Below are 922,746 nucleotides of genomic sequence, written 5' to 3' on the forward strand. Positions count from 1 at the left end.
GTGTCATCTTCGCTTTGGTTGCAATGTATGCAGCGGCTTCAAGAAGAGCTACCAGCTACAGAATTCAGCATGTGGGTCCGTCCGTTACAAGCGGAGCTCAATGGCAACACGCTCACCTTGTTTGCTCCTAACCGCTTCGTACTTGACTGGGTGCGTGATAAATACCTCAACAGCATCAATCGACTGCTGCAGGAATATTGCGGTCATGACATTCCCAATCTGCGTTTTGAGATCGGTAGCCGGCCCGTGGCTGCGCCAAAGCCTGCGCCCACCCGTACACCAGCCGATGTGGCGGCGGAGTCGTCGGCACCCGCACAACTGCACGCCCGCAAACCCGTGCATAAAACGTGGGACGATGATGCCCAAGCGATTGCGGACATCAACCACCGCTCCAACGTTAACCCGAAACACAAGTTCAATAACTTTGTTGAAGGTAAATCAAACCAATTGGGTTTGGCTGCGGCGCGTCAGGTGGCGGATAACCCAGGCGGTGCCTACAACCCCCTCTTTTTATACGGTGGAACGGGTTTAGGTAAAACCCACTTGTTGCACGCGGTCGGCAATGCCATTGTGGATAACAAGCCCAACGCGAAAGTGGTGTACATGCACTCAGAGCGTTTTGTGCAAGACATGGTTAAAGCGCTGCAAAACAACGCGATTGAAGAATTCAAACGTTACTACCGCAGCGTCGATGCACTGCTTATCGATGACATCCAATTCTTTGCCAACAAAGAGCGTTCACAAGAAGAGTTCTTCCACACCTTTAACGCACTTTTAGAAGGCAACCAACAGATCATCCTCACCTCAGACCGCTATCCGAAAGAGATCAGTGGCGTCGAGGATCGTCTGAAATCACGCTTTGGTTGGGGCTTGACCGTGGCGATAGAGCCGCCGGAGTTGGAAACCCGTGTGGCGATCTTGATGAAGAAAGCCGAAGATCACCAAATCCATCTTGCTGATGAAGTGGCTTTCTTTATCGCCAAACGTCTGCGCTCCAACGTGCGTGAACTTGAAGGTGCACTCAATCGCGTGATTGCCAATGCGAATTTTACTGGCCGCCCAATTACCATTGATTTTGTGCGTGAAGCGCTGCGCGATTTGTTGGCGCTGCAAGAGAAGCTCGTCACCATCGACAACATTCAAAAGACCGTCGCGGAATACTACAAAATCAAAGTGGCGGATCTGCTCTCGAAACGCCGTTCCCGCTCCGTTGCGCGCCCGCGTCAACTGGCGATGGCGCTGGCGAAAGAGCTCACCAACCACAGCCTGCCGGAAATCGGCGATGCGTTTGGCGGCCGTGACCACACCACGGTTTTGCATGCCTGCCGTAAAATTGAGCAGCTACGTGAAGAGAGCCACGACATTAAAGAAGATTACTCGAACTTGATTCGCACCTTGTCGTCCTAATCGGTTAAAATGGCAGAATTCTAAGCAAATCCCAATTTGAGCTGACAGCGTAAAGAGCCAAGCATGAAATTTACCATTGAACGTAGTCATTTTATTAAACCGCTGCAACAGGTCTCCGGTGCTCTGGGTGGCCGTCCTACTTTGCCTATTTTGGGTAACTTGTTAATCAAGGTCGACAACGGTCAGTTGTCGATGACCGCGACGGATTTGGAAGTCGAACTGATTAGCCGCGTCACCTTGGAAGGGGAGTTTGAAGCGGGCAGCATTACGGTGCCCTCGCGTAAATTTCTCGATATTTGCCGCGGTTTGCCCGATGACGCGCGAATTACCTTTGTCCTTGAAGGCGATCGCGTGCAATTGCGCTCAGGCCGCAGCCGCTTCTCGCTGGCAACGTTGCCGGCCAACGATTTCCCGAATATTGAAGATTGGCAAAGTGACGTTGAAGTGTCGCTGACGCAAGGTGAACTGCGCGCACTGATTGAGAAGACGCAGTTCTCTATGGCGAACCAAGATGTGCGCTACTACCTCAACGGCATGCTGTTTGAAATAGATGGCACCACCCTGCGCAGCGTGGCGACCGACGGGCACCGAATGGCGGTCTCGCAAGTTGCACTCGGCGCAGATTTCGCGCAAAAACAGATCATTGTGCCGCGCAAAGGGGTGCAAGAGTTGGTTAAATTGCTCGATGCGCCAGAACAGCCTGTGATGCTGCAAATCGGCAGCTCCAACCTGCGCGCTGAAGTCAATAACTTTGTCTTCACCTCTAAACTGGTGGATGGCCGTTTCCCGGATTATCGTCGCGTTATGCCGCAGCACACCACAAAAACGCTTGAAGCAAGCTGTGACGAGCTGCGTCAATCGTTCGCGCGTGCGGCGATTTTGTCGAATGAAAAATTCCGTGGCGTACGGGTGAATTTAGCGGGCAGTGACATGCGCATTACCGCCAATAACCCGGAGCAGGAAGAAGCAGAAGAGATGCTGGATGTCTCTTTTGAAGGCGAAGCGATTGAAATTGGCTTTAACGTCAGTTACGTGCTGGATGTGCTCAATACACTGCGCTGTGACAAAGTGCGTATTTCGATGTCGGATGCCAACGCCAGTGCGCTGATTGAAAATGTCGACGACGACAGCGCTATGTACGTCGTGATGCCGATCCGCCTGTAAGCTGATTGAATGCCGCTTTCTCGTCTGATTATTCAGCAATTTCGTAATATCAAAGCCTGTGACATCGCCTTGTCACCAGGCTTTAACTTTCTTATCGGCCCCAATGGCAGCGGTAAAACCAGTGTGCTAGAAGCGGTCTACTTATTGGGACATGGCCGCTCGTTTCGCAGCGCGCTGACTGGTCGAGTGATTCAAAACGAGTGTGACCAACTGTTTGTTCATGGTCGTTTTTTGAACTCGGATCAATTTGAGCTACCCGTTGGCATTAATAAGCAGCGCGATGGTACAACTGAGGTTAAAATAGGCGGTCAGTCTGGGCAAAAGCTCGCTCAGTTGGCGCAGGTTCTGCCATTGCAACTGATTCATCCTGAAGGGTTTGATCTGTTGACCGATGGGCCGAAACATCGCCGCGCTTTTATCGATTGGGGCGTGTTTCATAGCGAAGCGGCCTTTTTTGATGCTTGGGGTCGCTTTAAGCGTCTCAACAAGCAGCGTAATGCCCTGCTCAAAACGGCCAGAAGCTACCGCGAACTCAGTTATTGGGATCAAGAAATGGCACGTTTGGCGGAGCAGATAAGCCAGTGGCGTGAGCATTATGTCGAGCAGATGCAAAGCAAAGCCGAGCAACTGTGTCGCGATTTTTTGCCAGAGTTTGATATTCAGCTGAAGTACTATCGCGGCTGGGACAAAGAGACGCCTTATCAGCAGATCCTCGAGAAAAACTTCGAACGGGATCAGGCGCTTGGCTATACCTTCAGTGGGCCGAATAAAGCGGATTTACGCATCAAAGTGAATGGCACGCCGGTGGAAGATGTGCTGTCACGTGGTCAACTGAAACTCATGGTGTGCGCACTGCGTTTAGCGCAGGGGCAGCACCTAACGGAAATGACCGGTAAGCAATGCATCTATCTGATAGATGATTTTGCGTCAGAATTAGACAGTCAACGTCGCAAGCGTTTGGCAGATTGCCTGAAAGCGACGGGGGCTCAAGTTTTTGTAAGCTCAATTACCGAAAACCAGATCGCGGACATGCGAGATGAGGCAGGGAAACTGTTCCATGTGGATCAGGGTGTGATTGAGCAAGGATAAATAATGAGAGAGTAACTCATGTCGAATAATTACGATTCATCAAGTATTAAGGTACTGAAGGGTCTGGATGCGGTTCGTAAGCGTCCGGGTATGTACATCGGTGACACCGATGATGGCACCGGTCTGCACCACATGGTTTTCGAGGTGGTGGACAACTCAATTGATGAAGCATTGGCAGGTCACTGTAAAGACATCGTAGTCACGATTCATGAGGATAATTCGGTTTCTGTCAGCGATGACGGTCGTGGTATTCCGACCGAACTGCACCCTGAAGAGAAAGTGTCTGCGGCAGAAGTCATCATGACTGTACTGCACGCCGGCGGTAAATTTGACGACAACTCCTATAAAGTCTCCGGTGGTCTGCACGGTGTGGGCGTGTCGGTAGTCAACGCGCTGTCTGAAAAGGTGCTGCTGACCATTTACCGTGGCGGCCATATTCATACACAAACTTACCATCATGGTGTGCCGCAAGCGCCGCTGGCGGTGGTTGGTGAGAGCGAAAAAACCGGTACCACGGTGCGTTTCTGGCCAAGCGCTGAAACCTTCACCAACATCGAATTCCACTACGAAATTCTCGCCAAGCGCCTGCGTGAACTCTCTTTCCTTAACTCGGGCGTGTCGATCAAACTGCTGGACGAGCGCGAAGAAGATAAGAAAGACCACTTCATGTACGAAGGCGGTATTCAAGCGTTTGTCACTCACCTCAACCGCAACAAAACACCCATCCATGAAAAAGTGTTCCATTTCAACATGGAACGTGAAGACGGTATTTCGGTGGAAGTGGCGATGCAATGGAACGATGGTTTCCAAGAAAACATCTACTGTTTTACCAACAATATTCCGCAGCGCGATGGCGGTACCCACTTGGCGGGTTTCCGTGGTGCGTTGACTCGTACCCTGAATAGCTACATGGACAAAGAAGGCTTCTCGAAGAAAGCGCAAGCGGCAACGTCGGGTGATGATGCGCGTGAAGGTTTAACCGCCGTGGTATCGGTGAAAGTACCCGATCCAAAATTCTCCAGCCAAACCAAAGACAAACTGGTTTCTTCTGAAGTGAAATCAGCGGTTGAATCAGCCATGAATGAGAAACTGGCTGACTTCTTAGCGGAAAACCCAAGCGAAGCAAAACAAGTCTGTTCGAAAATCATCGATGCAGCGCGTGCCCGTGAAGCGGCGCGTAAAGCGCGCGAGATGACTCGCCGTAAAGGCGCGTTAGATTTAGCTGGTCTGCCGGGCAAACTGGCGGATTGTCAGGAAAAAGATCCAGCGTTGTCTGAACTCTACATAGTGGAGGGTGACTCTGCGGGCGGTTCCGCCAAGCAGGGCCGTAACCGTAAGAACCAAGCCATCCTGCCGCTAAAAGGTAAGATCCTCAACGTAGAGAAAGCACGTTTCGACAAGATGCTCTCTTCGCAGGAAGTAGCGACCCTCATCACTGCTCTAGGCTGTGGTATCGGCCGCGACGAGTACAACCCAGATAAACTGCGTTACCACAACATCATCATCATGACCGATGCGGACGTCGATGGTTCGCACATCCGTACGCTGCTGTTGACCTTCTTCTATCGTCAAATGCCTGAGCTGATTGAGCGTGGTTATGTCTACATTGCTCAGCCACCACTGTACAAAGTGAAGAAAGGCAAGCAAGAGCAGTACATCAAAGATGAAGAGGCGATGAACCAGTATCAAATCGCTTTGGCACTGGATAACGCCGAACTGCATGTCAATACCGACGCGCCTGCGCTGGCGGGTGAGCCGCTAGAGAAGCTGGTGCAGCAGTACAATGCGGCCATCAAGCTGGTGGATCGTATGAGCCGCCGTTACCCACGTGCACTGATTCATGAATTGATTTATGTGCCACGCCTGAGTGAAGCGCAATTTAGCGATCAAGCGGCTATCTCTGCTTGGACAGCGCAGTTGGTTGAGCAGCTCAATGCGAAAGAAGTGGGCGCAAGCCAATACAGCTTTGAAGTCGAGCACGATGCAGAGCAAGATCGTTACCAGCCGAAGATTGTGGTGCGCACTCACGGTGTGATGCACAACTACCCACTAAGCGTGGATCTGATCAACTCGAAAGAGTACCAGAAGCTGGCGGAAATGGCCGAAGCTCTCGATGGTCTGATTGAAGAGGGCGCTTACGTGAAACGCGGTGAGCGTACGCAACCAGTCAGCAGCTTTGCAGCGGCGTTGGATTGGTTAATCAAAGAGTCGCGTCGTGGTCTGAGCCTGCAACGTTATAAAGGTTTGGGTGAGATGAACCCTGATCAGCTATGGGAAACCACCATGGACCCAGAAACGCGCCGTATGATGCAAGTGACCATCGAAGATGCGGTGGGTGCTGACGAGTTGTTTACCACACTGATGGGTGACCAAGTTGAGCCGCGTCGTGCGTTTATCGAAAACAACGCACTGAAAGTGGCCAACCTTGACGTCTAGTCAAGCCTCTTTTCTAGCTCAAATAAAGCGCGGGTCACATGCCCGCGCTTTTTTATGCCTGTTATTTTCTTCGTTAAAAAATTTTCTTTTTACTCTTGAAAGCGATTTTGCTCGTCCTTATATCTGTCAGTGAAGGCGCCGTAAGGGCCTTTTCCCACGACCCACATCGCTCTGTTGAGGATGAACTGGGTCAAGACTGACAACCTGTTCCACCCATGTCCCGATTGAGAGGAATGGTGTTTTGGAACTCTTCGCCCGACCATTACTGGGCAAGACTATTGCTTAAATGAAGAGGATAGAATTATGCGTAATGTAGATTTCACACCACTGTACCGCAACGCGATTGGTTTTGATCGTCTGTTGAACCTGATGGAAGCCAACGCGGCGAAAAACAGCTCAAGCGGTTACCCTCCATACAATATTGAGCAGAAAGATGAGCACAACTACCGCATCACTATGGCGGTGGCGGGCTTTGCCGAAGAGCAGCTTGATCTGACGCAAAATGAAAATCTGCTGATTGTTAAAGGCGAGCGCAAAGAGGAAGAAGGCAAAAACTACGTTTATCAAGGCATCGCAGAGCGCGACTTTGAGCGTAAGTTCCAGTTGGCCGATTACGTGAAAGTGGTGGGTGCTTCGATGGAAAATGGCCTATTGCACATCGATTTAGTGCGTGAAATTCCCGAGGCGATGCAGCCGCGTAAGATTGCTATCGGTAACGGCCAGTTGCTGGAAAACAGATAAATCTTACCCGATTGAGATGAGAAAAGAGCGCCTGTGTTGGCGCTCTTCGTTTATCGGCGAGCTCGCTACTTCTCGCTTAACCCTTGTTGGTAGGCTTTAGCCACCTCTTCGGCGATGATCGCGATGCCTTGCTGCATCTTCTCATCGTCCTGCACATAGTTCATGCGCAAACACTGATGGGCGTGCTCCCAACTCTCTTCTTGGCCGATAAAGAAATATTCTCCCGGCACAATCAATACGCCGCGTGCTTTAAGGCGTTGGTAAAGAGCCATGGTGGTGATTGGCAGTTCATCAAACCACAGCCATAAGAAAATCGCCCCTTCCGGTTTGTGGATACGAAAACGCGGATCTTGAATCGCCTCTTGCAGTAGTGCGACCGCACGCTGCGACTTATGCTGGTAAAAAGGCTTAATCACTTGTGAGCTCAGAGCCAGCAGATCGTCTTGACGGATCATATGATGGCCGAGCGCGGGGCCCATGCTGCCAGGTGCTAAGCTAATAATGCCGTTCATATTGGTCAGCGCTTGCGTTACCTCTTCGCTGGCGATGACGATGCCACAACGTACACCCGGTAGCCCAAGTTTGGAGAGGCTCATGCACAAGATGGTGTTCTCATTCCAAAATGGCTGCACATCTTCGAAGATGATGTTCGGGAACGGTAGGCCATAGGCATTGTCGATGATCAGCGGGATATTATTTTCTCGCGCGAGCTTATCCAGTTTGGCGATCTCTTCATCGGTCAACACATTGCCAGTTGGGTTAGTTGGACGCGAGGCACAAATAGCGGCAACCGAGTCATCGACTTTGAGCTTTTCGAAATCGACGTGATATTTAAATAAGCCATTGTCGAGCAGTTCAATTTCAGGGCGGTAAGAGACAAAGATATCTTCATCGATCCCCGCGTCGGCATAGCCAATGTATTCTGGGGCGAGTGGCAACAGGATTTTCTTGTTCGACCCATCGCTCTGCTTGCCAGCAAACAGATTAAACAAGTAGAAGAAACCGCTTTGGCTACCGTTGGTCAGGCTGATGTTTTTCTCGCTGATGTTCCAGCCGTAAGTCTCTTTGAGCAGTTTCGCTAAGGCTTTTACAAACACATCTTTGCCTTGCGGGCCGTCGTAATTAGCAAGGGCCGCGACCAGTTCGCCACTGGCCAGCATGTCCGCACTGGCTTGATGAAAGTAATCGAGCATGGCTGGAATGGCCGCAGGGTTGCCGCCACCGAGCATGATGGCGCCGGGAGTGCGTAGGCCATCATTCAAATCGTCCATTAACTGGGTAATACCGGAATACTGATTAAACTTTTCACCAAACTTTGAAAACTGCATGTGTTTTTATACCTAATTCATTGTGATTGCTTTGTGTACCTAAAAGGCCAGTACGTTGCTGGCTGGTCGAGTAAACATTGAACATACCTGAATGTGATTGCGAGGCAAAGCACAATATCTGGCACAGCAGAAAAACAAAGCCCAACTCCGAGGAGTTGGGCTTGAGTTGGCCGATTTTATTCGACAAATCTGGCGATACGTCGAGTTATTTCTGCAGTAGAGAAATATCGGCGATCTGCAAGAACAGGTTACGTAGGTTGTTAAGCAGCGTTAAGCGGTTTTTCTTCAACGCTTCGTCATCTGCCATGACCATCACGTTATCGAAGAACGCGTCGACAGGCTCACGCAGCGCAGCAAGTTGGCTCAATGCTTGTTGGTAGTTACCCGTTGCAAATGCAGGCTCTAACGCTTCTGTGAGTACTTCAACGTTTTCAGCCAGCGCTTTCTCTGCATCTTCCTGAAGAAGAGACAGCTCAATCTCAGTTGGCAGTTCGCCTTCGAATTTCGCCAGAATGTTACCCACGCGTTTGTTCGCTGCTGCCAGTGATTCTGCTGCATCCAACTCACGGAAGTGAGAAACCGCTTTAACACGTTGGTCAAAGTCTGCAGGTTTAGTTGGGCGACGAGCCAGTACCGCTTGGATGATGTCTACGCTGAAACCTTCATCTTGGTACCATGCACGGAAACGACCGAGCATAAACTCAATCACATCTTGCTCAACGTTTTCGTTAGTTAAACGGCTAGTACCATCTTCTTGGGCAAACAGTGATTTCGCTTTCGCGACTAGATCGACCAAGTCTAGGTTGTAACCGTACTCAACGATGATACGCAGAACACCCAGTGATGCGCGGCGCAGTGCAAATGGGTCAGAGCCTTTTGGCGCTTGGCCAATACCGAAGATACCGACGATAGTGTCCAGCTTATCCGCCATCGCAACCGCGGCAGAAACTCCGTTGGTTGGTAGGCTGTCGCCAGCGAAACGAGGCATGTATTGCTCGTTAAGTGCCACTGCCACTTCTTCTGATTCACCGTCGTGGCGCGCGTAGTGCATGCCCATCACACCTTGAGTATCGGTAAACTCGAATACCATTGATGTCATTAGGTCACATTTAGCTAGCAGACCAGCACGTTTTGATTTCTCAACATCCGCACCGATTTGCTCAGCAATGTAGCCAGCAAGCTCAGTGATACGGTCTGTTTTGTCTTTGATGGTGCCCAGTTTTTGCTGGAAGATGGCCGTTTCTAGCTGAGGTAGGCGATCAATCAGTTTGCTCTTGCGGTCAGTGTTGAAGAAGAACTCGGCATCAGCAAGACGTGGACGAACCACTTTCTCGTTACCTTCAATAACATGACGAGGCTCTTTAGACTCGATGTTAGAGACGAAGATAAAGTTAGGCAGCAGTTTTTTCTCTGCGTCATAGACAGGGAAGTACTTCTGGTCGCCTTTCATGGTGTAAACCAACGCTTCTGAAGGTACTTTGAGGAACTTTTCTTCAAACTTAGCTGTTAGCACAACCGGCCATTCAACCAGTGAAGTTACTTCTTCAACTAGGTCATCTTCTAGGTCAGCAACACCGCCAACTTGTTGTGCTGCTTTTTGTGCATCAGCGATGATAGTAGCTTTACGAGCATCGTAATCCGCGATGACTTTACCGCGCTCTTCCAGAATCGCTGGGTATTGAGAGGCAGAATCGATAGTAAATTCTGCCTCTCCCATGAAACGGTGACCACGGATAGTACGAGCAGAACTCACACCAAGGATTTCACCTTCGATAAGTTCATCACCGAACAGAATGGTTAGCGTTTTAACTGGGCGGATAAATTGAGTTTCTTTATCACCCCAACGCATTGGTTTGGCGATAGGCAGGTTAGCCAGTGCTTTTGCGGCAAGTTCAACAACCACAGTTTTTGCTTCTTGGCCTTTCACTTCTTGCTTGTAAAGCAGCCATTCACCTTGGTCTGTCTTTAGGCGATCGGCTTGTTCAACCGTGATGCCGTTACCACGAGCCCAGCCTTGTGCCGCTTTGGTGGGTTGACCATCTGCATCAAAAGCAACCGCAATCGCAGGACCACGTTTTTCAACCACTTTATCCGCTTGGCCTTCAGCAAGGTTAGCGACTTTAAGCGCTAAACGACGTGGCGTTGCAAACCACTTGATGCCTTCATGGGCAAGGTCTTCGGCTTTTAATTCTGCTGCAAAGTTTGCCGCAAAGGCTTCCGCTAGCGTGCGAAGTTGCTTTGGTGGTAACTCTTCAGTACCGAGTTCAATTAGAAATTCTTTTGCCATCTTATTTGTCCTCACCCTTTTTACACATAGGGAAGCCTAATGCTTCACGAGATGCGTAGTACGCTTCTGCAACCGATTTAGTGAGGTTACGAATACGTAGGATGTAACGCTGACGCTCTGTGACTGAGATGGCTTTGCGCGCATCCAGTAGGTTGAACGCGTGGCCAGCTTTCAAAATACGCTCGTAAGCGGGCAGTGGAAGCGGCTTTTCAAGCTCAAGCAGGTGTTTACACTCTTTTTCGCACTGGTCGAAGAAGGTGAATAGGAAATCCACATCGGCGTGTTCGAAGTTGTAAGTGGATTGCTCAACTTCATTTTGGTGGAAGATGTCGCCATAGGTTACTTTGCCTAGTGGACCATCTGTCCATACCAAGTCATACACAGAATCCATGCCCTGAATGTACATCGCCAGACGCTCAATACCGTAAGTGATCTCGCCGGTGACAGGTTTGCACTCTAAGCCACCGACTTGTTGGAAGTAGGTAAACTGAGTCACTTCCATGCCGTTTAACCACACTTCCCAGCCAAGACCCCAAGCACCGAGTGTTGGGTTTTCCCAGTTGTCTTCGACGAAACGGATGTCGTGAACTTGCGGGTCAACGCCAAGCACTTCCAGAGAACCTAAGTACAGTTCTTGAATGTTGTCTGGGGACGGTTTAATGATCACCTGGAACTGGTAGTAGTGCTGAAGGCGGTTAGGGTTTTCACCGTAGCGGCCGTCAGTCGGACGACGAGATGGCTGAACGTAAGCCGTAGCAATTGGCTCGGGACCAAGTGCACGTAAACATGTCATTGGGTGAGAAGTACCTGCACCTACTTCCATGTCTAATGGTTGAACAATGGTACAGCCTTGTTGGGCCCAATAATCCTGCAGCGCGAGGATCATACCCTGAAAGGTTTTGATATCGTATTTTTGCATAGTCAGGTTCGCGCGAAATTTCTGTCTAGAGTGATAAAAAATAACGATCAAGTATACCCAGATATTCTGCATGGGAGTAGAGCTAATCTTGATTAATTCGTGGTCAAATTTCCCCTTTAGTGGAAATTTATTGGCTTATTCGTCCAAATTTTCTTAAAAGGGAGTTTTTGTGTAATTTCTCACTTGAGATGGTGGGGGAAGCTGGCTAGAATTGCGCTCGTCTTTGGGGAGTAGCTTACTGGATGAGGTCCATTTCCATCCGGTTCGTTCGTCAACATAATTGGTGCCAAATCACCATGGCGTTCGAGACTCGAAGCCCTTCGAGTTTAGCAAGACCTTAGACAAATCATCACGAACCGGGGCGGGGCGTGAGGTTTGTCTATGGTTAACATAATAATCCCTGCCCCATTGAGCATGTCGTGAGCGTTTTAGCTATTTCTATTACTACTGTCGCCTTAGCCGAAATTGGCGATAAAACCCAGTTATTATCCCTGCTGCTAGCCAGCCGCTATCGAAAACCGATCCCCATCATTGCTGCGATCTTCTTTGCCACCATTGCTAACCATGCTTTGGCTGCGTGGCTGGGTGTCGTTGTGGCCGATTACCTGTCACCAGAAGTATTGAAATGGGTGCTGGTGGTGAGCTTTCTCGCGATGGCGGCTTGGGTGCTGATCCCCGACAAGCTCGACGACGATGAAGAGATTTCCAATCGAGGTCCATTTGTGGCCAGTTTTATCGCTTTTTTTATCGCGGAAGTGGGGGATAAAACGCAAATCGCCACCTCGATTCTCGGTGCCCAATACGCCGATGCGCTCACTTGGGTGATCCTCGGCACCACCATCGGCATGCTGTTGGCGAATGTGCCTGTGGTGCTGATTGGTAAGCTCTCGGCAGACAAACTGCCCCTTGCCTTAATTCGCAAAGTAACTGCACTACTGTTTGTTGCTTTGGCACTGGGTGCCGCTTTTTGGTAAATCTTGCGTCTAACTTCGGATAATCTCGCAGAAACAGCGGCCGTTCTTAAATGAGTGTTTATTCGTTAAGGAGCGTGACCGCTGCCATATTCGTGTCATGCAGCGCATGCTACTTTAAGGTTGTGAATTGAAACGGGAGGGCACCAATATGCTGACACGTTATATGGGTATGACAGCAAAAAGTCAGAGTTATCTGTTCACCTTTGGTTTGGCTCTGTGTCTGTTGGCCATGGCACTGACGGAGATGTGGCTGCCGATTGTCGCAGGGACTTTTATCCTAACGGGATTGACCGTTGAATCTTGGATTCGCGTCGCGCACATCATCCCGATGCATGACGAGATGCGTGCCATGCGTAAAGAACTCAATAAGTTACAAGCGCAAGTGCGCGCGCTGGAAAATGAGCAATAAAGCCATAGTAATCAAAGCTGCCGAAGCAGCTTTGATTTCACCTACGAGTCGAGACGACTGCGAAGCGGTGGAGCTGAGTTTGGCCAGAATTGGAACAGCAGAATGGCACTCAAAATACCCGCTAAACTGAGCAAAGTGCGGCTATCGATCGTACCACCTTGTGCGATGGCAGCCAGTATCACGCCAACGGTTGGCACCAGATAGTTACTCAGCGAAGCAAACGCTGGGCCTTTGCTCATGATGAGCTGCATAAACAGAATGTAGACCACACCACCGCAAAAAATACCGAGATAAAGGCTAGACAGTGCAGATGACATACTGATGTGGCTTAACGTCAGCTCACTACTTAAAAGTGCAATCGGCAGCAGTTGCATCGCAGAGAGCACGATCACATCACGCGCGACCACGATTGGGTGTAAGTTATCCAGCTTTTTGACCAAAATTAAACTTAAGGCAAAACTGAGGGTCGCGATAAAAATCGCCGCGGCGCCATAGAAGCTTTGCCCATCTGGCGTGTGCAGTTGCGGATAGAAGAGGTAGAGTAAGCTGGCAAAACCCAATAGGCCACACAGCAGCGATTTGGCTTCCAGACGAGCGTGACGTAAAAACAGTGGCGCGAGCAAAATAGTCAGCAATGGGTTCATGCCGGTGATCACTGCCGCATGGCTGGAGGGGGTGGACTGCTGTCCCCACGCCACCAAAAGAAATGGCAGGGTCGCCTCCAGTGTGGCGATAACAAACAGCATCGGCCAGTGGCCAGAGGTGCGTTTCAATTTCAACCAGTAGCATGCGGCGATTAAGATCAGCGCACCAAAACTGGAACGCAGCGCAGCAATCCAGATCGCTGGCATCGATTCCAGTGCTAAGCGATTAAACTCGTACTGCGACCCCCACAAAATGCCGCACATGATCAGCATTATTAAATATTTCATGATGACTCCTTCATTTCATCAAGGCGCAGATGCGCCTTGATGGCGATGCCTGCAAAACTAGATCTGCAGGACGATTTTTCCTTGAACATGCTCAGTTTCCGATAAGGCATGTGCTTGTGCTACCGCGTCGAGCGGCAATTGTTGAATGCTGGGCAGTTGAATCGCCCCTTGATCGATCAAAGCGCCGATGTGTGACAACTGCTCACCACTTGGCATCACCAATACCCGCTGATGAGCAAAGGTGTAGCGCGCGGGGATTTGATGAGTTTTCAGAGTAGAGATGTATTTGCCACAAGGTTTTACCGTGTCGTAGATACCTTGCGTGTCGTTATCGACCACATCAAACACATAGTCAAACTGACCGAGCGCCTGCAAGTAGTTCGGCTGGCGGTAGTCTGCCACATGCTCAACACCGAGAGATTGCAAGTAAGAGTGATTGCCAGTGGAAGCCACCGCCGTTACCTTTGCGCCTAGGTGCATAGCGAATTGTACGGCAAAACTGCCCACGCCACCACTAGCGCCGTGGATCAGCTCCGATTGCCCCGGTTCTATCTCGGCGAGCTGATGCATCGCTTGCCAAGCGGTTAAGGAGCTCAAAGCGTTTCGTCATGTGGTGATTCGCGATTCGGGCAATCAAGATGTGGATAGTGGTTGGCGTGGTTCGCACTTGCGTCTGACAGTGACGCATCCAAGTACCGCATTAAATAGCATTCTCGATGGTGTCGGTTTTGGCTGGCTACCGCAACATTTGGTGCAACCGTACCTCAATGATGGTCGTTTGGTGCGGGTGGATCTCGAGAGTGAGCAAAAGCGCAGTGTAAAGTTTCAATTAGGGATCAAACCGGACCAATGCCATAACCGAGAGTTGCGGACTCTGTTTGAATTCTTCAGTGCACTGTGCGCCATGGCGCTGTCAGAGCGCGACGACGAGATGCAGTAAGGGTTAATCCAGCCCTTTTTTGATCAGATACAGATAAGGCAGTTGGTCGGTTTGCGCGGCAAGCAGTTGGTGATCCATAAAACGGCAAAAGCTCGGGATATCTCGTGTGGTCGACGGGTCATCGGCTTTCACCAATAACACCTCACCATCTTGCATGGTACGAATTGTCTTCCTGACCATCATTACTGGCTCTGGACAGCGCAGCCCTTCAGCTTCCAAGGTTTTCGTCGCCAGTTCAGGATTAAAGATCATAGTGTGGTTCTCCAAAATTCCGCACGAATTCTACGTTCGTAGAAAAAATATTCAATAATTACTTGGCAAATGGGTCGTTTTGCATTAATTTGAATTAACAATTTGGTAACAACTGGAGTAACACGATGTTAACAGCATTAGATAGGCTAACTATTTACTCGGTTATGTGTTTTATCTCGTTTTGTGCTCTCGTGTTTAGAACACCAGCTGAGACCTCATTGATGCCTTTACTGGGCATGAGCGCGACCATCATCGGGATTTGGCTTGAGATGCACCTATGGTCAGGTGCCTCTGAAGAACAGAAGAATTAGCGCTTTTGTTTGCAAAGCGACGCTCACCTATTTAACGACACTTCATTCCGACACTATCCCCATTTTTCTTGGGCTTCCCCGCTGAAAGGCGGGATTTTTTTTGCCTGAAAGGTACAATCACAGGCTAATCCCTTCAATGAGCATGGTTAATTGTGGAGCTGGAAGAGATCTATCGCCGAGATTTAAACTTGCTGGTGGCCTTACGTGTATTGATCGAAGAGAGCAGCGTAAGCAAGGCTGCTTTGCGTCTTAACCTAAGCCAGTCGGCGATGAGCAGAGTGCTTGGTCGGCTGCGCGAGCTACTTGATGATCCGCTGTTCACCCGTCAAGGCCAGCATTTGATCCCAACCCAGAAAGCGCTCGAAATTGACCGTGCTCTCGGCGAGCCATTGGAATCATTACGTCAGTTGCTTTCTCCGTCTGAGTTTGATCCCCATCTTTGTACCCAAACGTTTACCATTGCCACCACAGATTATGCGATGCAGACCATTTTGCCGTTTGCCTTACCGCGTATTTATCAAGAAGCGCCGAATGTATCGTTTAACTTTCTGCCTTTGCAGCACGAAAGATTAGCCGAGCAGTTGATTTATGAAGGGGCTGATTTGGCGATTTGTCGCCCGACGGGGCCGGTGGAGCCGCTGCGCAGTGACGTATTGGGCCGAGTTGGCGTGCTCTGTTTGCTCTCCAAGCAACACCCACTTGCTAATGAGGAGATGAGTCTGGCGGATTATCTTTATTATCCTCACGCCATGATTGCCATTAGTGACGGTGTTAAGGCGTTGATTGAACAAGCACTCGAAGCTCAGCCGCCACGTAAAATGGTGCTGCGCGCTTATCATCTCGAGGCTGCTTTGGCGATCGTCGACACCTTACCTATTGTGATTACGGTACCGGCCGATCTCGCTTATCTGGTCGCAGAGCGCTACGACTTGGTGGTCAAGCCACTGCCGTTTCAATTTACGCCGTTCGATTATTCGATGATCTGGCATGCGCGCTGCGAACACTCTTCGGCGCAGGAGTGGCTACGCTCGATCGTGAAAGAGGAGTGTGGCCGTTTGATTGCCAAGCGCATTGAAGATATGGGGTTAGACTGACAAAAAAGAGCCAGATTGGCTGGCTCTCGGTTGACTGAAGGTGGAGCTACAGTTTGATCACCACGCGGCCCGTGACTTGGCCATTGGTGATCGCTTCAGCGTAGCTAGGGGCTTGAGCGAGCTCAACTTCGGTACAGGCTTGTTCAAAGTAACTCTCTGGCAGCAATGCCACCAGTTTTTCCCATGCCGCGATGCGTTTGTCGGTTGGGCACATCACCGAGTCCACGCCTTGCAGACGCACATTACGTAGGATGAATGGCATCACTGTGGTGGGCAGATCAAAACCGCCAGCCAGACCACACGCGGCCACCACGCCGTTGTAATCCATTTGTGCCAACACTTTCGCCAGCACTTTGCTGCCGACGGTGTCAATCGCACCTGCCCAGACTTGCTTTTCCAGTGGGCGGGCAGGTTGTTCAAATTCAGCTCGATCGATAATGCGGCTTGCGCCAAGTTTTTCTAGCAGTGGGCCGTTTTGCTCAACGCGACCAGTGACCGCGGCCACTTGGTAGCCGAGTTGAGTCAGCAGGGTAACGGCCACAGAGCCGACACCGCCGCTGGCACCGGTAACCAGCACTTCGCCAGCGTCAGGTTTGACGCCGCCGTCGAGTAGGGCCTGTACACACAGCATCGCCGTTAACCCGGCGGTGCCAATCATCATCGCTTTTTTGCTATCGAGGCCTTGTGGCAAAGGCACCAGCCAATCGGCTTGCAGACGAGCGCGTTGCGCCATCCCGCCCCAATGATTTTCGCCCACGCCCCAACCCGTTAGGACAACGTGATCACCCGCTTGGTAACGCTCGTGTTGTGATTCGATGACAGTGCCTGCCAGATCGATTCCCGGCACCATCGGAAAATTGCGGATGATTTTACCTTTGCCAGTGATGGCTAGGCCATCTTTGTAGTTGAGCGAAGAGTAATCCACCGCAATCAGTACGTCACCTGATGGCAGTTGCGACTCATCGATTTGTTCAATCGTGGCCAGCGTGCGTTGCTCTTCTTGATTGAGGACTAAAGCGTTAAACATAGGTTTCTCCACCCATTGCAGCAATTGAAAACGAGGTAAAGTGTAGAATGAACTAGGCTATGACTAAAATGAAACTTTAGCATTATAACAATGCGTTTGGCGCATAGATTAAGAGCGGCCGAAGCCGCTCTTTGTTTTACTAATGGACGAGATTACGGACGTTCAAAGACCGTCGCAATCCCTTGGCCAAGGCCGATACACATGGTCGCTAAACCATATTTCGCCCCTTTGTCTTCCATCAGGTTAATCAGCGTGGTCGAGATACGCGCGCCAGAACAACCCAGCGGGTGACCAAGTGCAATCGCACCGCCGTTGAGGTTGACTTTTTCATCCATCACGTCAAGCAGACCGAGATCTTTGGCGCAAGGCAGTGACTGAGCAGCGAACGCTTCGTTGAGCTCAATCACATCCATATCTTCAATCGACAAGCCAGCTCGTTTAAGCGCTTTCTGGGTCGCTGGTACTGGGCCATAACCCATGATGGATGGATCGCAACCCGCAATCGCCATGCCTTTGATGCGCGCACGGATTTTGAGGCCAAGCTGGTTGGCTTTCTCTTCGCTCATGATCAGCATTGCTGAAGCGCCATCAGAGAGTGCAGAAGAAGTTCCCGCAGTGACGGTGCCGTTGGCAGGATCAAACACAGGGCGAAGTTGCGATAGCCCCTCAACGGTGGTTTCTGGACGAATCACTTCGTCATAATCCAAGGTGAACAGCGTGCCGTCCGCCGCGTGACCTTCGGTTGGCAGAATTTCGTTTTTAAAGCGGCCTTCTAAAGTCGCTGCTTGGGCACGGGCGTGAGAGCGCGCGGCAAACTCGTCTTGCTGCTCGCGGCTAATGCCATGCAGCTTGCCCAGCATCTCAGCGGTTAATCCCATCATGCCAGCGGCTTTCGCCACGTTTTTCGACATGCCTGGGTGGAAGTCGACACCGTGCGTCATGGGCACATGGCCCATATGTTCTACACCGCCAATCAGGCAGATCTCGGCATCTCCCGTCATGATGGCACGTGCACCATCGTGCAGCGCTTGCATCGAAGAGCCACACAGGCGGTTCACCGTGACTGCGCCAATTTCAATCGGCAAACCTGCCAATAGCGCGGCGTTACGCGCGATGTTAAAACCTTGTTCTAGGGTTTGTTGCACACAACCCCAGTAAATATCTTCAATCTCTTTGGGGTCAACTTGTGGGTTGCGCGCTAGGATGCCTTTCATCAGATGAGCAGAGAGATCTTCTGCGCGCGTATGACGAAAAGCACCACCTTTCGAGCGACCCATTGGGGTACGAAGACAATCAACAATTACGACGTTTTTCATGGGGGTCACTCCTTAGATAGAACCTTGCTGTTGCGAGCCGTAGAAAGTGTCACCTTTGCTCGCCATATCGATTAGCAGTTGAGGCACGTGGTACATTGCGCCCAGATCTGAGTACTGTTTTGCCATGTCGACAAAGTTGGCAATACCCACGCTATCTAAGTAACGGAAAACGCCGCCGCGGAATGGAGGGAAACCGAGACCATACACCAGCGCCATGTCCGCTTCTTGTGGTGTCGCGATGATGCCTTCTTGCAGACACAGCACCACTTCGTTGATCATCGGAATCATCATACGTTGAATAATGGTTTGCTCGTCAAAGGCTTGTGGCTCTGCACATACCTCAGCCAGCACAGGTAAGATCGCGTCGCTGAAGGCTTTCTTTGGTTTGCCTTTTTTGTCGATGCTGTAGCTGTAGAAACCGCTGCCATTCTTTTGGCCGTATTTATTGGCTTCAAACAGCGCATCAATCGCGTCACGGCCTTGTTTACCCATACGCTCAGGGAAACCTTGTGCCATCACAGCTTGAGCGTGATGCGCGGTATCGATACCGACTACGTCTAGTAAGTAAGCCGGGCCCATTGGCCAGCCAAATTTACGCTCCATCACCTTGTCCACTTGGGTGAAATCAGCCCCATCGCGCAGCAGCATGCTAAAACCGCCAAAGTAAGGGAACAGCACGCGGTTAACGAAGAATCCAGGACAGTCGTTGACGACGATCGGCGATTTGCCCATCTTCGCTGCGTAAGCGACTACGCGGTTGATGGTTTCGTCCGATGTGTGTTCGCCACGGATGATTTCCACCAACGGCATGCGGTGCACTGGGTTAAAGAAGTGCATGCCACAGAAGTTTTCTGGGCGCTTGAGCGATTTGGCCAGCAGATTGATTGGAATGGTCGAAGTGTTTGAGGTGATCACCGTCTCGGCGCTGACCTGCTGTTCCACTTCGCTTAATACCGCCGCTTTGACTTTCGGGTTTTCCACCACGGCTTCGACGATCACGTCGGCATTCTCGATACCCGCATAATGCAGGCTAGGGGTAATCGATGCCAAGATGCCGGCCATTTTGAAACCGTCGATCTTACCGCGTTCAAGCTGTTTGTTGAGCAGCTTGGAAGCTTCGGTCATGCCGAGGTCCAGCGAACCTTGAGCGATGTCTTTCATTAAGACAGGCACGCCCTTGAGCGCGGATTGGTAGGCGATACCGCCCCCCATGATGCCTGCGCCGAGCACCGCCGCACGGCCAGTCTCTTTGTTGGCGGACTTGGCGGCTTTTTTCGCGATGCCTTTGATGTATTGATCGCTAAGGAATAAGCCGACTAACGCTTTGGTTTCTTCCGATTTTGCCAATTTGATGAAGTGTTGGCGTTCAACATCCAGTGCTTGGTCGCGGGCGAAGCGAGCGCCTTGCTCAATAGTTTGTACCGCGGTCATTGGCGCTGGGTAATGAGGCCCTGCGACTTGAGCGACTAAACCTTTCGCCATAGTGAAGCTCATCATCGCTTCTAGCTTACTCAGTGTCAGTGGCGAGGTTTTCTGCGTGCGGCGAGTTTTCCAATCCAGCTGTTCGTTGATTGCTTGCGTCAGAGTGTGGAGCGCCGATTCACGCAGCGATGCGCTGTCCACCACCGCATCAAGCAGGCCAATCTTCAGTGCTTCTTCAGCACGGCACGCTTTGCCTTGTGTGATGATTTCCATTGCGCTGTCTGCGCCGATCACGCGAGGCAGACGTACACAACCACCAAAGCCGGGCATGATGCCGAGTTTGGTTTCAGGCAAACCGATGCTGGTGGTAGCGTCACCAATGCGTAGGTCCGTGGCAAGTACACACTCGCAACCGCCGCCAAGCGTGTGGCCAGTGAGAACGGAAATGGTCGGTACAGGCAAATCTTCAAGTTTATTAAAGATGCTGTTGGCAAATTTCAGCCACTGATCCAACTCTTCTTCTGGTTTGGCAAACAGGCCTAAAAATTCGGTAATGTCAGCACCGACGATAAATGCCTCTTTATTAGAGGTGAGCATGAGGCCTTTTAGACCAGCATAGGTGCTGAGTGCATCCAGCGCTTTATCAAGGGATTCGAGCGTGGCGAGGTCGAGCTTGTTAACGGAATTTGGCGAGCAGAAAGTCAGCTCTGCAATACCGTCGTGTAATTCCTTTACCTGTAGGGTTTCGGCTTGGTAAATCATTGTCTATCTCCATGACATACAATCTTGGATTGTCTGTATTGCCAGAGGGAAGGCGCTGAGCACAACGTCAACTCTCGGCCTCTGGGCATAGTGGAAAGCATTGCTATAGTTATTCTGGTTAGACCAGTGAAACTAGTTTGGATCGCAGATTGGCTAATTTCAATACATTTTTTAAACAAGTGTTTAACATTGTGCGGTGGAGCAGATCTTATGCGGCGAGCAAAACAGCTACATGCTACACTCCGCCTCTTTATCCCCAGCATTGACGACCATGAACGAGCAACCTTATTTGATTCCCGCAGCACCGGTGCGTTTTGAAGAAGAAATCAAAAAAAGCCTCTTTATTACCTATTTGACGCATGCGCCAAATGTTGAAGCGGCCAAGGCGTTTGTCGAGCAGATCAAGCAGCAGCATGCCGATGCGCGTCACAATTGCTGGGCGTTTGCCGCAGGTCGGGCGGAAGACTCAATGTTGTGGGGATTTAGTGATGATGGTGAGCCTTCGGGAACAGCAGGAAAACCGATATTGGCTCAACTATCAGGCTCTGGCGTGGGAGAGATCTGCGCTGTGGTGACTCGCTACTATGGCGGGATTCGTCTTGGAACTGGAGGGTTAGTCAAAGCGTATGGAGGCGGCGTGCAACAAGCACTCAAGCAGCTTCAAACTATTGAGAAAAAAATAACCACAAAACTCAGACTAGAGTTAGACTACGCTTTCATGCCAATCGCACAATCTCTCCTGCAGCAGTTTGCGGCAGTGGAAGTGCAAGCGCAGTACAGCGAACAGGTCGTGCTTGTCGTTGAGCTTGAAGTGAGACACGTGCGTGACTTTACTCAAATGGTCACTAATAAAAGCGGCGCGAGAGCCGTGGTCACGCCGTTAAACGGGAAGTAAACATAACAATCAGGAAGTCGTCGACTTTAAAGTTCAATCGTCCATGCAATTTCGTTCCATTATCCGTATCGTCGGGCTGCTGCTCGCCCTGTTTAGTGTCACCATGTTAGCGCCAGCGCTGGTCGCGTTGCTGTATCGAGATGGTGCAGGTGTCCCTTTTGTCACGACGTTCTTTGTGCTGCTATTTTGCGGTGCGCTGTGCTGGTTTCCCAACCGCAAGCATAAACATGAGCTCAAAGCGCGGGACGGCTTCCTTATAGTGGTCCTCTTCTGGACGGTTTTGGGTAGCGCCGGCTCATTGCCGTTTTTGATTGCTGATAACCCAAACGTGTCAGTGACCGATGCATTTTTTGAATCCTTTTCTGCGTTGACGACCACTGGCGCAACGGTGATTGTCGGGCTTGATGAATTACCCAAAGCGATCTTGTTCTATCGGCAGTTTCTACAATGGTTTGGTGGTATGGGGATCATCGTATTAGCGGTTGCTATTCTTCCTGTACTCGGCATCGGTGGTATGCAGCTTTATCGGGCCGAAATTCCCGGCCCGGTAAAAGACAGCAAAATGACCCCTCGCATTGCCGAAACGGCCAAAGCGTTGTGGTACATCTACCTTAGCCTGACCATTGCATGCGCTGGCGCCTTTTGGTTGGCGGGCATGACGGTGTTTGATGCGATCTGCCATAGTTTTTCAACTATCGCTATCGGTGGATTCTCAACCCATGACGCGAGCATGGGATATTTTGACAGTTATGCGATAAACCTGATTACCGTGGTTTTTCTGCTGATCTCGGCTTGCAACTTCTCCCTGCACTTTGCGGCATTCGCCTCAGGCGGGGTACATCCGAGATACTACTGGAAAGATCCTGAGTTCCGCGCCTTCATCTTTATTCAGGTGCTGCTGTTTGTGGTGTGCTTTTTATTGCTGCTTAGCCACCACTCTTACCGTTCATTTTATGATGCGTTTGACCAAGCGCTGTTTCAGACCGTTTCGATATCCACCACGGCAGGATTTACCACCACCGGATTTTCTGAATGGCCGCTGTTTCTGCCTGTCCTATTGCTGTTCTCCTCTTTTATTGGCGGCTGTGCGGGTTCAACTGGCGGCGGAATGAAAGTGATCCGCATTTTGCTGTTGACCTTACAAGGTGCGCGTGAGTTGAAACGTCTCGTTCACCCACGTGCGGTGTACACCATCAAAGTGGGTGGCAATGCGCTACCACAACGTGTGGTTGATGCGGTGTGGGGATTTTTCTCCGCCTATGCACTGGTCTTTGTCGTTTGTATGCTGGCGCTCATCGCAACGGGGATGGACGAACTCAGTGCATTTTCCGCGGTAGCCGCCACGCTCAACAACCTTGGCCCGGGGCTTGGAGAAGTCTCGGTGCACTTTGCTGATGTTAATGATAGAGCCAAGTGGGTACTGGTGGTTTCGATGCTGTTTGGCCGATTAGAAATCTTCACGCTATTAATACTGTTAACACCGACTTTTTGGCGTAGTTAGGGGAAATGATGAAAAAAGCGCTATTTCTTTACTCTTCCCGTGAAGGGCAAACTAAAAAAATCCTTCTATATATAGAGAAGCAGTTGCAAGGTTATCAGTGCGACGTGGTCAATCTGCACGAGGCGGATGAAATACGCTTCGCGGAGTATGACAAAGTGCTGATCGGTGCGTCGATTCGCTATGGCCACCTGAATAAGAAGCTCTACCAGTTTATTGAACGCCATATTGATTTACTACAGCAATGCAAAGCCGCTTTCTTCTGCGTCAACTTAACGGCGAGAAAAGAGGAACAGGGGAAAGACACGCCAGAAGGGAGTGTGTATATCAAAACTTTTCTCAGCAAATCAGCATGGCAGCCGACGTTAATTGGTGTTTTTGCTGGGGCGCTTTACTACCCTCGCTACAACTGGTTTGACCGCAACATGATTAAACTCATCATGACGTTAACCGGAGGAGAAACTGACACCAGCAAAGAAGTAGAGTATACCAATTGGCAAAAAGTGGGGGTTTTTGCTGATAAGTTTGCTCAGCTGTAGAAATAAAGTGCAGTTTTGAGGCTTTTTGTTGCTATTTTGCTCGAATGGCAAAAAAAGCAAAATAAAGTGCAAAAATGGCTTGCCAATGTGATCGCAATCTCTATAATGCCACCTCGCTGACACGGCAAGGCTCCATAAGGAACCAAGGCAAATCAGCAAGGCATTTTAGCCAGGTGATTCACCTGAAAAAGTTTTGAAAAAAGTGGTTGACACAAAAACTTAACTCGCTAAAATGGCCGCCTCTTCCACGGTGACTCAGTCACTGAAGCAGGAAGAAAGCTCTTTAACAATATAAACCTATCAATCTGTGTGGGCACTCGTTGATGATAATCCAAAAGATTTATCAATGAACTGAGTGACCAATTTGATACTTCGGTATCGAGCACAGTCAATTCAAGTTTTCTAGGAACTAGCTTCTAGGGACTAGAAACTTATCAGTATTCATTGAGCCGAAGCGCAAGCTTCAAAAAACTTTTAATTGAAGAGTTTGATCATGGCTCAGATTGAACGCTGGCGGCAGGCCTAACACATGCAAGTCGAGCGGCAGCACAGAGAAACTTGTTTCTCGGGTGGCGAGCGGCGGACGGGTGAGTAATGCCTGGGAAATTGCCCTGATGTGGGGGATAACCATTGGAAACGATGGCTAATACCGCATGATGCCCTTGTTTATAATGAACAGGGGCCAAAGAGGGGACCTTCGGGCCTCGCGTCAGGATATGCCCAGGTGGGATTAGCTAGTTGGTGAGGTAAGGGCTCACCAAGGCGACGATCCCTAGCTGGTCTGAGAGGATGATCAGCCACACTGGAACTGAGACACGGTCCAGACTCCTACGGGAGGCAGCAGTGGGGAATATTGCACAATGGGCGCAAGCCTGATGCAGCCATGCCGCGTGTGTGAAGAAGGCCTTCGGGTTGTAAAGCACTTTCAGTAGGGAGGAAGGTGGTAGTGTTAATAGCACTGTCATTTGACGTTACCTACAGAAGAAGCACCGGCTAACTCCGTGCCAGCAGCCGCGGTAATACGGAGGGTGCGAGCGTTAATCGGAATTACTGGGCGTAAAGCGCATGCAGGTGGTTTGTTAAGTCAGATGTGAAAGCCCCGGGCTCAACCTGGGAATTGCATTTGAAACTGGCAAACTAGAGTACTGTAGAGGGGGTAGAATTTCAGGTGTAGCGGTGAAATGCGTAGAGATCTGAAGGAATACCGGTGGCGAAGGCGGCCCCTGGACAGATACTGACACTCAGATGCGAAAGCGTGGGGAGCAAACAGGTTAGATACCCTGGTAGTCCACGCCGTAAACGATGTCTACTTGGAGGTTGTGGCCTTGAGCCGTGGCTTTCGGAGCTAACGCGTTAAGTAGACCGCCTGGGGAGTACGGTCGCAAGATTAAAACTCAAATGAATTGACGGGGGCCCGCACAAGCGGTGGAGCATGTGGTTTAATTCGATGCAACGCGAAGAACCTTACCTACTCTTGACATCTACAGAATCCTGCGGAGACGCGGGAGTGCCTTCGGGAACTGTGTAAGACAGGTGCTGCATGGCTGTCGTCAGCTCGTGTTGTGAAATGTTGGGTTAAGTCCCGCAACGAGCGCAACCCTTATCCTTGTTTGCCAGCACGTAATGGTGGGAACTCCAGGGAGACTGCCGGTGATAAACCGGAGGAAGGTGGGGACGACGTCAAGTCATCATGGCCCTTACGAGTAGGGCTACACACGTGCTACAATGGCGCATACAGAGGGCGGCCAACTTGCGAAAGTGAGCGAATCCCAAAAAGTGCGTCGTAGTCCGGATTGGAGTCTGCAACTCGACTCCATGAAGTCGGAATCGCTAGTAATCGTGGATCAGAATGCCACGGTGAATACGTTCCCGGGCCTTGTACACACCGCCCGTCACACCATGGGAGTGGGCTGCACCAGAAGTAGATAGCTTAACCTTTCGGGGAGGGCGTTTACCACGGTGTGGTTCATGACTGGGGTGAAGTCGTAACAAGGTAGCGCTAGGGGAACCTGGCGCTGGATCACCTCCTTATACGATGATTATTGCGATGAGTGTCCACACAGATTGATACGGTTTAGAAAGTTTAGAGTATCTTAGTGTCCCGTTCGTCTAGAGGCCTAGGACACCGCCCTTTCACGGCGGTAACAGGGGTTCGACTCCCCTACGGGATACCATCTTTAAATACTCTCCCTTGAGAGTTTTTAAACATGGTTTCGAAAGAAATCTTGCTCTTTAACAATTTGGAAAGCTGACAAAACAACAATTTATTGTTGTTTGTAAAGTTCTCAATGTTTGTCTTTAAGACAAACACCAACAAACACATTCAAGTGTTCTTGGGAATGTCACGTTTAGTGACGATTCAAAATTGAGTCCGGCAAATCAATGCTATCTCGCTCATTCAAATAATGAGATAGCGAACCTTGGTTGTTTAACAAAGACCCTTTCGGGTTGTATGGTTAAGTGACTAAGCGTACACGGTGGATGCCTTGGCAGTCAGAGGCGATGAAGGACGTAGTAACTTGCGATAAGCGGTGATGAGGCAGTAACAGCCACTTGAGTCACCGATTTCCGAATGGGGAAACCCACTGGCATAAGCCAGTATCGCTGCATGAATACATAGTGCAGCGAAGCGAACCGGAGAACTGAAACATCTAAGTACCCCGAGGAAAAGAAATCAACCGAGATTCCGAAAGTAGCGGCGAGCGAAATTGGATTAGCCCTTAAGCTTTACATGCGTTAGACGAATGGTCTGGAAAGGCCAACGATACAGGTGATAGTCCCGTAGTCATAGGCGCATGTTCAGTGAAATCGAGTAGGGCGGGACACGTGTTATCCTGTCTGAATATGGGGGACCATCCTCCAAGGCTAAATACTCCTGACTGACCGATAGTGAACCAGTACCGTGAGGGAAAGGCGAAAAGAACCCCTGTGAGGGGAGTGAAATAGAACCTGAAACCGTGTACGTACAAAGCAGTAGGAGCACCTTCGTGGTGTGACTGCGTACCTTTGTATAATGGGTCAGCGACTTAATGTTAGTAGCAAGGTTAACCGCATAGGGAGCCGTAGGGAAACCGAGTCTTAACTGGGCGTATAGTTGCTAGCATTAGACCCGAAACCGAGTGATCTAGCCATGGGCAGGTTGAAGGTTGAGTAACATCAACTGGAGGACCGAACCGACTAATGTTGAAAAATTAGCGGATGACTTGTGGCTAGGGGTGAAAGGCCAATCAAACTCGGAGATAGCTGGTTCTCCCCGAAAGCTATTTAGGTAGCGCCTCGGACGAATACTACTGGGGGTAGAGCACTGTTAAGGCTAGGGGGTCATCCCGACTTACCAACCCTTTGCAAACTCCGAATACCAGTAAGTACTATCCGGGAGACACACGGCGGGTGCTAACGTCCGTCGTGGAGAGGGAAACAACCCAGACCGCCAGCTAAGGTCCCAAATTACAGCTAAGTGGGAAACGATGTGGGAAGGCTTAGACAGCTAGGATGTTGGCTTAGAAGCAGCCATCATTTAAAGAAAGCGTAATAGCTCACTAGTCGAGTCGGCCTGCGCGGAAGATGTAACGGGGCTAAGCTGTAAACCGAAGCTGCGGCAATGTGCTTTAGCACATTGGGTAGGGAGCGTTCTGTAAGCCGTTGAAGGTGTGTTGTAAAGCATGCTGGAGGTATCAGAAGTGCGAATGCTGACATGAGTAACGACAAGGGGGTGAAAAACCTCCCCGCCGGAAGACCAAGGGTTCCTGTCCAACGTTAATCGGGGCAGGGTAAGTCGACCCCTAAGGCGAGGCCGAAAGGCGTAGTCGATGGGAAACGGGTTAATATTCCCGTACTGCTTATAATTGCGATGGGGGACGGAGAAGGCTAGGTGGGCCAGGCGACGGTTGTCCTGGTTCAAGTGCGTAGGCTGAGTGTTTAGGTAAATCGGATACTCTTAAGGCTGAGACACGACGTCGAGCTGCTACGGCAGTGAAGTCATTGATGCCCTGCTTCCAGGAAAAGCCTCTAAGCTTCAGATTATAAGCAATCGTACCCCAAACCGACACAGGTGGTCGGGTAGAGAATACCAAGGCGCTTGAGAGAACTCGGGTGAAGGAACTAGGCAAAATGGTACCGTAACTTCGGGAGAAGGTACGCTCTTGATGGTGAAGTCCCTCGCGGATGGAGCTGACGAGAGTCGCAGATACCAGGTGGCTGCAACTGTTTATTAAAAACACAGCACTGTGCAAAATCGCAAGATGACGTATACGGTGTGACGCCTGCCCGGTGCGGAAGGTTAATTGATGGGGTTAGACTTCGGTCGAAGCTCTTGATCGAAGCCCGGTAAACGGCGGCCGTAACTATAACGGTCCTAAGGTAGCGAAATTCCTTGTCGGGTAAGTTCCGACCTGCACGAATGGCGTAATGATGGCCACGCTGTCTCCACCCGAGACTCAGTGAAATTGAAATCGCTGTGAAGATGCAGTGTACCCGCGGCTAGACGGAAAGACCCCGTGAACCTTTACTACAGCTTGGCACTGAACATTGACCCTACATGTGTAGGATAGGTGGGAGGCTTTGAAAACGTGACGCCAGTTGCGTTGGAGCCGTCCTTGAAATACCACCCTTGTATGTTTGATGTTCTAACGTTGGCCCCTCATCGGGGTCGCGGACAGTGCCTGGTGGGTAGTTTGACTGGGGCGGTCTCCTCCCAAAGAGTAACGGAGGAGCACGAAGGTGGGCTAATCACGGTTGGACATCGTGAGGTTAGTGCAATGGCATAAGCCCGCTTAACTGCGAGAATGACGGTTCGAGCAGGTGCGAAAGCAGGTCATAGTGATCGGTGGTTCTGAATGGAAGGGCCATCGCTCAACGGATAAAAGGTACTCCGGGGATAACAGGCTGATACCGCCCAAGAGTTCATATCGACGGCGGTGTTTGGCACCTCGATGTCGGCTCATCACATCCTGGGGCTGAAGTCGGTCCCAAGGGTATGGCTGTTCGCCATTTAAAGTGGTACGCGAGCTGGGTTTAGAACGTCGTGAGACAGTTCGGTCCCTATCTGCCGTGGGCGTTGGAAGATTGAAGGGGCTGCTCCTAGTACGAGAGGACCGGGTGGACGAACCTCTGGTGTTCGGGTTGTGTCGCCAGACGCATTGCCCGGTAGCTAAGTTCGGAATCGATAACCGCTGAAAGCATCTAAGCGGGAAGCGAGCCCTGAGATGAGTCTTCCTGATACTTTAAGTATCCTAAAGGGTTGTTCGAGACTAGAACGTTGATAGGCAGGGTGTGTAAGCGCTGTGAGGCGTTGAGCTAACCTGTACTAATTGCCCGTGAGGCTTAACCATACAACACCCAAAGGGTTTTGGTGGACTCGATACAAGAACGAATTGAATGTGTTGAAAAGAACTTAAACAGCTTTCCAGATTATTCTCTAGAAATAGAGAGAAAGAATTTGCTTGGCGACCATAGCGTTTTGGACCCACCTGATTCCATCCCGAACTCAGAAGTGAAACGAAACAGCGTCGATGGTAGTGTGGGGTCTCCCCATGTGAGAGTAGAACATCGCCAGGCTTTGAATTCGACTTGTCTTTAATTAGACGAGTCACCATAAAGTTTTAAGCAAAAAGCTTAGAGTTTTATGTTGACTTACAGAGTCAATAGCGTATCATACGCGTCCTGCCTAAGTGCTAAGGTGCTGAAAGCAAAGCTCTTTAACAATATAAACCTATCAATCTGTGTGGGCACTCGTTGATGATAATCCAAAAGATTTATCAATGAACTGAGTGACCAATTTGATACTTCGGTATCGAGCACAGTCAATTCAAGTTTTCTAGGAACTAGCTTCTAGGGACTAGAAACTTATCAGTATTCATTGAGCCGAAGCGCAAGCTTCAAAAAACTTTAATTGAAGAGTTTGATCATGGCTCAGATTGAACGCTGGCGGCAGGCCTAACACATGCAAGTCGAGCGGCAGCACAGAGAAACTTGTTTCTCGGGTGGCGAGCGGCGGACGGGTGAGTAATGCCTGGGAAATTGCCCTGATGTGGGGGATAACCATTGGAAACGATGGCTAATACCGCATGATGCCCTTGTTTATAATGAACAGGGGCCAAAAGGGGGACCTTCGGGCCTCTCGCGTCAGGATATGCCCAGGTGGGATTAGCTAGTTGGTGAGGTAAGGGCTCACCAAGGCGACGATCCCTAGCTGGTCTGAGAGGATGATCAGCCACACTGGAACTGAGACACGGTCCAGACTCCTACGGGAGGCAGCAGTGGGGAATATTGCACAATGGGCGCAAGCCTGATGCAGCCATGCCGCGTGTGTGAAGAAGGCCTTCGGGTTGTAAAGCACTTTCAGTAGGGAGGAAGGTGGTAGTGTTAATAGCACTGTCATTTGACGTTACCTACAGAAGAAGCACCGGCTAACTCCGTGCCAGCAGCCGCGGTAATACGGAGGGTGCGAGCGTTAATCGGAATTACTGGGCGTAAAGCGCATGCAGGTGGTTTGTTAAGTCAGATGTGAAAGCCCGGGCTCAACCTGGGAATTGCATTTGAAACTGGCAAACTAGAGTACTGTAGAGGGGGTAGAATTTCAGGTGTAGCGGTGAAATGCGTAGAGATCTGAAGGAATACCGGTGGCGAAGGCGGCCCCTGGACAGATACTGACACTCAGATGCGAAAGCGTGGGGAGCAAACAAGTTAGATACCCTGGTAGTCCACGCCGTAAACGATGTCTACTTGGAGGTTGTGGCCTTGAGCCGTGGCTTTCGAGCTAACGCGTTAAGTAGACCGCCTGGGGAGTACGGTCGCAAGATTAAAACTCAAATGAATTGACGGGGGCCCGCACAAGCGGTGGAGCATGTGGTTTAATTCGATGCAACGCGAAGAACCTTACCTACTCTTGACATCTACAGAATCCTGCGGAGACGCGGGAGTGCCTTCGGGAACTGTAAGACAGGTGCTGCATGGCTGTCGTCAGCTCGTGTTGTGAAATGTTGGGTTAAGTCCCGCAACGAGCGCAACCCTTATCCTTGTTTGCCAGCACGTAATGGTGGGAACTCCAGGGAGACTGCGGTGATAAACCGGAGGAAGGTGGGGACGACGTCAAGTCATCATGGCCCTTACGAGTAGGGCTACACACGTGCTACAATGGCGCATACAGAGGGCGGCCAACTTGCGAAAGTGAGCGAATCCCAAAAAGTGCGTCGTAGTCGGTTGAGTCTGCAACTCGACTCCATGAAGTCGGAATCGCTAGTAATCGTGGATCAGAATGCCACGGTGAATACGTTCCGGGCCTTGTACACACCGCCCGTCACACCATGGGAGTGGGCTGCACCAGAAGTAGATAGCTTAACCTTTCGGGGAGGGCGTTTACCACGGTGTGGTTCATGACTGGGGTGAAGTCGTAACAAGGTAGCGCTAGGGGAACCTGGCGCTGGATCACCTCCTTATACGATGATTATTGCGATGAGTGTCCACACAGATTGATATGGTTTAGATTAGAGCATTTAGTGGGTCTGTAGCTCAGGTGGTTAGAGCGTACGCCTGATAAGCGTAAGGTCGGTGGTTCGAGTCCACTCAGACCCACCACTACTGATGGGGCTATAGCTCAGCTGGGAGAGCGCCTGCCTTGCACGCAGGAGGTCTGCGGTTCGATCCCGCATAGCTCCACCATCTTTAAGTGCATTAGTGATAGTGCTTTTAAACATGGTTTCGAAAGAAATCTTGCTCTTTAACAATTTGGAAAGCTGACAAAACAACAATTTATTGTTGTTTGTAAAGTTCTCAATGTTTGTCTTTAAGACAAACACCAACAAAACACATTCAAGTGTTCTTGGGAATGTCACTGTTATAGTGACGATTCAAAATTGAGTCCGGCAAATCAATGCTATCTCGCTCATTCAAATAATGAGATAGCGAACCTTGGTTGTTTAACAAAGACCCTTTCGGGTTGTATGGTTAAGTGACTAAGCGTACACGGTGGATGCCTTGGCAGTCAGAGGCGATGAAGGACGTAGTAACTTGCGATAAGCGGTGATGAGGCAGTAACAGCCACTTGAGTCACCGATTTCCGAATGGGGGAAACCCACTGGCATAAGCCAGTATCGCTGCATGAATACATAGTGCAGCGAAGCGAACGGGAGAACTGAAACATCTAAGTACCCCGAGGAAAAGAAATCAACCGAGATTCCGAAAGTAGCGGCGAGCGAAATTGGATTAGCCCTTAAGCTTTACATGCGTTAGACGAATGGTCTGGAAAGGCCAACGATACCGGGTGATAGTCCCGTAGTCATAGGCGCATGTTCAGTGAAATCAGTAGGGCGGGACACGTGTTATCCTGTCTGAATATGGGGGACCATCCTCCAAGGCTAAATACTCCTGACTGACCGATAGTGAACCAGTACCGTGAGGGAAAGGCGAAAAGAACCCCTGTGGGGAGTGAAATAGAACCTGAAACCGTGTACGTACAAGCAGTAGGAGCACCTTCGTGGTGTGACTGCGTACCTTTGTATAATGGGTCAGCGACTTAATGTTAGTAGCAAGGTTAACCGCATAGGGGAGCCGTAGGGAAACCGAGTCTTAACTGGGCGTATAGTTGCTAGCATTAGACCCGAAACCGAGTGATCTAGCCATGGGCAGGTTGAAGGTTGAGTAACATCAACTGGAGGACCGAACCGACTAATGTTGAAAAATTAGCGGATGACTTGTGGCTAGGGGTGAAAGGCCAATCAAACTCGGAGATAGCTGGTTCTCCCCGAAAGCTATTTAGGTAGCGCCTCGGACGAATACTACTGGGGGTAGAGCACTGTTAAGGCTAGGGGTCATCCCGACTTACCAACCCTTTGCAAACTCCGAATACCAGTAAGTACTATCCGGAGACACACGGCGGGTGCTAACGTCCGTCGTGGAGAGGGAAACAACCCAGACCGCCAGCTAAGGTCCCAAATTACAGCTAAGTGGGAAACGATGTGGGAAGGCTTAGACAGCTAGGATGTTGGCTTAGAAGCAGCCATCATTTAAAGAAAGCGTAATAGCTCACTAGTCGAGTCGGCCTGCGCGGAAGATGTAACGGGGCTAAGCTGTAAACCGAAGCTGCGGCAATGTGCTTTAGCACATTGGGTAGGGGAGCGTTCTGTAAGCCGTTGAAGGTGTGTTGTAAAGCATGCTGGAGGTATCAGAAGTGCGAATGCTGACATGAGTAACGACAAGGGGGTGAAAAACCTCCCCGCCGGAAGACCAAGGGTTCCTGTCCAACGTTAATCGGGGCAGGGTAAGTCGACCCCTAAGGCGAGGCCGAAAGGCGTAGTCGATGGGAAACGGGTTAATATTCCCGTACTGCTTATAATTGCGATGGGGGACGGAGAAGGCTAGGTGGGCCAGGCGACGGTTGTCCTGGTTCAAGTGCGTAGGCTGAGTGTTTAGGTAAATCCGGATACTCTTAAGGCTGAGACACGACGTCGAGCTGCTACGGCAGTGAAGTCATTGATGCCCTGCTTCCAGGAAAAGCCTCTAAGCTTCAGATTATAAGCAATCGTACCCCAAACCGACACAGGTGGTCGGGTAGAGAATACCAAGGCGCTTGAGAGAACTCGGGTGAAGGAACTAGGCAAAATGGTACCGTAACTTCGGGAGAAGGTACGCTCTTGATGGTGAAGTCCCTCGCGGATGGAGCTGACGAGAGTCGCAGATACCAGGTGGCTGCAACTGTTTATTAAAAACACAGCACTGTGCAAAATCGCAAGATGACGTATACGGTGTGACGCCTGCCCGGTGCGGAAGGTTAATTGATGGGGTTAGACTTCGGTCGAAGCTCTTGATCGAAGCCCGGTAAACGGCGGCCGTAACTATAACGGTCCTAAGGTAGCGAAATTCCTTGTCGGGTAAGTTCCGACCTGCACGAATGGCGTAATGATGGCCACGCTGTCTCCACCCGAGACTCAGTGAAATTGAAATCGCTGTGAAGATGCAGTGTACCCGCGGCTAGACGGAAAGACCCCGTGAACCTTTACTACAGCTTGGCACTGAACATTGACCCTACATGTGTAGGATAGGTGGGAGGCTTTGAAAACGTGACGCCAGTTGCGTTGGAGCCGTCCTTGAAATACCACCCTTGTATGTTTGATGTTCTAACGTTGGCCCCTCATCGGGGTCGCGGACAGTGCCTGGTGGGTAGTTTGACTGGGGCGGTCTCCTCCCAAAGAGTAACGGAGGAGCACGAAGGTGGGCTAATCACGGTTGGACATCGTGAGGTTAGTGCAATGGCATAAGCCCGCTTAACTGCGAGAATGACGGTTCGAGCAGGTGCGAAAGCAGGTCATAGTGATCCGGTGGTTCTGAATGGAAGGGCCATCGCTCAACGGATAAAAGGTACTCGGGGATAACAGGCTGATACCGCCCAAGAGTTCATATCGACGGCGGTGTTTGGCACCTCGATGTCGGCTCATCACATCCTGGGGCTGAAGTCGGTCCCAAGGGTATGGCTGTTCGCCATTTAAAGTGGTACGCGAGCTGGGTTTAGAACGTCGTGAGACAGTTCGGTCCCTATCTGCCGTGGGCGTTGGAAGATTGAAGGGGGCTGCTCCTAGTACGAGAGGACGAGTGGACGAACCTCTGGTGTTCGGGTTGTGTCGCCAGACGCATTGCCCGGTAGCTAAGTTCGGAATCGATAACCGCTGAAAGCATCTAAGCGGGAAGCGAGCCCTGAGATGAGTCTTCCCTGATACTTTAAGTATCCTAAAGGGTTGTTCGAGACTAGAACGTTGATAGGCAGGGTGTGTAAGCGCTGTGAGGCGTTGAGCTAACCTGTACTAATTGCCCGTGAGGCTTAACCATACAACACCCAAAGGGTTTTGGTGGACTCGATACAAGAACGAATTGAATGTGTTGAAAAGAACTTAAACAGCTTTCCAGATTATTCTCTAGAAATAGAGAGAAAGAATTTGCTTGGCGACCATAGCGTTTTGGACCCACCTGATTCCATCCCGAACTCAGAAGTGAAACGAAACAGCGTCGATGGTAGTGTGGGGTCTCCCCATGTGAGAGTAGAACATCGCCAGGCTTTAACTTGTTGTCTTTAGATTTTTAAGAAAAATCTGAAGACAAAAAAAGTAGACGAAACGTCTAACCAGACAGCGGAGCGGTAGTTCAGTCGGTTAGAATACCGGCCTGTCACGCCGGGGGTCGCGGGTTCGAGTCCCGTCCGCTCCGCCACTTTTCAGACAAAGCCCTAGCAGAAGTGCTAGGGCTTTGTCGTATCTAATACCAATCTGGAAAATTATACCAATCTGGAAAATTAACTGGTCAGATTAATCCACTCTCTTGTACACATCTTGCTAACTCTATCTGTACTGTCCAAGAATCTATTCCAAGCCTTGCACACTTTCTCCACGATATCCTCATAATCGGTAAAACTCTGATTGGCAAGATGGTGTTGTCTGAGCCAGCTCCACACTTGTTCTATCGGGTTTAGCTCTGGTGAATAGGGCGGGAGCTTGATGATACTGACATTGCTAAACGGTTCTGCAATGTCATTGGTATGCCAACTCGCCCCATCCATAATGATGAAGGCATGACGCCCTTTCTCTGTGACAGCCGATATTTGCTTTAAATGCTCGATCATGATCTCTTTATTAACCCAAGGAACGACCATCGCTTCGCCAATTCCTCTCGCGGGACAGACAGAACCAAACAGATACGCATATTCAAATTGTTGTTGCTTCACGGCTCGGGGCGTGTTCCTTTCTCTGCCCATAACCGTGTTGTCGTGTTTTGTTGCCCAAATCTGGCTTCATCTTGAAACCAGACATCAACATGCTCTAGAGCGATATGTCCTGGGATCTTCAGGATCGTTTCAATTTTGAATTTTTTTAAAATCGTCTTGGACTTCTTGAGATTGCTTGGGGTGTTTTGAGCGGGAAGTTATCCATGACAAGCCCATGTGGTCGAGCAGGTAATAGATAGAGTCAGGGTGGTAGTGCTGGCCAAATTCTTTCGCGATATAAGCGTGGATGTCGGCCCCAGTCAGTCGTCCGCCCTGTATATTATCAGCCTTGTCTTTTATGTATTGGCTTAGTCGCTCTTTTTGCTCAGGGGTTAAGAAGGGAGGTCTTCCTGTTCTTGGCTTTTCCTTAAGTCCCTCTAGCCCTTCTTGAAGGAAGGTTTGAACCCACTTGTTGACACTGGTACGGCTTACCATAAGAAACTTGGCGATTTGGGTGCGAGAATGCCCATCTTTGAAATGAGCAAGAGCCAGTAATCTCATTTTCATTTGAATGGATTTTTGCTGGCTAGCGAGTTTTTTGAAGTTGATATTATTAAGGTTATCCATGGCGAATAAGCTCTATCGTTGAATGGCCTTAATTAGATCATACTTTACTTAGATTGGAGTTACTTGCCTTCAGCCCCACATGACTCGGGATCTTGAGGACCGTCTCAATCAACAATACTGAGTTTGGATGTAACGACACGCCACAAAGCTCGGACTAATGGTTCATCAAGCTGTGAACGTTTACAGCAAACTCCAAGCTTGAAAGGTTTAACTGGAGAAAATGACAACCGCTGCACTTTCTCTCGTACTGGGCTGTTGTTGATCACTACATCTGGCGCGATGCCGACACCGCATCCTAGGGCGACCATGCTGACAATCGCTTCATGTCCTGCAATTTGAGCGTAAATATTGGGTTTAATTTTCATTTTTTTAAACCAACTGTTCGCTCGGTCTCGGGCGGTTCCAGCCTCAGGGACTATAAATGGCACTCGGCTCCAGTCGGGTTGCTCTTTCTGTATCTCCTCTACAAAACTGCTGATGCCTATGGGGGCAATCACCGATAGCGGTATTTCACTGATAGTCGTAAATTCGACTCGTGATGGCAGATTCTCGGGCATGGCAGAAATCGCAATGTCTGCTTCGTCATGCAGAATTTTATCGATCGCTTGAGCAGGGTCTCCAGTGAGCAGTTTGAACTCAATATAAGGGTGTTTGAGGCGAAAGGCATTGAGGAGTTCAGGTAGGTGACTGTAGCTCGCTGTCACTGAGCAGAACAGGCGAATTTCGCCTTTTAACTCGCTTTCCTGATCGCCGAGCTGGGCTTGAAATTGGCGCCATTCGTTGAGCATACGCATGGCGACAGGCAGTAATTTGCTGCCAACTGGGGTGAGCTCCACACTGCGGTTATCACGCACAAATAAGGCATGCCCTATCTCTTCTTCCAATTTTTGAATTTGGCGACTTAAAGCTGATGGACTAACGTGCATAGATGCGGCCGTTTTACTGAAACTCATACTGTCGCAAAGATGGAGAAACAGTTGTAATGTCTTTATGTTCATGTGAACTCTTATGTTGCATTAATCGCAAGAACTGGTTGTGAATATATCACTTTCAGCAACCTTCTGCCTGTTTTAGTATGAACTTATTCGGTAGGTGAGCTACCGACCTGTATGGATGATTTTTAAGGAGAGCCCGATGGCTAACTATTTCAATACTCTGAATCTTCGTGAGCAGTTGGACCAATTAGGTCGTTGTCGTTTTATGGATCGCAGCGAATTTGCAACAGAAGCTGATTATCTGAAAGGGAAAAAAGTGGTCATCGTGGGTTGTGGTGCGCAAGGTTTAAACCAAGGTTTAAATATGCGTGACTCCGGTCTTGATGTTGCCTATGCACTACGCCAAGCGGCGATTGACGAGCAACGTCAATCTTACAAAAACGCGAAAGAGAATGGTTTTGAAGTGGGTAGCTATGAAGCGTTGATCCCGCACGCTGACTTGGTTATCAACCTAACGCCTGATAAACAGCACAGCAATGTCGTTGAAACCGTGATGCCTTTGATGAAAGAAGGGGCGGCGCTGGGTTATTCACACGGCTTTAACGTGGTTGAAGAAGGGATGCAAATTCGCAAAGATTTAACGGTTGTGATGGTTGCGCCTAAATGCCCAGGGACCGAAGTTCGCGAAGAATACAAACGTGGCTTTGGTGTTCCGACACTGATTGCGGTTCATCCTGAGAACGATCCGAAAGGTGAGGGTTGGGACATTGCCAAAGCTTGGGCGGCGGCGACTGGTGGTCACCGTGCAGGTTGTCTAGAGTCTTCTTTCGTTGCTGAAGTGAAATCAGATCTCATGGGTGAGCAGACTATTCTGTGTGGCATGCTACAAGCGGGCTCTATCGTGTGCTACGAGAAGATGGTTGCAGAAGGCATCGACCCAGGCTACGCCGGTAAGCTTTTGCAGTACGGTTGGGAAACGGTGACTGAAGCGCTTAAGTTTGGCGGCATCACCCATATGATGGATCGTCTGTCTAACCCAGCAAAAATCAAAGCGTTTGATCTGTCGGAAGAGCTGAAAGATCTGCTGCGTCCACTGTACAACAAACACATGGACGACATCATTTCTGGTCATTTTTCTAGCACCATGATGGCGGATTGGGCGAATGACGATGCAAACCTACTGGGCTGGCGTGCAGAAACAGGTGAGACGGCGTTTGAAAACTACCCGGCAACGGATGTGGAAATTTCTGAGCAAGAATATTTTGACAACGGTATCCTGATGATTGCTATGGTGCGCGCTGGGGTTGAGTTGGCGTTTGAAGCGATGACGGCTTCTGGCATCATCGATGAGTCTGCGTACTATGAATCGCTACACGAGTTGCCACTGATTGCGAACACCATCGCTCGTAAGCGTCTGTACGAAATGAACGTGGTTATTTCTGACACGGCGGAATACGGCAACTACCTGTTTGCTAATGTCGCCACACCGCTGCTGCGTGAGAAGTTTATGCCAAAAGTCGGCACTGACGTGATCGGCAAAGGGTTGGGTGAAACCTCCAATCAGGTTGATAATGCGACGCTTATCAAGGTCAACGAAGTCATCCGCAACCATCCAGTTGAGTACATCGGTGAGGAACTGCGTGGTTACATGACGGACATGAAACGTATCGCAGTTGGCGGTTAATTGAGCGAAATTTAGGAGTGGATGAAGGTGAACTCAACGCAGATTCATCTTCATTCTCTACCACAGAACTCCAGACAGACTGGGGTCAATAAATACAAAATCAAACACAACATCAAAATAAAAGGCTTGCTCATTTTATGGGCAAGCCTTTTCATTTAGTGTCAGGGTGAACTGGGTGGTTATTTATCCGCTAGCTTTGCTTCTAACTCGGCCAGTTTCTTTTCCATTTCACTGAGTTTTTGTCGTGTACGCAGCAGAACTTGCGTTTGCACATCGAACTCTTCTCGGCTAACAACATCGAGCTTGTTCAGCTGCCCTTGGATGACTTGACGAACTTTTTGCTCAACATCCGCACCCAGATCTTTCACGGGTTGTGGCATGGAATCATGAATTTGTTTGGCGATCTGCTCTAGTTTCTTGGCATCAAACATGTGGGGTTAACTCCTGTATCTTTGTGCTCATTCTAAGTAATTGGATGATAAAAGTCGCTAGTGAGAGGGTAAAAATGCGCAACAGCCAAAATAAAAAAGGTCACCGAAGTGACCTTTTGTTGAGCCTCTGAGAGTTACTGTTGCCCTGCAATTTGGCGTTGTGCCGCTTTGGCTTCGTCAATTCGCGCGAGTTTCTCTAGATCTTTATCTTCGACAAAGATAGGCAGTGGTTTATGTTTTTCTGCTAAGTAGCTGTAAATTACGGGCAGTACGAACAGCGTAAACAGAGTACCAATCGTTAGACCTGCCACGATAACAATACCGATACTGAATCGTTGGGCTGCGCCTGCACCCGTGGCGTACATCAGTGGAATCAAGCCTGCTATCATCGCTGCCGTGGTCATCAGGATTGGGCGAAGACGCACTTTGGCCGCTTCCATGACCGCTTCGATACGCGAGCGTTTATTGTGTAACTGCTCTTCCTTAGCGACCTCACAAATCAGGATACCGTGCTTGGTGATCAGACCAACCAGAGTGATCAAGCCCACTTGTGAGTAGATGTTCATCGTTGCGAGGCCCCAGGCCAACGCAATCAGAGCACCACAAATCGCTAGCGGTACCGAGACCATAATAACGAGAGGATCACGAATCGATTCAAACTGAATCGCCAGAACCAAGAAGATGATGGCCAGCGCTAAACCAAACGTTGCGTACAGTGCGCTGCCTTCCGTGACGTACTGACGAGCCTCACCCATGTAGTCATGGCTATAGCCTTTCGGTAACTTAGTATCGGCGATGTTCTCAAACCAGGTAATCGCATCACCCATTGCCGTGCCCGGAGACGGCACAGCGCCGACAGTGGCTGAGTTCAACTGATTGAAGTGAGGAAGTGCACGTGGCTCGGCCACCACATCAATGGTGATCAAACTACTCAGCGGTACCGCTTTACCATCCGCCGCGCGAACGTAGTAGTTCTTCATTGATTCTGGATTAAGACGCCATTTACGCTCAACTTGTGGGATTACTTCATACGAACGGCCATTGAGGTCGATGCGGTTGACGTAACCATCCGCCATCATAGTGCCTAACGTGATACCAATGTCTTGCATGGTGACGCCATAGGCACCGGCTTTGTCCTTGTCGATGTTGATTTTCATCGTCGCCGAATCGTAGTTCAGATCCAAGTTCGAATAGACGAACAGAGGGCTGCTCTGCACTTCGGTCAACACATCGGTTGCAATGGTGAACAGGCTTTCAAACGCATTCGGTGTGGTGATGACAAACTGAATTGGCAAACCAGAACCCGCGCCGGGTAGTTCAGGCATCTGGAAAGCGGTTACCGCCATGCCTGGAATATCCTGTACCAATTGGCCGACTCGGTTGGTCACTTCTGCTTGGCTGGCCTCACGTTGGCTCCAAGGCACCATAGACGCAATACCAAATGCTTGGTTGGTATTTGGAATACCAGTGAACACCTGTGCAAACTGAACCTCAGGCTGATCCGAGAGAATTTTGTTCACGTCCGCCATGGTATTAGAGAGGTAGTCTAGGTTGGCATTAGAAGGACCCGTGCCCAGCAACATGACCACGCCTTTGTCCTCTGACGGAGCAAGTTCGCTCGGGATAAATTTAAACAGCACGGGCAAACTAGCGAATACAATCACCGCAAATGCCAACACCACTGGGCGATGCGCCATCACCGCCTGCAACATACGGCCATAGCGATTGGTCATACGATCAAGGAAATGATGCACCGTCTGCTCAAAGCGATTCGGTGTCTCATTGGCCTTGAGCATTTTTGAACACATCATCGGCGAGAGCGTCAGCGCGACGATACCGGAAACAAAGACCGAACCTGCCAGCGTTAGGGCAAACTCTTTAAACAGAGCACCAGTGATACCGCCCATTAGCGCGATTGGCGCGTATACCGCACCCAATGTTAGCGTCATTGCAATGACCGGAATCGCGATTTCACGCGTACCAATAATGGCTGCACGGAAGGGAGATTCACCCTCTTTAATGTGGCGGTCAACGTTCTCTAGTACCACGATCGCATCATCCACCACCAGGCCGATCGCCAACACCATTGCCAATAGCGTCATTAAGTTCCAAGAAAAGCCCATCGCTTGCATCACCATTGCCACGCCAATCAGTGACAGAGGAATGGTGACGATTGGTATAATCACTGCGCGGAACGAGCCAAGGAATACGGTAATGACCACCAGTACGATCAGCGCCGCTTCAACGATGGTTTTGATAACCTCATGAATCGATTCGTTAATCGCAACCGTTGAGTCATACAGCACGTTCATGGTGATGTTGCTAGGCATGTTCTTTTTCAATTCAGGCAACACGTCTAACACATCTTTGGCGATGTTGATTGGGTTGGCGCTTGGTGCCGCGTTGATTGCCGCCACCACCGCTTCTTGGCCATTGGCGCTGGCACGGTAGGTGTCATGGCTTTTGGCTAAGGTTACCTTGGCAATGTCACCTAAACGGGTCACGTTGCCGTTTTCGGTTTTGACCACCAAACGTTTCAGCTCTTCAGCATTCGATACTTGAGTGTCGGCACTGCCGTTGTACAGTACGAACTCACCAATAGCCTGACCTGTCGCCGATTGATAGTTGTTGGCGCTCAAGACGCTGTTGACGTCGGTTGCGGTCAGGTTTAAGGCTGCCATCTTCGCTGGATCCAGCCAAATACGCAGGGCATATTTCATCCCTCCATACAAGTTGATGCTGGAGATGCCGTTGATGGCATAAAGCTGAGGATTGATCACCCGTTCAAGATAGTCGGTGATTTGGCTTGACTCCAGCTCATCACTGGTGAAACCGATATACAGTACCGCCGTTGTCGAACCGGTCGACATAGTTACCGTCGGGTCTTCAGACTCTTTGGGTAACTGTGAACGAACCGAGTTGGTTTTGGCCAAAACATCAGCCAAGGCGGCGTTTGGATCCGTGTTCAGTTTCATCGTAACGGTAATCGTAGAGCTACCCAGTACCGATTGTGATGTCATGAAATCGATATTATCGGCTTGTGCCACGGCTTGCTCCAAGGGCTGTGTGACAAAGCCTTGGATCAGGTCGGCACTGGCACCGTAGTAGCCAGTCGTCACAGTAATGACCGTGTTGGTCATTTCGGGGTATTCGCTCACTTGCATTTTGAACACGGCTTGCAAACCAAGCAGTGCGATTAAAAAGCTGATCGATACCGCAAGCACTGGACGTTTAATAAAAACATCAGTAAAGCGCATGATGCCTCCGCTTAAAGCATTGGGGTTTCGGCTGGTGTTGTAGTCGCATCGCTCTCGACGATACGCACTTTAGCACCATTGCTCAGACGAATTTGTCCTGAGGTGACCACGATGTCACCCGGTTTCACGCCTTCCAGAATATGCGCGATGTCATGTGTGCGCTCGCCAACTTTGACCACGTGTTGTTGCACACGCTTGACGCCATCTTGCTCTGTCACAATGTAAACATTGTCACCGTACAAGGTGTACGTAATGGCCGTTTGGTTCAGAGTCACCTGATTTTCCTGTTTTGGCAGGATGATATTAGCGCGCGCAAACATACCGCTACGCAGTTTGCCATCATTGTTCGGGATGTCCGCTTGCACTTGGATCAAGCCACTTTGCACACTGACAGCCGGTTCGATGGCCGTAATCGAGCCTTTGAAAGGTGTCTGTGGGTAAGAATCGACAAAAATGTCGACCTCTTGGCCGATAAAAATACGCGAGATGTCGGTTTGCGGCACAGTAAAGCGCAGACGCATCACGCTGGTGTCTTCTAGACGCACAATGTCAGAGCCTGCTTGGAGATATTGACCAAGATACACATTACGAATACCGATCACACCGGAGAACGGCGCTTTGACTTCCAAGCGATCAATCGACGCTTTCAGGCTTTCGATATCCGCTTGCAGTGAATAGTAGTTCGCTTCTGCGTCGTCATAGGACTCTTTAGAAATAGAGCCTTTCTCATACAGCCCTTGATAACGTTTGTATTTCGCTTGTGCGGCTGGAAGTCTGGCCTGAGCGCTCTTCAGATTCGCTTTCTCGACATCAGAGTCGAGTAGGAGCAAAGGTTGTCCTTCTTTGACTTGGGTGCCCGATTCAAAAGTGATCTGCTTGATCACACCGCTGGTTTCATTGGCAACGGTCACGCCCTGATTGGGTTCGATAAAACCAATCGCTTCGATCACTGGCACCCAGTCAACGGCTTTGACCTCGGTCACGGTAACCGGAAACTCCGGTTCAGGACGGTTCGCCATGTATTCGGCGATTTTCTGCTGTTTGAAGAGATTGAAACCTATCACGCTGCCAAACAGCAGAATGGCGATAAGTAACATAAAGAAGGTCCACTTTTTCATTCTTTTAAGAACTCCAATTAGTGATTGATAATGGCATCCCAACTTGCTTCGACAGCTGATTTCTGCGCTGCTTCGTCAAGCTGATAAAGGCCGAATGCGTGTTTTCTAGACAGCTGAATACTGGTTTCTAGGCTCAGAGCAAACAGAATTTCATTGTCCAGTGGTTTGAACACTCCTTGCTCTTTGCCCTGATTAAATAGCCGAGAGACTTGATGAAACATCTGCTTTTCTTGTTCGCGAGTTTTTGGACTACGAGAACAAGGCAGTGAATCATATTGAACTCGGTTGCTAATCGTAGACAGATTGGATGCCGCTAAATTCCAAGTGTTAAACCACATTGTGCGATAACGTTGTTTCAGCGGCATGTCGTCACTCACATTCGCTTGCACTGCGGTGGCGACTCGGCGGGTAATGCGCAGTCGCAGCTCATCGAGCAGGTGCTCTTTATCGGTAAAATACCGATAAATAGTCCCTGCCGCGACTCCCGCCTCTTTGGCTAATTTGCTCATCGATAAACCTTGAAAACCAAATTCTGCGATCAGCTTTTCGGCGGCACTCAAAATTTGCTGACGTTTATCGAAATGTTCATCTGGAGACATAATTCACCATGAAAGAATTAACCTTATCAATGAATGAACGTTCATTCATTATAGCGTAAACAATCAGCATTCTGGCAAGAAAATATCTCATTTTATGAGTAACAATCTAATTCGGTGTGGTCATGGCAATCTGTACAGGGTCGCATTATCATAAGCGCCATCTTTATATTGAACGTAGATAGCGCAATGAAACTGAACCCAAGACAAGACGAAGCCGTTAAATATGTATCAGGGCCCTGCTTAGTCCTTGCTGGTGCTGGTTCAGGTAAAACCCGAGTGATCACCAACAAAATAGCCTATTTGGTGCAGCAGTGTGGTTATAAGGCGCGCAATATTGCTGCGGTCACCTTTACCAATAAAGCCGCACGGGAAATGAAAGAGCGCGTCGGCCAAACCCTGGGAAAAGCGGAAGCGAAAGGGTTGATGGTCTCGACATTTCATACCCTGGGGCTAAACATTATTAAACGTGAATATCGACACTTGGGGCTTAAATCCGGTTTCTCTCTGTTTGATGACCAAGACCAGTTAGCACTGCTCAAAGAGCTGACGGAAAAACAGCTTGATGGGGACAAAGATCTCTTGCGCCAGTTAATGAGTACTATCTCCAACTGGAAAAACGACATGTTGAGCCCAGAGCAAGCGAAAGCGTATGCGCAAGGTGAGCAGCAGCAACTTTTTGCTTTTTGTTTTGAAATGTACCAGAAACAGATGCGCGCTTATAACGCATTGGATTTTGACGATTTAATTTTACTTCCGGTACTTTTGCTGCGTAGTAACGAAGAGGTGCGCCACTATTGGCAGAATCGGATTCGTTATCTGTTGGTTGATGAGTATCAAGATACTAATACCAGCCAATACGAATTAGTGAAACTGCTGGTGGGCGAAAGAGGCCGCTTAACCGTTGTGGGCGATGACGATCAATCCATCTACTCCTGGCGCGGCGCTAAACCACAGAACTTGGTTCTGCTTGGCCAAGACTACCCCAATTTACGCCTTATTAAACTGGAGCAAAACTATCGCTCGACCAGCCGAATTTTGCGCGCCGCCAATATATTGATTGCGAATAACCCCCACGTTTACGAAAAGTCCCTGTTCTCGGAAATCCCTGATGGAGAGAAGCTTAAAGTTCTTCTAGCAAACAATGACGAGCACGAAGCGGAGCGCGTGACTGGCGAAATCATTGCGCATAAATTTCTCAATCGTACCGATTATGGCGACTACGCCATTTTGTACCGGGGTAACCATCAATCACGCTTGATTGAAAAATCGCTGATGCAAAACCGAGTACCGTACAAGTTGTCTGGCGGCACCTCATTTTTTGCTCGGGCAGAAATCAAAGACATCATGGCGTATTTGCGTGTCTTGGTGAATCCGGATGATGACAACGCCTTTTTACGCATCGTCAATACACCGAAACGTGAGATAGGTCCAGTGACGCTTGAAAAACTCGGCAGCTACGCCAACATGCGCGGGAAAAGTTTGTTTGAAGCGAGCTTTGAGCTTGGATTGGAACAGCATTTGACGGGCAGAGGGTTGGAGAACTTACGCCGTTTTACTCAGTGGTTAGTGGCCATCGCCGATCAGGCAGAGCGTGGGGATACCGTTGAAGCGGTTCGCTCTCTGGTGCGCGATATCCACTATGAAGACTGGTTGTACGAAACCTCGACCAGCCCGAAAGCGGCAGAAATGCGCATGAAAAACGTCTCCGATCTCTATTCTTGGATTGTGTCGGATCTCGAAGGGGACAATTACGACCAAGAAGAGAAAACGCTGAAGGAAGTAGTGCAACGCTTGACACTGCGCGACATGATGGAACGCGGTGAAGAAAACGATGACAGCGATGCGGTGCAGTTGATGACCTTGCATGCTTCGAAAGGGCTCGAGTTCCCTTATGTCTACTTAATTGGTGCCGAAGAGGGAATTTTACCCCATCAAACCAGTATTGATGAAGATAACGTTGAGGAAGAGCGCCGTTTGATGTACGTCGGCATTACCCGAGCACAACGAGAGTTAACCTTTGTGATGTGTAAAGAGCGTCGCCAATATGGCGAGTTACTCAAACCCACGCAAAGTCGTTTTCTCGATGAGTTGCCTTTTGATGATGTCGAATGGGAGGCAACGAAAAAGCCCGTTACACAAGAAGAGCGTATGGCAAAAGGTCAAGCCCATATTGCAAATCTACGAGCGATGTTCAACAAAAAGTAATAAAAAGGGCTTGGTCATATCACCAAGCCCTTAATCATGTTTGTTGGCACTTATAGGCCCGCGATCATGTGCTCAATCGCGGCAACAATTTCCTCGTCGGAACAATCCATACAAGTACCTTTGGCAGGCATGGCGTTGAAGCCGTTGATCGCGTGGTTTTTCAACACGTCTTTACCTTGAGCGATACGCGGGCCCCAATCCTCTGCATTGCCAGTTTTGGGTGCGCCAGTGACGCCAGTGGCGTGACATGCAATACAGAAAGTACCGTAGACTTTCGCACCATCGCGGGGGCCTGTGGGTTCTGCGACCACAGGTTCACTGCCTGCAATATACACATTACCGACAGGCTTGATGCGCTCTGCGATGGCATCATATTCAGACTGACTTACATTGGAAGCAAAAGCCGCCGTAGAAAAGGTTAAAGCAGCGAACAAAACGCTAATCATTCGTCGAGACATATCCATTAAACTCACTTCACATTCCCAGGGTAAGCGATTAATTTCACCTACATTTATATAGTTAGAGTGCGGTTTTGATCTAACGGCGGTCACGGCTGTTAAATCAATGTAAATATTGGGTGATTATATCCCGATAAGTTGTTGCAATAAACAACAAGTTATCAGCTACAAGGGCTAAATCACATCACAAGGTATCGTTTATTCGCAAACAACTGATGAAAAAGAGACCAAACGGAAAAAAAACTAAAAAAAGTACTAGACGATATAGTGTGAACTACGTATTATTCCACTCCGCCGATAGGGCATGCGCCCGTAGCTCAGCTGGATAGAGCGTTGGCCTCCGGAGCCAAAGGTCGAAGGTTCGAATCCTTTCGGGCGCGCCATTTCCCGGAAGGTTTTATCGGTAAAAAGTTTTAGTGGTGGCTATAGCTCAGTTGGTAGAGTCCCGGATTGTGATTCCGGTTGTCGCGGGTTCGAATCCCGTTAGCCACCCCATTCGTCGGTGAATAGCGCAGCTTGGTAGCGCATCTGGTTTGGGACCAGAGGGTCGGGGGTTCGAATCCCTCTTCACCGACCACTATTTAATAGTTAGGCTTTGATAGCGTGACTAGTTCGGCAAACAGCCGGTTACACAAATTGATGGTGGCTATAGCTCAGTTGGTAGAGTCCCGGATTGTGATTCCGGTTGTCGCGGGTTCGAGTCCCGTTAGCCACCCCATTCGTCGGTGAATAGCGCAGCTTGGTAGCGCATCTGGTTTGGGACCAGAGGGTCGGGGGTTCGAATCCCTCTTCACCGACCACTCTTTAAAGCCTCGTCAGTAATGACGGGGCTTTTTTACATTTGCTTTTTGGAACTAGTCTCCGGCGTACCCGCACTCGGGTCGGGGTCTGGAAGCCCAGCCGCGTCGAATCCCTCTTCACCGACCACTCTTTAAAGCCTCGTCAGTAATGACGGGGCTTTTTTACATTTGCTTTTTGGAACTAGTCTCCGGCGTACCCGCACTCGGGTCGGGGTCTGGAAGCCCAGCCGCGTCGAATCCCTCTTCACCGACCACTCTTTAAAGCCTCGTCAGTAATGACGGGGCTTTTTTACATTTGCTTTTTGGAACTAGTCTCCGGCGTACCCGCACTCGGGTCGGGGTCTGGAAGCCCAGCCGCGTCGAATCCCTCTTCACCGACCACTCTTTAAAGCCTCGTCAGCAATGACGGGGCTTTTTTACATTTGCTTTTAGAAACTAAGCTCCGGCGTGATCGCACTCGGGTCGGATCGCCGCAGGCACTTTTCGATTTTCCTCGTTGTCAAACTTTGGTCAACCTCTCAATGTTGATCATTGCTGCTAAATCCATTCGCTGCAATGCAAGTCCTTGACTATATTTTTTATTTGTCGCGCCAGCTCTTACGCTAACTCAATGTTTTGCTTAGCAGAACCCTCTGTTTGAGGAGAGAGGTGAAAAGTCGCTTGTCGTGTGAACGGTTTTGGAATTGGTCGATATTCCCATCTGCTGAGATAAAGTCGATTGTATGGCGAAGTCTCTTGTTGGATATGTAGAACTTTATTCTTAATGACTAGTTACGCATTAAGATTATTCGCTGTCGTTTGACTTATGAGATGGTGTGTTGTTTTGTTTTTGTTAATATTCACTTGCCCTAAATGTCGTTTTTCTCAAGATTTAGATGTTAGGTATGTTTAGAGTATTTTGCTGCAATAAATGCTAAGCAGCACACAAAAAATTCCATTTCTTTGCTCAGTTAAATAACTGTTAATGAATGCGTATGCGATATATATGCCTGATTAGGGCTTTTATGACGCGCTTTATACTTTAATTGTTGCTTTTTTGTGTGTTTTTTGCCAAATTGTCTCCCGACCTGAATTTCAGAGGATTATGCTGAAATCAGAATGGAATCATTGAAGTGTTGGATAGCTTTAGCTGGCTGTTGCAACCACAGACAAGGCAGTAGAGGTCTGAAATGTCACTATTGGAAGTGAAAAATCTTCGTATCGAATATCCATCTCGTCACGGCGTACACGCGGCGGTGAAATCGCTGTCGTTCAATATTGAACGAGGCGAAATCGTCGGAGTGGTGGGCGAATCTGGTGCCGGTAAATCGACCGTGGGTAATGCGGTGATCGATTTGCTGAGTCCTCCGGGCCGTATTGCCAGCGGTGATGTGTTTCTTGATGGTGAAAAAATTTCTGGCCTCTCACCGGAAGCCATGCGCAGTGTGCGTGGTTCCAAAATCGGTTTTATCTTCCAAGATCCGATGACTTCTCTCAACCCACTGTTTACCGTTGAGCAGCAACTGACCGAAACCATTCATGCCAACATGAAGGTATCTGAGAATGAAGCGTATAAACGCGCACTGTCGCTGATGAAGCAAGTGGGTATTCCGCAGCCAGAAAACCGTTTAAAGCAGTATCCGCATCAATTTTCTGGCGGGATGCGTCAACGTGTGGTAATTGCGATTGCCCTTGCGGGCGAGCCCGATCTCATCATCGCCGATGAGCCGACTACCGCATTGGACGTTTCCATCCAAGATCAGATTCTCAACCTGATCCGCGATCTCTGCATTAAGCACAATGTCGGTTGTATGCTGGTAACGCACGACATGGGCGTGGTTTCTAATGTCACTGACCGTGTTGCGGTGATGTACCGTGGTGATTTAGTTGAATTTGGCCCCACCGCCAAAGTACTCGGTGATCCTGATCACCCTTACACGCGCAGTTTGATTTCGGCGGTGCCGCGTTCGGACATGAAGCTCGATCGTTTCCCGTTGGTGAGCTACATCGAAGAAGCAAAAGAACTTAAGCCGCTGGATATCAAAAACCACTGGTTGGGACAAAGTGAAGACCAAAGAAAATATTCTGGTCCGCTGCTGAATGTGGAAAACGTTAATCTGCGCTTTGTGACTAAAGATTCGCTGTTTGAGAGCCGCCGCGAGTATGTGCAGGCGTCAAACAACGTCAGCTTCCAAGTGCATGAAGGGGAAACCTTTGGTTTGGTGGGTGAGTCTGGTTCGGGTAAATCGACGATTGCGCGTGTGATTGCTGGTTTGTATACGCCAAACTCTGGAAAAGTGTCGTTTGAAGGGATTGACCTGACTGCACTGAAGTCAGAGAAAGCGCGTCGTCCGCTGCGTCGCCAAATGCAGATGGTGTTCCAAAACCCCTACACGTCGATGAACCCGCGCATGAAAATTTTCGACATCATCGCCGAGCCGATCCGTTTCCATAAACTGACCAACGGCGAAGCGGAAACGCGCCAGATCGTCAACGATCTGCTTGAGCACGTCGGCTTAGGCAAAATGGCTGGGGTGAAATATCCGCATGAGTTTTCCGGTGGTCAGCGTCAGCGCATTTCGATTGCGCGTGCGTTGGCGACTCGACCTCGTCTTTTGATCTGTGATGAACCGACCTCAGCATTGGATGTGTCGGTACAAGCGCAGATCCTCAATTTGCTCAAAGATTTACAAAGCGAACTGAACTTAACCATGTTGTTTATCAGCCACGATCTGCCCGTCATTCGCCAAATGTGCGATCGAGTGGGCGTGATGCAGATGGGAACCTTGCTGGAAGTTGCTCCGACTGAGCATCTATTCCGTTCTCCGCAACATGAGTACAGTAAACACCTGATTTCCTTAATGCCAGAGTTTGTGGGGTTGAGGGAAGAGGTGAGAACGGCATAACCAAGCTTGCTTGGCACAATAACAGACGCAAATACAACAACTAGGGATTCGGATTCCCGCATAAGGAGTTATGCAATGAAAACCATGAAAAGCAAACTAGTGGTCGCTTTAATGGCAGCAGGCCTTAGCCTGAGCGCTGTGGCCGCAGACATTAAAGTTGCTTATGATGCAGATCCAGTGTCACTTGACCCACATGAGCAGTTGTCTGGTGGCACCCTGCAAATGTCACACATGGTGTTTGATCCACTAGTTCGTTACACACAAAAATTGGATTTTGAACCACGCTTGGCTGAAAAATGGGAACGTGTTAATGAGACAACGTACCGCTTCCACCTACGTAAAGGCGTGAAATTCCACTCAGGTAACGAACTGACGGCAGATGATGTGGTTTGGACCTTCAACCGTCTGCAAAACTCGCCAGATTTCAAAGCTATTTTTGAACCGTATGAAAAAATGGCCAAAGTGGATGATTACACCATTGAGTTGGTCTCAAAAGGCGCTTACCCGCTGGTGCTGCAAACTGCGACCTACATCTTCCCAATGGACAGTAAGTTCTACTCAGGCACTACGGCGGACGGCAAAGACAAGTCTGAAGTGGTAAAACACGGCAACTCATACGCGTCTACCCACGTTTCAGGGACAGGTCCATTCATCGTTACTTCGCGTGAACAGGGCGTGAAGGTTGAGTTTGAACGCTTCAAAGACTACTGGGACAAAGAGTCAAAAGGTAACGTGAACAAGCTGACTTTGGTTCCGATCAAAGAAGATGCGACCCGTGTTGCTGCGCTGTTGTCTGGCGGTGTCGATATGATTGCGCCAGTGGCACCGAACGATCACCAACGCGTGCAAGACGCGAAAGGCATTGATCTCGTGACGCTACCGGGTACGCGCATCATTACGTTCCAGATGAACCAAAACAGTAACGAAGCGCTGAAAGATGTACGTGTGCGTCAAGCGATCGTCCATGCGATCAACAACCAAGGTATCGTTGACAAGATCATGAAAGGTTTTGCAACCGCAGCAGGTCAGCAAGGTCCTGAAGGTTATGCAGGCTACAAAGCGGATCTCGTTCCTCGTTTTGATCTGAAAAAAGCTAAGCAACTGATGAAAGAAGCGGGCTATGAGAAAGGCTTGACTCTGACGATGATTGCGCCGAACAACCGCTACGTGAATGATGCCAAAGTAGCGCAAGCTGCGGCGGCCATGCTGTCGAAGATCGGCATTAAAGTCGATCTGAAAACCATGCCAAAAGCGCAGTACTGGCCAGAGTTTGATAAGTGTGCGGCAGACTTGTTGATGATCGGCTGGCACTCAGATACGGAAGATTCGGCGAACTTCTCTGAATTCCTCACCATGACGCGTAACGAAGCGACGGGTAAAGGCCAGTACAACTGTGGTCACTACTCGAACCCTGAAGTCGACAAGTTGGTTGAGGCGTCAAACGTAGAAACCGATCCGGCCAAACGTGCAGCGATGCTACAGAAAGTCGAAGCAACGCTGTACAACGAGGCGGCGTTCGTTCCTCTACACTGGCAAAACCTAGCGTGGGGCGCAAAATCTACGCTGGACATCAAACCAATCGTCAACGCGATGGACTTCCCATACTTTGGTGACTTGGTGGTTAAAGAGTAATTCTGCGCGAAGTACTCGCCCAGCCTTCGAGCGATCGAAGGCTGGGATTGTTTTCGGCACTGAGCTTTGTTTCAGTCGGGTTGAGTGCCATTTTCAGGCTGAATTCTTGTGTGATTGTCGCTCTAGACACACATAGTCATGGATAGTTAAAGGGGCAAGGAATGTTTTCGTTTCTGGTCAAGCGCCTGTTTCAGGCACTGATAGTGATGTTTGTGATCAGTTTGGTGGCGTTTGCCATTCAGGATAACCTGGGCGACCCGCTGCGTGAGCTTGTGGGCCAGTCAGTTTCAGAAGCCGAGCGGCAAGCGCTGCGCGATGAGCTGGGCTTAAATGATCCCTTTATCACAAAATACACTCGCTTTGTCAGCGCTGCGGTGCAGGGCGACTTAGGCACCTCTTATTTCTTCAAGCGCCCAGCGGTTGAAGTGATTCTGGATAAATTGGTAGCGACGCTGGAACTGGTGTTTGGTGCGACGTTACTTATCATCGTTTTTTCTATTCCTTTGGGCGTCTATTCGGCGATTCACCCCAAGAGCCTTTTTACCAAGATTGTCATGGCGGGCAGTAGTATTGGCATCTCGATCCCGGTCTTTCTCACCGCGATTATGTTGATGTACGTCTTCTCAATCGAATTGCAATGGCTGCCGTCTTATGGGCGAGGTGAGACCTACAACTTGCTCGGCTGGGAGTCTGGTTTCTTTACTATTGACGGTTTGAAACACTTAGTGCTGCCATGTATTGCGCTGGCGTCGATCATGCTGCCGCTGTTTATTCGTCTGGTGCGCTCAGAAATGCTGGAAGTGCTGAGTTCTGAATACATCAAATTTGCCAAGGCGAAAGGGCTGGCGCTGAACAAAATTTATTACCAACATGCGCTAAAAAATACCATGCTGCCAGTACTCACGGTCGGTGGGGTGCAGATTGGGACCATGGTGGCCTACACCATTTTGACCGAAACCGTGTTCCAGTGGCCGGGGACGGGTTTTCTTTTCCTTGAAGCGATCAACCGCGTCGATACGCCGCTGATCACCGCTTACGTTATCTTTGTCGGGCTGATTTTCGTGGTGACCAATACCATCGTCGACCTGCTGTATGGTCTGATCAACCCAACTGTGAATTTAACCGGAAAAGGAGCCTAATCATGTCACAAGTCGCTCAAGCTCCTTCAATGTTGGAGCGTTTTAAGCAATCGGATTTTCTTTACTATTTCAAGCGCGACAAAGTGGCGATGACCAGCTTTGGTATCTTTATGCTCTGCTTGCTGCTTGCGTTGGCCGCGCCGCTGATTGCGCCAACTAACCCTTATGATCTCTCTTCCATCGATATTATGGATGCCGAGTTGCCCCCTTCGTGGATGGAAGGCGGCGATGAAAAATTCCTGCTTGGTACGGACGAGCAAGGACGCGATATTCTTTCCACCATGCTGTATGGCTCGCGTTTGTCGCTGACCATTGGTTTCCTTGCGGTAGCGTTGCAGATGTTCCTTGGCATCATCATCGGTTTGTCGGCAGGTTATTTCGGTGGCCGTATCGATAACTTCCTGATGCGCTTTGCGGATATTCAGCTCTCTTTCTCCACCATGATGGTGGCGATCATTGTCTCGGCGATTTTTAAAGCCAGTTTTGGCAGTGATTTCTACAGCCAGTATGCGGTGGTGATGCTGGTGGTGATCATCGGTGTGGCCGAGTGGCCGCAGTATGCGCGTACCATTCGTGCCTCCGTTTTGGCCGAGAAGAAGAAAGAGTATGTCGAAGCGGCGCGCGTGATGGGCTTTAAAGCGCCGCGCATTATGTTCCGCCACATTCTGCCTAACTGTTTGTCGCCGATTTTGGTGATTTCCACCGTGCAGGTGGCTAACGCGATTATGTCGGAAGCGGCCCTGTCTTTCCTTGGCTTAGGTTTGCCGGTGGACCAACCTTCGCTTGGCGCGCTCATCAGTATCGGTTTTAACTACATCTTCTCTGGTGCGTGGTGGATCACCGCCTTCCCAGGTGTTGTATTGGTTACCTTGGTACTGGTGATTAACTTGCTAGGCGACTGGTTACGCGATGTTTTCAACCCGAAAATCTACAAAGGGTGATCTGAGCTGATTGATTTATAATCGAAAATCTACCTAAACTAAGAGTCGTAAGCCATTACGGCTCTTTTTTTGCTTGTCATTTTTTATTCACCGTAGCGGTGCTCAATAGACCGTTGCCGATAAGTTCATTGACGATAGGTAGAGTGAAGCGTATGGAAAGGAAAAAGGCGATGCGACGACCACGGATTGGCCTCAAAGGATTATGGCTCGGCGTGTTGATTTACTCTTTAGTGGCAAGTTTCTCCGCTCAGGCCGCTGAGTTCTTATGTGAGGCCACTCAAGCCAGCAGCAATGAATTGCCGATGCTGGACAAACATTGCCCAATTGGCGCAGGGGTATGGGGAAAAAAAGTGCCCAGTGGCGGCAAAGCGGATTATTTCTGGATCCAGTGCGGTATTTTAAGTAAGCCGATGTCGCTGGATAACGCCAAGCCGCTGTATAAACAGATCACGACCGACATTTGGATGAAGCCTGAGAATAAGGGCTACCGCTGCTTAATTGGCCCTTATCAATCCTTTGACCAAGCGAGCACAGATTTAAAGCGCGTGCGCAGCTTGCCGACCTATAAAGAGGCCTTTATCCGTATGGTGGAGTCAACTGCGCCAATGCAAACGGCGAAATCGAACGCTGCCTCGGTGACAAAACCCATAGAGAAAATGCCTGCCAAGACGCCCGCAAAACCAGTGGCCGCGAAGCTCGCTCCAGCGCCAAGCCAAACTGCGCCTGCTGCCAAAGCACCGCTGGCAACGGCCGCGCCCAAAACGCTGGTGAAACAAGGTGATACGCCTGATATTGAAATCCGCCGTCAAGCTGAGCTTAAAGGACGTACCTACGCCGTGCCTTATGTGCTTGACGATGACCACCAGTTTTACATGGAGCACAACCAAGCGTGGAATCGCTTAGATTACGAAGGGGCTGGCGTGGTGTGCGCGAGCATCGACATGCGCCTTGCCACCGATGAAGAGTTTCGCACTTTGCTGGATTCGCGAGTGATGGAGACCCAAAGTTGGCCGATTCATCTGCCGTATTGGGGGCGTGGGAAAAAAGGGCTGTTTACCGATGGCCGCATCACGCAGCTAAAAGGCTCTTCGCTGTTGAATGTGTTGTGCGTTAAGTAGCTGAATTCACAAAAAAACTGAGAAAACCAAAAAATAAGCCCCGCGATGCGGGGCTTTTACAATGTTACTTCTTAAAGCTGAAGATCACTCGCTCACCTTCATCAAGGCGATTAGGTTTAGCCTCGATAGTGTAAAGTCCAGCTGGAATCGCTTCTTCTTGATTGAAGGGATGCATGTTCAAATAACAACCGTTGTCATTTTTGAATGCTGGGTTCACAAAGTAAGAGTTTGCTGCGTCGTTAGATCCCATTACGCTGATTGTGTAGTCGTTTTTCAGCACATCACACGCATGTGTATCTTCTGCGTAGAGGGAGGCTGAGGTATAAGTATGAATTTGGCCATTTGTACCCTCATACTCAAATTGTTGAACAATACCACTCACATCAAATTCTTGGATCTTACCATCAATCACAGTGTGTGTAAGGCCTACTACCCAAGGTGCATTATTCATTGAGCGTCCGATTGGCTGATAAATTTCTTTTTCAACTTCACGTTTATCCGTGTAGTAACCATAAACTTCAGTTACAGATTCAAGCTCATCACTTTCATCGTCAAGGTAGCTGTACTTGACCAAGTAATGGTTTGACATTTCATCATCATAAATAGAGCTTTCAACCAGCTCGAACTGCATACCATCTTGCTCAAAGTTGGTTGATTTTATTAAACCACCCTCAATGGTGTAACTAATCTCAGAGTAGTAGTTGCTCAGGTCGTCTTCGATACAAGACTGCTTGTTAACGTCTGTTCGCTTGCTCCAGTAAATCTTCTGTGATGTTGAATCAAAGTAAATCGAGTTACACCAAGCACTTGTGTAGTTTGTACCGTTGTTGCCCACTTCAACAAAGTGAAGGAACTTATTTTGTAGGTCTGCAATTGAAGCGGTAGGAGGCTCTGGCGCTACATCACTTGGCTGCACATTAGGTAAGAGAATTTCAACCATTTCTGATTCAACGTCGTTCTCTTCACCGCCAGAGAAATTAATACCCTTGGCAACATACAAAATGACACCATTGGTTTCTGCGGTCGGAGTGCCCGCTAAAGTGACTAGGCCAGAATCATCAACCGACACTTTAACCCCTGGAATTGGGTTTTTCGCTGGTGTGTTGTCGTGTGCTGCGTAGTGAGCGTAGTACTCGAGATTGCCACTGATTGAATCTTCAAACAGGTTGCTAATATCCAGCGTTTGCTCAAATACCTGGCCGACTTGCAGCTCCCACGTGCTCGCTTCTGTTTTTAGAGCAGCCAGTACGGTTGCATTGGTCTTAATTTCACCTTGTGTAACGGCGGGTAGATCAAAGCTGGCTGGATTAGACACGATGCGCGTTGCTACATGACCATCATTCGCAATAACGGTAAAGTGTTGTGCGGGATGTGCCGATGTTGGGCGACCAGAGATAGCCAGTTTGCCAGTTGCTTTATCAAGCGTAGAAGTTAGGCCGGGTACTACCGTCTCAATGTTGGTTGTGATAGTGAGCTCATCACCTTCACGGTCAGTGAACAGACCAGACGTATCCAGCTCATTTTTGAACTCGACACCTTGTGCCAGTTTCCAAGTATTAATGTGAGTTTGCAGTGATGCTTGAACATCGCTATTCACTTCTGGTGCGGTATTTGAAAGCTCTACGGTGAAGCTGAAGGTTTCCGACAACTTGTTCAGCACGTCGCCATTTGCTGTTGCGCGATCGTCAGCCGTCACTGTGACGGTGAATGTGTCTTGGGTGAGCAGCGCAGCTTCTGTTGTCAGGGTAATCACGCCGTTGTTGAGCGTCAGCGTGATGCCTTGGCCATTGATTTCAGCAGCGGAAGCGGCAACTGAGGTTTCAACGCCATCAAAGCGGTCAACGAATAGATTCTCTGGAAGAGTAATTGTGTGTGTTGCTGCGACACCTTCTTGGATATCAAGAGCGGCAAAGTCATTTGCCAGTTCTGCTTTTGCTTGCGTATTAACGAGCAGTTTGTAGTTGGTGACCGCAGCCTCTGGTTTTGAAGGATTGATCACTGGTGTGGTATTTAACACTTCATCACTGCCAATGTTCTCTTCAGTCACAATCTCTTGCGCTTGTTCTTTTGCTGTAGACGCAATTGTGGTTGCATTTTCAGTGTACTTAATTGGATCTTGCGCTTTCGATTCCGTCAGGATTTGCGCAGTTTTGTGCAGCTTGGCACTGGCAAGGTTTGTTTTGGCGTCTTTGACGAAATCCGAGAACGGGTTGATAGGTTGCTCGTCTGTTGCACCCAGTAGCGTACTGACTTTTGCACTGGCTTCTTCAAGCGAAAGATTGGCATTTTTGCCCATTTCAATCGCAACCAAGTCAGTAATTGGCGAAATGACCATGTTGCTGTCCGTTTTTTCACCAGCGATTGGAGCACGGAACACAACAGAGTTCGCCATTGGCTGACCTTCATGATCCATATCGGTTGTGTAGGTGTTCATGAAGTCTGAGTAAGTGTCGTTTTCAGGGCTGAGTGCCGCTAATTTTTCCGCCAGTTTTTTATCAACATCGCCTGGGCGAAGTGTTTTTAGTGCCAGTGAGCCTTTAATCGCTGTCTCTTTGGTAAGTGTGATTTGCCCTTTTTGGTTTGTCAGGCCGAAAACATCATCGGTATCAAGATCGAGGTCACCATTGTTGTTGATATCGTCAAACACCACCGCCTGGTTAAAGTAACCATCAAAGCCTGTCACAACAATGCCGCCTGGTGCGACGGTTTCATTTGAACCTGAACCACTGTCTGAGCCGCCACAACCTGTTAAAGCGATGGCCACTGACGCTGCCAGCAAACTTACCTTTTTCATCTGAGATCCCTTTTCATTCTCTTTTTGTTCAATGGAATGGCTGATGCCGATCCCTTCTTCATTAAGCCGAGGAAGAAGAGACAAAATTGTCGTCTATTTAAAAGGCTTGAGCTCAAGATGCAAGACACGGAAAAGGTTAAAAAAACCGTAAAATATATTTTGATTTTTTTATCATTAGTTGGCTTGGAAAACCTGCTCAGCTCGCTACCATCTGCCCCTAAATTCGAAGAAAAGGGAGAGGTAAATGAAACAGTTAGCTTGGCTGGTGGTATTGAGTGGTTCGGTTGTTGCGCAAGAAGCGCCGCAGGAGAGCAAGTTTGGTTACTCTTACTTCACCTTTGGTTTGGAAAATATCACCTATCAGGAAAACTTCCCGGCGACTCAGTCTGAGGTGACCGTCACCAATCTGGTGCTCAATTCCGGTGGTTTGTATCGCATTAATGATCAGTTTGATTTTTCCATTGATGCTCTGGCGACGTTTTCTCCCTCCTCTGCCGATGAAGAGTGGCATCAAGGTGGTCAGTTGATGCAAACCAACCAGTTTGAGTACACCAAGGCTTCAACCACGGTTTTACTGCATTACAAATGGCAGGACGATTGGCGCTTGGTGGCGGGACCTGCGTTTAGCTATCAAACCTACAAGCGTTTTGCGCTGCGCGGGGAAAATGGCTATGTGAATCCGGTGTTTAGTGAAGACAGCACTTGGGAAGAGAAATCGACCGATATCTTTTTAGACGCAGGTATCGCCTATGACAGCGGCCATCTCTACGGTGCGAGTCCTTGGCGGGTGAGCGGCCGTTGGACTGCGGGCATCCCCGTGTGGAGCGTGACGGAAAACAGCCGTTTTGCCAATGTTCAGTTTGATGATTTTGGTTTCCGTACCTCGGCCGAAGCCTCACTCAGTTACCGAATTATGCCGGGCCTATCGCTCGCTTGGTACGTGATGATGGGCTACGAGAAACGCTTTGAGTCAGACCCGAAAAACGTCATGATCAAAGATGCTCAGGGCGTGCCGCAGCAGCGCCAAGCTTGGCTACCGGATGCGGACACTTGGACCCTGAGCACTGGCATTCAGGCGCTATGGAACTTCTAACCCAGCGTTAAGGCTTGATGGGGTGGTGATAAATCAGATTGATTTTTAGCTCTTCCAGCAGGTGTGCGTACTGCGCTTTGGGGCGAAGAATATAGCTGTAGATTTCGCCCTCAATAAAATCGTTGTCATCGCGGTAATCGTGATTGATCGCCAGCGATGTTTTCCCTGCGCCCGATGGAAAAGCAAAGCAGGCCACCTCGGCCACGCCCTCGATGTTGTAGCTGTAGGAGACAATATCTTCGTAGCCGCCACGTCCAGCAACAACGGACAGGTCAAAATAGGGCAGCAAGATTGAACAATCAAAGCTGCCACTGACAGGGTGAATGTTTAGGTCGGAATCAAACCGCTGATAGCTGCTGGGGTCGGCCGCTTGGCGCTCAAAAATGTAGTTGCCGACTTTCGCCGCAATGTAATTTGGCTCACGGTCGTTAGACTGGCCAGCGGTAAACCGGCCATCGATAAACCGGTCATCAATAAACAGATAGTCAAAAAACTGCATTTGATAGAGCGTTTGCCCGGTATGCACGTTCAGCCGCTGTTCCATCGCTTGCTTGTCAGTTAGCATGGTGTAAGTGTGGTAGCGGTTGCCATCTTGCACTGTGATGAGGTGATTGGTCAGACCCGCTTTGATGTTGGAGGGGTAACTCTTGCGCAGTAGCCAAGTTTGCTGAGCATCAAAAGCCGACAGGCTGCTGGTGAGGATTAGCGTCTCGTCTTGCTGTTCAAATTCGCCAATCAGGCGCAGTGAATCATCATCTGGGCACGCGCGCCGCTGGTTGGCTGCGGCAAAGTAGACCTGATGATTGATCAGCTTCCACGCTTCGCAGTAGATCACTTCGTACGGGTAGCGCGTGCCAGCAAAGTTTTGGCTGGCGACGAGGCGATAGAAAGTTTGGCCAATCAAGGGATGAGTAAAGGCGTGACCCGTTTCGCCAATCGCAGGCAGATCAAAGCGCGCCGTTACCCAAGCATCGTCATCCATTCCGTGGTGATCATCGCGCGCTGAAATCAGCAGTTGTGGTGACTTCACCGCTTGGTTTGGGCTGCCGACGATCGTCAATGGGCTGGTCGCACTGAGCTTTAATCCGGGAACGTTGATCTGCACTCGGGTAGTAAGCGTATCGCCGTCGGGATCACGGAACAGTCCGTCAATCGCCAAGGTATAGCGCAGTGGTGCGCCTTGGTCGAGATCCCAGCCTGCTATCTGGCTTTGCAGCGCCTGCTGCACAGTGGCAATGATTTCGGGTGGGCGATTCTGGCCCACGCCTTTATTGCCCTCGCTGGTGGAGGTGAGAGTCTGTGTCGTGCTCAAGGTTAGCTCGACTTGCTCCTTTGCTTCCTCTTCCTGCGAAGCTTGCTCTTGTTGCGCCGTGGAGGGCGGTTTCGGTTCAATGGGGTCGGCGATCGGCGCAGGCGGTGTCACTGGGGCAGGCGTCGTAGGGCCGACCTTGTTACCAGGCGGGCTTACCTTACTTACCACAGAGCGAAGGTCAGCGGCCTGCGCGAGCAACGTCGCTGCTGCTGGCGAAGGCGATGGCGCTTGGCTTGGGGTGAACAATTGCCAGAGTGCCAGCGCGACGAGCGACGCGGCAGCAGTGAAAATCGCTTTAGCTCGCATCAGCTTACGCCATCCTTGATTGCAGCCAGCAACGGGAGAATTTGAGGTCTTTTTCGATCAAGCTGGCGCTGCACTCGAGCAGTTCGCTGATCTCCTCGTTTTTCATTCCCATCAGGTATTTGAGTTTAAGCGCGTTGGACTGACGCGGGTAACGGATGCTGAAGTTGTCCAGTACCTTGTCCATGATGATCAACTGCTCGATTTTCTCATCCTGTTCGTGCGGCAATGGCGTCACTTGCTGACGTTTCTGCGCCTGTAGCGCACGGGCGTTGTCGATCAAAATCTGCCGCATCACTTTGGCGGCCATGAGGAAAAATGCCCGCTTGCTAGTGATCTCACTCAGATCGCTGTTCGACATTTTCAAATAGGCATCGTGAATTAAAGCGGTGGTACTGTTGACGCTGTCGGCCAGCACTTGGTTCTCTGTGCCATATTTCTCTGCACTGCGCTCGCGCTCTTGCTGGGCAATGTGGCGCAGCTGCAAATAGGCAAACTGATAGAGCTGACTTTCGGCCTGCTTATCGCCCGCCTGCCACTGGCGGATAATTTGGGTAAGTTGTGAGCTTACTGTCTTCATGAAGCTTCTCCTGCGACTTTAACAAATTCAGAGATGCGAAAGGTATCGATCCGGTCGGAGCCGTCTCGTTGTGGGGAAACTTGCTGCTGGTAACGGTACAAAATCCCTTGGTCCCACCTTTGCCCGGCGGGCAGATACTCCCAAGTGGTGTACTGCGCTGGGTACTCGGTGGGAAACCAGCGCACCATGATGTTCATCTGTGCCAGTTGTGCGTAGCCGTTGGGGTTTTTGAGCCACCACATGTCGGCGTATTGCGCGCTGACCTCTTTCGGGTAACTGCGCCGCGTTGTCGGGCAGCGCTCAACACCACTTGGCCCTGCAAACACCTTACCCTGCTCGATCAGCAGGCAGCGTTCGCTGATATCACTCTCTTGGTAGACAGTCTCTTTCCACACCCCTTGGTAAGCAATGCGGTTGCCAAGCGATTCTGGATAGGTAAACCAGATCATTTCGCTGCGATTGGCGTGCGGGACGTGTTCGCTGCGCCCCATGCCTTGCACTTTGCCGAGGATCAGTTGGGTTTGCGGATCGAAGTTGAGCGCCACGGAGCGATATTTCCAATCCCCTTCGTCGTCGAAATCGTCCAAAGAAAAGCCATTGAGATCGTTACGGGTGCAGCCTTTGGCCGCGCAGCCAACCACCCCTTGCCAGTGGGCAAAATCGCTCAGCGGCTCAACCGTTTTATGCGCGTGCGGCTGGGTTCGGTCTAAAAAGCAGCCATTGAAATAGTCGCCAAGACTCGGGTATTGGATCACGCTCTCAGCGGTGATTTCAAAGCTCATTTCGCCAATCGGCGTGCGGTAGTCTGGCCGTTCGAGATGGCGTACATCCAGCGCGCAAGCGCGTCCGCGCCAATCTTTCTTCTTGATCATGATGTTGCTCAGACGGGTATTAAGCGGCGAAAAAATCACCTCGTCAGAGATAAAGTGCTGCTCAATGTAGCGCTGGCTCTGGTTTAGGTGCGCCACCGCCTCTTTGACTGACACCAGTGGCAAGCCCAAAAGCTCGGCGCTGTGGTCGAGAAAATTGAGATCGATGCGCTGCAACTGCTGTTGAAATTGAGGGTTGGAGAGCACGCTACTGACCAGCACAATCTCATCGCGATTTTCCGGCGTGCTGTCGAGTGACAGCAGCAGGCGCGTGAGGTTGATGCTGCGGCTCGGTTTGGTGGTGGCCAGCGTTGGCGTAATCACTTCCTGAGCGGAAAGAGTGGTGAGCAGGTAGCCTTGCTCATTGGGAGCGAGAAAAAAACTCACCACATCGCCGGGCTGGTATTGAAATGCCCCTTTGTGGGTTAAACCGCTCAAGTTCGAGCTGGTTTTGTAATAGAGCCCGGTGACGGGCGCATCGATAAAATAGCCCGTTTGGGTCGACGTGGCGTGGGCCATAAGGCTGCCCAACCACAGCAGAGTGAAAGAAAAAATCCGTTTCATAGTACTACTTATTTCTGAGTTTCAGGGCGGGTGGCGTCGACACTCTGCTTTTGCGGCACCGGAGTGAGCATCGCCAGCAGCATCTTCTGTTTGATGTGTTTGGGGATCTCCGGGTTGGAGAGAATCCGTCGCCGCGTCATCTCCAGCATGGCGTTGACCGACAGCTCAGTCGCGTCGTTGCCCTTGCTGTGAAACATCAAACTGGTCACTTCGTACATCATCTCTTCAGCGATCAATTTTTCTTGATGCAGCTGACGGTTTTTCGCCATTAAGGTGCTGGTGAAGCTGACTCCCGAAATCAGCAGCAAGATGATTAATAGCGAAGGGATAGGGCGGCGCTGCAACAGGCGGCGCGTGGTGTAAAAAGGGTTATGCAGCTTGAGCGAAATGGGGCGGCACGCCAGCACATTTTCGATGTCGTGGCGCAGCTCGCTGACGCTGAGGTAGCGCTCTGCGGTGCGCTGCGCGGTCGCTTTGTCACCAATCAAACGAAGATCCGAGTGCTTGGGCTGCGCGGGGAAAAGCAGTTGCAAAATTTTGCCCAGCGAATAGAGGTCGCTTTGCTGGGTGAGATACGCGCCCGCTTTCTGCTCTGGGCTGGCGTAGTGTTCGCTGTAAGCGAGCAGACCGAGCTGCCCTTCGCCGCAGGCCGGAGGATACACTTTTTGCGTTAAGTTAAAATCGAGCAGTTTAGGCCGCTGATCTTTATCGATGAGAATGTTTTCTGGCTTTAGATCGGCGTGCAGGACCTGATTTTGATGGGCGTGCTCAATGGCTTGGCAGATGTGGCGAAACAGGGTCAGTTTTTGCGCCTTGCTAAGCGAGTGTTGCTGTAAAAAGCGCTCAAGCGTCACGCCTTCGACCCGCTCCATCACGATGTAAACCGAATCCTGATGCATGCCGCCGTCAAACACCTTGGCAATGCTCGGGTGATTGAGGCGCGCCAAAAGCTGTGCTTCATCAAACAGCGCCCGAGTGCCCAAAATGTTGCTTAAGGTCGGTTGAATGAACTTGATCGCCAGTTGCTGCTCGAAGGTTTGATCGGCGCGATACGCCGCGTACACTACCCCCATTCCGCCACGACCGAGCTCGTGGGTGAGCTGGTATTTGTCGATCAGGTGACCGGAGAGATCCAGCGTTGCGTGGGTTGCTTGCTGAGCGTGAAACCCCAGCAATTGCGTGAAGGGCTCTTGTCCGTCGGCTTCGAGCAAAGGCATGACGCTCTGATACAACTCAAGCGAACTCTGTTTGAGCTTTTGAAGAAAGTCTTGTTTCTGATTGTCATCGAGATCCAGCAGGTGATAGAAAACCTGCGTGGTACTGGAACCTAACTGCACTGTACGTTTCTAATTCTTGTTTAATTCGCCGTAAGTCTATAAGAAATTTGTAATATATGTGATATTTTTCTTATTTATGAGATAGCATTCTCATAAAATAAGAATGGTGTTAATCGCTGACTGTGGCAAATTTGAAACTTAATTGCCATCCGACGACTGAGAAGCACTGAGCTCCAAATACTTCTTCTCGATAAAAGCTTTCTCTCGCCCTAAATGCAGCAACTGTTTTTGGCTGGCGGCCAGTTGCTGCTTGAGCTCATTCAGCTCCGACGCTTGCGGCGCTGAAGCCGTCTGGCTGGCTAACTGGCGCTTATAGTTTTCAATGGTGGCCAAAAGTTGCTCTTTCTCTTTGGCAAAGTTCTGCTCTATGTCCTGAAATCCGCCGCTTTCGCTGATCATGATGTATTCACGCTCAAGCTGCTCGAACTGCTTTTCGATCGCTTCTTTCTGCTGGCGTAGCCCGGCGACGGTATCATTCTGCTCCAGCAGGATATTTTTGGCTTTACGTAGCCCGCGTGTACTTTTATCCAGATCACCTTTCAGCTTGCGAATGAGTTGGTGCGATTTGGACAGTTTTTGATTGAGCAGCTCAATCGACGCTTGCTCTTCACGGCTGTGGCCGCTGCTCGCAGCACGGATCTCGGCAACTTGTTGTTCCAAGGCCTGTTGGATTTGCACCAGCGCATTTAAGGTTTCGCGGTTTTCATTGCTGTAGTTGAGCGCGTGATTGACCGACTCTTCGCACAGTGCTTGAGCCGATTGACTGAGTGCGCCACCCTTGGCTGAGGAGCCAAGCGCTTGGCGAAACTCGCGCAGCATCAGCCAGAGAATGACAAACCACAGCAGCAAGATCAGCAAGCCGAGGTTGATGGCGAGGGTCATCAGCAGATCGGGGCCAAGTTCATTTAGCAGCAATTCCAAAGACATAGACAATCAACTTTATGACTAGTGGTATGGCTAAGTTTAGATGCTAGCGATTTTTGTGCCTATAATTTAAAACAGTTTTCGCAGTGGAGCTGGCGGTAAGGTGAAGATACTGATAGTCGATGACAGCAGGGCAACGTTAGAAATTGTGCGCAAAGCGCTGCAAAGTTTTGGTTATCGTCGCTTGTCGATTGAAAAGACCAACAGCGCCACACAAGCGCTGGAGACGATCGAGCAATGGCAGCCAGACATAGTGCTGACCGACTGGCACATGCCGGATATGACGGGCTTGGCGCTGGTGGAGACGGTGTCGCAGCGCTACCCGCAGATCAAAATTGCCATGATCACCACAGTGGACGATGAGACGCAAATCGCTCAGGCGAAAGCGGCCGGCGCCAGTTTTGTTTTGAGCAAACCGTTTGATGATGAAGCGCTGCACCGCAAACTGCTGCCTTTAGTGCAAGGGGCGGAAGAGAGTGAAAAAGCGCTGGATGCTTTGGTGGAAGTGCAAAAAGAGCTGGCGCTTCCCAAGCTCAGCCAACTGGAAAAGCTGCTGAAAAAGGTGGTGCACAGCGAGATTGAACTGAACAATATTCGCTTGCAGCAGTTTGATGACAGCAAGGTGCCGTGTCTGATCGCCATTTACGAAGATGGGGAAACGCAAAAACCGCGCGCCGTAGCCGTGCTCGATATTTACGCGGTGTGCGTGCTGGCGTCGGCCAATCCGCATATCTCGCCCGAGCAGCTAAGCCAAGCGGTGCACAAAAAGATGGTCAGCAAAGCGATACTCGACACCTGCCAGCGGGTGCTGGATAAATCCTCGCTGGCGTTCCTCGACAGTTTGACGCGCAAAAGTCTGCGGCTCAAAAGCGTCAGTTTTGCGCCACAAGCGTTCGATAAGCTCAAAGTGCTGTTTAATAAGGAAGCTGATAAGCGGGTCGATTTTTCCTGCCAGTTGCAGCAAATGGCGCAAGGTAAAATCACCTTAGTCGGTTTTTAGCTGTGTCGACTGGTTGTGCCTGTGCGGCAGACGGGTCATAATGTTACACGTAACATTACTGATAAAAAGCGTTTTATGGCTCAACATACCTCTGCCGCGCCCAGCAGCAAAAAAGCACGCACGACTCTACAAGATGTCGCCGACCAAGTGGGCGTGACCAAAATGACCGTTTCGCGCTATCTGCGCAATCCGCAGTCGGTCGCGGAAAAGACCCGCGAGAAAATTGCCGCGGTGATTGAGGAGCTCGGTTACATCGAAAACCGCGCCCCAGCGATGCTGTCCAAATCGTCCAGCCGCGCGATTGGCATTCTGCTGCCATCCCTGTCCAACCAGATTTTTGCCTCCTTTGTGCAAGGAATTGAAACCGTTACCAAAGCGCACGGCTACGAGACGCTGTTGGCCCACTTTAGCTATGACGAGTTAGAGGAAGAGCGCAAAATCGCTTCGCTGCTCTCTTATCAGGTGGATGGGCTGATTTTGACCGAGAGCCACCACACCGAACGCACCTTGCAGATGATCAAAAACGCCGGCATCCCTGTGGTGGAAACCATGGAGTTGCCGAGCCAACCGATTGATATGGCGGTCGGGTTGAATCACATCGAGGCGTCGTATCAGGTGGTGAAGCGCATGATTGCCTCGGGCAAACGGCACATCGCCTATTTTGGCGCGCGTTTAGACACGCGCACTAAGCTGCGCATGCAAGGTTATGATCGCGCCATGCTCGAAGCGGGCTTGACTCCGCAACACGTGCTCACGGGCGATCACTCCAGCTTTTCTCTCGCCGATGAGTTGCTGCAACGCGCGCTGGCCATTATGCCGACGCTCGATGGGGTGTTTTGTACCAACGACGACATTGCCATCGGTACGCTGCTGGTGGCTCAGCAGCGCGGTATTGCTGTGCCTGCGCAGTTGGCGGTGGTTGGGTATAACGCGCTCGATATCGGCCAAACCATCAGCCCGAAGCTGACCAGTGTCGATACGCCCCGTTTTCAGATCGGCGAGAAAAGTGCCGAGCTGCTGCTGGCGCGTCTGCGCGGAGAACAGCCGGAGCAAAGCGTGGTGGATATGGGCTACAAAATTACCGCTGGCGAGAGTGTGTAACTCGGTCGATGTGATTAAAACCAAGGGCGCGATGAACGCGCCCTTGTTGATCAGATGATAAAACTCGCCCCTTGATCGGCGCTGCTGACATGCTGGCGCATCACCTGAAACAGATGGCGTCCCCAAGTTTGCTGGCTTGCCTCTGTATCGATTTCAAGCACGCAGCGACCTGTTGTGTCGCTGAGATTATTAAGCTCGCCCGTTTGGCAGTCGAGACGTAGCCAATCACCATCACGCACTAAACCAATTGCTCCGCCACGTATCGCTTCCGGTGAAACGTGGATGGCCGATGGAATTTTGCCTGATGCGCCAGACAAACGGCCATCGGTGACCAGCGCCACTTTAAACCCCGCCTTTTGCACATTGCCTAAGATCGGCATCAGCTTGTGCAGCTCTGGCATGCCATTTGCCGCTGGGCCATTGTGTGTCACCACCACGATGCAATCTCGGTTGAGCTCACCGCGTTGGTACGCCGCTTCGACCTCGTGCTGGCACTGGAACACCAGCGCTGGCGCTTCAATCACCCGCTGCTCCGCTTTAACCGCTGAGACCTTCACCACCGCTTGCCCTAAGTTGCCGCGCAGCACACGTGTGCCGCCTGTTGGTTGGAATACGGCGCCTGTCTTGGCAATCACTTGGTGATCTAAACTGCCTTGGCAGCTTGTCCAGACCAGTTTGCCGTCGACTAACTTAGGCAGCGTCATTTGATGGTCGAACTCGCCAAACACGGGCTGCACGTCGCGATGCAGCAGAGCCGATTCATTCAAGCGATGCAGCAGCGCAGGCACGCCCCCCGCTTGTTGGAAGGCGTTCATGTCAGCGGGGCCGTTGGGGTAAACCCGCGCCAGTAAAGGCACCACGTCTGACAAATCACTGATGTCCTGCCACGTCAGCTCCAGCCCGGCAGCGCGCGCCACCGCCAACATGTGAATGGTGTGGTTGGTGCTACCGCCCGAGGCGAGCAGAGCGACAATGCCGTTGATAAGGCTTTTTCCCGTCACCACCTCGGCCAACGGGCGATAGTGGGAAGAGCCCGAAGTCATGGCGGCGATTTTCAGCGCGGCGTGTTCTGTCAGCGCTTTGCGCAGCGCGCTGTGTGGGTGGACAAAGGCGGAGCCGGGCAGCATCAAACCCATCGCCTCAAACACTAACTGGTTGGTGTTGGCGGTGCCATAGAAGGTGCAGGTGCCGACCGAATGGTAGGCGCGACACTCCATATCGAGCAGTGCCTCTTTCCCCACGTCACCCGCGGCGTATTTCTGGCGAATATCGACTTTCTCTTCGTTGCTGATGCCCGTTGCCATCAACCCTGCTGGCACAAATGCGGTAGGCAAGTGCGCGTAAGCGAGTGCGCCCATCAGCTGTCCGGGCGCAATTTTGTCACATATGCCGAGTAGCAGCGTGGCGTCATACAGGTTGTGGCTGAGCGACAGCGCGGTGGCCTGCGCGATCAGATCACGCGAAAAGAGCGACAAGTCCATCCCCGGCTGGCCTTGGGTCACGCCATCGCACATTGCAGGCACGCCGCCCGCAACTTGCGCCGTGTGGCCATACGGAGCCAGCGCGGCTTTGATTTGCGCGGGATAGAATTGATAAGGCTGATGCGCGCTCAACATGTCGTTGTAAGCGTTGATGATGGCGATATTGGCGTGGGTGAAGTTGAGAATACTCTGTTTTTCGGCCGAGCAAGACGCCGCGACCGCGTGAGCCAAATTACCGCAAGATAGATGAGCGCGCGCTTTGCCATGTTGCGCCTGTTGCGCGGTACGGGCTAAAAATGCCGCACGGCTTTGCGCGCTGCGCTTTGAGAGGCGTTCGGTGACCGCAAGAATAACAGGATGAGTCATAAGGCAACCTCGCTTTGTGCGATCAATGCGGTGGCGGCTTCTTCCACCACCTGTTCGATGGGCGCGTCGATAGAAACAATCAGGGTTTGCGGCTCATCGTCCGGGCGCTCTAAGGTGGCAAACTGGCTGTTGACCATGTTCTCTTTCATAAAATGGCCTTGGCGCTGGCGCATGCGCTCTAAAATCAGCGCCTTATCGCCGTCGAGAAACAGAAACGTCACGTTTCGGTTGCCATCGCGGATCTGGTCGCGGTAACACTTTTTCAGCGCGGAGCAGACAATCACGCCGTGTTCATTTTTGCTCTCTAAGCTGTAGGCCGCATCGCGAATGCGCTCCAGCCATGGTGTGCGGTCATCGTCATTCAGCGGCTGGCCAGAGGCCATTTTCTGAATGTTAGCGCGAGGATGAAGATCGTCGCCGTCAATGAATTTACGCCCCAGTTTTTTCGCCAAAAGCTCACCGATGGTGGTTTTACCGCTCGCGCAGACACCCATCACAATGACACTACTACCCGCCATAATTTGCCCTCATAACTAAACTTGCGCGTGATCTCAAAATTGAAATTCACTTGGAAATATGGGTTTATCTTATTCATGTTATCGGTAACATGTTACCGGTAACTTCAGTAAATGTGAACCACAACACAAACTATAATTCGTAAAGGTGAACCTATGGAACAGCTAGCCCAAACCCCTGATCCTACGTATCTTTTAACCGTTGCAGCGCTGGCAATTGCCGCCTTGCTTCTCCTTATCATCAAAGTCAGAGTGCACGCTTTTGTCTCTCTGATTACCGTCAGTTTGGCGACAGCCATCGCCACTGGCGTCACGGCAGACAAAGTGGTGCCCACCATGCTGGGGGGCTTTGGCGGCACACTGGCCTCCGTGGCGCTGCTTGTTGGCCTTGGCGCCATGATTGGCAAAATTTTGGAAGTGACGGGCGGGGCGAAAGTGCTGGCCGACACCATGATCGGTCGCTTTGGCAAAGAGCGTGCGCCGCTTGCACTGGGGGTTGCTTCGCTGCTGTTCGGCTTCCCGATCTTTTTTGACGCAGGCCTTGTGGTGATGATGCCGATCATCTTCAGCGTGGCCAAACGCTTTGGCGGCTCACCGCTGAAATATGCCTTGCCCTCTGCGGGCGCATTTGCGGTGATGCATGCGTTTGTGCCGCCGCACCCGGGCCCAGTGGCGGCGGCGGAGTTTCTCGGCGCGAACATCGGCCTGTTGTTGGTGGTTGGGATCTTGGTCGCGATTCCGACTTGGTATCTTGGTGCCTACTTGTTTGGTCTATATGCTGGCAAAAAATTCGACATTCCGCTGTCAAAAGCCTTTTTCAATAGCGACACCATCCTAGACGAAAAGCAAATGCCCAAATTTGCTACCGTGATGACGCTGCTGGTGCTGCCGGTGCTGCTCATCTGTCTTGATACGGTGCTTAACACCTTAGCGGTGGCGGGCGTTATCGACGGTAAAACACCATTGGTGGCGTTTTTACGCATGCTGGGTAAAACGCCCGTGGCGCTGCTCATCACCTTGGTGGTGTGTCTGTTGGTGTTTGCCAAAGATTACGGCATGGCGAAGTTGGAAAAGCTGTGCGGCGATTCACTCGCGCCGATTTGTGGTGTGATCCTCGTGACAGGCGCGGGTGGCATGTTTGGCGGTGTGTTGCGCGCCAGCGGTATTGGTGATGCGTTGGCTAACGTGCTGACCGATACTGGCATGCCGGTGATTGTGGCCGCGTTTGTGATCTCCACTTGCTTGCGCGTCGCGCAGGGCTCGGCCACCGTGGCGCTAACGACGACGGCGGCACTGATTGCGCCTGTGGTCGCGGCAACAACAGGCTTGAGCGAACTGGATCTGTGCTTTATCGTGATCGCCATTGCTGGCGGCGCGACGGTGCTGTCTCACTTTAATGACTCCGGTTTCTGGTTGGTTTCCCGCTTGATGGAAATGGACGAGAAAACCACTTTAAAAACTTGGACGGTAATGGAAACGTTACTTGGTGGTATCGCCTTTATTATCGTTGCAACATTGAGCTTTATTCTTTAGAGGTGATCGATGAAAACACTTGAACAACGACTAAGAGAAATCCAAATCGTCCCGGTTATTGCCATCAACGACGTATCGCATGCGCTGCCACTCGCGAAAGTGTTGGTGGAAAATGGTCTGCCGTGTGCGGAAGTGACTTTCCGCACTGAAGCGGCGGCAGAATCGATTCGCCTGATGCGTGAAGCGTACCCTGATCTGCTGATTGGTGCAGGTACGGTGCTGACTACAGAGCAAGTGGACATCGCCATCGAAGCGGGGGTGGATTTCATCGTCAGCCCCGGCTTTAACCCAACCACAGTGAAATACTGTCAGCAGCGCGGTGTGGCCATCGTACCGGGCGTCAACAACCCAAGCTTAGTGGAACAAGCGATGGAAATGGGGCTGCGCACGTTGAAGTTCTTCCCAGCAGAGCCGTCAGGCGGTGTGGCGATGTTGAAAGCGCTGACGGCCGTTTACCCCGTGGAATTTATGCCAACCGGTGGCGTGAGCCCATCTAACGTGGAAGATTATCTCGCGCTGAAATCGGTTGTCGCCTGTGGCGGTACGTGGATGGTGCCCACCGCCATGATGGACAACGGCGATTGGGAAGGTATTGCCGAACTGGTTCGTGTGGTGAAGTAAAAAATAGTGCACCATAACGCAAAAGGCCATCGTTTGATGGCCTTCTTTTATATTGGTTAACCCTTCGTTTTACCCGACAGTGTCAGCAGCAAAGTGGCGCTACCACAAGTAATAAGTACCCAGCCTAGGTGGCCGACGAGCGCCGCGGTGGCTAAGCCAGCGCCTATCAACAGGTAATACATCAGGCCAAATAGCGCGCCAGCACTGCCTGCCTGCGCTTTGTATTGTGATAATGCCATGCTCAGCACATTCGGAATGGCTATGCCAAACGCCATCACCACCAACAGCATCGGGGCGACAAACCAGATCGACGCCTGTAACGCGTAAACTGCTATAGCGCCGAGCGTCAAAAGCAGTGACGCGGCTTTCAATAAGCTCTGCTGTGCCATGTTTTTGGCCAGCAAGCCCTTATTCACGTAGCTCCCAAGTAAAGAGCCGAGTCCAAGCACGAGGCCGCTGTAGCCGAACTGTTCGGCGGAGTAACCGAGCGTGGCAAATGCAAAAGCGCCGAGTTGGTAGTAAGAGAACAGCGCAATGTTATACAGCGCCACCAAGAAGGCCGAACGCCAGATGTGCGCATCTTTGACCATACGCCGGCTCAATGCACCCAGTGCAAGGGGATGTTTGCTTTGCTGGGTTTCTGGCAATTTGACGAAGTTGTAGAACAGCAAGGCAAGCGCCAAGACAAACAGAGCCAGAAAGACCGCCGCATGGCCGCCAAGCTGGGCGAGTTGCCCGCCGCTAAACATGCCGATCACCGGGCTGATGGATATCCCTAAGCCCATTAAGCTGAAGACTTTGCCAAGCTCCGTGCCAGTAAAACAATCACGCAACATCGTTTGGGTCACCACCGAGCCAACAGCGATGCCAAACGCACTGCAAGCGCGCGCCAACATCAAAATGGTAAAGCTGTCGGTGTGCATCGCGGTAAACGCACTGGCAGCGTAGATCAACAAGCCCAGTAACATGGTGGGGCGTCTTCCCCATTGATCTGCCAAAATGCCCCACACCGCGACGCCCAGCGCAAAAACGCCAAAATAGATCGAGAGAGTTTGCGCCGCTTGCGCGTAAGAGACGCTAAATGCCTGTGCAATCGAGCCTAAGGCGGGGCTGTAAATGGTTTCGACAATTTGCGGAAACATCAGCATCACGACCATTAAGCCAAGAGAGGGTTTTGCTTTCATTGCGATTCTCACCTTTGTTTTGTTCGCGGTGAGTATATCTGCCATGATATTGGGTAAGTTAACGACATTCAGAATGAAAATATCAACATTCGGACAGGCGAAGATGGCTGGATGTGAATATGGATGGTAAGAGACATTATGGCAGTGATTACCCCAGCAACCCAATTTGACGCTGATGCGCTGCCCGCCAGCGTCATTGGGATCGCCTCAGAGATCGGCCAGCACGATTCCGGTATGCATCAGCACAGCAAAGGGCAGTTACTTTACGCGGCGAAAGGTTGCATGACTTTTGTACTGGACCATTCGCTGTGTACCTTGCCGCCGACAAAAGCCGTGTGGATCCCGCCCAATCTGTCTCATCGCGCGGTGATGACCAATGTGGTGGCCTATCGCTCGCTCTATTTTGATTGTCGCCAGTTCACGGCGCCGACGGAGTTGGTGATGATAGACGTCAACCCACTGTTGCAAGCGTTGATTGAACGCATGGCGTTTTGGCCGTGGGACAAGGCGGAAGAAGAGATGCGCAATATCGTCGCGCTGTTTTGGGAAGAGTTCGCCAGCGCTAAACGTCACTTTTTCCAGCTCCCCTTGCCGCAAGATGCCCGGTTACAACCATTTCGCGCCGCGATGACCCAAGAGACTTTTTTAGCGCCCTCAGCGGCTGAGCTAGCCGAGCGTGTTGGCCTGAGCAGTAAAACCGTCACACGAATGTTTCAAACCGACACGGGTATGTCGTATCAAGAGTGGCGCCAGCAGTGGCGCTTGCTCAAATCGATCGAACTGCTTTCGTCAGGCCTGTGTGTCACCGATGTGGCGTATTGGCTGGAGTTTGCCTCAGACAGCGCCTTTATCGCCTTTTTCAAAAAGCAGACTGGTTACCCGCCGTTGCACTTTATGAAAATTGGGCAAAACTTATGAAGGAGTGGCAAGCACATAAACCAAGTTCAGTGATGGATTCTGCGTTTGTGTGAACTGAGCGCGCATGGCTTTGCATCGCCAAAGTGAGTTGTGTTTACGTGTTGTAGCGCGTTTACCCGTGACTAGCTAGAGGAATTCGCATGAGTCGAACTGTTAAATTATTAATGTTGGGGTGGTTAGGATTATTTTTATCTATACCACCAGTGTGGGCCAGTGTGACTTGGCAAGGACATTGTCGAGACAGGCTCCCTTTTCTTTATTACGAAGATGGACAGTGCAAAGGGCCGGGTGGGGATGTGATCACCCAAGCCATCAGTAAAATGGGTCATCAAATCGAATGGACCAAGGCGCCTTGGGCGAGAACCATTGGTGTTGCTCCACAAGGTGGTGTTGACATCATCCCTTTGCATTCGATGAATGAAGAGCGTGAGACGTACTTACATCCTCTCTTGATGGGCTACGGAAAAAGAGAAGTGTTTTACTTCACTCGTAAAGACTCTGATATTGATGCGAAAGATTTTGATGAAATCGTCAGTAAAGGGTATGTGATTGGTGCGCTTAATGGCAGTTTCTATAGTTCGCAATTCAATCAAAACGTGGATAAGTTGCGCACAAACTTTGTCACCAAGGGTGATCAATTGATCAACATGCTCAAGGCGGGCCGGTTGGATCTGGTTATCACCTCAGAGCAGCATGGTTTGGAGGTGTTTGACAGTGATCCTGAGTTGAGAAAAATTGCCTACAAAGACGTGTCACTGAATGGTCGGTTTTTTAGTGTCCCTAGGCGTTCTGCGAATTATCAATACATTGAGCAATTAGAAGCGATTTTATTGGAGATGCGACGCTCAGGAGAAGTCACTCGTATCTATGAATCTTATGGTTTAGAAGCACCGATCCAGCAAGAATGACCTTGTGGTTGTGAGGTGGAGGCAAATGACCGCGGGCCGGTGAGTTGGCCCGCGGTTATGTTTTTTTGGGCGCCTTAGCGCATAGTAACGAACTCTTCCGAACCGGTTGGGTGGATAGCCACAACTGAGTCGAAATCGGCTTTGGTTGCGCCCATCTTCATCGCCACGCCGAAACCTTGAATCATTTCGTCCACCGCGAAACCGATGCCGTGCAGGCCGACCACTTTCTCATCTTCACCCGCACATACGAGCTTCATCTTGCATGGCTGACGGTGTTGCGTCACCGCGGTGTACATCGCAGTAAAGCCTGATGTGTACACTTTCACGTTCTCTTTGCCATATTGAGCGATCGCTTCTGGTTCAGTCAGGCCAATAGTGCCGATAGGTGGGTGGCTGAACACTACAGTTGGCACCAACTCATAGTCCATCTTCGCGTTGGGTTTGTTGTTGAACAGACGCTCAGAGAGCTGACGACCTGCTTTCACTGCAACCGGGGTGAGTTCTATGCCGCCTTCCATAATATCGCCCACGCAGTAAATGCCTTCTATGTTGGTGGCTTGGAACTCATCGACTTTGATGTAGCCGCGCTCGTTGGTCGCTACGCCGGTTGCGCTCAGGTTGATGGCGTCAGTCGCAGGGTGACGGCCGATTGCCCAGATAAGCTGATCAACGTTTTGGCTTGTACCGTTTTCAAGGTGAAGCGTTAGGCTGCCATCGGCTTCTTTCACCACCTCTTTTGGTACCGAGTGGGTGTGCAATGTTGGGCCTTCTGCCGCCATCACTTCCACTAAGGTGTCGATGATCATAGGGTCGAAGCTGCGCAGTGGTGATTCTTTACGGCAGAACAGGTGAGTTTCGGTGCCAAGCGCGTTGAGTACGCCAGCGATTTCCACCGCGATGTAACCCGCGCCGACCACAGCAACACGTTTTGGTTGCTCTGCTAGGTCGAAGAAGCCGTTGGAATCGATGCCGTATTCCGCGCCCGGAATGTTTGGAATGGTCGGGCGGCCGCCTACGGCGATCAGGATGTGATCCGCGGTGTAGTGCTCACCGTTCACTTCCACGGTTTTCGCATCGATGAATTTCGCGAAGCCTTTAATCACGTTGACTTTGTTGTTGCCGAGCACGCGATCGTAAGATTGATGGATACGGCCAATGTACGCTTGGCGGCTTTCCACCAGTTTGCTCCAGTCGAAGCCTTTTACGTCCACATCAAAGCCGTAATCTGGAGCGTAAAGGCTCATCGCTTCGGCGATTTGCGCGCCATGCCACATCACTTTTTTCGGTACACAACCGACGTTGACACAGGTGCCGCCGAGGTCTTTCGCTTCGATCAGCGCCACTTTCGCGCCATACATGGCTGCACGGTTGGCCGATGCGATACCGCCACTACCACCACCGATACAGATATAGTCAAAATGCGTTGCCATTACTTTCTCCAAGATCTTATTGATTTTTTGAGTGCCCAACATAGATTGGGGTGGCGCGTTGTGAAGTCAATGCCACCGCTTTCCCCCTATCATAAAACGAGTCTAGCAATTTGCTTAATGGGAAAAAGTGACGATGCTTATGACAAATAGCGATGAGAGGATCGGAAAAGCTCGCGCTCAAGGAATATGAGGCAGAGTTAAGTGGCGATGTTGGGTGAAAAAAGCGCAGCGGTTAAGGCGCTGCGCTGAGAGAGGAGGGGCGCTCAGCCGTTATTCCGGTACCACCCACTCGACTTTCCAGTGGCCTGTCGCTGGCGCGATGGCTTGTTGCAGAAACGGCAGAATCTCTTGCATCTGGCTTTCCAGCTTCCACGGCGGGTTTATCACGATCATGCCGGATGCCGTCATGCCGCGCTCGTTGGTGTCGGGTGACACGCCGAGCTCAATTTGTAAGATTTTGCGAATGCCGAGCCCTTCAAGCCCTTCCAGCATGTCATCGATGTCGCAGCGATTGACCACTGGATACCAAATCGCGTAGATGCCCGTCGCCCAACGTTTGTGGCTTTGGTAAATCGCTTGCACCACATCACGGTACTCTTTGGCTAGCTCGTAAGGTGGGTCAATCAGCACTAAACCGCGGCGCTCTTGTGGCGGCAGGCTGGCTTTAAGGCGTGAAAAGCCATCTTCTTTGTAGATGCTCACTTGGTGATCACGGTGAAACTCTTGTTCCAATAGCGGGTAATCGCTTGGGTGAAGCTCGGTGAGTACCATACGATCTTGCTCACGCAACTGAGCACGCGCCACGCGCGGCGAACCTGGGTAGTAACGTAAGTTGTCGCCGTTATTCAGCACCTTGATGGCATCGAGGTAGCTTTTAAGATCTTCAGGAAGATTGTTTTGCTCCCAAATTCGTGCGATGCCTTGTTTGTATTCGCCCGTCTTTTCTGACCATTCATGCGTTAGATCGTAGCGACCCACGCCGGAATGGGTGTCGTGATAGACGAAGGGTTTGTCTTTTTGTTTTAAGGCGTCCAGAATCAAACTCTGAACAATATGCTTTACCACGTCGGCGTGATTGCCAGCGTGAAAACTGTGGCGATAACTCAGCAAAATACACTCTCGTAACACTCTTGGCAGAGTGTGGTCTGGGATGAATAGGGTGATTATATACGCAAGTGATGCGGATGTTGATGGATCTCTCAGCCTAAGCACGGACAAAATTGCTCCACAGTATTGAAATCTGAACCTGTTGCTCATATGTAGTGTCATAATGCAGTACGTATTACCTCCGTTGGCTGAAAAACAGTCGATGGAAGCGCGCAGCCCGTTGGACGCGCGGCTGCCCCAGTCACGCCTATGAACCAAACAAAAGGAATTTATATGTCGAATCCACTGCTTACTTTTACGGATCTGCCTCCGTTTTCTCAAATCAAACCTGAGCATGTGAAACCTGCGGTCGAGCAGGCGATTGCCGATTGCCGCGCCAAGATTGACCAAGTGTTGGCGGACAACAGCAACCCGAGCTGGGAAAGCGTGATTGCGCCGATTGAGGAAGTGGATGATCGCCTGAGCCGCATTTGGTCACCCGTCAGCCATATGAACTCGGTGGTTAACAGCGATGAGCTGCGTGATGCTTATGAAAGCTGCTTGCCGATGCTGTCAGAGTACGGCACTTGGGTCGGTCAGCACAAAGGCCTGTTTGAAGCTTACAAAACCATCAAAGCCAGCGATGAGTATCAAAAACTGACGCAAGCGCAGAAGAAAACCATCACCGATTCACTGCGTGATTTTGAGTTGTCGGGCATCGGCTTGCCTGCGGACGAGCAGCATCGCTACGGCGAGATCAGCAAACGCATGTCGGAGCTGAGCTCGAAATTCTCCAACAACACCCTTGATGCCACCATGGGCTGGACCAAGCACCTCACGGATGAAAAAGAGCTAGCAGGCATGCCTGAATCCGCGCTGGCGGCGGCCAAAGCGGCGGCAGAAGCGAAAGAGCTGGATGGCTATCTGCTGACGCTCGACGTACCGTCGTATCTGCCAGTGATGACTTACTGTGACAACCAAGCGCTGCGCCGTGAAGTTTACGAAGCGTATGTGACGCGCGCCTCTGATCGCGGCCCGAACGCGGGTAAGTGGGACAACACGGAAATCATCAACGAGCAGTTAAAACTGCGCTATGAAATTGCCCGTATGCTGGGTTTTAACACTTACAGCGAAAAATCGCTGGCGACCAAAATGGCCGAGAGCCCAGCACAAGTGCTTGGCTTTTTGAATGATTTGGCCACCAAAGCCAAGCCGCAAGGTGAGCGCGAAGTTGAAGAACTGCGTCAGTTTGCTGAGCAAGAGTTTGGTGTGTCTGAACTCAACGTGTGGGACATCGCTTACTACAGCGAAAAGCAAAAACAGCATCTGTTCCAAATTTCTGATGAAGAGTTGCGCCCTTATTTCCCTGAGTCCAAAGCCGTCAGTGGCCTGTTTGAAGTGCTCAAGCGCGTGTTTGGCATGAGTGTGCAAGAGCGTCAGGGCGTCGATGTTTGGCATAAGTCGGTGCGTTTCTTCGATATTTTTGATGCACAAGGCACGCTGCGCGGCAGTTTCTACCTGGATCTCTACGCGCGTGAACACAAACGTGGCGGCGCGTGGATGGATGAGTGCCGCGTGCGCCGCGTTAACGCGCAAGGCGATCTGCAAACGCCAGTGGCGTATCTGACGTGTAACTTCAACCGTCCGATCGGCAATAAGCCCGCGCTGTTTACGCACGATGAAGTGGTCACGCTGTTCCACGAATTCGGTCATGGCATCCATCACATGTTGACCCAAGTGAGCACGGGTGCGGTTTCTGGCATCAATGGTGTGCCTTGGGATGCGGTTGAGCTGCCAAGCCAGTTCCTCGAAAACTGGTGCTGGGAAGAAGAGGCGCTGGCGTTTATCTCTGGCCACTACGAAACGGGCGAACCGCTGCCTAAAGCGATGCTAGAGAAAATGTTGGCGGCGAAGAACTTCCAGTCGGCGATGGGGATTTTGCGCCAGCTTGAGTTTGGTCTGTTCGATTTCACCCTGCACACTGAGTTCGATCCGGAAGTCGGCCCGCGTGTACTGGAAACGTTGGCGGAAGTGAAACAGAAAGTGGCGGTGCTGCCAGCGGTCGAATGGGCGCGTGCATCGCATAGTTTTGGGCATATCTTTGCGGGTGGTTATAGCGCGGGTTACTACAGCTATCTGTGGGCTGAAGTGCTCTCTTCCGATGCGTTCTCACGTTTTGAAGAAGAAGGGATTTTCAACTCTGAAACGGGGCAAAGCTTCCTGCACAACATTCTTGAGATGGGCGGCAGCGAAGAGCCGATGGAGTTGTTTAAACGCTTCCGCGGCCGTGAACCACAAATTGATGCTTTGCTGCGTCATTGCGGTATTGCGGCGTAATTCAATAAAGCGCGAAAACTTCACACAAGGCCAGCCACAGTGCTGGCCTTGTTTTTTGCTGAACGGCAGCGTTAAGGGTTGACGTTGCGATTGATGGGATTTTGCAGTGAGATGAGGGTTTCGGTGGACTGCACTTCGTCGATCGCTTGCAGTTTGTCGATCAGCACATATTGCAGCTCTTCAATCGATTTGCACATCAGTTTGACGAAAATGTTGTACGCACCGGTGGTGTAGTAAGCCTCCACTACCTCATCAAGGGCGTTGAGCTTTTGCAGTGCCGAGTGGTAATCACGCGCCGCATTGAGATTAATGCCAATAAAACAGCAAACGTCATAGCCGAGTTTCTTGGTATTGACGATCACTTCTGTTCCTTCAATCACCTCGGCGGCTTTCATCTTTTCGATGCGCACGTGAATCGTGGCAGGACTGACGTTAAATTGTTTTGCCATCTCGGCGTAGGGGGTTTTCGCATCCGCCATCAGCGTTTTTAAAATCGCTCGGTCGAGTTCATCCAGTTTGGCGTTGGTTGTCTGCATTCTTTGTCCCTTTTTTAACCGCCGTAAGGGTATAATACTAACAAGGGTCGCTCAGCTTGCACAATCGCACTTTGCGCCTGAATCGACTGAATATTAACAAGGTGAATGCGTGCGTTTTTGTGTCTGTTTACTGCTGCTGTGCTGCAGCGCTTTTGCAACGGCTGAAGAGAAAAAAGTGCTGGTGGTTCACTCCTACCATCAAGGCTTTTACTGGACCGACTCGTTTCAGCGTGGACTGGCGCAGCAGCTAGAGCAGCGTGATATCTCGATGCGCGTGCTCTACTTAGACAGTAAACGCAATCAAAGCGCCCGTTTTCTCAACCAGCTCTATTCTCTCTACAAAACCAAGCTGGAACAGGAGCGTTTTGACGCGATTGTGGTCAGCGACAATATCGCTTTGGCGTTGATGCAGCGCCTTGCCGAGCAGCTTGGTGATACGCCAGTGATCTTTGGCGGAATTAATGATTACCAGCCAAGTTTGCATGCAGGTTTAAAAGCCACTGGCCTCACCGAAGACACCGACATAGTCGCCAACATCGCGCTGATTGAGCGTTTGCAGCCGCAAGTCAAACAGATCTATGTGGTGACGGATCACTCCATCAGCGGGAAAGCGTTGCGCGTACAGATCGACCGCTTTCTCACCGAGCATCCGCGCTATCAGCACAAAGTGATGCACTTGGTGCCGGATAATATGCTGGATCTGGCGCAGCAGACGGCTTGGATGGACATGAGTGATGCGGTGCTGTTTTGGGCTTACTACCGCGATATCAGCGGCCGTTTGACCAGCAATGACGACTGGAAAAAGCTCAACCAAATGAGCCGTTCGCCCATTTATCTGGTGCACGATGTCGGCGTGGGCCATGGTGCGGTGGGTGGGGTGATCCAGAGTGGCTATAAGCAAGGCTTTGAAAGCGGAGAAGTGTTACTCAACGTTCTGGTTAATCCAAGCGCGCCACTGCCCAAAGTGAGGGTGGGAGAGCCGGATATTCGCCTCGATTATCAAGCGGTCGCACGCTGGGGGCTCGGTGTGGAAGGAGAATCGGCCTCGGTGTTTTTCAATAAACCGGAGCCGTTTTTTGAGCGCTATAGCCGCGAGCTCCGCATGGTTGGCATCGCCTTTGTGCTGCTGCTGGGCGTGATTTTGTTGCAAGTTTCCTATCTGCGCCGTTTGCGCCGCAGTGAAAGCCTCGCCAGAGAGAGCCAACTGATCCTCGAATCGATTTTCGACCAAAGCTTGCAGTACATCGGCATTTTGGATCAGCACGGTTGCCTGATTTCAAGCAACAGCCAACTGCAAACACTGCTGTTTTATCCGGGCATGCCGCTTGAGAGACCTTTATGGCAGCACAAGCATTGGGAAGACGAATCAGGCGCCCGTTTAGCGAGCTATTTTGCCTCTTCGGAGTCGATGGTGAGTACCTTTGAAGCGGAGATCTGGAGCGCCGAACAAGGCTCGATAGTGCTGGAAGTGTCGCTCAAGCCTTTCTCTTCTCAAACCAAAAAAGCGCCGCGCTATCTGTTTGAAGCGCGCGATATCACCTCGCGTAAAGTGATGGAGGATAAACTCTACAAGCGCGAATCGAATCTGCGTAATTACTACGAGCAGCAACCGGTGATGATGGTGACGCTTGATGCCAACAATCGCATCCAGCAGGTCAATCGTTTTGCCCAGCAGTTGTTGGGGTATCCACAAATGTCGATGCTCGGCCATCATTTGCACGATTTTTATTGCGACAGCAAAGCGATGAACCCACGCCAAGTACTATTGCAGCCCGATCCGGATATGAAAGGGGTGTGGCGGCGTGAAATTGAGTATCGCCATACCAATGGTGAAGCGGTCTGGGTGCGGGAAAATATTCGCCCGTTAACCGAATCAGGTCAGGTGTTGATTGTCGGCGAAGACATTTCGCACAACAAACAGTTGGCGACGCAGTTGGAGTATCAGGCCAAGTACGATTTGTTGACCGACACTTACAATCGCAACCAGTTTGAGATCGAACTCAAGCGCTCGCTGGGCGAAGTCGAAAGCCATCGCCGCGTACACGCCATGTTGTACATTGATATGGACCAGCTCAAGGTGCTCAATGATACCGCCGGCCACGATGCGGGAGATGCCGCAATCCAATATTGCGCCAGCATGCTGGAAGAGGTGTTGCCTCACAACGCCGTTTTGGCGCGCCTCGGCGGCGACGAATTTGCCGTGCTGCTTAAAGACAGCAACGAGCACACCGCGATTGGTGTTGCCAAATCGATTCTCGCCACTTTAGGTGCCGAGCCGTTTGTCTGGGAGACGGTACGGCTCAACCTCACCTGCTCGATTGGCATTCGCATGATCGACCACACCGCTGATTCGCCGCAAATGGTTCACGCACAAGCCGACACCGCCTGCCACGCCGCCAAAGAGCTTGGGCGCAACCGCTATCAACTGTTTAGCCTCGATAGCGAAGAGTTGCAGCGCCGCCAGCAGGAGATGGAGAGCGTCAATCTCGTGCACGATGCGCTGGCCAACGATCGTCTGCAACTGTTCGCCCAGCGCATTTTGCCGCTTAGCCGAGAGTGTAAAAAAATGCACTTTGAGATCTTGGTGCGCATTCGTGACAGTGATAATCGTTATCTGTCGCCCGCTATTTTTATGCCAGCGTCGGAGCGCTACAACATCGCCCATCTGATCGACGAGCAAGTGGTCAATCAAACCCTCGATTGGCTGGAAGCGCGGCCAGAGGTGGTCGCGCGTCTGGGGCGCTGTTCGATTAACCTCTCCGGTCATTCGATGGGGAATCCGGAGTTCATTCAATTCTTGCTCGATCGTCTGGCGAACAGTGTGATTCCTTGCGAAAGATTGTGCTTAGAAATCACTGAAACCGCTGCGATGAAAAACGTCGCGCTGGCGATGGAGTTTTTTGCCCAGCTCAAAGCTTTGGGTTGTCTGATCGCGCTGGATGACTTTGGCTCGGGCCTCTCCTCGTTTGGTTACTTGCGCCAGCTGCCGCTGGATATTGTCAAAATCGACGGCATGTTCGTGCGTGATATGCATGAAAATGAGACGGACCTTATCATGGTGCGCGCGATTAACGAGCTCGCCCAGCAGATGAAAAAGCAGACGGTGGCAGAGTTTGTCGAAAATCCAGACATCATAGACAGGTTGCTGGAACTCGGGGTCGACTATGCCCAAGGTTACGTGATCGGCAAGCCGAAACCGCTGGGCGAATTGATCGAGGAATTGCTTGCCGAGCTTGAGCGTTAACGGCGCGTTGCCAGCCAACAATCTCTGGGGTTTCTGTGAGCGTTACGCTACACTCGCGGCGATTATTTTCTTACTTTTCTGGGAGCTTTCAGTGCAACTACAGCTGATTTGTGAAGACGTGACGATGCAAGCGCAACTGGACGCCATCGCTGCTCGCTGGCAACTGGTGCAGGATGAGCAGAGCGTGATGGCTCTGGTGTTGACACCGCAGCGGCTGGAATTGCGTAAACTGGACGAGCCTAAACTGGGCGCGATTTATGTCGATTTGGTGGGCGGCGCGGTTGGCCATCGGCGCAAATTTGGCGGTGGAAAAGGGCAGGCGATCGCCAAAGCCGCAGGGCTTAATAAAGGGGCGACACCGAGTGTGCTCGATGGTACCGCAGGCCTTGGTCGAGACGCCTTTGTGCTCGCTTCGCTCGGTTGCAAAGTGCAGATGGTCGAGCGTAATCCGGTGGTGGCGGCGCTGCTGGAAGATGGTTTGCAACGCGCCAAACAGGATGTGGAAATTGGCCCGTGGGTCAGTGAGCGTATGTCGCTGCTGCACGCTTCCAGCCACGATGCATTAACGCAACTGGTTAGCGATCCGAATTTTGTCCGTCCGGACGTGGTCTATCTCGATCCTATGTACCCGCATCCAGAGAATAAGAAAAAAAGTGCGCTGGTGAAAAAAGAGATGCGCGTGTTTCAATCCTTGGTGGGCGCCGATAGCGACGCCGATGCCTTACTGGCGCCCGCTTTGGCCCTGGCGAGCAAACGGGTCGTGGTCAAACGCCCTGACTATGCAGAGTGGCTCGATGGACAAAAACCGGCGATGGCGATCGAAACCAAAAAGAATCGTTTTGACGTCTATGTTAATGCATCAATGAGTTAGCTCCTCGGCAAGTAAAGGAGCGCGTTTTGCGGTGATAACTCGCTTGCTAAATATTCCGCTGCGCTGTATATCTTAGTAAGAATTATTATTATTCAAAATATCAACGATGGATACACATCGCGCACGCTGGAGTAGTAGCATGGCAAAACGCTTTTGTAAGATGAACCGTAAAGAGATCGCGGATCAACTGGGGGAAATTCACCAATTGGTCGCCGCGCCCAAATATCTTTGCCGGGCCTGCGCTCGTTCGTCGGCAGCGAAAGGTTCACTGTGTAAGCCGCAAGCGATTCCATCGTTAAAAGCGTTGCGCCATAATGCGGCGCAAAGCGAACCGAAAAACGAGCATATAGTTAGCCAACCTGAGCCGATTGTGGTTAAACCAAGTTTGCCGATGGAGAGTGCAGAGGCCACCGCCTCGGTGAGCGCGCCGTTAAGCGGCTTTGCCATAAGCTTGCTCTCGCTCAATAAGAAGCAACTGAAAAAAGCCAAGAAAGCGCTGAAAAAGCAGCGTAAGTACCACAAGAAACTGGCTAAGTTAGCCAAGAAAAAGGCCAAACAGTTGAAACGAAGAGAGAAGCTTGAGCGCAAATTGCATAAGTTCAGTGGCGTGCTGCGGGTGCTGAATCATACTCAAGCGGTGCGCCAAGAGACGCCCATGCACTGAGTGAGACGCTAAAAAACCGCCCACATGTCGTGGGCGGTTTTTATTAACGGACTATTCTATCAACGGGCTTTTTTATCAACGAACTTTTTTATTAACGGACTGCGCGTGCGTAGTCGCGCTCGACTTTCGCTTTCACCCAACGTTCGTTTATCCACAGTGATAGCAGAATAACTCCGCCTCCGACGGCAAGCCTCAGCAAGTCAACATCGCGGTTCCAGATCACGATGTTGACAATCAGCCCAGCGGGCACCAAGGCGTTATTCATCACCGCCAGCGCACCTGCGTTGACCATAGTCGCGCCTTTATTCCAGGCAAAATAGCCCAGTCCAGACGCAATCAGCCCCAAGTAAATCAAAATGCCCCACTGCACATCAGTGGTCGGTAGCTTATTGACGTTGCCGAGCAGAGCAAACGCCACCAATGCCACGCACAGCGCACCGAGGTAGAAGTAGCCAAACACCGTATGCTGCGGCAAATCCAGCGACTCTTTTTCCATGATGAACTTATAACCCACTTGGCCGATGGCGAAACAAAGGTTTGCGCCTTGCACCACCAAAAAGCCCAGCAAGAAATTCTCATTAATGGTGGAGAATTTAATCAGCGCCGCACCTGCCACCGCAATCAGCGCCGTGAGCAAGTACCAAGGGGAGAAGCGCCCTTTCAACAGGTCATAAATCAGGGTGACGTAAATGGGCGTGAAAACGGTAAACAGCAACACTTCCGGTACCGACAGCAGCAGGAAAGATTGGTAGTAGAAACAGTACATCAGGCCAAGTTGAAAAGCGCCAACCAGCATCAGTTTGCCGATCAGCGTTTTACTGATCCCTTTGAATTTGAGAAACGGCAGAAAAACCACACTGGCCAATGCGACGCGCATCAGCACAGAGAACCAAGAATCGACCTGACCGGCGAGATACACGCCGATCAGGCTAAAGGAGAATGCCCATAGTAGGGTGACTGCATTGAGATAAAACATAACTGAGAGTAATTATTAATCAATTCGCGCAGTCTACCGATTTGCGATGGGCGGCAAAAGCAAAACTTATTCTTTCAGTGGTACAACCAGCATATCCACTGGCGAGCAGTTGATCAGTTGGCGAGTAGAAGAGAGCAGTTTGCTCCAAAAATCTTGATGATGGCCACACACCAGCAGGTCGATATTGTATTCGCCAATGGTGTCGCACAACTCATTGCTTAAATCGCCACTGCCGACCAAAGTATGAGTGATGGGAAAGTTAGCGTATTCCGCCAAATTGGTGAGTTGGGTGCGCGAGGCTTCCATCGCATGGTGCTGGGCTTCGGCCATGTTGATGTCGATAAGGCCGGTATAGAGTTCGGCATAATTAACATCAATGTGAATAAAGGAAACTTTGGCTTCCAGTGCTTTTGCAAGAGAAACGGCTTTATCTATCAGTAGTTTGCTGTCGTCAGACAGATCAATGGCAACCAGTATGTGTTGATAACTCATGGTGTGGTCTCCTTTATCATTTTCCCCTTTGGGTATAGTTCAACATTAGCACTTAGGTGAACAGTTTTTTGCCGTTGGGATCTCAGAACCGTATCCAGTGAACAAAGAGTTATCGAATTTTTCGTGTTATAGTTGCCGGCCACAGACATTAAAATATCAGGAGCCCACATGCTGTCTCAGACTATGGTCGACCAACTGAATGAGCAAATTAATCTGGAATTTTTCTCATCCAATCTATACTTACAAATGAGTGCTTGGTGTGAAGATAAAGGTTTTGATGGCGCAGCGCAGTTTTTACGTACGCATGCGGTAGAAGAAATGGGCCACATGCAGCGTTTGTTTACTTATGTGAGCGAAACTGGGGCTCTGCCAATTTTAGGCGCCATCGCTGCACCAAAACATGATTTCGTGAGCTTGGGCGAAGTGTTCCGTGAAACCTACGAACATGAAAAAATGATCACAGAACAAATCAATAAACTGGCTCACCTTGCCTTTACCTGTCAGGACTATTCAACCTTCAACTTCCTGCAGTGGTATGTGGCTGAGCAGCACGAAGAAGAAAAGCTGTTTAAAGGGATTTTAGACAAGATCGAACTTGTGGGTGAAGACGGCAAGGCACTGTTCTTTATCGACAAAGATCTGGCACAACTGGCGAAAGAAGGTTCATCTTCAGTGATGGATGCTCCAGCTGCGTAACGGGACGCTAAGTTCCCGGTAGCGGGAAAAAAGGCGACGATCGTCTTTTTCTCTTGAGCATTGTTGAAGATGTAGGGAGGAAAAGATGATCAATGCAGATATTATCCAATTTACGCTCATGGTGGTGACTGGCGTTAATCTTGCCCGTTATCTCACCGCACTTCGTTCTCTTATCTACATCATGCGAGAAGCCCACCCGCTCTTGTATCAACAAGTGGATGGCAACGGCTTTTTCACCACACATGGGAATGTCACCAAGCAGGTGCGCCTCTATCACTATTTAAAAAGCCGCGAATATCACCACCATCATGACCCTGTGTTTACTGGCAAATGCGACCGCGTACGCGAGTTGTTTGTTCTTTCTGTCAGCTTGATGGGGGTGACACTGCTGGCGGCATTTCTTCTGTAAGCGAGTGCTTGGAAAATAACCCGCTTTCGCATTAGAATAGCGGCGAAAAAGTAAGGATGTGCCAACTGCACATCCTTTTTTATTGCCAGAGAGATTCACGAGCATGAGTAAACAGTTTGATGTCGTCATTATTGGTGCCGGAGCCGCAGGATTGATGTGCGCCGCCGAGGCGGGTCGTCGTGGCCGCCGGGTACTGGTGGTCGATCACGCCAAAAAGCCAGGACGCAAAATCCTCATTTCCGGTGGTGGCCGTTGCAATTTCACCAATAATGATGTGTCAGCGAAAAATTATTTATGCCGCAACCCGCATTTCGTTAAGTCGGCGCTTTCCCAGTACAGCAATTGGGATTTTATCTCGATGATCTACAAGTACGGCATTGAATTTGAAGAGCGCGATCACGGCCAGCTGTTTTGTGTCGATTCCGCGAAAGAGATCGTCAACATGCTGCTCAGTGAGTGCGATCAACCCAACATTACTCAGCGCTACCAAGTGCAACTCACTGAGATTGAAAAAACCGAGCAAGGCTTTGTGCTACGTGCGGGCGCAGAAGTGTTTGAATGCCAATCTTTGGTGGTGGCGACAGGCGGCCTGTCGATGCCGAAGTTGGGTGCTACCCCTTATGGCTACAAGATTGCCGAGCAGTTTGGCATTCCGGTGGTGCCGACCTGCGCGGGATTAGTGCCGTTTACTTTGCACAAAGAGGACAAAGAAGCGTTTGCTGAGCTCTCCGGTATCGCGATTCCGTCGGAGATCACCGCAGAGGACGGCACCATGTTCAAAGAGGCGCTGCTGTTCACCCATCGCGGCTTGTCGGGTCCTGCGGTACTGCAAATCTCTTCTTACTGGCAAGCAGGGCAAGCGGTGAACGTGAATCTGGTGCCTGAAGTCGATCTGCATGAACTGCTGACGCGTAACCTAGAAAAACACCCTAACCAGAGCATGAAAAACACCTTGGCCAAGGTGCTACCTAAGCGTTTAGTCGAAGTACTGATTGAACGTAATGAGCTGAGTGACAAGCCGCTCAAACAATACAACAGCAAAGAGTTGCAAACGGTGATTGAAACGCTGCAACAGTGGAAAATCGCTCCGAATGGGACCGAAGGCTATCGCACGGCGGAAGTGACCTTAGGCGGCGTCGATACCGATTATCTCTCATCGAAAACCATGGAGTGCAAAACCGTCTCTGGTTTGTACTTCATTGGTGAAGTGATGGATGTTACCGGCTGGCTCGGTGGGTACAATTTCCAGTGGTGCTGGTCGAGCGGCTTTGTCGCGGGGCAGTGGGTGTAAATTGTTTTGGAACAATAAAGTTTGTACACTGTTGAAAAAGTTTGTACATATATGTTATTTGGAATAATAAAGTTTGTACACTAGGCTATAATATATTTTATCGAATTGGGTAGAGTATATGTTGTGGCTGGACGAAGAAAACTTGAAAAGCTCGCTGATTTCAAGCGGGCTTTAAAACAAAAATATGGCTTAGGTGAAGGCGCTAATTACACTCCTTGGATAAGAGTTCAGGATGTTAAATCTCATGGGCACAGCGGTAAGATTGAAGGAATTAAATCAGGCCGACCTCATCATGCTTTATCTGAGCAAGAATCATGCTTTTTCTATTTAGCTGAGTTTTCCGATTCAGTGATTGATATCAGAGAGCAGTTCCCTTTACTTCCTCTCACACTCTCATTAAAAATATCTAAGTTACTTGATGTTGATCACCCCAAGCATCCAACCACTAAAGATCCAATCATCATGACCACCGATTTTCTTTTAACCTGTAGTGATGGAAAGCGGATTTGGTATGAAGCTGTAACTGTGAAGCCTAGTGAAAAGCTTTCAGATAAGAGGACGGCAGAAAAGCTCGATATCGAAAGAGTCTGGTGGGAGCTATTAGGCGTTCCCTTTCATGTGTTTTTCCTATCAGAACTGAATCAGATTAAGTCAAAGAATATTCAATGGATTACCGATCCTCTGCGCAAAAAGTACTTATCACCTTCGAATAAAGTTAGAGAAAAAGCCAAGCGTTTGTTGACGGTGGGTACGATGCAATTAAGTGATGTTTGCAACACATTTTCTGATCAAATCGGTATGACAAATGATGATGCATTGATGTTATTAAAGCATTTAATAGCCGATAAAGAAGTGATTGTTGATTTAGCTCGCCCCATAGTTCTATCTGGGATGATTGAAATTACTGAAATTAAGTTTGATAGGAAATCAAGGAAATATGCAGGTTGAATTAAATAGTGTATGGAAAATTAATAACTTAGATGGGCTAAGTGAAGGTCTATACCGAGTTTTACAGCTCTATACTGAAGAGCATATTGCCATTCTGTTTCCTTTGTTAGATTCAAAGGCTTTACAACGACCTCTCAAGCTTGATTTTGACCTTCTTAATGAAGCGATTAAAGTTGGCAACGCCCAATTAAGTTCATATGAACTGCCTTACTATCAACAGCAGTCAGAAGACGATATTTCAGAGAGTTACCTTGTAAAAAGAGATGAGAAATACCGACTCATTATCGAGTTAGTATCTGATCCAAATTTTCTGCTAAATTTGGTTGATAAGCCTCGTAGTAAAGCTGTTTCGATATACGCGAAAGCCCAAAACACATATGTGCAGAATGTCTATCGAGCACTAAATCTTTATTGGAAATATGGTCAAGAACGAAATGCACTCTTACCGAGTTACAAGAATTCTGGGGGGAGAGGTAAATCAAGAGTAGCTGGAATAACAAAGCGTGGCTCTCCGATACAACTATCCAGTCCAAGTATTGAAGCTCCTGAAGGTGTTAATACCACTGAGTACGATAAAACGCTGTTTCTTAGAGCAATGAGGGAATTCGGACTTAAAGGTGAAAAAGTCAAATTCAGTCGCGTGTATGACAAAATGCTCAAAGAATACTATTCAGAGGAGCTAATTACTGCTGAATCAGAGTCGCGAGATGCTTTGGTACCTAACTACCGAGCATTTGTTTACTGGATTAAGAAACTAGTTCCTGCGCATACACTCATACGTAAACAGACCAATCAGGGTGACTTTGACCGCAATAAGCGTGGCTTGAAAGGTTCTGCAACTGATCATACCGAAGTTCCTGGCAGTTGCTTTGAACTGGATGCAACTGTTTTGGATGTCCACATCGTCTCAGACTTTCAGAGAAATCATGTACTAGGAAGGCCAACTGTTTACTGCGTGGTTGATAAAGAAAGTCGCATGATTGTCGGGCTGCATGTTTCCATGGAATATGCTTCCTGGAGAGCTGGTCGGCAGGCTTTGATTAATAGTTTTACCTTAAAGAAAGAATATTGCGCTGAGTTCGGTATTGAAATAGAAGAAGCAGATTGGCCTTGTAACCATATCCCTCAACGACTGCTTTGTGATCGTGGTGAGTTTATTTGCAAAAATGCAGAAAATTTCGCAGTACCATTAATTGGACACTTGAGCATAGCGCCACCTTACAGGGCTGAACTAAAAGGGATAGTTGAGCATCGTTTTAATATCTTAAATAAAAAGCTAGTCCACGAGTTGTTAGGGACAACTAAAGGGCGGCATTACATCAGAGGTGATAGAGATCCCAGGTTGGATGCAACATTTACACTTAGAGAAGTAACCAAGCTTCTTATCGATGAGGTATTAGAGCATAACAGTTCTATATTTAAAGACTTAGCCAAGCAGAGCTCTTTACCAGGGCGTCCGCATGAATGGTTAGAATTTAGTCATTGACTTAAATCCAGCAACTAAGACTTGCTCCAAGAAGCCGGGGTTCATCATGCAACGTTTCTGCTTCATTGGCACACTAATTTTGCTTGGCTCAGCTCTTAGCATGTTAAGTGCCATGTGTCTTAAACCTGCCAAATTTTCAGCCGCGTTTTGTCGGTAAATCTGACAAGCGTCTTCTCGCATGCTCACATCTAAAATCCAGTGCATTGACTCTATGCCCCAGTGGGCTCGAATGGCATTTCCTGCCTGCTCCGCGGTCAGGTCTGCTGAACTTATGTAGTAGCGGTACTCCAACTTTGGCGCTTTACCTTTGGCTACTCGGTAATTTTCAACCATGACAATACTGGTGAGTCCGCTCCACGTTGAGAAGTCACCCTCTAACTCACTAGCCTTGAGTACATGGCAAGTACGTGCTTCAACGCGGCCTTTTTGTTTCTCGATTTGATAGGTGGTTTTGTCAATTGGGGCACGGCGGTGTGGGGCGAAGGCTGTCTGTATGGCTGCCGACAACTTGCCTTGATTCCCCTTTACTGCCAACAAGTAATCACCGCCCTTGCTAGTGATCGCCTTGGCAATCTTGGTCTGGCAGGCCATCGCATCAATCGTCACGATAGCTCCTCGCAAGTCGAGCATCTTAATAAGCTCTGGAATCGCGGTAATTTCATTGCTTTTATTGTTGGTTTTGAGTTGACCCAGTACCATTTGGTTAGCACTTGCATAGGCGCTCACCATATGGATGGTGCTTTGCCTGTCGTCTCTATCGTAGGAGCCGCGCAAAGTCTTGCCATCAATGGCAACCACCTCACCAAACGTCATGGTATGTACCGCATTCATCCAACCCAGGAAGCAGTCGCGAAACTCGGCAGGATCAATATTTGCAATCAAACGAGCAAAGGTATCGTCGACAGGCACACCGTTTTCAAACAGCCCCTGTTTAAGAAACCACTCATGGTGGCCAAGAACATATTCACGAATGTCAGTCCAGCCTTGACCTCCGGCTATCACGGCACAGATAGACCCAAACAAAATATCAAACAGAGGATAATCAACTTTTGCACTTTGCCGTTTGTCACGGATGATACTGAAATGCGCTTTGATGGTATTAATATTCATGGTCGCTCCCCAAAAGAAGAGCATAAGATCACAGACCGTGCTTCAGGTCAAATTTAACCTTGCGTTGTACAAGAAATGTTCATGATCTTGCCCTGACCAATGGGTGCAGGACTTACATTTGGTTGGGCGGGTTTCGCTGAAGTTGATTTATCAGTCAATGAAGCACTTGAGATTGCAACAACAGCAACTACTGAAACTAGTACAAACTCTTCTGGAAGTGATAATCGCCGTGAACGTGAAACAGACGGACGACATGGAGGTTGGAACTCAAGAGAAGGCAGAACACATAGAAATGACGGTGATCATGGCCGTTCAATAGAAAACTAAAACAATTAAAAGTTGGGATAGCCAATATGGAACCAGATTATTGCAAGTTTGTCTCGAATGACTTTATATTTTGGGGCTTTACATTACTACTTTTAAATGGTTGGGTCCGTTTTGCTATTACTGCAAAAACAGGTAAATGGCCTCAACTGCCATTTAATCAAGACAGAGTGAAGCTATATAAAGTTGGCGGCTCACTGGCTTTTATTTTTTGCAGTATTCTACTTTTTATGGTCGTACATGCAAAGTATTTTGGTGCTTGTGAATTGCCCTAGACGTACCAGTTTATGTAAACCATGCTTTTTTATAGGTAGCTCTTGGCGCATGTTTGAAGTGACTTCTATTTATTTACTGAAAGCCCCCATAGGCTAACTCCGATCAGTTGAACGATCCTGTGGTTGGTCGAAAATACCCTCAAGCATTTATGTTTGAGGGTATTTTTTGATGTTGGCTCAGTTGCTTATTGATGTCGATGACTTCGCTTCTCCTGATTCACTTGCGCTTTTTCAAAAAGAGCTTCCATTGGAATGGATAAATAAAGCACTGGATGAAACCAATAAAGCCAGGATGAGAAGACGGAAGCTGCCTGCTGAATTGGTCGTGTGGCTGCTTGTGGGGATTGGCTTATATCGCGAAATACGCAATTACTGACGTTTTGGACAAGTTAGACCTGAAACTGTCCAGCTCTTTAGGTGAATCCATTGCCCCAAGTGCCATTCCTCAAGCCCGAAAACGTCTCACGGCAGAGCCACTAAAAGCGTTATTCACTATGACGGCTCAGAACTGAGGGATCCCCTCATAATTTCCCCAAAGCGTAACCATGTTTGAATAGATCTTGAGCAAGTAGGGTTGCAGCTGCGAGTAAGTCTTCCCTTGTTATTGTGTAGCCAGAATGCCGCAAAACTTCCATGCCTAAGCGCACTGTTGAGAGTACGTTTCGATTTCTGACTGTGTTAGCTTGGAAGTGCTTCTCCCAACCTTGTTTCTGAGCACGAACGCCCGCAAGCCAAAATGTCAGTTGAAGCATTAGGGGATTCCTCAGTACTAAATGGCCAAAGCCCCAAACTCACATTTATCCACAAATGTGTTTGGAAGTGATCAATCCAAGAGTGATCACCAAGCGATTCTGTTGTGGGCAAACTCTATTGTCGCTGCCCAAAATCAGCTAGCGTCCTAAATGAATCTGGCTTGTTTAGGACGCCTGTTAAAATGGTCAGTATTACTCTCTGACCATCAATTGAGCCACTTGCTGTGCATCTTGTGGCCGAGCGAGATAAAAACCCTGCCCCAATAAGCAGCCTTGGCTTATCAAGTAGTCGACTTGCTGCTGGTTCTCCACCCCTTCGGCAATCACCGTAAGCGCTAAGGTTTCGCCCATGGCGATCACCGCTTTGACGATGGCGTTGCTGTCACTATCGACGGGAATGTCATTGATAAACGAGCGGTCAATTTTTAACTTGCTGATTGGCAAGCCTTTTAAATAAGAGAGCGACGAATAGCCAGTGCCAAAATCGTCCAGTGCGATCTCGACGCCCATCGCGCGCAACTGATTGAGTGCTTGGATGGCTTTGGCCGGATCGTGCAGCAGGAAGCCTTCGGTGATCTCCAGCTCCAGTTTTCTCGCTGGCAGTTGGGTATCCTGCAAAATATCTTGTAACTCGCTAATAAAATGCGGATTTTGCAGTTGTAACGCCGACACGTTCACTGCCATGTGGCTAAAACGATACCCTTGGCTGAGCCAAGTTGCCGCTTGCTGGCAGGCGCTATGCAAAACCCATAAACCTATCTCCTGAATCAACCCGCTTTTCTCGGCGACGGGAATAAACTCAGCGGGCGAGATCATCCCCCATTCTGGATGCTGCCAGCGCAGCAAGGCTTCCATTCCGACTAAGCGCGACTCGTAAAGATTAAACTGTGGTTGGTAGAGCAAAAACAGCTGATCTTTTTCCAGCGCTTCGTGCAGTGCCGATTGGTAGCGTAGGCGTGAGAGCGATTGATTGGTCAGATCTGGCGAGTAAAACGCATAGCCATTGCGACCATTCTTTTTCGCCAGATACATAGCGGTGTCGGCGTTTTTCAGCAAAGATTCGCTGTCTGTGCCATCTTGCGGGAAGCGGGCGATACCAATGCTGGTTGAAACGCGCAGGCTCTCTTGTTCTGAGAGATGAAAGGGGCGGTTGAACACTTTGAGAATGTCGCTCAACGCTTGAGTCAACTGCTCGTCGTTTTGCAGATCTGGCAGTAGTACAACAAATTCATCACCGCCAATCCGTGAGATATGTGCCCGGCCGTGCAACGTTTCTGACAGGCGTCGGCCAAGCTGCGATAACAGGGTGTCGCCGCACAGGTGGCCCAAACTGTCATTAATGTGTTTGAAATGGTCGATATCGAGAAACAGAGTGGCAAAACTCAGCCCAGATTGTTCACCACTTTTTATCTGCTGCTGCAGTAATTTCACCAACAGTGTGCGGTTTGGCAACCCAGTGAGCGGATCATAAAACGCCATGCGCTCTAGCTTGGCTTCATTGGCTTTGCGCGCGGAAATGTCTTCGAACACGCAGATGTAGTTGACCAACTCGTGCAGCTCATCTTGCACCGCACTGATGGTGGCTAATTGCGGGTAAATGCTGCCATCTTTGCGACGGTTGACAAATTCGCCTTTCCACTGTCCTTGTTGCTCCAATTGCTGCCACAACTGCTGATAAAAAGCATCATCATGATGACCGGAGCGCAAAAGACTGGGATTTTTGCCCACCACCTCTTCGGCGCTGTAGCCGGTTATTGAGCTAAAAGCCTGATTCACATCGAGAATGCGTGCGTTGTGATCGGTGATCACCATCCCTTCTTGGGAGTTGTTGAAAATTCTTGATGCTAACGTGAGCTGGGTTTCGATGTGTTTGCGACGGGTGATGTTGCGCGTCATACCCAAAATGCCAATCAATTTACCGTGACGATTACGAATGGGGGATTTGATCGTCTCCAGCCAACTCTTATTTTGCTGGTCATCAAACACATAGCACTCTTCGACCACCTGCTGGTTGCCGCTGGCCACAACCAACTCATCGGATTCGATAAACTTCTTCGCTCTGGATTCTGGAAACAGCTCGTAATCGCTTTGGCCGACAATCTCAAGCCCACTCTTTTGCCAAGCCTGCTCAACACTTTGGTTGGTGGCGAGATATTTACCATCGACACTTTTTATCCACGTGTGATCTTCAAGACAGTCGATAAAATCTTGCAACTTGGGTATGGCCGTAAGTTCGGCGGTTTGATGGCGCAATTGCTGCTGGTGATATAAGTTCGCCAGTTCAAAACTGAAGATGGCGGCGAGCCCCGACAGTTGTACTGCCATCGGCGCGGCATGTTGCGCTTTGCGACAACGGGCGATCAACACGCCAAACAACTGCTGATCGATCAGCCAAACCGGACTGAGTGCGATCGCCTGATCGTTCACCGTTTGATAGTGAGCCTCGGTTTGACCTATGGGCCATTCTGCCTGCCACTGCTCAAGTTTGGCGTAGATCTCCACCCCCAAATGGCTTTGGCTGCCCATTGGTATGGAGAGCTCGAGCATCCACTGATCCGTGTAGCTGAAAGAGTAAAAATAGCAGTCGCATTCGAGAAACTCAGAAGCTTGGGTGATCTTCTGTTTCCAACTGGCGAGTACGTCATGGGAGATAGCGAAGCGAAACATAGGTAATAGCAGCAGAAAAAAGGGGGCCAAGGTTGCGCCCGAAAAAAACCGACTGGCACGAGCGCGTACCGAGCCGCGTTTCGCATCAGCGCAAACGATGTTATAAAATTGGTTATATCCTAACCAACTCACCGCTCTTTCCCAAGGTGAAATTGCAAGTTTTGTCTATTATTCTGGCCCGATGAATGTCTCAAAATAAGCAATTTATTGCCTAAGGCGTTCTTTTTATTGCGTATCTTGAGGTGTTGTTTGGTCCTAAATCGGGCTGTATGCGCTATATTTAATGACTCTGCTGATGTTAAGGAGAAAGCTATGTCGCAAGATGCGCTGATTTCGCGTCTCAATGAGTTGCCACGTATCGAAAGTGTGTTGCAAGAGCTTTTGGCTATGGTGAATCGGGATGATTTCAGCTTTGCTGAACTGTCGCAAAAATTGGCGATGGATCAGGTGCTGAGTGCGCGTTTGTTGCGTATGGCGAACTCGGCTTACTTTGCCGGAAACCAGCCGATCTACAATCTCCATGAAGCGGTTGTGCGGGTTGGTACCAAGGCGGTGCGCACTTTGGTCTCCTCGTCCATCATTTGCGGCGCGTTTCCTAAGGTAGAAACGCTCGATCTGAAAAGCTATTGGGCAGAAACCTTTGATATTGCCATGATTGCCAGCCGTTTGGCCGATCAGGCCAAGCTCGACAGTAGCGAAGTCTTTACCACCGGCGTGTTGCACAACATCGGCGAGCTGATGATTCACGCCTTAGTGCCAGAGCACGCGCTGATGATCCGCGAACGCATTGAACAAGGGATGAAGCCACTGGCGGCGCAGCGGCAGGTGCTGGGTACGGACGCGGTGGAACTCGGCGTGAAGCTGGCCGAAGCGTGGCAGTTCCCACTCGAAATGAAAGACGCGATTGAAAACATCAACCATCCCGGACGAGCGAAAGTGGCCAAGCGGCTCGCTTGCTTGCTCTATCTGGCTCGCGATGTCAGCCGCTGTTGGGACACGATGCAGGATGAAGAAGAAAAGCAGTGCTACTTGGCTGAGCATCCCGCCGCAACTGCGCTCGGCATTTCGCCAGGGCGCGCATTTGTCGTCGACCAAATTCGCGGCCAAGGCAGCCAGATGGCCCACGATATTTTAACCATGTAGGCCAAATAAGCATGGGAGTTAGGCATCGCGAGTGGCGAGCTTGTTTTTGCCCCATTTCAGCTGTTGAATCACCAATCCAGCGATAATGAGCACTAGCCCCATCAAGGTGGTCGGGTGGATCTCTTCACCGATGATGGTGGCCAGTAGCATCAGCGAAATGAATGGCGAAGCAAAAATCAGATTGCTGATGCGCGCCGTGTTATTGGTCTGTTTGAGCGCCGAGAGCCAAAGGACAAACGTTATCCCCATTTCAAACAGACCGACATAGGTGACCGCCAGCCAGCCTTGCACACTGATGGCGTGCCATTTGGCGCCTTCATAAACGCACAGCCCCAGTGCAAAAGGGATCGCGACCAGAAAGCCAAGGAGCACGCCGACAATCGGATCGGCGCGGTTTTTGGTATTGAGAATCCAGTAACCTGCCCATAGCAAGGTGGAAACGAGCGCCAGCGCCACCCCAGTTGGGCTGTCAAACGACAAACCGAGCACATCGCCTTTAGTGGCAATCACAATCACCCCGAAATAGCTGAACAGGCACGCCACCCAATCTTGCTTGCGAATTTTCTGCCCAAGAAATACCGCCGCCATCAGCGTCAAGGTGATCGCCCAACTGTAGTTGATCGCTTGTGCCTGCGAGGCGGGTAGCAGGTCATAGGCTTTAAACAAGATCAGGTAATAGGCTAGCGGGTTAATCAGCCCAAGCATCAGGTAATACCAAGGGTTGGAGAGAAAGGTGCTGACCACTTGCCCCAGTTTGCCTTGCAGCGCACAGATAACAAGCAGAGCCATGGTCGAGACCATGCTGGCGATGGTGAGCATCTGGATCGGGGAAAATTCGGCCAGAGTCAGTTTAAACGCAGTGGCCACGGTAGACCAAAGCAGGACAGCAGCAAGGCCAAATCCTAGGGCGCGACGCTCGTTCATGATTCCTCGTTTCAATAGCGTGAGAGACAAAGCAGCCAGTGTAAGCGAGGATTTTCTGGGCAACAAACTGGACATTTATCCAGTACCAAAATACCATTGAAGCACGCATCTTAGCTCGGTCAACTCCTTATTATGCAATGGATTATCGAAAATCAGACCCTATTGCTGGCGGTCGTGGGCGCCGCAACCTGCAGTGCCGCGTTCGCCAGTTGGTGGACCAAACAGAAATTCGCCTATCAGAATCAGTTGCTTTTGCAACAACTTGAAAGTGACAAACAACTAGCCAAGAGCCAGATTGAGCAGCTCACGCGCACCTTAGCCCAAGCGCAAAGCGAGCTGGATGAATACGACGAAGAGCGCGATAAAGCGGCGTTTGAGGTCAAGCAGTCGCACGGCAAGTTGATGGCCGCGCTAGAGAAGCTGCGCTATTTCGAGGCGGTCAAACAAGAACGCCAGCACTACGCCGACGAGCTAAGCCGCCTGCGTGAAGAAAAAGCGAGCTTAGAGACACAACTGCGTGAGCAGCAAGCGCGCCACGAGCAGGTCAATCAAGCCAATCAAGAGAAGTTACAGTTGCTTGAACAGGCGGAAACGCGCCTCAAGCAGCAGTTTGAGCTGCTGGCGAACCAGTTGTTTGAAGAGAAAACCGCCAAAGTGGATCAACAAAATCGCCTCAGTTTAGAGGGGTTGCTCTCGCCATTGAAAGAGCAGTTAGAAGGGTTCAAAAAGCAGGTTAACGACAGTTTTAGCCAAGAAGCGAAAGAGCGCCACACCTTAGTGCATGAGCTGAAAAATTTGCAGCGCCTCAACGAGCAGATGAGCCGGGAAGCGCTCAATTTGACCCAAGCGCTCAAAGGCGACAACAAGCAGCAGGGCAACTGGGGCGAGGTGGTACTGGCTCGGGTGCTCAAAGAGTCGGGCCTGCGTGAAGGGCACGAATATCAAACGCAGGTTAGCCTGCAAAATGAAGCGGGCAAGCGCTATCAGCCGGATGTGATTGTCTCTCTGCCACAAGATAAGCAGGTGGTGATTGACTCGAAAATGGCGCTGGTCGCCTATGAACGCTATTTTCATGCTGACACGGACGAGCAACGCGAGCAGGCGCTGAGCGAACACTTGGCGGCGCTACGCAGTCATATCAAGGGATTGAGTGTCAAAGATTATCACCAGTTGCGCGGCATCCACAGTTTAGATTACGTGCTGATGTTCATTCCGGTGGAGCCTGCGTTTCAGTTGGCCATTCAGGCAGATCCCAGCTTGGTCAAAGAGGCGCTGGAGCACAACATCATTCTCGTCAGCCCGACCACTTTGCTGGTGGCGCTGCGCACCATCGACAATTTATGGCGCAACGAAAGGCAGAATCAGAACGCGAAAATCATCGCCGAGCGCGCGAGCAAGCTCTACGACAAACTGCGCCTGTTTGTCGACGATATGCAAAACCTCGGCGGCGCATTAGATAAAGCCAATCAGAGCTATCAAGGGGCGATGAATAAGCTGGTTACGGGGCGGGGCAACGTCATTCGCCAAGCCGAAAGTTTCAAAGAGTTAGGGGTTGAAGTGAAACGGCCCATTTCGGCCGAATTGGCGCAATTAGCGCAAAATGACCCTTTAGTAGAAAGACATCCCGCTGAGGATAAAGTAAACTAATCGACCGCAGTCGAGGGCCGTATAACGAAAACCGGGTCCGATGTCGAACCGTGCTGCTCAAGAGGAAGAATAATGACGGATATCAGCGTGCAATCAGATACAGCCTTAGAATCACAGGAAACCACTCACTTCGGTTTTACCACTGTCGCCAAAGACGAGAAAGTCGCCAAAGTGGCGCAAGTGTTCCATTCGGTCGCCGCGAAATACGACATCATGAACGACTTGATGTCGGGTGGTATTCACCGTCTTTGGAAGCGCTTTACCATTGATTGCAGTGGTGCTCGCCCTGGGCAGCGCGTGTTGGATCTTGGTGGTGGCACGGGCGATCTGACGGCGAAATTCTCGCGCATCGTCGGTGAAAAAGGCCACGTTATCCTCGCTGATATCAACAATTCAATGCTCAACGTTGGCCGCGATAAGCTGCGTGATAGCGGCATCGTCGGCAATGTGCATTACGTGCAAGCCAACGCAGAAGAGCTGCCTTTTCCGGATGACTATTTTGATGTCATCACCATCAGTTTCTGTCTGCGTAACGTGACCGACAAAGAGAAAGCGCTGCGTTCGATGTTTCGCGTGCTCAAGCCCGGCGGCCGTTTGTTGGTACTGGAATTTTCCAAACCGGTTTTTGAACCGCTTTCCAAAGTATACGATGCGTACTCGTTCCATCTGTTGCCTAAAATGGGCCAGTTGGTGGCCAACGATGCAGAAAGTTACCGCTATCTGGCTGAATCGATTCGCATGCACCCAGATCAAGAGACACTGAAAGGCATGATGAACGAAGCGGGCTTTGACAATACCTCGTATTACAATCTCACTGGCGGCATTGTCGCTTTGCACCGTGGTTTTAAATTCTGAGGTCGCCCATGCCTTTTGCTCCGCTGATCACCGCTGCGATTGAAACCACACTCAATGTGTTGTTCAACGACAATCCGGATCTACAGCGTCGCCTGTTACGTCTCAAAGGGCAGGTGATCCAAATCCATCTCAAAGAGCTCGACCAGACGCTGACCTTTGTGTTCAGTCAGCAAATCGATGTGCTGGCCGATTATGAAGGCCAGCCAGATTGCTATTTGTCGCTCAATCTCTCGGTTTTGCCGCAATTGCGTGAGCAGGCCAACATCACGCGTCTGATTAAGCAAGACCAACTGGTGCTGGACGGCGATATCCAATTGGCGCAGAAGTTTGCCCAGTTGATGACCGATGCCAAGCCGGATGTGGAAGAGTGGCTGTCGCGCGTCACTGGCGATGTGGTTGCTCACAGCGCCGTGCAAGGGGCGCGCAATGTTGGCGAGTTTTTGCGTGCTCAGGCGAAGAAACATCAAAACCATTTGGGGCAAGTGTTAACCGAAGAGTGGCGTGTGGCGCCGGGGCCGTTAGAAGTGGCGCACTTTTGTGACCAAGTGGATGACCTGCAAAGTGCCACTGCCCAATTGGAAGCGCGTTTGACGCGATTGCTGGAGAAAGCATGACGCCAACCGAACTGAAACGCCTGTATCAGATTATTCAAGTGCAGCTGGAATACGGTTTAGATGAACTCTTACCGGCGCACCAGCTAACCAAAGCGCCCCTTTTACTGCGCAAAAGCTTATTCTGGATTAAAAATCGTCACGCCGATAAGCCGCCCGGAGAACGCCTGCGTTTGGCGTTGCAATCGCTTGGGCCCGTGTGGATCAAGTTTGGTCAGATGCTCTCAACGAGGCGGGATCTTTTCCCGCCGCACATTGCAGATCCTTTAGCGCTGCTGCAAGACCAAGTCGCTCCTTTCGATGGCCATTTGGCGAAGGCACAAATAGAGAAAGCCTTGGGCGGGCCGCTTGAAACTTGGTTTGATGAGTTTGATGTCACACCGCTGGCGTCGGCATCGATTGCGCAAGTACATACTGCGCGCCTGAAATCCAATGGTCGTGAAGTGGTTTTGAAAGTCATTCGCCCAGACATTCGCCCCATCATTGATGCCGATCTCAAACTGATGCTCCGCATGGCACGTATTGTCGCCAAAGCGCTGCCGCAGACACGTCGTCTTAAGCCGATTGAAGTGGTGCGTGAGTACGAAAAAACACTGCTGGATGAGTTGGATCTGCGCCGAGAAGCGGCCAATGCTATCCAACTCAGACGCAATTTCGAAAACAGTGAAGAGTTGTACGTGCCGGAAGTTTTTCCGGACTTCAGTAATGAAACTGTCATGGTTTCTGAGCGAATATATGGCATCCAAGTTTCTGATATTGAAGGCTTGGTTGCCAACGGCACCAACATGAAGCTACTGGCCGAGCGTGGTGTCAGCGTGTTCTTCACCCAAGTGTTTCGTGACAGCTTTTTCCATGCGGATATGCATCCTGGGAATGTGTTTGTCAGCCCTAAACACCCAGAAAATCCTCAGTGGATCGGGTTGGATTGCGGCATCGTCGGAACACTCAATAGTGAAGATAAACGCTATCTGGCGGAAAACTTTCTGGCCTTTTTTAATCGTGATTATCGTCGGGTGGCTGAGCTGCATGTCGATTCCGGCTGGGTGCCAGCCGATACCAATATCGACGAGTTTGAGTTCGCGATCCGTATCGTCTGTGAGCCTATTTTTGCCAAGCCCTTGTGTGAGATCTCCTTTGGTCACGTGCTGCTGAATTTGTTCAACACAGCACGCCGATTCAATATGGAAGTGCAACCGCAACTGGTGCTATTGCAAAAAACCTTGCTCTACGTTGAGGGGCTAGGGCGACAGCTCTATCCGCAATTGGATTTGTGGGAAACCGCCAAGCCCTACTTAGAGCGCTGGATGATGAATCAGGTTGGCCCGCAGGCTGTGCTCAATGCGATTAAAGATCGCGCGCCGTTCTGGGCAGAAAAATTACCGGAATTGCCGGAGCTGCTTTACGACAGCTTAAGACAAGGTAAAGCGATGAACCAGAGAATGGATCAGCTTTATCAGGGCTATCGACAAAGCAAGCGCTCGCAGGCGACAGGAAAGTTTTTATTTGGCGTTGGCGCCACCTTAGTCGTATGCTCAGCGATATTGGTGGACCATGCGTTTGAGCAGCTATCATGGATAACGGCGCTTATGGGCGTCACATTTTGGCTGTTTAGCTGGCGAGCTTATCGTCAATAGGCGTTAAACTCTTAATCAAATTGTTTGTTTTACAAAACCCGAGGTAAAGAAAATGGGTGGTATCAGTATCTGGCAACTGCTAATCATTGCTGTCATCGTTATATTGCTGTTCGGAACCAAGAAGTTGCGTGGCATTGGCGGCGATCTGGGCGGAGCGATCAAAGGCTTCAAGAAAGCCATGAATGACGATGAGTCAGACAAAAAAGACGCAGACTTCGAACCAAAGAGTCTCGAGCAGCAAACCAAGCAAGCTGCAAACGAAACCAAAAAAGATAAAGAGCAGGCATAATTCGTGTTTGATATCGGTTTTTGGGAACTGGTATTGATATCTGTGGTGGGCCTGGTAGTTCTGGGGCCAGAACGTTTGCCGCATGCAATTCGCAGCGTGTCGCGCTTTATTGGTGCGGCGCGCAGCATGGCCAACAGCGTTAAAGATGAGTTGGTACACGAACTGAAAGTGCAGGAGTTGCAGGAAAACTTACGCAAAGCGGAGCAAATGGGGATGGAAAATCTCTCGCCAGAGCTCAAAGCGTCGGTGGAACAATTGCAGCAAGCGGCGCAGTCGGTCAACCGACCTTACGCTGCCTCTGAAGCGGCTTCTGCGCCTAAGGAGTCAGTGACAGAAAAAGCACCTGATTCGGCGCCCGAAGCCAACCCCACGAAAACGGCAGATAGCAAAGCCGAATAGTCTCTTTTCTCAGGAGCGGTCCTATGGCCGCTCCTTTTGCTCTGTTTTGACTGTAGAGGTTTGATATGTCTTCCGTAGAGCAGACACAGCCCCTGATTAGCCACTTACTTGAACTGCGTAATCGACTACTTAAAGCGATCGTCTCGGTGCTGGTGGTGTTTGTCGGGTTAATCTATTTTTCCGCTGAGATCTATGAGTTCGTTTCAGCGCCTTTGGTCGAACGTTTACCGGCAGGGGCAACCATGATCGCCACCGATGTGGCGTCGCCCTTTTTCACGCCATTGAAGTTGACCTTGATCGCTTCTGTGTTTGTGGCGGTGCCGTTCATCTTGTACCAAGTGTGGGCTTTTGTCGCGCCCGGTTTGTACAAGCATGAACGTCGTTTGGTGATGCCGCTGTTGGTGTCCAGCTCGCTGCTGTTTTATTGCGGTGTAGCGTTCGCCTATTTTGTGGTCTTTCCGCTGGTGTTTGGTTTTTTCACCGCCATCTCATTGGGCGGTGTCGAGTTCGCTACCGATATCGCTAGCTACTTAGATTTTGTTTTGGCGCTATTTTTGGCCTTCGGCATCGCCTTTGAAGTGCCAGTGGCGATCATTCTGCTCTGCTGGACTGGGGCCACCAATCCGAAGAGTTTGAGTGAAAAACGCCCTTATATTGTGGTTGGTGCATTTGTCGTCGGTATGTTGCTCACGCCGCCAGATATTATTTCGCAAACCTTACTCGCCATCCCAATGTGTTTACTATTCGAAGTGGGCTTGTTCTTTGCGCGTTTTTATACGCGTAAAGCGGATCTGACGGAGAGTGATGAGTGATCTCAAGGCATGAGTCAAAATAAGAAAAGCGGCTGAAGAAGCCGCTTTTTTTATTTCACTTTGACCACATGGCCACATTTGGTGCAGATGTAAAGCTCTTTTACACCCATGATTTTATGCCAAAAAGTACGATGCTGACGCTGTAAGTGAACACTATGATTGCACATGCTGATAACTCACGTGTTATGTATTTTGTGCGCTGGATCATATATGCAATAGGAGTGTTATACCATGCCTGTATGTGATCTTTATCCATAAAATAATAAAAAGTCTTTATAATTTAATGAATTATTTGTTTAAAAACATGCTTTCTCTCATTTTCTAGTGGCTCACTGATGAGTGACCTGTATCACACTCTGTGTTAGGGTAGTTGAAACAGTTGCTGCGCATTATGGGTGGTGAGCGTATCCACTTCTTCCAGCGACCATCCGCGCAGTTCGGCCACACGTTGGGCAACCAGTGACGTGTAAGCGGGTTCGTTGCGTTTGCCCCGATGTGGCACGGGGGCGAGATAAGGGCAATCCGTTTCCAAAATCACGTAGTTCATATCCAACTGTGGGATCACGCGATCCATGCCGCCGTTTTTAAAGGTGGAGACTCCGCCAAGGCCAAGATGAAAACCGAGATCGTTGATCGCTTTGGCCTCTTCCACGCTACCACCAAAACAGTGAAACACGCCGCGCAGTGAACCATCTTGCTCTTGTCGCAGCAATTTTAGTGTCTCCTCAATCGAATCGCGCGTGTGAATCACCACAGGTAAATCCATCTCTTTGGCCCAATTAAGTTGGGTGATGAATGCCCACTCCTGCTCTTGGCGATAGGTTTTATCCCAATAAAGATCAATGCCAATTTCACCCACCGCAATGAAAGGGTGTTTGGCAAACCAGTGATGAATGATGCTGAGTGTCTCTTTGACATTGGCATCGACGTAGCATGGATGCAATCCCATCATCGAGCGGCAGACATCGGGATAGGCGGCTTCGGTAGCGAGCATTGGCTCAATCGATTTGAGATCGATATTGGGTAACAAGATCTTGCTGATGCCTTGCTGCTGTGCACGTGCTACGACCTGTGCACGGTCTTGATCAAATTCGCTGGCGTAGATATGGGCATGAGTATCGATCATTACGGAGTCTCGTTATAAAAGCAGTGGGGCGATTATACGTCAGTGTGAGCGTTTGGTCATTTTTGCCATTTTTCCGCTTTGTTGCTGGCGTCATGCACCTAGAGTGATATGATTTCGCCAATTCTATACACCAGACAAGGAGAATAGAGTGTCTGTATCTATCCAGGGGCCATTCCCGGCGCGTCGTATGCGTCGTATGCGTAAGCACGATTTCAGTCGTCGACTCATGGCGGAAAACCAGTTAACGGTCAGCGATCTGATCTATCCGATGTTCATTCTGATGGGTAAAGATCGCCGTGAAAGCGTCGAATCCATGCCGGGCGTGGAACGTTTGTCTATCGATCTGATGCTGGAAGAAGCGCAATATCTGGCGCAGTTAGGTGTTCCGGCCATCGCTCTGTTTCCGGTGGTCAATCAGGATGCGAAAAGCTTGTGTGCGGCTGAAGCCTACAACCCAGAAGGTTTGGTACAGCGTGCCGTTCGTGCCTTGAAAGAGCACGTTCCACAAATGGGTGTGATCACCGACGTTGCGTTGGATCCGTTCACCACTCATGGTCAGGATGGCATCATTGATGAAGACGGCTACGTGATGAATGACGAAACCACCGAAGTCTTAGTCAAACAGGCACTCTCACACGCCGAGGCAGGGGCCGATGTGGTGGCACCGTCGGACATGATGGATGGCCGCATTGGCAAAATCCGTGAAGCGTTAGAAGAGGCTGGCTATATTCATACGCAAATCATGGCTTATTCGGCCAAGTACGCGTCATGTTACTACGGACCATTCCGAGATGCAGTCGGCTCAGCAGCCAACCTAAAAGGCGGCAATAAGAAAAATTACCAAATGGATCCGGCCAACAGTGATGAAGCGCTGCACGAAGTGGCGTTAGACATCAACGAAGGGGCGGATATGGTGATGGTAAAACCGGGGATGCCGTACTTGGATGTGGTTCGCCGCGTGAAAACGGAGCTTCAGGTGCCGACATTTGCTTACCAAGTTTCGGGTGAATACGCGATGCACAAAGCCGCTATTCTCAATGGTTGGTTAAAAGAGCGTGAAACTGTGCTTGAATCGCTGCTGTGCTTTAAGCGTGCAGGGGCGGACGGCATTTTAACCTACTTTGCGAAAGACGTTGCCGAGTGGCTGGCGGAAGAAAATGCTCAAACGGCCGCACATTTGCGCCAAACAAAGTAAGAGCAAAGAGCTTAACAGGCTGGCTTCGGCCAGCTTTTTTTATGCTAGGAGAAACGATGTCGATAACAGTGCGTCAAGGATCGCTGGAGGAAGTGGTCGCGGTGGTGGCGACAATCAACGAGTTTGTGCGCAAAGAAACCGTGCACACTTTGAATGAGCGCTTGCAGGGCAAGAAATCGTTGGTGTTGGTGGCATTGCAAGGTGAGCAGTTGCTGGGATTTAAAATCGGCTATCAGTTAACCAGTGATGAGTTCTACAGCTGGTTTGGCGGTGTTTCAGCACAAGCGAGAGGCTATGGCGTAGCGCAACGCCTGTTAGAGGAACAAGAGGCTTTGGCGCTTGAGCAGGGATATCAACGTATAAGAGTCAAATCACGCAATCAGTTTCCCTCCATGCTGAGGTTATTGTTGAGAAATAACTATCTGATTGATAATTTTGAAAAAATGGAAAATATTGCTGAGTCTCGAATCCACTTTGTCAAACAGTTATCAAAATAAATGAGATTTTTTCTCATTTAGATGTTGACTATCAAATGAGAATCATTATTATTAAATGCGTCTGAGGGAATACGAAATAGTTCACAAGGATGTTGAGTTGCCCGATTAACCAAGGTGTTAATAAGTAATGAGACTGAACTGCCCAGAACTTGTACGCATTCTTTTTGACACGACATTGCTCACATTGCTTCCAGTGTAATTTATAGCTTTCTGGTCAGGCCGTGGTACTCACCGATTGGGCTGCACCGTATTTCGCTAGGCGACATCTTTTGATGTCGCTTTTTTTATGCGCATTTTCTTGACAAATCTGCTGTGTTTTTCAACAAAAAATATTTTTTCCACATGCTAGGATCCTGAAAGGATCAAATTTCACGTCTTGGTGTTTTTGCTTTGTTATTTAAAAACAAAGGTTTAATTGTTAATTTGATTAGCTTCCTAACCAGTGCATATCCAGTGGATAATTAATATAAACAGAGTTATCCACAGCTTGAGATGCTCAGTTGGCATAAGATTTTGTACACCGTAAAGGACGATTGCATCTGCAACATGGATTCAGTGGTGTAGACGTGGCATCCTTAGCACATCAAATTTAATGTCTGCTGGATATCTACAATTATGGCGAGTATTCCTGAAAATCCCTTGATTCTGATCGATGGTTCTTCCTATCTCTATCGTGCATTTCATGCTTACCCAGGCACCATGAGCAATGGTGAGATACCGACCAACGCGGTTTATGGAGTGGTGAACATGCTGCGTAGCATGATGCGCCAATTTGCTTCTGAGCGTATCGCGGTGGTGTTTGACGCAAAAGGCAAGACTTTCCGTGATGAGATGTATCCGGAGTACAAAGCGCACCGTCCGCCTATGCCGGATGATTTGCGCTGTCAGATTGAGCCGCTGCACGATGTGATCCGCGCCATGGGCTTGCCACTGATCTGCGTACCCGGCGTTGAAGCGGATGACGTGATTGGCACGCTCGCCTATCAAGCTTCCCAACAAGGCATGCCGGTGTTGATCAGCACTGGTGATAAAGACATGGCGCAGTTGGTCGATGACAACATCATTCTGATCAACACCATGACCAATGTGGTGATGGATCGAGAAGGCGTGATTGAAAAATTCGGTATTCCGCCTGAACAGATCATCGATTACCTCGCCCTGATGGGGGACAAAGTGGATAACATCCCAGGCGTTCCCGGTGTGGGAGATAAAACGGCGGTCGCCTTGTTGCAGGGCATTGGCGGGATTTCTTCACTTTATGAGCGCCTTGATGACATCGCTGCATTGGGCTTTCGTGGCTCGAAAACCATGGCGAAAAAACTGCTCGATAACAAAGAGAATGCACTGTTGTCGTATCAGTTGGCGACCATCAAACTCGATGTTGAGCTGGAGCAAACGCCTGAGTCTCTGCACAAAATGGCGCCGAATAAAGATGAGTTAATAAAGCTCTACGGTCAGTTAACCTTTAAATCTTGGTTGACCGAGCTACTTGATGGCGGCACGGGTGTGGTTGAAGCGGTAGAAAAAGCGGCATCCACACGCGATACCAGCGCTGCGGCTTCACCAGCTAAAGAGCTGAACACGTCGGCGGCAAACATTGATCGTAGCCAGTATGAAACGATTCTTGACCAAGACTCTTTCCATGCATGGCTAGATAAGCTCAAAGCGGCAGAGCTGTTTGCTTTCGACACCGAGACCGACAGCCTCGACTACATGGTGGCGAATCTGGTGGGCCTCTCGTTTGCCATTGAAGAGGGCATCGCGGCCTATGTGCCCGTGGCGCACGATTACTTGGATGCGCCGCAGCAGCTGGATCGCGATTGGGTACTAGCACAACTTAAGCCGATCCTTGAAGATGATGCGCAAGCGAAGGTAGGCCAGAATCTAAAATACGATGCCTCGGTATTGGCTCGCTACGGCATTGCGATGCGGGGTATCAAACACGACACCATGTTGGCCTCTTACGTTTACAACAGCGTTGGTGGCAAACACGATATGGACAGCTTGGCGCTGCGATTCTTGCAGCACAGCTGCATCTCGTTTGAGCAGATCGCAGGCAAAGGTAAAAATCAGTTAACCTTCAACCAGATCGATCTCAATCAAGCTGCGGTGTACGCTGCAGAAGATGCCGATGTCACCTTGCGTCTACACAATCGCTTTGAGGAGTCGCTCAACGCGGATGAGAAACTCAAGTCCGTGTATGAAGAGATTGAAGTGCCTTTGGTGCCTGTGCTGTCTCGCATTGAACGCACTGGCGTTTTGATTGACGCCATGAAACTGTCCGCGCAATCACAGGAAATTGCGCTGCGCTTGGATGAGTTAGAGCAAAAAGCGTACGAGATCGCCGAGCAAGAGTTCAATATGAACTCGCCCAAACAGCTGCAAACCATTCTGTTTGAGCAGATGGGATTACCAGTGGTGAAGAAAACCCCTTCGGGAACGCCTTCGACCAATGAAGAGGTGCTGCAAGAACTGGCGCTGGACTACCCATTGCCGAAAGTGATTCTTGAATACCGTGGTCTGGCTAAGCTCAAATCCACCTATACCGATAAGTTGCCGAAGATGATTAACCCGACCACCGGTCGCGTGCATACTTCTTATCATCAGGCGGTAACAGCGACGGGGCGCTTATCGTCTACCGATCCTAACTTACAGAACATTCCGATCCGTAATGAAGAAGGGCGTCGTATTCGTCAGGCTTTCGTTGCGCCGCATGGTTACAAAATTCTTGCGGTGGACTACTCGCAAATTGAGCTGCGTATTATGGCGCATCTCTCCGGTGATCAGGCTTTGTTGGATGCCTTCCAGCAGGGCAAAGACATTCACGCCGCGACCGCTGCGGAAATTCTCGGCGTTAGCATCGATCAAGTCACCTCCGAGCAGCGCCGCCGCGCTAAAGCGGTGAACTTTGGTTTGATCTACGGCATGAGTGCGTTTGGTCTGGCGAAGCAGTTGGGCATTCCGCGTGGCGAAGCGCAGGGCTATATGGATAAGTACTTCGAGCGCTACCCCGGCGTTATGCAGTATATGGAAGATACTCGCAGCACGGCGTCTGAACTCGGTTATGTCGAAACCATTTTTGGCCGGCGATTGCATTTGCCGGAAATTACCTCACGTAACGTGATGCGTCGTAAAGCGGCGGAGCGTGCGGCGATCAACGCACCGATGCAAGGCACGGCGGCAGACATCATCAAGAAAGCGATGCTTTTGGTTGATCAGTGGATCGAGCAAGAGGGCGATGGTCGGGTTAAACTGTTGATGCAAGTACACGATGAACTGGTTCTGGAAGTGGAAGAGTCATCTTTGGCCGAAATTGAAAGTAAAGTACAGGAATTGATGGAATCTGCAGCGCAGCTGAAAGTCCCTCTTGTCGCAGATGCAGGCCATGGTGATAACTGGGATCAGGCGCACTAATCACTTTTTGTGCGAAAACGGATAAATTGTATGAGCCAGAGCACAAGTTCTGGCTTTTTTTTGTATCTAAATAAGTTCAAAGAGAAATTGTTGAGTTGTAGCTTAATAAAGGTTTCATGAAAATAAACTACAAAAAAAGTTTGCAATTATGACCAATTGTTGTACATTAATCCTCGTAGGGTACAGAGGTAAGATGTTCTATCTTTCAGACCTTTTGTTTCACGTTATTGGATTAGGCTGATTCAGCCGCCCCAGTCAGGTTTTGACTGGGGCGTTTTTTATTGCCCAAAATAAAATTTATTAATTTTCAATAAATTAGTTACTTTTCTCTTGTTCCGCTCTGTTTATACCGCCTTTGGCCGTGTTCTACCGTATTTGTCGTTGAAAATCCGTTCTGTAAATTTTTACCAATCACACTATTATTAATTCTCTTAAAAAACTAACTGCATATTTAATGTGAGTGTTTTGGTTTTAAATTTTTATATATCAGTAGCTTAGGATTTGTTGTTGCAGTTGGTTTTTAGTCAGCAGCCCAATATTCTCAGCGCGCGAACTCTTGAAATCCGTGACCAGTTCAGTAATGCTCTGGCCCATAATAATAATTACCATTTTTCTCTCCCGTTTCCCTGCCAGGATGGCGGGGATTTTTGTTTCTGGCGGCAGAAAAAACAAAAGCCCTGCATAGGCAGAGCTTTGATCGATAATCTTGTATCGCGAGGCTAGTCGTTTTCTTGGTCTGCTTCTTCGTCCAATAGATGGGCGAGTGCTGGTGCAAACCATTCGTCGAGTTTGGCTCGTAACTGATCCACGCCAATCCCTTTCAATGATGAAAACAGATCGACTTGCACGTCACCACCAAAGGTTGCCGCTAACTGGCGAACTTTGAGTAGTTCTGCTTTGCGTGCACCGCTCTTGAGTTTGTCCGCTTTCGTGAGAAGAACTTGGGCTGGGATACGACTCTCAATTGCCCAAGCAATCATCTGTTGATCGAGATCCTTCATTGGATGGCGGATGTCCATCAACACCACCAATCCTTGTAGACATTGGCGTTTTTGCAGATATTCACCCAGCGATTTTTGCCACTTCTGCTTCATTTCCAGCGGAACTTGGGCAAAACCATAGCCAGGAAGGTCGACAATATGGCAGCCATCCGTCACTTTGAACAAGTTGATAAGCTGCGTGCGGCCTGGCGTCTTTGAGGTTTTCGCTAGGCTTTTTTGGTTGGTTAATCGGTTTAGTGCACTGGATTTCCCAGCATTTGAGCGTCCTGCAAACGCAATTTCGATGCCCTCATCGGCTGGCAGGTGGCGGATATCAGGCGCACTGGTGATGAAATGCGTATTTTGGTAATGAATTTTTACGCTCACTGTTAACTCCATCTCGACTTTGTGTAGTCGATTGATTACTTTTTTGTGAAATTGTGTAAAATAACCGTGCTCGGCATAAGGTCGCCTATTGTACCATGAGTGTACTCGGTCTGTTCACCTTCCGTGGTACTGGAAGCTTGATAATTATAATGGAATGTCATGAAGAAATTAGCGCTAATTTTGAGTCTTTTAGCCAGCTGCTCAGTATGGGCCCAAGGTAATATTGAGGCTGGCAAAGCAAAATCCCAAACGTGTGTTGCGTGTCACGGTGCTGACGGCAACAGTCTACTCACCATGTATCCAAAGCTTGCTGGTCAGCATGCCAAATATATTGAGAAGCAGTTGAAAGATCTCAAATTAGGTATGGAAAGTGCGGGTAAGCAAGGACGTTATGATCCGGTTATGAGCGCAATGGCGATGCCATTGACAGAACAGGACATGGCGGATTTGGCAGCTTACTACTCTTCCCTGCCAATTTCTCCAAACACGACACCGGAAAGCGTGGTCGATGCGGGTAAAGTATTGTACACCGCAGGTGACGCAGAGCGTGGTTTAACCGCATGTGTTGCGTGTCATGGTCCGCGCGGCAATGGTACCGAGCTTTCAGGTTTCCCGAAAATTTCCGGTCAGCATGCTGACTACATCAAAGCTCAGCTACAAAAATTCCGCGAATCATCCCGTGGCAACGATATGAATGCGATGATGCGTGATATCGCGAAGAAACTGACCGACGATGACATTAACACCCTGTCTCAATACGTTGGTGGTCTTCACTAATTTCACCCCTAACCGCTCGAGCACATGTTGTAGGAAAACGCCCTGGCCTGTTACTAGGGCGTTTTCTTTTTCGCACATTATCACACTTTTTTGCCGCCATGTTCTTTTGCAAACGGACATTTTGCTGATCATTTTGTAAGAGATTTGCCATTCGTTTTTGCCTCTTTGTCTACCAAGTTTTTCTAACTTTATGAAAAGCAGAAAGTATTTAACTTAGTTTAAAAACGAGCCAATAAATCGTGCTAAGCGACTTGTTTCAATTTGATGAGCAAGTAAATTAGCACTATCAGCAGGACGCTGGTAAAGGAAATCAGGCCAAGGTGGTCTCCACGGATGCGGGCAAGGGAGTTGTTCGAAAGCCGGAGAAGGGAGCTCAGATCGACAGGATGTTGGTCAGATACGGATGGTCACCTCGTCTAAAGGTTAAGACAGTGCAAAGGATCCAGGCTTAACGGATAAGCCTTGATACAGGAAGTCGAAGGAAAGCCAAAACTCATCAGGATGATGACGAACAACACCTTTTGGCAGGGAAAGCACAAAAAACAAACGGAATATTGGTGCACTAACTGAGTGCAACACAGTTTTTGCCACTTGTGGCGGTTCAGAAAGCGACAGCATGCCTGTCGCTTTTTTTATTTCGGCCGTTTTTTTCTGAAATTGGCGATATTTTGCCCGCGGCCCCTCCAATCCTGTCGGACTTTCTGGTATGTTGCGCATCCCTGTTTGAGGAAGTCAGTATGCCTACCTGCCCTTTATGTCAGCATGAGCACATTCAGCCTTATTTTGTCGACAAACACCGCGAGTATTTGCAGTGTAAGCAATGCCATTTGGTGTTTGTCCATCCGAACCAGCGTCTGGATGCAAAAAGCGAAAAAGCTCACTATGATCTGCATGAGAATAATCCGCAGGATGCAGGTTATCGGCGCTTTTTAGCGCGCATCGCTGACCCTCTTCAGGAACGGATTAAACCGCAATCAACCGGGTTGGATTTTGGTTGCGGACCCGGGCCAACGCTCTCATTGATGATGGCTGAGCGTGGTCACACCATGGCGTTGTACGATATTTATTACCACCCACAGACCAGTGTGTTGGCTGAGCAGTACGACTTCATGACAGCCACAGAGGTGATTGAGCATCTCTATCAACCTGCTCAGGTGTGGCAACAATGGTTGAATTTGGTTAAGCCTGGAGGCTGGATAGGCCTGATGACAAAAATGGTCATCAATGTTGAGGCGTTTGCCCATTGGCATTACAAAAATGATCCCACACATGTGATCTTTTTTAGCCAAGCAACGTTTCAGTTTCTGGCAGAGCGGGATAAGCTCGAACTTGAATTTATTGGCAAAGATGTAATTTTACTGAGGAAGACCCAGTAATGAGTCGTAAGAAAAAATCGAGAAAACCAGGTGCCGCAGGCGCGCCTGAATTTGTAGTTACCCGTAACCGTTCTGAGTCGGATGTCGCAGGACGTTTGCGCAAAAAAGAGAAAAAGCACAAAGGTTTGAAAGCCGGTGCTCGTAACGCAGAAGATCAAGCCAAGCAGAAACAGTCGGCCAATCAAGTGCGAGATCCACGTCTTGGCAGCAAGAAGAAAATCCCACTGATTGTCGAACCTGCGAAGAAGTTGACTAAGCAAGAGCGTCGTCTGTCGGCAGAACAAGAGCTCGAAATGCTGGAAAACGATGCCCAGTTGAATGTGTTGCTTGATCGTATTGAGGCCGGTGAAAACCTAGGTCGCGGCTTGCAGCAGTACGTTGACGCGAAACTGGACCGCATTGAGCAGTTGATGAAGCAACTTGGTTTGCTCGAACCCGAAGACGACGAAGAGTTTCAAGATGAAGCACCAACGCGCAAAGCTCGTTCAGACGATGAGCTGCTGGCGGATTTTGAAGACTTCAACATGGACGACTACAAAGGGTAAGCAGTGCGATGAATGTCACCTTACTAGCCATAATTGGTGGTGCCATCATTCTGGGTTTGGCGTGTTATGCAGGCTACCTTCTGCTCCAGTTAAAGAAGCAAAAGGAGTTGCAACAGCAGCATCAGAAGTTGGCGATCGAGAAACGCAATGCCAATATTTTCGACAACGTCAATATCTTGTGTATGGCGGGGATTCAAGGACAGTGCGATCTGTCTGAAATCAGCATTCGTGTCTATTGCATCATGGATTATGTGCAAGGAGAGCAACGTGTGGATTTCGATGCCGAATACCCAGCGATTGCTGAGCTGTACCACATTGTCAAAGACATGCCACGCGGTGAAGCGCGTCAGGCGCTTGAGAAAAAAGAGCGCATGAAGCAAAACCTTGAGCGTCATAAGGCCGAAGGCCGTCTTAGTGAGGCGATTGTCGAAGAGCTGAAAGCACTGCGCAAAAGAGTGCAGCCGCTCAACAACCAGATCAACATTCAGATGATCTAATCGATGGCCCTGCTGTGCGGGGCTATCGTGATCGCGCTAGCACTTCTAACGATTGGCGCTTAAAAAGCCACAATATCGCGCTATCTCCCTATTTTGGATGTGGCAAAATAGCGGCTCACAGGATTTTACGGAAGTAACACCATGTCGAATCAGACTCTTGAATCGAACCAACAGATCGTTTGGGACCAAGCGGTATTGGACAAGTACAACTATTCTGGTCCTCGCTATACCTCTTATCCGACGGCGTTGGAGTTTCACGAAGCGTTTACCATTTCTGACTATGACATGGCATGCTCGCAGTACCCTGAGCGTCCACTTTCTCTTTATGTGCATATTCCTTTCTGTCATAAGCTTTGCTACTACTGCGGCTGCAATAAAGTGATTACTCGCCATTCGCATAAAGCGGATGAGTACCTTGATGTGCTGGAGCATGAAATTCGCCAGCGCGCGTCACTGCTGCATGGTCGACAGGTAACGCAACTGCATTTTGGTGGTGGTACGCCGACCTTTCTAACGGCCAAACAGTTGTCGCGGCTGATGACCTTGCTGCGGGAAGAGTTTGATTTTGAAGCCAATGCGGAGATCAGTATTGAGGTCGATCCGCGTGAGATTGAACTCGATATTCTCGACCATTTGCGGCAGGAAGGGTTTAACCGCCTGAGCATTGGTGTGCAAGATTTCGACAAGGAAGTGCAGAAGCTGGTCAATCGTGAGCAAGATGAAGCCTTTATTTTTGCCATGGTCGAACGGGCCAAGCAGCTCGGTTTCCGCTCGACCAACCTTGATCTCATCTATGGCTTACCCAAGCAAAACCGCGAGTCGTTTGCAAAAACATTAGCCCAAGTGCTGCAAATGCAGCCGGGTCGTTTGTCGGTGTTTAATTACGCCCACATGCCGCAGTTATTTGCCGCGCAGCGTAAAATCAAAGATGAGATGCTGCCCAAAGCCGAAGAAAAAATGGCAATTTTGCAGCAAACCATTACCACCTTAACCGAAGCGGGTTATCAGTTTATCGGTATGGACCACTTTGCCAAACCGGATGATGAACTGGCTATTGCCCAGCGAGAAGGCGTGTTGCATCGTAATTTCCAAGGCTATACCACCCAAGGTGAATGTGACTTAGTCGGTTTTGGTGTCTCGGCCATTTCGATGATTGGCGACGCCTACGCGCAGAATCAGAAAGAGCTGAAGAAATACTACGCTCAAGTCAATGAATTGCGCCATGCGCTGTGGAAAGGGGTGGCGCTTGACGCTGACGACTTGTTGCGCCGTGAGGTAATTAAGCAATTGATTTGCAACTTCAAACTGGATAAAAAAGCGATCGAAACGCAGTTCAAAGTGACGTTTAACCACTACTTCAAAGAAGATCTGCAACTGCTGCAGACCTTTATTGATGATCGATTAGTGGACGTTGATGAGAGTGAAATCCGTGTCACATTGCGTGGTCGTCTGCTGATCCGCAATATCTGCATGTGCTTTGACAAATACCTACGTGGCAAAGCGCGACAACAGCAATTCTCACGCGTCATTTAGCGAAAGAATGCTATATGCAATAAAAAATGCCAGCAAGACGCTGGCATTTTTGTTTATGGTGCTAGTCCGACTTTGCGCGCAACTTATTGGCCAATTAACTGATTTTTCAACCAACTTACTTGTTAGCTAATAAGTTACTTGGCCAATCGGCAAAGGGCACAGGGCGGCTGTATAAGAAACCTTGAGCCAACGGACAACCCAACTCAGAGAGCAATTCGGCTTGCAAGTCGGTTTCTACCCCTTCCGCCACCACACTGACGTTAAAGCCTCGGGTGATGTTAACGATGGCAGCGACCACAGAATTATTGAGTTCCTCGCGGCTGAGTTTATCGACAAAGGCGCGGTCGATTTTCAGGCAATCAAACGGTAAGGTGTGCAAATACGCCAGTGATGAGTAGCCGGTACCAAAATCATCAATCGCAATGCCGATACCAAGGCGGCGCAGCTTGTGCATGTTCTCCAAAGTGGTTGGTGTACTGTCGACCAGACGCGACTCGGTGATCTCCAGAGTGAGATTGGTGGCGGGTAGCCCCGTTTCCAACAAAATTTGCCTGACTTCCGCGACAAAATCTTCGCGTGATAGTTGGTTGACGGAGATATTAACGTGTAACTGGAAGTCATGTTGCCAGAGGTCGTTTGCGATTGCTTGAGCGGTCTCTTTGCAGGCGCGTTGCAATATTTGGCTGCCAATTTCTTTAATCATGCCACTATCTTCAGCAATCGGGATGAAATCGAGTGGTGATACGATGCCTTGCTTACTCAGCCAGCGGGCCAATGCTTCTGCACCGACGACTTTGCCGCTCTCCAGTTCAATAATCGGTTGGTAGTAAGGAATGAATTCTTGGCTGTTGATGCCATCTTGAATGCGCGCCAGCATTTGGGTGCGAAACTTGGACGCGTCTGCCATCTCGGGACGGTAGTGGCTGACCGAGGTATGATCTTGTTTCGCGTTGCTCAGTGCAATGCTGCCGTTACGTAACCAACGGATCATGTCGCTCTCGCTGTCGGTACATACCACCCCAATCGACACTTTCATCACCACGCTTTCCTCACCCATATAAAATGGCGCGATAAACAGCTGTTGCAGCCGGTTAACGGTCAAGGTTATCTCTTCGGAGCTGGCCACTCGTGGTGCGTAGACGGCGAACTCATCACCTCCAGTGCGAGCAAGGATATAGTTATCATCAAATAGGTCTTTGAGTCTTTCAGAGATGCTGATCAGCAGTTGATCGCCTTTGTGATGTCCGACGCTGTCATTGATGTCGCGAAAGCGATTCACCCCAAGCAAAAATAGGCTACCGCTCTGAGAGGGATGCTCGCGACGACTCGCATCAATCAACCCTTCTCGACTGTAGAGCTTGGTCAGAGAGTCATAAACCAACTGGTTGCGCAGCGCTTTAAAGGAGACTCGAAGGTTATTGGCCATCTCATTGAACGCTGTGACCAGCAGGCTGGTTTCGTAGATCAAACCGGGTTTGGGCATGGCACTTTCCCAGTGCCCGTTGGCCAAGTTTTTCGCGGCGGTGGCCGTGGTGGTGATGGGATGGGTAATGCGGCTAAAAATCACCATACAGAACAAAACGCCGATGGTTCCCACCGACAAGCCAACGATCCAGCTCTCTTGCTGCGCTTTGGGCAATACGCCCAGTAGCTGCGATTCAGAAATTGAAATACCGATATACCACGTTAAGCCATATTCGTCGGTATAGGGAGAGATCAGGCTGAAGTAGCGCCCATCGTGGCCCAGAAATTCAAAGCGTTGCGCCGCTCTCTTCTCCAACATTTGTTGGCTTTTCACCGAATCGGCATGGCGTTTTATGATGGGGTCGGCACTTTCGCTTGCTAGCAAACGGTCGCCTTTTTTCGACAAATCGGTACCCCAAGAGACCACGCTGCTTGGCGAAGAGTGTGCGATCAAGCGCTGCTTTTCGTCCATGATATAGACCGAAGCCTTGGTTTTTTCTTTCAATGCGGAGAGAAAATTATTGAAGGTGTTGATGCGAATATCGGTGACCACGACGCCGACAAATTGCTGCTGGTCGTACACCGGAGCGAGAGCGGAGAGAGTGATTTCTTGTCTTTCGTCGGCGTTGGCGTAAATGGAAGACCACATCGGGCGCTGCTCTTGGGCAACTGGCGTGTACCAAGGACGCACTCGCGGGTCGTAGTTGTCAATCACAGAGCGGATGTTCTCGTTGATGGTGTCGCTCTGATAAATCACCAGTTTGCTGTTGGTGCGATCATCTTGCACCATCAGGGTATGGCTGCCATCGCTCTCTTTACGTAGTCCGACATAATCGGCCGCTTCCGAGCCAAATCCAATCACGTCTAGCTGGGCAATCGGGGCATAAATGGTTTGAAAGGCGTCCAGAAAGTAGTGCTGCAACGCAGTGGTGTCATCGGGTTTATACAAATGGTTGAAGCCAATGGTATGCGCCATACTGAGCCCGGCGTCAAACGGGGCGCCGAGATAACTGGTTAAACTGTTGCGCACGTTTTCGGTTAAGGCGGAGAGCTGCTTGTCACTGAGATCATGCACCGCCTCTTCGTAACTGCGCTTTTGTACCAAAATCACCACACTGATTGAGAGCAAAAAGATCACCACCAAAGGCACAATGACCGCGGTTTTTAAGGAAATTTTGCTATTGGAAGCCATCTCTGCCATCGTGCTTTACTATCCCTGCTGCCAATGAGGTTCGCTAAACGATGGCGAACCTCAGTGAATTTCTCTATTCGTTGTCAATAAAGCTCTTTTAATTTACGTGTCAAGGTATTACGTCCCCAGCCGAGTACTTTGGCTGCGTCTTGTTTGTGACCGTTGGTGTGCTCAAGTGCTGCTTCTAACAGTATACGTTCGAATTGTGGAAGTGCGTATGTCAGCAGCTCTTTTTCCCCAGAGCTGAGTTCTTTTCGCGCCCAACTGGCGAGAATCTCCTGCCAAGTCCCTGCCGCGTTTTCTTCCTCGCTGCTCTTTTTCTCTTGCAGCAGTTCACTCGGCAGATCGCCCGGTAAAATTTCGCTGCCACTCGCCATTACGGTCAACCAGCGACAGATGTTTTCCAATTGACGCACGTTACCGGGCCAATTGAGACGCGAGAGAATCTCTAACGTACTGCGATGCAGAGTTTTGGCTTCCACCGCTAGCTCATCGGCGGCGCGGAGCAAAAAGTGCTGAGTCAGTTTTTCTATATCCTGTTTGCGTTCGCGCAACGCCGGGATCTGCACTCGAATAACGTTGAGGCGGTGAAACAGGTCTTCTCGGAAATCGCCATTTTGCACCAAACGTTCGAGATTTTGGTGGGTGGCGGCGACAATCCGCACGTCGACTTTGATCGGCGAGTGGCCGCCGACACGATAAAACTGCCCATCGGCGAGCACGCGCAGTAGGCGAGTTTGAATATCGAGCGGCATATCGCCTATCTCATCCAAAAACAGGGTGCCGCCGTTGGCTTGTTCGAACCGTCCTTGGCGCACCGAGTTTGCCCCAGTAAAAGCGCCTTTTTCGTGGCCAAACAGCTCCGACTCAATCAGATCTTTTGGAATCGCGGCCATGTTGAGGGCGATAAACGGCTTGCTGGCTCTTGGGCTGTGTCGATGCAGCGCATGAGCGACCAGCTCTTTGCCCGTGCCCGATTCACCGTTGATCAGCACAGAGATAGAGGAGCGTGAAAGCCGGCCGATGGCGCGAAACACTTCCTGCATCGCGGGTGCTTCACCAATGATTTCTGGCGTATGGGTGCTAAGCGGATTGCCTGAGGCCATCTGCTCGCGCTTTTGTTCTTGGCCGTGGGCGATGGCGCGTTCTACTAACGTCAGCGTTTCGTCGATATCAAACGGTTTGGGCAGATATTCAAACGCGCCCTTCTGATAGGCGTTGACCGCGGCGTCGAGATCGGAGTGCGCCGTCATGATGATCACAGGCAAGTCAGGGCACTTGCTGTGCACTTGTTGCAGCAATTCAATGCCATCAATGCCAGGCATGCGGATATCGGACACCAACACATCAGGGACTTCTCGCTCTAACGCCATCAACACGCTTTCACCATTGGCGTAGGTTTCGCACTTGATATTGGCGGAAGAGAGGGTCTTTTCCATCACCCAGCGGATGGAGCTATCGTCGTCGACAACCCAAACATATCCTTTACTCATGGTCTATTCCTTGCAGCATTAAATTGGCAGATAAATGGTGAAATTGGTGTGCCCAGGCCAGCTTTCGACATCGATTTTGCCGTTATGTTGATCTATCAGATTTTGCGAGATAGAAAGCCCAAGTCCGGTGCCTCCTTCTCGTCCACTGACCATGGGGTAAAACAAGGTATCTTGCAGCTCGACCGGAATACCGGGGCCGTTATCGATGATTTCAATTCGCGCGGCCACTTTACAGCGGTGGCCATGGATATTGGCTTGATGCACCGTTCTGGTGCGCATGGTGATCAGACTGTCGTCTTGGTTGGCCAGAACTTGTGCCGCGTTGCTGACAATATTTAGCATCGCCTGCTCAATTTGGTCTGCATCCATGTAAATGTCTGGCAGGCTTGGATCATAATCGCGTTCAATCAGCAGTTTTTGCTGTGATTCCAGCTCGACCAATTGGCGTACTTTTTCCAAAACCTGATGCAGATTGGCTTCTTGCTTTTTGCCCGGCTTTTGCGGGCCAAGTAGACGGTCGACCAGCGTGCGCAGCCGATCCGCTTGTTCAATGATGATCTGGGTATATTCGGTCAGGCTCGGATCGGGCAGCATCTTCTCCAGCAACTGCGCCGCGCCGCGCAACCCGCCTAAGGGGTTTTTGATCTCGTGCGCTAGGCCTCTGACCAAAAGTTTGGCCGCTTGTTGCTGCGCGTGTTGGTTCATCTCTTGGGTAATACGCCGCTGCTGGTCAACCTTGCGCATCTCTACCAGCAGCATCGGTTCACGCTCAATGGAGATAGGGCTTACCGTCACTTCCAGCAGCAGCGGCTTACCATCAACAACGAAAGTGACGTCGTTGTCCGTGATGCTTTGGCCGCTTTGTAGCGGTTGTGAGAGCAAGGCTAAATCGAGGGAGGCGTGTTGGATCAATTGTGACAGCGGTTGGTGGATGATGCGTTTGGCGCTTTGCGCGAAGAGTTGCTCGGCCGCCGGGTTGGCGTGTTTAACCTGCAACCCATCATCGAGGATCAGGGTTGCGGTCACCATATTGCTGAGAATTGTGTCTGAAAGCGCTGAGTTCACAATCACATCCTTGTCGTTGTCATAGTTTGGTGCGATGCACTAAATTGGTGCACTGGCAGCCAGTATGGCGGATTAAGGGGAGAAGTGAAAGCGTCTTCTAAGGCGTTCAGATGCTTATCTTGCGACTCAAGCCACTATTTAATACTGGTGCGATGCAAATGCACTGATATAGGGCTGGATGATGCAATTATCTTGCCGTTTCTGTAAGCCTGCACGGCCAGTGTGTGGGTGCCACGGTCAATGTTTTTTAGCTGCCAAGTCAAGCTGGTTTGCGGTGCACCATAACGGTGTCCGTTGAGTAGCAGTTGCAGTTGTTCACCAACGTCCAATTTGCGATTGCTTTCCATGCGAATAAAGATAAGGCCGCGATTGCTGCGAATGGTGGCGTCATTCGCTGGAGACGCCATACTCAGCTGTAATTCGGCGGGGGCTTCATCCGACGAGCTTGGCTGCGCGGGTTCAACCGCCGTTTCTTTTGCTGAAGAAGCCTGCGTGGTGTTGGGTTGCGCAGCGTCCATCTTTTGCGTTGATTCAACGTGTGGTGCAGGCGCACTGGCGTCCAAATCAGGTAGCGTAATGCTTTTCGCACCAGTGCCGGGGGTATCACTAAAATGAAGCACGCCATTGGCGTCGACCCAAGTGTATACGGTCTGTGCGTGCGCAAGAGAGCTGAGCAATACAAGTAGCAGAGAAAGTCTTTTTATCATCTTTCACCTCCAAAGAGATGCGGTTTCACATAATGACAACCCGCGCCCGATATGATCGGATGCGCTTGGCTGTTGGCTATTTTTTTATGCAAACCACATGTTATTACTCGATTTCTGGCGGGAGAATATGAAAAAGGCCCGCCTGCGAGGCGAGCCTGATAAAAAGTGCAATCCGAGTTACATTTGCACTGAGTGAATTACACTGAGTAGTACAGTTCAAATTCCAGTGGGTGAACAGCGGTGTTAACGCGCTCAACGTCTTTGGTTTTCAGTTCGATGTAAGAATCGATGAAATCATCAGAGAATACGCCGCCCGCGGTTAGGAACTCACGGTCACTGTCTAGGCACTCAAGAGCTTGCTTGAGTGATTCTGCAACCTTTGGAATCTCTGCGGCTTCTTCTGCAGGCAGATCGTAAAGGTCTTTGTCCATCGCTTCCCCTGGGTGGATCTTGTTCTTGATACCGTCAAGACCTGCCATCAGCATCGCGGCAAACGCTAGGTATGGGTTTGCTGCTGGATCTGGGAAACGTACTTCGATACGACGCGCTTTCGGGCTTGGTACCACAGGGATACGGATAGACGCAGAACGGTTACGCGCAGAGTAAGCCAGCATAACAGGCGCTTCGTAGTGAGGAACCAGACGCTTGTACGAGTTGGTTGATGGGTTGGTCAGCGCGTTCAGTGCACGAGCGTGCTTGATGATACCACCGATGTAGTACAGAGCCGTTTCTGAAAGGCCGCCGTACTTGTCACCCGCGAAGAGGTTAACGCCGTCTTTCGCCAGAGATTGGTGAACGTGCATGCCTGAGCCGTTGTCGCCAACCAGTGGTTTAGGCATAAAGGTCGCAGTTTTGCCGTAGGCGTGCGCTACGTTGTGAACCACGTACTTGTAGATTTGGATCTCGTCCGCTTTTGCTGTTAGCGTGTTGAAGCGAGTCGCGATCTCGTTTTGACCTGCCGTTGCCACTTCGTGGTGGTGCGCTTCAACCACTAGGCCCATCTCTTCCATTACTAGACACATAGCAGAACGCAGGTCTTGAGAAGAGTCTACAGGAGCGACTGGGAAGTAACCCCCTTTCACGCCAGGACGGTGACCTTTGTTACCGTTTTCGTAATCTGAACCTGTGTTCCATGCCGCTTCTACGTCGTCAATCTTGAAGAAAGAACCCGACATGTCTGTAGAGAATTTCACGTCGTCGAATAGGAAGAACTCTGGCTCTGGGCCGACAAGAACGGTGTCTGCGATACCAGTAGAACGTAGGTAATCTTCCGCGCGTTTTGCGATAGAACGTGGGTCGCGGTCGTAGCCTTGCATGGTTGCAGGCTCAAGGATGTCACAACGGATGTTCAGAGTCGCTTCTTCAGTGAATGGGTCAAGTACCGCAGAAGACGCATCAGGCATCATCACCATGTCTGATTCGTTGATGCCTTTCCAGCCTGCGACAGAAGAACCATCAAACATCTTACCGTCTTCGAAGAAGTCAGCATCGATTTGGTGTGCAGGAATAGAAATGTGTTGCTCTTTACCTTTCGTATCGGTAAAACGCAGGTCAACAAACTTAACTTCGTTTTCTTGGATAAGCGATAGAACGTTTTCTACTGACATCTTGGATAACCTCCAGTGTTATTAAAGCGGTATTGGCCAGATTCGTTGTTGAATCTAGCATTGATTAATTTCTTTACATTGGTATTAATCGATGCTGATTCTTACAAAGCTAAAACTGTGCCAATTTTTTAAGTCCTTATATTTCATAGTTTTAGTGTTTCATCTCGCCATTTTGGTGTGTTCGATGCACCAAAATGATCTTTAAATGCACCGTTTTGGTGCTAATGTGGCGAGTTTGCACCAGAATAAGCCAAAACCGTCTCTCATTCAGCCCGTCTTTGGGCATCTTGTCAATCGAGAAATGTGTTAATGTGCATACTCTTTTTCTAGCAAAAAAATGGCCGAAATACGCCTTGGCGACTAGTCTTTACTTGGCGAAAAATAATCACGAGCTGATCACATATTTCTGGGTTTTTTATCAAAATCTGGTACATTATGGCCGTTTTTTTAATCAAACAACCGCCGCTCGAAAAAACAACCATGTTTTTAGCGTCGTTTTTAAACAAGTGAATCAGAATCCATGACGACTCCACAGATTGATAAATTAAGAAATATCGCGATCATCGCGCACGTTGACCACGGTAAAACCACACTGGTTGACAAATTGCTGCAACAATCAGGCACTTTGCAATCTCGCGGTGACATTGAAGAGCGAGTCATGGACTCGAACGACATCGAGAAAGAGCGTGGCATCACCATCCTGGCGAAAAACACCGCCATCAACTGGAACGATTACCGCATCAACATCGTAGACACCCCAGGACACGCGGACTTCGGTGGTGAAGTTGAGCGTATTATGTCGATGGTTGACTGTGTACTGCTGATCGTTGACGCGGTGGACGGCCCAATGCCACAAACGCGTTTTGTAACGCAAAAAGCGTTTGCGCATGGCCTGAAGCCTATCGTGGTTATCAACAAAATTGACCGTCCTGGCGCACGTCCTGACTGGGTAATGGATCAAGTGTTTGATCTGTTCGATAACCTAGGTGCGACAGACGAACAGCTGGACTTTAAAGTGGTTTACGCGTCAGCGCTGAATGGCTGGGCGACACTGGAAGAAGGCGAAACAGGCGAGAACATGGAACCGTTGTTCCAAACGATCGTCGATGTGGTTGCTGCGCCAGAAGTGGACCTTGATGGCCCACTACAAATGCAAATTTCTCAGCTGGATTACAGCTCATACGTTGGTGTTATCGGCGTGGGTCGTATCAAGCGCGGTAAAGTGAAAGCAAACCAACAAGTAAGCATTGTCGGTGCGGATGGTAAAGTTCGTAACGGTAAAGTGGGTACGGTACTCGGTTACCTTGGCCTTGAGCGCCATGAAGTGGCACAAGCGACCGCAGGTGACATCATTGCGGTTACCGGTCTTGGCGAGCTGAAAATCTCTGACACCATCTGTGACGCAAACAAAGTGGAAGCGCTGCCAGCGCTGTCTGTTGACGAGCCAACCGTGACCATGACGTTCCAAGTGAACACCTCACCTTTTTCAGGTCTTGAAGGCAAATACGTGACGTCACGTAACATCCTTGAGCGTCTTGAGAAAGAGTTGGTGCACAACGTGGCACTGCGCGTTGAGCAAACGGAAGATCCAGACAAATTCCGCGTTTCTGGCCGTGGCGAACTGCATCTTTCTATTTTGATCGAAAACATGCGTCGTGAAGGCTTCGAGCTAGCGGTATCTCGTCCTGAAGTTATCCTGAAAGAAGAGAACGGCCAGTTGATGGAACCGTTTGAAACCGTGACCATCGATGTTCAAGAAGAGCATCAGGGCGGTATCATGGAAAAAATCGGTATGCGTAAAGGTGAGCTGAAAGACATGGCACCGGATGGTAAAGGCCGTGTGCGTCTTGACTTCATCATGCCTTCACGTGGTCTGATTGGTTTCCAAACCGAGTTCATGACACTGACTTCAGGTTCCGGCCTTCTGTACCATACTTTTGACCATTACGGTCCACACAAAGGTGGCAACATTGGTCAACGTGTCAATGGCGTATTGATTGCCAACGCAGCGGGTAAAGCACTGACCAACGCGCTGTTTAACCTGCAAGAGCGTGGCCGTCTATTTATCGGTCACGGCGTGGAAGTGTACGAAGGTATGGTGATCGGTATTCACAGCCGTGACAACGACCTAACCGTCAACGCGCTGAAAGGTAAGCAACTGACCAACGTACGTGCATCGGGCACCGATGACGCGCAGGTACTGACGACACCAATCATCATGACATTAGAGCAAGCGCTTGAGTTTATCGATGACGACGAGTTGGTTGAAGTGACACCGGAAAGCATCCGTATTCGTAAGAAATTCCTCACTGAAAGCGACCGTAAGCGTGCTTCACGTGAAGCGAAGTAATCGCGAATAATGTTATTGTAAGAAATGAAAACCCCGGGCAGTTTCTCCCGGGGTTTTTTATTGCCGTTTATTTTTTAGTTATTTTGATGGTGAGAGTGAGTTAATGATGATTGACCTTTCGATGAGTAGCGCGGACAGGATAAAAAATTGATAGCATAACTGCGAGAAAATAAGGCATGCTTATTTTCCATCAGTTTTTCATGAGCCGTATGGGTAGGACTATGAACCAGTTACCTGGGAGTGACAAGTTGAGATTGCAAACCCTCGCCGGAAATGGAATCGCGTTTGCGCGCTATTTAGTTGCCCGAATGCAACACGATCGGGTGAATGTGAACGCCGGTTATTTGGCCTATATTACCTTGCTCTCCATTGTGCCACTGATGACGGTGCTTCTATCAATATTGTCTAAATTTCCCGTGTTTGAAAATGTTGGTACTGTCTTGCAAGGCTTTATCATTACCCATTTTGTCCCCGCCGCTGGGGATGCGGTGCATAACGCGCTACAGGATTTTGTCGCCAATACCGGAAAAATGACCGCCGTCGGCGCGGCCTTCCTTTTTGTTGCGGCTTTGATGCTGATCTCCAACATCGATAAAAATCTCAACTACATTTGGCGGGTGCGGAAAAAGCGCCGTGCGGTGTTCTCGTTTTCCATGTATTGGATGGTGTTGACCTTGGGGCCGATTTTGGTCGGAACCAGCATTGCCGCGACCTCGTATGTGACTTCGCTGCGTCTGCTCGATAGCGAAGCAATTTCTGGCATGTACAATTTACTGCTGCGCTGGCTGCCGTTTATTCTCTCGTTTTGCGCCTTTGTCGGTTTGTATCTGTTGGTGCCGAACAAAAAAGTTCATTTTTCCCATGCGGTCATCGGGGCGATCATCGCCGCGATTTTGTTTGAGATGAGTAAGAAAGGCTTTGCTGCTTACATTACGCAATTTCCTTCTTACCAAGTGATATACGGTGCACTGGCGGCGATTCCTATTTTGTTTGTTTGGGTCTATTTGTGCTGGCTGATTGTGCTGATCGGCGCGGAAGTGACGGCGGCATTGGGCGAGAAGGAACAGTGGAGACTGAGCGCGGAAATGATACACTCTCAGGCAGAAAAAATGTTGGCCGCAGAAGAGGATAGCAGTAGTGATAGCGCTGATTCAGAGAGTAAGTGAAGCCACCGTTCGCGTCGATGGTGAAGTGGTTGGGCAGATAGAAAAAGGGCTGTTAGTCCTGCTCGGCGTTGAAAAAAACGATGACGAAGCCAAAGCTCGCCGATTGGTGGAGCGTGTCACCACTTACCGTGTGTTCGAAGACGACGACGGCAAAATGAATCTCAATGTGCAGCAAGTCGGGGGCAAAGTGCTGGTGGTGTCGCAGTTTACCTTGCCTGCCGACACCAAAAAAGGCACTCGTGCGGGCTTTTCTCGCGGCGCTCACCCCACAGAGGCTGAACGTTTGTATGACTATTTTTCAGACCAGTGCGAGCATGTGTTGCCGACAGAGCGAGGTCGCTTTGCGGCCGATATGAAAGTATCTTTAGTGAATGATGGTCCGGTAACCTTCTGGTTACAGGTGTAAAGGCAGGAGCCTATTTACTTGAAAAAGGATTTCTATGTTTAAGCTGATCACGCCGAAAACAGATAACCAACTCAACAAGTATTACCACTTTCGTTGGCAAATGTTACGCGAGCCGTGGCGTATGCCGATCGGTTCAGAGCGCGATGAATACGACGGTATGAGCCACCATCGCATGATTGTCGATGGTCGAGGGCGGCCGATTGCCATTGGTCGGCTGTATATATCGCCGGATAGCGAGGGTCAGATCCGCTATATGGCGGTGAAAGGAACTCGCCGTGGCAAAGGCATGGGCTCGCTGGTGTTGGTGGCGTTGGAGTCGCTCGCCCGTCAAGAGGGGGCGAAGCGTCTGGTGTGTAACGCCCGTGAAGACGCTATCTCCTTTTACGAGAGAAATGGGTTTGAACGTCGAGGTGAACTGACCGATGAGCGTGGCCCGGTGCGTCATCAGCAGATGGTAAAGCCCCTCGATCCGATGGCCAACGTATTGCGTAATCCGGAGTGGTGTACGGAATTGCAAGATCGCTGGGATAGACAAATTCCGATCAGCGATAAAATGGGCATCAAAATCAACCAGTATACGGGTTATCAGTTTGAGTGCAGCGCGCAGCTCAACCCCAATTTAAACCCGCATAATACCCTGTTCGCGGGATCGGCATTCACGCTGGCGACGTTAACAGGCTGGGGCATGGCGTGGTTGTTGTTGAAAGAGCGCGGTTTAACTGGGGACATTGTTCTGGCGGACAGTCGCATTCGCTACCGTCATCCGGTGGAGAAAAACCCGATTGCCAGCACCTCACTGGATGGCATTAGTGGCGATTTGGACCGACTCGCCTCTGGGCGCAAAGCGCGCATCGTGATCCATGTGACTATTTTTAGTGATGAGCTTGCGGCGGTGGAGTTCATGGGAACTTATATGCTGTTGCCCGATTACAAAAAGCTACTGAGTCAGCGTGGCTAAAGGGGGTTGGCTTTCACTGCTTAATGCCGCGTCGCATTCGCTGCGGCGCTGGTGTTGATCCGAGAGAAGGTCACCACTCAACTGCTGACAACCAATCACGAACTGATAGCTGATACCCTGTGGAGCATCGGCTGCGAGGTCCGCTTGCCCGCTGATGTGGCCTGTGATCGACGGGCCGCTGACGTTGATCGGGCTGAGTGACAGCTTACCTCGCTGCATATTGAGCCTGAGCTCCGATAGCATTAATGGCGTAATGCTGTTGTCTTGGGCCTCGATATACGCTTCATGCAACTGCGCATACACCCCGCCCGACAAGGTATGGGAGAACATCGCCCAATCGCCCGCCAACCCCTCGGCTTGCAAATCGATACTGCTTATCGCGTTGATCTCCAACGGCAGCGGTAACTGCGATAACAGCAACCCAGCTGGGAAGCCATCGGCATTGAGGGTGAGTTGCCAAGGTTTGCTGATTTGTGTTAGGTCAAGCGAGGCTTGTCCCTCTACATAGCCTTGTTGCAGCGGGGCAAACAAACGATCCATTTGCCACTTGCCTTGAGTGCTGTGCATTTCAATGATCGGGTGTGAGCTGAGTGCACTCTGGTAGCTTGCATTGGCAGCGCTGGCGCTCAGCGCGCCTTGCCAAAGGCCAAGTTGCCTATCTTGCTTAATCAGCAAATTCTGGCCTTCGATATTAAGTCCAGTCAGTTGCCAATAGGGCTCACGGATCAGTTGGATAAATTGGCTGCGCTCGATATTCAGCGTTTCAACGGAAACCTCTTTCGCCTTTCTAAGCAACTGTTTCAGCCACTCTCCTTCACCGGGCTGCTCAGCGGCCCACTTCACGTTATTGACGTTCACGTGTTTCAGTGCCAGCGCGTCCGGAGTGATGCGGCCAGAAAAGCTCACGTTCCCTTGCTGCCAGAGAAAAGCGGCTTCTTCGATATCAATTTGCGCAGGATGGAGACGCAGGCTGAGCCTAGGTTCAATCCACACGTTGTGCTGGTCTTGCACGCTTTCCGCAGAGAGAGAAAAAAGGCCATCGCTTTGCTGCCACCACGCAAACGGTAAGGTGAGATTTTCACAGGAGAGCTCAACATTGACCAGTTGATAGCCTTGGTAACCAATGCTGCTACGCATCACATCGAGGCTGTTGATATGGCTAATGTTGCCCAGCGTTGTCCAAGGTTTGGCCATAATCGACTGCACTTGCTGATCTGAGAGTGTGAGACCATCAACGGTGACATTGACCAGTGACCAGCCTTGCGCGTACTGTTCTGCCTGACCGGATATATGCCCACCACGCCAGAGGAAGGAGAGGCCAAATACCGTGCTCTCTTGCGGGCGATAGTCCATATCGAGCAATGTTTTGTTGAACGCCTCGCCTTGCCAATAGATTTGATCGGCGGAAAGTTGAATCTCGGCATACGGCAGCCATTGTTCTGTCGTCTCCCAGTATGGCTGCTTGAGCTGAACGTTAAGACCGCGCGCGCTGAACTCTTTGTCGGCGTAGTCAAAGTGAGACAAGGCGATTTGCTGGACATGAACCGTATCGCGCAGCCAAGTTTGCGGATTGCTGCTTAGCCCTTGTTGGAGGCTGAGGCCGTCGATCAGCACACTGTCTAACTGCCACTGTCCATCACGGTAAAGTGACGGGTTGAACCAGAGATCGAGTTGTTCGACATAGCTAACATCAGGGTGGTCAAAGGTCAGATTCTTAAACGAAAAATGGTAGGGAAACTGGTAGCGGACTTCTGAAGCGCTGACTCCAGAGTGTAGCCATTGATTGAGTTGATTGAATACCTGACTCGCGTAGCGTGTTTGCAGCGAAAACAAAAGCGCGAGTGGAATAATCGCGACGACCAAAAGCAAGACAGTGATGGTTATGATTATTTTCTTCATCCTAATTGAACAAACTCTCGCTGCTTCCTTGCATGTGTTGCATAAGCTTGTCTTAAATCGGCGCGTGATTCAACTAAAAAGCCCCTCGAATGAGGGGCTTGAGCATGCTTTTTGTTATCCGATCACTTAGTCAAGCTGAGGACCAGCTGAAACGAGGGATTGACCTTCGGCGTTGTCGGTGTATTTAGCAAAGTTATTGATAAAGCGCTGTGCCAGATCTTTGGCTTTGCTTTCCCACTGCAGTGGGTCGACATAGGTATCGCGTGGGTCAAGGATGGTTGGATCGACGCCAGGAAGCGATGTTGGTACTTCAAGATTGAAGATGGGCACGTGCTTGGTTGGCGCTTCTTCAATCGAGCCGTCAAGGATGGCATCAATAATGCCGCGCGTATCTTGAATGGAGATACGTTTGCCACTGCCATTCCAGCCGGTGTTCACTAGGTACGCTTCTGCACCCGCTTCTTCCATGCGTTTGACCAGGACTTCTGCATACTTGGTTGGGTGTAGCGTTAGGAACGCAGCGCCAAAACAGGCAGAGAAGGTTGGCGTTGGCTCGGTAATACCACGCTCAGTGCCCGCCAGTTTGGCGGTGAAACCAGAGAGGAAGTGGTACTTGGTTTGCTCTGGTGTCAGTTTAGACACGGGAGGCAATACTCCAAAGGCATCAGCAGACAGGAAGATCACTTTGTTAGCATGGCCACCTTTAGAAACGGGTTTGACGATGTTATCAATGTGGTAAATCGGGTAAGAAACGCGCGTATTCTCGGTTTTCGAGCCGTCGTCAAAATCGATTGAACCGTCGTTACGTACTGTGACGTTTTCTAGCAGCGCATCGCGACGGATGGCGTTGTAGATGTCTGGCTCTGCTTCTTTCGACAGTTTGATGGTTTTCGCGTAGCAGCCACCTTCGAAGTTAAATACGCCGTCATCATCCCAGCCGTGTTCGTCGTCGCCGATCAACGCACGTTTTGGATCGGTGGATAGGGTCGTTTTACCTGTACCAGATAGGCCGAAGAAGATCGCGACATCGCCATCTTTGCCCATGTTGGCACTACAGTGCATGGATGCGACACCTTTCAACGGCAGGAAGTAGTTCATCATGGCGAACATGCCTTTCTTCATTTCGCCGCCGTACCAAGTACCGCCAATCAGTTGGGTGCGCTCGGTTAGGTTAAACACAGTAAAGTTTTCCGAGTTCAGACCATGCTCTTGCCACTTCTGGTTGGTGCATTTCGCGGCGTTCATCACCACGAAGTCCGGCTCAAAGGTCGCCAACTCTTCTTCGGAAGGGCGGATAAACATGTTCTTCACAAAATGCGCCTGCCAAGCGACTTCGGTGATCACGCGAATGCTTAAGCGCGTGTCAGGGTTAGCACCACAGTAACCATCAATCACGAACACACGCTTGCCAGACAGCTGGTTGGTCACCAGTTCTTTAATGTCGTTCCACACTTCCTGAGTGATTGGTTTGTTGTCGTTCGGAACTGCACTGGATGTCCACCACATGTTTTCTTCCGTCGTTGCGTCTTTCACTATGTATTTATCTTTTGGTGAGCGGCCAGTGAAAACGCCAGTATCGACAGCGACCGCGCCAAGCTCGGTGACTGCGCCTTTTTCGTAGCCTTCGAGATCCGGACGTGTCTCTTCTGCAAACAGCACTTCGTAACTTGGGTTACGTAGAACCTCTTTTACGTTGCGCAGTCCATGTTTGGTTAAATCAATTGTTGCAGCCTTAGTATGTTCCATAACGGTCATAGGTGCTCCTTATAGGATTTTGTAGGGATTTTGTAAGAATCTTTTAATTTTTCTGCTCACCATGCTAACAACGGGTGGGGGAGAAAACAGGGATATAGTTCAAAAATTATCCTTAATTTTCCTGCGGTTTTAGGTGTCCCGTCACATATTGGCCGAGATAGTTTATCGTGCACGCAAACCATTGCGCCAGCGTTAAAGGATTATTAATTAACAAAAAATAAGGGGTTGTTAAATTACGGGAAAGTATTGATTTACTAGGCTTTGATCACAAAAAGGCCAGCTTGCGCTGGCCTTTTGACGGGTAAATTACGTGCTTGATAATCCAAGGAAATTAATGCAGCGTTTTACGCTCAGAAGTGGCGTTGGTGTAGAGCTCAGCCACTTGCGGCTCGTCAAACGAGTAAGTCGTGCCGCAGTAATCACAATGTAAAGAAACGGATCCTTCGGTGGCCAAAATGTCATAAATTTCGGTTTTATCGATGGTGACAATCGCGGCACCGCTGCGCTCACGAGAACAGCCGCAATGGAACTCAACAGGCTGAGGTTCAAACAGGCGGACTTGTTCTTGGTTGTACAAGCGATACAGCAGCTCGTTGGCTTCTAACGTGAATAACTCTTCATTCTTCACTGTGTTTGTTAACTGTTCTAGGTGCTCAAAGTCATCGGCAGAGCCGGTGCCATCTGGCACGACTTGAATCAGCATACCTGCGGCGTGTGCTTGACCTTGATGCTCGCCAGTGCGGATCCACAAGCGGGTTTTAAGTTGCTCTGAGTTGGCAAAATAGCCTTCGATCACTTGAGTGAGGTTGTCGCCGTCGAGACCAACCACACCTTGATAGCGTTCGCCTTTTTTCGGCTCAATGGTGATGACAAGGTAGCCTTTCCCCATCATATCGTGCAGGCTGGCGTCGTCGGCAATCTCACCTTCCCAGCGAGCGACACCACGAACTTTTTGTTCGTTGTCGCCATTGATGACCGCCAAAGAAACCGGACCATCGCCTTGCAATTGAATGGTGATAGAACCTTCAAACTTGAGTGTGGCGGTGAGCAGAGTGGTTGACACCAACAGCTCGCCTAACAGTTTTTGCAGGGCTGCCGGATATTCCTTGCTCGAAATAATACGCTGGTACGCTTCATCCAATTGTACCAACTCGCCACGCACTGAAAGGTCTTCAAATAAGTAGCGGTTCAAAACATTGCTTGCCATTTAGGGATTCCTCGTCGGTTTTTCCGGCGTTGTTACTGCAGTTTAAATTTGATGATGTCACGACGCTGCTTCTTGTCTGGGCGTCGTTCAGGGCTTGGGTTAGCGTTGAGTTTACGCTGCTGTGCCAGTGTTTCGCGCTTCGTCACACTTTCGTCGGTTTCGCGATACAGGTTTTGTGCTTCTGGCGCGCCACGTCGCTGATCTGAGATCTGCTCAATCACCACCACTTTCTCGTCATTTCCTTGGCGTAACTTAATTGTTGCACCAATTTCAACTATTTTGCTTGGTTTTGTGCGCTGACCATTATAGTGGACTTTACCTCCATCGACCATGTTGCGGGCAATGGAACGGGTCTTATAAAATCGTGCAGCCCATAGCCATTTATCTAAGCGAACGGCGTCAAGTTGGGAACTCATAGGAAGTCTTACTCTCTAATCAGTGCTGTGAATGATTGCTGCTTATTGCCCCTTACAATGGTGACATGCAGCGAAAATTTCAAGGGAGTTGGCAAAAACGGAATTTGAAAAGCGTGTCACTATTATGCTGTGATATAGTTCTCCGCTCTTTGTTGACTAGACAATTCCATTACAGTCAAAAACATAGCAGTGAACCTGCTTTTTTTGAGTTAGGTGCTAATGTCAATAGAGAGCGCAGTGAGATCATAGAAGAAAACTGCCTATAACAAGAGCGATCATTGAATCGTAACAAACAAGGAATCAACTCAGTGAAACCATCAGAGCTAAGTGCTGGATTGAGAAGCAGCCCGCTACTGGCTCGCGTCATTGCGAATAACGGCGAGATTCAGCGCCATGTAAGCAAGATCTTAGCTGGCATTTTGATTGCGATGACAGGCTGGACTTTAGGCCAGGTTGTCTGGCTCACGCAGCCACAGAAAAATGAGATTGTCGCTTGGCAAGCCCCTGTGATAGCCGGAGGGCAAAGCAACAATAAACAGGGCCTCTCTCTTGCAGGGCTTCAGGCGATGAATTTGTTTGGTGCTTACAACGAAAACAAAGCCAAACCAGTCGTAAAAGCACCTGTGGTGCAAGATGCACCGAAAACTCGACTCAATTTGGTGTTGGTCGGTGCGGTCGCGAGTAGCAATCCGAGTGCCAGTTTGGCGGTCATCGCCAACCGAGGCCAGCAAGCGACGTACGGTTTGGGTGAAGAAATTGAAGGGACTCGTGCCAAGTTAAAAGCCGTGTTGGTGGATCGGGTGATCATCGATAACGAAGGGCGTGATGAAACCGTGATGCTCGAAGGGCTAGAGTACAAGAAACTCGGTGATAGCACTTCGCCTGCTCCGTCGACCATTGCGAAGAATAACCCGCCCGATACCGACGACCAGTTAGCGCAGATTCGTGAAGAGATCACCGCGGATCCGCAGAAGATTTTCCAATATGTTCGTTTATCCCAAGTGAAGAAAGACGAACAAGTGATCGGTTATCGCGTTAGCCCGGGTAAAAATCCGCAGCTTTTCCAGTCGGTAGGTCTACAAGATGGCGATATTGCCGTGCAGCTGAATGGCAACGATCTGACCGATCCGGCGGCGATGGGCAAAATTTTCGATTCAATTTCAGAGCTGACAGAGCTCAACCTGACGGTTGAGCGTGATGGTCAGCAACATGACATTTACATCCAATTTTAATACTTAGGCGCTAGAGCGTAAGTGGTGGGAGATATACGTGAAACATTGGTTTAGCAAAAGCGCATGGTTGCTGGCAGGGACGCTAGCCTGTACGTCCGGGGCGTGGGCAAGCGAATTCAGTGCGAGCTTTAAAGGCACGGACATTCAGGAATTCATTACGATCGTCGGACGCAATCTGGAGAAAACCATCATTGTTGATCCGTCAGTGCGCGGCAAAATTGATGTCCGCAGCTATGATGTACTGAATGAAGAGCAATACTACAGCTTCTTTCTCAATGTGTTGGAAGTGTACGGTTATGCTGTGGTGGAAATGGAAAACGGCGTACTGAAAGTCGTTAAATCGAAAGACTCAAAAACGTCTGCTATTCCGGTGGTGGGTGACGATACCGTGAAAGGCGACAACGTCATCACTCGCGTCGTTGCGGTGCGCAATGTATCGGTACGTGAACTCTCTCCATTGCTGCGCCAATTGATCGACAACGCCGGCGCGGGTAACGTGGTGCACTACGACCCAGCCAATATCATTTTGATCACTGGCCGTGCGGCGGTGGTGAATCGCCTTGCGGAAATCATCAAACGTGTCGACCAGGCTGGTGATACCGAAGTGGAAGTGATTGAACTGAAAAACGCGTCTGCCTCGGAAATGGTGCGCATAGTCGATGCACTGAACAAATCTCAAGACGCCAAAAATACCCCAGCCAATTTACTGCCTAAATTAGTGGCAGATGAACGCACCAACGCCATCTTGATCTCTGGCGACCCGAAAGTGCGTGAGCGCCTGAAAAACCTGATTGAGAAGTTGGATGTCGAGATGGCAACCAAAGGTAACAACCGCGTGGTGTATCTCAAATACGCCAAAGCAGAAGACTTGGTCGATGTGCTCAAAGGCGTGTCCGATAATCTGCAAGCGGAGAAGAGCTCAGGTCAGAAAACGGCGGGTTCGCAACGTAACGATGTGGTGATTGCGGCTCACCAAGGCACCAACTCGCTGGTGCTGACTGCGCCGCCCGATATCATGATTGCGCTGCAAGAAGTGATTTCTCAATTGGATATTCGTCGTGCGCAAGTGTTGATCGAAGCCTTAATTGTTGAAATGGCTGAAGGCGATGGCATCAACCTTGGCGTACAGTGGGGCTCACTGGAAAGTGGCGCCGTAATTCAGTATGGCAACAGTGGTGCGCAAATTGGCAAGGTGATGATTGGCCTTGAAGAAGCCAAAGAGCAAACAAGAACGGAATACTATAACGACTCCAACGGCAATCGTGTTCCTTATGAAGTGAAAGAGTCCGGTGATTACTCCACCCTAGCCTCTGCCTTATCAGGCGTAAATGGTGCTGCGATGAGCTTGGTGATGGGTGACTGGACTGCCTTAATCAGCGCCGTGGCCAGTAACTCCAACTCAAACATTCTTTCGTCGCCTAGCATTACCGTGATGGACAACGGCGAAGCGTCGTTTATCGTTGGTGAAGAAGTGCCGGTCTTAACCGGTTCATCGGCCAGCTCGAACAACGACAATCCATTCCAGACGGTAGAGCGTAAAGAGGTCGGTATTAAGCTGAAAGTGGTGCCGCAAATCAACGAAGGTGACTCGGTACAACTGAATATTGAGCAGGAAGTGTCGAACGTGCTTGGTGCGAATGGTGCGGTCGACGTGCGCTTTGCCAAACGTCAGCTAAATACCTCCGTCATTGTTCAAGACGGGCAGATGTTGGTGCTCGGCGGTTTGATTGACGAGCGCGCGTTGGAAAGCGAATCGAAAGTGCCGTTGCTCGGCGACATTCCGATTTTGGGGCACTTGTTTAAATCGACCAGTACTCAGGTTGAGAAAAAGAACCTGATGGTGTTTATCAAGCCGACCATTATTCGCGATGGTATGACCGCCGATGGCATCACCCAGCGTAAATACAACTACATTCGTGCTGAGCAGCTATACAAAGCCGATCAAGGTTTGAAGCTCATGGGCGATGGCAACATCCCAGTTCTGCCAAAATATGGTGAAGATAAGCGCCATCCTGTGGAAATTCAGGCCTTTATCGAACAAATGGAAAGCAACTGATGGTAGACATGCTGGACACGGCAGCGGTGTTTCGCCGCTTGCCTTTTAGCTTCGCTAACCGTTTTAAGGTGGTCCTTGAGGTGGTTCATCCAGAGCGTCCGATGATGCTCTACTATGTTGAACCGCTCAATGCCTCAGCGCTGATTGAAGTGCGTCGAGTGTTGAAGCAGACGTTTATTCCGCAGGCGCTAAGCGCGGAAGAATTTGAGAAAAAACTCACCCTAGCCTATCAGCGCGACTCGTCGGAAGCGCGACAACTGATGGAAGACATCGGCTCAGATGACGATTTCTTCTCGCTGGCGGAAGAGTTACCGCAAGGGGAAGATCTCCTTGAGTCGGAGGACGATGCGCCAATCATCAAATTGATCAACGCCATGCTCGGTGAAGCGATTAAAGAGGGTGCGTCAGATATTCATATCGAAACGTTTGAAAAATCGCTCTCGATTCGTTTCCGTGTCGATGGGGTATTACGTGACGTGCTTGCTCCTAACCGTAAACTTGCGCCGCTGCTGGTGTCGCGGGTCAAAGTAATGGCGAAGCTGGACATTGCGGAAAAACGCGTACCGCAAGATGGCCGAATCTCTTTGCGTATTGGTGGCCGCGCGGTGGACGTGCGGGTTTCGACGATGCCTTCATCGCACGGTGAGCGTGTGGTAATGCGTCTGCTGGACAAAAACGCCACCCGCTTGGATTTGCACAGCCTTGGTATGACGCCAGCCAACCACGATAACTTCCGTCACCTGATCGCTCGTCCGCACGGGATTATTCTGGTCACGGGACCAACGGGGTCGGGTAAATCGACCACCTTGTACGCAGGGTTGCAGGAGCTTAACAGTAACGAGCGCAATATCCTCACCGTCGAAGATCCGATCGAGTTTGATATCGACGGTATCGGCCAGACACAGGTTAACCCGAAAGTTGACATGACTTTTGCTCGCGGCTTGCGCGCGATTTTGCGTCAAGACCCAGATGTGGTGATGGTCGGGGAAATTCGTGACTTGGAAACCGCGCAAATTGCGGTGCAAGCGTCGTTAACCGGCCACTTAGTGATGTCGACATTGCACACCAACACGGCGGTTGGCGCGATTACCCGTCTGCGTGATATGGGGATTGAGCCTTTCCTTATCTCATCCTCTTTGCTTGGGGTTCTGGCACAGCGCTTGGTACGAACTTTATGCCATAGCTGCAAAGAACCTTACGAAGCGGATAAAGAGCAGCGCAAACTGTTTGATAGCAAGAAGAAAGATCCCCTTATCCTCTATCGTCCGAAAGGGTGTGAGAAGTGTAATCACAAAGGTTACCGAGGCCGAACGGGTATCCACGAGTTGCTGATGGTGGATGAAAAAGTGCAGGAACTGATTCACAGCGAAGCGGGCGAGCAGGCGATTGACAAACTGATCCGAGAGCATACGCCAAGCATTCGCAGTGATGGTTTGAGTAAAGTATTGCAAGGTGTCACTTCACTCGAAGAGGTGATGCGTGTCACTAAGGAATCCTGATGGCTGCGTTTGAGTACAAAGCGCTCGATGCCAAAGGGCGACAGAAAAAAGGCAACATCGAAGGCGACAACGCTCGTCAGGTCAGACAGCGCCTCAAAGAGCAAGGCATGGTGCCGATTGAAGTGATTGAGACCAAAGCTAAGCAGGCGAAAAGCAACGCTTCCGGTGGGTTCAAACGCGGGATCAGTACCCCCGATCTCTCTTTGATTACACGCCAGATCTCGACCTTAGTTCAATCTGGTATGCCTTTGGAAGAGTGTTTACGCGCGGTATCGGAACAAGCGGAAAAGCCACGCATCAAAAGCATGCTGGCTGCAGTGCGCTCCAAGGTGACTGAAGGTTATACCTTGGCCGACAGTTTGGCCGATTATCCGCACATCTTTGACGAGCTGTACCGTTCTATGGTGTCGGCGGGGGAGAAATCCGGCCACCTTGATGCCGTCTTAGAACGGCTTGCTGATTACTGTGAAAATCGGCAGAAAATGCGCTCCAAGCTGATGCAGGCGATGATCTACCCTGTGGTGTTGGTGGTGTTTGCGGTCTCTATTGTGGCGTTTTTGCTGGCGACCGTGGTACCAAAAATCGTTGAGCCGATCATTCAAATGGGGCAAGAGCTGCCGCAGTCAACGCAGTTTCTTCTCGCCTCGAGTGAATTTATTCAGCAATGGGGCTTGATACTGTTTGTCAGCGTGGTAGCGGCGATTTATCTGCTAAAAACCGCCCTGAAAAAGCCAAACTTTCGAATGGTGTGGGATAGACGCATTTTGAGCCTGCCACTGCTGGGAAAAATTTCTAAGGGTTTGAATACGGCGCGTTTTGCGCGAACGCTATCGATTTGTACCTCCAGCGCCATTCCGATTTTGGAAGGAATGCGCGTTGCGGTGGATGTGATGTCGAACCAATTTGTCAAACAGCAGGTCTTACTAGCAGCGGACAGTGTGCGTGAAGGGTCCAGTTTGCGCAAAGCCCTGGATCAGACGCGTCTCTTTCCACCGATGATGCTGCATATGATCGCCAGTGGTGAGCAGAGTGGTGAGCTGGAGAGCATGTTGACGCGCGCGGCGGATAACCAAGACCAAAACTTTGAATCGACGGTCAATATTGCTTTGGGGATCTTTACCCCGGCGTTGATCGCCTTGATGGCAGGGTTGGTGCTGTTTATCGTCATGGCAACGCTGATGCCGATGCTAGAAATGAATAACTTAATGAGTGGCTAATGTTATCGATCGGATGGGGCAACTATCCGAACGATTAATTGTGGAGAAAATAATGCAAAGCAAACGTAAAAAGCAGGCGGGTTTTACCCTGTTAGAAGTCATGGTTGTGGTGGTGATTCTGGGCATTTTGGCCAGTTTCGTTGTCCCTAACTTGCTGGGGAACAAAGAGAAAGCGGACCAACAAAAAGCGATCACCGATATCGTCGCGTTGGAAAACGCGCTCGATATGTACAAGCTCGACAACAGTGTTTACCCAACCACAGATCAAGGTTTGGAAGCGCTGGTGAGCAAGCCAAGCAGCCCTGAGCCGCGTAACTACCGCGATGGCGGTTACATCAAACGTCTGCCAAAAGATCCGTGGGGCAACGATTACCAATACCTTAGCCCAGGTGACAAAGGCACAGTTGACATCTTTACCTTAGGTGCGGATGGTCAAGAGGGCGGTGAAGGTGCGGCTGCGGACATTGGCAACTGGAATATGCAAGACTTCCGTTAATTCGGTGAAGTTTGCAACGCAATAACAGTGAGAGAAAGCAGCTTGAAGAACATGTCCAATCAGCACCTGCGTGGTTTCACCTTGATCGAGATCTTGTTGGTGCTGGTGCTGCTCTCTCTGACGGCGGTGGCGGTGATCGCCACCCTTCCGACTCGCACTGATGACAGCGCCAAAAAATACGCCCAGAGTTTTTATCAACGATTGCAGTTGCTCAATGAAGAAGCGCTGCTCAGCGGTAAAGATTTTGGTATTCGTATCAATGAAGACAAATCCCGTTATACCTTGCTTGTATTGCAGGCAGAGGGATGGCAGAGCTTAGCACTCAACAAAATCCCTGCCACAACCGAACTGAAGAATGATGTTGCGCTGCAACTCTCCCTCGGGGGCGGTGTTTGGCAACAAGATGATCGCTTGTTTAAGCCGGGCTCTCTGTTTGATGAGGATATGTTTGCCGAAGAAGAAGGCAAAAAGAAAAAAGAGTCGCCGCCACAAATTTTCGTTTTGTCGAGCGGTGAACTGACGCCGTTCTCACTCTCTTTCTACCCACAAGACCGTGATGCGACAGAAGATGGTTGGCGCGTGAGGGCGAAAGATACCGGGCAAATTGTGCTGCTTGCCCCAGGCGAAGAAGAGAAAGAGTGATGGCCAACAGAGGTAAAAGCAGAGGCATGACGCTGCTGGAAGTGCTGGTTGCGCTGGCGATTTTTGCCACTGCGGCGATGAGCGTAATTCGAGCGGTCAGCCAACATATCAATACCATTGGCTATCTGGAAGAGAAGATGTTTGCCGCTATGGTGGCCGACAACCAGATGGCGAGTGTGATGCTCGACCCCAAATCGCTCAAAGCGCGCTCTGGCCAGGAAGAGATGGCCGGACGAACTTGGTACTGGAAAGTGGCGCCTGTGGCGACCGCGCAACCACTATTGAAAGCCTTTGACGTTAGCGTCGCGGTAGAGAAAGAATCGAATCCCATAGTGACGGTGAGAAGCTATGTCGGCCAGTAAAAGAAAGCGCCGACAGGGCTTTACCCTGATCGAAGTGTTGGTGTCGATCGCCATTTTCGCCACATTAAGCGTAGCCGCTTATCAGGTGGTGAATCAGGTGCAGCGCAGCAATCAGTTGTCGCAAGAGCGTAGTGCGCGTCTTAACGAGCTACAGCGAGCCTTGGTGATGCTGGATAACGATTTTCGTCAAATGGCGCTGCGCCCGATGCGCACTAATGGCGAAAGTCCATCAGCTAAGTTGATCGTCTGGGCTGATTATCTGCTCGAATCGGACAGTAAAGGGGTGATGTTTGCTCGTTTAGGCTGGCATAACCCTCAGCAGCAATTTCCGCGTGGTGAGGTGACGAAAGTCGGTTATCGCATCAAAGATGACAGGCTAGAGCGGGTATGGTGGCGTTACCCCGATACGCCCACTGGGCAAATGGGCGTCATTACGCCCTTGCTGAGTGGGGTGGAAACGTTTGAAATGCGTTTTTCCGATGGTAAGAAATGGAGCGATGAGTGGGATGTGGAGAACACCTTGCCCGCCGCCGTTTCGCTTGAATTGACACTGAAAGATTACGGCAAGATCTCGCGCGTCTATCTGACTCCGGAAGGAACGCTGCAAAAACGCGCCGACTCAGACAATCAGGATAGCAAGGATGACAACAATGGCTAAAGTGACCATCCGTCGTCAATCTGGCGTTGCTCTGGTGATTATCCTCATGCTGCTCGCTATTATGGCGACCATTGCGGCATCGATGTCAGAGCGGCTGTTTGCCCAGTTCCAGCGCGGCAGCAATCAAGTGAGCTACCAGCAAGCCTATTGGTATAGTTTGGGCGTGGAAGCGCTGGCCAAAGTTGCGATTGAGCAGAGCTACAAAGACAGTGATACCACGGTGAACTTAAACCAGCCGTGGGCGGTGGAAGAGAAAACCTATCCACTGGACTACGGTGAAGCGCGCGGGCGCATTTATGATCGCCAAGCGTGCTTTAACCTCAATGTGTTGGCGAGTGTTAAACCGCAGGATGGACAACTTGAGCGCCCTTACCTAGTCAAAGTGCTGCGAAGTTTGCTTGAAGAGAATGGGGTGGAAACGTATGAATCTGAGGTGGTCGCAGATTCGGTTTGGGAATTTATCGACAGTGACGACGCAGTTCGTTCCAGCTCGGGTGTGGAAGATGCCACTTACGAAGGTATGCAACCTTCGTATTTAGCGGCCAACGGCTTTATCGCCGACAGTAGTGAGCTGCGCGCGGTGTATAAGGTCACGGGTGAGATGATGGAAAAACTGCAACCCTTGTTGTGTGCTTTGCCGACTGATGACTGGCGATTAAATGTCAATACACTCGCCGAGGAGCAGAGCTCACTACTGGTGGCGCTGTTTTCGCCTACGCTTAATGAATCGAGTGCCAAAGATTTGATTGAAAAGCGACCATTTGACGGTTGGGCGAGTGTCGATGCCTTTATGGCAGAATCAGAACTGGCAGGTGTCAGTGATGAGATTAAAAAACAATCAAAAAAGTATCTCACCGTAGATAGTGCTTATTTTGAATTGGATGCGCAGGTCTTTGTTGATGACTCACGAGTGAGAATTCGCAGCCTAATGTACAGTAAAAACAGAGAAACCGTGACCGTTGTGCGTCGTCGTTTTGGAGGAATCAGTGAGCGAGTTTCTGACCGTTCGGCTGAGTAGCGAACAATATAGCCCGATCCCTTGGCTGGTTTGGTCTGCAGACCAACAAGAAGTGATCGCCAGTGGCGAGCTGCCAGATTGGCAGCAACTGGAAGAATTAAAACCTTTTGCAGAACAAAGAAGTGTGGTGGTACTCCTTGCATCGAGCGACCTTGTGCTCACTGATGTGGAGATCCCCGCTGGCGCCTCTCGTCAGATCGATAACATGCTGCCCTATCTGCTGGAAGATGAAATCGCGCAAGACGTGGACGACTTGCACTTTTCCATCTTGGCCAAAGAAGGCCGTCTTGCCCATGTTTGCGCCGTAGAGCGAGATTGGCTACATCACATTGTGGCGAAATTTCGTGAGCAAGGGATAGAGATCAAACGCATCGTGCCTGATTCTTTGGCGCTGCCGCTGAGTGACGAAGGGATGAGCGCCGCCCAACTGGGTGAGCAGTGGCTGTTTCGCCGCAGCGTCTATCAGGGCAGTGCGGTCGATCAAAGCTGGATGCCGCTCTATCTTGAGTCTTTGAGCTCTGACGAACCGTTAACGGTAACCAGTTTCAGTAGCATACCGCCAGAGACAGGTAAGGTGAATTGGTTGGCTCAGCCAGCTGAAATGACCATGGCACTGCTGAGCCAAGGCGTGGCAAACATCAAATTCTCTTTGCTGACTGGGGCATTTAAGCCGAAATCGTCTTGGCTGAAACACTGGAAAGTGTGGCAGAAGGTGGCAATCACTGGGGCGCTACTGATCGTTGCGGTGGTGGCGCAGCAGATGCTCACCATTCAACAATATGAAGCGCAGGCCAACGCCTATCGCGCGGAGAGCGAGCGTGTTTTCCGCCAGGTTTTGCCCGGTAAGAACAAGATCCCGACCGTCAGTTACCTCAAAAGGCAGATGGAAGACGAAGAGCGTCGTTTGTCTGGGGGCGCGGGTGGTGACTCCATTCTCGATTGGATGGCGCTCATTCCCGACACCATTGGTAAAGTGAAGAACTTTGAGGTGCAGAGCGTCAAGTACGATGGCAATCGCGGCGAAGTACGCATTCAAGCACAGAGCAAAGATTTCCAGATTTTCGAACAAGCTCGAGTCGCTCTGAGCGAACATTTTCAGGTGGAACAAGGGCAGCTCAACCGCACCGGCGATTCGGTGGTGGGCAGCTTTGTGTTGAAGCGTAAGTGAGGCCAGAATGACAAATTTACGAACCATGCTGCAAACTTGGTGGAGCGGCATCAGCCCTCGCGAACAGCGCCTAGTGATGGTGTGCAGTATTTTTGCCTTGTTAGGGGCAATTTATTGGGGCATTTTGCAGCCGATCGAGATGCGAGCCGAGCAGGCGCAGATGCGCATTCAGAGCGAAAAGCAACTGCTCGGTTGGGTGAAAGAGAAAGCGGACGACATCAGCCAAAAACGGGTGAGCGCTGGGGTACAGGTGTCCAATCAGCCACTCAACCAAGTGATCTCATCGTCCACTCGCCAATTCAACATCGAGCTGCAACGGGTGCAACCGCGCAATGAGATGTTGCAAGTGTGGGTGGCACCGATGCCGTTCAACCGTTTTGTCGATTGGTTGACCTATTTAAAAGAGAAACAAGGCATCGAAGTGGAATTTATGGATATTGACCGCGGAAAAGAAGCGGGCGTGGTGGAAATTAACCGATTGCAGTTTAAGCGAGGTTAATGTGAAACGCGGTATAGTTTATGGCCTGATTTTTATTGTTTTTTTCAGCATCAGCCTGATTTCGAGTATTCCGGCCAGTTTTGTGCTCAGTTATCTTCCGCCCGTGCGGGGGTTAGCGATTGAAGGTCCTTCCGGTACCATTTGGCAAGGCAGCGCGCACAAAATTACCTGGCAAGGACAAGATCTCGGCGAAGTGAACTGGGATGTGCAGTGGATGCCGCTGCTTACGGGCAATGCGGAAGTGGCATTGCGTTTTGGTCGCGGCAGCGAGATGAATTTACGTGGTAAAGGGCGTGTTGGTTATAGCCTAAGCCGAGGCGCTTACGTAGAAAATTTGCTGGCTTCGCTTCCCGCGAAGCACATCGCCAGCAAGATCCCGATGCCGTTACCGATTGATGTGGAAGGGCAAGTGGAGCTGAATGTCGCCCAAGCGGTGTATCAAGCGCCGTGGTGTGCAACAGGAGCTGGCACCTTAGTGTGGAGCATGGCCAAAGTGAGCACACCGATTGGTGGGCTCGACTTGGGCCCAGTGATCACCGATATTCAGTGTGAAAACAGTCTGCTCGTGGCCAAAGGATCGCAGCAGAGTGAACAGGTCAGCGCCTCCTTTAGCGCGGAAGTCAGCCCTAATCGCCAGTACGTCACCTCGGCGTGGTTTAAACCGGGGGCGGCGTTCCCTTCTTCGATGAAGTCACAACTAAGCTGGTTGGGCAATCCTAATGCTCAGGGGCAGTATCAGTTTGACTACAAAGGCCGCTTCTAGCCGTCCTAGTGGCAATGCACAACATGAAAAAGCGAGCGGATTTCCGCTCGCTTTTTTTGTCGTTGTCGGTTTGCTCTTACGCTAGTCTTTGCCCTGCAAAATATCATGCCACGGCAGATCGGCATCGCCCAACACAATGAAATTCGGGTTCTCTAACGTGTCGCGTTCGTTGTACGACAAAGGCTCCAGTTGAGTGCTGAGAATGCGACCACCCGCTTCTTCGACAATACACTGCGTCGCGGCGGTGTCCCACTCTCCGGTTGGGCCTAAACGGAGATAACAATCCACTGCGCCTTCCGCCACCAAACAGGCTTTGAGGGCCGCCGAGCCGAGCGGCACCAGATCGTAATTCCAAGCACTGCTCATGCGGTTGGTGATGCGATTGATGTCCTGACGACGGCTGATGGCAATTGCAATATTTTGCCCAGGCAGCTCATGCTTGTGGGTCTGAATTCTCAGGCTTTGATCCATCTGCGGGATTTTCCACGCGCCTTTGCCATGGTAAGCGTAGTAAGTTACGCCAGAGACCGGGCCATAGACCACGCCCATCACGGGCCGATTATTCTCCACTAACGCAATGATGGTGGCAAAGTCGCCGCTGCGCGCAATAAACTCTTGCGTGCCATCCAGCGGGTCAACTAGCCAATACCGGTTCCACTGCGCGCGCCTTTCTAAACTGATGTCGGCGGCCTCCTCAGACAGGACGGGAATGTCTGGGGTTAACTCACTGAGTTGCTTGGTGATCAGTTTGTGAGCGGCGAGATCGGCACTGGTGACCGGCGTCGCGTCGTCTTTGGTAAAGGCTTCATATTGCTTGGTTTGATAAATATCGAGGATCAGTTGTCCGGCAGAGCGGGCGATGTCGATGACCTGAGGTAATAGTTGAGATAAATCTTTTGTTGTCTGCATGGGGCTTGTCCTTACTACCCGGCTTGATTGAGCGCTTTAATGGCCAGTAGCAACGCAGTGATGCTGCGCGATTCACAAAAATCGAGGTGATTGAGCAGCTCTTCTGCCTGTTGCAAAGGCCAACGCACCACTTCCAGAGGTTCAGGCTCATCGCCTTGCAGCGTTTCTGGATACAGATCTTGCGCAATGAACAGTGTCATTTTGCTCGAAAAATAGGACGGAGCGAGCACGACCTGTTTGAGGGGCGTTAGTTTTCTTGCGCCAAAGCCGATTTCTTCTTTTAGTTCTCTGTCCGCTGCCTGCTCTGGGCTCTCACCACTGTCTATCAGCCCTTTAGGAAAACCGAGTTCATAACGTTCTGTGCCTGCAGCGTACTCCCTTACTAATAGTAGGTCACCCTGCTCAGTGATGGGAACCATCATGACGGCATTTCTGCCGCTCGGCTTCATACGTTCATAAATTCGTTCTTCGCCATTGGAGAAACGCAATTGCAGAGCTTCGATGGCAAACAGTCTGGACTTGGCAACAATGTCACTCTTGAGGATTTCGGGTTCTTTCCTTCGGCTCATTGCGTGTACTCCTTCACCGCGAGATGGTTAGCTGCGTTAAGTTAATAGGCAATTTTAGGGATTTGCTGAGTCAATATAAACGAAAAGAAAAAATAATCGAAAAGAAAAGGCTGGCGCAATGTGCCAACCTTTTTCTTTATCGCCATCTGGCGCGATTAATAGTACGAGTGCTCGCCACGATCGTGTTCTGTTGCATCACGTACCGCTGTCAGTTCTCCGGCAAACTGTTGCAGCAACTCTTTCTCAATGCCTTCTTTGAGCGTGACATCCACCATAGAACAACCGTTACAACCACCGCCGAAAGAGACAATCGCCACGCCTTGCTCGGTGATTTCCACCAAGTTGACATGGCCACCGTGCCCCGCCAACTGCGGGTTCACTTGAGTTTGAATTGCATATTCAACTCGTTCAATCAGCGGCGCGTCGTCAGACACTTTACGCATTTTGGCGTTTGGCGCTTTAAGCGTCAGTTGTGAGCCCATTTTGTCGCTGACGTAGTCGATCTCTGCATTTTCCAAAAAGGGCAGGCTCAACTCATCAACGTAAGCGGAAAAACCTTGGTAAGGAATTTCGGTATCGGTGCCTTCAACCGCTTCTGGTGGACAGTATGAAACGCCACATTCCGCATTCTGTGTGCCCGGATTGACGACGAAAATACGAATGTTGGTACCGTCAGGCTGTTGGCCTAATAGGTTGGCGAAGTGAGTTTGTGCAGATTCAGTAATAGTAATATTTGACACGACTAAATACCCGAGTGAATTTGTAGGTTATTGATGCCATTCTACTCCTGATAGCGAAAGGATCTAGTCTTTTGCAGCGAAAAAACCACCAATTTCAGCGCATGTACCGCTTGATCGATTGGTCGCTGATGGCGCTACTTCGGCTCAGGAGTGCGGCAGATGCAATAAATATCAATGCTTTCCACCCCGACTGCAAGCAGTAATTGGCATAATTGTCGCACTGTGCTGCCGGTCGTGACGACGTCGTCAACAATCGCCACGTGTTTGGCCTGAATTGGCCGATTTAAGCGAAAAGCGCCCGCGAGATTGCGCTGCCTCTGCTGTTTGTTGAGCCCTTGCTGGGGAGGCGTGTGAGTGGTGCGGCGAAAGGCGCCGGGCAGATAGTGCTGCCCAAGGGCGTGGGCCAACTGTGCGGCGAAAAGGTCGCTCTGATTAAAACCACGTCGCCACTGCCGACGCCAGTGCATGGGGACAGAGAGCAGCAGCGGGGCGGGCTCGGCAATGCGCTCGGCAAGGAGCACGGCAACGGGTTGACAGAAACGAAATTGGCGCTGGTGTTTGATCTGATTGACATACCAAGCGGTAGGAAATTGGTAATCGCTCAGGCAATACAAGCGTCGCCAAACGGGTGGGGTACGCAGACATTGGCCGCATTCGGCGACGTTACTTAAGGTGGGCAAACCACAGCGGCGGCAACGAGGCGTAGGTGAAAAATAGCCAAGACAATGGTCACACCAAAGAGAGGCGCTGGCAGATGAACAGGGTAAACCGCACAGGTGACACAGCCTAGGCAGTGATCGGAGTGTTTTTTCACGCAGCCAATGAGTTAACATAATCATTTCGAAATAAAAGCAGATGAGCACTCAATGTAGCCAACAGGCGAGACTGAGCGGAGTGGAAAAAGTGGGAGAGTGTTTGAGCATGGACACACAATTGCATTGGCAAGTGAGTGGGGAAGGGCAAGATTTGGTGTTGCTGCACGGCTGGGGAATGAACGGGGCAGTGTGGCAGCAGAGTGTGGAGCGCTTGCAAACGCATTTTCGGGTGCATGTGGTGGACTTGCCCGGCTACGGTCACAGCGCGCATCTGCCGGCCAGCAGTTTAGAAGCGATCGCCCAGTTATTGTTGCCGCATGCGCCTCGTCAAGCGATTTGGGTCGGCTGGTCGCTCGGTGGACTGGTGGCGACGCACATGGCGCTGCATCACGCCGACTATGTTAGCAAATTGGTGACGGTCGCCAGCTCGCCAAAATTTGCCGCCGAATCTAAATGGCGCGGCATTCAGCCCAGCGTGTTGCACGCGTTTACCGAGCAGCTCAGTGAAGACTTTCACACCACCGTAGAGCGCTTTATGGCACTGCAAGCCATGGGTAGCCCTTCCGCTCGTCAGGATGTGAAAAACTTAAAGCAGGCGGTGTTGTCGCGTCCAGAGCCGAACCCGCAAGCCTTGCTGGCTGGGTTGAAAATGTTGGCCGAAGTGGATTTGCGTGAGCACTTGCCGCATCTCATTATGCCGATGCTGCGTCTGTATGGTCGCTTGGATGGCTTAGTGCCCGTTAAGATTGCCGAGCAACTCACCGCTGCACTGCCGAGTAGCGAGCAGTTTATTTTCAGTCAATCGTCCCATGCGCCCTTTATCACCGAGCCCGAAAGTTTTTGCCATCAACTCATCAGGTTTGCGGCGAAATAAAAACTAAAATTGTTTAAATATTGGTCGATAACTAAGTGACCAAGGTTATTCTCACTGAAGGTTTTCCTCTCGGGAGCATGAATTGGCGCTGTTCGCAGCAATGCGCACGGCTGAGGGCGATTCTTTGAGGAGGTATCGCGATGATTGTGTCACCGACCACTGTGAGTGTGCCACTGATCGCCCCATCGGTAAATGTGCAAACAGAGCAGGTTGCGCGCGACAATCGAGTGCGTGAGCCCGTCGCGCCACCCGTGGCGCTGGCAAAGTCCAATGCGGAACGTAAAGTCAAAAGTGACGATAAACGGCGACGGCAGTCGTCTTGGGATCCGAGTGAACATCCCGGCTACGAGATGGATACTGCAGATAGCATCGCGGTGTATCATGATGAAGCCAAAGATGCGATTGATCGGCTCTTTAGTTTGATATCACTGGGCAGTTACGCAGAAGAGCAGGGCAAAGGCTATGCGATTCGTTACCGCCTACCTAAGCGCGTTTTGGATGCGGCGATAAAAGAAGGCGTGATGGAAAAGCGCCGAAAGATCATCAAATACCACTATGGTCATTCGGTCGTGCCCCACACTCCTTCGGAAGTGATTGCGGTGTTGTAAGCGCAATTCAATAAAAAACCCACAATGGGCAGCCGTTGTGGGTTTGTTTTTATTCAATGAGCTCTGTTGATTGCTGCGCTATTTTTTGGCTTTGGCAAAAGCAGCCGCAAATGCGCCACCCATCGCGCCCCCGAGAGTGTTGCCTTGTGGCTCATCACGACGTGGTGAGCGGCGCTCTTGACCGGAGCGAGGCGCCGCGCTGCGTTGGCTGCGGTTATCTTGCCCGGGTTCATCGTTTAAGCGCATCGAGAGGGCGATGCGTTTACGCTGCACGTCCACTTCCATCACCTTGACCTTGACGATGTCGCCTGCTTTGACGACTTCACGAGGATCGGCGACAAAGCGATCGGTCAACGCGGAAATGTGCACTAAGCCATCTTGATGCACACCGATATCGACAAACGCGCCGAAATTGGCCACGTTTGATACCACGCCTTCCAAAATCATTCCCACTTCCAGATCGCGCACTTCATGGATGCCTTCGGCAAACGTGGCAGTTTTAAATTCCGGGCGTGGATCGCGGCCCGGTTTATCCAACTCTTTGATGATGTCGGTAACCGTTGGCAGACCAAAATGTTCATCAGTGTAGTCGAGTGCACGCAGCCCTTTAAGGAAGTTGGAATCGCCAATCAGCGCTTTGACCTCTTTGTGATTTTTCTCGGCAATCGCCTTCACCACCGGATAGGCTTCCGGGTGCACCGCCGAGGCATCCAGTGGGTTTTTGCCATCCATAATGCGCAAAAAGCCCGCACACTGTTCAAACGCTTTTGGCCCTAAACGAGGCACTTTCTTCAAGGTTGCACGGCTAGCAAAGCGGCCGTTTTCGTCACGAAAATCGACGATGTTCTGCGCTAATGTGGTGGAAAGCCCCGCAACGCGAGTCAGCAGGGCGGCCGAGGCGGTATTCACATCCACGCCGACCGCGTTTACACAGTCTTCCACCACCGCGTCCAGACGTTTCGCCAACATGGCTTGACTGACATCGTGCTGATATTGGCCCACGCCGATCGATTTCGGATCGATTTTCACCAGCTCCGCCAGTGGGTCTTGCAGGCGACGAGCAATAGACACCGCACCGCGCAGCGAAACGTCCATATTCGGGAACTCCTTCGCCGCCAGTTCGGATGCCGAATAAACCGACGCTCCCGCTTCGCTGACCATGATTTTCTGTATTTTGAGGTTGCCACGCTTAATCAAATCCGCCGCAAAGGCATCGGTTTCGCGTGAAGCGGTGCCGTTACCAATCGCAATCAAATCGACATTGTGTTGCTTGATCAAGGCCGTTACGGTTTGCATTGCGCGATCATACTGGTTCTGTGGCACGTGCGGGTAGATGGTGTCGGTGGCCAGCACTTTGCCGGTGGCATCGACTACCGCTACTTTACAACCGGTGCGCAGGCCCGGGTCGAGTCCTAAGGTGGCGCGTGGCCCAGCCGGAGCGGCCATCAACAGATCTTTGAGGTTGGTGGCAAACACTTCAATCGCTTCGATTTCGGCACGCTCTTTCATCGCGCCCATCAACTCGGTTTCCATATGCATCGAAACCTTGATGCGCCATGCCCAGCTAATGACCTGTTTACGCCAAGGGTCGGCTGGTGCACTGCTGAGTGTCACGCCGTAGTGATCGGCAATCAGCGTCTCGCAGTAAGATTGACGTGCGTTCTCTTCTTGTCCCGGATCGGCGTTGAGCGTCAAGCTCAAAAAGCCTTCATTGCGGCCACGCAGCATCGCCAGCGCGCGGTGTGATGGCACCTTGCTGATGAGCTCGTTGTGCTCAAAGTAGTCTTTGAACTTCTCGCCTTCCTGCTCTTTGCCCGCCACGACGCGCGAAACAATTTCCGCATTACGCGTCAGGTGCGTACGGATTTTCTCCAGCAAGTTCGCGTCTTCGGCGATGCGCTCCATGATGATCGCGCGTGCGCCATCCAGCGCGGCCTTGTTCTCTTCGACTCCTTTTTCTGCGTTAATGTAGCGCGCGGCTTCGCTTTCAGGTTCGGTCTGTGGCTGGTTCCACAGCGTATCGGCCAGCGGTTCGAGGCCCGCTTCAATCGCTATTTGCCCTTTAGTGCGGCGTTTGGGTTTGTATGGCAGGTAGAGATCTTCTAAGCGCGTTTTGCTGTCTGCGTTGAGGATCTCTCTTTCCAGTTCGGCGCTCAGTTTGCCTTGCTCGGCGATTGATTTAAGAATGGTTTGGCGACGGTCGTCCAGCTCGCGTAGATAAGACAAACGGCTATCGAGGTTACGCAGCTGCGTGTCGTCCAACCCGCCCGTCACCTCTTTGCGGTAGCGGGCAATAAAGGGCACTGTGTTGCCGTCATCAATTAGGGTGACGGCGGCGATGACCTGCTCCGGGCGTACATTCAGCTCCTGAGCAATCAGATTACAGATAGCTTGGCTCATCCGTGGGATCTCTTTGTTCTTCGTTAATGTGGCTAATATGGGGATGGTAATGCGTCGATTCCACCCCGCAATGCATGAATCGGCCAGCAAGGGCGCAGTGGGGGGATTAATAGCACGTTTCGCCGTGGCTTTTGAGAGCATACAGTCAATTCTTTGGCCTGCACTGGTAAAAGCGGGCAAAAGTCGTTACTTTTCGCTCCATCTGATTCCGTTCGAACCGATAAAGGAAAGTGCGTGAAAACCAAAATGATTACCCGTGAGGGGTACAACAAGCTCAAAAAAGAGCTCGATTATCTGTGGAAAGAGCAGCGTCCGGAGATCACGCAGAAAGTGGCGTGGGCCGCGAGCCTTGGCGATCGCTCTGAAAACGCAGATTACACCTACAACAAACGCTTGCTGCGCCAAATTGATCGCCGCGTGCGCTTTTTGAGCAAATTGCTACCGGAAGTGAAGATCGTCGATTACGCGCCGCAACAAGAGGGCAAAGTCTTCTTCGGCGCGTGGGTAGAAATTGAAAACGAAGCGGGCGAAGTAATGAAGTTTCGCATCGTCGGCCCAGAAGAGATCTACGGCGACGCCAAAGGCTACATTTCGATTGATTCGCCGATGGCGCGCGCGCTGCTGAAAAAAGAAGTCGATGACGAAGTGCAAGTGCCGACGCCAAGCGGCATCAAAGAGTGGTTTATCAATTCGATTGAATACGATAAAGGGGAGTGATGTTTTACTCTCGAGTACCACTCAACAAGGCTTGTATTGCAGATTCTCTCCAATGGGGAGAGTCGCTCATAAAGGGGCGCGGTCAGCGTTTCTCTAAGCTTAATAAGTAATTGCGCAGATTGACGCCGCGGTTGGTGATGCCCAATTTGTTGCGCAGGCTGTTGCGGTGGTTTTCCACCGTTTTCCGCGCCACATTAAGCGTGCTCGCGATCTCTTGGCTCGACATGCCACTGCGAATGAACTCCGCCACCTGTAGCTCCGACGGTGTCAGCACTTCGAGTAAGCGACTGTTGATCGCACCGCCCTCTTGCAGCAGATTTTCCATATTGGTTTTGACGATTTCCAGGCACAGTTTCAAGCTCGGATCTTGCAGTTGCGACAGGCGTCGTTCCACTTCTGGTAGGTGTTTGCTGCGGATTTCTTGTTGCAGTTCATCAGGGAGCTGAGTTGTTCCTGATTGACTCAATAGGCTCAAGGACTCGGTCAGCTCATGAATGATTTGATAGTCTTGTTCAATGGCGCTGAGTTTCGGCTCGATAGCGACTTTTTCCTTCGATTCAATTTGCAAGCAATACAGTGGTTGGTAATCCGCGTCGTGCAACAGACAGATGGAAAAGTGCAAATTGGCAATGTCAAAACTGAGCTGATTCACTTCGCCTCGCACCATAGCGCGAATTTGGCTGATGAACAGTGGCCCAACCAGGAAAACCAAGTCATCTAAGGTCTGCAGTGACAAGGTGGCAACCGGATAGTTGCTGGCGACTACCTTTTCTTCACGATCAAAGGCCACAAAATAAATGTCATGCAGCGCAAGCAACTGTTGATACATGTTGCTAGTCATTCGACTATTCATCGTGTCTGAAGAGGGCATAAACCGTCACATTTCTCTGCTGATTGAACCTGAACCGACAATATACCTATCTTTTACCTATTAGGCATCTCAATTTTCACCATCGCTCACGGTGCGACTTTGCTCATCCAAGGGGATAATTCACTCAAAATGGCGCCTTATTGCTCAATTATCGGCCGATTTTGCGATTGTTATCACGATGTAAAATGTACTTGGCGCGATCTTGATCTCATTTAAATACCTATAAAATACCTAAATTAATACCTACCTAATACCCATAAGGTTGGATGAAAGATGGAAAAACAAGCAATAATCAGTTTATGTCGTGCGGTAAGTATGAGTGCTGTGCTTGCCGTGAGCAGTTTGGCATTCGCAGCCACGGAAACCAAAGGTCCTAATGGAGAAAGCGCCACTCCGTATTCACAAGTCACGCTTTCCGAAGTGGAGAAAAATCAAGTGCGCGCTGCGGGATACACCGCGGCAATTTTGATGCACAGCACATCCGATTGGTCCAATGCCTTGATTGAAGGGGCAAAGGACAAATTTGCCGACCTGAACATCAAAGTGGTTGCGGTCACGGATGCGGAGTTCAACGCCAATAAACAGAAGACGGACGTTGAAACCACCATGGCGATGAAGCCAGATATTCTTATTTCGTTGGTCGTTGATCCGGTCTCGGGTGCTGCGGCGTTTCGTCCTGCGGTCGAGCAGGGCAGTAAGCTTGTGCTGATCAGTAACCTACCAAGCGGTTTTGAGCATGGTAAAGATTACGCCGGTATTGTGACGGATGATTTATTCCAGATGGGCAAAATTGCGGCTGACCTTATTGCTGATGCCGTGGATGAAAAAGGAAAAGTCGGTTTTATCTACCACGAAGCGAATTACTACGTCACTAACCAGCGCGATCAAGCAGCGTTAGCCAACTTGCAACAACGCTATTCAAACATCGAAGTGGTCGCAAAACGCGGTATTGCCAATGCCAACGATGGTGAAGTGATCGCCTCAGCCATGATTACCCAATATCCTGACATTAAAGCGATTTATGCGCCATGGGACAGCATTGCCGAAGGGGTAGTCGCTGCTACTCGTGCCGCAGGGCGCAAGGACATCAAAGTGATTACCATGGATTTGGGCGCAGCCAATGCGCTGGACATGGCCAAGCAACGCAACGTGGCCGGCATTGTCACCGATTTGCCTTATGACTTGGGCCAAACGTTGGCTCGCATGGGGGCGTTAGCGAAGTTGGAGCGTCCTACACCACCGTTTGTCACGGTGGGAGCGAGTGCGGTGACCCGAGACAACCTGTTGGATGCGTGGCAGCAAGCGTTGCGCCGCCCTGCGCCTGAAGCGGTGCAAAAAGCCCTCAAATAACAGCGTTCGTCATTGGCCTGCCACGGCGCTGGCAGGCTGAACTAGATTCAGACAGGGAGAGAGTGTGTGAGTAATGCAATTGAAGCTCGCGGTGTCAAAAAAGGGTTTGATGGTACTCCAGTGTTGAAAGGAGTCGATTTCACCTTAAAGCAAGGCGAAGTTCATGCTTTGGTCGGGCAAAATGGCGCTGGGAAATCCACGTTGGTGAAGCTGATAAATGGTTTCCATGCTCGTGATGGTGGTGAAATTCGCTTGTTTGGCAAAGCGGTCACCTTCTCGTCACCGAAGGCCGCACAAGCCGCTGGAATTGCGATGGTTTATCAGGATCTCAGCCTCGTACCGACATTAAGTATCGCTGACAATATTTTTCTTAACCATCCGACCGCAAAGCGCAGCTTGATTTCCAACCGTGCCCGCGAGCGTCAAGCGAGGCCACTGCTGGAGTTGCTGGGCGTGGAGATTGACCCTAGCCAGCTTGTTGAAACCTTGAGCTTGGGTGAGCAGCAGCTAGTGGAAATAGCCAAGGCGCTGGCATTGGATGCCAAAATATTAGTGTTAGATGAGCCGACGGCGTCACTCTCCAACAATGAAATCAACGAGCTATTTCGTGTGATCGAAAAACTTAAGGTGAGTGGTATCAGCATCATCTACATCACGCACTATTTGGCCGACATCCTGCGCATTTGCGATGCCGTGACGGTGCTACGTGATGGCTACAGTGTGCTGGAAACCGCGACGTCACAAACGTCAGTCGATGCGCTGGTTGAGGCGATGTTAGGCAATAAAAGCGATACCCAAATGGATTGGCTTCGCCCGGCGGTGGACACGCAGAAAGTGCCGTTGCTTGAACTCAGAGAGGTGACGACCGATCAGCTTGATGCGATTTCGCTCAAAGTGATGCCAGGACAAGTGGTGGGCTTAGCGGGTTTACTGGGCAGTGGTCGCACTGAAATCTTGCAAGCCATCTATGGTTTAACGCCGCTCACCAAAGGGGAAGTCTTGGTTGAGGGCAAACCAGTACACATCCGTTCACCGCGGGATGCGATTGAAAATGGCATCAATATGGTGCCCGAAGAGCGCCGTTCACAAGGGTTAGTACTGGATTTCTCCGTGTTTGATAACCTGCTGATGGCCTCTTTTGATCGCATTTCTCACTCTTTGGTTATTGATAAAAATGAAGGGCAAGACATTGTCGATGCAGCGATTCGTCGTCTTGGCGTAAAAACCTCTGGTGCGTCCCAAGCGGTGCGGTTTCTTTCTGGAGGCAATCAGCAAAAAGTGGTGATTGGCAAATGCCTCTCGACCCAAGCCAAAGTGCTGTTGCTTGATGACCCGACATTTGGCATCGATATCAATGCCAAATATGAAATCATGAAAATCGTCAATCAGTATGTGGAACAAGGCAACGGGGTGATTTTTGTCTCCAGTGAATATGCCGAAGTGGGCAGCTTTTGCGATGTGATCTACGTGGTCAACAAAGGTCGAATCGTTAAACAGATTCAGGGACAACGAATGTCAGAAGAGGAGTTGCTGGCAGCGGTCCAGTAATAAGGAAATGAGCTATGAATGAAAAAACCATCCCAGCGCCAAAAGAACGCACCATCCAGTGGCGTGACTATATTATCTATTTTGTGTTTGTCGGCATCTTTCTCTTCTTTTCGGTGATGCTGCACGACAAGGGCTTCTTGACCTCGATGAACTTGATGAACATCGCGCGTCAAACCGCCACCATCGCGATTATGGCGGTGGGGATGACCTTTGTGCTCAGTGCGGCAGAGATCGATCTCTCCTTTGGTGCGACGGTGGCCTTATCGGCGATCGTCTCAGCGTTAACGCTGCAAGAGACGGACAGCATTTTGATGGCGGTTTCGGCGGCGTTGTTGGTCGGTACCATGATCGGCTTTATCAATGGCATTTTTGTTACTCAGGTCGGTATCCCATCGTTTCTCGTTACCTTAGGGACGACAGGCATCATTACGGGTGTGGCACGTTGGTCTACCTCTTTGCAATCCATTCCGATTGATAACGATACCTACGCGTTTATTTTCGGTTCTGGTGATATTGGCCCTTTCTCGGTGCTGTTTATTTGGACCTTAGTGGTCACCGTGATTGGGGCCTTTGTGCTGCGCAACACCACCTTTGGCAAACACGTTCTGGCAACGGGGGGGAATAAGGTCTCTGCCATGTACTCAGGGATTAACGTCAACCGAATCAAACTCTATGTGTTGATGCTCAATGGCTTCCTTGCCGCTTTGGCGGGCATTCTCTACTCCGGACGCTTGTACAGCGCACGATATACCTTAGGTGAGAGCGATTTGATGCTGGTGATTGCAGCGGTGATCATCGGCGGAACCAGTTTGTTTGGTGGCAAAGGCACCGTAATTGGCTCGGTGATTGGCGCATTAATCATGGGAATGGTGAATAACGGATTGATTCTGATGGGCCTCAACGTCGATCAGCAGCTTATTCTGCGTGGGATTATCGTGATTGTCGCGGTGACGTTCACCATGGGACAAATTAAACAGTTGCGCAAAAAATAGCCGATAAAAAATTAAGGAGAACAACAATGGTAAACCAACAACAGATCGCTGAGCAGATCGCCAAGTGGAGTCTGAAAGAGAAAGTCGGACAACTGTTTATTTTGGCCTTTCCGGGTAAATCGGCCCAGGCGGCGCAACAAATGATCGCGGAATACAATCTCGGTGGTTGCTACCTGAGCCAAGATAACGCAGAAACCTTTGCTGAGGCACAAGCGCTCAATAAAGGGTTGCAGAGCATCTTAGAGGCACATCAGCGTTTGCCTTTGCTGCTTGGCGTCGATCAAGAAGGCGCTTGGGGCGTGCTGGTGGGTGAGTCGACAACGGGGCCTGGCAACTTGGCACTGGGCGTGGCGGATAAAACCATCGGCACGGAACGTATGTACCAAGTGTTTGCGCAAGAGATGCGCAGTGCCGGTTTTAACTGCATCCTTGGCCCTTGCTGCGACGTGAACTTAAACCCCGCCTCCCCGATCATCGATACTCGTTCGTTTGGTGATCAGCCAGAGAAAGTCTCACGCCACTCTGCGGCCGCGGTACGAGGATTACACAATGGCGGCATCACTGCATGTGCCAAACATTTCCCTGGCCACGGTGACACTCACGGTGATACGCACCGCGATATTCCACGTGTCGATAAATCTTACGCAGAGCTGAAAGTCAACGACTTAGCGCCATTTCAAGCTGCGATTGATGCCGGTGTCGATCTGGTGATGACCAGTCATATTCTTTATCCGCAATTAGACGCCCATGCGCCAGCGACACTGTCGCCAACCATTTTGCAGCAAGTGCTGCGTCAGGATATGGGCTTTGAAGGGGTGATTATTTCCGACAGCATGAACATGGGCGCGATTGTCAACCACTACACGCCAGTGGATGCCGCAGTCAAAGCGATGCGAGCGGGGATTACCATGATAATGCTTTCTGAGGAACATTATGACCACTCCGATGCCTATTTAGACAAACAACTGGCGATGATCCATGGTGTGATCGATGCCGTTGAGCAGGGGGATTTAGCGGAATCAGTGATCGATCAAGCTTTGGAGAAAGTGGTGCGCCTAAAACTGGAGAAACTGGTACCGATGGCGTTGTACCAAGATCTTTCTCTTACCGAGAACCAACAAGTGGCAGCGGACGTATCTCAGGGCGCAGTGACTTGGGTTCGCGGTGGGCTTGAGCTTAGCGGTCAGAAACTCTATTTGCTCAATGCCACACCAGCGGCAAGTTACCACAACTTAATGAATCCTCGTGGTATCGGCCCCAACCAAGCATTGCCCGCGTTCAGCGCGCTGTGTCAGGCTTTAACGGAACAAAACGCCAATTGGCAATTGATCCAAGAAGAGCAATTGGATGCATGTCGTGATGGTTGCCTCATTGTAGTGACCGAGAATCACCCATTGCCTGGAGAGGACTTTGAGCAAGTTGAAGCGCAAGCCAAGGTACAGCAGCTCAGTCAGGATTTCCCTAACCTGATCGTCCTTGCGCTACGAAGTCCTTACGACTTACTGCAATACCCACATGTGAAGCATTATTTATGCTCGCATTCCCCAAGGCCAGAAAGTGCCATTGCCGCCGCTCGTGTGTTAACTGGGGACACAGCGCCTGCTAGAGGCTGCGCTGTGGTTCGCGTTAGCTAAACGGTCTCTATTTGTTAAACGTAATCTGAATACCCCACTGCTCATTATTGAGCAGTGGTTGGACTCCTAGTGGTTTGTGGTTGGGAGAGATGGACAAGGCAAGGAGCCTTAAATAAAAACTCAACGAGGAAAAACATGTTTACAACGAAAAAAGCACTGCTAACAGCCTCTGTCGCAGTGGCGTTGGCCACACCCGTCCACGCAAGTGGCATCCAAGGTTTCCTAGATGCGTTACGCAACTTTGAATCGGGAATCAATCCAGCGCTTGCGGATTTTTACCTACAAAACCTTGATAATCCCGTCTACACCTATGCGCAGGTAACCAGTCCAGGACGATTGGTTCGCGACTGCTCTACGGGTTCCATGCTCTCGGAGCCAACCACAATCAGTCAGTTTTTTACTAAGCTTGGCGTGGATAGCATCTACAATCCCCTCACTCCAACGGACGCTGAAATGTTCCGTCAAATGCAATATAACTCAATGAACGCGTGGGGATTTATTGGCTATCAACTGGGTGAGGCTGTCTTGATCGACGCGGGTTACTACAGCCCGAAAACAGTCTCGATTGCGGGTAAAGATTACGACAGTTTCTACATGTTTGTGCCGGATTCGACGTGGGTTGGCTGTAAGACCGAGGCACTGGCAGAAATTGAGGGCTCTGGCGGTAACCAGGTTTATGTCACAGACAACAACCGCTGGGAAGGGACGTTCGTTGGCAAAAATGGTGTGAACTCACTGGCGGATTTGCGTTTACCAGAAAAGCAAGAGTTGGTGATGCGCGACGCCATGCATTTTAACGTTAAGGTGATCAGTAAACTTCTTGCCGATGCCAACGTTACTTGGGAGCAAGCGTTAGCGAAAAGCTGGCCCGGTACTGATGCCAATGGCAACCCGATCCAAATCCAAGCGACGATGTCCGGTATCCTTGCGGCCGCGCATTTGCGTGGGGCTTGGGGAACTGCAACACTGTTGACAAAAGATCAAATTACCTGTGATGAACTGGGCACTTGTATCACCACTTATATCCACAAGTTCGGCGGCTTTAACACCATTTTTGACACCCCAGCAAACGATGTGATTGAAGGTTCGCAATACAATGAAGTGCTGTCTGCGGGCTTGGGCAACGATATCGTGATTACGGGTGGGGGTGTTGACCAAGTGCTGCTCAATGAGCAACTGGGCAGCAACACCACAATTTCTGATTTTACCGTCGGTGAAGACAAAATCATCCTGCGAGGATGGCAGGCAACAGACCCTCTGGCTGGCTTGGTTGTCGCATCAGTCGCAGGCGGCACTGAACTGCAGTTCTCAGGGCAAACTGTGCTGCTTTCAGGCGTGAATGCCGCTGAGGTTCAAGCGAATCCAGCTGCGGTGATTGCAAAATCGGATATCTACAGACTGGCATGGAATTCAGGCAAAAAAGTGGTCACTGGTTTTGACCCTCTGGTCGACAAGATTGAAGGCTCTGCTGGTATTGGTTTTAAACATTTGAAAGCGTACGAAACCGCAACGTCAGTGGTGATAGGACCGCAAGCGGAAGATGGCGGCATCTACGCATCCTATGAGTTGGTTGGTTTAACGCTAGCGGACATCAATCCAGAGATGTTTGTTAACGTGACAGGTGGGTACGATCGTCTTGGTTATATTGTTCCACTCAACAGCGTAAGCTGGGGATGGAATGTTCAGATGGTGGTGAACAACTTCTACCCCGCGAAAACGGTGATCACAACAGCAAGTAACGAAGCGATTCCGTTCAATGCGGTTAAACTGACTCAGGTAGGGAGTGATACAGTACTAACCCTGTTAGATCCGTTCGCCCAAGGCAACAAGAAAAGCTTAGTGCTCAAGAACACTCAGTTGTCAGCACTGACGGCAAGCAATTTTGCTGGCTTCACCGGAAGCTTCAATGAAGTGACAACAGATATTCCGGTTGTCTACCAAATCACAGCGTCAGTGAATGGAATGGGTGGGGTGATTTCGCCAGCGCCAGATGCAGGTGGTGTCATCTCAGCACGAGGTGGCGCTGACTTTACAGTGAACTTCGTTGCTGACTCAGGCTATAAGGTCAGCAGCATCATAGTTAACGGTGTGAATCAACCTGTGGCGAGCAGCTTTACATTCCCATCTTTAGCCGCGAATCAAACATTGGTGGTGAGTTTTGAACCAGGTAGTGCATGTCCTGTCAACTGGGTTGCAGGACAAGTGTATGTTGGCGGCGATCAAGCGGTTTATCAAGGAAACATCTACCAAGCAAAATGGTGGACCAACAACGATAGACCCGATCAAGGTGGTCCTTGGCAGTTAGTGGGACCATGTAACTAACGCTATCTTAGTGGAGATATCAAACCCGCCTTGTGCGGGTTTGTTTTATCTCAACCATTCGTGATGAGGAGCGTTGCAACCTCAGGGCGCATAAGCTAAAAAAGTAATAAAGATTAACAATTCTTTGCGCCATCAAACTATGATTGGTGTTACATTTTACTCGGCCGAATTGGGTGGCGATTTTGCAGATAGGTGGACAGACAGATGCAAGAAAATTATAAGATTTTGGTGGTCGATGACGATGCTCGCTTACGGGCGCTCTTAGAGCGTTACCTTTCTGAGCAAGGTTTCCAAGTGCGTAGTGTCGCCAACGGAGAGCAGATGGATCGCCTACTGACGCGCGAAAACTTCCACCTGATGGTGCTGGATCTCATGCTGCCGGGCGAAGATGGCTTGTCGATTTGCCGTCGTCTGCGTAATGCCAACAACATGCTGCCTATTTTAATGCTGACCGCCAAAGGCGACGAAGTAGACCGTATTGTCGGCCTCGAAGTGGGCGCGGATGACTATCTACCGAAACCGTTTAACCCACGTGAGCTCTTGGCTCGCATCAAAGCGGTGCTGCGTCGCCAAATCATCGAACTGCCGGGCGCACCCAGCTCGGAAGAGAAAATCGTCGAATTTGGTGAGTTTCGCTTAAACCTTGGCACGCGAGAGATGTTTCGTGGCGATGAGCCAATGCCGCTCACTTCCGGTGAGTTTGCCGTGCTGAAATCGCTGGTGACCAATGCGCGTGAGCCGATGTCGCGCGATAAACTGATGAACATGGCGCGTGGCCGTGAGTATTCCGCGATGGAGCGTTCCATCGACGTACAAATCTCCCGTTTACGCCGCATGTTAGAAGAAGACCCAAGCAAACCGCGTTACATTCAAACCGTGTGGGGCTTGGGTTATGTGTTTGTCCCTGATGGCAAACAGGCCTAAAGCGCGACATAATTCACTCCACAGTCCCTGGCTTTGCCCAGGGATTGTCGTTTATTGACGTTTCATTTGCCGAGGCTTGTCATGCGAATTCGCAGTTCCTTTACTCAATCGATCCTCATCTTTGTCACTTTGCTGCTGGCCAGCCAAGTTTTCTCCTATTACGCGGTGTTTAACTACGCTTTGTTGCCCAGTTTGCAGCAGTTCAACAAAATTCTCGCCCACGAGCTCAACTTAGTGCTGGATGACAGCGGCGATCTGCACGCCAACGAGCCGCTGCGCCGTCAAGTGCTTGAGCAGCTTGGCGTGACGGTGCACAGAGAAGATAGCGAACAGGCGAAAGAGTTTGACCATGCGATGTCGATTGAGCTGATGAGTGAAGAGATGAGTCAAGAACTCGGTTCGGCAACCGAAGTGCGTCTCTTGCTGGGCAGTGAAAGTTATATTTTGTGGATGAAAATCGAAGCCATGCCCGGGTCGCTGATCCGCATTCCGCTCTCGGAGCTGCAAGAGGAAGATTTTGCGCCGCTGTTTCGCAACAGCTTGATTGTGGCGCTGCTGATTGTCGCGGGTGGCTGGCTGTTTATTCGTTTGCAAAACCGCCCTTTGATTGCGCTGGAAAAAGCCGCCAAAGAGGTGGGTCGTGGGGAAATTCCGCCGCCACTGCCGGAGAAAGGCGCAACGGAAATTCGCGCGGTGACACGGGCTTTCAACCAGATGTCTCGTGGTATTCAAGAGTTGGAAGCGGACCGCGCGCTGTTGATGGCGGGCATCAGCCACGATTTGCGCACGCCACTAACGCGTATTCGACTCGCGACGGAGATGATGTCGCCAGAAGAGAGTTATCTCGCCGAAGGGATCATCAGCGACACCGAAGAGTGCAATGAGATCATCAGTCAGTTTATGGACTATCTAAAACCGGTCAACGCGCAATCTTTCACCCAAGTCGACATCAACACCATCGCCGGCGATGTCGCCAGCGCCGAAGGGGGCTACGAAGTGGCGATCGAAACCGCTTTTCAGCCGACGGTGCGTGATGCGTTTGGCAATCCGATTGCGATTAAGCGTGCGATCAGCAACTTGGTGGTCAACGCGCTGCGCTACGGCAACGGCTGGGTGAAAGTCAGCACCGGCATGACCGCCGACAACAAGCTGGTGTGGATCTGTGTGGAAGATAACGGCCCGGGGATCGACAAATCGCAAGTGGCGAAGTTGTTTCAACCCTTTACTCGCGGCGATACGGCGCGCGGCAGCGAGGGGACGGGGCTTGGACTGGCGATTGTCAAGCGCATTGTCAGCCAGCACCACGGCTCGGTGGTGGTCAATAACCGCAGCGAAGGCGGGCTGAAAGTGCAAATCAGTTTCCCGACGCGTTAAGCGAATTAGCTAATTAACCACAAAACAGGGTTGCCAATGGCAACCCTGTTTTTTACGGTGATTTGGTTACTGCGCTTGGGTCGCGCTTTGTGCTTGCTCGCTCTCTTCGTCGTCGCGCAATTTCTCTGGTAGCAGCAGATTGAGCACAATCGCAGTGATACCGCCAGCCGCGACGCCTGAGGAGAAAATACTCTTAATGAAGTCCGGCATAAATTGCAGGATTTCCGGTTTCTGCGCGATGCCCAAGCCCATCGAGAACGACAGCGCCATGATCAGGATTGCGCGGCGATCAAGGTCGACGCGAGAGATGATGCGCACCCCAGCCGCGGCAATGGTGCCGAACATCACAATGGTCGCGCCGCCGAGAACCGGTTCAGGGATCAACTGCACAAAGCTGGCTACGCCCGGAAACAGCCCCAGCAGCACCAACATGCCGGCAATAAAATAACCCACATAACGGCTGGCTACGCCCGTCAGCAAGATCACGCCGTTGTTTTGGCTAAACGTCGAGTTGGGGAAGCTGTTAAACACCGCCGCCAGCGCCGAGTTAAGGCCATCGGCCAGTACGCCGCCTTTGATGCGCTTCATGTACACTGGGCCTTTGACTGGCTCACCAGAAACTTCCGAGGTGGCGGTGATGTCGCCGATCGCTTCCAGTGCCGTGATAAAGAAAATCAGCACCAGAGGAATGAACAGTGACCAGTCGAAACTCAGGCCAAACTGCATCGGAATGGGCAGGGCAATCAGGTCGGTTTCTGCCTGTTGATGGGTGTTGACCATGCCCATAACGTAGGCCATCAGATAGCCGACAAACATCGCGATCACGATCGATGCAACGCGGATGTAAGGGTTTTTCGCGCGGTTAAGCAGCACAATCAAACCAAGCACGGTGCCGGCCAGCGCCAGTTTGTCTAGGCTACCAAAAGTGCCATCGCTCAGCGCTGCATAGCCGCCGCCCATCGACACCAAACCGACTTGGATCAGAGTTAAACCAATCAGAGTCACCACAATGCCCGAAACCAATGGCGTGATCACGCGGCGTGCGTATTCCAACACGCGTGATAGCAAAATTTCCGCAAAGGAGGCGACTAAAATGGTGCCAAAAATCGCCGCCATCATGGTTTCCACGTTCGCCCCGCCTGCTTTCAAAGAGAGGCCCGCAGCGATGATTGGGCCAAGGAAGTTAAAGCTGGTGCCTTGTACCGAGAGTAAGCCCGAGCCAATTGGGCCAAAGGTGCGGATTTGAATAAAAGAGGAGAGGCCAGAGGCAAACAGCGACATGCTGATGATGGTGTTAGTCTGCTCGGCAGAGACGCCAAGGGCCTGACAAATAATCAGCGACGGCGTGATCACGGCAACGAACATCGCCAGCAAATGTTGCAAGGCGGCGAACAGAGTTTGTGGCAGTGGTGGACGGTCATTGAGTTGATAAACTAAATCGTGTTTACGCGTGTTGTGTGGCGTTGTCATCTTGCTTCCTAATTTTATCAAAAGCTTAGCGCTCGCTGAATGGGAGGCTAAGTGGAACTGATCACGTGCTCTGTGATTGCTGTTACTCAGAAATCAGTTCGGTTTGGAGGTGTGTGAGATCACAAATTTTGAGCGGCATTATAGGGCGATCATTTTAAAAAGCAATCGTTTGCCTCGGTGGTTGGGCAAATACGCAGGCACGCCAAAGCACGATTAGGCTTTGGCGTAAACGTCGCGCTCACCCAGCCAGCGCTCGATGATCGCGGCGGCATTTTGCGGATATTGCTGATGAATAAAGCGGGCGGCGCGTTGCACCTCTGGGATAAGCCGTTGATCGCGCACCAGATCGGCAATTTTAAACTCGGCGATGCCGGTTTGCTTGGTGCCAAGCAGCTCACCGGGGCCGCGAATTTCCAAGTCGCGCTGGGCAATGACAAAGCCATCGTTGCTTTCGCGCAGTACGCCAAGGCGTTTTTGCGCGGTTTTGGACAGCGGCGCGTGATACAGCAACACGCAGTGGCTGGCGACCGAGCCTCGACCAACGCGTCCGCGCAGCTGATGTAGCTGCGCCAAGCCAAGGCGTTCGGGGTTTTCAATGATCATCAGGCTGGCGTTTGGCACGTCCACGCCAACTTCAATGACCGTGGTGGCGACCAGCAGGTTCAGCTCATTGTTTTTAAAAGCGTTCATCACCGCTTGCTTGTCGGCTGGTTTCATCCGTCCATGCACCAAGCCGATTTTCACTTCGGGCAGTTTTCGTTGCAGCTCTTCGGCGGTATCGGCCGCCGCTTGCGCTTCCAGCACTTCCGATTCATCAATTAAAGTACAAACCCAATACGCCTGTTTGCCTTCCTGGAGACAGGCATGGCGAATGCGTTCAACGATGTCGTCGCGCTTGGTATCAGGAATCGCCACGGTTTGGATCGGCGTGCGTCCGGGCGGCAGCTCGTCGATCACCGAGGTTTCCAAATCGGCGTAAGCCGTCATGGCGAGCGTGCGCGGAATCGGGGTCGCGGTCATGATCAACTGGTGCGGATATGCTCCTTGCTTAGCGCCTTTTTCGCGCAGCTCCAAACGCTGGTGAACACCAAAGCGGTGCTGCTCGTCGATGATAACTAAGGCAAGGTGATGAAACGCCACCTGTTCTTGGAACAATGCGTGCGTGCCGACCACCATCTGCGCTTCACCGCTGGCAATGCGCGCCAACTCGCTCTCACGGGCTTTGCCTTTGAGCTTGCCCGCCAGCCAGCCAACTTGGATCCCCATAGCAGCAAACCAGTTGGCAAAGTTGATGGCGTGCTGCTCGGCGAGCAGTTCGGTCGGCGCCATCAGCGCGACTTGGTAGCCGTGCTCGATCGCGCGCACAGCGGCGAGCGCGGCAACTAAGGTTTTGCCGGAGCCGACATCGCCTTGCACTAAGCGCATCATCGGGTGGTTTTTCTCTAAGTCCACCTCAATTTCGCGCACCACCCGCGCTTGTGCCTTAGTCGGTGAAAAAGGCAGTTGCGCTAATAACTGGTTTTTGAGGTTGTCGACTGGGGCGAGCGGCAGAGCGACATCTTGTTGCCCTTTACTACGCACCGCCAGCATCGAGAGATTTTGTGCCAGTAGCTCTTCCATAATGAGGCGAATTTGCGCCGGATGTTTCCCTTGGTCAAACTGCTCTAAGTCGATGGATGGCGGCGGGCGATGGATGATGTGCAGCGCTTGGCTGAGCGTCAATTGCTGATCGTACAGACCGGGTGGCAGCAGTTCGCTGACCGCGCTTTTGTCGAGCAGCGCCAGCGCTTGCTCGGTTAAATTGCGTAAGGTGATTTGCCTTAAGCCATCGGTAGTGGGGTAAACGGGCGTGAGGCTTTGTTCCACATCGGGCTTTTGCGCGGGGGCGAAAAATTTGTAATCAGGATGGACAATTTCCAGCCCCATATTGCCGCGCTTTATCTCGCCATAAGCGTGTACTAACTTACCGTCACTAAAGTTGTTTTTCATCGCCGCGGTGAAGTTAAAAAATCGCAGGGTGATGGTGCCGTTGCCATCGCTGATTTTCACCGTGAGCATTTTGCGTTTGCCAAACAGGGTGTCGACCTGCATCACTTTGCCTTGTACCGCGGCCCACAGCCCGGCGTGCAGTTTGACGATCGGGTAAATACGGGTGCGATCTTCATAGCGCAGCGGCAGGTGAAACAGCAGATCCTGCACCGTGCGCAAACCGACTTTCTCCAGTTTTTCCGCCACTTTCGCACCCACGCCACTGAGTGAGGTTAGCGGGATGGCAGATAACAGTTGCGCAGACATAACGGCCTCAAGGAAATGATAAACATAGCGTTATGTTAACCATCTGGCTGTGTTTTTGTACAGGGAAAATATGTTTTAGAAACTAGGAAACTAGGAAACTAGGAATCTAGCAAACTAGAAAACTAGATAACACCTACCTTCTTTGCATCTCGGCCCACCACTGCTCATCAGCGACGATTTGGCCTGTATCATCAAGTGCTGGATACGCGAGCCCTTTGCGCTTGGCGACTTTCGCCAGCACCGGATGGCCGCGTTCAAATAGGATGCGGTTGATCGTCTGTGCATCGATGCTACTGGTCTCGCGCTGATACATTCCAGCGGCTTCGCGTTGGCGCTGCGCTTCATACAGGATCACTGCGCACGCCACCGATACGTTGAGCGATTGCACCATACCAACCATCGGGATGATGATATCTTGATCGGCGAGCGCTTTGGCTTGCTCGGACACGCCGATTTTTTCGCTGCCGAGAATAATCGCGGTTGGTTTGGTGTAGTCGATTTGGCGAAAATCCACCGCCGTCTCGGAAAGATTAGTCACCAGCACCTGCATGCCTTGCGCTTTCAGTTCGCCAATGGCGTCGGCGATGGAATCGTGGGTATCGACTTCGATCCAGTTACGCGCGCCCGCCGAGGTATTTTTCAGCGTTTTCATCTGTTCGGTTGGCCACACAGCGTGCACTTTGTGCAGGCCAGTGGCATCGGCCGAGCGGATAATCGCCGAGACGTTATTGGGTTTGTGCACTTCTTCAAGGCAGAGGGTGAGGTCGGTTTGGCGCGCTTTGAGCACCTGCTGGATTTTTTGGTAGCGTTCTAAATTCATGCGATAGACGATGGTTGGATAAAATAAAAAGCCCTTGAAATCGGGATTTCAAGGGCCATGAGTTGAGCCGCTTTGTTGATCAGTTCTTTCTTCGACGCACTCGCGAACATGAAGGCATCACGCGGATTTTCTTCATAATTCCGGCTAAGTGGATACGATCTTTCGTGGTCAGCAACACGGTCACGGTGTACAAACGGCCATCGCGCTCTTCTGTCGAGAGGCCATGAATGTTGGAACCGGTTTTCGAGATCACATTGGTCAGCTCGGCCAACGCGCCTTGGTGGTTTTGCATGTCCACTTTCAGCTCGGCGATGAACTCTTGATCGTAATCCTCTGACCAAGCGACCGCCATGTACTTATCCGGTTCGCGTTGATAGCCGCGTACGTTTGGACACGTCTCGCGGTGCACCACCAAGCCACGCCCCGGTGAGACATGGGCGATGATCGAGTCGTCCGGGATCGGATGACAACAGTTGGCGAAGGTCAGCAATAATCCTTCCGAGCCACGAATCGGCAGCTTCTTCTTCGGCTTGCCTTCCGGCGTCGCGACTTCGGTCAGCTCATCGGCATCCCCCAGTAGGCGGCGGGCAATCACGATGCTCATGCGCTCGCCAAGGCCAATCGCGGCCAGCAAGTCGTCGAGAGAGGCGATTTTCAGATCGCTCAACACGTGCTCCATATTTTCCGGGCTGATGTCACTGAGTGAGTGCTCACCCAAAGCGTGATTGAGCAGGCGGCGACCTAAGGTGATCGACTCTTCACGGCGCATGGTTTTCAGCACTTGGCGAATCTTAGTGCGAGCACGGGAAGTCACCACATAGTTGAGCCAAGCGGCGTTGGGTCTTGCCCCCGGCGCACTGATGATCTCAATCGTCTGGCCGTTTTTCAGCGCTTTGCTCAGCGGGTACGGATTGCGATCGACGCGTGCGCCAACGCAGGTGTTGCCGACATCGGTGTGCACCGCATAGGCGAAGTCCACCGCGGTGGCGCCCACTGGCAGCTCGACGATGCGACCTTTCGGCGTAAAAACGTAAATCTCATCCGGGAAAAGATCCGATTTGACGTTTTCGATAAATTCAAAAGAGTTGCCCGCGCTTTGCTGCAGCTCAAGCAGGCTTTGCATCCAGCGCTGCGCTTTGACTTGTGCGGTGGTGCCGGTGCGATCGCCGTTGCCTTTGTAAGACCAATGCGCCGCGACCCCTTTATCCGCCATCTGATCCATGTCTTCGGTGCGGATTTGCACTTCAACAGGCACGCCGTGTGGGCCAACCATGGAGGTGTGCAGCGACTGGTAGCCGTTGGCTTTGGGAACGGCGATGTAATCTTTCATCCGGCCTGGGCGGGGTTTGTACAGGCTATGCACATGACCGAGCACGCGATAGCAGGTGTCAGCGGTGTCGACCACCACGCGAAACGCGTAGATGTCCATAATGGTGTGAAAGCGCTGCTCTTTGGTTTTCATCTTGTTGTAGATGGAGAACAGGTTCTTCTCACGACCGAGCACACGCGCGTTGAGCCCAGCATCTTGCAGCCGGCCTTCAATTTCGCTGTGAATGCGCTGGATCATCTCTTTACGATTGCCACGCGCCGATTTGACCACTTCTTTCAGTACGCGATAGCGGTTCGGGTACAAGGCTTCAAACCCCAGCTCTTCCAGCTCGGTTTTGATGTTGTGAATGCCCAATCGGTGGGCCAGTGGGGCGTAGATTTCCAGTGTTTCTCGAGCAATACGACGTTTTTTGTCTGGGCGAAGGGCGCCAAGCGTGCGCATATTGTGGGTGCGGTCCGCCAGTTTGATCAGAATGACGCGGATATCCTGCACCATGGCCAGAACCATCTTGCGAAAGTTCTCGGCTTGAGCCTCTTTGCGATCGCGAAATTTAAGCTTATCCAGCTTAGAAACCCCATCCACCAGTTCGGCCACGGCTTGGCCAAATTGGGTTTCAAGATTTTCTTTGCTGACATCGCAATCTTCGATCACATCGTGCAGCAACGCCGCTTGCAACGTTTCGAGATCCAGACGCATTTCGGCCAAAATTCGCGCCACAGCGACGGGGTGGATGATATAAGGTTCACCGCTAGAGCGGGTTTGCCCTTCATGGGCATCTCTCGCTACCACATAAGATTGACGCAGAGCCTCGATTTGAGGCTCTGTAAGATATTCTTGGGCAACGTCTTTGAGGCTATCGAATAGATACAAATTATGGGCCCGGAAGGTTGTGTTGCTAAACGCGGAATTAACGGTTGTGAGCGATGCTGCTAACCGCCGCCAGTTCTGCTGCTTCTTGTTCTTGTTGCTCTTGACGCTCGCGGGCATCTAGAACTTCTTTTGTGATAAGACCTTCTTCGATTTCGCGCAGGGCGATAACGGTGGTTTTATCATTCTCTTCCGGCACCAGTGAATCTTTACCGCCAGTTTGTATTTGACGAGCGCGGCGAGCCGCAATCAGAACTAGGTCGAAACGGTTGCCAACTTTTTCAACAGCGTCTTGAACAGTTACGCGTGCCATGAGAACTCCAGATTAGTTAACTAAATTTTGAATGACGAGAAAGTATACAAGCTCTCCGTTCCTAGTGTCCAGTTTCTACCCATGGGGTCGCACCGGAACACCAAGAACGGGGGCTTATTCCGCTAAAAGCGCTTCAAGCATACCGCTATATTTAGCAGCTTGTTTGTCTTGCTTCAATCTTTCTGCCCGAAGGATAGCTTTAAAATCCACCAAAGCAGTATCGAAATCATCGTTGACGATCAAATAGTCGTATTCGTTGTAGTGGGAAATTTCTGATTTTGCCTCAGCCATGCGTTTGGCTATCACCGCTTCGCTGTCTTGGCCGCGGGTATTCAAGCGTCTTTCCAGCTCGCCGTTGGAAGGCGGCAGAATAAAGATGCTTTTGGCTTCTGGCATCTGGGTGCGAATTTGCCGTGCGCCTTGCCAGTCGATGTCGAGAAAGACGTCGATGCCTTTGTCGAGCGTGCGTTCGATCCAAACGCGAGAGGTGCCGTAGTAGTTACCAAACACTTCGGCGTACTCCAGAAATTCCCCTTGTTCGATCAGCGCTTCAAAGTGCTCTTTTTCCACAAAATGGTAGTGCACGCCATCTTGCTCGCCAGGACGCATGCCACGCGTGGTGTGCGAGACTGAGACTTTCATCGCGTAGGTTGGGTTCTTTTCCAACATCGCGGAGATTAAGCTTGATTTACCTGCGCCGCTTGGGGCGGAAACGATATAAAGAGTACCTTTACCCATCTGTTTTGGTCCACATTTGGTTGGATTGAAAGCTGATCGGGAAAATCGGCTATAAATAAAGATAGCACCAGCCTAGCAGAGTGACCGATTGGTTACTTTTAGGCCAGAAAAATGGAGGCGAAGAGTATCACGATCCGCTATCGGTTGCCAGTTGATATTGGTGCGTCTGATTGTGCGCGAAAAGCGCTCCGTCGGGAGAAAAAAGGGGAAGACAAGCTTCCCCAGACGTGCGACTGACTCACACTAAACCTCAATACTCGGCCTTCGCCGCAAGGCTTGGGCCGGGTATTTAAGTTATCCTTGGCTGGCCAGATAAGTGATCCAAGGGTTAACCACTTGGCGCATCTTCTCTGACTCGGCGGCACTTTTCATTGAGCGCAGCGCATTGAGCGCGTCGTTCATTTCGAAGTAGGCCATGCCGCGCACATAATCGAGTTCCGCTTTCTGCTCTGCTTTGGCGTCGGCGGCCAGTTGCTGAGTAAACCCGGTAATGCTGGCGTACTGTTTGTTTTGTAACATCAAGCGCGCAATGCGGATCTGGCTGTTGGCCGTTGGCGCGAGCGCATACGCCTCTTGATATGCGCTGATCGCTTTGTCCAGCTCTTTCGCTTGTTGCCAGAAGCTGGCTAGGCGATCGAGGTTTTCCTGATTGCGGGTGATGTTGCCTTTCTCCATCTCGCTTTGCAGCACTTTTGCGGCGCGATAAGGGATGTTTTGATAGGCGAGAAAGTTCACCAAGCGTAGGTACTCTTTCTCTTCTTCAAACAAGGCTTGCTTGTACGCCATTTCCAACGCGGCCAACGCATTGCGATCTTGATTCAGCTCTTGGTAGGTGCCAGAGAGTTGCATCCAGTAACGCTTTTTCTGCGGATAGAGGGTGGTTAAGGTTTTGAGCACCGCCGCCACCTCGTTCAGTTGCCCCAGCTCGTGATACGAGGCCATCAGCAACATATACCAAGTCTCGCTTGGGTTTTTGCTCATGCTGATCGCTTGCTTGAGCGGTGCGATGGCGTTTTTGTAGTCGTCCATCTGCACATAGGCACTGGCTAAGGTGATGTAAGCGTGTGCTTGCGGTTTTTCATCGCTGGTTTTACCGATCTCAAACCAAGCTTTCATCGTCTCGACCGATTGCGCGTACTTATCCTCGGCTAAATACAACTGGGCTAAGCTGTAGCGCACTTGCTGCGCCACGGGCACTGGCAAGGCATCAAGCTTAAGCGACTCAGCAAAATACTTTGCCGCATTAGTGTAGTCACTTTGCAGCGAGTACAAAAAGCCGGTTTGTTGTAGTAGCACCGCGCGGTCGTACTGCTTGGTGGTACCCTCTAGCGTGTCGGTGAGTTTTTCCAGTGCCGCTGGGTATTTTTCGGTGGCGATCAGCTCCTGCACTTTATTGACAATGCGGAAGGTGCGATCGGTCAGCTGCGGCGCTTCTTTTGCCTGAGCGGGTGCAAGCGCTGCACCCGCCACTAAGGTCACAGAAGCCAGCACACTGGTGAAGGATTTCATCATGGTGGACTCCTTAGTTGATTGAGAACTCGATCTCTTGCGCCATGCGTGAGCTGACGGCTTTGCCATCGACCATTTTCGGCGTGAAGGTCCATTTGGCGACGGTTTTACGTGCCTCTTTGCCTAAATCGAGACGGCGTGGATCTTCTTCGAGGATCTTGATGTCTTCCACTGCGCCATGTTCGTTGACGGTGAATTCCAGCAATACCTTGCCTTTTTCCAAGCCCGCTTTGGCGGCTTTACGCGGCATTTGCGGTTGGAAGGTTGCTCTGGGTACTGGGCCGCTGTTGCCCGCGATTTGCGAACCGCCCCCTTGTGAGTAGTGGCCAAGAATCGAACCGCCAGTGACATTCACCGGAAGATCGAGCTTAGGCATATCCATCGGGATCTGTTCCATCACCGGCTTGACCGTCGACGTCACCTTCATTTCTGGCGGTGGCGGCGGGCGTTTCGGTGGTGGCGGTTTCGGCAGTTCGCGTTTTTTCTCCTGTACTTTTTCTTCGGGTTTGACGCGAATGAAATCGACCATGCGCAGATCGTCATTCGACGCCAGCTCGTGGCGCTCTTTATTTACCAGCTTGTCCATCCCCCAGAAGAGTCCGAGGGAGACAACGAGCGCCAGTGCAATGGAGGCCAGATAACGCATAGGCTTAATCCTTGTTGGTCGCGGCAATCGAGATGTTTGCCACACCGGCCATTCTTATCTGGTCCATCACTTTCACCACCACGCCCGCGTTGGCTTCTTCGTCCGCTTGGATGACCACCGCGCCATCTGGGCTTTCGGCACGCAGACGTTCGACGTTGGCGCGCACCGCATCGACTTCAACGCGACGTTTGTCAATCCAGACATCGCCCGCCGCGCCGACCGCGACCATGATGTTGCCTTTTTTGACCGTTTGCGCTGAGTTGGCGCTGGGGCGATTGACATCAATCCCCGCCTCTTTAACAAAGGATGTAGTAACAATAAAGAAGATCAACATGATGAAAACGATGTCGAGCATCGGCGTCATATCGATCGCCATCTCATCGCTGTTGTCGTTGCTATAGCGTCTTTTCATGACCTATACCTCTAATTCCGTTTATGAGCACAGGTGCCTTCGCGCGTTGTTCGCGGCCATGGCGCCCTGCACTAGGCAATGTGTTTGAGCTTGTCTTCCAGCTTTTGCGTGGTGACTTTGGCTAAGTGATCCAGACGTGTACTGAAAAACAGTCCGGATAACGACGCCACCATGCCCGCAAGGGTTGGAATGGTTGCCTTTGAGATCCCCGATGCCATAGCACGAGGGCTTCCTGTACCGACGATGGCCAAAATGTCGAAAACCTGAATCATGCCCACCACCGTGCCAAGCAGGCCAAGTAGCGGACAGAGGGCGATCAGCACTTTGATGATCGGCAGCCCTTTTTTGTTTTCGATGTCCTGTTTGGAGACAATCTCCTGACGGATCATTTTGGCGTTCCAGCTTGTATGCTCTTCACGTCCTGACCAGAGCGTGACGGCTTTTCTCATCGCCCGTGGAGCCACGGCAACGAAATAAAACCAACGCTCAAGCAGCACGACCCACAGCATGAAACTGAGGACAAAGATAGCGACCAATACATCGCCACCCATGCCCAAGAATCGTCTGATGGAGTCTAACTCTTCAATTAACCACCACATGGCGCCTCCTTAGCGCTGCTCCGCGTGCAGTCTTTCCTGATAGCGCGCGATGAAGCCAGCGCTTTGCTCTTCCAGCATCTGTACCAGACGACGCCCTTTGCTGTGCACTAGGGTGTAGAGGAACAGCAGTGGAATGGCGACAACCAGACCGAGCATGGTGGTGACCAGCGCTTCGGAAATACCGCCCGCCATCAGTTTTGGATCGCCAGTACCAAACAGCGTGATGGCTTGGAAAGTGCCGATCATGCCCATGACGGTACCCAGCAGGCCAAGCAGCGGTGCGACGGAGGCGAACAGCTTGATGGAGCCGATAAAGCGTTCGATTCGTGGTGCGTTGCGCAAAATGATTTCGTCTAGCTTGGCTTCCAGATCTTCGAGGTTATCCCCTTGGTGTTCTTGGTAAGCTTGGATCACTTCACCGAGCGGGTTGCCTGGGATCACTGCATCCGACTTCGCTTGGCGACGCATTTTGCCACCCAATACCAGCAGGCGCAGGTAAGAGAAGAGGGCGATGAGAGCACCAATCAAGCCCATGGCGAGGATCACGTAACCGACGATGCCGCCTTGCTCGATGCGTTCTTGAACGGTTGGGCTTTGTACCAACAGTGAAAGGATCACGCCGCGTGAAGGGTCAATAAACAGCGGCTCGTAGTTGGCAGAGGCTTGTTCAAATCCGGCGACCAGACCAGTGATGTTGGCGCCGGGCTGACGAGAGAGCTCTTCGAATTTGCCGGTTTGCGGCACGTAGGTAACGTATTTGCCATCGGCAATCGCGTTAAATTCGCCGACTAAAGTGACATCACGCACCGCTTCGTTGCCTTCGCCGTACACCACGGTCGCCGGGGTGGTTGAGGTTTCACCGGAGATGATGATCTGCTGCAAAATGGTATGCCAGAACGCTTCGAGCTCTTCGGTGGAAGGCAACTCTTTACTTTCGGCTAGCTTGGTCAGCAAAGCATCGCGCGCAGGAAACTGCACCGCGTTTTGCGAGGCATTAAACAGCCCCTTGAACTCGCCCGCGTATTGGCGCACCACGCCAAACATTTCACCCAGTGTGCCTGAGCGCTGACGCAGCGTTTCGCTCAGTTCAGTGAGTTTTTTGTCGTTGTTGTCAAAAGTGACTTTGAGCTGTTCGCCCAGTGCCGTTTCAGCTTTGAGCTGCGCTTTGGCTTGCTTGAGCAACTCGGCTTGTTGGTTGCGATCGGCCAGAAAAGCTTGCTCGCGCGCTTTGTTCTCTTTCGATTCAACGATGCTTTCCGATTTTACCTCTTTGAGCAGATCGTTGAGTGATTTGGTGCTGTCAGCGTGCGCGGCTCCCGCAACGAGTAAGCTTGCCAATAGGGCCGCGGCGACGGTTTTGAATCCTTTCATTATTTATTCTCCCCAGCGTAGACAGGCAGTTTGATCAGTGATGGTGGCGCCTGTTTCTTAGCAATACGGATCCCTTGCTGAACCGCAAGGCGGTAGCTTTCCGGCAGTTGTTCCCATTGGCGGGTCTGTTGGTTCCACATGCCGGTTTCAATGCCGTCTGGAGATTGGAACAAAAGCGCGGTGCGGCCAATGCGTAGGAAGTCGTAAGTCACCACTTCGCCGCCGCGATCAAGGCTGGCTTTGTAAGATTCAATTGAGCGTGAGAAGCCCTCTTCTATTTGGTACGCTTCCATCACTTTACGGAATTTTTCCGAGGTGGTGACGTCGGCGCGGTCCATCAATTCACGCAATTCGTTGATGCGCTTGCGACGCTCTTTGCTTTGGAAAGGCAGATCAAGCGTGACGAAATCGTCCAGTGCGTCGATCATCTTGAGGGTCAGAGGCACCACTTCCATCGCGGTTTGATCAATCTGGGCGATCTGTCGATTGAGCGAGTCCAGTTCGCTTTGCTGCGATTGAACCATGCGGTTAATCTGCTCGTTGTAGACTTTCATGCTGTCGACTTGACGCATGATGGCTTTGTATTCTGCCAGCATCGCTTCGGTGTTGTCAGCGTAGCCGTCGATTTTCTGTTGTGAGGCTTGTGCGGCTTTGTTGCTACCCGCTTGGGTGGAAATTACGCTGCCTGAATCAGCGGCCAACGCGCTGCCACTTACGGTCAGCATCGCGGCGGTGAGTGCACTTACGCCAAATTCCTTTAACGTCATGGTTGCATCCTTTCGTGTTTTGTCAGTCGAAAAGGGCGCGGGAAACTCCCGCGCCAAATGGGTGAGTCCGATTAGAAGTCGTAAGACGCTTCTACGTAGACCTGACGGCCAATCGGATCATCGTATTCATCCGCGTAAAACGGTGAAGTGTCGCTCAATGGATCCTTTGGCGGTTCTTTGTCGAACAGGTTGATGATGCCCAAGGTCACACGGCCACTTTCGTTAAACTGATACGAGGTGGTTAGATTCCAAGTGGTCATGCTCGAAATCTTGGTTTCGTAGCCTGCTTTCTTGGCGGCGTCACAACTTTTGAAGTAGTAGTCGTTGGCGTAGCCAGAACACATTTCATCACGGTATTTACCAAACAGGTTGACGTTGACATCTTGATACGCCCAGCCTAGGTTCAAGGTCGCGGTGTACTCTGGCATGTACTCCATCTCGTCTTTGACTGGCTCTGAGCTGCTCTCTTGGTATTCCGCTTTGAGCAGTTTAGTGACCGAGACTTTGCTTGAGAAAGAGCCCATATCATTGGTGTCGTAGGCGTAGCTGACCGACAAGTCGATGCCTGAACGGGTTTCAAACGCTTGGTTGACCGGGCCGTAGATTACTTTATCAATCGTGCCGTCTGGATTACGGATTACTTGCGTACCTGGGTATTTGCTCGGATCGTTGATCACGTCTTGGTAACTCGGCGCTTCAACTACGTCTTCCATCTTGATGTGATACCAGTCGACGGTTACACCCAGATCGTCAACAGGCTCCCACGCCAAACCAAGGTTGATGTTGGTACTGGTCTCTTCTTTCAGTTCAGGGTTTGGACCGTTGACCGTATCAAAGTGTTGAGTCGAACATTCTGGAATATTCTCATTTGGGCCAGTCCCGCCCACCGAAGCACACAGTGCTGGGTCAAAACCAGAACCAAAGCCACGCGTCTCATTGCCAAAAAGACGTTTCAAATCTGGCGCGCGGAAACCTAAACCGTAGCTACCACGCAGCAGGAGAGTGTCGGTTGGACGATACGCCAGCGAGACTTTCGGGGTGAACGCACCGCCAGTGGCAGAATCATCAAAGTAGTGATCGTAGCGGCCAGCCACAGTCAGTTCTAACTCTTCGAGAATCGGGATCAGCAGCTCCGCGCCAAGACCAACTTGGTCACGCTCGCCACCGCCAGAAGTACCGCCAAGGCCAGAGAAGCCGCCTGCGGCAGTCACGGCATCGGTTTTTTCGTTGTAGTCGGTGCGGTTCCATTCGCCGTAGACAGAGAAGCCTGACATACCCGCGGGCATTTCAAACAGTTCGCCCGCGATGGATCCGTTGATCGAGTACAGTTTAGAGTACGCTTCTTTGCTTGACGTACCAGTATACTTGGCGACATTTTCCGCTGAGATGGTGTCCAGCAGGTCAATTTCGCCGTTTTGCACCGCTTGATCCATGGTGGTGTACACCGCCGGATTGTCGGTATCGACGTTTTGCTGTGAGAAGCTAGCGTACAGTTCCCAGTCGTAGGCATCAGCAAGCAGGCCGGTCAGACCCGCCGTCACACCAAATGCGGTCGCTTCGGTATTGCTCTCACGTGGGCCAAATTCGACCAAACGGCGAGTATATTCCCCTTCGCCGCGGTTCACACCATTGACGGTGTGTGTCGCGTCCACTTCAACCGAGTAAGGGTTGGGTTCGAAGAGTGACTCGGTGGATTTGTAGCTAAAACGTGCTTCCGCCATGGCGGTCAAGTTATCGTCGATATCTTTCTCACCACGCAGCAGCAAATCAGCTTGTTTATTTTCTGGCTTCAATGTGCGGTATGCCGCGCGGTTGACGCCACAGCGACCATTAGGAAGAACAATGGCATGCTCACCAACAACTTCACTACAGGACTTACCGATATCGGTAGGAGTTAAGTTCGGCCCGTTTTTGGCGATAAAGTTAGCGCCGTAGCTTGAGTAACCACTGAATGCCGAGCGATCGGAAGCGTCGTCACCAGCCCAACTGCGATCTTTTTGCATCAGCATTTCGTTGCTGGCTAACTGGGCGACAAACAGAATGCGCGTGTCGTCCATGTCTTTACCCGCGACGATGTCGACACGACCATTTTGATAGCCGCCTTCGGTGGCGTCGCCGTAACGCGCTTTGACTGACACGCCATCAAAGTCTTTCTTCATGATGAAGTTGACCACCCCACCAATCGCATCCGAACCGTAGATCGCCGAACCTGAGTCGGTCATCACTTCGACACGCTCAATCGCCGCAATCGGGATCTGACCGATGTCTTGGAAGTTGGATACGCCGTTCTCTGCCAACGGATACTGTGGCATACGACGACCGTCTATCAGGATCAGTGTGCGAGAAGCACCTAGGCCACGCAGGTTGACCGACTGGGCCGCAGGCGTGAAGGAGAAGGAGTTGGTTTGTGCCAACGCGCCGCCGGTGTTTTGCGTCAAGCTGTTGAGAATATCTTGCGCGCTGTTAAATCCTTTTGCCGCAATATCCTTGCTGGTGATGACAGTGACAGGTGACGGACCTTCCATCTGCGTGGTTGAGATCCGTGAACCCGTGACTTTCATTTTCTGTAGTTGCTCGACTTGCTGCTCTTCTGCGAAAGCGAGTGGTGACAGCGATGCTGTTCCTAGGGCAAGACTGATCGCAACCGATAAGGCTGTTGTGTTTTTGTACATCCTTGTTGCTCCGTTTTCATTATTTCCTATGTTTTGTGGTCTAAAAATGACCAAATGTGACGTTAATATTTCGTTAACGTTGCGCGACAGATATACATGATGTGGATTTTAGAAGTCAAACCAGTGAGATTAGCGGGGTGTAAGCTGTAAAAAATATGTAAAATTTTATAATGGAGTGTTTTTATCGAGAGAATTGTCTATAAAAAACGCATTCGATAACGAATAATTTCAATAAAACAGTGTATTTTGTGTTTTTCTTAACCAGTAACGCCATATGTTGCTGATGATCGTTTAGTGGGTGAATTTACCTTGGAAAACGATTGTCTATAGAATATTACTCTGATTGCATTGGGTGGCTGCTTTTCTCAGCATAAGCTTGCGGTGAGTCGAGTGGTATCAAATTATGATACGCCTGTTGATACAAGAGCTCATGCTCATTTATAGTGTTTCATTGCCCACGCGAAAGGTGTCTTTTTATACTTAATTTTTGCGTTTTTATGTAGTGTTAGAGCTCTAAACCAATCGGAATGATGTTCTGTAGTTGCAAAAAAACTGGATTTTTATTTTTTTTACCAGCAGGGATACAGAAGGTTGAGAGTGTCGGTAGTTTGTCATGTTTTGGCGATAAACACTTGAAGCTTTGCGGATTTCGATATAAATATGGCGCTGATTATCGGGTGCCAGAGTCGAAAACCAGAGATTGAGGCTGTTTAGGATGAACACTTCGACAGGTTTAGCGGTCTATCGTTCATTCCACACATCGGTGTGGATGCTTTCATTGTTTTCCTTATTTGCCGATTCTGCACAGTGACATGGAGTGAGTTGTATATGCTGTCGTATTTTCTACGCCGTCTGGCGTTGGTGATTCCCACCTTCCTTGGGATCACGATCCTTATCTTTGCTATCACTCGATTTGTGCCCGGTGGCCCAGTTGAACGCATGTTGTCGAAAATGCAATCGCAAGGCGATGGCGCCGCGGCGATGACCACGGCAGGCGGCAACTCGGCGCTGTCTGATGAACAGATGGCGGAGTTAAACGCGTTTTACGGCCTGGATAAACCCGTAGTGCAAGCCTACGTTGAGTGGCTGAGCAAACTGGCGGTGTTCGATTTTGGCGAATCTACTCGCTATTACGAACCCGTGGGGGACATGATTGCCGAGCGCCTTCCGGTGTCGCTGTTTTATGGCGGCATGACCTTTTTTATCAGCTATTTCATCTCGATACCCTTGGGGTATTACAAGGCGCTCAAACATGGTTCCGTGTTTGATTCTGCTTCCTCGATACTGATCTTTGTTGGCTATGCCTTGCCCGGCTATGTGGTCGGCGTGCTACTGATTACCTTGTTCTCTTATCATTTAGAGTGGTTTCCGATGGGGGGCTTTGTCGGCGAAGACTTTGACGATCTGGAAACCTTTTTCGAGCGCGCGCAGGATGTGATGTGGCATGCGGTATTGCCGCTGATCTGTTACTTGATCGGCGATTTCGCCACCCTAACGCTGACGATGAAAAACAACCTGATGGAAAACCTCTCCTCAGACTACATCCGCACCGCGATTGCCAAAGGCTTACCGTTTCAGACGGCGGTACGTAAGCACGCACTGCGTAACAGTTTGATCCCGATTGCCAGCCACTTTGGCAACTCACTGCTGTTTTTTATGACCGGTGCCTTCTTGATTGAAGTGATTTTCAACATCGACGGCATTGGCCTGCTGGGTTATGAGTCAATTATTGAGCGTGACTACCCGGTGGTGATGGGCATAGTGGCGATCAATGCGGTACTCTTGCTGCTTGGCAACATCATTTCCGATATCTGTGTCGCTCTGGTTGATCCACGTGTGAAATTTGGAGCCTAGACGATGATGACATTTAGCCCATTAACGCAAAAGAAAATCCGCAGTTTTAAAGCCATCAAACGGGGTTATTACTCCTTCGTGCTGCTGTCGATCATGCTGGTGTTGTCACTGTTTGCCGAGCTGTTGATCAACAGCAAAGCGCTGGTGGTGAAATACCAAGGCGAGTATTTTTTTCCAGTGTTTAGCGATGTGCGCACGGGCAGTGAATTTGGCCAAGAGTCAGCCAGCGAAGCCAACTACCGTGAGCTGCAAAAGCAGTTTGCCGAGCAAGGGGGCGATAATTTCGTTCTGTTGCCGCTGGTGCCTTGGAACCCGTACGAGCAGGATTTTTCTGGCGATTACCCACCCACCGCTCCGGATGCACAAAGCAAGCACTACTTTGGCACGGACGTGATTGGCCGCGACATTTTGGCGCGTCTGGTGTACGGCTTTCGCACTGCGATGGGCTTTGCGCTGCTGACGATGATCATCTCCTACGCGATTGGCACAACGGTTGGTTGCGCCATGGGGTATTGGGGCGGCAAGTTTGACCTATTTGTGCAACGCTTGATTGAAGTGTGGTCGATGGTGCCGTTTTTGTACGTCATCATGATTTTAGTCTCCATTGTGCAGCCAACCTTTGCCCTGTTTGTCGGCATTAACGTCCTATTTGGCTGGATGGGCATGACTTGGTACATGCGCACCATGACCTATAGAGAGTCGGCGCGTGAGTATGTGATGGCAGCCCGAGCGCTGGGTGCTTCGACCGGACGTATTCTGTTTAACCACATTCTGCCCAATACCATGGTGATGATCGTGACACTCGCGCCGTTCACCATTGCTGGCAACATCACCGCGCTGACCGCCTTGGATTACCTTGGTTTAGGTCTGATGCCGCCGACGCCGAGCTGGGGCGAGCTGTTGCAGCAGGGGAAATCGAATTTGGATGCGCCTTGGATCGTCTCTTCGGTTGTGGCGTCGATTGTCGCGGTGCTAGTGATGGTGACCTTCATCGGAGAAGCGATACGCGCAGCGTTCGATCCGAAGAAGTTTACCCGCTATGTCTGATATGATGGGGCAACGGACTGGAATTCATAGGGATATCACAATGAAAAAATCAATGTTAGCTGCCACCTTGTCGTTGTTAAGTAGCGGCTTGTACGCCGCCACTTTGCCAGCGGATCTCAACTGGCAGAGCAACTGGGATGAGCCGCTGTTTGCTTCAAGCGAAGCGAAATTTGGTGGCACCTTGCGCACCTACATGCAGAGCTTTCCGCAAACGCTGCGCAGCGTCGGCCCGGATTCCAACTCTGGCCTGCGCTACTACATACTCGATGAAACGCCAGGGTTGCTGGACCGTCACCCCAACACCGATGCTTGGATCCCGGCGCTGGCGAACGAATGGGCGCTGACGGGCGACAATAAAACCGTCTACTTTAAACTCAATCCCAAAGCCAAATGGTCCGACGGCAAACCAGTCACCGCCGACGATTTTGTTTTTATGCTCAAGTTTTATCGCTCCAAAGATCTGGTCGCCCCTTGGTATAACGAGTACTACACCAACGTGGTGAGCGATGTACAAAAGATCGATGCGCACACCTTGATGGTGGTGAGTAAGCAGGAGAGAAACCCAGAAGACCTGCTCGAGACGTTAGGGGGCTTGCGTCCACGTCCGGCCCACTTTTATGCTAACCCGAGCAAAGATGAAAACGGTGACGGCATTGATGACAACTACGTACGCAAGTACAACTTCAAAGCCGAGCCAACTACCGGCGCCTACTCTCTGGACGACATCAAAAAAGGCAAAAGCGTCACTTTTGAACACGTTGGGCAAGATTGGTGGGGGTACAGCAACAAGTATTATCAACATCGCTACAATGTGGAAAAAATTCGCATTAACGTTATTCGCGATAACGACATCGCGATGAAGCATTTCGAAAAAGGCGATTTGGATTCGTTCGCCTTAGTGCTACCTGAGTTGTGGCACGACAAATCCAACGGCGAGTCGTACCAGAAAGGCTACATTCATAAGTTCTGGGGCTACAGCCAACTGCCTGAGGGCGCAGGCGGTTTATGGATGAACGTCGCCACGCCGCTGTTGGATGATCTCAACGTGCGCCGCGGCATCAGTTACGCCACCGATTACGATGGCATGATTGAAAAAATTACGCGCGGAGACTACTCACGTAAGCCACACGCACTGGGTACGGGTCACGGTAAGTATGACGTGCCCAATGCCAAAGCGCCGGAGTTTGATCCAGAGAAAGCGATTCGCTATTTCGAAGCGGCGGGTTTTGATCAAATCGGCCCAGACGGGATCCGCGTCAATCAGCAAGGTCATCGCCTCAGTTTTGCCATTACCTACGCCTATGGACACCACACGCCACGCATCGCTTACCTGAAAGAGCAGGCGAAAAAAGCTGGTTTGGAGTTTGAACTTAAGCTGGTGGATGGCTCTTCCGCATTCAAATATATGTTGGAGAAAAAACATCAACTGGCGTTTTTGGATATGAGCGCCTCTGCGACGCCTGCGTATTGGGAATATTTCCATTCGGTCAATGCTAATCGCCCTCAAACCAATAACTTCACTAACTTCAGCACCCCGGAGCTTGATGAGCTCATCATGGCCTATAAAAACGAGTTCGATATGGAGAAGAAGTATCGCTACTCGCAGCAGATCCAGCAGATTGTCGGCGATGCCAACGTGATCGTGCCCGGCTACATGGTGCCCTATATCCGCATGGGATATTGGCGCTGGCTCAAATTCCCGACGCCAGCGATGACCAAGAAAACCGAAACCTTGTTTAGCACCGGTGGCGCACTCGGTTTTGGTACGTTCTGGATCGATCCTGAAGTTAAAAAAGAGACGGAAAAAGCGCTTAAATCGGGCAAAACCTTTGAACCCGTGACGATTATCGACGACACCTATAAGTTGTAAGGAGTAGTCATGCAGCAAGATGTGATTTTGAGCGTGCGAGATTTAGAGGTCTCGTTTACCACCGATGATGGCCCGGTTAAGGTGCTGCACGGGGTGAATTTTGATGTGCGTGCCGGGCGAACTTTGGGATTAGTGGGCGAGTCGGGCAGTGGCAAAAGCGTCACCTCAATGGCGATTATGGGCCTGTTGCCCAAACCTTACGGTCAAGTGGTCAAGGGTGAAATCCTTTATCGCGGCACTAACCTTGTCAATCTGCCTGCGCAAGAAATGTATGCCATGCGCGGCGATCGTATCTCCATCATCTTTCAAGATCCGATGACGGCGCTCAATCCGGTGCATACCATTGGCCGGCAGATCATTGAAGTGTTGGAACTGCATCGCCCTGAGCTCGACAAACGGGCACGCAATGAATATGCCTTAGAGATGCTGAAAAAAGTGCGTATTCCAATGCCAGAGAAGCGCCTCAATGAGTACCCGCATAATCTCTCGGGCGGGATGCGTCAACGTGTGATGATCGCCATGGCGCTGGCGTGTAAACCAGATGTGCTGATTTGTGACGAGCCGACCACGGCACTGGATGTGACGGTGCAGGCGTCGATTCTCGACTTGATGAATGAACTGCAACAAGAAACTGGCATGGCGATGATTTTCATCACGCACGATCTCGGCGTGGTTGCCGAAGTGTGCGACGACGTGGCGGTGATGTATGGCGGCCGGATTGTAGAACAAGCGGAAATTTTCGAGCTGTTTGATAACCCGCAGCACCCGTATACCGAACGTTTGATGGGGCTGATGCCAAGTTTGGACAGCGAGCCCAAGCAGATGATTGATATCAAGCCGATTGACGCCAGCATGTTTGCCACCAACTAAGGAAAGCAGGGATGAGTAAAGAAGTTCTCCGTATTGAAAACCTCAAGCAGCACTTTGTTTCCGGCAAAAAGCTGTTTAGTAAAGGCTACACGGTTAAAGCCGTCGATGGCGTCTCGCTCTCGGTGTGTGAAGGCGAGACTTTGGGCTTGGTCGGTGAGTCGGGTTGCGGCAAAAGTACCCTTGGCCGGACGATTTTAAAGCTGTACGAGCCGACCGAAGGACAGATATTTTTTGCAGGGCGCGACATCACCAAGCTGTCGGCACGGGAGATGCGTCCGCTGCGCCGCGATATGCAGATTGTCTTTCAAGATCCGATGGAATCACTCAACCAGCGCCATACGGTCGGGATGATTTTAGAAGAGCCGTATATCATTCACCGTATCGGCACACCCGCTGAGCGTAAAGAGTGGGTCAAAGAGCTGCTGGTCAAAGTGGGCTTACCGGTTGAGGCGGTTAACCGTTATCCGCATGAGTTCTCTGGCGGACAGCGTCAGCGTATCGGTATCGCGCGCGCGATTGCCCTGAAACCAAAACTGCTTATTTGTGATGAATCGGTCTCGGCGCTCGATGTGTCGGTGCAGGCGCAGATCCTCAACTTATTGCTGCAACTGCAAAAAGAGATGAACTTAGCGATCATCTTCATCTCCCACGACCTCTCGGTGGTGAAACACGTTTCGGACAAAGTGGCGGTGATGTATTTTGGCAAAGTGGTGGAAGAGGGCAGCGCCAAAGAGGTGTACGCCAATCCACAAAACGACTACACCAAGACACTCCTTGCCGCGATTCCAATCACCCATCCAAAATATCGCAAACGTAAGCGCCAAGCGGAACAAGCCACTCAAGCGCAGCGCAGCGCATAAGACAAAACAGCAGCCTAAGGCTGCTGTTTTGTTATCCACTCAATTCAGGCGAGCGCGATAATCGGCGCTGCGCCCTTTGAACAGCAAATATTGAGATATGCTGTTGTAATAACTCGCTTCCTCAAACAGGGCGTTGGCCCAAGGTTGATCGCAGGCAACGGTTTTTTTACTCACGGTATCAGCGCCAAGCTCGAAGCACTGGGCGAGCTCGCCCGTTTCGGCGTTAATGGCGATGCCGTGATCTTTGCTCATCCAGAAAAAGCCCGTGCCAAAAGCAAAACTGGCACGTCCGGCGTAGTGAGGATTCAGTAAGCTTTGGCCAGTAAACCACGGTGCGTAGCCGCCCAGCCAATCGAGGGCGGTAGCACCGACGTCACGTTGTGAAGCGGTGATGGGCCGAGTTTGGTTTGGGACAGATTTATCTGAGGCGTACATCAAAAAAGGAATCGCATTTTTCACAAAGCCGCCCTTTACGGTCTTGGCTGTGTGATCCGCAAGTAAAATTACCAGTGTCGGCTTGTCTAGCTGAGCCAGTTTTGCATCAAGCTGCGGAATAAATTGGCTGAGTGCTTGATCCGCATGGTGCATCACACTGCGTCTTTCATGGATTTGCGTCTCTCGACCAAACGTATAGCCATCTTGTTCAGGCAGAAAAGAGCCATGTGTTGTGCCCGTATTGATGGTAAGGAAAAAGGGCTGTTGAGATTGACTCAAGCGATCGATTTGTCCAAGCGAGAAGCGATAAATATCACCATCCATATACCCCCACTCATTATGTACGCCTTCAAACGGGTAATCGTGCTTACCGAACGATTCTGCGAAGCCGAGCGTTTGCGCGAATGAGCCGACTTTGCCCTTGGCGCTCCCTTGTATAAACGTGGTTTGCCAGCCTTGTTGACGCAAGATATGCGGCAAGCAGACGTATTGCGCGTTTTGTAGCTGACTGGTTGAAATAATGCCGCTGGTTGGATTGGGATACGAGCAGAACGTGGCGAACATTCCTTGTACGGTTCGATAGCCATCGGCGTAGCTTGAGAAGGTGGAGAATGAGCGCTGACGCAAGCTGTCAAAAAAAGGCGTTGCATCGACATCGCCCGCATAGCTGTGCATGTCATAAGCAGGCCAGCTTTCCAGCAAAATCATGACGATGTTAGCTTGTTTGAGCGCAGCCAGTTTCGCAGGTTGCGGTGCTTGGAAAGCTTGTTGCCACATGGCGATCTGTTCAGAACTAGGATCGCGGGTGATCTTTTTGATCGCCGCACGGTCACCATTAGAGAGGTAGTAAGTGATGCTGTATGGCGCGCTCCAGGCAATAAAGGCTTGTTCACTATTACCAATATTGTAGGCGCGCATCGGCGTTTGCGGTGCATCTCCCCAGCCGCCACGAACCAAGCTTACCGTGATAAACAGCCACAATATCGCAAACGCGGTGTTGTTGTACCAAGGCGTATCGCGTCGGTTAGAGAGAGTCAGGTATTTTCCCGCTATCACCATGCAAACGAGTAGCCAAATGGTGCCAATCAGCATCGTCGCCCAATAGCTTTTCAGTGCCGTGACCAACAGTTCGCTTTCCATTCCTTGCGCGGTAAACAGTTCGAACGTGACATGTTTGCTGGCGTCTTTCGCGTATATCGCATCAGAAAAACTGCTGCCCACAATCCAAGTAATCGCCAAACACAGTAACACGTGCAATAGCGGACGCAGATCGCGTTTAAGTGCCAGCAACACCAGGTTGGTAAGGAACATCGGCGCACTCAGCATGGCCGCGATGGTCGCGTCAAAACGCAGACCATAGAGTAATGCTTCAACTCCTGCGCCAGAGAGGAGATCGACAGGAAGTTGAGAAAACGTCATTAATGCCAAACACTTACTCGTGAGTGCGACGGCAAAGAGAACCAAAAACGAACAAAGTGTATTGCGAATTAACATGGAGAAATAGCGCAGGGTGATGAGTTTGATGGAAAGCGATAACTATACAGTAACCAAGGCTCAAGCCGCAGTATTATCTTGGCTTTCATTTTGGGAATCAGAGCTGGCTCAGAGATTGGTCACTATCTCAAATCCGTATTTTCTAGCCAAGGGCATGAAATCGCCGGAAAACTCCTGCCCTTGGGATTGATCATGGCAGAAGTTTTCTGAGGCAAATGCCTAATGGAATATCCCTGTTAAGCCATCAAAGCAGGTCTAAGTGAAAGGTGGCATTTAACGCATAGCCATCTATTTCACCATCGTCGATATTGTCGCGCGTGTAACTGGCTCCGATAGAGAAGTAGTCGCTGATGAAGTCGTCAAAGCCAACGCCAACGCCAAACATCGCATCGGTACCGTCTTCGCTAGAGGTTCGCCTCAGCCTATTAGGCCCAATCCAGAAGGTAAGGCCGTCAGATTTAGAGCGAGTGATGTTCGTCGCTGGATGGCTGAGCTTTTATATCGTCAATATTTGGTGAAGCCGATGGTAAGCTTCGGAATGTTTTTCTGGGTTCATTTTGGCCAGCTTTTGCATTTTCCACCGAACAGCAGGCAACTGGTTGATTCCTGAAAGAAAGCGCCAAAAGAGACCTGTCGGGGGGCACGATTTTTGAGAGACAGTAAAAATGATCGCTCTTTAGGCGTCAAAGACGAGTTTATCAGCCTTACCAGCTGTTCGTAAGTTGCCTAAAGTTCTGTTTGGGGAATGTCCTGATCGGGATCGCTCTGAGCTTAGTAAAGAACTCAACGACTTCGGTTCTGGTCATAGGATCGTTCGCAGCTTGTTCCTCCCCACCTGCATCTTTGGGTCGAAAAGGGCTTGCAGGGTTGAATTGAGTAACATCGAGCTTGATGCCATGATCAAAAATGCGTTAGAGCATACGTATTACATCGTTAGATATGATTTGTAATGGATGTTATGAGTGCTACTTTTTCATAACATAATGATTTTGTGTCCATGCGTGGCCACTGGTGAAGGTTACTCTATGTTTTGGAACTGCTCATTAAACAGTGGACTAGACCCTAGCAAACTCAACGAGTTATCTAAAATAAACCGCTCAAAGATGCCTGTTTGCCCACCACTTGCTTATGGCTTTTAATAAATCTTAGTGGTGCTTCTTGGCTATGACTACGGAAAAACAGTGCCGTTTTTATGCTGCTGTTAGGCTTTAAAAATAGCAGTTTAGAAAGGCTTTATCGAGTAATTTTTCAACATTTCATCCAGAAATGGATACAATAATGTCCATTTTATGTTTTATTTCGCTATAATGGATATAACTGTATCCATTTGGTCTTTGCGGATGAATTTTACCTTACTTGATGATACCGATGTAAGCCAAGCCTATGCGTCTTATTTGCGTGAGTTACGAAAGCAGGCAAAGCTGTCACGCGCAGCACTGGCAGAGCGAAGCTGCGTACCTGCGGCCACCATTAAGAAATTTGAGCTGACCGGGCAAATTTCATTTCGCCAATTGTTGTTGCTTTGGCAGACCCTCGACTCACTTGAGCGGTTATACGAGCTCACGCAGCCTAACAAAGAGCGTGCCGCTCTGCCCACTAGCATTGATGAGGTGCTAAAAGATGAGTTTTAAACCCATTCAAAAACTCAGCGTAACCCGCACGTTAAGCTCAGGTGAGCAGGTTGCAGTTGGGGTCTTAGCGCAGAATCGGCAAGGTGTTTTTTTCCAGTATGCTGACGACTATTTGCAGCAGTTTGGCAATTTATCACCTTTTATCTTGCAAGCGAGCACACAAGTTCAAGCCGCACCTAAAGCGCCACATCAAGGTGTACATGGCGTATTTGTAGATTGTTTGCCCGATGGCTGGGGCATGCTGTTGCAAGATCGTATTTTCCGTCAAAAGGGCATTTTGCCAAATCAATTAACGGCGATGGATAGACTGGCCTTTGTCGGTGATAAAGGCATGGGAGCGCTGTCTTTTTCTCCGGTGTCTGAGTTTTCAGCCACCACGCACGCTGACATTGATTTAGCTATTTTAGGCTTAGAAGCGCAAACGCTGTTCGATTCTTCAATGTCAGATTATATGGATGATAATCACGATGAGTTAGATGGACATACTCAGCAGGTGTTGGCCGCATTAGTCGCCGGAGGTAGTTCGGGTGGGGCAAGGCCCAAGGCGCAGATTTATATGCCTGCGGGAGAAGCTCAGCATTGTCGAACCTTTGCTCAGCCTGGTGATGAAGCTTGGCTGATCAAGTTTACCTCGAAAAATCTCGCGCTCGGGCATGAAGAAGGTTTGTGTGAGGCAGTCTATTTACAAATGGCTGAGCAAGCCAAGTGCCAACCGCCCCACTGGCAACTCATTGAAGCCCGGCATACTAGCGGTGCGTCTGCCTGGTTGGCGCTTAAGCGTTTTGATTATGTCACGGAGCAGACCAATTTAAGCGGCAATCGCAGTTCAGGTCGCCTGCATATGCACAGCGCTTGCGGGCTACTGGATAAAGACTTTCGAACGCCAAGTTTAGATTACATTGATTTAATTAAAGCCAGCCGTCAGTTGTGTAAATCTCCAGCGGCTGGGCAGCTGCAATTTCGCCGAGCCATGTTTAACTTGCTATCGTCTAACCAAGACGACCACAGTAAAAACTGGGCGTTTTTGCAAGCGGATGACGGTCAATGGGATCCTGCCCCTTTTTACGATGTTACCTACAGCCCACATCCATTTAACGAACACGCCACTGCGTTCGGCGGTTATGGCAAAGCGCCACCGCTTAAGGTGATGCAAAAACTAGCGACCAGCGCTGGCTATGGGAGTTGGCATGATGCAAAGCAAGTTATTGAAGAAGTCGCAGAAGCCATCAGCCAATTTACTCACCTTGCACGGCAGCAAGGGATCAGTAAAACAACAGTGTCTGCGATTGCTAAGACATTGGATCTGCGAAAACAGGAAAATGCAGCGCTGTTTCAATGAAACTAAAACAAGCTTTTCAATTCACAACAAATAAATAGCAAGGTCATCGTGAGCGAATATCAATACTATAAATTCGAGCGTCTGGACGGTTTTTTAGATGCCAAAGAGCGCCAAGCACTCAGAGCCATTTCAAGCCGTGCCGAGATCAGCGCTACGTCCTTTCAGGTGTATTACACCTACAGTGACCTAAAGGCGGAGCCTTCTGAGCTGATGTTAAAATACTTCGATATCGGTTTTTACTATGCCGATTGGGGCTCAATTTATACTTACATCAAGCTACCAGCTGGAACGCTTCCAGATGCGTTACTTGGCTTTTCAAGCGATGGGCTTTATGTGCATCAAAGCGATGAGTGGCAGTTGCTGTTTTTTTCCATCGAGGAGTACTACGAATATTTTGATGATGAACATGCTGACGACTTTTTCCAGCATTTATCTGCTTTACGCAATGGGTTAATGCAAGGGGATTGGCGCCTAGTTTACTTCATGTGGCTCAAAGCGTTTGATTGTAATGACGAAGTTGAACGAGTGCCGTTGATTCAATTCGATTTTGAGCACCTCAGTGAAGAGGTGCAGGCGTTTGCTGCGCTGTATGATACTCCTTTAGCCTTGGTTAAGGCTCTCGCCATGGTGCTGAACGAACAACCCAGTCACCAAGCCAAACAAACCCAATTTCAGTTTGATACGTGGCTCCATAATCTCTCGCAAGTAGAGAAAGACACGCTTTTACGCACGCTGTTTGAGCAAGGCCAGCTAACTCGTCACCAAGCCTTAGCGCTGACGCGAAAAGAACCTGCCGACACAGACGAGATCTATCAATACTGGTTAACCCCCGACCTGATTTCTCCTTTCCTTGAGCAAGCGCAAAGCCAATTACAGCGAGAGCAAGCCGCAGCGCTCGCAAAGAAAATAGCCCTCGAAAAAGCAGAAAAAGAAAAAGTATTGACGGATATTTACAACCAGCGTGAGCACTACTGGCAGCAATCACAAGAGCAAGCGGATCGAACTTGCGCCAGTGGTTACGATGCGGCATCACGCTATCTGCATCAGCTGTTTGAGGCCTATCAGTTCAAAGCGGATGAAGCGGCGTTTGAACAACGCTTTCAGCGCTTTTTTGTGGCGAATAATAGCCGCAAAGCACTGTTAAATCGCTTGAGTGATTTGCTTTAAACGATGGGGTTATAGACAGGTAAAATGCTGTGAGCAAAAAATATGATTAAGCATTTATTGGCTGAAAGGATGTATGCCCACCCCTTAAACAGCAACTGGTAACGGACATCTGCAAACCGATTTGGAAGGGAAAAATAAAAAAGCCCTGTATTTACAAGGCTCTTCAAAAAGTAATACAGGGCTTCTAAGACATTCTTAGACGGATAGCTTTCTACCCAAGAACCTTATTCGATGTTCTGGATCTGCTCGCGCATTTGCTCAATCAGAACCTTCAGCTCGACGCCAGAGGCGGTGATGTCGGTGGCGATCGATTTTGATGCCAGCGTGTTCGATTCGCGGTTAAACTCTTGCATCATGAAATCGAGTTTGCGGCCGCACGCTCCGCCTTTTTTCAGCACATTGCGTGCTTCTTTGACGTGGGAATCGAGGCGATCCAGCTCTTCCGCCACGTCCGATTTCTGTGCGAGGAGGATCAGCTCTTGCTCTACGCGGGTCGCGTCCAGCTCGATCTTCGCTTCTTCAAACTTGCCCAGCAGACGCTCGCGTTGCCATTGCAAAATCTCTGGCATGCGCGCGCGCACCTTAACCACTTCTGCGCTGATCGCTTCAAGACGTTGCTCAATCAGCGCTTTCATGTTGTCGCCTTCACGCCCGCGTGATTCGATAAACTCCGCCAGCGCCTCATCAAAGGCCGCGAGTAACGCTTTGTTGATGGTGTCCATATCTTGCTCTGGTGTCTCCATCACGCCGGGCCATTGCATCACTTGGAAAGGGTTGATGCGGCTTAATTCTCCGGTCATGTGCATCACTTGCTCGGCGGCTTTGATCACTTGGTTGGCCAGCGCTTCATTGATCTTGAGCTCGCTTTTGGCCGCGGGATTGGCCTCAAAGCGCAAATTGCATTCTACTTTGCCGCGCGCTAAGCGCTGACGGAAGCGATCGCGCAGCAGCGGTTCTAAGCCACGAAATTGCTCTGGGAGACGAAAATAGGTTTCCAAATAGCGTTGGTTGACGCTACGGATTTCCCACACGGCGGTGCCCCAGTCGCTTTTGACCTCTTTGCGGGCGTAGCCTGTCATACTGTAAATCATCGAATTTTCCTGTTCTTTATCTGTGAAAATAACGCCCTGCAATAGTAACACACAATCGCCTGGCTCGTGGCTCACGATAGAGTGCGGCGTTCGAGAACTCAGCGTTCTCCCTAGGATCTTGGCTGGCTTTCCGTTATAATCCTGCCCCAATCTTACTCATCCCCCAGAAAAGGATTCATCCATGCGTCCAAATGATCGCGCGGCAGACCAGGTGCGCCCAATTAAAATCACTCGTCAATACACCGCCTATGCAGAAGGTTCTGTCTTGGTTGAGTTTGGTAATACCAAGGTGTTGTGCAATGCGACCGTGGAAGAATCGGTTCCTCGTTGGCTAAAAGGCCAGGGTAAAGGGTGGGTGACCGCGGAATATGGCATGTTGCCACGCGCGACGCATTCACGTACTCGCCGTGAAGCGACCAACGGCAAGCAAGGCGGCCGTACTATGGAAATTCAACGTTTGATCGCCCGCAGCTTACGTGCGGTGGTGGATCTGGAAGTCATGGGCGAGTTTATGATCACGGTTGACTGTGATGTGATTCAGGCCGATGGCGGCACGCGCACGGCGTCGATTTCTGGCGCGAGCGTGGCACTGGCCGATGCGTTCCAACATCTGCTGGACAGCGGCAAGCTGAAAAAGAACCCGATGAAAGGCCATGTGGCAGCCGTTTCGGTCGGTATTCTCGGTGACGACGTGCTTTGCGATCTCGAATATGTCGAAGACTCAGCCGCCGACACTGACATGAACGTGGTGATGACCGAAGAAGGCAAGATGATTGAAATTCAAGGCACAGCAGAAGGCGAACCGTTTAGCCATGAACAGTTGCTGGCGCTACTGGAGTCGGCCAAAAAAGGCATCAGTGAGATCGTCGCCGCACAGAAAGCCGCATTAGCGGAATGATTTAGTCAGTAGCTCCCATTAAGGGGGCTATTTTTTTATCTGGGAAAAGCAGGAGCAAGGACCTAGGTACTAGGAAGAGCAGGCTCTAGGTCCTAGGGAAGAGCAGATCCTAGGAAGAGCTAAGAACTAGCACCTAATAACCTAGTCCCTAGCAACCTAGAACCTAGTAACCTAGCAACCTATTAACCTATTAACCTATTAAACATCGAGAGAGTATTCATGAAAGCATACCAGCGTGAGTTTATTGAATTTGCCCTAGAGAAACAGGTCCTTAAGTTTGGTGAGTTTACCTTAAAATCAGGTCGTAAAAGTCCTTACTTTTTTAACGCTGGTCTTTTCAATACTGGCCGTGATTTGGCGCGACTAGGCCGTTTTTATGCCGCTGCACTGGCAGATTCTGGTATTGAGTTTGATGTGCTATTTGGCCCTGCTTACAAAGGCATTCCTATCGCCACCACGACCGCAGTGGCCTTGGCAGATCACCACGATATCGATACGCCTTACTGCTTTAACCGCAAAGAAGCCAAAGATCACGGCGAAGGCGGCAACTTAGTCGGCTCCGCGCTGGAAGGGCGCATTATGCTGGTGGATGATGTGATTACCGCAGGCACGGCGATTCGCGAGTCGATGGAAATTATTCAGGCCAACGGCGCCGATTTGGCTGGGGTGTTGGTGGCGATTGACCGTCAGGAAAAGGGCAAAGGCGAACTCTCTGCGATTCAAGAAGTGGAGCGTGATTTCGGCTGCGCGGTGATCTCGATTGTCAGCCTGTCGGATTTGATCACTTACCTAGAAGAGAAAGGTGATGCGACTGAGCACCTCGCCGCGGTTAAAGCGTACCGTGAGCAGTTTGGTGTTTAAGAGTAGGGACTAGGGAAGAGCAGGTTCTAGGGAAGAGCAGGGACTAGGTACGAGGAAGGGCAGGTTCTAGGGAAGAGCAGGGACTAGGTACGAGGAAGGGCAGGCTCTAGGAAAAGCAAAACCTAGAAACCTAGAACCTAGAACCTAGAACCTAGAACCTAGAAACCTAGAACCTAGCCCCCTAGTCCCTAACCCCTAACTATCTATTTATAACGAATGCCGCGTGGCTGGCTTGGGTCAGTCATGCTCTTATAGCGTTTGTGCAGCCACATCCATTGATCTAATCCACGCAAGATCACTTTTTCAATCGCCTGATTCATCACTGTCGCGGCACCAACGGCGTCTTTGCGCGGGAACTGGGCACTGATGTCTTCATCCACTTCTAACGTGTAGGTTTCCCCTTGGCGAAAACTGGAAGCGGTGATCACGGCGCATTTACTCGCATCCACCAGCACACCAGTTCCGGCCGTGGTGCAGGCGTCTGGCACGGCGAAAAAGGGCACAAACACCGCATTGTTGTTGCCATAATCGTGATCGGGCAAATACCACAAGCGGCCACCAGAACGCAGAATTTTCAGCATCCCCTTCACGTCTTTTCTATCGACCATCTGGTTGCCAAAACGTGTGCGTCCCCAAGTCTGTATAAAGTCATAGGCGGGGTTGTCATGAGGACGATAAACGCCATAACCCGGCGCGAACAGAGCAAAGGCACGCGCGGTGATCTCAAGGTTGAGCGCGTGCGTGCAGACCAGCAGCACCCCTTTTTTTTGCTCCTCGAGTGCGAGTAAGTGCTCAATGTTCCGAAAGGCAATGTGACGTTTGATACGCCAATTGGGCCAAAACCAAGCGATGCCCGTTTCAAACAGCGCCAAACCGACATTTTTGAAGTTCTCAACCACGATCTGCTCTCTTTGCTGAGCGTCCATCTGCGGGAAAGCTAGTTCGAGATTGCGCTTGGCCACATGCACGCGGCTTTTGGCAAAGCGCATGGCAAAGCGTCCGAGCGCTCGCCCTAAGCGCAGTTGCACTTTGTAAGGAACAATGGTGACGACGAGCGCCAGCGCAGCGCAGCCAAACCACACCGGCCAATATTTGGGGTGCAGCAGTGAAAGTGAGAAGGTTGGAGGGGTTTGTAGTGCCATAACTTATTGTATTTGTGCACTGAGCAGTGCCCAGTATTCTTCAAAATTTTCAGTGGGTTGATAGCGAAAGTCGGAGCGAACAAAGCGGTTCAAACTGCCTTCCACCTGGCCCAGTAATTGCGCCGCCAAGATTTTTTCTTCAACCGGGAAGGATTTGCCTTCGCGCAATTTACGCTCACGTAGAATCTGACGCAGTTGGGTTTCGATACGTTCAAACAGTTGGTTGATGCGATCGCGTAAGCGCTCGTTTTCAAACATCAGTGCATGGCCGGAGAGAATGCGAGTCAATCCTGGGTTACGCTCAGAAAAAGCCAAGATGAGATGAATCACCAAGCGAATGCGCTCCAGCGTATCTTTTTCCTCATCCAAAATTCGGTTGATGCGTGACATCAGCGCCTCTTCAATGAACTCGATCAAACCTTCGAACATGCGGGCTTTACTGGGGAAATGGCGATAAAGCGCGGCTTCTGAAACGCCGACCTGCTGCGCCAGTTTCGCCGTGGTAATGCGTGAAGCGCCCTCCGTGGACTCCAGCATCTGAGCCAGCGCCTGGAGGATCTCTTCGCGGCGGTTTGATTTTTTACTGCCAGCCATTGATTAACTTCCTTTTGAATAGACTTTTTCGTCAGCGAGTATATCAGTATGCCAAGTACAAGACAGTAGTTATTGAGCAGGTTTTGTGAGACATAAAGGCAAAAAGCTGTACGCGCGCGCCTGCTCAACCACTGTCATACACTATTTATCCATCAGCAGACGGATTTGATCGAGGATCTCGACGCTCAGCGACGCTTTGCTGCTCAGTGGCAAGGCTCTCTCGCCCTCTGGCCAGTAGAGTGTGATGGCGTTGTTGCTGCTGTTGAAACCTTGGCCTTCGACCGAAACGTCATTGGCGCACAACATGTCGAGCTTTTTCTTTTCTAGCTTACGCCGTGCATAGGTCTCCACATCGTGGGTTTCTGCCGCAAAGCCCACGGTGAAGGGGCGGTTTTCTACCATCGCCGAGACGCAGGCAACGATGTCGGGGTTTTTCACCATGGTAATGGTCATTTCGTCGCTGTCGTCGGTTTTCTTCAACTTCTGCTCAGCCACGCTGGCTGGACGATAGTCGGCCACCGCCGCGCAGCTAATAAAAATGTCATGGCTGGCCGCTTGAGCCATCACCACGTCATACATCTCTTGCGCACTGTCGACATGGATACGGTTGACGTTGACTGGCGTGGAGAGCGAAACCGGCCCGCTGACGAGGGTCACGTTTGCCCCCAGTTGCATGGCCGCTTGCGCCAAAGCAAAGCCCATTTTGCCTGAGCTGTGGTTGGTGATATAGCGCACCGGGTCAATCGCTTCGCGGGTTGGGCCGGCGGTGATCAAAATCGACGTGTCTTGCAAAGGTTTGGGCTGGAAAAACTGCTCGCAAAGTTCCACCAGTTGCATCGGCTCCAGCATACGGCCTGGGCCTACATCGCCACAGGCTTGTTCGCCTGCCGCAGGGCCCCAAATGTGCATGCCACGGCGCAGCAGCGTCGCCATGTTCTCTTGCGTGGCGACATTGCGATACATCTGTTGGTTCATAGCGGGAGAAACCGCCACTGGTGCGTCGGTGGCCAGCACCAGCGTGGTGAGCAGGTCGTTACCCATGCCAGCGGCTATGCGGGCGATCAAATCGGCGGTGGCTGGCGCAAGTAGCACCAGATCGGCCCATTTTGCCAGCTCGATATGACCCATGGACGCTTCTGCCGCCGGGTCGAGTAAGCTGTCAGAGACCGGGCGACCAGAGACGGCTTGCATGGTGAGCGGCGTGATAAACTCTTTGGCCGCTTTGGTCATCACCACCTGTACTTCAGCGCCTCGCTCTTTGAGGCGACGTGTTAAATCCGCGCATTTATAGGCGGCAATTCCACCACTGATGCCCAGTAGTATTTTTTTTCCTGCCAATGTTTGCATCTTGTTGTTCTCCCAAAATTCTGCCGCCGATAGTAACACAACTTGCCGCGGCTCGTTACTGGATGAGCTGGTTTGCGCCGAAGGTGCGCGAGTGGGCAATCACAGAAGTGAAGCTGTATCAAAAGGCCAGTCAATAATGAGGGCGGATTAGGCAAATTTATGCGCAGCTCACAGACAAGGCATTTTTTCTCTGCAAGATATGGCAAAAATAAAAACCATAACAATCATTGGGATACTTATGTCACTAGCTATGAAAAGTCGCAATAAACTGCTATTGCTCACCTTAATACCTTTGGTACTCATCTCGGCCATGATCACCGCCGTCTTTTATATTAACAACCAACAAAGCCTTGAAGTTGAGCTGAAAAACTACCGAAACGAGCTGATTGAGACGCGAAAAAGCGAGTTAAAAGCCTATTTGATGATGGGGATGACGGCCATCAAACCGCTGTATGACAGTGATGTGGATGGCAGCCACCAACAGCAGGCAAAGCAGATCCTCAAAGCGATGCGCTTTGACAGCGATGGCTACTTCTTTGCCTACGATTCCAAAGGGGTGAATACCTTACATGCGATCAAACCGGATCTGGAGGGGAAAAATCTCTACGGGATGAAAGACCAAAATGGCGTGGCGGTGATTGCTGGCCTGATTGACGCCGCAAAAAAGGGCGATGGCTTTCTCTATTTCTCTTGGCACAAACCGACCATTAACGCCCAAGCGCCCAAGCTCGGTTATGCGGAATATCTGCCGAAATGGGATTGGGTGCTGGGTACTGGGATCTACATCGACGATATTGACCGACAAGTGAATCAATACCGCGAGCAGAGCATTGCCAAGCTCAAGGCGCATACGCTGTCGGCGGTCGGTTTCTCTCTGATTGGCTTATTGCTCGCCTGTGTGGCGATCAGCGTGCTGGTGACACGTGGCATTCAACCTTTGTTGCACATTAGCCAATCCTTAAAAGCGGTGGCCGCTGGTGGCGGCGATCTCACCGCGCGTTTGCAAGTCGAGAGCCAAGATGAAGTGGGCGAAGTGGCGCACGCGTTTAATCAGTTTATGGACAAGCTGCATCCGATGATGGTCGAGATCCGTGCTAGCGCTCAAGTGGTGCAGGAAGCCGCCAGTGGTCTGGATGCACACACAGCAACGGCGAGTTCGCAGATGCAAAGCCACTGCAGCGAAACCGACAAGGTGGTGACCGCGGTGACGGAGATGAGCGCCACCGCCAAAGAAGTGGCGAGCAACACCCATGCGACGGCGCAGGCGATTGATTCGGCCAACGTGCAAATTTCCGAGGCACAGCTGGAAGTCAACCATGCCATTGAGGGGATTGGCAAACTGGTGGATGAGGTGAACACCACCTCAGAGGCCATTTCTCAATTGAGCAAACAGACCGATCAGATCACCAAAGTGCTGCAAGTGATTGGCGAGATTGCCGAGCAGACCAACCTTCTGGCGCTGAACGCGGCGATTGAAGCGGCGCGCGCTGGAGAGCAAGGGCGTGGCTTTGCTGTGGTGGCGGATGAGGTTCGCTCGCTGGCCAGTCGCACGCAAAACAGCACGCTGGAAATTGGTGACATGCTGAAACAGCTGCAAAGTGGCGTGGCCCGTGCGGTAAGCACCATGTCGGTCAGCCAAGAGCGAGGTGAGCAGACGGCGCTTGAATCGGTGCAAATCAAAAATTCGCTGGCGGGCATCCAAACTGCGGTGGGGACGATCCGCGATATGGGTATTCAAACCGCCTCAGCGGCCGAGCAGCAAAGCGCGGTTGCAGAAGAGATCAATCAAAATCTGGTGGCGATTGCGCAAATCGTCAACGATCTCAATCGCAACTTGCAAGAGTCGGAGACGATCAGTACCCAGCTCAGCAGTTCCGGGCGCGAGATGCATGCTCTGGTCGGACACTTTAAGCTCTGATAAACCGCTCAGTTACATAAAGTTATTGAGCGGATAGAAAAGCGCCATCAAGCATCTAGACATACGTCGCGCTCTCAGGTCAATTGGCTTATCTCTCCCAAACGAGCGCCTTGATGAGTCTGAAAAACCTACCGAGTGAATCCATGCCCCGGGAGAAGCTGCTCTCCCGTGGCCCGCAATCCTTATCTGATGCCGAGCTGTTGGCGATCTTCCTGCGCACTGGCACGCAAGGGATGAACGTGATTGAACTGGCCGATTTCCTACTGCGTGATTTTGGGTCGCTGCGCAAGCTCTTTTCAGCGAACCAGCAAGAGTTTTGTCGCCACAAAGGGCTGGGGGAAGCCAAGTATGTGCAGCTACAGGCGGTGATTGAGATGACGCAGCGCTACTTAGCCGAAACCTTGCAACGCGGCGAAGCGCTAACCAGCCCCCATCACACCAAACTCTATCTTTCCTCAATATTACGTGACCGACAGCGCGAAGCTTTTTACTTGCTGTTTCTCGACAACCAACATCGGGTAATTAAAGACGAGGTGATGTTTGAAGGCACCATTGATTCTGCGTCTGTCTATCCGCGTGAAGTGGTCAAACGTGCCCTTTACCACAATGCCGCAGCGGTGATTTTGGCGCACAACCACCCATCCGGTGTGGCCGAGCCAAGCCAAGCGGACCGACGGATAACCCAGCGCCTGAGTGATGCCTTGGCACTGGTGGATATTCGTGTGCTGGATCACTTTGTGGTGGGGGATGGCGAGGTGGTTTCATTTGCCGAACGAGGGTGGCTATGAGTGTGAATTTTATCCCGTATTGACAGGCAAACTTTTTTGTTGTTCATAAGTGAGTTTCTGCTACAATCCACGCCACTAAAATTTTTAACTTACATTCAGCTTGGACTACTTGAAAGCGTGCTGTCTAAAAAAAGATCACGAAAACCTGTAAAAAGGATCTGTTCGGGTCTTGAGCAATGCATGGCAAGTTAGTATAATGCGCGACCTTTGATAGCCTTGTATGGATATGCCATAACGGTTTTTAACCTCTAATTGATGAGGTTCGGCCACCAAGGTTGATATCGAGCTGAAACGATTTGGAGAAGACATTCATGTCCCGAGTATGCCAAGTAACTGGTAAGCGTCCTGCAGTTGGTAACAACCGCTCACACGCACGAAATGCTACTAAGCGTCGTTTTCTGCCGAACCTACAAACTCATCGTTTCTGGGTAGAGAGCGAAAAACGTTTTGTTAAACTACGTCTGACCGCAAAAGGTATGCGCATCATCGATAAGAAAGGTATCGATGTTGTACTAACTGAGATGCGTGCACGCGGCGAAAACGTTTAATAAGAGGAATTAGCAATGGCTAAGAAAGGCATTCGTGAGAAAATTCGTCTAGTATCAACTGCAGATACTGGTCACTTCTACACAACTGACAAAAACAAGCGCAACATGCCAGGCAAATTCGAGATCAAAAAATTTGATCCAGTAGTTCGCAAGCACGTTGTATACAAAGAAGCGAAAATCAAGTAATTGGTTTCATCTCTTTGAAGATTATAGAAAACCCAGCTTTTTAGCTGGGTTTTTTATTGTTATTTTTTAGAACCCAGAACCCAGAACCCAGAACCCAGAACCCAGAACCCAGAACCCAGAACCCAGAAACCAGTACCTCGCTTTTCCCTTGGTTGGTATACTTTGCACAGTTATCACTCAGGACTCAAATCATGCGCGTATCCCCCTCACGTCGTCGTCGCTGGAATAATATTCTGATCGCCGGGATCACCTTTTTCATTGTGATCATTAATGCGCCTGCCTTGATCAAAACCTATCTGCTGGATGATCCCGTGGCCCAGAGTCAATACCCGAGCTTGCTCAATCCAAATGAAACCTTGGTGGCCTTCTATCTCTCTGATTGGGCTTTAGAGCAACACGGGGACGATTGGCAGTCGAATCAAACCTTATCCGTCGAAGCCGCTGCACTGGTCAATCGCTGGCGCGATTTAAAAGGCACACGTCTTGATGACGCGACGGTCGATAAACTGTCTGCCCAGCTACGCAGCCCTGAAACTATCGAAGTATGGTACCAAGACCAAGAAGAGCCGCAGCGCATCACCTTCTACCGTTTAAGCGATTTCTGGCTGTTTAAAAACTGGCAGGATCAATGGATTGCCATCTCAGTCTCTCCCGAGTACCTGATGCCGCAATAACATTCGGTTGAAGAGCCAGCGACGAGTTGGCTCGCTCTTTAGGTTTATTTCTTTACCTCGTAACCTCGTGCCTCGTTTTTGCCTTTACCTCATCTCCGCTTTTCCTTAACCTAGCACCTAGCACCTAGCACCTAGCACCTAGCACCTAGCACCTAGCACCTAGCACCTAGCAACCGCCCTTATCTTGGAGCCACCATGCCTGAACTACCTGAAGTTGAAGTCAGCAGAATGGGGATTACCCCGCATTTAAATCAGCAAACCATTCGCCGTTTCACTTTTCGTACCGCCAAATTGCGTTGGGACATTCCACTAGAATTAAAGCGGCTGGAAGGGCAAGTGATTGACGCCATTAAGCGCCGTGCCAAATACCTGCTGATTGAGACCGCAGCAGGCACAGCGATTGTCCATTTAGGCATGTCGGGTTCACTGCGCGTTTTGGATGCAGAACTCCCCGCGGGCAAACACGATCACGTCGATCTGCTACTGACAAATGGCAAAGTGCTGCGCTACAACGATCCGCGGCGCTTCGGCGCTTGGCTGTATGTCGAGCCGGGTCAGTCACATGAGGTTTTAGATAAGTTGGGGCCAGAACCGCTCACCGATGATTTTCACGCCGAGTATATGCAGCAAAAGGCGCTAGGTAAGCGCGTGGCGGTGAAGCAGTTTATTATGGACAATAAAATCGTGGTGGGCGTGGGGAACATTTACGCCAGTGAATCACTGTTTCATTCACGGATCCTGCCAACGCGGGCGGCGATGTCGCTCTCCGCAGATGAGTGGCAACGCTTGGTCGTTCATATTAAGCAGACCTTAACCACAGCGATTGGCCAAGGTGGCACAACACTCAAAGATTTTGCCCAAGCCGATGGTAAACCGGGTTACTTTGCCCAAGAGTTGCAAGTGTATGGCAAAGCAGGGGAAGCGTGTCCAGTGTGCGGGGAAGCGATTCAAGAACAGAAAATCGGCCAGCGCAATACTTTTTTCTGCAATCAGTGCCAACAATAGCCTGCGATGGCAATCGCCGCTCTCTAGTGAGATAAGGATTTTTTCGAACGGAGTTTAGCGCATCGTGCTATCATTCCGCGCAGTTTTTATCATCAGCGGATCTCTTGGAATATGGGCTTTCAACAGCAGTTTCGACAGCTACTGCGAATTTTATTGATTGTGTTTTTGGCCGCGTTAATGCTGATGAGCATCTCGCGTGGCTGTTTTCTTTTACTCGCGGCGGATTTGGCCCGTTTGCCTGCTCTCAGCCAAGATGTGTGGCGCGCTTTTTATGTTGGCCTGCGTTTTGATGCCAAGGTGATTGCTTTAGCGTTCGCTCCGCTACTTTTGTCTGGACTCGTGATGGCGGCATCACACCGCCTCTTCTGCTGGTGGCGTAAGCTTTTGCCAAGTTATGTTGGGCTCATTTTCTTCCTCCTTACCGCCTTTTCGATAGGTAACTATTACTACTACGTTACTTATGGCAACTACATTGATGTGTTTGCCTTTGGCTTGTTTGACGATGACACTCACGCCGTATTGGTGAATGCTTGGCAAGATTATCCGATTTTACGCTCTTTCTTTATCTCAGTTGCGCTGGCATGGTTGGCCTATCAGGGCGCAGCTTGGTTGGCGGCGCGCGCCAAGCAGTGGTGTGGCTCTGCTCGGCATTGGAGCGTGGCGACACTTTCTGTCTTCGCGACCATCCTAGTATACGTGATCGTTGCGCGCGGTTCGCTCGGTACCTTACCGCTAAAGCGTTATCACGCCAATGTGTCGGAATACAAGGTGCTTAATATCATCACGCCGAACGCCTTTATGGCACTCGATTGGGCCAAAAGCGATTATAAAAAACAGTCGAAATTCGAGCCGATTTCAGTCGAAGAGTTGCAAGCGCAAATGTTGAAAGTGCTCGGTCAACCGACCCCAGAGTATCGCACTCCAGAGAACCGTTATTTAGCAGAAAATCCGCCGCATGTGGTGATGGCGTTGATGGAAGGCATGGGCAGCAACGTGCTGATTGAAGACGATGCACAAAACAACGATTTGCTTGGCGCGTTGCGTGAAGGTTTTGCGCAAGATTTTGTCTTCAAGCGTTTTATGGCAGGGACATCGGCGACCATTGACAGCATAGTGATGATGTTGCTGCACAGCGATGTGCCGACCATCAGCCACTCCAGCGCGCAAAAAGTGGCTTTGCCCTCTTCAGCGGTGCTGCCTTACAAACGTGCAGGTTATCGTGTGGTGTTTATCTATGGTGGCAACAGCATGTGGCGCAACTTATCTAATTACCTGCCAGTGCAGGGGTTTGATCAAGTTTACGATGAAAATAGCATTAAAAATGTCTTTCCAGAGGCAGGTAAATACGCCGATACGTGGGGCGTGCCGGATGAATTCACTTTTAAGTTCGCCCGTAAGTTGTTAGATGAAGCGACACAGCCGACGCTGATCTACATTATGACGGTAACCAATCATTCGCCGTTTCGTGCGCCCGACTATTATCAGCCTAAACCAGTTCACGTTAGTGAACGGTTAGCTGCGCTGCTTGGCCCAATGGCGGATCAAGGTGAAAAGCTGTTACAAGCATACCAATATGCCAACGATGCATTAGGGCAATTTGTCCAAGGGATCAAGGCTTCTCCCCTTGCTGATAAGACCATCATCGCCGCCTCGGGTGATCATCGAGTACGCTATTTATCCACAGAACGTGAAGATGAGTTTGGCTTAACCTTTGGTGTGCCGTTTTATCTCTATGCTCCGCAATCGATCTTAACTCAGGTCGATTTCCACTACGATGCGAGTCGAATGGGTTCACACCGTGATATTTTCCCAACGCTTTACAGCTTAAGCCTTTCTGGGCAGAGCTATATTTCTTTGGGAGGCGAGAATCTGCTCTCCAGCCAGGAGGTGAGTAACATTGGCTTTAACGCATCGCGAGTGATCACTTCGCAAGGTGCGTACAGCACTGGTCAGCCAGACGTGTTGTATCCGTGGGCGGATGGTTTGCTGTCGCAGACAGAAACCCGTGTTAACCCAGATCCAGAATGGGCCAAAGAGTATCGTCAGTTGATGAATGCGTATTTGCGCTATCAGGTGACGCAAAAGTAGTGATGACGCCCATTGTGTTAAGCAATGGGATATTTTACTCGTTGACAGCGCTTGCGTTATTCAGACTTTCTTTTTCTGATGCAGTGCTTTTGCAACAATCTCAGGCACGAACTGAGTCACATCGCCGCCATGGATCGCCACTTCTCGCACGATAGTCGAGGAGATAAAGGCGTGCTCTTCCGAAGGGGTGAGAAACACGCTTTCTAGGCCGGGTAACAGACGACGGTACATATTGGTCAGGCCAAATTCATACTCGAAATCGACCGTAGTGCGCAAACCGCGGATGAGCACGTTGGCGTCGACGTCACGAGCAAAGTCGACCATCAGACCAGTAAATCCCTGTGTGGTGACATTGTCGAGATGGCTTGTGACCTGACGGGCAAAGTCCACTCGCTCGTCTAAGGTAAACATGGTGTTTTTACTTGGGCTGGCGGCCACCGCGATGATCACTTCGTCAAACATTTTTGCCGCCCGTTCCACCAGATCCAAATGGCCATTGGTGATAGGGTCAAATGTGCCTGGATAGATAACTCGAGAAATGCGTTTGAGATTCATAGTATGGCATCCGTTTGTTTTTATCCTCGCATAGTAGTCAAAAACTATTGCAAAACCAATGAAAATTACGTTAAGAGATCGAATGTAATATTTATTCTCCGTATTTGAAAGAGAGCGTAAAAGATATTTTGAGTTTTTTAATTATAGCGATAGCTTTTAAGTAGCCGCTGTTCCATCAGATCGTGTATAGTCTTTATGTTTATCATTGGTTAAGGTTTTTGTTATGTCTGAATCTATCATTATTCATATAAATATGGCTTCTGGTTTTGGTGGTGGTGAAGTACAAACTCTTAACCTGATTAAGAATGCCATAAATTATCGCCACTATGTATTTGCAAAGAAAGGTAAGCCATTTTATAACGAAATTAAAAAGTGTGGCTTATCAATTGTAAAATTTTTTGAAATGTTAAATATTGCTTTTAAGAATGATAAAGTAATATTGCATGCGCATGATGGTAGAGGTGTGCACATTGCTCGTTTGGTGTCAGCGTTAACCGGAAAGAAATATATAGTAACAAGAAGGGTAGATAAAAAAGTAAAAGGCTCTTTTTCTCTTTCTAGCTATCGTAAAGCCTCTGCGATTGTCGGTATTAGTCAAAAAGTTCTTAGTAATATTTGGGATTTAAATCTCAATCGATTTGTTATCCATGACAGTTTTTCAAGCTTCCCATGTTCAATTGAGGAAGAAGAGCAAATTAAGCGATTACCAGGCGATTTTTTAGTGGCACAAGTCGGCAGCCTGATCAAACTGAAAAATGTAGAGGCGACGATTGAAGCGGCTAAGATCGTCTCTTTGGTAAATCCTGATATTCACTTTGTGATAGTGGGTTCAGGGCCGGAACATCAAAATCTACTCGAGTCTGCAAAGGGGTTAGATAACATCACTTTTTGGGGATTTACACCCAATATGGCCTCCATTTTCAAGCAAACAGATGTTCTGATTCATCCATCACGCAGTGAAGGATTAGGCTCGTCGATTTTAGAGGCCTATCAATTTGACATTCCAGTGATCACAAGTGATGCCGGAGGCATTCCGGAAATTGTGGTGGATGGAGAAACCGGCTATATCATTCCCAATGCCGAACCTAAAATAATGGCGCACCAGCTACTCCATCTTTATCGAAACAGAGATACATTCTGGCAAATGAAGAAAAACGTATCTCACTATAAAATGGACTTCTCAGTTGAAAAAATGGCTGAGCAATATGAAGCGCTCTATTCTCGGGAGCTGGACCGCTGATGTTCAAATAAGTACAAATATTTTACCAGTACCGAGTAGGAGGAGAGGAGGGACAAAATCAGTCCTTCTTTTCCATCCAGAAAACCACGCTTTACGACATACATTTTAATAAAGGCACTAAGTGAGTGCGTGATCGCTTTGCCAACCGATGAACGCTTGCCTTTCAACGCTTTTTCTTCGCTCCAAATTTCACCATAAGAAGAAGACTTCGCTAGATAATGTTTGATGTTCTTATAAGGGTAATGGATAAGATCGCCTTTTAAAGAGGCGATGTGTGAATCTTGAGGAATAACGATCTTCTCATGCACGAGATTGTCGTTGTATGTAGTGAATTGAGTATGATGCATGCGCACCACGTACTCAGGATACCAGCCGCAATGACGGATCGCTTTGCCGAGAAAGTAATTGAGTCTGACCAGTTTGAATACGGAGTTTTGCTGAGCGGTCTGCAGAACCAGCAGAATACTTGCCTTTAGTTCTGGCGTGACGCGCTCATCGGCATCCAGCCAAAGCACGTAATCTGATTCAACGTACTCCTGCGCCAAGCGACGTTGTGGGCCAAAACCTGGCCACGCTGTGTTGACGAAGAATTTATCGGTGTACTTTCTGGCAATCGCTTCGGTTTCGTCGCTGCTGCCTGAATCGAGAATGACAATTTCATCCACCCAGCCTTCGACGGTTTTTAAGCAGGCATCCAGATTAGACGCTTCGTTTTTGACGATCAGCGCAACGGCCAACGTCGGTTTGCTTGTGGCCTTGGCCGGAAAATCAGACATCTTGCCTACCTTTGGGATTGTAATCTTGAATGAGCCTATCGAATGCGGTTTTCACGGCATCCAAGGTGATTTGTTGCATTATGTGCTTACCTTTCACGCGGGTACTCCACGCCAGTTGCGCCGCAGGTTTGCCGTATTGTTGCTCGGCGAAAGATTCATACACGCTGACCACCTGCGCTAAATTGTTGTAAGGGCCAGTTCGCTTGGGGTTGCTGTGGCCATAAAGGCCAATCACTGGCGTGCCTTGAGTGGTGGCGATATGCGCTGGGCCGGAATCGGGGGCCACCACCAAGCTTGCTTTGGCTAACAGTGCGGTGAGCTGTTTTAAGTTGGTTTGACCAACCAAGTTGAGCGCAGGGTGCGACATTTGACGAATAATCTCATCTGCGAGGCGTTTTTCACGTTCTGCTGGAGAGCCACAAATCGCCACTTGATAACCGCGCGTATAGGCGTAGTCGGCGAGAGCGGCGTATCGTTCACTCAACCAGTTGCGCTCATCTTTACTCGCGGCTGGCGAGATAACCAAGGTCGGTTTATCGCCCAGCGCGTCGCTGGCAAACTGATGATCCGCGGCGCTAATCGGCAGATTCCACTGAGGAAGTGAGCGCGGAACGCCCAAATACTCAATAAACGAGTAGAAGCTATCCAACACGTGGGCGGAATCGGTGTCGGCAATCTTACGATTAGTAAACAACCACTGGCCTTCTTTAGCGCGTTTCAAGTGAAACCCTACTTTATAGCGCGCCTTAATGCCCAAGGTTAACAGGCTAGCGCGCAAGGCGAGCTGCATATGGACCAGCGCATCGAAACGGCGCCCTTGCAATTGCGCCCACACCGCCTGCATCCCTTTAAGGCCTTGCTTTTTGTCAAACACAATCAGCTCAACGCCTTCAAGTCCTTGCAAAAGCTGCGCTTCGACTTTGCCGATAATCCAAGTCACTTTGGTTTCTGGCCAGTGACGCTGCAAGGCTTGTACGGCAGCCACCGCATGACAAACATCGCCGATAGCGGATAATCTTAGGAAACAAACAGAATCTGGGGCTTGGCTAAACAGCGGCATAATCAAAGCTCACAAAAAAATCTGGCTAAATTATGCAGATACCCGAGATAAATGTAAAATAAGCCTCTTTTAAAAGCGCAAATAGATTATAAGGCTGCACCTTTATGACTCAGGAAAATCTCGGCAAACCGGGAAATACGGGGCTAAAACGCATTATTAAAGCGACAGGCTATTCGATTCAAGGATTGAAAGCAGCGTTTAAACACGAAGCGGCGGTACGTCAAGAATCGGCCTTGCTACTGGCGGCAATTGTGTTGGTTTGCTGGCTGGATGTCACTATGCTTGAGCGCATTACCATGCTGGCAGTAGTAGTGCTGGTATTAATTGTTGAGCTGCTGAATTCCGCTGTTGAAGCTGTCGTTGACCGCATAGGTGTGGAACATCATGAACTAAGTGGCCGGGCAAAAGATATCGGCTCGGCGGCCGTTTTAGTCGCGCTGACGTTTGCCGGATTCACTTGGTTGTACATCATCGGCAGTTACCACTGGTGGTGAGCATGATACAACGCAAGCAAATTGGCGATGCCTATCTCTGTTATGACGCAGAGATGGTCGCCGACCCGACTCTACCACTATTTGATGCAGACTATTGGCAGCAAAACAACCTTGTACTGGGGAGCGCTTTTGGCCGCGGCACCACGTGGTTTGTGCAGCTAGATGATAGACAGGCCGCACTGCGCCATTACCGCCGTGGTGGCCTATTTGGTAAGTTGGTTAAAGATCGCTACTGGTTCACGGGTTGGGATAAGACTCGCAGTGTGGCCGAGTTTGAGCTTCTGAGCCAACTGCGCACGGCGGGCGTCAATGTTCCTCGGCCGATTGCCGCTCGCGCGGTAAAAAAAGGGCCGTTTTATCAAGCGGATTTGCTTAGTGAACGAATTGCTAACGCGCAAGACTTAGTTGCAGTTTTACACTCTTCTCACTTGAGTGCGGAGCTTTATCATCAAATTGGGATCGAAATTGCCAAGATGCACCAAGTGGGCGTCAATCATACCGATCTGAACATCCATAATATTCTGTTGGATGATCAGCAAAAGGTATGGATTATCGATTTTGATAAGTGCTTTTCACAGCCGGGAGAAGCGTGGAAACAAGCGAATTTAGCGCGCTTACTACGCTCATTTAACAAAGAGTTAGTGAAACGAAACATTCACTGGCACGGTGATGACTTTCAAGCTTTGCTACAAGGCTATCAAAGCATCCAATAACTTATTATTACGTTTCAGGAAATAGTCAATGTCCTTCAAACAAAAGCTGCATGCTCACGGCTGGTTTATTCTGATTAACGCCCTAGTGCTCATGCTCATCGCCAGCCGTTTCTTCGCGTTTTTACCTGAGTTTCCGGGCGATCCGTTAGGCATCACTTTTATTCTCGCGGGCACTTGGGGGCAAATGACACTGCTTGCCGCGTTGATTGGTCTGCTTGCCATTCCAGCGCTGCTACTACCTCAATCACTGCGCAATGGTACTCAAGCTTTGATTGCCTCACTCGGCGTCGCGACGCTGTTTATTGATACCATCGTCTTTGCGCAATACCGATTCCATATCAATGCCGTGGTGCTTGAACTGGTGATGTCAGGGCAGATTGTCAGTTTTCCATTGAGCACTTGGCTGATGGTGATAGGTGGTGTCGTAATTCTGCTAGCGGCGCAGTGGTGGTTAATTCGCTGGCTAGAAGCTGGCGCGCCAGTGCGCAAGCTGAAGTTAGGGCGTAAGTTCGCGCTTTTGACCTTCGTGGCATTACTTGCCACCAATGCTATTCATATTTGGGCGGCCGCGCATGCCTACCAGCCTGTGACGACAGTCAAACGCTACCTGCCGCTGTTCTATCCTGCCACGGCGGATAAATTTATGCGTAAACGTGGCTGGGTGGATGAAGAAGCGTTGGAAAGGCAGAAGGCATTGGCTTTTAAGCGTAAAAATGATCTCAACTATCCTTTAGCACCGCTGCAAACTCAGCCAGTCGAAAAGCCAGTTAACATCATGCTGCTGGTGGTCGATTCATGGCGTGCAGACACCTTTAACGCGGAAAACACCCCTAATATGTGGAAATATGCTCAAGCGGGTGTGGTGTTCAATAACCATATCTCCACGGGGAATGCGACCCGTACGGGGATTTTTGGGCTATTTTACGGAGTGCCGGGAACGTACTGGCATGGCTTTTTAGCCAACCAGCAAAGTCCGGTTCTAATTGACCGTCTGCAAGCGATGGATTATCAGCTTGGTATCTTTACTGCCGCGCAGCTGCGTACACCAGAGTTCAATCAAACGGTTTTTACCAAAGTGGAAAACCTGCGTATTGGCTCAAAAGGCAACCGTCCATCCGAGTTAGATGCCGACTTAACCCAAGATTGGTTAGCTTGGTATGATCAACGTGATAAATCTAAGCCAACGTTCTCTTTCCTGTTTTACGATGCGCCACATGGCTATGATTTCCCGCCCAATTTCGAACCGAAATATGAGCCGATGCTGAAAGAGGTTAACTACCTCAAGCTAAATAACGACACGGATCCTGCACCTTTCTTCAATCGTTATAAAACCAGCGTTCGTTATGTCGATTCAATGGCGGCCAAAGTGCTCGATAAACTCAAAGAGAGTGGCGATCTGGACAATACGCTCGTGATCATTACTGGTGACCACGGACAAGAGATGAACGACAACAAGCTCAACTTCTGGGGCCACAACAGTAACTTCACCGATGCACAGGTCAACGTGCCGTTTGCGATATTTGGCCCCGGTGTTGATGCTGAAAACATGCAGTGGAGCTCCGAGGCGCTAACCAGTCACCAAGATGTAGTGCCTACCTTGATGAAGCACTATCTCGGCGTTACCAACGACGTTAAAGATTACTCAGTCGGCGAAGATTTGTTGGGCAAAGCGGTAAAACGTGATTGGATCATTTCCTCTAACTACAGTGGCTATGCCATCATTACCAATGACAACATTCTCGAAGTGGGTGGCGGTGGCCAATACCAATTTATGGACAAAACCAACCGCCAATTGAAAGATCAACAACCTAACTTTACTTATCTGCAGCAAGCGCTAGAGCAGATTAGTCGGTTTAGTAAGTAAAAGATAAGTTATGACCATTAAAGCCTCGCTAATAATCGCCTTTTATAATAACACTCAGGCGCTTGGTTTGATCTTGAAGGCACTCTCGGCTCAATCGTGTATGGATTTTGAGGTGGTGATTGCCGATGATGGATCCAAACAGGATGCCGTTGATTGGATTGAAGAAAAAAAGAGCCAACTTCCTTTCCCGCTTAAAACAGTCTGGCACGAAGATAAAGGCTTTCGGAAAAACCGCATATTAAATCACGCGGTGCTCGCGGCGGAGTCTGAGTACTTAATCTTTATTGATGGTGACTGCATTCCGCAAAAGCACTTCATTGAAGATCATGTCAATCATGCACAGCGAGGCCGTGTCCTTAGTGGTCGCCGGGTCGAACTGCCGGAGCCGTTTACCCCCTTAATGCAGGGCAGTGCAAGCCCAGAAACGTTTTTCAGCCAGTATAAATGGCAAATATTCCGTCAGTACTTGTTTACCTCACCTGATGCTGCCACAAAAGGGCGTAGCAATAGAGGGCGTCATGTTGAGAAAGGGATCCGGTTACCCTATGCTTGGCAACAGAAGTTGATTGGCGGTTTCAAGCCAGCGGGCATTTTAGGTTGTAACTTTTCGCTGTATAAAAACGATTTAATCAAAGTCAATGGCTTTGATATGCGTTATGAAGCACCAGCCGTTGGCGAGGATACCGATCTTGATTACCGATTAGGCTTGGTCGGTATCAGCACAAGAGTATTGAAAGGGCTGGCCATTCAGCTGCACATTTATCACCCTTGGCTCAGCCGTACATCGCCAAATTATGAGTTATTCCTCGATACCATGGAGCATAAACGCTCATGGGCTGAGCAAGGTATTGATACGTTAAAGGAACATCAATGAAAATATTAGTCACAGGTGGCGCAGGTTTTATCGGCTCTGCGGTCGTTAGGCATATTATTAATCACACGCAAGATAGCGTAATTAATTTAGACAAACTGACCTATGCGGGCAATCTTGAATCGCTCGCCGACGTAGTTGACAATCCACGTTATACCTTTGAAAAGGTGGATATTTGTGACGGTGCGGAGCTGGAACGCGTCTTCGCTCATCACGCGCCTGATGCCGTGATGCATCTGGCGGCGGAATCGCACGTTGACCGCTCAATTGATGGCCCCGCGGCTTTTATCCAAACCAATATTGTGGGTACCTACAATCTTTTGGAAGCAGCACGTGCGTATTGGCTGACTTTAGAAGAAAGCGCTAAAGCGCGCTTTCGTTTCCATCATATCTCAACCGATGAAGTGTACGGCGATCTGGAAGGCACTGATGATCTGTTCACTGAAACCACCGCTTATACGCCGAGTAGCCCTTATTCTGCGTCGAAAGCTTCTAGTGATCACTTAGTAAGAGCTTGGCAACGCACCTATGGTTTACCCACGATAGTGACCAACTGCTCCAACAACTATGGCCCGTACCACTTCCCAGAGAAACTCATCCCGCTAATGATTTTGAATGCGCTCGATGGCAAACCATTACCTGTTTACGGGGATGGTATGCAAATTCGCGACTGGCTGTTTGTTGAGGATCATGCACGCGCACTTTACAAAGTGGTGACTGAAGGCGATGTAGGTGAGACGTACAATATCGGCGGTCACAACGAAAAAGCAAATATCGAAGTGGTGAAAACCATTTGCGCGTTACTTGAAGGGTACCGCCCCGAGAAACCTGCTGGCGTTACGTCTTACGACTCTCTTATCACTTACGTTAAAGATCGCCCAGGTCATGATGTGCGCTACGCGATTGACGCAAGTAAAATTGAACGTGAACTTGGTTGGAAACCAGCAGAGACCTTTGAATCCGGTATTCGTAAAACCGTTGAATGGTATCTAAACAATCAAGCATGGTGGTCTCGAGTATTAGACAGTTCCTATTCTCGTGAACGTCTTGGCACAAACTAACTTGGATATTTAAATTGCAGGTTCTATGCCCTTGCTCTTGTCTAGGGCCTAGGACCTAGAAATCTAGGACCTATTTTCAATGAAAGGTATTATTCTTGCTGGTGGCTCTGGTACTCGTTTGTACCCGATTACGCGCGGCGTCTCTAAGCAGTTGTTACCCGTTTACGATAAACCAATGATTTACTACCCGTTGTCGGTGCTGATGCTAGCGGGTATTCGCGAGATCCTTGTCATCACCACTCCCGAAGATCAAGCGAGTTTTCAGCGCCTGCTTGGCGATGGCTCTGATTTTGGCATCACACTGCACTATGCGGTACAACCTTCTCCCGATGGTTTAGCGCAAGCCTTTATCATTGGTGAAGAGTTTATCGGCTCAGATTCTGTGTGTTTAGTGCTAGGAGACAATATTTTCTACGGACAAGGTTTTACGCCTAAACTCAAGCATGCGGTAGAAAGAGCGGAAAATGGCCAAGGTGCGACGGTGTTTGGTTATCAGGTCAAAGATCCAGAGCGTTTCGGCGTGGTGGCGTTTGATGCTAATATGCAGGCGATTTCAATAGAAGAAAAGCCCAAAGAGCCCAAATCAAACTACGCAGTGACTGGACTCTATTTCTATGACAACCAAGTAATTGAAATGGCCAAGCAGGTGAAACCCTCTGCGCGTGGAGAACTAGAAATCACGACCTTGAATCAGATGTATCTTGAGCAAAAGAACTTAAATGTCGAGCTGCTAGGGCGAGGTTTTGCTTGGCTTGATACAGGCACGCATGCCAGTTTGCACGAAGCTTCTTCTTTTGTTGAAACGATAGAAAATGTTCAGGGTCTGAAGGTCGCTTGTTTAGAAGAGATTGCCTGGCGAAGAGGTTGGCTGAGTGACAAAGAGTTGGTTGCTTTAGCTAAAGTGATGCTAAAAAACGATTATGGTCAGTATCTTCTCGCGCTTATTAAAGAGAGAGCCTCAGTATGAGAGTCGTGATTACTGGATCTGATGGGCAACTAGGTCAATGCTTGGTTAGGCAGCTCAATGGGAGGACTGAGGTTTTCCCACTCAATCGCGAACAGCTTGATATTTGTGATGGACGAAGTGTTGAAGAGATCTTTTCCTCACTCAAGCCTGATATTGTTATCAATACGGCAGCCTACACTGCCGTGGATAAAGCAGAAAGTGATCCAAAAGTTGCATATTTGGCCAATGAACAAGGGCCGAAGCTGCTAGCCAAAGCCTGTCATAAATATGGTAGCACCTTGATACATATATCAACCGATTATGTTTTTAATGGCAATAAACAAACCTCCTACGTTGAGCAGGATCGCCCTGACCCATGCAATGTATATGGAATGAGCAAGTTAGCGGGTGAAAAAGCAGTACAAAGTTGTTGTTCTCAATACTACATCCTCCGTACATCATGGGTATTTTCAGAGTTTGGAAGTAATTTTGTTAAAACGATGTTGAAGCTTGGAAGAGAGCGAGAGCAGTTAGGAGTTGTGGCAGATCAATTTGGAGGGCCAACCTATGCTGGTGATATCTCCTTAGTGATCTCACAACTTATAGAACATTTGGAGCGCAATGACGTTTTGGATTATGGCATCTACCACTTTTCTGGTGAGCCTTATGTAAGCTGGTTTGAGTTTGCTCAAGAGATATTTTCACTCGCTTATAAACAAGGGGTGATAAAGAAAGAGGTACTATTAAAACCATTAAGCACGTTTGAATACCCAACTGCAGCGAAAAGGCCGAACAATTCTAGGCTGAGTAACCGAAAAATCGAGACGCATTTGAAATTAGGGCCTAAAAGTTGGAAAAGTGTTTTAAAACAACTCGATATCTATATGGAACAATAATATGAAAGTGGTTGATACTAAGATCCCTGAAGTGAAAATTATTGAGCCTTCTGTTTTTGGTGATGAGCGTGGTTTTTTCATGGAAACGTGGAATCAGAAGCAATTTGAAGAGCTTGTAACAGGAAAAAACACCCGATTTGTACAAGATAATCACTCAAAGTCAAAAAAAGGCATTCTGCGAGGTCTGCATTATCAGACGCAAAACACCCAGGGCAAACTAGTGCGTGTGGTTTCTGGTGAAGTGTTTGATGTAGCGGTGGATATTCGGATAAACTCACCAACATTTGGTCAGTGGGTAGGAACTTACCTCTCTGCAGAAAACAAACGTCAACTTTGGATCCCAGAGGGCTTTGCCCACGGTTTTTATGTAACCAGCGATGAAGCTGAATTTGTGTATAAATGCACCGACTACTACAATCCTCAGGCAGAACAGTGCATCTCATGGAATGATCCGGATATCGGCATCGATTGGCCATTAGAACACGCAGGAGAGCCAGTATTGTCTGGTAAAGATGCCTCTGCTAGCTTTTTTCCCCAAGCGATATTGTTATCAATCTAGCCTTACGATGGTTTGAATAATTAATTATCTTTATATGGTTGATAGATTGAGTTTGCCTGTGGTTTCCGTTGGCATTTTATGACTTAGCGGTAATGAACAGAGTAATGGATAAACATTAAAATGAAAAATATATCAGTGCTTAATTTTCCTATCAAAGGTGATGAAAGAGGTTCCTTGATTGCTTTAGAGCAAGGGGTAGATGTTCCTTTTGATATCAAGCGTATTTACTATATTTTTGGTACTAAACTAGGCGTTTCTCGTGGTTACCATGCGCATTACAACCTTGAACAGATGGTAATTTGCCTTAAAGGTAGCGTGACATTTCGACTCGACAATGGTGTTAAACAAGAGACGAAAACCTTATCTTCACCAGATGAAGGTCTGCATATGAAAGGTCTGATATGGCGTGAAATGCATAATTTTTCAGAAGATTGTGTGCTGATGGTTATAGCGAGTGAGCTTTACGATGAAGCGGATTATATCCGTGATTATGAAATGTTTAAGCAGGAGGCGAATCGTGCTAATTCATCCTCTCAGTGATGTTGCCTCTTCTAATATAGGAGAGGGGACGTCCATATGGCAATTCGCGGTCGTGCTAGCTGGTGCAAAAATTGGTCGAGACTGTAATATTTGTGCGCACACGTTTATCGAAAATGACGTAGTACTGGGCGATCGAGTTACAGTGAAATGCGGAGTTTATCTTTGGGATGGGATTGAAATAGAAAATGATGTATTTATTGGTCCCTCTGCCGTATTCACTAATGACAAATTTCCTCGCTCAAAAGAATGGGTTAGTGAATACCCTAAAACAAAAATAATGTCAGGCGCTTCAATTGGAGCGAATGCGACAATCCTACCAGGTCTTACGATTGGCAAATATGCCATGATCGGAGCGGGCAGTATCGTGACTCACTCCGTTCCCGATCGTGCAGTGGTTATGGGCAGTCCGGCAAAAATAGTTCGTTACATAGAGAAAAAGAATGATTAATTTTTTAGAGCTAAGACGCTTAAACGCTCAGTACGAAGAGCAATTAAAGCAGGCATGCGTGCGAGTTATTGAGTCGGGTTGGTATATTCTCGGCAAAGAAACCGCACAATTTGAACAGGAATTTGCGGACTATTGTGGTGTGAAGCATTGTATTGGTGTTGCTAACGGCCTAGATGCACTAACACTCACTTTAAAAGCATGGCGAGAGCTAGGTAAAGTCTGCAAGGGCGATGAAGTCATTGTTCCGGGGAACACTTACATTGCTTCGGTGTTAGCGATTACTGAGGCAGAACTAACGCCAGTATTTGTCGAACCCGATGCACAGACTTATAACCTTTGTCCAAAAGCCATTGAAGCGGCCATTACTGAAAAAACCAAAGTTATTTTGCCCGTGCATTTGTATGGTCAGCTCACTGATATGCCAGCAGTTATGGATCTGGCCGCTAGATACGATTTACTTGTGCTTGAGGATAGCGCTCAATCACATGGTGCGATCTTAGCCGGCAAAAAGTCAGGGGCTTGGGGAGATGCCTCTGGTTTTAGCTTCTACCCAGGTAAAAACTTAGGAGCTTTAGGTGACGGTGGTGCAATTACCACGAATGATGACGAGTTAGCCGTAACGCTGCGTGCATTACGTAATTACGGTTCACATGTTAAATACCAAAACTTATACCAAGGTTTAAATAGTCGACTTGATGAAATGCAATCGGCGCTGCTCTCCGTCAAATTGCGCTATTTACCGGAGCAAACAAAGGCGCGTCAAGAATTGGCCGATTACTACTTGAGAGAGATCTCCAATCCATTAATCGGACTGCCTTGTGTTGCTAACAAAGAAGCTCATGTTTGGCATCTGTTTGTCGTTCGTTGTAAGCACCGAGACGCGCTGGCTAAGCACCTCTCTGACCAAGGTATTCAGACTCAAGTTCATTATCCGATAGCGCCCCATAAGCAGCAAGCGTACAGCGAGTTTAACCACCTCAGTTTGCCTCTCACGGAACAGCTGCAGAATGAAGTCTTGTCATTGCCAATGTCTCCGTATTTAAATGAGAATGAACGCGCACATGTCGTCAATGCCGTCAACTCTTTTAAGGTCTAAGAATAATGCAAAATAATGTTAAAGTATTAGAAGACGTCGTTTACGTCTTCTTTTGCTACAAACAATCAATTTATTTAGATCAAACATTACCCTCCGCGTTGAACCAAACGGTATGGCCAAGTCAGTTATTGATTTTGGATGACTGCTCGCCAGATGATAGCCACGAGAAGATTTTAGGCATCTTAGAATCTGCCCCCAAGGGGTTAAAAATTGACTACCGTCATAATGAAAAAAATATTGGTTTAGTCAGTCAAATCAATTCATTACGTGGTCGATACAAGAGTAAGTTGCTCATTGTACAGGCGGGAGATGATATTGCCTTGCCATACCGGATTGAAGAAACCTATGAAGCTTGGATTAAAAATGGCAAACCGAGTTTGATCATAGGAAGTTATGATGTCATTTCAGAACAGGGTGAAATTGTCACTCCCTTTGAGTTGATTAATCCTAATAGAAAACCTTACACATTAAAGAATATCATCAATAGAAAATGTATTGTTGATGGGTGTTGTGCTGCTTTCACGTCAGATGTCATTGATGAATTTGAGCCTTATCGTAAAGACATAATCAATGAAGACAGGATTAATGTACTGCGCGCTTTTTTACTCAATGGCATCCATTACGAACATAAAAAGTGGATCCAATATCGGCTTGGTGGTATTTCAACTTTTGCGACCGAAACGCGAGAGCAAAAATATCAAAACACCGTGATTAATGCGCAGCGTGAACGACAAGACCTGAGCATGAACCTACTCGATGCTCAAAGAAAAAATGCTAATGATGTTGTAGCGGCTATTAAAAAAAGAATATTAGCTGCTGAATTTATGGCTAATGTTCCTTTTACGCATTCTAAATTGTATTTATCGATATTCGGCTATTTAGTAAAGACGGGTAACTACAAAGTGGCATTAAAAGTACTTAGACGTCTAAAGTGAACTTTAGTATATTTCTGGAAAAGTAAAATTAATATTATTTGGTGCCTTTTGAAAAAAATAAGCTTGATGGAAATTATAGATTTTTTAAGCATATATAAAAAATACATATTTGGTATTTATAAGTATGATCTTTACAAGATAAATCTATTTTATGAAATCGATTCAAATGTTAGAAAAAACATACAGATCGCTAATAGAAAAAAAGTGAGTGTCTATTCTCCTGGAATGCAAGTTCCGCTTACTGTTGAGGCTCCGGCTGTTACTCTTTCAGAGTGGAGAAATGTTGAGATCTTTGCATCAAGTAATGCAATAATTGAAAATGGAATGGTTTATATACAAAAATTCTCGAATTTGGCGCAGGATTATGAAGATTACACTACAGGATTGATCAAAGCCCACAGTCAAAGTCTTGCTATAATCAAGAAAACCCAAAAGACAAAAGAAATTGATATTGCATTAAGTCTCTTATCAAATGGAGACTTTAATTATTATCATTTTATTATAGAAGTCTTACCCAAGTTATATGAGTTTATAGATAATCAAAGATATTTAACAAATAATATAATAATAAGTAGATGCTGTTTCGATTCATCATCAATAAGAGAGTTACTACTCTCAATTAGCAGAAAGCATAGTTTAAATCTCATTCCTGTTGAAAGTAATGAAAGAATTAAAGTATCTAAACTGTACTCAATTTCAAACATTAACTGCACACTATATAATAGAAAGAAAGGAGTGATGGATACATCTGACTGCTATATAAGGAACAACACTATAGAAAGACTAGTGAATTCTATTCTATCGGTTGATAAAAATCGCCAAAGCAATCGTCGTAAAATATTCTTGGCAAGATCCGAATCTAGAGTAAGAAAGTATAACCAAAAAGAAGTAATAAATTTGGTTGAAAAATACGGATTTGAAGTCGTTTATCCTGAGAATTTAACTATATATAAGCAGGCTGAGTTATTCAATAGTGCTCTAGTGATACTAGGCGCTTCTGGAGCAGCATGGACGAATGTGATTTTCTGTCGTCCGGGTACAAAATTGATATCTTGGCTGCCTTTCGGATTTGAGAATTTTCCAACATTCTCTACATTAGCCAGATTCGCTGGCAATACCCTAGAATTAATTCCTATTAAGTCTGTCACTTGCTCTGATATACATAGTGACTATATTATCGATATCGACATTCTCGATAAGTGCCTTTCATTAATAGAGTAAGGGTAGGGTTATTTAAAAGAGTGAAGTTGTCTAGTGCGCTTTTTTATAGAAAGGATTAATGAGCAAAGTAATCCTAAAATTAAAGCTGGTAAAAGCGTAAAAGCTCTACTACCAATCGATAGCAAGATAGCGTCCTTTTCTGAAACGCCTAACTGTGTTAAAAGAAACAAGATACCAAGCTCAGTTGCACCAATACCTGATGGCATTAAAGATAAAGCACCAATGATTAAGCCAGAGCAATAAATACTTATCAGCATTGTACTAGATATATCTACCTCTAAATAATTTGCAAAAACAACCAACACCAATCCCTGAAATATCCATGCCGTTGCTGTTAAATATAAAGGAGTGAATAGTTTTTTTACTTTTAAGTTATCCTTTATGTTCTGAAATAAAACCCGTAGATTGTTTTTTGATTTAAAGAATGGAATTCTTTCCACATTATAGATACTAATATAAAAAAAAGATAGTATGATAATAAAAAATAAGGGGAGAGCTTGCATATCTAAACTGAATAATACTAAGCTAGCTAATAATCCGACTACAAATAAATCACAGGTTCTTTCTGAAATAAAGCAGGCTGTAGTATATGTCAATGGTATGCCTAGAGGTTTTAAATAAATACCTCTGACTAGTTCTCCGGTTTTACCTGGAGTTATTGTAAACGCAAAGCCAGATAAATAAACTAAAGAGTGGAAGTATTTTGATTGATATTCCTGTTTATACCGTAAAATAAAATATAGCCATCGTATCGTTCTAAGTAAATAACTTGAAAGTGAAAGTGCTACTGCCAAGAAAAATTCAAGGTAAGACGTAAAAAAAATATTCTCGATTGAAAATGACGCAGAGTCCTCAAGAACGGTATTAAAACCATAAATAACAAATACAATAGCCAGTAATAAATAGATTCTCTTGATGTGAGCGGCATAAGATTTTGGAAACATAAAAATCATGTCCAAAGGAGTGTTATGGACCAAGCTGAGAAAATTCCGACTAAAATACCAGAAAAGATCTCAATTCGTGTATGTCCCATTTTTTCTCTTAATCGTATGTGTGCGTGGTTGTCTTGATTTAATTTGTTGATCGCTTGAGCATGCAGCCCTACTTTCTGTCTCAAGCTATTTGCATCTAGAGTGACAATAAAGGCAAGGGCTATAGCAACAACTAATGCAGGGTTATGAAAACCTTCTTTAAATGCGATAATAGCTGCAGCGCTGGTGACAATACTGGTATGATTACTCGGTAGACCACCATAGCCTATTAAATCGAATGCTAAACGCTTTTCTTTAGCTGAATTTATGACAAATTTTGTACAACCAGCGAGAAGCCATGCCCAAAACGGTGTAATAAGATAGCTTAGATCCATAGTTAATTACTCTCAAACTAAATCATTGTATACGCACAGGCGATAATCCAACCACATATTGTAAGCTGTAATTGATTATCTGAAAATAAGGCATCGGTAGGAGATTCACCTTCGTCTTTTGACTCAACCACAAACCAGTAACGATAGATGCCAAAGATGACAAAGGGGATAGTGAAAACAAGTTGGGGTTTATCGGATAATATATAAAGGCTATAGAAAAGCAGAGCACAAGTCGCTGACATCTCGGCGTATTTATCTATAAGAGCAAGAGAGTACTGTTTCAATACATTTCTAGCACTATCACCGCTTTTAACTAGTTCTTGTCTTCTTTTTATTGCCGCTAGATAAAGTGCGAGCGACAAAGTCGTAATAAACATCCATGAAGAAAGAGGTACATCAATAGCGATAGCGCCTGCATAAACGCGAAATACAAACCCCAAAGCAATAGTAAAAATATCTAACACAGGTTGATGTTTCAGATAAAACGTATAAGCGATATTGAGTAGTAAGTAAGCAAAAATGATTGTCAATAATTGAAAATTGACAAATCCAGACATAAATACAGAGGTGTACAATAGTACCATCAAAATAAGTGCTTGCGTCTTAGTCACTTCACCACAAGCCAATGGTCGCTGGAAACGCTTGACCGGATGGCGTCGATCGCTTTCAATATCGTTGTAATCGTTTAAGACATAAGTCGCTGATGAAGCAAGAGAAAAAAAAGTAAACGCAAGTAAGGCATCTACCACTGATGTAATGGAATTGAAAGTTCCTGAGAAAACAAGAGGAGCAAGAACGAATGTGTTCTTCACCCACTGTTTAGGACGCATCAATCTAATGATAGCGAGGATAGAGATTTTTGGTTTCATTTTAGCTATGATCAGTGACTGTAAAATTTATTGGGAATACGTGTGAATGAAGATTCTTGTACTTTATATTATTTTTGCCTGCTTGGCGACATTTGCCAACCTTTTAGCACAAGAAATATCATATCAGCTGTATCATGGAATTTATCGGCTTGCACACAGTATGTTCTGGGGTACGCTAGTAGGATTAGTCATTAAATATGCTCTTGATAAAAAGTACATATTCAATTTTAAAGTTGATAGTCATGCTCAAGACGCAAAAATGTTCATGTTATACAGTACGATGGGTGTTTTGACAACGTTGATTTTTTGGCTAGCTGAATGGGCATTTTATCATTGGTTTGAAACCAAAGAGATGCGCTACTTAGGGGCTGTTCTCGGCTTGTCCATTGGATACATGACTAAATATTACTTAGACAAAAAATTCGTTTTTGTAAGGTATCAAAATGAAACAACTAACTAGTTGGGGTAATTACCCAAAGATTAATGCTTGCAGTCATTACATTGAAAGACTCCAAACATGTGTGGATGCATCTCCTCTTATAGCAAGAGGTTTGGGGCGTAGTTATGGCGATAGTGCTTTAGGCGATAACGTAGTACTTACTGAAAGGCTAAACAGATTTTCTTCATTTTCCGATGATGGGATTTTGACATGTGATGCAGGTGTAACATTAGCTGAGATACTAGAAGTTTTCGTGCCCAAAGGCTGGTTCCTGCCGGTTACTCCCGGAACTAAATTTGTTACAGTCGGTGGTGCAATAGCAAGTGATGTTCATGGAAAAAATCACCACACTGAGGGAAGTTTTTCTGATCATGTCGAGTCAATATTATTATCTATAGGCGATGAATTGATTTATTGTGATAAATACTCACATGCAGACCTTTTTCACGCCACCTGCGGTGGGATGGGTTTAACTGGAATTATTATTGAAGCATCATTTAAGCTTAAAAAAATAGAAAGTGCATATATTGAACAAAAAATAATTAGAGCGGAGAATCTACGCACTATATTGAGTTTGTTCGAAGAACATCAAGATGCAACATATTCAGTTGCTTGGATAGATTGTTTAGCAACGGGGAAATCATTAGGCCGCTCGATACTTATGCTCGGTGAACATGCTTCAAAAGGGAACTTGTCTGTTCATTCTCAGAGTCCATTAACAATACCATTTAATTTTCCATCTTTTTCGCTCAATAAGTATTCTATTCAAGCGTTTAATTTCGTTTATTACCATAGGCTTCTTAAAAATGAAGTGGAAAATACTATTCACTATGATCCATTTTTCTATCCCTTAGATGGTATTAATAATTGGAATCGGATGTATGGAAAAAGAGGCTTTACGCAATACCAATTTGTTATCCCATATAGTGCAGGTTTAGAAGGTCTAACTAGTATTTTAAAAAAAATAGCAGAATCGAAACAAGGATCCTTCCTAGCTGTGTTGAAAGTTTTTGGTGATGGAAATAAAAACCCACTTTCATTTCCAATGAAAGGATACACTCTAGCCTTAGATTTTAAAATAGATGATAACATTTTCTCCATACTCGATGAGTTTGATATTATTGTACGAGAGTTTGGAGGTAGATTGTATCTTTCAAAAGATGTTCGCATGAGCGAAGAGATGTTTAAGTCTAGTTATCCTCGTTGGGAAGAGTTTCAATCAGTCAGAGAAAAATATAATTGTAAAAATAATTATATTTCACTTCAATCAATAAGAATTGGGTTATAAATAATGAATGTAGTCATTTTTGGTGCGACATCTGCTATTGCAGAAGAAATTGCAAAGTGTTATGTCTCAAAAGCAGAACATATTATATTGCTCGCGAGAAATGAAGATAAGCTTGAAATGATAGCCAATGATCTTAAGGTTAGAGGAGCAAATGCGGTTAGTACATTATATTTCTCTGCATTAGAATACACTCAACATATTGAATTGGTAAATGAAGTATTTAGCATGGCTGATAAAATAGATGTTTGTGTGATCGCACATGGTAGTCTACCTAGCCAAGAAGCTTGTCAAAATGATGTTGAAATAACTTTAAAGGAAATTGCAATTAATGGAACGAGTGTCATTTCGTTGCTAACGCTTTTAGCGAATAGGTTTGAAAAGCAAGGTTCCGGAAGTATTGTCGTGATATCTAGTGTTGCAGGTGACAGGGGGCGTCAATCGAATTATGTGTATGGTGCTGCAAAAGGAATGGTATCTACATTTCTTCAGGGGTTGGCTCAGCGTTTGAGTAAAAATGATGTACATATACTTGATATTAAACCTGGTTTTGTTGATACGCCTATGACGGAATTATTCGTAAAAGGTATATTGTGGTCCAAACCAAGTCAAGTTGCTAAAACTATCGTCAAACGTATAGATTGTCGTTCTAGACGAAACTATGTTCCTGGTTTTTGGCAACTAATTATGTTTGTTATTAAAGTCATCCCACAGAGTATTTTTAATAAGATTAAATTATGATACATAAGAACTTAACTAAGTATTTTTTCTACTTTTTACCAATTTTTCTTTTGATTAGTTTTGGCCGATATGGTTTTGAAGATGCGGATACCGGTTTCTTAATGGGCTTAGGCTGGCGTTTTGCGAATGGTGAAATACCCTATGTCGATTTTTCATATGTTCGGCCATTTATGTCGATTGTGCATGCCGCTTTGATAGTGAAAGTTTTTCCAGATTTTTCTCAGTTGTTTACGTTGAAAATAGTACCTTTACTACAATTATTTTTTTCTGTTTGGTTAACTCTTCTTGCCTTAGAGAAAAAATATCTTTTAAATGTTACTGATATACTTAAATATAGAGTGGCTATAGCCGGATATATAATTGCAACGTCATCTTTAAGTTATTATATGATTTGGCATACGATAGATGGAATTTTCTATCAATCGATTGGTTTGTATTTCATTTCTCAAATACGTAGTAATCAAGAAATTTGCTCTTTATTTTTTGCATCTTTCTTCCTTTTCCTCGGAGTTTTATGTAAACAAAACTTCTTGGCAACTTTTTTTCTTTCATTCTTATTTGTTTTTATTGTTCATGGTCTAAAAACTACAGCAAAATACATTGGATTAAATCTGTTCATCATTTCTTCTGCCTTTTTGTTTATAAAATTTCTAGGTTTCGGTGATGTTTACTTCGATGCTATTTCGTCAAAGACAAGCATTTCCGACATATATTCATCAAGTATTTACCCATATATAAAGTCAGCGTCATCGGATAATGCGATTATTTTTATATCATTGTCATTGTTGCTTTTTTTTGTAGATAAGAAGTTTGGCCTAAGAATTTTTTATATTTCATTCTTTATTGTTCCTGTGTTTATGCTTTTAGAGCTGTATAAAGATCTTTCGTTTAGCCAAAGTATAAATTTTCGCAGTACGAAATTAGATTGGATTATTCCATTTTATGCATTTCTTTACATAATTTACGATTCTTTTTTAAGAAAGAAATTAAAAGATAATGCATTGCTTATATTATTTTTTTCTCTTTCATGGTCTTCTAGTGTAAGTTGGGGTGCTAATACACCTACACTTTATTTTACTCCTATTTTGGTCTCCCTAGTGTACTTTTATAGCACAAAGAGTGGGAAATTTAATAAACATTTAATTGCCGCAATCCAGATTAGTGCTTTTATTTTTATGCTACAAATGTTGTCACCATATAGAGACTCTTTTGTTTCTAAGCTTAATTATAATATGGGTGATATTTACCCAAAGGCACAGTATATTAAAACGGATTTTGAAACATATGAGAAACATAAAGAATATGTATCATTACTTAAAGTATATGATGTGAGTCAGTTAACAGTTTTACCATCAATGCCTTTATCTCATTACCTTGTCGATGCTAAGAATCCATATATTATTGACTGGGCAATGGATGTTGAATCAACTATGCCACCTATTGAAATGATTGAAGAGCTTAAAAGTCGAGTGCAGTATGTTTTTATTGAAACTCGATCTATCGGTAATCCAATAGGTGAGCCAGGAAGCAAGTTTTATTCAACGGTGAGTGATTATGTAATTAATCACTACGAGCCAGTTGAAAAGAAAAATTATTTCCATGTCTATAAATTAAATTAAATTAAATTAAATGGTAGGCATAGCTCTAAGGAAATATAGGTCTACCATTTTATAATTCGTGTAGAGTACGAACTATTGCTCCATAATTTTTCATCATGAATATTTTAACTCGATTAGCTATTTCAGCTTTCACATTGGTGTTTCTAATTGTAATAAGAATTGCTTTTCCAAGCTCGTTCTGATTTCCAATCTTTTCTATAGCCTCAATTTTCATTAAGCTTTCGGTTACTTCCTTAAAATTAAAGAAACTCGGCCCGGTAATGACTGGCACTCCCAACGCTGCTGGCTCTAACACATTATGCCCGCCGACTTTGTTGCCAACTAGGCTTCCGCCCATAAAACAGACGTCAGCTGCGCCTAGCAAGACCAACATCTCTCCCATGGTGTCGCCTAGGTAAACTTGAGTCGAGTCGGTAACGTTTTGCTGTTGCGTGCGCCTTATCGTTTCAAACCCTTGTGCTTGGCACAATTCGAACACCGAATCGAAACGCTCAGGGTGGCGGGGAACTAATATCAAGAGTGCATTGGGATGCGTTTCTAACACTTGTCTATGAGCATCTAGCACTTGTTCATCTTCACCTTTATGGGTGCTCGCGGCTATCCAGATAGGTCTGTCTTGGCCAAGCTGAGCGCGCAATTCAGCGCCTTTACGTTTGATCTCATCAGAGATATGGATATCGAATTTTATCGAACCCGTGACGCTGAGCTTCTCTGTCGCGACCCCAAGCTTGGCGAAACGATCCGCGTCTGCTTGGGATTGGCAAAGGACTTTACTCAAACATGGATGGAGCAGGTTAAATAGCGGCTGCACTTTGGCGTAATTTCGCTGAGATTTTTCTGATAAACGAGCATTGACCACGATAATCGGAATATTGGCTTTATGCACGGTGGCTAAGGTGTTGGGCCACAGCTCGGTTTCGATGATCAGCATCTTGGCGGGATTGACCGCTTTAAGAAAACCGCGCACTGCAAAGGCAAAATCGATCGGCATATAGCGATGTTCGACCAAATCACCCAGTTTTGCGATTTGTTCTGCGCCGGTACTGGTTGTGGTGGTCACGACAATCCGTTGCTCTGGGGTTTGCGCTTTGATGGCTTTGATGAGCGGAATCGCCGCGAGGCTTTCACCGACAGAGACGGCATGGATCCACAGTGGTCTCGTTTGCCCATCAAGTTTAGGCGTGATACCGAAATGCTCTTTCCAGCGCGCCCCAAACTTTGGTTTATTCGCTTTGCTGCGATACAAGCCGAACAGTAGCAAAGGTGCGGCTAGAGCCAGAATCAGCGTATAGAGCAGCCGCACTAACATTCGCTCACCGCAATGGCATCCAATTTACGAATGCTGTCTAACACTTGCTTGGGTGTCAGTTCCGACAAACATTTGAGATGCTGATACTGGCACTCACGTTTAAAGCAGGGGCGACATTCAATGTCGGTATGCACAATCTCGACCTTTTCGGCCAGCGGTGGAGTGTATTTCGGCGAGGTCGAGCCATACACCGCCACGACATTACAACCAACCGCCGCGGCGACGTGCATCAGGCCTGAATCGTTACTCACTACCGTGTGACAAGCCGCCAGCAGATCCACCGCTTCGATAAGGCTGGTTTGCCCGGCTAACACTTGGATTTGAGCATGATACTCGCTCGGCACACGCTGTTTAATGCTTTTACATGTGTCGAGATCTTTTTGCGAGCCAAACAGCCATACTTGATGGCCTTGCTGGCACATGACATGAGCGACTTCAGCATAATGGTTTTCTGGCCATTTTTTGGCCGGGCCAAACTCCGCCCCAGGACACAGGCCAATTACTTTGCTTTGGGTCGAAAGCGCAAACTTCGCCAGCGTTTGTTGCTGCGCATCGACATCGATGGACAGCTTAGGACGAGGCAGCGTTTCCAGGCCGCCGAGCGAGGCGGAATCGACCATTTGCGCTCGCGGATGAGCCAGCGCCACGTAGCGCTCGACCATATACTGGAAGGCTTTTTTATTAGGGCGTAAATCATTGAGCAGGCCATAACGCAGCTCACCGCGCCAGCCCGTGCGCAGAGGAATATTGGCAAACCAAGGAATGAGCGCCGATTTGGCCGAGTTAGGCAAAACGTAGGCGTGATCGTACTTAAACTCGCGTAGCGACTTACCGATTTCACGACGGCCCAGCAAGTTAAACTCCCCGTGGCCAAGCGGCATTTCAATTGCTCGGTTCACTTCGGGCATGCGTTCTAAGATAGGTTTACACCAGCCTGGCGCCATCACATCAATCAGCGCATCAGGGTGTTGCTGCTTAAGTGTCGTGTAAAGTGACTGCGACATCACCATATCGCCCACCCATGAAGGGCCAATAACTAAGATCTTCATGATTTGTTTTTCCAGGATATGAACCGCAAAATCGATTCGTAAGTTCTAAAAAACTCCGCATAGATTTTATTGAACAATGTCATTTGGGATTTATCCTTTCTTTTACTACCTATAGTTGACATCACTTTCGCTCGAGAAAAGAGATCAGGATAAACGCTATAGACTTGCACGCCGTGTCTCCATGGTTTTTCCATGTAATCATCTACGGGTTCAAGAAAAGTTTGGGCGTTTTTCACGAAGAGCTCTGCGGTAGAGGGAGATATTATATAGGCAGTGGTACCACAAGTTCCAGATGAATAGCCTCCGAGATCATAACCATTGACCAAAGAAATTATCTTATGGAAGGTCTGTTTTATTGTGGCAGAAAGTTTTATATAACCATAGTAATTTATCTGAGCAAATGCGGATGTAAGAACTTCTTTTATTGGCCCTACAGGGTCAACGTTATCCTCAAGAACAATAATGGCTTCATTGAGTTTGATGCAGTGTTGCCAAACTTCATAATGACTAGCAAAACAAGCTAGTTCGTTTTCATGCATCTGATAACCTTTGCGAGCTCGAGTGATCCTCTCTCTGCTTTTTTCTGAGTGAGTAAAATTAGGTAAAGAGCCATCGACTGCATCAAAAAACTCAAAATCGACGCCTTCTTGATCAAGTAACCTTTGAACTCTTTCTCTACGCTCAATTGAGCGAGTGAGGCTTACAACGAATACTTTCACTAGTTGTTCCAATTTTAGTTAACACCTCTTTGAAAATTAATAGCTTATAAAAATAAAAAAGGTGTAAATTTGATTATGTTATACAAGGTATTTGCACAAATTCTAGAGATTCATTTGTGAAAACAATCTGGTTTCTTTAAATCTTCATTGTAGTAAGGGCTTGGCTCGTTGGGATCGGGCCGCGTACGCAGAAGTTGGAACGTCCACATGTACTGTTCTGGATAACGAGAGACTTGCTGTTCGATAAAGACGTTCATGGCTCTGGCATCTGCGTGTTCATCGCCACTTGGGAAGCCCTCCCACTCGGGAGAAATCGTGATTTCATATTTGCCAGTTTCGGTATTGAGGCGAGTAAAGGCAGCCAGTACCTTGGCTTTACTCACTTTAGCCAGTTTGCCTAAACCCGGTAAGGTGGCTTTTTGCGTAGCAAAAAAGTCGACGAACAGGCTCTGTTCACGGCCATGATCTTGGTCAGGAAGATAATAGCCGATATACCCCTCGCGCACCGATTTCATGTAAGGTTTTATTCCGGCGCTGCGCTCGTAAATGCGTCCACCAAATTGCATCCGTTGCCTGTGCATCAGCCAATCACCAACCGGGTTTTTTTGCTCTTTGACCATAGCCACCACGGGGCTGCCTTTTGAGGCGAGCAGTACTGGCAAAACATCAATCGCCCAAGTATGTGGCGTGAGTAAAATGACGTTGTGGCCCTGTTCTCGGACCGTTTGTAAATGCTCTAGACCGTTTATTGAACAGCTCTTTTCTAAATAGCGTTTGCCAAAGAGGGTGATGAGCGGAAAGTTGAGTAGAAAGACCCCTGCGGTGGTTAGGCACTCCAACAAGATGGTTTCTTTCTCATTATCGCTTTTGTCCGGAAAGCATAAGGTTAAGTTGGCCCAGATGTTGTGCACAGTACGCGGTGGGTTACTGGCAAGCTTTTTAGCGATTTTACTGGCAATCCAATATTGTAAACGGATGGGCAGCAAAGCAATCGGCAACCCCACAATCAGGCCAAGCCATATTCCCCAATATTTAGGCGCAAGAAAACCCCACTGAAAGGTGGGGTTGTGCGCTTTAGGGTCAAAGTCGTTTCGTTCAGTTGTCATACTAATTTTTTAGAGCAGGTGATAGGAAAAGCAGGTTTCTAGGAAGAGCAGGTTCTAGGAAGAGCAGGTTCTAGGAAGAGCAGGTCCTAGGCCCTAGGAAGAGCAAAACCCAGAACCTAGAACCCAGTACCCAGTACCCAGTACCTAGAACCTAGTACCTATCAACCTAGTACCCAGAACCCAGTCCCTAGAACCTAGTCCCTAGAAACCTAGAACCTATTAACCTAGTCCCTCGCAACCTAGCCCCTAGCCCCTTAAAGCCGCCATATACTCCGCTACCCCTTCGGCGACAGTCTTAAACTCGACATCACAGCCAGCAGCGCGCAGTTTGGTTAGGTCGGCTTGGGTAAATTCTTGGTAAGCGCCTTTTAGATGCTCAGGGAACGGGATAGTTTCGATCTCGCCTTTGCCATGATGTTTGATCACCGCCTTGGCCACTTCTTCGAAGGACTCTGCATTGCCCGTGCCGCAGTTAAAGATGCCAGAGACACCGTTTTGCATAAACCACAAGTTCACCTTACACACATCGCCAACGTAGATGAAATCGCGCTTGAACTGCTCGCTACCTGCAAACAGCTTGGGATTTTCACCGGCAAGAATTTGATTATTGAGGTGGAACGCCACCGAGGCCATGCTGCCTTTATGCTGCTCACGCGGGCCGTAAACATTAAAGTAACGGAAGCCCGTGATCTGCGACAGTTTTTCACCGTGTTCTTCGGCATCTTGCCACAGACGACGCACGTAGTTATCAAACTGCTGTTTTGAGTAACCGTAGACATTCAGTGCGCCTTCGTATTCCTGCTCCTCTTTAAATACCGAGGTTTCGCCGTAGGTCGCCGCAGAAGAGGCGTATAGAAATGGGATCTCGCGATCCAAACAGTAGTGCAACAACTCTTTTGAATACTCGTAGTTGTTGAGCATCATGTACTTGCCGTCCCACTCGGTCGTCGCCGAACAAGCACCTTGGTGGAACACCGCTTCGATCGGGCCGAAATTGTCGCCCGCCATAATTTGGGTCAGAAAGTCATCTCTGTCCATGTAATCGGTGATGTCGAGGTCAACCAGGTTTTTGAACTTTCTACCATTTTTTAGATTGTCTACCACCAAAATATCATTGATGCCAATCTCGTTGAGAGCCTTAACAATATTGCTGCCAATCATGCCAGCACCACCAGTTACGATGATCATAAATCTTCCGCCATAGGTTAAAAATGCGTTCCGAGTTTAGCAGAAAAAGCGCAGACGAGGAAACAGGGCAAATCCGTGATGAAATAGGGCAGCCACACAGGTGAACTGAGCGTTACTTTTGATAGTCGCAGCAAAGTTATCCCAACCTCACATTTTTTTACGCAATATTCATGAAATAGTCTTTCTGTCTAATAATTAATCCATTCAGCAAATATATCGTCTACATTCATTCTAGTTGCAAATTCATCAATACAGTCATTGGTAGGATTAATATGACAATCTTTAGTCGCACCGTAATAAGCACTCTTATCGCGGCGGCACTTTCAGCCTGTGGCGGCGGGGATGGCGGCGGCAGTAGCCCAGACCCAGTCGACCCAGTTACCCAAGTGCGTGCCATCAGTACTCAAATCGTCTCCGGTCAAGTGACATCAAGCAGTGGACAACCCGTCGCCAAATCGAGCGTTGCGCTTCAGTTCCAAAGCAGTGATGGTCAGTCATTGGTTGAACTGAGTACCGAAAGTGATGACAGTGGTTTCTATTCAATCTCCGTTCCTGAAATCAAAGCTGATGCTCACAAAGCCAGCCGCTTGGTCGTTTCAGTGGCGAAATCAGGGTTTGTTGAAAACGAAAAAAGCATCGACGTTAACGATCAATCCAATCGAATCTCGGTCAATGTGCTCTTGGCTACCGCTCTGGTCAACACGGTCAAACGTTCCGATCTCGGTTCTGTCGTGGTACCGGCCAATGGCGTGCCGAGCTTGCGCTTTTCTCTGGTGAAAAATAGCCAAGGACAGCAGCGGGTTGTGGTCGGAGAGGTTTCCCCTGCCGCCGATGAAGATGTGCAGCTTGCGCTTAATCTTCCAGTGGCCAATATCGACCCGAATGTTGATGTAATCAACAGTGAAGTGGCTTACTTCGATTCGAGTAATGCTAATGATATCCAAAGCTTCCCAGGCGAGTTTGAAGGGCAGGGGGAAACGGATAATCAAGGGCAAGGGGTCAATTTTGATAACCAAAACAGCGATGAAAGCTATCGCCTGATCTCCAGCACCTTCAGCCAAATTCGTTTAACTGATGAAAATCAGCAGCCATTACCACTGACCAATGTTCAGCCATCGGCCGGTGAAAGCCCATCCATTGTGATGATGGTGCCGAAAGGCTCTTACCCAACTATTCAGCGCGATTTTGATTTAACCACAGACTCTATTCAGATCCCGATTTACGTCTATCGCAGTGGACAAGGTTGGCAATATGTCGGTAACGGCATATTGACCAATGATTCTGCTGGCGAGCAGGCCACGAGCACGACGGACATTCCGATTGACGATCAGGGCGTCATTAGCCTAACGGGCCAAGAAGCGTTGCAACTGTACGTTAAGGTGGAGATCAGCCAAGCCAACCAGTGGATTCAGTGGATCAACTTGGACTGGCCGATCAAAGCGGGCGTTAATACCAATATCTGTCTGCAAGGTAAAGTCAGTTACCAAAACGGTGAAAAATTCTACGGGCAGATCAGCGTTCGCCTGCCTGATGGAGGAACCGAATGGCACTATATCGAAGATGGCGCATACAAAATTAACACACTGGTATCAGGCACTTCAGCCGAACCGACCAATGGAGCCTTGTGGTCCCTGCCAGTCTACAACCAAAAAACTTGGCAGACAGAATATGTGCAGATGCCAGCCACTCTCACCGTCGGTGGGTGTAATGATTTGCCCGAACTGGTGTTGGTCAACCCTTATGCGTGTACGTTAGAAGGACACACCTTTGAGTCGAATGGCAGCACGCCAGTGGCGAGTCAATACGTACGCATCAGCCACGCGCGTGGCCAAGATTACGCCTTCACCGATGCCAACGGTTATTACAGCCAAAGCGTGTTGTGTGACAGTGAGCTGGCGGTCAGCGCCCTTGGGCAGAACAAACCCGCGACGGTGACGAGCGTCGAAGAAAAAGCGACGTTGGATTTCACCAAAACCAACCAACCGCCGCTACTTGGGGCGTTGCTGCGCACGCCATCGCAAATGAAGATCGATGAAAGCGCCGATCTGCGTTGGTCGGTTTCTGACCCAGATGGGGATGCTGTGACGGTCAATATCGAGTGCGAAGGCGATGACAACTGCACCATTGAGCGCAGTGGCACGCGAGCGACCATCACGTTCAGTTCGATTGGCGAGAAAACGCTGGTGATCAGTGCGGATGATGGACAAACCCGGGCCGATGGCAGTGCTAATCCAGTACGCCGCTTCCCGATTACCGTGCGTGACAGCGACAACATCGCGCCGCAAATCATCGGTTTTGATTACGGCAACACCCGCTACTCTGCTGGAGAAACGATTAAAGTCCAGCAAGGTAACCAGGGCATAGTCACCGCCATTGCCCGTGATGGCAACGGCGACACGCTCAGCTATCAATGGAGTGGGAAATGCAGTGGCACCACGGATAAGTGCGATCTCGCGGCGGTCGAAGTTGGCGAACATACCGCCACACTGACCATCACTGACGATCACAACACGCCGCTCTCTAGCTCGGCCAACATCAAGTTCAACGTGGTGGCGGATCAAGCGCCAGTGATTGAGGTGCTCAGTGCTAACCCAAGCTCTGTCGGCAGTAACGGGCAGAACAACGTGACACTGATTACGCTGGCGGCGTTAGTGAGTGATGACTTTACCGCGCGTGATCAACTGCAACTGAGCTGGCGCCTAGTCAACAGCGACGAGCAAGATGTCACCTCTTTGCTGGGCGAGGCGTCTGGGCAAACCATTCGCTTAGCGGCCAACACCATCCCCGTTGGCAGTTATCAGGCGACGTTAAGCGTGACCGATACGGCAGCCACGCCAAACGTGAGCAGCAAATCGGTGGCGTTTACTGTGCTGGTGAATCAACCACCGTCAGTGGCGCTCAGCAGTAGCGTCACCAACATCACGGTTTTGCAAGGGCAGACGAACAGTGAAGCGGTGATTGTCACGGCGACAGTGTCGGATGACGATGGTAACTCAGGCCTAACGTTGGATTGGACCATGGCGAAAGGCGGTCAAGACATGAGCAGTGCACTGGCGTTGTCCGCTGACAAGCGGCAAGCCACCATCGCGGCGAACAGTTTGAGCGCAGGCAACTATGTGATCACGCTAAAAGCGACCGATGCGGTTGGTTTGAGCAGTGAATCTCAGCTGACTGTGAGTGTGGTCGAAGACAAAGCGCCGCAAATTCTTTCGTTGACAGCAACGCCAAGAATTCAGCAAGCGAATGAGTCGGGCACCAACCCGGATGCAATTAACTTCAGTGTCAGCGTGAGTGACGATAACGACGACGCTCCAACAGTGGCGTGGACGTTTAGCTCGGGCGTATCGGCCACGGTCAATGGCAACAGTGCCAGCATTGCAGCCGAAAGCTTAGCGGTTGGCGAATATCAAGCCAGCGTCACAGTCACGGATAACCAAGGTCAGGCGACAACGCAAAACCTCGCCTTCTCGGTACTCGAATTTTCAGGAAACATCGGAATTATTGTCGAATAATTGGCAGGGACAGAACTATGAAAACTCTATTCACACTTAAACCATTGGCAGTGGTTGTCGCTGCTGCAATCGGCTTGGTTGGCTGTAACGGCGAGAGCCAAGTGGCGTCGTCCCCCGATGCCACTCAAGATCAGAAAAGCGCTTCGGTAAAACTGGCGGCCAAGTTCCCCGCGCCCGAAGCGGGTGCTTCCTGGATTGGTAGCGCGAGTGAAATTGAAATCGATTTTTATCGTAACCAGTATGTGGGCAGCCTCTCGGAAGCAGAAGAGATACTCGAAGCTTACCGTTTTTGCCAACAAGACTCAGAAAAGCCGACCAACCAGAATCAGGCGGTGATGGTTGGCGACGAAGAGATGGAATGTTATGAGTTGCCAAACAACGGCATGAAAGAGCGCTTTGCGGTGGCGGCCTCACTCACCTCCACATCACCGACAGCATCAGTGAATCTCATGCCTGGCAAATACCGCGTAGAAGCCCACTTCTACGATGCGCAAGGTACTTTACGTGAAACCAGTGTCAGCTATGTCACCTTCACTGAGGGTGAGCATCAAGTCGCGCTCAAAGGGGTCTCTGCCACTTGGACTGCACAAACGCCTATCGCGCTCTCGTTGCTCAATAAAGCCCATGAGAAAGATTGGGATCCAGAAACCGAAGGCGTGCAAACGCCAGCCGAAGCACTGGGGCTAACGGGGAACATCCTGGGTTTGCATTTGCCAAGCTTGTATGGTTACTCGGGTAACTTGGGTAACAAGTTGAAATTGGAAGATGGTGAAGTGGAAGTGTTAACGGGCAATATGACCAACGGCAAAGCCTCTGCGGCGCTGTTAGCTCCCGTATGGCGAATTCAAGATGGCACCGGTGAGGCCGATCTACACCCCCAATCTAACCAAGATGGCCATGACACGGGTGATATGGTTGAGCCAGAAGAAATGGTGGAGTGGATGTCTCGCCACGATACGATTGCTGGGCTCTACCAGCAGTACGCGGCGGGGGAAAACAATGCGTTCATTGAACTCGGCAGCAAAGAGATATCAATCTCCTCTTTCGACTGGACTGATAAAGAGCAGGATAAGCCGACGAACACCTTCTGGAGCGCCTCTGTATTAATGGGTGTTGCGCATGTCAGTGGTGATGACGAAGACGATGTGGAACGTAGTGGCTGGAATATGGGCAACATCACCTATTGGGATCCAAGCCGCAATCAGAATGTCGATTCCGGCATCAAGGTGTTAAATGTTCACACCTGGCAGGAGCAAAACAACTACGAAAAAACCTTCTTGGATGTCTTGCAAGGCAGCGCGAACGCGTTTGTTGGTGGCAATACCATTAATGGCTTCTTCATCGAAGTGGTTGAAAAGGGAACGGAATCAGATGGTGCCGAAATACCGGCTCAGTACCTCGATGCCTCACTCAATGAGGTGGCTGTGCAAGCGGGCTTGTTGGTTAAAGCCAGCGAAAGCTGTCATGAGCTAACAAATCAGGAGGTGAGCTTCAGTAACCAGTACCGTTGGGATGAAGAAAATAGCCGCTGGGTCGCAGGGACAACCAACGAGCTGTTGCGAAACGCTTACAGTAATCTCTACCCAACCTTCAATAGCTATCGTAGTGGGCATCAAAGCCAGATTGATACCAACAATCTGAATATCAGTAATTATCAGGCTGAAATTGACACCGCTTTGGCCAATGGTGCTAGCGAGGCGGATGTTCAATGGATGAGAGATTCAATTACCAATTGGCAAAACAGAAACACTTTAGAGCTTGCGGCCATTGACGATCTCAATACTCTGGAAGCCGAGTTTAATGCAAATGTTGATCTCAATGGGGATGGTACGCCAGAGCTGTTTGAAGATGGTGTGTTCTACGCAGAGGGCTATTCATCGGGTTACTGCAACATCGATACGCAGTGGGATTCAGAGCAGCAGATCAATACCTACTCACTAAACTGTGAAGGGGTATCGGAAGCTGTGACCGAAGTGATGGCTTACACCACCACCACCACGGCAACCATGTGCGTGCAACCGTTTACGCTCAGCGCCTCTGAACTGGCGATTGATTACGGCACCGATGGTGGCGTGATCGTCGAATAAGGCCAATATCGAGTTAATCGTGTCATCGCTTTCATCACACCATGCTGCGACGTAGCATGGTGTGATGTTTTTTATAGCGCAGATAAATACGCTGGTTCACATTGGCTTTTATTGAACTGTTTGCGTGATACCGCTTGGCTTTTATCCATCAAGCAGATAAAAATTGAGTATCAATAGAAAGGATATCTTCACTACAGGAATTGCACGGATGCCGTACTTTCTTCGCCGTTTTCTTATGGTTTTCACTCTGCTTGGCTCAGCGTTACTGGCTAGCCATCCTGCGTTAGCGCAGAGCTGGTTAATTCGCATCAGTGACACCGGGTATAGCGAACGTTTTTCGCACCTAACGCCGCTGTATACTTTTACTGATCGAGACCGCCTGCTCAGTGTCAAACAAGCCGACCTCCTGCCTTTTTTCGCCGATAGCCAAGTGCGTTATATCGAGCCTGATGCGCTCTTGAAATTGCAAGAACCAATGCAATTAGAAGACCCAGTGCAACTTGAGGAGCCGTTGCAACCAGATGAACCACAGCCATTAAGCGATTTGCAGCAAAAGAGCGGTTTTTTGCGCGCCGCTCAGGCCGCCACTGAAGTGCAAGATGGCTTAGCGATTGCGGGCTTCTCGCAGCTCAGCGCAAGCGAGCGACAGTGCGATGCCATGCGTGTCGCGGTGCTGGATTCCGGTGTTGATATCAGCCATGCAGCGCTCAGCCATGTGCTTTTCTCTGCGCCTTTTGATGTGATCAACCCAAGCGCCAGCATGAGCGATCCGTTTGGTCACGGCACGCATGTAACGGGGATTCTAGCGGCTAAACCAAGCGAAAACAGCAGCGCTCAAGGGGCATGCAGCAGCGCACAAGTGATGCCAATCCGCTTTTTAGGCGACACAGGCGGCGGGAAAATCGCCGATGCAGTGACGGGCATTCGCTGGGCGATAGACCACCAAGCCAACATCATCAACCACTCTTGGACGGTGACCCAATACTCGCAAGCGCTGTGGGATGTAATGAAGGAAGCCGACCAACTCGGCATCATTCAAATTGTCGCCGCAGGTAACTCGGGTCTCGATCTAGAACGCGACGACTTTGATGTCTATCCAGCCGAGTTTGCCGCCAAACTGCCCGCGATGTTAGCGGTCGCTAACTGGGACAACGCAAACCAACGGCTCAACAGCACCAGCAATTTCAACTGGGCCAAGGCCGACTTAGCCGCGCCTGGCACCCATATTCTCAGCTTAGCGCCGAATAACGCCACTAAAACAGAAAGCGGCACGTCGATGGCGGCGCCATTTGTCACGGCGGCCAGCGCCATGCTTTGGCAACAAAACCCCAATTGGTCGGCGGGAGAGGTCGTCAGCGCCTTAGTGCAGCAGAGCCAAACTAGCGCGTCACTGGTTAGCCGGGTGAGGCAAGGACGCATGCTCAGTGTGGCCAATTTTGCCGATATCACGGCAACTGACCCGCAAGTGCTGTCGATTGAGCGAAGCTCTGGTCAGTTTCGTCTCGCCGGGCATCGCTTAGACGAAGTCAGCGCTTGGCGCTATCGCAGCGCTGCGCAAAACAGTACTTTGGCAGAACGTGAGCGATCACTCACACCGTTGCAATCCAGTGAGAGCTTGGTCTCTTTTAGTGATTGGGATATGCCAGCTGGCTGGCTGGAGTGGCAAAGCGCGGGCGGAGAGTGGAAGCAACTTGAGTATCTGCCTGATGTTCCTGCGCCCATCAATCTCTATCAACAAAGCATGGAGCGTGGTCAGCTGCTGACTTGGCAGGGCAGCGATTATGCCAGCGAGTACCAAATTTACCGTACCAGTAACAAGAGCTACAAACAGAAGATTGCTAGCGTGAGTGGCATAACCAATCAGTATCTCGATAGCGAAGGCAGCAGTGACGCTAGCTATCAGGTGCGCTTGGTGTATCGCATCGAGGTGGGCGGCCGTGAGTTTGAACTAACTTCTCCGCTGAGTGAAAGCTCATCAGATTCCGTCGGCGAGGTCATCCAAGTGGGCCCGGTGCCGATGCAGCAAGAGGCGTGGGTGAGCTTTTTTGTTGACGAAACGAACGTGGACTTAGCCATCATCGAAGACACGCAAAATTTAGTGCACGAGGTGGTGGGCAACCGAGTTCGCCTTGCAACCGATGTGGCGCAAACCGGGCAAATCACGGTAAAAAACCGCCTCACCGAAGCGCGGCAAATGGCTTTGATTACCATAGCGGAAGCAGAAAACTGGGGCGTTTCGCTATCAGGGCAGTCGCTACGGCTGGATTTGACCTCTGCACAACTTTCTGGCGCGCAGCAAATTGCCGATGGACGCATACTGCTCTCAGGCCAATGGCTCGCTGCGCAAGGCGGCATTTTGATCCGCCCTGAGCAAGCAAACTATCAGTTTACCCAAGCCAAAGTGATCGGTAGCAGCGGAGAGAGAGCGGTTATGTTAACTAACCGTGGGCAAAGTCTCGCCATCAGCACGGGTGCCATCGCCAATGCGCAAAGCGCCGCAGAGCAAAGCGATACTTTTCAAATTCTGCTCGAAATGAGTGTCAGCCCTCTTGCGGTCGCTGGAGAGAAACGCAGCGACAGTCGCTGCTTTCTCGCCACGTCTCTGTTTGCCGACCAACCACAAACGCTGGCCTATTACCGCCACTTTCGCGACGAGGTATTACTTAATCTCCCCGGCGGCGACTGGCTGGTGGCGCAGTATTATCACTGGTCCCCACGCCTCGTCGTCTGGGCAGAAGAGCACCCTTGGTTTAAAGCCGTAATGCGGTGGGTGTTGGGGTAAAAGGCGAAAAGCGGGGAAAGAAGGTTGCTAGGAAAAGCGGGAAAAGCGGTCCTGGTTCCTAGGTTGCTAGGTTCTAGGAAGAGCGGGGAAGAGCGCTTTTTCTTCCGCTTTTGCATTTCCCAGGACCCAGGACCCAGAACCTAGAACCCTCTCTTCCTCTGTTGCTTTCCCTAGTAATCTAGTCCCTAGTAATCTCGCTTTTTCTTCCGCTCTTGCTTTCCTAGAACCAAGGGCCCAGAACCCAGGACCATTTTTCCGCTCTTGCTCTTCCGCTTTCGCTTTCCTAGAACCAAGGGCCCAGAACCCAGGACCATTTTTCCGCTCTTGCTCTTCCGCTTTCGCTTTCCTAGAACCAAGGGCCCAGAACCCAGGACCATTTTTCCGCTCTTGCTCTTCCGCTTTCGCTTTCCTAGAACCAAGGGCCCAGAACCCTCTTTTCCGCTCTTAATCCCTATCCAAATACCTCAAATACGCATTTCTTAAACGCACTTGTTGGTTTTCGAGGTAGCCAGCGCCATAGCGACCACGGTTGTGGTATTGACGTTCCAAGCTGTGTTGGAAGTTGACTGCGCCGCCAAGGCCGTTATTGATGTAGTTGTGCTTCTCATGAATGCGGGTTTGCAGTGAGAAATCAAACTGGTCGATGCCGCGAACTTGCAAGTAACCCGGTTTCATGCCGCGCCAAACATCAATCGGGAAGGCGACACCAAGCGTTAAGAACTGCTCTTTGTCTTTGCCTTCGAACTGGCTATTAAGGTAACGAGCGAAAACGTTGAAATCGCCAAACCAATGATTGGTGGTGATCTCATAGCCTTTGTCGCTGTTCCAAAACTCACCGCCGACAATATCCAATTGCCAATCCCACTCGGGGCGTGAGTAGTGGTAACCCGCCAAGCTGACTGACTTTTCCTGACCTTTGATATCGCGATGCTCATAATCACTGTACTGGTAAGAAAGCGAATGGTGACCTTGCGGAGAGTGCCAAGCGAGATCATGGGTATAACCTTCATAATCAGTACGAATGCGGCCAAGAGACAATTGATAAGCAAAGCCATAAGGTAGGGAGAAGGCTTGGTGCGCCACCACGCGATCCACCCCGCGCTCAAAGGCCGAATTTTGCCAGTAGCCACCTTCTTCGTAGTCATCACTGTTGGCCACGGGTGTCACATGGCGAATATCCAGTGCGGCGCCTTTCCATAAGGGAGCGTAAATATTGCTGGCTAAAGCTAAGCTGTAATCCCACACCCCGTACTCGGTCGCCACGCCATAGCGCAGTGTTGGCGACAAACTCAGTTGCACGCGGCCAAAACCGGACGCTTGTTGCTCGCCCTGCCAATCGGCGGCGTCGAGCACTTCACCTGGGTTGCTGGTGTCAAAGGCGAGATCGCGACAGGCGATGTTGTCGCGCAGAAAATCGCGATAACACTGCGCCGAGCTACTCACTTTGCTGGTCGCAATACCATTGGTCAGGGCGATCACTTGGAACTTGTCGCTGGTGAGTTCGAGCTCTGCCGCCGCGCTTTGCCCGTAGTAGCTAGACACTATCCCCAATGCCACACCAAGGCCATCAACTTGGTTCTGGTTATAACGGCGGTTTTCCAGTGTGACAATCAACTGCCCATCGTGGCGGCCAAGGCGCACATTCAAAAAGCCCTCGTCCAGCAGCGCTTGTTTTAGTGCTTGTAGCGAAGCGCTTTGCGCATGTTGTTGCGCGATGGTCAGTTTGTCTTGCAGGGTGAGGCGGTCACTGATTTTGGTGGGTTCGGTGATAAATTTGCTCGCCAGCGGCACACTCACTTGGGTTTGCCATAGTGGCTGTTCACTCTTTTCATGGCTGGTGTAAAGCTGATAACCGAGCGAGGCTTTCACGCCGTAAGGGAGGAAATCCTCGGGCGTCATCACTTTGACCATCGCATTGTAGGCCACGCTGTCGTATTCGCCGAGCAACTGAACGAAATCGAAAGGTTGATACTCAATGCCACCAAACGCGCCGTTCATCACTTGCGGGTTTAAGGTGGAAGAACCATAGCCAAGGCTGGCACGCACAGGCAGCGCATCAAAGGTGTAGTCGGCAACCACATATTTGGTTTCAAAATTGTTGGCCGCACCGCCCCAATCTTGCATACCAAAGGCCAGCTTGAGATTGTCATGGTGGTAGAAGTTGGGGATCTGATATTTAAACGAAGCGGAGAGGTCGCGAATCCCACCCGTTTTAGGGTTCTCATACAAATTGGTATCGTAGGTTTTCGTTACAATCCGCCCATGGGCTTCTAGCCCTTGGAATAAGCCCAAGGAGAATTTCAGCACATCCAGCTCAGCGATCTCGCCGCGAAAGGGTACGCCTTGGGCGAAGGTGTAACTAAAATCGCCGCTTTGCATCACTTGCGCGTTGGGGGTTAGAACAAGGCCAGAAAAGGCCTGATTGGCTGAGGTGACAGATAAAGGCGCACAAAGAGCGGCGCTGCTTAAAGGTAAACCACCCAGCAGCATCGCCAAGCGAATAGGATTAAGCTTCATCGGGTATCCTAAGAAAAAAGAGTCCATTTGATAACAAAAAGGCACTCACAAAGAGTGCCTTTAGCTAGCAGCTAGCGTGTTTCAGCCGAAATTAATCGCCAGTGCTACCGCCGTTACCGCCAGTACCAGTACCAGTACCTGTTGGTGGCTGGGTTGGGTCAACTGGTTTTGGTGGCACAACTGCATCATCCACTTTGGTTTCATCGACAGTTACGTCAGGAACAACGCCGTCATCGCCAGTACTGTCAATGCTGGTTTTGATGTCATTAACGAGGTTAATAACAACTTCTTTAGTGCCATCTTTAGACTTTGGATAGTCAGGGAACTCAGTAGTTACCGCTGTCACAGTCTTGCTTACTGAAGCCGCTAGAGAGTCGGCAGTAATTTCTTTAGTTGCAGACTCTTTTGCCACTAGAGTGTCAGAAAGTACGTGAGTTGTTGCCACAATTTTAGAGTACGTGTCAGCAACCGTTGGGTTTGCTTTCAATGTTTCGATAGCAGTAGAAGTATCTGAAAGAAGCTGCTCTAGGGTGACACCAGTGTCATTTGTTAGAGCATCAGTATCGATGCCTAGTTTTGCTAGTGACGCTTTTGCTTTCTCTGGAGTGTAAGGTTCGTTGCCCAGTTCTAGAGCAATAAAGGTTGTGAGCGGAGAAGCAGTCACTTTAGTGCCTGCAGTCGCAAAACCACGTGGTACCGAGTAAGAAACATTTTTCATGTTTTTACCGTTGGAGGTGTCTGTTACAACGAAACTAGGGTCTGCTTTCTGCGCGTCAGTTAAGCCGAAAGAGAAAGTACATTGAGCTGGGTCGCTGATCACTTGGGAATCAACGGCACCTGGAATATTGGCAAAGCCATCGTAGTTTGTACGTGGAATTGGGCCAGAAGTACCATCTGCACAAGAGTAAGTGCCTGGAATCCCCCAGATAGCACCATCGTAAGCCTGTACTTGCTTAACAGGATCTTTGCCATCACTGCCGCAACCTGCAAGCAAAGCTGCAGCCACACACGCTGTTAGTAGTTTAGTTTTCAAAATTAAGCTCCGGTTGTTTTAATTGGATCCAAACGCAACCTCAAGCATAGCGTTATATTAACAATGTGTAAATACTGAGCAAATTCTACGTCAAGAAAAATTCATAGAAAAGGGGGGGGAGGAAAGGGAAAGGAAAGGTACTAGGTGCTAGGAAGAGCGGGGAAGAGCGAGAAAAGCGGGTAAGAGCGGTCCTGGGAAGGGCGAGGGCGGCCCTGGTTCCTGGGAGAAAAGCGGGGAAAAGAAGGTTGCTAGGAACTAGGAAGAGCAGGGAAGAGCAGGGAAGAGCGAGAAAAGCGGGTAAGAGCGGTCCTGGGAAGGGCGAGGGCGGCCCTGGTTCCTGGGAGAAAAGCGGGGAAAAGAAGGTTGCTAGGAACTAGGAAGAGCAGGGAAGAGCAGGGAAGAGCAGGAAGAGCGGTCCTGCTTTTCCGCTTTTGCTTGCCCTCGTAACCTAGCTTCTAGAAAACTCGTTTCCTGCTTTACCTGCTTTTGCTCTTCCCAGAACCCAGTGCCCAGAACCCAGGACCTTCTTTTCCCTCTCTTCCGCTCTTGCTTTCCCAGGACCCAGGGCCCAGAACCTAGAACCTTCTTTTCCCTCTCTTCCGCTATTGCTTTCCCAGGACCTTCTCTTCCGCCCTTGCTCTTCCTAGTCCCTAGTCCCTAGAGCACCATATAGTTTGAATTTTAAGCAGCTAAACCCATCGCTATATGCAAGTTGGTAATGGCTGCCGTTCTGTTTAAATCATATTCATTTAGCCGCAAGCCTCGGTACCTTGCTCTAGGACCTTTGCGGTTGCAGATTGATGCTAGAGAGTGCTCTACTTTGACCCGCTCTCTAGCATCAGCCCGACCTTGAGACGTACTTACGTACTTCTGAAGTTTTTGCAGCATCGCTTCCTGCTCGTGTATTTTAATTTTTCGACCTTTCTCTGATGTCGTACAATCTGCTTTCTTCGGACAAGCGTTGCATTCCGTTGATTTAAAACGGGCTTGCGCTACTTTTCCAGACTTTATCATGGCAACTTTCCCTGCCTGCCGGGCACATGACACAACCTTCAACCAAGTCAATTTGGAAGGCGTTTTTACTCAGTGCTCTCTTGGACGGCGGTGTCCATGGTTTTGCAACGACCTCTTTCCCAGCTTCGTACAGCTCCGTTGTCCAGTGAGCAGCTAAATAACCCCTATCTATTTGAATTTGTTTAACTTCACCGTAAGCATTGACTTTGGGTTTTAAGTACTCCGACGCCTTGTGCTCCGGTTCGTTGGCAGGACGGACACAGGTCGCTAATATTAGCTTGTTGTCTAAGTCGACAGCAATATGTTGCTTAAACCCGCTAATCGTCCTTGAGCTTGATTTTCGCCCATGGCGCATTGTTGAGTCTGAGATAGAGATTTGCCTATCCGGCACCGAACCCTCTTTTACTTTAGGTCCATTTCCGTCCGGGTCGGGGTCAATATTCTGCTCCAAAACCTTTTCAAGTAAAGTGAGGCTCTCTTCCAGCCCTTTATGTTTAATAAAGGCGGAGGGTTGTTTTTCTAACCAATGCTTCAGAGCGTCAACATCATTTTGCAAGGTTTCAACGGCTTGATGCTTCTCGTTTTTATCTGACCAATCAATGTCTAACGCCGCTTTGACACTGCTTTTTCCTACCAGTTGTAGACCACATTCTTCGATAAGTTCTTCTTCTGAGATCATCTTGATTTGTGCAGCACAATTGACGACTAATTCAAGAGCATGTCCCACTAAATTGAACGTGTCTTCAACTCGCCCAGCGCCCTGTAGTGGGGCTGAGTCTAGGGCCACTCTGAGCTGAACATGACTAAAACCTCCCACTTCACGAGCGACATTTACGGTATGTTCAAGTAAAACTACATCCATATCGTTCGCAATTAAACGATGACGAAAATCACATAAGGTACCTTGTGAAAATGGCGATTCCTCGCTGCCTAGGCAGTCCAATACCATTTGCCAACGTTGGTCAAACATCGCTTCTAATGTCGCTCCCGCATCCGATTTTTGCTCGTATGCTTGGAGAATCGTTGCCATAGCTAAAAGAGCGGCCGGAACAGCAGGCTTTCCTCGTGGGTGGTCAGCATACATCGCCATAAGCTTATGATTAATCTCTTCATTAATGATGAGATGACGATTGGTGCGTAAGAACACAAACAGTTTTCCGGTCTGTTTTAACTTTTTGCAAATAAACTGCTCTTTTTTGGAAAGAGCAGTAGGTGGTTCCCAGTTTCTAGAATTAGACATAATCCATCAGTTGATAAGTTAATAATACTGTGTATTTGATCATGTTTTGGGTCTAAAGTCACTGTGTGATTTTTAAACTGATCGGTGCTCTAGTCCCTAGTCCCTAGTCCCTAGTCCCTAGTCCCTAGTCCCTAGTCCCTAGTCCCTAGAGCACCATATAGTTTAAATTTTAAGCAGCTAAACCCATCGCTATATGCAAGTTGGTAATGACTGCCGTTCTGTTTAAATCATATTCATTTAGCCGCAAGCCTCGGTACCTTGCTCTAGGACCTTTGCGGTTGCAGATTGATGCTAGAGAGTGCTCTACTTTGACCCGCTCTCTAGCATCAGCCCGACCTTGAGAAGTACTTACGTACTTCTGAAGTTTTTGCAGCATCACTTCCTGCTCGTGTATTTTAATTTTTCGACCTTTCTCTGATGTCGTACAATCTGATTTCTTCGGACAAGCTTTGCATTCCGTTGATTTAAAACGGGCTTGCGTTACTTTTCCAGACTTTATCATGGCCACTTTCCCTGCAGGACATGTGACACAACCTTCAACCAAGTCTATTTGGAAGGCGTTTTTAGTCAGTACTTTTTTGGACGGCGGTGTCCATGGTTTTGCAACGACCTCTTTCCCAGCTTCGTACAGCTCCGTTGTCCAGTGAGCAGCTAAATAACCCCTATCTATTTGAATTTGTTTAACTTCACCGTAAACATTGACTTTGGGTTTTAAGTACTCCGACGCCTTGTGCTCCGGTTCGTTGGCAGGACGGACACAGGTCGCTAATATTAGCTTGTTGTCTAAGTCGACAGCAATATGTTGCTTAAACCCGCTAATCGTCCTTGAGCTTGATTTTCGCCCATGGCGCATTGTTGAGTCTGAGATAGAGATTTGCCTATCCGGCACCGAACCCTCTTTTACTTTAGGTCCATTTCCGTCCGGGTCGGGGTCAATATTCTGCTCCAAAACCTTTTCAAGTAAAGTGAGGCTCTCTTCCAGCCCTTTATGTTTAATAAAGGCGGAGGGTTGTTTTTCTAACCAATGCTTCAGAGCGTCAACATCATTTTGCAAGGTTTCAACGGCTTGATGCTTCTCGTTTTTATCTGACCAATCAATGTCTAACGCCGCTTTGACACTGCTTTTTCCTACCAGTTGTAGACCACATTCTTCGATAAGTTCTTCTTCTGAGATCATCTTGATTTGTGCAGCACAATTGACGACTAATTCAAGAGCATGACCGACTAAGTTGAATGTATCTTCAACTCGACCTGCGCCCTGTAATGGCGCTGAGTCTAGGGCCACTCTAAGCTGAACATGGCTGAAGCCTCCCACTTCACGAGCGACATTTACGGTATGTTCAAGTAAAACCACGTCCATATCGTTCGCAATTAAACGATGACGAAAATCACATAAGGTTCCTTGTGAAAATGGCGATTCCTCGCTACCTAGACAGTCCAGTACCATTTGCCAACGTTGGTCAAACATGGCTTCTAACGTCGCTCCGGCATCCGACTTTTGCTCGTATGCTTGGAGAATCGTTGCCATAGCTAAAAGAGCGGCCGGAACAGCAGGCTTTCCTCTTGGGTGGTCAGCATACATTGACATAAGCTTCTGATTAATCTCATCATTAATAATGAGATGACGATTGGTTCGCAAGAACACAAATAGCTTGCCAGTCTGCTTTAACTTTTGGCAAATAAACTGCTCTTTTTTTGAAAGAGCAGTAGGTGGTGCCCAGTTTCTAGAATTAGACATAATCAATCAGTTCATGAGTTAACAATACTGTGTATTTGATCATGTTTTGGGGCTAAAGTCACTGTATGTTTTTTAAACTGATCGGTGCTCTAGTCCCTAGTCCCTAGTCCCTAGTCCCTAGTCCCTGCTCTCCCCCCTTCCCCAAAAAAACAATTTGTGCTGTACGCCACAATATGGATAATAAGCCGCCATAAATATTATTAATCATGACAGAATCCTAACAACTGTCATGAAACGTCAGTAATTTGTCGTTTGGTTTCTTATCCGGCGGCAAATTCATCATGCGCTGTGTGGTTGTGCGTATACACCAACGGGCGGTAGCGTGCCTAAACTGTGATGCTCTGATTAAATAGATGTTTAATTTCAAAGCGTTAACAATGAACTTGTCTTGGTGTGTACAAACAACTGACGCTGTTTTCAATCCCTGATTAGGCATTAGACAGCGTAAATAACAGAATGAAAAATAACGGAATATCGGGTTTTAAAACCGGGGCTGTGTAAACAGACTATAAAATCAGACTATGAAATATAGTTAAGTGCGATCATGGAAGCGTGTTTAACTATATTGAATACCTGAGCCTAGCAAAGGCTAGCTACTCCGGAAATCAAAACCACTTTGTGTTCACCCAAGAGTGCGGTTAATCACTCTGGCATTATGATGATTTGGCTTACATGGAACTAAAAAGAAAACTTCTGTTAGCAACCTTGCTACCTGTCTTGCTTGCTGGATGTACCGTACCCGGCTCTCACCTCCCCATCGACAACAAAACGCGCGTTGAAACCAATCAGAGCGAAGAAAACGATCTCTCGCAAATGGTGAATCTCTACCCGCTGACAACGCAAACCATCTCGACCTACCTCACCACGCCGCCTTCGGTTTCTCGTGCTAACCCTGAGCTTGATAGCCAGCTTGCGCGTTACGAATACCAAATTGGCCCCGGTGACATTCTCAACGTGACCATTTGGGACCACCCCGAACTGACCATTCCTGCCGGCTCTTACCGTAGCGCCGAAGAGGCAGGTAACTGGGTTCATGCTGATGGCACCATTTTCTATCCTTATATTGGTACTGTCGAGGTGGCGGGTAAAACCGTGCGTGAAGTACGTGCCGATATCGCCAAGCGCTTAGCGAAATTTATCGAAAGCCCTCAGGTGGATGTTAACGTTGCCGCGTTTCGCTCGAAAAAAGCCTACATCACAGGGGAAGTTTCCAGCCCAGGCCAACAGCCGATCACCAATATCCCGCTCACCCTGCTGGATGCGGTTAACCGCGCTGGCGGCCTAGCGCAAGACGCCGATTGGCGCAATGTGACCCTAACGCGCAACGGTGAAGAGCAACAAATCTCCCTTTATGCGCTGATGCAGCGTGGCGATCTCACACAAAACCGCTTATTGCAACCGGGCGACATCGTCCACGTGCCGCGCAACGACGGACAAAAAGTGTTTGTGATGGGCGAAGTAAAAGATCCCAAACTGCTGAAGATGGATCGCTCCGGCATGAGCCTGACCGAAGCCCTCAGCAGTGTCGGCGGTATTAACGAGCTCTCTGCCGACGCAACTGGCGTGTTTGTTATCCGCACTTCAGACAACAAATCCGAGCGCATGGCCGACATCTACCAACTCAATATCAAAGACGCCTCTGCTTTAGTCATCGGCACTGAGTTTGACCTCAAACCGTATGACATTGTGTACGTCACCGCCGCGCCAATCACCCGCTGGAACCGTTTGATCGGCCAGCTACTGCCAACCATCACTGGCTTTAACAACCTAACCGAAGGCGCGTTAAGGGTGAAAACTTGGCCGTAAGAAAATGCGAAGCATTTTAAAGGGACGAGGGAAGAGCAGGGACGAGGAAGAAAGAGCAGGAGCGAGTTTTCTAGGGACTAGGAAAAGAGAAAGAGCAAAAGCCTAGCAAACTGCTCTTACCTAGTAATCTAGCAACCTTCTCTTCCTAGCAACCTAGGAAAAAAGGAAAATCATGCGTTATAAAGAGCTGGAAATTTGGAGACGTAGCTATCAAGTTGTTTTGCAAGTTTACAGCTTACTTAAAAGTTGCCGAGATTATGGCTTAAAAGATCAAATTTCGCGTGCTGCAGTTTCTGTTCCATCAAATATTGCAGAAGGCTCTGAAAGAGGTAGTTATAAAGACAACATTCGTTTTCTTTATATTGCTAAAGGTTCTTGCGCTGAGTTGGCAACACAGATTTCTCTAGCAACTGATTTGGGTTACATCCACTCGGAAAATGGGTTGGAACTAGAGTCAGAAATATTAGAAGTAGGTCGAATGATTGGCGGCTACATTAAATTTCTTTCTCAGCATGTGAAAGAAGATAGCGCCGAATATTTCTAGGAAGGGCGGAAAAGCAGGAGCGAGTTTTCTAGGGACTAGGAAAAGAGAAAGAGCAAAAGCCTAGCAAACTGCTCTTACCTAGTAACCTAGCAACCTTCTCTTCCTAGCAACCTTCTCTTCCCTAGCAATCTAGAAAACTGCTCTTACCTAGCAACCTGAGGAAACATGTTTAACAAAATTCTAGTCGTTTGTGTCGGTAACATCTGCCGTTCTCCTACTGGGGAGCGTGTGTTGCAAAAGTTACTGCCGCATAAAACCATTGCTTCTGCGGGCATTGCTGCGGAAAAAAGCCGTTTAGTCGGTAAGCCAGCCGATCCCATGGCGATCGAAGTCGCGGCCGAGCACGGGGTGGATGTGGAAAACCATCACTCTCAACAGTTAACCCCGCAGCTATGCAGCCAGTATGATCTCATCTTAGTGATGGAAAAAAGCCATATGGAAGCGCTGACGCAAATGGCACCAGAAGCACGCGGCAAAACCATGTTATTCGGCCAATGGATCGGGCAAAAAGAGATCCCCGACCCATACAGACAAAGTAAAGAAGCCTTTGACTACGCTTACAAGTTAATTGACGAAGCTGCCCAAGCCTGGGCGAAGAAGTTGTAGAAGAGCGGTTAAGAGCGGGTCCTAGGGGAAAAGCGGCCCTAGTTCCTAGGAAGAGCAAAATCTAGAACCCAGAACCTAGGACCCAGAACCTAGAACCCAGAACCTAGAACCTAGAACCTTATTCAAAAATCCACCAACCCGGAAATTTACGAGACAATGACAACACCACAAACTCGACCTTCTGTTGATAACGCTTCTGACGAAATCGATTTAGGCAAGCTGCTTGGTATTTTATTGGATGCCAAATGGTTCATCTTCGCCATTACCTTTATCTTCGCGGTCGGTGGGGTGGCGGTGGCGCTGCTTTCTACGCCGATCTACAAAGCCGATGCCTTGCTGCAAATTGAGCAAAAAAGCTCCGGTGGCATTAGCTCTTTGGTGGGCGATATGGGCGAACTGTTCTCGCAGGAATCTTCCGCCACCACTGAAATTGAAATTATCAAATCGCGCATGATTTTGGGCGACACGGTGGATAAATTTAACCTCACCACCGTTATAGAGGCGAAGTACTTCCCGCTAGTCGGCAAGGGCCTCGCGCGTATGGCTGGTAAGGTAAACCAGATTGAGGTGAGCCGCTACCAAGTGCCCGATTACGCGCAGGGGATGAGTCATACCCTAGTGGTGACCGATGAAGCGCAGCAAAGCTACCAGCTTGTGCGTGAAGATGACACTGTAGTACTGCAAGGTAAAGCGGGCGAGCTGGCGAAAAACGACGGTTATGAACTGTTTGTTACCGAGCTGCGTTCTCACACTGGGCAAGAGTTTGCCATTGGCCAGCGCAACCGTTTAGAGGCGATTGAATGGTTAAAACAAAATCTCTCCATTTCTGAGCGCGGCAAGCAGACCGGGATTTTACAACTGAGCTTTGAAGGCGAAAACCGCAAGCAAATTAGTGAGATCCTCAACCACATTAGCCAAACCTACTTTTTACAAAACGTTGAGCGCAATTCTGCGGAAGCGGAAAAAAGCCTGACCTTTTTAAAAGGCCACCTACCGGATATTAAAGACAGCCTCACCGCCGCCGAAGACAGCTTAAACCGTTTTCGCCAAGAGAACGACTCTATCGATCTCGGCCTAGAAGCCAAGTCGACCTTGGATGTGATGGTGAAGCTTGAAGCGCAGCTCAACGAACTGACTTTTAAAGAGAGTGAAATTAGCCAGCGCTTTACCAAAGATCACCCGGCTTATATTTCGCTACTCGATAAACGTGAAACGCTACTTAAAGAGCGCGAGCGTTTAAACCAGCAAGTACAAAAGCTGCCGAAAACCCAGCGTGAAGTGCTGCGTATGACACGTGATGTGGAAGTGAACCAGCAGATCTACATTCAGCTACTCAATAAAGTGCAAGAGCTGAGCATCATCAAAGCAGGCACGGTGGGCAATGTGCGCATTTTGGATGAAGCGCAAACCTTTATCAAACCAATCAAACCGAAAAAACCACAGATTGCGGTGCTAGCCACCTTGCTGGGCGGCATGCTCAGTGTGGCGTTTGTGCTAGTTAAAGCCGCATTGCACCGCGGAGTTGAAACACCCGATCAAATCGAGCAGATTGGCCTTTCTGTGTACGCCAGTGTGCCAAAATCAACCCTGCAATTAGCTTTAGCCGAAAAACTCAAGCGCAAAGGCAAACACAACAAAGACTTGGCGCTGCTTTCAGAGAGTAACCCGGCGGACCTTTCCATCGAAGCGCTGCGCGGCCTGCGCACCAGCTTACACTTTGCCATGCTGGAAGCGAAAAACAACGTGCTGATGATCTCTGGCCCCGCACCGGGCATTGGTAAATCCTTTATCTCCACTAACTTTGCCGCCGTGGCGGCGAAAACGGGGCAAAAAGTACTATTGGTAGATGCCGATATGCGCAAAGGCTATTTGCAGCAATGTTTTGGCCTTAAGTGGGAAAATGGCCTCTCGGATTACCTAGCGGGCAAGATCGATACCGCGACTGCCGTGCAACACGTCAAAGTGGATAACCTCGATATTATCACCCGCGGCCAAGTGCCACCTAACCCATCAGAGCTTTTAATGCACCCGCGCTTTAAACAGTTGGTGGAGTGGGCGAGTGAAAACTATGACTTAGTGATTATCGATACCCCGCCAGTACTGGCGGTGACCGACCCAAGTATTGTTGGCTCACTCGCAGGCACCACGCTGATGGTGGCACGCTTTGGGCAAAATACAGTGAAAGAGATTGAAGTGGCACGTAACCGCTTTGAGCAAGCGGGCATTGAGGTGAAAGGCGTAATTCTGAATGCCACCGAGAAACGTGCATCAAGTTACTACGGCTATGGTTATTACAACTACAGCTATGGTGAGAGTAAGAAAGCCTAAATCACAGGGAGGGCCAATAAATAGCTTCAGTCCTTCCTATTTAATGAAACCAAATACTTAAATTTTTTGTTGGTTAGTAGTATGTCAAAGAAAAAAGTTCTTACCGTTTTTGGCACCCGTCCAGAAGCGATTAAAATGGCGCCGTTAGTCCACGCTTTGGCGGCAGATGAGCGTTTTGAAGCTAAAGTCTGTGTAACTGCTCAGCATCGTGAAATGCTCGACCAAGTATTAGAGCTGTTCGAAATTACGCCGGACTACGATCTAAACCTGATGAAAGCAGGTCAAACGCTCAATGAAGTGACTGCGCGAATTCTGTTAGAGTTAAAGCCTGTTTTACAGGAATTTAAACCCGATGTCGTGCTCGTTCACGGAGACACAGCAACAACGTTTGCAGCCAGCCTTGCCGCCTATTATGAGCAAATTGCTGTTGGTCATGTTGAGGCGGGGCTGCGCACCGGAAACATCTACTCGCCATGGCCAGAGGAAGCCAACCGTAAGCTCACGGGGGCGTTAACCACATATCATTTTGCACCAACGGAAACTTCCAAGCAAAATTTGCTGCAAGAGAATTACGCGCCAGAGAATATTTTCATCACGGGTAATACGGTGATTGATGCGCTGCTGATGGTGAAAGAAAAAATAGAACAAGATGCCGATCTAAAAGCAACCTTAGCAGCACAGTTCCCTTACTTAGATGAAAGCAAAAAACTCATTTTAGTGACAGGTCATCGACGCGAAAGCTTTGGCGGTGGTTTTGAGCGTATCTGTGAAGCTCTAGCAAAAACAGCGAAACAGCACCCCGAGGTGCAAATTCTCTACCCTATGCACCTAAACCCTAACGTGCGTGAACCCGTTAATCGTATTCTAGGTAGTGTGGAAAATGTGCTGCTGATTGAGCCGCAACAGTACTTACCCTTTATCTACTTAATGGACCGAGCGCACATTATTCTCACCGATTCCGGCGGTATTCAAGAAGAGGCTCCATCCCTTGGCAAACCCGTGTTGGTGATGCGTGATACCACCGAACGGCCAGAAGCGGTGGCTGCAGGAACAGTTAAATTAGTGGGAACAGATGTAGAAAAAATCGTCTCCAACCTAAACACCTTGCTGACCGATACTGAAGCCTATCAAGCGATGAGCTTTGCTCATAACCCATACGGTGATGGTAAAGCGTGCCAGAGAATTCTAGATTCCTTGTGCAAGTAACTTTTAAATATCTCCTAGAACCAGGAAGAGCAGGCCCTAGGTTCTAGGAAGAGCAGGTTCTAGGAAGAGCTAAAACCTAGAACTAAATTTATATATATTTTTAGGACTCGTAAAAATGTCTTTTGAAACCATTTCAGTAATCGGCTTAGGCTATATCGGTTTACCTACTGCGGCGATGTTTGCATCACGTAAAAAGAAAGTGATTGGTGTGGATGTTAACCAACATGCTGTTGATACCATTAATCAAGGCAAGATTCATATTGTAGAGCCAGATCTCGATATGATGGTGCATGCAGCAGTCAGCGGCGGCTATTTAAAAGCAACTACCACACCAGAAGCGGCCGATGCCTTTTTGATTGCCGTGCCAACGCCATTCTTACCTTGTGTAGAGGGCGATATTCCAGCACCGGATCTCTCTTACATTGAAGCCGCGAGTAAAGCGATTGCTCCTGTACTGAAAAAAGGCGACTTGGTGATTTTAGAATCGACCTCTCCTGTTGGTGCAACCGAGCAAATGGCCGCATGGCTTGCTGAAGCGCGCTCTGATATTACCTTCCCGCAAACACACGCTGAAGAAGCGGATGTAAATATTGCACACTGCCCAGAGCGCGTTTTACCTGGCCATGTGGTGCGTGAGCTAGTTGAAAACGACCGAGTAATTGGTGGCTTAACAGCTAAGTGTTCAACGCGTGCAGTGGAACTCTATAAAACTTTTGTTCAAGGTGAATGCGTAATTACCAATGCGCGTACCGCGGAAATGGCTAAACTGACCGAGAACAGCTCCCGTGATGTACAAATCGCCTTTGCCAACGAGCTATCTATCATCTGTGACAAGCTAGACATCAACGTATGGGAGCTAATCGCACTAGCAAATCGTCACCCACGAGTAAACATTCTCCAGCCTGGCCCTGGTGTGGGCGGCCACTGTATTGCGGTAGACCCTTGGTTTATTGTGTCAAAAACACCAGAAGAAGCACAAATCATCCACACTGCTCGTAAAGTGAATGATTCAAAACCTGAATGGGTAATTAATAAAGTTAAGCTAGCTATTGCTGACTTTTTACAAGCTAATCCAAGTAAAACCACAAAAGATACTACGATTGCTTGCTATGGACTAGCATTCAAGCCCAATATTGATGATTTACGAGAGAGCCCCGCGCTGAACATCGCAGAAAAGGTTATTGCGTTGCATGCTGGGCCGGTGCTTTTAGTAGAGCCTAATATTAGTGCACTACCAAGCACTGTAAATAGTAAAAATTCAAAATTAGTTGAGCTAGAGCAGTCTTTCGCAAGTGTAGATATCGCGGTTGTTTTAGTTGATCATGATGATTTCAAAGAGCGCCGCAACCAATTTAAGATGTGTCCAGTAATTGTGGATACTAAAGGGCTTGTTTGTATTAGGTAAAACTTTTGAAAACAAGTAATTTCTACAAATCAGTTGCAGTACTATTAAGTGGTACTGCAGCAGCCCAAGCAATAACCTTATCAATATTACCTATTCTTACGCGGATATATTCTCCAGAAGAACTAGGGATGTTAGCGATATTTACAGCAACCACTTCTATTTTGCTAACAGTTTCTTGTTTACGAATGGAAATGGCGATACCTATTCAAAAGTTTGAGGTGGAAGCTAGAAGCGTTTTAGTTCTTTGTATTCAGCTGGTTACTTTTAACGTTATTATTTGTTTGATATTTTGTTTTGCTATTTATTTCATATTTCCAGAGCTGCTTGGTGGATTAGGAAAATTAGTTTTTCTTATTCCTGTCGGAATATTACTCGGTGGAGTCTATTTAGCGATTAATAATTATGCTGTAAGAGAAAAGGAATTCTCGTTAATTTCGAAGTCTAGGCTCCGGCAGTCAATAAGTTGTGCCTTTATACAAATCTTTGGTGGTCTATTTGGGTTTGGTGCAATTATGTTGTTGCTCGGATATATTTTTAATCTAGGAGCCGGTGCTTTTTACTTAAAAAAAAGGCTTTTGGAAGATCTGGATTTTAAAAGTTTTGTGAAATTTGAAAAATCAAAAGAAATATTTTACCAAAACATTAGATTTCCAAAATACTCAGTTGTTGAGTCATTTGCAAATACTGCTGGTATTCAAATTCCAGTTCTTATTATAGCCTCAAGTATTGGAGTGGCTGAGACAGCTTTTTTATTCCTAGCCATGCGTATAATTCAAGCTCCCATGGCTTTGCTAGGAAACTCTATATCCCAAGTGTTCTACTCTCAAGCTTCTGAAAACTATAAGGAAGGCACCCTATCTAGTTTGACCTTGAAAGTCAGTGAGTCTACTTTTAAAATTGGTGTCGGCCCAATTATATTTATTGCCGTTGTTGCTCAGAATATTGTTGGAAAGGCTCTAGGTCAGGATTGGGAAGTGGTGGGTGTTTATATTACAACGATGTCACCTTGGTTTTTATTTCAGTTTCTAGCTTCACCGATTTCACCTGTGATGTATGTAACTGGAAAACAAAACTTATTTATGCGACTCACTATATTTGGTTTTTCTTTAAAGATTTTTTGTATCACAGTAGCTGCGATAAAAGGTCTGTATGTGATTGAGTCATTTGTATTTGCTAACACACTTTTTTATATGGTTTGCTTTTATATTTTTTCTCAGGTTGGTGGTAACTCAATGGGCAATATAATAAAGTCGTTTATGAAAGTAGTCTACATTCCTTTCGCTTGGTTATTTGGAGCGTTATTTATTAATCACATCTTAGCGGTCTTTTAATTATGTTTAAAAATCTTTTTCGTAGAATGTGCGCTCCATTTGTTCTACGTTTTATTTGTTTTTTTATTGATAGGAAATATATAGCTGGCCGATATTTTGAAGAAAGTTATATTGGATATGGGTGGGCAATCAAAACTATTTGGTATAGAAATATATTGAGGTTGGCTAAACCGTCAAAATTACCAGTTCACTCAGGTTGTATAGTATCAAACCCAGATAATATCATTTTTCACCCTGACGACTTGCACATATTTCAGGTTCCAGGTACGTATTATCAGAACTTTAAGGCAAAAATTTATATTGGTAAAGGATCATACATAGCTCCCAATGTTGGTATTATTACTGCGAATCATTTATTTGGCGATTTGGATAATCATGTTGATGGGGAAGATATTGTCTTAGGCGAAAAATGTTGGGTAGGAATGAACTCGGTTATTTTACCTGGTGTAGTACTAGGACCTAATTCAGTTGTTGCTGCGGGTTCAGTAGTGACAAAGAGTTATCCAGAAGGAAGTGTTATTCTGGGCGGTACACCAGCTAAAGTTATTAAAAATTTGAATACCTAAGCTTGTGGTCTATTCTACCATGTCGGCTGAGTGTTCAAGATTCTATAAGAGGCACGGAGTGACTAAGTTATTATTAGTATGTCCAGCTAATACTTCACAGATGCCATATTTGAAAAACTATATAGAAGTACTAATATCTAATGGTATTCAATATGACGTTCTATGCTGGGATAGATTAAGTGAAGAGCGTGAAGGCCCATTAGTGTACAAAGATGGAAAGATTGGTCATCAAAGAGGATTTTACGACTATTTTAATTACTCGATATATGTTAGGCGGTTAATAAAAAAACATGGGTTTACGAAGCTCATTGTTTTTGGTATACCTTTGGCGTTTTTTCTTTCTAGGTTTTTAGTTAAAAATTATAGAGACATGTTTGTTATCGATATAAGGGATCATCATAGGTTGCTCTGCATTTTTTATAATTTTGGTAATCTCCTCAGTAATTCAGCTTTGAGTGTTATATCGTCCGGTGGTTTTTTAAAATGGTTGCCAAATAATATAAGCTATATTATAAATCACAACACAAGTAAGACTGAACTACCTCCATTAAGAGTAAAGAGTGACCCAATTTTCAATAGAAATACTATTTCGATATCATGTATTGGTTCATTAAAAGATATAGCTATTAATAGAGAACTATTGACTCAGGCAGCTAAGAAATCCCTCTCTTATTTGCGGTTTAATTTTCATGGTGATGGTGTTATTAATGATGAGCTAACAAATTTAGCTGTGAAACATCCTAATTTAAATATAAACGTTACGGGGCGATATTATCCAAGCGAGGAACGCGAACTATATTTGAAATCTGATTTTATAAACATGTTTATGAGTCCTGATTCTATTAATAATAATACGTGCATGTCTAATCGCTTATACAATAGTGTTTTATACGGGGTCCCTTTACTAGTTTTAGAAGGCAGTTATTTGTCTGATATAGTTCTTAAGTATAATTTGGGCATGGTATTTTGTAGTTTGGATGATTTTTTTGATGACTTTTTCAGCCGTATTTCCTCATTCGACTTATCTTTATACGAAAAAGGGAGGTATGAATTTTTTAAGTTGGTTTTGGATGAAAATGCATGTTTTAGAAAATCTATTCTTAAGTTTGTTGGGTGTTCTTAAAGTATGGGTCGTTCAATTAGATTATATAAGCACAGCCAATTTTTTAATTTCGTTACGGTTGTGATTGCCCTATCTCCTATGTTCCTTCAATACTCGCTTTTCGTGCCTATTTTGTTATTCCCAGAATTTTTTTTAATTTTGGCGCTACTGGCTGCTACATTGCGGAGAACTAATGTAGATTTACCATTGCTGTTTTTAGTTGTAGTGCTTGTTTTCTATTTGTTAGTTTTAAGTCTCATTAAGTACAATGCAGAAAGCTATATGTTGTTAACATTGAGCCTAACAACTTCATTTAGGTTGTTTTTTTATTTTGTTATTTTGGCTGTTCTTTCAAAGAGCTACTTTGTGAGAGATTTTGCTGCGAAAATTCTTGTTTTTGTAGCTGCTTCAAATTCATTATATGGTTTACTTCAATTTTTCACATATAAGTTTTTTAAGATTTCACTGCCTTGGTCGCTCCCATTTCTTACTGTGCAACATGGTCAGAGACTCATTACGGAGCAAGACTATATCTTTGAGAAATTTGGGTTTAGATTTTCTGGTTTATTTTCTGAACCTGCGCACTTTAGTCAGTTTATCGGTTTTGCTTTTTTGGTTGTGCTTTTCTATGATGGAGGGCGTTTTTTTAATAAAAATTCCAAAGTATTCTTATCGCTTTTATTCACTTTATCTTTACTGTTAAGTGCTTCCGGCACAGGTTTTTTTGTCATCGTTTTTATAGTCGCGCTACTGCTTTATAAGATTTTATTCGAATCCGTAAGCTTTAATAAATTTTTCATAGGTATATCAGTATTTGTCTTATTTATTTCAGCTTTAGTTCTGTTACTGTTTTCAACTGATATTTTCTATCTAGGTGTTCAAAGGGTTTTAGACTTTTCTGATGCATCTTCGCTATATGTTCGCATGATTAGGCCTTTAGTTGTTTTCAGTAGTTTAGATTATATCGATATGATTTTCGGTATTGGCTATGGAAATTATTCAAGCTATGTTTTTTATCAAGGCATAGAGAATGCTTATGAAGCTGAATTAGGTTTCGCTTGGACAAATTCATTAGGTGTATTCCTAGTAGGTTCAGGAATGATCGGATTTGCAATCGTTATTTTTATTTATGGCTATTTGTTGCGAAAGGCAGATAACTTCGGCAGGGTTGCTTTGCTTTTTGTGTTAGCTCATTTTTTGTTCTCGGACCTGCCGCATTCTATATTTTTTGTGTGCTTTTCTTCTTTTTTATATGGCCAAAATTTGAATAGGTTTAGAGTTTTAAATAAAGGATTAGTAAAATGAAAGTGCTTTACTTGACACCAGCTTGGTTTGGCTTTGAAGAAATGTTATATGATGGGCAGAGAGAAATTACAGGCTTACCTTCATTCTCATATCCTCTTAAGGCTCTTGTTGAAAAAGGGCATGAGGTTGATATGATCGTTATTTATACTGATGAGTTGCGGCCACTCAATATAGAAGCTGAATGGGTTTCAAAAATAAATATCGTAGCGTTTTTTAAGTATGAACTTTCTTTGTTTAAAAAAGTAAAGAGTATTTATCAGTATAGACGTCTTGTCGGAGAGATATTGGATTCCGGCAACTATGACTTTGTATATGCACATGGTTCTTCCCCTGCGGTTGCTAGAAGCATAGTTGTTAAAAAGGGTATTCCTTTTGGTCAGCGTCTATATGGCACGTTTCTCTGGAGTAAGATAGAAAAATTTGGGCATTTTCGGGTGGCAGTAAAGCATCTCGTTGAATACCTAAGTTTTACAAAAGAAAAGTCTTTTTTACTTGCTACTAATGATGGCTCCGGTGCTGATAAGGTCGTCAGAAAGATTTTCCCAAAGAATAGGTTACCGTACGATTTTCATTATTGGAAAAACGGTGTGTCTAGGCCTTCTTTAACTGATAGAGATCTCAGTTCTTTTTCGGGAATGGTAGCTAGAAATAAACCTTTTATTTTTTACTGTGCGCGTTTTGATGATTGGAAGAGGCAGGATCGAATAGTAAGTGTTTTAAATAGGTTAAAAGATGAGGGGATAATTCTACATGCGTACTTCGCTGGCCCGTTTGATACTTTAGGTGACAGATATTATAAAGAAGTCATTGAACTTGCAAACACTCTAGGTGTGATTGAACAATGCCACTTTTTGGGTTCTATCAGTAAAAAGGAAATATTTATGTATAACAAGCTTGCATTGGCATCATTGAGCTTGTATGACGTATGTAATATAACGAGTGTTTTCCATGAAATGATGGCTTCCGGTGCGCTTATGATCGTCAAAAATGACTATGATGTTAGGTGCTACATAAAAAATCGGGAAAATGGCGTGTTAGTTGATAATGACGAGGATGTCGTTATAGTACTAAAAGACATTTTAAATAATCCTGAAAAATATAACAGTTGCCGTGAAAATATTATATCTCTTTCAAAGGAGCTTACAAGTGACTGGGATGTTAGATCTAATAAAGAAATCGAATTGATAGAAAACCACGTTTTGAAAAGTAAAAAAGTATAGGGCGATTTATGTTTTCTCAAAAAGTTTTATTAATTACTGGTGGCACAGGCTCATTTGGTAATGCTGTACTAGATCGTTTTTTAGAAACCGAAATTAAAGAAATCCGTATTTTTTCTCGTGATGAAAAAAAACAAGACGATATGCGGAAAAAATACAACAGCAATAAACTAAAATTCTACATCGGTGATGTTCGCGATTATCAAAGTATTCTAAATGCAACTCGTGGTGTTGATTATATTTATCATGCAGCAGCACTTAAGCAAGTGCCATCTTGCGAATTTCACCCAATGGAAGCGGTGAAAACCAATGTGTTGGGTACTGAAAATGTACTTGAAGCGGCGATTCAAAACGAAGTCAAGCGCGTGGTTTGCTTAAGTACAGATAAAGCGGTTTATCCAATCAATGCAATGGGAATCTCTAAGGCGATGATGGAAAAGGTGATTGTTGCGAAATCTCGCAATGTTGACCCAGAGAAAACCGTAATATCAGCAACTCGCTATGGTAACGTAATGGCGTCTCGCGGTTCGGTCATCCCTCTTTTCTTGCGTCAAATTATCAATGGGCAACCTCTAACGGTTACCGACCCGAACATGACCCGTTTTATGATGACGCTGAATGACGCGGTTGATCTGGTTTTACACGCCTTTGAACATGGCACAAATGGTGACATTTTTGTGCAAAAAGCGCCTGCTGCAACCATCGATGTGTTGGTAAAAGCACTATTGCAAATTGCCGATAAGCCGAATCACCCAGTGAATGTGATTGGTACTCGCCATGGCGAAAAACTCTATGAAGCATTGTGTAGCCGTGAAGAGATGTTTGTCGCCGAAGATCAAGGCGGCTACTATCGTATTCCTTCGGATAACCGTGATTTAAACTACTCGAAATACAACGAAGAAGGCGAGAAAGATCTTTCTGTGATTGAAGATTATAACTCCCATAATACCGATCGTTTAGATGTGCAAGGCATGGTGAAACTGCTTCACAAGCTAGATTTTATCGCTGATATTGAGGCGGGCAGCCTTAACGTTCCTGAAGGTGTGTAATGAAAATTGTCGTCACTGGTGCCAAAGGTTTTATTGGCAAAAACCTCTGTATTATGCTTCGTGAGCATGGCTATCAAGATGTCGTCGAAGTGGATCGCGAAACATCGCGTGAGCAATTATCTCAAGTTCTTTCGACGGCTGAATTCGTCTATCACTTGGCTGGTATCAACCGTCCAAAAGATGAAGTAGAGTTTCAGCAAGGTAATGCAGATTTAACGAGTTTTATTGTTGAGCAGCTTACGCTGAACGGAAAAAAAGTCCCTCTGGTGGTGAGCTCTTCTACACAGGCAGAGCGAGACAATGCCTACGGACAAAGTAAGCGTTTGGCCGAGCAAGCGGTTGAGCAGTATGGTCAGCAAACACAAGCACCGTACTTCATTTACCGCTTTCCTAACGTTTTTGGTAAATGGTGTCGCCCTAATTACAACTCCTTTGTCGCCACCTTTTGTTACAACACACTAAACGATCTTGAAATCACGATAAACGATCCGAGTGCGCCAGTAACCTTGGTTTACATTGATGATGTTTGTGCCCATTTAATTTCATTGCTAGAAGGTTGCGCAGAGAGCGGTTATAAGAGCGTAACACCAGAATATCCGACCACAGTCGGTCAGGTCGCTGAACTGTTGCGTGCTTTTAAAGCAAGCAGAGACAATCTTGTCACTGAAAATGTTGGTACTGGTTTAACTCGAGCTCTCTACTCGACTTACCTTAGCTACATGACACCAGCACAATTTAGCTATTCCATTCCCAGTTATGGTGATGAGCGCGGTGTCTTTAGCGAAATGTTGAAAACCAAGCAAGCGGGTCAATTTTCCTTCTTTACTGCTCATCCTGGTATCACTCGTGGTGGCCATTATCACCATAGTAAAAATGAAAAATTTTTGGTGCTGAAAGGCAAGGCATTATTTAAATTTGAGCATATCGCTACTGGTGAGCGTTATGAACTTTATACCGATGGCAGTTCACCGCAAATTGTTGAAACGGTTCCTGGCTGGTCTCATGACATCACCAATATCGGTGATGAAGAAATGATCGTAATGCTATGGGCTAATGAGATTTTCGACCGTGAAGCACCCGATACGTTTGCCCGTCCATTGTCTTGATTCAAGAGAAATTAAAGTGAAGAAACTTAAAGTAATGTCAGTTGTGGGCACTCGCCCAGAAATTATCCGTTTGTCTCGCGTTTTAGCAAAACTTGATGAGCACTGTGAGCATATTTTGGTTCACACGGGGCAAAATTACGACTTTGAACTGAATGAAGTATTTTTTAATGACTTAGGTGTGCGCAAGCCCGACTATTTTCTCAGTGCTGCGGGGAAAAATGCTGCTGAAACTATTGGGCAAGTGATCATCAAAGTTGATCAAGTATTAGAAGAGATTCAACCTGAAGCGATGCTGGTACTGGGGGACACTAACTCTTGTATTTCGGCTATTCCAGCCAAGCGTCGCAAAGTGCCTATTTTCCACATGGAAGCGGGTAATCGCTGTTTTGATCAGCGCGTTCCTGAAGAAACAAACCGTCGAATTGTGGACCATACTGCGGATATCAACCTGACTTACAGCACAATTGCTCGTGATTACCTCCTAGCTGAAGGTTTACCTGCTGATCGTGTGATCAAAACAGGTAGCCCGATGTTTGAGGTGCTCCACCATTATATGCCGCAAATCGATAGCTCAGATGTGCTTTCTCGTTTGGGTTTGCAAAAAGGGCAATTTTTTGTTGTTAGTGCGCATCGTGAAGAGAATGTCGATTCCCCTAAACAGTTGGCCAAATTAGCTGAAACGCTTAATACCGTTGCGCAGCATTATAATCTGCCTGTGATTGTGTCAACGCATCCACGTACACGTAACCGTATTGAAGCGCAGGGATTGGAGTTCCACCCGAATATTCAGTTACTCAAGCCACTAGGGTTCCATGATTACAATCATTTGCAGAAAAATGCCAAAGTCGTACTTTCAGATAGCGGTACGATTAATGAAGAATCGTCCATTATGAACTTTCCAGCACTAAATATGCGAGAAGCACATGAACGCCCTGAGGGGATGGAAGAAGCTTCAGTGATGATGGTTGGCTTAGGTGTTGAGCGCGTAATGCAGGCTTTGCAAATTCTTGAATCACAACCTTCGGGTGATGAGCGCCTATTACGTCAAGTGGCTGATTACAGTATGCCAAACGTCTCGGACAAAGTTGTACGTATAATTCACTCTTATACAGACTATGTGAAACGTGTAGTTTGGAAAGAATACTAATCCAATGAAAATTCTATTCATTAGTCAATTGTACGATCCAGAGTACTCAATTAAAGGTCACGCTTTAATGAAGCACTGGGTTGACCAAGGCCATGAAGTCGAAGTCATAACCACTTTTCCTAATTATCCAGTAGGAAAAGTTTATGACGGATATAAAGTACAGCTAGTTGATTCGAGCTACAAAGACCAAGTCAAAATTACACGGGTTTGGTCTCATATCTCCCACTCCAAATCAAAGTTATCTAGGGCATGGAGCTACATTAGTTTTACGTTGATGGCATTACTATTTGCGCTAAAGTCTAAAAACGTTTCGGTGGTTTATACCTATCATCCTCAATCTACGACGGGGTTGATTGGTATGTTGATGACGTTACTAAAACGCGTCCCATACATTACTGATGTACAAGATCTTTGGCCTGACTCACTGGCGGCAACCGGACTTGGTAGCAATAAGCTCGTGACTTCCTTGATTGGTGGTTGGTGCCGTTTAGTTTATAAATGCTCTAGTCAAGTCGTTGTTTTATCCGAAGGGTTTAAGACAACGCTCATTGAGCGTGGAGTTAGCGGAGATAAGATCAATGTGGTGTATAATTGGTGTCCTGAAGAAAAGTTGATCTCTTTAGCATTAGAGCAGTCGACTTACACGGTTTCTTCAAACTCAACGGTTAAACTTGCATATGCTGGTAACTTGGGTACAGCGCAGGACTTGAAGTCTGTGATTCAAGCCATGGGCATGCTTGATGATATTGATGTTCACTTGTCTCTAATTGGAGGAGGGGTTGAAAGGGAAGTTCTTGAACAAGAAGTGAAGGATCTAAAGCTTAAGAATGTAGAGATTTTAGGGTATGTTCCTCCCAAGAATTTATTCTCGGAGCTGGTTAACTATGATGCATTGCTTGTTCATTTGAGAGACGAACCTTTATTCAAAATTACAATACCTTCGAAAACTCAGTCTTACACTGCATTAGCGAAACCTATTATTATGGCTGTATCTGGAGAGACTCAAGATATCATTAGAGGTGGCCAATGTGGTTATTACCCAATACCGAGTAACCCAGAGTCTATTGCTGATGCGATAAGAGAGTTGTCAAGTGATCGAGACAATTGGGCGTTGCTAGGGAATAACTCAAGAAAGACTTATTTAGATAAGTTTTCTTTAGAGAGTGGCTATCGCGCACTGGATTCAGTTTTGAAGAAGGCAGTATCATATGGAAATTAGAAATGCGAATTATACTGATGTCGAACGTATTATAGAGATTCATATTAGTGCGTTTGAGGGCTTCTTTTTGACATTTTTGGGGCCTAATTTTTTACACCTTCTCTATGCAGGATTTATTGATAAAGGCTTACTGCGCGTAGCAGTTGTTGATTCTAATATTGTTGGTTTTTCTGCAGGTACAGATAAACCAGAAGTCTTTTTTTCCAATTTAAGAAGAGAAAAGTGGCTGTCATTTTTTTTTGCAGCCGCACCAGGTTTAATAAAGAAGCCATCTTTGGTTATAAAGAAATTATATAGTGCTATCTTCTATAAAGGTGACTCCGTTGAACGACTGAATAATAGCTTTTTGTTAAGTAGCTTAGCTGTTGATCCTTGTGTGGAAGGTAAAGGTATCGGTAAGCATCTGCTCAAAGATTTGGACGAGTTATTATCTGAAAAAAAAGAGTGTCAGATTATTTATCTTATAACGGATAAGAATGAAAATAGCTCTGTATTGAGCTTTTATAGTAAATGTGGATTCTCTATCGAGTCAGAGTTTAAGCAATCTGGACAAAGAGAAATGTTAAGGTTAGTAAAATCAATAAAGGACGTTTGAAGATATGAGTACAGATTTTTTACCATTTGCTCTACCTGAAATTGGCGAAGAAGAAATTGCAGAAGTTGTTGATTCATTACGTTCTGGTTGGGTAACTACAGGACCTAAGGCAAAACGTTTTGAAGAACAGTTCTCCGCTTTTTTAGGTGATGAAAAGTTAGAGTCAATTGCCGTGAACTCAGCCACGTCAGGTCTTCATTTGGCGTTAGAAGCTATCGGCGTAGGACCTGGAGATGAAGTTATTGTTCCTACATATACATTTACTGCAACAGCTGAAATTGTTCGATATCTAGGTGCTACACCTATTATGGTTGATGTTGAGGAATCAACATTTAATATGACACCAACTGCTTTTGAAGCGGCGATTTCAGAGAAAACAAAAGCAGTCATTCCTGTTCATTTTGCTGGTCTTGCATGTGATATGGATGAAATTATTTCTATCGCAAGAAAGCACGATATCCGCATTATTGAAGATGCAGCACATGCATTACCAACAGTTTACAATGGTAAACTAATTGGAACTTTGGACACTGATGTCACCGTGTTTAGCTTTTACGCGAATAAGACGATGACAACTGGTGAGGGGGGCATGGTTGTTACGCGTAATCAAGACATTGCAAAACGTTGCAAAATTATGCGACTACATGGAATAAGCCGTGATGCCTTTGATCGCTATACATCAACGAAGCCAGCCTGGTCCTATGAAATTGTTGCACCGGGTTACAAATATAATATGCCAGATATCTCGGCAGCTATTGGCTTGCATCAGTTAGTTAAGTTACCAGACTTCCAAATTAAACGTCAACGTATGGCTGAGTATTATAATCAGCAACTCAAAGAACTGCCTATTGTTCTTCCTGCATTACCTAATGAGGTGAGTTCACATGCATGGCATTTATATCCGATTAAGCTAAAGGATGATGCTGGGATATCTCGAGATGATTTTATTTTTAAAATGTCTGAATTAGGCATTGGCTGTTCTGTACATTTTATTCCTTTGCATTTGCACCCATATTGGCGTGATACATACGAACTGATACCAGAAATGTATCCTATTGCTCAATCTATTTTTGAAGCCGAAGTTTCTTTACCATTATATACAAAAATGAACGATGACGATTTGTTAAGAGTTGTCAATGCAGTTAAACAGGTTCTCGCAGATGGCTAAACGACTTTTTGATCTATTTCTATCCTTCATCGGGATTTTTTGTCTATTGCCAGTTTTTATTTCTGTGGCTTGTTGGATTAAGCTGGACTCACCTGGTCCGGTTTTTTTTAGACAAACAAGAGTTGGTTACAAGGGGAATCCATTTCGAATTCATAAATTTCGAACAATGAAAGTGCAGGCAGAGAGCGAAGGCCGATTAACGATAGGTAACGATAGCAGGATCACTCGATCTGGACAATTTTTGAGGAAGAGCAAAATCGACGAGCTACCGCAACTCATCGATGTGTTCCTAGGTAATATGAGCCTAGTTGGCCCTCGTCCAGAAGTGCAAGAATTTATTGATTGTTATCCAACGGATGTTAAGGATAAAGTTTTATCGGTAAAGCCGGGTATTACTGATCGGGCATCAATCGAGATGGTCGATGAGAGTGATATTTTAGGTCAGTATAGTGATCCCAAAAAAGCCTACATTGATGTGATTTTGCCAGTGAAGCAGACATATTATTTACAATATGTCGATAATCATACTATCTTAGATGATATTTTTATTATATTTTCTACAATAAAGAAAATAATCAAGAGAACATAATTACTATGTAATTTATGTATTTAGAGAGATAATTATGGACAAGTTGGCTTATATTTGGTCTCTGCCTCGGATGCATAAGCGTCTGATCAGTTTGGCTATTGATACTTTATTGATCACCTTCTCTTTCTTTCTCGCCTTGGCGGCGCGAACGGGAGAGGTCTCTTTTTCGGTTTCAGGGCCAACTTGGTTAACGCTGCTTGGCACCTTAACCGTAACGCTAATCGCCTTTACCAAACTGGGGTTGTATCGCGCGGTATTGCGTTACCTAACTTTCCATGCGTTAACGGTCGTTGTGATTGGTGCGGTGATCTCCGCACTTTCTATCACCAGCTTTGCCTACTATTTTGATGCCGCGGTGCCGCGTACGGTGCCTGTCATCTATATGACATTCCTCGCTATTCTCTGTGGCGGGGCGCGCATGTTGGTGCGCTCACTCATTGTGCAGGCTAGCCGTAAAGGCTCTGAACGGGTATTGATTTTTGGCGCGGGCAGCACAGGGCGGCAGCTCGCCATCGCGTTAAGAAATGCGGAATCGTATCAAGTACAAGGCTTTATTGATAATGATCCATCATTAGCAAATACCATCATTCAAGGGATTAACGTTTACTCGCCAAGCAGTGTTGATCAACTGGTCGAAAGGCAAGGCATAGAAAAGATTTTGCTTGCTACGCCGCGTGCTTCTCGCTCGGAACGTAAAACCATCATCGATTCTTTGTTGCACCTTCCAGTAGAAGTGCTCACCGTGCCTGATTTCAACGATATCGTCAACGGCAATGCCACAGTCGATGAGCTGAAAGATGTCGCGATTGAAGATCTGCTTGGCCGCGATCCGGTCGCACCCAACCCAGATCTGATGAAAGCCAACATCCAAGGTAAAGTGGTAATGGTGACTGGCGCGGGGGGGTCTATCGGCTCAGAGCTTTGTCGGCAAATCGTCAGGCAAAAACCTAAATCACTGGTTCTTTTTGAGCTGTCTGAATTTGGCCTTTATCAAATTGATAAAGAGCTTTCCAATCTGGTTGAAACAGAAAAGCTTAACGTCGAGATCATCCCACTGTTGGGTTCAGTGCAACGCATTAACCGTGTCAGCACCACCATGCGTGCCTTTGGGGTACAAACGGTGTACCACGCGGCCGCGTATAAACACGTGCCACTAGTGGAATACAATGTGGTCGAAGGGGTGCGTAACAACGTATTTGGCACCTATTACACTGCCAAAGCGGCGATTGAGGCAGGGGTAGAGTCCTTTGTGCTTATCTCAACCGACAAAGCAGTACGCCCAACCAATGTGATGGGTACCTCAAAACGAATGGCTGAGTTGGGCTTGCAAGCCCTAGCGCAGCAAGAGAACAGCAAACCCAATGGTACGCGTTTTTGCATGGTGCGTTTTGGCAATGTGCTTGGTTCATCCGGCTCTGTGATTCCTCTCTTCAAACGTCAGATTGAAGAGGGCAAAGCGATCACCGTGACACATCCAGATATTATTCGCTACTTTATGACCATACCAGAGGCAGCTCAGTTGGTGATTCAGGCAGGCGCAATGGGTAAAGGTGGCGATGTCTTTGTCTTGGATATGGGCCAACCAGTAAAAATCGTTGATCTGGCGAAAAACTTAATCCGCCTCTCTGGGCTTGAAGTTAAATCGCCTTCTAACCCGAACGGCGATATTGAGATTAAATTCACCGGCCTTCGCCCAGGCGAAAAGCTCTATGAAGAGTTATTGATTGGCGATAACGTTGAAGGCACAGAGCATGAACGCATTATGACGGCCAACGAGCAGTTCTTGCCGCTAGAGCAGTTTAATCACATTCTCGAAGATCTTGATTTAGCATGCCACCACTTCGACCATGAGGCGATTCGCCAAATCCTGCTGGAAACGCCAACAGGCTTTAACCCAACCGATGGCATTGGCGATCTCGTCTGGAACGCGAAGAAGAAACTCAAAGCATCCCAAGCAAAAGTCGTTGAAATGAAGGTAACGGCGTAGGACGAAAAGAAGGTTGCTAGGGGCTAGGTACTAGGAAGAGCGGGGAAGGGCGAAGAGCGGTTAAGAGCGGTCCTGTGGACCTGAAGAGCGGGGAAGAGCGGGAAAAGCGGTCCTGGTTCCTAGGTTGCTAGGTACTAGGAAGAGCGGATAAGAGCGGGAAGGGCGGTCCTGGTTCCTAGGTTGCTGGGTTCTAGGAAAGAGCGGATAAGAGCGGTCCTGCTTTTCCGCTTTTTCTTTTCCTAGTAATCTAGCCCCTAGAAAACTCGTCCCTTCTTTATCCGCTCTTGCTCTTCCTAGCAATCTAGTCCCTATCAATCTCGCTCCTGCCTTTCCGCCTTTGCCTTCCCCAGGACCAAGGGCCCGGAACCCAGGACCTTATCTTCCGCCCTTGCTCTTCCTAGCAATCTCGCTCCTGCTTTTCTGCCCTTCCTAGTCCCTGCTCTTTCCTAGGACCTAGGGCCTGCTTTTTCCTAGTCCCTGCCTTTCCTAGGGCCTGCTTTTCTGCCCTTCCTCGAAAATTTCCAACAATTTGCGCTCAAGTAAAAGCGAATATGCTAGCGTTTTCCTATCTTAATTGGCGACTAAGGCAAAGGAAATGCAAATACTTCATCATGGCGGTAAAGATACCGTTACAGGCTCTTGTCATGAGCTGCGCGCAGATGGCATGGCGCTATTAATCGATTGTGGCCTGTTTCAGGGCAAAGAGTCGGCGCAGGCAGAATTAGATTTCTCCGTTGAGCATATTGATGCGCTGATTGTCACTCACGCGCATATCGATCACATCGGTCGTATTCCTTGGCTGCTTGCCGCTGGCTTTCGCGGGCCAATTTACGCTACTCGGGCCAGTGCAGAGCTGATCCCACTGATGTTAGAAGATGGCCTCAAGTTACAGCTGGGCCTTAATAGCCAACAAATTCAGCAAATTTTACACGCCGTTAAACAGCGTTTGCGTCCATTGGGCTATGGTGAATGGCTCACACTCTCTGCGCAGAGAAACACAGAGGCCTCACTCGAGCTGCGCTTTCAACCCGCTGGGCATATTTTAGGTTCGGCCTACGTTGAAATTCGCTTAGCCTGTGGAGAAGTGGTGGTGTTTTCTGGTGACTTAGGCCCGAGTAATACGCCGCTCTTGCCCGATCCGCAACCGCCAGAGCGGGCCGATTATCTGGTGATAGAGAGCACCTATGGCAACCGCAATCATGATGATGTTGCAGGCCGAGCGGAAACGCTGCGCAAAATCATTCAACGCTCTTTAGCCGATGGCGGCACCATTTTAATCCCGGCTTTTAGTGTTGGCCGTACCCAAGAGCTGCTGTTTGACCTTGAGCGCCTGATTTATGAGCATAAAATTGCCGCCGATTTGCCCGTCATCCTAGACTCACCGATGGCCCAGCAAGTGACGCAATCTTATCGGCACTTTAAAACCTTATGGGGTGAGGAAGCAAAGCAACGTCTGGAGATGCATCGCCATCCGCTAGCGTTTGATCAATGTATTCAGATTAGCGATTACCGCACTCATCAAGCGTTAGTCAACCGTTTGGCGTCAACCGGGGACGCGGCGATTGTGGTGGCCGCTTCGGGAATGTGTCAGGGCGGGCGGATTGTCGACTATTTGAAAGCGCTGCTGAGCGATGAACGCACCGATGTGATTTTTGCAGGCTATCAGGCCGAGGGAACGCTCGGGCGTAGCATCGCTCAAGGTGAAAAAAACCTCTGCATTGATGGCGAGGAGGTCGAAGTAAACGCCAGTATCCACGTGATGTCGGGCTACTCTGCCCATGCGGATCAATCTGAGTTGCTGGCTTTTATCCATGGCATTGGCCAAGCTCCGCAAGAAATTCATCTCATCCACGGTGAACCAAGCAGCAAGCAAGCCTTTGCTCAAGCACTGAATGCCACGGGTTACGCGGGGGTTGTGAGGTTGTAGGAAGGGAAGGTTGATAGGGAAGAGCAGGTTGCTAGGGGCTAGTTTTCTAGGGACTAGGAAGAGCGGTTAAGAGCGGTCCTGTGGCCCTGAAAAGCGGTTCTGGGAAGGGCAAGAGCGGCCCTGGTTCCTGGGCGAGAAAGGGCAAAAGCGGGGAAAAGCGGCCCTGGTTCCTAGGTCGCTAGGTTCTAGGAACAGCAGGTTGCTAGGTTCTAGGTTTCTAGGGACTAGGAAGAGCGGTTAAGAGCGGACCTATGGCCCTGAAGAGCAGGCACTAGTTTTCTAGGTTTTGCTCTTCCTAGTAATCTAGGCCCTAGCAAACTCGTTCCTGCTTTATTCGCTCTTGCTCTTCCTAGCAATCTAGTCCCTATCAATCTCGTCCCTTCTTTTTCCGCTCTTGCTCTTCCCAGGACCAAGGGCCCAGAACCTAGTACCCTCTCTTCCGCTTTTTCTTTCCCCAGGACCCAGAACCTTCTCTTCCGCCCTTGCTCTTCCTCGTCTCTTCCCTGCCTTCTTGTCTCTTTAAAGATACGCTGCTATAGTTCCTTGACCACGTTGAGTTCGAGGCGGGAATGCCAGAAATTGACGCCCTATTGGGCCTTTCATTTTGCTTGTACTTCTTTGATAACAAACAGCATAAATTACCGCATATCCACGTGAAATACGGTAGTTACGAGTTAATTATTGCTATTGAAACGGGGGAGTGTTTAGAAGGTTATTTACCCAACAAACAACGTAAACGTGCTGAGAACCACATTTTCGAACATCGAGAGCAATTGATGATTATGTGGCATAAAGCGGTGAATGGGGAAAACCCTGGTAAGTTAGGTGATTTATGTTGAAAGTTATCGATGTCGATTATATCTCAGAGCATACCTTAGCGCTGACATTCAATGATGGCTACCAAGGCCACGCCGATTTGTCGGTGTACTTTTCTAAAAAGCCGTTTTCAGAAGTGAAGGACTTTAAGCGCTTTTCTTTGACAGGTGATGGTTCTTTGAACTGGAGCGGTATCGAGCTATCTGCGGCGACACTTCGTGATATTACCAAAGGGTCGCAGAAACCCGTTGAGTTCGGTTTTAATGTCCAAGAAATGGAAGCTGTCATCAAGCAAGCCTCATGGGAATCCATGATGGAAGGGCGTCCAGATATTCTACAAGCGGCTATTCGCTCTTATGTAGAACAGTTTGGTCATAGCCAAGTTATTGAAAAAGCAGGAATAAAGAGCCGTACCAGTGCGTATCGCTCCTTGAAGCCAGAAACGACGCCAAACTTTGGCACATTGGTTCAATTAGGGCACGCAGTGATTGAGCTGGCCAAGGAGCGTACCACTACAGGGGGCTAGGGAAAGAAGGTCGCTAGGGACTAGGTTCTAGGGAAGAGTAGGAAGAGCAGGAAGAGCAGGAAGAGCGGACCTGTGGCCCTCGAAAAGCGGTCCTGGGAAGGGCAAGAGCGGCCCTAGTTCCTGGGCGAGAAAGAGCAGGTTGCTAGGTTCTAGGGAAAAGCGGTCCTTCTCTTCCGCTTCTGCTCTTCCTAGCAATCTAGTCCCTATCAATCTCGCTCCTGCCTTTCCCGCTCTTGCTCTTCCCAGGACCAAGGACCCAGAACCTAGGCCCCTCTCTTCCGCCCTTGCTCTTCCTAGTACCTGCTCTTCCCTAGGAACTAGGACCTGTTTTTCCTAGGACCTTCTCTTCCGCTCTTCCTTGCCCTTCCTCCCATTTTTTCCTTTGGGGATGGCCGTGAGGGGCGAAACTGCATACACTGTTTGCCATCACGTTTTCACATCAGACTTTACATGAAAAATCACTTCCCTCAGCCGCTTCAAAAACTCTTAGGCATGGTGACTGAGCAAAAAACCTTTGAGCAACTGACACGCGATGAACTGGCTTACCTTGCAGAGCCTACCACGCTGTTGTTTGCTTTGCCGTTTGGCATGACTATGCCGGATGAAGCGGCCGAAGCGTATAGCGATACCTTTCTGCCTTACTTCGACTTTATGGCCAACGAATTGCGCATCCAACTGCGTAATGGCGACGCGCTGGAGATGCTGCCCATTCTCAACAGCTGTTTGCTTGATCTGCTTGAAGGCGGGGAGATTAATCTGCAGATGGCTTACAGCATGGTCAAAGTGCTTAAGTCACACCAATTGTCGATTGAGCCCGCAGTGATTGACACACTTGCCGAGCTGCAAATGCAAAAGCAAGAGCAAGAGCAGCCAAACAATGTGCCAAGCCTACCTGTAGACCCTCAGAAAATGTTGGACCAGATGGCCGAGCAGATTACTCAGCAAGGGATTGACAGTGGCTTTACGTTTTGCCAAATGATCAGCGATGAGCTGGCGGTGTATCCCATTGATGGGGTGAAAGTCTTACTTGCCTGTTTTCTCAAGCAAAAGTGGATTGTGGACGCGCTGTTGCTGCTCACTTTGCACAAAGAGTCAGAGATTGCCAACGTTGCAGCAGAACGGTTGAATGACGTCGCCGATAAGCAGTGGAAGTTTTTAACCAATCGCAACTACCTGTTGTTGGTGCAGCGTTTTGCCGATGAAAAGGTCAAGGCTCATTTACCTAAGTGGAACCGCCTTGCGATGCAACATGCCAAACAAAGCCAGCCGAGCCAAGTGGTGGAGCTGTATGTTTCCTTTGCTGATGGCCAGCACTCCACGCTGTTTCTTGCGCTGGTGCAAGATGCCGATGGCAAAAGTTTGCACCAAGTAGGCGGGGTATTTCGGCTTGGCTACGGCTTGGTCGATAGCTACTTTATCCCCCATATTGATCGTCACCAATTTCAACACATGGTCGAAACAATAAAAGGTGAAGTGGGCGCTATCCCGTGTGACCCGCTCTTGCTGCGTCATCTACTCCCTTGGGCGTTGCACGAGCAGCAAGCTAGCCCGGAGCGTATGTCGGTCGATACCCTACAGATTCTGGCTTTGCTGCCCAACGCGTGGAGTGAGCCGCAGGCGTTTAACATCGAGCACCTCGCTGAAATCTGTCACTTTGAAACACAAAAGCCGGATTGGCGAGATAATGAACGCAAAGTGAGCAAAATGTTGCTCAATACACCGATGTTCAAAACTTGGCTGGTGCACGACATTGACCCAATGTTGACTAAAGCGCGCCAAGTGCGTGACCACTGCTATTTGGCCCAGCCACAGCGCTATATCGAAGCGCTCTCTCATGCCGCTTTACTGGCGCATTTTTCTCTGCTGCCGCCAAATTTTTTGATAGCTCCGGCTAACAGCTATCTCGCCTGTGCGTTTTTGCTCCAAGAGGGCGGATTAGGTCGAAAAACCTTCCCGCTGTTTGATTGGCTGGCGGAAGCGAGCTTGCATGAGAGCCAGCAAGATCAGCAACTGGATAAGATCTTCTGTGAACTTGCGGAGCCTACTGGCTATGTACTCAAAGTACAGTTGATGGATAGCAAACCGAAAGTGTGGCGTCGTTTTACGGTCTCGAGCAGCATCGACATGCACTCGCTGCACAACCTGCTGCAAGATGTGATGGGTTGGGATAACTACCATGCGTACACCTTTGCCACCAAACTTGGCCACATTGATGATTCGCCAGAAAGTCCGTTGCCTGCCGATGAGATTCCGTTGATGGCCGTGCTGCGCAATGAGGGGGATAGCATGGGCTATGTCTATGATTTTGGTGATCATTGGCAACACTTCGTTGTCTTAGAAAAAATCAACAAGCGCGACTGCTGGCAACCCAAAGTCACCGCCGGGAGCGGCGAATGCCCACCAGAAGATTGCGGCGGTATGTGGGGCTACAACGCATTATTAGAGGCAGCAGCCAAAACTGAGCGCACTCAAGAAGAACAAGAGCAACTGGAGTGGTACGGCATGGAAGAGGGCTGGGACGCTAAAGCTTTTGATAAAAATGAGGTTAATGAGTTGTTGAGGTTTGAGTAGGAAGAGAAGGGGCTAGGGGCTAGGAAGAGCGGTCCTGGAAAGGGCAAGAGCGGCCCTGGTTCCTAGGCGAGAAAGGGCGAAAAGCGGGGAAGGGCGGGGAAGAGCAGGGAAGAGCAGGTTTCTAGGGACTAGGAAAAGAAGGTTGCTAGGTTTCTAGATTTCTAGGTTCTAGGAAGAGCAAGAGCAGGAAGAGCGGTTAAGAGCGGCCCTATGGTCCTGAAGAGCAGGGCGCTAGGTTTCTAGGTACTAGGAAAGAGCGGTCCTTCTATTCCGCTTTTGCTTTTCCTAGGACCAAGGGCCCAGAACCCAGAACCTTCTCTTCAGCTCTTGCTTTTCCGCTTTTGCTTTTCCTAGGACCAAGGGCCCAGAACCCAGAACCTTCTCTTCAGCTCTTGCTTTTCCGCCTTTTTCTTTTCCCAAGACCAAGGGCCCAGAACCTATGACCATTTCTTCCGCTCTTGCTCTTTGTAGCCCGTCCTCTTTATGGATGATAATCTATCGCTTAAATACCCAACATGTGAACACCGACGATGCCTGCGAATGATCTGCTGGACAACATAGAACAACTGGCGCAAAAAAATACCGATATTGCGGCTATTTGGTTGTACGGTTCGCGAGCGCAAGATAGAGCCCGGCGAGATAGTGATTATGATCTGGCGATTGCCTTTCATGATTTTTCGCTTGATCCTCTCGCGCGGTATGCGCGTCCTCACAGTTTGGCGCTCGATTGGGCTGCGGCATTGCAGTTGCCCGAGCAACAAGTCTCTTTGGTAGATATCAATCAAATCCCTATTTATCTGGCCTATCAAATTATAGAAACAGGGCAACTCATATATAGCGATGGCAGTGCACGAGCATGGCAAGAGATAACACGCATCAATAGCCTATTTGAATACCAACAGCGCGAGGCGAAGCGATGAAATATCATGAAACAGCAGGATTGCAGCTCTATTTAACCGAAGCGACAAAACACAAGCAGGACTATTGTCAGCAGCTTGATGAGTTGCGTGCAGAGTTAGCGCAAGGTGAACTGCGTCGGCGTGATTATTTAGCGATTGAACGTTTGTTGCAGATATTGACCGAATTATCCATTGGGCTAGCCAAGCACTGTTTAAAAAAATGTCAGCAGCAAGCGGCAGCAGACGCTTATCAAACCTTTGCGCAACTTCACCTGCATGGGCTGATAACCGCCGATGAGCTGGTGCAGTGGCGGCAGGTTATTGGCATGCGTAATGGTTTGGTGCACGATTATTTAAATATCGATATCAATATTGTCCGTTCAATCGTTGCGCAAGGGCGCTACCACGTTTTAGCTGCATTTTGCGATAAAGCCATCGAATTTTTGCGTCGTTAAAAGCGGGGAAGAGAAGGTTTCTAGGGACTAGGAAAAGAAGGTTGCTAGGGAAAGAAGGTCGCTAGGGAAAGAAGGTCGCTAGGTTTCTAGGTTTCTAGGGACTAGGTAAGAGCAGGAAAAGCGAGACCATTTTTTCCGCCCTTGCTCTTCCTAGCAATCTATTCCCTATCAATCTCGTCCCTGCTTTATCCGCCCTTGCTTTTCCGCCTTTGTCTTTCCCCAGGACCAAGGGCCCAGGACCCAGAACCTTCTCTTCCGCCCTTGCTTTTCCCAAGGACCTAGCCCCTTCTCTTCCGCTCTTCCGCTCTTCCGCTCTTCCGCTCTTCCGCCCCTACTCCGTCATTAACTGCATGAGCAATTCGGGGTTGAGTTGCTCGGCGGTGGATTGGCCGGACAAAACCTTGTCAGCCAAGTCGCGTTTTTCACTGTGCAGTTGGATGATTTTTTCTTCTACCGTGTTGACGGTGACCAAGCGATAGACGGTGACGGGTTTGGTTTGTCCCATACGATAAGCCCGATCACTCGCTTGATCTTCTACCGCTGGGTTCCACCATGGGTCAAGGTGGATCACGGTATCCGCTTCGGTGAGGTTGAGCCCTGAACCGCCCGCTTTCAGGCTGATCAAAAACAAGTTGTGTTCGCCAGATTTAAACGCGTTGATCGCACTTTGTCGTTTCTTGCTGGTGGATTGCCCATCCAGGTAAGAAAAATCGACCCCGTGTTGGTTTAACTGCTGGCCGAAGCGTTTGAGCAACTGAACAAATTGGCTAAACACCAGGATCTTGTGTCCGCCCTCAAGGGCATCTTCGACCAGTTGCAACGCCTCTTTCTGTTTGCTGCTGGTGTCGGTGAGGTGCTCAAACACTAAGCCTGGGTCGCAACACACTTGGCGCAAACGCGTTAAGCTGGCGAACAGCGAAATGGTGGAATGAGTGCTGCCGTCACTCAGGGTTTCTAACGCTTCTTTACGCACTGCTTCATAGGCATTGCGCTCTTTACTGGTCAGCTCAACATGATGGACGAGCTCTGTTTTTTCCGGTAGTTCAGTGAGCACCTCTTGTTTGAGACGACGCAAAATAAAGGGGCTGACTAAAGCGCGCAGTCGCAGCAGGTCGTCTTCATTTTTGCTGGCTTGCGCGTATTTGCTTTTGAACTGTTTTAAAGAGCCGAGCAAGCCCGGGTTTAAAAAGGCGAACTGGCTCCAAAGCTCCACCAAATGGTTTTCCACTGGGGTGCCTGAGAGGGTTATGCGCCGCTGCGCGTTTATCTCAAACAACACTTTAGCGCGTTCGGCATTGGGGTTTTTGATCTGCTGCGCTTCGTCCAAGACGACGGTTTGCCACTCGGTGGCTTGCAAGGCATCGGCTAGGCGAGTCACTAACCCGTAGCTGAGTACGATCACTTCACCGGCGCGAGCGTTGGCTAAGGTTTGCTGGCGATCGGCGCAGCTCTCTAAATCAATCACGGTTAACTGGGGCGTGAAGCGCTGGCTCTCTTGACGCCAGTTGAGTAAGACCGATTTGGGGCAGACCACTAAGCTTGGGCCTTGCGCTTGAAAATGGCTCAGCAGGGTTAAGGCTTGCAGTGTTTTGCCAAGGCCCATATCGTCGGCCAAACAGACACCAAACCCATTGTGCAGCAAATGCGCCGCCCAAAGGACGCCGCTGCGTTGATAATCGCGCAGTGGTTCAAGCAGCGCTTCATCTAACGTGATGGGTTGTGACCATGCCTGTTGTAGCGCTTGCCAACCGTGATCGCTTTGCACCGACATGGTTTCGATTAGCTTTTGTAGCGGGTAGGCGAGTTGGCGGTTTACCGAGAGATTGTCATCTAACACGCTGTCTAAGAAATGCAACTGTTTACGCAGCGCATCGCTGACTAACAGGGTGAGGTTCTGCTGTTCTAAGGTAATAAATCCTGTGCGTCGCGCTTCAAGCAGACGTTTGAGATCCAACACTTGCGCGCCATCAAAATGCACATCCCCTGACACTTGAAACCAATTTTCCTGTTGGCGTATTGCTAGGCCCACATCTTGTGAGCGCAGTTGTTTGACTCGTTTGCTCGCTTGATGCCAGTGGATGGTGACCTCTTCAAGCTGTTCTAGAGCGTCGAGTAGTTGCGGCAGTTGTTGGCTAGGCACGCTGTAGCGGTGGCTTTTACACGCCTTTAAACCGAGTGTTTTGGCAATCGCTTTGGCTTGCTGCCGCTCCTGAGCAAGATCGCGGCGATACCAGATCTTCCCTTGCTGATAGAGCCAGAGTGTGCCTTGTCCCGAGCCAATACGGGTGCATTGGTCCAGTGATTGGTGTTCAATCGCCAGTTCCAATTTCCCTTCACCAAGCTTGAGCCACAAGTGTGGCGTGGTGTCCCATTCTCCTAGGGTAATGTTGCCGCGCGCTTCACTGATAAAGTACCAGTTGACATTATCGCCCAAGCGTTCGATCAACGCATCGGCCTGTTCAATCGCTACCGCGGGCATTTGTCCGGCGAGCGTAAAAAAGCGTTCGACGTGTTCGGGAATCGAATAGAAAGAGTAGATCCCTTCCGTGCGTGGCTTTAGGCAAGCTTGCGACTGCTTGGTTACCTTGGGATGGCATTGCAATGCGAGCTGTCCTTTTTCTTCCTCTAGCACCACCAAGGCCGGTTCTGCGACCAAACTGATCGGCTCCCCAACTGAGTTAAACACGCTGTTACTTTGTGACAGCAGCATGAGTAATGTTGGGTTGAGCTTAAAGGTGTCGCTCCAATAATCATGGCGGCTTTGCAGGTGTTCGGCAATCGCCAGATCAATGCTGGTCAACGAGAGGTGGTTGTCGTAAAGCAGCGTGTGTGGGGCGATTTTTCTCCCTATGCTCCAGCCTTTTTTTCCCCGTTTCTGTAACTTGACCATCAAGGTCTCTTGCTCGCTGATCACCCAGGCTAAGCGCTCATCTTGCTGCTCTTTCGGATCGCGCAAGGTGGTGGTCACTTCACTGATCCACATTTGCCATGCGTCGGGTTTATCAATAAAGCGGCCTTGATCCGTTTCTTCGTCGGTCAAATAGGCAAAGAGACGTTGCGCCATATGCGCGAGGTTAAACTGAGCTGGTGCCTTGCTGCTATCCAGTGGCTCAGCCAGCGGGTGATTGGCCAAGGTGGTGAAAAAAGCTCGCAGTTCAGGACGTGTTTTGACTCGGCACATTTGCAGTAAGTCCAGCACTAATTGCCCCCAAGCAATACCTTGTGGGGTCTGCACTGACTCAAGCCACATCGGCGCATCGTAAAACAGTGTGACCAGCGTATCGTCACTCATCTGCAAATAGTCAAAGAGTTTTTGCCAATGGAAAAAGCCCAGCGGATTCTGGCTTGCCGCATCCAGCCCTTCAAGTTGCTCAATCCGCTCTGCGACTAACTCAGGGCGCAGGCATTGAATGATAAACAGATCGATTAACAGCGAGAGGCTGAGACGTGTGCGAGGATTGAGCGCAAAAAGACTCTCACGCTGGACCAGATAGTGTTCGTCAAGCGGCTCCAGAAAGTGTTTGGCCTTGCTTGGATTCGATGAAAACAGGCCCACATCTTGGCTCAGTTGAATGGGTAAGGTTCTTTTCACGAGACCAGACACCTTAGCATGCAAAGTGTCATAGGTGGCTGGTGAGGTGGCGGTGAGTAACATGCGCGGGTAGGTCGCGAGAAAATAATCTCCCGCACCTTGCGCAAATGGAATGGTCTTGACCAAGTACCAGAGTTGGTCGCTTTGCGTTAGCAGGTGAAAACCATCATTGATACTTTGTTCGATCAGTTCGGCATCCACCGACCAAAGATAGTGCGGTGCGAACCAAGAGGCGTACAGGCGTGCATAATGAGCGCCCGGTGCGCGTATGGCGGTGCGCAAGCCTTGACTTAATTGTTTTTGTGAGGTCATCTGACATGCAAATAGCGCAACGCACCATCCGTCGGCGGTCAGGTAAATAAACGTTTTGTCTTGATGCGTGCTAGCGCGGATCCAACCGGATTGTAGGCACTCTTCTTGCAGCGCGGCGAATTGCCCAGTGTGTTTTTCGCCGACGTAGTTAACGTAGGATAAATACGCATCATCCGCCTTGCGACTGACACTGACAATGATGGCGGCAAGAAAGTCGACTTGCCCCTCTTTTAATTGATTTGGCGTTGAAACAAAGTGCTGCACCTAGTTTTCCTATCTTCTCTAAGTATCTGGCTAGAAAATCAGTATCATTGCAGCTGTTGGCGTTTTTGTCATCTTAAAAGCAGGGAAGGGAAGAGAAGGTTGCTAGGTTTCTAGGTTCTAGGTACTAGGGAAGAGCAGGGAAGAGCGGTCCTGGGAAGGGCAAGAGCGGCCCTGGTTCCTGGGCGAGAAAGAGCAGGTTGCTAGGTTCTAGGTTTCTAGGTTCTAGGAAAAGCGGTTAAGAGCGGTCCTTCTCTTCCGCTTTTGCTTTTCCTAGGACCAAGGGCCCAGAACCCAGAACCATTTTTCCGCCCTTGCTCTTCCTAGTAATCTCGTCCCTAGAAAACTCGTCCCTTCTTTATCCGCCTTTGCCTTTCCCAGGACCAAGGGCCCAGAACCCAGAACCTTCTCTTCAGCTCTTGTTTTTCCGCCTTTGCTCTTCCTAGCAATCTAGTCCCTAGCAAACTCGCTCTGCTTTCCTAGCCCCTTTTCCCCTGCACAACCACATAGTGCTCTCGGATAGTGTTCTGCATAACTGGCGTGAGATTATCCCAGACCAGCAAATCGACTCGAAAGGGCAGGCTGCTTTCTTCAAAGGCTTGTTGCAATTGATAGACCGCTAAATCTTGTGGTTTGTCGGCAAAAGCCACCAAATCTAAATCTGAGCGCGTATTGGCCGTGCCTTTCGCTCTTGAGCCAAATGCCCATACCAAGGTTTCCGGTAAGTACAGCGCTAACAGTTGAGCGACTTCCTTCGCTTGATCTTCCGTGATAGCAAGTTTAGGTTGCGTTACTTTTTCCATGCTTGACCGCTTAACGTTTGGTACAACAAAATGGCCTCGGTAACAAAATCATTCATTAATGCCAAGGCTTCATCGGCTTTTTCCCCGCTGTAATCATGCGACGTAGCCACTCGGGCTTTGGCATAGTGCATCCACCGTTCGATGCTACTGGGTAGCAACATGTTTTCATGAGCAAGGCGTAAAACCGGATTGGGCCCATTTGGCACTTCAGGCAAACCGATGTTTTCCGAAAGATAACGTTTGGTGATTTTCCAAAGGCTATCCCAACAGGTTTCAAAGCGTTGAATTATTGACTCCTTGACGGCTTCAATAATCCATGGCTCGGTTTCCTCTATCTGCAGTTGATTTAGCCGCTCATTTTGCTCTTGTAGCAGATGCAGTGAGCGTTCAAATTTATCAAATTGGATCATGAATTACTCCTTGATAGCTCAGCATTAAGAGCAGGAAAAGTGGGGAAGAGCGGTCCTGGGAAGGGCAAGAGCGGTCCTGGTTCCTAGGCGAGAAAGAGCAGGTTGCTAGGTTCTAGGTTTCTAGGTTCTAGGGAAAAGCAGGAAAGAGCGGTCCTTCTCTTCCGCTTTTGCTTTTCCTCGTAACCTAGCTTCTAGAAAACTCGTTTCCTGCTTTTTCTTTTCCTAGGACCAAGGGCCCAGAACCCAGAACCTTCTCTTCAGCTCTTGTTTTTCCGCCCTTCCTCACTCATACCCATTCGGGTTGTTGGACTGCCAGCGCCACGTATCGGCGACCATGGTCTCCAGCGAGCGCGTTGCTTTCCAGCCGAGTGCTTCGGCGGCGTAGGATGGGTCAGCCCAACATTCTGCGATGTCGCCAGCGCGGCGCGGTTTGATTTCATAGGCGATTGGGCGCTCGGCGGCTTTTTCAAAGGCGGCGACCATTTCCAATACGCTGTTGCCTTGGCCTGTGCCTAAGTTAAAAATGTGCAAGCCCGCTTGTTGGCCCACTTTATTCAGCGCCGCAAGGTGGCCATCGGCTAAGTCAACCACGTGAATGTAATCGCGCACGCCAGTGCCATCGGGTGTTGGGTAGTCGTTGCCAAACACGCCCAGTTTGTCACGTCGGCCCACTGCCACTTGGGCAACAAAAGGCAACAGGTTGTTGGGAATGCCTTGCGGATCTTCGCCAAGCAGGCCAGATTGATGTGCGCCTACAGGGTTAAAGTAGCGCAGCAAGGTGATGCTCCACTGTGGGTTGGCGTGGTGAAAGTCGCGCAAGCACTCTTCCACCATCAGCTTACTGCGCCCGTAAGGGTTGGTGGCCGAGGTCGGGAAATCTTCGCGAATAGGCACCGAGGCAGGGTCACCGTACACCGTGGCCGACGAACTAAAGATGAGACTTTTGACTCCAGCTTTGTCCATTTCGCGCACCAGATTCAAGGTGCCAGAGACGTTGTTATCATAATACATCAGCGGTTTTTCCACCGACTCGCCCACCGCTTTCAGGCCAGCAAAGTGGATCACGCCATCAATGTGATGTTCAGTAAAGATGGTTTGTAGAATAGCGCTATCGCGGATATCGCCTTGATAAAAGGTCGGCCGCACGCCCGTGACTTGCTGAATACGATCCAGCACCAAAAGTTTACTGTTGTACAAATTGTCGAGAATAATTGGCGTCATGCCTGCTTCGATCATCTGAATACAGGTGTGGCTGCCGATATAGCCACTGCCTCCGGTGACAAGAATATTCATGCTGTTCCTCTGAAGTATTGTTTGCAAAATCTGAAGTATTTTTTGCAAAATTTTTAGCCAAATTGACGGCGTTAGTTTACGCAAACTCGCCACAAAAAGCGATCTCCCTACCGCTGGCGAAGCCGTCTTGAATCGATCATGCCTTCGTCTTCCCTGTGTCACATTCGCTTGTTGAGATAAGCCAAGCTTGAGTAAAAACGAGCTTGGGCAAAACCTCATTCAGACAAAGCGGAGTGTCGTATGCAGATCACCGTTGTTGGGGCTGGCTATGTCGGGCTGGCCAATGCCGCGCTGCTAGCGCAGTACCACCATGTCACAGTGCTGGACTTAAACCCGCAGCGGGTAGCGCAAATTAACGCGCGGCAGTGCCCGATCATCGATCAAGATATTCAACGCTTTATGGCTTCTGGCTTACTCAACCTCACCGCGACGGTGGATGCACCAAGTGCCTATCAAAACGCCGAGCTGGTGATTGTCGCCACGCCGACCGATTATGATCCGCGCAACAATGGCTTTGACACCTCTTCGGTAGAGTCGGTGATTGACGAGGTGCATCGCTATCGGCCACAAGCGCTGGTGGTGGTGCGCTCAACCGTGCCGGTCGGGTTTACCGAGCGTGTTCGCCGTGGTGAATCGGGCAAAAACGTGCTGTTTGCCCCGGAGTTTTTACGAGAAGGGCGCGCGTTGTACGACAGCCTTTACCCATCGCGCATCATTGTTGGCGAGCAAAGTGAGAGAGCAAGATGGGTCGCGGATCTGTTTGCGCAAGCGGCGGAAAAAAACGATGTTCCAGTGCTGCTGATAAACGCCACCGAAGCCGAGGCGGTCAAGCTCTTTTCCAACACCTATCTGGCCATGCGGGTGGCCTATTTCAATGAGCTGGATTCTTACGCCGAAGTGCATGGTTTGGATAGTCGACAAATCATTCAAGGTGTGGGGCTCGACCCGCGCATTGGTGACCACTACAACAACCCTTCCTTTGGCTATGGCGGCTATTGTCTCCCCAAGGATACTAAGCAATTGTTGGCCAACTATCGTGATGTCCCCAACTGCCTGATCAAAGCGATTGTTTCGGCCAATCGCACCCGTAAAGACTTTATCGCTGAGTCAATTTTAAAGCGTCATCCGCAAGTGGTGGGCATCTACCGCTTAATCATGAAAGCCAACTCCGACAATTTCCGTTTTTCTTCGGTGCAGGGGATCATGAAGCGGCTCAAAGCGCGCGGCATTGAGGTGGTGGTGTATGAGCCCGTGCTGGAAGAAGAGCGCTTTTTTAACTCGCCCGTAATGCGTGATTTAGCGCAGTTCAAAGCGAAGGCGGAGGTGATCGTCACCAATCGGATGGTGGAAGAGCTCAGCGATGTGGCGCATAAAGTCTATACGCGCGATCTGTTTGGCCAGGATTAGCCTCAGTGCTCTCTTCTAGAAGCAACAAAAAAAACCGACGTGCGTGACGTCGGTTTTTCATCTGCGTGTTCAATCTAGGATTGAAGTGAGCGCGTTGGACATTACGCTTTCATTTTTGCCGCCGCTTTCGCGATGGCAGCAAAGCTCTTCGCATCCAGAGAAGCACCGCCCACTAGCGCGCCATCGATGTCTGGCTGTGCAAAGTACGCTTCTGCGTTTTCTGGTTTTACAGAGCCGCCGTACTGGATGATCACTTGCTCAGCGACTGCCGCGTCTTTCTCTGCGATCAGGGCGCGGATAGAAGCGTGGATGCGCTGTGCGTCATCAGCAGTTGCTGCTTTACCTGTGCCGATAGCCCAGATTGGTTCGTAAGCGATGATCGCGCCGTTCAGAGCTTCAACGCCGTACGCGTCGATCACCGCGTTGATTTGACGTGCACAAACCGTTTCGGTTTCGCCCGCTTCGTTTTGCGCTTCAGTTTCACCGATACAGAACACAGGCTTCAGGCCGTTCTCTTTCAGGAAAGCAAATTTCTGCGCGACGAATTCGTCTGATTCGTTGTGGTATTCACGACGCTCAGAGTGGCCGATGATGATGTGCGTTGCACCGAAATCTTTCAGCATCGCTGGAGACATGTCGCCAGTGTATGCGCCGCTGTTGTGGATGTCAGTGTTCTGTGCACCAAGAATGATCTTGTTGCCGCCTTGCGCGATCAGACGCTCAGCCATATCCAAGTAAAGTGCTGGTGGAGCAACCGCAACGTCAACACCTTCAACGCCTTCTAGCTCAGCGTTAAGACCAGTTAGCAGCTCAGTTACCATTGCTTTGCTGCCGTTAAGTTTCCAGTTACCCATCACTACAGGACGACGCATAGGAATATCTCCATATCTTTTATTGGTTCAAGGTTTCACCTCTAAGCCGAGGTGAAGCGCATTTATGTAAAAAATCTACGTAGGAATATAACAGAATTATGTGGCCAGATCATGACTCGTGTCATTAGTTATGGCTTTCTCTCGCTTGGTCGGCGCTGCTTTATCCACTGATAATATGGTTAAAAGCAATCGATTGGTGATCTGTCTGGCATAATGATAGTCAATCACTCGGCATTTTCCTTTCAGATTGCTATTTATGGGGGGCAAATGCCAACCATGCCTCAAGGATAAAAGGAAAGGTCATGCCTCATTTAGTTTTAGAATATTCCAATTCGGTGGAAGAGCGCATCAATGTGCCCGGATTGCTGGAAGATCTGCACCAAATCGCGCTGGATTGCGGCTTGTTTGACAAACCTTCGGTGAAATCGCGTACGCTGCGCAGCCATCATTGGCTGGTGGGGGAAGAGGGCGATAGCGTGGATTTTATTCATGTCAGTTTTGATCTGCTTTCTGGGCGCAGTGAAGAGCAAAAACGCGAGCTTTCCCGCCAACTCATGGCGGTGTTGCAAGAGCAAGCCAGCCATGTGCGCAGCTTAACGGTCAATATCCGAGATATGGACAAAGCGTGCTTTCAGAAAGTGGTAAACTAAGCTGCCGCCGCGACCGACCGCGACCGACCGCGACTGACCGCGACTGAGAACAGCCTGCAAGCGATATCAGTTTCGAGTCTTATAAAAAGTAAAAGGCCCTGTTTGCGTTTCAGGGCCTAAGATTAATAGAAGTTTTTCGTTGTGAAGGGAATAATTTGCGCTTCACTGTGCGGTGGTTCTTTACCGTCACTTTCCAGTGCAGCACGAAATTTCACCATCTGTTTTGTCAGTTCATTCATTAACACCACGTTGGTGTGAACGGGGTTTTTGCAGCGGCTGATCACGCGATCAATATGGCTTTGCTGCGCCTCCAAGCGCTCGCGCATCGCTTCAGACGCGGACAGAATCATCTCTTTGCACATTTCCTGCTTAAACTGATTGAAAGCGGCCGGGTTTTCGGCGGCAAGAGTCATCATCTCATCGAATGACGGTAATCTCTGGTCCAGTTGTGGATATCCCATGGCGACTCTCCCTGTAACGATTGATGATAATTTAAACAGTAGCCATAAAATAAGCATAAATCAGAAATGAGAAAGTGGCGCAGGGATGTGGCAATGTCTTAGAAGTGAGACGAGAAGGAAGCGGTTAAGAGAAGGTTGCTAGGTTCTAGGTTGCTAGGTTCTAGGTTCTAGGTTCTAGGTTCTAGGTTTCTAGGAAAGAGAAGGTTTCTAGGTGCTAGGTTCTTGCTTTTCCTAGGAGCTAGTCCCTGCTCTTTCTAGAGCCTAGGACCTGCTCTTCCTAGTCCCTGCTTACTATCCGATACGCGCAGCGGCGCTGGCCTTCGATAATGTGTTCCGTGCGCTCAATATGGCAGTGTTCACCAAGCAGCTTTTGAAAAACGTTGAGTTCAGATTGGCATAGAGCGGGGCAGCGGGTGGCGGCTCGGCAGATGGGGCAATGATTTTCGCTCAAAAGAAAGCCTTCGTTGGTCTGCTCAAGCTCGGCCATATAGCCTTCTTCTTCGCGTATTTCCGTGAGCTTTTGCAGCTTGCTGTGCAGATCGCCGCAAGCGGCCAAGGCTTTTTGATACTGGATAAAAGTGCGATGCTCTCGCTCAGCGGCGACTTTGGCTAAACCATCTGAGCCAAACAAGCTCTCGACCACGTCGATCATCTGAATGGTGAGTTCGCTGTGGCGATCGGCAAACTGCTCGTGTCCTTTGAGCGTGAGAGACCAGTGCCGAGTCGGGCGGCCTACTTTGACTTTGACATCGTGAAAGCTGACGATGCCCGCCTCTTCCAACCCTTGCAGATGTTGTCTGGCCCCCATGGTGGTCATGCCAAACTCTTCTGCCAGTTGCTTGGCGGTCACCGAGCCATCTCGCTTAATCGACTGGAGTATCCTGTCTATCGTTTTCATCTTGGCTTACAGACGCCCGTATCCTGAATGGTGCTTAAGTACAAATATTATGCGTCATAGGTTTAGTAAATAAAAGGGTTGATAAAGAACAGTGGGTAAGAGCAAGAGCGGTCCTGTGGTCCTGGAAAGGGCAAGAGCGGCCCTGGTTCCTGGGCAAGAAAGAAGGTTTCTAGGTTCTAGGAAAGGCAGGTTACGAGGTTTCTAGGTTTCTAGGCTCTAGATTCTTGCTCTTGCTCTTGCTCTTGCTCTTGCTCTTCCTAGGGCCTAGGACCTGCTCTTCCTAGTCCCTAGTCCCTAGCCCCTGCTCTTCCTTTAAAGAATAATCTGCTTGATCTCTTCGTCTTTGCGCTCTAAGTAATGGGTCGATTTGATCCGACGTATAGTGCGGCAGTGGCCACGAATCAATAAGGTTTCCGTGGTGGCGATATTGCCTTTACGGCTGATGCCTTCAAGTAGGTCGCCTTTGGTGATGCCCGTGGCGGAGAAAATGACGTTGTCGCTGCGCGCCATCTCATCCAGCTTCAGCACCTTATTCGCTTCCACACCCATTTCGCTGCAGCGCTCCAGTTCGAAAGCGGCAAAACGGCGGTTTTCTTCAGTATCGCCTTTTACGATATTTCGTGCCAATAGGCGGCCCTGCATATCGCCATCCAGCGCGCGAATCACCGCAGCAGACACGACGCCCTCTGGCGCGCCGCCAATGCAGTACATCACATCGACTTCGCTGTCTGGCATGCAGGTTAAGATAGACGCGGCGACATCGCCATCGGGCACGGCAAACACGCGCACGCCCATTTGCTGCATTTCAGCGATAACGGCATCGTGGCGTGGTTTGGCAAGGGTGATGACCACTAAGGTGTCGAGGGTTTTGCCTAGCGCCTTAGCGATGTTTTCTAAGTTCTCTTTTACTGGCTTGTTGAGGTCGATCACGCCTTTAGCGCCAGGGCCGACCACCAGTTTTTCCATATACATGTCGGGCGCTTTGAGGAAACTGCCTTTCTCACCTGCGGCTAACACCGCCAAAGCGTTCGATTGCCCCATGGCGGTCATGCGTGTGCCTTCGATAGGGTCGACCGCAATATCGACTTCATCGCCGCCTAAGCCAACGTTTTCGCCAATGTAGAGCATCGGTGCGTCGTCGATTTCGCCTTCGCCAATCACGATTTCGCCACTGATTTCGGTTTTGTTTAGCAAAGTGCGCATCACTTCAACTGCGGCGCCATCGGCGGCATTTTTGTCGCCACGGCCAAGCCATTTATACCCCGCCAGAGCGGCGCCTTCTGTCACGCGGGAAAATGCCATTGCTAAATCGCGTTTCATGTTGTCTCCAAAAGTCAAAATCGAAGGAAGAGAAAAATTGGCGGCGATTCTAGCATAAAAAACAGGGAAAACGTTTGCGGGGATCAAAAAAGAGGGAAAGCTACGAGGTTGCGAGATTCTAGTTTGCAAGGAAAGAGCTGGAAGAGAAGGTTGCTAGGTGCTAGGAAAAGAAGGTTCTAGGTACTAGGTTCTAGGAAGAGCGAGGAAGAGCTGGAAAAGAAGGTTCTAGTTGCTAGGTTTCTAGGTTCTAGGAAGGGCGAGGAAGGGCGGGGAAAAGAAGGTTTCTAGGTACTAGGTTTCTAGGTTCTAGGAAGAGCGGTTGCTCTTGCTCTTCCCCAGGACCAAGGGACCAGGACCCCAGGACCTTCTCTTCCGCTCTTGCCTTTCCTAGACCCTAGCAGCTGCTCTTCTTAGTCCCGCTCTGGTTTTACTCTACATCTTCCATCTTACCCAGTAGGGTGCGGATGCGTTCTTGCCACTGAGCGTGTTCTTGTTGAGCTTGTTGAGATTTTTGCTCGAGCTCTGCGTGTTGGGCGCGCAGTTGGTCGGCTTCGCTAGCCAGCTTCGCCTTATCTTCTTTCAGCTCTTCGACTTCCATTTGCAGTAGTGCGATGGTATCCACTGCGGTCTGAATTTTTGCTTCCAGTTTTTCTAATACTTCAAAAGACATTTTGGCCTACCTATTCTTATTCGGTTCAATGAGCGCAGCCCATGCTGCGGCTCTCTCTATTAGCCTCATTCTACTCAGCACAAGGCATAGAAACACCTGCTATGTTGGAAAAATTGCATCATTTGCCTAAAAAAACAGCGCATTGAGGCAATGCGCTGATTTTTTCTCACTTTTTAACCGCGTGAAACGTGCTTTCTCGCGCTTTTCTCTCGCCTTGAGTGCCGTAATTAGAGCTCAGGCTCTTCAAAGTCGGCGCTAAGTGGCTCTTGCGAAAGGATGATGCCAGTGCTGTCGGCGTAGAGGTAATCTTCCGGTAAGAAGGTCACACCACCGAAATTGACGGGAATATCGACTTCGCCAATGCCTTGCGCTGACGCGCCGACCGGAATCGAGGCGAGCGCTTGAATGCCGAGGTTCATATCTTCCAGCTCGTCAATTTCACGCACGCTGCCATAGACAACAATGCCTTCCCATTCGTTTTCTTCTGCTAGGGTGGCAATTTCTGCATCGACCAGTGCGCGGCGCAATGAGCCTCCGCCATCGACCAGCAGCACGCGTCCAACACCATCTTGTTCCAGCGTCTCACGAATCAGCGAGTTATCTTCGAAGCATTTTACAGTGGTGATTTGCCCGGCAAATGAGGCACGCCCACCGAAGTTGCTGAACATCGGCTCGACCACATCCACTTGATCCAGATAGATATCACATAGGGCAGAGGTGTTGTATTCCATAGCATACCTTTTTCGGTAAATGAATTTTCTCTTGAGTATATCTGCGCATTAAGTCAATGCAATGACAATTAGTGATTAACTAACAAGAGTTTGAGCTATCACAACTGTTGCAAACAAAATATTGGTGACCAATGAGCACTTCACCACCACGGGCATCATCGGCGCAATTTGAGCGGGTTGATGGGTTAACCACACCGCTTTGCCATGATTAATAACCAGTAACAGGCTGAAAATAAAAGGAAAGCTGAACCACAGTGGTTTGCCTTGCAACAGCAAGTAAATGGCAAACGCCAGCACCGCGCCACCGAGTAATACGAAGTGGTATTGCTTGGCTTTGCGCTGACCGAGGCGAACTGCAACAGTGCGTTTCCCGCACGCGGCGTCGTTTTCGATATCGCGCATGTTGTTGATATTCAGTACCGCGACCGCTAACAAGCCGCAGCCCAAGGCAGGCAAAAACAGCGCTGAATCCAACACGCCGGTATGAAGGAAATAGGTGCCGGAAACACCGAGCAAACCGAAGAATATGAATACCGAGAGATCGCCCAGACCCACATAGCCATAAGGCTTATTGCCCATGGTGTAAGCAATGGCGGCGAGGATGGCTAAAATACCCAAAGCGATAAACGCGAGGATGCTTTGTAAACTGCTTAAGGCATAAAACACCAGTGCTAAACCCGAGACGATGGTAAGCAAAATATTAAATACGATGGCACGTTGCATCTCTTTAGCGCTGACCGCGCCAGATTGCATTGCTCGCAATGGGCCAAGGCGCTTGTCGTTGTCGGTGCCTTTGACGGCATCGCCATAGTCGTTGGCTAAGTTAGACAAGATTTGCAGCAAAGTGGCGGTGATAAACGCCAGCAGAGCGACCACCAATGAGAATTGCCCCGAAGAGTAAGCCAGCACACTGCCAGTTAAAATGGAGACCAAAGCCAGAGGCAATGTTTTAGGGCGCGCGGCATCAAGCCAGATTCTCAGAGATTGATTCATGTGTGTTTCGTGCGAGTAAAACCGACGGTCAGTATACGAAGAAACACGTAAGGAAGAAAGGGAGAAGAGAAGGTCGCTAGGGACTAGGAAAAGAAGGTTCTAGGTGCTAGGAAAAGAAGGTTCTAGGTTCTAGGTTTCTAGGAAGAGCGGATAAGAGCGGGCCTGGGAAGGGCAAGAGCGGCCCTGGTTCCTAGGTCGCTAGGTTCTAGGAAGAGCAGGAAGAGCAGGAAGAGCGGTCCTTCTCTTCCGCTTTTTCTCTTCCTAGCAATCTAGACCCTAGAAAACTCGCCCCTTCTTTTTCCGCTCTTGCTCTTCCCCAGGACCATAGGACCTTTTTTTCCGCTTTTCCAAGGGCCCAGGACCCCAGGACCTTCTCTTACGCTCTTGCCTTTCCTAGTACCTGCTCTTCCCTAGAACCTAGAACCTTGTTTTCCCTTAAAGAATAAAGCGGCTCAGATCTTCGTCTGCGACAAACTCACCGAGGCGCTGCTTGACGTATTGCGCGTCGATGACAAACTTGGCGCCAGATTTTTCTGTGGCGTCGAAGGAGATTTCATCCATCAAACGTTCCATCACGGTGTGCAGACGGCGTGCGCCGATGTTTTCCGTGGTTTCGTTGACGGTCCATGCGGCTTCGGCTATTTGGCTGATGCCATCTTCAGTGAACTCGATATCAACCTGCTCGGTTTTCATCAGGGCGATGTATTGCTCGGTCAGAGAGGCTTTAGGTTCGGTCAGGATGCGTTTGAAATCGTGGCTGGTCAGCGCTTCGAGCTCGACGCGGATCGGCAGGCGGCCTTGCAGCTCGGGGATCAAATCAGACGGTTTGGACACTTGGAATGCGCCGGAGGTGATGAACAGAATGTGGTCAGTTCGCACCATGCCGTGTTTGGTCGATACGGTGCTGCCCTCAATCAGCGGTAGTAGGTCGCGCTGCACCCCTTCACGAGAGACATCTGGGCCTGAGCTTTCGCCGCGCTTACAGATTTTGTCGATCTCATCGATAAACACGATGCCGTTGTTCTCAACGTTGTAAATCGCCTGATCTTTCAGCTCTTCTTGGTTGACCAGCTTCGCCGCTTCCTCTTCGATCAGCGCTTTCATTGCATCTTTGATTTTCAGTTTGCGTTTTTTGCTGGTGTTGCCCGCAAGGCTTTGGAACATTCCCTGCAGCTGGTTGGTCATCTCTTCCATGCCCGGAGGCGCCATGATCTCCACGCCCATTTGCGGTGCAGCGACATTGACTTCAATCTCTTTGTCGTCGAGCTTACCTTCACGCAATTTCTTGCGGAAAATTTGTCGCGTATTGGAGTTGTCGTCGCTCTGCTCACTTTGCCCCCATGCATCGCGTGCTGGCGGCAGCAAGGCATCAAGCACGCGCTCTTCCGCTAGCTCTTCAGCGCGGAACTGCACTTTTTCCATCGCTTGCTGGTGGGTCATTTTCACCGCCACGTCGGTCAGATCGCGGATAATGGTTTCCACCTCTTTACCCACATAACCGACTTCGGTGAACTTGGTCGCTTCGACTTTGATAAACGGTGCGTTGGCCAGTTTAGCCAAACGGCGAGCAATTTCGGTTTTACCTACCCCAGTTGGGCCGATCATCAGGATATTTTTTGGGGTGACTTCGGCGCGCAGCCCTTCTTCAAGCTGCATGCGGCGCCAGCGGTTACGTAGGGCAATCGCCACCGAGCGTTTTGCTTTTTCCTGACCAATGATGTGACGGTTCAGTTCGTGCACAATTTCGCGGGGAGTCATTTCAGACATCTTGCTTCCTCAAATTCTGTATAAGTTACGCTTGGGTTGCGCTTGGCAACTCTGGCGTGGCCGTGAGCTCTTCAATGGTGTGATTGTGGTTGGTAAACACACAAATGTCACCGGCGATATTGAGCGCTTTGACGGCGATCTCGCGTGCGTCTAGGTCGGTGTTTTCCAACAGCGCAGTGGCAGCGGCTTGAGCGTAAGCGCCGCCTGAGCCAATCGCAATCAGGTCGTTTTCTGGCTGCACCACGTCACCGTTACCAGTGATGATGAGCGACGCCGTTTCGTCGGCCACGGCGAGCAGCGCTTCGAGTTTGCGCAGAGCGCGATCGCTGCGCCAATCTTTGGCCAGTTCAACCGCGGCTTTGGTCAGATGGCCTTGGTGCATCTGCAATTTGCTTTCGAAGCGTTCAAATAGGGTAAAGGCGTCGGCTGTGCCACCTGCAAAGCCAGCCAGCACTTTGTTGTTGTAAAGACGGCGAACTTTGCGCGCATTGCCTTTCATGACGGTGTTGCCCAAAGACACTTGTCCGTCTCCGGCGATGACGACTGTGTTGTTACGACGTACAGATACTATGGTAGTCACGAGCAGACCTCTTGATACTTTTCACGATGGAGTTGTTTGATATATGGGGGTGGTAAAAGAGAATTCAAGAGCGAATCGAGGGCGGAGAAAGGGGGCCAGCCGAGGCAAATAAAAAGGCACAAGTGATGCACTTGCGCCTTTTCGAGTTTGCTATTTTACTGCGCTTCTTTCCAGATCGCGCAAGGCTCAATTTTGGCGCGTTGCAGCTTATGCCGATCGCGCTCGGCGTCCCTTTTGGTGGTGTACGGCCCTAGCACCACGCGATACCAGTCGCTGCCCTCTTTTTTGCGGATCTTACTGGTGATGCCTTGAAAGGCGATGTCTAGCTTGCGCGCTTCAGCTTGATCTAGCGTTTTGTAAGCACCGCACTGCATGATGTAAGGAATGGCTGAGATTTCCTGCTCTTTGGCCACCACTTCGATTTCGCGTTTAGGCAGAGACTCCACGTATTGCCATTTTTCTTCTGGCGGAGGAGGCAGCTCTTTTTTCGCTGCGGGCTTGGGAGTTGGTTTGCTTTGTTGCACGACCGGCACGGGGGGCTCCGGGTCGTTATTAAGGATATACAGGCCATAGCCAAACGCGCCAACCAGCAAAATTGCCAGTAGGCCTGCGCGCCAAGGTTTTCTTTTCGCTGTGGCGGTCTTTTTAGTAGCCGGTTTTTTGGGGCTACGACCACGCCTTACATAATCTTTAGCCACGATAATTACTAACTATGATTTATTCAGCCAGACATGGTAATCCAGAATGACAGAACAGAACAGGGCACGGCGTAATAAAAGGAAGCGACGCAACACAATGCGCCGCTTTGACTTGGTTTGAGCGCTTAACGCAATCTCGGTGGCGCGGCGCTGCCACGGATCACCAGTTGCGTTTCGAGCAGGCGAGAGCCGCTGTGGATCTCATGCCCTTTGAGCACTTCAAGCATCATCAACATCGCTTGACGGCCAATCTCATAGCGCGGCTGAGAGATGGTGGTTAAAGGGGGATCGCAGTACTGGGCAAATTGAATGTCGTCAAAACCGACCACGGAGAGATCTTGTGGAACGCGCAGGCCCAGTTTTTTCGCTTCTTGAATCGCGCCAATCGCCATGGTGTCGCAGTGGCAGAATACGGCTGTCGGCGGTTCAGGTAACTCTAACAACTGGCGAATGGCCTCTGTACCGCCGGCGAACGAGAATTCGGCTTCCGCGCAGTAATCCGGGTTCATGGTGATGCCAGCGCGTCGTAGCGCTTGTTGATAGCCTTGCTGACGGAACTGACACAGCACCGCAGACGATGGACCTGAGATTTGCGCGATGCGTTTGTGACCCAACTGGGTTAAGTAGTTCACGGCTTCAAACGCCGAGGTTAGGTTGTCGATGTGCACGGTGGGCAGTTCGAGCTCGGGGGCGAACTCACACGCCATCACCATCGGCGGCAGGTTTTTCTGCTCCGGCTTGCTGACATCAAACGGCAGATCGGTGCCAAGCAGCAACATACCATCGGCTTGTTTGGTGAAGACAAGGTTGACGAACGAGCTTTCGCGACGCTTTTGCTGACCACTGTCGCCCAGTAGAACCAAGTAGCCTTGCTCCATCGCTGCGTCTTCGATACCGCGAATAATCTCGGTAAAGTAAGGGTCACAGATGTCTGGGACAATCGTTACTATGGTTTTTGATTCGTTCCGACGTAAATTTCTTGCAAGCGAGTTTGGTGAATATCCAGCCTCTAAAACCGCGTCTTCCACCCGTTTTCTGGTGGTGGCCGACACTTTTTCGGGATTCATTAGTGCTCTTGAGACCGTGGCGGTCGAGACACCAGCAAGCTGGGCAACATCCTTCATTGTCGCCATAAATTAAACCCTCTTTTTCGCCATGATTGACGTTCAATTATTGTTCTGATGCAAAATATGAGATAACCCGGATAGTCTATTCATTTCTTCAGCGAAAGTTACGGCGGAATTAACAGAATTTACATTCTTCATGTGATTGTCATCACGTAAAAAGGTAATACCTTGCAAGTATCGAAGATTGTTTGAAGATTTTATCGTTTGCTAGCTCAAATCCTGTGGCTCAATGTCTACGATCCATCGTACTTTCTTTGCATTCGGTAACATTTCAATCGCCGGTTTCGCGCTGATTAACAATTTTTGCATCAAGACGCGGCTTTGCGTTTGCAGCAGCAGTTGCCAGCGATATTTGCCCGCGCGTTTGGCCAGCGGCGACGGGGTCGGCCCAAGCACTAAACAGGTGTCATCAAACAAGGGATGGGACTCGAGGGTGAGACGAACTTGGCGCAAGAACACCTCGCAAAGCTCGCTGTGATTGGCCTCGGCGCGAAACAGGGTTAAAAAGCTGTAGGGCGGCAGTTGGGCGATGCGTCGTTCTTCTAACGCGCTTAGGGCAAACGAGCGATAGTCCTTGGTCAGCAAGGCTTGCAGCAGCGGGTGTTCCGGATGATGGGTTTGCAGCAGCACTTCACCGGGTTTGCTGGCGCGCCCAGCGCGTCCGGCCACCTGGATAAACAACTGGGCCAATCGCTCGGAAGCGCGAAAATCACTGCTGTAGAGCGAGCCATCCACATCAAGCAAAGCAACCAGCGTCACATCAGGAAAATGGTGCCCTTTGGCCAGCATCTGCGTGCCGATCAAGATTTGATACTCGCCGCGTCGGATCGCTTGCAATGCATCTTCCAAGCTGCCTTTGCGCCGCGTGCTGTCTCGGTCAATACGGATCGCTTTGTACTCGGGAAAGAGGTTTTCCAACTGGTTCTCTAGCTGCTCGGTGCCGACGCCAACGGTGACCAACTGAGTGGAACCGCATCCTTGGCACTGATGAATCACCGGCTGCTGCGAGCCGCAATGGTGGCAGCGGATCTCGTTGCTGTATTGATGGTAGGTGTAGTAGGCATCGCAGCGTTTACATTCCGCAATCCAGCCGCATTGGTGGCACATCAGTGCTGGGGAGAAACCGCGCCGATTGAGAAACAGCATCACCTGATTACCCGCTTGGAGATGGCGGCGCATTTCGACAATCAAGGGCGCAGACAAGCCACTTTCCAAATAGAGCCCTTTGACATCCAGCACTTGGTTGCGTGTTGGTACGGCAACGCCGGCCCGCTGGGTTAAAGTCAGATGGTGGTATTTGCCGCTGAGTGCATTGTGCAGCGACTCCAGAGCTGGCGTCGCCGAGCCGAGGATGATCGGAATATCTTCTTTGGCGGCGCGCATCACCGCCACATCGCGCGCGTGGTAACGCAGGCTATCTTGCTGTTTATAGGACGTATCGTGCTCTTCATCGACGATGATCATGCCCAAGTCGGCAAACGGCGTGAACAAGGCCGAGCGAGTGCCAATCACAATGCCAGCCACTTTGTCGCGCGCGCTCAGCCAAGCGTTGAGGCGTTCAGTGTCGTTCAGACCCGAGTGAATCACCGCCACGGGGACATTAAAGCGGCGGCGAAAACGGTTAATGGTTTGCGGGGTTAAGCCGATTTCCGGCACCAGCACCAGCGCTTGGCGACCTTGGGCTAAGATCGGTTTGATCAGGTTTAAGTACACTTCGGTTTTACCCGACCCCGTCACCCCCTCAAGCAAGAAGCTGGCAAAGCTCGTCTGGCACTGTACGGTGGCAATGGCGATCGCTTGCTCTTGATTGAGTTTCGGCTTGTCGTTCTCATTTTCAATCGCCTCGCCCCAAGCTTGGACTTGCGGCGTTTTGTCTTGGCTTTCGATCCAACCTTTCTCTTCGAGGGCTTTGAGCACCGTAGAAGAAATCTCTTCATCGAGAAAGCGCTGATGGCTAACTGGGCCATCGGCGAGCATTTTCATCACTCGCGCCTGTTTGACCGCGCGGCCAAAATACTGCATCAACTGGCTTTTGCCTTGCTCGGTTAACTGCCACTCCTGCAAAGTGGCAAAATCGGCCGCTTTACCTTTGCGCAGCGCCGCGGGTAGGGCGTTGTGCAGCGTTTCTCCCAGTGGATGCTGATAATATTGGCTGCACCATTGCAGCAGGCTATACACTGGCGCGGGCCACAGCGGCTGGCTATCCAGCACTGCTTTGACCGATTTGAGTTGCTCACGCGGAAAGTCCGATTCCTGCACCAGCGCCGTGACAATGCCGACCAGCGTCTGCCGGCCAAACGGTACGCTCACCCGACCGCCGATAATGGGAAACAGATGACTGGGCACCAGATAATCAAACTGTTTATCAAGAGGGACGGGTAGGGCAACTCGGGCAATCGATGGGCGCATAAGGTAGCGTGAGTAAACAGAAAAATAATGACTGACAGTCTAAAGGAAGCGGCGGGCAAATTCGAGAAGCGATGGCTGATTAAAAAACTAGCGCAAAATGGCGCAAATAGGTTGATCCATTTGAGTCGATTCATTACTATATCGCGCCTTAAGATATGGCTTCGCACCAGCGAGCGCGGTATCTAAGAGTTCATTTTTAACTACGTGTGGTGTGCGGCAAAGGCTCGTATAGCGACACGGCCTACTATTTGAGGTTATCCCATGAAAGCTGGTATCCACCCAGAATACAAAGCAGTAAACGCAACTTGTTCTTGCGGCAACTCTTTCGTTTTTAGCTCTACTCTAGCTAAAGAATCTATCCACCTAGACGTATGCGACAAGTGCCACCCATTCTACACTGGTAAGCAACGTATCGTTGATACAGGCGGCCGTGTTGATCGCTTCAACAAGCGTTTCGGTGCTCTATCAAGCGGTAAGAACTAATCACATTTGTGATGACTGTTTGAGAAAAGGTCGCTTCGGCGGCCTTTTTGCTTTTTGCCTTTCTATTATTTTCCTCGTTATTTTCCTTGTTGTTGTTCAGGGGCGCTTTTCTCTCGCCCTTTGCTGGTCTTACCTTCGCCTTTCTTGGTCATTTTGTAGATATGCTTCGCATTCTTGGCTAGGAAGATTGACTTATATCAATTAGAATTTATCTCCAAATTATCTAAAAACGCAGAGTTTTAGGTCATTTTGCAACATTCCCCCTATCCCACAAAACATATAAAGAGAATAACGACCTATGTCCGATGACAATCGCCAGGCATTGACCCCTGAAGAAGATCGCCGCCAGCAAGCGCTGGATTACCATGCCTACCCAACGGCGGGAAAAATCGCCATTGCGCTGACAAAACCAGCCGAAACCGCCAAAGATCTTGCGCTCGCTTACAGCCCAGGTGTGGCTGAGCCAGTACGTGAAATCGCACAAAACCCGGAGAACGTCTACAAGTACACGGCCAAGGGGAACATGGTGGCAGTGATCTCTAACGGCACCGCAATTCTTGGTCTGGGCAATTTAGGTCCGCTGGCGTCTAAGCCAGTCATGGAAGGGAAAGCGTTACTGTTCAAACGTTTTGCAGGATTAGACTCGATCGATATCGAAGTAAAACACCGCACCATCGATGAGTTTGTCGATACCGTTGCCAACATCGCCGACACCTTTGGTGGCATCAACCTTGAAGACATCAAAGCGCCGGACTGTTTTGAGATCGAGAAACGCCTGATTGAGCGTTGTGATGTGCCAGTTTTCCACGATGACCAGCACGGCACGGCGATTGTGACGGCGGCGGGCATGCTCAATGCGATCGAGCTGCAAGGCAAAAAACTCAACGAATGTGTGATTGTGTGTTTGGGCGCGGGCGCGGCGGCGGTGGCGTGTATGGAACTGTTGATCAAATGCGGCGCGATGCGTGAGAAGATCTACATGCTCGATCGCAAAGGCGTGATCCATACGCGTCGTGATGACCTCAACGAATATAAGCAGCTGTTTGCCAATAACACCGACAAACGCACGCTGGAAGATGTGATTTCCGGCGCGGATCTCTTCTTGGGCGTGTCAGGTCCAAACCTGATGCCCGCAGAAGCGCTGAAACTGATGGCCGATAAACCGGTGGTGTTTGCCTGTTCAAACCCAGATCCCGAGATCAAGCCTGAGCTGGCACATGAAGTGCGTGACGATTTGATCATGGGAACGGGCCGCAGTGACTATCCAAACCAAGTGAACAACGTGTTGTGCTTCCCGTTTATTTTCCGCGGCGCATTGGATGTTCGCGCCAGCGAAATCAACGATGAGATGAAACTGGCGGCGGTGGATGCGATTCGTCAACTGGCGAAAGAACCGGTTCCTGCGGAAGTGTTGAAAGCAGCGGGCGTCGACAGCCTAGAGTTTGGTCCGCACTACATCATTCCAAAACCGATGGACCCACGTCTGCTACCGCGCGTGGCGAAAGCGGTCGCGCAAGCGGCGGTCGATTCCGGTGTGGCGCGCATCGCGATGCCAGAGAACTACATGATGGCGCAATAAGCCCAACGATGATGTAGACCAGTTAGCAAAACGGGACGCCAAGGCGTCCCGTTTTTATTTCTATTGTTGGCTTGGTAGTCAGCCGCTTCCCCCGAACTGACCAGCCAATCCTTAGTCGTCGTAAGCTTCGAACTCAATGCCCATCGCCGTCATCAGCGCTTTCGCTTCAGTTGGAATGTCATCTGGGCGATCTTTACGCAGATCTTCATCGGTCGGCAAGGGCTGGCCTGTGTAGGCGTGCAGGAAGGCTTCGCACAGCAGCTCACTATTGGTTGCATGGCGCAGGTTATTAATTTGACGACGAGTTCGTTCATCGGTCAGCACTTTCAGCACTTTCAATGGGATAGATACAGTGATCTTTTTCACCTGCTCGCTCTTTTTCCCATGCTCTGCGTATGGACTTATGTAGTCGCCATTCCAGTCGGCCATTGCGCACCTTTAGTCGTTATCGTTGGTTAATAAAATAATAGGCGCAGATTGTAGCTGGATTTACCGCCATAAGCAAAGACATATGGACGTCTAGAAGTGTTGACGTCTTAAATTTTGCTGGTTAAAGTGGCGGATAAAAGGAATGGATGACGCTGAAACAACAGTAGCCTATTCCCATTCAGAATGCATCTTTGGAGAAAGGAAACACTATGAGCACTCGCAAGCCCGCTACCATCGCCGTTCGAACTGGTATTGAGTCAGACAGTCAGTTCCGTGCTGTCGTTCCCCCCATTTACCTTTCGACCAACTACGGCTTTCCAGCCTTTGGCGAAGTGCCTAAGTACGACTATACCCGCTCGGGCAACCCCAACCGTGGCTTGCTGGAGCAGGCGCTGTATGAGCTAGAATCGGGCCAAGGGGCGGTGGTGACCAACTGTGGTACGTCGGCGCTTAACTTGTGGGTCTCTGCTTTCTTATCGCCAAACGATCTGATTGTCGCTCCGCACGACTGCTACGGCGGTACTTATCGCTTGTTCAATACCCGCGCCAACAAAGGCGATTTCAAGGTGCGCTTTGTTGATCAATCCGACCCAGCGGCGCTGGAGGCGGCCTTGGCGCTCAAGCCCAAACTGCTGTTGATTGAAACCCCCTCCAACCCGTTGGTGCGCGTGGTCGATATTGCGGCAGTGTGTGAAAAAGCACATCGCGTTGGCGCGCTGGTGGCGGTCGACAACACCTTTCTCACTCCGGTCTATCAAAAGCCGTTGGAGCTGGGCGCGGATTTCGTGATTCACTCCACCACCAAATACATTAATGGCCATTCTGATGTGATTGGCGGTGTGGTGGTGACCAAAACCGCGCAACATGCCGAGGAGCTGGCGTGGTGGGGCAACTGTTTGGGCGCAACCGGCACGCCGTTTGACAGCTACATGACACTGCGCGGCATCCGCACGTTGGGGGCGCGCATGCGCGTGCACGAAGAGAGCTCACAGCAAATTTTAGCCTTTTTGCAAAGCGAATCGCTGGTGGGGACGATTTACCATCCGAGCCTGCCGCAACATCCGGGGCATGAGATTGCCAAAAAGCAGCAATCGGGTTTTGGCTCGATGCTCAGTTTTGAATTTGCCGGCTCGTTTGAGCAGTTGAAGCAGTTTGTGCAAGCGCTGGAGCTGTTCTCTTTGGCCGAGTCGCTCGGTGGGGTGGAAAGTTTGATCTGCCATCCTGCGTCGATGACGCACCGAGCGATGGGCGAAGCGGCGCTGGCTGAAGCGGGTGTCTCCCAGCAATTGCTGCGTCTGTCGGTTGGACTGGAAGATGCGCACGATTTGATCGCCGATCTCAAGCAAGCCTTTGAACAAGTGAAGGGAGCGCAATAAATGTCTGTTGTACGTCAGTTGCACAAGTTTGGTGGCAGCAGCCTTGCCGACCCAGAATGTTATCGCCGCGTCGCTAATATCCTCAAAGAGTACTCCAGCGAGAATGACTTGGTGGTTGTCTCTGCGGCAGGCAAAACCACTAACCGCTTGATTGAGTTTCTTGATGGGTTGGAGCGTGATGGCCGTTTGGCGCATGACGCGCTGCAATCGTTACGTCACTACCAGCTTGGTTTGGTTGAATCGCTGCTCAGTGGCGAGGCGCAAGGCCAATTACTCGCCCAACTGAATGATGAGTTCAGTACCTTGGCGGAGTTGGCGGCGCCGCTCACTCAAACGCAGAGAGCGGCGGTACTGGGCCACGGTGAAGTGTGGTCAGCGCGTTTGCTGGCTGCGCTGCTTAACCAGTCCAATCTAGCGGCGGTGGCACAAGATGCGCGTGCTTTTTTGCGCGCCGAAAGCGGCACTCAGCCGGAGGTGGATCGCGCGCGTTCTTATCCGCTGCTGAAAGAGGTGCTGGCGCAGCACGCCAAGCGCCGAGTGATCATCACCGGTTTTATGGCGCAAAATGGCGCAGGCGACACGGTGTTGCTGGGTCGCAATGGTTCCGACTACTCGGCAACCATCATTGGCGCGTTGGCGGAAGTGTCACGCGTGACGATTTGGAGTGATGTGGCGGGCGTGTACAGCGCCGACCCACGTATCGTGTCGGACGCGTGTCTGTTGCCGCTGCTGCGTTTGGATGAAGCGAGCGAGCTGGCTCGTCTTGCCGCGCCGGTGCTGCATAGCCGCACCCTTCAACCGGTGGCGCAAAGTGCCACTGAACTCGATTTGCGTTGCAGCTACGATGCGGAATCGGGCTCGACGCGCATTGAACGCGTGCTCGCATCCGGGCGCGGGGCGAAAATCATCACTTCGCTTGATGAGGTGCTACTGGTGCAGCTCACCTTTGCCCGAGGCCATGACGACGACCGCGTGCAGCAAGAGGTGCTGCGTGCTTTGAAGCGGGCGCAACTGGAACCGCTGGCCTTTGAGTGGCAAAAAGATCAACATCGCCTGCGTTTGGCCTATACCGCAGAAATCGCCAGTGGTGCTTTGGCCTACCTACAAGAGTTGGCGGTGGAAGCGGAAATCAAACTCAAAGAGGGCTTTTCACTGGTGGCGGCGGTGGGCGCGGGCGTGTCGAAAAACGCCAGCCACTGCTTTGGCTTCTACCAGCAATTGAAACACTCGCCAGTGGAGTTCGTCTCCGAGGCGGATTCCGGCCTCAGTCTGGTGGCCGTACTGCGACGGGTTAATTTGCCTGTGCTGGTCAACGGTATTCATAGCCAGCTTTTCCAAGCGCAAAAGCGGGTGGCTATTGCCCTGTGTGGCAAAGGTAATATCGGTTCGAGCTGGCTAGCGCTGTTTGCCCAGCAAAAAAGCGAACTGGAAAAACGCCACGGCATGAACTTTGAGCTGGTGGCGGTGGTGGATAGCCAAACGTACCTGTTTAATGAGCAAGGCTTAGATGCGGCAAGCGTGCACGCCCATTTTGATGACGACTCGATCGCGCATAATGGTGATAGCTGGCTGCTGCGTTTGGGCGCTCTGCAAGGTTATGACGAAGCGGTGGTGTTGGATGTGACTGCCAGTGCTGAGTTGGCGGCGAAATATCTCGAGATCGCCAACCAAGGGCTGCACCTGATTTCGGCCAACAAGATCGCCGGTTCGGCCAGCAGTGACTACTACTATCAAGTGCAAGATGCGTTTGCCAAAATTGGCCGCCATTGGCTGTACAACGCCACGGTGGGCGCAGGGCTGCCGATCAACCATACCGTGCGCGATTTGCGTGAGAGCGGTGACGAAATCGTTGCGCTCTCGGGGATCTTCTCCGGCACGCTTTCTTGGTTGTTCCAGCAGTTTGACGGCAGCGTTCCGTTTGCTGAACTAGTCGATCTCGCTTGGCAGCAAGGACTGACCGAGCCCGATCCGCGCAGCGATCTCGATGGCTCGGATGTGATGCGCAAGCTGGTGATTTTAGCGCGTGAATCTGGGCTGGAGATTGAACCGGAGAACGTCAAGGTGGAATCCTTGGTACCAGCAGAGTTGAGCGCTCTCACGCTGGATGAGTTTTTTGATAAAGCGCATCTGCTCAGCGAGCGTTTGCAGGAGCGTCTGGCCAAAGCGCAGCGCCAAGATCAGGTGTTGAGATACGTGGCGCGTTTGGAGAAAAACGGCAAAGCACGGGTGAGTGTTGAGGCGCTGTCGCGTGAGCATGCGTTAGCCAACTTGCTGCCGTGTGACAACATTTTTGCCATCGAAAGTAAGTGGTATCGAGACAACCCGTTGGTGATTCGTGGGCCGGGCGCGGGGCGAGAAGTGACGGCGGGGGCGATTCAATCGGATCTCAATCGTCTGGCAGGCCTGTTTTAAAGCGATGAACAGGCGTTAAAGCGCTTGTCGCTATCGGTACACATCTTACCCAAGGGGCCAATCGGCCCCTTGTTATTTCTACTTGAACTATGCTCATTATGAACTTGAGAAATATTCATAATCGCACTGTTGACATTAAATCGTATTCAATCCATTCTGTAGCCATATAGACGTCTAAACGTCAGTTCGCAACAGTTTGCACGTTTGTGGCAGGTGGTCACAGGGAGAGGAACATGGGCTATACACACGCAAGTCATATTGGCGCTTTAAACCAGAATATCGCTGAGCTTTCAGACAACATCAATGTGTCGTTTGAGTTTTTTCCGCCCAGCACGCCGCAAATGGAAGAGACGCTGTGGAGCTCAGTACAGCGCCTAAAAACCCTGCAACCCAAGTTTGTCTCGGTGACTTACGGGGCCAACTCTGGTGAACGTGACCGTACCCATTCGATCATCAAAGAGATCAAAGCACAAACTGGCCTTGTCGCTGCCCCGCACCTCACCTGTATTGATGCCAACCGTGACGAGCTTATCAACATTGCCAACGACTACTGGGCGAATGGCATCAAAAATATTGTCGCGTTGCGCGGTGATATTCCTCCGAGCGGCGGCGCGCCAGAGATGTACGCCTCTGATCTGGTGACTCTGCTGAAATCGCTGCACGATTTTGATATTTCGGTGGCGGCGTTTCCTGAAGTTCACCCTGAAGCGAAAAGTGCTCAAGCGGATCTGCTCAACCTCAAACGAAAAGTGGATGCGGGTGCGAACCGTGCTATCACGCAGTTCTTTTTCGATGTGGAGAGCTACTTGCGCTTTCGTGACCGCTGCGTAGCGGCTGGGATCGATGTGGAGATCGTCCCAGGTATTTTGCCCGTATCGAACTTTAAGCAGGCGTCGCGTTTTGCAGCGCAGAACAACGTTAAAGTGCCCGGTTGGATGGCGAAACAGTTTGAAGGGCTGGATGATGACCCAGTGACTCGTCAGCTAGTGGGTGCAAGCCAAGCGATTGATATGGTGCGTATTTTAAGCCGAGAAGGGGTGAAAGATTTCCACTTCTACACGCTAAACCGCGCCGAGATGACTTACGCATTGTGTCATACGCTTGGCGTACGTCCCAAGCAAGCTTAACGGTTTGAAGATAGTTTGAAGAGTAAAAGCGGCGCAAAGAGTGCCGCTTTTTATTGGGCGCACTCTTTTGCTTTGAGCAAATAGAGGCAAATAAAAAGGCTGGTATCAAACCAGCCTTATTTGTTTCTCTCGTCAATCAACGAGCGTGATGTGCGTGAAGAGTTAGCCGAGAGCTTCCAATTCAGCCAACACTTCATCTGCCCAGTTGATCCACGTTTCACGTAGCATCAGGTTGCGACGCAGCGTCAAACGCTCTAGGCGACCTTGTTTGTCGAGGGTCGATGGCGTGGCGTAGTAAGCCGCTTCAATCTCTTTGTAGTGAGCGACTAGCTTGCGAGACTCTTCGACCAATTGCGCCAATTGATGGTGGTATGGCGCAGACGGTTGAACCGAACAAGCCATCAGCTTGGCAGAAAATTCGTCACGCACCGTTGGGTGTGCTGTCGGTTGATCAAACCAATCACCAAGCGCCGCACGTCCTGCGTCGGTAATGGAGTAAACTTTACGATCCGGTTTGCCTTCCTGTGGTTCAAGCACACAAGTCACCAGTTCCTGCTCAGCCATTTTGTTGAGCTCGCGGTAAACCTGTTGGTGGCTCGCTTTCCAGAAGTAGCCGATACTGGCTGAGAATTCTTTCGTGATGTCGTAACCGGTAGCATCACGTGTGCTTAAAACGGTCAGAATAACGTGTGGTAATGACATGTCTTCATCCAAATGGTCAATAAACTGTTAACAAGCTGGCTGTACTGCGTTTGCACTCTTATTTGATGCAATTTGTTTTATGTACAGTCAGCACCAACACTGAGTTGGTCCTGTCACCTTAAAAGCCGTTTATCACCTAGGGTGGATGGAACTTTCCATCGAGCTGTGAAAATGATGATTTGATAATTAATTCACAGCGGACGCGTAGTATATCTAAATATAAGCATAAAGTAGAATACATGAGTGGTTTTGCTTAAAAAACTAATAAAATACTAAATGGGCTGCACTTCAAGGCCATGCTCTGCAATGACTGTTTAATAAATGTTCTTTTTGTAGTTTAAAATACTGCTGGCTTGTTGCTTGGTTTGCAGTTGTTAAAGTGACCTATATCACGTTTTGTTGTTTTTATCTGACGAATCTTCTGAGTGATAGTGCGTCCATAAGGTGGGAAGTGGCGATGAACGATGGGCGATGGGCGCAAGAGAGGATAAAACCAGAAAAGATGGCAGCGACAACAAAAAGGCTGCATTTTCATGCAGCCTTGAGATTAATCAGATTCACCAGTGGTGTGACTTAACCAGTATTGCGCATTCCTGCCGCAATGCCAGCGATGGTTACCATCAAGGCTTCTTCCAACTCTTCCGCCGCTTCTTGCGTTTGACGTGTGCGATACAAAAGTTCAGCTTGCAGCATGTTGAGTGGTTCGATGTAGATATTGCGCAAACGGATCGACTCCTGTCCCCACGGATCGCTTTGCATCAAGTTCTCGTTGTTTTCCACGTTCAGCACGGTTTTGATGTCACGTTGCAACTGTGCCCGCAGTTTATCGCCAAGCGGCAGCAGGGATTCATCTGCCAGGCGCTCATCGTAGTAACGCGAGATCTCGATGTTGCACTTCGAGTACACCATCTCCAGCATGCCAAGACGAGTGGAGAAGAATGGCCATTCGCGACACATCTCTTCCAGAAGCGCTTGATGCCCTTTGTCGATCGAGTATTGAATCGCTTCACCCGCACCGAGCCACGCTGGCAGCAGCAAGCGGTTTTGGCTCCAAGAGAAGATCCACGGAATCGCCCGCAAGCTTTCCACACCGCCATTGGGGTTGCGTTTCGCCGGGCGAGAACCGAGTGGCAGTTTGCCAAGTTCCAGCTCCGGGGTGGCTTGGCGGAAATAAGGGACGAAATCCGGCTCACCGCGCACCACGCTGCGATAGGCTTCGCAGCTCACTTCAGAGAGCACGGTCATCAAATCGCGCCACTCTTGCTTTGGCTCTGGTGGTGGCAGCAGGTTTGCCTCGAGAATCGCGCTGGCGTACATGTTAAAGCTGTTGACCGCCACTTCAGGCAAGCCAAGTTTAAAGCGGATCATCTCGCCTTGCTCGGTCACGCGTAGGCCACCTTTTAGGCTCTTCGGTGGCTGAGAAAGCAGTGCGGCGTGCGCCGGTGCACCGCCACGGCCAATCGTACCGCCGCGGCCGTGGAACAGAGTCAGCTCAATGCCTTCTTGCTCGGCGACTTTCACCAGCGATTCCATCGCGTGGTATTGCGCCCAGCCCGCCGCCATCACACCGGCGTCTTTGGCCGAGTCGGAATAACCGATCATCACCATCTGATGATTTTGGATAAAGCCACGGTAGAGATCGATGCTCATCAGCTGCTTGATCACCGCTTCGGCGTTGTTGAGGTCGTCGAGGGTTTCAAACAACGGGCAGACGTCCATGCGATACGGACAGCCAGATTCTTGCAGCAGCAGGTGAACGGCTAACACGTCCGACGCGGTACGTGCCATGGAGATCACATAGGCGCCAAACGCTTCACGCGGTTGTGCAGCAATGATTTTACAGGTGTCCAGCACTTCTTTAACCGGTTCACTTGGTTGCCAATCACGTGGCAGGAGCGGGCGTTTGGACGCCAGTTCGTTGGTTAAGAAAGCCAGCTTATCTTGCTCGCTCCAGTGATTGTAATCGCCAATGCCGAGATAGCGAGTCAGCTCCGACAGCACATCGGCATGACGGGTGCTCTCTTGGCGCACGTCAAGGCGCACCAGATGCACGCCAAAGGCTTTGACGCGGCGCAGTGCATCGAGCAGCGAGCCGTCTGCAATCATGCTCATGCCGCACTCGCGTAGTGACTGGTAACAGGCCAGCAAGGGCTGCCAAAGTTGGTCGATGTGTTGCAGCGGGGCTTTGACCGCCAGTTTTTGGCCGTTGATCTTGGCGTCCAAAATCTCTTTGGTTTCAGACAGCAGAGTGCGTAGCTGCTTGAGCACTGCGCGATACGGTTCGTGCTCTTCTTCGCCGGCGAGTTGACGCACGGTGTCGTTACACTTGGTCATTGACAGTTCGCTGATCAACTCATTGATGTCTTGAAGATAGAGGTCGGCGGCTTTCCAGCGCGACAGCAGCAGCACTTCGCGCGTCACGCTGTGGGTGACAAACGGGTTACCATCGCGATCGCCACCCATCCAAGAGGAGAAATGTACCGGGCGGGCATCAATCGGCAGCCCTTCACCCAGATACTCTTTCAGGCGCTCATCCAGTTCACGCAGAAAATCGGGTACCGCTTCCCACAGTGAGTTTTCCACCACGGCAAAGCCCCACTTGGCTTCATCCAGCGGTGTTGGGCGCTGCTTGCGGATCACATCTGAGTGCCAACCTTGAGCAATCAACTGTTCTAGGCGTTGTTCGGTTTTGTGACGCTCTTTGGAGGAGAGATCGCCAAGTTCCAGCTTCGACAAACACTCGTTGATCTTGACCAGTTTGTTGATCATGGTGCGACGGGTGATTTCCGTCGGGTGCGCGGTCAGAACCAGTTCAATATTCAGTTCACGCAGCGCTTGCGCGGTATCAAGTTTGCTGACGCCGTTTTGGCTTAGCTTGGCAAACAAGGTGTTGAACGCATCCGGTTCGCAGACGTGCGAATCGCAATGGCGTGAAATGGTGTGGTATTGCTCGGCGATATTGGTCAGGTTCAGAAATTGGTTGAACGCACGGGCCACCGGCGTTAGTTGCTCGTCTGGCAGATTTTTAATTTCTTCAATCAGGTTGTCGCGATCCGCCTGATTGCCAGCGCGGGCAGATTTGGAGAGTTTACGAATCGTCTCCACCTTCTCTAAGATTTCGTCACCGTGTGCTTCTTGTATGGTGTTGCCCAACAAGTGCCCCAACATGCTGACATTACTCCTGAGAGCGGCGTATTTCTCGTTCATTGTCGTCCTGCCTCGTAAAAAAATTACATCCAATGTTCCTTGTTAAGGTCACAATCTAGCGAAATTTGTTGTAACTAGTCAAATAAAGCAGACTTAGTTTGCAAATATTCCTTCGCAGTGCTGATTTAACGCAAATTATGCCTTAATGAATAAACGATACTGAAAGTTAATTACAATCTAGCCGTGGCGGATTGGCGCAAAGCCACGGCTGTTGTCATCCCCTTCTGCTCAAAAACAGTACTGACGCATCGCTTTGCGCAAAATGTCGGTAGTCGGCTCGATAAAGTCAAAAGAGAGAAACTCATCGGGCTGATGCGCTTGATCAATCGAGCCCGGGCCAAGCACTAAGGTTGGACACAATTGCTGCAAAAACGGCGCTTCGGTGCAGTAGTTGACGGTTTGTGACTCGCTGCCGCACAGCTTTTCGACTCCGTGAATAAACGGATGGTCGTGCTGGCATTCATAGCCCGGGATGGGATCATGCAGTGGCACGATGTCAATCCGCCCCGGCCATTTGGCTTCGACCTCTTTGAGCGCGCCGCGCAGCAGATTATTGAGGCCATCAAGGCTGATGCCGGGCAGTGGGCGCACATCGTAATGCAGTTCACAGCAGCCACAAATGCGGTTGGCACTGTCGCCGCCGTGGATGTGGCCGAGGTTGAGTGTCGGTCCGGGAATGGCGAACCCTGGGTTGTGGTATTCCTTAATGAGGCGATCGCGCAGTTGCATCAGCGCAAACAGCACTTCATGCATGATTTCGATGGCATTGACGCCGAGCGAGGGATCTGACGAGTGGCCCGATTTGCCCGTCACACGTACCACGTTGGCCACATGGCCTTTATGTCCGCGTACGGGCACTAAGCTGGTTGGCTCACCGATGATGCAGTAATCTGGTTTGTAAGGGGTGTGGGCGCTGAAATGACGTGCGCCAAGCATAGTGGTCTCTTCATCGCAGGTCGCGAGCACGTACAGCGGCTTACTCTGCCCTGTCCAGTCCATGCGCTTGGCGGCTTCATAAATAAAGGCGAAAAAGCCTTTCATATCGGCGGTGCCGAGGCCGTAAAACTTGTTGTCTTTCTCGGTGAGTTGATGTGGGTCGAAACTCCAGCGCCCTTGATCAAAGGGGACAGTATCACTGTGTCCGGCCAGTAGCAGGCCGCCTTCTCCTTGGCCCTTTTTGGCCAGCATATTGAATTTGCCAGGTTCCACTTCGACAACCTCGACCGCAAAACCCAACGCGCTAAACCAATCGGCCAGTTTGGCGATCACCTCACGGTTGCCTTGATCCCAACTTGGGTCGCTGGAACTGATGGATGGTGTCGCGATCAAGCCGCGGTAAACCTCAAGAAAACTTGGTAATTGCATAGATTCTTCACTTCCCCTGTTGACAGTTGGGTAACAAAAAGGTAAAACACATATTAACTCATATTTAATGAATAAAAAATCAATATAAAGCAAAAATTAAATATGAATAGTCACTTTTGTTTCCCTTTTGCTTTACGGATATATTGAGATGTTAAAGACAACAATTATAGGCGCCAGCGGCTACACCGGTGCGGAATTGGCTCTGATGGTGCAAAAACATCCTGAGCTCACGCTAGCAGGTTTGTATGTCTCCGCCAATAGCGCGGACGCCGGTAAGTGTATCTCTCAATTGCACGGAAAATTGGCGGGCGTGGTAGAGATGGACGTTCTACCGTTAAGCGATCCTCAAGCCGTGGCCGAGCAGTGTGATGTGGTGTTTCTTGCCACCGCGCACGAAGTCAGCCACGACTTAGCGCCGATCTTTCTCGAACAAGGCTGTCAGGTTTTTGATCTTTCTGGCGCGTTTCGCGTCAAAGGCGACGATTTTTACCCCACCTACTATGGGTTTGAGCACCAGCACGTCAGTTGGCTCGACAAAGCGGCGTATGGCTTAGCGGAGTGGAACGAGAGCGCGATTGTGCAAAGTCAGCTGATTGCGGTCGCTGGGTGTTACCCAACCGCATCGCAACTTGCGATCAAACCGCTGCTGGCGAAAGAGTTGCTCGATACCGCGCAGTGGCCGGTGATTAACGCCACCAGTGGCGTTTCTGGTGCGGGGCGCAAAGCCTCCATGACCAACAGTTTTTGCGAAGTGAGCTTGCAAGCTTACGGCGTATTCAACCACAGACATCAGCCTGAAATCGCCAACCATCTTGGTTGTGAGGTGATCTTTACCCCGCATCTTGGCAATTTCAAACGTGGCATCCTCGCGACGGTGACCATGAAACTCAAAGCGGGTGTCACCTTAGAGCAAGTCAACGCCGCGTTTGAAGCGGCTTATGCTGGCAAACCTGCGGTGCGTTTAAAAGGCGACGTGCTGCCTCGCTTACAAGAGGTGGAAATGACGCCGTTTTGCGACCTCGGATGGAAGGTGCAAGGCGAACATATCATTGTCATTTCAGCGATCGACAATCTGCTGAAAGGCGCATCCAGTCAGGCGATGCAATGCCTGAATATTCATTACGGTTTTTCACCACTGACAGCCTTGCTGTAGTAGCCGGAGTAAGGAAAGAACCATGACTCAGTCTCTCAATCCACTTGTGATCAAATTAGGCGGTGCAGCGCTTTCCTGCACAAAGACATTAAGTCAGCTCTTTGGAGCGATTGCAGCCTATCAGCAAAAAGCGCAGCGACAGATCGTCATCGTCCATGGTGGCGGTTATCTGGTGGATGAACTGATGGAAAAACTTCAGTTGCCGACGGTGAAGAAAAACGGCCTACGCGTGACGCCTTACGATCAGATGCCGATCATTGCTGGCGCACTGGCTGGCACGGCGAACAAACTGTTGCAAGGTCAAGCCATTGCCGATGGTCTGAACGCGGTTGGCTTGAGCTTAGCCGACGGCGGTCTGTGTCAAGTGGAAGAGCTTGACGCCGAGCTTGGCGCGGTGGGTAAAGCCACACCGGGTGATGCTACCTTGCTAGGCGCGATTTTAGCCACGGGCGCGCTGCCGATCATCAGCTCAATCGGCTTAACGCCGAGTGGTCAACTGATGAATGTTAACGCCGACCAAGCGGCGGTGGCGGTTGCCGGGGCGCTGGACGCGGAGTTGGTTCTGCTCTCTGACGTTAGCGGCGTGCTGGATGGCAAAGGTCACTTAATCAAGAGTTTGACCGAAGCCGAAGCCGATGCGCTGATCGCTGGCAAAGTGATCACCGACGGCATGATCGTCAAAGTGAAAGCCGCCTTGGAAGCGGCCAACGATTTGGGCCGGGCGATTGAAGTCGCGACCTGGCGCTACCCAGATAAATTGGAAAGGCTGTTTGCCGGTCAAAGCATCGGTACACAGTTTGTCCCCGCTTAAGCGGAAATTTTTGTAAGCCTTATCAGACACAGAATGAATGAGTATGGCACTGACCGCCGAGTGCAGCGCCACACCAACGGAGAATTAAAATGAGCAAGTTAAATGTAAATAAAGTGGTCGTCGCGTACTCAGGCGGATTGGATACCTCAGTCATCATCCCTTGGCTAAAAGAGAACTACGACTGCGAAGTGGTGGCGTTTGTGGCCGATGTCGGCCAAGGCGAAGAAGAGCTGGTTGGCATTGAAGAGAAAGCCAAAGCGTCGGGCGCTTCTGAGTGCTACGTGGTCGATCTGAAAGAGGAGTTGGTGGCCGATTACATCTACCCAACGCTGAAAACCGGTGCTTACTACGAAGGCAAATACCTACTGGGTACCTCAATGGCGCGCCCGGTGATTGCCAAAGCGCAAGTAGAAATCGCACGTAAAGTGGGCGCAGATGCGTTGTGCCACGGCTGTACAGGTAAGGGCAACGACCAAGTGCGTTTTGAAGGGGCGTTTGCAGCGCTTGCACCAGATCTCAAAGTGATTGCGCCTTGGCGTGAATGGGATTTGGTCAGCCGTGAGCAGTGTCTGGATTATTTGGCTGAGCGCAATATTCCGTGTGCCGCGTCACTCACCAAAATTTATTCGCGTGATGCCAACGCATGGCACATCTCGACCGAAGGTGGCGTGCTAGAAAGCACTTGGAATGCGCCCAATGAAGATTGCTGGGTGTGGACCGTCGATCCTGAGCAAGCGCCGAATGAGCCAGAGTACGTTACCGTGCAAGTGGAAAAAGGCGAAGTGGTGGGTGTCGATGGCGAACCGATGACGCCATACAACGCGCTGGTTTACCTCAACGAGAAAGGCGCGAAACATGGTGTGGGTCGTATCGATATCGTGGAAAACCGTCTGGTTGGCATGAAATCACGTGGCTGCTACGAAACCCCAGGGGGCACCATCATGATGGAAGCTCTGCGTGCGGTAGAGCAGTTGGTACTGGATAAAACCTCGTTTGAATTCCGTGAAGAGCTGGGCGTGAAAGCTTCGCACCTGGTATACGATGGCCGTTGGTTCACGCCGCTGCGTAAATCCATCATGGCGGCGGCGGATGAGCTGGCGCAAGATGTCAACGGCGAAGTGGTTGTGAAGCTGTATAAAGGTCAAGCAACGGTGACGCAAAAACGTTCAGAGAACAGCCTCTACTCAGAAGAGTTTGCCACCTTTGGTGCCGACGAGGTGTATGATCACAGCCACGCAGGCGGTTTTATTCGTCTTTACTCGCTTTCAAGCCGTATCCGTGCGTTGAACAATCTGAAAAAATAAGCTCTCTGAAAAAATAAGCCCTCTGAAGAAAAAGATTCTTCAGTTAAGGTAACAATATCCAAGGCCTGTCGAGTGATCGACAGGCTTTTTCGTTCTCTGCGGCACTCACGACAAACAGCAAGTAAATCATTTCAAATTTCATGAATAAATATGTAGAAATAATGAATTAATACTTTATTTTTTGGTGGAATTGCCGTAACGTTGGCACATAAGAAAAAGTGAGCAAATTGCCTGCATTTTGGCTAACACTTGTTAACAACACCACAGTAAGCAATAGTCATCAGGAGAGACACAATGGCATTATGGGGCGGAAGATTTACCCAGGCGGCAGATACTAGGTTCAAAGAGTTTAACGATTCATTGCGCTTTGATTACCGATTGGCCGAGCAAGACATTGTGGGCTCGATTGCCTGGTCGAAGGCATTGCTTTCAGTCAATGTGCTTAGCCAAGAAGAGCAGCAAAAGCTGGAACTGGCGCTCAACGAGCTTAAGCTCGAAGTGATGGAAGATCCGCACCAAATTTTGCGCTCGGATGCAGAAGACATTCACTCTTGGGTCGAGCAGCAGTTGATCGGCAAAGTGGGCGATCTGGGTAAAAAGCTGCACACTGGCCGTTCGCGCAATGACCAAGTGGCAACCGATCTGAAACTGTGGTGCCGTCAGCAAGGTCAACAATTGTTGCTGGCGCTCGATCGGCTGCAAGCCCAGATGGTTGGCGTGGCGAAACAGCATCAAGCCACAGTATTACCCGGCTACACCCACCTGCAACGTGCTCAGCCTGTAACGTTCGCTCACTGGTGCTTGGCATACGTTGAGATGTTTGAGCGCGACTATTCACGCCTGAGTGATGCTCTGCAGCGTTTGGACACTTGCCCGCTTGGCTCGGGCGCGCTGGCAGGGACTGCTTATCCGATTGATCGCGAGCAGTTGGCGCACAATCTCGGTTTTCGCCGCGCAACGCGCAACTCGCTCGATTCGGTGTCGGATCGCGACCACGTGATGGAGCTGATGTCGGTGGCGTCGATCTCGATGTTGCACCTCTCTCGCCTCGCGGAAGACATGATCTTCTATAACTCTGGTGAGTCCGGTTTTATTGAGTTAGCCGATACCGTTACTTCTGGCTCTTCCTTGATGCCGCAGAAGAAAAACCCGGATGCGCTGGAGTTGATTCGTGGCAAAACAGGTCGGGTTTATGGCGCATTGGCGGGCATGATGATGACGGTCAAAGCTCTGCCACTGGCGTACAACAAAGACATGCAGGAAGACAAAGAAGGGCTGTTTGACGCGCTCGATACCTGGAACGATTGTATGGAGATGGCCGCGCTCTGTTTTGATGGCATCAAAGTAAACAGTGAACGCACGCTGGAAGCGGCTAAGCAGGGCTATGCCAACTCAACCGAACTGGCGGATTATCTGGTCGCCAAAGGCATTCCGTTCCGTGAAGCGCACCATATTGTCGGGGTGGCGGTGGTCGGCGCAATTGCCAAAGGCTGCGCGCTGGAAGAGCTCTCACTTGATGAGCTGAAAGCCTTCTCGCCAGTGATTGAGCAAGATGTCTATCAGATCCTCACTATCGAATCGTGTTTGGAAAAACGCAGTGCCCTTGGCGGCGTATCACCCAAGCAAGTGGCTTACGCTGTGGAGCAAGCCGACAAGCGCTTAGCGCAGCGTGATGCCTCAGCGGTCAAAGTGCGTCCGGCACGTTTGACCGACATTGAAGCGCTCGAAAGCATGGTCGCTTACTGGGCCAATATGGGGGAAAACTTGCCGCGTTCACGCAATGAACTAGTGCGCGACATTGGCTCGTTTGCCGTGGCAGAGCATCAAGGCGAAGTGACTGGGTGTGCCTCTCTGTATGTGTACGATTCGGGCTTGGCAGAAATTCGTTCGCTAGGCATTGAGGCGGGCTGGCAAGGGCAAGGGCAAGGAACAGCGATAGTGCACTATTTGCTGGCGAAAGCGCGGCAAATGGCGATCAAAAAAGTGTTTGTGCTCACCCGTACGCCGGAATTTTTTATGAAGCAGAGCTTTATTCCCACCTCAAAATCATTGCTGCCAGAGAAGGTGCTAAAAGATTGTGACCAGTGTCCGCGTCAGCATGCGTGTGATGAAGTGGCGTTGGAAGTGAACCTTTTTGAGCAAGTGATTGCACGGGCGCATGTTGCATAGCTCTGTTTTTATTGACTATTTTAAGTTTCTTATAAAAAAGTTAAAAAAAGCGAATTTTTGCGGAACCAATATAAAGCAGTGCGGTCTACTTAGTACCACTGCTTTTTCTTAGAACGAATCTAAGAAGGCCCCGAAACCGGAATTGGTTTTGGGGCTTTTTTTATTTGCGCGCATCGTTTTGTCTCGCTCGCCAAGGCAAAATCACATACTTCATCCATAAATGCAGGAAGAGCAGAGCGTTAAACGCAAACCCCGCCACAATCAGCGCGATCGACTCAATAGAATTCGGTTGCTCTCGAAACGCCAACCACCAGACAATCCAGCACAGCACCGACAAAACGGTAAGCTGATCCATACAGCGCTTGCATCGCCCAATCTTTTGCCAGAACCAATGTTCACTACATGTTTTACAGCCCATTGCTTTCCTCCCACGCCACGGATGCCAGTATAAACATAAAAGGCAGAGAACCGAATCTTGGCCAAGTATGGCTTGATTATAAGCGTAGCTCTCCAGTATGGTAAAAAAGTTTTGATAGCTCTAATCGTTTAATGCTATGGTTTCAATAGTCAAATTCGATTGAGGTTGCGATGAATATCCGAGACTTGGAATATCTGGTGTCACTGGCGGAGCACAAACATTTTCGTAAAGCGGCGGAGGCCTGTTTTGTCAGCCAGCCGACACTGAGTGGGCAGATCCGTAAGTTAGAAGAAGAAATTGGCACCATTCTGTTGGAGCGTAGTAGCCGCCGAGTGCTGTTTACCGATGCGGGTTTGCAACTGGTCGATCAGGCGAAAGTGATCCTGCGTGAAGTAAAAACCTTCAAAGAGATGGCCAGTGGGCAAAATGGTGAAATGAGTGGTCCGATGCACATCGGTTTTATTCCTACCTTGGGACCCTATTTATTGCCACGTATTATTCCGCAGTTGAAAGAACGTTACCCTGAGCTGGAGCTGTTTCTGCATGAAGCACAAACGCAGCAATTGATCAGCCAACTGGAAGCGGGCAAGTTAGACTGCCTCATCTTGGCGTCGGTCGCGGAAACCGAGCCGTTCAAAGAGATCGACATTTATCATGAGCCGCTCAGTATCGCCGTGCCCTTAAATCATGAGTGGGCCAAACAAGATCAGTTGGACATGTTAGAGCTGAATGGCAAAACGGTGTTGGCGCTGGGGGATGGCCACTGCCTGCGCGATCAGGCCCTTGGTTTTTGTTTTGCGGCGGGCGCACGCGATGACGAGCGTTTTAAGGCCACCAGTTTAGAAACGCTGCGTAACATGGTGGCCGCTGGCGCTGGGATTACTTTGCTGCCGGAGCTCTCCTTGCCGAAAGAGAAAGAGAAAGATGGCGTCTGCTATCTCAAAGCGGTGAATCCGGTGCCGTCACGCAAAATTGTCTTGGCTTATCGCCCAGGTTCGCCACTGCGTGGGCGTTTTGAACAGTTGGCGAAAACCATCAGCGATATTCTCACTCAGCGAGCGTAACGGCGCGGTTGCATGTCAGATAAACAAAAGGTTGCTTCGCCAAGCAACCTTTTTACTTTATTGTTCTGGTAAGTGGGCTTAGAACAGCCCGTTATCACTGCCATCGCCAGAACTGGAATAGATGCTCTCTTCACTGTGCTCAGAGACGTACTGCGTTGGCTCCGTACCTTTGATGAAGTACTCGAACATCGAGCTCTCATCCACTTTGTGGGTCAAGAGGCCCGTGTCGCGATCAATGCGCACTCGTACGATGTCAGCTGGAACGACTTTCTCTTGCTGGGGCAGGCTATCAAGCGCTTGCTGCATGAAGTCGATCCACGCTGGTTGCGCGGTTTTTGCACCCGATTCAGCGCCTGAAATAACCTCCTTGCTGAGGTTACGGTTCAAGGTGGTTTTGCCCAGTGCGCGACTGTGGTCATCAAAACCGACCCAAGCAATCGCCACTAAACCAGGGCCATAACCGTTGTACCACGCGTCTTTTGAATCGTTGGTTGTCCCGGTTTTACCGCCAATATCGCGGCGGTTGAGGGTTTGGGCGCGCCAGCCTGTGCCATTCCACCCCGTACCTTCACGCCAGTTACCGCCGCCCCAAATGTTGCTGTACATCATTTCGCGCAGAATAAAGGCGTTCTGTTCACTGATCACCTGCGGCGCGTGCAAGTTATCTTCATCCTGCTCGTTAAACTGCTCGGCCTGCGGATCGCGGTTTGGCGTTTGGCATGCGTCGCGACAGATGGTTTTGGGTTGCGCTTCAATGACGGTATTGCCATAGGCGTCGTCAATACGGCTGATGTAAAAAGGCTCGACGTAGTATCCGCCGTTGGCGAATACCGAGAAACCTTGCGCCATTTTCATCGGCGTCAAACTGCCTGCACCAAGAGCAATGGTCTCGGAGCGAGGAAGCTGATCCAGTTCAAAGCCAAAACGGGTCAAATACTGGCGCGCTTCATCCAAACCGACTTCACGCAGCGTTCTAACCGCCATGACGTTTTTCGATGTGGCAAGACCAATTCGCACTCGCGTTGGACCTGAATAGGTCGGCGGAGAATTTTTAGGACGCCATGCGGTGCCTTGGCTCTCATCCCACTTGTTGATGGGTGCATCGTTGATTAAGGTCGCTAAGGTCATCCCTTTGTCGATCGCCGCGGAATAGATGAAAGGTTTGATGCTCGAACCAACCTGACGAACCGACATAGTGGCGCGGTTAAACTTGTTGTGCACAAAGTTAAAACCGCCGACCAGAGAAAGCACCGCGCCGTTTTCCGGGTTCATCGCAACAAAGGCGGTGTTGGCATTCGGTACTTGGCTTAGGTGCCAACTGGTGCTGGTTTCCCCTTGCTCATTGTGCTGGGTGATTTGACGCACCCATATTTGTTCCCCTGGGGCCAAAATATCGCTGGCGGTTTTCGGATCATCGCCCTGACGCTCATCGGTCAGGAAGCGTCGCGCCCAGCTCATGCCTTCCCAAGCAATGGTTTGTTGCTGCTGACGTTTGACCCAAACCGTGGCTTGCTTACCGCTCACTTTGGTCACAATCGCGGGGACCAGTTCACCATAGGTCGGCTGGTCATTGAGATGGCTGTCCATCTTCTCGCTGTCCCAAGGGGTCTGGTCTGCTTTCCACAGCACGCTTTCTGCGCCGCGATAGCCATGACGCTCATCGTAGGCCAGCAGGTTGTTGATCGCCGCGTTATTGGCGGCTTCTTGCAGCTTGGAATCGACCGTCATGTAGACATTCATGCCCGAGGTGTAAGCTTTCTCTTCGCCGTACTGCTGCACCATCCACGCGCGCGCTAGCTCAGCTACATACGGGGCATTGAGTTCAATCTCTGCACCGTGATATTGCGCGATCAAAGGTTCTGAACGTGCCGCGTCATACTCTTCTTGGCTGATGTACTTCTCATCCAGCATGCGCATCAACACCACATTGCGGCGATTGGTCGCGCGTTCAAGTGAGTAGAGTGGGTTGAGGGTCGAAGGGGCTTTCGGCATACCCGCCAGCGTGGCGATTTCACCCAGCGTCAAATCGTGCAGATCTTTACCAAAGTAGACGCGTGCCGCCGCGCCAAAGCCATACGAGCGGTAACCAAGGAAGATTTTGTTGACGTACAGCTCCATGATCTCCTGCTTGCTCAGCAGTTGCTCAATGTGGATAGCAATAAAGATCTCTTTCACTTTGCGCATCAACTTCTTCTCATTGGAGAGGAAGAAGTTACGTGCCAACTGTTGGGTAATGGTACTCGCCCCTTGCTTGGCGGAGCCTGACATGGCCACGACCAGCGCCGCTCGGGTGATACCAATCGGGTCGATGCCGTAGTGGTCATAAAAACGGCTGTCTTCCGTGGCGATCAGCGCGTTAATCAACTGACGAGGAATTTGTTCGTAGGTGACCGGAATTCGGCGTTTCTCACCAAATTGTGCGATCAACTTGCCATCTTGGCTGAAGACCTGCATCGGGGTCTGCAATTCCACATTTTTTAATGCCGCCACATCTGGTAGGTCGGGTTTAACGTATTGATAAAACCCAAATATTGTAGTGACTCCAAGAATTATGCAAACCAATGCAAAGATAAGTAAACGCTTTATGAACTTCACCGGAGAATCCCTGTTTAGTTGAGGCTGTATGACGGCAAACCCTTGTACTCTAGGCTAAAAATTTAGCTCTTGCGTTATTAACTCTCATTTGACGGCTAATAACAACCTTTTGAGCTAAGAAAATGGGAGCAGTTGGAGATGGGTAAACCCTTAGTTACCGGGATTGATATTGGTCATCGTAGCCTCAAGGCTGTCATTCTGAAACCCGCAGGAAATAGCTATGCCTTGCTGGGATATAAAGAAATTGTATTTGAGCGCGCTATTGTCGCCGAAAACCACACTCTGAATCATCAGGAAATTGTCAATACGCTTAAAGTCCTGAACAAAGAGTTGCCGCGTTTCCGTCGTCAGGTGGCGCTGGCCGTGCCGGATAGTGCCGTGATCAGCAAGCAATTGCAAATTGAACCGATAGAAGATGAGAAAGAGTGTGAAATCGCCATTTTGCAGGCTTTTTCCCATCAATCGCCATTTCCGGTCGATGAGCTGAATATTGATTATGTGCGCTTGCATGAACCCGCGCAGAGTAAAAGCGCCAGCCAGAGCGTGCAGATCTTTGCCACCAAAAAAGAGGTGGTCGAGAGTCGGGTGCGCGCTGCGCGAGCGGTGAGGTTGAAACCGGTGTTGGTGGATATGCACGCCCACTGCTTGTTTAACCTGCGAGATCTGGCGGCGCAGCGATACCCAGACAAAAGTGCTTTTTGTTTGTTGGATGTCGGTGCGCAATCCACCTCGCTGATTATTCATCAGCGCGAGAAAACGCACTTCATCAAAGAGTTTGCATACGGCGTTGAGCACCTGAACGCTGCGATTGGCGATGAGTTCAGTGCCCATGATGCGCAAGAGAAAACCGAGCGCTTTATAGTGGAGATGGTGGATCGCGTCGCGCGTCAGTTGCAGCTCTTTCAGTCCATCAATAGCCAAGACAAGCCACAAGGGCTTTGGTTGTGTGGCGAGGGAGCGGCGACGCCTCTGTTGCTCGAGGCGCTCTCTCGTCGTTTGTCGTTGGAGTGCGAACTGCTCAATCCGCTCGGTCTGTTTGAGATGAAAGTGGCACGCAAAAAACGTCGCAGTGTTGACTGGCACCACTTTTCGGTCGCCGCTGGGCTAGCCATCGGTGGGATTCAATGGTTGGAGAACAAACATGAAGCACACCATTAACCTTCTGCCGTGGCGCGAATATCAGCGAGAAGAGCATCGACGCCGTTTTGTTGGGGTGCTGATTTTAGGTGTGCTGATCGCGGTGGCGATTCAGTGGGGGATCGGCCAATACGTGAATTATCAGCAGCGCTTGCAGCAAGATCGCCTCAACTACCTAAACCACTACATCGCCCAATTGGATCAGCGTATCCAAGCGATGAAGATCGCTAAAGAAGAACACGGCCAGATCTTAGCGCGTCTGAAGGTGGTGGAATCACTGCAAGCGCAGCGTAACAACACCACTGAATTGATGAACCTGATGCCAAATGTCATCCCTGAAGGGGTTTACGTCGACAAGATCAAAATGAGCGACCAGCAAGTGGAAATGGCGGGCATTAGCGACAGCACGGCGCGCCTTGCCACCATGTTGGACAATCTAGAGCGATCGGAGGCGATTTACGACGTTGAGATGCACTCCATCGTGCATGGCAAAGAGCGTTTTGGCAAAGCGTTTCAGACCTTCACCGTCTCTTTTATGTTTGGCGTGAAACCACAACCCGTACCGGTACTGGCGGAGGCAAATCATGGTTGATTGGCAGGATCTCGATATCGACGAAATTGCGGAGTGGCCATTGTTGCCACAAAGCTTGGTGGTGCTACTACTGATGATGATCATTCAGGGCTTTGGCTACTGGTTCTATTTGCAACCCGAGCAAGAGGCGTTGCAACGGGCGGTGGAAGAGGAGCAAAACCTCAAAGTCGCGCTGCGCATCAAAGCCAACAAAGCGGCCGCCTTGCCACAGCTTCAGTCTCAGTTGGATGAGTTGTCAAAACGCTACGACTATTTGCTCCAGCAACTGCCCGCGCAAAAGGAGCTAGCGACCTTGCTCGCGTCGGTCAATGAACTCGGGCTTGAAAACGATCTCACTTTTACCCGCATCGATTGGGGGGAAAAACTGAGCAAGGACTTCCTATATCAGCTCCCTCTCAACATTGAACTGACCGGGAATTACAACGACATCGGCCAGTTTTCCCAAGCGATCGCCGAGCTGCCGCGCATCATTAGCTTTAGCGACGTCACTTGGCAGCGGGTCAGTTTGGAAAGCAGCACACTGCATTTTCGCGTTAAAGCCAACACGTACCAGTTTAAGCCGGAGGTGACCCATGAAAAGTAGCGGGTGGATGTTCTTGGTTGTGTTGCTGTTGGCAGGCTGTCGCGCCAACAGTGACTCTTTAGATGACTTTTTGCGTCAGGTGGAATCACAGGCTCGCCAAGAGGTCGCCAAGCTCAAACCTGAAGAGGAATACGTCGCGACATCGTACGCTTCGGCGGCGCTGCGCTTGCCATTTGAACTGCCCAAAGAAGCGGTGATAGCCACCCAGCCGGTGGTGAAAAAAGAGTGCTGGCAACCCGCTGATCGCACGCGATCCGGACGCTTAGAACGCTACCCGCTCAGCCAACTGCGTTTAAAAGGCATCATGGGCAGCGGTAACTCCGTTTCCGGCTTAGTGCAAACTCCGCAAGGAACGGTCGAACGTGTGCTTGCGGGGCAATACATTGGGCAGAACAACGGCAAAGTGACGCTGATTACCCCCTCGTATTTAATGATCAATGAAACCTTACCCGATGGGCTAGGTTGTTGGCAGCAGCGTAAAGTCAAGCTGGCATTGAGATAGGCAAAGATACCACTAGAAGTGATTTGAGAAATGACCATGAAGAAAGGAATGATTCGATTACAGGCTCCGCTACGCCAATTAATGTGCCTGTTTGCTGTCTGCCTCTTTGCCACGTTTGCAAACGCGCAGTCAGAGAATAACGGCCAGTCAGCGAGTGAGAATGCGCTGAAAGGCATTGATTTCAGAACCAACCAGAATAAAGCGGCAGTAATTATTGTCGAGTTGGCTTCGCCTGCCGCGGTGGTGGATCTTAAACCTGTGCAGGAGGGGCTCAGCATTGAGCTGCTCAACACCCGCGTCAGCGACGAACAGCTCTATCTATTAGACGTAAAGGACTTCTCGACGCCGGTTGAAAGTGTTGAAGTGTTCCGCGATGTGTCAGCGACGCGGTTGTTGGCGTCTGTCTCGGGGGAGTTTCACCATGAGTATCGTTTGACTGGGCGCTATTTGGAAGTGACGGTCAGTCGCATAGAAACTCCGCAGCAAGTTGAGGAGAAAAGCATCCTTGAAAAAGAGGGCAAGCTTATCTCGATCAACTTCCAAGACATTCCGGTGAGGAACGTCTTGCAACTGATAGCGGACTACAACGGTTTTAATCTAGTGGTCTCCGATTCGGTCACGGGCAATCTGACGCTGCGTTTGGATGGCGTGCCGTGGCAGCAAGTACTCGACATCATTTTGCAAGTCAAAGGGCTCGACAAGCGGGTGGAAGGCAATGTGGTGCTGATCGCGCCAAAAGAAGAGTTGGATTTGCGTGAAAAGCAGCATCTGGAAAAGCAGCGTTTGGCGGAAGAGCTAGGCACGCTTAAATCGGAAATCATCAAGGTGAATTTTGCCAAAGCGTCGGACATTGCCGAGATGATCAGCGGCACGGAATCGGTCAGCATGCTGTCCGAGCGCGGCAGCATTGCGATTGATGAACGCACGAACTCCTTGCTACTACGAGAACTGCCGGAAAACATTGCAGTGATTCGTGAGATTGTCAATTCGCTCGATATTCCGGTCAAGCAGGTGCAAATTGAGGCGCGTATTGTCACCGTCAATGAAGGTAATTTGGATGAACTGGGCGTACGCTGGGGCTTCACCTCGATCAACGGTAGCCACACGGTGGGCGGTTCGATCGAGAACAACTTGGCGAGCATCGGTTTGTACAATGCGGCCGGTGGCGGTTCTGGCTCAGGAGGCGATAGCGGTGGCGGCTCTAGCAGTATCGACGATTTTCTCAACGTCAACCTCGGTGCAACCTCCGGCAATGCATCGAGCATCGCTTTCCAGGTCGCCAAGCTGGGTTCGGATCTGCTGCTTGATTTGGAACTGTCGGCGCTGCAGCGAGAGTCAAAAGCGGAGATCATTTCCAGCCCACGTTTGATCACCACCAATAAAAAGCCCGCCTACATCGAACAAGGGACCGAAATTCCCTATCTGGAATCGTCCTCCAGTGGCGCGACCACCGTCTCGTTTAAAAAGGCGGTGCTGAGTTTGAAAGTCACACCACAGATCACCCCAGATAACCGTTTGGTGCTCGATCTTAGCGTCACGCAAGACAGGCCGGGTGAAGTGGTGAAAACGGGCACGGGTGAAGCGGTAGCGATTGACACCCAACGTATCGGCACTCAGGTGTTGGTTAACAATGGTGAAACCGTGGTTCTCGGCGGCATTTTCCAACACAGCATCACCAGTACGGTCGACAAAGTGCCTTTGCTGGGCGACCTACCGTTGCTCGGCGCGCTGTTTCGCCGTAGCTATGAAAATATCGGTAAACGGGAACTGTTGATCTTTGTGACGCCAAAGGTGGTTATTCAATAGTTGTCTCTCTCCCCTGACCGCAGATAGGGTCAGGGGAGCGTAATTAGATCAAAAATAAAGTTGCAATAGTGTCACCATACCTTGATAATTTCGGGTCTTATCACGAATGTCTGTGAGGAATTGGTGCCACAAGCCTTGAAATATCAGCATTACGCTGAACCATTCTTGTGGCGATGTCATTGAATTAACGTTGTAAATTACTGCTAAACATGGCTGAGAAACGTAATATTTTCCTTGTTGGCCCGATGGGCGCTGGCAAAAGCACAATTGGTCGCTACCTGGCTCAACAACTCCATATGGAATTTCTAGATTCCGATACGGTTATCGAAGAACGTACTGGTGCTGATATCGCTTGGGTATTTGATGTTGAGGGCGAAGAAGGTTTTCGCAAACGTGAAGAAACGGTTCTTAACGACCTGACACTGGAACAAGGTATCGTACTGGCAACAGGCGGTGGCTCGGTAAAGAGCAAAGAAAACCGCAATCATCTTTCTGCTCGCGGTATTGTTGTTTACCTAGAAACAACGATAGAGAAACAACTCGCTCGTACCAACCGCGACAAAAAACGTCCTCTACTGCAGACGGACAATCCACGTGAAGTGCTGGAAGCACTTGCCGAGGAGCGCAACCCTCTTTATGAGGAAATCGCAGATTACACAGTGCGCACTGATGATCAAAGCGCAAAAGTGGTAGCCAACCAGATCGTAAAAATGCTAGAAGAGAGATAAATCAACTATTTCTTTTTAAGTGGAGTGCAACCATGGAACGGATTACGGTCAACCTTGCTGAGCGTAGCTACCCAATCTCTATCGGCGCCGGGTTATTTTCAGACCCGGCGTACCTTTCTTTCTTATCCTCTGGTCAGAAAGTGGTGGTGATCACCAACGTCACCGTAGCACCTCTCTATGCGGACAAAATCCTCTCCTTATTAGATCAACTCGGCTGCCAAGCCTCACTGCTCGAATTACCCGACGGTGAACAGTACAAAACGCTAGAAACGTTCAACCAAGTGATGAGCTTTTTGCTGCAAGGCAACTTCAGCCGTGATGTGGTTGTTGTGGCATTGGGGGGCGGCGTAATTGGCGATTTGGTCGGTTTCGCTTCGGCGTGTTACCAGCGCGGCGTTGACTTCATCCAGATCCCTACCACCTTACTTTCCCAAGTGGACTCCTCGGTAGGGGGCAAAACCGCCGTCAACCATCCGCTGGGTAAAAATATGATCGGCGCTTTTTACCAGCCCAAATCGGTGATTATCGACACCGATTGTCTTAGCTCGCTCCCGGCACGCGAATTTGCGGCAGGCATGGCGGAAGTGATCAAATACGGCATTATTTACGATGCGGCTTTCTTCACTTGGCTGGATGAAAACCTCGACAAACTCTACGCGCTCGACGAGCAAGCGCTTACCTACGCGATTGCTCGCTGCTGCGAGATCAAAGCCGAAGTGGTGGCGCAGGACGAAAAAGAGTCGGGCATTCGTGCCTTGCTCAATCTTGGTCACACCTTTGGTCACGCTATCGAAGCGCAAATGGGCTATGGCAACTGGCTGCATGGCGAAGCCGTCGCGGCTGGTACGGTGATGGCGGCGCGCACGGCGCAGCTGCAAGGCATGATTACTGCGGCGCAGTTTGAGCAAATACTCTCTATACTTAAACGAGCTAAGTTGCCGGTGCACACGCCAGAAAGCATGTCATTTGAAGACTTTATGACGCACATGATGCGTGATAAAAAAGTATTGTCCGGAAAACTACGCCTAGTTCTCCCCAACGGGATCGGCACCGCCGATGTGGTGGCCGATGTACCTCAGGAAGTGATCCGTCAGGCCATCGAAGAGTGCCGCATAAGTGATTAAACTGGCCTTTGAGTAGCTCCGATTGGAGCTATTTTATTAGGGAAAATGCCCATGAGTTTCGCACAGCCTCATGTACTTGAATTAGATTCGCAAACAGAACTGCTCGAACGCCTCGAGTTGCTGACCAATTTTGGCTCCAATTTGGTGACCATTCACGGTGCCAAAGGCCATGGTAAGTCGTGGCTGGCTCAGCGCTACCTTGAACAGTACGCGCAAGAGAAAAATCAGTGTTTATTGCTTTGTCATCCTAACCAAAATGACGGCCAGCACCGGACGTTGATCTTAAGTCAACTGGTGAGCGAGCCGATGTTTAATCAGCATGATTCCTTGCTTGAAAGCTTGGAACGTTTGCTGGAAGGGCAGGGATGCAATGTCGCCATCGTGATTGACGATGCCCACTTGCTTAGCGAAACCGTAGTCTCTGAGCTGTGGATGTTGGTGCTGGAAGCGCAGTCGAATCCGCATTGGTCGGTCAACGTGTTGCTGTTTAGTGAAGCCGGCACCATGGAGCCGCTGCTGACCCGACTGGGCTATGGACAAGAGCATAAACCGATTGATCTCGACATCGAGATGCTGAGCGAAACCGAAGCGCTGCGCTTTTTTGAAAACATGGTGGTGCGATATGTGGCTGACGATGCGGAGAAAAAAGTGCGCGCCGCCTTTAAGAAAACCAGCCCGACACCGGGGGCGATCATGGCATTAGGAGAGATTAAGGTGGAAAAAAGGGTTGTGATTCGTTCTATTGTCGCCTCGCCAATCAATATGGCGTTAACCGCGTTGATTTTACTGCTGCTCGCCGCTGCCGGGTATTGGTGGGTGTTTAGTCAGCCTTCTGCCGATGAGCAAGCTGAGCTTATCACTCGCACTATGGAACAGACGGCGATTCCGACCTTAGAGCCAAGCACAGACACACCAGACGCCAGCCAAGCAACAGACTCCGTGGCTGAAACCGCTAAAGACAGCATGGAGAGTGAGCAGTTTAAAGATGCAACGGATGACTCGGCGTCCCTTCCTCCGCCGGTGATGACCAGCGCCGCCAGCGTCGGTATCAGCGATCAAAATCAGCAACGGGTCATCATTGAATCAGACGTGGTCGATGCGCTGCTGGAAAATAAACCCGAGCAGGCGGATACCAGCAAGATTGACGCTGTGGTGACCGATTCCATGGTTGAAGTGCCTGTCGAGACGCTAAGTGAAGTGGATGCAGAAGCCGTGACGGCGCCCGTTGCCGAGCAAGTGCCACCAACCGTCTCTTTCTCATTCGCCCGCGAAGAGCTGAAAGCGCTCTCGCCTCGCAGTTACACCTTGCAGCTTGCCGCGATGACGTCCATGCCCGATGTGCAGGCATTTTTGGATAAGCACCAGTTGCACAATGCGGTACGCATTTATCCGACACTGCGTAATGATACCGAGTGGTACATTGTGACCTATCAGGATTACCCGACCATTCAGATGGCTCGCGATGCGGTAGAAAGCTTGCCTGCGTCACTGCAATCGCTCGGTCCTTGGGCAAAATCGTTAAGTCAGGTGCAGCGTGAGATTGATCGGGTGAAATAATCCTGAGCTTCACAGCAAAATATGTTACATTCCGCAGCCTTGATGCGGGTTGATAGATAGAGCGGTTAAAGAGCAGTCGATGAAAAAGCAGCGTGCCTTTTTAAAATGGGCCGGAGGCAAATATGGCCTGGTAGACGATATCCAGAAACATTTGCCTGAGGCTCGTAAACTGGTTGAGCCCTTCGTCGGTGCAGGTTCGGTGTTCCTCAATACGGATTACGAGCACTATTTGCTCGCTGATATCAACCCCGATCTGATCAATCTCTACAATCTGCTCAAAGAGCAGCCGCAGACGTACATCAGCGAGGCAAAACGCTGGTTTGTTGCGGAAAACAATCGCAAAGAGGCGTATCTGCATATTCGCTCTGAATTTAACAAATCAGACGAAGTGATGTACCGCTCGCTGGCCTTTCTTTATATGAACCGTTTTGGTTTTAATGGCTTATGCCGTTACAACAAAAAAGGCGGCTTCAATGTGCCGTTTGGCTCTTACAAAAAGCCCTATTTCCCAGAAGCCGAGTTGGAGTTTTTCGCTGAAAAAGCGCAAAAAGCGACGTTTGTGTGTGAGGGTTACCAAGAGACGTTTCGCCGTGCGCGCAAAGGCTGTGTGATTTACTGCGATCCACCGTATGCACCGTTATCCAACACCGCCAATTTTACCTCCTACGCGTGCAACGGATTTACCTTGGACGATCAAGCGGCTCTGGCCGATGTGGCGGAGAAAGCGGCCAAAGAGCGCGGTATTCCGGTACTGATTTCCAACCACGACACCACCTTGACACGGCGCTTGTATCACGGCGCTGAACTGAGCGTGGTCAAAGTCAAACGCACCATTAGCCGTAACGGCGGCGGTCGCAGCAAAGTTGATGAGCTGCTGGCGCTGTTTCACGCCGAGCAAAACGACTAACTGCCCGTCGCAATCCATAACACTCACACTATTGCACTCTAACAGTGGATCTGTGCTCTGGCTTCGGTAAAATTGCGCGCAATTTGGTTTGCTCGCTACTACTGAGGTCAGGTATGAAAGATTTTCTTATTGCTCCATCGATTTTGTCTGCTGATTTTGCCCGTTTAGGGGAAGATGTTGAAAAAGTGCTGGCGGCAGGCGCCGATGTGGTGCATTTCGATGTGATGGACAACCACTACGTGCCTAACCTGACGTTTGGCGCGCCCATCTGTAAAGCGTTGCGTGACTACGGCATTACCGCGCCGATCGATGTGCATCTGATGGTAAAACCGGTCGATCGCATCATTCCTGATTTCGCCAAAGCGGGCGCTACGATGATCACCTTTCACGTAGAAGCGTCTGAGCATGTCGATCGCACCTTGCAGTTGATCAAAGAGCACGGCTGTCAGGCCGGTGTGGTACTCAACCCAGCGACGCCTCTGTCTTGCCTCGATTACATCATGGATAAAGTGGATTTGATCTTGCTGATGTCCGTCAACCCGGGCTTTGGCGGTCAGTCGTTTATCCCGCACACCTTAGATAAACTGCGTGCCGTACGCCAGCGTATCAACGAGTCTGGACGCAACATCCGTCTGGAAATCGACGGCGGGGTGAAAGTCGAGAATATTCGTGAAATCGCCGAGGCGGGCGCAGATATGTTTGTTGCCGGTTCAGCGATTTTCGGTCAGCTAGATTATCAAGCGGTGATCAATGAGATGCGTGCTGAATTAGCCAAAGTGTAAATGCGAGAGGTGAGGTAGCTAGTTTTCTAGTTTTCTAGTTTTCTAGCTTCCTAGCTTCCTAGCTTCCTAGCTTCCTAGCTTCCTAGCTCCCTAGCTCCTCGCCTCCTCCTTAGCTGCGGTTGAAAAATACCCCTTGCGTAATTTGTGCTCTTTCTGTACCATCTGCCATCCTTAAAACTCGGTCAATAACCCTTAGTTCCTTGCTTCCTCTGGACGACCGGGCCAAACGTGGAAGCTAATAATCCGTAAGGAGCAATAAATGCGTCATTACGAAATCGTATTCATGGTGCACCCTGATCAAAGCGAGCAAGTTGCAGGCATGATCGAGCGTTACACTGGTTCAATCACTGAAGCTGGCGGTAAAGTTCACCGTCTAGAAGACTGGGGCCGTCGTCAACTGGCTTACCCAATCAACAAGCTTCACAAAGCTCACTACGTTCTAATGAACGTGGAAGCTGACCAAACTGTTATCGATGAACTGGAAACTGCTTTCCGTTTCAATGATGCAGTACTACGCAACATGATCATGCGTACTAAAGCGGCTATCACTGAGCCTTCAATCATGCTTAAGCAGAAAGAAGAGCGTGCTCCTCGTCGCGACGCTGAAGCGAGAGAAGCAGCTGCTGAGTAATTGATTGTCTGACCCATCGAATGAAGCCGCGCGGCATTGTCGCTAAAGATTCGTTCGAAGCCACCTCTGCACAGAGCATTGCTCCATCGTAGGGAAAGCAAGCTGAGTAAGGCAATTTATTGTCGAATACTAGTGGCTGGCAGTGGCGAAAGGTCTCATGAGAAAACTCAACAACTCGTTTTAGGCAGTAACATTAAGGTAAGTGGCTTCGTCGCTTATCAAACTGGCCAACATGGCGTCAGAAAATTAGTGTTACATGCCGATGACATCATTCATATTTAAGATCAGGAGATAGCCCATGGCTCGTTTCTTCCGTCGTCGTAAATTCTGCCGTTTCACTGCAGAAGGCGTACAAGAGATTGATTACAAAGACGTAGCAACTCTTAAAAACTACATCACTGAAGCTGGTAAAATCGTACCAAGCCGTATCACTGGTACTAGCGCTAAGTATCAGCGTCAACTAGCTCGCGCGATCAAGCGTTCTCGTTACCTGGCTCTGCTACCGTACACTGACAAACATCAGTAATCGGTACCGTTTATTAAGAAAGAGGATTAAGCAATGCAAGTTATTCTACTTGATAAAATCGGTAACCTAGGCAGCCTGGGCGACACAGTAAACGTTAAGTCTGGTTACGCTCGTAACTTCCTTATCCCACAGGGTAAAGCAGTTATGGCGACTAAAGGCAACGTTGAGATGTTCGAAGCACGTCGTGCTGAACTTGAAGCGAAAGTTGCTGAGCAACTGACTGCTGCGCAAGCACGCGCTGAGAAAGTTGAAGCTCTAGAAGCGGTTGTTATCGCATCTAAAGCGGGTGACGAAGGCAAACTGTTCGGTTCTATCGGTACTCGTGACATCGCTGATGCAATCACTGCAGCTGGCGTTGAAGTTGCTAAGAGCGAAGTTCGCCTTCCTGAAGGTGCACTACGTACAACTGGTGAGTTCGAGATCAGCGTTCAACTTCACTCTGAAGTGTTCGCGACCGTTAAACTACAAGTTGTTGCTGCTGACTAATTTCAGTATCAAGACGATGTTAAAAGCACCTGCTCGCAGGTGCTTTTTTTATGCGTCGGTTTTGGCTGAAGAGGTATGGAACCCTGCATGGGTTCAATACCATTAAAATACAAACAACAAATTAATCGACAACACGCTGTCGGCTTTATTGAGCCCTTCCGGCACTTTATCGTGATATTGCCGCGAGTGCGCAATCTTAAGTGCGATCTCTTCGGTGATGTTGTTGGTCAAACTCAGTTCACTGTCGGTGCGGGTGTTGCTGCGGCCTGTGACCACGGTGATATCGGCAGCGAGACGAAGATTGTCTAGCGCTTGCCAACTGGTCTTCATGTTGCCACGAAAAATGCCTTCTTCGACGATGTGAGGCAGGATAATGTCGTCATCGTCAATCTCATCTAAATTGGGTTCCTGATAGCGAAAGCCGGGGCCAATCTCCATTTCCAAAACAAACGTGTCGGTGCTGGCAAATTGATAGCCCAAACCACCAGAGAGGGTGTAATCCTTAAAATAGGCGCTATAGCGTGAATCGACCCCTTTGAAGCTGCCATACAGGTAGGTTTTAGGGCCGAGCTTATAGTCGGTCTGCGCGCTGTAGGTTGACGTGCGTTTGTCCTCTTCCCCATCTTTATATAGGTTATAAAACTTCCATTCGCCGTTGGAACGATGTCGTCCTTCGGTGTATTCACCACTTAAACGGGCGTTGAGCGCCTGCGAGTCAGTATTACCCGAGTGCGCTTGATAACCAAACTCCACTTCAGTTTTGAGAGGAGAGGGAATGTCGATGTCCTTATCCGGATTTTCTTCAGCGTAGGCTGACAGGCTTGCGAGCAAGCTTAGGCAATAAAACCAGCGTGTGGACACAAAGACCTCATGAGCAGAAAAACAGGCGGTTGGATAGTACGAAGATGGCAACAAAGCTGCGTCAGATTCCAGTTAAAACTTGTTGTTTGAACGGTAAACTCTATCTCGATAGACGAGCATCTCAGATCATTTTGAGTATAATGGCGGTAAATATAAGTTGTTGAGTGTAGTCATGGCGGAGAATCGAACTCGTAAAGTCGTAGATAGCCAAGTTGATGCAATAAAAGTTCCTCCTCACTCATTGGAAGCCGAACAATCGGTACTGGGTGGCTTGCTGCTGGATAATGAACGCTGGGATACGGTGGCCGAGCGTGTCGTGAGTAAAGATTTTTACAGCCGACCACACCGGCTGATCTTTGATGCGATAAAAAGCATTTTAGAAGAGAGCAAACCGCTCGATTTGATTACGCTGTCTGAATATTTGGAGCGTCGCGAACAGCTCGACGACGTGGGCGGCTTCGCCTATTTAGCCGATCTGGCCAAAAACACCCCAAGTGCGGCGAACATCAATGCCTATGCCGACATTGTCGCAGAACGTGCGTTAATCCGTAATTTGATCGGCGTGGCGAATGAGATTGCCGACGCGGGTTATGATCCGCAAGGTCGCAGTTCGGAAGATCTGCTCGATCTCGCCGAAAGTAAAGTATTCGCGATTGCTGAAGAGCGTACCAACGAAAACGAAGGGCCGCAGAACGTTGATTCCATCCTAGAAAAGACGCTTGAACGTATTGAGCTGTTGTACAAAACGCCGCAGGATGGCGTCACTGGGGTTGATACTGGTTTTACCGATCTCAATAAGAAAACCGCGGGTCTGCAAGGTTCGGATCTGATCATTGTCGCGGCGCGTCCATCGATGGGTAAAACCACTTTCGCGATGAACTTGTGTGAAAACGCCGCGATGAAGCAAGAGAAGCCGGTGCTGATCTTCTCGCTGGAGATGCCTGCAGAGCAGATCATGATGCGTATGCTGGCGTCACTCTCTCGCGTCGACCAAACCAAAATTCGTACCGGGCAACTGGATGATGAAGATTGGGCTCGCATTTCTTCGACCATGGGCATTCTGATGGAGAAGAAAAACATGTACATCGATGACAGCTCAGGTCTGACGCCAACCGAAGTGCGCTCGCGTGCACGTCGGGTGGCGCGCGAACACGGCGGTTTATCGATGATCATGGTCGACTACCTTCAGTTGATGCGCGTGCCAGCACTGTCGGATAATCGTACCTTGGAAATCGCCGAGATTTCCCGCTCACTCAAAGCGTTGGCCAAAGAGCTCAACGTCCCCGTTGTCGCGCTGTCGCAGCTTAACCGCTCGCTAGAACAACGTGCCGACAAACGCCCAGTCAACTCGGATCTGCGTGAATCCGGCTCTATCGAGCAGGATGCTGACTTGATCATGTTTATCTACCGTGACGAAGTGTACCACCCAGACAGTGCGCTCAAAGGCACCGCAGAAATCATTATCGGTAAACAGCGTAACGGCCCAATCGGTTCAGTGCGTTTGACCTTCCAAGGGCAGTGGTCGCGCTTTGATAACTACGCAGGTCCTGCTTTTGATGAAGAGTAATGCCATGAATTACATGAAAGCCGCCACCGCGTGCATCGATTTGAGCGCACTACAGCACAATCTGCAACGCATCAAACAGCTTGCCCCTCACAGTAAAGTGATGGCGGTAGTCAAGGCCAATGGCTATGGACACGGTTTGCGCCATGTGGCTAAGCACGCCATTGGTGCCGATGCCTTTGGTGTGGCGCGCATTGAAGAAGCGTTGCAACTGCGCGCGTGTGGAGTGGTGAAGCCGATCTTGCTGTTGGAAGGGTTCTACTCGTCTGGCGATTTGCCTGTGTTAGTCACCAATAACATTCAAACCGTGGTGCACTGTGAAGAGCAGCTGCGCGACTTAGAAACGGCTGAGCTGGAAACACCCGTGGTGGTGTGGCTAAAAATCGACAGCGGCATGCATCGCCTTGGCGTGCGCCCCGAGCAGTATCAGGATTTTGTCACCCGTTTGCATCAATGCCCGAATGTGGCAAAACCGTTGCGTTACATGAGCCATTTTGGCTGCGCCGATGAGTTGGACAATGCGACTACGCGCAATCAAATTGAACTGTTTATGGCGTTAACCCAAGGTTGTCACGGTGAGCGCTCATTGGCCGCTTCCGCCGGGCTGCTGGCTTGGCAAGAGAGCCAGCTTGAGTGGGTGCGCCCCGGGATCATCATGTACGGAGTGTCGCCGTTTGGCGATAAATCGGCCGCTGAGCTAGGCTTTAAACCAGTAATGACTCTCAAGTCGCATTTGATTGCGGTGCGAGAAGTGAAAGCGGGCGAGTCCGTGGGGTATGGGGCGACGTGGACCAGCGCGCGCGACACCAAAGTCGGCGTGATTGCGATTGGCTATGGTGATGGCTATCCGCGCACCGCACCTAACGGTACGCCCGTGTTGGTCAATGGTCGCCAGGTGCCGATCGCCGGTCGAGTCTCTATGGACATGTTGACCGTTGATTTAGGGCCTGATGCGGCTGACGAAGTGGGCGATGAAGCCATTCTTTGGGGCGCCGATTTGCCCTCAGAAGCGGTGGCACAACACATCGGCACCATCGCCTATGAACTGGTGACTAAACTGACGTCTCGTGTGGAGATGTCTTACAGCGAATAATCATGATGACAACTCTGAAACGGAATTCTTTGCTTTTGCTCCCTCTTGTGCTGCCCATATCCAATGTGAGTTGGGCTGACGGCTGGCCAAGTTGGTTGCCGAATACTTCGGCTGCGCCTTTTTATTACACCAGTGAAGGGATGGGAAATGCGCTCGGTGTTGCAGGTGCTGTCAAACATTTCGGTCAGTCGAACGCTTCACTGTTTGGCGCCTTAGCCTACTCAGACAGAGGCAGCTACTTCACTTATCTGGCGGCGAGCAACTATAAATTTGGTGATTACTGGCTACTCGGTGCAGAGTTGTATCAAGGCAAATACGTCGACAACGAATATTACTTTCGCCGCGCTGGCAACAATGATTCCCGCCGTGATGAGCGAGCGATGGCAACCGGTGAAGAGTCGAACAATCGTTTGTCGATTCGCTATATCGTGCCGTGGGGACACGCCGCTTTTCGCGGTGCTCGTGCGGCTTTTGAGACCAATCGCCAAATCAAAGGCCATTCTCCCGCCCGCAGTGGCATTACCTCCCTCGATTTTCAGCCGTTTCAAACCTCGCGCTCGGTGCAAAACATGCCAAGCCGTGACAGCGATTCTAGCGGGCTCAAAGTGCAATTGGAGTGGGATAATCGCAACGATGTGCGTGATCCTTCTGATGGCTATCGCACCAATGTGGCGGTCAGCTATGCCGACGAAAATTGGGGTAACGACAATCGCTGGCTGAAGTATGAGTATCAAGCCAACGCGTTTTGGGATCTGGGCTCGTGGGAGGAGACGTTTGAAAAGCAGGTAGTGGCGGTCGATGTCTATTTTGCTGATACGCCGACGTGGTTCGAGTGTAATGAGCGGTTTGTCTGTGAGCGCCCACCCGAGTTGGATCAGGTCAGTTTAGGCGGTTTGCAGCGGCTGAGAAGTTTTCCTGACGGGCGTTTTCATGGCCGCTCGGCGATCCATTACAGCGCGGAGTATCGTGTTTTGCCCAACTGGCAACCGCTGAGCGAGGTGTCGCTCCTCAATAGCTACAGTATTCCATGGTGGCAATGGGTAGCGTTTGTCGATCTTGGTCGAGTGAGTGACGAGCTGGATCTGTTTGAACTGCACAACAGCCTAAAATGGAGCGCTGGTGGCGGCGTGCGCATGCAGCTCGAAGGCTTGGTCGTTCGAGCTGAGATGGCTTGGGGCGGTGAGGGAAGCCAGCTGCGTCTGATGGTGAATCAACCTTTTTAAACGCACATGTCCAGCAGCTTACTTCTCTTCGCCGTGCAAAGTGACAATCAGTTTTCGCGCTCCACCATGATCGCGATGTTCTCCCAGATAGATCCCTTGCCAAGTGCCCAAAGCGAGCCTGCCATGTTGGATCGGAATCGTCACGCTGCTCCCCAATACGGAAGCTTTGATGTGTGCTGGCATGTCGTCGTCCCCTTCGTAGTCGTGGTGATAGTAGGGAGCTCGTTCAGGGATAAACTGATTAAAATGGCTTTCCATGTCCATTCTTACCGTTGGATCGGCGTTTTCATTGATGGTCAGACTGGCCGACGTGTGCTGAATAAAAACATGTAACAAACCAACGGATACGGACGATATCTGCGGCATTTGTTGTTCAATTTCATCAGTAATCAGATGGAAGCCGCGCTTTTTCGCGTTGATTGTTATGCTTTTCTGTAACCACATAGTGCATCCTTTATATTCTATTTGGCAATTAGAGCTTTCAAGGCTATCTTTGTTGGCAAAAGCAAACCACAAGAGCACGCCGTTGCCGGTCAATCCTCGGCGTCGTCAGGTTGATATCGCTTTACGTGACTTAACTCAAGGTGAGTGCACGCTGAGTCAGTCATAATTGCATGCTGAAATAAAATTACAATTCAAGATTGTCATGCTGCCCAGTGCTGTGGACAATCACTAAAACTTTTTTGCTAAATCGGGGATTCCTCAGTTTTCGCTAGACTGTCAGGAATAGAACCTACTGTAACATCGGGATAGAGACCATGTTGAAAAATATCAATCCAACGCAAACACAAGCTTGGAAAGCGCTTACCGCGCATTTCGAATCTGCACAAGATATGGATCTGAAAGCGCTGTTTGCTCAAGACGCGGCGCGTTTTGACAAATACTCTGCACGTTTCGGCTCCGACATCCTCGTCGATTACTCAAAGAACCTTATCAATGAAGAGACGCTAAAGCACTTGTTCGCTTTGGCGCAAGAGACGGAATTGAAATCGGCCATTGACGCGATGTTCAGTGGTGAAGCGATCAACCAAACCGAAGGTCGTGCTGTTCTTCACACTGCACTGCGTAACCGCGCCAACACACCTGTGATGGTCGATGGCGAAGACGTTATGCCAGCAGTGAATGCAGTCCTGGAAAAAATCAAAGCCTTTACTGAGCGTGTGATTGGCGGTGAGTGGCTAGGTTACACAGGCAAAGCGATTACCGATATCGTCAATATTGGTATTGGTGGCTCTGACCTTGGTCCTTACATGGTGACGGAAGCGCTCGCGCCATTCAAAAATCATCTAAACCTTCACTTCGTCTCTAACGTGGATGGCACGCACATCGTTGAAACGCTGAAGAAAGTGAATCCAGAAACGACGCTATTTTTGATCGCATCTAAGACGTTCACCACGCAAGAAACCATGACCAACGCGCACACCGCACGTGATTGGTTCCTAGCGTCTGCAGGCGATCAAGCACACGTGGCTAAGCACTTTGCTGCGCTTTCCACCAACGCAACCGCTGTGTCTGAGTTCGGTATCGATACCGCGAACATGTTCGAATTCTGGGACTGGGTGGGTGGTCGTTACTCACTATGGTCTGCAATCGGCCTATCCATTGCGCTAGCGGTAGGTTACGACAACTTCGTTGAGCTGCTAGATGGCGCGCACGAGATGGATAAGCACTTCGTATCAACAGACTTAGAAAGCAACATCCCTGTGATCCTGGCGCTGATTGGTATTTGGTACAACAACTTCCACGGTGCGGAATCAGAAGCTATCTTACCTTACGATCAATACATGCACCGTTTCGCGGCTTACTTCCAGCAAGGTAACATGGAATCGAACGGTAAATACGTTGACCGTGAAGGCAATGCTGTGACTTACCAAACTGGCCCAATCATTTGGGGTGAGCCGGGCACAAACGGTCAGCACGCGTTCTACCAGTTAATTCACCAAGGTACTAAGCTGATTCCGTGTGACTTCATTGCGCCAGCCATCAGCCATAATCCTGCTGGTGATCACCACCAAAAACTGATGTCGAACTTCTTTGCACAAACAGAAGCACTTGCGTTTGGTAAGAGCGAAGAGACCGTAAAAGAAGAGTTGGTGAAAGCGGGCAAGAGTGCTGAAGAAGTGGCGGCGATTGCGCCATTCAAAGTGTTTGAAGGTAACCGTCCAACCAACTCGATTCTGGTCAAGAAAATCACCGCGCGCACACTGGGTAACTTGATTGCGATGTACGAGCACAAGATCTTTGTCCAAGGTGTTATCTGGAACATCTTCAGCTTCGATCAGTGGGGTGTGGAGCTAGGTAAACAACTGGCCAACCAAATTCTGCCTGAACTGGCGGACAGTGCGGCGATCAGCTCTCACGACAGTTCGACCAACGGTTTGATCAACGCGTTTAAAGCGTTTAAAGCCTAAGCATGATGCAAAAGGGAAGGTCGGTAGCGGCCTTCCTCTGTGCGATTGAGCAAAAATAAAGTGCACAAAAAAGGTTGATGTCAAAAACATCAACCTTTCATTTTTATCATCTGCGTTTACTCAAAGCAGATTTCGATAAAGGCATTACCCCATTGGGATACAAATGGCATGATGATGATCGACCCTTCGCATTTGTGACGAATGGTATGCCCTTTGCCAGAGACCACTATCGGTGTTGCCATCTCAAAGTCAAAGCCGCTTTCTGCCAGAATACGTTTTGCGCCACCAGTCACCATGTTGGTAATCTCGCCTACCATGTCGGTCACTTCTTCATTCAATCCGTTGGGGCGCTCACCCAGCATGTTTTGCATGATCTCTAACGCGAGAGATTCATCAAACGTAATCGACATTGAGCCGCGAGTTTGTTGGCCAACCATTCCGATAAGGCCAGAAACATCGCCACGGGCGATTTCGTCTTTTTTGATACGTGGTTTCTGAGGCTTCAATTCCAGTGAAGCCATCGTTTTTAGAACATTCATTAAAGAAGCTAAAAACGGGTTTACAAATTCAGCGCGCATAACGTTCTTCTATAATCTTTTTCTTTCACTGTGAGGCACAGGCTTTACAGATACCATGAGTTTCAATCACTTGATTGGTCAGCTTAAAACCATACTTTTCAGCATTATTGGCCAACAAGGATATCAGTGTCTCATCCTGAAGTTCAACGACGTCACCACATTTATCACAAATTAGTAGCTGAAAAAAATGTTGTTTTGCGTTGCATGAGCAGCAGGAGATAAAACTGTTGGTTGACTCAACCCTATGAATAAAACCCTGCTCCATTAAAAAATCTAAAGCGCGATAGACGGTTGGAGGTTTGGCTTGAGGTTCACTCTCTTTTAATTGCTCCAGCAGATCATAGGCGCTGGACGCTTTCGAATTTGAACAGATCAGCTCAAAGACTCTTTTACGTTGCGGAGTCAGGCGGACTCCTCTTGCCGAACACAGGCCTTCTATTTGCTCAAGTAGTGTGTGGTCCAAATCTTTCACCATATTAATTGGACTTTCTTAATAATAAACTATTTCTATACGAAGATCGTTGAGAAACCAATAAAATTGCTAATAACGCTTAGTCAATCTCACAAATCGCTTTCGCAGTGTCTACCTGCGCAACGATAAATGGAAAAGCGCGTCAGGTAAAGCGAGTGTGGCACAAGCTGCGGTGAACCAGTACAATATCGGCCCAAAATTTGATATTCAGTCAATCGGTATACGTAACCGTGCAACCACTCCGATGGTGCGCTGTTACTTATTCTGATTGGCCAGCTGTTGTGAACTAGTAGGATTAACTCTCATGACCCACTCCTGTCGCCTTTCTGTCGCTCCTATGCTCGATTGGACCGATCGTCATTGTCGTTACTTTCACCGTTTGATGACCAAAGAGACTCTGCTCTACACCGAAATGGTGACGACGGGCGCGATCATTCATGGTAAAGGCGATTTTTTAGCATATAACGAGGAAGAGCACCCGGTTGCATTGCAGTTGGGCGGCTCAAACCCACAAGATCTCGCGACTTGTGCCAAGTTGGCGCAAGAGCGTGGCTATGATGAGGTGAATCTTAACGTTGGATGCCCATCTGATCGGGTGCAAAACGGCCGTTTTGGTGCCTGCTTAATGGCTGAGCCACAATTGGTGGCAGATTGCGTTGCAGCGATAAAAGAGGTTGTGGATATTCCGGTGACGGTCAAAACCCGTATTGGTATTGACGATCAAGACTCTTATCAGTTCCTCACCGATTTTGTTGCAACAGTTGCTGAAAAAGGCGGTTGTGAGCAGTTCACCATTCATGCACGCAAAGCGTGGTTGAGTGGGTTGAGCCCGAAAGAGAACCGTGAGATCCCGCCATTGGATTACCCTCGCGCGTATCAGCTAAAGCGAGATTTCCCGCACTTGACCATTGCCATCAACGGTGGCGTCAAGTCGCTGGAAGAGGCGAGAGAGCATTTGCAGCATTTGGATGGCGTGATGATTGGGCGTGAAGCATACCAAAGCCCTTATTTGTTAGCCTCGGTTGATCAAGCGCTGTTTGGTTCTAACGCGCCGATCAAGAAACGTCGTCAGATCGTGCAAGAGATGTATCCTTACATTGAGCAGCAATTAGCTCAAGGTGCTTACTTGGGGCACATGACCCGTCACATGCTGGGGCTGTTCCAAAATATGCCGGGCGCACGTCAATGGCGTCGTCACATTAGTGAAAATGCGCATAAACCAGGTTCAGGCATTGAAGTCCTTCAGCAAGCGCTGGCGAAGATCCCTCAGGAATTAGATGTGTAAAATTGACCACTAGCAGGTAAAAATTACCATCTCTACTCAAAAAGCCAGCCGACTTTTTCAATCTTCAGGTTGGCTTTTTCTTTTATATCATTAAGTTAAATTTTTTTTGAAAACTTGGTACGGAACCTGCTCTAACGAATAAAAACAAAGGAGAATGGCTATGTTCGAGTTGATTTTTATTCTGGTCTTTGCTGCAACCTTATTGGTGACAGGCATTACAATGATGACTGTCTTTGCCGCTACCGCGATAGCACTGGTGGTGATGCTACTGTTGGGCATGCTCGGATTTGTCTTGAAACTATTACCTTGGTTGATTGTGATAGCGGTCGGTATTTGGTTCTTTAAGCATGTGGTTGCCTCCCCAAAGTGTAAATCGTAAGGTCCGGTGATTTTATGCAGAGTGTGCGCTGAGAGTGTGATAGGATCTGCCCTCTGCGTAATCTCTCATTTATCTAGCTATACCGGAGTATCAGTTTCATGCTTAGAACCTTGGCAATATCGGCCGCAGCCTGCACCTTGTCTCTCAGCTTTCCTTTGCTTGCGGACTCGGATCTTGATTTTACCGCCGGCGCTGAGTTTTGGAACGTTAGCACCAAGGTAAACGAAGTGAAGCGCGATGCGGTGGCAACAGGCACTGTGTATACTTCGTTAGAGCACCCAATCAAGTACTTGCCGAATGCGCGTTTGCGCTTCTCTTCGGTGGACGCCGACTACATGGCCTTTGATAAGTTGGATGCGACGTTTTACTACCAAGTGCTGGATCACGAGTTATTGCATTTTGATGCCGGCATCACGGTGAGCGATTTGAGCAACAGTAAATACCTAGACTTAGCCACGCCCGGGGCTCAGGCAAAATCGTTTGATGAACTGATTTGGGCTTGGTATGGCTATGCGGAAATTACAGTGCCAGAGACTCAGTTTGATGTGATCGGTGAGATGAACTTCGGCGACAGCAAAGGAATAAAGAGCACCGACTTAATGGCGGGTATGCAGTACAAAATGCCGCTTGAGCAATCTCAGTTGACTCTACGTGCAGGGTATCGAGTGATTGATTTGGAATCGGACACGTTTGCTTCTTCCTTAGGTAAATCGTTCATTTTTGCCAACGGCTGGTTTCTTGGTGCGCAGTACCACTTTTAATGCCCTTTAAGTGAATGAATGGATGACAGATGAGGTCACTTAATTATAAGTGGCCTTTTTTTATATCTGTTTTTTATATCTCTAGTGTTTTTTCTCGCATAACGGCCAATCTCATCCATGCTTATTGAGAAACTAATTCATAGTCAGACAGGGGCAAAGATGACCATTACTGAGCTACGGAATTTATTCAGAGAGAAGCAATTGGTTGAGGCGATTATTGAGCCATCGATTCAGGAAGGAAGTTGGGTAGTGGAGTTTCGCCATGCACGTGGCGGTTTTGTGTTGCTCACCGATAGTCATGGCGGTGAATGTCTTTATGATGATTTGGATGAGGCTTCCAAATCCGCTCTCGCAGTTGGCTTTCAGCAAGTCAGAGTCGAAGGCCGCTAGCCTCTTTTTGCCTTACTTCCAAAAAGTTATAAAACATGCTCATCTATTCTTTCTTGTTATTAAGAGGAGTGGTTAATCTATCGTCACGCAATGAATAAGGAAGTCGTGACAATGTCTTCAGGAAACACCAAACCAAAAGAGCTCGCTGGGCTTGCAAGCCCAATCAACGACTCGCAGCTAAACCAGCTGCAACAAACGATTTCACAACTCTCACCTCAGCAAATGGCTTGGGTGAGCGGTTATTTCTGGGGGCTTAGTCAGTCTCAGACGCTAGGCGCTTCAGCGCCGTTGACTCAGGCAACTGCACTGACCGCGGCAAAACCTGCAGGTAAACTGACCATTATCTTTGCTTCGCAAACTGGTAACGCTAAAGGCGTGGCGGAAGCTTTGGAGCATGAAGCGCAGGCTGCTGGCATCGCGGTACAACTGTTTGATGCCAGTGATTACAAAGGCAAAGATCTGGCGAAAGAAACGCACGTGATCTTTGTCGCTTCAACCAATGGTGAAGGCGAAGCGCCGGACAACGCGCTGGAGCTGCATGAATTCCTGCAATCGAAAAAAGCGCCGAAACTGCCCAACCTGCAATACGGTGTAATTGGCTTGGGTGACTCGAGCTATGAGTTCTTCTGTCAAACTGGTAAAGATTTCGATGCTTTCCTTGAAAAACTGGGTGCGAAACGCTTTATCGAACGCGTAGATTGTGATGTGGACTACGATGCGCCTGCTGCCGAGTGGCGCGCTAAAGCATTAGAAAGCGTCAAAGAAGCCTTGGTGAGCAGTCAAGCGCAAGTGGTTCAGCTTCCTGTTGGTCACGCTGCGACTTCTCACTCTCAATACAACAAACAAAATCCTTACACGGCGACATTGCTAACCAGCCAGAAAATCACGGGGCGCGATTCGGGTAAAGACGTGCGTCACATCGAAATCGATTTGGCGGACTCGGGCCTGACATATCAACCGGGCGATGCGCTGGGCGTATGGTATGAAAACAGCGCGCAGTTAGCGAATGTGGTCGCAGCGGCGGTAGGGCTGTCTGGTGTTGAAAGCGTCGAAGTTGACGGTGAGAGTTTATCGCTGCACAGCGCACTGGTGAGCAAATACGAAATTACCGGGGCGAATCCGCAGTTCGTCACTAAGTTTGCCGAGCTCTCTGGCAGCAAGAAACTGCAAAAGCTGGTGGAAGACAAAGACAAGCTACGCGAATACGCGGCGAACACGCAAATTGTCGATGTGTTAAAAGAAAAGAAAACCAAGCTCTCGGCGGAGCAGTTGATTTCTCTGCTGCGTCGACTCACGCCACGTCTGTACTCTATCGCATCCAGCCAATCGGAAGTGGATGAAGAAGTACACTTGACGGTTGGCATCGTGGAATACGATGTGGATGGTGAAGTGCGTCAAGGTGGGGCATCCAGCTATTTAGGTCAACGCCTAGAAGAAGGCGAGACGGTGAAAGTGTTCATCGAGCACAACAACAATTTCAAACTGCCTCAAGACGATTCCACGCCAGTGATCATGATTGGTCCGGGTACCGGCATTGCGCCGTTCCGCAGCTTTATTCAAGAGCGTGACAATCGCGGCGCCGACGGTAAGAACTGGTTGTTTTTTGGCGATCGCACCTTCACGCAAGATTTCCTCTACCAAGTGGAATGGCAGAAATACCTCAAATCAGGGATTTTGACGCGTTTGGATGTGGCCTTCAGCCGTGACCAGCACGAAAAAGTCTACGTGCAACACCGAGTGTTGGAACAGGCCGAGCAGGTTTGGCAGTGGCTGCAAGATGGTGCCTACGTTTACATCTGTGGTGATGCAACGCGCATGGCGAAAGATGTCCATGAAGCGCTTCTCGTCGTCGCGCAGCAACAAGGCGGCCTATCACGTGAAAAAGCAGAAGAATATTTCAATGAGCTTCGTAAAGCGAAACGTTACCAGAGGGATGTGTACTAATGAGCAGCAAGATTGAAAACAACGTACAGGAAGTCCTTGGCGAAGTGCTCGGCTCGCTTTCTGATAATGAACGTCTCAAGCGCGAAAGTAATTTTCTACGCGGTACGATCGAACAAGATCTGCAAGATCGCATTACGGGCGGATTTACCGCCGATAACTTCCAACTGATCCGCTTCCATGGCATGTATCAGCAGGATGACCGCGACATTCGCAATGAACGTACCAAACAAAAACTGGAGCCGCTGCACAATGTGATGCTGCGTGCTCGTATGCCAGGCGGCATCATCCAGCCAAAACAGTGGCTGGCGATCGATAAGTTTGCGACCGAACACTCGCTGTATGGCAGTATCCGTCTGACCACGCGACAAACTTTTCAGTTCCATGGTGTTCTGAAACCGAACATTAAACTGATGCACCAGACACTCAACAGCATCGGTATCGATTCGATTGCGACCGCGGGTGACGTAAACCGTAACGTACTATGTACCTCAAACCCGGTGGAATCTGAGCTGCACCAAGAAGCGTACGAGTGGGCAAAAAAAATCAGTGAGCATCTGCTGCCAAAAACGCGCGCTTATGCCGAAATCTGGCTGGATGGTGAGAAAGTTGAAGCCACCGATGAAGAACCGATTCTGGGCAGCAACTATTTACCACGTAAATTCAAAACGACCGTGGTGATCCCGCCACAAAATGACGTGGACGTGCATGCCAACGATCTTAACTTCGTGGCGATTGCGGACAACGGCAAGCTGGTTGGTTTTAACGTGCTGGTGGGTGGTGGTCTGGCGATGACGCATGGTGACACCTCGACTTATCCGCGTCGCGCGGATGACTTCGGTTTTATCCCACTGGATAAAACGTTAGACGTGGCTGCTGCCGTGGTGACAACACAACGCGATTGGGGTAACCGTTCAAACCGTAAGAACGCGAAAACCAAATACACGCTGGATCGTGTTGGCGTTGATGTCTTTAAAGCGGAAGTGGAAAAACGCGCAGGCGTCACTTTTGCTGAAAGCCGTCCATACGAGTTCATCGAACGCGGGGATCGCATCGGCTGGGTAGAAGGCATTGATGGTAAGCATCACCTGACGTTGTTCATTGAAAACGGCCGTCTGTTGGATTTCCCAGGCAAGCCGCTTAAAACTGGCGTGGCGGAAATTGCCAAGATTCACCAAGGCGATTTCCGTATGACGGCAAACCAGAACTTGATCATTGCCGGTGTGCCAGCCGATCAAAAAGCCGCGATTGAAGCATTGGCAGTCTCGCATGGTTTGATGGATAGCAGTGTCAGCGAGCAGCGTAAGAATTCGATGGCGTGTGTGGCGTTCCCAACCTGTCCGTTGGCAATGGCTGAAGCCGAACGCTTCTTGCCGGAGTTTGTCACTCAGGTCGAAGGTATTCTGGAAAAACACGCGCTGCCAAAAGAAGAGAACATCATTTTGCGTGTCACCGGTTGTCCGAACGGTTGTGGCCGCGCGATGCTGGCTGAAATCGGTCTCGTGGGCAAAGCGCCTGGCCGCTACAACCTGCACTTAGGCGGCAACCGAGCGGGAACGCGTGTGCCGAAGATGTATAAAGAGAACATCACCGATAAACAGATCCTGGAAGAAATTGATACGCTGGTGGGCCGTTGGGCGAAAGAGCGTGAGGCGGGTGAAGGGTTTGGTGATTTCACTATTCGTACCGGCATCATCCAAGAAGTGATCGTGTCTAAGAGGGACTTTTATGCCTGAGATCGTCTCAGCTCCGAATTTGGCGGAGTTGCTAACATTGACTAAGGTGGAGCAAACGCTCGGCTTGGCAGAAGTTAACGCTTATCTGGAAACGCTAACGGCGCAAGAGCGTGTCGTTTGGGCGCTGGAAAACCTGCCGGGTACTCATGCGGTCTCTTCCAGCTTTGGCATTCAGGCTGCGGTGATGCTGCATTTGGTGACGTCAGTCGACAAAGACGTCCCAGTGGTCCTGACCGACACGGGCTATCTGTTTCCAGAAACCTACCAGTTTATTGACCAACTGACGGAGCGTTTGGATCTGAATCTGAAAATCTACACTGCAGAAATATCGTCAGCGTGGCAGGAAGCGCGTTTTGGTAAATTGTGGGAACAGGGTGTGACGGGGATTGAGCAATATAATCGCCTTAATAAAGTCGAACCGATGCGCCGCGCGCTGCAGGAGCTTGAAGTCGGCACCTGGTTCTCGGGTTTGCGTCGTGAGCAATCTAAGTCGCGTGCGACCTTACCGATTCTTGCGGTACAAAATGGCGTCTTCAAATTCCTTCCGGTGATCGACTGGAGCAACAAAGATGTGCACTATTACCTAAAAGACAACGATCTTCCTTATCACCCGCTTTGGGATCAGGGTTACCTGTCAGTCGGTGATACCCATACCACCCGTAAGTGGGAACCGGGAATGAGTGAAGAAGAAACTCGATTCTTTGGTTTAAAGCGAGAATGTGGGCTGCATGAAGAATCTCCTGAGCAAGACGGTTCAGGTATCTAATGTGACTAATATAGAAAAAGCCGCGTCAGCGGCTTTTTCTATATATAAAAGGGCGACTCACCGCGATCGAAGGGCTAAAAAGAATAACTCTGTGGATAAGTTGTACGCATCCTTGGGGTAAAGTTGGATAAATAAGGATTTGAGCGCCAATTCGCCACTTAAGCGTTATTTTTGTATTTTTTAATAAAAAGCGCTTGCCAATGTGATCGCAATCTCTATAATGCCACTTCGCTGACACGGCAAGGCTCCATAAGGAACCAAGGCAAATCAGCAAGGCATTTTAGCCAGGTGATAAACCTGAAAAAAGTTTTGAAAAAAGTGGTTGACACAAAAACTTAACTCGCTAAAATGGCCGCCTCTTCCACGGTGACTCAGTCACTGAAGCAGGAAGAAAGCTCTTTAACAATATAAACCTATCAATCTGTGTGGGCACTCGTTGATGATAATCCAAAAGATTTATCAATGAACTGAGTGACCAATTTGATACTTCGGTATCGAGCACAGTCAATTCAAGTTTTCTAGGAACTAGCTTCTAGGGACTAGAAACTTATCAGTATTCATTGAGCCGAAGCGTAAGCTTCAAAAAACTTTTAATTGAAGAGTTTGATCATGGCTCAGATTGAACGCTGGCGGCAGGCCTAACACATGCAAGTCGAGCGGCAGCACAGAGAAACTTGTTTCTCGGGTGGCGAGCGGCGGACGGGTGAGTAATGCCTGGGAAATTGCCCTGATGTGGGGGATAACCATTGGAAACGATGGCTAATACCGCATGATGCCCTTGTTTATAATGAACAGGGGCCAAAGAGGGGACCTTCGGGCCTCTCGCGTCAGGATATGCCCAGGTGGGATTAGCTAGTTGGTGAGGTAAGGGCTCACCAAGGCGACGATCCCTAGCTGGTCTGAGAGGATGATCAGCCACACTGGAACTGAGACACGGTCCAGACTCCTACGGGAGGCAGCAGTGGGGAATATTGCACAATGGGCGCAAGCCTGATGCAGCCATGCCGCGTGTGTGAAGAAGGCCTTCGGGTTGTAAAGCACTTTCAGTAGGGAGGAAGGTGGTAGTGTTAATAGCACTGTCATTTGACGTTACCTACAGAAGAAGCACCGGCTAACTCCGTGCCAGCAGCCGCGGTAATACGGAGGGTGCGAGCGTTAATCGGAATTACTGGGCGTAAAGCGCATGCAGGTGGTTTGTTAAGTCAGATGTGAAAGCCCCGGGCTCAACCTGGGAATTGCATTTGAAACTGGCAAACTAGAGTACTGTAGAGGGGGGTAGAATTTCAGGTGTAGCGGTGAAATGCGTAGAGATCTGAAGGAATACCGGTGGCGAAGGCGGCCCCCTGGACAGATACTGACACTCAGATGCGAAAGCGTGGGGAGCAAACAGGATTAGATACCCTGGTAGTCCACGCCGTAAACGATGTCTACTTGGAGGTTGTGGCCTTGAGCCGTGGCTTTCGGAGCTAACGCGTTAAGTAGACCGCCTGGGGAGTACGGTCGCAAGATTAAAACTCAAATGAATTGACGGGGGCCCGCACAAGCGGTGGAGCATGTGGTTTAATTCGATGCAACGCGAAGAACCTTACCTACTCTTGACATCCAGAGAATCTGGCGGAGACGCTCGAGTGCCTTCGGGAGCTCTGAGACAGGTGCTGCATGGCTGTCGTCAGCTCGTGTTGTGAAATGTTGGGTTAAGTCCCGCAACGAGCGCAACCCTTATCCTTGTTTGCCAGCGAGTAATGTCGGGAACTCCAGGGAGACTGCCGGTGATAAACCGGAGGAAGGTGGGGACGACGTCAAGTCATCATGGCCCTTACGAGTAGGGCTACACACGTGCTACAATGGCGCATACAGAGGGCGGCCAACTTGCGAAAGTGAGCGAATCCCAAAAAGTGCGTCGTAGTCCGGATTGGAGTCTGCAACTCGACTCCATGAAGTCGGAATCGCTAGTAATCGTGGATCAGAATGCCACGGTGAATACGTTCCCGGGCCTTGTACACACCGCCCGTCACACCATGGGAGTGGGCTGCAAAAGAAGTGGGTAGTTTAACCTTCGGGAGGACGCTCACCACTTTGTGGTTCATGACTGGGGTGAAGTCGTAACAAGGTAGCGCTAGGGGAACCTGGCGCTGGATCACCTCCTTATACGATACGGATAGTTTGCTTCTGCTTTTTTTAAAGCGGAAACAAATAAGTCGCGATGAGTGTTCACACAGATTGATGGTTTTGAAGCGCAAGCTTCGAGCTGTTATTGCTCTTTAACAATTTGGAAAGCTGACAAAACAAACCTTGTCTTTAATCGATAAGCGTTTGTTTGTAAAGTTCTCAATGTTTGTCTTTAAGACAAACACCAACAAACACATTCAAGTGTTCTTGGGAATGTCACTGTATAGTGACGATTCAAAATTGAGTCCGGCAAATCAATGCTATCTCGCTCATTCAAATAATGAGATAGCGAACCTTGGTTGTTTAACGCAAAGACCCTTTCGGGTTGTATGGTTAAGTGACTAAGCGTACACGGTGGATGCCTTGGCAGTCAGAGGCGATGAAGGACGTAGTAACTTGCGATAAGCGGTGATGAGGCAGTAACAGCCACTTGAGTCACCGATTTCCGAATGGGGAAACCCACTGGCATAAGCCAGTATCGCTGCATGAATACATAGTGCAGCGAAGCGAACCGGGAGAACTGAAACATCTAAGTACCCCGAGGAAAAGAAATCAACCGAGATTCCGAAAGTAGCGGCGAGCGAAATTGGATTAGCCCTTAAGCTTTACATGCGTTAGACGAATGGTCTGGAAAGGCCAACGATACGGGTGATAGTCCCGTAGTCATAGGCGCATGTTCAGTGAAATCGAGTAGGGCGGGACACGTGTTATCCTGTCTGAATATGGGGGACCATCCTCCAAGGCTAAATACTCCTGACTGACCGATAGTGAACCAGTACCGTGAGGGAAAGGCGAAAAGAACCCTGTGAGGGGGTGAAATAGAACCTGAAACCGTGTACGTACAAGCAGTAGGAGCACCTTCGTGGTGTGACTGCGTACCTTTGTATAATGGGTCAGCGACTTAATGTTAGTAGCAAGGTTAACCGCATAGGGGAGCCGTAGGAAACCGAGTCTTAACTGGGCGTATAGTTGCTAGCATTAGACCCGAAACCGAGTGATCTAGCCATGGGCAGGTTGAAGGTTGAGTAACATCAACTGGAGGACCGAACCGACTAATGTTGAAAAATTAGCGGATGACTTGTGGCTAGGGGTGAAAGGCCAATCAAACTCGGAGATAGCTGGTTCTCCCCGAAAGCTATTTAGGTAGCGCCTCGGACGAATACTACTGGGGGTAGAGCACTGTTAAGGCTAGGGGTCATCCCGACTTACCAACCCTTTGCAAACTCCGAATACCAGTAAGTACTATCCGGGAGACACACGGCGGGTGCTAACGTCCGTCGTGGAGAGGGAAACAACCCAGACCGCCAGCTAAGGTCCCAAATTACAGCTAAGTGGGAAACGATGTGGGAAGGCTTAGACAGCTAGGATGTTGGCTTAGAAGCAGCCATCATTTAAAGAAAGCGTAATAGCTCACTAGTCGAGTCGGCCTGCGCGGAAGATGTAACGGGGCTAAGCTGTAAACCGAAGCTGCGGCAATGTGCTTTAGCACATTGGGTAGGGGAGCGTTCTGTAAGCCGTTGAAGGTGTGTTGTAAAGCATGCTGGAGGTATCAGAAGTGCGAATGCTGACATGAGTAACGACAAGGGGGTGAAAAACCTCCCCGCCGGAAGACCAAGGGTTCCTGTCCAACGTTAATCGGGGCAGGGTAAGTCGACCCTAAGGCGAGGCCGAAAGGCGTAGTCGATGGGAAACGGGTTAATATTCCCGTACTGCTTATAATTGCGATGGGGGACGGAGAAGGCTAGGTGGGCCAGGCGACGGTTGTCCTGGTTCAAGTGCGTAGGCTGAGTGTTTAGGTAAATCCGGATACTCTTAAGGCTGAGACACGACGTCGAGCTGCTACGGCAGTGAAGTCATTGATGCCCTGCTTCCAGGAAAAGCCTCTAAGCTTCAGATTATAAGCAATCGTACCCCAAACCGACACAGGTGGTCGGGTAGAGAATACCAAGGCGCTTGAGAGAACTCGGGTGAAGGAACTAGGCAAAATGGTACCGTAACTTCGGGAGAAGGTACGCTCTTGATGGTGAAGTCCCTCGCGGATGGAGCTGACGAGAGTCGCAGATACCAGGTGGCTGCAACTGTTTATTAAAAACACAGCACTGTGCAAAATCGCAAGATGACGTATACGGTGTGACGCCTGCCCGGTGCGGAAGGTTAATTGATGGGGTTAGACTTCGGTCGAAGCTCTTGATCGAAGCCCGGTAAACGGCGGCCGTAACTATAACGGTCCTAAGGTAGCGAAATTCCTTGTCGGGTAAGTTCCGACCTGCACGAATGGCGTAATGATGGCCACGCTGTCTCCACCCGAGACTCAGTGAAATTGAAATCGCTGTGAAGATGCAGTGTACCCGCGGCTAGACGGAAAGACCCCGTGAACCTTTACTACAGCTTGGCACTGAACATTGACCCTACATGTGTAGGATAGGTGGGAGGCTTTGAAAACGTGACGCCAGTTGCGTTGGAGCCGTCCTTGAAATACCACCCTTGTATGTTTGATGTTCTAACGTTGGCCCCTCATCGGGGTCGCGGACAGTGCCTGGTGGGTAGTTTGACTGGGGCGGTCTCCTCCCAAAGAGTAACGGAGGAGCACGAAGGTGGGCTAATCACGGTTGGACATCGTGAGGTTAGTGCAATGGCATAAGCCCGCTTAACTGCGAGAATGACGGTTCGAGCAGGTGCGAAAGCAGGTCATAGTGATCCGGTGGTTCTGAATGGAAGGGCCATCGCTCAACGGATAAAAGGTACTCGGGGATAACAGGCTGATACCGCCCAAGAGTTCATATCGACGGCGGTGTTTGGCACCTCGATGTCGGCTCATCACATCCTGGGGCTGAAGTCGGTCCCAAGGGTATGGCTGTTCGCCATTTAAAGTGGTACGCGAGCTGGGTTTAGAACGTCGTGAGACAGTTCGGTCCCTATCTGCCGTGGGCGTTGGAAGATTGAAGGGGCTGCTCCTAGTACGAGAGGACCGGAGTGGACGAACCTCTGGTGTTCGGGTTGTGTCGCCAGACGCATTGCCCGGTAGCTAAGTTCGGAATCGATAACCGCTGAAAGCATCTAAGCGGGAAGCGAGCCCTGAGATGAGTCTTCCTGATACTTTAAGTATCCTAAAGTTGTTCGAGACTAGAACGTTGATAGGCAGGGTGTGTAAGCGCTGTGAGGCGTTGAGCTAACCTGTACTAATTGCCCGTGAGGCTTAACCATACAACACCCAAAGGGTTTTGGTGGACTCGATACAAGAACGAATTGAATGTGTTGAAAAGAACTTAAACAGCTTTCCGAATTATTCTCTAGAAATAGAGAGAAAGAATTTGCTTGGCGACCATAGCGTTTTGGACCCACCTGACTCCATCCCGAACTCAGAAGTGAAACGAAACAGCGTCGATGGTAGTGTGGGGTCTCCCCATGTGAGAGTAGAACATCGCCAGGCTCCTATTTATTTTCACTTTTTCAAAAAGTGAAGACAAAAGGTTCGACTTGTCTTTAAGTAGATAAGTCACCATAAAGTTTTAAGCAAAAAGCTTAGAGTTTTATGTTGACTTACAGAGTCAATAGCGTATCATACGCGTCCTGCCTAAGTGCTAAGGTGCTGAAAGCAAAGCTCTTTAACAATATAAACCTATCAATCTGTGTGGGCACTCGTTGATGATAATCCAAAAGATTTATCAATGAACTGAGTGACCAATTTGATACTTCGGTATCGAGCACAGTCAATTCAAGTTTTCTAGGAACTAGCTTCTAGGGACTAGAAACTTATCAGTATTCATTGAGCCGAAGCGCAAGCTTCAAAAAACTTTTAATTGAAGAGTTTGATCATGGCTCAGATTGAACGCTGGCGGCAGGCCTAACACATGCAAGTCGAGCGGCAGCACAGAGGAACTTGTTCCTTGGGTGGCGAGCGGCGGACGGGTGAGTAATGCCTGGGAAATTGCCCTGATGTGGGGGATAACCATTGGAAACGATGGCTAATACCGCATGATGCCCTTGTTTATAATGAACAGGGGCCAAAGAGGGGGACCTTCGGGCCTCTCGCGTCAGGATATGCCCAGGTGGGATTAGCTAGTTGGTGAGGTAAGGGCTCACCAAGGCGACGATCCCTAGCTGGTCTGAGAGGATGATCAGCCACACTGGAACTGAGACACGGTCCAGACTCCTACGGGAGGCAGCAGTGGGGAATATTGCACAATGGGCGCAAGCCTGATGCAGCCATGCCGCGTGTGTGAAGAAGGCCTTCGGGTTGTAAAGCACTTTCAGTAGGGAGGAAGGTGGTAGTGTTAATAGCACTGTCATTTGACGTTACCTACAGAAGAAGCACCGGCTAACTCCGTGCCAGCAGCCGCGGTAATACGGAGGGTGCGAGCGTTAATCGGAATTACTGGGCGTAAAGCGCATGCAGGTGGTTTGTTAAGTCAGATGTGAAAGCCCGGGCTCAACCTGGGAATTGCATTTGAAACTGGCAAACTAGAGTACTGTAGAGGGGGTAGAATTTCAGGTGTAGCGGTGAAATGCGTAGAGATCTGAAGGAATACCGGTGGCGAAGGCGGCCCCTGGACAGATACTGACACTCAGATGCGAAAGCGTGGGAGCAAACAGATTAGATACCCTGGTAGTCCACGCCGTAAACGATGTCTACTTGGAGGTTGGGCCTTGAGCCGTGGCTTTCGGAGCTAACGCGTTAAGTAGACCGCCTGGGAGTACGGTCGCAAGATTAAAACTCAAATGAATTGACGGGGGCCCGCACAAGCGGTGGAGCATGTGGTTTAATTCGATGCAACGCGAAGAACCTTACCTACTCTTGACATCTACAGAATCCTGCGGAGACGCGGGAGTGCCTTCGGGAACTGTAAGACAGGTGCTGCATGGCTGTCGTCAGCTCGTGTTGTGAAATGTTGGGTTAAGTCCCGCAACGAGCGCAACCCTTATCCTTGTTTGCCAGCACGTAATGGTGGGAACTCCAGGAGACTGCCGGTGATAAACCGGAGGAAGGTGGGGACGACGTCAAGTCATCATGGCCCTTACGAGTAGGGCTACACGTGCTACAATGGCGCATACAGAGGGCGGCCAACTTGCGAAAGTGAGCGAATCCCAAAAAGTGCGTCGTAGTCCGGATTGGAGTCTGCAACTCGACTCCATGAAGTCGGAATCGCTAGTAATCGTGGATCAGAATGCCACGGTGAATACGTTCGGGCCTTGTACACACCGCCCGTCACACCATGGGAGTGGGCTGCAAAAGAAGTGGGTAGTTTAACCTTCGGGAGGACGCTCACCACTTTGTGGTTCATGACTGGGGTGAAGTCGTAACAAGGTAGCGCTAGGGGAACCTGGCGCTGGATCACCTCCTTATACGATACGGATAGTTTGTTTTTACTTTTTAAAGTGAAGATAAATAAGTCGCGATGAGTGTTCACACAGATTGATACGGTTTAGATTAGAGCATTTAGTGGGGCTATAGCTCAGCTGGGAGAGCGCTTGCATGGCATGCAAGAGGTCACCGGTTCGATCCCGGTTAGCTCCACCATTGTCCCGTTCGTCTAGAGGCCTAGGACACCGCCCTTTCACGGCGGTAACAGGGGTTCGACTCCCCTACGGGATACCACGGGTCGTTAGCTCAGTCGGTAGAGCAGTTGACTTTTAATCAATTGGTCGCAGGTTCGAATCCTGCACGACCCACCATTCCTTCCATTGGGAATTAAAATCAAGAAATGGGGCTATAGCTCAGCTGGGAGAGCGCCTGCCTTGCACGCAGGAGGTCAGCAGTTCGATCCTGCTTAGCTCCACCATTCTTGAATAAATGGGCGATTAGCTCAGTTGGGAGAGCACCTGCCTTACAAGCAGGGGGTCACTGGTTCGAACCCGGTATCGCCCACCACTCTTTAAATGTTTTTGTGTCACCAAATGAAGCCTCCTCTTAATGTGGATGGTGGTTTTTTCGACGATGAAAGTCTTTAAAAAGTGGATTCCTCATCGGGAAATAACACTGCTCTTTAACAATTTGGAAAGCTGACAAAGTAATTTATCTTTATTGATAGATTGCTTGTAAAGTTCTCAATGTTTGTCTTTATGACAAACACCAACAAACACATTCAAGTGTTCTTGGGAACGTCACTTTGAGTGACGATTCAAAATTGAGTCCGGCAAATCAATGCTATCTCGCTCATTCAAATAATGAGATAGCGAACCTTGGTTGTTTAACGCAAAGACCCTTTCGGGTTGTATGGTTAAGTGACTAAGCGTACACGGTGGATGCCTTGGCAGTCAGAGGCGATGAAGGACGTAGTAACTTGCGATAAGCGGTGATGAGGCAGTAACAGCCACTTGAGTCACCGATTTCCGAATGGGGAAACCCACTGGCATAAGCCAGTATCGCTGCATGAATACATAGTGCAGCGAAGCGAACCGGGAGAACTGAAACATCTAAGTACCCCGAGGAAAAGAAATCAACCGAGATTCCGAAAGTAGCGGCGAGCGAAATTGGATTAGCCCTTAAGCTTTACATGCGTTAGACGAATGGTCTGGAAAGGCCAACGATACCGGGTGATAGTCCCGTAGTCATAGGCGCATGTTCAGTGAAATCGAGTAGGGCGGGACACGTGTTATCCTGTCTGAATATGGGGGGACCATCCTCCAAGGCTAAATACTCCTGACTGACCGATAGTGAACCAGTACCGTGAGGGAAAGGCGAAAAGAACCCCTGTGAGGGGAGTGAAATAGAACCTGAAACCGTGTACGTACAAGCAGTAGGAGCACCTTCGTGGTGTGACTGCGTACCTTTGTATAATGGGTCAGCGACTTAATGTTAGTAGCAAGGTTAACCGCATAGGGGAGCCGTAGGGAAACCGAGTCTTAACTGGGCGTATAGTTGCTAGCATTAGACCCGAAACCGAGTGATCTAGCCATGGGCAGGTTGAAGGTTGAGTAACATCAACTGGAGGACCGAACCGACTAATGTTGAAAAATTAGCGGATGACTTGTGGCTAGGGGTGAAAGGCCAATCAAACTCGGAGATAGCTGGTTCTCCCCGAAAGCTATTTAGGTAGCGCCTCGGACGAATACTACTGGGGTAGAGCACTGTTAAGGCTAGGGGTCATCCCGACTTACCAACCCTTTGCAAACTCCGAATACCAGTAAGTACTATCCGGGAGACACACGGCGGGTGCTAACGTCCGTCGTGGAGAGGGAAACAACCCAGACCGCCAGCTAAGGTCCCAAATTACAGCTAAGTGGGAAACGATGTGGGAAGGCTTAGACAGCTAGGATGTTGGCTTAGAAGCAGCCATCATTTAAAGAAAGCGTAATAGCTCACTAGTCGAGTCGGCCTGCGCGGAAGATGTAACGGGGCTAAGCTGTAAACCGAAGCTGCGGCAATGTGCTTTAGCACATTGGGTAGGGGAGCGTTCTGTAAGCCGTTGAAGGTGTGTTGTAAAGCATGCTGGAGGTATCAGAAGTGCGAATGCTGACATGAGTAACGACAAGGGGGTGAAAAACCTCCCCGCCGGAAGACCAAGGGTTCCTGTCCAACGTTAATCGGGGCAGGGTAAGTCGACCCCTAAGGCGAGGCCGAAAGGCGTAGTCGATGGGAAACGGGTTAATATTCCCGTACTGCTTATAATTGCGATGGGGGACGGAGAAGGCTAGGTGGGCCAGGCGACGGTTGTCCTGGTTCAAGTGCGTAGGCTGAGTGTTTAGGTAAACCGGATACTCTTAAGGCTGAGACACGACGTCGAGCTGCTACGGCAGTGAAGTCATTGATGCCCTGCTTCCAGGAAAAGCCTCTAAGCTTCAGATTATAAGCAATCGTACCCCAAACCGACACAGGTGGTCGGGTAGAGAATACCAAGGCGCTTGAGAGAACTCGGGTGAAGGAACTAGGCAAAATGGTACCGTAACTTCGGGAGAAGGTACGCTCTTGATGGTGAAGTCCCTCGCGGATGGAGCTGACGAGAGTCGCAGATACCAGGTGGCTGCAACTGTTTATTAAAAACACAGCACTGTGCAAAATCGCAAGATGACGTATACGGTGTGACGCCTGCCCGGTGCGGAAGGTTAATTGATGGGGTTAGACTTCGGTCGAAGCTCTTGATCGAAGCCCGGTAAACGGCGGCCGTAACTATAACGGTCCTAAGGTAGCGAAATTCCTTGTCGGGTAAGTTCCGACCTGCACGAATGGCGTAATGATGGCCACGCTGTCTCCACCCGAGACTCAGTGAAATTGAAATCGCTGTGAAGATGCAGTGTACCCGCGGCTAGACGGAAAGAACCCCGTGAACCTTTACTACAGCTTGGCACTGAACATTGACCCTACATGTGTAGGATAGGTGGGAGGCTTTGAAAACGTGACGCCAGTTGCGTTGGAGCCGTCCTTGAAATACCACCCTTGTATGTTTGATGTTCTAACGTTGGCCCCTTATCGGGGTCGCGGACAGTGCCTGGTGGGTAGTTTGACTGGGGCGGTCTCCTCCCAAAGAGTAACGGAGGAGCACGAAGGTGGGCTAATCACGGTTGGACATCGTGAGGTTAGTGCAATGGCATAAGCCCGCTTAACTGCGAGAATGACGGTTCGAGCAGGTGCGAAAGCAGGTCATAGTGATCCGGTGGTTCTGAATGGAAGGGCCATCGCTCAACGGATAAAAGGTACTCCGGGATAACAGGCTGATACCGCCCAAGAGTTCATATCGACGGCGGTGTTTGGCACCTCGATGTCGGCTCATCACATCCTGGGGCTGAAGTCGGTCCCAAGGGTATGGCTGTTCGCCATTTAAAGTGGTACGCGAGCTGGGTTTAGAACGTCGTGAGACAGTTCGGTCCCTATCTGCCGTGGGCGTTGGAAGATTGAAGGGGCTGCTCCTAGTACGAGAGGACCGGAGTGGACGAACCTCTGGTGTTCGGGTTGTGTCGCCAGACGCATTGCCCGGTAGCTAAGTTCGGAATCGATAACCGCTGAAAGCATCTAAGCGGGAAGCGAGCCCTGAGATGAGTCTTCCCTGATACTTTAAGTATCCTAAAGGGTTGTTCGAGACTAGAACGTTGATAGGCAGGGTGTGTAAGCGCTGTGAGGCGTTGAGCTAACCTGTACTAATTGCCCGTGAGGCTTAACCATACAACACCCAAAGGGTTTTGGTGGACTCGATACAAGAACGAATTGAATGTGTTGAAAAGAACTTAAACAGCTTTCCGAATTATTCTCTAGAAATAGAGAGAAAGAATTTGCTTGGCGACCATAGCGTTTTGGACCCACCTGACTCCATCCCGAACTCAGAAGTGAAACGAAACAGCGTCGATGGTAGTGTGGGGTCTCCCCATGTGAGAGTAGAACATCGCCAGGCTTTAAATTTTTAAATCCGCTTTATTTAGCGGGTTTTCCAAGTTTGAATGCTGATATGGCTCAGTCGGTAGAGCGCATCCTTGGTAAGGATGAGGTCCCCAGTTCGATTCTGGGTATCAGCACCATTTATTAAAAAATTTGCTTGGCGACCATAGCACTTTGGACCCACCTGATTCCATACCGAACTCAGAAGTGAAACGAAGTAGCGCCGATGGTAGTGTGGGGTTTCCCCATGTGAGAGTAGGACATCGCCAGGCTTTAAATATCGTATTAGGCTTTGCCTGATAGCGGACTTACAGTCTAACTGATGCGGAGCGGTAGTTCAGTCGGTTAGAATACCGGCCTGTCACGCCGGGGGTCGCGGGTTCGAGTCCCGTCCGCTCCGCCACTTATTAAGAAGCCTCGCTGGAAACAGCGGGGCTTTTATCATTGTGCGCCGAGCATGGCGTTGATCTAGGAGGTGAAAGTCCTCTATGGGCTCAGTCGAGCGAGAACCGTTAGCCTATGCAAGGGTGTTCACCGTGAGGTGAAACCTGAAGGAAGCAAACGGCAAAACTTGGTTGTGACGAACAGAAACCTGATAGTAGGCCTGTACAACTTGGGTAACCTAGCAATAGATAGAATAGCCCAATGCCTCGACGGGAAGTGTGTATAGGTAAATCAGGCATGACCAAGGGAAAGAGCAACGTCTTACCTCGGGAGAGCTCATTGCCTGTCTCAGATGAGACCAACACAGCAGTGATGTTGTGTGATGGGCAATGAGAAGTCAGCAGAAGGCATAGTACTTTGAGGAAGTACAACTCAAAGGAAGGCCAGAACTGAATATATCAAGAAGCAGTCACTATTTACTCAATGATGTGGAGTCATAGCAAGATGGAAAACATCTCTACGTCCCAATAGGCAATACCGCAAGTAAAGCTCATGGTCACGAAGAATGACAAGCATGATCGGCGTAGAAAGGAGGACGAGTCTTGGTGACCCCCACTCCGCTGATGGAACAAATCAGCTCCTCAGCGAATTTGAACCATGCCCTTCGACGCGTGAAGAAGAACAAGGGGTGCGCAGGTGTCGACAGACTCGACATCACAGCGACCATCTCTAAACTTCGACAAGCTTCAAATGGGCAAGCGCTCCGCCAGAGTCTTCTGGACGGAAGCTACCAACCTCAACCAGTTCTGGGTGTAGAAATCCCCAAGCCGAATGGTGGCGTCAGGCAATTAGGTATCCCTACGGTACTGGATAGGATAGTCCAACAGGCGATCACATCAGTACTGTCAGAGCTCTATGAGCCGACGTTCTCCAACAGCAGCTACGGGTTCAGGCCGAACCGCAGTGCGCATCATGCGCTTGCGGCAGCAAGCCGCTATATCAGAGAAGGGCGGGGTTATGTAGTGGATATCGATCTAGCCAAATACTTCGACACGGTGAACCATGATAGGCTGATGCACAGATTATCTAAGGACATTAGTGATAAACGAGTATTAAAGCTCATCAGGTCCTATCTACAGGCAGGCTTAATGCGAGATGGGTTAGTAGAGCGAAGACAACGAGGAACACCACAGGGTGGGCCATTATCTCCGTTACTTTCCAATATTGTATTAGATGAACTGGACAAAGAGTTAGAGCGAAGAGGGCATAAGTTCTGTCGATATGCAGATGACTGTCAAATCTACGTTCGTAGTGAGGAAGCCGCCCATCGAGTCAAAGAGTCGATAACGGAGTTCTTGGAGCAGAAGCTAAAGCTCACGGTAAATCGTGAGAAAAGTGCAGCAACAAGAGTGACGGAGCGAGCTTACCTAAGCCATAGCTTCAAGATAGACGGAACCCTCCAGATATCAAAATCGGCACAAGCTCAAATGAAGAAGCGAGTGCGGAAAATAACGAAGCGAAATCGAGGTCGAGAGTTGTCGGTAATCCTCACCGAGTTAACCCAATACCTACGAGGTTGGCAGCACTACTTCAAGCTCGCCATAGGTCAAAGTGCGATGCAGCGCTTAGACGAATGGATACGGCGTCGGTTGAGATGCTACCGCCTGAAACAGCGCAAACGCAGATACAGCATAGCGACATGGTTACAACGACAAGGTGTAACAGAGCGAAATGCGTGGAAGCTGGCGATGTCAGATAAAGGGTGGTGGCGCTTAGCACTCTCGCCCCAGTTGAATCACGCAATGCCAATCAAATGGTTCGAGGAGAGGGGGCTTTACTCATTGAGAGATGGGTATGAGTCACTAAAAGTGTATTCGGAACCGCCGTATGCGACCCACGCTTGTACGGTGGTGTGAGAGGACGGAGGCCGTGAGGCCTCCTCCTACTCGATTATACGTTTTATACCAATCTGGAAAATTAACTGGTCAGATTAATCCACTCTCTTGTACACATCTTGCTAACTCTATCTGTACTGTCCAAGAATCGATTCCAAGCCTTGCACACTTTCTCCACGATATCCTCATAATCGGTAAAACTCTGATTGGCAAGATGGTGTTGTCTGAGCCAGCTCCACACTTGTTCTATCGGGTTTAGCTCTGGTGAATAGGGCGGGAGCTTGATGATACTGACATTGCTAAACGGTTCTGCAATGTCATTGGTATGCCAAATCGCCCCATCCATAATGATGACGGCATGACGCCCTTTTTCAGTGATTGCCGATATTTGCTTTAAATGCTCGATCATGATCTCTTTATTAACCCAAGGAACAACCATCGCTTCGCCAATTCCTCTCGCGGGACAGACAGAACCAAACAGATACGCATATTCAAATTGTTGTTGCTTCACGGCTCGGGGGCGTGTTCCTTTCTCTGCCCATAACCGTGTTGTCGTGTTTTGTTGCCCAAATCTGGCTTCATCTTGAAACCAGACATCAACATGCTCTAGAGCGATATGTCCTGGGATCTTCAGGATCGTTTCAATTTTGAATTTTTTTTAAAATCGTCTTGGACTTCTTGAGATTGCTTGGGGTGTTTTGAGCGGGAAGTTATCCATGACAAGCCCATGTGGTCGAGCAGGTAATAGATAGAGTCAGGGTGGTAGTGCTGGCCAAATTCTTTCACGATATAAGCGTGGATGTCGGCCCCAGTCAGTCGTCCGCCTTGTGTATCATTGGCTTTATCTTTTATGTATTGGCTCAACTGCTCTCTTTGCTCAGAAGTTAAGAAGGGGGGTCGTCCCGTTCTTGGCTTTTCCTTCAGCCCTTCTAATCCTTCTTCAAGAAAAGTGTGAACCCACTTATTAACACTGGTTCGGCTCACCATAAGAAACTTGGCGATTTGGGTGCGAGAGTGTCCATCTTTGAAATGAGCGAGGGCCGGCAATCTCATTTTCATCTGAATAGATTTCTGCTGGCTTGCGAGCTTTTTAAAGTCGATATTATTGAGACTGTCCATAGCGAATAAGTTTTATCGTTGAATGGCCTCAATTAGATCACATTTTTACTTATATTGGTATTAATCCATTCTCTTGTGCACATCTTGATAACCCTATCTGTACTGTCCAAGAATCGATTCCATGCCTTGCACACTTTCTCCACGATATCCTCATAATCGGGAAAACTCTGATTGGCAAGGCAGTGTTTCCTGAGCCAGCTCCACACTTGTTCTATCGGGTTTAGCTCTGGGGAATAGGGCGGGAGCTTGATGATACTGACATTGCTAAACGGTTCTGCAATGTCATTGGTATGCCAACTAGCGCCATCCATAATGACGACAGCGTGACGTCCCTCCTCTGTGACTGCTGATATTTGTTTTAAGTGCGCTATCATGATCTCTTTATTGACCCAAGGGACAACCATAGCCTCACCAATTCCTTTGCTGGGGCAGACAGAACCAAACAGATACGCATATTCAAATTGCTGTTGCTTCACCGCTCTGGGACGCGTTCCTTTTTCAGCCCATCACCGTGTTGTTGTGTTTTGTTGACCCAATCTCGCTTCGTCTTGAAACCAAACATCAACAGCTTTAAGACTCAGGTGGCCTGGGATCCTCAGGATCGTTTCGATTTTGAATTTTTTAAAATCGTCTTGTGCTTCTTGCGATTGCTTGGGATGTTTTGAGCGGGAAGTTATCCATGAAAACCCCATGTGCTCGAGCAGATAATAGATAGAGTCGGGGTGTGAACCCATTTATTCACACTGGTACGGCTTACCTTGAGAAACTTGGCGATCTGGGTGCGAGAATGCCCATCTTTGAAATGAGCAAGAGCCAGTAATCTCATTTTCATCTGAATGGATTTTTGCTGTCTAGCGAGTTTTTTGAAGTCGATATTATTAAGTTTATCCATAGCGAATAAGTTCTATCGTTGAATGGCCTTAATTAGATCATACATTTACTTAGATTGGTATTATTCAAGAAAAGCCCATGTGGGGAAATACTCCCTCTCAGCAGAGCTGAGAGGGGACAGAACTATTCAGCCTTGCGGCTTGACTACCAACACATTAATCGGCGAATTTACGACCACTTTACTTGCGACGGAACCGAGAACCACTTTGTCGATTTTCGAACGCTTATGACTCGGCATGATAATTAAGTCCGCACCGAGTTTTTCTGCATAATCGAGGATGGTTGCATATGGTTTGCCTTCGGCAACATGTACCTTGTACACTACGTCTTCGGCAATTTGCTCGCTAGCAAATGTTTTCAACTGCTGCGCCACATCTTGTTTCATTTTCTGCGCCGCATCTTTGGGGAAATACGTCGAGACCATCGACATATGGATTCCCGGTAGCACGTTGAGGAGATGCAGTTCGGCATTGGCTTGGCGAGCGTGCCACACAGCCAGTTCGACCGCTTTATCTGAAAAGCCTTTGTCATTCAAATCAACAGGAACAAGAATTTGTCTGTACATGGTTATATCTCTAATTGTGTGTTCAGTAGACGACGGTGAGATAAAGATAGCCCCAAAACGAGGCTACCATAATTTAAGCGCTCATCTGTTCCTTGCGAGCACGGCGTTTCTGGTTAGTGGCCATCAGTAGCAGTATCAGCAAGCAAGGGGCGAAAACCCACTCTTTCATTGGCCGATCAGCTTCTTGTACCACCGATTGAATCTCCCAATCGAAGTCGATACCAGAGGCTTCTGCTGGGCTACCAAATTCCACCATATCGACCAGCATTTTACCGTCTTTCTCTATTAGAGAGAGACCCATTGAACTGAGTCGCTCTTCTGCTGTGATGGCATCGTCAGCAAAAGGCAGTTGCACGGTTTTCTCGACATGCTCTCCCGTGAGGTTTTCGCCAGCAACACGGAGTTCGAGCGATTGTCCTACATTCAGTGCGGCGGTGATTTGCGTTACCTCAACTCCCGGTGAAAGAACTTTGGCGGGGTACAACATATCCCACCAAAATCCGGGGCGGAAAAACGAGAAAGTCAGTACCAGTAGAAGCAAAGTTTCCCACCATTTGTTCTTGGTTAACCACCAACCTTGAGTTGCCGCAGAAAAGATCAGCATCGCGGTGATGGAGGATAAGATGGTCAAAGCCAAATGCCACCAGGTATCAATGCCCATCAACAGCAGTTGAGTGTTAAACACAAACATAAACGGCAAGATGGCGGTGCGGATATCGTAGGCAAAACCTTGAATACCTGTACGGATTGGATCGGATTTGGCGATTGCCGCGGCAGCAAATGCGGCTAACCCGACAGGTGGCGTATCGTCGGCCAAGATGCCAAAGTAGAACACGAACAGGTGAACCGCAATGAGTGGGATGATCAAACCGTGCTGCGCACCGAGTGTGACGATCACCGGAGCCATTAAGGTTGAAACGACGATGTAGTTGGCGGTGGTGGGCAGTCCCATGCCGAGGATCAAGCTGATCACGGCGGTAAAGATAAGCATCATGATCACGTTGCCACCGGAGATAAACTCGACAAAGTCGGTCATCACTAAGCCGATACCCGTCAAAGTAACAACGCCGACTACCGTGCCTGCGGCCGCTGTGGCAACGCCAATGCCGATCATGTTACGTGCGCCAGAGACTAAGCTTTCTGCGAGGTCGACAAAGCCCGCTTTAGTTTGCTCAGTGAGATCGTCACTCTTGGTTAGCCACGCCGTGAGTGGACGTTGAGTGATCAAGATGAAAATCATAAACACCGTTGCCCAAAATGCGGACAGACCCGGTGAAAAGCGCTCAACCGTCAAACACCACACCAGCACGACGATCGGCAAGAGGAAATGTAAGCCCGATTTGATGGTTGGACCGGGATCGGGCACTTCGGTCAGTTCTGTGTCGATCTCGATAGCACCATCTTTGCTGTAGTGAGCTGATACTTTGAGCAGCAAAACGTACGAGAGCAGTAACGCCGTCATGACAATCGGCGTTGCCGCCGCGCCAAATGCGTCTTTTGTCCAGCCAATACCATAGTAGACCGCAGCGCTTATGACGCATAAGGCGACAATGGTGCCAGTAAACGACAGCAGGCTTTGTAAAAGAGTTGGGTTGTGGCGACGTGGGAGGCCAGTCATACCTGCCTTACACGCTTCCAAGTGAACAATGTAGATAAGAGCGATGTAAGAAATCAGTGCAGGCAAGATCGCGGCTTTAATCACTTCGACATAAGAGATGCCGACGTATTCCACCATCAAAAACGCAGCAGCGCCCATAATGGGGGGAGTAAGCTGGCCGTTGGTTGAAGCGGCGACTTCAACGGCGCCAGCTTTGGTACCCGGAAAGCCTACTCGTTTCATCAAAGGAATGGTGAACGTGCCTGTGGTCACCACGTTGGCGATAGATGATCCGGAAACTAAGCCAGACAGACCAGAAGCAACGACTGCCGCTTTGGCTGGACCGCCGCGCATGTGTCCGAGCAGTGAAAATGCCACTTTAATAAAGTAAGCGCCAGCACCCGCGCGCTCTAGCATGGCGCCAAACAGTACAAACAGGAAAACGAACGAGGTCGACACCCCAAGGGCGACACCAAAGACCCCTTCGGTGGTGAGCCACAGATGGGACATGGCTTTGTTGAGACTAGCGCCTTTATGGGCGATCACTTCTGGCATGTAAGGACCAGCAAAAGTGTAAAGCAGAAAGACGGCGGCGACTAACATCAACGGCGGACCTAATGCCCTGCGTGTCGCTTCAAGCAGCAAAACCATGCCCGTTACCGACGCGATGATATCGAACGTCGTTGGCGCGCCAGAGCGGCTTGCCAGCTCGGTATAAAAAATGTAGATGTACGCGGCAGAGAAGCTGCCCGCCAACGCCAGTAACCAGTCAATGAGGGGAATACGATCGCGCGGCGAGTTTTTTAAGGCCGGATAGGCGGTAAAAGCGAGAAAAACAGCAAAGGTGAGGTGAACCGCTCGGGCCTGAGTATCGTTGAGAATAGCGAAATTAAAAATAAATGGTAGCGGTGAAGCATACCAAAGCTGGAACAGTGACCAGCAAAGTGGGACAAACCAGAGAATTTGTCCCGGTAATCCATTCGGATTCCGTGCGCCAGTATCGGCTTGTGCCACCATTTCTTGCACATCTTGTGACGCAGTTTGGTTCCTCGTCATGTACGTTTCCTTATTATTGATGGTCCGGTGTCTATCGGTATTGAGTTATCAGCACGCCTCGCTCTAACAAGGACGATACGTGTGGCGACTCATGGATGGTTATTATTTTTATTGCAGCGCAGCCTTGTGGCGGCGAAATGATGCTCTGACCTAAGAATCGTGGTCAATAGAAGGCAGGAGTTTGTTCTCCTGCCCGAACTGTGGGTGAAATTTACTTCAGAAGTCCCATTTCTTTGTAGTATTTGACTGCGCCTGGATGCAGAGGGATAGAAATACCCGCTTTCACCATATCTTCTTTCTTCAGATTGGCGAACGCTGGGTGAAGGCGCTTGAAGGTATCAAAGTCTTCAAACACGGCTTTGGCCACATTATAAGCGACGGCATCGGATACATCCGCTGATGTCACAAGTGTAGCCGCCACACCAAAGCTTTTAACATCGGTGTTGGTGCCACGATACATATCGGCAGGGACAGTGGTGTAAGTGTAGTACGGATTGTCGGTAACCAGCTTGTCGATCTGTGGGCCGGTAGCCGAGATCAGTTTGGCATCGCAAGAGGTAGTAGCTTCTTTGATCGAGCCATTTGGGTGACCAACCATGTAGATGAAGGCATCGATCTTGTTGTCGCACAGCGCTTGTGAACGTTCAGAACCTTTCAATTCTGATGCCAGTTTGAAGCTGTCATTGGTCCAGCCCATAGCATTCATTACCACGCCCATAGTGGCACGGTCACCCGAACCTGGGTTACCAATGTTCACGCGTTTACCCGCCAAATCTTTCAAGCCCTCAATACCAGAGTCAGAGCGAACGATGATGTTGAACGGTTCTGTGTGCAGAGAAAAAACAGCGCGCAGCTTTTTGTAAGGGCCAAACTCGGAAAACTCACCAAGGCCGTTGTAACCGTTGTACTGAGAGTCTGACTGTACGACGCCAAAGTCGAGTTCGCCAGCACGAATGGTATTGACGTTGTAACCTGATCCTCCCGTTGATTCGACAGAACAACGGATATTGTGCTCTTTACGTCCTTTGTTTATAAGCTTACAAATGGCGCCACCCGTTGGGTAGTAAACCCCAGTCACTGAGCCTGTACCAATGGTGATAAATTCTTGAGCGTTTACTGCACCAGCACCCATTACCGCAGCGGCGATAGCACCCACTTTAACCAGTTTTTTTAATGCCATGAATGTTCCTTCCTTATTCATTATCAACCCTAAAGTCTGTGTCATGTGCTTTAGGAGTTTCCTTTTGGGAAACGGCACCTTTTCCAACGCTTTAGTTTGAAAAAGTGGCCGAATAATAACAAATAATTGGTAGAAAATTATACGATTGTTAAAAGTTGTAGCGAAAAAATCTAGCGAAATTGGCGAGAGCTAGAGCGCTTTGAATGTAATGTCACTTAATTATCAATGAGTTAAGTTGATCTAATCCGTCACAATCAAAAACGTTGATTGCGTGAAAGGGATCACAAATTCTATCGAGCGATGATCCCTTCTCCCACAAGCGAGTAGAGCCGAGACAGGCTAAGGTGCTCAGCCTGCGTATTCAAACAGGTCGCAGACTGAATTAAATAACTGCTCCGTCGTAATGCTCAGGGTCGGCGTGATGAAGATGGTATCGTCTCCGGCCACGACGCCCAAAATGCCTTCCGATTTGCCCAGTGAGTCTAAAAGACGTGCGATTAACTGTGCTGCGCCAGGGCCAGTATGGATAACAACCAAGGCTTGGTTGTAGTCGACATCCAGCACTAACTCACGTAGCGAGCTGCTGACGGTAGGAACGCCCAGTTCAGCCGGCAAACAGTAAACCATCTCCATTTTGGCATTGCGCGTACGTACTGCGCCAAATTTGGTCAACATACGAGAGACTTTAGACTGGTTGATGTTATCAAAACCTTCATCTCTGAGGGCGTCAACAATCTCACCTTGAGAGCCAAAGCGTTCTTCTTTCAATAAAGCTTTAAAAGCACGGACGAGATTATCTTGTTTTTCTGAATTGCGCATAACAGCTAATATTTCCGATTCTATTTTCATCTTGCATATTCTCGCATAGATATTCATTAAGTGCCAAAGGGGGCGTGTAATCTGCTAGAGATGTCACTGTAAACATTCCATGAAGTGACATTTATTGCTGGATAACTCGATGCCAGACGATGGCGTAATTTGATTTTTGACAGAGAGTTAACTCTTTGTCATGCATAGAAATTGTGTGGATAATCCGCTTTTTTTGTGTGGCACGCAATATGTGAGTTGCGCGAAGTCGCAAAGCGAGCGTTAATTGATTGTAATCAAGTTGTGATTGCTATAGTTTTCTACACAGATGTTTACGAAGTACCCTACGAAAACGTTTATAAGAGATCACTCTCAAGGAGAACTACAATGAAAGTAGCTGTTATTGGTGCCGCAGGTGGCATCGGTCAAGCCCTAGCTCTTTTACTGAAGAACCGCCTGCCAGCGGGTTCAGATTTAGCCCTATACGATATTGCTCCTGTTACTCCTGGTGTTGCTGCGGACTTAAGCCATATCCCAACGCCAGTTTCGATCAAAGGTTACGCGGGTGAAGATCCAACTCCTGCACTTGAAGGTGCGGATGTGGTGCTGATCTCTGCTGGCGTGGCACGTAAACCTGGTATGGACCGCGCTGATTTGTTCAATGTTAACGCTGGCATCGTAAAAGCACTGGCAGAACGTATCGCGGTCGTTTGTCCAACGGCGTGTGTTGGTATTATCACCAACCCAGTGAACACGACCGTGCCCATCGCCGCTGAAGTGCTAAAGAAAGCTGGCGTTTATGACAAGCGTAAATTGTTTGGTGTGACCACGCTGGATGTGATTCGTTCTGAAACTTTTGTCGCTGAACTAAAAGGCAAAAATCCAAATGAAGTCCGTGTTCCAGTCATCGGTGGTCACTCAGGCGTCACCATCCTACCACTACTTTCTCAAGTGGAAGGCGTTGAATTTACCGATGAAGAAGTGGCAGCGCTGACGAAACGTATTCAAAACGCAGGTACTGAAGTTGTCGAAGCCAAAGCGGGTGGCGGCTCAGCGACTCTCTCTATGGGGCAAGCCGCATGTCGCTTTGGCCTTGCATTAGTGAAAGCGCTCCAGGGTGAGGAAGTGGTTGAATACGCATACGTGGAGGGCAATGGCGAGCATACCAGTTTCTTCGCGCAGCCAGTCAAACTGGGTAAGAATGGCGTAGAAGAGATCCTACCGTATGGCGAACTAAGCGCATTTGAGCAAGCCGCTCTTGATGGTATGCTGGATACGCTACAAGGCGACATCCAAATCGGTGTTGATTTCGTTAAGTAAGCACTCCAACGAACACTTTTATTTTAAAGCCGATCTTTACGATCGGCTTTTTTGATCCCTCTTTTCTCTTTCTGCGTATCTTAGATCGTCAGTGATCCAAGCGAAAAGTAACACGCTTTCATTAAAAGAGGAGGGAGACGATGGAAACCTGCGCCATTCGTAAAGGGATGTTGGTGGAGTGTCAGCAAGGCGTTGGCACCATATTGGCCGTTGATCGAGAAATGGAAATGGTCTTGGTGGAAAAAACAGGGACGCAGCAACAGCTCGCATTGCGTTTCGATGAGATTGAAGCGGCCGCGTCGCCGTGCAGCGAACGCCGTGAATAGAACGCCGTGAATAAATGAGACAAAAAGGAAGAACGGACATTCTTCCTTTTTGATTAGCGATGGTTTTTGATTAGTGATGGTTACTTGCTGCGGTTGACTGCCATATGCGCTAAAGCGATCAAAGCCTGCTTGTATTCAGATTCCGGCAAAATCTCCAGCTCAGCGATGGCTTTGTCGGCTTCCTCAACCGCTTTGGCCTCGGTGTAAGCCAGTGAGCCTGCCTGATACATCACCGCCATGATCTCATCCAGACGTTCCATGCCATTGGCCTTTTCAATCGCTTCGCGGATCATCGCTGCGTTTTCTTCGCTGGTGTGGCGCATCGCATGCAGCAGCGGTAGGGTGGGTTTACCTTCCGCGAGATCATCACCGACGTTTTTACCCATCTCTTCGCCGTCGGAAGTGTAATCCATCACATCGTCGATCAATTGAAACGCCGTGCCAAGGTATTTGCCGTAATTTTGCAGTGCTATTTCAACCTCGGTTGGTGCATTGGTCAGGATCGCCCCGATCTGCGTTGCGGCTTCAAACAAGCGTGCGGTTTTCGAATAGATCACCTGCATGTAGCTTTCTTCGGTCGTTTCGGGGTCATTGCAGTTCATCAATTGCAAGACTTCGCCTTCGGCGATCACGTTAACAGTGTTACTCATCAACTTGAGGATCTTCATGGATCCTAGCTCTGTCATCATCTGAAATGAGCGAGTGTAGATGAAATCACCAACCAACACGCTGGCGGCGTTACCAAACGCGGCGTTCGCTGTTGCTTTGCCACGGCGCATGTCCGACTCATCCACGACGTCGTCATGAAGTAAGGTTGCGGTGTGGATAAATTCAATAAAAGCAGCGGCTGTCGTGTGAGCATCACCTTGATAACCCAACGCACGCGCAGATAAGACCGCCAATAAAGGGCGGAGACGTTTACCGCCACCACTGATGATATAAAAACCAAGTTGGTTGATTAAAGAAACATCAGAATTCAGTTGAGCTTGAATAGTTTCATTCACTTTTGCCATGTCATCGGCAGTAAGCGCTTGGATAGTTTTAAAATCCATTGTATATCCGGCTGAAGTTAGACCCTGCAAGGCTTATAGGATTTGTATAATTGTCGAATAATACACTAAAAAACGTTGATTAATACATTACTAAAAGGCATGATTGCGGCACTTTTCTTTGGCGATTAGCTTTTCGCCAATTTTTTCAAAATATGGCTTGTCATAGGGGCATCCTTTCTGTAGAATCTGCGCCCTATTGATGATTAGTTTAGCGCACACCCTTATCGCACAAAATGTTGCATAGGCTGTGCGGAAAGAGCGGAGTAAAATATGTACGCTGTTTTCCAATCTGGTGGTAAACAACACCGTGTAAGCGAAGGTCAAACTCTTCGTTTAGAGAAATTAGACGTTGAAACTGGTGCAACTGTTGAATTTGATAAAGTTCTACTTGTTGCTAACGGCGAAGACATCAAAGTTGGTGCTCCTCTACTTGAGGGCGGTAAAGTAGTTGCAGAAGTGGTACAACACGGTCGTGGCGATAAAGTTAAAATCGTTAAGTTCCGTCGTCGTAAGCACTCTCGTAAGCAACAAGGTCACCGTCAGTGGTTCACGGAAGTGAAGATCACTGGTATCAACGCGTAATCTAATAGGAGAGTTTAACAATGGCACACAAAAAAGCTGGTGGTTCTACTCGTAACGGCCGTGATTCAGAAAGTAAACGTCTGGGTGTTAAGCGTTTTGGTGGTGAATCTGTTCTAGCAGGTAACATCATCGTTCGTCAGCGCGGTACTAAGTTCCACGCTGGTAACAACGTTGGCCTAGGTAAAGACCATACTCTATTCGCTTTGACTGACGGTAAAGTTAAGTTCGAAGTGAAAGGTCCTAAAAACCGTAAATTTGTAAGCATCGAAGCTGAATAATTTAGGTTTCTAGATGAATAGAAAAACCCTGCCGTTACGGTGGGGTTTTTTATTGCAGTCGACATATTCAAAACACCTTTAATCGGTGTCTTCGATCTGTCATCTGCTAAAATGTAGTGAAATTGATTTACAGGCGAAGTAGTCGGAGTAAAAGATGAAATTCGTTGATGAAGCGGTAATTAAAGTCCAAGCTGGCGACGGCGGAAGCGGTGTGGTGAGCTTCTGGCGTGAAAAGTTCGTAACCAAAGGTGGTCCAGACGGCGGCGACGGTGGTGACGGCGGTGATGTTTACATACAAGCTGATGAAAACCTAAATACGCTGATTGATTACCGTTTCCAGCGCTTCTACGAAGCAGAACGCGGCCAAAATGGTGGTGGTGGTAACTGTACTGGTAAGCGCGGCAAAGATATTACCCTGCGTGTGCCTGTGGGGACGCGCGCGGTCGACATCCACACCAATGAAATCGTGGGCGAAGTGGCTGAACACGGTAAGAAGGTGATGGTAGCGAAAGGTGGCTGGCACGGTTTGGGCAATACCCGCTTTAAATCGTCAGTGAACCGTGCACCACGCCAGAAAACGCTGGGCACTAAAGGTGAAATTCGTGAGTTGCGCCTTGAGCTGCTTTTGCTTGCTGATGTCGGTATGCTAGGGCTGCCAAACGCAGGTAAGTCGACCTTTATCCGCGCTGTTTCTGCGGCAAAACCGAAAGTGGCCGATTACCCGTTCACCACCTTAATCCCAAGTTTGGGTGTGGTAAGCGTCGTGCCAGAAAAAAGTTTTGTGGTTGCCGACATTCCAGGACTGATTGAAGGTGCAGCCGATGGTGCTGGCTTAGGGATTCGCTTCCTCAAGCACCTTGAGCGCTGTCGAGTGCTGCTGCATATGATCGATATTTTCCCGGTTGATCAATCAGATCCGGTGCAAAACGCTCTGACGATCATTGATGAGCTTGAGCAGTACAGTGAAAAACTGGCCAATAAACCGCGCTGGTTGGTGTTCAACAAAGTCGATCTGGTGAGCGAAGAACAAGCCGACGAGATCATTCAAGAAGTGATCGATGCCCTAGGTTGGGAAGAACAGTACTTCAAGATCTCAGCGATCAACCGTCTAGGCACCAAAGAGCTTTGCTACAAATTGGCAGACTACATGGAAACCTTGCCTCGTCAGGCTGAAGAGATCTCAGAAGAAGAGAAAGTTAATTTCATGTGGGATGATTACCACAAAGATGCCATCGCTGGTCGCGATGTGATCACCGAAGATGACTGGGATGATTGGGACGACGAAGAAGATGACGGTCACGTTATCTATGTGCGTGAGTAATCGCTCAGGGTAAAAATAGTAAGCCGCAATCATCAATTGCGGCTTTTTTGTATTTACATCATTTTTGGTCGCTTGCTTTTCGGGCAGAATATGACCTTTTGCAGTATGGCTGCACTTTGGTAAGTCAGATTAGCTGGCAAATCGCCAGTCATTAAAGGGAATTAGGGTATTTTATGGCATCGAATCAGAGAGCGATTTCTCGATTGGTCGCTCAAGCGGGGCAGATGTTGTTAGCGCATGGTGCAGAAAGCACCTTGGTCGGTGATATCATGCGCCGCATTGGCATGGCATCGGGCGTAAACGAAGTGGAAGTGGCGCTGTCAGCGAATGCGTTGGTGGTCACTACTGTTAAGAATGGTCACTGTATTACCACGACACGCAGTTGTGCGGATCGTGGTATCAATATGAAGGCGATCACGGAGATTCAGCGCATCTGTATCATGATGGAAAAAGGCATTTTAGATTTTTCCATGGCGCAGAAAAAACTCAATGCCATCAGCCCAGAGCGCTACAATCGTTGGCTGGTGGTGGCAATGATCGGCCTCTCTTGCGCCTCATTTGCTCGTCTTGCTGGTGGGGATTGGGCTGTGTTTTGGATGACGTTTTTAGCCTCGGCATGTGGCATGATCGTACGTCAAGAGATTGGTCACCGCCATTTCAATCCGCTGCTCAACTTCGCAGCGACGGCATTTGTCACCACCTTAATTTCCGCGCAAGCGGTTAATTTTTCGATTGGTAATCTCCCAACCGTTGTGATGGCATCCTCGGTCTTGATGCTAGTGCCAGGCTTTCCGCTCATTAACGCGGTAGCCGATATGTTAAAAGGGCATATCAACATGGGGATTGCGCGTTTTATGATGGCCAGTTTACTCACGTTGGCGACCAGCCTCGGTATTGTGGCTGCCATGGGGATTACTGGTATTTGGGGATGGATGAGCTAATGGATTTAGTACAACTTCTCGTTGGTCTGCTGAATGACATGTTTTTTGCTGCCATTCCTGCGGTGGGGTTTGCCTTGGTGTTTAACGTACCACCTCGAGCGTTGATCTACTGCGCGCTCGGCGGGGCGCTTGGTCACGGTAGCCGCTATTTGATGCTCAAGTTTGGTATTCCGATTGAGTGGGCAACGTTTTTCGCCGCAACATTAGTGGGTATGATTGGGGTGTACTGGTCGCGTAAATTGCTCGCGCATCCGAAGGTGTTTACCGTGGCGGCCTTGATTCCGATGGTCCCGGGAGTCTTTGCCTTTAAAGCCATGATCGCCATGGTGGAGATCAACCATATGGGCTACACCCCAGAATTGGTGGCGACGTGTCTGGAGAACTTCCTTAAAGCGATGTTTATCATTGCAGGCTTAGCCATTGGCCTTGCGGTGCCTGGGCTGTTATTCTACCGCCGTAGACCGATAGTGTAGGAAAAACGATGTTGATTAGTATGATAGCGGCGATGGCCGAAAATAGAATCATCGGTAAAGAAAATCAGATGCCGTGGCATCTCCCCGCCGATTTTGCTTGGTTTAAAAGTTGTACTATGGGTAAACCCGTGGTGATGGGGCGTAAGACGTTTGAGTCGATTGGTCGGCCACTACCAGGGCGAAAAAATATCGTCATCAGTCGAGATACGGCGTTGTCTATTGAAGGTGTCAGCATAGTACATTCGATTGAAGCCGCGCTAACCGAAGCGGGTGACAGCGAGGAAGTGATGATCATCGGCGGAGGTTCGATTTACGCAGAATGCTTGCCAAAGGCGGATAGACTCTACCTCACCTTTATTGATGCGAATGTAGATGGTGATACCCAATTTCCCGAGTGGGGAGAGGGCTGGTATGAAAGCCATCGCGAGCACTATTCAGCCGATGAGAAAAATCGCTTCGCGATGGATTTTGTTATTTTAGAAAGAGACAATTGCTAGTTTGCTAGTTTGCTAGTTTGCTAGTTTGCTAGTTTGCTAGTTTGCTAGTTTGCTAGTTTGCTAGTTTGCTAGTGCCTTCTGACTAAACACTTGTTTGTCTTCCCAACGGATCATCGTCAGGCTGCCATTCCATACGCAGCCTGTATCTAACCCAATCACCTCTCGACTAAAATAGCCCTGTAAAGCGGCCCAATGGCCAAACAGTACGGGCTTCTCTAGTGCAATACGCTGCGGCAGTTTGAACCAAGGTACCAGCAATGCCTCGTTCACTTCGTTGGGCGGAAGCTTGCAGTCCATGTCTAGGCGGCCGTCAAGAAAGCAAAAACGCATGCGAGTAAAACTGTTGATGGTGTAGCGATAGCGATCCAAGCCAGTTAGCGTCGGGCTCCAGAGATCCGGTGTATTACAGTACATGTTCTCAATCAGCCAAGGCATGTGCTCACTTTGCAGCACGGCTTCGACTTCGCGTGCGCATTGGCGAGCGGTAACCAGATCCCATTGTGGTGAAATGCCCGCATGACACAGTACAAACTCATCATGTTCGAGCAACAGTGGCTGTTGTCGCAGCCAGTTGAGCAGTTCATCACGATCACTGGCCTCAAGAATCGCGGTCGTTTGATCTTTTTCTTTGTTTTTGCGCACACCTAAAGCGACAGCCAGAAGATGAAGATCGTGGTTGCCCAGCACAATCCGTGCACTATCACCCAGTGACTTGGCAAAGCGCAGGGTTTGTAACGATTTTGGCCCACGTGCGACTAAATCACCCGCAAACCACAGTGTGTCTCGCTGCGCTGAAAACTGCACTTGCTCTAATAGTAGGGTTAATTCATCAAAACAGCCTTGAATATCACCCACGATGTAATTTGCCAAAACGCCCCCAAAAATCAGTTCAACAGGTTAGGTACCGCCAGACGAAATGGCTCAATTTCTACCACAAACTGATCGCCTTGCGAGTCGCGCATCATGTATTGGCCCTGCATCGCACCGACTGGGGTATCAAGCCCTGTGCCACTGCTGTAGGTATATTCATCGCCGCCATCGATGTAAGGTTGCTGGCCAACGACACCATCGCCTTCGACGGTGATCTGTTTCCCATTCGCATCGGTAATGAGCCAACGGCGGCTGATCAACTGAACCGTTTCTTGGCTGAGGTTTTTAATCGTGATGATGTAGGCAAAGATGTAGCGCCCTAACTCTGGGTTAGATTGCGCTTCGATGTACTTAGTGTGCACCTGAATTTTGATGCAGGGTAGGGAGACATCCATGTTCACTCCTTCTCAGAGAGTCAAAATGAGATGCGAGCAGAGTGCTCGCATCGTGTCATCGTATTACTGATGGTTTGCATCCAACCAGTTTGCCATCGCAACGAATTGTTGCAAGGTAAGATTTTCTGGGCGTAACCCGGGATTGATACCCAGTTCTTCCATCACCTCTTCGCCGAGAAGGCCTTTGTAGCAATTGCGGATGGTCTTGCGCCTTTGGTTAAAGCCCTCACGGCATACGCGCTCAAGCCATTCCAAGCTGGTTGCTGGATGTGGCAAGGTTTCGTAAGGCACCAAACGCACGACCGCAGAATCCACTTTCGGTGGTGGAACAAACGCCGTTGGTGGTACTTCCAAAACAGGGACCACTTTACAGAAGTACTGCGCCATCACAGTCAAGCGGCCGTAAGCTTTGCTGCCTGGGCCTGCCGCCAAGCGGTTGACCACTTCTTTTTGCAGCATAAAGTGCATGTCTTGGATATCTTTATGAAATTCAAAAAGATGGAACATCAATGGTGTTGAGATGTTGTACGGCAAGTTGCCGAAAATGCGCAGCTTGTTATTTGGCTTCACCAATTGAGTGAAGTCGAAACGCATCGCATCGCCTTCGTGGATGGTGAGCTTATCAGCCAACTCAGGATGGTTGCGCAAACGCTCAGCCAAATCGCGGTCCAGTTCGATAACCGTGAACTTATCGACTTCCCGGCCAACAGGCTCAGTGATCGCCCCAAGACCTGGGCCGATTTCCACCAGATTTTGCCCCGATTTCGGATTAATCGCTGAAACGATGCCATCAATAATGTATGGATCGTTCAGGAAGTTTTGACCAAAACGTTTACGCGCTTTGTGTCCTAGATGGACATCATTTCTCATTGTTTCTTCTCTACCAGTTCTATCGCATGCGCGAGTGCTGTCTGAAAGCTCCCTGTATCGGCTTGGCCCGTTCCGGCCAGATCGAGTGCAGTACCGTGATCCACCGATGTTCTTATAAAGGGTAGACCAAGAGTAATGTTCACTGAACGACCAAAGCCTTTGTATTTGAGCACAGGCAGCACTTGGTCGTGATACATGCCTAAGACAGCATCCGCATCGTCTAAATATTTTTCATTAAAAATAGTATCGGCCGGCAATGGGCCGACCAAATGAATGCCTTTTTCACGACGAATTTTTTCCAGCGTCGGCGTGATGGTTTCGATCTCTTCTCGGCCAAGGCAGCCATCTTCACCAGCATGCGGATTGAGCCCGCAAACATAGATCTTTGGCTCTGCGATGGCAAATTTTTCCACCAAATCCCGATGAAGGATATCGATGATTTTTTCCAGGCGATCTTCCGTGACGGCTTTTGACACATAGGCCAGTGGAATGTGCGTGGTGACCAGCGCCACACGCAGCCCTTCGGTCGCCAACATCATGACAACTAACGGGGTGTTGGATTTTTCGGCGAAGAATTCAGTGTGGCCGCTAAAGGCGACGCCCGCACGATTAATCACCCCCTTGTGAACAGGGCCGGTGACAATAGCATCAAATTCGTCATTCATACAGCCCAAAGCGGCTCTTTCCAGTGTTTTTAACACATAATGGCCGTTACTTTCGTTTAACTGTCCGGCGATACACGGCGCGTTCATGGCTATGTGATCGACCACCAGCGAACCCGCTTTTTGTGGCTGCGGCGTGCTCCCTGCTAGATAGTCGTGCAGTTCAACCTCGATGCCGAGCTGTTCGGCGCGCTGCGCAAGTAACGATTTATCCGCGCACACCACCAGTTGGTGATCCCAATCTTGCTTGGAAAGCGCCAGCACCAGATCCGGGCCAATCCCCGCAGGCTCTCCGGCGGTGACGACGATACGTTTAACTGTCATGCTCTTCGTCCTTGACGATTTCAACAAAGGCACCTGCTCGCAGCTCTTGCATCCAAGCGCCCGCTTCTTCGTTAAATTTACGGTTAAACAAAATACGGTAAGCTTTGTTTTTCATCGCCGAATCGGTGCGATCCACTTCGCGGCGATCCAGCACTTCGACAATGTGCCAGCCGTGCACGGTTTGGAAAGGTTCGCTGATCTTGCCGACAGGAAGCGTTTCGACCTGATGCTTAAATTCAGGGACATACAGATCGGGCGTTTGATAGCCTAACTCGCCATTTTGCGCGGCTGAGCCCGGGTCTTGGCTGTATTGCTGCGCTAGCTCAGCAAAGCTGGCTTCACCGGCTTTGATGCGACGGATGAACTCGTTCAGTTCACGTTTCGCCCCTTCATCACTGAGGATAACGGTCGGTTTAAGCAGGATATGACGCGCATTCACTTCGGTCACGGCGATGGTTTCTAACCCTTTGATATCTTCAATCTTCAGGATATGAAAACCGACACCGCTGCGAAATGGGCCAATGACGCTGCCTTTGTTTTGCATCTTAATTTGATCGGCGAAGATGGTTGGCATCTCTTCTTTACGCATCCAGCCCCAATCGCCGCCTTGCAACGCTTTCGGGCCTTTGGAGTAGGTGTAGGCCATGGTACTGAAATCCGCGCCGTTATTGAGTTTTTCAATGATCGCTTTTGCTTGTGCTTCGACGGCCGCTTTGTCTTGGTCATCGGAGAAACGCAGTTGGATGTGGCCAAGCTTGTATTGCACGGTGGCACTGGTTTCTTGCGCGAGCATCTCGGATAAGCTGTCGACTTCGGCAGGCAGAATGTTGATACGACGACGCACTAGGGCGTTGCGAGCTTCAGAAGCCGCAATCTCTTTGCGGATCTGCTCGCGAAATTCCGCGTAGCTTAATCCTTCGCTGGTGATCGACGCGGACAGTTCGGCGACCGTCTGTTGGTTGTTGGCGGCAATCTCACTGATGGCTTGATTGAGTCGATTGTCGTCAATTCGTACGCCGATGCGGTCTGCTTCTTGGGTTTGTAGTGTGTCGAGGATCAGCTTTTCGACGATTTGCTCGTGCAGCACCTCGGCTGAAGGTAAGGCTTGGCCATTTTGCTTGGCGTTGGCCCGCAAGGTTTTCATCGCAGTGTCAATGTCGCTTTGCAAAATCACACCGTTATTGACAATGACGGCAACCTTATCAAGTTCTACAGGAGCGGCCAGTGCACTGCCTGACAGCAACAGAGCGAATAAGATTGTTTTCCAGCTTTTCATTTAATAATCCATTGTTGCATCGATTTAACGTCTGACTACTCAGACGTCGGAAATCACTAATTGTTCAAGTAGAAAGGACGACCATAGACGATGGAATTATCGGCATCTTCCAGCTCTTTGGCGGCGGTATAACTTCTGTTTTTGGTGGCAAAGCCTTGAATACCAAAGTTAACACTGATGTTGGTGTCGTAAACCGGGTCATTGTTGTCACCGCCGACCACGTTGTTTTTCCACTTCACTAATTGATTGGTGTAAGTAAAACCGATATACCAACAATCGGATTGATAACGCAGACTCGCCATCCATTCCAAGTCGATCTCTTCGGTCAAATCATAATAATATTGGCCACTGGCAGACCAGTTGCGGTTAATTTCATAGGCTGCGACCAGACCGGCTTGAGAGATCCCTTTACGAGTGATGGTGTCGAGATCTTCAAACGAAATGGTGTCTTCGATGTACTCTCGAGTAACGTAACGATAGTTACCTTGGACAAAACCATCTTTGAATTGATATTCCAAGGTACTGTTGGCCAATTGCATCGCATTAAGGTCGATGTCGTACTGAACCCCACCGTGATAAAACAGATAGTCGTCGTAGTTAAAATCGGTTTCAATTGCCCATGAAGAGTAGTTCGACGTTTCCTCTTTATCGCCCGTTAGCTTGGTGTTTTTGTCGATGTAGTAGATCTGACCAAAGGAGATGTTGAGTCGCTCCTTATACTCATCGTCAAAAAAGCGCGTACTGGCACCATAGCTGAGCTGATTGGCAGGAGCAACTTTGTCGATGCTGCTGTATTTGCGGCTGCGAAATAGCCCATAGTAGTCAGTTTGCAGCAAGGTTGTGTCGTAATTATATATATTGTCTTGCTTTTCTTCCGGTACATAGAGGTACTGGACCTGTGGCTCTAGGCTTTGGGTGAAACCGTCAAAAACTTTGGCTTCACGTTGCAAAAAAATCCGTGCGTGGCTGCGAAATTCAGGGATAACCCGAGTCACCTGCTCGTCCAATTGTGCTTGCAGGCTTGGGTCTTCCAGTTTGCTCAGTTCTTGCTGGTAATAGGTAGCTAAGACGCGCGCTTCCGTGGTCCAAGTTGCCCAAGTGGTTGACAGTGGGATGGTCAAACCGGGTTCTATGTGCGCTCGAACGGCATTAGGTTTGGCTTTGTCGAGTGTATTGAAATGACTCAGTTGGCCTTTCACATCGAAGTTGATATAACGCCCCCAAAGTGGCGTGTAGTAGTTAAATTCCAACTGGGGCAGCAAACGATACGGCTTATTGTTGTCTTCCAATAAGATCTGGAAGTCCCGCACCAGAACAGAGGCATCCCATGAGTTAGAACGGTAAGCTACCTTCCCCTCTTGCACTAGCTGGCCATCTTCTCGGTTACCCAAATCGGATTTGAGATCGCGGAAATAATCGATGTCGCTGACTTTGGAGTAGTCAAGCTTCACCAGCCATTGCTGGTCGATAATGCCATCGTGTTTGTATTGATAGCCCCAACGATCCTCTTCCGCGTATTTTTCATCGCCCGGGAGATATTCGCCTTTGATTTCGCCGCCACCCCATTGACTGGTGAGATAACGGAAATCCGAGTCCAATTTTACTCCGCGCTGTTGCATGTACAGAGTGGTCAGTGTCAGATCATAGTTAGGTGCGATATTCCAGTAGAAAGGAATTTCCGCTTCGACACCATCGCTCGAACCATAAGAGACGGAGGGAAAAAGAAAGCCCGTTTTGCGTGTGTTGCCAATCGGCAGAGTTAAATAAGGCACGTAGAAAATCGGCACATCCATCACTTCAAAGCGTGGATTGTAAAACGTCGCCGTTTCTTCATTTTGGTCAACGTCGATGCTTGATGCGACCAGGCGCCAAGCGTTGTCGTCTGCCGGGCAAGAGGTTATCGAGCCATCTTGCAACTGGTATACGGCTTGTCCGGTCTTGGCGATGTACGCGGCTTCACCGCGACCTTGTTGGCAAAGGAACTGGTATTGGGTGTTTTCCAGCGAGAAGGTTTCTTGTGCCATGTTGTTGGTGACGCGGCTAGAGCTGGCTTTCACCTCGCCATCGTTAAACGTGACGTTGCCTTCGGCCACGACCACTTGTTCTTGTTGATGCAAAGTGACCGAATCGGCAGTGATTTTTTTCTTGCCTTGAATGACTTCCACATCGCCCGAGTAGACGGCTTTATCGCCATTAATCGCTTGTAGACGGTCTGAGTGCACCACAATCGGCGCATTGGCATCATTTTCTTCTGCGCTGACCAAACATTGATCTATAGTGGGCATTTCCTGCACACTATCACCGAGTGTTGTTTGGGCTTGTGTGTAAGGGACAAACAGGGCGGTACTGATAGAGGCCGCTAAAAAAGTGCGGGAGAAATGTTGCATTGAACGGAACTTTCCTATGTCACTACTGCTCGATGGCTATATGATGGCCAGACCGAAAAAATAATTTCCCTATCATAAAGGAAATCGTGGCATCCAGCACTATATGACCGTCATTGACGGGAAAAATTCAGAGATAGAGAACACATAATGCAGATTTTTGGCAAAATACTTGGCGCCTTTTTTGGTTTTTTATTTGGTGGTGTTTTTGGCGCTCTGTTTGGCCTGTTTCTCGGCCATCAGTTTGATAAGGCGCGTCGCTTAAACCAAGCGGGATTTAAAACCTCCGGCTTTGGACAAGGCCCGAGTCAGACCGAAAGACAGGAAGAATTTTTTAAAGCGGCCTTTGCGGTGATGGGACACGTGGCGAAAGCCAAAGGGCAGGTGACGCGTGAAGAGATTCAACTGGCGACGGCGATGATGGTTCGTATGAGCCTGCACGGCGAACAGCGTAAGGCAGCGCAAGAAGCCTTTCGTGAAGGTAAAGAGCGTGATTTCCCCTTAGAGCAAGTGCTAGAGCGAGTTCGCATCGCCACTGGCGGGCGTTTTGATTTGCTGCAATTCTTTTTGGAACTGCAGATTTCCGCCGCGTTTGCCGATGGGGATGTCCATCCGAGCGAGCGAAACGTCCTGCATAAAATAGCGCGCGGCTTGGGCTTTTCCTCTGAGCAGCTTGAGCGCCGTTTACATATGCAAGAAGCGGCGTTTCGCTTTCAGCGTCAGGGCGGTTTTGGTCAGCAACAAGGGGGCTCGCAGCGCTCTTCGTCCAACGGTGGTTGGCAGCAAGCCTCACAAACTGATCAATTGGCTGACGCGTATAAAATTTTGGGTGTGGATGCCTCGGCCGATGGTAAAGAGGTGAAACGAGCGTATCGTAAACTGATGAATGAACACCACCCAGATAAGCTGATGGCCAAAGGTCTTCCACCCGAAATGATGAATATGGCCAAAGAAAAGTCGCAAGAGATTCAAAGCGCCTACGATTTGATCAAAAGAGAAAAAGGTTTTAAGTAGACACTGATTTTAAGTAGCTATCGTCATTTTAAGTAACCACCGTCGTTTTAAGTAACTACCGTTGTTTCAGTAACAAACATAAGGGCCGAATGCGGCCCTTTTGTTGACCATGCAAAATGGTTATCTTCAGTCTGCCTGATTCAAGTTCCAGTCATACTGGTATTCAACCTTGGCCGAAAAACCGCGATATTGAGGTGCGTAAGTGCCAATGTGTTCAAACACTTTTTCTTTGCCGCCAAAATCTTCCACAAACCAGTCATAAATCGAAGAGAGCCGTGCCTGATTGCCCTGTATGTCAACGCCTTTCGAGCTATTGATAAATTCTCTTGCCGCCTGTTCAAGTAAGGCGTCACGGTTGCTTGCGGTGAAGGCGTAAGGTTGTAAATTGGGGCAGCCTAAGCTGGCGCAGTTCACCGCATAATGGGTGCGAGGATCGTTCCAGATCGGACGCAAGATTCGATGCTCAATGTCGTTGAGCGTCAGCGCTTTGCCGTTAATGGTGCTTACTTTGTCATTCCACGGGCCAAAACTGAACAGCCCGCCCAGTTTGGTAATCGATTTGACGGGGTAGTGTTGCAAGATAAGGTCGACGGTGATGGCATTGTAAAGGTTCACCCAATAGGCGTACTGTTCGGCGCGTTTCAAGCGCAGTGGATCTTGGGTCGCCAAGTCAGCTAAATATTGCTTGAGGGCTTTTTTATCCGCATCAGAAACGGCAGCATAGCGAAACAGGGTATTTTCCCCTTGGCGCACCAGATAGCGATCGAGTAAGTTCTGCCAAGTTTGGTGGGATACTTCCAGAGTGCTCTGTTCATCGGATGTCTGCCAATAGGGCCAAAGTTCGGATTTAGGCGCCGCGTAGCTGGCAAAAGAAAAGAACAAAAGCAGTAGGATAAGTGGTCGCATAGTCAGGCTCTTCGCTAGGTTATTTATCTAGGTCATTTATCGAGATAACGAATAAGACCGCAGTGCGCGTCCATCCCTTTCATCGGCTCGAAAACAAAATGGGAATAGCGCGCTATTCCCATTGATTTGAACCAAGACATTTTCACGCTTAGCGTAAAAATGCCGGGATATTGGCTTCATAAGCCGCGATCTTCTGTTCATGTTGCAGAGTTAGGCCGATGTTGTCTAAACCGTTTAACAAGCAATGGCGACGAAAATCATCGATTTCAAAGGCGTACTCTTTGCCGTTGGCTCGCACTTTGAGTGCCTCAAGGTCCACTTCGATTTGTGCACCTTCATTGGCCTCGACAAACTGGAACAGCTCTTCGACTTCTTGTTCCGTCAGACGCACGGGCACCATCTGGTTATTGATCGAGTTGCCATAGAAAATATCCGCAAAGCTCGGCGCTATCATGGCTCGAATGCCGTAGTCCGCCAGTGCCCATGGCGCGTGTTCGCGTGATGAGCCACAGCCAAAGTTTTCGCGAGCAAGTAGAATGGATGACCCTTGGTAGCGCGGCGCATTCATCACAAAGTCAGGGTTGGGCTTCTCGCCCGCGTCATCCAGAAAACGCCAATCGTGGAACAGGTGTTTGCCAAAGCCTAAACGAGAGACTTTCTGCAGAAACTGTTTTGGAATAATGGCATCGGTATCGACGTTGGCCGCATCCAGAGGAACCACCAAACCGGTATGTTGTTTAAAACCTTGCATGTTTGCTTCCTCTTATTTCCAATCTCGAATATCAACAAAATGGCCGGCAATCGCTGCTGCTGCTGCCATGGCTGGGCTCACCAAGTGGGTACGACCATCACGTCCTTGTCGCCCTTCAAAGTTGCGGTTGGACGTGGACGCGCAGCGCTCTTGCGGTCCTAGACGATCGTTGTTCATCGCCAGACACATTGAGCACCCTGGCAACCGCCATTCAAAGCCTGCTTGTTTAAAAATAACATCCAAGCCTTCAGCTTCCGCTTGCGCTTTCACCTGTTCAGAGCCCGGAACGATCAGCGCTTGCACATGTGACGCCACTTTGCGCCCTTTGGCGACACTGGCGGCAGCGCGCATATCTTCAATTCGCGAGTTGGTGCACGAGCCGACAAACACTTTGTCGACTTTATAGTCAGAAAGCGATTTGCCCGCTTCAAGGCCCATATAAGCCAGCGCTTTTTCTGCCGAGGCTTTCTCGACCGGGTCGCTGAAGCTTTCAGGTGCAGGAATCGGCTCGTCTACTGCGATCACTTGGCCCGGGTTGGTGCCCCAAGTCACTTGTGGTTTGATTTCTGCTGCGTCGAGTGTGACCACGGCGTCAAAGGCGGCATCTTCATCGGTTTTGAGTGTTTTCCAATACTCCACTGCCGCTTCAAAATCAGCACCTTGTGGTGAGAATTTACGACCTTTAATGTACTCGAAAGTGGTCTCATCTGGCGCAATTAAACCGGCTTTTGCGCCAAGTTCAATCGCCATGTTGCACACGGTCATGCGGCCTTCCATCGACAGGTCAGTAATCGCTTCACCACAGAATTCGACCACATAACCCGTACCGCCAGCGGCGGTGGTTTTGCCGATGATGGCTAACACGATGTCTTTGGCGGTGATGCCTTCGGTCACTTTGCCTTTGACTTCGATTTTCATGGTTTTGGCGCGCGCCTGCTTGAGCGTTTGTGTGGCGAGCACGTGCTCCACTTCTGACGTGCCGATACCAAAGGCGAGCGAGCCAAACGCGCCATGAGTCGCGGTGTGTGAGTCCCCACACACAATCGTCATACCTGGTAACGTGATGCCCAACTCTGGCCCCATGACGTGTACAATGCCTTGATATTTATGGTTTAAGTCATACAGAGTGACACCAAAGTCCAGACAGTTTTTGATCAGCGTTTCCATCTGAATGCGTGCCATCTCGCCGGACGCATTGATGTCTTTGGTGGTGGTAGAGACATTGTGATCCATAGTGGCGAAGGTTTTGCTCACCTGACGTACTTGACGTCCTTTTTCACGCAAACCATCAAAGGCTTGTGGGGAGGTCACTTCGTGAACCAAGTGGCGGTCAATGTACAGGATCGGGGTTTCCCCTGGCGCTGCAACGGCGACATGCGCATCGTAAACTTTTTCGTAGAGTGTTTTGCCCATTGCTCGAACTTCCGTGTTTTTATGAATTTAGAATGTATTGTGCGATCTTATCGCCCATCTCAGAGGTCGTCAGGGCGGGTTTGTTGCCCGCCAGATCCGCTGTCAGCTCGCCCGCAGCCAGTGCTTGAGAGACCGCGTTTTCGATCTCTTGCGCTGCGGTTTCTTCGCCAAGGCTGTATCGTAGCATTAGCGCTGCCGAGAGGATTTGCGCCACTGGGTTAGCGATGTTTTTACCGGCGATATCGGGCGCACTGCCGCCAGCTGGCTCGTACAAACCAAACTGACTTTCATTAAGGCTGGCAGAAGGCAGCATGCCCATTGAACCGGTGATCATCGCACACTCATCGGAAATGATGTCGCCGAAAATGTTGGAACAGAGCATCACGTCAAACTGCGCTGGATCTTTGATGAGCTGCATGGTCGCGTTGTCGATGTACATATGTGAAAGTTGCACATCTGGGTACTCTTTGGCGATCTCTTCCACCACTTCACGCCACAAAATCGAGCTTTGTAGCACGTTGGCTTTGTCAATCGAGCACACTTTTTTGCGGCGCAGGCGCGCTGATTCAAACGCAATTTTTGCGATGCGCTCTATTTCAAAACGGTGATAAACCTCGGTATCAAACGCTTTCTCGTTAGCGCCTTCTCCTTCACGGCCTTTGGGTTGACCAAAGTAGATACCGCCAGTGAGCTCGCGCACCACCACAATGTCAAAGCCGCGCGCAGAAATATCGGCGCGCAGTGGTGAGAAGTTCTCTAAACCGCTGTGAATTTGCGCGGGACGAAGGTTACAAAACAGTTGGAAGTGTTTACGCAGTGGCAGCAGAGCGCCGCGCTCAGGTTGATCGTTGGGCGGCAGGTGTTCCCATTTCGGACCACCGACTGAACCGAACAGAACCGCATCGCTCTGTTCACAAGCTCTGACAGTGCTTTCTGGCAGCGGGCAACCATGATTATCGATCGCAATCCCGCCGACATCGTGCTCTTCTCGCTCAAAAGTGATGGCATGTTTTTTCTCGATGGCGTCCAGCACTTTATGCGCTTGTGCCATCACTTCTGGGCCGATGCCATCGCCAGGTAAGACGGCGATTTTGTAAGTTTTGTCTGTCATGTTAATCCTTTCATTTTATTTAATCTTTTTTGAGTTGTGTTTGTCTCAATTCTTTATCTGTGCGCCTGATTGGGCGCAAAGGGCATCAGACGGTGGCAATCTTTTTCTGCTTCAGCTCGGCGATGGTGTCGGCGCGATGAATGCTGTTGATCACGTGCAGCAGAGCTTGTCCAGACGCTTCGACAATATCCGTGGAAACGCCGGTGCCGTGGTATTTTCTGCCTTTGTAGTTGGCGATAATATCCGCTTGGCCTAAACCATCTTCCCCTTCGCCTTTGGCGGTCAGATCAAACTTGTCCAGTACGATATCGTAGCCCGTCAAACGGTAGATACACTGGTATAACGCATCAACCGGGCCGTTGCCAACGGCGGCTTCGCATTTTTCTTCTTCGCCGCATTGCAATTTAATGCTGGTGGTCGCCATCACGCTGCCTGATTGAACGCTTAGATAACTCAATTTATAGAAATCGTCTTCTTCACGCAGGTTGGAAAAATGCATCAACGCTTCTAAATCGTAATCAAATACTTGACCTTTGCGATCGGCCAGTTTTAAGAAATCTTCGTACAAGGCATCCAAATTGTACTCTTCGGCTTTGTAGCCCATTGAATCCATATGGCTTTTCACTGCGGCGCGGCCGCTGCGACTGGTTAGGTTCAGCGCTTGGTTTTTCAGGCCGATCGACTCGGGTGTCATGATTTCGTAGGTGTTTTTGTTCTTTAGCATGCCATCTTGGTGAATGCCGGATGAGTGGCTAAAGGCATTGGCGCCGACAATCGCTTTGTTGGCTTGGATCGGCATGTTGCAAAGCTGGCTGACCAATTTACTGGTGCGATGGATCTCTTCGTGTTTAATGCCAGTGCGCACGCCCAATAGCTCTTGACGTGTTTTGATGATCATGGCGACTTCTTCCAGCGAACAGTTACCTGCGCGCTCGCCGATGCCATTGATGGTGCCTTCCACTTGACGTGCGCCCGCTTGCACCGCGGCAATCGAGTTGGCGACCGACATGCCCAAGTCATCATGACAGTGGATTGAAATGATCGCTTTATCGATGTTCGGCACGCGATTGAACAGCGTTTGAATGATGCCGCCAAACTCGCTTGGCACGGTGTAGCCAACGGTATCGGGAATGTTGATGGTGCGTGCGCCAGCGTTAATCGCCGCCTCGACCATACGGCAAAGGTTGTCAATTGGCGTGCGGCCCGCGTCTTCACAAGAAAACTCGACATCATCAGTGTAGTTGCGCGCATGTTTGACGGCATGCACCGCCATCTCAACCACATCATCATAACTACGGCGCAGCTTGTCTTGAACGTGGATGGTGGATGTGGAAATAAAGGTGTGAATTCGAAACGCCTCAGCGACTTTTAGCGCTTGCGCAGCGGCGTCAATGTCTTTCTCAACGGCACGAGAAAGGGCACAAACCCGGCTGTTTTTAATATGTTTGGCGATGGTTTGCACCGATTCAAAATCACCCGGAGAGGAGACCGGGAAGCCTGCTTCAATCACATCAACGCCCAGCCTTTCCAGCGCGTAGGCAATTTGCAGTTTTTCTTTGACTGTCAAACTCGCTGACAACGCTTGTTCGCCATCACGCAATGTGGTGTCGAAAATTATCACCTGATCGTTCATGTTCGCTTCCTTTTTTCGATAGTTAATCGATTTCTTCCGGTAGATGTTGTGTTTAGATATAAAAAAACCCGCATCTGCGTGCGGGTTTCTTGTCATTCTGTGTGGTTATTTTTCTTCCACAGCCTACCCGCGCGATCTGGTCACGATAAGGAGGAGGTTGAGGAGAGAAAAGTGTGCTGTCATCTTGTTAAGCATTCCACAAAATTAAGTTAACAGATTAGTACCGCACTCGGTGGAGCGCGTCAACCCTAAAGTTGATTTTTTACTCATATCCGATCAGTTCCGCGCGCAAACAGTTTCGCTCGCAAAGAGCGGTGAGGTCTAAAATTCATCGCTGATTAAGCGATGAAGAATAATTGCGATATCACTCTAATCACGACGGGATATAATTCATCGACGATGAATATGGGAGATAAAACGAGATGGCGGAAAAACGCAGAGTAGGGCGACCAAGTAGTAACACCGATGCGCGTAAAAAGTTGATTGACCATGCGCGGGATCTGTTTGTGGTCATGGCGTATGACAAAGTCTCAACGCGGTTGATTGCGCAAAAAGCGGGGGTCAACAGCGCTTTAATTCGCTACTACTTTGGCAGCAAAGAAGGGCTGTTTGAAACCATGTTAAGAGAGACGTTAGCGCCGATGCAGAAGAAAATGCAGCAGTTGGTCATGGAGAGCACTGAGCGCAATCTGCTCGACATTATGAAAACCTACTATCGTGAAATGGTAAAAATGCCGCAATTTCCGCGTTTGATCGTTCAGGTGATGCACATGCCGCCCTCAGACATTCAACGTCGGCTGGTGGAAAAAGTCTTTTTGGATATCACCCAACCGATGCAAGAAATGTTGTTTGGCAAATTGGCCAGCAGTGGCGTGATAAACCCTGAAAGGGATCCGCAGCTCTGTCGTATTTCTTACATCAGCCTAATGGTCTTTCCGTTTATTGCGCCTCCGGCGTTGCTTGCAGTGCATGGCGTTGAAATTAATGAACCGTTTTTGGAGCGTTTGGTGGAACACAATATTCAAGTGATGAAAAGCGGCTTTTTACGGCCTGAACTGGCTACGGTTCTGTAGCCGTCGTAACCTGCTTTCTGCTGCATAGTACGGCAGTGCTCTGTTCACCAAATAGCCAAATTGCCTTCATTGGATTGTCATTAACCTCTTCTAGCTTAACTTTTGTACCCCAAGGTTAATAGGAAGATACTTATGAGGACTCTCGTTTCCCTGAGCCAGCCGATGGAGCGGATCGCGGCGTTGGATTTGGCTTTTTCAAGTCTCTGTCTCAGACACCGCTTTAGCCATCAAGTCGCGACCATCAGTAAAGCGGTGTCGCACAGTGGTGATGGGCACTTGTATCTGGCGCTAGGTTTAGCCGCTTGGTTGATGCAGCCCACTCACGGATGGATGTTCTTGTGCGCAGGATTGTTGGCTTTTGCTATCGAGCTGCCGATCTATTGGTTACTGAAAAATAGCTTTAAACGGCGTAGGCCCGAAGAGTACTGCGCTTATCTCCCCGCTTTTATTACTCCCTCCGACCGCTATAGCTTACCTTCTGGGCACACCGCTGCGGGTTTTGTCATGGCGACGTTAATTGCGCACTTTTATCCTGAGTTGGCTTGGTTTGCTTTCTGCTGGGCAAGTTTAATTGGCTTGGCACGCATCTTACTTGGGGTGCATTTTCTCACCGACGTGTTGATTGGTGCCGTGCTTGGGAGTGCATGCGCATCCTTTGCTTTGTCGCTGCTGTTGGGGTAAAGCATGAAAATATTGTATGGCGTGCAAGGGACGGGCAACGGTCATATTGCCAGAGCGAGGGCAATGGCCAATGCGCTCAAACAACGTGGCGTCGCGGTGGACTTTTTCTTTTCTGGGCGCGAAGCGGAACGCTATTTCTCGATGGAGGCATTTGGCGAGTTTCGAACCTGCCGTGGTCTGACTTTTGCCACGGAGAAAGGTCGAGTGAGCTATGTAAAAACGGCACTGAATAACAACCTGCTACAACTGAAGCGTGAAATCGACAGCCTCGATCTCTCTGCCTACGACTTGGTGATCAATGATTTTGAACCCGTGTCGGCGTGGGCGGCGAAAAAACAGCAGAAAACCTGTATTAGCATCAGCCACCAAAATGCTTTTCGCTATCCGGTTCCACTGAAAGGAGCAAGTTGGTTAGACAAGCAAGTGTTGCAGTACTTTGCCCCTGCGGATATCCACATCGGCTTGCACTGGTATCATTTTGATCAACCGATTCTGCCGCCGATCGTCAATACCGTGCAGCAGAGCTCGGCCCATCGAGATTTCATTTTGGTTTATCTGCCTTTTGAACAGGTAGAGGAGATTTGTGAGTTATTGTGGCGCTTTCAAGGGCAAAAGTTTCTCTGCTACCACCCCGACCTCTTACATACTGAAGTGCTGGAAAATGTCGAGCTTCGTGCCCTCAATCATCAGGCTTTTCAGGCCGATTTACATGCCTGTAGCGGTGTGATTGCCAACGGTGGGTTTGAACTGCCATCCGAGGCCCTCTCCCTAGGAAAAAAATTGTTGGTCAAGCCCCTGCAAGGGCAGTTTGAGCAGCAAAGCAATGTGGCAACACTCGAAACCTTGGGATTGGCGTCGGTGATGGATTCGCTCGATGCACCAGTGGTGCGTGCTTGGTTGGAGGAAGAGCATGCCGAAAGCGTCACTTATCCTGATGTGGCCGCTGCAATCTCAGACTGGCTTTTGCAAGGCGATTGGAGCTCACAGCAAGAGCTCTCCCGACTGCTTTGGGAACGAGTCGATTTCCCCACTTACGTGTCAAATTTATAAATTATTCATTGACGGAATTTCTTGTATCTCATTGTGGTTATATGCCAAATGAATAAGTTCCGTCTTTGTTTTTGTCACGTATACACGAGCTAAATATTACTTATTGAAATGATATTCTTGATTTTTATACTTTTTTATATTTATCTCAACCAATTGAATTTGCTAGTTATTATTTTTTCTTACCTAAAATTTCGTGATTAGTTGTCAATCTGTTTGCCAACCATTAACGGATTCAATGATAGTAGTAGTGCCCTAGCTGACATAGGGGCGATATATATAACAATCCAGGTTATCTATTCCGATTACTACATTCATTTTTGTTGACCGTTAATAATAAGAGGCAAGTCAGATGTTAGATAAAAAAGAAGCGATCAGCGCTATCGCTAGCTATCGGATGGAAAGTACCCTGAGAGGGGTCGATTTGAACCTGTTGACCGTGTTTGATGCCGTGATGCAGGAGCAAAATATTACTCGAGCGGCGCACAATCTAGGGATGTCACAACCTGCGGTGAGTAATGCCGTCGCGCGTTTAAAAGTGATGTTTAATGATGAGCTGTTCATGCGTCAGGGGCGTGGTATTCAGCCAACTCAGCGTGCTCGTCAGTTGTTTGGCCCTATCCGTCAAGCGTTGCAACTGGTGCGCAATGAACTGCCAAGCTCCGTATTCCAGCCAGAATCTTCTACCCGCCTGTTTAAACTGGCGATTTGCAGCCCGTGTGATATGCGTTTCGCACCAAGAATCATGGCCGATATCCACGCCCAAGCACCAAGTGTGCAGTTGCATCTCGATGCGGAATTTGATCGCAAGTTGTCGGAGCGTATGCGTTATCAAGAGATCGACTTTGTGATCGATTACGCGCGTTTTGATGAACAAGGTTTTTCAAGTACCGAGATCTTCAAAGATCAATTGGTGGTAGTGACGTCAAAAGGTCACTCTCGTATCCAAGGCGAGGTGACGGCGGAGCAATTGCTTAGTGAGCGCCACGCCAAGTTATCCAAGACCCATGGGCAGAGAAGTTTTTCTGAACAAGCGTATCGTGAGTTAGAGGTGGAAGCGTATTTTGAAGGCACCAGCTTGAGCAATGTGCTTTACGTGGTCGGTCAGTCCGAATTGGTGACGATTGCGCCGCGCTGGATTGTGGAAAATGCCGCCAATCATGACCAATTGCAGATTTTGGATCTGCCGTTTGAAAATTGCGAGATCAGTGGTTACCTCAGCTGGCATGAATCGAGCGAAAAAGACAAAGGCCATATTTGGCTGCGCGATTTGTTGATGGTGACCTGTGGTGAAGTGGTTGCTGTGCAATAAAAGAGACTTCAGCTTGATGAATTAAGCCCTTGACGCTTTAGGCGACAAGGGCTTTTTTCTTGGTTGTGCTTTTTGACAAACTAAGTGATGACGCTCTCTAAAACAGGATAAGTTTGACCCGCATCAGTTGCGTTTTTCTCTTTCATGGCTACACTGTGCCCGCAAATAGAGCTTACAGGTGTAAGCCAAAGGTAGAAGAGATGGCCAATTTAGATTTTCATATTGTAAAACGAGTTCGAGAGCAGATAGCTCAAAGGGCAGAGACGACCGCTTTGAAGCATAAAGTAGGTGACGCCTGGCAAGAGATCAGCTGGAAGCAGTTTGGCCAACAAGTTGACAATCTTTCCCTAGCTTTGCTAACGCAGGGGCTCAATGTACAAGACAAAATTGGTATTTTCTCCAACAACATGCCGCAGTGGACCATTGCTGATTTTGCTGCGCTGCAAATACGTTGTGTCACGGTGCCTATCTATCCGACTAATACGGCCGCTCAGGCGGGATACATTCTGCAAGACGCCGATGTCAAAGTGCTGTTTGTCGGTGAGCAGGCACAGTTTGATGCAGCAGTGACTCTGTTTGCGCAGTGCCCACAGCTTGAATTGATCGTCGCCATGTCGGATGAGATTGAGCTTGGCGATCACCCTAGAGCCAAACATTGGCAACGTTTTATCGCGCAGGCGAACCCAGAACAGCAAAGCGAACTTTTACTGCGCGTTGAACAGGCCAATTTTGCCGATCTTCTCACCTTAATCTACACCTCCGGAACGACGGGACAGCCAAAAGGGGTGATGCTGGATTACACCAACATCGCCGCGCAGCTCAAAGGGCACGACCAAGTACTGAGCCTGAGTGAGAAAGACGTTTCCCTCTGTTTCCTGCCTCTTTCCCATGTATTTGAGCGAGCTTGGACCTTTTACGTGCTCTACAAAGGGGCGACCAACTGTTATCTGCAAGACACCATGCAAGTGCGTGCCGCGCTCGGTGAAATCCGCCCGACGGTGATGTGCGCCGTGCCCCGTTTTTACGAGAAGATCTTCTCTGCCATTCATGAAAAAGTCGCCAAGGCCCCTTTAGTGAGAAAAGTGCTGTTCACTTGGGCGGTGAATATGGGGGCCAAAATGGCGGCCTGCCATCAGCAAGGACGCAAGCCATCTTTATTATTGAAAAAATCGTATGCTTTAGCCGATAAAATCGTACTGTCTAAGTTGCGTGAGCTGCTCGGTGGACGGATCAACTTTATGCCTTGTGGTGGCGCCAAGCTAGATGAAACCATTGGTCGCTTTTTCCATGCGATAGGCATTAACGTTAAACTGGGCTACGGCATGACGGAAACTACCGCCACGGTTTCCTGTTGGGGGGATAATGGGTTCAATCCCGATTCGATCGGTGTCTCGATGCCGGGCGCGCAAGTGAAAATTGGTGAGAACAACGAAATTCTGGTGCGCGGTCCGATGGTGATGCGTGGCTACTACAAAATGGCGGAAGAGACCGCCAAGAGTTTCGATGAACACGGTTTCTTGAAAACTGGCGATGCTGGGCATATTGATGAACATGGCAACCTGTTTATCACGGATCGCATCAAAGAGCTGATGAAAACTTCGGGCGGTAAATACATCGCGCCGCAGATGATTGAAGGGACGATCGGTAAAGATCATTTTATCGAACAGATCGCGGTAGTTGCCGACACGCGTAAATTTGTTTCCGCTTTGATCGTGCCATGTTTTGACGCGTTGGAAGAGTACGCCAAAGAGTTGAATATCAAGTATCACGATCGCTTAGAGCTGATTAAGCATCACCAAGTGGTGGAGATGTTTGAAAAGCGGGTTAATGAGCTACAAAAAGAGCTGGCCAAATTTGAGCAAGTGAAAGCGTTCAAATTGCTGCCTAAAGCATTCTCAATGGACGATGGTGAGTTGACGCCAACGCAAAAATTGCGTCGTAAAGTGATTAACGATAAATATCAGGATGAGATTGAAGAAATGTATTCGGATAAAGGCAAAAAATAACGCCTTGTTACTCGTTTGATTGTTCAAAGCGCATTGACCGTCTTGTTGGCCTTTCGGCAACCAAGGCGGTTTTTTATCTGAGCATTTTTGCCCATAGTTAACTCGTTATGAGTGCAAGCGTTGGATTATTCATCCTTAATTGCTGGTATCTTGATGTTTTATTCCGCAGAGTGGCGAAGAAGTAACATCAATTTCTTATTAATCTCTAAAATTTAGCATCTTGTTTAAAATTCGATCCAAGTCGCATTAGATCTCCTGATAAGAAAAGGTTACATTTGTTGCGTTACCTTGCTCTTTGTTATGACAAAGGCGGGACATAGCTGAAATTGGAAATATTTCGAATTAGGCTACAAATAAGCCCTAGACTATGTAAAACCAGCACAATTGATTGACCTTATTCGTTGCATGCTGGCAAGGAGAAACGATATGACAGCGATGTTGTCTGGCGCAGAGATGGTGGTGCAATCTCTGATCGAAGAAAAAGTAGAACAGATCTTCGGTTACCCCGGTGGTTCCGTACTGGATATCTACGATGCACTGCATGCCAAAACCGAACAAATTCGTCACGTTTTAGTACGACACGAGCAAGCCGCAACGCATATGGCTGATGGCTATGCCAGAGCCACAGGCAAGCCGGGCGTGGTCTTGGTTTGTTCTGGACCCGGTGCGACTAACACAGTGACAGGAATCGCCACGGCCTACATGGATTCCATTCCGATGATCGTCATTTCCGGCAACGTGCCCAATAGCCTGATTGGTAACGACGCGTTTCAAGAGTGCGACATCGTCGGTGTATCACGCCCTATCGTTAAACACAGTTTTCTCGTCAAGCGTGCGCAAGATATTCCAGAAACGATCAAAAAAGCCTTCTTCATTGCCACCACTGGCCGACCTGGCCCGGTGGTGATCGATCTGCCTAAGGACGTAATGAATCCGCTGGTGAAATTGCCGTACGAATACCCAAAAACCATCAGCATGCGTTCGTATAAGCCAACCACAGAGGGTCACAAAGGGCAGATCAAAAAAGCGCTCAAAGCGTTGCTCGAAGCCAAGAAGCCAGTGTTGTACATCGGTGGCGGCGCCATCATCTCTGGCGCGCACGAGCCAATTCTCAAACTGGCCGAGCATTTAAATCTGCCTGTCGTGAGTACCTTGATGGGGTTGGGGGCTTTTCCTGGGACCCACAAAAACGCTTTGGGCATGCTCGGTATGCATGGCATGTATGAAGCCAATATGGCAATGCATCACGCTGACCTGATCTTCGGGGTCGGGGTTCGTTTTGATGACCGTACTACCAATAATTTGGAAAAATACTGTCCGGACGCCAAGATCATGCATATCGATATCGATCCATCGTCGATTTCGAAAAACGTCAAAGTTGATCTGCCGATCGTCGGCTCTGCTGAGAAAGTGCTCGAAACCATGGTTGGCCTGATGGAAGAGCAGGGAGCGAGCAACGATAGCGCCGCGTTAGACGCTTGGTGGCAAGAGATCCAAGTGTGGCAGGATCGCCAGTGTCTTGCTTATGATACTTCCTCAGAGCGGATCAAACCGCAGCAAGTGATTGAAACCTTGCACAAACTGACCAATGGAGACGCGTACGTCGCATCGGATGTCGGTCAGCATCAAATGTTTGCCGCGCTCTACTATCAATTCAACAAGCCGCGTCGCTGGATCAATTCCGGTGGCCTTGGCACCATGGGTTTTGGTTTGCCGGCGGGTATGGGAGTGAAATTTGCCATGCCAGAAGAAGAAGTGGTGGTGGTGACGGGCGATGGCAGTATTCAGATGAATATTCAAGAGCTTTCCACGGCGATGCAATACGATATTCCAGTTAAAATCATTAACTTGAATAACCGTTTTCTTGGCATGGTTAAGCAGTGGCAAGACATTATCTATCAGGGACGTCACTCGAATTCATACATGAGTTCGGTGCCGAATTTTGTGGCTATCGCTGAAGCGTATGGGCATGTGGGTATCCGCATTGAAACGCCGGACCAACTGGAGTCCGGTCTTCGTAAAGCACTGGAGATGAAAGATCGTTTGGTCTTTGTCGATATCAGTGTGGATGAAACGGAGCACGTATACCCAATGCAGATCAAAGGCGAAGGGATGGACAAAATGTGGCTAAGCAAAACGGAGAGAACCTGATATGAGACACATAATTTCACTGCTATTGGAAAACCAACCGGGTGCTTTGTCTCGTGTGGTTGGCCTGTTTTCTCAGCGTGGCTACAACATCGAATCGTTGACGGTTTCCCCCACCGATGACGAAACCCTATCGCGTCTTAACATCACCACGATGTCGGATGAGATGCAACTGGAGCAAATTCAAAAGCAACTGCACAAGTTAATTGATGTGCTCAAAGTGCAAGAGGTCACCGAGTTTGATCACATCGAGCGTGAGCTGATGATGGTTAAAGTCAAAGCCAGCGGTTTTGCTCGCGCGGAAGTCAAACGCACTGCGGATATTTTCCGTGGGCAGATCGTGGATGTCACCGCTTCGCAATACACCGTACAGTTGGCGGGCAATAGTGAAAAACTCGATGCGTTTATTGATGCGATTTCCGAAGTCACTGAAGTGATTGAAGTCGCCCGAAGCGGCGTCGTGGGCATTGCACGTGGTGAGCGAGCGTTACGCGCTTAACCTGCGTTGATTCTTTTTTCTTTCTGGGCCACATTATGTGGCCCTAGTTATTTACAACGACTTCGTTTGCAACTACTTCATTTACAAAGATTTGATGAGAGTTTGTAGGGGCAAATCTGATTTATGTTATACTTCGCTCTTCATTTAGCCAGGAAGGTGTAGCTCAGAGTGAAAGTCAGAAAACTGTTCGGCATTCTTCTTCTGATCAGCGTCTTTTTTGCAGCACTCATCGCCTTTTATTACCACGACAAATATCGCTCCCTGCTTGATGACAACCTGCAAAGCAGTGCCGAAGATGCGTTGAATCAGCTCGCTTACACTCAGCGCGAGTACACCAATCTCTACGGGCAGATGTTGTCGGTTCTCGATCTGCTCAAATATAACCAAACGCTGACAGACTTCATTCTCACTCCTGATCAAGAACACCAAGCGGCGTTAACCGATTTGTGGTCCTCAGTGCTACTCAATCAGAAGTGGTATACCCGCATTAGCTTACTGGATCTGTCGGGATATGAACGCTTTCGGGTGAACTACGATTTGAATGTGGGGGTTTTCCTCTCCCAAGCCCCAGCGCAAGATGTATCGAATGACCCGTTTTTTGCCAGTGCTCAAGCACTCAAAAATGATGAGACGGGCGTTTGGGGCGTCACGCTGGAAGAAGAACAAGGGCAACTCAAAGAACCTTATACGCCAGTGATGCGCATCTTTGCTCCTGTCACTATCCGTAATCAGCGCGTGGGCTATCTGGTGATGAATCTTAACATTCGCTACATGGCGAGCCGTTTGCACTATTCGCCTGTGCAAGATTTTAACGTCGACATCATCAATCAACGCGGTTACTACGTGGTCAGCGATCAACCAGAGAAGCTGTTCGGGGATTATCTTCCCGAACGAGAAATTTACCGCTTTAGCAAACTCTATCCGCAGAGCTGGCAAAAGTTCTCCCAGCAACAAGCGGGTTATTTTTACGACAATAAGTGTTTGGTCGTTTTTAATACCTTAGTTCTGGGCAGTCATGGTGCGCTGCACTTAGTGATTGATATGAGTCAAGAGCAGTTGATGGCGCGCTCACAGCAGGCGGTCAATGAGTTGATTCGTGAAGCCTTGATCGTTTTTTGTGTGGTGATGCTGTTTGTACTGCCCGTGACCACCGTCGCATTGCATTATCGCCGTCACAGTATCGAAAGTAAGTTAGCGCGCGCGGCACTCAATGGCATGACGGCCGTCATGATCTCCAATACCTCGCACCGGATCATTTTAGTTAACCGAGAATTTGAGCAGATGTTCGGTTACGACAATCAGCAGATCGAAGGCAAGCGAGCATACAACTTGATCTTTTTGAGTGATGATCTCGACATCGTGATGCAGGCTTGGAATGAGTTGCAAAAAAACGATGTGTGGGAAGGGGAGATCCGCTGCCAAACGTATTTCAATCAAGTTCTGACCGCTATCATGCATATCCAAGCCGTCAAGAACTCAGCGGGAAAAGTGAGCTACTACATCACCTCGCTGGTGGATATTACCGCGCGTAAACAGCTTGAAGAGCGGCTGCGCCATTTGAGCGAAAAAGACGAACTGACTCAGATCTGGAACCGACGCAAGTTTGAAGAGCAATTGCAACACCACGCCAGTTTGTTGGAGCGATATCCTGCCACGCCAACAGCCTGTTTGGCCCTAGTCGACATCGACCATTTCAAACGCATTAATGATGAGCAAGGGCATGATGAGGGCGATCGCGTCATCAAAGCCGTGGCGAGCCTGCTACTGCAAAGCCTGCGCAATACCGATTTTCTTGCGCGAGTCGGTGGGGAAGAGTTTGCCATCATCATGCCGCACACCACCATCTCAGCGGCGGAAGTAGTTCTCAACCGGCTACGTATTGCGATTCAAGTTGCAAAAGATTTGGATGTGACAGTCAGCATCGGCTTTACCGACCTGACGGCTAACACAACCCGCAGTTACAAGTGTGCCGACATTGCCTTGTACGATGCGAAAAGCTCCGGGCGAAATCGTGTTTCGCTTTGCTACAGTGATGACGACATCGCTTAATTTCTCTGTGCGGCAAATTGTCACAAAATATGTACAGTTAGACTAAAGTCTAATATTTGAGCAAAATTGAACTAGACTGGTTATTAAGTAAACTGTCACTCCTTTTGTGGCTTGTTGTGATCTAAGGCGAATTTCGTCGAGGATTTCGTGCAACCCAGCGTGACACATTGTTCAGTTTGTCCTGTCTTGAACGGATTCAGCGCGCGTGGCGTGTTGGTAAGGAAATACGCAGTTCGGGCATCAGAGGCAGAGTATGGTAAACCATTTTCTAGTGAGACTAACCTTAGGCACTTTATTGATTCTGGGGATTAAGTTGAGTGCCATCTATTTTCTATTGATGGTTGTGCTGCTTAATACCCATCACAAAGAGATCTTTGGTTGGTAAAGTCGTTATAAGCAAAAAATCGGGGTCAACCCGATTTTTTTTGTCATAGAGTCAAGCTCAAGCCGCTTCGATGGCGGATTCAATCACCTTCATTGAACCCAGCAGGTGGCTATCGAGCAAACGAGTGGCCTCCTCGACATTTTTCGCCAGCACCAGCTTCATGATCATCTCATGCTCTTCAATATTAAACAGCGCTTGGCGTTCGCTGTTTGACTGACACAGGGCAAAATAGCGATAACGTTTGATCTGATTGATCAAATCTCGGAAAAACTCAAACATATTGAGCGATTCGGAGCCCGCGAGCAGCGTGGTATAAAATTGATGATGACGCTCTTCCCATTCTGGCCAATGCTCATCGCTCAGTTGTTGCACTTTGGACAGTTTGTGGAATGAGGTTAATACGCTCAGCTCCCAATTTTCATCACCGCAAGCGATTGCTTTTTTGAGCAAAACAGAAGCGATGACGCGCAGGCTCTCATACAGGTCGTTGAGTTCAAATTTGCACATAGGGGCAACCCAACAGCCTTTTTGCGGTTCAAGTTTTACGTATTTGGTCCAAGAGAGTTGCACTAACGCTTCACGGATCGGAGAGGCACCAACGTCGTATTTTGCTTTTAGGTCAGCAACGACTAACTTTTGCCCCGGTTTCAATGCGCCGCTTAGAATGTCGTCGCGGATCATTTTGGATACTTTGTCAGTAAGAGTAGGACTGGACACAACAAAACCTCATAGATAAAAAACGACGTATAAATAAGAAGTTATCTTTATTTAACAGTACGAAATTCTGACGGTTTTGATGATATAGCGTACAATTTTTTATCGCAAGGCGTTTCATAAAAAAAGAGGGCCGAAGCCCTCATTTCGTTTTATCTTTGTAAATTTATTTACAGTACGTGTACTGATGCTGTGTTGGTTGTGCCTGACGCCACGAGAGCACCAGATACCATCACAACGATGTCGCCTTTGCTGCCTAGGCCAGACTCAAGCGCAAGCTCTTTACCTGCTACGTAGAAAGCATCAGTGTTGTCGATTGATTCAACAACAACCGGTGTAACACCTTTAGTTAGGACAAGTTGAGCGGCTGTTTTCTTGTTGGTAGTCAGCGCAAGAATGTTTGCCGTTGGGAAGTACTTACGTACAGAACGTGCAGATTTACCACCTTCTGTTGCAACGATGATCAGTGGCGCTGCAAGTTTCTCAGCCGTATCTACTGCACCTTTACATACCGCTTCAGTGATACGTAGGCGTGGGCTGTCTAGACGAGAGCCTAGCTCTGCTTTTAGTACAGAATCAGTACGGTTCGCGATTTGCGCCATGATAGTGACCGCTTCAACAGGGTATTTACCTTTTGCTGTTTCACCAGAAAGCATGACTGCGTCAGTACCGTCCATGATCGCGTTCGCAACGTCACCCGCTTCAGCACGAGTTGGACGTGGGTTCTTGATCATAGAATCGAGCATTTGAGTTGCAGTGATAACCACTTTACGAGCACGGTTACATTTCTCGATCATCATCTTCTGCGCGAAGATAACTTCTTCTGCAGGGATTTCTACACCTAGGTCACCACGAGCAACCATGATACCGTCAGAAAGCTCTAGGATTTCGTCGAAGTTGTCCACACCTTCTTGGTTTTCAATTTTAGAGATGATTTGGATGTTCTCGCCGCCGTTTGCAGCGAGAACTTCACGGATCTCTTTCACGTCAGACGCTTTACGGATGAATGAAGCGGCAACGAAGTCAACGCCTTGCTCACAACCAAATTTCAGGTCGTTTTTGTCTTTTTCAGACAGTGCAGGCAGGTTTACTGAAACGCCAGGAAGGTTAACACCTTTGTTTTCGCCCAGAGCGCCGTTGTTCATTACTTTACACTTAACTTCAGTGGCTGTAGTTGCGATAACTTCCATCTCGATGAGGCCATCGTCAACAAGGATAGTGTTACCTACAGATAGGTCAGCAGCGAAACCTGGGTAAGTGACAGCAACAACATCTTTGTTACCTACAACAGATGTGTCAGTGGTGAAAGTGAACTCTTGACCAGCAACGAGATCAACGTCGTCACCGTTTTCCAGTTTGATAGTACGGATTTCAGGACCTTTAGTGTCCAGAAGAATTGCCAATTGCTTACCAGTTACTTCCATTACTTTACGGAAGTTCGCGATACGAGTGCCGTGTTCAACATAGTCACCGTGAGAGAAGTTCAGGCGCATTACGTTCATGCCTGCGTTTACTAGCTCAGTTAGCTTCTCTACAGATTCAGTTTTCGGGCCAATCGTACATACGATTTTGGTCTTTTTCATGGAAGAGTCTCTCCGGTCAATATAGTTACAATTTGAAAGTCGGTTGTTGTGCTCGGGAGTGAAAAATATCGGCTTCTTGTTGTGTGCGAGCCGATCTTTTCGTGCAAGTTCACTGCCTTCCAGAGCTGTAAGTCTTTCATCAAGTTTAGTCATTTTATGACCAACTCAATGGGCAAATATTCAGGTTTTTTGTGACTTTCCCCACCTTATATGAAGAAAGTTGCAAAAAAATAACGGTCAATTCTGTAATTTTTTTTCTTTTCGGGGGCGAATTCTACCATTGAATGATAGCAATATCACTGCCTAAGAATTGTCTTAGGACAAGGTTTTATCGCTATTTATTAATTTTTTGGATCAAAATAAATGGACGAAAAAGTTTCGTTTGGAATATAATAAATTTCATAACGAAACTTTTATTTCAATTAAAGATGTCGAAACGAAATACGCAACTTAGAAGACACGCGATTTCTAATCTGGTAAACGAGAAAGGCGAAGTCAGTGTTGACGAACTTGCCCATAAGTTTGATACCTCAGAAGTCACTATCCGAAAGGATCTCGCCTCTTTGGAGAAAAATGGCCAACTGCTTAGACGCTACGGTGGTGCTATCTCTATCCCAAAAGAAGTGATTCATGATGAACTCAGTAAACATGTTTCGAATCGAAAGATAAGACTGGCAGAACTGGCCGCGGAGCTGATCCGCGACCACAACCGCATTGTTATCGACAGTGGCAGTACCACAGGGGCACTGATTCAGCAGCTCAATGGTAAACGTGGTTTGGTGGTGATGACCAACTCCTTGCATGTTGCCAACGCGCTGAATGAGCTGGAAAGTGAGCCAACCTTGCTGATGACAGGTGGCACCTGGGATACCCATTCTGAATCCTTTCAGGGTCAAGTCGCCGAGTCTGTATTGCGCTCGTACGATTTTGATCAACTGTTTATCGGCGCCGACGGCGTTGACCTTGCACGTGGCACCACCACGTTTAATGAACTGGTTGGTTTGAGCCAAGTAATGGCGGAAGTCTCACGAGAAGTCATCGTGATGGTGGAGTCTGACAAGGTTGGTCGAAAAATCCCTAATCTGGAGCTTGCGTGGTCGATGATCGACATCTTGATCACCGACGAAGAGCTGTTGCCGGAGCACAAAGCAGAAATTGAAGCAAACGGCGTTCGCGTCATTTGCGCCTAATCCTTATTCTTCGCCATTACTCTTGCTTGCCGAGGGCGAAGAAAACAAAAAATATCAATATGGAGAGATAACTATGTGTGGAATCGTCGGTGCGGTAGCACAGCGAGATGTGGCTGAAATTTTGGTGGAAGGTCTGCGCCGTTTGGAATATCGCGGTTATGACTCGGCGGGTGTGGCGATTGTCGATGCCGAGCACAACCTAACGCGTATTCGTCGTTTGGGTAAAGTGCAAGAGCTAGCGGATGCGGTTAACCAAGCTGAAGTGACGGGTGGTACGGGTATTGCGCACACGCGTTGGGCGACACACGGCGAACCATCAGAAATCAATGCGCACCCACATAAATCGGGCGATATCACCGTGGTGCACAATGGCATCATCGAAAACCACGAAGAGTTGCGCGCGCTGCTGCGTGAGCGTGGTTATGTGTTTGAATCGCAAACTGATACCGAAGTGATTGCACACATGGTTGAGTGGGAACTGCGCACTGCTTCTTCACTGGTGGAAGCGGTACAAAAAACGGCGAAGCAACTGGAAGGGGCTTACGGCACGGTGGCAATGGATCGCAACGATCCGTCACGCATTGTGGTTGCTCGCTCTGGTAGCCCAATCGTGATTGGCTTTGGTGTGGGTGAAAACTTCCTCGCGTCGGACCAACTGGCGCTGCTGAATGTCACGCGCCGCTTTATGTACCTGGAAGAGGGTGACGTTGCCGAGATCACCCGTCGCGAAGTGACGGTGTTTGATGCTTCAGGTGAACGTGTTGAGCGTGAAATCACCGAATCGAATGCTGAGCATGATGCTGGAGATAAAGGAAAATATCGCCATTTCATGCAAAAAGAGATCTACGAGCAACCAACGGCTCTGATCAACACCATGGAAGGGCGCATCTCTGGCGACTCTGTGGTGACGGAAGCGATTGGTGTTAACGCCGCTGAAATTTTGAGCAAGGTAGAGCACGTACAGATCGTTGCCTGTGGCACATCTTACAACGCTGGTATGACGGCGCGTTACTGGTTTGAAGATCTGGCCGGCGTGAGCTGCGACGTGGAAATTGCCTCTGAATTCCGCTACCGCAAATTTGTCACTCGCCCAAATAGCTTGCTGATCACCTTGTCTCAATCGGGCGAAACGGCGGACACGCTAGCGGCGCTGCGTTTGGCGAAAGAGAAAGGCTATATGGCCGCGATGACCATCTGTAACGTAGCGGGTTCATCTTTAGTTCGTGAATCGGATTTTGCTTTCATGACCCGCGCAGGGGTTGAGATTGGTGTGGCGTCGACCAAAGCGTTTACCACTCAACTCGCGGCTCTGCTAATGCTGGTGACGGCGCTGGGCAAACAGCAGCAACGCATCAGCAAAGAGAAAGAGAAAGAGATCGTTCACGCGCTGCATCAACTGCCAAAACAGATCGACGCTGCTCTGTCGTTCGAAAAAGAGATTGAAGCCTTGGCTGAAGATTTTGCCGATAAGCACCACACGCTGTTCCTTGGTCGTGGCGAGTTCTATCCGATTGCGATGGAAGCGTCGCTGAAGCTCAAAGAGATCTCCTATATTCACGCCGAAGCCTATGCGGCGGGTGAATTGAAACATGGCCCGCTGGCGCTGATTGATGCCGATATGCCAGTGGTTGTGGTCGCGCCAAGCAATGAGCTACTAGAAAAGCTTAAGTCTAACATCGAAGAAGTACGTGCACGCGGCGGCCTGCTGTATGTGTTTGCCGATGCCAATGCGGGTTTTGAAGCGGATGCCACCATGAAGATCATCACTATGCCGCACGTCAGTGAGATCACGGCGCCGATCTACTACACCATCCCAATGCAGTTGCTCTCTTACTATGTCGCACTGATCAAAGGCACGGACGTGGATCAACCACGTAACCTAGCGAAAGCGGTAACAGTAGAATAAATAGCACACTAATTAAGAACCGAGGCACTGGCCTCGGTTTTTTTTGCCTGAGTGTTTGACAAGCTCACGAACAAGGACGCGTGCAAAGGTTGGGCGGTGCTGAGACCGCGAATGGTTATTGCGCGAGTAGCTATTGAGAGAAGGTTGAGGCAAAAAGGTGGCGTTAGAATGGGCTGTCCTTGCCCAATTCATTGCAGATTTCAACGATGGCCAAAGAGAGACCTGAGCGGATCACTTGTTGCCGACGTTGCAGCTGTAATTGATAAAAGCCAAGATCAATGTCGTCATCGGGTTCATCGACGCGCAGTTGCACCATTCCCATGCTTTTCACTAAATGCAGCTTTTGGATCGCTTCTAAAATGTATGGATCGGTGAATTCGTAATCGGTACTGTCGCTGTTAAGTTTATGTTTGAGCTTAATAATGTCTTCGATGTCGTGATAGCAGTGATCGCCTAGCACCCCAAGGCCAAACAGCAGTTTGAGGCGCACGGAGAGATCGCCAAGCGGTCCTGAATCATGAAGTAACGGGCCAACCACCGACTGAACGGCGAAGTTGTCTTTGCGGAAAATACGTTGGATAAGACCGTCAATGGCTTCAGTAAAAATATCTACGCTTTCAACAAAAAAACCTCTGACCGAAGCGGCATTATTCAAGCGTTCTATTATCTCGGTTTCGTTTAGGTTCTCTGCCATATGCTAGGTCAATATATCGTTATTATAGTAGCGGGGAGCTAAGCTCCCCGAACAGATTAAAGTTGTAGGAAAATGGCTTCGATTTGCGCCACTTCCGCACACTCTTCAGCGAGACCGGTGTAGTGACTTAAGGTCTTTTTCACCCCAAGCTCTCGCAGCGCGTTTTGCAACTCTTGCGCTTGCGGGTCGGTCTCATTTTGGTATTTGAGCGCAGCGGCAATCCCTTTCAGCAGGGTTTGGTTGTCGGTGCCGTACTCAATTGTACCCAGTAGTGGTTTGATTAATCTATCATTTTCGCCAAGCTTGCGGATTGGCTGACGCCCAACGCGATCCACTTCATCCACCAAATAAGGGTTGGCAAAGCGGCCAAGAATTTTCTCGATGTAAGCATTGTGCATCTCGCGATCAAAGCCATAGCGGCGGATCAGCACTTCACCACTCTCTTGCATCGCCTGTTTGACGTCTGCGTAGATTTCTTCATCCTCAATCGCTTCACGGATGGTACGGTGGCCTTTTAAGCAGCCTAAGTACGCGGTGATGCAATGACCGGTGTTGAGGGTGAACAGTTTTCGCTCGACAAAGGCCATCAGATTGTTGGTTTTCTCCATGCCGGCAATATCAGGGATCTCGCCTTTAAACTGCTGCTCATCGACAATCCACTCGCTAAAACTTTCCACGGTGACTTCCAGTGGGTCATCGTTGGCCGCTTCGGCAGGTGGCACGATGCGGTCAACCGCTGAATCGACAAAGCCAATCAGATCGTCGGCTTGAGCGTGAAGCTCGGGATTTAAATGTTTGTACACTTCGCCTTTCAAATGTGTGGTGCCGCGTACCATGTTTTCACACGCAATGATGTTTAGCGGCGCTTGGTTGCCAGCAGCAAAACGTTGTGCGATGCCTTTGGCAATCGTCTTAGCGATGATATCGAGCACGTTTGGCCCCACTGCGGTAGTGACCAAATCGGTTTTCACAATTTGCTCAATCACATCGTCACTAGCGGAGTTGACCGCAGTAACATGCGTCACGGTGTCGATTTGGCACTCACTGCCGACCACTTTCACTTTGTACTGTTGTTTGTGGCTGAGTTGATCGACCAAGGGAGCGTTGACGTCGGCAAAGGTGACTGCGACATCGGCATCAGCGAGCAGTTTGCCAATAAAACCACGACCAATGTTACCTGCGCCAAAATGAACTGCATTTTTCATATTCTTACCTACCAAAATTAAATCAATGAACGAGACGAAGATGAGGTCAACCGCATAGGGGGTGACAGCTGACCTCGGTTTGCTCAGGAGCAAAAAGGTTGACTCAGAGGCTTACGCGGCTTGTTGACCGCTCAAAATGTTGAGGATTTCTTCAACATCCTGGGTGCTGGTCAGCCTTTCAATCGCTTCTGGCTCGTCAAGTGCGTTGGTAATGGTGGTAATTACCTGAATGTGTTCATCGTTTTTCGCCGCGATGCCAATCACCAACTTAGCCACGTCGTCGGCATCATCGGTAAACTGGATGCCTGCTGGGTATTGGCAGATCACGATCCCAGTTTTCTTCACGCGATCTTTCGCTTCCACCGTGCCGTGCGGTACGGCGATTGATTCGCCCAGATAAGTTGGTACCAGTGCTTCGCGTGCAAACATCGCATCAACGTATTCTGGCTCGGCGTAACCCAATTCAACCAACTTGTTGCCCGCAAAACGGATCGCTTCTTCTTTGTTGGTCGCTTTCAATCCGAGGTGGATGTTTTCACGTTGGATTTGAAAAACCGAAGGTTTCTGAGGGTTGTAATTATCGTCGTTGGCCGCCACCAATGACACTTTCACCGCATTCTCATCGTTTGCCGCCGACGGCTTTTGCGCAGCGAGCAGTTTGGTCACCAGTTGGTTGTACATCTCGCCATCAAGGAAATTCACCAGTGAGATGTGGTAGGCGTTTGGTGCGTGCTTGCGTGCACGGTCAGTGAGATCTTTATGAGTAATCACGATATCGGCACTCTCGGTTAGGCTGTTGATAGCAAGGTTAGTGACGTGGATTGTAAGTCCTGCCTCTTGTACTTTCTTGCGTAGCATACTCGCGCCCATCGCGCTTGAGCCCATGCCCGCATCACAAGCGACGATAATGCTTTGTACTTTGGTCAGATCAACGTTGCCCTTGCTCTGATTGCTTGCACTCACTGTGCCTTTTGACGCCGACTTCATGTTTTTCATTTGTGAGGTTGCTTTGGCCAACGCCGCTTCATCACCTTCTTCTTCGCTTGAGCTCTGGGTTTTCATCAGCAGTGAAGCCACCGCGAAAGAAACCGTTGCCGCCGACGCGATAGACGCAAGAACACCGACGATAGACGCTTTTTGTGTCATCAGCAGCACTGCGAAGATAGAACCAGGAGAGGCAGGAGAGACGATGCCTGCATCAAATACGGTAAGGACGAACACGCCAGTCATGCCACCTGCGATGGCTGCGAGGATCAAACGTGGATTCATCAGAATGTATGGGAAATAGATCTCATGAATACCACCGAAGAAGTGGATGATGGATGCGCCGCCAGCGGTTTGACGCGCGGTGCCTTTACCAAACACCATGTACGCCAACAGAATGCCAAGACCTGGGCCTGGGTTTGCTTCAATCAAGAAGAAGATCGATTGACCCATTTCAGAGGCTTGCTGAATGCCCAGCGGTGAGAAAATACCGTGGTTGATTGCGTTGTTCAGGAAGAGAATTTTCGCAGGTTCAACAAAAATGGAGGTTAGAGGGAGCAGGTGTGCTGAAACTAGGAAGTTTACCCCCGCTGCCAAACCGCCAGAAAGGATTTTGACAAATGGGCCAATCAGGAAGAAAGCCAACATGGCACAAAGCATGCCGATGATGCCAGCGGAGAAGTTGTTGACCAACATCTCAAAGCCGCTTTTGATTTTTCCTTCGACTTTTTTATCAAAGGTTTTGATTGCCCAGCCGCCAAGTGGGCCGACCATCATTGCCCCCATAAACATGGGGATATCGGTACCGACAATGACACCCATGGTGGTGATGGCACCGACGACAGCGCCGCGATCGCCACCGACCAGTTTACCGCCAGTGTAACCGATCAGCAGTGGCAGTAAGTAGGTAATCATAGGGCCAACCATGGACGCTAAGGTCTCGTTGGGTAGCCATCCGGTTGGAATGAAAAGTGCGGTAATAAAGCCCCAAGCGATGAATGCGCCTATGTTGGGCATGACCATGTTAGACAGAAAACGACCAAAATTTTGTATCTTGATCTTTGCATCTGGTGATATCATATCTGTTCCCCGTTTGATGTTCTGATGAATATTGTTGTAGTAAAACGGTTCGCCAAAACCGTCTGATTGCTTAATTCACAGTCAATTTACCACACATTCTCCAATTGGAACTGACAACGGGTTTTTCGTGATCAGTGCCAGATTTTCTCGCCCAAGCAAACGTTTTTTAAGTGATGGCGATCAATTAATTGATATGTAACTTAATAACGAAAAGCCAATTCTTTATTTGTCAACAAAAATAGTAGTGACAAATGTCCCACTTAAGTAAATTGTAAATAAAAATATTTTGTGACGCATATCACCCTTTATTTATTTCTATTCGTGAAATAAAATATTTAAGTGATGCGTGTCACCTTTTGTTTTTTGTAGATAAAATTTAAAATGTGATCTGCGTTCGTTTTTGCTATTTTTTGAAACTTTTTGACAAAAATTGAGCGTGTTTTAGGTGGGGGCGACACTGAAGAAAAACGCACAGTGCCGCCGATTTGTTGCTGTGACTTATTGTGTGTTGCTTTGCAAATAGGCTTGGGTAGAGATGTTGGTCCAAGCGCGAACTTTCTTCAGATACTGCTCTTGTGAGTTGATGATCTCTTTTGCCAAAGGATCTTTGGCCGCTTCTTCTGCGAGCAACTCTTGGGTGGCGGTTCGCATCGCAGCGAGCACCTGCGGCGGAAAGTCGCGCACTTTAATGTCGGGATACTCGTTTTTCATCGTTGCCCAACTGCTGGCATTGGCATCCACCGCTTGGGTGTACATGTCAAACGCCGCGACTCGAAACGCCGTTTCCAAGATCACTTGGAGATCCTTGGGTAATTTATCCCACGTCTTTTTATTGACTAAGAATTGGGTTTCTGAGCCCGGTTCATGCCAAGCGGTGTAATAGTAAGGGGCGATTTTTTGAAATCCCATGCGCAGATCAAACGCAGGTCCGACCCATTCCAGTGCATCTATGGTGCCGCGCTCAAGTGATGTATACAGCTCTCCGGGGGCAATATTGGTTGGTTTGGCGCCGACACGGGCCAGCACTTCGCCAGCAAAGCCCGGAATACGCATTTTCAGCCCTTGCAAATCTTCCAGTGAGTTGATCTCTTTTTTAAACCAACCGCCCATTTGAATATCAGAATTGCCACCGGGAAAGGAGAGCAGGTTATGCGGCGCATACACTTTTTCCATCAGATCCATACCGCCGCCGTGATAAAACCACGCGTACTGCTCCATGGTGACCATGCCAAACGGCATTGAAGAAAAATAGAGGGTATTCGGCACTTTGCCTTTCCAATAGTAAGAACTGGAATGGCCCAAATCGTATTGACCTGATTTCACCATATCAAACACGCCAAGCGGCGCTTTGTGCTTGTTGGCGGAATCAATGCGGATCTGCAAACGCCCGTTGGACATCTCTTGGGCCAGTTTGGCCATATTTTTCGACGCATCGCCTAAAATCGGCGTGTTTGGCCCCCAAGTTTCCGCGAGCTTGAGACGATAGACTTGGTCGGCGGCAAAGGCGGAAAAGGAGAGCAGGGCGACAGACGCAATCAGCGCGCGTTTTAGTAGGGATTGGCAGGGTTTGTTGGCTGGCATGACTTCCTCGTTATCGATTGTTGTTTGCCAACAGAGTCAAAGCAGATCAATGTCTCGTCAACTGAGTTGCTAGTTAAAATGAGCGTATCGAATCGACTAAATGACTGCGTTTTGATGTTTTATTAATCGTTTGTTGAAGGGTTCTGTGTGATAAGTGGTGCAAAATCGTGATGAATGCCTTATTAGCAAGAGTAAGATCTTGATTTTAAAACTGCCAAAGCAGTCACGGGCCAGTTACTCGCGACTGCTTTCGGTTGATGCTAGTTGAGCTGGTGATCTGGGCTGGTTATTTATCAAGGGCTTGATGGTGCTTCAGATACGCCTCGGCACCGCTTAGTGTCATGTATTTCGCCAGAGTCTTGTCGGGGACATCACGCAAGTCCACCACGATCAGACCATCCAGTGCGTTGTTAAATGCAGGATCGACATTAAAGCACACCAGTTTGCCATTGAGCCCTAAATATTGCCGCAACAGCACAGGTACGCTTTTCCCTTCATCGAGACGGGCAATAACGCGCGACAACAGTTGCAAATCGCCGAGCGCCGTCAACATACTGGTGTTCCAGCCCAAGTGTGCCTCGGGCAGCGGATTGAGTGGCTTTACATGCTCGGCATTGGCCGTGTCATAGTGGTGCAGCGTCATCGATTGGGCCAGTAGCTGTCGCGCTGCTGGGCTGTAATCGTTACTGATGCTCACCGGACCAAACAGATGAGTGTATTGCGGATGCTGGTGGACAAAAGTGGCGATCCCTTTCCACAGCAGCAGCAGCGCGCTCATGCTGCGTTGGTATTTGGCGGTGATCACCGATCGCCCCATTTCAATCGACTGACCAAGCTGAGAAAGAAAACGCTGATCGTACTCAAACAGAGTGCGCGAGTAGAGGCCGTCAATTCCCAACTGCGCTTGCAGCTCATCTACCAAACCAAGGCGATAAGCGCCCACTAAGCATTGCTGTTCATCGTCCCACACAAACAGATGATGGTAGTAGTGATCAAAATGGTCGATATCTATCGCGTTGCCCGTTCCTTCGCCGACCGCGCGAAAGTTAATTTCTCGCTGGCGGCCAATTTCATGCAGCAAAGAGGGGATTTGCGATGCTTTGGCACAATAGACGCTGAACTCACCTTGTTTCAGTAACCTTGCATCGTGTGGCAGCATGGCCAACTCGCGCAGCAGCATTTTTTTGTCGAGCGGCTGCGCAATCGGTTCTTGACTCACTGGGGGGCTGCTCGGCGTTGTTTGGCCGTCACCTCGATGCCCAAGTAAATAGGTGTTGAGGCGCAAATAACTGACCAATTGCTCGTCATTAAGCGTGGTCACTTCTTTGTATTTGATGGCTTGACCAATGGAGAGCTGGATGGGTTGGTTGTTTTTGTTCAGAAGCTCTCGCCCGAGCATCAGCGTGCGCAGCAAAGGGTGAATTTTGCCCGCCATATAAAAGTGCTGCGAATTTTGCCCATTAATAAACACGGGCACCGCGGTGGCTCTGTTCTTGCGGATCAACGCACTGACAGAGCGGCTCCAGTCTTTATCTTCCACTCGGCGCTGTTTGCGGTCGACCAGTTGCGACACCTCGCCCGCAGGGAAGACCAATAATAAGCCGCCCTGAGCAAGGTGTTTGTTGGCGTCGCGCAGTGCTTTCATATTGGATTTCATCGCATCTTTGCCTTCAAACACATCGACACCGATAAACAGCTTATCCAGCTCCGGCACAGTTTTGAGGTATTGATTGGCTAAGATCTGCACATCGCTACGAATGGTGAGCAGTAGCTCCGCCAAAATAACTCCTTCGACACACCCAAGCGGATGGTTCGCCACCACTACCGTCGGGCCGATTTTCGGTACTGAGTCCAATGACCCGCGCGCGATATGATAGTCGATACCCAGCACTTGCAAGGTATAGCGCAGGAAAGCAGGGGTGTTGCAGCCCACTGGGCGCTGCACATAAAACTTATCCAGTTTACTCAAACCGGTCATCCACTCCGCGACATTTTCGCCGATGCCAAACGGGGTCTTACGTGGGAGACGGAAAGGACTGCTTGTTGCCATAGTCACCTCGAGACAGTATTGCTAAAGGCATGCTAAGGCGGCTTTGTGACAGCCAAGCTGCACAATGATGAGGCTTTAATGACGCGCGCGTGACAGTTCAGTGAAGGGGGTAAGTTCAATGCAACAATGATTAATTTAATTGATATAAATAATCTGTTGCTCACAAAATATACTAATTTTGCATCAAATCCTAAGTTTGGGTGTTAAGTTACAAACGCGGGATAAAAAAATAACGCATAAGTCAATAAACCTTTGTTTTGCTGCTCTGGAAAAACGGGAATCGATATCGGTTCCCGTTTCTTTTTCTTCTTCACGGCGTTTCTTAGCCTTGAAGCAATAAATACGCTATGTTTTAGCCAGTTATCCACTTTCCCCATTAAGGACAGAATAATGAAAGAGCTCAATAGTAGGGCCGCGCTGATTTTGGGTATTTCCCTGATGCTAGGCTTGGGATTGCTCGGTTATTTTTTGCAGCAGACCGCGATTCAGTTTAAAGCGTATGAACGTGTGGTGACGGTCAAAGGCTTGTCGGAGCGAGAATATCCGGCAGATACCGTTATCTGGCCGATCCAATTTACCGTCGCCGACAACGATGTGCAGAAACTGTTTACTCGGGTTGAGAGCCAAACTGCCATCATTGAAACGTTCCTCAAAGAAGCGGGGATTGATGAGAGCGTCACGCTCGCAGCGCCGGCAGTGATCGACAAAAAAGCGCAACAATATGGCGGTGAAATGGAGCCACAATATCGCTATCTGGCGACACAGACGATCACTGTGTTCAGCACCCAAGTGGATGCCGTGCGCCAAGCCATTAGCCAAATTGGCCGTTTGGGTAAGCAAGGCATCGTTTTCAACCAAGATCCTTACTACAACTCTGTGGTGTACAGCTTTACGAAACTTAATGATGTCAAACCCGACATGATTGAAGAAGCCACTAAAAACGCCCGTGAAGTGGCCGAAAAATTTGCCAAAGATTCGCACAGTACCCTTGGCAAAATTCGCAATGCTTCCCAAGGTCAGTTCACGATTTATGAGCGCGATAGCAATACACCACATATTAAAATCGTCCGAGTAGTTTCAACGGTGCAGTACTATTTGTCGGATTGAGCAACACAAAGGGGTAGAATCATTCTGTCCATTTGTTACCTATCGGTTACCCAATACGCGGGTTAATCGCCGAACAACTATTCGCTGGCGCTGGCAATATCAACGACGATTTCAACAACCGAAGAACCCTTATATCTTTGCCGGAGATGCACCCGGTAGACCTATCGCCCATCCGAAGAAGGCATTTGCACGGATTAAGAAAGCTGCAGGGATTACTGACAACTTCCGAATTCATGATTTGAGGCATAGCTTCGCATCGATCCTGATTAACTCAGGTAATGCCACGCTTTATGATGTTCAGCACTTATTGGGCATCAATCACCGCAGACCAGTACGAGATATGCTCATTTAGCTAGTTCAAGACTGAGGGAAGTTAGTGCGAATGTGGCGGAGTTGGTGGGGAATGTGAGCCACGGTTAGATCTAAAAGCAGTGGGTATGTTGCTCGCTGTTTTTTTAGCATTAAGAGCATCAGGTTCATTATCACACTTGCTTGCTAGAAAGACTTTTACTTATATTGTCAATCAGATACCCTTATGACAGAAAGGTTCTCGGTGTCTGTTAGTGATGAAAATACTATATAAATATGTAGAAAATCCAAATTTTATTTTGAAGGATGGGTACATCCGAGCTTCACAATTATGCGCGTTAAATGATCCTTTCGAAGGGAACTACTGTGAGGAAGGGCTAAGTAAACTTGCCGAAGAAATTAAGTTTGGTTATGGGATTGTTACAAATTTGCGTGAGTTTGTTGAAAATAACAAACACAAAATTGGTATTGTTTGCCTTACCGAGTCTAAAGAAAACCTGTTAATGTGGTCACATTATGCCAAAGAACATAAAGGCTGTGTAATTGGATTTATTGTTAGCTCTAAACATGAAACAGAGCCATTTCACTTATTTGATAACCTTTTTGAACATGATAATTTTGAGATAGTTCCATCACCATTCAATGGAGCATTTGAAGCAGTTAGTTACAGAAAGCAGCCAAGGTATCGCATAGATAGCTTTGATTGTGATTACTCGAACTTTCATGAAGAGCAAATTTTGTACGAGATTTTTCAAAGAAAAAGCGATGAATGGATATATGAAAAAGAGCACAGAGCGATTTTAAGACTATCACAAGCGGATAAAGTCATTCTTACGGAAGAGGCATTACTAACACACAGAGATCCTTCACACTTTCTAGAGATGGCGAACGATTTAAAATGCTACGAAAAAGTAAAAAATGAGCATCATTTCTTACTAGAAAAAATTTCAGATCGTTGTGAGCGGGGAGCTATGGCAGATGCATTGGAGAATTTTTCAAAACGTAGAGACGCATTATATTTGTTTAAGCTTAATAAATCATCAATTAGATCAATAACGTATGGGTACAACTGTTCACTTATCGATAGCGCTTGTGAATTTAAAGAAATTTTCCCTACTAGATTTTTTGAACACTGGCAAACCTGTTTGAATAAGACTAGTTATACGCTTGATTTTAAAGAAATTGATTTTATTTAAAATGTTACCCCGACTCGTCCCCATTAACACCCACAACAACAAATCCTAGATCGCTGGGTCGGTCACACCTTACTGGCCCTGTAATCTCTCTCTAAGATCCCGCCTAACTTCCTGCATGCTTTAGCTGTAATTATCGCGACGGTGCCGTCGACGGTAATTACATCTGATTCCACTAACCCAACTCTACACCTTAACTCATAGCAGATTCGCGCTGTAATCCAGTGTGCCGTTAGTTTTTCCGGTTCCAGTATGAATCCTGTAATTAGCTGCTGTTTCTGGGGTTGTGGTTGATGAGTGTGGTAATTTTCGATGCTACGTGGACCTGATCATCGAAAGGGATGTGTGGCGAAATTGGGAAACCAGTGTGTTTCCATTCATCTTCATAGATGAATGAAAACTCTGTTTCTGTTCCGACAGGAAGAATCAAACGACCAATTTTGGTATTCGTACCGATAAACACGTCTAACTGTTGTAACTTACTCATACCAACCGCCCTCACTGTTTCTCACGCTGTTTTCAGCTTGGGAGGTTATTTGGCTATGTGGACGAACAACTAGTTTTAAGTCGATAAGGCGTAACGATAGCCCTAAAATATCCATGAGGACGAGTACATTGGCAAAGGTGACACTGGTATCGCCATTTTCTACCTTCATGACTGTTCTACGAGATAAATTGGCTTTTGAAGCGAGATCATCAATACGCCAGCCTCTATCGGTGCGCTTTGAGCGAATGGCGCTCCCCAGCGTTTCCATACTGAACTCGGTATTCAAATCAGGCATAGGTTGTGCCTTTACCATCTTACCTTTTCTCATAAGTGTCTTTTAATGTACTTTTGTCATTATTGGGTCCATCTTAACATATAAGTTCACTATAACTCACTTTTGTCATGACTGTATAAGAAATTATCTATAAGTGCAATTTAAGTTACTTATGGTTGGTTTGCGAGTTTAATCTCTCTCTTTTTTCTCTATGAGAGATATTTATCAGCCAGAAGGACATATTTGGCAACAGCGTAGTATTCGGATTAGTATTGGAAGAAGACAGAGAAGAGTGCGTGATCGGGGCTTACCTGACCCATTACTTGACCCAAAATCGTCAGGTACAAAAAAAGGTTAGTAAACACTACGCTTACTAACCTTCTAGAATTTGGTGGCCCCTATGTGACTTGAACACATGACCAATCGATTATGAGTCGACTGCTCTAACCACTGAGCTAAGGGGCCAAATAAGAGCCAAGATTATAGGAGAACTAGGGCAGGGTGTCTAGACGTTGTGACGGCTAATTGCGCTTAGTTTTTATTCACTTAGCACAATAAATAACAAAAAAGGTGAGCCGAGGCTCACCTTTTGTCTGAAACACGCTGTGTTATTCGTCTAAGAAGCTGCGCAGCGTTTCTGAGCGGCTTGGGTGACGCAGTTTACGCAGTGCTTTTGCTTCGATCTGACGGATACGCTCACGCGTCACGTCGAACTGTTTGCCCACTTCTTCTAGAGTGTGGTCGGTGTTCATGTCGATACCAAAGCGCATGCGTAGTACTTTTGCTTCACGAGGTGTTAGGCCAGCAAGAACGTCTTTAGTCGCTGCTTTTAGGCTGGTGGCCGTTGCAGAGTCGAGAGGCAGTTCGAGCGTGGTATCCTCGATGAAATCGCCTAGATGAGAATCTTCGTCGTCACCGATAGGTGTCTCCATTGAGATTGGCTCTTTGGCAATTTTCAGTACTTTACGGATCTTGTCTTCTGGCATTTGCATGCGCTCAGCCAGCTCTTCCGGTAGTGGCTCACGGCCCATCTCTTGTAGCATTTGACGAGAGATGCGGTTGAGCTTGTTGATCGTTTCGATCATGTGTACCGGAATACGAATAGTACGTGCTTGGTCCGCGATAGAACGAGTGATCGCCTGACGAATCCACCATGTGGCGTACGTTGAGAACTTGTAACCACGGCGGTATTCAAATTTGTCTACCGCTTTCATCAGACCGATATTGCCTTCTTGAATGAGGTCGAGGAATTGCAGGCCACGGTTGGTGTACTTCTTCGCGATAGAAATAACCAGACGTAAGTTTGCTTCCACCATCTCTTTCTTCGCACGGCGTGCTTTCGCTTCACCGATAGACATGCGACGGCTGATGTCTTTGATGTTGTTAACAGACAAAGAAGTTTCTTCTTCAATCGCTTTCAATTTGGCGATTGAGCGACGAATGTCTTCTTCATGTTGGCGGATTTTTTCTGCGTATGGTTTGTCAGAGGCGAGGATCTGATCTAGCCATGCCTCGTTAGATTCGTTGCCTGTAAACAGAGCAATGAACGATTTTTTCGGCATCTTGGCGATTTCGACCGCTGATTTCATGATCAAACGTTCTTGGGTACGAACGCGATCCATTGCCGTGCGAAGCTCGTTAACCAGATGATCAAACTGCTTTGGTGTGAGACGGAATTCTTTGAATACTTCCAGCATCACTTCATGCGCTTGAGCAACCTGAGCGCTGTCGTAGCCGTGCTCGTTGATAGCAAGCTGAACGTTCTGGTAGCTGTTACGCAGTTGTGAGAACTTCTCAAGCGCCACTTCAGGATCGATGCCGATCTCTTCATCAGAATCTGAGTTTGAATCGTCGCCGTCTTCATCCTCGTCTTCATCGTCGTCTATATCGTTGCTGTCTTCATCTTCCAGATCCGCTTTGGTCAGCTCAGAGCCGATGTGTGTTGCGGTTGGCGCTGCGGTTTCGTCAGCGTTAGGATCGACAAAGCCACTGATAAGGTCGGTCAGACGAAGCTCTTCCGCCTGAACTTTATCAAATTGCTCAAGGATGTAAGGAATGGTACCTGGGTATTCGGCAACCGAAGATTGTACTTGGTTGATACCATCTTCAATGCGTTTAGCGATGTCAATTTCGCCTTCGCGTGTTAGTAGTTCTACCGTGCCCATTTCGCGCATGTACATACGCACGGGATCCGTGGTACGGCCAATTTCGCTTTCTACACTCGAAAGTGCAGCCGCTGCCGCTTCGGCTGCGTCTTCATCGGTAATGTTTGTTTCATCACTCAATGACAGGTCATCAGCATCAGGAGCAGTTTCTACTACTTTGATGCCCATGTCGTTGATCATCTGAATGATATCTTCCACCTGCTCGGAATCGACGATCTCAGCAGGTAGGTGGTCATTTACTTCGGCGTAGGTCAGATAGCCTTGCTCTTTGCCACGAATGACAAGTAGTTTTAGCTGTGACTGCGGATTATGATCCATAGACGGTATCCAACTTCGTAATCTGGTGAAGGAATTAGTATGCGAAATGCAAACCACTAACTATAGCAAATAAAATCGTTGCTGACTAATTAAACAGGGTTACGCTTTTAAATCTAGCATCAGCGCTAGCAGCTCCCTTCTTTCATCGGCTGATAAGCCGATACTTCTATCTTTTGCCTGCAGGTTTTCAATTTGCTTTTCGATGCACTGGGCAAGAATTTTATCCAGTGAATCCAAAAATATATCTTCTTCGTTATCTTCATCGAGTGGGATTTCCCAGCTCGCAAGACGAGACAGAAGGGTCTCATTCTGGCTACCACGCCAGCTTTCTAACAATTGGCCCGTAGTGATATTGGGACGTGTTTGACATTTTTCAAGCACTTCTATCAATAAACTTAAGCCGGGTATGGTTAAGTGAGCGACTGAGCTTAGGTCTGGCACTAATTGAGCAAAATCTGGGCGCTGGATTAACAAGGCGATGACTTCACGCATCGGAGTTCGCTTCAGCTCTCGGTGAGGCTGCGGCTTCTGTTCGCTTTGAGCTTGGCGCGCAATGAGTTGCTGCAATTGACGCTCATCAACCAAACCAAGCCGACGTCCCAACAATTCTCTCAAGTATAGACGTAAAGTTCCGCCTGGCACTTTATCAATTAATGGAACAGCGAGTGTACTGAGTTTTGCCATGCCCTCTTTGCTGCTCATGTCCACCTGTTGAGCAAGGGAGCTAAACATAAACTCGGACAATGGCGTGGCGCTGGCAACTTGTCGCTCGAACTCTGCTTTTCCAAATTGGCGGATGTAAGAATCCGGGTCTTCGCCATCCGGTAGAAACATGAACTTAAGTTGTCGCCCATCGGTAAGGTACGGCAGGGCGTTTTCCATTGCGCGCCAGGCCGCTTCTCTGCCTGCGCGGTCTCCATCATAGCAACACACCACTGTGCTGGTTTGTCTGAACAACACTTGCAGGTGATCGCCAGTGGTGGAGGTGCCAAGGGACGCGACGGAATAATCTACGCCATATTGCGCCAAGGCGACAACATCCATATAGCCTTCGACCACCAAAATTTGTGGTGGCTCGCGATAGGCTTGCAACACTTCATACAGGCCGTAGAGTTCTTTGCCTTTGTGGAAAATCGGTGTTTCAGGCGAGTTGAGGTATTTTGGCGTACCTTCGCCAATCACTCGCCCACCAAAACCAATGACTCGACCACGGCGATCGCGGATGGGGAACATCACTCGGCCGCGAAAACGGTCGTATCGATTGCCTTTGTCGTTTTCGATCAACATGCCGCCTGAAACCAACATCTCTTGAGCTTCATTGTGTTGGCCGAAGTTTCTGCGCACCAAATCCCACTCATCGGCGATGTAACCGATGCCAAATTTCTGCACTATTTCGCCCGAGAGGCCACGATTTTTCAGATAATCAATCGCTACTTTGCCTGTAGGCTGTTTGAGTTGGCCACGATAAAACTGTGCGATGCTCGCCATCAAGTCATACAAGCTGCGTTTTTCGCTGCTGCTGGCTTGAGGGGCTTGGCTAAAGCGTCCACTACCTTGAGCGCGCTGTTCTCTCGGGACATCTAAACCGAGATAAGAGGCGAGTTCTTCAATGGCTTCAACAAACTCAAGTCGCTCGTATTCCATCATGAAGTCGATGGCGTTACCGTGCGCACCGCAGCCGAAACAGTGGTAAAACTGCTTTTCCTGACTGACGCTGAACGAGGGGGTTTTCTCGTTGTGGAAAGGGCAGCAAGCCCCATAGTTCTTGCCTTTTTTCTTAAGTTTCACCCGTGCGTCGATGATGTCGACGATATCAAGTCGAGCAAGAAGGTCATCGATAAAACTGCGTGGGATGTGTCCTGCCATAAAACCTAATGAAAAAGAGAAGGGTAGATACAAACAAGCCGTGCGTTCCAAAGGATAGCACGGCTTGTTGCAAACAGGTGCGGGTTTTAAGCCAGTTTAGCGCGAACTAAACCGCTCACTTTACCCATATCTGCACGACCTTGAATTTGCGGTTTTAGCACAGCCATCACTTTGCTCATGTCTTGCATGCCCGCAGCGCCAGATTCAATAACGGCAGCTTCAACAAGCGCGGTTACTTCGTCTTCGCTAAGCGGTTGTGGCATGAACTCTTCAAGCACAGTAATTTCGGCTTTCTCCGCATCGGCCAAGTCTTGACGACCTGCCGCTTCAAACTGCGATACAGAGTCGCGACGTTGTTTAACCATTTTGGTCAGCACGGCGAGAATGTCGTCATCGCTCAGAGTGATCTGATCGTCAACTTCACGTTGCTTAATGGCTGACAAGGCTAAACGGATTGTGCCAAGGCGCTGTTTGTCCTTGGCTTTCATCGCTAATTTTTGCTCTTCTTTGAGAGTGTCAATCAGAGCCATAACTAAATTCCTTAACCAGGAGCTCAGTTATTAGTACAGGCGAACGCGACGAGCGTTTTCGCGAGCTAGCTTCTTAGCGTGACGCTTTTGAGCTGCTGCTTTAGCGCGTTTGCGAACTGTAGTTGGTTTTTCGTAGTGCTCACGACGACGCACTTCAGAAAGGATACCTGCTTTTTCGCAAGAGCGCTTGAAACGACGTAGAGCAACGTCGAACGGTTCGTTTTCACGTACTTTAACTACTGGCATATGCCTTTCACCTCAGGGGTTATTCGTTAGCGCTGGTAATAAACAGACAAATCACTAGCGATTGGTCTCTAACCAGCTTGATCAAAAATGGTGCGGAATTTTAATCCGATCACAATGGCTTTGTAAAGCCTTTTGTCGACTATTGTCTGTACAAAATTTGTTTGTCAGAGCCCAGCGAGGTAATATGTCGCCAATTTTCAATTAGCACTAAGCATACCGAGAACACCATGCGCATTATCGGCATTGAAACCTCCTGTGACGAAACAGGCATCGCCATTTATGACGACGAGAAAGGCTTGCTAGCCCACCAACTCTATAGCCAGATTAAACTGCACGCCGATTACGGTGGTGTGGTGCCTGAGCTGGCCTCCCGTGATCATGTAAAAAAAACCATTCCGCTGATCAAAGAAGCGCTCAAGGAAGCCAATCTGACCGCAAAAGAGATTGATGGTGTGGCGTACACCGCAGGCCCAGGTCTGGTTGGTGCGTTATTAGTTGGCGCGACGATTGGACGCAGCCTCGCTTACGCGTGGGGCGTGCCCGCCGTGCCCGTGCATCATATGGAAGGCCATTTGCTTGCGCCAATGTTGGAAGAGAACCCGCCGCCGTTTCCGTTTGTGGCGGTGTTGGTTTCTGGTGGTCATTCGATGATGGTGGAAGTTAAAGGCATCGGTGAGTACAAAATCTTAGGCGAATCGATCGATGACGCAGCAGGTGAAGCATTCGATAAAACCGCCAAGCTGATGGGGCTGGACTATCCAGGGGGGCCGTTATTGTCCAAGTTGGCGGAAAAAGGCACTCCAGGTCGATTTAAATTTCCCCGTCCCATGACAGATCGCCCAGGGTTAGACATGAGTTTTTCAGGTCTTAAAACGTTCACCGCCAATACCATTGCGGCCAACGGGGATGATGAGCAGACTCGTGCCGACATCGCCTTGGCGTTTGAAGAGGCGGTGTGTGAAACCTTGGCGATAAAATGCAAACGTGCTCTTGAGCAAACGGGCATGAAGCGTATTGTGATTGCGGGCGGGGTGAGTGCCAACAAACGCTTGCGCGCTGAGTTAGCAAAATTGGCTAAGAAAATAGGCGGTGAAGTCTATTATCCGCGCACCGAATTTTGCACCGACAACGGAGCGATGATCGCCTATGCCGGTATGCAACGTCTGAAAAACAATGAAGTGTCAGATTTAGCGGTTGAGGCGCGTCCGCGCTGGCCGATCGATACACTGACGGCAATTGAACAATAACAGAGACAAACGGTCGCAAAGGCGGCCGTTTTTATCAGTCAAAAGGGTAATAAATGAAGACATTCGAGATTGATGGTCACCAGATGGCGTATCAGGATGTGGGCCAAGGTCCTGTTTTGCTGTTTGGTCATAGCTATTTATGGGACAGCGAAATGTGGGCACCACAAATTGAGTGGCTAAGCCAATCCTATCGCTGCATCGTGCCTGAACTGTGGGCGCACGGGCAATCACAGGCGGCGCCAGCGAACTGCCATTCATTGGGTGATTACGCGCGTCATGTGTTGGCCTTGATGGACCATTTAGCCATTGAGCAGTTTTCTGTTGTTGGCTTATCCGTCGGCGGCATGTGGGGGGCGGAGTTAGTCTCGCAGGCACCTGCGCGGGTCAAGTCTTTGGTACTGATGGATACCTTTATTGGTCTGGAACCTGAAGTGACGCATAAAAAATATTTCTCCATGTTAGACGCTATTAGCCAAAGCCAACTGGTGCCGCCACCAATAGTTGAAGCGGTGGTGCCGCTGTTTTTCGCCAACGATGCGAAAGAGAAAAATCCTCAGTTGGTTGATGATTTTACACAAAAACTTGCCTCTCTTTCCGGAGAACAAGCGGTGCAAGTAGCAAGAGTGGGACGCATGGTATTTGGTCGCAGAGATGTGATTGAAGATGCTGAGAACTTTGCCTTGCCGACGCTTATTGCTGTGGGTAGAGAAGATAAGCCGCGTCCGGTGTTCGAGTCCTATCTGATGAAAGATGTGATCACGGCTAGCCAATTAATCGAGATCCCCAATGCAGGCCACATTAGCAATCTGGAGCAGCCAGAGTTTGTTAACCGTATGCTGAGCGATTTTTTTGCGCAGGTTTATGCCTAAATGTGTCAAAAGCAGCGGGCTGATGTTGAGGTCGCTGCTTTAAATCGTTGTTGAGCATCCGTGATTACGGTTTGGGGAAAGGCAATTTTTTTTCGCCGATTTTCGGCTCTTCACCAGTAAAAAGGCGGCGGATATTTTGATGATGGCGCAGCACAATCAAGCAGCACAGCATGCCGACAGGTAAGGTGTAATGAGGTTTGATCATCCACGTATAAAATGGTGCAAGCAGTACGGTGATGAGCGCGGCCAGTGAAGAATAGCGAAACAGCAATGCCACCGTCAGCCAAGTGACCATGATCATCGCAGTCAAATCAAGGCCGATGGGCGCGATCGCGCCAAGTGCGGTAGCCACACCTTTACCACCTTGAAAATGAAAGAAAATTGGGTACATATGGCCTAAACAAGCCGCAATGGCAATCACGCCAAGTAAGATGGGGTCGATACCGAAGTAGTAACCGCTCCACACCGGAATGGTGCCTTTGAGCATGTCACAGAGCAAAACAGCGGCTGCGGCACCTTTTCCGCCAATGCGCAGCACATTGGTCGCGCCAGGGTTATTGGAACCCACACCTCGTGGATCAGGCAATCTTAGCAGACGACAAATCAGTACCGCACTGGAGACAGAGCCCAGTAGGTAGGCGATGATGGTCATTGTCACTGCCAGTGCGTCCATGTGAGTACCTAAATATTTGGAAATTAATGCTCATTTTTCGCGTAGTTGCTATCATAGCGCGATTGCGAAAATAATACGATGAATTTACCCCAAACGGGTATCCGACCTCTAATAAGGACAGAACATGGCGCTGGACAAAGTGTTTATTGAACAGTTGGAAGTGATCACCACCATAGGTGTGTACGACTGGGAGCAGGAGATCAAACAGAAGCTGGTGCTGGATATTGAGATGGCTCACGACAATCGCCCTGCTGGCAAAAGCGACGATGTGTGTGACGCGCTCGATTACGCCAAAGTGAGCGAGGCCGTGCTGACACATATCGAAGGTGGTCGTTTTCTGTTGGTCGAACGTGTCGCCGAAGAAGTGGCTGAGTTGATCATGAGCCGTTTTAACGTCCCTTGGATTCGTATCCGTCTGGCCAAGCCCGGAGCCGTGCCACAGGCACGCGCGGTGGGCGTTATCATTGAACGAGGTCAGGCATGAACACCGCGTATATCGGCGTGGGTAGCAATCTAGAGCGAGAGAAACACGCCAGCGCAGCTTGGCAAGAGTTGGCGGCATTGGGCAGTGATTTACGCGTTTCGCCGATATACGAATGTGCTGCGGTCGGTTTTGATAGCCATCCTTTTTTTAACTTTGTTATTCAGCTCAATACTGACCTCGCACTGCCGGAGTTTGTCGCACGTTTGCGCGCGATCGAACATAAGTGGGGTCGAGATACGAATGCGCAAAAATTTCAAGATCGCACCTTAGATCTCGATATTGTGTTGTTTGGCGACTGCATTTGCGCGCAAAATCCGCAGTTGCCTCGCAGCGATATTTTTAAATATCCTTTTGTCATTCAACCTTTGTATGATTTGCAACCGGAGTTGACCATTCCGGGTGATGGCCGAACCGTCGAGCAAATTTGGCGCAGTGCAAAGGATCTCGACTCTTTGCAAAAAATTGATTTTTCATTATAAAAAACCGAGTAAACCATGAGTTATTTTGAAGCGTTTGTGTTGGCTTTGATCCAAGGCCTAACGGAGTTTTTGCCGATTTCCAGTTCGGCGCATTTAATTTTGCCCTCGGCGATTTTTGGCTGGGCAGATCAAGGATTGGCTTTCGATGTCGCTGTGCATGTAGGGACGTTGGCCGCAGTGGTCATCTACTTCCGCCATGAAGTGATCACGCTGTTTTCGGCTTTGTTCGCCTCCATTTTCAAAGGGGATCGCAGCAAAGAAGCGAAGTTGGCGTGGATGATCGTGCTGGCAACCATTCCTGCCTGTATTTTTGGCTTATTGATGAAAGATGTGGTTGAAGTTTACTTACGCAGCGCTTATGTGATCGCAACCACGACCATCATATTCGGCTTGTTGCTGTGGTGGGTTGATAAGAATGCCACGCTGCTCAATGATGAGTATCAAGCGGGTTGGAAAAAAGCGCTCTTTATCGGCCTTGCTCAAGCAGTGGCCATTATACCTGGCACTTCTCGCTCAGGAGCCACCATTACCGCAGCGCTTTATCTTGGTTTTACCCGTGAGGCGGCGGCGCGTTTCTCTTTCTTAATGTCGATCCCGATTATTACCTTGGCGGGTTCTTACCTTGGTTTGAAACTCGTCACTAGCGGTGAGCCTGTGCATGTTGGTTTCTTACTGACCGGGATTATCACCTCATTTTTCAGTGCTTATCTGTGTATCCATCTGTTTTTGAAGATGATCTCACGCATGGGTATGATGCCATTTGTGATTTATCGTTTGATTCTGGGCGTCGGTTTGTTTGCCTACCTGCTCAGCGCTTAAGTGTTTAGTTAGCTCAAGCTCAATGTAAAAGGCCCGCGGATTGCGATCCGCGGGCCTTTTTCTTGCACTCTATGGTCTGCTTTATGACACTAGCGGCCAAGCGCGTTAGCCACCGCTGCAATGCGCCGTTTTTCCAGTTCATCGCGAATCGCAGAACCTTTGAAACCCGCGTCGATCACCGTTTGCACCTCAACGGATAACGCGGCTTGGTATGCACGCATCATGAGTTCTGACTGCGGATAAGGTTCGTTCTCCAGCCCTTTTCTACCGGCATGATCCGCCTCGCAGCACAATAGGATTTCCTTTAATCGCTCCGCCTTGCGCCACACATCAAAACCATTGAGGATCTTGATGATGGTTGCTGGTTTAAGTTCAGCGGCGCGGTGAATGTTAGAGTGTTGCTGACAGACTAACAGCGCCAAATCGCGAAACTCATTGGGAATGCGCACTCTTTCACAAAGGCGTTGGATCAGTTTTTGTCCGGTGTGGCAGTGCAGCTTATGGCTTGGCCACTCCTCTTTGGGAGTCACGCCTTTGCCTAAATCGTGCACTTGCGCGGCGAAACGGACCACAGGCGATGGGCTGCGCCTGGCGGCTTGCTCAGCGACCAGTAAGGTATGAATGCCCGTATCAATTTCCGGGTGCCACTTTTCTGGCTGAGGCACGCCAAACAGAGCGTCGATTTCTGGCAGCACGACCGCCAAGGCGCCGCACTCTCGCAGTACTTGCAGAAAAACTTGCGGCGCGTCGCTATTGAGCGACTTGAACCACTCCTGCCAAACTCGTTCGGCAGTTAAGGCTTGCAGCTCACCGGATTCTACGATGTTTTTCATGAGCGCCATCGTCTCCTCGGCGACACGAAAACCCTGCGGCGCGAGTTTGGCGGCAAAGCGTGCCACGCGCAGAACGCGCAGCGGATCTTCGGTAAATGCGCTGGAGACATGCCTTAATAGTTTATCGGCGAGATCTTGCTGTCCGCCATAAGGGTCGATGATCTGGCCTTGCGCATCCATCGCCATAGCATTGATCGTCAGGTCACGACGCAGGAGATCTTCTTCCAAGGTCACCTCTGGCGAGAAAAAGCACTCAAAGCCTTTATAACCGGCCGAGGTTTTTCGTTCAGTACGCGCGAGGGCATATTCCTGTTTGGTTTTGGGGTGCAGAAATACCGGAAAATCGCTGCCAACGGCGGTGTAACCGGCACTGAGCATCGCTTCGGCGGTTGCGCCGACCACGACCCAATCGTTATCGTAAACCGGGATTTGCAGTAATTGGTCTCGGACTGCGCCACCGACTAAGTAAACTTCCACGTGTGACCTCGAATAATTGCTGATCTGACTGGACATTGTAGCAAGCAATGGTACTTTGCTCCCTATTGAAATGAGCCCGTTGCGTTTGGATTGTGTATGTATAAGGACTTTTTTGGCTTTTCCGAGTTGCCATTTTCGATTGTGCCGAACTCGCGTTATCTCTATTTGAGTCAACGTCATCGTGAAGCCATCACCCATTTACAGGCAGGACTGGGCGACGGTGGTGGTTTTGCCATGCTGACTGGCGAAGTGGGGACAGGCAAAACCACCGTGGCCAAATCGATGTTGGCGAACTTAGGTGAAAATAAATGCGCCGCGCTGCTACTCAATCCGACCTTCTCCAGCTTGGAACTGCTCGAAGCGATTTGTGATGAGTTCAATCTCAGCTACCCGCAGCAGGCGAGCCTCAAGCAACTCCATCAGATCATCCATCAGTTTTTATTGCGAAACCACCAGATGGGAAGGCAAACACTACTGGTGATCGATGAAGCGCAACACCTCGCGGTGGAGGTATTGGAACAACTGCGCCTGCTCACCAACTTAGAAACCGAGAGCAGTAAATTGCTCAAAGTGTTGCTGGTCGGACAGCCTGAGCTACAAAAGCTGCTGCAAACTACCCAACTGCGTCAATTAGCCCAACGCATTACGGGCCGCTACCATTTGTTACCCTTGGATGAGCGAGAGACGGCCGACTACATCGCTTTTCGTCTGCATACCGCCGGAGGTGACAAGCAACTGTTTGACCGCAGTTCGACCACGTTGATTGCCAAATACAGTCACGGTATTCCGCGTTTGATTAACTTGATTTGCGATAAAGCGCTGCAATTGAGTTTCTACCAAAGTACGCTGCTGGTGTCCAAAACCAATGTGCATAAAGCGTGTGAAGAGGTGATGCAGTTTCAGGCGCAAATCTATCAGCAGCCACAAATAGGCCGCTCCACAACAAGATGGGCAAAAAGTGCCGTGGCGCTGAGCGTCATCGCGCTGCTGGCAAGCGGTGGTTACTGGTACACCACGCAGCTAAGCCCAAATCAAGCCGCAGTGGCTAGCGATGTTGAGCCCGATGCACCAAGCAGCGCTCTCGTGATTGAACAAGCGCCGTCAGAGGATATCGTCGATTTGCTAATGGTTCGGCAAGATCCGCAGCAGGCGCTAAGTGAGCTGTATCAAGTGTGGGGATATCAGGCGAGTGAGCAAGACAGCTTGTGTCTTAATGCACCATTGTCGGTATTTCGTTGTGCTCGCTTGCAGAGTAATTGGCAGGAGATAGTGCAGGCCAACCGTCCAGTGGTGTTAACGCTACAGCAGCAGAATCAGCGTGGGTATGTGGTGCTTTGGCGCGTGCAGCATGAGTGGGCTGAGGTGCTCAATGGCGATGCGCGCCTGCGAGTACCAGTGAGCGAACTGCTCACTTTGTGGCGCGGAGAAACGATGGCTATTTGGCGTGCGCCGCTGCGTGACACCTTAAAGCTCAACATGAGCGGCGAAGCGATTGCGCAATTGGACCAGCTACTGGCGAAAGCGCTCAATGATGATCCGCTAGGCGGTGAGCACTTTGATAGCGCGCTGCAACGCCGTGTGGAATGGTTCCAACAGTGGCAGGGGATTGGTGTCGATGGCATCGCCGGGCCGAATACCTTGTCGCGTTTGCAGCAGTTAGTTCAATTGAGCGCGCCGAGTTTACAGCAAGGGGCTGAGTTAGACGAACAAGAGAAGGTGGCGCAACGCGTGAGCTATCCGCCGTTCGGTTATCTATCACCGTTACCCAGAACTTTTCCGCAGGCGTCGCTGGTAGAAGCCAAACCTACGCCTATACTGCTCACGCAAAATGCCTCTTCACCCGCGCAACCGAGCGTGGATAAGGCGCAAGACTTACTCGATAACTTAGATCTCTCAGGTTTTTCACCAGAATTGGCGATGAAAGTGGAAAGTGCGTTGGCATCGCCATCACCCGAACTCAGCCAGACAACACAAGGGGAAGTGCATTCGCTGGAAATGGAAGCGGCACGCTGGCGCGGGCGTTTACCGGCGCTGAATCTGCAATCGCATATTTACTCCAATGACAGCCAACGACGCTGGTTGAAGATCAATGGTACAGAGTATCGCCAAGGCGATTGGATTGAGCAGCAAGTCAAGCTGGTCGAAATTTTACCTCAGTCGATTGTGGTGGAGTTTGACGGTGAGAAGATCGCCATTCCGGCTCTGTATGAGTGGAAGGGATGAGCGTAGAGAAAGATAAAAATCAGGCCGCAATCGCGGCCTGAACGTTTCGCATTATGTCCAGCCTGACGGGGACTTCTTACGGCGTGGGATCAAGTGAGGCAAGATCAAGCCAAATAACAAACCACCACCCGCGACACCGCCGCCATACATAAAGTATTTCAATAGCAGATCGTCTTTCTGGGTATCCAGTTTGGCGCGCAGTTGGCGATTTTCCGTTTGAACAGCGGTGAGCTGCTCGCTGATTTCGCCATACTTCATCTCCAGTTCGGAAATTTGTTGATTACGGTTTTCCAGTGAATCGACCAAGCCCGCTTTCTCGGTGTCGGCACTTTGGCGCGCGTTGGCCAGTTGTGCTTTCACATCTTTAAGCTCTTTTTCCAGACGCGGAAGGCGAATCGCCATGCTTTCTTGGCGAGTGATAAATTTCGTTTGAACCCAGCCTTTACGGCCGCGTTCATCAACCACTTCGCTGTAGCCTGTCTCGCTGTTGCTTTGCAGCAGTTGTACTTTACTGCCTGCATCAATACTTCCGATGATGCGGAAAGTGTTGTTTGGTCCTGAGTGCATATAGGTAAACAGTTCATCTGCAATGTAGCGGTCTTGTGCGAAAAGTGACGGCACAGAAAAGACAGTCAGCAAAACCGTAACGATGAGTTTTTTCACAATAAATCCCTTAACGATTTCTTTAGAGTCGGCGATAAATGCCCCGATGGACGAATAGTAAAAAGTTTCCCAAACTCATGCAACAAAGAAGGGAGGCAAAGCCTCCCTTAATGTGCGTTTGAGTCAAATATGACAAGGTGCTTACAAAATCTGTCCTTGCTTTACATATTTCTGACGCTTTGTGTTAGCTAAAAGCCGCTTGCATCACATAGAAGAAGACGACCGCCAACAGGGCGCCCGCAGGCAGTGTGACCACCCAAGAAGCGACGATATTGCGTACAACGCCAAGGTTAAGTGCAGCGATACCACGTGCGAAACCGACACCTAGTACAGCACCGACAAGGGTTTGAGTGGTTGAAATTGGCAAGCCAGTGCCTGATGCCAGTACAACGGTTGATGCGGTTGCTAGCTGCGCGGCAAAACCACGACTTGGCGTGAGCTCAGTAATTCCTGTTCCGACAGTAGCCATTACTTTGTGACCAAGGGTTGCCAAGCCGACCACGATACCAAAACCGCCGAGAGGTAGGATCCACCAAGCAATCTGGCTTTTCGCCGTGATTTGACCCATGTGCTCAACGGTAGACACGACCGCAGAAAGAGGACCAATCGCGTTGGCTACATCGTTTGAGCCGTGAGCAAACGCCATGGCACAGGCGGTAATCACCATCAAGACGCTGAAAATGCTCTCTACGCCAGCAAAGCTGTGGTCATCTTCACGGTTGGCAAATTTCTTCTGGATATAAAGGTAACCGCAGACCATCACGAGGGCAGAAACGGCGACCGAGGCCATCCACGCTTCAGAGCTGCTAAGGTGCAAACCCACGTGCTTGAGGCCTTTTTTGATGGTTACCAGCGCGATCACCATGGTGGTGATGAACATGTAAACCGGAACGAAGCGCTTCGCGTTTAGCAGAGGTTTTTCGGTATCGAAGATCAGACGCTGCGCGCTGACGAAGATAAGATAAGCAAAAAAGCCTGAGATAAGCGGAGTGATGATCCAACTGCCGACAATGCCTTTGACACTGCTCCAGTCAACCGCTTCGGTGCCTACAGAAACACAGGCAAAACCAATGATGGCACCAATAATCGAGTGGGTGGTAGAAACAGGCCAACCCATGTAAGACGCCAGCAACAGCCAGCTACCCGCCGCCAAAAGAGCGGACATCATGCCAAAAACCAGAATGTCGGGCTTGTCGGCAAAAAGAGACGTTTCGATTACACCTTTACGGATAGTGTCGGTTACTTCACCGCCTGCAAGGTATGCGCCCGCAAATTCAAATATCATCGCAATGATGATGGCTTGTTTTACGGTAAGTGCTTTCGAGCCGACTGAGGTGCCCATGGCGTTGGCAACGTCATTTGCACCAATACCAATCGCCATCATAAATCCGAAAGCCGCTGCAACAAGAATCAGGACCGTGCCGTAGTTCGCAAGGATATCCATCGTAATACCTAGTTGATTTATAACAAGCGGAGCAAAATCAAACATGCGTTTGTCCTGTTTCGGCCTTTTGCTGTGATGACCAAAACAGGTTTGACTATGCTCTTTGTTATTTTTCGTTTACTTAATGTTTTAAGATCGAGATAGCATCAATTCCAGACGTGCGCCTACGCGCTGAGCCTGGTCTGCAATACCGCCAACCCATTCGAAAATCTTGTATAGGAACATGACATCGATAGGGTTCATCTCCGATTCAATGGCCATCAGCTGCTGACGTAGAGTGATTTGCATCGCGTCGGTATCGTCTTCGATAACATCCAGCTGATGGATCATCTCAGCGACCAGAGTCACTTCACGGCCTTTAAATCCGGTTTCGAGGAGTTCATCAAGCTCGTTGATGACGTTTTGAGCCTGGTTAGCGGCATCAAGACAACGTTGAACGTAAGCGATGAAATTGGATTGGAGTGCTTCAGGAATCACCAGTTTGCGACCATAGGCGCGACCTGCGATGTCCTTTGCCAGATTGGCCAGTTTGTCTTGCTGAGTGAGGAGCTCCAGCATGTCGGTACGATCGACCGGTAAGAACAAACCGCGAGGAAGTTTGAGACGAATTTCTCGTTTCAGGACGTCCGCTTCTTTCTCAAGATGAGAGATTTGTGCGCGAATTTCCGCTGCTTTTTCCCAATCGCCCTCTGAACAGACTTCAAAGAACTTGATTAGGTGTGAGCAACACTCGTTGACACAAACCACGTGACGCTGCAAAGGCTTTATAGGGGACTTTGCAAATAACCCCATAATTGTATTTACTGGCATGGTCATTCAACCTAATAACTATAACCTTAAAAGAACATACACCATTTCATGGTGAAATGTTGAGCGATGGCTATAAAGGCGCGCATGTTAACGCATTCAATCCAGCATTAAAACTGTTTTAGATCATCTCTAGTGCGATATTTCTTTCTTGCCCCATAAGAATTTAGGCAATATCCTGTTCCAGTCTGCTTTGAAAGGTATAACTATGGAAACCGAGATAGAACTGAAGTTTTTTGTTTCTCCTGAATTTTCAGAAACTTTGCGAGAAAAAATCGCCGAAACCAAAGTGCTTCAGCACAGTTGTCGAGATCTGGGTAACACCTACTTTGACACCCCAGACAACTGGCTTCGTCAACACGATACAGGCTTAAGGATACGCCGTTTCGATGACGTTTTTGTTCAGACTGTCAAAACAGCCGGACGCGTCGTTGCAGGCTTACACCAACGTCCCGAATACAACGCAGAACATAACTGCAATATCCCCGACCTCTCACTGCATCCACTTGATATCTGGCCGCAAGGCAAAGAGATTGAAACCTTGCAAGCCGAATTGATGCCGCTTTTTTCCACCAACTTTAGCCGTGAACAGTGGCTAATTGGTATGCCGGATGGTAGCCAAATCGAAGTGGCGTTTGACCAAGGGTTGGTCAACGCACAGGACAAAGAAGACACGATTTGTGAAGTGGAACTGGAGCTCAAATCTGGTCAGACCGACGCACTGTTTACCTTGGCTCGTTTGCTGTCTGAATCGGGTGGTATGCGTCTTGGTAACTTAAGTAAAGCAGCCAAAGGCTATCGCCTCGCGCAAGGTTATCAAGGCGATGAGGTGAAATCGCTCAGTTTGGTCGATACAGGCAAGCTCGATAACGTTGAGTATTGTCTGATCAATTCACTGGAGCATGCGCTGTCGCACTGGCACTACCACGAACAGATTTACGTTGAGCGCGAATCAGTGGAGGCTCTGCGCGAAATCAATCATGCCATCAGCTTTATTCGGCAAACGTTAACCATTTTTGGCGGGGTTGTGCCGCGCCGCGCCAGCGCCATTTTGCGCCAAGAGCTGAAATGGTTGGAAGAAGAGCTGGCGTGGTTGGGCGAGCATGCGCATTTAACCGAACTTCTGGAAGACAAAGGTCATGTGCTGCGCAAGCTGGACGCACGTAAATTTCTCGTCGCTGAGCTCACTCAGCAACTTGACAACCTGCCGGATCGTGAAGAGATGCTGCGTCTATTAACCAGTGCGCGTTACACCGGCTTGTTGCTTGATTTGAGCCGCTGGATTCTAACTCGTGGCTGGCAGCCGTTTTTGGATGACAAAGCGCGTGAGCAGATGGCAAGTTCGGTCAAAGAGTTTTCCGTAACGCAGTTGGACAGAACTTGGGCCGAGTTGATGGAAGCGTTTCCCGCCGAGCAAGAGATGCCGGCGCAGGCGTATATTGATCAACGCTATCGCTTAGCGCGCAATCTTTACACTGGGGTTGGCTTTGCCAGCCTTTACGATGCCGAAGAGCGTAACGGTTTTCGTATGCCTTGGGCCGATCTGATCCACGGTATTGATGATCTCCTCATGCTGCGCCACTTGCATCCTTTGTGTGAGAAGCTGGAAGCGGAAGAGCGCGAGCAATTAGAGCGCTGGTTGCTGCGTCAGGAACGCTCCATCTTGCACGCGATGGATCAAACGCGCGCCATCGGCATTGAAGCAGAACCTTACTGGCGACGCTAACTGGGTTGTTTAAGAAAATAGGGCATTTGCCCTATTTTTTTATCTGCTGTTCCAGACGCTCAAGCCGATTGAGGATCTCTTCTTGGCGCTGCAACATCGTCTCTAGCATCTTCTCTTTATTTATAGAGCGGGAAGTTTGCTGGTGGGTCGGGCTGGTGAGTAGCGAGGTGATAAGGCCGGAGATCATGCCAAACAGCCCTACACCGCAGAGGATTACAATCACTGCGACGATCTTTCCCCCATCAGTCACTGGGTAATGATCGCCATATCCGACGGTGGAGATGGTGACAAACGCCCACCACAACGCATCAATGCCCGTCTGAATATTCGCCCCTTCCTCCTTGCCTTCCATAAAAAGCACCAGACCCGAGCCGAGCATCACCAGCACCACCATCAAGAGTAAAATAGAAGCTAACGTCGTCTCTTTACGATTATTTTTCAGTTGCTTAAAAACGGAGTGGGATGAGCGCAGCACCAAAATGACGCGCAGAATGTGAAACAGCCTGGCAAAGCGCAGTGGCTCAACTAATGGGATGCTGGCGAGAAAATCGATCCAGTGAGTTTTCATAAAATTGCGCTTGTCTGTGGCGCGGATCAAATCTACGCTCAGTTGTAGCAGGAAAATGCTACAGATTATGAAATCCAGTCCGATAAGGATTTGGCGAGTTTCTTTATCGATTGGAAAGAACAACAAGCCAGAGATCACAAATAGCGCCATAAAAGACAAGATTAGTGATAACAGACTCATAGGTTTGGTGCTGTCTTTGATATCATTGCTATTCATACGGGGCTCGAAATAAATAGATTGGCTCAAGTTTTTGAGAGTCAGCGCATTTGGTTGCTCGGGCAACACGCTTCGAAATAGGACTATAAAAGACTTGGTGGAGAACTGACAATGGAAAAGCTGGCGTTTAAACCCTGGGAAAGGGTGATTTCAGACATTCGCCTGGTTCCCAAGATGGTCATGCTGATGGTGTTCAGTACGATCTTAATCGTGGGGAAACAGCTGTGGGATGCGAGTACTTTTTATCAAGCCTTGTTGGCAGCAACGCAGAATGAGCAGCTTGCGCAACATCATTATGATGCTTATTTAGTGCAAGTTGCTTGGCAAACCGCACTGTTGATTGTGTTGTTTATTGTTCTATTGATGGCGGCAGCGAGTGTGATGCTGCGTCAGACTCGTTACCTCAATGATGCCATTAAGCTCATGGCGCAGAAGAACCTCTCCGTTCCCTTCGGTATGGAGTGTAAAGATGAATACGGTGACGTGGCGCGTGAGCTGGAGAAGGCCCGTAAACAGTTACACGATGTGATCCAAACCCAGATCAACGCCTCCGATGAGCTTGCAGGGCTGACCGAAGTGATGACGCTGAGTATGTCGGAGACCAAAGAGTCTGCCCAAGAAGAGTTCAATGAAATTGACCAACTGGCCACGGCAATGAGTGAGATGACGTCTACGGTACAGACGGTGGCCGAGCATGCGCATAATGCCTCTTCACTGACTGAACTGGCGTCAGAGCAGGCGAAAAAAGGCCAGCAATTCCTCAAAGGCACCGTGAATAAGATGAGCCAACTTTCCTCCGATATTTCGGCGTCGGCGCAAGCGGTGAACCAAGTTGAAGAGCGTGTGGATGCGATTGGCAGTGTTGTTGGCACCATTCAAGGCATTTCTGAGCAAACCAACCTGCTGGCATTGAACGCGGCGATTGAAGCGGCGCGTGCTGGTGAGGCTGGGCGCGGGTTTGCAGTGGTTGCTGACGAAGTACGTAACCTAGCGCAGCGGACTCAGCAAGCGACGGTAGAGATTCAAGATATGATCTCGCAGTTGCAAAGCAGTGCGACTTCGGCGGTTGAGTTGATGGAAAAAAGTGTGGTTGAGGCGGCTGAAGGGGTCGAGTTGGTTTCTAATGCGGGTCACGAGCTTGACGGCATCGTGGGTCAAGTCACCCAAATTAATGAGATGAATCTGCATATTGCCACCGCAGCAGGTCAGCAAAGTAGCGTCGCGGCCGAGATGGATCAGAACCTCACCAATGTACGGGAACTGGTGGAAGCCTCGGTGGTGGTGGTGAGTGAACTCCTTGAGACCTCGGAAATCATGCAAAACAATGCCGAAGAGCTGGATAAAAAGATCAAGTTATTCCGCGTCTAACACACCGAGAAAAAGCTGAGAAAAAAGCCGAGAAAAAAGAGAGAACGCCCACATTGTCGATGTGGGCGTTTTTTATGGCTGCAACTCTGATATAAATAGCACAAAGTAAAACATTACAAGGAAGAATCATGCACTTGCCTTCGTCATTACAGCCTGTCGCAGAACGGGCGATGCAAAGCGCCCAACAAGCGGGCTACCTCGAGCATTGGTCGGCGGAGTTTACTGAACACTATCGCTATGTCGCAGGACTCAGCCCTTTTATCGTCGAGGCGCTGCAGCGCGATAGTGTGCTTGCCAAGCAACTGCCGACGATGTTGGCGGATGTGAGCCGTCAGGAATCTTACCGCGCTCAATTGGCGGCACAGCTGGCGGAGTGTCGTGACGAAGCAACCGGACAGCGCGTACTGCGTCAGTTTCGTAATCGTGAGATGGTTTACATCGCTTGGAAAGACTTCAGCCAAAGTTGGAGTTTGCAAGCGTCACTGAGCCATCTTTCCCAACTGGCCGAGGCGATGATTTTTGAGACTTACCAGTGGCAATACGCTTTGTGCTGCCAAGAGTGGGGAACGCCGACCAATGCGGCGGGTGAAGCGCAGCCGATGTTGATCATCGGCATGGGGAAACTGGGCGGAGGCGAGCTCAATTTTTCATCCGATATCGATCTGATTTTCACTTATCCGGAAAACGGAGAGACCCAAGGCGCACGGCGTAGCATTGCCAACGCGCAGTTTTTTACCCGCCTTGGCCAGCGGATCATCAAAGCGCTCGATCAACAAACCTTTGATGGCTTTTGTTATCGGGTGGACATGCGTTTACGCCCCTTTGGTGAGAGTGGCCCACTGGTGATGAGTTTTGCTGCATTGGAAGATTACTACCAAGAACAAGGGCGTGATTGGGAACGCTACGCGATGATCAAAGCGCGCGTGATGGGACGGGAGATGTACCCGCAGTATCAAGAGCTGCGCCAGATGCTGCGTCCTTTTGTCTTCCGCCGTTACATTGATTTCAGCGCGATTCAATCGCTGCGGCGGATGAAGTCGATGATCAGCAGCGAAGTGCGCCGCCGGGGTTTGACCAACAACATCAAGCTCGGTGCTGGCGGCATCCGCGAAATCGAATTTATCGCTCAGGTCTTTCAATTGATCCGCGGCGGGCGCGAACCCAGTTTACGCAAGCGTGGGCTCTTGACCACACTGGAAGCGGTTGCCCAACTGCAACTGCTGACTCAAGAAGAGGTCAGCAGCCTGACGCTGGCCTATCAGTTTTTGCGCCGTTTGGAAAACTTACTGCAAGCCATGGCCGACAAACAGACGCAAACCTTGCCAGAAAGTGAATTGGAGCAACTGGCTCTTGCTACGGCGATGGGGTATACCAGTTGGCCAAGTTTATTGCTAGAGGTCAATCACCACATGGCGGCGGTGCATCAAGTGTTTGAAACCTTGATCGGTGATGATGAAGAGGAAGTGAGTCCGGTAGCGCACCACTTCAGCGAGCTATGGGACATGGCTCACAACCCAGAAGTGATTGAACAGATTCTGCAAAGCGATCTCTCCCTTGCCGACCCCGCCACCGTTGCCCAGCAAGTGATTCAATTTAAAGCCGATCTGGCGAAAAAGACCTTAGGACCGCGTGGACGCGATGTGCTCAATCACTTGATGCCGAAAGTGTTTAGCGCGGCTTTTGCTCATCCTGAAGCGCAATTTGGTTTACCGCGGGTGTTTTTCTTATTGCACAGCATCGTCACCCGCACCACGTATCTGGAACTGCTGGACGAGCACCCAGCTGCGTTAACGCAGTTGGTGCGCTTGTGCACCGCCAGCCCGATGATTTCACAGCAGTTAGCGCGTTATCCTATCTTGCTCGACGAGCTTATCGACCCGCAGCAGCTGTATAACCCCATTCCTCTGGAATCCTATCGCACCGAGCTGCGTGATTTCCTCGCCCGTATTCCCGAAGAGGATATGGAGCAGCAAATGGAAGCGCTGCGCCAGTTTAAACAGATCTGCATTTTACGCATTGCAGCGGCCGACATCGCAGGTGTATTGCCGGTAATGAAAGTGAGCGATCACTTAACCTATTTGGCCGAAGCGATTGTTGAAGCCGTTGTCCATCAAGCTTGGCAACAAGTGGCGGAAAAATATGGTGAACCAACCCATTTGAAAGAGAGAGATGGCAAAGGTTTTGCGGTGGTCGGCTATGGCAAAGTGGGGGGCTGGGAGTTGGGGTACAACTCCGATCTGGACGTGGTTTTCCTCCATGACTGCCCAACCAATGTCTATACCGATGGCAAAAAGGAGATCGATGGACGCCAATTTTACTTGCGTCTGGCGCAGCGCATTATCCACATTTTCTCGACTCGTACTGCGTCGGGCATTTTGTATGAAGTGGACACGCGCCTGCGCCCGTCCGGTGCATCGGGTTTGCTGGTGTGCCCAGTGGATGCGTTTGATGAATACCAGCGCCAAGAAGCGTGGACTTGGGAGCATCAGGCGTTGGTTCGCGCCCGTATGATTTATGGTGATGACGAGCTCGCAGGCGAGTTTGCCCGTGTTCGCCACGAGGTACTGGCGTTGCCGCGAGATGAAAGCCAACTGAAAAAAGAAGTGGTGGAGATGCGAGTAAAAATGCGCGAACACCTGGGTGGTAAGAAAGCCGATCGCTTTATGCTCAAACAAGATCAGGGCGGGATCACCGATATCGAGTTCTTAGCTCAGTACTTGGTACTCAATTTCAGCGCGAGTAAGCCGAAAATGACGCGCTGGAGTGATAACGTGCGAATCTTTGAAACCTCGATTGCACAAGGCGTAATGAACGAATCACAGGCGCTGGCGCTAACGCAAGCCTACACGCGCATGCGTGATGAGATCCATAAACGCAATTTGCTTAATCTGGATGCGGATGTGGCTTTAGATAAATTTACCGCAGAGCGACAGGTAGTAATGGATGCTTGGCACGCGTTGCTGAGCTAGCACCTTCAACTATTTAGCCCGCAAAAGGGCTGTGCTAAACTCTGCGCAGCAAAAAATTTGGAGATCGACAATGAAACCTATCCTACCTGATTACAGCAATGCAGGCGTTCTGATCATCGGCGACGTGATGTTAGACCGCTACTGGTATGGACCTGTTAACCGCATTTCCCCAGAAGCGCCAGTGCCTGTAGTCAAGGTCGACAACAACGAAGAGCGTCCGGGCGGCGCGGCAAACGTGGCCATGAACATCGCCTCACTGGGTGGCCTTGCGCACATCGTTGGTCTGACGGGTGAGGACGAGCCGGCTAGAGTGCTGAAGGAAACCCTCAGTTCACTCAAGGTGAAGTGCGATTTTGTCTCTCTTCCTGACTACCCAACCATCACCAAACTGCGCGTAATGAGCCGTGGCCAGCAATTGATCCGCCTCGACTTTGAAGACAAGTTTGCCAATGTCGATCAAGAGTTGATCCTCTCGCGCATGGAGCGCACTTTGCCACAGGTGCAGGCCGTGATTCTCTCTGACTACGATAAAGGCGCGTTAGAGCACGTTGAAGCGTTGATCGCCAAAGCGCGCGCCGCCAATGTGCCGGTATTTATCGATCCTAAAGGCACTAACTTTGAACCGTATCGCGGCGCTACTCTGCTGACACCGAATATGTCGGAGTTTGAAGCGGTGGTCGGCAAAGTCACCTCCGAAGAGGATTTGGTGGCCAAAGCACTGGCGTTGATTGAGAAGTTTGATTTCTCTGCGCTGTTGGTAACTCGCAGTGAACACGGCATGACGTTAGTGCGTCAGGGGCAAAAGCCATTCCATCTGCCAACACAAGCCAAAGAAGTGTACGACGTGACAGGGGCTGGGGATACGGTAATCTCCGTTCTTGCTGCTTCGGTTGCGGCAGGTAAACCTCTGGAAGAGGCGTGTGCCCTAGCGAATGCCGCCGCAGGAGTGGTTGTCGGCAAACTGGGCACTTCGACCTTATCTACCATCGAGCTGGCCGAAGCGATTCATGGCAGCCGTGATACCGATTTTGGCGTGATTACCGAAGCAGCACTGATCGATGCCGTCAAAGCAGCGCAAGCTAAAGGCGAAAAAGTGGTGATGACTAACGGCTGTTTCGACATTTTGCATGCGGGTCATGTTTCCTACCTCAACAATGCCGCCAAACTGGGCAATCGCTTAATTGTGGCTGTGAATACCGATGAATCGGTGAAACGCCTCAAAGGGTCGGGTCGTCCGGTCAACCCAACCGATCGCCGTATGGCGGTCTTGGCCGGATTGGGCGCAGTCGATTGGGTGGTGCCTTTTAGCGAAGATACGCCGCAGCGTTTGATTACCGCGATATTGCCGGATCTGTTAGTTAAAGGTGGCGATTACAAACCCGAAGAGATTGCCGGTGGCGCAGAAGTGATTGCCGCGGGCGGCGAAGTGAAGGTACTCAACTTCGAAGATGGCTGCTCCACCACAGAGATCATCGATGCGATCAAAGGCGGCAAAGGTTAATCACCCGCCAAGATGAAGATCAAAAAAAGGGTTACTGGTGAGGTAACCCTTTTTATTTCGCACTTTCTTTTATTTCGCACTTTCGTTAAGCAAGCCAGTAGAGACACTGGCTCACCATGGGCGATTATTTTTCCGCAATCAAACCCGCATCCACATCGAGAATATCCTGTTCACTCAGGGTTCCTATGGCTTGGCGCAATTGAAGTACGCTCAGAATGTAGTTGTAACGAGCATCAGAGAGGTTTTTGTTGGCATCGTAGAGACGGCGAGTGGCGTCTAACACGTCAACGATGGTACGAGTACCCACATCAAAGCCCGCTTCGGTTGCTTCCAGAGCTGACTTCGCTGAGACAACGGATTGCTCATAAGCGCGTAGCGCACCGATTGAAGCATTGATGTTATTCTTCTGTGCGCGCACTTCTTTGACTACACCACGGTAAGTGGCTTCCAAATCTTGGCTGGTTGCTACGTAGTTGAACTCAGCTTGTTTGGTTTGTGAGGTGATATTACCGCCAGTGTACAGTGGCACATTCAGGTTAAGGCCAATATTAAAGTTGTTGGTTGTGCCGTCAGAATTTTCACTGCTACCAATATCGGCGTAGTTGTAGCCACCATCGAGCGTGAGAGAAGGCAGATGACCAGAGCTGGCCAGAGAGATGTTCTCTTTGGCGATGTCAGTGGCAATACGTGCTGACAGCAAGCTGAGGTTTTTCTCTTGCGCCTCTTCGATCAACGCTTCTGCAGGAGTGCTCGAGTGGCTAGCAGTGAAACGTTTGGTGTCCAGCACATTCAGGTTTTTGTGCTCTTGTCCTGTGATCTCACGCAGCGCTTCGTAGCTGTTGGTTAGGCTGTTTTCGGCCAACACTTCATCAGCCAACACGCCATCGTACTGCGCTTGCGCGTCGTGTACGTCGGTAATTGCGGACAGGCCCACTTCAAAACGCTGTTTTGTTTGTTCAAGCTGACGCGCAACGGCGGCTTTTTCTGCGCGGACAAAATCCAAGTTATCTTGCGCTTTAAGAACCGCAAAATACGCTTGTGCGACACGCAGGATCAAAGCTTGTTGTGTTGCCGCGTAAGAGGCATCCGCTTGACGAGCAGTTTTCTCTGCGTTGTCTAGCGTAATCCAAGAGGAACGCTTGTAGAGTTCCTGAGAAAAACTGATGCCTGCGGAGAGCGCATTTTGGTCATTATCACGTGAACCGCCCGCGTCTAAATCGGTATCCCCACGGGTCAGGTTATACCCAGCAGTCAAATTAATTTGTGGCAACAAGCTGCTGCGACTTGACGTGATCGCTTCAAAAGCAGCATCACGTTTTGCTTTGACACTCAGCAGTTGTGGATCGTTTTGTTTGGAGAGATCGTAAATCTCCGTAAGAGAATCAGCCCAAGCCGATGTGTTGAGGCCGCCGAGTACTGCACCAATAAGCAGTGGAAGCAGTTTTTTCATTTTTTCATTCCTGCCGTTTATAGTTTGATTAATTCCCAAGAGTCTAACCTAAGTTGCTGGATATTTATCCTAAATTCTGCATTTTTTCTAAATAATTGTCCACTTGTATAATAAAAAAGTTGTCGCTACTAAAAAATTTTAGAACAATTATATAAAAAGTTGAGCCAAGTCCTTTGAGTCATGTTTAAACAGTGAGTAAACTACAAGATTCACTCAGTGAGGTGTCCGATGCAACAGTATGACAATAAACCCGGTGTTTTTACTTCCAACGATGTAGACGTGCTGGCCAAAGAGACCTTATTTAAAGGCTTCTTCAAAATGGTGAAATACCGATTTCGCCACAAATTGTTTGCTGGCGGCTGGAGTAATGTGATCGAACGCGAAATGTTTGAACGTGGTCATGCTGCTGCAATGCTGCCTTATGATCCTGTGCGCGATGAAGTGGTATTGATTGAGCAGATCCGTGTCGGCGCCTTAGAGCACAACCATCCGTGGCAGATGGAAATCGTCGCAGGCATGATCGATCGCGACGAATCGGCTGAGCAGGTGGTACGTCGAGAGGCGGAAGAAGAAGCGGGGATTTCGGTCAAAAATATCCACGCTATCGTCTCTTACTACCCTTCTGCGGGCGGATGTTCTGAAAAACTGGATGTATTCATTGGTGAAGTTGATGCGTCTCAAGCATCTGGCATTCATGGTTTAGACTATGAAGATGAGGATATTCGTGTTCACGTGATGAGCCGCTCGCAAGCGTATGATTTAGTAAGAGAAGGTAAAATCGAGAACGGTGCCTCAATTATCGCTTTGCAATGGTTGGAGTTAAATCACTTGCAGGTAAAGTCGCAGTGGTTGGAGAAGGGTTGATGGTGCAGGTCGCAGTTAAAAAGCCGTATTACGTTGATTTGGCAGGGTTAATGAGAACCTACGAGACCAATTATGCCAAATTGAACGCGCTGTTGCCTTTTCAAGCAGAGGTAGGCGAGGTGCGCTGTTACCAAGTGGCCAATATGGTTTATCAACTGACAGTGAAAGAGGTCACAAAATACACCACGATAGTGGAGGTATGTCAGAGTGATGAGGCGCCAGTATTTCCTTTGCCAACGATGTCTGTCAGGCTTTATCACGATGCCAGAGTCGCTGAGGTGCTCTCCAGTGGCGACCACTCCCGTTTTAAAGCGAAATACGACTACCCGAATGACAAGTTAATGCAGAAAGATGAAAAACATCAGCTCAATGCATTTCTCGGTGAGTGGCTCACGTTTTGCCTCAAGAGCGGCATCAGTCGAGCGCCAATAACATTTAAAGAAGAATAACAGAGTCAGGTTTTCATTTTGCAACATACAACCAGCGACACGAGCAGCATAAAGCTGCTGCAAATAACCGATACTCATCTGTTTGCGACCGATGAGGGCAGTTTATTAAGTGTCAAAACGCTTCAGAGTTTTCAGGCGGTCGTCGAGCAGGTCATGCAACGCCAAGTGGCGTTTGATTATGTGCTGGCAACCGGTGATATCTCACAAGACCACAGCGCACACTCCTATCAGCATTTTGCAAAGGGCATCGCGCCACTGCAAAAGCCGTGTTTCTGGTTGCCGGGAAACCACGACTATAAACCGAATATGTCGAGTGTACTGCCTTCAGCGCAAATCACCGCGCCAGAGTATGTCGCGTTGGGCGAGCATTGGCAGATGGTCTTGCTGGATTCTCAGGTGGTTGGCGTGCCGCATGGTCGTTTAAGCGACAGCCAACTGATCTTATTGGAAGAAAAACTGGCCAGCAACCCAAGCAAACATACCTTAATTTTGCTTCATCACCATCCGCTGCTGGTGGGGAGCGCTTGGCTTGACCAACACACGTTGAAAGATGCGGAGGTATTTTGGGAGATCGTTTATCGCTATCCCAACGTCAAAGGCATAGTGTGTGGCCATGTGCATCAGGATATGAATCGTATGCACCGCGGCATCCGCGTGATGTCCACGCCATCAACGTGTGTTCAATTTAAACCCAACTCTGATGATTTCGCTTTGGATAATGTCTCTCCCGGTTGGCGAGAGTTGCAGTTGCACGCCGATGGCGAGATCACGACCCAAGTACAGCGTTTGAGCGCTGGAAGCTTTTTACCCGACTTTACGTCGAGTGGATATTGATATGGCAGAGAAAAAGCCCTCTTTATTACTGTATATTCACGGCTTTAACAGCTCACCGCTGTCATTGAAAGCGCAATTGATGCAGCAATACTGCCAGTCGCATCGTCCGGATATCGAAGTGGTGGTACCGCAACTGCCCTGTTTCCCTAAACAAGCGGCCGACTTTTTGTTGTCCCTGGTTACGCAGTATCACGCAACGCACCAAATTGGTTTGGTCGGCAGTTCGCTCGGAGGGTATTTGTCGACTTGGCTCAATGATCAATTTGCTTTTCGCGTCGTGGTAGTTAATCCGGCCGTCAAACCTTACGAGCTGCTGGTAGATTATCTTGGCCCGCAAACCAACCCCTATACGCACGAAAGCTATACACTTGAAAGCGTGCATATTGACGAGCTTAAAGCTCTTGAGGTAAAACGCATCGCTTCGCCAGAAGATTTCTGGCTGCTGCAACAGACCGGAGATGAAGTGCTCGATTATCGTCAGGCGGTGGACAAATTTTCTGCCAGCCGACAGACGGTGGAAGAGGGGGGCGATCATAGTTTTGTTGGTTTTGAACGTTATCCTGAGCAAATTATCACTTTCCTTGAGTTATAACTCCCTTCACTTTGTACAGGATTGGGGAAGGCTCATAGTTTTGCCGCTCATATCCAACCGTTTCTTGACATAGCCGGGTCGCTTTCCGACTATGTTTTCCGAATCCAGCTACCGTGTAGTACACAGGGCCAAACCTGTGAGTAACAGGGTAGCTTTTTCGTTGTCTGTGTTTAAGATGAGCAAGTTCTACAGACAACAGGTAAATATTGAGAACGATTCCGTATTATGACTGAACAATATAATGCTGGTGCCATTGAAGTACTGAATGGTCTAGAGCCAGTACGTCGCCGACCAGGGATGTATACGGATACCACGCGCCCCAACCACTTAGGTCAAGAGGTGATCGACAACAGTGTCGACGAAGCGCTGGCCGGACATGCCTCCAAAGTACAAGTCATCTTGCATGCAGACCAATCACTGGAAGTGATCGACGATGGTCGCGGCATGCCTGTCGATATCCACCCGGAAGAAAAGGTCTCGGGCGTTGAGCTTATTCTCTGTAAGCTGCACGCTGGCGGTAAATTTTCCAATAAAAACTATCAGTTTTCCGGTGGTCTACACGGGGTAGGCATCTCCGTGGTCAACGCTCTGTCCAAACGGGTGGAGGTGACGGTACGTCGTGATGGTCAAGTTTACGAAATTGCGTTCGAACATGGTGACAAAGTTTCCGATCTTACCGTCACGGGCACGTGCGGCCGACGCAATCGCGGTACCAGTGTGCACTTTTGGCCAGACGCCAAATACTTTGATTCCGCTAATTTTTCCGTCACACGCCTTATCAATAACTTGCGTGCTAAAGCGGTGCTGTGCCCAGGATTAGAAATCACTTTCAGCGATAAAGTGAATAACCAAGAGTATCAGTGGCTGTATCAAGACGGGCTGAAAGACTACCTGTTTGAAGGCGTGAAAGGCTACACCCTGTTGCCCGAGGAGCCGTTTACCGGCGCTTTCTCGGCGGAAACTGAAGCCGCAGATTGGGCGGTCATTTGGCTGCCGGAAGGCGGTGAAATGATCACCGAAAGTTACGTTAACCTCATTCCGACCGCGCAAGGCGGCACGCACGTCAACGGCTTGCGCCAAGGTTTATTGGACGCGATGCGCGAGTTCTGCGAGTTCCGCAATCTGCTGCCACGTGGGGTAAAACTGACAGGGGAAGACGTTTTTGACCGCTGTGCTTACGTTTTGTCGGTGAAGATACAAGACCCGCAATTTGCTGGCCAAACCAAAGAACGTCTATCGTCTCGTCAAACCGCTGCGTTTGTCTCTGGTGTGGTGAAAGACACTTTCAGCCTGTGGCTTAACGAAAAGCCGCAGCTCGCTGAGCAACTGGCTGAAGTGTGCATTGCCAACGCCCACCGCCGCATGCGTGCCAGCAAAAAAGTGGTGCGCAAGAAGATTGCATCAGGCCCCGCTTTACCCGGTAAGCTGACCGACTGTACCGTACAAGACCTAGCCCGTACCGAAATCTTCTTCGTCGAAGGGGACTCGGCAGGCGGCAGTGCTAAGCAAGCACGCGATCGCGAGTTCCAAGCGGTGATGCCGCTGCGCGGTAAGATTTTGAATACATGGGAAGTTTCGGCCGATCAAGTGCTGGCTTCACAGGAAGTGCACGACATTTCGGTCGCGCTAGGCATTGATCCCGACAGCGACAACTTAGAAAGCCTGCGCTACGGCAAAATCTGTATCCTCGCTGATGCAGACTCCGATGGATTGCACATCGCCACACTGCTGTGCGCGCTATTTACCCGCCATTTCCGCGCTCTGGTCGAAGCGGGTCATATCTACGTCGCCATGCCGCCGCTGTATCGTATCGACTGTGGCAAAGAGGTGTTCTACGCCCTCGATGATGCAGAAAAAGAGGGTATTTTGGAGCGCCTCAGTCAGAAGAGAGCCAAGATCAACGTGCAACGCTTTAAAGGCTTGGGGGAAATGAACCCGCTGCAATTGCGTGAAACCACGATGGATCCGAATACGCGTCGTCTGGTGCAGCTCACCATCGATGATTCCGAGGCGACGATGGAAATGATGGACATGCTGCTGGGTAAAAAACGCGCCGACGATCGTCGTTCTTGGTTGCAAAACAACGGCGATATGGCAGAGGTTTAATAGATGTCTACAGAAATTACCTACGATGGCGTCGAACAGTTGCCAATGCGCAAGTTCACTGAAGACGCTTATCTCAACTACTCGATGTACGTGATCATGGACCGTGCCTTGCCATACATTGGCGATGGTTTAAAACCGGTTCAGCGTCGCATCATTTATGCGATGTCAGAGCTCGGCCTTTCTGCGTCTGCAAAATACAAAAAATCGGCGCGTACGGTTGGTGACGTGCTGGGTAAGTATCACCCGCACGGTGATTCTGCCTGTTACGAAGCGATGGTGCTGATGGCACAGCCATTTTCTTACCGTTATCCGCTAGTGGATGGCCAAGGAAACTGGGGTGCGCCGGACGATCCGAAATCGTTCGCCGCCATGCGTTATACCGAAGCGAAACTGTCTAAATTTGCCGATGTGTTGCTTGGCGAGTTGGGCCAAGGCACGGTTGAGTGGCAAGCAAACTTTGACGGCACGATGAAAGAGCCGAAAATGTTGCCTGCGCGTTTGCCGCACATTTTGCTTAATGGTGTGACAGGCATTGCGGTGGGGATGGCGACCGACATTCCACCGCACAACGTGCGTGAAGTGGCGGACGCAACCATTCATCTGATTGACCATCCACAGGCAACGCTGCCTGACGTGATGCAGTTCGTCAAAGGACCGGATTACCCAACCGAAGCGGAAATTACCTCACCAGCGTCAGATCTGGAGAAAATCTATCGCACTGGCCGAGGCAGCATCAAAATGCGCGCGGTATGGCATAAAGAGAGCGCTGATATCGTCATCACCGCGCTACCACATCAGGTATCTGGCGCTAAGCTACTTGAGCAGATCGCCGGGCAAATGCGCGCTAAAAAGCTGCCGATGGTCGAAGATTTACGTGATGAATCGGATCACGAGAACCCAACGCGCATCGTGATTGTGCCACGCTCTAACCGTGTCGATTGTGAACAACTGATGAACCATTTGTTTGCGTCAACTGACTTGGAGAAGAGCTACCGAGTAAACCTCAATATGATTGGCCTCGACAACCGTCCTCAGGTCAAAGGTTTAGTGCAAATTCTGGCTGAATGGATTGAGTTTCGCCGCGAAACCGTTCGCCGCCGCTTACAATATCGTTTGGATAAAGTGCTGGCGCGTTTGCACATCTTAGAAGGTTTATTGATAGCGTATCTCAACATCGATGAAGTGATTGAGATCATTCGTACCGAAGATGATCCAAAAGCGGTATTGATGGCGAGATTTGCCATTACCGATATTCAAGCTGACGCGATTCTGGATACCAAACTTCGTCACCTAGCGAAGCTCGAAGAGATGAAGATCCGCGGTGAGCAGGATGAGCTGGAAAAAGAGCGTAAGAAGCTCGAAGAGTTACTTGGCTCAGAGCGCCGTTTGAATACGTTGTTGAAAAAAGAGATCAAGGCTGACGCTGAGAAATTCGGTGATGATCGCCGCTCTCCGCTTATTGAACGTGAAGAAGCGAAAGCGCTCACCGAGCGTGATTTGCTGCCAAATGAAACGATCACTGTGGTGCTGTCGGAAAAAGGTTGGATCCGTCATGCCAAAGGACATGAAGTCGATTGCGAAGGGCTAAGCTACAAAGCGGGCGATAGCTATCTTGCTCATGCATGCGGTAAGAGTAACCAGCAAGTGGTGCTGTTTGGCTCGGATGGGCGCAGCTATTCACTCGAATCACACACCTTACCGTCCGCGCGCGGGCAAGGAGAGCCAATTACTGGTCGACTCAACATCACGCCGGGTAGCAGTATTCGTCAACTGGTGATGGGAGAAGAGGATCAACTGTGGCTGGTGGGCTCAGATGCCGGTTACGGCTTTGTGTGTAAAGGCAGCGATCTGCTGTCGAAAAACCGCAGCGGTAAAGCGCTAGTCACCTTACCAGAAAATGCCGAAGTGATGACGCCATCGGCGGTGCTGGATCTGGATAATGATGACATCCTTGCGATTACTAACCAAGGGCGCATGTTGATGTTCCCGATCAAGGATTTGCCGCAGCTTGGTAAAGGCAAAGGCAACAAGATCATCAATATCCCCGCGGCCAAAGCCAAATCGAAAGAGGAAGTGTTGTCTCACCTTGTCGCGTTGCCCAAAGGGGTGTCATTAACCCTATATGCTGGCAAACGTAAACTGGGACTCAAACCGAGCGATCTGGAGAATTTCCGTGGTGAACGTGGTCGTCGTGGTGGGTTGCTGCCGCGTGGCTTGCAGCGGGTTACTCGGATCGAAATTGAATCCTCCGACACTGAGCTTGCGCCAGAGCAAGAGTAAAGCAGACCCCAGCATAGCGCTGGGGTTTCTCATTTTATACGGTTAGATTTCTCGCGCATCTTCGGCGATGGTCACTTGCAACGTGATTTCTTGGCCCTTGCGAATCACACCAACATCGGTTGTTGTGCCTGGGCGTAAATCGGTGACAATGTCCATCACGCTTTGCCGTCCTTGGATCTTATTGCCATCAATACTAATGATGATGTCTTGTGGCTGAAAGCCCGCTTTGGCCGCCGGGCCGTTTGGATCAACGCCTAACACCACAATCCCGCCAATGTGCTCATTTCCCAATAAACGAGCGGTTACGGCGTTGATGTCTTGTCCATCAATGCCAATGTAGCCGCGAATGACTCGTCCATCGGCGATGATCTTTTGCATGATTTTATCGGCCAGCAAATAAGGAATAGCAAAAGAGATACCGTAGGTTTCCATGTCGGTAGCTTGCTGGAAAGAGGCGGTATTGATGCCGACCAACTCTCCGCGAGTATTGACCAAAGCCCCACCAGAGTTACCTTCGTTGATGGCGGCGTCGGTTTGAATAAACGCTTGACGGCCATCGGCACTGATCGAAGAACGACCGGTCGCAGAAATAATACCAAATGTGGTGGTTTGGCCTAAGTTGTACGGGTTGCCAATCGCCAAAACGACATCACCGACCTTGGCTTTGTAATTGGGATTTAGCGGAATAACCGGAAAGTTGCTGCCTTCAATACGCAAAATAGCGATGTCGGTGCGGCGGTCTTTCCCCACTAATTGAGCCGCGGCGACTCGACCATCCTGCAACGCGACCACAATTTGATCGGCCTGAGCGACGACATGATAATTGGTGATGATGTAGCCCTTTTCGCTGACAATCACCCCAGAGCCTAACCCTTGCGTGGAAAGCTTACTGCGATCATTTTCTACATATTTACGGCTGTAAATGTTCACCACCGCTGGCGCGGCATTGTGCACGGCTTGGTTAAAGGAGATTTGCATCGTTGCGGCATCTTGAGGGACCGGATCTAAAGGGGTGGTCAAGACTTTGCTGCGTAAAGAGGGAACCGCCAGCAACACCAATGCTGCTGTCATCAGCCCCAATAAAATAGAACGCAAAAGAAAGTTCACCATACCCTCTCCACAAAAACGGAACAATTTGCAAACAAGGGTGAAGAATAGCACTACCGACAGAAATAATAAAAGGGCAGCCTATGCAAGACTGCCCTAAGTTAGTGAAGTCTCAGCGAGATTAACGAATCACGAGGTAGATAGTGCGTTCACCACGCTGAATATTCAGTGCCAGTACACCGGTTTGTTTTTCCACTATGGTGCGGAAATCAGCTAAGTTTTTCACGCGCTGGCGGTTCACGCCGATAATGATGTCATCCTTTTTCAACTGGTAGCGGGCAGCCGGTGAATTGTCTGCGACTTCAACCACTTTTACCCCAGCAATACGGTCTGAGCTGCTAGTATTGGCTAACTCCGCTCCTGCTAGCCCTTCATGCATTTTGTCCGCTTTGGCTTTGGTTTGCTGGGATTCACCCAAGGTGACTTTAAACTCTTTGTCTTTGCCATCACGGATAACACCGAGTTTGATCTCTTTGCCAGCGCCTAGTGTCGCAATTTTGGCTCTTAGTTCAGAGAAGGTCTCAATCTTCTTGCCGTTGAGCGAGACAATAATATCACCAGCCTTGATGCCCGCTTTATCGGCTGCCGAATCTTCGACGACTTGGCTGACAAACGCCCCTTTGCTTGAGTGATAACCCAAAGCGTCAGCAAGCTCTGAGGTGATTTCACCGCCTTGTACTCCGAGCATGCCGCGCTTCACTTCACCAAATTCCAGAATTTGGTCGGTGAGGTTTTTCATCATGTTCGATGGAATGGCAAAGCCGATCCCGACGTTGCCACCGCTGGGGCCTAAGATAGCGGTATTGATGCCAATAAGCTCACCGTTCAGATTGACTAAGGCACCACCGGAGTTTCCGCTGTTGATGGCGGCATCCGTTTGAATAAAGTTCTCGAAATTTTCGATATTAAGGCCGCTGCGCCCCAGTGCTGAAACGATCCCTGAGGTGACGGTCTGCCCTAAACCGAAGGGATTACCGATGGCAACGCTAAAATCTCCGACGCGCAGTTGATCGGAATCGGCAATCTTAATCTCGGTCAGATCCTTAACATCGCTCACTTTCAGCAACGCGATATCCGACATCTCGTCTCCACCCATCAGCTCAGCATCGGCTTCACGGCCATCATGAAGTTGTATACGGATGCTATCCGCGCCTTTGATGACGTGATAGTTGGTGACGATGTAGCCCTTATCCGCATTAATGATCACACCAGAACCGAGTCCGCGAAATGGTCGTTCGCGCACTTGCTCTGTGGGAAAGTCTGGACCGAAGAAAAATTGAAATTGCTCGGGAATGCGTGAGCGTTCAACTTGTTTACCTTCCACGGCAATACTCACGACCGCGGGGGTGACGCGCTCAAGCATGGGGGCGAGGCTGGGTAACTCTTGTCCATTCACTGCGGCAGGAAAAGCCGCACTGACGGGGAGTGGTGCAAGCGCAGAGCTTAAGCTCAGTGAAAGGGCGGTTAAAACAAGCAAAGGTTTTTTCATCCGATAACTCCTCATAAATAAGGTCTATTGCAAGGGAGATTGGCTCAAACGAATAAGCTTATTGCTATTCATATTGGCGCCACAAACAGTTTTCAATAGACACTAGTGTGAGTTGGGACTCAAAAACCTTTGAAAAGTTCAGCAGAAATTTTACGACGCTTTAGCGGTTACTGCGTCAGTTGCCGTTAAAATCTCTTTTTTCTCACCGCTAAAAAGGCCAGTTGCTCCATTGGCATAATCTTTCGGTTGCTCCGTCATGCCTTCAGACTGTGCCTCAGTTGTGGTTTCACTCTCTGAAGTAATCGCTTTTTTATCAAAAGGATTATCTTGTTCGGGCAGGTTTGGCAGCAAGTCAGCTGAGGTCTTCGCCATGTGCTGATACAGCTTACTGTAGTCCTTGCCTAGCGTTTCAAGTAATTCTGCGGTTTGAGCAAAGTGGTCCGCCAGTTCTTGACGTTGCTGTTCCAGCGCATATTTAGCGACTTCCAGCTCCTTTTTGACCGATTTCTGTTTCTTGTATTCGGGGGTAGTCAGTCTGGAAATTATAACGCCGACAATCGCACCGACCAGCAAGCCTACGATGGCATACATCCAAGGCATAACAGCTCCTTATAGTTGTTTTAACATGTTTTTTACTGCTTAGTTACACGTATTGCGTGACCATGTTACTATGGGAAAAGTGGTCAATAAAGAAAAATAGCAACACCGATTTCTCATCCTAGTAATTGTATCGCTTTGTCCTGTTTTGGTATGACAACAATGAGCCCATTAGAAAAATACGAACACGATATCGAGCATCAAGGCTTTAAAAAAGATCCTGCTCAATACCAAGCCGTGCGGGCGTTAGACTCGCTTTTTCACCAATTTATCCAATATTCCGCTACGCCAGTTGAAAGTGTGCCTCGCTGGCAACAATGGCTAGGAAAGAAGCCATCTCGTCCTAAGGTGCCTCAAGGGCTTTACTTCTGGGGCGGCGTCGGGCGGGGCAAAACCTATCTAATGGATACCTTTTTCGACGCTTTGCCAACCCAGCGTAAGATGCGAGTGCACTTTCACCGTTTCATGTATCGGGTGCATGACGAGTTGAAAAAACTGGCTGAGGTGGAGAATCCGCTAGAAAAGGTGGCGGAGCGTTTTAAACAGGAAGCGGACATTGTCTGTTTTGATGAATTCTTTGTTTCCGATATTACCGATGCCATGATCCTTGGTACCTTGATGCAGGAAATGTTCAAAAGAGGGATGATTTTGGTCGCGACGTCGAATATTGAGCCAAAAGATCTCTATCGCAATGGTTTGCAACGTGCACGTTTTCTACCTGCGATTGAACTGATCGAAACGCATTGTCAGGTGATTAACGTCGATAGCGGCATCGACTATCGCCTAAGAACCTTGCAGCAAGCTGAAATTTATCATCACCCGTTAGATGCAGATGCAAGCCGCAATTTGCAACGCTACTACCAACAACTGTCGGGTGACGATAGCCATAAGCACACCTCAGTCGAGATCAATCATCGCCAGATAGAGGTGGTTGAAGCCAGTAATGGCGTGCTGTACGCAACGTTTGCTCAGCTTTGTCAAACGGCAAGAAGTCAGAATGACTATATAGAAATATCAAAGATATACCACACAGTGTTGTTAGCGGACGTTCAGCAAATGGACAACAAAATTGACGATGCGGCTAGGCGTTTTATCGCGTTGGTGGATGAGTTCTATGAACGTCACGTCAAACTGATCATTTCTGCCCAAGTGCCGATGGCGATGCTCTACACCCAAGGACGGCTAGAGTTCGAATTTAAACGGTGTTTGTCTCGCTTAACGGAAATGCAAAGTCATGAGTACTTAGCTAAAGAACACTTGGCTTAGGTTTCAGCCTTTCGAGGAAAATACGCAGAAAAAATTAGTGATTGAGTGCAAAAAAAGGTGATTTTTTCTTCGCCCTTCTCTATAATCCTGCGACCCACCGTTACTGCAGACCTGATTATCGAAGTTATTCGAGATAGAAGGTCGAGAGTGCCAACCGCTCGAAGGGGTGATGACTGGGCTCTTAGACAGTGTGGGAGCACAGCGGTGTGTTCCTTTAAAGTTTAAATTTGAATTAACGGGTTATTATTAGCATGAAAACTTTCGTTGCTAAACCAGAAACTGTAAAACGCGACTGGTATGTTGTAGACGCTGAAGGTAAAACTCTTGGCCGTCTAGCAAGTGAAATTGCATCTCGCCTACGTGGCAAACACAAAGCTGAGTACACTCCACACGTTGACACTGGTGATTACATCATCGTTGTAAACGCGGAGAAAGTTACTGTAACTGGTAACAAAGCTGCAGCAAAAACTTACTACCGTCACACTGAATTCCCTGGTGGTATTAAGTCAATCACTTTTGACAAGCTGATTGTTCGTAAACCAGAAATGGTCATTGAGCTGGCAGTTAAAGGTATGCTACCACGTGGTCCTCTAGGCCGTGCTATGTACCGTAAGCTGAAAGTTTACGCTGGCGCTGAGCACAACCATGTTGCTCAACAACCAAAAGTACTAGACATCTAATTGGGGATTTCGAAAATGGCAGAGAATCAATACTACGGCACTGGCCGTCGCAAAAGCTCAGCTGCACGTGTTTTCATCAAACCAGGCAGCGGCAACATCGTAATCAACAAGCGTGCGCTTGAAGAGTACTTCGGTCGTCCAACTTCTTGCATGGTTGTTAAGCAACCTCTTGAATTGGTAGACATGGTAGAGAAACTAGATCTATACGTAACTGTAAAAGGTGGCGGTATTTCTGGTCAAGCGGGTGCAATCCGTCACGGTATCACTCGTGCTCTAATGGAATACGATGAATCTCTACGTCCTGCTCTACGTGCTGCTGGCTACGTTACTCGTGACGCTCGTTGCGTTGAACGTAAGAAAGTGGGTCTACGTAAAGCACGTCGTCGTCCACAGTTCTCTAAGCGTTAATCTTACGCTTACAGAGAATTTCTCTTGGATTTATCCATGGAAATTGTGGTTCAAAGCTCGGCTATATGCCGAGCTTTTTGTTTATTTTGAATTAGTTATTCTCCTTTCTTTGTTACACCTCACATCAAATATTTAGAATTTTGCCGCTTTTGTGACGACGTGAGCGATTTGCCTCACAAATGTTACAAAAAGGTAGCTTTATCTTGTCAAAAAGTAGGGTTTTATTTATCATTTCTCGTCAATAAATAGAACTAGATTCATATTTTGTTAGCCATGCTCTATTAGCGGAACAATCACGATCCAAAAGGAGCAAATGGGAGAATGTTTGGATGAGCAACGCGCCTTTAAATAACGGCCGCAGGCGTTTTCTGACCGCAACAACCGCAGTGGTTGGTGGGTTGGGGGCAGCTGCCGTCGCCGTTCCTTTTATCAAATCCTGGAATCCGAGTGCCAAAGCGAAATCAGCGGGTGCGCCGGTGGAAGTGGATATCAGTAAAATTGAAGCCGGTCAGATGATTCGCGTCGAGTGGCAAGGCAAACCTGTTTGGGTTGTACGCCGCACACAAGAAGTTCTGGAAAACCTGAAAACGATTGGTGGTCAACTTCGTGATCCTCAGTCCGAAATGGAACAACAACCAGCTTATGCTCAGAATGAGTTTCGCTCAATTAAGCCTGAGTTTTTCATTGCGGTTGGTTTTTGTACACACTTGGGATGTTCCCCAACGTATTTACCGGATTCTTTCTCAGAGCAAGTTCAAGGGGTTAAGTCGGGCTTCTTCTGTCCATGTCATGGTTCTAAGTTTGACATGGCTGGGCGAGTATTCCAGGGCGTTCCTGCTCCATTGAACCTAGTTATTCCTAAACACATGTATTTGAGCGATGACAAGCTTCTTATCGGTGTTGACGAGGGAGATGCATAATGCAAGCACTGTTAGATTGGGTTGAGAAACGAATCCCAGCGATGAATGCTTACAAAAAGCATTTATCCGAATACCCTATGCCAAAGAACTTCAATTTTTGGTACCTTTTTGGTTCTTTAGCCATGCTTGTTCTTGTCAATCAGATCCTAACGGGGATTTGGCTGACGATGAACTACGTTCCTTCGGGTGAAGGTGCGTTTGCTTCAATCGAATACATCATGCGCGATGTGGAATACGGCTGGTTGTTGCGTTACATGCACTCAACTGGCGCGTCTGCATTCTTCGTGGTGGTTTATCTGCATATGTTCCGTGGCTTGATTTACGGCTCATACCAGAAGCCACGCGAGTTGCTATGGATCTTCGGCATGTTGATCTTTTTGGTGCTGATGGCAGAAGCCTTTATGGGTTACCTACTGCCTTGGGGCCAAATGTCTTACTGGGGCGCGCAGGTAATTATTTCGCTGTTTGGTGCGATTCCGGTTATCGGCGATGATCTTACTCTGTGGATTCGTGGTGACTACATCATCTCAGGCGCGACGCTAAACCGCTTCTTTGCGCTGCACGTTATTGCTTTGCCGATTGTATTGCTACTACTTATCGTGTTGCACATTCTTGCTCTACACGAAGTGGGGTCGAACAACCCAGACGGTATCGAGACCAAGTTGCCAAAAGGTAAAATGGGCGCGGATTACAAGTCGCAGTTCAAGTTCCATGAGTACTACTCAAACAAATACGACATCATCGATTCGATTCCATTCCACCCATACGGAACGGTGAAAGATTTGGTGGGCGTCGCAGGCTTCCTATTCTTGTTCTGTTACGTGTTGTTCTTTAATCCAGAGATGGGCGGTTACTTCCTTGAGCCACCTAACTTTGAAGCAGCAAACCCATTGAAAACACCAGCACACATTGCACCAGTGTGGTACTTCACCCCGTTTTACGCAATTTTGCGCGCGGTACCTGACAAGTTGATTGGTGTCGTTGCGATGGGACTTTCGATTGTCTTCTTGTTCCTACTACCGTGGTTTGATCGTTGTAAAGTTCGCTCTTACCGTTACCGTAGCAAAATTCATTTGATTAACATCATCCAGTTTACGATCAGCTTCATTGCTTTGGGTATTCTTGGTGCGTTGCCTGCAACCCCAACATACACATTGCTCGCGCAGATCTTTAGCTTAGGTTATTTCATGTTCTTCATTCTTCTGTATGTGTACAGCAAGAACGAAGCAACAAAACCATTACCAGAGAGGGTGACATTCAAATGAAGAAATGGATTGTAATTCTGTTTGCGATGTTGCCATCACTGGCGATGGCGGCGGGTGTTAATGTTCACTTGGATAAGGCAAATGTTGACCTATCCGATCAGGCATCGCTGCAAAACGGCGCTAAACTGTTTATGAACTACTGTTTCGGCTGCCACTCAACGCAATATCAGCGTTATGAGCGAGTTGCCAATGACATCGGTATTCCAACAGATCTGATGAAAGAAAACCTGATGTTTAATCCGGAGTCGAAAATTGGTGACTTGATGGTCAATGCCATGCCGCCTAAACAAGCGGCAAACTGGTTTGGTGCTCCACCACCAGATTTGACCCTGGTTGCTCGTGTGCGTGGTGCCGACTGGATTTACACGTACTTGCGTTCGTTTTATGTGGATCCGTCGCGTCCGTTTGGTGTGAACAACATCGTTTTCCCAAGCGTAGGTATGCCTCATGTGCTAGAAGAGTTACAAGGCATCCCAACACCAGTGTACGAAACCAAAGTTGTTGACGGTCACGAAGTGCAAGTTGTGGTTGGCACCGAAAGTGACGGTACTGGTGAGCTGAGCAAAGGCGAATACGACAGAGCTGTGCTTGATCTGGTTAACTTCCTCGTTTACTCGGGTGACCCAGTGAAACTCGAGCGTCATAATCTTGGCTGGTGGGTTATGGCCTTCCTTGTGCTGTTTACTATCGTGGTTGTGATGCTGAAGAAAGAGTATTGGCGCGATGTGCATTAATTGTGCTATCATGCTGCGCTAATTCTCAATTTTATTGACAGATCAATGGAGGCTTAGCCTCCATTGTTTTTTTCTATCCTAAGTGTACTGGAGGGCCCATGGCTTTAGCTGCCAATAAACGTTCTGTGATGACTTTATTCTCAAGTGCATCAGATTTGTACAGCCACCAGGTGCGTATTGTTCTGGCTGAGAAAGGGGTAAGTGTTGAGGTTGAACTGGTTGATGAAACCAACTTACCAGCAGAGCTTATCGAGCTAAATCCTTATAAGTCAGTGCCAACTCTGGTTGATCGCGAACTGGCATTATACGACTCTAAGATCATCATGGAGTACTTGGATGAGCGCTTCCCACACCCACCATTGATGCCTGTATACCCTGTTGCTCGCGGTAACAGCCGTCTGATGATGTACCGTATCGAACGTAACTGGTATTCGTTAGCACAGGTAGTGGCGAAAGGCAACGGTGAAGAGTCAGAAAAAGCGCGTATCAAACTACGTAATGATCTACTGACATTAGGGCCACTTTTTGGTGAGTATGAGTACTTCATGAGTGAAGAATTCAGCTTGGTCGATTGCTATCTTGCCCCATTATTGTGGCGTTTGCCTCAATTGGGTATTGAGCTAGTTGGCCCTGGTTCCAAGGAAATAAAGACTTACATGAACCGTGTTTTTGAACGTGATTCATTCCTTGCTTCTTTGACTGAAGCTGAACGTGAGATGCGTCTGGTTCGTTAAGTTATGGAAATTGCTAATATGACTGCCCGCCGCCCATATATGCTCCGTGCATTTTATGATTGGCTGGTGGACAACGATCTGACCCCACATTTGGTGGTTCAGGCGACAATGCCTGGTGTTAGAGTGCCGCTTGAGTTTGTTCAAGATGGACAGATCATCTTAAATATTGCGCCAAGAGCGGTAGGTCAGCTTGAACTTGGCAACGAGGCGATTTCGTTCCATGCTCGCTTTAGTGGTCGTCCTCATTCCGTCATCGTGCCGCTTCATGCTGTGTTGGCTATTTATGCTCGAGAGAACGGCGCAGGCACCATGTTTGAGCCAGAAGAAGCCTACACTAACGTGACTGGTGAGATTGAAGAAGAGTGGCTTGAAGACGTAGATGATTCGGAGTTGTCATTAGATGACCTTGATTCAGACACGGCTTCAACAGAAAACTCTAATCCTGAACCTACTCGACCTAAAGGCAAGCCAAGCTTACGAGTGGTCAAATAAGTGTGATCAGGTAAAACAAAAAGCAGCGAACGCTGCTTTTTGTTTTTTTGCAACTTGTGATTTATCCGTTACTGCTCTTCGGTTTTCGCGTTGCCATATTCAAAGGCGCGGATCACTTGCTTAACGCCAGAAATATTGCGAGCGACTTCAGTGGCCTTTTTTGCTTGAGCCTCTGTGACGTAGCCAAATAGAAACACCTCTTTATCTTCGGTAATCACTTTAACTTTGACGCCATTGAGCTCCGACTCGGCCAACAATGCGGATTTGACCTTAGTGGTTATCCAACTGTCGTTACTGATCTCTGACACACCGAGTGGCGCTTTCACTCTAACCTGATTGTGCAGTACGCTGACCCCTTTAACGTTGCGAGCTTGGCTTTCGAAACTCGCACGCTCTTCGGCGCTGGAAGCTTGCCCCATCAAAACTACCGTGCCGTTGTATGAACTGGCGACGATTCTCACTTTGCCCACGTATGGGGCTTTGTTGCCGATAGCGGCAATTTCAAACTCGATATTGTTGTCCTGCCAAATCTCTTTGGTGGTTCTGGTGTCAGTGACGATGTTAGCGGTGGTTGCCGCCCCAGCAATAAATAGCCCTGCGCATCCACTGAGCATTAGCGTTGTGAGCAGTAATAGTGAGTAACGCAACATTCTTATTCCTCATGAGTTGGAAAGAGCACCTGATCGATCAGATCGCACAAGCAGTGCAAGGTCACCATATGAACTTCATGGATACGTGCAGTACGATGGGAGGGAATGCGAATTTCCACATCGTTTTCACCCAGAAGCCCAGCCATTTCACCGCCATCTTTGCCGGTTAGTGCAATGATCGTCATGTCACGCGTTACCGCAGCTTCCATCGCTTTGATGATATTTTTACTGTTACCACTGGTGGAAATAGCGAGAAGAATGTCGCCTGGTTGGCCAAAGGCCCGCACCTGTTTGGAAAAAATTTCTTGATAGTGGTAGTCGTTTGCCACGGCGGTTAGCGTGGTGTTGTCGGCGGTCAGTGCCATCGCGGGTAAACTCGGCCGTTCGGTCTCAAAACGGTTTAGCAGGCAAGAGACAAACTGTTGGACATTGGCTGCTGAACCGCCGTTGCCGCAGCAGAGAATTTTGTGTCCGTTGAGTAGCGTGGCGACCATCGCTTGCGCGGCATGGGTAATCGCATCGGGCAGCGCTTCTGCGGCCGCAATTTGAATCTGAATACTTTCGGTAAAACTGTCTTTAATGCTGTCGAGCATTGGTTATCCTTGCGTGATGGCGTTATCTATCCAATGGAGATCGTCGCCATTATTGTGTATTGCAATCACATCAAAGCGGATCGCGGTGTTACAAGCGTTGTATCCGTGTTGATCTAGCCAAAGATAAGCGGTTTTGAGTAACTTGTTTGCTTTTGCGGCAGAGACCATTTCGGCGGCGTGGCCGTAGTATACGCTTTTCCGGTATTTAACTTCTACAAACACAATGGTCTCGCCATCGCGGAAAATAAGGTCAATTTCACCCAATTTAGTGTTGAAGTTTTGTTCAATAAACACCAATCCCTGGCCAATAAGCCAACGCTTTGCCAGGGATTCGTATTGTTCACCGACAGCGCGGCGATTAAAGAGAGCCATGCTCTGACCAACTGATCTCGCGCTGCACCACACAGTTGTTGTCGATGGTGAGCAGGCCTGTTTTGCCATTGACGGAATGGCTAGGGACCACTTTCATCTGCGGCAATTCTGCCATGAGTTTGTAAGAGTCCATCCCGAGTGCCTGTAAGCGCTTTTGGAAGTTTGACTGTTCTGGCCACAATTGGTTCATTTGATTATCCAGCGCAGGGTTTGCCTGGATTAGCAGCGGAATGTCACTGTAAGCGATGCCAGAGAGATCTTCATACTGCTTCTCACCACTGTTACTCATGGAGTTGGAGAACAGTTTCGGCGGCTTAGTATCTGGGTTTATGGCCACTTCAATAAAGGGTTTAATGAGTGTCAACTCAGAGCTGCGCGCGGCAATATACACCGCATCGATATCACGGCGGCTGCGTGGTTGAGTTTCCATCGGCACATTCATCAGGCTTTCCATCTGCGCGATGCGCTGCTGGCTCTCTTGCAAACCAAATACAGAGTTGATGTCTCGTTGTAGCTGGCGTTTGTCACCAAAGTAGCTTAGGGCTGGTTTATCTGTGCTGTACTTTTGCCATTCTTGCTCAAACGCGGCGACTACGCGCTGACCAAATGCACCTTGCGGAGCCAGAATGAGCGGGTATTTGTAGCCTTCCGCAAACAGATGTTTCGCCGCTTGCGCTACCTCTTGTTCGGGTGAGAGGGCGACGTAGCAGATGCCTGTACCTGGCTGAATGGTGTCGGGGATATTCAATGCCAAAGATGGAATTTGTGTCTTGCCGTTTTCATCTTGCAGTTCTTGCTGTAAAGCCTCGATCATCTCTTTGCGCAGTGGCCCAACGACAAAATCGATTTGCTCATCAATCAGGCGCTGCTTGATTTGCTTGGCTTGGTAGAGGTTGGTATCAATTACGGTCAATGTGGCATTTGGATCCCGCCCACTGTCATTCATCATGGCAAAAATGAAACCGTCACGAACCAGTTGTGCTTGTTTGGCAAACTTGCCGCTGAGCGGAAGAAGCAAGGCAGTATTGACCGGTTTAATGATCTCCAACGCCAGAATTGACTGTATTTCGACCGGTGTATAAGTCGCGGCCGGATGGTTTGGATTCTCGGCGAGCCAATGCTCTAGGGTATTTTTTAGCTGAGGAACATTCCCCGCCATGTTTTTCATGTAAATCGCCAGTTGCAGCCAGCCGTCCAGCACCTCTTCATCAGATTCGGTATGCAGTTGCGTGATTTCGTACTGTGAATAACGGCTGAAATTGGCCCAAATCTGTTCCGCGATGGCACTTTTTTGCTCTTCTGGCACGTATTTGCTGAGCGCGACCCATTGGCGGTTGGCTTCAAAAGGGAGATCAAGCGCTTGAAAGGCTTGCGCACGCAGGGTGTAGTACTCTTGCCATTGGCTGTCGGCCAGCGTCCACCATGCCTTAAAATTGAGCAGCTCGGTGATCAGGCGAGGTTGATTTTTCTTTTGATGGTAAGTAGCTCGGGCAAGTTGCCATTCGGCTTGCTGTTTCTCGCTCATGGGCAGACGAGCTAAGCGCTGGATAAGCAAATCGGCTTGCTCTAACTGATTGGCCTGTAATGCCGCTTTGGTGGCCATAATTAGCCAGTCGGTTTGCAAACTGCCTTCGCTGCTGTCGGCATTGATAATGTAAGCTTCAACGGACTGGCTCGGCTCAAGGGTAATGTCAACACTGGTCGGCATCTTCGGCGCCGAAGAACAGGCCGCTAAGGTAATTGCCAGTGCAACAGGGGTGAGTAGGCGTGGTACACTGAGTCTCTTATGGTTAATCATTGCCGTGAGTTCTCTATAATTCCGTACAAAATTGTCTCTATCTTAATCGTTGAAGTGATGGTAAACAAATGACAGATAAAAATAACTTACCCGCCACGGGTGCCACCCTCTACATTGTTCCTACTCCAATTGGGAACTTGGGGGACATCACCCATCGCGCCATCGAAGTACTATCAACGGTCGATCTCATCGCGGCCGAAGATACTCGTCACACAGGTAAATTGTTGTCTCACTTCAATATTCAAACCAAAACTTTTGCCTTACATGATCACAATGAACAGCAAAAAGCACAGGTGCTGGTCGATAAACTGCTCGCTGGGCAAAACATCGCTTTGGTCTCTGATGCAGGGACGCCGCTGATCAGTGATCCAGGGTACCATCTGGTTTCCCAATGTCGTCAGGCTGGCGTTAAAGTTGTGCCGTTACCTGGCCCTTGCGCGGTCATTACCGCTTTGTCTGCATCGGGCTTACCTTCGGATCGATTCAGTTTCGAAGGCTTCCTACCTGCCAAAAGTAAAGGCCGTAAGGATAAATTGCTTGAGATTGCAAAGGTAGAGCGTACCTGTATTTTTTATGAGTCACCACACCGAATCATCGACTCACTGCACGATATGCTGGAAATTCTTGGGCCAAATCGTGAAGTGGTGCTGGCGCGGGAACTGACCAAAACCTTTGAAACTATCCAAGGAATGCCGTTGGGTGAGCTAGTCGACTGGGTGAAAAGCGATGAAAACCAGCAGAAAGGCGAAATGGCGTTATTGATTCATGGTTATCGTGACAGTGCAGAAGATGCTCTGCCGGAAGAAGCGCTGCGCGCGTTGACCATCTTAGTTAAAGAGTTGCCGCTCAAACGTGCCGCTGCCATGGTCGCGGAAATTTACAACGTGAAGAAAAATGCCTTGTACAAATGGGGTTTGGAAAACCTCGACCAGTAATGGTTCGCGTATGTAGGCGAGTTGATTGTGCAAATGAGCGCTAATTTGCGCCGATAATGTGATCTGACTAGACACCTTGGTGAGAAGGCTATACAATCCGCCCTCGGAGCTGACTGGGTAGTCGCTGCTTTGTTGATGTCCTTCGGGAGACTGACGTTGAGGTCCTTTAGGAAACTGACGTTGACGTCCTTCGGGAGACTGACAAAGGGGAGGAAAGTCCGGGCTTCATAGAGCAAGGTGCCAGGTAACGCCTGGGGGGCGCAAGCCTACGACAAGTGCAGCAGAGAGAAGACCGCCGATGGCTTTTTTTTTCGTTAGAGAAAAGGGGATCAGGTAAGGGTGAAAGGGTGCGGTAAGAGCGCACCGGACGACTAGTAATAGTTCGTAGCAGGGTAAACTCCACCTGAAGCAAGACCAAATAGGCCTCCACATTGCGTTGCTCGCGTAAGGAGGCGGGTAGGTTGCTCGAGCCAGTGAGTGATTGCTGGCCTAGACGAATGGCTACCGCCGCGCAAGCGGAACAGAACCCGGCTTATGTGTCGGCTCCACCTCTTTAAACCCATCATTACTTGTTAATGATGGGTTTTTTGCTTTTTATTGACGTATTTTATTCACCAACCCATAAACTTGGCGCTATATCACGCCTAGGCCCAGTCTAGTAGTGGCACTGGTGATGGAAATCAGTACACTAATGATTCGCCGTCCAAGGCTTAGCTTATTCAACGAGAAGACCATGACCAACACATTCCAGCACATCTCCGTATTACTCAATGAATCGATCGACGGCTTAGCGATCAAGCCAGACGGGATTTACATTGATGGAACGTTTGGCCGCGGTGGTCACAGTCGGACAATTTTGTCGCGCTTGGGCGAAAATGGCCGCCTTTACAGTATTGATCGCGACCCACAGGCGATTGCTGAAGCGGGAAAAATTGACGATCCACGTTTCACCATTATCCATGGCCCATTTTCTGGCATGGCCAAGTACGCTGAGCAGTACGGTTTAGTCGGCAAGGTGGATGGTGTTTTACTCGATTTAGGCGTTTCTTCCCCCCAGTTGGATGACGCTGAACGCGGCTTTAGCTTTATGAAAGATGGCCCACTCGACATGCGCATGGATCCCACGTCGGGCATTCCAGTCTCGCAGTGGTTGCTTGAAGCGGATCTTGATGACATCACGTGGGTGATCCGCGAGTTCGGCGAAGACAAACATGCCCGCCGCATCGCCAAAGCGATCGTCGCTCATCGGGAAAATGAAGAGAAAGAGCCGCTCACACGTACGTCACATCTGGCCAAATTGATCTCTGAAGCGGCGCCAAAAAGTTTCAAAGAGAAAAAACACCCAGCGACGCGCACATTCCAAGCTTTTCGCATCTACATCAACAGTGAATTGGAAGAGATCGACACCGCATTAAAAGGCGCAGCATCGATCTTGGCTCCACAAGGGCGTTTGTCGGTCATCAGCTTTCATTCGCTGGAAGATCGCATGGTGAAACGTTTCATGCGTAAAGAGAGCAAAGGGCCAGAAGTGCCTTATGGGATCCCCCTGACCGAAGCGCAAATTCAAGCGTTAGGTTCGGCCAATATGAAAACGGTTGGCAAAGCGATTATGCCAACGGAAGCGGAAATTGAGATGAACCCTCGTTCGCGCAGTTCGGTTCTTCGTATTGCTGAAAAACTCTGATTCATGGCCAAGCGCACGCCCAATCTCGCCAAATTAATTTTACTCGACTTACTCACTGTAGGTCGGGTGACACTTTTGCTGCTGCTGTGCATTTTTGCCACGGCAATGGCCGTGGTCTTTGCCACGCACCACACTCGTCAAGCGATCACCTTTAAAGATCAAACCTTGCAAGAGCGTGAACATCTCGACAGTGAGTGGCGTAACTTAATGCTGGAAGAGACGGCACTGGCTGAGCACAGCCGAGTACAGGAACTGGCGAAGAAAGAGTTGGAAATGCGCCGTCCGGATGGTGACAAAGAAGTGGTGATCAATCTGAAATGATGGCGAAAAAGAGCAAAAGTAAACTTCAGTCGTCAGAGAGAGAGCAAGCGAGCCCGGTACTGATCCGTTGGCGCTTCCATCTGGTGCTGTTTTTTGTCTTCTTGGCGTTTGCAGCCTTGGTGGCGCGTTTGGCGCTGATCCAGGTGGTGGAGCCTGATAACCTGATTCGTGAAGGGGACTTGCGTTCGATTCGCGTCAAAGCGCTGCCTTCTGCGCGAGGGATCATTTCGGATAGGAATGGAGAGCCGCTGGCGGTGAGTGTCCCGGTGGAAGCCGTGTGGGCCGATCCGGTGACCATTTTCAAAGAAAACGGCTTGGATAACCCGCAGCGATGGTATGCCTTAGCGGATGTACTCGGGCTTGAGCGTGACGAATTGATCGAGCGAATTCACCGCAATGAAACTCGGCGCTTTATCTACTTGCAGCGTCAAGTCAGCCCTGCGATGGCCAACTATATTCGCGAGCTGAAATTGCCGGGCGTGGGGCTGAAAGAGGAGTCTCGTCGCTATTATCCCGCCGGAGAAGTGAGTGCGCACCTAGTGGGCGTGACTGGTATTGACGGCCACGGTTTGGAAGGGGTTGAGCGCAGTTACGACAATTGGCTGACGGGCGAAGCGGGGAAACAGACCATCCGTAAAGATCGCTATGGCCGTGTGGTGGAAAACATCGCGCTGGAAGAGCGTCAAGAAGGCAAACCGCTCAATCTGACCATCGATCAACGTTTGCAAGCAATCGCCTATCGCGCCATCAAACAGGCGGTGGCGGATCATCGCGCGACGTCGGGGTCTGCAGTCATGTTAGATGTCAAAACAGGCGCGGTACTGGCGATGGTCAACGCCCCATCTTACAACCCCAATAACCGCAGTGACTGGCAAAGCTATAAAATGCGCAACCGCGTGATTACCGACTCCTTAGAGCCTGGCTCGACCATCAAACCGTTTGTTATTCTCGCGGCACTGGAAAACGGCGTTGCGACTAAAGATACCGTAATTGATACGGGCAACGGCATTTTGCAAGTAGGAGGCAGCCGAGTACGTGATGTCTCGAAAGTCGGTAAGGCTAATCTCACAGAAATTCTCAAAAAATCCAGTAATATCGGCGTGACGAAACTGTCGATGGAGATGCCGATTGAAGCGCTACTTGGAATGTATAACTCGGTCGGTTTAGGTGAACTGTCCGGGCTGAACTTAGTGGGGGAAGTGACGGGTATTTTCCCCACGCGTACTCGCTGGTCACCGATTGAACGCGCTACGCTCGCTTTTGGCTATGGCTTGTCTGTGACACCAATCCAGTTGGCGCACGCCTATGCCACTTTAGGTAACGAAGGCAAATATGAGCCGATCCACATTATCGAAAGTCATGAACGCGACATGGCCAAGCAGGTGGTGTCGCAAAAGCATGCGCGAGAAGTGCTTAATATGTTGGAAACCGTGACGCAAAAAGGCGGCTCAGCTCGTCGTGCGGCTGTACCCGGCTATCGGGTCGGGGCGAAAACCGGAACCTCGCGCAAAGCGAGCGCGGGTGGATACAGTGATGAGTACATCACCTATACCGCCGGCGTTGCGCCAGTGAGCGATCCGCGCATTGCGCTGGTGGTGGTGGTGAACGAGCCGCAGGGCGATGATTACTACGGTGGCTCGGTCGCTTCGCCAGTCTTTTCCGAAATTATGAAAGGGGCGCTGCAAATCTTAAATGTCGCTCCAGATGAAAACCAGTTCCAGAATTAACTTGATACCTGAGCTTAGCTCGGAGAATTGAAACCATGACAACATCCATCAGTTTGGCCAGCTTGTTATCGCCTTGGGCGATTTATCCAGAGCTCAACGCCGTAACGGTCACTTCCCTTGAGTTGGACAGTCGCAAGATTCGTGCAGGGGATACCTTCGTGGCAATGATTGGCCAGCAAACCGACGGTCGCCGTTTTATCGATACCGCCATCGCCAATGGTGCCAATGCGGTGATCGCCAGTGCTTGCTCTCAACATTCGCACGCCAGTTTGGAGTACCGAGGGGATGTGCCCGTGGTGTATGTCGAGCAGCTCGACATGCAGCTTTCGGCCATTGCCGGGAAACTCTATCCGCATCCGCAGATGCGCTTGATTGGCGTGACGGGCACCAACGGTAAAACCACCATCACGCAATTGATCGCCCAGTGGCTGCAACTGCTCGGTGAGTCGGCGGCAGTGATGGGGACGACAGGCAATGGTTTTCTGCATAACTTGCAGCCCGCCGCCAATACCACAGGTAGCGCTGTCGAAGTGCAGAAAACGTTGGCGACGCTAGCGCAGCAAGGCGCACAAACCACCGCGTTGGAAGTCTCTTCTCACGGCTTAGTGCAAGGGCGAGTGAAAGATCTCAACTTTGCCGCAGGCGTGTTTACTAACTTAAGTCGTGACCACCTCGATTACCACGGCACGATGGAGGCTTATGCACAGGCCAAAATGAGCCTGTTTACTGAACATCAATGCCAGCAAGCGATCATCAATGTCGATGATCCGATTGGTGCTCAATGGTTTGCCGAGCTTGAGCGCGGTATTGCTGTCTCGCTGCAGCCACAAACGTCCGCAGAGCGCACCCTTTGGGCAACGCGTGTCGACTACGCGCAAAGCGGCATCACGCTTGAGTTTGATGGCTGTTTCGGTACTGGCCGTTTTCAAGCGCCGCTGATCGGCGAATTCAATGCCACCAATTTGATGTTGGCACTGGCCACCTTGCTCAGTCTCGGCTTTGATAAACAAGCGCTGCTCGATAGTGCGGCCCAATTGCAACCCGTGCTTGGTCGTATGGAGCTTTTCCAAGCTCCGGGCCGAGCAAAAGTGGTGGTGGATTATGCTCACACGCCCGACGCTCTGGAAAAAGCCTTGCAAGCGCTGCGCGTACATTGTCAGGGTAAGCTGTGGGCCATTTTTGGCTGCGGTGGTGACCGAGACAAAGGCAAACGGCCGATGATGGCGGAAATCGCCGAGCGGCTCGGGGATTGTGTGATCCTCACCGATGACAATCCACGCAGTGAAGATGCCTCGCAGATCATCGCCGATATGTTAGCCGGTCTTGCCTCGCCGCAGTTGGCCGTTGTGGAGCATGATCGCTTCAAAGCGCTGCAACACGCCTTGCAGCATGCCCATGCCGACGACATCATTTTATTGGCGGGCAAAGGGCACGAAGATTACCAAGTGTTATCCCATCAGACGATTCACTATTCTGATCGTGAATCGGCGCAGCAACTTTTAGGAATTCAGCCATGCTAGACACCACGCTTAGCCATTTGGCTCAGCTCACTGAGGGCCAGCTTATCGGTGAGGATGCTCTTTTTTCCAGTGTTTCCACCGACACCCGTCAGATTGAAAAAGGGGCGCTGTTTGTTGCCTTAGTGGGAGATCGTTTCGACGCGCACCATTTTTGCCAGCAAGCGTTGCAGGCTGGCGCAAGTGCTTTATTAGTGCAACGCGCGCTTGATCTGCCTGTTGCGCAAGTGGTTGTCCAAGACACGAAACTGGCGCTCGGCCAGTTAGCGGCCGATGTGCATCAGCGCTGCCAGACGGCGACGGTGGCGATCACCGGAAGCTGCGGGAAAACCACCGTCAAAGAGATGACCGCCAGTATTTTGCAGCAAAAAGGCAAGGTGCTGTTTACCGCCGGTAATTTTAACAACGACATCGGCGTGCCGCTTACGCTGCTGCGCTCACAAGAAGATGATGACTACGCGGTGATTGAGCTGGGTGCCAACCACATTGGCGAGATTGCTTACACCACCCGTTTAGTCAAACCGCAAATTGCCCTGGTCAATAACGTGGCGGCCGCGCATCTGGAAGGCTTTGGCTCGATTGACGGAGTGAAAAAAGCGAAAGGTGAAATCTATCAAGGGCTTGCTGCCGGCGATGTGGCAGTGGTCAACCTAGATAGTAACGGCGGAGACGCATGGCAATCGGTGTTGGCCGATAAAAAAGTCGTGACCTTCTCGGCGCACGATCCAAATGCCGACTTTTATGCCTCTGACGTTTATCTTAATGAAGAGGGCCTAGCAAAGTTTGTTTTGCACACGCCACAGCAAGCTTGGCCTATCTCGCTGGGGATCATTGGTCAGCATAACGTCAGTAATGCGATTGCGGCTTCGATCATCGCGCTGCATTTTGGTGCGAGTAAGGAAGAAATTCAGGCAGGGCTGCGCAATTTGATGCCCGTAAAAGGCCGCGTGGATGTCCAACGTCTCACCGATAAGATTAAACTGATCGATGACAGCTATAATGCTAGCGTCCCAGCAATGAAAGCCGCCGTGGATCTTTTGGGGAGCTTTTCAGGTACGCGCTGGCTAATTTTAGGCTACATGGCCGAATTGGGGGATGAAAGTCTTGCACTTCATCGTCAAGTCGGTGAACATGCTGCCCCATTTGGTTTTGAGCACGTTCTTACTTTTGGTGAGGACACAAGAATGATTAGCGATCTGTGTCAGGGGCTTCACTTCGCTGACCATAGCGCCATGATCGATTATATCAAGCAGCATCTCGCTTCTGACACCGAATCGAGCCATACCTTATTGGTAAAAGGGGCGAACTCGGCTGGCATGAGTAACGTTGTGGCTGCTTTGAAGGAGAACTTTAAATGATTATTTGGCTTGCCGAGCTGCTACAGCCATATTTTTCTTTCTTCCGCTTGTTTGAATACTTGTCGTTTCGCGCCATCTTAAGTGTCCTAACGGCGCTTGGCCTCTCGCTTTGGATGGGGCCTAAGATGATCAAACGGCTGCAACTGCTGCAAATTGGTCAAGTGGTGCGCAATGAGGGGCCGGAGTCCCATTTCAGTAAGCGTGGTACCCCGACCATGGGCGGCATCATGATCCTAACGGCAATCACGGTTACCGTATTGCTGTGGGCGAACCTCTCGAACCCCTATGTGTGGGCGGTGCTGGCTGTGTTGCTTGGTTATGGCGCAGTTGGCTTTGCCGACGATTATCGTAAAGTGGTGCGCAAAAACACCGATGGCCTGATTGCTCGCTGGAAGTATTTCTGGCAGTCGGCGATTGCGCTCGTTGTGGCGTTTGCTCTGTACGCGTATGGCAAAGACACCGCTGCCACTCAGTTAGTGGTGCCTTTTTTCAAAGATGTGATGCCGCAGCTTGGCTTAATGTACGTTATCCTCACCTATTTTGTGATTGTCGGAACCGGAAACGCGGTCAATTTGACCGACGGATTAGATGGTTTGGCCATCATGCCAACTGTACTGGTATCGGCCGGGTTTGCCGTGATTGCCTGGGCGACTGGCAACGTCAACTTCGCTCAATATCTGCATATTCCGTATCTGCCGCATGCTTCTGAGCTGGTGGTGGTGTGTACCGCGATGGTGGGCGCCGGGCTGGGCTTTCTGTGGTTTAACACTTACCCAGCCCAAGTATTTATGGGTGATGTCGGCTCGTTAGCGCTTGGTGGTGCACTGGGCACCATCGCCGTGTTGGTGCGTCAAGAGCTGGTGTTGGTGATCATGGGCGGCGTGTTTGTGATGGAAACCCTGTCGGTCATTCTTCAGGTTGGCTCATACAAGTTACGTGGCCAGCGCATTTTCCGCATGGCACCGATTCACCATCACTACGAATTAAAAGGTTGGCCAGAACCGCGCGTGATCGTGCGCTTTTGGATCATCTCTATTGTTTTGGTCTTGATTGGTCTTGCGACGCTGAAAGTGCGTTAAGCGCCGTCTCGCCGCACAATTACAGTGTGAAAGAATATGGAACGTTGGCAATCGATAAAAAATGTGGTGGTCGTAGGGCTCGGAATAACCGGGCTCTCTGTCGTTAAACACCTGAGAAAAACACAACCTCAGTTGCAGCTTAAGGTGATGGATACTCGCCCGACGCCGCCGGGCGCAGACAAACTGCCAGCAGGCATTGAGCTACATACGGGTGGCTGGAATGACGCTTGGCTTAGCCAAGCCGATCTGGTGGTCACCAATCCCGGAATCGCTTTAGCAACCCCACAGATTCAGGCCGTGCTTGCGAAAGGTACGCCTGTGGTTGGTGACATTGAGCTGTTTGCCTGGGCGGCAGACAAGCCAGTGTTGGCGATTACCGGCTCCAACGGCAAAAGCACCGTTACCGACCTGTGTGGTGTGATGGCCAATGCCTGCGGGGTAAAAGCAGCCATCGGTGGCAACATTGGTGTACCTGCTCTTGATTTGTTGCAGCAAGAGGTCGAACTCTACGTGCTGGAGTTGTCGAGTTTTCAGCTGGAAACCACCGCCAGTTTGTCACTGGTGGCGGCGGCGTTTCTCAATCTTTCCGAAGATCACATGGATCGCTATCAGGGCATGGACGACTATCGCCAAGCCAAACTGCGCATTTTCCAACACGCGCAAACCGCCATCGTCAATCGTGATGATGTGCAAACTTATCCGCTCTCGCCGATGCCATTGATCTCGTTTGGCTCTGATGCAGAAGAATTTGGCTTAATCACTTGGCAAGGTCAGTCATGGTTGGCGCAAAACGGTCAGCCCATCTTGCCAAGCAGCGAGTTAAAACTGGTGGGTCAGCATAACGTGGCGAACGTGTTGGTCGTGCTAGCCCTACTAAGCGCGGCAGGAATTGATTATCGAAAAGGGCTGGAGGCGCTGAAGTCTTACACCGGGTTGACACACCGGTGTCAGGTTGTCGCCGATAATCGCGGCATTAAGTGGGTCAATGATTCGAAAGCGACTAATCTGGCCAGCACTCAAGCAGCTTTGTCGGGCTTGCACTGCACGGGCAAGCTCTATCTTTTGGTCGGTGGCGACGGCAAAGGGGCCGATTTTTCACCGTTAGCCCCTGTTTTGGCCAATTTGCCCGTCGAACTCTGCTGTTTTGGTGCGGATGGCGATAAGTTTATGCCTTTGCATCCGTCGGCCAAACGCTTTGAACGGATGGAAGATGTGATTGAGCAGATATCTGTGCAATTGCAATCGGGAGATATGGTGATGCTTTCGCCTGCCTGTGCTAGTTTTGACCAGTTCAGTAACTTTATGGCGCGCGGCGATCGATTCGCTGAACTGGCGCGCCAGTACGCATAGTAATAGGTTCACCGTTTGGTCAAGGCAGCACATTTCAGAACAACTCTGCTCGGATGGTTTGGTCACAGCGCACCAGAGGCGCTGTTTGATCGCCAACTGGTGTGGATCGCGCTCAGTTTAATGTTGATCGGGCTGGTGATGGTCACGTCGGCCTCTTTCCCGATCAGCTCGCGGCTGACGGATCAACCGTTTCACTTTATGTTTCGCCATGCCACGTTTCTTTTTCTGGCATTGGTCACGTCGGCGGTGGTGTTACAAATGCCGTTGGAAAAGTGGCAGCGCTATAGTCCGTATTTGCTTGGCCTCTCTTTCACTCTGCTCGTGGTTGTGTTGCTGGCGGGGAAATCGGTCAACGGTGCATCGCGCTGGATCCCGCTAGGGCTGTTTAACCTTCAGCCTGCGGAAGTCGCCAAACTGTCGCTGTTTATCTTTATGTCCAGTTATCTGGTGCGTAAACAAGATGAAGTGAGAGCGACTTTTTTTGGCGGCTTTATGAAACCGATCATGGTGTTTGCGGCGCTGGCGGTGTTGCTGTTAGGTCAGCCGGATCTAGGCACAGTGGTGGTGATGCTGGTGACACTGTTTGGCATGTTGTTTATTGCCGGAGCAAAGCTGAGCCAGTTTCTCGCCTTAATGGTGGCAGGCGTCAGCGCGGTCGTTGGACTTATCCTGATAGAGCCATACCGAGTGCGCCGAGTGACGTCGTTTCTTGACCCGTGGGAAGACCCGTTTGGCAGTGGCTACCAGTTAACGCAATCCTTGATGGCATTTGGCCGTGGCGAATGGTTTGGTCAGGGCTTAGGTAACTCGATTCAAAAACTTGAGTACTTGCCAGAGGCTCATACCGACTTTGTTTTTGCCGTGATGGCCGAAGAGTTGGGTTTTATTGGCGTCGTGCTGGTGTTGATGCTGATCTTCAGCCTAGTACTGAAAGCGGTATTCATTGGTAAGAAAGCCTTTGAGCATCAGTTTCAGTTTGGTGGTTATCTCGCTTTTGGTATCGGTATCTGGTTTGCCTTTCAAACCTTAATTAACGTTGGTGCGGCTGCGGGGATGGTACCAACCAAAGGCTTAACCTTGCCTTTGATCAGTTACGGTGGCTCCAGTTTGATTATTATGTCGGTGGCGGTCTCAATACTGCTGCGAATTGACCATGAATGTCGGCTGATGCCAGCCGTGAAAAAAGCAGAGTCACAAACACAAGATGAAAAACAATAAACGACTGATGGTAATGGCCGGCGGAACAGGGGGACACGTGTTCCCGGGCTTGGCTGTTGCCAAAAAACTTCAGCAACAGGGCTGGGAAATCCGCTGGCTGGGCACGGCCGATCGAATGGAAGCTGAATTGGTGCCGAAACACGGCGTTGAGATCGATTTTATTAAAGTCAAAGGACTGCGTGGTCAAGGATGGAAGCGCCTACTGGTTGCGCCGTTTCAAATCATCAACGCTATTTTACAAGCGAAAGCGCACATCAAAGCGTGGCAGCCGGATGCGGTACTGGGGATGGGCGGCTACGTCAGTGGTCCGGGTGGCATCGCGGCCTGGCTATCCGGCATTCCAGTGGTGCTGCATGAACAAAACGCGGTGGCGGGTTTAACCAATCAATGGCTGGCAAAAATTGCTAAAAAAGTGTTCCAAGCTTTTCCAGGCGCATTTCCACAAGCTGACGTGGTCGGCAACCCGGTACGCGATGATGTGGTCGCTCTCGCTGAACCGCTACAACGCATGCAAAGCCGCCAAGGGCCAATCCGCATCTTGGTGATGGGCGGCAGTCAGGGCGCACGCATTCTCAATCAAACCATGCCTGCGGTTATGGCGACCTTAGGTAGCGGCTTTGAGATTCGCCACCAAGCTGGAAAAGGTAATGCGCAAGAGGTCGAACAAGCCTACCAACAAGCGGGCGTCAAATACGCACAAGTGAGTGAGTTTATCGACGATGTCGCCGCCGAATATGCATGGGCAGATCTGTTGGTGTGTCGCTCTGGTGCGTTGACGGTATCTGAAGTTTCTGCCGCGGGCGTGGCAGCCATTTTTATCCCGTTTATGCATAAAGATCGCCAACAGGCATTAAACGCAGATCATCTGGTCGCCTGCGGCGCAGCGAAGATGATTGAGCAACCGCAGCTTACCGTGGAAAAGCTGGTGGCGGAGATTCAGCCGCTGGATCGCAACCGCTTACTCGCGATGGCAATAAAGGCCAGAGCCGCGGCGCAGACCAACGCAGACCAAGTGGTTGCCGACGCGATCATCGCGCTGACCAATAAGAATTAAAGAGTACAGATCAATGACGATTCAACATACGCAAGATTTAGCCCAAATCCGAGCCATGGTGCCAGAGATGCGCCGTGTGAAGTCTATCCACTTCATTGGGATTGGTGGTGCGGGGATGAGCGGCATCGCGGAAGTCCTCTTGAATGAAGGCTACCAAATCACCGGCTCTGACATAGCAGAAAATGCGGTGACTGAACGTTTGGCGCAAAAAGGGGCCAAGGTATTTATCGGCCACCAAGCCAGTAATATTGACCAAGCGAGTGTCGTGGTGGTTTCAACGGCCATCAACGAGGCGAATCCAGAAGTGAAAGCCGCTCGTGAAGCGCGTATTCCGATTGTGCGCCGTGCTGAAATGCTGGCGGAGCTGATGCGTTTTCGTCATGGCATTGCGGTTGCGGGCACGCACGGTAAAACCACCACCACGGCGTTAGTGACACAAATTTACTCAGAAGCGGGGCTCGATCCGACGTTTGTCAACGGCGGATTAGTTAAAAGCGCAGGCACCAACGCGCGTTTGGGTTCAAGCCGCATCTTGATCGCCGAAGCCGATGAAAGCGATGCCTCTTTTTTGCACTTGCAGCCGATGGTCAGCATCGTCACCAATATTGAAGCCGATCATATGGACACCTATGGCGGCGATTTTGAAACATTGAAGCAGACTTTCATCGATTTTCTACACAATTTACCGTTTTACGGACAGGCGATAGTCTGCATTGATGATCCGGTGATCCGTGAGCTAATCCCAAAAATTAGCCGCCAAGTGATCACCTACGGTTTTTCATCAGACGCCGATGTGCGTATCGAAAACTATCGTCAAAACGGGCAGCAAGGCAAATTTACCGTGGTGCGTAAAGATCGCGCTAATCTGGATATCACCTTGAACATTCCGGGACGCCACAATGCCCTCAACGCTTCAGCGGCGATTGCGGTGGCAACCGAAGACGATATTAGCGATGACGCGATCTTGGCCGCAATGATTGGCACGCAAGGAACCGGTCGTCGTTTTGAGCACCTCGGCGAATTTGAAACAGGCAATGGCAGCGCCATGCTGGTGGATGACTATGGCCATCACCCGACAGAGGTCGGAGTAACGATCAACGCTGCGCGCAATGGCTGGCAGGAGAAACGCCTGGTGATGATTTTCCAGCCGCATCGCTATAGCCGCACTCGTGATCTCTATGATGACTTTGCCAACGTGCTGGAACAGGTTGATGTGCTGATTATGCTGGATGTCTATGCCGCCGGAGAAAAGCCGATCGCGGGAGCCGATGGTCGTGCGCTCTGTCGCACCATTCGCAGCCGTGGCAAATTGGATCCGATTTTCGTTCCCGACTCGGCCCTGCTTCCGTCAGTGCTTGCGAATGTACTGCAAGATGGCGATCTGGTGCTGGCACAAGGTGCAGGCGATGTTGGCAAAGTCGCTAGACATCTCGCCGCGTTGGAATTGAATATCGCGAAAATGAAATCATTGGCATAAATAGTGGGTATAAATACACAGAGCCGAACGAGGATCGCGGATTTCCGATAACTTGGTTGCGATTTCTTATTATCAGTATTTGATAGTTTATCAGAGCTCAGTATAATCCCAAGGTTAAAGTGCTTGCTTTTCGTATCGCGAATATACAGAGAGAAAAGTCTAACTAAACTCAGTCAGGAAGCGCAAACTTTGACGGAACTGACAGTCGATGACGTTGATTTTCAACGCGAAAATCGGATAAATAAAACGCCTCATATTATTGGCGCTCTGTTTTTGGCCGTCGTTGTTACGTTAATTGGCTCGATTTTATATTCAACATTAAGTTGGATGTGGGACGATCAGCGTCTACCGTTGTCAAAAATGATCCTACAAGGTGATTTGCGCTATGTGACACAAGAAAATGTGCAACGTGCGCTCGCTCGTATTGATCACATCGGCACTTTTATGTCGCAAGATGTCGATGTGTTGCAACAAAGTGTAGAAGCATTGCCTTGGGTTGCTCATGCCGCCGTTCGTAAGCAGTGGCCAGATACCGTAAAAGTGTATCTGACGGAACATAGAGCCGAAGCTATTTGGAATGGTAACGCGCTGCTTAATGAACATGGCATGGTTTTTGATGGTGATATTGCCCAATTAACAGAAGATAAAGTGAAACTTTATGGTCCAGTCGCTAGCGGTCCAGAAGTGCTCAATGTCTATCGGGAAATCAGTCCCGAATTTGCAAAATTGGATTTATCGATATCATCGTTAGTGCTCAATGATCGCAGAGCTTGGCAAATTATTCTGGATAACGGTATTCGGCTAGAGCTTGGCAAAGAATCGTTAGCGGAACGAGTAGCGAGGTTTTTCTCGCTTTACCGCCAGCTAGGTAGTCAGGCGAAGAAGGTCAGCTATGTCGACCTCAGGTATGATACGGGAGCTGCCGTTGGTTGGTTCCCAGAACAAGAGTTAGGACAAGAGAACACAGATGACTAAGACCGCGGATGATAATCTTATTGTTGGTCTTGATATAGGCACTGCAAGCGTATTAGCTCTGGTAGGTGAAATACTGCCTGATGGTCAAATCAATATCATAGGTGCGGGAAGTAGCCCGTCGCGTGGTATGGATAAAGGCGGCGTGAACGATCTTGAATCTGTGGTGAAATCGGTACAGAGGGCGATTGATCAGGCCGAATTAATGGCTGAGTGCCAAATCAGCAACGTATTTATCTCTTTGTCGGGAAAACATATTGCCAGCCGTATCGAAAAAGGTATGGGAACAATATCTGACGAAGAAGTCTCACAGGAAGATATGGATCGTGCTATACATACTGCAAAATCCATAAAAATCGGTGATGAACAGCGTATCTTGCATGTGATTCCGCAAGAGTTCACCATTGACTATCAGGAAGGTATTAAAAATCCACTGGGTTTGTCTGGGGTGAGAATGGAGGTTAGTGTACATCTGATCTCCTGTCACAGTGACATGGCGCGCAACATCATCAAAGCCGTTGAGCGTTGCGGGTTAAAAGTGGAGCAATTAGTGTTTTCAGGGCTTGCGGCAAGTAATGCGGTGATCACTGAAGACGAAAGAGAGCTCGGCGTTTGTGTGGTCGACATTGGTGCAGGCACCATGGATGTTGCCATCTGGACGGGAGGGGCGCTGCGCCACACCGAAGTGTTCTCTTACGCGGGCAACGCGGTGACTAGCGATATTGCTTTTGCATTTGGTACGCCGGTTAGCGATGCTGAAGAGATAAAAGTGAAGTATGGCTGCGCGCTGAGCGAACTGGTCAGCAAAGACGACACCGTTAACGTACCGAGTGTCGGAGGTAGACCATCGCGAAGCTTACAGCGTCAAACGCTGTCGGAAGTGATCGAGCCGCGCTACACAGAATTAATGGGTTTGGTTAACCAGACCATAGAAACGGTGCAATTAAAGCTCCGTCAGGACGGCATCAAGCACCATTTAGCAGCAGGTGTGGTCCTAACGGGCGGTGCAGCCCAAATCGAAGGATTGGTTGAATGTGCGGAACGCGTTTTCCGCAATCAAGTTCGCGTTGGTAAACCGCTGGAAGTGAGTGGTTTAACCGATTATGTAAAGGAGCCGTATCATTCCACGGCTGTTGGATTACTTCATTACGCACGTGATATGCGAGCCAGTGATGATAGTGACTACAACGAGCCCAAACGTTCGGCGGTCACTGGCTTGTTTGGCAAGCTGCGTAATTGGATACAAAAAGAGTTTTAACCTGAGAGTTGCAGGAAAAACGGAGATAACACATGTTTGAACCGATGATGGAAATGTCTGACGATGCTGTAATTAAAGTCGTTGGGGTTGGCGGTGGCGGCGGTAACGCTGTAGAGCACATGGTGCGTGAATCCATCGAAGGCGTGGAATTCATCAGCGTCAACACTGATGCACAAGCGCTTCGCAAGACGAGTGTGGGTAACGTAATCCAAATCGGTGGCAACATCACCAAAGGTTTGGGAGCAGGCGCAAATCCACAAGTAGGTCGTGACGCAGCTCTAGAAGACAAAGAAAGAATTAAAGAAGTACTCGATGGTGCCGATATGGTATTTATCGCAGCTGGTATGGGCGGTGGTACCGGAACTGGTGCAGCGCCAGTGATTGCTGAAGTCGCGAAGGAATTGGGTATTCTGACCGTTGCTGTTGTGACCAAGCCGTTTAGCTTTGAAGGTAAAAAACGTTTAGCGTTTGCAGAACAAGGCATCGACGAGCTATCGAAACACGTTGACTCGCTGATCACCATTCCAAACGAGAAATTGTTAAAGGTGCTTGGTCGTGGTGTCACCCTTTTGGAAGCTTTTGCTAGCGCGAATGACGTACTAAAAAATGCAGTTCAGGGTATCGCAGAGCTGATTACGCGCCCAGGCATGATTAACGTCGACTTTGCAGACGTACGTACAGTGATGTCTGAAATGGGTCACGCCATGATGGGTAGCGGTATCGCTAAAGGTGAAGACCGAGCAGAAGAGGCCGCTGAAATGGCGATTTCTAGCCCGCTTCTTGAAGATATCGATCTTGCTGGCGCTCGTGGTGTTCTGGTGAACATTACGGCGGGTCTGGATATGCGTCTGGATGAGTTCGAGACAGTTGGTAACACGGTCAAAGCGTTTGCTTCGGATAATGCCACTGTGGTTATCGGTACTTCTCTAGACCCAGACATGGCAGACGAAATCCGCGTTACCGTTGTAGCGACAGGCATTGGCAACGACAAGAAACCAGACATTACCTTGGTTTCTGGTGGTAAAGCCAAAGTTGCTCAACCTGTCGTCGCAGCGAAAGTGGAAGAGAAACCGGCACAGAGTATGCAGGAGAGAGCTCAGGTTGCTCCTCAGCCATCCGCGCCAGTCTCGTCTTCCCAAAACTCTGGCAGCCAGAATACGGCGCCGAAGCCAGAGAAAGAGAGCGGCTACTTGGATATTCCGGCATTTTTACGTCGTCAGGCTGATTAATACCCAAGCACAATTTGACACTGTTCAGAATTGTGGTAGCATTCACGGTCGGTGTACTATACGACCGTGTTTTGTAGCACTTTTATCGAGGCAAGCAGATGATCAGACAACGTACTCTGAAGGAAATGGTGAAAACAACTGGTGTGGGTCTCCACTCTGGTCGTAAAGTCACATTGACTCTTCGCCCTGCCGCTGCAAATACCGGTATTATTTATCGTCGTACGGATCTGAATCCGCCAGTCGATTTTCCAGCAGATCCGGCTTCGGTCCGTGACACCATGCTGTGTACCGCACTAGTGAGTGATGACGGTGTTCGCATATCAACTGTTGAACATCTAAACGCCGCACTGGCGGGAATGGGCATCGACAACGTGATCGTTGAAGTCGACGCACCTGAAATTCCCATTATGGATGGCAGCGCGAGTCCATTTGTTTATCTGCTACAGCAAGCGGGTATTGAATTCCAAAATGCGGCAAAGCGTTTTATTCGAATCAAGAAACCTGTACGTTTCGAAGATGGCGATAAATGGGCTGAGTTTGTCCCATTTAATGGCTTCCGCATGGATTTTGAGATCGACTTTAACCATCCAGCCATTGAGTCTGACGAGCAACGTTTGTTGTTTGATTTCTCTTCGCAAGGCTTTGTACGTGAAATTTCTCGTGCTCGTACCTTCGGCTTTATGCGTGACATTGAGTACCTTCAATCGCAAAACCTCGTCTTGGGTGGCAGTTTTGATAACGCTATCGTACTGGATGATTACCGCATCCTAAACGAAGAAGGCTTGCGTTTTGAGAACGAGTTTGTGACTCATAAAGTTCTAGACGCGATTGGCGATCTTTACATGTGTGGTCACGCGATTATTGGCGAGTTCCGCGCTTACAAATCAGGGCACGGTTTAAACAACCAATTGTTGCGTGCAGTACTGGCAGATCAAGAAGCGTGGGAATGGACTACCTTCGAAGAAGAAGCGGGTTCACCGGTTGCCTTTGCTGAACCAAATATGGTTTTCGCGTAAGAGCTACTCAATCGAAATAAAAAAGCCAGACACCTCGTCTGGCTTTTTGCTATTTCGCTACCTATCTATACTTTTGTTTCTATACTTTTATCTGTACTTCCATACGGACTCATTTACCTCACCGAGGTGGCGAAGTATGTTGTTCCATAGTTTGATGGTGCTACTGGCGAGCAAGGAACAAATAAATGACACGAATATTTGCCGCATGGCAATCTACTGCCGTACCTATTGGCAAAACTGAGCTCCGGGGCAGGTTGAAGTGCAGAATATCGGGTATGTGATGGCAACGTCTTCGATGGGATGCTTCACTCGAACGGTGAGATCGCATGACGAGTCACCATTAATCTGCGCAATAAATGCACTGTAAGTTGCTTATTAACTAGAGCTCAAGGAACTTTCGCTTGATTTAGGTGCTGAATCCTCCACCAATATCATTAAAAACTTCAAAGCGCTTCAAACAATTGGGGTTAACAATGGTGGTAAAAAAGAAAAATCCTTACACTAGGCAGCATTATTTCCAATTTTAGTCTTGAAAATCCTACCTGACAGTACAATATCTGAGTTACATGATTTATCTCAGTATCCTTAGTTTAAGACTGGTAGAGACTGAAGGCATTTATCGTAGATCACAGATGATCTAACAAAGAGAGATTCATAACAAATGATAACTAAGCTACTGACAAAGGTTATTGGTAGTCGCAACGATAGAACACTGCGTCGCCTTAGAAAGATTGTTAAAGAGATCAACAATTACGAGCCAACGTTTGAGGCTCTGTCTGATGAAGAATTAAAAGCAAAAACCGTTGAATTCCGCCAACGTCTTGAACAGGGCGAAACGCTTGACCAACTGCTGCCTGAGGCATTTGCGACGGTGCGCGAAGCGTCAAAACGAGTTTATGGTATGCGCCACTTTGATGTACAGCTCATTGGTGGCATGGTGCTCAATTCGGGACAAATTGCAGAAATGCGTACCGGTGAAGGTAAAACACTGACGGCGACATTACCTGCTTACCTGAATGCCCTGCCTGGAAGAGGTGTTCATATTGTTACTGTTAACGATTATCTTGCCAAGCGTGATGCTGAGACCAACCGACCACTATTTGAATTCCTAGGCATGACCGTTGGCGTCAATGTTCCTAACATGCCACATCCGGCGAAGAAAGAAGCCTATCAAGCAGACATTCTTTACGGTACTAACAACGAATTTGGTTTTGACTACCTACGTGACAACATGGCGTTTCGCAATGAAGACCGTGTGCAACGTGCGCGTTTCTTTGCGGTGGTCGATGAAGTGGACTCGATCCTGATTGATGAAGCACGTACGCCGCTGATTATTTCTGGTCCTGCGGAAGACAGTTCTGAGCTGTACACGCGGATCAATGCGCTCATTCCGCTGCTGCAAAAGCAGGACAAAGAAGACAGCGAAGAGTACCGTGGCGATGGTCACTACACCGTGGATGAGAAGTCCAAGCAAGTTCACTTGACTGAAACCGGGCAAGAGTTTGTTGAAGAGCTGATGGTGAAAAATGGCTTGATGGAAGAGGGTGATACACTGTATTCACCAACCAATATCAGCCTCTTGCATCACGTTAATGCTGCGCTTCGTGCCCATGTTCTGTTTGAGAAGAATGTCGATTACATCGTCAATGACGACGGCGAAGTGGTGATCGTTGACGAACACACCGGCCGTACTATGCCAGGTCGTCGTTGGTCTGAAGGTCTTCACCAAGCGGTTGAAGCGAAAGAAGGCGTTAAGATCCAAAACGAAAACCAGACCTTGGCTTCGATTACATTCCAGAACTACTTCCGCTTGTATGAAAAACTGTCGGGCATGACAGGTACCGCAGATACCGAGGCATTCGAATTTCAGCAAATCTATGGTTTGGAAACTGTGGTTATTCCAACCAACAAACCAATGATCCGTAACGATATGCCAGATGTGGTTTACCGCACTGAAGCGGAGAAATTTGCTGCAATCATTGAAGACATCAAAGAACGCGTTGAAAAAGGTCAACCGGTTCTGGTGGGTACGGTGTCAATCGAAAAATCAGAGCTTTTGTCCAACGCGCTGAAGAAAGCCAAGATCAAACACAACGTGTTGAACGCCAAGTTCCATGAGAAAGAAGCGGAAATCGTCGCCGAAGCAGGTAAACCAGGGGCTGTGACCATCGCGACCAACATGGCCGGACGTGGTACCGACATCGTGTTGGGTGGCAGTTGGCAAGCAAAAGTTGAACAGATGGACAACCCAAGCCAAGCGCAGATTGAGGCTATCAAAGCGGAATGGAAAATCGTTCATGACCAAGTGCTAGACGCGGGTGGCCTACACATTATTGGCACCGAACGTCATGAATCTCGTCGTATCGATAACCAGTTGCGTGGCCGTTCTGGTCGTCAAGGTGATGCTGGCTCTTCACGTTTCTATCTGTCGATGGAAGATTCCCTGTTGCGTATTTTCACCTCTGATCGCATGGCGGCCTTGATTCAAAGCGGCATGGAAGAGGGTGAAGCAATCGAATCGAAAATGTTGTCTCGCTCGATTGAAAAAGCGCAACGTAAAGTGGAAGGGCGCAACTTCGATATCCGTAAGCAATTGCTGGAATACGACGATGTGGCCAACGACCAACGTAAAGTGGTGTACGAGCTGCGCGATGAGTTGATGGGCTCTGATGACATCAGCGAAATGCTTGAGCACAATCGTGTTGATGTACTGAATAATGTGATTGATGAGTACATTCCTCCGCAATCATTGGAAGACATGTGGGATCTGCTTGGCCTGCAAGAGCGCTTGAAGAACGATTTCGACCTCGATGCGCCAGTGAAACAGTGGTTGGAGCAGGACGATAAACTGTATGAAGAAGCGCTACGCGATAAAATCATCGATCTCGCGGTAGAAGTCTACAAAGCGAAAGAAGAAGTGGTCGGTGCACAAGTGCTGCGCAACTTCGAAAAATCAGTGATGCTGCAAACGCTAGATACCTTGTGGAAAGAGCATTTGGCGGCGATGGATCACTTGCGTCAAGGGATCCATCTGCGTGGTTATGCGCAGAAGAACCCAAAACAGGAATACAAGCGTGAGTCGTTCGAGCTGTTTGAAGGTTTACTGGAAACACTTAAATCTGACGTGATTATGATCTTGTCAAAAGTGCGCGTTCAACAACAAGAAGAAGTGGAACGTATGGAAGCCCAGCGCCGAGCGCAAGCAGAAGAAGCGGCTCGCCGAGCACAAGCGCAACACGCTGCGGCAGATAACCCACTGGCAGAGGGCGATGAGCACGTTTCTCATCAACCAGCAGTGCGCGATGAGCGTAAAGTTGGACGTAACGAACCTTGTCCTTGTGGCAGTGGCAAGAAATACAAACAGTGTCATGGTCAGATCAACTGATCTTGACAATATAAGTACAAAGAGTCGCTTAGGCGGCTCTTTTTGTATCAGTGAGATATCACCCGACGATAGTAGCGGGGAACATAGAGAAAGGGGAAACGCAGCAATGAAACGAATTCATATTGTCGCAGGTATTATTTTTAATCAGGACAAAAGTGAGATTTTTATTACCAAACGACCAGATGATAAGCACAAAGGTGGCTTTTGGGAGTTTCCCGGTGGAAAAGTAAAAGTGGGTGAATCGATAGAGCAAGCACTAGCACGTGAGCTTGATGAGGAGATCGGCATTAGCGTGACTGAGCAGAGCTTGTTTGAGCACTTAGAGTACGACTATCCAGACAAGTCGTTAAAATTCGATTTTATCTGCGTACACGCCTTTGATGGTCAGCCCTACGGCAAAGAAGGCCAGCAGCATGCTTGGGTCAAAGTCACTCAGTTGAGTGACTACGCTTTTCCCGAAGCGAACGTGCCAGTGCTGCAGAGAGTATTAAAAGAGTTTGCTTAATCTCTGGTCTCCCGTTGGGATTGTTGTTAGTTTATGTCGATATTTAAACGATTTGCCGATCGGGTGGATCATGGATTAATGGAGAAAGATGCAATGGTAAGAATTGCAATTGCAGGGGCAGCGGGACGCATGGGGCGCAACCTAGTAAAAGCCGCTCATCACAACCCTTTAGCCGTGGTGAGTGCAGGCTCTGAGCGACCAGAGTCTTCACTGGTTGGTGTTGACCTGGGTGAGCTGTGCGGAGAAGGGAAATTTTCTGTATCGGTGACTGATGATCTGGCTAAGGTTATTGACCAGTTTGATGTGATTATTGATTTCACCGCGCCAGCAAGCACATTAGCCAACTTGCAGTTGTGTCAGCAGCATGGCAAAAGCATCGTCATCGGCACCACTGGGTTTAGTGAAGCGCAGCGCGAGCTGATTGACCAAGCGGCACTGCAAGTGCCTGTGGTGATGGCGCCAAACTATTCGGTTGGCGTCAATCTGGTATTCAAACTGCTGGAAAAAGCCGCCAAAGTGATGGGTGATTATTGCGATATCGAAATTGTAGAAGCGCACCACCGTCATAAAGTGGATGCCCCATCGGGCACTGCAATTGGCATGGGCGAAGCCATCGCGAATGCGATGGGCAATAAGCTGAGCGATGTGGCGGTGTACGCACGTGAAGGCATTACTGGTGAGCGTAGTCGCAATGAGATCGGCTTTGCGACGATTCGAGCGGGTGACATTGTCGGTGAGCACACTGCGATGTTTGCCGACATTGGTGAGCGTGTGGAAATTACTCACAAAGCGACTGACCGTATGACGTTTGCAAATGGGGCTGTCAAAGCGGCGGTATGGCTAAGCGCCAAACCTGCTGGTTTCTACACCATGACCGATGTGTTAGGGCTTAATGAGCTATAATTAAATAATTATGCGCCGGCACTTGCCGGCGTTTCTTTATTTCTCGTTTTTCTTCTCTTTTATCTCTCATTGATTTCTTGTCATTTTGTTGCTTGCTTTTCTTGTGGTTTTTGTTTGTATGCATTGCTTTTTGTTTGAAGTGCCCAAAATTGACATTGTTAGTTTGTCGCGCAACGTTTGCGTCAAAAACAAAAATGAAACTGTGATCTTGGATGATGTTTAAAAGGGGCGTTTCATCAAACTTACATCAAAGTGCCTTTTGTGGATTAATAAACTTATACTTTTGCGGTTAATTTGTGGCTTTTTGCTCTAACTAGTCTAAATGGCAAATATGCTTGTGACTAATTGTTGACAGAAATCACGACGATCTTTAGAATGTCGCCAATTTGTCTGATTTCCCCGAAATCTTCGGAAAGTGGTGTTAAGGAAGGCAGGTTTGCAGTTTAATTTATTATTTTTGCATTTTTATTCTGGAGGTTGTCTTGAGTAAATCAGCACTGTTAGTCCTAGAAGATGGGACAGTGTTCCGCGGAGTTTCCATTGGTGCAGATGGGTCGTCCGTTGGTGAAGTCGTTTTTAATACCTCGATGACGGGGTACCAAGAAATCCTCACTGATCCTTCCTATTCCCAACAAATCGTTACTCTTACTTATCCACACATTGGCAATACCGGCACTAACGCCGAAGACGAAGAGTCCTCTTCGATTCATGCACAAGGCCTTGTGATTCGCGATCTTCCTCTTATCGCTTCTAACTTCCGAAGTGAACGTTCTCTTTCCGATTACCTTAAGTCACAAAACATTGTCGGCATCGCTGACATCGATACGCGTAAGCTCACTCGTATCCTGCGTGAAAAAGGGGCGCAAAATGGCTGCATCATGGCCGGCGATAATCTGGATGAAGCGTTGGCTCTGGCAAAAGCGAAAGAATTCCCTGGTCTAAAAGGGATGGATCTGGCGAAAGTCGTCACGACCAAAGAAGCATACCAATGGAAACAAGGTTCATGGACACTGGAAGGTGGCCTGCCTGAAGCACAAGACGAGAGCGAACTGCCATACCACGTCGTGGCTTATGACTTCGGAGCCAAGCGTAACATCCTACGTATGTTGGTGGACCGTGGTTGCCGACTGACCGTCGTTCCGGCACAAACGTCTGCGGAAGAAGTGCTGGCGATGAATCCAGATGGCGTGTTCCTGTCAAACGGCCCTGGCGACCCTGAGCCATGTACTTATGCTATTGAAGCGACAAAGGTATTCCTAGATAAAGGTCTGCCAGTCTTCGGTATCTGTCTTGGCCACCAAATTCTGGCGCTAGCCTCTGGCGCGAAGACAGTGAAGATGAAGTTCGGTCACCACGGTGCTAACCACCCGGTTAAAGACCTGGATCGCAATGTTGTGATGATCACCTCGCAAAACCACGGTTTCGCGGCGGATGAAGCAACTCTGCCAGAGAACCTGCGTGCAACGCACAAATCTCTGTTTGATGGTTCGCTGCAAGGGATCCACCGTACGGATAAACCGGCATTCAGCTTCCAGGGACACCCTGAAGCGAGCCCTGGTCCACACGATGCGGCACCGCTATTCGACCACTTCATTGAACTGATTAAACAACACCGCGCTTAATTTGGAGTAGTAAACAATGCCAAAACGTACTGACATTAAAAGCATTCTTATCCTGGGTGCGGGTCCGATTGTTATCGGCCAGGCTTGTGAGTTTGACTACTCAGGTGCGCAAGCGTGTAAAGCGCTGCGTGAAGAGGGTTACCGCGTTATTCTAGTTAACTCTAACCCAGCGACTATCATGACTGACCCAGAAATGGCGGATGCGACCTACATCGAGCCGATTCACTGGGAAGTGGTACGCAAGATCATCGAAAAAGAGCGTCCGGATGCCATCCTGCCAACCATGGGTGGTCAGACAGCACTGAACTGTGCTCTGGCGCTGGAAAAACATGGCGTACTGGCTGAGTTTGGCGTGGAAATGATCGGTGCAACGGCGGACGCGATTGATAAGGCTGAAGACCGTTCACGCTTCGATAAAGCAATGAAGTCTATCGGTCTGGAATGTCCGCGTGCAGACACCGCAAAAAACATGGAAGAAGCGTACCGCGTGCTGGATATGGTGGGTTTCCCTTGTATCATCCGTCCTTCTTTTACTATGGGTGGTACTGGCGGTGGTATCGCATACAACAAAGAAGAGTTTGAAGAAATCTGTCGTCGTGGTCTGGACCTGTCGCCAACCAACGAGCTGCTGATTGACGAATCTCTGATCGGCTGGAAAGAGTACGAAATGGAAGTGGTTCGCGATAAAGCGGACAACTGCATCATCGTGTGTGCGATTGAGAACTTCGACCCAATGGGTATCCATACCGGTGACTCAATCACAGTTGCTCCTGCTCAGACTCTGACTGACAAAGAGTACCAAATCATGCGTAACGCCTCTCTGGCGGTCCTGCGTGAAATCGGCGTAGAAACAGGTGGTTCGAACGTTCAGTTCGGTATCAACCCGAAAGATGGCCGTATGGTTATCATCGAGATGAACCCACGTGTATCTCGTTCTTCTGCTCTGGCTTCTAAAGCAACGGGTTTCCCAATTGCAAAAGTGGCAGCGAAACTGGCGGTCGGTTTTACCCTTGATGAACTGATGAACGACATCACTGGCGGCGCAACGCCAGCATCATTTGAACCCACCATTGACTACGTTGTAACTAAGATTCCTCGCTTTAACTTCGAGAAATTTGCTGGTGCCAACGACCGTCTGACGACTCAGATGAAGTCAGTGGGTGAAGTGATGGCGATTGGCCGTAACCAACAAGAATCACTGCAAAAAGCCCTGCGAGGCTTGGAAGTAGGCGCAACTGGTTTTGACGAAATGGTTGACCTGGATGCTCCGGATGCACTGACCAAGATTCGTCACGAGCTGAAAGAAGCGGGCGCAGAGCGTATTTGGTACATCGCAGATGCATTCCGTGCCGGTATGTCGGTAGACGGCGTGTTCAACCTGACTAACGTTGACCGCTGGTTCCTGGTGCAAATCGAAGAACTGGTGAAAATGGAAGAGCAGGTTAAGGCAGGTGGTTTTGCTGGCCTCAACGAAGATGTGCTGCGCGCAATGAAACGTAAAGGTTTCTCGGATGCGCGCCTATCAAAACTACTTGGTGTGGCTGAGAGCGAAATCCGTCGTCTACGTGACCAATACGACATCCACCCTGTATACAAACGTGTGGACACTTGTGCAGCAGAATTCTCTTCTGACACCGCCTACATGTACTCATCTTACGATGACGAATGTGAAGCAAACCCAACCGATAAAGAGAAAATCATGGTTCTGGGCGGTGGTCCAAACCGTATCGGTCAGGGTATCGAATTCGACTACTGCTGTGTACACGCGTCACTAGCGCTGCGTGAAGACGGTTACGAAACCATCATGGTGAACTGTAACCCAGAAACAGTTTCGACCGACTACGACACTTCAGACCGTCTGTACTTCGAACCAGTGACACTGGAAGATGTCCTCGCAATCGTCCGTGTTGAAAAACCAAAAGGCGTTATCGTGCAGTACGGTGGTCAGACTCCGCTGAAACTGGCGCGTGCACTGGAAGCGGCAGGTGTGCCAATCATTGGTACCAGCCCTGATGCGATTGACCGTGCTGAAGACCGTGAGCGTTTCCAACAAGCGGTAGATCGTCTGGGTCTGCTACAGCCACAAAACGCCACCGTGACGGCTATTGAACAAGCGATTGAGAAGTCTCGTGAAATCGGCTTCCCGCTGGTGGTTCGTCCTTCTTACGTACTGGGCGGTCGTGCGATGGAAATCGTTTACGATGAGTCTGACCTGCGCCGTTACTTTAACGAAGCGGTGAGCGTATCGAACGAATCTCCGGTTCTGCTGGACCGTTTCCTTGATGACGCAACGGAAGTGGATGTGGATGCTATCTGTGACGGCGAGCGCGTCGTGATTGGCGGCATCATGGAACACATCGAACAAGCAGGTGTTCACTCGGGTGACTCGGCCTGTTCGCTACCCGCTTACACGCTAAGTCAGGAAATTCAGGACAAGATGCGTGAGCAGGTTGAGAAGCTGGCGATGGAACTGGGCGTTCGCGGCTTGATGAACACGCAGTTTGCCGTCAAAGACAACGAAGTTTACCTGATTGAAGTGAACCCTCGTGCCGCGCGTACGGTTCCGTTCGTATCGAAAGCGACGGGTGCTCCGCTGGCGAAAATCGCTGCGCGCGTGATGGCAGGTCAATCGCTGGAGCAGCAAGGCTTTACCAAAGAAATCATTCCACCATACTACTCGGTTAAAGAAGTGGTACTGCCATTCAACAAGTTCCCGGGTGTTGACCCGCTGCTTGGTCCTGAAATGCGCTCAACCGGTGAAGTGATGGGTGTCGGTGCCACATTTGCAGAAGCATACGCAAAAGCGGAGCTGGGCTGTGGCAACGTCTACCCTGAAGGTGGCCGTGCACTGCTGTCAGTTCGCGAAGGCGACAAAGAGCGTGTGGTCGACCTGGCTTCTAAACTGGTGAAACTAGGCTACAAACTGGATGCGACGCACGGTACAGCGGTGATTCTGGGCGAAGCGGGCATCAACCCACGTCTGGTTAACAAGGTACATGAAGGCCGTCCGCACATTCTTGACCGCATCAAGAACAACGAGTACACCTACATCGTCAACACGGCCGCTGGCCGTCAGGCGATTGAAGACTCGAAAGTTTTGCGCCGCGGCGCATTGGCTGAGAAAGTTAACTACACCACCACGCTGAACGCAGCGTTTGCAACCTGTATGTCTCACACCGCAGATGCTAAAGCGAGCGTGACGTCAGTACAAGAGCTGCACGCGCAAGTGAAAGCAAGTTTACAAGTGTAATACAGTAAGCCGCCTTAAATATATCAATAGGCTTATTTGACAACCTCATTGCCCGCTCATTTGAGCGGGCTTTTTTATGCCAGCATTAGCGAGAACTCGATGTTATATTGATGAAAATTTGGAATGGATTGTTGTCGCTTGTTTCACTGTTGTAACCGTGCCGCCAGTGCTATTTTGTCGTTTTACTCAGTGGTTGATTCGCAAGGTCATGGAAGTCTCGTTAGAAGTTTTAGGATTACTGTTTTTAGTCGCCAGTGTCGCAGGGTTTATTGATGCCATGGCGGGGGGCGGCGGTTTGTTGACCTTGCCTGCACTATTAGCGGCAGGGGTGCCTCCGACTCAGGCGTTAGCCACCAATAAGCTGCAAAGTTCCTTCGGTAGTTTCTCCGCCAGCTGGTATTTCGTGCGTAATGGCATTGTCAGCCTCAAAGAGATGCGCTTGGCGATTGCCTGTACCTTTATCGGGTCTGCGATTGGTGCCGAGCTGGTGCAACAGTTTGATGCGTCGCTGCTGACCAGCTTGATTCCGCTCCTGCTGATCGCGATTTCGCTCTATTTTCTGCTGGCCCCACAGACTCGCGCTGATTCAGGTAAAAAACCGTTGCCGGAAGCGTTATTTGCCCTATGCGTCGGTGGTGGGATTGGCTTTTATGATGGTTTTTTTGGTCCGGGGACCGGCTCCATTTTTACCGTCTGTTTTGTGGTGTTGGGGCATTTCAGCCTAGTCGATGCGACCGCGCGTACTAAAGTGCTCAACTTTACCTCCAATATCGCTGCGCTGACTTTCTTTTTGATTGCGGGCCTGCCCATCTGGCAAATTGGTCTGACGATGGCGGTCGGTGGATTTATCGGCGCTCGCATGGGCGCGAAAGTTGTGGTCACCAAAGGCCAGAAATGGATTCGTCCTCTGGTGATCACCATGTCGATGCTGATGGCGCTTAAACTGCTGTGGGAACAGCACTCACAATCGTTTCTATCAATGTTCTAACCCGTGGTGAGCGATAGCTGGTGGCCCGGAGACAAATGTGGATCGGGCGAAACAGCGGTGCCAATTCGGCAAAGTCAAAGCAGTATTGCGGCTCGATTTTGAGCGCATTGACGATGGATAGGGGGACGAGGGCGGGGGCCATGCCACCCAATGCCAACTGCGCGGATGCGGTGTACGAGTCCATTTCCATCACCGGATTAATGCCAAGCCTAGCGAGGATGTCGGCCTGATAGGTGTTCGCCGGGTTGGTCAAGTCATTGGTTACCACTTCGTCCGGTAGGGTGGAAAGTGGCTGGCGGCTGACAATATAAAATGGCTCATCGAACAGATGCTGCGTCATCAAGCCATGATTTCCGGGTAGATAGCCAGCGCAAAGCCCTAGCGTGGCTTTGCCCGATTGAACCTGTTCGACAATGCGCGGCGTATGGTGAGTGGTGATGGTGAAATGCGGATCGCGCTGGCGATATTCCCCCATCACCTGAGTCAGATAGCCCGCGACCAAAGTCTCTGAGCAGTCGAGACGAATGAGCGTATCATCTTCCAGCGCTTGCTGCTCAAAGATCAGCCCGCGCAGCTCATTGAATGTCGGCCCGATGTTGGCGATCAGCTGCTCGGCTTCGGCGGTGAGTTTGATGTGCCGCCCAGCAGGAACCACCAGTTTCTTGCCCAGTTTCTTTTCCAGATTGGCAATGCGTTTACTCACGGCAGACTGGCTGATATACAGTTGGCTGCCTGTGCGGCTCATGGTTTTTTCTTTACTGAGAACTAACAGCGTTTCGATGCCTTCTAACAGCATGATGAGTGATGAATGTTGGGAATAGATGATTCACTGTAACCGAGAGGACACAACATGCCAAGCGACCAGCGAAATAAAGAGAGTACACCATAGGGCCGCCCAATAAGGCGGCCAATGATTGGCTGTTGATGGTTAGCGGTTGATGGCAAAAATCGGTAGCGACAAATGCCAGCGGATCGCGCCTAGGCGAATGATTAAAGTGGAAATTACCCCGGCTAAAAAAGCGGTGGAGTTATCATAGCCCATGCTCAAGGCAACCGTGTGGAACATACCGCCGATAATACAAGCGGTGGCGTACACTTCGCTGCGCAGCACCATAGGGATTTCACGAGCCAGCACATCGCGGATGATGCCACCGCCACAGCCCGTAATCACGCCCATGATCACCGCCACCATCCCCGAGTCTTGATAGGCTAAAGCTTTTTCTACGCCGATGCCGACAAACACCGCCAAGCCAATCGCATCACACACGGGCAAAATCCACCAAGAGAGGCGTTTTGGACGGCGCACCAGCAGCATGGTGAGTAAGCAGGTGATAAAAATTACCCACAGATAGGTCGTGTCTTTGATCCAGAACACCGGCGTGGCGCCCAGCGCCATATCGCGGATTGTGCCGCCACCGATGGCCGTGACACTGCCCAGAACCGCCACACCAAACGGGTCCATTTTCAGTCGTCCAGCGAGTAACACACCAGAAACCGCAAATACGGCGGTACCAAATAAATCAATAAAATACAGCAGCATGGAATCCATGTTACTCGATACCTTATAAATGCAAGGGAAGGAAAATTTGGGGGCAAATTGTACGAAATTTTTTCGCCAAACGTTAGCGATTTCCGCGGATGGTGGCAAAGTGCTCACACACTTGTTCAATCGCCAATAATGTTCTTGGGGTCGGACGATTGAGCCAGTCGGCATTGAGCTGCCAAAAGTGACCGTTTTGCAGCGCAGGGATCTCATCTCGCCAAGCATCCCACATGCCCCCATCACGCATGGCGTGCTCTGAGGCGAACATCGCCTGCGGTTTTCGCAGCACGACTTGCTCGACACTCACTTGCGGATAAGGTGACGCTGCATTGGCAAAGATGTTTTCCCCGCCACAAAAAGTAAACACCTCGCTGGGCCAGTTTTTCCCCGCAACCGTGATGATCGGCGCTTCACTCAACTGGTAAAAATAACGCACCTTTTCACTGCTGCGATATTTTTCGCTAAGTCTATTTAGTTGAGAGCGAAAACGCGCCGCCTCTTCGCGCCCTTGCTGTGGATTGGCGCTGTACTGGCTGAGCTGTTCGATATTGTTGGCGATGTCGGCCAAGCTTTCGGTTTTCGATTCGTAGAGGTGAAAGCCAAACTGGCGCAATTTTTCCAATTCTTTGGCTGGATTGCCAGCCGGCCAAGTAATGATCAAGTCCGGTTGCAAGGCGATGATGCGTTCAAGTTTGATCCCTTTGTAGTTGGCGATCTTTTCCAGCTTTTGAGCCTCTTGCGGGTAGTCACTCATTTCGCTAACGGCAATCAGTTGTTCTCCAAGCCCTGCCGCATACGCCAGTTCTGTCGCGTGGGGGGCAAGGCTGATCACCCGCTTGGCTGGCTCGGCGAAAGTGGTTTTCACTGTGCATAAAAGGAAGAACAGAATCAAAAGAGCAGGGCGCACGACAGTCATTATATTCCTTGATAGATCAGGCCAAGAATCAGGCTTTGCAGCAGCAACCAGACAAAAATTCGCCACGCCAGCAGCGTTTGGATTTGGTCGATATGCAGCGCGGAAGGGGCAATTCGGCCGCCAATTTTTGCTCGCTCGGTTTTTCGACCAGCATAAATCGCCGGCCCGCCCAGCGAGAGTTGCAATTTGTTGCCCACAACGCACAGCAGCCAGCCAGGGCCGGGAAGCGGCCACGATGGTGCTTGCTGTTTGATGCCACTTAACGCAATGGCGGCATTTTTTCCTAAAGCCAACAACAGGGCAAATAGGCGCAGCGGGATAACATCCAACAAGGCGGTCAAGCGAACGGCAGAGAGGCCGAAGGGGGAATAGTGCTGGCGACTAGGTGACCAAGCGCGGGCGAGCTCTGTGGTGAGTCGATACATCAAGGCGCCGATACCGCCGCCGATCGCAAACCAAAAAAACACGCCAATGACATTACGCCCATAACCCAGAATGACGGTCTCTGCGCCCGCTTTGCCCAATCCAAGCAGAGAAAGAGTACGTGTTTCGCGATTGAGAAACGGGGTGAGTAACTCACGGGCTGTTACTTTGTCTTCATTCGCCATCGCGCGCATCAATTGCCTGGCCAGTGTTTCATTGCTACGCCAGTCAAGCGCCAAGAGCAGCAGCGCCAACTCAAACAGCTCTGTTTGCCACACTAAAGGCTGCAGGGCAACGAGTAGCACTAAGCATGGTAACAGCATCAGTAGCAGTGCAAGAGTGCCGGAGAGTTGATTTTGTGTGTAACTGTCGGGACGATTGACTTTCTCCGCCAACAGTTGGGCGAATTTGTGCCATAGCCTGACCGGATGAGAAGCACGGGGGATAGGCAGAAGCAAATGAAACAACAGCGCGCCCCACATAATGAGGAGCGCGCCATTGGCATAGAGTTGCTTAAACAGTTCTTCCATGAACGCGTGCGATTATTTGATCAGCGACAGCATGTTGAAGACCATTTGCGACGAGCTTTGTGCCGCCAATGGGAGAAACTCTTCAAAACTCATTGGCGACTCTTTATCCGCCACATCTGAGATGGCGCGCACGACTACAAACGGCACTTTGAACTGGTGGCAAGTCTGGGCAATGGCTGAGGCTTCCATTTCAACGGCAATCACATTTGGGAAGTGGCTACGAATGAAAGTTTGGCGCTCTGCGGTGCAGACAAACGCATCGCCTGTACAGATCAAGCCGCGCACCGCGTGTTGACCTTCCATTTGCGCCAGCGCTTTTTCCGCGAGGCTCATTAGCTTTTCATCGGCTTCAAAAGCCGCTGGTTGGCCTGCCATCTGGCCAATTTCGTAGCCAAATGCCGTGACGTCGGCGTCGTGGTGGCGAACTTCGCTGGAGATCACCACATCACCCAAGTTGAGGCTTGCGTCAAAACCGCCAGCCGAGCCAGTGTTGATCACCACGTCAGGTTGATATTCATCGAGCAGAATCGTTGTGCCAATGGCTGCGGCCACTTTACCAATACCCGATTGCAGCAACACCACTTCAACGCCGTTGATCTGACCTGAATAAAAGGTGCAGCCTGCTTTGCTGGCTGTTTTTGCGTTTTGCAGCGCGTCTTTAAGAATGGCAACTTCTTGTTGCATTGCACCGATAATACCAACTTTCATATCAATCTCTTGTGTTCAACATTTGAATGGGCGTGAGTATAGCAAAGCTCTCTGACAATAAGTACAGTCTGTTTGGGCGTCTGGCTTCGCTGATTATTCGATGAGTCCGGCCTCTTGTAGCAAGGCTCTTAACTGCTCGGCTCGCTTACGGTTGACACCAAAATCAGAATAGCCTACCCGAGATTCTGAGCGCACCAACAGTTGCTTGCCATCCATTTTCAGTTCCAAATCATCGACAAAACGAAATACGCGTGAAGTGCATTCGATGCGCAGATAATTTCCTTGCTGCTGTGCGCTTTTGGCTCCGGGAAGCTGTAATGCAACTTGTTCTATCTGAGCCAAAGTTGCCTGTGGTTTGAGAACAAAAGGCTCAAGGTGAAACTTGTCGCGATTTTCTTGTGTAGAAACGCAGTTTGGCTTATCGCCACAAGGGGAAGCGGTTCGGTCCATCATTGGCGTGACTCCGGTTGCGCAGGCCGTTAGCCCACAGAGGCAGAAGGTGAGAAGAACGGCTTGTTTCATATTGGTACCTCGCATTGAGAGATAGCGACGTTGAGTGAATGTATTCAGTCTAAAACAAAAGAGGTTGGTGTCCATCACCAACCTCTTTTCTACATCCAGAATTAGACTTCTAAGTAGTCAAGGATCCCTTCAGCGGCTTTGCGACCTTCATCGATGGCGGTCACGACTAAGTCGGAACCTCGCACCGCATCGCCGCCAGCAAAGATTTTGCCGTTGCTGGTTTGGAACTTAAACGATTGATCTGCTGGCGCTTTAATGCGTCCCCACTGATCGAGTTCGACGCCATAAGGTTCCAACCAGCTCATCTGGTGCGGTTGAAAACCAAACGCCATGATCACCGCATCAGCAGGCAGAATATGCTCGCTGCCCGCAACGGGCTCTGGGCGACGGCGTCCCGCTTCATCGGGTTCCCCCAGCGCGGTTTGCACCACTTTGACACCAGTGACCGATCCGGCCGCATCCACTTCAATGCCGAGTGGCTGGAGGTTGAACATAAACTCAACCCCTTCCTCTTTAGCGTTTTTCACTTCACGGCGAGAACCGGGCATGTTCTCCTCATCACGTCGATAAGCACAGATAACCCGCGAAGCGCCCTGACGAATGGACGTGCGCACGCAGTCCATCGCAGTGTCACCCCCGCCGAGTACCACCACGTTTTTGCCAGCCATATCAATGAACGGCTGATCGTGCTCAAGCCCCATCACTTTGTAAGTATTGGAGATAAGAAATGGCAGCGCGTCATACACGCCAGAGGCGTCTTCGTTACTCAGCCCCGCGCGCATGTATTTGTAGGTGCCGACACCAAGAAATACCGCGTCATACTCATCGAGCAGTTGTTGCATCTGGATATCTTTGCCCACTTCCACGTTGAGGCGGAACTCAACGCCCATTTCGCTAAACACGCGACGGCGATTTTCCATCACCCCTTTTTCCAACTTGAATGAAGGAATGCCAAAGGTGAGCAGGCCGCCGATCTCTGGATAGCGATCAAACACCACTGGTTTCACCCCGTTGCGCACCAGTACGTCCGCCGCGGCGAGACCCGCCGGGCCAGCGCCGATGATCGCCACTTTCTTGTCGGTCCATTCCACCTTGGACATGTCAGGCTTCCAGCCCATCTCAAAGGCTTTGTCAGTGATGTACTTTTCAATATTGCCGATGGTGACTGCACCGAAATCGGCATTGAGCGTACATGACCCTTCACACAAGCGATCTTGTGGGCAGACACGGCCACACACCTCGGGCAAGCTGTTGGTTTGATGCGACAGCTCAACCGCTTCCAAAATGCGCCCTTCATTGGCCAGTTTTAGCCACTGCGGGATGTAGTTGTGCACGGGACATTTCCATTCACAGTACGGGTTCCCGCAGTCCAAGCAGCGGTCTGCCTGAGCGGTGGCTTGCTGCTTAGTAAACGGTTCATAAATTTCAACAAACTCAATCTTGCGGATCTGCAAAGGCTTCTTAGCCGGATCGACGCGTTGAACATCAATAAATTGGTATACATTCTGGCTCATGTTCGTCTCCTCCTTGACTATTGGGCCTGCACGCGAAGTTCTGCCGCACTGCGACTCTGGTGACCAAGCAGCGTGTTTAAATCGGCGGCCTTGGGTTTCACCAAGTAGAACTTAGGAATCCATTCATCAAAGTTAGCCAGAATATCTTCCGCATGCGTCGAGCCTGTCTCTTCGAGATGCTCGGCAATTAAACCGCGCAGATGTTCCTGATGGATATAAAGATCCGACAAGGAGATCGCTTCAACCGATTCGTTGTTCACGCGGCCTTGGAAGTCCTGATTGGTATCCAGCACGTAGGCAAAGCCGCCCGTCATACCTGCGCCAAAGTTGACCCCCGTCGCGCCCAATATCGCCACAATGCCGCCTGTCATGTACTCACAAGCGTTGTCACCAGCGCCTTCAATCACACTGATGGTGCCTGAGTTACGCACGCCAAAACGCTCACCCGCTTTACCCGCCGCGAAGAGCTTGCCGCCCGTTGCGCCATAGAGACAAGTATTGCCGATGATGGTGGCTTCATGGCATTTAAACGCAGTACCCATGTGCGGCTTGATCACCACTTTGCCGCCCGCCATGCCTTTACCGACGTAGTCGTTGGCATCGCCAGTCAGGTAAAGCTCAACCCCGCCTGCGTTCCACACACCAAAGGATTGGCCTGCGGTGCCATCAAGGTAGATCTTAATCGGTGAGGCAGCCATGCCTTGGTTACCGTAGCGTTTGGCTATCTCTCCAGATAAGCGCGCCCCGACCGAGCGATCGGTGTTGATCACTTTGTAGAAGAAGCTGGCGGATTGACGCTGTTCAACCACTTCGAGCGCATCGGCGACGATCTTCTGGTTAAGAATACCTTGGTCAAACGGCGTATTCGGCTGTGTCCAGTAAAGTGGGTGGCCCCGCGGCGACACTGGCGCTTCCAAAATGCCGGAGAGATCCAGCTTGGCCTGTTTGGCTGTCATGCCTTCGACCGCTTGCAAAAGATCGGTGCGGCCAATCAGGTCGGTCAGCTTTTCGACGCCGAGTTCGGCTAAGTAGCCACGGACTTCTTCCGCTAAGCCAATGAAATAGTTCATGACCATTTCGGGCAACCCTTTGAAGTACTCTTTACGCAGCGTTTCATCTTGCGTGGCAACGCCGGTGGCACAGTTGTTAAGGTGACAAATACGCAGGAATTTACAGCCCATCGCCACCATAGGCGCCGTGCCAAAACCGAAACTTTCAGCGCCGAGGATCGCCCCTTTTATTACATCCAGACCAGTTTTTAGCCCGCCATCGACTTGCAGACGGATCTTATGACGTAAACCGTTGGCAACCAGTGCTTGCTGAGTTTCCGCCAGGCCCAATTCCCACGGGCTGCCCGCATATTTCACTGAGGTGAGCGGGCTGGCCGCGGTACCACCGTCGTAGCCCGAGATGGTGATGAGATCGGCGTAGGCTTTGGCAACGCCAGTCGCGATGGTGCCAACCCCCGGCTCAGAAACCAGTTTGACCGATATCAGCGCTTGCGGATTGACCTGCTTCAAGTCGAAGATCAACTGCGCCAAATCCTCAATCGAATAGATATCGTGGTGTGGCGGCGGCGAAATCAGCGTCACGCCTTGCACCGAGTAGCGCAGCTTGGCGATTTCCGCCGTGACTTTGTGCCCCGGTAATTGGCCACCTTCGCCCGGTTTCGCCCCTTGCGCGACTTTGATTTGTAACACGTCAGCATTAGTCAGATAGTGTGGTGTTACGCCAAATCGGCCAGAAGCGACCTGCTTGATGCGCGAGTTGCGCTCCGTACCGAAACGGCGTGGATCTTCGCCCCCTTCCCCCGAGTTGGAGTAACCACCAAGGCGGTTCATCGCTGTGGCTAATGCTTCGTGCGCTTCTGGGCTGAGAGCACCAATCGACATTGCTGCCGAATCGAAGCGTTTAAACAGCTCGGTACTCGGCTCGATTCTCTCCAGCGGCAGTGGTGTTGCACTCGGTTTGAGTTTGAGCATATCGCGCAGCATTGCCACCGGACGCTCATTCACTTGTTTGGCAAAGTGCTGATAGTCACCTTGGTCACCGGATTTCACTGCGGTTTGCAGCGTGCCCACCACGTCTGGGTTGTAAGCGTGATACTCGCCGCCGTGCACGTATTTTAGCAGCCCGCCGTGTTCCATCGACTTACGTTTGGTCCACGCTTTGCGCGACAGGTTAAACAGATCTTGTTGGAAGTCGGCAAAGTTCGCCCCTTCAATACGGCTGGTGACGCCTTTAAAGCACAGCTCCACCACATCACGGCTCAGACCGACTGCCTCAAACAGCTGTGAGCAGCGGTACGAAGCGACCGTGGAAATGCCCATTTTCGACATGATCTTGTACAAACCTTTATTGATGCCGTACTGATAGTTTTGCATCACTTCGCGATAGCTCTTATCTAGCGCGCCATCATCGATCAGCTTGCCCAGCGTCTCGTAGGCCAAGTAGGGGTAAACCGCGGTCGCGCCGAAACCGAGTAACACAGCAAATTGATGTGGGTCGCGTGCGGTTGCTGTTTCGGCGATGATGTTGGCATCACAGCGTAAGTTGGCGTTAACGAGGCGAGTTTGTACTGCCCCTACGGCCATCGCTGCGGGAATAGGTAGCTTGCCTGCAACCAGCGCTCGGTCTGAAAGCACCAGCAATACGGTGCCTTCACGCACCACTTTTTCCGCTTGATCACACAGTTCCACAATCGCCTGCTGCAGATCTTTCTCATCTGGATCGTAGTTAATGTCCAAGATGGTATTGCGATAGTGATCGTCGCTCAGTTCAAGCAACTGCTGCATGTCGGAATAGAGCAGCACTGGCGAGTCAAACGTGACGCGGTGGGCGTGGCCGTCGGTTTCGCAAAAGACGTTCATCTCTTGGCCGATACTGGTGGCCAGCGACATCACGTGCTGCTCACGCAGCGGATCGATCGGTGGGTTGGTCACCTGAGCAAATTTTTGTCTGAAATAGTCAGTAATAAGGCGCTCTTTGGAAGAGAGCACCGCCATCGGCGTATCATCGCCCATCGAACCGACGGCTTCTTGTGCCAAGTCACCCAGCACACGCAGCACTTGGTCAACCTCTTCGTTGCTCATGGCAAACTGCTTTTGATAAGTTTTCAGCAGATCCTCATCAAAGCTGCGCTCTCCGACCTGATCTTCTGCTAGCTCAGAAAATGGCGTCAGGCGGCGAACGTTGTGTTCCATCCACTGGCGGTAAGGGTGACGGCTTTTGAGATCGTTATCGATTTCACTCGATTGCCACAATTTGCCTTTACGAGTATCAATCACCAGCAACTCGCCCGGTCCCACACGGCCTTTTTCCGCCACTTCATCCGGGGCGTAGTCCCAAATGCCGACTTCGGAGGCGAGGGTGATCAGTTTGTCTTTGGTAATGACGTAGCGCGCAGGGCGCAGGCCATTGCGGTCAAGGTTACACGCGGCGTAGCGACCATCGGAGAGAACGATCCCAGCCGGGCCGTCCCACGGCTCCATGTGTTTGGAGTTGAAATCGTAGAAGGCGCGCAGATCCTGATCCATATCGGGGTGGTTTTGCCACGCAGGCGGCACCAACATGCGCATGGCGCGGAAGATATCCATACCGCCAGCTAAGAAGAGATCCAGCATATTGTCGAGACTGGAAGAGTCGGAGCCCGTTTCGTTGACAAACGGCGCAGCGCTTTGCAGATCAGGCAGCAGCGGCGACGCGAACTTGTACGCACGTGCTCTTGCCCACTGGCGGTTGCCTTCTATGGTGTTGATCTCGCCGTTGTGCGCCAGATAGCGGAACGGCTGAGCCAGCGGCCAACGCGGTTGCGTGTTTGTCGAAAAACGCTGGTGGAACAAACAGATAGCTGACTCCATTCGCAGATCGGCCAGATCGAGATAAAAACGTGGCAAGTCGGCAGGCATGCACAGCCCTTTGTACACCATCACTTGCGTCGAGAGGCTACAAACGTAGAAATCTTTGTCGTCGCTGATCTGTTTTTCGATACGGCGGCGAGCGATATACAGACGGCGCTCAATATCACGTTCACGCCAGCCAGCGGGCGCAGAAATAAACACTTGTTGAATGTCAGGTAACGACGCTGCGGCAATCGGGCCGAGTACCGCTGGATTGGTTGGCACTTTGCGCCAACCCGCCACGGTGAGGGTCTCTTTCGCGAGTTCTTTATTGATGATGTCGCGTGCCGATTGCGCGTTAACCGGATTTTGGCTGAAGAAAATCATACCCACGGCATACTGTTTACCGAGGTTAAAGCCTTGTTCTTTGGCGATAAGATGCAGATAAGAATCCGGTTTTTGCAGTAACAGGCCGCAGCCGTCGCCAGTTTTGCCATCAGCGGCGATGCCACCACGGTGGGTCATACGATCGAGTGCGGAAATCGCGGTACGAACCAGTTTATGGCTTGGCTCACCCTCCATGTGGGCGATTAGGCCGAAGCCACAGTTGTCCTTTTCTAGGCTTGGATCATAAAGAGCCATTGCAATTCTCCCTTTGCTTCTCTGTCTTCCGGACAGAAATACCAGCATAAAGTTTGGCGGTATAGATGACTAACTATGCATTTTAATTGTTCTATTTTGTATATTAATGCACCAAAACTGTTAGAAAGTTTTAACAAAAAGTAATGCATTATTTTGCATTGAGTTCACAACGTATAGGTTATTGTGAAAAAGGTCAAGTTGTTAGTGAAAAATCACGTTAGCGCGGGATTTACCATGTAATGGTCTAAATAAAATGTTTAAATTCAATTAGATAGTTTTTGTGATGTTACATTTTTGCAACATGAAGAATTTCGTAGGCAGAAAAAAGACCAGCATAAAATGCTGGTCAATAAGAAAAGTTTGGAAGGATTGCGTATTGGTTACCGGTATCAGGCAGCTGTTTTGCGTGCACCGCCTGATACCAGTTGGTTTATCAGCCAGCAGAGAGCATCAGTGAATCAGCTTTGGCTTCTAAGTTTGTGTTGCCCATGAGGTAAGCATCGATAGCGCGAGCACTTTCGCGCCCTTCGTTGATACAACGTACCACCAAAGATTGGCCAGTACGCATATCACCGGCGGCAAAAACGCCCGGTTGATTGGTCTGGAAATCTTGAGTGGCGACGTTGCCACGCTCATCAAGCGCCACATTCAGTTGGGCAAGAACGCCGTGAGGCTCTGGATGGAGGAAACCCATAGCCAGAAACGCCATGTCACAAGGGATCACACGTTCGCTGCCTGCCACTTCTTCAAAGCTAGGGCGCTCACCTGGGGCGGCCTCTTTCCACACAATATCAGCGAGGCGCAGGCCAGTGACTTGCCCCTGCTCATTGCCAATAAATTCCTTGGTCAAAATGTTCCAATGGCGCTCAGAACCCTCTTCATGCGAGGTCGATGTGCGCAGAATCATAGGATATTGCGGCCAAGGCATATTGGCAGGGCGTTTTTCTGGTGGCATCGGCATGATTTCCACTTGCGTGATGCTGGCGGCGCCGTGACGGTTTGAGGTGCCGACACAGTCAGAGCCAGTATCGCCACCGCCGATCACCACCACATGTTTGCCAGCTGCGTGGATCTCTTCCCCTTTGAGATCCATGTTGTTCGCGCGGCGGTTGTTTTGCGCCAAAAACTGCATCGCAAAATAGACGCCATTCAGCTCACGGCCTGGGATGGGCAGATCGCGCGGCACGGTCGAGCCGCCAGTCAGCAGCACCACATCGTACTCTTGGCGAATTTGCTGCGCGTTGACGTTAACGCCAACGTGTTGATTGACTTTAAATTCAACACCAGCTTGTGCCATCAAATCGATTTTACGATCAATGATGTCCATGCCCAGTTTGAAATCTGGAATCCCAAAGCGCAGCAAACCACCGACCTTTTCGTCGCGCTCAAACACGGTGACAAAATGGCCCGCACTGTTCAGCTGCTCTGCAGCCGCAAGGCCCGCCGGGCCAGAGCCGATGATCGCGACTTTTTTCCCCGTGCGTGAACGAGGGGTTTTCGGTTTGGCGTACCCTTCACGATACGCCGTTTCCACGATGGTTTTCTCGATATTACAAATGGTGATCGGATCTTGGTTGATGCCAAGCACACAGGCGCTTTCACACGGCGCAGGGCAGACGCGACCGGTAAACTCAGGGAAGTTATTGGTCGAACTTAGGATCTGCCACGCCTCTTCCCAGCTATCACGGTACACCGCGTCATTAAACTCTGGGATGATGTTACCGATCGGGCAGCCGTTATGACAAAACGGCACGCCACAATCCATACAACGTGATGCTTGTGTGTTGATTTTTTTACCAAAATCGTTGTTTAGGACAAATTCCTTGTTGTTTTGGACACGAACTGCTGGGTCAATTTTCTTCGGCAGTTCACGACCAAACTCTAAAAATCCAGTAGGCTTACCCATTTACACGGCCTCCGCTTCTTGTTGTTCTGCCTCTGCCTTGCGTTTTTTCAGCACCGCTTTGTAATCACGTGGCATCACTTTCACCAAGGATTTCAAGCTGCTTTCAAAGTTATCAAGGAAAGACTGAGCCACTTCACTTCCTGTGAATTGAACATGCTTGGTCAGCATCTCCATTAGCAGGTCTTTGTCTTCTTGTTCGATTGGGTCTAAGTCGACCAATTCTGGGTTGAGTTTCGAGTTAAAATCACCCGATTTGTCCCAAACGTAGGCCACGCCACCGCTCATGCCAGCGGCGAAGTTGCGCCCGGTTGAACCAAGAATGAGCGCCACACCGCCGGTCATGTATTCACAGCCGTGGTCACCGACGCCTTCAACCACCACTTTCGCGCCGGAGTTACGCACACAGAAACGTTCACCCGCTAAGCCGCGAATGTAAGATTCGCCAGACGTCGCACCGTAGAAACAGACGTTACCGACAATAATGTTGTCTTCTGCGACGAGCGTGGAGTTGGCGTCAGGGTAGAGCACCAATGTGCCGCCCGACAAGCCTTTACCCCAGTAGTCGTTGGCATCGCCTTCCACCTCAAACTTCACTCCTTTCGCAAGGAATGCGCCGAAAGACTGACCCGCACTGCCAGTGAACTTAACCTGCATCGGCTGTGGTAAGCCTTGATCTTTATACACTTTGGAGATTTCGTTCGACAGCATGGTGCCAACCGAGCGGTCGGTGTTGATGATCGGAAACTCGGCTTGTACCGCTTGGCCGTATTCCAGCGCAGGTTGCGCTACCTTGATCAGTTGGCGATCCAGTACTGCTTCCAAGTGATGGTTCTGCTGAGTTTGACAGTAGATGCCGTCTTGCTCGCGTGGCTGCTCAAGGAACAGCACAGGAGAGAGATCCAAGTTTTTGTACTTCCAGTGAGCAACGTTGTCGCGCACTTTCAGTTTATGCGCTTGGCCGACCATCTCTGCAATGGTGCGAAAGCCAAGTTCCGCCATGATTTCACGCAGGCCCTGCGCCATGTACTGGAAGAAGGTCACGACGTCATCCACGCGGCCGTCGAAACGCTCACGCAGCGTTTTGTTTTGCGTGGCAATGCCAACTGGGCAGGTGTTCTTATGACACTTACGCATCATGATACAGCCTTCTACCACCAGAGCGGCGGTAGCAACACCCCACTCTTCGGCACCCAATAGAGTGGCAATCGCGATGTCGCGCGGGGTTTTCATCTGACCATCGGCTTGCACCACGATACGGTTACGCAGGCCGTTTTTCAGCAGCGTTTGGTGCGTTTCAGCTAGGCCAAGTTCCCACGGCAGACCGGTGTGACGAATCGAAGAGATTGGTGATGCGCCCGTACCGCCGTCGTGGCCAGCAATTAGCACCACATCGGCCTTGGCTTTCGCAACGCCCGAGGCGATGGTGCCAACCCCCGCTTCAGAGACCAATTTGACGTTGACGCGACCTTTACGGTTGGCGTTTTTCAGGTCAAAGATCAGCTGGGCTAAGTCTTCAATCGAGTAGATATCGTGGTGTGGCGGTGGCGAAATCAGGCCCACTCCCGGAGTGGAGTGACGCGTTGCGCCGATCCAATCATCGACTTTATCGCCAGGCAACTGACCACCTTCACCCGGTTTCGCGCCTTGCGCCATCTTGATCTGGATTTCATCTGAGTTGGTCAGATAGTAAGAGGTGACGCCAAAGCGGCCAGAAGCAACCTGCTTGATGGCTGAACGCTCAGAATCGCCATTCTCTCTCGGTTCAAAACGGAGCGGATCTTCACCGCCTTCACCCGAGTTGGATTTCGCGCCAAGGCGGTTCATGGCAACGGCAAGAGTGGAGTGCGCTTCGTAAGAGATCGAACCAAACGACATCGCCCCTGTGGCGAAGCGTTTAACGATGCTCTCAATCGGTTCCACTTCTTCAATCGGAATAGAGCCGGCGGGATTTTTGACAAAATCAAGTTGGCTGCGCAGCGTGACCGCTTTGTCGCCTTGACTATCGACCGCAGCGGCGTACTTCTTGAATTCTTGGAAGTCTTTGTTGCGCGTTGAATGTTGCAGCAAATGAATGGTTTCAGGGTTGAACAGGTGTTTTTCGCCACGCTGTTTCCACTGATACACGCCGCCGACATCCAACATCTGGACTGGGATTTCACGAGTTGGGTAACCAACACGATGACGCACCAAGACTTCTTTGGCGATGTCATCGAGCGTCAAGCCTTGAATACGGGTGACGGTTCCGGTGAAGTATTTATCGACCACCGCTTTGCTGATGCCAAGCGCTTCGAAGATCTGCGCGCCGTGGTAAGACTGCAGCGTGGAGATGCCCATCTTAGAGAAGATTTTCAGCAGGCCGCCGTTGACACCCTTGCGGTAGTTGTTGAAGTACTGCTCAACCGACACGCTGGCATCCAGCTTTTTACGACGTTGCAGATCAACGATGGTTTCGGTGACCAGATATGGGTTCACCGCATTGGCACCGTAGCCGACCAGTGTGGCGAAGTGGTGCGTTTCACGCGCATCACCAGTCTCGACCACGATACCGCATTTGGCACGCAGGCCTTTACGGATCAGGTGATGATGCACAGCGCCTACCGCCAGCATGGCAGGGATGGCGGCGTGGTTGGAGTTTACCGCGCGGTCTGTCAGCAAGATAATTGAGTAACCGTCGATGACCGCATCTTCGGCGTACTGGCAAATACGCTTTAGCGCGCGCTCCAGTTTGCCCGCATCTTCACTGGCTTGGAAAACGATATCCAGCGTTTTGGCTTGTAGATGCTCGTTGTCAATTGCGCGCAGCTTTTCCAGCTCGGCGTTGGAGATAACGGGCGATTCCAATTCCACTTTACGGCAATGAACTGGCGATTCCGCCAATAGGTTCTGATCTTTACCTATGTAGGTATTGAGCGACATCACCATACGTTCGCGGATCGGGTCGATCGGCGGGTTGGTCACCTGAGCAAACAACTGCTTAAAGTAGTTGGCAAGATGCTGCGATTGGTGCGACAAAATCGCTACTGGCCAGTCAGCGCCCATCGAACCCAGCGGCTCGTAACCTGTTTGTGCCAGCGGCAGAATGATTTCGTTTACTTCTTCCGCGCTGATGCCGAAGGCTTGTTGGCGATGCAGCAGACGCTCTGGTGAAGGTTGGCTGTGAACGTTGTCGGCATCTGGCAGCGATTTTAAGCTCAGCAGGTTGTCTTGTACCCACTGCTCATAAGGCTGCGCGTTGGCGATGGAGTCTTTCACTTCTTCATCTGAAATGATGCGACCCTGTTCGAGATCGGCGACAAAGATGCGCCCTGGCTGCAAGCGGCCACGGTACTCGACGTTTTCCGCAGGCACTTCGACTACGCCAGACTCTGACGCCATGATCAGCATGTTGTCTTTGGTCACGGTATAGCGAGACGGGCGAAGGCCGTTACGATCGAGCGTCGCACCCACCTGAACACCGTCGGTGAAGCAGACAGACGCAGGGCCATCCCACGGTTCCATAATGTTGGCGTGGTATTGGTAAAAAGCGCGGCGTTTCGCATCCATGGCTTTGTTTTCCTGCCACGCTTCTGGGATCATCATCATCAATGCGTGTGGCAAGCTGCGGCCAGAGAGTACCAAAAGCTCCAGCACCATATCGAAGTTGGCCGAATCCGATGCGCCTTCTTGGCACACAGGCAACAGCATGTCGATTTCGGCTTGAGTGAATAGCTTGGATTCTAGGATCGCTTCACGCGCTTTCATCCAGTTCAGGTTGCCGCGAACCGTGTTGATCTCGCCGTTGTGAGCGATGTAGCGGAAAGGCTGCGCAAGGCGCCATTTCGGGAAAGTATTGGTAGAGAAACGCGAGTGAACCAGAGCGAGCGCCGTCACCATGGTTGGGTTTTGCAGATCCAAAAAGTACTGAGGAACCTGCTCTGTGGTCAGTTGGCCTTTGTAAACCAGTGTCTTGTATGACATCGAGTTGATGTAAAAATCATCGCCGATGTTCGAGACGCTTTCTAGACAGACGCGCACCGTGTAGTTACGCAGCACGTACAGTTTACGCTCCAACTCTTCCGGTGTGCAGCCCGGGCCACCCGAGATAAAAACGTGCTCAAATTGAGGCTCTGTGCTAAGTGGATCAGCGCCGATCATCGAGTTGTCGGTCGGTAAGACACGGTAGCCTAAAATGTCGAGATCGAGACGCTTGGCATTGCGCTGTAAAATATCGCGACACTGTTCACGCTTGTACTCGTCTTTCGGGAACAACACCACCCCGACACCGTATTTTTCAAAAGAAGGCAGCTTGAGTCCAAGCTTAACCGCTTCTTCTAAAAGAAATTCATGAGGTTTTTGCAGCAGAATACCCGCGCCGTCACCACTGCATGGATCACAACCTTGGCCGCCGCGGTGCTCCATTCTTGCCAGCATCTCAAGAGCCTGTGTGACCACTTGGTGAGACTTACGGTTTTTCAGGTGAGCAACAAAACCAATACCACAGGCGTCATGCTCCAGTTCTGGAGTATACAAACCCTGCGAACTTTGCTCTCTATCTACCATAGATACTTCCTTCCAGTTCTAATTGATGCAACAACCCATGCAGAAAACACTGCATAAATAGTGATTGAGCATCCGTCCTTTATAGTTCTGAGTCGCAACCAGCAAGGGAAGCTGGTTTTGAGTCCTTTCCGCATCCCACAGGAATCATGTTGTGGGAAAAACAATCCTTGGTGATATCCCGGTTTTATTGGTCACTTTATAGTGATTTATATAGGTTGGAGTGGGGCATCACCGACATAATCCGTGTTTCATCTTGTAATTAAAGTCACAAAAATGACGGTTATGTGTAAGTATCCTACAATTTTGTGACTAGCCAATGCAACGAAAAGTCTTGGTTGCAGCCCAAAAAAAATCGTTTAAAAATGCATTTTTAGTTTAACATTTATGCAACATGCGCGTTTTTTGTCTTTAATTATGCAGGTTTATTGATTTTTACCAGTGAATGGGGTGTTTGAATTCGCTAGCATGCTGTGTTTTTTCTTGCGAATGTGTAATTAAATTACATAAATCGAATTAAGATTGATTCCGCTTTAGATTGGGTGAGTTCAATGCAATTACATCAACTGGTGAACACTCTAGGTCAGGACTTGCAGCGTCGTTATGGGGAGAAAGTCCACAAGCTGACGTTGCATGGTGGCTTTAGTTGCCCGAACCGTGATGGGACGATTGGTCGCGGCGGCTGCACATTCTGCAATGTCGCCTCGTTTACCGATGAGCAGGCACAAATCAAGAGCATTCAGTTGCAACTTAGTGAGCGAGCTGGCGAAGTGCATCGCGCCAAACGCTACTTAGCGTATTTCCAAGCCTATACCAGCACTTATGCGGAAGTGCAGGTATTGAAGAAGATGTATGAAGAAGCGCTGAAAGCGGCGGATATTGTTGGTTTGTGTGTGGGAACGCGCCCGGATTGCGTGCCCGATGCGGTGCTGGATTTGCTTGCAGGCTATGTGCAGCAGGGATTTGAAATTTGGCTCGAACTGGGCTTGCAGACGGCGAACGATCAGACGCTCAAACGCATCAACCGTGGTCACGACTTTGCCTGCTATGCCGAGATCACCCGCCGTGCCCGTGCGCTGGGTATCAAAGTGTGTACGCATTTGATTGTTGGTTTGCCAAAAGAGAGCGGGCAAGAGAACCGCTTGACGCTCGATAAAGTGATCACCACGGGGACAGATGGGATCAAACTGCATGGTTTGCATATTGTTGAGGGGAGCACCATGGCGAAAGCGTGGCGTGCAGGCAAATTGGAGGCGCCGAGCTTAGAAGAGTATGTGGCGATTGCGTGCGATCTGATCCGTCATACCCCGCCGGAAATCGTTTATCATCGCGTGTCTTCTGCGGCGCGGCGTCCGACCTTGCTCTCCCCATTGTGGTGTGAAAATCGCTGGCTCGCGATGACGGAAATTGGCAAGGCATTAGCGCAACAGGGGGCGCAAGGCAGCGCACTTGAGCGTCCTTTCCGGTTTACAAAACCCCAATTAAAAGCGGAATAACCGCTTATTTGCTGATATATTTGCAAACAGCGTTAAAAATCAGGTAGCAAAGATGGATCAGCTGTTCAGCGCGCTTCGGGACGGAGCACAACATTATGGCCTTATTCTCCTTGGCGCCGTCCTGCTATTGGTGCTGGTTAAGGCCGTGATGCTGCGTTTTCAAAAAGATCTCGATTCGTTGGTGCTGGACGCGCTTTCTCCAGTACTGCTGGTTGATCTTGCGCAAAACAAGATCCTTTTGGCCAATACGGCGGCGATGCAGCTTCTGGGCATTCGCCAGCTTAATCGTTGCTACTTCTTCCCCTCCGCTTCATCCACGTCAGACATAGCACAAACGCTCAACTCACTCTCTGGGCGGCAGTTCTCGCATCTCACTTTTACTTGGCGTTTGTCTGACAATGAAAGTTTACAGATAGCCTTGAGCGGTCGCAAAGTCCACTATCACCACCGTTTTTGTTGGCTATTGCATGTGGGCGCGGTGGCAACGAATGACGGCGGGCAGCAAAGCGAATTGGAAGCGCTGCGAATGGCAAAATCCGCGTTAGATTCCTTGTCGGAACTGATTTGTCTGCGTGATCCTGATGGGCGAATTTTAGCCACTAACCGTGCTTTTGAGCAGTTTTGGCAGGGACGGCGTGAAGAGTCGATCGAGCCTGTTGCGGGACAGCTCAAAGGGCGGCGCAGTGAACGTCGTTGGACGACCGATCCGCAAGGGCGCAGTTGTTTGCTGGAAGTAAACCAGAGCCTTTTGATGAGTAAACAAGGGGAACTGCTCGGGTCGCTGAGCATCAGCCACGATGTGACAGAGTGGCATAAAATGCAGCAGAATCTGCGTGATGAAATGGAGCGGCGCAAAGACACCGAAGTGGCGCTGGCTCAGCGCGATACCATTTTGCAGAACATCCTCGAAGCCAGCCCAGACTCGATTGGCATCTTCAATGAAAACATGGTCTATCAGGCGTGCAACAAGCCGTTTGTCAATGCGCTGGGCATTGCTGAAGTTTCTGACCTAATAGGTAAAAGGCTGCAAGATGTCATTCCTGGCGAAATGTACCAGCGCTTGTCGGCGACCGACAGCCAAGTGTTGCATGAAGGTAAATCGCTGCGTTACCTGGACAAAATTCTCAACAGTAGCGGCGACTATTCTTGGTTTGATGTGGTGAAGTCGCCATTTCGCGATCCCGCCTCGGGCACCAACGGAGTGCTGATCATGGCAAGGGATATCTCAGAGCGTTATCTGGCGGAGCAAAAATTGGAAGCGGCGAATCAAGAGCTCGAAAAACTGAGCTTTATGGACAGCTTGACCAAAGTTGCCAACCGTCGCCGCTTTGATGAGCAGCTAAACACGTTGTGGCATCACCATGCGCGCGAAAAACTGCCTTTGGCGATCATGTTGTGTGATATCGACTTCTTCAAAGAGTTTAATGATCGCTACGGCCACCAACTGGGCGATCACGCCTTGACTCAAGTTGCCGAGGTGTTCTCCCAAGTGATCAGCCGCTCATCGGATTGCGTGGCGCGTTATGGCGGTGAAGAGTTTGCGTTCATATTGCCCAATACCACCACCGAAGGGGCGCTAAAAGTCGCGGAAAAAATACATGTCTGCATTGCTCAACTGGCGATTGAGCACCTTGGCTCGAAAGTCGCGCAGCGGATCACCGTTAGCCTCGGGTTGGTCTCCTATATTCCTAAACCTGAAGATTTGCCCGAAATGGGCGTGACCTTGGCCGACAGCGCCTTGTACCAAGCCAAATCCGATGGCCGAAACCGTACTTGCGTCCATCCGGTTTCGCTCACCGCCGATGAAGTGTCCCAGCAGCAGAGTGCGAAAGGTTAACTTTCCCTAATAATGCCCGTTTTGTCACACGAGTTGTCAATTCAATGGCTTAACCGCTAGAGTCAAACACGCTACACTAACCTTCCACCGTTCGACACCTCGCCCCATCCCGTGGGTGTCGGTGCCGAGTTCGGCGGCTATCGCAATGGCCACTCACGCTTTGGAGCTTTAGATGAAACCCATGAAAAATCTTGCCCAGTACTACGTCGATTTGTTAGTCAAGCTGGGCATCGTCCGTTTCTCCATTTTGCTCGCGCTGGCATTGGTGGCATTGGCCGTGGTGGTGCAAGTGGGAATTACGCTGGCGCTGAAAGGGAGCGTGGATGACATCGATATCGTCCGCTCGGTCTTTTTTGGCTTAGTGATCACCCCTTGGGCGGTCTATTTTCTTTCGGTGGTGGTCGATCAACTGGAAGAGTCTCGGCAGCGATTATCCAAACTCGTCTCAAAGCTGAAAGACATGCGCTCGCGAGACCAAGAGCTGAATGTGCAGTTGCAGCAAAACATCGAGCAGCTTAACCAAGAAATCGAAGAGCGGATCAAAGCGGAAGAAGCGCGTGAAGAGGCGATGAAAGATCTGGAAAACGAAGTCTTTCAGCGCGAGCGAACCCAATTAGAACTTGCCGAGCGAACGGCGTTACTGCGCTCGTTTATCGATGCTTCTCCGGATCTTATCTACTATCGCAACGCCGATGGGGTATTTTCAGGCTGTAACCGCGCAATGGAAGAGTTAACCGGGAAAAAAGAGCATCAACTGGTCGGCTTGAGCCCGTGGGATGTCTACAGCAAAGAAGTCGCGCAGCAAATTGTCGACACCGACCAAAAAGTGTTTGCCAATAACCGTGCGCTCACCTACGAGCAGTGGCTTGAATACCCTGATGGGCGCAAGCACTACTTTGAACTGCGTAAAGTGCCTTTTTACAGCAAAGATGGTCGTCACTTGGGTTTGATGGGGTTTGGCCGTGACATTACTGACCGTAAACGCCATGAAGAGTCGTTGGAAAAAGCCAGCCGCGACAAAACCACCTTTATTTCTACCGTCAGTCATGAACTGCGTACACCGCTCAACGGCATCGTCGGTTTAAGCCGTATGTTGCTCGATACGACCTTAACGGATGAGCAGCGTAAATACATGCAAACCATCAATGTCAGTGCTATCACTCTAGGCAATATTTTTAACGACATTATCGACATGGATAAGTTTGATCGGCGCAAATTAGAGCTGTTCCCTGAGCCGCTCGATTTTGAAGATTTTGTGGTCGAAATCGAGAACATCGCCGCGTTGATGGCAGAACAAAAGGGATTGCGTTTTGACTTAGAACGTCTCAGTGAGCTGCCTAAAATGGTCGAGGTTGATGCCACTCGCCTGCGCCAAGTGATTTGGAATCTGGTCAGTAATGCGATGAAATTCACCAAAGAGGGCGGGGTGGTGATGACGGTGAGCGCAGAGGTTGAAGAGGCACACGCGTCGATTATCATTGAAGTGGAAGACACCGGGATTGGTATCCCAGAAGCAGAGCTGGATAAGATTTTTGCCATGTATTATCAGGTCAAATCGGGCAAAGACAACCTGCATGCTGTTGGCACGGGCATCGGCTTGGCAGTCTCGCGTCAACTGATCAACATGATGGATGGCGATATCACGGTGACCAGCGAAGAGGGGTTTGGTAGCACCTTTACCCTGACCATCAAGGTGCCCGTGGTCGAAGGCCAAACCATTGAGGCGGAGGTTGAAGCGCAACTGAGTTTGAACATTTTTATGGTGGAAGACATCGCGCTCAATGTGACGGTCGCGCGCTCGCTGTTGGAAAGTCTTGGCCATCAGGTCACGGTTGCGATGACCGGAGAAGAGGCGATTGAGCGTTTCAAACCACAAGAATACGATTTAGTACTGCTCGATATTCAACTGCCTGATATGACTGGTTTTGATGTGGCTCACTACTATCGCACCCATTATCAGAATTTGCCGCCGTTGGTCGCACTGACGGCCAATCTGTTGAAAGATAAACGCGAGTATTTAGAGAAAGGCATGGACGACGCGATGAGTAAGCCTTTAGCGGTGAAAGCGATGCAGGAGGTGATCAGCAAATTGATCCTCACTGAGCCGGAGCCCATGCCGCGTGCTACTGAAGCTCTTGAAGTCGACGCGCAGACGCATGGTCTAGAAACCCAAGTGCTGGACATTGATATGCTCGAATCGTATGTCGATATTGTTGGTCCCACCCCAGTGTTGGACAGTATTCAAATGTTTGCCGAGATGATGCCAGGTTATTTGGACTTGCTGGATCTCAACATGATTGCCAAAGATCAGTCAGGGATTGTCTCAGAGGCACATAAAATTAAAGGTGCCGCGGGTTCGATTGGTTTGAAGCGAATTCAAAGCGTGGCGCAAAAAGCGCAATCTCCGGATATGCCAGCTTGGTGGGAGAATATCGGTGATTGGGTGGAAGAGATCAAAAATGAATATCAACATGATATTGTGATCCTGAAAAGCTGGTTAGAACAAAGGGGAATGAAATGAAACGATGGGCTCTAGCGACACTTTCTCTGGCTCTACTGGCCGGATGTTCTACACAACCTGCGATCAGTTGGCAGCAAGACAACCAAGTCACGGTAAACCAAAGCGTGATCGAACTGAAAAGCACACTGTGGGTTAACCAAATGCCGATGGTTGGAGAACAAGAGGCGCAAAGTTTGCACGGGTCACTCTATCTCTCTTCCAATGGTGAGTTGCCCGCCAATTTGACCGTAAATCTCCTGACCATCAAACAGGGTGAACAGCAGTGGAATCTAAGTGAAAGCGAACTTGAAGTGCGAACCCACAGCGAAAATCAGTGGGAAGTGGCGTTTAACTGGCAGGGTGAGTTCGACATTGAGCAACCCGTTGATATCGCTTTGCAGCTCGAGAATCAAGCGACGATCTTGTGGCTCGTTGAGCGCAAAGTGGCTATTGATAAGGTCTACTAAACTGACGCAAACAAAAAAGGTTGGCACCACGCCAACCTTTTTTTATATCACATTGATATTTAAGCGTCTAAATCACCACAAAAACGGTAGCCTTCACCGTGAATGGTGGCGATGATCTCTGGCGTACCTGATATGGACTCAAAGTGCTTACGGATACGACGAATGGTCACATCAACCGTTCTATCATGCGGCTTGAGCTCACGTCCGGTCATCTTCTTAAGCAGATCGGCTCGGGTTTGGATCTTGCCCGGGTTCTCACAGAAGTGCAGCAACGCACGGAATTCAGAGCGTGGCAGTTTGTAACCATCACCCAGTGGGCTGATCAGTGAGCGGCTGTTGATGTCTAATACCCAACCGTTAAACTCATATTTTTCCACTGAACGCTTCTCTTCGTGCACGATGCTATTGGTCATTGAGCGACCGAGCAAATTGCGCGCACGAATAGTCAGTTCACGAGGGTTGAATGGTTTGGTGATGTAGTCGTCTGCACCGATTTCTAGGCCGAGAATTTTGTCGACTTCGTTATCACGACCAGTCAAAAACATCAGTGCCACATCTGCTTGCTCACGCAATTCTCGAGCCAGAAGAAGGCCGTTTTTACCTGGTAAGTTGATGTCCATTATCACTAGATTAACGTTATTTTCTGACAGCATTTGGTGCATCTCATCACCATTGCTGGCTTCAAATACAGCATATCCCTCTGCTTCAAAAATACTCTTAAGAGTGTTACGAGTTACTTGCTCATCTTCAACGATAAGAATCTGCGGGGTTTGCATTGGCGGTACCTAAATTTGTGACAAAATTGTACTAATAGAATAAATTCTAGGCAAAAACATAACATACAGGTAATGTGATTTTGATAATAAAGCAAAGTGATCAAAAAAACACTTCTTTCAGTTACGTGCCTTCCTTGAGTTCTCGCCAAAAGTAAGCAGCGTCCGACTGCTACTGGATTATTCTATAGGGTTTGTTTACCTTTCAAGACCCACAGTGACAGGCAAAGCAGATATGGAAAGGTAAACAACCCTGTTCTTTTGAGCGGATTCTATAATGTTAACAGCATGCTAACAATGCTCAAATGTTAATTCCATTCACTTTGTTGATTTATATCAATTGGCTAAATGTAACAATTATTAATCGTTCGAAACTTATGATAAAAATTGTCGAAACAGGTGTAGATGCTCAATTATGGCATGCATATTCAGACTCATTCTTCGCTTTTGCCCAGAGTTGGACAGAGGGCAACTACGCGATTATTACCGCATGGAACCCAGGAAGTGTACTATTGTCAAATGAGCAAAATTGCATAAATAATCAGCGTCTGAAAGAGAGATTAATGGACCTGGACTATTGCCCAATGTTGGTCGGCAACCAAGATTTGACCTGGAGCGAAGCAAGCTTTGCGGTAAAAGTGGATATGCGTCTAGCCTTGGACATAGCGAAAGAGTTTCAACAAAACGCCATTTATTACATCGAGAATAAAGAGTTATTTTTAGTTTCTTGTTTTGCCGATGAAACAAAACAGTCGCTGGGCAGCATCGCTTCTCGCCTACGATAAACGTTCTGTTTCTGTCATAAAATTATCAAGGAGGATTTATGAACGACATTACTCCGGACATCTGCGATAAGTTTGAAGATAAAGTAAGGCTACTCAATCTTCCTTTGCAGAATTACGGTCAAAAAACGGCGTTTTTTGGAGAGATCGTGACAGTACGCTGTTACCACGATAACTCGAAGGTGCGCGAGATGCTTATTCAGGATGGTAAAGGCAAAGTCCTGGTCGTCGACGGACATGGTTCCTGCCTGAAAGCGTTGTTTGGCGATCAACTTGCCATCTTGGCGATTGAAAATAATTGGGAAGGCGTGATTGTCTTCGGCGCAGTCAGAGATGTGGCGCAGATGGCGCAGATGTCTCTTGGCGTCAAAGCGCTAGGAACCTCTCCATTTAAAACGGAGAAACGCGGAGCTGGAGAGGTGAATGTGACCCTGATGATGCTCAACCAAATCGTGCAACCCAAAGAGTACATTTACGCAGACTGGAATGGAATTTTAATCTCTAAACAAGCGCTTGAGATTTAAAAGCGAAAGCCGATACCCACTTCAATCCCTTGCTGCCACTCCTGATAGTCAAGAGTGGCATGCAAATCCAACGATTCGGTAATCTTGACGCGGCTTGACACTTCGGCCGCGAAACCTGTGGTGTCTGGTTGGCCATCTTCAGGGCTGACTTTGAACGAACGTAGGGTACTCTTTAAGGTAAAATGTTCGTTAATCTTATAACTTACGCCGCTAAGGAAGCCGCTTTGGTTGTTGAGTTGGGAGTTATTAACACGAGCACCGACGTAAAGATCGACCGATTCAAAGACTTGATAGGCGTAACCGCCATCTATATTCCACACATCAAAGTTTTCTTCTGGCTGAGTTTCACTGGAGAAAAACAATTTATGGGGTGAGAGCTTGCTGGGCGCGAGAGAAGGAAGCGGGTTGGCAGTTACTTGGCCACACAAAAGCAACAGCAGCAAAACCAGCATGTTTTTCATACCACTACTCCTTGTGTTTCTTTTTCTTATTCTGGCGTATCTTTGATTAAAGCACACAACCTGACATTGGGCGTACTTTTTGTCGCGCGATTGTCTGAGATTATAGCCCGTCCAAAGTTCATTTTTGCAGCCAGCTTCAAACTATCGAGATAGGCATGTGATTTACACAAATGGCTTTATGCCTTTTTCTCATAGCAAAGAGAGTGAGATTAAAAAAATTGAACTTTTTATTGACGGCAGTACAGAAACTACGGTAAACGTAGAGCTAAGCAAACACACAATCACAATGAATAGTTATCTATGACATTTAACAGCCAATCAGTAATGACCACCACCATTATTATTACCGACATCACACATGTTGGGGCAGGCTGCTGAACGAAAGAAATTCCAAAAAAAGGCCTGTATCCAACAAGATACAGGCCTTTTTTTATACAGTTTAAAAATGATCCGGGAGGAAGGGATGCGAGTATTGAAGTTTGGCGGCTCATCGTTAGCCGATGCTGAGCGCTTCTTAAGGGCGGCAGATATCATTGCCAATAATGCAAAACAAGAAGAGGTTTCCGTTGTTTTATCAGCACCGGGAAAAACAACCAACAAATTAGTCGCTATCATTGAGTCGGCGTTAAAACACGGTGAAGCGGAGCGGCAAATCGCAGAGGTAGAAGAATCATTCCACCAGTTGTTTGATGATATTAAACAACAAATCCCTGCCATCAATGGCGCAGACTACCTCGGCCAAGTGGCCAGTTCGCTTTCTCAGCTACGTCAGTTTGTACATGGCATTAGCCTATTGGGGATGTGTCCTGATAATGTGAACGCCCGCATTATTAGTAAAGGTGAGCGTGTATCTATTCAATTGATGAAGGCGGTTCTTGCGGCTAAAGGTCATGCGGTTAACTTGATTGACCCGGTAGAATATCTTTTGGCGAAAGGCGACCATCTTGAAGGGATGGTTGATGTCGACATCTCCACGCAAAATTTCCGTAACAAGCCGCTACCTGCGGGCCATGTGCACATCATGCCGGGCTTTACCGCGGGCAACAAACAAGGTGAGTTGGTCACGCTTGGCCGTAACGGTTCTGACTACTCGGCGGCGGTGCTCGCGGCATGTTTGCGCGCGGATTGCTGTGAAATCTGGACGGATGTTGATGGCGTCTACAACTGCGACCCACGATTGGTTGAAGATGCTCGGTTACTCAAATCGCTCAGCTATCAAGAAGCGATGGAGCTCTCTTACTTTGGCGCTTCTGTGTTGCATCCGAAAACCATTGCACCTATCGCGCAGTTCCATATTCCTTGCTTGATCAAAAACAGCTTCAATCCTCAAGGGGCAGGCACGCTCATCGGCCAAGATACTGGCGAAGATAAACTGGCGATTAAAGGCATTACCACGCTCAACAATTTGACCATGGTTAACGTTTCCGGTCCTGGCATGAAAGGCATGGTCGGCATGGCCAGCCGGGTGTTTGGCGCGATGTCTGCTTCCGGTGTATCGATAGTCCTGATTACCCAATCTTCTTCTGAATACAGCATCAGTTTTTGTATCGAAGCGGCAGATAAAGCCACTGCCGCTCAAGCCCTCGCCGATGAATTTGAGCTCGAGTTAAAAGATGGCTTGCTTGAGCCTGTCGAGTTTCTCAGTGATGTCGCCATTATTACCTTGGTGGGTGATGGCATGCGCACTTCCAAAGGCGTAGCGTCACAGTTTTTTGCTTCGCTGGCGGAAGTGAACGTGAACATCATTGCGATTGCGCAAGGTTCCTCTGAACGCGCAATTTCTGCGGTTATTCCGGAAGATAAAATTTCCGAGGCGATTAAAGCCTGCCACGAGAATCTTTTTAATTCCAAGCACTTCTTAGATGTGTTTGTGGTTGGTGTCGGCGGTGTCGGCGGTGAACTGGTCGATCAGATCCATCGCCAGCAGGCAAAACTCGCGGATAAAGGGATCGTGATTCGTGTCTGTGGCCTTGCCAATAGCAAAGGCCTGCTGTTAGACAGTAATGGCTTGCCACTGGATAACTGGCGCGATCGCATCAAAAATGCGACCGAAGAGTTTAGCTTGCCGCGTCTGATCGCTACCGTACAGCGCAACCATATTATCAACCCTGTGCTGGTGGACTGTACTTCCAGTGAAGCCATCGCGAACCAATATACCGAGTTTCTCGCTGCGGGTTTCCATGTGGTCACGCCGAATAAAAAGGCTAACACAGCGAGCATGGCGTATTATCACCAATTGCGCGATGTCGCGCGAAGCTCGCGCCGCAAGTTGATGTATGAGACAACCGTTGGCGCAGGCCTTCCGGTGATTGAAAACTTGCAAAACCTGATTTCGGCAGGGGATGAGTTGGAACGTTTTACCGGGATCTTGTCTGGCTCACTCTCATTTATCTTCGGCAAATTGGACGAAGGGATGAGCTTAAGTGAAGCGACCTACATTGCGAAGCAAAACGGCTTTACTGAACCCGATCCGCGTGATGATCTCTCGGGTATGGATGTTGCGCGCAAGCTGTTGATCCTTGCACGCGAAGCGGGCATGTCACTGGAGCTGGAAGATGTGGAAGTGGATCAGGCATTGCCACCTGGCTTCGATGATTCAGGCAGTGTTGAAGAGTTTATGGCTCGCTTACCTGAAGCGGACGCCTACTTTAAGCAGCAACTCGCGCAAGCCACGCAAGAAGGGAAAGTGCTGCGTTACGTTGGCGAAATCATTGATGGCAAATGCAAAGTGTCTATCGCGGCGGTGGACGAAAACGATCCTATGTTCAAGATCAAAGATGGTGAGAACGCACTGGCTTTCTACAGCCGCTACTATCAACCAATTCCATTAGTCTTACGTGGTTACGGCGCGGGTACTCAGGTGACTGCGGCCGGCGTGTTCTCGGACGTAATGCGTACACTCGGCTGGAAATTAGGGGTTTAATCAATGAGTTCAAGTGATATGGGGGTAGTCGTTTACGCTCCTGCTTCTATCGGTAATGTCAGCGTTGGTTTTGACGTGTTGGGGGCGGCGGTGTCCCCCATTGATGGCACTCTGTTAGGTGATCGAGTGATGGTGAAGCAAGGCAGCGAGCCATTTGCACTTAAAACGGCAGGTCGCTTTGTCGCTAAGTTGCCCGCCGATGCCAAAGAAAATATTGTTTACCACTGTTGGCGCGTGTTCGCTCGTGAGTTAGACAAAAAAGGTGTGGCTTTAAAATCGGTCGAAATGACCTTAGAAAAGAACATGCCAATCGGTTCTGGGCTTGGTTCCAGCGCCTGTTCGATTGTTGCAGCGCTAGATGCACTCAACCAATTCCATGCTAACCCGCTCGATGAAACCGAGTTGCTGGCTCTGATGGGCGAAATGGAAGGGGAAATCTCTGGTGGCGTGCACTACGATAACGTTGCGCCTTGCTACTTGGGCGGATTGCAATTGATGCTTGAAGAGCTCGGTATCATCAGCCAAGAAGTCCCCTGTTTTGACGATTGGTATTGGGTGATGGCTTATCCGGGGATCAAAGTCTCGACCGCGGAAGCGCGCGCTATTTTGCCATCACAATATCGCCGACAAGACATTATTGCGCACGGCCGCCATCTCGCCGGTTTCATCCACGCTTGTCACTCTAACCAGCCAGAGTTAGCGGCGAAGCTGATCAAAGACGTGATCGCAGAACCGTATCGTGAGAGACTGCTGCCAGGGTTTGCTGATGCGCGCAAATACGCCGCGTCTGCCGGTGCATTGACGACGGGCATCTCGGGCAGTGGCCCAACCCTATTTAGCATTTGCAAAGAGAAAGAGGTCGCGGAGCGCGTTGCTCGCTGGCTTGAACAAAATTACGTACAAAATGAAGAAGGATTCGTCCATGTTTGCCGTTTGAACAAACAAGGTTCGGTCGTGACAGGAAGTGAGCTATGAAGCTGTACAACATCAAAGAAAATCAACAACAAGTCTCCTTTGGCCAAGCCGTTCGCCAAGGTTTAGGCCGCAATCAAGGTCTATTTTTTCCCGCTGAATTGCCTCAGTTTGCCGATATTGACGCACTGCTAGAAGAAGGATTTGTTGCCCGTAGCAGCAAAATTCTCTCAGCGTTGATTGGTGATGAGCTTTCTGCGCAGCAAGTGAGCGCGATGGTGGATGCGGCGTTCCAATTTCCTGCGCCGATTGCACAAGTTAAGCCGGGTGTCTATGCCCTAGAACTTTTCCACGGCCCGACACTGGCGTTCAAAGATTTCGGTGGCCGCTTTATGGCGCAGTCACTTGTTGCTGTTTCCAATGGTGGCAAAATCACTATTTTGACCGCGACGTCGGGTGATACAGGAGCGGCGGTTGCCCATGCCTTCTATGGTATGGAAGATATCAACGTAGTGATCCTCTATCCAAAGGGAAAAATCAGCCCGCTGCAAGAAAAGCTGTTCTGTACTCTAGGTAAAAATATCCATACGGTTGCGGTTCATGGTGATTTTGATGCGTGTCAGGCGCTGGTCAAACAGGCATTCGATGATGCTGCGTTGCGTGAAGAAATTGGTTTGAACTCTGCGAACTCAATCAACATCAGCCGTTTGATGGCGCAAATTTGCTACTATTTTGAAGCGGCGGCGCAAATGAGCAAATCAGAGCGTGAGAACCTGGTGATTTCAGTCCCGAGCGGTAACTTTGGCAACCTGACCGCTGGTCTGTTGGCGAAAGCACTCGGCTTGCCGGTTAAACGCTTTATCGCCGCGACCAATGCTAATGACACTGTGCCGCGTTATCTCGAGACAGGTCAGTGGGATCCTAAGCCGACCGTGGCAACGACTTCAAATGCCATGGACGTGAGCCAACCGAACAACTGGCCACGCATTGAAGAGCTTTGCCGCGTGAAAGAGTGGGGACTCGAAACGCTGGGGAAAGGAGCGGTCAGTGATGCGCAAAGCGCGCAATCTGTACGCGAACTTTATCAATTAGGCTATCTGTGTGAACCACATGGCGCAATTGCTTACCGTGTGCTTGAAGAGCAACTTCAAGCGGGTGAAACTGGCTTGTTCTTGTGTACAGCGCATCCTACCAAGTTTAAAGAAGTAGTTGATGACATTTTGGGCACTGATATTGAGTTGCCAGCGCCATTGGCTAAACATGCGCAGATGACGTTACTGTCTCAGGAGTTGGAAGCCGACTTTGATGCGTTGAAAGTGGTACTGCGTCAAGTTCAGTAGGTGAGCCAAAAATGAAATAGCAAAGGCGGAGTTGACTCCGCCTTTTTTATTGCCAGATTGCCAGCTAAAAACAAACGGCGCTCAAAGAGCGCCGTTAAAGTAAATGGTAATGTTGTGATTAGAGCGACTCAGTAAAAGTACGAGCGATCACGTCGCGTTGCTGCTCTTGAGTCAAAGAGTTGAAACGTACAGCGTAGCCAGATACGCGAATGGTCAACTGTGGGTATTTTTCTGGGTGAGCGACTGCATCTTCTAGCGTTTCACGTTTTAGTACGTTGACGTTGAGGTGTTGACCCCCTTCGATGCGCGGTGCCGCTTCAATAGCCACTTCACGGCTTTCGAATTCACCCAGTTCGTTGAGCGCCACAACTTGATCGGCTTCATAGCCAGATAGCGCAGCCACACAACGCGCTTCGTTCTTTTCACTGTCCAAAAGCCAGATAGAGTTCAGTAGGCTGTCGTTTGCCGCTTTAGTAATTTGGATACCTTGGATCATCACTATCTCCTAGTCCACGCAGGTGGTGTTATGGTGTTTATTTTCAAATTTTGTCGAGCTGCTAATTATATAGCTAATAACCATTATTCTAGTATTGATTTAAGTCAAAAAACAACTAAAAACATTAAATTTATCAAGGTTAATTTATTGTTCTGGATCAATAAACTCTTTAAAAACAATATCAATTAAATATAGTTGATTGGTTAAAAATTATTTTAATGATCATTTGTTGTAAATTTACTACAAATTGCAAGTCAAATTTGACGAATGAAGGCTAAATCGTTGTAATTGCCCATCAGAGATGAAAGTAAAAAGTGATTAAATGACAAACAGTAAAAATCGATATGGTAACAAATTTATTGGTGCCCACGTTTCTGCAGCGGGTGGTGTTGAGAATGCGCCGCTGCGAGCAAGAGAAATTGGTGCGAACGCCTTCGCTTTATTTACCAAAAATCAGCGTCAGTGGGTCGCTAAACCGTTGGAGGCCAAATCCATCAGTGCCTTTAAAGCCAACTGCCAGATGCTTGGGTTTGCGTCTGAGCAGATCCTGCCACATGACTCTTATCTGATTAACTTAGGAGCGCCTGAAGAGGAGAAGCGAGAGAAATCACGCTTGGCTTTTATCGATGAAATGGAACGTTGTCGACAGTTGGGCTTAACCTTGCTGAATTTTCATCCCGGCAGTCACCTCAATCAAATCTCAGAACAAGAGTGTTTGTCGCTGATTGCGCAGTCGATCAATGTGGCGCATCAAGCCGTGCCTGATGTGGTGGCAGTGATTGAAAATACTGCTGGTCAAGGAACAAACTTGGGGTGGAAATTCGAACATCTAGCGGAAATCATCGACCAAGTGGAAGACAAAGAGCGGGTGGGCGTTTGCCTCGATACTTGCCACACCTTTGCCGCTGGCTACGATCTCAGTTCTATGGCCGCATGTGAGCACACTTTTGCTGAGTTTGAACGCGTGGTCGGCATGCACTATTTAAGGGCAATGCATCTCAATGATTCAAAAGTGGATCTCGGTAGTAAGGTCGACAGGCATCAGGCGTTGGGGAAAGGAGCGATTGGCTGGAGCTGTTTTGAATACATAGCCAAAGATAGGCGCTTTGATTCTATCCCTTTGATTTTAGAAACAATTGAGCCGGATTTGTGGGCGGGGGAAATTCGGGCGTTAAGAGAATTTCATCTACAATCAATCGATTAAATGAAGGTTTAATCATATTGGCATCTTTTTTCATATCTCACCATGACGATAGTCGCACAGAAAATTTCGCAATGGAGGATGCCACTATGTTACCGACAATCACTGCTACCCCAACGTCCTTTGGCCGCCGAGCTGCACGGCTCCCTGCTCCCAATCGCCATGTTACTGGGCCGGGGCACTACCGAACTCCACAAAAGGCGACGCATCCGCATGAGAAAAGCGAATAGCGGTTACTCTGTGCAGGGGAGGTAATTAAATACAAATTGCCCGGTTTATCATGCGCATTTGGGTGTAAAATAGCGGCTTTGATAGTAACAGCGGGATTCCCCAATGACGCAGGAACTGACCTGGCACGATGTAATTGGTGCTGAAAAGCAACAGGCGTATTTTCAACAAACACTCAGTTTTGTGGACGCAGAGCGTCAGGCCGGAAAAGTCATTTACCCTCCGGCCAAAGACGTGTTCAACGCCTTCCGTTTTACGGAATTTAATCAAGTCAAAGTGGTCATTCTGGGCCAAGACCCGTACCACGGGCCCAATCAGGCGCATGGCCTGTGCTTTTCTGTTCTCCCCGGAATCAAGCCGCCGCCATCTTTACTCAATATGTACAAAGAGTTGGCACAAGATATCGAAGGTTTTCAGATACCAGTACACGGTTTTTTGCAGAGTTGGGCAGAGCAAGGCGTCCTGCTGTTGAATACGGTTTTGACCGTGGAGCAGGGGAAAGCGCACTCGCACGCAACCAGCGGGTGGGAAGTGTTTACCGACCGGGTTATCGAGGCGATAAACCAGCATCAGCAAGGCGTGGTTTTCTTACTTTGGGGTTCGCATGCGCAAAAAAAAGGCCGCTTCATTGATAGAAACAAGCATTATGTCCTCGCGGCCCCGCATCCCTCTCCGCTTTCTGCGCACCGGGGTTTTTTAGGTTGCCGTCATTTTTCTCAAACGAATCAGTTGCTTTCTCAACAAGGAAAAACGCCAATCCACTGGCATTTACCGATGACGGTTTAAATGGTGCTTTTTTGAGCAAGGTCTAAACCGAAACCATTTCTCTCTTATACACTTAGTAGCAGCAATGAAGTGTTAAGGAGAAGCACTATGATGATCGAACGGATAAGACGTGAGCACAGCTACATTGTGCGTTTGTTGGCTATCTTACGTCAGAAAGTGGAACAACTGAAAAACGAGCAACCGATCAACTACGGTTTGGTAGCAGAAATCGTTGACTATCTCTCTGTACATGCGGAAAAAGTGCATCACCCCAAAGAGGACATTCTCTATCGACACTACTTGCAGCATTATGGGGCGCAGCGGACGATAGAAAACCTAGAGCAAGAGCATATCTCGCTGGCAAAAGAGACGGCCAGATTTACCGAGATAGTACAGATGATCCTCAGCGATGCGGTCGTGCCACATGATGTTTTTCTAGAGCACCTTGAAGCCTTTATCACCTCTCAGCGCCGCCATTTAGATATTGAAGAACGTTTAGTCTTGCCTTTAATTGCAGAGTCTTTCACCACTCAGGACTGGCAAACGGTCGAATCACAGTGGTTGATCAACGAAGATGACCCTGTGTTTGGCAAAACCATTGCGGACCACTACCAACAGTTGGCTGAGAGGGTCAAACAAAGTGACAGAGAATGGGCTTAGGGGCGAGTCAGTCGTCGTTCGGACAGCGTAATAAAAAGAGAAATGGCACCCTAAGGTGCCATTTCAGTATTCGTTAAAGTTTAATGTCTTCCAGTGAATAATCGTGACAAAAATCCATGTCTCGAAGCTCTTTTAGAAGATTGCGGCGATCCATCATCGCCTCAATTTCACGCCATTTTCTTTTTACTGGTTTTGACCGGGTTTTGGTGGTGCCAGTCGTTTCAAAATCCAGTAAGTCATCTAGTTCAAAGCCGTCCATAAGCTACCTCACATAAATAACCAGCGCTTGTGCAGTCACTAAGTACCACAGTTTCTCCGAGCTTAGCCACGATATATTTCGCATTTGTGTCGGTAACATGAAATTTTCGCCTGAAACTGAATACAACATCACATTTCACTGAGCCTGATGTGGTTGAAAAGTGAGCATTTGCATCAACGAAAACGTTTAAATGAAAAAAAATTGAATGTTAAAGTGGTGTGTATTTAAACCGTATGACGATACAAATAGATGTTCAAAGGATGGGGTGTTTCCAAATGTAACAAGTATCAGGTTCCGACGGGAGCGGAGAAAGCGTTCGATGGCTTCGGATCATAGATAGGGTAAGGACTGCCGACCAAATTGAAGTGAAAAAGAATGATTATAATTTGATGTAAAAACATTGTGCAGTAAATGTAACCACTTTTCGCTGCTTGCGCTGTTTTTTATGTTAACAAAAAGTATATTTACAGTGAAAAATACAACAAAAATGCACTCTTATGCATATTGATTTTTGTTTTTTCAAGCTGCATTATCCGCTGCGTCAAAAAACGTTGGTACGTAAAAAGGATGCATGAAGCGACATTTACGATTCTGGATTGCCAATCTAAAACGAATAAGACCAAGCTAATTTGACACTTGGTATCGCAATCTGGTGGATGGCTAGGACGCACGGACCGACGCAACTCAATTTGAGGTATGTATGACAGACTTGATTAATTTGATGAATGACCTGCTATGGGGGTCTATTCTGGTTTACCTGCTGGTTGGGGTGGGGATTTACTTCACTATCCGCCTTGGGTTTATCCAGTTCCGCCATTTTGGACACATGTTTTCCGTATTGAAGAACAGCCGTAAAGCTGACCAAGCTGGTATCTCTTCTTTTCAGGCACTTTGTACTAGCCTAGCTGCGCGCGTTGGTACCGGAAACATGGCAGGGGTTGCCGTTGCCCTTACTGCGGGTGGTCCGGGTGCGATTTTCTGGATGTGGTTGATTGCCATGTTAGGTATGGCGACCTCGTTTGCTGAAAGTACGCTGGCGCAGCTTTACAAAACCAAAGATGATGACGGCAACTACCGCGGTGGTCCTGCTTACTACATGGAAAAGGGCCTTGGCATGCGCTGGATGGGCGTGCTTTTCTCGGTCTTTTTGATTATCGCTTTTGGTCTGGTGTTTAACGCTGTGCAAGCCAACTCCATTGCAGGGGCTATGCAAAACGCCTTCGGTTGGGAAGATAAGTACGTAGGCGGTGCGATCATGGTGCTGGCGGGCGTGATTATTTTCGGTGGTATCAAGCGTATTGCGCGCACCGCTGAACTGATTGTGCCTGTGATGGCGCTGGCTTACTTGGCATTGGCGCTGTTTGTGATGTTTAGCAACCTCGAAAAATTGCCTGCGGTGCTGGCTTTGATCTTCAAAAGTGCGTTTGGTTTACAAGAAGCGGCCGCTGGTGGCCTTGGCTATGCCATCGCCCAAGCGATGATCAACGGGATCAAACGCGGCCTGTTCTCCAACGAAGCGGGTATGGGTTCAGCGCCGAATGCAGCAGCGTCTGCAACGCCATATCCACCACATCCTGCTTCGCAAGGTTATGTGCAGATGCTGGGTGTGTTTATGGACACTATCGTGATCTGTTCTGCCACGGTTTCCATCATCTTGATGTCTGGCGAATACGTGCCTCATGGAGAAATCACTGGTATTGAACTGACACAGGTAGCCCTCAGCTCACAAGTGGGTGATTGGGGGGGCATCTTTGTCGCGGTCGCGATTTTCTTCTTCGCTTTCACCTCGATCATTGCCAACTACTCGTACGCAGAAACCAACTTAGTCTTCCTTGAGCACAACCACAAAGCGGGCTTGAATCTTTTCCGTATGGTGGTATTGGGCTTGGTCGGTTACGGTGCGGTGGCACCACTGCCATTTGTGTGGGCGCTGGCAGATGTGTCGATGGGCTTGATGGCGATTGTCAACTTGGTCGCGATTCTGCTGCTCTCTGGCATCGTGATCAAACTGGCGAAAGACTACAACCGTCAGTTAAAAGAGGGCAAATTGCCCACCTTTAATGCTGACGATTTCCCAGAGCTCAAATCTCAGCTTGAAGAAGGCATTTGGGACAACAAAAACAAGTAATCGCTCTTTGCTATTAGTGTGATTGTAAAAGCCATGCAGACATTGCATGGCTTTTTTTGTACCCTAGTGAAAAACAAAATTAGGAAGTCATCGTCATGCTTATTGTTGTTTCTCCAGCCAAAACTCTGGATTACGAATCGCCACTCGCGACGCAAAAGTTTACCCAACCGGAATTGGTCGATTATTCCAAACAGTTGATTGACGTTTGCCGCCGCTTAACGCCGGCCGATGTTGCTTCACTGATGAAAGTGAGCGATAAAATCGCCGATCTCAACGTGGGTCGCTTCCAAGATTGGAGCGAAACCTTCACGCCAGAAAATGCGCGCCAAGCGATTCTGGCTTTCAAAGGCGATGTTTATACCGGGCTGGAAGCCGAAACGTTTACAGAGGCGGATTTTGACTACGCGCAGCAGCATTTGCGCATGCTCTCCGGTTTGTATGGCCTGCTGAAGCCGCTCGATTTGATGCAGCCGTATCGTCTGGAAATGGGTACTAAGTTAGCCAATCCGCAAGGCAGCAACCTTTACCAGTTTTGGGGCAATGTGATCACCGACAAGCTCAATGAGGCGATTGCCGAGCAAGGCGACAATGTGCTGATTAATCTGGCCTCGAACGAATACTTTAAAGCGGTGAAGCCGAAGAATCTGCAAGCTCAGGTGGTGACGCCGATTTTCAAAGATGGCAAAAATGGCCAGTACAAAGTCATCAGCTTTTTTGCCAAGAAAGCGCGTGGCATGATGGCACGTTACATCATTGAAAATCGAATCCGCAGTGTGGCCGATCTTACCCAGTTTGACACCGCGGGTTACTACTTTGTGGAAGAAGAATCCACGCCGACGGAATTGGTGTTTAAGCGCGAAGAGCAGCATTAATTCCGTTGTTGGAAAAAGAAAGGGTTGGCACTTGGCCAACCCTTCTGTTTTATCGTGTGGTTACTTTTTCTTTTTCACACTTTTCTTTTTGCTGACGGCTTTTTTATCGTCTTTTTTCTTTTTCTTCTTAAACACCGGTTTTTTGTGCTGTGGACGCAGCTCTTTGACAAAGCGTTCTTTGATCTCTTCTTTGACGTAGCGAGCTACGCGGTCAAGCATCGTTTGGTCATGCGCTTCAACGATGGAGATCGCGTTGCCTTTTTTACCGGCACGCGCGGTACGGCCAATTCGGTGCAGGTACACATCGGCGCTGCGTGGCATATCAAAGTTCACCACGTGAGAAACGTCAGGTAAATCGATACCGCGTGCGGCTACATCGGTTGCAAGTAGCACGTTAACGCTGCCATCACGAAAACGCGCAATCGCATTGTTGCGGCGATCTTGTGGCATCTCCCCTTGGATCCAAGAGCACGGGATCTGAGCGCTTTCCAGCTGTGCTCGTAGGTCGGCCAAACGCTCGCGTGTTTTCAAGAAGACAATAGTGCGCTCAGCTTGCTCGGTAAGAATGTTTTTCAGCAGCGCCAGTTTGTGTTCCATGCTATCGGCGCGGTAGTACCACTGGGTGATTTTCTTGCGCTCGCGACGAGAAGGCTCGGCATCAATGTCGGCTGGGTCTTTGAGCAGATCCGCGGTGAAGCCTTCCACGCCCTTACCTTCCAAGGTGGCAGAAAAGAGCATGCTCTGTTTACGCCAGCGACATTCGTTCGATAGGCGGTCCACAGTCGGGGCAAAGCCCATATCCAGCATGCGATCCGCTTCATCAAGGATCAGCCACTCAATGGCTCGGCAGTCGAAACGCTCGGCTTGAATGTACTCCATCAAGCGGCCAGGTGTGGCGACGACGATATCCTGCGTTGTAGAGAGAATATCGGCATGCTCTTGATACTGCACGCCACCTGTGATGGTGAAGATATTGAGCTTGGTATACTTTGCCAGTGCGCGCGCTTGGTCAGCCACCTGCATCGCCAGCTCACGCGTTGGCGTTAAGATCAAAATACGTGCCGGCCCCGGTTTGCGACGCGGGAAGTCAATCAGATATTGTAGCGCTGGCAGCACGAAGGCCGCCGTTTTTCCGGTACCGGTGGGCGCACAGGCCAGAATGTCTCGGCCGTCCAGAGCTTGTGGGATCGCTTCGGCCTGAATTTGCGTTGGACGCTCAAAGCCAAGTTCATCAATGGCAGCCAACAGGTTGGGGTCAAGATCCAGTTCAGCAAAAGTTCTGATCACAGTAGGGTCTCCACAAGCTCGGTTAACTCACAGGTTAACAGAGCAGCAACAATTAAAAGGGGACGTATTATAGAGTGAACGGTGATTAGGATCACATGTTATTTCTACATCTTGAGATAAAAGTCTTGCGTTAGGGCGACAAACTCGGCGCTGTAGCCGTTTTCCTCTCGAATGGACAGGCTTTGCTCTTGTACCGCTGTCGCTTGCAATTTCAGCTCGAACAGTAGCCGTGAGACGGGTTTTTGCTCGCTAGGGCGCACCCGGCAAAGACGGCTAAGGTGCCAGCCTTGCGTTTGTGCCAGTTGGATGAAGGCAGTTCCTTCCACATCGGGTAACACAAAGCTAGCTCGCCCGTCTTGGTTGAGCAGCGCTTTGGCGCGCGAAATCAGATCCCAGTGACTTAAGCTGTCTGTGTGCCTCGCCGTGGCACGTTGCTGCATTTTGGCCTGCTCTCCGCTGTTGAAATAGGGCGGGTTGCAGATGATGGCGTCAAAACGCGTTCCCAGATTGAGGGTCAAGACATCGCCTTGCTGCACCTCCAGCCGATCTCGCCACGGGCTTTGTGCAAAGTTATCTCTGGCCGCTTCGATAGCATGCGCATCAATATCGACCGCCGTGATGCGCAGCGTAGGAAAACGCTGTGCAGACATCAGGCTCAAGAGCCCAGTGCCTGTGCCAATGTCGAGCAAGTTGCTCGCGAAGGAAAAATCGCTCCACGCCCCAAGTAACACACCATCGGTGCTGACAGGCATCCCTGAGTGGCTGTCTGCGATCGAAAACTGTTTAAAATTGAAGCCCTTAGTTTTTAATGTGTCACTCTTCATGTTTATGTTTTTATCTCGCTATTTTTTAGATACAAAAACCACTGTTAAATGATTGTGTGAAATTATTCTCTAGGTGTTAACGACTTGTGGGTAAAGTTGTATGGATTATTTGTCTGGATTAAAAATAGATACCAGTGACATCAACTGTAATATTGTCATTTCTGTAAATTAATGTAGTGTTTTTGTCGCAAAGGTTGCCAATTGATGGTGGTTTAGTCATTATGCGCGCCTTATTCGAAAGAGGGATCAGGTTTTCTGATCCACAAAAGCATACACAACATTCATCAGAATTATTCTAAGGGTTATCTGTGAAACAGACTTTAAAATTTTCCGATATCCTCGCAGTCGGCTTCATGCTGTTTGCGTTTTTCCTCGGTGCCGGTAACATCATTTTCCCACCGCTGGCAGGGCAACTTGCCGGTGATAATTTAATGCCAGCGATGTTTGGCTTCTTGCTGACGGCGGTTGGTCTTCCTTTGATCACCATTATTGCCATCGCCCTCGCAGGTGGAACTTGGGAACATTTGACCAAAGATCTACCCAAACAAGCCGCGATGCTGATGGCGGTGCTGATCTTTATCATCATTGGCCCTGCATTTGCTGCGCCGCGAACTGGTCTGGTTGCTTATGAAATGGCGATAAAACCGTTTTTCGCTGAAGCCGCACAGTCGCATCTCACCATTTTCTCTGTGCTGTTTTTCGCGGTAGCGATCTTTTTCTCTTGGTCACAAGGTAAATTGATCGATGTGATCGGCAAAGTGCTGACTCCGGCGCTGTTTGTGGGTTTGATTGTTCTGGCAGTTGCGGTGTTTGTCGACCCACAAGGCGCGTTTATTGCGGCGCAGGGCGAATACCTCACTCAGCCGCTGACCAAAGGTTTCCTAGAAGGTTACAACACCATGGATACTTTTGGTTCGCTGATGTTCGGCATGCTGATTGTTGATGCGCTGCGCAATCGCGGCATCACTGAGCGTTCGGCAACCACACGTTATTTGATCCTAGCGGGCGTGATTGCGGCGGCAGGGCTGGCGTTTGTCTACGTTTCACTTTTCTATCTCGGTGCAACCAGCGCGACTGTGGCTGCGGGGGCCGACAACGGTGGCGTGGTTCTGAGCCTTTACGTTCAAGCTCTGTTTGGTCCTTATGGTCAAATCGTGTTATCGGTCATCGTATTGCTGGCGTGTCTGACCACGGCGATTGGTCTTATCTCAGCCTGTTCTGATTACTTTAGCTCTCTGACTCCGCTTTCGTACAAAGCGTGGGTGGTGATTAACGGTGTCGCGTGTGCGGTCGTGGCAAATGTGGGTTTGGCGCAGCTGATTTCTCTGTCTGTGCCCGTGTTGTTCGCACTTTACCCAGTGGCGATTGCCTTGGTTGCACTGACGTTTGTTCGCAAGAAACTGCCGAACCCACGTGTTGCTTACCGTGTAGTGATTTTAGTTTCACTGTTGTTTGCTTTGATCGACGCGGCAAAAGTCGCTGGTGTGGATGTCTCTGCGTTTAAAGTGCTGCCACTGTTTGACGTGGGCATGGGCTGGTTGCTGCCAACCGCTGCGGCGATTATCTGCATGTTCTTTGTTAGCCGCTCAGTGGCGCAAGAACTGACGCAGCAAAACGCGTAACAGGCGCATCACTTAAGCAACGAAAACAAAAAGCCCTGCACTCATCCTGCCGGGCTTTTTTCATTCTCAATGTTTTTCTCAATTTTCTTTTTGAGCGCTGAGTCGCAAGTATGACCAGCTTAAAGCTTGTCGTGGTACTCGACCAACACTTGCTCAACCCAAGTGGCGATGCGCTCATCGCTCAGTTCATATTGTGAGTCTTCATCCAGCGCTAGGCCGACAAAGTGCGTACCGTCTGCAGTCAACGCTTTTGAAGCGTCGAATTGATAGCCCTGGTTTGGCCAGTAGCCGATAAACTCAGCGCCGGCGATTTTCAGCTCATCGTGCAGCAGCCCCATCGCATCGAGGAACCACTCGCCGTAGCCTTCTTGATCGCCAAGGCCGAACAGGGCGACCGTTTTGCCTTGTACTGGTGAGCTAGACACTTGCTGCCAGATGGCCGACCAATCTTCCTGAATCTCACCAAAATCCCAGGTGGAGATGCCCAATAGCAGCAGATCATACTCTGCCATCAGGGAAAGAGGCGACTCTTTAACGTTGTGAACATCCACTAACTCTTCGCCAATCAAGGCGCGAATTTTCTCCGCTGCCATTTCGGTGTAGCAGGTGGTTGAGCCGTAAAACAATCCGATTTTCATGTTTGTCATCACTGCGATTGGTTAGAACACCGAATTCTACCCATATTTTGCTGAGGATTGCAGCGAATATCGCGTGCACAAGGATTTTTTATAGCATTAATAACCTGCCTGACATACTCTCAGGCCATTAAGTTCTAAACAGGATAAGGAAACAAGCATGCAGCAGTCTGCATCAATCAATATGCAGGACTTTGGCTTGGTGGAGCAGTTTCTCGATGCGATGTGGATGGAGCGCGGGTTGGCGGAAAACACCCTTGCTTCTTATCGCAACGATCTGATGAAGTTGCTGCAATGGATGGAAACAAGCCATTATCGACTTGATTTCATTAGCTTATCTGGATTGCAAGAGTATCAAGCCTATTTAGCGGATCTCGATTATAAACAGACCTCGCGCGCCAGAATGTTGTCGGCGATTCGTCGCCTGTTTCAGTATCTGCACCGGGAGAAAATTCGCGCCGACGATCCGAGCGCGTTGCTGATCAGCCCCAAACTGCCGCAGCGTCTGCCCAAAGACATCAGCGAAGCGCAAGTGGATGCGCTGCTGGATGCGCCCGATGTAAATGATCCGCTGGAACTGCGTGACAAAGCGATGCTAGAGCTTTTGTATGCCACTGGCCTGCGGGTGACGGAACTGGTCAGCCTGACGATGGAAAACGTCAGTTTGCGCCAAGGGGTTGTGCGCGTTACGGGTAAAGGGGGCAAAGAGCGCTTGGTGCCGATGGGGGAAAACGCCATCGACTGGCTGGAAACCTTTATTAAACAAGGTCGCCCGGTGTTGCTCGGTGAGACAACTTCGGACGTGGTTTTTCCCAGTCAAAGGGCCAGACAGATGACGCGTCAGACCTTCTGGCATCGAATCAAACATTACGCGGTGGTTGCTGGTATCGATACCGATCATCTCTCGCCGCACGTATTGCGCCACGCTTTTGCGACGCATTTATTGAACTATGGTGCGGATCTGCGGGTCGTACAGATGCTGCTTGGTCATAGTGACTTATCGACCACGCAAATTTATACTCACGTAGCAACTGAACGACTGAAACAGATTCACAGCGAACACCATCCGCGTGCTTAGCGGATGCTAATATAAGGTGATTTTAATGAGCGTATTACGCCGACTAACTCTTTTGACTCTTCCGTTTTTTGTCACGGCGTGTGGCGCTGAAGAGAGCCATGCAACCACGCCAGCGACCGAAGTCGTTGCCAGTGCTAATGTTGCCAGTACCAACATAGATAGCGCCGCATTAAAAGCCCGTTTTAGTAAACTTGGCCTGAATATTACCAATATTCAACCTTCGGATGTGGCTGGCTTAGTTGAGATCCAAACCAACAGCGGCGTGCTGTTTTCGTCAAACGATGGCAAGCATTTTATTGCAGGTACCCTGTACGCACTTGACGACAACGGCCAATACCGTGACGTAATTGCCGAGCGCCAAGCACCGCTCAATGCAAAAAAAATCGCCAAGTTTAGCGATAGCGTGATTGAATACAAAGCCGCCAATGAGAAATACGTCGTGACGGTGTTTACCGATATTACGTGTGGCTACTGTGTGCGTTTGCACAGTCAGATGAAAGAATACAACGATCTTGGTATTACCGTTCGTTACATGGCTTTCCCGCGTCAAGGGGGAGTGAGCCCGGTGGCCGATCAAATGGCGGGTGTTTGGTGTGCTGCCGATCCGAAAGCGGCCATGCATGACGCGAAAGTGAATCGTAAATTTGCGCCGGTAGAAAACGATGTCTCGCAATGTAAAAAGACCATTGCCGCTCACTATCAGCTAGGTCAAGAGCTCGGTATCAATGGTACGCCGGCTATTTTCCTTGCCAGCGGTGAAATGATTGCCGGCTACTTGCCACCGGAAAAGCTTTTACAACGACTACAACAGCAATAAATCCATCCATATCCAAGGAGCAGAGCCTGGCGTTAAGCGCTTGGCTCTATTCAACGCATGATAGAAATACAACGTCGACCTGAACCCGATCTCTCTCTGTTACCCGAGAGCCTCCCAGAACTGCTTAAGCGCATTTATATCAACCGTGGCGTGACTGATATTGCTCAGTTGGACAATGCCGCAAAAGGTCTCCATTCCTATCAAAAGCTGCATGGTATTGAACTGGCGGTCACACTGCTGTTTCAAGCCATTCAAGAGCAAAAACGCATCATCGTGGTTGGCGATTTTGACGCCGATGGCGCGACCAGCTCTGCCCTGTCGGTTTTGGCGCTGCGCATGCTTGGTAGCCGCAATGTCGATTATCTGGTGCCAAATCGTTTTGAAGATGGTTATGGCCTGAGTCCTGAAGTGGTGGATCAAGCGATCGAACTGGGTGCAGAAATGATCATGACCGTCGACAACGGTGTCTCCTCGATTGAGGGGGTGCGCTACGCCAAAGAGCGTGGCTTAAAAGTACTGGTCACCGACCACCATTTGCCAGGGCAAGTGTTGCCGGATGTCGATGCGATGGTCAATCCGAACTTGCAGACCTGCGCATTTCCCTCCAAATCCTTGGCGGGCGTTGGTGTCGCCTTTTATCTGATGATGGCGCTTTGTGTGCATATGCGCAAATGCGGTTGGTTTGCTGAGCAAGGCATGGCCGAGCCCAAGTTGATGGAGCTGGTTGACTTGGTGGCGCTTGGCACCGTGGCTGACGTGGTGCCGCTGGATGAAAATAACCGCATTTTGGTCCATCAAGGTTTGCAGCGTATTCGCGCTGGTAAAGCGCGTCCGGGCATTCAAGCGCTGATCGAAGTGGCCAAGCGCGATGCGCGTCGTCTGGTTGCCGCCGATTTTGGCTTCGCGCTTGGGCCGCGCATCAATGCCGCGGGGCGTCTTGATGATATGTCTTTCGGTGTTGAGCTGCTGCTGAGTAACAATATCCACGCCGCACGGCGCATGGCCAACGAGCTGGATGCGCTTAACCAAACGCGCAAAGAAATTGAAGAAGGGATGAAGCAAGAAGCGCTGGCTTTTTGTGAGCGTCTGGAGTTTGGAGAGAACACCGAGCTGCCTTATGGATTGGCTCTGTTCCAGCGCGATTGGCATCAAGGGGTAATTGGCATTCTCGCCTCGCGCATTAAGGAGAAATACCATCGCCCGGTGATCGCGTTTGCTGATGGCGGTGATGGTTTGATCAAAGGATCTTGTCGCTCTGTTCCCGGTTTACACATGCGTGATGCGTTGGATCTTATCGACACGCAAAACCCAGGTTTGATTCTCAAGTTCGGCGGGCACGCCATGGCCGCGGGGTTGACCATCAAAGAGGCCGATTTTACGCGCTTTAGCCGTCTGTTTGATCAGGTTGTGAAACAAGAACTGGATGAAGCGGCGCTCAAGGGCATTATTCTCTCCGATGGCGAGCTCCAACCGGAGCAGTTTTCTATGCATGTCGCGGAAATGCTGCGTTCGGCGGGGCCGTGGGGACAAGGCTTCCCAGAACCAGTTTTTGATGGTGAATTCAAACTATTGCATCAAAAACTGGTGGGTGAGAAGCACCTCAAACTGATGCTCGAACCGCTTTTTAAAGGCCAGCCGACCAACATCATGGTGGATGGCATCGCCTTTAACGTCGATCTGCGCCGCTGGCCCGATGCGTCAGTAAAAACTGTACGTTTGGCCTATAAACTCGACATCAACGAGTTCCGTGGCAATCAATCATTGCAATTGATGGTGGACCATCTCGAAGCAAGATAAATGTTCATCCGAAGCCCCGAACCGTGGGCTTCGAATGCTTTGGCTAACGAGTCAACATCGGCCAAATTTTTCCTGTATCTCTGTCACATTTTTCAGTAGAATTCTGCGGTTAAATTCTACTCTAAAATGTTGAGCCAACATGTTTGAAATCAATCCTATTAAAAACCGTCTTCAGGACGTGTCTGCGCGCACGAATGTCCTGAGGGGGTATCTTTGACTACGACGCCAAGAAAGAGCGTCTTGAAGAAGTCAACGCAGAACTAGAACAACCTGACGTTTGGAACGAGCCAGAACGCGCTCAAGCGCTTGGCCGTGAACGCGCTTCATTGGAAGCGGTGGTGGAAACCATCGACCAGCTTGATCAAGGTGTTGACGACGTTGAAGGCTTGCTTGAACTCGCTATCGAAGCAGAAGATCAAGAAACGTTTGACGAAATTGGCCCTGAGCTGGAAGCGTTAGAAGAGAAACTGGCGGGTCTTGAGTTCCGCCGTATGTTCTCTGGCGCGCACGATTCATCCGATTGCTACATCGACTTGCAAGCGGGCTCTGGCGGCACAGAAGCGCAAGACTGGACCAGCATGATGCTGCGTATGTATCTGCGCTGGGCCGAAGCGAAAGGCTTTAAAACCGAAGTGATTGAAATTTCTGACGGTGACGTTGCGGGTCTCAAATCGGTTACTGTGCGTATTGTTGGCGATTACGCTTACGGCTGGCTGCGTACCGAAACCGGCGTACACCGCTTAGTGCGCAAATCACCTTTTGACTCAGGCGGCCGTCGTCACACTTCATTTGCTTCTGCGTTCGTTTATCCTGAGGTTGATGAAAATATCGATATCGACATTAATCCTGCCGATCTGCGTATCGACGTTTATCGTGCGTCTGGTGCGGGTGGCCAGCACGTTAACACCACGGAATCGGCGGTACGTATTACCCACGTACCAACCAACACTGTGGTACAGTGCCAAAACGATCGTTCTCAGCACAAGAACAAAGATCAGGCGATGAAACAACTGCGCGCGAAGCTATTCGAGCTAGAACTGCAAAAGCAAAACGCAGAGAAACAAGCGAATGAAGATGCGAAATCCGATATCGGTTGGGGCAGCCAGATCCGTTCTTACGTACTGGACGACTCTCGTATCAAAGACTTACGTACCGGCATTGAAAACCGCAATACCCAAGCGGTGCTTGATGGCGATCTGGACAAATTTATCGAAGCCAGCCTGAAATCTGGCTTATAAGCTTTTCACCGACAAAACAGGATAGATCGAAAAATGACTGATGCTGTTCAAAATGAAACCGTACAAGAAGCTTCTACACCAGAAGAGAATAAGCTCATTGCAGAGCGCCGCGCGAAGCTAGAGCAAATTCGCAAGAGCTGCAAAGCCAATGGCCATCCAAACGACTTCCGTCGTGACAGCCTTGCTGGCGACCTTCAGAAACAGTTCGGTGAAAAGAGCAAAGAAGAGCTGGAAGCGCTAAATCATGTGGTGGCGATTGCGGGCCGTATTATGGCGAAGCGTGGCCCATTCTTGGTTATCCAAGAAACCTCTGGCCGCATTCAAGCGTACGCAGATAAAGAAGTACAAAAAGTACTGAAAGAGAAGTACCAAGGTCTGGATATCGGTGACATCATCGGTATTAAAGGCGCTTTGCACAAATCGGGTAAAGGCGATCTCTACGTCAACATGGAAGAGTACGAATTGCTCACGAAAGCATTGCGTCCTCTGCCAGAAAAATTCCACGGCCTGACTGACCAAGAACAGCGTTACCGTCAGCGTTATGTGGATCTGATTGTCAACGAAGATTCGCGCAACGCGTTCAAAATTCGCTCTAAGCTGATTTCGGCTATCCGCCGTTACATGGAGTCAAAAGACTTCATGGAAGTGGAAACGCCAATGATGCAAGTGATTCCTGGTGGCGCATCTGCGCGTCCGTTTATCACTCACCACAACGCACTGGATCAGCAAATGTTCCTGCGTATTGCGCCTGAGTTGTACCTCAAGCGTTTGGTGGTTGGTGGTTTTGAACGTGTGTTCGAGATCAACCGCAACTTCCGTAACGAAGGTCTTTCTCCACGTCACAACCCAGAATTCACTATGATTGAGTTCTACATGGCGTACGCCGATTACAACGACCTGATCGACCTGACCGAAGACATGCTGCGCACGGTTGCGCTGGAAGTGTTGGGCCACACGTCAATGCCTTACGGCGATTTCACTGTGGAATTCGGCGGCAAGTACGCACGTATGACCATGCTGGAAGCGATCAAGCACTACAACCCTGACCACGCTGACATTCAGGCGCTGACGGTAGAAGACGTGCAGGATCGTGACAAGCTGGTGGCTATTGCGAAATCACTGGATATCTACGTGGAGAAATTCTGGACCTGTGGCCAACTGCTTGAAGAGATCTTCGGTGAAACCGCAGAGCCTAAACTGATCCAGCCAACCTTCATCACCGGCTACCCGGCAGACATCTCTCCGCTGGCACGCCGTAGCGATGACAACCCGTTCTTCACTGACCGCTTTGAGTTCTTCATCGGTGGCCGTGAAGTGGCAAATGGTTTCTCTGAGCTCAATGATGCGGAAGATCAGGATCAGCGCTTTAAAGCGCAGGTTGACGCGAAAGATGCCGGTGACGACGAAGCGATGTTCTATGACGCGGACTACATCACTGCGCTTGAGCACGGCCTACCGCCAACGGCAGGACAAGGCATTGGTATCGACCGTCTGGCGATGCTGCTGACCAACACGTACACCATTCGCGATGTGATTTTGTTCCCAGCGATGCGCCCGCAGTCGCAAGCTCAATAAGCGCACTAAAATAACAAAAACCACCTTCGGGTGGTTTTTTTATCTATGCTGAAACCAAGATGATACGCATCACACTTTTGAGACAAGGCCTTTTGCTTAACTCGAAAGGTGCAAAGAAATTATTTGCTATCTTATTGGTATTCCTTCTATTTTTTTAGAGAAAATGCCAGTTTGCTTCCAAAGCTAAGTGGTGAGCGTATCAATTGTCAGTGGTCTTATTTATAAGACAGACTTGAATGTCATTACTCTTGATAATGTATGCAAAGAAAGAGCGTAGTAAGAAGAATATAAGGGTGTTCTATGGCTGGTCAGTTTAAGATGGATTCTGTCCCAGGTTCTCTTGTGGTGGTAGGCGGATCGTACGAGCCTTGGCTATCTGTGTTAGAGCAGGTGGGCTGGAAGTGTCATCAAAGCGGTGACCTGCGCAAAGCCGATGCACTTTTGGCTGATATTGGGCCCTGTATCGGGATTGTGGATCTCAGCCATGATGAATTTAGCCTCAATGGCATTGCTAACTTGGTCAGTGCACACAAGCACGTTCGTTGGCTGGCGTTTATTCGCGAGTCTCAACTCAGCTCTGACACGATTTGCCAGTTTATCGTCAACTTTTGTATCGATTTCTTCACTGCCCCCATTCCGGATGCTCAGCTCCTGAGCACCATTGGGCACCAACTTGGCATGCTCAAATTAGAGAAGAAAGTGTGGCCAAGTTTTGGCAATAATCAGGATATGGGGCTTATCGGCGATTCCATTCCGATGAAGCGCTTACGTGATCAGATAAAACGGATCGGCCCAACCGATGTGAGCATTCTTATTTATGGCGAAAACGGTACAGGCAAAGAGACAGTGGCTCGCGCGGTACATAAAATCTCGTCGCGTGCACACAAGCCGTTTTTCTCAGTGAAGTGTCGAGCGTTAAGCGAAAAGCGCTTTCAAGCGGACGTGTTTGGCATTGGCGCGGACGACAATGCAGGGCCATCGATTCTCGAACAGGCTGACGGCGGCACCGTGCTGTTCAACGATATTCTAACCATCTCAAAAACTCAGCAGTTGAATCTGCTGCGTTTCTTACAAGAGGGAGCCATCGAAACCAACGATGGAATGAAGAGCGTCAATGTTCGCATTTTAGCCGCGAACTCATCGGATATTGAGAAAGCATTGATCGATGGCGATTTTAACGAAGAGCTTTATCACTACATCAATGTACTACGCATCAATGTGCCGAGCTTAAAGGAGCGAGCTAGCGATATCGGCCTTTTGGCGCGCTATTACTTGCAGGAGTTCTCCAAAGAGTACAACTCGCAAGCCAAAAGTTTATCCGAAGATGCGCAGCGTGCCCTAACACGCTATTTTTGGCCGGGTAACGTACGTGAGTTGATGAATCAGATCAAACGTGCGGTGTTGATGTCAGACAACGTGATGATCGAGGAATCGCTGCTTGATCTCCCCAAGCGGGGGGAGAGTAAACGCAGCCTAAAGAGCATTCGAGAAAAGAGTGAGCGCGACGCATTACTGCTGGTGTTGGAATCTCATTCAGGCCAAGTGTCGAACGCAGCCAAAGAGCTCGGTGTTTCACGGGCGACGATGTACCGTCTGCTGAACAAACATAATCTGATTTCTGAACAAGTCGTTTAAATTGGTTGATTCTTACAAGGCCACGTCATAAGTGGCTTTTTGTTTTTAGATTCAGTGGAAATTTTTATATTCTATAGTTGAATATCTTATTCCTAACGTTATGTGCAATTTGTGTATAGGGAAATCTACGGTATTTTTACAATTACATAAAAAGTGTTTGATTATAAGATGCTTTTGGCTAGAATTTAACCGTGACTATTTAGTCACATCCTATCAAATCGTTTGGATTAATAACCTCAGGAGGGGCATAACATGTTGAATCTTTTTGCACATCAACCCGCTTTTGCTTCTCGAGATACACATTCATCTGTGATGTTTGCTGGTGTTGGCGCAGGCGCTGATACCCGTATTGATGGTTAGTTAATCCGCACCTTTAGTTTGTAATTGGGCTGCGGAAAATGGCAGCTCGGTTAGAGACATTCGTTATCTTCATTTTTAGTGTCTGCCATTTTTCTCAGCAAAAATTTTGTTTTTGGAGAAAAATTATGCGTCATTCTATTTATTTGAAATTAGCCACTTTGCTGGTACAAGCCGATCTAAAACGTGAAGAACGCCAATGGGCAGCCCGCGTTCGCCGCAGTAGTTATGATGTTCCTTGGGCCAATACGTTTTTGCTCAAAGATATCGGTTTGGACGAAGGTGGACGAATGAATCCGAATACGGTACCCGATGATGTTAAAGTCGCTCGTCGCATTCGTCATATGCGTCGGGTATTAAGTGCGCGAATACCGACGTAATATTGAGGCTGCGACGCGTTTTGGGTCGCAGCCTCAACTGATTACGGGCAAGGGTTGGAATAAGTGGTGCCAATCTCCTGAATTTTAGTTAATACCTCTTCACTTAACTCAATATTAATGCTGTCAATATTGGCTTTAAGCTGTGCAATGCTGGTTGCGCCGATGATATTGGCAGCGACAAATGGGCGCTGGTTGACGAAGGCCAGTGCCATTTGAGCTGGATCTAAGCCTGCCTCTTGTGCCAACGCGACATAGGCTTGTGTGGCCTTAATCCCTTGTGGAGTAAAATAGCGTTGAAAGCGTTCAAACAGGCTGCATCTTGCATCTGCTGGTTTGGCCCCATTCAAGTATTTCCCGCTCAGGCAACCAAACGCCATTGGAGAATAAGCCAATAACTGAACGCCCTCGTAGTGACTTATTTCTGACAAACCAACTTCAAAACTGCGATTGAGCAAGTTGTAAGGATTTTGAATCGAGACAATTCTCGGTAAATCATGTTTTTCGGCTAAACGCAGCAAACTCATCACGCCCCAAGGGGTTTCATTTGATACGCCGATATAACGCACTTTTCCTGCATTGACCAATTCAGTCAGCGCCTCTAAGGTTTCTATCAGAGTGACCTCTTCTAGGGCTTCTGGGTAAGGGTAGTTTAGCTGGCCGAAGCAATTGGTTTGTCTTTGTGGCCAGTGTAACTGGTAGAGATCGACGTAGTCAGTTTGCAGACGTTGTAGGCTATCGTTGATCGCCGTATGGATATGACGGCGGTTCAAACTCATGTTCTCGCGGATGTAGGGGACATTTCTTGGTCCCGCCACTTTGGTCGCCAGTATCACTTTTTCCCGTTTGCCTGATTTGACTAGCCAATTACCAATAAACTGTTCTGTAAGACCTTGAGTTTCCGCTTTGGGCGGAACCGGATACATTTCCGCGGTATCGATAAAATTGACGCCATGGTCTAAGGCGTAGTCGAGTTGGGCAAAGGCATCCTGCTCAGTATTTTGTTCACCAAACGTCATCGTGCCTAAGCATATTTTACTGATCTCAAGGCTGGAGTGGGGAAGTTTGCTATATCGCATGGCACATCCTTGTCGGTAGAGAGTGAAGTCAACTCAAGCAGAGATTTTGCTATCTCAACTGGTTGAATCGTAGGTGATCAATATAGGGGAAATTAGGCCGTTGCCCAAGTGGTTTGCGTGCCGTTCGTAATCTCGTTACTTTTGACTAAACTGGATCATTACAGGACTTGTTATCACGGAAGTAGGAGCAGGATGATGCAAAAACATCAACTGGATCTGTGGATGCAGAGTCATTATAAAGAGGGCGGTGGAATGCCCAAAGTGTTTGTGGTTGGTCGCTCAAATGTCAACGAGTACTCGTTAGCGGTGGAATACAAGCACCATTTTGAGCCGATTATCGATGGCGATGAGCTGATTCATTTTACCTCCTTAGAGCAGGTTAAAGACGAACTGCTGCGACTTGGGATCGATAAAGCGTATCTGCGTTTGCATAACGCTTACGAAGAGTGTGGCAGCCCTAAAGTCAGCCTTTATTGTGACATCGAAATCGCCGTTACTCCTCATTAACGGCCGCGATGAAGGCGCTTTTGAGGATCTGTTCGGTAAATTGAGTGCGCAGATAAAAACCTCTTGGTAGGGTTTTGATCGGTTTGCCGTTGGCATTATACGCTTCGGTCAGAGCGCGGCTGTTGGCGGCTTTTGGCCTCAAGTGGAGTGCTTCGCCACGTCGCGCGGAAATTTGATCGTACTGGCCGAGAGCGATCAGCTCCATCAACTCTTCCCAATCTTGGCGTAGGATCATTTCTTGTTCGGCAGAGGGGGACCAAATGAGCGGTGAGCCGACTCGTCTCATGGCGAGCGGAATTTCTCGTTCACCTTCGACCGGAATCCACAGTACGCGAGAGAGCTTGTTGCGTACATGGCTGTTGTGCCACGTTAGGCCATGAATCCCTGTTAAAGGCGCGACGCATACAAAGGTGGTTTCCAAAGGCTTGCCACTATAACTGACAGGGATACTTTTCAATTCAATCCCCAGTTCAGAGAAATCTTGTTGCGGCTTACTGCCTGCTGGGGCTCCCAAGTGCCATTCTAAAAGTTGCCCGACCCAACCTTTATCCCGCTTGAGGTTTTCGGGGACCGCAATGCCTGCTTCTTCGGCCAGTTCCGCAAAACTAAGACCAGCAATTTGTGTCGCGCGCTCAAAGAGCTCTTGTTCTGACTGGGGAACGGGTTTCATTGATAGTAGGCTCTGGCGAATAAAAGGGCTATTTTAGCAAAAAATGCTGCTTGGGAAGCAGTGCAAATCGATCAAAAAGCGTTATTTTGGGATCTTTTGACAAGTTATCCACAGAGGTCATTGCTGTTTTCACTAGTAACTCAGGTGCATGGATCAATAAACAGTACTTATATCACCAATAGAGGCTTGATTTTCTGTATGAACTCTGAGTTTGTCCTACTTTAGTGTGGATAAATTAGTCACTGTATGATCTTTGACCGATCCGTTTGTGATTAAAAGATCACCAGGGCTAGTGTGATCTTTTAAAGAAGGTTTTTCAGTTTAATTTATTGATTTTATTTGTTTTGTTTTTATTTTTTTAGCGTTTTTTCTAGATTGTGTATTTTTTTTCTTCAAGGCATTAAGAATGTTCCTCTCATTCTACACAAAGTTATTCACAGAAAAGGTGAATAAATGTGGGCAATGTCTCAATCTGATGTTGATAACTGGTATATCGCTGTAAAGTTATGCACTAAAGCTCGAAACGCGATAAATCTTAGCGATATCACATCAGTAAGTTTGCTACTGCTGGGGATATGTGGAAAAATCACTGTAATAAAAATTTATTTTAGAGGTTAGCCAGTGATAGATGGCGATGGTTACCGGCTGAATGTTGGTATAGTGATTTGCAATAACCATGGTCAGGTCTTCTGGGCTAAGCGATACGGGCAACACTCTTGGCAATTTCCTCAAGGGGGAATTGATGATGGAGAAACTCCAGAACAGGCCATGTTCCGTGAGTTGTACGAAGAAGTCGGTCTTACACACAAAGATGTTAAGATCATAGCGAGCAGTCGTCACTGGTTAAGATACAAATTACCAAAACGTCTGGTTCGCTGGGACTCTAAGCCTGTTTGTATCGGCCAAAAGCAGAAATGGTTTCTTTTGCGTCTTGAATGTGATGAATCCAGGATTGATATGCAAAGAGGAAGCTCCCCTGAATTTGATGGTTGGCGCTGGGTGAGCTATTGGTATCCGGTTAGACAAGTGGTCTCATTTAAACGCGATGTTTACCGTCGGGCGATGAAAGAGTTCGCCTCTTTAGCTATGCCTTTTCGAGAACGTAAGGTGAAAGGTAAGAAAAGCAAACGCAGAGGATAACTATGCTGAGCCAACTAAGGGAGATAGTTGAAAAAGTTTCTCGGGTCGAAGATGTTCACCTAGCATTGAACATTTTAGTTCGAGAAACTTGTACAGCATTGAACACGGAATGTTGCACCATTTACCTCGCGAATGAGGAGAGGCAGCGCCTAGAGTTGATGGCAACGCAGGGGCTGATTTTCCAGGGAGATAGTATCCACATTCGTTTTGAAGAGGGGTTAGTGGGTTTGGTGAAGCGCAGTGCCGAACCGCTTAACTTGGCCGAAGCGTCTAAACATCCTGCATTTAAATACTTTCCTCAATTGGGCGAAAAAGTTTACCACTCTTTTCTTGGGGCGCCGATTATTCACCGTAAAAAGGTGCTTGGAGTGTTGGTCATCCAGCAGAAAACGCCGCGCCTGTTTAATGAAATGGAAGAGTCATTTCTGGTGACCTTGTCTGCGCAGTTAGCGGTGTTGATTGCGCATGCGCAAAGCCAAGGGCACTGGTCTCTCTCCTCTAAACCCGCCGCTATTCAAGGCATTGCCGCTTCCAGCGGCGTCGCGATTGGCGAGTTTTGGTTTGATAACTCTCAGCCGCAGCTTTCAGAGGTATGTCCGGCATCCACTCTGGATAAAGAGCGTGAACAAGAGTGGCTGCTGGTCTCTATAGAAGCTGCCTTAGCCGATTTCCGGCGTATGCGTAAAAAATTCGACAGCGAAATCAACAAAGATGCGCTGGCGATATTCGACTTGTTTACCCATTTGCTCAATGATCCCATGTTGCGCACCGATTTGAAAAAGCATATCGAACGGGGTGACCGCGCAGATTGGGCGCTGCGTCAAGTGGTGGAAAGCTACTCCAACCGCTTTGCCCGTATGTCGGATGTCTATTTGCGTGAGCGTGCGCAAGACGTGCGTGAGCTTGGGCAACGATTGCTCTTTTTTCTGCACAATAGTGAGCATGAATTGCAACCTGTTGATCGTCCAGTGATCTTAGTCGCTCATGAGCTGACGGCTTCTCTGCTCGCCTCCATTCCTAAGGAATACTTACTGGCGGTTGTTTCTCTTGAAGGTGCCGCCAACTCGCATGCGGCGATTTTATCGCGCGCCTTAGGCGTACCCGCAGTAATGGGGGCCAACCTCAATCTGGCAGAAGTTCATGGCAAGAAGGGGATTGTTGATGGCTATACTGGTGAAATTTACCTAGAGCCAAACAAGCAGATCCTGCGTGAATACCGCAATCTGATCACGGAAGAGACCGAACTGCATGCCATCGTTAACCAAGAGTTGGCGGAGCCTGCGCAAACGCTAGATAAAGTAGCGGTGGAACTGTTGCTCAATGCAGGGCTCAGTGCCGATAGCAATATCGCCATTAACTCGGGAGTAGATGGCGTGGGATTGTACCGCACCGAAATTGCATTTTTGCTGCAACATCGATTTCCTTCCGAAGAGGAACAATGGCAGCAATATCGAGCTATTCTCCACAGCTATTCTAACCAACGAGTAGTGATGCGCACTTTAGACATCGGTGGAGACAAAGCGCTGCCCTATCTGCCAATTGAAGAAGATAACCCGTTCCTTGGTTGGCGAGGGATACGTTTTACCTTAGATCATCCTGATATTTTTCTCATTCAAGTGCGCGCGATGGTGCGTGCCAGTGTCGAGCACAACAATCTTAGTATTTTGTTGCCGATGATTTCTGGCGTGCGGGAGTTGGATGATGCGGTTCGTTTGATTGAGCAAGCCTATCAAGACGTGCTGCAATTTGCCCCGCAAGTACAACGGCCAAAAATTGGTATTATGATCGAAGTGCCGTCCATGGTGTATTTAATCCCAGTAATCGCCAAGCGGGTCGATTTTGTTTCGGTGGGAACCAACGATTTAACCCAGTACTTATTGGCGGTTGACCGGAACAATTCGCGGGTCGCGGATGTCTACGAATCGATGCATCCTGCGGTGATGCAAGTGCTCAGGCATATCCGCCAACAGTGTGAAAAGTACCAGTTACCCGTGTGTATCTGTGGGGAATTGGCTGGTGATCCTTTTGGTGCTTTGCTGTTGCTTGGCTTGGGATATCGCAGTTTAAGCATGAACACCTCCAACGTGGCAAGGATTAAGTATTTGATTCGCCACAGTCAGCTCAGTGACTTACAACAACTGGCGCAACGCGCGCTCGACATGTCGTATGGCGATGAAATTAGCCAGATGATGCGAGCGTATTTTATTGAACATGATTTTGCTGGTTTTGTTCGTGCCAGTAAGAAGTAGAGTAGGTTTTCGTGAACATTGAGTTGTTGATGCTTTTGTTGGCACTAGGTGCTTTTGTCGGTGTGATGGCGGGCTTGTTGGGGATTGGCGGTGGGCTGATTGTGGTTCCGGCGTTACTCTATCTATTGCCTTGGGCGGGAATACCCACTGAGCTGAGTATGCACATGGCTCTGGCGACCTCCCTTGCGAGCATTATTGTCACCTCGGGCTCGTCAGCACTTAACCACCTCAAGCTGGGTAATGTCGACATGTTCGTCGTCAAATGGCTGATGCCCGGTGTGGTGGTGGGCGGCTTTATTGGTGCCAATATTGCTGAATGGATCCCAACCCAATACTTGCCGAAAGTGTTCGGTGTCATTGTTCTGTTTCTTGCTTTGCAGATGTTTCGCTCCATTCGTGCCACTTCGCAGAAAAACATGCCAGGGAGTCTGCTGACTATGGTGTACGGCAGTGGCATTGGCGTGGTTTCAAGCTTGGCTGGCATCGGTGGCGGCTCGCTTTCGGTGCCGTTTCTCAACCGACACGGGGTCGAAATGCGCAAAGCGGTCGGTTCATCCTCGGTGTGTGGCTGTGTGATTGCTATTGCGGGGATGAGCGGTTTTATTTTGCATGGTTATCAAGCGCAAGGTTTACCGAATTACAGCATCGGTTATGTCTATCTGCCTGCTCTGGCTGCGATTGCGGGGACTTCGATTCTGACCACGCGATTTGGTGCTAAATGGGCGACCACGCTTCCTACCGCCGTGCTGAAAAAAATCTTTGCACTGTTTTTAATGTTTGTAGCACTCACCATGTTACTCTAATTCGAAATTTCTCCAGCTGTTAACATTAAGAGTACCTATTTATGTCTCAGGGATACCTTACCTTTCCCAATATTGATCCTGTGTTGATTTCTATCGGCCCCATTTCCGTTCGTTGGTATGGGCTGATGTATTTGGTCGGATTTATGTTTGCCATGTGGCTGGCCAATCGGCGAGCGGATAAGCCCAACAGTGGCTGGAACCGCGAACAAGTTTCCGATCTATTGTTTGCAGGGTTTCTTGGCGTGGTCGTTGGTGGGCGTTTAGGCTACGTGCTTTTCTACAACTTTGACCTGTTTTTAGCTGATCCTCTGTATTTGTTTAAGGTTTGGACAGGCGGTATGTCATTCCACGGCGGCTTGCTTGGTGTGATTACTGCGATGTTGTGGTATGCCAAGAAGCATGGCCGCACCCTCTTTGGTGTCGCAGATTTTGTCGCACCGTTAGTGCCGTTTGGGCTTGGTGTTGGTCGCCTTGGCAACTTTATGAATGGCGAGCTGTGGGGCCGAGTAACTGATGCGCCTTGGGCGATGGTTTTCCCGACGGGAGGGCCACTGCCTCGCCACCCTTCACAACTGTACGAAATGGCGTTAGAAGGCGTGGTTCTCTTCTTTATTCTCAACTGGTTTATCCGTAAACCTCGCCCGCTTGGCTCGGTCTCTGGGCTATTTTTGGCTGGATATGGTACATTCCGCTTCCTTGTGGAATACGTACGTGAGCCGGATGCGCATTTAGGTCTGTTTGGTGGTTTCATTTCGATGGGGCAGATCTTGTCTTCTCCGATGATCTTCGGTGGATTGGCACTAATGCTGTGGGCTTACAAACGTGGTCACTACCAAGATAAAGCAAGTGCATAGTAAGGAATTGAAGTGAAACAATATTTAGAACTGTGTCGCCGCATCGTCGATGACGGACACTGGGTTGAAAATGAGCGCACCGGTAAGCGCTGTCTTACGGTGATCAACGCGGATTTAACCTACAATGTTGCCAACAACCAATTCCCTCTAGTGACAACACGTAAGAGTTTTTGGAAAGCGGCTGTGGCTGAGCTGCTGGGTTACATTCGTGGGTATGATAGCGCCGCGGATTTTCGCAAACTTGGCACAAAAACTTGGGATGCCAATGCTAACTTAAACCAAGCATGGCTTAGCAACCCTTATCGCAAAGGGGAAGATCACATGGGCCGGGTTTATGGAGTTCAAGGACGTTCTTGGGCCAAACCGGATGGTGGCCATATCGACCAGTTACGCAAAATTGTCGATGACTTGAGTCGTGGGATTGACGATCGCGGTGAAATTCTCAATTTCTTCAATAAAGTACCCCTCAAAAAACTACTAGTTAGTGAGTGGGTGAGTGAGTTGCCTTTTATATCAAGACTTTTAAGATGCTTTAATACTAGTAGTCACTACCAGTGCCCACTACAAGTTACTCAAGGAGCCTAGCAATGAAACAATATCACGACTTAATGAAAAGAATCCTTGAAGAGGGTACAGAAAGGGGAGACAGAACAGGTACAGGTACACTTTCAGTCTTTGGTCATCAAATGAGATTTAACCTATCAGAGGGTTTTCCGCTGGTTACAACGAAGAAATGTCATTTACGATCAATTATCCATGAACTCCTTTGGTTCTTGAAAGGAGACACCAACATCACTTACCTAAAAGAAAATGGTGTAAGTATTTGGGATGAGTGGGCAGATGAGAATGGTGATCTTGGCCCTGTTTACGGATATCAGTGGCGGTCTTGGCCTAATTCTGACGGTAGCCACACTGACCAGATTGCGAATGTGGTAGATGCTATTAAGAACAACCCAAATAGCAGAAGACACATGGTTGTTGCCTATAACCCATCTTTTGTAGATGAGATGGCACTACCTCCATGTCATGCGATGTTTCAGTTTTATGTAGCAAATGGCAAGCTTTCGTGTCAGCTTTATCAGAGAAGTTGCGACGTTTTCTTGGGGCTTCCGTTTAATATTGCCTCTTATGCGCTTTTAACTCATATGATTGCACAACAGTGTGATTTAGATGTTGGAGACTTTGTTTGGACTGGAGGGGATACTCATCTTTACCTTAATCACTTAGAGCAAACTAACCTCCAGCTTTCAAGAGAACCATATCCACTTCCAGAGCTGAAAATCAACCGCAAACCTGACAGCTTATTTGACTATAAGTTTGAGGACTTTGAAATCGTAGGCTACGAATGTCACCCTCATATCAAAGCTCCTGTAGCCGTATAAGCCGCTTGCCCCTAAAGGTTTAGCAAGGTGATGGTCAAGTAAAATAATAAAGCCAATCGTAACGCTCGTGTAGCTCACTACTCGCTAGGCATTTATGATTTTTCTTGACCATTCGCTTGACATGATAGGGTAAAATACGTTTTACGCGAAAAATTAAAAATAAAGTGAGTTAGATTATTAACCTAACTCACTTATAAGTTCGCGTAATTTAATCATCAAGAAATAGAAATTTTTGAGTCTGCTAAGTTACCCTCGTGTACTGATAGGTATGGATTAAGCATATCAATTAGCTTAACTGTGTCGCTTAATAATTTTTCGTTCTCTACAATTTTGCTCAAATGACGATTTACAATTTCAGGAGGGGCACTTTCTATAAAATTTTTATTATCTCTATACCTTTTGATATCAATGCCAATTTCATTCTCTAAAGATTCTCTTTTTGAAATCAATTTTTCATGGTGAATATCTGCATCAATAATCATTTCTAGCTTGCATAAGCTTTCATATATTACTCTTACTTCGTCACTTGTTGTTGAGTGAGAGAAATTTAAATTGTATTCATCATATCCGTGATGCTCTTGATTCTGTCCTTGCCAATTAACCAAGTCCTTTTTAAGTAGTAAAAATATACCATGCTTATCTGAAAAACAATCTTCAAACTTTCTATATGTATCCTCTAAGCTTATTTCCAACAGATTGTTTTTACGATAATTCCTCTCACTGAACTTTGCTTTTACTTCAATTCCATTTGAAATGCAGTAATTATTTACCATGCTCTCAAGCCAGATTCTAGAGTAAACTAAAGCTTGTCTTATGTCATAAAAATCTAAAGCTTTTTCTATTTTTGATTTAAAGCTAACGTCTTGCTCTATAAGTACAACTCCATCATTGTAGTATTTCATTACCCTACTAATGAATTCACTATCCTGAGAACAATAGTTACATATTCTCTCCCAGAATAACCTATCATGAGTAGTTATTATTCTTTGAGTTTTTGATAGGTACGGATCTGCTATAAATAATTCAATAATGTTTTTTCTATGATCGCTGTCAATCGCATTCACTACATCATCGAAGATAATTGTTGGATGGTTCTGCTTTTCACAGATTGCTAGTAATAAAGATAAACCCAATGAACGTAAATGCCCCTCACTCAAAATACAAAATGCATCAAGCTCTCTACCATCTGAAAGCCTTAAGAGTATCCTATAATTACCATTGTCTTCTTTGAAATTAATAGAATGAATTTTTTCAAGCTCATGGTCATGTTTGTTTATTTCTGTATAGAATTTAAGGGCTGAATCTTCGATGTTACTTATGGATTTGCATTCTTCTTGCCTCTTGTAATTAACTAAGTTTAGGTACAATTTTTTATGACTTTCTTCTAGTTCAACAAGGAAGCGATTTAAATACTTTTCTTGTTTCACTTTTGAAGCTAAAACCTTTAGTTGATTAACTATCTCAAGTCGGTCTTTGTTATATTCGCTTAATCTTTCAAGGTATTTTATTGACGTACTAATTTTATCGTCGATTAATTGTATATCATGGTCTAACTTGCTGTATCTTTCATTGAGTTTATCTGTTACTTCGTCATATTTATTAACTGATTCATTATTGCTAACAACTAGCGCATTATATTCATCAGTAACTTTATCAACATTATAGATCACAGATAAAGCTGTAGAGTAGTCACCTTGTTCTAAGTTAATTTTTAGATTATTTACAATCGATATAGCATCTAATTTAACGACAAAATCATTTGACAATTCATCAATTGACAATAATAGACTGGACTTAACTTTTTCAATTGAATCAACTACGAGTTTCAACCTATTTTCTAACGTTGACAAATATGATAGTTTATCAAGTTCACTTTTCGAGTTAATTAGGGGGTTAATAACAGTTTTATTGATATCAGTATGACAAGCTGGGCATTTCTCTACATCATTTATATCAATTATTGATTGATATAACTCTCTGTAACTGAGTAGCCTTGTTCTATCTTCAAGCGATTTTTCAATCGATAATTTAATTCTTCTGGCAGTTTCAAGCTTATTTAGCCAATGGCGAAATTCAATTAACCTAACCTCTTTTGACTTAACTCCCTTAGAGCGTTTGGAAATTTTATCAAAAAGATTTTTTTTATATTTTTTAAGAAATTTTAACTTACATCTTATAGAATATTTATCAATGTATCTCAAAGAAAGTAAGTTTGAAATTGATCGTAGGTTTTCCGAGTAGTATTTCCGTACATCTATAGTTTTCTGTTGTATCTGTTCTAAATTTTTCGAACAAAGAGCACTTTCTGATTGCGATCTATCTGCATGAAATTGTTGAAGTTTGAATGATTCTGGCTTTACAGTATTTCTTATAATGTCGTCAATTTCTTCAAGTTGGAATAAGACGGCTAGCACATCATTATGAGTGAACTTTGTATCTTTTGAGCCAAGCAGTGAAAACTCTTGTAGTCGGTTACGATCGATAAAACAATTATTTCTTCTTCTATCAATTTTGTTAATTGAACCATCAACCAAATTAGCAACTACTTGAGGTTTTGTAGAATTCCTTTTTATATATTGACTTAGCTTGGTATTTCTTCTGTCTGCTTCTTTAATTGAACCTGTGAGAGAATATTCAATTGCTTCACATAAAGAAGTTTTTCCACCACCATTGGGGGCGTAAAATAAATTTATCCCAGTAGAAAACTCAATGAAAGAACCTTTGTCGTTTTTGTTTAATTGTCCGAATCCTCGGAAATTTGAAATTGATATACTTTCTATCGGATCAAGAGTGCTGTTATCTAAATTATCGCTAAACTGCAAAGGTTCATTTATAACGCTAAGATATTTAGCGCGTTTTCTAGTCAGACTATCAATAGTTTTTGCAATGTTTTCGGGTGTTAGATCTTGAACGATACTCTTGCTAATTTTTGTTCTTGAGTACAATTTTTCTAATAGAAAAAGATAACTAGGTTCACTTTCACTTAATAAGTTTGTTATCAAAAAGTTGTGTAGATGATAGCTCATTTATTATAACTTATTAAAAAATAGCATGATATCATGTAGCTCACCAAAAATCAATTAGTTGCATATTAATCTAAGCCCAACCCCGCAATAGCAGACTCAGATCTTGCTTTTTCACTCATTACTTTCTATATATAAAAATTCGAAGATTATATGAAACTCGCTTCAATTCTGAAGCAAACTTTGGGACACTAGCAAATTGATACATACGCCAGCTCACCGTGGGACAATTTCGAGTTAAACTCCAAACTATAGTGGAGCTTAATCAAACGGATGCATCGGATTGTTTAACCCTTATATGTTAGAAATCTATATCTTCAACGTCGTCGATCACTAATAAATTTTGCTTTCTTGCAAGAGTTTTCACAGCTTCAATATAATGCAACTCTAAACTACCATGGACAAATGATAAATTGGCTTCAGATTTTTGGGAAGGAAGGTTTTCGCTAAATTTTTCTGAGTATGTATACCAGTCATCTTCTTGATGATGCCACTCTTTAAATATAATTTTTCTTTCTTTATTATACGTAAAAGAGTTGACATCGGATCTCTCTGGAAATAACACAACATTCAAACCATTAAAACCTGTTTGAACAGATGAAAATATTAAACCAGAAATGTCACTACCAAAATTCACTCTGAAATATTCAAATATAACCTGCGTCTCTAAGTAGTTAGAATTTTTCCTTTTTGAAGCAGGCTTAGATAAAAGAAACATTAGTCGCTTTAAAAATAGGCTTTTGTGTGATTTTTCTAAATAATTGCTCTCAAATGGATGGTATTCTTTTTTACTTAACTCTTCAATTTTACGCAAGTCTAAAAGCTTCAATGGTCGATTCACAGTAAACTCACCAGAAATTACCAAATCACCTGTAATTGCTCGAACCTCACTGAAGCATGTTTCACGATCTGATGATGCATAAAATGCAGAGATACCTTTTGGAGTCATCCTTTGATCACTAGCTAATTTAGCTGGCACTGCTCCTAACTGATTTGCTGGATCACTAATTATACTCTCTCGTTCTATTTTAGAGTTTGCAATTCGAGCACGGAATAAAGATACGTTAGGTTCTAACACTGTACATATATCGTCATTAACGTGATTGTTTTCATGTATCACAGAGAACAAATCGTCTAGGAACTGGTTAACTTCAAAGTTAAAAAATCGTTTCCCGTGTGAAATGGAATCGATGAAACAAAGCCATTTATCTTGATATAAATTATTCTCTAATGTCCCATTATTTAGAGTAAATAGATTATTTTCAACATCTACCTGCTGTGACAAATAGCTAGATAAATCACGTTCTAACGCCTCATTCTTCAGTCCGATATCGTGTATAATTTCCCATATTTCTTTTACATATAGGTCATCACTTCCACACCAGAATGAAGAACTTTCCTGTGGACTACATTCATCAATAGGAATAATAGCTTCAAAAAAATTATTTTCGATAAAGGAGAAAACACTCTCTTTTGGAGCTACGATACTTTTAGAGTCGCAGTAGCAACAGACTTCTTGACCTATATTAAGCCTTTCAACCTCTTTTTGAACCTCACCTACTTCCACACATTCCTTACAGATATACATCACAACATTCCTATGACCAAATCAATTACCAGACTGCAACCTTCCGAATAATCAACCACTATTTTTGAGTCAGGTATTCTCTGGTTGGCTTATAGATGACAACCTATTTATACTTAAGAAACAGTAAATTATCAGGTTAGAGTTTAAGATGCCAGTGACACTATACGACAAGTTGCTGCATACCTTAAATATGACTAAGCGGTGACTCATATACTTTGGGCAAGGAACTGCTTTTGTCGCCAACGCTCTCATCGAACATAAGAAAAATCTAGGTTAATTTACCTTTACACCAAACCCATTGATAGCTCTATCTAAAACGTCTTGGGGCGTGCGATGTGAGGTCGTATGAAGCGCTGTTCACCGCTCAATGTGTGAACCATCAGTATCACCAGATGAACCTAAGAGCCTGAATAAAGTAGCGGCTCCGACAATGTAACGAAGGTTGGCATTCGCCAATCGGGATCTAAATCGTGAGAGGACGATCCTCCTGATAACCACAAAATTGGGTGAGTGCTAGGTAATCAGCATGATGAACATACGTGAATTCGCATAAGGTGCGTTATACGTTGAAATAGCGGAAGTGGTTAATACGCTGTAGCCAAAAGGCAAGAGAGTCGAAAGAGATTACCCCATGATCTTTCGTGGTCATTGAACTCTCCGCAACATAGCTGTGAAAAACAGCCCTATCCCTAAAATAAACTCCAATCGATTCAGCCCAAACTACATACAAACCTAACTCATTAAGGCAGAAGTTCCTTCACATCACAGCCCAAAGCGTCTGCAATCTGATACAACTTTTCAAGCGTGATATTGATTTTACCGCGTTCGATGCGGCTCATATAGCTTCTATCTATCTCAGCGACGAGGGCTAGCTTCTCTTGAGGTAAACCTTTGGATCTTCTCATTTGTACAATACGTTGGCCTACAGCTTCGGCAAGTTTCGTGTTCATGTTTTTTATTTATGAAATTAATTTCCTGAACAATGCACACTTGCGGACTATATGACCACGGATTATAATCCTCAAAATTAACGCAATCGGTCATTTTTTATGCAATCGAAGGTAAAAATCAGAAAAGAGCTATTTCTCGCCATTTATTACAATGAACACTTCTCTGCCAACGACCTAAAATCCTTTCCATTAGACAGTGATGAAAAAGAATACTTATCGGATGAATACGTCGAAAAAAAATTGAAGGAAATGTCGTTGATCGGCGGAGTCCTTTCGTGCGGTTTCGATAAGCATGGTGATGAAGAATTTTCCAAAGGTTTTATGTTTAACCATATCGACTGGGAGGTCGTGGATTACGATAACTACAGTGAGGACTCCAACTGCCTTTCTTTCAAAAGAGAAAGTCTTTTGACGATTTTGCAAGATAAACAGTCAGAGCTGTCAGAGTCCTATTCTCTTCATAAAAGGACATGGAAGCATTTCAATCGGTTGTGTGCTCAACACTCAGAACTTCGGCTGTGTTTAGACGAGTATATATCCGAGTATGACAATCGTAGGCTGGATCTCAAAGCCGAAATGCAGGCAGTAGAAAACGCAATTACCTTCTACAAAAACACAGCCCACCCAGTAGAAAGTGGGAACTAATTTGCACAATCCTATACTTTACGCACATGCTACAAACAACAACATGCTCGTGGGGCAGTTTGTCCAACAGTCGAAGACCAACGTATCATTTTCATACTCTGATGAGTGGTTAGCATATGATTCAGCTTTCCCTATTTCGTTAAGCCTACCGCTTGTAAGGGGAGAATGCTCAGCATTTAATGCACTGAATTTTATGTATAACCTGCTTCCTGACTTGGAAGAAGAACGATTAAGTATTGCTCACTCGGTCGGTGTGCAATCCAACGATGTATTCACCTTACTCTCAAAAATTAGTCACGATTGCACGGGCGGCATTTCATTTACTGAGAGTAGGGAGCCGCCAAAGATAGGGTGGAAATATCGAGAGATCTCGGCAAGTGAATTAAATGAACTCGTTACCCAGCGTAAGTCATTTCTTCCATTCTTTGGGGATTATCGACCTTGTATTTCGGGAACACAGCGAAAAACAACGTTAACTAGGTTGAACGGTAAATGGTATGTACCTCAAGAGAAATCACTAAGTAGCCACATTATCAAATTCCCAATGGATGTAATTGCGCAAAGCAACTCAGTATTAGATATGAGCGGCAGTGTTGAGAATGAATTCATCTGTACTCAAATAGCGAAGGAACTTGGTTTTAAAGTCCCCGATATTGAGATAATAACCGCAGAATCAGGAGCTAAAGGCCTTGCAGTAAAACGGTTCGACCGATGTTTTGGTGATGGAGTTGTGACTCGTAGACACCAAGAAGATTTCTGCCAGATTTTTGGTGTACCTGAACATCAAAAATATCAATCGGAGAACAACCTAAGTGTCTCCAAAATTGTTGATGCTTTAAGTCTCTCTGCGGAAAGCAAGGTGAACAATTATGATTTTTTTAAGTTCATGATTTTACAGTGCCTTCTTGGAGCCACTGACGGTCATCTCAAGAACTTTTCCGTGCATATTGCTCCAGGCGGGCACTATCAGCTCGCACCGTTCTACGATTTGCTATCAGCTTATCCTGCCGTCGGTGCTACTGGGTTAAATAAGCGAAAGTTAAAGCTAGCTATGGGACTGAAAGCATCACGAGGATACAAATACCATATCAACAAAATTTGCTTACGCCATATAGAGCAGACAGCTAATCAGTTCGGTATCAGCAATACGAACTGTCATGAAATCGTCTCTGCCTTTCTCGCTCAATTTAGTAGCGCACTTAGCTCTGTAGACAATCGATTTCCTGAAAAGGAGTTCACGTTAGTAAAGAACGCCATATGTCAACATGCCACTGAAATCGTGGGAAAGTTAAACAGAACAATCAAGTAAACATCTTGGGTAATAATTTTTGCCCTTTTTGTACATATACTCGTTAGTAGTGAGGGAAAGATGACTGAAACCACGACCAATGGAAGTAACACGACTCTTGATTTGAAGCAGTCTTTCGCTCTGTTAAGTGTCGATAAGAATGGAATCGTAACGATGAAATTTGGTGATGAAGTAACGGTTTTTATGAACGACAAATGCCCAGCAATCGCAACAGATTTGTTAAAAGTGATCGCGTCAATAAAAAACGGGAGTAGCTAGCAATGAAGCGCGAAAAATAAAAGATCCGTGGTCTAACAGAAACTTCGTGTAAGAACCACTTCTGTTGATTGCTCCTTCCCAAGAAATGAAAAAAGAATCAGATGTGATCGTCGGTGATTATTCAGTCGATTTAGATGGCGACTATTAGGAGTGAGGATGGTATGAAAGCAACAATCGGCATTCTATCAGAAGAGCTTGCTCGTAAGCGCATGATTCGGATTGCAGAAGGAAAAGTGACGTCTAAAGAACAATACCCTAAATTTTTGTTTGAGTCACTGGCTGATCTTTCACTACTGCTGTCTAACGAAAATGTTGATCTGCTGAATTTGATTGCTCGCGAAAAGCCAAACAGCCTTGATGACCTTGCTGAAATAAGTGGGCGCAGTATCAAGGATGTTACTGATACCTTTGAAGCTCTGTCATCTAAGGGCTTTGCTTATCTGGATGTGAGGGGAAGTGAATCTCGACCAATAGCGTTGTTTACGACATTCGAGATCGTTATGGGCAGGTCCCTTTTACTTTGAATCGCTAACACACAATTGGACATAAATGAGCCAGCTAGCAATATACTAGAATGGCTCAATACCATTAAAGAGAATGTAGAGGTGCTCTTAGAGTAAGGCTTTACACTCTATAGTTTTGATCGAATAACCTCTAACGCTTGATTTATATCAGAAGATAACCAGTCAACCACTGTGTCAATATTGTAGTTTTCTTCGAGAAGCTTATTTAAAGGAAGTCCTCGATGAACGATGGTAGTTTCCCCGTCAACTTCAGTACCTACGTTATATCCTTGAGAAGAAAATGCATCTAATGCTTTCCTGGTAAATTCTTTTTCAGTTGTCACATACCCAAACACAATCTGAGGTGATGAACCGTTACTTGAAAATTGTTCAAGTGTGTTCCATTCCGTATCTAACTCAGGAAACTGAACTCCCCAATAGAAGTATTGATACGGCGATTGATTTAAAATCACCCAACTCCAGCAGATCGCAGCGCCCCAATCGGCTCTGCTTCCACCGAACCGCCATTTATCCTCTTGGCTCCAATTAAATAATGGTTCGTTAGCATATTGTTGTCTTAACTTCTCGAATACAGCCCCCATTAACCCTTCTAAGCGACGCCCTGCGCCATTATAAAGCAGTTCCATGACTGCAAAATCTTGTCTATTTGGTAGTTCCATTGCTAACCCTTGGTGTTTTAAAAACTGCTTATAATCTTCGACATAACAAATATTGTCAGCAGTTGAAAGTTGGTCATGAATGTTTTGCCAATAAAGCACTTTTCTTTTTTTAATCTGATACTTATGAGATGATAAATCCTCAAATTCTTGTTCAGGTAGCGTTTTGTTAGTTAACAAAATTAAGTTTGGATTATGAATTGGGGAGGCATGCTCACTTAACCATTTATCATAAATCTCCAACTGAGAAACATCCTGACCATTTTCATCAATACCAGTTGTAAATTGAGCATCTATTTTTACTTCAATCAAATATACGACCGAGTTATCGATACTCCCAACAAGGTCTGGGTAGCGTGTGCCTCCATCAACCATAATGGAATATTGTGTTTGCCAAAATATAGACACATCGACATCAGTAGATACATTTAAACCTTTTAAAAAAGCACTCTGTTGCTCAATATTCATACGATTGAGGATGTCACATAACCCTTCTGTGCAAAAATTTTCTAACTGACTGCGTAAATCTGATGACTGATACTTGTACAATCGAGAAAACAAATTCATTAATGATTCTCCTTAATCTGTGCTGCTATCTTGCCAAAAATTTCTATTCACACTTTGTCTCCAACTGACCCACTCTAGCAGCAAATAGCTTGCCTATTGTGGCAAGCTATTTGTTTTCTATCACGTTTTGGGGCAATAACTGCTTAGAGTGCTCGCGCTAAATCGTACCTGGACAATTATCAGTTTCGGAAAATCGAACATTAGCAAATCATGAATAACTAGGGGTATGGAAAAGTTGTTGTGAAGTGCCAGTGCGATGAATAACATCGCACTGGCAAAAAGGTTGGACTAGGGTGCTCACTAAGTGACGTTACGTTAAATACTGGTTCAGAATTAGATCCCTAAATCAGCATGGTAGTTAATAAGCGTAGTGTGTACATACTCCTGATCAGAAAGGATATTTTGATCTTTCACCGTCACTGCATGTATGTATTTTTTTACATATTTCTCAAACTGGTCTGTAACATGCTTTTCTTTCCCTACTAACTTTTTACCTGCATCCTTAACCTTCAAGTTAAAGTTTTCATCACTTACATACTCTGGTTTTCGAATTAACAAAGCTTTTGAATAATCAAGCCCCATGCCCACGAACTTTCGTTTGATCCCAAAGACCATCATCACTGTAATAATCTAGAGCATTCTCAACTGTAGGGTTTTCATCGTAAAAAGATGCGTTTAGTTTTTTTAGTTCCATATAAAATCCATAAACGAAAAAGCCCTGAACGAGTCAGGGCTTTTAAGGTAGTTAATACAAGGAATTTGAGTTTTTAACGTGGGGATGTTCCTACCGCCACAAATAACTGGAATTTGAGTTTTTAACGTGGGGATGTTCCTACCTCCACAACTACACTCTAAATATACACGTCACTGTTACACCTGTACAGAAAAATCCACCCACCCTAAGGTAAAGTTAGGTAGTCATTATTGGTCATATGTTAAATAGCCCCAAAAGCCCCTAAAAACACCTCACTGGAACGCCTCAGACGCTCTAGGCTCGTTTTTAAGCACTCACTATGTCCTACTGACCCAGAAATCGGGCTGAAAGTTTGTGACGCTTTTCAGGCGATTTACAGGGTAAAAATCAGCAAGTCTATTTAAAACAAAAAACTCCCTCTAAGGCGTGTTTTTGTCATTTTTCTTGGCAAGGGGGTGTGAAGCCCAATGGAACGAAAACGTACGCTAAGCTTTTTTCGCCATTGAACGCTCACTTGCCAACTTTTTAGCAACGCGAATTAGGGGTTTTGCGCCCATTTCAGCGAAAAGTCCAATGTAAGCCGTTAGCCCTTTATTTATAAGGGCTTTGGAGGAGGACTGGTTGGGAAAGATCTTAATTTTTACATTAAAGTAGCGAACTTTTTATGTGGGAAGCACAGCTATTACCTTACAGCTCTAGCACGTCTCTGGACAAAACCTTGTTACGATTTTTGACGAGTTGTTTGTTTAGCCCTCTTCAGAGCGCTTTTAAACTCGGCACGACTCTCAAAAACAATTCACATCGCACTTTTTCAAACAAACTAAAACATAGCTTGACACTGATAGAACAACTGGAAATATTTCGTTAAAAAAATTTAAGAGCTTTAACCGATGAATGTTTGTACACGCTATGAATGTGACACCTGCGAAACTTTGATTGATTGCCGTATAGGCTTTTCCAACCGAGAAGTTCAACCACTCCAATTTGCGTGCCCCGAGTGTGGGGAGCGTATTAGCTTTACATTAGGCTGTAATGACCTTGAGGGAGCAACGGAAATAAAGGAGTTTAAAGCTCCTTTCACTGGTGAAAACGTCTTCGTTGACTTGCATCTTGATTTCCCAACTACGTTTGGTGAGTACAAACAAGGTGACACTACGTTTATGCGTGTGGTTAGCGAAATTGGACAAGAGTCTTTTGCCGATTTATCTAGACGCTTGGAGCTTCTAAACCAGCTAGGAGAACATCACCGAACACTAAAACGTCTAGTGTCCCAATACAAGAAAGGTAATGTAAAAGGATTTGAAAAAGTCATTAAGAGCCTTGAGAAGTTAGAGTTCATAAAACTGAAATCACATAAACCTCAGGATGTAATTGCTGCTCTATATTCCGCTACTTCAGTTATGTCTTCTCCATTGACAGTTTATGAGCATAGTAAAGAACTTAGTGAGGAAATGCCGAAAGTACTTCTTAGCCTTTACACTGACCATCACGACAACTTAAATGAGTTTTTTGATAGTTTACTAAGCACTGGCTTTTTGAAAAACGTTCACCATGAAACGTTGAGCTTGTATCCTAAGTTAATCAAGCTTGAAGTTCCTCTACGACCAGCTTTGTATTATGACTACAAAGCCGAAGAATTAGGCAATGTCCCTGCTAGGGTGTCTACAACTAACTTCGAGTCTTGTAACAACGCCTATAAGGACTTAGCAGAGGTCTACTCTAGACAACTGGTACTAGTAGCTGGGTTGAACAATCTAATCAAACGTGGTGACTTTAACAAGTTTTCTGAAGAAGTACTCTTGAATAAGAAAGGTAATCCAATCAAGGATTTCACATCGCTTGATAAGTACGCAGATGTTGATTTAGGCAGGAAACTGGTTGCACTAGATGATTGTTTCTTCAAGCTTGATGAAGAAGCTATTGATAACCAGCTTAGAAATGGTATCGCACACTACAAGTATAGCTATGATGAAGCAACGCAAATTATTACATATAGCTCGGTCAAGGAAGGACTTACTAGAGACAAAACCATAGATGTTAGTCTTATGGAGTTCCTACGGAAGATGTTGCTTCTGTTCCGAGAAGTTCATTGTCTTAACCACATCATCAAAGCATTACTTTTCCACAGCGTGTTGATTTTGAAGAAACCCGTGTAACCAATCCTCATAGAAGGCGGTTAATCACCTCTTTCTAGTTTATAGCATAACGAGACACTAGCTATAACGTAAGGCTGCCTTAAAACACGGAATAGGGCAAAACCAAGCTAGTTCTGTATTAGATAGAGCATAATTCACACTATCTCAGCATTTGATTTTTGGTAAATCTTTCCAACGGGTTGTGTATTGAGGGGATAACATCTCACGCCGCATTGCCCATTTTTGAGTTATGCCTTGAGCAGCAAGAAAGATAGCATCACTCCCAAATCGATTGTTTAACGTGTCATACACATTCATAAGCTTAGGATTATTCGGGGTCAGGTTGAACAGATCGGGCTGCTCATGCTGACCGTCAACTAAGTCAATCAGCCCAACACCAATTTTATAAAATCTCACATCCTGTTGGAATAACTGCTCTGCCAGTCGAGAGGCGGCTTGAGTTATCAGAGTCACATCAGCAGTAGGATACGCAAAACGATGAACCGCTCGGCGTGCCACAGGAGGCGAGTCAAATGGTGAACTGTTAGCGAAACAAAGCATCACTCGACACAGTGATTTTTGTTTTCGAGCCTTAAAGGATGCAATATTTGCATGCTTGCACAACGCTTGCTGCAACGACTCTAGGTCAGTAATTCTCTGCCCTGCACTGCGGGTAGAAAACATTTGCTTTTTATCCGCTCTAGCCGCATCCCAGCCCTTACATTTTTGTCCATTGAGTTCACGTACTGTACGCTCCACTTCTACGTTAAACTCTTTTCTAATCAGTGCAGGAGGGTAATTGGCAAGCTTGAGCGCTGTATTAATACCCATCATCTCTAATCGATGGGTTAGTTTCCTGCCTATGCCCCACACCTCTGAGACATGCAGTTGCCCTAAAACCGCCTTACTCTCTCGTTCGCTATCTAAGACACATACCCCATTGTATCCTTCGATTTTTTTCGCAGCATGATTGGCCACTTTTGCTAGCGTCAATGTTTGCCCAAATCCGACACATACGGGTAATCGACATTCACGCCAAACAGCGCGTCGTAATTTCATTCCATGCTCTTTGAGAGAACGAATGGCTGGAAAGCTATGCTCAAATGAAAGGAAAGACTCATCGATACTGTATATGTGTTGTTCAGGTGCGAAGCGACCAATAACCTGCATCATTTTGGCAGATAAATCCGCATACAACTCATAGTTCGATGACAGAGCAATCACACCCTTCTGTTCACAAAGTGCTTTAACTTGAAAGTATGGTTTGAACTTTTCTATGCCAACTTCTTTAGCTTGTCGATTTGCTGCGACAATGCAACCGTCGTTGTTGGACAAAACGATCATCGGCTTTCCACGCCAATCGGGGCGAAAAACTTGCTCAGCGCTACAGTAGAAAGAATTAGCATCAACCAAAGCAAACATTATCTCGTTCTCAACAATGGACTCACTCGGTGGCAACGAATTGAGCGAGTTACAATCCCTTCGAGGGAAAATTGATCAAATTCGTGGATAGGAACGGGCTGGTATCGCTCATTAGCAGAGAGGAGTAATCGACGATTGAGGTCGATTTGTTTACAAATAAATTCCCCATTGAGGTTTGCCACTATGATGTCGAAATCTTGCACATCTAATGAGCGATCTACAATAAGTAAATCTTTGTCGAAGATACCCACATCTTGCATAGAATCTCCACATGCGTATCCCAGAAAGGTGGCACAAGGATGCTCAATAAGAAGCTGGTCTAGATCTAAAGCGAGTTGAGTATACTCTTCAGCAGGACTCTCGAAGCCTGTGATACCAGCATGAGCAAAGATAGGGATGACTTTCATACAAAACATATACTGTATATTGATACAGTATATTGTATTTCAGATTAGACATTTTGCAACAGCACTGTTGAGATAGGATTTCTGAGCTTAATATCATCAAGAGAACTATTGATTGACAACTGGACTCAATATGAGTTGTCTCAATGGGATGATGCTCGTACATTCTTGGATAATTCCGAGTTACAGTATTTGCTAAATTAGTAGTTAGCGGACGAATTGAGGTATGGCAATACCTTCTCTACGCAGAATGGGCTACCTTGAGGCGCGTGTCTACAGATATGGTGGTGTTATACTTCTCCATGAACTAATAGGGTATTGCCATGTACTAATGGGAGGGTTTTTAGTTTTAAATACCTGTTTTTTATCAGTTGTTTAAGGGTTTTTTCTCTTTTATATTCTCTAGAAAGATTGTGCGAAGACATATTTAAAGACAGCAATGCTTCATGTAAAAAGTACTCATGTTCTACGTATTTGAAGGTTTTCAGGAGGTAGTGATGTTAGAGCTGTTTTTAAGTAGTTTGGAGAGGGTCGCTAAAATACAACCTCAGATAACTATCCTCATTCTAGTGTTAGCCTTATTAGGTAGTGACTTGATCTCGTTCATCAATGACTTTATGGCGGTAATGAAATGACTTTAATGCTCTGGTCTAAAATGCCCTCGAAATGGATTGCAGAGGGAATACTAAGAGAGTCCTTTAGTGGTGGTAGGAGTGTTAGTGATGATATCGCTGCTTTGAAGTTGTTCATTGTACTGTGTCTTCTTGCCAAGCAAGTTAACCGTTCGAGTGGTAGCTCGGTGGATGATGTTTTGGAAATCAGGGCAACATATGATCAGCTTACAGATATGTGTTCTCTGAGCCGTTCTTTGGTGTCTAGAGGCTTAAAGAAGTTACATATAACAGGGTTGTTATCATCCGCTGGTGTTCGAACAAAAACATATACTTTTACTCAAGGAGTCTACCGAGGATGGTGCAAGCTTCCAAAAAGAGCGCTTGTTAAAAATGAGGAAGAAATCCCAGCGATGAAAGCTTTTCTCAATAGGTATTCCCACGAACGTGATGCTCTAAAATGCTTTTTGTACATACTTGCTAGTCGAAGCAATAGTAGAACTTACGTCGATCTTAGTCGGGGAACTATAGCCAAAAAGACTGGCGTAAGTCTGGATGCTATTGATGGCGCTATCGGATTTCTGCAAAGCACTAGTTTGATTTCTAAAGTAGAGGACAAAGGCTTCTTGGCTAACTCTATTCGTCGTGATTTGTCAGAACGACTGCATAGGTACTGGGTGATTGGTAGCAGCAGTTTGAACTACAAGACATATTCGGTTGAAAGTGAAGACTCTATTCTTGTTAGGGAACCATCGTTGTACTTTATGGAGAACAACAGGAGATAATGCATATTTCATTCTCACGTAATTCAATAATTTATCTATTAATTCAATAGGTTAATTGACGTATTGAGAGGTTGGACTGTTCAGTGATACATAATTTCTAGATGTGCTGAATTCAGATAACTTTTGGTAAGGTAAAATCGTATTACTAGAATGTGCATGAGTATTTGCTCTAAGTGAAAATGGGGCAGATCCGAGCTAGCTCAAAAGCTCTTTCAGGTAGCTATTCCGCTTATGAGAGTGGCTTGGGGCTTCGGTGATACTCTTCATATCATCGCTACTACCAACGATATGAATTTCACTTTCAGCTCTCGTTATTGCCGTATAGAGCCATGATCTATCAACTATTCTTCCGTTTTGTAGGGCGATGATGATACGTGGAAACTGTGAGCCTTGGGCTTTGTGTAAGGTGATGGCATAACCTAATTCCATACAGTCTAGGACGGATTGTGTTACCTCGATCTTATCACCTGTATCTAGTGTTATTTCACCGTAACTATCACCAGAATGCTTTACGCTAGTTAGTGTGCCAAGAGAGCCGTTCTGAATGCCTTTTTCGTAATGATTCTGAGTGAATAACACCGCATCATTGAGGCGAAGTGGCAGAAAGAATTTGTCACCATTGATTGCGAACTCAAGGCTGGTACTATCTGGGTTAACTGCTTGTTGAGAGAGTTTATTTATTTCTGATGCTAGTGTCTTGGTTGGAGCCATGACACGACTGCTATCAGGAGATTCTTGGTAAAGCTCGCAACAGACTTTGGAAATGTCTGTTTTACTGGTTTCGTGAAAGTGTATTGCACCTGTGCTTAATTGTTCAGGCATCGCACCTTGATTAATGAGCTTTGAATATTCGGGGATACCCGTCGAACCTTCTTGTCTCTTGACGATATCTAGCATCGTATTAGCCACCGTTTTTGCTTCAACGATGTCTGCCAACACCTTGCCGCAGCCGATTGGTGGAAGTTGGTCAGGGTCGCCAGTGAATATCAATCGTACAGAGGGGTGAATGTGATTCACAAGACGATACATGGTTGGCAAGTCAATCATGCCTGCCTCATCAATCACCAGTAGGTGATTTGTTTTATCGACACTGGGTTCAATAGGGTCTTCACGGAGCAATTTGGCAATGGTTGAGGTAACAAAACCGATGGACTCATGAAGTCTCATTGCAGCACGGCCACTGAGCGCAACGGCGTGTATTTCAAATCCAAGTTGATGGTAAGCCCTGAGAGCCGTTCTGAGTACCGTTGTCTTGCCTGTTCCTGCACCGCCCGTAATACAGCTTACCGAATTATCTAGACACGTTGTTACGGCTTTGATTTGTTTAGGAGTTAATTCGTAGGGAAGCTCCGCAGCCGCAGAGCAATACGCAGCATTGGCGTTTTCATCAAACAAGTCATTTCGCTTAATCAGTGTATTTAGCCGCTTGGCAACGACACTTTCCATCAGAAGTTGCGCAGTTGGATGGTAGGTTCCTGTGTCGGGATTTAAAATGTACTGGGCTTTATCATGACCTGATTGGAACGCTTGAGTGACTAGCACTTTGTCTTTCAGTAACTTGTTGAGATAAGGGCGCACATTAGCATGAGTGGTGTAGGTGTGACCTTTTTCAATCTCTTTTCGAATCGCCATTTCCAGAGCAGCGCTGAGCCTTCTTGGATCATCCTGCGCAACATCGGTCTTAAAATTCGTTACCTTGATAATATCTTCAATGGCACTGAACGAAAGACCAAAGCCCATCAGAGTATAAGGATTACCCTTGATAACATCGATGGAGGCTTCACCGTGATGCTTGAGCAGCCGTTGCTGCACACTGGCAGGGATTTTGTGCTCACTCATCCAGTTGCAATGCGCCAAATTTTTGTATTTGGCGTACCCTTTATAGAGTGCTTCTACTGAATCTTCACTCAGAATCGATGTCAGGTACTTTCTGGATTCTGGGGTGTCATTTCTTAATGTGGCATGGAATTCTTTCCCCAAGAGCTGCCAGAGCGCCCTAGCTTTGCTTTCGCCAATACCCTTGAAGTCACTTTCTCTGGCGATGAAGCGAATCAGTTGCTCACCTGTTTCGGGCAAGGTGCATTCAACATGCTCTGGCGATTCATAAGTGTGCTGCTGCATCACATAATCGCCTACCTCCATGTTTTCTATCTGGCGAGCGCCTTTGACTGACCAATGCTGACCCAGCGTTGGAAGCACAGGGATGCTATCGGGGTCGGCTTTGATAGTGACATAATACTTCCCACTATTGGTTATATAAGAGTCCTTCGCCAGCGGTACACCGCTGAATATCACGAGTTTACTCGTGCAGTAAGGGATGCTGGTGACACGCATCTGGTCTTCATACAAAGCGGCATTCATCGTGGCATCAACCCCAATTCGGATAAGGTTTCAGACAGATCACCAAAGCGCTCAAGTCGCTTTTCAAGCTCCTTAACCTTGGCTTTTAACTCAATGTTCTCAGCTTCCAATGACGACACCCGCTTTGAATCGAGCATCTTACGATTCGCTGTATTATCGTAGGCTTGGGGTTTGCCCTCGTTTTTTTTAGCATTTTCCGTAAGAGGTGGAAGCACACCTCTATCACGTAAATCGCCCTCTAGTGCTTTGAGTGCTTTTTTGAGGGCAGGATTTTGATTTAAAGCCGATTTTCCACAACCGATACCCTTTGCCACTTCGATTCGATTTAGCTGACCTCTGAACAAGATTTGTTTAAAGTCATCGTCCGTCTGTGTGGCTTTCCAAGCCTCAAATGCCTCAAGATTTTGCTGTGCTTTCTGCTGCCCACTCGCCATTAGCTATAACCCTATGCGAAAATTATTTGTCGTTACCATATGTAGCGTTAAACTCAGCTTCGCTAATATCGATTACTTCTTTCAAAGCATCTAACTCAGCAGTGGTTAATACGGTTTTCTTGTTTATTCCAAAACGCCCTCGATACATACCGTACCCTCTGTCAGCTAAGTGCCTTAGCAATGATGAGACAGCGCTTTTTAAGTGTGGCGTATGACTGATTGAAGGTAATAGTTTTTCGCTGGTATTTTGTTTTTTTGGTTCGCTCAGTAGGATGCTATTAATATCGTTGTCAATATCGGTATTGAGTTTCTTAAATATTACCCTTAATGCGTTATTTTCATTTCTCAGTCCTTTGACCGTTTCTTCAAGTATTTTTACTTGTTGTGCTAGTACGGGATCTGACACTTTCGCAGAAACGACAGTTCTTGCGATTATCGTTCCCTTATTAATATTCTGCTCTTGTTTTCGTAAGCGAACATATTCACCCAGCTTTGAGCCAGTGTTTGTTACAGTTGAAATCGCTGGACTACCAAATGAGTCAAGACATCTTTTGGCTACCCCACTCAAGGTGATTTCCACGCCATCTTGCACCATATGATCGCAGGTGAGCTTTATATTCTGTGCGTTTTCTCTTCTTTTACTATTCGCGGATTTACATAGGTCATTGTACAAAATAGCTGACGGTGACTGAGATACAGAAGTATTCATGTTTTAGTTACTCCCAATCGATTCAAAAGTATTTGCATCGAGTCTAAAAATCTTCTCTTCGCTTTTACTGACGAGTTCAATTACTTGACGGCTTAATTCTGGAAATTCTGACAGGGCGACATCGCCATTAAGAAGGTTTTCGGCACATTCAGCCCCGACATTGCTTATAAGCGCATCTGTCATCAAATTGGTAGCTTGTAGTCGTTGTTCATCATTCAACTTAAACATAATATCGCCTAGATTATTCATAGCCATGAATCTAGCAATAGCCTGCTCTAGATCAGGTACAGAAGTATCATCAGAGTCTATGAACTCAGGAAGAAATTCAGATACAGTTGAGAGGAAATGAGTCAGTTCCAAATTGCTTGATTGACTAAAACCATACCGAATTTCTTCTTCTGTGGACTTGCTAAACATGGATATAGGAAGGCTTGAATTTTCCTCATGATTTTTGTCTTTATACGCGATCCATGCATCGAGTTTTCTCACTGAAGCTTCGTAAAATTTCATGCGCTCAGACCATTCAGTTAACATGTTTGACAGGATTCGTAGTTCACGATCCTCTCGACCTGATAACTTGTTATATAACTGCGTATTACCGTTGTCCTCAGCATCAATTATTGACTCTCTGATCTTGTCGATAGCAATTACTTTTTTCTTGATTTTTCTTATTAACTGGTTTCCTTCTACAACTTGACCTAAAAGAAACATAGGTCCAGTTATCCAAAATCGACATTGAGGGCAGGATGGGCCTCTATCTCCGACAGGAACAGGTACTCCAATTTTTTTGTAAGGGTCAAGACCTCCTTCCTCACAACTTGCACCAGGGCAAATTCCCGAAAGCTTTATCGATACGATCCCAGCGTTCTTTTTCAATGCATCAAAAGCTGTATATTTATTGTTAGCATAGGCTTGGTTAGTAACAAAATGTTCAATAACTTGGTCGATTTCTGATTCTATAAATTCAAAATCAGAAACGTTACTATCCTTAGTACGCGCTGCCTCTAAATACTCCCTCACTTTCGCATGAGAAGGGTTATCGTAATGAAGTGTCATCATGTAAGTCTTATGTCCAGCAACAAACTTCTGAACAATCCCTAATGGCACTCCTTTATCTAGCAAGTCTGTAATACCGCTCACTCGTAATGTATGGATATCGTAGCGAGATTCAGTCGGTGATCCCTCTTTTGTCAAAGATATTTTTCTGTGTGTCTCAGGAAGTTTTCTGTTTATCCGTTTCTCAGCCTCGTTACAGAGCAATCCCCACGCTTTTGTTATAATGTGAGTTGCAACTGTTTTTGATTGGTCGTCGGATCTCTGTTGTGAGGGATCTCGGAACAAACAATAGAAAGTTTTATCTGTCATTATGCTTTCTTCTGTCAGAAGCTTTCCAAGAGAGTCTTTTCCTCTTAGCTCTGGGTAGGGGGAGTACTTACGGAGCCATTGATACTGGTTTTTTAATGATGCAAGTAATTCATCACAAACCCAAGGGATATCGTAACCATCATCTGAAGTTTTATTGGTTGTAATGTGCAAGCCGAGCACGTCAGTAATTCCAAGTACGCCTGATGGAAGTGTTTGCAATAAACCTTCTTGTCTTTTTTCGTTCCCGATCTTGTTTTCATTCTTAACAAACTTTTCTAGATCAAAGTCATAGATAAAGTCATCCCCCTCTCCAGAATCAAGAAGTTGAGCTTGAATCTTTCGTATTGGAATCCAGAGCATAAAATAGAGAAGGTTTGCAACTGATGGGCAGAACACGTTGTGTTCATATTCTCCAGTTTCGTGATTTGTTAAATGAACATAAGAAAATGAAAATGCTTTTTTGGGAAAAGCATAATCATCTTCAATGATTAAATTTTGAATCTCATTCATTATCCTTGATTCAATCGGTGTTCGTTTGCTTCCTGGACTAGAACCTTCTGCAAATCGATCCCACTTGGTGTCAACAGGATTAACAAATGTACTTAGAGATTCACGGTTGTCAGGGTTCTTGTAAAGAGTATCGTGGCAGAAATCAAAGAACTGTCTATACATCGACAAATGTCTGTTAGAGGCTTTTAGAGAGTAACGGTTCTTGAGATGGTTCCGCAGAGTGTTTCCCTCAGCATAATCATTTACATGTATCGTTCTGACAATCTCCAATGGGGATTGTGGGATGTGTTCAAGTCCAGAAAGCCAGTCAAGGAAGTATCTTGCAGAAGATATGCGTAATTGAAACTGCGTATCGTTTATAGATAAGCAATACTGAGAAAGAAGCTCAGTCCAAATCTTAAGTTCAGGCAGTTTGTCTGAGTATAAACTAAAGTCAGCAAGCTCATAAATCGTCTTTTTAGTTTTCCTCATGTACTTTCTATGCTTTAACTTAAGGGCGGGATTATTATGTTTTGAATTGAAAATATCCCTACACATATTTGTGTAAGCATTAAACGCTGAGCCATTCGTTCGGGTTGTTGTTTCTGATGATGATGAGGTTTGATAATTTTCTTCATACAGTTCAACCTGTCGATCTAGGAGTTCATCACTGATCTGTTCAATTCTGGTGAAAGTAGATGCCTTCACCATTGTTTTAGCGTTGCTACCAAGCCTCTTGTTTGCTCTACTTGCTTCTGAAGCTTGATGAATACGATCAACAAACTCATATGCATCTGGATTAACTAGCTCAGGGTATTCACAGTGCCTTACATTGTTTTTGTGAAGCATCCAGTATTCAAAAGGATCTTCAGAGAGTTTTCTTACATATGGGAAAAGTACATACCCCTTGGCATGTAGAAAGCTTAGTAATTCTAGAGTGTTTCTAGGTGTCTTATTGGAGTGTTGTAACCTGAATCTCTTTGATTTGATACCGCTATCTGCAACCACTTCATTCAAGAGTGAGGCCATCGCGTTTACAGCTTCAGTGAAATTATCTTGAGGTTTTATTACCTCATCTATAAACCTATAACCGAGAGCATCATTGTGATGAAATGATCCTTCCTTAAATAGACTTTTTGCTTCTTCAATACTGTTGGGCTTGATTGCCTCTGCAAGTTTTTTTTGCTCTTCAATACTGAAGCTTTCTACCTTTAGATGGCATTGGTAACTAGTTTCTTCGCCAATAGCTTTGGTATAACTGTCGGCAAAAATGTATGTCGGCATGAACTTTTTGTCACTACCCGAAGCCTTTGTAGCCGCAAATAACCTTATTCTATCGCCATTAATTTTGCTGAGATCTTTGTTGAGTGGTTCTAACAACTCTCTCCAAGTAATTTGAATCTTTGCGTTCACATATTCTTGTAAGAGTTCGTTGAATTCCTCTTTTGTAGGAGTTTTGAGTATACAAAATGCTCTACTAGATGGATTAAATTTAATCACCTCACCTGTTAATGGGGAAGTGTACTCTTCAAATTCATTTGTTATATAATCCATGTAGCTTTTACCTGTGAATTAACATCGTATCTATTTCTTCGCCAGTCAACCATGAAGTCATCCATGAATTTGGCAGTTTTGCAATTGCAGGTTGATTTTCGAATCTCTGTTGAATCTGCAATCTCTCCTCTATATCTGCATCGATTCTGTCTTCGAGCTTTGCTTTGTCCTGAGCATTTTGTATGACTTGGCGAGCTTTTTCTGGTGATATATGTGTGTAAATAGCTGTGGATGAGAGTTGCTTATGCCCCATATATTTACGGATCATTAATAAATCCATCTGTAAAACGTCTGCACAGTAAAAACCATAATGATGTCTAAGGCTATGTCCTCGACGCCCATCTAAATTGATGCCATACTTTTTTTCTAGTCTTTTACATGCACTATGTATGGCTTTACTCATGGATTTCTGAGTCATTGGGTCGCCATTCTGATTAACAAAGTAATACGGATGGTGTGAATACTCACCTCTTACTTCTTCCATATACTGAATGTGCAAGGTCAGAAGGTATCTCTCGACCTCTTCTCTAATAAACCACATGATAGATGTTTCGGTATTTTTGTCGTCATACTTTATACCTTTCCAACCAGCGCTCGAAGAAAGTGCACCCAGATTGATTCTGGGCTTTAGTCCATACATTGTTTTAAGAAACTCACCACGAGTACCAGTACGCTTTTTTCCTGCTTTACAAAGCCAGTACATACTAGAAGTTTCAGGATGGGCAAGAGTTACATGTAATCTACCATTAACAGGTTCAACATCATTGATGAGTATTTGGATGATTTCACATTGCCGTCGGCCACCATACGCAGCCATTAACAAAATGATCTTATCCCGTACATTTGTTGTCTCTTCAATAAGCAGTGGTACGTATTCTGGAGGGAAATACTTGACTACGGTCGCGCCAGACTTGGCTCTTCTGCGACCTCTTTTCTTAGATTTATGAGAATCCTTCATACTGTGGGATTTTCTTTTTATATGGAACAGAAGGCTGGTCTTCAGGTGGGCGCAGTATTCATAAGAGCGATTTATTGAGTATTCAAGGTCCTTTTCTTCCGCAGGAAGAAGCTTTCTGCTGCTTTTCAAGCCCGAAACAAACTGGCAGAACTGTTTTGTAGTGTTTTTGCAATATGTATAGTCTGCTGTTTTTGCAGCTCTCCAACCTAAAACAGCGCCTTTATCAAAAGCGCTTAAAAAATCTTCAATGAACATTTCCCAGTCGTTGGTATTTTTGGCGTTGGGTTTTACCACGAGATAATAGTAATCAAAAAGCAAACCAATGTAATGCAAGTCTCTTTTTATTGTTGCATATGAGGCGTGACCTTCTTTTTGAAGGTAACGTGCATATCTAGCAACGATGAATGAAGCATGTGGTTCAACACCTTCAGGAAACAGTATTAACGTAGGCATAGTTTCGTAGTCTGGTGCGGAAATCCCTAAGTGAATAACTGTATGTATCGTGTTCATAATTAATGACGTACCTATAACTAGCCTGTACATACCATAAAGTAATTTTTTAACTAGTACAACTAGTAGGGGGTATTAACTGGTGGTGTAAATTGTCTAAGGTGGACTTTAAGTGCTTTTTTCACATTTAAAGTTATCATATGAGTACAACCAGTAGGGAATAGTAGGGGGTAATAATTCAACCCCGGTGAGTTTCATATGGGTTGCCTGCGACCATGCATGTATAGCCACCATTTCTCTTTGCTTGGTGACACCTTGTACCTCAACAGCACCCAGCGTTCATGTGATGTCCCATTAGGGCTTAATTTCAACATGGTTCAGGTGTATGTGTTTTTGGCTATCATGGCGCAGATAACCGGCAAAAAAACGGGTCAGGCCTACCACAAGATAGTCAACGCACACATCTACGAAGATCAGTTAGAACTGCTGCGAGAGGTGCAACTGAAACGTGAGCCTTTGGCGCCGCCGACCTTCCACATTAACCCTGAGATCACATCGCTCGAAGATTTGGAGACTTGGGTAACGCTAGACGACTTCTGGGTGGAAGGGTATCAGCATCATGATCCGATCCAGTATCCGTTTTCGGTTTAACGTCACTTGTTCGATAGCAAGTCAGTGATTAATGAAGGGCTCAATGGAGCCCTTCTTGCTTTCCGATGGCATGATTCAGGCATTATTTCAATGCATTAGCAACGAATTTATAGATGGGATCGGCTTGGGCAGGTTTGGCGATGGCTGGGCTAATGAACTTAGGTGGTAAGAGTATTTCATCTTTCACTAACGCTTTGATCGCGGAGAAATAACGAATCTCGGTTTTACCCGCGAGAAGCAAATTGAAGTCATCGCCTAGGTTGTCATACGCGTTGAGAATTTGCCGAAATCCGCGCAAATATAAGTAATCTTTAGTGTAACCACCACCACGGTAGACGCGCGCTGTGATGGTAAAGGCGGTCATATCGTCGGCCTTGTATTGCTCTTTCAGTAGCAAAAAGGTGTTTCTAAAATCGCGGTCTTTGATCATCGACTCCACCGCCACAACGCGCAGGGCCAAGGTTCTCAGCCGTTTCAAACTAAAATGGCCAGAGAGAAACTCACACAGTATCGCCAGCCCTTCTTGCGTGGTGGTGTTGACTGGGCAACCAAGGCTGAGCAATTTTAGCGGTTGAGCGCGGCCATTCAAGGTGGTTAAAAGATGGACGCCAAGCTCATGATGAGCGAGGGCATGTAACTCTTTGGTGGTGATGTTGGCCGAGGCGTTGATCTTAACCTTAGTGCCCGAAACAAGGGCATTGGCGATCATGCTGGGATTGATTTCAATCTCGCCACTGTAGCCGTGTTCTTGGCAAAATTGCCCCATAAAGGCGGCGATAGCATGGCAATCGTGTCGTGATTCTTGCTCTTCTTCTGTCGGTAAATGCAGAAGAAAATGGGCGTTACGCACATCTTTGTCGCTTGGCTCGCCATAATAACGTAACGAGTTATACAGAAATTCAGCCTGACCAATTGAGCAGAGCTGATCGAGCTTATCCGCATAAGACTGGATAACATCGATATAAAGCTGTCGTAGCGCTGGGTGTTCAATCTGTTCGATCGGCAATGCATACAAATTGCGTTTAGCGAGATGAACATCCAACGATTTTGTTTGGTATTTGAAAGCAGGTTCAACGGAGAAGCGATTGTCAAAGAAGCGTTGACGCTCTTCTTTGTAGTTAAGAGGTGTCACACTGCTGAGAATATCGATGTCTTCAACCAGTGGAGCCAGTTGTTCATCAATCGTGCTGGCGACTGAAAGTAGCTGTTGTTTATCTGTATAGTCCATCATACCTGCTGCTCGTTTTTTCTTTAGTGTGTCTTAGCTGGCGATATTTGCCAATTAAAACCTTGTGTTCGAGCAAAACAAAGAGGGAAGTATTCGCTTCCCTCTTATTGGATATCCGTCAATATTAAGCGGTAAAGGCGAGAATAGCGCCAGGAATCAACAGAAAGACGGTCAATAGATAGCCAGCGACAACCGCTTTGTTTTTCATTGCCATCTCAGAGATGAGCTCTGCACCTTTGAGTGGAATCTCACGTAGGAATGGGATTCCGTAGATGAGCAAGGTTGCCAGAACATTAAACGTTAAGTGGACCAGAGCAATTTGCAGTGCAAATACGGCGAACTCACCCGACACCGCGGTTGCGGCGAGGAGCGCAGTAATACAAGTACCGATGTTCGCGCCAAGTGTAAAAGGATAAACATCACGCACTTTCAAAACGCCTGTGCCCACGAGTGGCACCATCAAGCTGGTGGTGGTTGATGACGATTGAACTAAGACAGTCACGACTGAACCAGACACGATGCCGTGAATAGGACCGCGACCAATCGCGTTTTTCAAAATATCGCGAGCACGGCCAACCATAAGGCTCTTCATCAGTTTGCCCATCACAGTGATGGCAACAAAGATAGTTGCAATACCCAAGGCAATCAGCATTACGCCGCCGAATGTTTCACCAAATGTGCTGAGTGGCCCTTTAATGGCGCTGACAACAGGTTTGGTGATTGGCTTGATAAAATCAAAGCCCTTCATGCTCATATCACCTGTATTCAGCAGAGGTGATACCAGCCAGTGAGACACTTTTTCTAAAATGCCGAACATCATTTCCAGTGGAAGGAAGATAGCAACGGCGAGCAAATTGAAAAAGTCATGAATGGTGGCACTGGCAAAAGCGCGTTTGAACTCTTCTTTGCAGCGCATATGACCGAGGGAGACCAGCGTATTGGTCACCGTGGTACCAATATTGGCACCCATCACCATAGGAATGGCGGTTTCGACAGGAAGGCCGCCTGCTACTAGGCCGACGATAATCGACGTAACGGTACTGGAAGATTGAATCAGAGCTGTTGCGACCAAACCAATCATCAGGCCAGCAACAGGGTGTGAGGCAAATTCAAAAAGCACTTTGGCTTGATCACCGGTTGCCCACTTGAAGCCACTGCCGACCATAGATACTGCTAAAAGCAGTAGATATAACATGAATGCCAAGTTAGCCCAGCGGAGCCAGCGAGTTGTCACCGAAATCGGCGCCGCTGTAGTTGTAGCTTGGTTCATCATAATTTTCTCCATTGACCGCAAGAATAGGTGTTTGGTCTGTTGTTGAAACTGAGGGCGATACTAGTGGGGTAATATTTCATTATTATTACAGTTCGGTGTCACAATGACTTTTTCTGTCGTGCTCGAGGTTTTTCGCAGTGAGATAGGTGCTTTTGTTTATTAACTATTTGATTTTAAGTTGATATTTATTTTGGTGGTATTGAGGCTTTTTTGCTTTTTGAGTGGGCGATGTGTCACAAAATATGACAATATGAAATTAATATCTTCGGTATTAATATGATTATCTATGCTTTGTTTCGGATTATTCGATATGTTTGCTGCCTTTTGTCATATTTGCTATAACTATCGTTCGCACATTTTAGGTCAATCATCATGTCACATCTCAATTATAACCACTTGTACTACTTCTGGATGGTTTGCAAACAAGGCTCGGTGACCAAAGCAGCCGATGCGCTTTTTCTCACCCCGCAGACAGTGACCGGGCAAATCAAAGCGCTGGAAGATCGGATGAAAGGCAAATTGACCAAGCGCAACGGTAGAACGGTCGAGCCGACAGAGCTGGGGCAATTGGTGTTCAAATATGCTGATCGCATGTTTGGCTTAAGTTATGAGATGCTGGACATCGTTAATTACAGTCAACACTCAAATATTTTGTTTGAAGTGGGGGTTGCCGATGCACTGTCGAAACGCTTGGTGAGTAAGGTTTTGATGACGACGGTGCCGGAAGATGATCGTATTCATCTGCGTTGTTATGAGTCGACGCACGAGTTGTTGTTAGAACGTTTAGCTCAACATAAGCTCGATATGATCCTTTCTGACTGTCCTGTGGATTCGACCCAAAGCCCAGGTTTATATAGCAAGAAATTGGGTGAAAGTAGCATGAGTTTCTTCTCATCAAGCAAATTGGACAGCACTGACTTTCCCGCTATCTTAGAGCGTAAGAAATTGCTGCTGCCGGGTGGTCGGACGGCGATGGGACGTAAGGTGATGCAATGGTTTGACCGTCAAGGGATGCAACCGGATGTGCTCGGCGAGTTTGACGACGTGGCCTTAATGAAAGCGTTTGCCCGATACCACGACGACGTGATTTTTCTTGCACCAACTGTGTATATGTCTGAGATAGAGGACGACCGCACATTGCAGTTGATCGGTCATGTTGAAGATTTGAAAGAAGAGTACTACGTAATCTTTGCGGAACGAATGATTCAACACCCCGCAGTGAAAAACGTTTGTGACGCAAATTTTAGTCAATTGTTTACATGAACGAGTTCCTTCAATACTACGAATAGATTACTATCTACAAAAGTATAAACTCAAACTATAAAATTACTCTTACACAACTATCTGCAACAACCGTTGGGACATATAAGTTGTAGCTCGGGGACCAACCAATGAACTTAAAAGAAATGGAGCAGAATTCTGCTAAAGCTGTCGTGCTGTTAAAAGCAATGGCGAATGAACGGCGTCTACAAATCTTATGCATGCTGCACAATCAAGAGCTTTCAGTTGGCGAACTCTGTTCTAAACTAGAACTGAGTCAATCGGCACTTTCTCAACACTTGGCGTGGTTACGTCGCGATGGCTTAGTGTTGACGCGTAAAGAAGCACAAACCGTTTACTACACGTTAAAAAGTGAAGAAGTCAAAGCGATGATTAAGTTGCTCCACAGCCTTTACTGCCAAGAGTCGACGCGTGAATAGAGTGGTAATGTGATAAAGAACATCAAAAAAGCTGGCGCCAATGCCAGCTTTTTTATTGCCTGATGCCAGAGCGTAGACAGAATTTAAATATAAAAAAACCGGCGTTAAGCCGGTTTTTTCTTCACTGAAATCAGAACGCTATTACAGAGCTTTGATTTGTGCAGCGAAACGAGACTTGTGGCGAGCAGCTTTATTCTTGTGAATAAGGCCTTTAGTCGCCATGCGGTCTAGGATTGGTGTAACTACAGCGAAAGCCGCAGTTGCGCCTTCTTTGTCGCCAGCAGCGATTGCAGCAACAGTTTTCTTCATGTAAGTGCGCATCATTGAACGACGGCTAGCATTGTGCTGACGACGTTTTTCAGCTTGGATAGCGCGCTTCTTAGCAGATTTGTTATTTGCCAAGGGTCTAACTCCCAAAAACTTTAGTTCGGTGACAATTTAAGGGCGAGGAATATCCCTCATTTATGCCCAATTGTCAAATGATTTGTGCAAAAACCCATCGAGCCAAAAGAACTTTTGGTAAGAAAGGTTAACGCGGTTAAGATGGCGTGGATTCTATCAGCATTTTCAGACCAATGCTAATAAATATCCGCTTCGATTCTAATAAAAGGCGGAGAAAGGTTAGGCTACGGTGAGATTTCGAGGTTATTGTGAGTAAACGACTCCTTAAGTCCGGCTTGATCGTCAGTGCTATGACGCTGATTTCAAGGGTTTTGGGCTTAGTACGCGATGTAGTTGTCGCGAATTTGATGGGCGCTGGAGCCAGTGCCGATGTTTTTTTCTTCGCCAATAAGATTCCTAACTTTTTAAGACGCTTGTTTGCCGAAGGGGCCTTTTCTCAAGCGTTTGTTCCCGTTCTGACGGAGTATCATGCCAGTGGAGACATGAATAAAACGCGCGATTTGATCGCGAAAGCGTCAGGAACTCTGGGAGTGATCGTCACCGTGGTGACCATTTTGGGCGTTCTCGGTTCGGGCGTGGTCAGTGCACTCTTCGGCGCTGGTTGGTTCCTGGATTGGTTGCGCGGTGGCCCCGCAGCGGAAAAGTTTGAGCTAGCGAGCTTTATCCTCAAAATTACCTTTCCCTACCTCTGGTTTATCACTTTTGTCGCGCTGTCGGGGGCGATTCTCAACACCATGGGGAAATTTGCCGTTTCCTCTTTTACCCCAGTCTTTCTCAATGTGATGATGATCTTTGCGGCTTGGTACATTGCGCCGTATCTTGCTCAGCCCGAAGTAGGCTTAGCGATAGGGGTCTTTTTAGGCGGATTGGTGCAATTTCTCTTCCAACTGCCTTTTTTAATCAAGGCCGGGGTGTTAGTGAAACCCAAATGGGGATGGCGAGATCCGGGCGTGGTCAAAATTCGCACTTTGATGCTGCCTGCGCTGTTTGGGGTTTCCGTTAGCCAAATTAACCTGCTTTTTGACACCTTTATTGCCAGCTTTTTGCAAACCGGTTCGATCTCTTGGCTCTATTATTCTGATCGCTTGCTGGAGTTCCCTCTAGGCCTGTTCGGCATTGCGATTGCGACGGTTATCTTACCTGCGCTGTCGCGTAAACACGTTGACGCACACAGCGAAGGCTTCGCCCATACCATGGATTGGGGGGTGCGCATGGTGACTTTGCTCGGCATCCCCGCCATGCTCGGACTGATGGTTTTAGCCAAACCTATGCTGATGGTGCTGTTTATGCGCGGAGAGTTTAGCCCGCAAGATGTTCATCAAGCCTCTCTATCGCTGCTGGCATACGCATCGGGCCTGCTGAATTTCATGTTGATCAAGGTTCTCGCGCCAGGGTACTACTCACGTCAGGACACCAAGACGCCGGTCAAATACGGCATCATCGCCATGGTGACCAATATGGTGTTTAACGGGATTTTCGCGTGGTTTTATGGCTATGTCGGTTTAGCCGTGGCGACGGCCCTGTCGGCCTTGGTGAATATGGCGCTGCTGTATCGTGGTTTACACCTGGCCGGGGTTTACCGAATTTCTAAGCGAACCATCTATTTTATTGCGCGTTTAATATTGGCTGGCGCTGCAATGGTTGCGGTCTTACTGTGGAAAATGGAGCAGATGTCCACTTGGTTGCAATGGACATCGGCTCATCGCGCAGGGGAGCTTATTCTGCTGATTTTGATCGGCGCAATTGCCTACTTAATCGCGGTCTTTTTGCTCGGGATCCGGCTAAAAGACCTAAAAGCTGGGACAGAGTAAGCTCGGTTAGTATATAATCCGCCAGTTTGACACTGCATAAATAGAAAAACAGAGGCACTTCGCTGCATCCAAATGGAACTGATACGAGGCATTCATAATATAAGGTCACAGCATCGTGGCTGTGTATTAACGATCGGCAATTTTGATGGTGTCCACCTTGGGCATCAGCAAGTGTTGCGTCAGGTTTCCCAGCAAGCCAGAGCCATGTCACTGCCGTCTGTGGTCATGACTTTTGAACCCCAGCCGATGGAGTTGTTTGCCAAAGAAAAGGCGCCAGCACGATTAACCCGTTTGCGGGATAAATTTGTGCAACTTGGCAAGTTAGGGCTGGATCGTTTGTTGTGTGTCAATTTCAACCGACATTTTGCCGCTCTTGATGCTGAGGCATTTATTCGCGACTTGTTGGTCGAGCGTTTGGGTGTTAAGTTTCTTGTCGTCGGTGACGATTTTTGCTTTGGCAAAGCGCGTCAAGGCAACTTCGCCATGTTGCAAGAAGCGGGGAAAAAATACGGTTTTACCGTGGTGAATACCCAAAGCTTCTGTTTAGAGCAGTTACGAGTGAGCAGCACTGCAATTCGTGAGGCGTTAGCCGATGACGACTTGCCCGCTGCGGCTCAGATGCTTGGGCGGGATTACAGCATTAGCGGCCGTGTCTCTCATGGTCGAAAATTAGGCAGGACCATCGGTTTTCCGACGGCGAATATTCCGCTTAAGCGCTGTGTTTCTCCTGTTTCTGGCGTCTACGTTGTGCAAGCGCTAGGGCTTGGGCAAAACGCCATTGGCGGCGTGGCCAACATTGGTCAGCGCCCGACAGTAAACGGCGTTCGTCAGCAGTTAGAAGTGCATTTATTCGACTTTCAGGCCAACTTGTATGGCAAACAGTTAGAAGTGGTACTTTTGAATAAGCTGCGTGATGAAAAAAAGTTTGAGTCTTTTGACGCACTCAAACGGCAAATTGAATTGGATGCTGAGGCAGCAAGGGTGTGGCTGCATCAGCTAACTCGTTGAACGGTTTATTCCACCGAACAACATAATGTCTAACTTTCGCCCAATATAACGGAATTAAGAATCGATGAGTGAGTATAAAGATACCCTGAACTTACCTGAAACAGGGTTTCCGATGCGCGGCGATCTGGCTAAACGTGAGCCAGAAATGCTAAAGCGTTGGTATCAAGAAGACCTTTACGGAGCCATCCGTGAAGCGAAAAAAGGCAAGAAATCATTTGTATTGCATGATGGTCCTCCTTATGCAAACGGTGATATTCACATTGGTCATGCACTAAACAAGATTCTTAAAGACATTATTATTAAATCCAAAACACTTTCAGGTTTTGACGCACCTTACATCCCAGGCTGGGACTGCCACGGTCTACCTATCGAACTGATGGTTGAAAAGAAAGTCGGCAAACCGGGCCAGAAAGTGACCGCAGCAGAATTTCGCGAAAAATGCCGTGAATACGCAGCCGGTCAAGTGGAAGGGCAAAAAGAGAGTTTTAAGCGTCTTGGCATCATGGGCGAGTGGGACAAACCATACCGCACTATGGATTTCGCGACCGAAGCCAACATCATCCGTGCGCTGGGTAAAATTGCCGACAACGGCCACTTACTGAAAGGGTTTAAACCGGTTCACTGGTGTACCGATTGTGGCAGCGCACTGGCAGAAGCGGAAGTTGAGTACAAAAACAAAGTGTCTCCTTCTATTGACGTTCGTTTCAAAGCAGCTGACGAAGCTGCGCTATTGGCGAAATTCGATTTAAATGAAGGTCACGAAGGTCAAGGTGACGTCTCGATCGTTATCTGGACAACCACGCCTTGGACACTCCCAGCTAACCGCGCAGTGTGTCTGCGTGAGGATCTTGAGTACGTACTGATCCAAGTTGAGGGCGATGCGGCTTCAGAGCGTCAGCCTGAGCGTATTATTGTTGCGGCTGAACTGGCCAAAGAGGTGATGGATCGCGCGGGTATCGAGCACTTCCACAACCTTGGTTTTGCCAAAGGTGCGGATCTTGAACTTGCTCAGTTCCAACACCCATTCTACGCGTTTACAGTGCCTGCGATCCTTGGCGATCACGTCACCACCGATTCGGGTACTGGTGTGGTTCATACCGCTCCGGGACACGGTCAAGAAGACTTTGCGGTCGGCCAAAAATATGGCCTTGAAGTGGCGAACCCAGTGGGTTCAAACGGCGTGTATCTGCCAGACACTGAACTGTTTGCCGGTCAACACGTCTTTAAAGCGAATGATGCTGTTGTTGAAACGCTAAAAGAAAAAGGCGCATTACTGCATCATCACGCTTACGAGCATAGCTACCCGCACTGCTGGCGCCACAAAACGCCAATCATCTTCCGTGCAACTCCGCAATGGTTCGTTTCGATGGACCAAGCAGGCCTGCGTGCCAAAGCACTAGAGTCGATCAAAGGCGTTCAGTGGATGCCAGAGTGGGGTCAAAGCCGCATTGAAGGGATGATCGAAGGTCGCCCAGAATGGTGTATCTCACGTCAACGTACTTGGGGTGTGCCCATTGCCCTGTTCGTGCACAAAGAAACCGCAGAGCTGCATCCAAACTCGCTTGAGCTGATTGAAAAAGTGGCTCAAGTAGTTGAACAAAAAGGCATTCAAGCGTGGTGGGATCTTGACGCCGCAGAACTGCTCGGCGAAGAAGCGCCGCAGTATGAAAAAGTACTCGATACCTTAGACGTTTGGTTTGATTCTGGCGTAACACACTACGCAGTCGTTGATAAACGTGAAGAGTTCAACGGAGCGGAAGCGGACATGTACCTTGAAGGTTCGGACCAACACCGCGGTTGGTTCCAGTCTTCGCTCATCTCTTCGATCGCAATGAAAGGCAAAGCGCCTTACAAGCAAGTATTGACGCACGGTTTCGTGGTCGATGGCCAAGGCCGTAAGATGTCAAAATCTATTGGTAACGTGGTCGCGCCAAAAGATGTCACCAACAAGCTAGGTGCAGATATTCTGCGTCTGTGGGTTGCTTCAACCGATTATACGGGCGAAGTGGCGGTTTCTGATGAGATCCTCAAGCGTTCGGCCGATGCTTACCGTCGTATCCGTAACACGGCGCGTTTCTTCTTGGCGAACTTGAACGGTTTCAATCCAGAAACGGATATCGTGCCCGCCGATGAGATGGTTGCACTGGATCGCTGGGCGGTAGGCCGTGCATTGGCGGCGCAGAACGAGATCGTTAAAGCGTATGAAGAGTACAACACGCACGGTGTAACGCAGCGTCTGATGCACTTCTGTTCTATCGAGATGGGTTCATTCTATCTTGACGTGATCAAAGACCGTCAGTACACCGCGAAACGCGGTGGTCATGCACAGCGCAGCTGTCAAACCGCGCTGTACTACATCGTCGAAGCGTTGGTGCGTTGGATGGCGCCAATCATGTCGTTTACCGCTGATGAAATCTGGAACCAGATGCCGGGTGAGCGTGACAAGTTTGTCTTCACTGGTGAATGGTTCGACGGTCTGTTTGGTCTTACAGAAGGTGAAGAGCTCAATAACGCATTCTGGTCTGAAATCCAGAAAGTGCGTGGTGCAGTCAACAAACTGCTTGAAGCAGCACGCAGCGAGAAGACCATTGGTGGCTCACTGCAAGCGGAACTGACGCTGTTTGCCAGCGACGATCTTGCAGCGAAAATCAACAAACTTGACGATGAGTTGCGTTTCGTTCTGCTGACTTCGGCCGCCACCGTTAAACCGCTGGGCGAGAAGTCAGACGCGGCGCAAGCCACCGACATTGAAGGTCTGTTTGTTGAAGTGCGTGCAACGGAAGCTGAGAAGTGTGACCGTTGTTGGCACCACACGCCAGACGTTGGCACCATCGCAGGTCACGAGAAAATCTGTGGTCGCTGTGTCTCTAACGTCGATGGCGAAGGCGAAGTGCGTAAGTTTGCCTAATTGTCGGCGAGCGAAAGACTGAACTTTTTATCGTAATTGCAGCCCCAGTATTCACTGGGGCTATTTTTAGGAATTAAGATGAGCGAAAAAGCACTGACGTTAAAGCAATCTGGGGTGCGCTGGCTGTGGTTAGCCTTTGTGGTGTTTGTGGCCGATATTGGCATCAAATTTGTGGTGATGGAGAAGATGGGTTACGGCTGGGCCAATCGCATTGAAGTCCTGCCATTCTTTAATTTGCTGTATGTGCACAACTATGGCGCCGCTTTCAGTTTTCTCAGTGATCAAGAGGGTTGGCAGCGTTGGTTGTTCACCGGTATTGCTTTTGCGGTTACGGGCCTATTGACCTATTGGATGAGCAAACTCTCCGCGAAAGAAAAATGGAACAACATTGCTTATGCGATGATTATTGGCGGAGCCGTAGGCAACGTCTTTGACCGTTTAGTACATGGTTTTGTGGTCGATTACTTGGACTTTTTCTGGGGTAACTACCACTGGCCAGCCTTTAACTTAGCCGATGCAGCCATCTGCTTTGGCGCCGCGATGATCATCTTAGATGGTTTTCGTTGCAAAGAATCTCAATAAAAACCAATAACCCTAAGCGCTGTCCGTTGATTCGGTCAGCGCTTTTGTCTATAACGAGCAAGCAACTGCCACCGTTTTCTACAAGGAAGCCGTAACGTGACCACTATTACCCAACAATCTGCCGTAACGCTGCACTTTACGATTAAAATGAAAGACGGCTCTGTCGCCGATAGCACGCATAACATGGGCAAACCAGCGAAGTTTGTCATGGGCGATGGCAGCCTGAGTGACAACTTCGAGCAGTGTCTGCTTGGGTTGCAAGCGGGCGAAAACAAGTCAATTGAACTCAAAGCGCAAGATGCCTTTGGGTTGCCCAATCCGGATCATATCCACCACATGGACCGCGCACGTTTTGTTGGCGATGCCGCGGTGGAAGTCGGAACGATCATGGCCTTTGCCGGACCCGATGGGATGGAGATCCCGGGCATCATTACCGAAATCGCCGGAGACTCGGTGACGGTTGATTTTAACCACCCACTCGCCGGGCAAGATGTGACTTTTGAAGTTGAAATTTTGTCAGTAGAATAGCCAGCCAAAAGATAACTACCCATGAGCAATGAAATGAAAATCCTGTTAGCCAACCCGCGTGGATTCTGTGCCGGAGTCGATCGTGCCATCAGCATTGTTGAGCGCGCACTGGAACTGTATCAGCCGCCGATTTATGTTCGCCATGAAGTGGTGCACAACCGTTTTGTGGTCGAAGGGCTGAAGCAACGCGGTGCGGTGTTTGTGGAGGAGCTTCATGAAGTGCCGGATAACAACATCGTCATTTTCTCTGCTCATGGTGTCTCTCAAGCCGTGCGTCTGGAAGCGAAAGAGCGCGATCTCACCGTGTTCGATGCGACCTGTCCTCTGGTTACCAAGGTGCACATGGAGGTGGCGCGCGCCAGTCGCCGCAGTATGGAAGTGGTGCTGATTGGCCACGCCGGTCATCCGGAAGTCGAAGGAACCATGGGTCAATATGCCAGCCAGCAGGGCGGCATGTATCTGGTTGAAAAACCGGAAGATGTTATTGGCCTTAAAGCGGTGGTGAAAGATCCGAGCAATCTGCACTACGTCAGTCAAACCACCTTGTCGGTGGATGAGACCGCCGATGTGATTGATGAACTGCGCCGCGTGTTCCCTGATATCCAAGGCCCACGCAAAGACGATATCTGCTACGCGACACAAAACCGTCAAGACGCGGTGCGTGAGCTAGCCAGTGAGGTTGATGTGATGGTGGTGGTGGGGTCAAAGAACTCCTCGAACTCAACACGTCTCAAAGAGCTTGCAGAAAAACTCGGCACGCCTGCCTATCTGACCGACTGCCCGCAGGATATACAGCCAGTGTGGTTTGACGGGAAAGTCAAAGTCGGTGTCACCGCAGGCGCCTCTGCGCCAGAAGAGTTGGTCAATCAGATCTTGGATCGCATCAAAGAGCTGGGCGCACAATCGGTTGAAGAGGTGCTAGGCCGCGAAGAGAATATGTTCTTTGAAGTGCCGAAAGAGCTGCAAATTAAGCAGATTGATTAAGTGCGGTGAAACGAAGAAGGCGACCAAACAGGTCGCCTTTTGCATTTTTGCCACTTCATTTTTGCCACTTAGTATGGCTACTGGTAAATGCCAAGCATCTCTTTGAGTAATTTAAGATAGCGGCGACTGACCGGAATGGTAAAACCCGTGCGGGTGATGATTTCGGCTAAGCCATTTTCCAACAATTTGATTTCACTGATTGCTTTGATCGCCACCAAATATTGCCGGTGGCAGCGTACCAGTGGTGTTTTCTCTTCCAGCGTTTTTAACGTCAGTTGGGTGCTGGCGGTTTGATTGATGGAGCGCACATGCACGCCACTAATATCGCTGTAAGCGCATTCGACGTTGTCCGTGGCCATGATCACAATCCGGTTGTGGCCGATACACGGGATTTGGTCCAGCGTTTCAGGGGCGATGCCGGACAAATGCTGGCTGAGCGCCGACTGGCTGGCGGCGCGATTTAGGCGTTTTACGGTCTTTTTCAGCCGCTCGGGGTCGACGGGTTTAAGCAGGTAATCAAAGGCATTGTCTTCAAAAGCTTGAATCGCGTACTGATCGTAAGCGGTGACAAACACCACATACGGCATGGTTTCTGGGTCCATCATGCCGAGCAGCTCTATGCCGGTCACTTGGGGCATCTGAATGTCGAGAAACACCACATCGGGTTTGAGCTCGTTGATTTTTTTCAATCCCATGATGGCATTGGCCGCATCGCCAATCACCTCGATCTCACCCGTTTCCCCCAGCAGCTCGCAAAGCTCGTCACGAGCAAAAGGTTCGTCATCAATTACCAGTGCGGTCAACATCCGTATAGTCCCTGTGTTACAGCCATTCAGCTCATCAACGCTGAGTGCGGAATGATAAAGGTCATTTTAGTAAATTGATGCGGTATCGCTTGAATTTTTAGTGCTGCATCACGACCAAAGTTATGGCTCAAGCGTTTATCGACAATCTCCATGCCAAGCCCGGAGTGATCCTCACTCGGTGCTTGGTAACAACCTGCGTTGTCTTCAACGGTGATGGCGTAGCCTGTTGGGCTCTTTTCGCTGTAGATGCGCACTAAGCCGCCTTCGAGCAAGTTGGAAATACCATGCTTCACCGCATTTTCGACCAAAGGCTGCAAGGTAAAGCTCGGTAGTTTGACCTCCAGTAGTTCGGCGGCGATGTCGATTTCTACGTCGAGACGATCAGCAAAGCGCGCTTTTTCAATGCTCAGGTAGGCATTGACGTGCGCCAGCTCTTCTTTGAGCGTGACGGTATTGATGTTTTGCTTAAGGTTGCTGCGAAAGAAATGGGAGAGATTTTGTATCAGCTCGCGCGCTTTGTCAGGGTCGCGGCGGATCACGGCACTGATGGTATTGAGCGCGTTGAAGAGAAAGTGCGGGTTGACTTGTGCGTGCAGCAGTTTGATTTCCGATTGTGTCAGTAAGGTTTGTTGTTGCTGATAATCGCCATAGAGAATTTGGCTGGAAAGCAACTGGGCGATGCCTTCTGCCATCGACATATTGATGGTGGAGAAGAGTTTACGTTTGGGCTCGTACAGCTTGATGGTGCCGACCACCTCTTTGCCTGCGCGCAGCGGAATGATCAACGCCGCGCCCAATTTACAGTCGGCAGCCAGTGAACATTGATAAGGGCGTTCACTGCCATCGAGATAAATGATCGCATTCTGCGCCATCGAATCGAGCGTGCTTTGCGACGAGATTGGCGTGTTGGGTTTGTGGTGGTCATCGCCAATGCCGACAAACGCGAGGATCTTCTCTTGATCGGTGATCGCCACTGCGCCGACATTGGTCTCTTCGTAGACGATGCGGGCAATTTTCTCGGCATTGGTGCTGTTAAAGCCGCTGTGCAAGATACCGACCGAGCGATCGGCAATGGTCAGTGCGCGGCGGGAAAAGGTGGCGGAGTATTTTTCGAAGATGGTTTTTCTGTCTTGCAGAATGCTCATAAACAGCGCTGCGCCGACCGAGTTGGCGATGATCATCGGCGCGGCAATCGCCGACACCAGAGCGTAGGCTTCTGAGTAGGGTTTGGCTACCACCAGCAAGATGATCATTTGCATGATCTCGGCAAAAAAAGTGATGCCAAACACCACTGAAGGGTTAAACAGTTGTGCCCCTTTGTTTTTCTTGAGCAGATAGACATGCAATAGGCCACCAATCAGCCCTTCTGTCGTGGTGGAGATGGCGCAGGCGAGATCGGTAAAACCGCCTAAGATGTAACGGTGAATACCGCCAGTAAAGCCAACCGCAAAACCAACCACTGGGCCGCCAAACAGCCCGCCCATCACCGCACCAATTGCGCGAGTGTTGGCAATGGCATCGTTGATATGCAGGCCAAAATAGGTGCCCAGAATACAAAAGGCAGAGAACAGCAGGTAGCACAGCAAGCGGTGACTCAGGCGTGACGAGATGTTGAGCATCGGCAAGATGAGCGGGGTTTTACTCAGCATATAAGCCAACACCAAGTAAACACACATCTGCTGCAGTAGCGAGATAACCAGTTCCATAACGACTCTTCTGTGACTGAACAGGGTTTATTGTATGGCAAAGAAAAAGAGTCTGCGACTGGGCAGACTCTTGGTTTAGGCACTCATGGCGTGGTGCTTACGCGGTTTCGGAAACCGCTTGTGGTTTTTCTTCATCCGCTAGCTCGCGCTCGCCTTTGCCTTTGGAGATCTTGATCACGTAGCCCGTTACCACCAGCGAGAAGATAAGGCCAGCAATGGTGGAAATCTGCATTGGAAAACCAAAGCCCAGCGCGCTGTTGTTGAGGATAAAGCTGACGCACACTGTGGTCATAAAGAAGGCCGGAACCGTGGTGATCCAGTGCAGCTTGTTGTGGCGTAGCAGGTAAGCCGACGCTGTCCACAGCATCATCACTGCGGTCGTTTGGTTGGCAAAACCAAAGTAGCGCCAGATGATGCCAAAATCCACCTGAGTCAGAATCGCACCAAGGACGAACAGCGGAACGGCCATCAGCAGGCGATTGCGCAGGGTTTTCTGCTCCATGTTGAAGTATTCCGCTAAGATCAAACGGCTGGAACGAAACGCCGTGTCACCCGAGGTGATTGGCAGAATCACCACACCTAGGAAGGCAATCACACCACCAAACACGCCAAGCAGGCCAAATGACGCACTGTAAACCACGTTGCCAGGGCCACCGTTTTTCACCGCTTCAGAAAGGGCGTCCAGTGAACCAAAGAAAGACAGAGCAATAGCACACCAGATAAGTGCAATGATGCCTTCACCGATCATCGCACCGTAGAAGACAAAGCGGCCATTTTTCTCATTTTCCATACAACGCGCCATCAGCGGTGATTGCGTGGCGTGGAAGCCTGAAATCGCACCGCAAGCGATGGTGATAAACAGCGCGGGCCAGAGCGGCATATCGTTCGGGTTGAGGTTGGAGAACATGTCAGTGACTTGGAAATCCCCCATCACTGTGTGTTCAGGCGAAAGGGCAATCGCGCTCATCAGGCCAACCGACATGAAGATCAGCAGCGCGCCGAACAGTGGGTAAAAGCGACCAATGATTTTGTCGACAGGCACGATCGTCGCGATGATGTAGTAAGCAAAAATGATCACCACCATGCTTGTCATGCTCACCGAGAAGCTGGTTTGGTCGTTGATCAGGTTAGTAATCATGCCCGCAGGCGCAGAGACAAACACCACACCGACCAGCAGCAATAAAACAATGGCAAAAATGTTCATGAAATGTTTCGCGCCATTGCCTAAGTAGCGGCCAGTGATGGTTGGCACAGAAGCGCCACCGTTACGTACGGAAAGCATGCCAGAGAAGTAATCGTGCACCGCACCAGCAAAAATACAGCCGACCACAATCCACAACATGGCGGCTGGGCCGTAAAGAGCGCCCATGATCGGGCCAAAAATCGGGCCGACACCGGCGATATTCAGCAGTTGCACCAAATACACTTTGGGCGTTGACATCGGCACGTAGTCGACGCCATCGGTTTTGGTGTGGGCTGGAGTTTGGCGATGTTCGTTGATACCAAATACTTTCTCAACGAAAGCGCCGTAGATGAAGTATCCGCCAATCAGGGCAGCGACACAGGATAGAAACCACATCATAGCAATTTGTCCTTGGATAATAGTTAAGCTCAAGGTGGAGAGTAAGTGACTCTCTGCCCAGTTGCACTGGCTTCTAACTTGAGTGGTCGCATAGCCAGACGAGTGGTCGCTATGGCGACTCAGTGGTTTCTCGTCTGCGTGAGCGGTCTGCTGACGGGGCGAGTGGTTTATTTGGCCCTTGATGCGGCGAGTGGGAGATTTAAGTGGTAAGGTTATTGGATAAAACAATGAGTTAAGGAAAGAAAAATGAAACAGAGCGCATTAGGCGTACTGCTGGTGGCCTTGGTCGGCTGCGCGTCGAGCACCGAGGAGTTGGCCAAAGCGGGCGAGTGGTATCAGGTCGGCTATCAAGATGGGGTGAATGGGCGTACCCAACGCAGCTTTAAAGCGCTCGCTGCACTGGGCGAGGTGAATAAAAGTGATTATGACCAAGGTTATCTGCAAGGCGTGGATGAATATTGCAACGCGGATTTTGCCTATCAAATTGGCCTGTCGGGCTCCTATTACGAAGGGGTGTGCGAAGGCACCGAACAGGCGCAGCGCTTTCGCATGGAGTGGCAACGTGGCTGGAATGAGTACCAGCAATAAATCCGCCATTGGGTAGAAAAAATCATCGGGCGAGTGCAAATTTGCCACAATAGTGATCACTTTGCGCCCAAGGTCGGTGAAACGTTTGTTCCTTGATCAAGGAACAAACGGCTGAAAACAAAGCTAGCGAGAGAAAAGTCACTTAAAAAGTGACTTAGAGAAAAGTCAGCAGAAGAAAAGCTCAGACAAAAAGGTGGCAGCTAAATCGGCCACCTTGCTCTTTTCTGCTGTTACGCTTTTGGATAAAGCACGCCAAGGCAAGCAAGGCGGCTTGCGCCTGTCACCTCAGGCAGATTACTTGGCAGGCGATGCACGTGGCGATACGCCAGCCAAGCAAACGCCATTGCTTCCATGTTATCGCCATCGACGCCTTTCTCGCTCGTCGTCGCGACTTGCCACAGTGGCAAGCGCTGCGCTAAGCGCTGCATCAACAGCGGATTACGCGCCCCGCCGCCACACACCAGCAGTTGCGGGTTCGCTCCGAAGGCATGTTTTTCGACTTCGTTGGCGATGGTCAGCGCCGAGTACTCGCACAAGGTGCGCTGCACATCTTCGACTGAGTAGTCATGAGTGCCAAGCATCTCATCCAGCCATTCGCTATTAAACAGCTCGCGCCCGGTACTTTTGGGGGGCAGCTTGGTCAAATAAGGCTCTTGTAACAGACGCGCCAGCAAGTTGCGATCCACTTCTCCTTGGCAGGCGAGTCGCGCGTCTTGGTCATAGCTTCGCTGCGTGTGCCGTTCACACCACGCATCCATCAGCATGTTGCCGGGGCCAGTATCATACCCGGTGACCCTTTGTTTTGGATGAAGCACGGAGATGTTGGCGATTCCGCCGATGTTCAACACCACGGTGGTTGAGTCCTGCATGGCAAATATGGCTTGGTGAAATGCCGGTACTAACGGCGCACCCTGACCACCTAAAGCGATGTCTTTGCGGCGAAAATCCGCCACGGTGTCAATCTCAGTGCGCACCGCGATAATATTGGCATCGCCCAGTTGAGTGGTAAACGGAGATGGCCCGGTTGGTTGGTGAAAAACAGTTTGTCCATGATTGCCAATCGCGCTCACTTGGCTGGCTTGTATGCCCGTTTTGTTCAGAAGTGCGAGTACGGCGTCGGCAAACAGGTGGCCGAGTTGGTGGTCGAGCTCACCCAGAGTGCGCAAATCGGTACTTTGCCCAGTACAGACAGAAAGCAGTTGCTGCTTTAATGACGTTGGCAGTGGATGATCGTGGTGCGCGAGCAAGCGCACTTGCCCTTGGTTGATTTCAACCAGCGCAGTGTCGACGCCATCCATGCTGGTGCCCGACATCACACCGATATACAGCTCTTTCTCTTGCATCCTGATTTCCCCGCCGTTTTTTCCTCATGCAAAGCATTGTAATGCAAATTCATTCGGAATAACCTCATTTAGTTTTAACCAATATCAGCTGTTTGGAGAGAGAAAATGGGACCGTTATGGGTGGATGTCGCAGGTTACGAACTGGATGCAGAAGATAAAGAAGTTCTTGCTCATCCGGCTGTTGGTGGCTTGATTCTGTTTACGCGCAATTATCACGACAGTCAGCAACTGCAAGCCTTAGTGGCGTCGATTCGCCGTACAGTCAAGCGCCCGTTTCTGATTGGCGTCGACCAAGAAGGTGGACGAGTACAGCGTTTTCGCGAAGGTTTCTCACTCATTCCTGCTGCGGCTGAATACGCCAAGCATGCGCAAGGGGAAGCCCTCGCGCGCATGGGCGGTTGGCTGATGGCGGCCGAGCTGATTGCGCACGATATCGACCTCAGTTTTGCCCCAGTGCTGGATAAAGGCTTTGCCTGCAAAGCGATTGGTAATCGGGCCTTTGGTGAAGAGACACACACCATCTTGCGCCACAGCAGCGCTTATATGCAAGGGATGCGCAGTATCGGGATGGCGACCACAGGTAAGCACTTCCCCGGTCACGGTGGCGTGATTGCCGATTCGCACTTAGAGACACCGATTGATGAGCGCGATGACCTATGGCAAGAGGACATGGCGATTTTCAAAGCGCAAATTGAGGCAGGAATGTTGGATGCCATGATGCCCGCGCACGTTATCTATCCCCACTATGACTCCCAGCCTGCCAGCGGTTCATCATATTGGTTAAAACAGGTACTTCGCCAAGAATTAGGCTTTAAAGGGCTGATTTTCTCTGATGATCTTACTATGGAAGGCGCGGCTGTGATGGGAGGCCCTGCAGAGCGGGCCAAGCAAGCGTTACACGCCGGATGTGACATGCTGCTGATGTGCAATAAACGTGACGCGCAAGTCGCAGCGCTGGATAGTTTGCCTATCACTTCCGTGCCTAGCGCGGTAGCACTGTTGAAGAAGCGGAGCTTTAGCTTAGATGAGTTGACACGCTCTCAAGAGTGGAAAACGGCCCGTGATACCTTGCAGCGTTTGTTGCCATAAAAGTGAGAAAAGAAGCGCTTAAGCGATGAATTCTCATCAATACGCATTTTATCTTTGGTGTAATTTAAAATTTACACTAAATGTTTTTTTATCTTTACGGTTGATTTTCTTTTCCAGCCTGTTATTTTGTCATCAAGGTTGATTGAGCTGCCTTATGGATTTGAATTGTAAAAAATAATATACAGGTTGAGAGTTATGCGTAAAAGTGAGTTGAGTAATATTAATATCAGTGATGAACAGATTCTGATCACGCCCGATCAGTTAAAAGCCAAGTTGCCTCTCAGTGACAAAGCGCGTGGCTTTATTCAGCAATCACGCAATACCATCGCGAACATTATCCATAAGCAAGATCACCGCTTGCTGGTGGTTTGCGGCCCTTGCTCAATTCACGACCTTGCTGCGGCGAAGGATTATGCACGTCGATTAAAAGCACTCTCACAACAACTTGATGATCAACTGTATATTGTTATGCGTGTTTACTTTGAAAAGCCGCGCACCACTGTGGGTTGGAAAGGATTGATTAACGATCCTCATCTGGATGGTAGCTTCGACATTGAACACGGCCTGCATGTCGGCCGTCAGCTTCTAGTGGAATTGGCTGAAATGGAGATCCCGCTCGCGACCGAAGCGCTCGACCCTATTAGCCCGCAGTACCTTGCAGATACTTTCAGTTGGGCCGCGATTGGTGCGCGAACCACGGAATCGCAAACACACCGAGAAATGGCGAGTGGCCTTTCGATGCCAATTGGTTTCAAAAACGGCACCGATGGCAGTTTGTCTACGGCAATTAATGCGATGCAAGCGGCTTCGTCAAGTCACCGTTTCATGGGGATCAACAGCGAAGGTCAGGTGGCACTTCTGACTACGCAAGGCAACCCAAATGGTCACGTGATTTTACGTGGCGGTAAGCAGACCAATTACGATTCAGTGTCCGTGGCTGAGTGTGAGCAAGAGATGGCGAAAATGGGCTTGGATGCGTCATTGATGGTCGATTGTAGTCACGCCAACTCACGTAAAGATTACCGTCGTCAGCCTTTGGTCGCGGAAGATGTGATTCATCAGATCCGCGAAGGCAACAAATCAATTATTGGTTTGATGATTGAAAGCCATATTAACGCAGGCAATCAATCGTCGGAATTGCCACTGAGTGAAATGCAATACGGGGTTTCTATCACCGACGCCTGTATTGATTGGGATACCACAGAGGCACTGCTGCGCAAAGCGCACAAAGAGCTAGTGCCATTTTTACAACAACGTCTGAAGTAACAGTAAACAAGGGATATCATGGCTGTTGAACTCAACGCATTGCGCGATCAAATTGATGCCGTCGACAAACAAATGCTGGAACTGCTCGCACAGCGTCTCGCTTTGGTGGAAAAGGTGGGAGAAGTGAAAAGCCAGCACGGCTTGCCCATCTATGCCCCCGATCGAGAGGCGGCCATGCTGGCATCACGCAGAGCAGAAGCTCAGGCGATGGGCATCCCCCCGCAGTTGATTGAAGATATTTTGCGTCGTGTGATGCGCGAGTCCTACGCCAGTGAAAAAGATTCCGGTTTCAAGTGTCTCAATCCAGAACTGCGCTCGGTGGTGATCATTGGTGGTCATGGCCAATTGGGCGGGTTGTTTGCGCGCATGTTCCGTTTGTCTGGTTACAGCGTAAAAGTGTTGGGTAGCCAAGATTGGCCACATGCCGATGAGATCCTTGATGGTGCGGGCTTAGTGGTTGTCACTGTGCCGATTCATTTAACCCAAGGTGTGATCGATAAGTTAGGGAATCTGCCGCAAGACTGCATTTTGTGCGACCTGACCTCCATCAAAGCCAAGCCGTTGCAGGCGATGCTCAAAGTGCATCGCGGGCCAGTTGTCGGCTTACACCCGATGTTTGGCCCGGATGTACCGAGCTTGGCCAAGCAGGTGATTGTCTGCTGCGATGGTCGAGACAGCGAAGCCTATCAGTGGCTATTGCAACAGTTTGTTATTTGGGGAGCGAGCGTGTGTCAAATCGATGCAGCGGAGCATGATCATGGCATGACGTTGATCCAAGCGCTACGCCACTTTACCTCGTTCGCTTACGGGATGCATTTGAGCAAAGAGAATCCGAGTCTAGACAAGTTGATGAAACTCAGCTCGCCGATTTATCGTTTAGAGCTGGCGATGGTCGGAAGGCTTTTTGCCCAGGATCCGAATCTGTACGGCGACATCATTCTCTCTTCCGAAGAGAATATTGAGATGATCAAACGTTTCCATCAACGCTTTGGTGACGCGCTTGCTCTGCTTGAGCAGCATGATAAAAGCAGTTTTGTTGAGAGCTTCAAACAGGTCAGTCAGTGGTTTGGCAGCTATTCGCAGCAATTTATGGCCGAGAGCCAAAACTTGCTTAAACAAGCGAATGACAACATTCATCGTGGATGAGGCCGTTGCCTACGTGACACAAAACGAAAAGAGCAGCGCGAAGCTGCTCTTTTGCTATCTGCGGCCTGCTCAGTTGGTTTGCAGCGGCTCTACACTGGGCGTTTCTTCGCTGGCAACCGTCTCCATGCTCGCATCGCGATACGGTGAATTGGTCAGATTGACTTGCAGGCGCACCACGCTGCTGATCATCTCCACCAAAGGGGCCCACTTAACCGTTTTCTCTTTTTCAAACAGATGGTTGAAGTTTTCTGGTGTCCAATCCATCAAGTATTGCGGGTTGAGTGCCCGACCAAGAAAACGCACTTCGTAATGCAGATGAGGCCCCGTTGAATTGCCAGAGTTTCCACAGGTGGCAATCACATCGCCTTTACTGACGAACTGGCCACTTTTCACTTTGAAATGCTGCAAATGCGCATACGAACTCATAAAACCAAAAGAGTGACGCATGGTCAGGAAGTTACCAAAACCGTTTTTACTCGGGCGCACCGTTTCTACCACACCATCAGCCGGCGCGACGATCTCTTCGCCGCGTTTACAGGTGAGATCAATCCCCGTGTGTGTGTGGCGTTTTCCGGTGATCGGGTTAGTGCGGCGACCGAAAGAGGAGGAGATCCGCTGGTAAGCCATCGGCGTATCATTCGGCAATAGGCGGAACATGGTCGCGCGCACCGCTGAGTCGACCGCCGCGGCATCGATGCGGTTCTCGAGATTGGCCTCGTCAATCAGCAGTTCTTCGTCGGCAAGGCCGAGCACGGATTCCACATCAAAGACACGTTTGCCAAGTAATTGGATTTGATTGCTTTTCTCGGTCAATGATTGAGAAAGCGAGTGGTTTACATCCAACTGCTCTTGATATTCCATCTCTAACTGCTGCTTTTCAGCAGTGAGATGAGCGATTTGTGACTGCAGAGACTGCGATTCACCGCTTTGCTTTTGGTACAAATACCAACCGCCACCCAGTGAGATCGGTAAGGCGGTCAGGGAAAGCAAAATGGTAAAGACAGTGCCTTTAGCCAAATAAAAAAACTGATCCCCATTTTGAGTGGGGATCTGCATGGTAATTTTCTTGGACATCGTTACTTCGACTTATCGAGCAGACAATTAGTCTTCAAGCTCACCGAGATCAGAGAGAAATTCTATTTCTCTGTGCAGGAGAGCATCATCACCGACATTGAGTTCAACCAAGCGTTTCAAATGGCTGATACTTTCGATATCAATGTGATTAATTTTAAGCCTAATCGTCTGTTGATCAAAGCCTACTACCGCTGCTTCGAGACTAATATCAATATCACTATCTGAAAGTGTGAAGTACACCAACACCAGATCGTCGTGGTTTAACTTGTGAATTGAGTCTGTTCGCAGTAACAACCCGTGCAATGAGAGATCCTGAATGGTGGTGTCTAGCACCAGATCACCTTGCACCAGACGTGCTGGAACTTGATAGATAATTCGGGAAAATCGACGTCGTTCAGCCATGTTTACTCTCTCAATTGACGATTTAGGGTTGCTTGGCAACAGGAAACATAAGACCGTATTTGCAATAAAGGCCGCTATATTAGCGGCCCTTGCACAAATTTCAAGCAGTAATGCGTTATTTGGTAATACGCTTGTATTTGATACGATGAGGCTCTGCTGCCGCTGGACCGAGGGTCTTTTTCAGCCACTCCATGTACTCAGTATAGTTGCCTTCGTAGAAGTTGACCTGACCTTCATCACGGTAATCAATGATGTGCGTGGCGATACGGTCAAGGAACCAACGGTCGTGCGAGATCACCATGGCACAGCCTGGGAACTCAAGCAACGCTTCTTCCAACGCACGCAGTGTTTCAACATCGAGATCGTTGGTCGGTTCGTCGAGTAGCAGAACGTTGCCGCCTGCTTTTAGCAGCTTCGCCAAGTGCACGCGGTTGCGCTCACCTCCTGATAGCTCACCGATGACCTTCTGTTGATCGACGCCTTTGAAGTTGAAGCGAGAGCAGTAGGCGCGCGCTTGGATTTCAAAGTTATTGATCTTGATGATATCAGCGCCTTCGGAGATCTCTTTGAACACGGTGTTTTTGTCGTTCATCGAATCACGGAACTGATCAACCGACGCCAGTTTCACTGTATCACCCATTTCGATGGTGCCGGAATCGGGTTGCTCAACACCGCTGAGCATCTTGAACAGTGTCGATTTACCCGCGCCGTTAGCACCAATGATGCCGACGATGGCGCCTTTAGGAATGCTGAAAGAAAGATTGTCGATCAACACGCGACCGTCAAACGATTTGGTCAGATTCTTCACTTCAATGACTTTGTCACCTAAGCGCTCACCTGGCGGAATGAAGAGCTCGTTGGTCTCATTACGCTTTTGATGATCAGTGCTTTGTAGCTCTTCAAAACGAGCCATACGCGCTTTTGACTTCGCCTGACGGCCTTTTGGATTTTGGCGAACCCATTCCAGCTCTTTCTCAATGGTCTTTTGGCGCGCTTTTTCTTGAGACGCTTCTTGTTGCAGACGCGCATCCTTCTGCTCTAGCCAAGAGGTGTAGTTGCCTTGCCAAGGAATACCTTCACCACGGTCCAGTTCCAGAATCCAGCCAGCGGCGTTATCTAGGAAGTAACGGTCGTGGGTGATGGCCACTACGGTACCGGAGTAATCAACCAAGAAGCGCTCTAGCCAAGCCACTGACTCTGCGTCCAAGTGGTTGGTCGGTTCGTCGAGCAGCAACATGTCTGGTTTTTCTAGCAACAGGCGACAAATCGCAACGCGACGACGTTCACCACCCGACAAGTGGGCAATTTTTTGATCCCATTCTGGCAGGCGCAGTGCATCTGCTGCACGCTCCAGCGCGTTGTCGAGGTTGTGACCGTCTTTGGCTTGGATCAATGCTTCCAATTCGCCTTGCTCTTTGGCCAGTGCATCAAAATCTGCATCCGGATCAGCGTAGGCCGCATAAACCTCATCCAAACGTTTCAGCGCGCCAGCGACATCACCAACCGCTTCTTCGACCACTTCACGTACGGTTTTGCTCTCGTCCAGCACAGGTTCCTGTGGCAGATAGCCAACTTTCAACCCCGGCTGAGGACGTGCTTCACCGTCAATATCGGTGTCGATGCCTGCCATGATGCGTAGCAGGGTAGATTTACCAGAACCGTTTAGACCCAAGACACCGATTTTTGCGCCTGGGAAGAAGCTAAGAGAAATGTCTTTCAGAATTTGACGCTTAGGTGGCACGATTTTGCTCACCCGCGACATGGTATATACGTATTCAGCCATTGCCGATCGTTCCTAAGATTAAAATCCACGTAAGGGCGCCATTTTATATCAACTGACGCCCGTTTGTTACTGTCGAAGGTGATTTTAGTCGCCTTGAATCAAAGCGCAATCTGACTGACGATGGTCTGTCAGGTGTTGGTTAAGTGAGTTTCCCCTCTAACAGTGTTTCATTAAAATGAAATCACTATTATTTACATCTGTCATCTTTACAAAGGTGTAATGAATAAGAGTAAATAGATGCATATCGTTGCTTGCACCTTATAAAAGCAAGAGGGCTTAAGATCGGGAATTTAGAAGTGACGACAAAACGTCAGAGGATATGACTCTAATGAGACTGAATTTTTTAAGACTGCCCAAACCCTGTCGAGCTTGGGTGGGTCTTTTGTGTGGGCTGACTGGAGTAACGGTGAGCGCCGCTGATATCGCGAGCTTGGAAAAGCAGAGAGAAATGTATCAACAAGCGCAACAAAGTCTAGACAACAAAGATCTAGACGAGTTTGCCAAGTTGCGTCCGCAATTGGACAGTTATGCCTTAACCGCTTATCTCGATTACCGTGTCTTTTTGCTGCAACTGAAAGACAAAGCGCCAGCCGAGGTGGAACGTTTTATTGCCCAATCAGAGGATTATCCATTCTCTGGGCGTATTCGTGCACCTTATCTTGATGCGCTTTATCAAGCGCAGGATTGGAAAAATGTCCTGACCTTTCAACGCCAAGAGCCTAGTGGAGAGAGTTATCAGTGCATTTACTACTATGCGCATTACCAGCAAGGGGCGCGAGATAAGGCCTTTGCCGCAGCCAAACGGCTATGGTTGAGCGGTCAAGGGGTAGCGGATGAGTGTGACCACCTGTTTACCGTTTGGGAGCAAGCCGGGCTTCGCAGTGATGAACTCATCTTGCAGCGCATGTTACTGGCCTTTGAAGAGAAAAATGGCAACTTGATGACTTACCTGATGAAGTTGCCACAGAGTGCTAAGGCGCAGAAGCAAGCGCAGCAGATGAAAGCGTTATTTACCCAACCTGAATCGGTTGCTGAATTTGCCAAAAAAAGCAAAGCCAACGATTTTAACCGTATGCAAGCGGTGCACGCGTTTAAAAAACTAGCCCGCAAGGATGTGGTCGAGGCACAAGCTGTCTTGAGCGATGTGGTCAAAGCGCAAAAAATACCCAAGCCACAAGCGCAAGAATTGGCAGAGTATGTGGCATTTCGCTTGATCAATACGGACGATGAGAAACTAGCGGCGTGGCGAGACAAGACGTTAGCCCAGTCATCACGGCAGACATTGATGGAAAGGCGCGTGCGCTTAGCGATACAAGAGGCCGATTGGGCGGGCGTGCGGCAGTGGATTTTACGTTTGGATGACGAACATCGCCAATCGCTTCGTTGGCAATATTGGTTGGGGCGTAGCGACATCGCGCTTGGCAAAGTAACGCAAGGCAAACAGCGTTTAGAGTCACTGCTCGGGCAGCGCAATTTTTACAGCGTGGCGGCAGCCCAAGAGGTCGGGCAGTCGATTGAATACCCCGTCACGACCTTAAAACTGGAGAGCGAACGGATCGCCCCTTTTCGAACATCGCTACAGCGGATCGAAGAGTTGATCGCACTGGATAAAATTGCCGCAGCGAAGAGCGAGTGGCGTTACTTACTCTCGCGTACTGACGATGACACTCAAGCGATGCTTGCCGTGTACGCCGCTTCCAAGCGTTGGTACCATTTAACCGTTACCGCCAGTATTTCTGCCAAAATGTGGGACAATGTGGAAGTGCGTTTTCCCGTAGCGCATCGCTGGTGGTTTAATTTTTACGCCAATAAACACAATATTGATCCGATCACCTTGATGTCGCTGGCAAGGCAAGAGAGCGCGATGGATGTGGAAGCGAGATCGCCAGTCGGTGCGCGCGGCATCATGCAGATCATGCCCTCAACGGCGCGCTACACGGCGAAGAAATATCAACTGAGTTACACCGGAGAGGACGAGCTATATCAGGTGGGGAAAAACATCGAAATTGGTAGCCACTATTTGAATGGGCTCCTTGAGCAGTACGATAATAATCGAATTTTTGCGTTTGCGGCTTATAATGCCGGACCTAACCGAGTAAATAGCTGGCGGGAGCGCACGGGCGGAAAGTTGGATGCGTACGCCTTTATCGAAGCGATTCCGTTTAAAGAGACCCGTGGCTACGTGCAAAATATTCTGATGTTTGAGAACTACTATCGGGATATTTTGGGTGTTGATGGGGCGTTTCTCAATCAGCATGAGCTCGAAACCAAGTATTGAAGTAGGTAGAGAATGTCGCAACAACCCGAGTATTCAGACTGGCAGCAAATCATTGAACTGGTTAAACACAGTGTCGAACAGGCGCAGCATGAGATGTTGCTGACCATGTTGATGACCCCGGATGAAAGAGAAGCGTTGCTTTCTCGGGTGAACATTGTGCGTGAGTTGTTGAGAGGCGAGCTTTCTCAGCGTCAGATCAGTCAACTGCTGGGCGTTGGCGTGGCGACAATTACCCGTGGTTCTAACGAACTTAAAGCGCGCTCTGATGAAGAGAAAGCGATGCTGATGACCTTGCTGGAGGCCAATAAAAAAGGCGGATAATCCGCCTTTTTTAATCCTCGCTTGCCAAATTGGCCGGGAAATGTTGTGGATTGGTAAAAGGGATTAAGGCCAGAATCAAAGCCTGGTGATAAACCGAACTGCGCGTGAGAAGGTTTTGCGTCAGCAAGCTGATTGCACCTCCTTTTTGCTTGATGTTGTCGGTGCCAAACACCTCGTCCATCACATCGCCAAGCTCATTGGTATCGGCAAGCTTTGCCAGCACCGCAGGGGGCAGCATTAAACTGGCCGAGCGCGATTCGCCGCGCTGAGTGTTCGATTCAATTACCATCCAGGCAAAGGTCACATCACCCTCAATGCCCGCTTCCAAGCCCACATAATAGTCGCCATCACTGACCGCTTGTTTGGCATTTTTCACCCGATTGAGCGCGCCCAAATGGGTTTCTTCATCGCTCATCGGTTGATCTGCCACCTCGCTGGGGACGCTTACACCACTGAAGGTAAAACTGCGCTGTGGAAAGGCTTGTTGAAAGGCACTTTCAACCGCACTGAGCTTAGCAGGGTTGAGTGACGCGATAATCACTTTTTGAGTTGCCATGATCTTTTTACTCACCGTGGTTCATTTTCTACTGTCAGGCTAGCTTGACTTGGGTCGGTTTGACATTTTCACTCGGATAGCAGCCAAGTACTTTCAAGTGTTTCGTCAGCTTGGTGAGCTCATTGAGCGCAAGCTGCATACCTTCGGAATCTAGGTGCGCTTCTAAGTCCACATAGAACATCTCTTCCCAAGGGTTGCCCATAATAGGACGCGACTCCAGCTTAGTCATATTGATGCCGTAGCGTTGCAACACCAGCAAGGTTTCGACTAGCGAGCCTGCCTTTTGCGACGTCGACATAATCAGGGTTGTTTTCGCTGGGATTTGTGCTGAGACTTCTACTGGCTTACGCGCAACCACGATAAAACGCGTGTGGTTCTCTGTTTGGTTCGCGATGTTGCCTTGGATAGCTTGCAGGCCATACAGCTTGCCACTGGAAGCATTGCCAATAGCGGCCACATCATCACGATTCAGCTCTTGCACTTTCTTCATCGCATCGGCAGTGCTGGCACAAGATTCGAGTGTGACCCCTTTAAGACGACTGAGAAACTCACTGCATTGCTGATGTGGTTGTGGGTGTGAGTAAAGTACTTTGATCTGTTCAAGTCGCAGCTCTTTGGTAGCCACCAAACAGTGTTCAATTGGTTGGGTTAATTCACCAACAATATAGAGTGTGGTGTGTTGCAGCAGATCATACACCTCGTTGATCGAACCTGAGCTGGTGTTTTCAATCGGCAGAACGCCGAAATCAGCATGACCGGATTCAACCGTTTGTGTCACCTCTTTGAAATGTTCACAGTTGAGCTCAATCAGTTCCGTGTTCTTACGGCTAAAATATTCTCGACTGGCCAAGTGTGAATAAGAGCCTTTTGCACCCAGAAAGGCGACGCGCGCGAGTGGTTTGCGACTTTGCTCTGGATTCAACAGATTCTGTAGATAAGATTGTTGCAGCAGTACCGAGTCTTCAATGATGGTATGAAACAGCTTGGTAATATATTGAGCATCAAGCTGATATTTTTCTCGTCCATTGGTGATCAGCTTAACCAGTAATTGCTGCTCTCGGCTGGCATCTCTCACGGGTTTTGAGGTTTCCACTTTGCTTTTCGCCACCTCAATACTGAGTTTACGGCGCTCCGAGAGGAGGCTAAGCAATTGGTCGTCGAGGTCATTTAAGCGCAGACGGATCTCTTCAAGTGAGATTGGCTGGTCAGTCATCGTGGTATTCCTTATAAAAAAGCCCCCCGAGTTGGGAGGCTTTCTGTTTGTTTTTGACTTTTCTTTCACAAACGGCTTTGCCTCCGGCGGTTAGGGGAGGAAAAAGAAGTCAAAAATAAACAGTAGATTGAATTGCATAAATATCTTTCTTGGTTACGTTTAACCACACAATAAGCAAGCAGGCGTAGAGCGTCAAGCAAAAAAATAGCGCCTCTCGGCGCTACTTCCTTTCACAAAATGAATTCGTTTTATTCGTCTTCTTCTTCAACCAACTCAGGTTTTTCGGCGCGACGCGCTTCGGATTTGTGCTGCAGTTTGTTTAGCTGTCTTTCCAGTTTTTGCTCCACTTCATTAATGGCAGCATACAAATCGTCGTTAACCGCTGAAGCGATAAGTTGACCTTTAGGAACCTTAATCACGGCCTCAAATTTTTTCTGTTTGTTCGGTTCTTCGCTAAAGGTGGCTTGGCAACTGATGATGTCCGCTTGCCATTTTTCTAGCTTCTTAAATTTGCTCTCAATGTGAGTGCGGATAGCAGAGGTGATGTCAATGTTTTTACCAGTGATGTTTACTTTCATAGATGCTTTCCTCTGTGGTATCCCTCATGGGTTGACTCCAGATTACGACTTTGAACTAAAAAAAATGTGACCAAGATCATTATTTATTATGGTGTTTTAAGTGGCTAAACAGAATGTGATCTTAAGCAAGGCTTGTCGATTTTTCTCATGAAAAAGCTTGAGATTCGTTTGGAAAGCAGTAGATTGACTCGAGTAGTTGGCTGAAATTAAACCATTTTTCAGGGGTATTTTACTGCCTAAGTAAAATCTGTAGTCAAAATTTCACCAAGTGAAAAATGTGATCGCCACCCGTAGGAAAGAAAGAATGAAAAAATGCCGCTGAATTTCTCAGCGGCGTTTTTGCGTTTGTAAACGGAATCATTAAAAGAGGCGTATTAGAGTGGATTGAGGCGCATCAGCTCTTTCGTTCTCGCAACCGCATCTTCTAGTCCCAATTGTTGGTAGGCTTTAAGTTGAATTGACAAAGATTTTCTCGCTGCAGTGGTGTCTGGATAGGTTTTCTGCAACTCTTGGCAGCGATTAATCGCTGCAATCCATGCCTCGCGACGCAAATAATAATCCGCCGTCGCAAGGTCATACTCGGCTAAACGATTTTTCAGCGCAAATAGGCGTTTTTGTGCATCTTGGGCGTATGGGCTGTCAGGATAACGTTCAAGCAGCTTCTTAAAATCATCAAATGCTTCTTTGACAGGCTCAGGATCGCGATCGCTGCGCTCAACGTTAAACAGGTCATGCATAAAGTTGCGATCTTGCGCCATGTGGGTTAGGCCGCGCATGTAAAGTACCCAATCCATTTTCTCATGAGTCGGATTAAGCCTCGTAAAGCGGGCAATCGTCGCTAACCCTAGGGCGAGGTCGTCGTTCTTATAATAGGCATAAATCAAATCAAGCTGCACTTGCTCCGAATAAGCACCAAACGGATAACGGGAGTCGAGCGCTTCAAGTTTCTCAATCGCCGTTAGCCAGTTACCACTTTGAAGAGAAATTTGTGCCTCTGAATACAGCTCGGCTGGTGGTACATCAGGGACAATTTGTTCACTGCTTGAACATCCAAACAGCAGTGATACCGCCAAAAGGCCTGATAAAGTATGGTGTCTCATGTCAGGAGTCGATTCCTTGATTCTAAATATTTCTTAAGCTTCCGTTACTTTCTCGTCAGTAACGGATACAATGAACAACAAGTATTTTTCCACAGTAGTGAGCATTAGTCTCACAGTTTTTAAAAAAGTTCGATATGGCTCAGCAGATTGAATTAACAAATACCGTAAAAGATAGCCAATTAGGTCAACGACTTGATCAGGCTATCGCAGAATTGTTCGCCGATTTTTCTCGTTCGCGCCTGAAAGAGTGGTTGTTGGACGGAAAAGTAAAAGTGAACGGTGAGGTGATCACCAAACCCAGAACGAAAGTGATGGGCGGCGAAGCGATCACGGTGCTCGCCGAGCTTGAAGACGAAGAGCGCTGGGAAGCGCAAGATATTCCTCTGGATATTGTCTACGAGGATGACGACATCTTAGTGATTAACAAGCCGCGTGATTTCGTGGTTCATCCGGGAGCTGGAACCCCTGATGGCACCGTGCTCAATGCACTGCTGTTTCATTGTCCGGAGATAGCAGAAGTGCCTCGTGCGGGTATCGTGCATCGTTTGGATAAAGACACAACAGGTTTGATGGTGGTTGCGAAAACCGTCCCGGCGCAAACACGCCTCGTGCGAGCGCTACAAAAACGCGACATTACCCGTGAGTATGAAGCCATCGCTATTGGCCGTATGACCGCAGGCGGTAAAGTGGACCAACCGATTGGTCGCCACTCAACCAAACGTACCCTGATGGCAGTCAGCCCTATGGGAAAACCGGCGGTAACACATTACCGTGTGGCGGAGCATTTCCGTGAACACACACGCTTGCGTTTACGTCTTGAAACCGGACGTACTCACCAGATCCGTGTGCATATGGCCTACGTTCAGCATCCACTGCTTGGCGATATCGCTTACGGTGGGCGCGCGCGTATTCCATCTGGCGCGTCTGATGATGTGGTCGAGATGATACGTGGCTTTGACCGTCAAGCACTGCATGCAGTCATGCTGCGCTTTAATCATCCTATCACTGGTGAAGAGCTTGAGTTCCATGCTCCTGTGCCAAATGATATGGTTGAGTTAACCGAAACACTACGCCGTGATACTCAAGAACATGGCTTACCGGACGTCTACTGATCAACCATGATTCTCCCTAGCTGGCCAGCTCCGAAAAATATCAAAGCCTTTGCGTCAACGCGTGAAGGCGGTTTTTCGCATGCTCCGTATACGAGCCTAAACTTGGGCGCGCATGTCGGGGACGAGCTTCACCTAGTTAGGGAAAATCGCCTTTGGTTAGCCCAAAAGGCGCAAATGCCAAGCGCGCCAGTGTGGTTGAATCAAACCCACTCAACACGAGTGGTAGAGGTATCGACTCCGACAGATCAAGTGTTGGATGCCGACGGGCTATTTACCCAAACCGTCGGAGTGGTGTGCAGTGCGATGACGGCGGATTGTTTGCCGCTGCTAATCACCAACACACAAGGCACCCAAGTTGCAGCAGTGCATGCGGGATGGCGTGGCCTTTCTGCGGGCATCGTGGAAAACGCGCTCGACAAGTTTTGTGGTGAAGTCATGGTTTGGCTTGGCCCAGCGATTGGTCCTTTGGCATTTGAGGTGGGCGATGATGTCCGTCAGGCATTCGCCGACTTTGATCCACAAGCTGCTAAAGCTTTTGTGGCACAAGAGAAAAGTGGAAAGTGGCTTGCTGATATATTTTTGCTCGCGACTCAGCGTTTGAACCGTGCAGGTGTTGGGCAAGTCTTTTCATCGCAGATGTGCACCTACAGTAATTCGGGCCAGTTCTTTTCCTACCGCCGTGATGGCGTTACTGGCCGTCAGGCCAGCTTTATCTGGATGGAAGAATAACAGCATAATTTGTGCGACATCCGCTTTAGTCCCCCCTTGAAAAACGTCGAGCACGTATCCATCTTTCATACTGATTAAACCATTCATTTCAGTTGAGGGAAGGTAGGTATGCGTCTTGATCGATTTACCAGTAAGTTTCAAATCGCTATCTCTGATGCACAATCATTGGCGTTAGGGCGCGATCATCAATACATCGAACCCGTTCATCTTATGGTGGCGCTGCTCGATCAAAATGGCAGCCCAATCAGACCGCTGCTGACCATCTTAAATGTGGATGTCACGCATCTACGTTCCAAGCTCAGTGAAATGTTGGATCGCCTGCCGAAAGTCAGTGGCATTGGTGGTGATGTACAGCTGTCCTCATCGATGGGCACCATGTTCAATCTCTGTGACAAAATTGCGCAGAAGCGCCAAGACAGTTACATCTCGTCGGAAGTTTTCCTGCTGGCCGCTCTTGAAGACAGAGGTCCGTTAGGTCAATTACTTAAAGAGCTGGGGCTCACAGAGCAAAAAGTGAGCCAAGCAATTGAACAAATTCGCGGCGGTCAGAAAGTCAATGATCCGAACGCAGAAGAGCTGCGCCAAGCACTTGAAAAATTTACCATCGATCTTACCGAGCGAGCGGAGCAGGGCAAACTTGATCCGGTCATTGGCCGCGACGATGAAATTCGCCGCACCATTCAAGTATTGCAGCGCCGTACCAAAAATAACCCGGTGATCATTGGTGAGCCCGGTGTCGGTAAAACTGCGATAGTCGAAGGATTAGCGCAGCGTATTATTAATAATGAAGTTCCTGAAGGGCTGCGTGGTCGCCGCGTGCTGTCACTCGATATGGGTGCGTTGGTTGCCGGTGCGAAATATCGTGGTGAGTTTGAAGAGCGCCTCAAATCGGTCTTGAACGAGCTCTCTAAAGAAGAGGGCAATATCATCCTCTTTATTGATGAGTTGCATACCATGGTCGGCGCGGGTAAAGGCGAAGGTTCCATGGATGCGGGCAACATGCTCAAACCCGCATTGGCGCGTGGTGAGTTACATTGTGTGGGTGCGACAACACTCGATGAGTATCGTCAGTATATCGAGAAAGATCCGGCACTTGAGCGCCGCTTCCAAAAAGTGCTGGTTGATGAGCCAAGCGTGGAAGATACCATTGCAATTCTGCGTGGTTTGAAAGAGCGTTACGAACTGCACCACCATGTCGAGATTACCGATCCTGCGATCGTGGCGGCAGCCAGTTTGTCCCATCGCTACGTTTCAGACAGACAGTTGCCGGATAAAGCGATTGATTTGATCGATGAAGCGGCGTCCAGTATTCGTATGCAGATCGACTCCAAACCAGAAGCACTGGATAAACTAGAGCGCAAGATCATTCAGTTGAAAATTGAACAACAGGCGCTTAGCAATGAGCATGATGAAGCGAGTGAAAAGCGCCTACGCTCGCTCAATGAAGAGTTGAACGAAAAAGAGCGTGAGTTTGCAGAACTAGAGGAGATCTGGAATGCAGAAAAAGCCGCCTTGTCGGGCACTCAACATATCAAAACGGCACTCGATCAGGCGCGCATGGATATGGAGTTTGCTCGCCGCGCTGGGGATCTAAGCCGCATGTCAGAACTGCAATACGGCCGTATTCCTGAGCTCGAGAAGCAACTTGATCTAGCCACGCAAGCCGAAATGCAGGAGATGACGTTATTAAGAAATAAGGTTACCGACAACGAAATCGCAGAAGTGCTTTCTAAGCAGACCGGTATTCCTGTGTCAAAAATGCTGGAAGCGGAGAAAGAAAAACTGCTGCATATGGAAGAGGTTCTGCACAATCGCGTCATTGGACAAAAAGAGGCGGTAGAAGTGGTGTCGAATGCCATTCGTCGTAGCCGCGCTGGTTTGTCCGATCCGAACAAACCAATTGGTTCCTTCCTCTTCTTGGGACCAACTGGGGTCGGTAAAACCGAATTGTGCAAAACGCTCGCGAGCTTCATGTTCGACAGCGAAGACGCCATGGTGCGCATTGATATGTCGGAGTTCATGGAGAAGCACTCTGTGGCGAGATTGGTCGGCGCACCTCCAGGCTACGTTGGTTATGAGGAAGGCGGCTATCTGACGGAAGCGGTGCGTCGTAAGCCGTATTCTGTCATCCTTCTTGATGAAGTCGAAAAAGCGCATCCCGACGTTTTCAACATCTTGTTGCAAGTACTGGATGATGGGCGATTAACAGATGGACAGGGTCGTACGGTCGATTTTAGAAACACGGTTGTGATTATGACCTCGAATTTGGGTTCAACCCGAATTCAAGAAAACTTCGCCATGCTCGATTACCAAGGTATTAAAGAGCAGGTGATGGATGTTGTCGGCAAACATTTCCGTCCGGAGTTTTTAAACCGGATAGATGAAAGCGTGGTGTTCCATCCTTTGGGCAAAGAGCACATTAAATCTATCGCCTCCATTCAACTCGGTCGATTGGCTAAACGGATGGAAGAAAAAGGCTACTTATTGGAAGTGTCAGAAAAAGCGCTGGAATTGATCGCACAAGTTGGCTTCGACCCGGTTTATGGTGCGAGACCACTAAAACGTGCGATTCAGCAAAGTGTCGAAAACCCGTTAGCAAAATCCATTCTTTCTGGCCAAGTGTTGCCAGATAAGAAAATTCAATTGGTGGTCAGTAATGAGCAGATCATCGCTCATCAATAGATAAAGCTATACGAGTAAATGACAAAATAAGGGGCCAAGCCCCTTATTTTGTTTGGTAAATGCTCAATTGGGTTAAAGACTGACCGGTTGAACGTTAATTGCGATAAAAAAGCTATTTTTCACTTGCCAAGGAAAAAGCGTTCCCTATAATGCGCATCCACTGACACCGCAGACGCCACAAGGCTTCAGCAGTGCAGTAAGAGGGTAAAGCTTCTAAAAAAGAAATTTGAAAAAGTGTTTGACTCTTCAAATTAACTCGCTAGAATGCACCTCCGCTTCAAGAGAAAAGCTTCTCAAAAAGCAAGCTCTTTAACAATATAAACCTATCAATCTGTGTGGGCACTCGTTGATGATAATCCAAAAGATTTATCAATGAACTGAGTGACCAATTTGATACTTCGGTATCGAGCACAGTCAATTCAAGTTTTCTAGGAACTAGCTTCTAGGGACTAGAAACTTATCAGTATTCATTGAGCCGAAGCGCAAGCTTCAAAAAACTTTTAATTGAAGAGTTTGATCATGGCTCAGATTGAACGCTGGCGGCAGGCCTAACACATGCAAGTCGAGCGGCAGCACAGAGAAACTTGTTTCTCGGGTGGCGAGCGGCGGACGGGTGAGTAATGCCTGGGAAATTGCCCTGATGTGGGGGATAACCATTGGAAACGATGGCTAATACCGCATGATGCCCTTGTTTATAATGAACAGGGGCCAAAGAGGGGGACCTTCGGGCCTCTCGCGTCAGGATATGCCCAGGTGGGATTAGCTAGTTGGTGAGGTAAGGGCTCACCAAGGCGACGATCCCTAGCTGGTCTGAGAGGATGATCAGCCACACTGGAACTGAGACACGGTCCAGACTCCTACGGGAGGCAGCAGTGGGGAATATTGCACAATGGGCGCAAGCCTGATGCAGCCATGCCGCGTGTGTGAAGAAGGCCTTCGGGTTGTAAAGCACTTTCAGTAGGGAGGAAGGTGGTAGTGTTAATAGCACTGTCATTTGACGTTACCTACAGAAGAAGCACCGGCTAACTCCGTGCCAGCAGCCGCGGTAATACGGAGGGTGCGAGCGTTAATCGGAATTACTGGGCGTAAAGCGCATGCAGGTGGTTTGTTAAGTCAGATGTGAAAGCCCCGGGCTCAACCTGGGAATTGCATTTGAAACTGGCAAACTAGAGTACTGTAGAGGGGGGTAGAATTTCAGGTGTAGCGGTGAAATGCGTAGAGATCTGAAGGAATACCGGTGGCGAAGGCGGCCCCCTGGACAGATACTGACACTCAGATGCGAAAGCGTGGGGAGCAAACAGGATTAGATACCCTGGTAGTCCACGCCGTAAACGATGTCTACTTGGAGGTTGTGGCCTTGAGCCGTGGCTTTCGGAGCTAACGCGTTAAGTAGACCGCCTGGGGAGTACGGTCGCAAGATTAAAACTCAAATGAATTGACGGGGGCCCGCACAAGCGGTGGAGCATGTGGTTTAATTCGATGCAACGCGAAGAACCTTACCTACTCTTGACATCTACAGAATCCTGCGGAGACGCGGGAGTGCCTTCGGGAACTGTAAGACAGGTGCTGCATGGCTGTCGTCAGCTCGTGTTGTGAAATGTTGGGTTAAGTCCCGCAACGAGCGCAACCCTTATCCTTGTTTGCCAGCACGTAATGGTGGGAACTCCAGGGAGACTGCCGGTGATAAACCGGAGGAAGGTGGGGACGACGTCAAGTCATCATGGCCCTTACGAGTAGGGCTACACACGTGCTACAATGGCGCATACAGAGGGCGGCCAACTTGCGAAAGTGAGCGAATCCCAAAAAGTGCGTCGTAGTCCGGATTGGAGTCTGCAACTCGACTCCATGAAGTCGGAATCGCTAGTAATCGTGGATCAGAATGCCACGGTGAATACGTTCCCGGGCCTTGTACACACCGCCCGTCACACCATGGGAGTGGGCTGCACCAGAAGTAGATAGCTTAACCTTTCGGGGAGGGCGTTTACCACGGTGTGGTTCATGACTGGGGTGAAGTCGTAACAAGGTAGCGCTAGGGGAACCTGGCGCTGGATCACCTCCTTATACGATGATTATTGCGATGAGTGTCCACACAGATTGATATGGTTTAGATTAGAGCATTTAGTGGGTCTGTAGCTCAGGTGGTTAGAGCGTACGCCTGATAAGCGTAAGGTCGGTGGTTCGAGTCCACTCAGACCCACCACTACTGATGGGGCTATAGCTCAGCTGGGAGAGCGCCTGCCTTGCACGCAGGAGGTCTGCGGTTCGATCCCGCATAGCTCCACCATCTTTAAGTGCATTAGTGATAGTGCTTTTAAACATGGTTTCGAAAGAAATCTTGCTCTTTAACAATTTGGAAAGCTGACAAAACAACAATTTATTGTTGTTTGTAAAGTTCTCAATGTTTGTCTTTAAGACAAACACCAACAAAACACATTCAAGTGTTCTTGGGAATGTCACTGTTATAGTGACGATTCAAAATTGAGTCCGGCAAATCAATGCTATCTCGCTCATTCAAATAATGAGATAGCGAACCTTGGTTGTTTAACAAAGACCCTTTCGGGTTGTATGGTTAAGTGACTAAGCGTACACGGTGGATGCCTTGGCAGTCAGAGGCGATGAAGGACGTAGTAACTTGCGATAAGCGGTGATGAGGCAGTAACAGCCACTTGAGTCACCGATTTCCGAATGGGGAAACCCACTGGCATAAGCCAGTATCGCTGCATGAATACATAGTGCAGCGAAGCGAACCGGGAGAACTGAAACATCTAAGTACCCCGAGGAAAAGAAATCAACCGAGATTCCGAAAGTAGCGGCGAGCGAAATTGGATTAGCCCTTAAGCTTTACATGCGTTAGACGAATGGTCTGGAAAGGCCAACGATACCGGGTGATAGTCCCGTAGTCATAGGCGCATGTTCAGTGAAATCGAGTAGGGCGGGACACGTGTTATCCTGTCTGAATATGGGGGGACCATCCTCCAAGGCTAAATACTCCTGACTGACCGATAGTGAACCAGTACCGTGAGGGAAAGGCGAAAAGAACCCCTGTGAGGGGAGTGAAATAGAACCTGAAACCGTGTACGTACAAGCAGTAGGAGCACCTTCGTGGTGTGACTGCGTACCTTTTGTATAATGGGTCAGCGACTTAATGTTAGTAGCAAGGTTAACCGCATAGGGGAGCCGTAGGGAAACCGAGTCTTAACTGGGCGTATAGTTGCTAGCATTAGACCCGAAACCGAGTGATCTAGCCATGGGCAGGTTGAAGGTTGAGTAACATCAACTGGAGGACCGAACCGACTAATGTTGAAAAATTAGCGGATGACTTGTGGCTAGGGGTGAAAGGCCAATCAAACTCGGAGATAGCTGGTTCTCCCCGAAAGCTATTTAGGTAGCGCCTCGGACGAATACTACTGGGGGTAGAGCACTGTTAAGGCTAGGGGGTCATCCCGACTTACCAACCCTTTGCAAACTCCGAATACCAGTAAGTACTATCCGGGAGACACACGGCGGGTGCTAACGTCCGTCGTGGAGAGGGAAACAACCCAGACCGCCAGCTAAGGTCCCAAATTACAGCTAAGTGGGAAACGATGTGGGAAGGCTTAGACAGCTAGGATGTTGGCTTAGAAGCAGCCATCATTTAAAGAAAGCGTAATAGCTCACTAGTCGAGTCGGCCTGCGCGGAAGATGTAACGGGGCTAAGCTGTAAACCGAAGCTGCGGCAATGTGCTTTAGCACATTGGGTAGGGGAGCGTTCTGTAAGCCGTTGAAGGTGTGTTGTAAAGCATGCTGGAGGTATCAGAAGTGCGAATGCTGACATGAGTAACGACAAGGGGGGTGAAAAACCTCCCCGCCGGAAGACCAAGGGTTCCTGTCCAACGTTAATCGGGGCAGGGTAAGTCGACCCCTAAGGCGAGGCCGAAAGGCGTAGTCGATGGGAAACGGGTTAATATTCCCGTACTGCTTATAATTGCGATGGGGGGACGGAGAAGGCTAGGTGGGCCAGGCGACGGTTGTCCTGGTTCAAGTGCGTAGGCTGAGTGTTTAGGTAAATCCGGATACTCTTAAGGCTGAGACACGACGTCGAGCTGCTACGGCAGTGAAGTCATTGATGCCCTGCTTCCAGGAAAAGCCTCTAAGCTTCAGATTATAAGCAATCGTACCCCAAACCGACACAGGTGGTCGGGTAGAGAATACCAAGGCGCTTGAGAGAACTCGGGTGAAGGAACTAGGCAAAATGGTACCGTAACTTCGGGAGAAGGTACGCTCTTGATGGTGAAGTCCCTCGCGGATGGAGCTGACGAGAGTCGCAGATACCAGGTGGCTGCAACTGTTTATTAAAAACACAGCACTGTGCAAAATCGCAAGATGACGTATACGGTGTGACGCCTGCCCGGTGCCGGAAGGTTAATTGATGGGGTTAGACTTCGGTCGAAGCTCTTGATCGAAGCCCCGGTAAACGGCGGCCGTAACTATAACGGTCCTAAGGTAGCGAAATTCCTTGTCGGGTAAGTTCCGACCTGCACGAATGGCGTAATGATGGCCACGCTGTCTCCACCCGAGACTCAGTGAAATTGAAATCGCTGTGAAGATGCAGTGTACCCGCGGCTAGACGGAAAGACCCCGTGAACCTTTACTACAGCTTGGCACTGAACATTGACCCTACATGTGTAGGATAGGTGGGAGGCTTTGAAAACGTGACGCCAGTTGCGTTGGAGCCGTCCTTGAAATACCACCCTTGTATGTTTGATGTTCTAACGTTGGCCCCTCATCGGGGTCGCGGACAGTGCCTGGTGGGTAGTTTGACTGGGGCGGTCTCCTCCCAAAGAGTAACGGAGGAGCACGAAGGTGGGCTAATCACGGTTGGACATCGTGAGGTTAGTGCAATGGCATAAGCCCGCTTAACTGCGAGAATGACGGTTCGAGCAGGTGCGAAAGCAGGTCATAGTGATCCGGTGGTTCTGAATGGAAGGGCCATCGCTCAACGGATAAAAGGTACTCCGGGGATAACAGGCTGATACCGCCCAAGAGTTCATATCGACGGCGGTGTTTGGCACCTCGATGTCGGCTCATCACATCCTGGGGCTGAAGTCGGTCCCAAGGGTATGGCTGTTCGCCATTTAAAGTGGTACGCGAGCTGGGTTTAGAACGTCGTGAGACAGTTCGGTCCCTATCTGCCGTGGGCGTTGGAAGATTGAAGGGGGCTGCTCCTAGTACGAGAGGACCGGAGTGGACGAACCTCTGGTGTTCGGGTTGTGTCGCCAGACGCATTGCCCGGTAGCTAAGTTCGGAATCGATAACCGCTGAAAGCATCTAAGCGGGAAGCGAGCCCTGAGATGAGTCTTCCCTGATACTTTAAGTATCCTAAAGGGTTGTTCGAGACTAGAACGTTGATAGGCAGGGTGTGTAAGCGCTGTGAGGCGTTGAGCTAACCTGTACTAATTGCCCGTGAGGCTTAACCATACAACACCCAAAGGGTTTTGGTGGACTCGATACAAGAACGAATTGAATGTGTTGAAAAGAACTTAAACAGCTTTCCAGATTATTCTCTAGAAATAGAGAGAAAGAATTTGCTTGGCGACCATAGCGTTTTGGACCCACCTGATTCCATCCCGAACTCAGAAGTGAAACGAAACAGCGTCGATGGTAGTGTGGGGTCTCCCCATGTGAGAGTAGAACATCGCCAGGCTTTAACTTGTTGTCTTTAGATTTTTAAGAAAAATCTGAAGACAAAAAAAGTAGACGAAACGTCTAACCAGACAGCGGAGCGGTAGTTCAGTCGGTTAGAATACCGGCCTGTCACGCCGGGGGTCGCGGGTTCGAGTCCCGTCCGCTCCGCCATTTATAAAGAGACCTTGCAAGATTGAAAGGTTTTGTCAAATCTGCAGGGGTGTAGCTCCAATTGGCAGAGCAGCGGATTCCAAATCCGCGTGTTGGGAGTTCGAATCTCTCCACCCCTGCCATCATTGAAAGCCTCAGTCGAAAGACTGAGGCTTTTTTATATTCCTCGCTTTACTCTATTTTCTCGAACTCCAGCATTTCTTGCTAAGGGAACTCTATTGGTGTTGCTGGTTCTTCTTGCGGAATAAAAAGAAACCCATCCATGCTATTCCAAGGAATGTGTGGAGTAAGCGTTCCCCACGCATAACGTAATACCAATATAAGTAAAAATGTGATCTAATTGAGGCCATTCAACGATAAAACTTATTCGCTATGGACAGTCTCAATAATATCGACTTTAAAAAGCTCGCAAGCCAGCAGAAATCTATTCAGATGAAAATGAGATTGCTGGCCCTCGCTCATTTCAAAGAGGGACACTCTCGCACCCAAATCGCCAAGTTTCTTATGGTGAGCCGAACCAGTGTTAATAAGTGGGTTCACACTTTTCTTGAAGAAGGATTAGAAGGGCTGAAGGAAAAGCCAAGAACGGGACGACCCCCCTTCTTAACTTCTGAGCAAAGAGAGCAGTTGAGCCAATACATAAAAGATAAAGCCAATGATACACAAGGCGGACGACTGACTGGGGCCGACATCCACGCTTATATCGTGAAAGAATTTGGCCAGCACTACCACCCTGACTCTATCTATTATACCAATCTGGAAAATTAACTGGTCAGATTAATCCACTCTCTTGTACACATCTTGCTAACTCTATCTGTACTGTCCAAGAATCGATTCCAAGCCTTGCACACTTTCTCCACGATATCCTCATAATCGGTAAAACTCTGATTGGCAAGAGAGTGTTGTCTGAGCCAGCTCCACACTTGTTCTATCGGGTTTAGCTCTGGTGAATAGGGCGGGATCTTGATGATACTGACATTGCTAAACGGTTCTGCAATGTCATTGGTATGCCAACTCGCCCCATCCATAATGATGACGGCATGACGCCCTTTTTCAGTGATTGCCGATATTTGCTTTAAATGCTCGATCATGATCTCTTTATTAACCCAAGGAACGACCATCGCTTCGCCAATTCCTCTCGCGGGACAGACAGAACCAAACAGATACGCATATTCAAATTGTTGTTGCTTCACGGCTCGGGGGCGTGTTCCTTTCTCTGCCCATAACCGTGTTGTCGTGTTTTGTTGCCCAAATCTGGCTTCATCTTGAAACCAGACATCAACATGCTCTAGAGCGATATGTCCTGGGATCTTCAGGATCGTTTCAATTTTGAATTTTTTTTAAAATCGTCTTGGACTTCTTGAGATTGCTTGGGGTGTTTTGAGCGGGAAGTTATCCATGACAAGCCCATGTGGTCGAGCAGGTAATAGATAGAGTCAGGGTGGTAGTGCTGGCCAAATTCTTTCACGATATAAGCGTGGATGTCGGCCCCAGTCAGTCGTCCGCCTTGTGTATCATTGGCTTTATCTTTTATGTATTGGCTCAACTGCTCTCTTTGCTCAGAAGTTAAGAAGGGGGGTCGTCCCGTTCTTGGCTTTTCCTTCAGCCCTTCTAATCCTTCTTCAAGAAAAGTGTGAACCCACTTATTAACACTGGTTCGGCTCACCATAAGAAACTTGGCGATTTGGGTGCGAGAGTGTCCCTCTTTGAAATGAGCGAGGGCCAGCAATCTCATTTTCATCTGAATAGATTTCTGCTGGCTTGCGAGCTTTTTAAAGTCGATATTATTGAGACTGTCCATAGCGAATAAGTTTTATCGTTGAATGGCCTCAATTAGATCACATTTTTACTTATATTGGTATTACCTGCTCGACCACATGGGCTTGTCATGGATAACTTCCCGCTCAAAACACCCCAAGCAATCTCAAGAAGTCCAAGACGATTTTAAAAAAAATTCAAAATTGAAACGATCCTGAAGATCCCAGGACATATCGCTCTAGAGCATGTTGATGTCTGGTTTCAAGATGAAGCCAGATTTGGGCAACAAAACACGACAACACGGTTATGGGCAGAGAAAGGAACACGCCCCCGAGCCGTGAAGCAACAACAATTTGAATATGCGTATCTGTTTGGTTCTGTCTGTCCCGCGAGAGGAATTGGCGAAGCGATGGTCGTTCCTTGGGTTAATAAAGAGATCATGATCGAGCATTTAAAGCAAATATCGGCTGTCACAGAGAAAGGGCGTCATGCCTTCATCATTATGGATGGGGCGAGTTGGCATACCAATGACATTGCAGAACCGTTTAGCAATGTCAGTATCATCAAGCTCCCGCCCTATTCACCAGAGCTAAACCCGATAGAACAAGTGTGGAGCTGGCTCAGACAACACTATCTTGCCAATCAGAGTTTTACCGATTATGAGGATATCGTGGAGAAAGTGTGCAAGGCTTGGAATCGATTCTTGGACAGTACAGATAGAGTTAGCAAGATGTGTACAAGAGAGTGGATTAATCTGACCAGTTAATTTTCCAGATTGGTATGACTTTAATTCGGTGATTAAAACGCGGTGATCCGCTTGAGTATAGGGCTGCGTTGTGTACCAAGGGCACATCATACGTGGCGCAGTTTCTTTGATCTTCTTGTAGTTCGCCATGTCCAAGTTGTTGGTTGTTAGATAGTTTTCCAGTTCCTCAAACATGATGCTGCAGCCAGGATCGCTATTGATGCGGGCATCGTAGCCAATCAGCAACAACGGTTTTTCTCTCTGGGGAGCATCATTAACATACCTCATCAATGCGGCCACTTCTTGGCTAAAACGGTGCCCATACATGTAGTTGGCATCGGGACCGATCACTGCCTCCTGTAACGTTTGTTTGCCGTTGAGGTAATTTTGCCACGCAGCTAGCCCGTCATAGAGGCCTGCTTCAAATGCGATAAAATTTAAATCACCCTCTTCATACAGTGCCTTGGCCATGCGCGCCTTATAGCTGTAGGCCTTGGATCCTTGGTGGGTTCTCTCTCCAACGCTGACGATGTCAATAGCGCGAGTTGCGGAGATGAATTCACTTAAGTCCATGTTATTACTATTTAAATCGGTGCTAAGTAACGCTTGATAGTGAATATCTCCAACCGCCTCTGGTTCAGTGTTATTACAACCGGTGAGGAGAATTAGGCTTACTAGGGCAAATCTATGCATATCTACTCCTTTTTCTTCTATTTCAATCGAGTAGCAGAGGGAAAGATAGGAATAAGAAATTGGGCTGCGAGCGACTGCAAAATAAGAGCTCAAGTGGGTGTGTTTGGGGAGTTAATCGAGCTTACGCGAAGGCTACTTTTAGAAAGGTTTTTCTACGTACAGGGCTGCAGTGAGTTAAACTGTCGGAATCCTAATTGAGATAAATGACGCTGGATGATGGCATGAGAGGAGGAAAAGTGGGGGAAATTTATCTGCTGTTCGCACTGTTACTAACGAGCTTTTTCTCATACGCATCGACCCCTTGGGAAACGGTCTCTACGCCAATCGTGGCAGATGCCCGTGCCATTGGTTCCTACGCAAATGGTTGTCTTATTGGAGCTGTGGCTTTGCCTTTAGAGGGGGAAGGATTTCAAGTAGTTCGTGCTGAAAGAAGGCGCTATTTTGCTCACCCTGACACACAGAACTTTGTGCAGCGCCTTGGCCTGTATGCCAAAGAGACACTGCACGCCAGTTTGATGATTGCCGACGTCGGTCTCCCCCGTGGTGGCCGATTCGCTTATGGGCATGCTAGCCATCAAACGGGATTAGATGTGGATGTCTGGTTAAAACTGAACTCTAGCCCATTAGAGATACAGCGATTGGCTGAGGCAAAGACCGAAAGTCTGGTTGATGTGAAAGCTCAGAACATTGATGAGGCCGTATGGCGTGATGACTACTTTGAACTGGTAAAAAAAGCCGCAGAGGATGAACGTGTGGCGCGTATTTTTATCAATCCGGTGATCAAAGAGCGCCTGTGCGTGATGGAAAAGAGCGACGAGCGAGATTGGCTGCGCAAGGTGCGTCCATGGTGGGGACACAGCGCCCACATGCACGTTCGGCTTAAATGCCCACAAAACAGTGATGAATGTGTCAGTCAGCCGCTGCCACCTGAGGGCGATGGATGCGGTGAAGAGGTGACCAGTTGGCGCATTCGCCCCACACCGCTACCCCAAAAACCATCATCTCCCCCGCCTATGCCAGAGGCGTGTCTGAGAGTGCTTGAAACAGACAGAGCGCCATAAAAGCGCTCTGTGTGATTCTTAGGTAAGTCCCTGAATAATAACGAATTTCTCAAGTAGCTGTGCTTCAGTTTCGATATATGCAGGGTCGGTAATAATGCACTTGGTGATCGGACAAACGGACTGGCAGGTTGGCTTGTCGTAGTGTCCTTTGCATTCCGTACAGAGGTTGGGATCAATTTCAAAGATCTTCTCCCCCATCGAAATCGCACCATTCGGACACTCAGGGTCACACATGTCGCAGTTAATGCATTTATCCGTGATGAGCAGTGCCATAACTACTTACCTGTGGGGTTGCGGGTATCCTGACCGTCATTCAGATTACGCATCAGTAGAGCGTATTGCAGATCTAGCTCGGCAGGTACTGGCACGTAAACAAAGTGACCATTGCCTTTTGCGTCGTCAATGGCTTCACCTTTGCGGTTTTCCATCGCTTCCAATCTGAAAATGACATTACCTTTTGGCGTCATCAGTTCTAAGCTGTCACCCACGATGAACTTGTTCTTCACTTCCACTTCCGCCATATCGCCGCGGCGTTTGCCAGTGAATTCTCCGACAAATTGCTGTGCGTCTGACACTGAGTAGCCGTAGTCGTAATTTTGATAGGCATCGTGGGTGTGGCGGCGAAGAAAACCTTCGGTATAGCCACGGTGCGCCAAGCTTTCCAGTGTGCCCATCAAGCTCTCGTCAAAAGGCTTGCCTGCAACCGCGTCATCGATCGCTTTGCGGTAAACCTGAGCGGTACGCGCACAGTAGTAGAACGATTTAGTGCGGCCTTCGATTTTCAATGAATGCACACCCATTTTCGTCAAACGTTCAACGTGCTGTACGGCACGCAGATCTTTGGAGTTCATGATGTAGGTGCCGTGTTCATCTTCAAATGCGGCCATTTTTTCTTCTGGACGATGGCTTTCAGAGAGCAGTACCACATCGTCAATCGGCTTGCCGCGACCAATGGTGGTCTCAGGGCGCTCTTCCTGTACTTCAATTGCTTGAGCTGCGTTTGGATCGAACTGTTCGACGATCTGGCCAGCATCATCTTCTTTCCCTTGCTCAACTTTGTATTCCCAACGGCAAGCATTGGTGCATGTACCTTGGTTTGGGTCGCGTTTGTTGATGTAGCCGGAGAGCAGGCAACGGCCAGAGTAAGCCATACAAAGAGCGCCGTGAACGAACACTTCCAGTTCGGTTTCAGGGCAATGTTGGCGAATTTCTTCGATCTCTTCGAGTGACAGTTCGCGAGAGACAATCACACGTTCCACGCCATAAGCGGCCCAGAATTTGACGGTTGCCCAGTTGACCGCGTTCGCTTGTACTGACAGGTGAATGGCCATATGCGGAAAGGCTTCTCTCACCATCATAATCAGGCCCGGGTCTGACATGATCAGCGCATCTGGGCCCATATCTACCACAGGTTTGAGATCACGGATGAAGGTTTTAAGTTTGGAGTTGTGTGGCTGAATGTTGCACACCACATAAAACTTCTTACCTTGAGCATGTGCTTCATCGATACCGATTTGCAGATTCTCATGGTTGAATTCGTTGTTACGTACACGCAGGCTGTAGCGAGGTTGTCCGGCGTAAACCGCATCGGCACCGTAGGCAAAAGCATAGCGCATGTTTTTCAAGCTGCCCGCTGGTGACAATAGCTCGGGAACAAAAGGTTTGGTGGATGTCATTGCTCGTTTTCTCTTCTCTCTGATCTCAGGTCAGTCCAATTCCACCAGATGGAATTGGGGCGCAAATTTTACGCTAAATTGTGATCTTTGACTAGGTAAAGGAGAGAAAAACGCCTTCATCAAGAAGGCGTCGAAGAAGCGATTAAGCGTTGGGATGGGGAAGACCACCCAGCGCTTCATACAAGTTAGGTAAGAAGGCCGAGAGCTCACCGCAGAGCAAAGAGAAATCGGCATCAAAACGCGCCGCTTGATCTTCGCGAGGGATATCGTCGTTTTGATCGCGCAATTCATCAGAAAACTTAAAGCGCTTAATGCTACCGTCATCTGCGAGAATGAACTCAAGACGCTGCTGCCAATCGAGGGCAAGTTTGGTCACCATTTTGTCTGCTTCGATGTGGCTGCGGATCTCATCGCTGGTCAATTCTTGCTTTTTACAGCGAATGATTCCGCCATCTTCCAGTACCGATTTGAGCTCGGCTTCGTCCAGCAGAGTAAAGCCTTGCGGCGTTTGACCTGTTTTGACCCATTCGGTGAGTGTCACTTCCACGGCCTTTTCTGGAATAGCCGGAACCACAGGTAAGCTGCCCATGGTTTTACGCAGCAGCGCCAGTACTTCTTCGGCTTTCTTGTAGCTGCTGGCATCGACCAAAATAAACCCTTCTGTAGGCAGAATGAGCACATTGGTGTGGTTGCTGCGGCTAAACGCTCTGGGTAACAAATCGATAATGATCTCTTCTTTTAAGGCGTCCTTCTCTTTTTTCTTCAAAGGACGACCTTCTTGCGCTTCCATCGCTTCCACTTTGGCGTTGAGTGAGTCTTTGATCACTGACGCAGGCAGCATTTTCTCTTCTTTTTTGGCGCAGAGCAGGATGCGGTTCTCTGATACGTGAGTCATCATATCGCCATGTCTGCCCATCGCTGTCACCCAGCCAAATTTCTGTTTGTCTTGACTGCCACAAGGGGTAAAACGGAACTCAGCCAACTGTTTTTCCAGTTGTTCAGCGTTGAAATCTATGTCGCGATTAACGCGGTAGACCATACAGTTTTTAAACCACATAACGTGTCTCTAGGCTAAAAATAAGGGGGCCATAATAGGCAATTTTAGGGCGCTTGTCTTAAGGGAATTTCAAAAATTGATGATGAATTGATAAAGAAAGTTATATGAAAATTTGTTTGCAAAGGTCACAAAAGTGTCATAATTGGCGGTAATAATGCTTACAGTTGCAAAGGGCTAGGGCCTGAAAATTATTCAAACTAACATAAGGTTATTCAATTATGTCTAGAAGGATTCTGGTAGTCGAAGATGAAGCGCCAATCCGAGAAATGTTGTGCTTTGTCTTAGAGCAGAAAGGTTATCAGGCGGTGGAAGCGGAAGATTACGACACTGCGGTAACTAAGCTCGCTGAACCCTTCCCGGATCTGGTTTTACTGGATTGGATGCTACCTGGTGGCAGTGGTATCAACTTTATCAAACATATGAAGCGTGAAGAGCTGACGCGCAATATCCCGGTGGTGATGCTCACCGCGCGTGGTGAAGAAGAAGATAAAGTACGCGGTCTTGAAGTTGGGGCAGACGATTACATTACTAAGCCATTCTCGCCGAAAGAGTTAGTGGCGAGATTAAAAGCAGTGATTCGCCGGGTGACGCCAACAGCTCTCGAAGATGTGATTGACGTACAAGGCTTGAAGTTGGATCCGGTTTCTCATCGTGTTACCGCCAATGATCAGCCCGTCGACATGGGCCCGACGGAATTCAAAATGCTGCATTTCTTCATGACTCACCAAGAGCGGGTTTACAGCCGCGAACAACTGTTGAACAATGTCTGGGGCACCAATGTGTATGTGGAAGATCGCACCGTCGATGTGCATATTCGTCGCTTACGTAAAGCGCTTGAAGACGCTGGACATGACAAGCTGATCCAAACCGTTCGTGGCGCAGGATATCGTTTCTCAACAAAAGCGTAATACCATGTCGGAGTGTTGAGTGGTTGAAAGATTAACGTGGAAAAAGCTGGCTTGGGAGCTGGCTTTTTTTTACACCCCTTGGGTGATCGTAGGATGGATTTTTGGTTCGATGCCGTGGTTGCTGCTGGCTGCCACGGTGTTGCAGCTTGGCTGGCATCTGCATAATCAGGTACGCCTTTCTTCTTGGCTTTGGGATGAAAAACGCCTCACGCCACCATCAGGGAGCGGTCATTGGGAGTCGCTGTTTAATGGCCTGTATCGCTTGCAACAAAGGCAGCGGCGTAAGCGCAAAGAGCTGACCAATTTGATCAGACGCTTTCGCAATGGGGCCGAATCGCTGCCCGATGCGGTAGTGGTGTTTCGCGCCGAAGGCAACATTGTTTGGTGCAACAAACTGGCGCAACATCTGCTCGGTTTTCATTGGCCAGAAGATGCTGGGCAGCCTATTTCCAACTTGATCCGTACACCGGATTTTATTCGTTATCTCAGTAATAAAGATTTCTCTGAGCCGCTAGAAATGCGCGCGCCGCTGAACATTGAGCGCACGCTGGAGCTGCGGATCGTGCCATACACCGAAGGTGAGCATTTGATGGTGGTGCGTGACATCAGCCAACTGAAACAGTTAGAAGGGATGCGCCGCAACTTTTTTGCTAACGTTTCACACGAACTGCGCACGCCAATGACGGTATTGCAAGGCTACTTAGAGATGACGGAAGATCCTGATGTGCTGGCTGGCCCGATGTGGAGCAAAGCACATGGCGTAATGACCGAGCAGCTCAATCGCATGAATAGCTTAGTGAATCAACTGCTGACCTTATCCAAAATCGAGGCTGCGCCGATTCACGAACTGGATCAAGTGGTGCATGTGCCTGCTATGTTGGACGTGCTGGAAAAAGAAGCAGTCAGTTTAAGCGGCGATAAAGCGCATGTGATCAAGTTTGATGTCGACAAGAGCTTAAAAGTGTATGCCGACGAAGACCAACTGCGCAGTGCTATCTCTAATCTGGTCTACAATGCCGTCAAGTACACCCCAGCTGGAGCACATATCGATGTACGTTGGTTCAACACCAGTAAGGGGGCGTGTCTTGAAGTGCAAGACAGTGGCGATGGTATCGAGCCACAACACATTCATCGCTTGACCGAACGTTTTTATCGCGTCGATAAAGCGCGCTCTCGTGACACCGGTGGCAGCGGACTCGGGCTGGCGATCGTCAAGCACGCGCTCTCCCATCATGACTCGCATTTGCAGATCCAAAGCCAAGTGGGGGTGGGCAGTAAATTTTCTTTCGTTCTTCCCAGTAAGTTGGTGGTGAAATGAGAGTGCTATGGAGTTTGACGCTCAGTTTGTCGCTGCTTAGTCCGGCGCAGGCGTTTGATACCCCGCTAGAGGATTATCACAAAGTGCCGGGCGTGTCAGGCAATCTGCTTTCCGTTGGTTCGGACACGCTGGCGGGGATGACGACATTGTGGGTGGAGGAGTTTAAATCACTTTATCCGAACATTAATGCCCAAGTTCAAGCGTCGGGTTCTTCCACAGCGCCACCTGCGCTCACAGAGCAAACGGCGCAGTTTGGGCCGATGAGCCGCCCGATGCGCTTGCGCGAGCTGGAGGCGTTTGAACGCGCTCACGGCTACAAACCCACGGCGTTACGGGTAGCGATTGACGCGATCGGTATTTTTGTTCATCAGGACAACCCGGTTGAAGGGCTCAATTTCCAGCAGCTTGATGCCATTTTTTCGGCCACTTTGCGCTGCGGGGCGAGAGATTTTGCTGGCAACTGGGCAGAGCTGGGGATTGATGCTGAATGGGCCAAGCGCAACATCCAGCTGTTTGGGCGCAACTCAGTCTCCGGTACATATGGCTATTTCAAGAAAAACGCCCTTTGCGGTGGCGATTTCAAAAATCGCGTCAATGAGCAACCGGGCTCCGCTTCTGTGGTTCAATCAGTGGCGTCCACCATCAGCGGTGTAGGCTATTCAGGTGTGGGTTATCGAGTGGCGGGCGTACGCTTAATACCGATAGCTAAAGAGGGAAGGGATTATATTCAACCAACGCGGCAAAATATTGTGACGGGGATTTATCCCTTGTCACGCTATCTGTATGTCTATGTCAATAAACATCCGAGCCGGCCACTTAGCCCGATTGAAGCGGAATTTATCCGTTTTATCTATTCTGCTCAGGGGCAAGCGCTGGTGGAAAAAGATGGCTATGTATCGATTACGCGCGAGTTTGCCAAGAATGAGTTAAGTAAAATTGGTCTGTAGAACTGTGTATTAAAAAGAATTAAAAAAGGCCCGTTTGGGCCTTTTGCTGTTTTGACTGGCCTTGTCACTCAATCACCAGTTGCCAGTTCACTTGTTGCCAGCGCTCTTGTTCACTTTGCAAATCGGCGGAGAGCAGTTTGTTATTGTCCAACCAATCAGCCTGTTGACCACGGAGCGTCCAGCAGTTGCCGTTCACTTCCAAACTGAATTCCGGCAAGGGATCATCGTTGCGCTGGCCGTTGATCAATATCGCCAAACGTAAAATGCGGATCAAATGCACCACTTGCTCTTTATCATAGAGATGGAAATCCGCCAGTTCCGTCAGCTTGAGCGATTTACGCTGATATCGGGTGAGGGAAGAGAGTAAAAGCTGCTGCTCGCTGTTAAAGCCAGGCATGTTGGTATGCTGGAGAATATAAGCCGAATGGCGCTGAAAAGCGCGTAAACTGATGCTCAGTCCCACTTCGTGCAGCAATGCGGCCCATTCGAGCATAGCGAACAGATCGCTCTTGCGCTTTATGCCGAGCGTTTGATGTACCTGCTCAAGTAGCTCTACGGCCAAGCCTTTTACTCGCGCAGCGTGCTCTAAGTCAACCAGATGCTTTTTCGCCAAGTTTTCTGTGGTGCGCATGCGGATGTCTGAACGTGCTAAGCGCGATTCCATTTCGTACATCAAGCCTTCGCGCAGCGCACCGTCAGAGTAGTGCATCTCTTTGATTTTTAGATCTTGGAAGATAGCGCTGAGAATAGCGACGCCAGCGGCAAATACGCTTTTTCGCTCTTCGGTTAAGCCAGGAAGCTCGATATCGTTGATGATGTCAAACTCGCACAGCACTTCAATTAGAGTGTTAAGGCGTGGGCCGGTAATGATACCGTCTTCAAAACCGATACCAATCAACACCTCGCGTATCGCTTTGATGGTACCTGAAGAGCCAAAAGCAATGTCCCAACCGCGTTTGCGATACTGCGCTGCGATCGATTCCAGTTTCTGCTCTGAGGCGAGAATCGCTTTGGAGAAGTTCTTCTTGGAAATCTTTCCGTTGCTAAAAAAACGGTTGGTGAAACTGACGCAGCCCATCTGTTTGCTGTTGAGCAGTTCCGGCTCGAACTCGGTGCCGATGATCATCTCGGTACTACCACCGCCGATATCAATCACCAGTTTCGATGTCGCCTCAATTTGCGTGTGGGTGACACCGAGATAGATAAGGCGTGCCTCTTCTTCCCCAGGAATGATTTCAATCGGGAAGGGCAGCACTTGCCGCGCACGTTGCAAAAAAACGTGCGCGTTTTTCGCTTGGCGCAGGGTATGTGTGGCGGCAATCCTGACATTATCTGCATCGAATCCTTGCAAGCGCTCGGCGAACATGGAGAGGCATTCAAGGCCGCGTTCCATCGCTTCATCGCTTAAGTTCATCTCATCGTCTAAACCATCTGCAAGCTGAACTCGTTGTTTATGACGGCTGACCAGTTGCAGATCTTCATTTGCAACTTTCGCGACGACCATGTGAAAGCTATTTGATCCAAGGTCAATAGCCGCTATCTCTCTGGTGTTACTGGCTGTTGTCATTCGTTTCTAATTGCCCTTTATTCTTACGTGTCTGTTTCTCTACATTTTTAAGATAGTCGTAAATCGCTATTTGAGAACGAATTTTTTTCCGGTTGCCGCGTTCAACGTAGCTGTTACTCATCTCTTTATCGATGCGGCGGGCTTTCACTGTATCGATAAATTGAATGTTGAGAATGTCGATAATACGCTGCTTGATGCGTGGATCTCTCACGGGGGCCATCACTTCGATTCGGTTATCGATATTGCGCTCCATCCAGTCGGCCGAGGAGATGTACACCAGCGGATTGCCGTCATTATGCACCACCAGAACACGAGGGTGCTCGAGGAAACGGTCAATAATACTGATGATCTCAATATTTTCACTGACGCCTTCAACACCAGGCACCAAAGAACACATACCGCGCACGATCATACGAATTTTCACGCCCGCATTATTGGCGCCGTACAGCTTGCTGATCAATCCTTTGTCAACCAAGTTGTTGACCTTAAGTGTAATCTCGGCTTTCTTGCCAGCTTTGGCATTGGCAATTTCGCTGTCGAGCAGACGATAGATCTGGGTACGTGAGTTGCGTGGTGAGACGATCAAATGGGTGAATTTCACCGGACGGAACGGATTCTCAATGTAACCAAACACCGCACGCACTTCCGCTGCGAGCTCTTGATCGGCCGTGAGCAGAGAAAAATCGGTGTAGATACGAGCGGTGCGCTCGTGGAAGTTTCCGGTGCCAATGTGGGCATAGCGGACAAATTGATCCTCCTCGCGCCGGGTGATCAACAGCAACTTGGCGTGGATTTTCATCCCCGGAACACCAAAAATGACGTGAACGCCCGCATCGGTCAGCACGCGCGACCACTCAATGTTGGCCTCTTCGTCAAAGCGAGCTTGCAGCTCGACTACCACCACTACGCGCTTACCGTTGTGCACCGCATCCACCAAAGAGCTCATCAAACGGGAATTTTTCGCCACGCGATAGATATTGATCTTAATGCTGACCACTTTCGGATCAAACGAGGCCTGGCGTACCAGCTCTGTGATGTGTTCGAAAGAGTGATAGGGGTAGTGCAGCAAAATATCCTGTGCACGGATCGCGTCAAAGGCGTTGGCGTGACCTTCAAAATCGGCGCAGCTCATTGGAGGCAGCGGTTTATTTTCTAAGTAATCACGGCCAACGTTTGGAAAGCCGATGAAATCTTTGAAATTATGGTAACGCCCCCCAGGGATCAAGCTGTCGTAATGAGAAATCCTTAATTTAAAACAGAGGTATTTCAGCATCTCTTCCGGCATTTCGCGCTCATAAACAAAGCGGATCGGAAGTGCGGTCAAACGTTGGCTTAAGCCTTCTGACATCTGCTCTAATAGGCTGTATTCCACTTCATGACGCAAGTCGTATTCGGCGTCGCGCGTCAGTTTCATTGCGTAGCCATTGAGTTCATCGTATTCGAAGAAACCACGAAAAATGTCGTTTAGGCAGTAACGGATGATGTTATCGAGCAAAATGATGGTTTTCTTTCGTTTGCCTTTTTGCTCTGGCACCATGACAAAACGTGGCAAGTGATCGGTTGGGATCTCAAGCAGGGCATACTTCGAGGTGCTGCCAGTTTTAAGCTCAACGGCGATGTAGGCGTATTCGTCTTTGAGAAATTGCAGCACGTCGATTTCGTCGGTCAACATCACTGGCGTGATGTGCGGTAGCACTTCTCTTCGGAAGTATTTGGTGATCCACTTTTGCTGTGATTCGTCCAACTGCCCTTCGTTGACCAAAAAAATTCGCCGACGTGCCATTTCACGAATGAGCTCACTGTAGAGCTCGTCAAAACGTTCATTCAGTTTGAGTGCTTTGGTTTGCATTTTCGACAATAAGTGCTTGGAAATGTCGTTGCCACCTTGCTCACGGTTAATCAGAATACGACGCTTGACATCGGAAAAGCGAACTTTATAGAACTCGTCCAAATTATTGGAGAAGATCCCCAAAAAGCGAATTCTTTCGATCAAAGGAACGGTTTTATCCGCCGCTTCCTGCAAAACTCTTTCATTGAAGGAGAGCCAACTGAGCTCTTTTTCGATATACAACTTTTCCGCGCTCATAACCTAACCTAACCTAACCTGACACTAATAAAAATTTATAGATAAGTGGTTCTTTAACCCTTATTGAGCAAGAACATTATGTGTTTTTTGTTACAGATTTATTTCATATCATGTTCTAGGTAATAGTTGTATTCTTTTCATACGGTTAATGTGATCTGTAATATAATTGTCATCTTAACGAAATATTATGCTTTTACGTGTAAATAGGTAGAGAGACAGATGGCCAGAGCCGGATTCACATTGCAGGAAAGAGACAAGTCGAGATTGCTCAAAGATCGACTGGCTCGTTTTGCTGTCACTTGTGGCGGTTTGGGCGTACTTGCAGCGTTAGTGCTGATTTTTGTCTACCTGGCGATGGTGGTGTTTCCGCTCTTTTCCGACGCCAAATTAGAGCGTAATTATCAAACAATGCCCGCAACGCTCTCTCAGCCAGTGGCGTTGGCGGTAGATGACTACGGTCAGCGCGCGATGAGCGTCAGTCAATCTGGTTTACTCTCTTTCTGGCAACTTGATCTGGGCATTCGTCTCAAAGAGATCCAGTTAACGGCCAATCCGCTGTTGTTCGCCCGTACTATTCCGGCGGTTGAATGGTATGGCTTTTTGGATGAAAGTGGTGAAGTGACGCTCTTCAAGCCCGAGTTCAACAGCTCGTTGGCGAAAGAAGTTCAGCAGCCAGATATCGAGTTTTACTCGCCAGAATTTAGCTTTCGTTTGGCTGAAAAGGGCGAGTCTGTCCGGCAGTTTGCTTTCAGTGTTAACCCTAACTCGCCCACTTTGGTTTGGCTTGATCGCGATGGCACTTTGTCGGCACGCTGGTTGATGAAGTCTGCGCTAACGCAGCGCCAAATCGATTTTAAGTTTGAAAGCTCGTTTAACGATATTGATCAACTGTTGCTGACGCCCGATGGCGCGACCTTGTATCTGCGTAGTGGCTCTGAGCTGATTATTGCCCGCAAGCGGCAAGAGGCTTTTCGCGTTCGAGAGGTGGTGGATTTAACCTTGGGGGATAAAAAGCACTCGGTAAGAAATATCGATCTTTTGGCGGGCGCATACTCCTTATTGGTCACGCACAATGATGGTCGGGTGTCGCAGTGGTTTGATACGCGTCGCGACAATCAGCGCCGCTTAACGCACATTCGTGATTTCAAATTGGCCTCACAGGTGCAGTATCTGCTTCCTGATACGCATCGCAAGGGCTTCTACAGTTTTTACACCAATGGCACTTTGCAAAGCCACTACACCACCAGTGAAAAGTTGGTGCTGTTTTCTCGCGCTTTCTCTCAAGCGCCGCAGCTTTCGGCCATGTCCAATAATGAGCACTACCTGCTCTCTTATTTTCCCGGCCAGTTGAATGTTACCAAAGTAGAGAATCCGTATCCGGAAGTGTCACTCTCTTCGTTGTGGCAACGAGTGTGGTATGAAGGTTACCCGGAGCCGCAGTTTGTCTGGCAATCGACTTCGGCCAGTGATGACTTTGAAGCCAAATTCAGTCTTATTCCTATCGCATTCGGAACCATCAAAGCAGCGATGTTTGCCATGCTCTTTTCGGTGCCGATCGCGGTGCTCGGTGCCATATATACCGCTTATTTTATGGCGCCGAGAATGCGCCGGGTGGTGAAGCCGTCGATCGAATTGATGGAAGCGATGCCAACCGTCATCATCGGTTTTCTCGCTGGGCTTTGGTTCGCCCCTATTGTTGAAAACCATCTGATTTCGGTGATATCGCTGATGATCTTTTTGCCGCTGAGCACCATCGTGGTGGGGGCACTGTGGCGTCTATTGCCAGCCAACTGTCGACACAGCATCCCCAACGGTTGGCATGCGTTGATCTTGATGCCTACACTGCTGGTGATGCTGCCGATTGGCCTTTGGCTTGCACCAAGCATCGAACACATCTGGTTTGGCGGCGATATTCGTCTCTACCTGTCGGAGCACGGCATTGGCTTTGATCAGCGTAACGCGCTGGTGGTGGGGTTGGCGATGGGCTTTGCGGTGATCCCGACCATCTTTACTATCGCCGAAGATGCGATTTTCTCGGTGCCAAAGCATCTGTCGGATGGGTCGTTGGCACTTGGTGCAACACCTTGGCAAACCTTAACGCGTGTGGTGTTGCTCACTGCCAGCCCAGGGATTTTTTCTGCCATTATGATGGGGCTTGGCCGCGCGGTGGGAGAAACCATGATTGTCCTGATGGCGACAGGCAACACGCCTATGATGGACTGGAACATTCTCGAAGGGATGCGAACCCTCTCTGCCACTATTGCGGTGGAACTTCCTGAGTCTGAAGTGGGTAGTTCTCATTTCCGTCTGCTGTTTTTATCCGCGCTCCTGCTGTTTGTCTTTACCTTCGCAGTTAACTCTGTGGCGGAATGGGTGCGTCAGCGATTGAGAGAAAAATACCGTGCACTTTAACCGCCGAACGACGAAAGGAGAATGTGGGTGCTGAATTGGTTTCGCTCAGGCGCACCGTGGATCTGGCTAACGGGTGGCGCGGTCAGTATCAGTTTGTTGGCGGTGCTTGGGCTGCTCACTTTGATTGGCTGGAAAGGGCTTAACTACTTCTGGCCCGAGCCAGTGTATCAATGGACATTGCTTGAGGCGCCCGTCGCTCATCAAACCTTGCCGCTCAAAGTCGGTGAGCGGATTGTAGGGCAGTTGTATCAAAAAGAGCAGGTACCGACTGCCCAACTCCCTGAGCCGTGGCAAACCTTGGCGGCGGGAGAGGATCAGCTCACACGTTTAAACATCAAAGTGGCCAATCGTGAACGCTACCCGTCGGAGTTTCTCTCGCTACTGCAAGTGCAACTGAGTGACGCGCAGACTCCGAGTGATATTGCGGTGATAGAACGTAGCCGAGGCGGGTATTTTTTTGGCCGCATCCTCGCGTTTGTTGATGAAGGTGTGCAAACCACTCAAGGAGTGTTGCCGCTGCTGGATGAGAAGATCGGCTACGCGCAGCGACTGCGTGAAGAGATCACCCTGATCGTTGAGCACAACATCAAACCGCTCAGTTGGCGCTTAGAGCAATTACGCCTTGAAAAGCGTAAACGTGAATTGAACAAAACGGTGACGCCAGATTACTTGTCGAATTACCTCACGCAGAAAGCGCAGTTTGAGTTGCAGCTCTCCAATTATGATCAGCAGTTGGATAGCCTGCGTTTGCAATTGACGGGCTATTCTTTGATCGTTGAGGATATGACAGGCGAACGAGTGCCGATCGCACTGAGTGATATTCTTGACTACTGGTTGCCAAACCAAATGAATTTTGCGCAGAAAATGGGGCATTGGGCGCAGCAACTTTGGAAGTTCTTGTCTGATGATCCCCGTGAGTCTAATTCTGAAGGCGGAGTCTTTCCTGCGATTTTTGGTACGGTTTTTCTGGTTTTGATCATGTCAATCATTGTGATGCCGCTTGGTGTGATTGCCGCCATTTATCTGCATGAGTACGCGAAAAACAATGCCTTTACTCGCATTATTCGCATCGCAGTGATTAACTTAGCGGGTGTGCCGTCGATCGTTTATGGGGTGTTTGGTCTGGGCTTTTTTGTCTACACCATTGGCGGCTCTATCGACGAATTGTTCTACGCTGAACGTTTGCCAGCGCCAACGTTTGGTACACCGGGGTTGCTTTGGTCGGCGCTCACTTTGGCTGTACTGACTCTGCCCGTGGTGATTGTGACCAGCGAAGAGGGCCTGACGCGCATTCCTAACTCGGTGCGACACGGCTCTTTGGCGCTTGGCGCAACGCAATATGAAACCTTGTGGCGAGTGGTTATACCGATGGCGACCCCCGCGATCATCACGGGTTTGATTCTGGCCATTGCTCGGGCAGCAGGGGAAGTGGCGCCGTTGATGCTGGTGGGTGTGGTGAAGCTGGCGTCGAGTTTACCTGTGGATGGTCAGTTTCCGTATGTCCATCTCGATCGCAAGTTCATGCATCTGGGTTTCCACATCTACGATGTTGGTTTTCAGACCTCCAATATCGAAGCGGCAAGGCCATTGGTATACGCTACCTCTTTTCTGCTGGTCACAGTGATCGTCGGGCTTAATTTAACCGCCATTAGCATCCGTAATAACTTACGAGAAAAATATCGTACTTTGGGGCAAGACTGAGATGTTTTCAATTAACGAGACCTTGGGGTATCAAGCTCCATTGGACGTAAGCCGCTTGAGCGATGAGCAAACTGCTATCTGCATTGAGGATTTAAACCTCTATTATGGACAAACTCAGGCGCTGCATGGCATATCGATGCGCATTCCCAAAGGACGGGTGACGGCTTTTATCGGCCCGTCAGGTTGTGGAAAATCGACCCTGTTGCGCTGCATTAACCGTATGAATGATTTGGTCGAAGGGTGCCGTGTGACCGGGCAAGTCAAACTGCACGGCAAGAATGTTTACGATATGGGCGTTGATGTGGCCACGCTACGTCGCCGAGTGGGCATGGTGTTTCAAAGGCCTAACCCATTTCCTAAATCGATTTATGAAAACGTCGTGTATGGTTTGCGTTTACAAGGGATAAAAAATAGCCGAGCGCTAGACGACGCTGCAGAGCGAGCTTTGCGCTCGGCGGCGTTGTGGGATGAAGTGAAAGATCGTCTGCACGAAAACGCATTCGGTTTATCGGGGGGGCAACAGCAACGATTGGTGATTGCGCGTGCCATCGCCATTGAGCCAGAAGTGCTATTGTTAGATGAACCCACCTCCGCTTTGGATCCGATCTCTACTCTAACCATTGAGGAGCTTATCAATGAGCTTAAGACTCAATATACTGTGGTAATTGTCACCCATAACATGCAGCAAGCGGCGCGCGTGAGCGATTACACCGCTTTCATTCATATGGGAAAACTGATTGAATATTCGGATGCCGATACTATCTTTACCTCTCCGGTGAAAAAGCAAACCGAGGATTACATTACCGGCCGTTACGGTTAATCGTAACAATGCGCGGATCACCACCACAATCGAAAAAGGAACGCTATGCATTTTGGTCGTCATATCTCTGGTCAGTTTAATGTCGAGTTAGAGTCGATTCGTACTCATGTGTTGACCATGGGAGGATTGGTGGAACAGCAACTCTCGTTTGCGATGCAGGCATTACATAATGACGATGTGGAACTGGCGAAGCGGGTGGTGCGTGACGACCATAAAGTCAATGCGATGGAAGTATCGATAGACGACGCTTGTACGCGCATTATTGCCAAGCGGCAGCCTACGGCAAAAGATCTGCGTTTGATCATGGCGATCATCAAAACGATTACCGATTTAGAGCGCATCGGTGATGTGGCAACCAAAATGGCCTACGTGGCAATTGAGAGCCCGTCGTCTAAAGAGAGTCAGTTTCATGTGTCGTTGGAGCCACTCGCTCGTCAGGCGATTGGCATGTTGCATCAAGTACTCGATGCCTTTGCGCGCATGGATGTCGATGCGGCGGCAAAAGTACATAAAATGGATGATAAGCTGGATGCGGAATACGAAGCGGTGATCCGCCAGTTGATGACCTACATGATGGAAAATCCGAAAAACATCCCCAATATATTGCAAGTGATGTGGTCGGCGCGCGCGATAGAGCGAGTGGGTGATCGTTGCCAGAATATCTGCGAATACATCATTTACTTTGTGAAAGGCAAAGATGTGCGTCATTTGGGCGATCAGGGCATCAACGACGCCCTGAAATAGCCGGTTTTAATATTTCTGCGGCACCAAGGTCTGCTCTTCAACGGGGGAACGGACGTAGCCTTCTTTGTTGATTTCTGGCAGTTCAATCGGTGGATGTTGCAGCTCCTGATAATCCACTTGGCTGAGCAGATGGTGAATGCAGTTGAGTCTTGCTTTGCGTTTATCGTCCGACGGTACCACCCACCAAGGGCTATGTTTGGTGTCGGTATAGGCAAACATCTTGTCTTTGGCTTGTGAGTATTCGGCCCAGCGATTGCGCGATTCCAGATCCATCGGGCTAAATTTCCAGCGTTTGATAGGGGTATTTATTCGCTCCAGAAAGCGCTTCTCTTGCTCTTCATCGGAAACCGAAAACCAATATTTGAGCAAAATGATCCCTGACCGTTGCAGCATGCGTTCAAACTCAGGGCAGGCTCGTAGAAACTCTTCATATTCATCTTGAGAGCAGAAGCCCATCACTTTTTCGACCCCGGCACGGTTGTACCAACTGCGGTCAAACAGCACGATTTCACCAGCGGACGGCAGATGAGCGACGTAACGCTGAAAATACCACTGGGTTTTCTCTTTTTCCGTTGGAGCAGGCAAAGCCGATACTCGACAGACGCGGGGATTGAGCTTTTCCGTAATGCGTTTGATAACGCCACCTTTGCCCGCTGCGTCGCGGCCTTCGAAGATCACCACGACTTTCAAGCCTTTGTATTTGACCCACTCTTGCAGTTTAACCAGTTCAATCTGTAACTGCTCTAGTTCACGCTCGTAGAGCTTGCGCTTCAATTTGCCCATCGAAAGTCCCTCCTTGGATAGTGGCAAGTGGTCATCTTAACATTGAGCCTTAGCAAAAAAAGAGCGGATTCAGTTATTTGAGAACTGAAACTGTCTTGGCAATCGCCTCAATGTCGGTCAGTGGGATCATAAAATCATCAATATTGGCTGCGCCCATTTTGCTTTGCTCGGCGATGAAGTGCATTTTGCTCGGGCGTACGCCTTTACCAGAGAGATGCACTTCCGTGACGTGGCTTTTTGCTACTAACTCTTTGACATTACTGGCGTTCACCCCAGCGCCCGCCATGATGGCAATACGCCCTGCGGCTTGCTCAACCAACGAAGCCAGTAGCGCTGCGCCTTGTGGTGCTGAAGGCGCAAGGCCAGAGGTGAGAATGCGCTCGCAGCCAAGTGCGATAATGTCTTCCAGCGCTTGTTTGGGCTCGCTGCATTGGTCAAACGCTCGATGAAAGGTGACGCCGAGGCCTAAAGCCGTGGCGTGCTGACACAAACGTTGAGTGCGTTGGTAATCAATTGAGCCGTCTGGGTTGAGCAGACCCAGCACAACGCCTTGCAGCCCAGCCCGTTGTGCCGCCTCGATATCCCACATCATGATCTCCACTTCCTCTTCAGTATAGAAAAAATCCCCTTGGCGTGGGCGAATCATGGCGTAGACCGGAATCGGCGAGTGTGCCGCAGCTTGGCGCATAAAACCAAAACTTGGGGTGAGGCCACCTAGTGCAAGCGATGAACAGAGCTCTATCCGCGTTGCGCCACCTGCAATCGCTTGGTGCAGGGATTCAATGTTGTCGATACATACTTCAATGTGGTAATTCACCATGGGATGCTCTTGTGCCGGTAACAGGAAAAATGAGCTTTATGATAACAGCTGAGCGTGGTGTGACGTGGAGAGAATAGGGGTAAAAATGCGCGCGAAGCTTACCCTTTTTGGCTTGTAAACCGATAAACAAAAACCCGATGACTGGCATCGGGCTTGAATAGGACTTTACTTTTAACTGATTGGCGTTGGCGATTTATCGCACTGTAATGTTTTATTTCTCTATGAGAATCATCCAACCATTCACCCGTTGAGCGCGGGCGTTAAAAGGTCAATTATTTCTTAGCTAGGTCAGATGCGTGTTCCGCTAGGAAGCTTGCAACGCCTTTTGGTGAAGCGTCCATACCTGCTTTACCTTCTTCCCACTGAGCAGGACATACTTCGCCGTGCTTTTGGTGGAAGTTCAGTGCGTCAACCATGCGTAGCATTTCGTCGATGTTACGGCCTAGAGGTAGGTCGTTAACTACTTGGTGACGTACTAGACCGTCTTCATCGATAAGGAAAGAACCACGGAAAGCAACGCCTGCTTCTGGGTGCTCTACGTCGTACGCTTTACAGATTTCGTGTTTAACGTCTGCAACCAGTGGGTATTTAACTTGACCGATACCGCCGTTCTCAACAGCAGTGTTACGCCATGCGTTGTGAGAGAACTGAGAGTCGATAGATACACCGATAACTTCAACGCCTTTCGCTTTGAAATCTTCGTAACGGTTGTCGAACGCGATCAACTCTGATGGGCAAACGAAAGTGAAATCTAGTGGGTAGAAGAAAACAACTGCCTTCTTACCTTTAGTGAATTCAGCAAAGTTGAAGCTATCAACGATTTCACCGTTACCTAGAACAGCTGCAGCAGTAAAATCTGGGGCTTGACGACCTACTAGTACCATTTTTTGCTCCTAAAAATATAGTTAGTTCCTGACCAAGAGAGCTCTCTTCGGTCTGGTCCGTGTTTTTGCGAGACAAACTATAGTACAGATTGTAGTATTGAAAAAAGCGAAATAAATAGATTAGGTTCATCGAAAAAAGCGATAGACCGATTTCCTCCGAGCCAATCAAACAAACGACGGTAAATAATAATAATTCTATGAATAAGTGGCCCAGTCTTAAGCAGTTACACTATCTCATCACCTTGTACGAAACTCGCCATTTTAGCGATGCGGCTGAGCGGTGTTTTGTCAGTCAATCGACTTTAAGTAAAGGGATACAAAATCTCGAAGAGCTGATTGGTTGTCCGTTGTACGAGAAAAAAGACAAAAAGAGCCCGCTGGTGTTTACTCAGGCCGGTGAGCTGGTGGTGCTGCACGGGCGTGAGTTATTAGCCAAAGGGCAGGATTTGGTGGAGCTTGGCAACTTGTGTCAAGGAGACGGCATGCAAGGGCAACTCAAAGTGGGTTGCATCCCGACCATCGCCCCTTTCTTGCTCGGCGACCTTGTTCAAGATGTGAACCAACGTTTTCCGCAGCTCAACCTGCTTTTGCGTGAAGATACCACGACCAATCTGTTAACGGCCTTACGTCACGGTGAGTTGGACGTGTTGATCTTAGCGCTGCCAGTCGACATTGAGGGGATGGAGAACCGAGTGGTTGGCCAAGATCCGTTTAAGATGGTGATCAGCCGTCATCAAGCAGACAAAATCAAAGTGCCTATTAGTTATTGTGATTTGCCGGATGAGTCGGTGTTTCTTTTGGAGCGCGAGCACTGCCTGACCGAGCATGCGGTCTCCGCTTGCAAACTCACGGATAAAGAGAAAATTAATCCCTTCAGTGCCACCAGCTTGCATACATTAGTGCAGATGGTGGCAAATGGGTTGGGCACGACTTTCATTCCTCAAATGGCGATCGATCATGGCCTGCTCGACAACCAAAATTTAGTCGTGGTGGAGCCACCCGGCCAACTCGCTTATCGTGATATTGGTCTGGTTTGGCGTCCCGGTTCGGCACGGACGCAAATTTTCCATCAATTGGCGGATGTGGTTTCAGAGCTACTGTAGCAAATAGTATTAGCTCTATTTTTCGTTATTGTTATCAAAGGCACGCTATAAAAAGCGTGCCTTTTAGCATTTTATGCTGTTGGTGCAGTTTGACTTGTAAAATTTTACAGCAATGCTTTGGTGAAGCTTTCATAAAATTGTAAAACTTCACAATGTTAATTTTACACATTCGCGCTCATGCTCTGTTTAAAATATCTCCAGCTTATGATTCACAGCGCAAGTAAATAAAGGCCTTTTATCCCCATGTATCGATTCATACACCTGTTTAAAACCCGATTTACTAGCCCAAATTAATGTAATTAAATTACGTAATAAATTACATTTTAAATGGAAAAATCAAGCACTTGTTTCAAACGGAATAAAACTTCGAATTTAACGTTTTGTTTACTTTTGAACTTTTACTCTAACGCATGTTGGTGTAAGTTAATTAAAGGCTTGTAAGACTTATGTCTAGATTGATATTGCAAAGCATCTCAGAGATGTTAAAGACATAAAGCCGAAACGTTAGGTGAAGAAACCATGAAAAGCGAGGATGTATTTTGTGGTTTTAAAGTTACAAATGTTGCTTTGCCTTTCACAAGCAAACTAATTTAAGGAAGAAGAAACATGCTTGCTCAAACTCCCGAGAAACAAAACGCACCCACTGAACAGCAACAGACCCAAGGCATGCTTGAGGTGACTGGCAAGCTATCGCCAGAGCATCAAGCAATTTTCCCTGTTGAGGCCCAAACCTTTTTATCTCAGTTGTGTGCTAGGTTTGCCTCTCAAGTCGATGAACTGCTTACTGCCCGTGAAGAGAGACAGGAGCGTATCGACCAAGGCGAACTGCCCGATTTTCTGCCGCAAACGCAGGATATCCGTGAAGGGAGTTGGAAGATCCTTGGTATACCTCACGATCTGCAAGATCGTCGAGTGGAGATTACTGGTCCCACCGATCGCAAAATGGTGATCAATGCCCTCAATGCCAACGTCAAAGTGTTCATGGCGGATTTCGAAGATTCCATGTCGCCAGCTTGGGAGAAAGTGTTAGATGGTCAAATCAACTTGCGCGATGCGGTCAACGGCACCATCTCGTATACCAATTCAGACAATGGCAAGCACTACCAACTGGTGGAAAATCCAGCGGTGCTCATCTGCCGTGTGCGCGGCCTGCATCTGAGAGAAAAACATGTCACGTGGCAGGGAGAGATCATTCACGGAGCATTGTTTGATTTCGCGCTCTACTTTTATAACAACTACAAAGCGTTACTAAAAAAAGGCAGCGGTCCTTATTTCTACCTGCCTAAACTGCAGTCTCACCATGAAGCGAAGTGGTGGAGTGAGGTATTCCATTTCACCGAAGATTATTTCGGTCTAGACACAGGTACGATTAAAGCGACAGTGCTGATCGAAACGCTTCCAGCAGTGTTTGAAATGGATGAAATTCTCTTTTCTCTCAAAGAGCACATCGTCGGTCTGAACTGTGGCCGCTGGGACTATATTTTCAGCTACATCAAGACCTTGAAAAAACATCCAGATCGCGTTCTGCCAGATCGCCAAGTCGTAACGATGGATAAGCCTTTCCTCAACGCTTACTCGCGTTTGCTTATCCGTACTTGCCACAAACGTGGTGCCTTTGCGATGGGAGGAATGGCGGCGTTTATTCCCGCTAAAGATCCAGTAGAAAACCAGCGCGTTTTAGACAAAATCCTTAACGATAAAATGCTGGAAGCCAACAATGGCCACGACGGCACTTGGGTTGCTCACCCAGGTTTGGCGGACACCGCAATGGCCGTGTTTAATCAAGTGTTTGGCGAGCGTAGCAACCAACTGGATGTTAGCCGCGAGCAAGATGCGCCGATCAGCGCTGAGGAACTGCTTGCACCATGCGGCGGAGAGAGAACAGAGCATGGCATGCGTCACAACATTCGAGTCGCGCTGCAATACATCGAAGCGTGGATCTCCGGTAACGGCTGTGTACCGATTTACGGCTTGATGGAGGATGCTGCGACGGCTGAGATCTCGCGCGCCTCAATTTGGCAATGGATTCAACATCAGAAAACCTTAGATAACGGTTTAACGGTCACTAAAGCGCTGTTTGAACAATACCTCAAAGAAGAAATTGAGGTCGTGAAACAGGAAATAGGTGACGTGCGTTATCAAGCCGGACGCTTTGTTGAAGCCGCCGAGCTAATGGCAAGGTTAACCACCAGCGATGAACTGAGTAATTTCTTAACGGTTCCAGGTTACGACTATCTGGACTGAGTGAAAAACTGATAACTGAACACCGACAACTTACTACCAATAACGTGAACAACTTGAAGGCAGATAAGGAAGTACTGCCGGAGAAATGGAAACTCAAAAGCGCCGTGAAGCGCCAATAATAAAGAGGGATAGACCAATGACATTAACTCGCCGCCAACAAATCGAAGCTCTAGAAAAAGACTGGGCAACCAATCCTCGCTGGAAGCACGTCAAGCGTCCATACACCGCTGAAGAAGTGGTGGATCTGCGTGGTTCTATTGTTCCTGCCAACACGCTGGCCCAACGTGGCGCAGATAAGTTGTGGTCGCTGGTCAACGGGAGCGCCAAAAAAGGTTATGTAAACTGTTTGGGTGCACTGACGGGTGGTCAGGCGGTTCAACAAGCGAAAGCGGGCATTGAAGCCATCTATCTGTCTGGTTGGCAGGTTGCTGCGGACAACAACACCGCATCTACCATGTACCCAGATCAGTCACTCTATCCAGTTGATTCGGTACCTTCAGTGGTGAAGCGCATCAACAACTCGTTCCGTCGTGCAGACCAAATTCAGTGGGCGAATGGTAAATCGCCAGAAGAGGGTGGCATTGACTACTTCCTGCCGATTGTGGCTGACGCTGAAGCGGGCTTTGGTGGCGTATTGAACGCCTACGAGCTGATGAAATCGATGATTGAAGCAGGCGCGGCAGGCGTGCATTTTGAAGATCAGCTTGCATCGGTGAAAAAATGTGGCCACATGGGCGGTAAAGTATTAGTACCAACGCAAGAAGCGGTGCAAAAACTGGTGGCAGCTCGATTGGCTGCTGACGTTGCGGGCACAACGACGCTGGTTATTGCTCGTACCGACGCCAACGCTGCAGACTTGCTTACCTCAGATTGCGACCCTTATGATGCCGACTTCATCGTTGGTGAGCGTACTCAAGAAGGTTTCTACCGCGTACGTGCCGGCATTGAACAGGCGATTTCTCGTGGTCTTGCTTACGCGCCTTACGCTGACCTTATCTGGTGTGAAACAGCCACACCATGTCTAGAAGAAGCGCGTAAGTTTGCAGAGGCTATTCATGCGCAATACCCAGACCAACTGCTGGCGTACAACTGCTCGCCATCATTTAACTGGGAGAAGAACTTGGATGCCGAAACCATCGCCAAGTTCCAGCAAGAGCTGTCGGATATGGGCTACAAATACCAGTTCATCACCTTGGCGGGCATTCACAATATGTGGTTCAACATGTTTGAACTGGCGCACGCTTACGCGCAAGGCGAAGGGATGCGTCACTATGTTGAGAAAGTGCAGCGTCCTGAGTTCCAAGCTGCGGAGAAAGGTTACACCTTCGTTGCGCACCAGCAAGAAGTGGGTACTGGCTACTTTGACCGTATGACCAACACCATTCAGGGCGGCAACTCATCCGTCACGGCGCTCACGGGCTCAACAGAAGAAGATCAGTTCCATTAATATCAGTGCAAAATGCTTAAGAGCGGCTTCGGCCGCTCTTTTGTGTTCCAATGCTAGCTATACATCCGGCGGTGATCTTGGTCTCTAGAGATCGTCTTCCATTTCCAGCTCGTCGGGTTCCACTTCTTCTTGCAGTTCCAGTAAGTTAATCGCGATGGTGACAAAATCCGAGTCGGTGATAATGCCCACCAACTGACCTCTATCGACCACAGGTAAACAGCCGACTTTGTGCTTTTGCATGTACAGGGCGCTCTCTTTAAGCCCGGCTTTTGGCTCGGCGGTCATAATGCTGCTGTGCATCATTTCATAAAGCGGCGTATCGTCGGTGTAGGATTGATCGGCTGGCGCGTTGTGTAAGCTGGATTCTTGCGCCGCGAGAATATCGCGTTGGGTTACGATTCCCAGCAAGCGTTTGTTCGCGTCAACAATCGGGATGTGTCTGATGTCGAGTGCGGCCATCATATTGCGCGCATCTGCTAAGGTATGCGAACGCAACAAGGTATGAGGGTTGCGAGTCATCATATCTTCTACTTTGATCATGGTGTCCTCCAGTCGTTCCGTTCTTCCTTTTTACTATAGACACAAATGGCATAAATATCTGGGAGCCAACGCGTTTTCCCACAACAAATTTGCTGCGAGTCAGTTGGCATTTTGTGCGCAATCCGAGCACTAGCAACGGCGCAAGAGAGGATATTCCTCGCACATTTTTCGGCCGGGGATTTCCCTGTCGAAGAGTCTGGCTGAATATGAGCGCAGTTGAGCTATCAGTGGTCTTTATCATGTGGAAAAAAACGCTTCTTTTAGCGGGCGCTTGGGCGATCTGTGCCAGCACCCACGCCATCATTCTCGGAGAAAATGATCCGGACGCCAGTTTTCGAGTGACGATTCGCTCAAGCAACATGGCCGAATTTCCGGTTTGCGGTGGCACTATGGTGTCAGAGCGCTGGGTATTGACGGCGGCGCATTGTGTGGTCATGGGCGAAGGCACCGATCTCGCCAGCTATTTTGTCACCAAACCTCATCAAATCTCGGTCACGGCACGCACGCCGGATCTCAATCTGTCGCAGATAGAGAACTACTTTAATGTCTCTCACGTCGTGGTTCATCCAAGCTATACACGCTTGAGCGAATACAAAAAGGGCAGCGACGGTCTGATGACCTTGGTGAGCACCAGCCTGGATAGTGATGTCGCGTTGCTGTATCTCGAACGGCCCGTGACGGGGGTAGCGTTATCTTCATTGCCGACGATGGAAGAGATGCGCCAAATTGAAACTCGACTCAATAGCCAGTGGGATGATGAATTTGCCACCAACCTGCGACCCAAAAATGTCACCGCATCGGGGTGGGGAGCAACCGTTGCCAACGCATCCACCCCTTCGCCTACACTACAGAAAACGCAGTTAACCTACTTGCCAATCACGAACTGCTATCAGCGCTTAGAACTGGGTAACGACTTACCGGGAATCATTGAAGCGCCAACCAATGTGAGCAAAATCTGCACCATGGCCAATGAAGTGTTGCCTTGGAACCCTGATGAGAGAACGCAATACGGCAACAACGTCTGTAAAGGCGACAGTGGCGGCCCTTTGCTGGATGATGTCACTGGCAAACAGATTGGTATCGTCAGCGGAATTCCACTACTGACACCAACCTGCGCGGCGGTGACCCTGCCAAGCTTTTATACCAAAGTCAGTACCTACTACGATTGGATAGTGAGCTACGTCAATGCCGCGAATCCGCCCACTTCACCGATTTTGCCGCCCGATTTTATCCGCAACTATGCCGCTGACAATGGCAGTGATGCGGGCGCTGACAACGGGGGAGGAGATGATAATGCGTCGGGAGATTGTCACGGAGGCATCTCCACCAACAGCTGTCAATTTACCGGTAAAGCCCAAGGTGGTGGAAGCGTCCACTATCTGTGGGTGTTGAGTCTCTTTGCCGTGCGGATCTTCAGAACAAAACGCTAACTTTTCATCCACTCAGCGAGCCTATTTTGCTCGCTGAGTACTTGTTTACGCCTCGGCTTAAGTTTGGCGAGGCTTGTTACACTCTCGCCGAGAACTTTGCTTGCTATTGAACCTTGTCGCTCTATACTACCCCACTGCGAAAAATTCACTCGCATTATAATGACGTTAAACCCCAGAAGAATTTACCAAGAGCAGTAGCATGCAAGTTTCAGATTTTCACTTCGACTTACCTGACGAACTGATCGCCCGTTATCCTCAACCAGATCGCACGGCCAGTCGTTTACTTCAGCTAAATGGCAACAGTGGCGAGGTAAAAGATGGCACCTTTAAAGACGTGTTGGACTTAGTTCAGCCGGGGGATTTAGTGGTGTTTAACAATACCCGCGTGATCCCGGCGCGGATGTTTGGCCGTAAAGCCTCGGGCGGTAAACTGGAAGTGCTGGTGGAGCGGATGCTTGATGACAAACGTCTGCTGGCGCATGTTCGCTGTTCTAAATCGCCTAAACCGGGCAGCTCCGTCATTCTGGGTGAAAACGACCAGTACAGTGCGGAGATGATCGCGCGTCATGGTGCCTTGTTTGAACTCAAGCTTAACGGCGATAAAACGCTATTAGAGGTGTTGGAAGAGATTGGCCACATGCCCCTTCCTCCCTATATCGACCGCCCAGACGAAGAGGCGGATAAAGAACGCTATCAAACCGTTTATAACCAGAAACCCGGTGCCGTTGCCGCGCCAACGGCTGGATTGCACTTTGACGCGCAATTGCTGGAACAAATGCAAGCCAAAGGTGTCGAACTGGCTTACGTGACTTTGCATGTTGGGGCGGGCACTTTCCAGCCAGTGAAGGTGGACAATATTCACGACCATCACATGCACGCAGAGTATGCGGAAGTGCCGCAAGAGGTGGTGGATGCCATTGCGGCGACCAAAGCACGTGGTGGGCGCATTATCGCGGTAGGCACCACGTCGGTACGTTCTTTGGAAAGTGCCGCGCAAGATGCGCTGAAAAAAGGCGCTGAGCTCGCGCCATTTTTTGCCGATACCGAGATCTTCATCTACCCGGGTTATCAATACCAGTTGGTCGATTGTTTGATCACCAATTTCCACTTGCCAGAGTCGACGCTCATCATGTTAGTGAGCGCGTTCGCGGGTTATGAACATACCATGCGCGCTTATCAGCATGCGGTGGACAACCAATATCGCTTCTTCTCTTATGGTGATGCGATGTTTATTGAAAAGAAGACTTGCTAAGCGCGGCAGAATCGCCGCGTGAACCAATTACGAGTGCTAGCAGAAAGCTAGAGGGGTTACCGCCACGGTAACCGCTTCGCAAGGAGACAGCGACCGCTCTCGTGGGACGTACATCGTCCGTGACTAAACCGTCAGACTGTTTCTCTGACGTTGGAGGCTTCGTGAAATTAAAGTTCGATCTTAAAAAGAAAAATGGCAATGCCCGTCGTGGTCAACTGACCTTTGAACGCGGTACCGTGCAAACGCCAGCGTTCATGCCAGTGGGGACTTACGGTACGGTAAAAGGGATGACACCAGAAGAAGTGAAAGCCACAGGCGCTGAAATTCTCCTCGGCAATACCTTTCACTTGTGGCTGCGTCCGGGTCAAGAAGTAATGAAAATGCACGGTGACTTGCACGATTTCATGAACTGGCAAGGCCCGATTCTGACCGACTCAGGCGGTTTCCAAGTGTTCAGCTTGGGCGACATTCGTAAAATCACCGAAGAGGGCGTGCATTTCCGTAACCCGGTTAACGGCGACAAGATTTTCATGGATGCAGAAAAATCGATGGAGATCCAAAAAGATCTCGGCTCTGACATCGTGATGATTTTCGACGAATGTACCCCGTATCCAGCAACGCATGCGGAAGCGAAAAAGTCGATGGAAATGTCACTGCGCTGGGCTCAGCGCTCGCGTGATCACTTCGATAAGCTCGAAAACCCCAATAACCTGTTTGGCATCGTGCAAGGTGGTGTTTACGAAGACCTGCGTGATGTTTCGGTCAAAGGGCTGACGGAAATCGGCTTTGATGGCTACGCGGTCGGTGGTCTTGCAGTGGGTGAACCCAAAGAGGATATGCATCGCGTGCTTGAGCATACGTGCCCGCAGCTACCGGAAGACAAACCTCGCTACTTGATGGGCGTGGGTAAACCGGAAGACTTGGTGGAAGGCGTTCGCCGCGGGATCGACATGTTTGACTGCGTGATGCCAACGCGAAATGCGCGTAACGGACACCTGTTTGTCACTGGCGGTGTGATCAAGATCCGTAATGCGACACATAAAACCGATACAAGCGCTCTCGATCCACATTGTGACTGTTACACTTGTAAAAATTACTCAAAGTCGTATCTGCACCATTTGGACCGTTGCAACGAAATCCTCGGCGCTCGCTTGAACACTATCCACAATCTACGTTACTACCAACGTTTGATGGAAAGCATTCGTAAGGCGATTGATGAAGATCGCTTCGAGCAGTTTGTGGAAGAGTTCTACGCAAGGCGCAATCGCGAAGTGCCGCCACTTGGTCAACAGGCTTAATTTTGTAAAAGTAAAAAAATGTTGCGCCATCTTGTTTTTATGAGCGACTTCGCTTGAAAATGAGGTGGCGTTACCCAATTTGTTGGATTATCAATAAAAATTAATGAGGATGTTTTAATGTTTATCTCTCAAGCTCACGCTGCGGCAGAAGGTGCACCACAAGGTGGTGGTTTCGAAATGCTGATCATGCTTGGCATGTTTGCCGTTATCTTTTACTTCATGATTTACCGCCCTCAAGCGAAACGTGTTAAAGAGCACAAAAGCTTAATGGCGGCGATGGGTAAGGGAGACGAAGTACTTACAAGTGGTGGTCTGGTGGGTAAAATCACTAAGATCGCAGAAGACAACGATTACATTTCAATTGAGTTGAACACCAACAACGAAGTTGTGATCAAAAAGGACTTCGTTACCGCTGTGCTACCAAAAGGTACGCTTAAATCTTTATAAAACAGCTAGAGGATCCTCGCTGTGCTAAACCGTTACCCATTATGGAAGTATTTGATGGTGATGTTAACCATCGCTATCGCTGCCTTGTATGCACTTCCAAATATCTACGGTGAAGATCCGGCAATTCAAGTTACAGGGGCGCGTGGCGCCTCTGTAGATATGTCAACGCTGGATGCTGTCACCAACGCTCTTACCAAAGAGAACCTTACCCACAAATCGATTGCCCTAGAAAATGGCTCGATTCTTGTCCGTTTCAACGATACCGACACCCAATTGAGTGCTCGCGATGTTGTCAGTGAAGCGCTTGGCAAAGACAAGATTGTCGCGCTTAACTTGGCGCCTTCAACGCCAGATTGGCTGGAATCCATCGGTGCTGCGCCGATGAAGCTTGGCCTTGACCTGCGTGGTGGTGTGCATTTCCTGATGGAAGTGGACATGGACGCCGCGATGGAGAAGCTGGTCGGCCAGCAAGAAGAAGCATTTCGCAGTGAGCTACGCGATGCCAAAATCCGTTACCGTTCTATTCGTCCGACGGGTAAACAAGCGGTTGAAGTGTTGCTGCGTGATGCAGAGCAAGTAGCCGAAGCGAAACAGCTGTTAGTCAAAAACCATCCCGACATGACGTTTGTTGAGTCAGTGGCAGATGGTCGCTATGAGTTGGTTGGTACCTTTACCGAAGCGCGTCTGCAAGAGATCCGCAACTACGCGGTTGAGCAGAACATTACCATCCTACGTAACCGTGTGAACGAGCTCGGTGTGGCAGAACCCTTGGTTCAACGCCAAGGCGCGAGTCGCATTGTGGTTGAACTGCCAGGGGTGCAAGACACTGCCCGTGCGAAAGAAATTTTAGGGGCAACGGCAACACTTGAGTTTCGTGAAGTGGATGACAAAGCTGACCTAGCTGCAGCGGCGAGTGGCCGTGCTCCAGCAGGCAGTGAAATCAAAACGGATCGTAATGGTCGTCCGGTCGTGCTGAAAAAACGGGTGATTCTCGGTGGTGCAAGTATTACCGATGCTAGCTCCAGTACCGATGAATACGGTCGTCCGCAGGTAAATATTTCGCTCGATAGCGAAGGGGGCAATAAAATGTCCGCCTTCTCGAAGAAGAACATCGGCAAGCTGATGGCGACGGTGTTTGCGGAATACAAAGATAGCGGCCGTCGCACGCCGGAAGGCAAAGTGATTCTCACTAAGCATGAAGAGGTGATCAACCAAGCGACCATTCAGTCGGCGTTGGGACGCAACTTCCGCATTACTGGGATCGATTCTGTCTCTGAAGCTCACAACTTGGCGTTGCTATTGCGTGCAGGTGCTTTGATTGCCCCTATCTCAATCGTTGAAGAACGTACCATCGGCCCATCTATGGGCCAGCAGAACATCGACATGGGTATCCAAGCGTGTATCTGGGGTATGGTGGCGGTTATGCTGTTTACCCTGCTTTACTACCGCAAGTTTGGCTTGATTGCCAACGTGGCGCTGATGGCGAACTTGGTACTGATTATCGGTGTCATGTCGATGATTCCGGGGGCGACCATGACCCTGCCAGGCATTGCTGGGATTGTCTTGACGGTTGGTATGGCGGTCGACGCCAACGTTCTGATCTTTGAGCGTATCCGTGAAGAGCTTCGTGAAGGGCGCAATCCGCAGCAAGCGATTCATCAAGGATACGCGAATGCGTTTAGCACCATCGCTGACGCCAACATCACCACACTGATCACGGCGATTATTTTGTTCGCGGTCGGAACCGGGGCGATCAAAGGCTTCGCGGTGACGTTATCTATCGGTATTTTGACGTCCATGTTTACGGCCATCATCGGTACGCGTTGCATTGTCAACCTACTGTATGGCGGCAAACGTATTAATAAACTGTCGATCTAAGGCTGGGAATTGTTATGTTTCAGATTCTAAAAGCAGACAAAGCGATCGACTTTATGCGTTGGTCGAAAGTCGCATTCGCGTTGTCGATTGTGATGATTGGGGCGTCGCTCTTTACCCTCTCTACTAAATGGTTGAACTGGGGATTGGATTTTACCGGCGGTACCTTGATTGAAGTAGGCTTTGAACAGCCTGCCAATCTAGAAGAGATCCGTAGTGCGCTGGAAAGCAAAGGCTTTGCTGATGCGACAGTACAAAACTTCGGTTCAGCGCGTGATGTGATGGTGCGTCTGCGTCCTCGTGAAGATGTTGCGGGTGAGACGCTGGGCAACCAGATCTTAAGTGCGATTAAAGAAGGTACAGGCAAAAACGTTGAGATGCGCCGTATCGAGTTCGTGGGCCCGAACGTGGGTGACGAACTCACCGAAGCGGGCGGTCTGGCGATTTTGGTCTCTTTGCTGTGTATTTTGCTCTATGTCTCGATGCGTTTTGAATGGCGTCTGGCAGCGGGTGCGGTACTGGCATTGGCGCACGACGTAATCATTACGTTGGGTGTTTTCTCCATGATGCAAATCGAAGTGGATCTTACCATTGTTGCCGCTTTGTTGACGGTAGTAGGTTACTCGCTGAACGATACTATTGTGGTATTTGACCGTATTCGTGAGAACTTCCGCAAGATGCGCAAAGGCGAGCCTGCTGATGTAATGGATAACTCGATCACGCAAACATTGAGCCGTACGCTGATTACATCTGGCACGACCTTATTTGTGGTGATTGCGCTGTTTGCACAGGGCGGGGCGATGATCCACGGTTTTGCTACCGCATTGCTACTGGGTATCACCGTTGGTACTTACTCTTCTATTTATGTGGCTTCGGCGCTGGCGCTGAAACTGGGTATTCAGAAAGAGCACCTGATGCCACCGCAAGTGGAAAAAGAAGGTGCAGAGTTCGAAGAACTGCCTTAACCGCTTTACAGCATAAAACGCAAAAGCCGCTGCAAACCACAGCGGCTTTTTTCTATTTTGCCTTTTTTCTATTTTGCGTAGGCCATTTATTTTATTTATGCATTGGCCGTAAATAAAAAAGCCCCAACCTTGCGGAAGGGGCTCATTCAAAAGCAATCAGCGTGACGGGCTATGGATTACTTAAGAATTGCGTCGTTACCATTCTCACGAATGTGTTTCAGCAATGATTTAACGCCGCGTGCACTTGAAGCAACGACGTTACCTGATTTCAGGTATTCTGTACCGCCGGCAAAGTCAGTGATGATCGCACCCGCTTCGCGTGCGATCAGCTCGCCCGCAGCGATGTCCCAAGGTTTGAGACCAAGCTCAAAGTAACCGTCAACACGACCAGCGGCAACGTAACAAAGATCCAGTGCAGCAGAGCCAGCACGGCGGAAGTCTGCGACTTCAACAAACATGGCAGACATGATTTTGAAGTAAGATTCAGAATGTTGCTTCTGTTTGAATGGGAAACCGGTTGCAATAACCGCACCTTGAAGATCTTTTGGCTGTTTTACACGGATACGTGCGTTGTTGAGCTGTGCACCTGAACCACGCTGAGCGGTGAACAATTCGTTTTGCATTGGGTCGTAAACACAAGCCACTTCAGTTTTGCCTTTGATGCGCACGGCGATAGAAACCGCGAAATGAGGAATGCCTTTGACAAAGTTGGTGGTGCCATCCAGTGGGTCAATGATCCATTGTACGTCTTTATCTCTACCATCAATCGTGCCGTTTTCTTCAGCGATGATGCAGTGCTCTGGGTAAGAGTTTTTAATAGTATCGATAATGATCGTTTCTGCTTCTTTGTCTACGTTGGTCACAAAGTCGTTTGTGCCTTTTAGCGTAGATTCAATTTTCTCAACGTTTTCTAGTGATTTAGCAATATGGTTGCCTGCTTTTCGCGCAGCGCGAATAGCAATGTTTAGCATTGGATGCATACGAATTTCCCAACGGATGTTAAAGAACAAATGAAAGCGGCGGCGAGTATACCAGAGAAAAATGAAATGTGAAGTGGCGATTTTTTAAGCGGCGCTCCTTACTTGATGTGATGAGCATCAAGAAAACGCAGCTCTACGCTCTTCGACCAAGTGATTAATTCCCTACATGCCGCCAACAATATAGGGCGATAGAGAAAAATATGCTAACATCCTGCGGTTTTAAATCAGGTACTAAAAACTCGCATGTTAGATCAGGTCAAAGTTGTTCTCGTCGGAACGTCCCACTCAGGTAATATCGGCTCTACCGCTCGCGCAATGAAAGTGATGGGCCTAAGCCAATTGGTTCTCGTACAACCGGAATGCGAAGTGGATGCTCAGGCGATTGCGCTGGCCTCTGGTGCCTCTGATGTGGCCTTGAATGCCCGTATTGTCTCTTCTTTAGAAGAGGCGGTGGGTGACTGCGCTTTAGTCGTGGGTTCTAGTGCTCGCTCGCGTACTTTGGAATGGCCGATGCTTGAGCCAAGAGAGTGCGGTGAGAAGATGATCCAAGAAAGCAAGCAAGGTGCGGTGGCGCTGGTTTTTGGTCGCGAGCGCACTGGCTTGACCAACGAAGAGCTGCAAAAGTGCCACTATCACGTCTGCATTCCAGCCAATCCAGAGTACAGCTCATTAAACCTTGCCATGGCGGTACAAACACTCAGCTATGAAGTGCGTATGGCGTACCTGAATGATCAGCAAAGTCAGTACGCACCCATTGCCGAAGTGGAATATCCTCGACACAAAGAGTTAGAACTTTTCTATCAACATCTCGAAAAGGTGATGTTGGCAAGTGAGTTCATCAGTCCCGATCAACCTAATCAAGTGATGAACAAAATGCGTCGTCTGTTCAGTCGTGCTCGCCCGGAGGCGCAAGAGCTCAACATTTTGCGCGGCGTGCTGACGGCGATTGAAAAATTGCACCTGGGCAAAAAATAACCCTTAAAAATTAAGGGATGAATACCTGAGTAAAATAGTCAAATAAATACTTGACCGTTTTACTCGGGTATGGAAAAATCTATCCATTGTAAAAGTGTGGATACGGTGTGTTATGAAACTGACCTCTAAGGGAAGATATGCGGTAACAGCAATGCTGGATGTGGCGCTGCATTCGCAAAAAAGTCCTGTTCCTCTGGCTGACATTTCTGAGCGTCAGGGGATTTCGCTCTCTTATCTTGAGCAGCTTTTTTCTAAATTGCGTAAAGCAGGCTTAGTTGCCAGTGTGCGTGGTCCTGGTGGTGGTTACCGCCTAGGCGCTGATGCTTTCTCCATTTCTATTGGTACGGTGATCGCGGCGGTTGATGAGTCGGTTGATGCGACCAAGTGTCAAGGCAAAGGTGACTGCCAAGGCGGCACGCGTTGCCTAACACACACACTATGGCGTGATTTAAGCTCGCGTATTAGTGACTTCTTGAACAACATCACTCTTGGTGAGTTGATGAGCGACAATGAAGTCCTCGAAATTTCTGACCGTCAGGAGATAACCCTAGCGGTAAATCATGGGTTGGCTAACAAAAATACAAGCACCGCGCCCATCGGTGTAAATTTCCGCTCTTAAGCGGTCAGCATGTTTACATTGGAGTGAAGAATGAAACTGCCTATTTATCTAGACTATTCGGCAACGTGCCCCGTTGATCCTCGCGTCGCTGAGAAAATGGTTCAGCACATGACGATGGACGGTATTTTTGGTAACCCGGCGTCACGTTCTCATCGTTACGGTTGGCAGGCGGAAGAAGCGGTCGACACCGCTCGTGAGCAAATTGCCGATCTGCTTAATGCAGACCCACGTGAAATTGTTTTCACTTCGGGTGCAACCGAGTCAGATAACCTGGCAATCAAAGGCGCGGCCCATTTCTATTCAAAGCAAGGCAAGCACATTATTACTTGCAAAACAGAGCACAAAGCGGTGCTCGACACGACTCGCCAACTAGAGCGTGAAGGTTTTGAAGTGACTTACCTTGAGCCTGAAGCGAACGGCATCATCGATCTGAACAAACTCGAAGCCGCGATGCGTGACGACACAGTTCTCGTCTCCATCATGCACGTCAACAATGAAATTGGCGTGATTCAAGACATCGCTGCGATTGGTGAATTGTGCCGTGCGCGCAAGATCATTTTCCACGTGGATGCTGCGCAATCTGCCGGTAAAGTGCCGATTGACGTTCAAGCGATGAAAGTGGACTTGATTTCACTCTCAGCACACAAGATTTATGGTCCGAAAGGTATCGGCGCACTCTACATACGCCGTAAACCACGTATTCGTCTTGAGTCACAAATGCATGGCGGCGGTCATGAGCGCGGTTTCCGCTCTGGCACTCTGGCTACTCACCAAATCGTTGGCATGGGTGAAGCGTTCCGTATCGCCAAAGAAGAGATGCAAAAAGATTACGACCATGCATTGGCATTGCGTAACCGTCTGCTTGATGGCGTTAAAGACATGGAAGCGGTCACGGTCAACGGCGATCTTGATCTGCGCGTCCCACATAACCTCAACGTCAGTTTCGCTTTCGTTGAAGGCGAGTCTCTACTGATGTCGCTAAAAGATCTCGCGGTTTCATCAGGCAGTGCGTGTACTTCAGCCAGCCTTGAGCCATCTTACGTGCTGCGTGCACTTGGCTTGAATGACGAACTGGCTCACAGCTCGATTCGTTTCTCCTTTGGTCGTTTTACCACCGAAGAAGAGATTGACTACGTTATTGAACAGATCCGTGTAGCCGTAAACAAGCTACGCGACATGTCTCCTCTATGGGATATGTACAAAGATGGGGTTGACTTGAACACGGTTGAGTGGGCGCACCACTAAGCACAAGTTAATCCAGAGCAATTTATAGAGGATTCGAGGGAAATATCATGGCATACAGCGAAAAAGTAATTGATCACTACGAGAACCCACGTAACGTTGGTTCGTTTGACAAAGACGACCCGTCTATCGGTAGTGGTATGGTTGGCGCACCCGCTTGTGGTGACGTAATGAAACTGCAGATCAAAGTGACGCCAGAAGGCATCATCGAAGACGCGAAGTTTAAAACCTACGGTTGTGGCAGTGCGATCGCATCCAGCTCACTGGTTACTGAGTGGGTGAAAGGCAAGAGCATTGAAGAAGCGGCGTCGATCAAAAACTCTGAGATAGCCGAAGAGTTAGAGTTGCCACCAGTGAAAGTGCACTGCTCTATTCTCGCCGAAGACGCGATTAAAGCCGCAGTTGCGGATTACAAGAAAAAACACCAACTTTAAGCCACTCTTTACAGCTATAATGGGAGCCTTTTCGCTCCCATTAGAATCGTCAACACATTAACTAAGGTGCAGTATGGCCGTTACACTAACAGAAAGCGCAGCAAGTCGAGTAAGAGCATTCCTTGATAACCGTGGTAAAGGGATTGGTTTGCGTCTGGGAGTGAAAACCACTGGCTGTTCAGGTATGGCGTATGTGCTGGAATTTGTTGATGAACTGAATGAAGAAGACGAAGTATTCGAACATTCAGGCGTGAAAGTGATTATCGACAAAAAGAGTTTGGTGTATCTCGACGGCACCCAGCTTGACTATGTCAAAGAAGGGTTGAACGAAGGTTTTGAGTTCAATAACCCGAATGTGAAAAGTGAATGTGGTTGTGGTGAAAGCTTCAACGTCTAACGACTGAAGTTCTGGGCCTGATGGCTCAGAACGTTTAATCAAGGGCCAGAACTCGATGAATCACTTTGAACTATTTGGGCTACCAACTCAGTATCAGCTGGATGGTAGCCTTCTTTCTTCTCAGTTCCGGGAATTGCAAAAGCGTTTCCATCCGGATAACTTTGCCACCGCTTCTGAGCGGGATCGCTTGCTGGCGGTGCAAAAAGCGGCACAAATCAACGACGCTTACCAAGTTTTGAAACATCCCATTTCTCGCGCGGAATATTTATTGGCGCAAAATGGGGTGGAAATTCGTGGTGAGCAACAAACTTTACAAGACCCGATGTTCCTCATGGAGCAGATGGAGCTGAGAGAAGAGCTCGAAGCGATCCCAAGCGCTTCAGACGCACAAGATGTATTGGCGGAATTTGATGCTCGAGTGAGCAAAATGTATAAGCAGCATCTGAGTGCGATAGAGCAAGAGCTTAACGATACTCTGTGGCAGCAAGCCGCAGATCGTGTTCGTAAGCTGAAATTTATTGCCAAATTAAAGAACGAAATCGAACTAGTGGAAGAGAAGCTCTTCGGCTAGTTGAAAAACAAGGATCCATCATGGCATTACTTCAAATCGCAGAACCGGGTCAGAGCTCGGCACCTCATGAGCACAAGCTCGCGGCTGGTATTGATCTCGGCACAACCAATTCACTGGTTGCTTCGGTACGAAGTGGTGAGGCCACCACATTAAAAGATGAGCAAGGGCGAAGCCTGTTGCCTTCGGTTGTGAATTACGCCGGTGAAACGCTTTTGGTCGGATATGAGGCAAAAGCCCAAGCGGAAATTCAACCAGAAGAGACGGTCATCTCCGTTAAACGTCTGCTTGGCCGCTCATTGCAAGACATTCAGGCGCGCTATCCTTCTTTGCCTTATCAGTTCAAGAGCAGTGAGAATGGTTTGCCAGTGCTGTGCACTCAGCAAGGCGATAAAAACCCGATTGAAGTGTCGGCAGACATTCTCAAAGTACTGGCAAAACGCGCGGAAGAGACACTCGGTGGCGAACTCGCTGGTGTGGTGATTACCGTTCCTGCTTATTTTGATGATGCGCAGCGTGCTGGCACGAAAGATGCCGCCAAGCTTGCTGGTTTACACGTGTTGCGTCTGCTCAATGAACCGACGGCGGCGGCGATTGCGTATGGGCTAGATTCTGGTCAGGAAGGCGTGATTGCCGTCTACGATTTGGGCGGCGGTACTTTTGATATCTCCATTTTACGTCTTTCGAAAGGGGTGTTTGAGGTATTGGCAACGGGGGGGGATTCCGCACTCGGCGGCGATGACTTTGACCATCTGCTAGCAGATTATCTCAAAGAGAAAGCAGGGCTGGTTTCCCCGCTCTCTGCTGAGCAAAATCGGGTTCTGCTCAATATTGCCACGGCAACCAAAATCGCTTTTTCTGAAAAAGAAAGTGTTGAGGTTGATGTCTTTGGCTGGAAGGGTGAGGTCACCCGTGAGCAGTTTGAAGATCTCATTCGTCCGTTAGTGAAAAAAACCTTGATGTCCTGTCGCCGCGCGCTGAAAGATGCTGATGTTGAAACGGACGAAGTGTTGCAAGTGGTGATGGTTGGCGGCTCAACTCGCACCTTATTGGTGCGTGAGATGGTCGGCGAATTTTTCGGACGTACACCACTGACTAACATTAATCCAGACGAAGTCGTGGCAATTGGTGCGGGTATTCAGGCTGACATTTTGGCTGGTAACAAGCCGGATTCAGAGATGCTATTGCTGGATGTGATCCCGCTCTCACTCGGCATTGAAACCATAGGTGGTTTGGTGGAGAAAATTATCCCGCGCAATACCACTATTCCTGTCGCGCGCGCTCAGGAGTTCACCACGTTTAAAGATGGTCAAACCGCAATGAGCGTGCACGTGGTGCAAGGTGAGCGCGAAATGGTCGGCGATTGCCGCTCGCTGGCTCGCTTCTCGCTTAAAGGCATTCCGCCTATGACGGCAGGGGCTGCACATATTCGCGTGACTTATCAAGTGGATGCCGACGGTCTTCTATCAGTAACCGCCATGGAAAAGAGCACTGGAGTTCAGTCTGAAATCCAAGTCAAGCCGTCTTATGGCCTGAGCGATAATGAAGTGGCCAACATGTTGCGTGACTCGATGACCTACGCCAAAGAAGACATGCAAGCGCGTGCGCTGGCTGAGCAACGAGTCGAAGCTGACCGCGTGATTGAAGGGCTGATTTCTGCGCTGCAAGCGGATGGCGATGCGCTGCTTAGCGAAGAAGAAAAACAGGCGCTAATGCAAGCGATTGAATCTTTGATTGCGCTGCGTAACGGCGATGATGCCACTGCGATCGAGCAGGGAATTAAAGATACCGATAAAGCGAGCCAAGATTTTGCATCGCGTCGCATGGATAAATCGATCCGTGCCGCTCTGGCTGGCCAGTCAATCGACACTATTTAAGAGATAAAAAGTATGCCTAAGATTATTGTACTGCCTCATGAAGATCTATGCCCTGAAGGCGCGGTGTTAGAAGCCCAAGCAGGTGAGACTGTGCTGGATGTGGCACTGAAAAACGGGATTGCGATTGAACACGCGTGTGAGAAATCTTGCGCCTGTACAACCTGTCACGTGATTATCCGTGAAGGCTTTGACTCTCTTGATGAAAGTGACGAATTAGAAGACGACATGCTCGATAAAGCTTGGGGGCTTGAGCCGGAATCTCGCCTTGGCTGCCAAGCGAAGATCGCTGATGAAGATCTGGTGGTTGAGATCCCGAAATATACGCTTAACCACGCATCGGAAGATCACTAATTATTGCCATACAAAGGCTGCTTGGCTAAATGCACTGAGGAAAAGTTATGAAATGGACAGATTCGCGAGACATCGCTATCGAACTGTGTGAAAAGTTCCCAAATACGGATCCTAAGACGGTTCGCTTTACCGACTTGCATCAGTGGATCCTAGAATTGGACGATTTTGACGATGAACCAAACCGTTCCAATGAAAAAATCCTCGAAGCGGTTATCTTGTGCTGGCTGGATGAGTGGCAATAAAACCCAGCTCAGTTAACAATTTTTATTAAAAAATACGGACCTTATGGTCCGTTTTTTTATCAAGTTGACATTTCTGCCCTACATAATGCTAACATCCGTGGGTTATTAAAAAAGAAAGGCGTAGGTAACGCCGTTATAAGGCAAGGAGAAACCATGTCTACACAGATGTCTGTATATTTAAGCCAGGAGGCTGCAGCTCCACAGTGGGGTGAAAAAGCACTGGTCTCGTTCAATGACAACGGGGCGACCATTCACCTCGGAGAAAAGACCGACTTGGTGAAAATCCAACGTGCGGCACGTAAATTCGATGGACAAGGCGTAAAAGCGGTGATGCTCGTGGGCGACGGGTGGAACCTTGATGCCGTTTGGGCATTTTATCAGGGCTATCGCAGTCCAAAGAAACAAAATCAGTTGGAATGGGTTGCGCTCGAAGAAAAAGCGCAAGCGGAATTAGACGCTCGCATTAAAGCAACCGAGTTTACGCGCGATATCATTAACAAGCCGGCAGAAGAAGTCGCGCCACGTCAATTGGCCACCATGGCGGCGGAGTTTATCCGTTCAGTGGCACCAGAAGGCACCGTCACCGCTCGCATCGTCAAAGATAAAGATTTGCTGGCTGAAGGTTGGGAAGGGATTTACGCGGTGGGTCGCGGTTCTGAGCGCACCTCGGCGATGCTACAACTCGACTACAACCCAACCGGTGATGAAAACGCGCCTGTCTGGGCCTGTTTGGTCGGCAAAGGCATCACGTTTGACTCTGGCGGTTACAGCATCAAGCCATCCAACTTTATGGATGCGATGAAAGCGGACATGGGCGGCTCCGGCACTATCACTGGCGGTTTAGGCTTAGCGATCATGCGTGGTCTGAATAAGCGCGTGAAGTTAATATTGTGCTGCGCAGAAAACATGATCTCCGGCCGTGCGCTGAAACTGGGCGATATTATCACCTACAAAAACGGCAAAACGGTTGAAATCATGAACACCGACGCAGAAGGGCGTCTGGTTTTGGCCGACGGTCTGATCTACGCCTGTGAACACAATCCTGAGTTGATCATCGATTGTGCGACACTAACTGGTGCGGCAAAAAATGCACTGGGTAATGACTACCACGCACTTCTGACTTTTGATCAAGCCCTAGCACAACAAGCGCTAGCGGCCGCAGATGAAGAGAAAGAAGGCTTGTGGCCTCTGCCGCTGGCGGAGTTTCATCGTGAAATGTTGCCTTCAAACTTTGCCGACCTGTCGAACATCAGTGGTGGTGATTATTCACCGGGCGCGAGCACCGCAGCGGCGTTTCTTTCTTACTTTGTGGAAGACTACCAAAAAGGTTGGCTGCATTTTGACTGCTCTGGCACGTACCGTAAGTCTGCCAGCGACAAGTGGTCAGCGGGAGCAACCGGCATGGGGGTTTGTACCTTAGCGCGTATTCTCACTGAACAAGCGAGCAAATAAATTCACTAAGGCGGCCGTTTTCGGCTGCTTACTATAACAACGAATGAAGTAAAAGGACTCCTTATGGCTCTAGAGAGAACATTTTCTATTATCAAGCCCGACGCTGTAGAACGTAACCTGATCGGCGAGATTTACCATCGTATCGAGAAAGCGGGTCTGCGTATTATTGCCGCTAAAATGGTGCAACTGAACGACGAACAGGCCAGTGGCTTTTATGCGGAACACGAAGGTAAAGCGTTTTTCCAACCACTCAAAGAGTTTATGACCTCGGGTCCTATTATGGTGCAAGTGTTGGAAGGCGAAAACGCCATCGCTCGTTACCGTGAACTGATGGGAAAAACCAATCCAGAAGAAGCGGCGTGTGGCACGATTCGTGCGGACTATGCGCTGAGCATGCGTCACAACTCAGTGCACGGCAGTGATAGCCCAGCATCGGCTGAGCGTGAAATCGCCTTCTTTTTCCCTGAGTCAGAAATCTGTCCTCGTTAATCGTTTGAGCAGAGCAAACCCAGCCGTAAACGCTGGGTTTTTTGTTTTCTGTGTACTTGTTTTCGCCATTGAGCAAGGTTCTCAAGCAGACGTTAAATTCGGTTAAAAAATAATCGCAGAGGATTTAATCTCTTAGCAAATCCGGGGTTTTACAACCCTTGTTGTCACTGCGTAAAGCCTGTACAATTCGCGCCCTTAATCTTGTTCAGTCATTGAGAGGCAACATGAGCACTGGGAAAATTAATCTACTCGACTTTGATCGCCAAGGCATGCGTGAGCTTTTCGCCCAAGAGTTAGGCGAGAAAGCATTTCGTGCCGATCAGGTTATGAAGTGGATCTACCATTTCGGTGTGGATGACTTCGATAACATGACCAACATCAATAAGAACTTGCGAGAAAAGCTTAAGCAGAAATGTGAAATTGTCGCTCCGGTGGTCTCTGAAGCTCAGCACTCATCGGATGGCACCATCAAGTGGGCAATGCGCGTTGGTGATCAAGATGTTGAAACCGTCTACATTCCTGAAGAAGATCGCGCGACCTTGTGTGTCTCTTCTCAGGTGGGGTGTGCGCTGGAATGTAAATTCTGCTCAACGGCACAGCAAGGTTTTAACCGTAACCTCAAAGTATCGGAAATCATCGGTCAAGTATGGCGTGCCGCGCGTGAAATCGGTCTGGAAAAAGAGACGGGTCGACGTCCAATCACTAACGTGGTGATGATGGGGATGGGTGAGCCACTGCTTAATATGAAAAACCTGATCCCGGCACTGGAAATTATGCTCGATGATCTCGGTTTTGGTCTGTCGAAGCGTCGTGTGACTGTTTCTACCTCTGGCGTGGTCTCTGGCTTGGATCAGATGACGGGCAAAATCGACGTGGCTCTTGCTATCTCTTTGCATGCGCCGAACGACAAACTGCGTAGCGAAATTATGCCGATTAACGATCGTTGGGACATTCAAGACTTCCTAGCATCCGTGCGTCGTTACATCGCGTCATCGAATGCCAATCGCGGCAAAGTGACGGTGGAATACGTTCTACTGGATCACGTTAATGACGGAACCGAGCACGCGCATGAGTTGGCGCAGTTGATGAAAGACACCCCTTGTAAGATCAACTTGATCCCATTCAACCCGTACCCAGGTTCGCCATATAAAAAACCAAGCAACTCGCGTATTGACCGCTTTCAAAAAACCTTGATGCAATACGAGCACACCGTCACTATCCGTAAAACTCGTGGGGATGATATCGATGCTGCGTGTGGCCAATTGGTCGGTGATGTGATTGATCGAACCAAACGTACTGCGGTGCTCAAAGCGGCTAAAGGGGAAACCATCGAAGTTCGCGCGCTGTAACCGTCTCCTATCTAAGTCAGCCAGAGCCATGCTCTGGCTGTTTTATTTCAATCTTCGGGCACTTTTTGTCCACCATTTCTTGCCATTTCCAGCGTTATTGGACGATAGTTCGAATTTCTTGTGTCAAGTTTTGGACAAAAGCTTGAGCTGAGGGTAAATTTCTCAGCAAAGAGTTTTTGTCAATTCAAGACATTGGCTTATCATGAGTAAAGCATGTTTAGCCTTGGCGGATAAAATGTGCTAGAAATCTTCCCAATAGCACAATACTCAGTAGCCAGTTCGGTTCGAGGGAAGTCTCTTTATAATCTGATCTACAGATTGTTCACTCTTAGGCACACGCAAAAATAACGATAGAGAAAAAGAGAGTGCGGGTGTTAATTAAAAAAGATTTTAAGAAGTTATGACGACAGAAAACGAAAATTTAGCACAAACATCCCATGACACCGCTCCGGCAATTGAAGTCGGCACGTTGCTTAAGCGTAAGCGCGAAGAGCTGGGTTATAGCCAAAAACAAGTGGCGGATCGCCTGCGGTTGCGTTTGGCGGTGATAGAACAAATCGATAGCAACCAACTTGCCACCGATCAAGTAGCCACCTTTACCCGTGGCTATTTACGCTCTTATGCCCGATTGGTTGGCGTGGACGAAGCGGTTGTTTTAGCCGCTTTGGATGATGCGGGCGATGCACAGCACCAAGAGCAGGAGATGCAAAGTTTTTCTCGCAAGACCAAAACGGAAAAACACAACAGCCGTATCATGCTCATCACCTGGGGCGTGTTTATCATTATTATCGGGATTTCTTCCCTGTGGTGGTGGCAAAACCAACGAGATAACAGTCTTTCCCAATCGGTGAATGATACTTCGGCAGTCGAGGTACCAGCGGTGGTGGAAGAGAGCGAAAACATACCCGCGCTAGATGACGTGGTCATGCAAGAACTGACGGTTGCTCCTGAGGAGGTCGATCCTTCTGTTGTTGAGGAACCATTTCCAGACGCAACGCCTGATGTAGAGCTTGTTGAAGAGCCTGCTGCGGTTGAAGCCGAAGTGGCTGAATCCGTGCAAACTTCTCCTACGTTGGCAAGCGATCAACAAATGATCACCATGACCTTTGAAGCCGATTGCTGGATCCAAGTGAAAGACGCACAGGGCAATACATTGATTTCTGGTATCCGCAAAGCGGGACAAGATCTTGAGCTCTCAGGAGAAGCTCCGTTTAAAGTCATTTTAGGTGCGCCAGAAGGCGTCGCCATGACATTTGCAAGTGAACCTGTCGACCTTTCTCGGTATACTGCAGGCAAAGTAGCAAGATTCACCTTACCTTTATAAAGAATTATGCACAACGAATCTCCAATTATCCGTCGTAAATCGACGCGTATCTACGTGGGTAATGTTCCTATTGGTGATGGCGCACCGATCGCGGTGCAGTCCATGACGAATACCCGAACCACCGACGTTGAAGCCACGGTCGCACAAATCAAAGCACTGGAAAAAGTGGGTGCTGATATTGTTCGTGTTTCTGTGCCAACCATGGATGCCGCTGAAGCATTTAAACTGATTAAGCAGCAGGTATCGGTGCCGTTGGTGGCCGACATTCATTTCGACTATCGCATCGCCCTAAAAGTGGCGGAATACGGTGTCGATTGTTTGCGAATTAACCCTGGCAACATAGGGAACGAGGAGCGTATTCGCTCGGTGGTTGATTGCGCCCGCGATAAAAATATCCCGATCCGCATTGGTGTTAATGGCGGTTCTCTGGAAAAAGATCTGCAAATGAAATATGGCGAACCGACCCCAGCCGCTTTGGTGGAGTCGGCGATGCGCCACGTTGATATCCTAGACCGTCTCAACTTTGATCAGTTTAAAGTCAGCGTCAAAGCATCGGATGTATTCCTTGCGGTTGATTCCTACCGCCTGCTGGCAAAGAAAATCGATCAACCACTGCATTTGGGGATTACCGAAGCAGGTGGCGCGCGCGCGGGCTCGGTGAAGTCAGCTGTTGGCCTTGGTATGCTGCTGGCCGAAGGCATTGGCGACACCTTGCGTATCTCGCTGGCGGCTAATCCGGTTGAAGAGATCAAAGTCGGCTTTGATATCCTCAAATCGCTGCGTATTCGCTCTCGAGGTATCAACTTTATTGCCTGTCCTTCGTGTTCGCGTCAGGAATTTGATGTTATCAATACAGTGAATGCGTTAGAAGAGCGCTTAGAGGACATCATCACACCGATGGATGTCTCGATCATCGGTTGCGTGGTGAATGGCCCGGGCGAAGCGGAAGTGTCTCACCTTGGCCTTGCGGGCAGCAACAAGAAGAGCGCTTTCTATGAAGACGGTAAGCGTCAGAAAGAGCGTTTCGATAACGATGACTTGGTGAATCAGTTGGAAGCAAAAATTCGTGCTAAAGCGGCGCGGATGGACGCAAGCAACCGCATCGACGTGAAAGTTCACGATTAATCTCAGTACCCGTTACGGTTCAGCAAACGAACGGGTAGTCAGCAACATTACGGTAACTATTGTGGCAAAAACAATTCAAGCAATCCGAGGTATGAACGACTGCCTCCCAACTCAATCACCGCTGTGGCAGAAATTAGAAAACACAGTGAAGAATGTCATCAGCGCCTACGGCTACAATGAAGTGCGCATGCCAATTGTTGAGATGACCCATCTGTTTAGCCGCGCTATTGGTGAAGTGACCGATGTGGTTGAGAAAGAGATGTACACCTTTGAGGATCGCAACGGCGATAGCCTGACCTTGCGTCCGGAAGGCACCGCGGGCTGTGTCCGTGCCGGGATCGAAAATGGTCTTTTGTACAATCAAGAGCAACGTTTGTGGTACATCGGGCCGATGTTCCGTCATGAGCGCCCGCAAAAAGGTCGTTATCGCCAATTCCACCAGTGTGGTGTTGAAGTGTTCGGCTTGGATGGCCCAGATGTGGATGCTGAACTTATCATGATGACCGCGCGCCTATGGCGTGAACTGGGCATCGACAAGCACGTGCGCTTAGAGTTGAACTCGATTGGTTCATTGGAAGCGCGTGCCAACTACCGCAGCGCATTGATTGAGTTTCTTGAGCAACACATCGAAGTGCTTGATGAAGACTGTAAACGCCGTATGCACACCAACCCACTGCGCGTGCTGGATTCTAAAAATCCAGAGGTGCAGGCAATTTTAGGTGATGCGCCATGTCTGGCCGATTATTTGGATGAAGAGTCCAAGCAACATTTTGCAGGTTTGTGTGAACTTCTTGACGCCGCGGGTATCGAATACACAGTCAATCAGCGCCTCGTTCGCGGCCTGGATTATTACAATCGTACGGTTTTTGAGTGGATTACTGAGAGCTTAGGTTCGCAAGGCACTGTGTGTGGAGGTGGTCGTTACGATGGCCTCGTTGAGCAACTTGGCGGTAAGCCAACGACAGCGGTTGGTTTTGCCATGGGGCTTGAGCGCTTAGTATTGATGCTCGAAACTCTAGAACTGACGGACGTGCGTCGCAGTGTCGATGTGTACGTAGTAACCGCAGGTGAAGGGACTATGATGGCAGGCATGAAGCTGGCTGAGCAATTACGTGAATCGCTTCCCGGCGTGCGGGTAATGAATCACTTTGGCGGTGGCAACTTCAAGAAGCAGTTCAAGCGTGCAGACAAAGCCGGCGCAGTAGTTGCGCTCGTGCTGGGCGAACATGAAGTGGCCGATAGTACCGTTGTGCTGAAAGATCTCGCGGGTGGTGAGCAAAACACCTATGCGCAAGCTGAAGTGGCGGCAAAAATCGCTGAACTGATCTAAGTGCAGCAATTTCGAATTTAAATGGCAGGAAAACCTGCCATTTTTGAAGTTTTAAAGAGGACAGGAAGTGGAAGTTTACAATACTGAAGAAGAACAAGTAGAAGCGATAAAAGAGTGGTGGAAAGAGAATGGCAAAGCCGTGATTATCGGCGCTGTTGTTGGTCTTGGCGGTCTTTTTGGTTGGCGTTACTACCAAGATTCTGTGACTTCGGCTCGTGAAGCGGCTTCTCAAAGCTATACTTCCGTAATTAATACTCTGCAAGCGAAAGGTGTGGACGCTGCGGCGGATGTGCAAAGTTTTATCGATGGCAATGAAGTCAAAGAGTACTCTGTGCTGGCGGCTTTGCAACTGGCGAAAACACAAGTGGATGCTGGCGATCTTAACGCTGCGTTAGTGCAGTTAAAATGGGCTCAAAGCAACAGCAAAGATGCCGCCATTATGCCTCTTGTGAGCTATCGGATCGCGCGTATCGAAGCAGCGCTGGGCAACTTTGATGCGGCAAATGCTGAACTGGCTAAAGTGAGCAACAAAGGTTGGACTGGCCGTATTGCCGAACTGCGTGGTGACATTGCTCTGCGTCAAGGTAATAAAGAAGCAGCATACGCTGCTTACTCGGAAGCCCAACAAGCAGAAGATGCTGGTCAAACACTGCAGATGAAGCTTGACGATCTAGCGAAATAAGGACTTCATGGCATGAAGAATGTGTTCAGAAGAGCCGTATTAGGACTGATCACGGTTGGTATTCTTGCGGGTTGTGCTGGTGAAGAAGACACCATCATTATGGCACCAGTGCCTCAGGTAAAAAGTCAGTTTACTCCAAAGAGTAGCTGGAGTACTTCGGTTGGTGATGGTGTTGGTCATTACTTTTCTAAGCTCGCCCCTGAATACGCTTACGACAAAGTGTTTATCGCCAGTCGTGATGGGGAAGTCAAAGCACTTGATCCGCAAAAAGGCAACACCCTTTGGCGTTCGCAGCTTGGCAAAGACGGCAGCGCGAAGTTGTCGGGTGGCATCACAGCAGCCTACAGTCAGGTTTTCATTGGCAGCGAAAATGGTGAAGTGATCGCGCTAGATCAGGATACTGGCGAAGAGAAATGGCGTGTAACGGTTGCGGGTGAAGTCTTAGCCAAGCCGGTAGCGGAAGGCAGTCTGGTGATTGTGAATACCAGCAATGGTATTCTTATCGCGCTGGATCAAACCAATGGCGAACAGAAATGGGCCATTAGCACCGATGTGCCGAATCTGACCTTACGTGGCGATAGCACGCCGGTGGCGGTTTCTGGTGGGGTATTTTGGGGCACAGCAAATGGTCGATTGGCTGCTGCGATCGTCGAACGCGGTCAACTGATTTGGCAGCAACCTGTTGGTACCCCAAAAGGCGCGACTGAAATTGATCGTCTGGTCGATGTCGACTCCTCGCCGATTTTGCTCGGTGGCACCTTGTACGTAGTCGGTTACAACGGCCAACTGATTGGGATTGATTTGCGCTCAGGTAAAGCAACGTGGAAGCGCAATTACTCTTCAGCCATTGATATGGCGACCGATGGTAGTCGCTTGTTTCTTGTTACAGACAAAGATCATTTAGTCGCAGTAGATGCCCGTAGCGGTACTGAGCTGTGGGAAAATGCTCAGTTGCAGCACCGCTTGCTGACTGCGCCAGTGCTCGTGGACAACTATCTGGTGGTTGGCGACAGTGAAGGTTATTTGCACTGGTTGGACAAAAGCACAGGCGAGTTTGTTGCACAGCAGATGGTCAACGATAGCGGTTTTGCCATTGGACCGACTGTATTGCCAGACGGTTATCTGATTGTGACTCGTAATGGCAAAATAAAGAAACTGACGCTCAGCCAATAATATCGTGATATAATTCACATTCGGCTCCTGGCTGGTAACAGCTAGGAGCCGTTTTATTGCTGGAAACTTTTGTAAAACTTAAAATAAACCATGTGGTTATAGGTAAAGGCTTGGTGTGGGTTGTGCTAACCCTCGTCGTTACCTATAACTACATACGAACAGATTATTGTAGAGGTTATTATGGTACCTGTTGTTGCCCTAGTTGGGCGTCCGAACGTAGGTAAGTCTACCTTGTTCAACCGTTTGACTCGTTCTCGTGACGCATTGGTGGCAGACTTTCCCGGTCTGACGCGAGATCGTAAGTACGGCCAGGCCAAAGTAGGCGAACACGACTTTATCGTGATTGATACAGGTGGTATCGACGGTTCTGAAGAGGGTGTTGAAACCAAGATGGCGCAGCAGTCACTAGCGGCGATCAATGAAGCCGATGTGGTGCTGTTTATGGTGGATGGTCGTGCTGGTCTGACATCCGCCGACGAAGCGATTGCCGCGCATCTGCGTAAAATCGAAAAGCCAGCCATGCTCGTGGTGAACAAGATCGATGGAATTGACGCCGATGCCGCCAGCGCGGATTTCTGGCAGCTGGGTGTCGATGATATGTACCAGATCGCCGCTGCGCATGGTCGTGGTGTGACTGCGTTGATCGAACGTGCGCTCGATCCTTTCTTTGATAATATGCTCAGCGCTGGTAAAGAAGGTGAAATTGAAGATTTAACCGAATTTGCTGATCAAGATGAAGATCCGTTTGACTACAGTGAAGAAGAAGCGGAAGAAGTATTCAAACGTCTTCAAGATCAGCCAATTAAGCTGGCGATCATTGGTCGTCCCAATGTAGGCAAATCGACGCTGACCAACCGTATTCTAGGTGAAGAGCGTGTCGTGGTGTATGACATGCCTGGAACGACTCGCGACTCTATCTATATTCCAATGGAGCGTGATGGTCGTGAATATGTGTTGATTGATACGGCTGGTGTACGCCGCCGTGGACGCATTAACGAAACAGTAGAAAAATTTTCTGTGGTGAAAACGCTTAAAGCCGTCGAAGATGCTAACGTCGTTCTGCTGGTGATTGATGCGCGTGAGAATATTTCTGATCAAGATTTGAGCTTGCTCGGCTTTGCTCTAAACGCTGGTCGTTCAATTGTTTTGGCGGTCAATAAGTGGGATGGCCTAGATAATGAAGTTAAAGAACATGTGAAGAAAGAGCTCGATCGTCGTCTTGGTTTTGTCGACTTTGCGCGTATTCACTTTATCTCTGCGCTGCACGGTACAGGTGTAGGGCACTTGTTTGAGTCGGTACAGGAAGCGTATCGCTCTGCGACTACTCGAGTGAGTACCTCAGTTCTGACACGCATTATGAAAATGGCAACCGAAGATCACCAACCGCCGATGGTTCGTGGTCGTCGAGTAAAACTGAAGTACGCTCATGCTGGTGGTTACAACCCACCAATTATCGTGATTCACGGTAACATGGTGCGCGAGTTGCCTGACTCTTATAAACGTTATCTGATGAACTACTACCGTAAGTCTTTGGATATCATGGGTACACCGATTCGTATCTTGTTCCAAAACAGCGAAAACCCATTTGAAGGCCGCACCAGCAAGATGACGCTCTCTCAAGAGCGCGCTCGTAAGCGTATGGTTTCAGCGGTGAAGAACCGTAGTAAATAAACCGAGCTTTATATCGAATGCCCAAGTTTTGACTTGGGCTTTTTTTTTACCTACTGTTCTCGTCACTACAGCGTCAAACGGATGTTGTCGGGAAATAGTCTCGAAAAGATCGATCTTAAAAATCCTGAAAAACTGATATTTTTGCTGCTATTGTAGATTATTAATCTGTTTTAAATTGAAATGCAGAACATGTAACTTATGCTTTCGGGCTATGGTGATATAAATATTCTTTTAGACGCTGATCGCTGATCAAATTTCAATAAGCAGACGATCAATATAAGATCATACAAGCGTGTTTCAGTTCAGATTATAGCTATTTTTTCTGTGTTATTCTTTTGACCCAAATATATGAGTGGCTAAAATGTCACCGAAATAATAATAAATCACCGCCATGTAGCGTAAAGTCACGACCGAAGAGTACAGATTATGCACAGTAATAAGCTTTTGCAGGCTCACCGCGCGGTGAATGGCTTGCTGGGTAAATTGGCTCTTGGGCTGGAGAAAGATCAGCTTAATCAAGAGATCATTTCACTGTCAGAACATCTCTTTGGTGAACGCAAGGCTTCGATCTTAAGGTTTGATCCCCAGCAAAATACACTGCACGTCGAATATGCTCCTTCTTTACCCGACTTTTACAACCAAGCAATCGAAGGGGTACGCATCGGTGAAAAGGTGGGGTCTTGCGGCGCTGCAGCTTTCCTACGGCAAACGGTGGTTGCTGAAAACATAAACCATCACTCCAACTGGCAGCCTTATCTCGCGTTAACGCAAAAAGCGAACCTACACGCTTGTTGGTCGGTCCCCGTTTTGTCGCAAGATGAGCAAGTGCTGGGGACCTTTGCTATTTACAGTGAGCAGCCGTCTTCCCCTTCTGAAGCCGAGTTAGAAATTCTGCAGATGTTGGCTTCTTTGTACGCGGTCGCACTAGAGAAATATCAGTGTGAACAGCAGCTCTATGACCATGTTAATCGCGATCCTTTAACCCAATGTTACAATCGGCGAGTGTTGCTACAATCTCCGCATCAGCAGTTCTCCACAGCGGAACATGGGCAAGCGGTGGTTGGCTGCTTTTTTGTCGATGTGGATGACTTTAAATACATCAATGATCGCTTTGGGCATGACGTGGGCGATCAAGTCTTAATTGATCTCGCGCAGTGGCTGATGAGTCGCAGCCCGCAGGAAGCCATGATTGCCCGTTATGGCGGTGATGAGTTTGTCATCATTACTACTTTTGCTTCCGAGCAAGACTTTGAGCACTTTTATCGTCAGTTACGCATCGGGATCAAATTGTTCTTTGTCATAGAAGATTATTCTGTGGCCGTCAGTATTGGTGCGGCATCTACACCGGCGCAAGGGGTGGTTGCTCTCAACGAGCTGATCCGTCAAGCGGATCTCAGCATGTACCGTGTTAAGCGCCAGCACCGTGAGGTAAGTGCAGGCTTGAGCTGAAAGGTCACAATCAACAAGTTGAAGTAAGGTAAGTGTTATGAATGAGAATCTCTGCCCACAGTGTCAAAACGAACTGCAGTGGAATGGCCAATATCATTGCCATCAGTGTGAGCAAGATTTTAAGAAAGTGGGCTTTTGCCCAGAATGTACGGCAGAGTTGGAAAAACTACAGGCGTGCGGCGCCGCAAACTACTTTTGCAATACGTGCAATGAACTCAAATCCAAATCTCGAGTACGGTTTGTCTTTCAGTGCATTAGTTAACGGTCGAGCGAATCTCACCGTCCATTAAACGGGTGACCAGAGTGTCACCTGTTTTTGTTTGTGCCTGGCGGGTAATCACGTCGCCTTGTGCGTTTTGCGTGATCGAATAACCGCGTTTGAGCGTCGCTAGTGGGCTGACAGCATCCAGTTTTTCTGCCGCCAGAGCAATATGGTGGCGAAACGACAGTAATTTTCGCTCCATCGCATCTTGCAGCGCCTGTTCTGCCCGCGCCATTTTGTTTTGTTGCTGGCTAATTTGGCGAACAGGTGACTTGAGTTGTAATTGATGAAAAGCACGCGAGAGTGTGTTTTCTCGTTTAGCGAGATATTTTTCCATCGCCCGTTGCAGTTGAATCTGCAGCTCATCGGCTTGCTGCGCTTGGCGCAACAAACGATAGCGGGGATGCTGCTTCTCCAGGCGATGAGCAAATTCAACCACTTGACGATGTTGTGCGCTTAGGTAGTGGCGCCATGCACTACGCAGTTTCTGTTCTAGGCTGAGAAGCGCTTGATCTTTATGGCTGTGATCACGGCTTACCAGCTCCGCCGCCGCCGATGGGGTCGGGGCACGCAAGTCGGCAACGAAATCGGCGATGGTCACGTCAATTTCATGCCCTACCGCGGAAATGATAGGGATCTGACTGGCGGCAATCGTACGAGCGACAATTTCATGGTTGAAGCACCACAGATCTTCCAGTGAACCGCCACCACGTCCAACGATCAGTACGTCGCACTCATTGCGACTATTGGCTCTGCCGATGGCTTGAGCGATCTGAATCGCCGCTTCTTCCCCTTGAACTAACGTGGGGTAGATAACGACAGGCAAAGAGGGATCTCGCCTTTTCAGTACATCGAGAATATCAAACAGCGCTGCGCCTGTTTTGGAGGTAATAACACCGACACACTTAGGGTGCTCAGGGATCGGCCGTTTGTTCGATTGGGCAAACAAGCCTTCGGCGGCTAATTTCATCTTGAGAGCGTCAAATTGCTGCTGGAGGCGGCCATCGCCTTCCGCTTGCATGCTTTCGATGATTAATTGATAGTCGCCGCGCGGCTCATAGAGCGAAAGCCGAGCACGCACCAGTACTTGATTGCCGTTGGTGGGTTTGAAAGAGACTTGGCGGTTGTTACCGCGAAACATGGCGCATTTGACCTGGGCCATCGAATCTTTAAGAGTGAAATACCAGTGACCAGAGACCGGAGCAGAAAAGTTAGAAATCTCACCGACTAACCACACAATCCCCATCTCATTTTCGAGTAACAGACGAACTTCTGAATTTAAACGCGAGACGGTGAAGATATTTTGGTTGGTCAGAGAAGACAAAGCTAATCCCGTGGACGTGGGTATGGAAGTTAGCCGCAATATAATACATAGCAAGGGGTTGAATGCAAGAAAAAAATTAAAAAATTTGTGGTCAAGCGATTGCGTTGACCGTATAATCCGTCCGCAATATCTAATCCAAATGCAACTGAGTCCCATGACGAGTTGTCCTCATTCCGCGAAACGATGAGATTGGGTTGTTCTTTTTACTTATCTAGTTGTGAGATATTGCAAATGCTAAGAATTGCCAAAGAAGCGCTGACATTCGATGACGTACTGCTCGTGCCAGCACACTCCACCGTTCTCCCAAACACCGCTGATCTTCGTACTCAGCTGACCAAGAACATTACCCTCAATATTCCGATGATCTCTGCTTCTATGGATACTGTGACGGAAGCCCGTTTGGCTATCGCATTGGCGCAGGAAGGTGGCATTGGCTTTATCCACAAAAACATGTCAATCGAGCAGCAGGCCGCTGAAGTTCGCCAAGTGAAGAAGTTCGAAGCGGGCGTGGTGAGCGATCCGGTGACAGTGAGCCCTGACGCGACCATCGCGGATGTGGTGGCGCTTACGGAAAAACACGGTTTCGCTGGTTTCCCCGTGGTGACTGAGAGCAATGAGCTGGTGGGCATCATCACTGGTCGTGACGTGCGTTTTGTCACTGATCTTTCTAAGAAAGTTTCTTCTGTAATGACGCCAAAAGCGAACCTTGCAGCGGTCAAAGAAGGTGCGACTCGTGCAGAAGTGCAAGAAAAAATGCACGAAGCACGCGTAGAGAAAGTGCTGGTGGTGAACGATGAGTTCCAACTGACCGGCATGATCACCGCAAAAGACTTCCATAAAGCGGAGCGCAAACCGAATGCGTGTAAAGATGAGCGTGGTCGTCTGCGTGTTGGCGCTGCGGTTGGCGCAGGTGCGGGGAATGAAGAGCGTGTTGCTGCGCTGGTTGAAGCGGGCGTTGACGTGCTGCTGATTGATTCTTCACACGGCCATTCAGAAGGCGTGCTGCAACGTATTCGTGCAACTCGCGAAGCGTTCCCTCATCTTGATATTATCGGTGGCAACGTGGCAACGGCTGCGGGCGCAAAAGCATTGATTGAAGCTGGCGTAAGTGCAGTGAAAGTGGGCATTGGCCCCGGTTCTATCTGTACGACGCGTATCGTAACGGGTGTGGGTGTGCCACAGATCACTGCCATCGCCGATGCGGCTGAAGTGGCTAACCAATATGGGATTCCTGTCATCGCTGACGGCGGTATCCGCTTCTCTGGTGACATTTGTAAAGCGATTGCGGCGGGCGCTTCTTGCGTCATGGTCGGATCGATGTTTGCGGGCACTGAAGAAGCACCGGGTGAAGTGATTCTGTACAACGGTCGTTCTTACAAAGCTTACCGTGGCATGGGCTCTTTGGGTGCGATGTCTCAAGGTTCCTCTGATCGTTATTTCCAATCTGATAACGCAGCAGACAAGCTGGTTCCGGAAGGTATTGAAGGCCGCATCGCTTACAAAGGCCGCCTGAAAGAGATCGTTCACCAACAAATGGGCGGTCTGCGCTCAAGCATGGGTCTGACGGGAAGTGCCACCATCGAAGAGATGCGTACCAAAGCCGAGTTTGTGCGTATCACTGGTGCCGGTATGCAAGAGTCTCACGTTCACGACGTACAGATCACCAAAGAAGCGCCAAACTACCGTTTAGGCTAATCGCTTCGACAAGGATAAGCGCAACGTAAACGTTTGCTTTTTCCTTGAAGCATTGATGAGAGGCGGGTAGACTCGCCTCGTTTTCTTAACCAGCTTAAAAAAGACTGCCCAAAATGACTAAAAATATTCATGACCAACGTATTCTGATCTTGGACTTCGGTTCTCAGTACACTCAGCTTGTTGCGCGCCGTGTACGTGAAATTGGTGTTTACTGCGAGCTGTGGAGCTGGGATGTCGAAGAAGCGGATATTCGTGAATTCAATCCAGATGGCATCATTCTTTCTGGTGGCCCAGAGAGCGTAACGGAAGAGAACTCTCCGCGTGCGCCTCAATATGTATTTGATTCTGGTGTGCCTGTACTGGGTGTGTGCTACGGCATGCAAACTATGGCTGAGCAGCTCGGCGGTAAAGTGTCGACTTCGGATGAGCGTGAGTTTGGTTACGCTGCGGTCAAAGTGTCTGGCGAGTCGGCGCTGTTTAAAGACCTTGAACTGACTCAAGACGTTTGGATGAGCCACGGCGATAAAGTGATCGAGATCCCTGCGGATTTCGTTAAAGTCGGCGAGACAGACACTTGTCCTTACGCAGCTATGGCCAATGAAGAGAAGAAATACTACGGCGTTCAGTTCCACCCAGAAGTGACGCACACCAAAAATGGCCTACAAATGCTGGAGAACTTTGTTCTTGGCGTGTGTGGTTGTGAGCGTCTGTGGACCTCTGAATCGATCATCGAAGACGCCGTGGCGCGTATTAAAGAGCAAGTGGGCGATGATGAAGTTATCCTAGGTCTTTCAGGGGGCGTTGATTCTTCAGTGGTTGCCATGCTGGTTCACCGCGCGATTGGTGATCGCCTGACTTGTGTGTTCGTGGATAACGGCTTGCTGCGTTTGAACGAAGGCCAGCAAGTGATGGACATGTTCGGCGACAAGTTCGGTTTGAATATCATCAAAGTCGACGCTGAAGATCGTTTTCTTGATGCGCTTAAAGGCATTGATGAGCCAGAAGCGAAACGCAAAACCATTGGTCGTGTTTTTGTTGAAGTGTTCGACGAAGAGTCGAAGAAACTGAAAAACGCTAAATGGTTAGCTCAAGGCACCATTTACCCAGACGTGATCGAATCTGCGGCATCGAAAACGGGTAAAGCGCACGTGATCAAATCTCACCACAACGTGGGCGGTTTGCCAGATGACATGAAAATGGGGCTGGTTGAACCACTGCGTGAGCTGTTTAAAGATGAAGTGCGCAAGATTGGTTTGGAGCTAGGCCTGCCTTACAACATGCTTTACCGCCACCCATTCCCAGGTCCGGGCCTTGGTGTCCGCGTATTGGGTGAAATCAAGAAAGAGTACTGTGACTTGCTACGTCGCGCTGACGCTATCTTCATTGAAGAGCTACATGCGGCCGATCTGTACAACAAAGTCTCACAAGCGTTTACCGTGTTCCTTCCTGTGCGTTCAGTGGGGGTGATGGGCGATGGCCGTAAATATGACTGGGTTGTGTCGCTGCGAGCGGTGGAAACCATCGACTTTATGACCGCACATTGGGCGCATTTGCCGTATGAATTCTTGGGTAAAGTATCAAACCGCATTATCAACGAAGTGAATGGCATTTCTCGCGTTGTGTATGACATATCCGGCAAGCCGCCTGCGACCATCGAGTGGGAATAATGCTCCTTTAAGAAAGGTCTGGCATTAACAAGCACTAAATCATACTTAAGTCCGCGTAATTGCGGACTTTTTTGTTTGCCCAGCGAAGCTGGCAAACCCGTCGGGTTGAAAGAAACCTGAATCACCCCGACTGAGGGGAAGATAATCCGAATTGCAAGGGCGCTGCTGGCCAACGGCAGGGTCTGAAGGAAGCAATAGGAAGTTAACAGTACACAACGTAAGTGAACCTGCTTCGGCAGCGTAGGTGGGTAAGCGTCCGAAACATCGCGAAGCCCGATACTCAGTCAGACCTATGCTGTGCTTGAGGGTGGCATTGTTAACAGGGAGCCAGTGCAGTAACTGGGGAGGCCTGGTACCACATCCGGGCAAACGCCGGAAGCACGAGTACAAGGCGAAAACCAAGACTCGTGTTGGTGTGAGGTGGCAGCGGTCCGACGTCTCGGTGAATCCGTAGTACTGAGTAAGGCACGGCCTGAGAAGCCCAGTAATGGAGTGGAGGAGAAAACCGAGCTGACCATTAGCATCGCGTCTGATGGAGCACCGTTTTGCCAAAAGCAAACGAGTGCTGCGAAGGGAGGAAGTACACTTTAAGTCTGTGATGAGCAGATGTTTTTTTTAGTGGCACCCAAACCGATTCGCTATCGGGGTATTCCGGTGTGGTCACCTGTGGAAGCAGAAGACTGCAATGAGAAACCGTGCACGGGAGTAGCTTTGGCTCACTTTAGTCAATTGCCATTGAGCTAGAAAGCTAAACAGCAAAGTGAAACAAACCGACACTCAAGAAAGCATCCTGTCCCCACACAGCACACAACCCAAGGGAAGACGTTGAGAGTTTATTACAGCCTGTACGGTCACTTGCTCAATAAAGAGCGACTATACAGAGGATTTAAAAAGGTGTGGAAAGCGAAAGGCGCGGCCGGAATAGATAGGCAGAGCCTGAGCGACTTCGCCTCAAATCTGAGTGATAACCTTGACCAACTCCTCTCTGAACTCAAAACCAAGCAATACCAACCACAACCGGTCAGACGGGTAGAAATTGCGAAAGACGGCGGTGGAGTGAGATTGCTTGGCATCCCGACAGTTCGGGACAGAGTTGTCCAACAAACCCTAAACGACCTCTTAACGCCAATCTTCGAAGAGCAGTTCCATCCATCAAGCTTTGGATACCGCGACCGGGCTGCCTGACAGTATTATGAGTGCGATACACAAAGCTGTGCTCGAAGAGTTTGAGGAGAACAGCAGCCGTATTTGTGAGGATGATAGCGAATCCTCCTTAGAGAATCATATTAATGACCTGAAAAAGTTTGCACCGCGGTTCGGTGTGTCGGAGAAAACGTTGAATGACGCTGTTTCAGCCATCGAGGATCCGATAGGAGAAATCGAGGAGCAGAGCAGTAATGCTTCCCCGGTTACCTTTACGTCTTCGAAAAGCAGTGAAAGTGATAAGTTTGACGACATGGATCTTCGGGACCTGTTCATACCTCTCCTTGATCGTTAGTCTGGATTTTGAATATCAGGTCATTGCCTTTCGTTTAAAAAGCGAGTTTTCCTAGGTGTGGTATAGTTTATGGTATTTTTATATTTTCAGTTTGTAAGGGGTTGAAATATATTGGTTATTTTTTTTATTGATGATAGAGTTGGAGTGACTGGTACTGGCTGTCAACGGCAGGCTCTATGCCGACTGATAGATGGAATTACAGGGTGCCCTGCTCAACGTGCTAACCTGAGCCTGTAATAACTTCGCAAGGATGCAAACATGTTGCCGTTGCTGGTTTGCAGGGAAGCTAGCCCGAGTGTCGGCGCACCGCTGCATGTGCGCTATCGCCCGGAACGTACTCTCCTTTATCAACTTTCGGCTCGTGGCTTTATTGCGATTGTTGAACAGCAGCTGAGTCATAGCCAGTGGCTGGTCGGTGAGTACTACAGCATGGCCGACAGTATGCTGACGCCATTTCTCGATCACCTTGAGGGTATCCCAGTGCTGGATGAACAGGGGCCGATTATTGCGGCGGGATCAGTCTGTGCGGATTATTTACAGCGGGTCAGGGCCAGAAGCTCCGCTTGGGTGTTGGCGGAGTCTTGATATTTCTAATGCTTATATACATCTGCCATGAGTTATAGTTACTGGCAATTCAACATGGAGATTAGACAGTGACATTTGCTGATTTGTTCAAGCTAAATACGGAAGCAGCGGCACCGGTTATTCAAATCATCAGTCACGAAACCCTGCGGATTCGCGCCTGTTGCATTCAGGCAGCCACAGATCTGAGCAGAGACCTCTACATCTGGAACATGCCCCAGGGCTTGAGGAAATACGATTTTGAAGACAATTGCTGGGAGTCGGCGGATGAGGGGGAACAGCCTCAAGAAGTTCTCGAGTGGTTAGTGGATATCAGTGCAGGCGATGAAGAGCCTGACTTCATCCTGCTTCTGGAAGACTTCCATCATTTCCTTAACGAGCACACTCTGATCAGCCGCTTGCGTGCATTTGCGATCGCTGTTGCCAGCCGTGAAATCAATAACGTCACTGTTGTGTTATCCCAGCCCGCTCCTTTACTGCCTCCAGAATTGGAGAAAGAGGTACAGGTGATGGAAATGCCATTACCGGATACCGATGACCTCAAAACTCTGATGCGACAGGCCAAGCAGCGGTATGAGCTGGGCGACAGGGACTATCAAGAGTCATCCGCTCTGATCGAGTCTGCACTTGGTCTCTCAACCAGCGAAGCCCAACTGGCTTTCTCAAAGGCCGCTTGCCAGTTCAGACGTCTCACCGAATCTGAAATTCCTTTTATCGTTAAAGAAAAAGAGCAGGTGATTCGCAAGAGCGGACATCTGGAATACTTTCATCCAAAAGCCTCGCTCGATGATATCGGCGGCCTCGATAACCTCAAATCCTGGCTGAATCGCCGTCGCCAGTCGTTCACCAAAGACGCCCGTGATTTTGGTCTGGAAACTCCCCGAGGTGTATTACTGCTGGGATTGCCCGGCACGGGTAAAAGCCTCGCAGCCAAAGCGGTCGCTAATGCCTGGCAGCTACCTTTGTTGCGTCTGGACATGGGTAAAATTTACGGCGGTATTGTTGGTCAATCTGAGGCGAATATCCGCTCGGCCTTGCAAACGGCTGAGGCGTTGGCACCGAGTATTCTTTGGGTCGATGAAATCGAAAAAGGCCTGTCTGGCATGCAAAGCTCTGGCGCGACCGATGGCGGAACCACCTCTCGGGTGCTGGGCACCTTTCTTACATGGATGCAGGAAAAAGAAAAACCGGTGTTTGTGGTGGCGACCGCTAACCATATCGCCCAATTACCGCCCGAGCTGCTGCGTAAAGGCCGTGTCGATGAAATCTTCTTTGTGGACTTGCCGGTACAGCAGGATCGAAAAGATATTATCGAGATCCATCTGAAACGCCGTAATCGTCTCGAAGATTTTACGCAAGACGAATTGGATGAGCTGGCGATCGCCAGTAAGGGTTTTACCGGGGCTGAACTGGAAGAAGCCGTCAAGGAAGCCATGTTTCTGGCTTTTGATGAAGGTCACCAGTTAAACAAGGACGATATCCTCAAGGCCATTCAGGCCACCTCACCACTGTCTTTAACCATGGCAGAAATGATTAATGACACTCGCGCATGGGCCAAGGGGCGTGCCGTTGCTGCGAGTTCGGCCGAGCCTGAAATCCTAGATGTGTCCGCCAGTAAAAAACCACGTCTTAAACAAGAAGGCGAAAACCCGTTCGTCAAAAAATAATCAGGACTGCTTGTGATGGAAAACCCGTTTTTTACTGCCCTTGAACAACAAGGCTTCAAGGCTGCCACGCTGGCAAGCGAGACCAATAGTGTCCTGATGCCGTTTATGCATTACCTGAACAACAGCATCAAGGCACTGGAGAACAAGGAAGTCAGCTGTGAATGGAAGCCTGTTGCCAGTAAACGCTATCAGCTCAAGCCTGACAAACGTATCTGGCAACTGTTGCCAGTGAGCGAAATAGATGTTTTCGTCGGTAAGGAAGGCTGGTTTGAGATTCTTACTGTTGATGGTGAGTTACCTGATGCTGATTTTGACCCGGATGAAAAAGATCCGATTCAGCAAGGTAAAGGTAAAGGTCGGCGGGAGACAGAGATATCTGATGGTGGATATATCGCTTCAGCTTACCAACTGTATTTACCCAACCTTGAGTTGGATGACGATCCGATTTCATGGAGCGGTTATCAGCTGGAACTGCGTCCATTAGGTGTTCAGCTTGACCAGTTAGAGTCGGTTTATATCGACGGCCAGCCATGTAAGGTTTCGAAACAGGCTGGTGCTCGTCTGGCTCTGCAAGGCCATGTAAAAGCCAGCAGTAAACTGTCTATTGGCGGGCAAGACACGCCTTTCACCTGGATTAAAGGAATGGACGAATCCCGGCTTAAACAATGGCAAGCCAAATCCAATGGCAATGGTTGGCTGCTGTTTTCAGAGGTGCGTCCACAGCTGGATGGCCATAAGCTCGAAGACATTACAGATAAGCAACTGGCAGGGCTGAGTTGTGGTCACTTTCAAAGTCAGGGGCAATCCCTGCAAAGTGATCACTGGGAGTTACGTGTAGAAAGCAACAAGCAAACGCGAAGCCTGATACTGGAAAGCCGTACTAATCAAGAGTTCAAGGATACCGATTCTCTTATATGCCCAGTATTTCCAGCTCTTTGCTGGCAACTGGAAAAAGCGCGAGTCGAAGAAAAATGGATTCAGCTGTTCGAGAAGGAAGGTAGCGACGATACCGGCAAGTCCGATCTGGACTATTTCTTTGACGATAACCAGAACATCAAAATCCTCGATTCTACTCAAGGCAAATTTGATGATGGCTTCCGCGTACTCAAGGCTCGTCAGGATGAACGCCAGATCCTGCTGGCCAGGAATATCAAAGGCAAGAAAAACTGGAATAGCGAGTATCCATCCCAACACGGGAAGTCCCGCGAGATCCGCGTGAGCGTGGATACCAGCCAGCTCAAACGTCAGAAGGATGCCATCAACCAACTGATGAGCCGACCATCGGGTGGTCATTGGCCTTTGATTCAGATGTTGCAAAAGCGTGAGCAAACTCGTTGGCCAGACATTCCGACTGTACAAATCGTTGAATCCGAATGGAAAGTACTGACAGACCCGAACTTCGATGGCTGTGATCGTCAGCGCGAGTTTGTTACCAAAGCCTTGGCGAACGAAGATTTCACCATTCTGGATGGCCCTCCGGGTACAGGGAAAACCACCACAATTATTGAACTGATCATGCAACTGGTGTTGCAGGGTAAACGTGTTCTGTTGTCGGCTTCAACCCATGCAGCTATCAACAACGTGCTTGAACGCATCAAGGAAAATCCAGCGCTGTCAGCACAAATATTTCCGCTGCGCATCGGGGATGAAAACAACGCCATCGGTGTTGAAGAATTCCAGTTCGATAATCTGCTCAGCGGTCTTCAGAAAATCCAAGGGTGTGATCAGCTCAGCAAGCAGTTAATGGTGGATTCTTCCAATCTTGTTTGTGGGACCACCATAGGTATTCTGAGGCTGTTCAATGATCGCGAGGTGTCACTGGATACCGGCGAGCCACCGTTTGATGTGATGATTATTGACGAGTGCAGTAAAACCACCTTTCAGGAATTCCTGGTGCCTGCCCGCTTCGCCAAGCGCTGGGTCTTGGTGGGCGACGTGCGTCAGCTATCGCCGTTTACTGATCGTGAGCAAATTGTTGCCAACCTCGATAATCTGATGCTGGTTCCGCCCAAAGGCAAAACACCAGGTCAGAACCTTTCTGCAGCAGTCCAGCAAGCCTGTTTTCTTTTGGAAGAGCTGCGAGGCAATAATAAATCTCCGTATTCACAGCCAATGCTGGTGCCTGTTACACGTGACGTTGCAAACGCATTGCTTGCAGAAATTCGAACACGCACTTCACTGCCAAAACTTGCCAAGGGCCTGGATAACCTGTTGGTCGTAATGGCAAGAGAGGGACGTTATGCCGATCGCCATCAGCTTGGGCTGAAACAGATCCAGCAGAAGCCGGATCAACTGTATCGTCACAATCTTTGTTTCGTCGAAGAAGGTTGTCTGGGTGAGATTGCCCAATGGATTCCTGACGATATGTTGATTCTTCATCCCGATTGGTGCCACACCTCCCAAGCAGCGCAGCATAGAGTTTCGGGAACTGGCTGTAAGTCGTTCAAAGTTAAAACCTCTGATTACACGGATACCGTGCAGGTTCATAAGGAGCTACTCGACCGGATCGACAACACAAAATGGTCGGAAGAAGTGTGTTGGCGTCTGGAGCGCGAGTACTGGCTGCGGTTATCCGTCAACCAGGGGCAGAAAACCGGTTATCTGGAGGACACACTGGAACGGCTTTTCCCCAAGTCAGTATCAGCTGATGGCCGAATTCATGTACTCAAAAATATCGCTTTCCCGTCGATTCTTGAGGCGCTATCGGGGGATGGTCTGGTCAAACGCAAGAATGATGATCCAACGACCTTGAATCAGGGTTTTAATCCTTCTGAAAAATCCCAGCGCTATACGACGCTGACCTATCAGCATCGAATGCACCCGGATATTTCAGCATTTCCTCGGCAGCAGTTTTACACCAAAGGTGTTTTGGCCGATGGAGGCAAAACGACCTCCGACCGAGCCTGGAACTATCCGCAATATGACTCCCGAAATATCTGGCTGGACATTCGGGGAACCACATTACGAGGCAATAGTAACAAGCAGGAAGCACAGGCTCTGATGACTGAGCTGAAAGCGTTTTGTGATTGGGGACAAGGCAAAAGCAAAAACAAAAAAGGTGAACCCTTTGATGTAGCAGTTCTGACGTTCTACAAGGGCCAGGAAAAAGCCTTGCGGGAAGCCCTGCAGCAATTGCCAGGAAATACTAACCATTACGCACGATTTAATTACAAAGGCATATCGATCAAGTTGGCGACAGTGGACTACTTCCAGGGCCAGGAAGCGGATGTGGTGTTCCTGTCGATGGTGAATACCCATCGCGATGGCTTTATGGACTCACCCAATCGCCTTAACGTCTCCATTACCCGTGCCCGATATCAGTTAGTAATTGTTGGACATCATGAATATTTCTCTCAGCGCTCCCGTACGCTGGAACTTAAGAAACTTGCAGAATCCTGCCATGTTTCGACTGCAAGTAGCCAAAAACAGTCGCACCATCATGCAGGTAAGAAAGGGAAGTCTCATTAATGAGTGGCAATCAGAAAAACAGAATGAAGTCTTTAGCGGAATGTAAAGGGAATGCTCCAGCAGATGCTGCTAATCAATCCAGTCCCGGCAAACAGGCTGATGGCAAAACAGGCTCGCTAGCCTTAACGCTCATCAGAACCGTTCAGTTGAAACGTTATCCCATCATCGCGAGAGTTACGTTTTTACGGGAACGCCCCGATCTGGTGTCCTTGTTAAAGAGTATGCAAAACAATCCGGCCGATATGCCGCCTCGACTGAAGCAGTATCTAAAACAGGAAACGCTGTGGAACGAATCAGGCATTACAGATAAAGGCCAGCAAGTCATTGATAGTGGCCTGTTCGAAGCCAAAGAGCGCGGTCTTTACCATATCTGGTACACAGAGAACGACCCGCTTTTGGGGATTCATCCGACGTTTATTCAGAGGGATACAGCGTTCTTTGAACCCAATATGCAAAGCTGGAAAAAAGGATCTGACGCGGCTCGATCAAAATTCCGGGTAGATGACTCGTTACAATTGAGGGTTCTGGAGGAATCCTTTGTCGATCGCAACAAGACGGAACTGAAAAATATCAGTTTGCAGATCGTATCGCTTGAGCCGGAAGTGATTTGCTCTCCCGAGAAGTCAGCAGAGATTCATCTTGAATGGAGACTCGGCTTTTCAGCATCGCAGCTCAGCCTGAAAGGTCAGCTGGATATGTTGCAATTCAATCAGAATAAAACCAGCTCACGCCCCGAAACGTTGGAACTCTCCATTAATGATTTTGGTGATCGCCTGAACGATGTCATGGCGGCTATCGCTGGAGAATTCGACGGCCACTGGCTGCCTAAAGACCGTCGCTTGCAGAGTTCGCTGGAGTCGATTCAGCGTTATCCATCAGCAGTGCAGAAATTTCAGATCGGCAGTTTTAATCGCTCAGGTCTGACAACCGATATGGGTGAGTTTCAGTCGGTTCAGGCCAAACACATTCCCATTCAGCCACTTAACCAATCCGATGCTGAGAAATGGCAGCGTTTCTGGCTTGAAGACTTCTACAGCCGAAAATACCACTCATCGGCAGAGGCCCGTAAACAGCAGGCCGAATGGCTGGATCATATCGCCTTACATGATTTTGAACTGCCATTTAAAGAACAGCAGTCCTTGTTGTCTGAGCTATCACGCGAAAGTCAGCCACTGGCGTATTGGCATATTGCGGCGATGGCCGATCTGACTCCGTCCAAAAGCCGCAAGCTGCGCATGCCGCTCAGTCTGGTCAACGGTGATGTATTGGATCTCGATGAGCTGATCCAACAGTTGTCAGGAGGCGAATACATTAAACACATCATCTATTCAGATCGTTATGTACATACCTCACGTCAGAGCCGCAACCTGAGTTATGTGGCTGCTTATTTTTCTGATGCCGAAGGCTTGCTGTTGACGCTGGATAGGCAACATGGAAAAGAAGCAGAACTGCCAGCAAACTGGTCACGCGACATCCTGCACAAGCAAAATGATAACCACGGTCGCTACTGGATTCTGGTCGGTACGGAGCATACCTGGTGTTGGGAATACAACTGCGGGCTGGATTTTATTCGCGAGAATAGTGGGCTATTCATTGTTGATGGCTCACCGACCTTCACTCCGAAAGAGGTGGCAAAGCTGCCTCGATACTTGCAAGACCAGATCAATAACACCGCAGTGGAGGCTCTCTGATGACACGGATCGTACCTCGTCAGGAACAATTTCGAATCGATTACCAGAACGAGCATTTACCGGCGTTGTTCAGCAAGCAGGCGTCTGATGCAGACTTCAGTAGCGCTTTGCCGATGTTGAATAGTGAGTTTCTCAGCCGGATTATCTCCATGGCTCGTCTGACCCTGATGATTGCCTGTGAGCAACTGAAAGACGAATCGCTGATTCAGGCCATCAAAGAGCAGGCAGAAAAAGGCATTCGTATTTATCTGCTGCTGGGCGAGAAAAACGCCAACAAGGTTGCAATTGACGTGTTGTCTGGCCGCTGCCTTATTCGCACTGGTGTGAGCCAGAAAGGTGCTCTGATGGTGGTGGATCACACCACTACTCAGGCTCAAGGGTTGCTGTTGATGTCTGGTCAGCATCTGGTATCTGCTGATCAGCCTGTCTGGGGAATCCAGCTGGAGCGTCAGCAGATCGATGACAGTTTTCGTAGCTTTTGCAAACTGTTCTGGGAAAATAGCAATGAGGAATACCTGCGACAGAACCAGCAACAATCCAGCGTTCAGCATCCGGATGGCGCGGTCGTTACCAACCACTCCCATCAGCTATGCGGCACCTTAAACGATTGCCTGAGAGATACCCTGAAACAATTACAAGCGGCAACTCATTCCAGCTTTAGTGCTTCCGGTGATGGCTGGCGTTTGTTGCTGAGCCTTCAATCGCGAGATATAAAAAATAAGGCACGTACCGGCGTAGCCTTGACAGAGCGTCCGATCCCGTCGCTGTTGTTATCGAACGATGGCAACTGGTTATTGCCAGATGAAACCGACTTTGCTGCTGCCAACTGGTGCTTAAAGTTATCTGCACAGCAAAGCCAAAAACTTGAACAAGCCTACGATCAGGCCTTTGAAGAGGCTGCATGGCAGTATAAAGATGCAACTTTGATTCTCGAATGTGCTGATCAACAGCTACTTCGTTTCGCTGACCAACCGGGTCTGGAACATTTGGTTGAGGTGGTTCGTGAAATTGAACTTGAGGATATCAACACTCAGGACATTGACAGCTTCCTGAATGATGAAGCCGAACTGCTTGCATCCGGAGTGACTGGTTTGCAACGTAGTCATCTTGCCCACTTTATTGATTATGACGTGGTGGTGCATCCGCCCTACTGTCCTCAGTCTGCAAAGCCGGATGCCTTGTATCAGGCCTGGGAAAATGCAGAAAAAGATTGGCAGCAACGTCTTGAAGTGCTCACTAATGCCCAGTCCAAAATCGACCAACAGCAAGCAAGTATCGCTGACAAGTTAAGAGGCTTTATCAAGGGGTTCTTACTCGGGCAGGGACAATCGGTGAAATCCCTGAATCTGGAAATAGACACCCTTAAGAATTGGTCTGTCACCAAGGCTACACCGGCTGAGCGAGAGCTGCATCGCCAGCAATTAGAGTCCTTGCAGGATAAAATTCGCAAGCGTGGTTCCGACACTGATCAGGAGTTGGATAAAGCCGAGCAAAACCAGCGCTGGGAACTGCAGCGTGACAATCTGAAAGCCGAACAGATGAAAAAGAGCGACTTGTCCCAACAGGTGTTGTCAGCTCTCGAACAGCTGAAAAAGAACAAAACCGAGGCCACTTTTCAGGTTGAGCAAAAATTCAGAGCTAGCTGGATCTCGGCTGCCGAAAGGCTGACAGATCAGCAGCTGAATGACATCGAAGTCAACGGCATCCAACCTGAACAGTTTTTTGCAGAAGCTTTGCCTGAACCTCAGGCGGCACCAAAAGACGCTGTTGAGCCGGAAAAGCAGGCTCGACAGGAGGCTATTCAACAAGCCAAAGCCAGACGTGAAGAATTAACACAACAGGCTCGCCAGGCCTGTATAAAAGCCAGACGAGAAGCTCTGCAGTCGATGGATGTGGGTCAGGCTAACAATTGGAAAACATCCATTAAAGAGAAACCCTGGAAAAAGCATTACAGCGCTTTTGAGCGCTGCTTGGCTGATCATGAACAAGGCGTGAAGAAAATCGAGCGTGATATCCATGAGGCTCAAAAAGCACTGGATAACAGCAGAACCGAACAGGAACGAGCAGAAAAGGCACTGAATGAACACGGTTCATCGTTTGTGTATCAGCCGAAACAAGCATCCGATGCCTTTGCCAAACAGCTCGGTCTGAAAGGTAATACAGCTGTTGAAAACCAATTCCAGTGGCCATCAGAAGAACTGCCTGCCAATGGTACAGAGTTACGTAAGTATCAGCAGAATCGTTATCTGGTGGTATTTGATACCGATCAGATCGAGCAAGCCTGTCGAGATGCAGAACGCCTGAAAGCTCAACTTGTGTGTGACAAGGAGTCCGCCAATGCCTGAACAGAAAATTACCCTGACGATTGATGACGACGGAGCCATTAGCGCCAAAACCAGTGGATTCAAGGGCGAAAGCTGTCTAGAAGCGCTGGATGAACTGCTGAATCTGAACGGTGTCGTCAGCAGCGTCAAAAAGACCGATGAGTATCATCAGCAGCAGACCCAACAAACGAATCGGGCTCAGTCTCTCAAGGGGAAGTCCTGATGAGTGCCGTAATCAAAACAGTTACGCCATTTGTAATTGAAGAAGTGCTGATGGAAGCATTGCAGACTGTTGGAGCAGAACCAAAAAAAGTCACTTCGAATGAGGTTGGCCTGGTTCAGCGCAATCGACTTCAGGTTGGGGATATTCTAACTAATCGCAGTGATTACAACGGCCGTCAGCTGTTTCGATTTGAGCGAGATCGCTGGGTGATGATGCATGATTCAGATGAGTATAGTGCACTTACCGTCGGTCGCTATTCGGAAAAGGGTTATACCAAGGTTTCAAAATTCCTGAATGATGTTAGCGGTGCTTATGAATCTGCTTATGGAATGCATCTGGAAAAACTGGCTGAGCAGGAACGAATCCGCCTTGAGGAAGAACGTAAAGCGAGGGTTGAAACTACTCGCCAGCAAGCCATTGCCAAGGCCAAAGCCCAGGGTTACTCAGTTAAGGAAACTACCAACAGCAAAGGCCAGATTCAGTTGGTACTGACCCGTATGGTGTAGTTATGCGACAGGACTATGGTGAGTACTTTAACGTTGCGCATATTGAACCAGAAAGCCATATATATGGCCCTGGTAAACGTTACGTTATTTGGCTTCAGGGTTGTTCGTTAGCTTGTGAAGGATGCTGGAATCAGCAGATGTGGTCATTTGAGCCTGAACAATTGATACATCGGGAGCAATTATTGGATGACATTCTTCAATATAGGGATATTGATGGCATAACCCTACTTGGAGGTGAGCCTCTACAACAGGCACCAAACACACGTTGGTTATTAAGTTCTATTAGGCGCTCCTCGGGCTGCTCGACGGTTTTATATACCGGTTTTACGTATAGTGAGCTAGTAAAGCGCAAGGATTGGGCATTGCTCAGAGAACATTGTGACTTGATGATAACCGGTCGCTACTCTTCTTCTTTAAGGAATACGAATCTTCGTTGGAGGGGCTCGTCAAATCAGGAATTAATTTACCTGGCGGGGGGCAGAATTCCTCTGGAGCCGCCAGAAGACGCTAACGAGGTCGAAGTCATTATTGATGAAAATGCTGCTATCAGAGTTCTTGGTTACCCGGACAGCGGCTTTTTCGGGACTTTAATAGATTCAGAGTAACTTGGATTTGTCTAGCTTGACTTTCAGCTCCTGGGTGTTGAAGTCGGCATCTGTTGCCAGCCAGGCCCGGGCCTGTTGCAGGTCTGCCAAAGGGTTGATGGTTGCCAGTTGTGCTGTCAGCCACTCGAGCATGGCTGCTGCAATGCACTGGTGACGACCTTCAAGCGGGCTGGCGTGTTGTTCGGCGATGGCGACAAAGGAATCCAGTGATGCCAGTAACAGCCGGACATTCGCGGCCGTCGACTGCACCGGCCCGTGGTGGGTCAGGTACATAAAGTTGGGTTCAAGTGCAACCAGCAGTTCGATGCTCGCACGAGTGGCGAACGGGTCTAAGTGCACCGGTGTGGTGGTGACAAACAACAGGTTTTCGCCCGCAGGCGAGTCAAACACCTTGTAGGAAATGCTGTGACTGCTGCTGTCGTGAACACAGAAATGGTCTTTAGCGTGTCTGGGGCATCTCAATATGCAGCATCTTGGCGAAAGATGCTTTGTAAAAGCCGCCCGAGGCCTCCTAGTTGAGCGGGATGTTTGTGATGGTAATGCGGGTGAGTTGGCCATCTGAAGATGCTAATCCGACATCTTGAGCGTTTTTACGATGCATGGCATTTTTCATGGTTTTTTGATTGAATTTTTCTTCAAGGTATTGTTTTATAATTTATTTATTGTTCTATTGATAATGGAGTTGGAATAATCCTCACGAGGTATTTTCGACAAACCCTGAGCTGTGTCTCAGGTTTTTTTTATCAGCGGATCTCCCATTCTGTTGGTTTTGGAACAGGGCAGGCATAAGCGATGTCGTAGGATGTTGTGCGGTTTTCATCTCATCAAAATGACTCGCATTTCTCGTGTTTACCCGCATTTGTTACTGCCGAGTTTATCGATAACGGTCTAATCTGCTGAGTAAATTCACTGTGTAGAGTAGAGGATAAAACGATGAACATCTCCCATCTGTCGCTGTTGATTGGCTGCGCACTGGCGGCTGGAGCGCAGGCCGCGATGACTATTCAACCCGACCCGCAAAATGCCAATGGCTATTTGGTTTCGCGCGCAGAGTTGCAAGCGGCGGAACAAGCCAAAACGGCCAATCCCATGTATGCGATTTGGTCGCAAGCCCTGCAAACACGCCCCAACTCCGTGGTCGAAGCGATAGAGCCGGGGGCCAGCAGCAATCCAGAAAACGTGAAACGAGTCGAACGTGTTTTCCCGCAAAGTGAGTGGGATTTCTTAACCCAGATGGCGGCGCCGGAGTACACTTACACCCGTTTTTTGCGTGCCGTGGGTAAGTTTCCTGCTTTTTGTGGGGAGTACAATGATGGGCGAAACGCGGATGCGATTTGTAAACGGTCCATCGTGACCGCTTTTGCTCACTTCTCTCAAGAGACTGGTGGCCACATTGCCAAAGACAATGTTTCAGATAACCCTTTAGCTTTGGAAGAGTGGCAACAAGCGTTGGTGCATGTGCGTGAAATGGGCTGGTCTGAAGGTCAAGCGGGTTACACGACAGGCTGTGGTCAAAACGATTGGCAGAATCAGCGCTGGCCGTGTGAAGCCGGTCAAGGCTATTTTGGTCGCGGCGCTAAGCAGCTCTCTTATCATTTCAATTACGGCGCATTTTCCGAAGTGATGTTTGACGGCGATGCGACGGTACTACTGAAAAATCCTGCGCTGGTGGCGGACTCTTGGCTCAATTTGGCCTCGGCAATCTGGTTTTTCTTAACCCCGCAGGCCCCAAAACCCGCTATGCTGCACGTGATTGATCGCACTTGGGTTCCGTCGCAGCGTGAAATTGATGCTGGGATTGGCTATGGCTTTGGCACCACCATCAATGTGATCAATGGCGGGATTGAGTGCGGCGAGCAGAACAAAAACAAAGGCCAGCCAGTGAACCGTATTCGTTATTGGGAAGGATTGGCGGAGCATTATCAGATCCCGATTGAAGCTGATGAGAAAAACACCTGCTGGCAACAAACGCCGTACGGCAGCCTCAATCTCAATGGTGCGACTGATGTGTTGTACACCAACTGGGATGGTAACTGGAAATATTATGCAGATCGCCCCGGAGGCTATTCGTTCGAGTGTGAGTTAGTCGGCTTTCAAACGGCGTACTCGGCTTTGGTGCCCGGAGACTACGAAAAATGCGTGAGTAATTTTTATGGCTCGCACGCCAGCTGGCCGCAAGTACGAGTGGTGGATAAACTCGATCCGGTCGACCCTGGAACTGATCCGGGCGGCAATGGTTGGGAAAGCGGTAAAGTTTACCTAGCGGGCGATCTTGTGACTTACCAAGGCGCGACCTATAAAGCGAAATGGTGGACTCAAGGGGACGAACCAAGCAAAGGTGGCCCATGGGAGCTAGTGGCGGGAACACCATCGGAGCCTACGCCAACACCAGATCCGGTTCCCACGCCGGATCCGACTCCAGATCCAACCCCAACACCGGACCCAATTCCCGATCCGACACCGATTCCAGACACGTTTGTGCAGTGGGAACCGGGAGCAAGCCAAGTGGCCAATGGTGACAAAGTGAGGTACAACGGAAAATGTTTTGTGGCCAAAAATGGCCCGGGCGTATGGGAAACCCCGACGCAGTCCAACTGGTTCTGGGATGAAATATCCTGTCAGTAAAAGAAGTTAGCCAAAGAGGCTCTGCATGCGCGGGGCCTCTCTTTTTTACTGGCTTTATCTGGAAACTTAGTTTGCACTTTCGCCTTCTATCTTTTATCCAAGGCTCAATTAAAATCCGCGCGTAATTTTTATCAACATTTTTGAAAGGTAAGTGCCGATGTCTACTAAACTGGCTAACCCAGCGCCACTCGGTTTGATGGGTTTTGGTATGACCACCATCCTGCTGAACATCCATAACGCAGGTTTTTTCCCAATCGACTCTATGATTCTGGCAATGGGCATCTTTTACGGTGGTCTGAGCCAGGTGATCGTCGGCATCATGTGCTTTAAACGTGGCGACACGTTTGGTACGACTGCCTTCACCTCTTACGGTCTTTTCTGGCTAACTTTAGTCGGTTTGATCGTGATGCCAAAAATGGGTCTGCCAGCCAGCCCAGCACCATTCATGGGGTGGTACTTGGCGCTATGGGGGATTTTCACTGGTTTCATGTTCATCGGTTCTCTGTGCTACCCAACGGCGAAGCAAGTGGTATTCGGCTCACTGACTATCCTGTTTGCGCTATTGGCTGCACGTGATTTCACCGGCAGCGAACTGATCGGCACCATCGCTGGTTTCGAAGGTATTTTCTGTGGCGCAAGTGCGGTTTACTTTGCGATGGCGCAAGTGCTGAACAACGAATACGGCCGCACTATTCTGCCAATCGGTGAGAAGAAAGCACCAGCAGTGAAAGCGCAAGAGCTTGCTGCTTAAGCTGAAAATTTTGGGAACAGTTAAAAGGGGTTAGCCAGTGGCTAACCCCTTTTTTAGTACCCCTTAGGGAATACTGCTTTTTATTATTGTGTGATGTTGTGTGTTGCACTTCCGTAGAAGTTAGAGTGAAGGCTGCTCTACAGCGCGGGTGGTTTTCTCATCCGCTTGTGGTGCTTGACCAGTTTTACGCTTGTACTTCTCTTCCCAGTAAGTCGCACCTGTAATGCCGAGTTTGACCGGGTTAAAGATAAACTCTGTCACGCCTTGCTTTTGTTGTTCTTCATAGTCTTGCAGCGCTTTGAGAGCGGGTTTAGACATGAAGAAGATGATCAGAATACCAACAATGTTGAGCCATGCCATTAGGCCTACACCGACGTCACCCATTGCCCAAGCTAAGTCTGCGGTTTTCACCGTGCCGTAGAACACCACAGAGATCAATACCACTTTCAGAACAAACATCAGGCCATCGACTTTAAAGGTGCGACGGATGTAAGCGATGTTGGTTTCAGCGATGTAGTAGTAAGCCAAAATAGTAGTAAAGGCAAAGAAGAACAGTGCAATGGCGATAAATGGTTTACCGACGCCAGGTAGCGCGCTTTCAATCGCCATCTGCGTATAGACAGGGCTGTTGGCAGCGATGTCTGCGGCAATGTTTTGTACCAAGAAACCTTCTGCACCGTGTACGTTGTACGCACCAGTAATCAGGATCATAAACGCGGTTGCCGAACACACTAGCAGTGTATCAATGTAGATAGAGAAAGATTGCACCAGACCTTGCTGCGCAGGGTGCTCAACACTGGCCGCAGCGGCTGCGTGAGGGCCCGTACCTTGGCCAGCTTCGTTCGAGTAAACACCACGTTTTACCCCCCAGCCAATGGCCGCACCAATACCAGCCATTGGTGTGAACGCATCACCGACGATCATGGCAACAATACGTGGTACTTCACCTATGTTGAGTAGGATAATGACGAATGCTGTGATGACGTACGCCAATGCCATGAAAGGCACCACCACCTGAGTAAAGCTGGCAATACGTTTTACCCCACCGAAGATAATGAAAGCGAGGATGACTGAAATAACCGTACCAGTGAAAATTTTCGCAAAACTGAAGGTACCGATAGCGGTGTCAATCATATCACCTGAACCAAATGCCGCTTCAACCGCATTGCCGATGCTGTTGGACTGCACGCCCGGTAGCAGCACACCACAGGCAAAAATGGTCGAGATAGCGAAAACCCACGCATACCACTTCTGTCCCATGGCTTTTTCAATGTAGTAAGCTGGACCACCGCGGAACTCGCCGTTGTCTTCTTCTTTGTAGATTTGTGCCAAAGTGGATTCTGCATACGCGGTTGCCGCGCCGAAAAACGCCACGACCCACATCCAGAAGACCGCACCCGGGCCACCGAAGCCGATGGCGGCAGCAACGCCGGCAATGTTACCTGTACCCACACGACCAGACAGTGAAACGGCGAGTGCTTGGAAAGAAGAGATACCTTTGGTGGAACTTTTGCCAGAAAGAAGCAAACGCCACATTTCAAAGAAATGACGAACTTGCACAAAGCGCGTCATGATGGAGTAGAACAGACCTGCGCCCAAGCACAGATAAATGAGTGCTGGGCTCCAAATTATTCCATTCAGAAAATCAACGAATGACTGCATGAGTATTTTCCCTGTTGTGTGTTTGTAGTGTTTGTTTTGAGTGTTTTCTGCTCGGTATATTAATCTTTTTGTAACTCAAATGTTAACCAAAATATCTACAAACTGTCAGGTTCGTGATTGTGAACACAAAATGCTAACAAGATGTTAAAAATAGGTCGGGTTTGCCGAAATTGATAAAAGGGAAGAGGTTTTAATAGATATTGCGGATAAATGCAGAATAATGCATTGGAGTGACCGTCAGATCAGGCGTCTGAGTGTCACTGCAATTAGTCAGGATGTTAGAGTGATCTGCTGTTAACTGGCGTAACGGAAGTAATCTAAGCCAGAAATGGGCTTTTGCTGTGCGTCGCTAATCACTTGCGCCAGCAGGTGTCCAGAGCCGCACGCCATGGTCCAGCCAAGTGTTCCGTGTCCGGTATTGGTGTAAAGGTTTTCTATCGGTGTGCGGCCAATCAGTGGCGTACCATCAGGCGTCATTGGGCGAAAGCCCGTCCAAAATTCGGCTTTAGTAAAATCACCGCAGTGTGGGAAGAGATCTTTCATCACCATCGCAATCGTTGCTTTGCGCTTTTCAGGAATGGCGGGATCAAATCCAGCCAACTCTGCCGTACCCGCGACGCGGATTCTGTCGTCAAAGCGCGTCAGCGCCACTTTATAGGTTTCGTCCATCACAGTAGATACAGGGGCTTGCTGCGCATCGCTGATTGGCACCGTCAGCGAGTAGCCTTTGACCGGATAAACCGGAATGTCGATGCCTACGGTCGCCAAAAGCGAGGTGGAGTAACTGCCCATGGCTACCACGTACACGTCGGCTTGCAAATCGCCTTGGTCAGTGGTGACGGCGACCACCTGATTGCCTTCAGTTTTCAGCGCTTGAATTTGCGTGTTGAAAGAGAACGTCACCCCGTGGGCTTTCGCCAGTTCCGTCATTTGTTGGCAAAAGAGATAGCAATCGCCCGTTTCGTCATCAGGCAGGTATAAACCGCCAGTCAGCTTGTCACTCACTGCGGCAAGCCCGGGCTCTTGCTTGATGCACTGTTCTACGCTCATACGTTGAAAGCGAGTGCCACTTTGTTCAAGCAGTGCAATGTCCTTTTCTATCGCTTTGAGCTGTTTTTGATTGCGAAAGACTTGCAGCGTGCCTTGCTGACGGCCTTGATACTCAATGTGGTGTTCTTGACGCAGCGCACTCAGGCACTCTCTGCTGTGATTGGCGATGCCGAGCATACGCGCTTTGTTGATTTGGTAGCGGCTGAGCTGGCAGTTGCTTAGCATTTGCGTCGCCCACTTGAACAGTTGCGGATCGAGCGATGGCTTAATTTTTAGTGGCGCGTGTTCTTCCAGCAGCCAACGGATGGCTTTTTGCGGAATGCCCGGCGCGGCCCAAGGTGAGGAGTAGCCATAGGAAATTTGTCCGGCATTAGCAAAGCTGGTCTCTTCACCGCTGCGTGACTGCCTATCAACCACGGTCACTTGATAGCCTGCTTTTTGCAGGTACCATGCACTCATTAAACCCACGATACCGCTGCCTAATACCACTGCTTTCATCGACGCTCTCCTCGTTAGAAACAGCGTGAGTTTCCATTGTTTACAAGCCAGTAACAATCGATATAAATTAATCGCAGCTTATAGAAAAACTAAACGCAGAATGACGACATTAATCAAAAGTAGCCACCTTGCCGCACTCTACACCTTTGTCGAAGTGGGAAAACATACCAGCCTGACAGCGGCTGCCAAACAGTTATGCTTAACCACTGGGGCGGTGAGTCAGCAACTTCTCCAGTTGGAACAGCAACTTGGTTTTAGTTTATTTGAACGGCACTCGCGTGGTATTCGCTTCACCGACAAAGGCCGGCAACTGCATCAGTGTGCCAGTGTGCACTTAGGTGAAATCGAGGCGGAAGTGGGGCGTTTGCGTCAAGAGCAGGGGCGAGCGCAAGAAGTGCGCCTCAAGTTGACGCCGTCATTTGCTTTCAAATGGTTAGTGCCAAAGCTGGACAGTTTTCATCAGCAATATCCGGAAATTCAGATCCAAATTTTCGCCGAAGGGGCGCTGGTTAACAGTGACACCCGAGATTTTGATCTGGCGATCGATTACCGCCCTCATCCCTATCGTCACCCTAATGCCGAATTGCTGTTGGATGAGTCTTTGTTGCCGGTGATGAGTGGCAAATATTTGCACGCTCACCCTTGGCTGAGCAAGACCAATTACACCCAACAAGAGTGGGCCAGCGTGGTGCTGCTGCATGATGCCATGCCGTGGGAAAAAGCGGCCCGCGATTTTGAATGGCTCAGTTGGGTGGCCGATCGGCGTTTGGATCTACCGACCGATCGTGGCCATTTCTTTAACCGTACCGATATGGCGATGTCGGCGGCTGAGGCGGGCGTTGGCATTGCCATGGCACGCATGGCGCTGATTGACAACGAACTGGAGAGCGGTCGTTTGGTCTCTCCCTTTCAGCCGATCAAAGCCAACGCGGGTTACTACTTGATCCGCAATAGCGAGAACGACAGCACGGCGTCGTTTATCGCGTGGCTCAAACGGCAAATTCATAATTGAGTTGAAACTCAATAAGGGGCATCTACACTTAGTCTGACAGCGAAAGTGCGTATCCGCGCTTTTCGTTTGACACAACGAGGCAGCAAAATGAAGTCAGATAAAGGCCGATGCCGCTATCAAAATCCTGATGGCTGGTGCTGCGATCAACCCAGTGGTGAGTCGAGCCTCTGTTATTGGCACGATCCCGAGATAGATAAAAGCAACGACGATGTAAAATCTCAGGTTGAGCAATGGGCAGCAGAAGGTAAACCTTTAGACGGATTTCAGTTGGCAAAAACAAATTTGGCGGATCTTAATTTGGTCAATCGTGGCAGCAAAGTGGGTTACCAGTGCCGTGAGGCCGATTTTTACCGTGCCGATCTCAGTGATGCGCATTTTTTTGGCTTAGATCTGCGCGGCTCGTCGTTGATGAAGTGCAAACTGGTCAGCGCCAATTTGCATTGCGCGCGGCTAGAAGGGTGCAATCTACTCGGTGCGGATCTTTCGCGAGCACGGCTGGAAAACATCGATTGGGGCAGCGAGCTCAAGCAGGAGCGTCAAGCTCGGGAAGCCAAGCAAAAGGGCGATCTGCACAAAGCCGAATCGCTTTGGCAGGAAGTGGAAGAGGTGTGCCGTGGCATTCGTAAGCAGTGTGAAAAGCAGGGCTTATTTGAAACGGCTGGGATGTTTTTCAAAAAAGAGATGCGTTTTCGCCGCTATCAAATGCCGAAAATGAGCATGCAACGTGTTCTTTCCAAGCTGGTGGATATTTTTTGTGGTTACGGTGAAGATCCTTTGCGTGTGGTGCTGTTTTCTATCTTCCTCATTTTGGCTTGCGCCAGCGCTTATTTCTTTCTCGATACCACTTCTGCCAACCCGATTTACGCCGACATGACGGGCTGGAAGTTCTATCTGTTTGAGTTTTTGAACGCGGTCTATTTTAGTGTCGTGACCTTCACCACTCTCGGTTATGGCGATATTTCACCAGTTGGAATGGCGCGCTTTATCGCGGCCCTCGAAGCCTTCCTCGGCAGCTTCACCATGGCGCTGTTTGTGGTGGTATTTGTCAAAAAGATGACCCGATAACCGGCGTGCGGATGATCTTTTAGACATTACGGCGCTTTTTGAGTAAGGCGTAGAGCATGAAAGCAAACAGCACCGCGGTGGCAAACCAGACGATGAGGCGATGGCCTGCATAGAACTGGCTTATTTGCGTTAAATGCTCAAAGGCATAATGGGTGATAAGGCCAAACACAGTCACCCAAATGGTGGTGGCGAGTAAGTTGCCCAGTAAGAACTCCTTGAGTGGCATTTTTGCGACGCCACACGCTAACGGCATAAACTGCTTCATCCCTTCGATAAAACGACTAACTACCAAACAGGCCGGACCGTATTTTTGAATGGCATTTTGCAGTTTGCGAAACTTGTTGCCTGAGATGTAGCCTTTCTTATCCAACCACTCTTCAAAATAGTAGCCAAGCAGGTAGCCCAGAGTATTACCAGTAAAGCAGCTGAGCCAAGAAACCAACATCACCGCCGGAAAGCTCATCACTTGCTGCGCAGAGAGGATCGAGGCAGCAATCATCAAGGATTGTCCGGGCATCGGCACGCCAATGCCTTCAAGAAAAATACTGACGATCAAGGCAAGATAGCCGTACTGTTCCAGAAGGGGTTGCATGACAAGAAGCAGTTGATTGAGCTGTTGCAAGTTGGATATCCGCTTGGAGAAACGCTGATCTTTAATAGCGCTGTTCGAGTAAAGAATCAACGCTTACGGCATCGGCAAGCTGGAAATTGACATAACCCTGATAGAAATGGTTCGCCAAGTTAGGTGTGACAAGTATTGAGATCATCGTAGGCCAAAAGCGTTGGGAACCCTATGGTTCAATTGCTTTTGGAACATGGCAAACCAAATGCTGAGTAAAAGTAACCCGACTTAGTGTCGGGTTGCTTTTATATAACTTTTCTTATGTAAAATCAGAGCTTTGATTGCGCTCGATTCAGTCGATCATGCACCGCTGACCAGCTTTCGTCCATCGGTGGTCTTTCTACCCAAATTTCCTCGCAGCCCCACTTGTCTGCCTCATCAAGTGTGCGGTAGAGCGCGTGAGCGTAGTCTGCTACCGATCCCGGCATTTGTTTCGCTTTGATATTGGCGTGATTCTCAAATGGCGAATAGTGCAAATAGGCGATCTTGTCATTGGCTAAGTGAATCAGTTCGCTCGCATCAACCAAACGTACCCGCGTATTTGGCTGGTAGTGGCTGGTTACGTTACCAGGTACGGCAACCGTGTGGTTCACTGGTGAACTCACCTCTTCGCCTAACGTGGCCGATAGCTGCGCGGCGGAGATTGGCCCGGCTCGCAAAATGCGAAATGGCTTTTCGGTCAGATCGACAATCGTAGATTCAAGGCCGTGAGCACAGTCACCGCCATCGAGGACAGCGGCAATTTTGCCGCCCAGCGAGTTGATGACGTGCTGCGCAGAGGTTGGGCTGAGCTTTTTATAAGGGTTGGCCGAAGGCGCTGCGACGGCCATTCCCGACGATTGCAGCAAGGTGGCAAACACCTGATGGGCAGGCATTCGGATACCAATGGTTTCTAAGCCTCCCGTCACCACTGGAGTCACGTGAGCGGCTTTTTTCAGCAGCAGAGTTAGTGGACCGGGCCAGTAAGCTTGTGCGAGTACATAAGCTTCTTCAGGGATCTCGACAGCCCAATCCGTCAATTGTTCAACTTGGCCAATATGCACGATCAACGGGTGATCAGCCGGTCTTCCTTTCGCGGCAAAAATCTTCTTAACGGCTTCTGGGTTGGTGGCATCCGCCGCCAGACCATAAACCGTTTCAGTCGGGATTGCGACCAGCTCACCTTGAGCAAGCAGCTCTTTAGCCTGGTCGATCTCTTTTTGCTCAGCGGCAGAAAGATAAAGCGTGTTCAATGTGACTTCCTCTGGGGCGGCCTAATACGAAGGCCCGATAACAATCTTACCCAACACCATGGCGTTTGCCAGAAGGCGCGGTTTAAAACAAAGGCGACATTATACTCAACTGCTAACAAGATGCGAGAGCAATGCCAATGCATCGGTGACCGAAAATAACTGGCATCAAATATGCTTGAAAATTAGACAAAGGACTCAGTCTGTTCCATCGACTAAGCGGCGAAAATCTGGCAACACTATTTCGTCGTTGAGCAAATTAAAAAGGAGATGACAATGGAATCTCTCTACAAAATTGAATCATACAGTGAAGAAGCGGTGAGCATGATTGCTCGCTTTATCCACCGCAAAGGCGGCGTCTGCTACGTTGCTGGTTTTGCGGTGATCACCAATCATCCTTTCAAAGAGCGTGAAGCGGCCACTTTATTGCCGCTGGTGGCGCGAGTAACCGACAATTTAACCGAATGGGATAAAGCGTTTATCACCCATCAGGGACATTAAAAAGCCTTGGCGAGCAAACCGTGTGCTCGCCAACGGCACGTATTCCTGTCGGTACTTACTGTGCTAGCAAAATCTTTTTCAGCAGTTCCGCCAGTTGTGCTTGCTCTTGTTTGTCCAACACACTCAGCATCTGATCCATATTGGCCACGTGTGCTTGTAACGCTTTGTCGATGACGTCAACACCTTGTTCGGTGAGTGACACGCTGCAACTGCGCCTGTCATGCGCACTGGCGACACGCTGCACCAACCCACGTTGCACCAGATGTTCAATCCGTGTACTGACCGCACCGGAAGAGAGCATCAGCGTCTGATACAACTCGGTTGGGGTGATGTCACGGTTGCTGCGACGCATGGTCGCGAGCATATCAAACTCAATGCTACTCAGCTCATGGGCCTGAAAAACCGCTTCTAACTGTTTCTTCCACAGTTCACTAGTGCGTCTCAGCCTTCCGACCACCCCCATGCTGGAACAATCCATATCGGGTTTCACTTCACGCCACTGCGACAAAATCGTGTCGACTTGATCGTTTGCCATGCTTTTCTCTCAACTTAATATCTTTCCAAAAAGATACTTGATCAAAAGTGAATTCTCCATTATTTTTTAAAAAGTATCTTTTGTGTAAGATACTTTCTTATAGCACAAGTCAGGTGAGCCATGAATAAAGTGAATTCGGTAAAAACCATTGTCCTCACTGCTGTTGCGCCATTGGTGTGGGGCAGTACCTATATTGTGACCACGCAAGCCTTACCGCCAGAAAGTCCGTTGATTGCCTCGACCATTCGCGCGCTGCCTGCGGGCATTCTGCTGGTGCTTCTGAGCCGAACTTGGCTGCAAGGCATCTGGTGGGGGCGTCTTGCGACCTTAGGCCTACTGAACATTGGGCTGTTTTTCTATTGCCTCTTTTTTGCGGCGACCTATTTGCCCGGTGGTATGGCGTCTTTGGTGATGTCTTTTCAGCCGATGCTGGTCATGTTCTTGAGTTGGTTCTGGTTGAATGCGCGTGTGACATCAAGGCAGTGGCTGGCGAGTGGCGTAGGGGTGATCGGCATTGCGCTTTTGGTCCTCAATAGTTCGGTCGCTCTGAATCTACAAGGGTTAGTGATTGCCGCTTTGGGGACGTTGAGTATGGCATCAGGTGTGGTGTTGACCAAAAAGTGGGGCCGGCCAAGTGGTATGTCACTGCTGGGTTTTACGGGTTGGCAACTGCTGTTTGGCGGCGTGGCTTTATTGCCAGTATCGCTGTGGCTAGAGGGCATTCCTTCCCAACTGACCCCCACTAACTATCTAGGTTACGGCTACTTGAGTTTGATTGGCGCAGTGCTTGGCTACTTTCTCTGGTTTCGAGGCATCGAAAAATTGCCACCGGTTACTGTTTCGTTTCTCGGCTTTCTCAGTAGTGTCTCGGCCTGTTTTCTTGGCTATCTGTTGCTCAATCAAGCGCTGACTTGGCCGCAATTACTCGGCGCGTGCGCTATTTTACTCGCTATTTTATTGGCTGTGCCTCGCTCTGAGCTGCGAGCCAATCAAACTACTTTACCGTTAAAAGGAATCTAATATGAACATCACTATCGTTTCTGGTAGCCAACGTGCCAACTCGCAAAGCGCCAAAGTGGCTTACTATCTACAAACCCTATCGCAGAAGCATTTCACTCAGGTGAACGTGCTTGATTTGCATCAGCTCAACTTGCCGTTTTGGAATGAAGGGGTTTGGCAGGGCAGTGAAGAGTGGCAAGTGTGGTCGCCCATCGCGCAAATGCTCAAGCAGTCAGATGCCTTTATTTTTATTACACCGGAGTGGCACGGCATGGCAACGCCCGCCTTGAAGAACTTTCTGATGCTAGCCACCGATGATGAACTGGCCCACAAGCCCGCATTGCTGGTCAGTGTGTCTGCCAGTGTCAACGGCGTGTACCCTATCAGCGAACTGCGTATGACGGGCAATAAGAACAATCATGTCTGTTTCTTACCGGATCACCTTATTTTCCGCCAATGCGACACCTTGTTTACTCAAGAGCACAGATGTGCAGACGAGCAACTTCATGCCCGCAGCGAGTACAGAAGTGGCCCCCGATTTTCGGACATGACTTTAAGTGGTCGATCTGTTTTGATAGTACCCAACAATACAGGGACAGATTATGACTAGAAAACGTAGAAACCACTCTCCTGAGTTTAAAGCTAAGGTGGCACTCGATGCCGCTAAAGGCGATAAAACCGTCGCTGAGTTAGCTCAGAAATACAACCTGCACGCTAACCAAATCTCGACATGGAAAAAGGAGCTGCTTGAAAACGCAGCCATGATTTTTGCCACCGAAAATCACACAGGAAAAGAGAATTCCGAAGAAGTGGACAAACTTCACGCCAAGATCGGTCAATTGACCATGGAAAATGATTTTTTGGCCAAAGTGCTCGGTCGTTAGACCGAGCCCAGCGAAAGAGTTCGCTGGTTAAATCCACCCCATTGCCGATAAAGCGCCAGTGTGAGCTGCTCAATATTGCTCGCTCTACCGCTTACTATCAACCCATAGGACTCTCTGCTGAGGAGATTGCGTTGCGCCGTATGATTGACGAAATTCATCTTCAGTATCCGTTTATGGGCAGTCGGCGCATTCGAACTGAGCTGGCTAAGAAGGGTCATAGCGTTAATCGTAAGCGTGTTGTTCGACTCATGCGCGATATGGGGATTGGGGCGATTTACCCCAAGCCCAAAACGACGCTGGCGAACAAAGCACACAAGGTGTATCCCTACCTGTTGCGTGATATCGAAGTCACTTACCCAAACCAAGCTTGGGCGATTGATATCACGTACATCCCAATGGCGAAGGGGTTCCTGTACCTCGTTGCTATTATCGACTGGTATAGCCGCAAAGTGCTGGCTTGGCGACTATCCAACACCATGGACACGAGTTTTTGTATCGAAGCGCTTGAGGAAGCGCTGAAGCATTATGGGCCACCTGATATCTTTAACTCAGATCAAGGCAGCCAGTTTACCAGCACAGAGTTCACACAGAAGTTAATTGAACATGACATACGTATAAGCATGGACGGGAAAGGCCGCTGGGTTGACAATGTTTTCATTGAGCGATTATGGCGAAGCCTGAAATATGAGGAGGTTTACTTAAAGGCTTATACCACGCCCCGTGAAGCCGAGCTTGAAATCGGCAACTACATGGTGTTTTATAATGAAGAGCGTAACCATCAAGGACTCAATAACCTCACTCCTGATGAGGCCTACTTCGGTAGGCAAAGATACGCAGCATGAGCTGGGTCAACCACTTAAGAAATGAGCTTATGCGTCCAACCATTGGGGTCCACTTCTCTATGCATCATTTCTGATTGGTTGCTTGGCAAGGTGATCAATTATCGCAGCTAGAAAGCCCTAACGGACTTTCAGATGCCGAAGTTTCTTGCTGGCTAGCTCTTATAGGTAATAAGCTTTATTAGTAAGAATTCCACTGGTTAAGCGGACAGAACCCTTGGGGTTACAAATAAATGTGGTCTTACCGCCAGCAATGACTTTCTCTACAGCATCATGTTGATGCCCTGCTACCCAATACCTAGCTCTTGAGATCAACTGATTACTCAACCCTGCATGGTAGTAAGGAGCATAAACACTGTTGGCATTTGCTTCTACGGCGAAAGCTTCTTTGGAAGGAAGATGATGTGAAACAACAAGATCAACTTTTTCTGGGAGGTTATTAACGAACGCTTTGTACTGCTCTTCAATCATTTGATGGCTGATGTACTTTGTATCATTCATCAGTTCTGAGTACGCATCAATCAGTGCAGACGAGTATGTGTGGATAGGAAACCAAAGAGTTCCTCCATAAATGCTACATCCATCTAAATCTATTGACTCATTATCCAGAAAAAACAAATTCTTAGTTGTGTCACTATGCACCTTAAGCTTTTCTATTGGGGAGTATCTACTGTCTGTGGAGCTTATTGAATCTTGTTTGCGCAGATAGCCAGAACGGTAAGATTTACTTTTACTGCTGTACCACTCGTGATTTCCTGCAACGAGGATAACGGCTCTAAAGTAAGAGCAAAGAACATTTTTTATATACGCAATGCCATTGAGCGCGTTGGCAGTATCACCTGCGATAATCAAGACAGCGTCATCATCGAAGTTATGCCAGAAGCTTCGATGGATGCCGTGTAAATCTAAGTGCAAATCAGATACCGCGTAAAATTTCAATTTATCCACCTAATAGGGGCTTGTAGAAGCCGAAGCCTCGGTTTCGAATAGTATATCTTGAGAAGAGGCAGAATTGGCAAGCAATCCATTTTTGAATAGCAAAACCTGCCCATTGTTGCTTTTCTTCATTAGCTATGTGAATGCTATTTAACTTGAGCCATGCTTTCTTCAGGAAGATAGGTACAAGCGAAAGTACAGATGAACATCACAGGCGTGGGTGATTAAAACTAGCAAAATCACGCAATCTTAATTAATCTGATCTCATAATTGTTAGATTTTGAGATGAAAATCATGTCAGGTAAGTATTTATCACCGCCAGAGTGTCCGTTTAGTACGATTGGTGACGTTTTGTTTGCGATTGGTAATCAAGGACTTAATCCTAACGACTATACAGATTACATTAACCCGTTATCTGGTGATTACTATTCATTTAACGAGTTTAGGCGCAGGGTAAAGTCTGGCTTGGATGTCAAATATTGTTGGTGGCTAACTCGTTTGTCCCGAGATAGAACTTTGATTGAGCTAACACCATTAGAAGACAAGCCATTGCCTCCTGGCTTACCTGAACAAGTGATTCAAGCACTATTAAACTCTCCTGACTATATACAGTATTGCAGATTCAATAACTTGCACGAGTTTGGTCGTGTGTTATCACAGATTGATCGACATACCACGCATAGTGCAATGCTGGGTATCCTAGAACAAATTGGTGAACGGGCGCATTTTGAGCATCTAGCGAATAACCTTGTGGATGATGAAGCGATATCGAGTAGTCAATTGGAGGGAGCGGCTACGACGACAATCCTTGCGAAAGAAATGATTAGAAAAAAAAGGAAGCCTCGTACTGACGATGAACGAATGATTTTTGGAAATTTTGACTTAATGCAAATAGCTTGGGAGCTTAGGGATGAGCCGTTCAGTATTGAGTTAATCAGAAATTTACACAGCGCTGGAACAAAAACGCTAGAGCAAGAAAAATATACCTCAGGCTTATTTAGAGCGACGGATGATGTTGCAGTTGTTGATGCTGAAGGGGAGGTTGTTCATCAACCACCTAAACACGATGACATGGAAAGGTTACTCACTCGGGTCGTGAATTGGTTAAATGCTAATGGCAGCGGTGTTCATCCTGTTATTCAAGCCATCACACTTCACTTTGTCATCGGTTATGTTCACCCGTTTCGAGATGGTAACGGGAGAGTCGCTAGGGCTTTGTTTTACTGGTATATGTTTAAATCTGGTTATACAGGCTTTCGTTATATTGCGATATCAGCATTGCTTAAAAAAGCTCCAATTCAATATGGTGTGAGCTATCTAGATACGGAGCACGATAACTTAGACCTAACGTACTTTATTAAATATCAGCTGAAAGTTATCAGTCGCGCCATTGATGAGTTTGTTTCCGTTTATGAACGAGCGGCACATCGAATGCAGGAGTTGGAAGAGCGATATTCTGGTTTAGAAGATATTGAGAGAAAGATCATCGGGTTTGTGTCTGGTGAGCCTCGTTACCGTAAAAAGCCAACGGTAACAGCGAGGGAAGTCGAAAGTTTACTAGGTATTAGCTACAACAGCGCGAAGCAAAAACTTGACGGTATGGTTACAGCAGGAATACTAAAATCTGAAAAAATTGGTAAATCCACAGAATATTTCTTAGCGTGAAAATTGAAATTTGAGCAAGGCACCGTGTTCGTTCGTTGTAAGGAGAGCTAACTAATGAGCTTGAAAAGATAGCAACGAAATGTCGTTTCGAGTTCTAGTTTTTGAGAATCAAAACTAAGAGTAGTATTTGTCGGCGTTCATTTTTCGGTTTGTTCATAAAAAATGAACAAAAGAATAAAATGAACGCTTGATGTGGTTCTTATCTTGATGAGATCTCGCTGGCGTATAGGTGGTTATGGCATTTAGGACAGATTGGTTTACTAGGTAGCGTAACTTGCCACTGGCATTGACACATGATGCACTCAAATTGAGCTGAACGCCTTGGCACAGGTTCTGGCTGGATAGCTTTCGTTGCTGGTTGCCATGAGTCGGAACGATGAAGCTTGAAACTCCTGTGGTTGCGATGGCGGGTGTTGGTCATTAAGAAGACTCGGAGTAGGGGGCGGAGTGTACCGAGATGCTTTTAAGGATAATCGCTCAGTCGCTTCTTGCTTCAATTGAACGTAGCGTGGGTGAAATACCCACACTTTAGATTCGAAATCGTGTTGAAGGTAATCTTTCAGTCTATCTAGTTGCCGAATCCCTGAGACTTTATCACTTGTAAATAGGTGATGTGTATCATCCAGCTTGATTTCGAGTATACCGCATTGCCTGTTATGTGGAGTGAGCAATTCACTTGGTAGTGGACGGTTTGGGTGGGTAAAGTAAACAACAAAGGTGAAATTACCGACTTGGCCCATTACGTCTACAATACATTTCTCAAACGAAGCTTCTTTATCGACGTTATCAAGTAAGATGGTGGATGACTTAGCAACCAAAAATTCTTCTTTGAAGCACTTTCCTTTCACTTGTTTTGTGTAAGCGCATCATAAACCCCGCATTCTAATCGTCTAGCCCGAATAATAAGATCAAACCTCCAACCCAAAGGAGATTTGAAATGGCCAAACGACGCACTAACCAAGAATGGCGAACCCTGTTCGAACACTATGAATCCAGCCAGCTATCACAACGATTATTCTGTGAACGTAACGGACTGAGCCTTTCCACTTTTTACGCTAAGCGCCAACAGTTAAAGCACATCGAAAAACCGAACACGGTTGGCTTTGTTAAAGCAGAAGTCGTTGAAAAGACGACAAAGTATCAAGCCACTCACGTTGTCGTTGCCAACATGACACTACTTGTAAACAATGTTGAACTGAGCATCCCACAAGGCACACCAGCGACCTATCTCGCAGAGCTTATCGGTGCGTTATCATGAAACGCATGCTCAGCGCTCCAAAGATTTACTTGTATCGTGAAAGCGTCGATTTTAGAAAGTCCATCAACGGCCTCGCTGCGATTATCGAAAATGACACCGACTTGCCCTTGGGCAGCGGCGCACTGTTCCTGTTCACCAACAAACAGCGCGACAAAATCAAAGTGTTGTACTGGGATAAAACAGGCTTTGCTCTTTGGTATAAGCGCCTTGAAAAAGCCAAGTACAAGTGGCCATCAAAAGAGCAAAATGAGGTGTTTACCCTAACTCAATTCGAGCTTGATAGACTGCTTTCTGGCTTCACGATTATCGGCCATAAACCCGTTAGAATAAACGATTTTACAATGACTTAAGCGATAATAAAGTCTTATCCACCAAGCATTAACGGCATGATTTTAGTATCATCAATGCCATGAAAAAGACGCCAAATATCAACCCAGAAAGCCAAGATGTTGCCGAGCTACAAGCGATGGTGAAAGCACTGTTGGCGTCAGAAAACCAATTGAAACAAGAGCGCCAATCGCTGCTTGAACAACTCAAACTTGCCTTCGACCGTCAGTTCGCTAAACGCTCGGAGGCGTTAAAGCCTTACAATGAATCACAAGGTGACCTCTTCAACGAAGCGGAATGTGAAGCCGCTAAGGAAGAAGAGGTTGAAGTTGTCACAACGACCATCACAACGAAGAAACGCGGTAAACGTCAGCCACTGCCAAAGACCTTGCCTCGTGAGGTTATCGAACTCGATTTAGACGACGATGAAAAGCAGTGCGCTTGCTGCCAACATAGTCTGCATAAAATCGGTGAAGACCGTAGCGAGAAACTTGAGTTCACACCTGCGGTACTTAAAGTGTTGGAATATGTTCGTCCTAAATATGCTTGCCGCCAATGCGAGCAAACTCAGGACAACAGCCGCATTGTTCAAAAGCCAGCGCCGCAAAGCATTATCCCGAAGAGCTTCGCCACAGAAAGCTTGTTGACCAATATCATCCTCGGCAAATACCAATATGCGATGCCACTTTACCGTCAAGAATCCCTGTTTACCCAGTCGGGTATCGAACTCTCACGAACCACCATGGCAAGGTGGATTATCCAAGTCAGTGAGAAGTTCGCTCCACTTTACGCGGCCTTAAAAACGCACCTACTTGAGCAAGTGGTGATTCAGGCGGATGAAACGCCGCTCAATGTCCTCAAAGAAGATAAACAGTGTTATATGTGGCTTTACTGCTCGGGCGCAGACTCGCCAGATGCCGCCCTCCCTAATGTGAGAAATATCGTCTTGTACGACTATCAAAACAGTCGAGCTAGGGCGTGCCCTGTTGCCTTCTTGGGGGATTACAGTGGTTATCTACAAACCGATGGCTATGGTGTTTATGATGGGCTTCATCTCGTCACCAATGTCGGTTGCTTCGCGCATGCTCGGCGCAAGTTCATGGAGGCGAAGAAGCTTCAAGGCAAAGGCAAGTCAGGTAAAGCGGATAAAGCGCTGGCCAAAATCCAGAAGCTTTATGGAATAGAATCACGCTTAAAAGGTGAGTCTGCGGAAAAACGAAAAGCAGAGCGCCAAGAGCATGCTAAGCCGATACTGGATGAGCTTTATGAATGGATGACAACTCAGAAAGTGCTTGAGTCTAGCCCGCTGGGTAAAGCGATAAAATACACGCTCGGCCAATGGCCGAAGCTCACCCGCTATATCGATGACGGTCACTTATCGATAGACAACAACCGAGCTGAACGCGCAATAAAACCGCTGGTTATTGGGAGAAAGAACTGGCTCTTCTCGACCAACCCTAACGGGGCGGAAGCGAGCGCGATGCTTTACAGTATCGTCGAGACAGCGAAAGCCAACGGCCTTATCCTTTACGACTACATGGTCAAGTGCATGCAGGAGTTAGCGAAAGCGGAACCTGATATCGATGCACTCCTGCCTTGGAACTTCAAACACTAACAATATCGCCCCGTGGGTTCATGGGGCGGATACTGTTTTGTTAGATAACTCCTGTATTCAGGAAGAACAATAGCTATACCTGTTTCTATCACTTGTCTAGCCATCATGCGCACAGAAACAAAAAAAGAAAAATCACATTCTTTATCAGTTCCTTCAACCTTGCGGCTCGCATGAGCAAAGTGCCATTGCTTTTCTTCACCTTGTCTCGCAATCAGTGGTGTATGGCAAGAAGGGCATATACAGCCGCAATTTTTCCCTCGCACAACATCTGCGACATCAACGAATGTCTGATCTTGAGTTCTTAAGCCGAAAGGCACATGTTGAAGCATCATCAAAACGTGAATAACTCTTAATTTAGCGACAGTATGTACTGATTTTAGGCAAAAATGCTTTATAAATATGTTAGATAGGTTATGAATTGTGCCTTTGTTTTCGTATTGTCTTTTGTACAATCGATGATTAACTGCATGAAAATGATGTAATTGTCGGGGCTAGATATGGATGAGCTTGAGCTAATTGAGCAAAAGATTCATGAGCTGAAAAAGGAGCTGGCTCAACTTGAACAGCAGAAGCAGCGTCTATTGACGCAGGAAGCGATTAACAAGAAGCCTGTATGTGAAATGTCACCTCAACAAAAACTGTCTATCTATCAGAGTTATTTTAAAGGCAATACTCAATGCTATGCGCATAGGTGGCAGAATCAACAAGGTAGAAGTGGTTATGCGATCGCTTGCGAAAACGAGTGGCATCAAGATCTATGTGGCAAACCTAAAATAAAGTGTTTGGAGTGCCCCAATCAAGCATTCAAGCCGTTAGATGATGCCGCTATGTACTGAGGGATCCCCTCATAATTTCCCCAAAGCATAACCATGTTTGAATAGATTTTGAGCAAGCAGGGTTGCAGCCACGAGTAAGTCTTCCCTTGTTATTGTGTAGTCAGAATGCCGCAAAACTTCCATGCCTAAGCGCACTGTTGAGAGTACGTTTCGATTTCTGACTGTGTTAGCTTGGAAGTGCTTGTCCCAACCTTGTTTCTGAGCATGAACGCCCGCAAGCCAACATGTTAGTTGAAGCATCAGGGCGATTAGCAGCATGATATCAAAACGCTCTGAGCTGCTCGTTCGGCTATGACGCAGGCCCAGACCGTAGGCAGGACTTTTCAAGTCTCGGAAGGTTTCTTCAATCTGCATTCGCTTCGAATAGATATTAACAAGTTGTTTGGGTGTTCGAATTTCAACAGGTAAGTTAGTTGCTAGAACCCATGGCTCCTTTGCCGACGCAGAGTAGATTTTAGGTGACGGGTGGTGACAATTAGTCCGTGTCGAGCGCTGATTTTTTCGGCCTTTAGGGCGAGATTTATACAATAGAATTTGGCATGAGATTGGATTGCTTTTAGTCAGCCTCTTATAGCCTAAAGTCTTTGAGTGACTTGATGATATGTCGTGTAAGTTGCTGATAGGTTTGCAGTTTTCCGCTACTAGGTCTGCATATTGTACTTTTCCTCTTACTCGACTTAACCAGTACCAACCCAGCTTCTCAACGGATTTATACCATGGCACTTTAAAGCCAGCATCACTGACAATGAGCGGTGTGGTGTTACTCGGTAGAATGCTTGCAAGGTCGGCTAGAAATTGGTCATGAGCTTTCTTTGAACATTGCTCTGAAAGCGGGAACGCTTTCTCATAAAGAGTAACAGAACGACCGTGTAGTGCGACTGAAGCTCGCAATACCATAAGCCGTTTTTGCTCACGAATATCAGACCAGTCAACAAGTACAATAGGCATCGTATTGCCCGAACAGATAAAGCTAGCATGCCAACGGTATACAGCGAGTCGCTCTTTGTGGAGGTGACGATTACCTAACAATCGGTCGATTCGTTTGATGTTATGTTTTGTTCTCGCTTTGGTTGGCAGGTTACGGCCAAGTTCGGTAAGAGTGAGGGTTTTACAGTCAAGCAATGCGTGGCAAGCCAACGTTAAGCTGTTGAGTCGTTTTAAGTGTAATTCGGGGCAGAATTGGTAAAGAGAGTCGTGTAAAATATCGAGTTCGCACATCTTGTTGTCTGATTATTGATTTTTGGCGAAACCATTTGATCATATGACAAGATGTGTATCTACCTTAACTTAATGATTTTTATCAAAATCATTAGGGGATTCCTCAGCACAATGTATTAGCTTGCTGATGCTACTTATCGTCGCATTGGGGACGACTACGTCTGCGATAGGTGAGTTTCGTTCTCATAGCTTGTCGGCGATATCGGTTATCGATAGTGACCATGCAAACTCCCATTCCTCCAGCCATTCACATGACGTCGATGATGAGTATTCATTTCAACATGATGCGAGTAATCATAATCACACGTATGACAGTGCAACATTAAAAGCGCTGAGTCATTCCGTCTTTACGAGAGTGATGGTGTCAACCTATGGCAGGCAAGTCAGCGGAACGCCTATCCATAAACCCTTCAAAATAGAGCGTCCTCCAAGAGCGTTGTTGTTTACTTGATAACTGCCGCAATCAGCGGCTAAAGAAGATTCAACAAACAATGGAGTTACTATGAACTTACTTTCTTTACGCGAAGTGAGTACGTTGCCTATCGGTATGGCGACGTCGCTTCGTAAGGGGATGCTTTATCTCATTCTCGCCTTACTCATGGTAATGAGCACTGACGTTTTTGCTCATGCTGTGGCACAGGGTGACAAAGGTTATATCCAAGAAATCACAGGCACCAGTATCATTGCGTTTATGTATCTAGGTGCGAAGCACATGGTGACAGGATACGATCATATCCTGTTTCTATTTGGAGTGATTTTCTTCCTCTACAAAATGAAACACATCGCGTTGTATGTGAGCCTTTTTGCGCTCGGACATTCGTCTACCATGCTGCTTGGTGTGTACTTTAATATTGGCATTAACAGTTACATTATCGATGCCATCATCGGGTTATCTGTGGTCTACAAGGCAATGGATAACTTAGGCGCGTTTCAGCGATGGTTTGGCGTACAGCCCAATACAAAACTCGCAACCTTGTTGTTCGGGTTCTGTCATGGTTTTGGGTTGTCGTCGAAGATCATTGAATATGATATTTCTCCTGACGGATTAATTCCTAATCTACTGGCGTTCAACATGGGTGTAGAAATTGGGCAATTGATTGCCCTAGGCACCATTTTGATTGTGATGGGCTTTTGGAGGCGACATACCAGTTTTTATCGTCAAGCCTACTCAGTCAATGTCGTTATGATGAGCTTTGGTTTCATGCTTATCGGTTATCAACTAACGGGCTACGTTGTTGCTCAGTAAAAAGAAAAAGGAATCAATCATGTACAACACAGATATGCCAAATCGTGCCGAGCTACCGACAACCAAACAGCTTGTTCGCTCAACCTTTATTGCTCTAGGAACCGCTATTGTACTGCTCATCACCGTCATTTTGCCTGCTGAGTACGCTCTTGACCCAACAGGAATGGGCAGAGCGCTGGGATTAACTGAAATGGGTGAGATTAAGGCTCAATTAGCCCAAGAAGCAGAAGAAGACCAAGCTAATAGTGCAGTCGTAGACGCCACTAAAGCGGTTCAAAACGAGCCTGTTAAAGCGGAACCTGAAGTAGCACCTCAACAACTTGAGGTGTCTTCTACAAAACCTGACGTTGCTGTTGCAGTGGAGCCAGTTTGGAAAGACAAAATTATGCTTTCACTGAAACCAGGCCAAGGTGCAGAAGTTAAGTTGGTCATGGAAAAAGGCCAAATTGCTCAATTTGAATGGACATCGAAAGGTGGCCCTGTCAACTACGACACTCATGGTGATGGCAATGGAAATTCGATTAGCTATGAAAAAGGCCGTGGCGTACCTGACGATCAAGGTGAGTTAGAGGCTGCTTTCACGGGTAATCACGGCTGGTTTTTCCGTAACCGTAACGACAAAACAGTGATGGTTATCTTGAAAACGAATGGTGATTACGCAGAAATGAAGCGTGTTCCGTAATTAAGCTAAGTCTAGCCTCTACGAAGATGAGTTTCGTAGGGGCTATTTAATATGATTCGCTTATAAATATGGTTACTTGAACACAGCTAATTTAAGGTTAACGGTATGAAAAAACAGAAGAGTCCTTGCATCGATCTTTGCGATTTCTCGAATCCTAAAGGTTGGTGCTTGGGTTGTGCCAGAACTCGTGATGAATGTCAGAAATGGAAAACACTGAAACCTTATGCTCTCAACATCCTAAAGAAAGAACTCCAAAAAAGGATGTCACAAATGAGAAGTGAGCGTAGCAAGTATTGAGTTTAACCGCCTCTTTGGCTGTTAGGCCTTTGAACTGGGGGTGTTTCTTCATGTTTACGGGGTAATGTCGCAATAGCTGCATTGCGTCTTCTGCATCGCGTCTGCGAATTAAAGGGAGATGGGATTTTCCAACTAAATCAAGAACGGTTTTGCACTTAGCTTTCAGCATTCCAACGGCCTTAGGAGAAATATGCTGAGCCTTATAGAGACAAAAGCTGCGTATTTCGGTGATTGCGATCGCTCGTTTCCGCTGTTTTTCAAGCAAGTTGTCGTCTTTTTTACAATTTAGTAACGTGAATGATTACGCTGCACACTTTTCAGGGTTCAAGTACACCTCATCGATATAACTCCAGTCTCTCGTTTGCCGACTCCATCTGCCTGGATGAGTCAATTGAGCACGTCGGTAGACTTGCATACGCTGTCGGAGAATTTCATTATCCTCCCCGCAATGCCTCTGCTGAGGTGTTACATACTTTATGCCACTGTGTTTATGCTCATTGTTATACCAATCAACAAAATTACCAACCCAACACCGAGCGTCTTCAATGGAAGAAAACCCATCCATTGGCCATGAAGGACAATACTTTATTGTTTTGAACAACGACTCAGAGTATGGGTTGTCATTGCTTACTCTTGGCCTAGAGTAAGAGCTTGCAATCCCAAGGTCATACATCTTTGCAAGCATGGTGTAACTTCTCATAGGAGCACCGTTGTCAGAGTGCAAAGTAATGTTGCCTTGCACACACTTTTCCCGCCATGTTGTTCTTTGGAGTAACTCCGCTGCATATTCGCCTAGCTCCTGATCATACACTTCTGCACCTACTACTTTTCTACTGAAGATATCCATTATCAAATAGAGGTAATAGTGCTTCCCTCGTATTTTCGATGGCAGATAACTGATATCCCAGCTCCATACCTGATTTGGTTTGCAGGCTTTTTGAACCTTTGGTCGAGAAGGACTTGTGCCAGCTTTGTTACGAGTTCGCTTACCTAGCTGGTTGTTTGCTTTTAATACACGATAAAATGTGGACTCTGAGGCAATGTAAATGCCTTCATCAGCCAACATTGGAACGATGATATTCGGAGGTAAATCGGCATACTCTGGTGTATTGCAGATATCTAATATCTGCTGCCTTTCGGCTTCTGATAGCTTATTATGAGGCTCGTGCTGCCGAGGATGCTGACGCATATCACTTGTGATTTCGGCAGAGTTCCGTGTCCAACGCTGGAACGTTCGTATTGATAACCCAACGGTGGAACAAGCCTTTGTCTTTGTTGCCCCTTTACGTACAGCTTCATCAACAAGTGTGACTATTTTAAGCCGCTCTGAGATAGGAATAAGTCTTCCTCGTTGATTTCCCAGAGGGCATTGAACTTTTCCCGCAAAACCAGTAGCGCAGCCGTTTCAGCAAGTGCTTTATCTTTACGTGCCAACTCCTTCTCCAACGCTTTTACCTTTCTGCGTTCATCACGTAGTAGCTTATTTTCTTTGTGTGACATTGAAGCCGATGTTGTACTCTGCGCCTTGATAGACAGTGCTCGCCAGGTTTTAACGTCATCGACAAATAACCCTTTAGACCTACAGTATTCAGCTAACTCGCGTTCAGACATTGTTGCAGTTTCAATCACTATGAAAAATCTCTGCTCCGCTGAATAATCAGTAGTAGCATTTTCTAAGGGCAGCTCTGTAGACAATAGGCCGCTTTCAACAAGTTCATTTCTCCACTTAGATACCACGGATGGACTCACATCTAATTCTTTAGCAATTCTTCGATGAGACCAATTATATGGTGGTAACAGCCAAGTTTGGCCTTTCGTTTTCACATCAATTGGAACTGGATTGGCTGGCATAGTTATCTCCTTAAAAATCTAGGCGACAACTATGCTGACACAGGGGGGAAATGACTGATCGGAATGCTCCGAAATACGCAAAAAGCGCTCTAGCATCTTTTCTGGGCATAACACCTTAAGCTTTTTCTGTTTTGCTGGTGGGTGCTTTTTTTCGTTATGAATGGGTCTGACTTGCTTTGGTGCTGTGGTTGTAGTCGGGGATATGATGGTGCGACGAACCTGTATCTCTAGTTCTAATGCTAAAAGCGTAGCTTTATCTTTGCATGATGTTTTTAGCGAGCGTTTAACTTCACGAAGCCCGTCAAATAAGTGTCGATGCTCAGATGGGATTTGATAGCGAAACTGCCAAATGCCAGATTTTGAAATAGATAAATAGCGCATGTTTTAGTACCAAAATGTAGTACAAACAGCCTAATATTGAAGTGGTGAATACAAAAAGGGCGATAACTCAAAGAGTTACCGCCCTTTCCAAACGTTTGGTGGAGCTGGGGGGATTTGAACCCCCGTCCGAAAATCATTCATCATTGGTACTACATGCTTAGTCGATCTTTAATTTCACTACCACCTGCGAACCGACACGCGAATGAATAGCTAACCTGAATTGTTTCTCACGCTTCATCCCTCAGGTGGGGGAATCCACGCCAGCTTGATTTGGTTTGACCCCTCGTTGTTCCCCGTCTTACAAGCGGAAGCTAGGGCGAGAGGGCTCTGAGCAGGGTATTAAGCTGCTAGTGCGTAGTTTTCGTCGTTTGCGACTATTTTTTTGCGGTTTGTTAACGAGGCCTACCGCACCTCGGCATGCACCTCAGACTGCAAAATTCCCGTCGAATCCAAAATCAGCCCCAAGGTATTTGGCGCATACTACCAGAAAAGCCCTGCTTGTCCAGTAGTATACGTCTAAGTGGTTAAGTTTAACGCAGTGAGCTCTTCATTACTCGAGCTTTTTGGCGTTGCCAATCGCGATCTTTAATATCTTCGCGCTTGTCGTGCAGCTTCTTACCTTTTGCCACACCAATTTTGATTTTCACCCAAGAATGAGACCAGTAGAGTGAAAGAGCTGCTAACGTCATGCCTTCGCGGTTGATACGCCCAAGCAAATTATCAAGTTCACGACGGCTCATCAGCAGTTTGCGCACACGGGTAGGGTTAGCTACTACGTGTGTCGATGCCTGATTCAAAGGAGTGATAGTCATGCCACTAACGAAGGCTTCGCCGTCACGCATAAAAACGTAACTTTCAGCGATATTGGCTTTACCTTGGCGAAGCGCTTTCACTTCCCACCCTTGTAGCTCCATGCCAGCTTCAATTTCATCTTCGATGAAATACTCGTGACGAGCTTTTTTGTTCAGCGCGATAGTGTTGCTACCGGCTTTTTGTTTTGAGTTTTTATTTGCCATAGTGGGCTTATTATACGGCGTGCAACTTTGATAGGAAATGCTTTTATTTGCGCTGGCTGAGAATAAAAGTAAAATTGTGCAGGTCGTAAAAAGAATGTCCCTGAGAGGAGAAGCTATGAAGCAAGTCACCCGTTCTGCATTGGTCTCTTTTAGTGCAGAACAGATGTATGCCCTGGTTAATGATGTGGCGAAATACCCTGAATTCTTACCAGGTTGCTCAGGTACACGAGTGATTGAATCGCTTGAATCGAGCATGATTGCTTCCGTGGATGTGGCAAAGGCGGGAATCAGCAAAACATTTACTACCGCTAATACATTAACTCCCGGGGAATCGATTCTGATGACCTTAGTCGATGGCCCTTTTAAGACGTTACGCGGCGGTTGGTTTTTTACCGCCCTTGATGAGCAAGCCTGTAAGGTAGAGCTCAAACTGGAGTTTGAGTTTTCTAGCAAAATGATCGAACTGGCGTTTGGTAAAATCTTTAATGAACTCACCGGCAATATGGTGAATGCGTTTACGCAACGAGCGAAGCAGGTGTATCTATGAGCATTGAAGATGAAATGATCCACGTTGAGGTGGTCTATGCGTTACCACAAGAGCAGCGAGTTCTTAAGTTGGTGGTAAAACAGCAGGCGACGGTGGAAGAGATCATCCGCCAGTCTGGGGTGTTGGAACTGTATCCTGAGATCGAATTGAGCAAAAACAAGGTGGGAGTATTTAGCCGAATGGTGAAACTCAATGCCACTGTGCGCGATAAAGATCGGATAGAGATCTACCGTCCGCTGTTGGCAGATCCGAAAGAGATTCGCAGGAAACGTGCAGAGCAACAGAATCGCTAGCGCGAAAAGTCGGCTATTGCCCTTGTTCCGTTATGGAATTTGACTAATTAGCAATAAGAAATCCCGGCAAGTACTGACTGCCGGGTTTTTATTAGAGGCGGTGCTTGGGAGTTGAGATTAACGAATTTCTTCGAAAAAACTGTCACTGGCGGGAAAATCACCCGCGATATCGACCAATGTCCCTTCGTTGTTAAAGTTCACAATCAGATTCTTTTGTACTGATGCTTGGTGCCCTTCGGTGTGGTGATAGATGTAGTACCAAGTATTTGGGTAACCGTTTTCAACCAACATGGGCGAACCCATGACAAAGCGTACTTGAGTTTTGGTCATACCAAACTTGAGTTTGTCTACTGCTTGTTGCTCAACATAATTGCCTTGGTTAATATCGATTCGATAAACCAGTTTTTCCAAAACTGAACACCCTGTCAGCATCGTCATTGCCAACGGTAGGGCAACCAACCACTTCTTTAATTGCATAGCTAAATTCTTAGTAACCTCAAAAATACTGCGCCAGATAATAAACAAGCTCAGTGCAGATGTAAAAAGCTCTCTGTAATGTATCGGTCATTCTGACAGTGAATTTTGAGATCAGTTGCAATTATGTGTCAAAAAGCCAAGTTAAGGGAACTTGGCTCCAATAGCGGATTTTAGGCAGCGATCAAGAGCTCTTTGGCGTTTGCGAGCGTCGACTCTGTGATTTGGCTACCGCCAAGTAAGCGCGCTAGTTCGGATACTCGCTGCTCTTGATCCAGTAATCGCATCTGCGTTTCTGTGGTGCCGTTTTCGCTGTGCTTGGCGACAAACATCTGCTGGTGGCCGCATCCTGCTACTTGTGGTAAATGGGTGACACACAACACTTGAGTGGATTCTCCCAACTTGCGCAGCATTTTGCCTACGACCGCCGCAGTAGGGCCGCTGATGCCGACATCCACTTCGTCGAAAATTAGGCTTGGTGTGTCGACTTTTTGTGCGGTTATCACCTGAATTGCTAAAGAAATACGCGACAGTTCCCCACCAGACGCCACTTTGGCGATTGGTTGCAAGGGTTGGCCTGGGTTGGTTGAAACCAAGAAACAGACGCTATCTAACCCCAATGGTGATGGATGCGTTCCTTCATTGCTGACCTCAATACTAAACACGGCTTTTTCCATGCTCAGTTCATGCATGCTTTGCGTGATGAGTTTGTTTAACTCTTTGGCGTAGCGGCAGCGAGATTTATGCAGTTTTTCCGCGCATTCAAGAAAACGGTGATATTTTTCCTCGACGTTGGCAGCTAGTTCATCCATCTTCTCATCGGAGCAATCTAATGCTTCGATCTGTGCCAGCAGTTCCTGATGATGTTGGTACAACTCTTCTGGCAAAACATGGTGTTTACGAGAGATAGACATCACTTTAGAAAAGCGCGCTTCTACATAGGCAAGTCGCGATGGGTCAACATCTATGTTGTCTAGATAGCTGCGTAATTCGCTATTTGCCTCTTCAAGTTGAATGATGGCTTCTGCGACCATATCCGGTAGAGCTGCCAGCTTAGGATCCAATTCAGCCAATTCAACAAGTGCATTGCTGGCACTTTGTAAAATGCCAAGCGCATTCACTTCCTCGCCTTCGTATATCAGTTCAATTGCCTGCTGGCAGGTACTAGCCAACTCTCCGCTGTTAGAGAGACGTTTATGTTCTTGTTCAAGCTCAATAAACTCGTCTTCGCCGATAGCAAGTTCATTGAGTTCTTTAATTTGATATTCCAGCAGTTGTTTTTGAGCCTGATTCTGTAAGCTGTTTTCTTTAAGCTGTTTGAGATGATTATCCGCTTGTCGCCAGCTTTGATAGGCGACACGAGTATTTTTCAACAGGTTTAAGTGACCTGCGTATTGGTCGAGCATTGCCATTTGATGTTCACTTTTCATCAACTGGTGATGAGCATGCTGGCCATGGATATTGATCAATAACTGCCCTAAAGCTTTCAATTGAGAAAGTGGAACCGGGCTGCCGTTGATAAACGAGCGTGAACGACCTTCTTTAGTCACAATGCGGCGCAAAATGCACTCACTACCATCCAGTAGTTCGTTGTCTTCAAGCCAACGTGAGGCGTGAAGATTGTTATCCAGTAAAAATGCAGCGCTGACCTCGGTTTTTTCTTCGCCGCGTCGGACCATGCTCGCTTCGGCGCGACCTCCGAGACACAAGCCCAATGCGTCGATCGCGATTGATTTACCAGCGCCGGTTTCACCGGTGATGGTGGTCATTCCTTTAGATAGCTCGAGTTGTAAAGACTTAACAATGGCAAAATTATTAACACTTAGATGAGCCAGCATTTTGGTTTACCTGTATAACTGAACAATACTGTATGTAAAATCAGTATATACTGTTTCTTTATACAGTAAAGTTGTGTGAGAAAAAATTTGTGAGTCAGATTTTATTTCTCGCCAACTTTCTCTTATCGGAAACAAAAAGATCGAACACAAAAAAAAGGTTGATGAGTCACCATCAACCTTTCCATCTATGCGTTTCAGTCAGCTAAAAAAGTTTGCTCGACCAACCAAGTTTCTTACGCAGAACATGGTAATAGCTGTAATCTTGCGGGTGAATAAGTCGTAGTCGATTTGGGCTTTGATAGATGTGGATCTCGTCGCCCGGAGAGACGGGCAGGGAGACTTGTCCATCACAGCTGACCTCTTGCGTGCCCCGATTATCTGGAGAAACCAGCAGTTTGATTCTTCTATTGGCATCGACAACCAGTGGGCGGCTCGATAACGTATGCGGAAACATTGGGACTAAGGAAATGGCGTTCAAACTGGGGGACAAAATGGGGCCACCGCCAGAGAGTGAGTAAGCGGTGGAACCGGTTGGTGTTGAGATAATCAGGCCGTCTGAGCGCTGAGAAAAAGCGAAAGTGTCGTCAATATACACTTCAAACTCAATCATATGCGCGATTTGCCCCGGGTGAAGCACGGCCTCATTTAACGCTGCGTTGTGACTTTTTACCTGCCCATGACGATGAATTTCCGCTTCCAGCAGAAAGCGTTCTTCTTCGATGTATGCTCCGTTCAAAACCGCTTCGAGCGCAGCTTGAAAATCCTCTGGATTGAGATCGGTTAAAAAGCCGAGATTACCTCGATTGACGCCGATCACTGAGATGTTGAAGCGAGACAAGATTCTTGCTGCGCCCAGCATATTGCCATCCCCGCCAACGACAATCGCCAGATCGGCTTTTTCGCCTAATTCAACCAAGCCCGAAAAGTGTGAGGCGGGGACGTCATCCAAAATATGCGCTAGCCTGTCATCAATAAACACTTGATAGCCGAGTGAGGTTAACCAGTGATACAAATCGCGATGCGTTTGTATCGCTTTCTGATCTCTGGGTTTTCCGATAATAGCGATCACGTTAAATGGTTTTTTCATAGCTTTTCCGCGTTAAAGAGGCTTGAATCGGGCGTTATCATCCCCATAATAATGGCAAGTTAGCCACTATTGCGAATTTTTGTGAAGTTAAAGCCAGTTACATAGGCTTGGCTTTAAAGGACAAAGTGTTGAATTCTGGAGATATCATGAGCAACGAAGAAAATAAAATCAACGAAGAACAGCTAAAACAGAACGAATCTGCGGACATCGAGGTAGATGCTGTTGGTACGGATGCTGATATCGAATGGAACCAAGCAGAGGAAAGCGACGAAGCGGCAGCGAAAATTGCTGAGCTGGAAGCGGCACTGCTTGCAAGTGAATCTCGAGTAAAAGAGCAGCAAGATGCGGTGCTGCGTGCCAGAGCGGATGTGGAGAACATGCGTCGTCGTAGCGAACAGGAAATCGATAAAGCACGTAAGTATGCGCTGAACAAGTTTGCTGAAGAGTTATTGCCTGTTATCGATAATTTAGAGCGTGCGATTCAAGCGGCGGATGCGGAAAGTGAAGCCGTGAAGCCATTACTTGAGGGCGTTGAACTGACGCACAAGACGTTTGTCGATACCGTTAATAAGTTTGGTCTGAAAGAGATCAACCCTGAGGGCGAAGTGTTCAATCCAGAATTCCATCAAGCGATGTCTATTCAGGAAAGCCCAGATCATGAGTCAAATACTGTGATGTTTGTGATGCAGAAAGGCTATGAACTCAATGGACGTGTGATTCGTCCGGCGATGGTCATGGTTGCAAAATAAATCACCATCATCAATTATGAAAAGAGAGGCATAGTCCTCTCTTTTTTGTTTGAAATCGATGAGCGAAAGCTTGTTAATTAAGGGAATTCTAAATTTTCTCTGTTTGGAATTGGAAAATCCTACGCTTTCAGGTGTTTAGAGGTTAATGCTGTTTTGGTGAGCTAAATCTGATGAAAATTTCAACTTGCTCAATGTAACACTTTTGTAAATAAACACTTCGAATTGTTATTGGTGTGTGTATTATGCGCGGACGTTTAGCGCCTTTGGTGACATAAACGACTTCATAATGATAAATACCCAACACAACAATCTGGAGTGGAACGATGGATAAATCGCTCTCGTCAAAAATTTTTATAGGCTTGTTTGCTGGCCTGCTGCTTGGTTCTGCCATTCAATATCTTTTTCAAGGAATATCGCTGTTTGATGTCTATTTGTTAGGCTCAGCAGAAGGCGCGGGCGGGATGTTCGTTTCGCTCATTAAACTGCTGGTTGTTCCTCTGGTTTATGTCTCGATCGTCTGTGGCATTGTTGATCTAAAAGACATCTCCGCTTTTGGCCGTTTAGGCACGAAAACTTTTGCGCTTTACATCATCAACACGGTTATCGCGATTGCGGCGGCCTTGACGGTCGGGATGATCTTCCAACCCGGCGCGGATGCCAATCTAGTCGGTACTGTTGCGCAGTCGGTGAAACTGACGACGACAGAAACCCCGGATATCTTCTCCTTGGTGGTCAATATTGTTCCGAGTAATCCGGTACAAGCCTTTGCCAATGGCGACATGTTGCAAATCATCTTTATGGCGATTTTAACTGGCTTGGCGATTCAGGCATTAGATTCACGCGGTGGTCCGGCGATTCGTACTTTTAAACTGGCCAATGAAATCATGATGAAACTGGTTGGTCTGGTGATGAGCTTGGCCCCTTACGGCGTATTTGCATTGATGACCCAACTGGGCGCTACGCTGGATGCGCATACGCTGATGTCGGTAGCAGGTTACGTGGCATTGGTTGTCGCTATGCTGGTGTTCTGGATTTTCGTTTTCTACCCAATGGTCGTGGGCATGACGACCAGTGTGTCACCCAAGCAATTTTTGCGCGCGACTCGTGAGCAAGTGCTGTTTTCTCTCTCCACGGCGAGCTCGAATGCGACGATTCCTGTCACCATGCGCACGTTGACAGAAAAACTGCAGGTATCCAAGTCGGTGGCGGGTTTTGGTGTTCCACTGGGCGCGACCATGAACATGTCTGGCGTTTCTATCTATATTGCACTCGCGACCATTTTTGTTGCCAATGCGTTTGGTCAGCCAATCAACTCCGCAGATCTCTTCACGCTTGGTCTGACGATTCTGCTGCTTTCAATCGGCGCAGGTGGTGTACCTGGCGGTGGCGTGGTGATGGTCGGCGTTCTGCTGCATCAACTGGGTTTGCCACCTGAAGGTCTGGCGATTATCGCCGCGGTTGATCGTATCAACGATATGTTCTGTACCTCGTCAAATGTGGTTGGTGACACGGCGGTGAACACCATTGTGGCCAAAAGTGAAGGTGAACTGGCTCGTGATGAAGAGCAAACCGAACTGGCGTCAGAATCACGCTGAACTGCCCTTATCAAGTGACATAAATCAAGCGAAGCCAGTAGGCTTCGCTTGATATTTTGTTTGGCTGGACTAGGCTCGCTGTGCACGAGGTGTGAAGCTAGTGTTGATGCTCTTGCTCGACAGTGCCTACCCAGGTCATTAAGTTAGGCGCAAAGCTTAAGTTGTGTTTAGTTACTTCAGCCGTAACAGGGTTTACTTCGAGAAGCTGGTTGTTGATCGGGTCGGTCACGATGAGATGGCCAGTACGCTTATCTTCTGCCAGAGCAAAATTGGGTTTATCGGCTGAACTAGGTAGTTCGTTCCATAGCGAGATCGATTTATACAGAGAAAAGTTGTTCTCTGCCGACAGGAGATGCAGCGTACCGGCGGTAGAGAGAATCACGAGGTAGTCACTGCTTTGGCTAATAAGCTGCGCTTTTTCATTTTCTGTTTGTTGCCACTTAACTTCTTTGAGCTGACCAGCTTGAATTTGAAACAGTTGCTGGCTTGCCGAAGCGTAAGCGAGCAACGTATCTGCTTCATAGTCGCCTAGAATGCTGCCAAAGCGACTGCCCTCGGCCAAAGCGCTCGGATTGGCTAACTTGGTGGAAGTGACATTACCGTCTTGGATTTGAATATGCACGACGCCATCGCTGCAACCAAAAGCCACTTGAGTTTTGCTTTGAGCGCTGCCATGTAAAGCGGCACACTCTTCTGGCAGGAGAGCCACATCATGGAAATGATCGCCGTGTAGATGCGTTTGCAGCACTTTGTTCGGCAGGGCTGGGTTTGCGGCATTCTCGACAATCCCTGTGAAAACGTGTTCACCTAGTACTTGCGCTGTACCATGCACAGCATAGTTAAAGCGGTACGTTGCCAACGCCTCTGCATTGGCGATGGTAGACTCTCTGACTACCCGAAACTCGGCGTTTTCTCCACTGCCTGCGTTACCGTCAAAAAAGATCGCAGCGACGTTTTTGCCGAGATCGTAATGCGTGGGTTTGATGCCTTGATACTGATTACTGAGTAATTGAGGCGCTTCGGCGTGCAAGTGGAAATGGTCGCCGTGTGCTTCAGCTTCAAGGCCGCTATCAATGATTTCAACCAAATTTTGGTTACGCTGCATGGCTAAAGCATAGCGACCATTTGGGCTGGTTTTGAGGCCCGAGGCCGCATTTTGCAAACTGAACTGCGCCATAAGATCCCAATTTTTTCCGCCATCCAAAACGTAGATACTGTTGCTGTTTTGTTCTGTGACCACCAAGCGGCTCATTGCCGTTTGCGTCTCTCCCGAGTCTTGCTGTTGCTCACTCTCAGTTTTGTTTTCCCCTTCACTACACCCGCTGAGTACGAGCGCCAAGGCGAGAGACATTGCCGTACGTTTACCATTGATGTTTAACAGAGACTGCATCAAATATTCCCTTGATTCGATTGATGAAATAACCCCACACAATTCACTGTGCAGATACGATTGATTTTAATTATGTTATAACATAACATTTTCGTCTTTCAACTGTTTTGTAAATCATTATCATTGACCTAATGGAGAAAAGTGTGGAGAGAGTGGCGGTAAACATAACGCTAAATAGGGTGCTAATCGGTGTCATGCTGGCGACGAGTGGCGCCGTTCAGGCCAGTAGTTTAGACATCGGTGTCGTGCTGGATGGGGCATATCAAAGCGAGGCTCGAAAGTGGGGAAGTCGTGACAGAGGCTTTGGGCTTGGCCACTCGGAACTCATGTTAAGCAGCAACATCGATCATCACTTTAAAGGCCAACTGGTGACGGTGTTAGCCAGTCATGACGGTGAAACGGAATTAGAGCTTGAAGAAGCATGGGTCGAAACGCTCAGTTTACCGCAAGGGTTGAAACTGAAAGCGGGTCGAATGCTCTCGAATATTGGTTATCTCAATAGCAAACACATGCACGAAGATGCGTTTGTTGAGCGACCCGCCGTGTATCGAGCACTGTTGGGGGGACACTATTTCGATGACGGTATGCAACTGAGTTGGTTACTACCGACAGATTTGTTTGTGCAAACGAATGTAGAACTGCTCAGTGGGAAACCTATTGATGCGGGTTATGACGAACCCGCGGCGATAGGGGTGTACACCGCCAATCTTCAACTCGGCGGGGATATTGGCGTTGAGCACAGTTGGCGCTGGGGGATAAGTGCCCTTTACAATGCGAATGGTCGTCAATTTTCAGCTGCACATGATCATGCGCACGAAGAAGGAGAGGAGCACGATCACGCAGGGCATTCGCACGGGCCATCATTTACCGGGCGTAATCTCTATGGATCGGATTTCACTTGGAAATGGGCACCTGAGGGCAATTATCGTCAAAGCAACCTGAGAATGACCAGCGAATATTGGTATTTAGACAACCGCTTTGATGCGCAACTGGCCACAGCAGCAGGGGCCGAGCAGAATGCTTATGGTTGGTATAGTGAAGTCGCCTATCAGTTTGATCCGAGTTGGACCTTAAGCACTCGATATGGCGAGATGCGAACGGTTGACGGTGATGTGCATGCTCATGGTGATCACTTCCACGGAGAGTTCTCCCGCGCAGAGGTTAAAGAGTGGGATCTGGCGTTGGATTGGCACGCATCCCATTTTGGCCGCGTGCGTGGGCAAGTGACTTATGAGAAACAAGTGCACAGCGATGAGGTGTTGTTTAGTATGCAATATGTGATGTCATTTGGAGCGCACCATGCACATGCGTTTTAAATGGCTAGGTCTGTTACTCGCTTTGGTAAGCCTGCCGAGTGCCGCGAGCCTCAATGTGTTTGTTTGTCAGCCGGATTGGGCTGATTTGGTGCTCAAACATGCCCCGCAGGCGCACATTTATTCCGCAACCACCGCAATGCAAGATCCCCATTATGTTCAAGCAAGACCGTCGTTGATTGCGAAAATGCGCAGTGCCGATCTGGTAGTGTGCTCTGGGGCGGAACTGGAGATCGGCTGGTTGCCCGAATTACAGAGACAGAGCCGAAATGCCAAGGTGCAAAGCGGTCAAGCTGGATTGTTTTGGGTGAGTGATTACGTGGCCTTGTTGGATGAGCATGAGCATGTCGATCGTTCGATGGGCGATGTTCACGCGCACGGCAATCCTCATGTGCAATTTGCCGTCGCCGATATGGAGAATGTGTCACGTGCGTTAGTGGAGCGTTTAGTGCGCATCGATCCGAAAAATCAAGCGCTTTATAAAGGAATGGGGGTACGGTTTCGCGCCGATTGGCAAAAGCGCCTTGAGGTTTGGCGTGAAAAAGCCAAGCGGCTGCAAGATATAAAAGTAGTGGGATACCATCAGACACATCGTTATCTGTTTGCTTGGTTAGGCGTCGAGCAAGTAGCCGATTTGGAGCCCAAACCAGGCTTACCACCCACGTTGTCGCATCTTCATCAGCTTAGTCAGCTCGATTTAAGTCAAGCCGACGCTATCGTCTACTCAAGTCATCAACCCGTCGACGCCGCGAACTGGTTAGCCGAGCGCAGCCATTTGCCCGTCCTCCAGCTGGCGCAAAGTGTTGGTGGTCGAAAAAACACCCACACGTTAGCCGAGCTGATAGACGATAGCATAGAGCAATTGATTAGCCTGAGAGCGGTGCCATGAACCATTACGCTTGGCTACTCGCGCCAGTCACCATCGGTGTATTGGCACTGGTATGCAACATCATTTTGGGCCGACAAGTTTTACAGCGCGGCGTGGTGTTTATTGATCTGGCGATGGCGCAGATATCGGCACTGGCAATGATCACGATTGAGCTTTACGCGGGCTTTGAGTCCAATCTGCTTAGCAAAGTGTTGGCTTCCTATCTGCTTACCTTACCTGCTGCTGGAGTGCTGATCTTTATCGAGCGGCGAGCGATAGCGCATTTGGAAGCCTTGATTGGCTTACTCTATGTGATTGCAGCTTGCCTAGCGGTAAATGTGGTTAGCGTTCAAGCGCATGGCAAGGAACTGATCGACTCGCTACTCAACGGACGCCTTTTATGGGCTGATGGTCGAGATATTGGATGTGTTGCCTTAGTCACCTTGATTTTGCTTTGGATCCAATCTCAGCGCCGCCGCTGGCTTACAGGGCCTGCCTTTTACATCTTGTTTGCCTTGGCCGTTCCGCCCTTAGTGATCAACTTAGGGGTTTATCTTGAATTTGCCGCCCTAATTATGCCCGCCTTGTTTGCCCTATTGTTCAAACCTCGACGATATTGGTGGGCTTCACTGGGGCTTGGGTTACTTGGCGGAGGCGGCGGTTTCTTGCTCTCTTTGTATTGGGATTACCCCGTCGGGCCAAGTGTCGTTATCACCATGGCTGTGTTTGCGATGGTTGGCGTGGCGCTGCGCCAGATAAGTCTTTGTCTATCGGTTCGAACAGAATCAACCAGCCCGTGATAAGTACGGCCTCTTGGGCGACGCCAAACCGTGCTTTTATGTGCTCTTTTCGTAGGAGACTTAAAAAAAAACGCACATTTTTCGTATTTCCCCTTGAAAAGGACTTTGGTGCCCTTATTTAAGGGGCATACGAGAAACAAACATACCAGTTTTTGTTTGTGAGCGGGGGTTGAAACCCGATTCTCCATCCCCACATTATGGGTATAGCAAAACGAACATCGAATTTATTTGGAGATAGCCAGATGGGTAAAATCATTGGTATTGACTTAGGTACTACTAACTCTTGTGTTGCTGTATTAGACGGCGACAAGCCACGCGTAATTGAAAACGCAGAAGGTGAGCGTACAACCCCTTCCGTTATTGCATACACCGATGGCGAGACTCTGGTTGGTCAACCTGCGAAACGTCAAGCAGTTACAAACCCAGAAAACACGCTATTTGCAATCAAGCGTCTGATTGGTCGTCGTTTTGAAGACGAAGAAGTTCAGCGCGACATCGAAATCATGCCTTACAAAATCGTTAAGGCTGACAACGGTGATGCTTGGGTTGAAGCAAAAGGCCAAAAAATGGCTGCGCCGCAAATTTCTGCAGAAGTTCTGAAGAAAATGAAGAAAACTGCAGAAGACTTCCTGGGTGAACCAGTAACAGGTGCGGTTATCACAGTTCCTGCTTACTTCAACGATGCGCAGCGCCAAGCAACTAAAGATGCAGGCCGTATCGCGGGTCTGGAAGTGAAACGTATCATCAACGAACCAACGGCAGCAGCACTAGCCTACGGTCTAGACAAGCAAGGCGGCGACCGTACTATCGCGGTTTACGACCTAGGTGGCGGTACGTTTGATATCTCAATCATCGAAATCGATGAAGTGGAAGGCGAGAAAACCTTCGAAGTTCTAGCAACCAACGGTGACACTCACCTTGGCGGTGAAGACTTTGATAACCGTCTGATCAACTACCTAGTGGCTGAATTCAAGAAAGAGCAAGGCATCGATCTGAAGAAAGATCCTCTCGCGATGCAACGTGTAAAAGAAGCGGCTGAAAAAGCGAAAATTGAGCTTTCCTCAACCACTCAAACCGACGTAAACCTACCGTACGTAACGGCGGATGCGACGGGACCTAAGCACATGAACATCAAGGTGACACGTGCGAAACTAGAATCGCTGGTTGAAGATCTTGTACAACGTTCACTTGAGCCACTAAAAGTTGCACTAGCAGACGCAGATCTATCGGTAGGTGACATTACAGACGTGATCCTTGTTGGTGGTCAAACACGTATGCCAATGGTTCAAGCGAAAGTAACAGAGTTCTTTGGTAAAGAACCTCGTCGCGATGTAAACCCAGATGAAGCGGTTGCGGTGGGTGCAGCTGTTCAAGGCGGCGTACTGGCTGGCGAAGTTAAAGACGTACTGCTACTGGACGTAACGCCACTGTCTCTCGGTATCGAAACCATGGGCGGCGTTATGACCAAGCTGGTTGAGAAGAACACCACTATCCCAACCAAAGCGAACCAAGTGTTCTCGACAGCAGAAGATAACCAAAGTGCGGTAACGATTCACGTGCTACAAGGTGAGCGTAAGCAAGCGATGTACAACAAATCGCTTGGTCAGTTTAACCTTGAGGGTATCAACGCTGCGCCACGCGGTATGCCACAAATCGAAGTTACTTTTGACCTCGATGCAGACGGCATCCTGCACGTATCAGCGAAAGATAAGCAAACGGGCAAAGAGCAGAAGATCACCATCCAAGCTTCTGGCGGTCTGAGCGATGCTGAAATTGAGAAAATGGTTCAAGAAGCAGAAGCAAACAAAGAAGCGGACAAGAAGTTCGAAGAGCTAGCTACTGCACGTAACCAAGCTGACCAGATCATTCACGGTACTCGTAAACAAGTGGAAGAAGCGGGTGAAGCCCTTCCAGCAGACGAGAAAGCGAAGATCGAAACGGCAATCGAAGAACTTGAGCAAGCTCGCAAAGGCGAAGATAAAGAAGCGATCGAAGCGAAAATCCAAGCACTGATGGCGGCGGCTCAAAAGCTGATGGAAATTGCTCAGCAGCAGGCTCAAGCACAACAAGGCTCAGCGGATGCTGGTGCTAAGTCTCAAGACGACGACGTTGTTGATGCTGAGTTTGAAGAAGTCAAAGACGACAAGAAATAATCTTGTTTAACCAGATGGCTAAGGCCATCTGGTACTTAACTTCCTGTTTGCGGGCGTTTGGGGTAACTCTTACGCCCGCAAGTTTGTACAAAATTGTGTGCTTATAGATAAAGGGTAGTCATCGTTTCGAACCTTTATCTATATCGATACAAACACCAGGCTTAGTGCCGTTTGCAGTAAATAATTGGTGACGAAGAACATGTCAAAACGTGATTTTTACGAAGTATTAGGCGTTGGCCGTGATGCCTCTGAACGCGACATCAAAAAGGCGTATAAGCGTCTGGCGATGAAATTCCATCCAGACCGTAACCAGGGTGACGATTCAGCGTCGGATAAGTTTAAAGAAGTAAAAGAAGCGTACGAGATTCTGACTGATCCGCAGAAGAAAGCGGCCTATGACCAATATGGTCATGCTGCCTTTGAGCAAGGTGGCGGCGGCTTCGGCGGCGGTGGTTTTGGCGGGGGCGGCGCGGATTTTGGCGACATCTTTGGCGACGTGTTTGGCGACATCTTTGGTGGTGGTCGCCGTGGTGGTGGTCCTCGTGCTCAACGTGGTGCCGACCTGCGTTATAATATGGAGTTGTCCCTAGAGGAAGCGGTGCGTGGCGTTTCAAAAGAGATCGAAGTGCCCACCTTGGTACACTGTGACTCGTGTGACGGTAGCGGTGCGAAGAAAGGCACCTCGGCAGAAACCTGTGGGACTTGTCATGGCCACGGCCAAGTGCAAATGCGTCAAGGCTTCTTTGCCGTGCAGCAAACCTGTCCTACCTGCCATGGTAAAGGCAAGATCATCAAAGACCCATGTAATGTTTGCCACGGCCAAGGTCGTAAGCATAAGAAGAAAACGCTCAATGTGAAAATTCCTGCCGGGGTCGACACAGGCGATCGTATTCGTCTCTCCGGCGAAGGCGAAGCGGGAGAAATGGGCGCTCCAGCAGGTGATTTGTACGTACAAGTTCATGTCAAAGAACACCATATCTTTGAACGTGATGGCAACAACCTTTACTGTGAAGTGCCAGTGAGCTTTGCGATGGCGGCATTGGGTGGCGAAGTCGAAGTGCCAACACTCGACGGTCGCGTGAGCTTAAAAGTGCCAAGCGAAACGCAAACAGGGCGTATGTTCCGCATGCGCGGCAAAGGCGTCAAAGGTGTTCGCGGCGGTGCCATCGGCGATCTGATCGTTAAGCTTGTGGTTGAAACGCCAGTCAACCTCAGTGCTCGTCAAAAAGAACTTTTGAAAGAGTTTGAGGAATCTTGCGGCGGCGAAGCGGCGACTAAGCATAAGCCAAAATCGGAAGGTTTCTTTAACGGCGTGAAGAAGTTCTTTGACGATCTCACTAGCTAGTTCATAGCGCTTTCTAAGCTAAAAAGCCCGTTTGGTGTTGCCAAACGGGCTTTTTACTTTCTTGCTACCAACACGCCGCTGGTTTCGCGGTGTTGGTGGAATCGAGCGTCATTTTCTTCACCGTTTCATTGGCTAGGCATGGGTCGTTGTTTTGACCTTTAGTGGTTTTTGCTGTCGCGGTAATGGTGTACGACATGGTTGCGGAACTGGCAACAGAAAACTCATATCGCTCCGCGATAGAGTCACAAATTATGCAATTGCCGCCGGAAATAATCTGCGACCATTGGTAACCACCGTTATAACTTCGTTCCAATTCTAACTGTATTTTAGCCATATCCGCTTTTGCCACCGTTCGATGCGACTCAATAACGTACTTGCTATAACTTGGATAGCTAATGGCGGCTAAGATGCCGACGACCACAACCACAATCATTATTTCGATCAATGTCATGCCTTTGTGTTGAACAGTGATTGGGTTACAAAAATTTCTTCGAATCATTTCCATACTTCTCTTCTAAGCTCTGCACTATTTTTGATAGCTGTTAGCATCTATGCAAGTTGATTCATTATTATCTCGCTGTTTGCAAAGGATTTTGGGAAATGCATCGCGGCTTTACACTCTTGGAGCTCTTAATTACGGTTGTGGTTTTAACTGTATTGTTACTTTTTGCATCACCTAATTTTTCAAAAGTGAGTCAGCAAACAAAAGCAGTTAACTTAGCCAATGAAATACATGGTTTTCTTATTCAAGCGAAATCAGAGGCAGTGCTTCGTAACCAAGATTTGTGGGTGCATATCGATGGACTTCCTGCATCGGATGGAAAATGGACCTTATCTCTCTCTACGGCTTCTTCCTCTTCAGCTGTAAGCAGTGCCAATACCTTGGCTGTCTTTGATGGTCGCCGATATCGCAATGTATGGGTTTCCAATACAGGTACACTCAATACTCTTGAGTTTGATCATGTGATGGGTAATCCCCTAGAAGCGGGCAATATCACGATTAAACTATCAGAAACGGATCAGAAACCGATTAAAGTCGTGGTCCATAACCGAGCTGGTCGTATCAAGCTCTGCACTGTAAGCGAGGCAATGTATGGCTTTGAAAAGTGTTAAGCAACTTGGAAGCTCGCTAGTTGAGTTTATGATCGCGGCATTACTAGGAGGAATGGCCCTGACTATTGTTGGCTCTGTTTTTCTCTCCAATCAAAAATCTGCTGCTCAACGCAGCAAAGAAATCATGCTTCTTCAGCAAATGAACAGCGTGATGCAGCAAATTAAAGAGGATATTCAGCGAGCGGGGTTCGATGGTATAGCAACAAACTCAATGATGCTTTCTGGTTCAACCACCGTACTTTACCAGCAATCAAATGCGATTGGTTATGTTTATCGGAAAACATCGAGTCAAACAAGTAATACTATCTATAGACTAAATAGTGGCATGTTGGAATATTGTCAAAATGACTCTTCGTTACCTATAAAAGTTGTATCCGCTGCTAAAGGTTGTTTCGATCTATTTGATCCTAAACAGATTAAAGTGACTCAGTTTGATATTAATAAAAAAGTATTGTTGGGTGATTCAGCAGAAAGTGCATTTGTTACTATTTCTATGAAGGCTCAATTAAAAAAAGACTCATCGGTTTCTCATGCGATGTCATTACAAGTTCAACAAAGGAATTGGCAATGATGCGTCAATATCAACAAGGGGTAGCAACATTATTAATCACATCGATATTGCTTTCGGTCGCTTTAGTGATCACTTTGGGCTCCTATAAAACGCTGTTTTACCAAATTAAGCGAGCACAAAATGAAGTCAAGTCAAGGCAAGAGCACTGGCTTGCAGAGGGGGGATTGGAGTGTTTGTTTACCTATGTGAAAGAAGACGTATCGAGAATTGCATCTGTAATTCCTGACGATCACACTGAACTAGATGCTATTTGTAAAAATTCATTAAAACTCAAAAAATTATATGTATCAGATTTAGGTGGCTCAGCCTATAGAATTCACGCTAAAACGCAAAATGATTGGTCAAATTTAGAGAAAATCTTCTCTAGGTCTACAAGCACAGGAAAAGGGGCGATACAAACCACCTCAAGGCTCACTACTTTTGGGCAATTGAACGTAAAGCCAGATGCCAATGGAGCTCCCAATGCAGATGGTAAATATGAATGCGTGTCAATTACGTACAAATACAGCTATACCATCAAAGCTCCGTCATCGGAGAGCAAATATATAACTCAAGGAATAGACGAAAATGCTTTGTATGCAGGCTCTCCGGCTGGAGATTGTACTTCAAACACGACAACGAATGTTACTGTGGAAAAGGGAACATCAATTACAAAAACGGACAAACCAGAAACCTCTAATTCAAGCTTAAAAGATGATTTTGTCTACAATTCGGATGCGGATCCTTTTAATTCATTCTTTGGCTACAAAAAAACACCAGAAAATATTGCTAAAGTAAAATCATCCTTTCCTGAAGCGGGCAGAATAAATATTACCGATGCAAAGAATTGCAAAAAAGTTATTGAAGATGCGTTTAAGAATGTCGACCAAGTTTGGATAACAGGTAATTGTGCAATTAACGGAAATTTAGTCATTCAAGGTAGCCATGAGAAATATACCTTAGTCATTCAAGATGGGATTTTTATTAACACAGGCGCAACGAAATTTGGAGGAACACTATTTCATTTAGTCGATAAAACAAAACCACAATTTATCCCAGAAAATTTGAAAAATTATTGGGATAGTCTGTTTGCTACATCCGACGGAGCCCCAACTGATTTTACAATTGGTAAACAATATACAGATTTAAACCAAACAGTCTATGTTGATGCTGGCTCTTTTTACGCAGTTGGTGGATATGGATTTGATAGTGATGGCTTAGGTGTTTCTATCGCAGGTTCAATGAATTTGACATTTGACTCAAGAAAAAGACCGACCTCTATTTCTAATAATATTCAATGGCAAGAAGGAAGCTGGAATGCACAATAAACAACGTGGCTTTAGTTTATTGGAAGTGATGATTTCTTTTGTGCTGATTGGTATTGGTGCTCTGGGTTTAGTCAAACTTCAGGTTTACATCGAACAAAAAGCCGACTACGCCATTCAGAGTATTGAGGCTCTTAACTTAGCCGAGCAAAAGTTAGAATGGTTCCGCACTCGTGGTGCAACTGCATCTTCGGCAATTACAGTGGCCAACTTTGCCGATGATATCGTGGCAGGCTCGGATGCGTCTCATCCTCCTTATACAGTGACTTGGAGCGTCCCCGCCACCGCTCTCTCTGGGGCATTGAAAACTATTCATATTCAAACCACTTGGACCGATCGCCTTGGTTATCCCCAGTCTGTTGAGCTCAAAACCATGATTTCCAAATACAGCGAGTTTGATACGCACTAAATTGCTTTTCGCTGCTTTCTGTCTTGGTTGCAGAAAAAAATAACCACAATGTATTAAAAATTGGTGCTTACTTTGTTGCATTTTCGCGGTTGGGGATGTTAGTGAATTGTTTTTGCTGATCGCATTTTTTGCAAAATATGTCTCCGAATATGGAAAAATTGACGGAATCTTGTGCTTTTGATTTGCGCTTTTAATAGAATATGACGTTGAAAAAAGGCGAAAACGATAAGTTATATTCGTCTGACACAGCAACATCATTGATTATGGAGTTACCATGAGTAACCAAGCAGTAAATCAAGCACCATCTCCGAAGCCGAGCGGAATGGATCGTTTTCTGAACTTTATCGAGCGGGCAGGGAACAAAATTCCAGATCCCGCTATCTTGTTCTTCTGGGCATTGATCATCACGTGGGCCGCATCTGCTCTGCTGTCGAATGTGACGTTTGACATTCCCAACCCACGCACCGGTGAAGCACTTGCGATCAACAACCTTTTGACTGGCGAATCTTTAGCAAGCTTTCTCGCAAACATGGTGAAAACTTTCACAGGCTTTGCGCCACTTGGCATTGTATTGGTGGCGATGCTGGGTGTCGGCGTTGCCGACTCTTCGGGCTTTATCACCACGGGCCTGAAGAAAATGCTCAACTTCACCCCAGCGAAACTGCTCACGCCGATGCTGATTCTGGTGGCGATTGTATCGCACACTGCGGCCGATGCGGGTTATGTGTTGGTGATTCCACTGGGCGGGATCATTTTCCACGCAGCGGGCCGCCACCCTCTGGCGGGTATTGCCGCGGCGTTTGCTGGCGTATCCGGCGGTTTCTCTGCCAACTTTATTCCTTCTGGTATCGATCCTCTGTTGGCTGGCTTTACTCAGACCGCTGCACAAGTGCTTGATCCTCAATACGTGGTTAATCCTCTGGCCAATATTTTCTTCACCGGCCTCTCCTCAGTCCTTATCGTCGCGATTGGCTGGTATGTGACCGAGAAAATCATTGAACCACGTTTGCAGAAAATGCCTGTAGACGTGGATGCCGAAGAAGCGCCTGATCTTGGTTCCTTCACTGACATCGAGTCGAAAGCTTTCCGTTACGCGGGCTGGGCGATGTTGGCTGGCATTGCACTTTTAGTAGTGGCGTTGCTGCCAGAAAACTCGGCACTGCGTTCTCCTGAAGGGGAAATCACCGCGTTTTCTGCGCCGATCATGAAATCGATTGTGCCACTGATCTTTATCCTGTTTATCATTCCAGGCTATGTATACGGCAAAGTGTCGGGCACATTTAAAACCAGCAATGACATCATCAAAGCGATGGCGGATACCATGTCGACTATGGGCGCTTATATCGTCATGTCATTCTTCTGCGCTCAGTTTCTTGCTGCGTTTGCACAATCCAATTTGGGTACCATGCTGGCGCTTTACGGCGCCGAAGGGCTTAAAGCGATGAACTTGCCCGGTGAAGCGACCATCGTTGGCATGATCTTGTTAACGGCTGCGGTTAACTTGCTGATCGGTTCAGCGTCTGCCAAATGGGCGTTGATCGGCCCGATTCTGGTGCCGATGCTGATGGCGGTAGGGATTTCTCCCGAGTTGTCTCAGGCGGCTTACCGCGTGGGCGACTCTGTATCGAACATCATTTCACCGTTGATGGTGTTCTTCCCGCTGGTGGTGGTGTACTGCCAGCGTTACGTGAAAGCGACGGGGATCGGCACGCTGGCGTCACTGATGATGCCATTCTCGATTGCGATGCTGATTGGCTGGACGTTGTTCTTGCTCGCTTACTGGGCGCTAGGCATTCCACTTGGTATTCAGGCGCCGTACACCTACAGCATGTAGATAAAAGAAAAGCCCGCGACAGCGGGCTTTTTCATATCGGTGCCGTTACTTGGTTTTGAGGTATTTCGCGTGAAACGCCAAATGATCGGCAATAAAGCTTTGGATAAAGAAGTAGCTGTGGTCATAGCCAGGATGCATTCTCAGCGTGATGTCAATATCCCTCTCTTTAGCGACGCTCATCAGTGTTTCCGGCTGGAGCTGCTCTTGCAGGAAGCTATCCGCTTCGCCCTGATCAATCAGAATGGGGGTGCGCACCAAGTACGATTTAAACAGTTCGACCGCGTCGTAGTGTTCCCAGGCCGATTTGTCGTCGCCCAGATAATGGCGAAACGCTTTCTGACCCCATGGCACCGCCATCGGATGGCAGATTGGGCTGAAAGCAGAAATTGAGGTGTAGTGGTTCTGGTTTTTCGCACCAATGGTCAATGCGCCGTGGCCGCCCATACTGTGGCCAGAAATCGCCTTACGTGTGCTGACTGGAAAATGTGTTTCGATAAGTTTCGGTAATTCATCAACGATGTAGCTGTACATCTGATAGTTGGCTTTCCATGGCTCCTGTGTCGCATTGAGGTAGAAGCCTGCACCCAAGCCGAAATCGTACGCACCGTCGGGATCATCCGGTACGTGCTCGCCACGGGGGCTGGTGTCCGGCGCGACAATCGCAATACCCAGTTCGGCCGCTTTTTGAAACGCGGCGGCTTTTTGCATAAAGTTTTCATCGGTGCAGGTCAGCCCAGACAACCAGTACAATACAGGGACTGGCGTGCCTGCGGTGGCTTGAGGCGGCAGATAAATCGCAAAGCGCATGTCGCAGCTCAACACGTCCGAATGATGCTGATACTGCTTGTGCCAGCCATCAAACACTTTGGCCTGAGTAAGATTGGTTAAACTCATGGTAACTCCTTTGACGAGGTATTGCCTGCCCAAACAATGTTGCCGCTTTGCTGGCGGCAACATTCTATTATCCGGTCAGCGTCACCCGTCATTGCTGAGGGGGGTGATTATTTGAAATGGATCACCGAGCGAATGCTTTCACCCGAATGCATCAGCTCAAACGCTTGGTTGATCTCGTCGAGTGGCATGGTGTGAGTAATGAACTCCTGCAGACCAAATTCCCCCGCCAGATATTGCTCAACAATGCCCGGCAGTTGTGAACGGCCTTTCACGCCGCCAAATGCGCTGCCGCGCCATACTCGGCCAGTTACCAGTTGGAATGGGCGGGTAGAGATTTCCTGACCTGCGCCTGCAACACCAATGATGACGGATTCGCCCCAACCTTTGTGGCAGCATTCCAGCGCCTGACGCATTACGTTCACGTTGCCGATACATTCAAACGAGAAGTCGACGCCGCCGTCGGTCATCTCGATGATGATGTCCTGAATCGGTTTGTCGAATTTCTGTGGGTTGATGCAGTCGGTCGCACCCAGTTGTTTCGCCAGTTCGAATTTTTTCTCATTGATATCGATACCAATAATGCGGCTCGCGCCAACCATACGAGCACCGATGATCGCGGACAAGCCGATACCACCCAGACCAAAGATGGCAACGGTGTCGCCTTTTTTCACTTTAGCGGTGTTCATGACTGCGCCCATACCCGTGGTCACGCCACAACCCAGTAGACAGATCTCTTCCAATGGTGCTTCTTTGTTGACTTTCGCTAACGAAATTTCTGGCAGCACGGTGTATTCAGAGAAGGTTGAACAGCCCATGTAGTGGAAAATGGGTTCGCCATCTTTGTAGAAACGCGTCGTGCCGTCTGGCATCAAGCCTTTGCCCTGAGTGGCACGCACAGCGCTACACAGGTTGGTTTTGCCTGATTTACAGAACTTACATTCGCCACATTCGGCCGTGTAGAGTGGAATGACGTGATCGCCCACTTCCACGCTGGTGACGCCTTCACCAACCATTTCAACGATACCACCGCCTTCATGGCCGAGGATCGCCGGGAATACGCCTTCAGGATCATCACCAGACAGGGTAAACGCGTCCGTGTGGCAAACGCCCGAAGCGACGATGCGCACCAGCACTTCGCCTTTACGTGGCAGCATAACGTCCACTTCTTCCATCTTCAGTGGCTGATTTGGGCCCCAGGCAACCGCGGCGCGAGATTTAATGAATTTGTCTTGAGACATGGAGTGATTCCTTTTCATACATTGCAATCGAGTGGGGGCGCGGCTAAACGCCCAGCCAAGATTGTCAGTATAGTCCTTTCATTTGGCGGTATAATTGGGTCAAAATGAGAATAACTTTTACGGTATTGTAATAATAAACAACGGATAAGGTGAAATGGCGAGTTGGGAAGGGGTCAGTGAATTTGTTGCCGTCGCAGAGACAGGCAGTTTTACTCAGGCAGCAAAACGCTTGGTGACCTCGGTGGCGAATGTCAGCCGAAGGATTGCGTTGCTGGAAGAGCGGCTGGGGGTCAAGTTGCTGCTGCGCACGACGCGCAAAGTCTCGCTCACCGAAGCCGGTCAGGTCTATTACCAGCAATGCCGTGCATTGTTGGAGGGGCTGGAGCAGGCTGAGCTGACTGTGACTCAGATGCAACAAACGCCGAGAGGTAAACTGAAAGTGACGGCGCCTGTTACCTACGGCGAACAGAAAATTGCGCCTTTGCTGAGCGATTTCTTGCTGCAGCATCCGAAGCTGGAGTTGGAATTAGTCCTGACAAACCAGAAACTGGATTTGATTGAGCAGGGCGTGGATGTTGCGGTGCGTCTTGGTCAGTTGGACGATTCCAGCTTTATTGCCCGTCGTCTGAGCAACCGCCATTTGTATGTCTGTGCGACGCCGGACTATCTTGCCCAATGTGGCACGCCGCACACTCTGTCTGAACTGACTAAACACAGTTGTCTGGTCGGAACATACGATCACTGGCGTTTCAAAGAAAATCAGCAGTCGCGCTCGATTCGTGTCAAAGGACGCCTCAGTTGCAGCAGCGGCGTCGTATTGCTGGATGCGGTGCTCAAAGGTATGGGGCTGGCGCAACTGCCGGATTATTACGTCGATGAACACCTGCTTGCGGGCCGTTTGGTCGAAGTGCTGCCAAACTATCGTGATGACCGGGAAGGGGTCTGGGCGCTTTATCCGCAAAACCGCCATTTATCGTCGAAAGTACGTTTGCTGGTGGATTATCTGGCGCAGCATTTATCTGCACCAGCGATGTCGCTATAATTGCGCCCCCAACAGATGAGGTTTCCATGACAGATACAACCGCCACTTTTACCCCTGAAGATGAACATTTCATGCGCCGAGCGATGGAACTTGCCCAGCAGGCTGAAGCGGAAGGTGAAGTGCCCGTCGGTGCGTTGCTGGTCAAAGATGGCGAGATCATTGCGGAAGGATGGAACCGTTCCATAGGTGCCTGCGATGCCACTGCGCACGCCGAAATTCAGGTACTGCGCAAAGCGGGCGCGGCGCTGCATAACTATCGTCTGCTCGATACTACCTTGTATGTGACGCTTGAACCGTGTCCGATGTGTGCGGGCGCCTTGCTGCACAGCCGAGTTAAACGCATCGTTTATGGTGCGCCGGATCTCAAAGCCGGTGCGGCAGGTACGGTGATGGATCTGTTCAGCAGTCAGGCTGCGTATCACTATGCCACGGTGGAAAAGGGGTTGTTGGAAGAGGAATGCCGCCAGCAACTGCAGGCGTTTTTCCAACGTCGGCGCAAAGAGATCAAAGCGCAGAAAGACGCGGCAAAGCGCGATGCTGGGCAAGATAATGGCGTGGCTCACTAGTGAGAAGAGAGAAAAGCGGGCAAACATCTCACTGTGTAGATGTTTGCACAAAATTACGCGTGATTAACGAGATGAACGTAAATTCGGTTACGTTCGCTGATTTTTCTTTTAGTGTTGGCTAATTTACGTTTGCGGCGGTTAGCGGCAACGGTTTTATTCAGGCGTTTTGATTGGACACGACGTTTCAACATCACGACCTCCTGCTTACGACAAAAAATCCCCATCAGCTCTGCTTGTTCCCATCACTGGGAGTGAAGAAACGAAGCACTTAGGTTAATGGGAATGGTTGACTGAGAACTCAAGCGCAGCGGGCGCAAAAGCCGTCTCTACTGGCTACAAGGCGCGTTCAGTGACAACGCGCCAGTAAATAGCGAATGGGCGATTTTAGAGAAATCCTTCCCCAAAAATCAATCCACCGAGAGAAAAATCCTCGGCAGAAACTACTTTTCTGCCGAGACAGATGAGATCTCTGCCTCATCCGACGTCTCTGCTGCAACATCCGATATCTCATCGGGGGTGAGTAGCTCTTCGCCTTCAAGCGGTGGAATAACCAATATTTCCCCGTCATCATTGGCTGGTAAATAAGAGCGTTGTCCCACATGACCGATGATCGACTGATAGTAGCGGCGAATGTTTTCCACGTAATTTCTTGCCTCATCACCACGGGCAAAGCCGTAGCGGGTTTGGCTAAAATATTTCTTCTGCCTTAGCAGTGGCAATCTCTCTTTGACATCGCCCCAAGAGTCGGGGTTAGCGCCCTGTTTTTTAGTCAAACGGCGCGCGTCCATCATGTGACCAAAGCCAACATTGTAAGAAGCCAAGGCAAACCAAATTTTCTCATGCTGGGGAATCGACTCTGGCACTCGCGAGACAATACGACGCAGATACTCAACACCGCCTTTGATCGATTGTTCCGGATCGAGGCGATTTCTCACCCCAACGCTTTTCGCCGTAGGTAGGGTCAACATCATCATGCCGCGCACACCCGTTGGTGATTTAGCCAGCGGGTTCCAATGGGACTCTTGATAGGCCAATGCAGCGATCAAACGCCAGTCAAATTCCGCCGAATATTGCTCAAACAGCGGTGCCCATTTCGGTAAGCGGCTGTCGAGCGCACGAATAAAGGCACGCGTGTCGACATAATCAAAGGAGCCGATGTGGCCGATGTACTTTTCTTCCAGACGCGCCAGCTCCCCCGATTGGTTCACATCGCCAAAGAACTCGATCAACATGGCGTACAGCGACTCATCTGGCGAGCGGCGCACAAACCAAGAGACGGGCTGATCTTCCGTCAGCTCAAAAGCCAGAGCAAGGTCTGGATACAAACGCTGGGCAAGAGAGAGCTCAACCGAATCGGTCACGGTAAAACGCAGTTCACCTTGCGAAACCTTTTTCAGCAGATCGTTGGTGTCAGCGTTGGAGATCACTTGGAAGGCAAGCTCGGGGTAATCCTTCTGCAATCTTCTGAGCGTGGGAGCGTACTGAGATTGTTTAACCACTTGTAACGTAGCGGCAGCGGCGTCATTGATGCTGTCATCGTCTTGCGCTTCGCTGCTGGTGTTCTGTTGTTTTTCTGATTGGTAGCTAATGAGCTGCTCAAGATTGCGCGGGCGTAAATCGCCATTCTTGTACACCACTTGTTGGCTGACGTAGTAATACGCAGGTCCCGGGCGAAACTGGTTAACGGCATTTTTGCTTTGGCTCAATCCGGTCGCGATCAGGTCAATATCACCACGCTTGAGCATAGGAAATAGCTCGGCTTGGCGGTAAGCGGGTTTGATTTCCAAACGCACGCCGAGTTGATCAGCAAATTGACGGGCCAGTTCATAATCTAAACCGGCTTGACCATCGGGGCCGATGTAGTAAGAGAGCTGGTTATTGAGCGTTCCCACGCGCAGTACGCCACGTTGTTTGATCTGATCCAGCTCGCTGGCGGGTTTTGACTCTATCTGACAGGCAGAGAGTATCAGCACGGCGGCCGAGAGTAGAAGATAGTGGCGGATTCTGGCTAACGGGATCAAGCGCATTAACGATATTCTCAAGAAGCAATTGGTCCCTTTATATCAAAGCTCGCAGCACTGGCAAAGTAAAAGCCTGATTTCTCATCGCCGATGTTCAAGCGACAGAACATTTTGCCTGTATTGCCAGTTTGACAAAAAAAATGACGCAAACGGTTGCTTTTGCTGTTACATCACAAAAACAAATCCTTTATAATGCGCCCGCAAAGGAGAGGTGGAATCGGCATAAGTTCGCAAGTTTTTCATTAAGCTTTTGAATTTATTCCAATATCACCTTAATCAATTGCATAAGAGACCTAAGCACATGAGAATTTTGCGTGGCTCCCCAGCTCTTTCTGAGTTTCGTGTTAACAAACTACTGGAACTTTGTCGTGAACAAGCCCTGCCTGTGAGCGGTATTTACGCTGAGTTCATGCACTTTGCCGACCTCAAAACCGAGTTAGATGCTCAGGAACTGGAAAAGTTAGAGAAGCTGCTGACTTACGGTCCAACCATTCAAGAACACGAGCCACAGGGTTTACTCCTGCTGGTGACGCCTCGTCCGGGCACTATTTCTCCTTGGTCTTCTAAAGCAACCGACATTGCGCACAACTGTGGCCTGGCGTCGATCAAACGTCTGGAACGCGGCACGGCATACTACGTTGAGAGCGAAACGGCGCTGACTGACGCGCAGGTAACCACTCTGAAAGCCTTGCTTCACGATCGCATGATGGAAGTGGTGTTCACGGAACTCGACGCGGCACAAGCGCTATTCAGTGTGGCAGAACCCGCGCCAATGACTCAGGTGGATATCCTCTCTGGTGGTCGTGTTGCGCTAGAAGAAGCCAACGTTTCCCTTGGTCTAGCTCTGGCGGAAGATGAAATTGATTACTTGGTGGAGAACTTCATCAAGCTGGATCGTAACCCGAATGACATCGAGCTGATGATGTTTGCTCAGGCAAACTCTGAGCACTGCCGACACAAAATTTTCAATGCGGATTGGACGATCGACGGTGTTGATCAGGACAAATCGCTGTTCAAGATGATCAAGAACACCTTCGAAACCACGCCGGATCACGTGCTGTCTGCTTACAAAGATAACGCAGCGGTGATGACCGGTTCGAAAGTCGGCCGTTTCTTCCCTGATCCGGACTCGCGTCAATACACTTACCACCACGAAGATGCCCACATTCTGATGAAAGTGGAAACGCACAACCACCCAACGGCGATTTCGCCTTGGCCAGGTGCGTCAACAGGTAGCGGCGGTGAAATTCGTGATGAAGGCGCAACGGGTATCGGCGGTAAGCCAAAAGCGGGTCTGGTGGGCTTTACGGTATCTAACCTGCGCATCCCTAACTTCGTTCAGCCTTGGGAAAGTGATTTTGGTAAACCAAGCCGCATCGTCAGCGCGCTGGATATCATGATTGAAGGTCCTCTGGGCGGCGCGGCATTCAACAACGAATTTGGTCGTCCAAACCTGCTGGGTTACTTCCGTACTTATGAAGAGAAAGTCACCTCACACGCGGGTGAAGAGATCCGTGGTTACCACAAGCCAATCATGATTGCTGGCGGTATGGGTAACATTCGTGACGAACACGTACAGAAAAAAGAAATCCCGGTTGGCGCGAAACTGATCGTGCTGGGCGGTCCGGCGATGAACATCGGCCTGGGCGGCGGTGCGGCGTCTTCCATGGCGTCGGGTCAGTCGGCAGAAGATTTGGATTTTGCTTCAGTACAACGTGAAAACCCAGAGATGGAACGTCGTTGTCAGGAAGTGATCGACCGCTGCTGGCAACTGGGCGATGCGAACCCAATCGCGTTTATCCACGATGTGGGCGCGGGTGGTATCTCGAACGCACTGCCTGAGCTAGTTAACGACGGCGATCGTGGCGGTAAATTCCAACTGCGTGACGTGCCAAACGATGAACCGGGCATGAGCCCGCTGGAAATCTGGTGTAACGAATCGCAAGAGCGTTATGTGCTGGCGGTTGCGCCGGAGAACATGGAGATGTTTGATGCCATCTGTAAGCGTGAGCGCGCACCTTATGCAGTGGTGGGCGTGGCGACGGAAGAGCGTCATCTGACTCTGGAAGACAGCCACTTCGATAACATGCCAATCGATATGCCGATGGACATTCTGCTTGGCAAGCCGCCGAAAATGCACCGTGAAGCGACCACGCTGAAAGTGACCAGCCCGGCGATTGACCGCAGCGGTATCGAACTCAATGAAGCGGTGGATCGCGTGCTGCGTCTGCCGGCTGTGGCTGAGAAAACCTTCCTGATCACCATCGGTGACCGCACCGTGACGGGTCTGGTGGCTCGTGACCAGATGGTTGGTCCTTGGCAGGTGCCAGTGGCCAACTGCGCGGTAACGGCAGCAAGCTACGACACTTACCACGGTGAAGCGATGTCGATGGGTGAGCGCACTCCTGTCGCTCTGCTTGACTTCGGCGCATCGGCGCGTCTGGCGGTGGGTGAGTCTCTGACCAACATCGCGGCGACGGATATCGGCGATATCAAACACATCAAACTGTCAGCGAACTGGATGTCTCCAGCCGGTCACCCGGGTGAAGATGCGGGTCTGTACGAAGCGGTGAAAGCTGTGGGTGAAGAGCTGTGTCCGGCGCTGGGCCTGACCATTCCTGTTGGTAAAGACTCGATGTCGATGAAGACCAAGTGGAACGAGAACGGCGAAAACAAAGAAGTGACCTCGCCGCTGTCGCTCGTCATCACAGCGTTTGCGCGTGTGGAAGATGTGCGTAAGACCATCACACCACAACTGCGTACGCCTGCTACCATGGAAAGACTGGGTGAAACGTCTTTGCTGCTGGTGGATCTGGGTAACGGTCAGAATCGTCTCGGCGCGACGGCACTGGCGCAAGTGTACAAGCAGTTGGGTGACAAGCCAGCGGATGTGGACAACGCCGATCAACTGAAAGGCTTCTTCGATGCGATACAAACGTTGGTTCGCAGCGACAAACTCGTGGCTTACCACGATAAAGGCGACGGTGGTCTGTTTGTCACCCTGGCTGAAATGGCGTTCGCGGGTCACTGTGGTGTGAAAGCTAACATTGAAACGCTGGGTGACGACGTGCTGGCGGCGCTGTTCAACGAAGAGTTGGGTGCGGTGATTCAGGTTAAGAACGATGAACTGAATGTGGTAATGGCCACGCTGGCGGCTCATGGTCTGGCGGATTGTTCACATCTGATTGGTCAGGTAGAAGCGTCAGACAATTTCGTTATCACCTCAGGTGATGAGATTCTGCTTGAGCGCTCACGCACTGAACTGCGTACCATCTGGGCCGAGACCACGCACAAGATGCAAGCGATGCGCGACAACCCAGCGTGTGCCGATCAAGAATTTGCGGCGAAAAAAGACAACTCAGACCCAGGTCTGAATGTGTCACTGAGCTTTGATGTCAACCAAGATGTTGCGGCACCTTACATTGCAGCTTCGATGATCAATACCGGCGCGAAGCCTAAGATGGCGATTCTGCGTGAGCAGGGCGTGAACTCACACGTTGAAATGGCGGCTGCGTTTGACCGTGCGGGTTTTGACGCAGTCGACATTCACATGAGCGACATTCTGACCGGTCAAGCGGTGCTGGATGAGTACCAAGGTCTGGTCGCGTGTGGTGGCTTCTCCTACGGTGACGTGCTGGGCGCGGGTGAAGGTTGGGCGAAATCGGTGCTGTTCAATGCGCAGGCTCGCGAACAGTTCGAGCAGTTCTTCAACCGTCAGGACACGTTCTCGCTAGGTGTGTGTAACGGTTGTCAAATGCTGTCTAACCTGAAAGAACTGATCCCGGGTGCAGACTTGTGGCCACGTTTCGTGCGCAACGAATCGGAGCGTTTTGAAGCGCGCTTTAGCCTGGTTGAAGTGCAGAAGTCAGATTCTGTGTTCTTCGATGGCATGGCGGGCTCTCGTATGCCGATTGCGGTCTCTCACGGTGAAGGTCGCGTGGAAGTTCGCGATGAAGCGCACCTCAATGCGATTGAACAATCTGGTACGGTTGCAGTCCGTTTCGTGGATAACTTCGGTCAGCCGACGCAGCAATACCCGAACAACCCGAACGGCTCGCCAAATGCGATTACCGGTCTGATAACCAAAGACGGCCGTGTCACCATCATGATGCCGCACCCAGAGCGTGTCTTCCGCACTGTGGCGAACTCATGGCACCCAGATAACTGGGGTGAAAATGGTGCCTGGATGCGTATGTTCCAAAACGCGCGTAAGAATCTCGGTTAATCGCCAGTAACAGTACCTTATCTCTTCAACCGCTAGGGCTTTGCTCTGGCGGTTTTTTTATCCAGTGATGGATAGCCAACCTCTTTTATTTGTGCTCTAATACCGCGCTTGCCAAGGGATGGCGTTGATCCCTTAATACTCCCTTAGGAAACTTTCAAATGTCGAAAAACAAAAAATTTGCTATCCGCGTAACTGAAAAACGTGAAGGTTGGGCGGCAGAGATCACTCGTCAAGTGACATCTCGTAAGACAGTTGTCTCCAAGCGCCAAATGGGTTTTGAAAGTGAAGCGCTGGCTCAAGCTTGGGCGGAAAAAGAGCTGGCTGAGTTTGTGCAAAACCAAGTTGTTCGTAACGAGCGCAAAGGCCAAATGCGTAAGGAACGTGAAGCGGAAGCGCTAAGCGCGAAAATTCGTAAAGCTGAATTACGCCGCACACGTGACGCCGAAATGGATGATGAAGAAGACGACGAAGCGTAAGCTAACGCTCTCTGACCAAACAGAAAAGCCCTGATTCGCAGTCAGGGCTTTTTTCTTTTCATCTTTTGGCGTTGCCGTTTTATTCGAAGCAATCGGAGGAAATCGACAGGCTGAGTGAGGCGTCGTTTTTTACGACATACGGCGGTTGATTACCCCATTTACCTGATGGTACAAGCGATTGCTGATAAACCTGTCGGCTCTTTTTCTTTGGTAGATCAATGTGTTGTAAGCCATCCGACAGATCGTTGGCTTCACCGTAATCGAAATCTACGTGAGAAGTGGCGTTTTCTTTTTGTGTCAAAATGCACTTGGGTCGGTTTTGTACGCTGTCGATTTGCCATTCAACCTGAGCGGGGCGCGCATCCAGATCTAAGTCTGTTGGCGCTGTTTGACCTAAAAGGTCAGTATCGTTCTTTAGTCGTTGAACGGTGAACTGTTCTTGTAGGTACTGGGCTATTTCGCCACTTGGCTCTCCAGCAGAGTGTGCGAAAAGAGAGGGGCTCAGCAGCATAGCGCTGAGCGAGAGATGAAAACGTTTGGGTAGCATTGAATCAGAATCGACACAGGAAATAACAGCCAAACATAATAAAAACGAATTAAACGTTGTTCAATTATGGCTCTGTATCGATTTGTATGGCCCCAGTAAAAACCGGGGCGAGTTTATAACGGGATCTGCCCAGTGGTAATAGTGTCGGCGTCGGCGTCGACCAACTCTTCAATATAGCTTTCAACCACTTGTTCTACTGAGTCATCGTCTTGACGGAAGTAGGCAATATGGAAGATAGCATCGCCTTCATTCACCAGAGGTAGCGTTTGTTGGCCAATCACAATCCCACCTTTAGGTGCTAGCAGTTCAACTTCATCATGACCAAGGGGAGAGCTGATGTAGGCAAGTGTTTCTCCTTTCTCTACCTTGGCACCGAGATTGACCACAGTGCGCAGAATGCCGTTGCCCGAAGCGCGTACCCAACTGGTTGATTTGGCAATCACCGGATCAGGGAAGCGTTTACGGCTGGCGCGCAGCATGCCAATGGACTGCATCACCCGTTTGACACCATGAACACCGGCGCTGATAGAAAGCGGATCAAAACGTAGCGCTTCACCCGCTTCATAGGTTAAAACCGGAATTTGACACTTTTCTGCTTCCGAGCGAAGGGAGCCATCGCGCAGAGCAGAATCGACGATCACTGGGGCCGCAAAAACTTTGGCGATCTTCAGTGTCTCGGGGTTGCTGAGATTGGCGCGGATCTGCGGCAGGTTGGTGCGGTGAATCGCACCTGTGTGCAGATCGATAATGTAGTCCGCTCTTAGCGCTACATTGTTGAAAAATGTATGAGCCATGCGTGATGCCAGCGCCCCTTTCTCACTGCCCGGAAAACAGCGATTAAGATCGCGTCTGTCTGGCAAATAGCGTGATTTGTGAATGAAACCAAAAACGTTGACGATCGGCACGGCAATCACTGTGCCACGGATTTTTTGTGGATCTAAACTATTGATTAACTGGCGAACAATTTCCACACCATTGAGTTCGTCGCCGTGAATGGCTGCGTTGACCATGATAACCGGTCCCGCATAGCGGCCGTTGATCACTTCAATTGGAATTGACAGTGGTGAGTGCGTGTAGAGCTGAGCGGCATCTAACTCGATCTCTTCTCTCTGCCCCGGTTTGATCTTGTGCCCCAAAATCTCAAATATCTTATTTTTCTTATTGCGAACCATAGTACTTCCTGCCTTTACTATCATTGCGACTTTATCAACTGGCAAAGTTATACACCATTCTGTCTTATTGCGGGTACGACAAAAAGCGTTGATGAAATAAAGAGGGCTCCCACAGGAGCCCTAAGAAAGTTGCTAGCAAGTTGTCTTACGCTTTTTCTGGAATAGCTTCCAATAGCGCAACCATTTGATCCCAGTAAAGTTGGACGGTGTCAATCTTCACTTTCTCATCAGGTGAATGAGGGAACTTAATCGTTGGACCGAAAGAAACCATGTCCATTTGAGGATAAGGTTTTTTAAACAGACCACATTCCAGACCTGCGTGGATCACCATAATATTCGGTTTGTGGCCGTAAATGCCTTGGTACATGTCGCGGAAAATCGCCATGATTTCAGAATCGGCGTCTGGCTTCCAACCTGGGTAAGCGCCAGAAAGTTCAATACGTGCTCCGGCAAGCTCTGCGACTGATTTCAGCATGCTTTCCACTTGAGTACGGCCTGAATCGATCAGCGAACGAACCAGACACAATACGCTTACTTTATTCTCTTCGGTTTTGATCACACCGACATTGAGCGATGTTTCAACCACACCTTCAATCTCATCACTCATGCGCATTACGCCATTTGGACAAGCGTTGAGCGCGGCAATCAAACGCTGTTGATCGGCCATCACCAAGACTTGTGCGTCGCTGGATGCTTCTTGATTAAAGGTCACCAAATTGGTTTCCACTTTACCGAGCTCAGATTTGAGCAGCTCAGTGTAAAACTCAAACAGTTTTGCCAGTTTGCTGAGGTTTTCCTCAGGCAGCGCAACGGTGACAAAGGCCTCGCGAGGGATGGCATTTCTCAAGCTACCACCACGGAACTCAATCAGACGCATGTCGAGTTCATTGGCATGGCCTGCTAAAAAGCGCGCCATCAGTTTGTTTGCGTTGCCACGACCTGTGTGAATATCACAGCCTGAGTGGCCGCCTTTGAGCCCTTTAAGAATCAGCTGGCGGGCGACATAACCTTGTGGTAACGCTTCACGTTGGATATCAAAAAACAGCTCTGCATTAATGCCACCCGCACAGCCCATGTAGACTTCGCCTTCTTGCTCTGAGTCGGTGTTGAGGAGAATCTCACCTTCCAACCAACCTGCTTCAAGGCCAAATGCGCCAGTCATGCCCGCTTCTTCATCAATGGTCAGCAGCACTTCAAGTGGGCCGTGTTTGATCTCGCTTGATGCCAGTACAGCAAGGCAAGAGGCCATGCCGATGCCGTTATCTGCGCCAAGCGTGGTGCCTTTTGCGGTTATCCATTCACCATCGATGTATGGCTGGATAGGATCGCGGGTAAAGTCATGATCGGTGTCTTCATTCTTCTGTGGAACCATATCGATGTGCGCTTGTAGCACAACACCTTTTTTGTTTTCCATACCCGCGGTGGCTGGTTTCTTAATAAATACGTTGCCCGTTGGATCACGGTGAACCTCTAACCCTTGCTCCGTTGCCCAAGTCACTATGTACTGCGCGAGCGCTTCTTCATGTTTAGATGGATGAGGGATAGAACAAATTTTGTCGAAAAACTGCCAAAGGGGAGCGGGGGACAGACTACTGATTTCAGAATGGAATTCAGACACGGATGACTCCTTTACATATTATTTGCCAGATGGCGTACTGCAGCAGACCGATTTCTGCGCATAAATGCCGAGTCTGCTGATAATAAATCAGCAGTAAGCATACCACTAGCAGAGTATGGCGAGTAGTTGCGTTGACGATGCGCTTACAACGAGAGTGTCACATTCTGTGAACGTTCACTTGCTTATTTGTGTACGTTTCGCGGCTTCCTTTCTTTATGCAAAGTTCCGAATGATATTTTTGTAATTTAATTTCGTTAAAAGATTGATGCTAGTCAATAAAAGAAATTTATGTGATAAAAGTCACTAAAAAACTTGTAATAAAATTTCTTTGTGGTATATTTATAACCAACTTCTTAAGCGAAGAAAGAAATGCTCAAAGGATGAGTCCGTTTTATCGCCTCCAAGGAACCGAGAAATCAAACGTGTCTTATTGATTTAGTAAAGGTGATAGTTATGAAAGGTTTAGCTTCTGCAATGTTTTGGTCCAACCACTCGGTTTACACCAGTAACTTTGCTTACCCAACAAGCTTTGGTTACAAATAATCCAGTTAACCAACGGCATGTGACCCTGAACAGTTTGTTCACCCCTATAAATTGGAATTTTCTTTCAGTAATAGTGCTGACATGATTCTACCGCCACTCTTGTTGAGTGGCGTTTTTTTATGCCCGCATTTTGTCCTACCTCGATTTCTCCTCTATGTATTTTATTGACCGCATTTGGTCGGTTTGACCGCATTTTTGTAATGTAAAAACGGCAAAGCGGTCGATTTATTTATTGAAAGTTTATGACATTGTCGATTTTTTCTGCATACCAGTTCTTAAACCTGTTGTTTTTTCTTATTGTTTCCTAAAGAAAAATATCATTCTTCATCGTTCGACTTACTTTTTTCTGTCTTTGAAGCCAGTGAAATCTCGATTCGAGTAAAAAATCTATCTGGAATTTGTTATTTGATAACTTTATAATCGGCAGCCAATCGATTACGCAACCGTTTACTTTTTACTCTTACAGGATTCGATCATGCTCGAAAGGCTATTTAAACTCAGTGAAAATGGCACCAATGTGCGCACTGAGATCATCGCAGGTGTCACCACCTTTTTAACGATGGCTTACATCATTTTTGTTAACCCAGCGATTCTTGCCGATGCAGGAATGGATCGTGGAGCAGTATTTGTTGCAACCTGTCTTGCTGCAGCGATTGGTTGTTTCATTATGGGCTTGTGGGCGAACTATCCGATCGCGCAAGCACCTGGCATGGGCCTGAATGCCTTCTTTACCTACGCGGTGGTGTTAGGCATGGGCTACACTTGGCAAGTCGCGCTGGCGGCGGTGTTTGTCTCTGGTGTGCTGTTCATCTTATTGAGTATTTTTAAGATCCGTGAGTGGATCATCAACTCCATTCCACTTTCATTGAGAACGGGTATTTCAGCGGGTATCGGGCTGTTCTTGGCTTTCATTGCCCTGAAAAATGCAGGTATTGTTGTTGACAACCCAGCAACGCTGGTTTCTCTCGGTCATATTACTTCTCTGGCTCCCGTTCTTGCTTCTGTTGGTTTCTTCCTCACTATCGCCTTAGTACATCGCGGTGTTAAAGGTGCGGTAATGATCGCTATCCTGGCGGTAACCGGATTGGGCCTGGTTTTTGGCGATGTGCAATGGGCTGGTGTGATGTCAACACCGCCAAGTATTGCTCCGACTTTCTTACAGCTAGATTTCTCCGCGGTATTTGAAGTTGGCATGATTTCGGTCGTGTTTGCTTTCCTTTTTGTTGACCTGTTTGATACTGCCGGCACCTTGGTTGGTGTCGCAACCAAAGCTGACCTGATCGAAAAAGATGGTAAGATCCCTCGTCTGAACAAAGCACTGCTAGCGGACTCGACGGCAACTTCGGTTGGCGCACTGCTAGGTACTTCAAACACCACCTCGTATATCGAAAGCGTCTCTGGAGTAGCCGCTGGCGGTCGTACTGGTTTGACAGCGGTCGTGGTGGGTGTGCTGTTCCTGTTGGCACTGTTCTTCTCTCCTCTCGCGGGCATGATCCCAGCTTATGCGACAGCGGGAGCGCTGTTCTACGTGGCAATCTTGATGCTTTCGGGTCTAGTGAGCATTGATTGGCGCGATCTCACTGAAGCGGCGCCAGTGGTAGTAACCTGCCTGCTGATGCCCTTAACGTTCTCTATCGCGGAAGGTATTTCGCTTGGCTTTATCGCTTATGCCGCCATTAAGTTGTTCAGTGGTAAAGGGCGCGATGTCTCTTTGAGTGTGTGGGTGATGGCGGCGATCTTTATCGTTAAGTATCTTTTCGCTTAATAGCTTTTGCTGTTGCGTTCCGGTAGAATAATCGTTTGCGCAGCTCGAAACCCAGACATTCTATTACTTTTCGGGCTCTCATCATGATGAGAGCCCGAAAACCGTTTGGGGCAACAGATTTTCAAATAATTAGGTTATTACAATGAGCAACAAATTCGTTATTACTTGGGATGCCATGCAAACTTACTGCCGCAAACTGGCTGAGCAACAAATGCCAGCAGAGCAGTGGAAAGGTATCTGGGCCGTGAGTCGCGGTGGTTTGGTTCCTGGTGCTATCTTGGCACGTGAGTTGGGTATTCGCTACGTCGACACGATTTGCATCTCTAGCTACGATCATGATCACCAGCGTGACATGACCGTCATCAAAGCGCCAGAAGGCGATGGTGAAGGCTATTTGATCGTTGAAGATTTGGTCGATAGCGGTGATACAGCACGTAAGTTGCGTGAAATGTATCCAAAAGCGAAATTGATTGCTGTGTGTGCCAAGCCATCAGGTAAAGCGCTGCTCGATGACTACGTTGTTGATATTGCACAAGATACATGGATTGAACAACCTTGGGATATGGCGCTCTCTTATGCAGAGCCAGTCAATCGCAAGCAAAAGTAAAACCGTTGTTAACGCGTAAAAAAATGGCCCCTGCATGGGCCATTTTTTTTATTGCTGTTATACTGTTTCGCCTAAATCTCTGATGTTAGCTAAGTGCCCTGAGTCATGTATGTCTGAAGAAGAAACCAGCAAAAACTTGTCTGAAACTCTGTTTGTGAAGCATAAACAGGCGAAAGAAACCTCGGCATTAACTCAATATATGCCAACCAGCCAGTCACTGCTGGACGAACAGAAAGCCAAAACGGGTTACGCTTGGTATCGCAACTTGCGCCGTTTGCAGTGGGTATGGCAAGGCGTTGATCCTATAGAGCAAGAGCAAGTTTTGGCCTCTATCGCCTCTTCAAAACATTCCCGTACGGACGAGCAGTGGCTGGATACCGTCATGGGTTATCACAGTGGTAACTGGGCTTATGAGTGGACAAAACTGGGGATGTTGCATCAAAAGCGAGCCGCTGAGATGGCCAAGGAAAAGGCAGCAGAAGAGCTGTTTTCGGCCTCACTCTGCTACAGCATTGCCGGATATCCTCACCTTAAAAACGACAATTTAGCCCTGCAAGCTCAGGTGCTGGCCAATCGCGCTTATCTCGAAGCCGCCGAGAAGAGCCAATACATCATTAAACAACTGGAGATCCCTTACGAAAAGGGCACCATTGTTGCTCATCTGCATTTGACTAATACCGATAAACCGCATCCGGTGGTGATCGTCAGTGCGGGTCTCGACAGCTTGCAAACCGATATGTGGCGACTGTTTCGTGATCATCTGGCTAAACATGACATTGCCATGCTGACGGTAGACATGCCGTCCGTCGGCTACAGCGCCAAATGGCCGTTAACCGAGGACTACAGTTGTCTGCATCAAGCCGTATTGAATGAACTGTTTTCCATTCCTTATGTGGACCACCACCGTGTTGGCCTGATTGGATTTCGTTTTGGTGGCAACACTATGGTGCGCTTATCTTTCCTTGAGCAGGAAAAAATCAAAGCGTGTGTGACGCTCGGTGCACCGATTCATCATGTATTTGCTTCACCGCAAAAACTGCAAAGCATGCCGAAGATGTATCTCGATGTCCTCGCTTCGAGGCTTGGCAAAAATGTCGTGGATATTTACAGCCTCTCCGGGCAAATGGCGGCGTGGTCTTTAAAAGTGCAAGGGTTCCTTTCAAGCCGCAAAACCAAAGTGCCAATCTTGGCAATGAGTTTAGAAGGCGACCCCGTTTCTCCCCATTCAGACAATCAGTTAGTTGCGCTTTACAGCAATTATGGCAAAGCGAAGCAAATTAGCGCCAAAACAATTACACAAGGATATGAGCAATCCCTCGATTTGGCGATAAAGTGGCTGGAAGATGAACTATTAAGGTGACAAACCTCCTAATTTAGTCAAGAGTGAAATATGAGTTTAATAAAATAACCTCATGATAAATAAAAATTATTGTCATTCTTAACATTGAAGAAAATGGAGATTCAACATGTCAGAAGTGACGAATAACCCAACTCACAACCGTTTGTTGACCAAACTGCGTGCGATGGGGCCTTACCTGAGAGACCCTCAGTCTAAGGAAGGGCATTACTACTTTGACTGCTTGTCTGTTTGTGTAGATGATCGAAAGTCCCCTGAACTGCGTGAGTTTTGGGGCTGGTGGATGGTACTTGAATCTGTCGAAGGGGGATTCACGGCAAAATACCATGCGGGAAAATACGATACTGACGGAAATTGGCTCAATGAAGCGCTGCCTAAAAAAGTCGCGACGGAAGTGAACCAAACTCAGCACTGTTTTCATGCCAAGCTGGTGAAAACCTTGGATGAACAGTTTAAGTTAACCGTCGCCTATCATGACGAGTCGGTAGAATTTGTCTGATTTTCTAAGGCTTGCGCTCTAACAATTAAAAAGGTGCGATTTTCGCACCTTTTCTGCTTGTGAATTGCCGATTAGATTGCTAAAACAACCACTCTTATCTTAATTTGTGTTTCATTTCAGAAGACATCATGACTACGAATCAACAAAGCAGCGCAGCATTCCAGGCAAAAACGGTCGTTGTGAAGCTGGGCACCAGCGTGTTAACCGGTGGTACGTTGGCACTTGACCGAGCTCATATGGTTGAGCTGGCTCGCCAGTGTGCAGAACTCAAAAAGCAAGGCCATTCGGTGGTCGTTGTTTCGTCAGGGGCAATTGCTGCCGGGCGAGAGCACTTAGGTTACCCGGCGCTACCCAATGCGATGGCGAGCAAGCAGTTGCTGGCGGCTGTTGGGCAAAGCCAGTTGATTCAGACGTGGGAATCGTTGTTCGCCATCTACGGGATTAAAATCGGCCAGATGCTGCTCACTCGTGCGGATCTAGAAGATCGCGAACGTTTTCTTAACGCGCGTGACACCATCAATGCCTTGGTCGAGAACGACATCATTCCGGTGGTAAACGAAAATGATGCCGTGGCCACCAGCGAAATCAAAGTCGGCGACAACGACAACCTTTCTGCCTTAGTGGGCATCTTATGTGGTGCAGATAAGCTTTTGCTGCTCACCGATCAAAAAGGGCTGTTTACAGCCGATCCGCGCAAAGATCCCAATGCGGAGCTGATCAAAGAAGTGAAAACCATCGATGACACGTTACGTAAAATCGCGGGCGGGAGTGGCACCACGCTTGGTACTGGTGGCATGGCGACCAAACTGCAAGCGGCCGATATTGCTCGCCGCGCAGGTATTGAAGTCATCATCGCTGCTGGCCGCGCAGAGAACGTGATTTTTGATTCACTGGGTGATGCGCCGCAAGGCACACGCTTTTTGCCATGCGAAGAGGCATTGGAAAACCGCAAACGCTGGATCTTGGCTGGCCCAGCCGCTTCTGGTGACATCGTCATCGACGGCGGCGCTGTGAAAGCGGTGCTGGAAAAAGGCAGCAGTCTGCTGGCAAAAGGGGTCACCAAAGTGTTGGGCGAGTTTTCTCGTGGTGAAGTGGTCCGCATCACCAATGAACAAGGCCAACTGATCGCTCGTGGTATCGCCAGCTATTCGCACCAAGATATGGCAAAAATCGCAGGGAAACACAGTAAAGACATCATCTCTATTTTGGGCTACGACTATGGTTCAGAAGTGATTCACCGTGATGACATGGTGGTGATTCAAGAATAGTCGGCAACAGCAAAGAGGATTTCAGGTGGAATTGACCAATTTAGGCAAAGCGGCAAAAGAGGCGGCTTTTCAACTCGCGACCGCCTCCACGGCGCAGAAAAACCGCGCATTGGCGCTGATTGCCGATGAGCTTGAGGCTAACGCAGCGGATATTTTAGCCGCGAATGCAAAAGACATTGAACTGGGGCGTCAGGCGGGTTTAAGCGACGCAATGCTGGATCGCTTGCTTCTTAATGAACAGCGCTTGCATGGCATCGCTAACGACGTACGCAACGTTATCAGCCTTGCTGACCCTGTGGGTAGTGAGATTGACAGTAAAGTGTTGGAAAACGGCATGCAGCTTTCTCGCCGCCGCGTGCCATTAGGGGTGGTTGGCGTTATTTATGAAGCGCGCCCGAATGTGACCATTGATATCGCCGCGCTGTGTCTGAAAACGGGTAATGCCAGCATTCTACGTGGCGGGAAAGAGACGTTCTTCTCCAACATGGAACTGGTGAATGTGATTCAATCGGCACTGGCCAAAGCCAAGCTGCCAGCCGCATCGGTGCAGTATATTGAAAAGCCTGATCGCGAGTTGGTCAATCAACTGCTGAAAATGGATGAGTACGTGGACATGATCATTCCACGCGGCGGTGCTGGTCTGCACAAAATGTGCAAAGAGAACAGCACCATTCCGGTCATCATCGGTGGTTTTGGCATCAGCCATATTTTTGTTGATGAGAGCGCAAACCTAGAAAAATCACTCGACGTCGTTGAAAACGCCAAAGTGCAGCGCCCATCGGCGTGTAACTCGCTGGACACGCTGTTAGTCCACCAGCAGGTTGCAGCCGAGTTCTTGCCGATGCTGGTGGCGCGTTTGAATGACAAAGTGACGTTTGTCGCAGAGCCGCAAGCGAAAGCGTTGATGGGAAGTGCCGACAATCTGCGCGATGCGCAAGAGGGTGACTTTGACACGGAATGGCTAAGCTACACACTGGGCGTGAAAGTGGTGGTGGATGTGGCCCAAGCGATTGAACATATGCGTGAGCACAACGCCAGCCATTCGGATGCGATCATGACCAACAGTTTGGAAAATGCTGAGCGCTTTATTAACTCAGTGGATTCGGCGGCGGTGTACGTCAACGCGTCTACCCGCTTTACCGATGGCGCGCAATTTGGTCTCGGCGCTGAAGTGGCCGTGTCAACGCAAAAACTGCACGCCCGTGGCCCAATGGGCTTGGAAGAGCTCACCAGCTACAAATGGGTCGGCAAGGCCAATTACCTGCCACGCAGTTAACATAACCTGCGAATATCAGCGCGAAAGGGGCCATCATGGCCCCTTTTTGTTTTATTCGCTTAGGCAATTCCGCTACACTAGCTCACATTTCATCACTCGAATTAGGCTGAATAAAACAAGCGAAAAGTCCATTTTTGCTCCTCGAGTGTTGACCGGCTTATCCATTATTGGGAGGTGATATGCATTGTCCCTTTTGTTCCGAAAACGACACCAAAGTGATCGACTCTCGTTTGGTGGCCGACGGGCATCAAGTTCGTCGTCGTCGTCAATGTTTAGCGTGTAATGAACGCTTTACCACATTTGAAACGGCTGAGTTGCTGATGCCGAAAGTGATCAAGTCCAACGGCAACCGTGAACCATTCAATGAAGACAAAATGGTCGGTGGCATACAGCGTGCACTGGAAAAACGCCCAGTCAGCGCTGATGCGATTGAATTGGCGATCAGCATGATCAAATCTAAGCTCAGAGCGACGGGTGAGCGGGAAGTGCCGAGTAAAATGATTGGTAACTTAGTCATGGAGCAACTCAAACATCTCGATAAAGTGGCTTACATCCGTTTTGCCTCTGTCTACCGTAGCTTTGAAGATATTCGCGAGTTTGGCGAAGAGATTGCGAGGTTAGAAGATTAGCCATGACCCCATCCCCATTTACCGCTTTTGATTACCAAATGATGACTCGGGCAATTGCCCTTGCCAAACGGGGCATCTATACCACTGCGCCAAACCCGAATGTGGGTTGTGTGTTGGTGCGTGACGGAGAAATCGTTGGCGAAGGCTATCACGCGCGAGCTGGCGAGCCGCATGCGGAAGTGCATGCCCTGCGCATGGCGGGTGAAAAAGCACGCGGCGCAACGGCGTATGTGACCTTAGAGCCCTGCTCTCACTATGGCCGTACTCCACCGTGTGCCGAAGGCCTGACTAAGGCGGGCGTAGCGAAAGTGATTGGCGCGATGCAAGATCCGAATCCGCAAGTGGCCGGACGCGGTTTTCAAATGCTGCGAGATGCCGGTATTGACGTGCACGTCGGCCTCATGGAAGCCGAGGCCGTCGCTCTCAACCCTGCTTTTATTAAGCGCATGCAAACAGGGATGCCGTTTGTGCAGCTGAAAATGGCCGCATCCTTAGATGGGCAAAGTGCGCTTAGCAACGGTCAAAGCCAGTGGATTACCTCCGCGAATGCCCGCCGTGACGTACAACGGTTTCGCGCCAAAGCGGGGGCGATTTTATCGACCAGCAAAACCGTGATTGAAGATAACGCCTCACTCAATGTGCGTTGGTCTGAGCTGCCTGCTTCAGTGCAAGCACACTATGAAGAACGTAACCTGCGCCAGCCTGTACGAGTGATTTTGGATCGTCAGTCGCAACTCACTTCTTCGCTCAAACTTTTCCAAACGCCTGGGGAACGAGTGGTTGTCAGTCCACTTGGCGATCTTGCTCCAGAGTTTGATGAGCAAGGCAGTCTGGATCTGTCTCGTACGCTGCAAAGCCTTACCCACAAATTCAACGTCAATCATGTCTGGGTTGAAGCTGGGGCCACTTTGGCTGGTGCTTTGCTCAGCAAAGGCTTGGTTGATGAGTTGATTGTCTACCTAGCCCCTAAGTTAATGGGCAGTGATGGGCGTGGGCTGATTGGCGCACTTGGTCTGAGCGATATGGCGCAAGTGATGGATTTAACCATTAAAGACGTACGCATGGTCGGCCCTGATATCCGCATCATCGCGACCCCTAAAGAGAAAGAAAATTAAATGTTTACAGGAATTATTGAAGCCGTAGGCACGCTGACGGCGATCACTCCGCGCGGTGAAGACATTAGCGTGACGGTGCAAACCGGTAAGCTGGATATGTCGGACGTGAAGTTAGGTGACAGTATTGCCACCAATGGCGTTTGCTTGACCGTGATTGATTTTGGCCCGAACTACTACAGCGCCGATCTCTCCCTAGAGACGCTGAAAAAAACCGGGTTTGCGCATTATCAAGTGGGTTCCAAAGTCAATTTAGAGAAAGCCATGTTGCCAACCACCCGTTTTGGCGGACACATCGTGTCGGGGCATGTTGATGGCGTAGGGGAAATCGTTGAGCGCAATCAGGTTGGCCGGGCGATCGAGTTCTGGGTAAACATGCCTGCAGAGATAAGCAAGTACGTCGCCGAAAAAGGCTCGATTACGGTTGATGGCATCAGTCTTACCGTCAATGACCTGCGTAAAAACGCCTTTAAGCTGACGATCGTACCGCACACCGGCGAAGAGACGACCATCAATGATTTCCACGTTGGGCGCAAAGTGAATCTGGAAGTGGATGTGCTAGCGCGCTACATGGAGCGTCTGTTGCAAGGAAATCAGGCGCAAGAGGCACCCGAATCTCGCCTTACGATGGCGTTTCTGCAACAGAATGGTTTTGCTTAGTTCACAGAACGTTAGCACGCTTATTGACACATTGAGACGATAATTCAGACTACACAGAATCTAACGCTCTGCACTTAATTGACAGGAAAGAGACTATGCCGATCAGCACTCCACAGGAAATTATCGACGATATTCGTTTGGGGAAAATGGTTATCCTCATGGATGACGAAGACCGTGAAAACGAAGGCGACCTGATCATGGCCGCAGAACACATTTCGCCTGAGGCGATTAATTTTATGGCGACCCACGGGCGCGGCTTGATTTGTCTGACCATGACAAAAGAGCGCTGCAAGCGTCTTGGCCTGCCACCAATGGTGCAGGACAATAATGCCCAGTACACCACCAATTTTACCGTCTCGATTGAAGCGGCCGAAGGGGTGACCACCGGGATTTCAGCTGCCGATCGCGCGCGTACCGTGCAAGCTGCGGTTGCCAAAGAAGCGAAAGCGGCGGATCTGGTTCAGCCGGGGCACATTTTTCCTCTCGCGGCGCAAGATGGCGGCGTATTAACTCGCGCAGGTCATACCGAAGCGGGATGTGATTTGGCGCGCCTTGCCGGGTTGGAGCCTGCCTCCGTGATTGTCGAGATCCTCAATGATGACGGCACCATGGCGCGTCGCCCAGATTTAGAACTGTTTGCTGAAAAGCATGGTTTGAAGTTAGGCACCATCGCTGATCTTATCGAGTATCGCAACAACACCGAAACCACCATCGAGCGTGTCGCTCAGTGCCAACTGCCGACGGAATACGGCGAATTTGAATTGGTTACTTATCGCGACATCATCGACCAGCAGATCCATTTTGCTCTGTGCAAAGGCGATTTAAAACAAAACACACCATTGGTGCGCGTGCATTTGCAAGACACCTTTACCGATCTGTTGCGCAGTGACCGCAATGCTGAGCGCAGTTGGACGCTCGATAAAGCGATGGCCCGTATCGGCCAAGAGGGTGGGGTGCTGGTTATTCTTGGCAACGAAGAGTCGCCGGAGCTTTTGATCCACCGCGTGAAAATGTTTGAAGCGCAAGATAAAGACGATGCGCCGAAACTGGCGAAAAAACAGGGAACATCACGCCGTGTTGGGGTTGGTTCTCAAATTCTGGCCGATCTTGGGGTGCATGACATGCGTCTGCTCTCCTCATCAAACAAGAAATACCATGCGCTGGGCGGCTTTGGCCTCAACGTCGTTGAATACGTGTGTGAATAGCCAACTGACGTTCGTGTGACCGATAAGAGAAACGCAGCCCCGCTTGGCTGCGTTTTTTATCTGAGTTTTTCCTCCTAACGGACTAAAACTGGCAGATAACGGCACCGCTGGCAGGATAATCGGCGGCGAAATACCATTAGATATTGCTCACAAATTTGTGCTAGAATCCGGCGATTCTCACTTGATGAACATAGTTAAAGGAAGGCTTATGAAAGTGATCGAGGGTGGCTTCCCCGCGCCAAACGCAAAAATTGCTATCGTTATTTCTCGTTTCAACAGTTTTATTAACGAAAGTTTATTGTCTGGTGCCATCGATACTTTAAAGCGTCACGGACAAGTTAGCGATGACAACATCACTGTCGTACGTTGCCCTGGTGCAGTTGAACTTCCTCTGGTTGCTCAACGTGTTGCTAAAACTGGCAAGTATGATGCGATTGTTTCTCTGGGCACAGTTATCCGTGGTGGCACGCCGCATTTTGACTATGTTTGTAGTGAAATGAATAAAGGTCTGGCACAAGTGTCGATGGAATTTAGCATTCCAGTCGCATTTGGTGTCTTGACTGTTGATACGATCGATCAAGCTATTGAACGCGCAGGAACCAAGGCTGGTAACAAAGGTGCAGAGGCTGCACTGAGCGCGCTTGAGATGATCAACGTTCTTTCTGAAATCGATTCCTAATGGGGGCCAGTGTGAAACCAGCCGCACGTCGTAATGCACGTCAATTCGCTTTACAAGCAATTTACTCATGGCAAATTACTAAAGAAAATGTTGCCACCATCGAAGAGCAATTTTTGTCAGGTGAAAAGTACGATGAAGAAGAACATCGCGCTGCTGAGCCTGCGTTGACTGCTCCTGAAACTGACGTTGCATACTTCCGTGACTTGTTGACCGGTGTTGTATTGAGTCACGCGGAACTGGATAGCAAGATTCGTCCTTACGTTTCACGCCCTATGCAGGATCTGGATATGATGGAGCTGGCATTGCTCCGTCTGGCAATGTACGAAATGACGCGTCGTGAAGATGTCCCTTACAAAGTGGTCATTAACGAAGCGATTGAGCTAGCGAAAGTGTTTGCGGCAGAAGATAGCCACAAATTCGTCAACGGTGTGTTGGATAAAGCCGCACCGCATGTTCGCAAAAAGTAACAAGCGTTCTACAAAAAAAGGTCAGCACTTGCTGACCTTTTTTATACAAAGGAAAGGATTTTGATCTCAGGCGAATTTAATCTGATTGAAAAATACTTCGTTGGCCGTCAGGCACAACGTAAAGATGTTTACCTTGCCGCTGGAGACGACTGTGCTCTGGTAAAACCTCTCGCCAATGTGCAACTGGCTATCAGTACCGATACCTTAGTTTGTGGCACTCATTTTTTGCCAGAAGCCGATCCGGCTTGGGTGGCGCACAAGGCGTTGGCTTCGAATATCAGTGATTTGGCGGCCATGGGCGCGACACCTGCGTGGGTCTCTTTGGCGTTAACCATGCCAGAACCAGACGAAACTTGGCTTGCGCCTTTTTGTGATGCGTTCTTCAAGCTAGCCGACTATTTTGGCATCCAGTTGATTGGCGGTGATACCACCAAAGGGCCACTGAGTTTAACGCTGACGGTGCAAGGTTACGTTCCCGAAGGAAAAGCGCTCAAACGCAGTGGCGCGAAACCGGGAGACTACGTGTTTGTGACGGGCACCTTGGGTGATGCCAAAGCGGGCCTTGATGTGATCCTTAATGGCGCGCAGCGCAGCCGCCCAGCCGCTTTGGCGCTGGAGAAGGCACACTACCTGAGTATGCCGCGCATTTTGGCCGGACAAGCCTTGGTGGGGCTGGCATCGGCGGCGATTGATATTTCCGATGGTCTGGTTGCGGATCTGGGCCATATTCTGCAGCGCTCAGGCGTCGGTGTGAGCATTGACGTCTCGAAACTGCCTATCTCATCAGAGCTGCTTTCATTTCTCGATGATCGAGAGACGGCGCAGCAATATGCGCTTACCAGCGGCGAAGAGTACGAGCTCTGTTTCACCGTCCCAGAAGAGAGCCGCGGCTCGTTAGAAAGTTCCCTGGCGCATGTTGGTTGCAAAGTCACCTGCATCGGGCAAATTCGTCCACAAGGCTTTTTTGAACTGCATGACAACGGCACTAAGTTGGATTGGCAACTTTGCGGTTTTGATCACTTTAAGGGGCAAAACAAATGAGTAACCCGTTGGCGAAGCTCTCATTGAGTAATCCTTGGCATTTACTGGCCACCGGTTTTGGCAGCGGTTTGTCGCCAGTGGTGCCCGGTACCATGGGGACGCTGGCTTCTGTGCCTTTTTTCCTTCTGCTGGCTTACCTGCCATTACCCATCTATTTATTGGTTGTACTGCTTGCGTGTGTGCTGGGGATAAAAATCTGCCAAGTTACCTCGGCGGATATGGGCGTTCACGACCACGGTTCGATAGTGTGGGATGAATTTGCCGGGTTTTGGATCACTATGTTGATTGTGCCAGCGCTCAATATTCCGTTGAGTGAATGGCAATGGCTGGTGACTGGTTTTGTGCTGTTTCGCTTTTTCGACATGGTTAAGCCGTGGCCCATTGGCTGGTTGGATAAACGAGTGCATGGCGGCTTGGGGATTATGCTTGATGACATTGTGGCGGGCGTGATGTCAGCGCTCGCTCTCTACTTGGTAGGCTACTACGCAGGCTGGCTAAGTTAAGCGGCGTTATGTATGGCAATGTGAGTGTTGGAGAACAAAAGGGTTGGCAAATTGAGCCAACCCTTTTTCATTGCTAGAAGCGAACTATTTGGCTAGGTAAGCCAAAATTGCCTGCTCAATGCCATTGGCATCTAGCCCAAGCTCTTGATGCAGCTCTTCTTGGGTACCTTGAGGAATAAACTTATCCGGCAGACCAAGATTGAGAACGGGTTTGATGAGTTTTTCCTGCATCAAAAATTCCACAACACCGGCACCAGCGCCGCCAGCGATGGCGTTTTCTTCCACGGTGACAATCACATCGTGTGTGGCAACCAGTTGGCGGATCAGCGCTTCATCAAGCGGTTTAACAAAACGCATGTCGGCGACGGTCGCGTTAAGGTTGTCGGCCGCTTTGAGGGCATTTGCCAAGAAGGTACCGAAGCTGAGAATCGCCACTTTCTCACCCGTTCGAATGAGGCGGCCTTTGCCAATTTCGAGGGCGGTAAACGCCTCTTCAATCGGTGTGCCCATACCACTGCCGCGAGGATAACGTACCGCGCTCGGACCGTTATGCTGGTGGCCAGTGTAAAGCATTTGTCGGCATTCGTTCTCATCACTTGGCGCCATGATCAGCATGTTGGGAATGCAGCGCAGGTAACTTAAGTCAAATGCACCTTGGTGAGTTTGGCCATCCGCACCGACCAATCCCGCGCGATCGATAGCAAACATCACTGGCAGATTCATAATAGCCACATCGTGAATCAACTGATCATAACCGCGTTGCAAGAAGGTCGAATAGATGGCGACGACAGGCTTGTAACCGCCAATCGCCATGCCGGTTGCCAGTGTCACGGCGTGCTGTTCGGCAATCGCCACATCGAAATATTGCTCTGGATACTCTTTGGAAAAACGCACCATGCCAGAGCCTTCACGCATGGCCGGAGTGATCGCCATTAACTTGGGATCTTGCGCCGCCATATCACAAAGGAAATCACCGAAGATATTCGAAAAGCTCGGTTTACCGCCGCTGCTTTTGGGCAAACTAGTGCGTGCGGGATCAAACTTAGGCACGCCGTGATAGCCGATCGGATCTTTCTCAGCTGGCTCGTAGCCTTTGCCCTTTTTGGTCATCACATGCAAAAACTGTGGGCCTTTCAGCTCACGCATGTTTTTAAGTGTTTTCACCAGTTCCGTGACGTCATGGCCGTCAATCGGGCCGATGTAGTTAAAGCCCAGCTCTTCAAACAACGTACCCGGCACAACCATGCCCTTAAGATGCTCTTCGGTGCGACGCACCAGCTCTTTAATTGGTGGCATACCTGAGAGGACTTTCTTACCGCCTTCACGCATAGAGGTGTAAAAGTTGCCAGACAAGAGACGCGCTAGATGGTTATTCAGCGCCCCAACATTTTCTGAAATCGACATCTCATTGTCATTGAGGATCACTAGCATATCCGCGTGTACGTCACCTGCGTGGTTCATCGCTTCAAAAGCCATGCCCGCGGTAATTGCGCCATCACCAATCACGCTCACTACTTTGCGATTCTTCCCCTCTTTTTCCGCGCAGATTGCCATCCCCAAAGCGGCGCTGATGGAGGTGGAAGAGTGCCCGACAGACAGAGTGTCGTATTCACTCTCTTCACGCCAAGGAAACGGATGCAAACCGCCTTTTTGCCGAATAGTGGACATTTGCTCACGGCGGCCGGTAAGAATTTTGTGCGGATAGGCTTGGTGGCCCACATCCCAGATCAACTGATCAAAGGGGGTGTTGTAGACGTAATGTAGAGCGACTGTGAGTTCGACTGTGCCAAGGCCGGATGCTAAGTGACCGCTTGACTGACTGACGGAGTTAAGCAGATAGGTACGCAGCTCATCGCACAGCGTTGGCAGCGTCTCTTTTGGGAGCAGACGCAGCTCCTGCGGATCTTCTGCCAGTGCCAGTGTTGGGTACTTTGAAATATCAAGAGTCATAAATATGCGCGCTTATAGTTTAGTTCTTGCGCTCGACGACGTATCGGGCGAACTCTTCGAGTAATTGGGTATTGTATGGGATTGCATCCAAAGCTTGAAGTGCTTCCTGTAACAGAGTGTGAGCTTTCTCAATAGCGCCGTCTAAACCAAGCAACGCAGGATAGGTACTTTTGTTGAGCTCTTGATCAGAACCTTGCGGTTTTCCGAGCGTTTCGGTGTCACTGATGATGTCCAAAATATCATCTTGTACTTGAAACGCGAGGCCAACGGCGGCGGCGTATTGGTCTAGTTGCGGCAGAATTTCACGCCCTTTTTCTCCCGCTGCGAGCGCGCCAAGTCGAACTGCGCAGCGCATCAGAGCGCCAGTTTTATTGCGATGGATCTCTTCTAGCTCTTCTAGGCTAACCAAGCGGTTTTCCGCAGCCAGATCGAGCGCTTGGCCGATACACATGCCTTGAGCGCCTGAGGCTTCTGCGAGTGCTTGAACCATACGTACGCGCTGCGACTCGCCTTGTGCAGACAAGGTCCCTTCAGCAAGAATGGAGAAGGCCAGAGTTTGCAGCGCATCGCCGGTGAGAATGGCGGTCGCTTCGTCAAACTTAATATGGCAGGTTGGTTGGCCGCGGCGCAGCTCATCGTCGTCCATGGCCGGGAGATCATCATGGATCAGAGAATAGGCATGAATACACTCAATGGCGCAAGCGGGCGTATCAAGCTCTTCTGGCGCGCAGCCGAGCATCTCGCCGGTAATGTAAACCAGAAAGGGGCGAGCGCGTTTGCCACCCAGAACGAGACCGTACCGCATCGCCTGGATCAGCGCCTGATTTTGGTGCGGCAAACCGTCCAACCAACGATGGAGTTGCTCATTATTGCGCTTTTGATACGACGTCAATACGTCAATCATAGAATTATTCATGCAAAAAATTACTCTGACGGAATAGTGAAATCGCTCAGCGGCGCTTGATCGTCTTCGCTAAGAAGAATGCTGACACGTTGTTCTGCTTCGCTAAGTTTCGCTTGGCTGGCTCTGGCTAGCGCGATCCCACGCTCAAATTTTTTCAGCGCATCGTCTAAGGTCAAATCACCGTTTTCCAGTTGATCTACCAAACCGTCCAGCTCTTCGATGGTTGCCTCGAAGGACATGTTTTCTGGTTTCTTCGTCGCCATACTGTTTCTACCTTGTAAAGAATGCCCGAAAGTTACCTTAGCGTGCTTGCTTGGTCAAATTTAAGCAGGGAAATTTATCTGAAATTGAGGGCAACTATTATAGAGGAAGCGAGCGAGAACAAAAACAAGCTTCCACTCCTAGAGCACCGATCAGTTTAAAAAACATACAGTGACTTTAGCCCCAAAACATGATCAAATACACAGTATTGTTAACTCATGAACTGATTGATTATGTCTAATTCTAGAAACTGGGCACCACCTACTGCTCTTTCAAAAAAAGAGCAGTTTATTTGCCAAAAGTTAAAGCAGACTGGCAAGCTATTTGTGTTCTTGCGAACCAATCGTCATCTCATTATTAATGATGAGATTAATCAGAAGCTTATGTCAATGTATGCTGACCACCCAAGAGGAAAGCCTGCTGTTCCGGCCGCTCTTTTAGCTATGGCAACGATTCTCCAAGCATACGAGCAAAAGTCGGATGCCGGAGCGACGTTAGAAGCCATGTTTGACCAACGTTGGCAAATGGTACTGGACTGTCTAGGTAGCGAGGAATCGCCATTTTCACAAGGAACCTTATGTGATTTTCGTCATCGTTTAATTGCGAACGATATGGACGTGGTTTTACTTGAACATACCGTAAATGTCGCTCGTGAAGTGGGAGGCTTCAGCCATGTTCAGCTTAGAGTGGCTCTAGACTCAGCGCCATTACAGGGCGCAGGTCGAGTTGAAGATACATTCAACTTAGTCGGTCATGCTCTTGAATTAGTCGTCAATTGTGCTGCACAAATCAAGATGATCTCAGAAGAAGAACTTATCGAAGAATGTGGTCTACAACTGGTAGGAAAAAGCAGTGTCAAAGCGGCGTTAGACATTGATTGGTCAGATAAAAACGAGAAGCATCAAGCCGTTGAAACCTTGCAAAATGATGTTGACGCTCTGAAGCATTGGTTAGAAAAACAACCCTCCGCCTTTATTAAACATAAAGGGCTGGAAGAGAGCCTCACTTTACTTGAAAAGGTTTTGGAGCAGAATATTGACCCCGACCGGACGGAAATGGACCTAAAGTAAAAGAGGGTTCGGTGCCGGATAGGCAAATCTCTATCTCAGACTCAACAATGCGCCATGGGCGAAAATCAAGCTCAAGGACGATTAGCGGGTTTAAGCAACATATTGCTGTCGACTTAGACAACAAGCTAATATTAGCGACCTGTGTCCGTCCTGCCAACGAACCGAGCACAAGGCGTCGGAGTACTTAAAACCCAAAGTCAATGTTTACGGTGAAGTTAAACAAATTCAAATAGATAGGGTTATTTAGCTGCTCACTGGACAACGGAGCTGTACGAAGCTGGGAAAGAGGTCGTTGCAAAACCATGGACACCGCCGTCCAAAAAGTACTGACTAAAAACGCCTTCCAAATAGACTTGGTTGAAGGTTGTGTCACATGTCCTGCAGGGAAAGTGGCCATGATAAAGTCTGAAAAGTAACGCAAGCCCGTTTTAAATCAACGGAATGCAAAGCTTGTCCGAAGAAATCAGATTGTACGACATCAGAGAAAGGTCGAAAAATTAAAATACACGAGCAGGAAGTGATGCTGCAAAACTTCAGAAGTACGTAAGTACTTCTCAAGGTCGGGCTGATGCTAGAGAGCGGGTCAAAGTAGAGCACTCTCTAGCATCAATCTGCAACCGCAAAGGTCCTAGAGCAAGGTACCGAGGCTTGCGGCTAAATGAATATGATTTAAACAGAACGGCAGTCATTACCAACTTGCATATAGCGATGGGTTTAGCTGCTTAAAATTTAAACTATATGGTGCTCTAGGGTCTGTTGACCTTTTGAGATGATTTTTGCAGCAGTTTGTGGGTTCTTTGTGCAAGGCAGAGGCTTTGAATTGTAGGGGCCTACATGATAAGCCGATAACGCAGCAAAAAGGAGCAACAAACGCTGCCCGAAGGGTTCAGCTAAAAGCGTTTTACTCTTTGTTGAGAGGTGTTTTGCTTAGAATGACTAGGCTACAAACCTCTCGCCGCGATTAAAACGCTTTTATCTCGAACGAAATTTAACCGCAAAAGGTCAACAGACCCTAACAAATGGCAGTAAACTTGCCCAAGCCAATGGCAGTAAATGGGCTATCGTCGTACACTTGCTTTAGTCGTAAAGCGTGGTGGTCGACGGAGATTTTGCCGCTGACCGCCTTTTTTGTGATTCAATAGCCAAGTTTTTACTAAAAGAAGCTTAATCGTTGTCGATAAAAGAAATAATCTGTTTTTTCCCGCAGCAGTAAAAACATAAATAGCATGAGGAGTGCTTTGTGGATTTAGCAACCCTTTTAGGTTTGATTGGTGGCCTTGCCTTCGTTGTCATGGCGATGGTTCTTGGCGGCAGCATCATGATGTTCGTCGATGTGACCTCCATCCTGATTGTTGTCGGTGGATCGGTCTTTGTTGTGTTGATGAAGTTCACAATGGGGCAGTTTTTCGGCGCGGCTAAAGTCGCTGGCAAAGCATTTATGTTTAAGGCAGATGAGCCAGAGGATTTGATCGCCAAAATTGTTGAAATGGCAGACGCGGCGCGTAAAGGTGGCTTTCTCGCTCTGGAAGAGATGGAAATCTCCAACAGTTTTATGCAAAAAGGAATCGATTTGCTCGTGGATGGCCACGATGCTGATGTAGTCCGAGCTGCATTACAAAAAGACATTGCGCTGACCGATGAGCGTCACACGCAAGGAACAGGGGTATTTCGCGCCTTTGGTGACGTTGCCCCGGCAATGGGCATGATAGGTACACTGGTTGGCCTGGTGGCGATGCTATCTAACATGGATGACCCGAAGTCCATCGGCCCTGCGATGGCGGTTGCTCTTTTGACGACTCTTTACGGCGCGGTATTATCGAACATGATTTTTTTTCCTATCGCTGACAAATTGGCACTGCGCCGTGACCAAGAGACGCTCAATCGCCGCCTGATTATGGACGGCGTGCTCGCGATTCAAGATGGGCAAAACCCACGAGTGATTGACGGCTATTTGAAAAACTATCTCAATGAGAGTAAACGTGCTCTCGACGTTAACGAGTAATCACGGGAGTGAGTGATGGACGATGAAGAGAAGTGTAAATGTCCCCCTCCCGGATTGCCGTTATGGATGGGAACATTCGCTGACTTGATGTCATTGCTGATGTGTTTCTTCGTGTTGCTGCTGTCGTTTTCTGAGATGGATGTGCTCAAGTTTAAGCAGATCGCAGGTTCGATGAAGTTTGCCTTTGGGGTGCAAAACCGTCTTGAGGTCAAAGACATTCCCAAGGGCACCAGCATTATTGCTCAAGAGTTTCGCCCCGGGCGCCCCGAGCCAACGCCAATTGACGTCATCATGCAGCAGACGATCGACATTACTCAGCAGACGTTAGAGTTTCACGATGGCGAATCGGATCGCGCGGGCGGCACGAAGCGCGATGAAGGAAAACTGACTGGTGGTCAGTCGCCGGAAACCTCGACGCAAAGCAATCAAAATACCCAGGAAGAGCGCCAGCAGCAGCAAGCCGAGTCTATGTCGCAAGAGATGGAAACCGTGATGGAGAGCATCAAGAAAGCATTGCAGCGAGAGATAGAGCAAGGTGCGATCGAGCTGGAGAACCTTGGCCAGCAAATCGTCATTCGTATGCGAGAAAAAGGCGCCTTCCCTGAAGGTTCTGCATTCTTGCAACCAAAGTTTCGCCCATTAGTAAGGCAAATTGCCGAATTGGTGAAAGATGTGCCGGGCATTGTGCGCATTTCTGGCCATACCGACAGTTTGCAGTTGGATTCGGAACTGTACCGTTCTAACTGGGATCTCTCTGCACAGCGTGCGGTGTCGGTGGCGCAAGAGATGGAAAAGGTGCGTGGTTTCTCCCATCAACGCTTGCGTGTGCGGGGAATGGCAGATACTGAGCCATTAGTTTCCAATGACACTGACGAAAACCGAGCGAAGAACCGTCGGGTAGAGATCAGCATCATGCAAGGGGAGCCACTCTATAGCGATGAAATACCAGCCCTTCCTCAATAACCACCAGTAATCACCAAGGCGAGCAGCAATGCTCGTCTTTTTTATAGGTATAATTCGTGTATAATCTTGCGCCCTAACGCCGACACCTTCGCAGTAACGCGGGTGTTCTTTGATAGCCAACAGATTGCGAATCGAACTATGAAATTTATTGTAAAGCCCCATCCAGAAATTTTTGTAAAGAGTGAATCGGTACGTAAGCGCTTTACCAAGATTCTTGAGAGCAACATCCGCATCATTATTCAGAATCGCACTGAATCTGTGGCTGTATTTAACCGTCGCGACCACATCGAAGTGGCAGCGAACAGCGACCAATATCGTCAGCAAGTGTTGGAAATTCTCACCAGCACGCCGGGTATCCAACAGATATTGGAAGTGCAGCAATCTGACTTTAACGACCTGCACCATATCTATGAGCAGGTGTTGGAGCTCAATCGCGAGCGCATCGAAAACAAAACTTTTGTGGTGCGCGCTAAGCGTCGTGGCAAACACGATTTCACTTCGATTGAACTTGAGCGTTATGTCGGTGGTGGTTTAAACCAAGCCGTTGCGAGCGCATCGGTCAAACTGCACAACCCAGAAGTGACCATCAAAGTTGAGGTGATTGACGATAAGCTCAATCAGATCCTCGCGCATTACAAAGGGCTGGGCGGTTTCCCTCTCGGAACTCAGGAAGATGTTCTCAGCCTGATCTCTGGTGGCTTCGACTCAGGTGTCTCGAGCTATCTGCACATCAAGCGCGGTTCAAAAGTGCATTACTGCTTCTTCAATCTCGGCGGCCCGGCTCATGAGATTGGCGTGAAGCAAGTCGCTCACTACCTGTGGAACAAATACGGCTCTTCGGCCAAGGTGCGTTTTATCTCGGTCGATTTTGAGCCTGTGGTGGGCGAAATCCTGGAGAAAGTCGAAGATGGTCAGATGGGGGTGGTGCTCAAGCGTATGTTTATGCGCGCAGCGGGCATGGTTGCCGAGAAGTTTGACATCCAAGCACTGGTGACAGGTGAAGCGCTGGGGCAGGTGTCGAGCCAAACCCTCACCAACTTGCGTCATATCGATAACGTGACCGACCGTTTGATTTTGCGCCCTCTGATTAACTGGGACAAAGATGAGATCATCAAACTGGCGCGTGACATTGGCACCGAAGATTTTGCTAAGACGATGCCGGAATACTGTGGCGTGATCTCGAAAAAACCGACCGTTAAAGCGGTGAAAGAGAAGCTGGAAGCAGAAGAAGCCAACTTCGATTTTGCCATTCTCGAGCAAGTGGTGCGCAATGCCCGTCAGATGGACATTCGCGACATTGCCAAAGAGTCTGAGCAGGCAGCGCCGGAAGTTGAGCAAGTTCAAGCGATTGAAGAACATGCGGTTGTGCTTGATATCCGCAGCCCGGATGAAGAGGATGATAACCCTCTGGAAATCGAAGGCATCGAGGTTAAGCACATTCCGTTTTACAAACTCAGCACTCAATTCGGTGATTTAGACCAATCGAAAACCTACCTGCTCTATTGTGCGCGTGGGGTGATGAGCCGTTTGCAAGCGCTTTATTTGCAAGAACAAGGCTTTAAGAACGTGAAAGTGTATCGCCCATAGTTCGCCGAAAATCTATTGAAGTCCATGAAATCCGAGTGTTGTCACTCGGATTTTTTATTACCTGTGGTTTTTTATTACCTGTCGGTTTTAACGGGGTAAAAGGTGTTTTCGACAGATAAAAAAACACCGCCTAATATAGGCGGTGTAACAAATTTGACAGACAGGTCAAAAATAAATACAGGAAGTATATGTTTTGTCACAGGGAGTGAGACAAAACATCATGGTAGAAATCTACCTAACTCGAAATACGAGTTTGCAAACACAACATCGCAACAACTAAGCCAATTGATTCTAAAGAGAATCAAGCCGTTCAGGCCAGCGTTGCGGGGTGAAATATAGAATTTCTCTGGCTGTTCCACAACGGACAATTTATAATGTTTCAGATTAAAAAAACTAATGGTAAGTAAGTTGTATGTCACGTAGATTACCGCCACTGAACTCGCTTCGCGTGTTCGAAGCCGCCGCCAGACACCTCAGTTTCACCCGTGCTGCTGAGGAGCTTTTTGTTACCCAAGCCGCCGTCAGTCACCAGATTAAAGCATTAGAAGAGTTTCTCTCCTTGAAGCTGTTTCGCCGCCGTAACCGCTCTCTGCTGCTCACCGAAGAGGGGCAGAGTTACTTTCTCGACATCAAAGACATTTTTACCGCCTTGTCTGAAGCGACCGATAAAGTGCTGGAACGCAGTGAAAAAGGGGCTTTGACCATCAGTCTGCCGCCGAGTTTTGCCATTCAATGGCTGGTGCCGCGTTTAGCCGATTTTAACGCGCAGCAGCCCGATATCGATGTCCGGATCAAAGCCGTGGATATGGATGAAGGCTCTTTGACCGACGACGTTGATGTGGCGATTTACTATGGAGCCGGATATTGGCCCGGGCTGCGTGCCGACAAACTCTATCAGGAGTACTTGATCCCGCTCTGTTCACCTTCGTTACTTTTAAGCAACAAACCATTAGAATCTCTAAGTGACTTGAAACATCACACCCTACTGCATGACACCTCGAGAAAAGATTGGAAACAGTTTGCCAAAGAAAACGGTTTAGATGAGGTGAATGTCAATCAAGGGCCGATCTTCAGCCACTCCACCATGGTGTTGCAGGCGGCAGCGCACGGCCAAGGAGTCGCGCTCGGCAACAATGTGTTGGCGCGGCCAGAAATGGAAGCCGGGCGCTTGATTGCCCCGTTTGATGAAATCTTGCTCTCTAAGAATGCCTTTTATGTGGTTTGTCATGATCAGCAGGCGGAGATGGGGCGCATCGCTACGTTCCGCGATTGGATGTTAGCAACTGCACGTAAAGAACAAGAAGAGGTGTTGGATGAGTCTGCCCTACATGGTTGATGGCCCTGAAGATGGGCCAGTGTTTATTTTTGCCCATGGTGCAGGCGCGCCGATGGATCACGCCTTCATGACCCTTGTGGCACAAGGGTTGGCCGCTAATGGCATTCGTGTCATCCGCTTTAATTTTCCCTACATGGTGAAACGAGCTCAAGATGGTAAAAAGCGGCCGCCAGATCGCGCGCCGAAACTGCTCGAAGCGTTTGTTGACGTGATTGAGTCGGTTACATCGGTGCCTGTGGTGATTGGCGGCAAGTCGATGGGCGGTCGGATGGCCAGCCTGCTTGGCGACCATCCACTGGTCAGCGCCATCGCCTGCCTCGGTTTTCCGTTTCATCCTCCGGGTAACGCGGAAAAGTTCAAAGGTGAACACCTTGCGGTGATAGCCAAACCCACGCTGATCCTGCAAGGCGAAAGAGACACGTTTGGCACTCAAAGCGAGTGCGCTGAGTATCCGCTTTCTCCGGCGGTGCAGATGCGATTTTTACCCGATGGTGACCACAGCTTTAAGCCGAGAAAACGCTCAGGGCTGAGTGAGCAGGACAATATCAATACAGCGGTTGTGCAGTTAACCGCCTTTATTCAAGGAATGCAAAATGAGAAGTAAGTGGTTACTCGCCTTTGTTGGCGCTTCTGCTGCGACAGCGGTGGCGTTGGGGGCTTTTGCCGCACACGGTTTGAAAAGCAGCTTAGCGCCCTATTTGCTCGAGGTGTTTGAAACCGGAGTGACGTATCAGTTCTGGCATACCTTGGCGATTGCGCTGTGCGCACTGCTGCTTCGCAGCACGTTGCCAAGTAAAGCGCAAAACTATTTTTTCATCGCTGCGATTTGCTTTATCATCGGCATCTTTTGCTTTAGTGGCAGCTTATACGCGTTAGCGCTGACGGGGATAAAATGGTTTGGCCCTGTAACGCCACTGGGTGGATTGATGTTTATGGTCGGCTGGCTGGTGTTTATGCTCGCGGCTTTGAAAACGAACGAGGTATCTAAGTGAAACAGTTAATGCTCTATTGTCGCCCCGGCTTTGAAAAAGAGTGCGCCGGTGAGATTCAAGATAAAGCGACTCAGCTAGAGGTTTATGGCTTTCCACGCGTGTTTAAAAACGCAGGATACGTCCTGTTTGAGTGCTACCAAGCAGGCGATGCCGACAGGCTAGCTCGTGAGTTGGATTTCAACGCGTTGATCTTTGCAAGGCAGATGTTTGCTGTCGCAGCGGAGTTTACCGATCTGCCCGCAGAGGATCGCATTAGCCCGATTTTATCTCAACTTGAGGAAGTCGATAGCTTCCCCATGTGTGGTGATCTGCGTATCGAAACGCCAGACACCAATGAAGCGAAAGAGCTGCTGAAGTTTTGTCGTAAGTTCACGGTGCCAATGCGTCAGGCCTTGCGCGGAAAAGGTTTCCTAATGGCAAAAGAGCATGCGAAAAAGCCCGTGTTGCACGTTTGCTTTGTGGCCTCAGGGCACTGTTTTGTCGGGTACTCCTACTCGGATAACAATTCGCGCTTCTTTATGGGCATCCCTCGTCTGAAATTTCCCGCCGATGCGCCAAGTCGCTCAACCCTGAAATTGGAAGAAGCGTTTCACGTCTTTATTCCTCGCGAAGAGTGGGATACCCGCTTAGCCTCGGGAATGTGGGCGGTCGATCTCGGCGCGTGTCCGGGCGGTTGGACTTATCAGCTGGTCAAACGTTCGATGTTTGTCCACTGCGTGGATAACGGCATGATGGCGGAAAGCCTAACGGAAACCGGCCAGATACGTCATCACATGGTCGATGGCTTTAAGTTTGAGCCCGATCGTAAGAACGTCACTTGGCTGGTGTGCGATATGGTGGAAAAGCCGGCGCGCGTTGCTCACTTGATGGGGCAGTGGATCCTCAAAGGTTGGGCTAAAGAAGCGATCTTTAACCTCAAATTGCCAATGAAAGGCCGCTACGACGAGGTGTTGCAAGATATTGAAAACCTGAAAATGTTCCTGATTGAGAATAAAGTAAAATTCAGGTTGCAAGCCAAGCATCTCTATCACGACCGTGAAGAGATCACTGTGCACGTGCAGTGTTTATCCAATATTTCGCCGCATTAATCGCAGCTAAAACAGAAACGCTCCTCGGAGCGTTTCTTCATTCTCATGTTTTTAAAATCAAATCATTAGTTCGATGTCGGCCACATCTCCCACAATTGAGATTCCATGCTCTCTTCGCTGGCATCTGCGATTTCAGAGAAAAAATCGAGCTGAGTCTGTCTTTCAACTTCGTCTACGGTCGTGACAAAATTGACCAGTTCACTGCCGGACACATCGCGGTGCGGCACGATGAACGCTATCGCGTCGTTGAACGCGGGATCTAAGATGACTTTGTAGAAAGCGCTCGGGATTGCCACGCCGTTACCAATGCTGCCGTCGCCACCTTGATAAATCGGCCCGGTGACGACGTAGAGTTCATGGTAATCATTGGCTAAGTCACGTACGTGTTCTTCCAACAGTCGCCAACCAACGCGGTTAAAGCCCGGTAGCTGCGGAGACATGTTGCTCATCAAAAAGCTTTGTTGCATGGAGGTTTGGCTAAAATCCATCGCCGCAGAGGGGGCGAGATGGCCACGATCGTAACCAGAACTGCTGTAGTCGGTTAAGGTCGAGCGCGCATACTCAGGTAACTCATTATCCACTTTAAAGCTGTTGCTGCGCTTGTACGAGGCATTCACGCTCTCGGCCGTGATGTGGTAAGCAACCCAATCGGCATTCTTGGTGGTGTAGTTGTAGCCGACCGCGTAGCCTTCACGGCACAACACTTGATCGGGGTGAACGGAAGGCATGCCTTTTTCCAAATGTTGACCACAGGTTTCAGCAAAAGCAGGCAGCGATAGAACGACGGATAGGGAAAGTAAGATGATATTTTTCATTGTTGTACTCCTTGTTGGAGTAATGAAAAATAGAGATATCTATCAATAGTGCCGTGATCATGATTATAGAATAATCAATACTCAGTAAGGTATTGATTAAATTAATCTAATTATTGTGAATGTAACCCATTACACCACATGAGAGATAAACATAGCGATGGCTAATGTACGGTGAAGAATGGGCTACTCTGTTGCATTTGCCTGGCACTATTGCGATGAAGATGAGGGGTTAAAACGCAGATCTTGCAGATTAAAGCCAAGTTCAATATCGGTTTTTAACGCTGCGACCTGTTTGCAGCGGCGCGCTTGATCAATATGCTGGTCAAACTTTTTTCGGTATTTGGTGGGCAGCGCATCACCTTGATTGGCTTGCTCTATGTCATCAAACTGCGTCAGTATCTCTTTGGCTGCCTTCGGGCCAATACCAGGAATGCCGGGCACTTGGCTTGAACTGATGCCTGCCAAACCCCAGTAGTCGGCGAGCTGTGTCGGTTTGACGCCAAACTCGTTGGCAATAAACGGCTCATCTAGCCAACGATGCTGAAAGTAGTCGCGGATTTGCAGGGTAGGAGAGAGCAGTTGGCAATAGCCTTTATCGGTAGAGACAATCGTCACTTTTTCGCCGTGACTGGCGACTTTTTGTGCCAGTGTCGCCACCAAATCGTCGGCTTCATCCCCTTCGGAAAGCAAAGAGTCAATACCCATTTCCCACCAAGCGTCTTGAATTTTTTCCAGCCCTTGCAGCAAAGGCTCTGGCATGGGTTTGCGTCCTTGCTTGTATTCAGGAAGGATTTTGGCGCGCCAGCCTCGGTCGGTGCTTAAGTGATCAAACACGGCGACAATATGAGTGGGTTGGGCTTCGCGGATAATGCGTTGCAGTGTTCTGCCAGTATTGGTGATGGTATTAGCGATGTCGTGCGGATCGGGCTGAGCGGAGTTGACTCGGCGGATAAGGTTGAGCGCATCGATGATAACAAGATGAATAGCCATAACAAAATACTGCAAAAAGAAAAGGGGCCAATGGCCCCTGAGTGTAACGGAAAATCCCTGCGCTATCGACCACCGTTTGAGCTTGGTGCGATTTTGTAGCAAGGCACATAAGCGCTGCCGCCGGGCAATTTCATTCGATGTTGCGCGACGAAATCTCGCAGCAGTTTGTCCATCTTTTTCATTAAAACCGGATCGCCATCAATCACAAAAGGCCCTTTACGTTCGATTTCGCGAATGCCTTCCGCTTTGACGTTACCCGCGACAATCCCTGAGAAAGCTCGACGCAGATTGGCGGCCAGCACTTGCGGTTTTTGATTCAGGTGCAAATCTAAACTCGCCATCGAATCATGGGTCGGCTCAAACGGCAACTGAAACTCAGGCTCAATTTTGAGTGACCAGTTGTAGCTGTAGGCGTCACCGGTGTCTTTGCGATGCTGACGTACTTTACCCATCGCCTGTTTCATTACTCGCGCCACTTCCGCCGGGTTGTCAATGATGATTTGGTAGTGTTTACGCCCTTCTTCGCCTAAGGTATCGCCGATAAAGGCATCGATTGAACGGAAGTAGGCTTCACTCTCTTTCGGCCCCGTCAAGACGATCGGCATCGGCTGTTCGGCGTTTTCCGGATGCATCATGATGCCGAGGATGTAAAGCAGCTCTTCGGCGGTGCCCGGACCACCGGGGAAGATGATGATGCCGTGAGCCATGCGCACAAATGCTTCCAAACGCTTTTCAATGTCAGGCATGATCACCAGTTCATTGACTATTGGGTTTGGCGGCTCAGCAGCAATGATTGATGGTTCAGTCAAACCAAGGTAGCGTTGATGGGCGTAGCGCTGCTTGGCATGACCAATGGCCGCGCCTTTCATCGGCCCTTCCATTGCACCCGGCCCACACCCCGTACAGATGTTCAGCTCACGCAGCCCGAGCTCGCTGCCGACTTCACGCGTGTATTGATATTCCGTCGGGTTGATAGAGTGCCCACCCCAACACACCACCAGATTAGGCTCTATGCCCGGGATCAACGCGCCCGCGTTGCGCAAAATAGCGAACACCAGGTTGGTGATGTGCGTGGCGTTGGTCAGATTCAAGCGCTGACTGTCGGCCAAATGCATGTTGACGTAAACGATGTCACGCAGCACGGCAAACAGGTGCTCTTGAATGCCCTTGATGATCTCGCCATCGACAAAAGCGTGCTCTGGCGGGTTAGTCAGTTCCAGCTTGATGCCGCGCTCACGGCGCATCACGTTGACATCAAAGGACTGATATTTATCCAGCAGCTCTTTGGAGTTATCGGTGTGGCTACCGGAGTTGAGTACCGCTAGCGTGCAGTTGCGGTACAGTTGATACAGTTCGCTAGAGGCGGTTTTTTTTAGGCGCTCAACTTCCAGCTGAGAGAGCAGATCCATACTTCCTGCAGGGCTGATATGAGTAATCATAAGGCCTCCTTGCTTAGCGTTGTGGTTATTAGCATTGTGGTTAATAGTGGCAACCCGAGCCCTGTAGATAACGTCGCTGTAGAAATTGGCGAATGGAGTGCAGGCTGGATTGCTGCCACAGAGCCATGCTCTGTGGCACAAAAATCATGGGAGTTTTGTTAGCTTAGCAAAGGATGGCGGAAAAGAAACGTGATAACTAGTTGAAAAATCAGAACCTGACAGAAGAGTCAGGTTCGTCTGCTGTATTTTTGTGCAACTGTTCAGCGCCAGTCGAGCTGATTCAAGCCGCGTTGTTTACTCTCTTTGAGCATGGTGCCTAAGCGATCCACGACATATTCTGGGTTATCCGCTTCACCAAACGCGGTGGAAACCGCACTTAATGTGATGGTGATTTGTTGCTCGCGAAACTTAAACGGCAGTTTGCTGATTTCGCTTTGGATCTTTTTCACCAAGTTCAGCGCGTATTCATCGGTTTGCTCGGGAATCAGTAGAATGAACTCTTCGCCACCAAACCGGGCAACCGTGTCGGTATCTGCGGCGACTTTACGGATGGTGCGTGCAATGATTTTCAGCGCTTTGTCGCCGGCGGTGTAGCCGTAGCTGTCGTTAATGGCTTTAAAGCTATCGATGTCGAGCAGCACGACTCGTAAGTTGTGTTGCGCGCGGATCCAACGTCGATATTCCAGCTCTAAACGGTCATTAAACGCCGTGCGGTTATACACTTTGGTGAGTGGATCGAGCAGCATACGCTGCGCCTGATCCTCCAAGCGGCGGCGATAGTCTTGAGTGACGTCAAATACCGCTTCAAGCTGGTGCTGCCCGTATTGCAACCGCTCTTGCAGCACCTGTTCTTTTTCTTCAGCGAGGCTCAAGCGCTGCGAAAGTGATTCAATCTGTGCCAGAAGTGGTGAAACCGTGGCTTTGAGCTGCTCAAGTTCGGTGGCGCTGTCGACCGAAAAGCGACTTTTGGCCACCAGTTTGCCTAGCTCTTTATTAAATTGCTGGCGCTGCTCAAAGTAAGTTTGGCTTTGATCGACATTCTGATGGGAGGTTTTTAGATTGGCAGCAAGCGAAGCGTTGAGCTGTTCGAGAAACTGCTCTGACGCTTTACGCTCGAAATGGGTCCCTTCAATGACCAACTTCAAAACCTGCAAAGTGAGTTCGATCAACGCTTCCGCGGAGACACCGAGCAACAGCTTAGTGCGGATATCGAGCAGCAAATCGCCCGACTCGCCTTCAAAGTCCAACTCGGTAATTGCGTTTTGCAGCTCTGTCGCTAAGCAGTCCAGTTGATTTCTGTCGAGACTGTTTTGCTCATTAAAGTTGAGCCGAGAGTTTGAGGTGATAATTTTTAACGCGCGTTCATAGATATTGAGCAGTTTGACCGCGTGATCGACATTGCGCCCTTGGCCATGGCTAAACCCCATCAGGTTGCGCAGTTCGCGTTTGAGTTGCGCGGGCAAGCCCGCTACGCGTTGCAGGGTTTCGCCACTGTGCTTTAATTGCTCGTCAAGAAAACTGGTCTGTTTATCCATAGCCACGGTTCGTTGTCTTAGCATTCTTTCCAGCACCACCAAGCGCGGGAGCAAACGACTGACATCTTTTTGTTGTTCCAGCTCGCGCTGGATAGCCTGTAAATTTTGACTCAGTGTAGCATCAGACACCTGACAGGCGGCACTCAGCGAAGTCACAATTCGCTTGAGAACAAGCTGTTCGCGTTTGAATTTGAGTGATGTGTCACGATGTGTCAGCCTGAGTTGGTCTAATTGACAACTCAACTGATGCAGTTGCGCTTGAATATCGGATTCCAAAATGCCCATTGTGAACGACAACACAGTCCATGTACTACTTAACGATGACCCTGATAATAACAAAAAACATTATAGCGTCATCTATTTGGCGGTTTAAGCGCGCGAGATTTAGCCATTTTTTAATAAATTTTTGAGGTTGTCCTCATTCTGGTAAGACGAGTGCATTTTGATTAACCCTTGATGGATCGCTTGTTGCGCGGCATCCCTTATGTTACCGGAGGCAAGACTCGCCGCGGGCGCGTTGTCGATAGCCTTTAGATAAACATAGTGACTGCTCTTATCCAACAAGCTGACTTCGCGTGCTAAGTGCGTGGCGAGCAGCAGCAGATCAAGCAACTCTTGGTCGTTGATTGCCGTGTAGGCGCGAGGTAAGAATGGGTAATCGGCCATGCCCATGCGCACAGTGCGGTTGATGTGGTGCACAGCGGCAAACTCATCAACCCAAGCTTGCACTTTGGCGAAAATGTCTTCGGCCGAATAATGACGTTCTGTGTTGGGCTCGATGTAAAGCAGGTTCGCGTCGGAAAAATGGTACAAGCGTGAAGGCTTGCTGATTTTGTCACTAAGAAACGTACCAAATGCCCGTTCGAGTTCTAAGCCCGCTTTGTACCCGTGCTGCACATACATGCTGCGCAGGAAGGGCAGGTCGATCATCACGAAGCGCAAACGGTCATTCAGCGGTTCATGGATCAGTTCCCCGAGTTGCCACTGCTCAAAGGTTTGATTGGTTTTACGCAGCGAATTGGACAGTTTCGCATTGAGCATGCGCAAGTTACGCAGTTTGGAGCGCGAATGGGTATAGAGATCGGCGGTGAGCTGTTCAATCTGCGTCGTTTGCCGCTGCAGTAGCACGCCTCGTCTCATCAGGAGTAAAAACAGTACCAGTGAGAGCAAAAACAGTGCAAAGGCGATTTTCTGGAACTTGGCGTGCTCGATGGTAATTTTTTCGAGCTGTTCAGCTTGGCCTGTATAGTGAATGGTTTGTTCGGCGAACTCTTTTTGCTGACGAAACGCATCTTCACTGATCTGATTGAGTTTTTTCTGTTCAATGCTCACTAACTGGTTGTAGTGCTTCAGGCTCTCTAGCGCCAAATCAAACTGTTTACCTTGTTCGTAGCCCAGCGATAGTAATTGATAGGCTTGTTGCCGGATCGTCAAATGTTCTTCTGCGGCGCTCGCGGTGATATCCAGTGCTTTGTTGGCGTTGGCGATGACCCCTTGGCTGTCGTTTTGATAGAAGGCCAAGCCGGATTTGAGCAGCGCCGCTTGCGCTTTTAGTTTCGGGATATCGGCAAATTCCAACACTTCAAGCGCGCGTTCCAGATATTGCTCCGCCAACGGATAGTTATAAAGTTGCAGGTAGGTTGCCGCGAGGCTTAGGCGAATGCTGACCACTTGCTGTACGTCGCGTGTCGAGCTGTCGTGATCCAGCACGTTAAAGTAGTGTACCAGCGCCAAATTGTATTTGCCTTGGCGAAAATAGATGTTGCCCATTCTCTCCATCACCTGAGCAAGGATAGGCGAATTGGGATAGCCATCATAAAAATCGGCCGCTTGCGAAAGGTATTCCAGCGCTTTGTCGAGCACGCGGCGCTCTTCAAACAGTTGTGCCAGCAGTCGATTCACTTTGGCGAGTCGCGCGCTTTTGTTGCCTTCAATCGCTTTCCAATAGCCAAACAGCAGTTCCGACAAGGCTAAGTTGTACTTTTGATGAGAGAGATAAAACTCACCGACGGCGATGTGGTAATCAATCAGAGTATTTTCAGAGCGGCTGTTTTTAATCAGCTCTTGTGCTTCGCCGTAGTAGCGCTCTGCTTGTTGCAAATCATTTTGCTGTGATGCGAGCAGCGCTTGCTGCATCAACAAGCGGTACTTGACGCTATCGGTCATCTGTAAAGAGGTGCTGGCGAGCTCCAACTGACTGCTGATTTCGTCTAACGCGCGTTTGGCTTTGAGGTAGTCTTTATCAAATTGCCACAACAACTGGGTACGCAGCAGCTTCACATCCAAATTGAGATAAGGCAGTTGAAAGGTTTTAGTCAGCTGTTCCGCGGTATTGAGCTGCACCAGCGCTGAACGGGTGTTGCCTAAAGCAAATTCCGCACGGGCGAGAATTTTATACGCTTCGACGCTGCCACTTGGCGTGCGCAGCGTGCGGTCGGTGTCGTCGCGAGAAATCGCGGAAGGGCTTTTTTCTTGGTTGTTGGTGAGTTCGCGCTGAGTCAGATAATTTTGCACGATTTTCTTTGCTTGGCTTGGCTCGATATCCACCAACTGCTCAGCCTCTGTCAATAAGACGGAAGAGAGCACCGTAGCGTGCAACTGCACGCTAAAAAGCAGAGCCAAAATGCCGACTAGACGTTGCCAACGCACCATGTTTAATCCCTCAACGCGATATCGTTACTGACGAGCCATACGCTGGTTGTGCGCAGGTTTTGCTTGTTGTGTGGAGCGGTAAGGGTTGATATCCAAACCACCACGACGGGTGTAACGTGCGTACACAGTGAGGCTCTGTGGCGCACAGTACTTCATGATGTCGGTAAAAATACGCTCGACGCACTGCTCATGAAATTCATTGTGCTCACGGAATGAGACCAAATAGCGCAGCAGCTTTTCGCGATCAATATGTTTGCCGTGATAATCAATTTCCACGCTGCCCCAATCGGGTTGATTGGTGATCAAGCAGTTCGATTTCAGCAGATGGCTGTGCAGCGTTTCTTGCACCACCGTCTGTCCCGCAGCATCTTGCAGTAGAGATTGGTCGAAAGCGTAGCTCTCGATCTCGATATCTTGATCGTCGATGCATTCGCCCGCCATGGTCACAATCGGTTGTTGTGTGTAGTGGCTAAGTGGATTGACCTCCACAGTCACGCGCTCACCCGCGCAGGCGGATAAATCATTTGTTAAGCGTTCAACCACCGCTTGCCAAGTGGCAAAGCGAGTCTGGTTATAGCTGTTGAGGTAGAGCTTAAAGGATTTTGACTCAATCAAGTTGGGGCTGGTGGCCGGAATATACACTTCGCCCACCGCGACTTGTGGCAAGCCTTTGCTGTTGAGCCAAGAGAGTTCGTACAGCGTCCAGATGTCGTGACCCATGAACGGCAAGTTAGCACCCAATTGCAGATCGTCGCGGTTGAGGCTGCGTGGGACAGGTTGAAGTAAACTTGCGTCGTATTGTGTGGCGTATTCGGTTTTTTTACCCAAAGTCAGGCCAGCCAGCTCTTTGGCGTCAGAATATTTGCTCATACTTGTGGTCATTTTCGATTAGAATGGCGGGAATTTTACTTAATCCATCGCTTAAAAGCCATCTTGCAACTCAGGATAACTAGGAGTTTTCATGACCAATCCAGTCTCACAAGCGCTTGCCGAATTCAGCCAGCGTTTTCAGCTGTGCTGGCAACAGACACATAATGAGCTGCCATGCAGTGACGATCTGGTTGATCTCGACTCTCCATGCATCCAACGCAAAACCGAACATCAAGTGTGGTGGCAGCCTGTTGCTTTGGACGAGTCGGCCGATTTTGCCAATGTCGAACGCGCGATCGAGCTCACTTTGCATGATGACATCAAAGCTTTCTACGGCAGTCAGTATGCGGCGGATATGAACGCCACTTGGCAAGGTAATGAGCTGACGCTGCTGCAAGTATGGAGCGAAGAGGACTTCAGCCGCTTGCAGGAGAACATTTTGGGCCATTTGGTGACGCAGCGCCGTTTGAAACTCAAGCCGACGGTGTTTATTGCCGTAACCGATGCCGAGTTGGACGTGATTTCCATCTGTAATCTCACGGGGAACGTGATCTTAGAAAGGCTTGGCACCGACAAAAGAGAAGTGCTTGCGCCAAATGTGGCGGAGTTTTTGGCGAATCTAGAGGTTGTGGTGTAAGTATGTACGTCGTTGAATTGCAATTTGAATGTTTTGATAACACAACGGTGAGCGCGGTCGACAAAGCGATTAACGGTTTGATGGATGCGCTGCGCTATAACGGCCAAGTGCTGGGGCGTGAGTTTCCGATTGTGATGGGCGATGGCGAGTTTTTTGTCCGCGTCGTGTGCCCGGAAAAAGAGAGTTTGCATCCTCGCTACCATTCGGATTTCGTGCGCGTGTGCTTGGACCGTTTGTCTGAAGCCGCGCTTCTAGCGCCGAAAATGCGCTTGCTGGGGCGGGATATCAACTCAGAACAAGCGGCCGATGAAGAGACACCAAGCTGGCAGGTCCTCTACACCACCTATGTGCACACCTGCTCACCGCTGCGTAGCGGTGAAACCTTGCTGCCGATTCCGTTGTATCGCAATGGCCCGACGTTAAACGGCGATCATAAAGCGGTGATCAAATGGCAAACGGAATGGCAAGCGTGTGATGAGATCCAGATGGCTGGCGGCTGCCGAGCTGAGCACGCCGCGCTGCATGAGATTTGTGATGTTGACAGTGTGCTGTTTCGTCGCGGCTGGGATTTGCGCGGGCGGATCGAGTACCTCACGCAGATCCCGACTTATTACTATCAGTATCGGGTTGGTGGCACCTCGCTGGCGGACGAGCAGAAGCGTAAATGTCCGAAATGTGGCGGTGAGTGGCTACAAGCGCAGGCGCTGCACGACATCTTCCACTTCAAATGCGATACGTGCCGTATCGTCTCCAATATCTCTTGGGATCACTTAAAGTAATCGCTGAAGATAAAAAGGGTTGACGTTTACACGTCAACCCCAATGATTTCTTGCTTTCGACGTTCGAAATTACCAGCCTTTTACTACGCCGCCTTGGAAGATCTCAGAAGCCGCTTTGTACACTTCTTCGGTTTGGTATGCTTTGACAAAGTTTTGTACGTTTTCCGCTTGCACGTTGTTTTGACGCGCCACGATCAGGTTAACGTAAGGTGACTCTTTGTCTTCGACAAATACGCCATCTTTTTGCGGAGTCAAATTGATTGAGCTCGCGTAAGTGGTGTTGATGATAGACAGAGCAACGTCGTCCAGTGAGCGTGGGAGCTGAGCGGCATCCAGTTCGACGATAGTCAGATTTTTCGGGTTACCAACGATGTCACGAACGGTAGCCAGTAGGCCAACTTTGTCACGCAGTTTGATCAGGCCTTGTTGCTCCAGCAGCAGCAGTGAACGACCAAGGTTGGTTGGATCGTTAGGAACAGCGATGCGCGCGCCGTCTTGGATTTCTGCTACCGATTTCACTTGCTTTGAGTAGCCTGCGATTGGGTAAACAAAGGTGTTGCCTGCGATAGTCAGTTTGTAACCACGGTCAGCGATTTGTTGATCGAGGTACGGCTTGTGTTGGAACGCGTTGACGTCGATAGAGCCGTCATCCAGCGCTGCGTTTGGTGTGACGTAGTCAGTGAAGGTCACTAGCTCAACATCTAGACCATATTTTTCTTTGGCCACTTTCGCCGCCACTTCTGCAACTTGGGCTTCGGCACCTGCCATCACGCCCACTTTGATCTTGCTGTTGTCTGCGGCTTTTTCACCACAACCAGAGAGAATCAGTGCTGAGGCAGCGGCGGCAATCGTCAATAAACCTTTGAGGCTAAATTTCATCGTAAATCTCCTTATATTTTTATCTTGCAATTCTTAGCGGTGGTCTACGCGGCGTACAATTGCATCGCCGATAGACTGAATAATCTGTACTAGCACGATCAACATGACGACAGTCACCGCCATGATCACCACGTCGTAGCGGTGGAAACCATAACGGATGGCGACATCGCCCAAACCGCCACCGCCAACGGTTCCTGCCATCGCGGAGTAGCTGACCAGCGTCACTAAGGTGATAGTGACAGAGTTAACAATGGTCGGTAGCGCTTCAGGAAGCAGTACCTTAGTGATAATTTGCAGTGGCGTAGCGCCCATGGCTTGCGCCGCTTCAACCAGACCAGACGGCACTTCCAGCAGCGCGCCTTCAATTAAACGGGCAACAAAAGGTATCGCACCTATGGTCAGCGGTACGATGGCAGCGGTGGTGCCGATAAACGTGCCTACCAGTAATTTCGTCACCGGAATAATCGCCACCATCAGCACCAAAAAAGGCACCGAGCGGCCTACGTTGACAATGGCGCCAAGGGTTTTGTTGAGTTTGGTGTTTTCCAACAAACCGCCTTTTTTGCTGGTGTGCAGAATCACGCCAAGCGGAATGCCGATCGCAAAACCGACTACGCCAGCCACCGCCACCATGTACAAGGTTTGCCAAGTTGCGCCCAGCAGGAGATCGCCATTTAAACTCAGCCACTGTGCAATCGTATTAAAGGACATAACCCAGTACCTCCACTTTTACGTTATGTTCGCGCAAAAATTCCAGTGCGGCGTTGTCGTCTTCTTCATTGCCAAACAGCTCAGCGACCATCATGCCAAACTTGACGCCGCCTGCGTAATCGAGATCAGAGCTGAGAATGCTGATATCAATATTGAATTTACGCGAGATCTGAGACACCAGCGGCGCGTCCACCGTTGCTCCGGTAAATTCCAGCCTGACCAGTGGATAGCTGCCTTCTACACGCTTTGACTGCAAGCGCACTTGGTAATCTTCCGGAATGGAGAGATCCAAGGTAGAGCGAATAAACGCGTGTGCCAGCTCGGTTTTCGGATGGGCGAAGATCTCGCCAACCGTGCCTTTTTCAACCAGTTCGCCGTCGCCAATGATCGCCACTTCGTGGCAGATGCTTTTCACCACATCCATCTCATGAGTAATAAGCAGCATAGTGATTTTCAGCTTGCGGTTGATCTCTTTCAGTAGTTCCAAAATCGAGTGCGTGGTCGCCGGATCGAGTGCGCTGGTGGCTTCGTCGCACAGCAGCACTTTCGGATCGCTCGCCAAAGCACGGGCAATCGCTACGCGCTGCTTTTGCCCGCCGCTGAGATTGGCAGGGTAGCTTTCCTGTTTGTCCGATAAGCCAACCAGTTTGAGCAACTGCGTCACTTTCTCTTTGATCTGCTCTTTGCTCTTGCCTGCCAACTCCAGTGGCAGGGCAACGTTGTCAAACACGCTGCGTGAGGAGAGCAGATTAAAATGCTGGAAAATCATGCCAATGTTGCGGCGTGCTTCGCCCAGTTGCGCTTTGCTGAGGGTGGTGAGGTCAACGCCGTCCACCACAATGCGGCCGCTGCTTGGCGCTTCGAGCATGTTCACGCAGCGGATCAGCGTGCTTTTCCCTGCACCCGATGATCCGATAACACCAAAAATGGTGCCTTCTGCGATATGTAAGTTGATGTTTTTCAAAGCATGTATTTCCTTACTGCCTTGATAAAACACTTTATTTACCTGACTAATTTCAATCATTTTTATACCTGTGCAGGGACAACAGAATAATATTTTGAGCGCTGGCTCACTTTTCAGATGATGCTATGGCTTTCACGTTTTCAAGTCAATAGATATTTTTACGTCTAGACGTCCAAACGTTTAGCGGTTTACCAATCAAATCGTCATTAGATAGAGAAGAATAGTCTATGCAGAGCGATTGAGCTGGCTGTGTGGCAGTTGAAACTCGCAAACGTCGCCTTTTCGGTTATAATCGCGCTTTAAGTTACCCTGTTGACAGAGATATAGATTTTGGCCAAACCTGCTGTTTTTTTAGATCGTGATGGCGTGATTAACGTCGATCATGGGTATGTTCACGATGAGCATGATTTCGAATACATTGATGGTGTATTCGCAGCGACCAAAGCCCTGCAAGAGATGGGCTACTTACTGGTTTTGGTCACCAACCAGTCGGGGATAGCGCGTGGTAAGTTTAGTGAAGATCGCTTTCTCTCTCTGACTCAATGGATGGACTGGAATTTCGCTGACAATGGGGTTGAGTTCGACGGCATCTATTATTGCCCGCATCATGCCGAGCACGGTATTGGCGATTACAAGCAAGATTGTGACTGCCGCAAGCCTATGCCGGGCATGTTTATTTCAGCGCGTGATTTCTTGAAGATCGATATGGCCAACTCGATTATGGTGGGCGACAAAGCGGAAGATATGATGGCCGCTGACGCGGCTGGTGTCGGCACCAAGTTATTGGTGAAGACCGGAAAACCGCTCACAGAGCAAGGCGAAGCGCTGGCAACCGCGGTGCTGGAGAGCATCCGTGAGGTGCCCGAGTACGTGAAACAACATCTGAAAGGTCGCTAAGCGGCCTTTTTCTTCTCCAATGAGTGATCTTGACTCGATATGAATAAAAAGCTGACCATTTTAGACATCGCACGTTTGTCCGGCGTAGGGAAATCCACCGTGTCGCGAGTTCTGACCAATGACCCTAAAGTCAAACCAGAAACGCGTGCCAAAGTGGAGGAAGTGATTGCGGCGTCGGGCTATGTGCCGTCGAAATCTGCGCAGTCGATGCGCGGTGGCAGCCAGAAAGTGGTGGGCGTTATCATCTCGCGTCTCGATTCTCCCTCAGAAAATCGTGCGGTGAGCACCATGCTCAATATCTTCTACCAAGCCGGATACGATGTGGTGATCATGGAGAGCCAGTTTGACCGGGACAAGACCAATGAGCATTTGGATGTACTGCGGCGGCGCAATGTGGATGGGTTGATCTTGTTTGGCTTTACCGATTGTGACATGCAGCAAGTCGCCGAATGGCAACACCGCGTAGTGGTGATTGCGACCGAAGAGACCTCGGTCTCTTCAATTAACTACGACAACCAACGCGTGATTGAACTGGCGCTGGAGCATTTGCTGGCACAATCCCTGCGCCATATCGCGTATATTGGTGTCAATCCTGAAGACCGAACCACCGGTCTGGCACGTCTCAACGCCTATCGGAATTGGTGTCAGCAACATCAGCTGACGCCAGTTTATCAAACGGGCAAATTGAGCCATGAGAGCGCGTATCGTTTAGTGGATAAGGTCCTCACCGAGCAGACGCAGGCGATTGTCTGTGCCAGTGATACCTTGGCGCTGGGCGTGCTCAAACGTCTACAAGAACTCGGACGTGAAGAGGTCCGCGTGACAGGCGTCGGTGGCAATGAGCTGCTCTCTTTTCTCTTTCCCAAGATCTTCAGCGTTGATCCCGGCTACCACCTAGCGGGTGAAAAAGCCGCTAAGATGTTGATTTCCCAACTGAGTGGTCACGAAACCATCACCCATCTTACCCAAGCACCACTGATTCGCTAAGCGCTTCATTATAAAACGCTTTTCCAATTTACTGTGATCCTACTCAATTAATGGGACTGTTCCCATTTTGTTTATTTATGAAAACTGGCACTATTTAACCTGTAAATGGGAATGTTCCCATATTAAAACAACTATAATTGCATAAATCCATAAAATAGGGTGGACAGAGTTATGAGTAAGATAGCGCGCCAAGACGTTCAACGTCTGATCGAGCTGGTCGGGGGTAGCGACAACATTGCTAGCGTCAGCCATTGTCTGACACGTCTTCGCTTTGTGTTAAATGACACCGAGATTGCCGATGTAAAACAACTAGAAGCATTGCCTATAGTTAAAGGCTGCTTTACCAATGCGGGCCAATTCCAAGTCGTGATTGGTACTGAAGTGGATGCGGTATACAAAATTTTGCTTGAGCTCTCGGGCAAAAGTGAAGCCAGCAAAGAAGATGCTAAGTTAGCCGCTAGACAAAACATGAACTTTCTCGAGCGCGGGATCTCTCATTTGGCAGAGATTTTTGTCCCGCTGTTGCCTGCCATTATCACTGGCGGTTTGATCCTCGGTTTTAGAAACGTGATTGGCGACATCAAGATGTTTGATGGCCAAACGTTGACGGAAATCAGCCAATTCTGGGCGACAGTGCATTCCTTCTTGTGGTTGATTGGTGAAGCAATCTTCTTCTTCCTACCGGTCGGAGTATGTTGGTCGACGGTGAAAAAACTCGGTGGTACACCGATTCTTGGTATCACTTTGGGTGTCACGCTGGTGTCGCCGCAATTGATGAATGCTTATCTCATCGGTAAACAAGCGCCGGAAGTGTGGGATTTTGGCCTATTTGTGATTGAGAAAGTGGGTTACCAAGCTCAAGTGATTCCGGCCATGCTGGCGGGTGTGGTGTTGGCCCTTATTGAAACCAATCTCAAACGCATGGTCCCTTCTTACCTCTATTTGGTGGTGGTGCCGTTCGTCTCAATTATTCTGTCGGTTGTTTTGGCCCACTCAATTATCGGCCCATTTGGTCGTGAGTTAGGTAACTGGGTCGCTATTGCAGCGAAAGCAGCGATGACCGGTGATTTCGCTGTGCTGGGCTCAATGGTGTTTGGTTTCCTCTACGCGCCGCTGGTGATTACGGGTATCCATCACACCACCAACGCGGTTGACCTGCAACTGATGCAAGAGCTCGGTGGCACGCCGATTTGGCCGCTGATTGCGCTTTCGAATATCGCTCAAGCGTCTGCGGTGGTCGGTATCATTATCATCAGCAAAAAACATGGTGAGCGTGACATCTCAATTCCAGCCGCGATTTCGGCTTACCTCGGGGTTACGGAGCCGGCGATGTACGGCATCAACCTGAAATACAAGTTCCCGATGCTCAGTGCCATGATTGGTAGTGCTGTCGCGGCGGCCATCTGTGGTAGCGCAGGGGTGATGGCGAACGGCATTGGAGTCGGCGGTCTGCCGGGTATCCTTTCCATTCAGCCACAGTTCTGGGGAATTTATGCTCTGGCGATGTTGGTGGCTATCGCATTGCCAGCAGTGTTGACGCTTGCCTTCTATAAGCGCGCACAGGCGAAAGGAGAACTGGACCTTGTAAGCGCTTAAGCGCAACGCCTTTTGGAGTGGCGGCTTGCCACTCCTTTCTTTATTTTTGTGGTAAGTGAGAACAACTCCATGACGACAACGAATCAAGAGATGAGCTGGTGGAAAACCGCCACCATCTATCAGATCTATCCAAAAAGTTTCTGCGACAGTGGCGATAAAGGCACCGGTGATCTGCAAGGGATCATCAGCAAACTGGATTATCTGCAACACTTGGGTGTCGATGCTATTTGGCTCACACCCGTGTACCAATCACCGATGGTCGACAACGGTTATGATATTTCCGACTACTACGCCATCAACCCTGAATTTGGCACCATGGCAGACTTTGATGCCCTGCTCACACAGGCTCATGATCGCGGCATCCGAATCATTATGGATATCGTCGTGAACCATACCTCGACTGAGCATCATTGGTTCCAATCTGCGTTAGGGGACAAAAACAGCCCATACCGCGATTACTACATCTGGAAAGATCCGCAGGATGGCGGTGTGCCGAATAACTGGCAATCCAAGTTTGGCGGCAGCGCTTGGGCGTTGGACGAGAAAACCGGGCAATATTACCTGCATCTGTTTGCCAAAGAGCAAGCCGACTTGAACTGGGAAAACCCAGCGGTGCGGGAAGAGGTTAAGCAGGTGATTCGCTTTTGGGCAGAAAAAGGCGTCGATGGCTTCCGCCTTGATGTGATCAACCTGATTTCAAAGCAGCAGGATTTTTGCAGCGATGACGTCGGTGATGGGCGCCGTTTTTACACCGATGGCCCTCGGGTTCACGAGTATCTGCAAGAGATCAGTGCGGAAGTGTTTCAACAGCATGGCAGTGTTACGGTGGGCGAAATGTCGTCGACCACATTGGAGCATTGCCAGCGCTACTCCTCGCTCGATGGCAAAGAATTGTCGATGGTGTTTAACTTCCACCACTTGAAAGTGGATTACCCCAACGGGGAAAAATGGACCAAAGCACCGTTTGATTTTCTTCAGCTCAAACAGATCTTTAACCATTGGCAAACCGGGCTTAACGGAAAAGGCTGGGGCGCGATATTTTGGTGTAACCACGATCAGCCAAGAATTGTCAGCCGCCTCGGTGATGACCAGAGGTATCGAGTCGAGTCGGCGAAAATGCTCGCTGCGTCTGTGCACATGTTGCAAGGGACTCCTTACGTCTATCAAGGTGAAGAGATTGGTATGACCAACCCGGGCTACCGTCATATTAAGCAGTATCGTGACGTGGAAAGCACCAACATGTACCAAATCATGGTGCAGCAGCAAGGCGTGAGTCATGAGGAGATGATGGCGATTTTAGCGCAGAAATCTCGTGATAACTCGCGTACTCCAATGCAGTGGGATGGAAGTGAGAATGCAGGCTTCACACGTGGTAAGCCGTGGCTGGATGTCGCCAGCAATTATCCTGAAATCAATGCTCAAGCGGCGGTCGCGGATCTCGGCTCCGTGTTTTATTTCTACAAGCGTTTGATTGAGCTACGTAAGCAAGTGGCGGTGATTACCGATGGGGATTACTTGGATTTACTGCCAGAGCACAAGCAGGTTTTTGCTTACGCAAGACGCAACGCTAAGCAGCAGTTGATCTGTATCAACAACTATTACGGTGTGGATACCGAGTGCGTGCTCCCTGCGGATCTCGCCATGCAGCAGGCGAAATGTTTGCTGTCTAATTATCAGAATGTAGCCTCTGCGATGGCGTCTCATCATCAAATTCTCAGACCTTACGAGACACGGATTCTTCTGATTGAGTGCTAACCCCCAAAAGGCGACTCAAAAAAGGCTTGGTTCACCCAAGCCTTTTGTTTTTACAGCGGTAGCGAGTCCAACCATACAGTGTTCGTAGACAATGGCTTGCCATCCACAGCTAACCTTTCAGTTTGTTCTAAGATACCAAATGTTGGGTTGTACCAGAGAGCTGTGCTGCGTACAAATTTCGGTAACTCTTTCTCTGCACAGTTAAGAGTATAAGTGTCTGTATTAGTAATCGGTGCTGCTTCGATACGCTTATTTGCAATAGTAATGGTTTTCCGTTCACTAGTTTCAACTCTTTTTTGTTGCAAAATCAGCTTGCAAGAGGACTCATCGTCTAAATTACTCAACTCAGGGACATCGGCAAAATCAGCGAGTAATGTCTTTAATAGGGGGACTGAAAATGACAAAGTACTGCTGTTTGTAGTGTCACTCCACCCACTGATTTTATTGCCGTCCGTTTGGATCGTTTTCGAATATTGAAGCATGAGTGCCCGAGCTAATCTGTCGTTAGAAGGATTAGAAGAATCGGCAGACAAATCAATATAAAAATCGATTATCTCACGTAAATAACCATCGTTGCCAACATAGAAAATAGATTGACCATCTTTTGGGCCATCAGAGTTTGTTGTTCGGAAGAAGGTATTATTACCAGAATTAATCAGCGAGTTAAGCAAATTGATCAGCGGAGAATTATCTTCTTCCTGATCTAAAATCAGTTGTAAAAGGGAATCGCCACTGTGTTTTTCAAAGCGCACTGATAAGTCATCTTGCGTTACGCCATTGACCATCTGACTATAATGAAATTCCGCGGCGCTATTTGGAGAAAATTGAGAGTCGATAATTGGATAATCAAATCGAACTTCTGGTGGTTTGATGTCTGGTTTGCCGGATGATTCAGAAGAACTGCCGTTACATCCAGTAAGAGCAATAGCGGCGAGAGTCATAAGAGCGAAGTTTTTTAGCATACAAATAATATCCGGAATAAGTTTAAGTGATAGGCTGTATAAGATAGAGGGATTGTATGGGCCGTCGCTATCAGTTAGCAAAAAATAAACTGACACAGATAGTTATGAATGCTTAATTTATATTTAAGTTTTTGTTTTTAAAATGATATTTATCCTTTAAATAACCTGACCGATATTGCTGTTTTGGTGTGCTTAGGGAGTTTTAGATGGTGATCTTTGCAACTCAGTACCGATCTTCTCACAATACGCTTTAACCACCGGACGCCAAGTTTCAATCACGCTCGGATCATCTAAGTTGTTGCCCAATTTTTGCCAAGGTTGATAGCAAGTGTCAGACGATTCTGGCTGCGCCAAGCGTTCAAACAACTGCTCTGTCGATAAAATGCGTGAGAGCGCGACAATCGAGAGCATGTAGTTGAGACGAAATGGCTCTGTTTTTCCTTGTCGATGGGAAATATCCGACAGCAAGAGATAGATAAAGGCGTTGTCGATTCTCGAGCTGCCAACGGGAGTACGCAAAAAATCGTAGGCAGAATCAAAACTGCTGACTTTGAAATGGAGAATGCCCAGCCAAACGGTCAACTCCTCAGGCAATTGAGCGAAATAGGTTTGCAGTACTTCCAGCGCTCTTTTACGGGTATCCGTGTCTGTTTCAACCAGAGCGAAATACCTTGCAATATACAATGCGGTAAATTCATCGGTGGGTCTGATTTCACCCTCAGCCATGGCTTTATCTAACTGCTCGAGTTCTCCTTTATTCCTCAGTGCCCAGTCATAGCCCGTTGGTACGGGAAGGTTAAAAAAGCGCGCAATGTCTTGTTGTAGCGCCAGTAAACTGCTGCTGAGATCTTCAACATCCAGCAAATAAATGGCTTTAAACACCACCTTCTCTGATCTGGAAGACTGAATCCGTGCTTCAGCTTGGAGATGCTGTTGGTCTTGCGTGTCTTTTAAGCGAATGTTCAATACGTAGTCACTACGACGAACATTTTTGGCACCAGGGAAATAAGGGCCGTGTTCGAGTGGAGAAACGAAATAATCTGGCGAGTCCTGATTGACGATATCGGTGTATGGATACTCAATCTGTTGCTCTAAGATCAGTGCTTTGATCGCTTTGCGATGTGAGCTCGCTATAGGCCCAATGGCATCGACTCGATTGAGCAACAACTCTCGCAGTTGAATCGCTTGATGCTCACGCGCTTTTTCGATGGCTGTCTGCTTCTCATGCCAATAAAGGTAACTCAAGGTGCATGCGACTAGTGCGAATACGGCGCACAGCAAAGAGAGAAGACGTATTGTCTGGGGATAGCGTGAGAAAATTTTAGTCTCTGGTTGCGGGGAGGCGCTAGACGATGGTTCGGCAGCGGGATCAGGAGATGGCGTTTTCAGGGCGATATGACCCAAACTGAAGAAGTAACCTTTACGCGGATAAGTGACGAGGATCTTGGTGGCGTCTTCCGCGGGTAAGTGTTTCTGTAGCAGGGCTCTTAACGTTGAAATGCGGTTAGTAAGAACATTGCGCGAGATGAAATCGCTTTGCCAAATGGTCTGAATGATGGCGTCGGCAGAGAGAGGCTCACCGACATGGGTAAGAAGCAGTTCAACTAACTCGGCTGTTCTAGGTTCGAGATCGATGATTTCGTCGTCGAGAGCAAGCGTTCTGGTGATAGGGTCATATTCTAACTGGCTGATTAGAATATGACATTGTTGCTCTTTTGCTGTGGTTAAAAAGTCTTGCATCGCACTGGGTTACTTCATGAACACTGCTGATAGTGTATAGCACTTTCATAAGCCAAAACAGGACAACGCGTCATAAGCATGACGTCAAGAATAATTCACTTTGTAACGGTGGGGCTTATGATTCATGGCAAGCACTAGGTTTAAAGCAAAAGCACCGAGAATCGAGAGTAAAATCGTGTTTGGCGTGACAAAGAAAAACGAGGCCGTCAGAATTGCCGCATCAATCGCCATCTGAGATTTTCCTACCGAAATGCCGAATTTGTCCTGAACATAGAGACACAAGACATTAAAACCACCAAGACTGGAACGGTGACGAAACAAGATGAGCATTCCCAATCCCATGAAAAGGCCGCCAGCAATCGCGCAGTAGACCGGATGGATGTTATCGACAGAAATGACTAAATACAGGTTATCGGCAAAAATAGAGACTAAAGCGCCAGAAATCGCACTATTAAAAGCAAATCGTCTGCCATAACGTCGCCATGCAAGTAAATAGAAAGGGCAGTTGCTCAAAAAGTACAACAATCCAAACGTGAATGGAGTAAACTGGGACACCAGCAATGCGAGCCCCGTAGTGCCACCAGTGAGAAGATGTGCCGATTGCAGAAAGAAGACGCCTTGGGCGACCAGAAAGGTGCCGGTCAAGATAGCAATCCAGTCCTCTTTGTGTGAGTGTTTTTCCATCAGTTCCTAAATTTAATGCGCAATAAGGGGCGAGCATAGTAGTCAAAAGCTGATCTTTTCGGTAGCTAGACGACTAAAATTAGGGTAAACCTATGTAATTGTTGTTTTACAGGGTGTAAAACGAAAATATTGACAGTTGAAGTCGCATCTTTGTCATCATCATCGGTGAAGATGAATCTTCTCAAATGTCATCATGAAAAAACTGCATAAGAAAAGTGAACTTTTCTCTTTATGACCTGGATCAAATTATGTAGAATGCGCGCCATTACGGTGACGAAAACGTTTGCGTTGGGTCATTTGACAGTTTTTTTGCAACTTTCAGTCTAATCTGAGTCAGGAGATACAGATGCTTAAGCGTGATATGAATATCGCTGATTACGATCCGGAGCTATTCGCAGCTATCCAGGAAGAAACCCTTCGTCAGGAAGAGCACATCGAACTGATTGCTTCTGAAAACTACACCAGCCCACGTGTAATGGAAGCGCAAGGTTCTCAGCTAACCAACAAATACGCAGAAGGTTACCCAGGTAAGCGTTACTACGGCGGTTGTGAGTACGTTGATAAAGCAGAAGCTCTGGCGATTGAGCGTGCGTGCCAACTGTTCGGCTGTGAATACGCAAACGTCCAGCCGCACTCGGGATCTCAAGCTAACAGCGCGGTATACATGGCACTGCTTAACCCAGGCGATACCGTGTTGGGCATGAGCCTAGCGCACGGCGGTCACTTGACTCACGGTTCACCAGTTAACTTCTCTGGTAAACACTACAACGTCATCCCTTACGGCATTGATGAAGCAGGCCAAATCAATTACGACGAAATGGAAGCCCTTGCTTTTGAGCACAAACCGAAGATGATCATCGGTGGTTTCTCGGCTTACTCTCAAATTGTTGATTGGAAGCGCATGCGTGAAATCGCGGATAAAGTCGGTGCTTACCTGTTTGTCGATATGGCGCACGTTGCCGGCCTAATTGCGGCAGGCGTTTACCCAACACCCGTTCCACACGCGCACGTTGTGACCACCACAACACACAAAACGCTCGCTGGCCCTCGCGGTGGTTTGATTTTGTCAAACGCAGGCGAAGAGATGTACAAAAAACTGAACTCAGCGGTATTCCCTGGTGGTCAAGGTGGTCCTTTGATGCACGTGATCGCGGGTAAAGCGGTCGCATTTAAAGAAGCGATGGAACCTGAGTTCAAAGCCTACCAAGAGCGCGTGGTGAAAAATGCCAAAGCGATGGTGGCACAATTCCAAGCGCGTGGTTACAAAATCGTATCAAACGGCACTGAAAACCATCTGTTCCTTGTTGATCTGATCGACAAAGAGATCACGGGTAAAGATGCAGATGCCGCTTTGGGTGCAGCAAACATTACGGTAAACAAAAACTCAGTGCCAAACGATCCACGTAGCCCGTTTGTGACTTCTGGTATTCGCGTTGGTACGCCAGCGATCACTCGCCGTGGCTTTACTGAAGCCGATGCTACTAATCTGGCTGATTGGATGTGCGATGTGCTAGATAACATCGGTAATGATGATGTGATTGCAGCGACTAAAGCGAAAGTTTTAGAAATCTGTCAGCGTCTGCCAGTTTACGCATAAGTATTAAAGTAATAAGACAAAGGCTTCCCATGCGGAAGCCTTTTTGTTTACTCAGAAAGATCAATCGAATAGAGATTACTTCTCTTTCGAGATACTCAACAAAGAGCCTGATTTACACTGAAATGAGTAGTAGCTTGACGTCTCGCTAAATTTCCCCAACCCTTCACCATCACAATAATCGATATTGATGTCACGCATGGTGTTAAGCGTTTCTTCGCTGTTCAGCGCAAATTTTGCGCCATCGGCGCAGACAATACGTACACGACCATCTTTGCTCACTGAATAGATTTTGACTTCCGTGTTGCACAATTCAAAAGACGCTTCGCGATAATTATCTTGCGCGGTATTTTGCTGCGCACAACCCGCCAGTAGGGCAGTAGAGAGCAGAGCGATAAATCCAAACTTATTCATTCAATAAAATCCTTTGTGTTGGGAATGCCAATGAGCATAGTCAACCGAGATGATATGCACTTGCATCAAGCCTATATAAATGGCGCTGGGATGGCAACCCATAGCAAGGTTAAACCTCAGTGGCGCAGATAAGATGAGACAAATAAAAAGGCTGAACGTGATATACATTCAGCCTTTGCAACACTACGGACGGTTATTTGACTTCCAGCCCTTGTGCTTGCATATCCGCATGGTAAGAAGAGCGTACAAACGGTCCACAAGCGGCATGGGTAAAGCCCAGTTCTAACGCGATCTCTTTGAGTTCATCAAACTCTTCTGGTGGAACGTAACGTTCAACAGGGAGGTGATGGCGGCTTGGTGCCAAGTATTGGCCGAGTGTCAGCATGGTGACACCGTGCGCACGTAGATCTTTCAGTACTTCGATGATCTCTTCTTTGGTTTCACCTAAGCCCATCATCAGGCCTGATTTAGTCGGCACACTAGGATGCTGCTCTTTGAATTTCTTCAGCAAATCCAGTGACCACTGATAATTGGCACCTGGTCGCGCCTTGCGGTAAAGACGCGGCGCGGTTTCCAAATTGTGGTTAAACACATCTGGCGGATTGTCTTTCAATGCCTCTAACGCAACGTCCATGCGGCCACGAAAGTCCGGTACCAGTGTTTCGATGCGAATGTTTGGATTGAGTGCGCGGATTTCTCGGTTACAGTCGGCAAAGTGCTTCGCGCCGCCATCGCGTAGATCGTCACGGTCAACCGATGTCACCACCACGTACTTGAGCTTCATGTCGGCGATGGTCTTGGCTAACTTGGTCGGCTCTTCCGCTTCTGGTGGTAATGGTCGGCCATGAGCAACATCACAGAATGGGCAGCGACGGGTACAGATTGCACCCAAGATCATAAAGGTGGCGGTGCCGTGGTTAAAACATTCAGCGAGGTTAGGACAAGAAGCCTCTTCACAAACGGAATGGAGATTGTTTTTACGCATGGCCGCTTTGATGTCTTGAATACGTTGACTGTCAGAAGGCAGTTTAATCTTCATCCAAGCGGGCTTACGCAACATCTCTTTCTGCTCAGTCGGCATGTTCTTGACTGGAATTAGGGCCATTTTGTCAGCGTCACGATATTTAACGCCTTTTTCCATCTGAATTGGTTTACTCATGCTTCTCTTACTTCTGCTTCTGTGCTGAATGTCACTTGCTCATAACCAAGCAAATTGACCAGTTCTTTTATTAGTTGCTGCTCTATCGTTGCGAGTTCGTTGGGACCTCCAAGCTCACTCACTTGGATCATTTCCATTCCTTGATAACCGCAAGGGTTGATACGCAGGAAAGGGGAGAGATCCATATTGACGTTGAGAGCCAAACCGTGAAATGAGCACCCTTTACGGATACGCAGGCCTAATGAGCAGATCTTTTTGCCATCCACGTAGACGCCCGGAGCATCCGGCCGTGCTGCAGAATCGATATTGTAGGCTTTTAGGGTATTAATTACGAGATTCTCTATCGTAGTGACGAGATCGCGCACCCCTAATTTTTTGCGACGAAGGTTAATCAAGAAGTAGACCACCAATTGCCCCGGTCCGTGATACGTGACCTGTCCGCCTCGATCACTTTGCACCACAGGAATATCTCCCGTGTTGAGCAAGTGCTCGATTTTCCCAGCTTGACCCTGAGTAAACACTGGGTTGTGTTCCACCAACCACACTTCGTCACGGGTCTCTTCGCTGCGTTGGTCGGTGAATTGGTGCATCGCCTGCCAGACTGGGGAGTAGTCTTGTCTACCGAGGCGCTTTACTACCAGTTGATTGTGCATACTTTATCCTGTCGTCGCTTAATAAAGTTTTTGCATTATAAACCTGTTCAACAGTTTGAACTATATGTCTGTAACAGGTTTTTAACTCATTAGTGGAAATTTTTATATCTATCTATCTGATAAATATAAAGAAAGCAGCGAAATGCTGCTTTCAAAAAAAATTTAATCTATCAAAAAATTACAGAACCATGCGCACGATATCAATCTCACCCAGCTCTTTATACAGGGTTTCGACCTGTTCGATAGAGGTGGCGGTAATATTGATGGAAACGGAGTGGTAATTGCCCTTCGCACTCGGTTTGACCGCTGGGCTGTAGTCACCCGGCGCGTGACGCTGGATCACAGCCAGTACTTTTTCTGGTAGTTCAGGCTTAGCGTAACCCATGACCTTGTAGGTAAACGAACAAGGAAACTCAAGAAGATCTTTTAGTTTGGCGTCAGAGTTGATGGTTAGCATTGAGAATAACTCCAGGTTGATATTCGGTTGTGCGGGGCGAAATAGTACTGTCTATCGGTTTTGATCTCAAGAGTAATAAAGCCGCCCCAAAGGCGGCTTAAAATAACTCATTGTTTTATTTTAGAACAGGCTCTTGAGCAGCAGCACAATGTAATCCCATAGTCGGCTGAACAGGCTGCCTTCCTCGACTGTTTCCAATGCCATCAATGGATATTGCGCGACATCTTCGCCGTCGGCTTGATAGTAAAGCTTACCGACGATGTCACCTTTTTTGATTGGGGCTTGTAGCTCTTTCTCCAGTACAAAGCTAGCGGTGAGATTTTTTGCTTGTCCGCGTGGTAGGGTGACATAAGTATCTTCATTAACACCGAGCGCTAAGGTGTCTTTGTTGCCCATCCAGATTTTTTCTTCGACAAATGTTTCTCCCGCTTTGTGCGGTGCCACTGTTTCGAAAAAGCGGAAGCCGTAACTGAGCAGTTTCTTGCTCTCAGATTTACGGGCGTTCATATCTTTGGTGCCCATTACAACCGCGATCAAACGCATTTTGCCTTCGGTCGCTGAGCTGACCAGGCTGTAACCTGCGTTATCAGTATGGCCAGTTTTGATACCGTCCACGTTCATGCTTTTATCCCACAGCAGGCCGTTGCGGTTGTACTGAGTAATGCCGTTGTAAGTGAATTTTTTCTCAGCGTAAATACGGTACTCTTCGGGCACGTCACGGATCAGCGCTTGACCTAAAAGGGCCATATCATAAGGGGTTGAATAGAGGTTTGGGTTGTCTAGGCCATGCACGTTGGCGAAGTGGGTATTGCTCATGCCGATTGAGCTTGCCCAGGCATTCATCAAATCAACGAAAGCATCTTCTGAACCGGCAATGTGCTCTGCCATGGCGACACACGCATCGTTACCGGATTGAATAATGATGCCGCGGTTGAGATCTTTCACTTTGACCGTGGTACCGACCTCAATGAACATTTTTGACGAATCAGGGAAGTTTTTTGCCCAGGCGTTCTTGCTGATCACCACATCGTCTTCAAGGTTGATGTTTCCTCGGCCTAACTCTTGGCCAATGACATAGCTGGTCATCATTTTGGTCAGGCTGGCTGGCGAGAGTTTAGTGTCCATCTCTTTTTCAGCTAGAACCTTGCCTGAATGGTAATCCATTAGAACAAAACCTTTCGCGGCGATCTGTGGTGCGTCTGGAACCACGACGGGAGCAGCAGAAACTGAGTGAGCTAGCGTTGCAGAAAATGCAAGGGAAGAAACGAGAATAGATTTCACAAGTTTTGTCGTTTTGTTCATGGTAATTCTATTTTTTGGTTAATTGTCCATATCTTAACAGATTCGTACTGTAAGTCAGAGCGTCTAACACTAGAAAGTGTTGTGCCGTATGTCAACGTGCCACGGTGTACTTTTTGATGAAGGCGCTTTGGTAACCCGCTAACTTAACCTGATCGAGCAGTTGTTGCGTCAGAGAATAGTCAGTAAATGGCCCTAACATCAGCCTATGTGTCTCGTCGTTACTGTCGAGAAACGCCTCGACCTTGAGGCTTTGACTCAAATCTTGCGCTAAAGTTCGCGCTCTTTCCGCGGATTTTGAACTCAGCACTTGCACTGTGTAGCGTGGGTGATTTTGTAGCGATTTCGCATCGGTTGGTGGGGCAAACGTCAGCACTTCAATCTCAACATTCGCTGTGCCCGTTTTGAGCACGTCCAACTTATAGGCAGCGGCGTAGCTCAGATCGATGATCCTGCCTTCGTGGAACGGGCCGCGATCATTGACTCGCACTATGGTGCTTCTGCCGTTATCTTTATTGGTGGCTTTGACGTAACTAGGCAGTGGCAGGGTTTTGTGTGCGGCGGTCATCGAATACATGTCGTAGATCTCGCCGTTTGAGGTTAAATGCCCTTGAAATTTGGAGCCGTACCACGACGCAATGCCAGATTCGCGAAAGCCTTTGGCATCGCGAACGATCTTATACTCCTGACCTCGCAGCGTGTAGTCGCGATTTCCGCCCAAACTGTAAGGTTCGTAGCGAGGATGCGCATCTTCGATGTGCGCGACTGAAATGGGTTGTTCCGGCGCGACGTCCGATTCTAACGCGTAACGTCCGGTCGGTGCAGAGCTGCATCCTACCAATAAGATCATAGCAAAGCTGAGCAGCGATAAATGGGTCGAATAGTGCATTAGGTCGCCTTTGAGAATGCTTTACGATGGGTATGGATTGACATCAAAATGCCAAAACCGGCCATCAAGGTCACCATGGAAGTACCACCGTAGCTGATAAGGGGGAGCGGTACACCCACCACAGGCAATATCCCACTCACCATGCCGATGTTGACAAAAATATAGACGAAGAAACTGAGCACCACACTGCCTGCCATCATGCGGCCAAATGCGGTTTGCGCTTGCGAAGCCAAGTATAAGCCGCGGCCGATGATAAACAGATAAAGTGCGAGTAATAACAAGAAACCGACCATGCCCCACTCTTCGGCAATCACCGCAAAAATAAAGTCGGTATGGCGTTCTGGCAAGAACTCAAGCTGCGATTGGGTGCCTTGCAACCAACCTTTGCCCGAGATGCCGCCTGAGCCAATCGCTATCTTACTTTGAATGATGTGATAACCCGCGCCGAGCGGATCTGATTCTGGGTTAAACAGTGTTCGTACGCGGGTTTTCTGGTATTCGTGCATCAAGAAAAACCATAACACAGGTATGAATCCGCCCAGTGCGACCGCTGCTGCTGCGATAATGCGCCAACTGATGCCAGCAAGAAAGATAACAAAAATGCCTGATGCAGCAATGAGGATGGATGTACCTAGGTCGGGTTGTTTAGCGATCAAAATAGTCGGCACAAACACCATCGCCATGGCGATGCACAGTGTTTTGAACGTCGGAGGGAGAGGGCGACGTCCTATGTAACGCGCCACCATTAACGGGACGGCAAGCTTGAGCAGTTCTGAGGGCTGGAAACGGACAAAGCCGAGGTTGAGCCAGCGCTGTGCGCCTTTAGACGCTTCACCAAAGAACAGCACACCTAGCAGTAAAATGACGCCAGTGACAAACATCAATGGTGCTAGAGTTTCGTAGGTACGCGGCGACAGCTGCGCCAACACCAACATCACCACGGTGGCTAACACCATACGCATGGCTTGTCGGTCCATCATTGCCAAATTTTGTCCACTGGCGCTGTACATCACCACCAGGCCAAAGCCCATAAGAACAAAAATACCCAACAGCAATGGTAAATCGATATGCAGGCGTTCAAACATCGCCCGGTTTTTACCTGTGGATGGATCAAGCTTCATTATCGTTTGACCTCGTTGCTTTCTTTATCAAGCAGTGCTTTATCGAAAATCCGTCGCACGACCGGAGCGCCATTGGAGGAGCCACCGCCCGCATTTTCCAGTACCACGGTAACGATGACCTTAGGATCATTGAACGGAGCGAAACCAGTAAACAGAGCGTGATCACGTAAATGCTCAGCAATCTCATCGGCTTTGTACACTTCATCTTCCGCTAGGCCAAAAACCTGCGCGGTGCCAGATTTCCCCGCCGTCATGTAAGGCATATTGGCGAAATGGCGTCGCGCGGTGCCTTTTTTACCATGGTTGGCCAACCGCATCCCTTCTTTGGCTAGGCTCCAATACTTATCCGCCACGTTTTGAATCGGTGGAGAAGTTTCGTAGTCTGAGAGCTGACGAGTGTCGAATGCTTCGCCATTTTCAATCGTCGCGCGCAGCAGGTGAGGTGCGGTGACGTTGCCTTCTTTCACTAGCACGGAAGTCGCTTTAGCCAATTGCATTGGTGTCGCAGTCCAATAGCCCTGACCGATACCGACCGGAATGGTGTCGCCTTTGTACCACGGCGTTTTATGACGTGACATTTTCCAATCACGAGTGGGCATGTTGGCCTTACTTTCCTCAAAAATATCGATGCCGGTGTAGTCACCAAAACCAAACATGCTCATCCAATGCGACAGTGTGTCGATCCCCATATCGTAAGCGATTTGATAAAAGAAGGTATCGACTGACTCTTCAATCGATTGCACTAGGTTGACTCGGCCATGCCCCCAACGTAACCAGTCGCGAAACGCACGGGTGTCGGAGTTGGGGATGCGCCAATAGCCTGGATCGTTACGTGTAGTAGTCGGCGTGACAATGCCTTCTTGCAGCGCCGCAACCGCGATAAAGGGTTTCACCGTTGACGCGGGCGGGTAGATCCCTAAGGTAGTACGGTTGACTAGCGGGCGATTTTTGTCGTTGAGCAAATCGGCGTAGCCTTTGCCTGAGATGCCATGGACGAACGCATTCGGGTCATAGCTTGGGCTCGATACCATGGCCAGAATGCCGTTGTCTTTCGGATCGAGCACAATGGCGCTGCCGCGGCGGCCATCAAGTAGTTGATGGACATACAGCTGCAACTCAATATCAATATTCAGCACGATATCTTTGCCGGGAACTGGCGGGACAAACCTGAGGGTGCGGATCACGCGTCCACGGCTGTTGACTTCGACCTCTTGGTAGCCCGCCGTACCGTGTAATAAATCTTCGTAGTACTTCTCGATGCCGAGTTTACCGATGTCTCGTGTTGCCTGATAGTTGGCGTCTTTCTCTTCGTCAATCAGGCGCTGCATATCTCGGTCATTGATGCGAGAAACGTAACCAATAACGTGAGTTAACACTTCGCCGTAAGGGTAGTAGCGTTTGAGCGTGCCGCTCACTTCGACGCCGGGAAAACGGTATTGATTGACGGCAAACATCGCCACTTGTTCTTCCGTCAGTTGGGTGAGGATCGGCACCGATTTAAAACGTCGGGTGCGTTTACGCTCGCGCTCAAAGCGTTCAATTTGCTCTGGGGAAATATCGACAATCGTCTGCAGTTGCGCAATGGTTTCCTCCATGTTTTTGACTTTTTCAGGGGTGATCTCTAAGTCAAAAACCGGACGGTTTTCCGCCAGCAGCACGCCATTGCGGTCATAAATCAGGCCACGATTGGGGGCGATCGGAACAACTTTGATGCGGTTGTCGTTTGAGCGGGTTTGGTAATCTTGATATTGGTTGACTTGAATGTTGTACAAGTTAGCGACCAATACGCCCATCAAAGCGATGATGCCAATAAAAGAGACAACGGCACGACGGGCAAACAATCGTGCTTCGGCTTGGTAATCTCGTATCTGACTTCGGCGTTTCCGTATCATTAACGCAGGTTCTCAGGGTTAGACAGACAATTATTCACGGTGATAAGGGTGATTCGCCGTGATACTCCATGCTCGGTACAAGCTTTCCGCCATCACCACGCGAACCAGTGGGTGAGGCAATGTCAGGGGCGAGAGTGACCAGCTCTGCTCTGCTGCCGCTTTGCAAGCCGGAGCCAGACCTTCAGGGCCGCCGATCAGGATGGAAACATCGCGACTGTCGAGTTTCCAGGCTTCTAGCTGCTCGGCTAATTGTGGCGTGTCCCATCTTTTGCCGGGAATATCCAACGTCACGATGCGGTTGCCTTTGGGCACCGCGGCCAGCATCGCTTCGCCCTCTTTTTGTAAAATTCGTGCGATGTCGGCATTTTTCCCTCGTTTTCCCGCTGGGATCTCAATCAGTTCCAGTGGCATATCGTGCGGGAAACGGCGACGGTATTCTTGGAATCCTTCTTCGACCCATTTCGGCATTTTGGTGCCAACGGCGATGAGTTGAATCTTCAAACCATTAACCCCAAAGCTTTTCTAGTTGATAAAGTTGGCGCTGCTCTTCTTGCATTACGTGTAACATGGCGTCGCCCAGATCGAGAACGACCCATTCGCCTTCTTTCTCACCTTCCATGCCAAGTGGTGTCAGCCCCACTTTCTTCACTTCTTCTGCAACGTGATCAGCGATAGAAGAAACATGACGCTTCGAGTTTCCACTGCAGATGATCATAAAATCGGTCACACTCGATTTGCCCTCAACGTTGAGAACAACGATGTTCTCCGCTTTCATGTCGTCTGCTTTATCGGCCAAAAAGTCTTTCAGTTGTTCGCGAAGCACTCAAATTTCCTCGGTGTGTATCTGTTGATTCAACTATTCATTCAGTAAGGCGCGCAATATAGCACGCTTTTACGCTTTACAAGCCAACTCTGCGTCAGGCAGGCACATCTCCAAGCTTAATTGATGAAGAAGTGGCCACTCCGATTGTTCATATTGGGTTTTGGCTAGCAGCTCTGCCTGAGTAAGTAGCTGCAACAGGCACTGAAGGCGTTGGCAAGTCAATCGAGTTAGCGCTGCATGGTAGAGTGGCCTTTTGTTTGACCACACTTTATGTTGCTCAAAAATAGCGTTGAGCGGCAACTGAGCCGACAAAGCCTGCATTTTGAGTAGTAGCATCAGTTCTTTTTGTAGTGAGCGCAACAAGATGACGCTTTCTACTCCTTCCGCAGCGAGTTGACGCAGGATTTTCTGGCAGCGATTGGCTTTGCCTTCGAGTAGTGCGTCTATCCAGTGGAAGGGGGTGAAATGGTTGTGACGACTGAGAGACTCTTCCAGACGAACCAGGTTCAGCACGCCGTCAGGGTAGAGCAGTGCCAGCTTTTCTAAGCTTTGCACTAACGCAAATAAGTTCCCTTCGTGCCATTGTGCCAGCATTTGCACCGCTTGCTGATCGGGTTTGAGTCTGAGTTGGCGGCAGCGGCCTTGGACGAATTGTGGCAAACGTGCCATATCAGGAGTTTGGCAACTGACCCAATGGCCATGTTGCGTGAGCGTTTTAAACCATTTGGCGTTTTCTTGCGCTTTGTTTAACTTACTACCAATCACCACCAACAAAGTGTCGGGATGCAGCATTGAGGAGAGCGTGAGTAACTCGCTGGCAATCGCGGCATTCACACCGGCTTCCGGCAACTCCAGTTCGACAATTTGGCGACTGGAAAACAGGCTCAAGGCTTGAAAACAGTGGTACACTTCGTTCCAATTTAGGCTGGCATCGACGGCAAAACGATGTCGCTCCTCAAAGCCCTGGCGCAAAGCCGCTTGTTGAATCGCTAAGCGGCTTTCTTGGATAAGCAAAGGTTCGTTGCCAAAGATCAGGTAAACGGATTTAAGGGTTTTATTGAGCTGTTCCGCCAGCCGTTCTGCAAAAATTCTCATGCTGCTTATTGGCTGTCTTGCTCATCAAAATCAGCCCGCAGACGGCCTAATTGACGCATCATTTGGCTGGCAGCCTGAGCACGCATTTCATCTTCAATCACGTCGCGCTCAACCGACTTAGCCAGTGCTGTGAGCGGGTTGTCCAGGAAGTTGCGGTTGACTGTGGTGGTGAAATCTTTGCTGCCAACATCTGGCAGCGTGACTTTGTACTTCACCACATAAGTTAACTCTTTTTCCGCCGCACGGCTGTTTTGATACAGTGAGAGAGTACGCTCGGTGAGTTTTTCTTCCAGCAAATACAAGTTGGGCACCTTTTCCGCAGGTGAAACAAGCTTGACTTTGTTGAGTGTCAACTGGCTGTTTACATAGCGGGTTAGGGGGCTGTACTGATCGTAACTGGTAAAAGAAAGGGTACTCAGTTCATCGGGTACAGAAAACTCCCCACGTAGATGAAATCCACAAGCCGAGATCACGCTAGAGAGTGTCAGGACAGTGACGAGGTTGAACAGAGACTTAAAACGCATGGAGAGACTCTTCCTGATGTTAGCAAATACAAGCGCTTGCCTGTATTTCATGGTTCTTATCTAAACGCACTGATCGTTCAATGGGTTTAGATAAGAGACTGAGATAAGTAGGGGCGGTGGTCGCCGCCCCTGATTGGACTATCAAGCCATGAAAAGGTTCGAAACCAAGCGATGCTCAGTTCGCCACAATGCTCAGCAGTTTACCCGGTACGTAAATCACCTTGCGAATTGTGACACCTTCTAGGTGTTTTGCCACGTTCTCTTCGCTCAGACCTAGCGATTCAACTTGCTCCTTGCTGGCATCTGCGGCAACGGTGATCTTGCCGCGCACTTTGCCGTTTACCTGCACTACGATGAGTTTTTCCTCTTCAACCAAGGCTTGCTCGTCGTGGGTTGGCCATACTGCGTTGTCGATGTTGCTCTCGCCCAGAGCGCTCCACATTTCAAAACAGATGTGCGGAGTGATTGGGTAAAGCATGGCAACAACGGCTTTTAGTGCTTCGTCTAGAATCGCGCGATCTTGCTCAGACTCTTGAGGCGCTTTGGCCAGCTTGTTCATCAGCTCCATGATCGCAGCAATGGCAGTGTTGAAGGTCTGACGACGAGCTACGTCATCAGTCACTTTAGCGATGGTTTTGTGAACGTCGCGGCGCAGTGCTTTTTGATCGCCAGACAGTGCAGCCGCATCTACCGCTTGTGCTGAGCCTTTATCAGTGTGCTCTTTGACCAGCTTCCACACACGTTTTAGGAAGCGGTTCGCTCCTTCAACGCCAGATTCCTGCCACTCCAGCGTCATGTCAGCGGGTGAAGCAAACATCATAAACAGACGCACGGTGTCGGCACCGTATTTGTCGACCATCTCTTGTGGGTCGATGCCATTGTTTTTCGACTTAGACATCTTGATCATGCCTGAGTGTTCCACACTACGGCCTTCGGAATCCACAGCGGAAGTGATGCGGCCTTTACCGTCACGTTCCACTTTCACTTCAGTCGGAGAAACCCACTCTTTACCGCCTTTGTCGTTGGTGTAGTAGAAGGCATCAGCCAGTACCATACCTTGACACAGCAGCTGCTTGAACGGCTCGTCAGAGGTGACATAACCCGCATCACGCAATAATTTGTGGAAGAAGCGAGAGTACAACAGGTGCATACACGCATGCTCAATACCGCCGATGTACTGATCGACTGGTAGCCAGTAGTTGGCTTTCTCTGGATCGAGAATGTCGTCCGCTTGTGGGCTGCAGTAACGTGCGTAGTACCAAGACGATTCCATGAAGGTATCGAAGGTATCGGTTTCACGTAGCGCAGGTTCGCCGTTAAAGGTGGTTTTCGCCCACTCTTTGTCGGCTTTGATAGGGCTAGTAACGCCGTCCATCACCACGTCTTCTGGAAGAATCACTGGTAGTTGGTCGGCCGGAACCGGATGAACAACGCCATCTTCAGTGGTCACCATTGGAATCGGTGCGCCCCAGTAACGCTGACGAGAGACACCCCAGTCACGCAGACGGAAGTTAACAGTCTTAGTGCCTTTGCCTTCGGCTTCCAGTTTCGCTGCGATTGCATCAAATGCCGCTTGGAATTCTAGGCCATCGAACTCACCGGAATCAAACAGCACGCCTTTTTCGGTGTAGGCCGCTTCTGAAATGTCGAGTTCGCTGCCGTCAGCGGGTTTGATCACTGGAATGATGTCTAAACCGTATTTGGTGGCGAACTCGTAGTCGCGTTGGTCGTGCGCAGGAACGGCCATCACCGCGCCTGTGCCGTAATCCATCAGCACGAAGTTCGCCACAAAGATAGGCACTTCGCGACCGTTCAATGGATGAATTGCGGTCAGGCCAGTGGCCATGCCTTTTTTCTCCATAGTCGCCAGTTCTGCTTCGGCCACTTTGGTGTTTTTACATTCGTCGATGAACGCGGCGAGCTCAGGATTGGTTTCTGCCGCCAGCTTAGCCAAAGGGTGACCTGCGGCGATACCCACGTAAGTCACGCCCATCAGCGTATCAGGACGTGTGGTATACACTTCCAGATCTTGCGCTTGGTCTTTCACCGCAAACTTGAGCTCAACGCCTTCAGAGCGGCCGATCCAGTTGCGCTGCATGGTTTTGACCATTTCTGGCCAGCCTTCTAGGTTGTCCAGATCGTCAAGCAGCTCTTGCGCATATGCGGTGATCTTAATGAACCACTGCGGGATCTCTTTTTGCTCTACAGGCGTATCACAACGCCAGCAGCAGCCATCTTCCACTTGCTCGTTAGCCAGAACAGTTTGGTCGTTCGGACACCAGTTAACTGAAGAGGTTTTCTTGTAAACCAAGCCTTTTTCATACAGTTTGGTAAAAAATTCTTGCTCCCAGCGGTAATACTCAGGGCGGCAAGTAGCAAATTCACGATTCCAGTCATAACCAAAACCCAGCAATTTCAGCTGGTTTTTCATGTATTCGATGTTTTCGTAAGTCCAAGGCGCAGGAGCGGTGTTGTTTTTTACCGCTGCGTTTTCTGCGGGTAGGCCGAAAGCGTCCCAGCCGATGGGCTGCATGACGTTTTTACCTTGTAGGCGTTGAAAACGAGATACGACGTCACCGATGGTGTAGTTACGCACGTGACCCATGTGTAGTCGACCACTTGGGTATGGGAACATAGAGAGGCAGTAGAATTTCTCTTTAGTTGGATCTTCAGTCACAACGAAGGTTTTATTGTTGTCCCAGTGCTGTTGAACTTTCTGTTCAATATCTTGTGGATTATATTGTTCTTGCATCGATGGTATCCGGTTATCTTGGAATTTGTGAGTTCGGTTAGAACAGATTGAAATAGATCGTCATAGAATACCTAAAGGCAGGGTGCACAACAATAGCCAATCTTTACCGATGGAGGTCAGTTATGCCGAAACGTAAAACCGGTTATGAAGAAATATTGGAAGATGTCATTGAGACACTCAAACATAGTCCGGACGAAGTGAATCAAGTACTGCAAACCTCGGGCAAGGTGATCTCCGCCGCCAATGACATGACCAAAGATGAGCTGGCGCTGATTTCCGCTTATGTGAAGGCGGATTTGAAAGAGTTCGCCGACAGTTATGAAGAGAGTAAAAGCGGTCCTTTTTATCTGACGATTGCCGATTCTATCTGGCAGGGGCTACTTGAAATCACCGATAGAACCAAAGTGGAGTGGGTTGAGCTGTTTGAAGATCTCGAACATCAAGGGCTGTACGAAGCGGGTGAGGTGATTGGTCTGGGGAATTTGGTGTGCGATGAGTGCGGGCACAAAACCAGTTATAACCATCCGACGGTGATTATTCCCTGCATTAAATGCGGTCACACGGGGTTTAGTCGTCAGGCACTCAAGCCTTAAGCCAGCCGTTAAGCATCGTTGTGTTTGCAAATCAGGAAAAAGGTACGCAGTTGCGTACCTTTTGTGTTTTTGCACCTGAGTTATACGTTGCGACGATTGGCCAGCAGGGCCAAACTCAGCGCGGCAGCAACCCAAAAGTAGATTGGCCAGGTACCAAAGCGTTGGTACGGCGTCTGTCCAAGCGTTGGCGTTAACTCGGCGCGCAGAACAGCGGTCTCAAATTGAGCAATAGAAGCGACAATCTTGCCTTTGTGATCCGTGACAGCCGTTAGGCCGTTATTGGTTGAGCGAATAAGCGGTTTCCCCAGTTCCAGTGCCCGCATGCGAGCGATTTCCATGTGTTGCAGTGGACCAATTGAGTGACCAAACCAAGCATCATTCGACAGAGTGAGCAGGAAATCGGTCTCATCGGTGACATTTTGCCGTACCTGCTCGTTGAAAATAATCTCGTAGCAGAGTGCGGGCGCAAGATGAAAGCCGTTCGCCCGAATGTTTGGCTGGACAAAGGTGCCGCGGCTGAATGAGGACATCGGCAAGTTAAAAAAGGGCGCCAGCGGGCGAAGAAGCTGTTCAAACGGCACAAACTCACCAAAAGGTAACAAGTGGTGTTTGTGGTAGCGTTTTGAAAGATCAAACTGGTAATCGCCATAAGCGGTGACCCCCACCGAGAGAATGCTGTTGTAGAACTGGCCATCCTCAGATTGGTTGACCACGCCAGTGATAATGGCGCTGTCGTTCATTTTTGCCGCACTATCGAGATTGCGTAGGTAGGAAGGCAGATCGACTTCTAGCGCTGGTATGGCGGCTTCCGGCCAGACGATGATATCCGCATCCCAGTTTTCCCGGCTCAGGTCGGTGTACTTCATAATGGTTGGCCAGCGCTGACTGGGGAGCCATTTGAGATTTTGATCAACATTGCCTTGAATTAGCGCCACTTTGGTCGTTTTGTCTGTCTGAGGCGTAACCCAATCGAATGAGGGAAGACCAAAGCCAGTGCTAAAAATCACCAGAGGGAGCAAAGCCATCGACCAACGTTTATGGATTAGCATGTAAGCGAAAGCGCCCGAAGAGACAAGCAGCAGCAGCGTCAGTAGCTCAACGCCCCCCATCGGTGCGAAGCTTGCCAAAGGGGAATCAATTTGGCTGTAACCCAGCCATAGCCAAGGAAAGCCCGTCATCACCCAACCGCGTAACCAGTCCGTGATTAACCATAAGGCCGGTGAGGCAAGCAGCAAATTAACCAAGGTGGCCTCGGCAAAAAAGCGTTGATAGCACCAAGCAAATAGGCCGCTATACAGGGCTAAATAAGCGATTAAGGCCCCCATGAGAAACAGGTTAGCCGCTAACGGCATGCCGCCAAACCCAGAGATACTGACATAAACCCAGCTCACTCCTGAGGCAAATTGTCCCAATCCCCACGCATAACCAATCCCCAACGCTTGGCGTGGTGTTTGTCGTTGCAGGAGCAGTAGCAGTAAAGTCGGGCTGAGCAACGCCAGCGGCCAAATTTGATAGGGGGCAAAAGCAAGAGTGGTTAAAGCGCCAACAAAAGCGGCCGCAATGGGCCGCTTGAGGCGATGAAATAAGTTGTTATTCATCATTATTCGCCAGATTTTCCTCATGTGAGGAAGTGAGCGTTACTCTTCAGGAGTTTCTGCTACAGACATCGCTTCTGGAACGGTTACCTGAAGTTGGATCACACGTCGGTTATCGCAGGCGGTGACTTTGAAGTTGTAACCTTCAATTTCAATCACTTCGCCGCGCGATGGTAGATGGCCAAAGGCTGTCGTCACCAAACCGCCCACGGTATCGATCTCTTCATCACTAAAGCGAGTACCAAAGAGCTCGTTAAACTCTTCAATGGTAGTGAGTGCTTTGACCGAAAACGTGTGTTTACTGAGTTTACGAATATCGGCATCTTCTTCTTCATCGAACTCATCTTCGATATCACCGACAATCTCTTCGAGAATGTCTTCAATGGTGACAAGGCCGGATACTCCACCAAATTCATCAACAACAATAGCCATGTGATAACGTTCTTGGCGGAACTCTTTGAGCAGGCGATCTACTCGCTTGCTTTCAGGAACCACTACCGCAGGGCGGATAACCTCTTCGATATCAAATGGAGCACTGTCTGAGCCTAAGTATTTGAGTAAGTCCTTCGCAAGCAGAATGCCTTCGACATGGTCTTTGTCTTCGCTGATCACCGGATAGCGTGAGTGCTGTGCGTCGGTGATGAGAGCGATAAGGGTATCGAGATCGTCTTTTCTCTCGATAGTGACCATTTGCGAGCGAGGGAGCATGATATCTCTCACTCGCATCTCTGCGATTTCCATCACGCCTTCGAGCATATCTCGGGTGTCATGGTCAATCAGGTCATTGATTTCAGAGTCGCGAATGACATCAACCAGTTCTTGGCGGTCTTTCGGCTCTCCTTGAAATAATTGACCAAGGCGTTCAAAGAAGGACTTTCTACTCGGACCTTCCGCCTTTTCTTTTTTACCTTCGCTAGAAGAGGGAGAATTATCTTCGTTCATTGTTTCTCTAATTAGTAACGCTACCAGATGTGTGATAGCTCACATCTCAGTATCTGCGCAAGATAGCGCGCGAGATACTTACATTTTCTCCGCAAGATAGGGGTCTTCAAAGCCCATTTCCTGCATGATTTCACTCTCGAGGGACTCCATCTCTTCTGCTTCGTCGTCCTCGATATGGTCATAACCTAGCAGATGCAGGCTACCATGTACAACCATATGCGCCCAGTGCGCCATCAAGGGCTTATTTTGCTCGATGGCTTCTTGCTCTACCACCTGACGGCAAATCACCAAATCACCGAGCAGATCGAGCTCCATTCCGGGCGGCGCTTCGAATGGGAAGGAGAGCACATTGGTTGGCTTATCTTTACCGCGATAATCGAAATTTAACTGGTGACTCTCTGTCTCATCGACGATACGAATGGTGACTTCAGCTTGTGGCTGGAACGGCGCGATGGTTTTATCCAGCCAGCTTTGCAACATCTCTGCAGAGGGCAATCCACTGTGATCTTCGACTGCGAATTGCAGATCCAGTTCAATGGCCATTGGTGGTTTCCTTGTCGGTATGGAGTGTCGCGCTAAGTTCGGCTTTGGCGGCTTCAAGTAATTTGGCATCACGTTCTTCACGGCGACGCTGCTCAAATGCTTTACGCTCTTTTTGGTCTTGCGCTTCCCACTTTTCGTAGGCATTGACGATACGAGCGACCACCGGGTGGCGTACCACGTCGTCTGATTGGAAGAAGTTAAAGCTAATTTCGTCGACCTCATTGAGCACTTCAATCGCATGGCGCAGGCCAGATTTTGCACCGCGAGGCAAGTCAATCTGAGTCACGTCACCGGTAATCACGGCGCGAGAGTTAAAACCGATGCGAGTTAAGAACATTTTCATCTGTTCAACCGTAGTGTTTTGACTCTCATCAAGAATAATGAAGGCGTCGTTAAGCGTGCGTCCGCGCATGTAAGCGAGCGGCGCTACTTCGATGACGTTACGCTCAATCAGTTTCTCTACGCGCTCAAAGCCGAGCATTTCGAATAGGGCGTCGTACAATGGGCGTAGGTATGGGTCCACTTTTTGGCTCAAATCACCGGGAAGAAAGCCGAGTTTCTCGCCCGCTTCAACGGCAGGGCGGGTGAGCAGAATGCGGCGGATCTCTTGGCGCTCCAAAGCATCGACCGCAGCGGCGACCGCTAGATAGGTTTTACCTGTTCCGGCAGGGCCAATACCGAAGGTGATGTCGTGCGTGACCATGTTGACCAGATACTGCGCCTGATTGGGCGTTCTTGGTTTGATGACGCCTTTTTTGGTCTTAACAAAAACTTCTTTTCCGTGAGCAATCGCAGATTCACTGTGCTGCTCAAGAACACCAGACTCTTTGATTGCGAGGTGAATATCTTCTGGCTCGATGTCTTTGATTTGATCGCGTACTGGTGAGGTTTCCACGTACAGGGTTTTGAGTATGTCCAGTGCTGCGGCCGAGGTGTGCGCTTTACCAACGATGGTAAAAAAGTGGCCACGGTTACTGATTTCAACGCCAAGGCGACGTTCTAAATGCTTGATATTGTCGTCAAACGGACCACATAAACTGGCAAGACGACGATTGTCTGAAGGTTCTAGATTGATTTCCAGAGTAACTATTTTATTGCTCAAATTTGCCTCTCATTACGGCCACTTTCGGGGACCTGATAACGACCAGATCCCCTATGGCGGTTTCTATAAGCTTAAGGCGTAAAAGTTGTTACACCCAGCTCATCTTCACGGCGGGTTTTCGCCATCATTTGGGTTGGAGAAATAACACTGCGCAGATTCATCTCTTTTTCGGTACGAATCAACTCACCACGCAGAGAGTTCGGGAAAACGTCGACGATCTTCACATCGACAAATTGGCCAATCAGGTCAGCGCTGCCTTCGAAATTGACCACGCGGTTGTTTTCGGTACGACCACGCAGTTCCATCAAATTTTTCTTCGACGGGCCTTCGACTAGAATACGCTGTTCTGTTCCCATCATCAGGCGAGAATAGCGCATTGCTTGTGTATTGATCTGTTGCTGCAGTTCGTACAAACGCTCTTTTTTGGTCTCTTCCGACAGTTCACAAGGGTAGTCGGCCGCTGGCGTCCCTGGGCGAGGTGAGAAGATAAAGCTAAAGCTCATATCAAAATCGACCTCGCGGATCAGTTTCATTGTGTCTTGGAAATCTTTGTCGCTTTCACCAGGGAATCCGACAATGAAGTCCGAACTGATTTGAATGTCAGGGCGTGCTTTACGCAGTTTACGGATGATCGACTTGTATTCAATGGCCGTGTGTGGGCGTTTCATCATGGTCAGAATACGGTCGCTGCCGCTTTGTACTGGCAAATGCAGGAAGCTCACCAGTTCAGGGGTGTCTTCGTAAACTGCGATGATGTCGTCAGTAAATTCCAGCGGGTGGCTGGTGGTAAAGCGAATGCGGTCAATGCCGTCAATCGAGGCGACTAAACGCAGTAACTGAGCAAACGAGCAGATTTCGCCATCGTGCATTGGTCCACGGTAGGCGTTCACGTTCTGCCCAAGCAGGTTCACTTCGCGTACACCTTGCTCAGCGAGTTGGGCGATTTCATAAAGTACGTCGTCCATCGGACGGCTTACTTCCTCACCACGGGTGTAGGGCACCACGCAGTAAGTACAGTATTTAGAACAGCCTTCCATGATGGAAACGAAGGCGCTAGCGCCTTCCGCACGAGGCTCTGGTAGGCGGTCGAATTTCTCAATCTCAGGGAAAGAAATGTCCATCACTGGCGCATGTTCGGTTTGTGATTGTTTGATCATTTCAGGCAGACGGTGCAGGGTTTGCGGGCCAAAAATGACGTCAACAAACGGGGCGCGATCGCGAATGTGATCCCCTTCCTGAGTCGCCACACAACCACCAACGCCAATCACTACGCCTGGTTTTTTGTCTTTCAGCGTTTTCCAACGACCAAGCTGGTGGAATACTTTCTCTTGTGCTTTTTCACGGATAGAACAGGTATTCAGGAGTAAGACATCAGCTTCTTCTGGTTCTTCTGTTAATTCGTAGCCATTCGCTGCGTTCAGCAGATCCGCCATTTTTGATGAATCGTATTCGTTCATCTGGCAACCCCAGGTCTTAATTAGCAGTTTCTTACTCATCTCACTTTCGCTCGTATTAATACTGAAAAAACGTTGAACTATGGATGTTCAAATTATAGCCGCCCTCGCGGCGGTAAGCGGCGTATTGTACTGCTTTAAAAACCGACTGACTAGTCATCTGGCTAATTCTCTGCAAAGCCTGATGGAATCTAGGGTTTCACCTCTTAAATGGTGAGGTTTTTTACCAACAAAAAGGCGATGGCGATCCATTCCATTTGGTCATTTTTGACAAAGTATTTCGTATATGCCGCGGCAAAACGTACAATGAAAAACCGTCTGTGAATCAAGATGATCAAGAGAAGCAAATGAACAAATATGACATCGCTGTTATCGGTGGAGGCATGGTAGGTGCCGCGGTTGCGATTGGTTTTGCCAAGCAAGGCCGCAGTGTACTGGTGATAGACAGCGCTGTGCCTGAGGCGTTTTTCCCGCAGCAGGCTATGGATATCCGTGTTTCCGCCATCTCGCATAATTCGGTGCGCCTGCTCGAGACTCTCGGCGCTTGGCAGCACATTAAGGCGATGCGTGTTTGTCCTTACAAGCGCCTTGAAACATGGGAGCACCCTGAGTGTCGCACACGTTTTCACAGTGATGCGCTGCAGCTAGAACAGTTGGGTTTTATTGTTGAAAACCGTTTGATTCAATTGGGTTTATGGCAAGAGTTTGCTCATTATGACAATTTGACGCTGCTGTGCCCAGAACGTCTGCAAAGCATCCAGTTTATGCAAACTAACCTGTTAACACTGGAAAGTGGCCTGCAGGTTGAGGCTGATTGGGTCATTGGTGCCGATGGGGCTCACTCCAAAGTTCGTGGCTTGGCGGGCATTGGTGTGACGGCTTGGGATTATCGCCAGCATTGCATGTTGATAAGCGTGGAGACTGCACTGCCGCAGCAAGACATCACGTGGCAGCAATTTGCCCCAAGTGGTCCTCGCTCTTTCTTACCGTTGTGTGGGAACCAAGCTTCTCTGGTGTGGTATGACTCACCGCAGCGGATTCGCAAGCTCTCTTCTCTCTCGGCGGAGCTGCTTAAGCAAGAAATTCTCGCTCATTTTCCTGGCGAGTTGGGCGAGATCAACGTATTACGTTGGGGGACGTTCCCGCTGACTCGTCGACACGCGCAAAGCTATGCCAAGAACAACTGTCTGCTTGTTGGCGATGCGGCTCACACCATTAATCCGCTTGCCGGACAAGGGGTTAATTTAGGTTTTAAAGATGTCGAACAACTGCTTAAGGTCTGTGATGGCAAACCATTGACCTTGCAAGCGCAAAAGCAATATCAATCCGCGCGTCGTGCCGATAATCTACTGATGCAAACGGGGATGGATCTGTTCTATAAAGGGTTTAGCAACGATCTTACGCCATTGAAATTTGCCCGTAATGCCGCGTTGAAGCTGGCTGAACATTCTGGGCCAATCAAGCAGCAAGTGCTGAAATACGCATTAGGGCTATAAAGAACACGTTATTTTTTATTCAGGAAGCGAGCTTGTTTGGGCTCGCTTTCTTATGAGGAATCGAAAGATATTTGGGATGCTTAGATAAAACAAAACCCAGCCAAAGCTGGGTTTAATGTTTATGGTGCGGAAGGAGAGACTCGAACTCTCACACCTTGCGGCGCCAGAACCTAAATCTGGTGCGTCTACCAATTTCGCCACTTCCGCACAAATTGTGTTGCTACTAAGAGTTGAATCTCAATAGCGATATAGTGGCAGGTCTACCTGGATTCGAACCAGGGAATGGCGGCATCAAAAGCCGCTGCCTTACCGCTTGGCGATAGACCTGCAGTGATAGTTTGACTATCAAATGATGGTGCGGAAGGAGAGACTCGAACTCTCACACCTTGCGGCGCCAGAACCTAAATCTGGTGCGTCTACCAATTTCGCCACTTCCGCACAAATTTTTTTACTATTAAGAATTGAATCTCAACAGCGATATAGTGGCAGGTCTACCTGGATTCGAACCAGGGAATGACGGGATCAAAACCCGTTGCCTTACCGCTTGGCGATAGACCTGCAGAGACAGCCAGTGCTATCAAAACTATGGTGCGGAAGGAGAGACTCGAACTCTCACACCTTGCGGCGCCAGAACCTAAATCTGGTGCGTCTACCAATTTCGCCACTTCCGCACAAATTTTTTACTATTAAGAATTGAATCTCAACAGCGATATAGTGGCAGGTCTACCTGGATTCGAACCAGGGAATGACGGGATCAAAACCCGTTGCCTTACCGCTTGGCGATAGACCTGCAGTGATAGTTTGACTATCAAATCATGGTGCGGAAGGAGAGACTCGAACTCTCACACCTTGCGGCGCCAGAACCTAAATCTGGTGCGTCTACCAATTTCGCCACTTCCGCATATTAACTTATCTGACTTGGTGCGGAGGGAGGGACTTGAACCCTCACGTCCTAACGGACACTAGCACCTGAAGCTAGCGCGTCTACCAATTCCGCCACCACCGCGAAATCAGACAGTTATAAAAATGGTGGCTACGACGGGATTCGAACCTGTGACCCCATCATTATGAGTGATGTGCTCTAACCAACTGAGCTACGTAGCCACTCTAAAACTGAAACAATTTATGGTGCGGAAGGAGAGACTCGAACTCTCACACCTTGCGGCGCCAGAACCTAAATCTGGTGCGTCTACCAATTTCGCCACTTCCGCATAAATTGTCTGCTAATCAAGATAATCATCTCAATAGCGATATAGTGGCAGGTCTACCTGGATTCGAACCAGGGAATGACGGGATCAAAACCCGTTGCCTTACCGCTTGGCGATAGACCTGCAGTGATAGTTTGACTATCAAATTATGGTGCGGAAGGAGAGACTCGAACTCTCACACCTTGCGGCGCCAGAACCTAAATCTGGTGCGTCTACCAATTTCGCCACTTCCGCATATTAACTTATCTGATTTGGTGCGGAGGGAGGGACTTGAACCCTCACGTCCTAACGGACACTAGCACCTGAAGCTAGCGCGTCTACCAATTCCGCCACCACCGCGAAATCAGACAGTTATAAATTATGGTGGCTACGACGGGATTCGAACCTGTGACCCCATCATTATGAGTGATGTGCTCTAACCAACTGAGCTACGTAGCCATCTTGCGAGCGAGACAATATAACGATTCTCTTGCTCAGTGACAACCCCTTGTCGGTGGTTTTCACTTGTAAATAGTGGCAGGTCTACCTGGATTCGAACCAGGGGATGACGGGATCAAAACCCGTTGCCTTACCGCTTGGCGATAGACCTGCAGTGATAGTTTGACTATCAAATTATGGTGCGGAAGGAGAGACTCGAACTCTCACACCTTGCGGCGCCAGAACCTAAATCTGGTGCGTCTACCAATTTCGCCACTTCCGCGCAATTCCTGAATGCTTTATGCAAAAACACTTAGGAATGGTGGCTACGACGGGATTCGAACCTGTGACCCCATCATTATGAGTGATGTGCTCTAACCAACTGAGCTACGTAGCCATTACCATATTTTGTCCCTTTCGTTTCATTGCTGTTGCGTCGGGAACGGGGCGCATTATGCGGAGTTGAGTGACAACCGTCAATAGTTTTTTGCAATAAATCCGGGCAAATCAATCGTTCGCTTTCTTTTTAGACAAAGAGGCGTGTTTGTGATCGAAAACTGCTAGCAAAGTGGCTGGCTTTGAATGACTTAACTTGATCTTACTGGGTTTAAATGAAAAAAGCCGACATTTTTGTCGGCTCTGAAATGCGTTCTAAGAATGCGTTTTATGCTAAGGTTTACACGTTGAAACGGAAGTGAACCACATCACCATCTTTGACGATGTACTCTTTGCCTTCCAAACGCCATTTACCCGCATCTTTTGCACCGTTTTCACCTTTGAATTCGATAAAATCGCCGTAACCGATCACTTCCGCGCGAATAAAGCCTTTTTCGAAGTCAGTGTGGATTTTGCCTGCAGCTTTTGGTGCGGTTGCACCGACAGGAATGGTCCAAGCGCGCACTTCTTTTACACCAGCGGTGAAGTAGGTGTGCAGGTTGAGCAGTTCGTAACCGGCACGGATAACGCGGTTTAATCCCGGTTCTTCAATGCCCATATCAGCCAAGAACTCGGCGCGTTCGTCATCTTCCAGCTCCGCCATTTCGGATTCGATCGCTGCACAAACTGGAACCACTACGTTGTTCTCTTTAGCTGCAAACTCACGTACTGCATCTAGGTATGGATTGTTTTCAAAGCCATCTTCATTGACGTTAGCAATGTACATGGTTGGTTTGAGCGTTAGGAAGTTAAGGTAGCCCACTGCCTCTTGCTCTTCTTTTGACAGTTCAACCGTACGGGCAGAGCCGCCTTCAGTCAGAACAGGCAGCAGCTTTTCAAGCACAGTCAGTTCAAACTTGGCGTCTTTATCGCCGCCTTTGGCTTTTTTCGCTTGGCGCTGAATGGCACGTTCACAGGAGTCAAGGTCTGCCATTGCCAGTTCAAGGTTGATCACTTCAATATCTTCGATAGGAGAGACTTTACCTGCAACGTGAACGATATTTTCGTTTTCAAAACAACGTACTACGTGACCAATCGCGTCCGTTTCGCGGATGTTGGCAAGGAATTTGTTCCCAAGGCCTTCGCCGCGTGAAGCGCCCGCAACCAGACCTGCAATATCAACGAATTCCATCGTGGTAGGCAGAACACGCTGTGGGTTCACAATGGCTGCCAATGCGTCTAAGCGCAGGTCCGGCACCGGTACTACGCCAGTATTTGGTTCGATAGTACAGAACGGGAAGTTAGCGGCTTCAATGCCTGCTTTGGTGAGTGCGTTAAACAGAGTTGATTTACCAACGTTTGGCAAACCAACGATGCCACATTTAAAACCCATGATTGTAACCTTATTCAGCTTTGAACGTGTGGAGGCGATTTTGTGCTTTAGACAAACCTTCTTTCAGAAGGATGTCTAGGCAGCGAACGGATTCATCCACTGCCGCGTCAAGGAGCTGTTGCTCATTGGCTGGGGCCTTGCCCAGCACAAAACCTGCCACTTTATCTTTGTGTCCGGGATGGCCGATGCCGATCCGCAGACGGTAAAATTCTTTGTTGTTAGCCAGCTTGCTGATGGTGTCGCGCAGGCCATTGTGTCCTCCGTGACCGCCACCCTTTTTGAACTTGGCAATACCGGGCGGTAGGTCGAGTTCATCGTGCGCCACCATGATCTCTTCCGCGCTGACTTGATAGAAGTTGGCAACGGCAGCTATCGATTTGCCAGATAGATTCATAAAGGTGGTTGGGATCAGCAAACGCAAATCTTGGCCGTTCATCGTGATGCGTCCGGTCAAGCCAAAGAATTTTGCTTCATTCTTCAGCACCACATTGTGAACGCGTGCCAGCTCTTCTACTACCCAAGCCCCGGCATTATGGCGGGTTTTGGCGTAGTCTGGTCCTGGATTGGCAAGACCGACAAGTAGTTTGATCTGTTGACTCAAGGCTCGGATCTCTCTGGAATCTGCAAAAGCGCGGTATGATAGCACAGAAAAGTTGCTGTGGGCGAGGTTGAGTCGCTGCAAATAAAAACACCCCTGAGCGGGGTGTTTTTGTGGATAAGGCGCAGCCAGAATTACTGGTTGAACATCGCAGAGATAGACTCTTCGTTGCTGATACGACGAATCGCTTCTGCCAGCATGCCAGATAGAGTCAGTTGGGTGACTTTACCTGTTGCTGCCATCTCTTTGCTGAGCGTGATGGAGTCAGTAACAATGACTTGATCCAACACAGAATTCTTGATGTTCTTTGGCGCGTTGCCAGAGAATACCGCGTGAGTGGCGTAAGCGAAAACGCGTTTTGCGCCACGCTCTTTGAGCGCTTCTGCGGCTTTACACAGCGTACCGCCTGTGTCGATCATGTCATCGACGATCACGCAATCACGACCTTCAACATCACCAATCAGGTTCATCACTTCAGAAACGTTGGCACGTGGACGACGCTTGTCAACGATAGCGATATCAATATCACCGAGTGCTTTTGCTGTTGCACGAGCTCGGACAACACCACCCAGATCCGGTGAAACCACAACAGGATCTTCAAGTCCGCGCGCTTTCATGTCTTCCAGTAGTACAGGCGTACCGAAGATGTTGTCTACTGGCACATCGAAGAAGCCTTGAATTTGTTCGGCGTGCAGGTCGATGGTCAGAACGCGGTCAACACCAACGTTAGACAGGAAATCTGCAACCACTTTTGCAGTAATAGGTACACGAGCAGAACGTACGCGACGGTCTTGGCGTGCGTAGCCGAAGTAAGGAATAACTGCTGTAATACGGCCCGCTGAAGCGCGGCGCATTGCATCAATCATCACGACCAGTTCCATCAGGTTGTCATTGGTAGGCGCACAAGTAGATTGAATGATAAATACATCACTACCACGAACATTTTCGTTAATCTGTACAGCGACTTCGCCATCAGAAAAGCGAGAAACAGTAGCGTCACCAAGAGAGATGTAGAGACGATCAGCAATACGTTGGGCTAGTTCAGGTGTTGCGTTACCAGCAAATAGCTTCATATCAGGCACGGTGGAAACCTCAGGGTTGCGTCCAGTTTTTAAATAGATTGGTGTGAGGCTGAAAGATATTCAGCCAGCGTCTCTTTTAATGGCGAAATATTGCGCCCTTGAGCGACAAATGCCGAGACATTGTCAGAGAGTTGGGCAAGGATAGATTCCGCTTCTGGCCTGCTGTTAAATTCAGCAAAAACGCAAGATCCCGTGCCGGTCAATCTTGACGGCGCGTATTGTAGCAGCCAAGAAAGTTGCTTATCAACCTCTGGGTAAAGCATTCGGACAATTTTTTCGCAATCGTTTCCGTAGTCACTGTCAAGAAGCGTTGCCAGTGCTCGTTTCGGTGTATTTCTCGTCAATTGAGGATGGGTGAAAATATCTACGGTCGCAATATGCACGTTGGGTCTGACGACGAGATACCACTTTTCTTTCGGATGTGCTGGCGAAAGTTTTTCGCCCACACCTTCAGCGAATGCGGCAAATCCGCGCACAAAAACCGGCACGTCAGCCCCCAATTTAAGGCCAATATCGGCAAGCTCATCGTCAGAAAGATGAAGTTGCCAAAGATAATTGAGCGCAACCAAAGCGGTAGCCGCGTTGGAAGAGCCACCGCCAATGCCACCGCCCATCGGTAAAATTTTATTCAGTTCAATGTGTGCGCCCAGCGAGCAGTGGGCATATTTTTGCAGCGCGGTGGCTGATTTCCATATCAAGTTCTCTTCCAGCGCAAGCCCTTCGATATCCGGGCTGATGGTGACTTTGCCCGTTTCATTGGCGGTGATTTTCAACTCATCGCCGTGGTCTAGAAACTGAAACAGCGTTTGCAGTTCGTGGTAACCATTGGCAGTGCGGCCGTTAATGTAAAGAAACAGATTGAGTTTGGCGGGTGAGGGCCAACAAGTAGTGCGATTAATCATGGTTGCAGAGTCCACTTAGTCACAACAATATTCAGTTTGATCTTATTCTGAGTGAGGCTCAGTTTGGCAGGCAGTGGAATGACGTTGGAGCCAAATGGCGTGTCACGATACTGGCTGTAGGCAATGTGCCACGGTTGGGAAGCGAGGGTTTTGTCGAGCGTTTGCAGGGTATTTTGCTCAGTGAGTGTATACGCATCCGCACCGTCGGGCATACCGAGCATCCAACCAGGGAGTTGTTCAATTGGGATCACTAACCCTGTCAGTTGATAGACCAAAGCGGTGGCATTCTCGGCACTTAAAATCTGGTCGTCATATGTTTCGACTTGCGCGCCGTCTGGCGTGATGGTGAGGTTTAATGCAGTTTGGCCGAGAAAGGTGGTGAAGCGTAAATTGCTGTGGGTGTCGCTGTGTTTCCACAAGAAACTGAGATTTTGTCGCTGGTCAGGCGCGATGTAACCGAGCTTGCCGGTAGCTTGGAAAGCGTGGATCTGCGCTAATTTTGCTTGATGACTTTGCCACTCTACGCTGGTGTGTTGTTCTGAAAGGGTTATACAACCGGTGAGAAGAAACGGAAGAAGAATCAACCAGAAGTAAGTTCGGTAACGCATAATGTAGGCTTGCTGCTCGATTTAAGTCATTGAGCGCACAACTATAGCACTGAACTCACGAAGCAGGGAAAACAAATCCCTCTTGCCCTTTTAATAAACGCGGTCATCAAGTAAAATTCGCCTCCTATTTCCCGTCCTGTTCAGAGAAAGCACTATCGATGTCCTTGCTTGTTATCGGCATAAATCACAATACAGCGTCGGTTGACTTACGTGAAAAAGTGGCGTTTGGCCCAGACAAACTGGCCAATGCGCTGCAACAACTCAGTCAGCACGAAGCGGTCAATGGCAGTGTGATCCTATCCACCTGCAATCGGACCGAGGTGTACTGTGATGTTCGATCCGGCGCAAGGAATAAGGTCGTTGAATGGATCAGTCAGTTCCATCATGTCAGTTTGGAAGAGCTTAAACCCAGCCTGTATGTGTATGAAGAGCAAGCTGCGATCAAACATCTGATGCGTGTCTCTTGTGGCCTTGATTCTCTGGTGCTTGGTGAGCCACAAATTCTTGGTCAAGTGAAGCAGGCCTACTCTGACTCTCGTGAACAATTGGCGGTTGATGCCTCACTGGAAAAATTGTTCCAGAAAACCTTTTCCGTGGCAAAGCGAGTGCGCACAGAAACGGATATCGGTGGTAATGCGGTGTCGGTGGCGTATGCGGCGTGCACCTTGGCAAAGCACATTTTTGAATCCTTGGCCGATTCGACAGTATTGTTGGTCGGTGCTGGCGAGACAATTGAACTGGTGGCCAAACATTTACAAGCCAACGGCTGCACTAAAATGATTGTGGCCAACCGAACCCGCGAAAGAGCAATGAATCTCGCTGAGCAGTTTGGCGCAGAGGTGATTGGTTTGCCAGAAATCCCCCACCATTTACCCAAAGCCGACATCGTGATCAGCTCCACGGCAAGTCCACTGCCGATCATCGGCAAAGGTATGGTGGAAACCGCACTGAAACAGCGCCGCTACCAGCCGATGTTATTGGTGGATATCGCGGTGCCGCGTGATGTAGAAGCCCAAGTGGGTGACTTAAGTGATGCCTATTTGTATTCGGTGGACGATTTGCAATCCATCATCGACAGCAATATTGAGCAGCGCAAAGTCGAAGCGATTCAAGCCGAGGCGATTGTTTCAGAAGAGAGCGCCGCGTTTATGAGTTGGCTGCGTTCGCTGCAAGCGGTCGATAGCATCCGCGAATACCGGCAGTCGGCCGAGGCAATTCGCGAAGAGCTGCTTAGCAAAAGCTTACAGGCTCTTGCTGGTGGCGCCGATGCCGAAAAAGTACTCAGAGAGCTGAGTAATAGACTGACAAATAAACTCATTCACGCCCCCACTCGTGCGCTACAATTGGCAGCAGAGCAGGGTGAACCCGCGAAATTAACGGTTATCCGCCAAAGTCTTGGTTTGGATGATCTGAAGTAATCCTATCGATCAGTAAGATAAATAAATGATGAAAGCCTCAATTCTGACCAAGCTGGAAATGCTGGTTGAACGTTATGAAGAAGTTCAGCACCTTCTTGGTGATCCTGGTGTCATTGGCGACCAGGATAAATTCCGTGCTCTGTCCAAAGAGTATTCTCAGTTGGAAGAGGTAACTAAGTGCTTTCAGGCTTATCAGCAAGCGCAGGAAGATTTGATCGCCGCGGAGGAAATGGCCAAAGAAGACGACGCTGAAATGCGTGAAATGGCTCAAGACGAGATCAAAGTTGCGAAAGCGGCGATTGAACGTTTGGCCGATGAGCTGCAAATCTTGTTGCTGCCCAAAAACCCTAATGATGACCGCAACTGTTTCCTTGAAATCCGCGCAGGCGCGGGTGGCGATGAAGCGGGCATTTTCGCTGGCGATCTGTTCCGTATGTACAGCAAGTTTGCAGAAAAACGTGGCTGGCGCATCGAAGTGATGTCATCCAACGAAGCCGAACACGGCGGTTACAAAGAGATGATTGCGAAAGTGAACGGCGATGGCGCCTACGGTATTCTGAAATTTGAGTCTGGCGGTCACCGTGTGCAGCGCGTGCCTGCGACCGAGTCTCAAGGTCGAGTGCACACCTCGGCGTGTACCGTTGCGGTGATGGCGGAAATTCCAGAAGCGGAAATTCCTGAAATCCGTACCGCGGATCTGAAAATTGACACCTTCCGTTCGTCGGGCGCGGGTGGTCAGCACGTCAACACCACCGATTCGGCGATCCGTATTACTCACTTACCCACCGGAATTGTGGTGGAATGTCAGGACGAGCGCTCACAGCATAAGAACAAAGCCAAAGCGATGGCGGTTCTGGCGGCGCGTATTGTTCAGGCCGAAGAAGCCAAACGTGCAGCGGAAATCTCTGACACGCGCCGTAACCTGCTTGGCTCTGGTGATCGCAGTGACCGCATTCGTACCTATAACTACCCGCAAGGCCGTGTGTCTGATCATCGCATCAACCTGACGGTTTACCGCTTGTCAGAAGTGATGGAAGGCGATCTGCAATCCTTGATTGATCCTGTGATTCAAGAACACCAAGCCGACCAACTTGCCGCACTGGCTGAGAACCAATAAACCGATGCCTGATGTGTTAACCCTTGATGCCGCTTTAAAACAGGCGGCATCGCAGTTTTCAGCCGCTGGCAAAGAATCGCCGTCGCTAGATGCCTCGGTGCTACTTTGTCATGTATTACAAAAGCCGCGCAGTTATTTGCTGACTTGGCCTGAGAAGGCGCTCACTACGGTGCAGCAGCAGCAATTTTCTCAACTGATTGAGCGCCGTTTAGCCGGCGAGCCGATTGCCTATATTGTCGGTGAGCGTGAGTTTTGGTCCTTGCCGCTGAAAGTGTCTAGTGCCACCTTGATCCCAAGGCCTGATACGGAGCGATTGGTTGAGTTGGCATTGGAAAAAACCGCTCAACAGACAGGTAAAATCCTCGATCTCGGCACAGGTACTGGCGCAATTGCCTTGGCCTTAGCTTCAGAGCTCCCCCATCGCCAAGTGGTTGGCATTGATCTGCAAGAGGAAGCCAAAAACCTTGCACAAAGCAATGCCGAGGCTTTAAACATTCGCAATGTCTCATTTTTGCAGGGAAGTTGGTTTGATCCTTTGGAGAGTGGCACAAAGTTTGCTCTTATTGTCTCCAATCCACCGTATATTGACGCTAACGATCCACATCTCTCTCAAGGGGATGTGCGCTTTGAGCCGAAATCTGCGCTGGTGGCGGATGAGGCGGGTTTAGCCGACATTCGTCACATCGCGCAGTGTGCTCGGCACTATCTGTTGCCACACGGTTGGCTGATGTTTGAACACGGTTACGATCAGGCGACGGCGGTGCAACACATATTGTCATCTCTTGGATACCATGAGGTAGTCACTGAAAAGGATTACGGTGGCAACGATCGCGTCACACTGGGCCGCTTTTTAGGGCTGCCAGACGAATAAAAACAAAAGAGAATTTTTATGTACGAAACTCTTAAACACTTTCATCTCCTCACTATCGCCATCAGTGCGTTGCTGCTTTCTGTCCGTTATGCATTAATGATGATGGATTCGCCTAAGTTGCAGCATCCGTTTCTCAAGCGATTCCCCCACATCAATGATTCCCTATTGTTGCTCTCCGGTATTGGTTTGATTGTGATCACCGGTTTTATTCCGTTCACTCCCGCCAACATGTGGCTGACGGAAAAGATCACCTGTGTGCTGGCGTACATCGCACTGGGTCTGTTTGCGCTTAAACTTGGCAAAAACAAACTGCTGCGCACGTTTTCATTTTTCGGCGCGCTAGGTTGGCTGGCGATGGCAGGTAAATTGGCGGTAGCAAAAACGCCTCTGTTTTTTGGGTAATAACCGATGCTGGAATTCTTTGACGAAGACTTTGACAACATGGAGTTGGTGGAAGGCGCTTTGGAATTGAACAAGGCGGTTAACCCTGAAACAGACGAACTTTGGGCGCGTGCCGAGTTGCAGCGCTTGTTTGAAGAAGCAGAAATGGCGTTGGTTTGTGAACGGGATGAAAAAGCCCGTTTTGTTGCGTTTCTGCGCCTGTTCTACACTGAGTGGGGATTTCACGGCGATCGTGATGCCTATTTTGACTCAGATAACAGCTTTATTGACAAAGTGTTGCAGCGTCGCAAAGGCATCCCGGTCAGTTTAGGGGCTATCTTGCTCTACTTAGGACGTCGTCTCGGATTTGCCCTGCAAGGTGTCACTTTCCCTACGCAATTTTTACTGCGCGCCGATTGGTACGACGGTAGTACCAGCTATCTCAACCCGTTTAACGGTGAGTATGTAGGCGAGCACATTTTACACGCCTGGCTTATCGGCCATGATGGCCCTTTGGCGAAACTGAAACCGGAACATCTCGCGGTTTCCGATAATCCAACGGTGATTGGCCGCTGGTTAGCGTTGTTGAAAAGCGCATTGCTGCGCGAAGAGCGTTACACCTTGGCATTGCGTTGCACTAACTTAGCTTTGACGTTCGTGCCGGATGATCCTTATGAAATCCGTGACCGTGGGTTTATCTACCAGCAACTGGATTGTCATCAGGTTGCTCTGTCGGATTTTCAATATTTTATCGACCAGTGCCCAGATGATCCGGCGGCCGAACTGTTAAAAAAACAAGTTAACGTCATGAGTGGCAAACAGGTCACTCTACATTAATGAATATGAGATAAAGAAATGGAACAAAAAATCGTTCACGTTGGCGACATTCAAGTTGCGAACGACAAGCCGTTTACCCTGTTTGCTGGTATGAACGTGCTTGAATCCCGTGATCTTGCCATGCAGATCTGTGAACACTACGTCAAAGTGACAGACAAGCTGGGTATTCCTTACGTGTTCAAAGCCTCTTTTGATAAGGCAAACCGCAGCTCGGTTCACTCTTACCGTGGCCCAGGCCTCGAAGAAGGGATGAAAATCTTCCAAGAGCTCAAAGACACGTTTGGCGTGAAGATCATTACTGACGTTCACACCGAAGCACAAGCTCAGCCAGTCGCCGACGTGGTGGACGTTATCCAGTTGCCCGCATTTCTTGCTCGTCAAACTGACCTGGTTGAAGCGATGGCCAAAACGGGCGCGGTGATCAACGTCAAGAAGCCGCAATTTATGAGTCCGGGTCAAGTGGGTAACATCGTTGAGAAGTTTGCCGAGTGTGGCAACGACAAAATCATTCTCTGTGAACGCGGCTCTTGCCATGGCTACGACAATCTTGTGGTGGATATGCTCGGCTTTGGCGTGATGAAAAACGCCTCAAAAGGCAGTCCAATCATTTTTGACGTGACGCACTCACTGCAAATGCGCGACCCATCGGGCGCCGCTTCTGGTGGTCGTCGTGAACAGACCGTTGAACTGGCCAAAGCGGGCTTGGCGACTGGTATTGCTGGCCTATTTATCGAAGCGCATCCAAATCCAGACAAAGCAAGATGTGATGGTCCATCGGCATTGCCGCTGGATAAGCTTGAGCCTTTCCTCGCCCAAATGAAAGCGTTGGATGACTTGGTGAAAAGCTTCCCATCGATAGACATCAAATAATTATACTAGGCCAGTCATCGACTGGCCTTTTTCTTATCGCTTGGCTGATAAATTACATATTAGCCGTGAAATAGCGGTGAAAAAGTGAAACGTTTGCCTGTGATCCTATTCGTTTTCAAAGTGTAACTACTCGAGGTTATTGCACCGAGGAATGGATTTTATGGTGATCAATGCAACATAAATTTGAAAACGCTCTGAATGGTTGGTCCAGTTAATTTAAACTGTATCAAATTTTATCGGTTGAATGCGCTTAACCTGCGGCGAGTGTGTTTTTTCAATCGATAGATATTGGCAGTGGAATCCTATTCGTTCAAAAGGTATGACAATGAAACAACGCCTGATTTTAAAAACCGCGCTAAGCGCAGCAATTCTGGCTACTCTGGCGGGTTGTGCTACTCAGCCTACTCAGGAGTGGCAAACGGACAAGAGCTACAAACTGACGGTTTTGCACACCAATGACCATCACGGTCGTTTTTGGCAAAACAAATACGGTGAGTATGGCATGGCAGCCCGTAAGACTCTGATTGATGAGCTACGTACTGAAATTCAGGCGGAAGGCGGCAGTGTGCTGCTGCTGTCAGGCGGTGACATTAACACTGGTGTACCAGAATCGGATCTCCAAGATGCAGAGCCAGATTTCAAAGGCATGAGCAAAATTGGTTACGACGCGATGGCACTGGGTAACCACGAGTTCGACAACCCAATCGACGTACTGATGAAACAGAAAGAGTGGGCGAACTTCCCCATGCTTTCTGCCAACATCTACGACAAGAAAACGGGTGAGCGGATGTTCCAGGCTTACCAAATGTTCAACAAACAAGGCATCAAAATTGCGGTTATCGGTCTGACGACCGAAGATACGGCAAAACTGGGCAACCCTGAGTTTATCGGTGGCATCGATTTCCGTGATCCGAAAGAAGAAGCGAAAAAGCTGATTGCGGAGCTACAAGAGACGGAAAAACCGGATCTGATCTTTGCCGTGACGCACATGGGTCACTATGAAGATGGCAAACGCGGCATCAACGCGCCGGGCGATGTTGCTCTTGCACGTTACCTCAATGAAGGTGATTTGGATATGATCGTGGGCGGTCACTCTCAAGAGCCAGTGTGTATGGAAGCACCGAATGTGGTGACGAAAAACTACAAACCATCCGATGAGTGTAAGCCTGATCAACAAAACGGCACTTACATTGTTCAAGCGCACGAGTGGGGTAAATACGTTGGTCGTGCCGACTATGAGTTCCGTAACGGTGAACTGAGAATGGTGAGCTACGATCTGATTCCTGTGAACCTGAAAAAGAAAGTGGATGTGAATGGCAAGAGCCAGCGTGTCTTCATTGAATCCGAAATCAAAGAAGACGACGCGATGCTTGAGTTCCTGCGTCCTTACCAAGAGCAAGGTCAAGCACAACTGAACGTGAAAATTGCTGAAACTAACGGTAAGTTGGAAGGTGACCGTAACGTCGTTCGTTTCAAGCAAACTAACCTAGGCCGTCTGATTGCTGCCGCGCACATGGATCGCGCGAAAGCCGATTTTGCTGTGATGAACTCCGGTGGTGTGCGTGACTCGATTGAAGCGGGCGAAGTCACTTACAAAGATGTACTGACCGTACAGCCATTTGGCAACATCGTGACTTACGTTGACATGAGCGGCAAAGAAGTGCTTGATTACCTGAACGTTGTTGCGACAAAACCCGTTGATTCAGGTGCTTATGCTCAGTTTGCTGGCATTTCAATGACAGTATACAAAGACAAAGTCGCTGACGTATTCATCCGCGGTCAGCAGCTGCGTCTTGACCAAACTTATCGTTTCACTATCCCAAGCTACAACGCGGCAGGTGGTGATGGCTATCCAAAAGTGAGCGATCACCCAGGTTACGTCAATACTGGCTTTGTGGATGCGGAAGTACTGAAAGATTTCATGGAGAAGAACAGTCCAATCGATGTCAACAAGTTTGCCTCAGCGGGTGAGATTGTTTACAAGTAATTCTCCCTCAGAAAGCGTTTGACTCAAACGCACTGATCTTTTTAACTAAAAGCGCTGTTTCCCAAATCGGGAGCAGCGCTTTTTGTTTGTAGTGGAGAAAACCATGACACCGGCGATCAATTTGGCGAAAAAGAAGAAAATTGCCCACACCATTCACGAATATCAACATGACCCGCGTGCGACCAGTTATGGATTAGAAGCCGCGCAAGTGCTTGGCCAAGATCCGAAGAAAGTATTTAAAACTTTGCTGTTTTGCCTGAATGGAGAAGCGAAAAATCTCGCTGTCGCGATTATTCCTGTCGATCAGAAACTTAACCTTAAGCTTGCTGCCAAAGCGGCCAACGCCAAAAAGGCCGACATGGCCGATCCTGAGGTCGCACAAAAAATCACTGGTTACGTGGTTGGTGGGATTAGCCCGCTCGGACAAAAGAAAGCGTTGCCGACTTTTTTGCACTCTAGCGCTGAGCCACAAAACACTATTTGCGTCAGCGCCGGTAAACGTGGCCTAGAAATTGAACTGGCGCCACGGGATTTACTGGCGCTAACTCGCGGGCAGTTTGCCGAGCTTTGTCTGTGACTCTCAATGAAAAAGGACGCGTTTGCGTCCTTTTCGATCTATCGACATGATTTGATTCAGTTATTTTTTCAAACTCAAGGTGCCGTTTGAAGGTTTGGCTGGTTTCGCTGCGTTCGGATTATCATAGCGGGTTTTGTTGGCTGTTGAGCTCGGTTTCTTGTCGCGCTCTTGAGCGTGAGCCGCTTTGCCTTCTTGTTGGCCGCGTTTTTGCTGACCTTTTTTCGAGTTTGGCGCATGTCGAAACTCATCGGCATTGTGCCCGCGGAAGGTTTTCGCTTTTTGATTGCGTCTTGCCGTTGAAGCTTGATTTTCTTCGCGACTGTCAAACAACTTGGCGTCGGTTGCTTTACGGATGCGTTTGCCTTTAGCGAGGCGAGAAGCTTCTTCGGTCCCTACCGAGTCTTCACACATCGCCAAGATCTCGGCAACCTCTTGGTCGGTTAAGTAACGCCATTTACCGTTGGGAATGCCATCTAACGTGATGTTCATAATGCGTACACGGCGCAGCTTAAACACCTCATAGCCCAGTGCCTCACACATGCGGCGAATTTGCCGATTCAGCCCTTGAGTCAGCACAATACGAAATGAAAACTTGGTTTCTCGTGTCACTTTACACGGCAGGGTTACGGTATCGAGAATGTTCACACCGCTGGACATCGCTTTAATGAACTCGTCGCTGAGAGGTTTATCGACACGCACCACATACTCTTTCTCGTGGTTATTCCCAGCACGGAGGATTTTATTAACGATATCGCCGTCGTTGGTGAGGAAGATTAATCCGTCAGACGGCTTATCTAAGCGACCGATTGGAAAGATGCGTTTCTTATGGCCGATGAAATCCACAATGTTGCCCGGAATATCCCGTTCGGTCGTACAGGTGATACCGGTTGGTTTGTTCAGCGCTATATACACCGGGCGTTCTTTGGCTTGCAGTGGTGTGCCATCGACACAAACATCGTCACCAGGGAGGACTTTGGTACCCATTTCTGGCTGCTGGCCATTAATCGTGACACGGCCTTGCTCAATTAGCTTATCGGCCTCGCGGCGCGAGCAATACCCCGTTTCACTAATGAACTTGTTTAAGCGTTTTGCGTTCTCTTCGGACATATGACTCTCTCAACGTTTCCCAACGGAAATCCAGTATGATCTGCTTAGTAGCAGGGGGGCGACAGTGTAGCAGGTTTGGCGTTGATACAAAGCACAATTCCACTTTCAACTGCCGAGTCGCTTCATGTGGCGCTCGCGATTTTCCAGCTTTTTCTCCGCACTTTTTTGTAGCAGCACGTAAAGCGCGCCTGTTCCACCATGAAAACGCTGCGCACTGTGAAAGCATTGGACCTCTTTGATCTGCTTTAACCAAGCGCAGACAAAGCTCTTCATTTTTGCTGGTGGATTGGAAAGCTCGCCACGGCCGTGAGCGATGACCACAGTGCGAATGTCCATCTGCATGCATTGCTTCAGGAAGGATGCCAGTTCATCACGAGCTTCCTTGATGGACTTTTTGTGTAGATCAAGTCGGGCTTGCAAGGGATATTTGCCTAAACGTAACTTGCGGTAAACCCCATCTTGTACACCATCTTGTTTGTATTCAAGGATGTCGTCGGGTTTTAGCATCTCAGCATGGTCAATACTTAAATGTTCAGGATTATCTTGCGCAAGCCAAATAGCGGCTTCTCTTCTGGCGAGTTGGGCTTCTGAAGCGCGATGGGCTCTTTTATGTTCGGTGGTGTCGTGGAAAATGGGTTTTACGTCGCCCATCATCTGTTGGAACAGATCAAGATCATCTTCGTGAGACATAACGGCATCTCAATAGCTAACGGAAAGATTGCAGAAGTATACCAACGGAAGAGGTAAAACGATCAAACTGTAAATAAAAAACCGGAACAGGCAGACAACCCATTCCGGTGCAAAGCTTTATACCGATAATAGAGCTTGGCGATATCTAGTGAGGAGATTTGTCATCCATGACCTTGTAAACGAAGAAACCGCCGTAAAACAGCATTAGACCTAGTGCACCAAAGATGACAATCATAGATGAAAGTCCCACCGCATTACCAAATAGCAGATCGAGCCAGAAGTCCATAGTTTCCTCCAAGGGTTGAAGACAGGAGCTAAGTTAAAAGTTGGTGGCGATTTGCACACTGATCTGGATCAATTGTGTTGCATAAGTTAACGACATGTTCTGGTAGGTGTGTTTTTGCTCACATTTTATCATTCGCTGCTGTCAGATTGAGCAATCAGCAGTCGAAGTGTAAAAAAATGCGCTTTTGCTCTTGCGTCTAGGCCGATTATCCGTAATATAGCCATCCGTTGGCACGGCAAAGTCCCTGTTAAACATATCGGTGAATAGCGCAGCTTGGTAGCGCATCTGGTTTGGGACCAGAGGGTCGGGGGTTCGAATCCCTCTTCACCGACCATATTAAGAAAAGGCCCTGCAGAAATGCAGGGCCTTTTTGCAATATTTTGGGTGTAGAGCACGGGGGCTGGAACGCCAGTCCGATCGAATCCCTCTTCACCGACCATTTTCAGGAAAAGGCTCTGCAGAAATGTAGAGCCTTTTTCGTATTTGGTGATATGTGTTTGGGGCCAGAGAGTCGGGGTCTGGTGCGCCAGTCCGATGGAAGACCAGCCGCGTCGAATCCCTCTCCAGCGACCACTTTTAGAAGGCCTGCTTTGTAGGGCTTTCGTCATTTTACGCTTTTCTAGTCTTCATCAAGGCGATCATAGTGCCTTAGTCAAATGCACACTTCGCTTGCTGATTTTGGGTGAGTTGAACCACACGAAAACCTTTTGCTTCCATCAGCTCAAGCAAGTTCTCTTTGCCGACCAAATGCAAGGTGCCGACCACCACAGTGTATTTCCCCGGCTGCTGCTGAGCGCGTTGCTCAAGTTGCTCTGCCCACGCGTGATTGCGATCGGTCATCATTACTTTTTCCAATTGAGGGGATAGCTCTGACACATCGGCAAATTTGCCAAGGTTTGACTCATCGCCTTTAGACCAACTTTCGATGAGACAAGAGAGCAACTGCTCACCTTGGGTGTACTGTTCAAGAGCGCTAATCAGAAGCTCTTTGCCATCTTGTGGCATGCTCGCCAACAGGTTGATTTGAAATTGGACACTTTCAAGCGGGATCAGGGGTAATTGATGTTGTTTCGCCAGTTCAATCAGATAGTTGTCGACGCCAAGTTCAGCGTGATAGCCGAGTTGTGCGATTTGCGCGATTTGAATCGTCAGTGCGCTTACCCAAGGAGGGGAGAGGCGCACTTGATCAAGCTGCAGGTTCAGCGTATGGGCAATCTGCTCAAGCATTGCTTTCTGCTCTTTATCGAGTACTTGCTCGCTGGTGTAGCGCGGTATCGGATATTGCACCTCGCTGCTTTCTGTGAGGTCGGCTTCAATTATCAATCCTTTGCTCGTTGGCAAAAAATGTTCAATTTCTTTGGGTAAGGGGTAGAGTGCTTGGCTGCCGACATGAATTGAACCTGTGATGCGAAACTCGGTCACGCCGCTGGAGACTTGCCACACTAAAGGTTCGCTGAAAGCGGGCAGGCTTAATGTCAGGGCGAGCATGTTCACCCACAGCTTATTTATCATCTTCATCTCTTTTCCTTTGCTTGCGGCAAAATCGTTGATATTGAGTTTTTTGACGGCTTTTGACGAGTCGTAAACTGCGATCCAGTTGGCAAATTTACCTTCAATTTTTTTAAGCCTTTCTTCTATGACACGCAAATGATGGCACACACTCAGGCTGGATCCGCTCTTTATTGGCGATTTTTTGTGATCGAGACAGAGTAAATACACGTCAAAAAATAAGTTACGAATTTAACGTATTGTTTAACTTATTGATATTAAAGTTTTTATATTTTCTTAGTTGAGGTCTGTTTTGAACTGGATCACCGATTCTGCTGATTAATTTTACGCTTAGAAATAACTCACTGTATGTTGAATGCATTGGTAAGTAACAGCCGTTTTGGCTGTATTGGTTTTCTGAGTTTTAGGGTAAGTAAGATGTTGAAACAAACTTTTATTGCTGCGTCGGTTATCGCTTCTTTAGCGGGCTGCTCTACATTACAAAGTGATGAGCAACGTGTTGTCAATTCATTAGCGGATAATTTGGATATTCAATACCAAGTTATGACAAATCATGGTGCGAACGAGGGGCTGGCCTGTGGTGATATGGAGGCCGAATGGGCTTCTTGTAACCGAGTGAATATGACGCTAGTGAATCAAGGCAAAGCGGTCAACTCGAAAGATTGGGCGATTTACTTCCATAGCATTCGTTTGATTCTGGATGTTGAGAATGACCAGTTTAAAATCTCTCGCGTCACGGGTGACCTACACAAATTAGAACCGACGGATAAATTTGATGGTTTTGCCGCGGGTGAAGAAGTGGTACTGCCTCTAATTGGCGAATACTGGACGTTGTTCGAAACCGACTTCATGCCAGGTGCGTTTGTCACTGCGCCAAACGCAGAGCCAAAGATGATTGCCTCTCTAAACACGGAAGATGTAGCGTCCTTCGTGGCCGGTCTTGAAGGTAACAACCTAAAACGTACGCCAGATGACAACAACGTATTCGCTAGTGCTGTGTCTCGCTTCGAGAAGAACCAAGACCTAGCAAAACAAGACGTATCCACTACCTTGCTACCAACGCCACTGTTTGTGGAAGCAGGCAAGAGCACCGTTGATATCGTGTCGGGTATTGCGCTGCCTAAAGACGTATTCGATGCGGCGCAATTTGCAGCAATTCAAGATCGCGCAGAAGTGGTTGGTGTGAATGTTCGCGGTGATGTTCCGGTTAGCATCACGCTTGTTCCAGCGGACTTCACAGGTGAATTAGCAAAATCGGGTGCTTACGAGATGAGCATCAAAGGCGACGGTATTGTGATTAAAGCGTTTGACCAAGCAGGTGCTTTCTACGCAGTGCAATCTATCTTTGGCCTGATAGATAGCCAGAGTGCTCATTCTCTACCTCAACTGACCATCAAAGATGCGCCTCGTTTTGATTACCGCGGTGTGATGGTGGATGTGGCTCGTAACTTCCACTCTAAAGACGCAATCCTTGCAACGCTTGATCAAATGGCAGCGTACAAGATGAACAAACTACACCTTCACCTAACCGATGATGAAGGCTGGCGTTTAGAAATCCCAGGTTTGCCTGAGCTGACAGAAGTGGGTGCTAACCGTTGTTTCGACGTTGAAGAGAAAAGCTGTCTACTGCCTCAGCTTGGCTCGGGTTCAACCTCAGACAACTTTGGCTCGGGTTATTTCAGCAAAGCGGACTACGTGGAAATCCTTAAGTATGCGAAAGCACGTAACATCGAAGTGATTCCAGAAATCGACATGCCAGCACACGCACGTGCTGCCGTGGTGTCGATGGAAGCGCGTTACGACCGTCTCATGGCAGAAGGGAAAGAAGCACAAGCGAACGAATACCGTCTGATGGATCCTCAAGATACATCGAACGTGACGACCGTTCAGTTCTACGATAAGCAAAGCTTTATCAACCCATGTATGGAATCGTCAACGCGATTTGTTGACAAGGTGATTTCAGAAGTGGCAGCCATGCATGCTGAGGCAGGCGCACCGCTAACGACATGGCACTTTGGTGGTGACGAAGCGAAGAACATCAAGCTAGGTGCTGGTTTCCAAGACGTAAACGCGCAAGACAAAGTAAGCTGGAAAGGCACGATTGACCTCTCTAAGCAAGACAAGCCATTCGCACAGTCTCCACAATGTCAGACGCTCATTACCGATGGTACAGTCAGTGACTTCGGTCACCTGCCAAGCCATTTTGCTGAACAAGTGTCGAAGATTGTGGCCGAGAAGGGCATTGCTAACTTCCAAGCTTGGCAAGATGGCTTGAAATACAGTGAAGGGCCAGCGGCGTTCGCCACCGAGACGACCCGCGTTAACTTCTGGGATGTCTTGTACTGGGGCGGTACCTCATCCGTGTATGAGTGGGCGAATAAAGGTTACGACGTGATTGTCTCTAACCCAGATTACGTTTACATGGATATGCCATACGAAGTGGACCCGAAAGAGCGCGGCTACTACTGGGCCACCCGAGCTACCGATACGCGTAAGATGTTTGGCTTTGCACCAGAAAACATGCCGCAAAATGCGGAAACGTCACTCGATCGTGATGGCAACGGCTTCTCTGGTAAAGGCGATGTCCAAGGTAAGCCGTTCTATGGGTTGTCTGCACAGCTTTGGTCTGAGACCGTGCGTAACGATGAGCAATATGAGTACATGGTATTCCCTCGCGTACTGGCCGCTGCTGAGCGTGCATGGCACCGTGCAGAGTGGGAAAACGACTATAAAGTCGGAGTGGAATACTCGCAAAATACCAACCTAGTGAACAAATCGGCGCTGAATCAAGATTACAACCGCTTTGCTAACCTGCTTGGCCAGCGAGAATTGGCAAAACTGGAAAAAGCAGGCATTGATTACCGCCTACCTGTACCGGGTGCGAAAGTCGAACAGGGAACGCTTACAATGAACGTTCAGTTCCCTGGCGTCACGCTTCAATACTCGCTAGATGGTAAAAACTGGCTGACCTACGCGGATGATGTTCGTCCTGCGGTCACTGGCGAAGTGTTCATCCGTTCGGTATCGGCCACCGGAAAGAAAAGCAGCCGCGTAACTAGCGTAAAATAACTCGCAAATGTCTCGTGAGTACAAAACCCAGCCGTCGCTGGGTTTTGTTTTTGCCTTTTTCTGCCCAATGTTTGCGATTAGTTTCCCTTGTAGTGGCTGTACTCAAACACTTGTCCGTCCTCATTAAAGGCATAAACCGAGTAACTCTCTTGCTTCTCGCCATATTCCATACCGGGCGATCCCATCGGCATTCCGGGTACCGTCAAGCCTTTTGCATTGCGCGGCGGGTTGGCTAAGAATGCCTTGACATCCTTGGCCGGCACATGGCCTTCGAAAACGTAGCCGTTAATTTCTGCCGTATGGCAGGAGTAAAGTTTGCTGTCTTTGAGACCCAGTTGTTTTTTCACCCTGTTCATGTCGTCATGCAGCATGTCTTTCACCTCAAAGCCGTTATCTTGCATGTGTTTGCTCCAATCACTACAGCAGCCGCAATAGGGCGATTTATGGTTGATGACCTCCGTTGCCAGCACATTGGCAGAGAGCGCAGTCAGCATCAGCAGGGTTAGGGATTTGAGTTTCATCATGACCTCTCAGTGTTGGTTGTGGGTTTAAAAAGACGTAATCGATTGGCGTTGCTCACCACGGTGATGGAAGAAAGAGCCATCGCAGCGCCCGCAATCACTGGGCTGAGCAAAAAGCCCGACACAGGGTAAAGTACGCCTGCGGCAATAGGAATGCCCAATGAGTTGTAGACAAATGCGCCAAATAGATTTTGTTTCATGTTGCGCACCGTTGCTTTGGACAGCTCAATGGCGTTGATGACGGCGATTGGCGATGGGTTGAGCAGCGTCATTTGTGCACTCTCAATCGCTACATCACTGCCGCTGCCCATGGCAATCCCGATGTCGGCTTGTGCTAGGGCGGGGGCATCGTTAATGCCATCGCCCACCATAGCGACGTGGCGTCCTTGCTGTTGCAAGCGTGCGACATGGTCTGCTTTCTCATCGGGCAGCACCCCAGCGATCACTTCATCAATGCCGAGCTCCTTCGCGAGTGCGCTGGCAACATGCAAGTTATCTCCGGTCAGCATCACGGTATGAATGCGCTGCGATTTTAGCGCGGCAATCGCGTTGGCGGCATCGGATTTGACCGGATCAGAGATGGCGACTAAGCCTATCAACTGGCAGTCCAGCGCCACGGCGACGGTGGTCCAAGCCTTGTACTGGCAAGTATTCAGAGCCTCTTGCGCTTGGCTAAAATCGACTTCAAGCGATTGCAAATGCGTCACAGAGGCAATGTGTAGAGTCTGCCCTGCTACCACGGCGCGTACCCCTTTGCCTCGCAAGTTTTCAAATTGTTCTAGCGTTTGCGCCGTGGCTTGTTGTGTTTTGGCGTAGTTGACGATCGCTTTGGCCAGCGGATGTTCTGACTGCTGCTCTGCACTGAGTAGCAGCGAAAGCAAAGAGGATGAGTTGTGATTGAAGGCAAACAGTTGTTGTACGCTCGGCGCGCCTTGGGTCAGGGTGCCTGTTTTATCAAACACCACAGTATTGATGCGACTGGCCGATTGCAGTACGTCGGCATCGCGGATCAAAATGCCCATCTCGGCGGCTTTACCAACGCCGACAGTGACAGAGAGCGGCGTGGCTAAACCAAGGGCACACGGGCAAGCGATTATCAGCACCGTCGTCGTGACCACTAACATGTAACTCGCTTTCGGAACTGGGCCAAACACAAACCAGATCGCGGCGGCAAAAAGTGCGATGGCAACCACCACGGGAACAAAAACCGCCGAAATCTCGTCGGCCAATTTGGCCATCGCTGGTTTGCTGCTTTGTGCTTGGCGAACCAGACGAATGATGCGCGCCAGCATGGTGTCGGCACCAATGCCTGTGGCTTGAATAATAAGGCTACCATCGTTATTGATGGTACCCGCGGAGACCTTGTCCTGCGCTTTTTTCAGCACCGGTACGGGCTCGCCGGTCAGCATCGATTCATCAAGGAAAGACTCACCAGAGAGCACCACACCATCAACGGGAATCTTTTCCCCCGGTTTGATTCGCAGATGCATACCCAATTGAATCGCTTTGGCTTCAATACTTTGATCGCCTTGCTCGGTGACTAAGGTCGCCACCTGCGGCTGCAGATTGACCAAGGCTTGCAGCGACTGTGTGGTTCTGGCCTTCGCTTTGGCTTCAATATAGTGCCCCAAAGAGATAAGACCAACAATCATGGCACTGGCTTCAAAGTAAACATGACGTGACGCGAGCGGAAACCAATCGGGCACCATAACGACCAGCATCGAGTAGAGCCAAGCGGTGCCTGTGCCAAGCGCCACTAGAGTATCCATGGTCGCGCGTTTGTGCATCAGTGCTTGCCACGCATTGATGAAAAAACTTTTGCCCGCGGTGGCAAGCAAGAGCAAACAGGCGAGACCGACCGCTCCCCAAGCCACTTGGTCTTGTGTGCTGGTAATGGTCATGCTGCCACCCAGCACGCCCCACAGCATTAAAGGTGCACCCAACACAATGCCTGCCAATGCGCTGTTTTGGTGTTTGCGCTGAGTTTGTTGCATTTGCTCGTTCTGTTTTTGCTGAGTGAGTTCGGCGTCCAGCACCACTTCGGCTTGATAACCGGCTTGCTTGACGGCGGCGACCAAGGCGTTGTGCAATGCGTCAGTATCTGACTGGGTAAAAACCAGCGCGCTTTGTTCGGCAAGGTTGACCTGAGCCTTGTCGACCTCAGCCACCGAGCTTAAGGCTTTTTCCACAGAAGAGACGCAGCTTGCGCAGGTCATACCTTGGATCAGTAAATGTAGGGTATGAGCGGAGGACGTGATCTTTACTTCAGTCTGATGGTCTGGCGCAGAAGAGGGTTGTGTGGGCTCGGTGATCTCCAACCCCCGGTTTGCAAACGGCTGCGCCTGATAGCCCAGCGTGGCAATCAAACTCACCACCTCGGCTTCACTTAAGCTGGTGGTGAGAGTGAGCTCGTTTTTGCTCGCATCAAAACGCACTACGTTAGGTTGCGCATTTAATAGCGTGGTGAGTTTTTTCACGCAGCCGCCACAGCTTAGTCCTTGCAGAGCAAAGTGATACTGATGTCCGGCTTGGTAACCCAAAGTTTCAATGGTGGCCACGAGGTCTCGCAGTGGCGTCTCGCTTTCTAAAGTCATTTCAGTAGGAGAAAGGACAGTAATGTTCACGGAGTGCGCCTGCTGCAGCGCCTTCTCCACTTTACGCGCACAGCCCATGCAGTTGAGCCCAGATAAAGGCAGGGTGTAATAGGTCATCTTTTGGTTCCCAACGAAAGAGTGTGTTGAACACGATAAACCTTTCCTTCGGGTGAAGGTCAAGCATTCTTTTGGTGAGAAATTAACGCTTGATTTGCCGCGCGAGAAGTACGGATTAGGCGGGTGCAGAATGCGATATCCATGTTGTAGATTCGCTCTGCGGTGGTAAAATGTCGCCACTTTTTATCCTTGAACGCGCAGCAATCACCTTGAATGCTGCCTTTTATCCCTAAGGAATTCTGATGACGGTTAAAACTCGTTTTGCTCCTAGCCCAACAGGCTACCTTCACGTTGGTGGTGCGCGCACCGCACTTTACTCTTGGTTGTTCGCAAAAAGCCAAGGTGGTGAATTCGTTCTGCGTATTGAAGATACTGACCTAGAACGTAACTCTCAGGAGGCGGTAGACGCCATCCTTGAAGGTATGCAATGGCTTGGACTGGAATGGAACGAAGGTCCTTACTTCCAGACACAACGTTTTGACCGTTACAACGAAATGGTTGATAAGCTGCTGGCGGAAGATAAAGCCTACAAATGTTACGCTTCTAAAGAGCTGCTGGACGAAGTGCGTGCAGAGCAAGAAGCAAACAAAGAGATGCCTCGTTACGATGCGGATCACCCGAAAATCAAAGCGGTTAACGACGCGGCAAAAGAGGGCGACCCTTGTGTGATTCGTTTCCGCAACCCGAAATCAGGCAGCGTGGTGTTCGACGATCAAATTCGTGGTCGTATTGAGATCAGCAACAGTCAAATGGATGACCTGATCATCCGTCGTACCGATGGCTCACCAACCTACAACTTCTGTGTGGTCGTTGACGACTGGGATATGGGCATTACGCACGTAATTCGTGGCGAAGACCACATCAACAACACGCCGCGTCAAATTAACATCTATGAAGCTTTGGGCGCGCCAGTACCGACTTTCGCTCACTGTGCCATGATTCTCGGCGACGATGGTGCCAAGCTGTCAAAACGCCACGGTGCGGTCTCGGTTATGCAGTACCGCGACATGGGTTACTTGCCAGTTGCGCTGAATAACTACTTAGTGCGTTTAGGGTGGTCTCACGGTGACCAAGAGATTTTCTCGCAAGAAGAGATGATCAATCTGTTTAGCCTGAATGCGATTTCAAAATCGGCTTCCGCGTTTAACACCGACAAACTGCTTTGGTTGAACAACCACTACATCAAAACCTCTGAGCCCGAGTACGTCGCTGAGCACCTTCAATGGCACTTAGATCAAAAAGGCATCAACAAAGACAACGGCCCTGCGATTACCGAGGTAATTAAACTGGTCGGTGAGCGTTGTAATACACTGGTTGAACTGGCCGAGCAAATCGCTTACTTCTACCAAGATTTCGATGCGTTTGATGCAGATGCCGCGAAGAAGCACCTACGCGGTGTGGCAAAAGAGCCGCTGGAGCTTGCCTTGGCGAAAGTGAAAGCACTGACAGAGTGGACCACTGAAAACCTGCATCGAGTGATTGCGGATGTATGTGCAGAGCTTGAGATCGGTATGGGTAAAATTGGTATGCCGCTGCGCGTTGCAGTGACTGGCGGTGGTCAGTCGCCATCGGTGGATGCGGTAATGCAACTGATTGGTAAAGAGCGCGTGGTTGCGCGTATTAAGATGGCGCTGGCGTTTATCGCTGAGCGCGAAGCCAACGCTCAATAAGAACAGCGCTCCCAAAGCAAACCGCAGCCCAGTTGCTGCGGTTTTTTATTGTGCGGAATTTGGCGACTTTTAAAAGCACAGAATCAGCCACTGCGCACTGACGAACGAGCAATCTTAAGGTAGGTTATTTCAAATCAATACTGCTCAGCCGGCCCATAAACGTCAGGATCTCAAGATTCTCTTTATGAGCATCAAGCAGCGCTTTTTTGGTTTGCGAGTAAGCGGCGAGTTTGCCGTACTTATTGATAGAGCGAACAACAGTTTTGTAGCGATACTCACCTTGGTCGTTCAGCTCTCGCCACTTAGCGATGTAACACGTGTCTCGGTTGTTTGGATCGTTTTGTGTAGGGCTTGGCTTATGAACAATCTTGGGCTCTAAACTGTGAGGCAGGCGCGTCATCAGATAGGGGTCTTTAAGGAGACGGCGCCAAAATTTACCCCACATCTCTTTGCCAAGTTCATTGCGCATTTTGATCGCTTTTTGCAGCGCTTTCTTTTCACCCATTTTAATAAAGCCGATCGAGCGATGCAGCACGCTATCGTCCGGAGTATGGATATGGATCTTAAACGCGGTTCTACCTTTGGAGATAAAACGGTGACCAGTGTTCGTTATCAGATTGCTCTTAGTCATAACTCTAACTAATACTTTTATTAATATATGTTTAGAGTAAGGAAATATTAGAAATAATTAAAGTAGTAAAAGCCTAACTAACGCAAAATTTTGTATGGGCATCAGAAAATTGAGGTGGGATATTTTCAAACCGCAAAATAAAAGACAGGTAGCTAGGGTCTGTTGACCTTTTGCGGTTAAATTTTGTTCGAGATAAAAGCGTTTTAATCGCGACGAGAGGTTTGTAGCCTAGTCATTCTAAGCAAAACACCTCTCAACAAAGAGTAAAACGCTTTTAGCCGAACCCTTCGGGCAGCGTTTGTAGCTCCTTTTTGCTGCGTTATCGGCTTATCATGTAGGCCACTACAATTCAAAGCCTCTGCCTTGCACAAAGAACCCACAAACTGCTGCAAAAATCATCTCAAAAGGTCAACAGACCCTAGGCTAACCAGTCTTCATTCAATATGGCGCTCCCAACAGGATTTGAACCTGTGACCTGCCCCTTAGGAGCGGGCGCAGTAGATGATTTCACAGAGTTCCACTTGATATCATTTCTATCTTAACTGTCTGTATTTTAGTGACTTTATCAAATTATCACCAAAATTATAGTTACGTTAGGTTTCGCTAAATTAACTTGTAACATGACCTGTTACGTGACCGCGATTGTCAACCCTTTTATGGGTTTTGTTCACTCTACAAGCTTCGGTGTTGCAAAAGCAGAATACATAATCATAAACAGAATTAGGAATAATGATTATGTCTACACTACTAACAGTACAAGAGATACAGAAACAAAAAACACGCGATTATGACTACTACATCTGGGACTCTACCCGAACAAGGGGAACAGGGCGGCTTGGCTGCAAAATCTTAAGGTCAGGTTCGAAGATCTTCTACTTCAAATATTTCTTCAATGGAAAAGTTCGTTTCTTAAAAGTAGGGTGCTTTGAGTCGATGACTCTGGCAGAAGCACGAGATGTTCGAGATAAATACAAGGCGCTATTAGATAAGGGCATTTGTCCGAAAGCGCACCTAGAAGAGCAGGAGCGTCAAAAGCGAGAGCAAGCTCAGATTGAAGAAGAGACAGGCACCTTCGGCCAACTGATCGACGAGTTTTACGCATATTTAAAACGTACTCGAAGCGGTGCTCGTCTAGAACGCAGTTTACAAGCTCATCAAAAACACATTGAAGCTTACATTCGAGGGAAAATTCCAGACGACAAGAAAGTCAACGAGATCACTAAGCCCGAACTGATCAAGCTCATTGGTCAAATCGTCAAAACAGCTCCTGTTCAAGGGGATAAAGTTCTATCTATCATCAGACGTATGTTTGAAATTGCGCTGGATTATGATGATGACCCGATGACGAGTGATAACCCGATAAAGTTTAGGTTAGATAAAAACCCAGCAGCACGGATAAAAAAGCAGAATCAAAGTAAACCTCGTAGAAGAAGCTTGACCCTTGAAGAGCTGGGCCTACTTTTTAGCGATGAGAGTGCTAAATACTTTGACCGCAGGATATTTTTACTGTTAAAGCTAGCTGTTTTCATGGGAGGACAGCGACCTTTGGAATTATTGCTATCAAAGCGAAGTACTTATTTGGCGCACAAGAAAAAGTTCTTCCTCGATGCTGAAGATGTAAAAACTGAGCGTCCAAACTTACTTGTTAAAGGTGGTACTGCTTTAGAAATAATTGAAGAAGTTGAAGAGTTGCGGTTTACCAGTACGATGGAGAGCGACAAGTTATTCTCTGCAAATAACAAGCTTGGGTATATTGATCCAAACGATGTTTCAAAACAGGTTCGCAAATTTTGTAATTTGACTGGTTTTCAGGCTTTTCAGCCGCGAGATCTCAGACGTTCGGTAAAAAACATCATGCTAGTGCGTATTTCGGTGATTGCGATCGCTCGTTTCCGCTGTTTTTCAAGCAAGTTGTCGTCTTTTTTACAATTTAGTAACGTGAATGATTACGCTGCACACTTTTCAGGGTTCAAGTACACCTCATCGATATAACTCCAGTCTCTCGTTTGCCGACTCCATCTGCCTGGATGAGTCAATTGAGCACGTCGGTAGACTTGCATACGCTGTCGGAGAATTTCATTATCCTCCCCGCAATGCCTCTGCTGAGGTGTTACATACTTTATGCCACTGTGTTTATGCTCATTGTTATACCAATCAACAAAATTACCAACCCAACACCGAGCGTCTTCAATGGAAGAAAACCCATCCATTGGCCATGAAGGACAATACTTTATTGTTTTGAACAACGACTCAGAGTATGGGTTGTCATTGCTTACTCTTGGCCTAGAGTAAGAGCTTGCAATCCCAAGGTCATACATCTTTGCAAGCATGGTGTAACTTCTCATAGGAGCACCGTTGTCAGAGTGCAAAGTAATGTTGCCTTGCACACACTTTTCCCGCCATGTTGTTCTTTGGAGTAACTCCGCTGCATATTCGCCTAGCTCCTGATCATACACTTCTGCACCTACTACTTTTCTACTGAAGATATCCATTATCAAATAGAGGTAATAGTGCTTCCCTCGTATTTTCGATGGCAGATAACTGATATCCCAGCTCCATACCTGATTTGGTTTGCAGGCTTTTTGAACCTTTGGTCGAGAAGGACTTGTGCCAGCTTTGTTACGAGTTCGCTTACCTAGCTGGTTGTTTGCTTTTAATACACGATAAAATGTGGACTCTGAGGCAATGTAAATGCCTTCATCAGCCAACATTGGAACGATGATATTCGGAGGTAAATCGGCATACTCTGGTGTATTGCAGATATCTAATATCTGCTGCCTTTCGGCTTCTGATAGCTTATTATGAGGCTCGTGCTGCCGAGGATGCTGACGCATATCACTTGTGATTTCGGCAGAGTTCCGTGTCCAACGCTGGAACGTTCGTATTGATAACCCAACGGTGGAACAAGCCTTTGTCTTTGTTGCCCCTTTACGTACAGCTTCATCAACAAGTGTGACTATTTTAAGCCGCTCTGAGATAGGAATAAGTCTTCCTCGTTGATTTCCCAGAGGGCATTGAACTTTTCCCGCAAAACCAGTAGCGCAGCCGTTTCAGCAAGTGCTTTATCTTTACGTGCCAACTCCTTCTCCAACGCTTTTACCTTTCTGCGTTCATCACGTAGTAGCTTATTTTCTTTGTGTGACATTGAAGCCGATGTTGTACTCTGCGCCTTGATAGACAGTGCTCGCCAGGTTTTAACGTCATCGACAAATAACCCTTTAGACCTACAGTATTCAGCTAACTCGCGTTCAGACATTGTTGCAGTTTCAATCACTATGAAAAATCTCTGCTCCGCTGAATAATCAGTAGTAGCATTTTCTAAGGGCAGCTCTGTAGACAATAGGCCGCTTTCAACAAGTTCATTTCTCCACTTAGATACCACGGATGGACTCACATCTAATTCTTTAGCAATTCTTCGATGAGACCAATTATATGGTGGTAACAGCCAAGTTTGGCCTTTCGTTTTCACATCAATTGGAACTGGATTGGCTGGCATAGTTATCTCCTTAAAAATCTAGGCGACAACTATGCTGACACAGGGGGGAAATGACTGATCGGAATGCTCCGAAATACGCAGCTAGAGCACGGTGTAAGTCGAGACCATACGAATTACATTCAGAACCACTCTTACGGCGATGTTGCTGAAACTAACTACATCATATACGCCTTTTATAAAGAGAAAAAAGCCGCACTCAAGCTGCTTGAAAAACTGGTAAACAAAGCGATTGTTAAAGCAAATCAGTATCAAGCGAAACGCTGCCATCAAGAAAGTATTAGTGTTCAATCACAGCTGCAAGAAAAAGGCGAATCAGATAACTTGAGATTGTTCGGCTAAAAACAGCTTTTGATATGTTGGCTTCAGCCTTAGATAGGGGGCTTGCAGCCTATGGCTGCAAGGATTTTTGAGAATACTTTGAGGCGGTCGTGGTGGTTACCTTAATGATAAATGAGCTAAACCTCTTAATCCTAGCTATGACTGATTACCCCTGTACGCGGGTAAAGTTAATTTTAACCCCTTGAGGGGTTAAAAGTACTAGTATCCTCTACAGGGGATAATTTACATTAGAGGCAGATATGCTCATAACAAGTTCTAAGCAGCTAGGAATATACTTGCGTGATGTACGCAGGAATCAAAGGCGAAACCAAACCAAAGTCGGAGAGATTGTTGGTCTAAAGCAGACAACAGAAGTGGCCCCCGATTTTCGGACATGACTTTAAGTGGTCGATCTGTTTTGATAGTACCCAACAATACAGGGACAGATTATGACTAGAAAACGTAGAAACCACTCTCCTGAGTTTAAAGCTAAGGTGGCACTCGATGCCGCTAAAGGCGATAAAACCGTCGCTGAGTTAGCTCAGAAATACAACCTGCACGCTAACCAAATCTCGACATGGAAAAAGGAGCTGCTTGAAAACGCAGCCATGATTTTTGCCACCGAAAATCACACAGGAAAAGAGAATTCCGAAGAAGTGGACAAACTTCACGCCAAGATCGGTCAATTGACCATGGAAAATGATTTTTTGGCCAAAGTGCTCGGTCGTTAGACCGAGCCCAGCGAAAGAGTTCGCTGGTTAAATCCACCCCATTGCCGATAAAGCGCCAGTGTGAGCTGCTCAATATTGCTCGCTCTACCGCTTACTATCAACCCATAGGACTCTCTGCTGAGGAGATTGCGTTGCGCCGTATGATTGACGAAATTCATCTTCAGTATCCGTTTATGGGCAGTCGGCGCATTCGAACTGAGCTGGCTAAGAAGGGTCATAGCGTTAATCGTAAGCGTGTTGTTCGACTCATGCGCGATATGGGGATTGGGGCGATTTACCCCAAGCCCAAAACGACGCTGGCGAACAAAGCACACAAGGTGTATCCCTACCTGTTGCGTGATATCGAAGTCACTTACCCAAACCAAGCTTGGGCGATTGATATCACGTACATCCCAATGGCGAAGGGGTTCCTGTACCTCGTTGCTATTATCGACTGGTATAGCCGCAAAGTGCTGGCTTGGCGACTATCCAACACCATGGACACGAGTTTTTGTATCGAAGCGCTTGAGGAAGCGCTGAAGCATTATGGGCCACCTGATATCTTTAACTCAGATCAAGGCAGCCAGTTTACCAGCACAGAGTTCACACAGAAGTTAATTGAACATGACATACGTATAAGCATGGACGGGAAAGGCCGCTGGGTTGACAATGTTTTCATTGAGCGATTATGGCGAAGCCTGAAATATGAGGAGGTTTACTTAAAGGCTTATACCACGCCCCGTGAAGCCGAGCTTGAAATCGGCAACTACATGGTGTTTTATAATGAAGAGCGTAACCATCAAGGACTCAATAACCTCACTCCTGATGAGGCCTACTTCGGTAGGCAAAGATACGCAGCATGAGCTGGGTCAACCACTTAAGAAATGAGCTTATGTGTCCAACCATTGGGGTCCACTTCTGTCCTTATAATATTTTCAGAAAATACAGACGCCATAGCAGCAACATACGGTTCTATAGGTCTTATTCTTCCTTCTACTCATAAATTGCAGAACATGTCTGCATAATCATAAGTGCTCAACTAGGCTCATAATCTGCTATTAGGGAAAATAGGTCAATAACTGACTTAGGAAAGTGGTCAGGAACTTGATACCGAATGATTTTGGGGCAAAGGTGATTTAGCAATTGAGAAGGATTTCTTCCTAGTTGCCAGCATATACGTTATGGGACAAGGGCATGTTAGAACAACTCAACTACAGATTAATCATTGGTAGTTAACATTAATGATTAGCTTCTAGTTGAAGTAACAACTAAAAATATCTGTGTGGGTTCGAAATGTAGCGAGTGAGCAATCTTTACCTGTTGCTTTTACAGCGTATTAGCGCATAGAAATTAGAGGCTTAGATTAAGGATTGCTCATAGGAACATAAGAGGTCATACTTATAACGATGTTCGCTGATGTATTCTGTATTTTTATGATGTCGAAGGGCAAGCAAAGTATTACGTGACCTGTAACGTGACCGTTTTGAGTTGAGAAAAGAAAAGGCTAGTAGTTACTAACTTTCTAGCCTTTATACAATATGGCGCCCCCAGTAGGATTCGAACCTACGACCTGCCCCTTAGGAGGGGGCTGCGCTATCCAACTGTGCCATGGGAGCAACGTGTCGATATTCTACTAAATAAACATCGAGTTTTAAACTTATCCTTTGATTCTAAAGTGGTTTGTGCATCACATCGCCAATTTGAATGCTTGAGGCCAAATCGGGCTGATCCACAGTAAGCTCTGCTTCATTTTCGTAAACTCGCGAAACGGTTAGGGTAATGTCACTTTGCGATACCTTGTTACGCGGCAAACCATATTGGTCGATGAAGGCGGCAGTATGCCAAAGTTGCAACTTATCGCCTTGACGCACGCCGTGTATGCGGCCAAGATCCATCGTCACTGTGTTACCAAACACGGCAACCACTTCTGGCAGGGTAATTTTACACGATACTTCCGACTCCATGTCGAGCATGATGTTGCGACTTACGCGCAGCATCATTTCGCCAAAAGTGGAAGCCCAGAAGCGGGCGCTACGAGTGTCCACTTGGCTGGTTTTGGCAAATGGCCATTTGGCCACTTCACGGTAACTTTTCGCGTAAATCTCGTTGCCGGTTTTGCCGTCGTAGACTTTCATTTCCAGCGCAAACTGGCGGTTAATGATATCGTCCGCCAGCAACTTCGATTCTATGGTCGCCGTCAGGTCGGTAATTTCTCCCCCAATGATGTATTGAGCACCTGCATCTTGCGCAATCATTTTGATCCGCTCAGGATTGCGCTTGTCTATCGCATAATCGGTGGTGCCAACGGAAACGAAGCTTTTCGATTGTTGGTCAAATTGCTTGTTGAGCACTTGGCTGAAATCATCACCCACCTTATAAATTTGCCCCATCACCGCTTGCTGTGGGGAGAGCAGCTCGACGTTGCCGACGAGCAGCGTCTTTTTGTATTGGCTGACATGGCAACCATTTGCCGACGGATAGATGTCGACTCGGGCTTTAATCTCAACCTTGTTGCCACGTGTGCGCTGGGACTCGATTAAGATGTAGCGTACTTCATGGTTTGTAAACTGATATTCCGTGCGACCATCTTCTAAATAGGGACGTAAGTTGCTCAGGCTACCTATGTCCGCGCCGGAAAAAGTTACCGCTTTATACAAGGCATCTTCCAGAGCGTGTATCCGTGCTACTTCTTCGGAGGAAACAATGGTGGCAACCCCTGTCACCTCGTACCAAGACGCATGAGCTTTGATGGAGGAAAGCATCATCAAAGTTATTGAAATAAAACCAAGTATAAGTTTTTTCATTACAGTATTACCAAGTGGGTACAAATATTGCTTTACATTTTTCAGCTGTATTTGGATGTCGTTTTCGTCTTGTTGCAGAGATAGAAAAGCAAAGACTGTTCCAAGATTGTAAACCAGCAGGAATACAAAAGCAGTCTTATTGGACATCTGAGATTATCTGGAGACTAACCCATGAAAAAATGGCTTGTTGTCGCGTCTGTCATGGCCTTGAGCTCATGCGCGTACTCACCGATTTACAACGGTAAAGAACCTTACTCGGGTAGTCAGTTTATGCTGATGGAAAGCCCTCGTCATACCATGGATTTTTTCGTGGAAAGCTTGACGGAAGATTTGATCCTTTCAAATACCAGCGTTTCTGCGCGAACCCCAATTGCCGTTACCTCGTTTGTCGACCTGCAAAATATGGATGCCACCAACTGGCTGGGGAATTCGGTTTCCGAAGGATTTATTTATCAGTTGCAGCGTCGTGGTTTTAAAGTGGTAGATTTTAAAACCACAGGTTCAATTCAGGTTACCCAGCAGGGCGATTTTGCTCTGAGTCGTGATTGGAAAGATTTAGCGCAAGAGCAAGAGATTCAATACGTGTTGACAGGCACGATGCTGCGCCAAGAGGGCGGTGTGTTAGTCAATGCTCGCGTGGTTGGCATGCAAACACGAGTGGTGGTTGCTTCGGCACAAGGTTTCCTCCCGGCGGATCGAATTGGCCGCGACTTAGATACGCTCAACAGTATTCGTACTCAAGATGGTGTGATTATTCGCTCCGATCCAACGATCCGTCAGCCTTACACGGTTATCTTGCGTCCATAGGAGTTGGTAATGAAAAAGTTCTTATTTCTCTTGGCTGCTTTTTTGCTTAGTGCTTGTCAGCCATTGCAACAAATTCGTCAGGAAGAGATCTTGGTGGCCGTTGGTTACGCCAGCATCAGTGAACAAACCGGACGAAATGACGAAGAAAAGCGCGTGCGCGCGATGAGAGCTTCAAAAATTGATGCATACCGCGAGCTGGCTGAGCAAGTGTACGGCATGCGAGTCAGTGGCCGAGCGCAGTTAGAGGATCAACGACTTGGCGTCGAGAACACCTCCGGCGCGGTCGATGGGGTGATACGCGGTGCGGAGGTTGTGCGCAGTTACCCTGTCGGGGATAGTTATGTCACTGAACTGCGTTTAGACATTCGCAAAATGGACAAATTGCGTGACTACGGCGAAGTGCAACAAGTGCCGGAGAAACGTCAGCAAACACTTTTCTAGACAGTCCAATCCAGATAAGCAGCAGATAATCTCTAGTCAGGCGGCCCACACATGGGTCGCTTTTTTTGCTTAGTCAGTATGAATAAAACAAGGTCAGTATGAATAAAACAAGTAATAGCAAAACGAACAGCAAAGGGAGTTAATCAGCGGGGCATCAAGGAGTGAGACGAGAAAGATGAATTAGTACAATTAACTTTAGGCTTTGATATTGGTACCTAAAGTTGAAATAGTATGAGTTTTACCGCCAGCGTTATAAGTCATGCCGACTTTTCCGTGGCTTTGCTGAAGCATATTATTGAGTTTGTTAAAACTGGATTGTGCTCGATTAAGTGCATCGCCATTGATCTGATTGATCTGCTGGCAATCCAGAATGATCGATTGAATACTGGCGACCTTCTCTTTCAATTGAGGATCATCGGTAAGTTGCTTGACGTGCGGGTGAGAGGCAATTCGATGGTCGGTTTGTTGTAGTCGACCAATGAGCGTCATTTTTTCTTTGGCAATTTTCTCAATATCAACAGATACGCGGCTAGCAATCACTTTGCTTTCCTGTTCCAACAATAAAGAGAGAGCTTTAGCGCTTTCGTATTGAAACTCCACTAAATCAACTAAAGCAGCCATGATTACCTACCTTGACTACGCTTTGATACGATCAGCCAGTTCATTTTCAAACTTCATCATACTATCAGCCAGTTTTTCAGGATCGACTTTGTAAGAGCCGTTTGCAATGGCTTCTTTGATCGCGGCAACTTTTGCAGCATCAAATGCCGGTTTGGCGGCCATATCCTGATGGAGTTGTCCGATATCGCGACTTTGTTGACTCAGCGAGACGGCGTCTTGCGCAACAGGACTCTTTTTTGCTTCGGTGCGCGTCTCCGCCAACGAGCTAGAATCTGTACGCGCAGCGCTACGACTGTTCGTCGTCATCACTTGTCCTGAACGTATGTTATCGATACTTGCCATATATAAACCTTAATTACGAAGTAACTGAACTCGTACACACAGTATCGACACACCAAGCCAATACTTTAGAAAAAATTTGTCTTTTGTTTAACTAGCAGGAATCGGGCCTGAATTCAACCGCGCTTATCATACCACTTCAGCGACTTAAGGCGCGAAACGGTTAGAACTGAACGGTGACTTCGGCAATACCGCTGACAATGCCTTCGATTATACGTTGTGATTTGTCATTTTTCACTCTGACCTGTTCACCCGCCGCGCCATCTTGTAATGCGGTCCCCAGAGTTGTGATGACCATCCCATCTTGGCTGGCCTTGATAATCACCTTTTCATTGCGACAGACCACACAGACATCACCACGTTCTATCACGTTTCCCAATCGAACAGTGCGTTTGACTTTAGCTCCAACCACCTGTGAGCTGTCGGCAAAGCCTTCTTTACGAAAGCGCTGCAACTCGATCATCTCATGTTTTACATCGCCAAGGGAGATAATCTCTCCTCGGGCAAGGGTTCGTGTGGCAACCACCATAGGAATAGCGATGGACAAGCGGACAGGGACATACACTTGCCAATCGTCTGAGGGGCATTCGACCAGTACATTAATGTTGCTGCGATTGGCGTTATCTGAGTTAGCACTTGTACTCAAAGCAACCGGGCAATCGGTGGCTTTTATTCTACTATCAATATTAGCGGCACTCACTGACAGCTCACCACCAGGGGGCTGTTCAACGTTGGCTAAAATGTGCTCTTCCGCCGCTAACTGTATCTGTTTTATTTGATTTTCTGTGGCTGCATGAGCAAAAAAACTAAACAAAGTTAGCAAAATGCCGATAGACTTAGCGTAACTTTTGAAGAAAGCTCTACACTTAGAGATGGTAAATGAATATAAACAAGTATTAGAGTGTGCCATTCTGTTTCTCTGGTGTTATACAGCTGTAATTTTAGAGTATCACTTTTAATCGAAAAGTTTGAGATGGAGATGAGCTTATGACGGGTATTCTTGATTCTGTGAATCAGCGTACGCAACTCGTCGGTCAGAATCGATTGGAATTGTTGACCTTTCGTTTAATGGGCCGCCAGCGTTATGGTATTAACGTATTTAAAGTAAAAGAAGTCTTGCAATGCCCTAAGCTTACTTCAATGCCAAATCTGCACCGTTTAGTTAAAGGTGTCGCTCATATCCGTGGCCATACTGTTTCTGTCATCGATTTGAGTTTGGCGATTGGTGGCCGACCAACAACCGACATCGACAAATGTTTTGTCGTTATCGCGGAGTTCAACCGAACCATTCAAGCATTTTTGGTTACTTCGGTTGAGCGCATAATTAACATGCACTGGGAAGCGATTCTACCACCACCAGATGGGGCGGGTAGAGCAAACTACCTGACCGCGGTCACCAACATTGACAACGAACTGGTTGAAATTCTCGACGTTGAGAAAATCCTTGCAGAAATTGCGCCAGTGGATGAAACAATGGACTCTTCCATCGGTGAAGAGATAGCCAAAGTTGAGACGGAAAAAGCACTGGTTCGTCGTATTTTGATTGCAGATGACTCCACGGTTGCGCGCAAGCAGGTTGAGCGTGCGATCACCAATATCGGCTTTGATTGTGTCTCGGTGAAAGACGGCAAAGAAGCGTATGATAAGTTGTTAGAAATGGCATCTGAAGGACCAGTTCGAGACCAAATTTCTCTGGTGATCTCTGATATCGAAATGCCAGAAATGGACGGCTACACGCTGACGGCAGAAATTCGCCGCAATGCGGATTTGAAAGATTTGTATGTTATTCTTCACTCGTCACTGAGCGGCGTTTTTAATCAAGCGATGGTGGAGAGAGTGGGTGCAAATGCGTTTATCGCAAAATTTAACCCAGATGAACTTGGGAATGCGGTTAAAACTGCACTAACAAAATAAAAGAGACATTAATGACTGCTATTACAATCAGTGATCAAGAGTATCGCGACTTCAGCCGTTTTTTGGAATCTCAGTGTGGTATCGTGCTGGGCGACAGCAAGCAGTATTTGGTACGCAGTCGTCTTAGCCCATTAGTAACCAAATTTAAGCTCGCTTCGTTGTCTGATTTGTTGAGAGATGTCGTGACGGGGCGTAACCGAGAACTACGTGTTGCCGCCGTTGATGCAATGACAACCAACGAAACTCTGTGGTTTAGGGACACCTATCCGTTTACTGTTTTGGCGGAAAAACTTTTGCCTGAGATTGCGGCAAATAAACGTCCGATAAAAATTTGGTCTGCCGCTAGTTCATCAGGGCAAGAACCGTATTCTATGGCGATGACGGTGTTGGAAACACAGCAACGTAAGCCAGGTATGCTGCAAAGTGTGTCGATTACGGCAACCGATATCTCAGCCAGTATGTTGGACATGTGCCGGGCCGGGATCTACGATAATTTGGCCTTGGGGCGGGGATTGTCCCCGGAGCGCCGCCGCACCTTTTTTGAAGACACGGGCGATGGTCGCATGAAGGTTAAAGACAACGTTAAGCGCTTGGTTAACTTTCGCCCGCAAAACTTGATGGACAGCTACGCCTTGTTGGGTAAGTTCGATATTATTTTTTGCCGTAACGTGTTGATTTATTTTTCTCCGGATATGAAATCTAAAGTGTTGAACCAAATGGCGAACAGTTTGAACCCCGGTGGCTATTTGTTGCTTGGTGCTTCGGAGTCGTTGACAGGTTTAACCGACAGATTTGAAATGGTTCGCTGTAACCCTGGCATCATCTACAAATTGAAATAGTGGAAACTCTTCTACTTTTCTTTTCAAACTAGCCTGGCATGTTGTCAGGCTTTTATATTGTGCGCCGAGCATGGCGTTGATCTAGGAGGTGAAAGTCCTCTACGGGCTCAGTCGAGCGAGAACCGTTAGCCTATGCAAGGGTGTTCACCGTGAGGTGAAACCTGAAGGAAGCAAACGGCAAAACTTGGTTGTGACGAACAGAAACCTGATAGTAGGCCTGTACAACTTGGGTAACCTAGCAATAGATAGAATAGCCCAATGCCTCGACGGGAAGTGTGTATAGGTAAATCAGGCATGACCAAGGGAAAGAGCAACGTCTTACCTCGGGAGAGCTCATTGCCTGTCTCAGATGAGACCAACACAGCAGTGATGTTGTGTGATGGGCAATGAGAAGTCAGCAGAAGGCATAGTACTTTGAGGAAGTACAACTCAAAGGAAGGCCAGAACTGAATATATCAAGAAGCAGTCACTATTTACTCAATGATGTGGAGTCATAGCAAGATGGAAAACATCTCTACGTCCCAATAGGCAATACCGCAAGTAAAGCTCATGGTCACGAAGAATGACAAGCATGATCGGCGTAGAAAGGAGGACGAGTCTTGGTGACCCCCACTCCGCTGATGGAACAAATCAGCTCCTCAGCGAATTTGAACCATGCCCTTCGACGCGTGAAGAAGAACAAGGGGTGCGCAGGTGTCGACAGACTCGACATCACAGCGACCATCTCTAAACTTCGACAAGCTTCAAATGGGCAAGCGCTCCGCCAGAGTCTTCTGGACGGAAGCTACCAACCTCAACCAGTTCTGGGTGTAGAAATCCCCAAGCCGAATGGTGGCGTCAGGCAATTAGGTATCCCTACGGTACTGGATAGGATAGTCCAACAGGCGATCACATCAGTACTGTCAGAGCTCTATGAGCCGACGTTCTCCAACAGCAGCTACGGGTTCAGGCCGAACCGCAGTGCGCATCATGCGCTTGCGGCAGCAAGCCGCTATATCAGAGAAGGGCGGGGTTATGTAGTGGATATCGATCTAGCCAAATACTTCGACACGGTGAACCATGATAGGCTGATGCACAGATTATCTAAGGACATTAGTGATAAACGAGTATTAAAGCTCATCAGGTCCTATCTACAGGCAGGCTTAATGCGAGATGGGTTAGTAGAGCGAAGACAACGAGGAACACCACAGGGTGGGCCATTATCTCCGTTACTTTCCAATATTGTATTAGATGAACTGGACAAAGAGTTAGAGCGAAGAGGGCATAAGTTCTGTCGATATGCAGATGACTGCCAAATCTACGTTCTTAGTGAGGAAGCCGCCCATCGAGTCAAAGAGTCGATAACGGAGTTCTTGGAGCAGAAGCTAAAGCTCACGGTAAATCGTGAGAAAAGTGCAGCAACAAGAGTGACGGAGCGAGCTTACCTAAGCCATAGCTTCAAGATAGACGGAACCCTCCAGATATCAAAATCGGCACAAGCTCAAATGAAGAAGCGAGTGCGGAAAATAACGAAGCGAAATCGAGGTCGAGAGTTGTCGGTAATCCTCACCGAGTTAACCCAATACCTACGAGGTTGGCAGCACTACTTCAAGCTCGCCATAGGTCAAAGTGCGATGCAGCGCTTAGACGAATGGATACGGCGTCGGTTGAGATGCTACCGCCTGAAACAGCGCAAACGCAGATACAGCATAGCGACATGGTTACAACGACAAGGTGTAACAGAGCGAAATGCGTGGAAGCTGGCGATGTCAGATAAAGGGTGGTGGCGCTTAGCACTCTCGCCCCAGTTGAATCACGCAATGCCAATCAAATGGTTCGAGGAGAGGGGGCTTTACTCATTGAGAGATGGGTATGAGTCACTAAAAGTGTATTCGGAACCGCCGTATGCGACCCACGCTTGTACGGTGGTGTGAGAGGACGGAGGCCGTGAGGCCTCCTCCTACTCGATTGCCCTTTCTCAGCTTTTTCTCTCTACCCTTTTCTTGAGCCTGTATCCGTCTGCGTATATCTTTAGTTTAAGTCTGAGTAAGCGGATCTACGACATTCCATCTGCATACTTGGCTTAGTAATTGCTTACTTTTTCATGGACTGGATAAATTTGAATTGCACGCATTGGCACGCTCTTTGCTTTTATTTGGTTAGTAACGGTCAGTTCTTTTTGTAGAGGCGCATATGGCTATCTCCTTTGACAATGCACTAGGCATCCACCAGTACACGGTGGGAGTACGTGAACGCAATGCCGAGGTTATCTCGACCAACATTGCGCAAGCGAACACGCCTGGATACAAAGCAAGAGGTTTAGACTTTGCGAAGGAGTTACAGGCGGCAAGTTCGGGGGCAAGTATTGGTCTTAGCCGTACGGACAGTCGGCATATTCCTGCCACTACAACGGTGATGGGGGAAAAACTTTATCGCCTTCCGACCCAACCGGACACCGGAGATGGCAACACGGTGGATTTGGATTTAGAGCGTAACCTGTTTATGCAAAACCAGATTCGCCATCAAGCCTCACTGGATTTTCTGGGCGGTAAATTTAAGAACTTAACCAAAGCGATTAAAGGAGGTAACTAGATGAGCTTGTTCAATGTGTTCAATGTAACTGGTTCTGCAATGAGTGCTGAGTCTGTTCGTCTAAATACCACTTCAAGCAACTTGGCCAACGCCGACAGTGTCAGCAGCTCTGCAAAAGACACTTATAAAGCGCGCCATGCTGTGTTTGGCGCTGAGTTAAGTAATGCCATGTATAATCGTGGCGATACAGTGCCGGTGCAAGTGCTCGGTATTGTGGAAAGTGATAAACCGTTGACCGCGGAATATAACCCTGAACATCCATTGGCAAATGATGAAGGTTACATTTACAAACCGAACGTTAATGTCATGGAAGAAATGGCCAATATGATTTCTGCCTCCCGTTCATACCAAACGAATGTTCAGGTAGCAGATGCGAGTAAACAAATGCTGCTGCGTACGCTGCAGATGGGTCAATAAGGATAAGGAGTTAACGTATGGCCGGAATCAATAACGTTGGTCAAAGCGGCTTGTCCTATATCGACCAGCTTAAGAGTTTGCAAGAGAGCAAAAAGCCGACGGCAACCACGGGTAAACAGGATCTTAAACAAGAGGACTTTTTATCCTTGCTGACTAAGCAATTGGCTCAACAGGACCCTTTTAAGCCGGTCAGTAATGACCAGATGATTGCGCAAATGGCTTCATTTGCGACCGTTGATGGCATTGGCAAGATGAACACTCAGTTTGAGAGTCTCAACTCGTCAATGACGTCCAACCAAGCATTGCAAGCGTCTTCTTTAGTGGGGCGTGATGTGTTGGTGCCAGGCGCGGCGGGTATGAAGCAGGAAGAGGCAGGCATGCCTGCCATGGTCAAACTACCACAAGCTATGGATAACGTGATTGTGCGAGTGGAAAACGAGATTGGCCAATTAATTCGTACCTTTGAGGTGGGGGCGAAACCTGCGGGAGATAACCGTGTCGAATGGGACGGTAAAGATGAAAACGGTAATCCATTGCCGGCTGGCAAATACAAAGTGAAAGCATCCGGTTTGCTGGATGGTCAGGCGACTGACTTCCCGGTTTCAACCTATGCCAACGTGAACAGTGTTCTGCTGGGTAAAGGCGATGGTAACGTACTGCTCAATCTGGCTGGCTTTGATTCGCCAGTTCGACTTGCTGAAGTACTCGAAGTTGGCAAAGCGTAATCTACGCTGGCTGGATTAAGGAGATTTTGGAATGTCATATGTATCTTTAAGCGGTTTGTCCGCAGCTCAGTTAGATCTGAACACCACGAGTAACAACATTGCCAACGCCAACACATATGGCTTTAAGGAGTCGCGTGCTGAGTTTGGTGATGTTTATTCAAATTCTCTATTTACCAATGCGAAAACCACCGCTGGCGGTGGTGTACAAGCAAACCAAGTTGCGCAGCAATTCCATGAAGGTTCCAGTATTTATACCAACAACCCAATGGATTTGCGTATTGGCGGCACGGGTTTCTTTGCCGTGGCAAAAGACAGAATGGTACCGAATCAGAACGAGCTAACCCGTAACGGTGCTTTTCATCTGAACAAGAGCAACTATATGGTCACGGCAAATGATGAATATTTGCTGGGCTATCAGGTTGATCCTGAGAGCGGTGATGTCACCTCTTACGAACCACAACCTATTAACATTCCGGCGGAATTTGGCAAGCCAAAGCAGACGGCAAATGTAACGGTTGGGGTGAACTTACCAGCAAGTGGTGCGATTAAAGATCCTCTCGCGTTTAATTTCGAGGATCCTGATACTTATAACCGTTCAACGTCTTCAACCATTTATGACTCTATGGGTCAGTCGTACAAACTGACGACTTACTACCTGAAAGATCAGACGCAACCGAACACCTGGCAAACCTACTACACGGTAACGGATAGCCAAGGTGAGAAGCCAGTCAATATCACAGGTGGTGATGCAACTAACGCAACGGGTCATGTTGGGCATACGATTAAGTTCAATAATGATGGTACGCTTGCCAGCTTAAACAATGGGCAGCCGATTGTGACTGACCAACTCGGTGCGGGCGTTAACCCAATTGATATGAATGGTGGTGATCCGACGCAAGTGCTGAATTTTGATCTCAACTCTTCCACCCAGTTTGCTGCTCCGTTTGAGCTGACTAAGTTTGACGAAGATGGCGCGACAACGGGTTTTTTAACCAAAGTGGACTTTGATGAAAGTGGCAGTATTTACGGCACTTATTCAAATGGTGAGAGCGTTACTTTAGGTCGAGTTGCTTTAGTTCGTGTACCGAATGAGCAAGGTTTGGACAAAAAAGGTGGCACACAGTGGAACTCTACCAATAACTCCGGGGATAAAATCTGGGGTGAATCGAACAAAGGTTCATTTGGTACCGTTTCTAGTGGTTCTTTGGAGCAGTCCAACATCGATATGACGCAAGAATTAGTGGATCTGATTTCAGCTCAGCGTAACTTCCAAGCAAACTCACGTGCGCTTGAAGTGCATAACCAGTTGCAACAGAATATCTTGCAGATTCGTTAATCGTTTTATTCATGACATTCATCTGGTGCTTAACCTGGACGACCTCACCCAGGTTAAGCCTTGTTTCTTCTCTGCCCCTTAACCATCATCTCGATTGCCTCTTGCTTGCCGCCCGGCATGCCGCTGAGTAATTTTCCGACCAATGTGTTTGCCTCTTGCTTACATTTCTAACGCATCCATTTGATATTTAAATGAAAAATAAACTGGCATGATGATTGCTTTTCTGATCCTAGAATTCGATTTCAGGAGCAGATTATGGATCGTGCACTCTTTCTAGCCATGAGCGGCGCTAAACAAAATATGCAAGCGTTGCAACTGCGTGCCAACAACCTAGCAAACGTCAGTACCACTGGCTTTCGTGCTGATTTGGCACAAGCTCGGTCAATGCAAGCGTATGGCGAAGGCTTACCGACTCGTGTATTTAGTATGACGGAGCGTCCAGGACATAATTTTGCTCAGGGCAGTGTGATTACAACAGGTCGCGATATGGACATCACCGTTGAAGGTGATGGTTGGATTGCGGTCATGGACAAGATTGGTAAAGAGGGGTTGACCCGCAATGGCAATCTGAAAGTGGATCAAAATGGTTTACTGACCAATGCCAACGGGCATCTGGTGCTTGGCGAGGGCGGAGCACCGATCACGATTCCCTTACCGATCAGTAAGATCGAAATTGGCAGAGATGGCACCATTTCTGTGTTGCCGCAAGGCGCGCCTGCCGAAGAAATGGAACAGATAGACCGTGTGAAGCTTGTCAAAACCGACAACAGCACGCTGTTTAAAGATACCAACGGACTGTTCCGTCACAAAGATCCCAATCAAGCGTACGAAGCCGATGCTACTGTGCAAATCATGACTGGCGCCATTGAGGGTAGCAACGTGAATGCCGTCGGCGAGATGACCGCGCTGATTGACCTGCAAAGACAATTTGAAATGCAGGTGAAAATGATGAGCACGGCAGAAGAGCTGGACAAAGCGTCCGATTCACTGCTTCGTATGAGCTAACAGAGTAAGGGTTAAATTATGCATCCGGCACTATGGGTAAGTAAGACAGGGCTCGACGCTCAGCAAACCAACATTGCAACCATTTCAAACAACCTGGCTAACGCCTCAACCATCGGTTTTAAAAAGAGTCGTGCGGTGTTTGAAGATCTGTTTTATCAGAATATCAATCAGCCCGGCGGCCAATCGTCGCAAAATACGGAATTGCCAAGTGGCCTGATGCTTGGCGCGGGTTCGAAAGTGGTGGCAACGCAAAAAGTGCACACCCACGGCAACGCGCAAACGACAACCAACGCACTGGATTTGATGGTGGAAGGCGATGGTTTTTTCCAAATCACCATGCCAGACGGCAACATTGGTTATACCCGCAATGGCCAGTTCACCCTCAATGGCGAAGGGGTGGTGGTGACTTCGGGATCCGGTTACCCGCTGGAGCCAGAAATTGTGATTCCCGAGGACGCCATTTCGATTACCGTCGGTACCGATGGTGAAGTGTCAGTGCGAATCCGCGGTCAGCAAGATAACCAAGTTGTGGGCCAGATAACCATCACCGATTTTGTTAACCCAGGTGGTTTAGAGCCCATTGGTCAAAACCTTTACTTACCCACTGGCGCAAGTGGTGATCCGCAGCAAGGGGTCCCTGGCTTGGATGGTTTAGGCGAAGTGCGTCAGTCAATGCTGGAAACGTCCAACGTAAACGTGACGGAAGAGCTGGTGAATATGATCGAAGCACAACGCGTCTACGAGATGAACTCAAAAGTGATTTCGTCAGTCGATAAGATGATGAGCTTCGTTAACCAACAGTTGTAATCGTACTTAGCTTGAGATGAACCAGAGGGAGATTGCTATGAAACGCTTAAGTCTGATTGCATTGGTGGCAGTGATGAGCGGTTGTACGATGTTAGAACCGATCGAAACCAGCGAAGTGAGCCAAGCCACGACCGTCGTTGATGCAGTTGAAGGCGACAAATCTAAAGACCAAAGTACGGGTATTGTTGATACCTTGCGTGGTCGTAGCGATCCGGTCGCTGGTGACCCGGCTTGGGCACCCATCCATCCAAATCAAAAGCCCGAGCATTACGCCGCGGCCACGGGCTCTCTGTTTAGCGCCGATCACATCTCTGATCTGTATGATGACTCCAAACCACGTGGTCTTGGCGACATTATTACCGTGTTGTTAGATGAAACCACCAATGCGTCGAAAAGTGCCAATGCCGGGCTATCAAAGAGTAATGATGCCAGCATGGATCCACTGCAAGTGGGTGGGCAAGAGCTGAAAATTGATGGTAAATACAATTTTTCCTACAACTTGAGCAACGCCAACAGCTTTACCGGTGACGCTTCTGCCAATCAGAGTAACAGCATCAGCGGCTCAATCACGGTTGAAGTGATTGAAGTGTTGGCAAACGGCAACCTCGTGGTCCGCGGTGAGAAGTGGTTAACCCTCAATACGGGCGACGAGTACATTCGTCTTAGCGGTACCATTCGTCCCGACGATATCGATTTTGACAACACGATTGCGTCAAACCGCGTCTCTAACGCAAGAATTCAGTATTCTGGAACCGGAACGCAGCAGGATATGCAGCAACCCGGATTCTTGGCACGATTCTTTAATGTCTCTCTGTAAGTGGCAAACCAGTGGCAATTGAATATGGTCACTGGTTGAGAGAGGAAGGTAAGTAAAGATGAAAAAATTCACCCTGATACTAATGAGTCTGTTAATGACGGTGACTTCGGCACAAGCGGCGCGCATCAAAGATGTCTCCCAGGTCGCGGGGGTAAGAAGTAACCAACTGGTGGGCTATGGCCTAGTATCTGGCTTGCCGGGCACTGGGGAATCGACACCGTTTACCGAACAGAGCTTTAACGCCATGTTGCAAAATTTCGGCATTCAATTGCCTGCGGGCACCAAGCCGAAGATCAAAAACGTTGCCGCCGTGATGGTCACCGCGGAATTGCCACCTTTCTCTAAACCTGGGCAACAAATCGACATTACCGTCTCATCGATTGGCAGTGCCAAAAGTCTGCGCGGCGGCACCTTACTGCAAACCTTCCTCAAAGGCCTAGATGGGCAAGTCTATGCCGTTGCACAAGGCAACTTAGTGGTCAGTGGTTTTAGCGCCACAGGTGCCGATGGCTCAAAAATTGTCGGCAATAACCCAACAGTCGGGATTATTTCCAGCGGTGCGATGGTCGAACGTGAAGTACCCACGCCGTTTGGTCGCGGTGACTTTATCACCTTTAACCTACTCGAATCCGATTTCACTACTGCGCAGCGTATGGCCGATGCGGTCAATAACTTCCTAGGCCCTCAAATGGCCTCAGCAGTGGATGCCACATCGGTGCGAGTTCGTGCGCCTCGTGACATCAGCCAGCGCGTTGCTTTTCTCTCTGCGATCGAGAACTTAGAGTTTGACCCTGCAGATGGTTCAGCAAAAATCATTGTTAACTCGCGCACTGGCACCATTGTGGTCGGTAAACACGTACGTCTAAAACCAGCTGCCGTGACGCATGGTGGCATGACGGTAGCAATCAAAGAGAATCTTAGCGTCAGCCAACCCAATTCCTTCGCTGGTGGCGAGACGGTCGTGGTGCCGAATTCCGATATTTCGGTCACCGAAGAAGAAGGCAAAATGTTCAAGTTTGAACCGGGACTGACATTGGACGACTTAGTCCGTGCGGTCAATCAGGTCGGCGCAGCCCCTTCGGATCTGATGGCGATTTTGCAAGCGCTCAAGCAAGCAGGTGCCATTGAAGGACAACTGATCATCATCTGATGGTTCGGAGAAGCAAGCATGATCAACAACGCAAATGACATCGGCTTTATTCACGACATCAGCAGCCTAGACAAGCTGCGCCAACAAGCGGTTGGCGGTGATGAGGCGCATGAACAGGAAGCGCTGAAAGCCGCGGCCAAGCAGTTTGAATCGATTTTTACCTCGATGCTGTTTAAATCCATGCGTGATGCTAATGCGGGCTTTGAGTCGGATCTGATGAATAGCCAAAACGAGCAGTTCTATCGCCAGATGCTGGATGAGCAGATGGCCAGCGAACTGAGTTCATCCGGATCATTGGGTTTAGCGGACATGATTGTTGCCCAGCTTAGCGCGAACAAAGGCGTGGATAAAAACGAGCTGGCGATGCGAGAAGCCGGCAAAGAAGCGCCATTGAGAATGCCTGTCAATACCAGCAAAGCGCGTGAGATTGAGCAACGCTTAATCGAATCGGGTGAACTGAGTCGCAAAGAGACGGCTCGCTTTGATTCACCAGAGTCGTTCGTTCAGTCGATGCGCCCTTATGCTGAGCGCGCCGCCAAAACCTTGGGCGTAGAACCTAGTTTACTGTTAGCGCAAGCGGCGCTAGAAACTGGATGGGGGCAGAAGGTAGTGAAAAATGCCCGCAACAGCAGTAATAACCTGTTCAACATTAAGGCGGATCGCAGTTGGCGAGGTGAGCAAGTGCGCACGCAAACACTCGAATTCCATGACAACACGCCAGTGAAAGAGACCGCGTCCTTCCGCGCTTATAACTCATTTGCCGACAGCTTCAACGACTATGTGGCGTTCCTCAATCAGAATCCTCGCTATCAAGTGGCTTTGCAGCACAATGGCGATTCTGAAGCGTTCATCCGTGGTATTCACCGGGCCGGATACGCAACCGATCCTGATTACGCTGAGAAGGTACTCAGCGTAAAAGAACGGATAGAAAACATGTAAATTCCACGCGAGGGCCTGAGTAAAATCAGGCCCTTATTCTTTGTGTAAACAGCGTTTCCCTCTATTGGCATACCTTTTGCTTTATTGTGTTCAGGTACTCAGTTTTTACTGATTTGATTGAGTTTTTGGGGGCACGTATGGCGTCGGATCTTCTGAATGTAGGTACTCAGAGCGTACTTACGGCTCAGAGACAGTTAAACACCACCGGTCATAACATTTCTAACGTCAATACAGAAGGTTATAGCCGTCAGTCTGTGGTTCAGGCGACCAACGACCCGCGTCAATTTGGCGGCTCTACCTACGGCATGGGCGTGCATGTGGAAAATGTTCGCCGCTCATGGGACCAGTTTGCCGTCAATGAACTCAATCTCTCTGCCACCAACTATGCCAACAAGAGCGACGTCGAAGCCAACTTAGAGATGCTTTCCGGTATGCTCTCTTCTGTGGCGTCGAAGAAAATTCCAGAAAACCTCAATGAATGGTTTGATGCCCTAAAAACGTTGGCGGACAGCCCTAACGACATGGGTGCACGTAAAGTATTGCTTGAAAAAGCGAGAATTATTGCTGAAACGGTGAACGGTTTTCACGAAACGGTGCGCCAGCAGTATGACGTGACCAATAAAAAGCTGGATATGGGTATCGAGCGCATCAACCAGATCGCGGTGGAAATTCGCGACATTCATCGCTTAATGATGCGTACCCCCGGGCAGCACAATGATTTGATGGACCAGCATGAAAAGTTGGTTAAAGAGCTCTCTGAGTACACCAAAGTCACCGTCACGCCACGCTCAAACGCGGAAGGCTTCAACATTCATATCGGCAACGGCCACACTTTGGTATCAGGTACTGAAGCAAGTCAGCTTAAGATGATCGGTGGCTATCCAGACGTTCATCAACGCCGTCTTGCCATCTACGAAGGCAATTCTCTGAAACCGATTAAAAGTGTTGCCTTAGACGGTAAGCTCGGCGCCATGCTGGATATGCGTGATAATCAGATCCCACATGTCATGGATGAAATGGGCAGAATGGCGGCAGCATTTTCGAATGAAGTCAACCTGTTACAAAAACAAGGCTTGGACTTGCGTGGCAACATCGGTGGGCTGATTTTTACCGATGTCAACTCGGAGTTAATTGCCAAATCGCGCGCGGTGGCTGCGCCGGATTCAACGGCTGAAGTCGCCGTCTTCATCAATGACATTGCCGCCTTACAGGGCGGCGAGTATGCCCTGCGCTATGATGGCAGTAACTACACCGTGACCAAACCGTCTGGTGAAACCGTTACGGTTTCACTCGATTCTGCTAAGTCCGCTTTCTATCTGGACGGCATGCGGGTTGAAGTGCGCAACGAGCCGAAATCAGGTGAAAAGATCCTCTTGCGCCCGACGCGAAATTCGGCGGCACAGATGAAGGTGGAAACCAATGATGCCAATACCATTGCCGCGCAGAGCTACGAAGCTTCCACGACTTTTGCTCAGGGCACCGCTCAGTTCCACATTCTGGCAGCCGGTGACTTGCGTGAATTTGAGGTGATTGTATCGCCCAAGGGCGATCAGTTTGCCGTGATTGACACCAAAGGCAACGTGGTGCGCAGCCCAGCGCCTTATCCAACTGATGGGCCGATCTCCGTGGTGCTGCCTTCCAACCACCCGAGCTACAAAGACGGCAAAGAAACGGTGTTTGAGTTGACCCCCGGTGCGCTGGCAAACGATAAGTTCACGGCAAACCTTGTCCCTTCGGACGGTGATAACGGCAACCTGAGAAAAATGCAGCAAATTCAGTTGGACAAAAAAATGGACGGCAATAAGTCGACCATTTTGGATGTGTATCACAACCTCAATACCAACGTAGGATTACGCAACTCAACGGCGACGCGCCTCGCGACCATCGCCCAGCACGAGAATGAAGCGGCGCAAGAGAGAGTGGCGGCGATTTCCGGGGTCAACTTGGATGAAGAGGCGTCTAACATGATGCGTTTTCAGCAAGCCTACATGGCATCGTCACGCATCATGCAGGCCGCCAACGATACCTTTAACACCATTTTGCAATTGAGATAGAGAGGAGACGGTAGATGATTTCACGTATTGCCAGCTTCCATAACTATCAGTCCGTTCAGAATGACTTGCGCCGAATGGAAAATAAAATCCATCACAATCAAGCGCAACTGGCTTCGGGCAAAAAGTTGCTCTCGCCGAGCGATGATCCGCTGGCGACGCACTACATTCAAAATATCGGCCAGCAGGCTGAGCAACTCAAACAGTATTTAGACGCGATTGTGCTGGTGCGCAACCGCCTAGAACAGCATGAAGTGAATGTGGCAAACCAAGAGCAGTTTGCCGATGAAGCCAAACGCACGGTAATGGAAATGATTAACGGTGCTTTGTCGCCGGAAGATCGAATGGCCAAAAAACGTGAAATAGAGGAACTGGCAAACAATTTCCTCTATTTGGCAAACGCACAGGATGAATCCGGCAACTACACCTTTGCTGGAACCAAATCGAAGACCCAGCCTTTTTTCCGTGATTACGATGGCAGCGTCACCTATTCCGGTGACGACTACCAACGCAAAATGCGTATTTCGGCCAGTTTAGAAATGGCGATGAACGATCCTGGCAGCAAGTTATTTATGGATATCCCGAACCCATTTGGTGATTACGAACCCGAATACCAGCTGCAAAATGCGTCTGAATTGCTGCTCGATAAAGCCGTCAATGAGGACTATTTCGACAAGTCGAACTATCGTGTCACCTTTGTCGACATGAGTAATGGCAAATGGGGCTATCAGTTGGAGAAAGATGGCAGTGTGGTGGCCGCCGATGAGTTTAACGCCAGCACTGGGATCAAATACAACGATTTGACGATTGATTTGCGTGGGCAAATCAAACGGGGAGATGTGATCGAGCTTAAACCTCGTGAACATTTCTCGATTTTTGACAGTTTTAAAAATGCGGCGAAGTATTCCGATGCCTCGGTCTCGGATGCCAACGCAACAGCGAAGTTGCATCAGGTGACTGAGGAATTTCATGCGGCTTTCATCCATTTAAACAAAGCCCGTACTGATATAGGTGCGCGCCTGAGTACCTTGGATATCCAAGAGCAGCAGCATGAAGACTTCAATCTATCTCTGAGTAAAGCTAAGAGTAACTTTGAAGACCTGGACTACTCCAAAGCAATTATTGAGTTCAATGAGAATTCCAGAGCATTGCAAGCTTCGCAGCTCGCGTTTGGTAAAACCAAAGATCTGACTCTGTTTAACTACTTATAAATGTCCAATATAAGTCGTAGCTGATTCGTTTAGCCGCCTCGATTGATGCCTTATGTGCCAAGCCTTAAGCGCGGATAGAGATGGAATAAGTTTGCCGCTTTGAAGTTCGCCTTTAAAAACGGCAAAGCGGCAAGGTGGCAAAGCCGAATGGCAACACAGACAGAAGTGGCCAAAGGACAAAACTCATCGCAACTCTGTTTTTAAGTGATTGTTTTAAAATGATTTAAAAATTTAAGATGATGAGATTAAAAATTGGCACACAAATTGAATTAGATAATTCAGAGTGGATTTACCTGGTTCTAAAAGCTGCCTAAGGCAGTTTTGGCAAGTAATTACGGTCAGTGCTTTTCCAAATGAGAGTAAAGCTGGCCGCTTCGCAGGAGCTTGCGAACTCAGAAGGAGAGCAAAATGGCTGTAACAGTAAGTACTAACGTTTCCGCGATGACCGCCCAACGTTACTTAAACAAAGCGACAGATGACCTCAACGTTTCTATGGAACGTTTGTCCTCTGGTCACAAAATTAACAGTGCCAAAGACGATGCAGCCGGTCTGCAAATCTCTAACCGTTTGACGGCTCAGTCGCGAGGTTTGGATGTGGCAATGCGTAACGCGAACGATGGTATTTCGATTGCGCAGACCGCAGAAGGGGCAATGAACGAGGTCACCTCGGTGTTGCAACGTATGCGTGATTTGTCTATCCAGTCGGCCAACGGCACCAATACGCAAGCAGAGCGTCAGGCGATTAACGAAGAAGCCAATGCCCTGCAAGATGAGATTAACCGTATTGCAGAAACGACCTCTTTCGGTGGTCGACGTTTGCTCAATGGCTCCTTCGGTGATGCGTCCTTCCAAATTGGCTCGAACTCCGGTGAAGCCATGATTATGGGCCTGACCAGTGTTCGCGCAGATGATTTCCGTATGGGCGGTGCCACCTTCCAATCGGAAAACGGCAAAGACCGCAATTGGAGTGTCAGTGCAGATAATGCCGATATGAAGATTGTCTTGCCGATGATGGGCGAAGATGAAGATGGCAACGTTGATGATCTAGAAATCAATATCATGGCCAAAGCGGGTGATGACATTGAAGAACTTGCGACCTACATCAACGGCCAGTCGGATCTGATTAACGCGTCAGTAAGTGAAGACGGCAAACTGCAAATCTTTGTCGCAGAGCCGAACTTAAAAGGTGAAGTATCCATTTCTGGCGGTTTAGCTAAGGATCTTGGTCTTAGCGATGAGCCGTTCAAGACCACGGTACAGGATGTTGATCTGCGTACCGTACAAGGCTCACAAAATGCCATCAGCGTGATTGATGCCGCGCTAAAATACGTCGACTCGCAGCGAGCGGATCTTGGTGCGAAGCAAAACCGTCTGAATCACAGCATTAACAACCTCGCTAACGTGCAGGAAAACGTCGATGCTTCGAACAGTCGAATTAAAGATACCGATTTTGCGAAGGAAACAACGCAAATGACGAAAGCACAAATATTGCAACAAGCAGGTACTTCAATACTTGCTCAAGCAAAACAGTTGCCAAACTCTGCAATGTCACTATTGCAGGGCTAACGGAAGTCCTGTACCAGCTATGGCTCAGACGTGCGCTTATGGTACAGGATGACGTGGCAAACAACTTTACATTGAATGAAAGGCTCTCTCATCTCTCACCTGCCTGACATTATTGATGTGAAGTTGTCCGGTGTGCCGGAAATGTGTTCATTTCTCTTGATCTCCACATTGGCTCTGGCTACCAACCTAGCCCCGGTTCTCTCAAAGGAATGGGGCTTTTTCTTTTTCTCAGTTTCCCTCTAACGAATATTCTTTGGCATCTCTGCCGACATTTATCCTCTTAAGCGCAATTTTCCTACAAGCTGCCGATAAGTGGCAAAACATCACCGCTAACGCTGATAATGACTACCTTTTTCTATTTTCGCCATTCGACATCTTTAAACAAAACTTGAGCGCCAAAGCGCAAGTTTTGCTCAGATTTATTAATCCGATCTCCATTTATTATTTTTTTAAATATTTTGCTAAAGCTTCGGCGTTTGACGTCGTTAATAAAAGTAACTTTGAGAGAACTACTTGGTTTTCCGAGACGTCGGAAACCGTAATATCGGAAAATCAATTGGAGAATTCATCATGGCAGTGAATGTAAATACCAACGTAGCAGCAATGACAGCACAACGTTACCTAAACGGCGCAAACAGCGCACAACAAACGTCGATGGAACGCCTGTCTTCTGGTTTTAAAATCAACAGCGCGAAAGATGACGCAGCGGGTCTGCAAATCTCTAACCGCTTGAATGTACAAAGTCGTGGTTTGGATGTGGCGGTGCGTAACGCCAACGATGGTATCTCCATCGCGCAAACCGCAGAAGGTGCGATGAACGAAACCACCAACATCCTGCAACGTATGCGTGACTTGTCTTTGCAATCGGCTAACGGCTCAAACTCCAAAGCAGAGCGTGTGGCGATTCAAGAAGAAGTGACTGCGCTGAACGACGAGCTGAACCGTATCGCAGAAACCACATCATTTGGTGGTAACAAACTGCTCAACGGCACCTACGGCACCAAATCGATGCAGATTGGTGCGGACAACGGTGAAGCGGTAATGCTGTCTCTGAAAGACATGCGTTCAGACAACCAGATGATGGGTGGCGTTAGCTACCAAGCGGAAGAAGGGAAAGACAAAAACTGGACCGTTTCTGCCGGTGACAACGACCTGACTATCTCACTGACCGACACGTTTGGTAACGAGCAAGAGATCAACATCAACGCGAAAGCGGGCGATGACATCGAAGAGCTGGCTACTTATATCAACGGTCAAACCGACCTGCTGAAAGCGTCTATCGGTGAAGGCGGCAAGCTACAAATCTTCGCGGGTACCAACAAAGTTGACGGTGAAATCTCTTTCTCGGGCAGCCTAGCGGGTGAGCTTGGTATCGGTGACGGCAAAAAAGTGACGGTAGACACCATTGACGTGACCAGCGTGCAAGGTGCGCAAGAGTCGGTGGCAATTCTCGATGCGGCGCTGAAATACGTGGACAGCCACCGTGCGGAGTTGGGGGCGTTCCAGAACCGCTTCAACCACGCAATTAGCAACTTGGACAACATCAATGAGAACGTGAACGCGTCGAAGAGCCGTATCAAAGATACTGACTTCGCCAAAGAGACGACTCAATTGACCAAAACACAAATTCTGTCGCAAGCATCCAGTTCGATTCTTGCTCAGGCGAAACAAGCGCCAAACTCAGCGCTTAGCTTACTGGGTTAGTAGAGATTGAGAAAAAGCTAAGTAAGTGGTTACTTAGCTTTTTCTCCTTAACTGGCAACGATTTCGACATCACGTATATGTCTGGTTTGGCACAAGATGAAAGGAGAGGAATATCGCATAAATGGTTTCAATAAATACCAACGTGTCTGCGATGGTCTCCCAGCGATATCTGGGTAACGCAGCAGGTCAGGTGGCTGAAACCCAAAAAAATCTGAGTTCCGGATCAAGAATCAATAGTGCAAGTGATGATGCTGCAGGCATGCAAATCGCCAATACCTTACATGTGCAAATACGAGGTTTGGATATGGCGCTGACCAATGCAAATAACGCCTATTCAGTGGCACAAACCGCTGAAGGGGCATTGCAGGAAAGCAGTGCGATACTGCAGAGATTACGGTCGCTCTCTTTGCAATCCGCTAACGGCTCGAATACCGACGATGATCGTCAGAGTATGCAGCAGGAAACGGTGATGCTAAAAGATGAAATGGATAGAATCGCTAGAACCACAACCTTTGCCGGTGCTGAATTGTTTAACGGCAAATTTGGTTCTAAAAGTTTTCATCTTGGCGCGAATGCAAACTCCATCACACTGACATTAAACAACATGCGTACCCAGACACCTGAAATGGGCGGGCGTCACTATCTAGCAGATGTGAGTCTCTCCCCTGATTGGCAGGTCGCAAAAGATTCTCGGCAACTCAATTTTACTTATCAGGATGCGGGTGGTGAGGAGCAGAAGATACAGCTTTCCTTAAAACCTGGAGATAATCTTGAAGAAGTTGCGACTTATATCAACGCACACCAAGATGTCGTGAACTCATCGGTAACCCAAGATGGCAGATTGCAGTTGTATGTCTCAAATCGTGACGCGCCAGATGGAGTAGAGATAAGCGGCAGTTTTAACAGTGAAGTAGATATTGAGGAGCATAACGAGATTACTCTCGATGATCTTGATATTAGTACAGTGGGTAACGCTCAACTGGCAGTCGCAGTGTTAGATAGTGCAATTAAATACGTTGATTCTCATCGGAGTGAAATTGGTGGTTTTCAAAACCGAGTATCGGGAACAATGGACAATTTGCAAAATATTCATCGCAATGTCACTGCATCAAAAGGAAGGATAGAGGACGTCGACTTTGCTAGAGAGTCAACTGCTTTAGTAAAATCGCAGTTCCGCCAGCAAGCCACCTCTGCTTTATTGGCTCAGGCCAAACAATCACCAAGCGGCGCGATAGGATTACTGGCATAAACAAAAAACGCTGCAATTTGCAGCGTTTTTTTGTGTTCAGCTCTAAGTAAAAATAATTACTTAGTCACGCGTAGAACTGGCGTTTCACCGACAACCACAGAACCAGAAAGTTTGTTCAACTCTTTGATTTCATCCATGTTAGAGATAACAACAGGAGTTAGGGTTGATTTTGCTTTCTCTTCAAGGAGCGCTAGGTCGAACTCAATCACAGTGTCGCCTGCTTTTACAGTTTGACCTTCTTCTGCGATACGCTTGAAGCCTTCACCTTTCAGCTCAACGGTATCGATCCCGAAGTGAACGAAAAGCTCAACACCATCGTCAGACTCGATAGAGAACGCGTGGTTGGTTTCGAAGATCTTACCGATAGTACCGTTTACAGGAGCAACCATCTTGTTGCCTGCTGGTTTGATAGCGATACCATCGCCGACGATTTTCTCAGCAAAAACAACATCTGGCACATCTTCAATGTTTACGATTTCACCAGACAAAGGTGCGATGATCTCGATTGCACCAGCATCAGCGCTGTCATCAGATACAAGCTTCTTAAGTTTATCAAACAGACCCATTGTGTCATGCTCCTAAGGTTTAGTTTTATTCTGTCGAATTATAGTATACCAATCCGAGTTGTTAGACGACTTTTTTTAGTCGCCTAACGTACTCTATAAACTCGAATTTTGGCTGCAGATTACTTCGCGTGCACTGCGATGAATTTTTCTACACACGCTTCAATTTCTGCAGCGGTTGGCAAGGTAAGAGCTTCTTCTGCCATTGCTTTTACTGCTGCAAAGTTTGCGTTGCGGATTACTTTTTTCACTTTTGGAATTGAGATACCGCTCATAGAGAACTCATCTAGCCCCATCCCTAATAGTAGTAGAGTTGCGCGCTCATCACCCGCTAATTCGCCACACATACCAGTCCATTTGCCTTCAGCATGAGATGCATCAATAACTTGTTTGATAACTGTCAGTACTGCTGGTGAAAGTGGGTTGTAAAGATGAGAAATCATCTCATTACCACGATCAACCGCGAGTGTATACTGGGTCAGATCGTTGGTACCGATTGAGAAGAATGACACTTCTTTGGCTAAGTGATGTGCAATCGCTGCTGCTGCTGGTGTCTCAACCATGACACCGATTTCGATGTTCTCGTCAAAAGCCAAACCTTCAGCACGCAGTTCTGCTTTGTACTCTTCGATAGCCTCTTTCAGTGCGCGAATTTCTTCAACAGAGATGATCATTGGGAACATGATACGCAGTTTACCGTGTGCTGATGCACGCAGAATACCACGTACCTGGTCACGTAGAATTTCACGACGATCCAAGCTAATACGTACAGCGCGCCAGCCAAGGAACGGGTTCATCTCTTTTGGTAGCTCCATGTATGGCAGATCTTTGTCGCCACCGATGTCCATAGTACGGATAATCACCGCTTGACCTTCCATTGCTTGTGCAACTTCTTTGTATGCTTGGTACTGCTCTTCTTCAGTCGGCAGAGCGTCGCGGTCCATGAACAAAAACTCGGTACGATACAGACCAACACCTTCACCGCCGTTGCGGATGATGCCGTCACAGTCTTTCACTGTACCGATATTGCCGCAAACTTCTACACGATGGCCGTCTAGAGTTTCTGCGTGTAGATCTTTCAGTTTCGCCAGCTCTTCTTTCTCAGCAAGGAAAGCTGCTTTGACCGCTTTGGCTTCTTCGAGCTGAGTTTCTGAAGGGTTAACGATAATTTTGTTATTCATCGCGTCAAGAATCAGCATGTCGCCATTTTTAACACGTTTGGTAATGTCGTTTGTACCAACAATGGCTGGCAACTCAAGTGAGCGTGCCATGATCGAAGTATGCGATGTACGACCGCCAATATCACAAGCAAAGCCTAACACGTAGTCTAGGTTGATTTGCGCCGTTTCAGACGGTGTCAGGTCGTAAGCGACCAAGATAACTTGTTCATTGATATCGCTGAGCGAAACAATGTTGATACCAAGGGCGTTTTTGACAAAACGAGAACCGATATCACGGATGTCCGTGGCGCGTTCCTTCAGGTACTCATCATCAAGAGACTCAAGAGCCGTTGCTTGCTCTTCGATAACGGTATGAATTGCGTTATCCGCTGTCATCTTGTCATTCTTGATGAGCGCTAGGATCTCTTCTTCTAGCTCTTCATCTTCAAGAAGCATGATGTGACCTTCGAAGATCGCTTCCTTCTCTTCACCAAACGTTTCTAATGCTTTCTGCTTGATGGTTTCTAGCTGAGCAGAAGATTTGGAACGGGCATCGTAGAAACGCTTAACTTCAGCGTCTACTTGCTCTGCGGTGATAGTGTTAGTGTTTAGGACAATTTCATCTTCTTGAAGTAGTAGTGCTTTACCAATTGCAATACCAGGAGATGCCAGGATGCCTGAAATCATAGCCTTACCTTAAGTTGGTCAAACGTAAACGGGAATGTGTGACTAAATCGCTAACGAAAACTGTAGCCGACTAATCGGATTTTATCTTCAAACAAAGCCATTTAGTTGGCTAAATGGCTTTGTTGAGGAGAACAGGATTAGTGAAGTTGAGCCATAAGAGCAACTAGGTGGTCAACTGCTTGTTTAGCCTGTGGGCCTTCAGCAGAAATTGTAACTACAGTGCCTTTCACTAGGCCAAGAGTTTGCAGTTTGAACAGACTTTTGGCGCTTGCGCTTTTGCCGTTAGAAGTCACAGTGATATCCGCATCAAAAGCTTTTGCTTCTTTTACGAACTGCGCAGCTGGACGAGTGTGAAGACCGTTTTCTGCTGTGATTTCTACTTGCTTCTCGTACATGTGATATACCCCAATTGATTGTATTTTTGTTGATAGTGACAAGTTTTAGCTTAACTGCTTTATTCGATGCCCGCTAGCGACGGGGTACGGTAAGCATGTTGAAGCTGACGCGAGTCAAAATTTTCTGCAACTCGTTACCTAAGAGGTTACATAGTTGTTATAAATTATTTTGAAGCTTAAAATAAAACATCCCGATATTACCAAAGGTGAGGCAGGGATCAACAAAAAAGCCCCTGAATGGGGCTTTTTTAAACGAAAAATTGATTTGGATTCGTATTACTGTTGGTTCTCTTTCTCGGTGAAAATCCCTGCAAAAAGTGCCGTGCTCAGATAACGTTCACCTGAGCTTGGTAGCACAGTTACAATGGTTTTTCCTTCAAATTCAGGCAGTTCAGCAAGGCGGTTTGCCGCAACGACAGCTGCGCCTGACGAAATTCCCGCCAGAATGCCTTCTTCTTCCATCAGGCGACGAGCCATCTCAATCGCTTCGTCTGATGTAACGGTTTCGACGCGGTCAATCATCTCTAAATCTAGGTTGCCAGGAATGAAACCTGCGCCGATACCTTGAATTTTGTGTGGCGCTGGTTTGATTTCCTCACCCGCAAGCGCTTGGCTAATGACAGGAGATTCCGCTGGTTCAACGGCAACAGAGATGATCGCTTTGCCTTTCTCGCCTTTGATGTAACGGCTAGTACCCGTTAATGTACCACCAGTACCCACACCAGCAACGAATACGTCTACCTGGCCATCGGTGGCTTCCCAAATTTCAGGGCCTGTCGTTTTTTCGTGGATCTGTGGGTTAGCTGGGTTATTAAACTGTTGTAGTAGCAGATATTTTTCTGGGTTGCTGGCTACGATCTCTTCGGCTTTGGCGATTGCCCCTTTCATGCCTTTCGCCGCTTCGGTCAGTTCGAGGTTTGCCCCCAGCGCTTTGAGAAGTTTACGACGCTCAAGGCTCATTGATTCTGGCATTGTCAGCGTTAATTTGTAGCCACGAGCAGCGGCGACGAATGCCAACGCAACACCGGTATTTCCGCTGGTTGGCTCGACGAGCTCGACACCAGATTTAAGCGTTCCTGCCTTCTCGGCTTCCCAAATCATATTTGCACCGATTCGGCATTTAACGCTGAAGCTTGGGTTGCGTGATTCAATCTTGGCTAGCACTTTACCCTTGCTAACTTTGTTTAGGCGTACCAAGGGCGTATTGCCAATGGTCAGAGAGTTGTCTTCGTAGATTTTGCTCATGGTGATGTTCCTTCATTACACGTTTAGTGAATATGGCAAAAGAATATGCTGGTTATAAACAACGGAAAAGGATTAAAAAGTTATATCTTATGAGGGTGGACGTTGTTGGAACGAAATGTTGCCAGACGAGACAAACTCGCTCATCTGGCACAAGTTCAACGTTTAAATTCATTTACCCACATGGCCGTTGCACCGCATACCGCAATGGGCATGACGAACAGATTCAAAATCGGGATGGAGGTGAATATCGAAACCACGGCACCAAAGGTGTAGGCTTTGGTTTGATTTTGTTTCAAAGTATTTCTCATGTGGTTAAAAGGCACTTTGTGGTTATCAAACGGATAGTCACAATATTGAATGGCAAGCATCCAAGCCGTGAAGATAAACCACAGCACGGGGCCGAGCGTTTGCCCGAGTGCAGGAATCAGCAGCAGTAGAAATAAGCCAATCACTTTCGGTAGAACATAAAGAAGCTTACGCCACTCACGGGCGAGCACGCGAGGAACGTCTTTGATCACCGCCGCAATGCCCTCGTCATTCAGCGATTGACCAGTGAGCGCCTCTTCCACCTTTTCGGCCAATAAACCGTTGAATGGCGCGGCGATAAAATTCGCTAAGGTGCTAAAGAAATAGGAAAACGTTGCAATGATGGTGAGAGCCAACAAAGGCCACAACACGTAACTTAGCCAAGACAAAAACTCGGGCAACTGACCAATCCAATTGTCAATCCAACCATTTAGGTGTGAGAAGAGGTAGTAAAGTGCACCGCCGACCAGCAGCAGATTCGCTAACAGTGGCAAAATAATGAAGCGTCGGATACGTGGCGCAAAGGCCAGTTCGAGGCCGTAGAAAAAGTAGCCAAACCCACTGCGTTGATTGTACTCAGTATTCATCTCGTTGTTCTGCAAAAGAAATAGAACGTTTATTGTACTCAACTTGCGAGAGAAAAAAAGCGTGGAAGAAATCACACCAATTACGGAACTTATGACATTAATTTGTTCTAACTCTCTTGTTATCTTTGGTAAAGTAACACGATAATGATGTTTTAACTGACCCGTAGAGACCTTTCAACGTTTTTGTCACTGGTGTGTCTTGGGGAATATGAGAGTAAAAAATGCAGGAATTGCGATTCGTACTCATTGTTGTCGGTGCTCTGGCAATTGCAGCGTTGCTGTGTCACGGATTATGGACGAGCAAAAAAGAGGGAAAAGCCAAGTTCGGTGATAAGCCACTGAGTAAACTGGATTTGAGTGAGAACGAAACGCAGGAAAATACACTTAGCGTCGCGCCTGAAGATGATTTTGAAATTATCCGCAAAGAGCGTAAAGAGCCTGCGTTTGAAGAGAACATGCCTTTCTCACCAGATCCTTTAATTGGTGATCCATTGATCGACGATCTCGATACCCAAGATAGAAAGTTCGCAGAGCCTGCACAAGCTGTACAAAATGATGAGGTTGAGGTTACGCCAAGTTTTTCTGCATCAGAGGTCAGTGAGTCTTATGGCGAAGAACCGATTTTTCCCTCCGAACAAGCTGGGCCAAAACAGAGTGTAGCTCAGGCAGAAGAAACTCAGTCAGACCCTGAACCTGAGATGGAAGTGATCGTTTTAAATGTTCACTGTGCAGGAGAGGATCCTTTTGTTGGTACTCGACTGTTTGACAGCATGCAGCAAAATGGCCTGATTTACGGCGAAATGGACATTTTCCATCGCCATGCAGATTTATCTGGGAACGGAAAGGTACTCTTTAGTGTTGCCAATATGATGCACCCAGGCACATTAAAACACGATGATCCGGCGACTTTTTCCACCAAAGGTATTTCGTTTTTCATGACGCTGCCTTGCTATGGTGATGCCGAGCAGAATTTCAAGCTGATGCTGAAAACTGCCCAGCAGATTGCTGACGACTTGGGGGGCAATGTGCTTGACGACCGTCGCAATCTCATGACTCCCGACAGATTGGCCGCATATAGACGCCAAATTGTTGAGTTCAAGACCACAAAGTCTTAAGCTTCCTTACTAACCGTCAGGGCTCCCAAGGGAGCCCTTTTTTACAGTGCTCAAGGACTGGAAGATGTCTGAATCGATATTGAATAGACTAGAAGAACTCAAACAACAACTCCATTACCATGCATTTCGCTATTATGTCGAAGATAACCCGGAAATTCCCGACGCAGAATATGACCGAATGATGCGCGAGTTGATCGACATTGAAACTGCCCATCCCGATTTAGTGACCCTAGATTCACCAAGCCGCCGAGTCGGTGGTATGCCGCTTGAGAGCTTTGATCAAGTTACACATGAAATCCCAATGTTGTCTCTAGACAACGCGTTTAGCGATGAAGAGCTGGCCGCTTTCCACAAACGCGCTCAGGACAGATTAGCGGGTTCGTCTATTGACGTGTTTTGCTGCGAGCCAAAACTGGACGGTTTAGCCGTGAGTCTACTCTATGAAAATGGCATCTTAGTTCAGGCTGCGACTCGCGGGGACGGAACAACAGGGGAGAACATCTCTGAAAATGTTCGTACCATCCCGTCTGTGCCATTAAAGCTGAATGGTCAAGGCTGGCCAGCTCGCCTTGAAGTTCGCGGAGAGGTCTTTATGCCGAAAGCCGGTTTTGAGCAGCTCAACGAAAAAGCGCGTAAAAAAGGCGAGAAGGTGTTCGTTAACCCGCGCAATGCAGCTGCGGGCAGTTTGCGTCAACTGGATTCACGTATCACCGCATCACGGCCGTTGGCATTTTACGCATACAGTGTTGGTTTAGTTGCGGGGACAGAACTCTCTTCTAGTCATTACCAGCGCTTTTTGCAGCTTAAGGAGTGGGGGCTGCCAATGTGCCCCCAGACCCAAAAGGTGTCAGGGCTGGATGAAGTGCGCGCCTACTATGCTGATATTCTTGCTCATCGCGACGCACTGCCTTACGAGATAGACGGTGTAGTGATCAAAATCGACGATATCGCCGTTCAAGAACAACTTGGGTTTGTGGCGCGTGCACCACGTTGGGCGATTGCCTACAAGTTTCCCGCGCAAGAAGAGATCACTATCTTAAATGATGTGGAGTTTCAGGTCGGTCGTACAGGCGCTATTACACCCGTTGCAAAGCTGGAGCCTATTTTTGTCGGCGGTGTTACGGTGAGTAACGCCACCTTGCACAATGCCGATGAGATAGCCCGTCTTGGTGTGATGATTGGTGATAGTGTGGTGATTCGCCGTGCTGGGGACGTGATCCCGCAGGTTGTTTCTGTCGTTCGTGATCGCCGCACGGGCAGAGAACAGCCAATAGAGTTTCCTAATAATTGCCCAGTCTGCCACTCTCATGTTGAGAGAGTAGAAGGGGAAGCTGTCTCCCGATGCACTGGGGGGCTGGTATGCCAGGCGCAGCGTAAAGAAGCGCTGAAACATTTTGTCTCCCGCAAGGCTCTTGATGTTGATGGTTTAGGCGAAAAAGTGATTGAACAATTGGTCGACCGAGAAATGGTCGAGACGCCAGCGGATCTCTTCCGATTGTCGGCTGGAGTACTGACGGTGTTGGATCGTATGGGGCCTAAATCGGCACAAAATGTGGTAAACGCTCTAAATAAAGCGAAACACACCACATTACCACGCTTTCTCTACTCACTCGGTATCCGAGAAGTCGGAGAGGCGACGGCTGCGAATCTCGCTCGACATTTTAAAACGTTGGACAAGTTGCAAGTCGCGACCCATGAAGAGCTGATTGAGGTGCAAGATATTGGTGATGTCGTGGCTAGCCATATCACGGCATTTTTCTCGGAAGAAAAGAACCAAGCGGTGGTGCAAGATCTGCTTGCTCAGGGAGTCCACTGGCCTGATATTGTCGAGCCAAGTACTCAAATACAGCAGCCTTTGGCAGGGAAAGTCGTTGTTTTAACCGGAACGCTGACTCAACTTAATCGTGATGAAGCTAAAGCGGCACTTGAATCTCTGGGAGCCAAAGTGACAGGGAGTGTCTCCAAAAAAACAGATATACTCTTTGCTGGCGAAGCGGCAGGATCCAAGTTAGTTAAAGCGCAAGAACTTGGGATTGAGATAAGAAGCGAACAAGATCTCCTCGCTTTACTATAAAGAACAAAACCCAGAGAAATCTAAAACCCTCTAAAGGAAACTTTAGAGGGTTATTTTTTTATCAAAAATAATCCCGTCCACAATAGGAGAACAACCCTTGCAGATTCTGCTGTGAGCAACCTCTCCACTTGATTTCATTTTGTTTTTCACTCTCAAAAATGCGACGCACTTCAACGTGTTTGTTTTATTTTGTTGTTTTAAAAGGGGTTTTCTGGTTTTTGCTGTGTCGGATGAAAATTAGATCTTGATCAATCTAGAGCAGAGAAATTTGGGGTTGCTCATATTTTTTTAGAAAAAAAATAAGTTCTGATTGGATGTTTTACGCCGCGAAGTTAGTCTATGGACATGGATACACACGGTGTATGCAGGAAATAACAAAAACCAAAATTAGCAATAATGCGGTTTTCACAGGAAATGATTTCTCCCCTTCGGCGGCCAACTAAAGGTGAGAAAGACAATACAGCTATATCCATTTTTAGGAGTTTTCCATGGACAAAATGTTTAAACGTACTCTTCTAGGCGCAGCCGTTGCAGCAGCTGCAATCTCTGGTTCTGCGAATGCTGCTGTTGAATTAAACGGTAAAGCAGTTCAGTTCTACGGCCAAGCAGCAGGCTTCGTTACAATCGCTTCTCCAGACAAAGGTGACAACTCAGTTACCGCAACAATTGAGTCACGCATTGGTTTCCGTGGCGTGGTTGAGTTTGAAGATTTCGGACCGAACCTACTATGGCAAATCGAAGGTGGTAACGCTAACCACGGCGGGTTTGATTCAGCTACACCATGGACACACAATGACAACGGCCAACTGGGTGCTCGTGACACTTATCTAGGTCTAGGTTTTGACGGTGTTGGTTCAATTAAGTACGGTCGTCAACTTGTTGCTGCGTACAACTACGTAGACTGGCCACACTCAAACCCTGGTTTAGGTAACGTGTTTGACTGGAACAACGATATCGGCGCAGGCTATCAAGATCGCGCGGACAATGTTATCCGCTTTGATTCAGAAACGTTTGGTGGCTTCAACTATCAAGTCACGCTCAGTGGCATGGAAAAAACTACAGATGCGCTTGTTGTGAGTATTGGTGCTTCTTATCAAGCAGGCCCAGTTAATATTCACGGTGGTTACTATACTCAAGCAGAATACACAGAGAAAGTGAATAATGTAGACACCAAAAAAGGTGACATCAACTACGCAATTATTGGTGCAAGCGCAGGCTTTGATTCATTGACTATTACGGGCGCTGTTAAACTCATGAACAACGAGTTGGCAGACAAAGAGCAGATGGCATACTCTGCGACTGCGCAGTACGTCAACAACTCTTGGGTTTACAAGCTGGGCCTAGCAGGTACAACCGATTCTGAAACGAAAGGCAAAGCAGACAAAGATACCGCAGACCTTGCAGTATCAGCACGTCTAGGTTACTTGCTACCAAGCACTTACCTGTTTATGGATCTACGTAACTACAAGATGAACAATGCTGACGGTTTCGACAGCAACCTACTTATCGGTGCGGAATACTACTTCTAAGAAGTAGATGAGTTCCTGTTAGCAATGTAGTACTGTTTTCGAGCACCTTTATCGGTGCTCGATTTTTTTGGAGAATTAACATGAATTTTCGAACTTCGGCCTTGTTGCTAGTGAGCACAGTGTGTTCTGGTGCCGCACTTGCTGGCGTGCAAGTGAATTTATCTAAAGACGTTGAACTACTGGCGGTGAATGGGGAAGAAATAGGTTTACGTCTATTTAGTAAAAGTGAACTGCAGTTAGAAGATGGTCTCAATCAAATTGTTGTGCGTGCTTCTAAGTTAGTGCATCAGGCAAACGGCGAATTTGAAAAGTTCAATTCAGACCCAGTTATCATTACATTTGACGGTAAAGATCAGAAAATTCAGCTATCTCCACAAGGCAATATTGCAACGACGACAGATGCAGACCATTTTAATCAACAGCCTTATTTTACCCTGAGTTCTTCTTCTCCTGATGTTCAAGTAGAGCAAGAACTGTTGCCACGCGGCCCGGGCATAACGCGTGATTATGAAAAAGAGATCGCTCGTTTCAACGCTCAGCGCAATATCCCAATTGATAAAGCATCGATGGAAAGCCAGTTTTCTGAAAAACAGAAGCAGGCTACTGAAGAAGTAATGCCTGCGAACGTAAAGTCTAACAGCTTAAAAATGGTTAAAGCTCAGTACCTTGCTTTGACGGAAGAGGAAAGAAAACAGTTTCTTTCCTGGGCGGTCGCGCAGTAATCGCGTGTTAGACGGATGTGATGGTTATAGAAACAGGCTGGGGGAGTATCGCCCCAGCCAGCAGATTATTGAGTTTTCTCAAGCACGAGAATAATTCCTTCCATCGCGACAATTTTCACTTTACTGCCGGATGGTATATGAGTTGTCGACTTCGCAGACCAAGTTGTATCGGCAATCCGAATTCGGTTCATTCCTACCTGAATATCTTCTTCGAGAATCAATTCTTGGCCAACGAGCTGCTTCTGCTTTTGGTTGAGATCTCGGCAGGCGTCGCTTTGCTTATCATGCTTTAATTGGCGTCGCCACCAAATCCACGTTGTCGCCAGTGAAAAGGCGGCGAAGGCGCTCCATTGCACTGGCCAACCTAATGGCATTAATGAAAGTAGCAGACCAACGGCGAGCGCAGAAATACCGAACCAGAGAAAATAACCTGCCGTACCGAGTAGTTCGACGGCCAATAAGGCCAGCCCGAAAGCCAGCCAATGCCAGTGATTCATGCCTTCGAGTAATTCGACCAAGTTGCCTCCTTAGTGGTTGTCTTTGCTGTGTTTAAACATTTCAGCAATGCCAGCGATTGACCCCATCAAACCCGTTGCTTCAAGTGGCAACATGATGACTTTGCCGTTTTCCGCTTGGCCAATCGCCTTTAACGCGTCGGTATACCCTTGGGCAATAAAGTAGTTAACGGCTTGCATATCCCCTTTGGCGATCGCTTCTGAAACCATAGTTGTTGCTTTGGCTTCTGCCTCGGCGGCACGTTCACGCGCTTCTGCTTTTAAAATGGCGGCTTGCTTTTCCCCTTCGGCTTTTAAAATTTCCGACTGTTTTTGACCTTCGGCGCGTAGAATCTGTGCTTGGCGAACCCCTTCTGCTTCAAGTACTTCTGCGCGTTTATTCCGTTCTGCTTTCATTTGTGCGTTCATCGCGGCCGTTAGGTCGGCTGGTGGTTGAACGTCCTTGATTTCGATACGAGTGACTTTGATCCCCCAAGGATTGGTTGCTTGGTCAACAATTGAGAGCAACTTGGTGTTAATCATGTCACGTTGGCTGAGCATTTCATCCAGCTCCATAGAGCCGAGTACGGTACGCATGTTGGTCAGGGTTAAGTTGCGGATTGCGTGTTCAAGATCGTTGACTTCATAGGCTGCGCGAGCAGCATCTATGACCTGAATAAAGCACACGGCATCGATGGTGACATTCGCGTTGTCTTTTGAGATGACTTCTTGAGCAGGAATATCGAGCACTCGCTCCATCATATTGATTTTATGGCCGACCGAATCAATAAAAGGAATAATTAAGTTAAGTCCTGGCTTGAGAGTTTGTGTGTAGCGGCCAAAACGCTCCACTGTCCAGTTATTCCCTTGTGGGACCGTTTTGACGCCAGCAGCAATAAAAACGATAACAACGAAAACAAGTATGGCTATGGTGATCATAGAGTCTATAGGCATGAGAAAGTCCTTGGTGATAAATAATTTATGCAATTGGTTTATTTTTGCTTATTTTGTAAACAAAAACAACGTGATAAATGCGAACTTACCCCCGTTTCAGATAAAATAAAAGCCGGTAAATTCCGGCTGTAAATTATTGATTTAATTTAAGTAAGTAGGAGCTAATTTAGTAGAGGATCGAGTAGAGCTGGCGACGATAGCGACTGGCGATCGCATTGCCTTGCCCAAGCGCTGAGAGGATGTCCATAAACGTCTTCTTCACCTCGCCATCACCGATATTGAGGTTAGTTTTCAACTGGCTCCATAGCATCTCCAACGCTTCTTCCTCACGTCCTACGTGTTGGTATTGCACCGCTAGCTCACAGGCAAGCGTGTGGTTTGTTGGATCATTTTGATAGTCAAGCTCGAGTTTTTGAATTTCAGGGCTATTGGCAGCTTGCTTTTGTAACTCCAATTTTGCTTGTAGGCCTTTGAAATAGTTGTCTTGGTACTCAAGCGGAATGGATGACAGCAGTCGTTCGGCTGCTTCTGCCTGATTCGCTTCCAGCAGGCAGTCTGCCATGGCCAGTTTAACGTCACCACGTTGTTGTAGTTCAACTGGCAAAGTACGCAAAGTACTTAGCGCTTGTGGATACAAACCGTTTTGCATCTCTTCGATAGCTTGCTGCAGTGCGAGTTCTTCGGTGGAGGGAAGATGCTTGCCAAGCATAGCTTGAATCGCCTCAATAGATTGAGCACCGCCAAGACCATCGACCGCTTGGCCATTAACAAACAGAGCGATAGTGGGGAGTACCTGCACACCGAATTGAGCTGCGATCGGACCTTGGGTTTGGCAGTCCAGCAGCGCTAAGGTAAAAGCACCTTGATATTGTTGGGCCAACTGGCGCAGAGCGGGCAGTATCTCGGTACTCTCTGGATAAGCATTCGCCCAGAAATGAATCAAAATCGGTGTCTGCGCTGAGCGCTCTAGGATTTCACGAAAATTTTGTTCGTTGATATCAACAATAAAAGGGGAGTGCATGTCAGGATCCTTGTTGAATGTATAACGGCTTTACAAGATATGGGGGAGCTAGTCCGCATTTTCAAGCATAAAAAAACGCTGCATAGAGCAGCGTTTAGTGGCGTGGCAAGCGAAAGTGCCTAAATAAGAAGAAATATTGTCAGCACCACACCTACACTCAACCAGTTGAGTTGATTTAGTGTCATATTGAAACATGTCTTGTATGCGTAGATTAGGTGAAAGTTGACTTTGGTTTTGTCACATTGAACAAGATATCACCACATTGTTACGGAAAGATTACAAATATTGCATGGATTATGCGGCGCGTCTCAAAATCTCATCCATCCAGCGAGCAGGAAGTAGTCGTTTAAGATAGGCAAATAGCACGGTTGGCGTGGTGACTCGGTAGCGAATTTTTGGCTTTGGGCTTGTGAGCGCGTGCAACACTGGCGCAACGCAGGATTGTGCTGGCAAGACAAATCGGTTGCTTGAGGTCTCATTTTCTAAGCGACTGCGCTGGGCAAGATAGTGTTCTTTGTGCGGACTGCTCTCAATATCAATCCATTTCATAAAAGCGGTGAGTGCATTTTGTCGAAAGCGAGTCTCGATCGGACCTGGTTCAAGCAAAGCAATGTGTATATTGCTGCCGTATAGCTCTAGGCGTAAGGTGTCTGTCCAACCTTCAATAGCAAACTTGGATGCGTTATAGGCTCCGCGGTATTTCATTGCGGCAAAGCCGAGCACGGAACTGTTTTGGATGATTCGCCCCTCATTTTGCTGTCTCATAATCGGCAAGACTTCTCGTACCAGTTGATGCCAGCCAAAAAAATTGCTCTCAAATTGTTCACGTAGTGCGTCGGTGGGGAGATCTTCCAGTGCGCCGGGTTGTCCATAGGCACCGTTGTTAAATAGCCCGTACAACTCGCCATTAGTGAGCGCTAAGGTTTGTTCTACCCCACGGGTAATGCTTTGGCTATCAGCAAGATCCAACTGAATACAGGTCAAACCTTCTTGGCGTAGCCTGATGACATCCTCTTCTTTTCGGCAGGAGGCTATCACCCTAAAGCCCTGTGCTTGCAGGGCGTGGGCACAAACATAGCCAATACCACTGGAGCAGCCAGTGATTAATACCGATTTGGTCATTTTGTTTCCTTGTTTTTGTCTTAGTTAGTTTTCGCTATGTAATAGACATTTTAGCGCCAGTTCAACGCGTGAATAATGGAAGGTAAATCCAAGTTCCGTCAGTTTTTTCGGTTTAGCGCGGATACTATCGAGTAGCAGACAGGCGGACTCTCCCATCAGGAGATTGATTGCCCATTTCGGTGTCATCAACAGATGGGGGCGACCTAGCGTTCTGGCGAGAGTTTCGCTGAAAACCTTGTTGGTCACCGGATGAGGTGCGCTGAGGTTATATGCGCCCTGCGCATGAGGGGTCTCAAGTAAATAGACCATCGCTCGGACCATGTCTTGCAGGTGAATCCATGGCAGATATTGCTGGCCATTGCCTATCGGCCCACCTAAACCTAGACGGTATGGTAGCAACATTTTAGCCAGTGCACCGCCGCCTAAGCCAAGCACCACGCCCGTGCGTAACAGACAAACGCGAGTTTGTTCCGATTGGGCTCGCTTGGCAATCTGTTCCCAACGCTCACATACAGTATGGGTGAAACTCTGGCTATGTACGTGCAAACTCTCGTCGAAAGGATGGGCTTGTTGGTCACCATAATAGCCCACGGCAGAACCACTGATGAACACGGCGGGCGGTTTGGTACTGGCGTGAATGAGCGCCACCAATTTTTCGGTTAGTTGCCAGCGGCTTTGACAAATGAGCTGCTTTTGTGACTTGGTCCAGCGTTTATCCGCGATCGGTTCTCCCGCTAGGTTAATCACGGCATCAACGTCGTTCAGATCGTGCAGCTCATCTAAATGAGGCAAGTAAGTGATGTTGCCTCGGTCAGCGAAATGCAGCCGCTGCTTGGCGGCCTTCGTGTCTCTGGTCAACAATACGATTTGATGCTCACTCAATATCTTGAGTAGCTCGCAGCCGATAAAACCCGTTCCACCAGTCAGTAATATCTTCATGTGCCCCTCCATGCTGTTGTTAGTATATGGCAGAGTTAAATACGCAGCCAACTCCAAGACAGGTCATTGATTCATTTCATTTTCGTTCATAGCTCAGTCACAGTTTTAATAAAAGGTAACAAAATGTGACATTGCTCGAAGGCCAAGTCACATCACCAAGCGAAATTATCTGCAATTATTACAAATAACTGCATACCCAAGGGAAGTCAGCTTAATGACAGCCATTCTTGCTCTTTTTCGAGCCTTTGCCGCCAGTGCCCGAGATCTGTTGCCGATTGTTGTGGTGATTGTCTTCTTTCAGTTGGTGGTGTTGCAGCAACCGTTACCAAACTTGATGTCCATCGTTTCTGGTTTAGTGTTGGTAATCCTCGGTTTAACCTTCTTTGTTTTTGGTTTAGAAATGGGGCTCTTTCCCATCGGCGAGTCGATGGCACAGGCTTTTGCACGTAAAGGCAGTCTGTTTTGGCTGTTCGTCTTCTCTTTTTGTTTGGGATTCGGCACGACTATCGCGGAGCCTGCGTTGACTGCGGTGGCGGACGAGGCCGCTCAAGTTGCGGCGGAAGGGGGAGTGATAGAGGAGAACCAATACGCTATGGATCGTTACGCTAATGGATTGAGAGTCACCGTGGCCTTATCGGTGGGGGTGGCGATTGTATTGGGCGTGCTGAGAATCCTTAAAGGTTGGCCGATCCACTATATGATTATCGGTGGTTACGTCATTGTGGTGATTCTGACGGGCTTTGCGCCAGAAAACATCGTTGGGATTGCCTATGACTCTGGCGGCGTAACGACTTCGACCATTACCGTGCCACTCGTAACGGCGCTGGGAGTGGGTTTAGCTTCGGCGATTAAAGGGCGCAATCCGATGTTAGACGGATTTGGCTTGATCGCTTTCGCCTCTTTGCTACCGATGATCTTCGTCATGATTTACGGCATGGTGGTGACATGATGGAGTTGAGCCATTTTTTCGATATCTTGCTAAGTACTTTGGTCGATGTGATGCCGATTGCGGCCATTTTGTTTGGTTTTCAGTTTGCTGTGTTGCGCAAGCCGATCCACAATCCGCTGAAAGTGTTGCTCGGCTTTCTCTACGTTATCTTGGGGTTAGCGCTTTTTCTTATGGGCCTTGAACTCGCGCTTTTTCCGCTGGGAGAAACCATGGCAAGTCAGCTCACTGCGCCGCACTTTTTGACTCAAGTGCGTATTAGCTTAGGCAGTCAGTTGGAATGGATCGACTATTACTGGGTTTATCTGTTCGCCTTTTTTATTGGTTTTAGTACCACGGTCGCTGAGCCCTCGTTGATTGCTGTGGCGATCAAAGCCAATCAAGTATCGGGTGGCAGTATCGGCGTCACTGGTCTGAGGGTGGCCGTAGCACTTGGGGTTGCTGTGGGCATTGCGCTTGGCAGTTACCGCATTGTCGTCGGCGATCCCATTCATTATTACATCATTGTCGGCTACATATTGGTCGTCATTCAAACTTACTTTGCTCCGCGATTAATTGTCCCTCTGGCTTATGATTCCGGAGGGGTCACTACCTCGACTGTCACGGTTCCGCTGGTGACGGCGCTGGGGCTTGGGCTTGCCTCCACCGTTCCTGGTCGCAATCCGCTCATCGACGGTTTTGGCTTGATTGCTTTTGCCAGCTTATTTCCCATTATCTCAGTGATGGGGTACGCGCAAATCACTCAATGGCTGAGTCGTCGGCAAGTATCAAAGGAGAATGAAAATGCGCTTTAAACTGATTGTGGCGTTTGTTGAAGACAGTAAAACAGACATTGTTTTAGATGCTGCGCGTGAGGCAGGCGCGACGGGCGCTACTGTGATTAATAATGCGCGCGGTCAAGGGTTAAATCAAAAACGGACCTTCTTTGGCTTGACGTTAGAAGTACAAAAGGACGTGTTACTTTTTGTGGTGGAAGAGCATCTGTCTCGCCATATTCTCGAAACCATTAACGACGTCGGCGAGTTTGATGTGGAGTCGGGGCAGGGCATAGCCATCCAAATTGACATTGAGGATGCGGTAGGCGTTGCGCATCAGGTGGCCAAGTTAACCAAAGTGGTAGAGGACGAACTATGAACAGTCATGACAGAATTCAAGTGCGGGATGTGATGGCCAACATGTATGTGATGGTCGACGGCCTGACCACAGTGCATGAAGGCATCACACTGGCAAGGAAACATCAGGTGAAAGCGTTAGTGGTCGACAAACGCCACGAAGATGATGAGTATGGGATTGTTTTGATGAACGACATTGCGAAAAAAGTGTTGGCAAAAAATCGCTCGCCACATCGAACCAATATCTATGAGATCATGACCAAACCTGCGTTGTGCGTCTCGCCTGATATGAACGTTAAATACTGCGCGCGATTGTTTGAGCGTTTTGGCATCAGCCGCGCCCCTGTGATTGAAAATGGCAAACTGATTGGCATGGTCAGTTATAACAACATCGTCATGAATGGCATGGCTCGGGATGACGAGCAAGAATCTTAAACGTACAATACCCTGGTAAAACAAGGGGAAATGTTGTGAAACTGTTTATTGCTTCTGATCTGCATGGCTGCCTTGAGGCCACCAAAGCGATGTTGACATGCTTTGAAAACTCCGGTGCCGAGCATTTGATATTGTTGGGCGATCTATTAAATCATGGGCCGAGAAATCCGATTCCGCGCGCCTACAATCCGCCAGAAGTGGCACGATTGCTCAATGAGTACGCCGATAAGATTATTGCCGTGCGTGGAAATTGCGATAGCGAAGTCGATCAAATGTTGCTGTCGTTTCCGATGATGATGGATTACGCCTGGGTTTTGCTTGAACCGGGGCGTAAGGTATTCCTCACTCACGGCCATAAATACCATGCCAAACAAAACCCAGGGTTGCGCGCCGGGGATGTATTGGTGCATGGCCACACGCATATTCCCGTAGCACAACGGGAAGACGGGAATCTTATATTTAATCCCGGCTCGGTGACTTTCCCAAGAGAGGGCAAACCGGCCAGTTATGGGGTGTACGACTCTGGCACTTGGTCAGTGATCGCACTGAGCGGTGAAACCCTGCTTGCAACCACGCTGTAAGAAAATGAAAAAGGCAGCTTGGCTGCCTTTAGTTTCTGTCTGAGTGGCCCAAATCTCTTTCTGGATCAATTCTATCTCGGACTTTTTGTTTCAGTACTTTGGCCTCAGGAAATCCACCATCGGCTTTGCGCTCCCAAATAAGCACTTCATTACAGAAAATTTCAAACCGGCCACCAGTATCTGGGTGAAGGCTGACTGTCTCAATTTCTTCACTGAAGGTGTGCAGCAGTTCTTGCGCCAACCAGGTGGAGCGGAGCATCCAATTGCACTGACGGCAGTAATAGATGGCGATTTTCGCTTTTGTCATACTTTTCCTTTAAAACAACAATTTTAAACCAACGGCGAACGTGAGCACTTCAAAGGCGATTTTGACCACGTTGTTGCTAAGTCTCTGGCTTATCCAAGCGCCCAAACCGCCCCCGAGGAAGGAGCTCAATAACAGCGCAGGCAGCCAAGGCCAGTGAACGGGAGCACCAGCTTCTACCACGGCCAAACCTCCGATACCGTTCCAGAATAAACCGACGCAAATCATTGTCAATGCGACGGCTTGTTTGTAGCTGTACCCAAACCAGCGCACCAAAAAGAGCGTCACCAATAATCCTGACCCTGCTGTTAAGGAGCCGTTAATGACGCCAATCAAAACCATCACTGTGCCGCCAATCAGCCATCCATGAATATCTCTATGATTGGCTTGTTCACTCTGGCCAAGTTGCTTTTTAGCACGCGAATAGATCCCTAAGGCCAATATCATCAAACCAAGCAGCATCTGGGCGGCTTTCTCTGGGATCAGCATGACCAAGTTCGCGCCCGTGACTACGCCAATACTGCCCGTTAAAACCAGATAAACGATAACCTTGCCATTGAGTGAACCTGAACGAAAGTGAGTAAAGGCTGCGCCTAAACCGAGCGCGACGCTGGCAAGTTTGTGGGTAGCGAGAGCCATCGCAAAGGGAAGCCCCATGAAAATAAGGAGGGGAAATTGCAGTAAGCCAGCGCCGCCTCCAGAAACAGAAGCGAGGGTGTTGGCCACTAGCGAACCCAAAAACAGCAAAGCGGTGTTAATCCAATCCATTGAATTCACTAAAAAGGGAGTGTTACCTCCCTTGGTTGATTAGTTCGAAAAAAGCACCGTTGAGCCGTGATTCAGGCTGGTTAAAAGCAGCGTTTTTTCGTTGACGATGTCAATACGACGGCTTTGCTGTGCGTCCATTTTGAACACTTTGGTGATCACTTTCAGTTGTGCATCTGAGAAGTCTTGGTTTTTGGACGAGGAGACATCTTTAAACTCCTTCGGCGTGACCAGCAAGTAATTATCGCTCACATCCCATTGGCCCGATTCGGAAATATTGATGGTGACTTCTTGAGATGATTCATGTGAAAACAGCTTGAGCATCGCAACGCGAATGTAGTTGCCGTTTGGCAAATATTTCACATTTGACGTTACGTTCACCTTACGTAAAGGGCCAACCGTGCCATCGGGGTTGAGCTCATCATTGATCACTGTAACCATATTGGACTGCCACTCATTCGCGGAGAGGATCTGTTCGACCTTCAGATCACTTCCCCAGTAAAGCCAAGCACTAAAGAGCGTTGAAGCCACCAAAAGTAAAGAGGCGATTTTAGTTTTCATGCATGTCCTAATCATTTACAAATGGAACCAAGGTCATTTTGTTCGGCCACGATTCTCAACGTAACGTTTTCACTAGAATGGTTGAGGCTATGAATGTAATTCAGTGTCAGTTGATTGTTTTGTCCACCTGTTGCAATGACTTTCACTGGCGTCGATTCGCCAAGGTGAACTTCTGCATATTTATTCACGCATTGTTCAATGGACGGTAGCCAAGCCTGCAAAGGAGGATGGTTAATCGGGGTCAGTACTTGAATGTCACCCACGTTTGCCAATACCCGAAATTTAGACTCAGCTGGATTGGTAAACAACATCACACTTATCGGCAGCAAGATGGAAAGCAACCACATAGCGATGATATACCAACGCGTTTTTGGCGCAATGATTGTCTCTTGGGTATTGAGTGTTTCGACTTCGATTAAATCACTTGCGTAGCCGTCTTGCGTAATTTCAACCTCTTCGAGGCTAAGGGAATCGGCATCCGGTGCTTCCTCAATGCTATTCGATTTATCTGACAGCAAAGGAGTGATTCTCTCTACCGAACAGATGAGCTGATAGCCGCGCTTTGGCACAGTTTTCACATATTCAGGCGATTTAGTGGAGTCTTTGAGCATTTTACGCAAGGTAGAAATAGCTTGGGTCAAGCTAGAATCATCCACTTCGAAACCCTGCTCGCGCCAGACAAACTCATGCAATTCGTTGCGACTTAAAACTTCATTTGGTCTTTCTGCCAATATCAGCAGAATACGGCTTTCATTACTGCCCAGCCGTACGATTTCGTTGCTGAAATCTTGATCAAGTAATGTATTGCTGTTCGGATCAAAAATGAACCGTTGTGCGATAACAAACTTAGTGCCGATATGACTCATGACATTCTTCTTATATTATGTTTTTTATTTTTCAATAGCTTATGCTTATTTTGTGCGCTAATGGTTGCATTGGCAATGTTAATGTTTCCGTATGCATGCGGATAGGATAATTAAATTTATGCAAAAAAACAGCGTTTTCCCCACAATTGACCTTGAATTTACATTTGTCAGCCACATCTTAAGAGCAGAACATCCAAGATGTACAATCAACCTATTTAGTCTTTAATACTGTTTAAAGTTACATTGGAGTGAAAATGAGCGAGACAAACGTAGCAAACAACAAAGAAACTCGTGGCTTTCAGTCAGAAGTAAAACAGCTTCTTCACCTAATGATCCACTCTCTGTATTCCAACAAAGAGATCTTTTTACGCGAGTTAATCTCAAACGCGTCAGATGCGGCTGATAAGTTGCGCTTTCAGGCGCTCTCTGCTCCCGATCTTTATCAAGGTGACGCTGACCTCGGTGTGAAGCTCTCTTTTAATGCTGAAAACAACACACTTACCATCTCTGACAACGGGATTGGTATGAGCCGTGATGAGGTGATCTCTCATCTCGGAACCATTGCGAAATCAGGTACAGCGGAATTTTTCTCTGAGCTCTCACAAGAGCAATCAAAAGAGTCGCAATTGATCGGCCAATTCGGCGTTGGTTTCTACTCGGCGTTTATCGTCGCTGACGCGGTGACGGTGCGTACCCGTGCGGTGGGGCTGTCTGCTGATCAAGCGGTAATGTGGCACTCTGCGGGAGAAGGTGAGTACACCATCGAAGACATCCACAAAGAATCGCGCGGCACGGACGTCGTTCTGCACATGCGCGAAGATGGCAAAGAGTTCTTGAACGAGTGGCGTCTACGTGATGTGGTGAGCAAATATTCCGATCATATTGGCATCCCGGTTTCGATTCAAACCAAGGTTCGCGATGACGAAGGGAACGAAACCGACCAAATTCAATGGGAACAGATCAACAAGGCACAAGCGCTTTGGACGCGTAACAAAGCCGACATTACTGATGAAGAGTACCAAGAGTTTTACAAACACGTCTCTCACGATTTTACCGATCCGATGCTTTGGAGCCATAACCGCGTCGAAGGTAAAAACGACTACACCAGCTTGCTTTATATTCCAGCCAAAGCTCCTTGGGATATGATGAACCGTGACCATAAGTCCGGTTTGAAATTGTATGTCCAGCGAGTGTTTATCATGGATGACGCAGAACAGTTCATGCCGTCATACCTACGTTTTGTGCGTGGCTTGATTGATTCAAACGATCTGCCGCTCAACGTGTCGCGCGAAATTTTGCAAGACAACAAAGTCACCCAATCACTGCGCAACGCTTGTACCAAGCGAGTGCTCACCATGCTAGAACGTATGGCGAAAAATGATGCCGATAAGTATCAGCGTTTTTGGAAAGAGTTTGGCTTGGTGATGAAAGAAGGCCCAGCAGAAGACTTTGCCAACAAAGAGAAAATTGCCGCGCTATTGCGTTTTGCCTCGACCGAAGTTGACTCTGCTGAGCAAAGCGTCTCGCTTGAATCTTACGTTGCCCGCATGAAAGAAGGCCAAGATAAGATTTACTACCTAACAGCGGATAGCTACGCGGCGGCGAAAAACAGCCCACACTTGGAGCAGTTTAAAGCCAAAGGTATTGAAGTCATTCTGATGTTTGATCGCATCGATGAGTGGTTGATGAACTATCTAACCGAGTTTGATGGCAAGCAGTTCCAATCAATCACCAAAGCGGGTCTTGATCTGAGCAAGTTCGAAGACGAACAAGAGAAGGAAAAGCAGAAAGAGACGGAAGAAGAGTTCAAGTCGGTGGTTGAGCGAACTAAAAACTACTTGGGTGATCGCGTCAAAGAGGTACGTACGACCTTCAAGTTAGCCAACACGCCTGCGGTCGTTGTTACCGACGACTACGAAATGGGTACGCAAATGGCGAAGTTACTCGCTGCTGCCGGTCAAGCGGTGCCTGAAGTGAAGTACATCTTTGAACTGAACCCAAATCATGCCCTAGTGCAGCGCATGGCCGATGAAGCGGATGAAGAGGCGTTTGGTCGCTGGGTTGAAGTCCTGCTGGGGCAGGCAATGCTTGCTGAGCGTGGCTCGATGGAAGATCCAAGCCAGTTCTTGGGGGCGATCAACACGCTTTTGACTAAGGGCTAATAACGTTTGCCGCGAAAAGTCGCTACTTATGCTCTTTTTGCGCGCATTTGCATTCATTTTGCAACAATTTGTTGAACGATAGTGTGAAGTGTGAGTGCTTGAGCATTCTTTAGTCTTAATTCGCGCTTGAGAACAATATTGTGTGGTAGAATGCAAACTTGAAACGAAACAAACAGGCGTGTAAGGTGCACGCCTGTTTTGTTGTTAACTATAAAAGCAATTATACCGAAACTTACCGTGAGCTTGTGGTATCGGGCTGTTTAGGGATTTCAACGAGTCAAGCTAGACTCGTTTTTACTCTTTATTGCTTCGCTCGTCGACCACGTCACTGACATAGTGAGCTTCGGTATAAATCATCATAATCGAAAGAGGATTCAACATGCGCATCATTCTTCTAGGTGCTCCAGGTGCAGGTAAAGGCACGCAGGCTCAATTCATCATGGAGAAGTATGGTATTCCACAAATCTCTACTGGTGACATGCTACGTGCCGCTATCAAAGCAGGTACTGAGCTTGGTAAACAAGCAAAAGCTGTGATCGACGCTGGTCAACTAGTTTCTGATGAAATCATTCTAGGCCTGATTAAAGAGCGCATTGCTGCGGAAGATTGTGCGAAAGGCTTTTTGCTAGATGGTTTCCCACGCACAATTCCTCAAGCTGATGGCTTAAAAGAGATGGGTATCGCGGTTGATTACGTGATCGAATTTGATGTTGCGGATGAAGTGATCGTGGAACGTATGGCGGGTCGTCGTGCTCACCTACCTTCTGGCCGCACCTACCATGCGGTTTACAACCCACCAAAAGTGGAAGGCAAAGACGACATCACAGGTGAAGATCTTGTGGTCCGTGATGACGACAAAGAAGAAACGGTCCGCGCACGTCTAGGCGTGTACCATTCGCAAACAGCACCACTGATTGCTTACTACGGCAAAGAAGCGGAAGCGGGCAACACCAAGTACCTCAAGTTTGACGGAACGAAGCAAGTTGCCGAAGTGAGTGCTGATATCGAGAAGGCATTGGCATAATAGGTCGTACCTATTACCAATAATCGCAAAATGTTTGTTATAGTGAAAGCGGCCCTAGGGTCGCTTTTTTATTATGTTTCATCAGCCAGTTAGCCGATTTTAACCGAGAGGTTTGCGAATGACCCTTATAGGGAGTTCGCTTTGATCGATGAATTCATATTGCCGTATAAAACTCCTCAGCCATTATCGTAGAGACGCTATGAACAACACAAAAAAACACGGAGTGCTTTTAGTTAACCTTGGAACTCCAGAGCACGCGACCGCACCCGCCGTGAAACGCTTTTTGAGTCAATTCTTGCATGATAAACGTGTCGTTGATATGAGCCGTTGGCTGTGGTGTCCGATTCTCCATGGCATCATTTTGCCCATCCGTTCACCTAAAGTGGCCAAGTTATATCAATCGGTCTGGATGGAAGAGGGCTCACCCTTAATGGTTTACTCGCAGCAGCAAAAACAAGTATTGCAAGCGCGCACTGGTTTGCCAGTTGAACTGGGCATGAGTTATGGCAACCCTAGTGTATCCACAGGTATAACCCGGCTGATGGAACAAGGTGTGGAGCTGATCACGGTGCTACCTCTGTACCCGCAATATTCTGCGACCACCACAGCAGCGGCTTTCGATGCGCTCAGTAAAGCGCTCGCTAAAATGGCGCTGCTACCCAGCATTCATTTTGTGCGGGACTATCACAATCACCCCAGTTACATCCGAGCTCTCGCTCAGTCGGTGCGCCAATCTTGGCAGGAAAATGGTCGCGGAGACTACTTGCTCTGCTCTTATCACGGCATTCCGAAACGCTACGCCGACAATGGCGATATTTACCCGCAGCACTGTGAAATGACGACAGAGCTTCTGCGCTTGGAGTTGGGGTTGACCAAAGAGCAGATAGGTTTGACGTATCAATCCCGTTTTGGTCGAGAAGAGTGGTTGCAACCCTATACGGATAAAACCTTAGAGGCGCTTCCAGGGAGAGGGGTTAAAACGTTGGATGTCTTGACTCCGGCTTTTTCCGTAGACTGCTTGGAAACTTTAGAAGAGATTTCAGAACAAGGAAAAGAGAGCTTCCTTCACGCGGGCGGTGAGCGCTTTACCTATATTCCTTGCCTAAATGCAGCAGATGAACATATTGAGATGATGGTAGAGCTGCTCCATCTACCCAATTCGCAAGCATAGCGGACAAACCAATAAGGCCACGGAATGTGGCCTTAGTTTTAGCAGGAGAAGCGATTACGCAACAGAAACTTGTTGCTCTTCAAGCTGTTCAGCGACACTGCTGGTGACTTCAGCACCATGCATCCAACGAACCAGCGTATTTGAAAACAGCAGCAGAATGGTACCAGAGATCGTCGCTGTCACAGCGATGCCGCTGAAAATCGCCATCGCTCCAAATTCTCCAACGTGTGAGCCTACGTAGCCTGCGACGTAGTTGGCAATCGCGTTACAACCAAACCATGCACCCATCATTAAAGAAGCGAGGCGCAGAGGTGCCAGTTTGGTGACCAAAGACAGACCAATCGGTGACAGACAAAGCTCGCCCAATGTATGGAAAAAGAAAGCACCCACCAGCCAGAGCATCGACGTTTTCACGCTGGTATCGCCCCCTTGTTCAATCACCGCGCCGACCATACATAAAAAGCCTAACGCGAGGAAGAACATTGCTAAGGCAAATTTCTTCGGTGAATTCGGCTCTCGTTTACCCATTTTTACCCACAATACAGCCAAGACTGGAGCCAAGGTAATGATGAAAAATGGGTTCAGTGACTGGAACCAAGCCGCGGGCACTTCAAAGCTGCCGATCATACGGTCAGTATATTGCTGGGTATAAATGTTCATCAGGCCACCGGCTTGTTCAAAGCCGACCCAAAAGACAATAGTAAAGAGGCTCATTACGAGGATCACTTTAATCCGATCCGCCTCTTCTTTGGTCAAAGGCTCTTTACGTGCCGACTGCTTGTTCTCAAGATCGCGCTTTGCAGCAGGTTCACGACCAATATCGCCTAACCAAGATTGGGCAAACGTCATTTGCATCGCTAAGCTAATCAGCATACCAATGCCCGCAGCGACAAATCCCGCTTTCCAGCCATAAGATTCGGTGACAGAACCAGACACCACGCCTGCAATCAAGGCACCAAGGTTGATGCCCATGTAGAAAATAGTGAACGCTCCATCACGGCGGTTATCCCCTTCACGATAAAGATAACCGACCATCGTTGAGATATTCGGTTTGAATAAACCGTTACCTGAAATCAGCAAACCCAAACCAAGGTAAAACGTATGCAGATCGCTAAAACCGAGCACATCTGCCGGAAGGGCCAAAGTAAATTGGCCAATCGCCATCAGCGCTCCACCGATTAAAATCGAGCGTCGTTGCCCCAAGAAATTGTCAGCCAAATAGCCACCAATCAGAGGTGTGATGTACACCAGTCCGGTGTAGATGCCGTACAGATCCAGCGCGTCTTTCGTGCTCCAACCCATACCGCCGTTGATGGTTGCATCAGTGAGATAAAGTACCAGAATGGCACGCATCGCGTAGTAAGAGAAGCGTTCCCACAGCTCGGTGCCGAAAAGTAAAAATAGACCACGAGGATGGCCGAAATATTGGTGTTGTGTTGACATAAACTAAGCTATTTCAAGTCATTAAAATTTTTATTGGGGATTACGTATACCTCCAGTTAACTTTTTATACAAATGCTAAAAAATGAACAAAAGCAAAAGATCTTTTGGCAATTGACTGTAAATAAAGAGGATTGTTGTTTTCTGCTGCGGCAATTTATGTGTTACAAACTAAAGTTTCATTTTTGAGAGGAAAATATTTACATTTGTTGGACGACGTACACGGATTGGGGAGTGATAAGCTGGCTCTTTCCGTTTATGAAAGCGATAATGGTAAGAGACGAAAAGATATAGATGGCTAGTTAGAATGAAACGTTGGTACTTACTCTACTGTAAGCGCGGAGAACAACTGCGCGCTAAGCAGCATTTGGAAAATCAGGGAGTGGAGTGTTTCTACCCTACAATAATGGTCGAGAAAATTTTGCGTGGCAAAAGGCAGAAAAGAAGTGAACCTCTTTTTCCGTCTTATATTTTTGTCCGATTTGATTTTGAGCTTGGTCCTACCTTCACGACGGTTCGTTCAACCCGCGGGGTGGTGGATTTTGTCCGATTTGGCGCACAGCCGAAAGAGTTGCAGGGTGACCTCATCTTTGAACTTAAAGAGCATCAGAAAGAGAATGACGTGTGCGTTGAAGCAAAATCGTTACCACGTCCTGGCGTGTCGATTCGCGTTAAGAAAGGTCAGTTTGCTGGTATTGATGCGATTTTCCAAGAACAAGACGGCGAAACGCGGTCAATCATGCTGGTGAAAATGATCTCCCAAGTGGTGCCAGTGAGCATCAGTAACAGTGATCTTGAGCTGGGCGGTTAACCCTAAATGACGACCTGCAAGCTAAAAATAGGCAAACTAAAAAAACAAGGCACCGCGAGGGTGCCTTGTTGGTATTAGCCTTTGTAGGCGTCGTTGTGTACGGTTTTCACGGCACGCCCCGATGGGTCAACGCAGTTTTTAAACGACTCATCCCACTCAATTGCTTTAGCTGAAGAACAAGCAACCGATGGGCCACCAGGAACACATTCTGCCGCTGAAGCCAGCGGGAACAGCTCCTCAAAGATTTCGCGATACACGTAACCTTCTTTGGTGGTCGGCGTGTTGTATGGGAAGCGGAACTTCGCCGTTTCCATCTGCTGATCAGTGATTTTGGCTTCCGCTGTCTCTTTCAGTGTGTCGATCCAGCTGTAGCCCACGCCGTCAGAGAACTGCTCTTTTTGACGCCATGCGATTGAATCGGGTAGATAGTGTTGGAAGCACTCACGCAAAATGTGCTTCTCCATCTTACCGTTGCCACACATTTTATCTGCTGGGTTGAGACGCATCGCCACATCAATGAACTCTTTGTCCAAGAATGGAACGCGGCCTTCGACACCCCATGCCGCCAGCGATTTGTTGGCGCGAGCACAGTCAAACATGTTAAGCGCTAACAGTTTACGGACGGTCTCTTCATGAAACTCTTTGGCGTTTGGTGCTTTATGGAAGTAGAGATAGCCACCAAAGATCTCGTCAGCCCCTTCGCCAGAAAGAACCATTTTGATCCCCATCGCTTTAATTTTTCTGCCCATCAAAAACATGGGCGTTGAAGCACGAATGGTGGTCACGTCGTAGGTTTCAATGTGGTAAATCACATCACGGATTGCGTCCAAACCCTCTTGGATGGTGTAAGTCATCTCATGGTGTACGGTACCAATCTTGTTGGCGACTTCTCGTGCGGCTTTAAGATCAGGTGCACCTTCTAAGCCAATAGCAAACGAGTGCAATTGCGGCCACCAAGCTTCGGATTGTTCGTCATCTTCAATTCGCATTGCCGCAAATCGCTTAGCGATTGCTGAGGTGACTGATGAGTCCAAGCCACCAGACAGAAGTACTCCATAAGGCACGTCGGTCATGAGTTGACGTTTAACAGCCGCTTCCAGTGCTTCTGTCAACTCTTCTTTGCTGCTCACATTGTTTTCAACCGCTGCGTATTCGTTCCAGTCACGAATGTAGTAGCGTTGTGCGCCAGAATCAGTTGAGCTGTAGTAGCTACCAGGAGGGAACTCGCTCAAAGTTTTACATACAGGGACCAGCGCTTTCATCTCTGAGGCGACGTAGTAGTTGCCATGTTCGTCATACCCTTGATACAAAGGGATGATGCCAATATGGTCACGGCCAATCATATATTGATCTTTCTCTTCGTCGTAAAGCACAAAGGCAAAGATGCCATTCAGCTCTTCCAGTAGATCTGCACCCATGTCTTGGTACAAGGCCAAAATCACTTCACAGTCTGAGTCGGTTTGGAACTCGTACTTACCTTCGTAGCGAGCGCGGATCTCTTTGTGGTTGTAAATTTCACCGTTAACCGCAAGGATGAGTTTTTTGTCTGGGCTGTAAAGTGGTTGGGCGCCGCTGTTGAGGCCGACGATGGCTAAGCGCTCGTGCGCTAAAATAGCGCGCTCAGACGCGTAAATACCAGACCAATCTGGGCCACGGTGGCGAAGTTTTTTCGACATCTCTAGCGCGATCGGGCGAAGTGCGGCTGCATCACTTTTTATATCTAAAATGCCAAATACTGAACACATACAACATCCTTTTTAAACTGAATATTTTTTAACGGTATGAGGTCAATTTGCCATCCTAATCAAAAAAAGCAACTCTTCTTGATGAAAAAGATAATCAAAAAGCGATTGTGGTAAATAATTTTTAATAAAAACCCTCTAATGGTGAATGAGATCCTGGTTTTGCTTAAAATCTCAACAAAAAGCCCTCGTCAAGAGGGCTAATCGAGAGGTCACAATTACTTGTTGGCGGTGAACTGAGGTTTAAGTTGCTGGCAAACATGGCGCGCAAAACCACTACCGGCTTCGTTGTAGATGTTAAAAGCGGCATCGACCCCACTTTCCTCAAGCACTTGCAGTTGGTCGCTATATTCTGCGATTGCCGCGATTTGCCCAGAGTAGCGGCGACGTTTGAGTTGGGCGAGTGCAGTCTGGTTACCTTGGTGGTGTGGCATCGCCAGTAACACCAATTTTACATTGGTGGTATCGAGTATCCTTTCCCAGAAATCGGGGTCGGTGGCATCCCCTGCGATGACATTGCGTCCCTCTTCACGGTGCCGCTCGGCGGCGTCATCGCGAACTTCAACCCCAAGACAGATCTTGCCATAGCGTGCGTGTAGTTCGTCGTAGGCTCCTGTACCGATACGTCCCATCCCCAAGATCAGAACTTGTGCGTGACCCGGGTTGATCAGTTGGTCACGCTGATTCAGCTTCTCTGCCGCATGCTCTTGCAACCATTTACCCGAGTGAAGGTAGATTTGGTGGCCCATTTTGCTAAGCGGCGCGGCTAAAATGAATGAGAGTGAGACGGCGACAGCCAAGGCGACCAGAATATCGCTCGACATCCAGCCCATTTTATACGCTAGGCCGCCAACAATCAGACCAAATTCGCTGTAGTTAAACAGCGCCAGTGAGGCGAGCAGGGATGTGCGCACGCGGAACTTGAAATAGTTGATGGTCAGGAAATAGAGCAGCCCTTTGAGTGGCAAAAGCAGCAGTATCAGTAGAGCCAGTGAGACGCCGGAGAGACTGATAGACGCCGATAAGCCGATGTTGAGAAAGAAACAGACCAGGAACAGCTCTTTCATATTGAATAGTGATTTGGATAGTTCGGATGCTTTGGTATGACCAGCAAGTAACATCCCAAGGATCAGAGCGCCTAAATCCGGTTTCATGCCGACAAATTCGAACAGCCCAGCGCCTGCAACGAGTGCGAAGAATACACCAAACAGCACCAGCATTTCACCGTGACCAACCCAGTCAAGTATTTTGTAGAATATCGGGCGAAGCAGAGGGAGAGCAAACAAGGCAATGGCATACCAATGGGGCAGTTTACCCGTCGAAGCGGTGAGAAAAATCACCGCAAAAATGTCCTGCATGACCAAAATACCGATGGCTAAGGTGCCATAGGTCGCATTCATTTCCCCTTTCTCTTGCAGCGACTTCACCGCAAAAACGGTACTTGAGAAAGAAAGCGCAAAGGCGAGCAGCACAATATGCTCTGTTGTCATGCCAGCGAGTGAAGTAACACCGAGTAACTTTAAGGCAAGAAAAGCGAGAGAAAATAGCGCAGTCGATAAAAGATTGTGTACGGTTGCGCCAGCCCAGATCTCTCGTGAGAGCAAGGTTTTAATTTCCAGTTTGAGGCCGATAGTGAACAGCAACAACGTTACGCCAAGATCGGCTAAGGTGCTAATGGTGTCATTACTCTCAAAACCAAAAAAATGCAGAGCGAAGCCAGCGAGTAGAAAGCCAACTAGCGGCGGAAGTTTGCACTTAAGGGCGAGGAACCCGGCAAAGAAAGCGGTGGTGATCAGTATCAGTTCCATAGGGTTCGTACTTGTTCCTGAAAAATAAAAGGGCCGTGTAACCACAGCCCAGTATTGTAACCTATGTGACTAATTGAATCACAGCGAGATCAATCACCTAACAATTTTTGTAACAAAACACCATTGAGCATAGCGCGTTTGATCATGGCAAAGGCGCCCATGGTGGGTTGCTTATCAATGAGAGAGGCCACGATGGGTAAGCCACTGTGGAACGTTTTCAGCGATTGATTTTCTACATTGCGCTGAATGGCGGGGAAAAGGATTTCTTGTGCCGCGGTAATGTCGCCAGCGATAACAATTTTCTGCGGGTTAAACAGGTTGACAGTGATGGCGATCGCCTTACCAAGCTGATTGCCTACGCGAACCAGACTCTGTTTTGCCAGTTCATCTCCCTGTAACGCATGTGTGCAGACGTCTTGAATCGTGATCTGCTCTAATTCTGATAGGGAGGATTCATAGCCTTGTGCGAGCAGTTTTTTCACTCGCTGCACAATCGCGGGGTTGGCTGCAACGGTTTCCAAGCAGCCAAAGTTACCACATTGACACTGTTCGCCCAGTGGATCGATCTGGATATGGCCGATTTCACCGACGTTGCGGTTAAAGCCTAAAAATACCTGACCGTTGACGATAATGCCTGAACCTGTTCCTCGGTGGACACTGACCAAAATGGAATCCTGACAATCTTGACTGGCGCCGAAATAATGTTCAGCCAGCGCCATGCCGCGCACGTCGTTGCCAACAAAGCACTCGATGCCAAATTTTTCACGTACAATTTCACCCAGCGCGAGGTTGTCGATATCGGTATTGGGCATGTACTCCACCACGCCTGTGGTTGGGTTAACCAAGCCGGGCAAAGTAATACCAATGGCGATCAGTTGGTCGATTCTGTCTTGGCAACTGTTGATGAAATCTTTGAGTAGGGCAATGAGTCCCTCAATCAGGTCCGATTGGTTTTTGTAGCGTAAATCATGCTGATCTTTCGCAAGCTCTGTTCCGCCTAAATCGTACAAACAGAACTGTACGTAATCTCGACCAAGACGAACAGCAACAGAGTGGAATGGTTTCACTTCCGTGGTGAGGGAGATGGCTCTTCTTCCCCCGGTTGAAGCTTGTTGAGCGACCTCTTTGATGAGGCCGCGCTCAAGCAGTTGGCGGGTGATTTTGGTGACGCTCGCTGGGGCAAGTTGGCTTACGTCTGCCACCTGTATCCTAGAGATAGGTCCTTGTTGATCAATCAATCGATATACAGCAGCGCTGTTCAACTGCTTTACTAAATCTACGTTACCTATCTGTCCGCCATTCATGCCTAATTTTGCTCGTATTGTCCGTTAACAACCGTCGCTTTAACCTTGAAGTCTCTATCAAAAATCGCCAAGTTAGCGATCATGCCTTTCTTAATACGACCTAGGCGATCATCTACACCAATTGCTTTTGCCGGATAGAGGGTTGCCATGCGCAGAGCTTCATCTAAAGCGATTCCAACGTGTTCAACCGTATTTTGTACCGCTTCGATCATGGTTAAAGCTGAACCGCCGAGTGTGCCATTTTCATCAACACACTTACCATCTCGGTAATATACTTTCTTGCCGACAAAAATAAAGTAATCCATGTCAGCGCCTGCTGGAGCTGTGGCATCGGTCACTAATACTAGTTTTTCACCTTTGATCTTGTGCGCAATTCGGATGTTGGCGTAATCGACGTGAAAGCCATCTGCGATGATACCTGCATACACATCTGGGGTGTCGTAGATCGCGCCGACTACGCCGGGTTCTCGTCCAACCATCGGGGTCATGGCATTGAATAAGTGGGTGGCGAAGGTTATCCCAGCTTCAAAGCCCTTACGTGCTTCTGTGTAAGTGGCATTGGTGTGACCAATTGATACCACGATCCCTGCTTGGGTCAGCTTTTCGATGTGCTCAGGATCGTTGAGCTCTGGCGCTAATGTGACTTTGGCGACAACGTCTGCGTTAGTACAGATAAAGTCGATCATATCGTTGTCTGACGATCGGATGTAATCGACGCTGTGAATGCCCTTTTTCATGACATTCAAATAAGGCCCTTCAAGGTGCAAACCCAGCGACTGGTTTTGGTACTGAGCGTGGTAGGAGCGAGCGGCCGTAATTGCTGCTCGCATGTCCGCATCAGAAGAGGTGATCAGCGTCGGTAGGAAGCTGGTGCAGCCAGATTTCAGATTGGCTTTATGCATAATTTGCATGGTGTCCGCAGTGATTTCATCATTGAGCATCACACCGCCACAGCCGTTTAGTTGCAGGTCGATAAAACCCGGGCTGACGTTCGCGCCTGCGAGATCTTTCTGTTCGATCTCTTTGGGCAATTCACAGTTCGGTAAAACTGCTTTGATTAAACCGTTGTCGATGATGAGTGCATGTTCAGACAGAACATCACTTCCTGTATAAATTTTACAGTTTGTTAGCGCATACATGGTCAGCTAATCCTTATCAAATTGAGATTGAAATTCGGTCACTACTGGCATCTTTCTTTTAGGTGTACACCGATAATCAGAGACTTACTTTGTATCGCTGAATTAGCCAGTAATGTTGCAACAGCAAGCTGGTCTCGAGCAAATGGATAAAGTGATAACGGGTTATAAAGCTAGGATGTGCATGGTTATATTGGTTGTTTTTCTACACGAAGTTACTATTTATATCTAGTACTTTTCCTATTTGAATCCGTTGGTTTCACATGAGACGCAGCAGAATTTTACCGCGTAATTGCCATTTTTTTGAATGATAAAATAAGTTTTATGATCTCGCTAGCAAAATCCTTTTTGAAGGGCAAAAACTGGTGATTATGATCACAAACAATGAGGTTTTAATTTGCGGAGCAAAATTAATATCATAAACTGAACAGGACTAAATTGGATGACTAAAAAAAGTCGACCGAAAAAATGAAAATCCTATAGGGGGAACTTAAGGTGAATATTCTTGGATACTTTCAAAAAGTAGGCAAGGCGTTGATGGTACCTGTTGCCACATTGCCCGCCGCTGCAATATTAATGGGTATAGGTTACTGGCTGGACCCAACGGGTTGGGGCGCAAACAGTGCTGTTGCTGCATTTATGATCAAAGCGGGCGCCGCGATCATTGATAACATGTCGGTGCTGTTTGCCATCGGTGTTGCTTATGGTATGTCAAAAGATAAAGACGGTGCTGCCGCACTGGCTGGTTTTGTCGGTTATACCGTTATTACCACTCTTCTCAGCCCTGGAGCCGTTGAAGCGATTGGTTTGGTGGCAATTGATGATGCAGAAACCAAGCTGGCTTTTGCTAAAGTAGGTAACCAATTTATCGGTATTCTTTCTGGTATTGTTGCGGCAGAACTTTATAACCGTTACTACCAAGTTGAGCTGCCTAAAGCACTGGCCTTTTTCTCAGGTAAGCGCTTGGTCCCAATCTTGACCTCTTTTGCGGGTATTCTGCTCTCTTTCGTTCTAATGTACCTATGGCCAGTGATTTTCTCCGGTCTGATCCACTTTGGCGAAAGTATCACGGGGTTAGGCGAAGTCGGTTCTGGTCTTTATGGCTTCTTTAACCGTCTACTGATCCCTGTTGGTCTTCACCACGCACTGAACTCGGTATTCTGGTTCGATATGGCAGGTATCAATGACTTGGGTAACTGGTGGACACCAAACGCAATTGAAAAAGGTGTCGGTGTGGTCGGTGAAACAGGCCGCTACATGGCTGGCTTCTTCCCAGTGATGATGTTCGGTTTGCCTGGTGCTGCTCTAGCTATCTACCACACGGCGAAACCAGAAAACAAAGCAAAAGTGGCTTCTATCATGATCGCTGCAGGCTTTGCATCATTCTTCACAGGCGTGACAGAGCCGCTAGAGTTCTCGTTCATGTTCCTGGCACCAGTGCTTTACGTGGTACACGCAGCACTAACCGGTATCTCTCTTTATATCGCAGATCTGATGAACTGGACCGCTGGTTTTGGTTTCTCTGCTGGTCTTGTGGATATGGTGTTGTCAGCGCAAAACCCACTCGCGAACAAGTGGTACATGCTGATTGTTCAAGGCTTCGTGTTCTTTGCTCTGTACTATGTCATTTTCCGCACTGCGATCGTGAAATTTGGCCTGAAAACACCGGGTCGTGAAGATGATGAAGGTTCATCTGCTTCAAAAGTGACTGGTGCGAAAGAGTCTCACGTGTTGGCAAAACAGTACCTGAAAGCACTAGGTGGTCATGAGAACCTCACAAACATCGATGCATGTATCACTCGTCTACGCTTATCAGTAAAAGACATGAGTATTATTGATGAGAAGACACTAAAAGCATTGGGTGCAATGGGTGTGGTCAAACTGGGTACCAATAACCTGCAAGTTATCCTTGGCCCTCTGGCAGAAATTGTTGCTGGTGAGATGAAAAACATCGGCGTGAACGAAGATCTTTCAGAAGTCGTTCTACCTTAGTTCTACCGCTAACGTGTCATTTTAAGCCTCCTTCGGGAGGCTTTTTCTATTGTTCGCAGCTTTCTCCGCCAGTTGATGGCAAATAATCGCAATTAAGCGCGAGAACTTATTGTCTATTCGTGCAGAATTGTGGATCATTGACAGCAGTTTGCTCTGAATATATCTCCTTAATTCAGAGCTAAGTTTTCTCTGAACAATACTAAAACAAACTTGAGGTGCTTTAGATGAGTGAAGCTGATGCTCGTCCATCAAACTTTATTCGTCAGATCATTGATAAAGATCTGGCGGATGGCAAACATACGAGTGTGCATACACGATTCCCGCCGGAGCCAAACGGCTACTTGCACATCGGCCATGCAAAATCTATCTGTTTGAATTTTGGTATTGCTCAGGACTATCAGGGTAAGTGTAATCTTCGTTTTGATGATACGAACCCTGAGAAAGAAGACATCGAATACGTTGAGTCAATCAAGAATGATGTTAGCTGGTTGGGCTTCGAATGGGATGGTGAGATCTGCTATTCATCAAACTACTTCGACAAGCTTTACCAATATGCAGTGGAACTGATTAACAAAGGCTTAGCGTATGTTGATGAGCTAAGTCCTGAGCAGATCCGCGAATACCGTGGAACGCTGACTGAGCCTGGTAAACCAAGTCCTTACCGCGATCGTTCGGTGGAAGAAAACCTCGCGCTGTTTGAAAAAATGCGTGCTGGTGGTTTTGAAGAAGGTAAGGCATGTTTGCGTGCCAAGATCGATATGGGCTCTTCCTTTATGGTGATGCGCGATCCGGTTTTGTATCGAGTACGTTTTGCTTCTCACCATCAAACGGGTGACAAGTGGTGTATCTATCCGATGTACGACTTTACCCACTGTATTTCGGATGCGTTGGAAGGGATCACCCACTCTATTTGTACGCTTGAGTTTATGGACAACCGTCGCTTGTACGACTGGGTACTGGAGAACATCACGATTGACTGTCGCCCACATCAGTATGAGTTCAGTCGTCTGAATCTCGAATACACAGTGATGTCTAAGCGTAAACTCAATCAGTTGGTGACTGAGAAGTTGGTTAATGGTTGGGATGACCCACGTATGCCGACTATCTCTGGTTTACGTCGTCGCGGCTTTACCCCAGCGTCAATTCGCGAGTTTTGCAAACGCATCGGTGTCACAAAGCAAGAGAACATGATCGAGTTCAGTTCACTGGAATCTTGTATCCGTGATGATTTGAACGAAAATGCGCCACGTGCGATGGCGGTATTGGATCCGGTGAAACTGGTGATCGAAAACTTCCCTGAAGGCGAAGTGGAAAATCTGCTGATTGCGAACCATCCAAACAAAGCCGAAATGGGCGAGCGTGAAGTACCATTCACACGTGAACTTTGGATTGAACGTGAAGACTTTCGTGAAGAAGCGAACAAAAAGTACAAGCGTTTGGTACTAGGTAAAGAAGTTCGTTTGCGTGGTGCCTACGTGATTCAAGCTGAGCGTGTTGAGAAAGACGCAGAGGGTAACATCACTACTATTTTCTGTACTTACGATGCAGATACGTTGGGTAAAAACCCTGCAGATGGTCGTAAAGTGAAAGGTGTGATTCACTGGGTGTCGGCAGACAAAGGCCTTCCTGCCGAGATTCGTCTATACGATCGCCTCTTCACTGTACCAAATCCTGCCGCGGCAGATGATTTTGCTGCAACCATCAATCCAGAGTCACTGACGGTCTTGAATGGTTTTGTCGAACCAAGCTTAGTCGAAGCGCAAGCTGAGAAGGGCTACCAGTTCGAGCGCATGGGTTATTTCTGTGCAGATGGTAAAGATTCTTCTAAAGAACACTTAGTCTTTAACCGCACGGTTGGGTTACGTGATACTTGGGCAAAGATTGACGCTGAATAAGTTCGTTATCCGGCAAGCATAATAAAAGACCAGCACAATGCTGGTCTTTTAGCTTTAGTCTCAATTTGTCCTATAAAAAAGCCGACTTTTATCGGCCGGCTTTTTTATCAATTCTTGAGTTTATGCGCGTCAGGGTCCGTTTTACATGAGCCGTCTGCGCATTTACCGTACAAGTATAAACTGTGGTTAGTCAGTTTGACGTTGTACGCGGCGGCAATTTCTTTCTGACGTTCTTCGATGAGATCATCAGAAAACTCAATCACTTCCCCACAATCGAGACAAACAAGATGGTCGTGATGATGTTGGGTGGAAAGTTCGAAAACCGATTTACCACCTTCAAAGTGATGGCGAGTGACAATACCGGCATCATCGAATTGGTTCAACACACGATATACTGTCGCAAGACCTATTTCTTCGCCAAGATCAATCAGCTTTTTATAAAGGTCTTCAGCACTGATATGTTGGCAATCTGGTTGCTGTAGTACTTCTAAAATTTTTAGCCTTGGAAGGGTAACTTTAAGCCCTGCATCCTTAAGCGCTTGGTTGTTGTCTGACATATACTTTCCCGTCGATGATCTGCCGCAGAGTACAGAATTCAATATTCAAATCATTATAGGTGAAGCAGCCTTAACAATAAACCACGAACTTCAAAGGGTTACTAGAATCTTTTTGTAAATTGTGGCTGGCTCGCTTATATTGCTCATCAGACCAGTTACAAAGTGTTAACAATAGAACTAAAGCAAGGACAGCGATGAACAAGCAACTCGCCAGGATCTATAAGCCGGGGATCGTCAAGTTTGCCCTCAATATTTGGCCGCCATTTTGGGGCGCAGGTATCCGTATTTTGCGTATTAGCGACGATTTTCGCACCGTCGATATGAAACTTAAACTGCGCTGGTGGAATAAAAATGCCAACCGCACCCAATATGGTGGCAGTATTTTCTCTCTCACTGACCCTGTTTACTCACTGATGTTGATGGGTATCTTAGGCGAGGAGTACTATGTGTGGGACAAAGAAGCGAGCATCAATTTTATCAAGCCGGGGCAGAGTGATCTTTTTGCCCAGTTCGAAATAACCCAGGCGATGCTGGACGAGATTTATGCCATGACTCGTTTTGGTGATAAGTGCTTTCCCGAGTTTATCATTCATGTCAAAGATGTTAAGGGCACGGTTGTGTCCGAAGTTCATCGTAAACTGTATGTACGAAAAAAGCCGAAATATCGTGAGCGACTTGAAGAGCAACAACAAAGTTAGTGGCCATTCGTCAGTGCGTAGTCACGGCACAGTTGCAGCCAAGCTTCACTGGTTTTTGATAGGTAGCGGTTACGATGCCAAATAGCACCCAAGCGCCAGTCAATCCCGGGGTTGATTGGCAAAACCAATACCCCCTCGGTATGGTTTCGTTTACACAGCGGTGCTGGTAAAAAGCACACACCAGTGCCACTTTTCACCAATGCGACAAGAAAATCCCACTGGCTACTGCGTGCAGCAACCTGAGGTTCGAATCCTGCCTCATGACAGCGCGAAAAAATGTGCTCACTGAGAGTGAACTCTGATGTGTAAAGGTACAAGGGTTCATTATAGAGTTCGACCCATCGAACGCTCTGCCGTGTCTTCCAGTTGATATTCTCTGGTACAACGGCGTGAATGGGGTAGTTGTCCAATTCTATGCTTTGCAGCTCATTGTTAATCTGTGGCGATAACATAGTCATGGCCACATCGATTTCTCCATTGAGCAAAGCTTGCTCAATTTTACGCCCTCCATACTCAACGACAGTCAGCTCAATGTTTGGGTAGCGTTGTCGGTATTGGCGAAACAGCCCGGCATAGAGGTGGCCAACCATAGGGGGGATCCCTAAGCGCAAATGGCCACGTCGTAACTGATCCAGATCCATCAACTCGGCTTCCAGTTCATTCATCTGAGTGAGCACGATTTGGGCTCGCTGATAGACGATCTCACCAGCCTCAGTCAGCCAAAATCGCCGTCCTTCGCGATGCAATAGTGGTTGGCCAAGTTCGCTCTCTAAATTGCGAATCATCTTACTGATGGTTGGTTGGGTAACGAACATTCGCTCGGAAGCCTTAGTAAAGCTTTGCTGTCGCACCAGTTCCACAAAATAGCGCAAACCTCTAACGTCCATATCTCCTCGCACAAAACAAAGTATGCCAATTTGGCATGGAAATAATAATTTAAAGTCATTTTATGCAGGTTTTGAGCTTGAATACAATGTGATTAATCTCTCTATTTTCAAAGTGAATCACATGGTGAAACTCAAAAATGGCTTAAAAATTTGGCTGCAGGTAGCGATGCTGTCGCTGATCTGGTTTGCGGCGGATGCGCTTGTGCGTCTGTTTAACTTGCCACTGCCTGCCAATCTCACTGGCATGCTGCTTTTGCTTCTTTTACTGTTTAGTCGGATGGTCAAGATTGAGTGGCTGCGTCTTGGTGCCAGCTGGCTCTTGGCGGAAATGTTGCTGTTTTTTGTCCCTGCGGTTGTGGTGGTGGTCAACTATCAAGAGATGATGAAGCAAGAGGGAGTGAAAATTTCCTTGGTACTGGTCATCAGCACGTCTCTGGTGATTGCAGTCACCGCTTGGGTGGTGGATAAAACCCATCGCCTAGAGCGCCTTTTAGCCCTACGCAGGCGCCGTGCATCCTATGTTACAAGAGGGCACTAATATGGAATTGACTATTTCTACTCCCGCGTTGAGTGCAATCTGTTTTGTTTTGACACTCTTGCTCTATTACGCAAGCAAATACCTTTATCGCAGAAGGCCTAGCTTGCTGTTAATGCCCCTCTTGTTGGCCCCGCTTCTTTTGGTGGTGATGGTGACGGGGTTGCATATTCCTTATCAAACCTATATGGCTGATTCACAGTGGCTACTTTGGTTACTTGGGCCTGCGACGGTTGCTTTTGCCATCCCTGTGTACGACAACCGAGTCTTGATTAAGCAGCATTGGTTGTCGCTGACAGTGGGTGTGTTGGTGTCGGTGGTTGTCGCGGTTGGCAGTACGGTTGCGTTGGCGCGTTTATTGTCTCTCCCTGAGTTGCTGCAACGCAGTTTAGCAATGCGATCCATTACCACGCCGTTTGCCGTTGAAGCGACCAAAGTCATCGGTGGGCAAAGTGAGCTTGCTGCACTGTTTGTCGTCTTGACTGGCGTGATCGGGATGGCTATGGGAGAGATCATTCTAACAAGTTTGGCCATTCGTTCTCGGCTGAGCAAAGGGGCAAGTTTAGGAGCCTCAGCCCATGGTGCAGGTACCGCGAAAGCGTATCAGCTAGGAAGTTCGGAGGGGGTGGTATCCAGTGTGGTCATGATGTTGTCTGGCATGGTGACTGTACTGCTCGCCCCTTGGATCGGTCACTTACTTTGGTAAAACGCAAAGCAAAAAAATCCCCTGTCGAAACAGGGGACTGATATCAATCTTCTAGCTCTGCGAGGCACATCTCTTCATAGATCTGTTCAACCCAGTTTTTCACGCGAGACTCGGTCAGTTCTGGCTGACGATCTTCGTCGATGCAAAGGCCAATGAACTTGCTATTGTCGCCTTCAACCAGTGCTTTCGATGCTTCGAACTCATAGCTTTCAGTAGAAGTATGGCCCAAAATCGTGCCACCTTTTGACTCAACGATATCGCGTACGGTACCCATGGCGTCACAGAAGTACTCTGCGTAGTCTTCTTGATCGCCACAACCGAAAATCGCCACCAGCTTGGTTGAGAAGTCGATTTGCTCTAATTCCGGGAAAAAATCATCCCAGTCACATTGAGCTTCGCCGTAGTACCACGTAGGAATGCCAAGAAGCAGCAGATCGAAATTATCGATGTCTTCTTTGCTGCTCTTTGCAATGTCTTGTACGTGAACGAGTTTTTTACCTAGTTGCTTTTGAATCATCTTAGCAACGGCTTCAGTATTACCTGTGTCGCTACCGAAGAAGATACCTACACTTGCCATAGAGTTTATACCTTTGATTATGTCTGTTGTGGCACGAACCTGACGGATTTAACCCAAACCAGTGCCTTCCCAGCTAAGCTGAATGAGCCCTTTTGCGATAAAACCAGCACAGCCAAGGAAAAGTACCAACCATACAATACGACGACCAAAAACGGGAACATTACCTTGCTGCAACACATCTTTAATGGCCATACCAATAAGAAAGAAGATAGACGCAAAAAGAAGGTCGAGTCCAATCGATTCCAGCATGTTCATGTAGTCGTAAAGCATGATGTCCCTTAGTGCCAATTTAGCTTGCGCGCACTATATCACTGTTGGACAACAAAGTTAATGCACGCAGCACCTGCGAAGGCCAATAAAATGACGTCACTTTTCTGATTTGTTAACTGACAATAAATTTTCGGATCGCACGTAACACTTCTGCTGGTTTTTCAGCATGCAGCCAGTGCCCCGTATTGGCAATCACATGCGCTTTTGCCTGTGTGAACTGCTGCACAACGGCGGCCTGATGTTCATTCTGCAGATAGGGAGAATCCCCCCCTTTGACAAATAGCGTTGGGATATCTGTCTGTGGGATAGGCTCCCAGCCTAGAATGGCGTCGTAGTTGTTGATCAATGAGTCAACATTGAAGCGCCAAGCGAGATGGCCGTCTTGATTATAAAGTGATTTGGCAAGAAATTGCCTTACGCCATCCAAAGCAATGTGCTTGGCAAGTAAATCAAGTGCTTGGCTGCGGCTGGTCGGCTTATGCTGAATCACGGAATGTAATCCTTGGAACACATCGTCATGGCGTCTGACTTGATAGGCTACTGGTGCCATGTCCAAAACGATGAGCTGTGAGACTATTTGTGGTGCAATGGCGGCCAATTTCATCGCTACCTTGGCTCCCATCGAGTGGCCAATCACGACAGCATGGTCAATCGAAAGCGCCTCCATAGTGGTTAGCACGTCTTGAGCCATGAGTTGGTAATCATGTTGCAGGCTGTGGAAGGAGAGGCCGTGGTTACGTAGATCCAAACTAAGGACTCGGTGATCCGAAACCAGCTCTCGGGCAAGCAGGCCAAGGTTACTTAAACTGCCAAATAAGCCGTGAAGTAAAACAATGGTTTGTCCTTCACCTTCAAGTTTGTAGTTGAGCAATGATGACATTTTATCTTATTCGTGATGGGTTTAACGTGGAGTATCCGAAAGGATCTCGTTATAATCTCCCAGAGTTTAAACATTGAGATTGTGAAAAGCGAATGAAAACAATTGAGGTTGATGAGGATCTGTACCGTTTTATTGCAAGTCAAACCCAACACATTGGTGAAAGTGCGTCAGACATTCTACGCCGTTTGTTAAATGTGGACGGTAAACCGGTCATCATTACACAAGTTGCTGAACCCAAAGGCATTGTAGTTAGCAAAGATGCAGGCAAAGCCTCCCAGATTGACGGTGTGAAAGAGATGCGCTCGCTGTTGATATCCGACGAGTTTGCTTCATTAAAGAAAGCGATTGATCGCTTTATGTTGGTTCTAACGACTTTGCATCGTATCAACCCTGAAAGTTTTGCTCAGGCAACCAAAGTGAAAGGTCGTAAGCGTTTCTACTTTGCGGATAACGAAGCGACGCTGCTGGAAAACGGCAATACCACCAAACCCAAAGCGATTCCACATACGGGCTTTTGGGTCATCACCAACAGCAATACCAGTCGTAAACGACAGATGGTGGAACAGGTGATGACGCATATGGAATTTCAGCCCGATTTAATTGAAAAAGTAACAGGGTCGATATAAGAAACCTGATAGAAGCCTCATAATGCGCACAGTGATGCCGATATTATGAGGCTTTTTTGTTTGATTAATTTTTAAGAAAGGATGTCAATAATGGCTATGCACCCTCGGGCAGGGCAAAAAGCTCTGCAAGAAGATCTTCACAATATTCCTGCTTTAGTCGCTAACTATTTTTTGATGCAACCGGATGCATCTAACCCTGCGCATAAAGTTGAGTTCGGTACCTCGGGCCATCGTGGCTGCGCAGATAAATGCACTTTTAATGAACACCATATTTTAGCCATTGCGCAAGCGGTCGCTGAAGTGCGTGTTGAGCAGGGAACCAAAGGCCCACTGTTCATCGGGAAAGACACTCACGCGCTCTCTGAGCCCGCCTTTGCTACGGTAGTGGAAGTGCTGGTGGCCAATGGGGTGCAAGTGATTGTTCAGGCAGAAAACGGCTATACACCAACACCAGGCATCTCACACGCCATTTTGACCTACAACCAGAAACATGCAGACAAAGCCGATGGCATTGTGATTACGCCATCGCACAATCCGCCGCAAGATGGCGGCATCAAGTACAACCCGGTGCACGGCGGCCCAGCCGAAGGCGAGCTCACTCAGGCGATTGAAAATCGTGCCAATCAGTTGATCGCTGAAGGCCTACAAGGAGTCAAGCGTATGCCTTTGCTCGACGCGAAAGCATCAACACTGTTTGTAGAGCAAGATCTGGTTAAGCCATACGTGGCTGATCTGGTCAATGTGATTGATATGGAAGCGATCCAAAACGCCAATCTCAAGATCGGTGTGGATCCGCTCGGCGGCAGCGGCATTGACTATTGGCGCCAAATCGCCAAAGCGTACAATCTCAATCTCACTCTGGTGAGCGAAGCGATAGATCCTTCCTTCCAGTTTATGTCACTCGACAAAGATGGCGTGGTGCGTATGGACTGCTCTTCTCCTTACGCGATGGCTGGGCTACTGGCGTTAAAAGACGATTACGATCTCGCGTTTGGTAATGATCCCGATTACGACCGTCATGGCATTGTCACGCCAAAAGGCTTGATGAATCCTAACCACTTCTTAGCGGTGTGTATCGACTATCTATACCGCCACCGTCAAGGCTGGGCAGCGGATGTCGCTGTCGGTAAAACACTCGTTTCCAGTGCGATGATTGACCGCGTGGTGGCTGATCTTGGCCGTGAGCTGTGTGAAGTGCCCGTGGGCTTTAAGTGGTTTGTGGATGGTCTCTATAACGGCAAGTTCGGATTTGGTGGTGAAGAGAGCGCTGGTGCTTCTTTCCTACGTAAAGATGGTACGCCTTGGTCAACCGACAAAGATGGCATTATTTTGTGTTTGTTGGCAGCCGAAATCACGGCCGTGACGGGTAAAAACCCGCAGCAGTACTATGAAGCGCTTGCGGCTAAGCATGGTGAATCACAGTATAGCCGTATTCAAGCAGTGGCAAATGGCCCGCAGAAAGACGTTCTCAAGAAACTGTCTGCTGAAATGGTTAGTGCAACAACGCTGGCTGGTGATGAGATTACCGCGCGTTTAACTCATGCGCCAGGTAATGGTGCGGCCATTGGTGGCCTGAAAGTGACCACTGCAAATGGCTGGTTTGCCGCTCGCCCATCAGGCACAGAAGACATCTACAAGATTTACTGTGAAAGCTTTAAAGGCGCAGAGCACCTGAAGCAAATCGAAGCCGAAGCGCAGCAGATCGTCAATCAAGTCTTTGCCGACGCGGGTTTATAAGCTGCAACCTACTTGCCTCAATATCAACCCCAGAGCTCAGCTCTGGGGTTTTTGTTACCAGTACATAAGCATCGAGAATCTCTACTCGGTGGGATAAATCCTCATGTTTATCCATGCGGCCAGTTGTCTGGCACGATAAACCAGAACTGACCATTTCGGCTTTGGGCGTGGATAAAGCGTTTTTGCGGCTTTTCGACTGCGGGCGCGTCAGCCGCTGCCATGCCGCCGGCCGCCCAATTCGCTTTCGATAACTCATACAGTGGTTGGTTGATTTGCGGCCATTGGTGGGCGAAACACCAATAACCGGCGATAGTGTTTGGGTTGATTGGATAGCCAAGACAATGGGTCGGTATGTCTTGTGGCAAAAAAGGGTTGATGTACAAACGGCCTTGCATGAGTAAGCGTGGTTGGCTGTCTTGATACTGTCCGTATTGTTGCAAAAAAGCCGTCGAAGAGCTCATCTTAAGCTGATGATTGAGCATGTGATCGAGTTTTTTGTCCAAGCGATCTTGGGCGTTGGGGCCATACCATTTGCCGTCTAGCAGCAGATAAAACTTAATCGCCACTTCCCAGTGCTCAAATTGACCACTTTCTCGGTTAAGCAAAAGAAAATCTAACGCACCAAGCGTCTTCCCATTGCTTTGAAGTTGCACTTCTTCGAGCTCAATCTGGTACTGGGTCGACTGTCGCAACAGTTTTGAGCACAGGTACTGATAGAGAAAACCAAGCCGAGCATTTCCTTGATAAGGTTCGATATCGTTTGGCACCGTTGCGTTTAAGTGGGAGACGCTGACAAAAGGTAAACGGGTCTCAAATAACGAGGGTGAGGAGGTAATCCATTGATAAAATCGCGTAACAGAGCTCATCGTTGATCCACAATGTCGATATTGAGCGACCATTGTATTGCTTATTGGCTTGAGTATACACTTTGCGGTGAAGACAAAATCTGGATGTGAAGATGAACAAC

Annotated in this window: 774 protein-coding genes, 40 tRNA genes, 16 rRNA genes, 2 other RNA genes, 14 pseudogenes and 2 other annotated features (1 of these 848 only partly in view); of the genes and pseudogenes, 511 read left to right on the plus strand and 335 right to left on the minus strand. The window is 48.8% G+C overall.

Annotated elements, in window-relative coordinates:
- The 5 genes from dnaA to I3X05_RS00025 all read left to right on the plus strand — a co-directional run bounded on the left by dnaA (window position 1) and on the right by I3X05_RS00025 (window position 6,837).
- Entirely contained in the window at window positions 1-1,407 is a 1,407-nt protein-coding gene (dnaA, locus tag I3X05_RS00005; protein WP_039422330.1) for a chromosomal replication initiator protein DnaA, read from the plus strand.
- Window positions 1,408-1,470: 63 nt separating this feature from the next.
- The gene (gene dnaN, locus I3X05_RS00010; protein ID WP_039440820.1) at window positions 1,471-2,571 is read left to right on the plus strand and encodes a DNA polymerase III subunit beta; all 1,101 of its coding nucleotides are present in this window, start codon (window positions 1,471-1,473) and stop codon (window positions 2,569-2,571) included.
- A 9-nt stretch (window positions 2,572-2,580) separates the two neighbouring features.
- Window positions 2,581-3,660, plus strand: coding sequence for a DNA replication/repair protein RecF (gene recF / locus I3X05_RS00015; RefSeq protein ID WP_039422325.1), 1,080 nt, complete (start codon window positions 2,581-2,583; stop codon window positions 3,658-3,660).
- Between the two features lie 18 nt (window positions 3,661-3,678).
- Window positions 3,679-6,096, plus strand: a complete 2,418-nt coding sequence (gyrB, locus tag I3X05_RS00020; RefSeq protein ID WP_045569067.1) for a DNA topoisomerase (ATP-hydrolyzing) subunit B — start codon at window positions 3,679-3,681, stop codon at window positions 6,094-6,096.
- 303 nt (window positions 6,097-6,399) lie between these two features.
- Window positions 6,400-6,837, plus strand: a complete 438-nt coding sequence (locus tag I3X05_RS00025; protein WP_045569068.1) for an Hsp20 family protein — start codon at window positions 6,400-6,402, stop codon at window positions 6,835-6,837.
- Between the two features lie 65 nt (window positions 6,838-6,902).
- Here the strand turns inward: I3X05_RS00025 and I3X05_RS00030 are convergent, their stop codons facing one another.
- From I3X05_RS00030 to glyQ, 3 genes are all read right to left on the minus strand, one after another.
- Window positions 6,903-8,165 (minus strand): valine--pyruvate transaminase, encoded by a 1,263-nt coding sequence (locus I3X05_RS00030; protein ID WP_193157885.1) that lies wholly within the window; start codon window positions 8,163-8,165, stop codon window positions 6,903-6,905.
- Between the two features lie 205 nt (window positions 8,166-8,370).
- Entirely contained in the window at window positions 8,371-10,452 is a 2,082-nt protein-coding gene (gene glyS / locus I3X05_RS00035; RefSeq protein WP_337970875.1) for a glycine--tRNA ligase subunit beta, read from the minus strand.
- Window position 10,453: 1 nt separating this feature from the next.
- Window positions 10,454-11,371: a glycine--tRNA ligase subunit alpha gene (glyQ, locus tag I3X05_RS00040; RefSeq protein WP_337970876.1), complete on the minus strand. Its 918-nt coding sequence runs from the start codon at window positions 11,369-11,371 to the stop codon at window positions 10,454-10,456.
- Between the two features lie 419 nt (window positions 11,372-11,790).
- Here glyQ and I3X05_RS00045 point away from each other — a divergent pair, with 419 nt between their 5' ends.
- Together I3X05_RS00045 and I3X05_RS00050 are read left to right on the plus strand one after the other, a co-directional pair.
- Window positions 11,791-12,345 carry a TMEM165/GDT1 family protein gene (locus I3X05_RS00045; protein ID WP_045569071.1) on the plus strand — a complete coding sequence of 185 codons (555 nt, stop codon included), beginning with the start codon at window positions 11,791-11,793 and terminating at the stop codon, window positions 12,343-12,345.
- Window positions 12,346-12,493: 148 nt separating this feature from the next.
- Window positions 12,494-12,754, plus strand: coding sequence for a hypothetical protein (locus I3X05_RS00050; protein ID WP_039422308.1), 261 nt, complete (start codon window positions 12,494-12,496; stop codon window positions 12,752-12,754).
- 41 nt (window positions 12,755-12,795) lie between these two features.
- Here I3X05_RS00050 and I3X05_RS00055 read toward each other — a convergent pair whose 3' ends face one another.
- Window positions 12,796-13,686 carry a DMT family transporter gene (locus I3X05_RS00055; RefSeq protein WP_045569072.1) on the minus strand — a complete coding sequence of 297 codons (891 nt, stop codon included), beginning with the start codon at window positions 13,684-13,686 and terminating at the stop codon, window positions 12,796-12,798.
- 57 nt (window positions 13,687-13,743) lie between these two features.
- The gene (locus tag I3X05_RS00060; protein ID WP_337970877.1) at window positions 13,744-14,283 is read right to left on the minus strand and encodes an NADP-dependent oxidoreductase; all 540 of its coding nucleotides are present in this window, start codon (window positions 14,281-14,283) and stop codon (window positions 13,744-13,746) included.
- Between the two features lie 13 nt (window positions 14,284-14,296).
- On the opposite strand from I3X05_RS00060, the gene I3X05_RS00065 reads away from it, so the two are divergent.
- The gene (locus I3X05_RS00065; RefSeq protein ID WP_242401974.1) at window positions 14,297-14,626 is read left to right on the plus strand and encodes a LysR substrate-binding domain-containing protein; all 330 of its coding nucleotides are present in this window, start codon (window positions 14,297-14,299) and stop codon (window positions 14,624-14,626) included.
- A gap of 3 nt (window positions 14,627-14,629) precedes the next feature.
- On the opposite strand, the gene tusA is transcribed toward I3X05_RS00065, so the two are convergent.
- A complete protein-coding gene (gene tusA / locus I3X05_RS00070; protein WP_045569074.1) occupies window positions 14,630-14,878 on the minus strand; it encodes a sulfurtransferase TusA in 249 nt (82 codons plus the stop codon).
- Window positions 14,879-15,003: 125 nt separating this feature from the next.
- Between tusA and I3X05_RS00075 the strand changes: the two genes are divergently transcribed.
- Both I3X05_RS00075 and I3X05_RS00080 read left to right on the plus strand, forming a co-directional pair.
- The gene (locus I3X05_RS00075) at window positions 15,004-15,189 is read left to right on the plus strand and encodes a hypothetical protein (RefSeq protein WP_045569075.1); all 186 of its coding nucleotides are present in this window, start codon (window positions 15,004-15,006) and stop codon (window positions 15,187-15,189) included.
- A gap of 152 nt (window positions 15,190-15,341) precedes the next feature.
- Window positions 15,342-16,283 carry a LysR family transcriptional regulator gene (locus I3X05_RS00080; protein WP_045569076.1) on the plus strand — a complete coding sequence of 314 codons (942 nt, stop codon included), beginning with the start codon at window positions 15,342-15,344 and terminating at the stop codon, window positions 16,281-16,283.
- Window positions 16,284-16,329: 46 nt separating this feature from the next.
- Here I3X05_RS00080 and I3X05_RS00085 read toward each other — a convergent pair whose 3' ends face one another.
- From I3X05_RS00085 to fadB, 3 genes are all read right to left on the minus strand, one after another.
- Entirely contained in the window at window positions 16,330-17,310 is a 981-nt protein-coding gene (locus I3X05_RS00085; protein ID WP_045569077.1) for an MDR family oxidoreductase, read from the minus strand.
- Between the two features lie 152 nt (window positions 17,311-17,462).
- On the minus strand, window positions 17,463-18,626 hold the full coding sequence (gene fadA / locus I3X05_RS00090) for an acetyl-CoA C-acyltransferase FadA (RefSeq protein ID WP_045569078.1): 1,164 nt from the start codon (window positions 18,624-18,626) through the stop codon (window positions 17,463-17,465).
- 12 nt (window positions 18,627-18,638) lie between these two features.
- On the minus strand, window positions 18,639-20,810 hold the full coding sequence (gene fadB, locus I3X05_RS00095; protein WP_337970878.1) for a fatty acid oxidation complex subunit alpha FadB: 2,172 nt from the start codon (window positions 20,808-20,810) through the stop codon (window positions 18,639-18,641).
- A 271-nt stretch (window positions 20,811-21,081) separates the two neighbouring features.
- Here fadB and I3X05_RS00100 point away from each other — a divergent pair, with 271 nt between their 5' ends.
- From I3X05_RS00100 to I3X05_RS00160, 13 genes are all read left to right on the plus strand, one after another.
- Window positions 21,082-21,705 carry a YigZ family protein gene (locus tag I3X05_RS00100; protein WP_045569083.1) on the plus strand — a complete coding sequence of 208 codons (624 nt, stop codon included), beginning with the start codon at window positions 21,082-21,084 and terminating at the stop codon, window positions 21,703-21,705.
- Window positions 21,706-21,748: 43 nt separating this feature from the next.
- Window positions 21,749-23,206 carry a TrkH family potassium uptake protein gene (locus tag I3X05_RS00105; protein ID WP_039440213.1) on the plus strand — a complete coding sequence of 486 codons (1,458 nt, stop codon included), beginning with the start codon at window positions 21,749-21,751 and terminating at the stop codon, window positions 23,204-23,206.
- An 8-nt stretch (window positions 23,207-23,214) separates the two neighbouring features.
- On the plus strand, window positions 23,215-23,742 hold the full coding sequence (hemG, locus tag I3X05_RS00110) for a menaquinone-dependent protoporphyrinogen IX dehydrogenase (protein WP_045569080.1): 528 nt from the start codon (window positions 23,215-23,217) through the stop codon (window positions 23,740-23,742).
- 475 nt (window positions 23,743-24,217) lie between these two features.
- Window positions 24,218-25,773: ribosomal RNA gene (locus I3X05_RS00115) — 16S ribosomal RNA — on the plus strand.
- Between the two features lie 67 nt (window positions 25,774-25,840).
- Window positions 25,841-25,916 (plus strand) — tRNA-Glu (locus I3X05_RS00120).
- A 280-nt stretch (window positions 25,917-26,196) separates the two neighbouring features.
- Window positions 26,197-29,072 (plus strand): 23S ribosomal RNA (locus tag I3X05_RS00125).
- A 110-nt stretch (window positions 29,073-29,182) separates the two neighbouring features.
- A 5S ribosomal RNA gene (gene rrf, locus I3X05_RS00130) occupies window positions 29,183-29,298 on the plus strand.
- A 331-nt stretch (window positions 29,299-29,629) separates the two neighbouring features.
- Window positions 29,630-31,178, plus strand: a 16S ribosomal RNA gene (locus tag I3X05_RS00135).
- Between the two features lie 62 nt (window positions 31,179-31,240).
- A tRNA-Ile gene (locus tag I3X05_RS00140) sits at window positions 31,241-31,317 on the plus strand.
- Between the two features lie 8 nt (window positions 31,318-31,325).
- Window positions 31,326-31,401, plus strand: a tRNA-Ala gene (locus I3X05_RS00145).
- Between the two features lie 283 nt (window positions 31,402-31,684).
- A 23S ribosomal RNA gene (locus I3X05_RS00150) occupies window positions 31,685-34,560 on the plus strand.
- Window positions 34,561-34,670: 110 nt separating this feature from the next.
- Window positions 34,671-34,786, plus strand: a 5S ribosomal RNA gene (rrf, locus tag I3X05_RS00155).
- The 16S, 23S and 5S rRNA genes sit together here with 4 tRNA genes alongside, the layout of an rRNA operon.
- Window positions 34,787-34,861: 75 nt before the next feature.
- Window positions 34,862-34,938: transfer RNA gene (locus I3X05_RS00160), tRNA-Asp, on the plus strand.
- Window positions 34,939-35,020: 82 nt separating this feature from the next.
- Here the strand turns inward: I3X05_RS00160 and I3X05_RS00165 are convergent.
- Window positions 35,021-36,055: pseudogene (locus I3X05_RS00165) on the minus strand (IS630 family transposase).
- A 104-nt stretch (window positions 36,056-36,159) separates the two neighbouring features.
- Entirely contained in the window at window positions 36,160-37,053 is an 894-nt protein-coding gene (gene ilvY / locus I3X05_RS00170; protein ID WP_045569577.1) for an HTH-type transcriptional activator IlvY, read from the minus strand.
- 136 nt (window positions 37,054-37,189) lie between these two features.
- Between ilvY and ilvC the strand changes: the two genes are divergently transcribed.
- Window positions 37,190-38,674 carry a ketol-acid reductoisomerase gene (gene ilvC / locus I3X05_RS00175; protein WP_045569578.1) on the plus strand — a complete coding sequence of 495 codons (1,485 nt, stop codon included), beginning with the start codon at window positions 37,190-37,192 and terminating at the stop codon, window positions 38,672-38,674.
- A gap of 179 nt (window positions 38,675-38,853) precedes the next feature.
- Here ilvC and ubiK read toward each other — a convergent pair whose 3' ends face one another.
- The 4 genes from ubiK to I3X05_RS00195 form a co-directional block, all read right to left on the minus strand.
- Window positions 38,854-39,105 carry a ubiquinone biosynthesis accessory factor UbiK gene (gene ubiK, locus I3X05_RS00180; protein WP_045569579.1) on the minus strand — a complete coding sequence of 84 codons (252 nt, stop codon included), beginning with the start codon at window positions 39,103-39,105 and terminating at the stop codon, window positions 38,854-38,856.
- Window positions 39,106-39,239: 134 nt separating this feature from the next.
- Complete coding sequence (locus I3X05_RS00185; RefSeq protein WP_045569580.1) at window positions 39,240-42,362, minus strand: multidrug efflux RND transporter permease subunit; 3,123 nt, start codon at window positions 42,360-42,362, stop codon at window positions 39,240-39,242.
- An 11-nt stretch (window positions 42,363-42,373) separates the two neighbouring features.
- Window positions 42,374-43,480, minus strand: a complete 1,107-nt coding sequence (locus I3X05_RS00190; RefSeq protein WP_045569581.1) for an efflux RND transporter periplasmic adaptor subunit — start codon at window positions 43,478-43,480, stop codon at window positions 42,374-42,376.
- Between the two features lie 17 nt (window positions 43,481-43,497).
- Complete coding sequence (locus tag I3X05_RS00195; RefSeq protein ID WP_045569582.1) at window positions 43,498-44,079, minus strand: TetR/AcrR family transcriptional regulator; 582 nt, start codon at window positions 44,077-44,079, stop codon at window positions 43,498-43,500.
- A 186-nt stretch (window positions 44,080-44,265) separates the two neighbouring features.
- Between I3X05_RS00195 and rep the strand changes: the two genes are divergently transcribed.
- Window positions 44,266-46,284 carry a DNA helicase Rep gene (gene rep, locus I3X05_RS00200; protein WP_045569583.1) on the plus strand — a complete coding sequence of 673 codons (2,019 nt, stop codon included), beginning with the start codon at window positions 44,266-44,268 and terminating at the stop codon, window positions 46,282-46,284.
- Between the two features lie 50 nt (window positions 46,285-46,334).
- Here rep and I3X05_RS00205 read toward each other — a convergent pair whose 3' ends face one another.
- Window positions 46,335-46,748, minus strand: a complete 414-nt coding sequence (locus I3X05_RS00205; RefSeq protein ID WP_045569584.1) for a c-type cytochrome — start codon at window positions 46,746-46,748, stop codon at window positions 46,335-46,337.
- A 300-nt stretch (window positions 46,749-47,048) separates the two neighbouring features.
- Here I3X05_RS00205 and I3X05_RS00210 point away from each other — a divergent pair.
- The 10 genes from I3X05_RS00210 (at window position 47,049) to I3X05_RS00255 (ending at window position 55,257) form a co-directional block, all read left to right on the plus strand.
- A tRNA-Arg gene (locus I3X05_RS00210) sits at window positions 47,049-47,125 on the plus strand.
- 36 nt (window positions 47,126-47,161) lie between these two features.
- Window positions 47,162-47,237: transfer RNA gene (locus I3X05_RS00215), tRNA-His, on the plus strand.
- Between the two features lie 5 nt (window positions 47,238-47,242).
- A tRNA-Pro gene (locus I3X05_RS00220) sits at window positions 47,243-47,319 on the plus strand.
- Window positions 47,320-47,384: 65 nt separating this feature from the next.
- Window positions 47,385-47,460: transfer RNA gene (locus tag I3X05_RS00225), tRNA-His, on the plus strand.
- Between the two features lie 5 nt (window positions 47,461-47,465).
- Window positions 47,466-47,542, plus strand: a tRNA-Pro gene (locus tag I3X05_RS00230).
- Between the two features lie 1,169 nt (window positions 47,543-48,711).
- Window positions 48,712-50,427: a dipeptide ABC transporter ATP-binding protein gene (locus I3X05_RS00235; protein ID WP_045569585.1), complete on the plus strand. Its 1,716-nt coding sequence runs from the start codon at window positions 48,712-48,714 to the stop codon at window positions 50,425-50,427.
- 75 nt (window positions 50,428-50,502) lie between these two features.
- A complete protein-coding gene (locus tag I3X05_RS00240) occupies window positions 50,503-52,059 on the plus strand; it encodes an ABC transporter substrate-binding protein (protein WP_045569586.1) in 1,557 nt (518 codons plus the stop codon).
- 161 nt (window positions 52,060-52,220) lie between these two features.
- Window positions 52,221-53,198 carry an ABC transporter permease gene (locus tag I3X05_RS00245; protein ID WP_039422502.1) on the plus strand — a complete coding sequence of 326 codons (978 nt, stop codon included), beginning with the start codon at window positions 52,221-52,223 and terminating at the stop codon, window positions 53,196-53,198.
- Window positions 53,199-53,200: 2 nt separating this feature from the next.
- On the plus strand, window positions 53,201-54,139 hold the full coding sequence (locus I3X05_RS00250; RefSeq protein ID WP_039422505.1) for an ABC transporter permease: 939 nt from the start codon (window positions 53,201-53,203) through the stop codon (window positions 54,137-54,139).
- Window positions 54,140-54,291: 152 nt separating this feature from the next.
- Window positions 54,292-55,257, plus strand: a complete 966-nt coding sequence (locus I3X05_RS00255; RefSeq protein ID WP_045569587.1) for an SPOR domain-containing protein — start codon at window positions 54,292-54,294, stop codon at window positions 55,255-55,257.
- 64 nt (window positions 55,258-55,321) lie between these two features.
- Here the strand turns inward: I3X05_RS00255 and I3X05_RS00260 are convergent, their stop codons facing one another.
- Window positions 55,322-58,051 carry a hypothetical protein gene (locus I3X05_RS00260; protein WP_045569588.1) on the minus strand — a complete coding sequence of 910 codons (2,730 nt, stop codon included), beginning with the start codon at window positions 58,049-58,051 and terminating at the stop codon, window positions 55,322-55,324.
- A 244-nt stretch (window positions 58,052-58,295) separates the two neighbouring features.
- On the opposite strand from I3X05_RS00260, the gene I3X05_RS00265 reads away from it, so the two are divergent.
- Window positions 58,296-59,144, plus strand: a complete 849-nt coding sequence (locus tag I3X05_RS00265; RefSeq protein ID WP_045569589.1) for an outer membrane beta-barrel protein — start codon at window positions 58,296-58,298, stop codon at window positions 59,142-59,144.
- A 7-nt stretch (window positions 59,145-59,151) separates the two neighbouring features.
- On the opposite strand, the gene I3X05_RS00270 is transcribed toward I3X05_RS00265, so the two are convergent.
- From I3X05_RS00270 to I3X05_RS00290, 5 genes are all read right to left on the minus strand, one after another.
- Window positions 59,152-60,762 carry a hypothetical protein gene (locus tag I3X05_RS00270; protein ID WP_045569590.1) on the minus strand — a complete coding sequence of 537 codons (1,611 nt, stop codon included), beginning with the start codon at window positions 60,760-60,762 and terminating at the stop codon, window positions 59,152-59,154.
- 4 nt (window positions 60,763-60,766) lie between these two features.
- Window positions 60,767-61,339 carry a sigma-70 family RNA polymerase sigma factor gene (locus tag I3X05_RS00275; RefSeq protein ID WP_045569591.1) on the minus strand — a complete coding sequence of 191 codons (573 nt, stop codon included), beginning with the start codon at window positions 61,337-61,339 and terminating at the stop codon, window positions 60,767-60,769.
- Window positions 61,336-62,772 (minus strand): chromosome partitioning protein ParA, encoded by a 1,437-nt coding sequence (locus tag I3X05_RS00280; protein WP_193158019.1) that lies wholly within the window; start codon window positions 62,770-62,772, stop codon window positions 61,336-61,338. Before I3X05_RS00280 ends, I3X05_RS00275 begins: the two co-directional genes overlap by 4 nt.
- 8 nt (window positions 62,773-62,780) lie before the next feature.
- Window positions 62,781-64,109, minus strand: a complete 1,329-nt coding sequence (locus tag I3X05_RS00285) for a serine/threonine-protein kinase (RefSeq protein ID WP_337970879.1) — start codon at window positions 64,107-64,109, stop codon at window positions 62,781-62,783.
- A gap of 138 nt (window positions 64,110-64,247) precedes the next feature.
- Window positions 64,248-65,036, minus strand: a complete 789-nt coding sequence (locus I3X05_RS00290) for a chromosome partitioning protein ParA (protein ID WP_198106222.1) — start codon at window positions 65,034-65,036, stop codon at window positions 64,248-64,250.
- Window positions 65,037-65,136: 100 nt separating this feature from the next.
- Between I3X05_RS00290 and I3X05_RS00295 the strand changes: the two genes are divergently transcribed.
- Together I3X05_RS00295 and I3X05_RS00300 are read left to right on the plus strand one after the other, a co-directional pair.
- On the plus strand, window positions 65,137-66,033 hold the full coding sequence (locus I3X05_RS00295; protein ID WP_337970880.1) for a response regulator: 897 nt from the start codon (window positions 65,137-65,139) through the stop codon (window positions 66,031-66,033).
- Window positions 66,034-66,108: 75 nt separating this feature from the next.
- Window positions 66,109-67,134, plus strand: a complete 1,026-nt coding sequence (locus I3X05_RS00300) for a substrate-binding domain-containing protein (RefSeq protein WP_193158020.1) — start codon at window positions 66,109-66,111, stop codon at window positions 67,132-67,134.
- Window positions 67,135-67,184: 50 nt separating this feature from the next.
- Here I3X05_RS00300 and edd read toward each other — a convergent pair whose 3' ends face one another.
- Both edd and I3X05_RS00310 read right to left on the minus strand, forming a co-directional pair.
- Window positions 67,185-68,981 carry a phosphogluconate dehydratase gene (gene edd, locus I3X05_RS00305; RefSeq protein WP_337970881.1) on the minus strand — a complete coding sequence of 599 codons (1,797 nt, stop codon included), beginning with the start codon at window positions 68,979-68,981 and terminating at the stop codon, window positions 67,185-67,187.
- Window positions 68,978-69,499: a gluconokinase gene (locus tag I3X05_RS00310; RefSeq protein ID WP_045569597.1), complete on the minus strand. Its 522-nt coding sequence runs from the start codon at window positions 69,497-69,499 to the stop codon at window positions 68,978-68,980. The genes edd and I3X05_RS00310 overlap by 4 nt, the downstream gene beginning before the upstream one ends.
- A 153-nt stretch (window positions 69,500-69,652) precedes the next feature.
- On the opposite strand from I3X05_RS00310, the gene I3X05_RS00315 reads away from it, so the two are divergent.
- Together I3X05_RS00315 and I3X05_RS00320 are read left to right on the plus strand one after the other, a co-directional pair.
- Window positions 69,653-71,029 (plus strand): GntP family permease, encoded by a 1,377-nt coding sequence (locus I3X05_RS00315; protein WP_045569598.1) that lies wholly within the window; start codon window positions 69,653-69,655, stop codon window positions 71,027-71,029.
- 9 nt (window positions 71,030-71,038) lie between these two features.
- Entirely contained in the window at window positions 71,039-71,650 is a 612-nt protein-coding gene (locus tag I3X05_RS00320) for a bifunctional 4-hydroxy-2-oxoglutarate aldolase/2-dehydro-3-deoxy-phosphogluconate aldolase (RefSeq protein ID WP_337970882.1), read from the plus strand.
- Window positions 71,651-71,706: 56 nt separating this feature from the next.
- Here the strand turns inward: I3X05_RS00320 and I3X05_RS00325 are convergent, their stop codons facing one another.
- Window positions 71,707-72,834 carry an MFS transporter gene (locus I3X05_RS00325; RefSeq protein WP_337970883.1) on the minus strand — a complete coding sequence of 376 codons (1,128 nt, stop codon included), beginning with the start codon at window positions 72,832-72,834 and terminating at the stop codon, window positions 71,707-71,709.
- A gap of 138 nt (window positions 72,835-72,972) precedes the next feature.
- Between I3X05_RS00325 and I3X05_RS00330 the strand changes: the two genes are divergently transcribed.
- Both I3X05_RS00330 and I3X05_RS00335 read left to right on the plus strand, forming a co-directional pair.
- Window positions 72,973-73,752: an AraC family transcriptional regulator gene (locus I3X05_RS00330; RefSeq protein ID WP_045569601.1), complete on the plus strand. Its 780-nt coding sequence runs from the start codon at window positions 72,973-72,975 to the stop codon at window positions 73,750-73,752.
- 140 nt (window positions 73,753-73,892) lie between these two features.
- Window positions 73,893-74,660, plus strand: coding sequence for a substrate-binding periplasmic protein (locus I3X05_RS00335; protein WP_337970884.1), 768 nt, complete (start codon window positions 73,893-73,895; stop codon window positions 74,658-74,660).
- 74 nt (window positions 74,661-74,734) lie between these two features.
- On the opposite strand, the gene gorA is transcribed toward I3X05_RS00335, so the two are convergent.
- The gene (gene gorA, locus I3X05_RS00340) at window positions 74,735-76,090 is read right to left on the minus strand and encodes a glutathione-disulfide reductase (protein WP_337970885.1); all 1,356 of its coding nucleotides are present in this window, start codon (window positions 76,088-76,090) and stop codon (window positions 74,735-74,737) included.
- A 270-nt stretch (window positions 76,091-76,360) separates the two neighbouring features.
- Window positions 76,361-77,200: a 23S rRNA (adenine(2030)-N(6))-methyltransferase RlmJ gene (locus I3X05_RS00345; protein ID WP_045572322.1), complete on the minus strand. Its 840-nt coding sequence runs from the start codon at window positions 77,198-77,200 to the stop codon at window positions 76,361-76,363.
- Window positions 77,201-77,470: 270 nt separating this feature from the next.
- Between I3X05_RS00345 and prlC the strand changes: the two genes are divergently transcribed.
- The gene (gene prlC, locus I3X05_RS00350; RefSeq protein WP_193167035.1) at window positions 77,471-79,513 is read left to right on the plus strand and encodes an oligopeptidase A; all 2,043 of its coding nucleotides are present in this window, start codon (window positions 77,471-77,473) and stop codon (window positions 79,511-79,513) included.
- A gap of 71 nt (window positions 79,514-79,584) precedes the next feature.
- On the opposite strand, the gene asnC is transcribed toward prlC, so the two are convergent.
- Window positions 79,585-80,049 carry a transcriptional regulator AsnC gene (gene asnC / locus I3X05_RS00355; RefSeq protein ID WP_039422561.1) on the minus strand — a complete coding sequence of 155 codons (465 nt, stop codon included), beginning with the start codon at window positions 80,047-80,049 and terminating at the stop codon, window positions 79,585-79,587.
- A 109-nt stretch (window positions 80,050-80,158) separates the two neighbouring features.
- Here asnC and I3X05_RS00360 point away from each other — a divergent pair, with 109 nt between their 5' ends.
- From I3X05_RS00360 to I3X05_RS00370, 3 genes are all read left to right on the plus strand, one after another.
- The gene (locus I3X05_RS00360) at window positions 80,159-83,293 is read left to right on the plus strand and encodes an EAL domain-containing protein (protein WP_337970886.1); all 3,135 of its coding nucleotides are present in this window, start codon (window positions 80,159-80,161) and stop codon (window positions 83,291-83,293) included.
- A 91-nt stretch (window positions 83,294-83,384) separates the two neighbouring features.
- Window positions 83,385-84,164 carry a class I SAM-dependent methyltransferase gene (locus tag I3X05_RS00365; protein WP_039462382.1) on the plus strand — a complete coding sequence of 260 codons (780 nt, stop codon included), beginning with the start codon at window positions 83,385-83,387 and terminating at the stop codon, window positions 84,162-84,164.
- A gap of 139 nt (window positions 84,165-84,303) precedes the next feature.
- Window positions 84,304-84,828, plus strand: a complete 525-nt coding sequence (locus I3X05_RS00370) for a hypothetical protein (RefSeq protein ID WP_045572325.1) — start codon at window positions 84,304-84,306, stop codon at window positions 84,826-84,828.
- 91 nt (window positions 84,829-84,919) lie between these two features.
- Here the strand turns inward: I3X05_RS00370 and I3X05_RS00375 are convergent, their stop codons facing one another.
- Together I3X05_RS00375 and uspA are read right to left on the minus strand one after the other, a co-directional pair.
- Entirely contained in the window at window positions 84,920-85,804 is an 885-nt protein-coding gene (locus tag I3X05_RS00375; protein ID WP_045572326.1) for a carboxylate/amino acid/amine transporter, read from the minus strand.
- A gap of 66 nt (window positions 85,805-85,870) precedes the next feature.
- Complete coding sequence (gene uspA / locus I3X05_RS00380; RefSeq protein WP_039422571.1) at window positions 85,871-86,296, minus strand: universal stress protein UspA; 426 nt, start codon at window positions 86,294-86,296, stop codon at window positions 85,871-85,873.
- 168 nt (window positions 86,297-86,464) lie between these two features.
- Between uspA and ftnA the strand changes: the two genes are divergently transcribed.
- From ftnA to I3X05_RS00405, 5 genes are all read left to right on the plus strand, one after another.
- The gene (ftnA, locus tag I3X05_RS00385) at window positions 86,465-86,992 is read left to right on the plus strand and encodes a non-heme ferritin (RefSeq protein WP_039433695.1); all 528 of its coding nucleotides are present in this window, start codon (window positions 86,465-86,467) and stop codon (window positions 86,990-86,992) included.
- Between the two features lie 85 nt (window positions 86,993-87,077).
- Window positions 87,078-87,401, plus strand: coding sequence for a universal stress protein UspB (gene uspB, locus I3X05_RS00390; RefSeq protein ID WP_045572327.1), 324 nt, complete (start codon window positions 87,078-87,080; stop codon window positions 87,399-87,401).
- Between the two features lie 103 nt (window positions 87,402-87,504).
- On the plus strand, window positions 87,505-88,692 hold the full coding sequence (locus I3X05_RS00395) for an NAD(P)/FAD-dependent oxidoreductase (protein ID WP_045572328.1): 1,188 nt from the start codon (window positions 87,505-87,507) through the stop codon (window positions 88,690-88,692).
- A gap of 123 nt (window positions 88,693-88,815) precedes the next feature.
- Entirely contained in the window at window positions 88,816-89,640 is an 825-nt protein-coding gene (locus tag I3X05_RS00400) for a TnsA endonuclease N-terminal domain-containing protein (RefSeq protein WP_337970887.1), read from the plus strand.
- Window positions 89,630-91,126, plus strand: a complete 1,497-nt coding sequence (locus I3X05_RS00405) for a transposase (protein WP_337970888.1) — start codon at window positions 89,630-89,632, stop codon at window positions 91,124-91,126. The genes I3X05_RS00400 and I3X05_RS00405 overlap by 11 nt, the downstream gene beginning before the upstream one ends.
- Here the strand turns inward: I3X05_RS00405 and I3X05_RS00410 are convergent.
- Complete coding sequence (locus tag I3X05_RS00410; protein ID WP_337970597.1) at window positions 91,109-92,236, minus strand: ISAs1 family transposase; 1,128 nt, start codon at window positions 92,234-92,236, stop codon at window positions 91,109-91,111. The genes I3X05_RS00405 and I3X05_RS00410 overlap by 18 nt on opposite strands.
- Window positions 92,237-92,393: 157 nt before the next feature.
- Here I3X05_RS00410 and I3X05_RS00415 point away from each other — a divergent pair, with 157 nt between their 5' ends.
- From I3X05_RS00415 to I3X05_RS23700, 4 genes are all read left to right on the plus strand, one after another.
- Window positions 92,394-92,555: a hypothetical protein gene (locus I3X05_RS00415; protein ID WP_337970889.1), complete on the plus strand. Its 162-nt coding sequence runs from the start codon at window positions 92,394-92,396 to the stop codon at window positions 92,553-92,555.
- 34 nt (window positions 92,556-92,589) lie between these two features.
- Window positions 92,590-92,835, plus strand: a complete 246-nt coding sequence (locus I3X05_RS00420) for a hypothetical protein (RefSeq protein ID WP_337970890.1) — start codon at window positions 92,590-92,592, stop codon at window positions 92,833-92,835.
- Window positions 92,836-93,004: 169 nt separating this feature from the next.
- On the plus strand, window positions 93,005-93,211 hold the full coding sequence (locus tag I3X05_RS23695) for a transposase domain-containing protein (protein WP_425304489.1): 207 nt from the start codon (window positions 93,005-93,007) through the stop codon (window positions 93,209-93,211).
- Between the two features lie 4 nt (window positions 93,212-93,215).
- Window positions 93,216-93,347, plus strand: coding sequence for a transposase domain-containing protein (locus I3X05_RS23700; protein ID WP_425304490.1), 132 nt, complete (start codon window positions 93,216-93,218; stop codon window positions 93,345-93,347).
- Window positions 93,348-93,356: 9 nt separating this feature from the next.
- Here I3X05_RS23700 and I3X05_RS00430 read toward each other — a convergent pair.
- Window positions 93,357-93,596, minus strand: a pseudogene (locus I3X05_RS00430) (IS4 family transposase); the annotation flags it as partial.
- A 183-nt stretch (window positions 93,597-93,779) separates the two neighbouring features.
- Window positions 93,780-96,254, minus strand: coding sequence for a putative bifunctional diguanylate cyclase/phosphodiesterase (locus I3X05_RS00435; RefSeq protein ID WP_337971157.1), 2,475 nt, complete (start codon window positions 96,252-96,254; stop codon window positions 93,780-93,782).
- A 312-nt stretch (window positions 96,255-96,566) separates the two neighbouring features.
- On the opposite strand from I3X05_RS00435, the gene I3X05_RS00440 reads away from it, so the two are divergent.
- The gene (locus I3X05_RS00440; protein ID WP_045572329.1) at window positions 96,567-97,397 is read left to right on the plus strand and encodes an HDOD domain-containing protein; all 831 of its coding nucleotides are present in this window, start codon (window positions 96,567-96,569) and stop codon (window positions 97,395-97,397) included.
- 18 nt (window positions 97,398-97,415) lie between these two features.
- Here the strand turns inward: I3X05_RS00440 and I3X05_RS00445 are convergent, their stop codons facing one another.
- Complete coding sequence (locus tag I3X05_RS00445; RefSeq protein ID WP_045572330.1) at window positions 97,416-98,321, minus strand: DMT family transporter; 906 nt, start codon at window positions 98,319-98,321, stop codon at window positions 97,416-97,418.
- 132 nt (window positions 98,322-98,453) lie between these two features.
- Here I3X05_RS00445 and rmuC point away from each other — a divergent pair, with 132 nt between their 5' ends.
- The 7 genes from rmuC to tatC all read left to right on the plus strand — a co-directional run bounded on the left by rmuC (window position 98,454) and on the right by tatC (window position 104,568).
- Window positions 98,454-99,968, plus strand: coding sequence for a DNA recombination protein RmuC (gene rmuC, locus I3X05_RS00450; protein WP_045572331.1), 1,515 nt, complete (start codon window positions 98,454-98,456; stop codon window positions 99,966-99,968).
- A gap of 72 nt (window positions 99,969-100,040) precedes the next feature.
- Complete coding sequence (gene ubiE, locus I3X05_RS00455; RefSeq protein WP_039422589.1) at window positions 100,041-100,823, plus strand: bifunctional demethylmenaquinone methyltransferase/2-methoxy-6-polyprenyl-1,4-benzoquinol methylase UbiE; 783 nt, start codon at window positions 100,041-100,043, stop codon at window positions 100,821-100,823.
- A gap of 8 nt (window positions 100,824-100,831) precedes the next feature.
- On the plus strand, window positions 100,832-101,437 hold the full coding sequence (locus tag I3X05_RS00460) for a ubiquinone biosynthesis accessory factor UbiJ (RefSeq protein ID WP_045572332.1): 606 nt from the start codon (window positions 100,832-100,834) through the stop codon (window positions 101,435-101,437).
- On the plus strand, window positions 101,434-103,068 hold the full coding sequence (gene ubiB / locus I3X05_RS00465) for a ubiquinone biosynthesis regulatory protein kinase UbiB (protein WP_045572333.1): 1,635 nt from the start codon (window positions 101,434-101,436) through the stop codon (window positions 103,066-103,068). Before I3X05_RS00460 ends, ubiB begins: the two co-directional genes overlap by 4 nt.
- A 52-nt stretch (window positions 103,069-103,120) precedes the next feature.
- On the plus strand, window positions 103,121-103,357 hold the full coding sequence (gene tatA / locus I3X05_RS00470) for a Sec-independent protein translocase subunit TatA (RefSeq protein ID WP_045572334.1): 237 nt from the start codon (window positions 103,121-103,123) through the stop codon (window positions 103,355-103,357).
- Between the two features lie 3 nt (window positions 103,358-103,360).
- Window positions 103,361-103,756: a Sec-independent protein translocase protein TatB gene (gene tatB, locus I3X05_RS00475; RefSeq protein ID WP_045572335.1), complete on the plus strand. Its 396-nt coding sequence runs from the start codon at window positions 103,361-103,363 to the stop codon at window positions 103,754-103,756.
- Window positions 103,757-103,821: 65 nt separating this feature from the next.
- A complete protein-coding gene (tatC, locus tag I3X05_RS00480) occupies window positions 103,822-104,568 on the plus strand; it encodes a twin-arginine translocase subunit TatC (RefSeq protein ID WP_045572336.1) in 747 nt (248 codons plus the stop codon).
- Between the two features lie 361 nt (window positions 104,569-104,929).
- Here tatC and I3X05_RS00485 read toward each other — a convergent pair whose 3' ends face one another.
- The gene (locus tag I3X05_RS00485; protein WP_045572337.1) at window positions 104,930-105,694 is read right to left on the minus strand and encodes a TatD family hydrolase; all 765 of its coding nucleotides are present in this window, start codon (window positions 105,692-105,694) and stop codon (window positions 104,930-104,932) included.
- 148 nt (window positions 105,695-105,842) lie between these two features.
- Here I3X05_RS00485 and hemB point away from each other — a divergent pair, with 148 nt between their 5' ends.
- The 3 genes from hemB (at window position 105,843) to polA (ending at window position 110,800) form a co-directional block, all read left to right on the plus strand.
- Window positions 105,843-106,889 (plus strand): porphobilinogen synthase, encoded by a 1,047-nt coding sequence (gene hemB, locus I3X05_RS00490; protein ID WP_045572338.1) that lies wholly within the window; start codon window positions 105,843-105,845, stop codon window positions 106,887-106,889.
- A 56-nt stretch (window positions 106,890-106,945) separates the two neighbouring features.
- Entirely contained in the window at window positions 106,946-107,386 is a 441-nt protein-coding gene (locus tag I3X05_RS00495) for a GNAT family N-acetyltransferase (protein WP_045572339.1), read from the plus strand.
- Window positions 107,387-108,001: 615 nt separating this feature from the next.
- Window positions 108,002-110,800 carry a DNA polymerase I gene (polA, locus tag I3X05_RS00500; protein WP_193167040.1) on the plus strand — a complete coding sequence of 933 codons (2,799 nt, stop codon included), beginning with the start codon at window positions 108,002-108,004 and terminating at the stop codon, window positions 110,798-110,800.
- 486 nt (window positions 110,801-111,286) lie between these two features.
- On the opposite strand, the gene I3X05_RS00505 is transcribed toward polA, so the two are convergent.
- Both I3X05_RS00505 and yihA read right to left on the minus strand, forming a co-directional pair.
- Window positions 111,287-111,409, minus strand: coding sequence for a hypothetical protein (locus tag I3X05_RS00505; protein ID WP_264299502.1), 123 nt, complete (start codon window positions 111,407-111,409; stop codon window positions 111,287-111,289).
- A gap of 110 nt (window positions 111,410-111,519) precedes the next feature.
- Complete coding sequence (gene yihA, locus I3X05_RS00510; RefSeq protein WP_193157672.1) at window positions 111,520-112,167, minus strand: ribosome biogenesis GTP-binding protein YihA/YsxC; 648 nt, start codon at window positions 112,165-112,167, stop codon at window positions 111,520-111,522.
- 159 nt (window positions 112,168-112,326) lie between these two features.
- On the opposite strand from yihA, the gene I3X05_RS00515 reads away from it, so the two are divergent.
- On the plus strand, window positions 112,327-112,944 hold the full coding sequence (locus I3X05_RS00515) for a c-type cytochrome (RefSeq protein WP_045572342.1): 618 nt from the start codon (window positions 112,327-112,329) through the stop codon (window positions 112,942-112,944).
- Between the two features lie 423 nt (window positions 112,945-113,367).
- Here the strand turns inward: I3X05_RS00515 and I3X05_RS00520 are convergent, their stop codons facing one another.
- Window positions 113,368-113,661, minus strand: coding sequence for a hypothetical protein (locus tag I3X05_RS00520; RefSeq protein ID WP_193157689.1), 294 nt, complete (start codon window positions 113,659-113,661; stop codon window positions 113,368-113,370).
- A gap of 20 nt (window positions 113,662-113,681) precedes the next feature.
- On the opposite strand from I3X05_RS00520, the gene I3X05_RS00525 reads away from it, so the two are divergent.
- The 4 genes from I3X05_RS00525 (at window position 113,682) to hemN (ending at window position 116,895) form a co-directional block, all read left to right on the plus strand.
- Window positions 113,682-114,320 (plus strand): class I SAM-dependent methyltransferase, encoded by a 639-nt coding sequence (locus I3X05_RS00525; RefSeq protein ID WP_045572343.1) that lies wholly within the window; start codon window positions 113,682-113,684, stop codon window positions 114,318-114,320.
- The gene (gene yihI, locus I3X05_RS00530; RefSeq protein WP_045572344.1) at window positions 114,320-114,865 is read left to right on the plus strand and encodes a Der GTPase-activating protein YihI; all 546 of its coding nucleotides are present in this window, start codon (window positions 114,320-114,322) and stop codon (window positions 114,863-114,865) included. Before I3X05_RS00525 ends, yihI begins: the two co-directional genes overlap by 1 nt.
- An 8-nt stretch (window positions 114,866-114,873) precedes the next feature.
- On the plus strand, window positions 114,874-115,362 hold the full coding sequence (locus I3X05_RS00535) for a DUF2489 domain-containing protein (protein ID WP_039422618.1): 489 nt from the start codon (window positions 114,874-114,876) through the stop codon (window positions 115,360-115,362).
- Between the two features lie 141 nt (window positions 115,363-115,503).
- Window positions 115,504-116,895, plus strand: coding sequence for an oxygen-independent coproporphyrinogen III oxidase (gene hemN, locus I3X05_RS00540; protein ID WP_337970891.1), 1,392 nt, complete (start codon window positions 115,504-115,506; stop codon window positions 116,893-116,895).
- A 115-nt stretch (window positions 116,896-117,010) separates the two neighbouring features.
- On the opposite strand, the gene I3X05_RS00545 is transcribed toward hemN, so the two are convergent.
- The 5 genes from I3X05_RS00545 to glnA form a co-directional block, all read right to left on the minus strand.
- Window positions 117,011-119,551 carry an EAL domain-containing protein gene (locus I3X05_RS00545; protein WP_413470571.1) on the minus strand — a complete coding sequence of 847 codons (2,541 nt, stop codon included), beginning with the start codon at window positions 119,549-119,551 and terminating at the stop codon, window positions 117,011-117,013.
- Window positions 119,552-119,634: 83 nt separating this feature from the next.
- Complete coding sequence (glnG, locus tag I3X05_RS00550; RefSeq protein ID WP_193157674.1) at window positions 119,635-121,044, minus strand: nitrogen regulation protein NR(I); 1,410 nt, start codon at window positions 121,042-121,044, stop codon at window positions 119,635-119,637.
- Window positions 121,045-121,062: 18 nt separating this feature from the next.
- Window positions 121,063-122,073: a nitrogen regulation protein NR(II) gene (gene glnL / locus I3X05_RS00555; RefSeq protein WP_226972313.1), complete on the minus strand. Its 1,011-nt coding sequence runs from the start codon at window positions 122,071-122,073 to the stop codon at window positions 121,063-121,065.
- Between the two features lie 170 nt (window positions 122,074-122,243).
- Window positions 122,244-122,816, minus strand: a complete 573-nt coding sequence (locus I3X05_RS00560) for a DUF4124 domain-containing protein (protein WP_193157676.1) — start codon at window positions 122,814-122,816, stop codon at window positions 122,244-122,246.
- Between the two features lie 197 nt (window positions 122,817-123,013).
- On the minus strand, window positions 123,014-124,423 hold the full coding sequence (gene glnA, locus I3X05_RS00565) for a glutamate--ammonia ligase (protein ID WP_045572348.1): 1,410 nt from the start codon (window positions 124,421-124,423) through the stop codon (window positions 123,014-123,016).
- 520 nt (window positions 124,424-124,943) lie between these two features.
- On the opposite strand from glnA, the gene typA reads away from it, so the two are divergent.
- From typA to I3X05_RS00585, 4 genes are all read left to right on the plus strand, one after another.
- On the plus strand, window positions 124,944-126,773 hold the full coding sequence (typA, locus tag I3X05_RS00570) for a translational GTPase TypA (protein WP_045572350.1): 1,830 nt from the start codon (window positions 124,944-124,946) through the stop codon (window positions 126,771-126,773).
- 221 nt (window positions 126,774-126,994) lie between these two features.
- Entirely contained in the window at window positions 126,995-127,939 is a 945-nt protein-coding gene (locus I3X05_RS00575) for a virulence factor BrkB family protein (RefSeq protein WP_045572351.1), read from the plus strand.
- Window positions 127,911-128,345 (plus strand): D-aminoacyl-tRNA deacylase, encoded by a 435-nt coding sequence (dtd, locus tag I3X05_RS00580; protein ID WP_045572352.1) that lies wholly within the window; start codon window positions 127,911-127,913, stop codon window positions 128,343-128,345. The genes I3X05_RS00575 and dtd overlap by 29 nt, the downstream gene beginning before the upstream one ends.
- A 34-nt stretch (window positions 128,346-128,379) precedes the next feature.
- On the plus strand, window positions 128,380-129,303 hold the full coding sequence (locus I3X05_RS00585; protein WP_045572353.1) for a bifunctional GNAT family N-acetyltransferase/hotdog fold thioesterase: 924 nt from the start codon (window positions 128,380-128,382) through the stop codon (window positions 129,301-129,303).
- Here the strand turns inward: I3X05_RS00585 and I3X05_RS00590 are convergent.
- The 4 genes from I3X05_RS00590 to hslR all read right to left on the minus strand — a co-directional run bounded on the left by I3X05_RS00590 (window position 129,283) and on the right by hslR (window position 134,580).
- Window positions 129,283-131,202 carry an AsmA family protein gene (locus tag I3X05_RS00590; protein ID WP_193167043.1) on the minus strand — a complete coding sequence of 640 codons (1,920 nt, stop codon included), beginning with the start codon at window positions 131,200-131,202 and terminating at the stop codon, window positions 129,283-129,285. The genes I3X05_RS00585 and I3X05_RS00590 overlap by 21 nt on opposite strands.
- A gap of 126 nt (window positions 131,203-131,328) precedes the next feature.
- Complete coding sequence (pckA, locus tag I3X05_RS00595) at window positions 131,329-132,957, minus strand: phosphoenolpyruvate carboxykinase (ATP) (protein WP_337970892.1); 1,629 nt, start codon at window positions 132,955-132,957, stop codon at window positions 131,329-131,331.
- A 331-nt stretch (window positions 132,958-133,288) separates the two neighbouring features.
- Window positions 133,289-134,164, minus strand: a complete 876-nt coding sequence (gene hslO, locus I3X05_RS00600) for an Hsp33 family molecular chaperone HslO (RefSeq protein ID WP_045572356.1) — start codon at window positions 134,162-134,164, stop codon at window positions 133,289-133,291.
- A 32-nt stretch (window positions 134,165-134,196) separates the two neighbouring features.
- Window positions 134,197-134,580, minus strand: a complete 384-nt coding sequence (gene hslR, locus I3X05_RS00605) for a ribosome-associated heat shock protein Hsp15 (protein ID WP_045572357.1) — start codon at window positions 134,578-134,580, stop codon at window positions 134,197-134,199.
- 308 nt (window positions 134,581-134,888) lie between these two features.
- Here hslR and gspC point away from each other — a divergent pair, with 308 nt between their 5' ends.
- From gspC to I3X05_RS00665, 12 genes are read left to right on the plus strand one after another with little or no spacing between them, the layout of a single operon-like run.
- Window positions 134,889-135,812: a type II secretion system protein GspC gene (gspC, locus tag I3X05_RS00610; RefSeq protein WP_045572358.1), complete on the plus strand. Its 924-nt coding sequence runs from the start codon at window positions 134,889-134,891 to the stop codon at window positions 135,810-135,812.
- Window positions 135,813-135,849: 37 nt separating this feature from the next.
- Window positions 135,850-137,868 (plus strand): type II secretion system secretin GspD, encoded by a 2,019-nt coding sequence (gene gspD, locus I3X05_RS00615; protein ID WP_045572359.1) that lies wholly within the window; start codon window positions 135,850-135,852, stop codon window positions 137,866-137,868.
- On the plus strand, window positions 137,868-139,367 hold the full coding sequence (gspE, locus tag I3X05_RS00620; protein ID WP_045572360.1) for a type II secretion system ATPase GspE: 1,500 nt from the start codon (window positions 137,868-137,870) through the stop codon (window positions 139,365-139,367). The genes gspD and gspE overlap by 1 nt, the downstream gene beginning before the upstream one ends.
- Complete coding sequence (gene gspF, locus I3X05_RS00625) at window positions 139,367-140,584, plus strand: type II secretion system inner membrane protein GspF (RefSeq protein ID WP_193157677.1); 1,218 nt, start codon at window positions 139,367-139,369, stop codon at window positions 140,582-140,584. Before gspE ends, gspF begins: the two co-directional genes overlap by 1 nt.
- Window positions 140,585-140,636: 52 nt before the next feature.
- Window positions 140,637-141,080 (plus strand): type II secretion system major pseudopilin GspG, encoded by a 444-nt coding sequence (gspG, locus tag I3X05_RS00630; protein ID WP_039422645.1) that lies wholly within the window; start codon window positions 140,637-140,639, stop codon window positions 141,078-141,080.
- Between the two features lie 51 nt (window positions 141,081-141,131).
- Window positions 141,132-141,722 (plus strand): type II secretion system minor pseudopilin GspH, encoded by a 591-nt coding sequence (gene gspH / locus I3X05_RS00635; RefSeq protein ID WP_193157678.1) that lies wholly within the window; start codon window positions 141,132-141,134, stop codon window positions 141,720-141,722.
- Window positions 141,722-142,084 carry a type II secretion system minor pseudopilin GspI gene (gspI, locus tag I3X05_RS00640; RefSeq protein ID WP_226972319.1) on the plus strand — a complete coding sequence of 121 codons (363 nt, stop codon included), beginning with the start codon at window positions 141,722-141,724 and terminating at the stop codon, window positions 142,082-142,084. The genes gspH and gspI overlap by 1 nt, the downstream gene beginning before the upstream one ends.
- Window positions 142,071-142,742 carry a type II secretion system minor pseudopilin GspJ gene (gspJ, locus tag I3X05_RS00645; protein WP_045572364.1) on the plus strand — a complete coding sequence of 224 codons (672 nt, stop codon included), beginning with the start codon at window positions 142,071-142,073 and terminating at the stop codon, window positions 142,740-142,742. Before gspI ends, gspJ begins: the two co-directional genes overlap by 14 nt.
- Complete coding sequence (gspK, locus tag I3X05_RS00650) at window positions 142,735-143,760, plus strand: type II secretion system minor pseudopilin GspK (RefSeq protein ID WP_193157679.1); 1,026 nt, start codon at window positions 142,735-142,737, stop codon at window positions 143,758-143,760. Before gspJ ends, gspK begins: the two co-directional genes overlap by 8 nt.
- Window positions 143,729-144,928 (plus strand): type II secretion system protein GspL, encoded by a 1,200-nt coding sequence (gene gspL / locus I3X05_RS00655; RefSeq protein ID WP_045572366.1) that lies wholly within the window; start codon window positions 143,729-143,731, stop codon window positions 144,926-144,928. The genes gspK and gspL overlap by 32 nt, the downstream gene beginning before the upstream one ends.
- 7 nt (window positions 144,929-144,935) lie before the next feature.
- Window positions 144,936-145,427 carry a type II secretion system protein M gene (locus I3X05_RS00660; RefSeq protein ID WP_193157680.1) on the plus strand — a complete coding sequence of 164 codons (492 nt, stop codon included), beginning with the start codon at window positions 144,936-144,938 and terminating at the stop codon, window positions 145,425-145,427.
- Between the two features lies 1 nt (window position 145,428).
- Window positions 145,429-146,190 (plus strand): type II secretion system protein N, encoded by a 762-nt coding sequence (locus I3X05_RS00665; RefSeq protein ID WP_337970893.1) that lies wholly within the window; start codon window positions 145,429-145,431, stop codon window positions 146,188-146,190.
- An 81-nt stretch (window positions 146,191-146,271) separates the two neighbouring features.
- Here the strand turns inward: I3X05_RS00665 and cysQ are convergent, their stop codons facing one another.
- The 4 genes from cysQ to I3X05_RS00685 all read right to left on the minus strand — a co-directional run bounded on the left by cysQ (window position 146,272) and on the right by I3X05_RS00685 (window position 149,241).
- The gene (cysQ, locus tag I3X05_RS00670) at window positions 146,272-147,099 is read right to left on the minus strand and encodes a 3'(2'),5'-bisphosphate nucleotidase CysQ (RefSeq protein ID WP_193157681.1); all 828 of its coding nucleotides are present in this window, start codon (window positions 147,097-147,099) and stop codon (window positions 146,272-146,274) included.
- Window positions 147,100-147,113: 14 nt separating this feature from the next.
- On the minus strand, window positions 147,114-147,668 hold the full coding sequence (gene nudE / locus I3X05_RS00675) for an ADP compounds hydrolase NudE (RefSeq protein WP_039422660.1): 555 nt from the start codon (window positions 147,666-147,668) through the stop codon (window positions 147,114-147,116).
- 155 nt (window positions 147,669-147,823) lie between these two features.
- Window positions 147,824-148,408 carry a Fe-S biogenesis protein NfuA gene (nfuA, locus tag I3X05_RS00680; protein ID WP_045572369.1) on the minus strand — a complete coding sequence of 195 codons (585 nt, stop codon included), beginning with the start codon at window positions 148,406-148,408 and terminating at the stop codon, window positions 147,824-147,826.
- Between the two features lie 134 nt (window positions 148,409-148,542).
- A complete protein-coding gene (locus I3X05_RS00685; RefSeq protein WP_082069810.1) occupies window positions 148,543-149,241 on the minus strand; it encodes a phosphoribosyltransferase family protein in 699 nt (232 codons plus the stop codon).
- Window positions 149,242-149,329: 88 nt separating this feature from the next.
- Between I3X05_RS00685 and bioH the strand changes: the two genes are divergently transcribed.
- Together bioH and I3X05_RS00695 are read left to right on the plus strand one after the other, a co-directional pair.
- A complete protein-coding gene (gene bioH, locus I3X05_RS00690) occupies window positions 149,330-150,097 on the plus strand; it encodes a pimeloyl-ACP methyl ester esterase BioH (RefSeq protein ID WP_045572408.1) in 768 nt (255 codons plus the stop codon).
- Between the two features lie 140 nt (window positions 150,098-150,237).
- Window positions 150,238-150,705 (plus strand): ATP-dependent Lon protease, encoded by a 468-nt coding sequence (locus tag I3X05_RS00695; protein WP_193157682.1) that lies wholly within the window; start codon window positions 150,238-150,240, stop codon window positions 150,703-150,705.
- A gap of 78 nt (window positions 150,706-150,783) precedes the next feature.
- Here I3X05_RS00695 and I3X05_RS00700 read toward each other — a convergent pair whose 3' ends face one another.
- A complete protein-coding gene (locus tag I3X05_RS00700; protein WP_337971158.1) occupies window positions 150,784-153,105 on the minus strand; it encodes a Tex family protein in 2,322 nt (773 codons plus the stop codon).
- A 234-nt stretch (window positions 153,106-153,339) separates the two neighbouring features.
- Here I3X05_RS00700 and greB point away from each other — a divergent pair, with 234 nt between their 5' ends.
- On the plus strand, window positions 153,340-153,822 hold the full coding sequence (gene greB / locus I3X05_RS00705; protein ID WP_045572374.1) for a transcription elongation factor GreB: 483 nt from the start codon (window positions 153,340-153,342) through the stop codon (window positions 153,820-153,822).
- Window positions 153,823-153,904: 82 nt separating this feature from the next.
- On the opposite strand, the gene I3X05_RS00710 is transcribed toward greB, so the two are convergent.
- On the minus strand, window positions 153,905-154,651 hold the full coding sequence (locus I3X05_RS00710; RefSeq protein WP_139046435.1) for a helix-turn-helix domain-containing protein: 747 nt from the start codon (window positions 154,649-154,651) through the stop codon (window positions 153,905-153,907).
- A 315-nt stretch (window positions 154,652-154,966) separates the two neighbouring features.
- Between I3X05_RS00710 and I3X05_RS00715 the strand changes: the two genes are divergently transcribed.
- The 7 genes from I3X05_RS00715 to envZ all read left to right on the plus strand — a co-directional run bounded on the left by I3X05_RS00715 (window position 154,967) and on the right by envZ (window position 164,837).
- On the plus strand, window positions 154,967-156,043 hold the full coding sequence (locus tag I3X05_RS00715) for a substrate-binding domain-containing protein (protein ID WP_045572376.1): 1,077 nt from the start codon (window positions 154,967-154,969) through the stop codon (window positions 156,041-156,043).
- Between the two features lie 66 nt (window positions 156,044-156,109).
- Window positions 156,110-157,591 carry a sugar ABC transporter ATP-binding protein gene (locus I3X05_RS00720; protein WP_045572377.1) on the plus strand — a complete coding sequence of 494 codons (1,482 nt, stop codon included), beginning with the start codon at window positions 156,110-156,112 and terminating at the stop codon, window positions 157,589-157,591.
- Window positions 157,592-157,605: 14 nt separating this feature from the next.
- On the plus strand, window positions 157,606-158,583 hold the full coding sequence (locus tag I3X05_RS00725; RefSeq protein ID WP_045572378.1) for an ABC transporter permease: 978 nt from the start codon (window positions 157,606-157,608) through the stop codon (window positions 158,581-158,583).
- Between the two features lie 26 nt (window positions 158,584-158,609).
- Window positions 158,610-160,217, plus strand: a complete 1,608-nt coding sequence (locus I3X05_RS00730) for a glycoside hydrolase family 3 N-terminal domain-containing protein (protein ID WP_045572379.1) — start codon at window positions 158,610-158,612, stop codon at window positions 160,215-160,217.
- Between the two features lie 135 nt (window positions 160,218-160,352).
- Window positions 160,353-162,539 carry a carbohydrate-binding protein gene (locus I3X05_RS00735; RefSeq protein ID WP_045572380.1) on the plus strand — a complete coding sequence of 729 codons (2,187 nt, stop codon included), beginning with the start codon at window positions 160,353-160,355 and terminating at the stop codon, window positions 162,537-162,539.
- Window positions 162,540-162,743: 204 nt separating this feature from the next.
- Window positions 162,744-163,463, plus strand: coding sequence for a two-component system response regulator OmpR (gene ompR / locus I3X05_RS00740; RefSeq protein ID WP_039422689.1), 720 nt, complete (start codon window positions 162,744-162,746; stop codon window positions 163,461-163,463).
- A gap of 81 nt (window positions 163,464-163,544) precedes the next feature.
- Window positions 163,545-164,837, plus strand: coding sequence for a two-component system sensor histidine kinase EnvZ (gene envZ, locus I3X05_RS00745; protein WP_045572381.1), 1,293 nt, complete (start codon window positions 163,545-163,547; stop codon window positions 164,835-164,837).
- Between the two features lie 66 nt (window positions 164,838-164,903).
- On the opposite strand, the gene I3X05_RS00750 is transcribed toward envZ, so the two are convergent.
- From I3X05_RS00750 to I3X05_RS00810, 13 genes are all read right to left on the minus strand, one after another.
- Complete coding sequence (locus I3X05_RS00750) at window positions 164,904-166,307, minus strand: uracil-xanthine permease family protein (protein ID WP_045572382.1); 1,404 nt, start codon at window positions 166,305-166,307, stop codon at window positions 164,904-164,906.
- A 213-nt stretch (window positions 166,308-166,520) separates the two neighbouring features.
- Window positions 166,521-168,602 carry an ATP-dependent DNA helicase RecG gene (recG, locus tag I3X05_RS00755; protein ID WP_045572383.1) on the minus strand — a complete coding sequence of 694 codons (2,082 nt, stop codon included), beginning with the start codon at window positions 168,600-168,602 and terminating at the stop codon, window positions 166,521-166,523.
- A gap of 133 nt (window positions 168,603-168,735) precedes the next feature.
- On the minus strand, window positions 168,736-169,422 hold the full coding sequence (gene trmH, locus I3X05_RS00760) for a tRNA (guanosine(18)-2'-O)-methyltransferase TrmH (protein ID WP_045572384.1): 687 nt from the start codon (window positions 169,420-169,422) through the stop codon (window positions 168,736-168,738).
- 79 nt (window positions 169,423-169,501) lie between these two features.
- Window positions 169,502-171,622 carry a bifunctional GTP diphosphokinase/guanosine-3',5'-bis pyrophosphate 3'-pyrophosphohydrolase gene (gene spoT, locus I3X05_RS00765; RefSeq protein ID WP_045572385.1) on the minus strand — a complete coding sequence of 707 codons (2,121 nt, stop codon included), beginning with the start codon at window positions 171,620-171,622 and terminating at the stop codon, window positions 169,502-169,504.
- A 37-nt stretch (window positions 171,623-171,659) separates the two neighbouring features.
- Window positions 171,660-171,932 carry a DNA-directed RNA polymerase subunit omega gene (gene rpoZ, locus I3X05_RS00770; protein WP_045572386.1) on the minus strand — a complete coding sequence of 91 codons (273 nt, stop codon included), beginning with the start codon at window positions 171,930-171,932 and terminating at the stop codon, window positions 171,660-171,662.
- A gap of 114 nt (window positions 171,933-172,046) precedes the next feature.
- On the minus strand, window positions 172,047-172,670 hold the full coding sequence (gene gmk / locus I3X05_RS00775) for a guanylate kinase (protein WP_039439031.1): 624 nt from the start codon (window positions 172,668-172,670) through the stop codon (window positions 172,047-172,049).
- 294 nt (window positions 172,671-172,964) lie between these two features.
- Window positions 172,965-174,179 carry a tetratricopeptide repeat protein gene (locus I3X05_RS00780; protein ID WP_171816777.1) on the minus strand — a complete coding sequence of 405 codons (1,215 nt, stop codon included), beginning with the start codon at window positions 174,177-174,179 and terminating at the stop codon, window positions 172,965-172,967.
- A gap of 13 nt (window positions 174,180-174,192) precedes the next feature.
- Window positions 174,193-174,825, minus strand: a complete 633-nt coding sequence (locus I3X05_RS00785) for an energy transducer TonB (RefSeq protein WP_039422706.1) — start codon at window positions 174,823-174,825, stop codon at window positions 174,193-174,195.
- A gap of 4 nt (window positions 174,826-174,829) precedes the next feature.
- Entirely contained in the window at window positions 174,830-175,237 is a 408-nt protein-coding gene (locus tag I3X05_RS00790) for an ExbD/TolR family protein (protein ID WP_039422707.1), read from the minus strand.
- A 71-nt stretch (window positions 175,238-175,308) separates the two neighbouring features.
- Window positions 175,309-175,836, minus strand: a complete 528-nt coding sequence (locus tag I3X05_RS00795) for a MotA/TolQ/ExbB proton channel family protein (RefSeq protein WP_045572388.1) — start codon at window positions 175,834-175,836, stop codon at window positions 175,309-175,311.
- A gap of 9 nt (window positions 175,837-175,845) precedes the next feature.
- Window positions 175,846-177,207, minus strand: coding sequence for a MotA/TolQ/ExbB proton channel family protein (locus I3X05_RS00800; RefSeq protein WP_337970894.1), 1,362 nt, complete (start codon window positions 177,205-177,207; stop codon window positions 175,846-175,848).
- Window positions 177,207-177,974, minus strand: coding sequence for a DUF3450 domain-containing protein (locus I3X05_RS00805; RefSeq protein ID WP_045572390.1), 768 nt, complete (start codon window positions 177,972-177,974; stop codon window positions 177,207-177,209). The genes I3X05_RS00800 and I3X05_RS00805 overlap by 1 nt, the downstream gene beginning before the upstream one ends.
- 71 nt (window positions 177,975-178,045) lie before the next feature.
- A complete protein-coding gene (locus I3X05_RS00810) occupies window positions 178,046-180,646 on the minus strand; it encodes a TonB-dependent receptor (RefSeq protein ID WP_045572391.1) in 2,601 nt (866 codons plus the stop codon).
- Window positions 180,647-181,474: 828 nt separating this feature from the next.
- Here I3X05_RS00810 and I3X05_RS00815 point away from each other — a divergent pair.
- The 5 genes from I3X05_RS00815 to I3X05_RS00835 are packed head-to-tail and all read left to right on the plus strand — an operon-like array spanning window position 181,475 to window position 187,147.
- A complete protein-coding gene (locus I3X05_RS00815) occupies window positions 181,475-182,500 on the plus strand; it encodes an ABC transporter permease subunit (RefSeq protein ID WP_045572392.1) in 1,026 nt (341 codons plus the stop codon).
- Window positions 182,501-182,503: 3 nt separating this feature from the next.
- Complete coding sequence (locus I3X05_RS00820) at window positions 182,504-183,547, plus strand: ABC transporter permease (protein WP_045572393.1); 1,044 nt, start codon at window positions 182,504-182,506, stop codon at window positions 183,545-183,547.
- 40 nt (window positions 183,548-183,587) lie between these two features.
- Window positions 183,588-185,417 carry an extracellular solute-binding protein gene (locus I3X05_RS00825; RefSeq protein ID WP_045572394.1) on the plus strand — a complete coding sequence of 610 codons (1,830 nt, stop codon included), beginning with the start codon at window positions 183,588-183,590 and terminating at the stop codon, window positions 185,415-185,417.
- Between the two features lie 9 nt (window positions 185,418-185,426).
- A complete protein-coding gene (locus I3X05_RS00830; RefSeq protein ID WP_052702612.1) occupies window positions 185,427-186,287 on the plus strand; it encodes an ABC transporter ATP-binding protein in 861 nt (286 codons plus the stop codon).
- An 11-nt stretch (window positions 186,288-186,298) separates the two neighbouring features.
- Window positions 186,299-187,147, plus strand: a complete 849-nt coding sequence (locus I3X05_RS00835; protein WP_082069809.1) for an ABC transporter ATP-binding protein — start codon at window positions 186,299-186,301, stop codon at window positions 187,145-187,147.
- Between the two features lie 39 nt (window positions 187,148-187,186).
- Here I3X05_RS00835 and I3X05_RS00840 read toward each other — a convergent pair whose 3' ends face one another.
- Both I3X05_RS00840 and I3X05_RS00845 read right to left on the minus strand, forming a co-directional pair.
- Window positions 187,187-189,001 carry an LTA synthase family protein gene (locus tag I3X05_RS00840; protein ID WP_226972306.1) on the minus strand — a complete coding sequence of 605 codons (1,815 nt, stop codon included), beginning with the start codon at window positions 188,999-189,001 and terminating at the stop codon, window positions 187,187-187,189.
- Window positions 189,002-189,320: 319 nt separating this feature from the next.
- On the minus strand, window positions 189,321-189,461 hold the full coding sequence (locus I3X05_RS00845) for a hypothetical protein (protein ID WP_171816774.1): 141 nt from the start codon (window positions 189,459-189,461) through the stop codon (window positions 189,321-189,323).
- 955 nt (window positions 189,462-190,416) lie between these two features.
- On the opposite strand from I3X05_RS00845, the gene I3X05_RS00850 reads away from it, so the two are divergent.
- The 3 genes from I3X05_RS00850 to I3X05_RS00860 are packed head-to-tail and all read left to right on the plus strand — an operon-like array spanning window position 190,417 to window position 193,213.
- Window positions 190,417-190,707: a helix-turn-helix domain-containing protein gene (locus tag I3X05_RS00850; RefSeq protein WP_045572395.1), complete on the plus strand. Its 291-nt coding sequence runs from the start codon at window positions 190,417-190,419 to the stop codon at window positions 190,705-190,707.
- Window positions 190,697-192,046 carry a type II toxin-antitoxin system HipA family toxin gene (locus tag I3X05_RS00855; protein ID WP_193277858.1) on the plus strand — a complete coding sequence of 450 codons (1,350 nt, stop codon included), beginning with the start codon at window positions 190,697-190,699 and terminating at the stop codon, window positions 192,044-192,046. The genes I3X05_RS00850 and I3X05_RS00855 overlap by 11 nt, the downstream gene beginning before the upstream one ends.
- Before the next feature lie 48 nt (window positions 192,047-192,094).
- Window positions 192,095-193,213: a hypothetical protein gene (locus I3X05_RS00860; RefSeq protein WP_045572397.1), complete on the plus strand. Its 1,119-nt coding sequence runs from the start codon at window positions 192,095-192,097 to the stop codon at window positions 193,211-193,213.
- A gap of 224 nt (window positions 193,214-193,437) precedes the next feature.
- Here I3X05_RS00860 and I3X05_RS00865 read toward each other — a convergent pair whose 3' ends face one another.
- On the minus strand, window positions 193,438-194,304 hold the full coding sequence (locus tag I3X05_RS00865) for a YicC/YloC family endoribonuclease (RefSeq protein WP_045572412.1): 867 nt from the start codon (window positions 194,302-194,304) through the stop codon (window positions 193,438-193,440).
- 181 nt (window positions 194,305-194,485) lie between these two features.
- Between I3X05_RS00865 and rph the strand changes: the two genes are divergently transcribed.
- Complete coding sequence (rph, locus tag I3X05_RS00870; RefSeq protein WP_193167061.1) at window positions 194,486-195,202, plus strand: ribonuclease PH; 717 nt, start codon at window positions 194,486-194,488, stop codon at window positions 195,200-195,202.
- A 219-nt stretch (window positions 195,203-195,421) separates the two neighbouring features.
- Complete coding sequence (gene pyrE / locus I3X05_RS00875; RefSeq protein WP_039422753.1) at window positions 195,422-196,063, plus strand: orotate phosphoribosyltransferase; 642 nt, start codon at window positions 195,422-195,424, stop codon at window positions 196,061-196,063.
- Window positions 196,064-196,266: 203 nt separating this feature from the next.
- On the opposite strand, the gene I3X05_RS00880 is transcribed toward pyrE, so the two are convergent.
- The 3 genes from I3X05_RS00880 to coaBC form a co-directional block, all read right to left on the minus strand.
- Window positions 196,267-197,205 carry a Kdo(2)-lipid IV(A) acyltransferase gene (locus I3X05_RS00880; RefSeq protein WP_045572399.1) on the minus strand — a complete coding sequence of 313 codons (939 nt, stop codon included), beginning with the start codon at window positions 197,203-197,205 and terminating at the stop codon, window positions 196,267-196,269.
- Between the two features lie 3 nt (window positions 197,206-197,208).
- The gene (slmA, locus tag I3X05_RS00885; RefSeq protein WP_039422755.1) at window positions 197,209-197,799 is read right to left on the minus strand and encodes a nucleoid occlusion factor SlmA; all 591 of its coding nucleotides are present in this window, start codon (window positions 197,797-197,799) and stop codon (window positions 197,209-197,211) included.
- Between the two features lie 141 nt (window positions 197,800-197,940).
- Window positions 197,941-199,146 carry a bifunctional phosphopantothenoylcysteine decarboxylase/phosphopantothenate--cysteine ligase CoaBC gene (gene coaBC / locus I3X05_RS00890; protein ID WP_045572400.1) on the minus strand — a complete coding sequence of 402 codons (1,206 nt, stop codon included), beginning with the start codon at window positions 199,144-199,146 and terminating at the stop codon, window positions 197,941-197,943.
- 250 nt (window positions 199,147-199,396) lie between these two features.
- Between coaBC and I3X05_RS00895 the strand changes: the two genes are divergently transcribed.
- The 7 genes from I3X05_RS00895 to I3X05_RS00925 all read left to right on the plus strand — a co-directional run bounded on the left by I3X05_RS00895 (window position 199,397) and on the right by I3X05_RS00925 (window position 206,353).
- The gene (locus I3X05_RS00895; protein ID WP_139046433.1) at window positions 199,397-201,064 is read left to right on the plus strand and encodes a methyl-accepting chemotaxis protein; all 1,668 of its coding nucleotides are present in this window, start codon (window positions 199,397-199,399) and stop codon (window positions 201,062-201,064) included.
- A 113-nt stretch (window positions 201,065-201,177) separates the two neighbouring features.
- Window positions 201,178-201,852 carry a RadC family protein gene (gene radC / locus I3X05_RS00900; protein WP_045572402.1) on the plus strand — a complete coding sequence of 225 codons (675 nt, stop codon included), beginning with the start codon at window positions 201,178-201,180 and terminating at the stop codon, window positions 201,850-201,852.
- Between the two features lie 311 nt (window positions 201,853-202,163).
- Window positions 202,164-202,400, plus strand: coding sequence for a 50S ribosomal protein L28 (gene rpmB / locus I3X05_RS00905; protein ID WP_045572403.1), 237 nt, complete (start codon window positions 202,164-202,166; stop codon window positions 202,398-202,400).
- Window positions 202,401-202,415: 15 nt separating this feature from the next.
- Window positions 202,416-202,586 (plus strand): 50S ribosomal protein L33, encoded by a 171-nt coding sequence (rpmG, locus tag I3X05_RS00910; RefSeq protein WP_039422766.1) that lies wholly within the window; start codon window positions 202,416-202,418, stop codon window positions 202,584-202,586.
- Between the two features lie 191 nt (window positions 202,587-202,777).
- Entirely contained in the window at window positions 202,778-203,260 is a 483-nt protein-coding gene (locus tag I3X05_RS00915; protein ID WP_045572404.1) for a hypothetical protein, read from the plus strand.
- A gap of 195 nt (window positions 203,261-203,455) precedes the next feature.
- Window positions 203,456-204,265, plus strand: a complete 810-nt coding sequence (gene mutM, locus I3X05_RS00920; RefSeq protein WP_193167874.1) for a bifunctional DNA-formamidopyrimidine glycosylase/DNA-(apurinic or apyrimidinic site) lyase — start codon at window positions 203,456-203,458, stop codon at window positions 204,263-204,265.
- Between the two features lie 111 nt (window positions 204,266-204,376).
- The gene (locus I3X05_RS00925) at window positions 204,377-206,353 is read left to right on the plus strand and encodes an LTA synthase family protein (protein ID WP_045569354.1); all 1,977 of its coding nucleotides are present in this window, start codon (window positions 204,377-204,379) and stop codon (window positions 206,351-206,353) included.
- Between the two features lie 60 nt (window positions 206,354-206,413).
- On the opposite strand, the gene coaD is transcribed toward I3X05_RS00925, so the two are convergent.
- Complete coding sequence (gene coaD / locus I3X05_RS00930) at window positions 206,414-206,908, minus strand: pantetheine-phosphate adenylyltransferase (protein WP_045569355.1); 495 nt, start codon at window positions 206,906-206,908, stop codon at window positions 206,414-206,416.
- A gap of 223 nt (window positions 206,909-207,131) precedes the next feature.
- Here coaD and I3X05_RS00935 point away from each other — a divergent pair, with 223 nt between their 5' ends.
- The gene (locus tag I3X05_RS00935; RefSeq protein WP_045569356.1) at window positions 207,132-208,148 is read left to right on the plus strand and encodes a glycosyltransferase family 4 protein; all 1,017 of its coding nucleotides are present in this window, start codon (window positions 207,132-207,134) and stop codon (window positions 208,146-208,148) included.
- On the opposite strand, the gene I3X05_RS00940 is transcribed toward I3X05_RS00935, so the two are convergent.
- Window positions 208,124-208,924, minus strand: a complete 801-nt coding sequence (locus I3X05_RS00940; protein ID WP_045569357.1) for a glycosyltransferase family 2 protein — start codon at window positions 208,922-208,924, stop codon at window positions 208,124-208,126. The genes I3X05_RS00935 and I3X05_RS00940 overlap by 25 nt on opposite strands.
- Window positions 208,917-209,984 carry a glycosyltransferase family 9 protein gene (locus tag I3X05_RS00945; protein ID WP_045569358.1) on the minus strand — a complete coding sequence of 356 codons (1,068 nt, stop codon included), beginning with the start codon at window positions 209,982-209,984 and terminating at the stop codon, window positions 208,917-208,919. The genes I3X05_RS00940 and I3X05_RS00945 overlap by 8 nt, the downstream gene beginning before the upstream one ends.
- 104 nt (window positions 209,985-210,088) lie before the next feature.
- On the opposite strand from I3X05_RS00945, the gene I3X05_RS00950 reads away from it, so the two are divergent.
- The 13 genes from I3X05_RS00950 (at window position 210,089) to I3X05_RS01010 (ending at window position 221,628) form a co-directional block, all read left to right on the plus strand.
- Window positions 210,089-210,478, plus strand: a complete 390-nt coding sequence (locus I3X05_RS00950) for a diacylglycerol kinase (protein WP_039462185.1) — start codon at window positions 210,089-210,091, stop codon at window positions 210,476-210,478.
- 2 nt (window positions 210,479-210,480) lie between these two features.
- Window positions 210,481-211,191 (plus strand): 3-deoxy-D-manno-octulosonic acid kinase, encoded by a 711-nt coding sequence (locus I3X05_RS00955; protein ID WP_045569359.1) that lies wholly within the window; start codon window positions 210,481-210,483, stop codon window positions 211,189-211,191.
- 28 nt (window positions 211,192-211,219) lie between these two features.
- Window positions 211,220-213,055 (plus strand): DUF3413 domain-containing protein, encoded by a 1,836-nt coding sequence (locus tag I3X05_RS00960; RefSeq protein ID WP_045569360.1) that lies wholly within the window; start codon window positions 211,220-211,222, stop codon window positions 213,053-213,055.
- A 10-nt stretch (window positions 213,056-213,065) separates the two neighbouring features.
- On the plus strand, window positions 213,066-213,929 hold the full coding sequence (locus I3X05_RS00965; protein ID WP_045569361.1) for a glycosyltransferase family 2 protein: 864 nt from the start codon (window positions 213,066-213,068) through the stop codon (window positions 213,927-213,929).
- A complete protein-coding gene (gene rfbB / locus I3X05_RS00970; RefSeq protein ID WP_045569362.1) occupies window positions 213,926-214,987 on the plus strand; it encodes a dTDP-glucose 4,6-dehydratase in 1,062 nt (353 codons plus the stop codon). The genes I3X05_RS00965 and rfbB overlap by 4 nt, the downstream gene beginning before the upstream one ends.
- Before the next feature lie 79 nt (window positions 214,988-215,066).
- Entirely contained in the window at window positions 215,067-215,954 is an 888-nt protein-coding gene (rfbA, locus tag I3X05_RS00975; protein ID WP_045569363.1) for a glucose-1-phosphate thymidylyltransferase RfbA, read from the plus strand.
- Entirely contained in the window at window positions 215,951-216,829 is an 879-nt protein-coding gene (gene rfbD / locus I3X05_RS00980) for a dTDP-4-dehydrorhamnose reductase (protein ID WP_045569364.1), read from the plus strand. Before rfbA ends, rfbD begins: the two co-directional genes overlap by 4 nt.
- A 1-nt stretch (window position 216,830) precedes the next feature.
- The gene (gene rfbC, locus I3X05_RS00985) at window positions 216,831-217,388 is read left to right on the plus strand and encodes a dTDP-4-dehydrorhamnose 3,5-epimerase (protein ID WP_045569365.1); all 558 of its coding nucleotides are present in this window, start codon (window positions 216,831-216,833) and stop codon (window positions 217,386-217,388) included.
- Window positions 217,389-217,508: 120 nt separating this feature from the next.
- Complete coding sequence (locus tag I3X05_RS00990; RefSeq protein WP_045569366.1) at window positions 217,509-217,928, plus strand: sugar 3,4-ketoisomerase; 420 nt, start codon at window positions 217,509-217,511, stop codon at window positions 217,926-217,928.
- Window positions 217,906-218,376: an acyltransferase gene (locus I3X05_RS00995; RefSeq protein ID WP_045569367.1), complete on the plus strand. Its 471-nt coding sequence runs from the start codon at window positions 217,906-217,908 to the stop codon at window positions 218,374-218,376. The genes I3X05_RS00990 and I3X05_RS00995 overlap by 23 nt, the downstream gene beginning before the upstream one ends.
- Window positions 218,369-219,472, plus strand: coding sequence for a DegT/DnrJ/EryC1/StrS family aminotransferase (locus I3X05_RS01000; protein WP_045569368.1), 1,104 nt, complete (start codon window positions 218,369-218,371; stop codon window positions 219,470-219,472). Before I3X05_RS00995 ends, I3X05_RS01000 begins: the two co-directional genes overlap by 8 nt.
- A 5-nt stretch (window positions 219,473-219,477) precedes the next feature.
- Complete coding sequence (locus I3X05_RS01005; RefSeq protein ID WP_045569369.1) at window positions 219,478-220,407, plus strand: glycosyltransferase; 930 nt, start codon at window positions 219,478-219,480, stop codon at window positions 220,405-220,407.
- Window positions 220,408-220,473: 66 nt separating this feature from the next.
- Window positions 220,474-221,628: a glycosyltransferase family 61 protein gene (locus I3X05_RS01010; RefSeq protein WP_045569370.1), complete on the plus strand. Its 1,155-nt coding sequence runs from the start codon at window positions 220,474-220,476 to the stop codon at window positions 221,626-221,628.
- An 8-nt stretch (window positions 221,629-221,636) separates the two neighbouring features.
- On the opposite strand, the gene I3X05_RS01015 is transcribed toward I3X05_RS01010, so the two are convergent.
- Genes I3X05_RS01015 through I3X05_RS01025 form a run of 3 tightly spaced genes read right to left on the minus strand, consistent with a single transcriptional unit; the run spans window position 221,637 to window position 223,863 of the window.
- On the minus strand, window positions 221,637-222,572 hold the full coding sequence (locus tag I3X05_RS01015) for a lysylphosphatidylglycerol synthase transmembrane domain-containing protein (RefSeq protein ID WP_045569385.1): 936 nt from the start codon (window positions 222,570-222,572) through the stop codon (window positions 221,637-221,639).
- Window positions 222,573-222,577: 5 nt separating this feature from the next.
- The gene (locus tag I3X05_RS01020) at window positions 222,578-222,994 is read right to left on the minus strand and encodes a divergent PAP2 family protein (RefSeq protein ID WP_045569371.1); all 417 of its coding nucleotides are present in this window, start codon (window positions 222,992-222,994) and stop codon (window positions 222,578-222,580) included.
- Window positions 222,995-223,011: 17 nt separating this feature from the next.
- Entirely contained in the window at window positions 223,012-223,863 is an 852-nt protein-coding gene (locus I3X05_RS01025; protein WP_045569372.1) for a decaprenyl-phosphate phosphoribosyltransferase, read from the minus strand.
- 46 nt (window positions 223,864-223,909) lie between these two features.
- Between I3X05_RS01025 and I3X05_RS01030 the strand changes: the two genes are divergently transcribed.
- Genes I3X05_RS01030 through I3X05_RS01045 form a run of 4 tightly spaced genes read left to right on the plus strand, consistent with a single transcriptional unit; the run spans window position 223,910 to window position 227,947 of the window.
- Complete coding sequence (locus I3X05_RS01030) at window positions 223,910-224,323, plus strand: GtrA family protein (RefSeq protein ID WP_045569373.1); 414 nt, start codon at window positions 223,910-223,912, stop codon at window positions 224,321-224,323.
- On the plus strand, window positions 224,307-225,590 hold the full coding sequence (locus tag I3X05_RS01035; RefSeq protein WP_045569374.1) for an FAD-binding oxidoreductase: 1,284 nt from the start codon (window positions 224,307-224,309) through the stop codon (window positions 225,588-225,590). The genes I3X05_RS01030 and I3X05_RS01035 overlap by 17 nt, the downstream gene beginning before the upstream one ends.
- Before the next feature lie 3 nt (window positions 225,591-225,593).
- Window positions 225,594-226,328: an SDR family oxidoreductase gene (locus I3X05_RS01040; protein ID WP_045569375.1), complete on the plus strand. Its 735-nt coding sequence runs from the start codon at window positions 225,594-225,596 to the stop codon at window positions 226,326-226,328.
- Window positions 226,325-227,947, plus strand: a complete 1,623-nt coding sequence (locus I3X05_RS01045) for a hypothetical protein (protein WP_045569376.1) — start codon at window positions 226,325-226,327, stop codon at window positions 227,945-227,947. The genes I3X05_RS01040 and I3X05_RS01045 overlap by 4 nt, the downstream gene beginning before the upstream one ends.
- A gap of 49 nt (window positions 227,948-227,996) precedes the next feature.
- On the opposite strand, the gene waaA is transcribed toward I3X05_RS01045, so the two are convergent.
- From waaA to rfaD, 5 genes are all read right to left on the minus strand, one after another.
- Entirely contained in the window at window positions 227,997-229,256 is a 1,260-nt protein-coding gene (gene waaA, locus I3X05_RS01050; protein WP_045569377.1) for a lipid IV(A) 3-deoxy-D-manno-octulosonic acid transferase, read from the minus strand.
- The gene (gene waaF, locus I3X05_RS01055; RefSeq protein ID WP_319024129.1) at window positions 229,250-230,308 is read right to left on the minus strand and encodes a lipopolysaccharide heptosyltransferase II; all 1,059 of its coding nucleotides are present in this window, start codon (window positions 230,306-230,308) and stop codon (window positions 229,250-229,252) included. The genes waaA and waaF overlap by 7 nt, the downstream gene beginning before the upstream one ends.
- Window positions 230,302-231,024: a glycosyltransferase family 25 protein gene (locus I3X05_RS01060; RefSeq protein WP_045569379.1), complete on the minus strand. Its 723-nt coding sequence runs from the start codon at window positions 231,022-231,024 to the stop codon at window positions 230,302-230,304. Before I3X05_RS01060 ends, waaF begins: the two co-directional genes overlap by 7 nt.
- Window positions 231,025-231,134: 110 nt before the next feature.
- On the minus strand, window positions 231,135-232,130 hold the full coding sequence (gene lpxM / locus I3X05_RS01065; protein ID WP_045569380.1) for a lauroyl-Kdo(2)-lipid IV(A) myristoyltransferase: 996 nt from the start codon (window positions 232,128-232,130) through the stop codon (window positions 231,135-231,137).
- A 246-nt stretch (window positions 232,131-232,376) separates the two neighbouring features.
- Complete coding sequence (gene rfaD, locus I3X05_RS01070; protein ID WP_193158162.1) at window positions 232,377-233,318, minus strand: ADP-glyceromanno-heptose 6-epimerase; 942 nt, start codon at window positions 233,316-233,318, stop codon at window positions 232,377-232,379.
- Window positions 233,319-233,590: 272 nt separating this feature from the next.
- Between rfaD and I3X05_RS01075 the strand changes: the two genes are divergently transcribed.
- The 3 genes from I3X05_RS01075 to I3X05_RS01085 all read left to right on the plus strand — a co-directional run bounded on the left by I3X05_RS01075 (window position 233,591) and on the right by I3X05_RS01085 (window position 241,699).
- Entirely contained in the window at window positions 233,591-236,830 is a 3,240-nt protein-coding gene (locus I3X05_RS01075; protein ID WP_193158163.1) for a carboxypeptidase regulatory-like domain-containing protein, read from the plus strand.
- Window positions 236,831-236,847: 17 nt separating this feature from the next.
- Window positions 236,848-238,917, plus strand: a complete 2,070-nt coding sequence (locus I3X05_RS01080; RefSeq protein ID WP_337970895.1) for a hypothetical protein — start codon at window positions 236,848-236,850, stop codon at window positions 238,915-238,917.
- 208 nt (window positions 238,918-239,125) lie between these two features.
- Window positions 239,126-241,699, plus strand: a complete 2,574-nt coding sequence (locus I3X05_RS01085; RefSeq protein ID WP_337970896.1) for a S8 family serine peptidase — start codon at window positions 239,126-239,128, stop codon at window positions 241,697-241,699.
- A 444-nt stretch (window positions 241,700-242,143) separates the two neighbouring features.
- Here the strand turns inward: I3X05_RS01085 and I3X05_RS01090 are convergent, their stop codons facing one another.
- The 4 genes and pseudogenes from I3X05_RS01090 to I3X05_RS01105 form a co-directional block, all read right to left on the minus strand.
- Window positions 242,144-244,216: a YjbH domain-containing protein gene (locus I3X05_RS01090; RefSeq protein ID WP_193277861.1), complete on the minus strand. Its 2,073-nt coding sequence runs from the start codon at window positions 244,214-244,216 to the stop codon at window positions 242,144-242,146.
- 91 nt (window positions 244,217-244,307) lie between these two features.
- A complete protein-coding gene (locus I3X05_RS01095) occupies window positions 244,308-245,249 on the minus strand; it encodes an excinuclease ATPase subunit (RefSeq protein ID WP_193167851.1) in 942 nt (313 codons plus the stop codon).
- Window positions 245,250-245,930: 681 nt separating this feature from the next.
- Window positions 245,931-247,503: pseudogene (locus tag I3X05_RS01100) on the minus strand (transposase).
- A gap of 169 nt (window positions 247,504-247,672) precedes the next feature.
- Entirely contained in the window at window positions 247,673-249,241 is a 1,569-nt protein-coding gene (locus I3X05_RS01105) for an IS1182 family transposase (protein WP_045569236.1), read from the minus strand.
- Between the two features lie 672 nt (window positions 249,242-249,913).
- Between I3X05_RS01105 and I3X05_RS01110 the strand changes: the two genes are divergently transcribed.
- From I3X05_RS01110 to hepT, 25 genes are all read left to right on the plus strand, one after another.
- Window positions 249,914-251,047: a polysaccharide export protein gene (locus I3X05_RS01110; protein ID WP_045572436.1), complete on the plus strand. Its 1,134-nt coding sequence runs from the start codon at window positions 249,914-249,916 to the stop codon at window positions 251,045-251,047.
- Window positions 251,048-251,219: 172 nt separating this feature from the next.
- Entirely contained in the window at window positions 251,220-251,591 is a 372-nt protein-coding gene (locus I3X05_RS01115) for a four helix bundle protein (RefSeq protein WP_045572437.1), read from the plus strand.
- Window positions 251,592-251,756: 165 nt separating this feature from the next.
- Entirely contained in the window at window positions 251,757-252,197 is a 441-nt protein-coding gene (locus tag I3X05_RS01120; protein ID WP_045572438.1) for a low molecular weight protein-tyrosine-phosphatase, read from the plus strand.
- 156 nt (window positions 252,198-252,353) lie between these two features.
- Complete coding sequence (locus I3X05_RS01125) at window positions 252,354-254,525, plus strand: polysaccharide biosynthesis tyrosine autokinase (protein ID WP_337970897.1); 2,172 nt, start codon at window positions 252,354-252,356, stop codon at window positions 254,523-254,525.
- A gap of 81 nt (window positions 254,526-254,606) precedes the next feature.
- Window positions 254,607-255,731, plus strand: a complete 1,125-nt coding sequence (gene wecB / locus I3X05_RS01130) for a non-hydrolyzing UDP-N-acetylglucosamine 2-epimerase (protein WP_337970898.1) — start codon at window positions 254,607-254,609, stop codon at window positions 255,729-255,731.
- Window positions 255,732-255,846: 115 nt separating this feature from the next.
- Window positions 255,847-257,136 (plus strand): UDP-N-acetyl-D-mannosamine dehydrogenase, encoded by a 1,290-nt coding sequence (wecC, locus tag I3X05_RS01135; protein ID WP_337970899.1) that lies wholly within the window; start codon window positions 255,847-255,849, stop codon window positions 257,134-257,136.
- Window positions 257,137-257,141: 5 nt separating this feature from the next.
- Window positions 257,142-258,467, plus strand: a complete 1,326-nt coding sequence (locus I3X05_RS01140) for an oligosaccharide flippase family protein (RefSeq protein ID WP_337970900.1) — start codon at window positions 257,142-257,144, stop codon at window positions 258,465-258,467.
- Window positions 258,468-258,469: 2 nt separating this feature from the next.
- A complete protein-coding gene (locus I3X05_RS01145) occupies window positions 258,470-259,033 on the plus strand; it encodes an acyltransferase (RefSeq protein WP_337970901.1) in 564 nt (187 codons plus the stop codon).
- Window positions 259,034-259,091: 58 nt separating this feature from the next.
- Window positions 259,092-260,156: a hypothetical protein gene (locus tag I3X05_RS01150; protein ID WP_337970902.1), complete on the plus strand. Its 1,065-nt coding sequence runs from the start codon at window positions 259,092-259,094 to the stop codon at window positions 260,154-260,156.
- A gap of 3 nt (window positions 260,157-260,159) precedes the next feature.
- The gene (locus I3X05_RS01155; protein WP_337970903.1) at window positions 260,160-261,440 is read left to right on the plus strand and encodes a hypothetical protein; all 1,281 of its coding nucleotides are present in this window, start codon (window positions 260,160-260,162) and stop codon (window positions 261,438-261,440) included.
- Window positions 261,437-262,660, plus strand: coding sequence for a glycosyltransferase family 4 protein (locus I3X05_RS01160; RefSeq protein WP_337970904.1), 1,224 nt, complete (start codon window positions 261,437-261,439; stop codon window positions 262,658-262,660). The genes I3X05_RS01155 and I3X05_RS01160 overlap by 4 nt, the downstream gene beginning before the upstream one ends.
- An 8-nt stretch (window positions 262,661-262,668) precedes the next feature.
- The gene (locus I3X05_RS01165) at window positions 262,669-263,706 is read left to right on the plus strand and encodes a polysaccharide biosynthesis protein (protein WP_337970905.1); all 1,038 of its coding nucleotides are present in this window, start codon (window positions 262,669-262,671) and stop codon (window positions 263,704-263,706) included.
- Window positions 263,706-264,812, plus strand: a complete 1,107-nt coding sequence (gene wbjC / locus I3X05_RS01170; RefSeq protein WP_337970906.1) for a UDP-2-acetamido-2,6-beta-L-arabino-hexul-4-ose reductase — start codon at window positions 263,706-263,708, stop codon at window positions 264,810-264,812. The genes I3X05_RS01165 and wbjC overlap by 1 nt, the downstream gene beginning before the upstream one ends.
- A 16-nt stretch (window positions 264,813-264,828) precedes the next feature.
- Window positions 264,829-265,959 (plus strand): non-hydrolyzing UDP-N-acetylglucosamine 2-epimerase, encoded by a 1,131-nt coding sequence (gene wecB, locus I3X05_RS01175; RefSeq protein WP_045572447.1) that lies wholly within the window; start codon window positions 264,829-264,831, stop codon window positions 265,957-265,959.
- A 4-nt stretch (window positions 265,960-265,963) separates the two neighbouring features.
- A complete protein-coding gene (locus tag I3X05_RS01180) occupies window positions 265,964-267,178 on the plus strand; it encodes a glycosyltransferase family 4 protein (RefSeq protein WP_193158176.1) in 1,215 nt (404 codons plus the stop codon).
- Window positions 267,168-267,773 (plus strand): GNAT family N-acetyltransferase, encoded by a 606-nt coding sequence (locus I3X05_RS01185; RefSeq protein WP_045572449.1) that lies wholly within the window; start codon window positions 267,168-267,170, stop codon window positions 267,771-267,773. Before I3X05_RS01180 ends, I3X05_RS01185 begins: the two co-directional genes overlap by 11 nt.
- Before the next feature lie 4 nt (window positions 267,774-267,777).
- Window positions 267,778-268,941 (plus strand): DegT/DnrJ/EryC1/StrS family aminotransferase, encoded by a 1,164-nt coding sequence (locus I3X05_RS01190; RefSeq protein ID WP_045572450.1) that lies wholly within the window; start codon window positions 267,778-267,780, stop codon window positions 268,939-268,941.
- The gene (locus tag I3X05_RS01195; RefSeq protein WP_045572470.1) at window positions 268,934-269,530 is read left to right on the plus strand and encodes a sugar transferase; all 597 of its coding nucleotides are present in this window, start codon (window positions 268,934-268,936) and stop codon (window positions 269,528-269,530) included. The genes I3X05_RS01190 and I3X05_RS01195 overlap by 8 nt, the downstream gene beginning before the upstream one ends.
- 34 nt (window positions 269,531-269,564) lie before the next feature.
- Window positions 269,565-271,517, plus strand: coding sequence for a polysaccharide biosynthesis protein (locus I3X05_RS01200; protein WP_045572451.1), 1,953 nt, complete (start codon window positions 269,565-269,567; stop codon window positions 271,515-271,517).
- A 595-nt stretch (window positions 271,518-272,112) separates the two neighbouring features.
- Entirely contained in the window at window positions 272,113-273,444 is a 1,332-nt protein-coding gene (locus tag I3X05_RS01205) for an MBL fold metallo-hydrolase RNA specificity domain-containing protein (RefSeq protein WP_337970907.1), read from the plus strand.
- Window positions 273,445-274,013: 569 nt separating this feature from the next.
- Window positions 274,014-274,283, plus strand: coding sequence for a type II toxin-antitoxin system toxin DhiT (gene dhiT, locus I3X05_RS01210; protein ID WP_045572453.1), 270 nt, complete (start codon window positions 274,014-274,016; stop codon window positions 274,281-274,283).
- The gene (gene dhiA, locus I3X05_RS01215) at window positions 274,277-274,786 is read left to right on the plus strand and encodes a type II toxin-antitoxin system antitoxin DhiA (protein ID WP_337970908.1); all 510 of its coding nucleotides are present in this window, start codon (window positions 274,277-274,279) and stop codon (window positions 274,784-274,786) included. Before dhiT ends, dhiA begins: the two co-directional genes overlap by 7 nt.
- A 450-nt stretch (window positions 274,787-275,236) precedes the next feature.
- A complete protein-coding gene (locus I3X05_RS01220; protein ID WP_337970909.1) occupies window positions 275,237-277,357 on the plus strand; it encodes a plasmid pRiA4b ORF-3 family protein in 2,121 nt (706 codons plus the stop codon).
- A gap of 530 nt (window positions 277,358-277,887) precedes the next feature.
- Entirely contained in the window at window positions 277,888-278,277 is a 390-nt protein-coding gene (gene mntA / locus I3X05_RS01225; RefSeq protein WP_045572455.1) for a type VII toxin-antitoxin system MntA family adenylyltransferase antitoxin, read from the plus strand.
- Entirely contained in the window at window positions 278,274-278,711 is a 438-nt protein-coding gene (hepT, locus tag I3X05_RS01230) for a type VII toxin-antitoxin system HepT family RNase toxin (RefSeq protein ID WP_337970910.1), read from the plus strand. The genes mntA and hepT overlap by 4 nt, the downstream gene beginning before the upstream one ends.
- 331 nt (window positions 278,712-279,042) lie before the next feature.
- Here hepT and I3X05_RS01235 read toward each other — a convergent pair whose 3' ends face one another.
- The 4 genes from I3X05_RS01235 to galE form a co-directional block, all read right to left on the minus strand.
- A complete protein-coding gene (locus I3X05_RS01235; protein ID WP_337970911.1) occupies window positions 279,043-282,879 on the minus strand; it encodes a DEAD/DEAH box helicase in 3,837 nt (1,278 codons plus the stop codon).
- A 476-nt stretch (window positions 282,880-283,355) separates the two neighbouring features.
- Window positions 283,356-283,679, minus strand: a complete 324-nt coding sequence (locus I3X05_RS01240) for a nucleotidyltransferase family protein (protein ID WP_045572458.1) — start codon at window positions 283,677-283,679, stop codon at window positions 283,356-283,358.
- Entirely contained in the window at window positions 283,667-284,089 is a 423-nt protein-coding gene (locus tag I3X05_RS01245; protein WP_045572459.1) for a nucleotidyltransferase substrate binding protein, read from the minus strand. The genes I3X05_RS01240 and I3X05_RS01245 overlap by 13 nt, the downstream gene beginning before the upstream one ends.
- A 282-nt stretch (window positions 284,090-284,371) precedes the next feature.
- Window positions 284,372-285,382, minus strand: coding sequence for a UDP-glucose 4-epimerase GalE (galE, locus tag I3X05_RS01250; RefSeq protein ID WP_193158139.1), 1,011 nt, complete (start codon window positions 285,380-285,382; stop codon window positions 284,372-284,374).
- Between the two features lie 240 nt (window positions 285,383-285,622).
- Here galE and I3X05_RS01255 point away from each other — a divergent pair, with 240 nt between their 5' ends.
- Window positions 285,623-286,789, plus strand: coding sequence for a nucleotide sugar dehydrogenase (locus I3X05_RS01255; protein ID WP_193168260.1), 1,167 nt, complete (start codon window positions 285,623-285,625; stop codon window positions 286,787-286,789).
- 101 nt (window positions 286,790-286,890) lie between these two features.
- Here the strand turns inward: I3X05_RS01255 and tpiA are convergent, their stop codons facing one another.
- Window positions 286,891-287,661 (minus strand): triose-phosphate isomerase, encoded by a 771-nt coding sequence (gene tpiA, locus I3X05_RS01260; RefSeq protein ID WP_045572463.1) that lies wholly within the window; start codon window positions 287,659-287,661, stop codon window positions 286,891-286,893.
- 302 nt (window positions 287,662-287,963) lie between these two features.
- On the opposite strand from tpiA, the gene I3X05_RS01265 reads away from it, so the two are divergent.
- A complete protein-coding gene (locus I3X05_RS01265; RefSeq protein WP_045572465.1) occupies window positions 287,964-288,311 on the plus strand; it encodes a 5-carboxymethyl-2-hydroxymuconate Delta-isomerase in 348 nt (115 codons plus the stop codon).
- A 122-nt stretch (window positions 288,312-288,433) separates the two neighbouring features.
- Here the strand turns inward: I3X05_RS01265 and I3X05_RS01270 are convergent, their stop codons facing one another.
- The 11 genes from I3X05_RS01270 to priA all read right to left on the minus strand — a co-directional run bounded on the left by I3X05_RS01270 (window position 288,434) and on the right by priA (window position 299,965).
- Window positions 288,434-288,772, minus strand: coding sequence for a DUF3135 domain-containing protein (locus I3X05_RS01270; protein ID WP_337970912.1), 339 nt, complete (start codon window positions 288,770-288,772; stop codon window positions 288,434-288,436).
- Between the two features lie 277 nt (window positions 288,773-289,049).
- Window positions 289,050-289,670 (minus strand): helix-turn-helix transcriptional regulator, encoded by a 621-nt coding sequence (locus tag I3X05_RS01275; RefSeq protein WP_337970913.1) that lies wholly within the window; start codon window positions 289,668-289,670, stop codon window positions 289,050-289,052.
- Between the two features lie 312 nt (window positions 289,671-289,982).
- On the minus strand, window positions 289,983-290,990 hold the full coding sequence (gene glpX, locus I3X05_RS01280; RefSeq protein WP_193158142.1) for a class II fructose-bisphosphatase: 1,008 nt from the start codon (window positions 290,988-290,990) through the stop codon (window positions 289,983-289,985).
- 427 nt (window positions 290,991-291,417) lie between these two features.
- Window positions 291,418-291,660, minus strand: a complete 243-nt coding sequence (gene zapB, locus I3X05_RS01285; RefSeq protein ID WP_045569782.1) for a cell division protein ZapB — start codon at window positions 291,658-291,660, stop codon at window positions 291,418-291,420.
- Window positions 291,661-291,887: 227 nt separating this feature from the next.
- A complete protein-coding gene (gene rraA / locus I3X05_RS01290; protein ID WP_193168263.1) occupies window positions 291,888-292,391 on the minus strand; it encodes a ribonuclease E activity regulator RraA in 504 nt (167 codons plus the stop codon).
- A 75-nt stretch (window positions 292,392-292,466) separates the two neighbouring features.
- Entirely contained in the window at window positions 292,467-293,384 is a 918-nt protein-coding gene (locus I3X05_RS01295) for a 1,4-dihydroxy-2-naphthoate polyprenyltransferase (protein WP_337970914.1), read from the minus strand.
- A gap of 435 nt (window positions 293,385-293,819) precedes the next feature.
- Entirely contained in the window at window positions 293,820-295,151 is a 1,332-nt protein-coding gene (hslU, locus tag I3X05_RS01300) for an HslU--HslV peptidase ATPase subunit (protein WP_193243143.1), read from the minus strand.
- A 25-nt stretch (window positions 295,152-295,176) separates the two neighbouring features.
- Window positions 295,177-295,731, minus strand: coding sequence for an ATP-dependent protease subunit HslV (hslV, locus tag I3X05_RS01305; RefSeq protein ID WP_039422960.1), 555 nt, complete (start codon window positions 295,729-295,731; stop codon window positions 295,177-295,179).
- Between the two features lie 155 nt (window positions 295,732-295,886).
- Window positions 295,887-296,432, minus strand: coding sequence for an SPOR domain-containing protein (locus I3X05_RS01310; protein WP_039422963.1), 546 nt, complete (start codon window positions 296,430-296,432; stop codon window positions 295,887-295,889).
- Window positions 296,433-296,554: 122 nt separating this feature from the next.
- Window positions 296,555-297,562 (minus strand): DNA-binding transcriptional regulator CytR, encoded by a 1,008-nt coding sequence (gene cytR, locus I3X05_RS01315; RefSeq protein WP_045569777.1) that lies wholly within the window; start codon window positions 297,560-297,562, stop codon window positions 296,555-296,557.
- 201 nt (window positions 297,563-297,763) lie between these two features.
- The gene (gene priA / locus I3X05_RS01320; RefSeq protein ID WP_337970915.1) at window positions 297,764-299,965 is read right to left on the minus strand and encodes a primosomal protein N'; all 2,202 of its coding nucleotides are present in this window, start codon (window positions 299,963-299,965) and stop codon (window positions 297,764-297,766) included.
- Between the two features lie 261 nt (window positions 299,966-300,226).
- Between priA and rpmE the strand changes: the two genes are divergently transcribed.
- Both rpmE and I3X05_RS01330 read left to right on the plus strand, forming a co-directional pair.
- Window positions 300,227-300,448, plus strand: a complete 222-nt coding sequence (rpmE, locus tag I3X05_RS01325) for a 50S ribosomal protein L31 (RefSeq protein ID WP_193167878.1) — start codon at window positions 300,227-300,229, stop codon at window positions 300,446-300,448.
- Between the two features lie 298 nt (window positions 300,449-300,746).
- Window positions 300,747-302,027 (plus strand): malic enzyme-like NAD(P)-binding protein, encoded by a 1,281-nt coding sequence (locus tag I3X05_RS01330; protein ID WP_193187580.1) that lies wholly within the window; start codon window positions 300,747-300,749, stop codon window positions 302,025-302,027.
- Between the two features lie 111 nt (window positions 302,028-302,138).
- Here the strand turns inward: I3X05_RS01330 and metJ are convergent, their stop codons facing one another.
- Window positions 302,139-302,456 carry a met regulon transcriptional regulator MetJ gene (metJ, locus tag I3X05_RS01335; RefSeq protein ID WP_039422980.1) on the minus strand — a complete coding sequence of 106 codons (318 nt, stop codon included), beginning with the start codon at window positions 302,454-302,456 and terminating at the stop codon, window positions 302,139-302,141.
- Window positions 302,457-302,665: 209 nt separating this feature from the next.
- Here metJ and I3X05_RS01340 point away from each other — a divergent pair, with 209 nt between their 5' ends.
- From I3X05_RS01340 to metF, 3 genes are all read left to right on the plus strand, one after another.
- Window positions 302,666-303,832 (plus strand): O-succinylhomoserine (thiol)-lyase, encoded by a 1,167-nt coding sequence (locus tag I3X05_RS01340; RefSeq protein ID WP_193187582.1) that lies wholly within the window; start codon window positions 302,666-302,668, stop codon window positions 303,830-303,832.
- Window positions 303,833-306,244, plus strand: a complete 2,412-nt coding sequence (locus I3X05_RS01345) for a bifunctional aspartate kinase/homoserine dehydrogenase II (protein ID WP_045569772.1) — start codon at window positions 303,833-303,835, stop codon at window positions 306,242-306,244.
- Window positions 306,245-306,477: 233 nt separating this feature from the next.
- Window positions 306,478-307,371 (plus strand): methylenetetrahydrofolate reductase, encoded by an 894-nt coding sequence (gene metF, locus I3X05_RS01350; RefSeq protein ID WP_045569771.1) that lies wholly within the window; start codon window positions 306,478-306,480, stop codon window positions 307,369-307,371.
- A gap of 162 nt (window positions 307,372-307,533) precedes the next feature.
- Here metF and I3X05_RS01355 read toward each other — a convergent pair whose 3' ends face one another.
- The 3 genes from I3X05_RS01355 to argE all read right to left on the minus strand — a co-directional run bounded on the left by I3X05_RS01355 (window position 307,534) and on the right by argE (window position 312,645).
- Entirely contained in the window at window positions 307,534-308,073 is a 540-nt protein-coding gene (locus I3X05_RS01355) for a PadR family transcriptional regulator (protein ID WP_045569770.1), read from the minus strand.
- Between the two features lie 573 nt (window positions 308,074-308,646).
- Window positions 308,647-311,280 (minus strand): phosphoenolpyruvate carboxylase, encoded by a 2,634-nt coding sequence (ppc, locus tag I3X05_RS01360; RefSeq protein WP_045569769.1) that lies wholly within the window; start codon window positions 311,278-311,280, stop codon window positions 308,647-308,649.
- Window positions 311,281-311,508: 228 nt separating this feature from the next.
- Window positions 311,509-312,645, minus strand: a complete 1,137-nt coding sequence (gene argE / locus I3X05_RS01365; RefSeq protein WP_045569768.1) for an acetylornithine deacetylase — start codon at window positions 312,643-312,645, stop codon at window positions 311,509-311,511.
- A gap of 148 nt (window positions 312,646-312,793) precedes the next feature.
- Here argE and argC point away from each other — a divergent pair, with 148 nt between their 5' ends.
- From argC to argH, 4 genes are all read left to right on the plus strand, one after another.
- Window positions 312,794-313,798, plus strand: a complete 1,005-nt coding sequence (gene argC / locus I3X05_RS01370; protein WP_045569767.1) for an N-acetyl-gamma-glutamyl-phosphate reductase — start codon at window positions 312,794-312,796, stop codon at window positions 313,796-313,798.
- A gap of 22 nt (window positions 313,799-313,820) precedes the next feature.
- Entirely contained in the window at window positions 313,821-314,609 is a 789-nt protein-coding gene (argB, locus tag I3X05_RS01375; RefSeq protein WP_045569766.1) for an acetylglutamate kinase, read from the plus strand.
- A gap of 89 nt (window positions 314,610-314,698) precedes the next feature.
- Complete coding sequence (locus I3X05_RS01380) at window positions 314,699-315,913, plus strand: argininosuccinate synthase (protein ID WP_045569765.1); 1,215 nt, start codon at window positions 314,699-314,701, stop codon at window positions 315,911-315,913.
- A 294-nt stretch (window positions 315,914-316,207) separates the two neighbouring features.
- The gene (gene argH, locus I3X05_RS01385; protein ID WP_045569764.1) at window positions 316,208-318,082 is read left to right on the plus strand and encodes an argininosuccinate lyase; all 1,875 of its coding nucleotides are present in this window, start codon (window positions 316,208-316,210) and stop codon (window positions 318,080-318,082) included.
- 160 nt (window positions 318,083-318,242) lie between these two features.
- Here the strand turns inward: argH and I3X05_RS01390 are convergent, their stop codons facing one another.
- Complete coding sequence (locus I3X05_RS01390) at window positions 318,243-318,500, minus strand: DUF3624 domain-containing protein (RefSeq protein WP_045569763.1); 258 nt, start codon at window positions 318,498-318,500, stop codon at window positions 318,243-318,245.
- A 170-nt stretch (window positions 318,501-318,670) separates the two neighbouring features.
- Between I3X05_RS01390 and oxyR the strand changes: the two genes are divergently transcribed.
- Window positions 318,671-319,564, plus strand: coding sequence for a DNA-binding transcriptional regulator OxyR (oxyR, locus tag I3X05_RS01395; RefSeq protein ID WP_045569762.1), 894 nt, complete (start codon window positions 318,671-318,673; stop codon window positions 319,562-319,564).
- Window positions 319,565-319,642: 78 nt separating this feature from the next.
- Here oxyR and I3X05_RS01400 read toward each other — a convergent pair whose 3' ends face one another.
- Window positions 319,643-322,159, minus strand: a complete 2,517-nt coding sequence (locus I3X05_RS01400; RefSeq protein WP_045569761.1) for a penicillin-binding protein 1A — start codon at window positions 322,157-322,159, stop codon at window positions 319,643-319,645.
- Between the two features lie 138 nt (window positions 322,160-322,297).
- On the opposite strand from I3X05_RS01400, the gene pilM reads away from it, so the two are divergent.
- The 14 genes and pseudogenes from pilM to rplI all read left to right on the plus strand — a co-directional run bounded on the left by pilM (window position 322,298) and on the right by rplI (window position 333,520).
- A complete protein-coding gene (gene pilM, locus I3X05_RS01405) occupies window positions 322,298-323,317 on the plus strand; it encodes a type IV pilus assembly protein PilM (RefSeq protein ID WP_045569760.1) in 1,020 nt (339 codons plus the stop codon).
- On the plus strand, window positions 323,301-323,888 hold the full coding sequence (locus I3X05_RS01410; RefSeq protein WP_045569759.1) for a PilN domain-containing protein: 588 nt from the start codon (window positions 323,301-323,303) through the stop codon (window positions 323,886-323,888). The genes pilM and I3X05_RS01410 overlap by 17 nt, the downstream gene beginning before the upstream one ends.
- Window positions 323,881-324,471, plus strand: coding sequence for a type 4a pilus biogenesis protein PilO (locus tag I3X05_RS01415; RefSeq protein ID WP_045569758.1), 591 nt, complete (start codon window positions 323,881-323,883; stop codon window positions 324,469-324,471). Before I3X05_RS01410 ends, I3X05_RS01415 begins: the two co-directional genes overlap by 8 nt.
- Window positions 324,461-324,973, plus strand: coding sequence for a pilus assembly protein PilP (locus I3X05_RS01420; protein WP_045569757.1), 513 nt, complete (start codon window positions 324,461-324,463; stop codon window positions 324,971-324,973). The genes I3X05_RS01415 and I3X05_RS01420 overlap by 11 nt, the downstream gene beginning before the upstream one ends.
- A 48-nt stretch (window positions 324,974-325,021) precedes the next feature.
- The gene (locus tag I3X05_RS01425) at window positions 325,022-326,779 is read left to right on the plus strand and encodes a type IV pilus secretin PilQ (RefSeq protein ID WP_425304491.1); all 1,758 of its coding nucleotides are present in this window, start codon (window positions 325,022-325,024) and stop codon (window positions 326,777-326,779) included.
- 209 nt (window positions 326,780-326,988) lie between these two features.
- Window positions 326,989-327,507 carry a shikimate kinase AroK gene (gene aroK / locus I3X05_RS01430; RefSeq protein WP_045569755.1) on the plus strand — a complete coding sequence of 173 codons (519 nt, stop codon included), beginning with the start codon at window positions 326,989-326,991 and terminating at the stop codon, window positions 327,505-327,507.
- Between the two features lie 32 nt (window positions 327,508-327,539).
- Window positions 327,540-328,631, plus strand: coding sequence for a 3-dehydroquinate synthase (gene aroB, locus I3X05_RS01435; RefSeq protein WP_045569754.1), 1,092 nt, complete (start codon window positions 327,540-327,542; stop codon window positions 328,629-328,631).
- A 51-nt stretch (window positions 328,632-328,682) separates the two neighbouring features.
- Complete coding sequence (locus I3X05_RS01440; protein WP_045569753.1) at window positions 328,683-330,188, plus strand: AAA family ATPase; 1,506 nt, start codon at window positions 328,683-328,685, stop codon at window positions 330,186-330,188.
- Window positions 330,189-330,267: 79 nt separating this feature from the next.
- The gene (locus I3X05_RS01445; RefSeq protein WP_045569752.1) at window positions 330,268-331,095 is read left to right on the plus strand and encodes a Dam family site-specific DNA-(adenine-N6)-methyltransferase; all 828 of its coding nucleotides are present in this window, start codon (window positions 330,268-330,270) and stop codon (window positions 331,093-331,095) included.
- 113 nt (window positions 331,096-331,208) lie between these two features.
- The gene (gene rpe / locus I3X05_RS01450; RefSeq protein ID WP_045569751.1) at window positions 331,209-331,877 is read left to right on the plus strand and encodes a ribulose-phosphate 3-epimerase; all 669 of its coding nucleotides are present in this window, start codon (window positions 331,209-331,211) and stop codon (window positions 331,875-331,877) included.
- Between the two features lie 259 nt (window positions 331,878-332,136).
- A complete protein-coding gene (rpsF, locus tag I3X05_RS01455) occupies window positions 332,137-332,508 on the plus strand; it encodes a 30S ribosomal protein S6 (RefSeq protein ID WP_045569750.1) in 372 nt (123 codons plus the stop codon).
- 8 nt (window positions 332,509-332,516) lie between these two features.
- A pseudogene (locus I3X05_RS01460) lies at window positions 332,517-332,790 on the plus strand (primosomal replication protein N).
- A 16-nt stretch (window positions 332,791-332,806) separates the two neighbouring features.
- Window positions 332,807-333,034: a 30S ribosomal protein S18 gene (rpsR, locus tag I3X05_RS01465; RefSeq protein WP_000090472.1), complete on the plus strand. Its 228-nt coding sequence runs from the start codon at window positions 332,807-332,809 to the stop codon at window positions 333,032-333,034.
- Window positions 333,035-333,067: 33 nt separating this feature from the next.
- Window positions 333,068-333,520 carry a 50S ribosomal protein L9 gene (gene rplI / locus I3X05_RS01470; RefSeq protein ID WP_045569749.1) on the plus strand — a complete coding sequence of 151 codons (453 nt, stop codon included), beginning with the start codon at window positions 333,068-333,070 and terminating at the stop codon, window positions 333,518-333,520.
- A 102-nt stretch (window positions 333,521-333,622) separates the two neighbouring features.
- On the opposite strand, the gene I3X05_RS01475 is transcribed toward rplI, so the two are convergent.
- Window positions 333,623-334,381 (minus strand): DUF481 domain-containing protein, encoded by a 759-nt coding sequence (locus I3X05_RS01475; RefSeq protein WP_045569748.1) that lies wholly within the window; start codon window positions 334,379-334,381, stop codon window positions 333,623-333,625.
- Between the two features lie 172 nt (window positions 334,382-334,553).
- Between I3X05_RS01475 and I3X05_RS01480 the strand changes: the two genes are divergently transcribed.
- From I3X05_RS01480 to I3X05_RS01490, 3 genes are read left to right on the plus strand one after another with little or no spacing between them, the layout of a single operon-like run.
- Complete coding sequence (locus I3X05_RS01480) at window positions 334,554-335,948, plus strand: replicative DNA helicase (protein WP_045569747.1); 1,395 nt, start codon at window positions 334,554-334,556, stop codon at window positions 335,946-335,948.
- Window positions 335,949-335,952: 4 nt separating this feature from the next.
- Window positions 335,953-337,038, plus strand: coding sequence for an alanine racemase (alr, locus tag I3X05_RS01485; protein ID WP_197467450.1), 1,086 nt, complete (start codon window positions 335,953-335,955; stop codon window positions 337,036-337,038).
- A gap of 2 nt (window positions 337,039-337,040) precedes the next feature.
- A complete protein-coding gene (locus I3X05_RS01490) occupies window positions 337,041-338,261 on the plus strand; it encodes a BamA/TamA family outer membrane protein (RefSeq protein ID WP_226972490.1) in 1,221 nt (406 codons plus the stop codon).
- Window positions 338,262-338,279: 18 nt separating this feature from the next.
- Here the strand turns inward: I3X05_RS01490 and I3X05_RS01495 are convergent, their stop codons facing one another.
- Window positions 338,280-338,705, minus strand: coding sequence for a secondary thiamine-phosphate synthase enzyme YjbQ (locus I3X05_RS01495; RefSeq protein WP_045569746.1), 426 nt, complete (start codon window positions 338,703-338,705; stop codon window positions 338,280-338,282).
- A gap of 314 nt (window positions 338,706-339,019) precedes the next feature.
- On the opposite strand from I3X05_RS01495, the gene pgi reads away from it, so the two are divergent.
- On the plus strand, window positions 339,020-340,672 hold the full coding sequence (gene pgi / locus I3X05_RS01500) for a glucose-6-phosphate isomerase (protein ID WP_337970916.1): 1,653 nt from the start codon (window positions 339,020-339,022) through the stop codon (window positions 340,670-340,672).
- A gap of 116 nt (window positions 340,673-340,788) precedes the next feature.
- On the opposite strand, the gene I3X05_RS01505 is transcribed toward pgi, so the two are convergent.
- On the minus strand, window positions 340,789-341,250 hold the full coding sequence (locus I3X05_RS01505; protein ID WP_045569744.1) for a chemotaxis protein CheX: 462 nt from the start codon (window positions 341,248-341,250) through the stop codon (window positions 340,789-340,791).
- 25 nt (window positions 341,251-341,275) lie between these two features.
- Window positions 341,276-341,725, minus strand: a complete 450-nt coding sequence (gene zur, locus I3X05_RS01510; protein ID WP_039423265.1) for a zinc uptake transcriptional repressor Zur — start codon at window positions 341,723-341,725, stop codon at window positions 341,276-341,278.
- A 301-nt stretch (window positions 341,726-342,026) separates the two neighbouring features.
- Between zur and dusA the strand changes: the two genes are divergently transcribed.
- The 22 genes from dusA to ltrA (I3X05_RS01620) all read left to right on the plus strand — a co-directional run bounded on the left by dusA (window position 342,027) and on the right by ltrA (I3X05_RS01620) (window position 362,756).
- Window positions 342,027-343,007 carry a tRNA dihydrouridine(20/20a) synthase DusA gene (gene dusA, locus I3X05_RS01515; RefSeq protein WP_045569743.1) on the plus strand — a complete coding sequence of 327 codons (981 nt, stop codon included), beginning with the start codon at window positions 342,027-342,029 and terminating at the stop codon, window positions 343,005-343,007.
- 160 nt (window positions 343,008-343,167) lie between these two features.
- Window positions 343,168-343,386 (plus strand): envelope stress response protein PspG, encoded by a 219-nt coding sequence (gene pspG, locus I3X05_RS01520; protein ID WP_045569742.1) that lies wholly within the window; start codon window positions 343,168-343,170, stop codon window positions 343,384-343,386.
- Window positions 343,387-343,484: 98 nt separating this feature from the next.
- Window positions 343,485-344,147, plus strand: coding sequence for a TIGR04219 family outer membrane beta-barrel protein (locus I3X05_RS01525; protein ID WP_045569741.1), 663 nt, complete (start codon window positions 343,485-343,487; stop codon window positions 344,145-344,147).
- 159 nt (window positions 344,148-344,306) lie between these two features.
- Window positions 344,307-344,537, plus strand: coding sequence for a hypothetical protein (locus I3X05_RS01530; RefSeq protein ID WP_045569740.1), 231 nt, complete (start codon window positions 344,307-344,309; stop codon window positions 344,535-344,537).
- Between the two features lie 90 nt (window positions 344,538-344,627).
- A complete protein-coding gene (locus tag I3X05_RS01535) occupies window positions 344,628-346,481 on the plus strand; it encodes an assimilatory sulfite reductase (NADPH) flavoprotein subunit (RefSeq protein ID WP_193158010.1) in 1,854 nt (617 codons plus the stop codon).
- Window positions 346,481-348,214, plus strand: coding sequence for an assimilatory sulfite reductase (NADPH) hemoprotein subunit (gene cysI, locus I3X05_RS01540; RefSeq protein ID WP_045569738.1), 1,734 nt, complete (start codon window positions 346,481-346,483; stop codon window positions 348,212-348,214). Before I3X05_RS01535 ends, cysI begins: the two co-directional genes overlap by 1 nt.
- Window positions 348,207-348,980, plus strand: coding sequence for a phosphoadenylyl-sulfate reductase (locus I3X05_RS01545; protein ID WP_045569737.1), 774 nt, complete (start codon window positions 348,207-348,209; stop codon window positions 348,978-348,980). The genes cysI and I3X05_RS01545 overlap by 8 nt, the downstream gene beginning before the upstream one ends.
- A gap of 591 nt (window positions 348,981-349,571) precedes the next feature.
- Window positions 349,572-351,128, plus strand: a 16S ribosomal RNA gene (locus I3X05_RS01550).
- A 352-nt stretch (window positions 351,129-351,480) separates the two neighbouring features.
- Window positions 351,481-354,353, plus strand: a 23S ribosomal RNA gene (locus I3X05_RS01555).
- Between the two features lie 110 nt (window positions 354,354-354,463).
- Window positions 354,464-354,579: ribosomal RNA gene (rrf, locus tag I3X05_RS01560) — 5S ribosomal RNA — on the plus strand.
- 367 nt (window positions 354,580-354,946) lie between these two features.
- A 16S ribosomal RNA gene (locus I3X05_RS01565) occupies window positions 354,947-356,492 on the plus strand.
- A 99-nt stretch (window positions 356,493-356,591) separates the two neighbouring features.
- Window positions 356,592-356,667 (plus strand) — tRNA-Ala (locus I3X05_RS01570).
- 2 nt (window positions 356,668-356,669) lie between these two features.
- Window positions 356,670-356,745 (plus strand) — tRNA-Glu (locus tag I3X05_RS01575).
- A gap of 1 nt (window position 356,746) precedes the next feature.
- Window positions 356,747-356,822: transfer RNA gene (locus tag I3X05_RS01580), tRNA-Lys, on the plus strand.
- 31 nt (window positions 356,823-356,853) lie between these two features.
- Window positions 356,854-356,929: transfer RNA gene (locus I3X05_RS01585), tRNA-Ala, on the plus strand.
- Window positions 356,930-356,942: 13 nt separating this feature from the next.
- Window positions 356,943-357,018 (plus strand) — tRNA-Val (locus I3X05_RS01590).
- 347 nt (window positions 357,019-357,365) lie between these two features.
- Window positions 357,366-360,246, plus strand: a 23S ribosomal RNA gene (locus I3X05_RS01595).
- A 110-nt stretch (window positions 360,247-360,356) separates the two neighbouring features.
- A 5S ribosomal RNA gene (gene rrf, locus I3X05_RS01600) occupies window positions 360,357-360,472 on the plus strand.
- A gap of 48 nt (window positions 360,473-360,520) precedes the next feature.
- Window positions 360,521-360,596 (plus strand) — tRNA-Thr (locus I3X05_RS01605).
- Window positions 360,597-360,612: 16 nt separating this feature from the next.
- Window positions 360,613-360,728 (plus strand): 5S ribosomal RNA (rrf, locus tag I3X05_RS01610).
- Between the two features lie 54 nt (window positions 360,729-360,782).
- Window positions 360,783-360,859, plus strand: a tRNA-Asp gene (locus tag I3X05_RS01615).
- A 604-nt stretch (window positions 360,860-361,463) separates the two neighbouring features.
- Window positions 361,464-362,756 carry a group II intron reverse transcriptase/maturase gene (ltrA, locus tag I3X05_RS01620; RefSeq protein WP_045569234.1) on the plus strand — a complete coding sequence of 431 codons (1,293 nt, stop codon included), beginning with the start codon at window positions 361,464-361,466 and terminating at the stop codon, window positions 362,754-362,756.
- Between the two features lie 61 nt (window positions 362,757-362,817).
- Here the strand turns inward: ltrA (I3X05_RS01620) and I3X05_RS01625 are convergent.
- From I3X05_RS01625 to argR, 6 genes and pseudogenes are all read right to left on the minus strand, one after another.
- Window positions 362,818-363,854 (minus strand): IS630 family transposase gene (locus I3X05_RS01625; RefSeq protein WP_337970917.1). Its coding sequence is split into 2 segments (ribosomal slippage): window positions 362,818-363,393 and window positions 363,396-363,854, totalling 1,035 coding nucleotides; the frame shifts between segments, so codons are not numbered across the junction.
- A 32-nt stretch (window positions 363,855-363,886) separates the two neighbouring features.
- Window positions 363,887-364,686: pseudogene (locus I3X05_RS01630) on the minus strand (IS630 family transposase).
- 186 nt (window positions 364,687-364,872) lie between these two features.
- Window positions 364,873-365,310, minus strand: a complete 438-nt coding sequence (locus I3X05_RS01635) for a universal stress protein (protein ID WP_337970918.1) — start codon at window positions 365,308-365,310, stop codon at window positions 364,873-364,875.
- Between the two features lie 73 nt (window positions 365,311-365,383).
- Complete coding sequence (locus tag I3X05_RS01640; protein ID WP_045569810.1) at window positions 365,384-367,963, minus strand: TRAP transporter permease; 2,580 nt, start codon at window positions 367,961-367,963, stop codon at window positions 365,384-365,386.
- A gap of 211 nt (window positions 367,964-368,174) precedes the next feature.
- Entirely contained in the window at window positions 368,175-369,143 is a 969-nt protein-coding gene (locus I3X05_RS01645; RefSeq protein WP_045569811.1) for a TAXI family TRAP transporter solute-binding subunit, read from the minus strand.
- Between the two features lie 348 nt (window positions 369,144-369,491).
- Complete coding sequence (gene argR / locus I3X05_RS01650) at window positions 369,492-369,962, minus strand: transcriptional regulator ArgR (protein WP_039423288.1); 471 nt, start codon at window positions 369,960-369,962, stop codon at window positions 369,492-369,494.
- 375 nt (window positions 369,963-370,337) lie between these two features.
- Between argR and mdh the strand changes: the two genes are divergently transcribed.
- Together mdh and I3X05_RS01660 are read left to right on the plus strand one after the other, a co-directional pair.
- Window positions 370,338-371,270 (plus strand): malate dehydrogenase, encoded by a 933-nt coding sequence (gene mdh, locus I3X05_RS01655; RefSeq protein ID WP_039423290.1) that lies wholly within the window; start codon window positions 370,338-370,340, stop codon window positions 371,268-371,270.
- Window positions 371,271-371,410: 140 nt separating this feature from the next.
- Window positions 371,411-371,596, plus strand: coding sequence for a hypothetical protein (locus I3X05_RS01660; RefSeq protein WP_039423292.1), 186 nt, complete (start codon window positions 371,411-371,413; stop codon window positions 371,594-371,596).
- Window positions 371,597-371,676: 80 nt separating this feature from the next.
- Here the strand turns inward: I3X05_RS01660 and ispB are convergent, their stop codons facing one another.
- On the minus strand, window positions 371,677-372,648 hold the full coding sequence (gene ispB / locus I3X05_RS01665) for an octaprenyl diphosphate synthase (RefSeq protein ID WP_337970919.1): 972 nt from the start codon (window positions 372,646-372,648) through the stop codon (window positions 371,677-371,679).
- A gap of 270 nt (window positions 372,649-372,918) precedes the next feature.
- Here ispB and rplU point away from each other — a divergent pair, with 270 nt between their 5' ends.
- From rplU to folA, 6 genes are all read left to right on the plus strand, one after another.
- The gene (gene rplU / locus I3X05_RS01670; RefSeq protein WP_045569813.1) at window positions 372,919-373,230 is read left to right on the plus strand and encodes a 50S ribosomal protein L21; all 312 of its coding nucleotides are present in this window, start codon (window positions 372,919-372,921) and stop codon (window positions 373,228-373,230) included.
- 20 nt (window positions 373,231-373,250) lie between these two features.
- Entirely contained in the window at window positions 373,251-373,508 is a 258-nt protein-coding gene (gene rpmA, locus I3X05_RS01675; RefSeq protein WP_004401772.1) for a 50S ribosomal protein L27, read from the plus strand.
- Window positions 373,509-373,662: 154 nt separating this feature from the next.
- Window positions 373,663-374,829: an Obg family GTPase CgtA gene (cgtA, locus tag I3X05_RS01680; protein WP_045569814.1), complete on the plus strand. Its 1,167-nt coding sequence runs from the start codon at window positions 373,663-373,665 to the stop codon at window positions 374,827-374,829.
- A gap of 173 nt (window positions 374,830-375,002) precedes the next feature.
- The gene (locus tag I3X05_RS01685; protein WP_045569815.1) at window positions 375,003-375,770 is read left to right on the plus strand and encodes a threonine/serine exporter family protein; all 768 of its coding nucleotides are present in this window, start codon (window positions 375,003-375,005) and stop codon (window positions 375,768-375,770) included.
- Window positions 375,758-376,243, plus strand: coding sequence for a threonine/serine exporter family protein (locus tag I3X05_RS01690; protein ID WP_081946435.1), 486 nt, complete (start codon window positions 375,758-375,760; stop codon window positions 376,241-376,243). Before I3X05_RS01685 ends, I3X05_RS01690 begins: the two co-directional genes overlap by 13 nt.
- 8 nt (window positions 376,244-376,251) lie before the next feature.
- Window positions 376,252-376,740: a type 3 dihydrofolate reductase gene (folA, locus tag I3X05_RS01695; protein WP_337970920.1), complete on the plus strand. Its 489-nt coding sequence runs from the start codon at window positions 376,252-376,254 to the stop codon at window positions 376,738-376,740.
- 60 nt (window positions 376,741-376,800) lie between these two features.
- Here folA and apaH read toward each other — a convergent pair whose 3' ends face one another.
- The 6 genes from apaH to lptD all read right to left on the minus strand — a co-directional run bounded on the left by apaH (window position 376,801) and on the right by lptD (window position 383,524).
- On the minus strand, window positions 376,801-377,610 hold the full coding sequence (gene apaH / locus I3X05_RS01700) for a bis(5'-nucleosyl)-tetraphosphatase (symmetrical) ApaH (RefSeq protein WP_045569818.1): 810 nt from the start codon (window positions 377,608-377,610) through the stop codon (window positions 376,801-376,803).
- A 14-nt stretch (window positions 377,611-377,624) separates the two neighbouring features.
- Window positions 377,625-378,005 carry a Co2+/Mg2+ efflux protein ApaG gene (gene apaG / locus I3X05_RS01705; RefSeq protein ID WP_045569819.1) on the minus strand — a complete coding sequence of 127 codons (381 nt, stop codon included), beginning with the start codon at window positions 378,003-378,005 and terminating at the stop codon, window positions 377,625-377,627.
- Window positions 378,006-378,068: 63 nt separating this feature from the next.
- Window positions 378,069-378,875 carry a 16S rRNA (adenine(1518)-N(6)/adenine(1519)-N(6))-dimethyltransferase RsmA gene (gene rsmA, locus I3X05_RS01710; RefSeq protein ID WP_045569820.1) on the minus strand — a complete coding sequence of 269 codons (807 nt, stop codon included), beginning with the start codon at window positions 378,873-378,875 and terminating at the stop codon, window positions 378,069-378,071.
- Complete coding sequence (gene pdxA / locus I3X05_RS01715; protein WP_045569821.1) at window positions 378,872-379,861, minus strand: 4-hydroxythreonine-4-phosphate dehydrogenase PdxA; 990 nt, start codon at window positions 379,859-379,861, stop codon at window positions 378,872-378,874. Before pdxA ends, rsmA begins: the two co-directional genes overlap by 4 nt.
- A complete protein-coding gene (gene surA / locus I3X05_RS01720) occupies window positions 379,851-381,137 on the minus strand; it encodes a peptidylprolyl isomerase SurA (RefSeq protein WP_045569822.1) in 1,287 nt (428 codons plus the stop codon). The genes pdxA and surA overlap by 11 nt, the downstream gene beginning before the upstream one ends.
- Window positions 381,138-381,193: 56 nt before the next feature.
- Window positions 381,194-383,524 (minus strand): LPS assembly protein LptD, encoded by a 2,331-nt coding sequence (gene lptD, locus I3X05_RS01725; RefSeq protein ID WP_045569823.1) that lies wholly within the window; start codon window positions 383,522-383,524, stop codon window positions 381,194-381,196.
- A gap of 147 nt (window positions 383,525-383,671) precedes the next feature.
- Between lptD and djlA the strand changes: the two genes are divergently transcribed.
- Window positions 383,672-384,535 carry a co-chaperone DjlA gene (gene djlA, locus I3X05_RS01730; protein ID WP_193158028.1) on the plus strand — a complete coding sequence of 288 codons (864 nt, stop codon included), beginning with the start codon at window positions 383,672-383,674 and terminating at the stop codon, window positions 384,533-384,535.
- A gap of 126 nt (window positions 384,536-384,661) precedes the next feature.
- Here djlA and I3X05_RS01735 read toward each other — a convergent pair whose 3' ends face one another.
- From I3X05_RS01735 to leuA, 5 genes are all read right to left on the minus strand, one after another.
- The gene (locus I3X05_RS01735) at window positions 384,662-385,441 is read right to left on the minus strand and encodes a DUF547 domain-containing protein (protein ID WP_045569825.1); all 780 of its coding nucleotides are present in this window, start codon (window positions 385,439-385,441) and stop codon (window positions 384,662-384,664) included.
- A 148-nt stretch (window positions 385,442-385,589) separates the two neighbouring features.
- Window positions 385,590-386,192, minus strand: coding sequence for a 3-isopropylmalate dehydratase small subunit (gene leuD / locus I3X05_RS01740; RefSeq protein ID WP_045569826.1), 603 nt, complete (start codon window positions 386,190-386,192; stop codon window positions 385,590-385,592).
- 12 nt (window positions 386,193-386,204) lie between these two features.
- The gene (leuC, locus tag I3X05_RS01745) at window positions 386,205-387,605 is read right to left on the minus strand and encodes a 3-isopropylmalate dehydratase large subunit (protein WP_337970921.1); all 1,401 of its coding nucleotides are present in this window, start codon (window positions 387,603-387,605) and stop codon (window positions 386,205-386,207) included.
- Window positions 387,606-387,624: 19 nt separating this feature from the next.
- Entirely contained in the window at window positions 387,625-388,716 is a 1,092-nt protein-coding gene (gene leuB / locus I3X05_RS01750) for a 3-isopropylmalate dehydrogenase (RefSeq protein ID WP_202934575.1), read from the minus strand.
- 85 nt (window positions 388,717-388,801) lie between these two features.
- Complete coding sequence (leuA, locus tag I3X05_RS01755; protein ID WP_337970922.1) at window positions 388,802-390,349, minus strand: 2-isopropylmalate synthase; 1,548 nt, start codon at window positions 390,347-390,349, stop codon at window positions 388,802-388,804.
- Window positions 390,350-390,771: 422 nt separating this feature from the next.
- Here leuA and I3X05_RS01760 point away from each other — a divergent pair, with 422 nt between their 5' ends.
- From I3X05_RS01760 to I3X05_RS01795, 8 genes are all read left to right on the plus strand, one after another.
- Complete coding sequence (locus I3X05_RS01760) at window positions 390,772-391,422, plus strand: TetR/AcrR family transcriptional regulator (protein WP_045569830.1); 651 nt, start codon at window positions 390,772-390,774, stop codon at window positions 391,420-391,422.
- A gap of 132 nt (window positions 391,423-391,554) precedes the next feature.
- Window positions 391,555-392,103: a phosphatase PAP2 family protein gene (locus I3X05_RS01765; protein ID WP_045569831.1), complete on the plus strand. Its 549-nt coding sequence runs from the start codon at window positions 391,555-391,557 to the stop codon at window positions 392,101-392,103.
- Window positions 392,104-392,106: 3 nt separating this feature from the next.
- A complete protein-coding gene (locus tag I3X05_RS01770; RefSeq protein WP_045569832.1) occupies window positions 392,107-393,153 on the plus strand; it encodes an MJ1255/VC2487 family glycosyltransferase in 1,047 nt (348 codons plus the stop codon).
- A gap of 349 nt (window positions 393,154-393,502) precedes the next feature.
- Window positions 393,503-394,462: a transcriptional regulator LeuO gene (gene leuO / locus I3X05_RS01775; protein ID WP_045569833.1), complete on the plus strand. Its 960-nt coding sequence runs from the start codon at window positions 393,503-393,505 to the stop codon at window positions 394,460-394,462.
- 200 nt (window positions 394,463-394,662) lie between these two features.
- Window positions 394,663-396,468, plus strand: coding sequence for an AMP-dependent synthetase/ligase (locus I3X05_RS01780; protein WP_337970923.1), 1,806 nt, complete (start codon window positions 394,663-394,665; stop codon window positions 396,466-396,468).
- Window positions 396,469-396,894: 426 nt separating this feature from the next.
- The gene (locus I3X05_RS01785; RefSeq protein WP_045569835.1) at window positions 396,895-398,619 is read left to right on the plus strand and encodes an acetolactate synthase 3 large subunit; all 1,725 of its coding nucleotides are present in this window, start codon (window positions 396,895-396,897) and stop codon (window positions 398,617-398,619) included.
- A gap of 1 nt (window position 398,620) precedes the next feature.
- Complete coding sequence (gene ilvN / locus I3X05_RS01790) at window positions 398,621-399,115, plus strand: acetolactate synthase small subunit (RefSeq protein WP_039423616.1); 495 nt, start codon at window positions 398,621-398,623, stop codon at window positions 399,113-399,115.
- 168 nt (window positions 399,116-399,283) lie between these two features.
- A complete protein-coding gene (locus I3X05_RS01795; protein WP_337970924.1) occupies window positions 399,284-401,164 on the plus strand; it encodes a sensor domain-containing diguanylate cyclase in 1,881 nt (626 codons plus the stop codon).
- 442 nt (window positions 401,165-401,606) lie between these two features.
- Here I3X05_RS01795 and I3X05_RS01800 read toward each other — a convergent pair whose 3' ends face one another.
- Both I3X05_RS01800 and pykF read right to left on the minus strand, forming a co-directional pair.
- The gene (locus I3X05_RS01800; RefSeq protein WP_045569837.1) at window positions 401,607-402,230 is read right to left on the minus strand and encodes a GntR family transcriptional regulator; all 624 of its coding nucleotides are present in this window, start codon (window positions 402,228-402,230) and stop codon (window positions 401,607-401,609) included.
- A 203-nt stretch (window positions 402,231-402,433) separates the two neighbouring features.
- Window positions 402,434-403,846 carry a pyruvate kinase PykF gene (gene pykF / locus I3X05_RS01805; protein WP_045569838.1) on the minus strand — a complete coding sequence of 471 codons (1,413 nt, stop codon included), beginning with the start codon at window positions 403,844-403,846 and terminating at the stop codon, window positions 402,434-402,436.
- A gap of 428 nt (window positions 403,847-404,274) precedes the next feature.
- Here pykF and I3X05_RS01810 point away from each other — a divergent pair, with 428 nt between their 5' ends.
- Both I3X05_RS01810 and glmS read left to right on the plus strand, forming a co-directional pair.
- Window positions 404,275-405,036 (plus strand): DeoR/GlpR family DNA-binding transcription regulator, encoded by a 762-nt coding sequence (locus I3X05_RS01810; RefSeq protein ID WP_039423628.1) that lies wholly within the window; start codon window positions 404,275-404,277, stop codon window positions 405,034-405,036.
- 73 nt (window positions 405,037-405,109) lie between these two features.
- Window positions 405,110-406,942, plus strand: coding sequence for a glutamine--fructose-6-phosphate transaminase (isomerizing) (glmS, locus tag I3X05_RS01815; RefSeq protein ID WP_193158025.1), 1,833 nt, complete (start codon window positions 405,110-405,112; stop codon window positions 406,940-406,942).
- A gap of 163 nt (window positions 406,943-407,105) precedes the next feature.
- Here the strand turns inward: glmS and I3X05_RS01820 are convergent, their stop codons facing one another.
- The 5 genes from I3X05_RS01820 to I3X05_RS01840 all read right to left on the minus strand — a co-directional run bounded on the left by I3X05_RS01820 (window position 407,106) and on the right by I3X05_RS01840 (window position 414,536).
- Window positions 407,106-407,636, minus strand: a complete 531-nt coding sequence (locus tag I3X05_RS01820; RefSeq protein ID WP_045569841.1) for an MltR family transcriptional regulator — start codon at window positions 407,634-407,636, stop codon at window positions 407,106-407,108.
- Window positions 407,637-407,692: 56 nt separating this feature from the next.
- Window positions 407,693-408,841, minus strand: a complete 1,149-nt coding sequence (locus I3X05_RS01825; protein WP_337970925.1) for a mannitol-1-phosphate 5-dehydrogenase — start codon at window positions 408,839-408,841, stop codon at window positions 407,693-407,695.
- Window positions 408,842-408,952: 111 nt separating this feature from the next.
- On the minus strand, window positions 408,953-410,905 hold the full coding sequence (locus I3X05_RS01830; RefSeq protein WP_193187614.1) for a PTS mannitol transporter subunit IICBA: 1,953 nt from the start codon (window positions 410,903-410,905) through the stop codon (window positions 408,953-408,955).
- A 498-nt stretch (window positions 410,906-411,403) separates the two neighbouring features.
- Window positions 411,404-412,486, minus strand: coding sequence for a TRAP transporter substrate-binding protein (locus I3X05_RS01835; protein WP_193187616.1), 1,083 nt, complete (start codon window positions 412,484-412,486; stop codon window positions 411,404-411,406).
- Between the two features lie 286 nt (window positions 412,487-412,772).
- Window positions 412,773-414,536, minus strand: a complete 1,764-nt coding sequence (locus I3X05_RS01840; RefSeq protein WP_045569845.1) for a lysophospholipid acyltransferase family protein — start codon at window positions 414,534-414,536, stop codon at window positions 412,773-412,775.
- Window positions 414,537-414,926: 390 nt separating this feature from the next.
- Between I3X05_RS01840 and I3X05_RS01845 the strand changes: the two genes are divergently transcribed.
- The 3 genes and pseudogenes from I3X05_RS01845 to I3X05_RS01855 all read left to right on the plus strand — a co-directional run bounded on the left by I3X05_RS01845 (window position 414,927) and on the right by I3X05_RS01855 (window position 417,148).
- A complete protein-coding gene (locus I3X05_RS01845; RefSeq protein ID WP_045569846.1) occupies window positions 414,927-415,643 on the plus strand; it encodes an SIMPL domain-containing protein in 717 nt (238 codons plus the stop codon).
- A 100-nt stretch (window positions 415,644-415,743) separates the two neighbouring features.
- Window positions 415,744-416,063, plus strand: a pseudogene (locus tag I3X05_RS01850) (tyrosine-type recombinase/integrase); the annotation flags it as partial.
- Window positions 416,064-416,209: 146 nt separating this feature from the next.
- Window positions 416,210-417,148: a DUF2971 domain-containing protein gene (locus tag I3X05_RS01855; protein ID WP_045569847.1), complete on the plus strand. Its 939-nt coding sequence runs from the start codon at window positions 416,210-416,212 to the stop codon at window positions 417,146-417,148.
- Window positions 417,149-417,447: 299 nt separating this feature from the next.
- Here the strand turns inward: I3X05_RS01855 and I3X05_RS01860 are convergent.
- From I3X05_RS01860 to rpsU, 7 genes and pseudogenes are all read right to left on the minus strand, one after another.
- A pseudogene (locus I3X05_RS01860) lies at window positions 417,448-417,632 on the minus strand (HipA N-terminal domain-containing protein); the annotation flags it as partial.
- Window positions 417,625-417,960: a helix-turn-helix domain-containing protein gene (locus tag I3X05_RS01865; RefSeq protein ID WP_045569849.1), complete on the minus strand. Its 336-nt coding sequence runs from the start codon at window positions 417,958-417,960 to the stop codon at window positions 417,625-417,627. The pseudogene I3X05_RS01860 and the gene I3X05_RS01865, both read right to left, overlap by 8 nt.
- A gap of 335 nt (window positions 417,961-418,295) precedes the next feature.
- Window positions 418,296-418,371: transfer RNA gene (locus I3X05_RS01870), tRNA-Ile, on the minus strand.
- Window positions 418,372-418,514: 143 nt separating this feature from the next.
- On the minus strand, window positions 418,515-420,389 hold the full coding sequence (gene rpoD, locus I3X05_RS01875; RefSeq protein ID WP_045569850.1) for an RNA polymerase sigma factor RpoD: 1,875 nt from the start codon (window positions 420,387-420,389) through the stop codon (window positions 418,515-418,517).
- Between the two features lie 99 nt (window positions 420,390-420,488).
- Entirely contained in the window at window positions 420,489-422,255 is a 1,767-nt protein-coding gene (dnaG, locus tag I3X05_RS01880) for a DNA primase (protein WP_045569972.1), read from the minus strand.
- 86 nt (window positions 422,256-422,341) lie between these two features.
- On the minus strand, window positions 422,342-422,785 hold the full coding sequence (locus I3X05_RS01885; RefSeq protein ID WP_045569851.1) for a GatB/YqeY domain-containing protein: 444 nt from the start codon (window positions 422,783-422,785) through the stop codon (window positions 422,342-422,344).
- A 30-nt stretch (window positions 422,786-422,815) separates the two neighbouring features.
- Window positions 422,816-423,031: a 30S ribosomal protein S21 gene (gene rpsU, locus I3X05_RS01890; RefSeq protein ID WP_001145625.1), complete on the minus strand. Its 216-nt coding sequence runs from the start codon at window positions 423,029-423,031 to the stop codon at window positions 422,816-422,818.
- A 227-nt stretch (window positions 423,032-423,258) separates the two neighbouring features.
- Here rpsU and tsaD point away from each other — a divergent pair, with 227 nt between their 5' ends.
- Complete coding sequence (tsaD, locus tag I3X05_RS01895) at window positions 423,259-424,278, plus strand: tRNA (adenosine(37)-N6)-threonylcarbamoyltransferase complex transferase subunit TsaD (protein WP_045569852.1); 1,020 nt, start codon at window positions 423,259-423,261, stop codon at window positions 424,276-424,278.
- 53 nt (window positions 424,279-424,331) lie between these two features.
- Window positions 424,332-425,147 (plus strand): alpha/beta fold hydrolase, encoded by an 816-nt coding sequence (locus I3X05_RS01900; RefSeq protein WP_045569853.1) that lies wholly within the window; start codon window positions 424,332-424,334, stop codon window positions 425,145-425,147.
- Between the two features lie 64 nt (window positions 425,148-425,211).
- Here the strand turns inward: I3X05_RS01900 and plsY are convergent, their stop codons facing one another.
- Complete coding sequence (gene plsY, locus I3X05_RS01905) at window positions 425,212-425,820, minus strand: glycerol-3-phosphate 1-O-acyltransferase PlsY (protein ID WP_045569854.1); 609 nt, start codon at window positions 425,818-425,820, stop codon at window positions 425,212-425,214.
- A 124-nt stretch (window positions 425,821-425,944) separates the two neighbouring features.
- Here plsY and folB point away from each other — a divergent pair, with 124 nt between their 5' ends.
- From folB to I3X05_RS01920, 3 genes are read left to right on the plus strand one after another with little or no spacing between them, the layout of a single operon-like run.
- Entirely contained in the window at window positions 425,945-426,304 is a 360-nt protein-coding gene (gene folB, locus I3X05_RS01910; protein ID WP_045569855.1) for a bifunctional dihydroneopterin aldolase/7,8-dihydroneopterin epimerase, read from the plus strand.
- The gene (gene folK / locus I3X05_RS01915; RefSeq protein WP_337970926.1) at window positions 426,301-426,783 is read left to right on the plus strand and encodes a 2-amino-4-hydroxy-6-hydroxymethyldihydropteridine diphosphokinase; all 483 of its coding nucleotides are present in this window, start codon (window positions 426,301-426,303) and stop codon (window positions 426,781-426,783) included. Before folB ends, folK begins: the two co-directional genes overlap by 4 nt.
- A gap of 15 nt (window positions 426,784-426,798) precedes the next feature.
- Window positions 426,799-427,602, plus strand: a complete 804-nt coding sequence (locus I3X05_RS01920) for an undecaprenyl-diphosphate phosphatase (RefSeq protein ID WP_193157637.1) — start codon at window positions 426,799-426,801, stop codon at window positions 427,600-427,602.
- Window positions 427,603-427,691: 89 nt separating this feature from the next.
- Here I3X05_RS01920 and I3X05_RS01925 read toward each other — a convergent pair whose 3' ends face one another.
- Window positions 427,692-428,912, minus strand: a complete 1,221-nt coding sequence (locus tag I3X05_RS01925; protein WP_337970927.1) for a multifunctional CCA addition/repair protein — start codon at window positions 428,910-428,912, stop codon at window positions 427,692-427,694.
- A 96-nt stretch (window positions 428,913-429,008) separates the two neighbouring features.
- Between I3X05_RS01925 and I3X05_RS01930 the strand changes: the two genes are divergently transcribed.
- Entirely contained in the window at window positions 429,009-431,135 is a 2,127-nt protein-coding gene (locus tag I3X05_RS01930) for an AAA family ATPase (RefSeq protein WP_337970928.1), read from the plus strand.
- Between the two features lie 51 nt (window positions 431,136-431,186).
- On the opposite strand, the gene I3X05_RS01935 is transcribed toward I3X05_RS01930, so the two are convergent.
- From I3X05_RS01935 to I3X05_RS01945, 3 genes are all read right to left on the minus strand, one after another.
- Window positions 431,187-431,798 (minus strand): TIGR04211 family SH3 domain-containing protein, encoded by a 612-nt coding sequence (locus I3X05_RS01935; RefSeq protein ID WP_045569860.1) that lies wholly within the window; start codon window positions 431,796-431,798, stop codon window positions 431,187-431,189.
- A gap of 184 nt (window positions 431,799-431,982) precedes the next feature.
- Window positions 431,983-433,242, minus strand: coding sequence for an inorganic phosphate transporter (locus I3X05_RS01940; protein ID WP_045569973.1), 1,260 nt, complete (start codon window positions 433,240-433,242; stop codon window positions 431,983-431,985).
- Between the two features lie 129 nt (window positions 433,243-433,371).
- Window positions 433,372-434,052, minus strand: coding sequence for a TIGR00153 family protein (locus I3X05_RS01945; RefSeq protein ID WP_045569974.1), 681 nt, complete (start codon window positions 434,050-434,052; stop codon window positions 433,372-433,374).
- A gap of 205 nt (window positions 434,053-434,257) precedes the next feature.
- Between I3X05_RS01945 and I3X05_RS01950 the strand changes: the two genes are divergently transcribed.
- Complete coding sequence (locus I3X05_RS01950) at window positions 434,258-435,775, plus strand: inorganic triphosphatase (protein ID WP_337970929.1); 1,518 nt, start codon at window positions 434,258-434,260, stop codon at window positions 435,773-435,775.
- A 31-nt stretch (window positions 435,776-435,806) separates the two neighbouring features.
- On the opposite strand, the gene I3X05_RS01955 is transcribed toward I3X05_RS01950, so the two are convergent.
- Entirely contained in the window at window positions 435,807-436,559 is a 753-nt protein-coding gene (locus I3X05_RS01955) for a potassium channel family protein (RefSeq protein ID WP_045569862.1), read from the minus strand.
- Between the two features lie 111 nt (window positions 436,560-436,670).
- On the opposite strand from I3X05_RS01955, the gene I3X05_RS01960 reads away from it, so the two are divergent.
- The 3 genes from I3X05_RS01960 to hldE all read left to right on the plus strand — a co-directional run bounded on the left by I3X05_RS01960 (window position 436,671) and on the right by hldE (window position 442,397).
- A complete protein-coding gene (locus tag I3X05_RS01960) occupies window positions 436,671-437,927 on the plus strand; it encodes a methyl-accepting chemotaxis protein (RefSeq protein WP_045569863.1) in 1,257 nt (418 codons plus the stop codon).
- A 128-nt stretch (window positions 437,928-438,055) separates the two neighbouring features.
- On the plus strand, window positions 438,056-440,896 hold the full coding sequence (glnE, locus tag I3X05_RS01965) for a bifunctional [glutamate--ammonia ligase]-adenylyl-L-tyrosine phosphorylase/[glutamate--ammonia-ligase] adenylyltransferase (protein WP_045569864.1): 2,841 nt from the start codon (window positions 438,056-438,058) through the stop codon (window positions 440,894-440,896).
- A 70-nt stretch (window positions 440,897-440,966) separates the two neighbouring features.
- Window positions 440,967-442,397, plus strand: coding sequence for a bifunctional D-glycero-beta-D-manno-heptose-7-phosphate kinase/D-glycero-beta-D-manno-heptose 1-phosphate adenylyltransferase HldE (gene hldE / locus I3X05_RS01970; protein WP_045569865.1), 1,431 nt, complete (start codon window positions 440,967-440,969; stop codon window positions 442,395-442,397).
- A gap of 124 nt (window positions 442,398-442,521) precedes the next feature.
- On the opposite strand, the gene tolC is transcribed toward hldE, so the two are convergent.
- The gene (gene tolC, locus I3X05_RS01975) at window positions 442,522-443,847 is read right to left on the minus strand and encodes an outer membrane channel protein TolC (protein ID WP_337970930.1); all 1,326 of its coding nucleotides are present in this window, start codon (window positions 443,845-443,847) and stop codon (window positions 442,522-442,524) included.
- A 228-nt stretch (window positions 443,848-444,075) separates the two neighbouring features.
- Between tolC and nudF the strand changes: the two genes are divergently transcribed.
- The 6 genes from nudF (at window position 444,076) to parC (ending at window position 450,972) form a co-directional block, all read left to right on the plus strand.
- On the plus strand, window positions 444,076-444,711 hold the full coding sequence (gene nudF, locus I3X05_RS01980) for an ADP-ribose diphosphatase (RefSeq protein WP_045569867.1): 636 nt from the start codon (window positions 444,076-444,078) through the stop codon (window positions 444,709-444,711).
- Window positions 444,711-445,160 carry a DUF1249 family protein gene (locus tag I3X05_RS01985; protein WP_039440701.1) on the plus strand — a complete coding sequence of 150 codons (450 nt, stop codon included), beginning with the start codon at window positions 444,711-444,713 and terminating at the stop codon, window positions 445,158-445,160. Before nudF ends, I3X05_RS01985 begins: the two co-directional genes overlap by 1 nt.
- 18 nt (window positions 445,161-445,178) lie before the next feature.
- A complete protein-coding gene (cpdA, locus tag I3X05_RS01990) occupies window positions 445,179-445,994 on the plus strand; it encodes a 3',5'-cyclic-AMP phosphodiesterase (protein ID WP_045569868.1) in 816 nt (271 codons plus the stop codon).
- 1 nt (window position 445,995) lies between these two features.
- On the plus strand, window positions 445,996-446,586 hold the full coding sequence (gene yqiA, locus I3X05_RS01995) for an esterase YqiA (RefSeq protein WP_045569869.1): 591 nt from the start codon (window positions 445,996-445,998) through the stop codon (window positions 446,584-446,586).
- A 225-nt stretch (window positions 446,587-446,811) separates the two neighbouring features.
- Window positions 446,812-448,692, plus strand: coding sequence for a DNA topoisomerase IV subunit B (gene parE, locus I3X05_RS02000; protein WP_045569870.1), 1,881 nt, complete (start codon window positions 446,812-446,814; stop codon window positions 448,690-448,692).
- Window positions 448,693-448,695: 3 nt separating this feature from the next.
- Window positions 448,696-450,972, plus strand: a complete 2,277-nt coding sequence (gene parC, locus I3X05_RS02005; RefSeq protein WP_045569871.1) for a DNA topoisomerase IV subunit A — start codon at window positions 448,696-448,698, stop codon at window positions 450,970-450,972.
- Window positions 450,973-451,014: 42 nt separating this feature from the next.
- Here parC and degS read toward each other — a convergent pair whose 3' ends face one another.
- The 3 genes from degS to zapG form a co-directional block, all read right to left on the minus strand.
- Window positions 451,015-452,082, minus strand: coding sequence for an outer membrane-stress sensor serine endopeptidase DegS (gene degS / locus I3X05_RS02010; protein WP_045569872.1), 1,068 nt, complete (start codon window positions 452,080-452,082; stop codon window positions 451,015-451,017).
- 118 nt (window positions 452,083-452,200) lie between these two features.
- A complete protein-coding gene (locus I3X05_RS02015; RefSeq protein WP_045569873.1) occupies window positions 452,201-453,568 on the minus strand; it encodes a DegQ family serine endoprotease in 1,368 nt (455 codons plus the stop codon).
- Between the two features lie 150 nt (window positions 453,569-453,718).
- Window positions 453,719-454,168 carry a Z-ring associated protein ZapG gene (gene zapG / locus I3X05_RS02020; RefSeq protein WP_045569874.1) on the minus strand — a complete coding sequence of 150 codons (450 nt, stop codon included), beginning with the start codon at window positions 454,166-454,168 and terminating at the stop codon, window positions 453,719-453,721.
- A gap of 159 nt (window positions 454,169-454,327) precedes the next feature.
- Here zapG and zapE point away from each other — a divergent pair, with 159 nt between their 5' ends.
- The 8 genes from zapE to sspB all read left to right on the plus strand — a co-directional run bounded on the left by zapE (window position 454,328) and on the right by sspB (window position 460,664).
- Window positions 454,328-455,431, plus strand: a complete 1,104-nt coding sequence (gene zapE / locus I3X05_RS02025; protein ID WP_045569875.1) for a cell division protein ZapE — start codon at window positions 454,328-454,330, stop codon at window positions 455,429-455,431.
- 251 nt (window positions 455,432-455,682) lie between these two features.
- Complete coding sequence (gene rplM, locus I3X05_RS02030; RefSeq protein WP_039423932.1) at window positions 455,683-456,111, plus strand: 50S ribosomal protein L13; 429 nt, start codon at window positions 455,683-455,685, stop codon at window positions 456,109-456,111.
- 15 nt (window positions 456,112-456,126) lie between these two features.
- Window positions 456,127-456,519, plus strand: coding sequence for a 30S ribosomal protein S9 (gene rpsI / locus I3X05_RS02035; RefSeq protein WP_039423934.1), 393 nt, complete (start codon window positions 456,127-456,129; stop codon window positions 456,517-456,519).
- Window positions 456,520-456,848: 329 nt separating this feature from the next.
- Window positions 456,849-457,439, plus strand: coding sequence for a ubiquinol-cytochrome c reductase iron-sulfur subunit (petA, locus tag I3X05_RS02040; protein ID WP_045569876.1), 591 nt, complete (start codon window positions 456,849-456,851; stop codon window positions 457,437-457,439).
- Window positions 457,439-458,704, plus strand: coding sequence for a cytochrome b (locus I3X05_RS02045; protein ID WP_045569877.1), 1,266 nt, complete (start codon window positions 457,439-457,441; stop codon window positions 458,702-458,704). The genes petA and I3X05_RS02045 overlap by 1 nt, the downstream gene beginning before the upstream one ends.
- Window positions 458,701-459,438: a cytochrome c1 gene (locus tag I3X05_RS02050; RefSeq protein ID WP_045569878.1), complete on the plus strand. Its 738-nt coding sequence runs from the start codon at window positions 458,701-458,703 to the stop codon at window positions 459,436-459,438. Before I3X05_RS02045 ends, I3X05_RS02050 begins: the two co-directional genes overlap by 4 nt.
- A gap of 98 nt (window positions 459,439-459,536) precedes the next feature.
- Window positions 459,537-460,172, plus strand: a complete 636-nt coding sequence (gene sspA / locus I3X05_RS02055) for a stringent starvation protein SspA (RefSeq protein ID WP_045569879.1) — start codon at window positions 459,537-459,539, stop codon at window positions 460,170-460,172.
- Between the two features lie 3 nt (window positions 460,173-460,175).
- The gene (gene sspB / locus I3X05_RS02060; protein ID WP_045569880.1) at window positions 460,176-460,664 is read left to right on the plus strand and encodes a ClpXP protease specificity-enhancing factor; all 489 of its coding nucleotides are present in this window, start codon (window positions 460,176-460,178) and stop codon (window positions 460,662-460,664) included.
- Window positions 460,665-460,732: 68 nt separating this feature from the next.
- On the opposite strand, the gene I3X05_RS02065 is transcribed toward sspB, so the two are convergent.
- The 4 genes from I3X05_RS02065 to I3X05_RS02080 are packed head-to-tail and all read right to left on the minus strand — an operon-like array spanning window position 460,733 to window position 464,077.
- Window positions 460,733-461,314 carry a BON domain-containing protein gene (locus I3X05_RS02065; RefSeq protein WP_045569881.1) on the minus strand — a complete coding sequence of 194 codons (582 nt, stop codon included), beginning with the start codon at window positions 461,312-461,314 and terminating at the stop codon, window positions 460,733-460,735.
- 2 nt (window positions 461,315-461,316) lie between these two features.
- Window positions 461,317-461,907, minus strand: a complete 591-nt coding sequence (locus I3X05_RS02070; RefSeq protein WP_039423958.1) for a phosphoheptose isomerase — start codon at window positions 461,905-461,907, stop codon at window positions 461,317-461,319.
- Between the two features lie 3 nt (window positions 461,908-461,910).
- Window positions 461,911-462,279, minus strand: coding sequence for a YraN family protein (locus I3X05_RS02075; RefSeq protein WP_045569882.1), 369 nt, complete (start codon window positions 462,277-462,279; stop codon window positions 461,911-461,913).
- The gene (locus I3X05_RS02080; protein WP_337970931.1) at window positions 462,266-464,077 is read right to left on the minus strand and encodes a penicillin-binding protein activator; all 1,812 of its coding nucleotides are present in this window, start codon (window positions 464,075-464,077) and stop codon (window positions 462,266-462,268) included. Before I3X05_RS02080 ends, I3X05_RS02075 begins: the two co-directional genes overlap by 14 nt.
- 68 nt (window positions 464,078-464,145) lie before the next feature.
- Between I3X05_RS02080 and rsmI the strand changes: the two genes are divergently transcribed.
- From rsmI to I3X05_RS02190, 22 genes are all read left to right on the plus strand, one after another.
- Window positions 464,146-465,012 carry a 16S rRNA (cytidine(1402)-2'-O)-methyltransferase gene (gene rsmI, locus I3X05_RS02085; RefSeq protein ID WP_193187808.1) on the plus strand — a complete coding sequence of 289 codons (867 nt, stop codon included), beginning with the start codon at window positions 464,146-464,148 and terminating at the stop codon, window positions 465,010-465,012.
- A gap of 105 nt (window positions 465,013-465,117) precedes the next feature.
- Window positions 465,118-465,563, plus strand: an RNA gene (rnpB, locus tag I3X05_RS02090) — RNase P RNA component class A.
- 182 nt (window positions 465,564-465,745) lie between these two features.
- The gene (rsmH, locus tag I3X05_RS02095; RefSeq protein WP_045569885.1) at window positions 465,746-466,696 is read left to right on the plus strand and encodes a 16S rRNA (cytosine(1402)-N(4))-methyltransferase RsmH; all 951 of its coding nucleotides are present in this window, start codon (window positions 465,746-465,748) and stop codon (window positions 466,694-466,696) included.
- Window positions 466,697-466,699: 3 nt separating this feature from the next.
- Window positions 466,700-467,017 carry a cell division protein FtsL gene (ftsL, locus tag I3X05_RS02100; RefSeq protein ID WP_045569886.1) on the plus strand — a complete coding sequence of 106 codons (318 nt, stop codon included), beginning with the start codon at window positions 466,700-466,702 and terminating at the stop codon, window positions 467,015-467,017.
- The gene (locus I3X05_RS02105; RefSeq protein ID WP_045569887.1) at window positions 467,014-468,744 is read left to right on the plus strand and encodes a penicillin-binding transpeptidase domain-containing protein; all 1,731 of its coding nucleotides are present in this window, start codon (window positions 467,014-467,016) and stop codon (window positions 468,742-468,744) included. The genes ftsL and I3X05_RS02105 overlap by 4 nt, the downstream gene beginning before the upstream one ends.
- 35 nt (window positions 468,745-468,779) lie before the next feature.
- Window positions 468,780-470,264, plus strand: coding sequence for a UDP-N-acetylmuramoyl-L-alanyl-D-glutamate--2,6-diaminopimelate ligase (gene murE, locus I3X05_RS02110; RefSeq protein WP_337970932.1), 1,485 nt, complete (start codon window positions 468,780-468,782; stop codon window positions 470,262-470,264).
- Window positions 470,258-471,619, plus strand: coding sequence for a UDP-N-acetylmuramoyl-tripeptide--D-alanyl-D-alanine ligase (locus I3X05_RS02115; RefSeq protein ID WP_193166844.1), 1,362 nt, complete (start codon window positions 470,258-470,260; stop codon window positions 471,617-471,619). The genes murE and I3X05_RS02115 overlap by 7 nt, the downstream gene beginning before the upstream one ends.
- Window positions 471,616-472,698, plus strand: coding sequence for a phospho-N-acetylmuramoyl-pentapeptide-transferase (gene mraY / locus I3X05_RS02120; protein WP_039423983.1), 1,083 nt, complete (start codon window positions 471,616-471,618; stop codon window positions 472,696-472,698). Before I3X05_RS02115 ends, mraY begins: the two co-directional genes overlap by 4 nt.
- A 36-nt stretch (window positions 472,699-472,734) precedes the next feature.
- On the plus strand, window positions 472,735-474,048 hold the full coding sequence (gene murD, locus I3X05_RS02125) for a UDP-N-acetylmuramoyl-L-alanine--D-glutamate ligase (protein ID WP_045569890.1): 1,314 nt from the start codon (window positions 472,735-472,737) through the stop codon (window positions 474,046-474,048).
- Window positions 474,049-474,063: 15 nt separating this feature from the next.
- Complete coding sequence (gene ftsW, locus I3X05_RS02130; RefSeq protein WP_045569891.1) at window positions 474,064-475,266, plus strand: cell division protein FtsW; 1,203 nt, start codon at window positions 474,064-474,066, stop codon at window positions 475,264-475,266.
- Window positions 475,253-476,320 (plus strand): undecaprenyldiphospho-muramoylpentapeptide beta-N-acetylglucosaminyltransferase, encoded by a 1,068-nt coding sequence (gene murG / locus I3X05_RS02135; RefSeq protein WP_045569892.1) that lies wholly within the window; start codon window positions 475,253-475,255, stop codon window positions 476,318-476,320. The genes ftsW and murG overlap by 14 nt, the downstream gene beginning before the upstream one ends.
- A gap of 13 nt (window positions 476,321-476,333) precedes the next feature.
- A complete protein-coding gene (gene murC, locus I3X05_RS02140) occupies window positions 476,334-477,797 on the plus strand; it encodes a UDP-N-acetylmuramate--L-alanine ligase (RefSeq protein ID WP_045569893.1) in 1,464 nt (487 codons plus the stop codon).
- Window positions 477,798-477,995: 198 nt separating this feature from the next.
- A complete protein-coding gene (locus tag I3X05_RS02145) occupies window positions 477,996-478,772 on the plus strand; it encodes a cell division protein FtsQ/DivIB (protein ID WP_045569975.1) in 777 nt (258 codons plus the stop codon).
- The gene (ftsA, locus tag I3X05_RS02150) at window positions 478,765-480,027 is read left to right on the plus strand and encodes a cell division protein FtsA (protein WP_045569894.1); all 1,263 of its coding nucleotides are present in this window, start codon (window positions 478,765-478,767) and stop codon (window positions 480,025-480,027) included. Before I3X05_RS02145 ends, ftsA begins: the two co-directional genes overlap by 8 nt.
- Window positions 480,028-480,059: 32 nt before the next feature.
- Window positions 480,060-481,256: a cell division protein FtsZ gene (ftsZ, locus tag I3X05_RS02155; RefSeq protein WP_045569895.1), complete on the plus strand. Its 1,197-nt coding sequence runs from the start codon at window positions 480,060-480,062 to the stop codon at window positions 481,254-481,256.
- Window positions 481,257-481,354: 98 nt separating this feature from the next.
- Window positions 481,355-482,272: a UDP-3-O-acyl-N-acetylglucosamine deacetylase gene (lpxC, locus tag I3X05_RS02160; protein WP_039424002.1), complete on the plus strand. Its 918-nt coding sequence runs from the start codon at window positions 481,355-481,357 to the stop codon at window positions 482,270-482,272.
- Between the two features lie 661 nt (window positions 482,273-482,933).
- A complete protein-coding gene (gene secA, locus I3X05_RS02165) occupies window positions 482,934-485,657 on the plus strand; it encodes a preprotein translocase subunit SecA (RefSeq protein ID WP_045569896.1) in 2,724 nt (907 codons plus the stop codon).
- Window positions 485,658-485,763: 106 nt separating this feature from the next.
- The gene (gene mutT, locus I3X05_RS02170; protein ID WP_045569897.1) at window positions 485,764-486,162 is read left to right on the plus strand and encodes an 8-oxo-dGTP diphosphatase MutT; all 399 of its coding nucleotides are present in this window, start codon (window positions 485,764-485,766) and stop codon (window positions 486,160-486,162) included.
- 93 nt (window positions 486,163-486,255) lie between these two features.
- Complete coding sequence (gene dapB / locus I3X05_RS02175) at window positions 486,256-487,065, plus strand: 4-hydroxy-tetrahydrodipicolinate reductase (protein WP_045569898.1); 810 nt, start codon at window positions 486,256-486,258, stop codon at window positions 487,063-487,065.
- Window positions 487,066-487,547: 482 nt separating this feature from the next.
- The gene (carA, locus tag I3X05_RS02180; protein ID WP_045569899.1) at window positions 487,548-488,687 is read left to right on the plus strand and encodes a glutamine-hydrolyzing carbamoyl-phosphate synthase small subunit; all 1,140 of its coding nucleotides are present in this window, start codon (window positions 487,548-487,550) and stop codon (window positions 488,685-488,687) included.
- A gap of 16 nt (window positions 488,688-488,703) precedes the next feature.
- Window positions 488,704-491,937 (plus strand): carbamoyl-phosphate synthase large subunit, encoded by a 3,234-nt coding sequence (gene carB, locus I3X05_RS02185; RefSeq protein ID WP_045569900.1) that lies wholly within the window; start codon window positions 488,704-488,706, stop codon window positions 491,935-491,937.
- Window positions 491,938-492,145: 208 nt separating this feature from the next.
- Window positions 492,146-492,925, plus strand: coding sequence for a TSUP family transporter (locus I3X05_RS02190; RefSeq protein ID WP_045569976.1), 780 nt, complete (start codon window positions 492,146-492,148; stop codon window positions 492,923-492,925).
- Here the strand turns inward: I3X05_RS02190 and I3X05_RS02195 are convergent.
- The 10 genes from I3X05_RS02195 to gltB (I3X05_RS02240) form a co-directional block, all read right to left on the minus strand.
- Window positions 492,876-493,721: a LysR family transcriptional regulator gene (locus I3X05_RS02195; protein WP_045569901.1), complete on the minus strand. Its 846-nt coding sequence runs from the start codon at window positions 493,719-493,721 to the stop codon at window positions 492,876-492,878. The genes I3X05_RS02190 and I3X05_RS02195 overlap by 50 nt on opposite strands.
- A 132-nt stretch (window positions 493,722-493,853) precedes the next feature.
- Complete coding sequence (locus I3X05_RS02200; RefSeq protein WP_045569902.1) at window positions 493,854-494,474, minus strand: TRIC cation channel family protein; 621 nt, start codon at window positions 494,472-494,474, stop codon at window positions 493,854-493,856.
- Window positions 494,475-494,547: 73 nt separating this feature from the next.
- On the minus strand, window positions 494,548-495,384 hold the full coding sequence (gene btuF / locus I3X05_RS02205; RefSeq protein WP_045569903.1) for a vitamin B12 ABC transporter substrate-binding protein BtuF: 837 nt from the start codon (window positions 495,382-495,384) through the stop codon (window positions 494,548-494,550).
- Window positions 495,384-496,337 carry a cobalamin biosynthesis family protein gene (locus tag I3X05_RS02210; RefSeq protein ID WP_039440602.1) on the minus strand — a complete coding sequence of 318 codons (954 nt, stop codon included), beginning with the start codon at window positions 496,335-496,337 and terminating at the stop codon, window positions 495,384-495,386. Before I3X05_RS02210 ends, btuF begins: the two co-directional genes overlap by 1 nt.
- A 12-nt stretch (window positions 496,338-496,349) precedes the next feature.
- Window positions 496,350-497,045, minus strand: a complete 696-nt coding sequence (gene mtnN / locus I3X05_RS02215) for a 5'-methylthioadenosine/S-adenosylhomocysteine nucleosidase (RefSeq protein ID WP_193157630.1) — start codon at window positions 497,043-497,045, stop codon at window positions 496,350-496,352.
- 93 nt (window positions 497,046-497,138) lie between these two features.
- Window positions 497,139-497,567, minus strand: coding sequence for a DUF1499 domain-containing protein (locus I3X05_RS02220; RefSeq protein WP_337970933.1), 429 nt, complete (start codon window positions 497,565-497,567; stop codon window positions 497,139-497,141).
- 101 nt (window positions 497,568-497,668) lie between these two features.
- Window positions 497,669-499,081, minus strand: coding sequence for an FAD-dependent oxidoreductase (locus tag I3X05_RS02225; protein ID WP_193153199.1), 1,413 nt, complete (start codon window positions 499,079-499,081; stop codon window positions 497,669-497,671).
- A gap of 17 nt (window positions 499,082-499,098) precedes the next feature.
- On the minus strand, window positions 499,099-503,562 hold the full coding sequence (gene gltB, locus I3X05_RS02230; protein WP_045569907.1) for a glutamate synthase large subunit: 4,464 nt from the start codon (window positions 503,560-503,562) through the stop codon (window positions 499,099-499,101).
- 433 nt (window positions 503,563-503,995) lie between these two features.
- Window positions 503,996-505,468 (minus strand): glutamate synthase subunit beta, encoded by a 1,473-nt coding sequence (locus tag I3X05_RS02235; protein ID WP_337970934.1) that lies wholly within the window; start codon window positions 505,466-505,468, stop codon window positions 503,996-503,998.
- On the minus strand, window positions 505,469-510,007 hold the full coding sequence (gene gltB, locus I3X05_RS02240) for a glutamate synthase large subunit (protein ID WP_045569909.1): 4,539 nt from the start codon (window positions 510,005-510,007) through the stop codon (window positions 505,469-505,471). It lies immediately after the preceding gene.
- 548 nt (window positions 510,008-510,555) lie between these two features.
- Here gltB (I3X05_RS02240) and I3X05_RS02245 point away from each other — a divergent pair.
- From I3X05_RS02245 to I3X05_RS02260, 4 genes are all read left to right on the plus strand, one after another.
- Entirely contained in the window at window positions 510,556-511,500 is a 945-nt protein-coding gene (locus I3X05_RS02245; RefSeq protein ID WP_193157627.1) for a TIGR01212 family radical SAM protein, read from the plus strand.
- 52 nt (window positions 511,501-511,552) lie between these two features.
- Window positions 511,553-513,337: a diguanylate cyclase domain-containing protein gene (locus I3X05_RS02250; protein ID WP_337970935.1), complete on the plus strand. Its 1,785-nt coding sequence runs from the start codon at window positions 511,553-511,555 to the stop codon at window positions 513,335-513,337.
- Window positions 513,338-513,509: 172 nt separating this feature from the next.
- The gene (gene arcB, locus I3X05_RS02255) at window positions 513,510-515,858 is read left to right on the plus strand and encodes an aerobic respiration two-component sensor histidine kinase ArcB (RefSeq protein ID WP_202934052.1); all 2,349 of its coding nucleotides are present in this window, start codon (window positions 513,510-513,512) and stop codon (window positions 515,856-515,858) included.
- Complete coding sequence (locus I3X05_RS02260) at window positions 515,855-516,304, plus strand: hypothetical protein (protein ID WP_045569913.1); 450 nt, start codon at window positions 515,855-515,857, stop codon at window positions 516,302-516,304. The genes arcB and I3X05_RS02260 overlap by 4 nt, the downstream gene beginning before the upstream one ends.
- Before the next feature lie 59 nt (window positions 516,305-516,363).
- On the opposite strand, the gene arcA is transcribed toward I3X05_RS02260, so the two are convergent.
- Complete coding sequence (gene arcA / locus I3X05_RS02265) at window positions 516,364-517,080, minus strand: two-component system response regulator ArcA (RefSeq protein ID WP_045569914.1); 717 nt, start codon at window positions 517,078-517,080, stop codon at window positions 516,364-516,366.
- Between the two features lie 302 nt (window positions 517,081-517,382).
- On the opposite strand from arcA, the gene I3X05_RS02270 reads away from it, so the two are divergent.
- Window positions 517,383-517,862, plus strand: a complete 480-nt coding sequence (locus tag I3X05_RS02270; RefSeq protein WP_226972248.1) for a DUF3293 domain-containing protein — start codon at window positions 517,383-517,385, stop codon at window positions 517,860-517,862.
- Between the two features lie 38 nt (window positions 517,863-517,900).
- Window positions 517,901-518,383, plus strand: a complete 483-nt coding sequence (locus tag I3X05_RS02275; protein ID WP_193157623.1) for a putative 4-hydroxy-4-methyl-2-oxoglutarate aldolase — start codon at window positions 517,901-517,903, stop codon at window positions 518,381-518,383.
- On the opposite strand, the gene I3X05_RS02280 is transcribed toward I3X05_RS02275, so the two are convergent.
- The gene (locus I3X05_RS02280) at window positions 518,380-518,844 is read right to left on the minus strand and encodes a hypothetical protein (RefSeq protein WP_045569916.1); all 465 of its coding nucleotides are present in this window, start codon (window positions 518,842-518,844) and stop codon (window positions 518,380-518,382) included. The two genes, I3X05_RS02275 and I3X05_RS02280, sit on opposite strands and share 4 nt — an antisense overlap.
- A 312-nt stretch (window positions 518,845-519,156) precedes the next feature.
- Window positions 519,157-519,277: a sequence feature (Thr leader region), on the plus strand.
- Window positions 519,278-519,307: 30 nt separating this feature from the next.
- Here I3X05_RS02280 and thrA point away from each other — a divergent pair.
- Genes thrA through thrC form a run of 3 tightly spaced genes read left to right on the plus strand, consistent with a single transcriptional unit; the run spans window position 519,308 to window position 524,019 of the window.
- Complete coding sequence (thrA, locus tag I3X05_RS02285; RefSeq protein WP_045569917.1) at window positions 519,308-521,767, plus strand: bifunctional aspartate kinase/homoserine dehydrogenase I; 2,460 nt, start codon at window positions 519,308-519,310, stop codon at window positions 521,765-521,767.
- An 18-nt stretch (window positions 521,768-521,785) separates the two neighbouring features.
- Entirely contained in the window at window positions 521,786-522,742 is a 957-nt protein-coding gene (thrB, locus tag I3X05_RS02290; protein WP_045569918.1) for a homoserine kinase, read from the plus strand.
- Window positions 522,739-524,019, plus strand: coding sequence for a threonine synthase (thrC, locus tag I3X05_RS02295; RefSeq protein ID WP_337970936.1), 1,281 nt, complete (start codon window positions 522,739-522,741; stop codon window positions 524,017-524,019). The genes thrB and thrC overlap by 4 nt, the downstream gene beginning before the upstream one ends.
- A gap of 118 nt (window positions 524,020-524,137) precedes the next feature.
- Here the strand turns inward: thrC and grcA are convergent, their stop codons facing one another.
- A complete protein-coding gene (gene grcA, locus I3X05_RS02300) occupies window positions 524,138-524,515 on the minus strand; it encodes an autonomous glycyl radical cofactor GrcA (protein WP_337970937.1) in 378 nt (125 codons plus the stop codon).
- A 322-nt stretch (window positions 524,516-524,837) separates the two neighbouring features.
- Here grcA and nfo point away from each other — a divergent pair, with 322 nt between their 5' ends.
- The 3 genes from nfo to I3X05_RS02315 all read left to right on the plus strand — a co-directional run bounded on the left by nfo (window position 524,838) and on the right by I3X05_RS02315 (window position 527,369).
- Window positions 524,838-525,719, plus strand: a complete 882-nt coding sequence (gene nfo / locus I3X05_RS02305) for a deoxyribonuclease IV (protein ID WP_045569921.1) — start codon at window positions 524,838-524,840, stop codon at window positions 525,717-525,719.
- Between the two features lie 330 nt (window positions 525,720-526,049).
- Window positions 526,050-526,730: a uracil-DNA glycosylase gene (gene ung / locus I3X05_RS02310; protein WP_045569922.1), complete on the plus strand. Its 681-nt coding sequence runs from the start codon at window positions 526,050-526,052 to the stop codon at window positions 526,728-526,730.
- Window positions 526,731-526,817: 87 nt separating this feature from the next.
- A complete protein-coding gene (locus I3X05_RS02315; protein WP_171816711.1) occupies window positions 526,818-527,369 on the plus strand; it encodes a hemerythrin domain-containing protein in 552 nt (183 codons plus the stop codon).
- 73 nt (window positions 527,370-527,442) lie between these two features.
- Here I3X05_RS02315 and I3X05_RS02320 read toward each other — a convergent pair whose 3' ends face one another.
- The gene (locus tag I3X05_RS02320) at window positions 527,443-527,628 is read right to left on the minus strand and encodes a DUF3545 family protein (protein WP_045569924.1); all 186 of its coding nucleotides are present in this window, start codon (window positions 527,626-527,628) and stop codon (window positions 527,443-527,445) included.
- Window positions 527,629-528,328: 700 nt separating this feature from the next.
- On the opposite strand from I3X05_RS02320, the gene I3X05_RS02325 reads away from it, so the two are divergent.
- Together I3X05_RS02325 and yaaA are read left to right on the plus strand one after the other, a co-directional pair.
- A complete protein-coding gene (locus I3X05_RS02325; RefSeq protein WP_337970938.1) occupies window positions 528,329-529,756 on the plus strand; it encodes an alanine/glycine:cation symporter family protein in 1,428 nt (475 codons plus the stop codon).
- Between the two features lie 95 nt (window positions 529,757-529,851).
- Window positions 529,852-530,628: a peroxide stress protein YaaA gene (gene yaaA / locus I3X05_RS02330; RefSeq protein ID WP_045569926.1), complete on the plus strand. Its 777-nt coding sequence runs from the start codon at window positions 529,852-529,854 to the stop codon at window positions 530,626-530,628.
- Between the two features lie 60 nt (window positions 530,629-530,688).
- Here yaaA and srmB read toward each other — a convergent pair whose 3' ends face one another.
- Complete coding sequence (srmB, locus tag I3X05_RS02335) at window positions 530,689-531,915, minus strand: ATP-dependent RNA helicase SrmB (protein ID WP_045569927.1); 1,227 nt, start codon at window positions 531,913-531,915, stop codon at window positions 530,689-530,691.
- 104 nt (window positions 531,916-532,019) lie between these two features.
- Window positions 532,020-532,739 carry a tRNA1(Val) (adenine(37)-N6)-methyltransferase gene (locus I3X05_RS02340; protein ID WP_045569928.1) on the minus strand — a complete coding sequence of 240 codons (720 nt, stop codon included), beginning with the start codon at window positions 532,737-532,739 and terminating at the stop codon, window positions 532,020-532,022.
- Between the two features lie 308 nt (window positions 532,740-533,047).
- Here I3X05_RS02340 and brnQ point away from each other — a divergent pair, with 308 nt between their 5' ends.
- Entirely contained in the window at window positions 533,048-534,361 is a 1,314-nt protein-coding gene (gene brnQ / locus I3X05_RS02345; protein ID WP_045569929.1) for a branched-chain amino acid transport system II carrier protein, read from the plus strand.
- A 119-nt stretch (window positions 534,362-534,480) separates the two neighbouring features.
- Here the strand turns inward: brnQ and fldB are convergent, their stop codons facing one another.
- Window positions 534,481-534,999, minus strand: coding sequence for a flavodoxin FldB (gene fldB / locus I3X05_RS02350; protein ID WP_061894172.1), 519 nt, complete (start codon window positions 534,997-534,999; stop codon window positions 534,481-534,483).
- Between the two features lie 157 nt (window positions 535,000-535,156).
- Here fldB and xerD point away from each other — a divergent pair, with 157 nt between their 5' ends.
- The 7 genes from xerD (at window position 535,157) to I3X05_RS02385 (ending at window position 543,873) form a co-directional block, all read left to right on the plus strand.
- Window positions 535,157-536,074, plus strand: a complete 918-nt coding sequence (xerD, locus tag I3X05_RS02355; RefSeq protein WP_193187558.1) for a site-specific tyrosine recombinase XerD — start codon at window positions 535,157-535,159, stop codon at window positions 536,072-536,074.
- Between the two features lie 25 nt (window positions 536,075-536,099).
- Window positions 536,100-536,891: a bifunctional protein-disulfide isomerase/oxidoreductase DsbC gene (gene dsbC, locus I3X05_RS02360; protein ID WP_337970939.1), complete on the plus strand. Its 792-nt coding sequence runs from the start codon at window positions 536,100-536,102 to the stop codon at window positions 536,889-536,891.
- A gap of 57 nt (window positions 536,892-536,948) precedes the next feature.
- Entirely contained in the window at window positions 536,949-538,688 is a 1,740-nt protein-coding gene (recJ, locus tag I3X05_RS02365) for a single-stranded-DNA-specific exonuclease RecJ (RefSeq protein ID WP_193157622.1), read from the plus strand.
- Between the two features lie 139 nt (window positions 538,689-538,827).
- Window positions 538,828-539,926, plus strand: a protein-coding gene (gene prfB, locus I3X05_RS02370) for a peptide chain release factor 2 (protein ID WP_139046298.1) whose coding sequence is annotated in 2 segments (ribosomal slippage) — window positions 538,828-538,902 and window positions 538,904-539,926 — 1,098 coding nt in all. Because the reading frame shifts where the segments join, the coding sequence is not laid out codon by codon here.
- 33 nt (window positions 539,927-539,959) lie between these two features.
- Entirely contained in the window at window positions 539,960-541,501 is a 1,542-nt protein-coding gene (lysS, locus tag I3X05_RS02375; RefSeq protein WP_193157621.1) for a lysine--tRNA ligase, read from the plus strand.
- A gap of 300 nt (window positions 541,502-541,801) precedes the next feature.
- Window positions 541,802-543,136 carry a cyclic-di-GMP-binding transcriptional regulator VpsR gene (gene vpsR / locus I3X05_RS02380; RefSeq protein WP_045569936.1) on the plus strand — a complete coding sequence of 445 codons (1,335 nt, stop codon included), beginning with the start codon at window positions 541,802-541,804 and terminating at the stop codon, window positions 543,134-543,136.
- 485 nt (window positions 543,137-543,621) lie between these two features.
- The gene (locus I3X05_RS02385) at window positions 543,622-543,873 is read left to right on the plus strand and encodes a DUF1127 domain-containing protein (RefSeq protein WP_193157620.1); all 252 of its coding nucleotides are present in this window, start codon (window positions 543,622-543,624) and stop codon (window positions 543,871-543,873) included.
- Between the two features lie 41 nt (window positions 543,874-543,914).
- On the opposite strand, the gene I3X05_RS02390 is transcribed toward I3X05_RS02385, so the two are convergent.
- Window positions 543,915-544,949, minus strand: a complete 1,035-nt coding sequence (locus I3X05_RS02390; RefSeq protein ID WP_193157619.1) for an NADP(H)-dependent aldo-keto reductase — start codon at window positions 544,947-544,949, stop codon at window positions 543,915-543,917.
- Window positions 544,950-545,144: 195 nt separating this feature from the next.
- Between I3X05_RS02390 and I3X05_RS02395 the strand changes: the two genes are divergently transcribed.
- The gene (locus I3X05_RS02395; RefSeq protein WP_045569939.1) at window positions 545,145-545,456 is read left to right on the plus strand and encodes a DUF6482 family protein; all 312 of its coding nucleotides are present in this window, start codon (window positions 545,145-545,147) and stop codon (window positions 545,454-545,456) included.
- On the opposite strand, the gene mutH is transcribed toward I3X05_RS02395, so the two are convergent.
- Complete coding sequence (gene mutH / locus I3X05_RS02400) at window positions 545,443-546,126, minus strand: DNA mismatch repair endonuclease MutH (protein WP_045569940.1); 684 nt, start codon at window positions 546,124-546,126, stop codon at window positions 545,443-545,445. The genes I3X05_RS02395 and mutH overlap by 14 nt on opposite strands.
- Window positions 546,127-546,747: 621 nt before the next feature.
- Between mutH and rppH the strand changes: the two genes are divergently transcribed.
- The 6 genes and pseudogenes from rppH (at window position 546,748) to thyA (ending at window position 552,554) form a co-directional block, all read left to right on the plus strand.
- On the plus strand, window positions 546,748-547,266 hold the full coding sequence (rppH, locus tag I3X05_RS02405; protein ID WP_039424132.1) for an RNA pyrophosphohydrolase: 519 nt from the start codon (window positions 546,748-546,750) through the stop codon (window positions 547,264-547,266).
- Window positions 547,267-547,268: 2 nt separating this feature from the next.
- Window positions 547,269-549,515 carry a phosphoenolpyruvate--protein phosphotransferase gene (gene ptsP, locus I3X05_RS02410; protein ID WP_193157618.1) on the plus strand — a complete coding sequence of 749 codons (2,247 nt, stop codon included), beginning with the start codon at window positions 547,269-547,271 and terminating at the stop codon, window positions 549,513-549,515.
- An 11-nt stretch (window positions 549,516-549,526) separates the two neighbouring features.
- Window positions 549,527-550,318, plus strand: coding sequence for a sulfite exporter TauE/SafE family protein (locus I3X05_RS02415; protein ID WP_045569942.1), 792 nt, complete (start codon window positions 549,527-549,529; stop codon window positions 550,316-550,318).
- A 41-nt stretch (window positions 550,319-550,359) separates the two neighbouring features.
- A complete protein-coding gene (gene lgt / locus I3X05_RS02420; protein ID WP_045569943.1) occupies window positions 550,360-551,172 on the plus strand; it encodes a prolipoprotein diacylglyceryl transferase in 813 nt (270 codons plus the stop codon).
- Window positions 551,173-551,184: 12 nt separating this feature from the next.
- Window positions 551,185-551,628 (plus strand): annotated as a pseudogene (locus I3X05_RS02425) (thymidylate synthase); the annotation flags it as partial.
- Between the two features lie 131 nt (window positions 551,629-551,759).
- Window positions 551,760-552,554, plus strand: coding sequence for a thymidylate synthase (gene thyA / locus I3X05_RS02430; RefSeq protein ID WP_095661237.1), 795 nt, complete (start codon window positions 551,760-551,762; stop codon window positions 552,552-552,554).
- Window positions 552,555-552,769: 215 nt separating this feature from the next.
- Here the strand turns inward: thyA and I3X05_RS02435 are convergent, their stop codons facing one another.
- From I3X05_RS02435 to I3X05_RS02445, 3 genes are all read right to left on the minus strand, one after another.
- Window positions 552,770-555,580, minus strand: a complete 2,811-nt coding sequence (locus tag I3X05_RS02435; protein WP_095661238.1) for a hypothetical protein — start codon at window positions 555,578-555,580, stop codon at window positions 552,770-552,772.
- Between the two features lie 298 nt (window positions 555,581-555,878).
- Entirely contained in the window at window positions 555,879-557,144 is a 1,266-nt protein-coding gene (locus tag I3X05_RS02440; RefSeq protein WP_198303354.1) for an RES family NAD+ phosphorylase, read from the minus strand.
- A 761-nt stretch (window positions 557,145-557,905) separates the two neighbouring features.
- Complete coding sequence (locus I3X05_RS02445; RefSeq protein WP_013857579.1) at window positions 557,906-558,115, minus strand: helix-turn-helix domain-containing protein; 210 nt, start codon at window positions 558,113-558,115, stop codon at window positions 557,906-557,908.
- 99 nt (window positions 558,116-558,214) lie between these two features.
- On the opposite strand from I3X05_RS02445, the gene I3X05_RS02450 reads away from it, so the two are divergent.
- The 4 genes from I3X05_RS02450 to I3X05_RS02465 all read left to right on the plus strand — a co-directional run bounded on the left by I3X05_RS02450 (window position 558,215) and on the right by I3X05_RS02465 (window position 560,851).
- Window positions 558,215-558,760: a hypothetical protein gene (locus I3X05_RS02450; protein ID WP_095661240.1), complete on the plus strand. Its 546-nt coding sequence runs from the start codon at window positions 558,215-558,217 to the stop codon at window positions 558,758-558,760.
- Window position 558,761: 1 nt separating this feature from the next.
- Complete coding sequence (locus tag I3X05_RS02455) at window positions 558,762-560,069, plus strand: HipA domain-containing protein (protein WP_232513671.1); 1,308 nt, start codon at window positions 558,762-558,764, stop codon at window positions 560,067-560,069.
- Between the two features lie 60 nt (window positions 560,070-560,129).
- Window positions 560,130-560,327 (plus strand): hypothetical protein, encoded by a 198-nt coding sequence (locus I3X05_RS02460; protein WP_095661242.1) that lies wholly within the window; start codon window positions 560,130-560,132, stop codon window positions 560,325-560,327.
- 161 nt (window positions 560,328-560,488) lie between these two features.
- Window positions 560,489-560,851: a transcriptional regulator gene (locus I3X05_RS02465; RefSeq protein WP_095661243.1), complete on the plus strand. Its 363-nt coding sequence runs from the start codon at window positions 560,489-560,491 to the stop codon at window positions 560,849-560,851.
- Between the two features lie 107 nt (window positions 560,852-560,958).
- Here the strand turns inward: I3X05_RS02465 and I3X05_RS02470 are convergent, their stop codons facing one another.
- The 3 genes from I3X05_RS02470 to I3X05_RS02480 all read right to left on the minus strand — a co-directional run bounded on the left by I3X05_RS02470 (window position 560,959) and on the right by I3X05_RS02480 (window position 562,768).
- Window positions 560,959-562,074 (minus strand): hypothetical protein, encoded by a 1,116-nt coding sequence (locus tag I3X05_RS02470; protein WP_095661244.1) that lies wholly within the window; start codon window positions 562,072-562,074, stop codon window positions 560,959-560,961.
- A 333-nt stretch (window positions 562,075-562,407) separates the two neighbouring features.
- Window positions 562,408-562,662: a hypothetical protein gene (locus tag I3X05_RS02475; RefSeq protein WP_337970940.1), complete on the minus strand. Its 255-nt coding sequence runs from the start codon at window positions 562,660-562,662 to the stop codon at window positions 562,408-562,410.
- Entirely contained in the window at window positions 562,646-562,768 is a 123-nt protein-coding gene (locus I3X05_RS02480) for a hypothetical protein (protein WP_337970941.1), read from the minus strand. The genes I3X05_RS02475 and I3X05_RS02480 overlap by 17 nt, the downstream gene beginning before the upstream one ends.
- Before the next feature lie 890 nt (window positions 562,769-563,658).
- On the opposite strand from I3X05_RS02480, the gene I3X05_RS02485 reads away from it, so the two are divergent.
- Window positions 563,659-564,924 carry a hypothetical protein gene (locus tag I3X05_RS02485; protein WP_337970942.1) on the plus strand — a complete coding sequence of 422 codons (1,266 nt, stop codon included), beginning with the start codon at window positions 563,659-563,661 and terminating at the stop codon, window positions 564,922-564,924.
- A gap of 144 nt (window positions 564,925-565,068) precedes the next feature.
- Here the strand turns inward: I3X05_RS02485 and I3X05_RS02490 are convergent, their stop codons facing one another.
- The gene (locus I3X05_RS02490) at window positions 565,069-566,325 is read right to left on the minus strand and encodes a Y-family DNA polymerase (RefSeq protein ID WP_337970943.1); all 1,257 of its coding nucleotides are present in this window, start codon (window positions 566,323-566,325) and stop codon (window positions 565,069-565,071) included.
- Entirely contained in the window at window positions 566,325-566,732 is a 408-nt protein-coding gene (locus I3X05_RS02495) for a LexA family protein (protein WP_000864706.1), read from the minus strand. The genes I3X05_RS02490 and I3X05_RS02495 overlap by 1 nt, the downstream gene beginning before the upstream one ends.
- A gap of 628 nt (window positions 566,733-567,360) precedes the next feature.
- On the opposite strand from I3X05_RS02495, the gene I3X05_RS02500 reads away from it, so the two are divergent.
- Window positions 567,361-568,125, plus strand: coding sequence for a hypothetical protein (locus I3X05_RS02500; RefSeq protein WP_077608916.1), 765 nt, complete (start codon window positions 567,361-567,363; stop codon window positions 568,123-568,125).
- A 195-nt stretch (window positions 568,126-568,320) separates the two neighbouring features.
- Here the strand turns inward: I3X05_RS02500 and I3X05_RS02505 are convergent, their stop codons facing one another.
- From I3X05_RS02505 to I3X05_RS02525, 5 genes are read right to left on the minus strand one after another with little or no spacing between them, the layout of a single operon-like run.
- Entirely contained in the window at window positions 568,321-570,486 is a 2,166-nt protein-coding gene (locus tag I3X05_RS02505; RefSeq protein WP_095661248.1) for an AAA family ATPase, read from the minus strand.
- Window positions 570,483-570,920: a VPA1267 family protein gene (locus I3X05_RS02510; RefSeq protein WP_039450253.1), complete on the minus strand. Its 438-nt coding sequence runs from the start codon at window positions 570,918-570,920 to the stop codon at window positions 570,483-570,485. The genes I3X05_RS02505 and I3X05_RS02510 overlap by 4 nt, the downstream gene beginning before the upstream one ends.
- A gap of 22 nt (window positions 570,921-570,942) precedes the next feature.
- Window positions 570,943-571,629: a hypothetical protein gene (locus I3X05_RS02515; RefSeq protein ID WP_039450250.1), complete on the minus strand. Its 687-nt coding sequence runs from the start codon at window positions 571,627-571,629 to the stop codon at window positions 570,943-570,945.
- A 3-nt stretch (window positions 571,630-571,632) separates the two neighbouring features.
- Window positions 571,633-575,037, minus strand: coding sequence for a VPA1269 family protein (locus I3X05_RS02520; RefSeq protein ID WP_337970944.1), 3,405 nt, complete (start codon window positions 575,035-575,037; stop codon window positions 571,633-571,635).
- 7 nt (window positions 575,038-575,044) lie between these two features.
- A complete protein-coding gene (locus I3X05_RS02525; RefSeq protein ID WP_157731294.1) occupies window positions 575,045-576,505 on the minus strand; it encodes a tyrosine-type recombinase/integrase in 1,461 nt (486 codons plus the stop codon).
- 177 nt (window positions 576,506-576,682) lie between these two features.
- Between I3X05_RS02525 and I3X05_RS02530 the strand changes: the two are divergent.
- A pseudogene (locus tag I3X05_RS02530) lies at window positions 576,683-577,096 on the plus strand (thymidylate synthase); the annotation flags it as partial.
- An 82-nt stretch (window positions 577,097-577,178) separates the two neighbouring features.
- Here the strand turns inward: I3X05_RS02530 and I3X05_RS02535 are convergent.
- Both I3X05_RS02535 and I3X05_RS02540 read right to left on the minus strand, forming a co-directional pair.
- Window positions 577,179-578,327: a flavohemoglobin expression-modulating QEGLA motif protein gene (locus I3X05_RS02535; RefSeq protein WP_045569945.1), complete on the minus strand. Its 1,149-nt coding sequence runs from the start codon at window positions 578,325-578,327 to the stop codon at window positions 577,179-577,181.
- Window positions 578,328-578,448: 121 nt separating this feature from the next.
- The gene (locus I3X05_RS02540) at window positions 578,449-579,597 is read right to left on the minus strand and encodes a Na/Pi symporter (protein WP_045569946.1); all 1,149 of its coding nucleotides are present in this window, start codon (window positions 579,595-579,597) and stop codon (window positions 578,449-578,451) included.
- A 372-nt stretch (window positions 579,598-579,969) separates the two neighbouring features.
- Here I3X05_RS02540 and nhaR point away from each other — a divergent pair, with 372 nt between their 5' ends.
- Window positions 579,970-580,860, plus strand: coding sequence for a transcriptional activator NhaR (nhaR, locus tag I3X05_RS02545; RefSeq protein WP_045569947.1), 891 nt, complete (start codon window positions 579,970-579,972; stop codon window positions 580,858-580,860).
- Window positions 580,861-580,988: 128 nt separating this feature from the next.
- Window positions 580,989-581,297 (plus strand): ArsR/SmtB family transcription factor, encoded by a 309-nt coding sequence (locus I3X05_RS02550; protein WP_045569948.1) that lies wholly within the window; start codon window positions 580,989-580,991, stop codon window positions 581,295-581,297.
- A 141-nt stretch (window positions 581,298-581,438) separates the two neighbouring features.
- On the opposite strand, the gene rpsT is transcribed toward I3X05_RS02550, so the two are convergent.
- Window positions 581,439-581,699, minus strand: a complete 261-nt coding sequence (gene rpsT, locus I3X05_RS02555; protein WP_039424157.1) for a 30S ribosomal protein S20 — start codon at window positions 581,697-581,699, stop codon at window positions 581,439-581,441.
- 248 nt (window positions 581,700-581,947) lie between these two features.
- Here rpsT and murJ point away from each other — a divergent pair, with 248 nt between their 5' ends.
- From murJ to ispH, 6 genes are all read left to right on the plus strand, one after another.
- Window positions 581,948-583,510, plus strand: a complete 1,563-nt coding sequence (murJ, locus tag I3X05_RS02560; protein ID WP_045569949.1) for a murein biosynthesis integral membrane protein MurJ — start codon at window positions 581,948-581,950, stop codon at window positions 583,508-583,510.
- 72 nt (window positions 583,511-583,582) lie between these two features.
- Complete coding sequence (ribF, locus tag I3X05_RS02565; RefSeq protein ID WP_045569950.1) at window positions 583,583-584,518, plus strand: bifunctional riboflavin kinase/FAD synthetase; 936 nt, start codon at window positions 583,583-583,585, stop codon at window positions 584,516-584,518.
- A 64-nt stretch (window positions 584,519-584,582) separates the two neighbouring features.
- Window positions 584,583-587,426, plus strand: coding sequence for an isoleucine--tRNA ligase (gene ileS, locus I3X05_RS02570; protein WP_045569951.1), 2,844 nt, complete (start codon window positions 584,583-584,585; stop codon window positions 587,424-587,426).
- Between the two features lie 78 nt (window positions 587,427-587,504).
- Window positions 587,505-588,008, plus strand: coding sequence for a signal peptidase II (gene lspA / locus I3X05_RS02575; RefSeq protein ID WP_193166817.1), 504 nt, complete (start codon window positions 587,505-587,507; stop codon window positions 588,006-588,008).
- A gap of 96 nt (window positions 588,009-588,104) precedes the next feature.
- Window positions 588,105-588,536: an FKBP-type peptidyl-prolyl cis-trans isomerase gene (gene fkpB / locus I3X05_RS02580; RefSeq protein ID WP_039440512.1), complete on the plus strand. Its 432-nt coding sequence runs from the start codon at window positions 588,105-588,107 to the stop codon at window positions 588,534-588,536.
- 21 nt (window positions 588,537-588,557) lie between these two features.
- Complete coding sequence (gene ispH, locus I3X05_RS02585; RefSeq protein ID WP_193166816.1) at window positions 588,558-589,520, plus strand: 4-hydroxy-3-methylbut-2-enyl diphosphate reductase; 963 nt, start codon at window positions 588,558-588,560, stop codon at window positions 589,518-589,520.
- A gap of 77 nt (window positions 589,521-589,597) precedes the next feature.
- Here the strand turns inward: ispH and btsR are convergent, their stop codons facing one another.
- The 3 genes from btsR to I3X05_RS02600 form a co-directional block, all read right to left on the minus strand.
- Window positions 589,598-590,326 (minus strand): two-component system response regulator BtsR, encoded by a 729-nt coding sequence (gene btsR, locus I3X05_RS02590; RefSeq protein WP_039424173.1) that lies wholly within the window; start codon window positions 590,324-590,326, stop codon window positions 589,598-589,600.
- A 26-nt stretch (window positions 590,327-590,352) separates the two neighbouring features.
- Complete coding sequence (locus I3X05_RS02595) at window positions 590,353-592,032, minus strand: sensor histidine kinase (protein ID WP_193166815.1); 1,680 nt, start codon at window positions 592,030-592,032, stop codon at window positions 590,353-590,355.
- A 97-nt stretch (window positions 592,033-592,129) separates the two neighbouring features.
- Window positions 592,130-593,614: a carbon starvation CstA family protein gene (locus tag I3X05_RS02600; RefSeq protein ID WP_045569955.1), complete on the minus strand. Its 1,485-nt coding sequence runs from the start codon at window positions 593,612-593,614 to the stop codon at window positions 592,130-592,132.
- A 246-nt stretch (window positions 593,615-593,860) separates the two neighbouring features.
- Here I3X05_RS02600 and I3X05_RS02605 point away from each other — a divergent pair, with 246 nt between their 5' ends.
- Window positions 593,861-594,202, plus strand: coding sequence for a DUF2799 domain-containing protein (locus I3X05_RS02605; protein ID WP_045569956.1), 342 nt, complete (start codon window positions 593,861-593,863; stop codon window positions 594,200-594,202).
- A 230-nt stretch (window positions 594,203-594,432) separates the two neighbouring features.
- Here I3X05_RS02605 and I3X05_RS02610 read toward each other — a convergent pair whose 3' ends face one another.
- Window positions 594,433-595,545, minus strand: coding sequence for an anhydro-N-acetylmuramic acid kinase (locus I3X05_RS02610; RefSeq protein ID WP_193157617.1), 1,113 nt, complete (start codon window positions 595,543-595,545; stop codon window positions 594,433-594,435).
- A gap of 105 nt (window positions 595,546-595,650) precedes the next feature.
- On the opposite strand from I3X05_RS02610, the gene nagZ reads away from it, so the two are divergent.
- The 3 genes from nagZ (at window position 595,651) to tyrA (ending at window position 599,046) form a co-directional block, all read left to right on the plus strand.
- On the plus strand, window positions 595,651-596,634 hold the full coding sequence (gene nagZ / locus I3X05_RS02615) for a beta-N-acetylhexosaminidase (protein ID WP_193277863.1): 984 nt from the start codon (window positions 595,651-595,653) through the stop codon (window positions 596,632-596,634).
- 195 nt (window positions 596,635-596,829) lie between these two features.
- The gene (locus tag I3X05_RS02620; protein ID WP_045569959.1) at window positions 596,830-597,900 is read left to right on the plus strand and encodes a 3-deoxy-7-phosphoheptulonate synthase; all 1,071 of its coding nucleotides are present in this window, start codon (window positions 596,830-596,832) and stop codon (window positions 597,898-597,900) included.
- Window positions 597,901-597,918: 18 nt separating this feature from the next.
- Window positions 597,919-599,046 (plus strand): bifunctional chorismate mutase/prephenate dehydrogenase, encoded by a 1,128-nt coding sequence (gene tyrA / locus I3X05_RS02625; protein WP_045569960.1) that lies wholly within the window; start codon window positions 597,919-597,921, stop codon window positions 599,044-599,046.
- Window positions 599,047-599,115: 69 nt separating this feature from the next.
- Here tyrA and I3X05_RS02630 read toward each other — a convergent pair whose 3' ends face one another.
- The 3 genes from I3X05_RS02630 to ettA all read right to left on the minus strand — a co-directional run bounded on the left by I3X05_RS02630 (window position 599,116) and on the right by ettA (window position 602,305).
- On the minus strand, window positions 599,116-600,120 hold the full coding sequence (locus tag I3X05_RS02630; protein WP_045569961.1) for a M23 family metallopeptidase: 1,005 nt from the start codon (window positions 600,118-600,120) through the stop codon (window positions 599,116-599,118).
- A 27-nt stretch (window positions 600,121-600,147) separates the two neighbouring features.
- The gene (locus I3X05_RS02635; RefSeq protein WP_045569962.1) at window positions 600,148-600,522 is read right to left on the minus strand and encodes a PilZ domain-containing protein; all 375 of its coding nucleotides are present in this window, start codon (window positions 600,520-600,522) and stop codon (window positions 600,148-600,150) included.
- Between the two features lie 115 nt (window positions 600,523-600,637).
- Complete coding sequence (ettA, locus tag I3X05_RS02640; protein WP_045569963.1) at window positions 600,638-602,305, minus strand: energy-dependent translational throttle protein EttA; 1,668 nt, start codon at window positions 602,303-602,305, stop codon at window positions 600,638-600,640.
- Between the two features lie 319 nt (window positions 602,306-602,624).
- Here ettA and sltY point away from each other — a divergent pair, with 319 nt between their 5' ends.
- Window positions 602,625-604,583 (plus strand): murein transglycosylase, encoded by a 1,959-nt coding sequence (gene sltY / locus I3X05_RS02645; RefSeq protein ID WP_045569964.1) that lies wholly within the window; start codon window positions 602,625-602,627, stop codon window positions 604,581-604,583.
- Between the two features lie 12 nt (window positions 604,584-604,595).
- Window positions 604,596-604,904: a trp operon repressor gene (trpR, locus tag I3X05_RS02650; RefSeq protein ID WP_337970945.1), complete on the plus strand. Its 309-nt coding sequence runs from the start codon at window positions 604,596-604,598 to the stop codon at window positions 604,902-604,904.
- 10 nt (window positions 604,905-604,914) lie between these two features.
- Here trpR and yjjX read toward each other — a convergent pair whose 3' ends face one another.
- The 4 genes from yjjX to I3X05_RS02670 form a co-directional block, all read right to left on the minus strand.
- Complete coding sequence (yjjX, locus tag I3X05_RS02655; RefSeq protein ID WP_045569979.1) at window positions 604,915-605,460, minus strand: inosine/xanthosine triphosphatase; 546 nt, start codon at window positions 605,458-605,460, stop codon at window positions 604,915-604,917.
- Window positions 605,461-605,494: 34 nt separating this feature from the next.
- The gene (pheA, locus tag I3X05_RS02660) at window positions 605,495-606,673 is read right to left on the minus strand and encodes a prephenate dehydratase (RefSeq protein WP_045569966.1); all 1,179 of its coding nucleotides are present in this window, start codon (window positions 606,671-606,673) and stop codon (window positions 605,495-605,497) included.
- Between the two features lie 12 nt (window positions 606,674-606,685).
- Window positions 606,686-606,807, minus strand: a sequence feature (Phe leader region).
- A gap of 114 nt (window positions 606,808-606,921) precedes the next feature.
- Entirely contained in the window at window positions 606,922-607,251 is a 330-nt protein-coding gene (gene hpf / locus I3X05_RS02665) for a ribosome hibernation-promoting factor, HPF/YfiA family (RefSeq protein WP_039424214.1), read from the minus strand.
- A gap of 374 nt (window positions 607,252-607,625) precedes the next feature.
- Window positions 607,626-608,351 (minus strand): outer membrane protein assembly factor BamD, encoded by a 726-nt coding sequence (locus I3X05_RS02670; RefSeq protein WP_045569967.1) that lies wholly within the window; start codon window positions 608,349-608,351, stop codon window positions 607,626-607,628.
- Between the two features lie 134 nt (window positions 608,352-608,485).
- Between I3X05_RS02670 and rluD the strand changes: the two genes are divergently transcribed.
- The 11 genes from rluD to I3X05_RS02725 all read left to right on the plus strand — a co-directional run bounded on the left by rluD (window position 608,486) and on the right by I3X05_RS02725 (window position 619,477).
- Entirely contained in the window at window positions 608,486-609,463 is a 978-nt protein-coding gene (rluD, locus tag I3X05_RS02675) for a 23S rRNA pseudouridine(1911/1915/1917) synthase RluD (protein WP_045569968.1), read from the plus strand.
- Window positions 609,464-609,469: 6 nt separating this feature from the next.
- Window positions 609,470-610,192: a peptidoglycan editing factor PgeF gene (pgeF, locus tag I3X05_RS02680; protein ID WP_045569969.1), complete on the plus strand. Its 723-nt coding sequence runs from the start codon at window positions 609,470-609,472 to the stop codon at window positions 610,190-610,192.
- A 108-nt stretch (window positions 610,193-610,300) separates the two neighbouring features.
- Window positions 610,301-612,874 carry an ATP-dependent chaperone ClpB gene (gene clpB / locus I3X05_RS02685; protein ID WP_045569970.1) on the plus strand — a complete coding sequence of 858 codons (2,574 nt, stop codon included), beginning with the start codon at window positions 610,301-610,303 and terminating at the stop codon, window positions 612,872-612,874.
- A 501-nt stretch (window positions 612,875-613,375) separates the two neighbouring features.
- Window positions 613,376-614,935: ribosomal RNA gene (locus I3X05_RS02690) — 16S ribosomal RNA — on the plus strand.
- A 62-nt stretch (window positions 614,936-614,997) separates the two neighbouring features.
- A tRNA-Ile gene (locus I3X05_RS02695) sits at window positions 614,998-615,074 on the plus strand.
- A gap of 8 nt (window positions 615,075-615,082) precedes the next feature.
- Window positions 615,083-615,158: transfer RNA gene (locus I3X05_RS02700), tRNA-Ala, on the plus strand.
- A gap of 283 nt (window positions 615,159-615,441) precedes the next feature.
- Window positions 615,442-618,331 (plus strand): 23S ribosomal RNA (locus I3X05_RS02705).
- Between the two features lie 110 nt (window positions 618,332-618,441).
- A 5S ribosomal RNA gene (gene rrf, locus I3X05_RS02710) occupies window positions 618,442-618,557 on the plus strand.
- Window positions 618,558-618,632: 75 nt separating this feature from the next.
- Window positions 618,633-618,709: transfer RNA gene (locus tag I3X05_RS02715), tRNA-Asp, on the plus strand.
- 45 nt (window positions 618,710-618,754) lie between these two features.
- A tRNA-Trp gene (locus I3X05_RS02720) sits at window positions 618,755-618,831 on the plus strand.
- A 250-nt stretch (window positions 618,832-619,081) separates the two neighbouring features.
- Window positions 619,082-619,477 (plus strand): helix-turn-helix domain-containing protein, encoded by a 396-nt coding sequence (locus I3X05_RS02725; RefSeq protein WP_337970946.1) that lies wholly within the window; start codon window positions 619,082-619,084, stop codon window positions 619,475-619,477.
- Here I3X05_RS02725 and I3X05_RS02730 read toward each other — a convergent pair.
- A protein-coding gene (locus I3X05_RS02730; protein WP_425304492.1) for an IS630 family transposase occupies window positions 619,474-620,510 on the minus strand; the annotation gives its coding sequence in 2 pieces (ribosomal slippage) (window positions 619,474-620,045 and window positions 620,045-620,510; 1,038 coding nt in all). The genes I3X05_RS02725 and I3X05_RS02730 overlap by 4 nt on opposite strands.
- 58 nt (window positions 620,511-620,568) lie before the next feature.
- Here I3X05_RS02730 and I3X05_RS02735 point away from each other — a divergent pair.
- Window positions 620,569-621,233: pseudogene (locus tag I3X05_RS02735) on the plus strand (IS630 family transposase); the annotation flags it as partial.
- A gap of 875 nt (window positions 621,234-622,108) precedes the next feature.
- Entirely contained in the window at window positions 622,109-622,966 is an 858-nt protein-coding gene (gene mepA, locus I3X05_RS02740; protein WP_052702516.1) for a penicillin-insensitive murein endopeptidase, read from the plus strand.
- An 18-nt stretch (window positions 622,967-622,984) separates the two neighbouring features.
- On the opposite strand, the gene I3X05_RS02745 is transcribed toward mepA, so the two are convergent.
- From I3X05_RS02745 to rdgC, 3 genes are all read right to left on the minus strand, one after another.
- Window positions 622,985-623,239 (minus strand): YfhL family 4Fe-4S dicluster ferredoxin, encoded by a 255-nt coding sequence (locus I3X05_RS02745; RefSeq protein WP_045569248.1) that lies wholly within the window; start codon window positions 623,237-623,239, stop codon window positions 622,985-622,987.
- A gap of 2 nt (window positions 623,240-623,241) precedes the next feature.
- On the minus strand, window positions 623,242-624,642 hold the full coding sequence (yegQ, locus tag I3X05_RS02750) for a tRNA 5-hydroxyuridine modification protein YegQ (protein WP_045569249.1): 1,401 nt from the start codon (window positions 624,640-624,642) through the stop codon (window positions 623,242-623,244).
- Between the two features lie 142 nt (window positions 624,643-624,784).
- Window positions 624,785-625,699 (minus strand): recombination-associated protein RdgC, encoded by a 915-nt coding sequence (gene rdgC, locus I3X05_RS02755; protein WP_045569250.1) that lies wholly within the window; start codon window positions 625,697-625,699, stop codon window positions 624,785-624,787.
- Between the two features lie 218 nt (window positions 625,700-625,917).
- On the opposite strand from rdgC, the gene phoB reads away from it, so the two are divergent.
- The 3 genes from phoB to I3X05_RS02770 are packed head-to-tail and all read left to right on the plus strand — an operon-like array spanning window position 625,918 to window position 628,872.
- On the plus strand, window positions 625,918-626,607 hold the full coding sequence (phoB, locus tag I3X05_RS02760) for a phosphate regulon transcriptional regulator PhoB (protein WP_039424239.1): 690 nt from the start codon (window positions 625,918-625,920) through the stop codon (window positions 626,605-626,607).
- Between the two features lie 19 nt (window positions 626,608-626,626).
- The gene (gene phoR, locus I3X05_RS02765; RefSeq protein WP_039442291.1) at window positions 626,627-627,925 is read left to right on the plus strand and encodes a phosphate regulon sensor histidine kinase PhoR; all 1,299 of its coding nucleotides are present in this window, start codon (window positions 626,627-626,629) and stop codon (window positions 627,923-627,925) included.
- On the plus strand, window positions 627,922-628,872 hold the full coding sequence (locus I3X05_RS02770; protein WP_045569251.1) for a PstS family phosphate ABC transporter substrate-binding protein: 951 nt from the start codon (window positions 627,922-627,924) through the stop codon (window positions 628,870-628,872). The genes phoR and I3X05_RS02770 overlap by 4 nt, the downstream gene beginning before the upstream one ends.
- 64 nt (window positions 628,873-628,936) lie before the next feature.
- Here the strand turns inward: I3X05_RS02770 and ppx are convergent, their stop codons facing one another.
- Window positions 628,937-630,439, minus strand: a complete 1,503-nt coding sequence (gene ppx, locus I3X05_RS02775; protein ID WP_045570612.1) for an exopolyphosphatase — start codon at window positions 630,437-630,439, stop codon at window positions 628,937-628,939.
- Complete coding sequence (gene ppk1, locus I3X05_RS02780; RefSeq protein ID WP_045570611.1) at window positions 630,423-632,525, minus strand: polyphosphate kinase 1; 2,103 nt, start codon at window positions 632,523-632,525, stop codon at window positions 630,423-630,425. Before ppk1 ends, ppx begins: the two co-directional genes overlap by 17 nt.
- 219 nt (window positions 632,526-632,744) lie before the next feature.
- On the opposite strand from ppk1, the gene I3X05_RS02785 reads away from it, so the two are divergent.
- The 5 genes and pseudogenes from I3X05_RS02785 to phoU all read left to right on the plus strand — a co-directional run bounded on the left by I3X05_RS02785 (window position 632,745) and on the right by phoU (window position 638,202).
- The gene (locus I3X05_RS02785; protein ID WP_045570610.1) at window positions 632,745-634,937 is read left to right on the plus strand and encodes an ABC transporter permease subunit; all 2,193 of its coding nucleotides are present in this window, start codon (window positions 632,745-632,747) and stop codon (window positions 634,935-634,937) included.
- A gap of 21 nt (window positions 634,938-634,958) precedes the next feature.
- Window positions 634,959-635,406 (plus strand): annotated as a pseudogene (locus tag I3X05_RS23705) (phosphate ABC transporter permease PstA); the annotation flags it as partial.
- A gap of 263 nt (window positions 635,407-635,669) precedes the next feature.
- Window positions 635,670-636,638: pseudogene (gene pstA, locus I3X05_RS23710) on the plus strand (phosphate ABC transporter permease PstA); the annotation flags it as partial.
- A gap of 1 nt (window position 636,639) precedes the next feature.
- Window positions 636,640-637,458, plus strand: coding sequence for a phosphate ABC transporter ATP-binding protein PstB (pstB, locus tag I3X05_RS02795; protein WP_039424249.1), 819 nt, complete (start codon window positions 636,640-636,642; stop codon window positions 637,456-637,458).
- Window positions 637,459-637,503: 45 nt separating this feature from the next.
- Window positions 637,504-638,202, plus strand: a complete 699-nt coding sequence (phoU, locus tag I3X05_RS02800; RefSeq protein WP_039424252.1) for a phosphate signaling complex protein PhoU — start codon at window positions 637,504-637,506, stop codon at window positions 638,200-638,202.
- A 6-nt stretch (window positions 638,203-638,208) separates the two neighbouring features.
- Here the strand turns inward: phoU and ppk2 are convergent, their stop codons facing one another.
- The 3 genes from ppk2 to I3X05_RS02815 all read right to left on the minus strand — a co-directional run bounded on the left by ppk2 (window position 638,209) and on the right by I3X05_RS02815 (window position 640,689).
- Complete coding sequence (gene ppk2, locus I3X05_RS02805) at window positions 638,209-638,985, minus strand: polyphosphate kinase 2 (RefSeq protein ID WP_045570608.1); 777 nt, start codon at window positions 638,983-638,985, stop codon at window positions 638,209-638,211.
- Window positions 638,986-639,058: 73 nt separating this feature from the next.
- Window positions 639,059-639,802 (minus strand): copper homeostasis protein CutC, encoded by a 744-nt coding sequence (locus I3X05_RS02810; protein WP_193157955.1) that lies wholly within the window; start codon window positions 639,800-639,802, stop codon window positions 639,059-639,061.
- Between the two features lie 275 nt (window positions 639,803-640,077).
- Window positions 640,078-640,689 carry a peroxiredoxin C gene (locus tag I3X05_RS02815; RefSeq protein ID WP_039424257.1) on the minus strand — a complete coding sequence of 204 codons (612 nt, stop codon included), beginning with the start codon at window positions 640,687-640,689 and terminating at the stop codon, window positions 640,078-640,080.
- A 197-nt stretch (window positions 640,690-640,886) separates the two neighbouring features.
- On the opposite strand from I3X05_RS02815, the gene I3X05_RS02820 reads away from it, so the two are divergent.
- The 3 genes from I3X05_RS02820 (at window position 640,887) to aceA (ending at window position 645,483) form a co-directional block, all read left to right on the plus strand.
- Entirely contained in the window at window positions 640,887-641,792 is a 906-nt protein-coding gene (locus tag I3X05_RS02820; protein WP_193157953.1) for a hydrogen peroxide-inducible genes activator, read from the plus strand.
- A gap of 606 nt (window positions 641,793-642,398) precedes the next feature.
- Window positions 642,399-644,036 (plus strand): malate synthase A, encoded by a 1,638-nt coding sequence (gene aceB, locus I3X05_RS02825; protein ID WP_045570606.1) that lies wholly within the window; start codon window positions 642,399-642,401, stop codon window positions 644,034-644,036.
- Window positions 644,037-644,172: 136 nt separating this feature from the next.
- Window positions 644,173-645,483, plus strand: coding sequence for an isocitrate lyase (aceA, locus tag I3X05_RS02830; protein WP_045570605.1), 1,311 nt, complete (start codon window positions 644,173-644,175; stop codon window positions 645,481-645,483).
- Between the two features lie 84 nt (window positions 645,484-645,567).
- On the opposite strand, the gene I3X05_RS02835 is transcribed toward aceA, so the two are convergent.
- On the minus strand, window positions 645,568-646,023 hold the full coding sequence (locus tag I3X05_RS02835) for a CBS domain-containing protein (protein ID WP_045570604.1): 456 nt from the start codon (window positions 646,021-646,023) through the stop codon (window positions 645,568-645,570).
- A gap of 206 nt (window positions 646,024-646,229) precedes the next feature.
- On the opposite strand from I3X05_RS02835, the gene I3X05_RS02840 reads away from it, so the two are divergent.
- The 6 genes from I3X05_RS02840 to secF all read left to right on the plus strand — a co-directional run bounded on the left by I3X05_RS02840 (window position 646,230) and on the right by secF (window position 653,290).
- On the plus strand, window positions 646,230-647,453 hold the full coding sequence (locus I3X05_RS02840) for a S1 family peptidase (RefSeq protein ID WP_413470438.1): 1,224 nt from the start codon (window positions 646,230-646,232) through the stop codon (window positions 647,451-647,453).
- A 199-nt stretch (window positions 647,454-647,652) separates the two neighbouring features.
- Window positions 647,653-648,705: a tRNA preQ1(34) S-adenosylmethionine ribosyltransferase-isomerase QueA gene (queA, locus tag I3X05_RS02845; protein WP_045570603.1), complete on the plus strand. Its 1,053-nt coding sequence runs from the start codon at window positions 647,653-647,655 to the stop codon at window positions 648,703-648,705.
- A gap of 161 nt (window positions 648,706-648,866) precedes the next feature.
- Entirely contained in the window at window positions 648,867-650,003 is a 1,137-nt protein-coding gene (gene tgt, locus I3X05_RS02850; RefSeq protein ID WP_045570602.1) for a tRNA guanosine(34) transglycosylase Tgt, read from the plus strand.
- A gap of 117 nt (window positions 650,004-650,120) precedes the next feature.
- On the plus strand, window positions 650,121-650,450 hold the full coding sequence (yajC, locus tag I3X05_RS02855; protein ID WP_039424269.1) for a preprotein translocase subunit YajC: 330 nt from the start codon (window positions 650,121-650,123) through the stop codon (window positions 650,448-650,450).
- Between the two features lie 21 nt (window positions 650,451-650,471).
- A complete protein-coding gene (secD, locus tag I3X05_RS02860; protein ID WP_082069688.1) occupies window positions 650,472-652,328 on the plus strand; it encodes a protein translocase subunit SecD in 1,857 nt (618 codons plus the stop codon).
- 14 nt (window positions 652,329-652,342) lie between these two features.
- On the plus strand, window positions 652,343-653,290 hold the full coding sequence (gene secF / locus I3X05_RS02865; RefSeq protein ID WP_045570600.1) for a protein translocase subunit SecF: 948 nt from the start codon (window positions 652,343-652,345) through the stop codon (window positions 653,288-653,290).
- Window positions 653,291-653,466: 176 nt separating this feature from the next.
- Here secF and suhB read toward each other — a convergent pair whose 3' ends face one another.
- Window positions 653,467-654,270 carry an inositol-1-monophosphatase gene (gene suhB / locus I3X05_RS02870; protein WP_045570599.1) on the minus strand — a complete coding sequence of 268 codons (804 nt, stop codon included), beginning with the start codon at window positions 654,268-654,270 and terminating at the stop codon, window positions 653,467-653,469.
- Window positions 654,271-654,513: 243 nt separating this feature from the next.
- On the opposite strand from suhB, the gene trmJ reads away from it, so the two are divergent.
- From trmJ to I3X05_RS02970, 20 genes are all read left to right on the plus strand, one after another.
- Complete coding sequence (gene trmJ, locus I3X05_RS02875) at window positions 654,514-655,245, plus strand: tRNA (cytosine(32)/uridine(32)-2'-O)-methyltransferase TrmJ (RefSeq protein WP_193167912.1); 732 nt, start codon at window positions 654,514-654,516, stop codon at window positions 655,243-655,245.
- A 112-nt stretch (window positions 655,246-655,357) separates the two neighbouring features.
- Complete coding sequence (gene iscR, locus I3X05_RS02880; RefSeq protein ID WP_045570597.1) at window positions 655,358-655,864, plus strand: Fe-S cluster assembly transcriptional regulator IscR; 507 nt, start codon at window positions 655,358-655,360, stop codon at window positions 655,862-655,864.
- A 30-nt stretch (window positions 655,865-655,894) separates the two neighbouring features.
- Complete coding sequence (locus I3X05_RS02885) at window positions 655,895-657,109, plus strand: IscS subfamily cysteine desulfurase (RefSeq protein ID WP_045570596.1); 1,215 nt, start codon at window positions 655,895-655,897, stop codon at window positions 657,107-657,109.
- Window positions 657,110-657,156: 47 nt separating this feature from the next.
- The gene (iscU, locus tag I3X05_RS02890; RefSeq protein ID WP_039424283.1) at window positions 657,157-657,540 is read left to right on the plus strand and encodes a Fe-S cluster assembly scaffold IscU; all 384 of its coding nucleotides are present in this window, start codon (window positions 657,157-657,159) and stop codon (window positions 657,538-657,540) included.
- Window positions 657,541-657,613: 73 nt separating this feature from the next.
- Window positions 657,614-657,937, plus strand: a complete 324-nt coding sequence (iscA, locus tag I3X05_RS02895; RefSeq protein ID WP_045570595.1) for an iron-sulfur cluster assembly protein IscA — start codon at window positions 657,614-657,616, stop codon at window positions 657,935-657,937.
- 55 nt (window positions 657,938-657,992) lie between these two features.
- Entirely contained in the window at window positions 657,993-658,508 is a 516-nt protein-coding gene (hscB, locus tag I3X05_RS02900) for a co-chaperone HscB (protein ID WP_045570594.1), read from the plus strand.
- Window positions 658,509-658,528: 20 nt separating this feature from the next.
- Window positions 658,529-660,382: a Fe-S protein assembly chaperone HscA gene (hscA, locus tag I3X05_RS02905; RefSeq protein ID WP_045570593.1), complete on the plus strand. Its 1,854-nt coding sequence runs from the start codon at window positions 658,529-658,531 to the stop codon at window positions 660,380-660,382.
- A 12-nt stretch (window positions 660,383-660,394) separates the two neighbouring features.
- Window positions 660,395-660,733: an ISC system 2Fe-2S type ferredoxin gene (gene fdx / locus I3X05_RS02910; RefSeq protein ID WP_039424290.1), complete on the plus strand. Its 339-nt coding sequence runs from the start codon at window positions 660,395-660,397 to the stop codon at window positions 660,731-660,733.
- A gap of 47 nt (window positions 660,734-660,780) precedes the next feature.
- On the plus strand, window positions 660,781-660,975 hold the full coding sequence (iscX, locus tag I3X05_RS02915) for a Fe-S cluster assembly protein IscX (protein ID WP_045570592.1): 195 nt from the start codon (window positions 660,781-660,783) through the stop codon (window positions 660,973-660,975).
- Between the two features lie 153 nt (window positions 660,976-661,128).
- Window positions 661,129-662,427: an aminopeptidase PepB gene (gene pepB / locus I3X05_RS02920; protein ID WP_045570591.1), complete on the plus strand. Its 1,299-nt coding sequence runs from the start codon at window positions 661,129-661,131 to the stop codon at window positions 662,425-662,427.
- 63 nt (window positions 662,428-662,490) lie between these two features.
- Window positions 662,491-662,916, plus strand: a complete 426-nt coding sequence (gene ndk, locus I3X05_RS02925; RefSeq protein ID WP_039424295.1) for a nucleoside-diphosphate kinase — start codon at window positions 662,491-662,493, stop codon at window positions 662,914-662,916.
- A 224-nt stretch (window positions 662,917-663,140) separates the two neighbouring features.
- Complete coding sequence (locus tag I3X05_RS02930) at window positions 663,141-664,265, plus strand: bifunctional tRNA (adenosine(37)-C2)-methyltransferase TrmG/ribosomal RNA large subunit methyltransferase RlmN (protein ID WP_039424297.1); 1,125 nt, start codon at window positions 663,141-663,143, stop codon at window positions 664,263-664,265.
- A gap of 400 nt (window positions 664,266-664,665) precedes the next feature.
- Window positions 664,666-665,589: a RodZ domain-containing protein gene (locus I3X05_RS02935; RefSeq protein ID WP_045570590.1), complete on the plus strand. Its 924-nt coding sequence runs from the start codon at window positions 664,666-664,668 to the stop codon at window positions 665,587-665,589.
- A gap of 6 nt (window positions 665,590-665,595) precedes the next feature.
- On the plus strand, window positions 665,596-666,714 hold the full coding sequence (gene ispG, locus I3X05_RS02940; protein WP_039424301.1) for a flavodoxin-dependent (E)-4-hydroxy-3-methylbut-2-enyl-diphosphate synthase: 1,119 nt from the start codon (window positions 665,596-665,598) through the stop codon (window positions 666,712-666,714).
- A 61-nt stretch (window positions 666,715-666,775) separates the two neighbouring features.
- Window positions 666,776-668,044 (plus strand): histidine--tRNA ligase, encoded by a 1,269-nt coding sequence (gene hisS / locus I3X05_RS02945; RefSeq protein ID WP_045570589.1) that lies wholly within the window; start codon window positions 666,776-666,778, stop codon window positions 668,042-668,044.
- Window positions 668,045-668,111: 67 nt separating this feature from the next.
- Window positions 668,112-668,726 (plus strand): YfgM family protein, encoded by a 615-nt coding sequence (locus I3X05_RS02950; RefSeq protein WP_337970949.1) that lies wholly within the window; start codon window positions 668,112-668,114, stop codon window positions 668,724-668,726.
- Between the two features lie 12 nt (window positions 668,727-668,738).
- Complete coding sequence (gene bamB / locus I3X05_RS02955; RefSeq protein WP_337970950.1) at window positions 668,739-669,899, plus strand: outer membrane protein assembly factor BamB; 1,161 nt, start codon at window positions 668,739-668,741, stop codon at window positions 669,897-669,899.
- Between the two features lie 180 nt (window positions 669,900-670,079).
- Window positions 670,080-671,570, plus strand: coding sequence for a ribosome biogenesis GTPase Der (gene der, locus I3X05_RS02960; RefSeq protein WP_045570586.1), 1,491 nt, complete (start codon window positions 670,080-670,082; stop codon window positions 671,568-671,570).
- A 426-nt stretch (window positions 671,571-671,996) separates the two neighbouring features.
- Window positions 671,997-673,019, plus strand: a complete 1,023-nt coding sequence (locus tag I3X05_RS02965) for a sensor domain-containing diguanylate cyclase (RefSeq protein ID WP_045570585.1) — start codon at window positions 671,997-671,999, stop codon at window positions 673,017-673,019.
- A gap of 37 nt (window positions 673,020-673,056) precedes the next feature.
- The gene (locus tag I3X05_RS02970; protein WP_082069687.1) at window positions 673,057-673,281 is read left to right on the plus strand and encodes a zinc ribbon domain-containing protein; all 225 of its coding nucleotides are present in this window, start codon (window positions 673,057-673,059) and stop codon (window positions 673,279-673,281) included.
- On the opposite strand, the gene xseA is transcribed toward I3X05_RS02970, so the two are convergent.
- Window positions 673,274-674,605, minus strand: a complete 1,332-nt coding sequence (xseA, locus tag I3X05_RS02975; RefSeq protein ID WP_045570584.1) for an exodeoxyribonuclease VII large subunit — start codon at window positions 674,603-674,605, stop codon at window positions 673,274-673,276. The genes I3X05_RS02970 and xseA overlap by 8 nt on opposite strands.
- A gap of 231 nt (window positions 674,606-674,836) precedes the next feature.
- Between xseA and guaB the strand changes: the two genes are divergently transcribed.
- From guaB to I3X05_RS03035, 12 genes and pseudogenes are all read left to right on the plus strand, one after another.
- Entirely contained in the window at window positions 674,837-676,300 is a 1,464-nt protein-coding gene (gene guaB, locus I3X05_RS02980; RefSeq protein WP_039424315.1) for an IMP dehydrogenase, read from the plus strand.
- Window positions 676,301-676,413: 113 nt separating this feature from the next.
- A complete protein-coding gene (gene guaA / locus I3X05_RS02985; protein ID WP_045570583.1) occupies window positions 676,414-677,967 on the plus strand; it encodes a glutamine-hydrolyzing GMP synthase in 1,554 nt (517 codons plus the stop codon).
- Between the two features lie 825 nt (window positions 677,968-678,792).
- Window positions 678,793-679,137, plus strand: a pseudogene (locus I3X05_RS02990) (group II intron reverse transcriptase/maturase); the annotation flags it as partial.
- Complete coding sequence (locus I3X05_RS02995) at window positions 679,127-679,465, plus strand: hypothetical protein (protein ID WP_337971202.1); 339 nt, start codon at window positions 679,127-679,129, stop codon at window positions 679,463-679,465. The pseudogene I3X05_RS02990 and the gene I3X05_RS02995, both read left to right, overlap by 11 nt.
- 258 nt (window positions 679,466-679,723) lie before the next feature.
- Window positions 679,724-680,050 carry a glutathione S-transferase C-terminal domain-containing protein gene (locus I3X05_RS03000; RefSeq protein WP_045570580.1) on the plus strand — a complete coding sequence of 109 codons (327 nt, stop codon included), beginning with the start codon at window positions 679,724-679,726 and terminating at the stop codon, window positions 680,048-680,050.
- Window positions 680,051-680,118: 68 nt separating this feature from the next.
- A complete protein-coding gene (locus I3X05_RS03005) occupies window positions 680,119-681,714 on the plus strand; it encodes an AAA family ATPase (RefSeq protein WP_045570579.1) in 1,596 nt (531 codons plus the stop codon).
- A gap of 15 nt (window positions 681,715-681,729) precedes the next feature.
- Window positions 681,730-685,182, plus strand: a complete 3,453-nt coding sequence (locus I3X05_RS03010) for an AAA domain-containing protein (protein WP_045570578.1) — start codon at window positions 681,730-681,732, stop codon at window positions 685,180-685,182.
- Window positions 685,182-686,873 (plus strand): hypothetical protein, encoded by a 1,692-nt coding sequence (locus tag I3X05_RS03015; protein ID WP_045570577.1) that lies wholly within the window; start codon window positions 685,182-685,184, stop codon window positions 686,871-686,873. Before I3X05_RS03010 ends, I3X05_RS03015 begins: the two co-directional genes overlap by 1 nt.
- Window positions 686,873-689,218, plus strand: coding sequence for a hypothetical protein (locus tag I3X05_RS03020; RefSeq protein ID WP_045570576.1), 2,346 nt, complete (start codon window positions 686,873-686,875; stop codon window positions 689,216-689,218). The genes I3X05_RS03015 and I3X05_RS03020 overlap by 1 nt, the downstream gene beginning before the upstream one ends.
- Window positions 689,211-689,420: a DUF2997 domain-containing protein gene (locus I3X05_RS03025; RefSeq protein WP_045570575.1), complete on the plus strand. Its 210-nt coding sequence runs from the start codon at window positions 689,211-689,213 to the stop codon at window positions 689,418-689,420. Before I3X05_RS03020 ends, I3X05_RS03025 begins: the two co-directional genes overlap by 8 nt.
- Window positions 689,420-689,926: a hypothetical protein gene (locus I3X05_RS03030; RefSeq protein WP_045570574.1), complete on the plus strand. Its 507-nt coding sequence runs from the start codon at window positions 689,420-689,422 to the stop codon at window positions 689,924-689,926. The genes I3X05_RS03025 and I3X05_RS03030 overlap by 1 nt, the downstream gene beginning before the upstream one ends.
- 2 nt (window positions 689,927-689,928) lie before the next feature.
- Window positions 689,929-690,531 carry a 4Fe-4S cluster-binding domain-containing protein gene (locus I3X05_RS03035; RefSeq protein WP_052702554.1) on the plus strand — a complete coding sequence of 201 codons (603 nt, stop codon included), beginning with the start codon at window positions 689,929-689,931 and terminating at the stop codon, window positions 690,529-690,531.
- Here the strand turns inward: I3X05_RS03035 and I3X05_RS03040 are convergent.
- Window positions 690,523-690,921 (minus strand): hypothetical protein, encoded by a 399-nt coding sequence (locus I3X05_RS03040; protein WP_052702553.1) that lies wholly within the window; start codon window positions 690,919-690,921, stop codon window positions 690,523-690,525. The genes I3X05_RS03035 and I3X05_RS03040 overlap by 9 nt on opposite strands.
- A 543-nt stretch (window positions 690,922-691,464) precedes the next feature.
- On the opposite strand from I3X05_RS03040, the gene I3X05_RS03045 reads away from it, so the two are divergent.
- Window positions 691,465-693,156 carry a chitinase gene (locus I3X05_RS03045; RefSeq protein WP_193157950.1) on the plus strand — a complete coding sequence of 564 codons (1,692 nt, stop codon included), beginning with the start codon at window positions 691,465-691,467 and terminating at the stop codon, window positions 693,154-693,156.
- 157 nt (window positions 693,157-693,313) lie between these two features.
- A complete protein-coding gene (locus tag I3X05_RS03050) occupies window positions 693,314-693,907 on the plus strand; it encodes an acetate uptake transporter (protein ID WP_039424320.1) in 594 nt (197 codons plus the stop codon).
- Window positions 693,908-694,027: 120 nt separating this feature from the next.
- Here I3X05_RS03050 and I3X05_RS03055 read toward each other — a convergent pair whose 3' ends face one another.
- The gene (locus I3X05_RS03055; protein ID WP_045570572.1) at window positions 694,028-695,569 is read right to left on the minus strand and encodes an alanine/glycine:cation symporter family protein; all 1,542 of its coding nucleotides are present in this window, start codon (window positions 695,567-695,569) and stop codon (window positions 694,028-694,030) included.
- A 294-nt stretch (window positions 695,570-695,863) separates the two neighbouring features.
- Window positions 695,864-697,117, minus strand: coding sequence for a D-amino acid dehydrogenase (locus tag I3X05_RS03060; RefSeq protein ID WP_193188152.1), 1,254 nt, complete (start codon window positions 697,115-697,117; stop codon window positions 695,864-695,866).
- 100 nt (window positions 697,118-697,217) lie between these two features.
- Here I3X05_RS03060 and I3X05_RS03065 point away from each other — a divergent pair, with 100 nt between their 5' ends.
- Together I3X05_RS03065 and I3X05_RS03070 are read left to right on the plus strand one after the other, a co-directional pair.
- Window positions 697,218-698,129, plus strand: coding sequence for a LysR substrate-binding domain-containing protein (locus I3X05_RS03065; protein WP_193188154.1), 912 nt, complete (start codon window positions 697,218-697,220; stop codon window positions 698,127-698,129).
- A gap of 87 nt (window positions 698,130-698,216) precedes the next feature.
- Complete coding sequence (locus I3X05_RS03070) at window positions 698,217-699,194, plus strand: ion channel (RefSeq protein WP_337970951.1); 978 nt, start codon at window positions 698,217-698,219, stop codon at window positions 699,192-699,194.
- Window positions 699,195-699,213: 19 nt separating this feature from the next.
- Here the strand turns inward: I3X05_RS03070 and I3X05_RS03075 are convergent, their stop codons facing one another.
- Window positions 699,214-699,816, minus strand: a complete 603-nt coding sequence (locus I3X05_RS03075; RefSeq protein ID WP_226972832.1) for a DedA family protein — start codon at window positions 699,814-699,816, stop codon at window positions 699,214-699,216.
- Between the two features lie 269 nt (window positions 699,817-700,085).
- On the minus strand, window positions 700,086-701,048 hold the full coding sequence (locus tag I3X05_RS03080) for an L-threonylcarbamoyladenylate synthase (RefSeq protein WP_045570568.1): 963 nt from the start codon (window positions 701,046-701,048) through the stop codon (window positions 700,086-700,088).
- 273 nt (window positions 701,049-701,321) lie between these two features.
- On the opposite strand from I3X05_RS03080, the gene I3X05_RS03085 reads away from it, so the two are divergent.
- Complete coding sequence (locus I3X05_RS03085) at window positions 701,322-701,546, plus strand: hypothetical protein (RefSeq protein WP_045570567.1); 225 nt, start codon at window positions 701,322-701,324, stop codon at window positions 701,544-701,546.
- A 55-nt stretch (window positions 701,547-701,601) separates the two neighbouring features.
- Here I3X05_RS03085 and I3X05_RS03090 read toward each other — a convergent pair whose 3' ends face one another.
- Window positions 701,602-702,081 (minus strand): MarR family winged helix-turn-helix transcriptional regulator, encoded by a 480-nt coding sequence (locus I3X05_RS03090; protein ID WP_045570566.1) that lies wholly within the window; start codon window positions 702,079-702,081, stop codon window positions 701,602-701,604.
- 120 nt (window positions 702,082-702,201) lie between these two features.
- Here I3X05_RS03090 and I3X05_RS03095 point away from each other — a divergent pair, with 120 nt between their 5' ends.
- The 3 genes from I3X05_RS03095 (at window position 702,202) to I3X05_RS03105 (ending at window position 704,806) form a co-directional block, all read left to right on the plus strand.
- Entirely contained in the window at window positions 702,202-703,101 is a 900-nt protein-coding gene (locus tag I3X05_RS03095) for an EamA family transporter (protein ID WP_045570565.1), read from the plus strand.
- Between the two features lies 1 nt (window position 703,102).
- Window positions 703,103-703,690 (plus strand): NADPH-dependent FMN reductase, encoded by a 588-nt coding sequence (locus tag I3X05_RS03100; RefSeq protein WP_337970952.1) that lies wholly within the window; start codon window positions 703,103-703,105, stop codon window positions 703,688-703,690.
- A protein-coding gene (locus tag I3X05_RS03105) for an IS3-like element ISVpa4 family transposase (RefSeq protein ID WP_337970625.1) occupies window positions 703,683-704,806 on the plus strand; the annotation gives its coding sequence in 2 pieces (ribosomal slippage) (window positions 703,683-703,935 and window positions 703,935-704,806; 1,125 coding nt in all). Before I3X05_RS03100 ends, I3X05_RS03105 begins: the two co-directional genes overlap by 8 nt.
- Window positions 704,807-704,965: 159 nt before the next feature.
- Here the strand turns inward: I3X05_RS03105 and I3X05_RS03110 are convergent.
- Window positions 704,966-705,742, minus strand: coding sequence for a metallophosphoesterase (locus I3X05_RS03110; RefSeq protein ID WP_045571289.1), 777 nt, complete (start codon window positions 705,740-705,742; stop codon window positions 704,966-704,968).
- Window positions 705,743-706,033: 291 nt separating this feature from the next.
- Between I3X05_RS03110 and I3X05_RS03115 the strand changes: the two genes are divergently transcribed.
- The 4 genes from I3X05_RS03115 (at window position 706,034) to tnpC (ending at window position 710,604) form a co-directional block, all read left to right on the plus strand.
- Entirely contained in the window at window positions 706,034-707,404 is a 1,371-nt protein-coding gene (locus tag I3X05_RS03115; protein ID WP_045571290.1) for a Fic family protein, read from the plus strand.
- Window positions 707,405-708,341: 937 nt separating this feature from the next.
- Window positions 708,342-708,662, plus strand: coding sequence for an IS66 family insertion sequence element accessory protein TnpA (tnpA, locus tag I3X05_RS03120; protein WP_045569184.1), 321 nt, complete (start codon window positions 708,342-708,344; stop codon window positions 708,660-708,662).
- Entirely contained in the window at window positions 708,659-709,012 is a 354-nt protein-coding gene (gene tnpB / locus I3X05_RS03125) for an IS66 family insertion sequence element accessory protein TnpB (RefSeq protein WP_337970604.1), read from the plus strand. Before tnpA ends, tnpB begins: the two co-directional genes overlap by 4 nt.
- A 59-nt stretch (window positions 709,013-709,071) precedes the next feature.
- Window positions 709,072-710,604, plus strand: a complete 1,533-nt coding sequence (gene tnpC, locus I3X05_RS03130; RefSeq protein WP_193277853.1) for an IS66 family transposase — start codon at window positions 709,072-709,074, stop codon at window positions 710,602-710,604.
- On the opposite strand, the gene I3X05_RS03135 is transcribed toward tnpC, so the two are convergent.
- Window positions 710,601-711,056 carry a competence protein CoiA family protein gene (locus I3X05_RS03135; RefSeq protein ID WP_242401994.1) on the minus strand — a complete coding sequence of 152 codons (456 nt, stop codon included), beginning with the start codon at window positions 711,054-711,056 and terminating at the stop codon, window positions 710,601-710,603. The genes tnpC and I3X05_RS03135 overlap by 4 nt on opposite strands.
- 45 nt (window positions 711,057-711,101) lie before the next feature.
- On the opposite strand from I3X05_RS03135, the gene I3X05_RS03140 reads away from it, so the two are divergent.
- On the plus strand, window positions 711,102-711,440 hold the full coding sequence (locus I3X05_RS03140) for a TOTE conflict system archaeo-eukaryotic primase domain-containing protein (protein ID WP_045569718.1): 339 nt from the start codon (window positions 711,102-711,104) through the stop codon (window positions 711,438-711,440).
- A gap of 9 nt (window positions 711,441-711,449) precedes the next feature.
- Here the strand turns inward: I3X05_RS03140 and I3X05_RS03145 are convergent, their stop codons facing one another.
- Window positions 711,450-712,658, minus strand: coding sequence for an IS4-like element ISVsa5 family transposase (locus tag I3X05_RS03145; protein ID WP_337970953.1), 1,209 nt, complete (start codon window positions 712,656-712,658; stop codon window positions 711,450-711,452).
- A gap of 502 nt (window positions 712,659-713,160) precedes the next feature.
- Here I3X05_RS03145 and I3X05_RS03150 point away from each other — a divergent pair.
- The 3 genes from I3X05_RS03150 to I3X05_RS03160 all read left to right on the plus strand — a co-directional run bounded on the left by I3X05_RS03150 (window position 713,161) and on the right by I3X05_RS03160 (window position 714,883).
- Entirely contained in the window at window positions 713,161-713,904 is a 744-nt protein-coding gene (locus I3X05_RS03150) for a HupE/UreJ family protein (RefSeq protein WP_045571301.1), read from the plus strand.
- A gap of 19 nt (window positions 713,905-713,923) precedes the next feature.
- Window positions 713,924-714,586: a hypothetical protein gene (locus I3X05_RS03155; protein ID WP_045571302.1), complete on the plus strand. Its 663-nt coding sequence runs from the start codon at window positions 713,924-713,926 to the stop codon at window positions 714,584-714,586.
- A 105-nt stretch (window positions 714,587-714,691) separates the two neighbouring features.
- Entirely contained in the window at window positions 714,692-714,883 is a 192-nt protein-coding gene (locus I3X05_RS03160; RefSeq protein WP_082069733.1) for a DUF1289 domain-containing protein, read from the plus strand.
- A 301-nt stretch (window positions 714,884-715,184) separates the two neighbouring features.
- On the opposite strand, the gene I3X05_RS03165 is transcribed toward I3X05_RS03160, so the two are convergent.
- The 4 genes from I3X05_RS03165 to smpB form a co-directional block, all read right to left on the minus strand.
- Window positions 715,185-716,734, minus strand: a protein-coding gene (locus tag I3X05_RS03165; protein WP_413470581.1) for an IS3 family transposase whose coding sequence is annotated in 2 segments (ribosomal slippage) — window positions 715,185-716,266 and window positions 716,266-716,734 — 1,551 coding nt in all. Because the reading frame shifts where the segments join, the coding sequence is not laid out codon by codon here.
- A gap of 18 nt (window positions 716,735-716,752) precedes the next feature.
- Window positions 716,753-717,115 carry a DUF6538 domain-containing protein gene (locus tag I3X05_RS03170; protein WP_226972347.1) on the minus strand — a complete coding sequence of 121 codons (363 nt, stop codon included), beginning with the start codon at window positions 717,113-717,115 and terminating at the stop codon, window positions 716,753-716,755.
- A gap of 96 nt (window positions 717,116-717,211) precedes the next feature.
- Window positions 717,212-717,578, minus strand: a transfer-messenger RNA (tmRNA) gene (gene ssrA / locus I3X05_RS03175).
- 67 nt (window positions 717,579-717,645) lie between these two features.
- A complete protein-coding gene (gene smpB / locus I3X05_RS03180) occupies window positions 717,646-718,131 on the minus strand; it encodes an SsrA-binding protein SmpB (protein WP_337970954.1) in 486 nt (161 codons plus the stop codon).
- Between the two features lie 115 nt (window positions 718,132-718,246).
- Here smpB and I3X05_RS03185 point away from each other — a divergent pair, with 115 nt between their 5' ends.
- A complete protein-coding gene (locus I3X05_RS03185) occupies window positions 718,247-718,678 on the plus strand; it encodes an SRPBCC family protein (protein WP_039424339.1) in 432 nt (143 codons plus the stop codon).
- Window positions 718,675-718,971, plus strand: a complete 297-nt coding sequence (locus I3X05_RS03190) for an RnfH family protein (RefSeq protein WP_045570707.1) — start codon at window positions 718,675-718,677, stop codon at window positions 718,969-718,971. Before I3X05_RS03185 ends, I3X05_RS03190 begins: the two co-directional genes overlap by 4 nt.
- A 117-nt stretch (window positions 718,972-719,088) precedes the next feature.
- On the opposite strand, the gene bamE is transcribed toward I3X05_RS03190, so the two are convergent.
- The 3 genes from bamE to nadK all read right to left on the minus strand — a co-directional run bounded on the left by bamE (window position 719,089) and on the right by nadK (window position 722,370).
- Window positions 719,089-719,448, minus strand: coding sequence for an outer membrane protein assembly factor BamE (gene bamE, locus I3X05_RS03195; RefSeq protein ID WP_045570706.1), 360 nt, complete (start codon window positions 719,446-719,448; stop codon window positions 719,089-719,091).
- A 170-nt stretch (window positions 719,449-719,618) separates the two neighbouring features.
- On the minus strand, window positions 719,619-721,283 hold the full coding sequence (recN, locus tag I3X05_RS03200; RefSeq protein WP_045570705.1) for a DNA repair protein RecN: 1,665 nt from the start codon (window positions 721,281-721,283) through the stop codon (window positions 719,619-719,621).
- 202 nt (window positions 721,284-721,485) lie between these two features.
- Complete coding sequence (gene nadK, locus I3X05_RS03205) at window positions 721,486-722,370, minus strand: NAD(+) kinase (protein ID WP_337970955.1); 885 nt, start codon at window positions 722,368-722,370, stop codon at window positions 721,486-721,488.
- A gap of 146 nt (window positions 722,371-722,516) precedes the next feature.
- Between nadK and grpE the strand changes: the two genes are divergently transcribed.
- The gene (gene grpE, locus I3X05_RS03210; RefSeq protein WP_039428747.1) at window positions 722,517-723,119 is read left to right on the plus strand and encodes a nucleotide exchange factor GrpE; all 603 of its coding nucleotides are present in this window, start codon (window positions 722,517-722,519) and stop codon (window positions 723,117-723,119) included.
- A 323-nt stretch (window positions 723,120-723,442) separates the two neighbouring features.
- On the plus strand, window positions 723,443-724,714 hold the full coding sequence (locus I3X05_RS03215; protein ID WP_337970956.1) for a dicarboxylate/amino acid:cation symporter: 1,272 nt from the start codon (window positions 723,443-723,445) through the stop codon (window positions 724,712-724,714).
- Between the two features lie 97 nt (window positions 724,715-724,811).
- Here I3X05_RS03215 and I3X05_RS03220 read toward each other — a convergent pair whose 3' ends face one another.
- Window positions 724,812-726,104: a hypothetical protein gene (locus tag I3X05_RS03220; RefSeq protein WP_045570702.1), complete on the minus strand. Its 1,293-nt coding sequence runs from the start codon at window positions 726,102-726,104 to the stop codon at window positions 724,812-724,814.
- Between the two features lie 194 nt (window positions 726,105-726,298).
- On the opposite strand from I3X05_RS03220, the gene I3X05_RS03225 reads away from it, so the two are divergent.
- The 5 genes from I3X05_RS03225 to dnaJ all read left to right on the plus strand — a co-directional run bounded on the left by I3X05_RS03225 (window position 726,299) and on the right by dnaJ (window position 732,583).
- Window positions 726,299-727,420 carry a TonB-dependent receptor gene (locus I3X05_RS03225; protein ID WP_045570701.1) on the plus strand — a complete coding sequence of 374 codons (1,122 nt, stop codon included), beginning with the start codon at window positions 726,299-726,301 and terminating at the stop codon, window positions 727,418-727,420.
- Window positions 727,404-728,306 carry a metal ABC transporter solute-binding protein, Zn/Mn family gene (locus I3X05_RS03230; protein WP_337970957.1) on the plus strand — a complete coding sequence of 301 codons (903 nt, stop codon included), beginning with the start codon at window positions 727,404-727,406 and terminating at the stop codon, window positions 728,304-728,306. The genes I3X05_RS03225 and I3X05_RS03230 overlap by 17 nt, the downstream gene beginning before the upstream one ends.
- The gene (locus tag I3X05_RS03235) at window positions 728,303-729,085 is read left to right on the plus strand and encodes a metal ABC transporter permease (RefSeq protein ID WP_337970958.1); all 783 of its coding nucleotides are present in this window, start codon (window positions 728,303-728,305) and stop codon (window positions 729,083-729,085) included. Before I3X05_RS03230 ends, I3X05_RS03235 begins: the two co-directional genes overlap by 4 nt.
- Before the next feature lie 242 nt (window positions 729,086-729,327).
- The gene (gene dnaK / locus I3X05_RS03240) at window positions 729,328-731,238 is read left to right on the plus strand and encodes a molecular chaperone DnaK (protein ID WP_045570698.1); all 1,911 of its coding nucleotides are present in this window, start codon (window positions 729,328-729,330) and stop codon (window positions 731,236-731,238) included.
- Between the two features lie 199 nt (window positions 731,239-731,437).
- Window positions 731,438-732,583, plus strand: a complete 1,146-nt coding sequence (gene dnaJ / locus I3X05_RS03245) for a molecular chaperone DnaJ (protein WP_039424351.1) — start codon at window positions 731,438-731,440, stop codon at window positions 732,581-732,583.
- Between the two features lie 64 nt (window positions 732,584-732,647).
- On the opposite strand, the gene I3X05_RS03250 is transcribed toward dnaJ, so the two are convergent.
- On the minus strand, window positions 732,648-733,082 hold the full coding sequence (locus I3X05_RS03250; protein ID WP_139046344.1) for a type IV pilin protein: 435 nt from the start codon (window positions 733,080-733,082) through the stop codon (window positions 732,648-732,650).
- Window positions 733,083-733,183: 101 nt separating this feature from the next.
- Here I3X05_RS03250 and I3X05_RS03255 point away from each other — a divergent pair, with 101 nt between their 5' ends.
- The 5 genes from I3X05_RS03255 (at window position 733,184) to I3X05_RS03275 (ending at window position 737,814) form a co-directional block, all read left to right on the plus strand.
- Window positions 733,184-733,696, plus strand: coding sequence for a GspH/FimT family pseudopilin (locus I3X05_RS03255; protein WP_045570695.1), 513 nt, complete (start codon window positions 733,184-733,186; stop codon window positions 733,694-733,696).
- The gene (locus I3X05_RS03260; protein WP_045570694.1) at window positions 733,677-734,267 is read left to right on the plus strand and encodes a PilW family protein; all 591 of its coding nucleotides are present in this window, start codon (window positions 733,677-733,679) and stop codon (window positions 734,265-734,267) included. The genes I3X05_RS03255 and I3X05_RS03260 overlap by 20 nt, the downstream gene beginning before the upstream one ends.
- The gene (locus I3X05_RS03265) at window positions 734,264-735,574 is read left to right on the plus strand and encodes a hypothetical protein (RefSeq protein WP_337970959.1); all 1,311 of its coding nucleotides are present in this window, start codon (window positions 734,264-734,266) and stop codon (window positions 735,572-735,574) included. Before I3X05_RS03260 ends, I3X05_RS03265 begins: the two co-directional genes overlap by 4 nt.
- On the plus strand, window positions 735,564-735,980 hold the full coding sequence (locus tag I3X05_RS03270; RefSeq protein WP_045570692.1) for a type IV pilus modification PilV family protein: 417 nt from the start codon (window positions 735,564-735,566) through the stop codon (window positions 735,978-735,980). Before I3X05_RS03265 ends, I3X05_RS03270 begins: the two co-directional genes overlap by 11 nt.
- Window positions 735,981-736,254: 274 nt before the next feature.
- Complete coding sequence (locus tag I3X05_RS03275; protein WP_045570691.1) at window positions 736,255-737,814, plus strand: AbgT family transporter; 1,560 nt, start codon at window positions 736,255-736,257, stop codon at window positions 737,812-737,814.
- Window positions 737,815-737,859: 45 nt separating this feature from the next.
- On the opposite strand, the gene fghA is transcribed toward I3X05_RS03275, so the two are convergent.
- On the minus strand, window positions 737,860-738,708 hold the full coding sequence (gene fghA, locus I3X05_RS03280; protein ID WP_193167476.1) for an S-formylglutathione hydrolase: 849 nt from the start codon (window positions 738,706-738,708) through the stop codon (window positions 737,860-737,862).
- Window positions 738,709-738,815: 107 nt separating this feature from the next.
- Window positions 738,816-739,946 (minus strand): S-(hydroxymethyl)glutathione dehydrogenase/class III alcohol dehydrogenase, encoded by a 1,131-nt coding sequence (locus I3X05_RS03285; RefSeq protein WP_193167475.1) that lies wholly within the window; start codon window positions 739,944-739,946, stop codon window positions 738,816-738,818.
- 154 nt (window positions 739,947-740,100) lie between these two features.
- On the opposite strand from I3X05_RS03285, the gene I3X05_RS03290 reads away from it, so the two are divergent.
- Window positions 740,101-740,988, plus strand: coding sequence for a LysR substrate-binding domain-containing protein (locus I3X05_RS03290; RefSeq protein WP_337970960.1), 888 nt, complete (start codon window positions 740,101-740,103; stop codon window positions 740,986-740,988).
- A 26-nt stretch (window positions 740,989-741,014) separates the two neighbouring features.
- A complete protein-coding gene (gene tadA / locus I3X05_RS03295; protein WP_045570688.1) occupies window positions 741,015-741,554 on the plus strand; it encodes a tRNA adenosine(34) deaminase TadA in 540 nt (179 codons plus the stop codon).
- A 53-nt stretch (window positions 741,555-741,607) separates the two neighbouring features.
- On the opposite strand, the gene I3X05_RS03300 is transcribed toward tadA, so the two are convergent.
- Together I3X05_RS03300 and mltF are read right to left on the minus strand one after the other, a co-directional pair.
- Window positions 741,608-741,745 carry a hypothetical protein gene (locus tag I3X05_RS03300; protein ID WP_139046343.1) on the minus strand — a complete coding sequence of 46 codons (138 nt, stop codon included), beginning with the start codon at window positions 741,743-741,745 and terminating at the stop codon, window positions 741,608-741,610.
- A 249-nt stretch (window positions 741,746-741,994) separates the two neighbouring features.
- Window positions 741,995-743,581, minus strand: coding sequence for a membrane-bound lytic murein transglycosylase MltF (mltF, locus tag I3X05_RS03305; protein ID WP_337971159.1), 1,587 nt, complete (start codon window positions 743,579-743,581; stop codon window positions 741,995-741,997).
- Between the two features lie 295 nt (window positions 743,582-743,876).
- Between mltF and purL the strand changes: the two genes are divergently transcribed.
- Both purL and I3X05_RS03315 read left to right on the plus strand, forming a co-directional pair.
- Entirely contained in the window at window positions 743,877-747,800 is a 3,924-nt protein-coding gene (gene purL / locus I3X05_RS03310; protein ID WP_337970961.1) for a phosphoribosylformylglycinamidine synthase, read from the plus strand.
- A gap of 158 nt (window positions 747,801-747,958) precedes the next feature.
- Entirely contained in the window at window positions 747,959-748,276 is a 318-nt protein-coding gene (locus I3X05_RS03315) for a DUF3622 domain-containing protein (RefSeq protein WP_045570685.1), read from the plus strand.
- Window positions 748,277-748,355: 79 nt separating this feature from the next.
- Here the strand turns inward: I3X05_RS03315 and I3X05_RS03320 are convergent, their stop codons facing one another.
- The 3 genes from I3X05_RS03320 to I3X05_RS03330 form a co-directional block, all read right to left on the minus strand.
- A complete protein-coding gene (locus I3X05_RS03320) occupies window positions 748,356-748,823 on the minus strand; it encodes a hypothetical protein (protein ID WP_052702555.1) in 468 nt (155 codons plus the stop codon).
- A 113-nt stretch (window positions 748,824-748,936) separates the two neighbouring features.
- Complete coding sequence (locus I3X05_RS03325; RefSeq protein WP_045570684.1) at window positions 748,937-749,995, minus strand: succinylglutamate desuccinylase/aspartoacylase family protein; 1,059 nt, start codon at window positions 749,993-749,995, stop codon at window positions 748,937-748,939.
- A gap of 145 nt (window positions 749,996-750,140) precedes the next feature.
- Complete coding sequence (locus I3X05_RS03330; protein WP_045570683.1) at window positions 750,141-751,613, minus strand: aminoacyl-histidine dipeptidase; 1,473 nt, start codon at window positions 751,611-751,613, stop codon at window positions 750,141-750,143.
- A 1,018-nt stretch (window positions 751,614-752,631) separates the two neighbouring features.
- On the opposite strand from I3X05_RS03330, the gene I3X05_RS03335 reads away from it, so the two are divergent.
- The 14 genes from I3X05_RS03335 to pgpA all read left to right on the plus strand — a co-directional run bounded on the left by I3X05_RS03335 (window position 752,632) and on the right by pgpA (window position 765,224).
- Window positions 752,632-753,921 (plus strand): NCS2 family permease, encoded by a 1,290-nt coding sequence (locus I3X05_RS03335; RefSeq protein WP_193157694.1) that lies wholly within the window; start codon window positions 752,632-752,634, stop codon window positions 753,919-753,921.
- A 142-nt stretch (window positions 753,922-754,063) separates the two neighbouring features.
- Entirely contained in the window at window positions 754,064-754,528 is a 465-nt protein-coding gene (gene tet(34), locus I3X05_RS03340; RefSeq protein ID WP_039424401.1) for an oxytetracycline resistance phosphoribosyltransferase domain-containing protein Tet(34), read from the plus strand.
- Between the two features lie 109 nt (window positions 754,529-754,637).
- Window positions 754,638-755,888, plus strand: coding sequence for an esterase FrsA (frsA, locus tag I3X05_RS03345; protein WP_045570681.1), 1,251 nt, complete (start codon window positions 754,638-754,640; stop codon window positions 755,886-755,888).
- Between the two features lie 106 nt (window positions 755,889-755,994).
- On the plus strand, window positions 755,995-756,384 hold the full coding sequence (crl, locus tag I3X05_RS03350; protein WP_039424405.1) for a sigma factor-binding protein Crl: 390 nt from the start codon (window positions 755,995-755,997) through the stop codon (window positions 756,382-756,384).
- 128 nt (window positions 756,385-756,512) lie between these two features.
- Window positions 756,513-757,652: a glutamate 5-kinase gene (gene proB / locus I3X05_RS03355; RefSeq protein ID WP_039424408.1), complete on the plus strand. Its 1,140-nt coding sequence runs from the start codon at window positions 756,513-756,515 to the stop codon at window positions 757,650-757,652.
- 25 nt (window positions 757,653-757,677) lie between these two features.
- On the plus strand, window positions 757,678-758,928 hold the full coding sequence (locus tag I3X05_RS03360) for a glutamate-5-semialdehyde dehydrogenase (RefSeq protein ID WP_045570680.1): 1,251 nt from the start codon (window positions 757,678-757,680) through the stop codon (window positions 758,926-758,928).
- A 179-nt stretch (window positions 758,929-759,107) separates the two neighbouring features.
- Window positions 759,108-759,557 carry a transcriptional regulator NrdR gene (gene nrdR, locus I3X05_RS03365; RefSeq protein WP_011149678.1) on the plus strand — a complete coding sequence of 150 codons (450 nt, stop codon included), beginning with the start codon at window positions 759,108-759,110 and terminating at the stop codon, window positions 759,555-759,557.
- A gap of 2 nt (window positions 759,558-759,559) precedes the next feature.
- Window positions 759,560-760,672, plus strand: coding sequence for a bifunctional diaminohydroxyphosphoribosylaminopyrimidine deaminase/5-amino-6-(5-phosphoribosylamino)uracil reductase RibD (ribD, locus tag I3X05_RS03370; RefSeq protein WP_045570679.1), 1,113 nt, complete (start codon window positions 759,560-759,562; stop codon window positions 760,670-760,672).
- The gene (locus tag I3X05_RS03375) at window positions 760,673-761,329 is read left to right on the plus strand and encodes a riboflavin synthase (protein ID WP_045570678.1); all 657 of its coding nucleotides are present in this window, start codon (window positions 760,673-760,675) and stop codon (window positions 761,327-761,329) included.
- Window positions 761,330-761,424: 95 nt separating this feature from the next.
- Window positions 761,425-762,534 carry a bifunctional 3,4-dihydroxy-2-butanone-4-phosphate synthase/GTP cyclohydrolase II gene (gene ribBA, locus I3X05_RS03380; protein WP_045570677.1) on the plus strand — a complete coding sequence of 370 codons (1,110 nt, stop codon included), beginning with the start codon at window positions 761,425-761,427 and terminating at the stop codon, window positions 762,532-762,534.
- A 208-nt stretch (window positions 762,535-762,742) separates the two neighbouring features.
- Window positions 762,743-763,213: a 6,7-dimethyl-8-ribityllumazine synthase gene (ribH, locus tag I3X05_RS03385; protein WP_039424426.1), complete on the plus strand. Its 471-nt coding sequence runs from the start codon at window positions 762,743-762,745 to the stop codon at window positions 763,211-763,213.
- Window positions 763,213-763,680 carry a transcription antitermination factor NusB gene (gene nusB / locus I3X05_RS03390; RefSeq protein WP_045570676.1) on the plus strand — a complete coding sequence of 156 codons (468 nt, stop codon included), beginning with the start codon at window positions 763,213-763,215 and terminating at the stop codon, window positions 763,678-763,680. The genes ribH and nusB overlap by 1 nt, the downstream gene beginning before the upstream one ends.
- A gap of 63 nt (window positions 763,681-763,743) precedes the next feature.
- Window positions 763,744-764,721 (plus strand): thiamine-phosphate kinase, encoded by a 978-nt coding sequence (thiL, locus tag I3X05_RS03395; RefSeq protein ID WP_045570714.1) that lies wholly within the window; start codon window positions 763,744-763,746, stop codon window positions 764,719-764,721.
- Entirely contained in the window at window positions 764,718-765,224 is a 507-nt protein-coding gene (gene pgpA, locus I3X05_RS03400; RefSeq protein WP_045570675.1) for a phosphatidylglycerophosphatase A, read from the plus strand. Before thiL ends, pgpA begins: the two co-directional genes overlap by 4 nt.
- Before the next feature lie 84 nt (window positions 765,225-765,308).
- Here pgpA and dxs read toward each other — a convergent pair whose 3' ends face one another.
- From dxs to xseB, 3 genes are read right to left on the minus strand one after another with little or no spacing between them, the layout of a single operon-like run.
- Window positions 765,309-767,174 carry a 1-deoxy-D-xylulose-5-phosphate synthase gene (gene dxs, locus I3X05_RS03405; RefSeq protein WP_045570674.1) on the minus strand — a complete coding sequence of 622 codons (1,866 nt, stop codon included), beginning with the start codon at window positions 767,172-767,174 and terminating at the stop codon, window positions 765,309-765,311.
- A 19-nt stretch (window positions 767,175-767,193) separates the two neighbouring features.
- Entirely contained in the window at window positions 767,194-768,078 is an 885-nt protein-coding gene (ispA, locus tag I3X05_RS03410) for a (2E,6E)-farnesyl diphosphate synthase (RefSeq protein ID WP_193157697.1), read from the minus strand.
- A 20-nt stretch (window positions 768,079-768,098) separates the two neighbouring features.
- The gene (xseB, locus tag I3X05_RS03415; RefSeq protein WP_039424437.1) at window positions 768,099-768,341 is read right to left on the minus strand and encodes an exodeoxyribonuclease VII small subunit; all 243 of its coding nucleotides are present in this window, start codon (window positions 768,339-768,341) and stop codon (window positions 768,099-768,101) included.
- A gap of 231 nt (window positions 768,342-768,572) precedes the next feature.
- Between xseB and I3X05_RS03420 the strand changes: the two are divergent.
- From I3X05_RS03420 to rlmM, 8 genes and pseudogenes are all read left to right on the plus strand, one after another.
- Window positions 768,573-770,012 (plus strand): annotated as a pseudogene (locus I3X05_RS03420) (transposase); the annotation flags it as partial.
- A 637-nt stretch (window positions 770,013-770,649) separates the two neighbouring features.
- Window positions 770,650-771,411 carry a flagellar motor protein PomA gene (gene pomA / locus I3X05_RS03425; RefSeq protein WP_045570672.1) on the plus strand — a complete coding sequence of 254 codons (762 nt, stop codon included), beginning with the start codon at window positions 770,650-770,652 and terminating at the stop codon, window positions 771,409-771,411.
- A 15-nt stretch (window positions 771,412-771,426) separates the two neighbouring features.
- Entirely contained in the window at window positions 771,427-772,374 is a 948-nt protein-coding gene (locus I3X05_RS03430; RefSeq protein ID WP_193186245.1) for a flagellar motor protein MotB, read from the plus strand.
- A gap of 138 nt (window positions 772,375-772,512) precedes the next feature.
- Entirely contained in the window at window positions 772,513-773,961 is a 1,449-nt protein-coding gene (gene thiI, locus I3X05_RS03435) for a tRNA uracil 4-sulfurtransferase ThiI (RefSeq protein ID WP_039424443.1), read from the plus strand.
- Window positions 773,962-774,373: 412 nt separating this feature from the next.
- The gene (locus tag I3X05_RS03440; RefSeq protein WP_039461051.1) at window positions 774,374-775,297 is read left to right on the plus strand and encodes a transcriptional regulator GcvA; all 924 of its coding nucleotides are present in this window, start codon (window positions 774,374-774,376) and stop codon (window positions 775,295-775,297) included.
- Entirely contained in the window at window positions 775,275-775,901 is a 627-nt protein-coding gene (locus I3X05_RS03445; RefSeq protein ID WP_193167465.1) for an alpha/beta fold hydrolase, read from the plus strand. Before I3X05_RS03440 ends, I3X05_RS03445 begins: the two co-directional genes overlap by 23 nt.
- Window positions 775,891-776,289, plus strand: coding sequence for a DUF423 domain-containing protein (locus I3X05_RS03450; RefSeq protein ID WP_045570668.1), 399 nt, complete (start codon window positions 775,891-775,893; stop codon window positions 776,287-776,289). The genes I3X05_RS03445 and I3X05_RS03450 overlap by 11 nt, the downstream gene beginning before the upstream one ends.
- The gene (gene rlmM / locus I3X05_RS03455) at window positions 776,286-777,377 is read left to right on the plus strand and encodes a 23S rRNA (cytidine(2498)-2'-O)-methyltransferase RlmM (protein ID WP_039461050.1); all 1,092 of its coding nucleotides are present in this window, start codon (window positions 776,286-776,288) and stop codon (window positions 777,375-777,377) included. The genes I3X05_RS03450 and rlmM overlap by 4 nt, the downstream gene beginning before the upstream one ends.
- A gap of 65 nt (window positions 777,378-777,442) precedes the next feature.
- On the opposite strand, the gene I3X05_RS03460 is transcribed toward rlmM, so the two are convergent.
- From I3X05_RS03460 to queF, 6 genes are all read right to left on the minus strand, one after another.
- Entirely contained in the window at window positions 777,443-778,192 is a 750-nt protein-coding gene (locus tag I3X05_RS03460; RefSeq protein ID WP_045570667.1) for a DNA/RNA non-specific endonuclease, read from the minus strand.
- Between the two features lie 207 nt (window positions 778,193-778,399).
- Window positions 778,400-779,182, minus strand: coding sequence for a flap endonuclease Xni (xni, locus tag I3X05_RS03465; protein ID WP_045570666.1), 783 nt, complete (start codon window positions 779,180-779,182; stop codon window positions 778,400-778,402).
- Window positions 779,183-779,244: 62 nt separating this feature from the next.
- A complete protein-coding gene (gene ppnN, locus I3X05_RS03470; RefSeq protein ID WP_045570665.1) occupies window positions 779,245-780,621 on the minus strand; it encodes a nucleotide 5'-monophosphate nucleosidase PpnN in 1,377 nt (458 codons plus the stop codon).
- Window positions 780,622-780,881: 260 nt separating this feature from the next.
- Window positions 780,882-782,441 (minus strand): GGDEF domain-containing protein, encoded by a 1,560-nt coding sequence (locus I3X05_RS03475; protein WP_045570664.1) that lies wholly within the window; start codon window positions 782,439-782,441, stop codon window positions 780,882-780,884.
- A 99-nt stretch (window positions 782,442-782,540) separates the two neighbouring features.
- Entirely contained in the window at window positions 782,541-784,805 is a 2,265-nt protein-coding gene (locus tag I3X05_RS03480) for a tetratricopeptide repeat protein (protein ID WP_082069691.1), read from the minus strand.
- Window positions 784,806-784,832: 27 nt separating this feature from the next.
- The gene (gene queF / locus I3X05_RS03485) at window positions 784,833-785,678 is read right to left on the minus strand and encodes an NADPH-dependent 7-cyano-7-deazaguanine reductase QueF (protein WP_045570662.1); all 846 of its coding nucleotides are present in this window, start codon (window positions 785,676-785,678) and stop codon (window positions 784,833-784,835) included.
- 91 nt (window positions 785,679-785,769) lie between these two features.
- Here queF and syd point away from each other — a divergent pair, with 91 nt between their 5' ends.
- Complete coding sequence (gene syd / locus I3X05_RS03490) at window positions 785,770-786,315, plus strand: SecY-interacting protein (protein ID WP_045570661.1); 546 nt, start codon at window positions 785,770-785,772, stop codon at window positions 786,313-786,315.
- Between the two features lie 2 nt (window positions 786,316-786,317).
- Window positions 786,318-787,094 (plus strand): Zn-ribbon-containing protein, encoded by a 777-nt coding sequence (locus I3X05_RS03495; RefSeq protein ID WP_045570660.1) that lies wholly within the window; start codon window positions 786,318-786,320, stop codon window positions 787,092-787,094.
- A 69-nt stretch (window positions 787,095-787,163) separates the two neighbouring features.
- Here the strand turns inward: I3X05_RS03495 and I3X05_RS03500 are convergent, their stop codons facing one another.
- Genes I3X05_RS03500 through metN form a run of 3 tightly spaced genes read right to left on the minus strand, consistent with a single transcriptional unit; the run spans window position 787,164 to window position 789,708 of the window.
- Window positions 787,164-787,973, minus strand: coding sequence for a MetQ/NlpA family lipoprotein (locus tag I3X05_RS03500; RefSeq protein WP_039424478.1), 810 nt, complete (start codon window positions 787,971-787,973; stop codon window positions 787,164-787,166).
- A 33-nt stretch (window positions 787,974-788,006) separates the two neighbouring features.
- Window positions 788,007-788,684: a methionine ABC transporter permease gene (locus tag I3X05_RS03505; protein WP_045570659.1), complete on the minus strand. Its 678-nt coding sequence runs from the start codon at window positions 788,682-788,684 to the stop codon at window positions 788,007-788,009.
- Complete coding sequence (gene metN, locus I3X05_RS03510) at window positions 788,674-789,708, minus strand: methionine ABC transporter ATP-binding protein MetN (RefSeq protein ID WP_045570658.1); 1,035 nt, start codon at window positions 789,706-789,708, stop codon at window positions 788,674-788,676. The genes I3X05_RS03505 and metN overlap by 11 nt, the downstream gene beginning before the upstream one ends.
- Before the next feature lie 270 nt (window positions 789,709-789,978).
- On the opposite strand from metN, the gene gmhB reads away from it, so the two are divergent.
- The 4 genes from gmhB to treC all read left to right on the plus strand — a co-directional run bounded on the left by gmhB (window position 789,979) and on the right by treC (window position 794,883).
- A complete protein-coding gene (gene gmhB, locus I3X05_RS03515) occupies window positions 789,979-790,545 on the plus strand; it encodes a D-glycero-beta-D-manno-heptose 1,7-bisphosphate 7-phosphatase (RefSeq protein ID WP_337970962.1) in 567 nt (188 codons plus the stop codon).
- A 39-nt stretch (window positions 790,546-790,584) separates the two neighbouring features.
- A complete protein-coding gene (treR, locus tag I3X05_RS03520; protein ID WP_045570657.1) occupies window positions 790,585-791,532 on the plus strand; it encodes a trehalose operon repressor TreR in 948 nt (315 codons plus the stop codon).
- A gap of 171 nt (window positions 791,533-791,703) precedes the next feature.
- A complete protein-coding gene (gene treB / locus I3X05_RS03525; RefSeq protein ID WP_045570656.1) occupies window positions 791,704-793,128 on the plus strand; it encodes a PTS trehalose transporter subunit IIBC in 1,425 nt (474 codons plus the stop codon).
- Window positions 793,129-793,197: 69 nt separating this feature from the next.
- Window positions 793,198-794,883, plus strand: a complete 1,686-nt coding sequence (gene treC, locus I3X05_RS03530) for an alpha,alpha-phosphotrehalase (RefSeq protein WP_045570655.1) — start codon at window positions 793,198-793,200, stop codon at window positions 794,881-794,883.
- Window positions 794,884-794,933: 50 nt separating this feature from the next.
- Here the strand turns inward: treC and I3X05_RS03535 are convergent, their stop codons facing one another.
- The 3 genes from I3X05_RS03535 to I3X05_RS03545 all read right to left on the minus strand — a co-directional run bounded on the left by I3X05_RS03535 (window position 794,934) and on the right by I3X05_RS03545 (window position 798,269).
- Window positions 794,934-795,845 (minus strand): hypothetical protein, encoded by a 912-nt coding sequence (locus tag I3X05_RS03535; protein ID WP_045570654.1) that lies wholly within the window; start codon window positions 795,843-795,845, stop codon window positions 794,934-794,936.
- 192 nt (window positions 795,846-796,037) lie between these two features.
- Window positions 796,038-797,585 (minus strand): transcriptional regulator, encoded by a 1,548-nt coding sequence (locus I3X05_RS03540; protein WP_045570653.1) that lies wholly within the window; start codon window positions 797,583-797,585, stop codon window positions 796,038-796,040.
- Window positions 797,586-797,669: 84 nt separating this feature from the next.
- Window positions 797,670-798,269 carry a YitT family protein gene (locus I3X05_RS03545; RefSeq protein WP_039442517.1) on the minus strand — a complete coding sequence of 200 codons (600 nt, stop codon included), beginning with the start codon at window positions 798,267-798,269 and terminating at the stop codon, window positions 797,670-797,672.
- Between the two features lie 346 nt (window positions 798,270-798,615).
- Between I3X05_RS03545 and glyA the strand changes: the two genes are divergently transcribed.
- Window positions 798,616-799,866 carry a serine hydroxymethyltransferase gene (glyA, locus tag I3X05_RS03550; protein WP_045570652.1) on the plus strand — a complete coding sequence of 417 codons (1,251 nt, stop codon included), beginning with the start codon at window positions 798,616-798,618 and terminating at the stop codon, window positions 799,864-799,866.
- Between the two features lie 75 nt (window positions 799,867-799,941).
- Here the strand turns inward: glyA and I3X05_RS03555 are convergent, their stop codons facing one another.
- From I3X05_RS03555 to leuS, 13 genes are all read right to left on the minus strand, one after another.
- A complete protein-coding gene (locus tag I3X05_RS03555; RefSeq protein ID WP_039434173.1) occupies window positions 799,942-800,277 on the minus strand; it encodes a hypothetical protein in 336 nt (111 codons plus the stop codon).
- Window positions 800,278-800,470: 193 nt separating this feature from the next.
- Complete coding sequence (lipA, locus tag I3X05_RS03560; RefSeq protein WP_193186230.1) at window positions 800,471-801,436, minus strand: lipoyl synthase; 966 nt, start codon at window positions 801,434-801,436, stop codon at window positions 800,471-800,473.
- Window positions 801,433-802,089: a lipoyl(octanoyl) transferase LipB gene (gene lipB, locus I3X05_RS03565; protein WP_193253168.1), complete on the minus strand. Its 657-nt coding sequence runs from the start codon at window positions 802,087-802,089 to the stop codon at window positions 801,433-801,435. Before lipB ends, lipA begins: the two co-directional genes overlap by 4 nt.
- 178 nt (window positions 802,090-802,267) lie before the next feature.
- Window positions 802,268-802,546 (minus strand): DUF493 family protein YbeD, encoded by a 279-nt coding sequence (gene ybeD / locus I3X05_RS03570; protein WP_039424513.1) that lies wholly within the window; start codon window positions 802,544-802,546, stop codon window positions 802,268-802,270.
- A gap of 120 nt (window positions 802,547-802,666) precedes the next feature.
- The gene (locus I3X05_RS03575; protein ID WP_045570649.1) at window positions 802,667-803,848 is read right to left on the minus strand and encodes a serine hydrolase; all 1,182 of its coding nucleotides are present in this window, start codon (window positions 803,846-803,848) and stop codon (window positions 802,667-802,669) included.
- A 91-nt stretch (window positions 803,849-803,939) separates the two neighbouring features.
- Entirely contained in the window at window positions 803,940-804,734 is a 795-nt protein-coding gene (locus I3X05_RS03580) for a septal ring lytic transglycosylase RlpA family protein (protein WP_045570648.1), read from the minus strand.
- Window positions 804,734-805,855 carry a rod shape-determining protein RodA gene (gene rodA / locus I3X05_RS03585; RefSeq protein WP_045570647.1) on the minus strand — a complete coding sequence of 374 codons (1,122 nt, stop codon included), beginning with the start codon at window positions 805,853-805,855 and terminating at the stop codon, window positions 804,734-804,736. The genes I3X05_RS03580 and rodA overlap by 1 nt, the downstream gene beginning before the upstream one ends.
- Window positions 805,855-807,747 (minus strand): penicillin-binding protein 2, encoded by a 1,893-nt coding sequence (gene mrdA / locus I3X05_RS03590; protein WP_045570646.1) that lies wholly within the window; start codon window positions 807,745-807,747, stop codon window positions 805,855-805,857. Before mrdA ends, rodA begins: the two co-directional genes overlap by 1 nt.
- 30 nt (window positions 807,748-807,777) lie before the next feature.
- A complete protein-coding gene (rlmH, locus tag I3X05_RS03595; protein ID WP_039424527.1) occupies window positions 807,778-808,248 on the minus strand; it encodes a 23S rRNA (pseudouridine(1915)-N(3))-methyltransferase RlmH in 471 nt (156 codons plus the stop codon).
- A 4-nt stretch (window positions 808,249-808,252) separates the two neighbouring features.
- Window positions 808,253-808,570: a ribosome silencing factor gene (gene rsfS, locus I3X05_RS03600; RefSeq protein ID WP_039424530.1), complete on the minus strand. Its 318-nt coding sequence runs from the start codon at window positions 808,568-808,570 to the stop codon at window positions 808,253-808,255.
- Window positions 808,571-808,639: 69 nt separating this feature from the next.
- Window positions 808,640-809,665, minus strand: coding sequence for a DNA polymerase III subunit delta (gene holA, locus I3X05_RS03605; protein ID WP_045570645.1), 1,026 nt, complete (start codon window positions 809,663-809,665; stop codon window positions 808,640-808,642).
- Window positions 809,666-809,670: 5 nt separating this feature from the next.
- Complete coding sequence (gene lptE, locus I3X05_RS03610; protein WP_045570644.1) at window positions 809,671-810,189, minus strand: LPS assembly lipoprotein LptE; 519 nt, start codon at window positions 810,187-810,189, stop codon at window positions 809,671-809,673.
- A gap of 175 nt (window positions 810,190-810,364) precedes the next feature.
- Window positions 810,365-812,941 carry a leucine--tRNA ligase gene (gene leuS, locus I3X05_RS03615; RefSeq protein ID WP_045570643.1) on the minus strand — a complete coding sequence of 859 codons (2,577 nt, stop codon included), beginning with the start codon at window positions 812,939-812,941 and terminating at the stop codon, window positions 810,365-810,367.
- 122 nt (window positions 812,942-813,063) lie between these two features.
- Here leuS and I3X05_RS03620 point away from each other — a divergent pair, with 122 nt between their 5' ends.
- Window positions 813,064-813,534, plus strand: a complete 471-nt coding sequence (locus tag I3X05_RS03620) for a zinc ribbon-containing protein (RefSeq protein WP_045570642.1) — start codon at window positions 813,064-813,066, stop codon at window positions 813,532-813,534.
- 80 nt (window positions 813,535-813,614) lie between these two features.
- On the opposite strand, the gene lnt is transcribed toward I3X05_RS03620, so the two are convergent.
- The 5 genes from lnt to miaB form a co-directional block, all read right to left on the minus strand.
- The gene (gene lnt, locus I3X05_RS03625) at window positions 813,615-815,132 is read right to left on the minus strand and encodes an apolipoprotein N-acyltransferase (RefSeq protein ID WP_045570713.1); all 1,518 of its coding nucleotides are present in this window, start codon (window positions 815,130-815,132) and stop codon (window positions 813,615-813,617) included.
- A gap of 39 nt (window positions 815,133-815,171) precedes the next feature.
- Window positions 815,172-816,071 (minus strand): CNNM family magnesium/cobalt transport protein CorC, encoded by a 900-nt coding sequence (corC, locus tag I3X05_RS03630; RefSeq protein WP_045570641.1) that lies wholly within the window; start codon window positions 816,069-816,071, stop codon window positions 815,172-815,174.
- Between the two features lie 78 nt (window positions 816,072-816,149).
- Window positions 816,150-816,614 (minus strand): rRNA maturation RNase YbeY, encoded by a 465-nt coding sequence (ybeY, locus tag I3X05_RS03635; protein WP_045570640.1) that lies wholly within the window; start codon window positions 816,612-816,614, stop codon window positions 816,150-816,152.
- The gene (locus I3X05_RS03640) at window positions 816,604-817,716 is read right to left on the minus strand and encodes a PhoH family protein (protein WP_045570639.1); all 1,113 of its coding nucleotides are present in this window, start codon (window positions 817,714-817,716) and stop codon (window positions 816,604-816,606) included. The genes ybeY and I3X05_RS03640 overlap by 11 nt, the downstream gene beginning before the upstream one ends.
- Before the next feature lie 71 nt (window positions 817,717-817,787).
- Complete coding sequence (gene miaB / locus I3X05_RS03645) at window positions 817,788-819,212, minus strand: tRNA (N6-isopentenyl adenosine(37)-C2)-methylthiotransferase MiaB (RefSeq protein WP_045570638.1); 1,425 nt, start codon at window positions 819,210-819,212, stop codon at window positions 817,788-817,790.
- A gap of 305 nt (window positions 819,213-819,517) precedes the next feature.
- On the opposite strand from miaB, the gene I3X05_RS03650 reads away from it, so the two are divergent.
- On the plus strand, window positions 819,518-820,666 hold the full coding sequence (locus tag I3X05_RS03650) for a 2-octaprenyl-3-methyl-6-methoxy-1,4-benzoquinol hydroxylase (protein ID WP_045570712.1): 1,149 nt from the start codon (window positions 819,518-819,520) through the stop codon (window positions 820,664-820,666).
- A gap of 122 nt (window positions 820,667-820,788) precedes the next feature.
- On the opposite strand, the gene I3X05_RS03655 is transcribed toward I3X05_RS03650, so the two are convergent.
- The 22 genes from I3X05_RS03655 to lolB form a co-directional block, all read right to left on the minus strand.
- Window positions 820,789-820,873: transfer RNA gene (locus I3X05_RS03655), tRNA-Leu, on the minus strand.
- A 45-nt stretch (window positions 820,874-820,918) separates the two neighbouring features.
- Window positions 820,919-820,993, minus strand: a tRNA-Gln gene (locus tag I3X05_RS03660).
- 26 nt (window positions 820,994-821,019) lie between these two features.
- Window positions 821,020-821,104: transfer RNA gene (locus I3X05_RS03665), tRNA-Leu, on the minus strand.
- Window positions 821,105-821,149: 45 nt separating this feature from the next.
- Window positions 821,150-821,224 (minus strand) — tRNA-Gln (locus I3X05_RS03670).
- 28 nt (window positions 821,225-821,252) lie between these two features.
- Window positions 821,253-821,337: transfer RNA gene (locus I3X05_RS03675), tRNA-Leu, on the minus strand.
- A gap of 44 nt (window positions 821,338-821,381) precedes the next feature.
- A tRNA-Gln gene (locus I3X05_RS03680) sits at window positions 821,382-821,456 on the minus strand.
- Between the two features lie 26 nt (window positions 821,457-821,482).
- Window positions 821,483-821,567: transfer RNA gene (locus tag I3X05_RS03685), tRNA-Leu, on the minus strand.
- Window positions 821,568-821,585: 18 nt separating this feature from the next.
- Window positions 821,586-821,672: transfer RNA gene (locus I3X05_RS03690), tRNA-Leu, on the minus strand.
- Between the two features lie 21 nt (window positions 821,673-821,693).
- Window positions 821,694-821,770 (minus strand) — tRNA-Met (locus I3X05_RS03695).
- 22 nt (window positions 821,771-821,792) lie between these two features.
- Window positions 821,793-821,877, minus strand: a tRNA-Leu gene (locus I3X05_RS03700).
- A gap of 45 nt (window positions 821,878-821,922) precedes the next feature.
- Window positions 821,923-821,997, minus strand: a tRNA-Gln gene (locus I3X05_RS03705).
- 26 nt (window positions 821,998-822,023) lie between these two features.
- A tRNA-Leu gene (locus I3X05_RS03710) sits at window positions 822,024-822,108 on the minus strand.
- Between the two features lie 18 nt (window positions 822,109-822,126).
- Window positions 822,127-822,213: transfer RNA gene (locus I3X05_RS03715), tRNA-Leu, on the minus strand.
- A 22-nt stretch (window positions 822,214-822,235) separates the two neighbouring features.
- A tRNA-Met gene (locus I3X05_RS03720) sits at window positions 822,236-822,312 on the minus strand.
- A gap of 76 nt (window positions 822,313-822,388) precedes the next feature.
- Window positions 822,389-822,463 (minus strand) — tRNA-Gln (locus I3X05_RS03725).
- A 26-nt stretch (window positions 822,464-822,489) separates the two neighbouring features.
- Window positions 822,490-822,574, minus strand: a tRNA-Leu gene (locus I3X05_RS03730).
- Between the two features lie 37 nt (window positions 822,575-822,611).
- Window positions 822,612-822,688 (minus strand) — tRNA-Met (locus tag I3X05_RS03735).
- Window positions 822,689-822,967: 279 nt separating this feature from the next.
- Window positions 822,968-824,059, minus strand: a complete 1,092-nt coding sequence (gene ychF / locus I3X05_RS03740; protein ID WP_045570637.1) for a redox-regulated ATPase YchF — start codon at window positions 824,057-824,059, stop codon at window positions 822,968-822,970.
- A gap of 10 nt (window positions 824,060-824,069) precedes the next feature.
- Window positions 824,070-824,660, minus strand: coding sequence for an aminoacyl-tRNA hydrolase (gene pth, locus I3X05_RS03745; RefSeq protein WP_039445374.1), 591 nt, complete (start codon window positions 824,658-824,660; stop codon window positions 824,070-824,072).
- 131 nt (window positions 824,661-824,791) lie between these two features.
- The gene (locus I3X05_RS03750; RefSeq protein ID WP_045570635.1) at window positions 824,792-825,739 is read right to left on the minus strand and encodes a ribose-phosphate pyrophosphokinase; all 948 of its coding nucleotides are present in this window, start codon (window positions 825,737-825,739) and stop codon (window positions 824,792-824,794) included.
- Window positions 825,740-825,768: 29 nt separating this feature from the next.
- Window positions 825,769-826,641, minus strand: coding sequence for a 4-(cytidine 5'-diphospho)-2-C-methyl-D-erythritol kinase (gene ispE / locus I3X05_RS03755; RefSeq protein WP_045570634.1), 873 nt, complete (start codon window positions 826,639-826,641; stop codon window positions 825,769-825,771).
- The gene (lolB, locus tag I3X05_RS03760) at window positions 826,638-827,249 is read right to left on the minus strand and encodes a lipoprotein insertase outer membrane protein LolB (RefSeq protein ID WP_045570633.1); all 612 of its coding nucleotides are present in this window, start codon (window positions 827,247-827,249) and stop codon (window positions 826,638-826,640) included. Before lolB ends, ispE begins: the two co-directional genes overlap by 4 nt.
- Before the next feature lie 158 nt (window positions 827,250-827,407).
- Here lolB and hemA point away from each other — a divergent pair, with 158 nt between their 5' ends.
- The 8 genes from hemA (at window position 827,408) to ybaK (ending at window position 835,307) form a co-directional block, all read left to right on the plus strand.
- Complete coding sequence (gene hemA, locus I3X05_RS03765) at window positions 827,408-828,667, plus strand: glutamyl-tRNA reductase (RefSeq protein WP_045570632.1); 1,260 nt, start codon at window positions 827,408-827,410, stop codon at window positions 828,665-828,667.
- 28 nt (window positions 828,668-828,695) lie between these two features.
- Window positions 828,696-829,784 carry a peptide chain release factor 1 gene (gene prfA, locus I3X05_RS03770; RefSeq protein ID WP_045570711.1) on the plus strand — a complete coding sequence of 363 codons (1,089 nt, stop codon included), beginning with the start codon at window positions 828,696-828,698 and terminating at the stop codon, window positions 829,782-829,784.
- 4 nt (window positions 829,785-829,788) lie between these two features.
- Window positions 829,789-830,655 (plus strand): peptide chain release factor N(5)-glutamine methyltransferase, encoded by an 867-nt coding sequence (prmC, locus tag I3X05_RS03775; RefSeq protein ID WP_045570631.1) that lies wholly within the window; start codon window positions 829,789-829,791, stop codon window positions 830,653-830,655.
- Window positions 830,656-830,673: 18 nt separating this feature from the next.
- Window positions 830,674-831,057, plus strand: coding sequence for a SirB2 family protein (locus I3X05_RS03780; RefSeq protein ID WP_045570630.1), 384 nt, complete (start codon window positions 830,674-830,676; stop codon window positions 831,055-831,057).
- A 6-nt stretch (window positions 831,058-831,063) separates the two neighbouring features.
- On the plus strand, window positions 831,064-831,873 hold the full coding sequence (locus tag I3X05_RS03785; RefSeq protein WP_045570629.1) for a SirB1 family protein: 810 nt from the start codon (window positions 831,064-831,066) through the stop codon (window positions 831,871-831,873).
- Window positions 831,874-831,891: 18 nt separating this feature from the next.
- Window positions 831,892-832,743 carry a 3-deoxy-8-phosphooctulonate synthase gene (gene kdsA, locus I3X05_RS03790; protein ID WP_045570628.1) on the plus strand — a complete coding sequence of 284 codons (852 nt, stop codon included), beginning with the start codon at window positions 831,892-831,894 and terminating at the stop codon, window positions 832,741-832,743.
- A 325-nt stretch (window positions 832,744-833,068) separates the two neighbouring features.
- Window positions 833,069-834,730, plus strand: coding sequence for a bifunctional UDP-sugar hydrolase/5'-nucleotidase UshA (gene ushA / locus I3X05_RS03795; RefSeq protein ID WP_045570627.1), 1,662 nt, complete (start codon window positions 833,069-833,071; stop codon window positions 834,728-834,730).
- A 103-nt stretch (window positions 834,731-834,833) separates the two neighbouring features.
- Window positions 834,834-835,307: a Cys-tRNA(Pro) deacylase gene (ybaK, locus tag I3X05_RS03800; RefSeq protein WP_045570626.1), complete on the plus strand. Its 474-nt coding sequence runs from the start codon at window positions 834,834-834,836 to the stop codon at window positions 835,305-835,307.
- A 60-nt stretch (window positions 835,308-835,367) separates the two neighbouring features.
- Here the strand turns inward: ybaK and rluF are convergent, their stop codons facing one another.
- The 3 genes from rluF to I3X05_RS03815 all read right to left on the minus strand — a co-directional run bounded on the left by rluF (window position 835,368) and on the right by I3X05_RS03815 (window position 837,390).
- Window positions 835,368-836,414, minus strand: a complete 1,047-nt coding sequence (rluF, locus tag I3X05_RS03805; RefSeq protein ID WP_045570625.1) for a 23S rRNA pseudouridine(2604) synthase RluF — start codon at window positions 836,412-836,414, stop codon at window positions 835,368-835,370.
- A 105-nt stretch (window positions 836,415-836,519) separates the two neighbouring features.
- Complete coding sequence (gene smrA, locus I3X05_RS03810; protein WP_045570624.1) at window positions 836,520-837,104, minus strand: DNA endonuclease SmrA; 585 nt, start codon at window positions 837,102-837,104, stop codon at window positions 836,520-836,522.
- 145 nt (window positions 837,105-837,249) lie between these two features.
- Entirely contained in the window at window positions 837,250-837,390 is a 141-nt protein-coding gene (locus I3X05_RS03815; protein WP_045570623.1) for a DUF3149 domain-containing protein, read from the minus strand.
- A gap of 257 nt (window positions 837,391-837,647) precedes the next feature.
- Between I3X05_RS03815 and I3X05_RS03820 the strand changes: the two genes are divergently transcribed.
- Window positions 837,648-837,724 (plus strand) — tRNA-Pro (locus tag I3X05_RS03820).
- 314 nt (window positions 837,725-838,038) lie between these two features.
- On the opposite strand, the gene I3X05_RS03825 is transcribed toward I3X05_RS03820, so the two are convergent.
- The gene (locus I3X05_RS03825) at window positions 838,039-838,908 is read right to left on the minus strand and encodes a TraB/GumN family protein (RefSeq protein WP_226972351.1); all 870 of its coding nucleotides are present in this window, start codon (window positions 838,906-838,908) and stop codon (window positions 838,039-838,041) included.
- 408 nt (window positions 838,909-839,316) lie between these two features.
- Between I3X05_RS03825 and I3X05_RS03830 the strand changes: the two genes are divergently transcribed.
- Window positions 839,317-841,968 carry a beta-N-acetylhexosaminidase gene (locus I3X05_RS03830; RefSeq protein WP_337970963.1) on the plus strand — a complete coding sequence of 884 codons (2,652 nt, stop codon included), beginning with the start codon at window positions 839,317-839,319 and terminating at the stop codon, window positions 841,966-841,968.
- A 77-nt stretch (window positions 841,969-842,045) separates the two neighbouring features.
- Here the strand turns inward: I3X05_RS03830 and I3X05_RS03835 are convergent, their stop codons facing one another.
- Entirely contained in the window at window positions 842,046-842,489 is a 444-nt protein-coding gene (locus I3X05_RS03835; RefSeq protein ID WP_045570709.1) for a DUF411 domain-containing protein, read from the minus strand.
- Window positions 842,489-845,200, minus strand: a complete 2,712-nt coding sequence (locus I3X05_RS03840; protein ID WP_337970964.1) for a cation transporter — start codon at window positions 845,198-845,200, stop codon at window positions 842,489-842,491. The genes I3X05_RS03835 and I3X05_RS03840 overlap by 1 nt, the downstream gene beginning before the upstream one ends.
- Before the next feature lie 242 nt (window positions 845,201-845,442).
- On the opposite strand from I3X05_RS03840, the gene gltX reads away from it, so the two are divergent.
- A complete protein-coding gene (gene gltX / locus I3X05_RS03845; protein ID WP_045570620.1) occupies window positions 845,443-846,870 on the plus strand; it encodes a glutamate--tRNA ligase in 1,428 nt (475 codons plus the stop codon).
- Between the two features lie 124 nt (window positions 846,871-846,994).
- Here the strand turns inward: gltX and I3X05_RS03850 are convergent, their stop codons facing one another.
- A complete protein-coding gene (locus I3X05_RS03850; RefSeq protein WP_045570619.1) occupies window positions 846,995-847,501 on the minus strand; it encodes a hypothetical protein in 507 nt (168 codons plus the stop codon).
- Between the two features lie 735 nt (window positions 847,502-848,236).
- Between I3X05_RS03850 and I3X05_RS03855 the strand changes: the two genes are divergently transcribed.
- On the plus strand, window positions 848,237-849,493 hold the full coding sequence (locus tag I3X05_RS03855; RefSeq protein WP_045570618.1) for a tyrosine-type recombinase/integrase: 1,257 nt from the start codon (window positions 848,237-848,239) through the stop codon (window positions 849,491-849,493).
- Here the strand turns inward: I3X05_RS03855 and I3X05_RS03860 are convergent.
- Window positions 849,448-850,997, minus strand: a protein-coding gene (locus I3X05_RS03860) for an IS3 family transposase (RefSeq protein WP_413470581.1) whose coding sequence is annotated in 2 segments (ribosomal slippage) — window positions 849,448-850,529 and window positions 850,529-850,997 — 1,551 coding nt in all. Because the reading frame shifts where the segments join, the coding sequence is not laid out codon by codon here. The two genes, I3X05_RS03855 and I3X05_RS03860, sit on opposite strands and share 46 nt — an antisense overlap.
- Window positions 850,998-851,060: 63 nt before the next feature.
- On the opposite strand from I3X05_RS03860, the gene I3X05_RS03865 reads away from it, so the two are divergent.
- Together I3X05_RS03865 and I3X05_RS03870 are read left to right on the plus strand one after the other, a co-directional pair.
- On the plus strand, window positions 851,061-851,336 hold the full coding sequence (locus I3X05_RS03865; RefSeq protein WP_045571311.1) for a hypothetical protein: 276 nt from the start codon (window positions 851,061-851,063) through the stop codon (window positions 851,334-851,336).
- A gap of 428 nt (window positions 851,337-851,764) precedes the next feature.
- A protein-coding gene (locus tag I3X05_RS03870; protein ID WP_337970625.1) for an IS3-like element ISVpa4 family transposase occupies window positions 851,765-852,888 on the plus strand; the annotation gives its coding sequence in 2 pieces (ribosomal slippage) (window positions 851,765-852,017 and window positions 852,017-852,888; 1,125 coding nt in all).
- 676 nt (window positions 852,889-853,564) lie between these two features.
- On the opposite strand, the gene I3X05_RS03875 is transcribed toward I3X05_RS03870, so the two are convergent.
- Together I3X05_RS03875 and I3X05_RS03880 are read right to left on the minus strand one after the other, a co-directional pair.
- A tRNA-Arg gene (locus I3X05_RS03875) sits at window positions 853,565-853,641 on the minus strand.
- Between the two features lie 54 nt (window positions 853,642-853,695).
- On the minus strand, window positions 853,696-854,829 hold the full coding sequence (locus I3X05_RS03880; RefSeq protein ID WP_045569800.1) for a flagellar assembly protein FlgT: 1,134 nt from the start codon (window positions 854,827-854,829) through the stop codon (window positions 853,696-853,698).
- Window positions 854,830-855,000: 171 nt separating this feature from the next.
- Between I3X05_RS03880 and I3X05_RS03885 the strand changes: the two genes are divergently transcribed.
- Window positions 855,001-855,636 (plus strand): FlgO family outer membrane protein, encoded by a 636-nt coding sequence (locus tag I3X05_RS03885; protein WP_039424598.1) that lies wholly within the window; start codon window positions 855,001-855,003, stop codon window positions 855,634-855,636.
- A 9-nt stretch (window positions 855,637-855,645) separates the two neighbouring features.
- Complete coding sequence (gene flgP, locus I3X05_RS03890; protein ID WP_039424600.1) at window positions 855,646-856,077, plus strand: flagellar assembly lipoprotein FlgP; 432 nt, start codon at window positions 855,646-855,648, stop codon at window positions 856,075-856,077.
- Between the two features lie 195 nt (window positions 856,078-856,272).
- Here the strand turns inward: flgP and I3X05_RS03895 are convergent, their stop codons facing one another.
- From I3X05_RS03895 to flgA, 3 genes are all read right to left on the minus strand, one after another.
- Window positions 856,273-856,698 (minus strand): flagella synthesis protein FlgN, encoded by a 426-nt coding sequence (locus I3X05_RS03895; protein ID WP_045569798.1) that lies wholly within the window; start codon window positions 856,696-856,698, stop codon window positions 856,273-856,275.
- A 15-nt stretch (window positions 856,699-856,713) separates the two neighbouring features.
- Window positions 856,714-857,040 carry a flagellar biosynthesis anti-sigma factor FlgM gene (gene flgM, locus I3X05_RS03900; RefSeq protein WP_045569797.1) on the minus strand — a complete coding sequence of 109 codons (327 nt, stop codon included), beginning with the start codon at window positions 857,038-857,040 and terminating at the stop codon, window positions 856,714-856,716.
- Window positions 857,041-857,200: 160 nt separating this feature from the next.
- Window positions 857,201-857,947 carry a flagellar basal body P-ring formation chaperone FlgA gene (gene flgA, locus I3X05_RS03905; protein ID WP_045569796.1) on the minus strand — a complete coding sequence of 249 codons (747 nt, stop codon included), beginning with the start codon at window positions 857,945-857,947 and terminating at the stop codon, window positions 857,201-857,203.
- A 77-nt stretch (window positions 857,948-858,024) separates the two neighbouring features.
- Between flgA and I3X05_RS03910 the strand changes: the two genes are divergently transcribed.
- From I3X05_RS03910 to I3X05_RS03990, 17 genes are all read left to right on the plus strand, one after another.
- Window positions 858,025-858,951, plus strand: a complete 927-nt coding sequence (locus I3X05_RS03910) for a chemotaxis protein CheV (protein ID WP_045569795.1) — start codon at window positions 858,025-858,027, stop codon at window positions 858,949-858,951.
- 11 nt (window positions 858,952-858,962) lie between these two features.
- Window positions 858,963-859,790: a protein-glutamate O-methyltransferase gene (locus I3X05_RS03915; RefSeq protein ID WP_039445410.1), complete on the plus strand. Its 828-nt coding sequence runs from the start codon at window positions 858,963-858,965 to the stop codon at window positions 859,788-859,790.
- Between the two features lie 620 nt (window positions 859,791-860,410).
- Complete coding sequence (gene ltrA / locus I3X05_RS03920) at window positions 860,411-861,703, plus strand: group II intron reverse transcriptase/maturase (protein ID WP_193158283.1); 1,293 nt, start codon at window positions 860,411-860,413, stop codon at window positions 861,701-861,703.
- A gap of 259 nt (window positions 861,704-861,962) precedes the next feature.
- Window positions 861,963-862,361, plus strand: a complete 399-nt coding sequence (gene flgB / locus I3X05_RS03925) for a flagellar basal body rod protein FlgB (protein WP_045569794.1) — start codon at window positions 861,963-861,965, stop codon at window positions 862,359-862,361.
- Complete coding sequence (gene flgC / locus I3X05_RS03930) at window positions 862,362-862,778, plus strand: flagellar basal body rod protein FlgC (RefSeq protein WP_039424619.1); 417 nt, start codon at window positions 862,362-862,364, stop codon at window positions 862,776-862,778. It begins immediately after the preceding gene.
- A 17-nt stretch (window positions 862,779-862,795) separates the two neighbouring features.
- Window positions 862,796-863,503, plus strand: coding sequence for a flagellar hook assembly protein FlgD (flgD, locus tag I3X05_RS03935; RefSeq protein ID WP_039424622.1), 708 nt, complete (start codon window positions 862,796-862,798; stop codon window positions 863,501-863,503).
- Between the two features lie 31 nt (window positions 863,504-863,534).
- Window positions 863,535-864,839: a flagellar hook protein FlgE gene (flgE, locus tag I3X05_RS03940; protein WP_045569793.1), complete on the plus strand. Its 1,305-nt coding sequence runs from the start codon at window positions 863,535-863,537 to the stop codon at window positions 864,837-864,839.
- Window positions 864,840-865,094: 255 nt separating this feature from the next.
- The gene (flgF, locus tag I3X05_RS03945) at window positions 865,095-865,844 is read left to right on the plus strand and encodes a flagellar basal-body rod protein FlgF (RefSeq protein ID WP_045569792.1); all 750 of its coding nucleotides are present in this window, start codon (window positions 865,095-865,097) and stop codon (window positions 865,842-865,844) included.
- An 18-nt stretch (window positions 865,845-865,862) separates the two neighbouring features.
- Window positions 865,863-866,651, plus strand: coding sequence for a flagellar basal-body rod protein FlgG (flgG, locus tag I3X05_RS03950; RefSeq protein ID WP_045569791.1), 789 nt, complete (start codon window positions 865,863-865,865; stop codon window positions 866,649-866,651).
- Between the two features lie 37 nt (window positions 866,652-866,688).
- Entirely contained in the window at window positions 866,689-867,468 is a 780-nt protein-coding gene (flgH, locus tag I3X05_RS03955; RefSeq protein ID WP_045569790.1) for a flagellar basal body L-ring protein FlgH, read from the plus strand.
- 58 nt (window positions 867,469-867,526) lie between these two features.
- On the plus strand, window positions 867,527-868,618 hold the full coding sequence (locus tag I3X05_RS03960) for a flagellar basal body P-ring protein FlgI (RefSeq protein WP_045569789.1): 1,092 nt from the start codon (window positions 867,527-867,529) through the stop codon (window positions 868,616-868,618).
- Window positions 868,619-868,636: 18 nt separating this feature from the next.
- A complete protein-coding gene (gene flgJ / locus I3X05_RS03965; RefSeq protein WP_045569788.1) occupies window positions 868,637-869,557 on the plus strand; it encodes a flagellar assembly peptidoglycan hydrolase FlgJ in 921 nt (306 codons plus the stop codon).
- Between the two features lie 137 nt (window positions 869,558-869,694).
- Complete coding sequence (gene flgK, locus I3X05_RS03970) at window positions 869,695-871,611, plus strand: flagellar hook-associated protein FlgK (protein WP_045569787.1); 1,917 nt, start codon at window positions 869,695-869,697, stop codon at window positions 871,609-871,611.
- A 14-nt stretch (window positions 871,612-871,625) separates the two neighbouring features.
- The gene (gene flgL / locus I3X05_RS03975; RefSeq protein WP_045569786.1) at window positions 871,626-872,819 is read left to right on the plus strand and encodes a flagellar hook-associated protein FlgL; all 1,194 of its coding nucleotides are present in this window, start codon (window positions 871,626-871,628) and stop codon (window positions 872,817-872,819) included.
- A gap of 408 nt (window positions 872,820-873,227) precedes the next feature.
- The gene (locus I3X05_RS03980) at window positions 873,228-874,385 is read left to right on the plus strand and encodes a flagellin (RefSeq protein WP_045569785.1); all 1,158 of its coding nucleotides are present in this window, start codon (window positions 873,228-873,230) and stop codon (window positions 874,383-874,385) included.
- Window positions 874,386-874,955: 570 nt separating this feature from the next.
- A complete protein-coding gene (locus I3X05_RS03985; RefSeq protein WP_193188672.1) occupies window positions 874,956-876,089 on the plus strand; it encodes a flagellin in 1,134 nt (377 codons plus the stop codon).
- 121 nt (window positions 876,090-876,210) lie between these two features.
- Window positions 876,211-877,338 (plus strand): flagellin, encoded by a 1,128-nt coding sequence (locus I3X05_RS03990; protein ID WP_045571050.1) that lies wholly within the window; start codon window positions 876,211-876,213, stop codon window positions 877,336-877,338.
- A gap of 56 nt (window positions 877,339-877,394) precedes the next feature.
- On the opposite strand, the gene crr is transcribed toward I3X05_RS03990, so the two are convergent.
- From crr to cysZ, 5 genes are all read right to left on the minus strand, one after another.
- Window positions 877,395-877,904, minus strand: coding sequence for a PTS glucose transporter subunit IIA (gene crr / locus I3X05_RS03995; RefSeq protein ID WP_039424649.1), 510 nt, complete (start codon window positions 877,902-877,904; stop codon window positions 877,395-877,397).
- A 119-nt stretch (window positions 877,905-878,023) separates the two neighbouring features.
- Window positions 878,024-879,748: a phosphoenolpyruvate-protein phosphotransferase PtsI gene (ptsI, locus tag I3X05_RS04000; RefSeq protein ID WP_045571049.1), complete on the minus strand. Its 1,725-nt coding sequence runs from the start codon at window positions 879,746-879,748 to the stop codon at window positions 878,024-878,026.
- A gap of 137 nt (window positions 879,749-879,885) precedes the next feature.
- On the minus strand, window positions 879,886-880,143 hold the full coding sequence (locus I3X05_RS04005) for an HPr family phosphocarrier protein (protein WP_045571048.1): 258 nt from the start codon (window positions 880,141-880,143) through the stop codon (window positions 879,886-879,888).
- A gap of 276 nt (window positions 880,144-880,419) precedes the next feature.
- A complete protein-coding gene (cysK, locus tag I3X05_RS04010; protein WP_045571047.1) occupies window positions 880,420-881,388 on the minus strand; it encodes a cysteine synthase A in 969 nt (322 codons plus the stop codon).
- Window positions 881,389-881,543: 155 nt separating this feature from the next.
- The gene (gene cysZ, locus I3X05_RS04015) at window positions 881,544-882,281 is read right to left on the minus strand and encodes a sulfate transporter CysZ (RefSeq protein WP_045571046.1); all 738 of its coding nucleotides are present in this window, start codon (window positions 882,279-882,281) and stop codon (window positions 881,544-881,546) included.
- A 221-nt stretch (window positions 882,282-882,502) separates the two neighbouring features.
- On the opposite strand from cysZ, the gene zipA reads away from it, so the two are divergent.
- The 4 genes from zipA to I3X05_RS04035 all read left to right on the plus strand — a co-directional run bounded on the left by zipA (window position 882,503) and on the right by I3X05_RS04035 (window position 887,721).
- Window positions 882,503-883,396, plus strand: coding sequence for a cell division protein ZipA (gene zipA / locus I3X05_RS04020; protein ID WP_193157651.1), 894 nt, complete (start codon window positions 882,503-882,505; stop codon window positions 883,394-883,396).
- A 64-nt stretch (window positions 883,397-883,460) separates the two neighbouring features.
- Window positions 883,461-885,470 (plus strand): NAD-dependent DNA ligase LigA, encoded by a 2,010-nt coding sequence (gene ligA / locus I3X05_RS04025; protein ID WP_045571044.1) that lies wholly within the window; start codon window positions 883,461-883,463, stop codon window positions 885,468-885,470.
- Between the two features lie 488 nt (window positions 885,471-885,958).
- Window positions 885,959-886,999 (plus strand): porin, encoded by a 1,041-nt coding sequence (locus I3X05_RS04030; RefSeq protein WP_045571043.1) that lies wholly within the window; start codon window positions 885,959-885,961, stop codon window positions 886,997-886,999.
- Window positions 887,000-887,079: 80 nt separating this feature from the next.
- Window positions 887,080-887,721 (plus strand): YccT family protein, encoded by a 642-nt coding sequence (locus tag I3X05_RS04035; protein WP_052702564.1) that lies wholly within the window; start codon window positions 887,080-887,082, stop codon window positions 887,719-887,721.
- Window positions 887,722-887,786: 65 nt separating this feature from the next.
- Here the strand turns inward: I3X05_RS04035 and I3X05_RS04040 are convergent, their stop codons facing one another.
- The 5 genes from I3X05_RS04040 to I3X05_RS04060 form a co-directional block, all read right to left on the minus strand.
- Window positions 887,787-888,239: an NfeD family protein gene (locus I3X05_RS04040; RefSeq protein WP_045571042.1), complete on the minus strand. Its 453-nt coding sequence runs from the start codon at window positions 888,237-888,239 to the stop codon at window positions 887,787-887,789.
- Between the two features lie 9 nt (window positions 888,240-888,248).
- A complete protein-coding gene (locus I3X05_RS04045) occupies window positions 888,249-889,154 on the minus strand; it encodes an SPFH domain-containing protein (protein ID WP_171816734.1) in 906 nt (301 codons plus the stop codon).
- A gap of 181 nt (window positions 889,155-889,335) precedes the next feature.
- Complete coding sequence (locus I3X05_RS04050; RefSeq protein ID WP_045571040.1) at window positions 889,336-890,190, minus strand: co-chaperone YbbN; 855 nt, start codon at window positions 890,188-890,190, stop codon at window positions 889,336-889,338.
- A gap of 294 nt (window positions 890,191-890,484) precedes the next feature.
- Window positions 890,485-891,312, minus strand: coding sequence for an SDR family oxidoreductase (locus I3X05_RS04055; RefSeq protein ID WP_045571039.1), 828 nt, complete (start codon window positions 891,310-891,312; stop codon window positions 890,485-890,487).
- Between the two features lie 24 nt (window positions 891,313-891,336).
- Window positions 891,337-892,251 carry a TIGR01777 family oxidoreductase gene (locus I3X05_RS04060; RefSeq protein WP_045571038.1) on the minus strand — a complete coding sequence of 305 codons (915 nt, stop codon included), beginning with the start codon at window positions 892,249-892,251 and terminating at the stop codon, window positions 891,337-891,339.
- Between the two features lie 214 nt (window positions 892,252-892,465).
- On the opposite strand from I3X05_RS04060, the gene I3X05_RS04065 reads away from it, so the two are divergent.
- The 5 genes from I3X05_RS04065 to yfcE are packed head-to-tail and all read left to right on the plus strand — an operon-like array spanning window position 892,466 to window position 895,325.
- Window positions 892,466-893,200 carry a DUF1538 domain-containing protein gene (locus I3X05_RS04065; RefSeq protein WP_045571037.1) on the plus strand — a complete coding sequence of 245 codons (735 nt, stop codon included), beginning with the start codon at window positions 892,466-892,468 and terminating at the stop codon, window positions 893,198-893,200.
- Entirely contained in the window at window positions 893,197-893,991 is a 795-nt protein-coding gene (locus I3X05_RS04070) for a DUF1538 domain-containing protein (protein ID WP_045571036.1), read from the plus strand. The genes I3X05_RS04065 and I3X05_RS04070 overlap by 4 nt, the downstream gene beginning before the upstream one ends.
- On the plus strand, window positions 893,981-894,331 hold the full coding sequence (locus I3X05_RS04075; protein WP_045571035.1) for a P-II family nitrogen regulator: 351 nt from the start codon (window positions 893,981-893,983) through the stop codon (window positions 894,329-894,331). The genes I3X05_RS04070 and I3X05_RS04075 overlap by 11 nt, the downstream gene beginning before the upstream one ends.
- Window positions 894,328-894,744, plus strand: coding sequence for a CBS domain-containing protein (locus tag I3X05_RS04080; RefSeq protein ID WP_039433957.1), 417 nt, complete (start codon window positions 894,328-894,330; stop codon window positions 894,742-894,744). Before I3X05_RS04075 ends, I3X05_RS04080 begins: the two co-directional genes overlap by 4 nt.
- A gap of 35 nt (window positions 894,745-894,779) precedes the next feature.
- Window positions 894,780-895,325 (plus strand): phosphodiesterase, encoded by a 546-nt coding sequence (gene yfcE / locus I3X05_RS04085; RefSeq protein WP_045571034.1) that lies wholly within the window; start codon window positions 894,780-894,782, stop codon window positions 895,323-895,325.
- A 28-nt stretch (window positions 895,326-895,353) separates the two neighbouring features.
- Here yfcE and I3X05_RS04090 read toward each other — a convergent pair whose 3' ends face one another.
- From I3X05_RS04090 to I3X05_RS04105, 4 genes are read right to left on the minus strand one after another with little or no spacing between them, the layout of a single operon-like run.
- Window positions 895,354-895,632, minus strand: a complete 279-nt coding sequence (locus I3X05_RS04090) for a SelT/SelW/SelH family protein (RefSeq protein ID WP_045571033.1) — start codon at window positions 895,630-895,632, stop codon at window positions 895,354-895,356.
- Window positions 895,633-895,641: 9 nt separating this feature from the next.
- On the minus strand, window positions 895,642-896,397 hold the full coding sequence (locus tag I3X05_RS04095) for a sulfite exporter TauE/SafE family protein (protein WP_045571032.1): 756 nt from the start codon (window positions 896,395-896,397) through the stop codon (window positions 895,642-895,644).
- A 39-nt stretch (window positions 896,398-896,436) separates the two neighbouring features.
- A complete protein-coding gene (locus I3X05_RS04100) occupies window positions 896,437-896,955 on the minus strand; it encodes a regulatory protein ToxS (protein ID WP_045571031.1) in 519 nt (172 codons plus the stop codon).
- Between the two features lie 11 nt (window positions 896,956-896,966).
- On the minus strand, window positions 896,967-897,821 hold the full coding sequence (locus tag I3X05_RS04105) for a transcriptional regulator (RefSeq protein WP_045571030.1): 855 nt from the start codon (window positions 897,819-897,821) through the stop codon (window positions 896,967-896,969).
- Window positions 897,822-898,075: 254 nt separating this feature from the next.
- Here I3X05_RS04105 and htpG point away from each other — a divergent pair, with 254 nt between their 5' ends.
- From htpG to hemH, 3 genes are all read left to right on the plus strand, one after another.
- Window positions 898,076-899,983, plus strand: coding sequence for a molecular chaperone HtpG (gene htpG, locus I3X05_RS04110; protein WP_045571029.1), 1,908 nt, complete (start codon window positions 898,076-898,078; stop codon window positions 899,981-899,983).
- Window positions 899,984-900,362: 379 nt separating this feature from the next.
- Complete coding sequence (gene adk, locus I3X05_RS04115; protein ID WP_045571028.1) at window positions 900,363-901,007, plus strand: adenylate kinase; 645 nt, start codon at window positions 900,363-900,365, stop codon at window positions 901,005-901,007.
- A gap of 199 nt (window positions 901,008-901,206) precedes the next feature.
- Window positions 901,207-902,178 carry a ferrochelatase gene (gene hemH / locus I3X05_RS04120; protein ID WP_045571027.1) on the plus strand — a complete coding sequence of 324 codons (972 nt, stop codon included), beginning with the start codon at window positions 901,207-901,209 and terminating at the stop codon, window positions 902,176-902,178.
- Window positions 902,179-902,232: 54 nt separating this feature from the next.
- Here hemH and I3X05_RS04125 read toward each other — a convergent pair whose 3' ends face one another.
- Window positions 902,233-903,621, minus strand: a complete 1,389-nt coding sequence (locus tag I3X05_RS04125) for a peptide MFS transporter (protein WP_045571026.1) — start codon at window positions 903,619-903,621, stop codon at window positions 902,233-902,235.
- Between the two features lie 304 nt (window positions 903,622-903,925).
- On the opposite strand from I3X05_RS04125, the gene rfaH reads away from it, so the two are divergent.
- Window positions 903,926-904,429: a transcription/translation regulatory transformer protein RfaH gene (rfaH, locus tag I3X05_RS04130; protein WP_045571025.1), complete on the plus strand. Its 504-nt coding sequence runs from the start codon at window positions 903,926-903,928 to the stop codon at window positions 904,427-904,429.
- Between the two features lie 74 nt (window positions 904,430-904,503).
- Here the strand turns inward: rfaH and asnB are convergent, their stop codons facing one another.
- From asnB to nagA, 4 genes are all read right to left on the minus strand, one after another.
- Window positions 904,504-906,174 (minus strand): asparagine synthase B, encoded by a 1,671-nt coding sequence (gene asnB / locus I3X05_RS04135; protein WP_337970965.1) that lies wholly within the window; start codon window positions 906,172-906,174, stop codon window positions 904,504-904,506.
- Between the two features lie 215 nt (window positions 906,175-906,389).
- Window positions 906,390-907,979, minus strand: a complete 1,590-nt coding sequence (locus tag I3X05_RS04140; RefSeq protein WP_045571023.1) for a cation:proton antiporter family protein — start codon at window positions 907,977-907,979, stop codon at window positions 906,390-906,392.
- A gap of 89 nt (window positions 907,980-908,068) precedes the next feature.
- Window positions 908,069-909,283, minus strand: coding sequence for a DNA-binding transcriptional regulator NagC (gene nagC / locus I3X05_RS04145; RefSeq protein WP_039464385.1), 1,215 nt, complete (start codon window positions 909,281-909,283; stop codon window positions 908,069-908,071).
- Window positions 909,284-909,285: 2 nt separating this feature from the next.
- On the minus strand, window positions 909,286-910,422 hold the full coding sequence (nagA, locus tag I3X05_RS04150; protein ID WP_045571022.1) for an N-acetylglucosamine-6-phosphate deacetylase: 1,137 nt from the start codon (window positions 910,420-910,422) through the stop codon (window positions 909,286-909,288).
- 492 nt (window positions 910,423-910,914) lie between these two features.
- Here nagA and nagE point away from each other — a divergent pair, with 492 nt between their 5' ends.
- Together nagE and glnS are read left to right on the plus strand one after the other, a co-directional pair.
- A complete protein-coding gene (nagE, locus tag I3X05_RS04155) occupies window positions 910,915-912,411 on the plus strand; it encodes an N-acetylglucosamine-specific PTS transporter subunit IIBC (protein ID WP_045571021.1) in 1,497 nt (498 codons plus the stop codon).
- A gap of 224 nt (window positions 912,412-912,635) precedes the next feature.
- A complete protein-coding gene (glnS, locus tag I3X05_RS04160; protein ID WP_045571020.1) occupies window positions 912,636-914,306 on the plus strand; it encodes a glutamine--tRNA ligase in 1,671 nt (556 codons plus the stop codon).
- Window positions 914,307-914,413: 107 nt separating this feature from the next.
- On the opposite strand, the gene fcrX is transcribed toward glnS, so the two are convergent.
- Window positions 914,414-914,863 carry a ferric iron uptake transcriptional regulator FcrX gene (fcrX, locus tag I3X05_RS04165; RefSeq protein ID WP_045571019.1) on the minus strand — a complete coding sequence of 150 codons (450 nt, stop codon included), beginning with the start codon at window positions 914,861-914,863 and terminating at the stop codon, window positions 914,414-914,416.
- A gap of 194 nt (window positions 914,864-915,057) precedes the next feature.
- Here fcrX and I3X05_RS04170 point away from each other — a divergent pair, with 194 nt between their 5' ends.
- The gene (locus I3X05_RS04170; RefSeq protein WP_045571018.1) at window positions 915,058-915,561 is read left to right on the plus strand and encodes a DUF4442 domain-containing protein; all 504 of its coding nucleotides are present in this window, start codon (window positions 915,058-915,060) and stop codon (window positions 915,559-915,561) included.
- Here the strand turns inward: I3X05_RS04170 and I3X05_RS04175 are convergent.
- Window positions 915,558-916,448, minus strand: a complete 891-nt coding sequence (locus I3X05_RS04175) for a LysR family transcriptional regulator (protein ID WP_045571017.1) — start codon at window positions 916,446-916,448, stop codon at window positions 915,558-915,560. The genes I3X05_RS04170 and I3X05_RS04175 overlap by 4 nt on opposite strands.
- A gap of 103 nt (window positions 916,449-916,551) precedes the next feature.
- Here I3X05_RS04175 and I3X05_RS04180 point away from each other — a divergent pair, with 103 nt between their 5' ends.
- Both I3X05_RS04180 and I3X05_RS04185 read left to right on the plus strand, forming a co-directional pair.
- Window positions 916,552-916,986, plus strand: coding sequence for a CidA/LrgA family protein (locus I3X05_RS04180; protein WP_425304497.1), 435 nt, complete (start codon window positions 916,552-916,554; stop codon window positions 916,984-916,986).
- Window positions 916,987-916,999: 13 nt separating this feature from the next.
- On the plus strand, window positions 917,000-917,689 hold the full coding sequence (locus I3X05_RS04185; RefSeq protein ID WP_139046363.1) for an LrgB family protein: 690 nt from the start codon (window positions 917,000-917,002) through the stop codon (window positions 917,687-917,689).
- A gap of 43 nt (window positions 917,690-917,732) precedes the next feature.
- On the opposite strand, the gene fldA is transcribed toward I3X05_RS04185, so the two are convergent.
- The 3 genes from fldA to I3X05_RS04200 all read right to left on the minus strand — a co-directional run bounded on the left by fldA (window position 917,733) and on the right by I3X05_RS04200 (window position 919,416).
- Entirely contained in the window at window positions 917,733-918,266 is a 534-nt protein-coding gene (gene fldA / locus I3X05_RS04190) for a flavodoxin FldA (protein WP_039424787.1), read from the minus strand.
- A 48-nt stretch (window positions 918,267-918,314) separates the two neighbouring features.
- Complete coding sequence (locus I3X05_RS04195; RefSeq protein WP_045571015.1) at window positions 918,315-918,536, minus strand: DUF2788 domain-containing protein; 222 nt, start codon at window positions 918,534-918,536, stop codon at window positions 918,315-918,317.
- Between the two features lie 112 nt (window positions 918,537-918,648).
- Complete coding sequence (locus tag I3X05_RS04200; RefSeq protein ID WP_337970967.1) at window positions 918,649-919,416, minus strand: alpha/beta fold hydrolase; 768 nt, start codon at window positions 919,414-919,416, stop codon at window positions 918,649-918,651.
- A gap of 92 nt (window positions 919,417-919,508) precedes the next feature.
- Here I3X05_RS04200 and seqA point away from each other — a divergent pair, with 92 nt between their 5' ends.
- Both seqA and pgm read left to right on the plus strand, forming a co-directional pair.
- Window positions 919,509-920,042, plus strand: a complete 534-nt coding sequence (gene seqA, locus I3X05_RS04205; protein ID WP_045571013.1) for a replication initiation negative regulator SeqA — start codon at window positions 919,509-919,511, stop codon at window positions 920,040-920,042.
- A 90-nt stretch (window positions 920,043-920,132) separates the two neighbouring features.
- Window positions 920,133-921,779 (plus strand): phosphoglucomutase (alpha-D-glucose-1,6-bisphosphate-dependent), encoded by a 1,647-nt coding sequence (pgm, locus tag I3X05_RS04210; protein WP_193167302.1) that lies wholly within the window; start codon window positions 920,133-920,135, stop codon window positions 921,777-921,779.
- Window positions 921,780-921,886: 107 nt separating this feature from the next.
- On the opposite strand, the gene I3X05_RS04215 is transcribed toward pgm, so the two are convergent.
- The gene (locus tag I3X05_RS04215; protein ID WP_337970968.1) at window positions 921,887-922,645 is read right to left on the minus strand and encodes a DUF1853 family protein; all 759 of its coding nucleotides are present in this window, start codon (window positions 922,643-922,645) and stop codon (window positions 921,887-921,889) included.
- A gap of 92 nt (window positions 922,646-922,737) precedes the next feature.
- Between I3X05_RS04215 and I3X05_RS04220 the strand changes: the two genes are divergently transcribed.
- A protein-coding gene (locus I3X05_RS04220) for a Nif3-like dinuclear metal center hexameric protein (RefSeq protein WP_045571010.1) crosses the window boundary here: on the plus strand, window positions 922,738-922,746 show its start. 747 nt of this gene lie beyond the right edge of the window; 9 of the gene's 756 nt are visible here — the first part of the coding sequence; its start codon is at window positions 922,738-922,740; the stop codon falls past the right edge of the window.

The sequence above is a fragment of the Vibrio navarrensis genome (assembly GCF_015767675.1).
GTDB lineage: Bacteria > Pseudomonadota > Gammaproteobacteria > Enterobacterales > Vibrionaceae > Vibrio.

Coding starts and splice junctions, on each gene's coding strand:
- thiI (WP_039424443.1), top strand. CDS start 772,513: ATGAAATTTATTGTAAAGCCCCATCCAGAAATTTTTGTAAAGAGTGAA.
- I3X05_RS01090 (WP_193277861.1), bottom strand. CDS start 244,216: ATGAAGCTTAATCCTATTCGCTTGGCGATGCTGCTGGGTGGTTTACCT.
- I3X05_RS03785 (WP_045570629.1), top strand. CDS start 831,064: ATGCTGGAATTCTTTGACGAAGACTTTGACAACATGGAGTTGGTGGAA.
- I3X05_RS00260 (WP_045569588.1), bottom strand. CDS start 58,051: ATGAAAAAGGTAAGTTTGCTGGCAGCGTCAGTGGCCATCGCTTTAACA.
- I3X05_RS03275 (WP_045570691.1), top strand. CDS start 736,255: ATGAGTAACCAAGCAGTAAATCAAGCACCATCTCCGAAGCCGAGCGGA.
- zapB (WP_045569782.1), bottom strand. CDS start 291,660: ATGTCTTTTGAAGTATTAGAAAAACTGGAAGCAAAAATTCAGACCGCA.
- I3X05_RS00715 (WP_045572376.1), top strand. CDS start 154,967: ATGGAAAAACAAGCAATAATCAGTTTATGTCGTGCGGTAAGTATGAGT.
- ubiK (WP_045569579.1), bottom strand. CDS start 39,105: ATGTTTGATGCCAAGAAACTAGAGCAGATCGCCAAACAAATTCATGAT.
- I3X05_RS02220 (WP_337970933.1), bottom strand. CDS start 497,567: ATGAAACAAGCCGTTCTTCTCACCTTCTGCCTCTGTGGGCTAACGGCC.
- I3X05_RS00950 (WP_039462185.1), top strand. CDS start 210,089: ATGACTCAGGAAAATCTCGGCAAACCGGGAAATACGGGGCTAAAACGC.
- ligA (WP_045571044.1), top strand. CDS start 883,461: ATGTCTGAATCGATATTGAATAGACTAGAAGAACTCAAACAACAACTC.
- I3X05_RS04200 (WP_337970967.1), bottom strand. CDS start 919,416: ATGTCATCATTGCTCAACTACAAACTTGAAGGTGAAGGACAAACCATT.
- ribF (WP_045569950.1), top strand. CDS start 583,583: ATGGAACTGATACGAGGCATTCATAATATAAGGTCACAGCATCGTGGC.
- I3X05_RS00055 (WP_045569072.1), bottom strand. CDS start 13,686: ATGAAATATTTAATAATGCTGATCATGTGCGGCATTTTGTGGGGGTCG.
- I3X05_RS00790 (WP_039422707.1), bottom strand. CDS start 175,237: ATGAAAAGACGCTATAGCAACGACAACAGCGATGAGATGGCGATCGAT.
- I3X05_RS02395 (WP_045569939.1), top strand. CDS start 545,145: ATGCAAAAACATCAACTGGATCTGTGGATGCAGAGTCATTATAAAGAG.
- I3X05_RS00435 (WP_337971157.1), bottom strand. CDS start 96,254: ATGTTTCGCTTCGCTATCTCCCATGACGTACTCGCCAGTTGGAAACAG.
- I3X05_RS01255 (WP_193168260.1), top strand. CDS start 285,623: ATGCAGATCACCGTTGTTGGGGCTGGCTATGTCGGGCTGGCCAATGCC.
- I3X05_RS01240 (WP_045572458.1), bottom strand. CDS start 283,679: ATGGAAAAAGTAACGCAACCTAAACTTGCTATCACGGAAGATCAAGCG.
- typA (WP_045572350.1), top strand. CDS start 124,944: ATGACGACTCCACAGATTGATAAATTAAGAAATATCGCGATCATCGCG.
- lipB (WP_193253168.1), bottom strand. CDS start 802,089: ATGCACAATCAACTGGTAGTAAAGCGCCTCGGTAGACAAGACTACTCC.
- I3X05_RS00805 (WP_045572390.1), bottom strand. CDS start 177,974: ATGACGTTAAAGGAATTTGGCGTAAGTGCACTCACCGCCGCGATGCTG.
- I3X05_RS00445 (WP_045572330.1), bottom strand. CDS start 98,321: ATGAACGAGCGTCGCGCCCTAGGATTTGGCCTTGCTGCTGTCCTGCTT.
- I3X05_RS00850 (WP_045572395.1), top strand. CDS start 190,417: ATGAATTTTACCTTACTTGATGATACCGATGTAAGCCAAGCCTATGCG.
- ftsZ (WP_045569895.1), top strand. CDS start 480,060: ATGTTTGAACCGATGATGGAAATGTCTGACGATGCTGTAATTAAAGTC.
- I3X05_RS04100 (WP_045571031.1), bottom strand. CDS start 896,955: ATGAAAACTAAAATCGCCTCTTTACTTTTGGTGGCTTCAACGCTCTTT.
- I3X05_RS03035 (WP_052702554.1), top strand. CDS start 689,929: ATGCGACAGGACTATGGTGAGTACTTTAACGTTGCGCATATTGAACCA.
- phoU (WP_039424252.1), top strand. CDS start 637,504: ATGCATTTTGGTCGTCATATCTCTGGTCAGTTTAATGTCGAGTTAGAG.
- lnt (WP_045570713.1), bottom strand. CDS start 815,132: ATGAATAACAACTTATTTCATCGCCTCAAGCGGCCCATTGCGGCCGCT.
- cysI (WP_045569738.1), top strand. CDS start 346,481: ATGAGCAGCAAGATTGAAAACAACGTACAGGAAGTCCTTGGCGAAGTG.
- rsmA (WP_045569820.1), bottom strand. CDS start 378,875: ATGAGAAATGATGTCCATCTAGGACACAAAGCGCGTAAACGTTTTGGT.
- ispB (WP_337970919.1), bottom strand. CDS start 372,648: ATGGATTTTAAAACTATCCAAGCGCTTACTGCCGATGACATGGCAAAA.
- I3X05_RS03015 (WP_045570577.1), top strand. CDS start 685,182: ATGAGTGGCAATCAGAAAAACAGAATGAAGTCTTTAGCGGAATGTAAA.
- I3X05_RS01900 (WP_045569853.1), top strand. CDS start 424,332: ATGAAGACATTCGAGATTGATGGTCACCAGATGGCGTATCAGGATGTG.
- I3X05_RS04170 (WP_045571018.1), top strand. CDS start 915,058: ATGAACAAGCAACTCGCCAGGATCTATAAGCCGGGGATCGTCAAGTTT.
- secA (WP_045569896.1), top strand. CDS start 482,934: ATGATAACTAAGCTACTGACAAAGGTTATTGGTAGTCGCAACGATAGA.
- lpxC (WP_039424002.1), top strand. CDS start 481,355: ATGATCAGACAACGTACTCTGAAGGAAATGGTGAAAACAACTGGTGTG.
- I3X05_RS02470 (WP_095661244.1), bottom strand. CDS start 562,074: ATGAATTTGTTTTCTCGATTGTACAAGTATCAGTCATCAGATTTACGC.
- flgJ (WP_045569788.1), top strand. CDS start 868,637: ATGATCAACAACGCAAATGACATCGGCTTTATTCACGACATCAGCAGC.
- I3X05_RS01045 (WP_045569376.1), top strand. CDS start 226,325: ATGATACATAAGAACTTAACTAAGTATTTTTTCTACTTTTTACCAATT.
- lysS (WP_193157621.1), top strand. CDS start 539,960: ATGACTGATGCTGTTCAAAATGAAACCGTACAAGAAGCTTCTACACCA.
- I3X05_RS01005 (WP_045569369.1), top strand. CDS start 219,478: ATGCAAAATAATGTTAAAGTATTAGAAGACGTCGTTTACGTCTTCTTT.
- I3X05_RS04140 (WP_045571023.1), bottom strand. CDS start 907,979: ATGGAACTGATACTGATCACCACCGCTTTCTTTGCCGGGTTCCTCGCC.
- ilvN (WP_039423616.1), top strand. CDS start 398,621: ATGAGACACATAATTTCACTGCTATTGGAAAACCAACCGGGTGCTTTG.
- I3X05_RS00710 (WP_139046435.1), bottom strand. CDS start 154,651: ATGTATCAACAGTTGCTTGCGCTGCATGACATTTATTTTGTGGCCTTT.
- I3X05_RS00275 (WP_045569591.1), bottom strand. CDS start 61,339: ATGAAGACAGTAAGCTCACAACTTACCCAAATTATCCGCCAGTGGCAG.
- queA (WP_045570603.1), top strand. CDS start 647,653: ATGCAAGTTTCAGATTTTCACTTCGACTTACCTGACGAACTGATCGCC.
- glnA (WP_045572348.1), bottom strand. CDS start 124,423: ATGTCAGTAGAAAACGTTCTATCGCTTATCCAAGAAAACGAAGTTAAG.
- I3X05_RS02320 (WP_045569924.1), bottom strand. CDS start 527,628: ATGGACGGCTTTGAACTAGATGACTTACTGGATTTTGAAACGACTGGC.
- I3X05_RS01010 (WP_045569370.1), top strand. CDS start 220,474: ATGGAAATTATAGATTTTTTAAGCATATATAAAAAATACATATTTGGT.
- I3X05_RS02550 (WP_045569948.1), top strand. CDS start 580,989: ATGAACTTAAAAGAAATGGAGCAGAATTCTGCTAAAGCTGTCGTGCTG.
- I3X05_RS03215 (WP_337970956.1), top strand. CDS start 723,443: ATGGATAAATCGCTCTCGTCAAAAATTTTTATAGGCTTGTTTGCTGGC.
- nhaR (WP_045569947.1), top strand. CDS start 579,970: ATGTCACATCTCAATTATAACCACTTGTACTACTTCTGGATGGTTTGC.
- I3X05_RS02325 (WP_337970938.1), top strand. CDS start 528,329: ATGACAGACTTGATTAATTTGATGAATGACCTGCTATGGGGGTCTATT.
- I3X05_RS00025 (WP_045569068.1), top strand. CDS start 6,400: ATGCGTAATGTAGATTTCACACCACTGTACCGCAACGCGATTGGTTTT.
- I3X05_RS01380 (WP_045569765.1), top strand. CDS start 314,699: ATGAGCAAGTTAAATGTAAATAAAGTGGTCGTCGCGTACTCAGGCGGA.
- I3X05_RS03100 (WP_337970952.1), top strand. CDS start 703,103: ATGAACATCACTATCGTTTCTGGTAGCCAACGTGCCAACTCGCAAAGC.
- mutM (WP_193167874.1), top strand. CDS start 203,456: ATGCCTGAACTACCTGAAGTTGAAGTCAGCAGAATGGGGATTACCCCG.
- I3X05_RS00485 (WP_045572337.1), bottom strand. CDS start 105,694: ATGATCGATACTCATGCCCATATCTACGCCAGCGAATTTGATCAAGAC.
- flgL (WP_045569786.1), top strand. CDS start 871,626: ATGATTTCACGTATTGCCAGCTTCCATAACTATCAGTCCGTTCAGAAT.
- cysQ (WP_193157681.1), bottom strand. CDS start 147,099: ATGCAGACAACAAAAGATTTATCTCAACTATTACCTCAGGTCATCGAC.
- I3X05_RS00515 (WP_045572342.1), top strand. CDS start 112,327: ATGAAGAAATTAGCGCTAATTTTGAGTCTTTTAGCCAGCTGCTCAGTA.
- I3X05_RS03220 (WP_045570702.1), bottom strand. CDS start 726,104: ATGCAGTCTCTGTTAAACATCAATGGTAAACGTACGGCAATGTCTCTC.
- I3X05_RS03535 (WP_045570654.1), bottom strand. CDS start 795,845: ATGCTAAAAAACTTCGCTCTTATGACTCTCGCCGCTATTGCTCTTACT.
- I3X05_RS01830 (WP_193187614.1), bottom strand. CDS start 410,905: ATGATATCACCAGATGCAAAGATCAAGATACAAAATTTTGGTCGTTTT.
- I3X05_RS00030 (WP_193157885.1), bottom strand. CDS start 8,165: ATGCAGTTTTCAAAGTTTGGTGAAAAGTTTAATCAGTATTCCGGTATT.
- I3X05_RS03020 (WP_045570576.1), top strand. CDS start 686,873: ATGACACGGATCGTACCTCGTCAGGAACAATTTCGAATCGATTACCAG.
- ftsL (WP_045569886.1), top strand. CDS start 466,700: ATGGCCAAGCGCACGCCCAATCTCGCCAAATTAATTTTACTCGACTTA.
- coaBC (WP_045572400.1), bottom strand. CDS start 199,146: ATGCAAACATTGGCAGGAAAAAAAATACTACTGGGCATCAGTGGTGGA.
- I3X05_RS01810 (WP_039423628.1), top strand. CDS start 404,275: ATGTCGAAACGAAATACGCAACTTAGAAGACACGCGATTTCTAATCTG.
- arcB (WP_202934052.1), top strand. CDS start 513,510: ATGAAACCCATGAAAAATCTTGCCCAGTACTACGTCGATTTGTTAGTC.
- murG (WP_045569892.1), top strand. CDS start 475,253: ATGAAAAACAATAAACGACTGATGGTAATGGCCGGCGGAACAGGGGGA.
- guaA (WP_045570583.1), top strand. CDS start 676,414: ATGACTAAAAATATTCATGACCAACGTATTCTGATCTTGGACTTCGGT.
- I3X05_RS01410 (WP_045569759.1), top strand. CDS start 323,301: ATGAAGCACACCATTAACCTTCTGCCGTGGCGCGAATATCAGCGAGAA.
- I3X05_RS03050 (WP_039424320.1), top strand. CDS start 693,314: ATGTCTACTAAACTGGCTAACCCAGCGCCACTCGGTTTGATGGGTTTT.
- rpmA (WP_004401772.1), top strand. CDS start 373,251: ATGGCACACAAAAAAGCTGGTGGTTCTACTCGTAACGGCCGTGATTCA.
- I3X05_RS02045 (WP_045569877.1), top strand. CDS start 457,439: ATGCAAGCACTGTTAGATTGGGTTGAGAAACGAATCCCAGCGATGAAT.
- thrC (WP_337970936.1), top strand. CDS start 522,739: ATGAAGCTGTACAACATCAAAGAAAATCAACAACAAGTCTCCTTTGGC.
- rplM (WP_039423932.1), top strand. CDS start 455,683: ATGAAAACTTTCGTTGCTAAACCAGAAACTGTAAAACGCGACTGGTAT.
- ybeD (WP_039424513.1), bottom strand. CDS start 802,546: ATGCTAACCATCAACTCTGACGCCAAACTAAAAGATCTTCTTGAGTTT.
- nadK (WP_337970955.1), bottom strand. CDS start 722,370: ATGAAAAAACCATTTAACGTGATCGCTATTATCGGAAAACCCAGAGAT.
- metN (WP_045570658.1), bottom strand. CDS start 789,708: ATGATTGAAATTAGTCAGGTAAATAAAGTGTTTTATCAAGGCAGTAAG.
- I3X05_RS03815 (WP_045570623.1), bottom strand. CDS start 837,390: ATGGACTTCTGGCTCGATCTGCTATTTGGTAATGCGGTGGGACTTTCA.
- der (WP_045570586.1), top strand. CDS start 670,080: ATGGTACCTGTTGTTGCCCTAGTTGGGCGTCCGAACGTAGGTAAGTCT.
- tnpA (WP_045569184.1), top strand. CDS start 708,342: ATGGCCAAACGACGCACTAACCAAGAATGGCGAACCCTGTTCGAACAC.
- I3X05_RS02505 (WP_095661248.1), bottom strand. CDS start 570,486: ATGAATGCCGCTTTGTATGAAGACCAGATGCGTGTCACCAGCATCCCT.
- folB (WP_045569855.1), top strand. CDS start 425,945: ATGGCGCTGGACAAAGTGTTTATTGAACAGTTGGAAGTGATCACCACC.
- I3X05_RS00935 (WP_045569356.1), top strand. CDS start 207,132: ATGTCTGAATCTATCATTATTCATATAAATATGGCTTCTGGTTTTGGT.
- I3X05_RS02200 (WP_045569902.1), bottom strand. CDS start 494,474: ATGGATTCCATGCTGCTGTATTTTATTGATTTATTTGGTACCGCCGTA.
- hslO (WP_045572356.1), bottom strand. CDS start 134,164: ATGGCAAGCAATGTTTTGAACCGCTACTTATTTGAAGACCTTTCAGTG.
- gspH (WP_193157678.1), top strand. CDS start 141,132: ATGTCCAATCAGCACCTGCGTGGTTTCACCTTGATCGAGATCTTGTTG.
- I3X05_RS00835 (WP_082069809.1), top strand. CDS start 186,299: ATGAGTAAAGAAGTTCTCCGTATTGAAAACCTCAAGCAGCACTTTGTT.
- I3X05_RS03450 (WP_045570668.1), top strand. CDS start 775,891: ATGAGAAGTAAGTGGTTACTCGCCTTTGTTGGCGCTTCTGCTGCGACA.
- I3X05_RS01950 (WP_337970929.1), top strand. CDS start 434,258: ATGGAAACCGAGATAGAACTGAAGTTTTTTGTTTCTCCTGAATTTTCA.
- rplU (WP_045569813.1), top strand. CDS start 372,919: ATGTACGCTGTTTTCCAATCTGGTGGTAAACAACACCGTGTAAGCGAA.
- parE (WP_045569870.1), top strand. CDS start 446,812: ATGACTGAACAATATAATGCTGGTGCCATTGAAGTACTGAATGGTCTA.
- I3X05_RS01845 (WP_045569846.1), top strand. CDS start 414,927: ATGAAAGAGCTCAATAGTAGGGCCGCGCTGATTTTGGGTATTTCCCTG.
- I3X05_RS00845 (WP_171816774.1), bottom strand. CDS start 189,461: ATGTTTGGCGTTGGCGTTGGCTTTGACGACTTCATCAGCGACTACTTC.
- I3X05_RS03980 (WP_045569785.1), top strand. CDS start 873,228: ATGGCTGTAACAGTAAGTACTAACGTTTCCGCGATGACCGCCCAACGT.
- rdgC (WP_045569250.1), bottom strand. CDS start 625,699: ATGTGGTTTAAAAACTGTATGGTCTACCGCGTTAATCGCGACATAGAT.
- asnB (WP_337970965.1), bottom strand. CDS start 906,174: ATGTGTTCAGTATTTGGCATTTTAGATATAAAAAGTGATGCAGCCGCA.
- I3X05_RS00915 (WP_045572404.1), top strand. CDS start 202,778: ATGCGCGTATCCCCCTCACGTCGTCGTCGCTGGAATAATATTCTGATC.
- murE (WP_337970932.1), top strand. CDS start 468,780: ATGACAACATCCATCAGTTTGGCCAGCTTGTTATCGCCTTGGGCGATT.
- pgeF (WP_045569969.1), top strand. CDS start 609,470: ATGATTCTCCCTAGCTGGCCAGCTCCGAAAAATATCAAAGCCTTTGCG.
- I3X05_RS04065 (WP_045571037.1), top strand. CDS start 892,466: ATGACAGCCATTCTTGCTCTTTTTCGAGCCTTTGCCGCCAGTGCCCGA.
- rluD (WP_045569968.1), top strand. CDS start 608,486: ATGGCTCAGCAGATTGAATTAACAAATACCGTAAAAGATAGCCAATTA.
- I3X05_RS02500 (WP_077608916.1), top strand. CDS start 567,361: ATGACTTTAATGCTCTGGTCTAAAATGCCCTCGAAATGGATTGCAGAG.
- pdxA (WP_045569821.1), bottom strand. CDS start 379,861: ATGACAGTTAAACGTATCGTCGTCACCGCCGGAGAGCCTGCGGGGATT.
- I3X05_RS01035 (WP_045569374.1), top strand. CDS start 224,307: ATGAAACAACTAACTAGTTGGGGTAATTACCCAAAGATTAATGCTTGC.
- argH (WP_045569764.1), top strand. CDS start 316,208: ATGGCATTATGGGGCGGAAGATTTACCCAGGCGGCAGATACTAGGTTC.
- yegQ (WP_045569249.1), bottom strand. CDS start 624,642: ATGACATCCACCAAACCTTTTGTTCCCGAGCTATTGTCACCAGCGGGC.
- lptE (WP_045570644.1), bottom strand. CDS start 810,189: ATGCGTTTTAAGTCTCTGTTCAACCTCGTCACTGTCCTGACACTCTCT.
- I3X05_RS02820 (WP_193157953.1), top strand. CDS start 640,887: ATGAATAAGTGGCCCAGTCTTAAGCAGTTACACTATCTCATCACCTTG.
- I3X05_RS00955 (WP_045569359.1), top strand. CDS start 210,481: ATGATACAACGCAAGCAAATTGGCGATGCCTATCTCTGTTATGACGCA.
- I3X05_RS00535 (WP_039422618.1), top strand. CDS start 114,874: ATGAATGTCACCTTACTAGCCATAATTGGTGGTGCCATCATTCTGGGT.
- I3X05_RS02970 (WP_082069687.1), top strand. CDS start 673,057: ATGAATGAGAATCTCTGCCCACAGTGTCAAAACGAACTGCAGTGGAAT.
- aroB (WP_045569754.1), top strand. CDS start 327,540: ATGGAACGGATTACGGTCAACCTTGCTGAGCGTAGCTACCCAATCTCT.
- I3X05_RS02815 (WP_039424257.1), bottom strand. CDS start 640,689: ATGGTACTAGTAGGTCGTCAAGCCCCAGATTTTACTGCTGCAGCTGTT.
- glyS (WP_337970875.1), bottom strand. CDS start 10,452: ATGGCAAAAGAATTTCTAATTGAACTCGGTACTGAAGAGTTACCACCA.
- I3X05_RS23695 (WP_425304489.1), top strand. CDS start 93,005: ATGTTGGCTCAGTTGCTTATTGATGTCGATGACTTCGCTTCTCCTGAT.
- I3X05_RS00320 (WP_337970882.1), top strand. CDS start 71,039: ATGAAAACACTTGAACAACGACTAAGAGAAATCCAAATCGTCCCGGTT.
- rph (WP_193167061.1), top strand. CDS start 194,486: ATGCGTCCAAATGATCGCGCGGCAGACCAGGTGCGCCCAATTAAAATC.
- ispG (WP_039424301.1), top strand. CDS start 665,596: ATGCACAACGAATCTCCAATTATCCGTCGTAAATCGACGCGTATCTAC.
- hslR (WP_045572357.1), bottom strand. CDS start 134,580: ATGAGTTCCCAACTTGACGCCGTTCGCTTAGATAAATGGCTATGGGCT.
- I3X05_RS01185 (WP_045572449.1), top strand. CDS start 267,168: ATGGAAATTAGAAATGCGAATTATACTGATGTCGAACGTATTATAGAG.
- I3X05_RS00415 (WP_337970889.1), top strand. CDS start 92,394: ATGAAGCACTTGAGATTGCAACAACAGCAACTACTGAAACTAGTACAA.
- lgt (WP_045569943.1), top strand. CDS start 550,360: ATGTCTCAGGGATACCTTACCTTTCCCAATATTGATCCTGTGTTGATT.
- syd (WP_045570661.1), top strand. CDS start 785,770: ATGACCAATCCAGTCTCACAAGCGCTTGCCGAATTCAGCCAGCGTTTT.
- hepT (WP_337970910.1), top strand. CDS start 278,274: ATGAAATATCATGAAACAGCAGGATTGCAGCTCTATTTAACCGAAGCG.
- proB (WP_039424408.1), top strand. CDS start 756,513: ATGACTACGAATCAACAAAGCAGCGCAGCATTCCAGGCAAAAACGGTC.
- I3X05_RS01985 (WP_039440701.1), top strand. CDS start 444,711: ATGGTGCAGGTCGCAGTTAAAAAGCCGTATTACGTTGATTTGGCAGGG.
- I3X05_RS02445 (WP_013857579.1), bottom strand. CDS start 558,115: ATGAACACGAAACTTGCCGAAGCTGTAGGCCAACGTATTGTACAAATG.
- I3X05_RS02485 (WP_337970942.1), top strand. CDS start 563,659: ATGAATGTTTGTACACGCTATGAATGTGACACCTGCGAAACTTTGATT.
- I3X05_RS04060 (WP_045571038.1), bottom strand. CDS start 892,251: ATGAAGATATTACTGACTGGTGGAACGGGTTTTATCGGCTGCGAGCTA.
- leuD (WP_045569826.1), bottom strand. CDS start 386,192: ATGCAAGGTTTTAAACAACATACCGGTTTGGTGGTTCCTCTGGATGCG.
- I3X05_RS01640 (WP_045569810.1), bottom strand. CDS start 367,963: ATGACGAGGAACCAAACTGCGTCACAAGATGTGCAAGAAATGGTGGCA.
- I3X05_RS02885 (WP_045570596.1), top strand. CDS start 655,895: ATGAAACTGCCTATTTATCTAGACTATTCGGCAACGTGCCCCGTTGAT.
- ubiB (WP_045572333.1), top strand. CDS start 101,434: ATGACGCCAACCGAACTGAAACGCCTGTATCAGATTATTCAAGTGCAG.
- I3X05_RS02250 (WP_337970935.1), top strand. CDS start 511,553: ATGGATCAGCTGTTCAGCGCGCTTCGGGACGGAGCACAACATTATGGC.
- I3X05_RS04175 (WP_045571017.1), bottom strand. CDS start 916,448: ATGGACGTTAGAGGTTTGCGCTATTTTGTGGAACTGGTGCGACAGCAA.
- I3X05_RS03440 (WP_039461051.1), top strand. CDS start 774,374: ATGTCACGTAGATTACCGCCACTGAACTCGCTTCGCGTGTTCGAAGCC.
- flgC (WP_039424619.1), top strand. CDS start 862,362: ATGAGCTTGTTCAATGTGTTCAATGTAACTGGTTCTGCAATGAGTGCT.
- I3X05_RS03320 (WP_052702555.1), bottom strand. CDS start 748,823: ATGCTACCCAAACGTTTTCATCTCTCGCTCAGCGCTATGCTGCTGAGC.
- rpmB (WP_045572403.1), top strand. CDS start 202,164: ATGTCCCGAGTATGCCAAGTAACTGGTAAGCGTCCTGCAGTTGGTAAC.
- I3X05_RS03915 (WP_039445410.1), top strand. CDS start 858,963: ATGACTGCTATTACAATCAGTGATCAAGAGTATCGCGACTTCAGCCGT.
- I3X05_RS04075 (WP_045571035.1), top strand. CDS start 893,981: ATGCGCTTTAAACTGATTGTGGCGTTTGTTGAAGACAGTAAAACAGAC.
- I3X05_RS00265 (WP_045569589.1), top strand. CDS start 58,296: ATGAAACAGTTAGCTTGGCTGGTGGTATTGAGTGGTTCGGTTGTTGCG.
- I3X05_RS03150 (WP_045571301.1), top strand. CDS start 713,161: ATGAACTTACTTTCTTTACGCGAAGTGAGTACGTTGCCTATCGGTATG.
- I3X05_RS00525 (WP_045572343.1), top strand. CDS start 113,682: ATGCCTACCTGCCCTTTATGTCAGCATGAGCACATTCAGCCTTATTTT.
- xseB (WP_039424437.1), bottom strand. CDS start 768,341: ATGGCGACGAAGAAACCAGAAAACATGTCCTTCGAGGCAACCATCGAA.
- I3X05_RS02075 (WP_045569882.1), bottom strand. CDS start 462,279: ATGGCTCTCTTTAATCGCCGCGCTGTCGGTGAACAATACGAATCCCTG.
- I3X05_RS03115 (WP_045571290.1), top strand. CDS start 706,034: ATGTCAGGTAAGTATTTATCACCGCCAGAGTGTCCGTTTAGTACGATT.
- I3X05_RS01505 (WP_045569744.1), bottom strand. CDS start 341,250: ATGCGCGCTGAATTTGTAAACCCGTTTTTAGCTTCTTTAATGAATGTT.
- ispA (WP_193157697.1), bottom strand. CDS start 768,078: ATGATTGACGTATTGACGTCGTATCAAAAGCGCAATAATGAGCAACTC.
- I3X05_RS03060 (WP_193188152.1), bottom strand. CDS start 697,117: ATGAAAGCAGTGGTATTAGGCAGCGGTATCGTGGGTTTAATGAGTGCA.
- pykF (WP_045569838.1), bottom strand. CDS start 403,846: ATGAAAAAGACCAAAATCGTATGTACGATTGGCCCGAAAACTGAATCT.
- I3X05_RS03505 (WP_045570659.1), bottom strand. CDS start 788,684: ATGTCCTTTAATACGATTGCACAGTGGCTGAGTTTAAATGGCGATCTC.
- I3X05_RS00855 (WP_193277858.1), top strand. CDS start 190,697: ATGAGTTTTAAACCCATTCAAAAACTCAGCGTAACCCGCACGTTAAGC.
- I3X05_RS00405 (WP_337970888.1), top strand. CDS start 89,630: ATGCAGGTTGAATTAAATAGTGTATGGAAAATTAATAACTTAGATGGG.
- rpoD (WP_045569850.1), bottom strand. CDS start 420,389: ATGGATCATAATCCGCAGTCACAGCTAAAACTACTTGTCATTCGTGGC.
- ltrA (WP_045569234.1), top strand. CDS start 361,464: ATGGAACAAATCAGCTCCTCAGCGAATTTGAACCATGCCCTTCGACGC.
- I3X05_RS02065 (WP_045569881.1), bottom strand. CDS start 461,314: ATGTTGCGTTACTCACTATTACTGCTCACAACGCTAATGCTCAGTGGA.
- I3X05_RS03910 (WP_045569795.1), top strand. CDS start 858,025: ATGACGGGTATTCTTGATTCTGTGAATCAGCGTACGCAACTCGTCGGT.
- rodA (WP_045570647.1), bottom strand. CDS start 805,855: ATGAAGCTTGATCCATCCACAGGTAAAAACCGGGCGATGTTTGAACGC.
- surA (WP_045569822.1), bottom strand. CDS start 381,137: ATGAAAAGCTGGAAAACAATCTTATTCGCTCTGTTGCTGTCAGGCAGT.
- I3X05_RS01440 (WP_045569753.1), top strand. CDS start 328,683: ATGAGTTTCGCACAGCCTCATGTACTTGAATTAGATTCGCAAACAGAA.
- I3X05_RS03170 (WP_226972347.1), bottom strand. CDS start 717,115: ATGCGCTATTTATCTATTTCAAAATCTGGCATTTGGCAGTTTCGCTAT.
- nfo (WP_045569921.1), top strand. CDS start 524,838: ATGACAAACAGTAAAAATCGATATGGTAACAAATTTATTGGTGCCCAC.
- ptsP (WP_193157618.1), top strand. CDS start 547,269: ATGCTGAGCCAACTAAGGGAGATAGTTGAAAAAGTTTCTCGGGTCGAA.
- pepB (WP_045570591.1), top strand. CDS start 661,129: ATGTCTACACAGATGTCTGTATATTTAAGCCAGGAGGCTGCAGCTCCA.
- I3X05_RS00290 (WP_198106222.1), bottom strand. CDS start 65,036: ATGTCTTTGGAATTGCTGCTAAATGAACTTGGCCCCGATCTGCTGATG.
- I3X05_RS00205 (WP_045569584.1), bottom strand. CDS start 46,748: ATGGATATGTCTCGACGAATGATTAGCGTTTTGTTCGCTGCTTTAACC.
- I3X05_RS00255 (WP_045569587.1), top strand. CDS start 54,292: ATGGAAAGGAAAAAGGCGATGCGACGACCACGGATTGGCCTCAAAGGA.
- I3X05_RS01015 (WP_045569385.1), bottom strand. CDS start 222,572: ATGTTTCCAAAATCTTATGCCGCTCACATCAAGAGAATCTATTTATTA.
- flgH (WP_045569790.1), top strand. CDS start 866,689: ATGAAACGCTTAAGTCTGATTGCATTGGTGGCAGTGATGAGCGGTTGT.
- ettA (WP_045569963.1), bottom strand. CDS start 602,305: ATGGCTGAATACGTATATACCATGTCGCGGGTGAGCAAAATCGTGCCA.
- btsR (WP_039424173.1), bottom strand. CDS start 590,326: ATGTTGACCGCACTGGTAATTGATGACGAACCTTTTGCTCGTGACGAG.
- trpR (WP_337970945.1), top strand. CDS start 604,596: ATGTCGCAACAACCCGAGTATTCAGACTGGCAGCAAATCATTGAACTG.
- I3X05_RS02210 (WP_039440602.1), bottom strand. CDS start 496,337: ATGGAAGAACTGTTTAAGCAACTCTATGCCAATGGCGCGCTCCTCATT.
- ompR (WP_039422689.1), top strand. CDS start 162,744: ATGCAAGAAAATTATAAGATTTTGGTGGTCGATGACGATGCTCGCTTA.
- I3X05_RS00785 (WP_039422706.1), bottom strand. CDS start 174,825: ATGCGTTATCTGGCCTCCATTGCACTGGCGCTCGTTGTCTCCCTCGGA.
- I3X05_RS03025 (WP_045570575.1), top strand. CDS start 689,211: ATGCCTGAACAGAAAATTACCCTGACGATTGATGACGACGGAGCCATT.
- I3X05_RS00310 (WP_045569597.1), bottom strand. CDS start 69,499: ATGGCGGGTAGTAGTGTCATTGTGATGGGTGTCTGCGCGAGCGGTAAA.
- wbjC (WP_337970906.1), top strand. CDS start 263,706: ATGAAAATTGTCGTCACTGGTGCCAAAGGTTTTATTGGCAAAAACCTC.
- flgG (WP_045569791.1), top strand. CDS start 865,863: ATGCATCCGGCACTATGGGTAAGTAAGACAGGGCTCGACGCTCAGCAA.
- I3X05_RS04055 (WP_045571039.1), bottom strand. CDS start 891,312: ATGACCAAATCGGTATTAATCACTGGCTGCTCCAGTGGTATTGGCTAT.
- glpX (WP_193158142.1), bottom strand. CDS start 290,990: ATGAAACGCGATTTAGCAATGGCATTTTCCCGCGTGACAGAAGGCGCC.
- recF (WP_039422325.1), top strand. CDS start 2,581: ATGCCGCTTTCTCGTCTGATTATTCAGCAATTTCGTAATATCAAAGCC.
- ndk (WP_039424295.1), top strand. CDS start 662,491: ATGGCTCTAGAGAGAACATTTTCTATTATCAAGCCCGACGCTGTAGAA.
- dhiA (WP_337970908.1), top strand. CDS start 274,277: ATGTTGAAAGTTATCGATGTCGATTATATCTCAGAGCATACCTTAGCG.
- I3X05_RS02465 (WP_095661243.1), top strand. CDS start 560,489: ATGAAAGCAACAATCGGCATTCTATCAGAAGAGCTTGCTCGTAAGCGC.
- I3X05_RS03225 (WP_045570701.1), top strand. CDS start 726,299: ATGCTGGCGACGAGTGGCGCCGTTCAGGCCAGTAGTTTAGACATCGGT.
- I3X05_RS01955 (WP_045569862.1), bottom strand. CDS start 436,559: ATGAATAGCAATGATATCAAAGACAGCACCAAACCTATGAGTCTGTTA.
- I3X05_RS03880 (WP_045569800.1), bottom strand. CDS start 854,829: ATGAAAAAACTTATACTTGGTTTTATTTCAATAACTTTGATGATGCTT.
- I3X05_RS01545 (WP_045569737.1), top strand. CDS start 348,207: ATGCCTGAGATCGTCTCAGCTCCGAATTTGGCGGAGTTGCTAACATTG.
- I3X05_RS03260 (WP_045570694.1), top strand. CDS start 733,677: ATGGCTTTGAAAAGTGTTAAGCAACTTGGAAGCTCGCTAGTTGAGTTT.
- flgK (WP_045569787.1), top strand. CDS start 869,695: ATGGCGTCGGATCTTCTGAATGTAGGTACTCAGAGCGTACTTACGGCT.
- I3X05_RS02515 (WP_039450250.1), bottom strand. CDS start 571,629: ATGAATACTTCTGTATCTCAGTCACCGTCAGCTATTTTGTACAATGAC.
- I3X05_RS00235 (WP_045569585.1), top strand. CDS start 48,712: ATGTCACTATTGGAAGTGAAAAATCTTCGTATCGAATATCCATCTCGT.
- I3X05_RS00990 (WP_045569366.1), top strand. CDS start 217,509: ATGAAAAATATATCAGTGCTTAATTTTCCTATCAAAGGTGATGAAAGA.
- I3X05_RS01690 (WP_081946435.1), top strand. CDS start 375,758: ATGGATGAGCTAATGGATTTAGTACAACTTCTCGTTGGTCTGCTGAAT.
- I3X05_RS00825 (WP_045572394.1), top strand. CDS start 183,588: ATGAAAAAATCAATGTTAGCTGCCACCTTGTCGTTGTTAAGTAGCGGC.
- I3X05_RS01490 (WP_226972490.1), top strand. CDS start 337,041: ATGATGACAACTCTGAAACGGAATTCTTTGCTTTTGCTCCCTCTTGTG.
- gyrB (WP_045569067.1), top strand. CDS start 3,679: ATGTCGAATAATTACGATTCATCAAGTATTAAGGTACTGAAGGGTCTG.
- I3X05_RS01945 (WP_045569974.1), bottom strand. CDS start 434,052: ATGCCAGTAAATACAATTATGGGGTTATTTGCAAAGTCCCCTATAAAG.
- pheA (WP_045569966.1), bottom strand. CDS start 606,673: ATGACTGACCAGCCAATCTCACTTGAAGAGATCCGTCTGCGCTTAAAT.
- I3X05_RS00520 (WP_193157689.1), bottom strand. CDS start 113,661: ATGCGCAACATACCAGAAAGTCCGACAGGATTGGAGGGGCCGCGGGCA.
- tadA (WP_045570688.1), top strand. CDS start 741,015: ATGACAGATACAACCGCCACTTTTACCCCTGAAGATGAACATTTCATG.
- I3X05_RS02390 (WP_193157619.1), bottom strand. CDS start 544,949: ATGCGATATAGCAAACTTCCCCACTCCAGCCTTGAGATCAGTAAAATA.
- I3X05_RS03375 (WP_045570678.1), top strand. CDS start 760,673: ATGTTTACAGGAATTATTGAAGCCGTAGGCACGCTGACGGCGATCACT.
- I3X05_RS03155 (WP_045571302.1), top strand. CDS start 713,924: ATGTACAACACAGATATGCCAAATCGTGCCGAGCTACCGACAACCAAA.
- I3X05_RS01205 (WP_337970907.1), top strand. CDS start 272,113: ATGCAAATACTTCATCATGGCGGTAAAGATACCGTTACAGGCTCTTGT.
- I3X05_RS02435 (WP_095661238.1), bottom strand. CDS start 555,580: ATGAGCTATCATCTACACAACTTTTTGATAACAAACTTATTAAGTGAA.
- I3X05_RS03825 (WP_226972351.1), bottom strand. CDS start 838,908: ATGAAGATGATAAATAAGCTGTGGGTGAACATGCTCGCCCTGACATTA.
- thrA (WP_045569917.1), top strand. CDS start 519,308: ATGCGAGTATTGAAGTTTGGCGGCTCATCGTTAGCCGATGCTGAGCGC.
- I3X05_RS00085 (WP_045569077.1), bottom strand. CDS start 17,310: ATGTTTAACGCTTTAGTCCTCAATCAAGAAGAGCAACGCACGCTGGCC.
- I3X05_RS00315 (WP_045569598.1), top strand. CDS start 69,653: ATGGAACAGCTAGCCCAAACCCCTGATCCTACGTATCTTTTAACCGTT.
- I3X05_RS00075 (WP_045569075.1), top strand. CDS start 15,004: ATGTTAACAGCATTAGATAGGCTAACTATTTACTCGGTTATGTGTTTT.
- tolC (WP_337970930.1), bottom strand. CDS start 443,847: ATGAAAAAACTGCTTCCACTGCTTATTGGTGCAGTACTCGGCGGCCTC.
- aroK (WP_045569755.1), top strand. CDS start 326,989: ATGGCTGAGAAACGTAATATTTTCCTTGTTGGCCCGATGGGCGCTGGC.
- lptD (WP_045569823.1), bottom strand. CDS start 383,524: ATGCAACATTTCTCCCGCACTTTTTTAGCGGCCTCTATCAGTACCGCC.
- ppk2 (WP_045570608.1), bottom strand. CDS start 638,985: ATGGGCAAATTGAAGCGCAAGCTCTACGAGCGTGAACTAGAGCAGTTA.
- I3X05_RS01765 (WP_045569831.1), top strand. CDS start 391,555: ATGAGGACTCTCGTTTCCCTGAGCCAGCCGATGGAGCGGATCGCGGCG.
- I3X05_RS01345 (WP_045569772.1), top strand. CDS start 303,833: ATGTCTGTTGTACGTCAGTTGCACAAGTTTGGTGGCAGCAGCCTTGCC.
- I3X05_RS02770 (WP_045569251.1), top strand. CDS start 627,922: ATGAGAGTGCTATGGAGTTTGACGCTCAGTTTGTCGCTGCTTAGTCCG.
- sltY (WP_045569964.1), top strand. CDS start 602,625: ATGACTCTAATGAGACTGAATTTTTTAAGACTGCCCAAACCCTGTCGA.
- I3X05_RS02115 (WP_193166844.1), top strand. CDS start 470,258: ATGCTAGACACCACGCTTAGCCATTTGGCTCAGCTCACTGAGGGCCAG.
- fldA (WP_039424787.1), bottom strand. CDS start 918,266: ATGGCAAGTGTAGGTATCTTCTTCGGTAGCGACACAGGTAATACTGAA.
- rpmG (WP_039422766.1), top strand. CDS start 202,416: ATGGCTAAGAAAGGCATTCGTGAGAAAATTCGTCTAGTATCAACTGCA.
- I3X05_RS02595 (WP_193166815.1), bottom strand. CDS start 592,032: ATGGAACTGGTTATCTCGCTACTGCAGCAGATGTGTGTTTACTTGGTG.
- I3X05_RS02610 (WP_193157617.1), bottom strand. CDS start 595,545: ATGCAAGAGAAAGAGCTGTATATCGGTGTGATGTCGGGCACCAGCATG.
- I3X05_RS01480 (WP_045569747.1), top strand. CDS start 334,554: ATGGCGGAGAATCGAACTCGTAAAGTCGTAGATAGCCAAGTTGATGCA.
- I3X05_RS00830 (WP_052702612.1), top strand. CDS start 185,427: ATGCAGCAAGATGTGATTTTGAGCGTGCGAGATTTAGAGGTCTCGTTT.
- tnpC (WP_193277853.1), top strand. CDS start 709,072: ATGAAAAAGACGCCAAATATCAACCCAGAAAGCCAAGATGTTGCCGAG.
- I3X05_RS03285 (WP_193167475.1), bottom strand. CDS start 739,946: ATGTCTCAAGACAAATTCATTAAATCTCGCGCCGCGGTTGCCTGGGGC.
- ychF (WP_045570637.1), bottom strand. CDS start 824,059: ATGGGTTTTAAATGTGGCATCGTTGGTTTGCCAAACGTTGGTAAATCA.
- murD (WP_045569890.1), top strand. CDS start 472,735: ATGGAACGTTGGCAATCGATAAAAAATGTGGTGGTCGTAGGGCTCGGA.
- I3X05_RS03575 (WP_045570649.1), bottom strand. CDS start 803,848: ATGAACAAAACGACAAAACTTGTGAAATCTATTCTCGTTTCTTCCCTT.
- ilvC (WP_045569578.1), top strand. CDS start 37,190: ATGGCTAACTATTTCAATACTCTGAATCTTCGTGAGCAGTTGGACCAA.
- gspF (WP_193157677.1), top strand. CDS start 139,367: ATGGCTGCGTTTGAGTACAAAGCGCTCGATGCCAAAGGGCGACAGAAA.
- nusB (WP_045570676.1), top strand. CDS start 763,213: ATGGGGGCCAGTGTGAAACCAGCCGCACGTCGTAATGCACGTCAATTC.
- I3X05_RS04195 (WP_045571015.1), bottom strand. CDS start 918,536: ATGCTTTACGACTACATGAACATGCTGGAATCGATTGGACTCGACCTT.
- prmC (WP_045570631.1), top strand. CDS start 829,789: ATGCCTGATGTGTTAACCCTTGATGCCGCTTTAAAACAGGCGGCATCG.
- I3X05_RS00335 (WP_337970884.1), top strand. CDS start 73,893: ATGAGTCGAACTGTTAAATTATTAATGTTGGGGTGGTTAGGATTATTT.
- I3X05_RS03070 (WP_337970951.1), top strand. CDS start 698,217: ATGAAGTCAGATAAAGGCCGATGCCGCTATCAAAATCCTGATGGCTGG.
- I3X05_RS01040 (WP_045569375.1), top strand. CDS start 225,594: ATGAATGTAGTCATTTTTGGTGCGACATCTGCTATTGCAGAAGAAATT.
- glnG (WP_193157674.1), bottom strand. CDS start 121,044: ATGAGTAAAGGATATGTTTGGGTTGTCGACGACGATAGCTCCATCCGC.
- I3X05_RS00660 (WP_193157680.1), top strand. CDS start 144,936: ATGACAAATTTACGAACCATGCTGCAAACTTGGTGGAGCGGCATCAGC.
- thyA (WP_095661237.1), top strand. CDS start 551,760: ATGAAACAATATCACGACTTAATGAAAAGAATCCTTGAAGAGGGTACA.
- lipA (WP_193186230.1), bottom strand. CDS start 801,436: ATGAGTAAACCAATTCAGATGGAAAAAGGCGTTAAATATCGTGACGCT.
- ribD (WP_045570679.1), top strand. CDS start 759,560: ATGACCCCATCCCCATTTACCGCTTTTGATTACCAAATGATGACTCGG.
- uspA (WP_039422571.1), bottom strand. CDS start 86,296: ATGAGTTATCAACACATACTGGTTGCCATTGATCTGTCTGACGACAGC.
- I3X05_RS02965 (WP_045570585.1), top strand. CDS start 671,997: ATGCACAGTAATAAGCTTTTGCAGGCTCACCGCGCGGTGAATGGCTTG.
- oxyR (WP_045569762.1), top strand. CDS start 318,671: ATGAATATCCGAGACTTGGAATATCTGGTGTCACTGGCGGAGCACAAA.
- I3X05_RS00840 (WP_226972306.1), bottom strand. CDS start 189,001: ATGACGTTTTCTCAACTTCCTGTCGATCTCCTCTCTGGCGCAGGAGTT.
- rfbB (WP_045569362.1), top strand. CDS start 213,926: ATGAAAATATTAGTCACAGGTGGCGCAGGTTTTATCGGCTCTGCGGTC.
- leuS (WP_045570643.1), bottom strand. CDS start 812,941: ATGCAAGAACAATATAATCCACAAGATATTGAACAGAAAGTTCAACAG.
- plsY (WP_045569854.1), bottom strand. CDS start 425,820: ATGGACGCACTGGCAGTGACAATGACCATCATCGCCTACCTACTGGGC.
- hscA (WP_045570593.1), top strand. CDS start 658,529: ATGGCATTACTTCAAATCGCAGAACCGGGTCAGAGCTCGGCACCTCAT.
- I3X05_RS00945 (WP_045569358.1), bottom strand. CDS start 209,984: ATGCCGCTGTTTAGCCAAGCCCCAGATTCTGTTTGTTTCCTAAGATTA.
- I3X05_RS03160 (WP_082069733.1), top strand. CDS start 714,692: ATGAAAAAACAGAAGAGTCCTTGCATCGATCTTTGCGATTTCTCGAAT.
- I3X05_RS03270 (WP_045570692.1), top strand. CDS start 735,564: ATGCACAATAAACAACGTGGCTTTAGTTTATTGGAAGTGATGATTTCT.
- I3X05_RS00685 (WP_082069810.1), bottom strand. CDS start 149,241: ATGTTAACTCATTGGCTGCGTGAAAAAACACTCCGATCACTGCCTAGG.
- suhB (WP_045570599.1), bottom strand. CDS start 654,270: ATGCATCCAATGCTAAACATTGCTATTCGCGCTGCGCGAAAAGCAGGC.
- I3X05_RS02015 (WP_045569873.1), bottom strand. CDS start 453,568: ATGAAAAAACCTTTGCTTGTTTTAACCGCCCTTTCACTGAGCTTAAGC.
- I3X05_RS01265 (WP_045572465.1), top strand. CDS start 287,964: ATGCCTCATTTAGTTTTAGAATATTCCAATTCGGTGGAAGAGCGCATC.
- I3X05_RS02630 (WP_045569961.1), bottom strand. CDS start 600,120: ATGTCCAAGAAAATTACCATGCAGATCCCCACTCAAAATGGGGATCAG.
- aceB (WP_045570606.1), top strand. CDS start 642,399: ATGCTTGCTCAAACTCCCGAGAAACAAAACGCACCCACTGAACAGCAA.
- I3X05_RS01940 (WP_045569973.1), bottom strand. CDS start 433,242: ATGGATATCCTTGCGAACTACGGCACGGTCCTGATTCTTGTTGCAGCG.
- I3X05_RS00820 (WP_045572393.1), top strand. CDS start 182,504: ATGATGACATTTAGCCCATTAACGCAAAAGAAAATCCGCAGTTTTAAA.
- I3X05_RS00960 (WP_045569360.1), top strand. CDS start 211,220: ATGTCCTTCAAACAAAAGCTGCATGCTCACGGCTGGTTTATTCTGATT.
- ribBA (WP_045570677.1), top strand. CDS start 761,425: ATGCCGATCAGCACTCCACAGGAAATTATCGACGATATTCGTTTGGGG.
- htpG (WP_045571029.1), top strand. CDS start 898,076: ATGAGCGAGACAAACGTAGCAAACAACAAAGAAACTCGTGGCTTTCAG.
- I3X05_RS00250 (WP_039422505.1), top strand. CDS start 53,201: ATGTCACAAGTCGCTCAAGCTCCTTCAATGTTGGAGCGTTTTAAGCAA.
- rep (WP_045569583.1), top strand. CDS start 44,266: ATGAAACTGAACCCAAGACAAGACGAAGCCGTTAAATATGTATCAGGG.
- I3X05_RS00750 (WP_045572382.1), bottom strand. CDS start 166,307: ATGACAACGCCACACAACACGCGTAAACACGATTTAGTTTATCAACTC.
- I3X05_RS03780 (WP_045570630.1), top strand. CDS start 830,674: ATGTACGAAACTCTTAAACACTTTCATCTCCTCACTATCGCCATCAGT.
- I3X05_RS02275 (WP_193157623.1), top strand. CDS start 517,901: ATGAACGACATTACTCCGGACATCTGCGATAAGTTTGAAGATAAAGTA.
- treB (WP_045570656.1), top strand. CDS start 791,704: ATGAGTAAGATAGCGCGCCAAGACGTTCAACGTCTGATCGAGCTGGTC.
- I3X05_RS03840 (WP_337970964.1), bottom strand. CDS start 845,200: ATGACCTATTACACCCTGCCTTTATCTGGGCTCAACTGCATGGGCTGT.
- I3X05_RS01835 (WP_193187616.1), bottom strand. CDS start 412,486: ATGCCAGCCAACAAACCCTGCCAATCCCTACTAAAACGCGCGCTGATT.
- I3X05_RS01525 (WP_045569741.1), top strand. CDS start 343,485: ATGCTTAGAACCTTGGCAATATCGGCCGCAGCCTGCACCTTGTCTCTC.
- I3X05_RS01855 (WP_045569847.1), top strand. CDS start 416,210: ATGAAAATACTATATAAATATGTAGAAAATCCAAATTTTATTTTGAAG.
- flgA (WP_045569796.1), bottom strand. CDS start 857,947: ATGGCACACTCTAATACTTGTTTATATTCATTTACCATCTCTAAGTGT.
- radC (WP_045572402.1), top strand. CDS start 201,178: ATGAGTCTGAAAAACCTACCGAGTGAATCCATGCCCCGGGAGAAGCTG.
- I3X05_RS00735 (WP_045572380.1), top strand. CDS start 160,353: ATGTTTACAACGAAAAAAGCACTGCTAACAGCCTCTGTCGCAGTGGCG.
- I3X05_RS01920 (WP_193157637.1), top strand. CDS start 426,799: ATGAGTTATTTTGAAGCGTTTGTGTTGGCTTTGATCCAAGGCCTAACG.
- yihI (WP_045572344.1), top strand. CDS start 114,320: ATGAGTCGTAAGAAAAAATCGAGAAAACCAGGTGCCGCAGGCGCGCCT.
- I3X05_RS00280 (WP_193158019.1), bottom strand. CDS start 62,772: ATGAAACGGATTTTTTCTTTCACTCTGCTGTGGTTGGGCAGCCTTATG.
- hemN (WP_337970891.1), top strand. CDS start 115,504: ATGTCGAATCAGACTCTTGAATCGAACCAACAGATCGTTTGGGACCAA.
- miaB (WP_045570638.1), bottom strand. CDS start 819,212: ATGAGTAAGAAACTGCTAATTAAGACCTGGGGTTGCCAGATGAACGAA.
- I3X05_RS03090 (WP_045570566.1), bottom strand. CDS start 702,081: ATGGCAAACGATCAAGTCGACACGATTTTGTCGCAGTGGCGTGAAGTG.
- sspB (WP_045569880.1), top strand. CDS start 460,176: ATGGAAATTGCTAATATGACTGCCCGCCGCCCATATATGCTCCGTGCA.
- I3X05_RS02315 (WP_171816711.1), top strand. CDS start 526,818: ATGATGATCGAACGGATAAGACGTGAGCACAGCTACATTGTGCGTTTG.
- I3X05_RS01145 (WP_337970901.1), top strand. CDS start 258,470: ATGTTTAAAAATCTTTTTCGTAGAATGTGCGCTCCATTTGTTCTACGT.
- gltB (WP_045569909.1), bottom strand. CDS start 510,007: ATGGTAGATAGAGAGCAAAGTTCGCAGGGTTTGTATACTCCAGAACTG.
- I3X05_RS00325 (WP_337970883.1), bottom strand. CDS start 72,834: ATGAAAGCAAAACCCTCTCTTGGCTTAATGGTCGTGATGCTGATGTTT.
- I3X05_RS00190 (WP_045569581.1), bottom strand. CDS start 43,480: ATGAAAAAGTGGACCTTCTTTATGTTACTTATCGCCATTCTGCTGTTT.
- nagA (WP_045571022.1), bottom strand. CDS start 910,422: ATGTATGCGCTAACAAACTGTAAAATTTATACAGGAAGTGATGTTCTG.
- cysZ (WP_045571046.1), bottom strand. CDS start 882,281: ATGAATACTGAGTACAATCAACGCAGTGGGTTTGGCTACTTTTTCTAC.
- prlC (WP_193167035.1), top strand. CDS start 77,471: ATGTCGAATCCACTGCTTACTTTTACGGATCTGCCTCCGTTTTCTCAA.
- coaD (WP_045569355.1), bottom strand. CDS start 206,908: ATGAATCTCAAACGCATTTCTCGAGTTATCTATCCAGGCACATTTGAC.
- leuO (WP_045569833.1), top strand. CDS start 393,503: ATGTTAGATAAAAAAGAAGCGATCAGCGCTATCGCTAGCTATCGGATG.
- I3X05_RS02460 (WP_095661242.1), top strand. CDS start 560,130: ATGACTGAAACCACGACCAATGGAAGTAACACGACTCTTGATTTGAAG.
- I3X05_RS01840 (WP_045569845.1), bottom strand. CDS start 414,536: ATGGCAACAAGCAGTCCTTTCCGTCTCCCACGTAAGACCCCGTTTGGC.
- I3X05_RS01885 (WP_045569851.1), bottom strand. CDS start 422,785: ATGGCTCTGATTGACACTCTCAAAGAAGAGCAAAAATTAGCGATGAAA.
- tatA (WP_045572334.1), top strand. CDS start 103,121: ATGGGTGGTATCAGTATCTGGCAACTGCTAATCATTGCTGTCATCGTT.
- mdh (WP_039423290.1), top strand. CDS start 370,338: ATGAAAGTAGCTGTTATTGGTGCCGCAGGTGGCATCGGTCAAGCCCTA.
- apaG (WP_045569819.1), bottom strand. CDS start 378,005: ATGGATGTCTCCCTACCCTGCATCAAAATTCAGGTGCACACTAAGTAC.
- I3X05_RS00575 (WP_045572351.1), top strand. CDS start 126,995: ATGAACCAGTTACCTGGGAGTGACAAGTTGAGATTGCAAACCCTCGCC.
- I3X05_RS04125 (WP_045571026.1), bottom strand. CDS start 903,621: ATGTCAACACAACACCAATATTTCGGCCATCCTCGTGGTCTATTTTTA.
- I3X05_RS03235 (WP_337970958.1), top strand. CDS start 728,303: ATGAACCATTACGCTTGGCTACTCGCGCCAGTCACCATCGGTGTATTG.
- xerD (WP_193187558.1), top strand. CDS start 535,157: ATGCAGCAGTCTGCATCAATCAATATGCAGGACTTTGGCTTGGTGGAG.
- zapG (WP_045569874.1), bottom strand. CDS start 454,168: ATGCCTTGGATGTATGCCATCGTAGGCTTGCTGGTCGGTGCGATTGTC.
- I3X05_RS02260 (WP_045569913.1), top strand. CDS start 515,855: ATGAAACGATGGGCTCTAGCGACACTTTCTCTGGCTCTACTGGCCGGA.
- flgF (WP_045569792.1), top strand. CDS start 865,095: ATGGATCGTGCACTCTTTCTAGCCATGAGCGGCGCTAAACAAAATATG.
- I3X05_RS03065 (WP_193188154.1), top strand. CDS start 697,218: ATGACGACATTAATCAAAAGTAGCCACCTTGCCGCACTCTACACCTTT.
- I3X05_RS03885 (WP_039424598.1), top strand. CDS start 855,001: ATGAAAAAATGGCTTGTTGTCGCGTCTGTCATGGCCTTGAGCTCATGC.
- I3X05_RS03830 (WP_337970963.1), top strand. CDS start 839,317: ATGTTGAAACAAACTTTTATTGCTGCGTCGGTTATCGCTTCTTTAGCG.
- argE (WP_045569768.1), bottom strand. CDS start 312,645: ATGCAATTACCAAGTTTTCTTGAGGTTTACCGCGGCTTGATCGCGACA.
- rsmI (WP_193187808.1), top strand. CDS start 464,146: ATGACAGATAAAAATAACTTACCCGCCACGGGTGCCACCCTCTACATT.
- argB (WP_045569766.1), top strand. CDS start 313,821: ATGACTCAGTCTCTCAATCCACTTGTGATCAAATTAGGCGGTGCAGCG.
- I3X05_RS01530 (WP_045569740.1), top strand. CDS start 344,307: ATGACCATTACTGAGCTACGGAATTTATTCAGAGAGAAGCAATTGGTT.
- I3X05_RS02340 (WP_045569928.1), bottom strand. CDS start 532,739: ATGAAGAGTGACACATTAAAAACTAAGGGCTTCAATTTTAAACAGTTT.
- I3X05_RS01780 (WP_337970923.1), top strand. CDS start 394,663: ATGGCCAATTTAGATTTTCATATTGTAAAACGAGTTCGAGAGCAGATA.
- I3X05_RS01415 (WP_045569758.1), top strand. CDS start 323,881: ATGGTTGATTGGCAGGATCTCGATATCGACGAAATTGCGGAGTGGCCA.
- I3X05_RS01000 (WP_045569368.1), top strand. CDS start 218,369: ATGATTAATTTTTTAGAGCTAAGACGCTTAAACGCTCAGTACGAAGAG.
- glnS (WP_045571020.1), top strand. CDS start 912,636: ATGAGTGAAGCTGATGCTCGTCCATCAAACTTTATTCGTCAGATCATT.
- rfbD (WP_045569364.1), top strand. CDS start 215,951: ATGAGAGTCGTGATTACTGGATCTGATGGGCAACTAGGTCAATGCTTG.
- parC (WP_045569871.1), top strand. CDS start 448,696: ATGTCTACAGAAATTACCTACGATGGCGTCGAACAGTTGCCAATGCGC.
- I3X05_RS03010 (WP_045570578.1), top strand. CDS start 681,730: ATGGAAAACCCGTTTTTTACTGCCCTTGAACAACAAGGCTTCAAGGCT.
- folK (WP_337970926.1), top strand. CDS start 426,301: ATGAACACCGCGTATATCGGCGTGGGTAGCAATCTAGAGCGAGAGAAA.
- cytR (WP_045569777.1), bottom strand. CDS start 297,562: ATGGCGACAATGAAGGATGTTGCCCAGCTTGCTGGTGTCTCGACCGCC.
- ribH (WP_039424426.1), top strand. CDS start 762,743: ATGAAAGTGATCGAGGGTGGCTTCCCCGCGCCAAACGCAAAAATTGCT.
- I3X05_RS03555 (WP_039434173.1), bottom strand. CDS start 800,277: ATGAATAAGTTTGGATTTATCGCTCTGCTCTCTACTGCCCTACTGGCG.
- dnaG (WP_045569972.1), bottom strand. CDS start 422,255: ATGGCAGGACACATCCCACGCAGTTTTATCGATGACCTTCTTGCTCGA.
- I3X05_RS03990 (WP_045571050.1), top strand. CDS start 876,211: ATGGTTTCAATAAATACCAACGTGTCTGCGATGGTCTCCCAGCGATAT.
- ispE (WP_045570634.1), bottom strand. CDS start 826,641: ATGATTAATCGCACTACTTGTTGGCCCTCACCCGCCAAACTCAATCTG.
- rraA (WP_193168263.1), bottom strand. CDS start 292,391: ATGGAATACAACACCTCTGCCCTATGTGATATCTATCTGGATCAAGTG.
- I3X05_RS00410 (WP_337970597.1), bottom strand. CDS start 92,236: ATGAATATTAATACCATCAAAGCGCATTTCAGTATCATCCGTGACAAA.
- dusA (WP_045569743.1), top strand. CDS start 342,027: ATGACCCACTCCTGTCGCCTTTCTGTCGCTCCTATGCTCGATTGGACC.
- I3X05_RS01660 (WP_039423292.1), top strand. CDS start 371,411: ATGGAAACCTGCGCCATTCGTAAAGGGATGTTGGTGGAGTGTCAGCAA.
- I3X05_RS01340 (WP_193187582.1), top strand. CDS start 302,666: ATGAGCACTCGCAAGCCCGCTACCATCGCCGTTCGAACTGGTATTGAG.
- I3X05_RS01825 (WP_337970925.1), bottom strand. CDS start 408,841: ATGAAAAATGCAGTTCATTTTGGCGCAGGTAACATTGGTCGTGGTTTT.
- I3X05_RS02835 (WP_045570604.1), bottom strand. CDS start 646,023: ATGATCAAAGTAGAAGATATGATGACTCGCAACCCTCATACCTTGTTG.
- rpsU (WP_001145625.1), bottom strand. CDS start 423,031: ATGCCAGTAGTTAAAGTACGTGAAAACGAACCGTTCGACGTTGCTCTA.
- I3X05_RS00185 (WP_045569580.1), bottom strand. CDS start 42,362: ATGCGCTTTACTGATGTTTTTATTAAACGTCCAGTGCTTGCGGTATCG.
- glyQ (WP_337970876.1), bottom strand. CDS start 11,371: ATGCAAAAATACGATATCAAAACCTTTCAGGGTATGATCCTCGCGCTG.
- gltX (WP_045570620.1), top strand. CDS start 845,443: ATGACGGTTAAAACTCGTTTTGCTCCTAGCCCAACAGGCTACCTTCAC.
- I3X05_RS01180 (WP_193158176.1), top strand. CDS start 265,964: ATGAAAATTCTATTCATTAGTCAATTGTACGATCCAGAGTACTCAATT.
- I3X05_RS03985 (WP_193188672.1), top strand. CDS start 874,956: ATGGCAGTGAATGTAAATACCAACGTAGCAGCAATGACAGCACAACGT.
- I3X05_RS01960 (WP_045569863.1), top strand. CDS start 436,671: ATGGAAAAGCTGGCGTTTAAACCCTGGGAAAGGGTGATTTCAGACATT.
- nudF (WP_045569867.1), top strand. CDS start 444,076: ATGCAACAGTATGACAATAAACCCGGTGTTTTTACTTCCAACGATGTA.
- I3X05_RS04105 (WP_045571030.1), bottom strand. CDS start 897,821: ATGAGTCATATCGGCACTAAGTTTGTTATCGCACAACGGTTCATTTTT.
- I3X05_RS02495 (WP_000864706.1), bottom strand. CDS start 566,732: ATGAAAGTCATCCCTATCTTTGCTCATGCTGGTATCACAGGCTTCGAG.
- I3X05_RS04095 (WP_045571032.1), bottom strand. CDS start 896,397: ATGGATTGGATTAACACCGCTTTGCTGTTTTTGGGTTCGCTAGTGGCC.
- dnaN (WP_039440820.1), top strand. CDS start 1,471: ATGAAATTTACCATTGAACGTAGTCATTTTATTAAACCGCTGCAACAG.
- uspB (WP_045572327.1), top strand. CDS start 87,078: ATGATCAATGCAGATATTATCCAATTTACGCTCATGGTGGTGACTGGC.
- I3X05_RS03255 (WP_045570695.1), top strand. CDS start 733,184: ATGCATCGCGGCTTTACACTCTTGGAGCTCTTAATTACGGTTGTGGTT.
- I3X05_RS01685 (WP_045569815.1), top strand. CDS start 375,003: ATGGCATCGAATCAGAGAGCGATTTCTCGATTGGTCGCTCAAGCGGGG.
- crr (WP_039424649.1), bottom strand. CDS start 877,904: ATGGGTCTGTTTGATAAACTTAAGAAGCTTGTATCTGATGACAGCGCT.
- I3X05_RS01445 (WP_045569752.1), top strand. CDS start 330,268: ATGAAAAAGCAGCGTGCCTTTTTAAAATGGGCCGGAGGCAAATATGGC.
- phoB (WP_039424239.1), top strand. CDS start 625,918: ATGTCTAGAAGGATTCTGGTAGTCGAAGATGAAGCGCCAATCCGAGAA.
- degS (WP_045569872.1), bottom strand. CDS start 452,082: ATGGTGAACTTTCTTTTGCGTTCTATTTTATTGGGGCTGATGACAGCA.
- ilvY (WP_045569577.1), bottom strand. CDS start 37,053: ATGAACATAAAGACATTACAACTGTTTCTCCATCTTTGCGACAGTATG.
- I3X05_RS01030 (WP_045569373.1), top strand. CDS start 223,910: ATGAAGATTCTTGTACTTTATATTATTTTTGCCTGCTTGGCGACATTT.
- lspA (WP_193166817.1), top strand. CDS start 587,505: ATGAGCGAAAAAGCACTGACGTTAAAGCAATCTGGGGTGCGCTGGCTG.
- rsmH (WP_045569885.1), top strand. CDS start 465,746: ATGACCAACACATTCCAGCACATCTCCGTATTACTCAATGAATCGATC.
- I3X05_RS03185 (WP_039424339.1), top strand. CDS start 718,247: ATGAAGCAAGTCACCCGTTCTGCATTGGTCTCTTTTAGTGCAGAACAG.
- flgD (WP_039424622.1), top strand. CDS start 862,796: ATGGCCGGAATCAATAACGTTGGTCAAAGCGGCTTGTCCTATATCGAC.
- I3X05_RS02080 (WP_337970931.1), bottom strand. CDS start 464,077: ATGATTAACCATAAGAGACTCAGTGTACCACGCCTACTCACCCCTGTT.
- I3X05_RS02600 (WP_045569955.1), bottom strand. CDS start 593,614: ATGATGTGGTTTCTATCCTGTGTCGCTGCCCTGATTGGCGGATACTTC.
- I3X05_RS02930 (WP_039424297.1), top strand. CDS start 663,141: ATGAGCACTGGGAAAATTAATCTACTCGACTTTGATCGCCAAGGCATG.
- prfA (WP_045570711.1), top strand. CDS start 828,696: ATGAAAGCCTCAATTCTGACCAAGCTGGAAATGCTGGTTGAACGTTAT.
- ftnA (WP_039433695.1), top strand. CDS start 86,465: ATGCTGTCTCAGACTATGGTCGACCAACTGAATGAGCAAATTAATCTG.
- trmJ (WP_193167912.1), top strand. CDS start 654,514: ATGTTAGATCAGGTCAAAGTTGTTCTCGTCGGAACGTCCCACTCAGGT.
- nagZ (WP_193277863.1), top strand. CDS start 595,651: ATGGGACCGTTATGGGTGGATGTCGCAGGTTACGAACTGGATGCAGAA.
- I3X05_RS02635 (WP_045569962.1), bottom strand. CDS start 600,522: ATGGCTGAACGACGTCGATTTTCCCGAATTATCTATCAAGTTCCAGCA.
- gspI (WP_226972319.1), top strand. CDS start 141,722: ATGGCCAACAGAGGTAAAAGCAGAGGCATGACGCTGCTGGAAGTGCTG.
- I3X05_RS04080 (WP_039433957.1), top strand. CDS start 894,328: ATGAACAGTCATGACAGAATTCAAGTGCGGGATGTGATGGCCAACATG.
- rfbC (WP_045569365.1), top strand. CDS start 216,831: ATGAAAGTGGTTGATACTAAGATCCCTGAAGTGAAAATTATTGAGCCT.
- I3X05_RS02540 (WP_045569946.1), bottom strand. CDS start 579,597: ATGATGAACCAAGCTACAACTACAGCGGCGCCGATTTCGGTGACAACT.
- lpxM (WP_045569380.1), bottom strand. CDS start 232,130: ATGACAACTGAACGAAACGACTTTGACCCTAAAGCGCACAACCCCACC.
- I3X05_RS02225 (WP_193153199.1), bottom strand. CDS start 499,081: ATGAGCCAGAATGTATACCAATTTATTGATGTTCAACGCGTCGATCCG.
- I3X05_RS01020 (WP_045569371.1), bottom strand. CDS start 222,994: ATGGATCTAAGCTATCTTATTACACCGTTTTGGGCATGGCTTCTCGCT.
- I3X05_RS03580 (WP_045570648.1), bottom strand. CDS start 804,734: ATGCACTATTCGACCCATTTATCGCTGCTCAGCTTTGCTATGATCTTA.
- ileS (WP_045569951.1), top strand. CDS start 584,583: ATGAGTGAGTATAAAGATACCCTGAACTTACCTGAAACAGGGTTTCCG.
- flgB (WP_045569794.1), top strand. CDS start 861,963: ATGGCTATCTCCTTTGACAATGCACTAGGCATCCACCAGTACACGGTG.
- I3X05_RS01275 (WP_337970913.1), bottom strand. CDS start 289,670: ATGAAAACGATAGACAGGATACTCCAGTCGATTAAGCGAGATGGCTCG.
- mepA (WP_052702516.1), top strand. CDS start 622,109: ATGACGCTGGATGATGGCATGAGAGGAGGAAAAGTGGGGGAAATTTAT.
- ppx (WP_045570612.1), bottom strand. CDS start 630,439: ATGACAACAGCCAGTAACACCAGAGAGATAGCGGCTATTGACCTTGGA.
- I3X05_RS00395 (WP_045572328.1), top strand. CDS start 87,505: ATGAGTAAACAGTTTGATGTCGTCATTATTGGTGCCGGAGCCGCAGGA.
- I3X05_RS00100 (WP_045569083.1), top strand. CDS start 21,082: ATGAACGAGCAACCTTATTTGATTCCCGCAGCACCGGTGCGTTTTGAA.
- I3X05_RS03865 (WP_045571311.1), top strand. CDS start 851,061: ATGCTCCGAAATACGCAGCTAGAGCACGGTGTAAGTCGAGACCATACG.
- rpsR (WP_000090472.1), top strand. CDS start 332,807: ATGGCTCGTTTCTTCCGTCGTCGTAAATTCTGCCGTTTCACTGCAGAA.
- I3X05_RS04030 (WP_045571043.1), top strand. CDS start 885,959: ATGGACAAAATGTTTAAACGTACTCTTCTAGGCGCAGCCGTTGCAGCA.
- I3X05_RS03430 (WP_193186245.1), top strand. CDS start 771,427: ATGGACGATGAAGAGAAGTGTAAATGTCCCCCTCCCGGATTGCCGTTA.
- rpsI (WP_039423934.1), top strand. CDS start 456,127: ATGGCAGAGAATCAATACTACGGCACTGGCCGTCGCAAAAGCTCAGCT.
- asnC (WP_039422561.1), bottom strand. CDS start 80,049: ATGCAGACAACCAACGCCAAACTGGATGAACTCGACCGAGCGATTTTA.
- ubiE (WP_039422589.1), top strand. CDS start 100,041: ATGACGGATATCAGCGTGCAATCAGATACAGCCTTAGAATCACAGGAA.
- purL (WP_337970961.1), top strand. CDS start 743,877: ATGAGAATTTTGCGTGGCTCCCCAGCTCTTTCTGAGTTTCGTGTTAAC.
- tusA (WP_045569074.1), bottom strand. CDS start 14,878: ATGATCTTTAATCCTGAACTGGCGACGAAAACCTTGGAAGCTGAAGGG.
- secF (WP_045570600.1), top strand. CDS start 652,343: ATGTTTCAGATTCTAAAAGCAGACAAAGCGATCGACTTTATGCGTTGG.
- tsaD (WP_045569852.1), top strand. CDS start 423,259: ATGCGCATTATCGGCATTGAAACCTCCTGTGACGAAACAGGCATCGCC.
- I3X05_RS01295 (WP_337970914.1), bottom strand. CDS start 293,384: ATGAATCAATCTCTGAGAATCTGGCTTGATGCCGCGCGCCCTAAAACA.
- ftsA (WP_045569894.1), top strand. CDS start 478,765: ATGACTAAGACCGCGGATGATAATCTTATTGTTGGTCTTGATATAGGC.
- I3X05_RS02385 (WP_193157620.1), top strand. CDS start 543,622: ATGCGTCATTCTATTTATTTGAAATTAGCCACTTTGCTGGTACAAGCC.
- yqiA (WP_045569869.1), top strand. CDS start 445,996: ATGGCAGAGAAAAAGCCCTCTTTATTACTGTATATTCACGGCTTTAAC.
- I3X05_RS00800 (WP_337970894.1), bottom strand. CDS start 177,207: ATGAAAGGATTCAAAACCGTCGCCGCGGCCCTATTGGCAAGCTTACTC.
- I3X05_RS00105 (WP_039440213.1), top strand. CDS start 21,749: ATGCAATTTCGTTCCATTATCCGTATCGTCGGGCTGCTGCTCGCCCTG.
- hemH (WP_045571027.1), top strand. CDS start 901,207: ATGAACAACACAAAAAAACACGGAGTGCTTTTAGTTAACCTTGGAACT.
- I3X05_RS03335 (WP_193157694.1), top strand. CDS start 752,632: ATGCTCGAAAGGCTATTTAAACTCAGTGAAAATGGCACCAATGTGCGC.
- tatC (WP_045572336.1), top strand. CDS start 103,822: ATGTCTTCCGTAGAGCAGACACAGCCCCTGATTAGCCACTTACTTGAA.
- nudE (WP_039422660.1), bottom strand. CDS start 147,668: ATGAGCCGAAGGAAAGAACCCGAAATCCTCAAGAGTGACATTGTTGCC.
- argR (WP_039423288.1), bottom strand. CDS start 369,962: ATGCGCAATTCAGAAAAACAAGATAATCTCGTCCGTGCTTTTAAAGCT.
- I3X05_RS03895 (WP_045569798.1), bottom strand. CDS start 856,698: ATGGCTGCTTTAGTTGATTTAGTGGAGTTTCAATACGAAAGCGCTAAA.
- I3X05_RS01535 (WP_193158010.1), top strand. CDS start 344,628: ATGAATAAGGAAGTCGTGACAATGTCTTCAGGAAACACCAAACCAAAA.
- iscA (WP_045570595.1), top strand. CDS start 657,614: ATGGCCGTTACACTAACAGAAAGCGCAGCAAGTCGAGTAAGAGCATTC.
- glyA (WP_045570652.1), top strand. CDS start 798,616: ATGCTTAAGCGTGATATGAATATCGCTGATTACGATCCGGAGCTATTC.
- gltB (WP_045569907.1), bottom strand. CDS start 503,562: ATGGCTCTTTATGATCCAAGCCTAGAAAAGGACAACTGTGGCTTCGGC.
- I3X05_RS03300 (WP_139046343.1), bottom strand. CDS start 741,745: ATGTTGAAACGTCGTGTCCAATCAAAACGCCTGAATAAAACCGTTGCC.
- I3X05_RS01735 (WP_045569825.1), bottom strand. CDS start 385,441: ATGCGACCACTTATCCTACTGCTTTTGTTCTTTTCTTTTGCCAGCTAC.
- dsbC (WP_337970939.1), top strand. CDS start 536,100: ATGAGCGTATTACGCCGACTAACTCTTTTGACTCTTCCGTTTTTTGTC.
- I3X05_RS02450 (WP_095661240.1), top strand. CDS start 558,215: ATGCAATCGAAGGTAAAAATCAGAAAAGAGCTATTTCTCGCCATTTAT.
- yaaA (WP_045569926.1), top strand. CDS start 529,852: ATGCTTATTGTTGTTTCTCCAGCCAAAACTCTGGATTACGAATCGCCA.
- yjjX (WP_045569979.1), bottom strand. CDS start 605,460: ATGGCAACTCAAAAAGTGATTATCGCGTCACTCAACCCTGCTAAGCTC.
- I3X05_RS03445 (WP_193167465.1), top strand. CDS start 775,275: ATGAGTCTGCCCTACATGGTTGATGGCCCTGAAGATGGGCCAGTGTTT.
- I3X05_RS03460 (WP_045570667.1), bottom strand. CDS start 778,192: ATGAAAAATATCATCTTACTTTCCCTATCCGTCGTTCTATCGCTGCCT.
- ispH (WP_193166816.1), top strand. CDS start 588,558: ATGAGCAATGAAATGAAAATCCTGTTAGCCAACCCGCGTGGATTCTGT.
- I3X05_RS00965 (WP_045569361.1), top strand. CDS start 213,066: ATGACCATTAAAGCCTCGCTAATAATCGCCTTTTATAATAACACTCAG.
- I3X05_RS01355 (WP_045569770.1), bottom strand. CDS start 308,073: ATGTCATTACCACACGTTATTCTGACCGTTTTAAGCACACGTGATGCT.
- I3X05_RS03650 (WP_045570712.1), top strand. CDS start 819,518: ATGAACAAATATGACATCGCTGTTATCGGTGGAGGCATGGTAGGTGCC.
- ppk1 (WP_045570611.1), bottom strand. CDS start 632,525: ATGAGCGCGGAAAAGTTGTATATCGAAAAAGAGCTCAGTTGGCTCTCC.
- treR (WP_045570657.1), top strand. CDS start 790,585: ATGAATAAAAAGCTGACCATTTTAGACATCGCACGTTTGTCCGGCGTA.
- metF (WP_045569771.1), top strand. CDS start 306,478: ATGGGCTATACACACGCAAGTCATATTGGCGCTTTAAACCAGAATATC.
- I3X05_RS01770 (WP_045569832.1), top strand. CDS start 392,107: ATGAAAATATTGTATGGCGTGCAAGGGACGGGCAACGGTCATATTGCC.
- bamB (WP_337970950.1), top strand. CDS start 668,739: ATGAAGAATGTGTTCAGAAGAGCCGTATTAGGACTGATCACGGTTGGT.
- alr (WP_197467450.1), top strand. CDS start 335,953: ATGAATTACATGAAAGCCGCCACCGCGTGCATCGATTTGAGCGCACTA.
- I3X05_RS03620 (WP_045570642.1), top strand. CDS start 813,064: ATGCCGAAACGTAAAACCGGTTATGAAGAAATATTGGAAGATGTCATT.
- yajC (WP_039424269.1), top strand. CDS start 650,121: ATGTTTATCTCTCAAGCTCACGCTGCGGCAGAAGGTGCACCACAAGGT.
- I3X05_RS00375 (WP_045572326.1), bottom strand. CDS start 85,804: ATGTTTTATCTCAATGCAGTCACCCTACTATGGGCATTCTCCTTTAGC.
- bioH (WP_045572408.1), top strand. CDS start 149,330: ATGGACACACAATTGCATTGGCAAGTGAGTGGGGAAGGGCAAGATTTG.
- hslU (WP_193243143.1), bottom strand. CDS start 295,151: ATGTCTGAAATGACTCCCCGCGAAATTGTGCACGAACTGAACCGTCAC.
- glnE (WP_045569864.1), top strand. CDS start 438,056: ATGCACTTGCCTTCGTCATTACAGCCTGTCGCAGAACGGGCGATGCAA.
- I3X05_RS01075 (WP_193158163.1), top strand. CDS start 233,591: ATGACAATCTTTAGTCGCACCGTAATAAGCACTCTTATCGCGGCGGCA.
- rpmE (WP_193167878.1), top strand. CDS start 300,227: ATGAAAGCTGGTATCCACCCAGAATACAAAGCAGTAAACGCAACTTGT.
- gspE (WP_045572360.1), top strand. CDS start 137,868: ATGGTAGACATGCTGGACACGGCAGCGGTGTTTCGCCGCTTGCCTTTT.
- rfaH (WP_045571025.1), top strand. CDS start 903,926: ATGAAACGTTGGTACTTACTCTACTGTAAGCGCGGAGAACAACTGCGC.
- rpsF (WP_045569750.1), top strand. CDS start 332,137: ATGCGTCATTACGAAATCGTATTCATGGTGCACCCTGATCAAAGCGAG.
- zapE (WP_045569875.1), top strand. CDS start 454,328: ATGAGCCCATTAGAAAAATACGAACACGATATCGAGCATCAAGGCTTT.
- gspJ (WP_045572364.1), top strand. CDS start 142,071: ATGTCGGCCAGTAAAAGAAAGCGCCGACAGGGCTTTACCCTGATCGAA.
- I3X05_RS03495 (WP_045570660.1), top strand. CDS start 786,318: ATGTACGTCGTTGAATTGCAATTTGAATGTTTTGATAACACAACGGTG.
- I3X05_RS03290 (WP_337970960.1), top strand. CDS start 740,101: ATGGCGAGTTGGGAAGGGGTCAGTGAATTTGTTGCCGTCGCAGAGACA.
- I3X05_RS02520 (WP_337970944.1), bottom strand. CDS start 575,037: ATGGATTATATAACAAATGAATTTGAAGAGTACACTTCCCCATTAACA.
- fldB (WP_061894172.1), bottom strand. CDS start 534,999: ATGAAAATCGGATTGTTTTACGGCTCAACCACCTGCTACACCGAAATG.
- I3X05_RS00460 (WP_045572332.1), top strand. CDS start 100,832: ATGCCTTTTGCTCCGCTGATCACCGCTGCGATTGAAACCACACTCAAT.
- hemA (WP_045570632.1), top strand. CDS start 827,408: ATGTCCTTGCTTGTTATCGGCATAAATCACAATACAGCGTCGGTTGAC.
- ushA (WP_045570627.1), top strand. CDS start 833,069: ATGAAACAACGCCTGATTTTAAAAACCGCGCTAAGCGCAGCAATTCTG.
- slmA (WP_039422755.1), bottom strand. CDS start 197,799: ATGGCTGGCAGTAAAAAATCAAACCGCCGCGAAGAGATCCTCCAGGCG.
- ppnN (WP_045570665.1), bottom strand. CDS start 780,621: ATGATTACTCATATCAGCCCTGCAGGAAGTATGGATCTGCTCTCTCAG.
- pgpA (WP_045570675.1), top strand. CDS start 764,718: ATGAGTAACCCGTTGGCGAAGCTCTCATTGAGTAATCCTTGGCATTTA.
- hpf (WP_039424214.1), bottom strand. CDS start 607,251: ATGAAAGTAAACATCACTGGTAAAAACATTGACATCACCTCTGCTATC.
- dnaJ (WP_039424351.1), top strand. CDS start 731,438: ATGTCAAAACGTGATTTTTACGAAGTATTAGGCGTTGGCCGTGATGCC.
- I3X05_RS01120 (WP_045572438.1), top strand. CDS start 251,757: ATGTTTAACAAAATTCTAGTCGTTTGTGTCGGTAACATCTGCCGTTCT.
- galE (WP_193158139.1), bottom strand. CDS start 285,382: ATGAATATTCTTGTCACCGGAGGCAGTGGCTATATCGGCAGCCACACC.
- I3X05_RS04090 (WP_045571033.1), bottom strand. CDS start 895,632: ATGACAAAAGCGAAAATCGCCATCTATTACTGCCGTCAGTGCAATTGG.
- I3X05_RS00440 (WP_045572329.1), top strand. CDS start 96,567: ATGTCGCAAGATGCGCTGATTTCGCGTCTCAATGAGTTGCCACGTATC.
- I3X05_RS00880 (WP_045572399.1), bottom strand. CDS start 197,205: ATGGCACTACAAACCCCTCCAACCTTCTCACTTTCACTGCTGCACCCC.
- mutT (WP_045569897.1), top strand. CDS start 485,764: ATGAAACGAATTCATATTGTCGCAGGTATTATTTTTAATCAGGACAAA.
- I3X05_RS02235 (WP_337970934.1), bottom strand. CDS start 505,468: ATGGGTAAGCCTACTGGATTTTTAGAGTTTGGTCGTGAACTGCCGAAG.
- gorA (WP_337970885.1), bottom strand. CDS start 76,090: ATGGCAACGCATTTTGACTATATCTGTATCGGTGGTGGTAGTGGCGGT.
- I3X05_RS02480 (WP_337970941.1), bottom strand. CDS start 562,768: ATGGAACTAAAAAAACTAAACGCATCTTTTTACGATGAAAACCCTACA.
- fdx (WP_039424290.1), top strand. CDS start 660,395: ATGCCTAAGATTATTGTACTGCCTCATGAAGATCTATGCCCTGAAGGC.
- I3X05_RS03095 (WP_045570565.1), top strand. CDS start 702,202: ATGAATAAAGTGAATTCGGTAAAAACCATTGTCCTCACTGCTGTTGCG.
- hscB (WP_045570594.1), top strand. CDS start 657,993: ATGAATCACTTTGAACTATTTGGGCTACCAACTCAGTATCAGCTGGAT.
- rfbA (WP_045569363.1), top strand. CDS start 215,067: ATGAAAGGTATTATTCTTGCTGGTGGCTCTGGTACTCGTTTGTACCCG.
- I3X05_RS01115 (WP_045572437.1), top strand. CDS start 251,220: ATGCGTTATAAAGAGCTGGAAATTTGGAGACGTAGCTATCAAGTTGTT.
- I3X05_RS02195 (WP_045569901.1), bottom strand. CDS start 493,721: ATGCTGTTAGAAGGCATCGAAACGCTGTTAGTTCTCAGTAAAGAAAAA.
- I3X05_RS03190 (WP_045570707.1), top strand. CDS start 718,675: ATGAGCATTGAAGATGAAATGATCCACGTTGAGGTGGTCTATGCGTTA.
- I3X05_RS04005 (WP_045571048.1), bottom strand. CDS start 880,143: ATGTACGAGAAGCAAGTAGAAATCACAGCAGAAAACGGTCTTCACACT.
- I3X05_RS03140 (WP_045569718.1), top strand. CDS start 711,102: ATGGATGAGCTTGAGCTAATTGAGCAAAAGATTCATGAGCTGAAAAAG.
- I3X05_RS00895 (WP_139046433.1), top strand. CDS start 199,397: ATGAAAAGTCGCAATAAACTGCTATTGCTCACCTTAATACCTTTGGTA.
- wecC (WP_337970899.1), top strand. CDS start 255,847: ATGTCTTTTGAAACCATTTCAGTAATCGGCTTAGGCTATATCGGTTTA.
- I3X05_RS03545 (WP_039442517.1), bottom strand. CDS start 798,269: ATGGAAAAACACTCACACAAAGAGGACTGGATTGCTATCTTGACCGGC.
- I3X05_RS00505 (WP_264299502.1), bottom strand. CDS start 111,409: ATGGTAATTATTATTATGGGCCAGAGCATTACTGAACTGGTCACGGAT.
- I3X05_RS04045 (WP_171816734.1), bottom strand. CDS start 889,154: ATGATCACCATAGCCATACTTGTTTTCGTTGTTATCGTTTTTATTGCT.
- I3X05_RS01155 (WP_337970903.1), top strand. CDS start 260,160: ATGGGTCGTTCAATTAGATTATATAAGCACAGCCAATTTTTTAATTTC.
- I3X05_RS00925 (WP_045569354.1), top strand. CDS start 204,377: ATGGGCTTTCAACAGCAGTTTCGACAGCTACTGCGAATTTTATTGATT.
- mrdA (WP_045570646.1), bottom strand. CDS start 807,747: ATGATACGGAAACGCCGAAGTCAGATACGAGATTACCAAGCCGAAGCA.
- I3X05_RS01820 (WP_045569841.1), bottom strand. CDS start 407,636: ATGGCAGAGAACCTAAACGAAACCGAGATAATAGAACGCTTGAATAAT.
- envZ (WP_045572381.1), top strand. CDS start 163,545: ATGCGAATTCGCAGTTCCTTTACTCAATCGATCCTCATCTTTGTCACT.
- I3X05_RS01190 (WP_045572450.1), top strand. CDS start 267,778: ATGAGTACAGATTTTTTACCATTTGCTCTACCTGAAATTGGCGAAGAA.
- pspG (WP_045569742.1), top strand. CDS start 343,168: ATGTTCGAGTTGATTTTTATTCTGGTCTTTGCTGCAACCTTATTGGTG.
- dhiT (WP_045572453.1), top strand. CDS start 274,014: ATGCCAGAAATTGACGCCCTATTGGGCCTTTCATTTTGCTTGTACTTC.
- dapB (WP_045569898.1), top strand. CDS start 486,256: ATGGTAAGAATTGCAATTGCAGGGGCAGCGGGACGCATGGGGCGCAAC.
- I3X05_RS03085 (WP_045570567.1), top strand. CDS start 701,322: ATGGAATCTCTCTACAAAATTGAATCATACAGTGAAGAAGCGGTGAGC.
- flgE (WP_045569793.1), top strand. CDS start 863,535: ATGTCATATGTATCTTTAAGCGGTTTGTCCGCAGCTCAGTTAGATCTG.
- flgP (WP_039424600.1), top strand. CDS start 855,646: ATGAAAAAGTTCTTATTTCTCTTGGCTGCTTTTTTGCTTAGTGCTTGT.
- I3X05_RS00780 (WP_171816777.1), bottom strand. CDS start 174,179: ATGAAATCCTTCACCAGTGTGCTGGCTTCTGTGACCTTAGTGGCGGGT.
- priA (WP_337970915.1), bottom strand. CDS start 299,965: ATGCGCCCATCGATTGCCCGAGTTGCCCTACCCGTCCCTCTTGATAAA.
- aceA (WP_045570605.1), top strand. CDS start 644,173: ATGACATTAACTCGCCGCCAACAAATCGAAGCTCTAGAAAAAGACTGG.
- frsA (WP_045570681.1), top strand. CDS start 754,638: ATGTCTGAAGAAGAAACCAGCAAAAACTTGTCTGAAACTCTGTTTGTG.
- I3X05_RS03045 (WP_193157950.1), top strand. CDS start 691,465: ATGAACATCTCCCATCTGTCGCTGTTGATTGGCTGCGCACTGGCGGCT.
- recN (WP_045570705.1), bottom strand. CDS start 721,283: ATGCTGGCTCATCTAAGTGTTAATAATTTTGCCATTGTTAAGTCTTTA.
- trmH (WP_045572384.1), bottom strand. CDS start 169,422: ATGAATTTAGAACGCTACCAAAAAATCCAGCAGGTGCTCAAAGCGCGC.
- glnL (WP_226972313.1), bottom strand. CDS start 122,073: ATGGTGACCGCAACCCTGATCCTCGATGATGGGTTGCAGGTTAAACAC.
- I3X05_RS00050 (WP_039422308.1), top strand. CDS start 12,494: ATGCTGACACGTTATATGGGTATGACAGCAAAAAGTCAGAGTTATCTG.
- mtnN (WP_193157630.1), bottom strand. CDS start 497,045: ATGAAAGTTGGTATTATCGGTGCAATGCAACAAGAAGTTGCCATTCTT.
- I3X05_RS03540 (WP_045570653.1), bottom strand. CDS start 797,585: ATGCAAGACTTTTTAACCACAGCAAAAGAGCAACAATGTCATATTCTA.
- folA (WP_337970920.1), top strand. CDS start 376,252: ATGTTGATTAGTATGATAGCGGCGATGGCCGAAAATAGAATCATCGGT.
- guaB (WP_039424315.1), top strand. CDS start 674,837: ATGCTAAGAATTGCCAAAGAAGCGCTGACATTCGATGACGTACTGCTC.
- I3X05_RS00795 (WP_045572388.1), bottom strand. CDS start 175,836: ATGTGGTGGTTAATTGAAGAGTTAGACTCCATCAGACGATTCTTGGGC.
- I3X05_RS00330 (WP_045569601.1), top strand. CDS start 72,973: ATGGCAGTGATTACCCCAGCAACCCAATTTGACGCTGATGCGCTGCCC.
- I3X05_RS00590 (WP_193167043.1), bottom strand. CDS start 131,202: ATGAAGAAAATAATCATAACCATCACTGTCTTGCTTTTGGTCGTCGCG.
- I3X05_RS04215 (WP_337970968.1), bottom strand. CDS start 922,645: ATGAGCTCTGTTACGCGATTTTATCAATGGATTACCTCCTCACCCTCG.
- gspG (WP_039422645.1), top strand. CDS start 140,637: ATGCAAAGCAAACGTAAAAAGCAGGCGGGTTTTACCCTGTTAGAAGTC.
- mraY (WP_039423983.1), top strand. CDS start 471,616: ATGATTATTTGGCTTGCCGAGCTGCTACAGCCATATTTTTCTTTCTTC.
- I3X05_RS02490 (WP_337970943.1), bottom strand. CDS start 566,325: ATGTTTGCTTTGGTTGATGCTAATTCTTTCTACTGTAGCGCTGAGCAA.
- xni (WP_045570666.1), bottom strand. CDS start 779,182: ATGGCTATTCATCTTGTTATCATCGATGCGCTCAACCTTATCCGCCGA.
- murC (WP_045569893.1), top strand. CDS start 476,334: ATGACGATTCAACATACGCAAGATTTAGCCCAAATCCGAGCCATGGTG.
- I3X05_RS00245 (WP_039422502.1), top strand. CDS start 52,221: ATGTTTTCGTTTCTGGTCAAGCGCCTGTTTCAGGCACTGATAGTGATG.
- I3X05_RS03855 (WP_045570618.1), top strand. CDS start 848,237: ATGTCTACACTACTAACAGTACAAGAGATACAGAAACAAAAAACACGC.
- I3X05_RS03325 (WP_045570684.1), bottom strand. CDS start 749,995: ATGGTTCGCAATAAGAAAAATAAGATATTTGAGATTTTGGGGCACAAG.
- iscU (WP_039424283.1), top strand. CDS start 657,157: ATGGCATACAGCGAAAAAGTAATTGATCACTACGAGAACCCACGTAAC.
- I3X05_RS02245 (WP_193157627.1), top strand. CDS start 510,556: ATGCAATTACATCAACTGGTGAACACTCTAGGTCAGGACTTGCAGCGT.
- I3X05_RS01270 (WP_337970912.1), bottom strand. CDS start 288,772: ATGGGATATCCACAACTGGACCAGAGATTACCGTCATTCGATGAGATG.
- sspA (WP_045569879.1), top strand. CDS start 459,537: ATGGCTTTAGCTGCCAATAAACGTTCTGTGATGACTTTATTCTCAAGT.
- I3X05_RS00495 (WP_045572339.1), top strand. CDS start 106,946: ATGTCGATAACAGTGCGTCAAGGATCGCTGGAGGAAGTGGTCGCGGTG.
- adk (WP_045571028.1), top strand. CDS start 900,363: ATGCGCATCATTCTTCTAGGTGCTCCAGGTGCAGGTAAAGGCACGCAG.
- I3X05_RS01425 (WP_425304491.1), top strand. CDS start 325,022: ATGATTCGATTACAGGCTCCGCTACGCCAATTAATGTGCCTGTTTGCT.
- I3X05_RS01125 (WP_337970897.1), top strand. CDS start 252,354: ATGACAACACCACAAACTCGACCTTCTGTTGATAACGCTTCTGACGAA.
- I3X05_RS00940 (WP_045569357.1), bottom strand. CDS start 208,924: ATGTCTGATTTTCCGGCCAAGGCCACAAGCAAACCGACGTTGGCCGTT.
- fcrX (WP_045571019.1), bottom strand. CDS start 914,863: ATGTCAGACAACAACCAAGCGCTTAAGGATGCAGGGCTTAAAGTTACC.
- pyrE (WP_039422753.1), top strand. CDS start 195,422: ATGAAAGCATACCAGCGTGAGTTTATTGAATTTGCCCTAGAGAAACAG.
- I3X05_RS03055 (WP_045570572.1), bottom strand. CDS start 695,569: ATGCAGTCATTCGTTGATTTTCTGAATGGAATAATTTGGAGCCCAGCA.
- ybaK (WP_045570626.1), top strand. CDS start 834,834: ATGACACCGGCGATCAATTTGGCGAAAAAGAAGAAAATTGCCCACACC.
- edd (WP_337970881.1), bottom strand. CDS start 68,981: ATGACTCATCCTGTTATTCTTGCGGTCACCGAACGCCTCTCAAAGCGC.
- argC (WP_045569767.1), top strand. CDS start 312,794: ATGTTAAAGACAACAATTATAGGCGCCAGCGGCTACACCGGTGCGGAA.
- I3X05_RS03145 (WP_337970953.1), bottom strand. CDS start 712,658: ATGTGCGAACTCGATATTTTACACGACTCTCTTTACCAATTCTGCCCC.
- I3X05_RS00195 (WP_045569582.1), bottom strand. CDS start 44,079: ATGTCTCCAGATGAACATTTCGATAAACGTCAGCAAATTTTGAGTGCC.
- I3X05_RS00865 (WP_045572412.1), bottom strand. CDS start 194,304: ATGATTTACAGTATGACAGGCTACGCCCGCAAAGAGGTCAAAAGCGAC.
- nagC (WP_039464385.1), bottom strand. CDS start 909,283: ATGAATGGCGGACAGATAGGTAACGTAGATTTAGTAAAGCAGTTGAAC.
- ung (WP_045569922.1), top strand. CDS start 526,050: ATGACGCAGGAACTGACCTGGCACGATGTAATTGGTGCTGAAAAGCAA.
- wecB (WP_337970898.1), top strand. CDS start 254,607: ATGTCAAAGAAAAAAGTTCTTACCGTTTTTGGCACCCGTCCAGAAGCG.
- grpE (WP_039428747.1), top strand. CDS start 722,517: ATGAGCAACGAAGAAAATAAAATCAACGAAGAACAGCTAAAACAGAAC.
- I3X05_RS01930 (WP_337970928.1), top strand. CDS start 429,009: ATGTATAAGGACTTTTTTGGCTTTTCCGAGTTGCCATTTTCGATTGTG.
- I3X05_RS02190 (WP_045569976.1), top strand. CDS start 492,146: ATGGAAGTCTCGTTAGAAGTTTTAGGATTACTGTTTTTAGTCGCCAGT.
- tyrA (WP_045569960.1), top strand. CDS start 597,919: ATGGCTGTTGAACTCAACGCATTGCGCGATCAAATTGATGCCGTCGAC.
- I3X05_RS02535 (WP_045569945.1), bottom strand. CDS start 578,327: ATGATGGACTATACAGATAAACAACAGCTACTTTCAGTCGCCAGCACG.
- I3X05_RS03500 (WP_039424478.1), bottom strand. CDS start 787,973: ATGAAATTTAGCCTCAAAGGTTTATTGACGATTGCCGCCGCTGCCTCA.
- mntA (WP_045572455.1), top strand. CDS start 277,888: ATGCCTGCGAATGATCTGCTGGACAACATAGAACAACTGGCGCAAAAA.
- kdsA (WP_045570628.1), top strand. CDS start 831,892: ATGGAACAAAAAATCGTTCACGTTGGCGACATTCAAGTTGCGAACGAC.
- fadB (WP_337970878.1), bottom strand. CDS start 20,810: ATGATTTACCAAGCCGAAACCCTACAGGTAAAGGAATTACACGACGGT.
- I3X05_RS04070 (WP_045571036.1), top strand. CDS start 893,197: ATGATGGAGTTGAGCCATTTTTTCGATATCTTGCTAAGTACTTTGGTC.
- arcA (WP_045569914.1), bottom strand. CDS start 517,080: ATGCAAACCCCGCAGATTCTTATCGTTGAAGATGAGCAAGTAACTCGT.
- zipA (WP_193157651.1), top strand. CDS start 882,503: ATGCAGGAATTGCGATTCGTACTCATTGTTGTCGGTGCTCTGGCAATT.
- pgm (WP_193167302.1), top strand. CDS start 920,133: ATGGCTATGCACCCTCGGGCAGGGCAAAAAGCTCTGCAAGAAGATCTT.
- tpiA (WP_045572463.1), bottom strand. CDS start 287,661: ATGCGTCGTCCTGTAGTGATGGGTAACTGGAAACTTAACGGCAGCAAA.
- I3X05_RS00700 (WP_337971158.1), bottom strand. CDS start 153,105: ATGAGCCAAGCTATCTGTAATCTGATTGCTCAGGAGCTGAATGTACGC.
- ltrA (WP_193158283.1), top strand. CDS start 860,411: ATGGAACAAATCAGCTCCTCAGCGAATTTGAACCATGCCCTTCGACGC.
- seqA (WP_045571013.1), top strand. CDS start 919,509: ATGAAAACAATTGAGGTTGATGAGGATCTGTACCGTTTTATTGCAAGT.
- gspK (WP_193157679.1), top strand. CDS start 142,735: ATGGCTAAAGTGACCATCCGTCGTCAATCTGGCGTTGCTCTGGTGATT.
- iscX (WP_045570592.1), top strand. CDS start 660,781: ATGAAATGGACAGATTCGCGAGACATCGCTATCGAACTGTGTGAAAAG.
- rplI (WP_045569749.1), top strand. CDS start 333,068: ATGCAAGTTATTCTACTTGATAAAATCGGTAACCTAGGCAGCCTGGGC.
- waaA (WP_045569377.1), bottom strand. CDS start 229,256: ATGTTAGTGCGGCTGCTCTATACGCTGATTCTGGCTCTAGCCGCACCT.
- I3X05_RS01165 (WP_337970905.1), top strand. CDS start 262,669: ATGTTTTCTCAAAAAGTTTTATTAATTACTGGTGGCACAGGCTCATTT.
- I3X05_RS00585 (WP_045572353.1), top strand. CDS start 128,380: ATGTTTAAGCTGATCACGCCGAAAACAGATAACCAACTCAACAAGTAT.
- I3X05_RS02620 (WP_045569959.1), top strand. CDS start 596,830: ATGCGTAAAAGTGAGTTGAGTAATATTAATATCAGTGATGAACAGATT.
- rfaD (WP_193158162.1), bottom strand. CDS start 233,318: ATGATCATCGTAACTGGTGGTGCTGGCATGATTGGCAGCAATATTGTT.
- I3X05_RS00545 (WP_413470571.1), bottom strand. CDS start 119,551: ATGGCTTCCAATAGCAAAATTTCCTTAAAAACCGCGGTCATTGTGCCT.
- I3X05_RS02605 (WP_045569956.1), top strand. CDS start 593,861: ATGAAACAGAGCGCATTAGGCGTACTGCTGGTGGCCTTGGTCGGCTGC.
- recG (WP_045572383.1), bottom strand. CDS start 168,602: ATGTCTGCGCAACTGTTATCTGCCATCCCGCTAACCTCACTCAGTGGC.
- I3X05_RS00560 (WP_193157676.1), bottom strand. CDS start 122,816: ATGATAAAAAGACTTTCTCTGCTACTTGTATTGCTCAGCTCTCTTGCG.
- flgM (WP_045569797.1), bottom strand. CDS start 857,040: ATGGCAAGTATCGATAACATACGTTCAGGACAAGTGATGACGACGAAC.
- holA (WP_045570645.1), bottom strand. CDS start 809,665: ATGAGAATTTTTGCAGAACGGCTGGCGGAACAGCTCAATAAAACCCTT.
- dxs (WP_045570674.1), bottom strand. CDS start 767,174: ATGACTCTTGATATTTCAAAGTACCCAACACTGGCACTGGCAGAAGAT.
- glmS (WP_193158025.1), top strand. CDS start 405,110: ATGTGTGGAATCGTCGGTGCGGTAGCACAGCGAGATGTGGCTGAAATT.
- dnaK (WP_045570698.1), top strand. CDS start 729,328: ATGGGTAAAATCATTGGTATTGACTTAGGTACTACTAACTCTTGTGTT.
- I3X05_RS00420 (WP_337970890.1), top strand. CDS start 92,590: ATGGAACCAGATTATTGCAAGTTTGTCTCGAATGACTTTATATTTTGG.
- I3X05_RS03230 (WP_337970957.1), top strand. CDS start 727,404: ATGCACATGCGTTTTAAATGGCTAGGTCTGTTACTCGCTTTGGTAAGC.
- I3X05_RS00370 (WP_045572325.1), top strand. CDS start 84,304: ATGGCAAAACGCTTTTGTAAGATGAACCGTAAAGAGATCGCGGATCAA.
- I3X05_RS01635 (WP_337970918.1), bottom strand. CDS start 365,310: ATGTACAGACAAATTCTTGTTCCTGTTGATTTGAATGACAAAGGCTTT.
- tnpB (WP_337970604.1), top strand. CDS start 708,659: ATGAAACGCATGCTCAGCGCTCCAAAGATTTACTTGTATCGTGAAAGC.
- I3X05_RS04050 (WP_045571040.1), bottom strand. CDS start 890,190: ATGCACTCCCCTTTTATTGTTGATATCAACGAACAAAATTTTCGTGAA.
- I3X05_RS01645 (WP_045569811.1), bottom strand. CDS start 369,143: ATGGCATTAAAAAAACTGGTTAAAGTGGGTGCTATCGCCGCTGCGGTA.
- I3X05_RS02105 (WP_045569887.1), top strand. CDS start 467,014: ATGATGGCGAAAAAGAGCAAAAGTAAACTTCAGTCGTCAGAGAGAGAG.
- ptsI (WP_045571049.1), bottom strand. CDS start 879,748: ATGATTTCAGGCATCCTGGCATCTCCTGGTATTGCAATTGGTAAAGCA.
- ppc (WP_045569769.1), bottom strand. CDS start 311,280: ATGAACGAGAAATACGCCGCTCTCAGGAGTAATGTCAGCATGTTGGGG.
- cgtA (WP_045569814.1), top strand. CDS start 373,663: ATGAAATTCGTTGATGAAGCGGTAATTAAAGTCCAAGCTGGCGACGGC.
- I3X05_RS02050 (WP_045569878.1), top strand. CDS start 458,701: ATGAAGAAATGGATTGTAATTCTGTTTGCGATGTTGCCATCACTGGCG.
- I3X05_RS03265 (WP_337970959.1), top strand. CDS start 734,264: ATGATGCGTCAATATCAACAAGGGGTAGCAACATTATTAATCACATCG.
- I3X05_RS02670 (WP_045569967.1), bottom strand. CDS start 608,351: ATGAGACACCATACTTTATCAGGCCTTTTGGCGGTATCACTGCTGTTT.
- I3X05_RS01865 (WP_045569849.1), bottom strand. CDS start 417,960: ATGAGAAAAGGTAAGATGGTAAAGGCACAACCTATGCCTGATTTGAAT.
- I3X05_RS00725 (WP_045572378.1), top strand. CDS start 157,606: ATGAATGAAAAAACCATCCCAGCGCCAAAAGAACGCACCATCCAGTGG.
- I3X05_RS00815 (WP_045572392.1), top strand. CDS start 181,475: ATGCTGTCGTATTTTCTACGCCGTCTGGCGTTGGTGATTCCCACCTTC.
- treC (WP_045570655.1), top strand. CDS start 793,198: ATGACGACAACGAATCAAGAGATGAGCTGGTGGAAAACCGCCACCATC.
- iscR (WP_045570597.1), top strand. CDS start 655,358: ATGAAACTGACCTCTAAGGGAAGATATGCGGTAACAGCAATGCTGGAT.
- rmuC (WP_045572331.1), top strand. CDS start 98,454: ATGCAATGGATTATCGAAAATCAGACCCTATTGCTGGCGGTCGTGGGC.
- I3X05_RS01800 (WP_045569837.1), bottom strand. CDS start 402,230: ATGATCCGCGACGACATTCTAAGCGGCGCATTGAAACCGGGGCAAAAG.
- I3X05_RS01785 (WP_045569835.1), top strand. CDS start 396,895: ATGACAGCGATGTTGTCTGGCGCAGAGATGGTGGTGCAATCTCTGATC.
- fadA (WP_045569078.1), bottom strand. CDS start 18,626: ATGAAAAACGTCGTAATTGTTGATTGTCTTCGTACCCCAATGGGTCGC.
- I3X05_RS00300 (WP_193158020.1), top strand. CDS start 66,109: ATGGCTCAACATACCTCTGCCGCGCCCAGCAGCAAAAAAGCACGCACG.
- fghA (WP_193167476.1), bottom strand. CDS start 738,708: ATGAGTTTAACCAATCTTACTCAGGCCAAAGTGTTTGATGGCTGGCAC.
- rpoZ (WP_045572386.1), bottom strand. CDS start 171,932: ATGGCACGCGTAACTGTTCAAGACGCTGTTGAAAAAGTTGGCAACCGT.
- smpB (WP_337970954.1), bottom strand. CDS start 718,131: ATGGCAAATAAAAACTCAAAACAAAAAGCCGGTAGCAACACTATCGCG.
- I3X05_RS02725 (WP_337970946.1), top strand. CDS start 619,082: ATGGACAGTCTCAATAATATCGACTTTAAAAAGCTCGCAAGCCAGCAG.
- polA (WP_193167040.1), top strand. CDS start 108,002: ATGGCGAGTATTCCTGAAAATCCCTTGATTCTGATCGATGGTTCTTCC.
- I3X05_RS01390 (WP_045569763.1), bottom strand. CDS start 318,500: ATGGGCTGTAAAACATGTAGTGAACATTGGTTCTGGCAAAAGATTGGG.
- thrB (WP_045569918.1), top strand. CDS start 521,786: ATGGGGGTAGTCGTTTACGCTCCTGCTTCTATCGGTAATGTCAGCGTT.
- gmk (WP_039439031.1), bottom strand. CDS start 172,670: ATGGGTAAAGGTACTCTTTATATCGTTTCCGCCCCAAGCGGCGCAGGT.
- I3X05_RS01420 (WP_045569757.1), top strand. CDS start 324,461: ATGAAAAGTAGCGGGTGGATGTTCTTGGTTGTGTTGCTGTTGGCAGGC.
- I3X05_RS02935 (WP_045570590.1), top strand. CDS start 664,666: ATGACGACAGAAAACGAAAATTTAGCACAAACATCCCATGACACCGCT.
- pilM (WP_045569760.1), top strand. CDS start 322,298: ATGGGTAAACCCTTAGTTACCGGGATTGATATTGGTCATCGTAGCCTC.
- I3X05_RS02270 (WP_226972248.1), top strand. CDS start 517,383: ATGTTAATTCCATTCACTTTGTTGATTTATATCAATTGGCTAAATGTA.
- clpB (WP_045569970.1), top strand. CDS start 610,301: ATGCGTCTTGATCGATTTACCAGTAAGTTTCAAATCGCTATCTCTGAT.
- leuC (WP_337970921.1), bottom strand. CDS start 387,605: ATGGGCAAAACACTCTACGAAAAAGTTTACGATGCGCATGTCGCCGTT.
- I3X05_RS01200 (WP_045572451.1), top strand. CDS start 269,565: ATGGACAAGTTGGCTTATATTTGGTCTCTGCCTCGGATGCATAAGCGT.
- I3X05_RS02525 (WP_157731294.1), bottom strand. CDS start 576,505: ATGAACACGATACATACAGTTATTCACTTAGGGATTTCCGCACCAGAC.
- I3X05_RS01195 (WP_045572470.1), top strand. CDS start 268,934: ATGGCTAAACGACTTTTTGATCTATTTCTATCCTTCATCGGGATTTTT.
- pckA (WP_337970892.1), bottom strand. CDS start 132,957: ATGACCGTTATGGAACATACTAAGGCTGCAACAATTGATTTAACCAAA.
- bamE (WP_045570706.1), bottom strand. CDS start 719,448: ATGCAATTAAAGAAGTGGTTGGTTGCCCTACCGTTGGCAATGACGATG.
- vpsR (WP_045569936.1), top strand. CDS start 541,802: ATGGCTGGTCAGTTTAAGATGGATTCTGTCCCAGGTTCTCTTGTGGTG.
- I3X05_RS00240 (WP_045569586.1), top strand. CDS start 50,503: ATGAAAACCATGAAAAGCAAACTAGTGGTCGCTTTAATGGCAGCAGGC.
- I3X05_RS01080 (WP_337970895.1), top strand. CDS start 236,848: ATGAAAACTCTATTCACACTTAAACCATTGGCAGTGGTTGTCGCTGCT.
- I3X05_RS02745 (WP_045569248.1), bottom strand. CDS start 623,239: ATGGCACTGCTCATCACGGATAAATGCATTAACTGCGACATGTGTGAC.
- I3X05_RS00270 (WP_045569590.1), bottom strand. CDS start 60,762: ATGCGAGCTAAAGCGATTTTCACTGCTGCCGCGTCGCTCGTCGCGCTG.
- crl (WP_039424405.1), top strand. CDS start 755,995: ATGTCAGAAGTGACGAATAACCCAACTCACAACCGTTTGTTGACCAAA.
- hldE (WP_045569865.1), top strand. CDS start 440,967: ATGAAACCTATCCTACCTGATTACAGCAATGCAGGCGTTCTGATCATC.
- I3X05_RS03315 (WP_045570685.1), top strand. CDS start 747,959: ATGTCGAAAAACAAAAAATTTGCTATCCGCGTAACTGAAAAACGTGAA.
- I3X05_RS02070 (WP_039423958.1), bottom strand. CDS start 461,907: ATGCTCGACAGCATTAAAGACAGTTTTACCGAAAGTATTCAGATTCAA.
- I3X05_RS01160 (WP_337970904.1), top strand. CDS start 261,437: ATGAAAGTGCTTTACTTGACACCAGCTTGGTTTGGCTTTGAAGAAATG.
- rpe (WP_045569751.1), top strand. CDS start 331,209: ATGAAAGATTTTCTTATTGCTCCATCGATTTTGTCTGCTGATTTTGCC.
- I3X05_RS03000 (WP_045570580.1), top strand. CDS start 679,724: ATGTTGCCGTTGCTGGTTTGCAGGGAAGCTAGCCCGAGTGTCGGCGCA.
- I3X05_RS03475 (WP_045570664.1), bottom strand. CDS start 782,441: ATGGGCATTTTGGAATCCGATATTCAAGCGCAACTGCATCAGTTGAGT.
- I3X05_RS01220 (WP_337970909.1), top strand. CDS start 275,237: ATGAAAAATCACTTCCCTCAGCCGCTTCAAAAACTCTTAGGCATGGTG.
- I3X05_RS01330 (WP_193187580.1), top strand. CDS start 300,747: ATGTCCGATGACAATCGCCAGGCATTGACCCCTGAAGAAGATCGCCGC.
- petA (WP_045569876.1), top strand. CDS start 456,849: ATGAGCAACGCGCCTTTAAATAACGGCCGCAGGCGTTTTCTGACCGCA.
- I3X05_RS00695 (WP_193157682.1), top strand. CDS start 150,238: ATGATTGTGTCACCGACCACTGTGAGTGTGCCACTGATCGCCCCATCG.
- cysK (WP_045571047.1), bottom strand. CDS start 881,388: ATGAGCAAAATCTACGAAGACAACTCTCTGACCATTGGCAATACGCCC.
- I3X05_RS00730 (WP_045572379.1), top strand. CDS start 158,610: ATGGTAAACCAACAACAGATCGCTGAGCAGATCGCCAAGTGGAGTCTG.
- btuF (WP_045569903.1), bottom strand. CDS start 495,384: ATGACTGTCGTGCGCCCTGCTCTTTTGATTCTGTTCTTCCTTTTATGC.
- I3X05_RS02510 (WP_039450253.1), bottom strand. CDS start 570,920: ATGGCGAGTGGGCAGCAGAAAGCACAGCAAAATCTTGAGGCATTTGAG.
- I3X05_RS03850 (WP_045570619.1), bottom strand. CDS start 847,501: ATGACTAAGAGCAATCTGATAACGAACACTGGTCACCGTTTTATCTCC.
- djlA (WP_193158028.1), top strand. CDS start 383,672: ATGCAGATTTTTGGCAAAATACTTGGCGCCTTTTTTGGTTTTTTATTT.
- carB (WP_045569900.1), top strand. CDS start 488,704: ATGCCAAAACGTACTGACATTAAAAGCATTCTTATCCTGGGTGCGGGT.
- metJ (WP_039422980.1), bottom strand. CDS start 302,456: ATGGCCGACTGGAATGGCGACTACATAAGTCCATACGCAGAGCATGGG.
- queF (WP_045570662.1), bottom strand. CDS start 785,678: ATGAGCAAATATTCTGACGCCAAAGAGCTGGCTGGCCTGACTTTGGGT.
- I3X05_RS03250 (WP_139046344.1), bottom strand. CDS start 733,082: ATGATTCGAAGAAATTTTTGTAACCCAATCACTGTTCAACACAAAGGC.
- mltF (WP_337971159.1), bottom strand. CDS start 743,581: ATGCGCTTGATCCCGTTAGCCAGAATCCGCCACTATCTTCTACTCTCG.
- I3X05_RS00810 (WP_045572391.1), bottom strand. CDS start 180,646: ATGTACAAAAACACAACAGCCTTATCGGTTGCGATCAGTCTTGCCCTA.
- nrdR (WP_011149678.1), top strand. CDS start 759,108: ATGCATTGTCCCTTTTGTTCCGAAAACGACACCAAAGTGATCGACTCT.
- I3X05_RS02840 (WP_413470438.1), top strand. CDS start 646,230: ATGAGCGCAGTTGAGCTATCAGTGGTCTTTATCATGTGGAAAAAAACG.
- I3X05_RS01245 (WP_045572459.1), bottom strand. CDS start 284,089: ATGATCCAATTTGATAAATTTGAACGCTCACTGCATCTGCTACAAGAG.
- rluF (WP_045570625.1), bottom strand. CDS start 836,414: ATGTCCGAAGAGAACGCAAAACGCTTAAACAAGTTCATTAGTGAAACG.
- I3X05_RS02280 (WP_045569916.1), bottom strand. CDS start 518,844: ATGAAAAACATGCTGGTTTTGCTGCTGTTGCTTTTGTGTGGCCAAGTA.
- I3X05_RS01105 (WP_045569236.1), bottom strand. CDS start 249,241: ATGTCTAATTCTAGAAACTGGGCACCACCTACTGCTCTTTCAAAAAAA.
- I3X05_RS01025 (WP_045569372.1), bottom strand. CDS start 223,863: ATGAAACCAAAAATCTCTATCCTCGCTATCATTAGATTGATGCGTCCT.
- grcA (WP_337970937.1), bottom strand. CDS start 524,515: ATGATCCAAGGTATCCAAATTACTAAAGCGGCAAACGACAGCCTACTG.
- corC (WP_045570641.1), bottom strand. CDS start 816,071: ATGAACGAAGATAATTCTCCCTCTTCTAGCGAAGGTAAAAAAGAAAAG.
- leuA (WP_337970922.1), bottom strand. CDS start 390,349: ATGAACGATCAGGTGATAATTTTCGACACCACATTGCGTGATGGCGAA.
- I3X05_RS03835 (WP_045570709.1), bottom strand. CDS start 842,489: ATGAAACTCAAATCCCTAACCCTGCTGATGCTGACTGCGCTCTCTGCC.
- zur (WP_039423265.1), bottom strand. CDS start 341,725: ATGGTGAAAGATTTGGACCACACACTACTTGAGCAAATAGAAGGCCTG.
- I3X05_RS03030 (WP_045570574.1), top strand. CDS start 689,420: ATGAGTGCCGTAATCAAAACAGTTACGCCATTTGTAATTGAAGAAGTG.
- recJ (WP_193157622.1), top strand. CDS start 536,949: ATGATAGAAATACAACGTCGACCTGAACCCGATCTCTCTCTGTTACCC.
- lolB (WP_045570633.1), bottom strand. CDS start 827,249: ATGCGTTACCGAACTTACTTCTGGTTGATTCTTCTTCCGTTTCTTCTC.
- ybeY (WP_045570640.1), bottom strand. CDS start 816,614: ATGGCCATTGAACTGGATCTGCAATTCGCAGTCGAAGATCACAGTGGA.
- I3X05_RS04035 (WP_052702564.1), top strand. CDS start 887,080: ATGAATTTTCGAACTTCGGCCTTGTTGCTAGTGAGCACAGTGTGTTCT.
- I3X05_RS01110 (WP_045572436.1), top strand. CDS start 249,914: ATGGAACTAAAAAGAAAACTTCTGTTAGCAACCTTGCTACCTGTCTTG.
- smrA (WP_045570624.1), bottom strand. CDS start 837,104: ATGTCTCACGAAGATGATCTTGATCTGTTCCAACAGATGATGGGCGAC.
- I3X05_RS02785 (WP_045570610.1), top strand. CDS start 632,745: ATGGCCAGAGCCGGATTCACATTGCAGGAAAGAGACAAGTCGAGATTG.
- I3X05_RS01085 (WP_337970896.1), top strand. CDS start 239,126: ATGCCGTACTTTCTTCGCCGTTTTCTTATGGTTTTCACTCTGCTTGGC.
- leuB (WP_202934575.1), bottom strand. CDS start 388,716: ATGACAGACAAAACTTACAAAATCGCCGTCTTACCTGGCGATGGCATC.
- I3X05_RS01495 (WP_045569746.1), bottom strand. CDS start 338,705: ATGTGGTTACAGAAAAGCATAACAATCAACGCGAAAAAGCGCGGCTTC.
- pstB (WP_039424249.1), top strand. CDS start 636,640: ATGTTTTCAATTAACGAGACCTTGGGGTATCAAGCTCCATTGGACGTA.
- hemG (WP_045569080.1), top strand. CDS start 23,215: ATGAAAAAAGCGCTATTTCTTTACTCTTCCCGTGAAGGGCAAACTAAA.
- pgi (WP_337970916.1), top strand. CDS start 339,020: ATGTTGAAAAATATCAATCCAACGCAAACACAAGCTTGGAAAGCGCTT.
- mutH (WP_045569940.1), bottom strand. CDS start 546,126: ATGAAACCCGTTCCCCAGTCAGAACAAGAGCTCTTTGAGCGCGCGACA.
- I3X05_RS01760 (WP_045569830.1), top strand. CDS start 390,772: ATGGCGGAAAAACGCAGAGTAGGGCGACCAAGTAGTAACACCGATGCG.
- I3X05_RS03960 (WP_045569789.1), top strand. CDS start 867,527: ATGAAAAAATTCACCCTGATACTAATGAGTCTGTTAATGACGGTGACT.